Annotated in this window: 835 protein-coding genes, 15 tRNA genes, 3 rRNA genes, 1 other RNA gene, 20 pseudogenes and 3 riboswitches (2 of these 877 only partly in view); of the genes and pseudogenes, 545 read left to right on the top strand and 329 right to left on the bottom strand. The window is 69.6% G+C overall.

Annotated features, from left to right (window positions below; all coding sequences use genetic code 11):
* Positions 1-56 carry the 3' end of a DEAD/DEAH box helicase gene (locus QFZ29_RS14030; RefSeq protein ID WP_306894663.1) on the top strand. Its footprint begins 2,479 nt before the window's first position, so 56 of the gene's 2,535 nt are visible here — the last part of the coding sequence; the start codon falls outside the window, past its left edge; the stop codon is at positions 54-56.
* Positions 57-82: 26 nt separating this feature from the next.
* Here QFZ29_RS14030 and QFZ29_RS14025 read toward each other — a convergent pair whose 3' ends face one another.
* Together QFZ29_RS14025 and QFZ29_RS14020 are read right to left on the bottom strand one after the other, a co-directional pair.
* The gene (locus QFZ29_RS14025; protein ID WP_306896734.1) at positions 83-679 is read right to left on the bottom strand and encodes a DMT family transporter; all 597 of its coding nucleotides are present in this window, start codon (positions 677-679) and stop codon (positions 83-85) included.
* 27 nt (positions 680-706) lie between these two features.
* A complete protein-coding gene (locus QFZ29_RS14020; RefSeq protein WP_306894662.1) occupies positions 707-1,066 on the bottom strand; it encodes a hypothetical protein in 360 nt (119 codons plus the stop codon).
* Between the two features lie 225 nt (positions 1,067-1,291).
* Here QFZ29_RS14020 and QFZ29_RS14015 point away from each other — a divergent pair, with 225 nt between their 5' ends.
* The 3 genes from QFZ29_RS14015 (at position 1,292) to QFZ29_RS14005 (ending at position 9,681) form a co-directional block, all read left to right on the top strand.
* Positions 1,292-4,975, top strand: coding sequence for an ExeM/NucH family extracellular endonuclease (locus QFZ29_RS14015; RefSeq protein WP_306894661.1), 3,684 nt, complete (start codon positions 1,292-1,294; stop codon positions 4,973-4,975).
* Positions 4,976-5,183: 208 nt separating this feature from the next.
* Positions 5,184-7,232, top strand: coding sequence for a DNA helicase RecQ (recQ, locus tag QFZ29_RS14010; RefSeq protein WP_306894660.1), 2,049 nt, complete (start codon positions 5,184-5,186; stop codon positions 7,230-7,232).
* A gap of 280 nt (positions 7,233-7,512) precedes the next feature.
* The gene (locus QFZ29_RS14005) at positions 7,513-9,681 is read left to right on the top strand and encodes an acyl-CoA dehydrogenase family protein (RefSeq protein ID WP_306894659.1); all 2,169 of its coding nucleotides are present in this window, start codon (positions 7,513-7,515) and stop codon (positions 9,679-9,681) included.
* Positions 9,682-9,736: 55 nt separating this feature from the next.
* Here the strand turns inward: QFZ29_RS14005 and QFZ29_RS14000 are convergent, their stop codons facing one another.
* On the bottom strand, positions 9,737-10,561 hold the full coding sequence (locus tag QFZ29_RS14000; RefSeq protein WP_306894658.1) for an ABC transporter permease: 825 nt from the start codon (positions 10,559-10,561) through the stop codon (positions 9,737-9,739).
* On the bottom strand, positions 10,558-11,589 hold the full coding sequence (locus tag QFZ29_RS13995) for an ATP-binding cassette domain-containing protein (protein WP_306894657.1): 1,032 nt from the start codon (positions 11,587-11,589) through the stop codon (positions 10,558-10,560). Before QFZ29_RS13995 ends, QFZ29_RS14000 begins: the two co-directional genes overlap by 4 nt.
* Before the next feature lie 76 nt (positions 11,590-11,665).
* Here QFZ29_RS13995 and QFZ29_RS13990 point away from each other — a divergent pair, with 76 nt between their 5' ends.
* Entirely contained in the window at positions 11,666-12,493 is an 828-nt protein-coding gene (locus tag QFZ29_RS13990; protein WP_306894656.1) for a TetR/AcrR family transcriptional regulator, read from the top strand.
* On the opposite strand, the gene QFZ29_RS13985 is transcribed toward QFZ29_RS13990, so the two are convergent.
* Both QFZ29_RS13985 and QFZ29_RS13980 read right to left on the bottom strand, forming a co-directional pair.
* Positions 12,490-12,663 (bottom strand): HPP family protein, encoded by a 174-nt coding sequence (locus QFZ29_RS13985; protein ID WP_306894655.1) that lies wholly within the window; start codon positions 12,661-12,663, stop codon positions 12,490-12,492. The genes QFZ29_RS13990 and QFZ29_RS13985 overlap by 4 nt on opposite strands.
* A 29-nt stretch (positions 12,664-12,692) precedes the next feature.
* Positions 12,693-13,703 (bottom strand): malate dehydrogenase, encoded by a 1,011-nt coding sequence (locus tag QFZ29_RS13980; RefSeq protein WP_306894654.1) that lies wholly within the window; start codon positions 13,701-13,703, stop codon positions 12,693-12,695.
* A 268-nt stretch (positions 13,704-13,971) separates the two neighbouring features.
* On the opposite strand from QFZ29_RS13980, the gene QFZ29_RS13975 reads away from it, so the two are divergent.
* From QFZ29_RS13975 to ypfJ, 4 genes and pseudogenes are all read left to right on the top strand, one after another.
* Positions 13,972-14,445: a DUF6220 domain-containing protein gene (locus QFZ29_RS13975; RefSeq protein WP_306894653.1), complete on the top strand. Its 474-nt coding sequence runs from the start codon at positions 13,972-13,974 to the stop codon at positions 14,443-14,445.
* A gap of 46 nt (positions 14,446-14,491) precedes the next feature.
* Entirely contained in the window at positions 14,492-15,157 is a 666-nt protein-coding gene (locus tag QFZ29_RS13970) for a hypothetical protein (protein ID WP_306894652.1), read from the top strand.
* Between the two features lie 35 nt (positions 15,158-15,192).
* A pseudogene (gene pip, locus QFZ29_RS13965) lies at positions 15,193-16,149 on the top strand (prolyl aminopeptidase); the annotation flags it as partial.
* A gap of 306 nt (positions 16,150-16,455) precedes the next feature.
* Positions 16,456-17,336 (top strand): annotated as a pseudogene (gene ypfJ / locus QFZ29_RS20480) (KPN_02809 family neutral zinc metallopeptidase).
* Between the two features lie 78 nt (positions 17,337-17,414).
* Here ypfJ and QFZ29_RS13950 read toward each other — a convergent pair.
* Both QFZ29_RS13950 and QFZ29_RS13945 read right to left on the bottom strand, forming a co-directional pair.
* Positions 17,415-18,113, bottom strand: coding sequence for an alpha/beta fold hydrolase (locus QFZ29_RS13950; protein ID WP_306894649.1), 699 nt, complete (start codon positions 18,111-18,113; stop codon positions 17,415-17,417).
* A 59-nt stretch (positions 18,114-18,172) separates the two neighbouring features.
* Positions 18,173-19,135, bottom strand: coding sequence for an EamA family transporter (locus QFZ29_RS13945; RefSeq protein WP_306894648.1), 963 nt, complete (start codon positions 19,133-19,135; stop codon positions 18,173-18,175).
* A 194-nt stretch (positions 19,136-19,329) separates the two neighbouring features.
* Between QFZ29_RS13945 and QFZ29_RS13940 the strand changes: the two genes are divergently transcribed.
* The 6 genes and pseudogenes from QFZ29_RS13940 to QFZ29_RS13915 all read left to right on the top strand — a co-directional run.
* A complete protein-coding gene (locus QFZ29_RS13940) occupies positions 19,330-20,940 on the top strand; it encodes a cell wall-binding repeat-containing protein (RefSeq protein ID WP_306894647.1) in 1,611 nt (536 codons plus the stop codon).
* A gap of 253 nt (positions 20,941-21,193) precedes the next feature.
* Complete coding sequence (locus QFZ29_RS13935; protein ID WP_306894646.1) at positions 21,194-22,831, top strand: cell wall-binding repeat-containing protein; 1,638 nt, start codon at positions 21,194-21,196, stop codon at positions 22,829-22,831.
* A 121-nt stretch (positions 22,832-22,952) separates the two neighbouring features.
* Positions 22,953-23,987: a zinc-dependent alcohol dehydrogenase family protein gene (locus tag QFZ29_RS13930; protein ID WP_306894645.1), complete on the top strand. Its 1,035-nt coding sequence runs from the start codon at positions 22,953-22,955 to the stop codon at positions 23,985-23,987.
* A gap of 32 nt (positions 23,988-24,019) precedes the next feature.
* Entirely contained in the window at positions 24,020-24,394 is a 375-nt protein-coding gene (locus QFZ29_RS13925; protein ID WP_306894644.1) for an ArsR/SmtB family transcription factor, read from the top strand.
* Complete coding sequence (locus tag QFZ29_RS13920) at positions 24,391-25,410, top strand: cation diffusion facilitator family transporter (RefSeq protein WP_306894643.1); 1,020 nt, start codon at positions 24,391-24,393, stop codon at positions 25,408-25,410. Before QFZ29_RS13925 ends, QFZ29_RS13920 begins: the two co-directional genes overlap by 4 nt.
* Before the next feature lie 79 nt (positions 25,411-25,489).
* Positions 25,490-25,817: pseudogene (locus QFZ29_RS13915) on the top strand (IS110 family transposase); the annotation flags it as partial.
* Between the two features lie 126 nt (positions 25,818-25,943).
* On the opposite strand, the gene QFZ29_RS13910 reads toward QFZ29_RS13915, so the two are convergent.
* The gene (locus QFZ29_RS13910) at positions 25,944-26,381 is read right to left on the bottom strand and encodes a GNAT family N-acetyltransferase (RefSeq protein ID WP_306894642.1); all 438 of its coding nucleotides are present in this window, start codon (positions 26,379-26,381) and stop codon (positions 25,944-25,946) included.
* A 153-nt stretch (positions 26,382-26,534) separates the two neighbouring features.
* Here QFZ29_RS13910 and QFZ29_RS13905 point away from each other — a divergent pair, with 153 nt between their 5' ends.
* Positions 26,535-27,167, top strand: a complete 633-nt coding sequence (locus tag QFZ29_RS13905; protein ID WP_306894641.1) for a DUF2510 domain-containing protein — start codon at positions 26,535-26,537, stop codon at positions 27,165-27,167.
* A 2-nt stretch (positions 27,168-27,169) separates the two neighbouring features.
* On the opposite strand, the gene QFZ29_RS13900 is transcribed toward QFZ29_RS13905, so the two are convergent.
* Complete coding sequence (locus tag QFZ29_RS13900; RefSeq protein ID WP_306894640.1) at positions 27,170-27,670, bottom strand: helix-turn-helix transcriptional regulator; 501 nt, start codon at positions 27,668-27,670, stop codon at positions 27,170-27,172.
* 24 nt (positions 27,671-27,694) lie between these two features.
* Here QFZ29_RS13900 and QFZ29_RS13895 point away from each other — a divergent pair, with 24 nt between their 5' ends.
* Together QFZ29_RS13895 and QFZ29_RS13890 are read left to right on the top strand one after the other, a co-directional pair.
* On the top strand, positions 27,695-28,714 hold the full coding sequence (locus tag QFZ29_RS13895) for a PHP domain-containing protein (RefSeq protein WP_306894639.1): 1,020 nt from the start codon (positions 27,695-27,697) through the stop codon (positions 28,712-28,714).
* A gap of 72 nt (positions 28,715-28,786) precedes the next feature.
* A complete protein-coding gene (locus QFZ29_RS13890; RefSeq protein ID WP_306894638.1) occupies positions 28,787-29,605 on the top strand; it encodes a hypothetical protein in 819 nt (272 codons plus the stop codon).
* Between the two features lie 22 nt (positions 29,606-29,627).
* On the opposite strand, the gene QFZ29_RS13885 is transcribed toward QFZ29_RS13890, so the two are convergent.
* A complete protein-coding gene (locus QFZ29_RS13885; protein WP_306894637.1) occupies positions 29,628-29,864 on the bottom strand; it encodes a hypothetical protein in 237 nt (78 codons plus the stop codon).
* A 125-nt stretch (positions 29,865-29,989) separates the two neighbouring features.
* Here QFZ29_RS13885 and QFZ29_RS13880 point away from each other — a divergent pair, with 125 nt between their 5' ends.
* Positions 29,990-30,508, top strand: coding sequence for a hypothetical protein (locus QFZ29_RS13880; protein ID WP_306894636.1), 519 nt, complete (start codon positions 29,990-29,992; stop codon positions 30,506-30,508).
* 1 nt (position 30,509) lies between these two features.
* Here the strand turns inward: QFZ29_RS13880 and QFZ29_RS13875 are convergent, their stop codons facing one another.
* A complete protein-coding gene (locus QFZ29_RS13875; RefSeq protein WP_306894635.1) occupies positions 30,510-30,809 on the bottom strand; it encodes a hypothetical protein in 300 nt (99 codons plus the stop codon).
* 22 nt (positions 30,810-30,831) lie between these two features.
* A pseudogene (locus QFZ29_RS20430) lies at positions 30,832-31,434 on the bottom strand (NAD-dependent epimerase/dehydratase family protein); the annotation flags it as partial.
* 176 nt (positions 31,435-31,610) lie between these two features.
* Between QFZ29_RS20430 and QFZ29_RS13865 the strand changes: the two are divergent.
* The 10 genes and pseudogenes from QFZ29_RS13865 to QFZ29_RS13815 all read left to right on the top strand — a co-directional run bounded on the left by QFZ29_RS13865 (position 31,611) and on the right by QFZ29_RS13815 (position 40,089).
* Positions 31,611-32,336 (top strand): IclR family transcriptional regulator, encoded by a 726-nt coding sequence (locus QFZ29_RS13865; RefSeq protein ID WP_306894633.1) that lies wholly within the window; start codon positions 31,611-31,613, stop codon positions 32,334-32,336.
* A 129-nt stretch (positions 32,337-32,465) separates the two neighbouring features.
* Positions 32,466-33,644, top strand: a complete 1,179-nt coding sequence (locus QFZ29_RS13860; RefSeq protein WP_306894632.1) for a 4-hydroxybenzoate 3-monooxygenase — start codon at positions 32,466-32,468, stop codon at positions 33,642-33,644.
* Positions 33,645-33,652: 8 nt separating this feature from the next.
* Positions 33,653-34,448: pseudogene (pcaH, locus tag QFZ29_RS13850) on the top strand (protocatechuate 3,4-dioxygenase subunit beta).
* A complete protein-coding gene (gene pcaG / locus QFZ29_RS13845; RefSeq protein ID WP_306894630.1) occupies positions 34,441-35,016 on the top strand; it encodes a protocatechuate 3,4-dioxygenase subunit alpha in 576 nt (191 codons plus the stop codon). Before pcaH ends, pcaG begins: the two are co-directional and overlap by 8 nt.
* Positions 35,009-36,187 (top strand): lyase family protein, encoded by a 1,179-nt coding sequence (locus tag QFZ29_RS13840; protein ID WP_306894629.1) that lies wholly within the window; start codon positions 35,009-35,011, stop codon positions 36,185-36,187. The genes pcaG and QFZ29_RS13840 overlap by 8 nt, the downstream gene beginning before the upstream one ends.
* Positions 36,184-37,434, top strand: a complete 1,251-nt coding sequence (gene pcaDC / locus QFZ29_RS13835) for a bifunctional 3-oxoadipate enol-lactonase/4-carboxymuconolactone decarboxylase PcaDC (RefSeq protein WP_306894628.1) — start codon at positions 36,184-36,186, stop codon at positions 37,432-37,434. Before QFZ29_RS13840 ends, pcaDC begins: the two co-directional genes overlap by 4 nt.
* On the top strand, positions 37,427-38,221 hold the full coding sequence (locus QFZ29_RS13830) for a CoA transferase subunit A (RefSeq protein WP_306894627.1): 795 nt from the start codon (positions 37,427-37,429) through the stop codon (positions 38,219-38,221). The genes pcaDC and QFZ29_RS13830 overlap by 8 nt, the downstream gene beginning before the upstream one ends.
* Positions 38,221-38,877 carry a CoA transferase subunit B gene (locus tag QFZ29_RS13825; protein ID WP_306894626.1) on the top strand — a complete coding sequence of 219 codons (657 nt, stop codon included), beginning with the start codon at positions 38,221-38,223 and terminating at the stop codon, positions 38,875-38,877. Before QFZ29_RS13830 ends, QFZ29_RS13825 begins: the two co-directional genes overlap by 1 nt.
* Entirely contained in the window at positions 38,874-39,380 is a 507-nt protein-coding gene (locus QFZ29_RS13820) for a thiolase family protein (RefSeq protein WP_306894625.1), read from the top strand. The genes QFZ29_RS13825 and QFZ29_RS13820 overlap by 4 nt, the downstream gene beginning before the upstream one ends.
* Complete coding sequence (locus QFZ29_RS13815) at positions 39,277-40,089, top strand: acetyl-CoA C-acyltransferase (protein WP_306894624.1); 813 nt, start codon at positions 39,277-39,279, stop codon at positions 40,087-40,089. The genes QFZ29_RS13820 and QFZ29_RS13815 overlap by 104 nt, the downstream gene beginning before the upstream one ends.
* Positions 40,090-40,098: 9 nt before the next feature.
* Here the strand turns inward: QFZ29_RS13815 and QFZ29_RS13810 are convergent, their stop codons facing one another.
* Positions 40,099-40,566, bottom strand: a complete 468-nt coding sequence (locus QFZ29_RS13810) for a MarR family winged helix-turn-helix transcriptional regulator (protein ID WP_306894623.1) — start codon at positions 40,564-40,566, stop codon at positions 40,099-40,101.
* 91 nt (positions 40,567-40,657) lie between these two features.
* Here QFZ29_RS13810 and QFZ29_RS13805 point away from each other — a divergent pair, with 91 nt between their 5' ends.
* From QFZ29_RS13805 to QFZ29_RS13790, 4 genes are all read left to right on the top strand, one after another.
* The gene (locus tag QFZ29_RS13805; protein WP_306894622.1) at positions 40,658-41,590 is read left to right on the top strand and encodes an SDR family oxidoreductase; all 933 of its coding nucleotides are present in this window, start codon (positions 40,658-40,660) and stop codon (positions 41,588-41,590) included.
* Positions 41,591-41,607: 17 nt separating this feature from the next.
* Positions 41,608-42,495 (top strand): amidohydrolase family protein, encoded by an 888-nt coding sequence (locus tag QFZ29_RS13800; protein WP_306894621.1) that lies wholly within the window; start codon positions 41,608-41,610, stop codon positions 42,493-42,495.
* Positions 42,496-42,540: 45 nt separating this feature from the next.
* A complete protein-coding gene (locus tag QFZ29_RS13795) occupies positions 42,541-42,996 on the top strand; it encodes a MaoC family dehydratase (RefSeq protein ID WP_306894620.1) in 456 nt (151 codons plus the stop codon).
* Positions 42,997-43,069: 73 nt separating this feature from the next.
* Positions 43,070-44,590 carry an acyl-CoA synthetase gene (locus tag QFZ29_RS13790; RefSeq protein ID WP_306894619.1) on the top strand — a complete coding sequence of 507 codons (1,521 nt, stop codon included), beginning with the start codon at positions 43,070-43,072 and terminating at the stop codon, positions 44,588-44,590.
* On the opposite strand, the gene QFZ29_RS13785 is transcribed toward QFZ29_RS13790, so the two are convergent.
* From QFZ29_RS13785 to QFZ29_RS13765, 5 genes are read right to left on the bottom strand one after another with little or no spacing between them, the layout of a single operon-like run.
* Entirely contained in the window at positions 44,514-45,389 is an 876-nt protein-coding gene (locus tag QFZ29_RS13785; protein WP_306894618.1) for a PaaX family transcriptional regulator, read from the bottom strand. The genes QFZ29_RS13790 and QFZ29_RS13785 overlap by 77 nt on opposite strands.
* A gap of 32 nt (positions 45,390-45,421) precedes the next feature.
* Positions 45,422-46,222, bottom strand: a complete 801-nt coding sequence (locus QFZ29_RS13780) for an ABC transporter ATP-binding protein (RefSeq protein WP_306894617.1) — start codon at positions 46,220-46,222, stop codon at positions 45,422-45,424.
* On the bottom strand, positions 46,215-47,039 hold the full coding sequence (locus tag QFZ29_RS13775) for an ABC transporter permease (RefSeq protein WP_306894616.1): 825 nt from the start codon (positions 47,037-47,039) through the stop codon (positions 46,215-46,217). Before QFZ29_RS13775 ends, QFZ29_RS13780 begins: the two co-directional genes overlap by 8 nt.
* Positions 47,036-47,836, bottom strand: coding sequence for an ABC transporter permease (locus QFZ29_RS13770; protein ID WP_306894615.1), 801 nt, complete (start codon positions 47,834-47,836; stop codon positions 47,036-47,038). The genes QFZ29_RS13775 and QFZ29_RS13770 overlap by 4 nt, the downstream gene beginning before the upstream one ends.
* A 6-nt stretch (positions 47,837-47,842) precedes the next feature.
* Entirely contained in the window at positions 47,843-48,823 is a 981-nt protein-coding gene (locus QFZ29_RS13765; RefSeq protein ID WP_306894614.1) for an ABC transporter substrate-binding protein, read from the bottom strand.
* Between the two features lie 220 nt (positions 48,824-49,043).
* On the opposite strand from QFZ29_RS13765, the gene QFZ29_RS13760 reads away from it, so the two are divergent.
* From QFZ29_RS13760 to QFZ29_RS13750, 3 genes are all read left to right on the top strand, one after another.
* Positions 49,044-49,856 (top strand): nucleotidyltransferase family protein, encoded by an 813-nt coding sequence (locus tag QFZ29_RS13760; protein WP_306894613.1) that lies wholly within the window; start codon positions 49,044-49,046, stop codon positions 49,854-49,856.
* A gap of 79 nt (positions 49,857-49,935) precedes the next feature.
* A complete protein-coding gene (locus QFZ29_RS13755) occupies positions 49,936-51,339 on the top strand; it encodes a pyridoxal phosphate-dependent decarboxylase family protein (protein WP_306894612.1) in 1,404 nt (467 codons plus the stop codon).
* Positions 51,340-51,369: 30 nt separating this feature from the next.
* A complete protein-coding gene (locus QFZ29_RS13750) occupies positions 51,370-52,275 on the top strand; it encodes an arginase family protein (RefSeq protein WP_306894611.1) in 906 nt (301 codons plus the stop codon).
* A gap of 67 nt (positions 52,276-52,342) precedes the next feature.
* Here QFZ29_RS13750 and QFZ29_RS13745 read toward each other — a convergent pair.
* From QFZ29_RS13745 to QFZ29_RS13735, 3 genes are all read right to left on the bottom strand, one after another.
* Positions 52,343-52,415: transfer RNA gene (locus QFZ29_RS13745), tRNA-Phe, on the bottom strand.
* 89 nt (positions 52,416-52,504) lie between these two features.
* A tRNA-Asp gene (locus tag QFZ29_RS13740) sits at positions 52,505-52,578 on the bottom strand.
* 50 nt (positions 52,579-52,628) lie between these two features.
* A tRNA-Glu gene (locus tag QFZ29_RS13735) sits at positions 52,629-52,701 on the bottom strand.
* A 221-nt stretch (positions 52,702-52,922) separates the two neighbouring features.
* On the opposite strand from QFZ29_RS13735, the gene QFZ29_RS13730 reads away from it, so the two are divergent.
* The gene (locus QFZ29_RS13730) at positions 52,923-54,224 is read left to right on the top strand and encodes a M23 family metallopeptidase (RefSeq protein ID WP_306894610.1); all 1,302 of its coding nucleotides are present in this window, start codon (positions 52,923-52,925) and stop codon (positions 54,222-54,224) included.
* Positions 54,225-54,249: 25 nt separating this feature from the next.
* Positions 54,250-55,509 carry a C40 family peptidase gene (locus QFZ29_RS13725; RefSeq protein ID WP_306894609.1) on the top strand — a complete coding sequence of 420 codons (1,260 nt, stop codon included), beginning with the start codon at positions 54,250-54,252 and terminating at the stop codon, positions 55,507-55,509.
* Positions 55,510-55,672: 163 nt separating this feature from the next.
* Here QFZ29_RS13725 and ppa read toward each other — a convergent pair whose 3' ends face one another.
* The gene (gene ppa / locus QFZ29_RS13720) at positions 55,673-56,158 is read right to left on the bottom strand and encodes an inorganic diphosphatase (RefSeq protein ID WP_306894608.1); all 486 of its coding nucleotides are present in this window, start codon (positions 56,156-56,158) and stop codon (positions 55,673-55,675) included.
* 82 nt (positions 56,159-56,240) lie between these two features.
* Here ppa and tilS point away from each other — a divergent pair, with 82 nt between their 5' ends.
* The 4 genes from tilS (at position 56,241) to QFZ29_RS13700 (ending at position 60,396) form a co-directional block, all read left to right on the top strand.
* Complete coding sequence (tilS, locus tag QFZ29_RS13715) at positions 56,241-57,305, top strand: tRNA lysidine(34) synthetase TilS (RefSeq protein WP_306894607.1); 1,065 nt, start codon at positions 56,241-56,243, stop codon at positions 57,303-57,305.
* Between the two features lie 54 nt (positions 57,306-57,359).
* A complete protein-coding gene (gene hpt / locus QFZ29_RS13710) occupies positions 57,360-57,911 on the top strand; it encodes a hypoxanthine phosphoribosyltransferase (protein ID WP_129522586.1) in 552 nt (183 codons plus the stop codon).
* Between the two features lie 31 nt (positions 57,912-57,942).
* Complete coding sequence (locus QFZ29_RS13705) at positions 57,943-59,634, top strand: MFS transporter (protein ID WP_306894606.1); 1,692 nt, start codon at positions 57,943-57,945, stop codon at positions 59,632-59,634.
* A gap of 102 nt (positions 59,635-59,736) precedes the next feature.
* A complete protein-coding gene (locus QFZ29_RS13700) occupies positions 59,737-60,396 on the top strand; it encodes a DUF2652 domain-containing protein (protein WP_306894605.1) in 660 nt (219 codons plus the stop codon).
* On the opposite strand, the gene QFZ29_RS13695 is transcribed toward QFZ29_RS13700, so the two are convergent.
* Positions 60,382-62,076: an MFS transporter gene (locus QFZ29_RS13695; RefSeq protein ID WP_306894604.1), complete on the bottom strand. Its 1,695-nt coding sequence runs from the start codon at positions 62,074-62,076 to the stop codon at positions 60,382-60,384. The genes QFZ29_RS13700 and QFZ29_RS13695 overlap by 15 nt on opposite strands.
* Positions 62,077-62,170: 94 nt before the next feature.
* On the opposite strand from QFZ29_RS13695, the gene QFZ29_RS13690 reads away from it, so the two are divergent.
* The 16 genes from QFZ29_RS13690 (at position 62,171) to QFZ29_RS13615 (ending at position 78,288) form a co-directional block, all read left to right on the top strand.
* Positions 62,171-62,830 (top strand): winged helix-turn-helix transcriptional regulator, encoded by a 660-nt coding sequence (locus tag QFZ29_RS13690; RefSeq protein ID WP_306894603.1) that lies wholly within the window; start codon positions 62,171-62,173, stop codon positions 62,828-62,830.
* 111 nt (positions 62,831-62,941) lie between these two features.
* Positions 62,942-64,966 (top strand): ATP-dependent zinc metalloprotease FtsH, encoded by a 2,025-nt coding sequence (gene ftsH, locus QFZ29_RS13685; RefSeq protein WP_306894602.1) that lies wholly within the window; start codon positions 62,942-62,944, stop codon positions 64,964-64,966.
* Positions 64,967-64,992: 26 nt separating this feature from the next.
* Positions 64,993-65,589: a GTP cyclohydrolase I gene (gene folE, locus QFZ29_RS13680; protein WP_306894601.1), complete on the top strand. Its 597-nt coding sequence runs from the start codon at positions 64,993-64,995 to the stop codon at positions 65,587-65,589.
* 73 nt (positions 65,590-65,662) lie between these two features.
* Positions 65,663-66,454 carry a dihydropteroate synthase gene (gene folP, locus QFZ29_RS13675; protein WP_306896730.1) on the top strand — a complete coding sequence of 264 codons (792 nt, stop codon included), beginning with the start codon at positions 65,663-65,665 and terminating at the stop codon, positions 66,452-66,454.
* Complete coding sequence (gene folB / locus QFZ29_RS13670; protein WP_306894600.1) at positions 66,447-66,818, top strand: dihydroneopterin aldolase; 372 nt, start codon at positions 66,447-66,449, stop codon at positions 66,816-66,818. Before folP (QFZ29_RS13675) ends, folB begins: the two co-directional genes overlap by 8 nt.
* Positions 66,815-67,300, top strand: coding sequence for a 2-amino-4-hydroxy-6-hydroxymethyldihydropteridine diphosphokinase (gene folK, locus QFZ29_RS13665; RefSeq protein ID WP_306894599.1), 486 nt, complete (start codon positions 66,815-66,817; stop codon positions 67,298-67,300). The genes folB and folK overlap by 4 nt, the downstream gene beginning before the upstream one ends.
* Positions 67,297-67,770, top strand: a complete 474-nt coding sequence (locus QFZ29_RS13660; protein WP_306894598.1) for a DUF3180 domain-containing protein — start codon at positions 67,297-67,299, stop codon at positions 67,768-67,770. Before folK ends, QFZ29_RS13660 begins: the two co-directional genes overlap by 4 nt.
* Positions 67,771-67,813: 43 nt before the next feature.
* Positions 67,814-68,299, top strand: a complete 486-nt coding sequence (locus QFZ29_RS13655; protein ID WP_373426273.1) for a PH domain-containing protein — start codon at positions 67,814-67,816, stop codon at positions 68,297-68,299.
* Complete coding sequence (locus tag QFZ29_RS13650) at positions 68,296-70,095, top strand: PH domain-containing protein (protein ID WP_306894597.1); 1,800 nt, start codon at positions 68,296-68,298, stop codon at positions 70,093-70,095. Before QFZ29_RS13655 ends, QFZ29_RS13650 begins: the two co-directional genes overlap by 4 nt.
* Entirely contained in the window at positions 70,085-70,846 is a 762-nt protein-coding gene (locus QFZ29_RS13645; RefSeq protein WP_306894596.1) for a Rossmann-like and DUF2520 domain-containing protein, read from the top strand. Before QFZ29_RS13650 ends, QFZ29_RS13645 begins: the two co-directional genes overlap by 11 nt.
* Positions 70,843-71,721, top strand: a complete 879-nt coding sequence (gene panC / locus QFZ29_RS13640; RefSeq protein ID WP_306894595.1) for a pantoate--beta-alanine ligase — start codon at positions 70,843-70,845, stop codon at positions 71,719-71,721. Before QFZ29_RS13645 ends, panC begins: the two co-directional genes overlap by 4 nt.
* A 98-nt stretch (positions 71,722-71,819) precedes the next feature.
* On the top strand, positions 71,820-73,337 hold the full coding sequence (lysS, locus tag QFZ29_RS13635) for a lysine--tRNA ligase (protein WP_306894594.1): 1,518 nt from the start codon (positions 71,820-71,822) through the stop codon (positions 73,335-73,337).
* Positions 73,337-73,486: a hypothetical protein gene (locus QFZ29_RS13630; RefSeq protein ID WP_306894593.1), complete on the top strand. Its 150-nt coding sequence runs from the start codon at positions 73,337-73,339 to the stop codon at positions 73,484-73,486. The genes lysS and QFZ29_RS13630 overlap by 1 nt, the downstream gene beginning before the upstream one ends.
* A gap of 117 nt (positions 73,487-73,603) precedes the next feature.
* A complete protein-coding gene (locus tag QFZ29_RS13625; protein ID WP_164990530.1) occupies positions 73,604-73,780 on the top strand; it encodes a hypothetical protein in 177 nt (58 codons plus the stop codon).
* Positions 73,781-73,786: 6 nt separating this feature from the next.
* Positions 73,787-75,259: a cardiolipin synthase gene (gene cls, locus QFZ29_RS13620; protein WP_306894592.1), complete on the top strand. Its 1,473-nt coding sequence runs from the start codon at positions 73,787-73,789 to the stop codon at positions 75,257-75,259.
* Positions 75,260-75,324: 65 nt separating this feature from the next.
* Positions 75,325-78,288, top strand: coding sequence for a glycoside hydrolase family 2 TIM barrel-domain containing protein (locus QFZ29_RS13615; RefSeq protein ID WP_306894591.1), 2,964 nt, complete (start codon positions 75,325-75,327; stop codon positions 78,286-78,288).
* Between the two features lie 52 nt (positions 78,289-78,340).
* On the opposite strand, the gene QFZ29_RS13610 is transcribed toward QFZ29_RS13615, so the two are convergent.
* Complete coding sequence (locus QFZ29_RS13610; RefSeq protein ID WP_306894590.1) at positions 78,341-79,336, bottom strand: pirin family protein; 996 nt, start codon at positions 79,334-79,336, stop codon at positions 78,341-78,343.
* Between the two features lie 69 nt (positions 79,337-79,405).
* Between QFZ29_RS13610 and QFZ29_RS13605 the strand changes: the two genes are divergently transcribed.
* The 5 genes from QFZ29_RS13605 to QFZ29_RS13585 all read left to right on the top strand — a co-directional run bounded on the left by QFZ29_RS13605 (position 79,406) and on the right by QFZ29_RS13585 (position 84,288).
* Positions 79,406-79,858 carry a hypothetical protein gene (locus QFZ29_RS13605; RefSeq protein WP_306894589.1) on the top strand — a complete coding sequence of 151 codons (453 nt, stop codon included), beginning with the start codon at positions 79,406-79,408 and terminating at the stop codon, positions 79,856-79,858.
* A 156-nt stretch (positions 79,859-80,014) separates the two neighbouring features.
* Complete coding sequence (locus QFZ29_RS13600) at positions 80,015-82,543, top strand: ATP-dependent Clp protease ATP-binding subunit (RefSeq protein ID WP_306894588.1); 2,529 nt, start codon at positions 80,015-80,017, stop codon at positions 82,541-82,543.
* A gap of 68 nt (positions 82,544-82,611) precedes the next feature.
* Positions 82,612-83,115, top strand: a complete 504-nt coding sequence (locus QFZ29_RS13595; RefSeq protein WP_306894587.1) for an amino-acid N-acetyltransferase — start codon at positions 82,612-82,614, stop codon at positions 83,113-83,115.
* A gap of 63 nt (positions 83,116-83,178) precedes the next feature.
* Positions 83,179-83,820 (top strand): hypothetical protein, encoded by a 642-nt coding sequence (locus tag QFZ29_RS13590; RefSeq protein WP_306894586.1) that lies wholly within the window; start codon positions 83,179-83,181, stop codon positions 83,818-83,820.
* A gap of 57 nt (positions 83,821-83,877) precedes the next feature.
* Positions 83,878-84,288 (top strand): dehydrogenase, encoded by a 411-nt coding sequence (locus QFZ29_RS13585; RefSeq protein WP_306894585.1) that lies wholly within the window; start codon positions 83,878-83,880, stop codon positions 84,286-84,288.
* Position 84,289: 1 nt separating this feature from the next.
* Here the strand turns inward: QFZ29_RS13585 and radA are convergent, their stop codons facing one another.
* Both radA and QFZ29_RS13575 read right to left on the bottom strand, forming a co-directional pair.
* Positions 84,290-85,657 carry a DNA repair protein RadA gene (gene radA, locus QFZ29_RS13580; RefSeq protein WP_306894584.1) on the bottom strand — a complete coding sequence of 456 codons (1,368 nt, stop codon included), beginning with the start codon at positions 85,655-85,657 and terminating at the stop codon, positions 84,290-84,292.
* 9 nt (positions 85,658-85,666) lie between these two features.
* Positions 85,667-86,512: an SGNH/GDSL hydrolase family protein gene (locus QFZ29_RS13575; RefSeq protein WP_306894583.1), complete on the bottom strand. Its 846-nt coding sequence runs from the start codon at positions 86,510-86,512 to the stop codon at positions 85,667-85,669.
* A gap of 163 nt (positions 86,513-86,675) precedes the next feature.
* Here QFZ29_RS13575 and QFZ29_RS13570 point away from each other — a divergent pair.
* Positions 86,676-86,765 (top strand) — tRNA-Ser (locus QFZ29_RS13570).
* A gap of 37 nt (positions 86,766-86,802) precedes the next feature.
* Here QFZ29_RS13570 and QFZ29_RS13565 read toward each other — a convergent pair.
* A complete protein-coding gene (locus QFZ29_RS13565; protein WP_306894582.1) occupies positions 86,803-87,936 on the bottom strand; it encodes a tyrosine-type recombinase/integrase in 1,134 nt (377 codons plus the stop codon).
* The gene (locus QFZ29_RS13560) at positions 87,936-88,511 is read right to left on the bottom strand and encodes a hypothetical protein (protein WP_306894581.1); all 576 of its coding nucleotides are present in this window, start codon (positions 88,509-88,511) and stop codon (positions 87,936-87,938) included. The genes QFZ29_RS13565 and QFZ29_RS13560 overlap by 1 nt, the downstream gene beginning before the upstream one ends.
* A 59-nt stretch (positions 88,512-88,570) precedes the next feature.
* On the opposite strand from QFZ29_RS13560, the gene QFZ29_RS13555 reads away from it, so the two are divergent.
* From QFZ29_RS13555 to QFZ29_RS13535, 5 genes are all read left to right on the top strand, one after another.
* On the top strand, positions 88,571-88,861 hold the full coding sequence (locus tag QFZ29_RS13555; RefSeq protein ID WP_306894580.1) for a helix-turn-helix transcriptional regulator: 291 nt from the start codon (positions 88,571-88,573) through the stop codon (positions 88,859-88,861).
* On the top strand, positions 88,861-89,175 hold the full coding sequence (locus QFZ29_RS13550) for a hypothetical protein (RefSeq protein ID WP_306894579.1): 315 nt from the start codon (positions 88,861-88,863) through the stop codon (positions 89,173-89,175). The genes QFZ29_RS13555 and QFZ29_RS13550 overlap by 1 nt, the downstream gene beginning before the upstream one ends.
* Positions 89,176-89,243: 68 nt before the next feature.
* A complete protein-coding gene (locus QFZ29_RS13545; protein ID WP_306894578.1) occupies positions 89,244-89,534 on the top strand; it encodes a hypothetical protein in 291 nt (96 codons plus the stop codon).
* The gene (locus tag QFZ29_RS13540) at positions 89,531-89,839 is read left to right on the top strand and encodes a hypothetical protein (RefSeq protein WP_306894577.1); all 309 of its coding nucleotides are present in this window, start codon (positions 89,531-89,533) and stop codon (positions 89,837-89,839) included. Before QFZ29_RS13545 ends, QFZ29_RS13540 begins: the two co-directional genes overlap by 4 nt.
* The gene (locus QFZ29_RS13535; protein ID WP_306894576.1) at positions 89,836-90,015 is read left to right on the top strand and encodes a hypothetical protein; all 180 of its coding nucleotides are present in this window, start codon (positions 89,836-89,838) and stop codon (positions 90,013-90,015) included. The genes QFZ29_RS13540 and QFZ29_RS13535 overlap by 4 nt, the downstream gene beginning before the upstream one ends.
* 47 nt (positions 90,016-90,062) lie before the next feature.
* Here QFZ29_RS13535 and QFZ29_RS13530 read toward each other — a convergent pair whose 3' ends face one another.
* On the bottom strand, positions 90,063-90,617 hold the full coding sequence (locus QFZ29_RS13530; protein ID WP_306894575.1) for a hypothetical protein: 555 nt from the start codon (positions 90,615-90,617) through the stop codon (positions 90,063-90,065).
* Between the two features lie 149 nt (positions 90,618-90,766).
* Between QFZ29_RS13530 and QFZ29_RS13525 the strand changes: the two genes are divergently transcribed.
* The 10 genes from QFZ29_RS13525 to QFZ29_RS13480 all read left to right on the top strand — a co-directional run bounded on the left by QFZ29_RS13525 (position 90,767) and on the right by QFZ29_RS13480 (position 98,484).
* Positions 90,767-90,988, top strand: coding sequence for a helix-turn-helix transcriptional regulator (locus QFZ29_RS13525; protein ID WP_306894574.1), 222 nt, complete (start codon positions 90,767-90,769; stop codon positions 90,986-90,988).
* A 4-nt stretch (positions 90,989-90,992) separates the two neighbouring features.
* Complete coding sequence (locus QFZ29_RS13520) at positions 90,993-91,829, top strand: hypothetical protein (RefSeq protein WP_306894573.1); 837 nt, start codon at positions 90,993-90,995, stop codon at positions 91,827-91,829.
* Positions 91,826-92,305: a hypothetical protein gene (locus tag QFZ29_RS13515; protein ID WP_306894572.1), complete on the top strand. Its 480-nt coding sequence runs from the start codon at positions 91,826-91,828 to the stop codon at positions 92,303-92,305. The genes QFZ29_RS13520 and QFZ29_RS13515 overlap by 4 nt, the downstream gene beginning before the upstream one ends.
* A gap of 3 nt (positions 92,306-92,308) precedes the next feature.
* Positions 92,309-95,335 (top strand): phage tail tape measure protein, encoded by a 3,027-nt coding sequence (locus QFZ29_RS13510; RefSeq protein ID WP_306894571.1) that lies wholly within the window; start codon positions 92,309-92,311, stop codon positions 95,333-95,335.
* Between the two features lie 518 nt (positions 95,336-95,853).
* Positions 95,854-96,342 carry a hypothetical protein gene (locus QFZ29_RS13505; RefSeq protein ID WP_306894570.1) on the top strand — a complete coding sequence of 163 codons (489 nt, stop codon included), beginning with the start codon at positions 95,854-95,856 and terminating at the stop codon, positions 96,340-96,342.
* Positions 96,339-96,611 carry a hypothetical protein gene (locus tag QFZ29_RS13500; RefSeq protein WP_306894569.1) on the top strand — a complete coding sequence of 91 codons (273 nt, stop codon included), beginning with the start codon at positions 96,339-96,341 and terminating at the stop codon, positions 96,609-96,611. Before QFZ29_RS13505 ends, QFZ29_RS13500 begins: the two co-directional genes overlap by 4 nt.
* A gap of 36 nt (positions 96,612-96,647) precedes the next feature.
* Positions 96,648-97,019: a hypothetical protein gene (locus tag QFZ29_RS13495; protein ID WP_306894568.1), complete on the top strand. Its 372-nt coding sequence runs from the start codon at positions 96,648-96,650 to the stop codon at positions 97,017-97,019.
* An 11-nt stretch (positions 97,020-97,030) separates the two neighbouring features.
* The gene (locus QFZ29_RS13490) at positions 97,031-97,768 is read left to right on the top strand and encodes a hypothetical protein (protein WP_306894567.1); all 738 of its coding nucleotides are present in this window, start codon (positions 97,031-97,033) and stop codon (positions 97,766-97,768) included.
* A 75-nt stretch (positions 97,769-97,843) separates the two neighbouring features.
* Positions 97,844-98,146, top strand: coding sequence for a hypothetical protein (locus QFZ29_RS13485; protein WP_306894566.1), 303 nt, complete (start codon positions 97,844-97,846; stop codon positions 98,144-98,146).
* Positions 98,134-98,484 (top strand): hypothetical protein, encoded by a 351-nt coding sequence (locus QFZ29_RS13480; RefSeq protein ID WP_306894564.1) that lies wholly within the window; start codon positions 98,134-98,136, stop codon positions 98,482-98,484. Before QFZ29_RS13485 ends, QFZ29_RS13480 begins: the two co-directional genes overlap by 13 nt.
* 7 nt (positions 98,485-98,491) lie before the next feature.
* Here the strand turns inward: QFZ29_RS13480 and QFZ29_RS13475 are convergent, their stop codons facing one another.
* The 3 genes from QFZ29_RS13475 to QFZ29_RS13465 all read right to left on the bottom strand — a co-directional run bounded on the left by QFZ29_RS13475 (position 98,492) and on the right by QFZ29_RS13465 (position 99,858).
* On the bottom strand, positions 98,492-99,004 hold the full coding sequence (locus QFZ29_RS13475; RefSeq protein WP_306894563.1) for a hypothetical protein: 513 nt from the start codon (positions 99,002-99,004) through the stop codon (positions 98,492-98,494).
* 21 nt (positions 99,005-99,025) lie between these two features.
* Positions 99,026-99,313: a hypothetical protein gene (locus tag QFZ29_RS13470; protein WP_306894562.1), complete on the bottom strand. Its 288-nt coding sequence runs from the start codon at positions 99,311-99,313 to the stop codon at positions 99,026-99,028.
* A 191-nt stretch (positions 99,314-99,504) separates the two neighbouring features.
* Positions 99,505-99,858, bottom strand: a complete 354-nt coding sequence (locus QFZ29_RS13465; RefSeq protein WP_306894561.1) for a hypothetical protein — start codon at positions 99,856-99,858, stop codon at positions 99,505-99,507.
* Between the two features lie 305 nt (positions 99,859-100,163).
* Between QFZ29_RS13465 and QFZ29_RS13460 the strand changes: the two genes are divergently transcribed.
* From QFZ29_RS13460 to QFZ29_RS13450, 3 genes are all read left to right on the top strand, one after another.
* A complete protein-coding gene (locus tag QFZ29_RS13460; RefSeq protein ID WP_306894560.1) occupies positions 100,164-100,379 on the top strand; it encodes a hypothetical protein in 216 nt (71 codons plus the stop codon).
* A 78-nt stretch (positions 100,380-100,457) separates the two neighbouring features.
* Entirely contained in the window at positions 100,458-101,018 is a 561-nt protein-coding gene (locus QFZ29_RS13455; RefSeq protein WP_306894559.1) for a hypothetical protein, read from the top strand.
* A 66-nt stretch (positions 101,019-101,084) separates the two neighbouring features.
* Positions 101,085-101,234, top strand: coding sequence for a hypothetical protein (locus tag QFZ29_RS13450; protein ID WP_306894558.1), 150 nt, complete (start codon positions 101,085-101,087; stop codon positions 101,232-101,234).
* Positions 101,235-101,608: 374 nt separating this feature from the next.
* On the opposite strand, the gene QFZ29_RS13445 is transcribed toward QFZ29_RS13450, so the two are convergent.
* Positions 101,609-102,211 carry a DUF732 domain-containing protein gene (locus QFZ29_RS13445; RefSeq protein WP_306894557.1) on the bottom strand — a complete coding sequence of 201 codons (603 nt, stop codon included), beginning with the start codon at positions 102,209-102,211 and terminating at the stop codon, positions 101,609-101,611.
* A gap of 195 nt (positions 102,212-102,406) precedes the next feature.
* On the opposite strand from QFZ29_RS13445, the gene QFZ29_RS13440 reads away from it, so the two are divergent.
* Together QFZ29_RS13440 and QFZ29_RS13435 are read left to right on the top strand one after the other, a co-directional pair.
* Positions 102,407-102,652, top strand: a complete 246-nt coding sequence (locus QFZ29_RS13440) for a helix-turn-helix transcriptional regulator (protein ID WP_306894556.1) — start codon at positions 102,407-102,409, stop codon at positions 102,650-102,652.
* Between the two features lie 553 nt (positions 102,653-103,205).
* Positions 103,206-103,601, top strand: coding sequence for a hypothetical protein (locus QFZ29_RS13435; RefSeq protein WP_306894555.1), 396 nt, complete (start codon positions 103,206-103,208; stop codon positions 103,599-103,601).
* Positions 103,602-103,623: 22 nt separating this feature from the next.
* On the opposite strand, the gene QFZ29_RS13430 is transcribed toward QFZ29_RS13435, so the two are convergent.
* The 3 genes from QFZ29_RS13430 to QFZ29_RS13420 form a co-directional block, all read right to left on the bottom strand.
* A complete protein-coding gene (locus QFZ29_RS13430; RefSeq protein ID WP_306894554.1) occupies positions 103,624-106,296 on the bottom strand; it encodes an AMP-binding protein in 2,673 nt (890 codons plus the stop codon).
* Between the two features lie 186 nt (positions 106,297-106,482).
* Positions 106,483-107,562, bottom strand: coding sequence for a DNA polymerase IV (locus QFZ29_RS13425; protein ID WP_444876252.1), 1,080 nt, complete (start codon positions 107,560-107,562; stop codon positions 106,483-106,485).
* A gap of 41 nt (positions 107,563-107,603) precedes the next feature.
* Positions 107,604-108,053: a hypothetical protein gene (locus tag QFZ29_RS13420; RefSeq protein WP_306894553.1), complete on the bottom strand. Its 450-nt coding sequence runs from the start codon at positions 108,051-108,053 to the stop codon at positions 107,604-107,606.
* Between the two features lie 69 nt (positions 108,054-108,122).
* Between QFZ29_RS13420 and QFZ29_RS13415 the strand changes: the two genes are divergently transcribed.
* The 3 genes from QFZ29_RS13415 (at position 108,123) to QFZ29_RS13405 (ending at position 110,713) form a co-directional block, all read left to right on the top strand.
* Positions 108,123-108,677, top strand: coding sequence for a PadR family transcriptional regulator (locus QFZ29_RS13415; protein WP_306894552.1), 555 nt, complete (start codon positions 108,123-108,125; stop codon positions 108,675-108,677).
* Between the two features lie 228 nt (positions 108,678-108,905).
* Positions 108,906-109,619: a ThuA domain-containing protein gene (locus QFZ29_RS13410; RefSeq protein ID WP_306894551.1), complete on the top strand. Its 714-nt coding sequence runs from the start codon at positions 108,906-108,908 to the stop codon at positions 109,617-109,619.
* Positions 109,589-110,713 carry a Gfo/Idh/MocA family protein gene (locus QFZ29_RS13405; protein ID WP_306894550.1) on the top strand — a complete coding sequence of 375 codons (1,125 nt, stop codon included), beginning with the start codon at positions 109,589-109,591 and terminating at the stop codon, positions 110,711-110,713. The genes QFZ29_RS13410 and QFZ29_RS13405 overlap by 31 nt, the downstream gene beginning before the upstream one ends.
* On the opposite strand, the gene QFZ29_RS13400 is transcribed toward QFZ29_RS13405, so the two are convergent.
* Entirely contained in the window at positions 110,694-115,220 is a 4,527-nt protein-coding gene (locus QFZ29_RS13400; RefSeq protein ID WP_306894549.1) for an Ig-like domain-containing protein, read from the bottom strand. The genes QFZ29_RS13405 and QFZ29_RS13400 overlap by 20 nt on opposite strands.
* Positions 115,221-115,453: 233 nt before the next feature.
* Here QFZ29_RS13400 and QFZ29_RS13395 point away from each other — a divergent pair, with 233 nt between their 5' ends.
* From QFZ29_RS13395 to QFZ29_RS13360, 8 genes are all read left to right on the top strand, one after another.
* Positions 115,454-115,750 (top strand): DUF6412 domain-containing protein, encoded by a 297-nt coding sequence (locus QFZ29_RS13395; protein ID WP_306894548.1) that lies wholly within the window; start codon positions 115,454-115,456, stop codon positions 115,748-115,750.
* 100 nt (positions 115,751-115,850) lie between these two features.
* Complete coding sequence (locus tag QFZ29_RS13390) at positions 115,851-116,633, top strand: YidC/Oxa1 family membrane protein insertase (RefSeq protein WP_306894547.1); 783 nt, start codon at positions 115,851-115,853, stop codon at positions 116,631-116,633.
* Positions 116,634-116,764: 131 nt separating this feature from the next.
* A complete protein-coding gene (locus QFZ29_RS13385; RefSeq protein WP_306894546.1) occupies positions 116,765-117,037 on the top strand; it encodes a GlsB/YeaQ/YmgE family stress response membrane protein in 273 nt (90 codons plus the stop codon).
* 81 nt (positions 117,038-117,118) lie between these two features.
* Positions 117,119-118,342, top strand: coding sequence for an NAD(P)/FAD-dependent oxidoreductase (locus tag QFZ29_RS13380; protein WP_306896726.1), 1,224 nt, complete (start codon positions 117,119-117,121; stop codon positions 118,340-118,342).
* Positions 118,339-118,662, top strand: a complete 324-nt coding sequence (locus QFZ29_RS13375; protein ID WP_306894545.1) for a (2Fe-2S)-binding protein — start codon at positions 118,339-118,341, stop codon at positions 118,660-118,662. Before QFZ29_RS13380 ends, QFZ29_RS13375 begins: the two co-directional genes overlap by 4 nt.
* The gene (locus QFZ29_RS13370) at positions 118,659-120,149 is read left to right on the top strand and encodes an NAD(P)/FAD-dependent oxidoreductase (protein ID WP_306894544.1); all 1,491 of its coding nucleotides are present in this window, start codon (positions 118,659-118,661) and stop codon (positions 120,147-120,149) included. The genes QFZ29_RS13375 and QFZ29_RS13370 overlap by 4 nt, the downstream gene beginning before the upstream one ends.
* On the top strand, positions 120,146-121,078 hold the full coding sequence (locus tag QFZ29_RS13365) for a dihydrodipicolinate synthase family protein (RefSeq protein WP_306894543.1): 933 nt from the start codon (positions 120,146-120,148) through the stop codon (positions 121,076-121,078). Before QFZ29_RS13370 ends, QFZ29_RS13365 begins: the two co-directional genes overlap by 4 nt.
* Positions 121,079-121,085: 7 nt before the next feature.
* The gene (locus QFZ29_RS13360) at positions 121,086-122,087 is read left to right on the top strand and encodes a proline racemase family protein (protein WP_306894542.1); all 1,002 of its coding nucleotides are present in this window, start codon (positions 121,086-121,088) and stop codon (positions 122,085-122,087) included.
* Between the two features lie 25 nt (positions 122,088-122,112).
* Here QFZ29_RS13360 and QFZ29_RS13355 read toward each other — a convergent pair whose 3' ends face one another.
* From QFZ29_RS13355 to QFZ29_RS13345, 3 genes are read right to left on the bottom strand one after another with little or no spacing between them, the layout of a single operon-like run.
* Positions 122,113-122,847 (bottom strand): glutamine amidotransferase, encoded by a 735-nt coding sequence (locus QFZ29_RS13355; RefSeq protein WP_306894541.1) that lies wholly within the window; start codon positions 122,845-122,847, stop codon positions 122,113-122,115.
* Positions 122,844-123,284 carry a hypothetical protein gene (locus QFZ29_RS13350; RefSeq protein ID WP_306894540.1) on the bottom strand — a complete coding sequence of 147 codons (441 nt, stop codon included), beginning with the start codon at positions 123,282-123,284 and terminating at the stop codon, positions 122,844-122,846. The genes QFZ29_RS13355 and QFZ29_RS13350 overlap by 4 nt, the downstream gene beginning before the upstream one ends.
* Positions 123,211-123,729 (bottom strand): LysR family transcriptional regulator substrate-binding protein, encoded by a 519-nt coding sequence (locus QFZ29_RS13345; protein WP_306894539.1) that lies wholly within the window; start codon positions 123,727-123,729, stop codon positions 123,211-123,213. The genes QFZ29_RS13350 and QFZ29_RS13345 overlap by 74 nt, the downstream gene beginning before the upstream one ends.
* A gap of 84 nt (positions 123,730-123,813) precedes the next feature.
* On the opposite strand from QFZ29_RS13345, the gene QFZ29_RS13340 reads away from it, so the two are divergent.
* The gene (locus QFZ29_RS13340) at positions 123,814-124,206 is read left to right on the top strand and encodes a DUF5997 family protein (protein WP_306896724.1); all 393 of its coding nucleotides are present in this window, start codon (positions 123,814-123,816) and stop codon (positions 124,204-124,206) included.
* A 53-nt stretch (positions 124,207-124,259) separates the two neighbouring features.
* On the opposite strand, the gene QFZ29_RS13335 is transcribed toward QFZ29_RS13340, so the two are convergent.
* Complete coding sequence (locus tag QFZ29_RS13335) at positions 124,260-124,907, bottom strand: alpha/beta hydrolase (protein ID WP_306894538.1); 648 nt, start codon at positions 124,905-124,907, stop codon at positions 124,260-124,262.
* Between the two features lie 124 nt (positions 124,908-125,031).
* Between QFZ29_RS13335 and QFZ29_RS13330 the strand changes: the two genes are divergently transcribed.
* The gene (locus QFZ29_RS13330; RefSeq protein ID WP_306894537.1) at positions 125,032-125,613 is read left to right on the top strand and encodes an NUDIX hydrolase family protein; all 582 of its coding nucleotides are present in this window, start codon (positions 125,032-125,034) and stop codon (positions 125,611-125,613) included.
* A gap of 22 nt (positions 125,614-125,635) precedes the next feature.
* On the opposite strand, the gene QFZ29_RS13325 is transcribed toward QFZ29_RS13330, so the two are convergent.
* The 3 genes from QFZ29_RS13325 to QFZ29_RS13315 all read right to left on the bottom strand — a co-directional run bounded on the left by QFZ29_RS13325 (position 125,636) and on the right by QFZ29_RS13315 (position 128,649).
* The gene (locus QFZ29_RS13325; protein ID WP_306894536.1) at positions 125,636-126,637 is read right to left on the bottom strand and encodes a nucleoside hydrolase; all 1,002 of its coding nucleotides are present in this window, start codon (positions 126,635-126,637) and stop codon (positions 125,636-125,638) included.
* Between the two features lie 58 nt (positions 126,638-126,695).
* Positions 126,696-128,060 carry an FAD-binding oxidoreductase gene (locus tag QFZ29_RS13320; RefSeq protein ID WP_306894535.1) on the bottom strand — a complete coding sequence of 455 codons (1,365 nt, stop codon included), beginning with the start codon at positions 128,058-128,060 and terminating at the stop codon, positions 126,696-126,698.
* 85 nt (positions 128,061-128,145) lie between these two features.
* Complete coding sequence (locus QFZ29_RS13315; RefSeq protein WP_306894534.1) at positions 128,146-128,649, bottom strand: GNAT family N-acetyltransferase; 504 nt, start codon at positions 128,647-128,649, stop codon at positions 128,146-128,148.
* A 137-nt stretch (positions 128,650-128,786) separates the two neighbouring features.
* Between QFZ29_RS13315 and QFZ29_RS13310 the strand changes: the two genes are divergently transcribed.
* The 4 genes from QFZ29_RS13310 (at position 128,787) to QFZ29_RS13295 (ending at position 131,996) form a co-directional block, all read left to right on the top strand.
* Positions 128,787-130,094: a S1C family serine protease gene (locus QFZ29_RS13310; protein ID WP_306894533.1), complete on the top strand. Its 1,308-nt coding sequence runs from the start codon at positions 128,787-128,789 to the stop codon at positions 130,092-130,094.
* Positions 130,048-130,287, top strand: coding sequence for a hypothetical protein (locus QFZ29_RS13305; protein WP_306894532.1), 240 nt, complete (start codon positions 130,048-130,050; stop codon positions 130,285-130,287). Before QFZ29_RS13310 ends, QFZ29_RS13305 begins: the two co-directional genes overlap by 47 nt.
* Before the next feature lie 564 nt (positions 130,288-130,851).
* A complete protein-coding gene (locus QFZ29_RS13300; protein ID WP_306894531.1) occupies positions 130,852-131,484 on the top strand; it encodes an RNA polymerase sigma factor in 633 nt (210 codons plus the stop codon).
* The gene (locus tag QFZ29_RS13295; protein WP_306894530.1) at positions 131,481-131,996 is read left to right on the top strand and encodes a hypothetical protein; all 516 of its coding nucleotides are present in this window, start codon (positions 131,481-131,483) and stop codon (positions 131,994-131,996) included. The genes QFZ29_RS13300 and QFZ29_RS13295 overlap by 4 nt, the downstream gene beginning before the upstream one ends.
* On the opposite strand, the gene QFZ29_RS13290 is transcribed toward QFZ29_RS13295, so the two are convergent.
* The 4 genes from QFZ29_RS13290 to QFZ29_RS13275 form a co-directional block, all read right to left on the bottom strand.
* Positions 131,993-132,547 carry a peptidase inhibitor family I36 protein gene (locus QFZ29_RS13290; protein ID WP_306894529.1) on the bottom strand — a complete coding sequence of 185 codons (555 nt, stop codon included), beginning with the start codon at positions 132,545-132,547 and terminating at the stop codon, positions 131,993-131,995. The two genes, QFZ29_RS13295 and QFZ29_RS13290, sit on opposite strands and share 4 nt — an antisense overlap.
* A gap of 517 nt (positions 132,548-133,064) precedes the next feature.
* A complete protein-coding gene (locus tag QFZ29_RS13285) occupies positions 133,065-134,576 on the bottom strand; it encodes a DEAD/DEAH box helicase (protein ID WP_306894528.1) in 1,512 nt (503 codons plus the stop codon).
* Between the two features lie 357 nt (positions 134,577-134,933).
* Positions 134,934-135,563, bottom strand: coding sequence for a DUF1684 domain-containing protein (locus tag QFZ29_RS13280; RefSeq protein WP_306894527.1), 630 nt, complete (start codon positions 135,561-135,563; stop codon positions 134,934-134,936).
* Entirely contained in the window at positions 135,560-136,120 is a 561-nt protein-coding gene (locus QFZ29_RS13275; RefSeq protein ID WP_306894526.1) for a hypothetical protein, read from the bottom strand. Before QFZ29_RS13275 ends, QFZ29_RS13280 begins: the two co-directional genes overlap by 4 nt.
* 86 nt (positions 136,121-136,206) lie before the next feature.
* Here QFZ29_RS13275 and QFZ29_RS13270 point away from each other — a divergent pair, with 86 nt between their 5' ends.
* Genes QFZ29_RS13270 through QFZ29_RS13260 form a run of 3 tightly spaced genes read left to right on the top strand, consistent with a single transcriptional unit; the run spans position 136,207 to position 138,310 of the window.
* On the top strand, positions 136,207-136,824 hold the full coding sequence (locus tag QFZ29_RS13270) for an NTP transferase domain-containing protein (protein ID WP_306896722.1): 618 nt from the start codon (positions 136,207-136,209) through the stop codon (positions 136,822-136,824).
* Between the two features lie 41 nt (positions 136,825-136,865).
* The gene (locus QFZ29_RS13265; protein ID WP_306894525.1) at positions 136,866-137,129 is read left to right on the top strand and encodes a DUF6457 domain-containing protein; all 264 of its coding nucleotides are present in this window, start codon (positions 136,866-136,868) and stop codon (positions 137,127-137,129) included.
* Positions 137,126-138,310 (top strand): molybdopterin molybdotransferase MoeA, encoded by a 1,185-nt coding sequence (locus QFZ29_RS13260; protein WP_306894524.1) that lies wholly within the window; start codon positions 137,126-137,128, stop codon positions 138,308-138,310. Before QFZ29_RS13265 ends, QFZ29_RS13260 begins: the two co-directional genes overlap by 4 nt.
* 68 nt (positions 138,311-138,378) lie before the next feature.
* On the opposite strand, the gene QFZ29_RS13255 is transcribed toward QFZ29_RS13260, so the two are convergent.
* The 3 genes from QFZ29_RS13255 to QFZ29_RS13245 are packed head-to-tail and all read right to left on the bottom strand — an operon-like array spanning position 138,379 to position 143,570.
* The gene (locus QFZ29_RS13255; protein WP_306894523.1) at positions 138,379-139,995 is read right to left on the bottom strand and encodes an FAD-dependent oxidoreductase; all 1,617 of its coding nucleotides are present in this window, start codon (positions 139,993-139,995) and stop codon (positions 138,379-138,381) included.
* Entirely contained in the window at positions 139,992-142,106 is a 2,115-nt protein-coding gene (locus QFZ29_RS13250; protein WP_373426213.1) for a molybdopterin oxidoreductase family protein, read from the bottom strand. The genes QFZ29_RS13255 and QFZ29_RS13250 overlap by 4 nt, the downstream gene beginning before the upstream one ends.
* Positions 142,107-142,148: 42 nt before the next feature.
* The gene (locus tag QFZ29_RS13245; RefSeq protein WP_306894522.1) at positions 142,149-143,570 is read right to left on the bottom strand and encodes an MFS transporter; all 1,422 of its coding nucleotides are present in this window, start codon (positions 143,568-143,570) and stop codon (positions 142,149-142,151) included.
* Between the two features lie 324 nt (positions 143,571-143,894).
* On the opposite strand from QFZ29_RS13245, the gene QFZ29_RS13240 reads away from it, so the two are divergent.
* Positions 143,895-145,160 carry a hypothetical protein gene (locus QFZ29_RS13240; protein WP_306894521.1) on the top strand — a complete coding sequence of 422 codons (1,266 nt, stop codon included), beginning with the start codon at positions 143,895-143,897 and terminating at the stop codon, positions 145,158-145,160.
* Positions 145,161-145,169: 9 nt separating this feature from the next.
* On the top strand, positions 145,170-145,832 hold the full coding sequence (locus QFZ29_RS13235; protein ID WP_306894520.1) for a 2-phosphosulfolactate phosphatase: 663 nt from the start codon (positions 145,170-145,172) through the stop codon (positions 145,830-145,832).
* 97 nt (positions 145,833-145,929) lie between these two features.
* Here the strand turns inward: QFZ29_RS13235 and QFZ29_RS13230 are convergent, their stop codons facing one another.
* The 3 genes from QFZ29_RS13230 to QFZ29_RS13220 form a co-directional block, all read right to left on the bottom strand.
* Entirely contained in the window at positions 145,930-146,541 is a 612-nt protein-coding gene (locus QFZ29_RS13230) for a CGNR zinc finger domain-containing protein (protein ID WP_306894519.1), read from the bottom strand.
* 86 nt (positions 146,542-146,627) lie between these two features.
* Positions 146,628-147,125, bottom strand: coding sequence for a SprT-like domain-containing protein (locus QFZ29_RS13225; protein WP_306894518.1), 498 nt, complete (start codon positions 147,123-147,125; stop codon positions 146,628-146,630).
* A 40-nt stretch (positions 147,126-147,165) separates the two neighbouring features.
* Positions 147,166-148,359 (bottom strand): PQQ-dependent sugar dehydrogenase, encoded by a 1,194-nt coding sequence (locus QFZ29_RS13220; RefSeq protein ID WP_306894517.1) that lies wholly within the window; start codon positions 148,357-148,359, stop codon positions 147,166-147,168.
* 49 nt (positions 148,360-148,408) lie between these two features.
* On the opposite strand from QFZ29_RS13220, the gene QFZ29_RS13215 reads away from it, so the two are divergent.
* From QFZ29_RS13215 to QFZ29_RS13205, 3 genes are read left to right on the top strand one after another with little or no spacing between them, the layout of a single operon-like run.
* Entirely contained in the window at positions 148,409-149,170 is a 762-nt protein-coding gene (locus tag QFZ29_RS13215; protein WP_306894516.1) for a LamB/YcsF family protein, read from the top strand.
* On the top strand, positions 149,167-149,799 hold the full coding sequence (locus QFZ29_RS13210; RefSeq protein ID WP_306894515.1) for a 5-oxoprolinase subunit B family protein: 633 nt from the start codon (positions 149,167-149,169) through the stop codon (positions 149,797-149,799). The genes QFZ29_RS13215 and QFZ29_RS13210 overlap by 4 nt, the downstream gene beginning before the upstream one ends.
* Positions 149,796-150,656 (top strand): 5-oxoprolinase subunit C family protein, encoded by an 861-nt coding sequence (locus tag QFZ29_RS13205; protein ID WP_306894513.1) that lies wholly within the window; start codon positions 149,796-149,798, stop codon positions 150,654-150,656. Before QFZ29_RS13210 ends, QFZ29_RS13205 begins: the two co-directional genes overlap by 4 nt.
* A gap of 61 nt (positions 150,657-150,717) precedes the next feature.
* Here QFZ29_RS13205 and QFZ29_RS13200 read toward each other — a convergent pair whose 3' ends face one another.
* A complete protein-coding gene (locus QFZ29_RS13200; protein WP_306894512.1) occupies positions 150,718-151,578 on the bottom strand; it encodes a spermidine synthase in 861 nt (286 codons plus the stop codon).
* 45 nt (positions 151,579-151,623) lie between these two features.
* The gene (locus QFZ29_RS13195) at positions 151,624-152,382 is read right to left on the bottom strand and encodes a spermidine synthase (RefSeq protein ID WP_306894511.1); all 759 of its coding nucleotides are present in this window, start codon (positions 152,380-152,382) and stop codon (positions 151,624-151,626) included.
* A gap of 296 nt (positions 152,383-152,678) precedes the next feature.
* Here QFZ29_RS13195 and rpoB point away from each other — a divergent pair, with 296 nt between their 5' ends.
* Positions 152,679-156,170 (top strand): DNA-directed RNA polymerase subunit beta, encoded by a 3,492-nt coding sequence (rpoB, locus tag QFZ29_RS13190; protein WP_306894510.1) that lies wholly within the window; start codon positions 152,679-152,681, stop codon positions 156,168-156,170.
* 41 nt (positions 156,171-156,211) lie between these two features.
* Positions 156,212-160,108: a DNA-directed RNA polymerase subunit beta' gene (locus tag QFZ29_RS13185; RefSeq protein ID WP_306894509.1), complete on the top strand. Its 3,897-nt coding sequence runs from the start codon at positions 156,212-156,214 to the stop codon at positions 160,106-160,108.
* Positions 160,109-160,185: 77 nt separating this feature from the next.
* On the opposite strand, the gene QFZ29_RS13180 is transcribed toward QFZ29_RS13185, so the two are convergent.
* Entirely contained in the window at positions 160,186-161,199 is a 1,014-nt protein-coding gene (locus QFZ29_RS13180; protein ID WP_306894508.1) for an acetylxylan esterase, read from the bottom strand.
* 227 nt (positions 161,200-161,426) lie between these two features.
* On the opposite strand from QFZ29_RS13180, the gene QFZ29_RS13175 reads away from it, so the two are divergent.
* Both QFZ29_RS13175 and QFZ29_RS13170 read left to right on the top strand, forming a co-directional pair.
* Complete coding sequence (locus QFZ29_RS13175) at positions 161,427-162,095, top strand: hypothetical protein (RefSeq protein ID WP_306894507.1); 669 nt, start codon at positions 161,427-161,429, stop codon at positions 162,093-162,095.
* Between the two features lie 114 nt (positions 162,096-162,209).
* Positions 162,210-163,160 (top strand): hypothetical protein, encoded by a 951-nt coding sequence (locus QFZ29_RS13170; RefSeq protein WP_306894506.1) that lies wholly within the window; start codon positions 162,210-162,212, stop codon positions 163,158-163,160.
* A 54-nt stretch (positions 163,161-163,214) separates the two neighbouring features.
* On the opposite strand, the gene QFZ29_RS13165 is transcribed toward QFZ29_RS13170, so the two are convergent.
* Together QFZ29_RS13165 and QFZ29_RS13160 are read right to left on the bottom strand one after the other, a co-directional pair.
* Positions 163,215-163,973: a hypothetical protein gene (locus QFZ29_RS13165; RefSeq protein ID WP_306894505.1), complete on the bottom strand. Its 759-nt coding sequence runs from the start codon at positions 163,971-163,973 to the stop codon at positions 163,215-163,217.
* A gap of 5 nt (positions 163,974-163,978) precedes the next feature.
* Complete coding sequence (locus QFZ29_RS13160; RefSeq protein ID WP_306894504.1) at positions 163,979-164,533, bottom strand: hypothetical protein; 555 nt, start codon at positions 164,531-164,533, stop codon at positions 163,979-163,981.
* A gap of 112 nt (positions 164,534-164,645) precedes the next feature.
* On the opposite strand from QFZ29_RS13160, the gene QFZ29_RS13155 reads away from it, so the two are divergent.
* From QFZ29_RS13155 to QFZ29_RS13100, 12 genes are all read left to right on the top strand, one after another.
* The gene (locus QFZ29_RS13155) at positions 164,646-165,734 is read left to right on the top strand and encodes an Ig-like domain-containing protein (protein ID WP_306894503.1); all 1,089 of its coding nucleotides are present in this window, start codon (positions 164,646-164,648) and stop codon (positions 165,732-165,734) included.
* A 22-nt stretch (positions 165,735-165,756) separates the two neighbouring features.
* Positions 165,757-170,097 carry an FtsK/SpoIIIE domain-containing protein gene (locus QFZ29_RS13150; RefSeq protein ID WP_306894502.1) on the top strand — a complete coding sequence of 1,447 codons (4,341 nt, stop codon included), beginning with the start codon at positions 165,757-165,759 and terminating at the stop codon, positions 170,095-170,097.
* 183 nt (positions 170,098-170,280) lie between these two features.
* Positions 170,281-170,814 (top strand): FHA domain-containing protein, encoded by a 534-nt coding sequence (locus tag QFZ29_RS13145; protein ID WP_306894501.1) that lies wholly within the window; start codon positions 170,281-170,283, stop codon positions 170,812-170,814.
* 87 nt (positions 170,815-170,901) lie between these two features.
* The gene (locus QFZ29_RS13140; RefSeq protein ID WP_056010942.1) at positions 170,902-171,195 is read left to right on the top strand and encodes a WXG100 family type VII secretion target; all 294 of its coding nucleotides are present in this window, start codon (positions 170,902-170,904) and stop codon (positions 171,193-171,195) included.
* Positions 171,196-171,257: 62 nt separating this feature from the next.
* Complete coding sequence (locus tag QFZ29_RS13135) at positions 171,258-171,899, top strand: WXG100 family type VII secretion target (RefSeq protein ID WP_306894500.1); 642 nt, start codon at positions 171,258-171,260, stop codon at positions 171,897-171,899.
* Positions 171,892-172,203 (top strand): WXG100 family type VII secretion target, encoded by a 312-nt coding sequence (locus QFZ29_RS13130; RefSeq protein WP_306894499.1) that lies wholly within the window; start codon positions 171,892-171,894, stop codon positions 172,201-172,203. The genes QFZ29_RS13135 and QFZ29_RS13130 overlap by 8 nt, the downstream gene beginning before the upstream one ends.
* 30 nt (positions 172,204-172,233) lie before the next feature.
* On the top strand, positions 172,234-178,116 hold the full coding sequence (locus QFZ29_RS13125; RefSeq protein ID WP_306894498.1) for a glycohydrolase toxin TNT-related protein: 5,883 nt from the start codon (positions 172,234-172,236) through the stop codon (positions 178,114-178,116).
* Between the two features lie 50 nt (positions 178,117-178,166).
* Entirely contained in the window at positions 178,167-178,709 is a 543-nt protein-coding gene (locus QFZ29_RS13120; protein ID WP_306894497.1) for a T6SS immunity protein Tdi1 domain-containing protein, read from the top strand.
* Positions 178,706-179,005 carry a hypothetical protein gene (locus QFZ29_RS13115; RefSeq protein WP_306894496.1) on the top strand — a complete coding sequence of 100 codons (300 nt, stop codon included), beginning with the start codon at positions 178,706-178,708 and terminating at the stop codon, positions 179,003-179,005. The genes QFZ29_RS13120 and QFZ29_RS13115 overlap by 4 nt, the downstream gene beginning before the upstream one ends.
* A gap of 2 nt (positions 179,006-179,007) precedes the next feature.
* On the top strand, positions 179,008-179,565 hold the full coding sequence (locus tag QFZ29_RS13110; protein ID WP_306894495.1) for an Imm61 family immunity protein: 558 nt from the start codon (positions 179,008-179,010) through the stop codon (positions 179,563-179,565).
* On the top strand, positions 179,562-179,870 hold the full coding sequence (locus QFZ29_RS13105) for a hypothetical protein (RefSeq protein WP_306894494.1): 309 nt from the start codon (positions 179,562-179,564) through the stop codon (positions 179,868-179,870). The genes QFZ29_RS13110 and QFZ29_RS13105 overlap by 4 nt, the downstream gene beginning before the upstream one ends.
* A gap of 70 nt (positions 179,871-179,940) precedes the next feature.
* Positions 179,941-180,273 carry a hypothetical protein gene (locus tag QFZ29_RS13100; protein ID WP_306894493.1) on the top strand — a complete coding sequence of 111 codons (333 nt, stop codon included), beginning with the start codon at positions 179,941-179,943 and terminating at the stop codon, positions 180,271-180,273.
* Positions 180,274-180,336: 63 nt separating this feature from the next.
* Here the strand turns inward: QFZ29_RS13100 and QFZ29_RS13095 are convergent, their stop codons facing one another.
* Genes QFZ29_RS13095 through QFZ29_RS13085 form a run of 3 tightly spaced genes read right to left on the bottom strand, consistent with a single transcriptional unit; the run spans position 180,337 to position 182,390 of the window.
* On the bottom strand, positions 180,337-180,963 hold the full coding sequence (locus QFZ29_RS13095; protein WP_306894492.1) for a TNT domain-containing protein: 627 nt from the start codon (positions 180,961-180,963) through the stop codon (positions 180,337-180,339).
* A 45-nt stretch (positions 180,964-181,008) separates the two neighbouring features.
* Positions 181,009-181,761 (bottom strand): hypothetical protein, encoded by a 753-nt coding sequence (locus tag QFZ29_RS13090; protein WP_306894491.1) that lies wholly within the window; start codon positions 181,759-181,761, stop codon positions 181,009-181,011.
* 2 nt (positions 181,762-181,763) lie between these two features.
* The gene (locus QFZ29_RS13085; protein WP_306894490.1) at positions 181,764-182,390 is read right to left on the bottom strand and encodes a hypothetical protein; all 627 of its coding nucleotides are present in this window, start codon (positions 182,388-182,390) and stop codon (positions 181,764-181,766) included.
* 117 nt (positions 182,391-182,507) lie between these two features.
* Here QFZ29_RS13085 and QFZ29_RS13080 point away from each other — a divergent pair, with 117 nt between their 5' ends.
* The 7 genes from QFZ29_RS13080 (at position 182,508) to QFZ29_RS13050 (ending at position 189,751) form a co-directional block, all read left to right on the top strand.
* Positions 182,508-182,984 carry a DUF6121 family protein gene (locus QFZ29_RS13080; protein WP_306894489.1) on the top strand — a complete coding sequence of 159 codons (477 nt, stop codon included), beginning with the start codon at positions 182,508-182,510 and terminating at the stop codon, positions 182,982-182,984.
* A gap of 71 nt (positions 182,985-183,055) precedes the next feature.
* Positions 183,056-183,703: a spermidine/putrescine ABC transporter substrate-binding protein gene (locus QFZ29_RS13075; RefSeq protein WP_306894488.1), complete on the top strand. Its 648-nt coding sequence runs from the start codon at positions 183,056-183,058 to the stop codon at positions 183,701-183,703.
* Positions 183,704-183,991: 288 nt separating this feature from the next.
* Positions 183,992-184,366, top strand: coding sequence for a 30S ribosomal protein S12 (rpsL, locus tag QFZ29_RS13070; protein WP_022889720.1), 375 nt, complete (start codon positions 183,992-183,994; stop codon positions 184,364-184,366).
* Positions 184,366-184,836 (top strand): 30S ribosomal protein S7, encoded by a 471-nt coding sequence (rpsG, locus tag QFZ29_RS13065; protein WP_129520952.1) that lies wholly within the window; start codon positions 184,366-184,368, stop codon positions 184,834-184,836. The genes rpsL and rpsG overlap by 1 nt, the downstream gene beginning before the upstream one ends.
* Before the next feature lie 84 nt (positions 184,837-184,920).
* Positions 184,921-187,035, top strand: a complete 2,115-nt coding sequence (fusA, locus tag QFZ29_RS13060; RefSeq protein ID WP_129520953.1) for an elongation factor G — start codon at positions 184,921-184,923, stop codon at positions 187,033-187,035.
* 112 nt (positions 187,036-187,147) lie between these two features.
* Positions 187,148-188,341, top strand: a complete 1,194-nt coding sequence (tuf, locus tag QFZ29_RS13055) for an elongation factor Tu (RefSeq protein ID WP_129520954.1) — start codon at positions 187,148-187,150, stop codon at positions 188,339-188,341.
* A gap of 207 nt (positions 188,342-188,548) precedes the next feature.
* Complete coding sequence (locus QFZ29_RS13050) at positions 188,549-189,751, top strand: acyltransferase family protein (RefSeq protein ID WP_306894487.1); 1,203 nt, start codon at positions 188,549-188,551, stop codon at positions 189,749-189,751.
* Here QFZ29_RS13050 and QFZ29_RS13045 read toward each other — a convergent pair whose 3' ends face one another.
* Entirely contained in the window at positions 189,752-190,225 is a 474-nt protein-coding gene (locus QFZ29_RS13045) for an OsmC family protein (RefSeq protein WP_306894486.1), read from the bottom strand. It lies immediately after the preceding gene.
* Between the two features lie 523 nt (positions 190,226-190,748).
* Between QFZ29_RS13045 and rpsJ the strand changes: the two genes are divergently transcribed.
* The 23 genes from rpsJ to map all read left to right on the top strand — a co-directional run bounded on the left by rpsJ (position 190,749) and on the right by map (position 203,218).
* On the top strand, positions 190,749-191,057 hold the full coding sequence (gene rpsJ, locus QFZ29_RS13040; protein WP_017201594.1) for a 30S ribosomal protein S10: 309 nt from the start codon (positions 190,749-190,751) through the stop codon (positions 191,055-191,057).
* Positions 191,058-191,065: 8 nt separating this feature from the next.
* Positions 191,066-191,722 (top strand): 50S ribosomal protein L3, encoded by a 657-nt coding sequence (gene rplC / locus QFZ29_RS13035; RefSeq protein ID WP_306894485.1) that lies wholly within the window; start codon positions 191,066-191,068, stop codon positions 191,720-191,722.
* A gap of 4 nt (positions 191,723-191,726) precedes the next feature.
* Positions 191,727-192,383, top strand: coding sequence for a 50S ribosomal protein L4 (rplD, locus tag QFZ29_RS13030; RefSeq protein ID WP_129520958.1), 657 nt, complete (start codon positions 191,727-191,729; stop codon positions 192,381-192,383).
* Entirely contained in the window at positions 192,380-192,682 is a 303-nt protein-coding gene (rplW, locus tag QFZ29_RS13025) for a 50S ribosomal protein L23 (protein WP_129520959.1), read from the top strand. Before rplD ends, rplW begins: the two co-directional genes overlap by 4 nt.
* Positions 192,683-192,701: 19 nt before the next feature.
* Positions 192,702-193,541, top strand: coding sequence for a 50S ribosomal protein L2 (rplB, locus tag QFZ29_RS13020; RefSeq protein WP_214868938.1), 840 nt, complete (start codon positions 192,702-192,704; stop codon positions 193,539-193,541).
* A gap of 12 nt (positions 193,542-193,553) precedes the next feature.
* Entirely contained in the window at positions 193,554-193,835 is a 282-nt protein-coding gene (gene rpsS / locus QFZ29_RS13015) for a 30S ribosomal protein S19 (RefSeq protein WP_056734934.1), read from the top strand.
* Between the two features lie 26 nt (positions 193,836-193,861).
* A complete protein-coding gene (gene rplV / locus QFZ29_RS13010; protein WP_129520961.1) occupies positions 193,862-194,227 on the top strand; it encodes a 50S ribosomal protein L22 in 366 nt (121 codons plus the stop codon).
* Complete coding sequence (gene rpsC, locus QFZ29_RS13005; protein ID WP_129520962.1) at positions 194,227-194,979, top strand: 30S ribosomal protein S3; 753 nt, start codon at positions 194,227-194,229, stop codon at positions 194,977-194,979. Before rplV ends, rpsC begins: the two co-directional genes overlap by 1 nt.
* Before the next feature lie 2 nt (positions 194,980-194,981).
* A complete protein-coding gene (gene rplP, locus QFZ29_RS13000; RefSeq protein ID WP_122937453.1) occupies positions 194,982-195,401 on the top strand; it encodes a 50S ribosomal protein L16 in 420 nt (139 codons plus the stop codon).
* Positions 195,401-195,745, top strand: coding sequence for a 50S ribosomal protein L29 (rpmC, locus tag QFZ29_RS12995; RefSeq protein WP_306894484.1), 345 nt, complete (start codon positions 195,401-195,403; stop codon positions 195,743-195,745). Before rplP ends, rpmC begins: the two co-directional genes overlap by 1 nt.
* Positions 195,746-195,747: 2 nt before the next feature.
* Positions 195,748-196,053: a 30S ribosomal protein S17 gene (rpsQ, locus tag QFZ29_RS12990; RefSeq protein WP_129520964.1), complete on the top strand. Its 306-nt coding sequence runs from the start codon at positions 195,748-195,750 to the stop codon at positions 196,051-196,053.
* A 32-nt stretch (positions 196,054-196,085) separates the two neighbouring features.
* Positions 196,086-196,454 carry a 50S ribosomal protein L14 gene (rplN, locus tag QFZ29_RS12985; protein WP_129520965.1) on the top strand — a complete coding sequence of 123 codons (369 nt, stop codon included), beginning with the start codon at positions 196,086-196,088 and terminating at the stop codon, positions 196,452-196,454.
* A 2-nt stretch (positions 196,455-196,456) separates the two neighbouring features.
* On the top strand, positions 196,457-196,816 hold the full coding sequence (gene rplX, locus QFZ29_RS12980; RefSeq protein ID WP_306894483.1) for a 50S ribosomal protein L24: 360 nt from the start codon (positions 196,457-196,459) through the stop codon (positions 196,814-196,816).
* A complete protein-coding gene (rplE, locus tag QFZ29_RS12975; RefSeq protein WP_129520967.1) occupies positions 196,816-197,403 on the top strand; it encodes a 50S ribosomal protein L5 in 588 nt (195 codons plus the stop codon). Before rplX ends, rplE begins: the two co-directional genes overlap by 1 nt.
* A gap of 87 nt (positions 197,404-197,490) precedes the next feature.
* Positions 197,491-197,889, top strand: a complete 399-nt coding sequence (gene rpsH / locus QFZ29_RS12970) for a 30S ribosomal protein S8 (RefSeq protein ID WP_129520968.1) — start codon at positions 197,491-197,493, stop codon at positions 197,887-197,889.
* Positions 197,890-197,893: 4 nt separating this feature from the next.
* On the top strand, positions 197,894-198,430 hold the full coding sequence (gene rplF, locus QFZ29_RS12965; RefSeq protein ID WP_129520969.1) for a 50S ribosomal protein L6: 537 nt from the start codon (positions 197,894-197,896) through the stop codon (positions 198,428-198,430).
* A 2-nt stretch (positions 198,431-198,432) separates the two neighbouring features.
* Positions 198,433-198,792: a 50S ribosomal protein L18 gene (gene rplR, locus QFZ29_RS12960; protein ID WP_129520970.1), complete on the top strand. Its 360-nt coding sequence runs from the start codon at positions 198,433-198,435 to the stop codon at positions 198,790-198,792.
* Positions 198,789-199,490, top strand: a complete 702-nt coding sequence (rpsE, locus tag QFZ29_RS12955) for a 30S ribosomal protein S5 (protein ID WP_129520971.1) — start codon at positions 198,789-198,791, stop codon at positions 199,488-199,490. Before rplR ends, rpsE begins: the two co-directional genes overlap by 4 nt.
* Entirely contained in the window at positions 199,490-199,672 is a 183-nt protein-coding gene (gene rpmD, locus QFZ29_RS12950; protein ID WP_206737291.1) for a 50S ribosomal protein L30, read from the top strand. The genes rpsE and rpmD overlap by 1 nt, the downstream gene beginning before the upstream one ends.
* The gene (rplO, locus tag QFZ29_RS12945) at positions 199,672-200,334 is read left to right on the top strand and encodes a 50S ribosomal protein L15 (RefSeq protein ID WP_306894482.1); all 663 of its coding nucleotides are present in this window, start codon (positions 199,672-199,674) and stop codon (positions 200,332-200,334) included. The genes rpmD and rplO overlap by 1 nt, the downstream gene beginning before the upstream one ends.
* A gap of 113 nt (positions 200,335-200,447) precedes the next feature.
* Complete coding sequence (secY, locus tag QFZ29_RS12940) at positions 200,448-201,770, top strand: preprotein translocase subunit SecY (protein ID WP_129520974.1); 1,323 nt, start codon at positions 200,448-200,450, stop codon at positions 201,768-201,770.
* Positions 201,767-202,381 (top strand): adenylate kinase, encoded by a 615-nt coding sequence (locus tag QFZ29_RS12935; RefSeq protein ID WP_306894481.1) that lies wholly within the window; start codon positions 201,767-201,769, stop codon positions 202,379-202,381. Before secY ends, QFZ29_RS12935 begins: the two co-directional genes overlap by 4 nt.
* Positions 202,382-202,390: 9 nt before the next feature.
* Positions 202,391-203,218 (top strand): type I methionyl aminopeptidase, encoded by an 828-nt coding sequence (map, locus tag QFZ29_RS12930; RefSeq protein ID WP_306894480.1) that lies wholly within the window; start codon positions 202,391-202,393, stop codon positions 203,216-203,218.
* Between the two features lie 16 nt (positions 203,219-203,234).
* Here the strand turns inward: map and QFZ29_RS12925 are convergent, their stop codons facing one another.
* The gene (locus tag QFZ29_RS12925) at positions 203,235-205,160 is read right to left on the bottom strand and encodes a BglG family transcription antiterminator (protein WP_306894479.1); all 1,926 of its coding nucleotides are present in this window, start codon (positions 205,158-205,160) and stop codon (positions 203,235-203,237) included.
* Positions 205,161-205,389: 229 nt separating this feature from the next.
* On the opposite strand from QFZ29_RS12925, the gene QFZ29_RS12920 reads away from it, so the two are divergent.
* The 12 genes from QFZ29_RS12920 to rplQ all read left to right on the top strand — a co-directional run bounded on the left by QFZ29_RS12920 (position 205,390) and on the right by rplQ (position 214,398).
* Complete coding sequence (locus QFZ29_RS12920) at positions 205,390-205,701, top strand: PTS sugar transporter subunit IIB (RefSeq protein WP_306894478.1); 312 nt, start codon at positions 205,390-205,392, stop codon at positions 205,699-205,701.
* A gap of 91 nt (positions 205,702-205,792) precedes the next feature.
* The gene (locus QFZ29_RS12915) at positions 205,793-206,059 is read left to right on the top strand and encodes an HPr family phosphocarrier protein (RefSeq protein ID WP_306894477.1); all 267 of its coding nucleotides are present in this window, start codon (positions 205,793-205,795) and stop codon (positions 206,057-206,059) included.
* Between the two features lie 42 nt (positions 206,060-206,101).
* A complete protein-coding gene (gene ptsP / locus QFZ29_RS12910; protein ID WP_306894476.1) occupies positions 206,102-207,784 on the top strand; it encodes a phosphoenolpyruvate--protein phosphotransferase in 1,683 nt (560 codons plus the stop codon).
* 106 nt (positions 207,785-207,890) lie between these two features.
* Positions 207,891-209,390 (top strand): PTS mannitol transporter subunit IICB, encoded by a 1,500-nt coding sequence (locus tag QFZ29_RS12905; protein WP_373426212.1) that lies wholly within the window; start codon positions 207,891-207,893, stop codon positions 209,388-209,390.
* 163 nt (positions 209,391-209,553) lie between these two features.
* Entirely contained in the window at positions 209,554-209,994 is a 441-nt protein-coding gene (locus tag QFZ29_RS12900; RefSeq protein ID WP_306894474.1) for a PTS sugar transporter subunit IIA, read from the top strand.
* A complete protein-coding gene (locus QFZ29_RS12895) occupies positions 209,991-211,142 on the top strand; it encodes a mannitol-1-phosphate 5-dehydrogenase (RefSeq protein ID WP_306894473.1) in 1,152 nt (383 codons plus the stop codon). The genes QFZ29_RS12900 and QFZ29_RS12895 overlap by 4 nt, the downstream gene beginning before the upstream one ends.
* A 162-nt stretch (positions 211,143-211,304) precedes the next feature.
* Entirely contained in the window at positions 211,305-211,526 is a 222-nt protein-coding gene (gene infA / locus QFZ29_RS12890; protein WP_021759551.1) for a translation initiation factor IF-1, read from the top strand.
* A 68-nt stretch (positions 211,527-211,594) separates the two neighbouring features.
* Complete coding sequence (gene rpmJ / locus QFZ29_RS12885) at positions 211,595-211,708, top strand: 50S ribosomal protein L36 (RefSeq protein ID WP_129520984.1); 114 nt, start codon at positions 211,595-211,597, stop codon at positions 211,706-211,708.
* A 168-nt stretch (positions 211,709-211,876) separates the two neighbouring features.
* Entirely contained in the window at positions 211,877-212,257 is a 381-nt protein-coding gene (gene rpsM, locus QFZ29_RS12880) for a 30S ribosomal protein S13 (RefSeq protein WP_214868980.1), read from the top strand.
* A 30-nt stretch (positions 212,258-212,287) separates the two neighbouring features.
* On the top strand, positions 212,288-212,686 hold the full coding sequence (rpsK, locus tag QFZ29_RS12875; RefSeq protein WP_022889749.1) for a 30S ribosomal protein S11: 399 nt from the start codon (positions 212,288-212,290) through the stop codon (positions 212,684-212,686).
* 130 nt (positions 212,687-212,816) lie between these two features.
* Positions 212,817-213,803 (top strand): DNA-directed RNA polymerase subunit alpha, encoded by a 987-nt coding sequence (locus tag QFZ29_RS12870; RefSeq protein WP_129520986.1) that lies wholly within the window; start codon positions 212,817-212,819, stop codon positions 213,801-213,803.
* A gap of 55 nt (positions 213,804-213,858) precedes the next feature.
* The gene (rplQ, locus tag QFZ29_RS12865) at positions 213,859-214,398 is read left to right on the top strand and encodes a 50S ribosomal protein L17 (protein ID WP_306894472.1); all 540 of its coding nucleotides are present in this window, start codon (positions 213,859-213,861) and stop codon (positions 214,396-214,398) included.
* 104 nt (positions 214,399-214,502) lie between these two features.
* On the opposite strand, the gene QFZ29_RS12860 is transcribed toward rplQ, so the two are convergent.
* Positions 214,503-215,207, bottom strand: coding sequence for a hypothetical protein (locus QFZ29_RS12860; protein WP_306894471.1), 705 nt, complete (start codon positions 215,205-215,207; stop codon positions 214,503-214,505).
* A 176-nt stretch (positions 215,208-215,383) separates the two neighbouring features.
* Here QFZ29_RS12860 and QFZ29_RS12855 point away from each other — a divergent pair, with 176 nt between their 5' ends.
* The 5 genes from QFZ29_RS12855 (at position 215,384) to glmM (ending at position 220,211) form a co-directional block, all read left to right on the top strand.
* Entirely contained in the window at positions 215,384-216,697 is a 1,314-nt protein-coding gene (locus tag QFZ29_RS12855; protein WP_306894470.1) for an acyltransferase family protein, read from the top strand.
* Between the two features lie 59 nt (positions 216,698-216,756).
* On the top strand, positions 216,757-217,644 hold the full coding sequence (truA, locus tag QFZ29_RS12850) for a tRNA pseudouridine(38-40) synthase TruA (RefSeq protein ID WP_306896718.1): 888 nt from the start codon (positions 216,757-216,759) through the stop codon (positions 217,642-217,644).
* A gap of 194 nt (positions 217,645-217,838) precedes the next feature.
* Complete coding sequence (rplM, locus tag QFZ29_RS12845) at positions 217,839-218,285, top strand: 50S ribosomal protein L13 (RefSeq protein WP_129520990.1); 447 nt, start codon at positions 217,839-217,841, stop codon at positions 218,283-218,285.
* 43 nt (positions 218,286-218,328) lie between these two features.
* Entirely contained in the window at positions 218,329-218,814 is a 486-nt protein-coding gene (gene rpsI, locus QFZ29_RS12840; protein ID WP_129520991.1) for a 30S ribosomal protein S9, read from the top strand.
* A 23-nt stretch (positions 218,815-218,837) separates the two neighbouring features.
* Complete coding sequence (gene glmM, locus QFZ29_RS12835; RefSeq protein ID WP_306894469.1) at positions 218,838-220,211, top strand: phosphoglucosamine mutase; 1,374 nt, start codon at positions 218,838-218,840, stop codon at positions 220,209-220,211.
* 7 nt (positions 220,212-220,218) lie between these two features.
* Here glmM and coaA read toward each other — a convergent pair whose 3' ends face one another.
* The gene (gene coaA / locus QFZ29_RS12830) at positions 220,219-221,160 is read right to left on the bottom strand and encodes a type I pantothenate kinase (protein ID WP_306896716.1); all 942 of its coding nucleotides are present in this window, start codon (positions 221,158-221,160) and stop codon (positions 220,219-220,221) included.
* Positions 221,161-221,245: 85 nt separating this feature from the next.
* Here coaA and glmS point away from each other — a divergent pair.
* From glmS to QFZ29_RS12780, 10 genes and pseudogenes are all read left to right on the top strand, one after another.
* Positions 221,246-223,097 (top strand): annotated as a pseudogene (gene glmS / locus QFZ29_RS12825) (glutamine--fructose-6-phosphate transaminase (isomerizing)).
* Positions 223,098-223,122: 25 nt separating this feature from the next.
* Positions 223,123-223,518, top strand: coding sequence for a holo-ACP synthase (locus QFZ29_RS12820; protein WP_306894468.1), 396 nt, complete (start codon positions 223,123-223,125; stop codon positions 223,516-223,518).
* Complete coding sequence (gene alr / locus QFZ29_RS12815) at positions 223,511-224,653, top strand: alanine racemase (RefSeq protein WP_306894467.1); 1,143 nt, start codon at positions 223,511-223,513, stop codon at positions 224,651-224,653. The genes QFZ29_RS12820 and alr overlap by 8 nt, the downstream gene beginning before the upstream one ends.
* A complete protein-coding gene (gene tsaE / locus QFZ29_RS12810) occupies positions 224,650-225,165 on the top strand; it encodes a tRNA (adenosine(37)-N6)-threonylcarbamoyltransferase complex ATPase subunit type 1 TsaE (protein ID WP_306894466.1) in 516 nt (171 codons plus the stop codon). The genes alr and tsaE overlap by 4 nt, the downstream gene beginning before the upstream one ends.
* Positions 225,166-225,174: 9 nt before the next feature.
* Positions 225,175-225,795 (top strand): tRNA (adenosine(37)-N6)-threonylcarbamoyltransferase complex dimerization subunit type 1 TsaB, encoded by a 621-nt coding sequence (gene tsaB / locus QFZ29_RS12805; protein ID WP_306894465.1) that lies wholly within the window; start codon positions 225,175-225,177, stop codon positions 225,793-225,795.
* Complete coding sequence (rimI, locus tag QFZ29_RS12800; protein ID WP_306894464.1) at positions 225,792-226,430, top strand: ribosomal protein S18-alanine N-acetyltransferase; 639 nt, start codon at positions 225,792-225,794, stop codon at positions 226,428-226,430. Before tsaB ends, rimI begins: the two co-directional genes overlap by 4 nt.
* Positions 226,427-227,479 carry a tRNA (adenosine(37)-N6)-threonylcarbamoyltransferase complex transferase subunit TsaD gene (tsaD, locus tag QFZ29_RS12795; RefSeq protein WP_306894463.1) on the top strand — a complete coding sequence of 351 codons (1,053 nt, stop codon included), beginning with the start codon at positions 226,427-226,429 and terminating at the stop codon, positions 227,477-227,479. Before rimI ends, tsaD begins: the two co-directional genes overlap by 4 nt.
* Positions 227,480-227,618: 139 nt before the next feature.
* A complete protein-coding gene (locus tag QFZ29_RS12790) occupies positions 227,619-228,023 on the top strand; it encodes a DUF4190 domain-containing protein (RefSeq protein WP_306894462.1) in 405 nt (134 codons plus the stop codon).
* Positions 228,024-228,066: 43 nt separating this feature from the next.
* Positions 228,067-228,705 (top strand): DUF4190 domain-containing protein, encoded by a 639-nt coding sequence (locus QFZ29_RS12785; protein ID WP_306894461.1) that lies wholly within the window; start codon positions 228,067-228,069, stop codon positions 228,703-228,705.
* Between the two features lie 10 nt (positions 228,706-228,715).
* A complete protein-coding gene (locus QFZ29_RS12780; protein ID WP_306894460.1) occupies positions 228,716-229,192 on the top strand; it encodes a DUF4190 domain-containing protein in 477 nt (158 codons plus the stop codon).
* A 50-nt stretch (positions 229,193-229,242) separates the two neighbouring features.
* On the opposite strand, the gene QFZ29_RS12775 is transcribed toward QFZ29_RS12780, so the two are convergent.
* A complete protein-coding gene (locus QFZ29_RS12775; RefSeq protein WP_306894459.1) occupies positions 229,243-230,430 on the bottom strand; it encodes a class I SAM-dependent methyltransferase in 1,188 nt (395 codons plus the stop codon).
* Positions 230,431-230,559: 129 nt separating this feature from the next.
* On the opposite strand from QFZ29_RS12775, the gene groES reads away from it, so the two are divergent.
* The 3 genes from groES (at position 230,560) to QFZ29_RS12760 (ending at position 233,472) form a co-directional block, all read left to right on the top strand.
* Positions 230,560-230,856: a co-chaperone GroES gene (gene groES / locus QFZ29_RS12770; RefSeq protein WP_129521053.1), complete on the top strand. Its 297-nt coding sequence runs from the start codon at positions 230,560-230,562 to the stop codon at positions 230,854-230,856.
* Positions 230,857-230,952: 96 nt separating this feature from the next.
* Entirely contained in the window at positions 230,953-231,909 is a 957-nt protein-coding gene (gene rarD / locus QFZ29_RS12765) for an EamA family transporter RarD (RefSeq protein WP_306894458.1), read from the top strand.
* Positions 231,910-232,182: 273 nt separating this feature from the next.
* Positions 232,183-233,472 (top strand): ABC transporter substrate-binding protein, encoded by a 1,290-nt coding sequence (locus QFZ29_RS12760; protein ID WP_306894457.1) that lies wholly within the window; start codon positions 232,183-232,185, stop codon positions 233,470-233,472.
* Between the two features lie 385 nt (positions 233,473-233,857).
* Here the strand turns inward: QFZ29_RS12760 and QFZ29_RS12755 are convergent, their stop codons facing one another.
* Genes QFZ29_RS12755 through QFZ29_RS12740 form a run of 4 tightly spaced genes read right to left on the bottom strand, consistent with a single transcriptional unit; the run spans position 233,858 to position 237,717 of the window.
* Positions 233,858-234,625 (bottom strand): ABC transporter ATP-binding protein, encoded by a 768-nt coding sequence (locus QFZ29_RS12755; protein WP_306894456.1) that lies wholly within the window; start codon positions 234,623-234,625, stop codon positions 233,858-233,860.
* Positions 234,612-235,526 carry an ABC transporter ATP-binding protein gene (locus tag QFZ29_RS12750; RefSeq protein ID WP_306894455.1) on the bottom strand — a complete coding sequence of 305 codons (915 nt, stop codon included), beginning with the start codon at positions 235,524-235,526 and terminating at the stop codon, positions 234,612-234,614. The genes QFZ29_RS12755 and QFZ29_RS12750 overlap by 14 nt, the downstream gene beginning before the upstream one ends.
* On the bottom strand, positions 235,516-236,496 hold the full coding sequence (locus tag QFZ29_RS12745; protein WP_306896714.1) for a branched-chain amino acid ABC transporter permease: 981 nt from the start codon (positions 236,494-236,496) through the stop codon (positions 235,516-235,518). Before QFZ29_RS12745 ends, QFZ29_RS12750 begins: the two co-directional genes overlap by 11 nt.
* Before the next feature lie 15 nt (positions 236,497-236,511).
* Positions 236,512-237,717 carry an ABC transporter permease subunit gene (locus QFZ29_RS12740; RefSeq protein ID WP_306894454.1) on the bottom strand — a complete coding sequence of 402 codons (1,206 nt, stop codon included), beginning with the start codon at positions 237,715-237,717 and terminating at the stop codon, positions 236,512-236,514.
* A gap of 349 nt (positions 237,718-238,066) precedes the next feature.
* Between QFZ29_RS12740 and guaB the strand changes: the two genes are divergently transcribed.
* Complete coding sequence (gene guaB / locus QFZ29_RS12735) at positions 238,067-239,569, top strand: IMP dehydrogenase (protein WP_306894453.1); 1,503 nt, start codon at positions 238,067-238,069, stop codon at positions 239,567-239,569.
* Here the strand turns inward: guaB and QFZ29_RS12730 are convergent.
* Entirely contained in the window at positions 239,557-240,714 is a 1,158-nt protein-coding gene (locus QFZ29_RS12730) for a MalY/PatB family protein (protein ID WP_306894452.1), read from the bottom strand. The two genes, guaB and QFZ29_RS12730, sit on opposite strands and share 13 nt — an antisense overlap.
* A 112-nt stretch (positions 240,715-240,826) precedes the next feature.
* Here QFZ29_RS12730 and QFZ29_RS12725 point away from each other — a divergent pair, with 112 nt between their 5' ends.
* The 9 genes from QFZ29_RS12725 to guaA all read left to right on the top strand — a co-directional run bounded on the left by QFZ29_RS12725 (position 240,827) and on the right by guaA (position 250,680).
* Positions 240,827-242,527, top strand: coding sequence for an ABC-F family ATP-binding cassette domain-containing protein (locus QFZ29_RS12725; RefSeq protein WP_306894451.1), 1,701 nt, complete (start codon positions 240,827-240,829; stop codon positions 242,525-242,527).
* A gap of 48 nt (positions 242,528-242,575) precedes the next feature.
* Positions 242,576-243,700 carry a GuaB3 family IMP dehydrogenase-related protein gene (locus QFZ29_RS12720; RefSeq protein WP_306894450.1) on the top strand — a complete coding sequence of 375 codons (1,125 nt, stop codon included), beginning with the start codon at positions 242,576-242,578 and terminating at the stop codon, positions 243,698-243,700.
* A 115-nt stretch (positions 243,701-243,815) separates the two neighbouring features.
* Complete coding sequence (locus tag QFZ29_RS12715; protein ID WP_373426211.1) at positions 243,816-245,528, top strand: glycerol-3-phosphate dehydrogenase/oxidase; 1,713 nt, start codon at positions 243,816-243,818, stop codon at positions 245,526-245,528.
* 51 nt (positions 245,529-245,579) lie between these two features.
* A complete protein-coding gene (locus QFZ29_RS12710; protein ID WP_306894448.1) occupies positions 245,580-246,086 on the top strand; it encodes a cation:proton antiporter regulatory subunit in 507 nt (168 codons plus the stop codon).
* 11 nt (positions 246,087-246,097) lie between these two features.
* The gene (locus tag QFZ29_RS12705; RefSeq protein WP_306894447.1) at positions 246,098-246,892 is read left to right on the top strand and encodes an SURF1 family cytochrome oxidase biogenesis protein; all 795 of its coding nucleotides are present in this window, start codon (positions 246,098-246,100) and stop codon (positions 246,890-246,892) included.
* Positions 246,893-246,960: 68 nt separating this feature from the next.
* Positions 246,961-247,884, top strand: coding sequence for a S1C family serine protease (locus QFZ29_RS12700; protein WP_373426272.1), 924 nt, complete (start codon positions 246,961-246,963; stop codon positions 247,882-247,884).
* Between the two features lie 127 nt (positions 247,885-248,011).
* Entirely contained in the window at positions 248,012-248,608 is a 597-nt protein-coding gene (locus QFZ29_RS12695) for a TetR/AcrR family transcriptional regulator (protein WP_306894445.1), read from the top strand.
* Positions 248,609-248,617: 9 nt separating this feature from the next.
* Entirely contained in the window at positions 248,618-249,082 is a 465-nt protein-coding gene (locus tag QFZ29_RS12690; protein ID WP_306894444.1) for a DUF3817 domain-containing protein, read from the top strand.
* Complete coding sequence (gene guaA / locus QFZ29_RS12685) at positions 249,079-250,680, top strand: glutamine-hydrolyzing GMP synthase (protein WP_306894443.1); 1,602 nt, start codon at positions 249,079-249,081, stop codon at positions 250,678-250,680. Before QFZ29_RS12690 ends, guaA begins: the two co-directional genes overlap by 4 nt.
* A 75-nt stretch (positions 250,681-250,755) precedes the next feature.
* On the opposite strand, the gene QFZ29_RS12680 is transcribed toward guaA, so the two are convergent.
* On the bottom strand, positions 250,756-251,568 hold the full coding sequence (locus QFZ29_RS12680; RefSeq protein WP_306894442.1) for a Bax inhibitor-1/YccA family protein: 813 nt from the start codon (positions 251,566-251,568) through the stop codon (positions 250,756-250,758).
* Positions 251,569-251,834: 266 nt separating this feature from the next.
* On the opposite strand from QFZ29_RS12680, the pseudogene QFZ29_RS12675 reads away from it, so the two are divergent.
* A pseudogene (locus QFZ29_RS12675) lies at positions 251,835-252,866 on the top strand (glycerophosphodiester phosphodiesterase family protein); the annotation flags it as partial.
* Here the strand turns inward: QFZ29_RS12675 and QFZ29_RS12670 are convergent.
* Entirely contained in the window at positions 252,859-255,387 is a 2,529-nt protein-coding gene (locus QFZ29_RS12670; protein ID WP_306894441.1) for an FG-GAP-like repeat-containing protein, read from the bottom strand. The pseudogene QFZ29_RS12675 and the gene QFZ29_RS12670 sit on opposite strands and share 8 nt — an antisense overlap.
* Before the next feature lie 192 nt (positions 255,388-255,579).
* Between QFZ29_RS12670 and QFZ29_RS12665 the strand changes: the two genes are divergently transcribed.
* On the top strand, positions 255,580-258,042 hold the full coding sequence (locus QFZ29_RS12665) for an ATP-dependent helicase (protein WP_306894440.1): 2,463 nt from the start codon (positions 255,580-255,582) through the stop codon (positions 258,040-258,042).
* Between the two features lie 18 nt (positions 258,043-258,060).
* Here QFZ29_RS12665 and QFZ29_RS12660 read toward each other — a convergent pair whose 3' ends face one another.
* The gene (locus QFZ29_RS12660) at positions 258,061-259,506 is read right to left on the bottom strand and encodes an FAD-dependent monooxygenase (protein ID WP_306894439.1); all 1,446 of its coding nucleotides are present in this window, start codon (positions 259,504-259,506) and stop codon (positions 258,061-258,063) included.
* 100 nt (positions 259,507-259,606) lie between these two features.
* Between QFZ29_RS12660 and QFZ29_RS12655 the strand changes: the two genes are divergently transcribed.
* Entirely contained in the window at positions 259,607-260,227 is a 621-nt protein-coding gene (locus QFZ29_RS12655; protein WP_306894438.1) for a TetR/AcrR family transcriptional regulator, read from the top strand.
* Between the two features lie 13 nt (positions 260,228-260,240).
* Here QFZ29_RS12655 and QFZ29_RS12650 read toward each other — a convergent pair whose 3' ends face one another.
* The 4 genes from QFZ29_RS12650 to QFZ29_RS12635 form a co-directional block, all read right to left on the bottom strand.
* Entirely contained in the window at positions 260,241-260,573 is a 333-nt protein-coding gene (locus QFZ29_RS12650) for a UBP-type zinc finger domain-containing protein (protein ID WP_306894437.1), read from the bottom strand.
* Complete coding sequence (locus QFZ29_RS12645) at positions 260,570-262,204, bottom strand: FAD-dependent oxidoreductase (protein ID WP_306894436.1); 1,635 nt, start codon at positions 262,202-262,204, stop codon at positions 260,570-260,572. Before QFZ29_RS12645 ends, QFZ29_RS12650 begins: the two co-directional genes overlap by 4 nt.
* A 72-nt stretch (positions 262,205-262,276) precedes the next feature.
* Positions 262,277-263,107 (bottom strand): DUF72 domain-containing protein, encoded by an 831-nt coding sequence (locus QFZ29_RS12640; protein ID WP_306894435.1) that lies wholly within the window; start codon positions 263,105-263,107, stop codon positions 262,277-262,279.
* A gap of 2 nt (positions 263,108-263,109) precedes the next feature.
* A complete protein-coding gene (locus tag QFZ29_RS12635; RefSeq protein WP_306894434.1) occupies positions 263,110-263,829 on the bottom strand; it encodes a VIT1/CCC1 transporter family protein in 720 nt (239 codons plus the stop codon).
* 202 nt (positions 263,830-264,031) lie between these two features.
* On the opposite strand from QFZ29_RS12635, the gene sucC reads away from it, so the two are divergent.
* The 9 genes from sucC (at position 264,032) to QFZ29_RS12590 (ending at position 276,492) form a co-directional block, all read left to right on the top strand.
* The gene (gene sucC / locus QFZ29_RS12630; protein ID WP_306894433.1) at positions 264,032-265,198 is read left to right on the top strand and encodes an ADP-forming succinate--CoA ligase subunit beta; all 1,167 of its coding nucleotides are present in this window, start codon (positions 264,032-264,034) and stop codon (positions 265,196-265,198) included.
* A gap of 16 nt (positions 265,199-265,214) precedes the next feature.
* Positions 265,215-266,117: a succinate--CoA ligase subunit alpha gene (sucD, locus tag QFZ29_RS12625; RefSeq protein ID WP_306894432.1), complete on the top strand. Its 903-nt coding sequence runs from the start codon at positions 265,215-265,217 to the stop codon at positions 266,115-266,117.
* Positions 266,118-266,292: 175 nt separating this feature from the next.
* Positions 266,293-267,636, top strand: coding sequence for a cell division protein PerM (locus QFZ29_RS12620; RefSeq protein ID WP_306894431.1), 1,344 nt, complete (start codon positions 266,293-266,295; stop codon positions 267,634-267,636).
* Positions 267,637-267,667: 31 nt separating this feature from the next.
* On the top strand, positions 267,668-268,261 hold the full coding sequence (gene purN / locus QFZ29_RS12615; protein ID WP_306894430.1) for a phosphoribosylglycinamide formyltransferase: 594 nt from the start codon (positions 267,668-267,670) through the stop codon (positions 268,259-268,261).
* Positions 268,258-269,868: a bifunctional phosphoribosylaminoimidazolecarboxamide formyltransferase/IMP cyclohydrolase gene (purH, locus tag QFZ29_RS12610; RefSeq protein ID WP_306894429.1), complete on the top strand. Its 1,611-nt coding sequence runs from the start codon at positions 268,258-268,260 to the stop codon at positions 269,866-269,868. Before purN ends, purH begins: the two co-directional genes overlap by 4 nt.
* Positions 269,869-269,992: 124 nt before the next feature.
* Positions 269,993-271,084 (top strand): Glu/Leu/Phe/Val dehydrogenase family protein, encoded by a 1,092-nt coding sequence (locus tag QFZ29_RS12605; RefSeq protein WP_306894428.1) that lies wholly within the window; start codon positions 269,993-269,995, stop codon positions 271,082-271,084.
* 30 nt (positions 271,085-271,114) lie between these two features.
* Positions 271,115-272,371, top strand: a complete 1,257-nt coding sequence (gene ddaH / locus QFZ29_RS12600; protein WP_306894427.1) for a dimethylargininase — start codon at positions 271,115-271,117, stop codon at positions 272,369-272,371.
* A gap of 372 nt (positions 272,372-272,743) precedes the next feature.
* The gene (locus tag QFZ29_RS12595; protein WP_373426210.1) at positions 272,744-274,690 is read left to right on the top strand and encodes an ABC transporter ATP-binding protein; all 1,947 of its coding nucleotides are present in this window, start codon (positions 272,744-272,746) and stop codon (positions 274,688-274,690) included.
* Entirely contained in the window at positions 274,687-276,492 is a 1,806-nt protein-coding gene (locus tag QFZ29_RS12590; protein ID WP_306894426.1) for an ABC transporter ATP-binding protein, read from the top strand. The genes QFZ29_RS12595 and QFZ29_RS12590 overlap by 4 nt, the downstream gene beginning before the upstream one ends.
* A gap of 50 nt (positions 276,493-276,542) precedes the next feature.
* Here QFZ29_RS12590 and QFZ29_RS12585 read toward each other — a convergent pair whose 3' ends face one another.
* Positions 276,543-280,163: a DUF3376 domain-containing protein gene (locus QFZ29_RS12585; RefSeq protein ID WP_306894425.1), complete on the bottom strand. Its 3,621-nt coding sequence runs from the start codon at positions 280,161-280,163 to the stop codon at positions 276,543-276,545.
* Between the two features lie 248 nt (positions 280,164-280,411).
* On the opposite strand from QFZ29_RS12585, the gene QFZ29_RS12580 reads away from it, so the two are divergent.
* From QFZ29_RS12580 to QFZ29_RS12565, 4 genes are all read left to right on the top strand, one after another.
* Positions 280,412-281,077, top strand: a complete 666-nt coding sequence (locus QFZ29_RS12580; protein ID WP_306894424.1) for a response regulator transcription factor — start codon at positions 280,412-280,414, stop codon at positions 281,075-281,077.
* The gene (locus tag QFZ29_RS12575) at positions 281,077-282,867 is read left to right on the top strand and encodes a sensor histidine kinase (protein ID WP_306894423.1); all 1,791 of its coding nucleotides are present in this window, start codon (positions 281,077-281,079) and stop codon (positions 282,865-282,867) included. The genes QFZ29_RS12580 and QFZ29_RS12575 overlap by 1 nt, the downstream gene beginning before the upstream one ends.
* A 36-nt stretch (positions 282,868-282,903) precedes the next feature.
* A complete protein-coding gene (locus tag QFZ29_RS12570) occupies positions 282,904-283,905 on the top strand; it encodes an adenosine deaminase (RefSeq protein ID WP_306894422.1) in 1,002 nt (333 codons plus the stop codon).
* Between the two features lie 245 nt (positions 283,906-284,150).
* Positions 284,151-285,560: an HNH endonuclease signature motif containing protein gene (locus QFZ29_RS12565; RefSeq protein ID WP_306894421.1), complete on the top strand. Its 1,410-nt coding sequence runs from the start codon at positions 284,151-284,153 to the stop codon at positions 285,558-285,560.
* 372 nt (positions 285,561-285,932) lie between these two features.
* Here the strand turns inward: QFZ29_RS12565 and QFZ29_RS12560 are convergent, their stop codons facing one another.
* Both QFZ29_RS12560 and QFZ29_RS12555 read right to left on the bottom strand, forming a co-directional pair.
* Positions 285,933-286,307, bottom strand: a complete 375-nt coding sequence (locus QFZ29_RS12560; protein WP_306894420.1) for an MGMT family protein — start codon at positions 286,305-286,307, stop codon at positions 285,933-285,935.
* Between the two features lie 2 nt (positions 286,308-286,309).
* Positions 286,310-286,762, bottom strand: coding sequence for a GNAT family N-acetyltransferase (locus QFZ29_RS12555; protein WP_306894419.1), 453 nt, complete (start codon positions 286,760-286,762; stop codon positions 286,310-286,312).
* A gap of 165 nt (positions 286,763-286,927) precedes the next feature.
* Here QFZ29_RS12555 and QFZ29_RS12550 point away from each other — a divergent pair, with 165 nt between their 5' ends.
* The 9 genes from QFZ29_RS12550 to QFZ29_RS12510 all read left to right on the top strand — a co-directional run bounded on the left by QFZ29_RS12550 (position 286,928) and on the right by QFZ29_RS12510 (position 297,232).
* Positions 286,928-288,142 carry an NADP-dependent isocitrate dehydrogenase gene (locus QFZ29_RS12550; protein ID WP_306894418.1) on the top strand — a complete coding sequence of 405 codons (1,215 nt, stop codon included), beginning with the start codon at positions 286,928-286,930 and terminating at the stop codon, positions 288,140-288,142.
* Positions 288,143-288,244: 102 nt separating this feature from the next.
* A complete protein-coding gene (locus QFZ29_RS12545; RefSeq protein WP_306894417.1) occupies positions 288,245-289,135 on the top strand; it encodes a hypothetical protein in 891 nt (296 codons plus the stop codon).
* Between the two features lie 174 nt (positions 289,136-289,309).
* Positions 289,310-290,401 (top strand): ROK family transcriptional regulator, encoded by a 1,092-nt coding sequence (locus tag QFZ29_RS12540; protein WP_306894416.1) that lies wholly within the window; start codon positions 289,310-289,312, stop codon positions 290,399-290,401.
* Between the two features lie 224 nt (positions 290,402-290,625).
* On the top strand, positions 290,626-291,882 hold the full coding sequence (locus QFZ29_RS12535) for an extracellular solute-binding protein (RefSeq protein ID WP_306894415.1): 1,257 nt from the start codon (positions 290,626-290,628) through the stop codon (positions 291,880-291,882).
* Between the two features lie 134 nt (positions 291,883-292,016).
* Positions 292,017-293,000, top strand: a complete 984-nt coding sequence (locus QFZ29_RS12530) for a carbohydrate ABC transporter permease (RefSeq protein ID WP_306894414.1) — start codon at positions 292,017-292,019, stop codon at positions 292,998-293,000.
* A complete protein-coding gene (locus tag QFZ29_RS12525) occupies positions 292,997-293,944 on the top strand; it encodes a carbohydrate ABC transporter permease (RefSeq protein ID WP_306894413.1) in 948 nt (315 codons plus the stop codon). Before QFZ29_RS12530 ends, QFZ29_RS12525 begins: the two co-directional genes overlap by 4 nt.
* Positions 293,941-295,539 (top strand): glycoside hydrolase family 3 protein, encoded by a 1,599-nt coding sequence (locus tag QFZ29_RS12520; protein WP_306894412.1) that lies wholly within the window; start codon positions 293,941-293,943, stop codon positions 295,537-295,539. The genes QFZ29_RS12525 and QFZ29_RS12520 overlap by 4 nt, the downstream gene beginning before the upstream one ends.
* A complete protein-coding gene (locus QFZ29_RS12515; protein WP_306894411.1) occupies positions 295,536-296,462 on the top strand; it encodes an ROK family protein in 927 nt (308 codons plus the stop codon). Before QFZ29_RS12520 ends, QFZ29_RS12515 begins: the two co-directional genes overlap by 4 nt.
* Positions 296,447-297,232, top strand: a complete 786-nt coding sequence (locus QFZ29_RS12510) for a glucosamine-6-phosphate deaminase (protein ID WP_306894410.1) — start codon at positions 296,447-296,449, stop codon at positions 297,230-297,232. The genes QFZ29_RS12515 and QFZ29_RS12510 overlap by 16 nt, the downstream gene beginning before the upstream one ends.
* Positions 297,233-297,303: 71 nt before the next feature.
* On the opposite strand, the gene QFZ29_RS12505 is transcribed toward QFZ29_RS12510, so the two are convergent.
* On the bottom strand, positions 297,304-297,669 hold the full coding sequence (locus QFZ29_RS12505) for a YrdB family protein (protein WP_306894409.1): 366 nt from the start codon (positions 297,667-297,669) through the stop codon (positions 297,304-297,306).
* 22 nt (positions 297,670-297,691) lie between these two features.
* A complete protein-coding gene (gene purU, locus QFZ29_RS12500) occupies positions 297,692-298,570 on the bottom strand; it encodes a formyltetrahydrofolate deformylase (RefSeq protein WP_306894408.1) in 879 nt (292 codons plus the stop codon).
* A gap of 137 nt (positions 298,571-298,707) precedes the next feature.
* On the opposite strand from purU, the gene QFZ29_RS12495 reads away from it, so the two are divergent.
* Positions 298,708-300,039 (top strand): MFS transporter, encoded by a 1,332-nt coding sequence (locus QFZ29_RS12495; protein WP_306894407.1) that lies wholly within the window; start codon positions 298,708-298,710, stop codon positions 300,037-300,039.
* 215 nt (positions 300,040-300,254) lie between these two features.
* On the opposite strand, the pseudogene QFZ29_RS12490 reads toward QFZ29_RS12495, so the two are convergent.
* From QFZ29_RS12490 to QFZ29_RS12460, 7 genes and pseudogenes are all read right to left on the bottom strand, one after another.
* Positions 300,255-301,910, bottom strand: a pseudogene (locus QFZ29_RS12490) (sigma-70 family RNA polymerase sigma factor); the annotation flags it as partial.
* A gap of 356 nt (positions 301,911-302,266) precedes the next feature.
* Positions 302,267-303,424: an N-acetylglucosamine-6-phosphate deacetylase gene (nagA, locus tag QFZ29_RS12485; protein ID WP_306894406.1), complete on the bottom strand. Its 1,158-nt coding sequence runs from the start codon at positions 303,422-303,424 to the stop codon at positions 302,267-302,269.
* Positions 303,421-304,209, bottom strand: coding sequence for a DeoR/GlpR family DNA-binding transcription regulator (locus QFZ29_RS12480; protein WP_306894405.1), 789 nt, complete (start codon positions 304,207-304,209; stop codon positions 303,421-303,423). The genes nagA and QFZ29_RS12480 overlap by 4 nt, the downstream gene beginning before the upstream one ends.
* The gene (locus tag QFZ29_RS12475) at positions 304,206-305,060 is read right to left on the bottom strand and encodes a class II fructose-bisphosphate aldolase (RefSeq protein ID WP_306894404.1); all 855 of its coding nucleotides are present in this window, start codon (positions 305,058-305,060) and stop codon (positions 304,206-304,208) included. Before QFZ29_RS12475 ends, QFZ29_RS12480 begins: the two co-directional genes overlap by 4 nt.
* Positions 305,057-306,025, bottom strand: coding sequence for a 1-phosphofructokinase family hexose kinase (locus QFZ29_RS12470; RefSeq protein ID WP_306894403.1), 969 nt, complete (start codon positions 306,023-306,025; stop codon positions 305,057-305,059). The genes QFZ29_RS12475 and QFZ29_RS12470 overlap by 4 nt, the downstream gene beginning before the upstream one ends.
* A complete protein-coding gene (locus QFZ29_RS12465; RefSeq protein ID WP_306894402.1) occupies positions 306,022-306,999 on the bottom strand; it encodes an ROK family protein in 978 nt (325 codons plus the stop codon). The genes QFZ29_RS12470 and QFZ29_RS12465 overlap by 4 nt, the downstream gene beginning before the upstream one ends.
* Positions 306,999-307,865 (bottom strand): SIS domain-containing protein, encoded by an 867-nt coding sequence (locus QFZ29_RS12460; protein WP_306896710.1) that lies wholly within the window; start codon positions 307,863-307,865, stop codon positions 306,999-307,001. Before QFZ29_RS12460 ends, QFZ29_RS12465 begins: the two co-directional genes overlap by 1 nt.
* 409 nt (positions 307,866-308,274) lie before the next feature.
* Between QFZ29_RS12460 and QFZ29_RS12455 the strand changes: the two genes are divergently transcribed.
* Genes QFZ29_RS12455 through QFZ29_RS12445 form a run of 3 tightly spaced genes read left to right on the top strand, consistent with a single transcriptional unit; the run spans position 308,275 to position 311,481 of the window.
* A complete protein-coding gene (locus tag QFZ29_RS12455; RefSeq protein ID WP_306894401.1) occupies positions 308,275-309,519 on the top strand; it encodes an extracellular solute-binding protein in 1,245 nt (414 codons plus the stop codon).
* 48 nt (positions 309,520-309,567) lie between these two features.
* Complete coding sequence (locus tag QFZ29_RS12450) at positions 309,568-310,569, top strand: carbohydrate ABC transporter permease (RefSeq protein WP_306894400.1); 1,002 nt, start codon at positions 309,568-309,570, stop codon at positions 310,567-310,569.
* A 3-nt stretch (positions 310,570-310,572) separates the two neighbouring features.
* Complete coding sequence (locus QFZ29_RS12445; RefSeq protein ID WP_306894399.1) at positions 310,573-311,481, top strand: carbohydrate ABC transporter permease; 909 nt, start codon at positions 310,573-310,575, stop codon at positions 311,479-311,481.
* A 31-nt stretch (positions 311,482-311,512) separates the two neighbouring features.
* Here the strand turns inward: QFZ29_RS12445 and QFZ29_RS12440 are convergent, their stop codons facing one another.
* The 4 genes from QFZ29_RS12440 to QFZ29_RS12425 all read right to left on the bottom strand — a co-directional run bounded on the left by QFZ29_RS12440 (position 311,513) and on the right by QFZ29_RS12425 (position 320,121).
* Complete coding sequence (locus QFZ29_RS12440) at positions 311,513-316,168, bottom strand: OmpL47-type beta-barrel domain-containing protein (protein ID WP_306894398.1); 4,656 nt, start codon at positions 316,166-316,168, stop codon at positions 311,513-311,515.
* A gap of 194 nt (positions 316,169-316,362) precedes the next feature.
* Positions 316,363-316,752 (bottom strand): VOC family protein, encoded by a 390-nt coding sequence (locus QFZ29_RS12435; protein WP_306894397.1) that lies wholly within the window; start codon positions 316,750-316,752, stop codon positions 316,363-316,365.
* A gap of 118 nt (positions 316,753-316,870) precedes the next feature.
* Positions 316,871-318,481 (bottom strand): beta-N-acetylhexosaminidase, encoded by a 1,611-nt coding sequence (locus tag QFZ29_RS12430; protein WP_306894396.1) that lies wholly within the window; start codon positions 318,479-318,481, stop codon positions 316,871-316,873.
* A gap of 44 nt (positions 318,482-318,525) precedes the next feature.
* On the bottom strand, positions 318,526-320,121 hold the full coding sequence (locus QFZ29_RS12425; RefSeq protein WP_306894395.1) for a beta-N-acetylhexosaminidase: 1,596 nt from the start codon (positions 320,119-320,121) through the stop codon (positions 318,526-318,528).
* A gap of 130 nt (positions 320,122-320,251) precedes the next feature.
* Positions 320,252-320,332, top strand: a riboswitch (ZMP/ZTP riboswitch).
* A gap of 69 nt (positions 320,333-320,401) precedes the next feature.
* Between QFZ29_RS12425 and glyA the strand changes: the two genes are divergently transcribed.
* The gene (gene glyA / locus QFZ29_RS12420; protein ID WP_306894394.1) at positions 320,402-321,676 is read left to right on the top strand and encodes a serine hydroxymethyltransferase; all 1,275 of its coding nucleotides are present in this window, start codon (positions 320,402-320,404) and stop codon (positions 321,674-321,676) included.
* A gap of 8 nt (positions 321,677-321,684) precedes the next feature.
* Positions 321,685-322,569, top strand: coding sequence for a bifunctional methylenetetrahydrofolate dehydrogenase/methenyltetrahydrofolate cyclohydrolase (locus QFZ29_RS12415; protein ID WP_129521614.1), 885 nt, complete (start codon positions 321,685-321,687; stop codon positions 322,567-322,569).
* A gap of 59 nt (positions 322,570-322,628) precedes the next feature.
* On the opposite strand, the gene QFZ29_RS12410 is transcribed toward QFZ29_RS12415, so the two are convergent.
* Complete coding sequence (locus QFZ29_RS12410; protein WP_306894393.1) at positions 322,629-323,069, bottom strand: MarR family winged helix-turn-helix transcriptional regulator; 441 nt, start codon at positions 323,067-323,069, stop codon at positions 322,629-322,631.
* Positions 323,070-323,290: 221 nt separating this feature from the next.
* Between QFZ29_RS12410 and QFZ29_RS12405 the strand changes: the two genes are divergently transcribed.
* The 5 genes and pseudogenes from QFZ29_RS12405 (at position 323,291) to QFZ29_RS12390 (ending at position 328,755) form a co-directional block, all read left to right on the top strand.
* Positions 323,291-325,033 carry a tannase/feruloyl esterase family alpha/beta hydrolase gene (locus QFZ29_RS12405; protein ID WP_306894392.1) on the top strand — a complete coding sequence of 581 codons (1,743 nt, stop codon included), beginning with the start codon at positions 323,291-323,293 and terminating at the stop codon, positions 325,031-325,033.
* Positions 325,034-325,189: 156 nt separating this feature from the next.
* Positions 325,190-326,533, top strand: coding sequence for an acylneuraminate cytidylyltransferase (locus QFZ29_RS12400; protein WP_306894391.1), 1,344 nt, complete (start codon positions 325,190-325,192; stop codon positions 326,531-326,533).
* A gap of 11 nt (positions 326,534-326,544) precedes the next feature.
* On the top strand, positions 326,545-327,420 hold the full coding sequence (locus tag QFZ29_RS12395; protein WP_306894390.1) for an N-acetylneuraminate synthase family protein: 876 nt from the start codon (positions 326,545-326,547) through the stop codon (positions 327,418-327,420).
* Positions 327,417-327,773: pseudogene (locus tag QFZ29_RS20425) on the top strand (DUF6716 putative glycosyltransferase); the annotation flags it as partial. The gene QFZ29_RS12395 and the pseudogene QFZ29_RS20425, both read left to right, overlap by 4 nt.
* A 13-nt stretch (positions 327,774-327,786) precedes the next feature.
* Positions 327,787-328,755, top strand: a complete 969-nt coding sequence (locus QFZ29_RS12390; RefSeq protein ID WP_373426209.1) for a DUF6716 putative glycosyltransferase — start codon at positions 327,787-327,789, stop codon at positions 328,753-328,755.
* A 63-nt stretch (positions 328,756-328,818) separates the two neighbouring features.
* On the opposite strand, the gene QFZ29_RS12385 is transcribed toward QFZ29_RS12390, so the two are convergent.
* Both QFZ29_RS12385 and QFZ29_RS12380 read right to left on the bottom strand, forming a co-directional pair.
* Positions 328,819-329,355 (bottom strand): gamma carbonic anhydrase family protein, encoded by a 537-nt coding sequence (locus QFZ29_RS12385; RefSeq protein ID WP_306894389.1) that lies wholly within the window; start codon positions 329,353-329,355, stop codon positions 328,819-328,821.
* 4 nt (positions 329,356-329,359) lie between these two features.
* On the bottom strand, positions 329,360-330,661 hold the full coding sequence (locus tag QFZ29_RS12380) for an APC family permease (protein ID WP_306894388.1): 1,302 nt from the start codon (positions 330,659-330,661) through the stop codon (positions 329,360-329,362).
* Positions 330,662-330,865: 204 nt separating this feature from the next.
* Between QFZ29_RS12380 and QFZ29_RS12375 the strand changes: the two genes are divergently transcribed.
* The 3 genes and pseudogenes from QFZ29_RS12375 to QFZ29_RS20420 form a co-directional block, all read left to right on the top strand.
* A complete protein-coding gene (locus QFZ29_RS12375) occupies positions 330,866-331,225 on the top strand; it encodes a hypothetical protein (protein ID WP_306894387.1) in 360 nt (119 codons plus the stop codon).
* A 9-nt stretch (positions 331,226-331,234) separates the two neighbouring features.
* On the top strand, positions 331,235-331,729 hold the full coding sequence (locus QFZ29_RS12370) for a YbaK/EbsC family protein (RefSeq protein ID WP_306894386.1): 495 nt from the start codon (positions 331,235-331,237) through the stop codon (positions 331,727-331,729).
* A gap of 55 nt (positions 331,730-331,784) precedes the next feature.
* Positions 331,785-331,985, top strand: a pseudogene (locus QFZ29_RS20420) (helix-turn-helix domain-containing protein); the annotation flags it as partial.
* 234 nt (positions 331,986-332,219) lie between these two features.
* Here the strand turns inward: QFZ29_RS20420 and galK are convergent.
* The gene (gene galK / locus QFZ29_RS12365; RefSeq protein ID WP_306894385.1) at positions 332,220-333,377 is read right to left on the bottom strand and encodes a galactokinase; all 1,158 of its coding nucleotides are present in this window, start codon (positions 333,375-333,377) and stop codon (positions 332,220-332,222) included.
* Positions 333,374-334,501, bottom strand: coding sequence for a galactose-1-phosphate uridylyltransferase (gene galT, locus QFZ29_RS12360; RefSeq protein WP_306896707.1), 1,128 nt, complete (start codon positions 334,499-334,501; stop codon positions 333,374-333,376). Before galT ends, galK begins: the two co-directional genes overlap by 4 nt.
* Positions 334,502-334,625: 124 nt before the next feature.
* Between galT and QFZ29_RS12355 the strand changes: the two genes are divergently transcribed.
* Both QFZ29_RS12355 and QFZ29_RS12350 read left to right on the top strand, forming a co-directional pair.
* Positions 334,626-335,513, top strand: a complete 888-nt coding sequence (locus QFZ29_RS12355) for a DeoR/GlpR family DNA-binding transcription regulator (RefSeq protein ID WP_306894384.1) — start codon at positions 334,626-334,628, stop codon at positions 335,511-335,513.
* Positions 335,510-336,442 (top strand): aldose 1-epimerase family protein, encoded by a 933-nt coding sequence (locus QFZ29_RS12350; RefSeq protein WP_306894383.1) that lies wholly within the window; start codon positions 335,510-335,512, stop codon positions 336,440-336,442. Before QFZ29_RS12355 ends, QFZ29_RS12350 begins: the two co-directional genes overlap by 4 nt.
* A gap of 48 nt (positions 336,443-336,490) precedes the next feature.
* Here QFZ29_RS12350 and QFZ29_RS12345 read toward each other — a convergent pair whose 3' ends face one another.
* A complete protein-coding gene (locus QFZ29_RS12345) occupies positions 336,491-337,774 on the bottom strand; it encodes a MarP family serine protease (protein ID WP_306894382.1) in 1,284 nt (427 codons plus the stop codon).
* A 135-nt stretch (positions 337,775-337,909) separates the two neighbouring features.
* Between QFZ29_RS12345 and QFZ29_RS12340 the strand changes: the two genes are divergently transcribed.
* Positions 337,910-338,950 carry an LLM class F420-dependent oxidoreductase gene (locus QFZ29_RS12340; RefSeq protein WP_306894381.1) on the top strand — a complete coding sequence of 347 codons (1,041 nt, stop codon included), beginning with the start codon at positions 337,910-337,912 and terminating at the stop codon, positions 338,948-338,950.
* Between the two features lie 265 nt (positions 338,951-339,215).
* Here the strand turns inward: QFZ29_RS12340 and QFZ29_RS12335 are convergent, their stop codons facing one another.
* Positions 339,216-340,400 carry a hypothetical protein gene (locus tag QFZ29_RS12335; RefSeq protein ID WP_306894380.1) on the bottom strand — a complete coding sequence of 395 codons (1,185 nt, stop codon included), beginning with the start codon at positions 340,398-340,400 and terminating at the stop codon, positions 339,216-339,218.
* A gap of 112 nt (positions 340,401-340,512) precedes the next feature.
* On the opposite strand from QFZ29_RS12335, the gene QFZ29_RS12330 reads away from it, so the two are divergent.
* The 4 genes from QFZ29_RS12330 to QFZ29_RS12315 all read left to right on the top strand — a co-directional run bounded on the left by QFZ29_RS12330 (position 340,513) and on the right by QFZ29_RS12315 (position 344,599).
* The gene (locus QFZ29_RS12330) at positions 340,513-341,805 is read left to right on the top strand and encodes a sensor histidine kinase (RefSeq protein WP_306894379.1); all 1,293 of its coding nucleotides are present in this window, start codon (positions 340,513-340,515) and stop codon (positions 341,803-341,805) included.
* Entirely contained in the window at positions 341,798-342,484 is a 687-nt protein-coding gene (locus QFZ29_RS12325) for a response regulator transcription factor (RefSeq protein WP_306894378.1), read from the top strand. Before QFZ29_RS12330 ends, QFZ29_RS12325 begins: the two co-directional genes overlap by 8 nt.
* Before the next feature lie 107 nt (positions 342,485-342,591).
* A complete protein-coding gene (locus QFZ29_RS12320; protein ID WP_306894377.1) occupies positions 342,592-343,104 on the top strand; it encodes an SRPBCC family protein in 513 nt (170 codons plus the stop codon).
* Between the two features lie 43 nt (positions 343,105-343,147).
* Positions 343,148-344,599 carry a phytoene desaturase family protein gene (locus QFZ29_RS12315; RefSeq protein WP_306894376.1) on the top strand — a complete coding sequence of 484 codons (1,452 nt, stop codon included), beginning with the start codon at positions 343,148-343,150 and terminating at the stop codon, positions 344,597-344,599.
* Positions 344,600-344,623: 24 nt separating this feature from the next.
* On the opposite strand, the gene QFZ29_RS12310 is transcribed toward QFZ29_RS12315, so the two are convergent.
* Positions 344,624-344,887: a hypothetical protein gene (locus QFZ29_RS12310; RefSeq protein WP_306894375.1), complete on the bottom strand. Its 264-nt coding sequence runs from the start codon at positions 344,885-344,887 to the stop codon at positions 344,624-344,626.
* Between the two features lie 271 nt (positions 344,888-345,158).
* Here QFZ29_RS12310 and QFZ29_RS12305 point away from each other — a divergent pair, with 271 nt between their 5' ends.
* Complete coding sequence (locus QFZ29_RS12305) at positions 345,159-345,398, top strand: three-helix bundle dimerization domain-containing protein (RefSeq protein WP_306894374.1); 240 nt, start codon at positions 345,159-345,161, stop codon at positions 345,396-345,398.
* A 72-nt stretch (positions 345,399-345,470) separates the two neighbouring features.
* On the opposite strand, the pseudogene ribA reads toward QFZ29_RS12305, so the two are convergent.
* A pseudogene (gene ribA, locus QFZ29_RS12300) lies at positions 345,471-346,058 on the bottom strand (GTP cyclohydrolase II); the annotation flags it as partial.
* Between the two features lie 47 nt (positions 346,059-346,105).
* Positions 346,106-347,272 (bottom strand): transaldolase, encoded by a 1,167-nt coding sequence (gene tal / locus QFZ29_RS12295; protein ID WP_306894373.1) that lies wholly within the window; start codon positions 347,270-347,272, stop codon positions 346,106-346,108.
* Positions 347,273-347,374: 102 nt separating this feature from the next.
* Between tal and QFZ29_RS12290 the strand changes: the two genes are divergently transcribed.
* Positions 347,375-348,058 carry a helix-turn-helix transcriptional regulator gene (locus tag QFZ29_RS12290; RefSeq protein WP_306894372.1) on the top strand — a complete coding sequence of 228 codons (684 nt, stop codon included), beginning with the start codon at positions 347,375-347,377 and terminating at the stop codon, positions 348,056-348,058.
* 6 nt (positions 348,059-348,064) lie between these two features.
* On the opposite strand, the gene QFZ29_RS12285 is transcribed toward QFZ29_RS12290, so the two are convergent.
* Positions 348,065-348,137, bottom strand: a tRNA-Lys gene (locus QFZ29_RS12285).
* 56 nt (positions 348,138-348,193) lie between these two features.
* Here QFZ29_RS12285 and QFZ29_RS12280 point away from each other — a divergent pair.
* Together QFZ29_RS12280 and QFZ29_RS12275 are read left to right on the top strand one after the other, a co-directional pair.
* Positions 348,194-348,832: a DNA-directed RNA polymerase subunit beta gene (locus QFZ29_RS12280; protein WP_306894371.1), complete on the top strand. Its 639-nt coding sequence runs from the start codon at positions 348,194-348,196 to the stop codon at positions 348,830-348,832.
* Positions 348,833-349,067: 235 nt separating this feature from the next.
* The gene (locus tag QFZ29_RS12275) at positions 349,068-349,955 is read left to right on the top strand and encodes an aminodeoxychorismate lyase (RefSeq protein WP_306894370.1); all 888 of its coding nucleotides are present in this window, start codon (positions 349,068-349,070) and stop codon (positions 349,953-349,955) included.
* An 18-nt stretch (positions 349,956-349,973) separates the two neighbouring features.
* On the opposite strand, the gene pstB is transcribed toward QFZ29_RS12275, so the two are convergent.
* The 7 genes from pstB to QFZ29_RS12240 all read right to left on the bottom strand — a co-directional run bounded on the left by pstB (position 349,974) and on the right by QFZ29_RS12240 (position 358,014).
* Positions 349,974-350,753: a phosphate ABC transporter ATP-binding protein PstB gene (gene pstB / locus QFZ29_RS12270; protein WP_306894369.1), complete on the bottom strand. Its 780-nt coding sequence runs from the start codon at positions 350,751-350,753 to the stop codon at positions 349,974-349,976.
* Positions 350,754-350,772: 19 nt separating this feature from the next.
* Positions 350,773-351,867, bottom strand: coding sequence for a phosphate ABC transporter permease PstA (gene pstA, locus QFZ29_RS12265; RefSeq protein ID WP_306894368.1), 1,095 nt, complete (start codon positions 351,865-351,867; stop codon positions 350,773-350,775).
* Positions 351,867-352,805: a phosphate ABC transporter permease subunit PstC gene (pstC, locus tag QFZ29_RS12260; RefSeq protein WP_306894367.1), complete on the bottom strand. Its 939-nt coding sequence runs from the start codon at positions 352,803-352,805 to the stop codon at positions 351,867-351,869. The genes pstA and pstC overlap by 1 nt, the downstream gene beginning before the upstream one ends.
* A gap of 96 nt (positions 352,806-352,901) precedes the next feature.
* Positions 352,902-353,993 (bottom strand): phosphate ABC transporter substrate-binding protein PstS, encoded by a 1,092-nt coding sequence (gene pstS / locus QFZ29_RS12255; RefSeq protein ID WP_306894366.1) that lies wholly within the window; start codon positions 353,991-353,993, stop codon positions 352,902-352,904.
* 176 nt (positions 353,994-354,169) lie between these two features.
* Positions 354,170-355,105, bottom strand: a complete 936-nt coding sequence (locus QFZ29_RS12250) for an NUDIX hydrolase (RefSeq protein WP_306894365.1) — start codon at positions 355,103-355,105, stop codon at positions 354,170-354,172.
* Positions 355,102-357,279: an RNA degradosome polyphosphate kinase gene (locus QFZ29_RS12245; protein WP_306894364.1), complete on the bottom strand. Its 2,178-nt coding sequence runs from the start codon at positions 357,277-357,279 to the stop codon at positions 355,102-355,104. The genes QFZ29_RS12250 and QFZ29_RS12245 overlap by 4 nt, the downstream gene beginning before the upstream one ends.
* Before the next feature lie 45 nt (positions 357,280-357,324).
* On the bottom strand, positions 357,325-358,014 hold the full coding sequence (locus tag QFZ29_RS12240) for a winged helix-turn-helix transcriptional regulator (protein WP_129521640.1): 690 nt from the start codon (positions 358,012-358,014) through the stop codon (positions 357,325-357,327).
* 79 nt (positions 358,015-358,093) lie between these two features.
* On the opposite strand from QFZ29_RS12240, the gene QFZ29_RS12235 reads away from it, so the two are divergent.
* From QFZ29_RS12235 to QFZ29_RS12215, 5 genes are all read left to right on the top strand, one after another.
* Complete coding sequence (locus QFZ29_RS12235; protein WP_306894363.1) at positions 358,094-358,414, top strand: hypothetical protein; 321 nt, start codon at positions 358,094-358,096, stop codon at positions 358,412-358,414.
* A gap of 129 nt (positions 358,415-358,543) precedes the next feature.
* Complete coding sequence (locus QFZ29_RS12230) at positions 358,544-359,152, top strand: FABP family protein (protein ID WP_306894362.1); 609 nt, start codon at positions 358,544-358,546, stop codon at positions 359,150-359,152.
* Positions 359,152-360,309, top strand: coding sequence for a CAF17-like 4Fe-4S cluster assembly/insertion protein YgfZ (gene ygfZ / locus QFZ29_RS12225; RefSeq protein WP_306894361.1), 1,158 nt, complete (start codon positions 359,152-359,154; stop codon positions 360,307-360,309). The genes QFZ29_RS12230 and ygfZ overlap by 1 nt, the downstream gene beginning before the upstream one ends.
* On the top strand, positions 360,306-361,385 hold the full coding sequence (locus tag QFZ29_RS12220) for an FUSC family protein (RefSeq protein ID WP_306894360.1): 1,080 nt from the start codon (positions 360,306-360,308) through the stop codon (positions 361,383-361,385). The genes ygfZ and QFZ29_RS12220 overlap by 4 nt, the downstream gene beginning before the upstream one ends.
* Positions 361,386-361,487: 102 nt before the next feature.
* Complete coding sequence (locus QFZ29_RS12215) at positions 361,488-362,234, top strand: phosphoglyceromutase (protein ID WP_306894359.1); 747 nt, start codon at positions 361,488-361,490, stop codon at positions 362,232-362,234.
* Between the two features lie 70 nt (positions 362,235-362,304).
* On the opposite strand, the gene phoU is transcribed toward QFZ29_RS12215, so the two are convergent.
* Positions 362,305-362,964 (bottom strand): phosphate signaling complex protein PhoU, encoded by a 660-nt coding sequence (gene phoU, locus QFZ29_RS12210; RefSeq protein WP_214868043.1) that lies wholly within the window; start codon positions 362,962-362,964, stop codon positions 362,305-362,307.
* Positions 362,965-363,142: 178 nt separating this feature from the next.
* On the opposite strand from phoU, the gene QFZ29_RS12205 reads away from it, so the two are divergent.
* Positions 363,143-364,369 carry a sensor histidine kinase gene (locus QFZ29_RS12205; protein ID WP_306894358.1) on the top strand — a complete coding sequence of 409 codons (1,227 nt, stop codon included), beginning with the start codon at positions 363,143-363,145 and terminating at the stop codon, positions 364,367-364,369.
* Positions 364,366-365,046 carry a response regulator transcription factor gene (locus QFZ29_RS12200; protein WP_306894357.1) on the top strand — a complete coding sequence of 227 codons (681 nt, stop codon included), beginning with the start codon at positions 364,366-364,368 and terminating at the stop codon, positions 365,044-365,046. Before QFZ29_RS12205 ends, QFZ29_RS12200 begins: the two co-directional genes overlap by 4 nt.
* Before the next feature lie 50 nt (positions 365,047-365,096).
* Here QFZ29_RS12200 and QFZ29_RS12195 read toward each other — a convergent pair whose 3' ends face one another.
* On the bottom strand, positions 365,097-365,561 hold the full coding sequence (locus tag QFZ29_RS12195; protein ID WP_306894356.1) for a hypothetical protein: 465 nt from the start codon (positions 365,559-365,561) through the stop codon (positions 365,097-365,099).
* 160 nt (positions 365,562-365,721) lie between these two features.
* Here QFZ29_RS12195 and QFZ29_RS12190 point away from each other — a divergent pair, with 160 nt between their 5' ends.
* From QFZ29_RS12190 to rlmB, 4 genes are all read left to right on the top strand, one after another.
* Positions 365,722-366,204, top strand: a complete 483-nt coding sequence (locus tag QFZ29_RS12190) for a CarD family transcriptional regulator (protein ID WP_056734541.1) — start codon at positions 365,722-365,724, stop codon at positions 366,202-366,204.
* 72 nt (positions 366,205-366,276) lie between these two features.
* Positions 366,277-367,494, top strand: coding sequence for a 2-C-methyl-D-erythritol 4-phosphate cytidylyltransferase (gene ispD, locus QFZ29_RS12185; RefSeq protein ID WP_306894355.1), 1,218 nt, complete (start codon positions 366,277-366,279; stop codon positions 367,492-367,494).
* Positions 367,495-367,587: 93 nt separating this feature from the next.
* The gene (cysS, locus tag QFZ29_RS12180; protein WP_306894354.1) at positions 367,588-369,006 is read left to right on the top strand and encodes a cysteine--tRNA ligase; all 1,419 of its coding nucleotides are present in this window, start codon (positions 367,588-367,590) and stop codon (positions 369,004-369,006) included.
* Positions 369,003-370,022: a 23S rRNA (guanosine(2251)-2'-O)-methyltransferase RlmB gene (rlmB, locus tag QFZ29_RS12175; protein WP_306894353.1), complete on the top strand. Its 1,020-nt coding sequence runs from the start codon at positions 369,003-369,005 to the stop codon at positions 370,020-370,022. The genes cysS and rlmB overlap by 4 nt, the downstream gene beginning before the upstream one ends.
* Before the next feature lie 13 nt (positions 370,023-370,035).
* On the opposite strand, the gene QFZ29_RS12170 is transcribed toward rlmB, so the two are convergent.
* Together QFZ29_RS12170 and QFZ29_RS12165 are read right to left on the bottom strand one after the other, a co-directional pair.
* Entirely contained in the window at positions 370,036-371,355 is a 1,320-nt protein-coding gene (locus QFZ29_RS12170) for a DUF4032 domain-containing protein (RefSeq protein ID WP_306894352.1), read from the bottom strand.
* Between the two features lie 112 nt (positions 371,356-371,467).
* Positions 371,468-372,568: an ABC transporter ATP-binding protein gene (locus QFZ29_RS12165; protein ID WP_306894351.1), complete on the bottom strand. Its 1,101-nt coding sequence runs from the start codon at positions 372,566-372,568 to the stop codon at positions 371,468-371,470.
* 283 nt (positions 372,569-372,851) lie between these two features.
* Between QFZ29_RS12165 and QFZ29_RS12160 the strand changes: the two genes are divergently transcribed.
* The 3 genes from QFZ29_RS12160 to QFZ29_RS12150 all read left to right on the top strand — a co-directional run bounded on the left by QFZ29_RS12160 (position 372,852) and on the right by QFZ29_RS12150 (position 374,941).
* On the top strand, positions 372,852-373,757 hold the full coding sequence (locus tag QFZ29_RS12160; RefSeq protein ID WP_306894350.1) for a DsbA family protein: 906 nt from the start codon (positions 372,852-372,854) through the stop codon (positions 373,755-373,757).
* 93 nt (positions 373,758-373,850) lie between these two features.
* Positions 373,851-373,926 (top strand) — tRNA-Thr (locus tag QFZ29_RS12155).
* A gap of 1 nt (position 373,927) precedes the next feature.
* Positions 373,928-374,941 (top strand): DMT family transporter, encoded by a 1,014-nt coding sequence (locus QFZ29_RS12150; RefSeq protein ID WP_306894349.1) that lies wholly within the window; start codon positions 373,928-373,930, stop codon positions 374,939-374,941.
* Here the strand turns inward: QFZ29_RS12150 and QFZ29_RS12145 are convergent.
* Positions 374,925-375,473 (bottom strand): nitroreductase family protein, encoded by a 549-nt coding sequence (locus tag QFZ29_RS12145; protein ID WP_306894348.1) that lies wholly within the window; start codon positions 375,471-375,473, stop codon positions 374,925-374,927. The two genes, QFZ29_RS12150 and QFZ29_RS12145, sit on opposite strands and share 17 nt — an antisense overlap.
* A 2-nt stretch (positions 375,474-375,475) precedes the next feature.
* The gene (gene msrB, locus QFZ29_RS12140) at positions 375,476-375,877 is read right to left on the bottom strand and encodes a peptide-methionine (R)-S-oxide reductase MsrB (protein ID WP_306894347.1); all 402 of its coding nucleotides are present in this window, start codon (positions 375,875-375,877) and stop codon (positions 375,476-375,478) included.
* A 185-nt stretch (positions 375,878-376,062) separates the two neighbouring features.
* On the opposite strand from msrB, the gene QFZ29_RS12135 reads away from it, so the two are divergent.
* The 5 genes from QFZ29_RS12135 (at position 376,063) to groL (ending at position 380,304) form a co-directional block, all read left to right on the top strand.
* Complete coding sequence (locus tag QFZ29_RS12135; RefSeq protein ID WP_306894346.1) at positions 376,063-376,359, top strand: DUF3263 domain-containing protein; 297 nt, start codon at positions 376,063-376,065, stop codon at positions 376,357-376,359.
* A gap of 27 nt (positions 376,360-376,386) precedes the next feature.
* Positions 376,387-376,932: a LytR C-terminal domain-containing protein gene (locus tag QFZ29_RS12130; protein ID WP_306894345.1), complete on the top strand. Its 546-nt coding sequence runs from the start codon at positions 376,387-376,389 to the stop codon at positions 376,930-376,932.
* 203 nt (positions 376,933-377,135) lie between these two features.
* Positions 377,136-377,339 carry a cold-shock protein gene (locus tag QFZ29_RS12125; protein ID WP_129522292.1) on the top strand — a complete coding sequence of 68 codons (204 nt, stop codon included), beginning with the start codon at positions 377,136-377,138 and terminating at the stop codon, positions 377,337-377,339.
* Between the two features lie 120 nt (positions 377,340-377,459).
* Positions 377,460-378,506 carry a DUF3048 domain-containing protein gene (locus tag QFZ29_RS12120; protein WP_306894344.1) on the top strand — a complete coding sequence of 349 codons (1,047 nt, stop codon included), beginning with the start codon at positions 377,460-377,462 and terminating at the stop codon, positions 378,504-378,506.
* A 178-nt stretch (positions 378,507-378,684) separates the two neighbouring features.
* On the top strand, positions 378,685-380,304 hold the full coding sequence (gene groL / locus QFZ29_RS12115; RefSeq protein WP_306894343.1) for a chaperonin GroEL: 1,620 nt from the start codon (positions 378,685-378,687) through the stop codon (positions 380,302-380,304).
* A 346-nt stretch (positions 380,305-380,650) separates the two neighbouring features.
* Here groL and QFZ29_RS12110 read toward each other — a convergent pair whose 3' ends face one another.
* Positions 380,651-381,334, bottom strand: coding sequence for a YoaK family protein (locus QFZ29_RS12110; protein WP_241843251.1), 684 nt, complete (start codon positions 381,332-381,334; stop codon positions 380,651-380,653).
* Between the two features lie 286 nt (positions 381,335-381,620).
* Between QFZ29_RS12110 and QFZ29_RS12105 the strand changes: the two genes are divergently transcribed.
* The 5 genes from QFZ29_RS12105 to QFZ29_RS12085 all read left to right on the top strand — a co-directional run bounded on the left by QFZ29_RS12105 (position 381,621) and on the right by QFZ29_RS12085 (position 387,638).
* Positions 381,621-382,556 (top strand): acetamidase/formamidase family protein, encoded by a 936-nt coding sequence (locus QFZ29_RS12105; protein WP_306894342.1) that lies wholly within the window; start codon positions 381,621-381,623, stop codon positions 382,554-382,556.
* A gap of 4 nt (positions 382,557-382,560) precedes the next feature.
* The gene (locus QFZ29_RS12100) at positions 382,561-384,168 is read left to right on the top strand and encodes an AtzH-like domain-containing protein (RefSeq protein WP_306894341.1); all 1,608 of its coding nucleotides are present in this window, start codon (positions 382,561-382,563) and stop codon (positions 384,166-384,168) included.
* Between the two features lie 91 nt (positions 384,169-384,259).
* Positions 384,260-385,447, top strand: a complete 1,188-nt coding sequence (locus QFZ29_RS12095; RefSeq protein ID WP_306894340.1) for a pyridoxal-phosphate-dependent aminotransferase family protein — start codon at positions 384,260-384,262, stop codon at positions 385,445-385,447.
* The gene (locus QFZ29_RS12090; RefSeq protein WP_306894339.1) at positions 385,444-386,733 is read left to right on the top strand and encodes an allantoate amidohydrolase; all 1,290 of its coding nucleotides are present in this window, start codon (positions 385,444-385,446) and stop codon (positions 386,731-386,733) included. The genes QFZ29_RS12095 and QFZ29_RS12090 overlap by 4 nt, the downstream gene beginning before the upstream one ends.
* A complete protein-coding gene (locus QFZ29_RS12085) occupies positions 386,730-387,638 on the top strand; it encodes a MurR/RpiR family transcriptional regulator (RefSeq protein WP_306894338.1) in 909 nt (302 codons plus the stop codon). Before QFZ29_RS12090 ends, QFZ29_RS12085 begins: the two co-directional genes overlap by 4 nt.
* Positions 387,639-387,650: 12 nt before the next feature.
* Here QFZ29_RS12085 and QFZ29_RS12080 read toward each other — a convergent pair whose 3' ends face one another.
* Positions 387,651-388,220: a nucleotidyltransferase family protein gene (locus QFZ29_RS12080; RefSeq protein WP_306894337.1), complete on the bottom strand. Its 570-nt coding sequence runs from the start codon at positions 388,218-388,220 to the stop codon at positions 387,651-387,653.
* A gap of 46 nt (positions 388,221-388,266) precedes the next feature.
* Between QFZ29_RS12080 and uraD the strand changes: the two genes are divergently transcribed.
* Together uraD and uraH are read left to right on the top strand one after the other, a co-directional pair.
* Positions 388,267-388,782, top strand: coding sequence for a 2-oxo-4-hydroxy-4-carboxy-5-ureidoimidazoline decarboxylase (gene uraD, locus QFZ29_RS12075; protein ID WP_306894336.1), 516 nt, complete (start codon positions 388,267-388,269; stop codon positions 388,780-388,782).
* A complete protein-coding gene (uraH, locus tag QFZ29_RS12070; RefSeq protein ID WP_306894335.1) occupies positions 388,779-389,123 on the top strand; it encodes a hydroxyisourate hydrolase in 345 nt (114 codons plus the stop codon). Before uraD ends, uraH begins: the two co-directional genes overlap by 4 nt.
* A 36-nt stretch (positions 389,124-389,159) precedes the next feature.
* Here the strand turns inward: uraH and allB are convergent, their stop codons facing one another.
* Complete coding sequence (allB, locus tag QFZ29_RS12065) at positions 389,160-390,500, bottom strand: allantoinase AllB (RefSeq protein WP_306894334.1); 1,341 nt, start codon at positions 390,498-390,500, stop codon at positions 389,160-389,162.
* Positions 390,501-390,608: 108 nt separating this feature from the next.
* On the opposite strand from allB, the gene QFZ29_RS12060 reads away from it, so the two are divergent.
* From QFZ29_RS12060 to QFZ29_RS12040, 5 genes are all read left to right on the top strand, one after another.
* Positions 390,609-391,778 carry an XdhC family protein gene (locus tag QFZ29_RS12060; RefSeq protein WP_306894333.1) on the top strand — a complete coding sequence of 390 codons (1,170 nt, stop codon included), beginning with the start codon at positions 390,609-390,611 and terminating at the stop codon, positions 391,776-391,778.
* A gap of 117 nt (positions 391,779-391,895) precedes the next feature.
* A complete protein-coding gene (locus QFZ29_RS12055; RefSeq protein ID WP_306894332.1) occupies positions 391,896-392,699 on the top strand; it encodes an FAD binding domain-containing protein in 804 nt (267 codons plus the stop codon).
* Entirely contained in the window at positions 392,696-395,557 is a 2,862-nt protein-coding gene (locus QFZ29_RS12050) for a molybdopterin-dependent oxidoreductase (protein WP_306894331.1), read from the top strand. The genes QFZ29_RS12055 and QFZ29_RS12050 overlap by 4 nt, the downstream gene beginning before the upstream one ends.
* Before the next feature lie 65 nt (positions 395,558-395,622).
* Positions 395,623-396,528 carry a factor-independent urate hydroxylase gene (pucL, locus tag QFZ29_RS12045; protein ID WP_306894330.1) on the top strand — a complete coding sequence of 302 codons (906 nt, stop codon included), beginning with the start codon at positions 395,623-395,625 and terminating at the stop codon, positions 396,526-396,528.
* A gap of 22 nt (positions 396,529-396,550) precedes the next feature.
* Positions 396,551-397,924, top strand: coding sequence for an 8-oxoguanine deaminase (locus tag QFZ29_RS12040; RefSeq protein ID WP_306894329.1), 1,374 nt, complete (start codon positions 396,551-396,553; stop codon positions 397,922-397,924).
* A 31-nt stretch (positions 397,925-397,955) separates the two neighbouring features.
* Here QFZ29_RS12040 and QFZ29_RS12035 read toward each other — a convergent pair whose 3' ends face one another.
* From QFZ29_RS12035 to QFZ29_RS12000, 8 genes are all read right to left on the bottom strand, one after another.
* Positions 397,956-398,594 carry a helix-turn-helix domain-containing protein gene (locus QFZ29_RS12035; RefSeq protein WP_306894328.1) on the bottom strand — a complete coding sequence of 213 codons (639 nt, stop codon included), beginning with the start codon at positions 398,592-398,594 and terminating at the stop codon, positions 397,956-397,958.
* A 3-nt stretch (positions 398,595-398,597) separates the two neighbouring features.
* Positions 398,598-399,467 (bottom strand): ABC transporter permease, encoded by an 870-nt coding sequence (locus QFZ29_RS12030; RefSeq protein WP_306894327.1) that lies wholly within the window; start codon positions 399,465-399,467, stop codon positions 398,598-398,600.
* Between the two features lies 1 nt (position 399,468).
* Positions 399,469-400,269: an ABC transporter permease gene (locus tag QFZ29_RS12025; RefSeq protein ID WP_306894326.1), complete on the bottom strand. Its 801-nt coding sequence runs from the start codon at positions 400,267-400,269 to the stop codon at positions 399,469-399,471.
* 9 nt (positions 400,270-400,278) lie between these two features.
* On the bottom strand, positions 400,279-401,100 hold the full coding sequence (locus QFZ29_RS12020; RefSeq protein WP_373426208.1) for an ABC transporter ATP-binding protein: 822 nt from the start codon (positions 401,098-401,100) through the stop codon (positions 400,279-400,281).
* A gap of 27 nt (positions 401,101-401,127) precedes the next feature.
* Complete coding sequence (locus QFZ29_RS12015) at positions 401,128-402,207, bottom strand: ABC transporter substrate-binding protein (protein ID WP_306894325.1); 1,080 nt, start codon at positions 402,205-402,207, stop codon at positions 401,128-401,130.
* A 182-nt stretch (positions 402,208-402,389) separates the two neighbouring features.
* The gene (locus QFZ29_RS12010) at positions 402,390-402,680 is read right to left on the bottom strand and encodes a WXG100 family type VII secretion target (RefSeq protein WP_306894324.1); all 291 of its coding nucleotides are present in this window, start codon (positions 402,678-402,680) and stop codon (positions 402,390-402,392) included.
* Between the two features lie 116 nt (positions 402,681-402,796).
* Complete coding sequence (locus QFZ29_RS12005) at positions 402,797-404,584, bottom strand: sensor histidine kinase (protein WP_306894323.1); 1,788 nt, start codon at positions 404,582-404,584, stop codon at positions 402,797-402,799.
* A gap of 31 nt (positions 404,585-404,615) precedes the next feature.
* The gene (locus QFZ29_RS12000) at positions 404,616-405,308 is read right to left on the bottom strand and encodes a response regulator transcription factor (RefSeq protein ID WP_129521658.1); all 693 of its coding nucleotides are present in this window, start codon (positions 405,306-405,308) and stop codon (positions 404,616-404,618) included.
* A 130-nt stretch (positions 405,309-405,438) separates the two neighbouring features.
* Here QFZ29_RS12000 and QFZ29_RS11995 point away from each other — a divergent pair, with 130 nt between their 5' ends.
* The 3 genes and pseudogenes from QFZ29_RS11995 to QFZ29_RS11985 all read left to right on the top strand — a co-directional run.
* Entirely contained in the window at positions 405,439-406,698 is a 1,260-nt protein-coding gene (locus tag QFZ29_RS11995) for an NAD(P)/FAD-dependent oxidoreductase (protein WP_306894322.1), read from the top strand.
* Between the two features lie 65 nt (positions 406,699-406,763).
* On the top strand, positions 406,764-407,564 hold the full coding sequence (folP, locus tag QFZ29_RS11990; protein ID WP_306894321.1) for a dihydropteroate synthase: 801 nt from the start codon (positions 406,764-406,766) through the stop codon (positions 407,562-407,564).
* An 80-nt stretch (positions 407,565-407,644) separates the two neighbouring features.
* A pseudogene (locus tag QFZ29_RS11985) lies at positions 407,645-408,250 on the top strand (dihydrofolate reductase family protein); the annotation flags it as partial.
* Between the two features lie 64 nt (positions 408,251-408,314).
* Here QFZ29_RS11985 and QFZ29_RS11980 read toward each other — a convergent pair.
* The 6 genes from QFZ29_RS11980 to QFZ29_RS11955 form a co-directional block, all read right to left on the bottom strand.
* Positions 408,315-409,457 (bottom strand): ABC transporter ATP-binding protein, encoded by a 1,143-nt coding sequence (locus tag QFZ29_RS11980; protein WP_306894320.1) that lies wholly within the window; start codon positions 409,455-409,457, stop codon positions 408,315-408,317.
* Positions 409,454-411,007, bottom strand: coding sequence for an ABC transporter permease (locus QFZ29_RS11975; protein ID WP_306894319.1), 1,554 nt, complete (start codon positions 411,005-411,007; stop codon positions 409,454-409,456). The genes QFZ29_RS11980 and QFZ29_RS11975 overlap by 4 nt, the downstream gene beginning before the upstream one ends.
* A gap of 26 nt (positions 411,008-411,033) precedes the next feature.
* A complete protein-coding gene (locus tag QFZ29_RS11970; protein WP_306894318.1) occupies positions 411,034-412,071 on the bottom strand; it encodes an iron ABC transporter substrate-binding protein in 1,038 nt (345 codons plus the stop codon).
* A gap of 109 nt (positions 412,072-412,180) precedes the next feature.
* Complete coding sequence (locus QFZ29_RS11965; protein WP_306894317.1) at positions 412,181-413,824, bottom strand: DNA repair helicase XPB; 1,644 nt, start codon at positions 413,822-413,824, stop codon at positions 412,181-412,183.
* A gap of 64 nt (positions 413,825-413,888) precedes the next feature.
* Entirely contained in the window at positions 413,889-415,754 is a 1,866-nt protein-coding gene (locus QFZ29_RS11960) for a helicase-associated domain-containing protein (RefSeq protein WP_306894316.1), read from the bottom strand.
* Positions 415,755-415,764: 10 nt separating this feature from the next.
* Entirely contained in the window at positions 415,765-416,040 is a 276-nt protein-coding gene (locus tag QFZ29_RS11955) for a multidrug ABC transporter ATPase (protein ID WP_129521667.1), read from the bottom strand.
* A gap of 109 nt (positions 416,041-416,149) precedes the next feature.
* Here QFZ29_RS11955 and QFZ29_RS11950 point away from each other — a divergent pair, with 109 nt between their 5' ends.
* Both QFZ29_RS11950 and QFZ29_RS11945 read left to right on the top strand, forming a co-directional pair.
* Positions 416,150-416,530, top strand: coding sequence for a cold-shock protein (locus tag QFZ29_RS11950; RefSeq protein ID WP_129521668.1), 381 nt, complete (start codon positions 416,150-416,152; stop codon positions 416,528-416,530).
* Positions 416,523-417,254 carry a DUF3027 domain-containing protein gene (locus QFZ29_RS11945; RefSeq protein WP_306894315.1) on the top strand — a complete coding sequence of 244 codons (732 nt, stop codon included), beginning with the start codon at positions 416,523-416,525 and terminating at the stop codon, positions 417,252-417,254. Before QFZ29_RS11950 ends, QFZ29_RS11945 begins: the two co-directional genes overlap by 8 nt.
* Before the next feature lie 64 nt (positions 417,255-417,318).
* Here QFZ29_RS11945 and QFZ29_RS11940 read toward each other — a convergent pair whose 3' ends face one another.
* Positions 417,319-417,576 (bottom strand): DUF2530 domain-containing protein, encoded by a 258-nt coding sequence (locus QFZ29_RS11940; RefSeq protein ID WP_306894314.1) that lies wholly within the window; start codon positions 417,574-417,576, stop codon positions 417,319-417,321.
* Between the two features lie 2 nt (positions 417,577-417,578).
* On the bottom strand, positions 417,579-418,694 hold the full coding sequence (gene serC, locus QFZ29_RS11935) for a phosphoserine transaminase (RefSeq protein WP_306894313.1): 1,116 nt from the start codon (positions 418,692-418,694) through the stop codon (positions 417,579-417,581).
* A 68-nt stretch (positions 418,695-418,762) separates the two neighbouring features.
* On the opposite strand from serC, the gene QFZ29_RS11930 reads away from it, so the two are divergent.
* The 4 genes from QFZ29_RS11930 (at position 418,763) to QFZ29_RS11915 (ending at position 422,382) form a co-directional block, all read left to right on the top strand.
* Positions 418,763-419,455: a metal-dependent transcriptional regulator gene (locus QFZ29_RS11930; RefSeq protein ID WP_306894312.1), complete on the top strand. Its 693-nt coding sequence runs from the start codon at positions 418,763-418,765 to the stop codon at positions 419,453-419,455.
* A 264-nt stretch (positions 419,456-419,719) separates the two neighbouring features.
* Entirely contained in the window at positions 419,720-420,520 is an 801-nt protein-coding gene (locus QFZ29_RS11925) for a C40 family peptidase (protein ID WP_306894311.1), read from the top strand.
* Between the two features lie 371 nt (positions 420,521-420,891).
* On the top strand, positions 420,892-421,389 hold the full coding sequence (locus tag QFZ29_RS11920; protein ID WP_306894310.1) for an HNH endonuclease: 498 nt from the start codon (positions 420,892-420,894) through the stop codon (positions 421,387-421,389).
* Positions 421,390-421,713: 324 nt separating this feature from the next.
* Positions 421,714-422,382 (top strand): CHAP domain-containing protein, encoded by a 669-nt coding sequence (locus QFZ29_RS11915; protein ID WP_306894309.1) that lies wholly within the window; start codon positions 421,714-421,716, stop codon positions 422,380-422,382.
* A 67-nt stretch (positions 422,383-422,449) separates the two neighbouring features.
* Here the strand turns inward: QFZ29_RS11915 and QFZ29_RS11910 are convergent, their stop codons facing one another.
* Positions 422,450-423,493 (bottom strand): lactonase family protein, encoded by a 1,044-nt coding sequence (locus QFZ29_RS11910; protein WP_306894308.1) that lies wholly within the window; start codon positions 423,491-423,493, stop codon positions 422,450-422,452.
* 94 nt (positions 423,494-423,587) lie between these two features.
* Between QFZ29_RS11910 and QFZ29_RS11905 the strand changes: the two genes are divergently transcribed.
* Positions 423,588-423,662: transfer RNA gene (locus QFZ29_RS11905), tRNA-Arg, on the top strand.
* A 48-nt stretch (positions 423,663-423,710) separates the two neighbouring features.
* Positions 423,711-423,914 carry a hypothetical protein gene (locus tag QFZ29_RS11900; RefSeq protein ID WP_306894307.1) on the top strand — a complete coding sequence of 68 codons (204 nt, stop codon included), beginning with the start codon at positions 423,711-423,713 and terminating at the stop codon, positions 423,912-423,914.
* 33 nt (positions 423,915-423,947) lie between these two features.
* On the opposite strand, the gene QFZ29_RS11895 is transcribed toward QFZ29_RS11900, so the two are convergent.
* Entirely contained in the window at positions 423,948-424,316 is a 369-nt protein-coding gene (locus QFZ29_RS11895) for a DUF7882 family protein (RefSeq protein WP_306894306.1), read from the bottom strand.
* A gap of 139 nt (positions 424,317-424,455) precedes the next feature.
* Between QFZ29_RS11895 and QFZ29_RS11890 the strand changes: the two genes are divergently transcribed.
* The 6 genes from QFZ29_RS11890 (at position 424,456) to QFZ29_RS11865 (ending at position 432,201) form a co-directional block, all read left to right on the top strand.
* Positions 424,456-425,664, top strand: a complete 1,209-nt coding sequence (locus tag QFZ29_RS11890; RefSeq protein WP_306894305.1) for an ROK family transcriptional regulator — start codon at positions 424,456-424,458, stop codon at positions 425,662-425,664.
* Entirely contained in the window at positions 425,661-426,617 is a 957-nt protein-coding gene (locus tag QFZ29_RS11885) for a carbohydrate ABC transporter permease (protein ID WP_306894304.1), read from the top strand. Before QFZ29_RS11890 ends, QFZ29_RS11885 begins: the two co-directional genes overlap by 4 nt.
* The gene (locus QFZ29_RS11880) at positions 426,610-427,431 is read left to right on the top strand and encodes a carbohydrate ABC transporter permease (protein ID WP_306894303.1); all 822 of its coding nucleotides are present in this window, start codon (positions 426,610-426,612) and stop codon (positions 427,429-427,431) included. The genes QFZ29_RS11885 and QFZ29_RS11880 overlap by 8 nt, the downstream gene beginning before the upstream one ends.
* A gap of 34 nt (positions 427,432-427,465) precedes the next feature.
* Positions 427,466-428,710 (top strand): ABC transporter substrate-binding protein, encoded by a 1,245-nt coding sequence (locus tag QFZ29_RS11875; protein ID WP_306894302.1) that lies wholly within the window; start codon positions 427,466-427,468, stop codon positions 428,708-428,710.
* Between the two features lie 72 nt (positions 428,711-428,782).
* A complete protein-coding gene (locus QFZ29_RS11870; protein WP_306894301.1) occupies positions 428,783-429,955 on the top strand; it encodes a glycoside hydrolase family 15 protein in 1,173 nt (390 codons plus the stop codon).
* Positions 429,952-432,201 carry a glycoside hydrolase family 31 protein gene (locus QFZ29_RS11865; protein WP_306894300.1) on the top strand — a complete coding sequence of 750 codons (2,250 nt, stop codon included), beginning with the start codon at positions 429,952-429,954 and terminating at the stop codon, positions 432,199-432,201. The genes QFZ29_RS11870 and QFZ29_RS11865 overlap by 4 nt, the downstream gene beginning before the upstream one ends.
* A 23-nt stretch (positions 432,202-432,224) precedes the next feature.
* Here the strand turns inward: QFZ29_RS11865 and QFZ29_RS11860 are convergent, their stop codons facing one another.
* The 5 genes from QFZ29_RS11860 to QFZ29_RS11840 form a co-directional block, all read right to left on the bottom strand.
* Positions 432,225-432,893 (bottom strand): TMEM175 family protein, encoded by a 669-nt coding sequence (locus tag QFZ29_RS11860; RefSeq protein ID WP_306894299.1) that lies wholly within the window; start codon positions 432,891-432,893, stop codon positions 432,225-432,227.
* 48 nt (positions 432,894-432,941) lie between these two features.
* Positions 432,942-433,214 carry a hypothetical protein gene (locus QFZ29_RS11855; RefSeq protein ID WP_306894298.1) on the bottom strand — a complete coding sequence of 91 codons (273 nt, stop codon included), beginning with the start codon at positions 433,212-433,214 and terminating at the stop codon, positions 432,942-432,944.
* The gene (locus QFZ29_RS11850) at positions 433,211-433,393 is read right to left on the bottom strand and encodes a hypothetical protein (protein ID WP_306894297.1); all 183 of its coding nucleotides are present in this window, start codon (positions 433,391-433,393) and stop codon (positions 433,211-433,213) included. Before QFZ29_RS11850 ends, QFZ29_RS11855 begins: the two co-directional genes overlap by 4 nt.
* A 180-nt stretch (positions 433,394-433,573) precedes the next feature.
* A complete protein-coding gene (locus tag QFZ29_RS11845) occupies positions 433,574-434,620 on the bottom strand; it encodes an ATP-dependent DNA ligase (RefSeq protein ID WP_306894296.1) in 1,047 nt (348 codons plus the stop codon).
* Between the two features lie 88 nt (positions 434,621-434,708).
* The gene (locus tag QFZ29_RS11840; RefSeq protein ID WP_306894295.1) at positions 434,709-435,227 is read right to left on the bottom strand and encodes an Lrp/AsnC family transcriptional regulator; all 519 of its coding nucleotides are present in this window, start codon (positions 435,225-435,227) and stop codon (positions 434,709-434,711) included.
* Positions 435,228-435,356: 129 nt separating this feature from the next.
* Here QFZ29_RS11840 and ald point away from each other — a divergent pair, with 129 nt between their 5' ends.
* Positions 435,357-436,454 carry an alanine dehydrogenase gene (gene ald / locus QFZ29_RS11835; protein ID WP_306896704.1) on the top strand — a complete coding sequence of 366 codons (1,098 nt, stop codon included), beginning with the start codon at positions 435,357-435,359 and terminating at the stop codon, positions 436,452-436,454.
* A 30-nt stretch (positions 436,455-436,484) separates the two neighbouring features.
* Here ald and QFZ29_RS11830 read toward each other — a convergent pair whose 3' ends face one another.
* Positions 436,485-436,775, bottom strand: coding sequence for a metal-sensitive transcriptional regulator (locus tag QFZ29_RS11830; RefSeq protein WP_306894294.1), 291 nt, complete (start codon positions 436,773-436,775; stop codon positions 436,485-436,487).
* The gene (locus QFZ29_RS11825; protein ID WP_306894293.1) at positions 436,772-437,080 is read right to left on the bottom strand and encodes a rhodanese-like domain-containing protein; all 309 of its coding nucleotides are present in this window, start codon (positions 437,078-437,080) and stop codon (positions 436,772-436,774) included. Before QFZ29_RS11825 ends, QFZ29_RS11830 begins: the two co-directional genes overlap by 4 nt.
* A gap of 125 nt (positions 437,081-437,205) precedes the next feature.
* On the opposite strand from QFZ29_RS11825, the gene QFZ29_RS11820 reads away from it, so the two are divergent.
* Both QFZ29_RS11820 and QFZ29_RS11815 read left to right on the top strand, forming a co-directional pair.
* A complete protein-coding gene (locus QFZ29_RS11820) occupies positions 437,206-440,976 on the top strand; it encodes an AAA family ATPase (RefSeq protein WP_373426207.1) in 3,771 nt (1,256 codons plus the stop codon).
* Positions 440,973-441,194 (top strand): hypothetical protein, encoded by a 222-nt coding sequence (locus tag QFZ29_RS11815; RefSeq protein ID WP_306894292.1) that lies wholly within the window; start codon positions 440,973-440,975, stop codon positions 441,192-441,194. Before QFZ29_RS11820 ends, QFZ29_RS11815 begins: the two co-directional genes overlap by 4 nt.
* 15 nt (positions 441,195-441,209) lie before the next feature.
* Here QFZ29_RS11815 and mscL read toward each other — a convergent pair whose 3' ends face one another.
* Genes mscL through QFZ29_RS11800 form a run of 3 tightly spaced genes read right to left on the bottom strand, consistent with a single transcriptional unit; the run spans position 441,210 to position 442,725 of the window.
* Positions 441,210-441,671 carry a large conductance mechanosensitive channel protein MscL gene (gene mscL, locus QFZ29_RS11810; protein ID WP_306894291.1) on the bottom strand — a complete coding sequence of 154 codons (462 nt, stop codon included), beginning with the start codon at positions 441,669-441,671 and terminating at the stop codon, positions 441,210-441,212.
* A 36-nt stretch (positions 441,672-441,707) separates the two neighbouring features.
* On the bottom strand, positions 441,708-442,115 hold the full coding sequence (locus tag QFZ29_RS11805; protein ID WP_306894290.1) for an FmdB family zinc ribbon protein: 408 nt from the start codon (positions 442,113-442,115) through the stop codon (positions 441,708-441,710).
* Positions 442,116-442,146: 31 nt separating this feature from the next.
* The gene (locus tag QFZ29_RS11800) at positions 442,147-442,725 is read right to left on the bottom strand and encodes a 5-formyltetrahydrofolate cyclo-ligase (protein ID WP_306894289.1); all 579 of its coding nucleotides are present in this window, start codon (positions 442,723-442,725) and stop codon (positions 442,147-442,149) included.
* A gap of 83 nt (positions 442,726-442,808) precedes the next feature.
* Here QFZ29_RS11800 and galU point away from each other — a divergent pair, with 83 nt between their 5' ends.
* The 4 genes from galU to QFZ29_RS11780 all read left to right on the top strand — a co-directional run bounded on the left by galU (position 442,809) and on the right by QFZ29_RS11780 (position 445,588).
* Positions 442,809-443,708: a UTP--glucose-1-phosphate uridylyltransferase GalU gene (galU, locus tag QFZ29_RS11795; protein ID WP_306894288.1), complete on the top strand. Its 900-nt coding sequence runs from the start codon at positions 442,809-442,811 to the stop codon at positions 443,706-443,708.
* Entirely contained in the window at positions 443,705-444,373 is a 669-nt protein-coding gene (locus QFZ29_RS11790) for a GNAT family N-acetyltransferase (RefSeq protein WP_306896700.1), read from the top strand. Before galU ends, QFZ29_RS11790 begins: the two co-directional genes overlap by 4 nt.
* A 51-nt stretch (positions 444,374-444,424) precedes the next feature.
* Entirely contained in the window at positions 444,425-445,447 is a 1,023-nt protein-coding gene (locus QFZ29_RS11785) for a hypothetical protein (RefSeq protein ID WP_306894287.1), read from the top strand.
* A 68-nt stretch (positions 445,448-445,515) separates the two neighbouring features.
* Positions 445,516-445,588 (top strand) — tRNA-Ala (locus QFZ29_RS11780).
* Between the two features lie 47 nt (positions 445,589-445,635).
* Here the strand turns inward: QFZ29_RS11780 and surE are convergent.
* Positions 445,636-446,415, bottom strand: a complete 780-nt coding sequence (gene surE / locus QFZ29_RS11775; protein ID WP_306894286.1) for a 5'/3'-nucleotidase SurE — start codon at positions 446,413-446,415, stop codon at positions 445,636-445,638.
* On the bottom strand, positions 446,412-447,395 hold the full coding sequence (locus tag QFZ29_RS11770) for a PfkB family carbohydrate kinase (RefSeq protein ID WP_306894285.1): 984 nt from the start codon (positions 447,393-447,395) through the stop codon (positions 446,412-446,414). The genes surE and QFZ29_RS11770 overlap by 4 nt, the downstream gene beginning before the upstream one ends.
* Before the next feature lie 150 nt (positions 447,396-447,545).
* Here QFZ29_RS11770 and QFZ29_RS11765 point away from each other — a divergent pair, with 150 nt between their 5' ends.
* Positions 447,546-449,024, top strand: coding sequence for an MFS transporter (locus tag QFZ29_RS11765; protein WP_306894284.1), 1,479 nt, complete (start codon positions 447,546-447,548; stop codon positions 449,022-449,024).
* A gap of 37 nt (positions 449,025-449,061) precedes the next feature.
* On the opposite strand, the pseudogene QFZ29_RS20415 reads toward QFZ29_RS11765, so the two are convergent.
* Positions 449,062-449,717: pseudogene (locus tag QFZ29_RS20415) on the bottom strand (DNA alkylation repair protein).
* Between the two features lie 103 nt (positions 449,718-449,820).
* The gene (locus tag QFZ29_RS11755) at positions 449,821-450,483 is read right to left on the bottom strand and encodes an NADPH-dependent F420 reductase (RefSeq protein ID WP_306894282.1); all 663 of its coding nucleotides are present in this window, start codon (positions 450,481-450,483) and stop codon (positions 449,821-449,823) included.
* A 230-nt stretch (positions 450,484-450,713) separates the two neighbouring features.
* On the opposite strand from QFZ29_RS11755, the gene QFZ29_RS11750 reads away from it, so the two are divergent.
* Positions 450,714-451,835 carry an LLM class flavin-dependent oxidoreductase gene (locus QFZ29_RS11750; protein WP_306894281.1) on the top strand — a complete coding sequence of 374 codons (1,122 nt, stop codon included), beginning with the start codon at positions 450,714-450,716 and terminating at the stop codon, positions 451,833-451,835.
* A gap of 50 nt (positions 451,836-451,885) precedes the next feature.
* Here the strand turns inward: QFZ29_RS11750 and QFZ29_RS11745 are convergent, their stop codons facing one another.
* From QFZ29_RS11745 to hrpA, 9 genes and pseudogenes are all read right to left on the bottom strand, one after another.
* Entirely contained in the window at positions 451,886-453,067 is a 1,182-nt protein-coding gene (locus tag QFZ29_RS11745) for a cation:proton antiporter (RefSeq protein ID WP_306894280.1), read from the bottom strand.
* 10 nt (positions 453,068-453,077) lie between these two features.
* Complete coding sequence (locus tag QFZ29_RS11740) at positions 453,078-453,572, bottom strand: cation:proton antiporter regulatory subunit (protein WP_306894279.1); 495 nt, start codon at positions 453,570-453,572, stop codon at positions 453,078-453,080.
* Between the two features lie 44 nt (positions 453,573-453,616).
* On the bottom strand, positions 453,617-454,501 hold the full coding sequence (locus tag QFZ29_RS11735) for a metal-dependent hydrolase (protein ID WP_306894278.1): 885 nt from the start codon (positions 454,499-454,501) through the stop codon (positions 453,617-453,619).
* Positions 454,502-454,508: 7 nt separating this feature from the next.
* Positions 454,509-454,685, bottom strand: coding sequence for a hypothetical protein (locus QFZ29_RS11730; RefSeq protein ID WP_306894277.1), 177 nt, complete (start codon positions 454,683-454,685; stop codon positions 454,509-454,511).
* Between the two features lie 73 nt (positions 454,686-454,758).
* Positions 454,759-455,922 carry an acyl-CoA dehydrogenase family protein gene (locus tag QFZ29_RS11725; RefSeq protein ID WP_306894276.1) on the bottom strand — a complete coding sequence of 388 codons (1,164 nt, stop codon included), beginning with the start codon at positions 455,920-455,922 and terminating at the stop codon, positions 454,759-454,761.
* A gap of 9 nt (positions 455,923-455,931) precedes the next feature.
* A complete protein-coding gene (locus tag QFZ29_RS11720; RefSeq protein WP_306894275.1) occupies positions 455,932-456,849 on the bottom strand; it encodes a DUF4349 domain-containing protein in 918 nt (305 codons plus the stop codon).
* 161 nt (positions 456,850-457,010) lie between these two features.
* Complete coding sequence (locus QFZ29_RS11715) at positions 457,011-457,847, bottom strand: aldo/keto reductase (RefSeq protein WP_306894274.1); 837 nt, start codon at positions 457,845-457,847, stop codon at positions 457,011-457,013.
* Positions 457,848-457,860: 13 nt separating this feature from the next.
* A pseudogene (locus QFZ29_RS11710) lies at positions 457,861-459,070 on the bottom strand (MFS transporter).
* Between the two features lie 108 nt (positions 459,071-459,178).
* Positions 459,179-463,225 (bottom strand): ATP-dependent RNA helicase HrpA, encoded by a 4,047-nt coding sequence (gene hrpA, locus QFZ29_RS11705; RefSeq protein WP_373426271.1) that lies wholly within the window; start codon positions 463,223-463,225, stop codon positions 459,179-459,181.
* Between hrpA and QFZ29_RS11700 the strand changes: the two genes are divergently transcribed.
* The 8 genes from QFZ29_RS11700 (at position 463,224) to pnuC (ending at position 474,091) form a co-directional block, all read left to right on the top strand.
* Positions 463,224-464,036, top strand: a complete 813-nt coding sequence (locus QFZ29_RS11700) for a CPBP family intramembrane glutamic endopeptidase (RefSeq protein WP_306894272.1) — start codon at positions 463,224-463,226, stop codon at positions 464,034-464,036. The genes hrpA and QFZ29_RS11700 overlap by 2 nt on opposite strands.
* A gap of 101 nt (positions 464,037-464,137) precedes the next feature.
* Positions 464,138-464,974 carry an aldo/keto reductase gene (locus tag QFZ29_RS11695; protein WP_306894271.1) on the top strand — a complete coding sequence of 279 codons (837 nt, stop codon included), beginning with the start codon at positions 464,138-464,140 and terminating at the stop codon, positions 464,972-464,974.
* 569 nt (positions 464,975-465,543) lie between these two features.
* Positions 465,544-467,070 (top strand): 16S ribosomal RNA (locus QFZ29_RS11690).
* A 465-nt stretch (positions 467,071-467,535) separates the two neighbouring features.
* Positions 467,536-470,639 (top strand): 23S ribosomal RNA (locus QFZ29_RS11685).
* Positions 470,640-470,867: 228 nt separating this feature from the next.
* Positions 470,868-470,984 (top strand): 5S ribosomal RNA (gene rrf / locus QFZ29_RS11680).
* The 16S, 23S and 5S rRNA genes sit together here, the layout of an rRNA operon.
* A gap of 94 nt (positions 470,985-471,078) precedes the next feature.
* Positions 471,079-472,974 carry a thioredoxin domain-containing protein gene (locus tag QFZ29_RS11675; protein WP_306894270.1) on the top strand — a complete coding sequence of 632 codons (1,896 nt, stop codon included), beginning with the start codon at positions 471,079-471,081 and terminating at the stop codon, positions 472,972-472,974.
* A gap of 47 nt (positions 472,975-473,021) precedes the next feature.
* Positions 473,022-473,432, top strand: coding sequence for a DUF3054 domain-containing protein (locus QFZ29_RS11670; RefSeq protein WP_306894269.1), 411 nt, complete (start codon positions 473,022-473,024; stop codon positions 473,430-473,432).
* Positions 473,429-474,091: a nicotinamide riboside transporter PnuC gene (gene pnuC, locus QFZ29_RS11665; protein ID WP_306894268.1), complete on the top strand. Its 663-nt coding sequence runs from the start codon at positions 473,429-473,431 to the stop codon at positions 474,089-474,091. Before QFZ29_RS11670 ends, pnuC begins: the two co-directional genes overlap by 4 nt.
* Before the next feature lie 50 nt (positions 474,092-474,141).
* Here the strand turns inward: pnuC and QFZ29_RS11660 are convergent, their stop codons facing one another.
* Positions 474,142-474,471: a hypothetical protein gene (locus QFZ29_RS11660; protein WP_214869081.1), complete on the bottom strand. Its 330-nt coding sequence runs from the start codon at positions 474,469-474,471 to the stop codon at positions 474,142-474,144.
* Positions 474,472-474,605: 134 nt separating this feature from the next.
* On the opposite strand from QFZ29_RS11660, the gene QFZ29_RS11655 reads away from it, so the two are divergent.
* The 4 genes from QFZ29_RS11655 (at position 474,606) to QFZ29_RS11640 (ending at position 479,268) form a co-directional block, all read left to right on the top strand.
* Complete coding sequence (locus QFZ29_RS11655; protein ID WP_306894267.1) at positions 474,606-476,234, top strand: DUF7059 domain-containing protein; 1,629 nt, start codon at positions 474,606-474,608, stop codon at positions 476,232-476,234.
* 111 nt (positions 476,235-476,345) lie between these two features.
* Entirely contained in the window at positions 476,346-477,278 is a 933-nt protein-coding gene (locus tag QFZ29_RS11650) for a DnaJ domain-containing protein (RefSeq protein ID WP_306894266.1), read from the top strand.
* A gap of 57 nt (positions 477,279-477,335) precedes the next feature.
* Positions 477,336-478,640 carry a M18 family aminopeptidase gene (locus QFZ29_RS11645; RefSeq protein WP_306894265.1) on the top strand — a complete coding sequence of 435 codons (1,305 nt, stop codon included), beginning with the start codon at positions 477,336-477,338 and terminating at the stop codon, positions 478,638-478,640.
* Positions 478,641-478,755: 115 nt separating this feature from the next.
* Positions 478,756-479,268 (top strand): rhodanese-like domain-containing protein, encoded by a 513-nt coding sequence (locus tag QFZ29_RS11640; RefSeq protein ID WP_306894264.1) that lies wholly within the window; start codon positions 478,756-478,758, stop codon positions 479,266-479,268.
* 90 nt (positions 479,269-479,358) lie between these two features.
* Here QFZ29_RS11640 and QFZ29_RS11635 read toward each other — a convergent pair whose 3' ends face one another.
* From QFZ29_RS11635 to QFZ29_RS11625, 3 genes are all read right to left on the bottom strand, one after another.
* Positions 479,359-480,246, bottom strand: a complete 888-nt coding sequence (locus tag QFZ29_RS11635) for a sulfurtransferase (protein WP_306894263.1) — start codon at positions 480,244-480,246, stop codon at positions 479,359-479,361.
* Between the two features lie 104 nt (positions 480,247-480,350).
* Positions 480,351-480,548 carry a hypothetical protein gene (locus tag QFZ29_RS11630; protein WP_306894262.1) on the bottom strand — a complete coding sequence of 66 codons (198 nt, stop codon included), beginning with the start codon at positions 480,546-480,548 and terminating at the stop codon, positions 480,351-480,353.
* Positions 480,549-480,631: 83 nt separating this feature from the next.
* The gene (locus tag QFZ29_RS11625; protein ID WP_306894261.1) at positions 480,632-482,008 is read right to left on the bottom strand and encodes an L-serine ammonia-lyase; all 1,377 of its coding nucleotides are present in this window, start codon (positions 482,006-482,008) and stop codon (positions 480,632-480,634) included.
* Positions 482,009-482,147: 139 nt separating this feature from the next.
* Between QFZ29_RS11625 and QFZ29_RS11620 the strand changes: the two genes are divergently transcribed.
* Positions 482,148-483,191 (top strand): GNAT family N-acetyltransferase, encoded by a 1,044-nt coding sequence (locus QFZ29_RS11620; protein ID WP_306894260.1) that lies wholly within the window; start codon positions 482,148-482,150, stop codon positions 483,189-483,191.
* A 17-nt stretch (positions 483,192-483,208) separates the two neighbouring features.
* Here the strand turns inward: QFZ29_RS11620 and QFZ29_RS11615 are convergent, their stop codons facing one another.
* The 4 genes from QFZ29_RS11615 to QFZ29_RS11600 form a co-directional block, all read right to left on the bottom strand.
* On the bottom strand, positions 483,209-483,637 hold the full coding sequence (locus QFZ29_RS11615; protein WP_306894259.1) for a GNAT family N-acetyltransferase: 429 nt from the start codon (positions 483,635-483,637) through the stop codon (positions 483,209-483,211).
* Between the two features lie 102 nt (positions 483,638-483,739).
* Complete coding sequence (locus tag QFZ29_RS11610) at positions 483,740-484,354, bottom strand: CoA-binding protein (protein WP_306894258.1); 615 nt, start codon at positions 484,352-484,354, stop codon at positions 483,740-483,742.
* Positions 484,351-485,649: an O-acetylhomoserine aminocarboxypropyltransferase/cysteine synthase family protein gene (locus tag QFZ29_RS11605; RefSeq protein WP_306894257.1), complete on the bottom strand. Its 1,299-nt coding sequence runs from the start codon at positions 485,647-485,649 to the stop codon at positions 484,351-484,353. The genes QFZ29_RS11610 and QFZ29_RS11605 overlap by 4 nt, the downstream gene beginning before the upstream one ends.
* A gap of 101 nt (positions 485,650-485,750) precedes the next feature.
* Positions 485,751-486,338, bottom strand: a complete 588-nt coding sequence (locus tag QFZ29_RS11600) for a cysteine hydrolase family protein (RefSeq protein WP_306894256.1) — start codon at positions 486,336-486,338, stop codon at positions 485,751-485,753.
* Positions 486,339-486,574: 236 nt separating this feature from the next.
* On the opposite strand from QFZ29_RS11600, the gene QFZ29_RS11595 reads away from it, so the two are divergent.
* The 6 genes from QFZ29_RS11595 to QFZ29_RS11570 all read left to right on the top strand — a co-directional run bounded on the left by QFZ29_RS11595 (position 486,575) and on the right by QFZ29_RS11570 (position 490,837).
* On the top strand, positions 486,575-486,877 hold the full coding sequence (locus QFZ29_RS11595) for an antibiotic biosynthesis monooxygenase family protein (RefSeq protein ID WP_306894255.1): 303 nt from the start codon (positions 486,575-486,577) through the stop codon (positions 486,875-486,877).
* Positions 486,878-486,887: 10 nt separating this feature from the next.
* Entirely contained in the window at positions 486,888-488,054 is a 1,167-nt protein-coding gene (locus tag QFZ29_RS11590) for an FAD-dependent oxidoreductase (protein WP_306894254.1), read from the top strand.
* Between the two features lie 143 nt (positions 488,055-488,197).
* Entirely contained in the window at positions 488,198-488,629 is a 432-nt protein-coding gene (locus QFZ29_RS11585; protein ID WP_306894253.1) for a hypothetical protein, read from the top strand.
* On the top strand, positions 488,623-488,856 hold the full coding sequence (locus QFZ29_RS11580; RefSeq protein WP_129520541.1) for a helix-turn-helix transcriptional regulator: 234 nt from the start codon (positions 488,623-488,625) through the stop codon (positions 488,854-488,856). Before QFZ29_RS11585 ends, QFZ29_RS11580 begins: the two co-directional genes overlap by 7 nt.
* Positions 488,853-489,878 carry an NAD(P)-dependent alcohol dehydrogenase gene (locus tag QFZ29_RS11575; RefSeq protein WP_306894252.1) on the top strand — a complete coding sequence of 342 codons (1,026 nt, stop codon included), beginning with the start codon at positions 488,853-488,855 and terminating at the stop codon, positions 489,876-489,878. The genes QFZ29_RS11580 and QFZ29_RS11575 overlap by 4 nt, the downstream gene beginning before the upstream one ends.
* A complete protein-coding gene (locus QFZ29_RS11570; protein WP_306894251.1) occupies positions 489,875-490,837 on the top strand; it encodes an NAD(P)-dependent alcohol dehydrogenase in 963 nt (320 codons plus the stop codon). The genes QFZ29_RS11575 and QFZ29_RS11570 overlap by 4 nt, the downstream gene beginning before the upstream one ends.
* Before the next feature lie 39 nt (positions 490,838-490,876).
* On the opposite strand, the gene QFZ29_RS11565 is transcribed toward QFZ29_RS11570, so the two are convergent.
* Together QFZ29_RS11565 and QFZ29_RS11560 are read right to left on the bottom strand one after the other, a co-directional pair.
* A complete protein-coding gene (locus QFZ29_RS11565; protein WP_306894250.1) occupies positions 490,877-491,857 on the bottom strand; it encodes a YeiH family protein in 981 nt (326 codons plus the stop codon).
* Between the two features lie 3 nt (positions 491,858-491,860).
* Positions 491,861-493,531, bottom strand: a complete 1,671-nt coding sequence (locus QFZ29_RS11560) for a dolichyl-phosphate-mannose--protein mannosyltransferase (protein ID WP_306894249.1) — start codon at positions 493,529-493,531, stop codon at positions 491,861-491,863.
* A 95-nt stretch (positions 493,532-493,626) separates the two neighbouring features.
* Between QFZ29_RS11560 and rsmI the strand changes: the two genes are divergently transcribed.
* From rsmI to QFZ29_RS11530, 6 genes and pseudogenes are all read left to right on the top strand, one after another.
* Positions 493,627-494,451, top strand: a complete 825-nt coding sequence (gene rsmI / locus QFZ29_RS11555) for a 16S rRNA (cytidine(1402)-2'-O)-methyltransferase (protein ID WP_306894248.1) — start codon at positions 493,627-493,629, stop codon at positions 494,449-494,451.
* 93 nt (positions 494,452-494,544) lie between these two features.
* Positions 494,545-495,669, top strand: coding sequence for an NADP-dependent oxidoreductase (locus QFZ29_RS11550; protein WP_306894247.1), 1,125 nt, complete (start codon positions 494,545-494,547; stop codon positions 495,667-495,669).
* A gap of 68 nt (positions 495,670-495,737) precedes the next feature.
* Positions 495,738-497,298 (top strand): annotated as a pseudogene (metG, locus tag QFZ29_RS11545) (methionine--tRNA ligase).
* A complete protein-coding gene (locus QFZ29_RS11540) occupies positions 497,295-498,188 on the top strand; it encodes a TatD family hydrolase (RefSeq protein WP_306894246.1) in 894 nt (297 codons plus the stop codon). Before metG ends, QFZ29_RS11540 begins: the two are co-directional and overlap by 4 nt.
* A gap of 36 nt (positions 498,189-498,224) precedes the next feature.
* On the top strand, positions 498,225-499,109 hold the full coding sequence (gene rsmA, locus QFZ29_RS11535; protein WP_306894245.1) for a 16S rRNA (adenine(1518)-N(6)/adenine(1519)-N(6))-dimethyltransferase RsmA: 885 nt from the start codon (positions 498,225-498,227) through the stop codon (positions 499,107-499,109).
* A gap of 103 nt (positions 499,110-499,212) precedes the next feature.
* A complete protein-coding gene (locus QFZ29_RS11530; protein ID WP_306894244.1) occupies positions 499,213-500,145 on the top strand; it encodes a 4-(cytidine 5'-diphospho)-2-C-methyl-D-erythritol kinase in 933 nt (310 codons plus the stop codon).
* A gap of 19 nt (positions 500,146-500,164) precedes the next feature.
* Here the strand turns inward: QFZ29_RS11530 and QFZ29_RS11525 are convergent, their stop codons facing one another.
* Positions 500,165-501,220, bottom strand: coding sequence for an aldo/keto reductase (locus QFZ29_RS11525; protein ID WP_306894243.1), 1,056 nt, complete (start codon positions 501,218-501,220; stop codon positions 500,165-500,167).
* A gap of 66 nt (positions 501,221-501,286) precedes the next feature.
* Between QFZ29_RS11525 and QFZ29_RS11520 the strand changes: the two genes are divergently transcribed.
* The 5 genes from QFZ29_RS11520 (at position 501,287) to QFZ29_RS11500 (ending at position 506,629) form a co-directional block, all read left to right on the top strand.
* Positions 501,287-501,862, top strand: coding sequence for an ArsR/SmtB family transcription factor (locus QFZ29_RS11520; RefSeq protein WP_306894242.1), 576 nt, complete (start codon positions 501,287-501,289; stop codon positions 501,860-501,862).
* Positions 501,863-501,915: 53 nt separating this feature from the next.
* The gene (locus QFZ29_RS11515; RefSeq protein WP_306894241.1) at positions 501,916-503,814 is read left to right on the top strand and encodes an ABC-F family ATP-binding cassette domain-containing protein; all 1,899 of its coding nucleotides are present in this window, start codon (positions 501,916-501,918) and stop codon (positions 503,812-503,814) included.
* 220 nt (positions 503,815-504,034) lie between these two features.
* Positions 504,035-504,931: a MetQ/NlpA family ABC transporter substrate-binding protein gene (locus QFZ29_RS11510; protein ID WP_306894240.1), complete on the top strand. Its 897-nt coding sequence runs from the start codon at positions 504,035-504,037 to the stop codon at positions 504,929-504,931.
* A gap of 10 nt (positions 504,932-504,941) precedes the next feature.
* Positions 504,942-505,970, top strand: coding sequence for a methionine ABC transporter ATP-binding protein (locus QFZ29_RS11505; RefSeq protein WP_306894239.1), 1,029 nt, complete (start codon positions 504,942-504,944; stop codon positions 505,968-505,970).
* A complete protein-coding gene (locus tag QFZ29_RS11500; RefSeq protein WP_129520557.1) occupies positions 505,970-506,629 on the top strand; it encodes a methionine ABC transporter permease in 660 nt (219 codons plus the stop codon). Before QFZ29_RS11505 ends, QFZ29_RS11500 begins: the two co-directional genes overlap by 1 nt.
* 35 nt (positions 506,630-506,664) lie before the next feature.
* On the opposite strand, the gene QFZ29_RS11495 is transcribed toward QFZ29_RS11500, so the two are convergent.
* Positions 506,665-507,156 carry a MarR family winged helix-turn-helix transcriptional regulator gene (locus QFZ29_RS11495; RefSeq protein WP_306894238.1) on the bottom strand — a complete coding sequence of 164 codons (492 nt, stop codon included), beginning with the start codon at positions 507,154-507,156 and terminating at the stop codon, positions 506,665-506,667.
* Positions 507,157-507,386: 230 nt separating this feature from the next.
* On the opposite strand from QFZ29_RS11495, the gene QFZ29_RS11490 reads away from it, so the two are divergent.
* From QFZ29_RS11490 to QFZ29_RS11470, 5 genes are all read left to right on the top strand, one after another.
* Positions 507,387-507,458 (top strand) — tRNA-Gln (locus QFZ29_RS11490).
* Between the two features lies 1 nt (position 507,459).
* Positions 507,460-508,902, top strand: coding sequence for a bifunctional UDP-N-acetylglucosamine diphosphorylase/glucosamine-1-phosphate N-acetyltransferase GlmU (gene glmU / locus QFZ29_RS11485; RefSeq protein ID WP_306894237.1), 1,443 nt, complete (start codon positions 507,460-507,462; stop codon positions 508,900-508,902).
* 36 nt (positions 508,903-508,938) lie between these two features.
* Positions 508,939-509,916 carry a ribose-phosphate diphosphokinase gene (locus QFZ29_RS11480; RefSeq protein ID WP_306894236.1) on the top strand — a complete coding sequence of 326 codons (978 nt, stop codon included), beginning with the start codon at positions 508,939-508,941 and terminating at the stop codon, positions 509,914-509,916.
* Positions 509,916-511,613, top strand: a complete 1,698-nt coding sequence (locus QFZ29_RS11475) for a long-chain-fatty-acid--CoA ligase (protein WP_306894235.1) — start codon at positions 509,916-509,918, stop codon at positions 511,611-511,613. Before QFZ29_RS11480 ends, QFZ29_RS11475 begins: the two co-directional genes overlap by 1 nt.
* A gap of 11 nt (positions 511,614-511,624) precedes the next feature.
* Positions 511,625-512,137 carry a hypothetical protein gene (locus tag QFZ29_RS11470; protein WP_306894234.1) on the top strand — a complete coding sequence of 171 codons (513 nt, stop codon included), beginning with the start codon at positions 511,625-511,627 and terminating at the stop codon, positions 512,135-512,137.
* 33 nt (positions 512,138-512,170) lie between these two features.
* Here the strand turns inward: QFZ29_RS11470 and QFZ29_RS11465 are convergent, their stop codons facing one another.
* Both QFZ29_RS11465 and gndA read right to left on the bottom strand, forming a co-directional pair.
* Positions 512,171-512,536 (bottom strand): hypothetical protein, encoded by a 366-nt coding sequence (locus tag QFZ29_RS11465; RefSeq protein WP_306894233.1) that lies wholly within the window; start codon positions 512,534-512,536, stop codon positions 512,171-512,173.
* Between the two features lie 156 nt (positions 512,537-512,692).
* On the bottom strand, positions 512,693-514,150 hold the full coding sequence (gndA, locus tag QFZ29_RS11460) for an NADP-dependent phosphogluconate dehydrogenase (RefSeq protein WP_306894232.1): 1,458 nt from the start codon (positions 514,148-514,150) through the stop codon (positions 512,693-512,695).
* 349 nt (positions 514,151-514,499) lie between these two features.
* Between gndA and QFZ29_RS11455 the strand changes: the two genes are divergently transcribed.
* A complete protein-coding gene (locus QFZ29_RS11455) occupies positions 514,500-515,132 on the top strand; it encodes a 50S ribosomal protein L25/general stress protein Ctc (RefSeq protein WP_306894231.1) in 633 nt (210 codons plus the stop codon).
* Positions 515,133-515,226: 94 nt separating this feature from the next.
* On the top strand, positions 515,227-515,856 hold the full coding sequence (gene pth / locus QFZ29_RS11450) for an aminoacyl-tRNA hydrolase (RefSeq protein ID WP_306894230.1): 630 nt from the start codon (positions 515,227-515,229) through the stop codon (positions 515,854-515,856).
* A 33-nt stretch (positions 515,857-515,889) separates the two neighbouring features.
* Here the strand turns inward: pth and QFZ29_RS11445 are convergent, their stop codons facing one another.
* A complete protein-coding gene (locus QFZ29_RS11445) occupies positions 515,890-516,612 on the bottom strand; it encodes a ribonuclease H family protein (protein ID WP_373426270.1) in 723 nt (240 codons plus the stop codon).
* Between the two features lie 126 nt (positions 516,613-516,738).
* Between QFZ29_RS11445 and mfd the strand changes: the two are divergent.
* Positions 516,739-520,465: pseudogene (gene mfd / locus QFZ29_RS11440) on the top strand (transcription-repair coupling factor).
* 24 nt (positions 520,466-520,489) lie between these two features.
* Here the strand turns inward: mfd and nhaB are convergent.
* Positions 520,490-521,992 (bottom strand): sodium/proton antiporter NhaB, encoded by a 1,503-nt coding sequence (gene nhaB, locus QFZ29_RS11435; RefSeq protein ID WP_306894228.1) that lies wholly within the window; start codon positions 521,990-521,992, stop codon positions 520,490-520,492.
* Between the two features lie 204 nt (positions 521,993-522,196).
* Between nhaB and QFZ29_RS11430 the strand changes: the two genes are divergently transcribed.
* From QFZ29_RS11430 to QFZ29_RS11390, 9 genes are all read left to right on the top strand, one after another.
* Positions 522,197-522,880, top strand: a complete 684-nt coding sequence (locus QFZ29_RS11430; protein WP_306894227.1) for a MazG family protein — start codon at positions 522,197-522,199, stop codon at positions 522,878-522,880.
* Between the two features lie 71 nt (positions 522,881-522,951).
* Positions 522,952-523,392, top strand: a complete 441-nt coding sequence (locus QFZ29_RS11425; protein WP_306894226.1) for a hypothetical protein — start codon at positions 522,952-522,954, stop codon at positions 523,390-523,392.
* Between the two features lie 37 nt (positions 523,393-523,429).
* Positions 523,430-524,716 carry a histidine--tRNA ligase gene (hisS, locus tag QFZ29_RS11420; protein ID WP_306894225.1) on the top strand — a complete coding sequence of 429 codons (1,287 nt, stop codon included), beginning with the start codon at positions 523,430-523,432 and terminating at the stop codon, positions 524,714-524,716.
* Positions 524,717-524,829: 113 nt separating this feature from the next.
* Positions 524,830-526,110 (top strand): phosphopyruvate hydratase, encoded by a 1,281-nt coding sequence (gene eno / locus QFZ29_RS11415; RefSeq protein WP_306894224.1) that lies wholly within the window; start codon positions 524,830-524,832, stop codon positions 526,108-526,110.
* 67 nt (positions 526,111-526,177) lie between these two features.
* The gene (locus tag QFZ29_RS11410) at positions 526,178-526,711 is read left to right on the top strand and encodes an FtsB family cell division protein (RefSeq protein ID WP_306894223.1); all 534 of its coding nucleotides are present in this window, start codon (positions 526,178-526,180) and stop codon (positions 526,709-526,711) included.
* Complete coding sequence (locus QFZ29_RS11405) at positions 526,708-527,280, top strand: DUF501 domain-containing protein (RefSeq protein WP_306894222.1); 573 nt, start codon at positions 526,708-526,710, stop codon at positions 527,278-527,280. The genes QFZ29_RS11410 and QFZ29_RS11405 overlap by 4 nt, the downstream gene beginning before the upstream one ends.
* Positions 527,277-528,557, top strand: a complete 1,281-nt coding sequence (locus QFZ29_RS11400; RefSeq protein WP_306894221.1) for a S8 family serine peptidase — start codon at positions 527,277-527,279, stop codon at positions 528,555-528,557. The genes QFZ29_RS11405 and QFZ29_RS11400 overlap by 4 nt, the downstream gene beginning before the upstream one ends.
* Before the next feature lie 34 nt (positions 528,558-528,591).
* A complete protein-coding gene (locus QFZ29_RS11395; protein WP_306894220.1) occupies positions 528,592-530,049 on the top strand; it encodes an NAD(P)/FAD-dependent oxidoreductase in 1,458 nt (485 codons plus the stop codon).
* 33 nt (positions 530,050-530,082) lie between these two features.
* Positions 530,083-530,156, top strand: a tRNA-Leu gene (locus tag QFZ29_RS11390).
* Between the two features lie 84 nt (positions 530,157-530,240).
* Here QFZ29_RS11390 and QFZ29_RS11385 read toward each other — a convergent pair.
* Positions 530,241-530,963 carry a B3/B4 domain-containing protein gene (locus QFZ29_RS11385; RefSeq protein WP_306894219.1) on the bottom strand — a complete coding sequence of 241 codons (723 nt, stop codon included), beginning with the start codon at positions 530,961-530,963 and terminating at the stop codon, positions 530,241-530,243.
* A complete protein-coding gene (locus QFZ29_RS11380) occupies positions 530,960-531,910 on the bottom strand; it encodes a DMT family transporter (RefSeq protein ID WP_306894218.1) in 951 nt (316 codons plus the stop codon). The genes QFZ29_RS11385 and QFZ29_RS11380 overlap by 4 nt, the downstream gene beginning before the upstream one ends.
* Positions 531,911-531,976: 66 nt before the next feature.
* Between QFZ29_RS11380 and pdxR the strand changes: the two genes are divergently transcribed.
* On the top strand, positions 531,977-533,407 hold the full coding sequence (pdxR, locus tag QFZ29_RS11375; RefSeq protein ID WP_306894217.1) for a MocR-like pyridoxine biosynthesis transcription factor PdxR: 1,431 nt from the start codon (positions 531,977-531,979) through the stop codon (positions 533,405-533,407).
* Here pdxR and QFZ29_RS11370 read toward each other — a convergent pair whose 3' ends face one another.
* Together QFZ29_RS11370 and QFZ29_RS11365 are read right to left on the bottom strand one after the other, a co-directional pair.
* On the bottom strand, positions 533,408-534,796 hold the full coding sequence (locus QFZ29_RS11370; protein WP_306894216.1) for an FG-GAP repeat domain-containing protein: 1,389 nt from the start codon (positions 534,794-534,796) through the stop codon (positions 533,408-533,410). It abuts the gene before it with no gap.
* 205 nt (positions 534,797-535,001) lie between these two features.
* Entirely contained in the window at positions 535,002-535,928 is a 927-nt protein-coding gene (locus QFZ29_RS11365; RefSeq protein ID WP_306894215.1) for a Ppx/GppA phosphatase family protein, read from the bottom strand.
* Between the two features lie 140 nt (positions 535,929-536,068).
* On the opposite strand from QFZ29_RS11365, the gene QFZ29_RS11360 reads away from it, so the two are divergent.
* The 4 genes from QFZ29_RS11360 to QFZ29_RS11345 are packed head-to-tail and all read left to right on the top strand — an operon-like array spanning position 536,069 to position 540,478.
* Positions 536,069-536,665: a TetR/AcrR family transcriptional regulator gene (locus QFZ29_RS11360; protein WP_306894214.1), complete on the top strand. Its 597-nt coding sequence runs from the start codon at positions 536,069-536,071 to the stop codon at positions 536,663-536,665.
* Positions 536,662-537,921: an MFS transporter gene (locus tag QFZ29_RS11355; protein WP_306894213.1), complete on the top strand. Its 1,260-nt coding sequence runs from the start codon at positions 536,662-536,664 to the stop codon at positions 537,919-537,921. The genes QFZ29_RS11360 and QFZ29_RS11355 overlap by 4 nt, the downstream gene beginning before the upstream one ends.
* Positions 537,921-539,168: an alanine racemase gene (locus QFZ29_RS11350; RefSeq protein WP_306894212.1), complete on the top strand. Its 1,248-nt coding sequence runs from the start codon at positions 537,921-537,923 to the stop codon at positions 539,166-539,168. Before QFZ29_RS11355 ends, QFZ29_RS11350 begins: the two co-directional genes overlap by 1 nt.
* Complete coding sequence (locus QFZ29_RS11345) at positions 539,165-540,478, top strand: D-arabinono-1,4-lactone oxidase (protein WP_306894211.1); 1,314 nt, start codon at positions 539,165-539,167, stop codon at positions 540,476-540,478. The genes QFZ29_RS11350 and QFZ29_RS11345 overlap by 4 nt, the downstream gene beginning before the upstream one ends.
* A gap of 14 nt (positions 540,479-540,492) precedes the next feature.
* On the opposite strand, the gene QFZ29_RS11340 is transcribed toward QFZ29_RS11345, so the two are convergent.
* The 3 genes and pseudogenes from QFZ29_RS11340 to QFZ29_RS11330 form a co-directional block, all read right to left on the bottom strand.
* Positions 540,493-541,227: an ABC transporter permease gene (locus QFZ29_RS11340; protein WP_306894210.1), complete on the bottom strand. Its 735-nt coding sequence runs from the start codon at positions 541,225-541,227 to the stop codon at positions 540,493-540,495.
* Positions 541,227-541,998, bottom strand: a pseudogene (locus QFZ29_RS11335) (ABC transporter ATP-binding protein). Before QFZ29_RS11335 ends, QFZ29_RS11340 begins: the two are co-directional and overlap by 1 nt.
* 32 nt (positions 541,999-542,030) lie before the next feature.
* The gene (locus QFZ29_RS11330) at positions 542,031-542,657 is read right to left on the bottom strand and encodes a TetR/AcrR family transcriptional regulator (RefSeq protein WP_306894209.1); all 627 of its coding nucleotides are present in this window, start codon (positions 542,655-542,657) and stop codon (positions 542,031-542,033) included.
* 141 nt (positions 542,658-542,798) lie between these two features.
* On the opposite strand from QFZ29_RS11330, the gene QFZ29_RS11325 reads away from it, so the two are divergent.
* Together QFZ29_RS11325 and QFZ29_RS11320 are read left to right on the top strand one after the other, a co-directional pair.
* Entirely contained in the window at positions 542,799-543,365 is a 567-nt protein-coding gene (locus QFZ29_RS11325; protein WP_306894208.1) for a LemA family protein, read from the top strand.
* A 9-nt stretch (positions 543,366-543,374) separates the two neighbouring features.
* Positions 543,375-544,247, top strand: a complete 873-nt coding sequence (locus QFZ29_RS11320) for a M48 family metalloprotease (RefSeq protein ID WP_306894207.1) — start codon at positions 543,375-543,377, stop codon at positions 544,245-544,247.
* Here the strand turns inward: QFZ29_RS11320 and QFZ29_RS11315 are convergent.
* Positions 544,244-545,467 carry a winged helix-turn-helix domain-containing protein gene (locus tag QFZ29_RS11315; protein WP_306894206.1) on the bottom strand — a complete coding sequence of 408 codons (1,224 nt, stop codon included), beginning with the start codon at positions 545,465-545,467 and terminating at the stop codon, positions 544,244-544,246. The two genes, QFZ29_RS11320 and QFZ29_RS11315, sit on opposite strands and share 4 nt — an antisense overlap.
* Positions 545,468-545,569: 102 nt before the next feature.
* Between QFZ29_RS11315 and QFZ29_RS11310 the strand changes: the two genes are divergently transcribed.
* Together QFZ29_RS11310 and ilvA are read left to right on the top strand one after the other, a co-directional pair.
* Complete coding sequence (locus tag QFZ29_RS11310) at positions 545,570-546,802, top strand: AI-2E family transporter (protein ID WP_306894205.1); 1,233 nt, start codon at positions 545,570-545,572, stop codon at positions 546,800-546,802.
* On the top strand, positions 546,799-548,046 hold the full coding sequence (gene ilvA / locus QFZ29_RS11305) for a threonine ammonia-lyase (protein WP_306894204.1): 1,248 nt from the start codon (positions 546,799-546,801) through the stop codon (positions 548,044-548,046). Before QFZ29_RS11310 ends, ilvA begins: the two co-directional genes overlap by 4 nt.
* Positions 548,047-548,144: 98 nt before the next feature.
* On the opposite strand, the gene greA is transcribed toward ilvA, so the two are convergent.
* Positions 548,145-548,636: a transcription elongation factor GreA gene (greA, locus tag QFZ29_RS11300; protein ID WP_306894203.1), complete on the bottom strand. Its 492-nt coding sequence runs from the start codon at positions 548,634-548,636 to the stop codon at positions 548,145-548,147.
* Between the two features lie 57 nt (positions 548,637-548,693).
* Positions 548,694-549,101, bottom strand: a complete 408-nt coding sequence (locus QFZ29_RS11295; RefSeq protein WP_306894202.1) for a DUF4307 domain-containing protein — start codon at positions 549,099-549,101, stop codon at positions 548,694-548,696.
* Between the two features lie 113 nt (positions 549,102-549,214).
* Here QFZ29_RS11295 and QFZ29_RS11290 point away from each other — a divergent pair, with 113 nt between their 5' ends.
* Positions 549,215-549,523: a hypothetical protein gene (locus tag QFZ29_RS11290; RefSeq protein WP_306894201.1), complete on the top strand. Its 309-nt coding sequence runs from the start codon at positions 549,215-549,217 to the stop codon at positions 549,521-549,523.
* A 12-nt stretch (positions 549,524-549,535) separates the two neighbouring features.
* Here the strand turns inward: QFZ29_RS11290 and trhA are convergent.
* A pseudogene (gene trhA / locus QFZ29_RS11285) lies at positions 549,536-550,337 on the bottom strand (PAQR family membrane homeostasis protein TrhA).
* 73 nt (positions 550,338-550,410) lie between these two features.
* Between trhA and QFZ29_RS11280 the strand changes: the two are divergent.
* The 3 genes from QFZ29_RS11280 to QFZ29_RS11270 all read left to right on the top strand — a co-directional run bounded on the left by QFZ29_RS11280 (position 550,411) and on the right by QFZ29_RS11270 (position 553,987).
* Positions 550,411-551,196: an isoprenyl transferase gene (locus QFZ29_RS11280; RefSeq protein WP_306894200.1), complete on the top strand. Its 786-nt coding sequence runs from the start codon at positions 550,411-550,413 to the stop codon at positions 551,194-551,196.
* A 51-nt stretch (positions 551,197-551,247) separates the two neighbouring features.
* On the top strand, positions 551,248-552,366 hold the full coding sequence (locus tag QFZ29_RS11275; RefSeq protein WP_306894199.1) for an aminotransferase class V-fold PLP-dependent enzyme: 1,119 nt from the start codon (positions 551,248-551,250) through the stop codon (positions 552,364-552,366).
* 316 nt (positions 552,367-552,682) lie between these two features.
* Positions 552,683-553,987: a PhoH family protein gene (locus QFZ29_RS11270; RefSeq protein ID WP_241843080.1), complete on the top strand. Its 1,305-nt coding sequence runs from the start codon at positions 552,683-552,685 to the stop codon at positions 553,985-553,987.
* Positions 553,988-554,050: 63 nt separating this feature from the next.
* On the opposite strand, the gene QFZ29_RS11265 is transcribed toward QFZ29_RS11270, so the two are convergent.
* The 7 genes and pseudogenes from QFZ29_RS11265 to xseA form a co-directional block, all read right to left on the bottom strand.
* Positions 554,051-554,566 (bottom strand): SRPBCC family protein, encoded by a 516-nt coding sequence (locus QFZ29_RS11265; RefSeq protein ID WP_306894198.1) that lies wholly within the window; start codon positions 554,564-554,566, stop codon positions 554,051-554,053.
* Entirely contained in the window at positions 554,563-554,904 is a 342-nt protein-coding gene (locus tag QFZ29_RS11260; RefSeq protein ID WP_306894197.1) for an ArsR/SmtB family transcription factor, read from the bottom strand. Before QFZ29_RS11260 ends, QFZ29_RS11265 begins: the two co-directional genes overlap by 4 nt.
* Positions 554,905-555,075: 171 nt before the next feature.
* Positions 555,076-556,488, bottom strand: coding sequence for a class II fumarate hydratase (locus QFZ29_RS11255; protein ID WP_306894196.1), 1,413 nt, complete (start codon positions 556,486-556,488; stop codon positions 555,076-555,078).
* Between the two features lie 59 nt (positions 556,489-556,547).
* Positions 556,548-557,204 carry a carbonic anhydrase gene (locus tag QFZ29_RS11250; RefSeq protein WP_306894195.1) on the bottom strand — a complete coding sequence of 219 codons (657 nt, stop codon included), beginning with the start codon at positions 557,202-557,204 and terminating at the stop codon, positions 556,548-556,550.
* Positions 557,205-557,269: 65 nt separating this feature from the next.
* Positions 557,270-557,911, bottom strand: a complete 642-nt coding sequence (locus QFZ29_RS11245; RefSeq protein ID WP_306894194.1) for a DUF4245 domain-containing protein — start codon at positions 557,909-557,911, stop codon at positions 557,270-557,272.
* Positions 557,911-558,162 carry an exodeoxyribonuclease VII small subunit gene (locus QFZ29_RS11240; RefSeq protein WP_306894193.1) on the bottom strand — a complete coding sequence of 84 codons (252 nt, stop codon included), beginning with the start codon at positions 558,160-558,162 and terminating at the stop codon, positions 557,911-557,913. Before QFZ29_RS11240 ends, QFZ29_RS11245 begins: the two co-directional genes overlap by 1 nt.
* 67 nt (positions 558,163-558,229) lie before the next feature.
* Positions 558,230-559,546 (bottom strand): annotated as a pseudogene (gene xseA, locus QFZ29_RS11235) (exodeoxyribonuclease VII large subunit); the annotation flags it as partial.
* Between the two features lie 57 nt (positions 559,547-559,603).
* Between xseA and QFZ29_RS11230 the strand changes: the two are divergent.
* Positions 559,604-560,647 (top strand): 4-hydroxy-3-methylbut-2-enyl diphosphate reductase, encoded by a 1,044-nt coding sequence (locus QFZ29_RS11230; RefSeq protein WP_306896698.1) that lies wholly within the window; start codon positions 559,604-559,606, stop codon positions 560,645-560,647.
* Positions 560,648-560,690: 43 nt separating this feature from the next.
* Here the strand turns inward: QFZ29_RS11230 and QFZ29_RS11225 are convergent, their stop codons facing one another.
* A complete protein-coding gene (locus tag QFZ29_RS11225; RefSeq protein ID WP_306894192.1) occupies positions 560,691-561,308 on the bottom strand; it encodes a DUF6264 family protein in 618 nt (205 codons plus the stop codon).
* Positions 561,309-561,316: 8 nt separating this feature from the next.
* On the bottom strand, positions 561,317-562,348 hold the full coding sequence (gene fbaA / locus QFZ29_RS11220) for a class II fructose-bisphosphate aldolase (protein ID WP_306894191.1): 1,032 nt from the start codon (positions 562,346-562,348) through the stop codon (positions 561,317-561,319).
* Positions 562,349-562,472: 124 nt separating this feature from the next.
* Between fbaA and QFZ29_RS11215 the strand changes: the two genes are divergently transcribed.
* The 4 genes from QFZ29_RS11215 (at position 562,473) to QFZ29_RS11200 (ending at position 566,446) form a co-directional block, all read left to right on the top strand.
* The gene (locus tag QFZ29_RS11215; protein ID WP_306894190.1) at positions 562,473-563,438 is read left to right on the top strand and encodes a fructose-bisphosphatase class II; all 966 of its coding nucleotides are present in this window, start codon (positions 562,473-562,475) and stop codon (positions 563,436-563,438) included.
* Between the two features lie 140 nt (positions 563,439-563,578).
* Positions 563,579-564,580, top strand: coding sequence for a class II fructose-bisphosphatase (gene glpX, locus QFZ29_RS11210; protein WP_306894189.1), 1,002 nt, complete (start codon positions 563,579-563,581; stop codon positions 564,578-564,580).
* A gap of 51 nt (positions 564,581-564,631) precedes the next feature.
* Complete coding sequence (locus QFZ29_RS11205) at positions 564,632-565,987, top strand: MFS transporter (RefSeq protein WP_306894188.1); 1,356 nt, start codon at positions 564,632-564,634, stop codon at positions 565,985-565,987.
* A 63-nt stretch (positions 565,988-566,050) separates the two neighbouring features.
* Positions 566,051-566,446 (top strand): VOC family protein, encoded by a 396-nt coding sequence (locus QFZ29_RS11200; protein WP_306894187.1) that lies wholly within the window; start codon positions 566,051-566,053, stop codon positions 566,444-566,446.
* A 21-nt stretch (positions 566,447-566,467) separates the two neighbouring features.
* Here the strand turns inward: QFZ29_RS11200 and rmuC are convergent, their stop codons facing one another.
* Both rmuC and QFZ29_RS11190 read right to left on the bottom strand, forming a co-directional pair.
* A complete protein-coding gene (gene rmuC / locus QFZ29_RS11195) occupies positions 566,468-567,820 on the bottom strand; it encodes a DNA recombination protein RmuC (protein ID WP_306894186.1) in 1,353 nt (450 codons plus the stop codon).
* 57 nt (positions 567,821-567,877) lie between these two features.
* The gene (locus QFZ29_RS11190) at positions 567,878-568,495 is read right to left on the bottom strand and encodes an exonuclease domain-containing protein (protein WP_306894185.1); all 618 of its coding nucleotides are present in this window, start codon (positions 568,493-568,495) and stop codon (positions 567,878-567,880) included.
* 188 nt (positions 568,496-568,683) lie between these two features.
* Here QFZ29_RS11190 and QFZ29_RS11185 point away from each other — a divergent pair, with 188 nt between their 5' ends.
* The 3 genes from QFZ29_RS11185 to ychF are packed head-to-tail and all read left to right on the top strand — an operon-like array spanning position 568,684 to position 571,511.
* Positions 568,684-569,523, top strand: coding sequence for a class I SAM-dependent methyltransferase (locus QFZ29_RS11185; protein WP_306894184.1), 840 nt, complete (start codon positions 568,684-568,686; stop codon positions 569,521-569,523).
* Positions 569,520-570,431 (top strand): DMT family transporter, encoded by a 912-nt coding sequence (locus tag QFZ29_RS11180; RefSeq protein WP_306894183.1) that lies wholly within the window; start codon positions 569,520-569,522, stop codon positions 570,429-570,431. The genes QFZ29_RS11185 and QFZ29_RS11180 overlap by 4 nt, the downstream gene beginning before the upstream one ends.
* Before the next feature lie 6 nt (positions 570,432-570,437).
* Positions 570,438-571,511, top strand: coding sequence for a redox-regulated ATPase YchF (gene ychF, locus QFZ29_RS11175; protein WP_306894182.1), 1,074 nt, complete (start codon positions 570,438-570,440; stop codon positions 571,509-571,511).
* A 235-nt stretch (positions 571,512-571,746) separates the two neighbouring features.
* On the opposite strand, the gene QFZ29_RS11170 is transcribed toward ychF, so the two are convergent.
* Positions 571,747-572,169: a hypothetical protein gene (locus QFZ29_RS11170; protein WP_306894181.1), complete on the bottom strand. Its 423-nt coding sequence runs from the start codon at positions 572,167-572,169 to the stop codon at positions 571,747-571,749.
* Between the two features lie 218 nt (positions 572,170-572,387).
* On the opposite strand from QFZ29_RS11170, the gene QFZ29_RS11165 reads away from it, so the two are divergent.
* From QFZ29_RS11165 to QFZ29_RS11145, 5 genes are all read left to right on the top strand, one after another.
* Positions 572,388-572,912 (top strand): RNA polymerase sigma factor, encoded by a 525-nt coding sequence (locus QFZ29_RS11165; RefSeq protein WP_306894180.1) that lies wholly within the window; start codon positions 572,388-572,390, stop codon positions 572,910-572,912.
* A gap of 75 nt (positions 572,913-572,987) precedes the next feature.
* Entirely contained in the window at positions 572,988-574,289 is a 1,302-nt protein-coding gene (locus QFZ29_RS11160) for a hypothetical protein (RefSeq protein ID WP_306894179.1), read from the top strand.
* Between the two features lie 148 nt (positions 574,290-574,437).
* On the top strand, positions 574,438-574,647 hold the full coding sequence (locus QFZ29_RS11155) for a dodecin (RefSeq protein WP_306894178.1): 210 nt from the start codon (positions 574,438-574,440) through the stop codon (positions 574,645-574,647).
* Positions 574,648-575,064: 417 nt separating this feature from the next.
* Entirely contained in the window at positions 575,065-575,244 is a 180-nt protein-coding gene (locus tag QFZ29_RS11150; protein ID WP_306894177.1) for a hypothetical protein, read from the top strand.
* Between the two features lie 14 nt (positions 575,245-575,258).
* Positions 575,259-575,564: an NIPSNAP family protein gene (locus QFZ29_RS11145; RefSeq protein ID WP_306894176.1), complete on the top strand. Its 306-nt coding sequence runs from the start codon at positions 575,259-575,261 to the stop codon at positions 575,562-575,564.
* Between the two features lie 193 nt (positions 575,565-575,757).
* Here the strand turns inward: QFZ29_RS11145 and QFZ29_RS11140 are convergent, their stop codons facing one another.
* Positions 575,758-576,546, bottom strand: a complete 789-nt coding sequence (locus QFZ29_RS11140) for a hypothetical protein (protein WP_306894175.1) — start codon at positions 576,544-576,546, stop codon at positions 575,758-575,760.
* A gap of 109 nt (positions 576,547-576,655) precedes the next feature.
* Positions 576,656-577,198 (bottom strand): GNAT family N-acetyltransferase, encoded by a 543-nt coding sequence (locus QFZ29_RS11135; protein ID WP_306894174.1) that lies wholly within the window; start codon positions 577,196-577,198, stop codon positions 576,656-576,658.
* 450 nt (positions 577,199-577,648) lie between these two features.
* Here QFZ29_RS11135 and QFZ29_RS11130 point away from each other — a divergent pair, with 450 nt between their 5' ends.
* The gene (locus QFZ29_RS11130) at positions 577,649-577,987 is read left to right on the top strand and encodes a hypothetical protein (protein ID WP_306894173.1); all 339 of its coding nucleotides are present in this window, start codon (positions 577,649-577,651) and stop codon (positions 577,985-577,987) included.
* 89 nt (positions 577,988-578,076) lie between these two features.
* Here the strand turns inward: QFZ29_RS11130 and QFZ29_RS11125 are convergent, their stop codons facing one another.
* Entirely contained in the window at positions 578,077-578,901 is an 825-nt protein-coding gene (locus QFZ29_RS11125) for a hypothetical protein (protein WP_306894172.1), read from the bottom strand.
* Between the two features lie 260 nt (positions 578,902-579,161).
* Between QFZ29_RS11125 and QFZ29_RS11120 the strand changes: the two genes are divergently transcribed.
* Together QFZ29_RS11120 and QFZ29_RS11115 are read left to right on the top strand one after the other, a co-directional pair.
* Positions 579,162-580,022, top strand: coding sequence for an Fpg/Nei family DNA glycosylase (locus QFZ29_RS11120; RefSeq protein ID WP_306894171.1), 861 nt, complete (start codon positions 579,162-579,164; stop codon positions 580,020-580,022).
* A gap of 50 nt (positions 580,023-580,072) precedes the next feature.
* On the top strand, positions 580,073-580,660 hold the full coding sequence (locus QFZ29_RS11115) for a GNAT family N-acetyltransferase (protein WP_306894170.1): 588 nt from the start codon (positions 580,073-580,075) through the stop codon (positions 580,658-580,660).
* A gap of 70 nt (positions 580,661-580,730) precedes the next feature.
* On the opposite strand, the gene QFZ29_RS11110 is transcribed toward QFZ29_RS11115, so the two are convergent.
* Positions 580,731-581,153 (bottom strand): hypothetical protein, encoded by a 423-nt coding sequence (locus QFZ29_RS11110; RefSeq protein ID WP_306894169.1) that lies wholly within the window; start codon positions 581,151-581,153, stop codon positions 580,731-580,733.
* A gap of 88 nt (positions 581,154-581,241) precedes the next feature.
* The gene (locus QFZ29_RS11105; protein ID WP_306894168.1) at positions 581,242-583,134 is read right to left on the bottom strand and encodes an anthranilate synthase family protein; all 1,893 of its coding nucleotides are present in this window, start codon (positions 583,132-583,134) and stop codon (positions 581,242-581,244) included.
* Positions 583,135-583,352: 218 nt separating this feature from the next.
* Between QFZ29_RS11105 and QFZ29_RS11100 the strand changes: the two genes are divergently transcribed.
* A complete protein-coding gene (locus tag QFZ29_RS11100; protein WP_306894167.1) occupies positions 583,353-584,177 on the top strand; it encodes a putative protein N(5)-glutamine methyltransferase in 825 nt (274 codons plus the stop codon).
* A gap of 24 nt (positions 584,178-584,201) precedes the next feature.
* Here QFZ29_RS11100 and QFZ29_RS11095 read toward each other — a convergent pair whose 3' ends face one another.
* Positions 584,202-584,855, bottom strand: a complete 654-nt coding sequence (locus QFZ29_RS11095; protein ID WP_306894166.1) for a phosphoribosyltransferase — start codon at positions 584,853-584,855, stop codon at positions 584,202-584,204.
* A 398-nt stretch (positions 584,856-585,253) separates the two neighbouring features.
* Here QFZ29_RS11095 and QFZ29_RS11090 point away from each other — a divergent pair, with 398 nt between their 5' ends.
* Positions 585,254-586,969, top strand: coding sequence for a VWA domain-containing protein (locus QFZ29_RS11090; RefSeq protein WP_306894165.1), 1,716 nt, complete (start codon positions 585,254-585,256; stop codon positions 586,967-586,969).
* Between the two features lie 54 nt (positions 586,970-587,023).
* Here the strand turns inward: QFZ29_RS11090 and QFZ29_RS11085 are convergent, their stop codons facing one another.
* From QFZ29_RS11085 to QFZ29_RS11055, 7 genes are all read right to left on the bottom strand, one after another.
* Entirely contained in the window at positions 587,024-588,556 is a 1,533-nt protein-coding gene (locus QFZ29_RS11085; protein ID WP_373426206.1) for a DHA2 family efflux MFS transporter permease subunit, read from the bottom strand.
* A 166-nt stretch (positions 588,557-588,722) separates the two neighbouring features.
* Entirely contained in the window at positions 588,723-588,890 is a 168-nt protein-coding gene (locus QFZ29_RS11080) for a hypothetical protein (RefSeq protein ID WP_306894164.1), read from the bottom strand.
* A complete protein-coding gene (locus QFZ29_RS11075) occupies positions 588,887-590,032 on the bottom strand; it encodes a cysteine desulfurase family protein (RefSeq protein WP_306894163.1) in 1,146 nt (381 codons plus the stop codon). Before QFZ29_RS11075 ends, QFZ29_RS11080 begins: the two co-directional genes overlap by 4 nt.
* Positions 590,029-590,910 (bottom strand): carboxylating nicotinate-nucleotide diphosphorylase, encoded by an 882-nt coding sequence (gene nadC / locus QFZ29_RS11070; protein ID WP_306894162.1) that lies wholly within the window; start codon positions 590,908-590,910, stop codon positions 590,029-590,031. Before nadC ends, QFZ29_RS11075 begins: the two co-directional genes overlap by 4 nt.
* Complete coding sequence (gene nadB / locus QFZ29_RS11065; protein ID WP_306894161.1) at positions 590,910-592,460, bottom strand: L-aspartate oxidase; 1,551 nt, start codon at positions 592,458-592,460, stop codon at positions 590,910-590,912. The genes nadC and nadB overlap by 1 nt, the downstream gene beginning before the upstream one ends.
* Position 592,461: 1 nt before the next feature.
* Positions 592,462-593,811: a quinolinate synthase NadA gene (gene nadA / locus QFZ29_RS11060; RefSeq protein ID WP_306894160.1), complete on the bottom strand. Its 1,350-nt coding sequence runs from the start codon at positions 593,809-593,811 to the stop codon at positions 592,462-592,464.
* Positions 593,808-594,524, bottom strand: coding sequence for an NUDIX hydrolase (locus QFZ29_RS11055; protein WP_306894159.1), 717 nt, complete (start codon positions 594,522-594,524; stop codon positions 593,808-593,810). Before QFZ29_RS11055 ends, nadA begins: the two co-directional genes overlap by 4 nt.
* A gap of 254 nt (positions 594,525-594,778) precedes the next feature.
* On the opposite strand from QFZ29_RS11055, the gene QFZ29_RS11050 reads away from it, so the two are divergent.
* The 5 genes from QFZ29_RS11050 (at position 594,779) to gcvP (ending at position 602,112) form a co-directional block, all read left to right on the top strand.
* The gene (locus QFZ29_RS11050) at positions 594,779-595,261 is read left to right on the top strand and encodes a DUF6220 domain-containing protein (protein WP_306894158.1); all 483 of its coding nucleotides are present in this window, start codon (positions 594,779-594,781) and stop codon (positions 595,259-595,261) included.
* Between the two features lie 59 nt (positions 595,262-595,320).
* Positions 595,321-597,255: a multicopper oxidase family protein gene (locus QFZ29_RS11045; protein WP_306894157.1), complete on the top strand. Its 1,935-nt coding sequence runs from the start codon at positions 595,321-595,323 to the stop codon at positions 597,253-597,255.
* A gap of 79 nt (positions 597,256-597,334) precedes the next feature.
* Positions 597,335-597,441, top strand: a riboswitch (glycine riboswitch).
* Positions 597,442-597,541, top strand: a riboswitch (glycine riboswitch). It begins immediately after the preceding riboswitch.
* Between the two features lie 44 nt (positions 597,542-597,585).
* On the top strand, positions 597,586-598,734 hold the full coding sequence (gene gcvT / locus QFZ29_RS11040) for a glycine cleavage system aminomethyltransferase GcvT (RefSeq protein ID WP_306894156.1): 1,149 nt from the start codon (positions 597,586-597,588) through the stop codon (positions 598,732-598,734).
* Between the two features lie 43 nt (positions 598,735-598,777).
* A complete protein-coding gene (gene gcvH, locus QFZ29_RS11035) occupies positions 598,778-599,149 on the top strand; it encodes a glycine cleavage system protein GcvH (protein WP_306894155.1) in 372 nt (123 codons plus the stop codon).
* A 47-nt stretch (positions 599,150-599,196) separates the two neighbouring features.
* Positions 599,197-602,112, top strand: a complete 2,916-nt coding sequence (gene gcvP, locus QFZ29_RS11030) for an aminomethyl-transferring glycine dehydrogenase (protein WP_306894154.1) — start codon at positions 599,197-599,199, stop codon at positions 602,110-602,112.
* 4 nt (positions 602,113-602,116) lie between these two features.
* On the opposite strand, the gene QFZ29_RS11025 is transcribed toward gcvP, so the two are convergent.
* Positions 602,117-602,632, bottom strand: coding sequence for a DUF2231 domain-containing protein (locus QFZ29_RS11025; RefSeq protein WP_306894153.1), 516 nt, complete (start codon positions 602,630-602,632; stop codon positions 602,117-602,119).
* A gap of 94 nt (positions 602,633-602,726) precedes the next feature.
* Between QFZ29_RS11025 and QFZ29_RS11020 the strand changes: the two genes are divergently transcribed.
* From QFZ29_RS11020 to QFZ29_RS11010, 3 genes are all read left to right on the top strand, one after another.
* Positions 602,727-603,233 (top strand): sigma-70 family RNA polymerase sigma factor, encoded by a 507-nt coding sequence (locus tag QFZ29_RS11020; RefSeq protein WP_214869313.1) that lies wholly within the window; start codon positions 602,727-602,729, stop codon positions 603,231-603,233.
* Positions 603,230-603,928, top strand: a complete 699-nt coding sequence (locus QFZ29_RS11015) for an anti-sigma factor family protein (protein ID WP_306894152.1) — start codon at positions 603,230-603,232, stop codon at positions 603,926-603,928. The genes QFZ29_RS11020 and QFZ29_RS11015 overlap by 4 nt, the downstream gene beginning before the upstream one ends.
* 83 nt (positions 603,929-604,011) lie before the next feature.
* Positions 604,012-604,512, top strand: a complete 501-nt coding sequence (locus tag QFZ29_RS11010; protein WP_306894151.1) for a COG4315 family predicted lipoprotein — start codon at positions 604,012-604,014, stop codon at positions 604,510-604,512.
* Positions 604,513-604,516: 4 nt separating this feature from the next.
* On the opposite strand, the gene QFZ29_RS11005 is transcribed toward QFZ29_RS11010, so the two are convergent.
* A complete protein-coding gene (locus QFZ29_RS11005; RefSeq protein WP_306894150.1) occupies positions 604,517-604,714 on the bottom strand; it encodes a hypothetical protein in 198 nt (65 codons plus the stop codon).
* A gap of 150 nt (positions 604,715-604,864) precedes the next feature.
* Between QFZ29_RS11005 and QFZ29_RS11000 the strand changes: the two genes are divergently transcribed.
* Positions 604,865-605,314: a hypothetical protein gene (locus QFZ29_RS11000; protein ID WP_306894149.1), complete on the top strand. Its 450-nt coding sequence runs from the start codon at positions 604,865-604,867 to the stop codon at positions 605,312-605,314.
* Here the strand turns inward: QFZ29_RS11000 and QFZ29_RS10995 are convergent.
* Positions 605,260-606,024 carry a CPBP family intramembrane glutamic endopeptidase gene (locus QFZ29_RS10995; protein ID WP_306894148.1) on the bottom strand — a complete coding sequence of 255 codons (765 nt, stop codon included), beginning with the start codon at positions 606,022-606,024 and terminating at the stop codon, positions 605,260-605,262. The two genes, QFZ29_RS11000 and QFZ29_RS10995, sit on opposite strands and share 55 nt — an antisense overlap.
* Positions 606,025-606,230: 206 nt before the next feature.
* On the opposite strand from QFZ29_RS10995, the gene QFZ29_RS10990 reads away from it, so the two are divergent.
* The 6 genes from QFZ29_RS10990 to QFZ29_RS10965 all read left to right on the top strand — a co-directional run bounded on the left by QFZ29_RS10990 (position 606,231) and on the right by QFZ29_RS10965 (position 614,819).
* A complete protein-coding gene (locus QFZ29_RS10990) occupies positions 606,231-607,853 on the top strand; it encodes a peptide ABC transporter substrate-binding protein (RefSeq protein ID WP_306894147.1) in 1,623 nt (540 codons plus the stop codon).
* A 188-nt stretch (positions 607,854-608,041) separates the two neighbouring features.
* On the top strand, positions 608,042-608,971 hold the full coding sequence (locus tag QFZ29_RS10985) for an ABC transporter permease (RefSeq protein WP_306894146.1): 930 nt from the start codon (positions 608,042-608,044) through the stop codon (positions 608,969-608,971).
* A complete protein-coding gene (locus QFZ29_RS10980) occupies positions 608,961-609,914 on the top strand; it encodes an ABC transporter permease (RefSeq protein WP_306894145.1) in 954 nt (317 codons plus the stop codon). Before QFZ29_RS10985 ends, QFZ29_RS10980 begins: the two co-directional genes overlap by 11 nt.
* Positions 609,911-611,680: a dipeptide ABC transporter ATP-binding protein gene (locus tag QFZ29_RS10975; RefSeq protein ID WP_306894144.1), complete on the top strand. Its 1,770-nt coding sequence runs from the start codon at positions 609,911-609,913 to the stop codon at positions 611,678-611,680. The genes QFZ29_RS10980 and QFZ29_RS10975 overlap by 4 nt, the downstream gene beginning before the upstream one ends.
* A gap of 228 nt (positions 611,681-611,908) precedes the next feature.
* Positions 611,909-613,813, top strand: a complete 1,905-nt coding sequence (typA, locus tag QFZ29_RS10970; protein WP_306894143.1) for a translational GTPase TypA — start codon at positions 611,909-611,911, stop codon at positions 613,811-613,813.
* Between the two features lie 196 nt (positions 613,814-614,009).
* Complete coding sequence (locus tag QFZ29_RS10965) at positions 614,010-614,819, top strand: M23 family metallopeptidase (RefSeq protein ID WP_306894142.1); 810 nt, start codon at positions 614,010-614,012, stop codon at positions 614,817-614,819.
* 41 nt (positions 614,820-614,860) lie between these two features.
* Here QFZ29_RS10965 and QFZ29_RS10960 read toward each other — a convergent pair whose 3' ends face one another.
* A complete protein-coding gene (locus QFZ29_RS10960; protein WP_306894141.1) occupies positions 614,861-615,682 on the bottom strand; it encodes an enoyl-CoA hydratase/isomerase family protein in 822 nt (273 codons plus the stop codon).
* Positions 615,683-615,832: 150 nt separating this feature from the next.
* Here QFZ29_RS10960 and QFZ29_RS10955 point away from each other — a divergent pair, with 150 nt between their 5' ends.
* The 5 genes from QFZ29_RS10955 to QFZ29_RS10935 all read left to right on the top strand — a co-directional run bounded on the left by QFZ29_RS10955 (position 615,833) and on the right by QFZ29_RS10935 (position 619,632).
* Positions 615,833-616,276 (top strand): hypothetical protein, encoded by a 444-nt coding sequence (locus QFZ29_RS10955; RefSeq protein ID WP_306894140.1) that lies wholly within the window; start codon positions 615,833-615,835, stop codon positions 616,274-616,276.
* 44 nt (positions 616,277-616,320) lie between these two features.
* A complete protein-coding gene (locus tag QFZ29_RS10950) occupies positions 616,321-616,683 on the top strand; it encodes a histidinol dehydrogenase (RefSeq protein ID WP_306894139.1) in 363 nt (120 codons plus the stop codon).
* A gap of 38 nt (positions 616,684-616,721) precedes the next feature.
* Complete coding sequence (fdxA, locus tag QFZ29_RS10945) at positions 616,722-617,042, top strand: ferredoxin (protein ID WP_129521917.1); 321 nt, start codon at positions 616,722-616,724, stop codon at positions 617,040-617,042.
* Between the two features lie 2 nt (positions 617,043-617,044).
* A complete protein-coding gene (gene dapC, locus QFZ29_RS10940; protein WP_306894138.1) occupies positions 617,045-618,160 on the top strand; it encodes a succinyldiaminopimelate transaminase in 1,116 nt (371 codons plus the stop codon).
* A 158-nt stretch (positions 618,161-618,318) separates the two neighbouring features.
* A complete protein-coding gene (locus QFZ29_RS10935; protein ID WP_373426205.1) occupies positions 618,319-619,632 on the top strand; it encodes a citrate synthase in 1,314 nt (437 codons plus the stop codon).
* On the opposite strand, the gene QFZ29_RS10930 is transcribed toward QFZ29_RS10935, so the two are convergent.
* The 3 genes from QFZ29_RS10930 to dapD all read right to left on the bottom strand — a co-directional run bounded on the left by QFZ29_RS10930 (position 619,614) and on the right by dapD (position 623,233).
* Positions 619,614-621,218: a penicillin acylase family protein gene (locus QFZ29_RS10930; RefSeq protein ID WP_306894137.1), complete on the bottom strand. Its 1,605-nt coding sequence runs from the start codon at positions 621,216-621,218 to the stop codon at positions 619,614-619,616. The genes QFZ29_RS10935 and QFZ29_RS10930 overlap by 19 nt on opposite strands.
* Positions 621,154-622,188: a penicillin acylase family protein gene (locus QFZ29_RS10925; protein ID WP_306894136.1), complete on the bottom strand. Its 1,035-nt coding sequence runs from the start codon at positions 622,186-622,188 to the stop codon at positions 621,154-621,156. The genes QFZ29_RS10930 and QFZ29_RS10925 overlap by 65 nt, the downstream gene beginning before the upstream one ends.
* An 85-nt stretch (positions 622,189-622,273) precedes the next feature.
* On the bottom strand, positions 622,274-623,233 hold the full coding sequence (gene dapD, locus QFZ29_RS10920; RefSeq protein ID WP_306894135.1) for a 2,3,4,5-tetrahydropyridine-2,6-dicarboxylate N-succinyltransferase: 960 nt from the start codon (positions 623,231-623,233) through the stop codon (positions 622,274-622,276).
* Positions 623,234-623,269: 36 nt separating this feature from the next.
* Here dapD and dapE point away from each other — a divergent pair, with 36 nt between their 5' ends.
* The 3 genes from dapE to QFZ29_RS10905 all read left to right on the top strand — a co-directional run bounded on the left by dapE (position 623,270) and on the right by QFZ29_RS10905 (position 625,932).
* Positions 623,270-624,370, top strand: coding sequence for a succinyl-diaminopimelate desuccinylase (gene dapE, locus QFZ29_RS10915; protein ID WP_306894134.1), 1,101 nt, complete (start codon positions 623,270-623,272; stop codon positions 624,368-624,370).
* 13 nt (positions 624,371-624,383) lie between these two features.
* On the top strand, positions 624,384-625,616 hold the full coding sequence (locus QFZ29_RS10910; protein WP_306894133.1) for a hypothetical protein: 1,233 nt from the start codon (positions 624,384-624,386) through the stop codon (positions 625,614-625,616).
* Positions 625,617-625,758: 142 nt separating this feature from the next.
* Positions 625,759-625,932, top strand: a complete 174-nt coding sequence (locus QFZ29_RS10905) for a DUF3117 domain-containing protein (protein WP_129521922.1) — start codon at positions 625,759-625,761, stop codon at positions 625,930-625,932.
* A gap of 11 nt (positions 625,933-625,943) precedes the next feature.
* Here the strand turns inward: QFZ29_RS10905 and QFZ29_RS10900 are convergent, their stop codons facing one another.
* The gene (locus QFZ29_RS10900) at positions 625,944-626,576 is read right to left on the bottom strand and encodes an O-methyltransferase (protein ID WP_129521923.1); all 633 of its coding nucleotides are present in this window, start codon (positions 626,574-626,576) and stop codon (positions 625,944-625,946) included.
* Positions 626,577-626,667: 91 nt separating this feature from the next.
* Between QFZ29_RS10900 and QFZ29_RS10895 the strand changes: the two genes are divergently transcribed.
* From QFZ29_RS10895 to QFZ29_RS10870, 6 genes are all read left to right on the top strand, one after another.
* On the top strand, positions 626,668-627,057 hold the full coding sequence (locus tag QFZ29_RS10895; RefSeq protein ID WP_306894132.1) for a sec-independent translocase: 390 nt from the start codon (positions 626,668-626,670) through the stop codon (positions 627,055-627,057).
* A 332-nt stretch (positions 627,058-627,389) separates the two neighbouring features.
* Complete coding sequence (locus QFZ29_RS10890) at positions 627,390-628,070, top strand: haloacid dehalogenase type II (RefSeq protein WP_306894131.1); 681 nt, start codon at positions 627,390-627,392, stop codon at positions 628,068-628,070.
* A gap of 78 nt (positions 628,071-628,148) precedes the next feature.
* Positions 628,149-628,892, top strand: a complete 744-nt coding sequence (locus QFZ29_RS10885) for a GntR family transcriptional regulator (protein ID WP_306894130.1) — start codon at positions 628,149-628,151, stop codon at positions 628,890-628,892.
* 5 nt (positions 628,893-628,897) lie between these two features.
* Positions 628,898-629,194: a hypothetical protein gene (locus tag QFZ29_RS10880; protein WP_306894129.1), complete on the top strand. Its 297-nt coding sequence runs from the start codon at positions 628,898-628,900 to the stop codon at positions 629,192-629,194.
* 94 nt (positions 629,195-629,288) lie between these two features.
* Positions 629,289-630,395 carry an alanine racemase gene (locus QFZ29_RS10875; RefSeq protein ID WP_306894128.1) on the top strand — a complete coding sequence of 369 codons (1,107 nt, stop codon included), beginning with the start codon at positions 629,289-629,291 and terminating at the stop codon, positions 630,393-630,395.
* Positions 630,396-630,449: 54 nt separating this feature from the next.
* Complete coding sequence (locus tag QFZ29_RS10870) at positions 630,450-631,184, top strand: SDR family NAD(P)-dependent oxidoreductase (protein ID WP_306894127.1); 735 nt, start codon at positions 630,450-630,452, stop codon at positions 631,182-631,184.
* 29 nt (positions 631,185-631,213) lie between these two features.
* On the opposite strand, the gene QFZ29_RS10865 is transcribed toward QFZ29_RS10870, so the two are convergent.
* The 5 genes from QFZ29_RS10865 to QFZ29_RS10845 form a co-directional block, all read right to left on the bottom strand.
* Positions 631,214-632,764 carry a succinic semialdehyde dehydrogenase gene (locus QFZ29_RS10865; protein WP_306894126.1) on the bottom strand — a complete coding sequence of 517 codons (1,551 nt, stop codon included), beginning with the start codon at positions 632,762-632,764 and terminating at the stop codon, positions 631,214-631,216.
* 74 nt (positions 632,765-632,838) lie between these two features.
* On the bottom strand, positions 632,839-633,750 hold the full coding sequence (locus QFZ29_RS10860; protein ID WP_306894125.1) for a hypothetical protein: 912 nt from the start codon (positions 633,748-633,750) through the stop codon (positions 632,839-632,841).
* A 4-nt stretch (positions 633,751-633,754) separates the two neighbouring features.
* Positions 633,755-634,933, bottom strand: a complete 1,179-nt coding sequence (locus tag QFZ29_RS10855) for an Mrp/NBP35 family ATP-binding protein (protein WP_306894124.1) — start codon at positions 634,931-634,933, stop codon at positions 633,755-633,757.
* Positions 634,920-635,441 (bottom strand): DUF1003 domain-containing protein, encoded by a 522-nt coding sequence (locus QFZ29_RS10850; protein WP_306894123.1) that lies wholly within the window; start codon positions 635,439-635,441, stop codon positions 634,920-634,922. Before QFZ29_RS10850 ends, QFZ29_RS10855 begins: the two co-directional genes overlap by 14 nt.
* Positions 635,428-636,756, bottom strand: coding sequence for a magnesium transporter MgtE N-terminal domain-containing protein (locus QFZ29_RS10845; RefSeq protein WP_129521929.1), 1,329 nt, complete (start codon positions 636,754-636,756; stop codon positions 635,428-635,430). Before QFZ29_RS10845 ends, QFZ29_RS10850 begins: the two co-directional genes overlap by 14 nt.
* 66 nt (positions 636,757-636,822) lie before the next feature.
* On the opposite strand from QFZ29_RS10845, the gene QFZ29_RS10840 reads away from it, so the two are divergent.
* Positions 636,823-637,605 carry a general stress protein gene (locus QFZ29_RS10840; protein WP_306894122.1) on the top strand — a complete coding sequence of 261 codons (783 nt, stop codon included), beginning with the start codon at positions 636,823-636,825 and terminating at the stop codon, positions 637,603-637,605.
* A 41-nt stretch (positions 637,606-637,646) separates the two neighbouring features.
* Positions 637,647-638,057: a TIGR02611 family protein gene (locus QFZ29_RS10835; RefSeq protein ID WP_306894121.1), complete on the top strand. Its 411-nt coding sequence runs from the start codon at positions 637,647-637,649 to the stop codon at positions 638,055-638,057.
* A 27-nt stretch (positions 638,058-638,084) separates the two neighbouring features.
* On the opposite strand, the gene QFZ29_RS10830 is transcribed toward QFZ29_RS10835, so the two are convergent.
* From QFZ29_RS10830 to QFZ29_RS10815, 4 genes are all read right to left on the bottom strand, one after another.
* Complete coding sequence (locus QFZ29_RS10830) at positions 638,085-640,994, bottom strand: aminotransferase (RefSeq protein ID WP_306894120.1); 2,910 nt, start codon at positions 640,992-640,994, stop codon at positions 638,085-638,087.
* Between the two features lie 36 nt (positions 640,995-641,030).
* Entirely contained in the window at positions 641,031-642,392 is a 1,362-nt protein-coding gene (locus QFZ29_RS10825) for a M1 family metallopeptidase (RefSeq protein ID WP_306894119.1), read from the bottom strand.
* 190 nt (positions 642,393-642,582) lie between these two features.
* Positions 642,583-644,142: an aminopeptidase P family protein gene (locus tag QFZ29_RS10820; RefSeq protein WP_306894118.1), complete on the bottom strand. Its 1,560-nt coding sequence runs from the start codon at positions 644,140-644,142 to the stop codon at positions 642,583-642,585.
* A gap of 71 nt (positions 644,143-644,213) precedes the next feature.
* Positions 644,214-645,239, bottom strand: coding sequence for an endonuclease/exonuclease/phosphatase family protein (locus QFZ29_RS10815; RefSeq protein WP_306894117.1), 1,026 nt, complete (start codon positions 645,237-645,239; stop codon positions 644,214-644,216).
* Between the two features lie 97 nt (positions 645,240-645,336).
* On the opposite strand from QFZ29_RS10815, the gene QFZ29_RS10810 reads away from it, so the two are divergent.
* The gene (locus tag QFZ29_RS10810) at positions 645,337-646,206 is read left to right on the top strand and encodes a PHP domain-containing protein (RefSeq protein ID WP_306894116.1); all 870 of its coding nucleotides are present in this window, start codon (positions 645,337-645,339) and stop codon (positions 646,204-646,206) included.
* A gap of 20 nt (positions 646,207-646,226) precedes the next feature.
* On the opposite strand, the gene QFZ29_RS10805 is transcribed toward QFZ29_RS10810, so the two are convergent.
* Positions 646,227-647,735, bottom strand: a complete 1,509-nt coding sequence (locus QFZ29_RS10805) for a DEAD/DEAH box helicase (RefSeq protein ID WP_306894114.1) — start codon at positions 647,733-647,735, stop codon at positions 646,227-646,229.
* A gap of 132 nt (positions 647,736-647,867) precedes the next feature.
* Here QFZ29_RS10805 and QFZ29_RS10800 point away from each other — a divergent pair, with 132 nt between their 5' ends.
* Entirely contained in the window at positions 647,868-648,584 is a 717-nt protein-coding gene (locus tag QFZ29_RS10800) for a ferritin-like fold-containing protein (protein WP_306894113.1), read from the top strand.
* A gap of 46 nt (positions 648,585-648,630) precedes the next feature.
* Here QFZ29_RS10800 and QFZ29_RS10795 read toward each other — a convergent pair whose 3' ends face one another.
* Both QFZ29_RS10795 and QFZ29_RS10790 read right to left on the bottom strand, forming a co-directional pair.
* Complete coding sequence (locus QFZ29_RS10795) at positions 648,631-648,960, bottom strand: hypothetical protein (protein ID WP_306894112.1); 330 nt, start codon at positions 648,958-648,960, stop codon at positions 648,631-648,633.
* 2 nt (positions 648,961-648,962) lie between these two features.
* Positions 648,963-649,187 (bottom strand): DUF3107 domain-containing protein, encoded by a 225-nt coding sequence (locus QFZ29_RS10790; RefSeq protein WP_129522556.1) that lies wholly within the window; start codon positions 649,185-649,187, stop codon positions 648,963-648,965.
* Positions 649,188-649,278: 91 nt separating this feature from the next.
* Between QFZ29_RS10790 and QFZ29_RS10785 the strand changes: the two genes are divergently transcribed.
* Both QFZ29_RS10785 and QFZ29_RS10780 read left to right on the top strand, forming a co-directional pair.
* Complete coding sequence (locus tag QFZ29_RS10785) at positions 649,279-652,422, top strand: UrvD/REP family ATP-dependent DNA helicase (RefSeq protein ID WP_306894111.1); 3,144 nt, start codon at positions 649,279-649,281, stop codon at positions 652,420-652,422.
* The gene (locus tag QFZ29_RS10780) at positions 652,380-655,712 is read left to right on the top strand and encodes an ATP-dependent DNA helicase (RefSeq protein WP_306894110.1); all 3,333 of its coding nucleotides are present in this window, start codon (positions 652,380-652,382) and stop codon (positions 655,710-655,712) included. The genes QFZ29_RS10785 and QFZ29_RS10780 overlap by 43 nt, the downstream gene beginning before the upstream one ends.
* Here the strand turns inward: QFZ29_RS10780 and QFZ29_RS10775 are convergent.
* Positions 655,643-656,872, bottom strand: a complete 1,230-nt coding sequence (locus QFZ29_RS10775) for a phosphotransferase (RefSeq protein ID WP_306894109.1) — start codon at positions 656,870-656,872, stop codon at positions 655,643-655,645. The genes QFZ29_RS10780 and QFZ29_RS10775 overlap by 70 nt on opposite strands.
* 86 nt (positions 656,873-656,958) lie before the next feature.
* Here QFZ29_RS10775 and nudC point away from each other — a divergent pair, with 86 nt between their 5' ends.
* Both nudC and QFZ29_RS10765 read left to right on the top strand, forming a co-directional pair.
* Positions 656,959-657,900 carry an NAD(+) diphosphatase gene (gene nudC / locus QFZ29_RS10770; protein ID WP_306894108.1) on the top strand — a complete coding sequence of 314 codons (942 nt, stop codon included), beginning with the start codon at positions 656,959-656,961 and terminating at the stop codon, positions 657,898-657,900.
* Positions 657,897-659,675: an ATP-dependent helicase gene (locus QFZ29_RS10765; protein ID WP_306896692.1), complete on the top strand. Its 1,779-nt coding sequence runs from the start codon at positions 657,897-657,899 to the stop codon at positions 659,673-659,675. Before nudC ends, QFZ29_RS10765 begins: the two co-directional genes overlap by 4 nt.
* 804 nt (positions 659,676-660,479) lie before the next feature.
* Here QFZ29_RS10765 and QFZ29_RS10760 read toward each other — a convergent pair.
* Positions 660,480-661,853 (bottom strand): zinc-dependent metalloprotease, encoded by a 1,374-nt coding sequence (locus QFZ29_RS10760; RefSeq protein WP_373426204.1) that lies wholly within the window; start codon positions 661,851-661,853, stop codon positions 660,480-660,482.
* 162 nt (positions 661,854-662,015) lie between these two features.
* Between QFZ29_RS10760 and QFZ29_RS10755 the strand changes: the two genes are divergently transcribed.
* Both QFZ29_RS10755 and QFZ29_RS10750 read left to right on the top strand, forming a co-directional pair.
* Positions 662,016-663,137, top strand: coding sequence for a YlbL family protein (locus tag QFZ29_RS10755; RefSeq protein WP_306894107.1), 1,122 nt, complete (start codon positions 662,016-662,018; stop codon positions 663,135-663,137).
* A gap of 98 nt (positions 663,138-663,235) precedes the next feature.
* Positions 663,236-666,112, top strand: coding sequence for a UPF0182 family membrane protein (locus tag QFZ29_RS10750; RefSeq protein WP_306894106.1), 2,877 nt, complete (start codon positions 663,236-663,238; stop codon positions 666,110-666,112).
* 63 nt (positions 666,113-666,175) lie between these two features.
* Here the strand turns inward: QFZ29_RS10750 and QFZ29_RS10745 are convergent, their stop codons facing one another.
* Positions 666,176-667,534 (bottom strand): glycoside hydrolase family 18 protein, encoded by a 1,359-nt coding sequence (locus QFZ29_RS10745; RefSeq protein WP_306894105.1) that lies wholly within the window; start codon positions 667,532-667,534, stop codon positions 666,176-666,178.
* 238 nt (positions 667,535-667,772) lie between these two features.
* On the opposite strand from QFZ29_RS10745, the gene QFZ29_RS10740 reads away from it, so the two are divergent.
* Positions 667,773-667,846 (top strand) — tRNA-Met (locus QFZ29_RS10740).
* Positions 667,847-667,999: 153 nt separating this feature from the next.
* Positions 668,000-668,824 (top strand): carbon-nitrogen hydrolase family protein, encoded by an 825-nt coding sequence (locus QFZ29_RS10735; protein WP_306894104.1) that lies wholly within the window; start codon positions 668,000-668,002, stop codon positions 668,822-668,824.
* Here QFZ29_RS10735 and QFZ29_RS10730 read toward each other — a convergent pair.
* Complete coding sequence (locus tag QFZ29_RS10730) at positions 668,811-670,028, bottom strand: aminotransferase class I/II-fold pyridoxal phosphate-dependent enzyme (RefSeq protein ID WP_306894103.1); 1,218 nt, start codon at positions 670,026-670,028, stop codon at positions 668,811-668,813. The two genes, QFZ29_RS10735 and QFZ29_RS10730, sit on opposite strands and share 14 nt — an antisense overlap.
* A gap of 165 nt (positions 670,029-670,193) precedes the next feature.
* Here QFZ29_RS10730 and QFZ29_RS10725 point away from each other — a divergent pair, with 165 nt between their 5' ends.
* From QFZ29_RS10725 to QFZ29_RS10700, 6 genes are all read left to right on the top strand, one after another.
* Positions 670,194-671,822, top strand: a complete 1,629-nt coding sequence (locus QFZ29_RS10725) for a S1C family serine protease (protein ID WP_306894102.1) — start codon at positions 670,194-670,196, stop codon at positions 671,820-671,822.
* 129 nt (positions 671,823-671,951) lie between these two features.
* The gene (locus QFZ29_RS10720; protein ID WP_306894101.1) at positions 671,952-673,007 is read left to right on the top strand and encodes a glycosyltransferase family 2 protein; all 1,056 of its coding nucleotides are present in this window, start codon (positions 671,952-671,954) and stop codon (positions 673,005-673,007) included.
* A 5-nt stretch (positions 673,008-673,012) separates the two neighbouring features.
* The gene (locus QFZ29_RS10715) at positions 673,013-673,825 is read left to right on the top strand and encodes a CDP-alcohol phosphatidyltransferase family protein (RefSeq protein WP_306894100.1); all 813 of its coding nucleotides are present in this window, start codon (positions 673,013-673,015) and stop codon (positions 673,823-673,825) included.
* The gene (locus QFZ29_RS10710) at positions 673,812-674,738 is read left to right on the top strand and encodes a glycosyltransferase family 2 protein (RefSeq protein ID WP_306894099.1); all 927 of its coding nucleotides are present in this window, start codon (positions 673,812-673,814) and stop codon (positions 674,736-674,738) included. Before QFZ29_RS10715 ends, QFZ29_RS10710 begins: the two co-directional genes overlap by 14 nt.
* A gap of 87 nt (positions 674,739-674,825) precedes the next feature.
* Entirely contained in the window at positions 674,826-676,130 is a 1,305-nt protein-coding gene (locus tag QFZ29_RS10705) for a hypothetical protein (protein WP_306894098.1), read from the top strand.
* Between the two features lie 84 nt (positions 676,131-676,214).
* Positions 676,215-676,670, top strand: coding sequence for a hypothetical protein (locus QFZ29_RS10700; protein WP_306894097.1), 456 nt, complete (start codon positions 676,215-676,217; stop codon positions 676,668-676,670).
* Here the strand turns inward: QFZ29_RS10700 and QFZ29_RS10695 are convergent.
* Positions 676,665-677,687 (bottom strand): hypothetical protein, encoded by a 1,023-nt coding sequence (locus QFZ29_RS10695; protein WP_306894096.1) that lies wholly within the window; start codon positions 677,685-677,687, stop codon positions 676,665-676,667. The genes QFZ29_RS10700 and QFZ29_RS10695 overlap by 6 nt on opposite strands.
* 175 nt (positions 677,688-677,862) lie before the next feature.
* On the opposite strand from QFZ29_RS10695, the gene QFZ29_RS10690 reads away from it, so the two are divergent.
* On the top strand, positions 677,863-679,071 hold the full coding sequence (locus QFZ29_RS10690) for an HNH endonuclease signature motif containing protein (RefSeq protein WP_306894095.1): 1,209 nt from the start codon (positions 677,863-677,865) through the stop codon (positions 679,069-679,071).
* 10 nt (positions 679,072-679,081) lie between these two features.
* Here the strand turns inward: QFZ29_RS10690 and QFZ29_RS10685 are convergent, their stop codons facing one another.
* Together QFZ29_RS10685 and QFZ29_RS10680 are read right to left on the bottom strand one after the other, a co-directional pair.
* Positions 679,082-679,849, bottom strand: coding sequence for an ABC transporter ATP-binding protein (locus QFZ29_RS10685; protein ID WP_306894094.1), 768 nt, complete (start codon positions 679,847-679,849; stop codon positions 679,082-679,084).
* 1 nt (position 679,850) lies between these two features.
* Positions 679,851-680,648, bottom strand: a complete 798-nt coding sequence (locus tag QFZ29_RS10680; RefSeq protein WP_306896690.1) for an ABC transporter permease — start codon at positions 680,646-680,648, stop codon at positions 679,851-679,853.
* A gap of 83 nt (positions 680,649-680,731) precedes the next feature.
* On the opposite strand from QFZ29_RS10680, the gene QFZ29_RS10675 reads away from it, so the two are divergent.
* Positions 680,732-681,271, top strand: a complete 540-nt coding sequence (locus QFZ29_RS10675; protein ID WP_306894093.1) for an ECF transporter S component — start codon at positions 680,732-680,734, stop codon at positions 681,269-681,271.
* 104 nt (positions 681,272-681,375) lie between these two features.
* Here the strand turns inward: QFZ29_RS10675 and QFZ29_RS10670 are convergent, their stop codons facing one another.
* Complete coding sequence (locus QFZ29_RS10670) at positions 681,376-682,068, bottom strand: phosphocholine cytidylyltransferase family protein (RefSeq protein WP_306894092.1); 693 nt, start codon at positions 682,066-682,068, stop codon at positions 681,376-681,378.
* A gap of 177 nt (positions 682,069-682,245) precedes the next feature.
* The gene (locus QFZ29_RS10665; RefSeq protein WP_306894091.1) at positions 682,246-683,061 is read right to left on the bottom strand and encodes a hypothetical protein; all 816 of its coding nucleotides are present in this window, start codon (positions 683,059-683,061) and stop codon (positions 682,246-682,248) included.
* Here QFZ29_RS10665 and QFZ29_RS10660 point away from each other — a divergent pair.
* Genes QFZ29_RS10660 through QFZ29_RS10650 form a run of 3 tightly spaced genes read left to right on the top strand, consistent with a single transcriptional unit; the run spans position 683,048 to position 686,076 of the window.
* Positions 683,048-684,187: an ABC transporter ATP-binding protein gene (locus QFZ29_RS10660; protein ID WP_306894090.1), complete on the top strand. Its 1,140-nt coding sequence runs from the start codon at positions 683,048-683,050 to the stop codon at positions 684,185-684,187. The two genes, QFZ29_RS10665 and QFZ29_RS10660, sit on opposite strands and share 14 nt — an antisense overlap.
* Positions 684,163-685,737, top strand: coding sequence for a hypothetical protein (locus tag QFZ29_RS10655; protein WP_306894089.1), 1,575 nt, complete (start codon positions 684,163-684,165; stop codon positions 685,735-685,737). Before QFZ29_RS10660 ends, QFZ29_RS10655 begins: the two co-directional genes overlap by 25 nt.
* Positions 685,738-685,788: 51 nt before the next feature.
* Positions 685,789-686,076: a DUF3039 domain-containing protein gene (locus QFZ29_RS10650; protein WP_129521287.1), complete on the top strand. Its 288-nt coding sequence runs from the start codon at positions 685,789-685,791 to the stop codon at positions 686,074-686,076.
* A gap of 13 nt (positions 686,077-686,089) precedes the next feature.
* Here QFZ29_RS10650 and QFZ29_RS10645 read toward each other — a convergent pair whose 3' ends face one another.
* Together QFZ29_RS10645 and QFZ29_RS10640 are read right to left on the bottom strand one after the other, a co-directional pair.
* Entirely contained in the window at positions 686,090-687,409 is a 1,320-nt protein-coding gene (locus tag QFZ29_RS10645) for a nicotinate phosphoribosyltransferase (protein ID WP_306894088.1), read from the bottom strand.
* Between the two features lie 4 nt (positions 687,410-687,413).
* Positions 687,414-688,304: an EamA family transporter gene (locus QFZ29_RS10640; RefSeq protein WP_306894087.1), complete on the bottom strand. Its 891-nt coding sequence runs from the start codon at positions 688,302-688,304 to the stop codon at positions 687,414-687,416.
* Positions 688,305-688,371: 67 nt separating this feature from the next.
* Here QFZ29_RS10640 and QFZ29_RS10635 point away from each other — a divergent pair, with 67 nt between their 5' ends.
* The 4 genes from QFZ29_RS10635 to rdgB are packed head-to-tail and all read left to right on the top strand — an operon-like array spanning position 688,372 to position 691,494.
* Positions 688,372-689,241, top strand: a complete 870-nt coding sequence (locus QFZ29_RS10635) for a LysR family transcriptional regulator (RefSeq protein ID WP_306894086.1) — start codon at positions 688,372-688,374, stop codon at positions 689,239-689,241.
* A gap of 11 nt (positions 689,242-689,252) precedes the next feature.
* Positions 689,253-690,098 (top strand): glutamate racemase, encoded by an 846-nt coding sequence (murI, locus tag QFZ29_RS10630; protein ID WP_306894085.1) that lies wholly within the window; start codon positions 689,253-689,255, stop codon positions 690,096-690,098.
* On the top strand, positions 690,095-690,877 hold the full coding sequence (gene rph / locus QFZ29_RS10625; protein WP_306894084.1) for a ribonuclease PH: 783 nt from the start codon (positions 690,095-690,097) through the stop codon (positions 690,875-690,877). Before murI ends, rph begins: the two co-directional genes overlap by 4 nt.
* Positions 690,874-691,494: an RdgB/HAM1 family non-canonical purine NTP pyrophosphatase gene (gene rdgB / locus QFZ29_RS10620; RefSeq protein ID WP_306894083.1), complete on the top strand. Its 621-nt coding sequence runs from the start codon at positions 690,874-690,876 to the stop codon at positions 691,492-691,494. The genes rph and rdgB overlap by 4 nt, the downstream gene beginning before the upstream one ends.
* 23 nt (positions 691,495-691,517) lie before the next feature.
* On the opposite strand, the gene QFZ29_RS10615 is transcribed toward rdgB, so the two are convergent.
* Positions 691,518-691,808: a hypothetical protein gene (locus QFZ29_RS10615; protein ID WP_306894082.1), complete on the bottom strand. Its 291-nt coding sequence runs from the start codon at positions 691,806-691,808 to the stop codon at positions 691,518-691,520.
* Positions 691,809-692,085: 277 nt separating this feature from the next.
* Between QFZ29_RS10615 and QFZ29_RS10610 the strand changes: the two genes are divergently transcribed.
* Positions 692,086-693,018, top strand: a complete 933-nt coding sequence (locus QFZ29_RS10610) for a cation diffusion facilitator family transporter (RefSeq protein ID WP_306894081.1) — start codon at positions 692,086-692,088, stop codon at positions 693,016-693,018.
* Between the two features lie 20 nt (positions 693,019-693,038).
* Here QFZ29_RS10610 and QFZ29_RS10605 read toward each other — a convergent pair whose 3' ends face one another.
* The 3 genes from QFZ29_RS10605 to QFZ29_RS10595 all read right to left on the bottom strand — a co-directional run bounded on the left by QFZ29_RS10605 (position 693,039) and on the right by QFZ29_RS10595 (position 694,993).
* Positions 693,039-693,797, bottom strand: a complete 759-nt coding sequence (locus QFZ29_RS10605) for a DedA family protein (protein WP_373426203.1) — start codon at positions 693,795-693,797, stop codon at positions 693,039-693,041.
* Positions 693,798-693,945: 148 nt separating this feature from the next.
* Entirely contained in the window at positions 693,946-694,506 is a 561-nt protein-coding gene (locus QFZ29_RS10600) for a biliverdin-producing heme oxygenase (protein ID WP_306894080.1), read from the bottom strand.
* A gap of 13 nt (positions 694,507-694,519) precedes the next feature.
* A complete protein-coding gene (locus QFZ29_RS10595; protein WP_306894079.1) occupies positions 694,520-694,993 on the bottom strand; it encodes a MarR family winged helix-turn-helix transcriptional regulator in 474 nt (157 codons plus the stop codon).
* 74 nt (positions 694,994-695,067) lie between these two features.
* Here QFZ29_RS10595 and QFZ29_RS10590 point away from each other — a divergent pair, with 74 nt between their 5' ends.
* Both QFZ29_RS10590 and QFZ29_RS10585 read left to right on the top strand, forming a co-directional pair.
* A complete protein-coding gene (locus QFZ29_RS10590; protein ID WP_306894078.1) occupies positions 695,068-696,273 on the top strand; it encodes an FAD-dependent oxidoreductase in 1,206 nt (401 codons plus the stop codon).
* A gap of 10 nt (positions 696,274-696,283) precedes the next feature.
* The gene (locus tag QFZ29_RS10585; protein WP_306894077.1) at positions 696,284-697,153 is read left to right on the top strand and encodes an LLM class flavin-dependent oxidoreductase; all 870 of its coding nucleotides are present in this window, start codon (positions 696,284-696,286) and stop codon (positions 697,151-697,153) included.
* Between the two features lie 24 nt (positions 697,154-697,177).
* Here the strand turns inward: QFZ29_RS10585 and QFZ29_RS10580 are convergent, their stop codons facing one another.
* From QFZ29_RS10580 to QFZ29_RS10570, 3 genes are all read right to left on the bottom strand, one after another.
* On the bottom strand, positions 697,178-697,402 hold the full coding sequence (locus QFZ29_RS10580; protein ID WP_306894076.1) for a hypothetical protein: 225 nt from the start codon (positions 697,400-697,402) through the stop codon (positions 697,178-697,180).
* 133 nt (positions 697,403-697,535) lie between these two features.
* The gene (locus QFZ29_RS10575) at positions 697,536-698,249 is read right to left on the bottom strand and encodes a response regulator (RefSeq protein ID WP_306894075.1); all 714 of its coding nucleotides are present in this window, start codon (positions 698,247-698,249) and stop codon (positions 697,536-697,538) included.
* On the bottom strand, positions 698,242-699,873 hold the full coding sequence (locus tag QFZ29_RS10570) for an ATP-binding protein (RefSeq protein ID WP_306894074.1): 1,632 nt from the start codon (positions 699,871-699,873) through the stop codon (positions 698,242-698,244). Before QFZ29_RS10570 ends, QFZ29_RS10575 begins: the two co-directional genes overlap by 8 nt.
* A gap of 170 nt (positions 699,874-700,043) precedes the next feature.
* Here QFZ29_RS10570 and QFZ29_RS10565 point away from each other — a divergent pair, with 170 nt between their 5' ends.
* Both QFZ29_RS10565 and QFZ29_RS10560 read left to right on the top strand, forming a co-directional pair.
* Positions 700,044-701,471 carry a cation:dicarboxylate symporter family transporter gene (locus QFZ29_RS10565; protein WP_306894073.1) on the top strand — a complete coding sequence of 476 codons (1,428 nt, stop codon included), beginning with the start codon at positions 700,044-700,046 and terminating at the stop codon, positions 701,469-701,471.
* Positions 701,461-702,357, top strand: a complete 897-nt coding sequence (locus QFZ29_RS10560; RefSeq protein WP_306894072.1) for an HpcH/HpaI aldolase/citrate lyase family protein — start codon at positions 701,461-701,463, stop codon at positions 702,355-702,357. Before QFZ29_RS10565 ends, QFZ29_RS10560 begins: the two co-directional genes overlap by 11 nt.
* Positions 702,358-702,452: 95 nt before the next feature.
* On the opposite strand, the gene QFZ29_RS10555 is transcribed toward QFZ29_RS10560, so the two are convergent.
* Together QFZ29_RS10555 and QFZ29_RS10550 are read right to left on the bottom strand one after the other, a co-directional pair.
* A tRNA-Leu gene (locus tag QFZ29_RS10555) sits at positions 702,453-702,534 on the bottom strand.
* Positions 702,535-702,610: 76 nt separating this feature from the next.
* Complete coding sequence (locus QFZ29_RS10550) at positions 702,611-703,702, bottom strand: transaldolase family protein (protein ID WP_306894071.1); 1,092 nt, start codon at positions 703,700-703,702, stop codon at positions 702,611-702,613.
* A 223-nt stretch (positions 703,703-703,925) separates the two neighbouring features.
* Here QFZ29_RS10550 and QFZ29_RS10545 point away from each other — a divergent pair, with 223 nt between their 5' ends.
* Positions 703,926-704,687: a GntR family transcriptional regulator gene (locus tag QFZ29_RS10545; protein ID WP_306894070.1), complete on the top strand. Its 762-nt coding sequence runs from the start codon at positions 703,926-703,928 to the stop codon at positions 704,685-704,687.
* Between the two features lie 69 nt (positions 704,688-704,756).
* Here QFZ29_RS10545 and QFZ29_RS10540 read toward each other — a convergent pair whose 3' ends face one another.
* The gene (locus QFZ29_RS10540) at positions 704,757-705,722 is read right to left on the bottom strand and encodes a sugar phosphate isomerase/epimerase family protein (protein ID WP_306894069.1); all 966 of its coding nucleotides are present in this window, start codon (positions 705,720-705,722) and stop codon (positions 704,757-704,759) included.
* A gap of 149 nt (positions 705,723-705,871) precedes the next feature.
* Here QFZ29_RS10540 and QFZ29_RS10535 point away from each other — a divergent pair, with 149 nt between their 5' ends.
* Complete coding sequence (locus QFZ29_RS10535; RefSeq protein WP_306894068.1) at positions 705,872-706,888, top strand: LacI family DNA-binding transcriptional regulator; 1,017 nt, start codon at positions 705,872-705,874, stop codon at positions 706,886-706,888.
* Here the strand turns inward: QFZ29_RS10535 and iolG are convergent.
* From iolG to QFZ29_RS10465, 14 genes are all read right to left on the bottom strand, one after another.
* On the bottom strand, positions 706,881-707,891 hold the full coding sequence (gene iolG, locus QFZ29_RS10530; protein WP_306894067.1) for an inositol 2-dehydrogenase: 1,011 nt from the start codon (positions 707,889-707,891) through the stop codon (positions 706,881-706,883). The genes QFZ29_RS10535 and iolG overlap by 8 nt on opposite strands.
* Entirely contained in the window at positions 707,888-708,745 is an 858-nt protein-coding gene (locus tag QFZ29_RS10525; protein WP_306894066.1) for a TIM barrel protein, read from the bottom strand. The genes iolG and QFZ29_RS10525 overlap by 4 nt, the downstream gene beginning before the upstream one ends.
* 32 nt (positions 708,746-708,777) lie before the next feature.
* Entirely contained in the window at positions 708,778-709,650 is an 873-nt protein-coding gene (locus QFZ29_RS10520) for an ATP-binding cassette domain-containing protein (RefSeq protein ID WP_306896686.1), read from the bottom strand.
* 32 nt (positions 709,651-709,682) lie between these two features.
* A complete protein-coding gene (locus QFZ29_RS10515) occupies positions 709,683-710,645 on the bottom strand; it encodes an ABC transporter permease (protein ID WP_373426269.1) in 963 nt (320 codons plus the stop codon).
* Between the two features lie 132 nt (positions 710,646-710,777).
* Positions 710,778-711,761 carry a substrate-binding domain-containing protein gene (locus QFZ29_RS10510; protein WP_306894064.1) on the bottom strand — a complete coding sequence of 328 codons (984 nt, stop codon included), beginning with the start codon at positions 711,759-711,761 and terminating at the stop codon, positions 710,778-710,780.
* A gap of 271 nt (positions 711,762-712,032) precedes the next feature.
* A complete protein-coding gene (locus QFZ29_RS10505) occupies positions 712,033-713,046 on the bottom strand; it encodes a Gfo/Idh/MocA family protein (protein WP_306894063.1) in 1,014 nt (337 codons plus the stop codon).
* A gap of 38 nt (positions 713,047-713,084) precedes the next feature.
* Entirely contained in the window at positions 713,085-714,002 is a 918-nt protein-coding gene (locus QFZ29_RS10500) for a sugar phosphate isomerase/epimerase family protein (protein ID WP_306894062.1), read from the bottom strand.
* Positions 713,999-715,933, bottom strand: a complete 1,935-nt coding sequence (iolD, locus tag QFZ29_RS10495) for a 3D-(3,5/4)-trihydroxycyclohexane-1,2-dione acylhydrolase (decyclizing) (protein WP_306894061.1) — start codon at positions 715,931-715,933, stop codon at positions 713,999-714,001. The genes QFZ29_RS10500 and iolD overlap by 4 nt, the downstream gene beginning before the upstream one ends.
* On the bottom strand, positions 715,930-716,841 hold the full coding sequence (gene iolB, locus QFZ29_RS10490; protein ID WP_306894060.1) for a 5-deoxy-glucuronate isomerase: 912 nt from the start codon (positions 716,839-716,841) through the stop codon (positions 715,930-715,932). Before iolB ends, iolD begins: the two co-directional genes overlap by 4 nt.
* Positions 716,842-716,892: 51 nt before the next feature.
* Entirely contained in the window at positions 716,893-718,443 is a 1,551-nt protein-coding gene (locus tag QFZ29_RS10485) for a CoA-acylating methylmalonate-semialdehyde dehydrogenase (protein ID WP_306894059.1), read from the bottom strand.
* A gap of 26 nt (positions 718,444-718,469) precedes the next feature.
* Positions 718,470-719,381: a Cgl0159 family (beta/alpha)8-fold protein gene (locus tag QFZ29_RS10480; protein ID WP_306894058.1), complete on the bottom strand. Its 912-nt coding sequence runs from the start codon at positions 719,379-719,381 to the stop codon at positions 718,470-718,472.
* A complete protein-coding gene (iolC, locus tag QFZ29_RS10475) occupies positions 719,368-720,333 on the bottom strand; it encodes a 5-dehydro-2-deoxygluconokinase (protein WP_306894057.1) in 966 nt (321 codons plus the stop codon). Before iolC ends, QFZ29_RS10480 begins: the two co-directional genes overlap by 14 nt.
* Positions 720,334-720,424: 91 nt before the next feature.
* The gene (locus tag QFZ29_RS10470; RefSeq protein ID WP_306894056.1) at positions 720,425-720,847 is read right to left on the bottom strand and encodes an acyl-CoA thioesterase; all 423 of its coding nucleotides are present in this window, start codon (positions 720,845-720,847) and stop codon (positions 720,425-720,427) included.
* A 453-nt stretch (positions 720,848-721,300) separates the two neighbouring features.
* The gene (locus QFZ29_RS10465; protein ID WP_306894055.1) at positions 721,301-721,540 is read right to left on the bottom strand and encodes a DUF1653 domain-containing protein; all 240 of its coding nucleotides are present in this window, start codon (positions 721,538-721,540) and stop codon (positions 721,301-721,303) included.
* Positions 721,541-721,624: 84 nt separating this feature from the next.
* Between QFZ29_RS10465 and QFZ29_RS10460 the strand changes: the two genes are divergently transcribed.
* The 10 genes from QFZ29_RS10460 (at position 721,625) to QFZ29_RS10415 (ending at position 727,936) form a co-directional block, all read left to right on the top strand.
* Entirely contained in the window at positions 721,625-722,857 is a 1,233-nt protein-coding gene (locus tag QFZ29_RS10460) for a CpaF family protein (RefSeq protein WP_306894054.1), read from the top strand.
* A complete protein-coding gene (locus tag QFZ29_RS10455) occupies positions 722,854-723,714 on the top strand; it encodes a type II secretion system F family protein (RefSeq protein WP_306894053.1) in 861 nt (286 codons plus the stop codon). Before QFZ29_RS10460 ends, QFZ29_RS10455 begins: the two co-directional genes overlap by 4 nt.
* On the top strand, positions 723,702-724,649 hold the full coding sequence (locus tag QFZ29_RS10450; RefSeq protein ID WP_306894052.1) for a type II secretion system F family protein: 948 nt from the start codon (positions 723,702-723,704) through the stop codon (positions 724,647-724,649). Before QFZ29_RS10455 ends, QFZ29_RS10450 begins: the two co-directional genes overlap by 13 nt.
* Positions 724,650-724,703: 54 nt before the next feature.
* On the top strand, positions 724,704-724,871 hold the full coding sequence (locus QFZ29_RS10445) for a hypothetical protein (protein ID WP_164990506.1): 168 nt from the start codon (positions 724,704-724,706) through the stop codon (positions 724,869-724,871).
* A gap of 35 nt (positions 724,872-724,906) precedes the next feature.
* A complete protein-coding gene (locus QFZ29_RS10440) occupies positions 724,907-725,299 on the top strand; it encodes a TadE/TadG family type IV pilus assembly protein (protein WP_306894051.1) in 393 nt (130 codons plus the stop codon).
* Entirely contained in the window at positions 725,274-725,780 is a 507-nt protein-coding gene (locus QFZ29_RS10435) for a hypothetical protein (protein WP_306894050.1), read from the top strand. Before QFZ29_RS10440 ends, QFZ29_RS10435 begins: the two co-directional genes overlap by 26 nt.
* Positions 725,777-726,229 carry a pilus assembly protein TadG-related protein gene (locus tag QFZ29_RS10430; RefSeq protein WP_306894049.1) on the top strand — a complete coding sequence of 151 codons (453 nt, stop codon included), beginning with the start codon at positions 725,777-725,779 and terminating at the stop codon, positions 726,227-726,229. Before QFZ29_RS10435 ends, QFZ29_RS10430 begins: the two co-directional genes overlap by 4 nt.
* Positions 726,230-726,257: 28 nt before the next feature.
* Positions 726,258-726,668, top strand: a complete 411-nt coding sequence (locus QFZ29_RS10425; protein ID WP_306894048.1) for a PPOX class F420-dependent oxidoreductase — start codon at positions 726,258-726,260, stop codon at positions 726,666-726,668.
* A 4-nt stretch (positions 726,669-726,672) separates the two neighbouring features.
* Positions 726,673-726,957 (top strand): hypothetical protein, encoded by a 285-nt coding sequence (locus QFZ29_RS10420; RefSeq protein WP_306894047.1) that lies wholly within the window; start codon positions 726,673-726,675, stop codon positions 726,955-726,957.
* 67 nt (positions 726,958-727,024) lie between these two features.
* Positions 727,025-727,936 carry a hypothetical protein gene (locus tag QFZ29_RS10415; RefSeq protein WP_306894046.1) on the top strand — a complete coding sequence of 304 codons (912 nt, stop codon included), beginning with the start codon at positions 727,025-727,027 and terminating at the stop codon, positions 727,934-727,936.
* Between the two features lie 14 nt (positions 727,937-727,950).
* On the opposite strand, the gene QFZ29_RS10410 is transcribed toward QFZ29_RS10415, so the two are convergent.
* Positions 727,951-728,613 carry a peroxiredoxin-like family protein gene (locus QFZ29_RS10410; protein WP_306894045.1) on the bottom strand — a complete coding sequence of 221 codons (663 nt, stop codon included), beginning with the start codon at positions 728,611-728,613 and terminating at the stop codon, positions 727,951-727,953.
* 69 nt (positions 728,614-728,682) lie between these two features.
* The gene (locus QFZ29_RS10405; protein ID WP_306894044.1) at positions 728,683-729,969 is read right to left on the bottom strand and encodes an MFS transporter; all 1,287 of its coding nucleotides are present in this window, start codon (positions 729,967-729,969) and stop codon (positions 728,683-728,685) included.
* A gap of 73 nt (positions 729,970-730,042) precedes the next feature.
* On the opposite strand from QFZ29_RS10405, the gene prfB reads away from it, so the two are divergent.
* The 6 genes from prfB to QFZ29_RS10375 all read left to right on the top strand — a co-directional run bounded on the left by prfB (position 730,043) and on the right by QFZ29_RS10375 (position 735,384).
* Entirely contained in the window at positions 730,043-731,149 is a 1,107-nt protein-coding gene (prfB, locus tag QFZ29_RS10400; RefSeq protein WP_306894043.1) for a peptide chain release factor 2, read from the top strand.
* A gap of 25 nt (positions 731,150-731,174) precedes the next feature.
* Positions 731,175-731,906 (top strand): gamma-glutamyl-gamma-aminobutyrate hydrolase family protein, encoded by a 732-nt coding sequence (locus QFZ29_RS10395; RefSeq protein WP_306894042.1) that lies wholly within the window; start codon positions 731,175-731,177, stop codon positions 731,904-731,906.
* A gap of 108 nt (positions 731,907-732,014) precedes the next feature.
* On the top strand, positions 732,015-733,058 hold the full coding sequence (gene ftsE, locus QFZ29_RS10390) for a cell division ATP-binding protein FtsE (protein ID WP_306894041.1): 1,044 nt from the start codon (positions 732,015-732,017) through the stop codon (positions 733,056-733,058).
* Positions 733,055-733,966 carry a permease-like cell division protein FtsX gene (gene ftsX, locus QFZ29_RS10385; RefSeq protein ID WP_306894040.1) on the top strand — a complete coding sequence of 304 codons (912 nt, stop codon included), beginning with the start codon at positions 733,055-733,057 and terminating at the stop codon, positions 733,964-733,966. The genes ftsE and ftsX overlap by 4 nt, the downstream gene beginning before the upstream one ends.
* Positions 733,967-734,068: 102 nt before the next feature.
* Positions 734,069-734,545: an SsrA-binding protein SmpB gene (smpB, locus tag QFZ29_RS10380; protein ID WP_214870170.1), complete on the top strand. Its 477-nt coding sequence runs from the start codon at positions 734,069-734,071 to the stop codon at positions 734,543-734,545.
* Between the two features lie 98 nt (positions 734,546-734,643).
* The gene (locus tag QFZ29_RS10375; RefSeq protein ID WP_306894039.1) at positions 734,644-735,384 is read left to right on the top strand and encodes a tyrosine-protein phosphatase; all 741 of its coding nucleotides are present in this window, start codon (positions 734,644-734,646) and stop codon (positions 735,382-735,384) included.
* A gap of 24 nt (positions 735,385-735,408) precedes the next feature.
* On the opposite strand, the gene QFZ29_RS10370 is transcribed toward QFZ29_RS10375, so the two are convergent.
* From QFZ29_RS10370 to QFZ29_RS10360, 3 genes are all read right to left on the bottom strand, one after another.
* Positions 735,409-736,083 carry an SIMPL domain-containing protein gene (locus QFZ29_RS10370; protein WP_306894038.1) on the bottom strand — a complete coding sequence of 225 codons (675 nt, stop codon included), beginning with the start codon at positions 736,081-736,083 and terminating at the stop codon, positions 735,409-735,411.
* A gap of 121 nt (positions 736,084-736,204) precedes the next feature.
* Positions 736,205-737,494: a glycosyltransferase gene (locus QFZ29_RS10365; RefSeq protein ID WP_306894037.1), complete on the bottom strand. Its 1,290-nt coding sequence runs from the start codon at positions 737,492-737,494 to the stop codon at positions 736,205-736,207.
* Between the two features lie 33 nt (positions 737,495-737,527).
* Positions 737,528-739,723, bottom strand: coding sequence for a glycoside hydrolase domain-containing protein (locus tag QFZ29_RS10360; RefSeq protein ID WP_306894036.1), 2,196 nt, complete (start codon positions 739,721-739,723; stop codon positions 737,528-737,530).
* 278 nt (positions 739,724-740,001) lie between these two features.
* On the opposite strand from QFZ29_RS10360, the gene ssrA reads away from it, so the two are divergent.
* Positions 740,002-740,371: a transfer-messenger RNA gene (gene ssrA / locus QFZ29_RS10355) on the top strand.
* Positions 740,372-740,516: 145 nt separating this feature from the next.
* Here the strand turns inward: ssrA and QFZ29_RS10350 are convergent.
* From QFZ29_RS10350 to QFZ29_RS10340, 3 genes are all read right to left on the bottom strand, one after another.
* A complete protein-coding gene (locus tag QFZ29_RS10350) occupies positions 740,517-741,041 on the bottom strand; it encodes a septum formation family protein (protein WP_306894035.1) in 525 nt (174 codons plus the stop codon).
* Positions 741,042-741,213: 172 nt separating this feature from the next.
* Positions 741,214-742,137 carry an LLM class F420-dependent oxidoreductase gene (locus QFZ29_RS10345; protein WP_306894034.1) on the bottom strand — a complete coding sequence of 308 codons (924 nt, stop codon included), beginning with the start codon at positions 742,135-742,137 and terminating at the stop codon, positions 741,214-741,216.
* 12 nt (positions 742,138-742,149) lie between these two features.
* Entirely contained in the window at positions 742,150-742,995 is an 846-nt protein-coding gene (locus QFZ29_RS10340) for an inositol monophosphatase family protein (protein WP_306894033.1), read from the bottom strand.
* A 136-nt stretch (positions 742,996-743,131) separates the two neighbouring features.
* On the opposite strand from QFZ29_RS10340, the gene QFZ29_RS10335 reads away from it, so the two are divergent.
* Both QFZ29_RS10335 and QFZ29_RS10330 read left to right on the top strand, forming a co-directional pair.
* A tRNA-Lys gene (locus tag QFZ29_RS10335) sits at positions 743,132-743,204 on the top strand.
* A gap of 96 nt (positions 743,205-743,300) precedes the next feature.
* Entirely contained in the window at positions 743,301-743,528 is a 228-nt protein-coding gene (locus QFZ29_RS10330; RefSeq protein ID WP_306894032.1) for a hypothetical protein, read from the top strand.
* Between the two features lie 13 nt (positions 743,529-743,541).
* On the opposite strand, the gene QFZ29_RS10325 is transcribed toward QFZ29_RS10330, so the two are convergent.
* The 8 genes from QFZ29_RS10325 to QFZ29_RS10290 all read right to left on the bottom strand — a co-directional run bounded on the left by QFZ29_RS10325 (position 743,542) and on the right by QFZ29_RS10290 (position 749,753).
* Positions 743,542-744,480, bottom strand: coding sequence for a 5'-3' exonuclease (locus QFZ29_RS10325; RefSeq protein ID WP_306894031.1), 939 nt, complete (start codon positions 744,478-744,480; stop codon positions 743,542-743,544).
* A 34-nt stretch (positions 744,481-744,514) separates the two neighbouring features.
* A complete protein-coding gene (locus QFZ29_RS10320) occupies positions 744,515-745,108 on the bottom strand; it encodes an energy-coupling factor transporter transmembrane component T family protein (protein ID WP_306894030.1) in 594 nt (197 codons plus the stop codon).
* A complete protein-coding gene (locus tag QFZ29_RS10315) occupies positions 745,105-745,785 on the bottom strand; it encodes an energy-coupling factor ABC transporter ATP-binding protein (RefSeq protein ID WP_306894029.1) in 681 nt (226 codons plus the stop codon). The genes QFZ29_RS10320 and QFZ29_RS10315 overlap by 4 nt, the downstream gene beginning before the upstream one ends.
* Complete coding sequence (locus QFZ29_RS10310; protein WP_306894028.1) at positions 745,782-746,942, bottom strand: thiolase family protein; 1,161 nt, start codon at positions 746,940-746,942, stop codon at positions 745,782-745,784. Before QFZ29_RS10310 ends, QFZ29_RS10315 begins: the two co-directional genes overlap by 4 nt.
* Complete coding sequence (locus QFZ29_RS10305; RefSeq protein WP_306894027.1) at positions 746,939-748,177, bottom strand: class I adenylate-forming enzyme family protein; 1,239 nt, start codon at positions 748,175-748,177, stop codon at positions 746,939-746,941. The genes QFZ29_RS10310 and QFZ29_RS10305 overlap by 4 nt, the downstream gene beginning before the upstream one ends.
* A gap of 4 nt (positions 748,178-748,181) precedes the next feature.
* Positions 748,182-748,841 carry a biotin transporter BioY gene (locus QFZ29_RS10300; protein WP_306894026.1) on the bottom strand — a complete coding sequence of 220 codons (660 nt, stop codon included), beginning with the start codon at positions 748,839-748,841 and terminating at the stop codon, positions 748,182-748,184.
* 167 nt (positions 748,842-749,008) lie between these two features.
* Positions 749,009-749,356, bottom strand: a complete 348-nt coding sequence (locus tag QFZ29_RS10295) for a hypothetical protein (protein WP_306894025.1) — start codon at positions 749,354-749,356, stop codon at positions 749,009-749,011.
* Positions 749,357-749,552: 196 nt separating this feature from the next.
* Positions 749,553-749,753, bottom strand: a complete 201-nt coding sequence (locus QFZ29_RS10290) for a hypothetical protein (RefSeq protein ID WP_306894024.1) — start codon at positions 749,751-749,753, stop codon at positions 749,553-749,555.
* A 98-nt stretch (positions 749,754-749,851) separates the two neighbouring features.
* On the opposite strand from QFZ29_RS10290, the gene QFZ29_RS10285 reads away from it, so the two are divergent.
* From QFZ29_RS10285 to QFZ29_RS10275, 3 genes are read left to right on the top strand one after another with little or no spacing between them, the layout of a single operon-like run.
* Positions 749,852-750,451 (top strand): TetR/AcrR family transcriptional regulator, encoded by a 600-nt coding sequence (locus QFZ29_RS10285; RefSeq protein ID WP_306894023.1) that lies wholly within the window; start codon positions 749,852-749,854, stop codon positions 750,449-750,451.
* 7 nt (positions 750,452-750,458) lie between these two features.
* Positions 750,459-753,362 carry an MMPL family transporter gene (locus QFZ29_RS10280; protein ID WP_306894022.1) on the top strand — a complete coding sequence of 968 codons (2,904 nt, stop codon included), beginning with the start codon at positions 750,459-750,461 and terminating at the stop codon, positions 753,360-753,362.
* Positions 753,359-755,278: a YhgE/Pip family protein gene (locus QFZ29_RS10275; protein WP_306894021.1), complete on the top strand. Its 1,920-nt coding sequence runs from the start codon at positions 753,359-753,361 to the stop codon at positions 755,276-755,278. Before QFZ29_RS10280 ends, QFZ29_RS10275 begins: the two co-directional genes overlap by 4 nt.
* A 5-nt stretch (positions 755,279-755,283) precedes the next feature.
* Here the strand turns inward: QFZ29_RS10275 and QFZ29_RS10270 are convergent, their stop codons facing one another.
* Positions 755,284-756,144, bottom strand: a complete 861-nt coding sequence (locus QFZ29_RS10270) for a sugar phosphate isomerase/epimerase family protein (protein WP_306894020.1) — start codon at positions 756,142-756,144, stop codon at positions 755,284-755,286.
* A gap of 110 nt (positions 756,145-756,254) precedes the next feature.
* On the opposite strand from QFZ29_RS10270, the gene QFZ29_RS10265 reads away from it, so the two are divergent.
* Genes QFZ29_RS10265 through ilvC form a run of 5 tightly spaced genes read left to right on the top strand, consistent with a single transcriptional unit; the run spans position 756,255 to position 763,643 of the window.
* A complete protein-coding gene (locus QFZ29_RS10265) occupies positions 756,255-758,507 on the top strand; it encodes a bifunctional alpha,alpha-trehalose-phosphate synthase (UDP-forming)/trehalose-phosphatase (RefSeq protein WP_306894019.1) in 2,253 nt (750 codons plus the stop codon).
* 10 nt (positions 758,508-758,517) lie between these two features.
* Positions 758,518-760,212 carry a dihydroxy-acid dehydratase gene (gene ilvD, locus QFZ29_RS10260; RefSeq protein ID WP_129521138.1) on the top strand — a complete coding sequence of 565 codons (1,695 nt, stop codon included), beginning with the start codon at positions 758,518-758,520 and terminating at the stop codon, positions 760,210-760,212.
* 43 nt (positions 760,213-760,255) lie between these two features.
* The gene (locus QFZ29_RS10255) at positions 760,256-762,070 is read left to right on the top strand and encodes an acetolactate synthase large subunit (RefSeq protein ID WP_306894018.1); all 1,815 of its coding nucleotides are present in this window, start codon (positions 760,256-760,258) and stop codon (positions 762,068-762,070) included.
* 2 nt (positions 762,071-762,072) lie between these two features.
* Positions 762,073-762,582 (top strand): acetolactate synthase small subunit, encoded by a 510-nt coding sequence (gene ilvN, locus QFZ29_RS10250; RefSeq protein WP_129521140.1) that lies wholly within the window; start codon positions 762,073-762,075, stop codon positions 762,580-762,582.
* Between the two features lie 11 nt (positions 762,583-762,593).
* Complete coding sequence (gene ilvC / locus QFZ29_RS10245) at positions 762,594-763,643, top strand: ketol-acid reductoisomerase (RefSeq protein ID WP_306896684.1); 1,050 nt, start codon at positions 762,594-762,596, stop codon at positions 763,641-763,643.
* 71 nt (positions 763,644-763,714) lie between these two features.
* On the opposite strand, the gene QFZ29_RS10240 is transcribed toward ilvC, so the two are convergent.
* Together QFZ29_RS10240 and QFZ29_RS10235 are read right to left on the bottom strand one after the other, a co-directional pair.
* Positions 763,715-768,088, bottom strand: a complete 4,374-nt coding sequence (locus tag QFZ29_RS10240) for a DUF11 domain-containing protein (protein ID WP_306894017.1) — start codon at positions 768,086-768,088, stop codon at positions 763,715-763,717.
* Between the two features lie 133 nt (positions 768,089-768,221).
* A complete protein-coding gene (locus QFZ29_RS10235; protein WP_306894016.1) occupies positions 768,222-768,635 on the bottom strand; it encodes a hypothetical protein in 414 nt (137 codons plus the stop codon).
* 317 nt (positions 768,636-768,952) lie between these two features.
* Here QFZ29_RS10235 and QFZ29_RS10230 point away from each other — a divergent pair, with 317 nt between their 5' ends.
* Positions 768,953-769,165 (top strand): copper homeostasis protein CutC, encoded by a 213-nt coding sequence (locus tag QFZ29_RS10230; RefSeq protein WP_306894015.1) that lies wholly within the window; start codon positions 768,953-768,955, stop codon positions 769,163-769,165.
* Here QFZ29_RS10230 and merB read toward each other — a convergent pair.
* The 3 genes from merB to QFZ29_RS10215 form a co-directional block, all read right to left on the bottom strand.
* The gene (gene merB, locus QFZ29_RS10225; RefSeq protein ID WP_306894014.1) at positions 769,134-769,805 is read right to left on the bottom strand and encodes an organomercurial lyase; all 672 of its coding nucleotides are present in this window, start codon (positions 769,803-769,805) and stop codon (positions 769,134-769,136) included. The two genes, QFZ29_RS10230 and merB, sit on opposite strands and share 32 nt — an antisense overlap.
* A gap of 88 nt (positions 769,806-769,893) precedes the next feature.
* Positions 769,894-771,471 carry an outer membrane protein assembly factor BamB family protein gene (locus QFZ29_RS10220; protein ID WP_306894013.1) on the bottom strand — a complete coding sequence of 526 codons (1,578 nt, stop codon included), beginning with the start codon at positions 771,469-771,471 and terminating at the stop codon, positions 769,894-769,896.
* A 178-nt stretch (positions 771,472-771,649) separates the two neighbouring features.
* Positions 771,650-773,980 (bottom strand): AfsR/SARP family transcriptional regulator, encoded by a 2,331-nt coding sequence (locus tag QFZ29_RS10215; protein ID WP_306894012.1) that lies wholly within the window; start codon positions 773,978-773,980, stop codon positions 771,650-771,652.
* A 113-nt stretch (positions 773,981-774,093) separates the two neighbouring features.
* Between QFZ29_RS10215 and QFZ29_RS10210 the strand changes: the two genes are divergently transcribed.
* The 3 genes from QFZ29_RS10210 (at position 774,094) to QFZ29_RS10200 (ending at position 776,552) form a co-directional block, all read left to right on the top strand.
* Positions 774,094-774,282 (top strand): hypothetical protein, encoded by a 189-nt coding sequence (locus QFZ29_RS10210; RefSeq protein ID WP_306894011.1) that lies wholly within the window; start codon positions 774,094-774,096, stop codon positions 774,280-774,282.
* Between the two features lie 108 nt (positions 774,283-774,390).
* The gene (locus QFZ29_RS10205) at positions 774,391-775,137 is read left to right on the top strand and encodes a copper homeostasis protein CutC (protein ID WP_306894010.1); all 747 of its coding nucleotides are present in this window, start codon (positions 774,391-774,393) and stop codon (positions 775,135-775,137) included.
* A 23-nt stretch (positions 775,138-775,160) separates the two neighbouring features.
* Entirely contained in the window at positions 775,161-776,552 is a 1,392-nt protein-coding gene (locus tag QFZ29_RS10200) for a hypothetical protein (protein WP_306894009.1), read from the top strand.
* Between the two features lie 11 nt (positions 776,553-776,563).
* On the opposite strand, the gene QFZ29_RS10195 is transcribed toward QFZ29_RS10200, so the two are convergent.
* Positions 776,564-780,778: an nSTAND1 domain-containing NTPase gene (locus tag QFZ29_RS10195; RefSeq protein ID WP_306894008.1), complete on the bottom strand. Its 4,215-nt coding sequence runs from the start codon at positions 780,776-780,778 to the stop codon at positions 776,564-776,566.
* A gap of 113 nt (positions 780,779-780,891) precedes the next feature.
* Between QFZ29_RS10195 and QFZ29_RS10190 the strand changes: the two genes are divergently transcribed.
* The 4 genes from QFZ29_RS10190 to serA all read left to right on the top strand — a co-directional run bounded on the left by QFZ29_RS10190 (position 780,892) and on the right by serA (position 783,955).
* Positions 780,892-781,272 (top strand): hypothetical protein, encoded by a 381-nt coding sequence (locus tag QFZ29_RS10190; RefSeq protein ID WP_306894007.1) that lies wholly within the window; start codon positions 780,892-780,894, stop codon positions 781,270-781,272.
* 55 nt (positions 781,273-781,327) lie between these two features.
* Complete coding sequence (locus tag QFZ29_RS10185; RefSeq protein WP_306894006.1) at positions 781,328-781,816, top strand: DNA polymerase III subunit gamma/tau; 489 nt, start codon at positions 781,328-781,330, stop codon at positions 781,814-781,816.
* On the top strand, positions 781,813-782,217 hold the full coding sequence (locus QFZ29_RS10180) for a hypothetical protein (protein WP_306894005.1): 405 nt from the start codon (positions 781,813-781,815) through the stop codon (positions 782,215-782,217). Before QFZ29_RS10185 ends, QFZ29_RS10180 begins: the two co-directional genes overlap by 4 nt.
* A gap of 148 nt (positions 782,218-782,365) precedes the next feature.
* Complete coding sequence (gene serA, locus QFZ29_RS10175; RefSeq protein ID WP_306894004.1) at positions 782,366-783,955, top strand: phosphoglycerate dehydrogenase; 1,590 nt, start codon at positions 782,366-782,368, stop codon at positions 783,953-783,955.
* Here the strand turns inward: serA and QFZ29_RS10170 are convergent.
* On the bottom strand, positions 783,945-784,517 hold the full coding sequence (locus QFZ29_RS10170) for a TetR/AcrR family transcriptional regulator (RefSeq protein ID WP_306894003.1): 573 nt from the start codon (positions 784,515-784,517) through the stop codon (positions 783,945-783,947). The genes serA and QFZ29_RS10170 overlap by 11 nt on opposite strands.
* Before the next feature lie 77 nt (positions 784,518-784,594).
* On the opposite strand from QFZ29_RS10170, the gene QFZ29_RS10165 reads away from it, so the two are divergent.
* A complete protein-coding gene (locus tag QFZ29_RS10165) occupies positions 784,595-786,199 on the top strand; it encodes an MFS transporter (RefSeq protein ID WP_306894002.1) in 1,605 nt (534 codons plus the stop codon).
* Positions 786,200-786,276: 77 nt separating this feature from the next.
* On the opposite strand, the gene QFZ29_RS10160 is transcribed toward QFZ29_RS10165, so the two are convergent.
* Positions 786,277-786,540 carry a DUF6458 family protein gene (locus QFZ29_RS10160; protein ID WP_306894001.1) on the bottom strand — a complete coding sequence of 88 codons (264 nt, stop codon included), beginning with the start codon at positions 786,538-786,540 and terminating at the stop codon, positions 786,277-786,279.
* A gap of 138 nt (positions 786,541-786,678) precedes the next feature.
* Here QFZ29_RS10160 and QFZ29_RS10155 point away from each other — a divergent pair, with 138 nt between their 5' ends.
* Genes QFZ29_RS10155 through QFZ29_RS10140 form a run of 4 tightly spaced genes read left to right on the top strand, consistent with a single transcriptional unit; the run spans position 786,679 to position 790,118 of the window.
* Positions 786,679-787,737 carry a 3-isopropylmalate dehydrogenase gene (locus QFZ29_RS10155; RefSeq protein ID WP_306894000.1) on the top strand — a complete coding sequence of 353 codons (1,059 nt, stop codon included), beginning with the start codon at positions 786,679-786,681 and terminating at the stop codon, positions 787,735-787,737.
* A gap of 29 nt (positions 787,738-787,766) precedes the next feature.
* Positions 787,767-788,882: a branched-chain amino acid aminotransferase gene (locus tag QFZ29_RS10150; RefSeq protein WP_306893999.1), complete on the top strand. Its 1,116-nt coding sequence runs from the start codon at positions 787,767-787,769 to the stop codon at positions 788,880-788,882.
* Positions 788,879-789,337: a GNAT family acetyltransferase gene (locus QFZ29_RS10145; protein WP_306893998.1), complete on the top strand. Its 459-nt coding sequence runs from the start codon at positions 788,879-788,881 to the stop codon at positions 789,335-789,337. The genes QFZ29_RS10150 and QFZ29_RS10145 overlap by 4 nt, the downstream gene beginning before the upstream one ends.
* Before the next feature lie 4 nt (positions 789,338-789,341).
* Positions 789,342-790,118, top strand: coding sequence for a fumarylacetoacetate hydrolase family protein (locus QFZ29_RS10140; RefSeq protein WP_306893997.1), 777 nt, complete (start codon positions 789,342-789,344; stop codon positions 790,116-790,118).
* Between the two features lie 18 nt (positions 790,119-790,136).
* Here QFZ29_RS10140 and QFZ29_RS10135 read toward each other — a convergent pair whose 3' ends face one another.
* From QFZ29_RS10135 to QFZ29_RS10105, 7 genes are all read right to left on the bottom strand, one after another.
* Entirely contained in the window at positions 790,137-790,982 is an 846-nt protein-coding gene (locus QFZ29_RS10135) for a LacI family DNA-binding transcriptional regulator (RefSeq protein WP_306893996.1), read from the bottom strand.
* Entirely contained in the window at positions 790,966-793,431 is a 2,466-nt protein-coding gene (locus QFZ29_RS10130) for a glycoside hydrolase family 2 protein (RefSeq protein ID WP_306893995.1), read from the bottom strand. The genes QFZ29_RS10135 and QFZ29_RS10130 overlap by 17 nt, the downstream gene beginning before the upstream one ends.
* The gene (locus tag QFZ29_RS10125; RefSeq protein WP_306893994.1) at positions 793,428-794,219 is read right to left on the bottom strand and encodes an ABC transporter ATP-binding protein; all 792 of its coding nucleotides are present in this window, start codon (positions 794,217-794,219) and stop codon (positions 793,428-793,430) included. The genes QFZ29_RS10130 and QFZ29_RS10125 overlap by 4 nt, the downstream gene beginning before the upstream one ends.
* Positions 794,216-795,073 (bottom strand): ABC transporter ATP-binding protein, encoded by an 858-nt coding sequence (locus QFZ29_RS10120; RefSeq protein WP_306893993.1) that lies wholly within the window; start codon positions 795,071-795,073, stop codon positions 794,216-794,218. The genes QFZ29_RS10125 and QFZ29_RS10120 overlap by 4 nt, the downstream gene beginning before the upstream one ends.
* Positions 795,070-796,029, bottom strand: coding sequence for an ABC transporter permease (locus QFZ29_RS10115; protein WP_306893992.1), 960 nt, complete (start codon positions 796,027-796,029; stop codon positions 795,070-795,072). The genes QFZ29_RS10120 and QFZ29_RS10115 overlap by 4 nt, the downstream gene beginning before the upstream one ends.
* Positions 796,030-796,038: 9 nt before the next feature.
* Positions 796,039-797,028, bottom strand: coding sequence for an ABC transporter permease (locus QFZ29_RS10110; RefSeq protein WP_306893991.1), 990 nt, complete (start codon positions 797,026-797,028; stop codon positions 796,039-796,041).
* An 83-nt stretch (positions 797,029-797,111) separates the two neighbouring features.
* Positions 797,112-798,788 carry an ABC transporter substrate-binding protein gene (locus QFZ29_RS10105; protein ID WP_306893990.1) on the bottom strand — a complete coding sequence of 559 codons (1,677 nt, stop codon included), beginning with the start codon at positions 798,786-798,788 and terminating at the stop codon, positions 797,112-797,114.
* Positions 798,789-799,107: 319 nt separating this feature from the next.
* Between QFZ29_RS10105 and QFZ29_RS10100 the strand changes: the two genes are divergently transcribed.
* Positions 799,108-800,322, top strand: a complete 1,215-nt coding sequence (locus QFZ29_RS10100) for an ROK family transcriptional regulator (RefSeq protein ID WP_306893989.1) — start codon at positions 799,108-799,110, stop codon at positions 800,320-800,322.
* Positions 800,323-800,375: 53 nt separating this feature from the next.
* Positions 800,376-801,260 (top strand): N-acetylglucosamine kinase, encoded by an 885-nt coding sequence (locus QFZ29_RS10095; protein WP_306893988.1) that lies wholly within the window; start codon positions 800,376-800,378, stop codon positions 801,258-801,260.
* Positions 801,261-801,288: 28 nt separating this feature from the next.
* Here the strand turns inward: QFZ29_RS10095 and QFZ29_RS10090 are convergent, their stop codons facing one another.
* A complete protein-coding gene (locus QFZ29_RS10090; RefSeq protein ID WP_306893987.1) occupies positions 801,289-802,320 on the bottom strand; it encodes an aminotransferase class V-fold PLP-dependent enzyme in 1,032 nt (343 codons plus the stop codon).
* Between the two features lie 82 nt (positions 802,321-802,402).
* Here QFZ29_RS10090 and QFZ29_RS10085 point away from each other — a divergent pair, with 82 nt between their 5' ends.
* From QFZ29_RS10085 to QFZ29_RS10070, 4 genes and pseudogenes are all read left to right on the top strand, one after another.
* Positions 802,403-803,344, top strand: coding sequence for a LysR family transcriptional regulator (locus QFZ29_RS10085; RefSeq protein ID WP_306893986.1), 942 nt, complete (start codon positions 802,403-802,405; stop codon positions 803,342-803,344).
* A gap of 59 nt (positions 803,345-803,403) precedes the next feature.
* Positions 803,404-804,919, top strand: a pseudogene (gene gltX, locus QFZ29_RS10080) (glutamate--tRNA ligase).
* A 156-nt stretch (positions 804,920-805,075) separates the two neighbouring features.
* Positions 805,076-805,150: transfer RNA gene (locus tag QFZ29_RS10075), tRNA-Gln, on the top strand.
* A gap of 223 nt (positions 805,151-805,373) precedes the next feature.
* Positions 805,374-807,752, top strand: coding sequence for a transglycosylase domain-containing protein (locus QFZ29_RS10070; RefSeq protein ID WP_306893985.1), 2,379 nt, complete (start codon positions 805,374-805,376; stop codon positions 807,750-807,752).
* Between the two features lie 40 nt (positions 807,753-807,792).
* On the opposite strand, the gene QFZ29_RS10065 is transcribed toward QFZ29_RS10070, so the two are convergent.
* Positions 807,793-808,431 (bottom strand): MBL fold metallo-hydrolase, encoded by a 639-nt coding sequence (locus QFZ29_RS10065; protein ID WP_306893984.1) that lies wholly within the window; start codon positions 808,429-808,431, stop codon positions 807,793-807,795.
* Positions 808,432-808,492: 61 nt separating this feature from the next.
* Here QFZ29_RS10065 and QFZ29_RS10060 point away from each other — a divergent pair, with 61 nt between their 5' ends.
* Together QFZ29_RS10060 and QFZ29_RS10055 are read left to right on the top strand one after the other, a co-directional pair.
* Positions 808,493-809,395 carry a diacylglycerol/lipid kinase family protein gene (locus QFZ29_RS10060; protein ID WP_306893983.1) on the top strand — a complete coding sequence of 301 codons (903 nt, stop codon included), beginning with the start codon at positions 808,493-808,495 and terminating at the stop codon, positions 809,393-809,395.
* A 76-nt stretch (positions 809,396-809,471) separates the two neighbouring features.
* Positions 809,472-809,544, top strand: a tRNA-Glu gene (locus tag QFZ29_RS10055).
* A gap of 130 nt (positions 809,545-809,674) precedes the next feature.
* On the opposite strand, the gene QFZ29_RS10050 is transcribed toward QFZ29_RS10055, so the two are convergent.
* Positions 809,675-810,382 carry a TIGR00645 family protein gene (locus QFZ29_RS10050; RefSeq protein ID WP_306893982.1) on the bottom strand — a complete coding sequence of 236 codons (708 nt, stop codon included), beginning with the start codon at positions 810,380-810,382 and terminating at the stop codon, positions 809,675-809,677.
* A gap of 213 nt (positions 810,383-810,595) precedes the next feature.
* Between QFZ29_RS10050 and QFZ29_RS10045 the strand changes: the two genes are divergently transcribed.
* From QFZ29_RS10045 to QFZ29_RS09970, 16 genes are all read left to right on the top strand, one after another.
* On the top strand, positions 810,596-811,630 hold the full coding sequence (locus tag QFZ29_RS10045) for a TerC family protein (RefSeq protein ID WP_306893981.1): 1,035 nt from the start codon (positions 810,596-810,598) through the stop codon (positions 811,628-811,630).
* Positions 811,631-811,747: 117 nt separating this feature from the next.
* Positions 811,748-812,641, top strand: coding sequence for a PP2C family protein-serine/threonine phosphatase (locus QFZ29_RS10040; RefSeq protein ID WP_306893980.1), 894 nt, complete (start codon positions 811,748-811,750; stop codon positions 812,639-812,641).
* Entirely contained in the window at positions 812,622-813,944 is a 1,323-nt protein-coding gene (locus QFZ29_RS10035; protein ID WP_306893979.1) for an FHA domain-containing protein, read from the top strand. Before QFZ29_RS10040 ends, QFZ29_RS10035 begins: the two co-directional genes overlap by 20 nt.
* Entirely contained in the window at positions 813,944-815,665 is a 1,722-nt protein-coding gene (locus QFZ29_RS10030; protein WP_306893978.1) for a serine/threonine-protein kinase, read from the top strand. The genes QFZ29_RS10035 and QFZ29_RS10030 overlap by 1 nt, the downstream gene beginning before the upstream one ends.
* Positions 815,662-816,378: a hypothetical protein gene (locus QFZ29_RS10025; RefSeq protein WP_306893977.1), complete on the top strand. Its 717-nt coding sequence runs from the start codon at positions 815,662-815,664 to the stop codon at positions 816,376-816,378. The genes QFZ29_RS10030 and QFZ29_RS10025 overlap by 4 nt, the downstream gene beginning before the upstream one ends.
* 178 nt (positions 816,379-816,556) lie before the next feature.
* Complete coding sequence (locus QFZ29_RS10020) at positions 816,557-821,755, top strand: Ig-like domain-containing protein (protein ID WP_306893976.1); 5,199 nt, start codon at positions 816,557-816,559, stop codon at positions 821,753-821,755.
* 103 nt (positions 821,756-821,858) lie between these two features.
* The gene (locus QFZ29_RS10015; RefSeq protein ID WP_306893975.1) at positions 821,859-822,827 is read left to right on the top strand and encodes an AAA family ATPase; all 969 of its coding nucleotides are present in this window, start codon (positions 821,859-821,861) and stop codon (positions 822,825-822,827) included.
* Positions 822,824-824,122: a DUF58 domain-containing protein gene (locus tag QFZ29_RS10010; protein ID WP_306893974.1), complete on the top strand. Its 1,299-nt coding sequence runs from the start codon at positions 822,824-822,826 to the stop codon at positions 824,120-824,122. Before QFZ29_RS10015 ends, QFZ29_RS10010 begins: the two co-directional genes overlap by 4 nt.
* The gene (locus QFZ29_RS10005) at positions 824,119-826,434 is read left to right on the top strand and encodes a transglutaminase family protein (RefSeq protein WP_306893973.1); all 2,316 of its coding nucleotides are present in this window, start codon (positions 824,119-824,121) and stop codon (positions 826,432-826,434) included. Before QFZ29_RS10010 ends, QFZ29_RS10005 begins: the two co-directional genes overlap by 4 nt.
* Before the next feature lie 9 nt (positions 826,435-826,443).
* The gene (locus QFZ29_RS10000; protein WP_306893972.1) at positions 826,444-827,007 is read left to right on the top strand and encodes an FHA domain-containing protein; all 564 of its coding nucleotides are present in this window, start codon (positions 826,444-826,446) and stop codon (positions 827,005-827,007) included.
* A gap of 115 nt (positions 827,008-827,122) precedes the next feature.
* On the top strand, positions 827,123-828,577 hold the full coding sequence (gene leuC / locus QFZ29_RS09995) for a 3-isopropylmalate dehydratase large subunit (protein ID WP_306893971.1): 1,455 nt from the start codon (positions 827,123-827,125) through the stop codon (positions 828,575-828,577).
* A gap of 2 nt (positions 828,578-828,579) precedes the next feature.
* Complete coding sequence (leuD, locus tag QFZ29_RS09990; RefSeq protein WP_306893970.1) at positions 828,580-829,200, top strand: 3-isopropylmalate dehydratase small subunit; 621 nt, start codon at positions 828,580-828,582, stop codon at positions 829,198-829,200.
* Complete coding sequence (gene murA / locus QFZ29_RS09985) at positions 829,197-830,567, top strand: UDP-N-acetylglucosamine 1-carboxyvinyltransferase (RefSeq protein ID WP_306893969.1); 1,371 nt, start codon at positions 829,197-829,199, stop codon at positions 830,565-830,567. The genes leuD and murA overlap by 4 nt, the downstream gene beginning before the upstream one ends.
* 7 nt (positions 830,568-830,574) lie before the next feature.
* The gene (locus QFZ29_RS09980; RefSeq protein ID WP_306893968.1) at positions 830,575-831,351 is read left to right on the top strand and encodes a lysophospholipid acyltransferase family protein; all 777 of its coding nucleotides are present in this window, start codon (positions 830,575-830,577) and stop codon (positions 831,349-831,351) included.
* Positions 831,341-832,480, top strand: a complete 1,140-nt coding sequence (locus QFZ29_RS09975) for an NAD(P)H-dependent glycerol-3-phosphate dehydrogenase (protein WP_306893967.1) — start codon at positions 831,341-831,343, stop codon at positions 832,478-832,480. Before QFZ29_RS09980 ends, QFZ29_RS09975 begins: the two co-directional genes overlap by 11 nt.
* Entirely contained in the window at positions 832,380-833,471 is a 1,092-nt protein-coding gene (locus QFZ29_RS09970) for a D-alanine--D-alanine ligase family protein (RefSeq protein WP_306893966.1), read from the top strand. The genes QFZ29_RS09975 and QFZ29_RS09970 overlap by 101 nt, the downstream gene beginning before the upstream one ends.
* On the opposite strand, the gene QFZ29_RS09965 is transcribed toward QFZ29_RS09970, so the two are convergent.
* On the bottom strand, positions 833,468-833,968 hold the full coding sequence (locus tag QFZ29_RS09965; RefSeq protein WP_306893965.1) for a DUF3515 domain-containing protein: 501 nt from the start codon (positions 833,966-833,968) through the stop codon (positions 833,468-833,470). The two genes, QFZ29_RS09970 and QFZ29_RS09965, sit on opposite strands and share 4 nt — an antisense overlap.
* A gap of 23 nt (positions 833,969-833,991) precedes the next feature.
* Between QFZ29_RS09965 and thiL the strand changes: the two genes are divergently transcribed.
* Complete coding sequence (gene thiL, locus QFZ29_RS09960; protein WP_306893964.1) at positions 833,992-835,002, top strand: thiamine-phosphate kinase; 1,011 nt, start codon at positions 833,992-833,994, stop codon at positions 835,000-835,002.
* A gap of 5 nt (positions 835,003-835,007) precedes the next feature.
* Here the strand turns inward: thiL and QFZ29_RS09955 are convergent, their stop codons facing one another.
* Positions 835,008-835,610 (bottom strand): RsmD family RNA methyltransferase, encoded by a 603-nt coding sequence (locus QFZ29_RS09955; protein ID WP_306893963.1) that lies wholly within the window; start codon positions 835,608-835,610, stop codon positions 835,008-835,010.
* A 48-nt stretch (positions 835,611-835,658) separates the two neighbouring features.
* Between QFZ29_RS09955 and QFZ29_RS09950 the strand changes: the two genes are divergently transcribed.
* From QFZ29_RS09950 to QFZ29_RS09870, 17 genes are all read left to right on the top strand, one after another.
* Positions 835,659-836,465: a hypothetical protein gene (locus tag QFZ29_RS09950; RefSeq protein ID WP_306893962.1), complete on the top strand. Its 807-nt coding sequence runs from the start codon at positions 835,659-835,661 to the stop codon at positions 836,463-836,465.
* A complete protein-coding gene (locus tag QFZ29_RS09945; RefSeq protein ID WP_306893961.1) occupies positions 836,462-838,729 on the top strand; it encodes an ATP-dependent DNA helicase RecG in 2,268 nt (755 codons plus the stop codon). The genes QFZ29_RS09950 and QFZ29_RS09945 overlap by 4 nt, the downstream gene beginning before the upstream one ends.
* 51 nt (positions 838,730-838,780) lie before the next feature.
* A complete protein-coding gene (gene coaD, locus QFZ29_RS09940) occupies positions 838,781-839,272 on the top strand; it encodes a pantetheine-phosphate adenylyltransferase (RefSeq protein ID WP_129522313.1) in 492 nt (163 codons plus the stop codon).
* A 50-nt stretch (positions 839,273-839,322) separates the two neighbouring features.
* Positions 839,323-840,297, top strand: coding sequence for an AAA family ATPase (locus tag QFZ29_RS09935; protein ID WP_129522326.1), 975 nt, complete (start codon positions 839,323-839,325; stop codon positions 840,295-840,297).
* Position 840,298: 1 nt separating this feature from the next.
* Positions 840,299-841,693, top strand: coding sequence for a DUF58 domain-containing protein (locus QFZ29_RS09930; protein ID WP_306893960.1), 1,395 nt, complete (start codon positions 840,299-840,301; stop codon positions 841,691-841,693).
* On the top strand, positions 841,683-844,013 hold the full coding sequence (locus QFZ29_RS09925) for a transglutaminase family protein (protein WP_306893959.1): 2,331 nt from the start codon (positions 841,683-841,685) through the stop codon (positions 844,011-844,013). Before QFZ29_RS09930 ends, QFZ29_RS09925 begins: the two co-directional genes overlap by 11 nt.
* A 74-nt stretch (positions 844,014-844,087) precedes the next feature.
* Positions 844,088-844,594 (top strand): YceD family protein, encoded by a 507-nt coding sequence (locus tag QFZ29_RS09920; protein WP_129522327.1) that lies wholly within the window; start codon positions 844,088-844,090, stop codon positions 844,592-844,594.
* A gap of 2 nt (positions 844,595-844,596) precedes the next feature.
* Complete coding sequence (gene rpmF / locus QFZ29_RS09915) at positions 844,597-844,800, top strand: 50S ribosomal protein L32 (protein ID WP_108595599.1); 204 nt, start codon at positions 844,597-844,599, stop codon at positions 844,798-844,800.
* Positions 844,801-844,876: 76 nt separating this feature from the next.
* Positions 844,877-845,539, top strand: a complete 663-nt coding sequence (gene rnc, locus QFZ29_RS09910) for a ribonuclease III (RefSeq protein ID WP_373426268.1) — start codon at positions 844,877-844,879, stop codon at positions 845,537-845,539.
* 124 nt (positions 845,540-845,663) lie between these two features.
* A complete protein-coding gene (locus tag QFZ29_RS09905) occupies positions 845,664-846,893 on the top strand; it encodes an ROK family transcriptional regulator (protein ID WP_306893957.1) in 1,230 nt (409 codons plus the stop codon).
* A gap of 154 nt (positions 846,894-847,047) precedes the next feature.
* The gene (locus QFZ29_RS09900; protein WP_306893956.1) at positions 847,048-848,256 is read left to right on the top strand and encodes a glycoside hydrolase family 76 protein; all 1,209 of its coding nucleotides are present in this window, start codon (positions 847,048-847,050) and stop codon (positions 848,254-848,256) included.
* Between the two features lie 27 nt (positions 848,257-848,283).
* Entirely contained in the window at positions 848,284-849,630 is a 1,347-nt protein-coding gene (locus QFZ29_RS09895; RefSeq protein WP_306893955.1) for an extracellular solute-binding protein, read from the top strand.
* A gap of 3 nt (positions 849,631-849,633) precedes the next feature.
* Positions 849,634-850,587, top strand: a complete 954-nt coding sequence (locus tag QFZ29_RS09890; protein ID WP_306893954.1) for a carbohydrate ABC transporter permease — start codon at positions 849,634-849,636, stop codon at positions 850,585-850,587.
* 8 nt (positions 850,588-850,595) lie between these two features.
* The gene (locus QFZ29_RS09885; protein ID WP_373426202.1) at positions 850,596-851,426 is read left to right on the top strand and encodes a carbohydrate ABC transporter permease; all 831 of its coding nucleotides are present in this window, start codon (positions 850,596-850,598) and stop codon (positions 851,424-851,426) included.
* Positions 851,427-851,454: 28 nt separating this feature from the next.
* Complete coding sequence (locus tag QFZ29_RS09880; RefSeq protein WP_306893953.1) at positions 851,455-854,520, top strand: alpha-mannosidase; 3,066 nt, start codon at positions 851,455-851,457, stop codon at positions 854,518-854,520.
* Between the two features lie 9 nt (positions 854,521-854,529).
* Complete coding sequence (gene mutM / locus QFZ29_RS09875; protein ID WP_306893952.1) at positions 854,530-855,462, top strand: bifunctional DNA-formamidopyrimidine glycosylase/DNA-(apurinic or apyrimidinic site) lyase; 933 nt, start codon at positions 854,530-854,532, stop codon at positions 855,460-855,462.
* Positions 855,463-855,570: 108 nt separating this feature from the next.
* Positions 855,571-856,521, top strand: coding sequence for an NmrA/HSCARG family protein (locus QFZ29_RS09870; RefSeq protein WP_306893951.1), 951 nt, complete (start codon positions 855,571-855,573; stop codon positions 856,519-856,521).
* Positions 856,522-856,588: 67 nt separating this feature from the next.
* Here the strand turns inward: QFZ29_RS09870 and QFZ29_RS09865 are convergent, their stop codons facing one another.
* Positions 856,589-857,668, bottom strand: coding sequence for a GNAT family N-acetyltransferase (locus QFZ29_RS09865; protein WP_306893950.1), 1,080 nt, complete (start codon positions 857,666-857,668; stop codon positions 856,589-856,591).
* Positions 857,669-857,828: 160 nt separating this feature from the next.
* Between QFZ29_RS09865 and smc the strand changes: the two genes are divergently transcribed.
* Positions 857,829-861,347, top strand: a complete 3,519-nt coding sequence (smc, locus tag QFZ29_RS09860) for a chromosome segregation protein SMC (protein WP_306893949.1) — start codon at positions 857,829-857,831, stop codon at positions 861,345-861,347.
* Between the two features lie 36 nt (positions 861,348-861,383).
* Here the strand turns inward: smc and QFZ29_RS09855 are convergent, their stop codons facing one another.
* From QFZ29_RS09855 to QFZ29_RS09845, 3 genes are read right to left on the bottom strand one after another with little or no spacing between them, the layout of a single operon-like run.
* Positions 861,384-862,733, bottom strand: a complete 1,350-nt coding sequence (locus QFZ29_RS09855) for an alpha-amylase family glycosyl hydrolase (RefSeq protein WP_306893948.1) — start codon at positions 862,731-862,733, stop codon at positions 861,384-861,386.
* Complete coding sequence (locus QFZ29_RS09850; protein ID WP_306893947.1) at positions 862,663-863,049, bottom strand: alpha-amylase family glycosyl hydrolase; 387 nt, start codon at positions 863,047-863,049, stop codon at positions 862,663-862,665. Before QFZ29_RS09850 ends, QFZ29_RS09855 begins: the two co-directional genes overlap by 71 nt.
* Complete coding sequence (locus QFZ29_RS09845; protein WP_306893946.1) at positions 863,046-864,014, bottom strand: TIGR03885 family FMN-dependent LLM class oxidoreductase; 969 nt, start codon at positions 864,012-864,014, stop codon at positions 863,046-863,048. Before QFZ29_RS09845 ends, QFZ29_RS09850 begins: the two co-directional genes overlap by 4 nt.
* A gap of 109 nt (positions 864,015-864,123) precedes the next feature.
* Between QFZ29_RS09845 and ftsY the strand changes: the two genes are divergently transcribed.
* Together ftsY and QFZ29_RS09835 are read left to right on the top strand one after the other, a co-directional pair.
* A complete protein-coding gene (gene ftsY, locus QFZ29_RS09840) occupies positions 864,124-864,999 on the top strand; it encodes a signal recognition particle-docking protein FtsY (RefSeq protein ID WP_306893945.1) in 876 nt (291 codons plus the stop codon).
* 15 nt (positions 865,000-865,014) lie between these two features.
* Positions 865,015-865,497 carry a DUF2004 domain-containing protein gene (locus QFZ29_RS09835; RefSeq protein WP_306893944.1) on the top strand — a complete coding sequence of 161 codons (483 nt, stop codon included), beginning with the start codon at positions 865,015-865,017 and terminating at the stop codon, positions 865,495-865,497.
* Between the two features lie 2 nt (positions 865,498-865,499).
* Here the strand turns inward: QFZ29_RS09835 and QFZ29_RS09830 are convergent, their stop codons facing one another.
* From QFZ29_RS09830 to QFZ29_RS09815, 4 genes are all read right to left on the bottom strand, one after another.
* Entirely contained in the window at positions 865,500-866,933 is a 1,434-nt protein-coding gene (locus QFZ29_RS09830) for a xylulokinase (protein ID WP_306893943.1), read from the bottom strand.
* 1 nt (position 866,934) lies between these two features.
* A complete protein-coding gene (gene xylA, locus QFZ29_RS09825; RefSeq protein WP_306893942.1) occupies positions 866,935-868,128 on the bottom strand; it encodes a xylose isomerase in 1,194 nt (397 codons plus the stop codon).
* A 116-nt stretch (positions 868,129-868,244) separates the two neighbouring features.
* Positions 868,245-870,818 (bottom strand): glycoside hydrolase family 3 C-terminal domain-containing protein, encoded by a 2,574-nt coding sequence (locus tag QFZ29_RS09820; RefSeq protein ID WP_306893941.1) that lies wholly within the window; start codon positions 870,816-870,818, stop codon positions 868,245-868,247.
* A complete protein-coding gene (locus tag QFZ29_RS09815; RefSeq protein ID WP_306893940.1) occupies positions 870,815-872,881 on the bottom strand; it encodes a beta-galactosidase in 2,067 nt (688 codons plus the stop codon). The genes QFZ29_RS09820 and QFZ29_RS09815 overlap by 4 nt, the downstream gene beginning before the upstream one ends.
* A 72-nt stretch (positions 872,882-872,953) precedes the next feature.
* On the opposite strand from QFZ29_RS09815, the gene QFZ29_RS09810 reads away from it, so the two are divergent.
* Genes QFZ29_RS09810 through QFZ29_RS09800 form a run of 3 tightly spaced genes read left to right on the top strand, consistent with a single transcriptional unit; the run spans position 872,954 to position 874,856 of the window.
* A complete protein-coding gene (locus QFZ29_RS09810; protein WP_373426267.1) occupies positions 872,954-873,256 on the top strand; it encodes a glycoside hydrolase N-terminal domain-containing protein in 303 nt (100 codons plus the stop codon).
* Complete coding sequence (locus QFZ29_RS09805) at positions 873,250-874,254, top strand: LacI family DNA-binding transcriptional regulator (protein WP_306893938.1); 1,005 nt, start codon at positions 873,250-873,252, stop codon at positions 874,252-874,254. Before QFZ29_RS09810 ends, QFZ29_RS09805 begins: the two co-directional genes overlap by 7 nt.
* On the top strand, positions 874,251-874,856 hold the full coding sequence (locus tag QFZ29_RS09800) for a YesL family protein (RefSeq protein ID WP_306893937.1): 606 nt from the start codon (positions 874,251-874,253) through the stop codon (positions 874,854-874,856). The genes QFZ29_RS09805 and QFZ29_RS09800 overlap by 4 nt, the downstream gene beginning before the upstream one ends.
* A 138-nt stretch (positions 874,857-874,994) precedes the next feature.
* Here QFZ29_RS09800 and QFZ29_RS09795 read toward each other — a convergent pair whose 3' ends face one another.
* The 7 genes from QFZ29_RS09795 to QFZ29_RS09765 all read right to left on the bottom strand — a co-directional run bounded on the left by QFZ29_RS09795 (position 874,995) and on the right by QFZ29_RS09765 (position 885,217).
* Entirely contained in the window at positions 874,995-876,743 is a 1,749-nt protein-coding gene (locus QFZ29_RS09795; RefSeq protein WP_306893936.1) for an extracellular solute-binding protein, read from the bottom strand.
* A gap of 31 nt (positions 876,744-876,774) precedes the next feature.
* Positions 876,775-877,002: a hypothetical protein gene (locus QFZ29_RS09790; RefSeq protein WP_306893935.1), complete on the bottom strand. Its 228-nt coding sequence runs from the start codon at positions 877,000-877,002 to the stop codon at positions 876,775-876,777.
* 342 nt (positions 877,003-877,344) lie between these two features.
* Positions 877,345-879,096 (bottom strand): ABC transporter substrate-binding protein, encoded by a 1,752-nt coding sequence (locus tag QFZ29_RS09785; protein WP_306893934.1) that lies wholly within the window; start codon positions 879,094-879,096, stop codon positions 877,345-877,347.
* Positions 879,097-879,135: 39 nt separating this feature from the next.
* The gene (locus QFZ29_RS09780; protein WP_306893933.1) at positions 879,136-880,056 is read right to left on the bottom strand and encodes a carbohydrate ABC transporter permease; all 921 of its coding nucleotides are present in this window, start codon (positions 880,054-880,056) and stop codon (positions 879,136-879,138) included.
* 13 nt (positions 880,057-880,069) lie between these two features.
* Positions 880,070-881,107 carry an ABC transporter permease gene (locus QFZ29_RS09775; RefSeq protein WP_306893932.1) on the bottom strand — a complete coding sequence of 346 codons (1,038 nt, stop codon included), beginning with the start codon at positions 881,105-881,107 and terminating at the stop codon, positions 880,070-880,072.
* A gap of 199 nt (positions 881,108-881,306) precedes the next feature.
* Positions 881,307-882,731 (bottom strand): glycoside hydrolase family 43 protein, encoded by a 1,425-nt coding sequence (locus QFZ29_RS09770; RefSeq protein ID WP_306893931.1) that lies wholly within the window; start codon positions 882,729-882,731, stop codon positions 881,307-881,309.
* Positions 882,728-885,217 carry a glycoside hydrolase family 3 N-terminal domain-containing protein gene (locus QFZ29_RS09765; RefSeq protein WP_306893930.1) on the bottom strand — a complete coding sequence of 830 codons (2,490 nt, stop codon included), beginning with the start codon at positions 885,215-885,217 and terminating at the stop codon, positions 882,728-882,730. The genes QFZ29_RS09770 and QFZ29_RS09765 overlap by 4 nt, the downstream gene beginning before the upstream one ends.
* Before the next feature lie 280 nt (positions 885,218-885,497).
* Here QFZ29_RS09765 and QFZ29_RS09760 point away from each other — a divergent pair, with 280 nt between their 5' ends.
* From QFZ29_RS09760 to ffh, 8 genes are all read left to right on the top strand, one after another.
* Positions 885,498-886,544 (top strand): LacI family DNA-binding transcriptional regulator, encoded by a 1,047-nt coding sequence (locus tag QFZ29_RS09760; RefSeq protein ID WP_306893929.1) that lies wholly within the window; start codon positions 885,498-885,500, stop codon positions 886,542-886,544.
* Positions 886,545-886,651: 107 nt separating this feature from the next.
* On the top strand, positions 886,652-887,941 hold the full coding sequence (locus QFZ29_RS09755; protein WP_306893928.1) for an ABC transporter substrate-binding protein: 1,290 nt from the start codon (positions 886,652-886,654) through the stop codon (positions 887,939-887,941).
* A gap of 68 nt (positions 887,942-888,009) precedes the next feature.
* A complete protein-coding gene (locus tag QFZ29_RS09750) occupies positions 888,010-888,990 on the top strand; it encodes a carbohydrate ABC transporter permease (protein WP_306893927.1) in 981 nt (326 codons plus the stop codon).
* Positions 888,984-889,880: a carbohydrate ABC transporter permease gene (locus QFZ29_RS09745; protein WP_373426266.1), complete on the top strand. Its 897-nt coding sequence runs from the start codon at positions 888,984-888,986 to the stop codon at positions 889,878-889,880. Before QFZ29_RS09750 ends, QFZ29_RS09745 begins: the two co-directional genes overlap by 7 nt.
* The gene (gene yicI / locus QFZ29_RS09740; protein ID WP_306893926.1) at positions 889,880-892,201 is read left to right on the top strand and encodes an alpha-xylosidase; all 2,322 of its coding nucleotides are present in this window, start codon (positions 889,880-889,882) and stop codon (positions 892,199-892,201) included. The genes QFZ29_RS09745 and yicI overlap by 1 nt, the downstream gene beginning before the upstream one ends.
* Positions 892,198-893,631: a GH1 family beta-glucosidase gene (locus QFZ29_RS09735; RefSeq protein ID WP_306893925.1), complete on the top strand. Its 1,434-nt coding sequence runs from the start codon at positions 892,198-892,200 to the stop codon at positions 893,629-893,631. Before yicI ends, QFZ29_RS09735 begins: the two co-directional genes overlap by 4 nt.
* 2 nt (positions 893,632-893,633) lie before the next feature.
* Positions 893,634-894,863, top strand: a complete 1,230-nt coding sequence (locus tag QFZ29_RS09730) for an ROK family protein (protein WP_306896680.1) — start codon at positions 893,634-893,636, stop codon at positions 894,861-894,863.
* A gap of 12 nt (positions 894,864-894,875) precedes the next feature.
* Positions 894,876-896,465 carry a signal recognition particle protein gene (gene ffh, locus QFZ29_RS09725; RefSeq protein ID WP_306893924.1) on the top strand — a complete coding sequence of 530 codons (1,590 nt, stop codon included), beginning with the start codon at positions 894,876-894,878 and terminating at the stop codon, positions 896,463-896,465.
* A 6-nt stretch (positions 896,466-896,471) separates the two neighbouring features.
* Here the strand turns inward: ffh and QFZ29_RS09720 are convergent, their stop codons facing one another.
* The 3 genes from QFZ29_RS09720 to QFZ29_RS09710 are packed head-to-tail and all read right to left on the bottom strand — an operon-like array spanning position 896,472 to position 899,845.
* Positions 896,472-897,143 (bottom strand): DUF305 domain-containing protein, encoded by a 672-nt coding sequence (locus QFZ29_RS09720; protein WP_306893923.1) that lies wholly within the window; start codon positions 897,141-897,143, stop codon positions 896,472-896,474.
* Positions 897,140-899,029 carry an LVIVD repeat-containing protein gene (locus tag QFZ29_RS09715; protein WP_306893921.1) on the bottom strand — a complete coding sequence of 630 codons (1,890 nt, stop codon included), beginning with the start codon at positions 899,027-899,029 and terminating at the stop codon, positions 897,140-897,142. The genes QFZ29_RS09720 and QFZ29_RS09715 overlap by 4 nt, the downstream gene beginning before the upstream one ends.
* A gap of 3 nt (positions 899,030-899,032) precedes the next feature.
* Positions 899,033-899,845: a spermidine synthase gene (locus QFZ29_RS09710; RefSeq protein WP_306893920.1), complete on the bottom strand. Its 813-nt coding sequence runs from the start codon at positions 899,843-899,845 to the stop codon at positions 899,033-899,035.
* A 204-nt stretch (positions 899,846-900,049) separates the two neighbouring features.
* Here QFZ29_RS09710 and QFZ29_RS09705 point away from each other — a divergent pair, with 204 nt between their 5' ends.
* Entirely contained in the window at positions 900,050-901,042 is a 993-nt protein-coding gene (locus tag QFZ29_RS09705) for a lipid II:glycine glycyltransferase FemX (protein ID WP_306893919.1), read from the top strand.
* A 46-nt stretch (positions 901,043-901,088) separates the two neighbouring features.
* Here QFZ29_RS09705 and QFZ29_RS09700 read toward each other — a convergent pair whose 3' ends face one another.
* A complete protein-coding gene (locus QFZ29_RS09700) occupies positions 901,089-902,258 on the bottom strand; it encodes a glutamate--cysteine ligase (protein WP_306893918.1) in 1,170 nt (389 codons plus the stop codon).
* 226 nt (positions 902,259-902,484) lie between these two features.
* Between QFZ29_RS09700 and rpsP the strand changes: the two genes are divergently transcribed.
* From rpsP to QFZ29_RS09675, 5 genes are all read left to right on the top strand, one after another.
* Positions 902,485-902,898 carry a 30S ribosomal protein S16 gene (gene rpsP / locus QFZ29_RS09695; RefSeq protein ID WP_306893917.1) on the top strand — a complete coding sequence of 138 codons (414 nt, stop codon included), beginning with the start codon at positions 902,485-902,487 and terminating at the stop codon, positions 902,896-902,898.
* A 3-nt stretch (positions 902,899-902,901) separates the two neighbouring features.
* The gene (locus QFZ29_RS09690; RefSeq protein WP_056651189.1) at positions 902,902-903,138 is read left to right on the top strand and encodes an RNA-binding protein; all 237 of its coding nucleotides are present in this window, start codon (positions 902,902-902,904) and stop codon (positions 903,136-903,138) included.
* 1 nt (position 903,139) lies between these two features.
* Positions 903,140-903,811 carry a ribosome maturation factor RimM gene (gene rimM / locus QFZ29_RS09685; RefSeq protein WP_306893916.1) on the top strand — a complete coding sequence of 224 codons (672 nt, stop codon included), beginning with the start codon at positions 903,140-903,142 and terminating at the stop codon, positions 903,809-903,811.
* A 9-nt stretch (positions 903,812-903,820) separates the two neighbouring features.
* Complete coding sequence (gene trmD / locus QFZ29_RS09680) at positions 903,821-904,507, top strand: tRNA (guanosine(37)-N1)-methyltransferase TrmD (protein ID WP_306893915.1); 687 nt, start codon at positions 903,821-903,823, stop codon at positions 904,505-904,507.
* A gap of 154 nt (positions 904,508-904,661) precedes the next feature.
* Positions 904,662-905,423, top strand: coding sequence for a sirohydrochlorin chelatase (locus QFZ29_RS09675; protein WP_306893914.1), 762 nt, complete (start codon positions 904,662-904,664; stop codon positions 905,421-905,423).
* Between the two features lie 28 nt (positions 905,424-905,451).
* Here QFZ29_RS09675 and QFZ29_RS09670 read toward each other — a convergent pair whose 3' ends face one another.
* Together QFZ29_RS09670 and QFZ29_RS09665 are read right to left on the bottom strand one after the other, a co-directional pair.
* On the bottom strand, positions 905,452-906,171 hold the full coding sequence (locus QFZ29_RS09670) for a sirohydrochlorin chelatase (RefSeq protein ID WP_306893913.1): 720 nt from the start codon (positions 906,169-906,171) through the stop codon (positions 905,452-905,454).
* Positions 906,168-906,665, bottom strand: the final stretch of a protein-coding gene (locus tag QFZ29_RS09665) for a uroporphyrinogen-III synthase (RefSeq protein WP_306893912.1). 642 nt of this gene lie beyond the right edge of the window; 498 of the gene's 1,140 nt are visible here — the last part of the coding sequence; the start codon falls outside the window, past its right edge; its stop codon occupies positions 906,168-906,170. Before QFZ29_RS09665 ends, QFZ29_RS09670 begins: the two co-directional genes overlap by 4 nt.

Genomic DNA, 906,665 nt, shown 5'->3' with positions numbered 1-906,665 from the left:
CCTCGGCCGAGGAGGGCGCGGCCGTCGTGCGCGTCACCGAGGTGCTGCGTCTCTAGCCCCGGTGGTGGAGTAGCGCCACAGGTCACGCGAGCGCGAGCATGCCCGCCGCCGTGAGTGCGAGCACGAGGCCCGCCCACTGCACCGGCGCGATGCGCTCCTTCAGCACGACGGCGGCGAGCAGGATCGTGCCGGCCGGATACATCGCCCCGAGCACCGCAGCCACCGAGAGGTCGCCCGCGCGGATGCCGAGCAGGAGCAGCCCGTTGGCGACCACGTCGACCACGCCGCACGCGACCGCGAGCAGTCCGGTGGTCGAGTAGCGCCCGGCGAAGCGGGACGCGTATCGAAGCCACCTCGCAGCATCCCCCGATGCCGGAGCCCCCGCGCCCGCATTCGCCTCGCCCACGCCGATCACCGCAGGCTGCGGCATCCGCTCGTCCCTCATCTCGCGTGCAGCCCGACGCGACACGGCGACGATCGCCAGCACGCCGATCACGATGACCATGATCGTGGTCGTGACGCCGCGGGCGAGCAACAGCGGCACGACGCCGCTCTCATCCGAGGTCTGGTCGATGGTGATGTAGAAGCCGCCGATGCCGATGCCGGCGCCCACCGCGAGCAGGAGGCCTCGCGAGCGCGGCCGCACCGCTCCGCGCTCGGGCACGAAGCCCACGAGCACGACCGCCAAGAGCGCGAGACCGAGTGCTCAATAGCCCAGGGAGCCGAATCGCTCGCCGCTCACGAGCAGCCCCCAGATCATGGGCACGATCGCCGAGACCACGGCGGTGAGGGGCGAGAGGATGCTCATGGGCCCGATCGCGAGGCAGGCGTACAGCAGCGAGATCCCGATCGCGCCCGAGATGCCCGAGATGACGCCCCACGTCACGTCGTGTGCGCTCCAGGCACCGCCGAGCACGGGATATGCGGCGACGAGCACGACGAGTCCCGCGAGTGCCGCGATCGCCGTCACGAGCATCGCGCTCATGCGCTTGGCGGCGAGCCCTCCGAGGAAATCGGCCGCACCGAAGACGAGCGCCCCGGTGAGGGAGAAGACGGCGGTGAGCATGATCGTCCCAGCGTATCCGCCGTGGTTTTGCTCATTCGAGCGCGCGGAAAGGCGGGCGATGCTCATGTGCGCAGAACCGCATGAACGCCGCGTGAAATCGGCGAATCAATCGTCGGCACACCCTTGGAATCATCCCAGCGCACTCATAGGCTACGGTGCACAGTCCCCGAGGAACGCGCCCGATCGCGAGTCGTGTGAGCCGGGCGCGAACGTTTGAGGAGAGTCATGCAACGTCGCACCACCCAACGCCTGTCTGCCGTGGCCATCGCCGCGGCAGGCACTTTGTTCGCCGGGGTGTTCGCAGCGCCCCCCGCGTTCGCCGCCGAACCGACGCACAGCATCGCTCAGGTCCAGGGCACCAACGTCGCGACGTCGCCGCTCGTGGGCGCTGTCGTCACGGTCGAGGGCGTCGTCACCGCCGACCATCGCACCGGTGGATATCGCGGCATCTACCTGCAGACCGCGGGCTCCGGCGGGGCCACGGATGCCACGCCGAATGCCTCAGACGGCATCTTCATCTTCCTCTCCAGCTCCAACCCCGCGGTCGCGATCGGCGACAAGGTGCGCGTCACCGGCCGCGTGAGCGAGTTCAACGGCAACACGCAGATCACGGGCTCCGCCGCCGGCGCGGTCGAACTCGTGCAGGCCGGGGTCGGCGTTCCCGCCCTCACCCCCATGCCCGCCACGGTGCTCGGCGGCGCACGTGAGGCGTTCGAGGGCATGCTTGTGCAGCCCACCGGAACGCACCGCCTCATCTCGAGCCACAACCTCCTGCGCTTCGGCGAGCTCTGGCTGAACGCCGGCAATGCGATGCCCATCGAGCCGTTCGAGACCGCCGCCCCCGGCACGACCGCGGCGACCAGCGCCAACACCGCGAACCGCGCGAGCCGGCTCCTCCTCGACGACGGCTACAGCATCGGCGTCCGCAACTCCGACGGCTCCGACAACCCGGCACACCCCGGCGACCAGCCCTACCTCACGAAAGACGCGGTGGTGCGCAACGGCGACGCCGTGAACTTCCCCGCCGGCGGATACGTGCTGAACTTCGACTTCGGCGAATGGCGCCTGCAGCCGCCGGTGCCCATCACCGACGTGAGCGACGCATCGCTCAAGCCCACGTTCACGGCCGCGAACCCCCGCCCAGCTGCAGCTCCCGCGGTCGGCGGCGACGTCTCGGTCGCGGCCTTCAACGTGCTGAACTACTTCACGACGCTCTCAGATGACAACCCGAACGCCCGCGGCGCAGCGAATGCCGCCGAGTTCGCCATTCAGAAGTCGAAGATCGTCACCGCGATCAACGCCCTCGACGCCGACATCGTGGCGCTCCAGGAGATCGAGAACTCCGTGAAGCTCGGCGAGTCGCCCGACGAGGCGCTCGCCGACCTCGTCGCCGGCCTGAACCAGGCCGCCGGCTCCGAGGTGTGGAAGTTCGTGCCGACGCCCGCGGCGCTGCACGACGCCGCGATCACCGACTTCATCACGAACGCGATCATCTACCGCGCGGCCGCCGTCAAGCCGGTCGACGAGGCCAAGACGATCGTCGACGAGACCGTGTGGGACATCGCGCGTGAGCCGATCGCCCAGACCTTCAAGTACGACAAGCAGTTCGTGACGGTCATCGCCAACCACTTCAAGTCGAAGAGCGGCACCGACCCGAGCCCCCAGCCCGGTCAAGACGCCTTCAACGACGAGCGGGTCGAGCAGTCCCAGTCGCTGCTCACCTTCGCGCAGGGCCTCTCAGTCGACCGGAAGACCGACATCTTCCTCGTCGGCGACTTCAACGCCTACGCGAAGGAAGACCCGATCAAGGCCTTCGCCGACGCGGGCTGGAGCGACATCCTGCCGAAGAAGGCAGCAGGCCAGTACACGTACTCGTTCGACGGCGAGCTCGGCTCGCTCGACCACGTCATCGCGTCGAAGTCGGCCACCGACAAGGTGACCAAAGCCGGCGTCTGGTCGATCAACTCGGCCGAGTGGGCCGGTCGGGAGTACTGGGGTCCGGCGAGCGAAGCCGGCACCCCCTACCGCTCGAGCGATCACGACCCGATCCTCGTCGGCGTGGGCACGGAGTCGGCTCCCTCGACGGTCGAGATCGATGTCGTGACCGTGAACGACTTCCACGGTCGCATCGAGCAGTCCGCACCGTCCGGCGGCATCGCGGCGCTCTCCACCGCGGTCAAGCAGATCCGCGCCGAGAACCCGAACACGGTGTTCGCGGCGGCCGGTGACATGATCGGCGCCTCCACGTTCACGTCGTTCATCCAGCAGGATGTGCCGACGATCGAGGCGCTCAACGCCGCCGGGCTCGAGGTGAGCTCCGTCGGCAACCACGAGTTCGACCAGGGCTTCGCCGACCTCACCGATCGCGTGATGCCGCTCGCCCTCTGGGAGTACCTCGGCGCCAACGTCTACGACAAGGCGACCGGAAAGCCGGCATTGCCCGAGTACTGGATCCAGTCGTTCGACGGCGTCAACGTCGGCTTCATCGGAGCGGTCACCGACGAGCTCCCGTCACTCGTGAGCCCCGGCGGCATCGCCGAGATCACGGTGGGCGACGTCGCCGAGGCCGCGAACCGCGTCGCGGCGCAGCTGAGCGACGGCAAGAAGGACAACGGCGAAGCCGACATCCTCATCCTGCTCGTGCACGAAGGCGCGGCGACGACCGACGTGGCGTCGGCAGTCGATCCTTCGTCGCGCTTCGGCAAGATCGTGCTCAACACGACCGCCGAGGTCGACGCGATCGTGTCAGGTCACACCCATCTCGCCTACAACCACGTGATCGACGGCCGGCCCGTGATCTCGAGCGGCCAGTACGGCGAGAAGTTCTCCAAGATGGAGATCCAGTTCGATCGCGCGGCGAAGAAGATCTCGAAGATCACCAACGAGGTCTACAACCTCATGGACGGCTCGACGCCGCTCTACCTCGACGACCCCGAAGTCAAGCCGATCGTCGACCAGGCGAAGATCGTCGCCGATGAGCTCGGCAACGTCGTCCTGGGCGAGGCGAGCGCGAACTTCAACCGGGCCGCGTTCGCTCCCCTCGGCGGCGCTTCCTACCCCGAGAACCGCGGCGGTGAGTCGACACTCGGCAACTTCGTCGCCGACGTGCAGCTCTGGGCGCTCAATGAAGACGGCACTCGCGAGGTCGATGTCACGTTCATGAACCCGGGCGGTCTGCGGGCGAACATCGACGCGGGCGAGGTCACGTATCGCGAGGCCGCTGCGGTGCAGCCGTTCGCGAACACGCTCGTCACGATGAATCTCACCGGAGCGAAGATCAAGGCCGTGCTCGAGGAGCAATGGCAGCCCGCCGGGGCATCCAGGCCGTTCCTCAAGCTCGGCGTGAGCGAGGGGCTCACCTACACCTACGACCCCACCGCGGCGAGCGGCTCGCACATCACGAGCATTCGCCTGAACGGCGAGCCGCTCGATCCGGCGGCGACGTACTCGGTCGGCGTGAACTCGTTCCTCGGCACCGGTGGAGACAACTTCCTCACCCTCGCGACGGGCACGAGCAAGGCCGACAGCGGCAAGGTCGACCTCGAGTCGATGGTCGACTGGTTCGCGGCCCACGGCACGGCCACGCCTGACTACGCGCAGCGAGCGGTCGGAGTCAAGGTCTCGGCTCCCGACGCCGACGGCTACGACGCGGGCGACCAGGTGACGGTCAACCTCTCGTCGCTCGACTTCAGCACGAACGAGCCGGCGGCCGGAACCGTCGTCGTCTCGCTCGGCGGAGTCGACCTCGCGAGCGCGCCGGTCGACCGGTCGTTCACGCCGACGCTCGACAACATCGGCCAGGCGACGGTGGTGTTCACGATCCCCGAGGGAGCGAGCGGCGCGCAGATGTTCGAGATCTCGGTGCCGACGACCGGCACGTCGAGCTCGTTCACCCTGACCGTCGACTGATCGAACACTGCACCCGCAGATGAGGCCGGGCACTCGAGTGCCCGGCCTCATCGGCGTCTCGACTCGAGCGAATCTCGAGCTCGTCCGGTTCGGAGTGGCGGTGAAGCCTCCGGATGACTCGTCCTCCACTGGTCGCTGCGCTCGATCGGCCCCGCCCAGCCGCGGCCGGGCGGGCCGGTCCGTCAGCGGCGCTCGTTACACTCGACGAGTGAACTCGAACGCGCAGCCCGACTCGGCCGAGGAGGTCCCCTGGGATCCCGACGAGTTCGCGCCACCGCCCGATGACGACTGGGTTCCGCCCGCCGACGACGGCTGGTCGGGCTCAGCCTCGAACGAAAGCGGGGCCGGCTTCGGTTCCCCGCCGCCGCGAGGCACCGGGCAAGGCGCTGCTCGCAACACGACCGCGACGGTGCCCGGCGGCGTCGCCCCAGCCCGCTTCGCGACGGCGGCCGAGGCGCTGCACACGGTGTTCGGCTACGACGCGTTCCGCGGCGAGCAGGCCGAGATCATCGAGCAGGTCACCTCGGGCGGCGACGCCGTCGTGCTCATGCCCACCGGCGGCGGCAAGAGTCTCTGCTACCAGATCCCGTCATTGCTCCGCGAGGGCACCGGCATCGTGGTCTCGCCGCTCATCGCGCTCATGCACGACCAGGTCGACGCCCTCGTTCGCAACGGCGTGCGGGCCGCCTACCTCAATTCGAGCCAGCAGCCCGCCGAGCGCTCCGACGTCGAGCGCGCCTACATCGCGGGCGAGCTCGACCTCCTCTACGTCGCGCCCGAGCGCCTGAACACCGAGTCGGCCAAGCAGCTCCTCGCGCGCGGCAAGGTCGCGCTCTTCGCGATCGACGAGGCGCACTGCGTCGCGCAATGGGGCCACGACTTCCGGCCCGACTACCTCGCGCTCTCCGAGCTCGCCGAGCGCTGGCCCGACGTGCCGCGCATCGCGCTCACCGCCACCGCCACCGATGCCACCCACCGCGAGATCACCGACCGGCTCTCGCTCGGCGGGGCCAGGCACTTCGTCTCGAGCTTCGACCGCCCCAACATCCAGTACCGCATCGCGCCCAAGCTCGAGGTACGCAAGCAGCTGCTCGACTTCGTCCGCAGCGAGGGTGTGGATGCCGCAGGCAATCCGGTCTCGGGCATCATCTACGCCCTCTCCCGCGCCACCACCGAGAAGACCGCAGCTTTCCTCGCAGCGAACGGCGTGAACGCGCTGCCGTATCACGCCGGACTCGACGCTTCGCTCCGCCGTCGCACGCAAGAGCGGTTCCTGCGCGAAGACGGCGTCGTCATCGTCGCGACCATCGCGTTCGGCATGGGCATCGACAAGCCCGACGTTCGATTCGTGGCGCACATCGACCTGCCGAAGTCGGTCGAGGGCTACTACCAGGAGACGGGCCGTGCCGGCCGCGACGGCGCCCCGGCCACCGCCTGGCTCGCCTACGGCTTGCAAGACGTCGTGCAGCAGCGCCGCATGATCGACGAGAGTCCCGGAGACCTCGCGCATCGCCGCCGCCTGGCGCACCACCTCGACGCGATGCTCGCGCTCTGCGAGACCGTGCAGTGTCGACGCCAGAACCTGCTCGGCTACTTCGGCCAGCCGAGCCAGCCGTGCGGCAACTGCGACACGTGCCTCGAGCCGCCCGCCTCGTGGAACGGCACCGTGCCGGCACAGAAGCTCATGTCCACGATCGTGCGCCTGCAGCGTGAGCGCCGGCAGAAGTTCGGCGCCGGGCACCTCATCGACATCCTGCGCGGTAAAGAGACGCCGCGCTCGCGCCAGTACGACCACGATTCGCTCACCACGTGGGGCATCGGCCAAGACCTCAGCGAACAGCAGTGGCGAAGCGTCGTGCGCCAGCTGCTCGCGCAGGGCCTGCTCGCCACGCACGGCGAGTACGGCACGCTCACGGTCACCGAGGCATCCGGCGCCGTGCTCGCGGGCAGCCACGAGGTGGCACTCCGCGCCGAACCCGAACGCATCACCCGGTCACGCGGTCCGAAAGCCGCCACCGCGGCGGCAGATCTCAGCCCGCTCGAGCTCGAGCTGTTCGAGGCGCTGCGTGCGTGGCGGGCGGGTGAGGCGCGCGAGCAGGGAGTGCCGGCCTACATCGTGTTCGGCGACGCCACGCTTCGCGCCGTCGCGCAAGCGCGTCCCGCTGCCATCGCCGAACTCGACGGCATCACCGGCATCGGAGCGAAGAAGCTCGAAGCCTACGGCGAGGCACTGATCCGGGTCGTCGCCGCGGCCTGATCACGTTCGGCACAGCCTTCAGTGAGCGGATGCGGCGGCATCCGCTTGTCGATGGTCCTACGTGGGCTCGACTCGGCTTTGTAGGGTCTCGACAGGCGCATCCGAGCGGTCGAGGGCGCGGTTTGTAGGCCCGGGACGCACGGTTTCGGGCGCGCGAGGTGCGGTCATACCGTGGAAGCGAGCCTTGACCGCAGGCGAGCCTTGACCGCAGGCGAGCCTTGACCGCAGGCGCTGCCTGACCGCAGACGAAGCTGACCGCAGACGAAGGACGAAACCGACGATGGTTGACACGGCACCCAGCACTTCCTCGAAGACCTCAGAGTCGGCGACCCAGCCCGCCGCCCACACTCCCGGCACCGTCGACTCGGCCCCGACGCCGACCCGTTCGGCAGCCGGCACGCCTGCACCTGCACCCTCGCCGGCGACGGTGGCGGCCGCGCAAGCCGCAGCTCCGAAGGTCGACGTCGCCGCGCTCAGTCGTCAATTGCTCGGCACCTGGGCCGACCTCCGCCTCGTCGCGCGCGAGCGCGCCGCGCACCCCGACCTGCAGCGCATCGAGGGCCAGTCGATGGAGGAGCACCGCGAGCGCGTGCTCCAGCAGTTGAAGATCCTCGTCGAACATGGCGCGGTGCACCGCGCGTTCCCGACGTCGCTCGGCGGCCACGACGACCACGGCGGCAACATCGCCGCGTTCGAGGAGCTCGTGCTCGCCGACCCGAGCCTCCAGATCAAGTCGGGCGTGCAGTGGGGCCTCTTCGGCGCAGCGGTGTTGCACCTCGGCACCGAGTACCACCACCAGACCTTCCTGCCCGACATCATGACGCTCGAGGTGCCCGGCGCGTTCGCGATGACCGAGACGGGTCACGGCTCGGATGTCGCGGCGATCGGCACCACGGCCACCTACGACGAGGTGACGCAGGAGTTCGTCATCAACACCCCGTTCCGCGGCGCCTGGAAGGACTACCTCGGCAACGCGGCACTCCACGGCACCGCGGCGGTGGTCTTCGCGCAGCTCATCACGAAGGGCGTGAACCACGGCGTGCACGCCTTCTACGTGCCGCTGCGCGACGCCGACGGCGGCTTCCTGCCGGGCATCGGCGGCGAAGACGACGGTCTGAAGGGCGGCCTCAACGGCATCGACAACGGCCGCCTGCACTTCTCCGACGTGCGCGTGCCCCGCGTGAACCTGTTGAACCGCTACGGCGACGTCGGCGAAGATGGCACCTACTCGAGCCCGATCGCCAGCTCGGGCCGCCGCTTCTTCACGATGCTCGGCACGCTCGTGCAGGGTCGCGTGTCGCTCGACGGCGCCGCGACGAGCGCTGCGGCGATGGCGCTCACGATCGCGATCACCTACGGCAACCAGCGCCGCCAGTTCACCGCGGGCAGCGACACCGACGAAGAGGTGCTGCTCGACTACCAGCGCCACCAGCGCCGGCTGATCCCGAAGCTCGCCACGACGTACGCGCAGATCTTCGCGCACGACGAGTTCCTCGTGAAGTTCGACGAGGTGTTCTCCGGCAAGGCCGACACCGACGACGACCGCCAGGACCTCGAGACGATCGCGGCGGCGCTCAAGCCGCTGTCCACCTGGCACGCCCTCGAGACGCTCCAGGAGGCGCGCGAGGCAAGTGGCGGCGCCGGCTTCCTCGCCGAGAACCGCATCGTCGGCCTGCGTCAAGACCTCGACGTCTACGTCACCTTCGAGGGCGACAACAACGTGCTGCTGCAGCTCGTGGCCAAGCGCCTGCTCACCGACTACTCGAAGCAGTTCGCGAATGCGGATGCCGGCGTCATGGCCCGCTATGTCGTGCAGCAGACGGCCGACCGCGCCTACCACGGCACCGGCTTGCGCCGCCTGGCGCAGACGATCGCCGACTTCGGTTCGACCGCCCGTTCGGTCGCCGAGCTCCGCGACACGAACACGCAGCGCGAGCTGCTCACCGACCGTGTCGAGGCGATGATCGGCGACATCGCCGGTCGCCTGCGAGAGGCGCGAAAGCTGCCGAAGTCGGATGCCGCGGCGGTCTTCAACCGCAACCAGAACGAGCTCATCGAAGCCGCGCGGGCGCACGCCGAGCTGCTCCAGTGGGAGGCGTTCACGCGGGCCCTCGAGCACACGACCGATGCGGGGACGAAGCAAGTGCTCACGTGGGTGCGCGACCTGTTCGGGCTCGGCCTCATGGAGAAGCACCTCGCGTGGTACCTGATCAACGGCCGGCTCTCGCCGCAGCGCGCACAAGCCGTCACTGCGTACATCGACCGGCTCATCGAGCGGCTGCGCCCGCACGCGCAAGACCTCGTCGACGCGTTCGGCTACCGCCCCGAGCACTTGCGCGCGAAGATCGCGTCGGGTGCCGAGCAGGAGCGTCAAGACGAGGCGCGCGCGTACTACGCGGCGCAGCGTGCCGCGGGCACGCTTCCCGTTCCCGAGAAGTCGAAGAAGTAACCGCCAGTGGTCGAGTAGCGTCCGCTTCGCGCGGCGCTACTCGACCACCGCTGCATCACCGGCGCAAGCCGCGATAGGCCGCCGCCGCGAGCGGCAGGAACACGAGGGTGATCACGAGCGGCCACACGGATGCCGCCAGCACCGCGTTCTCGGCCAGCCACCCGCTCGTCACGCCCGTGGGATTGCCGAAGAGCTCCCGGGTCGCCGTCGCGGCGGCAGAGACGGGATTCCACTCGGCGACGGTTCCGAGCCAGCCGGGCATCGTCTCGGCCGACACGAACACCGTTGAGAGGAATCCGATCGGCCAGACGAGCACCTGCACCGCCGTCGTCGCGCCCGTGCCCCGGAAGGTCAGCCCGAGGTAGATGCCGAGCCAGAGCAGCGCGAACCGCAGCCAGAGCAGCAGCACGACCGCGAGCGCGATCTCTGCGGGCCCCGTGGTCGGCCGCCAGCCGATGAGGAGACCGCCGATCATCAGCACCCCGAGGCTCAGCGCCGACGACGCGAGGTCGGCGACCGCGCGGCCGAGGGCGACCGACGCGCTCGAGAGCGGCAGGGAGCGGAACCGATCGGTGATGCCGCGCTTCGCGTCCTCCGCCATTGCCGTCATCGTGCTCTCGAGCCCGAAGAGCATCGTGAGCGCGAACATGCCCGGCAGGAGGAAGGCGATGTAGTCGCCGCCGCCCGGCACGTCGATCGCGCCGCCGAAGAGGAATCCGAACATGAGCAGCAGCATGACGTTGAACGCCAGGCCGAAGATGAGGCCCCACGGCTCGCGCACCCAGTGCAGCACGTCGCGGCCGGCGATCAGCCAGCCCTCCCTCAGAGCGTTCGGCCGTCGGTCTCGCGTCTCGCCCGGGGCGTGGGTGATGGTCGTCATCGTGCCTCCTCGTGTGCTGGTTGCGGCGCGGCATCCGCGGCGCCGGGTTGCCCGGTGAGGTGCAGGAACACCTCGTCGAGCGTCGGCCGCCGCAGGGCGAGGTCGTCGATCGCGATGCCCGCGAGATCGAGCTCACGCACGATCGGGGTGAGCGCCTTCGCGCCGTCGGCGACCTCGACGGTGATCGTGCGAGTGTCGGGGTCGACGGATGCCGCAGCCGCCGCGACGCGGCCGATCACGTCGGCCGCCTGGGCGAGCAGCGTGGCGTCGGCGATCACCGCGTCGACCCGGTCGCCGCCGAGCCGTCGCTTGAGTTCGCTGGGGGAGCCCTCGGCGACGACCCGGCCGTGGTCCATCATCGAGATGCGGCTCGCGAGCTGGTCGGCCTCGTCGAGGTATTGCGTCGTGAGCAGCACGGTCGTGCCCGCTGCGGCGATCTCGCGCACGGCCTGCCAGACCGTGGCGCGACCGCGAGGGTCGAGTCCGGTCGTCGGCTCGTCGAGGAAGAGCATCGCCGGGGTGAGCACGAGGCTCGCGGAGATGTCGAGGCGCCGTCGCATGCCGCCCGATAATCCGGAGACCGCGCGGTCGGCGGCATCCGTCAACTGGAACGACTCGAGGAGTTCGTCGGCGCGCGACCGGGCGCGAGCCTTGGAGAGCCCCCGCTGAGCCTCGCGAACAGCACGAGGTTCTGGCGAGCCGTGAGCGCATTCGTCGACGGCGTGGAACTGGCCGACGAGGCCGATGCGCTCGCGCACGAGGGCGGGCTGCTGCCGTATGTCGATGCCGTCGATACTCGCGGTGCCCTCGTCGATCGAGCTGAGGGTGGTGAGGCAGCGCACGGCCGTGGTCTTGCCGGCCCCGTTCGGGCCGAGCAGGCCGTGCACGGTGCCGCGGGCGATCTCGAGGTCGAAGCCGTCGAGTGCGAGCGAGCGGCCGTAGTGCTTCCGGAGTCCGGTCGAGCTGAGTGCGGTGGGCGAGCCGGGTGCGGCCTGCGGGCGGGTCGGTGTCGAGTTTCGTGGAGTCATCGTTCTCCTTAACGTACGGCGTACGGAATTATTCCGAGTGACACCGTACACCATATGGAGAAAGTAGACTAGCCCGATGTCGACCGAATCGACGGGCCGTGGCGAGCCTGACCGAACGCTCGCGCTGCTGTGGCGCGATCGGCTCGGCGAGCCCACCGGCTCGCGGGGGCCGAAGCAGCGATCGAGCGTCGACGAGGTCGTGAGCACCGCCATCCAGCTCGCCGACGAAGAGGGCATCGAGGCGGTGTCGATGCGGCGCATCGCCGACCGGCTCGGGCTCAAGCCCATGTCGGTCTACACCTACGTGCCGGGCAAGGCCGAGCTCATCGACCTCATGTTCGACCAGGTCGCGGGGGAGCAGGAGTTGCCGCCGCACACCGGTTCATCGCGCGAGCGCCTCGAGCGCATCGCCCGAATCCAGTGGCGCGACTACCTGCGCCACCCGTGGCTGCTCACGATCGACACGAGTCGCCCTCCGCTCGGGCCGAACGTGTCGGACCGCTGGGAGTGGGCACTCACGGCCATCGAGGGTCTCGGGCTCACTGATCTCGACATGGACCAGGTCATCACGCTCGTGGTCGGGTACGTGTCGGGCCCGGCGCGTGCCTTCGTCGATGCCGAGCGGCTCCTGCGCGCGACCGACGAGAGCGACCAGGAGTGGTGGGAGCGCAACGCCCCGATCCTCGAGCAGGTCATGGAGCCGGGTCGGTACGAGATCTCGGGACGCGTCGGACAGGCGGCGGGCGAGGCGTACGCCGCAGCCGCCGACCCGGCACGTGCCTTCGAGTTCGGACTCGCGCGCATCATCGACGGCATCGAGTCGTATATCGCCGACGTCGGCGAAACGCGTGCCGGCAAAACGCGTGCCGGCGAAACGCGTGCCGGCGAAGCGCGCCTCGACTAACTCGTCGGCGGCGGCTTCATGAGGGCGCCCGTGGCAAGCCCGACGACGAGCCCGGCTGCCAGCCAGAGCCAGAACCCTGTCCACAGGCTCACGCCGACGCCGACGATCGCCCCCACGACGAGTCCGACGATGAGCTGCGTGCGACGGGCGTTGGGGGAGGAGTCGGCCATCCCCCAAGCCTAGGTCGATCGCCTGCCGGTCAGATGAGGCCGAGCCCGCGAACGGCCTCGCGCTCGTCTTCGAGCTCGGCGACGGATGCCGCGATGCGCTGCCGCGCGAAGTCGTCGACGTCGAGCCCCTGCACGATCTGCCAGACACCATCGACCGACTCGACCGGGAACGAGCAGACGAGCCCTTCAGGCACGCCGTAGGAGCCGTCGGAGACGACCGCCGCGCTCGTCCAGCCATCGGGGGTGCCGGCGACCCAGTCGCGCACGTGGTCGATCGTCGCTGCCGCCGCCGATGCCACCGATGACGAGCCGCGCACCTCGATGATCTCGGCACCGCGCTTCGCAACCCGCGGGATGAACTCGTCGACGAGCCATGCCTGTGCCCCATCGGGCCCGCCGAAGCGCGCCGCGAGCAGCGCCGTCACCGGGTCGCCCGCGGCCGTCGCGTGGGCGACGTCGGGGAACTGGGTCGCTGAATGGTTGCCCCAGATCGTCACCCGGCGCAGCTCGGCGACGGGAGTGTCGAGCGCCTCGGCGAGCTGGCCGAGGGCGCGGTTGTGGTCGAGGCGGGTGAGGGCGGTGAAGCGCTCGGCCGGGACATCCGGAGCATGCGCCGCCGCGATGAGCGCGTTCGTATTCGCCGGGTTGCCGACCACCACGATGCGGATGTCGTCGGCGGCCCCGGCGTTGATCGCCTCGCCCTGCGGGCCGAAGATGCCCCCGTTCGCGGCGAGCAGGTCGCCCCGCTCCATGCCGGCGGTGCGCGGCCGGGCGCCGACGAGCAGTCCGATGTTCGCGCCCGAGAATGCCGCGGCGGCATCGTCGTAGACGTCGACGTGCGAGAGCAGCGGGAAGGCGGAGTCCTGGAGTTCGAGTGCGGCGCCTTCGGCCGCTCGCACGCCCTGCGGGATCTCGAGGAGGTTCAGGCGCACGGATGTCTCGGGCCCGAGCATCGCGCCGGAGGCGATGCGGAAGAGCAGGGCATAGCCGATCTGCCCGCCTGCGCCAGTGATGGTGATCGTGACCGGTGTGCGGCTCATGCTCCGAGCCTACGCCGCTGCGTGCCGGGCCTCAGAGCTGTGCGAAGGGCTGCACTCCGGTCACGATCGTGTTCGTTCGCGTCACCTGATCGGGGTGCTTCCGCGGTGGGCACGGTCTGCTCTAGGTTTGCCCTGAACCGAACGCAAGCCTGAACGAGTCAGAACCACGCACCCACCAGTGCGACTGACTCGCGACATCTCCTCGTCCGTCCCGGGGGCGCGGCACAGGAGCAACCACCGCCTCCGCTTTTCGTCATTGGAGCCGAAAATGCGCAAGGTGTTCTTCGTTCTCAGCGGGCTCGTCGTGCTCGCCGTCGTCGTGCAGTTCTACTTCGCCGCCATCGGCGTGTTCAGTGAACCGGAAGACGAACTGTCCGCCATCCACGGCACGAACGGCCGGATGGTGCTCCCGGTGCTCATCATCCTGTGGATCATCTCCGCGGCGCTTGCGAGAGCGGGCCGCGGAACGATCGGACTCACGTTCCTGGCGCTCGGACTGCTGCTCTTCCAGACGGTGCTGTTCATCCTCACCGGCCTGCTCACCGGAAGCACGCCGCCGCCCGACGGGCATGTCACCATGTCGGGAACGATCATGCTGGGCTTCCACGCGATCAACGGTCTCGCGATCCTGTGGGTGTCGACGATCGTGCTGCGTCGGTCGAAGCGGCTCGCGTTCTCGACTCCGGCCCGCGCAACGACCCCGGACGAGGAGCCTGAGGCCGTGCCGTCGTCGTCGCCATGACGGGGCCGGCGTTCCGGCGCGGTCGCACCGCCGGGAACGAGCCGGAATGACACGCCAGGTCCACGCGCCGGGCAGCGACGCGGCGGCTGATCGCCGGGCGCTCTCGCGACTGCGCCTGTGGGCGCTCGTCGCGGGAGCCGGTGGCTGTCTCGGGGTGCTCTTCCTCGTGTTCTTCTCCGCGCTCGGACCTCCGATGAGCGAGAGCGGGAGCGAGTGGTCCTGGCTCGCGCCCGCGAACGACGTGACGGGCGTCGTGTTCGCGCCCGCGCACGCGCTCGCCGCGACCAGCCTGGTGGCCGTCCTGCCGAGGAGTCGATCGCTGCGTGCGATGACGGTCGTCTTCATCGTCGCCGTCGCCGTGATCGCGCTCGCGACGGTGCTGCTGCTCGCGGGCGCCGTCGGATTCGACGTGCAGCTCGCTCTGTCCCTGCCCGCCGTGGCGGTCATCTACGCATGGCTCGCGATGGCCTCCACGGTCGGCCTGCAGACGGGTGCGCTTCCGCCCGCCGTCGCGAAGTGGGGTCGGATCATGGGCATCGCGCTCGTTGCGGCGGTGGTGATCGCCCTGGCCGGCGCTGCGCTGCCCGAAGCTTCCGTCGCCCAGGTCGCCTCCTACAGCCTGGCCGGTGCGATCGGCGTGCCGTGCTGGCTGCTCTACCCCGTGTGGTGGATCGTCATCGGATGCCGCGTCGCTCGTTTGCGCGTGGCGTAGCGACGCGGCATCCGTCGCTACGCCTACCCTGAGGCATGCGCGAGTTGTATCCCGAGATCGAGCCGCTTGAGACAGGCATGCTCGACGTCGGCGACGGACAGCACATCTATTGGGAGATCTCCGGAAATCTGTCGGGCAAGCCGGCGGTGTTTCTGCACGGTGGCCCCGGTGCCGGCACGACGCCCGAGCACCGGCGGCTCTTCGACCCAGAGCAGTACCGGATCGTGCTCTTCGACCAGCGCGGCTGCGGACTCTCGATCCCGCACGCGAGCGAACCTGAGGCCGACCTCTCGGCGAACACGACCTGGCACCTCGTCGCCGACATGGAGCGACTGCGCGAGCACCTCAGCATCGACCGCTGGCTCGTGTTCGGCGGCTCGTGGGGAAGCGCCCTGGGCCTCGCCTACGCCCAGACGCACCCCGAGCGAGTGACGGAGCTCGTGCTGCGCGGCATCTTCACCTTGCGCCGCCAGGAGCTCGACTGGTTCTACGAAGGCGGCGCATCGGCGGTGTACCCCGATCTCTGGGAGGACTTCATCGCCCCCGTTCCCCTGCTCGAACGCGGGCACCTCATCGAGGCCTACGCGCGCCTCTTGAAGAATCCGAATCCGGAGGTGCACGAGCCGGCCGCAGCGGCCTGGGCGCGCTGGGAGGCCTCGACGATCACGCTCCTGCCGCAAGCCGACACGATCGCACGATTCACGACCCCCGAGTTCGCGACGGCGTTCGCCCGGATCGAGAACCACTACTTCCGGCACGGCGGCTGGTGGGAGGACGGGCAGTTGATTCGGGATGCCACGCGCCTCACCGACATCCCGGCCGTCATCGTGCAGGGACGATACGACATGTGCACGCCCGCGATGACCGCGTGGGACCTGCACCGAGCCTGGCCCGAAGCCGACCTGCGCATCATCGCCGACGCCGGGCACGCCTTCGACGAGCCGGGGATCCTCGACGCACTCATCGAGGCCACCGACCGCTTCTCGGGCGCTCCCCGCGACGACGAGTATGACGACGACGACCGCGACGGCGATGGCGACGACGACGATGACGACGGCGATGAGGGCGGCGACTTCGGCGACGACGACGGCGGCGAGCGCGGAGACGATCGCGATAACGACGACGCTGGCGCTGGCGATGACGGCGACCACGAGCACGGCGATCACGACGACGCTGGCGATAGCGCTGGCGTCGATGACGGCGACCGCGAGCAGAGCGATGACGGCGACCGCGAGCACGCCCACGACGCCATAGGCAAGGGGCTGCGTCAGGACGACGCGCCGGAGTAGCGTCGATCCATGACGTTCAACCCGAACGCCGACATCGGCGGCGGCAAGGCTTCCAAGCGCGGCCGGAACACGGGAATCGCCGTCGGCGGCGGGCTCGGTGTGGTCGCATTGTTCCTGCTCTCGCAGCTCCTCGGCGTCGACCTGTCGGGCCTGGTGGGTGGCGGCGGTCAGCCTGCCACGACCGACTCGTCGCTCGAGCAGTGCCTCACGGGTGCCGACGCGAACGAGAACATCGAGTGCCGCATGAAGGGCGCTTCCGCCTCGCTCGAGGCGTACTGGTCGCAGCAGGGCGGCCCGGAGATCGGGCTCGCCTATGCCGGCCCCCCCGCGACCTGGCGCTCTTCGATGGTGCAGTGAATACGGGATGCGGCGGGGCGTCGTCGGCGACAGGTCCGTTCTACTGCCCGCCCGACCAGACCATCTACATCGACGTGACGTTCTACGACGAGCTCCGCAGCCGATTCGGTTCGAGCGGCGGACCGCTCGCCGAGATGTACGTGATCGCGCACGAGTGGGGCCACCACGTGCAGAACATCGCGGGCATACTCGAGCGCTCCCAAGACGGCCAGACGGGGCCGACGTCGAACGCCGTGCGCGTCGAGCTGCAGGCCGATTGCTTCGCCGGGGCGTGGGCAGCCGACGCGTCGACCGTGCCCGACGAGAGCGGCGTGCCGTTCCTGCAGGAGATCACGCCGGAGCAGTACACGAGTGCTCTCGACGCGGCGGCCGCCGTCGGAGACGACCGCATCCAGGAGGCCACGCAAGGCCAGGTCTCGCCGCATACCTTCACGCACGGCACGAGCGAGCAACGCGTGCGGTGGTTCGAGACGGGCTTCGACCAGGGAGCCGGCGCGTGCGACACCTTCGCTGTCGACGGCTCGGCACTCTGATCAAGCTCGCCAGCCGGGGTGACGCGGAGCAGCGCGCACCAGAGGCCGGCCCGTCTCGCGTGGAGCCGGCAGGGAGCCTTACCGCCCGATCGCCGCGACGATAGCCTGCCCAAGCTGAACCGGCTTCGTGAACTGGGGCCAGTGCCCCGTGGGCAGGTCGACGTAGTCGACGTGCTTCACCTTCGCGAGTTCGAGCGTGAACGGGCTGCCGGCGGCGATCCACTCGGTGAGCATCGAGCTCGGGAACTCGCAGGCGATGACCGTGATGGGCACGTCGAAGCGGCGTTCGTCGCTCAGCTCCATCGGGTCGGTCGCCACGCGAGCCGGCTCGGGGATCGCCCGCGCGCGGAACGACTCGCGCAGGTCGTCGGTGAGATCGACGAGGTCTTCGTCGGAGAACTCCGACCAGCCGGGCAACGGAACGTCGTGCCCCTCGATGGGCAGTTCGGCGTTGATCGCGTTGCCCTCGCCGAGCGGACCGGCGTCGACGTAGACGACACGTGCGATGCGGTCGGGCCGGGCGTCGGCGACGCCGTGTGCGATCGCGCCGCCGCCGGAGTGCCCGACGAGCACGACCTCGCCCTCGAGTGCATCGACGGCGGCCACGACCGCGTCGACATGATCGCGCAGGCCGATGCTCGAGCGATCGGCGTCGACGGACTCGAGCCCCGGCAGGGTGAGGGGATGCACGCGGTGGCCGGCTTCTTCGAGGAGCGGGGTCACCTGCTGCCACGAGGACGCGTCAAGCCAGAAACCGGGAATGAGCATGACATCCATGGTGCGACGCTAGCGCCGCCGACCGACACTCGCCTCGGCACGCGGGCGCCCGGCGCTCGTCAGGTCGGGGACGGCACAGGGGTACGACGGGTACCGGAGGCGGCGAGCACGAGGATGCCCGCCGAGAGCACGACGAGCCCGATGACCGCTCCCGCGGAGAGGGTCTCGCCGAGGAGCGCGACGCCGAGGATCCCGGCCGTCAGGGGCTCGGCGAGCGTGAGCGTCGAGACGGTGGCGGGCGCGAGTTCGTTGAGTCCGATGCCGAAGAGCACGTACGCCAGGGTGGTCGCGACGAGCCCGAGCCAGAGCGCCATGGCGAGCCCCGGGCCGGTCGCGAGCCACGCGGCATCCGTCGTCAGCAGGAGAGGGAGACTTGCGACCGCCGCGGTGCCGAAGAGGGCCCCCATACTGCCGGTCGCGCTCCAGCCCCGATCGAGGAGCGCCTTGGCGGCGAGCGTGTAGACGGCGTACGAGGCGCCCGCGCCGAGCGAGGCGAGGAGGCCGGTGGGCTCGGCAGCGGCATCGCCCGGCGAGGTCGCTGCAGCGAGGATCGCGACGCCCACGGTCGCGATCACCGTGGCGACGAGCCAGCGGTGGCCGGGGTAGCGGCGGCGCAGCGCCCAATCGAGTGCACCGGTGATGACCGGTGCGGAGCCGAGGGCGACGACGGTGCCGACCGCGACGCCGTTCGCCGCGGTGCCCGCGAAGAACGCCGGCTGGTAGGCGAGCACGCCCAGGGCGCCGATCGCGACGAGGAGCCACCACGGCAGGCGCCCGCCCGGGCTCGCGAGGGTCGCGACCCGGGCGACGCCGAGCGTCGGCGCGGCGGATGTCCCGGTCGCGCCGTTCCGCCGACCCCCGGCGAAGTGAAGGATCAGGGCGACGGCCGCGAGCCCGCCGCCGCCGATGAGGATGCGCGCTGCGCCGACGGACTCAGCGCTCGCCTCGGGCCCGAGCGCTTGCGCCGTTCCGGTCGTGCCGAAGCAGGCCGCTGCGAGCAGCACGAAGAGCACGAAAGGCATGGCCATATTGTTACACAATCCGGCGGTTGGCTGTGAAGTGTGTCGTGATGATCAGCCAGACAACCGCTTGCCCGCCCCGTTCGGGGGGTCAAGCGCGGATGGTTGCTTTGCTCATAGGATCGGCCCAGCCCTACATCTGAACAGGAGACCCCTTGACCCGAACACTTCCCTCCATCGCGCGCAGGCTGACGGCGATGGTGCTCTCACCCCTGCTCGCGGCCGGGTTCCTCGTCGCCGCGACCGCGGCGCCCGCCAGTGCGGCTGACAGCGTCAGCCTGCAGGGCGTCGTCACCGCCGAGCTCGGCGGAGGGGGCTACGCGCCGCAACCAGGAATCCAGGTCTCCCTCTACAGCCTCTCCGGCTCAGGCGACATCGCGTACTCCACTCCCAGCAGCGACGGCGGCGCCTTCACCCTGTACGCCCAACCGGGCCGCTATCGCATCCACTTCGAATCGAACAACTGCTGCGGCGCCAACTCTGCAGCCACGTGGCTGGGCAATACGCCGTATGAGGCGCAGTCCCAGATCGTCGAAGTCGGCGCCGTGCCGCTCACCGGTCTCAACGCGCAACTCGAGATCGGTTCGACGCTCTCGGGCGTGATCAGCTTCGCCGAGAGCACCAACCCGCAGGCTGCGGCAGCCGTCTTCCTGTACGACTACGGGACGGGCGAGTACGAGCGCTTCGGCTACCGCGCGGTCGCCGATGCGAACGGCGCCTACACGATCCCGGGTCTTCCGGCGGGAACGTACACGCTGCGCTTCGGTGACCCGAGCGACCAGGCGCTCGTCTCCACCGTCTATTGGGAGGACTCGGACTTCATCTTCGCGAGTACGCCGGTGGAAGTGGCTGCTGATCAGCAGCTCACGGGATTCGATGCGACGGTCGGTCCGGGTGGCGTCTGGATGAGTCGGCTCTTCGGTGCCGACCGGTTCGCCACTTCGGTGCAGATCTCGCAGGCCGGGTATCAGCAGGGCAGTGATGAGGTCTTCATCGTCAACGGCATGGACTTCCCCGACGCGCTCAGTGCGGGTCCTGCGGCGGCACGCATCGGCGCGCCGATCCTGCTGACGATGCCCGCCGGGATGACCGATTCGGTGATGGCGGAGCTCGCTCGCCTCGCGCCGACGACGATCTATATCGTGGGCGGTACGCCGTCGGTCTCGATTCAGGTCGAGAACCAGCTGCGGGGATACACGACTGACGTGATCCGTTTCAATGGCGCGGACCGCTTCGAGACGTCGCGCTTGGTCGCGGATTACTTCTGGGGCGGCAGCGACAACCGCACGGCATACCTCGCGACCGGGATGAACTTCCCCGACGCGCTCTCGGCCGCTCCGGCTGCAGCGAACGAGTACGCCCCGGTCATCCTCGTGAACGGCGGGCTGAGCACGGTCGACTCCGGGACGAAGACGTTGCTCGACGAGCTCGACATCGAGAAGGTCGTCATCGCCGGTGGTGAACCGAGCGTGTCTGCCGGCCTGAAGAAGAGCATCGACGAGCTCCCCTTCATCCTCGAGTCGTATCGCCGGAACGGCGCCGACCGCTTCGCCACGTCGCTGATCACGAACCAGAAGTCGTTCCCGCTCGCCGACGCGGCATTCCTCGCCACGGGGTACTCGTTCCCCGACGCCCTCGCGGGTGCCGCTCTCGCGGGATCGTGGTTCGCCCCGATCTATCTCGTTCCCCAGGTCTGCGTTCCGCTGGAGGTGCTCGAGGAGATCGGCCGCCTGCACGTGCGCGACCTGGTCCTCCTCGGTGGCGAGCCGTCGCTGAGCGATGACGTGATGAACCTGATTCCCTGCTGACGGTTCCGGGGGCGCGCAGAACTGCGCGCCCCCGGCCCGGTAGGCTCGCGGATGTCGCGCGCGACGCTCGGCGGGTAGCCGGCTCGACGCGACAAAGGAACCACCCCTGATCGGGGGGCGCAATGTCAATGCGCGCATACGCATAGGATCGCGTCAGCCCTCATCCGAACAGGACGTCGCGGGCGCCCATCACTCGAGCAGGAGCAATTCTTTGACCCGAACCCTTGCGCCCGCTGTGCGTCGAATCTTCACGATGACGGTCGCTCCGCTGCTCATCACAGGATTCCTGATTTCCGACGCCGCGGCGCCGGCGATTGCCGACACTGGCGTCACGGTGAGCGGAACCGTCACCCATGAGACGCCGCCTGGAGACGATCCGTCGGCTTACCTTCGGATCAATGTCGCGCTGCATCCGCTCTTCGGATCTGCGGAACCGAAAGTCGTCAGGGCGTTGGACGATGGAACATTCGCCATCCATGGCGTGATGCCCGGCCGGTACCGCGTGCACTTCAGCAAGATCGCGCCACCCCCAGCGGACTATTCCGCTCCCACGTGGTGGGGCGGAACTCCTCACGAATCCCAAGCTCGGATCCTTGAGGTCGGCGCGCAGCCCGTGAGCGGCATCGACGCACGACTCGAGATCGGATCGACGATCTCGGGCGTGATCACGTATGACCCCTCCAACTACAACGGCACTGGCGGGTACCTCAACGCGAAGGCATCCGCCTTCCTCTTCGACCACGCTATCGGTGAATATGAACGCCGCGGATTCAGGGCCGTCCCTGACGGGGGAGGGAACTACACGTTCCGGGGGCTCCCGCCGGGCACCTACACGATTCGGTTCGGCGATTCGTATGACCAGCAGACCACCTCCACTGCATATTGGGACGGCGCCGACGATCTCAACGCCAGCACGCCCGTCGAGGTAGCGGCCGACCAGCATCTCTCGGGCATCGACGGGGTCATGCGTCCGGGGGATGGTCTGCAAGTCGGGCGCATCGCCGGCCCCGACCGCTTCGCCACCGCAGTGGAGATTTCGAGGGTCGGCTTCCCCTCCGGAAGCGAGGCGGTCTTCATTGTGAACGGGCTGAACTTTCCCGACGCGCTCGGCGCGGCTCCGGCGGCTGCCCGCATCGGAGCCCCGATCCTGCTCGTGACGCCGAACGCGATCCCCGATTCGGTCAAGACGGAGCTTGCTCGGCTCGACCCTGCGACGATATTCATCGTCGGCGGCGAGGTCTCGGTTTCCCTTGCCCTCGAAGGGCACCTGCGCGACGACACGACCGAAGTGGTCCGCTTCGGCGGCATAGACCGCTTCGAGACGTCGCGCATGGTTGCGGACTACTTCTGGAGCGCTACCGACAATCGCACCGCGTACATCGCGACCGGACTGAACTTCCCCGATGCCCTGTCGGCCGCGCCGGCGGCGGCAAACGAGCACGCACCTGTCGTTCTCGTGAATGGGGCGGCGAGCGAACTCGACGAGGCCACCGGCTCGCTTCTCGAACAACTCGGCATCGAGAAGGTCGTCGTCACGGGTGGCGAGTCGACCGTCTCGGCAGGGGTGAAGGCGAGCATCGACGCGCTCCTCTTCCTCACTGAGTCCTCTCGGCGCAGCGGACCCGATCGCTTCGAAACCTCCCTGCTCACAAATCGCGATTCGTTCCGGCTCGCCGATACGGCGTTCCTGGCAACCGGTTCGACGTTCCCCGACGCGCTTGCAGGTGCGGCGCTCGCCGGAGGATCCCGCACGCCGATCTATCTCGTCCATCAGGATTGCGTGCCGAGCAATGTACTTCCGGATATCTACCGCCTCGGTGTTCGCAACGTAACCCTCTTGGGCGGTGAGTCGACGCTCACCAACAGCGTGTACCAGCTCAAGCAATGCTGACCTCTGGGGCGCCGTGCACTCCCCCGGCCCGGTAGGCTCGCGGATGTCGCGCGCGACGCTCGGCGGGTAGCCGGCTCGCCGCGACATCCGTCTACCCGAACCGGAGGTCTGTGTGCGCGCCGTGCAGTTCACTGAATTCGGCGCGGCGCCCGAGCTCGCCGACGTGCCCGAGCCCGTCTGCCCCCCGCGCGGCGCCGTGATCCGCGTGCGTGCCACCGGGCTCTGCCGCAGCGACTGGCACGGCTGGATGGGTCACGACGCATCGATCTCGCTGCCGCACGTGCCCGGGCATGAGTTCGCCGGGGAGGTCGCCGAGCTCGGCTCCGAGGTGAGTGGCGAGAGCGGCTGGCAGGTGGGCGATCGCGTCACCGCACCGTTCATCTGCGCGTGCGGGCGCTGCGACGAGTGCCGCTCGGGCAACGAGCAGGTCTGCGACGCCCAGTCGCAGCCCGGATTCACGCACTGGGGCTCGTTCGCCGAGCTCGTCGTCGTCGACGAGGCCGAGCTCAACCTCATCCGTCTGCCCGATTCGCTCGGATTCGTCGAGGCCGCTTCGCTCGGCTGCCGCTTCGCCACGGCGTACCGCGCGATCGTTTCGCGCAGCCGGCTCGCGCCGGGCGAGCAGATCGCGGTGCACGGATGCGGCGGCGTCGGCCTCTCGGCGATCATGATCGCCGTCGCAGCCGGACTGCGGGTCTACGGCGTCGACGTCTCGGATGCAGCGCTCGCCGCCGCCGAGAAGCTCGGCGCCATCCCGGTGCGCGGCGGCGAGGGCGCCGCGGAGCGCATCCTCGAGGCGTCGGGGGGCGGGGTGGATGTCTCCGTCGACGCCTTCGGCAGCAGCGAGACTTCGTTCGCCTCCGTGCGGAGCCTGAAGAAGCGCGGCCGGCACGTGCAGATCGGACTCATGTTCGGAGACAGTGCGCTCGCCGCGATGCCGATGGACGCGGTCATCGCGGGCGAGCTCGAGATCCTCGGCAGCCATGGCATGGCGGCCCATGAGTATCCGTCGATGCTCGGTGCGGTCGCCTCGGGCGACTTTCGCCCGATCGAGCTCGTCGGGCAGCGCATTACGCTCGACGAGGTGCCCGAGGCGCTCGCCGCGATGGGCACCGCCGGCGGAGCCGGCTCGGGGATGACGGTCGTCGAGGTGTAGCGGCATCCGCTTCATCGGGGCATAATCTGCGTATGGATGCAGATATGCAGGTATGTGGCCGTGCGCCCGACAGCCAGTACGTCGAACTCGCCGTCGAGGTGTTCTCGATGCTCGCCGACGCCACGCGCATCCGCATCATCCTCGCGCTGCGCGACCACGGCGAGCTCTCGGTGAACCTGCTCGCCGACATCGTCGACAAGGCGCCCACGGCCGTCTCACAGCACCTCGCGAAGTTGCGCCTCGCGCGCATCGTGGCGACACGGCACGAGGGCACGAAGGTGTTCTACCGGCTCGAGAACGAGCACGCCCGGCAACTCGTGGCCGACGCGATCTTCCAGGCTGAGCATTCGCTCGGCGGCACGCCGAGGCATCACCACGCCGAGGCGGCGGCGGGGGAGTCGGCATGACGGATGCCTCGAGCGCTCGGTCGCACGCGAGCGAGTACGACCATCACCACGGCCACGACCACCACGACCACGACAACCCGGGCGGCATCCGCGGATTCCTTCGTGAGCTCTTCGTGCCGCACACGCACGACGCGGCCGACTCCGTCGATGACGCGCTCGAGGCGAGCACCGCCGGCATTCGCGCGCTGAAGGTGAGCCTCTTCGTGCTGCTCGCCACGACGCTCCTGCAGCTCGCGGTAGTCTTCGTCAGCAACTCGGTCGCATTGCTGGCCGACACCGTGCACAACTTCTCCGATGCGCTCACGGCCGTGCCGCTGTGGGTGGCGTTCGTGCTCGGCCGGCGCGCCGCCTCGCGCGGGTATCCCTACGGCTACGGTCGCGCCGAGGATCTCGCCGGCCTCTTCATCGTCGGCGTCGTGGCGGCATCCGCGATCGTCGCCGCATGGCAGTCGATCGACCGCCTGCTGAATCCGCAGCCGATCGAGCACCTCGGGTGGCTCATCGCCGCGGGCTTCATCGGATTCGTCGGCAATGAGGCCGTCGCGATCTACCGCATCCGCGTGGGCCGGCGCATCGGCTCGGCCGCGCTCGTCGCCGACGGCGTGCACGCCCGCACCGACGGCTTCACCTCCCTCGCGGTCGTGGTCGGCGCCATCGGCGTCGCGCTCGGCTTCCCACTCGCCGACCCCATCGTGGGGCTCGTGATCGCCGCAGCGATCCTCGTGCTGTTGTGGGGCACCGTGCGGAGCGTCGGCCGCCGGCTCATGGACGGCATCGAGCCCGAGCTGATCGAGCGCGCCGAGCATGCGCTCGGCCACACGCCGGGTCTGGCCGGTGTCGGCCAGGTTCGGTTGCGCTGGAGCGGCCACCGCCTCACCGGAGACGCCGTCGTCGTCATCGACGGCGAGCCGTCGTTCCGCGAGGTTGAGGCCATCTCGACAGACGCCGAGGCGCGCGTCCGTCATGCCCTGCCCAAGGTCGACGCCTTCGCGGTTCGCGCGAGCAGCTCGTCCTGAGGCCGTTCGTAACGCGGACGCCGAGACTCACTGCCGATGGCCGGCCGTCGGAGACCTGACGATCGGAGGACGTGTGACCCTGACCATCGCTGGCTACGAGACCGTTGAGGTCTTCATCGGATTGGACGTCGGCAAGGGCGAGCAACGCCGTCGCACTCGACCGCCACGGCACCCGTCTGTTCGACAAGCCGTTGCCCAACGACGAGCATCGGTTGCGGGCGCTGATCGGCGAGTTGAAATCACACGGGCGGGTGTTGCTCGTCGTGGATCAGCCCGCCACCATCGGGGCTCTGCCGGTCGCGGTCGCGGAAGCAGAGGGCGTGCTCGTGGGCTACTTGCCCGGGTTGGCGGTGCGGTGTATCGCGGACCTGCACCCCGGCGAGGCCAAGACAGATGCCCGTGATGCAACAAGGTCCTCAAACGCGCGCTGGCGGGACGGGACCCTCTACGAAACGCGCGTGCGGCAAACTGGCTGCGTAGCCGCGATCCCTCACTATGCGGCGAGAGAACCGCGCCAGCAGCCGAATCGGAGCCTACGGGCGACGTAGCAAGTGGTGGGTTTCCGTCATTCCGACCTCAGCGAAGCCTTCGCGTTCGTACAGACGCTTCGCTCCTTCATTGACCTTGTGAACCTGGAGCAGCGTTCCGCGGTCGGTCTTCGCGGATTCTTCGACCACCCAACCGAGGGCGGCGGTGCCGATGCCTTCGCCCTGACGGGATGGGGCGACTTCGATGAGCTCTAGCCAGGTGTCTCCGTCGCGCATGCCCAAGTACACCGCACCAACATCCGACCCATCCGACTCGAGAACGAACACGTCGTGATCGTCGACGAGCGGGCGGAAGAACTCGTGCTGCTGCGCCACGATCCACGGTCCATAGGCCGCCTCCACCAAGTCCTTGTGGGCATCCTCGTGGAGTTGGAACAGCCACGCCTCATCCGCGGGCGTGGCCGGTCGGGTAGTGATCGTCATTCACGTATTCTGCCGTGCCCAACCCACCACTCCAACCACCGTGGAGTGTGGACCAGGACACTTGACGAAAGAGATAGGGGCCCCCCGATCGCGTCACTGGCGCGTGGATTGCGGCGCCCCTACCATTGCTCCGACCCCCAACAGGAGGAATGCATGAGCGAGCTCCACACGGCACCCGCCGGCTGGTATCCCGAACCGAGCGGCACCGACGGGCAGCGGTGGTGGGACGGCACGCGATGGACGGAGTACGCGACGCCGTTGTCGCCGCCGACGCAGGCGCAGCATGCGCCCTACGGAAGCGCACGCGATGCGCGCGTCCCTGACGGCACCCCCGTCGACACTGTATGGATCTGGCTCATCGTCGTGCTGCCCGTCGTCGCAGTGATCCCGTTCTTCCTGTGGGACTTCGAGGGATACCTGCAGCGCTCGATGGCCGGCGACCCCGCCGCGCAGTTGAGCCTCTACCGCGATCCCATGTACCTGGCCTCCATTCTGCTGGGCTGGGGCGCCTACGCCGCATCGGTCGTGTTCGCCTACTTCGACATGGTCGCGCTCAGGAAGCTCGGGTACGCCAAGCAGTTCCACTGGGCGTGGACGTTCCTGTGGTCGCTCGTCTACGTGGTCGGGCGCACGGTGGTGGTGAAGCGCCAGGCAGGGCACGGCACCGCGGTCATGTGGGTCGCGATCACCCTCAACGTCGCGGTGTTGGTCGGCACGATCGTGTGGTTCATCGCCGTCATGGCGAACGTCTTCGGCTCGGCGATCGAGTCGTATCCCGCCATCTAGCCTCACGCCGACCCGAGCTGCTGCAGTCCGCTCTCGTAGGCGATGATCACGAGCTGCGCGCGGTCGTGAGCGTGCAGCTTCGACATCACGCGGTTCACGTGCGTCTTGGCGGTCGCGGGCGAGATGAACAGCTCGGCCGCGATCTCCTGGTTCGACCGACCGCGCGCGACGAGGAGGAACACCTCGCGCTCGCGCTCGGTGAGCTGCTCGAGTTCGCTCGGCGGCTTCATCGTGTGCGCGGCATCCGTGCCCGGAAGCACGTAACGCGTGATGAGGCTGCGCGTCGCCGCCGGTGAGAGGAGCGCATCGCCCGCGTGCACCGAGCGCACGGCGCGCACGATCTCCTCGGGCGCGGCGCCCTTGCCGATGAAGCGCGAGCCGATCCGGTGGAATCGCTGCGCTACGAGTGACGCGCTCCGAGTGACGGACGCAACGGCGACCGCGGAAGCCCACGGGTTCTCGCGGTCGCCGTCGTGTCGTCGCCTCCAGCCATCGCGCTTCACGCGCCCGACCGCGACAATAGGGGCATGGATCCGATCGACGCACTCGAGGAGATCGCCTACATCCTCGAGGGAGAGCGGGCGTCGCCGTTCAAGTCGAAGGCGTTCCGCCGCGCGGCCCAGGCGATCGAGCCGTTCTCGACCGAGGAGCTCGCCGAGCGCGTGCGCGACGGCCGGTTGCAGCGACTGAAGGGCATCGGCGACACGACCTACGCGGTCATCGTGCAGGCGGTCGAGGGTCGGGTGCCCGACTACCTCCTGGAACTGCGGGCGCGGTCGGCCGATGCGCCGGCGCGAGTGGAGCAGGGTCTGCGCGCCGAGCTCCGCGGCGACCTGCACAGCCACAGCGAATGGTCCGACGGCACCACCCGCATCGAGGTGATGGGCCGGGCGGCGAAGCAGGCTGGTCTTGAGTACCTCGTCGTCTCCGACCACTCGCCGAGCCTCAGGATCGCGAACGGGCTCAGCTCCGCACGCCTCGTCGAGCAGCTGCAGGTGATCGACGACCTCAACGACAAGCTCGACGGCATCCGCCTGCTGCCCGGCATCGAGGTCGACATCCTGCTCGACGGCGCACTCGACCAGACCACCGACATGCTCGACCGCCTCGAGCTGGTCGTCGCGAGCGTGCACTCGAAGCTCCGCATGGAGTCACGCGAGATGACGGCACGGATGCTGCGCGCGATCGAGCACCCGTACATGAACGTGCTCGGCCACTGCACGGGCCGACTCGTCGAGGGCTCTCGCGGCACCCGCCCCCAGTCGACGTTCGATGCGCCGGCGGTCTTCGCGGCCTGTGCCGAGCGCGGGGTCGCCGTCGAGATCAATTCGCGCCCCGAGCGCCAGGACCCGCCCGACGAGCTCATCCAGCTCGCCCTCGAGGCCGGATGCCTCTTCAGCATCGACAGCGACGCGCACGCGCCGGGGCACTTCGGCTTCCTCGACCTCGGCGCAGCGCGCGCGGAGGCGAACGGCGTGCCCGCCGAGCGCATCGTCACGACGTGGCCCGCCGATCGCCTCGTCGAATGGTCGCGCGCCCGGCGCTGATCGCCGCCCAGACGAGTGGATGGGCGATTTCGTTGGGTCGTGCATTCCCCACGGCCTTCATACCCTTGTGCCATGAGGACTTGCAGAACGGAGTCACCTCGCAATGCCGGGGGCACTCGCCCCGATCCTGTGCGCCTCGCCGTGATCGCGGTGGCAACGCTGTTCGCGCTCAGCGCCTGCGCGGCACCTGATCGCCCGGCCGCCGCCCCCGCACCGGCCACCGCCCATGCACCGGCCGACCACCCCGACGTGCTGCTCTGCCAGGGGAACGAGGTGCCGATCGAGGCGCTCGAGAATCCGAGACCGGCGAGCGAGCTCGCACCCGCTGTCGCGCCGGCCCTCGACGGCCGCGACGTCTCCGATTTCCAGCCGCTCGGTCCGCTCGAATGGCTGATTGCGCAGGAGAGCGACGACCGCGTGATGCTCATGCACAAACTTGCAGTTCCCGACGACAACGGCGGCGGCGACATCCGCGAGTACAGGTACTTCGTGATCTCCACGGATTCCATGCCGGCGCAACCCGGCGAGTCGGCATGGGCGGTCGTCGAGTCGTCGAGCTGCTCGACCACGCTCGACCTCGGCGAGCTCGGTGACGCCGGCATCACCCTCGACCCCGCGTCGCCGCCCGCTCCCGAATCCGAACGCCTCGCACTCCTCGTGACCGAGCGCGAGTGCAACTCGGGCCTGGATGCCTCCGGACGGGTCGAACTCGTCGAGCTCAGGGAGACCGAGACGACGGTTGAGCTCGTCATCGGAGTGCGGCCGTCGGACGCGCAGCAGGCAACGTGTCAGTCGAACCCGGCGACACCGTTCACGGTCGAACTCGAGCGACCCCTCGGGGACCGAGTCGTGCTGAATGCAGCCGTGGTGCCCGCGCGGCCGGTCACGTGATCCGCTGCAGTCCGGTGGCCGGCTAGCTGAAGCCCACGGCATCCACCACGGCATCGACCGTGGACTCGTCGGTGGGCAGGTTCGCCTCCTCGAGGCGCTGGCGCACCATCGCACGCACGTCATGGACCTCGCCGAGTCCGGCGTCGCCGCGAATCTGCTCGGCGATGCCCTCGAGCTTCTCGACGAGGGTCGCGTCGTCGGCACCGGCTTCAATCGGGGCATCCTGCTCGTTCATCCGCCCATCGTCCCGCTCATTCATCCGCCCAGCGTGGCACGTGAGCCGGTGAGCCCGCCGCCCCTTGACAGGCGGGCCATTGCTGTCGTGATCTTGCGTCTGCACCCGAGCTGACCGTCGAGAGCTCAGCTCATCGGGTTGTCAACCCGATGAGTCCCGGCCACAGGTCGATTACCGTGATCGTGAGGCAAAGGGGATTCATCATGCGACCGCGCATTCTCGCGGCGGCTGTCGCGTTCACCGCGACGCTCAGCTTGACCTCGTGTGCTCCGGCATACGACGAGGCCGCGAAGGACAACCTGAGGGAGCACGTGGTCGCGGTGGCGGAGGCCAGCGAAGCGGGCGACTGGCAGGCAGCGCTGAGCGGTCTCGATGCGATGGCTGCTGAGCTCGCCGACGCGCGTGCAGCGGGCAACGTCAGCGATGAGCGATTCGACACCATCGCGCTCGCGATGGAGCTGGTGCGCAAGGACATCGACGCGGCGATCGCTGCGGCCGCCGATGCCGCGGAGCAGCAACGACTGCTCGAGGAACAGGCGCGCTTGCAGGAGCAGATCGCTCAACTGCAAGAGCAGCAGAACCAGGGAAACGACGACAACAAGGGCGGAGGAGACGAGAAGGGCGAAGGGGACAAGAAGGGCGAGAAGGGCGAGGGGAAGGACGACTGAACTATCGCTCCACGCCGGAGTGGACCCCCTCCCGGAAGGACGGATAGCGAGGCGCCCAGGCGAGTTCCCGCTTGGCCTTCGCGTTGGAGACCCGCATCGACACGCCGGCGAGGACCATGCCGCCGTAGGGGGCCACGAGCTTCAGCAGCGATCCCGGGAGGACCAAGGGCTTCGGTGCATGCCGCGCCTCGGCGATGCCCGTGACGAGTTCGCGGAAGGTCGCGGGCGTGTCGTCCACGATGTTGTAGGCCTGCCCGGCCACGCGCGCGCTCGAGCGCGGCGACGGTGGCGGATGCGGCATCCAGGTGATGGACGAAGGGGATTCGCCCGCCATGGCGGGCGACCGGGAGGGCCCGCTTTCGAAGCATCCGTACGACCGTGTCGGCATCCTCCCCGTAGAGGATGCCGTATCGCAGCGAGACGCCCTCGATGCCCTCGGCATGGAAGGCCTGCTGTTCGGTCGAGACCATCGCGTCGACATGGGCGTCGAACCGGCTCCCGTCGGTCCGGCCGAATGGTGAGTCCTCGGTCAGCACGTGCTCGCCGTGATCGCGATAGCCGTAGCCGAACACGATCGACTGGGTCAGGAATCGTCGGGCGCCCACGTGAAGAGCCACCTCGAGGAGGTTCTTCGTGCCCTGCACGCGGAGGGAATCGGTCTCAGCCATCCCGCTGTGGCCGAGGGGCGGTTTCTTCAACGCGGTGAGCTCATGAAGGATCGCATCCGCCTGCTCGCCGGCGACGGCTCGGAGCAGGCCGGTGCGATCCATCGCGTCGGCCAGGATCGGGGTCGCGCCGAGCTGCCTGAGGCGTTCTGCGCCGCTCGCCGACCTGGCGATTCCCGCGACCGTGTGCCCGGCCGTGATGAGCTGCCGCACGATCGGCACGCCGAGCGTGCCGGTCGCGCCGGCCACGATGACCTTCATTGCGCGGTCCCTTCGTCAGGTGACGTGACGGCGGAGGGGCGAACCCGTCACGATCAGACTCGTCCCGGCCGGCTTCGCCGTCAACTGCGATGCCGGGAGCGATCGCCCGCTCCGTCGTCGTGACCCGGCACGCCTAGGCTGAGCGCATGGCGGGTGGCGCGCGGGATGACCGGAGCGTGGCGGACAAGCTGTTCGCCATCGCCGACGCGTTCCAGGGCGGTGACGAGCTGACGCTCAGCGAGGTGGCGGCCCGAGCCGGGCTCCCACTGTCGACGGCGCACCGACTGCTGGCCGAGTGGGTCGAGTGGGGCGGGCTCGCACGTGGTGACGACGGACGCTATCGGGTCGGCCTGAAGCTCTGGCGTCTCGGCGTGCGCCAACCGACGGCGCGGCGGTTGCGCAACCTCGCTCGTCCCTACCTCGAGGACCTGCTCGACGCGACGCGCGAGCATGTGCACCTCGCGGTGCGCGACGGGCTCGGAGCGATCTACCTCGAGCGCCTCTCGGGCGCCGACGCGGTTCCGGTGATCTCGGATGTCGGTTCGCGGCTGCCGTTGCACGCCACCGGTGTGGGGCTCGTGCTGCTCGCCTACTCCACGCCCGACGTCTTCGACGAGGTGCTTGCGGCCGGACCGCGCAAGTACCTGCCGAACACGCTCACGACGGAGTCGGAGCTGCGCGCGCGGCTCGCGGGCATCCGGGCGACGGGCCTCTCGACCTCGGTCGAGGCGCTGACCCGCGGCGCGTTCTCGGTGGCGGCTCCAGTGCGGGACGCGACCGGGGCGGTCGTCGCCGCGGTGTCGATCATCGCGCACGTCGAACGTCTCGCCGAGCCGCAGTTCGCGCTCGGCGTGCGCATGGCTGCACGCGGCATCTCGGCCGCGCTCGGCTGGCGACCCTGACTCGAGCCTGCCCCGCGCCTGACCCGACCCCTCGCCAATCCTTCCACTGGGTGGAAGCAGCCATGCGCCCCCTCCGCCGCGGCGTGACGATGGGATCACCATCCCATCCACGTGTGAGAGGCGGCGAGCGTGCAGACGAGCGTGGCGATCATCGGAGCCGGACCCGCCGGGCTCCTCCTCGGGCACATCCTGCACCAGGCCGGCGTCCCGTTCGTCATCCTCGAGCGCCAGTCCCGCGAGTACGTGCTCGGCCGCATCCGCGCCGGCGTGCTCGAACAGGGCAGCGTCGACATCGTCACCGAACTCGGCCTCGACACGAACCTCCGCGCTCGCGGCCTCGAGCACGGCGGCATCTACCTGCAGTACGAGGGAGAGCGGCGCCACATCGACTTCCGCGAGCTCGTCGGGCGCACGGTGACGGTCTACGGCCAGCAGGCGCTCGTCACCGACATGCTCGCCGAGCACGAGCGTCTCGGCTCGACGATCGTCTTCGAGGCCGAGGAGGTCGCTCCCCATGGATTCGAGGGCGACGACCCGGTCGTCGTCTACCGCCACGACGGTGCCATGCACGAGCTGCACTGCGAGTTCATCGTCGGCGCCGACGGCTACCACGGTGTGTGCCGGCCGAGCATTCCGGCCGCCCAGCTGCACGTGCTCGAGCGCGGCTACCCGTTCGGCTGGCTCGGCATCCTCGCCGACGTGCCGCCGTCGACCGACGACCTCATCTACGCGCTGCACCCCGACGGGTTCGCGATGCACTCGATGCGTTCGCTGCAGGTGTCGCGCCTGTACCTGCAGGTCGACCCCGACGAGTCGATCGACGACTGGAGCGACGCCCGCATCTGGGAGGCCCTGCAGACCCGGCTCGGCGTGACCGGCTGGACGCTGACCGAGGGCGCGATCACCGAGAAGTCGATCACGCCGATGCGCTCGTTCGTCACCTCGACCCTCGCGAGCGGTCGCCTCTTCCTCGTCGGCGACGCAGGCCACATCGTGCCGCCCACGGGAGCGAAGGGGCTGAACTCCGCGATTGCCGACGTCGCCCTGCTCGGTCGTGCCATCCTCGAGCACCGCGCGGGCGACGACGCCCCGCTCGCGGGGTACAGCGACCAGGCGCTGGCGCGGCAATGGAAGGTGCAGCACTTCTCGCAGTGGATGACCGAGATGCTGCACGTGCACCGCGAGGTTCCCGATGCCTCGGCCCGCGCGTTCCGCTATCGCAGCCAGATCGGTCAGCTCGAGTACGTCACCGAGTCCGTCGCCGCCCGCCAGAGCCTCGCCGAGCAATACGCCGGCCTTCCCTTCTGAGGAGCCAGATGAGCGCCAACCAGCCTCCAGTCCTGACGCAGGAGACGATCTCCGCCGAGATCTCGGCGATCCACGAGGCGTACCGTGAGCGAGCGGATGCCACGGGCCGCCCGCTCCCAGTGCATCCGCCCGCGCGACTTCCTGCCGTACCGCAGCTCGGCGCTGCGGCATCCGACCCATGAGCTCGTCCGGGCCGACCCCGAGGAGATCGAGCTCGCCTCGCCGGCGTTCGGCAACACCGATGTCGCGGCCGAGGAGAGCGACCTGACGATCCAGCACTCGGGGGAGCCGCTCGGCGAGCGGATCATCGTGACCGGCCGCATCCTCGACGGCGAGGGTCGCCCGGTGCGCAACCAGCTCGTCGAGATCTGGCAGGCGAACGCCTCGGGGCGGTACGTGCACAAGCGCGACCAGCATCCCGCTCCGCTCGACCCCAACTTCACGGGCGTCGGCCGCCTCATCACGGGAGACGACGGCAGCTATCGGCTGACGACGATCAAGCCCGGCGCGTATCCGTGGAAGAACCACCGCAACGCCTGGCGGCCCGCGCACATCCACTTCTCGTTCTTCGGCTCGGCGTTCACGCAGCGGCTCGTCACGCAGATGTACTTCCCGGGCGACCCGCTGTTCGGGCTCGATCCGGTCTACCAGTCCATCGTCGACCCGGCCGCCCGAGCGCGGCTCGTCGCAGCCTACGACCACGACGTGAGTGAGCCGGAGTGGGCGATCGGCTATCGCTGGGATGTCGTGCTCACCGGACCCCGATCGACCTGGATGGAACCGGAGGACGCCGATCATGCCTGAGACCCCGTTCCTGCAGACCCCGTCGCAGACGGTCGGGCCGTTCTTCGGCTACGCGCTGCCCTACGAGGACGGCCCAGCGGTGGCGCCGCCGTGGCATCCGTCGGCCGTCCGGTTCCACGGCTCGGTGCTCGACGGAGCGGGCCAGAGCGTGCCCGACGCCGTGATCGAGATCTGGGGGGCGGATGCCGCGGGCGGCATCATCGCCGAACGAGGCAGCTTCGCGCGCGACGGCCACGCCGTCACGGGCTTCGGCCGCGCGGCGGTCGATCGCGACGGGCACTACTCCTTCACGACGATCAAGCCCGGAGCGACGCGCACGGATGCCGCGCCCTACCTGCTCGTCACGGTATTCGCCCGGGGGCTCATGCACCACCTCTTCACGCGGGCCTACTTCGATGACGAGCCCGATCGCAACGATCGAGACCGCCTGCTCGGCGACCTGGATCCGGCGCGGCGTTCGACCCTCATCGCGCAGGCCGACGGCGAGGCGAGCTACCGTTTCGACATCAGGCTGCAGGGCGACGGCGAGACCGTCTTCCTCGATTTCGATGCGGAGACCGATGGCTGACGATTGGGGACTGCTCGAACCGCTCGGCGCCGAGGCATCGGCGACCTCCGACGACGCGGTGCTCGCGGCGCTCGTCGAGGTCGAACGCGGGCTGGTTCGCGCGTGGGGTGACGTGCTCGACGAGGATCTCTCGGCCGTCGAGGCTGCGCTCGACGCCCGCGCGCTGGATCGCGAGGCGTTGCTCGCCGGCGCGAGGTCGGGTGGAGTACCGGTCATCGCGCTCGTCGAACAGTTGCGCGCGCAAGCCGAGCCGATCGGTGAGGGCGCGGGCGATCGCGTGCACGCCGGCGCGACGAGCCAGGACATCCTCGATTCGGCCCTCGTGCTCGTCGCCCGTGCGGCGCTCACCGAAGTCCGTGAGCACCTCGCGACGGCGGGTGCTGCATTCGTCGCGCTCGCCGCGCAGGAGCGCGACACCGGATCGATCGCCCGCACGCTCGGGCAGCACGCGGAGCCGAGCACGATCGGCGTCAGCGTCGCCGGCTGGCTCGACGGCGTGAGCTCGGCCATCGAGGCCGTCGACGGCACGGTCTTCCCCGTGCAGCTCGGCGGAGCGGTGGGCACGGGCGAGGCGTTCGATCGCATCGCGCGGCGGACCGATGCCGCCACCGCGCTGCGCGCCGCGCTCGCCGCGGAGCTCGGCCTCGCCGACCCCGGTCGCGCGTGGCACACCGAACGCTCGCCGATCCTGCGCATCGCGGGCACGGCCGCGCTCGTCGCCACGGCACTCGGCCGGATCGGCCGCGAGATCGCCTTCCTCGCGCGCACCGAGATCGGCGAGGTCGCGCTCGCCTCCACGGGCGGCTCCTCGGCGATGCCGCACAAGCGAAATCCCGTCGAAGCGGTGCTCCTCACGGCGAACGGGCTGCGCGCGCCCGGTCTCATCGCGACCGTGCACGTGGCATCCGTCTCGCAGGATGCCCGCCCGGCCGGCGAGTGGCACGCCGAGTGGCAGGCCCTGCGCGGGCTCGTGCGGCTCGCCCTCGAGAGTGCCTCTGCTGCGGCCGGCCTCGCCGAGGGCCTCACGATCGACCGTGACGCCGTCGCCCGGAACGTTGCGCTCAGCGCGCACCTCGAGAAAGACCCCGCGGCGACGCTCGCGGCATCGGCCCGCATCGTCGGCGCTGCCGCGGAGCGCTTCCGATCGCTGACCCCGAAGGACGCGTCATGACGATCCCACGCCTGATCGGCTCGGTCACGCGCGCGTCTCCCGACGCCACCACGAGCGGACTGCTCGTGCTGCTGCCCTCGCTCGGCACGACGACGGCGGTGTGGGGCGGTGTCGTCGCCCACGTCTCGACGGCGCTGCCCGAACTGCGCATTCTGCGCGTCGATCTCCCCGGCCACGGCGCCAGCCCCGCCACGCGCGAACCGTTCACGATCGCCGAGCTCGCCGAGGCGACGCTCCGGCTCGTCGACGAGACCGGCGGCGGACGCTTCCACGTCGCCGGGCTCTCCCTCGGCGGCACGATCGCCCTCGAACTGGCCGCAGGGCATCCCGATCGGGTGCTCGGCCTCGCCGCCTTCTGCAGCGGATCCCGCATCGGCGATGCGGTGGCGTGGGGCGAGCGCGCCGCGCAGGTGCGCGCTTCGGGAACCGCCTCACTCGTGACCGGCAGTGCCGCTCGCTGGTACGCGCCCGGCCATCTCGAGGCGTTCCCCGACGGGCCGGGTGCCCGCGGACTCGCGGCACTCGTCGACGTCGACGACGAGTCGTACGCGCTCTGCGCCGAGGCGCTCGGCGGGTTCGACCGCACGGCGTCGCTCAGCGGCATCCGCCTGCCCGCCCTGATCGCGGCAGGCGAGCACGACCTCGTCACGACGTCCGCATCGATGCGCGCCTTCGCCGAGGCGCTGCCCGACGCCCGGTTCGCCGAGATCGCCGGTGCAGCCCACCTCGCCCCGCTCGAGCAGCCGGTCGAGTCGGCTGCGGCGCTCGTCGACCTCATCCGCGGCGGCGGTGGAGCCGGCCTCCGGGTCGCCGACACAGGCGGAGCCGGGCGGGCTGAGGCCCGCGCCACCGGCATGGCCGTGCGCCGCGCCGTGCTCGGCGACGCGCACGTCGATGCCGCAAACGCCGCCATCACCCCCGAGACGGCCGCCTTCCAGGACTTCATCACCCGCTACGCGTGGGGCGAGATCTGGTCACGCGAGCAGCTCAGCCGCCGGGAGCGGTCGATCGCCACGCTCGCGTCGCTCGTCACCGGCGGTCACGAGGCCGAGATCCGGATGCACGTGCGTGCGGCGCTGCGCAACGGGCTCACGTCGGTCGAGATCACAGAAGTGATGCTGCACACCGCGCTCTACGCGGGCCTGCCGGCCGCCAACGCGGCCCTCGGCATTGCACGCGAGGTGTTCGCCGGACTCGACGCGAACGGCAGCGACACCGATCACGACCAGGAGGAGCACGGTGGATAAGACCTTCGCGAGCGCGGCCGAGGCGGTCGCCGACATCCCCGACGGCGCCTCGCTCGCGGTCGGCGGCTTCGGCCTGTCGGGCGTGCCGATCGTGCTGATCCGGGCGCTGCTCGCGCGCGGCACGAGCGGCCTCGAGGTCGTGTCGAACAACTGCGGCGTCGACGGATGGGGGCTCGGCGAGTTGCTCGCGGCCGGTCGCATCCGCCGGGTGATCGCGAGCTACATCGGCGAGAACAAGGAGTTCGCGCGGCAGTACCTGAGCGGCGAGGTCGAGGTCGAGCTCACGCCGCAGGGCACGCTCGCCGAGCGGCTGCGCGCGGGTGGCGTCGGCATCCCCGCGTTCTATACGGCGACCGGCGCCGGCACCGCGGTCTCCGACGGCGGCATGCCGATCCAGTATGCGCCCGACGGCACGGTGGCCGAGGCATCCGTGCCAAAGGAGCTCCGCCCGTTCGCCGCGTTCGGCCGCACGCGCGAGTACGTGCTCGAGCAGGCGATCCACACCGACTACGGCCTCGTGCGCGCCGCCGTCGGCGACCGGCACGGCAACCTCCGCTTCGAGAAGTCGGCCCGCAACTTCAACCCGCTCGCCGGCATGGCCGGCCGTCTGACGATCGCCGAGGTCGACGAGCTCGTCGAGCCCGGCGTGCTCGATCCCGACGACATCCACCTGCCCGGCATCTACGTCGACCGCGTGATCGAGCTCACCCCGGAGCAGGCGACCGAGCTGCCGATCGAGAAGGTCACCGTGCGGCCCCGGCCCGCGGCATCCGGAGAGGACGACTGATGCCCCGCACGCGCGACGAGATGGCCGCCCGGGCTGCGGCCGAGCTCGAGGACGGCACGTACGTGAACCTCGGCATCGGCCTGCCCACGCTCATCCCGAATCACCTGCCCGACGGCGTGCACGTGGTGCTGCACTCCGAGAACGGCATCCTCGGCGTCGGACCCTACCCATGGGAGGGCGAGGAGGATCCGAAGCTCATCAACGCCGGCAAGGAGACCGTCACCGTGCTGCCCGGGGCGAGCTATTTCGACTCGGCCGCGAGCTTCGGCATGATCCGCGGCGGTCGCGTCGCCACGGCCGTGCTGGGGGCCATGCAGGTCTCCGCCGGCGGCGACATCGCCAACTGGGCCGTGCCCGGCAAGATGGTGAAGGGCATGGGCGGCGCCATGGATCTCGTGAACGGCGCCGCACGGGTGATCGTGGTCATGGAGCACGTCGCGAAAGACGGCTCGGCCAAGCTCGTCGAGCAGTGCACCCTGCCGCTCACGGGTCGCGCGTGCATCGACCGGATCATCACCGACCTCGCGGTCATCGACGTGACCGGTGCAGGGCTGGTGCTGCGGGAACTCGCCCCCGGGGTCACGGTCGCCGAGGTGACGGATGCCACGGGCGCCCCGCTCGCGGTCGACCCCGCGCTCGAGGCGGCCGGCGCATGACCGAGCTTCGCGAGGTCGTGATCTGCTTCCCGCTGCGCACCCCGGTGGGGCGGATGGGCGGCGTACTCGCCCCGCTGTCGGCGCTGGAACTCGCGACGACGGTGCTGCGCGCGCTCGTCGAACGGAGCGGCGTCGACCCTGCGCGCGTCGACGGGGTCATCGGCGCACAGGGCTATCCGACCATGGAGGCGCCTGCGATCGGACGGGTCGCCGCGCTCGATGCCGGGTTCCCGGTGACGACGACCGGTTACCAGTTGGATCGACGCTGCGGCTCGGGACTCCAGGCCGTGCTGAACGCAGCGATGGAGGTGCAGACCGGGGTGAGCGACGTCGTCGTCGCGCTGGGCGTCGAGTCGATGTCGAACGCCCCGCTCTACACCGAGCAGGGGCGTCGAGGGGGTGCCGTCGGGCGGCCTGCTCCTGCGCGATGCCCTCGCCCGCGGCCGCGAAACGGTCGGCGGCCGCGACCACCCGACTCCCGAGGGCAACGTCGGAACCGCTGAGACGCTGCGTGCCGAGTACCGCATCACCCGTGAGGCGCAGGACGAGCTTGCACTTCGTTCCCACCAGCGCGCGGTCGCGGCGCAGGAGTCGGCGGCATTCGACGCCGAGCTCGTGCCGGTCGAGGTTCCCGGCCGCCGCGGCAGCACCGTCGTCGACCGCGACGAGCACCCGCGCGCCGACACCTCGATCGAAGCGCTCGCCGGGCTCCGTCCGGTGCTCCGGCGATCGGATGCCGCGGCCACCGTCACCGCCGGCAACTCGAGCGGGCAGAACGACGCGGCCGCGGCGTGCATCGTCACCACGCCCGCTTCGGCGGCGGCACTCGGACTCGCGCCGATGCTCCGGCTGCGTTCATGGGCGGTCGCCGGCGTCGACCCCACACGCTTCGGCATCGCGCCGGTTCCCGCGGCGAACCTCGCGCTCGAGCGCGCCGGCATCCGCTTCGCCGACCTCGACGTGGTCGAGTTCAACGAGGCCTTCGCCGTGCAGGTGCTCGCGTGCCTCGCCGACTGGGGCGTCGACGCCGAGGACCCGCGGCTCAACCCGCGTGGCAGCGGCATCTCGATTGGCCATCCGATCGGGGCCACCGGGATCCGGATGCTTGCGACGCTCGCGCACGAGCTGCCGGCGCTCGACGGCTCGCTCGCGCTCGAGACGATGTGCATCGGCGGCGGGCAGGCCCTCGCGGCGGTGTTCGAGCGCGCCTGAGCCCGCACTTCACTCGGGAAAGGCCAGCGCCCGCAGCAGCTCCATGACGCGTTCCCGGCTCTCGTCGCCGAGCGCACTGTGGAGCTGCTGCTCGACCGCATACGCGGAGATCCGCGCCCGGGCGAACAGGTCGCGTCCGTCGTCGGTGATGACGACGACGTTGGCGCGCCGATCGGAAGGATCGGGCTCGCGCCGCACCAGGCCGCGCGCCTGGAGGCCGTCGACCAGGGCGACGACCTGGCTCGGGTCGAGCCGGAGGAACTCGGCCAGTTCGCGCTGCGTGGGGCCGGCGTCGCTCGCGGCGAGCGCCAGCACCGCATACGACCGCGCCTTCAGGCCGTGCTCGGCGAGGCTCGCGTTTCCGGCCGCGATCGCCAGTGCGCTCGCACGGGCCAGCAGGAAGATGGGATCGTCGGCGAGCGCCGAGTCCGCCAAGCGCGGATCAGGAACTGCGGAGTCGGACGCCGAGGGTGGCATGAGGATGATGCTATCAGAGCGTGATGATCACAATCATTGACATTTTCAATGATCTTGGCTGTAATGGAGAGCGACACGAAGGAGTTCCCGTATGTCGCTGAACGGCAAAGTCGCCATCGTCACCGGGTCGGGTCGCGGGCTCGGCCTCGCGTACGCCGCCGAGCTCGCCCGTCAGGGCGCATCCGTCGTCGTGAACGACGTCGATGAGCAGACGGCGGCCTCGGCCGTCGCATCGATCGAGGCCGAAGGGGGCAAAGCGGTCGCCGTCGTCGCCGCGGTCGGATCCTCCGAGACCGCCAAGGCCCTCGTCGACGCCGCCGTCGAGCACTTCGGGCGCCTCGACATCCTCGTCACGAACGCCGGCGTGCTTCGCGACACCGTGCTGTGGAAGATGAGCGACGACGACTTCGACACCGTGATCGGCGTGCACCTGCGCGGCACGTTCACGTGCGTACGCGAGGCGGCGGTCCGCCTCCGCGAACAGGGCGAGGGCGGCCGCATCATCTGCATCGGGTCGCCCACCGGCCAGCGCGGCAACTTCGGCCAGACGAACTACGCCGCCGCCAAGGCGGGGATCGTCGGCATGGTGCGCACGTGGGCGCTCGAACTGAAGCGCGCGGGCATCACGGCGAACGCGGTGATCCCCGTCGCGGCCACGGCGATGACGGCCACCGTCCCGTACTTCGCCGCGGCGGTCGAGGCCGACGCGAAGGGCGAGCCGATGCCGGCCTTCTTCCGGCACGACCTCGGGTTCGGCACGTCCGACGACGTCGCGGGGCTCATCGCCTACCTGGCGTCGGATGCCGCGGCCGGCGTCACCGGGCAGGCGCTCGGCGTCGGCGGCGACCGCCTGCAGCTCTGGTCGCACCCCGAGCCCGTCGTCACGGCGTACCGCGAGGGCGGCTGGACCTACGACGCACTCGCAGCCGACTTCGACACGGAGTTCGGCGCAGACCTCCAGTCGGTGGGCGAGACCTTCCCGGCGCTCCCCGACGAGCTGCAGCGACCCGCCGCGAGCGCCTGAGCCGAGGCATCCGCCCCATGACCCGCTACGAGCCCGCCATCGACGTCGATTCGCTCCACGCCATCGATCTGCACGTGCACATCGAGGTCGACGATCACGGGCACTCGTCGCTGCCGCCCGAACTCGTCGAGGCGGCGAGCGGGTACTTCAGCACCGACGGTCCCCGGCCCGACCTCGACGGCGTCGCCGCGTACTATCGCGAGCGCCGCATGGCTGCCGTGGTCTTCACCGTCGACGCCGGCACGCGCCTGGGGCATCCGCCGATCTCCTCCGTGGAGATCGCCGAGGGCGCCGCGCGCAACAACGACGTGCTGATCCCATTCGGGTCGGTCGATCCGCTCCGGGGAGCCGCGGCGGTCGATGATGCCCGGCGTCTCGTCGAAGACAGCGGGGTTCGCGGCTTCAAGTTCCACCCCACCGTGCAGGGCTTCGACCCGAGCGACGAGACTCACTACCCGCTCTACGCCGCGATCGAGCGGCTCGGCGTGCCGGCGCTCTTCCACACGGGCCAGACCGGCATCGGCGCCGGCATGCCAGGGGGATACGGCTTCCGGCTCGGCCTCTCGAATCCGATCCTCCTCGACCCGGTCGCCGCCGACTTCCCCGAGCTGCAGATCATCATGGCCCACCCCTCCGTCCCCTGGCAGGACGAGGCGCTGGCGGTCGCGACGCACAAGCACAACACGTGGATCGACCTGTCGGGCTGGAGCCCGAAGTACTTCCCCGCCGAGCTCGTGCGCTACGCCAATTCGGTCCTCAAGAGCCGCGTGCTCTTCGGATCGGACTTTCCGCTCCTGCTGCCCGACCGCTGGATCCGGGATGCCGAGCAGACGGCTCTCAAGCCCGAGGTCATGCCCGGCATCATGAAGCACAATGCCGCGGGCCTACTGCGGCTCGCGAGCTAGGACCATCGTGATTCCCCTGTATCGTCCATCCACACGAGGAGCAACATGACCACCACCACCGCCGCCTACGCCGACATCCCGGGTCTTGCGGGCACCGACCTCGGCTTCACCGACTGGCTCGAGATCACGCAGGAGAGCGTCAACACGTTCGCCGACGCGACCGGTGATCACCAGTGGATCCACGTCGACCCCGAGCGCGCGAAGGACGGCCCGTTCGGCGCGCCGATCGCGCACGGGTTCCTCACCCTGTCGCTCGCCGTGAAGTTCTGGACCGACCTGCTCGACGTCGACGGCGTCGGCACGAAGGTCAACTACGGCCTCGACAAGGTTCGCTTCATCTCGCCGGTCAAGGTCGGCTCGCGCGTGCGCATGACCGCCGTCATCGCCGAGGTGACCGAGGTCGCGGGCGGCTTCCAGCTCGCGGTCGACCAGACGATCGAGATCGAGGGCGGCACGAAGCCCGCCGTCGTCGCGCGCGGGCTGTACCGCTTCTACGCCTGAGCCGCGCCGGCACGCACGACCCCGCACGACCCCGCACGACCCCGCAACCCGAACGCTCAACGAAGAGACGACGATGCACAATCACGGACTCGGCGCCTGGATGGCCAAGCGGCGCCTCAAATCGCCCGACAAGACCGCCCTCGTCTTCGACGGCTCCGACGTGACCTATCGCCAGCTGGCGGATGGCGTCGACGGGGTGTCGGCGCTCCTGTGGCAGCGAGGCATCCGTAAAGGCGACCGTGTCGCGTACCTGGGCGAGAACAGCCCGGAGTTCCTCGAGGTGCTCTTCGGAGCGGCGCAACTCGGCGCCGTCTTCGTGCCGATCAACACGCGCCTGGCGGCGCCCGAGATCCTCCATGTGCTGACCGACTCCGGCGCTCGCGTGCTCATCCACGATCCGGAGTTCTCGGGGCGCGTCGCATCCGCCGTTGCCGGCGCGAAGGTCTCGCACGTGATCGCGACCGGCGAAGGCGACGCCGACGAGCCCGGGCTCTCCCAGCTGCTCCGGCTTACCCGAGCAGGGCACACCGACGCCGAGGTCTTCCTCGACGACCCCGCCGCGATCCTCTACACGTCGGGCACCACCGGCAAGGCGAAGGGCGCCGTGCTGACGCACGAGAACCTCACGTGGGTGGCGATCAACAGCCTCGTCGACTACGACATCGTCTCGACCGACGTCGCCCTCATGATCTCACCGCTCTTCCATGCCGCGTCGCTCGGCATGGGCGCCCTGCCCATCATCCTCAAGGGCGCCACGATCGTGCTCGAGAAGGGCTTCGAGCCCGGACGCGCCCTCGAGCTCATCGAGCGGCACGGCGTGACCATGCTGAGCGGAGTTCCGACCACGTACCAGTTGCTCGCCGACCACCCGAACTGGAAGAGCACCGACCTGAGCACGCTGGGGAAGCTCACGTGCGGCGGGTCCCCGGTGCCTACGCGCATCCTCAACGCCTACGAAGAGCGCGGGCTGTCGTTCTCGCAGGGCTACGGCATGACCGAGACCTCCCCGGGTGCGACGTCGCTGCCCCCGTCGATGACGCGCACCAAGCAGGGAAGTGTGGGCCTGCCGCACTTCTTCACCGACATCCGCATCGCCGACGAGCACGGAGCGATGGTGCCGCGCGGCACCGTGGGTGAGATCGAGATCGCCGGCCCGAACGCCTTCCCGGGCTACCTGAACCTCCCCGAGGCGAACGCAGCCGCGTTCTCACCCGACGGCTGGTTCCGCTCGGGCGATATGGGCTACCTCGATGCCGACGGCTACCTGTACATCTCCGACCGCCTGAAGGACATGATCATCTCGGGCGGCGAGAACATCTACCCCGCCGAGATCGAGAACCTCATCAACGACATCGACGGCGTCACGGGGGTGGCCGTCATCGGTGTTCCCGACGAGCAGTGGGGGGAGTGCCCTTGGGCTGTGCTCACTGTGCGGCCCGGGGCATCTGTGACCACCGAAACCATTCAGGCGTACCTCGACGGGAAGATCGCCCGCTACAAGCTGCCCAAGAACGTCGTCATCGTCGACGAGCTGCCGCGGACGGCATCGGGGAAGGTGCGGAAGGCCGATCTGCGGTCGCGCTTCGGGGGCTGACGCCCGCGAGCTCCGCGAACTGTGCGGCGGCGGGCTCCTCGAGGGCGTGCCGACCGGCCCAGTAGACCTCGAACGACTGGTCGGCCGGCCAGTCGTCGTTCATGAAGGCGCGTGGAAGGCGCGGGTCGGCCCGCAGGAGCTCCAGCCAATCGGCGACGAGCATCGTCTGCGCCGAAAGTGCGGTGCCGGCCTCCGCCGAGGTGGCAGGATCGCTCCACGTCTCGATGAACGAGAGGTGCTCGTCGCGGATCCGGTCGATGTCCCACGCCGCGCGGACGTTGTCGGCCATCGCGTACCCCGGCAGCTCTTGAGCGTGGAACGCGGTGATGGCGGCCGGCGGGAGATCGGCTTGGAGTGGCTCGAGCGCTGACTTCAGGTCCACCTCGCCGGGTGCGAGCCAGAGTCCGTCACGGAGCGGCGCGAACCCCTCCCAGGTGAGTGCGGACCGCAGCCGGTGGCGCAGGGTTCGCTGGTTCTCCGGCACGGTGAATGTCACGAGGGTCCACCCGCTGCCGTGCGGCTCGAACGGATGCGGGCCGCGAACGCGCTCCGTGGCTTCGCGCAGCACCGCGCTGCCCTCGCTGGTGAGGGTGAAGAGGATCTCGCGGCCGCGGCGCTCGCGGGAGATGAGTCCGCGCCGCACCATCCGGTCGAGTGTCGCCCTCGTCGCCGGTGCCGCCACCCCCGCGCCCTCGAGCACCTCGATCAGCACGCTCGCGCGGAGAGGCAGTTCACCCTGGTCCAGGACGTGCTCGCCGAAGAAGGCGAGGAGCAACTGCTTCGGCTGGCGGCTTCGCATGCTCCTCCTCCCGGCAGACTGGTCGCTCTCGGTCACGCGGCCGGTCGCACGGCCTGCCCGCGCTTGGCGCGCTGCACCTGCTGGTACACGTGCGTGCGCAACTCGGTGAAGCGGGGCAGCGCCCGCGTGGTGATCTGGTCGCGCTCGGGGGCGAGGTCGATCGTGAGGTCTTCCTGCACCCAGGTCGGCGACTTCGAGAGCACGATGACGCGCTCGCCAAGATACACCGACTCGTCGATGTCGTGAGTGACGAAGAGGATCGACATCCCGCGCTCGACGTGAAGGCGTCGCACGAGGTCTTCGAGGTCGGCGCGGGTCTGCGCATCGACCGCCGCGAATGGTTCGTCCATGATGAGCACCTCCGGCTGGTACGCCACCGCCCGGGCGATCGCCACGCGTTGCTGCATGCCGCCCGAGAGCTGCCACGGATAACTCTTGGCGGCCTGGTCGAGTCCGACCGCCTCGAGGGCGTCGTCGATGAGCCGGTCTCGTTCGACGCGGGAGAGCTTCTTGTGCTTGAGCGGCAACTCGACGTTCCCGCGCACGGTGAGCCACGGGTAGAGGCTTCGACCGTACTCCTGGAACACGAGCGCCATGTTGGGCGGCGGCGCGTTCACGAGCTTGCCGTCGAGCATGACGGTGCCCTCGGTCGAGCGCAGCAGCCCGGCGATGCACTTGAGCAGGGTCGTCTTGCCGCACCCCGATGGGCCGACGATGCAGACGAGCTCTCCGGCGCTCATCGAGAAGCTGATGTCTCCGATGGCCTCGACGTTGCCCGTAGAGGACTCGTAGACCTTCTTCAGGTGCTCCACCTGGAGCAGCGTTTCACGCACGTTCGACCTCCTTGATTCCGTAGTACCAGCGCAGCACGCGCTTCTCGACGATGCTGAAGGCCGCGGCGAGCAACACGCCGATGAGTCCGAGCAGCACGATGCCGCTCCACATCTCGGCGATGAGGTAGTTGCGCTGGAAATAGGTGATCCGGTAGCCGAGCCCTGACGATGAGGCGAACATCTCCGAGATCACCATCAGTATCAGCGCGACCGAGAGGGTCTGGCGCACACCCGCCATGATCCGGGGGCTCGCGGCCGGCAGCACCAGGTAGCGCAGCCGCTCCGCTCGGGTGATTGCGAACGAGCGGGCGGTCTCGGTCATGACACTGTCGGTGGAGCGAACCCCCTCGATCGTGTTGAGCAGCACGGGCCACACCGCCCCGGCGACGATCACCACGACCTTCATCGTGTCGGTGATGCCGAGCAGGAGCATGGCCACGGGGATCAGCACCGGCGGCGGGATCGCCCGGAAGAACTCCAGGAGCGGCTCGAGGAGTTCGCGCAGCCAGCGCACGAGTCCGATGAGCGTGCCTGCCGCGATGCCGATGACGATCGACAGGATGATCCCCAAGGCGAGACGCCCCAGGCTGGGGAGCACGTCGGTCACGAACGCCGGACCGACCCAGGTGTCGACGAAAGCCTGGGCGATGATCACGGGGCTCGGGAAGAACGTCGCCGGGGCCGCGGTCGACCAGGCGCCCCAGATCACGAGCAGCAGGAAGGGGAACCCGATCGCGGAGAGGGTGCTGTCGCCCAGGCGCCTCCACGCTTCGGATCGGCGGCGTGGCAACCTGATGGTGCTCGTGTAGAGGGTCACAGCACGATCTCCCCTCGCACGGACTGGTGCCACGACAGGGATCTCCGCTCGATGAGGCGGAAGCCGAGGTTGACGGCGAGGCCGAGCAGGCCGGTGACGATCACGAGGGCGTACACCCCGACCCAGTCCGCTGCCGATTGGGAGAACACGATCGTCCTCCCGAGCCCGGGATTGCCGATGACCATCTCCGCGGTGACGGCGAGGATCAGGGCGACGGATGCCGCGAGGCGCAGCCCCGTCATGAGATACGGCAGTGCCGTGGGCAGGATGAGGTACCGTACGCGCTCGGAACGCGTCAGTGCGAAGCTGCGGGCGGTGTCGCGGGCGACCGCATCGACGTCGGCGACGCCGTAGAGCACCTGCACGAACATCTGCCAGAAGGCCGCGAAGACGATGATCACGAGGGCCGCCTGAAGCTGGATTCCGAAGACGAGGATGGCGAGCGGGATCAGCGCGACCGACGGGATCGGACGCAGGAACTCCACCGTCGTGTGAGTGGTGCGACGGAGGAAGGGCACGAGCCCGATGATCGTGCCCAGCACGGTCGCCGCGATGCCCGCGATCATCAGGCCGAGGAACCACGCGAGCATCGTGCGTCCGACGTTGCGCCAGAACTCGAGGTCGCGGAACTCCTCACCCAGGCGGGCAAGGGTGTCGGTCGCGTAGGGCAGGTACTTCGGGCTGATGATGCCGAGCGCCGGGATGAGCTGCCAGACGAGGAGGAATCCGACGATGCCGGCCGCTCCGAGCGCGACCTTGCGCGTCGTGCGAACGGCACGGGTCGAGGAGGGAGCCATGATGCCTTACTGCTGCTGGATGAGCCGGTCGAGGTCGGGCTCTGCGTCGAGAACACCGAACTCCACGGCGAGCCCGGCCAGCTGCTCGAGAGCATCGACGTCCACCTCGGCCGTGAACTCGGGCAGGGTGATTCCGGCGGCGGCCTCTTCAGGGATCCCCATGTTCTCGACGATCGCAGCGCGGACTGCGTCCTCGTTGGCGGCCGCCCAGTCGAGCGCCTCCGTCATGGCCGCGGCGTAGTCGGCCACGAGGTCGGGATCCGAGTCGACGAGCTGCTGGGTGGTGATGTTCACGAGCAACGGCAAGCCGGGGATCGTCGCCTGGTAGGGGTGCACGACGAGGTTCCCGCCAGCGCCGACGATCTGCGACATGAACGGATCGGGCACCCAGGCGGCGTCGATGTTCCCGGCATCGAGCTGGGCCTGTGCGTCGGGGAACGCGACCTCGATGAACTCGATCGTCGAGGGATCTCCGCCGTCGTCCTCCACGGCCTTCATGATCGTCACGTCACCGGCGGCACCGAGGCTGTTGACCGAGACGCGCTTGCCGGCGAGGTCGCTCGGGCGCGTGATGCCGGAGTCGGCAAGCGAGACCACCGCGTTGACGTCGTCGCCCTCGGCAAGCGAGCTCGCGTAGTTGCCGATGACGGCCACACCCAGGTCTTGGATGTCGGCCCGGAAGGGGCCGAAGGGCTGTCCGATGGCGAACTGGATGTCGCCGCTGAGCAGCGCGGGAATGGCTTGTGCGCCACCCTGTGCCGGGACGATCTCGACATCGAGGCCGTGCTCCTCGAAGATCCCGGCGTCGATCGCGCCCCAGAGTGCGCCGGTCTCGGCGATGGGGAGCGCGGCGACGCGAACGCTCGTGTGTTCGTCTGCGCCTTCCGCCTCGGTGGGAGCGGCGCTCGGGCTGCCGGAATCCGTGCAGGCGGAGAGGGCGAGGATCGCGGCGGCCGCCATGGTGATGGCGGCAGGACTCTTCTTCATTGACAAGCCTTTCTGGACACTGTGGGCAGGTTGTCGGCGAGGCGATGCGAAGAGAGAGCTGGTCGGGCACCTCTGCCAGAGGTCCGGTCGGCACCGCGCTGTATTGACAGTGCCATCGTCGAGGAGGGTCATCCGAATGTCAAGCTTTTCATGACGCCCGTCATGAATTGTTTAAATAACCAAGGTACCCGTATTCCCTGGGCGCGGTAGGGTCGCTGTCGTGCTCGACGATGATCGCCTTCGCCAGCTGGCCACCGAGCTCTGCGCGGTGCGTGGTGTTCGAGCGATCGCGCTCGGGGGGAGTCGAGCCCGCGGGACACATCGGCCGGATTCCGATGTCGATCTGGGCCTGTATGTCGAGATGACCGTCGATCTCCCCGCGCTCGAGGACGTCGCCCGTCGATGGGCAGGTGCGGATGCGTCGATTGAGCCCCGTGGGGGCTGGGGTCCGTGGGTGGACAGCGGAGCATGGCTCGTCGTAGACGGGGTCGCGGTCGACCTGATCCTTCGAGATGTGGCACGGGTTGCTGAGCAGTGCGCACGAGCTGAGCGCGGCGAGTTCGCCTTTCACCACCAGCCCGGCCACCCGTTGGGGTTTCTCGATATCGCGTATGCGGGCGAAGTCGCGATGTGCGTGCCGTTCTGCGACCCCGACCGGCTTCTGGAGGACCTGGCTCGGAGCGTCACGCCCTACCCCGAACCTCTGCGAACCGCATTGCTCTCGAACTTGTGGCAGGTGGATTTCCTGCTCGATGCCGCGATCAAGGGGGCCAAAGCGACCGACGTCGCATATGTGGCCCTGTGCGCTGCCGCGGCCACGATGCTCGCAGCCCATGGATGGCACGCTGCAGCCGGTCACTGGGTGACCAACGAGAAGGGGCTCATTCCGAACGTTGCGCGTCTGCCGATGGACACCGACGGGTTCAGCTCCTCGGCGGCCACCCTGCTCGGGGCATTGGGTTCCACCACAGACGAGCTCTTGGAGACGATCGCGAAATTGCGCGAACTGCCGCGTCCCGTCTCGGCAGCGTGACGCTGCGGATCAGTACCGACCGATTGCCGCACGCTCGACCCAGGAGCAAGATGGGCCTGTAGTCCGAGGGGAGCACTCCATGCCCGATGACGAGTATTCCGACGTGCTGAGCGTGGCCGAACGGCACACGCACGACTGGCTGGCTTCGATCGCCGAGCGTCCGATCGATCCTCCCGCCGATGTGGAGGAGGTCAAGGACGCACTCGGCCGCGAACTCGCCGACGAGGGGCAGGATGCCGCGGCCGTCGTCGATCACCTCGCCACGGCCATCGAACCCGGCCTCATCGCGATGGCCTCGCCCCGGTTCTACGGATTCGTGATCGGCGGCACGTATCCCGCCGCGTTGGCAGCAGACTGGCTCGTCTCGGCGTGGGATCAGAACACGGGGTCGCGCACCCCCACGCCCGGCGCCGCCGCCGTGGAGGAGCTCGCGGCCGCATGGTTGCTGGACCTGCTCGGCCTTCCCGAGGGATCCGGCGTGGGATTCGTCACCGGAGCCACGATGGCCAACTTCTCCTGCCTGCTGGCGGCGCGCGGGAGCGTGCTGCGAGCGGCCGGGTGGGATGTCGAACGGGACGGACTGCAGGGCGCCCCGCGCGTCCGGTTCCTCGCCGGTGACGCCGTGCACAGTTCCATGGTCGTCGCCGGCCGGATGGCAGGCTTCGGACTGCCGCGCACCGTCGGCGCGGATGCCCAGGGCCGCATCGACGTCGACGGGCTCGCCGCCGCGCTGGGCGAAGACGACGGTCCCGCGATCGTGGCCCTGCAGGCAGGCGACGTGCACTCGGGTGCGTTCGACGACTTCGCCGCAGCGATCGCCGTCGCGCATGCAGCGGGCGCGTGGGTGCACATCGACGGCGCCTTCGGTCTCTGGGCGGGTGCGAGCCCGTCGCTGCGGCACCTGGTCGCCGGCTACGAGGCCGCCGACTCATGGGCGACCGACGCGCACAAGACCCTCAACGTGCCCTACGACAGCGGGGTCGCGATCGTCGCCGATGAAGCGGCGATGGCCGCCGCGCTCGCCATCCACGCGGCGTACCTGCCCGAGGTCGGTGCTGTGGCGGAACCCTACGATCACACGCCCGAGCTCTCGAGACGCGCGCGGGGCATCCCCGTGTGGGCGACGCTCCGCACGTTGGGCCGGCGCGGCGTCGCCGATCTCGTCGACGGGCTCGTCGCGTCGGCGAGGGGACTCGCCGACGGCTTCGCGGCGACGCCGGGACTCGAGGTGCTGAACGACGTCGTGTTCACCCAGGTCTGCGTCGCCACCGAAGACGACGCGCTCACCCTGGCCCTCGCGGACCGCCTTCGCGGGGACGGCGTGGTCTGGGCCTCGCCGTCACGGTGGCACGATCGCGCCATCGTGCGCTTCTCGGTGAGCAATCGGGGCACGGATGCCACGGCCGTTGACCAGACGATCGGGGCCGTCAGAAGCGCCCTTGCAGAAGTCCGCGAGGCGGTCGTTCCCGCCGCGACCGAGTAGCAGGATGTACGCGGGTCCATGGTCGCGCCGATGCCTGTGTTGAACGTCATCGGGGTGCCCAGCAGCGCCGGAAGTTACTCAGCGGGGCAGGAGCAGGCCCCGCGAGCGCTGCGAGAGGCGGGTCTCCTCGCGGCGCTCTCCGCGGTTGGTCACGAGGTGCACGACGCCGGTGACCTCCCCATGCAGACGTGGGCGCCCGACCGCGAACATCGGTATGCACAGAATCTCGAGCAGGTCGTTGCGTCGCTTCGAGCTCTCGCCCAAGCGGTTCCGTCGCTGCTGTCGGGGGATGACCGCCTGCTGGTGCTCGGCGGCAACTGCACGATCGCCTTGGGCGTGTGCGGCGGATTGCGCGAGGTCGGCGAGGAGCCCGGCCTGGTGTACTTCGACCGGCACTTCGACCTGAATACTCCCGAGAGCACGACCGATGGAACCTTCGACTGGATGGGCGTCGCACATGCGCTGGCGTTGCCGGGCGCGGTCGACGAACTGGTCGACGCATTCGGCGATCGACCGCTGCTCGCTCCCGAACGGATCGCGTACCTGGGGGTCGATCCGGAGGGGTCGACGACCTGGGAACGCCGGCAGGTCGACGTTCTCGGTCTCGCTGTCGTCCCGCAAGCTGAGCTCGTGAGCTCTCCGGGGGCCGCCGCCGCGAAGGCCATGAGCGCGCTGCCGGAGGGACCCTTCGCGGTGCACCTCGATGTCGACGTCCTCGACTTCATCGACGCGCCGATCGCAGAGAACGTGAACGGCCGGAACACGGGCCCGACCCTCGAGCAACTCGGCGAAGCGCTCGCGGAGCTCTGGCGGAACCCGGCCTGCCGAGCGCTGTCGATCGGAGAACTCAATCCGGTGCACGCGGCCGCCGACCCCACCGCGCTGACGCGCTTCGTGGAGACGCTGACTCGTGCGCTCGCGCCGCGTTCGAGCTAGGGAGCCGGCGGTCGAGTGCCCGCTCCAGAAACGCGAAAACCCCCGGCTGAACCGGGGGTTTTCGTTGTGGCTCCGACCGGCATCGATCCGGTGACCTTTCGATTTTCAGTCGAACGCTCTACCAACTGAGCTACAGAGCCTCGGGGCATCCGCTCGATTCGCATCGTGGCGTGCCTCGATTTAAGGAGAAAGCCCCTTCTCTCGTAAGGGAAAGGGCTTGTCGCCTGAGCGACCCTGACGGGACTTGAACCCGCGACCTCCGCCGTGACAGGGCGGCACGCTAACCAACTGCGCTACAGGGCCTCGATTTGGTGTTCGTTTCAACACCGGGCTGTTCAATTGTATGTCGTACGTGACCCCAACGGGATTCGAACCCGTGCTGCCGCCGTGAAAGGGCGGTGTCCTAGGCCACTAAACGATGGGGCCGGGTGGTCTTGCCTGGGGCACGACCGCCGACAGCCAAGCATACGGGTCGTCGCGCGAGACGTCAAAACGAGGGCTGCGGATGCCTCGTGCCCGCGGTGCGGCATCGCCCACACGCCCCCGAAATCCCGGGATCCTGCGCAGGCGGCCCTTATCGTGAGGGCTGCCACTGCCCACATGAGAGCGAGGAGCGCGGGGCCCGAGGCCCGCGTGGACGGGGAACCATGCACCGCACCACACACCGCACATCGACGGCCCGGGCTCGAACGACCCGCGAGCCTCGACCGCGTCGCCGCACGCCGAACCGGCTCTTCGCCGTGCTCGCCATCGTCGCAGCGGCGCTCGCCGGACCGGTCGCCGCTGCACCGCAGAGCGCGATGGCCGCCGACTACCCGAGCTGGGCCGAGGTGGAGGCCGCGAAGGCGAACACCGCCGCAGGCGCCGCCGCCGTGCAGCAGATCATCGCGCTCATCGCGCAGCTCGAGGCCAACGTCGAGACGACGCGCGCCGAGGCCGAACGTCGCACCGACGAGTTGTTCGTGGCGCAGCAGAAGTACGACGACGCCGTGATGCGCGCCGATCAGATCCAGGCGCAGGCCGACGCATCCGCCGCCGAGGCCCAGGCCGCCGAGCAGAACGCCGGCCAGGTCGCCGCCCAGCTCTACCGCTCCGGCGGCGGCGACGTCGGCCTCAACCTGTTCCTCGATGCGGGCGACTCCGCGGTCACCGAGGCGCTGCTCGCGAAGCTCGGCAACATGACCAAGATGGTCGAGCGCACGTCGGGCATCTACGACCGCGCGCAGGAGAAGCACAACATCGCGACGTCGCTCAGCGACCAGGCCGCGGTGGCGCGAGCCGAGCGCGAGAAGCTCCGCATCGCCGCCGAGGCCGCGCTCGTCGCCGCGCAAGAGGCGCAGGCCGCTGCCGAGGCGGCGCTCGCCGAGTCTCAGGCGAAGAAGATCGAACTCGAGCAACAGCTGAAGTTCCTGAAGGATGCCGAGGCCAAGACGACTGCCGCCTACCAGGAGGGTGAGCGGATCCGGAAGGCCGAGGAGGAGCGACGCCGGCAGGAGGCCCTGAAGAACGGCTCGCCCGGCACCGTCGCCAGCTCGGGCTGGGCGCGGCCGGCCCGCGGCGGGCTCACGGGCACCTTCGGCCCGCGATCGCCGATCTGCTCCGGCGGATGCTCGGGCAGCTTCCACTACGCGATCGACCTCGGCACCGGGTGCTCGGCCCCGATCTACGCGGCCAACAGCGGAGTCGTCACCTTCGCCGGCTACTCGGGGACCTACGGCAACTACGTCAAGATCGACCACGGTGGCGGCATCTCGACCGCGTACGCGCACATTCGTCCGGGTGGCACGTTCGTCGGCTACGGACAATGGGTCGAGGCCGGGCAGAACATCGCATCGAGCGGCACGACCGGCGCTTCCACAGGATGCCACCTGCATTTCGAAGTCTGGAACGGCGGAGGGCGCATCAACCCGCAGCCGTTCATGGCCGATCGGGGGATCTACTTTGGCTGAGCACCGCACTCGTCCCGTGTCGCGCGTGAAGCCCGCCACCGTGTTCTCCACCGTCGCGGTCGGCGCCGTCACGGCCTCCGTCGGCTTGGCCGGCGGCCCCGCCTTCGCCGAGCCCGACTATCCGTCGTGGAGCGACATCGAACAGGCCAAGCAGAACGAGGCAACGAAGCAAGCCGAGATCGGCCGCGTCACCGAACTGCTCGCCGGCCTGCAGCGGGCTGCGGATGCCGCGGTGCAGGCGTCGCAGATGGCCGACGAGGCCTACCGCATCACGATCGACCAGCGCGACCGGGCTGCCGAACGTGAGCGCACGCTCGGCCGGCAGGCCGACGAGGCCGACGCCGTCGCCGAGATCTCGAAGATGCGCGCCGGACTCCTCGCCGCACACCTCGCGAAGACTGCGGGCAACGACCTCACCGCTGAGCTGATGTTCTCGAACGACGACGCGACGGGACTGCTGCAGCAGCTCGGCATGGCGTCGAAGCTCGGCGAGCAGTCGCAAGCCGTCTACGACCAGGCCGTGGCCGATCGCAACACGGCCGACGCGTTGCGCGAGCAAGCGGCGCAAGCGGCGACCGAGCGAGTGCGGCTCGCCACGCTCGCCGAGGCGAAGGCGGCCGAGGCGCGCACGGCGGCGAACGGCGCACTGACGGCTGTCGCGGTGCAGGAGCAGCGCTCGGCCGAGCTCTATGCGCAGCTCGCCACGCTCAAGGACACCACGGCCGAGCTCGAGCGCGAGCGTGTCGAGGGCGCGGCACGCGAAGCCGCCGCGGCTGCATTGCAGCAACAGGCGGCCGCGAGCGGCGGGGGAGGCGGCTCGCCCGCACCGGCACCTGCGCCCGCAACCGGCGGCGGCGGAGCCCCGGCTGCTGCACCCGCTCCCGCGCCGAACCCCGCCCCGGCGGCACCCAACACCGGCGCGGTGGAGACGGCCATCTGGTTCGCGAGCCAGCAGCTCGGCGAGCCGTATCGGCTCGGCGGAGCCGGCCCCAACGTGTGGGACTGCTCGGGCCTCACGAAGGCCGCGTACGCGGCGGCCGGCATCGGCATCGGCACGCACTCGGCGACGAACCAGTACTACACCCTCGCGGGCCGCGGCAAGGCGGTGTCGCTCTCGCAGATCCAGCGCGGAGACCTGCTCTTCTGGGGGTCGGGCGGCGACTACTACCACGTCGCGATCTACCTCGGCGGCGGCCGCATCCTCGAGGCGCCCCGCGAGGGCGTGCCGGTGCGCGAGTACTTCATCTGGGGTTCCCCCTCGGCGGCGGCCCGCCCGGCCGGCTGAGGCATCCGGCGCCCAAGGTGCGAGAAGGGGCGAGCCGTCAGGCTCGCCCCCTCAACGCTCTCTCAGGACTGACGGCCGAGACGGCCGTCAGCGCTGGCGTCGCGGCGAAGGCCAGAAATGGCCTTCGCCCTCAGCTCCAGCGCGCGCTCAGTTCATGAGGTGCTCAGTGACCGGGGAACTTCTCGATCGCCTTCGCGATGAGCGACTCGGCCTCGGCGACGTCGCCCCAGCCCTCGGTCTTGACCCACTTGCCGGGCTCGAGGTCTTTGTAGTGCTCGAAGAAGTGCTCGATCTCCTTGCGGGTGAACTCGGGGATGTCGTCGACGTCTTGGATGTGGTTCCAGCGCGGGTCGCCCGCGGGCACTGAGATGATCTTCTCGTCGCCGCCGCCGTCGTCCGTCATGCGGAACACGCCGACCGGGCGCACTGACACGCCGACCCCGGGGAAGAGCGGGTAGTCGAGGAGTACGAGCACGTCGAGCGGGTCGCCGTCATCGCCGAGGGTGTTCTCGAAGAACCCGTAGTCGGTCGGGTACGCGAAGCTCGTGTAGAGCACGCGGTCGAGGAAGACGCGACCGGTCTCGTGATCGACCTCGTACTTGTTGCGGCTCCCCTTGGGGATCTCGATGATGGCGGCGTACTCGCCCATGCTGTTCTCCTTGAGTGTTGGAAGCTTGGCCCGTGGCGGCCGGGTTCGGAACCCGGTGCGATCGGCGGAATAAGGTTACTTGATGCCTTCCGACGAGCAGCCACCCGGGCGACGGCCCCGCTTGACGCCGCCGATCGCCGATGTGCGACGTGCGGTGAGATCGGTGCTTCCGGATGCCGCGGGCCGCCCAGATGCCGCGGCACGCTCGGCGTCCGAACCCCCCGAAGCCCCCGCCGCATCCGCTCCGCTCGTGCTCGTCGCGCTCTCCGGCGGAGCCGACTCGCTCGCGCTCGCGGCCGCCACGGCCTTCGAGGCGCCCCGAGCCGGCCTGCGGGCGGGCGCCGTGATCGTCGACCACGGGCTGCAGGGGCGTTCGGCCGAGGTCGCCGCTGCCGCCGCCGCGCAAGCTCGCGAGCTCGGCCTCGATCCGGTGCTCGTGCGCCGCGTCGAGGTGACGGGCGATGGCGGCCCCGAGGCGGCCGCCCGCACGGCGAGGTACGCGGCGCTCGAGGCGGCCGCAGCCGAGACGGATGCCGCACTCGTACTCCTCGGCCACACGCTCGACGACCAGGCCGAGACGGTGCTGCTGGGGCTCGCTCGCGGATCGGGCGTTGCGAGCCTCGCGGGCATGCCCGCCCGCAGCGGACGGTTCGCCCGCCCGCTCCTCGGCATCCGCCGCGAGACCACGAGGCAGGCGTGCACGGATGCCGGGCTCACCCCGTGGGACGACCCGCACAACGTCGACCGCGGGTATGCGCGAGTGCGGGTACGCGAGCGAGTGCTCCCCGTGCTCGAGGCGGAGCTCGGCCCCGGCATCGCCGAGGCGCTTGCTCGCACCGCCGAGCAGTTGCGTGAAGACGACGAGGCGTTCTCCGAGCAGATCGACGAGTTCATCGAGGAGATCTGCGAGCCGTCCGAGGCCGGCATCGCCGTGTCCGTCGGTGCGCTCACCGCCAACCCCGCGGCGCTCCGGCAGCGCATCATCCGGCACGTCGTGCTGAGCGAGTTCGGCGTCTCGCTCTCGCGCGCCCAGACCATCGAGGTCGCCCGCCTCGTGACCGACTGGCACGGCCAGGGACCGATCGACCTGCCCGCCGGCATCCGTGCCCACCGCATCGCCGCCCGAATCGAGTTCGCGGCGCGCTGACCTCGCGCGAAGGTAGGCTCGGGGCATCCGACGCCGACGACCCAGGGGAGCACCATGTACGCGCGCGAGATCGAAGCCGACCTCACCGAAGTGCTCGTCACCGAAGCCCAGATCCAGGAGAAGCTCGCCGAGCTCGCCCGTCGCATCGAGGCCGACTACGAAGGGCGTGAGATCCTCCTCGTCGGCGTGCTGAAAGGCGCCGTCATGGTGATGGCCGACCTCGCCCGCGAGCTCCGCCCGCACGTGCGCACCGACTGGATGGCGGTCTCGTCGTACGGCGCCGGCACGGAGTCGAGCGGCGTCGTGCGCATCCTGAAAGACCTCGACACCGACCTCACCGGTCGCCACGTGCTCATCGTCGAGGACATCATCGACTCGGGCCTCACCCTGAGCTGGCTGCTCGCCAACCTCAAGTCACGCGGAACGGCATCCGTCGAGATCTGCGCCCTCCTTCGCAAGCCGGATGCCGCGAGGGTCGACGTGACCGTGAAGTACCTGGGCTTCGACATCCCGAACCAGTTCGTCGTCGGCTACGGGCTCGACTATGCCGAGCGCTACCGCAACCTGCGCGATGTCGCGATTCTCGCGCCGCACATCTATTCCTGAGCTGCTGGGCCGCAGGCCCTAGAGTCATCCCATGGGCGATGGCCGGCGCCGCAGCAGGGTCCGCGAGGCTGCGGCGGCCTTCTCGAGCAACGCGCGCAACCCCAACCTCCGCCGCGCCCAGCTGAGCTTCCTCGCAGCCTGGACCGCCGAGTGGGCCTTCACCGTGGCGCTCGGAATCGTCGCCTACCGCGACGGCGGCGCGACCGCCCTCGGCCTGGTCGGACTGCTCCGCATGGTGCCGTCCGCGATCCTGGCACCGCTGCTGTCCCCCATCGCCGACCGAGGGCGCCGGGAGCGGGTGCTCATCCTCGTGTCGATCGTGCGGGGAGGCGCGACCGCTGCCGCCGCGGTGGTCGTTGCGGTGTCCGGCCCGACGGCGGTGGTCTACGCGCTCGCCGTGCTGTCGACGATCGCCGCCACCCTCTACCGCCCGGCGCACTCCGCACTCCTGCCGTCGCTGTGCAGCACCGGGTACGAGCTCGCGAGCGCGAACATGGTGCGGGGACTGCTCGACTCGGCAGCCACACTCGTGGGTCCGCTCCTGGCGGCGGTGCTGCTCCAGTTCACCGGTGTCGACGTCGTGTTCGCGGTCGCAGCGGCCGCCTCGTTCTGGGCGGCTGCCCTGCTCGTGCGGCTCCGGTACGAAGCCCCTCCTCGCCCGCCGGCGCCGAAGCGCTCCAACCTGGGCAGGGAAGCAGTCGACGGTGTTCGAGCGGTCACGCGGAACCGCGATCTGACGCTCATCCTCGGTCTCGCCGCGGCGCAGGCCCTTACACGGGGCGCGCTCACCGTGTTCTCCGTAGTGGTCGCGATCGAGCTGCTGGGCACCGGCGAGCCCGGCGTCGGCGCCCTGATGACCGCGGTCGGGGTGGGCGCGGTGCTCGGATCGCTCGCTGCCTCGCTCCTCGTCGGCTCCGGGCGACTGGGCGCGTGGTACGCCGTCGGGGTCGGACTTTGGGGACTGCCGCTGACCCTCGTCGCCCTCGTCCCCCAGCAGTCGGCGGCACTGGGCCTGCTCGCGTTCATCGGCGTCGGCAACGCCCTGATCGATCTCGCCGGGTTCACGCTCATCGGCAGGATGGCTCCCGACGAGGTGCTCGCACGCGTCTTCGGCGTGCTCGAGAGCCTCGTGGCGGTGTTCATCGGGATCGGTGCCATCGTCGCATCGACGATGGTCGAGTGGGTCGGGGTCCAGGCCGCGCTGATCGCGATCGGGCTGGTCTGCCCGGTGCTCGCGGTGGCGTCGTGGTGGCGACTGCGGGCCCTCGACCGGTCGGTCGATGTCCTCGATGAGGAGATCGGACTGCTCCAGCAGGTGCCCATGTTCCGCACCCTGCCGCTGCCGTCCGTCGAGCAGCTCGCCCGCGGCCTCGAGCCGGTCACGGTGCCCGCAGGCCACGTGGTGTTCACCCAGGGGGAGATCGGCGACCGGTACTTCGTCATCGAGTCGGGCGAGGCCGACGTGGTGGGCGACGGAAAGGTCGTGGCAACGCTCGGCCCAGGAGAGGGCTTCGGAGAGATCGCATTGCTCCGCCGTACCCGCCGAACGGCGACCGTCGTGGCCAGGAGCGAGCTCCTGCTGCAGGCACTGGGCTCGGACCGGTTCCTTCCCGTCGTCCTCGGGTACACGCCGAGCGCTCGACAGGCGGCGGCGGCCGTCGACGACCTGCTCGACCGCTACGAGCCGAAGGACCGGTTCGGAGAACCGCCGGCGCAATCCTGAGAATCTTTCGGTTGAGATGCCCGGGCGTTGGTGCGATGGTGAGGCATGGAGTCCGGGCGTGCTGTGCTACTGATCGCAGACATCAGTGGCTACACCGACTACATGAGCTCCCACCGCATGAGTCTCGCGCACGCCGAGGTCAACACCGCGCGCATGCTCGAGAAGATGATCGATGCCGCTCCCGGCTTCGACCTCATCGAGATCGAGGGCGACGCAGCCTTCCTCTCCCGCCAGGCCGACGCAGTCGAGACCGACACCGCGATCCTCGAGATCCTCCGGGCCGCCGTCACCATGCATCGGGCGTTCCATCTCGAGCGGCAGTATGTCACGGCGAACCTGTGCCCGTGCGCGGGGTGCAAGGGCGCGGCCGACCTCAAGCTGAAGTTCGTGGCGCACATCGGCGACGTGGCCATCCAGACCATCCGGGACCGCATCAAGCTCGTCGGGATCGACGTCATTCTCGTCCATCGCCTGCTGAAGAACCCGGTCGGGATACCCGAGTACGTCCTGCTCTCCGAGGAGCTCTACCGCACCGCTGAGGATTCGCTGTCCGCTCCCGTGCACGAGGTCTCGCCGGAGCTCGAGGGCTTCGGAACCGTCCGCGCCTACTTCGTGGACGTCGGAGATGTCGAGGGCTCGCTCCCGCCGTTGCCCGCGCCGTCGTGGCAGGGGCGCCTGGGGAGGACGGCCGTGGCGCTGGGCCTGGGTATGCCGTACATGATCGGGCTTCGCCGCCCGCGCCATGCGTCATCCGCTCGGTGAAACCGCCTGGCCCTGACCCGCCGCGCCCTGGGGCACTGCCCCGGTCGCCCCGGTCTTGGCCGTGGGATCCCCGGCGACCGCCGCCTCGTCGTCGGATGCCGCCGACCCGGGCTCGACCCGATAGGCGCCCGCCCCCCGAAGGAACGTGAGCGCGAGCACGGCCACGGCGACCATGACGATCGCGATGAGCGCGATCCCGAACCACATCCCCACGAGCCACGCATCGCTCGCCGCGGCGAGCAGCGCCCCGGCCGGACCGGCCGGCAGCGAGCCGGCCACTTCGGCGGCACCCGTGACGCTGTCGTTCGCGAGGTCTGCATCGGCGGGGTCGAGGGACGCGGTGGTGTCGGCCACGCCGAGCCGGTAGACCGCGGCGACGACCGATCCGATCACCGCGATGCCGATCGCGAAGCCGAGCTCGCTGCTCGTCTCCGAGAGTGCCGCCGCATTGCCGGCTCGCGGCGGCGGCACCGATCCCACGACGAGGTCGGTGCCGAGCGCGACCATGGGGCCGCAGCCGAGCTGCCAGATGGCGTAGCCGGCGATGATCCAGCCGAGCTCGGCGCCGGTGGTGGCGACGGCGATGAGGCCGAGGCCCACGATGGAGACGGCCATCCCCGAGGCGATGAGGGTGGCCGGTCGCACGCGTCTCGCGAGCACCGGCGCGAAGAGCATGCTCATGACCCCGGCAAGGATCGCCGGCACCATCGCGAGCCCGGCTGCGAAGGGATCGAGCTCGCGCACGAGCTGCAGGTACTGCGCGATCAGGAGCATCAGCGCGCCGGTCACCGTGATGAGGTGCATGCCGACGAGCGCCGCGTTGAACTGCCGGTTGTGGAACAGCGTCAGGTCGAGGAGCGGCTCGGGCAGGCGCCGTTCGCGCCGCACGAAGACGAACCCGGCGATGGCGCCCACGACGATCGCGGCGATCGGCCCGGCCTGCCACCCCGCACGAGCGATCTCCTTGACCCCGTAGACCACCGGCAGGATCGCGGCGAGCGAGAGCGCGACGCTCGCGAGGTTCAGCCGCCCGGCATCGTCGTTCCGGTACTCGGGCAGCAGGATCGGCCCGATCACGAGCAGGAGCACCATCGGCGGGATGCCGAGCAGGAACACGGCGCCCCACCAGAAGTGCTCGAGCACGATGCCGCCGAGGAGCGGTCCGATCACCGCGCCCGACATGAAGCACGTGAGCCAGACGCCGATCGCGAGCGAGCGCTGCCTCGCGACCGGGAACATCGTGCTGATGAGCGAGAGCGTCGACGGCGCGAGGGTCGCCCCCGCGATGCCCATCGCGGCGCGGGCGAGGATCAGCAGGAGCGGTGTCGCCGAGAAGGCTGCGATGACGGATGGCGCGGTGAACGCCGTCGCCCCGATGAGCAGCAGCTTGCGCCGGCCGACCCGGTCGCCGACGGCACCCATGGTGATCATGAATCCGGCCAGCAGGAACGAGTACACGTCCATGATCCAGAGCTGCTCGGTGCTCGTCGCCCCGAGATCGGCGCTGAGGCTCGGCAGGGCGAGGAGGAGCACGAAGACGTCGATCGACACGAGGAGCGAGGCGAGGCCGAGCACCCCCAGTCCGACCCACTCCCGCGGGCCGGCGAGCTTCGCCCCGTTGACGTCGGTGGCCGAGCCTGCCGCAGGCTCGTGCGCTGTGCTCATGTCGCCCTCGCTCATGTCGTCCCCTTCGTTCGGCGACAGTCAAGCAGCATCCGCTTCAGAAACGCAAGAGGTAACTTTGAATAATGAAGTTCGCTGGTAGGATGGCGACATGGTGAAGCGCAGCTATCAAGACGGATGCGCGGCGGCGCAAGCCCTCGACCTCGTCGGCGAGCGGTGGGGCCTGCTCGTCGTGCGCGAGCTCACACTCGGCCCGCGCCGTTACAGCGATCTCCTCGTGTCGATGCCCACGATCGGCACGGCCGTGCTCGCCCAGCGACTCGGCGACCTCGTCTCGGCCGGCGTGGCGCGCCGCCGAGAGTTGCCGCCGCCCGCAGCTTCGACCGTCTACGAGCTCACCGAGTGGGGCGCGGGCCTCGAGCCCATCATCCGTGCGCTCGGGCGCTGGGGTGCGAGCTCGCCCTCGCTGCGCCGCGACCTGCCCATCAGCGTCGCCACCGCGGTGCTCGCCCTGCGTACCAATGTGGTGCCCGAGCGCCTGCCCGCGAGTGACCTCAGGGTGGAGCTCCGCCTCGACGGCCGTCCGTTCGTCGCCGCGGTCGCCGACGGCCGCTTCGCGGTCGAACCGGGGGAGTCGGCGGATGCCGCGGCCACCCTCACGACGACGCCCGAGACGCTCGCGGCGATCGCCCTCGACGGCGACTCGCTCGACGAGGCGATCGCGAACGGCGACGTCGAGATCGCGGGCGACGTCGAATCCGCGCGATCGCTGCTCGCGTGCTTCGAGCTGCCCGCGACCGCGGTGGCATAGCCCACAGCGGCTGTGTCCATCGTTCGCAGTGGGCTCCGCGGCCTACGGTCGCGCAGCCCACAGCGAACACGCAGCCCTCGTGCAGTAACCCCCATGTAGCCTTTGAGCACCATGAACATCAAGAAGATCCTGCGCGGGCCGATCATCTACATCCTGCTCGCGATCGTCGCCGTGTGGATCGGATCGAGCCTCATCACGGCCTCCGGTTTCCGCGAGGTTTCGACGCAAGAGGGCCTCGAGCTCCTGAACGACGGCAAGGTTTCTGCGGTGAAGATCGTCGATGGCGAGAACCGCGTCGACCTCACGCTCGCGAAGGCCGAAGAAGACCTCGGCACGCAGGTGCAGTTCTACTACGTCACGCCGCGCGGGCCCGACATCGTCGCCGCGATCGACGATGCCAACCCGAAAGACGGCTTCAACGACGAGGTGCCCCAGCCGAACTGGTTCCTCTCGATGCTCGGCATCCTGTTGCCGCTCGTGCTCATCGGCCTCTTCTTCTGGATCATGCTCTCGGGCATGCAGGGCGGCGGCAACCGCGTCATGCAGTTCGGCAAGTCGAAGGCGAAGCTCGTCTCGAAGGAGAGCCCGAAGGTCACGTTCGACGACGTCGCCGGCGCCGACGAGGCGATCGAGGAGCTCCACGAGATCAAGGAGTTCCTGAAGGAGCCCGCCAAGTTCCAGGCCGTCGGCGCTCGCATCCCCAAGGGCGTGCTGCTCTACGGCCCTCCGGGAACCGGCAAGACGCTGCTCGCTCGCGCGGTCGCCGGTGAGGCCGGCGTGCCGTTCTACTCGATCTCAGGTTCCGACTTCGTCGAGATGTTCGTCGGCGTCGGCGCGAGCCGCGTTCGCGACCTCTTCGAGCAGGCGAAGCAGAACGCCCCGGCGATCATCTTCGTCGACGAGATCGACGCCGTCGGGCGCCACCGCGGTGCCGGGCTCGGCGGCGGTCACGACGAGCGCGAGCAGACGCTCAACCAGTTGCTCGTCGAGATGGACGGCTTCGACCCGAAGACCAACGTCATCCTCATCGCGGCGACGAACCGCCCAGACATCCTCGACCCCGCGCTCCTGCGTCCGGGCCGCTTCGACCGGCAGATCGGCGTCGACGCTCCCGACCTCAAGGGCCGCTGGAAGATCCTCGAGGTGCACTCGAAGGGCAAGCCGCTCGCGAAGGGCGTCGACCTCGAGGTGCTCGCGCGCAAGACGCCCGGATTCACGGGTGCCGACCTCGCGAACGTGCTGAACGAGGCCGCGCTGCTCACCGCGCGCTCGAACGCCCAGCTCATCGACAACCGCGCCCTCGATGAGGCGGTCGACCGCGTGATCGCTGGCCCGCAGCGTCGTTCGCGCGTGATGAAGGACAAAGAGAAGCTCATCACGGCCTACCACGAGGGGGGCCACGCGCTCGCCGCGGCGGCGATGAACTACACCGACCCCGTGACGAAGATCACGATCCTGCCGCGCGGCCGGGCGCTCGGCTACACGATGGTGCTGCCGCTCGAAGACAAGTACTCGGTCAGCCGCAACGAGCTGCTCGACCAGCTCACCTACGCGATGGGCGGCCGAGTCGCCGAAGAGATCGTCTTCCACGATCCGTCGACCGGCGCCTCGAACGACATCGAGAAGGCCACTGCGACGGCGCGCAAGATGGTCACCGAATACGGCATGAGCGCGAACGTCGGGGCGATCAAGCTCGGCCAGTCGCAGGGCGAGGTCTTCCTCGGCCGCGACATGGGCCACCAACGCGATTACTCCGAAGAGGTCGCCCTGAAGGTCGACACCGAGGTGCGTTCGCTGATCGAGCAGGCGCACGACGAGGCGTGGCAGGTGCTCAACGACAACCGTGACATCCTCGACGTCCTCGCGGGCGAGCTCCTCGAGAACGAGACGCTCGACCACCACCAGATCGCCGAGCTCTTCAAGAACGTGAAGAAGCTGCCCGAGCGGCCGCAGTGGCTCTCGAGCAACGATCGTCCCGTCTCCGACCGGCCGCCGATCTCGTTCCCCTCCGAGAAGCTTCCGATCGACCAGGGCGCCGTCGACGGCGGCGTGGACTCCGGATCCGGACAGTCTCCGATCGACGACGGGGCGGCCGCTCGCACGCCGCGCACCAAGCCGCGGCCCGCGACGGCGTAATCTTCCCTCGACCCGAAGGTGGTGCCATGGCGGGAGTGGACGCTCGTCGCATCGAGCGTGCGGTGCTCGAGATCCTGCTCGCGATCGGCGAAGACCCTGACCGGCCGGGCCTCACGCGCACCCCTCAGCGCGTTGCCGAGGCCTACGCCGAGTTCTTCGCCGGACTCGACGTCGATCCGCTGAGTCACCTCGCCGATACGGTGCCGCTGGGCGCCACCGAGGCCGGCGCGCCGGCCACCTCCGATGCCGTCATCCTTCGCGACCTCGCGTTCCGCTCGGTATGCGAGCACCACCTACTGCCGTTCGTCGGCACGGCGCACGTCGCCTACCTTCCGAACGAGCGGGTCGTGGGCCTCGGGCGCATCCCGGCCGTCGTCGACACGCTCGCGAGCCGGCCGCAACTGCAGGAGCGCCTCGCCGAGGAGATCGCCGACACGCTGCAGGCCGGGCTCGACCCGAAGGGCGTGCTCGTCGTGCTCGACGCGCAGCACCGCTGCGTGACGACCCGCGGCTCCCGCCAGGAGCGCAGCTCGACGGTCACGATCGCGAGTCGCGGTGCCCTCGCGTCACCCGCGGCGCGGGCCGAGATCATCGCCCTCATCGGGATCAGCAGCGATGCCTGATGCCGAAGATCGGCAGCTGAGCCGGCCCGACGGCGCCGGGTGGGATCCCGCTCGAGGCGGCCGCACCCTCGTCATGGGCGTCGTCAATGTGACGCCCGATTCGTTCAGCGACGGCGGTCGCTGGTTCGATGCCGACGCCGCGATCGCACACGGGCTCGAACTCGTCGCCGACGGTGCCGACCTGCTCGACGTCGGCGGCGAGTCCACGAGGCCCGGCGCCGCGCGCGTCGAGCCCGAAGAGGAGTTGCGGCGGGTCGTGCCGGTCATCCGCGAGCTCGCCGGTCGCGGCATCCGGGTCAGCGTCGACACCATGCGAGCAGCCACGGCCCTCGCCGCGGTCGAAGCAGGCGCCGAGATCATCAACGACGTGTCGGCAGGGCTCGCGGATGCCGCGATGGGCCGCATCGCCGCCGAGACGGGCGTGCACTACGTCGCGATGCACTGGCGCGGGCACTCCGACCGCATGGACTCCCTCGCCGAGTACACCGACGTCGCCACGGAGGTGCGCGACGAGCTCGCGACCCGCATCGACTCGCTCGTGGCGGCAGGAGTCGACCCGGGGCGTCTCATCCTCGACCCGGGCCTCGGATTCGCCAAGCGTGGCGAGCAGAACTGGGAGCTGCTCGGCCGGCTCGACGTGCTCGCCGGCCTCGGCCTGCCGTTGCTCATCGGCGCCTCGCGCAAGCGGTTCCTCGGAGCGATGCTGCCCGACGACGCGCCCGTCGAGGAGCGAGACCTGCCGAGCGCCGTCGTGAGCGTGCTGTCGGCCCAAGCGGGCGCCTGGGGTGTGCGCGTGCACGACGTGCGCAGCACGCGTCGCGCCCTCGACGTGCTCGGAGCGTGGCAGAGTGGAGCACGTGGCTAAGACGCGCGATCGGATCACGCTCACGGGCGTCCGCGTGCGCGCGCACCACGGCGTCTTCGACTTCGAGCGCGAGGCGGGCCAGGAGTTCGTGATCGACGTCTCCGTCGCCGTCGACCTCGCGGCCGCGGCATCTGGCGACGATCTCGGACGCACCGTGCACTACGGTGAACTCGCCGAGGCGATCAGCGCCGCGGTCGAGCGTGATCCCGTCGATCTCATCGAGACCGTCGCAGAACGCGTCGCGAGCGTCGCGCTCGCGTTCCCCGCGGTCGAGGAGGTCGAGGTCACCGTGCACAAGCCGCAAGCCCCCATCACCGTGCCGTTCACGGATGTCGCGGTGACGATCGTGCGAGGCCGGGCGTGACGCGCGCGGTCATCGCCTTCGGCGCGAACCTCGGCGACCGCGAGGTCACCATCGTCTCGGCCACCCGTTCGCTCGCCGAGACCGAGGGCGTCGTGCTCGTCGCCGTCTCTCCTGTGTACGAATCGGTGGCGATCACCGACGCCGGGGCCGACGTCGACGCGCCGCGATACCTGAACGGCGTCATCGTGGTCGAGACGACGCTCGAGCCGCACGCCCTGCTCGACATCCTGCAGCACATCGAGCAGCAGCACGGCCGCGAACGCGCGCGGCACTGGGGCGACCGCACGCTCGATCTCGATCTCATCGACTTCGGCGGCATCGAGCTCGCCGACGAGCGCCTCGTGCTGCCGCATCCGCGAGCCTGGCAGCGCGCGTTCGTGTTGCAGCCGTGGCTCGACGTCGAACCCGACGCCGTGCTCCCCGCTCGAGGCCCGATCGCCGAACTCCGGCATGCCGCGACCGACGAGGTGGTGCGCCGATGAAGCGCACGCCGGCCTCCACTCTCATCGCCTTCACGCTCTCGGGGCTCGTGATCGGCTACCTCGGCGAGCTCTCGATCGTGACCGCCGGGTCGAAGGCGCTCGTGCCGCCGATCTCCCTTCCCGTCACACTCGTCGGCGTCGCCGTGATCGTCATCGCGCTTGCGTGGCCGATTCGCCGCGCAGTGAAGGGCAAGGCCACGAAGCACCTCGACCCGTTCCGCGCGATGCGCACGGCCGTCCTCGCGAAGGCGTGCAGCCTGAGCGGCGCGCTCGTGTTCGGCATCGGCATCGGCATCGCGTTGTTCGTGCTCACCCGCAGCGTGCTCCCGGCCGGCGAGACCGTGTGGCTCGCGATTGCGACGGCGGTCGGGGCGGCCCTGCTGCTCGCCGCCGGCCTCATCGCCGAGCACTTCTGCACCCTGCCGCCAGATGACACCGACCTCGAGAAAGAAGAGCACGCGCATGCCTGACCTCCGTGACGACGGCCGCGAGCAGGGCGAGGTCGTGCAACAGATGGGATCGGATGCCTCGGCGTCCGACACCGGGTGGCGTCGCGTCTCCCCGAAGTACCTCGTCGTCGAGATCGTCGGGTCGCTCATCGGCCTCGTGATCTTCGTCGGCGCGTTCCTCATCGCCTTCCTGGTCTTCGGTCAGCCGTGGGCGCTGTGGGCCGCGATCGCCGTCGGCGTGATGTCGCTCGTCAGCCTCGCGTTCGAGCCGCGCCGCGTGCGCTCGATCGCCTACCGTCTGCGTGAAGACGACTTGCTCTTCCGGCGCGGCATCATGTTCCAGCGGCAGGTCGCGGTGCCCTACGGCCGCATGCAGCTCGTCGACATCACCCGAGGACCGGTCGCACGCGCCCTCGGGCTGGCCGACCTCAAGTTCGTGACCGCCGCCGCCGCCACCGCGGTGACCGTGCCCGGGCTGCCCATCGAGGAGGCCGACCGCTTGCGCGACGAGCTCGTCGCGCTCGCAGAGACGCGCCGGGCGGGGCTGTGAGCACTCCCGCGCCGCGGGTCACGAACCTCGCCGACGGCGAGTGGCACCGCTTGCATCCTGCGAGCCCGCTGCTGCGCGGCGGCCTCGTGTTCATCGCGGTGCTCGGGTTCATCATCGCCAACATGCGCGAGCGAGTCATCGACTTCTTCCTCGTCATCTTCGCGCCCGACATCGGCCCCGGCATCGAAGAGGGATACGGCAACTGGCGGCAGGACTGGGCGAACGACCCGATCGGCGGCATCGTCTCGAACGGGCTCGTCGGCTGGGCACTGCTCGCCCTCGCCGGCCTCATCGTGGCCGTGATCATCGGGTTCCGGCTGTCGTGGCGCATGCACACGTTCCGCATCACGCACGAGGCGGTCGAGGTGCGCAGCGGCATCCTGTTGCGCTCGCACCGGAGCGCCCGTCTCGACCGCGTGCAGGGCATCAACGTGACCCGGCCGCTCTTCGCACGACTCTTCGGCACGGCAAAGCTCGAGCTCTCGGTCGCAGGCCAGTCGGCGAACGTGCAGCTCGCCTACCTCGGCTCCGCCCTCGCCGACGACCTGCGCGCCGACATCCTCCGGCTCGCCTCGGGCGCGCGGGCCGAGCGGGCACGCACCGCCGTCGGGCCGACGCCCGACGCGCCCGCGAGCCCCGGTGATGACGCGGCCGCCCCCGGGCAGCTCGACGTCGAGGGGGAGACGCCCGAGGCCGCGGCGGCTCGCCGCACGGCAGCCGCCCGCGCGGGCGCGCTCGTCGGCCAGCGCGTCGACGAGTTCCTCGCCCCCGAGCTCGACCCCGACCTCGCTTCGCCCGAGTCCGTCGTCCATCTTCCGCTCGGGCGGGTCGTCGCCTCGACGCTGCTCGGCGGCGCCACCGTCTGGATCGCGATCTTCGTCGCGATCATCATCGTCGGGTTCACGACCGGCCAGTTCTGGGTGCTGTTCACCTTCGTCCCGGCGGCGATCGGTCTCTTCAGCTACATGTGGACCCGCATCACGAAGTCGCTTCGGTACTCGATCGCGGGCACGCCCGACGGTGTGCGCATCGGTCACGGATTGCTCTCGACGGGCAACCAGACCATCCCGCCGGGCCGCGTCCACGCGATCGAGGCGATGCAGTGGCTGCTCTGGCGCCCGTTCGGCTGGTGGTCGATCCGCATCAACGTCGCCGGCCAGTCGGTGAGCTCGTCGAACGACGCCGCCCAGCGCACGCTCGTGCTGCCCGTCGGCACCGTCGCCGACGTGCATCGAGTGCTCGCGCTGCTGCTCCCGGATGCCGCATCCGCCGTCGACCCCCTGCTCGACGCCGGCCTCACGGGTCGCGACGGCGAGGGCGGATTCTCGCGCACGCCCCGGCGCGGCGCCTGGCTCCGGCCGTTCTCGTGGCGACGCATCGGCTGGGCCGCCACGGCGGGCGTCGCCCTCATCCGTCACGGCGCGATCGCTCGCAGCCTCACGCTCGTGCCCCTCGCCCGCATGCAATCGGTGGCGGTGACGAGCGGGCCGATCCAGCGGATGCTCGGGCTGGCTTCCGTGCGCATCCACACCGTCGCCGGCCCCGTCGCCGCGGGCCTCCCGATCGCGGAGCGCGCCGAAGCGGAGGCGCTGTTCGAGCGACTCGCCGATGAAGCGGTCGAGCGCGCCGCAAGCGACACGTCCCATCACTGGGGTGCGGTCACCTCGGCCGCAGCGGATCCGGCCAGGGCCAGCCGAACGAGCGAGGTCGCCGGGCCGGGCACGCCGCCTGCGCAGGGCACGTCGGCTGGGCCGGGCACCCCCACCGAGACGAGCGAGGTCGCAGATGCCCGTTGAGTCCCGCGCGGGGCGTCTCGGCGTCGGCACGATCGGCGCCGGCAGGGTCGGAGCGGTGCTCGCGGCGGCCCTCGCGGGCGCCGGGCACGCGCTCACCGGCATCGCCGCGGTCTCGCAGTCGAGCCGCGATCGCGCCGCGGCGATGCTGCCCGCCGTTCCGGTGCTCCCCATCCCCGAGATCGTCGAGCGCAGCGAGCTCGTGCTGCTCGCCGTGCCGGCCGACGAGCTCGAGCAGCTCGTCGCAGGGCTCGCCGAGGCCGGTGCCTGGCAACCGGGGCAGCTCGTGCTGCACACCGCCGCGCGCTACGGCGCGCGCGTGCTCGACCCTGCGCGACGAGCGGGAGCCATCCCGCTCGCGGTGCATCCCGCGATGACCTTCACCGGCACGACGATCGACCTCGCCCGACTGCCGGGCACCTGGTTCGCCGTCACGGCCCCGGCGCCGGTGCTGCCGATCGGCCAGGCGCTCGTGGTGGAGATGGGCGGCGAGCCGTTCATCGTCGCCGAGGCCGATCGAGCGGCGTACGCCGAGGCGATCGACACGGCCGTCTCCTTCTCGAGCGCGATCGTCGACCAGGCGAGTGAGCTCCTCGACGGCATCGGCGTGGGCCGCTCGGGCGCGGTGCTCGCACCACTCGTGCGCAGCGCCGTCGAGAACGCCCTCGCCCGCCACGACAGCGGCCCGTTCGCCGACGGTGCCGGTACGATCGACGAGGCCGGAAGCGACCGGCCGCTGGGAGGTGGCGGGTGACCGAGGTCACGGCGGGCACGCGCACCGTGCCGACGATCGCCGAGCTACGCCGGTTGCTCGCCGAGCGTCGCGCCGACGGGGCATCCGTCGCCCTCGTGCCCACCATGGGCGCCCTGCATGCCGGACACCTCGCACTCGTGCGCCGGGCGCGCGAGCTCACCGACGTCGTCGTCGTGTCGATCTTCGTGAACCCACGGCAGTTCGGGCCAGGCGAAGACCTCGATCGGTATCCCCGAAGCCTCGAATCGGATGTCGCTGCACTCACCGAACTCGGCGTCGACTTCGTCTTCGCTCCCGACGTCGACGAGATGTACCCGCGCGGCGCCGCCGACGGCACGACCGTGAATGCCGGTCCGATCGGCGACCGCTACGAGGGCGCATCACGGCCCGGTCACTTCAACGGCATGCTCACGGTCGTCGCGAAGCTCTTCGGCATCGCGCAGCCCGATGTCGCGGTATTCGGGCAGAAGGACGCGCAGCAGGTGTTCCTCGTCACCCGCATGGTCGTCGACCTCGATGTGCCGGTCGAGATCGTCGCGGTGCCGACCGTGCGCGAACCCGATGGACTCGCGCTCTCGAGCCGCAACCGCTTCCTCGACGACGCCCAGCGCGCGGCGGCGCTCACCCTCGCCGAGTCCTTGCGGGCAGCGGATGCCGCGGCCGCACAGGGCGCAGGCGAACTGCTCGCCGAGGGGGTCGCTGCATTCGGCGACCACGACGGCGTCAGCCTCGACTACTTCGTCGTCGTCGATCCCGACACCCTGCTCCCCATCGGCGACGACTTCCGCGGCCGCGCGCTCGTGCTCGTCGCCGCCGTCGTGGGCACGACCCGCCTCATCGACAACACGTTCGTCGACGTCGGCCCCGCCCTCTGAGGGCTGCGGAGCACCGCAGGCGGCGGGCTTCACCGGTTCCTCTCTGCACAGACCGCCTAGGCTGGTGCACGCATGTTTCCGCGAATCGAGAGTGAACGATGACCGACACCCAGACGGATGCCGCAACCGAGCCAACCGCCGAGGAGATCTCGGAGCAGAAGGCCGTGCGACTCGCCAAGCGCGAGCGGCTGATCGCCGCATCCGACGACCTCGGACTCGGTGCCTACCCCGTTCGCCTGCCGATCACGACGACGATCCCCGACGTTCGCGATCGCTTCGTGGGCCTCGGCGTCGACGAGGCGAGCGGCGAACAGGTCGGCCTCGCGGGGCGCGTCGTGTACTCCCGCAATACCGGCAAGCTCTGCTTCGCCACGCTGCAGTCCGGTGACGGCAGCCGGATCCAGGCCATGGTGTCGCTCGCCGAGGTGGGGGAGGAGTCGCTCGCCGAATGGAAGGAACTCGTCGACCTCGGCGACCACGTATTCATCGCGGGCGAGGTCATCACGAGCCGCCGGGGTGAGCTCTCGGTCATGGTGAAGGAATGGCGCATCGCCGCGAAGGCGATCCTGCCGTTGCCGAACCTGCACAACGAGCTCTCCGAAGAGACGCGGGTGCGCAGCCGCTACCTCGACCTCATCGCGCGCGACCAGGCACGGCGCAACGTCATCGACCGCGCCAAGGTGAACGCGAGCCTCCGCCGAACGTTCGACTCGCTCGGCTTCATCGAGGTCGAGACGCCGATGCTGCAGGTGATGCACGGCGGGGCATCCGCTCGTCCGTTCGTGACCACCTCGAACGCGTTCGACACCGAGCTCTACTTGCGCATCGCACCCGAGCTCTACCTCAAGCGCGCCGTCGTCGGCGGCATCGAGCGGGTCTACGAGATCAACCGCAACTTCCGCAACGAGGGCGCCGACTCGACGCACAGCCCCGAGTTCGCGATGCTCGAGGCCTACGAGGCCTATGGCGACTACAACACGATCGCCGACCTCACCCAGAAGCTGATCCAGGATGCCGCGATGGCCACGAACGGCTCGCATGTCGTGACGTGGGCCGACGGCACCGAGTTCGACCTCGGCGGCGACTGGGCGCGCATCTCGATGTACGGCTCGCTCTCCGGGGAGGTGGGCGAGGAGATCACGCCAGAGACTTCGATCTCCCGGCTCGCCGAGCTCGCCGCTGCAGTGGGCATCGAGATCGACCACCCGCTGCCCGGCAAATACGTCGAGGAGCTCTGGGAGCACCACGTGAAGACCGGACTTGAGCGACCGACGTTCGTCATGGACTTCCCGCTCGACACGAGCCCCCTCGTGCGCCAGCACCGCGCACTGCCCGGCGTCGTCGAGAAGTGGGACCTCTACATCCGAGGCTTCGAGCTCGCGACCGGATACTCCGAGCTCGTCGATCCCGTCGTGCAGCGCGAGCGCTTCGTCGAGCAGGCGAAACTCGCCGCCGGCGGCGACCTCGAGGCGATGCGCCTCGACGAGGAGTTCCTGCGTGCACTCGAGTTCGGCATGCCCCCGACGGGCGGCATGGGCATGGGCATCGATCGTCTGCTCATGGCACTGACCGGTCTCGGCATCCGCGAGACGATCCTGTTCCCCCTGGTGAAGTGATGAACGACTTCCTGCCGAAGAACGAGCTCCAGCCCGAGGGCGACCCGAAGCGACCGTCGAACACGCGCCTCGCGATCTGGATCATCGTCGGCGCGATCGGCTTGTATCTGCTGGGCTCCGGCATCTGGGGCATCGTCACCGGAGGCTGATCCCCTGTTGGGGCACACCCTGCGGGGACTCGGGCGGAGAGCCCGGGGCCCGCTTTCGCGCTCTGCGCATGCACCGATGCGCGGAATCCGAGGAAACCCCCGTATTCTGGAAATCCTATGGACGAGTTCTGGGCGAATGCGATCTGGTCGCTGGCACCGACGGTGCTCATCGGCCTCATCTTCTGGTTCGTGATGCGCGCCATCTTCCGTGCCGATCGCAACGAGCGCAAGGCCTACGCCCGCATCGAGGCCGAGGAGCGCGCAAAGCTCGGGCGCGAGCGGCCGGCAGCCTAGCCGGGCATGGAGCTCACCGCGGGGCAGGCGGCACTGATCGTCGGCGGGGTGCTCCTCGCGATCGATCTCATCGTGCGCATCGTCGCGATCATCGTCGTTCCGCGCAACCGCCGCCCGACCGCGGGCATGGCATGGCTCCTCGCCATCTTCTTCATCCCCTATCTCGGGGTCATCTTCTTCCTCATCATCGGCAACCCGAAGCTGCCAAGGCATCGTCGCCAGCGACAGGCCGAGGTCGATCGGTACATCCGCGAGAGCACTCACGGTGTCGAGCGGGTGAGCGACAGCACCTCATGGCCGGCATGGTTCGAGGGCGTCGTGCGGCTGAACCGCAACCTCGGATCGATGCCGCTCATCGGCTCCAACAGCGCGAGCCTCATCGGCGAGTACCAGGGCTCGCTCGATGCGATGACGGAAGCCATACGCAGGGCGAGGCACTACGTGCACGCGGAGTTCTACATCCTCGCCTACGACCGCACCACCGCGCCGTTCTTCGACGCGCTCGGTGAGGCGGCGGCGCGTGGCGTCGAGGTGCGGGTCCTCCTCGACCACATCGCCTCGTACCGGGTGAAGGGGTACCGCGCGACGGTGAAGCGGCTCACGCACATGGGCGTGGAGTGGCGGCTCATGCTGCCGGTGCAGCCGCTGAAGGGCAAGTACCAGCGACCCGACCTCCGCAACCATCGCAAGCTCCTCGTCGTCGACGGCGACATCGGCTTCATGGGGTCGCAGAACATCATCGACCGCAGCTACAACAAGCGCGTCAACATCCGTCGCGGGCTGAAATGGAAGGAACTCGTGATCCGGGTCGAGGGCCCGATCGTGTCGGGACTCGACACGATCTTCGCAACCGACTGGTATCTCGAGACCGAGGAGGCGCCGAGGCGCGACCTCGCCGAGTCCCTCCACCAGCGCGGCGAGGCGCAGGACCTCGACTGCCAGGTCGTGCCGAGCGGTCCCGGCTACCGCAACGAGAACAACCTGAAGCTCTTCCTCTCCCTGCTCTATGCGGCCCAGGAGAGGATCATCATCACGAGCCCCTACTTCGTGCCCGACGAGGCGATGCTCCTCGCCATCAGCGGGGCGACGCAGCGCGGCATCCACGTCGAGCTCTTCGTCTCGGAGATCGGCGACCAGGCGCTCGTCTATCACGCCCAGCGCTCGTACTACGAGGCGCTCCTGCGAGCCGGCGTGAAGATCTACATGTACAAGGCGCCCTACATCCTGCACGCGAAGCACTTCTCCATCGACGACGACGTCGCGGTGATCGGCTCGAGCAACATGGACATCCGCTCGTTCGAGCTCAACATGGAGATCACGCTTCTCGTGCGCGGCGCGTCATTCGTGCGAGAGATGCGCGCTGTCGAAGACGGATACCGGCGCGACAGCCATGAGCTCACCCTCGACGACTGGCTGCGACAGCCGCTGCGCTCGACCGTGCTCGACAATCTCGCGCGGCTCACCTCGGCCTTGCAGTAGCCCCCGACTCCTTCGCCCTCGAGCCGGCTCAACCATGGCCCAGGGAAACGGTTACCCTATAGGTCATGCCTGGTGCACCCCTCTCGGTTCCGTCTGTCCTGTCGCTCTCCAGCCCGTTGCCGGGAACCGGCCAGGTCGCGCCGGCCGCCTGGCTGCCGCGTCCCACCGATGTCGACCTGGGAGGGAGCTGGCGGTTCGCACTGTGGCCGAGCGCCGCCGAAGCGCCTGCCGATCCGGCGGAGTTCCGGGAGTCCGAGGCAGGCGACATCCAGGTTCCCGGGCACTGGGTGCTGCAGGGGCATGGCGCGCCCGCGTACACGAACGTGCAGTATCCGTTCCCGGTCGATCCGCCGCATCCGCCCGACGCCAATCCCACCGCGATCTATCAACGCACCGTCTGGGTCGACGAGCTCCCCGAGCAGGCACGGCTGCGGTTCGACGGGATCGACGGCGCCGCGACCGTCTGGTGGAACGACACCCTGCTCGGCAGCACGAGGGGGAGCAGGCTCCCGGCCGTGTTCGCCCTCGACGACAGCCTTCGACTCGGTGAGAACGTGCTCACCGTGCGGGTCTCCCAGTGGTCTGCCGCGAGCTACCTCGAAGACCAGGACATGTGGTGGATGCCCGGAATCTTCCGGGCCGTCACGCTGCAGTCCCTCCCGGCGCAGGCGATCGACGACGTCTTCGTGCACGCCGACTACGACCACGGGTCCGGTGCCGGAGTGCTGCGCGTCGAGGTGCGAAGCGACGCCGATGCGGTGATCGACGTGCCCTCGCTCGGCATCACCGAGCATCCCGCCGGTGTCGAGCTCTCGCTCGCCGGTATCCGTCCCTGGTCGCCGGATGACCCGGTGCTGCACGAGCTCCGCGTGCGCACCGACCGCGACGAGGTCGTGCTCAAGGTCGGCTTCCGCCGGGTGAGCATCGACGGCGGCTCGCTCCGTGTCAACGGAACGCCGGTGCGGCTCAGCGGAGTGAACCGGCACGAGCACCATCCCGACCTGGGCCGCGCCGTGCCCATCGCCACGGCGCGGGCCGAACTCGAGCTCATGAAGCGGCACAACATCAATGCCGTGCGCACCTCGCACTACCCGCCTGACCCGCGCTTCCTCGAGCTCACCGACGAGCTCGGGCTCTTCGTCATCGACGAGGGCGATCTCGAGACCCACGGTTTCGAGCTGAACGGCTGGCGACGCAACCCGTCCGACGACCCGATGTGGTTGCCTGCGTTCCTCGACCGCGTCGAGCGACTGGTCGAGCGCGACAAGAACCATCCGAGTGTCATCATCTGGTCGCTCGGCAACGAAGCGGGAACCGGCCGGAACCTGGCCGCGATGACCGAGTGGATCCATGGGCGCGATCCGTCACGACCGGTGCACTACGAGGGCGACCGCGACGGTGCCTACACCGACATCGGCTCGGCGATGTACCTCTCGCCGGCGGATCTCGACGCGGTCGGTGCCGGATCCCTGCCGCCCGGTGCCAAGCCGGGATCGCCCGCCGGTGCTCCCGGGCGCCCGTTCATGCTGTGCGAGTTCGCGCACGCGATGGGCACCGGTCCGGGCGGGCTGAGCGAGTACCAGGCCGCCATCGACGGGCACCCGCGCATCGCAGGAGCGTTCGTCTGGGAGTGGATCGAGCACGGCCTGCGGCAGCGCCTCGCCGACGGATCGGTGCGCCTCGCGTACGGAGGTGACTTCGGGGAGCTCGTGCACGACGGCAACTTCGTGATCGACGGACTCGTCTCGCCCGACCGCGAGCCTCGACCCGGTCTTGCCGACGTCGCCGCGGTGTTCTCGCCGGTCGGGCTGGCGCTCGACGGGCATGAGCTGACGGTCACGAACCGCTACCACGGCCGAACGACCGAGGGGCTCGAGGCGACGCTCGCCGTCGTGGACCTCGACGCCGACGGCGTCGCCGGTGACGAGCCGCCTGCTGCTCAGCAGATCCTGATTCCCGTGCTCGCCCCGGGCGAGTCGGCGACGGTACCGCTTCCCGCGGAGCTCTCGCTCGACAGCGGCGTCCCGCGGCTGCTCACGGTCTCGGTCGCGCAGGCGCACGCGACCGCCTGGGCTCCCGCCGGGCACGAGATCGCGTGGGTGCAAGCCGAGCTGCCCGACTCAGTCGCGACGTCGCAGCCCGGCTCGGCCTCCTCGGCTGCATCGCCTGCGGCGTCGTCGGTCGCATCCGCGGAGGCACTCTCGGGTCCGGCGACGTTCGGCGTCGGACGGTTCGACGCGAGCGGCAGGCTCACCCAGGTCGGCGACATCCCGATTCACGACTTCGGCTTGCGATTCTGGCGAGCGCCGACCGACAACGACTTCGGGACGCCGTGGGATGACGACGACCGACGCAGCGACGCGCAGCGCTGGTCGGATGCCGGCCTCGATCGCCTCCAGGCGCGGACGACCGAGTACTCGGTGGCCGGCGACGAGCTCGTCGTCAGCAATCGGTACGGCGTGATCTCATCCGACCGCGGCATCGACTCGACGCTGCGCTGGAGCCGAACCGAGGCCGGCGTGCTCGCACTCGCTGTCGAGGTGGCCCCGTTCGGTCAGTGGAACGTTCCGTGGCCGCGGATCGGGCTGGGCTTCCGGCTGCCGGGAGACTTCGGCGACGTGCGGTGGTTCGGACTCGGACCCGGTGCCGCCTACCCCGACACCGGCCAGGGGGCCAGGCTCGGCTGGCACTCGATGCCGGTCGACGGCCTGCAGGTGCCGAACATCCGTCCCCAGGAGAACGGCTCGCGCGGCGGGCTTCGGCGACTTGCGCTCATTGCGTCGCAGACGGCCCTCCAGATCGACGGGCACGGGCACGCCTTCAGCGCACGTCCGTGGTCGGATGCTGCGCTCGACGCCGCCGATCACCTGGAAGACCTGCGCCCCGACGAGAGCACTCATGTGCACCTCGACTTCGCTCGGCACGGCATCGGCACCGCAGCGTGCGGGCCCGGTGTGCTCCCGCAGTATCGGCTGGAACCCGCGCGGTACTCGTATGCCGTGACCTTCCGAGCGGTGCCGGCGCTGTAGCGAGGCGCCCGGTGCACCGACGTCGGGCGCGCCCCGGAACGTTCGGGCCGCCCTACCGGCGGGGCTTGAGCCGCACCGTCGGCAACTCGGGAGCCGGCAGCGGTGCGCCGTCGTAGCCGGCGACCGTGCCGAACCGGCCGTCGGGGTTGTCGCGCCCGATCACGTCGGCCTGCCACTGCCGCCGGAACTCGACGACCTCGTCGTGGCTGCGGCCGATGAAGTTCCACCACATCACGAGCTCCTCGCCGAACGGCACGCCGCCGAGGAGCACGACGCGCACCGGTGCATCGCCAGCCCGGAGGGTGAGACGGTGCCGGCCCGGCTCGACGAAGGCGAGCTCGGACCATGCGACCTCGGTCGCGGCATCCGCTCCGTCGACCTCGACGGTCACCGGCCCGGCATCGACCAGCACGCCGTGTTCGAACGCGGGGTCGAGCTCGAGCTCGACGGATCCGCCCGCGGGCAGGTCGAGCTGGGCGCCGAGGAGCGGCGAGAACACGGTGACGTGCGACTCGCTGCCGGCGAGGGAGCCGACGAAGACCCGCAGGGTCGCGTCGCCGACGGTTACGGGGGTGATCTCGGAGTGCTCGAAGAAGGGACCGACGTGCCGCGAGGAATCGGGCAGCGCGACCCAGAGCTGCACGCCGTGCAGCGTGGTCGTCTCGGGGAGCGACACCTCGGAGTGCGAGATGCCGCGGCCCGCGGTCATGAGGTTCACGGCACCCGGGCGCACAATGGCATGGCTGCCCGCGCTGTCGCGATGCTCGATCTCGCCCTCGAAGAGCCAGCTCACGGTCTGCAGCCCGGTGTGCGGATGCGGCGGCACGACCATGCCACCCGTGGCGTCGACCGCGTCGGGGCCGTAGTGATCGGCGAAGCACCAGGCGCCGATCGTCGTGCGGCCGCGCTGGGGGAGCGTGCGGCGCACGCTCATCGCACGAGGGCCGCCGAGCGGCACATCGCGCGGCGCGAGCACCTTCACGATGGGGCCGGCTGGCGCCTCAGGCGGGGCGAGGAGCTCCACCGGATCGCGTTCCAAGTTGCTCATGTCGGCAGCCTAGTCTCGGCTGAGCGAGGTGAGGCCGAACCCGATCGACCCAACCGATAGCATGACGGAATGGCTCCCTCCGTTGGTTTCCGCCGTGCCGGCTTCGCGGCCGTGGCCCTGGCGTCCGTCTTCCTGCTCGCGGCGTGCGCTGCGAGCGGCAGTCCTGCGGAGCACTACGCCGGCCTGCCCGTCTCGGAGCACCAGGAAGAGGGCGGCCACGAGGAGCCCGAGAACGAGGAGGGCGAGCCCGTCGCCGCATGGGTCGGCCAGGGCGCGCAGCTCGCGGTGACCATCTGGGGCAGCTCGTCGTGCCCGCAGGTGGGCCGCAACATCACCGTCGTCGAGCCGGCCGGCGAGGGCAATACCGTCGCCATCGACCTCGTCGAGCGACCCGAAGACGAGGTCTGCACCATGGATCTCGCGCCGTACACGACCGTGTTCTGGACGCCGGTCGACGTCACGACGACCGAGCCGCTCAGGGTCGAGGTCGGGGACTCGGCCGTGACCGTTCCGGTCAAGTAGCCCGGCCCGCGCCAAGGCCGAATCCGTTACCGGTCCCCGCGTCAATCCCCGGTGCCAGCGCTGCGCCGAGGGCGAACACTCGCATATCCCTGACCAGCGCTGGTTACGCTCGTTGTATCGACGCCCCGTCCCAGCCGGCGCCGTAAGGAGTTGAGGATGTTCGAGAGATTCACCGACCGTGCCCGTCGTGTCGTCGTGTTGGCCCAAGAAGAGGCCAAGATGCTGAACCACAACTACATCGGCACCGAGCACATCCTGCTCGGCCTCATCCACGAGGGTGAGGGCGTGGCCGCCAAAGCGCTCGAGTCGCTCGGCATCTCGCTCGATGCCGTGCGCGAGCAGGTGCAAGACATCATCGGGCAGGGTCAGCAGCAGCCGACCGGGCACATCCCGTTCACGCCGCGCGCCAAGAAGGTGCTCGAGCTCTCGCTCCGCGAAGCGCTCCAGCTCGGCCACAACTACATCGGCACCGAGCACATCCTGCTCGGTCTCATCCGCGAGGGCGAGGGCGTCGCAGCCCAGGTGCTCGTGAAGCTCGGCGCCGACCTCAATCGCGTGCGCCAGCAGGTCATCCAGTTGCTCTCCGGCTACCAAGGCAAGGAGCAGGTCCAGGTGGGCGCCAACGAGCAGGTCACCCCGCAGGGTGGCTCGCAGATCCTCGACCAGTTCGGCCGCAACCTCACGCAGGCTGCACGCGAGTCGAAGCTCGACCCCGTGATCGGCCGCGAGAAGGAGATTGAGCGGGTCATGCAGATCCTCTCGCGCCGCTCCAAGAACAACCCCGTGCTGATCGGCGAACCCGGCGTCGGCAAGACCGCCGTCGTCGAGGGTCTCGCGCAGGCGATCGTGAAGAACGAGGTCCCCGAGACGCTGAAAGACAAGCAGCTCTACTCGCTCGACCTCGGTTCGCTCATCGCCGGCAGCCGCTACCGCGGTGACTTCGAGGAGCGCCTGAAGAAGGTCACGAAAGAGATCCGCACGCGCGGCGACATCATCGTCTTCATCGACGAGATCCACACTCTCGTGGGCGCTGGGGCCGCCGAGGGCGCCATCGACGCGGCATCCATCCTGAAGCCGCTCCTCGCCCGTGGTGAGCTGCAGACGATCGGTGCGACCACGCTCGACGAGTACCGCAAGCACTTCGAGAAGGATGCCGCGCTCGAGCGCCGCTTCCAGCCGATCCAGGTCGCCGAGCCGAGCCTGCCCCACACGATCAACATCCTCAAGGGGCTGCGCGACCGCTACGAGGCGCACCACAAGGTCTCGATCACCGACGGCGCGCTCGTCGCGGCGGCGAACCTCGCCGACCGCTACGTCTCAGACCGGTTCCTGCCCGACAAGGCGATCGACCTGATCGACGAGGCCGGCGCACGCCTCCGCCTCTCGATCCTCTCGAGCCCGCCCGAGCTGCGCGAGTTCGACGAGAAGATCGCCGTCGTGCGCGCCGCGAAGGAGACCGCGATCGAGGAGCAGGACTTCGAGAAGGCCGCGTCGCTCCGCGACGAGGAGAAGCAGCTGCTCGGTGAGCGACTGCGCCTCGAGAAGCAGTGGAAGTCGGGCGACGTCAAAACGACCGCGGTCGTCGACGAGGGCCTGATCGCCGAGGTGCTCGCACAGGCCACCGGTATCCCCGTCTTCAAGCTCACCGAAGAGGAGTCCTCGCGACTCGTCTTCATGGAGAAGGCCCTGCACGAGCGCGTCATCGGACAGGAGGAGGCCATCTCGGCCCTCGCCAAGACGATCCGCCGCACGCGCGCCGGCCTGAAAGACCCGAAGCGCCCCTCGGGCTCGTTCATCTTCGCCGGCCCCACGGGCGTCGGCAAGACCGAGCTCGCCAAGGCGCTCGCGGAGTTCCTCTTCGACGACGAGGCGGCGATGATCTCGCTCGACATGTCGGAGTACGGCGAGAAGCACACCGTCTCCCGTCTCTTCGGCGCCCCTCCCGGGTTCGTCGGCTTCGAAGAGGGTGGCCAGCTCACCGAGAAGGTCCGCCGCAAGCCGTTCAGCGTCGTGCTGTTCGACGAGATCGAGAAGGCGCACCCCGACATCTTCAACTCGCTCCTCCAGATCCTGGAAGAGGGCCGGTTGACCGACGGTCAGGGCCGCGTGGTCGACTTCAAGAACACGGTCATCATCATGACGACGAACCTCGGCACGAAGGACATCTCGAGCGGGCCCGTGGGCTTCCAGCTCGAGGGCGACCCCCGCACCGGATACGACCTCATGAGCGGCAAGGTGAAGGAGGAGCTGAAGAAGCACTTCAAGCCCGAGTTCCTGAACCGCGTCGATGAGGTCATCGTGTTCCCGCAGCTCTCGAAGCCCGAACTGCTGCAGATCGTCGACCTGTTCATCAAGCGGCTGAGCGAGCGCATGCTCGACCGCGACATGACCGTCGAGCTGTCGCAGTCGGCCAAGGAGCGGCTCATCGAGGTCGGGTTCGATCCGGCCCTCGGCGCCCGGCCGTTGCGCCGAGCGGTGCAGCACGAGGTCGAAGACCGCCTCTCCGAGAGGATCCTGCACGGCGAGCTCAACTCGGGCGACCACGTGTACGTCGACTTCAAAGACGGCGAGTTCATCTTCACCACGACGCAGCGCGCGCTGCCCGTCGGCCTCGGCGTGAACACGAGCGCCGCGATCGGCACCGGTCCGGTCAGCCCCGACCTGGCGGCCGCGTCGGGCGACTAGGCGAAGAGCGACATGCGAAGGGCGGATGCTGCGGCATCCGCCCTTCGTCGTTCCCATACGATGATCGGATGACCGACTTCACGGTGCGCCGCGCGCGCACGAGCGACGTGCCGAAGATCGTGGCCCTCGTGGAGCCGCTCGTGCAGCGACGCATCCTGCTCGGCAAGGAACGGGTCGACCTCTACGGCTCGGTGCAGGAGTTCCGCGTCGCCGAGGCATCCGACGGCCGCCTCATCGGCGCGGGCGCGTTGCACGTCATGTGGGAGGACCTCGGCGAGGTGCGCACACTCGCGGTCGACGACTCGTGGCTCGGGCACGGGGTCGGCCACGCGCTCCTCGACGCGCTCGAAGCCGATGCCCGCGAGCTCGGCCTCACCCGACTGTTCTGCCTGACGTTCGAGGTGGGTTTCTTCAACCGCCACGGCTTCGAGGACATGGGCGCCGAGACCGTCGACCCCGAGGTCTACGGCGAGCTCGTGCGCTCGCACGACGAGGGCGTGGCCGAGTTCCTCGACCTGGCGCGCGTCAAGCAGAACACCCTCGGCAACACGCGGATGCTGAAGCTTCTCTGAGCGCTCGCCCGGCACGCCGAGCGGATGCCGCCGCCTGCCCCATCGCGGTCGTACCCTGTGTGCATGTCGACGAACCCAACACCTGCCGGGCGTCAATCGCCGCAGGTGTACCGTCGACGCCGGCTCCTGGTCCTGCTCGGCCTCATCGCCGTGATCGTCGCGGTCGTGCTCATCATCGTGCGGCCCGGTGCGAGCCAGGGCGGCGAGGGTACTGGGCCCGGAACGGATGCCTCGACGCCACCGACGACCGCGCCGGCCGACGCGTCGACCATCCCGACCGAGCCCACCGCGGCAGATGGCGACCCGTGCGCGGAGAAGAACGTGCTTGTCGAGGCCACGACCGACAAGCTCGAGTACCAGGCCGGCGAGCAACCGCAGCTCTCGGTCACCATCACGAATACCGGGTCGAACGTGTGCATGCTGAACGTCGGCACCAAGGTACAGGTGTTCACGATCAAGAGCGGCGAGGAGGTCTACTGGACCTCCACCGATTGCCAGGTCGACCCGATCGACGCTGAGGTCTCGCTCCAGCCGGGCACCCCCATCAGCTCGAGCGTGCCGATCATCTGGGACCGCACGCGGTCGAGCACCGAAACGTGCGATGGCCCACGTGAATCGGTTCCGGCTGGCGGCGCGTCGTATCACCTCGGGGTCTCGGTCGCCGGCTTCGCGGCCGACGAGACGAAACAGTTCCTGCTGTACTAGCGTCCGCTGATCGCGGACAGCGGCGGGCGAGCGGCATCCGCTCGATAGCCTTGAGGTATGGCAGGCAAGGCACGTAAGAAGGCTGCGGCGGAGCCGTTGGAGTTCCGATCGCAGGCGCTCGCCGAGGCGCTCGAGCGTCAGGACATCGCGGCGGTGGCGCTCGCGTTGCGCCACGGCAACACCGTCGTACCGCTCGTGAAGCCCGGGCCGCGCGACAAGCCGCTCGACGGCGGCGAGGTGTGGATGTACCGTGACCCGAGCACGGGCGACGTGGCGCTGCTGCTCTTCAGCGACGCGGTGAACAAGCCCGAGAACCTGCCGCCCGGCGTGGGGCTGCAGAGTCCCGCGTGGCTGAAGTCGTTCCTGAAGCGCTACGAGTCGACGATCACGACGGTGTTCCTCGACATCGCCGGGCCGCATCCGATGCAGGCGCCGCCGTCGGAGCTCTTGCGCGCGCTCGAAGCCTGACTCAGAACGCGACGTCGAGCTCGCGCTCGCGGGCGCTCGTCGAGGCCATCATCGCCTGCTCGACCGCACTGCGAACGCTGCCAGCCTCGACGTCGAGGATCGTCGTGTAGCCGAGCCGGCGCGCCTCGGCGCCACGCTGGCGGGCCGAGGTGACGGGGCGCACTTCGCCCGCGAGGCTGATCTCGCCGAACGCGGCGAGCTCATGCGGCACGGCGCGATCGCGCATGGCCGAGGCGATCGCGACGGCGATGGCGAGGTCGGCCCCGGGCTCGATGAGGCGCACGCCGCCCACCGTGGAGACGTAGACGTCGTGCTCGCCGAGCTGCTTGAACCCCGCGCGTCGCTCGAGCACCGCGATGATCATGGCGACGCGCGATGTGTCGACGCCGTTGACGACCCGGCGCGGTTGCGGCGCCTTGGTGGCGACGACGAGCGCCTGCACCTCGACGGGCAGGGCGCGCCGGCCCTCGAGGGCGACGGTGACGCACGTGCCGCTCACGGCGCTGCGGCCGCTCGAGAGGAACAAGCCGGACGGGTCGGGCACCTCGGCGATGCCCTCGCCGGTCATCTCGAAGCATCCGACCTCATCGGTGGGGCCGAAGCGGTTCTTGAGCGCGCGAACGAAGCGCAGCGCCGTCTGGCGGTCGCCCTCGAACTGGCAGACGACGTCGACGAGGTGCTCGAGCAGGCGGGGGCCCGCGATCGAGCCGTCTTTCGTGACGTGGCCGACGAGCAGCACTGGGAGCTGCCGGTCTTTCGCGACGCGGATCAGCGCGGACGCGACCTCGCGCACCTGGCTCGGCTGCCCAGGCAGGCCGTCGGAGAGCGAGCTCGACACGGTCTGCACCGAGTCGACGATGAGAAGCGCGGGGGAGACCGCGTCGACCTGGCCGAGAATGGTGGCGAGATCGGTCTCGGCGGCGAGGTAGAGCTCGTCGTGCAGGGCGCCCGTGCGGCCGGCGCGAAGGCGCACCTGGGCCACGGACTCTTCGGCGCTCACGTAGAGCACCCGGCGGCCGGTGGCCGCGACTCGGGCCGCGACCTCGAGCAGGAGCGTCGACTTGCCCACGCCCGGCTCGCCGGAGAGCAGGATCGCGGCGCCGGCGACGATGCCGCCACCGAGCACCCGGTCGAACTCGCCGATGCCCGTGGGGCGGTGTGCCGCGTCTTCTTCGGTGTTCACCTCGCCGATGGGCCGCGCGGTGCGAGCGGCGCTCAACTGCACCGCTTGCACGGCGCGAACGATGCCGGTCTGTTCGGCGACGTCGACGACGCTGCCCCACTGCTGGCACTCGGCACAGCGACCCGCCCATTTGATGGTGCTCCACCCGCACTCCGTGCAACGGAAGGTGGAGGTGGGACGGGCCATGGCGCGAGCCTAGCGCGCGCCTCCGACACCGGCCGGCTCGCGCGCCGGTTCGCGCGCCGGCCACGCGTCAGCCGCCCCGATCCGACGAGCGACCGACGCCAGGAGCGCGGGGCGGAACGCCTCGGCCCAGACCTCGTAGCCGTGGTCGTTCGGGTGGAACATGTCCTGCGCGAACTGCGTGAGGATGCCGACGATCCCCTGCCGCCTCGTGGTCTCGTGCAGCGGCGCGAGCGTGAGCCCGTACCCGCGAGCGAGGTCGCGCAGCATCCGATTCGCCACCGCCACCTTGCGCTCGTTGTGCCGCAGGTGGAAGCAGGGCACGTCGGCGACGATCGCGTGCGACGGCAGGGCCGCGAAGATCGTGCGGAGGTTGCGGCCGAATGCCTCCGAGTCCCATCCGGCGATGTCATTGGCGCCGATCGCGACGGTGACGATGTCGGGCTCGACTTCGAGCGCCTGGAAGCGGGGAAGTTGGTCTTCTACGGCGAGGGCCGTCGTCGCACCTGAGACGCTGAGGTTGATGACGCGAAGGCTGCGGCCGGTGGCCGTGCGGATGTCACCGGCGAGCACGCCGACGTAACTGCGATCGGGGCTCGTGGCACCGATGCCCTGCGCGGCGCTGTCGCCGAGCGCGACGTAGAGCAGCTCGCCCTCGGCCTTGGCTTGGTCGCGCCACCACTTCGAGTGCACGGGCAGCAGGTCGCTGAGGACCGCCGCGTTCTCGCGCACTCGCGTGCGGAACGTGCCCCAACCGAGGCCGCCGAGCACGTTGATGGCGGCGAGCCAAAGGCCGTTGCGCAGCCTCGACGACATCGCGCGGGTGCGCGGTCGATCGGGGCGAGGAGCGCTGGTCATGCGCACAATGTATGCCGGCCCGCTCCGAACCGGCTGCATGCCGACTGAACGTGCGCTGCATTCGCCGCGGGCGGTCGAGGGGCGGTCGACGGATGCCGCGGCGCCGGCCTCGTGGCATCCGCTCGTTTTGGCCCATGCGCCCCGGTCGTCTAAGATCGTCCTCGGTACCGTGTCCGAGCGGCCGAAGGTGCAACTCTCGAAAAGTTGTGTGGGTGAAAGCCCACCGTGGGTTCAAATCCCACCGGTACCGCCACGTGAAACCCTCTGACTTCCCAGTAAATAGGCGGAAGTCAGGGGGTTTTCTCTTGCCCTCCGACCGTTCGTGGCAACGCCTTGGCAACACTCGAGGCTGAGCGAGCCTTGTTCAACGCCTTCGCAACGGCGTCGAGATCGTCATCGAACAGGTCGCCGTAGACGTCCAGTGTCATCGCCGCCGAAGCGTGACCGAGCATCCGCTGCACCGCCTTGACGTTGGCGCCGGCCGATATGGCGAGTGAGGCGGCCGTGTGTCGGAGATCGTGCGGTGTCACGCGGGGGAAGTCCTCGTCGACCGCCTGCACTCGCTTCACGGCCGCGGTGAACCAGCCGTCGCGAGAGTGGGGGAGTCGCATGTGAGTGGCGCCGTCGCCGAAGAGGATGCTGTCGCGACCCTTTCCCTCGCAGAGCTGGGCGAGGGATGTCGACAGGAACGCCGGGTAGGGAACCGATCGCGCGGTGTGGCTCTTCGGAGTACCGACGTGGATGGTGCCGCCTACCATTACCGCGTTCTCCTCGACGCTCACACGCCGCCTGAGCGCGTTCAGATGCTTCACCCGCAGTCCCGTCGCTTCACCCCACCGAAGACCCGTGTACGCGAGGAAGAGCACCAGCGCGGGGTAGGCGGACGCGTCCGCGAGCTGCTGCACCTGGGCATGCGTGAGATACACCTTCGACTTGCCGGTCTTCCTCGGCAACGTGAGCCCCCGGGCAGTATTCGATGCCAACCGCCGGTCCTTCACAGCGGTGTCGAGGATGCCGGCGAGGATGCCGTACGCGCGAAGGACACTGGTCGCGCTCATGGAGCGGCTGAGCTCCGACACCCAAGTCTGAGCTTCGCTGTGCCGGACACTGCCGATCGCGCGGTGGCCCCACTTGGGCTTCACGTGGAGGCGCCACGACGACTCGAGCGGGCGGTACGCAGATGGCTTCAGGACGTGCTCTTGCCCCAGGAGCCATTCCTTGCCGAGTGTCGCAATGGTCGCTCGAGCGGATGCCGCGTCGATGAACTCCCCTCGCGACTTGGATACCTCTACTTCGGCGAGTCGGATCTCGGCGTCGCGTTTCGTCCTGAACCCTCGCTCGGACGTCTGCGAGTGGTCGGGTGTGCGGAAGATGATCCGGTATCGCTTGCCGGCCTTCGTCTCGTATGAGTGGATGCTTCCCATCAGTCGAGTAGCCCTTCTGTGCGCGCTCGAGCTATCCATCGGGTCGCAGTTCGCTGAGGAAGCGCGAGGAGATCCACGACTGTCCGATTGGGGTTAAGGCCAACGGTGCGGGCGTAGGCGTAGAGGATGGCAACGAGCCAGAGCGAGTCGGCCGGCCCTGTCGATGCCCGCGTGCGCATTGCGTCGAGATCGACTAGAGCCAAGAACTCCTCAAATCCGGTGAACTTGCCTGCCTCGCCCGTGATGGATTCGAGCTCAACGAGGACTCCTGACGAGGCAACTACGCGGACGAGCGTTGGTACCGAATAGGCGTGTAGGTCAGACGTCGATATCCCGCGGTCCGTGGTGATTCCGAGGTGCTCCACTCGATACCCAAGGGTCTCGCTGTCCCACCGAAGCCTCACGTCGAAATGCGTGTCAGGGAAATGTTCGAGCTCGACTGTTGCCCGCACCGATGTGGGGGCGAGCAAGCTCGGCTTGATCGCCACGTAGGACGAGCCGTCCGCCAGTTGCACGCCGTCAATCGAGGCTCCCAGACGGGCGGCGAGCGGCAGCTCGCGTCGATTATCAGGCATCCCGTCATCATAGATGGCCAATGTATTGATTTCTACGGCCACTTCTGTATATTTGGGATATGGCCATGATGAAGAACGGCATGGCCACTGATGATCGAGAGGAAGAACGACGGATGACGGTTCAGCACCCCGCGGTGAGCTCGGCCGCGCGAACTCGATACCTCACAGTCGACGAAGTGTGTGAGCTTGTCCCTGGGATGACGAAGACGAACCTCGCGCAGCTTCGGTTCAACGGCAAGGGGCCCCGATATCGGAAGCCCACGCCAAAGACGGTGCTCTACCTTGAGTCCGAGGTAATCGAGTGGGTCGAGGCGAGCGCTCGACAGGGTACGGCCGAGGTGAGTGCGTAGTGTCCGCTCCGATCGCGCGGCCGCACGACCCGGAAACGTCATGGGATGCCGCGGACGCGCAGTCTGCCACGCGGCGCCAGCTCGTGCAGGCCGCGATCGTGACGCTCATCAAGAGCCACGGCCCGATCTCAGACGAGAGGCTCGTCGACCTCTACGAGGCTCACCGCTTCATGCATCCGAGTGTGCCCGCGGCCACGCCGCAGAGCATCCGCACACGACGCAACGAGCTCGTCGTCGAAGGGAACGTTCGCGCCGCATCCCAGCGGGGACGCACGCGCACAGGGTCGACCTGTCAACTGTGGACCCTCGCGTGACCCGCAAGAAGAAAGCCCCCGCCGGCCAGGGCGAGGGCGAGATCCAGAATCCAGAGAGGAACCAGAACATGACCATGATCGCACAGGCTCCGACGCAGGAGCGAGAAGTCTCGGAGGAGTGCCCCGCATGGGGCTGGCGGGTGCGCCGCGTCTTTACCGAGTTCGGTGCCCCGATCGATACGCCCATCCCCGACATGGAGGTGTTCCTCCAGAAGTCGACGGCGACGTCTTTCGCGGCGGTCTGGACCGAAGAGAGCGGGGGATGGTCGCACGAGTTCACCGTCGGCACCATGTTCCAGATCGACCGGCTGCTGCGCGGCATCGCCATTTCGCTCACCGAGGCGGTGGCGAGCTCATGAGTGACGAGAGGATCGACTGCCCGGTGCCATGGTGCTCCGGCCACCCGAGGGACCACAAGCCCGACAACAGCATGAACTTCCACATCAGCCACAACCTCGAGGGGTCGCCGCTGCCTCTCAATGCGTTCTACATCCGCGAGGACGACGGGCCCACGCGACTCGGTGTGGACGTCGAGTCAGGTTGGGCGCGGGAGCTGACGGTCGTCGGTGTCCGCGAGCTCGCGGATCAGGCGGAGGCCGCCGCCGTGTGGCTGCGAGAGCTGGCAGACCAGGTCGCCGCCCTCAATGGCGGAGCGACGCCGTGAGTGCCCCTAGCGTGTCGACCGGTGTCTCAGGCGATGGCGCCACGGTGGTCATCCTCGAGCCGGCGGAGGGCGACGCGTGGCGCGTCACCCCGGCGGAGGCGCGGCGCACCGCCGTTCGTCTGATCGAGGCTGCCCACCGGATAGAGAATCCCGTCGAGGGCGACGAGTGGCCGTGACGACGGCTGCGGGCAGGCGAGACAGGGCTGTGGCTCTGTCTCGCCGCTCACGTGCGCGGCAGGAGCCCGAGGTCGCGGCAGCGCTCCAGCCACCGGTACAGGGTGGCGCGGGAGATCTTGAGGAACTCCTGCCGGTTCTCGAGGTCGCGGAGCGTCGCGGCCATCGGCGAGCGCGGGCTTCGCACGATGTTCGCCTGGTACGTGCGCGCGAACACACGGAGGCGCTCCTCGTCACCGCGAAAAGCTCGACTGGGCTCGGTCAGCGTCGCTGCGCCCTCGACGTAGGTCTGGTGCATGAGTGCCCACTCGATCTGGGCTCGGAAGTCGTCGTACGGCGGGACCTCGGTGGGGCTGAACCCCTTGTGAAGCTCGCGCACGATCTCGCCGAGGCGGATGCTTCGGAGCACGTCTGCGGTGATCTCCGCGTTCGGCCAGGTCGCGCCCACGACGAGACCGGTGACGACCGGGCGGCCGTTCGCTGCACGCGACACCCGGATGTAGATCGGTGCAGGCAGTCCGCCGCCGCTGACGTGCGTCCACGATTCTTCCTCGAAGGCCTCGGCCGGTGGCCGGCTGTCGGGAGCGAACTCGTAGGGCTGCACAGACCGACTGTAACCACTGCGCTACCGATGGTGCAACAGTCGCGCGGGAGTGTCTCATGCCCGCGCCGACACGAGACAGCCCACGCCATCCCGAGAGCGACACCGAAGCGCAACCTAGACGTGCGAGCCCAACGAATGCGGAGGTTGAAATGACACTGATCGAGGAAGTGCGCATCGCGCGAGACCTCCCCAAGCCGGAGGTCGCTCGACTGATTCGAGAGAGCGCAGGAGTGTCGCAGATCAGGCTGGCGAACGAGCTCGGCGTTGCGCGCAACACGATCTCGCGCTGGGAGACGGGCGATCGTCGACCGCGCGGCGAGTTGCGCCTCCGCTACGCGCAGCTTCTCAGCGAGCTTCGGGCGGTGGCGTAGTCCGATGCCATGGTTCAAGGTCGATGATGGGCTCTCCACAAAGGTGGAGACCACGCGCATCCCGCGCGCGCATCGGCCGGCAGCCATCGGCCTGTGGGCGCTGGCGGGCTCGTGGAGCGCGCGAGAGCTCACCGACGGGCATATTCCGGCCCACATGATCGAGGAGCTCGCTGGCACGCCTGGGGACGCGCAGCGCCTCGTTGACGCTGGTTACTGGGCAATCGTCGATGCCGGGTTCCAGTTCGTAACCTGGGGTCCCGATCAGCCGTTGCGCGAGCCGACGCTCGAGCGGCGCCGGAAGAATACCGAGAAGGTCGCGAACTGGCGTTCGCGTAACCGCGGTACCGACGAGGTCACCAACCATGATGGTGACCAATTGCCAACCCTGCCCCCGACCCGACCCGACCCGACCACTACTTCTGACGAAGTAGTAGATGTGCATCACGATGCACGAGCGGGCAAGAAGCAGGGGTATTCATCGGAGTTCGAGGAGTTTTGGTCCCTGTACCCCCGCCGCCAGGCGAAGAAGCCGGCCGCGGAAGCATTCGCGAGAGCGCGGAAGAAGCACAGCCTTGAGACGATCATGTCCGGGCTGCGCTCGTACGCCCTCATGAACGCCGGGGGCGACAAGACCAGGATCAAGCTGGCTGCCGGCTGGCTGAACGACGAGCGCTTCACGGACGAAGAGCAGCTCGCCAACGAGGCCTCAGCCAGCAAGCCGCAGCGCGCAACGGTCACACCGATCCCGCCGCGGGAGCTCGCTGAGTGCAGCGCACACCCGGGCTATCCGCCGAGCGGCTGTCCGCGCTGCGCCGAGGACCGGATGGGAGGCGCCGCATGAGCGAGCAACCGGACGAGGATGCGCTCGTCGCGCTGTTCGCGGCCGACCTAGACGATCTCGTCATCGTCAGCGACCAGGCAGCGTTCCACGCGGACGTTGAGGAGCTGTTCCGCCGGATCGCCCTGTCGCCGGATGACCGTGAGGCGGTCCGCGCGGTGCTGGAGACCTCGGCGAAGACGTCGCGTCAGTACACGGTCGTGCTCATGCGCCAAGTCTCGAGGATGCTGGGCGAGTTCATCGTGTTCGACGTCGAGACGTGGCAGATGTCGTCATTCCGAAGCCGGCTGAGTGGTGTGGCTCTTGCGGTGCGCACGCTGCTACCTCCGAGCTCGCAGCGTGTCGAGCAGGATCGTGACTTCCCCGCCGAGCCGCGTCGCGGCCAGGGCGAGGGCATTGAGGCGGGCGATGGGCCCGTCTCCAATCCGGCTGAGCAGGGCAGCCCTGACGATGGTCCTCGGGCCATAGACGGGCGGTGACGCATGTTTGATGCAGGCGCGCTGATCTTCACCATCAAGGCCGCGGGAGCGCAGGTCTTCCAGCAAGACCTCCGCCAAGCTGACCAAGCGATCGAGAAGACCGGCCGGTCGGCGGCTGCAGCGGCGAAGCCCGTCGAACAGCTCGGCACCGCCACGGACGCGACAGGCAAGAAGTCCCGCGCGGCGAAGCAGCCCCTCGACGAGCAGGCCCGGGCGACCGAGCGTGCCGGCGAGGAAGCTCGCAAGGCGAAGGCCAAGCAGGAGGCGCAAGCGGCCGCGTCGGAGAAGCAGGCGCACTCCGCCCGGCAACTCTCCGTCGCGCTCCTTGCAGCCGGTGTCGCCGTCGCCGCCCTCGTGGGCCTGTCTGTAGCGAAGTTCGCCACGTTCGATCAGGCGATGTCGAACACGGCCGCCGCGACCATGGCCACCGCGGCCGAGCAGGAACAACTCGGCGAGGCGGCCCTCGATGCTGGCGCCGACACCGCGTACTCCGCGACGCAGGCGGCTGCGGCTGAGGAAGAGCTCGCGAAAGCCGGCCTGAGCGTCGCGAACATCGTCGGCAGCAGCCTGAACGCCTCCCTCGCGCTCGCGGCGGCCGGTCAGCTCGAGGTAGCTCGGTCGGCGACGATCATGGCGACGACGCTGAAGCAGTTCAAGCTGCCCGCGTCGGATGCCTCGCATGTCGCGGATCTCCTCGCGGCGGGTGCTGGCAAGGCGCAGGGCTCCGTCGACGACCTCGCACAGGCGCTGCAGTACGTCGGCCCCGTTGCGGCCGGCATGGGCCTCTCGGTCGAGGAAGTCACTGGCACCCTCGCGCTGTTCGCTGAGAACGGGCAGCTCGGTGAGCGCGCCGGCACGGGCCTGCGCGGTGTGATCCAGTCGCTCGTCTCGCCTTCATCGATCGCGGCGAAGACGCTGAAGGATTACAACGTCGAGATCTTCGACGGCCAGGGCAAGATGAAGTCCCTCGCGCAGGTCGCTGAGGCGCTCCGCACCGGCTTCGCTCACCTCACCGAGGAAGAGCGGTCTGCCGCGCTCGGCCGGATCTTCGGCAACGAGCAGATCACCGCCGCGCGCGTCCTCTACGAGGGTGGCGCGCAGGCTGTAACCAAGTGGACCGACGCCGTCGATGAATCCGGCTTCGCCGCGGATCAGGCTGCACGCCGGCAGGACAACCTCGCGGGCGACATCGAGAAGCTCGGCGGCGCGTTCGACACGGCCCTGATCAAGACGGGCTCGGGCGCGAACGAGGTCCTCCGTGACCAGGTGCAGCTCGTCACCGGGCTGATCGACGGTTATGGCGAGCTCGACCCGGCCGTACAGAGCACCGTCCTCACAGCCGGAGTAGCCATCGGAGCGTTCCTCCTGCTGTCCGGTGGCACGCTCGGCGCGATCGGCAAGATCGGCGAACTCAAGCAGAACCTCAGGAGCCTCAACCTCACGATGGGCAAGACCGCCATCATTGCCGGCAGCGTCGGTATTGCCCTCTCCCTCGTGGGAGCCGCCTTCGCCGTGTGGGCCGCTCGTCAGGCCGACGCCTCGGCTGCGGCCTCCGAATTCCAAGCCTCACTCGACCAGACCACTGGCGCGGTCACGAAGCTGACGCGCGAGTTGGTGGCCCAGAAGCTGGCCGAGAAGGGTGCGTTCGAAGCAGCGAAGGAAGCCGGAATCTCGCAGAAAGAGCTCACCGACGCCGTGATCAACGGCGGTGAAGAGCTGGAGCGAGTCTCCGCGAAGATCGCCGGCAACAACAACCTGGTGAACTTCTTCACCGGCGTCGGCGTGCGCGCAGGTGATGCAGGTCGCGCGATCGACGATCTCGCAGCGGCGTTGCCGCGAGCGAAGGAGGGCTTTCAGGATCAGAAGGCTGCCGTCGACGACTCAGCCGACGCGACGGAGTCGGCTGCTGGTGCGACGGATGTCCTCACCGAATCGATGCAGGCAGCCGAGCAAGCCCAGGAGAGCCTCCTTGGCGAGTTCGCTGTCGCTGATGGAGCGTTCGTAGATTTCAAGAGCGGCATCGACGCCGTCGTGGCGAAGAACCAGGAATGGGCGGAGAAGACCGCCGAGGCAACCAGCTCGTCTTCGGACTCGTGGGAGTCCTACTACGACGGGATCTCCGTCAGCGTCGGCGAGTACCTCGCTGAACTGCAGACGCAGGTGGATGCCCAGAACGCGTGGGAGACGAACATGGTGCTCCTGTCGGGGCGCGTCTCTTCCGGAGTGCTCGAGGAGCTGGCGAAGCTGGGCCCCGAGGGGGCGCCGCTTGTCGCCGATCTCGTGAACGCCTCCGACGACGAGCTCGCGCAACTAGAGGGCATCTACGGGCAACGGTCGCAAGAGGCCACGGATGCGTTCGCCGGCACTCTCGACACGGCCGGGCCGATCATCGCCGCCGCCGGCGCTCAGCTCGGGAAGGACGCCGCGACCGAAATCGCGACGAAACTCGCCGACGGCACCGCAACCGTCGAAGAGATCATGCGCGACTACAAGCTGAAGGTCGAGGGATACGTCCCCACGATCGACGTGGACACGAGCACCGCTTACGGCAAGATCATGACGCTGCAGGCGCAGATCCGCGCCGCGACCGGCGACTACACGATCCGCGTCGCAACGGGCGCGGGCGGCCAGGGCGGTCTCACCATGGCTGACGGTGGCATCGTCGAGCACTACGCCAGCGGTGGCATGCGCGAGCACCACGTGGCCCAGATCGCTCGGGCGGGCGCGTGGCGGGTGTGGGCGGAGCCTGAGACCGGCGGTGAGGCATACATTCCACTCTCGCCCGCGAAGCGCTCCCAGTCGGTCCCTGTGCTCGCCGATACGGCGGCGCGACTGGGCTTTGACTTGGTCCCCGCCGGCGCTGGCCGAAGCGCGAGCGGCCCGCCTCAAATCACAGCTTCAGCGGGTTCGACGGCCGCCGCCCCGGCGTCGGTGGTGCAGAACAACCACTTCCCCCCGGGCCTCGACGAGTCCGCGTACGCGAATCTCGCGCAAGACCGCCTGAACAAGATGATCCGAAAGGGCGGCTGACATGCTGCACGACAACCTGAACGACTCGGCGCTCAAAGAGGTTCTCAGCCGCATCCGGAAGCTGGAGAACGGCGCCCCAGTCGGCTTCACCGCGATCACCCGCGGCCAGCTCCGCGTCGCCTCGAACGAGGGCCTGCTCGTGCAGGGCTCCGCGAAGGTCGAGGGGTGGCTAATCGTCACCGGCACCGCGTCGGTGATCGGCTTGCTGACGGGCTCCGGTGAACTGATCTGGACCGGGCCGGCATCGTTCTCGGGCGACTCGAGCATCGGCGGCTCGCTCGATGTCGCCGCGAACGCGAACTTCACTGGGAACACGGAGATCGGTGGCAATCTCGACGTGACAGGGCTGACGAAGCTCCTGAATGACTTGGTCGTTGAGGGTGCGGGGAAGATTCTCATCACGGGCGGTTCGTCGCCGCTGACTCTCCAGAACGGCGCCCCTATCGTTCGGCACGGGCGGAGCACTCGAGGCAGACACCGCGAACGGCGGCATTCGGATGGTCGCCGGGGGTCGGACGATGTATGTCGGCACCGGACTCGTCGGGATGCAGCACAGCCTCGGTCACGCGATCCTCGTCACTGGCACGCAGACGACCGTCGAGGGTCCCGTCGTCGCCAACGACGACATGAGCGTGCAAGGCGACTTCTCCGCAGCGTCCAAGTCGTTCCTCATTCCGCATCCGACGCACGCCGACAAGATGCTCCGGCACGGCTCGAGTGAATCCCCGGTGCACGGCGTCGAGTACTGGGGCAACGCGACGATCGGGAACGACGGAGCCGCCCGAGTCGAACTCCCCGGTTACTTCGAGTCGCTCGCCCTCCCAGACGGGCGCAGCGTCTTCGTCACAGGTCGCGGGTTCGTGCCCGGCTGGACTGACATCCAAGACGGCGCGTTCACGGTGACAGGAACGGCGGGTTCGGCGTTCTCGTGGCTCGTGAAAGCGGCCCGCGCGGTCTTCGAAGTCGAGCCGACGAAACCACCAACGGCGGAGGGAACCCCCGAATGATCGACACCGGCGTCTACTTCTTCCGACTGCCCGTCTCCAGCATCGTCCCGACAATGCCCGGCCAGTTGCCCACCCAACGGCTCGTCGCGTTCCACAGCCCCGAGTTCATTCGCGAGCACGGCGAGGGCTGGGTCCCGGTCAGCCACCAGCTCACGGTCATCTCCGACTCCGAGGTCCTGCTCTCGGTGATGCTCAACCGCGAAGTCACGCTCGACCTCGACGCCGAACCGCCACACCCGCGCCAAGATCCATCCCCACATCCTCGATGAGCAACTCGCCATCGACAACCCAGAAGGAGACACACCATGACCACGTACAGGCTCGCAGCACCCGACCCGGAAGCGATTGCCACGATCGGCGACATGAACGACCACAGCCGAGGAGTCCGCATCGTGCTCGGCGTCGGCTACACGACTAGCGACCACATCGCGGAGTGGGTTGGCCGCAAGGGCTACAGCGTCGAGACCGTCGACGAGATCCCGCAGGACCACCTCGACAAGGTCGCCCGACTCGACGCGTTCCCGGTCCAGTTCCTGGGCTCGCTCGGCGACGGCGAGGACCCCGAGCAGCGGTTCATGGTCACTGCGGCCGACGGTCACACGGCCGTCGATCTGCGCGACATCATCAACGGCACCGCGACCATCGATGACAACGGCCGCCTCACCGGCCAGCACTGAAGGAGACTCTCATGACGATCTACATCACCAGCGTCCGCATTGCGGCCGAGACGATGCGCACGGCCAGGGAGCGCGCCTCGACGCTCGCGAAGCAGCTATCCGACGCGCTCGGCAAGGCCCGCACCTTCACCGACCCGAACCTCAGCCCGCAGGGCGTCGCCGAGAAGCGTGTCGAGCTCGAGTCGACATTCCGCGCCGCGGCCGCCACCGATCTCGCGAAGCTGAGGGGCGAAACGGTGCAAGCACGCGACTACCTCGCCTCGACCGCCGCTGAGCACACCCGGCTCGCCGACGATCCGGCAGCGCTCATCCGGGCTGAGCAGAAGTGGCGACAGGTCGAACGCATCCTCGCAGCCGGCGGCGACCTGCTGCAGCAGATCCGCAAGGCAGACCCCGACACCGCGCTCGCGATCGCCGAGTTCGCCCCGTCGTGGGCGGAAGCGCAATCGACCCGCCCGCACGGCCTCCAGGGGGCCGTAGGCAACGCCTTGGGTGCCGCTGCGTCGGAAGTCGCACCCGGCATCCGTCGCAACGTCTACGCCCGTCTCGCGGAGATCACCCCGGACGCGGCGCTCGCCGAGACGCTACGTGGAACGCTGACCGCGGAGCAGGGCGCGGCCGGCGCGGAACCGTGGTTGTACGCCGCGGGTCAGCTGATCGATGCCGGTCACACCGACATCCTCGGCGCGGCGATCAGCGCGCAGCTCGCCGAGTCCGAAGCGCAGCCCGTCGCAGCAGAGGCTGCATAGCCCGCGACAGGTCGCGGCGGGCTGGCCCTGTGCAGGGTGCCAGCCCGCCCCACACCCCCAGAAGGAGTAATCACGATGGCCACCGGGAATCTTCACCGTCGAGCGAAGCAGGCACAACGCGAGGCAGAGGAGCGCGCTACAGACGAACTGTTCGACTGGCACAAGGTCGAGAAGGCGACGCTCGATGCGGACGAGTCGCTCACTCCGTTCGATCGAGGCCAGGCCGAGCTGGAGCTGCTGATGGAGTTCGGCCGCCGCTCGAAGAAGGCGCTCGCGAAAGCGAAGCGCGACAACACCGTTGTGAAGATCCTCGAGCGAGACGTGCGCAGTGACGTCGACGCCGAGCTCGAGAACCGGCGGCATCGGTGGACCCGCTGACCCAGCTACTCGATGACGCCGAGCGTGGCCGCTGGCCGGCCGCTGACGAGGATGCCTTGTGGCTACTTCTGGCGACGTGGGCATTCCAGACCGAGTGCTTGATGACGGACGAGGCCGAGAACGTCGCTTGGGAGCATCAGATGCGCGACCTCATCGGCCGCGAGCTGCGGTACGCCGAGTACACCGCTGAACGCGTCGCCGCACTGAAATACCGGCTCCGGAGTAGGAAGCTCGCGCAGCGGAACCTGCAGTACAAATACGGGTTTCGCGAGTCACGCGATCGATCTCTGTTGCGTGCCGCCGTGCGAGAGTTCTACGCCATCTGGTCGGCCGTGTAGGAGGTCGTTATTCTGCCTCAGATTCGCCAGACGTCTCGTACAGCGCCCGGAGATCCGCGAGCTGTGAAACGTAGCGGGCGGGCGGGCGGCCGCCGCGGAGGTATGCAGCAACGATGAAGGAACACGCGGTCATGGCGCGCCCAACGTGATTCCACTCGACCATTCCTTGCCCCTGTCGGGCTGCGAGAGTGAGTCCGACCGCGAGCGCGGATCGGACTTCTGTGTCCGGCACCAGAAGGTAGCGGCCGCGCAAGGCGAGCATGAGCTCGTCTTGCGGTGTCGGCGTCACGCGGCCCGACAACGCGAGCTGCAGTTGATTGAGGATGTCGTGGACGGCGAGCGTGTGGCTCAAACCCTGCTCTCGGAGCTTCGCTCCTTCCTCGACCTCGCGCCGTTCGGTCTCTCGACGGTCCTCCTGACGTCCCCTAAGTCGCTCAACGATGAGCGTCGTGCTGAGCGTGATCGCGGCACCGACAATCACGAGGGCGATCGATTGCAGGAACTCCGGCGTCATGCCCACACTCCATCGATTGGTGAAGCCCTAGTCAGCCTGGGTTACCGCGAGTCGGCCCGTCGCAAGCCCGTGCGCGATCTGGTAGAGCTGCCCGACCACCGTGTTGAGGCCATCGGATAGTTCGTTCACGGCCGCGCGCAGCGAAGCGATGTCATCGGGGTTCTCCGTGAGCTCTTCCGCACGGCGGAAGGCATTGCCCGCAAACTCGGCAGCCAACCGGATGGAGCCGACGTCGAGCGAGCCGTAATCGTCGGGGCTTCCAGCGATGACCATTGCGGGCGGGTCGGTCGGGATCGTCAATACACGGTCTGTCATGAGCCCATCCTGTCGGGGCGGAAGCCCGACCAGAACCCCGCGAACGGGGCATCAGGGTGAGCACCGTGCCGAGACACCGCCCAACTTCGAACGTTCGACGGGTGTTCGACATCAAGATCCCGGAATTGCGCGGCCTTGGGCTACCTGCGCACGCGCCTCGCGCACGCGCGCATAGGTGTGACCGATCCGGGTCACGAACGATAGGTGCCGTCGTGGTGGCGCTCGACGTCGTAGAGGGCGTAGCTGGCTCGTCTGGAGCGTCGTGTGGGTGTGCCGTCCTGTCGGTATGGGGCTTGGAGGTACTCGTGCAAGAGTTGCTCGGCTCTTTCGATTCGTGCTGCCCAGAGATCGATCTGGCGGGCTTTGGTGGCGGTTGCAGTCTGGGAGGAGCGCTCGAACCAGAGGCCATAGTCGCGCGCGATCTTCGACACGGACCCGGGGGAGATGTTGAAGGCACGAGCGATCTCGTTGCGGCCCCGGCCGGCGTGAATGGCTTCAGCGACTGCTTCGCGCGTCGAGCTGGGGATGGGAAGCGGCTTCGGCATGGCTACCAGTCCCGGGAGGTGCGGGGCGATCGTCGCGACGGCGCGTAGCCTGCATCTCTGAGCGCCCGCCCACGGGCATGCTTGATCCAGCCGGCTTGGGACTCGGTGGCCGTGCGGCTGCCCTTGCCTCGGCGGCCGCAGGTGCACTTCCAGACGGCAAGAACAATCCCCGCCCGGTTCAGGACGGGCTCGATGCTTGCGAGTTCGTGCATTGGGCCACCATACGGCTGACGTGCGACACGCGCGTTGCGGCGAGGCTCGTTCTGGGGGTGTGGGTTTGGGCGTCTTGGGGGTACGTTCGCGGCATGGCGAATGATTGGGATGACCTGGCGGACGCTCTCGAGCGGGAAGCGATCGACGCCGTATATGAGGAGACCGCTCAAGGGATCGCGAAGACGGCGCGCGAAGCTGGCCTCACGTCAGCGGATGGTGTGGAGCTCGACATCCACTCGGATACCGGCGAGAAGCTCGACTACGCCCGGCTGCGGCGCCGCGCGAACCAAATACTCGCACTTGGCTAGGTGCGCGAGTACCCTGTCAAACGTTCGGCATCGTACGGTCTGCAGTGAAAGTCCCGCTTGGCCTGTACGCTCCAAGGCATGACGTGGGAGACCGCCGACATCCTCGCCCTGATCTTCGGTGCAGCAGGGCTCGTCGGCGGTGTCGTGGGGTTCTTCCGGTCGGCGAGTGCGTCGAGAGCGGCTGGACGGGCGAACGCCGCTGCACAAGACGCGCGGGGGGACGCGGCCGCAGCGTTGCTGCGAAGCGCGGATGCGGCCGAGCGGATCGCGGAAGCGATCGAGATCATCAGTGCCCGTTCGGCTGTCCTCCACGTGCGCCCGACCGATGCGCCGGCCGAGCTTCGTGCGCTCGTGCCGCAGCCCGAGGTGAAATGGGCCGTCGAGGAACGAAGCGAACCCGACACGTTCCGTCTACGGAATATCGGCTCCATCGGCGCACGTGAGGTTGGTGTAACAACGGTGCCGCAAGAACACTCGGCGCTCGTCCGCATGGTCGCTGATCGACCGACACTCGAGCCGGGGTCGGCGATCGTCGTGCGTACAGAGCGTCGTCTCGCGCTGCGCGTCAAAGAACTCGACATCGCGTGGCTCGACGACACGTCATCCGAGATGCAGCACGCGAGCGTCTACCTGCCGTAACTTCCCGAGGCCGGGGAGTTCTCTACCGAGGGTGCGGCCGCGGCGCCAGAGGCGTAGCCTGCTCGCGTGATCACCCCCTTGACCCTCAACGACGTGGAGCATGCGACCGACGATGAGATCGTCGCCGCGTATATCCGTGACGGCGAGACTGAGGAAGGTGCACGCGCGTACCTCGCCATGATCCGAAACACTGACCGGAGGTTCGTGGTCGACTAAGACGCAATGTGCGCGGGCGATGCGGTCGTGTGCTCTGACCACCGCAAAGGCTCGTGCGGGAGGCTCGCCCGCCGCCGCTCGAGTTCGGTCCCGCCTCGCCCTCCCAAGTAGGGGGCCGCGTCGGACTGCCCCACACACCCACGGAGCTACTACTCGTCGACGTCGACCGGCTGCTCTCCCATGTTGAGCGTGTGCCCGTGCTCGCACAGATACCCCGTGACGACCGGCGCCGATGCTATGCGGCGCCCCGATCGCATGCCTTGACGGGTGCTCCTGATCTCAGTGAGCCGGCCGCCGTCCCTCGGACAGACCTTCATGCGCCTCACCATACGCCGCCGCACCGACTCTCCGGTCAGAGCTGCCTCAGTCGTGAGTCACTGCTCCGGCCGCTCCGGAGGCTGAATAACCGTGCCGTCCGCGAACGATTCCTTGGCGGCGGCTTCGCCCATCTGCCGGTACGCGTTGATAATCCAGCCCAAGCGGTACCCGGCGTCGGTGTCCTCGAGGTGTTCGTTGCAGTAGGCGAGCGTCCCGGCGCTGAACAGGACGCGGTTGTTATCGCGTGGGTCGTTCTCGGACTCACGGATGGTGTCGACGAGTACGAGCGTGTCTTTCGTCGCCCCGGCCGTGAGGGCGTCGCACGCCTGATGGGCGAGTGCGATCCTATCCGCCTCGGGCAGCGAAGCGAGCGGCTCCATCCCGCGCGGCGCAGAGGTCATGTTGATCACAGCCAGGTCTGGATAGAACGCGGCGCAGATGACGTCGTTGAGGTTGTGCGGGTCGCACACCTCACCGGGATTGGTCTTGGACGCGAGATCGACGACCTCTTCTGTAGCTGTTGGGGTCTCATCTTCGGCGACGGCGGCGGAACGTGCTGCGCTCTCGACGCTCTCACCAGCTGCCGCGCATCCGGTGAGAGCGAAGACGACGACGAGGAGGCTCGCTGCGAGGGTCGTGATTGGGAGCAGCCTCTTCATGGCGCTGAGCCTATCCGCGAGCTGGTACCGGTTCGCCCCCCTATGCAGGGGCCGTGCCCTGCAATTCCGGGTCTCCTTCAGATGGACCCCAACCCTCACAGAGCTCTAGACTCCGGGAATGGCCAGGCTCCCATCCCCTCTCCTGATCATCGCCGATTGCGCTCCCATGCCTCGGACTCACTCGGGAGCGGCCGCGTGACCCCGGCGCGTGAGGAGAGCATTGCGGCGGCGCCGGGAGCTCCTCCTCGACGAGCGCCGGGCCTCCCCGTGTACCTCACGCCAGCCGAGGTCGTGGTGCGCACCGGCTTTGCCATGCAGACGCTCGCGAATTGGCGCGCACGGAAGGTCGGCCCGCCGTACCTGAAGGTTGGCGCTCGCGTGCGCTACGACGAGGCCGAGCTCTACGCGTGGATGCGTTCGCAGCCGACAACGTCGGCGTGACTGATTGAAAGTCGGGAGAGTTCACACACTCTTCTCGTCGTCGATTGATCGGCCACCATGGAGTTGATCGGCCACCATGGAGTCGTGGAGAACAGGTCACCCGAGAAACTCGCTTACACGCTCCCTGAGGCCGCAGAGGCGGTGGGGGTGAGCCTACGAACGATTCAGTACGAGATGGCGTCAGGTGACTTGCGGCCGGTATATGTGAAGACGAAACCGCTACTCACGCGAGACGAGCTCGTGCGGTGGCTAGGTAACCTCCCGACTGAGCCGAAGCGAGCCTCGAGGTAGTCCTGTGGCAACGGAATGGCAACACTTCGCCGGAATTGAGGCGATGCGCACTAACCGAATCGGCCCCAACTTCCGCGTAAGTGCGGGCATCTAGACTCTCGCTCCCGCCGTTGCTGGTGGCGCATTCGGGTTCAAATCCCACCGGTACCGCTCGCTGAAAGCCCCGAGATCCCAGTGATCTCGGGGCTTTCGCGATGTAAGGGGTTTGACGCCGCGCAGGCGTCGGCGTAGACCTGAGCCATCGAGAAATGGGAGGTGCATCATGGCGAAGGATCTCTTGCTCACACTCGAGGACACCCCCGGCGAAGGAGCGCGCGTCGGCGAGGCACTCGGCAACGCGGGCGTCAACATCGAGGGCCTCTGCGCGGTGGTCCGAGACGGAAGGAGCATCGTCCACGTCCTCGTTGAGGACGTCCCGGCTGCGCGGGCAGCGCTCGACGGCGCCGGCATCAGGGTCGAGGGCGAGACCGACGTGTTCGTCAGCTCGCCGATCTCCGACAACGACATGGATACACCGGGCCGGTTCGGCACGTTGGCGCGCGCTTTGGGCGACGCCGGGATCAACATCGCGCTCGTGTATATGGCCAGTGGGAACCGCATCGTGCTCGCGACGAGCGACAACGCTCGGGCTCAGGAGCTGCTGCAATCGACGATGTAGCGTGACGCGGCGCCGCGTGGCGTCACTTCGACGTCGACGGCGCCGCACTCGCCCGCGTCATGCGCGCAATACCCTGCCCGGCGACGCGGGCGAGCCACCACACCACGATGCCGACCGCGAACGAGGCGAGCGTCGCGAGCGCGGGAGAGACCTCCTCGATCGGCGGGTACACCTGCCAGTGCGTGAGGTAGACGTACATCGACGACGCGGCGAGCACCACGACCGTCGGCACGAGCACGCGCGGAACTCGCAGCACCGGCATCCAGCACAGCAGCAGACAGCCCGCGACGACGATGGCCTCGCGCAGCGGCTCGCCGAAGAACCCGGGCGCGACGACGAGCACGGCCGCGCTCGCGATGAGGCGGCGGGTGAGGGTGTCGGCGCGCGCAATGAGCCAGCCGAGCACGACGAAGGCCACGACGCTGAGCACCGCGTACCGCTCCACGCGCTCCGCCTCGATGCCGCCGATGACCAGCACCCTCACCGCGAACGCCACCGCGAGCAGGATGAGCGCGAGGCCGAACGGATGCCGCCGCTCGAACCGGTCGACCCACGGGATCGCGAGCAGCGCCGCGACGCCGACGAGCGTCCAGATGATCGCCTCGAGGAACCAGAACTGCCATTGCTCGGACCACACCGACTGCTGGCCGAGCACGCCGTTCAGGAGCGCCGCCGTCGACGGATCGTAGAAGCCGGTCGTCATGGCGACCCCGCCGATCCAGATCACAGCGGGCACCGCGATCCAGGCGGCTGCCCGCAGCAACCCGGTCACGCGGGCGGCGCCGGATGCCCCGGTGACCCGAAACCTCACGAGGTTGTAGCCCGCGACCGCGAGCAGCAGGTGTGCGCCGCCCTTCACGTCGATGAAGTCGGTGTGCGTCGCGACGATGAGCACGATCGCCGCGGCCCGCAGGAGCACGGAGGTCTCCATCGAGGTGGTGCGTGGTCGGCGTCGGGGGCGTGCAGTCTTCGTGTTCGTGCCGGCCGGCTCCGCCGACTCGGCGGTGGTGGCTCTCGGTTCGGGCGCCACGAGTGCGGCAAGCTCGCGGATGCCGCGTTCGGGCCAGTCCCTCGGCAGCGTCCCGAGCATCCGCCCGAGCCGCACCGAGACCTCGACGTAGCTCAGCGAGTCGCCGTCGAGCGAGACGAACGAGTCATCCGCAGTGGCATCCGGCCGCCCGAGGAGTTCGGCGTAGAGCTCGCGGATCCGCTCCGATGCCGGCGCTGTCGCGTCATCCGGCTCCACTTGCTCGAGGCGGCGCGCGTGCGCGACGAGGGTCGCGTCATCGGGCTTTCCCGACGCGGTGCGCGGGAAGCGATCCACGGCGTGCACCGCGAACGCGTGCGCCGGCAGCCCGAGCCGCTCAACGATGACGTCCCGTGCGGCCGGGACGAATCGCTCGGCGCGGACGAACACCGCCAGCCGCTCGTCGCACGCGACGGCACGGGCATCGATGCCGGCTTCGAGCAGCAGCTCCTCGACCCGGTCGAGGGAGACGCGCAGCCCGAACGTCTTCACGAAGCGGCTCGACCGCCCGACGATCTCGTAGAGGCCGTCGTCGTGCTGGCGGGCGATGTCCCCCGTGCGCAGTTCCGTCAGCACCTGGCCGAGCGCGAAGTCGCCGGCGTCCCCGGCGTAGCCCATCATGACGTTCGGGCCCGAATAGACGAGTTCGCCCTCGTCGTCGCCGTCGATGCGGAAGCTGCCGCCGGGGATCGGAACACCGATGGTGCCCGCGCGAGCCTCGGCCAGTTCAGGCGGCAGGTAGGCCATCCGCGCGGTCGCCTCGGTCTGGCCGTACATCACGAAGAAGCGGAAGTCGTGGTCGCGTCCGAGTCCGGCGTAGTGCCTGACGGCGTCGGCTGGCAGTCGCCCGCCCGCTTGCGTGACGTGCCGGAGCGTTGCCGGCACGTGATCTGCGAACCCGGCGCCGCTGAGCAGCTCGAAGGTGTACGGCACGCCCGCGAACGAGGTCGCGCCGACGTGGTCGAACTCGCGCCAGAACAGCGGGTCGACCACCGAGCGCGCGGTGAGGTGCACGCTCGCTCCGGCGAGCAGGTGGCTGTTGATCACCGACAGGCCGTAGCAGTAGTGCATCGGGAGGGTCGTCGCCGCGCGGTCGTCGGAACGGAGTCCGAGGTACTCGGCGATGCTCGCGGCATTGCTCTTGAGATTGCGGCGCGAGAGCCGCACGAGCTTCGGCGACCCCGTGGAACCCGACGTGCTCGTGAGCATCGCGAGCTCGGGGTGCAGTGCGTGGCGCGTGCCGGGCCGGCGCTCCTCGAACCGCAAGCCGCCGTCGCCCTCGCCGCTGCCGTCGACGATCACGTCGCCCTCGCCGCTGCCGTCGACGATCACGTCGGGGTCGAAGCGGTCGACGAGGTTGCGGCGATGCGCTTCAGCCTGCTCGCTGCCCGAGCCGTCGAGGAGCAGCACCGGGTGCCCGCCGGCGACGGCGGCGAGGTAGGCCACGAGCGAGTCGACGGTGTTGGTGCAGGAGACGAAGACGAGCCGGCGGATGTCTCCGAGCAAGCGTCGGGTGTCGTCGACCCGGTCTCGCAGCTCAGCTCGCGTCATCGTGCGCTCTGCCGTGGTGATCGCGAGGTCGTCGTCGGCACCGACCGCGAGGAGGTCGAGCCCCACATCGGGCCGCGTGGGCATCAGGAAACGGACGGCGGCAGTCGTCTCAGCCATCACTCACTCCCGCTGGCGAGGTGGTCGAAGCGCACGAGCATGGGCATGCTGGAGTGTCTCCGATCACTCTGGGGGCGGGTGATGCAACCAGGTGAGCCTAGCCTTAGCTAACTTCTGAGCCAAACGCGGATGCCGAAGCTGCGTAAGAAGTGGACGCATGGCTCATCGCTTGGAGGAATCGGGCGCTCACCAGCCGCCGCGCGTCGGCGTGTGTCCCTCGCGGGCGTCCTCGGGCATGGGCATCTCCGCCCGCAGTCCCAGCAGTCTGATCGGCCGGCCGGGCTCGATCCTGCCGACGAGGCCGAGCGCACCGGCCAACACGACGTCGCGGTCGAACGTCTCGGAGATTCTCCTGGTGAAGACCTTTGTGATGAACGGCGCGTAGCGCACCTTGAGCGTGAGCCCGATCACCGGCCGGCCTTCGGCCGCGATGTCTTCGAGCACCTTGGCCGCGAGCTCCCGCACGGCAGCTTCGACCTGTGCGGGCTCGGTGAGGTCCTGCTGGTACGTGGTCTCCCGGCTGTGGCCGCGGGCCACCCAGGGCGTGTCGTCGACGACGTGTGCGCCTTCGCCCCGGCCGAGCTGGGCGTACCACGGGCCCATCCGCGGGCCGAACTCGGCCACGAGGCTGTCGGGGTCGGTGGCGGCCAATTCGGCGACGGTTTTGATGCCGTGCCCCGCGAGGCGGCGGGAGATCTTCGTCCCCACGCCCCACAGGTCGATGGTGGGCCGGTCGCCCATCACCTCGAGCCAGTTGTCGGCGGTGAGCCGGAACACCCCGCGGGGCTTGCCGAACCCGGTCGCGACCTTGGCCCGCACGAGGGTGTCGCCGATGCCGACACTGCAGTGCAGTCGGGTGCGTTCGAGCACCGCCTGCTGCAGCCGGCGGGCGTACGCCTCGGGATCGTCGGTCTCCACGCCGATGAACGCCTCATCCCAGCCGAGTACCTGCACGGTTGCTCCCGGTTGCGCGCGAAGCGTCGCCATGACCTCCTCGGATGCCGCGAGGTAGGCCTCGGCGTCGACCGGGAGGATCACCGCATCGGGTGCCTTGCGAGCGGCGATCCGCAGAGGCATCCCTGAACCGACTCCGAACTCGCGGGCCTCGTAGGACGCGGTCGAGACTACTGCCCGCTCGGTCGGGTCGCCCCGCCCGCCGATGATCACCGGCTTGCCCGCGAGCTCGGGACGCCGGAGCACCTCGACGGCCGCGATGAACTGATCGAGGTCGACGTGCAGCACCCAGGAGCTCCGGCGTTGGCTCACAGGACCATTCTGTCGACACCGGTGCGGATCGGTGCCGGTTTTCAGCTCGCGCGCGTCGCCTGCCGCCCGCGCAGGGCGATGGCGACCCCGAAGCAGAGCGCCGACATCGCGATCGTCGCCGGCACCCAGATGGCTCGTTCGACCGGGCTCGGCGAGATGGCGTTCGTCAGCACACCGAGCGCGGTGTAGCCGGCGAGCACCCACACGGCCACCGGGAGCGCACGGCGCGGCAACGGCGCCCAGACCGGATGCCCGGCGCGGCGCAGGACGATGAGGGCGGCCGCCGCCCACACGACCGCGGTGACACCGGCAGCGACGCGCAGCCCCGGCTCGAGCACGGCCGATGCTCCGCCGAACGCCGCTTCGCCCCATGGCACTCCGGCGGCGAGGGCGATCTCGAACGCGGACAGCCCGCCGAACAGGATGGCGACGGCGACCGCGGCGGGCCGGGCGAACCGGCGCGCGGGCAGGGGATCGAGCTGGGTCTTCATCACGGGCATCCTCTTGTGTAGGCTGAAGCGAAGTATCTTGAAGATATATCTAACAGATAGGTACGGCGGATGGCAAGAGTGAAGCAGACCGAACTCGCGGTGCTCTGCGTGCTCGGCGTGCAGCCCATGACGGGGTACGCCGTGCGAGCGGCGATCCGCGAACAGCTCGGGTTCTTCTGGAGCGAGAGCTTCGGCCAGATCTATCCCGCCCTGGCCGAGCTCGAACGAACCGGGCTCGTCGAGCGCCACGAGGGCACGAGGGCAGGTTCATCCACCTACTCGCTCACGTCCGACGGCCGCGCGCGCCTCGTGCAATTGCTCAAGGAGCCGGATGCCCCGGCTCCACGCCGTGACGGCCTCATGCTGCGCCTCTTCTTCGGCCGCGTGCTCGGACCCGACGCCTGCAGGGAACTCGTCGAACGAGCGAGGGACTCGGCGCGCCAGCAGCTCGCAGCGTACGAGGGCGTGCGCGCGACCGTCGAATCGGAGACGGCGTTCCCCGAGCACCAGGCCTACTGGCTCATCACCATCTCCGCAGGAGAGTACAGCGCACGGGCCGCGATCGAGTGGGCTGACGAGACCCTCGCCTCGCTCGACGGGCAGCGCGAGCGCTACGTGCGGTAGTCCGAGGAGGAGTGAATAGGCGCCTCTTTTGCGCAAGGATTGGAAGTCCGCGCCGCCTGCTGGGATCCTCGACAGGGCGTATGGAAAGAGGTCGAAGATGACGAAGGACTCGTTGCGGGTCGCCATGATCGGAACCGCCTTCATGCTCGACGTGCAACGCGTGCTCGCTTCAGTCGAGGCAAGCGCATCCGACAGATCGCGGGCGACGCCCGTCGAAAGGCACCACGCATGACGCAACACCGAGCGCTCGTCGTCCGCGGCGGCTGGGACGGCCACCACCCGGTCGAGAGCACCGAACTGTTCATCCCGTTCCTCGAAGCGAACGACTACGACGTACAGGTCGAGGAGTCTCCCGAGATCTACGCCGACGCGGCCGCCATGGCCGAGGTCGACCTCATCGTGCAGAGCGTGACGATGTCCGAGATCACGCACGAGCAGGTCATGGGCCTCCGCGCGGCGGTCGCGGCAGGCACCGGACTTACCGGATGGCACGGCGGCATCGCCGACTCCTACCGCGCGTCATCCGACTACCTGCAGCTCGTGGGCGGGCAATTCGCCACCCACCCGAGCAAGGAGCCGTCGCAGCTGCGCGAGGGCTCTGAGGAGAACAACTACCTCACCTACTCGGTCGACCTGACCGACCTCGGCCGGCGGCATCCGATCACCGAGGGAATCGGCGACTTCGAGCTCACGACCGAGCAGTACTGGGTGCTGCACGACGACCTGATCGACGTGCTCGCCACGACGACGCATCCCGTGCAGCCGTGGCATCCGTGGCACCGGCCGATCACCTCGCCCACCATCTGGACCCGCCTCTGGGGCGACGGGCGCATCGTCGTGACGACGCCCGGGCACAGCCCTGACATCCTCCGCGACGCCAACGTTCGCACCATCATCGAAAGGGGAATGCTGTGGGCGACCCGCACCGCATCGGCATCATAGGACTCGGGGTCATCTCCCGGGCGTACCTCGACACGCTCGCCGGTGCTCCATCCGTGCGCATCACCGCGGTCGCCGACCTCGATGCCGCGCGTGCCGAGGCCGTTGCTGCCGAGCTCCCCGATGCGCGCGCAATGGCGGTCGACGAGCTGCTCAGCAGCTCCGAGGTCGACACCGTGCTCAACCTGACGATCCCGGCAGCGCATGCCGAGATCGCGCTCGCGGCGATCGCCAACGGCAAGCACGTCTACGGCGAGAAGCCGCTCGCGGCGTCGTTCGCGCAAGCACGCGAGGTCGTCGATGCAGCGGATGTCGCCGGTGTGCGCCTCGGCTGCGCGCCCGACACCGTGCTCGGCACCGGCACGCAGACGGCCAGGGCGGCGATCGACGGCGGCGTGATCGGACGTCCGTTCGCGGCATCCGCCGTGATGGTCACGGCCGGCCACGAGCGGTGGCACCCGAACCCCGACTTCTACTACCGCGAGGGCGGCGGGCCCCTGCTCGATATGGGGCCGTACTACGTCGCCTCGCTCATCCAGCTGCTCGGCCCGGTGCGATCGGTCACCGGCGCCTCCAGTCGCCTCCGCGCCGAACGCGTGATCGCCACCGGACTGCGGGCGGGTGAGCGGATCCCGGTCGAGGTCGACACCCACGTCGCCGGCATCCTCGAACACGTCAACGGCGCCCTCTCGACGATCACGACGAGCTTCGACGGCATCGCGACGGCCGCCGCGCCGATCGAGGTGCACGGCGAACTGGGTACGCTCGCCGTGCCCGATCCCAACAACTTCGATGGCGAGGTGCGGCTCGCGACGATCGAGGGGCCGGGCTGGCGCGAGCTCGAGCCGTCGGCGGGCTACGTCGCGGCCACTCGCGGCGCCGGGCTGCTCGACTTCGTGAGCGCCGGCGACGGCCGTCGGCCGCGCGCCGGAGCGGATGTCGCGCTGCACAGCCTCGAGATCATGACGGCGCTGCTCGAATCGGCTCGGGTCGGTCGGCGACTGGAGCTCACCACGTCGGTCGACCGGCCCGAGCCGGTGCCCCTCACACCGCAATCGGAGTGGATGCGGAGCCGAGCTACTTCGCCTTCCCGATGACGTAGGCGATCGATGGAGAACTCGACGGCTTGAACGTCGAGGTGCCCTGGTACTCGGCGACCACCGAGTACGCGCCGACGGGAAGCGCCGCGATCGAGAGCTTCGCCTTGCCCTTCGCGAGCTCGGCGGTCGCCGTGGCGACGACCTCGGAGCCGCGATAGACGGTCACGATCACCGTGCCCGACGCCGTCGTCTTGTCGGCGGCACTCACCATCACGACCGCGGTGCCGGGCTTGCCGGGCGCCGGCGCCGGCGCGTCGAGCTTCGTCGTCGTGGTGATGAACGGCACTGCGGTGACCGACACCACCGCGGCGGCGCGCAGCTCGGTTCCCTCGACGCTGCCCGAGACGGTGAACGATCCGGCGGCCTCGTACGCCGACGGCTCGACCGGCTCCCAGACGACCGCGCGCTCCTCGGTGCCGCCGTCGCTGAGGACCACCGGCACCGCGGCCGGAAGCTCGGGTGCCGTGCCGACCGTCGTCTGCACCTCGACCGGCGGGATCGACGTGACGGTCACCGGCGCGGCCGAGACCGTGATGGTGGCGGTCGCCGTCAGCTCCGTGCCGTCCACCGAACCCTCGATCGTGAACGAGCCCGCCGTCGCATAGCTCTCAGCCGGGATGTCTGGCCAGACGACGGCGCGCGGCTCGGTGCTGTCGTCGCTCAGCACGACGATCACCGTGCCGGGCAGCACCGGGGGCTGCCCGGCCGTGGTCTCCGCGCTCACGGGAACGACCGAGGTCACCGTGACCGCTGCCGGATGCACCGTGACCGTGGCGATCGAAGCGACCTCGGTGCCGGCGACGGATCCATGCACCGAGAAGCTGCCCGCCGCCGCATACTGCGCGGCGTCGATCGCATCCCACGTGACCTCTCGCGACTCGGTCGAGCCATCGCTCAGCCCGACCGTGACCGACGGCGGCAGCACGGGGGCGACACCGGCGGTCGTCTCGGCCGCCACCGGGTCCACCGACGTCACCGTGACCGGCTTCGGCGAGAGCCGCGTGTCGAGCAGTGACGCGACCGAGGCGCCCTTGCCGTTGTTGCCGGCGGCGAACACCCCCGCGTCGAGCTTCGCGTCGGGGGCCGACAGGGTCGCGGTCCCGACGACCTTCCACGGGTCGGATGCCGCCGTGCGGTAGTAGCCCGTCGCCGTGGTGCTGCTCGTGTACTCGAGCTTCAGGTGCACCGGCCAGGCGCCGGCGGCGACGTTCGTCGTCTGCGCGTCGATGTAGCCGTTGTTGTTGGCGTCGAACTGCAGGTAGGCGCCCATGGGGCTCGTCGTCAGGATGACGTAGCCCTTCGCGCTCGCCTTGCCGGCGATCGTGAGGTCATTGCGCAGCACGAGTCCCGCGCGTGGGTCGGTGTTGCTGCCCTTGTCGACCGTCGACACGTACGTCTCGATGGCATCGCCGACGGCGACCGCTTCGGGTTGGGAGATGACGCTCAGGTTGTCCTTCGTCGTCCACGCCCCGTCGTTGGCATCCGAGATCCGGAACGATGATCCGGCGGCCTCGCAGAACGAGGCGTTCGCCGCGGTGCCCCACGCCGCCGAGCGCCAGGGCGCGTCGATGGTGGTGTCGGCGCATCCGCCAGGCGTGCTGAACGTGAGCACGTAGCGCTTCGAGTACGACGGATGCTCCGCCGTGACGGTGATCACCGCGGTCGAGAGGTCGACGCGCTTCGTGACGGATGCCGCCGCGGTGCGAGCGGTGGCCTCCACGACGGGCACTGCGCCCCACGCCCCGATGGGTACGGTGTAGGCGAGCGTGTCGGGGGAGAACCCGGCGACCGCGCTGCCGTTCACCGTCAGGGCGCCGAGGCTCGCGTCGGTGGATCGCGAGTCGTACGTGAACCCGAGGGTGTACGTCTTCGTCACGGCGGGATCCTCCGCGGTGACCGAGATGACGAGCTTGCCGCTCGCCGGGTCGAACGCGCCGACCGCGGCGATGGCCTTGCCGTCGGTGGTGGTCGCGGCCACCGTCGGGGTCGACCCATCGGGGATGGGGATCCCGTCATACGAGGTCGTGCCCGGCGAGAAGCCGGTCAACGGCTGGCCGTTGACGGTGATCGAGGAGAGCGTCGCGTCGGTTGCGGGAGTGATGAACCCGACCCGGTAGGTCTGCACCGCCGCGATGCCCGAGGCGTCGAACTCGGCGACCGTGGCATACGCGAACGGATCGGCCGCCGAGGCCTGCACGATCGACACTCGCGACGAGACGTTGCCCGGCGTCGCCGTCACGACGCGCTCGGCGGGGTTCTTGCCGACGACGGTGTAGCTCCACGTGGCCGGGGAGAATCCGGGCACGGTCGCCCCGTCGACCTGCAGGTCGCTGAGCGCGGTCGCCGCACTCGAGCCGTACCCGAAGATCTCCACTTCGCTGATCGACTGCCACGTACGGGTCTGCGTCGTCAGGTTGAGGCGGATCGCGGTGGTCGCCGGCAGCGCGGTGACGTCGAGTTCGATGACCGGGGCGGGGGAGGCGTTGTTCTGCTCGACGGTCGCAGAGACTGACGTGTCGACCCACTGGCCGGCGCCGTTGCGGTACTGCACCGCCACCTTCGAGGGCCACGTGGCGGTCGAGCCGTCCTTGAACGCGTGCACCTTGACGCTCGCGAGCGTTCGCGGCTCGTTCCACGTGTAGCTGAGCCAGCTGCTCAGCGGGTATGCCGAGTTCGTCGCCCAGTCGTCCCAGCCCTTCACGGTGCTCCCGTCGTTCGTCGTCGCCGCGAGATTGGTGCGGCTCGAGGCGCCGGCGGATGCCGCGGGCGCGATGTTGAACAGGCCACGACCCTCGACGTCGATCGTGCGCGTGAACGTGCGCCCCGCCGTGTAGGTGCCGTCGGCTGCGAGCGTGCCGGTGATGGTCTGGCGCCCGGGTGCCGTGAAGAGGGTCGTGTTCCACGTGACCGGCACCTGGGTGGCCTGGCCGTTCGCGGTCACCTCGACGGTGGCCGGCAGGAGCGAGGTCAGGTCCTGGTTCGTTCGAGCCGTGGCCGGCAACCCGGCATCCGTCACGTTCCAGATGTAGGGGCCTGCGCCCTTGTCGTCCCAGTAGGAAGCGTCCCAGCCGGTCGCCCACTTCGCGTTCTCGGCGGCGGGGTTGCGCATCTGGAGCCTGCCGTCCTCCCCGATCGTGATCGGCAGCCAGACATAGGTGGAGTCCGCGGCGCCCGAGTTCCACCGGTCGCCCATGTAGATGTAGTGGCCCTTCGCGGCGTCAAGCGGGAAGACGTTCGTCGATTGCGAGCCGAACGAGGTCTTGCGCGAGTCGCCGACGGAGAGTAGTCCGTCGCCACCCTCGGGGATCGTGTCGTAGGAGACCGCCTCGTGGGCGTCGCCTGGCTGGACGCCGCGGATCCACCCGCCGAGGATGCTGTCGGCGGTGTAGTAGGTCTGCGGGTTCGGCCGCCATCCGGTGGCGCCGGATGCCACGAGGTAGTAGCGCCCGTCGTGCACGAAGATCGCGGGCGCCTCGAGCAGGCCGCAACGCTTCACGATGGTGTAGTCGACGTGATTCTGCGGAGCACCCGCGGTGCCGTCGGCGAAGATGTACGGGTACCGTCCGTCGGCCGAGAACTGGATGCCCGTGGGGTCGGTCGTGGTGGTCTTCTCCACATTCGTGTACTCGGCGTTGAGCTTCGCGATGTAGAGCGAGCGGTTCTCCTCCGAGGAGTACGAGACGTACGCGTTCCCGTCGGTGTCCTGGAAGACGGTCATGTCTCGCGCGCCGCCGGGCACCGCGCCGTTCTGGTTGCAGGCCGTGCGATACGTCGGCTCGTTGTAGAGGCGGAAGGCGCCCTGCAGCGTGAACGGACCGGTTGGGCTGTCGGATGTCGCGACGGCGGCGAGTGACCGCGCGTAGTTGCTTCCGCCGGGTGACGTGCTGCCGTCGGCGTGCCACCACATCACCCACTTCTGGGTCGTGGAGTTGTAGAGCGCCTTCGGCCGTTCGAAGATCGCCTGGATGCGGGGCGTCGTGCCGTCGGCTTCGAATTGGCTGACGTTCAGGTAGTAGAAGAGCTCGTCGATGGTCGCGGTGTTCGGGTTTCCGGCGTCGTCGACGGTGTCGTAGAGCGCATCGAAGTACTCGCCCTGCAGCTCGGTCTTGCTCGTGACCGAGCGGAGCGCGACGCCCTCGTTCGACCAGTTCAGCGTGTCGTACGACTTGTACACGGCGACCCCGGGGCTGTTGTAGTAGCCGTTCGAGCGGTCTTCGCCATACCAGTAGTAGACGGCCCGGCCGTTCTCCTCGCCGGCGGAGATCTCGTCGGTCTCGACGCCGAGCTCGATGCCCGCGACGAGCTGGCCGCCGTGCGCCTGGATGTGACGACCTTCGGTGTCATACCAGTACGGCTGGAAGTAGCCCGGCGCCGTGAGGCCGGGATCGGTGACCGCCTGGTAGCGGTCATAGGTGGGCGGGGCATCCGTCGTGGGCACCGCCGCCGAAGCGCCGGATACCGGTGACAGCGTCGCGGCCGTCAGGCCCAGGAGCACTGCGGTCACCGCCGATGCCAAGAACCGCGTACGTCGAGCCGAACCCATGGAGAACCTCCGCGCCGTTGCGAATGTCGACGTGAGCATGTTCACGTAAACATCGTGTTGTCTGGGGAGAAGCTAGCACACGTTATCCGGGTCGCACGAGCGTGTGACGTCCAGGGTCGCAAGCTTCGCGCGGTGTTACCGTTGTCGCACCGAGGTTCTCGACGGGCGCGGCGCACCGGAACGGAAGGCGTGTGATGGAACTGCTCACGGCCCTGTTCCGCTACGCGCAGCCGTCGCTCGAGGTCTCGCTCGCGTCGAACCTGCAGGCGACGCTCCTGCTCATCGGCGTCGGCGTCGTCGGCGCCGCCGCCGTCGCGATCGTCGTCACGGCCTGCCACGCGCTGCCGGCGATCGTCGCGGCCGACCCGAGCGGCGCCGCGACGAGGTTCAAGCAGTCGCTCGAACCCTGGCGGTTGCTCGCGCAGATCACGCCCGACGCGCCGGGGCGTGCCCGCCCGAGGGCGCCGGGCCGCGGCATCCCGGCCGCGTAGCGACATCCGGCGTCGACCCTCACGACCTCGCATCGACGAGGCGATGAGGTGACCGCGCGGCCAGACGGATTCCGACATCCCTCGACCGCAAGGAACCCTCATGGACCTCTCTGCCCTCCCGCCCATCGCCGCCTTTCTCGACGGCGCCCACACCGTGCTCATGGGCCTCGCCGGCCTGCTCGAACCGCTCATCGGCGTCTCGAGCGCAGCCGCAGCCGTCGTGCTCGTCACCCTGCTCGTGCGCGCCGCGCTCATCCCCGTGGGCATCTCGCAAGCGAAGGCGGAGCGCACTCGCGCCCGCCTCGCCCCGAAGCTCGCCGAGTTGCAGCGACGCCACAAGCAGAATCCCGAGCGCCTGCAACGCGAGATGATGGCGCTCTACTCCGACGAGGGCACCTCCCCGCTGGCCGGCTGTCTGCCGATGCTCATCCAGGCGCCGATCGTCGGCATCATCTACGCGCTCTTCATCCTGCCGACGATCGCAGGTCATCCGAACGAGCTCCTCGCGCAGACCCTGTTCGGGGTTCCGCTCGGCTCGAGCCTCGCGGGCTCGGTCGTTGCCGGCTCCCTCGCACCGGGCGCGGTCATGGTGTTCGCCGTCGTCATCGTGGGCATCGTGCTCGTCGGCGAGGCCACGCGGCGGGTGTTCGCACTTCGACCGGATGCCGCCGCCGCGGCTCGTCCGGCCGGAGCACCCGCGTCCCCGCTCGCGGGGCCCGGCGCGGCGCGCGTGCTCGGGCTGTTGCAGTTCATCACGGCGGTGATCGCGGTCTTCGTACCGCTCGCGGCGGCGCTCTACCTCCTCGTCACGGTGGCGTGGACGCTCGCGCAGCGCGTGGTGCTGCGGCGCGCGTACCCCCTTCCGGAGGCGCGGACCGCCTGACGGCCCCTCGAACAAGCCGATCCGCGGGATTCCGGGCTCACTAGCGCGAATCGAGGCCTTCGGACAAGGGGTTGCCGCCGTTTTTTCACTGTGATTTCGTGAGCACACACCCCGAAACGAAGGAGCATCGCATGGGTTTCCTCGCGTTCTTGATCCTCGGCCTCATCGCCGGAGCCATCGCCAAGTTGATCCTGCCCGGCAGGCAAGGCGGCGGCTGGTTCGTCACACTGCTGCTCGGCGTCGTCGGGGCCCTCCTCGGAGGCTGGATCGGCAGTCTCCTCTTCGGGGTCGGCCTCGAAGAGTTCTGGGACCTCGGCACCTGGCTTCTTGCGATCGGCGGCGCGATCATCGTGCTGCTGATCTACGGGCTCATCACTCGCGGAAGCCGCGACCGGACGGCCTAGTCGACACCACAGCTCCAACCGCCATGGGCGGATGTCTCTTCGGAGGCATCCGCCCATTCCCGTCTCCGGCCGCGGCGGTGCATCGGCGGGCGCGTCGTAGGGGATATTTTGGAGCGCATGTCGAGCGACGTCGTGATCGTGGGTGCCGGCATCGTCGGCGCCGCGTGCGCGCGTGCGCTCGCCATGGCCGGACTGCGCGTCACCGTGCTCGAGCGCGGGGCCGCGGCATCCGGCACGAGCGCCCGCGGCGAGGGCAACCTCCTGGTCTCCGACAAGGCGCCGGGCCCCGAGTTGCGTCTCGCGCAGTTCGCGGCGTCGCTCTGGCCCGTGGTCGCCGACGAGCTCGCCGATGAGCTCGGCACCTCGTTCCCCGCGATCGAGTACGAGCGCAAGGGTGGGCTCGTGGTCGCGACGACGGATGCCGGTGCCGCGCCTTTGCTCGCCTTCGCGGCGTCGCAACGTGCCGCCGGCGTCGACGCACGCGCGCTCGACGTCGACGAGACCCGCGCCCTCGAGCCCCAGTTGAACCCCGCGATCACCGCCGCCGTGCACTACCCCGACGACGCCCAGGTGCAGCCCGTCATCGCGACCGAGGCCCTGCTCGCCTCGGCGCGACTGCGCGGCGCGGAGGTGCGCGTCGGCGTCACGGTCACGGGTGCGCTCCGCGATGCCTCAGGACGCATCACGGGCGTCCGCACGACGGCGGGTGACGTCGCCGCCGGCTCGGTGCTCGTGGCGGCAGGCCCGTGGTCGGGTGAGGTCGCCCGGGCATTCGGCGCCGACCTGCCGATGCGCCCGCGACGCGGCGTCGTGCTCGTCACGACGCGCATGCCGCACGCGATCTTCCACAAGGTCTACGACGGTGACTACTTCGCGGCCACGCAATCGAGCGACGCGGCGCTGCAGACATCGAGCGTCGTGGAGTCGACCCCGTCGGGCACGGTGCTCATCGGCTCGAGTCGCGAGCAGGTGGGGTTCGACGAACGGCTCCGGGTGGCCGTGTTGCGGGAGCTCGCGGCGAAGGCGCTGCGGCTGTTCCCGTTCCTCGCCGCCGCGAGCATCATGCGCAGCTATGGCGGCTTTCGACCGTACATGCCAGATCACCTGCCGGTCATCGGCGCCGACCCTCGCGTGCCCGGGCTCTGGCATGCGAGCGGGCACGAAGGCGCCGGCATCGGCCTGTCGCTCGCGACCGCCGCGATGCTCGCGGCCGGGTTCACCGGTGGTGCCGTACCGACGGATGCCGCGCCGTTCCGCCTCGACCGGCCGACCCTGCAGCGCCACCTCGCCGAGGCGGCGCCATGACGGCGCGGATGCTGCGCCCCGACGACGATCCGATCCGCCCCGCCCCGGTCGACGCGGTGGAGATCATCCTCGATGGCGAGGCGATGACCGGGGTGCAGGGGCAGACGATCGCGGGCATCGTGCTCGCGAGCGGACGGCTGGCGTGGCGCCGCACGAGCGTCGGCGGCCGTCCGCGGGGCCTCTTCTGCGGCATCGGCGTGTGCTTCGACTGCCTCGTGATCGTGAACGGCGAACGCGATGTTCGCGCCTGCCAGCGGCGTGCCGTCGACGGCGACGCCGTCGCGAGCCAGTACGACCGGCTCCCCGAGGCGAACGCATGAGCACCGTCGTCGTGATCGGCGCGGGCCCCGCCGGGCTCGCCGCCGCGCGGGCCGCCCGCGAACGCGGGGCATCCGTCGTCCTGCTCGACGCCGCAGACCAGGTTGGCGGCCAATACTGGCGGCACCTGCCCGAGTCGCGTCCCTCCGCTCGCGAGCAGCGGCTTCACCACGGCTGGCGCAGGTTCACCAGGCTGCGAGCGGCACTCGAGGCCGATCGCGGCTGCGAGATCGTCACGAGTGCGCAGGTGTGGGCGATCGAGACCGGCGAGCTCGCGGACGGCGCGGTCGTCGTGCACGCGCTCATCGGTCCGCCCGACGGCACCGATCGCATCCCTCGCACGCTCCGCCCCGACGCGCTCGTGCTCGCGACCGGCGCCCACGATCGCACGCTCCCGTTCCCCGGCTGGGACCTGCCGGGCGTGTTCACGGCGGGCGCCGCGCAAGCGCTCGCCAAGGGCGAGCGCGTCGCGATCGGCCGGCGCGTCGTGGTCGCGGGCGCGGGCCCATTCCTGCTGCCCGTCGCCGCGTCGCTCGTGGCCACCGGCGCCCAGGTCGCGGGCGTGTTCGAGGCCGCCCGCGCGACGACCCTCGCGCGCGGCTGGCTGTCGCGGCCATGGGAGCTCCTCGGCGTCGCGGCCAAGGGCGGCGAGCTCGCCGGTTATGCCGCGAGTCACGTGCGCCACCGCATCCCCTATCGCCTCGGTTGTGCGGTCGTCGCCGCGCACGGCACGGACCATGTGGAGTCCGTGACCGTTGCGCACCTCGATGCGCAGTGGCATCCGATTCCCGGCAGTGAGGTGCGGGTCGCAGCCGATGCCGCGTGCGTGAGCCACGGCTTCACTCCGCGACTCGAGCTGCCCATTGCGGCCGGTTGCGAAATCTCGCCCGACCGGTTCGTGATCGTCGACGACGCCCAGTGCTCGAGCGTCGCCGGCGTGTACGCCGCGGGCGAGATCACGGGCATCGGGGGCGCCGATGCCGCGCTCGCCGAGGGGACGCTCGCCGGGCACTGCGCAGCGGGCGGGCGCGCTGACGATCCTGCCGTGCGCGCGGCATCCGCGGCCCGGCGCACCTTCGCCGCGTTCGCCGCGCGCCTCGATGCCGCCCACGGCATCCGGCCCGGCTGGACCGGGTGGCTCACCGACGACACGGTCGTGTGCCGCTGCGAGGAGGTGTCCCATGGACGCCTGATGGCCACGGCAGCCGCCACGAGCTCGAGCGGCCTGCGATCCCTGAAGCTCACCACTCGCGCCGGCCTCGGCATCTGCCAGGGCCGCATCTGCGGCCGCACCGTCGAGGCGCTCCTCGGCGAGGCGGCGACGGATGCTGCATCCGGCCGTCTCGGCCTCATCGACGCATCCACGACCGACCGACGCCCCATCGCCGCACCGATCCGCCTCGGCGAACTCGCCGCCGGCGAAGCATCCGACCGACCCGCGGCCGAGGCCGGCTCCCACGCACCGACGTCCACGAAAGGACACGCATGACCACGCAGAAGTTCGACCTCGGCGGTGTCGTCGTTGCCACGACGCTCGCCTTCACCCCCGACCCTTCGGCCCCCGCTGGGCTCGCCGTCGACTACGACCGGTTCGCCGCGCACTGCGATTTCCTGATCGAGAACGGATGCCGCGGCGTCGGTCCCAACGGATCGCTCGGCGAGTACTCCTCACTGACCGACGAGGAGCGCCGCAACGTCATCAAGGTCGCGGTCGAGGCCGTCGGAGGGCGGGGTCTCGTCGTCGCCGGCGTGCACGGCGTCGGCTGGCACCAAGCCGTCAAGTGGGCCGAGTACGCGAAGGAGGACGGCGCCGACGGGGTGCTCCTGCTGCCGCCCACGATCTATCGCGCCAATCGTGCCGAGGTCATCGAGCACTACTCGAGGGTGAACGAAGTGGGGCTGCCGATCATGCTCTACAACAACCCCATCGACACGAAGGTCGACCTCACGCCCGACCTCGTCGCCGAGCTCGCACAGCTCGAGAACGTCGTGGCGATCAAGGAGTTCACGACCGACATCCGGCGGGTGCTCGAGATCCAGGAGCTGTGCGATATCGACGTCATCGCCGGCGCAGACGACCTGCTCTTCGAGTCGCTCGTCGTGGGCGCCACCGGATGGTTCGCGGGATACCCGAACGCCTTCCCGAAGGAGGCCGTCGAGATCTACACGCTCGTCACGGACGGCCGGATCGACGAGGCGCGCGAGCTCTACCGCAACCTCGTTCCGGTGTTCCGGTGGGACTCGAAGACCGAGTTCGTGCAGGCCATCAAGCTCTCGATCGACCTGGCGGGGCAGAGTTACGGTGGACCGACGCGACCGCCGCGCGGGCCCCTGTCGGCCGAGCACGAGGCGCGAGTGCGCCGCGACACCCAGAACGCGCTCGACTACATCGCGACCCGCTCGTCGCGGGTGGGCTGAGGACATTGTGCAGTCGAAGCGAATCATCAGCGCCGTCGACTCGCATACGGAGGGCATGCCGACGCGCGTCGTCACGGGCGGCGTCGGCGTGATCCCTGGTGCGACCATGAACGAGAAGCGTCTCCACTTCATGGAGCACCTCGACGACCTGCGGCTCTTCCTCATGAACGAGCCGCGCGGGCACGCCGCGATGAGCGGCGCCATCCTGCAGCCGGCCACGCGCCCCGATTGCGACTGGGGCGTCGTGTTCATCGAGGTCTCGGGTTGCCTCCCGATGTGCGGCCACGGCACGATCGGCGTCGCGACCGTGCTCGTCGAAACCGGCATGGTCGAGGTCGTCGAGCCGGTCACCGAGATCCGGCTCGACACGCCGGCCGGTCTCGTCATCGCGCGAGTGGAGGTCTCCGACGGCCATGCCGACTCGGTGACCATCGAGAACGTGCCGAGCTACGTCGATGTGCTCGACGCCTCGATCGAGGTGCCGGGTTACGGCACCGTGCCGTACTCCATGGCGTTCGGCGGCAACTTCTACGCGATGGTCGACCTCGATGCCGTCGGGTTGCCGTTCGACCGCTCGAGCCAGCAGGAGATCCTCGCGGCGGGGCTCTCCATCATGGCGGTGATCAACGAGGCAGCGCCGCCGCGGCATCCGTCGATCGAAGGGGTCGACCGCTGCAATCACGTCGAGTTCATCGCGCCGGGTTCCGACGCGAAGCACTCCCGCCACGCCATGGCGATCCACCCCGGTTGGTTCGATCGCTCGCCGTGCGGCACGGGCACCTCGGCTCGCATGGCCGAGCTGTGGGCTCGCGGCGAGCTCGCCCTCGACACCGACTTCGTGAACGAGTCGTTCATCGGCAGCCGCTTCATCGGGCGCCTCATCGCCGAGACCGAGGTCGCCGGCCGACCCGCGGTCGTCCCGACGATCACCGGCCGGGCGTGGGTGACCGGCACCGGCCAGTACCTGCTCGACCCCGCCGACCCGTTCCCCACCGGCTTCCAGTTCTAGCTCCCGGCCCCGAGGAGCACTGCGCTCAGCGGTGGTCGGCGAGCTGCACGAAGCGGTGCAGCAGGCGCTGCGGTTCGGTGACGGATGCCGCAGCCAGCCGCTCGCTCACCTCGCGTAACTCGCTCGCCGGGAAGTAGCCGTGATGGCGGTACACGTGCGCGCGGGCGACGAAGTCCTGCGCGCTGACCTCGGGATGGAACTGCGTGGCGTAGACGTTGCGCCCGACGCGGTAGATCTGCACGGGGCAACCGGCCGAGAACGCGAGCAGCACGGCGTCGCCGGGAAGCCGCTCGGTCGCCTCCTTGTGGCCGACGAGCGCGTCGAATCGCTCGGACAGCGCGCCGACGAGCGGATCGGCCGAGCCCTCGTCGGTGAGCGTGACCTCGACGGCGGCGGCGTCCTCGCCGTGCAGCGTGCCGACGGTGCCGCCGAGCACTCGCGTGAGCACGCCGATGCCGTAGCACGTGAAGAGCACCGGGTGGTCGGCCTCGAGCGCCTGCTCGGCGAGGCGGGCGAGGTCGGACTCGACGCGGCGCTGCACGGGGTGCTTGCCGTCTTCAGGCGTCGTGACGTTGTAGGGGCTGCCGCCGACGACGATGCCCGCGAAGGAATCGAGACGGACGTCGCCGAGCGGATCGATGTCGAGGCGCACGTGCTCGAGCCGGCCGGCATCGACGCCCATCGCGCGGCGCACCGACTCGTACTCGGGGCCGACCGCCTCGACCTCGGGTCGTGCCGAGAGGAAGAGGAACGGTCTCATCTGCCGCGGCCTCCTCGGCCTCGACCGCCCTTGCCGCCGCCGTGCGCGCCGCCCTTGCTGCCCTTGCCCGGCCGGCCGCTCTTGGTGCCGCCTCCAGCGCCGCGCCCTCCGCGGTTCGCCGCCTTGCCGCCCGTGCGAGGCTTGGCGCCACCCGAGCCGGCCTTGCCCGAGCCGCCCTTGCCCGAGCCGGCCTTCTCGCCGCCCTTGCCAGAGCCGCCCTTGCCCGCGCCTTTGCCGGCTGGCTTGCCCTTGCCGTCGGCGTCCGCCTCGGCGGCCTCTGCATCCGCCGCCTCGTCTTCCTCGCGGCGCGAGCTGCGCGCCGTGCGCCCGCGCACGACGGCCACGAACTCCTGGATGTCGGCGTCATCGCGATCGACGCGCCAGACGAGCGCGATGCGCGTGGGAGCGGCATCCGTCACCGGCACTGCCCACGACATCGCGGCGGTGATGCAACCGTGCGACGCCGTGCGGCATGATCGCGTGGCCGGTGCCGGCCGCGATGAGCTCCATGGTCATCGCCGCGTCGGGCTGGGCGGGTGCGAGCGGCTCGCCCTTGAGATCGGCGACCGTGAGCGCCTCGGCTTCGGCGAGCGGATGCTCCTTGGGCAGCACCGCGACGGCGAGCTCCTCCCACAGCTGCACCGAGTGCAGGCCCGTCAGGTCGATTGGCAGCCGCACGAAGGCGAGGTCGGCCTCACCGGCGACGAGTTCGACGAGCTGTGCGGGCTCCTCGACGCGGAGCGCCTCGACCGGCAGGTCAGGTCGTCGATCGCCCCAGGCGCGGAGCCACTTGGCTGGGCTCACCCCGGCGACGTAGCGCAGCCTGAGCGTCACCTCGGCCCCCGTCTCGTGTCGCGGCCACACGTGGAGCGGCCTGCTCACAGCGTAGACGATCGCCGTACGGGCGGCTCGGTGGGCACATCCAGCCGAACGGGCTACGGTGTGAGGGTGAGCCAGGACCAGACGATGAAACCCGAGACCGCTGCCAAGAAGCTCGGCATCCTCCTCGAGGCTGCACCCGAGGAGTTCCGCACGGGCGTCGTCACGCGAGACGAGCTGAACGCGCTCCTCGCCGACCCGCCCGAGTGGCTGCAGGTGCTGCGCCGCGAGGGCCCGCACCCGCGACCGGTCGTCGCCGCGAAGCTCGGCATCTCGAACTCCGGCCTCGCTCGCGGCGGCCTCACCGAGCCGCTCACGACCGCCCAGATCAAAGACCTGCTCGTCGCGCCGCCCCAGTGGCTCGTCACCGAGCGGGCGACGCAAGCCGCGGTGCGCGCCGAGAAGCGCCGCGTCGTCGAGCGTGACGCCGAGCGCGCTGCCCGCAATCCCGGTGGCGGCGGCGGCGGCGCGGGCGTCTGAGCTCTCGCTCCGCATTCGCAGTCGCGCTCGTATTCGCGCTCGCACTCGGCCGGTCAGGCCGCCGGCCTGTACCGGGCCCGCAGGAACGCCGCGGCGTCGGCGAGCTCGCGCTCCGACACCGAGTGGCCGAGCCCTTCGTAGATGCGCTCGTCGAGATCCGCGTGCGTCGGCAGCCAGGCCTGCGTGCGCACGACGGATGCCGCGGGGATGACGTCGTCGGCGGTGCCGCGGCCCCAGAAGACGGGCGGGGCGAGCTGCGACATCCGCTCATCGCCTGCTCGATCGCCGGGGAGCGCGAATCCCGCGAGGCTCACCGCGAACGCGAAGCGCTCGGGCGCGTGCCGGAGCAGCTCGATGGCCATCGCACCGCCCTGCGAGAAGCCGAGCAGCCCGACGGAGCTCGCATCGGGCGCCACCCGGTCGAGCCACGCGACGATCGCGGCCGTCGCGAGCTCCGCGCCCTCGATCGAGAGCTCGGCGCCCTCGGCGACGAGCGAGAACCAGGCGTGGCCGTAGCCCGTGAAGATCGGCGCACGCAGCGAGGCGACCGCCGGTTCGAGCGGCAGGTAGGGCGTGAGCCCGAAGAGATCGCCCTCGTTCGAGTTGTAGCCGTGCAGCAGCACGAGCAGCGGCCGCCCCTCGCGATCGGCTGCGGAGGCCGACCAGAGCACTGCCTCGTCGTCGATGCGCACGTCGGTCATGGGTCCTCCGATCGGGTCGAGCGGATGCCGCGGGCCGTCGCGACCGCTCCGACTTCGACAGTACCCGGCGCGGTTGCCCGCCCCGACCTGCGCGCCCGGCGCGCGGGTGAGGCAGAATCGAGCCATGAGCGTGCGCACCCCTGACCCGGACTGGAACCCAGACGACGAACCCGTCGTGCGGCCGCCCGCGAATCCGGGCTGGCTCACCGACCTCGAACTCGCCGAGGTGCGCGGCCGGCTGCCGCTCCTCTACGTCGAGGCGGTGCCGGTGCGCGTCGACGGACTCGGCCAGGTGACCGAGGTCGGCGTGCTGCTGCGCGCGAACGCGGTCGGCGAGATGACGCGCACCCTCGTGTCGGGGCGCGTCATGTACGGCGAGACCATTCGCGATGCGCTGTTCCGCCACCTCGAGAAGGACCTCGGGCCGATGGCGTTCCCGATGCTGCCGGCGAGCCAGGTGCCGTGCGTCGTCGCCGAGTACTTCCCGATGCCGGGCATCTCGCCGTTCACCGACGAACGGCAGCACGCCGTGTCGCTCGCGTTCATCGTGCCGGTCACCGGCACGTGCGAGCCGCGGCAGGACGCGCTCGAGGTGACCTGGATGACGCCGGCCGAAGCGGCGAGCGAATCGATCACGGCCGAGATGGAGGGCGGTCGCGGCGCACTGCTGCGGCAGGCGCTCGCCTCGGTCGGCGCGCTGCCCTGAGTCCGAAGCCCCTGTAGGGGAGCTAGGCGGCCGCCGTGGGCGACGGCGAAGCGCCGGCGCCGGAACGCGAGGCGGCCAGCCCGAGCGCATCGAGGAACACACCGGTGAGGCGCGCCTCGTCGACGTCGAGGGCGATCTCGACGGCTGCCCACTCGTCGGCGGGCGTGAGCCCGATCTCCTGGCCCGGATGCGTGCGGAGGTCGACGAGCGTCTGGCCGCGCGCGTATCCGGCGAGCTCGACGCGCACGGGCCGCAGTTCGGTGCGGAGCGCGCCCGGGTCGACGAGGGAGCACACGGCCCCGGCGTCGCCGATGAGACCCGTGTACTCGGCGGACTCGTCTGCCGAGAGGGCGATGCGATGGCCGAGCAACGCGCCGACCACGCGGCCGAGCGCGTCGTCGCCGTGCTCGAGCGATTGCGCGAGCTTGTGCTCGATCGCCACCCGGTTGAAGACGTCGAGGCCGTACATGTAGGTGGGCACGCCCGAGTCGAGCACGATCGCGGCGGCCTCGGGGTCGTGCCAGACGTTGAACTCGGCGACCGCGCTCGCGTTGCCGACGCTCGCCGAGCCGCCCATGAAGACGATCCGCTCGATTCGCCCGGCGACCTCGGGGTGGGTGCGCAGCAGGAGCGCGAGGTTCGTCTGCGGAGCGAGTGCCACGAGGGTGACGGGCGTGGGGTGCTCGAGGATGAGCCGGCGCATGAGCTCGACGGCGCCGGCCTGCTCTGCTCGCCGCTCGGTGGGCGGCAGGGCGGTGCCGCCGAGGCCGTCGGCGCCGTGCACGTGCGACGCGGAGCGCGGGGGTTCGAGGAGCGGCCGGGCTGCACCCGCGGCGACGGGGATCTCTGGTGCCCCCGCGGCGTCGAGCACGCGGAGCGTGTTGTCGACGACTTGGGCGAGCGAGGCGTTGCCGGCGACGCACGAGATGCCGAGCACGTCGATGCCGGGATGCCGCACTGCGACGAGGATCGCGAGGGCGTCGTCGACTCCCGTGTCGACGTCGAGGATCACGGGAATGGTCATCCGTTCACCCTAACCGCCTCGACGTGGGTCGTCGCGGGCCACGAACCCATGGCGCTGCTCAGACGAAGTCGCGATTGCCGCGGAAGCGGTCTTCGGGGTCGATCGTGGCCTTGACCCGGGCAGCGCGAGCGACATCGGCCCGCGCGTAGGCGCCCGCATAGCCGACGCCGGGCGCGAGGAAGGTGCAGAGCGTGCGGTCGGATGCCGCGGGCCCGAGCGCCGCGCGCAAGGCCGTGAAGCCCTGCTCGGCGGCAGCCTCGAACTCGGGCCGGCCGATCGCACGAGCCCTCACGAAGTGGGGCGCGCTCACGACGCCAGCAATGCCGGGGCGCTGCGGCGGCGCCGCGAGTGCACCGCCGAGCATGCGGAGCGAGATCGCTACGACGGCGCGCGACTCGGCTGACTCCCACGTCGTCACCAGGCGGGTGATGACCTCGTCGTCGAGCTCGGCGAGCGCAGACCATGCGAAGCCCGGAGACGGATCGGTCGGTTCCTCGGCGACGACGCCGAGGAGCTCGACGTCGACGCGCCCGACGGTGTCGAGCACGACGGTGCCGGAGGATCGGATCGAATCGAGTGCCGCGGCGGCCGCCTCGGGCTCGCCGAGCTGCACCGTCTCGACGGTCACGACGGTGGTGCCGCGCAAGTGCAGCGGCACCTGCGCGATGTCGGGCAGGCGCATCGCACCGGCATGCAGGGCGAGCGAGTCGGGTGCAGTACGGCCGGCTGCAACGACGGCGCGGAACACCGCCGCGACATCGGATCCGTCGAAGACGATGCGGCCACCCGAGATCACGGGCGCCGGGTGCAGGTCGATCTCGATCGCGGTCGCGATGCCGAACGCCCCGCCGGCGCCGCGCAGCGCCCACATGAGCTCGGGCTCGTCGGCGTCGCGCACCCACCGGTGTCGCCCATCGGCGGTGAGGAGCTCGACCGCGCGCAGCGAGCTCGAGGCGAACCCGAGCGAGCGGGCGAACCAGGAGTTGCCGCCCGCGAGCGTGAAGGCGGTGGCGTTGACGATGCGGCTCGTGCCGGTGACCGGGACGAGCCCGCTGCCGGCGAGCGCGTCGAGCACAGCGCCCCAGCTGGCCCCTGCGCCGACGCGGGCCACCCGGGCTTCGGTGTCGACCTCGACGTCGCGGAACGCCGAGGTGCGCACGAGCACCGTGCCCTCGAGGGAGCCGGATGCGCCGTGGCCCGAGGGCTGCACGGCGAGCTGCAGGCCGTCGGCCCGCGCGGCCTCGAGCAGAGCGCGCACCTCGTCGACGTCGGCGGGAACGGCGACCGCGGCGGGGCGCTGGTCGACCGCGAGGTTCCACGGCGAGCGCACGGCGTCCCAGAGGGGGTCGCCGGGGAACGTGAGTCGATCGCCGAGACTCGTGCCGAGCGAGTCGAGCGCGGCGTGGGACGCTGCGTCGTTCATCGAGGTCCTCCCGAGGCATCCGTCGATCGATCACCGACGTGGCTCACGCTACCGACCCCCACCGCGAGATGGAACCGCCGAGGGTTCAGCGCACGAGTCGGACTTCGTGGATCTCCTCGCCGAGGAACGGCTGCACCTGCTCGGCTCCGTCGGCGACGAAGCCGTTGCGGGCGTAGAAACGGTGCGCCCGCGGGTTGTCGGACGCGACCCACAGGTAGACGGGATTGGTGCCGACCGCCGCGTCGAAGAGCTTCTGGCCGATGCCCGTGCCGTGGTAGGCGTCGAGCAGGTAGATGAAGAAGAGCTCGCGCTCACGCGGAGGGTTCTCGTCGCGCGCGGGGCCGGATCCGACGAAGCCGACGATCTCGCCGTTGACGAGCGCAGCGAACTGCGAGTACTCCTCGCCGCGGGCGGCCATGTGGGTCCAGAGCTCCGCCATGCGGCGCGGTGACAGGTGCTCAAACGCCGCTGCGCTGATAAGGTGATCGTATGTCTCGTGCCAGCAGGTGGCGTGGACGCGGCCGAGGGCCTCCACATCGGAATCGCGGATGGGACGAACGACGGCTTCGACAACCACATTGGTGCTCATGTCACGAGGCTAAGCCAGGCCGCGCTGGAGACGAAATCGACGGGCATCCGGCGGCCGCACCTCAGTGCCAGCCCCCGCACAGTTCCCGGTGGTAGCACGCTACTGCCGCATGCACCATCGACCGTACGGTTGGGATCATGCCTGAGAACACCGCTAAAATCAGCCTGCTCGTGGGTGCAACGGCAAGCGTCATCGTGCTCGCGGGCTGCGTCACCACTGCGGCGAACGCGCCCGTCGGCTTCGACGGCGTGCAGTCCGCGACCATCCAGCTCGAAGCCGTCGGCACGTTCGTCTCGCCCGAGGAGGGCGGCTTGGAGTCTGCCGGCCGCGGCTCGGGCTTCATCATCACCCCCGACGGACTGGCCCTCACCAACAACCACGTCGTCACCGGCGCCGGCACCCTCAAGGTCTGGCGCGGCGGCGACACGACGAATGAGCTCAGCGCAAAGGTCCTCGGCTCCTCCGAGTGTCTCGACCTCGCCGTCGTGCAGCTCGAGCGGGGCAATTATCCGTTCATGGACTGGCGGAAGGGCGAGATCGAGACCGCGCTCGACGTCTACGCCGCCGGCTACCCGCTCGGCGACCCGACCTTCACCGAGACCAAGGGCATCGTATCGAAGGCGCTCACGAGCGGCGAGACACCGTGGGCATCGATCGACGGCGTGATCGAGCACGACGCCCGCATCCGCGGCGGCAACTCGGGCGGACCGCTGGTCGACAGCGCGGGCGCGGTCGTCGGCGTGAACTACGCCGGCAATGACGAGCTCGACTACAACTTCGCCATCCACCGCGACGAGGTGCTCGAGGTCATCGGCGACCTCGTCGACGGCAAGGACGTGCTGAGCCTCGGCATCAACGGCGAGGCCCTTGTCGACGAGGACGGCGCCGGCATCGGCGTGTGGGTGAACTCGGTGAAGTCCGGGTCGGCCGCCGACAAGGTGGGCGTCGAACCCGGCGACCTGCTCACCCGCATGGAGGGCGTGAGCCTCGCCGTCGACGGCACGATGAGAGAGTACTGCGACGTGCTGCGCACCCACGGCCAGGACGCGACGATCTCCGTGGAGCTGTACCGACCCGCCGAGGACTCGTACTACCGCGGCCAGTTCAACGGTGACGCGATCACGGCCGTCCCGGTCGTGGGCGGCGGCACCGACGATCCGGCATCCGGCGAGTACGTGAGTATCACGGACGACTCGGGTTCGATCAGCCTCGAAGTTCCCGCCAGCTGGAGTCAGATCGACGGCGCACCCGTCACCGACACGAACGGGACGACTTGGGACGCTGTCTCGGCCGCCCCCGACCTCGCCGGCTACGAGGGCACCTGGTCGACGCCGGGGCGTCACGATCTACGCCTCGCAGGCGGCGGCCTCGATGGCGCCGGATGCTGCAGCCGACCTCGTGACGGGCGATCTCGCCGCGCACGGTTGCGTCTCCACGGGCCGTGAGCCGTTCGATGACGGGCTGCACGTCGGCGTCTGGGAGACCTTCACCGGATGCGGTGGCGAGGCCACCTACGTCATCGTCGGCGCGAACGACAACTCGGGCACCTACTCGATCATCGTCGCGGCACAGGCCATCAGCGACGCCGACTTCGACGCGGTCGACCGCGTGCTCAGCAGCTTCTACGCGAGCTACTGACGATTTCGACTGAAGGCTGCCGACGCGCATCGGCTGCTTCGCGCCACCGTGAGCGGATGCCCCGCGCTGGGCGCCCGAGGTCTGGGCGCCGCGGCAGTGGCCCGCCCCCTGCTTCGGCGCGTGCGCCTTCGTCTCGGCCGCGCGGCCGGAGTGGTCACGACGCGGGATCGCTGGGGCGACATCCGCCTGGCCGCGCCCGCGGCCCTCGCCGTCGCGTGGTGCGCGCGCTTGCGCTGCGCGTTGGCGCCATTCGAGCGTCCGCCGCCACCCTGCGACTGGACGGCCCGATCCCCCGCCGTCACGGCGGGGACCGAGGGCGGCGATGGGGGTCGCCGCCCCGACGGATGGGGATCTGCCCGCGACGAATCGACCGGCGGCGCGGGGAACCGAAGCGCATGATGCGGACATATCTGTGCAGGGACAACACAATGGGGGCCCCGACGAAGGGATCGGCGTGGGCGGTGAAGGCGGGGAGTCGGTGCATCCGACGCGAGAAACGGTGACCCGTGCCAGGGGGTGGACGAGACACGGGTCGCCGGGCCGCGCGGATATGCTGGGCGGCACATGGTTGAGGAAGAGCGATCAGACGCGGCCCTCTGGCTCGAGGCGACATCCGGTACAGAGGAGTCGTTCGGCGTGATCTACGACCGGTACCGCGCCCGCATCTTCCGCAAGGCGCATTCGCGCGTGCTCGACGTCTCCGAGGCGGAGGACATCGTCGCGATGGTGTTCCTCGAGGCTTGGCGTCGCCGCTCGTCGGTCCGCTTCGTCGACGGGTCCCTGCTCCCGTGGCTCCTCGTCGTCACGACGAACGTCTCGCTCAACAGCGAGCGCTCGGGTCGGCGCTATCGCCGGCTGCTCGCGAAGCTCCCGCCGGCCGAGCATGTCGACGACCCGAGCCTCGAGATCACCGAGCGCCTCGACGGTGAACCGGCGTCGAAGGAGCTCTCGGCGGCGCTGCGCCGGCTCAATCCGGTCGAACAGCGCGTAGTGGAGCTCTGCCTCGTCGAGGAGCTGCCGATGGCGTCGGTCGCGAGCGTGCTCGACCTCCCGATCGGCACGGTGAAGTCACGGCTCCACCGTGCCCGCGCGAAGCTGCGGGAGGCGCTCGGCGATCGCCGAGGAGCAAGGGCCGAGCCGGCACCCGCCCACGGGCCTGCGCCTGCTCACGCCGAAGGCCTGGAGGTGCAGAGTTGAACGAATCGTCGAACGAGCGGCCCTCGGCCCGCGATGCCGCGACCCGGGCGATGCTGCTCGACCACGTCCGCTCCGAGCCGGCTCGTCGGGCGCGTGAGCTCCGGCTTCGGCTCATCGGCTGGGGCAGCGCCGGCGTGCTCGCGCTCGGCGTCGCCGCGACCGCGGGCGCCATGCTCATGCCGCCGGCCGATGTCTCGAACACCGAGCTGGTCCACTGCCTGAGCGCCGCCGAGCGCAACGCCGACGGCAGCTATCCGGGCTCTGCCGCGACGATCTCCTCGCCCAGCGGCGAAGGGCGGGTCGCGGATGCCACGGCCATGTGCACGCTCATGTGGGAGCAGGGCGTGCTCGACGACGAGTTCGACCCCACGGCGGCGAGCAACCCACCGGGTCGCGTTCCCGAAGAACTGCAGGTCTGCGTGATGGACGACGGGAGCGCGGCCGTGGTGCCGTCGCCGAACGAGTCGGTCTGTGCGGCACTCGGCCTCGCCCCCCTCGCCCCCGGCGATTAGCCGAACGTGCCGGTCGGGCGGAAGACGAGCGACCTCACCCGATCGTTGAGGGTCCCGATGCTGCCGCACCACGGCGTGCAGTTCAGCCGGCTCCCGCCGTAGGAGGTCTCGGTGTAGAGCGTCACCCAGCACCCGTTCGACCCGCCCGCCGAGCTGATGGTGTTGTTCCAGCCCGAGGGCAGGCTCGCGAACCCGAACGTGACTCCGTAGCATCCGCTCGATCCCCAGAACGCGAGGCTCGAGCCGCCGCCGTTCACGTCGGTGTAGACCCGGCCCAGGATCGTCGACGCCGAGGCGGTGCTCATCCGGCCGTCGTCGGCGCGCAGGACGCCGTCGAGGTAGCCGTCTACCTCGGCGCGGGTGCCGAAGCACACCGGCTCGGCCGGCGCGCGCCCAGCGGTCGACCTCGCGTCGGTGGGCTGTACCTCGACAGCACAGTGCACGATGTCGGATGCCGCCGGTGGGCCGACCTCGGGGGCCTGACTCAGGCCGTTGCCGGGGGCGAATGCGATCACGGTCGCGAGTACTGCGCCGATCGTCTGCAGCTTCATCGGGTTCCCTTCGTCGGTCGGCGCCGGGCGCGCCGCATCCTCACACTCATATGTCCGGTGAGGGCTCACAGGTTCGCGATCCGGCCGAGGGAACCCGATGCGAGTTGCCGGACATACCCCTGTGAACGGATCGAGGGGGCAGCATGAGGCGCACGAAGACATGGGCGGCCGTCGCGGCGCTCGCCGCGGGCTCCGGGATGGCGGTCGCCGTGGCGGTGCTCGTGGGCGGCGAGATCGGGCGCGCGATGATGGGCGCCTGGTGATGCCCGGCTGATGAAGACCAGGGCCGATCAGGGGGAACGGCCCGATCCCCCGCCTCAATGGCGGGGACCGAGGGCGGCGATGGGGGTCGTCGCCCGACGGATGGGGTCCTGGCGGGCGATCGCACGCCAGGACCCCAGCGGATTTCCCGGTCGGGCGTCGTGCGCTCGCGCAGACGCGTGCGCCCTCACGCCCTCACATGCGAAACGACCCCGATGAGCGAACTCATCGGGGCCGTTCTGAACTGCGTGGGCGACTAGCCCTGCGCGCGCCGGTTGCCGCGGTCGTTGCGCGACGGCGACACGAGGCTACCAACGCGGATCGGCTGCTTGGCCGAGCCCGAACGCGCCGAGGTGCCGCGCTGGGCGCCCGTCGTCTGCGCGCCGCGGCTGTGGCCGCCGCCCTGCTTCGGCGCCTGCGCCTTGGTCTCGGCGGTGCGGCCGGAGCGGTCGCGGCGAGGCGATGCCGTGCCGACATCCGACTGGCCGCGGCCTTCGCCGGAGCGAGCTGACCGCTTGCGCTGCGCGTTGGCGCCCTGCGAGCGGCCGCCGCCCTGCTGCTGGTACTGCTCGCGAGGAGCAGGCTTCACGTAGGGGGCCACGTCGCCGACGAGGGTGGTGACAGGGGCCGACGTGGCGGTGACGCGCTGCGGGGTCACCGTGATGGCGGCCTTGCGGAGCAGCGTCTTCAGGTCCTGCTTCTGGGCGGGCAGGCTGATCGTCACGACATCGCCCGCGCTGCCGGCGCGAGCCGTGCGGCCCGAGCGGTGCAGGTACGCCTTGTGCTCGGTGGGCGGGTCGACGTGGATGACGAGCTCGACGTCGTCGACGTGCACGCCGCGCGCCGCGACATCCGTGGCCACCAGCACCTTGACCGAGCCGTCGCCGAACGCGGCGAGGTTGCGGTCGCGCTGCGGCTGCGACAGGTTGCCGTGCAGGTCGACCGCGGGGATGCCCTGGTCGGTGAGCTTCTTCGCGAGCTTCTTCGCGTGGTGCTTGGTGCGCATGAAGAGGATGCGGCGGCCGGTGCCCGAAGCGAGCGTGCTGATGAGCTCGTTCTTCTGGTCGACGTCGTCGACCTCGAACACGTGGTGGGTCATCGCGGCGACGTGCGAGTTGGCCTCGTCGACCGAGTGCAGCACCTGGTTCTGGAGGAAGCGCTTGACGAGCTTGTCCACGCCGTTGTCGAGCGTCGCCGAGAACAGCAGGCGCTGACCGCCGGTGGGCGTCTTGTCCATGATGCGGGTGACGACCGGGAGGAAGCCGAGGTCGGCCATGTGGTCGGCCTCGTCGAGCACGGTGATCTCGATCGCGTCGAGCGAGACGTGACCCTGCTTCATGAGGTCTTCGAGGCGCCCGGGGCAGGCGACGACGATGTCGACGCCGGCGCGCAGTGCGTCGACCTGGCGCTTCTGGCTGATGCCGCCGAAGATCGTCGTGGTCTTCATGCCGTAGGCCGCGGCGAGCGGTGCCAGCACCGCGTCGATCTGGGTCGCGAGCTCACGGGTGGGGGCGAGCACGAGGCCGAGGGGACGGCCGGGGCGACGTGTGCCGCCCGCGAGCACGCCACCGAGGCGCGCGGCCATCGGGATCGAGAAGGCGAGGGTCTTGCCCGAGCCGGTCTTGCCGCGGCCGAGCACGTCGCGTCCGGCGAGCGTGTCGGGCAGGGTGTCGACCTGGATCGGGAACGGGGAGGTGATCCCATCGGCGGCGAGAGCCGCGACGAGGGGAGCGGGCACGCCGAGCGTGCTGAAGGTGGTGTCGGTCACTGGTGCCTTTCAGGCAGAAACCATCGGCGGTCGAGCCGGCCGCGGAGCAGCCGTGTCGGAACCCCGACGATGGGGAAGTGGCGAAGGTGCCGGTCGGCACATCCGTTCGCCGTATGAGAGTCAACGGGCTCCTGCACGAAAAGCACAGTGCCCGGGAAGCGTTTCTACGACGCGAGCGGCGCGGTCATCGCGCTCGCCATCACCCACTGTAGCGCACGTCCCCTGCGTGCACCCTGTGCACCCATAGAGCCGCCACAATTCAGGAACGGGCTCGGCGTGTCGGCGCGACACGCCGAGCGGACCGGCGCGACACGCCGATCGGCTCCTGAATTCTGAAACGTGGTCGAGCGAGCAAGCTCACCGCGGCATCCGCTCGCCCACCGGGATCTCCTCGCGCACCGTGTTGCCCGCTTGCGCGAGCGGGCACGACCAAGATGGGTCGTACGCGCACGATGGGTTGTAGGCGAAGTTGAAGTCGATGACGAGCGTGTCGTCGTCGGCGCCCGTGCCGAGGTCGGCGCCCTTCACCGTGTCGAGGAGGTATCGCCCGCCGCCGTAGGTGCCGCCGGGCTTACCGGCGAGCGCGTCCTTCACGGGCAGGAACAGGCCGCCGCCGTAGCCCGTGAGCCGCCACACGTCGAGCGTGCCGACGTAGGGGAGCCGCACGACGCCGACGAGCGAGAAGGGGATCGGCCCGTCGGTCGCGCTGTCGACCGTGATGCGCAGCGGCTCGTCGGCGCGGCGCACCTCGACCTCGAACCGCCAGTCGGGGTCGTAGCGCGTGACCCTGAGGCCGGTGAAGTCGGCCCGGTCGTCGGGCAGCAGCGGGGATTGCGGATGCCCCGCGAAGAGCTCGTCACGTGCCGAGGTCCAGAGCTCGTGGCCGGCCGCCGGGTCGTGCACGCTGAGCTGTCGCACTCCCGCGTACAGGCCGAACACCCGGCGGCGCCAGTCGGCGAGCTGGAGCGCTCCGATCGAACTGCTCATGCGGGCGCCTCGCCGTCTCGCGTGACTGCTCCGGCGACCGGCGAGGAGTGCTCGGCTGCCGCGGCATCCGCTGTTCCCGGCGGGTCGTAGGCCCAGCCCGGCGCGAGCTGGCGGAGCCGCATCCCGCGCCACTGCCAGAACGCCCACGTGGGATACCACGCGAGCACGTCGAGGGCGCCGGCGCTCGCGAGCAGGCGGTCGCGGTAGAGGGTGCGCCCGTCGGGGAGGGCCGAGACGGCCATGCGGTGATCCCAGCGGTCGAAGGCGGCGAACGGCCCCGTGATGGCGCCGCCGGCGTCGCGGAGCATCCGGACCCCGGCGGGCAGCCCGCCCGGGTAGCTCACGTCGACGAGTTCCTCGCCTGCGGGCCAGCGGCGGAAGGCGAGCGTGCGCACCCGATGCTCGCCCTCGGGCCACTCGGTGGGCAGTCCGCCGGTTTCGAGTGAAGTGAAGTCGAGCCACGGCGCCACGACCTCGCGCAGCACGGCAGGGCTCTTGAGGGCCCGCCACGCCGCGTCGGGCGTGCAGTCGAGCGTGAGTTTCAGAAGCACCCTCATGAGCCGAGAGTAAGGCGGTCGGATGCCGCTGCCAAGCTCCGCTGCGATTCCCAGCGCTGCACGGGCGTACCGTAGGCCTCGTGGAGATGCGCGACGGCGACTGGGCGGCGATCGTGCTCGCCGGCGGACGAGGCAGCCGGCTCGGCGGCCGGAGCAAGGCCGAGCTGGAGTTCGAGGGTCGCCGGCTGCTCGATCGGGCGCTCGATGCCATGGCCGGGGCATCCGCCATCGTCGTCGTCGGTGCCGCGGGTCTCGACGACGACCGCTTCCAGGCCGGGGTCCGCGCCGTGAGCGAGTTGCCGCGGTGGGGCGGACCGGCCGCCGCGCTCGCAGCGGGTCTCGCGGCGCTGCCCGAGACGCCTGAGCGCGTGGTGGTGCTCGCCGTCGACCTCCCGCGCGCCGATGAAGCGATCGGCCCTCTGCTCGCTGCGGCGACCGGGCCCGACGGATGCGTCGCGGTCGACGCCGACGGAGTGCGCCAGCCGCTCCTCGCGGTCTACCGCGCCGCGGCCCTCCGTGCTGCCGTCGACGCGGCGTACGCCCGCGGCGGCCTCGAGAACCTCTCACTCCGTCGGGTGCTCGCCGGGCTCGACCTCGCCGACGTGGCGCTGCAGCCCGGTCTCACCGACGACGTCGACACTCCCGACGACGCGGCGCGCGCCGGCATCCGACTCCGAACGTCACCCGGGAACGGCACGCCATAGGCTGATTGCGTGCCCTCGGCACGTCGACGGGAGGAACGGTCATGACCGACGACAGCATGACGCTCGAGCAATGGGCGCGGCGCGTCGCCGAGGCGCTCGACCTCGGCGCCGACTATCCGGTCGACATCGAGCTCGCGCTCGACGTCGCCCGCGACGCAGCCCACGCCGTGATGCGCCCCGCGGCACCGCTCACCACCCTGCTCGTCGGCATCGCCGCCGGGCGGGCCGGCGGAGACGCGGAGGCCGTTCGGCGCGCGTCGGCCGCCGTCACCGCCCTGATCGCCGAGACGAGCCAGGCCGGGTGAACCTGCGGCACGTGGCCTGGGATGCCGCGCGGGCGGCCGCCCATCGAGTGGGATCAGCCCTGCTGACGCCCGCCGAGCACGTCGAGCTCGCTCCCGGCGCGCTCGGACGCACCCTCGCTCTCGACGTGCAGGCGCACGCGGCGATCCCGGCGCACGACACCTCGGCCATGGACGGCTGGGTCGTCGCGGGCGACCCGCCGTGGCGTCTCGCCGAGCCGCTCCGCGCGGGCGATCCGCCGCCACGGCCGCTCACGGCGGGACTTGCCCGTCCGGTCGCCTCGGGGGCGCCCACGCCGTCTGGTGAAGTGGGGGTGCTCCGCTCCGAGCACGGCGCGGTCGCCGACGGCGTGCTGTATCGCGGCCCCGACGCGCGGGCCGACGAGCCTCGCGTGCGCGAGCACATCCGCCCCGCGGGCGAGGAGAGCGCCTCGGGCGAGATCCTCATCGCGGCCGGTGCCGTGCTCACCCCGCCGCGCCTCGCGCTCGCCGCCGTCGCCGGGCACGACCTCCTGCCCGTGCGCGAGCGGCCCGTGGTCGACCTCGCGTTCCTCGGCGACGAGGTCGTCACCCGCGGCATCCCCGAGCCGGGCTCGGTGCGCGACGCCTACGGCGTCCAGCTCCCGGGCCTGCTCGCCTCGCTCGGCGCCGACGTCGGCTCGGTCGAGCGCGTGCCCGACCTCCTCGATCGCACCGTCGATGCGTTGCGAGCGGGCGACGGGCGGCTGCTCATCTGCACGGGCGGCACTGCGCGCGGCGCCTCCGACCACCTGCGCGCTGCGCTCGAGGCCGCGCGGGCCGAGCTCGAGGTCGACGGCATCGCCATGCGGCCGGGGCATCCGACCATGCTCGCCCGGCTCGGCCCCGAGCGCGCCGTGCTCTGCCTGCCCGGCAACCCGATGGCGGCGATGGTGGCCTTCATCGTGCTCGGCGTGCCGCTCCTCGACGGCATGCTCGGGCGGCCCGCCGCGCCTCCGCACGAGATCGAGCTCGGGGCCGACCTCGCGGGTGCGCGCGTGACGCGCTTCGTCGCCTACCGCCGCGAGCCGGGCGGGGCGGTGCCGACGCAGCGGCAGGGATCGGGCATGCTGCGCGGCCTGGCCGAGGCGGAGGGTCTGCTCATCGTGCCAACCGGTGGCGCGCGTCGGGGCGAGCGCGTCGCGGCGCTGCCGCTGCCGTGGTGACGCCGCGGCGGTGAGCCTGCGGGCTCGCCTCAGAGCCCCTCAGCGCCTGCCTCAGAGCCCGCCGAGCCTCAGACCGCGACCTCTTCCGCGCCCGCCGCTGCGCTCGACTCGAGGTACGCCTCGAGCAGCTCCCCGATGCGCGACTTGCAGCCGCCGCAACCGGTGCCCGCCCGCGTGCACGCGCCGACGCTCTCGACGGTCGTGTGGCCCTCTGCGGCGACCTCGGTGATGCGCCCGGCGCTGACGCCGTTGCACCAGCAGACCGTTGCGGCCGGGTCGTCGGATGCCGCCGCGGCGACATGGTCGGGACCGTCGTGCCGCAACAGCACCGAGCGGTCGGCCGGCAACTCGCCGCGTCGCTGGTAGAGCAGGGTGAGCTCGGCCGCGGTGCGCGGCATCCCGACGCACGCCATCGCCTCGAGCACGCCGTCGCGAGTCACGAGCTTCACGTAACGGCCGTGCTCGGGATCCGCCCACTGGGCGACTCGTCGCGGCGCGCCGGTCGTGACCGGGTCGTCGTCCCACGGCTCGGCAGACACGTCGCCCGCGGCGACGACATCGACGCCCTCGGCCTTCAGCGTCACGACCGACGGCGACTCGATCGGCAGCAGCTCGGGTGCGGGGAGTCCGGCGACCTCGGCGCGAAGGCGCGCAGCGAGCCACTCGGCCTGGCGCCAGCCCGGCCCGATGAGTCCCGACGGCGCACCCGGCGCGTTCTCGAGGTCGATGAGCTCGTCGGGCTTCGCGAGCACCTGGGCGCAATCGCCGATCGCGAACACGTCGGCGTCGCCCCAGCTCGAGAGGTCGCGGTCGACGAGGATGCCGGATGCCACGGGCAGGCGTGCGCTGCGGGCGAGCTCGGTGCGCGCCCGCACGCCGCACGAGAGGATGAGCAGGTCGCCGTGGATCATCTTGCCGTCGGAGGAGAGCAGCGCGTCGAAGTGGGCCCTGCCCTGTTCGTCGTGGGTGTAGACCACGTCTTCGATGCGGCTGTGCGCGATGAGGCTGACGCCCGCTGCGCGAGCCGCGGCGGTGAGCACGTGCCCTGCGCCCCGGTCGAGGTTGCGGCCCATCGGGAACCCGCCGGTGTGCACGACGCAGACGTCGGCCCCCTCGCGAGCGGCGGCGAGCGCGATCTCGAGGCCGAGCACGCCGGCGCCGAGCACGATGACGCGGCGCCGGTCACGCACCGCGAGACGCACCGCGTCGGCGTCGGCGAGGTCGCGTAACGCGGTCACGCCGTCGGCGAGCTCCTGGTCGTTGGATCGGAGCAGCAGCTCCTCGCGCTCGCGGTCGTTCATGAGGCGAGACTGCTCGAGGCCGCCGAGCGGTGGGATGAGGGCACGGGCGCCGGTCGCGAAGACGAGGCGGTCCCACGGCTCGACGGAGTCGTCGCTCAGCGTCGCGGTGCGGGCGCGGCGATCGATGGATCGCACGGCGACGCCGGTGCGCACGCTCGCACCGGCCCCGCGCAACGCGACGGTGTCGGCGATCTCCATTCCGGCGAGCGTGGCATGACCGACGGCGTACTCGGCGACGAGCACGCGGTTGTAGGCATCGGATGCCTCGGCGCCCACGATCGTGAGCTCGATCGCCCCCGACTCGAGCGCAGGCAGTAGGTCTTCGGCGAATCGTGCCGCGACGGGGCCGAAGCCCACGACGAGCACGCGAAGGGGGGTGGTCATGAGATCGCCTCCGGGATCGGGCGCACGTGCACCGCGGCGGTCTTGAACTCGGGCATTCCCGAGATCGGGTCGGTGGCCGAGAGCGTGAGCAGGTTCGCGGTCTGGTCGCCGGGGAAGTGGAACGGCATGAAGACGGTGTCCTGACGGATGTCACCCGTGATCGCGGCGCGACCGCGGGCGGTGCCGCGCGCCGTCTCGAGCTCGATCCAGCCGCCGTCCTCGATGCCCAGTCGGGAGGCGGTCGCCGGATGCAACTGCACTCGCGCTTCGGGCTGGGCGGACTGGAGCTCGTCGACGCGCCGGGTCTGCGCGCCCGACTGGTAGTGCTCGAGCACGCGGCCGGTGATGAGCGTGAGCGCACCGCCCTGGTGCAGCGGCTCGGCCTTGGCCGACGGGCGCACGGGCACGATGCGCGCGAGTCCGTCGGGGTGGGCGAACCGGTCGAGGAAGAGTCGAGGCGTGCCCGCCGAGCCGCGCGGATACGGCCAGTAGGCCTCCTCACCCCGGTCGAGCGCCTCGTAGCTGATGCCGGAGTAGTCGGCGAGGCCGCCCTCGGAGGCGAGCCGCAGCTCCTCGAAGACCTCCTCGGGCCGGTCGCTGAACGTCGAGGGTGCGTCGAGTCGCCGCGCGAGCTCGCTGAGGATCCAGAGCTCGTCGCGCACCCCGGCGGGCGGCGCGAGGGCGGCCCGGCGGCGGAGGACGCGGCCCTCGAGGGAGGTCATCGTGCCCTCCTCCTCGGCCCATTGCGTGACGGGCAGCACGAGATCGGCGAGCGAGGCCGTCTCGGTGAAGAAGAAGTCGCAGACGACGAGCAGGTCGAGCCGTTCGATGCCCGCACGCACCGCGGTGACGTCGGGCGAGGAGATCACGAGATTCGAGCCGTGCACGAGCAGGCAGCGCACGCCGTCGGGCTGTCCGAGGGACGCGAGGAGTTGCACGGCGGGAAGGCCGGCGCCGGGAAGCGAGTCGGGGTCGATGCCCCACACTCGGGCGACGTGGGCGCGGGCGTCGGGGTCGGTGATCTTCCGGTAGCCCGGGAGCTGGTCGGCCTTCTGGCCGTGCTCGCGACCGCCTTGGCCGTTGCCCTGGCCGGTGAGGGTGCCGTAGCCCGATCGGCCGGTGCCGGGAAGGCCGAGGAGGAGCGCGAGGTTGATCGCCGCGGTTGCGGTGTCGGTGCCGTCGACGTGCTGCTCGACGCCGCGGCCGGTGAGGATGTAGCTGCCGTTACTCGCGGCAAGGCGGCGCGCGACCGAGCGAAGCTCCCATGCGGGCACGCCCGTGTGCTCCTGTACGCGCTCGGGCCACCACTGGCTGACGCTCCGGGCGAGGCTCGCGGCACCCACGGTGCGCCGGGCCACGTACTCCTCGTCGACGAGGCCCTCGGCGATGACGATGTGGATGAGCCCGAGCAGGAGCACGAGGTCGCTGCCGGGCGTGGGCTGCAGGTGCATCCCGCCGCCGTCGTGGGTGAGACGCGCGGTGGCGCTTACTCGAGGGTCGACGACGATGAGCCCGCCCGCGGCTCGGGCGCCCTCGAGGTGGCCGATGAACGGCGGCATCGTCTCGGCGACGTTCGAGCCGAGGATCAGGATCGTGTCGGCGTCGTCGAGGTCGGTCACCGGGAACGGCAGGCCGCGATCGACGCCGAAGGCGCGGTTGCCGGCTGCCGCCGCCGACGACATGCAGTAGCGGCCGTTGTAGTCGATGCGCGAGGTGCCGAGCGCGACGCGGGCGAACTTGCCGAGCAGGTAGGACTTCTCGTTCGTGAGTCCGCCGCCCCCGAACACGCCGACGGAGTCGGCGCCGTGCTCGGCGCGGCTGCGGCGGAGGGTCTCGGCGATCTCATCGAGCGCTTCGTGCCAGCTGATCTCGTCGAAGCCGCCGTCGGCGCGGCGGCGGAGCGGGCTCGTGAGCCGTTCGGTCGAGCCGAGCAACTCGGCCGAGGTCCAGCCCTTCTTGCAGAGGCCGCCGCGATTCGTCGGGAAGAAGCGCCCGGCGATCGTGGCGGCTGGCCCGGGAACGGCCGCATCCGGCGCCGCCGTCACCGTCATGGCGCACTGCAGGGCGCAGTACGGGCAATGGGTGTCGGCGACGCCGGAGGCGATGGTCACGAGTGGTACTCCAGGTGGATCGGGTGCATGGTGCTGGTGGTGCTAGATGCGCTGCCCCGCCACCGAGGAGCCGCGGCGGAGGTAGAAGAAGGCCGTGACGGCAGAGAACACCACATAGGCGACGATGAAGCCGATGAAGGCCGCGTCGTAGCTGCCGGTGCCGGTCTTGGCGGCGCCGAGCACCTGCGGGATCGCGAAGCCGCCGTAGGCGCCGACGGCCGAGATGATGCCGAGTGCTGCGGCCGCCTTGCGTTGCGTGCCGACGTCTGCCGCGTTCTCGTGGGCGTTCGCCGTGCCGGCCCGGGCCGCGAAGACCGTGGGGATCATCCGGTAGGTCGAGCCGTTGCCGACGCCGCTCGCGACGAAGAGCAGCAGGAAGCAGCCGAGGAAGAGCCAGAAGTTCCCGGCCGGCAGGGTCAGCAGCACGAGCGTCGCGCCGAGCGCCATGACCCCGAACGTGACCACCGTGATGAGGGCGCCGCCGAAGCGATCGGCGAGCTTGCCGCCGTAGGGACGGGCGAGCGAGCCGACGAGCGCACCGAGGAAGGCGAGCCCGACCGAGGCCGAGCCGACCTGGATGGTTGAGAAGTCGGGGAACTGATCGGCGATGAGCTTCGGGAACACGCTCGCGAAGCCGATGAAGGAGCCGAAGGTGCCGATGTAGAGGAACGCGAGGATCCACATGTGCGGTTCGCGCACCGCGGCGAGCGAGCCGGCGATGTCGGCCTTCGCGCTCGAGAGGTTGTCCATGAAGAAGTAGGCGCCGATCATCGCCGCGATGATCAGCGGGATCCAGACCCAGCCCGCGAGCGGGAGGTTGAGCGTGGCCGCTGCACCGATCGTGATCGCGATCGGCACGACGAACTGGGCCACGGATGCGCCGAGGTTGCCGCCGGCCGCGTTGAGCCCGAGCGCCCAGCCCTTCTCCCGCTGCGGGAAGAAGAACGTGATGTTCGCCATCGAGCTCGCGAAGTTGCCGCCGCCGAAGCCGGCGAACGCCGCCATGAGGAGCATGACGCCGAAGGGCGTCTCGGGGTTGGACACCGCGATGCCGAGCCCGATCGCGGGGATCAGCAGGAGCCCTGCCGAGACGATCGTCCAGTTGCGGCCGCCGAAGCGAGGCACCATGAAGGTGTAGGGGAGTCGCAGGGTCGCGCCGACGAGGGCGGGCATCGAGATGAGCCAGAACGTCTGCCCCGTGTCGAAGTTGAAGCCGACGGCCGGGAGCGAGACGACGACGATGCTCCAGAGCTGCCAGACGACGAAGCCGAGGAACTCGGCGAAGATCGACCAGCCGAGGTTGCGCTTGGCGATCGCACGCCCCACGAGGTTCCACTGCGAGGTGTCCTCGGGGTTCCAGTTGTCGATCCAGCGACCTGGCCGGTGGACGAGTTCGCTGGTCGCGGTGTCGGTCGAAGCCGGGACGCCGGGGGGCGTGGTCTGGGGTTCGGTGGTGAGTGCCATTTGGAGCCTCCGGGGGAGCAGTGTGGGAACTCGGATGTCAGGGACGCTATTCGCGCCGTGTTTCCGCGCTCGCCATGCGAGGTAAAGGTTCGGTCACTGAGTCGTCACTTCTCACAGTGCCGGGTTGTTAGTCCGTGTTCACATGCCTGTTACATTCGCTCTGGCAAGTGTGCGTTCACGAGATTTCGCGGACGTATCGTGCGCGTGACGCTGGTGTACCGTTTCGAGCTTTCCTCGAACACGTCGGCGGCCAAGACGCGGTCGCCGCGGGGCCAGTGCATGCCGCCCAGCCGTGTGCGATCTCGACGGCCTAGACTCCCGCACATGGCCGACGCACTCTGGTGGTTGCCCTCCGTGGTCGTGTTCGGGCTGGCAGGCCTGCTGCTCGCTGGGTCGGTCGTGGGGTTCCGAAGGCTCGCCGTGCGTCGCGAGCGTCGGGCGCTCACGGGCACGCGAGAGCTCGAGGTGCGCGCGAAGGGACTCATCGTGCAGGCCGACAACGCGACGCGAGAGGCCGAGCGCGAGGTGGCGTTCGCCGAGGCGCAGTTCGGCGAGGCCGCGGCTCGCGAGGTGCGCACTGCCGTCACGCGGGCTCGGGGCTGGCTCCGAGAGGCGTTCCTGCTGCAGCAACAACTCGACGACGCCGAACCCGACTCCGCCGCCGAGCGCCACACCTGGAGCGCGAGGATCGAGGGCCTCTGCCGATCGGCGCTCGGGGCGATCGACGAAGCGGATGCCGCGCTCGCAGCCAGGCGCCGGGCCGAGCGCGGCGCGAGCGACGACGCACCTGCACTCCGCGAGGACGCCGAGCGGCTCGGCCGCCGACGCGATGAGGCGCGGGCGGCACTCGACCGGCTCGCCACGCGATTCGCGTCGTCGGCCCTCGCCGGGGTGCACGCGTCATCCGTTCGCATCGACGCCGGGCTCGCCGATGCCGATGCAGCGCTCGCCGAGGCGCAGCGTGGCATCGCGGCCTCGCAGCCCGCGGCCGAGCGGCTCGCCTTCGCGAGCGACCGCCTCGAGCGGGCGGCCCGCGACCTCGCCGCGATCGAGGGGATCGAGCTCGAGCTCGCGTCGGCGCAGGCCGAGGCGGCGGAGGCTGCGGCGCTGCTGGACGCAGAGCTCGTCGAGGGGCGCCGCGAGCGCGATCGGCAGGAGGACGCGGATGCCGCAGCCGCCCTCGGCGCGGCGGTCGGCGACGCCTCCGCGGTGATGGCGGGGCGGGCCGACCTCGCGGGCGACCCGTTCGCCGATCGTGATCGCCTCCGCGCCGCGCGCGACCGGCTCGAGGTGGCTCGCGCTGCGGCACGCAACGCGCAGGGCCGGCTCGACGGCGCCCGTGGCGCCCTCGGCGGCGCCGTGGCGATCGCCGAGAGCCAGTTGCGCGTCGCTCGTGAGGCGGTCGAGCGCGGCAGGGGCGTCGTCGGCGCAGATGCCCGCACCCGGCTCGCCGAGGCTGAGCGCCAGCTCATCATCGCGCGCCAGGAGCCCGACCCCGTGGCGGCCCTCGATGCCGCCCGCAGGGCGTCGGCCCGGGCGAGCGACGCCGAGGCCCTCGCGATGTGGGACTCGGGCCACGGTGCGCGTTAGCCTGTCGCGGTGAGCGATTCCGCGGCTGCCTTCGGCCAGGCGAAGTACCAGGTCCGGTTCGACTGGGGTGCCGCCGGCAGCCGCCGCATCCTGCCCGGTGCTCACGTCGTCGTGCTCGTCGATGCCCTGTCGTTCACCACCTCGGTCGTCGTGGCGGCCGAGCACGGCACCGCCACCGACGTGTCGGATGCCGCCTCCTCCGGTGGAACGGGCGCGCTCGCGCTCGAACTCGGCGCCGACGGCGCGATCGTGCTCGCGGCCGCGATGCGCAACCGCACCGCCGTCGCCGAGCGGATCCTCGCGATGCAGGAGCACCGGGGTGAGCGCGTCATCGTCGCCGTCGTCGCGGCGGGCGAGCTGACGAGCGAGCCGCCCGACGCGCTCACCGGAACCGACGGCGGCGGCATCCGCTTCGCGATCGAGGACCAGCTCGTCGCGGGCGCCGTCATCGACGCGCTCGTCGGCATCGGCATCGACCACACCTCACCTGAGGCCGCCGTCGCGTGCGCGGCGTTCGAAGGGCTGCAGCACGCGGCATCCCACCTCATGAGCGCGTCGGGCAGCGCTGTCGTGCTCGCCGCCGCAGGACGCCGCGACGAGGTGCGGCCCGCGACCGAGCGCGATGTCACGCGAGTCGTGCCCGAGCTGGGCGACGGGGCGTTCCGCGCCTGATGGTGCTGCAGGGTCGCCACGGAGGGGTGCGCGCCGGGTCGACGACTCGTCGCCTGTCGGGTTCGCCGCCGCGCGCGTGCCGCTCGCGGCATCCGCTTCAGGCGGCCGGCTGTACCGCCTTGCGCGCGCGGTGCGCCCGCACCTTCGCCCGGTTGCCGCAGCGCTGCATCGAGCACCAGCGCCGGCTCGCGGCGCGCGAGGTGTCGAGGTAGACGAACGCGCAGTCGCTGCCGCTGCACTCCCTGATGCGGTCGGCGTTCGAGGCGTCGAAGAGGTCGACGGCGTCGCGCGCGATCGTGGAGAGCGCCTGGCCGACGGCGTGCACGGAACGGCCGGCCTGGCGCGACCCGCCCGCAAGGGCGGGCGGGATGTCGGGGGTGGCGGCGTAGAGGTTCACGAGGTCGAGGTCGACGGCTCTCGGCTCGGCGCCGCGGCTTGCGGCGACGGCCATGCGGCCGATCGCGTCGCGCAGCGAGATCGCGTCGAACAGGTCGCGGGATCGCGCGGGGCTCACCGCGACCGGGAAGCGTTCACCGAGCCACGCGGTGAGGTCGTCGGGCGCGTGCAGCTGCTCGAGCGCGGGTTCGTCGCCGACGCGGCCGGTGTAGGCGAAGTCGAGGGCGAAGGAGCCCGAGTCGAACCACCAGCGGGTGCCTTCGGGTGAGACGAACCATTGCCCGACGGGAATGGAGACGGTGGAGACGGGCATGCAACCATCCTATGGGGTTACGGATGCCGCATCCGCGCGCCGGCGACCGTGACATGTCCACCGGGGGCATGCCGTCAGCAGGCACGTCATCCCGCGGCGGCGCTCGCAGCCTTGCGCCGCACCGACGCCGAGATCTCGCGCCGGCGCCACACGATGAGGTTCGCCTGGTCGAATCGGCGCTGGCAGAGACCGCAGCTAAGCGGTCGCTGCGGTTCACGGTATCGGAAATGCTCGTGGCCCGATGGACAGTGCCCGACCCACGGCGCGAGCTCGTCGGCGACCTCGCCGTCGTGGGTGCGCCGGCCGACGTAGCCGAGCTCGGCTGCGATCGTCGCCCATTTCGGTCCGTGCCCAGCGCGAGGGCCCGCCATCGCGTGCGCGACCTCGTGCAACAGGATCTGGTGGATCTCGTCGTCGTCGTAGCGGGCCGCGAGGTACCTCGAGACCGAGATGCGCTTGCCTGTGTAGTTGCAGAGGCCGGCGCGCTTCTTGGCGTTGTCGAAGCCGAAGCTCCAGACGGCGGGATCGAGGTGCAGCACGATGAGCGCCTCGGCCCACCGCCGAACCCGCTCGAGATCCGCCATGGGATGAGAATATCCCCGCGCACCGACGGTGTCGCGGATTTCAGCCGTCCGTCGGGACGAGCGGCACCCGGTACAGGCGATCGTCGCCCTCTCGCGGCGACCCGCGCCCGTCGGTGTTGTTGCTGATGAACCACAGGTCGCCATCGGGGCCGGCGGTCACGTCGCGGAGGCGACCCAGCTCGCCGACGAACCATGGCGCGGTCGCGAGCGGTGCGCCCGAGGTGGCCGGCGCGATCGTCCACAAGCGCTCCCCGCGGAGCGCGGCGAGGAAGAGCGTGTCGCCGACGATCGCAAGTCCGCTCGGGCTCGCCTCCTCCGTGCCCCACTGCGCGACGGGGTCGGTGAATCGGGCGTCGCCCGCCTGGCCCTCCACGACGGGCCAGCCGTAGTTGCCGCCCGGCGTGATGCGGTTGAGCTCGTCCCAGGCGTTCTGGCCGAACTCGGCCGCCCACAGCTGGCCGGCGGCATCCCAGGCGATGCCCTGCGGGTTGCGATGGCCGAACGACCAGGTGAGATTGCCGAACGGATTGCCGGGCGCTGCCTGGCCGTCGGGCGTCATCCGCAGGATCTTGCCGGCGAGGGCACCTGGGTCCTGTGCGGCGTCGCGATCGCCGGCGTCGCCGGCGGTGGCGTAGAGGAACCCGTCGGGCCCGAACGCGATGCGGCCGCCGTTGTGGTTCCCCGCCGCGGGGATGCCCGTGAGGATCGGCTCCGGGTCGCCGAGCGCGAGGGAGCCGACGGCGCCCGTGAGGGGCATCCGCACGATCCGGTTGTCGGATGCCGCGGTGTGATACGCGTAGACGAGGTCGGGCCGGTCGCCGTCGCCCGGCAGGAATGCGAGTCCGAGCAGCCCGCCCTCGCCGCCCGGAGCGACGCCGGGCACGGTGCCCGCGACCCGCACGGAGCCGTCGCCGAGCACCTCGACGATGTTCGCGGTGTCGCGCTCGCTCACGAGCACGCCGCCGCTCGGCAGCCGGAGGATCGACCACGGTGCGTCGAGTCCCTCTGCGATCACCTGTGGAGCGCCGCTCGGCTGCAGCACCGGCGGGGGAGTGCTGGGCGGCTCGGACGCAGGCGCGGGCGTCGACGACTCGGGCGAGGGCGAGGGGTTCGGTGCCGGTGGGCCCGTGCATGCGCCGACGGCGAGCAGGGTCGCGATGGCGATCGCAGCGGATGCCGCACGGCGAGAGCCCACGGTTCGTGCCCCGCCGCGCGCCCTGCCGAATCCCTGCATCCGAATCCTCCCGCGCCAAGTCTGCCCGCGTGCGCGGCAGAATGGGAGCATGCAGCCGACGATCGACCTGAACAGCGACCTCGGCGAATCGTTCGGCGCGTGGCGCATCGGCGACGACGAGGCCATGTTCGCCCTCGTCTCGAGCGCCAACGTCGCGTGCGGCTTCCACGCCGGAGACCCGGTGACGATGCTCTCGAGCGCCCGCCTCGCGGCCCGCCACGACGTCGCCCTCGGGGCGCACCCCGGCTACCGCGACCTCGCCGGGTTCGGCCGGCGCGCGCTCGACACGAGCCCGGCCGAGCTCGCGGCCGAGCTCCTCGCGCAGCTCGGCGCGCTCGATGGCGTCGCCCGGGCTGTCGGTGTGCAGGTGCGCTACGTGAAGGCGCACGGTGCGCTCTATCACCGTCTCGGCGCCGACGAACGGGCGGCACACGCGTTCGCCGAGGCGGTCGCCGCCTTCGAGCCGACCCTGCCCCTGCTCGGCTCGCCGTCGAGCGCACTCGAGCGGGCCGCGGATGCCGCGGGACTCCGGTTCGCCCGCGAGGCCTTCGCCGACCGCGGGTACGTGGCCGACGGCTCGCTCGTGCCGCGGGGCGAACCCGGCGCGATCGTCGACGACCCGGCCGCCGCCGCCGACCGCGCCCTCGAGCTCGCCGAGACGGGCGGCATCACGGCCGACGACGGCAGCCGTGTCGAACTCGCCCCCGACTCGCTGTGCCTGCACGGCGACACCCCCGGGGCGGTCGCGATCGCCCGCGCGGTGCGCGCCGCGCTCGAAGGCGCCGGCATCGCGATCGAGGCGTTCGCGTGAGCCGCCGGCTGCTGCCGAGCGGCGATTCCGCCCTCCTCGTCGAGTGCGACAGCCTCGACGAGGTGCTCGCACTGCACGACGCCCTCGCCGCGAGCGACCAGCCCGGCGTCGTCGAGCTCGTGCCGGCGGCGCGCACGATCCTCGTCGCCGTCGACCCCGCAACGCTGCCGCTCGAATCGGCTGCGACGTGGGTGCGCCGCATCCCGGCGGAGGCGGCCGCCCGTTCGGCCGGTCGGGCCGCCGACGGTGTCACGATCCGGGTGACCTACGACGGGCCCGACCTGCGCACGACCGCCTCGCTCCTCGGCGTCACGGCCGACGCCCTCGTCGAGCTCCACTCCTCGATCGAGTGGCGGGTCGCGTTCGGCGGATTCGCGCCCGGCTTCGGCTATCTCGTGAGCGACGACTGGCCCTTCGAGGTGCCCCGGCTCGACGCGCCGCGCACTCGCGTGCCGGCCGGTTCGGTCGCGCTCGCCGGATCGTTCGGCGGGGTCTATCCGAGGCAGAGTCCAGGCGGGTGGCGGCTCATCGGTCGCACCGGTGCCGAGCTCTGGAATCCCGAGGCGCAGCCCCCGGCGGTCCTCCTGCCCGGCCGGCGCGTGCGGTTCGAGGCGGTCGGCGCAGGATGACCCGGCTGCGCGTCGAGCAGCCCGGCCCGCTCGCCCTCGTCGAGGACGTCGGGCGACCCGGCCTCGCCCATCTCGGCGTCGCAGGTTCGGGAGCGCTCGACCGCGGCGCCCTGCGGCTCGCCAACCGGCTCGTCGGCAATCCCGACGGGCTCGCCGCACTCGAGCTCCTCGTCGGCGGCTTCCGGGCGCGCTTCGACGGCGAGGCGTGGTTCGCGGTGACGGGTGCGTGGGGTCCCGTGACGCTCGACGGCCGACCCGTCGCGCCCTACACGGCGGCGAGGGCGACCGACGGCTCGGTGCTCGAGGTGGGCATGGCCGAACGCGGCATCCGGTACGTGCTCGGCGTGCGCGGCGGCATCGAGGTTCCGCCGGTGCTCGGCTCGCGGTCGCGCGACACCCTCGCCGCGATCGGGCCCGACGCGGTCGAGGCGGGGCAGGTGCTCGCGATCGGGCCGGAGCCCGCGGCATCCGTGCCCCTGCTCGACCAGGAGGCGGCCTTCCCGCCGCCCGACGGCCAGGTGACGATCGCCCTACTGCCCGGACCCCGAGCCGAGTGGTTCACCGATTCCGCGCTCGCCGTGCTCTTCGACTCGCCGTGGCGGCTCTCCGAGCAGGCCGACCGCATCGGGGCGCGGCTCGTCGGCCCGCCGCTCGAGCGTCGCATCCAGGGCGAGCTCGCGAGCGAGGCGACGGTGCCGGGCTCGATTCAGGTGGCCGGCGGCGGTGCCCCCACGGTCCTGCTCGCCGACCGACCCGTGACGGGCGGCTACCCCGTCATCGCGATCGTCGCGCCGGGCTCGCTCGATGCGGTCGCGCAGCTCCGGCCCGGGCAGGAGCTGCGCTTCCGGCACGCGTGAGCGGCCGAGCGCGCAGCAACGCGGCACGCGAGTACGAGCGTGGCGACGAGCGGATGCCCCGTCAGCCGCGGGGCTTCGAGAGGAACACCGATCTCGCGGGCGGCGGTGAGGGCACCGCCGTGGCATCCGTCACCACCGGGGCGCCCGCGATGAAGCGGCGCAGTTCCTCGCCGTCGACGAGCTTCGCGGGGGCAGGATCGCTCGCGAGCCGCCGCGGCATCCCTGCGAACGGCAGCTCGTCGTGCGAGGCGTACATGACGACGTTGCCGAAGCGCCGGCCCTTCAGCATCGACGTGTCGGCCGCGATCGCCAGGTGCCCGAACACGTGCGCGAGCGTCGCTGCCTGCGAGCGCGCGAAACCCAGGCCGGCGCCATCGGCCACGTTCACGGCGAGGATGCCGCCGGGCGCGAGCCTGGGCGACACGAGGCCGTAGAACTCGGCGCTCGTCACGTGCGCGGGAGTGCGAGCGCCCGAGAAGATGTCGACGATCGCGATGTCGACGGCGCCGTCGAGACCGCCCGGCAGCTTCGCGAGCACCTCGCGGGCATCGCCGTGCCGCACCCGCACCTGCGCCCCGCGGGGGAGTGGCAGGTGCTCGCGCACGAACTCGACGAGGTCGCTCTCGAGCTCGACCACCTGCTGGCGCGAACCGGGCCGCGTCGCTGCGACGTAGCGCGGGAGCGTGAGCGCGCCGCCGCCGAGGTGCACCGCCGTGATCGGCTGCCCCTCTGGCCGCACGAGATCGACGGCGTGACCGATGCGCCGCACGTATTCGAAGCCGAGCCAGTCGGGCCGGTCGAGCTCGACGTGCGATTGCGGCGTGCCGTCGACGTAGAGCGTCCACGAGCCGGTCACCTGCCGGGACTCCTCGAGGCGCGCGAGATGCCCGCTCACGGCGAGGCGGCGTTCGAGATCTGGCACGGATGCCACGCTACCCGCCGCGCGAGCGGGCGCCGTCGCCCGCGCTCAGCACGCGCTCCACAGCACCGTGTCGAGGCGATGCCCTGCGAGGACGGCCGCGGGGAACGGTCCTGCCTCGAGCAGCCGCTCCTCGAGACCGGCGGGGAGGCCTCCGGGCGCGGCGATGAGGATCGCGTTGCCCTCCTCCGCGCCCGACAGCACCGCCGGGTCGCCGGCGATCAGGAGCACTGCCCTGGGGTCGGCGCGGGCGAGGGCGCGAGCCTGCGCCCGGAGCCGTGCGAGGCCGGGGGCGTCGGCGACGTTCACGACGACGAGCCCCGACGGCGCCAGGATGGCGAGGCATCCGGCCATGAACGACGGCTCGTCGACGAACGCGGGCGCCTCGAGCCGGGCGTAGAGATCGACCACGACGACATCAGCCGGTGGCCGCTCCGTGAGCGGAAGGAGCACCTCGCGCGCATCCGCGACGAGGATCTCGATGCCGGAGCCGACTGGGAGGGGGAGCCGACTCAGCACGATCGCCATGACCTCGGCGTCGTGGTCGACCACGAGCTGTGTGGAGCCCGGCCGGGTCGCGGCGACGTACCGAGGAAGCGTGAGCGCGCCGCCGCCGAGGTGCACCGCAGAGATCGGCTCCCGTGCCGGCCGCATGGCGTCGAGCACGTGTCCGATGCGCCGGACGTACTCGAAGAAGAGGCGCGTCGGATCAACGGGGTCGACGTGCGACTGCGCCGTGCCGTCGACGAGCAGCGTGAGGCCCGACGGCGTGAACACGTCGGCCTCGAACTCGATGCGCTCGGCCATGCATGCATCGTGGCACGACGTCCCCAGGTCGGCGGAAAACGCCCGAAGGAGCCCTCATTCGGGGGGCGAAGCTGGGTTATACCCGAGTTTTGCGAAGAGGTCAAGATTCGACTGGACACGGGGCCGCGATCGACATATAGTTAACCTTTGCGCTCCCAGACCCACCATGCCTTCATATTGCGGTCGGCTTTGCGTGCCGGGGTTATGAACCTCGAGCATTCGCATACGTCTGAGGGGTACCACTCTCCGCTACCGACAGTGAACCGGCCCGACGGGGTCGATGGAGGTTAATTCACTTGGCTGCTGCGCGCAACGCGACCACGCCCACCCCCAAGAACGGACGCGGCGCAAGTCGTCTCTCGTTCGCCAAGGTCACCGACACTCTCACCGTACCCGACCTCCTTGCCCTCCAGACGGAGAGCTTCGACTGGTTGGTCGGCAACGACGCGTGGAAGGCGCGCGTCGCTGAAGGGAAGGCTGCCGGTCGCCAAGACCTGCCAGAGACCACGGGCCTCGAGGAGATCTTCGAGGAGATCTCTCCGATCGAGGACCTCGGCGAGACGATGCAGCTCTCGTTCACGAACCCCGAGCTCGAGCCCGAGAAGTACTCGATCGACGAGTGCAAGGAGAAGGGCAAGACCTACTCCGCGCCGCTCTACGTGAACGCCGAGTTCATGAACCACCTCACCGGTGAGATCAAGACCCAGACGGTCTTCATGGGCGACTTCCCCCTGATGACCCCCAAGGGCACCTTCGTCATCAACGGCACCGAGCGCGTCGTCGTCTCGCAGCTCGTCCGTTCGCCGGGTGTCTACTTCGAGCGCACCCCCGAGAAGACGTCTGACAAGGACATCTACTCGGCTCGCGTCATCCCGAGCCGCGGTGCCTGGCTCGAGTTCGAGATCGACAAGCGCGACCAGGTCGGCGTTCGCATCGACCGCAAGCGCAAGCAGTCGGTCACGGTCTTCCTGAAGGCCCTCGGCCTCACGAGCGAGGAGATCCTCGAGGAGTTCGCCGGCTACGAGTCGATCGCGATCACCCTCGAGAAGGACAACATCCTCACGAAGGAAGAAGCCCTCAAAGACATCTACCGGAAGCTCCGTCCGGGCGAGCAGGTCGCTGCCGAGGCCGCGCGTGCGCTCCTCGACAACTTCTACTTCAACCCGAAGCGCTACGACCTCGCGAAGGTCGGCCGGTACAAGATCAACAACAAGCTGGGCCTCGAGGCGCCGCTCACCGATTCGGTGCTCACGGTGCAAGACATCGTCGCCACGATCAAGTACCTCGTCGCCCTGCACGACGAGCGCACGACCCTCGCCGGTCGTCGCGGTGGCAAGGCCGTCGAGCTCCGCCTCGACGTCGACGACATCGACAACTTCGGCAACCGTCGCATCCGCGCGGTGGGCGAGCTCATCCAGAACCAGGTGCGCACCGGCCTCAGCCGCATGGAGCGCGTCGTCCGCGAGCGCATGACGACGCAGGACATCGAGGCGATCACGCCGCAGACCCTGATCAACGTGCGACCCGTCGTCGCCGCGATCAAGGAGTTCTTCGGCACGTCGCAGCTGTCGCAGTTCATGGACCAGAACAACCCGCTCGCGGGCCTCACGCACAAGCGCCGCCTCTCGGCGCTCGGCCCCGGTGGCCTCTCGCGTGACCGCGCCGGCGTCGAGGTCCGCGACGTCCACCCGTCGCACTACGGCCGCATGTGCCCGATCGAGACCCCTGAAGGCCCGAACATCGGCCTCATCGGCTCGCTCGCGTCGTTCGCGCGCATCAACTCGTTCGGCTTCATCGAGACGCCCTACCGCAAGGTCGTCAAGGGCAAGGTCACCGAGCAGATCGACTACCTCACCGCAATGGAAGAGGAGGAGTACATCGTCGCGCAGGCCAACGCCCCGCTGACGAAGGACTCGCACTTCGCCGAGGAGCGCGTGCTCGCCCGCAAGAAGGGCGGCGAGGTCGACCTCTTCCCCGCCGACGAGATCGGCTACATGGACGTCTCACCGCGCCAGATGGTCTCGGTCGCGACCTCCCTCATCCCGTTCCTCGAGCACGACGACGCGAACCGCGCCCTCATGGGCGCGAACATGCAGCGTCAGGCGGTGCCGCTGCTGCGCAGCGACAGCCCCTTCGTCGGCACGGGAATGGAAGGCTACGCAGCCGTCGACGCGGGTGACGTCATCACCGCCGACAAGGCCGGCGTCGTCGTCGAGGTCTCGGCCGACTCGGTCACCGTGCAGCTCGACGAGGGCGGCACGCAGACCTACTACCTGCGCAAGTTCGACCGCTCCAACCAGGGCACGAGCTACAACAACCGCGTCGTCGTCAGTGCGGGCGACCGCATCGAGGTCGGCGAGGTCGTCGCCGACGGTCCTGCGACCGACAACGGCGAGCTCGCGCTCGGCAAGAACCTGCTCGTCGCGTTCATGCCGTGGGAGGGTCACAACTTCGAGGACGCGATCATCCTCAGCCAGAACCTCGTGAAAGACGACGTGCTCTCGTCGATCCACATCGAGGAGTACGAGGTCGACGCCCGCGACACGAAGCTCGGCAAGGAGGAGATCACCCGTGACCTCCCGAATGTGAGCCCCGACCTGCTGGCCGACCTCGACGAGCGCGGCATCATCCGCATCGGCGCCGAGGTTCGCCCCGGCGACATCCTCGTGGGCAAGGTCACGCCGAAGGGTGAGACCGAGCTCTCCGCTGAAGAGCGACTGCTCCGCGCGATCTTCAACGAGAAGAGCCGCGAGGTTCGCGACACGTCGCTCAAGGTTCCCCACGGTGAGCAGGGCACGATCATCGGCGTCAAGGTCTTCGACTCGCAAGACGGCGACGACGAGCTCGGCTCCGGCGTCAACCAGCGCGTGGTCGTCTACATCGCCCAGAAGCGCAAGATCACCGAGGGCGACAAGCTCGCCGGACGCCACGGCAACAAGGGCGTCATCTCGAAGATCCTGCCGGTCGAAGACATGCCGTTCCTCGCCGACGGAACTCCGGTCGACGTCATCCTGAACCCGCTCGGCATCCCCGGCCGCATGAACTTCGGCCAGGTCCTCGAGACCCACCTCGGGTGGGTCGCCAAGCAGGGCTGGAAGGTCGACGGCAACCCGGCGTGGGCCAAGAAGCTCCCGAAGGAAGCTCACGAGGCCGCGCCCGGCACCAAGGTCGCGACCCCGGTGTTCGACGGCGCGCTCGAGGAGGAGATCGCGGGTCTGCTCGACTCGACGCTCCCCAACCGCGACGGCGAGCGGCTCATCGACTCGAGCGGCAAGACGCAGCTCTATGACGGCCGCTCCGGTGAGCCGTACCCGCACCCGGTCTCGGTCGGCTACATGTACATCCTGAAGCTCCACCACCTCGTCGACGACAAGATCCACGCGCGCTCGACGGGCCCGTACTCGATGATCACCCAGCAGCCGCTCGGTGGTAAGGCGCAGTTCGGTGGCCAGCGCTTCGGTGAGATGGAGGTGTGGGCACTCGAGGCCTACGGTGCCGCATACGCGCTGCAGGAGCTCCTCACGATCAAGTCCGACGACATCCTCGGCCGCGTCAAGGTGTACGAGGCGATCGTCAAGGGCGAGAACATCCAGGAGCCCGGCATCCCCGAGTCCTTCAAGGTGCTCATGAAGGAGATGCAGTCGCTCTGCCTGAACGTCGAGGTGCTCTCGGCCGATGGCACCGCGGTCTCGCTTCGCGACACCGATGACGAGGCCTTCCGCGCAGCGGAGGAGCTCGGCATCAACATCTCGGCACGCTTCGAGTCGTCGAACATCGACGAGATCTGAACCCGGCCAGAACGACGACTGAGACTTTTCTAGGAGAGAAATTGCTCGACGCAACCACTTTTGACGAGCTTCGCATCGGTCTGGCCACCGCCGACGACATCCGTCGTTGGTCATATGGCGAGGTCAAGAAGCCCGAGACCATCAACTACCGCACGCTCAAGCCCGAGAAAGACGGCCTCTTCGGCGAGCAGATCTTCGGACCTTCCCGCGACTGGGAGTGCGCCTGCGGCAAGTACAAGCGAGTGCGCTTCAAGGGCATCGTCTGCGAGCGCTGCGGTGTCGAGGTCACGAAGTCCTCGGTGCGCCGTGAGCGGATGGGCCACATCGAGCTCGCCGCCCCCGTCACGCACATCTGGTACTTCAAGGGCGTGCCCTCGCGCCTCGGCTACCTGCTCGACATGGCGCCGAAAGACCTCGAGAAGGTCATCTACTTCGCCGCCTACATGGTGATCGACGTCGACGACGAGGGTCGTCACGCCGACATGCCGGGCCTTGAGAACGAGCTCCGCCTCGAGATCAAGACGATCGGCGACCAGCGCGACGCGCGCATCGCCGAGCTCATGTCGCGCAAGGAGACCGAGCTCGAAGGGCTCGAGGCCGAAGGCGCCAAGAGCGACCAGAAGAAGCGCGCCGAGGCCGCCGCCGACAAGGAGATGGCCGGCGTCCGCAAGTCGGCCGACGAGCAGATCGCGCACCTCGAGCGCGTGTGGGAGGACTTCCGCACCCTCAAGGTCGGCGACCTGAAGCCCGAAGACTCCGTGTTCCACGAGCTCCAGGACCGCTTCGGCATGTACTTCGACGCCTACATGGGCGCCGAGGCCATCAAGAAGCGGCTCGAGGCGTTCGACCTCGCGGCCGAGGCGGAAGACCTGCACACGCAGATCGCCGAGGGCAAGGGCCAGAAGAAGATCCGCGCGATCAAGCGACTGCGCGTGGTCAACTCCTTCCTCTCGACCGGCAACTCGCCGGCTGCGATGGTGCTCGACGTCGTCCCGGTGATCCCGCCCGAGCTGCGCCCGATGGTGCAGCTCGACGGTGGCCGCTTCGCGACGTCGGACCTCAACGATCTCTACCGTCGTGTGATCAACCGCAACAACCGCCTGCGTCGCCTGCTCGACCTCGGTGCTCCCGAGATCATCGTGAACAACGAGAAGCGGATGCTGCAGGAGGCCGTCGACGCGCTGTTCGACAACGGTCGTCGTGGTCGCCCGGTCACGGGCACCGGCAACCGTGCCCTCAAGTCCCTCAGCGACATGCTGAAGGGCAAGCAGGGCCGGTTCCGCCAGAACCTGCTGGGCAAGCGAGTCGACTACTCGGGCCGTTCGGTCATCGTCGTCGGCCCGCAGCTGAAGCTGCACCAGTGCGGTCTGCCCAAGCAGATGGCGCTCGAGCTCTTCAAGCCGTTCGTGATCAAGCGCCTCATCGACCTGAGCCACGCGCAGAACATCAAGGCCGCCAAGCGCATGGTCGAGCGTTCGCGCCCGCAGGTGTGGGACGTGCTCGAGGAGATCATCCGCGAGCGCCCCGTGCTGCTGAACCGTGCGCCCACGCTGCACCGTCTGGGCATCCAGGCGTTCGAGCCGCAACTCGTCGAGGGCAAGGCCATCCAGCTGCACCCGCTCGTGTGTGCCGCGTTCAACGCGGACTTCGACGGCGACCAGATGGCCGTGCACCTTCCCCTCTCGGTGGAGGCGCAGGCCGAGGCCCGCATCCTGATGCTCGCGTCGAACAACATCCTGAAGCCGTCAGACGGCCGTCCGGTGACCCTGCCCACGCAGGACATGATCATCGGCCTGCATCACCTGACGACGCAGAAGGACGGCGCAGCAGGTGAAGGCCGTGCGTTCTCGTCGATCGCCGAGGCGATCCTCGCGTTCGACCAGAACCGTCCGGGCCAGATCGCGCTCGACCTGAACGCCACGGTGAAGATCCGCCTCGAGGGGCTGTACTTCGCCGAGGGCCAGGCTCCCGAGGGCTTCGTGCAGGGCAAGCCGTACCTGCTCGAGACCACGCTCGGTCGCGCCCTCTTCAACGAGGCGCTCCCGGTCGACTACCCGTACATCAACGAGCAGTCGGGCAAGAGCCAGATCTCGGCGATCGTGAACGACCTCGCCGAGCGCTACCCGAAGACCGAGGTCGCCGCGACCCTCGACCGGATCAAGGACGCCGGCTTCCGCTGGGCGACCCGTTCCGGCGTGACCGTGGCACTCTCCGACATCCTGACGCCGCCCAACAAGGCGGAGATCGTCGGGCGGTACGAGAAGCAGGCCGCGAAGGTCACGTCGCAGTTCGAGAAGGGTCTCACGACCGACCTCGAGCGCCGCCAGGAGCTCATCCAGATCTGGACGAAGGCCACCGACGAGGTCGCCAAGGCCATGCAGGAGAACTTCCCCGAAGACAACACCATCAACCGCATGGTGACGTCAGGTGCTCGTGGTAACTGGCTGCAGGTGCGCAACATCGCCGGCATGCGAGGCCTCGTGAACAACCCGAAGGGTGAGATCATCCCTCGCCCGATCATCTCGAGCTACCGCGAGGGCCTCTCGGTCGCCGAGTACTTCATCGCGACGCACGGTGCCCGAAAGGGTCTGGCCGACACGGCCCTCCGTACGGCCGACTCGGGTTACCTCACGCGTCGTCTCGTCGACGTCTCGCAGGATGTCATCATCCGTGAAGACGACTGCGGCACGACGAAGGGCCTCGACCTTCGCATCGCGACCACCGACTCGACGGGCGCGCTCGTGCGCGACCCGAACGTCGAGAACGCGGTCTACGCGCGCAGCCTCGCGGCTGACGCCGTCGACCCGAAGGGCAAGGTCGTGGCAGTCGCCGGTTCCGACGTGGGCGACGTGCTCATCGCCGAACTCATCGGTGCGGGCGTCGAGACGATCAAGGTCCGTTCGGTGCTGACGTGCGAGTCCGGCGTCGGCGTCTGCGCCCAGTGCTACGGCCGATCGCTCGCGACGGGCAAGCTCGTCGACATCGGCGAGGCCGTCGGCATCATCGCGGCGCAGTCGATCGGCGAGCCGGGCACCCAGCTCACGATGCGTACCTTCCACACCGGTGGTTCGGCTTCGGCCGACGACATCACGCAGGGTCTTCCCCGCGTGCAGGAGCTCTTCGAGGCACGCACCCCCAAGGGTGCGTCGCCCATCGTCGAGGCCCCCGGTCGCATCACGATCGACGAGGCCGAGCGTCAGCGCAAGGTCATCCTCACGCCCGACAACGGCGACGAGCCGATCGCGTACAACGTGCTCAAGCGCTCGACCCTGCTCGTCGAAGACGGTCAGCACGTCGAGCTCGGCCAGCAGATCATCGTCGGCACCGTCGACCCGAAGGAAGTCCTCCGGGTCAAGGGTGTTCGCGAGGTGCAGAAGCACCTCGTCGACGGTGTGCAGGATGTCTACCGCTCGCAGGGCGTGCCGATCCACGACAAGCACATCGAGGTCATCGTGCGCCAGATGCTGCGCAAGGTCACCGTCGTCGACCACGGCGACACCGACCTCCTGCCGGGCGAGCTCGTCGACCGCTTGAAGTACAACGGCATCAACCGTGCGGCGCTCACCGAGGGCAAGAAGACGGCATCGGCACGCCAGGAGGTCATGGGTATCACCAAGGCCTCCCTCGCGACCGAGTCGTGGCTGTCGGCAGCTTCCTTCCAGGAGACGACCCGCGTGCTCACGCAGGCCGCCATGGAGGGCAAGTCCGACCCGCTGCTCGGGCTCAAGGAGAACGTCATCATCGGTAAGCTCATCCCCGCCGGCACGGGCCTTCCCAGGTACCGGAACGTCGTGGTCGAAGCCACCGAGGAGGCGAAGGCGGAGCGCTACCCGAACCGCATCTTCGCCGACGACGCGGCGTTCACCGAAGGCGACCTGAGCTTCGTCGACTTCGACGCATTCTCGAGCGACGACTTCACCCCCGGCAACTACTCGTAGTCACCGAAACGACTGAAGGGCCCCGGAGCGATCCGGGGCCCTTCGGCGTTCTTGCGGCGGAGTGCCGCGGCATCCGCTCAGGCGACGCGTGGCGGCATCCGCTCAGGCTTGCGTTCCTCGAGCACCGCTGCGCGCGCTGCGAGCCACTCCGCCTGGCGCTGCCACTGCACGCCCTGCCCGCCCTCGTGCTCGTTGAACGCGTACTCGACGATGTCGGCGTGGGCACCGTAGTGGTTGCGTGCGGCGTACACGGTCGAGGGCGGGCACACCGGGTCCATGAGTCCGACGGAGAACAACGCGGGCGCCGTCGCGCGCTTCGCGAAGTTGACGCCGTCGAAGTACGAGAGCGTGCGGAACGTCATCTCCACGGCGTCGCGGTGCACCGAGAGGAACCGCACGATCTCCTGGTAGGGGTCGCTGCCGGTGAGTCCGACGGCATGCTCGAAGTGGCAGAGGAAGGGGACGTCGGGCATCGCCGCGACGAGTCCTTCCGACAGCCCGGCCGCAGCCAAGGTGATGCCGCCGCCCTGACTGCCGCCGCACAGCGCCACGCGGCTCGCGTCGACCTGCTCGAGCGAACGCACGGCGTCGATGGCGAGCACGGCGTCGGTGAAGACGCGGCGGTAGTAGTAGTCGTGGGGATCGTGGATGCCCCGGGTCATGAAGCCGGGCACCGATGCACCGGTGCCGTGCGGATCGGCCGTGCCGCCGCCCGAGCCCCACGCGCTGCCCTGGCCGCGCGTGTCCATGACGAAGTGCGCGTATCCGGATGCCGCCCACGCGAGCCGCTCGTGCGGCAGGCCGCGCCCGCCGCCGTAACCGACGTACTCGACGACCGCCGGGAGCGGCTCGGTCGCCCCTGCCGGCAGCACGAGCCACGCGAGTACCGGCTCGCCGCCGAATCCGCTGAACGTGACGTCGTAGACGTCGAACGACGAGAGCGGCGAGTCGATCGGCGTGAGCCTGGGCGGCGCAGCGAGCGACCGGGATTCGCGCAGCGTCGTCGACCAGAACTCGTCGAAGTCCTCGGGTTCGGTGACCGAGGGCCGCAGATGGCGGAACTCCTCGATCGGGGTGTCAATGCGGGGCACGGTGGGTGGTCCTTCCGTCGAACGGCTGCGGTGGCGTTTTCGAAGGCCCAGCGTATCCGACCAACGGCGAGGCACGTTGCGGGGGTCGAGCAGCGATCGGTGCGCCCTGATGACTCGGCACCCACGGGGGCGATACGCTCTGCGCACACCTTCATGCGGCCCGAATCGAAGGACACGCGATGACTCAGTCCCTACCGCCCGAACCGCCGGCTCAACAGCGACCGATCATGCGCAGACCGCTGTTCTGGCTGATCATCGCCATCGTGCTGCTGCTCATCGCGATCGCGGTGTATCTCGGCATGACACTGGCGTCGACGAATGGCCCCGACCCGACCGCACCGCCGTCGGCGCCCCCGACGAGCAGCCCCGAACCGACCAGCAGCCCGACACCGAGCGACGAGCCGACTCCGACTGACGAGGGCACGCCGACGCCGACCGGCGCAATGATCCCCTCGGACTGCGTCGATATCTACACGCGCGACTTGACCGCGGACTTCGATGGTCTCGTCCTCAATCCGGCGTGGACGCTCGAACCCGGGAGCGGTGTGCGGCGGGGCTCGAAGGACGACGTTGCCGTCGCGCTGCTCGAATCGAAGGCCGAGCTCACCTGCAGCTGGGCGAACCCGCGAGGTGGTTCGGACCGTGGCGTCACGACGGATGTCGCTCGAGTCGCTCCTGACGAGGCCGCCAGTACGCTCGAGCACTTCGCCTCCGCGGGGTTCACGTGCTTCGAGGAGTTGGAGGGCACCAGGTGCCTGATCGAGTCCGCCCCGAGTCCTGACGGGCAATCAGGGGAATCCCACTTCATCAGGGACGGCGTCTGGATCGCGACGTGGTGGGTCAACGCCGGCCCCGACGGCTACACGCACGACATCGTCGCGGCGATCTTCGGCTGATCCACGCCTCGACACGGCCTCGCGTCATGCGGCGCGGGCTGCCGGCTCCCGGCGCGGCTCGTTGGTACAGTGGCCGCACCGCGGGTGCGCAGTGCGCCCGGAAGGAGCGCGATCATGAGCAGCACGACTCCCGGAACAGAGCCGGGCGACGCAGAGCGGCCGGTCGACGACACCGCCCCCGACGTCGAGCCCGCATCCGACCCCGGCGCCCCGACCCCGGCGTCCGTCGACTCGGGCGACGGCCCCGACGCAACGGCTCGCCTCGACGCGGCCGTCGAGCGCGCGAATGCGGAGGCTGCGGCATCCGATTCGCCCGCCACCGATGCCGCCGATGACGATGCGGCGGATGCCGATGCGTACGCCGAGCCCGTCGCCGCCGATGCCGTGCGTCGCGAGACGTACGTTCCGTCGGCGACCATGGCGCCCGGCGCTGCGGCCGGCGCCGCGACGCTCGCCGAAGAACCGGCCGTTGCGCCCGTGGCGCCGCAGCCCGCTGGTCCGCAGACCATCTACGTGCAAGCGCCGACTCCGCCGAAGCGACGCGGAAATCGCGGCTTCGGCGTCCTCGTCGCGCTGATCGGCGCCGTCGTGTTCGCGCTGGTCTACGCAGGGGTCGCCTACCTCCTCGTCACGTGGTACGGGGCGGCGAACGGCGACGGCGTCCAGGTCTTCACCGAGTTCCTTGCGCGCCCGGTCTTCTGGGTGCCGGTGGCCACGTTCTTCATCGGCTTCGCGCTGCTCGCGGCGATCGTGAACCGCGGGGCGTGGTGGTACTACGCGGTCTTCGGCCTGCTCGTCGGCGTCCTCGTGTACTTCTCCTATCTCGTAGGCTCGCTGCTCACGGTCGAGGCGTGGACCCTCACGTCCGAGGAGGCGGGCCAGTTCATCGCAGAGCGCTGGCTCGACCCGTTCGCGATCGCCGCGTTCATCATCGCCCGCGAGATCCCGATCTGGCTCGGCGGATGGCTCGCCGCGCGCGGGCGCACGGTCACCGAACGCAACCGGCTCGCTCGCGAGGCATACGACCGCGAGCTCGCAGCCGGACCGCAGGCGCAGCGCTACTGAGCCTGAGCCGTCCGGCCGCGAGTACAAGGGCGCAGACCGTCGACCCACCTCGGCTCAGGACGCGCAGTCCACGGCCGGGTCGGTCGGTGCGGACACGGCGACCGGTTCGCCCCATGCCGTGAAGGCGAAGTTGCCGTCGCCCGAGCCGTCGCCGGCCGTGAACGTCACCGGCAGCGGCGGCCCGGACCGTTGCACGGCCATGGAACCGACCGGCCCGTCGGATGCCCCGACGATGACGGAGACCGTCGGCTCCTCGCCCGCCGGCGGCTCGACGGTGAGCGATTCGCTCGACTCGAGCAATGCGGCGACGAGATTCGCGGGTCGCAGCAGCGGTGCCCACTCCTCGAGGAAGGTCTCTTCGCCGATCGAGCACACGAAGCCGTGCTCGACCTCCGCGAGTCCGGTGTGCGCAGCGTACGCGGCATTGCCGCGCACGTAGGTGCGACCGTCGACGAGCACGGCCTCGAATGCGACGTCGCCCGCGGTGATCCGCGCGATCGCCTCCCCGGGTCGCCCGGTGAAGTCGACGGCGAGCGTGCGGCCGGGGGCGGGCTCTGTCTCAGGGGTGCCGAGGGTGAGCTCGGTGAAGGTGCCCGTGTAGTGCACCGAACCGGCCGCGCGAGCCGCCGCGACGACCTCGTCGGCGGCTGCGGATCCGCTCAACATCCAGAGGCCGTTGCCGGGGGTCGCGGCCGCGTCGAATGCCTCGAGGTCGATGCTCGCCGCTGGAGGTGGGTCGGCCGATGCCCCGCTGCACGCCGCCAGCGGAAGGACGCCGACGGTGATGAGGGCGACGACGGCCGGATGCCGCATCCGCATCATTCCGCCAGGTCGGCGACGCACGCGCTCTGCCCGCGCTGCCCGTCGAGGGTGGACGCGTCGAGTGAGACGTCGCCGCCGACCGAAGCCGGACGCACGACGAAGCACGTGTCGTCGTCGTAGAGCCCTGCGGCAGCGGGGATCCAGGCCTCGGTGCCGCGCACGAGCTGGCTGAGATCGACGATCTCGCCGTCGCCGTGCACGGCGAACAGCTCGTACGCCGCGTCGGGTCCGCTCCAGTCGAGGTGCGCGTTGCCGGCGTCATCGCTCACGGTCACGCCGCTCACGCGCACGGAGTCGTCGGTGAGTGCGGAGATGATGAACCACGTCGCGGCGCCGAGCAGCGCGAGCACCGTGAGACTCATCGAGACGATGAACGCCGGATGCAGCCACCACTTGCGCTCGCGCACGGGAGCTTCGGCGAGCTCCGGAAGCACCGAGCCGGTCGTGCCGAGCGGGCGCGCGGCGGCTGCGGTGTCGAGGCGCGTCTGCCCGGGTGCCGATCCGAGCGCGGTCTTGGCCGCTGTCGTCCGCGGTCGCAGGCTGTCGGACATCGCTCCCCTTCGTCGACCTCGCAAGCGGCCGGGCTGGTCGGCCGGCGCCGACCGCGTACCATGCTATATCGAGCGCTCAGTCGCTCGAAGCGAGTGCGACGACGGGAGAACGATGGCGGGGGCGATCGGGCGCGGCATCAGCGGCGCCGTCGTGACGCTCGTCGTCGTCATGCTCACGTCTCCCGCGGGGGCGGTCGCGGCGGAGTCGGCGCCGTCGCCGTCAGGTCCCACCGACATCGCGGTCCCGTATCTCGGCACCGCATCGATCGAGCCCGCCGAGGGCTGGCAGATCGTGGATTGCGGCGTTCCGGCCGCCGCCTCACCGCTCGTCGTCGGGTGCGACGCCGAGCACATCGAGCTCGCCGCGACGACGTTCGACCCAGACGCGGGTGCGACCGTCATTCCCGTCTCGCTCTCGAACGGGCGCACGTCCCTGGCCTTCGACTACACCGTCACCACGGCGCCCCCTGAGGCGCCGTCGGTGGCGTCGAACCGTTCGGCCGCACCCGCCGCGGCGGGGTCGGTCGTGATGGTGCCCATCAGCGACCTCGGCATCGAGTGCGCCGTGTGCGCGAACGGCGGGGCGCTCGAGGTCGTCGGCGTGCGTCCAGAGGGCGCGGGCACCGGGAGCGCGACATCGACGCACGCCGTGTTCCGGCCCGCAGCAGGCTTCGAGGGTGAAGCCGAACTCGTCGTCCGCTTCGTCGACGACTTCGGCACACCGTCGGGCGAGGAGACCTACCTCGTGCCGGTCTACCGTCCCGGATCGCACGCCCTCGTGGCGCTCAGTGTCTTCGCGCCCCTGGCACCATCGGGCTCGACCTCGCTCGACCTCAGTTCGCTGGCGTTCTCGACCGGCGGCAGCGAGCTGCGCTTCGTCGGCTGCGGGTCCGCGGTCCACGGCACGGTCGTGTGCGGGCCCGATGGCACGGCTGAGTATGCACCGGCCGGCGGCGCTGCGATCGATCAGTTCAGCTTCCGGGTCGCCGCTGCCGACGGCGAGCAGGCGACGGGATCGGTGACGCTCGTCGTCGACGACGGTGCGCGGCCGGCCGGCGGCCTCGTGGCTGCGGCGACCGGCGGCGATGAGCCCGTGGCATCCGTCATCGTGCCGGCGGTCCCCGTCGAGAGCCGAAGCAACGAATGCGAGGGCGCCTTCGCTGCGCTCATCGCCACATTGAACCGGGTGGGCGCGCGATGAGCGCCGTAGGAGGGTGGAACTCATGACGGTTCGCGTCACGATCGACGATCCGGCACAGCACGGCAGGCCGGCGTCCTGGATGCTCGAGACCGACGAGGCCACGACCATCGGCGAGGTCGCGGAATCCCTCGGCGTGCCGTCCACGCTCCTCGACCGCGCGGCGCCGGCGACGACGCCGCTCGCCGAGTCCCCCCTCCTCTCGGGTGCGACGCGGCCGGCCGCACCGATCGCGTCGGCGGCTCCCGGCACCCTCCGCCTCGAGGTCGTGGGCGGCCCGTTCGCGGGCGAGACCCTGCCGCTCGCCCGCGGGGGGTCCTACGACATCGGCACGGCGACCAGTGCATCGATCACCATCGCCGACCCAGCCCTCGCGCCCGTGCACGCGACACTCGCCGTGAGTGCCCCGACTGCCGCGGCCGATGGACGCATCGCTCCGCTTACCGCCACGGTCGCGGCGGCGGTCGAGGGCGCGACGATCTGGGTGAACGGCGAGCCCGTCGAGGAGCCCACCGAGCTCGTGCCGGCCGATCTCTTCCACCTCGGCAGCAGCATGTTCCGCATCGGCATCGCCCCGTCGCCCGATGCCGACCTCACCCGCGATGCCCTCGGAGCGCGAGGGTTCAACCGGCCGTCGCGCATCCGTCCGTCGAAGGAGCAACCGGTGGTCCAGCTTCCCGGTGACAAGCCGGAGGATCCCGACCAATCGCCGATGCCGTGGCTGTCGGCGATCATCCCGGTCGTGCTGGGCGTCACGATGGCGATCGTGTTCGGACGCGCCATCATGCTGCTGATGGCGGCGGCGAGCCCCATCATGGTGATCGGCTCGTTCATCGCGAATCGGAAGATGGCCAAGAAGAAGGGCCTGAAGACCGAGGCCCAGTGGATCGACGACGTGAAGGCCGCCGGCCGGCGCATCGCTGAGCTCGCTCGCATCCAGCGAATCGAGGCGTGGTACCGGCTCCCCGACCCGGTGATCATCGCCGACATCGCCACAGCGCCGCTCTCGCGGCTCTGGGAGCGCCGCCGCGGTGACGACGACGCGCTGCTGCTCCGGGTGGGCGTCACCGAGGTGGCGCTCGACGTTCGTTTCGAAGGTGGCGGCAAGGACCGCACGACCACCCCGCGGGTCGGCGTCACCCCGGTGCCCGTCGCCGCAGACCTCAGGAAGGGCGTCGTCGGCATCGCAGGTCCAGCGGATGCCGCGCGCAATGCCGCACGCGCGATGCTCGCGTCGTTCGTCGCCCTCCGGTCACCGCGCGACGCGGAGGTCATGGTCATCTGCGGTGACGCCGATGCCGCGGCGTGGGAATGGGCGCAGTGGCTGCCGCATGCGCAACCCGGCGGCTCGGTCCCCGCGATGTTCGGCAACACCGATGACAGCCGCAGGGAGCGGTTGCGCGAAGCGGCGGTCATGGTCGAGAACCGGGTGCGCGCTGCAGGCCAGCGCAGCATGGAGACGCCCGGCGACGTCGTCATCATCGTCGACGGCGCTCGCGACTTCCGAATGTTGCCGGGCATGGTGCCGGTGCTCGAGCACGGCCCGGCGCACGGCGTGCACGTCATCGCCCTCGACTCCGAGCGCGCGCGCCTTCCCGAGGAGGCGAAGAGCGTCGTCGTCATCGATCCCGTCGATCCCTCGCTCGCTCGATTCGAGACGGGGTCCGAGTACTTCCCGACGGTGCTCCTCGACGGTCTCTCGCTCGTGCGTGCCGAGGAGCTCGCGCGGAGCCTCTGCTCCATCCGTCACGTCAGCGGCGTCGGCGACGACGCGATGCTGCCGACGAGCGTGCGCATGGTCGACCTGCTGAAGATCGACCTCGACGACCCGAGCCAGCTCGTGCAGCGCTGGCAGCGCCAGCCGCGCAACACGTTCGTCGTCGTGGGCGCAAATGCCGACGGCGAGTTCGCCCTCGACATTTCGCGCGACGGCCCCCACGCGCTCGTCGCCGGTACGACCGGGTCGGGCAAGTCCGAGTTCCTGCAGGCGCTCGTCGTGAGTCTGGCGATGGCCAATCGGCCCGACGCGCTGAACTTCGTGCTCGTGGACTACAAGGGCGGGTCGGCATTCGCGGACTGCGAGCGACTGCCCCACACCGTCGGAATGGTGACGAACCTCGACGCCCGCGAGACCGAGCGCGCGCTCGCCTCGCTCGACGCAGAACTGAAGCGACGCGAGCGCGTGCTCCGCGACATGAACGCGAAGGACGTCGACGGTGCGTGGGCGAAAGACGCGGAGACCGCGGCCCGGCGCGGCCTCGCCAGGCTCATGATCGTCATCGACGAGTTCGCCGAGTTGAAGACGGAGCTGCCCGAATTCATCGACGGCCTCGTGCGCATCGCCCGAGTCGGTCGTTCGCTCGGCGTGAATCTCGTGCTCGCCACGCAACGTCCGTCGGGCGTGGTGACACCCGAGATGCAGTCGAACATCAACCTTCGCGTGGCACTTCGCGTGACCGATCGCTCGGACTCGGCCGACATCCTCGGTTCCGGTGAGGCCGCCTTCATCAGTCCGTCCACTCCGGGTCGCGGCTACGTGCGACTCGGCCCGTCGGCCGCGCCCGCGGGGTTCCAGACCGCTCGCGTCGCGGGCATCCGGCCGGGCGTGCAGCGCACGGTGAAGGTGCTGCCGCGGAAGGCGCCGCTCGAGTGGACCTCGCTCGGATTCCCGGCGAAGTACCCGGCCTCGGCGGCCACGCACGCGGTGAACACCGACCACGACGACACCGATCTCCGGGCCCTCGTGAACCTCATCACGGCGGCGACCCAGCAGCTCGGCATCGCGAAGAACCCGTCGCCTTGGCTGCTGCCCCTGCCGACGACCCTGCCGCTCGATCGGTTCGAGGATCAGCAGATCGCCCCGACCTCCATCGTCCTCGGGCTCGAGGATGTGCCTGGAGAGCAGTCGCAACGCAGCCTGACCTGGGACGTCGCCGACGGATCCCACGTGCTCTACCTCGGCGGCTCCATGTCGGGGCGTACCACGGCGCTCCGCACGATGCTCGCCCAGGTGGTGCAGCAGTTCTCGCCCGCCGACCTTCACCTGTATGTGATCGACTTCGGCAACGGAGCGCTCCTCCCGTTCGTCGACGCCCCGCACTGCGGCGCCGTGGTGACGCAGCTCGACGCGGATCGCCTGCCACGACTCCTCCAGCGGCTCCTGGAGGAGCTCGGCCGGCGTCAGGCGATCCTCTCGACCGCAGGGGTCGGACACATCAACGAGCAGCGCTTGCAGTCGGCGTCGTCCGAAGCCCTGCCGTACCTGATCCTCGCGATGGACGGTTGGGAGCGCATGCTCTCGACCATGAACGCCGACCAGCTGATCACCTTCCGCGACCAGTTCATGCGGGTGCTGCGTGAGGGGCCGGCCGTCGGGGTGCGGGTGCTGATCACCGGCGATCGCGGCATCTCCGGCGACAAGATCACCTCGTTCATCGACGAGCAGTACGTGCTGCCGATGCGCGACATCAGTGACTATCGCACCGCCGGGATCCTCGCCAAGGACATCCCACTCGACCTCCCGCCCGGACGCGTGCTGTACGGCTCCACGGGCACCGAGGCGCAGCTCGCGGTCCTGGTCCGTGACACGCGCGGCGAGGCGCAGACGACGGCCCTCAGGCGCACGGTCGAGCGCGTGCGCGACCATTTCGACCAGTTCGACCAGCTCGCAGAGCTCCCGCAGCCGTTCCGGGTCGATCCGCTTCCCGCCTACCTCGCCCTCACCGCCGCGTATGAACTGCCGCTCGGCGACTCCGGACCGGTCGACGGCCCGGTCGTGGCGGTCGGCGGCGACCTGCTCTCCAAGCTGACGCTCGACTGGCCGGCCGAGGGTGGATTCGTGGTGACGGGCAGCCGCAAGTCGGGCCGATCCTCCGCCCTCGCCGCGATCGTGCACCAGCTCGCCTGGCGCAAGGAGCCGATCCTCGTCGTCTCCTCGCGCAAATCGATCCTGACGGAGGTCGCAGCCGGTCACTCGGCGCCGATCATCACGGCAGGCGATACGACGCCCGCGCAGCTCGACGAGGTCCTCGACCTCCTCGGCGAGCACGTGACGATCGTCGTCGACGATGCGGAGCAGTTCAAGAACGCGCCGATCGAGCACGCCCTGACCGGTGTCAAGCACCGCGCGACGTTCATCGTCTCCGTCGACACCGAGTCGGTCTCGACGCTTTTCGGCGGGCCGCTCGTCGAGGCGAAGAAGTCGCGTCGCGCCCTCGTGCTGCGACCCGAGAGCGCCATCAACGGCACGCAGGTCGTCGGCTCGCCGATCCCGAAGTTCATGCTCGGCAGGGCGTCAGCGGGCGCCGGCGTGTTCACGACGGCTGCAGGGTGGCTTCCGGTGAGGGTTCCCGACATCCGCCAGTGAATCATCCGGTCCTCCCGCCATACACTGGATGGCGGTGCGGCGCCGCCAACCGCACTCCTCGACGAAGGGAAGATCCCCGTGGCCTCTGCGCGCTGTGCATACTGCGATGCGACGCTTCAGCCGAACAGCATGTACTGCCTCGAATGCGGCCAGCTCATCCCGCAGCAGCCGACGAGACCGCCGGTGCCCGCCCAGTTCGCATCCGAGCGGTCGAGTACGGTGCAGACGGATGCCGCGGCACCCGCCGCTCGCGTGCCGTCGCGCATCGAGCCGGTGCCGCTTCCGGGCACGCTCCCGTGGCAACAGCGCCCCGCCGCCGCGCAAGAGGCGAATCAATCGAGGGCGTCGGCGGGTTCCGTCTCGAAGCCCCAGCCGCGCACGCCGGTGGAGCGCGTGGAACTCGCGTTCTCGACCGGACAGCGGGTCGCCGTCGGCGGCAGCGCCGTGATCGGACGGAAACCCGGCGACACCGCCCTCGCCATGGGCGTGCAGGGCATCGAGGTGGATGACGACACGCGGTCGGTTTCCCGTGTGCACTTGTTCTTCGACCTCGTCGACGGGGGAATCACGGTCGGCGACGCCGGTTCGAGCAACGGGTCGGCGGTCGAGCGCAACGGCAGCCACATTCCGCTCGAGAGCGCCGGCACACGGCTCGAGGTCACTCCGGGCGACACCGTCTGGGTCGGCGACATCAGCTTCGTCATCCGCCAGGTTTAGAGGGCATGGGGACCGCTCCCCATCACGCTCCGTGGGTAGTGCGCGGTAACGTACCGGAACACCCTGAATCTTTCTACGGAGGAAACCATGGCGGAGATCCGCGTCACTTCCGACTCGCTCGCCGGCGTCGCCGGGCAGCTGTCGTCCGGCTCGCAGTCGATCGAGTCTCAGCTGTCGAACCTGAAGTCCCTTGTCGAGGGCCTCATCTCCGGCGACTGGTCCGGCACTGCATCGCAGAGCTTCAATGAGCTCTACTCCCAGTGGGACCAGGCCGGCCTGCAGCTCAAGGAGTCGCTGCAGGGCATCAGCGACCTGCTCAACCAGGCGGCGCTGTCCTACGAAGACAGCGAGAACGCGATCGCCGGAACGTTCAACGGCTGACCCGTTCGCTGGTCGCGGTCGGCACGTGAGGCGTGCCGGCCGCTCGCTCTGGGAGGTGTGAGATGGTCGTATTCAAAGTTCGAGCCGCTGCGCTCAGCGAGGTCGCCGCGCTACTCGGCACCGTCATCTCGACGTTCGACACGAATCTCTCGACCGTCGACGGCGTCGTGAAGCGTACGGTCAACGTGAGCTGGGTGGGCGAAGACGCCGACAGCTTCGACGAAGGCTGGACGACGTTCATGACCACCGCGGGATTCGTCCGACAGTCGCTCGCGGCATTGCAGGCCGGGCTCATCGGGGCCGATGGCTCCTACACCCAGAACGAGACCGGGGTGCAGCGCTCCTTCACCGGTCGGGCACCATCGATCGCGGCGATGCGCTCCACGTCGGGCGCACTGGGAGCGCGCGTTGCCGATGGCGAGGAGCGCGCTGAAGACATGGCCGAGTTCTTCGGGCGCGATTATGCGGGCGACAACGAGGTTGAGCAGTTCGGCGGCCTGGCCGCCCGCGCAAGTGGGGGAGCCACGAAGAAGGGCCCCGCCGACGGCGACACCGATGGCGACGGCGACGACGACGACGACTCGATCGGAACCGGACCATTCCTGATCCCCGACGATGCCTCCGGCGACCAGTTCCGCGGCGGATCCATCGCTGCGACATCCGAGGCATCCGCAACCATCGAGAGCGAGTCACACGATGGCTGAGCAGCAGGCGGACACCGCCGACCTCAAGGCCCTGGCCGACACGCTCGGCGAGCTCGTGTCGTATTGCACGGCACTGAAGCAAGGCGCAAGCGGATTCGCCTACATGCTGCCGGCCGAGTGGCAGGGGCCGGCGATGTCGAACTTCCTCGGCATGTTCGAGAAGTGGCAGATCGGGGCCGAGGCGATGGCCCAGGCTGCCGAAGGCCTGCAAGACCAGGTTTCCGGCGCGCACACGGCGTACGAGGAGACGATCACCGCACTCACTGAGGCGTGGAACACGCTCGCCGACGCACTCAACGGCTGATAACGACTTTCGAGGGAATGGGGATCGACTGTGGCTTCAGTCAAGCTCGACGCAGCGCGTCTGAAAGCTGACGGCGATGCGCTCTACGGGATCGCGAACACGCTGTCCCAGGCGGTTCGTGCGTGTGAGAGCGCACTCGGGTCGACCGGCGGTATGGCCGGCGACGACGAGTCGGCCGAGGTCTTCGCCCAGGGCCAAGACGGTGAGCCGGGTTACGACAAGTATGCCGTCGACGTGCTGAAGGGCGCCTTCGGCGTCGCCAACTCGTTGAAGGTCATCGACGGAGCCCTCGGCAACTCCGGTCGCGCCTACGATGGCGCGCAGCTCGTCGGCGCATTCAAGCCGGCCGCCTCTTCACGCATTCCCGAGGAGAACCCGACGATCTCCGAACCGAGTGCGAGCGTACCCACCTCGCTCGGCAAGGGGCCTGAGGGGCCGCTGGGAGAGTTCGGCGACTTCCTGAAAGACGCCCTCGCGACGCTCGGCGTGGTGCTTCCCTCCGCCGACACCGGAAAGCTCGGTAACGCGGAGTCGGCGTGGTCGGAGCTCTCGAGTTCCGTCTCGCAGGTACAGGGTCAGGTCGACTCGGCCTTCACGAATGTCTCGGCGATGACGCTGCCCCAGCAGTCGAGCATGCTCTCGTGCCAGAGCTCGCTGTCGACGGCGCTCGGCAAGGTGTCGGAGTCGGCGACGTCCATGGCGGGCTTCGCCCGGAGCATGATCGATGCCGTCGACAAGGCCTGGGAGGAGATCGGCTGGTTCGTCGCGCAGATGGCCGTCGAGATCGCCATCGAGATCGGACTGGGCGCGCTCCTCGGCGCGGTCACCTTCGGAGCGGGCGCCGCAGCGATGGCGGCGAAGATCGTCATCACCGTCACACGGTGGGCGATCAAGATCGGAACGCTCTGCAGGAAGCTGCGGATGCTCGTGATGGCCGCCCTCCGGGCGGCGCGGTTCGCGATCCGTGCCGGCGCTGTGGTCATCAGGGAGACCCTCTCGGCCGGACTCGCGAGCGCGATCACCACGGTGTCGTTCAACACGGTGCGCGGTGCGCTCGACCCGGAATTCCAGCCGCAGAACGTGCTGAACGCGGCGCTGTCGGCTGCAGCGGGCGGCGCTGCAGGTGCCGGCGTGTCGCGGATCGGCGCCGGCCGGCTCACCGATAACGTCTCGCCCGGAGGCCTTCAGCGTCTGACGCACATCGGTGTCGAGACGGGCAGCGGCGCGGTCGACGGTCTCGTGAGCGGTGCGGCCGAATCGGGCCTGAACGGCACGCCATTCAGCCCGTTGAGTTCCATGGCAGCGGGGGCGCTGCTCGGCGGGGCGCTTGCCGGCCGCCCTTCCGGCGCTGGGGGAGCTCCGACCGCTCCGAGCGGCACCGGCACGAGCACCGGCGTCACGACGCCCGACGCCGGGAGCATCCCCAGTGGGGGCACGGGCACCGGTTCGTCGAACCAGGGTGGCGCTGCCGGGGCGGTCGACGTCTCGAACGATGCTCCGACGCCCGGCGCAGGCGACGCGAGTTCTCCGTCTACGGGTGACGGTGGTTCGGTCGATGTCCCGACGGATGCTCCGACGCCGGGTTCCGGCGATGCGGGCTCGCCCGCTGGCGGCGACGGCCCCGGGATCGACCTTCCGACAGCCGACGCGCCGAGTGGTGTGGATGCGCCGAGTGGTGTGGATGCGCCGAGTGGTGTGGTTGCGCCGAGTGGTGTGGATGCGCCGAGTGGTGTGGATGCGCCGAGTGGTGTGGATGCGCCGAGTGGTGTGGATGCGCCGAGTGGTGTGGATGCGCCGAGTGGTGTGGATGCGCCGAGTGGTGTGGATGCGCCGAGTGGTGTGGATGCGCCGAGTGGTGTGGATGCGCCGAGTGGTGTGGATGCGCCGAGTGGTGTGGATGCGCCGAGTGGTGTGGATGCGCCGAGTGGTGTGGATGCGCCGAGTGGTGTGGATGCGCCGAGTGGTGTGGATGCGCCGAGTGGTGTGGATGCGCCGAGTGGTGTGGATGCGCCGAGTGGTGTGGATGCGCCGAGTGGTGTGGATGCGCCGAGTGCTGTGGATGCGCCGAGTGGTGTGGATGCGCCGAGTGCTGTGGATGCGCCGAGTGGTGTGGATGCGCCGAGTGCTGTGGATGCGCCGAGTGGTGTGGATGCGCCGAGTGCTGTGGATGCGCCGAGTGGTGTGGATGCGCCGAGTGCTGTGGATGCGCCGAGTGGTGTGGATGCGCCGAGTGCTGTGGATGCGCCGAGTGGTGTGGATGCGCCGACGTCGAACGGCACCGAACCGGGCGCGGTCGCCACGGGTGGCGCGTCGAGCGCCACCACTGTCGGCACGTCGAACGGCACCTCGGCCGACGGTACCTCGGCTGACGGCACCTCGGCCGACGGCACGTCGACTGATGGCACGTCGACTGACGGCACGTCGACCGACGACACCTCCACCGACGGCACGACGCCCGACGAGGTATCCGACGGACCGGCACCCGAAGAGGTCGCCGCTGTCGGAGGCACTGCCGCGGTCGCAGCGGGTGCGGCGATGCTCGGAAAGCCGTCGTTCCTGCCTCCGTCGACCGGCGGCTCCTCGGCCCCGGCCGCGCCGAAGCCGCAGTCGGCAGCGCCCGACGGCTCGGCGAGCGGCTCTGATGGCGTGAACTCCGACGCACCGGGCTCCGAAGCAGACGCGCCGGCGCCCGCCGACGGAACTGCGCCCGCAGACCCCGCCACCGATGCGGGTCAGCCCGACGGCAGTGAGCCCGACGGCAGTGAGAGCGACCAGCCCGACAACGCGGCGAACAACCGGTCCGACCGCACCCTCGAGGAGATCGACGCGGCCCTCACGCAGATCAACCCGAAGTTCGACTGGTTCGACCTCAGGAACGGGTACGCGGAGAACTGCGGTCACACCTCCTCCAACCTCAACGACTTCCTCAACGGGCAGGGGGTCGCGGAGGCACCCGGATTCGACACCTACACCATCCCCCAGATGGAGGGGCGCACCGGCAATCCCCAGACGACGATGACCCCCGAGCAGATCGAGGCGACGCTTCGTGCACTCGGGCCGGGTTCCCACGCCGTCGTCGGTATCGACCGATCGAGGGGAACGGAAGGCCACTGGTTCAACGCGTTCTTCGACGGCACGAACATGTGGACCCTCGATGCCCAGACGCACACGCGGAGCCCATGGCCGCCCGACGAGCCCAATGCGACCTCCTGGGATGCCTCCATCCCGCCGGAGCTCGTCGTCGACCCAGTCGCGACCGATGCGAATGCCTCCGGCGCGTCCACGCCGGGCGTCACCCCGACCGCCCCCGATGCCGCGTCGGTGACTCCGGATGCCGCGACGACGACGGATGCTTCGTCGACTCCCGGCGACGGCTCCACCACGCAACCGGCCGACGGCTCGCCGTCCACGCCGACCGAGGCGGACGCTCCGAAGCAGGGTCCGGCGGGCGATGGCGCACCCGGCCGTGGCGAGACCACGGATGGCTCGCCCGATCGCGACACCCCTTGGGACGAGTCCATGGGCGACCCGGTCCTGTCCGGCGCCGACAACGGCCCGGGCTGGGATCGCGTCGACGACCGTGTGTCCAGCAACCCGATCGATCCGAACTACGGCGACCTCCGTGCACCCGGTGAGAGCGGCGCGCTCGGCGATGATTTCGCGCATCCGGGAACGGTGCCTGACGCGATCGCCGACCTCATCACCGACCCCGACGCGCCGTACGGCCGCGACGACGACGGCACGCCGTTCACCCGCACCGAGTGGGAGGCGCGCTACACCGACGAGAACGGCTGGCCCGTCTACCCGGGCAACGACGGCGGCACGCAGGGGTCGTTCGTGGAATTCCGCGACCTCGACGCATTCCTCGCTAACTACGGCGACGTGCTCGACAGAATGGGCCTGCCGCGAGGCGACTTCTTCTCCTTCCCGGGCACGCCCTTCGAGCAGCGCTCGCTGCCGCCGAGCAACCTGCGGGATCCGTACTCGATCTACCGACTCACCGGTGGCTCCCTTCCTCCCGGTATGCGCATCGAGGTTTCGGAGATCGCTCCGGCATTCGGTCATCCGGGCGGTGGGATCCAGGTTCGCATCCTCGACGTCGACGGAAGTCCGATGTCAGTCGACGGGCTCATCAAGGAAGGTGTCCTCAGCCGGACCGACGTCGATGGGGCCGCGGGCCACTACCTGCCCACGCTTCCGTCGGGAGATGGAATCGATGCACCGAGGGCTTCAGCGCCCGCGGCTCCGCGGGGTTCAACGACGCCGGCAGACAGTCCCGCCACAACGCCGGCGCATCATCTGTTCGGATCTGACGGCTCACCCGAGGCGTCGACCGTGCCTGAGAGCGCACCCGAGGCGTCGACTGCGCCTGAGAGTGCGCCCGAGGCGTCGACTGCAACCGATCAGACGCCGACGGCCGCCGACACGGCCGAGGTCGAGACGCCCGGTGACGACACGGCGAGCCCCGCCGCTCCCGAGGCGCCGAAGCCGGCTTCGATCCCCGTCGACCCGTCGAGCAACATCTCCACGATGGATCCGAGCGAGGTCATCGAGCTGCTCAAGCAGCATCTGATCAATCCCAACTTCGACGGAGACCCGAACTCCCCGTTCTCGTTCAACTGCGGTTCCACCGCCTCGACGCTCAACGCGATCCTCAACGGCGCGACGCCGCACACCGCGGAAGCGTCCTCGAGGGACATCGCGGGAATGGAGAGCGACACGGGAGTGCCGCAGCTCGTCATGACGCCGGAGCAGATCGCCGGCACCCTGCAGCACCTCGGGCCGGGCTCGCACACCGTCGTCGGCGTCGTGCGCAACTCGGGCATGGGGCACTGGTTCGTGGCGTACAACCACAACGGCACGATCCTCACGCTCGACTCGCAGACGGGAATGGTCGCCGGATGGCCGCCCGCGATGGGCAACGTGCGATTCGGGCACGCGGGCTTCCACCCGTCGGTCGTCGAGGCCGCCACCGGCAGCACTCCCGAGCTCGCGCCGTGGACCTCGCACCAATCGGGCATCGAGACCCCCGGTGGGGTCGCCCGCCCGGCGACGGGGTCGCCCGATCTCGGGACGGTCTGGAACCCCGCGTTCACGCCTCCGCCGAACCTCAGCACTCAGGCTGATGGCACGGCGACCCCGAGCACCGCGCCCGACACCACGGCAACCCCGAGCAGTGCGCCCGGCACCACCCCGGAGTACGGAGGCACTCCCGAGCGCTCGCCGAAGAACCCGCGAGAGTGGAGGATCACCAATCGGTTCAGCGAGTTCGTCGAGTACACGCGCGGCCGGGAGTTGTCCGACGGGCCTCTGACACCCGAAGAGACTCGGCTGCTCGCGGACCTCATGGCAGGCGAGGACCCCGTCGTCGGTATGGATCCCGACGGGCGCCTCGTGATCGGCGAGCGGCTCGAGCTCTCGACCGAGTGTCCGTCGAACTGCGACCCCGACGAAATGGACCTCCAGTTCCGTGACGCCGACGAGGTGCTCAACAGCATGACCGTGGCCGAGTGGCTCGAACGCCGATCGGCCTTCATCAACCATCCGGCTGACCCTCGTGAGGTCTCGGGGTCGGAAGCGGCACAACGAGCTGTGCGCGATGCCTGGTTGGCTGACCGGGTCGAAACCCTCCTGCGCCTCGACCCAGATCTCGACCCCCGAGAGGCCGAACTCACCGCGGTGAATGAACGTAGCAAGTTGAACGCGACGCACCGACTCGACATGGTGGCCGGCGGCAATCCGACCGACATCAGCGGCATGAACGGCGGAATAGAGAACGGCAAGATCGGGAACATCTTCAAGAACCACTTCGTGCCCCAAATGGAGGCGCAAGTGCTGCGATTCCTCGACCGCGTGCCACTATCGATGTGGCACGGCATCCACATGAACATCACGATCAAAGAGGTCTCATGAGTGGCAACTTGCGGGGCGGGTTCCGGGTCGCCGGTCCTATCTCGCCCGAAGTGATCGAAGAGTATGGCAAGAGCGTGCCGATCACCATGGAGGAGGCCTGGACCGAAGACGGTGCCCTGATGACGTCCGATGGGTTCGTACGGCTGATCGACCCCGCACTCCTCCTTCCGGTGATGGATGCCATCCTTCCGTCGCACCCAGGTGCGCTCCCTGTGTTCGCGACCGCGTGGGGCGACCTCATCGTGCAGTGGGAGCGCACGTATGTGCTCGTCCTCTACCGATACGGGTTCTTCGTGCCGTTCTCTCGGAGGGTGTCCGACGTCATCTTCGACGACATGGAGGACTCGGCGACGCAACAGGCGGATCTGCGTCGCCTCTTCTACGACGACGCCGTCGCCGCGCTCGGGCTACCCGAGATCGACGAGTGCTTCGGATTCAAGCTGCCGTTGGCGATGGGCGGTCCGGAGAGCGTCGACAACGTCGCCCGACGCAAGCTCAAGGAGCACCTCGCGTTCCTCGTGCAGACGTCTGGCGCGCCGCGCGATCTCGATGAGCTCGACCCGCCCGCGGCCGAGGAAGGAACCGCGCGATGACCGACGACGCAGGACTGTCCGCCCGGCAGCAGGAGCTCGCCCGCATCGGTGAGCGGTACCTCGAGGCGCTCGCTCCCGGACTCGAGTTCGGCGTGGAAGCGCTGGCCGACGAGGGCGCCGTGTACGTCTGGCAACTCGGCTACGGTGGCAGCCAGCTCATCGTCGGCGACGACGGCTCGCTGCTGTTCGGCACGTCGGCATTGTGGCGCGATCCGATGATCGAGAGCTGGCGGGCCGGCAAGCGAACGTCCGCCGCCGACCTCGACGCAGCAGCCGCCCAACGACGGCAGGGCTGATCATGGCGAATACCGATGTGGACGCCGACGTCGCCCTCCTCGCCTTCGCGGCGAAGGGCCGGATTGCGTCCGCCCCGCCGAAGGACGCGGTGATCCGCCTCAGCGACATGGAGACGGCTGACACGATCTTCGAGCGGAACGGGCGCTACGAACTGGAGACCAGGAATCGGAGCTCGGCACCGCGTGTGATCATGTCGAGCGAGTCGCTCGAATCCGTTCGCCGATACCTCGTACTCACACTCGGCGTGAACGTCCGTGCGCAGCTGCGACTCCCGAGCACGACTCTGCCGAGCGAGGTGAGCGACCTCCCCGAGGGCTTCGACCTCGACGACAGCGGTGAGCAGGTGGTGCTGCACTGGGACGTCGACGGCGATCGCCGCTCGGCCCGGTTCCCGCGGAACCGCACCGGAATGCGCGAGGCGGTGTCGTTCGCGCACGTCGCGCGGATGTCCGAGCATGAGCTCATCGATGCGCTCCTGTCTCCGCGGGGTGTCGTTGTCGAGCGGGCCGGTAATGTGTCGTCGCGATCGGATGCATCGCAGGAAGAACAGGAACGATGACGGACCAGCAGTCAGACCAGCCCGAGCCCACGAGCCAGCAGCAGCGGCTCATCGACGTGGGACTGGAGCTGTTCGAACGCATCGCGCCCGGACTCGAGTTCTCGATCCGGCTGCTTCCCGAGGATGACGCGGTCGTGGTCTACCGAGCGGTGCGCGGCGGCGGTTCGATCTACGTCGCACCCGATGAGACGGTGCTCTTCGCCTCGTCCGCCGCGCCTCCGCACGAGGCCATCAAGGCGTTCCGCGAGGGACGGCGCACGCCGAAGGAGCAGTTCGTGTACCGCCCCCCGGCCGAGGGCCGATGAGGCTCCGGGCACACCCCACGGAAGTGGCCCCGATCGATGGTGGCCGACCGCTGCGACGAGGAGGGTTCGAATGACGAGTCAGGCGCTGGAGTTCCGGTGCGCGGAGTTGCGCCAACCGGTGCTCAACCTCGTGGAGACCGGAATCGCGGCATCCATGAAGCCCGGCGACGCGCCGTTGCTCGTGGAGCGGATCGACGCGGTCCGCGGAGTCCTCCTCCAGGGCACCGACGGCATCGAGGAGCAGTCGTACCTCGAGTGGCATCCGACCGGACTCGAGACCCTGCGCAACATGGACACGGCGGCGCGCAGCGGGAACACCGTCGCGGCCTGGGCGATCTTCAAAGACCCCGCGACCGGGTTCAACGGGCTCGGGCAGGCATGCGCAGGGTGCCAGGGCTGGTGAAGCAGCCGGCCGGCGCCGGCAGCGCGACGTCAGCCGTGATCCACGTCGCCGTGCGGCTGACGGTCAGGCGACCTCGACACGACTGAGGGTGCCCGAAGCGACGAGGTCGCGAATGCCGAGGAAGTCGTCGGCGAGGGCGAACCGGATTGCGCCGCCCGGCTGGCCGAACCAGGGCTGCACGAGTTCGACGTTCGCGAGCACCTCTCGCGCGGTGACGAAGCGATGCAGGGCTGCGCCGTCGGCGAGGGCGGTCGGCGGCAGGGCGCGCGCTTCGACCGACGTTCCCGCTGAGAACAGGAAGACGCCGTCGAGCACTCCGATGCGATCGAGGGCGAGGTCTGCCGGAATTCGAATGAGCAGTCGGCCGGCATCGGCGAGGCGAGTGCGAAGGTCGGCCAGGTGGTGTTCGGCCGCCGCCACGAGGGCCTGGAAGTCGGGTGCGCTCATCGTCCGCGGCTCGGGGAGCGGCTGGTCGAGGTAGGCGAGCAGCCGCTGCGCGGCGGCTTCGGCCGAGTCTTCGACCGCGAGCGGCACGGTTCGGCCGTAGTCGATCGTGGCGAGCTCGAAGCCGGACTCCTGCTCACGGAGCGTGAGCGCGCCTTGCTGCGGTTCACCGGTATCACCGGGGAGCAGTACCGCGTTGCGCGCGATATCGCGCTCATCGAGCTGTCGTCTCAGTCCGTCGAACATGCTGACCACCCTATCGACGTGCGGGCGTGCATGAGATGGGCACCGCTACCCGTCGCCGGTCGTCGTGGTCGGCCACTTCGGGTCGAGCAGCGGCGCCTTCCATTTGTAGTGCTCGAAGGTCGACTCGTGCAGCACGACCGGAACGTGATGAGCGGATGCCGCGTCGAAGACCGCCCGCACCACGTCTTGCGTCGATGCCTCGGAGAGGACTGCATCGAGAAGCAGGGGGAGCACGCCACGACGGGTGCCGTCGGGCCACCGCCCGAAGAGGGTGACTCGACGGGCCGCGGCCGGATCTGCGAACCGCCGCTGCAGCGCCTCGCCGTCGCGCACCGCGAGTTCGCAGAGGATCGTGCCGTTTCCGGCCTTCAGGGCGAGCCGCCCGAACCAGCCGAACACCGGCACCGATCGCAGGCGATTGGTGCGCGGGCGGTCGTTCAGCACCGCGACGAATTCGAGGTCGCTCCAGCGGATCTCGGGCGCGCCGGCGAGCGTGATGCCGTCGTCGGTGATCGTGCAGGCGGAGGCCGATCGGCCGACGAGGAGGAGGAGCATCCGTCGGCGCAGCGCGCTCGTCACGATGAGTCCGAGAGAGGCGACCGCGAACAGGCCGACGAGGATGACGGTGAACCACGAGCCGAACCCCGTCGCGAGCATCGCCCAGAGGCCGGCCAGGGATCCGGCGAGAAGGACGACGCCCACGACGATGAAGCCGGAGTTGTAGCGGCCGGCCGTCTGCACCTTTGCGACGTCGAGCGGCACGTCGAAGCGGGCGGGGCCCGTCGGCTCGATCTCCATGCTCAGCCGCGCAGGAATGGGTCGAGGGTGCCCTTGGCTCCGAGGCTGGAAGGCTTACCGAAGTCGGCGGCGCCGAGGCGCTTCAGCTGCACGTAGGCGCTGTCCCGCAGCGTGATGAGGGGCCACGTGCGCCGCGCCGATCCGGTGCCGTGCTGCACGGTGACGAACGCGATCCGATCGTCGTTCGCGAGGTAGATCCGAACCCAGGTCTCGCCCTTCTTGTGGCTGCCGATCGGCAGGTAGTTCGCCGGGTCGCCGCTGGCGAATGCCGAGTGCCACTGCGCGGCGACGTCGGCGGTGCAGTCGATCCGGAACTCCCGCCGAGACAGCACCGTGCCGGTGGCGACCCGTCGCCAGACGTGCGACCCGCGCACGGCGAGCAGGGCGAACAGCAGCGCGAAGAACGCGCAGGCGATGACGACGACGGGTGCGATGATGCCGCGGAGACCGGCACGACGACCGGTCATCTCGGCTGCATCGTCGCGAATGGCCTCGAAGTTCACGAGCGAGAGCACGAGCGCCACGAGCGCGGCCACGGCGAGGACCGAGTACACGAGCGTGCGCGTGGTCGAACGAGAGTGGGAGAACTCCTCGGGGAGCTGGGCCAGAGTGCCGTCGGTGGGGCGCAATGCAAGCCTTTCGTGTGAACGGATGCTTCGACCCTATCGACGTCGGCTCGACGGATCGATGCTCGGGCTGTGGACACCCGCCGACGGTCGCACCGTCGGCGAGCGTAGGGTCGGAGCATGGAGGAATCCCGCCGCCGCGCCTGGGTCGTGGCCGCGTTCGCCGCGGCCCTCTATCTCGCGCTTGTCGTGTGCGCCTACGGGTTCGGGAGCCTGCTCACCGACGCCGAGGTGATCCCGAGCGGCGCCGCGGGCCCGTTCGTCGGGCCGGCCGCGGTCGGGGCATCCGTCGCTGTGCTCCTCCTGTACCTGGCGCGGGGGCTGCGGGCGCCGTTCGCGGTGCTCACGACCGTGCTCCTCGCAGCGCTCTGGACGTGGCTCGCCACCGTCGTGGTGGCGATCGTCGGCTACGCCATCGCGACGAGCACCGTCCTCGCGAGCCTCATCTTCGGGCTCGCCTTCGGCGTGAGCCTCTTCGGGCTGTTGATTCCGGCCTGCGCGGCGCTCGTGGCATGGCTCGCCTCCCTTGTGGCGCAAGCGCAATCGGGTGGAGCGCGCCGCCCTCGCTGGCCGTGGGAGCGCGACGAGGAGGAGTGACTCCCGGCTCACGGCGCGCCAGCAGAACGACGATCGAGGTGCCCGGATGCCTCGGGCAGTATCGTGAACGCGTGGAGGGTTCCGTCGAGGCGCGCGTCAGCCACGAGGTCGACCGCTGGCTCGCCTGGCTGCCGCGGTGGCGGCCGGGCACCCACCGCGCCCGCGTGCGGCTCTGCACGAGGTGCTTCGGCTCGCCCATCCTCGCCGCGGCCGGACTCGACGTCGACGTGCCGCATCCCGTGCAGCACGCGTTCTCGATGCGCATGAAGGCCATCGTCGACGCGGCCGTCGACGACTACACGGCGCGCAACCTGCCGATGCTGCACCGCGAGATCCGTCTCGCCGAGGAGCGCAAGGCGCGCCGGCCGTATCGCGCGGGGGAGGGGCTCGACCCCGAGTTCCTCGGACTCGACCTCGATCCCGAGCCGGTGCCCGACCAGCCGTTCCTCTTCACCCTGACCGGACTCGAGGCGGATGTCGCGGCGGCGACGAACGAGCCCCCGCCCCGCCCCTTCACCCTCGAGGAGAAGGAAGCCCTCCGCGAGGAGGTCCGCCTCGCCGACGACTTCGCGAAGCAGCTCGGGCGTCGCATCTGCGTCGAGCTCGCGCAGCACCGTCACCGCATCGGCGAGGCCGTCGTGGAGTTCGTGGAGCCGCAAGTGGAGGAGCTCCTCGCCGACCTCGATCGGGAGCTCGACGCGCCGGGATGGCCCGGCTGAGCCGGGCAGGTTCGCGGGGGCGGCGCCGGCCGCTCGCGGCATCCGTCGTCATTTGACCGGATGACACCCGCCGACTACTATTGACCGGGTGTGCGCGTTGACGCGCGCTTGAACCGTGCCCATGGCGGCACGCTAGGTTCGCACAAGTCGCACACTGCAAGGGCCGCCCAATGGGCGGGCCCCCACGGCATACCCACCATCTCACAGGCGCTGCAGCTCTGCAGTGCCGGTGGGTCATGATGTGAAATTCATCACGCTGTCACCGTGCAGCAATAACAAGGAGAAGCAGTGCCAACCATTCAGCAGTTGGTCCGCAAGGGTCGCTCGCCGAAGGTCACCAAGACCAAGGCTCCCGCCCTGAAGGCCAACCCCCAGCAGCGCGGCGTGTGCACGCGTGTGTACACCACCACCCCGAAGAAGCCCAACTCGGCGCTCCGCAAGGTCGCCCGTGTGAAGCTCTCGAACGGCACCGAGGTCACCGCCTACATCCCCGGCGAGGGCCACAACCTCCAGGAGCACTCGATGGTGCTCGTGCGCGGCGGCCGAGTGAAAGACCTCCCCGGCGTGCGCTACAAGATCATCCGCGGCGCGCTCGACACGCAGGCCGTGAAGAACCGCAAGCAGGCCCGTAGCCGCTACGGCGCGAAGATGGAGAAGAAGTAATGCCTCGCAAGGGACCCGCTCCGAAGCGCCCCGTCGTCGCCGACCCGGTCTACGGTTCGCCCGTCGTCAGCCAGCTCGTCAACAAGATCCTCATCGACGGCAAGAAGGACCTCGCGCAGCGCATCGTCTACGACGCGCTCGAGAACGTCGCCGAGAAGAACGGCCAAGACGCCGTCGCCACCCTCAAGAAGGCGCTCGACAACGTGCGCCCCACCCTCGAGGTGCGTTCGCGCCGCGTCGGCGGCTCGACCTACCAGGTCCCCGTCGAGGTCAAGCCTCACCGCGCCAATACCCTGGCCCTCCGCTGGCTCACCAGCTACGCCAAGGCTCGTCGCGAGAAGACCATGACCGAGCGCCTCACCAACGAGATCCTCGATGCTTCGAACGGCCTCGGCGCCGCGGTGAAGCGTCGTGAAGACACTCACAAGATGGCCGAGTCGAACCGCGCCTTCGCCCACTACCGCTGGTAATGGCAGAGCGGATGCCGCGGCCCACAGCCCGCGGCATCCGTTCACCCCACCCCTTCCGTTCCTGAACCTCCCGGAGGAACCCCCGTGGCACAAGACGTGCTCACCGACCTGAGCAAGGTCCGCAACATCGGCATCATGGCGCACATCGATGCCGGCAAGACCACCACCACTGAGCGCATCCTGTTCTACACGGGCGTCAACCACAAGATCGGCGAGACCCACGACGGCGCCTCGACGACCGACTGGATGGAACAGGAGAAGGAGCGCGGCATCACGATCACGTCTGCCGCCGTGACCTGCTTCTGGAACAAGAACCAGATCAACATCATCGACACCCCCGGCCACGTCGACTTCACGGTCGAGGTCGAGCGCTCGCTTCGCGTGCTCGACGGTGCCGTCGCCGTCTTCGACGGCAAGGAGGGCGTCGAGCCCCAGTCCGAGACCGTCTGGCGCCAGGCCGACAAGTACAACGTCCCGCGCATCTGCTTCGTCAACAAGATGGACAAGCTCGGCGCCGACTTCTACTTCACGGTCGAGACGATCATCAAGCGCCTCGGCGCGAAGCCGCTCGTGCTCCAGCTCCCGATCGGCTCCGAGTCGAACTTCGAGGGCGTCATCGACCTCATCGAGATGCGCGCGCTCACGTGGCGTGGAGACGCCAAGGGCGACGTGCAGATGGGTGCGAAGTACGCCATCGAGGAGATCCCGGCCGACCTCAAGGACAAGGCCGACGAGTACCGTCAGATGCTCCTCGAGACCGTCGCCGAGACCGACGACGTGCTGCTCGAGAAGTTCTTCGGCGGCGAGGAGCTCACCGTCGCGGAGATCAAGGCAGCGGTGCGCAAGCTCACGATCAACTCCGAGATCTACCCCGTGCTGTGCGGCTCGGCGTTCAAGAACCGCGGCGTGCAGCCGATGCTCGACGCCGTGATCGACTTCCTTCCGTCGCCGCTCGACGTGCCGGCCATCGAGGCCCACGACCCGCGCGACGAGGAGAAGGTCATCCTCCGTCACGCCGACGCGCAGGAGCCGTTCTCGGCGCTCGCGTTCAAGGTCGCGGTGCACCCCTTCTTCGGTCGCCTCACCTACGTGCGCGTCTACTCGGGTCACCTCGACTCGGGTGCCCAGGTCATCAACTCGACTAAGGGCCGCAAGGAGCGCATCGGCAAGATCTTCCAGATGCACGCCAACAAGGAGAACCCGGTCGACTCGGTCACCGCGGGCAACATCTACGCCGTCATCGGTCTGAAGGACACGACGACCGGCGACACGCTCTGCGACCCCGACAACCAGGTCGTGCTCGAGTCGATGACGTTCCCCGACCCCGTGATCGAGGTCGCCATCGAGCCGAAGACCAAGGCCGACCAGGAGAAGCTCGGCACGGCGATCCAGAAGCTCGCCGAGGAGGACCCCACCTTCCGCACCGAGCAGAACCAGGAGACCGGTCAGACGGTCATCAAGGGCATGGGCGAGCTGCACCTCGACATCCTCGTCGACCGCATGAAGCGCGAGTTCAAGGTCGAGGCCAACGTGGGCAAGCCCCAGGTGGCCTACCGCGAGACGATCAAGCGCGCGGTCGAGAAGCACGACTACACCCACAAGAAGCAGACCGGTGGTTCCGGCCAGTTCGCGAAGATCCAGTTCGCGATCGAGCCGCTCGAGGTCACGACCGAGAAGTCGTACGAGTTCGAGAACAAGGTCACGGGTGGTCGCGTGCCGCGCGAGTACATTCCGTCGGTCGACGCCGGGTTCCGGGACGCCATGCAGTACGGCATCCTGGCCGGCTACCCGATGGTCGGCGTCAAGGCGAGCTTGCTCGACGGCGCTGCACACGACGTCGACTCCTCGGAGATGGCGTTCAAGATCGCCGGATCGATGGGCTTCAAGGAAGCCGCTCGCAAGGCGAACCCGGTTCTGCTCGAGCCGCTCATGGCCGTCGAGGTGCGCACCCCTGAGGAATACATGGGTGACGTCATCGGCGACCTGAACTCGCGTCGCGGTCAGATCCAGTCAATGGAGGATGCCGCCGGCGTCAAGGTCGTGCGTGCGCACGTCCCGCTCTCGGAGATGTTCGGTTACATCGGCGACCTGCGGTCGAAGACCTCGGGCCGCGCGGTGTACTCGATGGAGTTCGAGAGCTACGCGGAGGTCCCGAAGGCTGTCGCCGACGAGATCGTCCAGAAGAACAAGGGCGAATAAGCCTCCGACGCACGAGCCAACCGGTTCGCGTAACATATCAACGAAACCCCGTAGCACACCGGTCGCAATCCAGCGCCCGGGGTTCCTACACGAGTCCTGAGGAGGACCCACAGTGGCTAAGGCCAAGTTCGAGCGGACCAAGCCGCACGTCAACATCGGAACGATCGGTCACGTTGACCACGGCAAGACGACGCTCACCGCGGCGATCTCGAAGGTGCTCGCTGACAAGTTCCCGTCGGCCACCAACGTGAAGCGCGACTTCGCGTCGATCGACTCCGCTCCCGAAGAGCGTCAGCGCGGCATCACGATCAACATCTCGCACGTCGAGTACGAGACGCCGAAGCGCCACTACGCGCACGTCGACGCCCCGGGTCACGCCGACTACATCAAGAACATGATCACCGGCGCAGCGCAGATGGACGGCGCGATCCTCGTGGTCGCGGCGACCGACGGCCCGATGGCCCAGACGCGTGAGCACGTGCTGCTCGCCAAGCAGGTCGGCGTGCCCTACCTGCTCGTCGCGCTCAACAAGTCCGACATGGTCGACGACGAGGAGATCCTCGAGCTCGTCGAGCTCGAGGTCCGCGAGCTGCTCTCGAGCCAGGGCTTCGATGGCGACAACGCTCCGGTTGTCCGCGTCTCCGGCCTCAAGGCCCTCGAGGGCGACGAGAAGTGGACCCAGTCGGTCCTCGACCTCATGGACGCCGTCGACGAGTCGATCCCCGACCCGGTGCGCGACAAGGACAAGCCCTTCCTCATGCCGATCGAAGACGTCTTCACGATCACCGGTCGTGGAACCGTCGTCACGGGCCGCGCCGAGCGTGGCACGCTGAAGATCAACTCCGAGGTCGAGATCGTCGGCATCCGCCCGACGCAGAAGACCACGGTCACCGGCATCGAGATGTTCCACAAGCAGCTCGACGAGGCATGGGCCGGCGAGAACTGCGGCCTCCTCCTCCGCGGCACCAAGCGTGAAGACGTTGAGCGTGGCCAGGTCGTCGTCGCTCCCGGTTCGGTCACCCCGCACACGAACTTCGAGGGCACCGCGTACATCCTCTCCAAGGAGGAGGGCGGTCGTCACAACCCGTTCTACGCGAACTACCGTCCGCAGTTCTACTTCCGCACCACCGACGTCACCGGCGTCATCACGCTGCCCGAGGGCACCGAGATGGTCATGCCCGGCGACACCACCGACATGACGGTCGAGCTCATCCAGCCGATCGCCATGGAGGAGGGCCTCGGCTTCGCCATCCGTGAGGGTGGTCGCACCGTCGGCGCCGGTACGGTCACGAAGATCATCAAGTAACACCGCTCACCAGGGAGGCCGCGTCCGCGCGGCTTGCCTCGAGCACACCGACAGGGGTCGGGCCTTCGGGCCCGGCCCCTTCGTCGTCGACCGGCTCCTTTGTCGTCCGGCTCCTTCGCCCACGGGGAGCGGGGCGCAGCGTGGCGTGTTACGCCTACACCATCCACAGTTGGCGCCGTACCCCCCGATCGGGTTACGCTGAACCGGATGGCTTCACCGCCCGAGTTGCCCCGATCGACAGTACGGCCCGAGATTCAAGCTCTCCGGGCCGTTGCCGTTTGTGCCGTGGTGCTCCATCACGGGTGGCCGGCGGTGGCACCGGCGGGCTACATGGGCGTCGACGTGTTCTTCGTCGTGTCGGGCTTCCTCATCACGGGCCTCCTGCTGCGCGACGCCGGATCGGCGCGCCGGATCTCGCTCAAGCGGTTCTACGAGCGTCGCGCCCGACGCATCCTGCCCGCCGCGGTCGCGACGCTGCTCGCTGTGTCGGTGCTCACGCTCCTGTTCGTGCCGCAGCGCGAATGGTCGGGGTTCTTCCGCGAGATCGTGACGAGCACGCTCTACGTCGAGAACTGGCAGCTCGCGGCCGACTCGCAGAACCCCGCACGCGACGACCTGCGCTCAACGCCCGTGCAGCACTTCTGGTCGCTCTCGGTGGAGGAGCAGTTCTACCTCGTCTGGCCATTCCTCGTGGTGGGCTCCCTGTGGTTCGCCCGTGTACGCGGAGCGAGCGTGCGAACCGTCGCCGCCGTCGCGCTCGTAGTGGTCACCATCGCCTCATTCGCCTACGGCGTCGCCCTGACGGCAGCCGACCACAACCTCGCCTACTTCTCGACGATCGCCCGCGGCTGGGAGTTCGGCATCGGCGGACTGCTGGCCCTCGCTGCAGCGCCGGTGGGGCGCGAGCGGCTGCGCACCGTCATCTCCTGGTTGGGCATTGCGCTCATCGTCGTGCCGATCGTCACGTTCACCGGCGTGACGGTCTTCCCGGGCTGGGTCGCGGTGATCCCCGTCGCCGGTACGCTCGCCGTCATCTGGGCCGGGATGCCGCTGACCTCGTGGTCCACGGCGCGCCTCACCGGGTTGGCGCCCGTGCAGTGGGTCGGCGACGTGTCGTACTCGCTCTACCTCTGGCACTGGCCCGTGTTCATGTTCGTGCCGTACGTCACCGGCGTGCCGAGCCCGCCATGGCTCATGGTGCTCCTCGTGGGGCTGAGCCTCGCGATCGCGGGGTTGTCGAAGCGGTGGATCGAGGACCCCTTCCGGATCGGAACGACGGATGCCCCGTTGCGGCGGCCGGCGGTCATCCTCAGCGGCCTCGGGGTCGCGGCGGCACTGCTCCTCGTCACAGGGTTCGCGGCGCCGCAGGTCGCCGCGAGCTCGGTGACGACCCACCACGGATCCAGGTGATCACGAGCGCCGGCGCCCGCGCTCAGGCCGGGTGCCGTCGATGGTGGTCTCGAGGTCGATGCTGTCGTGCACGCTGCGAGCCACGGTGCATCCGCGTTCGATCGCCTTCGACATGATGTCGATGAGCGTGCTTCGTTCCGACTCGGCCAGACCCGACAGGTCGACGAGGAGCTCTTCGTCGATGCGGAGATAGCGGTTCTCCTTGGGATCAGATGTCCCGTGCGCCCAGATCGTGATCGCGTAGTCATCGCCGAGACGCCGGGCGGCGACCCGGTCGGAGCTCATGCCCGCACAACCGACGAGTGCGAGCTTCAGCAGTTCGCCCGGCGTGAAGTGCCCTTCCGCGTCGACGGGGCCGATGCGCACGGTCGAACCGCGTTCGTTCATCCCCTCGTAGGTGCGGGTTCCGGTGCGCGTCACGGAGACGCTGCCCGGTCCGATGTGCGCGCTGACCCGGTGCGCGTGTTCAGGCATGTGGCCTCCCGTCGGCGGTGTGCACTTCGATTCCATCACGTGCTGCGCGGGGCTGAGGCATCCGCTCGCCCGGGCTCCGGCTGGGAACCGCGGCGGCGCGACACGCCCGGGTTGCATGAAGGGCCGGACTGTGGCAAACTCGTTGAGTTCAACATTTCGAACGCGTGCCCGAGTGCGCGCCGATCGGATCACTGCCAGGCAGTGCATAGTCACCCGGCTCCACGGAGCAAAAGGGGTCAGGCTAGGCCGCGGGTAGCAGAACACAACTGAGCCGACAACCACAAGATATGGGCCTTTGCCTGCAAAGGCACTGGTATGTCTGCGCCCGGGCGAAATGCCTGAGTGCAGGGGTCGGCGAGGGGGCACGAAGGTCGAGCGTGTCGAGACCACCACGTCCAGGTGGTTTCGACAGGCTCGATCACCGGCCTTTGACAGCAGAACAGTGGTGCTTCACACGGAGTAGCTACGTGGCGTCCAATGCCTTGGAAGGGGTACGACGCCTTGACAGAGAGAGAGTCAGCAGATGGCGGGACAAAAGATCCGCATTCGACTGAAGTCGTATGACCACGAGGTCATCGACACCTCGGCGCGAAAGATCGTCGACACGGTGACCCGCGCGGGCGCCACGGTCGTCGGCCCCGTGCCGCTTCCCACCGAGAAGAACGTGGTGTGCGTCATCCGTTCGCCCCACAAGTACAAGGACAGCCGCGAGCACTTCGAGATGCGCACCCACAAGCGTCTCATCGACATCGTGGACCCGACGCCCAAGGCCGTCGACTCGCTCATGCGTCTCGACCTCCCGGCCGACGTCAACATCGAGATCAAGCTCTGAGGTAACTGATGTCCACCGCTACCAAGAACGTGAAGGGACTGCTCGGCACCAAGCTGGGCATGACCCAGGTGTGGGATGAGAACAACCAGCTCGTCCCCGTCACCGTCATCGAGATCGCGCCGAACGTCGTGACGCAGCTGCGCACGCCCGAGAAGGACGGCTACGACGCCATTCAGATCGCCGCCGGCGCCATCGACCCCCGCAAGGTCACCAAGCCGGCCGCCGGCCACTTCCGTGAGGCAGGCGTCACGCCTCGCCGTCACCTCGCCGAGGTTCGTACCGCGGATGCCGCGACGTACGAGCTCGGCCAGGAGCTCACGGTCGACGCCACCTTCGAAGCCGGCCAGCTCGTCGACGTCGTCGGCACGAGCAAGGGCAAGGGCTTCGCGGGTGTCATGAAGCGCCACAACTTCAAGGGCGTCTCCGCTTCGCACGGTTCGCACCGCAACCACCGCAAGCCCGGCTCGATCGGTGCTTCGTCGACCCCCAGCCGTGTCTTCAAGGGCATGCGCATGGCCGGTCGCATGGGTGGCGAGCGCGTCACCGTGCTGAACCTCCGCGTGCACGCCGTCGACGCCGAGAAGGGCCTGCTGCTCGTCAAGGGCGCGGTTCCCGGTGCTCGCGGCCGTCTCGTTTTCGTCCGCAACGCAGTGAAGGGGGCGTAGTTCCATGGCTACTGTCAACACCCTCGACGTTCTCGACGTGACCGGCAAGAAGTCCGGCACCGTCGAGCTGCCCGCCGAGCTCTTCGACGTGCAGACCAACGTCCCGCTCATCCACCAGGTCGTCGTCGCGCAGCTCGCTGCCGCCCGCCAGGGCACGCACAAGACGAAGACCCGCGGCGAGGTCTCCGGCGCCGGTCGCAAGCCCTTCAAGCAGAAGGGCACCGGTCGCGCCCGCCAGGGTTCGATCCGCGCACCGCAGATGACCGGCGGTGGCATCGTCCACGGCCCGCAGCCGCGTGACTACTCGCAGCGCACCCCCAAGAAGATGATCGCTGCGGCGCTCCTCGGCTCGCTCTCCGACCGCGCACGCGGCGGCCGCATCCACGTCGTCGAGACGTTCGCGGCGAGCGAGGCCCCGAAGACGAAGGACGCCATCGCGCTCCTCGGTGCGATCGCGCCGGCCAAGCGCTTCCTCGTCGTGGTCGCCCGCGGCGAAGAGCTCAGCGAGCGGGCCGTTCGCAACATCCCGACCGTGCACTCGCTGCGCGTCGACCAGCTGAACGCCTACGACGTGCTCGTCTCCGACGACATCGTCTTCAGCACGGCTGCACTCGAGGCGTTCATCGCCTCGAAGGCGAAGAAGGAAGAGGTCTCGGCATGAGCGCCGCGCACAACAAGGACCCGCGTGACATCGTCATCGCGCCGGTCGTCTCGGAGAAGAGCTACGGCCTGATCGACGAGGGCAAGTACACGTTCATCGTGGACCCGCGCTCGAACAAGACCGAGATCAAGCTCGCCATCGAGAAGATCTTCAACGTCCAGGTGGCGTCGATCAACACCTTGAACCGTCAGGGCAAGACCCGCCGCACCCGCTTCGGCATGGGCAAGCGCAAGGACACCAAGCGCGCGATCGTCACCCTCAAGTCCGGCTCGATCGACATCTTCACGGCTGTCGGCTAGGGAGCAGAGGAAACACACTATGGCTATTCGTAAGTACAAGCCCACGACTCCGGGTCGTCGCGGTTCGTCGGTTGCGGACTTCGCAGAGATCACCCGCTCGACGCCTGAGAAGTCGCTGCTCCGCCCGCTGTCGAAGACCGGTGGCCGCAACAACCAGGGCCGCATCACGACGCGTCACATCGGTGGTGGCCACAAGCGCCAGTACCGCGTGATCGACTTCCGTCGCAACGACAAGGACGGCGTGCCGGCCAAGGTCGCTCACATCGAGTACGACCCCAACCGCACCGCTCGCATCGCGCTCATCCACTTCGTGGACGGCACGAAGCGCTACATCCTCGCGCCGAACAAGCTCCAGCAGGGCGACGCGATCGAGTCGGGCCCCGGCGCCGACATCAAGCCGGGCAACAACCTCCCGCTGCGCAACATCCCCACCGGTACCGTGATCCATGCGATCGAGCTCCGCCCCGGCGGCGGTGCCAAGATGGCCCGCTCGGCCGGTGCCTCCGTTCGCCTCGTGGCGAAGGACGGCCCCTACGCCCAGCTGCGTCTGCCCTCGGGCGAGATCCGCAACGTCGACGCGCGCTGCCGCGCGACCGTCGGCGAGGTCGGCAACGCCGAGCAGTCGAACATCAACTGGGGCAAGGCCGGCCGCAAGCGCTGGAAGGGCGTCCGCCCGACCGTCCGCGGTGTCGCAATGAACCCCGTCGACCACCCGCACGGTGGTGGTGAGGGCAAGACCTCCGGTGGTCGCCACCCGGTCAGCCCTTGGGGCCAGTCCGAGGGACGCACCCGTCGCCCCAACAAGGAGAGCGACAAGCTCATCGTCCGTCGTCGCACCGTCGGCAAGAAGCGCAAGTAGGAGTAGAAGAAGATGCCGCGCAGTCTCAAGAAGGGCCCCTTCGTCGACGACCACCTGCTTCGCAAGGTCGTTACGCAGAACGAAGCCGGTTCCAAGAACGTCATCAAGACCTGGTCACGTCGATCGATGATCATCCCGGCGATGCTGGGTCACACGATCGCCGTACACGACGGTCGCAAGCACATCCCGGTGTTCGTCACCGAGACCATGGTGGGCCACAAGCTCGGCGAGTTCGCCCCCACCCGCACCTTCCGTGGACACGTGAAGGACGACAAGAAGGGCCGTCGCCGCTGACGCGGTGACGTGAAGGAGGAGAAGAAATGGTGGAGTCGATCGCACGCGTGCGACACATCCGCGTCACCCCCCAGAAGGCTCGTCGCGTCGTCAACCTGATCCGCGGCAAGCAGGCTCAGGAGGCCTTGGCCATCCTGAAGTTCGCACCCCAGGGTGCGAGCGAGCCGGTGTACAAGCTCGTCGCCTCGGCCATCGCGAATGCTCGCGTCAAGGCCGATGCCTCGAACACCTACCTGGACGAGCAGGACCTGTACATCAGCCGCGCATTCGTCGATGAGGGCACCACCCTCAAGCGATTCCAGCCGCGCGCGCAGGGTCGTGCGTTCCGCATCAACAAGCGCACCAGCCACATCACGGTTGTGCTCGCCACGCCCGAGGAGGGTACGAAGTAATGGGTCAGAAGGTAAACCCGTACGGCTTCCGTCTCGGCATCACCACCGACCATGTGTCGCGGTGGTTCTCCGACTCGACGAAGCCCGGTCAGCGCTACTCCGACTACCTGGCAGAGGACATCAAGATCCGTCGTCTGCTGCAGACGTCGCTCGACCGCGCGGGAGTCTCGCGCATCGAGATCGAGCGCACCCGTGACCGTGTCCGCGTGGACATCCACACGGCGCGTCCCGGCATCGTGATCGGCCGCCGCGGCGCCGAGGCGGAGCGTATCCGCTCCGACCTCGAGAAGCTCAGCGGCAAGCAGATCCAGCTCAACATCCTCGAGGTGAAGAACCCCGAGGCCGACGCCCAGCTCGTCGCCCAGGGCATCGCCGAGCAGCTCTCCGCCCGCGTGGCCTTCCGCCGCGCGATGCGCAAGGGCCTGCAGGGTGCCCAGCGCGCCGGTGCCAAGGGTGTCCGCATCCAGGTCTCCGGCCGCCTCGGCGGCGCCGAGATGAGCCGTTCGGAGTTCTACCGCGAAGGCCGTGTGCCCCTGCACACCCTCCGCGCGAACATCGACTACGGCTTCTACGAGGCGAAGACCACCTTCGGCCGCATCGGCGTGAAGGTCTGGATCTACAAGGGCGACATCACCAACAAGGAGCTTGCCCGCGAGCAGGCCAACCAGAAGTCGTCGCGCCCCGAGCGCACTGACCGTCCCCGCCGTGCGCCCAAGGCGCAGGAGCCGGTGGCAGCAGGAGTTGAGGCATAACCATGTTGATTCCCCGTCGAGTCAAGTACCGCAAGCAGCACCACCCCGGCCGTTCGGGCCAGGCGACCGGTGGCACGAAGGTCACCTTCGGTGAGTTCGGCATCCAGGCCCTGACCCCCGCGTACGTGACGAACCGTCAGATCGAGTCCGCTCGTATCGCGATGACCCGTCACATCAAGCGTGGCGGCAAGGTGTGGATCAACATCTACCCCGACCGTCCGCTCACGAAGAAGCCCGCCGAGACCCGCATGGGTTCCGGTAAGGGTTCGCCCGAGTGGTGGGTCGCCAACGTCAAGCCGGGTCGGGTCCTCTTCGAGGTCTCGGGCGTCTCCGAGGAACTCGCTCGTGAGGCCATGACCCGTGCAATCCACAAGCTGCCCCTCAAGGCACGCATCATCAAGCGCGAGGAGGGCGACGCATAATGGCCGTCGGAACCAAGGAGCTCACCCCGGTCGAGCTCGACACGTTTGAAGACGAGCGACTCCTCGATGAGCTGAAGAAGGCCAAGGAAGAGCTGTTCAACCTGCGCTTCCAGTCGGCCACCGGTCAGCTCGAGAGCCACGGCCGCCTCCGCGCGGTCAAGCGAGACATCGCCCGCATCTACACGGTCATCCGTGAGCGCGAACTCGGCATCCGGGCCACGCCCGCGCCGGTCGAGGCTCCGGCCAAGGCCGAGAAGAAGACGAAGAAGGCCAAGGCAACGGCATCCGAGACTGTACCGGTCACGGATGGCGCAGCCGAGGCCGCAGAGACGAAGGAGGCCTGATCATGGCTGAGACCAAGAAGGCTGTCGAGGCCGAAGTCGCCGAGTCGGCCGAACTCGTCCGCGGCTACCGCAAGGTTCGCCGCGGCTACGTGACCAGCGACAAGATGGACAAGACCATCGTCGTCGAGGTCGAAGACCGCGTGAAGCACCCGCTCTACGGCAAGGTGATGCGCCGCTCCTCCAAGGTGAAGGCACACGACGAGCTGAACACCGCCGGCATCGGCGACCTCGTCGTGATCAGCGAGACCCGGCCCCTCAGCGCCACCAAGCGCTGGCGCCTCGTCGAGATCGTCGAGAAGGCCAAGTAAGCCTCGCGCTTGCTTGAGAGAAGGAGTTAGAAGTGCTTCAGCAGGAATCACGAGTCAAGGTCGCCGATAACACCGGCGCCAAGGAACTGCTCACGATCCGCGTCCTCGGTGGCTCGAAGCGTCGGTACGCCGGTCTCGGCGACACCATCGTCGCGACCGTCAAAGACGCGATCCCCGGCGGCAACGTCAAGAAGGGCGATGTGGTCAAGGCCGTCATCGTCCGCACCGTCAAGGAGACCCGTCGTTCGGACGGCTCCTACATCAAGTTCGACGAGAACGCAGCGGTGATCCTCAAGAACGATGGTGACCCCCGTGGCACCCGCATCTTCGGACCGGTCGGTCGCGAGCTTCGCGACCGCAAGTTCATGAAGATCATCTCGCTGGCACCGGAGGTTATCTAGTCATGGCCAACATCAAGAAGGGTGACCTCGTGCAGGTCATCTCGGGCCGCAGCCAGGCCCGCGGCGGAGACCGCGGCAAGCAGGGCAAGGTGCTCGAGGTGATCGTCGCCGAGAACCGCGTCGTCGTCGAGGGCGTCAACTTCGTCACGAAGCACGTTCGCGTCGGCCAGACGCAGCGCGGCTCGAAGACGGGTGGCATCGAGACCCACGAAGCGCCGATCCATGTCTCGAACGTGTCGCTCGTGGACCCCGAGTCGAAGAAGCCGACCCGCGTCGGCTTCCGCCTCGAGACCGTGACGAAGGACGGCGTCGAGAAGACCGTCCGCGTCCGCTACGCCAAGAAGTCAGGTAAGGACCTGTAATGACCGATACGGCAACGCAGGCTGGCAAAATCCAGCCGCGACTGAAGACCAAGTACCGGACCGAGATCTCGAAAGCTCTCACCGAGGAGCACGGCTACACCAACGTGCACCAGGTGCCGGGCCTCGTGAAGATCGTCGTGAACATGGGCGTCGGTGAGGCAGCCCGCGACGGCAAGATCATCGACGGCGCGATCGCCGACCTCACGAAGATCACGGGCCAGAAGCCGCAGGTCACGAAGGCCCGCAAGTCCATCGCGCAGTTCAAGCTGCGCGAGGGCCAGCCGATCGGCGCGCACGTGACGCTGCGCGGCGACCGCATGTGGGAGTTCCTCGACCGCCTGCTCTCGCTCGCGCTCCCGCGCATCCGTGACTTCCGCGGCCTGTCGGAGAAGCAGTTCGACGGCAACGGCAACTACACCTTCGGTCTCACGGAGCAGTCCGTGTTCCACGAGATCGACCAGGACAAGATCGACCGCGTCCGCGGCATGGACATCACTGTGGTGACCACCGCCAAGAACGACGAAGAAGGCCGCGCGCTGCTCAAGCAGCTCGGGTTCCCCTTCAGGTCGAGCGAAACCCCCAGCTGAACCGGACCGGGGCATCCGCCCCGGCCACACCACAGGTCGGCGTCCGTGGAACGGGCGTCGAAACCTGGTGAACGATAGGAAATACCCATGACGATGACCGACCCGGTCGCTGACATGCTGACCCGCTTGCGGAATGCGAACTCCGCGCACCACGACTCCGTCGCGATGCCCAACTCGAAGCTCAAGGCGCACATCGCCGAGATCCTGAAGAACGAGGGCTACATCGCCGACTTCGAGGTCACCGACGCACGCGTCGGCAAGACCCTCACGCTGCAGCTGAAGTTCGGCCCGAACCGCGAGCGTTCGATCGCCGGCATCAAGCGCGTGTCGAAGCCCGGCCTGCGCGTCTACGCGAAGTCCACCGAGCTGCCCAAGGTGCTCGGCGGCCTCGGCGTCGCGATCCTGTCCACCTCCAACGGTCTGCTCACCGACCGTCAGGCCGAGAAGAAGGGCGTGGGTGGGGAAGTCCTCGCCTACGTGTGGTAGTTCCATGTCACGAATCGGACGACTTCCCATCGACATCCCCGCGGGTGTCGACGTCACGGTCGACGGCCTGGCCGTCACCGTCAAGGGCCCCAAGGGTGAGCTCGCGCTCACCGTCGCGAACCCGATCGAGGTGAAGATCGAGGACAACCAGGTGCTCGTCACCCGGCCCGACGACGAGCGCAACTCGCGCTCGCTGCACGGTCTCACCCGCACGCTCATCGCGAACCAGATCATCGGCGTCACGCAGGGCTACACCAAGGGCCTCGAGATCGTCGGCACCGGATACCGCGTCGCCCAGAAGGGTTCGTCGGTCGAGTTCGCGCTCGGCTTCTCGCACCCTGTGGTCGTCGAGCCCCCGGCCGGCATCACGCTGACCGTCGAAGGCAACAACAAGATCACGGTCGCCGGCATCGACAAGCAGGCCGTCGGCGAGACCGCCGCGAACATCCGCAAGATCAAGAAGCCCGAGCCCTACAAGGGCAAGGGCATCCGCTACGCCGGCGAGGTCGTGCGTCGCAAGGCCGGAAAGTCAGGTAAGTAATCATGGCTGTGAAGACCAAGACGGCTGCGCGTTCGCGCCGCCACACCCGCCTTCGCAAGAAGGTCATCGGAACCGAGCAGCGTCCGCGCCTCGTCGTCACGCGTTCGGCCCGCCACGTCTTCGTGCAGGTCGTCGACGACGCCGTGGGTCGTACCCTCGCGTCCGCATCCACCATGGAGGCAGACCTCCGAACCTTCGACGGTGACAAGACCGCCAAGGCCAAGAAGGTCGGCGAACTCGTGGCCGAGCGTGCGAAGGAGGCCGGCATCGAGGCGGTCGTCTTCGACCGCGGTGGCAACAAGTACGCCGGTCGTGTCGCAGCCATCGCTGATGGCGCGCGAGAGGCGGGGCTGAGCCTGTGACCGACAACAAGAAGGAGAACGAGGTGGCTGCAGTGGCAGAGGCACCCGTGGAGACCGCCGCCGCGAGCGAGGTCCCCCAGAACGAGCCGCGCGAGGCCCGTCGTGGCAGCCGCGAGCGCGGCCCGAGCCGTGACCGCGGTGGCCGTGACGCCGAGAAGAGCCAGTTCCTCGAGCGCGTCGTGACCATCAACCGAGTGTCGAAGGTCGTCAAGGGCGGCCGTCGCTTCAGCTTCACGGCGCTTGTCGTCGTGGGCGATGGCAACGGTCTCGTCGGCGTCGGCTACGGCAAGGCGCGCGAGGTCCCGACCGCGATCTCGAAGGGCGTCGAGGAAGCGAAGAAGAACTTCTTCCGCGTACCTCGCGTCGGTGGCAGCATCCCGCACCCCGTGCAGGGTGAGGCAGCCGCCGGTGTCGTGCTCCTCCGTCCGGCCGGCCCCGGTACCGGCGTCATCGCCGGTGGTCCGGTGCGTGCCGTGCTCGAGTGCGCCGGCATCCACGACGTCCTGAGCAAGTCGCTCGGTTCGTCGAACACGATCAACATCGTGCACGCCACGGTCGCGGCACTGTCGCAGCTCGAAGAGCCGCGCGCAGTCGCAGCACGTCGTGGTCTCGACTACGACCAGGTCGCCCCCGCGCGCCTGATCCGTGCCGAGGCGGCGGCGGCCGAGGCGGCCGCAGCAGCGAAGGCAGGTGCGTGATGGCACAGCTCAAGGTGACCCAGATCAAGTCCAAGGTGAGCGAGAAGCAGTACCAGCGCGACACACTGCGCAGCCTCGGACTCAAGCGAATCGGCCAGTCGGTCGTTCGCGAGGACACCCCGCAGAACCGCGGCTACGTGAACACCGTCGCCCACCTCGTGAAGGTTGAGGAGATTGACTAATGGCTGACGAGAAGAACGACGTCGACGCCGTGGCCCCCAAGAAGGCCCCGGCCAAGAAGGCGCCGGCCAAGGCCACCGCCGACAAGGCCGACAAGGCACCCGCGAAGAAGGCACCTGCCAAGGCTGCTGCCGCGAAGACCGACGACGCGAAGGCCGACAAGGCTCCCGCGAAGAAGGCCCCCGCGAAGAAGGCAGCTGCCAAGGCGGATGTCGCGGAGAAGCGCGAGCAGGTGCTGAAGGTGCACCACCTCCGCCCGGCTCCCGGCGCCAAGAAGGACAAGACCCGCGTCGGTCGCGGTGAGGGTTCGAAGGGCAAGACCGCCGGTCGTGGCACCAAGGGCTCGAAGGCCCGCGGCAACATCCGCCCCGGCTTCGAGGGCGGGCAGCTTCCGTACCACATGCGTGCGCCGAAGCTCCGCGGCTTCAAGAACCCGTTCCGTGTCGAGTACCAGGTCGTGAACCTGCAGAAGCTCGCCGAGCTCTACCCGAAGGGTGGCGACGTCACCGTCGCCGATCTCGTCGAGAAGGGCGCCGTCCGCAAGAACGAGCTCGTCAAGGTGCTCGGAAACGGCGATATCGCGGTGAAGCTGAACGTCGCGGTCGACAAGGTCTCCGGCTCAGCAGAGCAGAAGATCGTCGCCGCCGGCGGCTCGGTCAAGTAAGACTGCACCACCGATTGCCCGAGCCTGTCGGGACCTCGCGTATGATTCACGGGGGTCTCGACAGGCTCGAGCCGCATATGGACTGACTCCACGACGGAGCAACAGGAGGACGAGTGTTCAACGCCATCGGGCGGATCTTCCGCACGCCGGATCTTCGCCGAAAGATCGGATTCACGCTGGGCATCGTCGCCCTGTTCCGGCTCGGTTCCTTCATTCCGGCGCCCTTCGTGGACTTCGGCAATGTGCAGGCGTGCCTCGCGGCCAACCAGAACGGCGCGGCAGGTCTCTACGACCTCGTCAACCTCTTCTCGGGCGGCGCGCTGCTGCAGCTGTCGATCTTCGCGCTCGGCATCATGCCGTACATCACCGCATCGATCATCGTGCAACTGCTGCGCGTGGTGATCCCACACTTCGAGACCCTCTACAAAGAGGGCCAGGCCGGCCAGGGCCGTCTCACGCAGTACACGCGCTACCTCACGATCGCGCTCGGCGTGCTGCAGTCGACGACCCTCATCACGGTCGCCCGTTCCGGAGCACTGTTCCCGCAGGGCGCCACCGAGTGCACGCAGCTCATCACGAACGATGCGTGGTACGCGATCCTCCTCATGGTCATCACGATGACCGCCGGAACCGGGCTCATCATGTGGATGGGCGAGCTCATCACCGAGCGCGGCATCGGCAACGGCATGTCGCTGCTGATCTTCACGTCGATCGCCGCGACCTTCCCCGGTTCGCTCTGGTCGATCGCGCAGCAGCGCGGCTTCGAGATCTTCGCCCTCGTGCTCGCCATCGGACTCCTGATCGTGGTCGCCGTGGTCTTCGTCGAGCAGTCCCAGCGGCGCATTCCGGTGCAGTATGCGAAACGCATGGTCGGCCGGCGCACGTACGGCGGCAACAACACGTACATCCCGATCAAGGTCAACATGGCCGGTGTCGTGCCCGTCATCTTCGCCTCCTCGCTGTTGTACCTGCCGGCGCTCATCGCCCAGTTCAACCAGCCGGCCGCCGGCGAGACGCCGCAGGCGTGGGTCACGTGGATCACCAACTACCTCACGCAGGGCGACCAGCCGTTCTACATGCTCCTGTACTTCCTCCTCATCGTCGGGTTCACGTACTTCTACGTCGCGATCACGTTCAACCCCGACGAGGTCTCCGAGAACATGAAGAAGTACGGCGGGTTCATCCCCGGCATCCGCGCGGGCCGTCCCACGGCCGAGTACCTCGACTACGTGCTCACCCGCATCACGCTGCCCGGCTCGCTCTACCTTGGTGTCGTCGCGCTCATCCCGCTGATCGCGCTGGCCTTCGTGGGAGCGAACGCGAACTTCCCGTTCGGCGGCGCCTCGATCCTGATCATCGTGGGTGTCGGCCTCGAGACCGTGAAGCAGATCGACGCCCAGCTCCAGCAGCGACACTACGAAGGACTCCTCCGATGACGGCATCGGGCGCCTCGGCCCGATTCCTCATTGTGGGTCCGCAGGGCTCCGGCAAGGGCACGCAGGGCGTGCTCGTCGCCCAGGCGTTCGGGATCCCCTCGGTTTCGACGGGCGACGTGTTCCGTGCGAACATCTCGGGCGGGACCGAGCTCGGCGAGAAGGTGAAGTCGATCGTCGAGGCGGGCGACCTCGTGCCCGACGAGCTCACGACCGAGCTCGTGCGCGATCGGCTCTCGCAGCCCGATGCCGCGAGGGGCTTCCTGCTCGACGGGTACCCGCGCAATCAGGGCCAGCTCGACGATCTCGACGAGTTCCTCCGCTCCCGCGGCGAGTCCCTCGATGCGGTCATCGAGCTGATCGTCCCTCGTGACGAGAGCGTGCGCCGGCTGCACCAGCGCGCGGTCGAACAGGGCCGAAACGACGACACCGAGGAGATCATCGCCAATCGCCTCGCGATCTACGAACGCGAGACGGCGCCGATCCTCGGCGTCTATCGCGATCGCGGGATCGTGGCCGAGATCGACGGCGTCGGCTCGCTCGATGAGGTCACTGCTCGCATTTTCGCCGCCCTCGCCGACCGCGGCTTCACGCCGCTGGCCGCGAGCGCCTGAGCCGCGTTCGTGTTCAAGCGCTCCGTCTACAAGTCGCCGGTCGAACTCCGTGCCATGCGCGCGGCGGGTGCCGCGACGGCCGCGGCGCTCGCTGAGGCGAGGCGGCTGCTGCAACCCGGTGCGACGCCGCTCGAGCTCGACGCCGCCGCCGAGCGCGTGATCCGCGGTCTTGGTGGTCGGCCGAACTTCCAGCTCGTGCCCGGCTACCGGCACACCCTGTGCGTCTCGGTCGACGACGACGTCGTGCACGGCATCCCCGGCGAACGTCCGTTCCGGCCCGGCGATATCGTCTCGGTCGACGGCGGCGCCGAGCTCGACGGCTGGAACGGCGATTCGGCGTTCACTGTCGTGCTTGACGACCCTTCGAGGCCCCAGGTGGTCGCGGCACGAGAGCAGCTCTCCGCGGTCACGGAGCGCGCCCTGTGGCGGGGCATCGCCGCTCTCGCCGGTGCCGCCCACCTGAATGAAGTGGGCGCCGCGATCGAGGACTCCGTGCGCGAGAGCGGGGAGTACGGCATCCTGACCGACTACGTCGGCCACGGCATCGGTCGTTCGATGCACGAGGAGCCTCCCGTCTTCAACTACCGGGTCGACCGGCGCGGCATCCCCGTGAAGCCCGGACTCGTCGTCGCGATCGAGCCCATGATCGTCGCGGGCGCCGTCGAGACGTTCGTGCGCGACGACGAGTGGACGGTCACGACCGCCGACGGCGCGGATGCCGCGCACTGGGAGCATTCCGTCGCGGTGCACGGCACCGGGATCTGGGTGCTCACCGCCGAAGACGGCGGCGCCGCAGGGCTTGAGCCCTACGGCGTGCGTCCCGTTCCGATTCCCTAAGCCACTTCGACGAGGCTCAGGGCTCCATGAGGTGAGCGAGCTCGACGAGCAGACCGGGGTAGTCCTGTGCGCCGTACACGAGGCGCTGCACGTTCTCGCGCTCGGAGAAGGCCTCGACGAACTGGTCGAACACGTCCTGGAACTCGGCCCGCCCCGCTTCGGAGAATGCGATGAGCGCGACGACGTTCACGCGAGCCCCCGCCCAGTCGAGCGGCGTCTCGTCGATCGCGATCGCAATGGCGGTGCGCTTGGCCGACATGGTCATCGCGTGCGGCACGGCGAGCTGCTCGGTGAACGCCGTCGACGACATGCGTTCCCGCTCGATGGCGCCGTCGACGTAGGCCTGGTCGATGACGTCCTCCGCGATCATGCGGTTGCCGAGCGCCCGGATGACGCCCTCGCGGTCGAGGCCCCGCATCCCGCGCACGAACAGCTCCGGGGCGATGTACCGGGAGAGCGATGCCGCGAGTCGGCCGCGCCGACGTGCCCGCCGGATGCGCCCGATCTCGCCGCGCACGCGATCGAGGTCACCCTCGGTCGGGAACGGCGAGATCAGCACGAGGTGCTCGACCGGCACCGCCGGCTCGACCACTGAGATCACGAGCTCCGCCGGCAGCGACGCCCACTCGACGTCGGCATGGTCGATGAGCGAGACGAGCTCGAGGTCGTCGCCGAAGGCTGCCCTGATGCGCGCCGCGAGGGCGGTGTGCACGTCGTGGTAGGCGGGCGCGACGATGGCGGCCCGAACCCGCTCGTCGACCGCCCTGCGTCGGTCGAGGTTCGCTCCGACGTGCATGGCGATGTAGGCGATCTCGTCGTCGTTCACGACGATGCCCTCGGTGCGCTGCAGCTCGCTCGCGATGTAGACGGCGAGGTCGTAGATGAGCGGATACGCCGACTTGATCGTGGTGGTCAGGGGGTTGCGGGAATAGCGCTGTTCCTGGGCCCTCGCGACGAGGTTGTCGACGTGCAGTGCGAGGCGCTCGACGAAGTCCCCGTCGTCGAGCTCGATGAGGTACTCGGCGGCCGCCCGCGCGACGATGGCCCGCACGAGGCCGACGCGGGCGGACTGCGGCGGGGCCGGGGCATCCGTCGTCGGTGTTGACGCCGTTCGCGTCGCCGCGCGCGTCTGCAGGAGGCGAGCGAGGTGGCCGAGCTCCGCCTCGCCGATCGAGCTGCCGAAGTGCTCGGCGATGAGCCGGTCGAGCAGGAGCATGAGGCGACCGCGGTCGTCGGCAGCCGGGTCGGTATCGGCCCGAGCAGAGCGGTCGGGCACGGCGTCGTCGGCGTCGAGCGGATGGTCGCGAGCCACGCGGTCGAGGGCGATCGCGATGTGCAGGAGCACGTCGTTGAGTCCGTACTCGTTGGGCGCGAACCCCGCCTCGGCGAGGCCCGCCACGAGCGCGCCGCGGAATGCGGGCAATTGCGGGAACGTCGCGCGCAGTTCATCGAGCTCGAGCATGCCGCGCGCGGACTCCTCGCGGAACAGCACGCCGAGGAGCCGTCGCCTCGCAGACTCGGGCCCAGTGAGCGAGACCCGCGGCCCGCTCCGCACGAGGTTGAGGGCCGATCCGTCGAGGCGTGTTCGGATGCGGCCGAGGTCCGACTCGATCGTCGACTCGCTCACGTGCAGGTCGCCCGCCGTCTCGAACACGTCGATGCCGTCGTCGGCGTCGATGAGCGAGCGGATGACGCGAGCCGTTCGAGCGGCGGGGGAGACGTCACTCGGGGCGAGCGCGCCACGTGCAGCCCAAGCTGAGCGGTCGAGCCGATAGCCGAGCGGACCCGACACGACCACCGGGCCGCCGGCGGCGTTCGCCTGCGCGACGTAGCTGCGGATCGTGCGCGCCGTGACGCCGAGCCGGTCGGCGAGCGCCCCGGCCGTCGTCCAGTCGTGCTCTCGAGCGAGGACCTCGACGAGTCGCTCCCACTTCTCGGACACGCAATGCTCCAGGGGTCGGCGCCCGCGCCACGCGGCGCCGAGCGGTGCTGCCAGTCAACCACCCGGGGCGGGCCGAGGGCGCCTCCTGCAGCGGATTTTCCGGGGGAGCGGAAGCGGATCTACTGGAGGCCGGCCGTGCTGGGGCGCAGAATCGTCAGTGATCGCGGCACACGCCGCGGCCGACACGATCAACGGAGACCGCGAAGCGGCCGGGGCGAGGAGGTGCAGGGTGCGAATCATCGTCGTCTGCGGTGCCGGCGCGTCGAGCACGTTCGTGGCACACCGGATCCGCACGGCCGCAGCGGCCCGCGGACTCGCCGTCGAGGCGAAGGCCACGAGCGAGTCCGCGCTGGACGCGGCGCTCGCCGGGGCCGACGTGCTGCTCATCGGCGCGCACCTCGCGGAGCGTGTCGACCGACTGCGTGAACGCGCTGCGGCGGCATCCGTGCCGATCGCGATCCTGCCGGAGAGCGCCGCAGCTGCGCCCGACGGCGAGGATGCCCTCGACCTGGCCCTCGAGTTCGCTGGGGCCGGATCATGAACCAGTACGCGGCAACCGCCGCCCCCTCGTCACCTGCTGCATGGGGATATGGTGAACGAGGGAACGGACGCCAGCGACGGAGACCGGAATCATGGTGGAACGCACAGTTCGAATCGGATCGACGCACGGCCTGCACGCGAGGCCTGCCAAACTCTTCACCCAGGCCGTCGCCTCGTCGGGGGCCGCTGTCACGATCAGCAAGTCCGGTGGCAACCCCGTCAATGCTGCGAGCATTCTCGCGGTCATCGCGCAGGGCATCGACCACGGCGACGACGTCACGATCGTCGTCGACGGCGGTGACGAGCACGTCGTGCTCGACCGTCTGGTCGAGCTGCTCAGCACCGACCACGACGAGTAGCGCGGGGCATCCGTCTCCTTTCGAACCGTTGGAGGAAGGCGAATGATGAAAATCACGGGTACGGGCATCGGTCAGGGTGTCGCAGTCGGGCCGGTCGTGCGAATGGCGGAGCGACTGCCCGAACCGGTCGACCGGCCGAGCCACCTCGACCCCGAGCGCGAGGGCGAACGGGCGAGGGCATCGCTCTCGGTCGTCGCCGCGGAGCTCGCGAGCCGCGGTGCGAAGGCCGGCGGCGCCGCGAAGGACGTGCTCGAGGCGCAAGCCATGATGGCCGAGGACCCGAGCCTCATCGACGAGGTCACGACGCGGCTCGCGACGGGCAAGACCGCCGAGCGCGCCGTGTTCGAGGCCTTCGCCTCGTACCGCGACCTGCTCGCCGGCATGGGCGGTTACATGGCGGAACGCGCCACCGACCTCGACGACATCTCGCAGCGGGTCATCGCGCACCTGCTGAAACTGCCAGCGCCGGGAGTGCCGAGCCCGGGGCATCCGTTCATCCTCGTGGCCCGCGATCTCGCGCCGGCCGACACGGCCACGCTCGACCTCGACCAGGTGCTCGGCCTCGTGACGGTCGACGGTGGCCCCACCTCGCACACCGCCATTCTCGCCCGTGAGAAGTCGATCGTCGCGATCGTGGGAGCAGCGGATGCCGCGAGCCTCGCCGACGGCGACACCGTCATCGTCGACGCCGAGAACAGCCTCGTCGTCACCGAACCCTCACCCGCGGCGATCGCGGAGGCACAGGAGCGCATCGCCGAACGCGCGGCACGCCTCGCCGCACCGGTCTCGCCGGGAGCCCTCGCCGACGGCACGCCGGTGCCGCTCCTCGCGAACCTCGGATCCGCCGACGGCGCCGCCGAGGCCATCCAGCTCGGGGCCGAGGGCGTCGGGCTCTTCCGAACCGAGTTCCTCTTCCTCGACGCCGACAGCGCGCCGAGCGTGATCGACCAGCAGCAGCACTACACGAAGCTGCTCTCCGCGTTCGCGGGCAGGAAGGTCGTCGTGCGCGTGCTCGACGCCGGGGCCGACAAACCTCTCTCGTTCCTGAACGACGCTCCTGAAGAGAACCCGGCACTCGGACTGCGCGGCATCCGTGCCCTGCGGCACGCCGAGGTCATCCTGCGCGAGCAGCTCACCGCGCTCGCCGCGGCCGACGCGGCGACCGACGCCGAACTCTGGGTCATGGCGCCGATGATCGCCACCGTCGAGGAGACCGAGTACTTCACGCGGCTCGCCGGCGAGCTCGGCATCAGGGTCGCGGGCGTCATGGTGGAGGTGCCGTCCGCGGCGCTCCTCGCCCGGCAGGTGCTCGCGCACGCGGCGTTCGCCTCGATCGGCACGAACGACCTCACCCAGTACACGATGGCGGCCGACCGCATGCTCGGCACCGTCGCGAAGCTGCAGGACCCGTGGCATCCCGCGGTCCTCAAGCTCATCGCCGAAGTCGGCCGTGCCGGCATCGAACTCGGCAAGCCGGTCGGCATCTGCGGCGAAGCCGCCGCCGACCCGCTGCTCGCCGTCGTGCTCGTGGGCCTCGGCGCCACGAGCCTGTCGATGTCGCCATCGGCACTCGCAGATGTCCGCGCCTCCCTCGCGCGGTACAGCCAGGACGACGCGAAGGCGCTCGCCCAGGCAGCTCTGGCCGCTGAGGGAGCGGTCGAAGCCAAGCAGGCGGCACAGGCCGCCGCATCCGAGATCACCGCGACGCGGGCAGCCGCGTCGTAACCATGAGAGAGGCATCACCATGACAACGACGTCTTCGGACACGAAGCGGCCTGGGGGAGGGCGTGTCGCGGTCCAGAGGTTCGGCACGTTCCTCAGCGGAATGATCATGCCCAACATCCCCGCGCTCATCGCCTGGGGGATCTTCACGGCGTTCTTCATCACGGTGGGGTGGACGCCGAACGCCGACCTGGCGACCATCGTCGGGCCGTTCATCCACTACCTGCTGCCGCTCCTCATCGCGTACACGGGCGGCCACATGGTGCACGGCGCGCGCGGCGGCGTGGTCGGCGCGATCGCGACGTTCGGCGCGATCGCCGGGTCCGACCTGCTCATCGCGCAGGTCAACGCCACCCTGCCCGAAGACAACCAGCTCGGTCAGATTCACATGTTCATCGGCGCGATGATCCTCGGGCCGCTCGCGGCCTGGACGATGAAGAAGCTCGACGCGCTCTGGGACGGCAAGGTGCGCGCCGGTTTCGAGATGCTCGTCAACATGTTCTCGGCCGGCATCTGGGGCTTCATCATGGCGATCGTCGGGTTCTACCCGATCGCGTGGCTCGTCAACGGCATCATGAATGTGCTGGGCAGCGCGGTGAGCTGGCTCGTGGAGACCAACCTCCTCCCGCTCACGAGCATCCTCATCGAGCCCGCGAAGGTCTTCTTCCTCAACAACGCGATCAACCACGGCGTGCTCACCCCGCTCGGCGTGTCGCAGGCCGCGGAGGAGGGCAAGTCGATCCTGTTCCTGCTCGAGGCGAACCCCGGCCCCGGTGTCGGACTGCTGCTGGCGTTCACGATCTTCGGCATCGGCGCGGCACGCGCGTCCGCTCCGGGTGCGGCGATCATCCAGTTCTTCGGCGGCATCCACGAGGTGTACTTCCCGTTCGCCCTCATGAAGCCGACGCTCATCCTCGCCCTCATCGCGGGCGGCATGACGGGCGTGACCACGAACATGCTCTTCGACGCGGGCCTGCGGGCACCCGCCGCGCCGGGCAGCATCTTCGCGGTGATGGCGCAGACCGCGAGCGACAGCTATCTCGGGGTGATCCTCTCGGTGATCCTGTCGGCGGCGGTCACGTTCGTCGTCGCGGCCATCATCCTCCGGGCGACGCGCCGACGCGACCTCGCCAACGAGGCCGACGCGTTCGCCGACGCGGTGCTGCAGACCGAGGCGAACAAGGGCCGGAAGTCGGCGGCGATGGACGCGCTCCGTGCTCGGTCGAGCGACGAGCGCGTCGCCGAGGACGCGGTCGACCGCCTCGAGACCCAGGCGGAGACCGACGGCAGTCTCGCCGGCGGCACGGTCGCGACGCGAGAGGTCAGGCACGTCGTGTTCGCTTGCGACGCGGGCATGGGCTCTTCGGCCATGGGCGCGAGCGTCCTGCGCAACAAGATGAAGAAGGCGGGCATCGAGGATGTCACGGTGGTGAACAGCGCCATCGCCAACCTCGACGACTCGGCCGACCTGGTCGTGACGCAGAGCCAGCTGACCGATCGGGCGCGGGCGAAGACGCCCGATGCGATCCACATCTCGGTCGACAACTTCATGAATTCGCCGAAGTACGACGAGGTCGTGAATATCATCGAGTCCCAGCGGGGCCGTTGACGATCCCATCGGATGCAGCGGCGCCCGGGTCGCGGCCCCTCCCTGTGAGGCGGTCGCCGCCCGGGTGGTCGCGTCGCCGGGCCCGCTCGCTCCTCGCCCCGCACCCGCCCGGCCGCACCGAACCACGAAGGCACGAGAACCGACGAGGAAGCAGGAGAACCCCATGACCGAAGAGATCCTTCCGAAGGGCAACGTGCGGCTCGCGCCGCGCGCCGCACACCGCGACGACGCGATCCGCGAAGCGGGCTCGATCCTCGTGGAGGTCGGCGCCGTCGACCCGGCCTACGTCGATTCGATGCTCGAGCGGGAGAGCTCGGTCTCGACGTACATGGGCAACTTCCTCGCCATCCCCCACGGCACGAACGAGGCGAAGGACAAGATCCGCCGTTCTGCGCTCTCGGTGATCCGCTACGACGACCCGGTCGACTGGGGAGGCGAGGAGGCGCGGTTCGTCGTCGGCATCGCCGGCATCGAGAACGAGCACCTCGAGATCCTCTCGAAGATCGCGATCATCTTCTCCGACGACGACGCCGTGCAGCGCCTCGTCGAGGCAGGGTCGGCCGATGAGCTGCACTCCCTCCTGTCCGAGGTCAACGAACCGTGAAGGCCGTGCACTTCGGCGCCGGCAACATCGGGCGCGGCTTCGTCGGCCTCCTCCTCCACGAGGCGGGCTACGAGCTCGTGTTCGCCGACGTCAACGCGTCGCTCATCGACGACCTCGCGGCATCCGACCACTACACGGTGCATGAGGTCGGCGCCGGTGCCCGCGACCGCGTCGTCGACGGGTACCGGGCCGTCAACAGTGCCACGGATGCCGCGTTGCTCGCCGCCGAGCTCGCCGACGCCGATCTCGTGACCACCGCCGTCGGCCCCACGATCCTGCGCTTCATCGCCCCGCACCTCATCGCCGCGCTGCGGGCGAGGCCCGCGGATGCCGCGCCGCTCGCGATCATGGCGTGCGAGAACGCGATCAACGCCACCGACCTGCTCCGCGACGAGATCGCGTCGCTCTCGAGCGCCGAGGAGTGGCCGTCGATCGCCGCCCGCGCGGTGTTCGCGAACACCGCCGTCGACCGCATCGTGCCGGCCCAAGCGCCCGACGCGGGTCTCGACGTGACCGTCGAGACGTTCTTCGAGTGGGCGATCGAGCGGCCGCCGTTCGGCGCGGTCGCTCCCGAGATCCCGGGTGCGCACTTCGTCGCCGACCTCGCGCCGTACATCGAGCGCAAGCTCTTCACGGTGAACACGGGCCATGCCGCGACGGCGTACTTCGGTCGCGATGCCGGACACGCACGCATCAGCGAGGCGCTCGCCGATCCCGTCGTGGCCGTAGCGGTCGAGCAGGTGCTCGGCGAGACGTCGACCCTCATCGTCCGCAAGCACGGCTTCACCGACGACGAGCAAGCGGCCTATCGGGCGAAGATCCTCGAGCGATTCCGGAATCCCGAGCTGCCCGACACCGTCGAGCGCGTCGGACGCCAGCCGCTCCGCAAGCTCGGCCGTCATGAGCGGTTCATCGGCGCAGCGGCGGAGCTCGCCGAGCACGGGCATCCCGTCGACGGGCTGCTCGCGGCCATCGGCGCCGCGCTCCGCTTCGACCTGCCGTCCGATCCCGAGAGCGTCGAGTTGCAGGAACTGCTGCGCTCGCGCGATGCCTCGGCGTTCGTGCACGAGATCACCGGAATCCCGGCGGGGCACCCCCTCGAGCAGGGGCTCGTCGCCGAGGTCACGCGCGTCAAGGCCGGCGGGTGACGGTCGGGGCGCGGCATCCGCGTCCCGACTGGCGAACCCGCCCGGAATCACCTATAGTTGATCCTTGGTGTTTGCACGCCTGCTTCGGCATGCCCGACGAGCGATCGTCGGTCGCGAACACATCGCACGACCAGCATCCCAACTCCAAGCGATAGTGAGGCTATGGCCAAGAAAGACGGCGTCATCGAGATCGAAGGTTCGGTCGTCGAGGCCCTCCCGAACGCGATGTTCCGGGTGGAACTCACGAACGGGCACAAGGTCCTCGCGCACATCTCAGGAAAGATGCGCCAGCACTACATCCGCATCCTCCCCGAGGACCGCGTGATCGTGGAACTGAGCCCATACGACCTGACGCGCGGCCGCATCGTCTACCGCTACAAGTAAGGGCTGCTCGGAAAGTAACGGCCTGCGGCATCCCGCGGGTACGAAGACAGCGAATCCTAGGAACAACTATGAAGGTCAACCCCAGCGTCAAGCGCATCTGCGACAAGTGCAAGGTCATCCGTCGCCACGGCAATGTCATGGTGATCTGCGAGAACCCGCGCCACAAGCAGCGCCAGGGCTAATCGCCAGACGTCGGGGTGCGCCGCGTGCGCGCCCCGCTTTCCACAACTGAACACCGCATTCGGCAACACCAGAACCGCGGCATCTCGGATGCCTCGGGGACACCTCGGGTTGGAGGCCCGGGCACCGGTGTTGCTCCACACCTCCACTTCAATTCAGGAGAAGCCAACATGGCACGTCTGGCAGGAGTCGACATCCCGCGCGAGAAGCGCGTGGAGATCGCACTGACCTATATCTACGGCGTCGGCCGCACGCGAGCGCTCACCACGCTCGCTGACACCGGCATCGACGGCAACATCCGCGTGAAGGATCTCAGCGACGAGCAGCTCGTCGCCCTCCGCGACTACATCGAAGGCAACTTCAAGGTCGAGGGTGACCTTCGCCGTGAAGTCGCGGCCGACATCCGCCGCAAGGTCGAGATCGGATCGTACGAGGGCATCCGCCACCGTCGCGGCCTCCCGGTCCGCGGCCAGCGCACCAAGACCAACGCTCGTACCCGCAAGGGCCCGAAGCGCACCGTTGCCGGCAAGAAGAAGCCCGGCCGCAAGTAACCGCTCGTTCGCCAGAACTAGGAGATTTCAATGGCAGCACCCAAGGCGGCTACTCGCAAGCCGCGCAAAAAGGAAAAGAAGAACATCGCCGTGGGCCAGGCCCACATCAAGTCGACGTTCAACAACACGATCGTCTCGATCACCGACACCAACGGTGCCGTGATCAGCTGGGCCTCCTCCGGTGGCGTCGGCTTCAAGGGTTCGCGCAAGTCGACCCCGTTCGCCGCACAGCTCGCCGCCGAGTCGGCCGCCCGCCAGGCGCAGGAGCACGGCATGAAGAAGGTCGACGTCTTCGTCAAGGGCCCCGGCTCAGGCCGTGAGACCGCGATCCGTTCGCTTCAGGCCGCCGGTCTTGAGGTCGGCAGCATCAACGACGTGACGCCCCAGGCGCACAACGGATGCCGCCCGCCGAAGCGTCGCCGCGTCTGATTCTCCGCTCCGGTGGTCGAACGCTGCGAAGGCATCGTTCGGCCCCCGGGGCATCCGTTCTCTCCACAACTCAAGATCCTCGTACCTCGCAAGTGTCATATAGCGGACACTCTGCCGAAAGGAATCAACAGTGCTGATCGCACAGCGCCCGACGCTCACCGAAGAGAACATCTCGGAGTTCCGTTCGCGTTTCGTGATCGAGCCCCTCGAGCCGGGCTTCGGTTACACCCTGGGCAACTCGCTCCGTCGCACCCTCCTCTCCTCGATCCCCGGCGCAGCCGTGACGAGCATCCGCATCGACGGCGTGCTCCACGAGTTCTCGACCGTTCCGGGCGTGAAGGAGGATGTCACTGAGATCATCCTCAACATCAAGAGCCTCGTCGTCTCGAGCGAGCACGACGAGCCGATCACCGCCTACCTGCGCAAGCAGGGCGCCGGTGAGGTCACCGCCGCCGACATCTCGGCTCCCGCCGGTGTCGAGGTGCACAACCCCGGTCTCGTCATCGCGACGCTGAACGACTCGGCGAAGTTCGAGCTCGAGCTCACGATCGAGCGCGGCCGCGGCTACGTCTCGGCCAGCCAGAACCGCAACGAGTACAGCGAGGCCGGCCAGATCCCGGTCGACTCGATCTACTCACCGGTCCTCAAGGTCACCTACCGCGTCGAGGCCACCCGTGCCGGCGAGCGCACCGACTTCGACCGCCTCGTGGTCGACGTCGAGACGAAGTCGGCCATCACCCCGCGTGACGCGATCGCGTCGGCCGGCCGCACGCTCACCGAGCTGTTCGGTCTCGCCCGCGAGCTCAACACCGCAGCAGAGGGCATCGAGATCGGCCCCGCGCCGGTCGACGCCGTGCTCTCCAGCGAGCTCTCGATCCCGATCGAAGACCTCGACCTGTCGGTCCGCAGCTACAACTGCCTGAAGCGCGAGGGCATCAACACGGTGTCCGAGCTCGTCGCGCTCTCGGAGTCGCAGCTCATGAACATCCGCAACTTCGGCCAGAAGTCGGTGGATGAGGTCAAGGACAAGCTCACCGAGATGGGGCTGTCGCTCAAGGATTCGGTTCCCGGATTCGACGGCGCCCACTTCTACACGGGCTTCGACGACGAGAGCTGACGCCGGCCGAGCCGGCCGTCGCACCAACCCCCCTGACTACTGGAGATAACGAACCATGCCGAAGCCCACGAAGGGCCCCCGCCTCGGAGGCGGCCCCGCGCACGAGCGGTTGATGCTCGCGAACCTCGCCGCTGCGTTGTTCACGCACAAGCGCATCACCACGACCGAGACGAAGGCCAAGCGCCTGCGTCCGCTCGCCGAACGACTCGTCACCTTCGGGAAGCGCGGCGACCTGCACGCGCGCCGTCGCGTGCTCGGCGTCATCGGCGACAAGACGGTCGTGCACGAGCTGTTCACGGTCATCGCGCCGCAGGTGGCCGACCGTGAGGGCGGCTACACCCGCATCACGAAGATCGGCAACCGCAAGGGCGACAACGCCCCCATGGCGGTCATCGAGCTCGTGCTCGAGCCCGTGACGCCGAAGCAGCGCGCGGCGAAGCCCGCCGCTGCCGCGGCGCCGGTCGTCGACGAGGCGCCGGTCGAGGAGACCGCCGCCGAGGAGACTCCCGCCGAGGTCGTGACCGAGGCTGAGGCCGCGGTCGACGAGGCCGCGGGCTCCGAGGCGTCTGCCGAGGAGTCGGCCGAGGCCAAGTAGCCTCGACTTCCACTCACGAAGGGCTCCGGTGCACCAGCACCGGGGCCCTTCGTCATTCCGATCGCGTCATTTCGCTCGCGCTGCTGGGGTCATGCCGGCACGGATCAGCTCGCGCGCTCTGCCTGGATGGTCGCGGCCGCGAGCGCGCGGCGACCGATGAGGCGGACGGCGATGGCAATGACCCACGCCCAGAAGACGAAGTACGGGATGGTCCAGACCCAGCCCTCCCAGGCGTAGCGCACGGCGATCAGGCCGGCGCCGCCGACGATCGCCCACCAACCCCACCATGCGGGGAGTGCGCGACCGGCGAGGAGCGCCCAGCCACTCGCGATCGCGAAGCTGCCGAGTGCGAGCCAGGTGTTCGCGAAGCCGAGGTTGCCGAGATCGAAGGCGAAGGCCGCGATGCCCGGGTCGAGGTCCTGGCCGCGGTTGGTGGCGGCGTCCCAGCTCGCGTCGATGACCCCGTAGGCCGCGACGACCGTGCCCGAGACGAGGGCCACTGTCGAACGCCATGCCGGCTCACCCTCGACACGCCGCAGCAGTGTCGTGAGGCCGACCACGAACCACAGGAATGCCAGCATGCCGATCGAGGCGGTGGCTTCGGCCGCGGCGATCCACGGGGTGTCGGCATTCCGGAAGAACTCCGCGGCCTCCTCATTCGTGGCGTCGAAGGCCGGCTCGCCCAATGCCGAGATCGCGATGATCGGGGCGAAGAGGAGCACCACGGCGACGATGGCCGTGACGCCGGTGGTCCTCGCGAGGCCGCGCCACCGGTCGGGCGTGGTGCGTGGAATGGAGTGATCGGTCATGGCGATCTCCCGTCGTCGTCGACCTCTCCAGTATGGCGCGAGGCCGTGCTGCTGCTGAGGTCGAATGCGGGCGCGGCACCTTCGTCCGCGCCGTGAGACCGAGCACCGGCCCGGTCGCCGTTTCTGCCCTACTCTGTTCTCGGTGCGGCCGGCCCCGGCGCACGAGAGGGAGTCGCATGTCCACACTTCGCGTCCCGGTCGACCGCGACCTGTCCATCGACTTCGCGCGTGCCCTGTGCCTTCCCGTCGTCGTGCTCCTGCACGCCCTCCAGATGGGAATCGGCGGCGATCCGCTCCGGGCGTTCAACGCGCTCGACGGTTTCGAGCCGCTCGCCTGGGCGACCTGGCCGCTCATGATCATGCCCGTCTTCTTCATCTGCGGCGGCTTCGCGGCGATCACACAGTGGCGGCGGCTCCGCGGCCACGGCGAGACGGTCGCCCACTACGTGCGGCTTCGCGTCATCCGGCTCGCTCGTCCGGTGGTCTCCGTGGCCGCGGCGGTGGGCATCGTGCTCGCCCTGATGCTCGCGGCGGGGGCCGACGACGAGTTCGTGCGCACCTTCGCCGTGCGGCTCGCCGAGCCGTTGTGGTTCATCCCCGTCTATATCGCGTGCACCGCGCTCGTGCCCGTGATGTCGACGGTGCACCGGCATGCGCCGTGGGCCGGATACCTCGGTCTCGCGGGCGCTGTCGTCGTGGTCGACCTGCTCGTCCGCGCGACGGGCCTGCCGATCGGCCCGTTCAATTGGCTGTTCGTGTGGCTGTTCGCACAGCAGCTCGGCTTCGGCCTGCGCGACGGCTGGTTCGCCCGTCGCTCCCGGGCGACCCTCTGGGCCATGGCGGCCGGCAGTTATGGCGTGATCGTCGTGCTCGTGACGGTGTTCGGCTACTCCCACGACATGCTCGACAACCTCAACCCGCCGACGCTCTGCATCCTCGCGCTCGCGCTCGGCCAGGTCTCGCTGTTCGCGCTCGCGCAGCCTGCCATTCGCGGGGCGATGCAGCGCCGGGCACTGCTCGGCGGCGTGTACGTGTTCGGCGTGTACGGCATGGTGATCTACCTCTGGCACACGTTCGCCATGGCAGTCGTCGTCGGCGCGCAGGCGATCGTGGGTCTTCCGTTCCCGGCGGTGCTCTCGCCGGCGTGGTGGGCGACACGTCCCCTGTGGATCGCAGCCATCGCCATCGTCGTGGCCCTCTGCTGCCTCGTGGTGCCGAGGCTCGAGGCGCGCTGGCCAGACCCCGTGGAGCGCCGTACGCCGCTGGTCGCGGTCATCGCGTGGATGGTGATCGCGATCGCCGGCGTCGGCGTCATCCTCACGCAGGGGTATGTGCCGTGGCAGGTCGGCGTCGCCGGATGGGTGCTCGTCACGGGTGCCGTGATCGCGCTGACCATCGGGGGCCCGGGACCGCGCGCCGTGCCCGCTCCAGCGCCCGCGCAGACCCAGATGGCGCGCGACGGGAACCCCGACCCTAGGCTGGTGCAGTGAACGATCAATCGGATGTCGCGGGCAACGGCGACGCGGCGGCATCCGTCGTCCGACTTCGCATGGGCATCGCCTACGACGGCACCGACTTCAACGGCTGGAGCAGCCAGCCGGGGCTCCGCACGGTGCAGGGAGTGCTCGAGGCGGCGCTCGCGACGCTGTTCCGTCGCTCAGGCTTGGCACCGCGACTCACCGTCGCCGGCCGCACCGACGCCGGGGTGCATGCGCTCGGGCAGGTCGCGCACGTCGACGTGCCGCTCGAGGCGCTCGCCGCCGTGTCCCGCTCGAGGCACGGCCGCCCGGCTGAAGCGGCAAGCCCCGAGGCAGTGCTCGCCCGGCGCGTCAACGGAATCCTCGGCAGCGACGCCGATGTCGTCGTGACCGGCATCGATCGGGCGCCGAGCGGGTTCGACGCCCGGTTCTCGGCGGCATGGCGGAGGTACGAGTACCGCGTGGCCGACGCATCCGCTCGGCGCAACCCGCTCGACCGTCGTCGCACGCTCGTCATCCATCGTGCCCTCGACGAGTCCGCCATGAACGCCGCGGCCGACACGCTCGTCGGTCTCCACGATTTCGCGGCCTACTGCAAGCCGCGCGAGGGAGCCACGACGATCCGCACGCTGCAGTCCTACCGGTGGACGCGGCGTGATGATGACGGCGTGCTCGTGGCGACGCTGCAGGCCGACGCGTTCTGCCACTCGATGGTGCGGGCCGTCGTCGGTGCGATCGTCGCGGTGGGGGAGGGTCGGCTCGACGCCGGCGCGCCGGCCGAGATGCTGCATGCAGGGGAGCGAACGAGCGCCTTCACGGTGATGCCCGCCAAGGGGCTCGTGCTCACCGAGGTCGGATATCCCGACAACGACGAGCTCGAGGCGAGGGCGGCGCAGACGAGGGCGCGTCGCCGATTGCACGTGCAGCTCGACCTGCCCGACGCCGACGAGCTCGAATGATCCCGTGCGCGAGGTGCGAAGCGCCGCGATTGGACGCCCGTCGGTCTGTCGGCTAAGCTTGCACTTTGGTGTCGTCGACTGCGTCGGCATCCGAAGATGAGCCCTCCACCCGGGCGTTCGTCTCGCATCGCGAACGAACTCTCGAACGGAGTGGGATTCACGAACCCCTCACTCGATCAGAAAGCAGCACTTCCGTGACGCGCACCTTTACTCCCAAGTCGAACGACATCCAGCGCGACTGGGTCGTCATCGACGCAACCGACATCGTGCTCGGTCGCCTCGCGAGCCACGCGGCGACCCTGCTGCGTGGCAAGCACAAGGCGATCTTCGCGAACCACGTCGACACCGGCGACTTCGTGATCATCGTGAACGCCGACAAGGTGGCCCTCACCGGCCAGAAGCTCGAGCAGAAGAAGGCCTACCGTCACTCGGGCTACCCGGGTGGTCTCACGGCCGTCAGCTACGCCGAGCTCCTCGAGAAGAACCCCGTCCGCGCCGTCGAGAAGGCGATCCGCGGCATGCTCCCGAAGAACTCGCTCGGTCGCGCCCAGCTCAAGAAGCTGAAGGTGTACACCGGCCCGGAGCACCCGCACGCGGCCCAGCAGCCGAAGCCGTACACCCTCACCCAGGTCGCCCAGTAATTCCGGCGCACTCGACGTTCTCGAAATAAGGATTCACACCACCATGGCGAAGATCGCAGACCAGATCGAAGCGGCTCCCGAGAGCTACACCACCGAGAGCACCCCTGAGGCTGCTCCCAGCACCCCCCGTCGCGTGCTCAACGTCGGCGGCGCGGCTGTCGGCCGACGCAAGCAGGCCATCGCCCGCGTGCGGCTCGTTCCCGGCGCCGGGAGCATCACGGTCAACGGCCGTGAGTTCGCGGCCTACTTCCCGAACAAGCTGCACCAGCAGCTCATCACCGACCCTTTCACGGTGCTCGAGCTCACCGGCTCCTACGACGTGGTCGCGAAGATCACGGGCGGCGGCCCCTCGGGCCAGGCGGGCGCACTGCGTCTCGCGATCGCTCGTGCGCTGAACGAGATCGACCGGGAGAACAACCGCGCCAGCCTGAAGAAGGCCGGCTTCCTCACGCGCGACGCGCGCGTGATCGAGCGCAAGAAGGCCGGCCTCAAGAAGGCGCGCAAGGCTCCTCAGTTCTCGAAGCGCTGACGCGCTCGGGTTCGGTCCACTCGATGCCTCGGCTCTTCGGAACCGACGGGGTCCGGGGCCTGGCCAACCGTGAACTCACGGCTGACCTGGCCCTGGGCCTCGCCCAGGCGGCCGCCGCCGTCCTCACTCGCGGTCGCCATGCCGACGAGCTCCGCGCCGCGGGTCGACGTCCCGTCGCCGTGGTCGCGCGCGACCCCCGCGTCTCGGGTGAGTTCATCACCGCCGCCGTGTCGGCCGGCCTCGCGAGCTCGGGTGTCGACGTGCTCGACGCCGGCGTCATCCCCACGCCCGCGACGGCATACCTGATCGACAGCATCGGCGCCGACTTCGGCGTGATGATCTCGGCGTCGCACAACCCCGCGCCCGACAACGGCATCAAGTTCTTCTCGTACGGCGGCACGAAGCTCCCCGACGAGGTCGAGGACCGCATCGAGTCCTTCCTCGGGCGGCCGAAGCTCGCGCCCATCGGCGACGGAGTCGGCCGCATCCGCCGCTTCGCCGACGCCGAAGACCGGTACGTCGTGCACCTGCTCGGCACGTTGCCGCACCGGCTCGACGGCCTCCATGTCGTGCTCGATTGCGCGCATGGCGCTGCCGCCGGGGTTTCGCCCGAGACGTTCCGCGACGCCGGCGCCCGGGTCACCGTCATCGGCGCCGATCCCGATGGCATGAACATCAACGACGGAGTCGGTTCGACGCACCTCGGCCAGCTCCAGGCCGCCGTGGTCGAGCACGGCGCCGACCTCGGCATCGCCCACGACGGCGACGCCGACCGCTGCCTCGCGGTCGACGCGAACGGCGAGATCGTCGACGGCGACAAGATCATGGCGATCCTCGCGGTGTCGATGCACGAGCGCGGAAAGCTCACCGACGACACCCTCGTGGTCACTGTCATGTCGAACCTCGGCCTCCGGCGCGCGATGGCCGAACGGGGCATCCGGGTCGTCGAGACGAAGGTCGGCGACCGCTACGTGCTCGAGGCACTCGCTGCCGAGGGCCTCGCGCTCGGCGGTGAGCAGTCGGGCCACGTCATCATGACCGAGTACGCGACCACCGGCGACGGCGTGCTCACCGGACTCCACCTCGCTGCCGAGATGGCGCGCACCGGGAAGACCCTTGCCGAGCTCGCCTCCGTGATGACGGTGTACCCGCAGGTGCTCGTGAACGTGCGCGATGTCGACCACCACGCGCTCGGCGAAGATGCCGAGATCGCCGCGGCGGTCGCATCCGTCGAAGCCGAACTGGGCGACTCGGGTCGCGTGCTGCTTCGCCCGTCGGGCACCGAGCCGATGGTGCGGGTGATGGTCGAGGCCGCCGAGCAGGCGGTGGCCGAGCACCACGCCGCGGTCCTCGCCGACGTCGTGCGTGTGCGACTCGCGAACGGCAGCGCCGCCTGACCCGCGCCTAGAGCTTGCGCAGCAGCACGCTCGACACCGAGTGGTCGGGGCTCTTGCGGAGCACGAGCGTGGCTCGTGACCGGGTGGGGCGGATGTTCTGCAGCAGGTTCGGCTCGTTGATCGCATGCCAGATCTCGCGTGCGCGATTGCGCGCCTGTTCCTCGGTGAGGCTCGCGTAGCGATGGAAGTACGAGCGGGGGTTCGCGAACGCACCCCGCTGGAGCTTCAGGAACCGCTCCTCGTACCAGCAGGCGATGTCGCTCGTGCGCGCGTCGACGTAGATCGTGAAGTCGAAGAGGTCGCTCACGGCGAGGCGGTGACCGGGGCCCGGGGGCTGCAGCACGTTGAGTCCCTCGACGATGAGCACGTCGGGCCGGCGCACGGTGACCTGGGCGTCGGGAACGATGTCGTAGGCGAGGTGCGAGTAGAACGGCGCCTTCACCTCGGCGGCCCCGGCCTTCACCTCGCTCACGAAGCGCAAGAGGGCCCGCCGGTCGTAGGACTCGGGGAATCCCTTGCGGTCCATGAGGCCGCGCCGCTCGAGCTCGGCATTCGGGAACAGGAAGCCGTCGGTCGTGATGAGCTCCACCCGTGGCGTGTGCTCCCAGCGTGCGAGGAGCTCTCGCAGGAGCCTCGCGATCGTGGACTTGCCGACGGCGACCGAGCCGGCGACGCCGATCACGAACGGCGTCGACTCGAACCGCTCGCGAAGGAACTCGCTCGTGACCTTGTGCAGTGACTTCGTGCCGCCCACGTAGAGGTTCAGCAGTCGGCTGAGCGGGAGATAGACCTCGTTGACCTCGCGAAGGTCGAGCGGCTCGCCCAGGCCGCGGAGTTGCACGATCTCGGTCTCCCGGAGCGGCGCCGGCATCGATGGGGCGAGAGCGGCCCAATCGGCTCGGCCGAGTTCGATGAACGGTGAACTCTGGGGTGCCTGCGACGACGACATGTTCTGATCGGGCACCACGTCAGTCTAGTGTCGCGCTCTCGCCTGCGCGGCGGGCGCCCAGCTCGCCACGGATAGAATCGAGCGCATGTGTGGAATCGTTGGATATGTCGGTGAACGAAGCAGCATCGACGTCCTCATGGGAGGCCTCCGTCGCCTCGAGTACCGCGGCTACGACTCGGCAGGCGTGGCGATCGTCGACGACGACGGAACCATCGAGACCGCGAAGCGCGCCGGAAAGCTGAAGGTCCTCGCCGACGAGATCGAGGCGCACCCGCTGCACCGCGGCGGCACGGGCATCGGCCACACCCGCTGGGCGACGCACGGCGGCCCCACCGACGGCAACGCGCACCCGCACCTGGGTGACGAGGGCCGGCTCGCCCTCATCCACAACGGCATCATCGAGAACTTCGCCGAGCTGAAAGACGAACTGCTCGCCGAGGGCTACGAGTTCTCCAGTGAGACCGACACCGAGGTCGCCGCCGTGCTCCTCGGCCGCGAGTACCGCGCCAAGGGCGACCTGCGCGAGGCCTTCCGCACGACGGTCGCCCGCCTCGACGGCGCCTTCACACTCCTCGCCGTGCATCAGGATGCGCCCGGCCTCGTCGTGGGTGCGCGGTCGCAACTCGCCACTCGTCATCGGTCTCGGCGAGGGCGAGAACTTCCTGGGCTCGGATGTCGCGGCCTTCGTCGAGTACACGAAGCGCGCTGTGGCCATCGGTCAAGACCAGATCGTCGCGATCACGGCCGACGGCGTCGACGTGACCGACTTCGACGGCGAGCCCGTCGAGGTCGAGCCGTTCGACGTGGCATGGGACGCCTCCGCCGCCGAGAAGGGCGGCTGGTCGTCGTTCATGCGCAAGGAGGTGTCGGAGCAGCCCGAGGCCGTCGCCAACACGCTCCTCGGCCGCATCGTCGACGGTGCCGTCGTCATCCCCGAGCTCGAGGACTTCGGCGACGAGGAGCTCCGCGGCATCCGTCGCATCACCGTGATCGCGTGCGGCACCGCCGCCTACGCCGGCATGGTCGCGAAGTACGCGATCGAGCAGTGGGCCCGCGTGCCTGTCGAGGTGGAGCTCAGCCACGAGTTCCGCTACCGCGATCCGGTGCTCGACCCCGAGACCCTCGTGGTGTCGGTCAGCCAGTCGGGCGAGACCATGGACACGCTCATGGCAGTGAAGTACGCGCGCGAGCAGGGCGCTCGCACGATCTCGGTCTGCAACACGCAGGGGGCCACGATTCCGCGCGAGTCCGACGCCGTGGTCTACACGCACGCCGGCCCCGAGGTCGCCGTCGCCTCGACGAAGGCGTTCGTCGCGCAGATCGCCGCCCTCTACCTCTTCGGCCTGCACCTCGCCCGGGTGCGCGGCACGCTCTCGCCCGAGAAGCTCGCGGCCCAGCTCGCAGAGCTCCAGGCGGTGCCCGACAAGCTCCAGACCGTGCTCGCGCAGGGCGAGCGCGTCCGCGAACTCGCGCACTGGATGGCCGACACCCGCTCGGTGCTCTTCCTCGGCCGCCACGTCGGCTATCCGATCGCGCTCGAGGGCGCGCTCAAGCTCAAGGAGCTCGCGTACATCCACGCCGAGGGGTTCGCGGCCGGTGAGCTGAAGCACGGGCCGATCGCGCTCATCGAGCCGGGCCAGCCGGTCTTCGTCGTCGTGCCGAGCCCCCGCGGCTCTGCGGCGCTGCACCCGAAGGTGGTCTCGAACATCCAGGAGATCCGGGCTCGCGGCGCGCGCGTGATCGCGATCGCCGAGGCGGGGGATGCCGCGGTGCTGCCGTACGCCGACGAGGTGTTGCGCATTCCGCTCGCCGCCCCGCTCTTCGAGCCGCTCCTCGCGGTCGTGCCGTTGCAGCTCTTCGCGATGGAGCTGGCCCAGGCCAAGGGACTCGACGTCGACCAGCCCCGCAATCTCGCGAAGTCCGTGACGGTCGAGTAGCACGGCGACGAGGCCGGAGGCAATCGTGATCTCGGGAATCGGCATCGACGTGGTCGACATCGGGCGTTTCGAGCGCTCGCTGGCCCGTACTCCCGCCTTGCTCGAGCGTTTGTTCGCTGAGAGCGAACGCGGGCGCGCGCCACGGTCGCTCGCCGCGCGGTTCGCCGCGAAGGAAGCGCTCATCAAGGCCCTCGGCGGGCATGCGGTCATCCGCTGGCACGACATGCAGATCGTGCAAGACGACGAGGGCAATCCCGACTTCCTGCTCGCCGGTGCCCTCGCCGCGCACGTCGAGGCGCTCGGCATCGCGCGAGTCCACCTCTCGATGAGCCACGACGCGGGCATCGCGAGCGCCTTCGTCGTGCTCGAGGGGGCGGAGACCGTCGGCCCGCCCGCGGGTTCGAGTGCCGGCGATGAGTGAGACGCCCGGCGCGCGGCATCCCTTCCGGGAGGCCGTCGTCGACCTCGCCGCGATCAGGGCCAATGTCGCTGCATTGGCGGCGCAGGTCGCGCCCGCGCTCTCGATGGCGGTCGTCAAGGCCGACGCCTACGGCCACGGGGCCGTGCCGGTCGCCAGGGCGGCCCTCGAAGGCGGCGCAGACTGGCTCGGGGCATCCGACCTCGATGAGGCGATCGCCCTCCGCGACGCCGGCATCACGGCGCCGCTCCTCGCCTGGCTCCACGATCCCGGCGCCCGGTTCGCGCCCGCGATCGAGCGCGACGTCGACCTCGGCGTCTCGTCGCTTCATCAGCTGAACGAGATCGCGCAGGCCGCGGCATCCGTGGACCGCATCGCCGCGGTGCACCTGAAGATCGACACCGGGCTCAGCCGCAACGGCGTCGCCCCCGCCGACTGGGAGCGCGTCGTCCAGGCCGCAGCCGAACTCGTGCGCGACGGCCGGTTGCGCGTTCGCGGCGTGTTCAGCCACCTCGCGAACACTTCGCCCGCCGAGGATGCCGCGCAAGTCGCCGCCTTCGAGCGGGCGCTCGCCGCGGCATCCGCAGCGGGCCTCACGCCAGAGCTGCGTCACCTCGCATCGACCGCAGCGGCACTGCGCAGGCCCGAAGCCCGGTTCGACCTCGTGCGGCTCGGCATCGGCATCTACGGCGTGCCGCCGTTCGGAGACGGCACCACGGCCGCCGACCTCGGCCTCGTTCCCGCGATGACGCTGCGGGGCAGGGTCGCGGCCGTGCGGCGCGTCGACGCCGGCACCGGCGCCTCCTACGGCCATGCCTGGCGAGCCGAACGGCCTACGACGCTCGCGCTCGTACCGCTCGGCTACGCCGACGGAGTGCCGCGGCAGGCGTCGAACCGGGCGGAGGTGTGGCTCGCAGGCGCGCGCCGGCCCGTCGTCGGCCGCATCGCGATGGACCAGTTCCTCGTCGACGTGGGCGATGCGCCCGTCGTCGTCGGCGACGAGGTCGTGCTCTTCGGCGACCCGTCGTCGGGAGCGCCGTCGGCCGATGACTGGGCGGATGCCGCCGACACGATCGGCTACGAGATCGTCACCCGTATCGGCGTGCGGGTGCCGCGTCGTTACGTGGGCGACGGATGATGCGCATCGAGGTGCCGACGGCTGAAGACATGGAGGCGTTCGGCCGTGAGCTCGGCGGTGCGCTCCGCACCGGCGACCTCGTCGTGCTCAGCGGCCCGCTCGGGGCGGGCAAGACCACGCTCACGCGGGGCATCGGGGCAGGCCTCGGCGTGAGAGGGCCGGTGCAGAGTCCCACGTTCGTGCTCGCTCGAACACACCCAAGCCTCGTCGGCGGGCCGCCGCTCGTGCACGTCGACGCCTACCGGCTCGGCGGCGCTGCACTGCTCGACGACCTCGACCTCGACTTCGACCACGCGGTGGTCGTCGCCGAATGGGGGGCGGGGCTCCTCGACGACGTGAGCGAGTCATGGCTCGAGATCACGATCGATCGGCCGACCGGTGCGAGCGCGGCGATCGAGGTGGTCGACGATCTCGACGATGACGATCCGCTCGATGCCGACGAGCCGCGCACGATGACGGTGGCCGGCCACGGCCCCCGCTGGGCGGGCACCCCCTACGCCGACGGGCCGTAGGCTGGTTCCATGCTCCTCGCCATCGACACCTCGACGGGCACGAGCGTCGCCGTCGTCGACCGCGAGGGCGGCATCCTCGCCGAGGTCGGCACCGACGACTCCATGCGGCACGCCGAAGTCGTGGGCGGCTTCATCCGCGATGCGCTCGCCGTAGCGGGTGTGACGCCCGGTCGGCTCTCCGGGGTCGCCGCCGGTATGGGGCCCGGGCCGTTCACGGGGCTCCGCGTCGGCATCGCGGCCGCGCACGCCTTCGCGCTCGGCATCGGCAGGCCGTTCGTCCCGGTCGTCAGCCACGACGCCGTGGCGTGGTCGTGGTACCACGACGGCGGCATCGGCGGGCTGCAGGTCGTCACCGATGCACGACGCCGCGAGTTCGCCGTGAGCGAGTACCACGGGCTCGACGCCGACGACCTGCCCGTGCGGCTCACCGGGCCCGAGCTCGCTCCGCGCGACGAGGTGCCCGCCGCCCGCGGCATCCGCTTCGACGCCCACCTCGTGCCGGCGGGCGCCATCGGCATGCTCGCCGAGCTCGCCTTCGCCGCCGGGCGCCTGCCGCTCGCGGGCGATGCGCCGTTGTATCTCAGGGCCCCCGACGTCACGCCGTCCGCTCGAAAGCGGGTGCTGCGATGAGCGTGCTGATGCGCCGCGCGAAGGTCGAAGACCTCGACGCGATCATGCGCCTCGAGCGCGAGACCTTCGTCACCGATGCCTGGCCTGAAGACGCAATGCGACGAGAGCTCGAGAGCCCCCACGGCTACTACCTCGTCGCCGTCGACGATGCGGCGGCACCCGTTCCAGAGGCCGAAGAGGCCGAGGCGCCGGATGCCGCGGGAGCGGCCATCGATGGAGCCGGTGCTGCCGCATCACCGAAGCGTCCGCCCGTCGGCCTGCTCGGATACGCGGGACTGCTCGCCCCCGCCGGAAGCGGCCAGGGCGACATCCAGACCATCGCGGTGGCGCCGGCCGCGCGGGGCATGGGTCTCGGCCGCGGCCTCATGCACGCGCTCATCACCCAGGCCCGCCGCCGCCACGTCGCCGAACTGTTCCTCGAGGTGCGTGCCGACAACGCGATCGCGCGGGCGCTCTATGCCTCGCTCGGATTCCGCCAGATCGGCGTTCGGCGCGGGTACTACCAGCCCGACGGGGTCGACGCGATCACGATGCGACTCGAGGTGCCGGCCGCCGTGACGCGGCCCGCGGCATCCGGAGCCCACGCAGCGCTCGGAATGCAGCCGCGTCGCGCCGACGCAGGGGAGGCGCGATGAACCGCACCCGGCCCCTCGTGCTCGGCATCGAGACCTCGTGCGACGAGACGGGCGTGGGCATCGTGCGCGGCACGACCCTGCTCGCGAACATCATCGCGTCGTCGATGGAGGAGCACGCGCGCTACGGCGGCGTCGTGCCCGAGGTCGCCGCGCGGGCGCACCTCGAAGCGCTCGGGCCGGTGATCGGCACCGCGCTCGACGAGGCCGGTGTCGCGCTCGGCGAGATCGATGCGATCGCCGTCACCAACGGTCCGGGCCTCGCGGGCGCCCTCATGGTCGGCGTGGGAGCGGCGAAGGCCCTCGCCCTCTCGCTCGAGGTGCCGATCTACGCCGTGAACCACCTCGTCGGGCACGTCGGCGCCGACCTGCTCGACGACGAGGCGCCGCTCGAGACGCCCACCGTCGCGCTGCTCGTCTCGGGCGGGCACACCTCGTTGCTGCTCGTGCGCGACCTCGTCGCCGACGTCGAGCTGCTCGGCGAGACGATCGACGACGCCGCGGGGGAGGCGTTCGACAAGGTCGCGCGCGTGCTCGGCCTGCCGTATCCCGGAGGACCCGAGATCGACCGGGCCGCGATCGGCGGCGACCCGGCGGCGATCCGGTTCCCGCGCGGGCTCACGCACCCGAAAGATCTGGCTGCGCATCGCTACGACTTCAGCTTCTCGGGATTGAAGACCGCCGTCGCCCGCTGGGTCGAACAGCGTGAGGCGGCCGGCGAGCCCGTGCCGCTCGCCGACGTCGCCGCGAGCTTCCGCGAGGCCGTCGTCGACGTGCTCGTCGGCAAGGCCGTCGCCGCGTGCGCCGACCTCGGGGTGCCGAGGCTCCTGCTCGGCGGCGGCGTCGTCGCGAACGCCCGGCTCCGCGAGGTGGCCCAATCGCGAGCGGATGCCGCGGGCATCGCGCTGCGTGTGCCGCCGCTCTCCCTCTGCACCGACAACGGAGCCATGATCGCCGCGCTCGGCGCCCAGCTCGTGATGGCGGGCCACGCACCGTCCGAGCTCGGATTCGGCGCCGATTCGACGCTGCCCGTCACCGAAATCCAAGCCTGACCATGCCGAACGCGATCCTGTGAATCGTGCCATCGCCGCGATAGTGTGAACTCGAAGACGCCGGATGTCGCCAGTCGACGCCGCCGTCGCGCCCGCCGCAGACGGCGGCGCGCATGACCACAGCATGAGGGGGACCATCGTGACCGATCCGAACACTCCTGAGCCCGGAGCGCCCGTGCCGCCCGTGCCGCCGACGGGGCCCTCAGCACCCGGTTACAGCGCGCCGCCTGCCGGCCCTCCTGCCTACGGCCAGGCCGAGAGTGCCTACGGCCAGCCGGCGACCGGCAAGACCAACACGCTCGCGATCGTCTCCCTCGTGGCATCCCTCGTCGGTTTCGCGACGGGCATCGGATTCATCGCGGGCATCATCTGCGGACACATCTCACTCGGCCAGATCAAGAAGACCGGCGAACAGGGCCGCGGCCTCGCGCTCGCCGGCCTCATCATCGGCTACATCGGCATCGTGCTCTCGATCATCGTCGTCATCGTCGTGATCGCGGGGCTCGCCGCCCTCTACTCCACCGGTGTTGTCACGACGTACTGAGCGCGTGCCAGCAGAACACGACCACGAAGAAGGGCGAATGCCAATGAGTGATCCGAACAGACCCGACGACGTTCCCAAGGTGCCCAAGACACCCGAGGAGCCCGAAGTGGCGGCCGCGCCCGAGTCGCCGCTCTCGGCCGACGAGGCCGGCGCCACGGCCGAGCCGTTCGCCAGCGAGCCCGAGGTGCCGTCGGCTCCCGAGCCGCCCGCAGCGCCTGAGCCGCCCGCTCCTCCGGCTCCGCCGGAGCCGCCGAGCTACGGCTCGGCCACGCCGCCGCCGCCTCCGCCGCCCGCTGCCGGCTACGGGATGCCGTCCGACCAGCCGCCCGCCGCCCCCGCATACGGCGCACCGGCACAGCCCGGCTACGCGGCGCCCGCGTACGGCACGACGCCCAGCAAGCCGACGCCCGTGTTCAGCCTCATCTCGCTGATCGCCGGCATCATCGGCCTCGTGGGCTTCTTCGTGGTCTTCATCCCGTTCGTCGGTGGCATCATGCAACTGTTCATCCCTGCGGCTGCCGTGGTGCTCGGCTTCATCGGCAAGCGGAAGGAGCCGGCGGCCAAGGGCATGTGGCTCACCGGCATCATCCTCGGATTCGTCGGAATCGCCATCGGCCTGCTTTCACTGCTGCTGTGGGGCATCCTCGCCGCGACCGTAGGAACGATGGACTACACGTACTGATGAGGCACTCATGACCGAGCGTGAGGGGGTTTCGCCTGAGGGCGGGGCCCCCGATCGCTTCGAACCGGGAGATCCGCTCGCGCCGTACCAGCCGGCCGAGCCGACCTTCCGTGTCGACCCGACCGTGCGCGAGTTCGAGGTGCCCTTCGACACCGGGCAGTTGCAATCGCTCTCGACCGGCCAGCTCCTCATCGTGCACCGGCCCGGCGGCGACGTGGCCGATGCTGTCGAGGAGGCGACCCAGCGCAGGGTGTACAGCTGGATCGCGGCCGTCGTCGGCACGATGGGGGCCATCGCATCGCTGTTCGTCGGATGGATGCTGCCGCTGTCCATCGCCGCGATCATCTTCGGCGTGCTGGGCCTGCGCCGCGAGGAGAAGGGCCGCACGCTCGCGTTCGTCGGCATCGGCACGGGTCTCGCGGGCCTCGTGTTCTCAGCGGTGTGGATCGGCTACTACGCGATCGTGTTCGGCGCGCTGCCCGCCTGAGCCACCCACACCTGAGCCGACCGCGCGCGTCGCTCGAGCCGCTCGCGTCGCTAGAGTCGCTCGACGAGCAGCGCGACGTGCCGGCCGAGCTCCCGGGTGAGCACGATCGTCGCCGACTCGTCGCCGCGCAGCTTCAGCCGCGTGCGGAGCGCCGCCGGATCGACGTCGGTCCCGCGCTTCTTGATCTCGAGGGTGCCGACGCGGCGCGCCTGCAGGGCCTGGCGCAGCTGCCGCTCGTCGGCGGGAAGTCGCTCGAGCACCCGGAACCCTTGCGCGAAGGGCGACTCGAACGGTGTATCGGCCGTGAGGTAGGCGATGCCGGCGCTCGCCATCCATGCACCGTTCGCGCGCGCGAGGTCGCCGATCAGGCGCGCACGGATGACGGAGCCGTCGGGCTCGTAGAGGTAGTCGCCGATCGGGCCGGTCGGAGCATCCTCGCTGTCGGCCGCGGCCGTGAGCTCGTGGGCGGCGTCGCCGCGGATCACGAGCGCTGCGCGGCGGATGCCCGGGCGTGCCAGCTGGCCGAGCCAGACGCCGAGCTCCACGACGTCGCCGTCGAGCGAGACCCACTGCGCCTCGGATTCGGCGGGGATGACGTCGCGGTCGGTGCCCGGGCCGAGCTTGACTCCCACCGGCATCCGCTCGGCGAGGCCGAACGCGAAGTCGAGCGAGGGGGAGTAGTCGGCGGCATCCGAGATGCGCCTCGTGGTGCCTCCGGTCGTCGTGCGGCGTGCCGGGTCGAGCCAGGCGCCGCCGATGCCGCCGAGCGGCACGTCTTCGGCGCGTGCGTGCAGCACCTGGACCCGCGAGAACGGCGTGAGGTTGTACGCGGCGATCGCGGCGGTGACCTCGTCGGCTTCGGCGGCCGTCACCTCGAGATCGATCGCGGCCATCGCGAGCGCGTCGCCGCCGATGCCGCAGCCGAGGTCGGCCACGTGCGTGATGCCGGCTCGAGAGAAGCGGCCGGCATGCAGGGCGGCGACCCTGAGCCGCGTCGCCTGCTCGAGGCCCGCCTCGGTGAAGAGCATGCGCGAGGCGAACTCGCCGAACTTCGCACGGGCCTTCGCACGCAGCTTCGATTGGCTGAGCACGGTGGCCACGAGACCCGACGGATGCCCCTCGCGGCGCAGTCCCGCGACCGTCTTCACGATGTCGGCCTTCGAATCCCAGGCGGGCAGGCCGTCGAGGAGCCGGAGGCCCTCTGGAGAGAGCAGTTCGACGAGCTCGGCGCGATCCACCCGGCCACGCTAGCACCCACATCCGTGCGCTGGCACTCGCGTTGCATGAGTGCCAAATCCTGCCTAGACTCGTCTTAGCACTCTCGCTTTGAGGGTGCTAAACAGTCTTCGTCAAGAAAGAGGTCAAACGTGTCGGTTTCCATCAAGCCGCTCGAGGATCGCATCGTCATCAAGCAGGTCGACGCCGAGCAGACCACCGCGTCAGGTCTCGTCATCCCCGACACTGCCAAGGAGAAGCCCCAAGAGGGCGAGGTCGTGGCCGTGGGCCCCGGTCGCATCGATGACAACGGCAATCGCATCCCGCTCGACGTCGCAGTCGGCGACAAGGTGATCTACTCCAAGTACGGCGGCACCGAGGTCAAGTTCGGCGGCGACGACCTGCTCGTGCTCTCGGCCCGCGACGTGCTCGCGGTCGTGGTTCGCTAGTCGACACGATTCGTTCGAGGCCCGGATGCCCTGCGGCATCCGGGCCTCTTCGTATGCCCGGCGGCGGATGTCTGCGGTCAGGCGTAGTCTGAGCCGGTGTCAACCCGTTCCGATGTCTCGGCCGGGGCGAACCTCACGCCCGCATCAGGCGTGAGCCGCTCCGGACTCGTCTTCGCGATCAGCGCCTACAGTCTCTGGGGCTTCCTCCCCATCTACTTCATTGCGCTCGCGCCCACCGGGCCCTTCGAGGTCGTCGGATGGCGCGTGCTGCTCTCGCTGGTGTTCTGCGCCCTCGTCATCACGGTCACGCGCGCTTGGCGCCCGTTCGCGACCATCCTGCGCGACCGCCGCGCGGTGCTCACGATGGGCATCGCGGGCGTGCTCATCTTCGTCAACTGGCAGACCTACGTCTACGCCACCCTCACCGGGCAGGTCGTCGAGGCCGCGCTCGGCTACTTCATCAATCCCATCGTCACGGTCTTCCTCGGCGTGCTCGTCTTGCGCGAGCGCCTCAACGTGACGCAGTGGGTGGCCGTCGGCATCAGCATCGTCGCCGTCGTCGTGCTCGCCTTCGGCTACGGGCAGCTGCCGTGGATCGCCCTCGTGCTCGCGTTCTCATTCGGCTTCTACGGCCTCATCAAGAAGCGCGTCGGGCCCAAGGTCGACGCAGTCTCCGGGCTCACCCTCGAGACCGCCTGGCTCGCGCCGCTCGCCGTCGTGCAGCTCGTGTTCGTGTCGATGACCACCGGGCTCACGATCGGCACGGTGAGCGGCTGGCACACGACGCTGCTGCTGCTCGCCGGAGCCATCACGGCGGTGCCGCTGCTCCTGTTCGCGGCCGCGGCGCGCCGGCTGCCGCTCATCTACATGGGGTTCATCCAGTACTTCGCGCCGTTCATCCAGTTCATCGTCGGCGTCGCGGTGCTGCAAGAGCCGATGCCGCTCGAACGGTGGATCGGATTCGCCCTCGTGTGGGTCGCCCTCGCGGTGCTCACGTTCGACCTCGTGAGGGGCGTCCGTGCCTCGCGACGCGTTCCGACAGAGCTCATCTGAGGTCTGGATCAGGCCCTGATCCAGGCGCGAATGGGGCTCGAAGGGGTCCCCAGGCGAGCGGATGCCGCAACGCGCGTTCTGCGCGTCGAGGTCGCGCTGCACGCCGATTCTGTGCGCTTTCGGCGGGCAAGGTGTCGGCGAGATAACGATTCCTGCGGTGTTACACGGTTGTGACCGGCGCGACTTGTTTCCGCCATTGGGGCGCAATACTGTCAAACAACGGCGTCACCAGACGCTGCTTTGTGTACCAATCCTTCAGTCCCAAGGAGCAACATGAGCGTATTCGCGAAGGCCAAGGCCTCGCGCTCGGCTCGCGCAGCCTGGACGGGTCTCGCCATCGCTGGCGTCAGCACCCTCATCCTCTCTGCGTGCGCAACGGGTGGCACGCCGCCGGCCGAGACGGAAGAGCCGGCCGACGCCGGCGACGCCCTGCCCGTCGAGGCAGGCGAACGAGACCTCACCCTCAAGGTGGGCACGATCCTTCCGCAGAGTGGAACGCTCGCGTTCCTCGGCCCGCCCGAGGAGGCCGGTGTGGCGCTCGCCGCACAGGAGATCAACGAAGCCGACATGGGCCTCAACATCGAGGTCATCTACCGCGACTCCGGTGACACCACGACCGACATCGCCACCGTCTCCGTCACCGACCTGCTCTCGCAGGACGTCTCGGCGATCATCGGTGCCGCGTCGTCGGGTGTGTCGTTCACGGTCATCGACCAGATCACCGCGGCCGGTGTCGTGCACTTCTCGCCGGCGAACACGTCGCCCGACTTCACCGAGTACGAGGACAACGACCTGTACTTCCGTACTGCGCCGTCCGACCTCCTGCAGGGTGAGGTGCTCGGCAACCAGATCGCCGCAGACGGCGCTTCGACCCTCGGTCTCCTCGTCCTGAACGACCCGTACGGCACCGGCCTCGCAGAGGCCACCAAGGCGTCGTTCGAGGCGGCAGGCGGCGAAGTCGTTGCCGAGGAGCTCTTCAACACGGGTGACTCGAACTTCGACGCGCAGCTCTCGGCGATCAACGCCGCGAACCCCGACGCCGTGGCCGTCATCACCTTCGATGAGGCCAAGGTCGTCGTTCCGGCGCTCGTCGGCTCGGGCTACCCCGGCGACCAGCTCTACTTCGTCGACGGCAACCTGTCCAACTACAGCGCAGACTTCGCACCCGGCCTCATCACCGGCGCGAAGGGCACGCTGCCCGGTCCGGAGCTCGAAGACGACTTCCGTGAGCGGATCCTCGCCGTCGACCCCGACCTGGCGGACTTCAGCTACGGTCCCGAGTCGTACGACGCGACCGTGCTGATCGCCCTTGCGGCGTACGCGGCGAACAGCACCGAAGGTGTTGACATCGGCAAGTACCTGCGTCAGGTGTCGGGTGGCACCGGCGACGGTGAGAAGGTCACCGACCTCGGCGACGCCTTCACGGCGCTCTCCGAAGGCTCGCAGATCGACTGGGACGGCCCGTCCGGCCCGATCACGCTCGACGAGCACGGAGACCCCACCGAGGCGACCATCGGTATCTACGAGTACGGCGACGACAACACGTACTCGCGCATCCAGTAGTACGGTTCTCGCCTGGAAGGGCCTCGGCTTCGGCCGGGGCCCTTTCTCGTGCCCGCATGGGGCCTCGGCTTGGGCTGGGCCCTTTCTCGTGCCCGCGTCCGGCCCGTTGCGTGGGCACAGGCGCCCCGGGACCGACTCGCGGGCTCGGGGGAGCTCTCCGTGGCGTTCACGCCGTCGCGCCGCTGTCGCGGAAGTGGCAGGAACCGCACCTGTGCGGCGATTCGTGGTGCCTCCACCGGCGTGTCTGCCGACACTGCCTCATCCGCCGATGTGCGGGTGATGCGGAAAGGCATGAGGGCGGGTAAGCGGGGAGCGGGTGCTGGGGTCGGGCGAACGCAGAACGGGGGCGGATGCCGCAGCATCCGCCCCCGTTCGTACTGGTGGATCAGTCCTGGCCGAGCGTGCCCAGGTAGAGGCCGATCACCTTCGGGTCGTTCAACAGGTCGCGCCCCGTGCCGGTGTAGGCGTCGCGGCCCTGATCGAGCACGTAGCCGCGGTCGCAGATCTGCAGGCAGCGCCGCGCGTTCTGCTCGACCATGATGGTGGTCACGCCGGCGCGGTTGATCTCCTTCACACGAAGGAAGGCCTCGTCCTGGCGCACGGGGGAAAGCCCGGCAGAGGGCTCGTCGAGCAGCATCACGTGCGGTCCCATCATGAGCGCGCGCGACATCGCCACCATCTGACGTTCACCACCCGAGAGCGAGCCGGCGCGCTGGCCGAGCCGCTTGCCGAGCTCGGGGAAGATCGCGGTGACGTACTCGAGGCGCTCCTTGACGCCCTTCGGCTTCTGGAACATTCCCATCTCGAGGTTCTCCTGGATGGTGAGCGAGGGGAACACGTTGTTCGTCTGCGGCACGAACCCGACGCCCTTGGCGACGAGCTTGTTCGCCTTGAGGTTCGTGATCTCCTCGCCGTTCAGGCGGATCGCGCCGTCGCGCACCTTCACGAGGCCGAAGATGGCCTTCAGGAGCGTCGACTTGCCGGCGCCGTTCGGGCCGATGATGCCGATGAGCTCGCCCTTCCTCGCAATGAGGGAGCACGAGTTCAGGATGTTCACGCCGGGCAGGTAGCCCGCCGTGACATTCGTGGCTTCCACGACCGCCTCGGCGACGGGTTCGAGGACCGCAGCAGCGGTCGGTTCACTGTTCGTCATCGATGAGCTCCTTCAACACCTCGACGTGCTCGGTGTCCGTTGTGCCGATGTCGGCGTCGTGATGGGCGCCGAGGTAGGCGTCGATCACGGCGGGGTCCTGCATGACCAGATGGGGGTCGCCTTCGGCGACGATCTTGCCCTCGGCCATCACGATGACCCAGTCGGCGATGTGGCGCACCATGTGCATGTCGTGCTCGACGAACAGCACCGTCATGCCTTGGGACTTCAGGTCGAGCACGTGGTCGAGCAGCGACTGCGTGAGGGCCGGGTTGACACCTGCCATCGGCTCGTCGAGCATGACGAGCGTCGGGTCGCTCATGAGCGCCCTCGCCATCTCGAGGAGCTTGCGCTGCCCGCCCGACAGGCTGGCTGCGTAGTCGTCCTTCTTGGTGTCGAGCTTGAAGCGCGCGAGGATCTCGAGTGCCTTCGCCTCGATCTCGTCGTCTTGCTTGCGCCAGAGGAACGGCAGGAACGACCGGAAGAGGTTCTCGCCGATCTGGCCCTTCGCGCCGAGCTTCATGTTGTCGAGCACGGTGAGCAGGGCGAGCGACTTCGTCAGCTGGAAGGTGCGGATGAGGCCCATGCGAGCCACCCGGTAGGCCGGCACATGCGCGAGCGACCGACCGTCGAACTCCCACTTCCCGCTGTCGGGCTTGTCGAAGCCCGTGAGCAGGTTGAAGAGGGTCGTCTTGCCGGCGCCGTTCGGACCGATGAGTGCGGTGATCGCACCCCGGGGGACCTCGACATGGTCGACATCAACGGCGGTGAGACCGCCGAAGGTGCGCCTGACATCGTCGGCGATGAGGATCGGGTCGACCTTGCGGCAACCCGGTGCGGCTTCGCCGACATGGAGGCCGGTGGTCTTCACCGGCTTGGACGTGGGAGTGACGTTACTTGACAAAGGCCAGCTCCTTCTTGTTCCCGAAGATGCCCTGAGGCCTGAATATCACGATCAGCATGATCGCGATGCCGACGAGGATGAACCGGAGCTGGCCGGCCTGCACCTGCGACATGAATGGGAGCCAGCCGGCCTCGACCGCCCGGGCGACGAAGCCCGAGAAGAAGGAGAGCAGCACCCAGAAGATCACCGAGCCGATGACCGGCCCGAGGATCGTGGCGGCCCCGCCGAGGAGCAGGATCGCGTAGACGAAGAAGGTGAGCGACGTCTGGTAGTTCGCCGGCACCACCGACCGGGGCAGGATGAAGATCATGCCCCCGAGGGTGCCGTAGACGCCACCGAGGATGAGGCTCTGCATCTTGTACGAGTAGACGTTCTTGCCGAGTGCGCGCACGGCGTCTTCGTCTTCACGGATGCCCTTGATGACGCGGCCCCACGGGCTGCGCATGATGAGCCACGTGACGAGGGCCAGGAGCACCACGAGCGACCAGCCCACGATGCGGACCCACCAGTCGTACGCGTTGTACGTGAAGGGTCCGAAACCGTAGGTGCCCGAGGGGATCGGGTTGAGCTCGGCGAAGCCGCCCTTGTAGCCCTGCAGGCCGCTCGCCGAGCCGGTGATGTCGGCGAACGTGTTCGTCGTGAACGTGAGCCGCAGGATCTCTGCCGCCGCGATCGTGACGATCGCGAGGTAGTCGGCGCGGAGCCGCAGGGTCGGGATGCCGAGGATCAGGGCGAACACCACGGATGCCGCGATTCCGATGAGCACGGCGGCCCACACGGGGAATCCGAAGCTCAGGATGGAGATCGCGTACCCGTATGCTCCGAGGGCCATGAAGCCCGCCTGACCGAAGTTCAGGAGACCCGTGTAGCCGAAGTGGATCGCCAGGCCGAGGGCGGCCAAGGCGTATGCCGCGGTGGTGGGGCTGATGAGCTCCTGCGCCGCGTTGGAGAAGATCTGAATCCAGTCGATCATGGTCGGTCCTCCTTAGCCGATTCTCTCGCGGCGACCCAGGATGCCCTGCGGTCGGAACAGCAGCACGAGGATGAGCACGACGAGTGCGCCCACGTACTTCATGTCGGATGGCAGCCACAGCGTCGACATCTCGATGAAGAGCCCCACGATGATGGAGCCCACGAGTGCGCCGAACGCGGTGCCGAGCCCGCCGAGGGTGACGGCTGCGAAGATGAGCAGCAGGATCTGGAAGCCCATGTCCCAGCTGACGCCGGGTCGGAAGTACGCCCACAGGATGCCAGAGAGACCGGCGAGCGCGGCGCCCATCACCCAGACGATGCGGATGACGCGATCGACGTCGATGCCGCTCGCTGCGGCGAGGCTCGCATTGTCGGAGACCGCGCGCGTCGCCTTGCCGATGCGCGTACGCAGCAGGAAGTACGCGACGGCCGCGAGCACCACGATGCTCGTGATCATGCTCGCGAGGTCGACCCACGACATCGAGACGGGCCCGAGGTGGATGTCGGAGGCGAGAGTCGCTCCCGGAAGCTGCCGCGTCGATCCACCGTAGATGAACTGGTAGATGTAGCGGACCGCGAGCGAGAGGCCGATGCTGACGATCATGAGCTGGATGAGGCCCACTCCGCGCCTGCGGAGCGGTTTCCAGATCACGGCGTCGAGCGTCCATCCGAGCGCTGCGCTGAGGACGATCGCAATGATGATGGCGAGCCAGATCGGGAATGCGAGGTCGACCCCGAAGGTGAGCATCATGAGCGCCCCGAACGTGACCATCTCCGCGTGCGCGAAGTTCGACAGGCCCGTGGTGCCGAAGATCAGCGAGAGGCCGATCGCCGCGAGTGCGAGCAGAAGGCCGAAGTTCAGACCGTTGATGAACCGGATGAGCACTTGGGCGCCGAAGTCGGTCGTGGTGCGCTGGCCCTCGCCGAGGAAGAAGTTCACCGCCTTGAGCTTCGTGAGCCCGAACTCCGAGGTGATGGTGGCCTGGCCTTCTGCGACGACGACGCCCTCGGGAAGGGTGTCCTCGTCGAGCGTGAGCTCGTACTCGGCCTTCTCGGGCACGCCGATGCGCCACTTGCCCTCGGCATCGGTCTCTGTCTCGGCTTCGAAGCCGTCGTCGCCTTCGACCGTGATGCGAACGCCCTCGAGCGGTTCATCATCGAATGTCACGTTGCCCGTGAAGAAGTACTCGAACTCCTCGGCGCTGTCCTCCGTACTCACGGAATCCGCCATCGCAGGGGACGCTGCGATGCCGGACAGAGTGAGTGCGGACAACAGGATTCCGAGGAGGACGAACCACCTTCGGGGCGACCGTTTGGCGACTGTTTGCGTGGGTTCCACTGCACCTCCAAGGGTGCCCGGGGGCTTATGGCCGCCCGGGTCCGGTCTTTCCTATCGACATCGTCGTCGACAGTACGTGCCGATTATGTCCCAAGTGTTTCATGCGCGGTCCACAATGGCCCTCGATTGTTATCCGGGGAATGCCCTCTATGCAAACTCGCTTAACATTGAGTGATCGCACGATTCACTTTCGCGCGGCCACTGGGGCATCACAGATTGAAGGGAAGACATGGATCAGGCAGATCCGTTCGGATTCACGGGACTCACGTACGACGACGTCCTGCTGCTGCCAGGTCACACCGATGTGATCCCGAGCGAAGCCGACACGGCCTCGCGTCTCACCCGGCGCATCACCGTCGCGACGCCGCTCCTGTCGGCCGCGATGGACACCGTCACCGAGTCGCGCATGGCGATCGCCATGGCCCGACAGGGCGGTATCGGCATCCTGCACCGCAACCTCTCGATCGAGGAGCAGGCAGAGATGGTCGACCGCGTGAAGCGCAGCGAGTCGGGCATGGTCTCCAATCCGGTGACGACGACGCCCGACGCATCCGTCGCCGAGGTCGACGAGTTGTGTGCCACGTTCCGCGTCAGCGGCCTGCCGGTCATCGACGCCGACGGCATCCTCGTCGGCATCATCACGAACCGCGACATGCGGTTCGTCTCCGATTTCGAGAAGTCGTCGACGAAGGTCGCCGACGTCATGACGAAGATGCCGCTCATCACGGGCCGCGTCGGCATGGACCCCGACGAGGCGATCGCGATCTTCGCGCAGCACAAGGTCGAGAAGCTGCCGCTCGTCGACGACGAGGGCCGGCTCACGGGCCTCATCACGGTCAAGGACTTCGACAAGTCGGAGCAGTACCCCAACGCGACGAAAGACGCCGAGGGTCGCTTGCGGGTCGGTGCCGCGATGGGCTTCTTCGGTGACGCATGGGAGCGCGCAGAGGCGCTCCGCGACGCGGGCGTCGACGTGCTCGTCGTCGACACGGCCAACGGCGAGAGCGCCGGCGTCCTCGCCATCATCCGGCGGATCAAGGCCGACGCGACGTTCGCCCACATCGACGTGATCGGCGGCAACGTCGCCACTCGTGAGGGCGCCCAGGCGCTCGTCGACGCGGGTGCCGACGCCGTGAAGGTCGGCGTCGGTCCCGGCTCGATCTGCACGACGCGTGTCGTCGCCGGTGTCGGCGTGCCCCAGGTCACGGCCGTCTACGAGGCGTCGAAGGCGACGAGGCCCGCAGGGGTCCCGCTCATCGCCGACGGCGGGCTGCAGTACTCGGGCGACATCGCGAAGGCGCTCGTCGCCGGAGCCGACACGGTCATGCTCGGCTCGCTCCTCGCGGGCACCGCCGAGAGCCCGGGCGAGCTCGTCTTCCAGAACGGCAAGCAGTTCAAGACCTACCGCGGCATGGGCTCGCTCGGCGCGTTGCAGACCCGCGGCAAGAAGACCTCGTACTCGAAAGACCGCTACTTCCAGTCGGATGTCCCGAGCGACGACAAGCTCATCCCCGAGGGCATCGAGGGCCAGGTGCCCTACCGCGGCCCGGTGTCGGCCGTCGCCTACCAGCTCGTCGGCGGGCTCCGACAGTCGATGTTCTACGTGGGCGCCCGCACCATCGATGAGCTGAAGGCCAAGGGCAAGTTCGTGCGGATCACGCCGGCCGGTCTCAAGGAGTCGCACCCGCACGACGTGCAGATCGTGGTGGAGGCGCCGAACTACACCAGGTGAGCCTCCGCCAGCCGCGTGATCGCCTCGTCGAGCACCTCGGGCGTGCAGGCGAAGTTCAGCCGCGCATGCCCACGCCCCACGGTGGCACCGAACGTCGGACCGTTGGCGAGCGCGACCTTCGCGTGCTCGAGGGCGTAGGCCGCCGGGTCGTCGCCCCAGCCGAGCACTGAGAGGTCGAGCCAGGCGAGGTACGTGGCGTCGGGCATCCGGTAGCGCACCCCGGGAAGCTCGTCGGCGAGGAGATCGGCGAGCAGCCGCCGATTGTCGTCGAGGCTCGCGAGCACGCCGTCGAGCCACGGCCCGCCCGCCCGGAACGCCGCGACCGAGGCGATCGCGCCGAACTGCCCCATGCGCCATTCGACTTCGTAGGGCAGGGCGGCACGGACGCGGTCGCCGCGATCGCTCGCGGTGACGACGAGCGCGGACTTCAGCCCGGCGATGTTGAACGACTTGCTGGCCGACGTGATCGCGATGCCGTGCTCGCGCGCGGCATCCGAGACCGTGAGGAACGGCGTGTAGGGCGTCGCGGGCTGCGCGAGCGGCCCGTGCACCTCGTCGGCGACGATCGTGACGTCGTGGCGCGCGGCGATCTCGGCGAGCGCCGCGAGCGTCGCGGCATCCGGGACCATGCCGATCGGATTGTGCGGGTTGCAGAGCACCATCGCCCGGGCGCCCGCCTCGAACGCCGCCTCGATGCCCTCGAGGTCGAGGGCCCAGCCCTGGTCGATGCCCCCGAGCATCGGCACTTCGACGATCCGGGCCGAGCTCTCGGTCACGAGGTCGAAGAACGGCGGGTAGATGGGCGGCGTGATGACGACGCCGTCTCCGGGCTTCGTGACCCGGCGCAGCACCTCGACGATGCCCATGCTCACGTCGGCGGTGCACGTGACGCGGGCCGGGTCGACGTCCCAGCCGAGGCGCGTCGCGGCGAAGCCCTGGAACGCCTCGGCGACGGTGCGGCTGCCCTGGTTGTACCCCGTGTCCGAGCGTCGCACCGCGTCGATGAGCGCCGCCGCGATGGGCTCGGCGAGCGGGTAGTCCATCTCGGCGACGGGCAGCGGCAGCACGTCGGCGGGGTAGCTGCGCCACTTCGCGCTCGTGCGGTTGCGGAGGGCGTCGAGCGGTTCTGCGGCGATGCGTTGCATGCCTCCAGCTTGCCGCAGATCGGATCGAGTGGCACGGGAACTCGCGGTGCGTGTAGTCTGGTCGGCTGCCCGGGGGCGGCGCGGCGCGGCCGCCGACCGATCGGACACTCGCATGGGCTTCATCGACGTCAACGGCGTCTGGTTCTCGCTACCCGACGGCAGGCCGTTGCTCGCCGACCTCGCATTCCGGGTGACGGATGCCGCGACGACGGCGCTCATCGGCGCGAACGGCGCGGGCAAGTCGACCCTGCTGCGCATCATCCGCGGCGACGTCCGCCCCGACGAGGGCAGCGTGCAGGTCGACGGCGGACTCGGCGTGATGGACCAGTTCGTGGGCACGGGCCGAACCGTCGACGGGGCCGCCGAGACGGTCGCGGGGCTGCTCGTGTCGGTCGCGCCGGCCCGCATCAGGGCCGCGGCGATCGAGCTCGAGGCATCCGAGGACGCCCTCATCGAACGCGACGACACGGCGGCGCAGATGCGCTACGCGACGGCGCTCGCCGAGTACGCCGAGGCCGGCGGCTACGAGCAGGAGGTCGTGTGGGACCACTGCACGAGCGCGGCGCTCGGCATTCCCTTCGAACGCGCCAAGTGGCGCGAGCTCGCCACGCTCTCGGGCGGCGAGCAGAAGCGGCTCGCGCTCGAGGCGCTCTTCCGCGGGCCCGAGCAGGTGCTGCTCCTCGACGAGCCCGACAACTCCCTCGACGTGCCCGGCAAGCGCTGGCTCGAGGCGCAGTTGCGGTCGACGCCGAAGACGGTGCTGCTCGTCTCGCACGACCGTGAGCTGCTCGCGCGCGCCGCCGACCGCATCGTGACGCTCGAGCTCGGTGCCGCCGGCAACACCGCGTGGGTGCACGGCGGCAGCTTCGAGGGATACCACCGCGCGCGCGACGAGCGCTTCGAGCGGCTCGACGAGTTGCGGCGGCGCTGGGATGAACAGCACGCCGCACTGCGAACGCTCGTCGCGACCCTCAAGGTGAAGGCCACCTGCAACGACGGCATGGCGTCGCGCTACCAGGCCGCCGTCACGCGGTTGCGGAAGTTCGAGGAGGCCGGGCCGCCCGAGGAGCGCCCGCCGTCGCAGAACGTGGCGATGCGGCTGCGCGGGGAGCGCACCGGCAAGCGCTCGGTGGTGTGCGAGCGCCTCGAGCTCACGGGCCTCATGAAGCCGTTCGACCTCGAGGTCTGGTACGGCGACCGGGTCGCGGTGCTCGGATCGAACGGCTCGGGCAAGTCGCATTTCCTCCGGTTGCTCGCCGGCGGCGGCACCGAGCCCGATCGCACGCTCGGGCACGTCACGACGGTCGGGGAGAAGCTCGCCCGGATTCCCCACACCGGGCGCGCGGTGCTCGGTGCGAGAGTCGTGCCGGGGTGGTTCGCGCAGAACCACGAGCACCCCGAGTTCCGCGGGCGCACCCTGCTCGAACTCCTGCATCGCGGCGACGCCAACCGCGACGGCATGGCGCGCGAGGCGGCGAGTTCGGCCCTCGATCGGTATGGGCTCGCGGCATCCGCGCAGCAGACCTTCGACTCGCTCTCGGGCGGTCAGCAGGCGCGCCTGCAGATCCTGCTGCTCGAGCTGTCGGGGGCGACGCTGCTGCTGCTCGACGAGCCCACCGACAACCTCGACCTTGTCTCGGCCGAGGCGCTCGAGAACGCGCTCTCGCGATTCGACGGCACCGTGCTCGCCGTGACGCACGACCGCTGGTTCACGCGCAGCTTCGACCGGTTCGTGGTGTTCGGCGCGGACGGCGAGGTCGTCGAGTCGGATGCCCCGGTGTGGAACGAGGGGCGCGTGGCGAGAGCTCGCTGACGCGCCTCCTCAACCAGCCGGCCCGCGGACGTTCGGTAGGGTTGACTCGTGACCCAGGAGATCGAGATCGGCCGCTCGAAGCGGGGCCGTCGTGTCTATGCCTTCGACGACATCGCGATCGTTCCGAGCCGCCGCACGCGCGACCCCGAAGACGTCTCGACGACGTGGTCGATCGACGCCTACCAGTTCGACATCCCGTTCCTCGCGGCCCCGATGGATTCCGTCGTCTCGCCTCGCACGGCGATCATGATGGGTCAGCTCGGCGGGCTCGGCGTGCTCGACCTCGAAGGCCTGTGGACCCGGTACGACGACGCCGAGTCGGTGCTCGCCGAGATTCGCGGGCTGTCCGCCGAGAAGGCGACCACGCGCATGCAGGAGCTCTACTCCGCGCCCATCAGGCCCGAGCTCGTCACCGAGCGCCTCGCCGAGATCCGCGCGGCCGGCGTCACCGTCGCGGGCGCGCTCTCGCCGCAGCGCACGCAGGAGCTGTACGAGACCGTCGTCGCCGCAGGGGTCGACCTCTTCGTGATCCGAGGCACCACGGTCTCGGCCGAGCACGTCTCGAGGAACCAGGAGCCGCTGAACCTCAAGAAGTTCATCTACGAGCTCGACGTGCCCGTCATCGTCGGCGGCGCGGGCACGTACACGGCCGCGCTGCACCTCATGCGCACGGGCGCAGCGGGCGTGCTCGTCGGCTTCGGCGGGGGAGCGGCGTCCACGACGCGGGCGACGCTCGGCATCCACGCGCCGATGGCCACGGCGGTGGCGGATGTCGCCGGCGCGCGCCGCGACTACCTCGACGAGTCGGGCGGGCGCTACGTGCACGTCATCGCCGACGGCGGCGTGGGCAAGTCGGGCGACATCGTGAAGGCGATCGCGTGCGGCGCCGACGCCGTCATGCTCGGTGCAGCACTCGCTCGGGCGACGGATGCCCCGGGCGCCGGCTTCCACTGGGGCGCAGAGGCGCACCACGCGAAGCTGCCCCGCGGCCAGCGGGTCAAGGTCGGCCAGGTCGCCCCGCTCGAGGAGATCCTCTACGGCCCAGCGCCGGCCGCCGATGGCACGGCCAACCTCATCGGGGCGCTCAAGCGCTCGATGGCCACCACGGGGTATTCCGACCTCAAGGAGTTCCAGCGCGTCGAGGTCATCGTCGCGCCGTACAGCTCCGCCTGAACGCGCGCGCTGCATGGCGCAGGGCCGACCCCTCGGGTAGCGTGGAACGCGAGCGCGCGGCCGTGCAGGCGCCCGGCCGTGAGGATGGGGAACGACGATGGCGAGACTCAATACGGTGACGCGTTCGACGAAGCTCGGACCAGAGGAACGAGAAGCGGCGATCGCTCGCCTGAAGGAGAAAGAGCTCGACATCCTCGTCGTCGGAGGCGGCATCGTCGGCACCGGCAGCGCGCTCGACGCCGTGACGCGTGGTCTCAGCGTCGGCCTGCTCGAGGCTCGTGACTGGGCGTCGGGCACCTCGAGTCGTTCGTCGAAGCTCGTGCACGGCGGCATCCGGTATCTCGAACAGCTCGACTTCCGGCTCGTACGCGAGGCGCTCATCGAGCGGGGTCTCCTGCTGCAGCGCATCGCGCCGCACCTCGTGAAGCCCGTGCGATTCCTCTACCCGTTGAAGACGCGGTTCATCGAACGCTTCTACGTCGGCGCCGGCATGCTGCTCTACGACCTCTTCAGCTACACGGGCGGTCGCCCGCCCGGCGTGCCGCACCACCGCCACCTCTCGAAGCGCCAGGTGATGAAGGCGATTCCCTCGCTCGCGCCGAACGCGCTCATCGGGGGCATCACCTACTACGACGGGCAGGTCGACGACGCCCGGTATGTCGCCTCCCTGGCCCGCACCGCGTCGTTCTACGGCGCGCACGTCGCGAGCCGCGTGAAGGTCGAGGGCTTCATCAAGGTCGGCGAGCGGGTCGTGGGCGTGAAGGCGCACGACCTGCAGACCGACGAGCGCTTCGAGGTGCGCGCCAAGCAGGTCGTGAACGCCACCGGAGTGTGGACGGATGACACGCAGCGCATGGTCGGCGAACGCGGCACGTTCCACGTGCGAGCCTCGAAGGGCATCCACCTCGTCGTGCCCCGCGACCGCTTCCAGTCGACGATGGGCCTCCTGCTCCGCACCGAGAAGAGCGTGCTCTTCGTCATCCCGTGGGGTCGCCACTGGCTCATCGGCACGACCGACACCGAGTGGAACCTCGACAAGGCGCACCCTGCCGCGACGGCGGCCGACATCGACTACCTGCTCGAGCACGTGAACGCCGTGCTCGGCGTCCCGCTCACGCGCGAAGACGTCGAGGGCGTGTACGCGGGGCTCCGGCCGCTCCTCGCGGGCGAGAGCGAGCAGACCTCCAAGCTCTCGCGCGAACACGTCGTGGCGCACACGGTGCCGGGTCTCGTCGTCGTCGCCGGCGGCAAGTGGACCACCTACCGGGTGATGGCCAAAGACGCGATCGACGCGGCCGCCGACGCCCTCGACGGCAAGGTTCCCGCGTCCACCACCCAAGACATCCCGCTGCTCGGCGCCGAGGGCTACCAGGCAGCCTGGAACAAGCGCGGCAAGATCGCCCGCGCCTTCGGCGTCCACAAGGTGCGCATCGAGCACCTGCTCAATCGCTACGGCACGATGACCGACGAACTGCTCGACATCATCAGGTCGGATGCCTCGCTCGGCGAGCCGCTGCCGGGTGCCGACGACTACCTCGAGGCCGAGGTCGTCTACGCGGCCTCGCACGAGGGAGCGCTGCACCTCGACGACGTGCTCGCGCGCCGCACCCGCATCTCGATCGAGGCGTGGGACCGCGGGGTCTCCGCGGCGCCGGTCGCGGCGAGGCTCATGGCCGGGGTGCTCGGCTGGGATGCCGCGCGAGAGGCGCTCGAGGTCGAGCGCTACCTCGAGCGGGTGGCCGCCGAGCGTGCGTCGCAGCTGCAGCCCGACGACGAGTCAGCCGACCGCGTGCGGCTGGAGGCTCCCGACATCGTGAAGGTGGACTGAAACGCGCGGATAGACTTGGGGCGACGCACTCGAGACCAAGGAGTCCGCGCCATGGTCGATGTCCGCCGGGTCACCCTCCCCGGGGTGGGGGTATTGCACTCCTTCACGAATGCCGACGGCGTCGAACTCGCCGTCGTCGCACACCGCACGGGCTCGAGCGATCTCGTCACGAGGCCGGCCGGTGACGACGACGACACGGCCGCGTCGACGATCCGGCTGCGTGAAGACGAAGCGCACACCCTCGCCGAGCTGCTCGGCGGCACGCGCATCGTCGAGTCGATCACCGAGCTCGACGAACTGCCGGGCGTGCCGATCGACTGGGTGAGCGTCGACGCCGACGACGCGATCGCCGGGCGCGCGCTCGGCGAGGTGCCCGTGGCCTCCGGCGTCGCCATCGTCGCGGTCGTCCGCGACGATCACGCCCACCCGTCACCCGCCGCCGATTTCGTCGTGCAGGCGGGCGACACCATCGTCGCGGTCGGCCCGCACGAGGGCATCGCCACGGTGTTCCGCGCGGTGCAGCAGGGCGTGGGCCTTGCCGGGAGGCACGGCGCCTGATGCTGCGGATGATGGTGCGCCCCAAGTGGGTGCTCGCGCTCCTGCTCGCCCTCGGCGTCGCCGCCGGCTTCGCGCTGCTCGGCCAATGGCAGCTCCAACGCGCCGTCGAGTCATCCGTCGTCGTCGAGCGGCCGACCGAGGAGGTCCGCCCGTTCGCCGGCGTGGCCGAGCCCGACGTGCCGACGAAGCAGGCGGCGACGGCGCAGATGGTCGAGGTCACGGGCGTCGTCGTGCCCGGAGACACGGTCATCGTCGAGGGCCGGCTCAACGACGGTGTCGCCGGCTTCTGGCCGGTGGCACACCTCGAGGTGACGGATGGCGCAGCCGGAGGTCTCCCCGTGGCGCTCGGCTGGGCCGCCGACGAGGCGACCGCTCGGGCCGCCGCCGAGCGGTTCGAAGCCGCGGCCGGCGCGGAGGTCACCATCACCGGCCGGTTCCTGCCGAGCGAGGCGCCCGTCGTTCCCCCCGAAGACGGCGATCCCTTCGCGATGACGACCGTCGCGGTCGCCCAACTCGTGAACATCTGGGCCGACTACGACGACCGGCCCGTGTACTTCGGCTACGTCACGGCGGCCGAGCCCGTCGCGGGGCTCGAGGCGATCGTCTCGCCGCCGCCCGAGCTGGCCGTGGAGTTCAACTGGCTGAACATCTTCTACGCCGTCGAGTGGGTGGTGTTCGCCGGGTTCGCGGTCTTCCTCTGGTACCGCCTGGTGCGCGATGCCGTCGAGCGGGAACGCGACGAGGCCGACGAGGCCGACGAGACGCCCGGTCGTGCGTCGGAGGAAGCCGGCACGCCGGCCCGCTGACCGGGTTTCCGCTCGCGGCGAACTCGGGGTGCGCATCGCCTCGCGAGGGTCATGATTCCCTTGTGACCATCGAAGATCCGCTCGACGCCTATTCGGCCGTCGTCACTGCGGTTGCAAGCTCGGTGCTGCCGAGCGTCGCGAGCCTCGCGGTCCGCACTGCTCGTGGCGAAGGCGCCGGGAGCGCGAGCGTCATCAGTGCCGACGGCGTCCTGCTCACGAGCGCACATGTCGTGATGGGGGCGAGATCGGCAGAGGCGACGTTCGGCGACGGCACGTCCGTCACGGTCGACGTCGTCGGCCGCGACGTGCTCTCCGACCTCGCGGTGCTGCGCGCTCGTGGACCGGTGCCCCCGCCCCTCACGCTCGGCGACGCGGCCGGGCTCCGCGTCGGCCAGCTCGTGGTCGCCGTGGGCAACCCGCTCGGCCTCGCCGGCAGTGTGACGGCCGGCATCGTCTCGAACCTCGGGCGATCGCTGCCCACGGCATCGGGCCGGGTGATCGACGAGGTGATCCAGACGGATGCCGCGCTGAATCCCGGGAACTCGGGCGGCGCGCTCGCCGACGGCAAGGGTCGCATGGTCGGCGTGAACACCGCGGTCGCCGGCATCGGCCTCGGCCTCGCCGTGCCGATCAACCTCGCCACGCGCGGCATCATCGAGACGCTCGTGCGCACCGGACGCGTGCGACGGGCCTGGCTCGGCATCGTGGGGATGCAGGTGCAGCTCGAACCGTCGCTCGCGGCCCGCATCGGCTCGCCGACGGGCCTGCAGGTCGCGGGTGTGGCCACCGACAGCCCGGCGGAGCTCGCCGGGGTGCATCGCGGCGACATCGTCGTCTCGCTCGACGGTCAGGAGATCGTGACCTCGACGTCGATCCAGAAGCTCATGGTCGAGGACGCGATCGACCGGCAGGTCGAGATGACGCTCTGGCGTAACGGAGCGCTCGTGGACGTGTTCGTCGTTCCCCGCGAGCTCGTCGACGCGCCGCGATAGGCGGCGCTCCTCAGGGCGGATACATACAGTGTGTATGCATTCTCACTGACGTACAGTGTGTATGTCAATCGCAGCCGGCGGGGCAGCGCGGCTGCCTGGTTGCACCGCCGCCGAGGATCGGAGAGGGATGCCCACGAAGGCCGAGCAGCGCGAGCGGACTCGCGTCGCGATTCTCGAGATCGCCGCGCGCCGATTCGCCGAGCACGGCTACGCCGGGGTGGCCCTCGAAGACGTCGTCGCCGAGGCCGGCCTCACCCGCGGTGCGCTCTACCACCACTTCGGCAGCAAGTCCGGCCTGTTCCGTGCCGTCGTCGAGCACGCGCAGCGCGAGGTCGCGCACGCGGTGGAGGTCGCGGCATCCGGAGTCGAAGCTCCGCTCGAGTCGTTCCTCGCCGGCTGCCGCGCGTTCCTCGACGCGAGCCTCGCCCCCGAGGTTCGGCGGATCCTGCTCGTCGACGGCCCCGCTGTGCTCGGCTGGGACGACTGGCGCGAGGGCGACCTCGACACAAGCGTGCGCCTGCTCGACGAGGGCGTCGCCGAGCTCGCGGAGGCCGGCGTGATCGGCGGGGAGCGCCTCGGCACCGTCACCACGATGATCTCGGGCGCGCTCAACGAGGTGGCGATCGCGAACGCCACGGCCGCGGATGCCGCCGGCGAGATCGATGCCGCGATCGACACCCTCGCCCGCTTGCTCTCGGGTCTTTCTCCGAAACGCGCACCGTAGACTGGTCGCATGCCCCTCGAGCCGAAACTCGCCGATCTGCCGCGCATCCGCGGGGCGCTCCGCTTCTACCAGGTCGCCTCGATCATCACGGGTGTACTGCTCCTCGCGCTGTGCGCCGAGATGATCATGAAGTACGCATTCGGCCTCGAGCTCGAGCTCGGCGGCGAGCGGGGCTTCCTCGCGTTCGTGCCGGGCGACACGGTCACGGCGGTCAACCTCTCGACCGGCATCCTCATCGTGCACGGCTGGTTCTACGTCGTGTACCTCTTCAGCGACTTCCGGCTCTGGAGCCTCATGCGCTGGCCGTTCACGCGATTCATCGTCATCGCCCTCGGCGGCGTCATCCCCTTCCTCTCGTTCTTCCTCGAGGTGCGCAACGGCCGCGAGGTGCGCGAATACCTCGATCGCCGCGAGCACGAGAGCGCGCAGCCCACATCCGACAGCACCGCCGACACCGTGGAGGCCCAGCAGTGACCGAGCAGACCGAGCAGACCGTGCAGTCGACTGAACAGCGCCCGGTGCTCGTCGTCGACTTCGGCGCGCAGTACGCGCAGCTCATCGCGCGGCGCGTGCGCGAGGCATCCGTCTACTCCGAGATCGTGCCGCACACGATCACCGCCGAAGAGGTCGCCGCGAAGAACCCCGTCGGCATCGTGCTCTCGGGCGGGCCGTCGTCGGTGTACGAAGAGGGTGCGCCCGCGCTCGACGAGGGCATCCTGAAGCTCGGGGTGCCGACGCTCGGCATCTGCTACGGCTTCCAGGTGATGGCCCAGCAGCTGGGCGGCGAGGTCGCCCACACCGGGCATCGCGAGTACGGCTCCACCGCCCTCACGGCGCGCACCGACGACGGCAACGCGCTGCTCGACGGCCAGCCCCAGGCGCAGACGGTCTGGATGAGCCACGGCGACTCGGTCGCGGTCGCTCCCGAGGGCTTCGAGGTGCTCGCCTCGACCGCCACGACGCCGGTCGCCGCGTTCGCGAACGACGCGAAGGGCTTCTACGGCGTGCAGTGGCACCCCGAGGTGAAGCACTCCGAGTTCGGCCAGCGCGTCATCGAGAACTTCCTGCACCGCGCGGCGGGCATCCCCGCCGACTGGAACTCGGGCAACGTCATCGCCGAGCAGGTCGCGCGCATCCGCGAGCAGGTCGGCTCGGCGCGCGTCATCGCGGGGCTCTCGGGCGGCGTCGACTCCGCTGTCGCCGCGGCGATCGTGCACGAGGCCGTCGGCGACCAGCTCGTGTGCGTCTTCGTCGACCACGGACTGCTGCGCAAAGACGAGCGACGCCAGGTCGAGGAGGACTACGTCGCCGCCACCGGCATCCGGCTCGTCACGATCGACGCCGTCGACACCTTCCTCGATGCGCTCGCCAGCGTGAGCGACCCCGAAGAGAAGCGCAAGATCATCGGGCGCGAGTTCATCCGCGCGTTCGAGCGGGCCGAGCGCGACCTCGTCGCCGAGGCCGCCGCCGACGGCGAGCCGATCCGGTTCCTCGTCCAGGGCACGCTGTATCCCGACGTCGTCGAATCGGGCGGCGGCACGGGCACGGCGAACATCAAGAGCCACCACAACGTCGGCGGCCTCCCAGAAGACCTGCAGTTCGAGCTCGTCGAGCCGCTGCGCACCCTCTTCAAAGACGAGGTGCGGGCGATCGGACGCGAGCTCGGCCTGCCCGAGGCGATCGTGGGTCGCCAGCCGTTTCCGGGGCCAGGCCTCGGGATCCGCATCGTTGGCGAGGTCACCGCTGATCGTCTCGAGATCCTGCGTGACGCCGACGCGATCGCCCGCCAGGAGCTGACTGCCGCCGGCCTCGACCAGGAGATCTGGCAGTGCCCCGTCGTGCTGCTCGCCGACGTGCGCTCGGTGGGCGTGCAGGGCGACGGCCGCACCTACGGGCACCCGATCGTGCTGCGGCCCGTCTCCTCCGAAGACGCGATGACCGCCGACTGGACTCGGTTGCCCTACGACGTGCTCGCGAAGATCTCGAACCGCATCACGAACGAGGTGCGCGAGGTCAACCGGGTCGTGCTCGACGTCACGTCGAAGCCGCCGGGCACCATCGAGTGGGAGTAGCGTCGGGGTGTACCCCGAAACACGAAAGGCCGCCCGAGGGCGGCCTTTCGACGTTGGAGCGAGTTGCGCGAGTGGTCAGTCGCTGGACTGCATGATCGCGAGCATCCGGAGGATCTCGAGGTACAGCCAGATGACCGTGACCATGATGCCGAAGACTCCGGTCCACTCGTACTTGCGCGGGGCGCGGTTGCGCACGCCCTGCTGGATGAAGTCGAAGTCGAGCACGAGCGAGTACGCGGCCATGATCACGACGAAGACGCCGAGGATCACGCCGAGCGGGATGCCCATGATCGGCACCGAACGCAGGCCGAACGGGTCGTCGGTGGCGCCGAAGACCATGAGCCCGAAGTTCACGAGCGAGAACACCGCGTAGCCGATCATCGCGACGAGGAAGATCTTCGTCGCCTTCTTCGAGGCGCGGATCTTGCCCGAGGCGAAGAGCGCGAGCGTCACGCCCACGACGACGAGCGTCGCGATGACGGCCTGCGAGACGATGCCGCCGCCGAAGGCCAGCTCGTACCAGGCCGAGATGCCGCCGACGAAGACGCCCTGCACGCCGGAGTAGGCGAGGATGAGGCCCGGCGACGGCTCCTTCTTGAAGATGTTGACGAGCGCGAGCACGAACCCGACGAGGCCGGCGCCGATCCACAGGAACGGCAGCGACTCAGCGGTCAGCCAGCCGAGCGCTGCACCCACGATGAGCAGGCCGAAGCTCGCGGCGGACTTCTGGAGCGTCGTCTCGATCGTCATGACATCGCGGTCGGGCAGCGTCGCGGGCTGGTTGTACATCTCCTGCAGCTGCTGTGCGGACACGTCTTGCGCGGCGGCGACGGCTCCCTGCGAAGAGAAGGCGGAATTCCGCTTGAAGGCGGGATTGTCGAGAGCCATGGTGTTCCTCTGCTTTCGGCTGGCGTCGGTGCGGGGGACGGGTGGCCGGATGCGGCATCCGTGCCGACATCCAACTTACCCGAGATACCAGTGACAACGCCCTGAGTTTCCGGCGGATTCCCGCGGATGCCGCGACCGCGTGGCTACGCTGGGGCACATGTTGCTCGACCGCTCGGAACGGCCCCTTGTGATCGGGCACCGCGGCGGCCCCGGGCTACCGGCCCGAGCACACCAGGTCGGCGTACGAGCTCGCGTTCGCGCTCGGCGCCGACGCCGTCGAACCCGACATCGTCGCGACGCGCGACGGCGTGCTCGTGCTGCGGCACGAGAACGAGATCTCGGGCACGACGGATGTCGCGAAGCGTCCCGAGTTCGCCGCGAAGCGCACGACTCGCGAGGTCGACGGCAAGCCCCTCACCGGCTGGTTCACCGAGGACTTCACGTGGGCAGAGCTGTCGACCCTGCGGGCGCGCGAGAGGCTGGGCGCGGTACGCCAATCGAGTTCGAGCTTCAACGGCCGCTACCCGATCATCCGGTTACGGGACCTGTTCGCACTCATCGACACCGCGGCCGACGAGCAGCGCCGACTCATCCGCATGGTCGCGGAGTTCAAGCACGCGAGCCACTTCGACGCGCTCGGCCTGCCGCTCGACGAGCTGTTCGCGGCCGAGCTCGAGGCGGCCGGCTGGGGTCGCGGCGACGAGCGGCTCATCATGGAGTCGTTCGAGTCCGGGCTGCTCGACCGGCTCGGCGCTCGCGGCATCCGTGGTTCCCGGATCTTCCTCATCGAGGTGACCGGCTCGCCCTACGATCTCGTGCTCGCCGAGGGAACCCGGGCGGCCCGCTATGACGAATTCGTCACCGAGGCGGGGTTGCTGGCGCTCGCCGACCGGGTCGACGGCGTGAGCGTCGACAAGGCGCGCCTGATCGGCGCACCGAAGGCTGCGGCTCGCGCGGGGCCAGGCTCAGGGGCTGCGTCGACCGCGGCGACGGATCCCACGGGCGCCCCCGTCGATCGCCGTGCAGCGCACTCGGCGCTCGTCGGCCCGGAGCTCGTCGATGCGGCGCACTCCGCGGGCCTCGAGATCTTCACGTGGACGCTCCGGCCCGAGAACCGCTTCCTCTCCAAGGGGTTCCGACGCGGCACAGCGCGCGCGGCCTACGGCGACTGGCTCGGCGAGTTCACCCTCATCGTCGGCACGGGCGTCGACGGCATCTTCGTCGACCATCCCGATCTCGGCGTCGAGGCGCGTGACTGGTGGTCACGCGGTGAGGACCGCTCGCTGAGCCTTACTTGAGTGTCGATGTGCCGAAGATGACGTAGCCGTTCCAGCCGCTGCCGACGGTCTTGGTCGGGCCCCACGTGCCGCCCGTCTTGATCGGGTAGTAGCGCAGCTCTCCGCCGGTCGACCGGGCGACGAGTCCGAGGGAGGAGTCGCCGGCGAAGCCCGTGGTGGGGGCGATGGCGGTCATCGCGTTCCATCCGGTGCCGACGACGGCTCTGGGTTCGGAGATGAACCCGCCGCTGCCGTTGGATCGGTAGAGGCGGAGCGCGCCGTCACTCGTGCGGGCGAGGATGTCCTGCTTGCCGTCGCGGTCGAAGTCGACCTGGGTGATGCCGAGCCCCGACCAACCGCTGCCGATGGCGGTGGCGGTCGTGAGGGCGCCTCCGGTGGTGTTGGGGTAGTAGTAGAGGCCGCCGGTGCTGCTCTTGGCCACGATGCCCGGACGGCTGTCGCTGTTCTTCCATGCGCCGACGGTGATCGACCAGCTCTCCCAGCCGGTGCCGATGGTGGTCGGTGCGCCGAGTCCGCCATCGGCCAGTCCTGGATGGAGAGTGAGGCGCCCGTCGGCCCATTGGGCGACGACGTCCTGCACGCCGTCGATGTTCCAGTCGATGACGAACGCGGACAGGAGCCCCGACCAGCCCGCTCCGATCTGCACGCCGCCCTCGACGCCGCCGGTTCCGGTGGCCTGGTATCGCCACAGTCGGCTCTGGGCGTCGACGGCAATCACGTCGGCGGCGGCGAGCTTCACGGTGGGCAGGTCGTTGTGCAGCGGTGCGCCGGCGATCAGGCGGTCGTTCCAGCCCGTGCCGATCGTCGTCGGCGAGCCGAGGGCTCCGGCCCCGACGGGGTAGTAGCTCAGGTCACCGGTCGCGGTGGTCCGCGCGGCGATTCCCGAGCTCGTAGCCCCGTCGAACCCGAACAGGGTGCTGACGCTGTTCATGGTGTTCCACCCGGTCGCGACGACCGTCCTGGCCTCGTCCATGAAACCGCCGACGCCGTTGGAGCGGTAGAGGCGCACGCTCCCGTCCTTTGACCGGGCGAGCAGGTCTTGGTGGCCGTCACCGTCGAAGTCCATCTGGGTCAGCGAGAGGCCAGCCCAGCCGCTGCCGATCGCCGTCGCGGACGTCAGCGCGCCTCCGGTGGTGTTGGGGTAGTGGGAGAGCTCACCGGTGCTGCTCCTGGCGACGATGCCGGGGTAACGGTCGCCGACCTTCCACGGGCCGATCGTGATCGACCAGCTCTGCCATCCCGAGCCGATCTGCACGGGCGCGGTGAATCCCCCGTCGAATTCGCCCCGATACAGGGTCAGTCGTCCGTCGCTCCACTGTGCCACGACATCCTGAAGGCCGTCGTTGTTCCAGTCGACGTTGTAGATCGCCTTGGCGCTGCCCCATCCCGGCCCGATCGCGACCGCTGCGCCGAGCTCGCCGGAACCCGTGGCCGGATACACCGACAAGACACCGGTGGCAGTGTCGACCGCGACGACATCGGCCTCGGAGCCGATCGTGGGCGTCGGCACGACATCCGTGCCGATCACGGCGTCGACGTCGGGGATGGTTTCATGATCGACGATGACCAGTTCCCGGGCGCTCGCCAGGTCCTGCACGTTGTCGTAGTACTCCACGACTCCGCCGCGCTCATTGAACTGGACCTTGTAGGTGCCGGGATGCAGGCCGCGGAAGGAGTACTCCCCGTCGGCATCGGTGCGGCCGGCGTAGGGAACGACGATCTCCCACGTGCCATCGTTCAGCATCCACAGGACCGCGTTCGCCGCCCACTCTTCGACCGGGCCATCCGGTCGCGAGATGCGGCCACTGATCGTGCCGCCCAGTGCAAGGGTGGCGTCGATTCCGGCCCGGGTCTCACCCGCGGCGAGCACGATCTCGTCGGCGCTCGCGCGGTCGGGTTTGTCTTCCCAGAACTCGGGCAGGTACTGCGGCAGCAGTTCCCGAACCTGGTTGAATCCGACGACATAGGTGCCGGCGGGCACCTTGATGCTGTAGTCGCCATTCTGATCGATCCTGCCTGAATAGCTCTGCTGCTCATCTCTCGACGCGGTGACGCTCCCGCCCTGCGCCGCCGTGATGCCACCGTCGGCCGTCTCGGCCTTCACGTTCCCCGCGATGACGGCGGTGCGCTCGAGTACACAGTCAACAGTGACGGTCTCTCCGGCGACCACGGTCACCTGGCGCCCGCCCACGTCGGGCATGTAGTCATCTGAGCTGGGCCGAGCGGCGACATGGTAGGTCCTCACCGGCACGTCCTCGAGGACGAAGGTGCCGTTGACGTCGGTGGTCGCCGTCGCTTCCACCTCGATCCATGCCTCGGCGACGTAGTAGTAGAGCTCGACCTCGACGTCGGCGATGCCGGCCCCGGCGGTGTCGGTCCCCGTCACGGTGCCGCTGACGGTGCCTGTCGCTTCTTCCGCCGATGCCGGCGACGCGGCCGCGAGCGACCCGAAGCAGAGTGCCGCGATCGCCGCAACGGCGACGAGAATGCGCGACCGTGTGCGTCCCGAAGACCTGTCCATACTGTGTTCCCCCAAGGCTGATGGTCGCCGCGCGCCCAGCCCCCCGACTGGGGATCGCGACCGTGATAGTGACTCTATGCGTTCGGCGCTGTCGAGGCGAGGAACGCGCTTCCCGCGACCGGCGGCGGGGAGATCATCCGATTCCCGTGGTCGAATCCGGTGTCGGATGCCGCGCCTAGACTTGACGGTGACATGACGCTGATCCTCGACCCCGACGAACCGGCCGGCTGGCGCGAGGCGCCGCCCGCGCACGGCGTGACCACGGGCGGTTCTCGCCTCACCGACGGGCTCAATCCCGAGCAACGCGAAGCCGTGGAGTACCGCGGTCCGGCGCTGCTCATCGTCGCGGGCGCCGGCTCCGGCAAGACCCGCGTGCTCACGCACCGCATCGCGAGCCTCATCGAGAGCCGCGAGGCGTGGCCGAGCCAGATCCTCGCGATCACCTTCACGAACAAGGCCGCCGCCGAGATGCGCGAGCGCGTCGAGGCGCTGCTCGGCGAGGGCGCGAGCGGCATGTGGATCTCCACGTTCCACTCGGCGTGCGTGCGCATCCTGCGCCGCGAAGCCGAGTCGATCGGCCTCTCGGGCACGTTCACGATCTACGACTCGGCCGACCAGCGCACCATCCTGAAGCGCATCATCAAAGAGCTCGACGCCGACACCCTCGGGTTCACCCCTGCGAGCGCGCAAGCGAAGATCTCGAAGCTCAAGAACGAGCTCGCCGACGTCGAGTCATACGCGCGCAATGCGAACACGAACGACCCGCAAGAGGTCATGTTCCTCGAGATCTTCCGCCAGTACACGCGTCGCCTCCGCGATGCCAGCGCGCTCGACTTCGACGACCTCATCGCCGAGACGGTCTACCTCTTCCGTGCCTTCCCGAAGGTCGCCGCGCTCTACCAGCGGCGCTTCCGGCACATCCTCGTCGACGAGTACCAAGACACGAATCACGCGCAGTACTCGCTCATCCGCGAGCTCACGCGGCCGGTGCCGGCCGAGCGGGTGCGCGAGATGGAGTCGCACGGCATCAACGTGCGGGCGCTGACGGATGTCGCTGGCGGCATACCCGGCGCGAGCCTCACCGTCGTGGGCGACTCCGATCAGTCGATCTACGCGTTCCGCGGCGCCGACATCCGCAATATCTCGGAATTCGAGCGCGACTTCCCCGGCGCCCGCGTCGTATTGCTCGAGCAGAACTACCGGTCGACGCAGAACATCCTCTCGGCCGCCAATGCCGTCATCGCGAACAACTTCGACCGCAAAGAGAAGAAGCTCTGGACCGCCGACGGCGACGGCGACAAGATCACCGGCTACACGGGGTACACGGCGCACGACGAGGCGCAGTTCGTCGCCGACGAGATCGAGTCGCTGCACCGGTCGGGCGTCGCCTACCGCGACATCGCCGTGTTCTACCGCACGAACGCGCAGACGCGAGCGCTCGAAGAGATCTTCGTGCGCTCGGCGCTGCCCTATCGCGTCGTCGGCGGCACGAAGTTCTACGAGCGCGCCGAGATCAAAGACGCGATGGCCTACCTCATCGCCGTGGCGAACCCGCTCGACGAGCTCGCGCTGCGGCGCATCCTGAACACGCCGAAACGCGGCATCGGGCCCGCCACCGAGACCGCGCTCGCGAGCTTCGCCGAGCAGAACGACCTGTCGTTCCGGCAGGCGATGCGCGCGGTATCCGGCCTCGGTCTCGGTCCCAAGGTGACGGGGGCGATCTCTGGCCTCGCCACGACGCTCGACGAGGCGGCGGCGATGCTCGTGCCCTCAGCCGAGGGGCTCGCCGCGGGCACCAACGCCGGCGCCGCGAAGGTCTCCGACGTGCTCGTGTTCCTGATGGAGCGATCGGGCCTGCTCGACACGCTCCGCAACAGTCGCGACCCGCAAGACGAGACCCGAGCCGAGAACGTCGAGGAGCTCGTCGCACAGACGCGCGACTTCGACCGGGAGAACCCCGATGCCACGCTCGTCGACTTCCTCACGCAGGTCTCGCTCGTGGCGGCGGCCGACGAGCTCGACGACGCCTCGGGCACCGTCTCGCTCATGACGCTGCACACCGCGAAGGGCCTCGAATACCACGCCGTGTTCCTCACCGGCATCGAGGAGGGTCTGCTGCCGCACCAGATGTCGGCATCCGAGCCCGGCGGCCCCGCCGAGGAGCGGCGGCTCTTCTACGTGGGCATCACACGGGCGCGCAAACGCCTCTACCTCTCGCTCGCGATGAGCCGTGCGCAGTTCGGCGAAGTGGCGGTCGCGATGCCGAGCCGCTACCTGCAGGAGATCCCCGAGGGGCTCATCGACTGGCGACAGTCTCCCGGCATGGCGACGTCGCGCGGCGGCACCCAGCCGCGAGCGCTGAACGCACGTCGCGAGGGCGGCGCGTGGGGCACGCGTGACCGCGACCTCGAACGCTTCAGCGTCACGAAATCAGCGAAGCCGAAGACCGAATGGGCCAACCGCGTCACCGGCACGGTGCGCGACAATGGCGACCTCACCCTCGCGGCGGGCGACCGCATCCGGCACACCGACTTCGGCGAGGGCAAGGTCACGCAGGTCACGGGCGAAGGCTCGAAGAAGGTCGCGCACGTGAGCTTCGACACGGCCGGGCAGAAGAAGCTCCTGATCAAGATCGCGCCGATCGAGAAACTCTGACCGCCGCCCTCGAGCCTCCTACGCGGCTCGGGCCAGGGCGAGGCGGGTCGTTCCCCTGGCTGCTTCGGTAATGGCCGTTGAGATCGATGGAGCGTCGGTCGACGAGGCCCAGCGAGCGACCGGTCGGCCGTCGGGCCGCACGAGGAGCAGGCCGTCGACACCGAGCTGCAAGACGTCGGCGGTCGCCGGGTCGACGACGTGGACGGCGACCGTGATGTCGTGCGTCTGGGTCTGCGGCACGTGCGCCCGCGGGCCCGCGAACATGGTCAGCCCCTCTCCGAGCAGGTCGAGGGTGGAGGTGCGCCCATCGGGCAGCCACGTGTGGGGGATGCGGTCGGCGATGTCGTCGAGGTAGTCCAGCGAGACGTCGCGTCGCTCCGACTCGTTCGCCGATCGCTCCATGTTCCGCAGGCCCACAGGCCGGCGCTCGGCCTCGAACGAGTCGAGCAGCGACTCGTTGGCCCAGCCGCGCAGGACCCAGCCGAGCTTCCAGCCGAGGTCGTACCCGTCGTGGATCGCGGTGTTCATCCCGGCGGCACCGCGCGGGGTCATCCGGTGCGCGGCGTCGCCGATGAGGAACACGCGTCGCTCACGATAGCGCTCTGCGATCTGGGCGGTGAAGGTGAAGTCACCGGTCCAGGCGATCTCGGCCTCGAGGTCGGGCACCCCGACGCCTGCGCGGATGAGTTCCACGAGACGCTCCGGAGGGTAGTCGGCCCGTGACTCGCGCGTGGGATCCCAGGTCATGGAGAAGACCCAGCGGTCGCGCTGGTCGGTGGGGAGGACCACCCACGGCGGCCCTTGGCGCATGAGCATGTAGAGCGCGTGGCGACGGTCGCCCAAGAGGTCGGCGATCGGCGCCCGGAAGAGCACGGCGAGATAGGCGCCCAGATCGCCGGGCCCCTGCATCGCGATCCCGGCGTGGCGACGAACCGCACTGTGGGCGCCGTCGGCGCCGATCACGTATTCGGTGCGCAGGGTCGACGTCTCATCGCCGTCGCGAAGCGTCACGGTGACGCCGTGGTCATCCTGGTCGATCGCGACCAGCTCGGTACCGAGCCGGACCGACGTGCCCGGCAGTGAGAGCAGGTGCTCCATGAGCACGGGTTCGAGGTGGTCCTGCGGGGCGATGACGCCGGTCGTCGGGCTGAGCGAGGCCGCGACCGCGGCTGACGGAAATCCCATCGAGATCTCAGTGCCCTCCACCGACGTGAGGGTGCGACCGACCCAACCGGTCGGGCTGCCATCGATCGCGCCGGCGCGGACGGCGGCCTCCAGACCCCAAGCGCGGATCAGCTCCATCGTGCGCAGGTTGACGCCGGTCGCGCGTGGGAAGGCGGAGAGGGCGGCGCGGCGCTCGACCACGAGCGTGCGGACGCCGAGGCGTGCGAGGGCGATCGCGGCCGTGAGCCCGGCGGGGCCGGCTCCGACGACGACCACGGTGGGCGTTGCGGTGGTGTGCATGACGCGGATCCTTCGGGAGTTTTTCATCGGACAGGGTGTCTTTCAATAGACAGTGTGTCTTTTGTCGGACGTGGTGTCAAGTGAAACTAGGATGTTCCTCGTGACGAAGCGGAAGTACACCCAGCAGGCACGCGCCATGGCGGCCGACGAGACGCGACGCCGGATTCTCGATGCGATGCGTGACCGGCTGCGCGCGGCTCCCAGCGAGGCGTTGAGCGTGGAGCGCGTAGCGCAGGAGGCCGGCGTCGCCCGCTCGACCGTGTACCTCGTGTTCGGCACGAGGGCGGGGCTCTTCGAGGCGCTCGGCCAGGACCTGCTCGAGCGGGGCGGCTTCCAGCGGATCATCGATGCCGTCGCGCTGCCCGACCCACGCGACGCGATGCGCGAGTCCCTACGGGCGGCGGCAAGCGTGTACGCAGCCGAGCGCGACGTCAGCCGAACGATCTACTCGATGTGGTCCCTCGAGCCCGAGGCCGTGCGCCGCGCCTTCGAAGTGGTCGAGCGTGGCCGGGCCGAGGGGCAGCAGTGGATGGCACGGCGGCTCGGCGAGCAGGGGTACCTGCATCCGGATGTCACGGTCGCGGAGGCGACCGACATCCTCTGGGTCATCACGAGCTTCGAGACATTCGACCAGCTGTACACGGGGCGAGGTCTGAGTGCGGAGGACACCGCAGCGCGCCTCGTCACGATGGCCGAGCGTGCACTGCTGGCGCAGGGTTGAGGCGCGTCGCCGCTCAGTGCAACAGCCGGCGCCAATCGCGGGGCACGCGTCCGTCGGGGCCGGGCGACGCCTGCTCCTCGGGACGCGACATGGGTGGTGAGAGCGGAACGGGCTGGGCCGGCGCGTCGGCGGCGTAGTTCCAGAACCAGTCCTCGCCCGGCTCGAACGAGGTGGCGACCGGGTGGCCTGCGTCCCGCGCGTGCGCCGAGGCGTGCTGGGCGGGGGAGGAGTCGCAGCACCGGATCTCGCCACACGTGATGCAGCGCCGCAGGTGCAACCACCAGCCTCCGCCAGCGAGGCACTCGATGCATCCGGTTCCCGACGGCGGCGGCGCGAGCACGCTCATTCCGACACCTCGGCGAGGGCGCGGTGCACCGATGCGACCGCACTCGAGCCTTCACCGACGGCCGCCGCGACCCGCTTCATCGACCCGCGCCGAACGTCGCCGGCCGCGAACACGCGGGGAAGGCTCGTCTCGAACGGCAGCGGCGAGCGGTGCAGCCCCTCCCACATCGGACCGAGCAGCTGAATGTCGGTTCCGGTGCGCACGAATCCGTGTTCATCGCGGTCGAGCTGGGTGATCCAGTCGGTCGCCGGCTGGGCACCGATGAAGCAGAAGAGGCCTCGGCAGTCGACCGTGGCGTTCGTGCCGCCCGCGAGCGTGACCTGCTCGAGCGCAGCGTCGCCGTGCAGCTCGGTGACGCTGGTGCGCGTGTGCACCTCGATTCGCGGGTCCTCGCTGAGCCGCTCGATGAGGTAGCTCGACATCTGCGTCGACAGGTTCTCGGAACGCACGACGAGTCGCACGGGGCATCCGTTCGCCGCGAGGTAGAGCGCCGCCTGCCCGGCCGAGTTCGCGCCGCCGACGACCACGACCGGCGCACCGGTCACCTGGCGCAGCTCGAGCGCCGTCGCCGCGTGGAAGATTCCCGCTCCCTCGAACTGCGCCCAGCGATCGAGCTCGAGTGTGCGGTACTGCGCGCCGGTCGTGACGATGACCGCCCTCGCGCGAACGAGCGTGCCGTCGGACAGTGACAGCGTGAGCGGATCAGGCGACCACTCGAGCCCGGCCGCCTCGCACGGCGCGAACACGCGCACGCCGAACTTGAGCGCCTGCAGCGACGCCTGACCGGTGAGCGCATCGCCGCTCACGCCGAAGGGGAAGCCGAGGTAGTTCTCGATGCGCGACGTGGCGGCGGACTGCCCGCCCGGCGCGATCGAGTCGAGCAGCACCGTGCGCAGGCCCTCCGATGCCCCGTAGATCGCCGCGGCCAGACCCGCCGGACCGCCGCCGACGACCGCGAGGTCGGCCGCCCGCTCGTCGTCGTTCACGTAGGCCAGGCCGAGCATCTCGGCGACCTGCCCGGGAGTCGCCCCGAGCACGTTCTCGCCCTGCACGATGGCGACCGGCAGGTCGTCAGCAGTGAAGCCGTGGCCGGTGAGCGACGCCGACGTGGCCGGGTCGTCGGCATCGACCCAGGTGTAGGCGAGCTCGAGTCGCTCGGCATATCGGCGCAGCGCATGGGAGCCCGCCGAACGGGACGTGCCGATGATCTTGAGCGTCAGCGCCGCCGGACCCTTTCGCAGGGCTTCGCGCCGAGCCCACATGGTGCGCAGCAGGATGTCGCAGAGCTCGTCGTCTTCGGCCATGAGCCGCTGCAGCGCCGCATGGTCGACGCGGAGCATTCGGCCGGGCTTGGAGGCGCGCGCCGTCAGGAAGGCGCGCTGTCCGTTGAGCAGGCCGAGCTCGCCGAAGAAGGTTCGCTCTCCGATCGCCGCGATGACCGTTTCGCCGACCCACGGCAGGGCGTCGCGGACGACCTCGACCTCACCGCTTTCGATGAGGATGAGGTCGTACCAGCGGTCGCCCGACCGGACGAGGATCTCCCCGGCGGCCACGTCGGCGGGCACGCCGTACCGCACGAGGCGATCCCACTGCGCGTCCGTGAGTTCGGGTACGACACGATCCGAGTCCATGCCCATCTCCCTATCGTGCACCATCGATCGAATGAGATGGAGGGTGTCCGGGGTGCCCGTCGCGGGCCTGCGTCACGCCGACAGCCGCTCGATGAGTGCGATCGCGTCGAACGGCGCCCGCACCTTCACGTCGTTGTCGAAGTACACGAACGTGTCGCGGCCGGCCTCGAGGTGCGACCGCACCCAGGCCTCCCACCGTTCGAGCGACTCCTCGTCGTAGCCCGAGGTGTACAGCTCCTTCTCGCCGTGCAGGCGGGCGTAGGCGAAGTCGGCGGTCACCCAGTCGAGGCGCGGGAACTTGCCGGCGGTGTCGGCGACGACGGATGCCACGCGGTGACGCGCGAGCAGCGACCGCCAGGCATCCGTCTCGAAGCTCGGATGCCGCACCTCGAAGGCGTGCCGAAGGATGCGGTCGGCCGGCGCGTTGAGGGCGAAGGCGCTGCGTCCCGTCATCCGCCGGTCGCGGTGGCGCGCGAGTGCCGCGGCGTCGCCGTGCGTTCGCGGCAGCTTGGCGAGGAACGCGTCGAGGAGCCCCTCGTCGAACGCGAGGTTCGGCGGCAGCTGCCAGAGCACCGGTCCGAGCTTCGGGCCGAGGGCGAGCACGCCCGAGGCGAAGAAGTTCGCGAGCGGCGCGTCGACGTCGCGGAGCCGCTTGAGGTGGGTGATGAACCGCGGTCCCTTCACGGCGAAGACGAAGTCGGCCGGCACGGCGTCGCGCCACCTGACCCAGTTCGCCGGCCTCTGCAGCGAGTAGAACGAGCCGTTGACCTCGATCGACGTGACGTGTCGCGACGCGTACTCGAGCTCGTCGGCCTGACGCACGCCCTTCGGGTAGAACTTCCCGCGCCACGGCGGGTACAGCCAGCCGGAGATCCCGATCCGCACCTCGGCCTGGTCGGACATCGCTACACGGCCACGCCGAGCAGGGCGCCGATCGTCCAGGTCACCGCGAGCGCGAGCCCGCCGCCGACGGTCACGCGCAGGATGGCGCGGAGCCTCGGGCTGCCACCGATCCACGCGCTCAGCCAGCCGGTGATGGCGAGGGCGACGAGCACCGCGATGAACGTCGTCGCGATCCGCCACTCGGGCGGCGGCAGCAGGATCGCGAGCATCGGCAGCACCGCACCGACGAGGAATGAGAGAGCGGATGCCCCGGCGGCGTGCCACGGGTTCACGACCTCGTCTTGGGCGATGTGCAGTTCCACCTCGAGGTGCGCGGCGAGCGCGTCGTGCTCCGTGAGCTCCTGCGCGACGGTCTCGGCGGTGCCGGCGGAGAGTCCCTTGCCACGGTAGAGCGCGGCAAGCTCGGCGAGCTCCTGTTGCGGCATGGTCTCGAGCTCCCAGCGCTCCTTCGCGATGAGCGTGCGCTCGGTGTCGCGCGCGCTCGAGACCGACACGTATTCGCCGAGTCCCATGGAGATCGCACCGGCCACCACGGCTGCCACGCCCGCCACCAGGATGGCCCCGACCTCCGTCGTCGCAGCGGCGACGCCGACGACGAGCGCCGCGACGGAGACGATGCCGTCGTTCGCGCCGAGCACCCCGGCGCGCAGCCAGTTGAGCTTCACGTGCACTGCGGCCTCGTGCGGGTCGGTGCGGTGGATCGGTTCCCGCGGGTGCGTCATGCGGCCAGTCTCGCACCGGGCTCGCGGCGTCGCCAGCAGCCTGGCGGCTGTGCATTCCGGTTCGGACCCCTCGTTGAGGGGGAGTACCATGGTCGTCGGCCCGCGTATCTTGACGTCGAGATGAATCGGCACGGCCCGGGCCACCACCACCCAACAGCCCCTGTGCGCGACCGCGCGTGCGGATCGATTGGAAGTAGAGAGCGTGGATCTTTACGAGTATCAGGCCAGAGACCTGTTCGAGCACTACGGGGTTCCGGTGCTTCCGGGCATCGTGGCCGACACCCCCGATGAGGTGCGAGCGGCGGCCGAGAAGCTCGGCGGCGTCGTCGTCGTGAAGGCGCAGGTCAAGACCGGTGGCCGCGGCAAGGCGGGCGGCGTCAAGGTCGCGAAGAACCCCGACGAGGCGTACGAGGCGGCCAAGGCCATCCTCGGCCTCGACATCAAGGGACACGTGGTCAAGCGGGTCATGGTCGCCGGCGGAGCGCGCATCGCGCAGGAGTTCTACTTCTCGGTGCTGCTCGATCGGGCCAACCGCTCGTACCTCTCGCTCACGAGCGTCGAGGGCGGCGTCGAGATCGAGGTGCTCGCGGTCGAGCGGCCCGAGGCGCTCGCTCGCATCGAGGTCGACCCTGTTGCGGGCATCACGCTCGAGAAGGCCCGCGAGATCGCCGTGGCCGCGAACTTCCCGGCCGACCTCGTCGACAAGGTCGCCGACGTGTTCGTGAAGCTCTACGAGGTGTACGACAAAGAAGACGCCACCCTCGTCGAGGTGAACCCGCTCATCCTCTCCGAAGACGGCGAGGTCATCGCACTCGACGGCAAGGTCACGCTCGACGAGAACGCCGAGTTCCGCCACGCCGGTCACGCCCTGCTCGAAGACAAGGCCGCGGCCGACCCGCTCGAGGCGAAGGCGAAGGCCGCCGACCTCAACTACGTGAAGCTCGACGGCGAGGTCGGCATCATCGGCAATGGCGCGGGCCTCGTCATGTCCACGCTCGACGTGGTCGCCTACGCCGGCGAGAACCACGGCGGCGTGAAGCCCGCCAACTTCCTCGACATCGGCGGCGGAGCCTCGGCCGAGGTCATGGCCGCCGGCCTCGACGTCATCCTCGGCGACCCGCAGGTGAAGAGCGTGTTCGTCAACGTCTTCGGCGGCATCACCGCGTGCGACCAGGTCGCGAAGGGCATCGTCGGCGCGCTCGCCGAGCTCGGGCACGCCGCGAACAAGCCGCTCGTCGTGCGACTCGACGGCAACAACGTCGAAGAGGGTCGCCGCATCCTCGCCGAGGCGAACCACCCGCTGGTGACGCTCGCCGAGAACATGGACCAGGGCGCCGACAAGGCCGCCGAGCTGGCGAACGCCGCGTAGTAAGGGATTCGAAGACATGACGATCTTTCTGAACAAGGACTCCAAGGTCATCGTCCAGGGCATCACCGGCGGCGAGGCCTCGAAGCACACGGCACGCATGCTCGCCGCGGGCACCCAGGTAGTGGGCGGCGTGAACGCCCGCAAAGCCGGCACCACCGTGCTGCACACCGACAACGACGGCAACCCCGTCGAGCTGCCGGTCTTCGGCACGGTCGCCGAGGCGATCGCGCAGACCGGGGCGGATGTCTCCATCGCCTTCGTTCCGCCGGCGTACACGAAAGACGCCGTCGTCGAGGCCATCGACGCCGAGATCCCCCTCCTCGTCATCATCACCGAGGGCGTGCCCGTGCAGGACTCTGCCGAGTTCTGGGCCTACGCCAAGGAGAAGAGCGGCACGACCCGCATCATCGGGCCGAACTGCCCCGGCATCATCAGCCCCGGTGAGTCGCTCGTCGGCATCACCCCGGCGAACATCACCGGCAAGGGCCCCATCGGCCTCGTCTCGAAGTCGGGCACCCTCACGTACCAGATGATGTACGAGCTGCGCGACCTCGGCTTCTCGACGGCCATCGGCATCGGCGGCGACCCCATCATCGGCACGACGCACATCGACGCGCTCGCCGCGTTCGAGGCCGACCCCGAGACGAAGGCGATCGTCATGATCGGCGAGATCGGCGGCGACGCCGAGGAGCGCGCGGCCGACTTCATCAAGGCCAACGTCACGAAGCCCGTCGTCGGCTACGTCGCGGGCTTCACCGCCCCCGAGGGCAAGACCATGGGCCACGCGGGCGCCATCGTCTCCGGCTCGGCGGGCACCGCCCAGGCGAAGAAGGAGGCCCTCGAGGCCGCCGGCGTGAAGGTCGGCAAGACGCCCTCCGAGACGGCGACGCTGCTCCGCGAGGTCTACGCCGCGCTCTGAGGTACGTCCCGTCCGGTGGTTGAGTAGGACCGAAGGACCGTATCGAAACCACCTTGCCCTGGCGGGTGGTTTCGATACGCGTCGGGCTGCGCCCGGCGCTCCTCAACCACCGGAGTGCCGGTTGCCGCACGTCGTGCCCACTGAGCGGCGTCAGCCGGGCTAAGCTCCCGGAGGAATGAGACGCACGACGATCGCCCTGCTGGCCGCACTCGAGGCATCCGTCGCGGCCCTCATCGGCTTGGGCATCGTGCTCGTGCCCCTCATGTTGCTCTGGGCGGTGCACTTCGGGCTCTCGGTCGATGTGACGGTGTTCCTCCGAACCGCGGCCGACGTGTGGCTGCTCGGCCACGGGGTCGACCTCGAATTGCAGCTCGACGCGGTGACCGCGGCGCGCACCGGACTGCCGGCAGCGGGCGATCCCTTCACGATCACGATCGCGCTCCTCGGCTTCGCGCTCCTCTCCGTCGTCTTCGGCCTGCGGATCGGCCGGCGAGCGGCCGCCGGCGGGCACTCGGTCACCGGCGGGCTGTCGGCGACGCTCGTCTACGCGGTCGTCGGCGCCGGGCTCGCCCTCGCGGCCGGAATCGACGGTGCTCGGCCCTCGCTGTGGCAGGGTGCGCTCCTCCCGGCCTTCGCGATGGCACTCGGCGGCGTCATCGGCGCCGCTGCCGAGTCGCATCGAGCCGGCATGGTGACGGATGCCGCGGGCGTCGTCGTGCGCGGCCGTCTCGCCGCGTTCCCGCCGGCCCTCGTCGCGGGTGCGCGTGTGGCGGTGCGCATCGGAGCCGGAGCGGCGTTCGGCGTGCTCGCGCTCGGCGCCGTGCTCGTGGCCGTGCTCGTCGCCCTCGACTACGCGACGATCGCCGGGCTGTACCAGGCGCTCGGTGCGGGCATCGACGGTGGCATCGCCCTCACGGTCGGCGAGCTCGCGTTCGTGCCCAACCTCGTCGTCTGGGCGACCGCGTGGCTGCTCGGCCCGGGATTCGCGATCGGCGCCGGCACGGCCGTGTCACCGGGCGGCACCCTGCTCGGGCCCGTGCCCGGCATCCCGCTCCTCGGGGCGCTGCCGACCGATGTGGTGGCCCTCGGTGGCCTCTGGCTCATCGCGCCGGTGCTGCTCGGCTTCGTCGGGGCGTGGCTCGCCTTCCCAGACGCTGCCTTGCGTCACGAGGTTCACGGGCCGCGAGCGGCGCACGGCGCCGGCGTCTCGTGGTGGCATCCGCTCGCCGTGGGCGCCGGTGCGGGCGGAGTCGCTGCGCTCGTGCTCGGGATGCTCGCGTGGTGGTCGGGCGGTGCCGCCGGACCCGGTCGCCTCGCCGAGGTCGGCCCCAACGCGTGGGCGGTCGCGGGGGTCGCCGCCGTGACGGTCGGCGTCGGGGCGATCGTCGGAAGCTACGCGGCCAGGGCGCGCGGAATCGCCCCCGGCGACGAACCCGGTCCGCGCGATCGGGCAGGCCGGCCCGGCGACCCCGAGGAGCCGGCTCCGCAGCGTGAGTTCATCTGGGGTGCCGAGCGCTGAGCGGCCTCCGGCCAGCCGGTAGGCTCTGAGGGTGCAGAAGCTCGTCGTGCTGATCTCGGGCGGAGGGTCGAACCTCCGTTCCCTGCTCGAAGCCTCTGAAGACGCGGAGTTCCCCGCTCGCGTCGTGGCGGTCGGCGCCGACCGCCAAGCCGACGGCCTCGCCCTCGGCGAGGAGTTCGGCATCCCCACGTTCACGGTGCCGTTCACCGCGTATCCCGATCGCGACGCGTGGGGCGCGGCGCTGATCGAGCAGGTGCGCCAGTGGGAGCCCGATCTCCTGGTGCTCTCGGGCCTCATGCGGCTCGTGCCGCCCGCGGTCGTCGACGCGTTCGCGCCATACCTCATCAACACGCACCCGGCCTACCTGCCCGAGTTCCCGGGCGCGCACGCCGTGCGCGACGCGCTCGCCGCAGGCGTCACCGAGACCGGCGCGAGCCTCATCGTCGTCGACAACTCCGTCGACGGCGGCCCGATCATCGCGCAGGAGCGCATCCCGGTGCTCCCGGGCGACACGGAGTCGAGTCTCCACGACCGCATCAAGCCCGTCGAGCGGCGCCTGCTCATCCAGGCCGTGCTCGACATCGCCAACTCGCACCTCGACCTGAAGGAAATCGCACGATCATGAGCGGTCCCAGCCACGACCCGAGCCTCTATCGCGATCGCGACCCCGTGCCCGTGCGGCGGGCGCTCGTCGCCGTGAGCGACAAGAGCGGACTCGTCGAGCTCGCCACCGCGCTCGTGCGCGCCGGCGTCGAGATCGTCTCGACGGGCGGCACCGGCAAGGCCATCGCCGACGCCGGACTCCCGGTCACCCAGGTGTCCGAGGTCACGGGCTATCCAGAGCACCTCGATGGGCGAGTTCGCACGCTGCACCCGGCCGTGCACTCCGGCCTGCTCGCCGACCTGCGACTCGATCACCACGAGACGCAGCTCGCCGAACTCGGCATCAAGCCCTACGAGCTCGTCGTCGTCAACCTGTACCCCTTCGCCGAGACCGTGGCCGCAGGTGCGGAACCCGACGCTGTCATCGAGCAGATCGACATCGGCGGGCCTGCGATGGTGCGGGCGTCGGCGAAGAACCACGCGAACGTGGCCGTCGTGGTCTCACCCGGCCGTTACGACGAGATCATCGCGGCGGTCGCCGCCGGCGGCACGACGCTCGCGCAGCGCAAAGACCTCGCGCGCGAGGCGTTCCGGCACACCGCCTCGTACGACGTCGCGGTCGCCTCGTACATCGGCAGTGTCGTCGCACCCGACCAGCCCGCTGAGGAGTCGCCCTTCCCCGCGTGGGTCGGCGGCACGTGGACGAAAGACGCCGACCTGCGCTACGGCGAGAACTCGCACCAGCGCGCGGCGCTCTACGCCTCGCAGGGAGGCCGGCCGGGCATCGCCCAGGCGACGCAACTGCACGGCAAAGAGATGTCGTACAACAACTTCGTCGATGCGGATGCCGCGGTGCGCAGCGCCTTCGACTTCGACGAGCCGGCCGTGGCGATCATCAAGCACGCGAACCCGTGCGGCATCGCGGTCGCGTCGCCCGGGGCATCCGACCCGATCGGTTCAGCGCACCAGCGTGCCCATGAGTGCGACCCCGTGTCGGCCTACGGCGGCGTGATCGCCGCGAACCGCGTCGTCACGCGGGCGATGGCCGAGACGGTCGCCGGCATCTTCACCGAGGTGCTCGTGGCTCCCGGCTTCGAGCCCGAGGCACTCGAGGTGCTCACGAAGAAGAAGAACCTGCGCTTGCTGACCCTTCCCGAGGGCTTCGTCCCGACCGCGATCGAATTGCGGCAGGTCTCGGGCGGGATGCTCCTGCAGCAGGCAGATCGGCACTTCGCGCCTGCCGCAGACTGGACCCTCGCCGCGGGGGAGCCCGCCGACGAGGCGACGCTCGCCGACCTCGAGTTCGCATGGCGCGCCTGCCGCGCGGTGAAGTCGAACGCCATCCTGCTCGCCTCGAACGGTGCCTCGGTGGGCGTCGGCATGGGACAGGTGAACCGAGTCGACTCGTGCAAGCTCGCGGTGGAGCGCGCGGGGGAGCGGGCCGCGGGGTCGGTCGCGGCATCCGACGCCTTCTTCCCGTTCGCCGACGGCCTGCAGATCCTGATCGACGGCGGCGTGCGCGCGGTCGTGCAGCCGGGCGGTTCGGTGCGCGACGAGGAGGTCGTCGACGCGGCGCGTGCGGCGGGGGTCACCATGTACTTCACGGGCGAGCGGCACTTCTTCCACTGATCACCGCGGGCTCGCGCTCATGCTCGTGGACGCATTCGCGCGGCGGTACCCTTAAGTGAACCCGCGCTCACGAGGCGCGGGCACCGGTTCCGCTCACGAGGCGGTTGAACAAGGAGAACGATCGATGACGATCACCCATGCCCCGGCCCCTGCGCCCGAGGTCAGCGCAGAACTGCCGACGGAAGCCCCCGAGCACGAACGGGTGCTCATCACCCACGGTCCGCGCTCCGGTCTCACCATCATCGTCGCCGTGCACTCGACGCGGCTCGGCCAGGCTCTCGGCGGCGCCCGGCTCTGGCGTTATGGGCACTGGACCGACGCCCTCGCCGACGCCCTCCGCCTCTCGCAGGCGATGACGCTGAAGAACGCCGCAGCCGGTCTCGCGCGCGGCGGCGGCAAGGCCGTGATCGCGATTCCCGCGGGGGTCACCCTCGACGAGGCGCGCACACGCGACGCCATGCTCGATCTCGGCGACGCGGTCGAGTCGCTCGGCGGCGCCTACATGACCGCCGAAGACGTCGGCACGAGCGCCGAGCTCATGTCGGTCGTGCACGAGCGCACCGAGTTCGTCTGCGGGCTCCCGCCCGAGCAGGGCGGCGTCGGCGAGCCGGCGGATGCCACTGCGGCCGGCGTGTACGCATCGATCCTCGCGACCCTCGACCACGTCTTCGGATCGCCCGAGGTCGCCGGCCGGCACTTCGTTGTAGCGGGACTCGGCCAGGTCGGCGGACGCCTCGCTCGCAGCCTCGCCGCCGCGGGAGCCCGGCTCACGGTCACCGACGTCGCTCAGGGCAAGCGGGCGCTCGCCGACGAACTCGGCGCCGAATGGGTCGAACCGGGCGATGCACACCTCGTCGAGGCCGACGTGTTCGTGCCGTGCGGACTCGGCGGCGTACTCACGCCCGACGTCGCTCGCGACCTTCGCGTGAGTGCCGTCGTCGGAGCGGCGAACAACCAGCTCGCCGCTCGCGACGTCGCGACGATGTTGCAGCGCCGTGGCATCGTCTGGGCACCCGACTTCGTCGTGAACGCCGGCGGCGTGATATACCTCGACATGGCCGGTGTGCCGGGCGTCGACCAGGCACGCCTCGACGCGCGCATCGAGGGCATCGGCGACACCGTCGCCGCGGTGCTCCGCGGCGCCGGTGCGAACGGCTCGACCCCCCTCGAGGCGGCTGAACGACTCGCCCGCGATCGCCTCGACGCCGCGCGCTGACGGGTCGGCACCGGCCGATAGGCTCGTGCCATGACGTCCCCCGCCTCGCCGCCTCTGTCCGCCACGGCCCGGTACACGCCGGCTATCACACCGTGGCGGCAGACGGTGGCGGTGCTCATCTCGGCGGGGGTCGTCGCGATCACGGCGATGGCCGTGGCGGTGCTCGCCTTCTTCATCGGCAACGGCCAGTCGCCCGAGATCGTCCCGCAGCTGTTCGGCCACTTCGGGCTCGCGGCGCTCGTGGTGTGGGTGCTGCTCTCGGTGGCGAACGGAATCGGCGCGACCCGCTCGTGGTTCCTCGCCGCGATCGCCGGCCTCGTCTCCGCGTGCCTCGCCGCCCTGTTCGCCACGACGGCCACCGTGAGCGCGGGCGGCAATCCGTTCACCCCGCGCATCTTCGAAGCCGTGCTCGCCTCGCTCGTGAGCTTCAACCTCATCTTCATCCTCGCGGCGATCGCCGCCGAGGTCTTCCTCGCTCCGCGGGTGCTGCATGGAATCCTGGCGTTCGCGCCGGCTCGACCGCCGCGGCAGATCGCGCTCGTGCGCATCCCCGCCTCGAACCTCGACGAGGGCGAGCTCACGCATCTCGAGCGGCAGCCGGTCGACAAGGCGCGTGCCGACGAGCAATGGGACAACTACTGCGCGGCGCTCGTCGCCGAGGGCTGGGAGACCATCGAGGTCGACGCCGCACCCGAGCTCGCCGACTCGGTCTTCGTCGAAGACGCCGTCGTCATGTTCGGCGACCTCGCCGTGATCGCGAACCCGGGCGCGGTGTCGCGGCGCCCTGAGGTCGAGGCGGTCGAGCGCGCGGTGCGGGCGATCCCCGGCGTCACGGTGGAGCGGATCGAGCTGCCCGGCACGCTCGACGGCGGCGACGTGCTGAAGGTCGAATCCACGGTCTACGTGGGGGCATCGTCGCGCACGAACGCCGAGGGCATTCGCCAGTTGCGGTGGCTCCTCAACCCCCACGGCTACACCGTGGTCGCGGTGCCCATCACGAAGGCGCTGCACCTGAAGAGCGCAGCGACGGCGCTGCCCGACGGCACGATCATCGGCGACCCCGCGCTCCTCGAGGTCGAGAGCCTCTTTCCGCGGTTCATCGCCGTTCCCGAGCCCGAGGGCGTCGCGGTCGTCGAGCTCTCCCGAGAGTCCCTGCTCATGTCGGCGGCGGCGCCGCAGACGGCGGCGATGCTCTCGAGCCTCGGTTACCGCGTGGTCACCGTCGACATCAGTGAGTTCGAGAAGCTCGAGGGCTGCGTCACGTGCCTGTCGGTGCGGGTGCGCTGAGCGAGTCTCGCTCGCTCGCAGACTGATTCGGAACAGTCTCGCCAAGACTCTTGCACGCGACGAAGCTGTACCCATAGGCTGTAGGGCTGGCTGCCGTGAGAAATCCGGTCGCCTTGGGGATGATCAGTCAACGACGCAGGAGGACACCATGCAGACAGACACCAACGCCCGCACGATCGCGGTCGACGGCGCTGCCAGCCCGGCGCTCCTCTCCGATCGGATCGCCGGGTAGCACCAGGCCCGTCCGCCGGCTCAGCCGGCCCGTCTCGCGGTAGCCCCGCATCCGACGCGACTTCACGCGTCCACTCGTTCTGATCTCGTCCGATCGACGCTTCTTGCGTGTGCTCGGCGCACTTCCGGAAGGAAACGGCTTTGTCAGCCACCCCTCACAACAAGGATCAACCCGCCGAGCGCACGAGCGCCGTGCGGGCGCTGTTCCGGCTCCGCGAGTACGCGCGGCCGGCGCTCCCCGCGATCGCCGCCGGCATGGGCGCCTCGCTCGCCTCGCAGCTCATCGCGCTCTCGATTCCGCAAGTGCTGCAGGCCGTCGTCGACGGCCCGCTCTCCGACGGCGACGCGAGCGCGATCTGGCCGCTCGCCGGGCTCGTCTTCGGACTCGGCGTGCTCGAGGCCGTGATGATCGCCCTGCGCCGCTGGTTCGTGCTCACACCGGGCACCAAGGTCGAGGCGAGCATGCGCAACGCGCTCTATGCGAAGCTGCAGGACCTGCCGGTGAGCTTCCACGACCGTTGGCCGAGCGGGCAGCTGCTCTCGAGAGCCATGAGCGACCTCGGCCTCATCCGCCGGTGGCTGTCGTTCGGGCTCGTGCTGCTCGTCGTGAACCTCATCGTGATCGTCGTGGGTCTCGGCATCCTCATCTCCATGAACTGGATGCTGGGCGTCGTGTTCCTCGTGTGCTCGATCCCGCTCTGGATCATCGGCTTCCGGTTCGAGGGCCGCTACTCGGAGGTCTCCCGGCGCAGCCAGGACCAGGCGGGCGACCTCGCGACCGCCGTCGAGGAGTCGGTGCACGGCATCCGCGTGCTGAAGGCCTTCGGCCGCGGCAAGCACGCACTGTCGAGCTTCCGCGTCCGAGCCGAGTCGCTGCGCAGCACTGAGATGGAGAAGGCGCGGCTCGAGGCGAGCATCTGGGCATGGATCATCCTGGTCCCGGCCGTCGCGCTCGCCGGATGCCTCGTGCTCGGCGTGTGGCTCGCGTCGCAAGGCGTGCTCACCGTCGGCGAGCTCGTCGCGTTCTTCGCGACGGCCACCGTGCTCGCCTGGCCGATCGAGTCGATCGGGTTCCTGCTCGCGTTCTCGCTCGACGCACGCACGGCGACCGATCGCTTCTTCGACATCCTCGACAGCGAGAACGCGATCACCGACCCCGAGCGCCCCGTCTCGGTCGAGCAGCCGCTCGGCGAGCTCGCGTTCTCAGGCGTGCGCTTCCGCTACCAGGACTCGCCCGAGCGGTTCGGCGACCTCCTCGACGGGATCGACCTCGTCGTCGAGCCCGGCGAGACGATGGCCCTCGTCGGCCTCACCGGGAGCGGCAAGACGACGCTGACCGCGCTCACCACCCGGCTCTACGACGTCACGGGGGGCTCGATCACCCTCGACGGCGTCGACATCCGGGCGCTCACCCGCGAGGAGCTCCGCACGCACATCGCCATGGCGTTCGAGGATGCCACGCTGTTCAGCGCCTCGGTGCGCGAGAACGTGCTGCTCGGCCGTCCCGAATTCGGCGAAGACGACCCGGCGCTCGCCGCCGAGGCCGAGCGCGTGCTCGACGAGGCACTGAGCATCGCGCAGGCTTCGTTCGTCTACGACCTGCCCGACGGCGTCGACACGAAGGTCGGCGAAGAGGGCATGAGCCTCTCGGGCGGGCAGCGTCAGCGGCTCGCGCTCGCTCGCGCGGTCGCGGCATCGCCGGCAGTGCTCGTGCTCGACGACCCGCTCTCGGCGCTCGACGTCGCGACCGAGGCGCGCGTCGAGGCCGAGCTGCGCCGAGTGCTCGCCTCGACGACCGCCCTCATCGTCGCGCACCGCCCCTCGACCGTCATGCTCGCCGATCGCGTCGCGCTCCTCGAGGAGGGCCGCATCACCGCGGTCGGCACCCACTCCGAGCTGCTGCGAGAGAACGAGCACTACGCCTTCGTCATCTCGAGCCTCGAAGACGAAGTGCGGCGCGAGGCTGCCGAGGCATCCGATCTCCTCGTGACGGATGCCGCTGAGGCATCCGATCCCATCGAATCCGATGCCGCCGAATACACATCGACCGAGACCGGACCCATCGAACGAGAGGAGGCGAACCGATGAGCGTCATCGGCGTCGAAGGTGAGGAGCGCAACGACTTCACCAAAGCCGAGTCGAAGCAGGTGCGTGCACGATCGCTGCGCCTGCTCGGCTCCCTGTTGCGGCCGCTGCGATTGCGACTGTGGCTCACGATGATCGTCGTGTTCGTCTCGACGGCCGCGCAGGTCGCCGGGCCTGCGCTCATCGGATTCGGCATCGACCGCGGCCTGCCGGCCCTGCTCGACGGCGACTGGCTGCCGGTGGGCTTCGCCGGGGTCGCCTACCTGCTCACGGCCGCCTCGGGAGCGCTGCTCATCGCGTGGTACATCCGGCTCTCGACTCGAATCAGCCAAGCGGTGCTCCTCGACCTGCGCACGCGGGTGTTCCTGCACACGCAGAAGCTCTCGCTCGAGTTCCACGAGTCGTACACCTCGGGGCGCATCATCTCGCGACAGACGAGCGACCTCGATGCGATCCGCGAGCTGCTCGACGAGGGCATCAACCAGCTCGTGCGCGGCGTCCTCTACATGTCGTTCACGGCGATCGCCCTCGTGCTGCTCGACTGGACGTCGGCGCTCGTGCTGCTCGGCGCGCTCATCCCGCTCACGGTGCTCACGCGCTGGTTCCAGGTGCGCTCGCAGAAGCTGTTCCGCCAGTCCCGGGTCGCCTCGGCGAAGCTCATCGTGCACTTCGTGGAGTCGATGACGGGCATCCGGGCGGTGCAGGCGTTCCGCAAGGAGCGGCGCAACGAGAAGGCGTACGGCGAGCTCGTAGAGGACTATCGCGACGTCAATGCCCGCGTGATCCAGCTCTTCGGCATCTACGACCCGGGCCTGCTGCTCATCGGCAACGCATGCGTCGCGGCGGTGCTCGTCGTCGGCGGATTCCGCGTGGTCGAGGGTGAGCTCGCGATCGGCCTGCTCCTCTCAGCGCTCCTCTACACGAAGCGGTTCTTCGACCCGATCGAGGACATGGCGATGTTCTACAACGGGTACCAGTCGGCCGCCTCGGCGCTCGAGAAGATCTCGGGCGTGCTGGAAGAGGAGCCGAGCGTGCCCGAGCCGCGGCATCCGGTCGACCTGTGGAACGCCGACGGGCACGTGCGCTTCGAGGCCGTCGAGTTCGCGTACACGAAGGATCGCGTCATCCTGCCGCGCTTCGATCTCGACGTGCCGGCCGGGCAGACGATCGCGCTCGTCGGGTCGACCGGCGCGGGCAAGTCGACGCTCGCGAAGCTCCTCGCGCGGTTCTACGACCCGAGCGACGGGGTCGTCGAGCTCGACGGCATCGACCTGAGGTCGCTGCATCCGAAGGACCTGCGGCGCGCGATCGTGATGGTCACGCAGGAGGCCTACCTGTTCTCGGGGTCGGTGGCCGACAACATCGCGCTCGGCAAGCCCGATGCCACGTCCGACGAGATCGTGCGCGCCGCGAAGGCCGTCGGAGCGCACGAGTTCATCGAGAGCCTGCCGAACGGCTACGACACCGACGTGAACAAGCGCGGCGGGCGCGTGAGCGCGGGTCAGCGCCAGCTCATCTCGTTCGCGCGCGCGTTCCTCGCGAACCCCGCGGTGCTCATCCTCGACGAGGCGACGTCGTCGCTCGACATCCCGAGTGAACGGCTCGTGCAGGAGGGGCTCACGACACTCCTCGCCGACCGCACGGCGGTGATCATCGCGCACCGCCTCTCGACGGTCGCGATCGCCGACCGGGTGCTCGTCATGGAGCACGGCCGCATCGTCGAAGACGGCACTCCCTCCGACCTCATCGGGGGATCGGGCCGCTTCGCCGCGCTGCACGCGGCCTGGCGCGACTCGCTCGTGTGAGGTGAAGTGAGGTGAGGTGAGGTGAGGTGAGGTGTGGTGCGCGTGTCTGCTCAGTCGAGCGGCGCGCGCACCACGCGATCGCGTTCGTCGATCTCCGCCTCGGCGGCGCGGGCCTCGGGCAGCCACCAGACGATGTTCGCCCAGGCGACGACGAACGCGGCCGCCTCCAGCGTGTGCTGGAGCAACGGCTCGAGCCGCGCGTCGAGCTCGTTGACGAGGAACGATGCCGCCCAGCCGCCGAGGGCCGAGGCGATCGTGATCGTGAGCCAGTTGACGCCGCGCGAGACCGAGAGGCGGGTGCCGGTGATCGGCAGCCAGTCGTACGTGAGCACGATCGCGACGGCGCTGCCGCTCGCGACGAGGATCGGCAGGAACCACTCTGGCCCTGGGTCGAGCAGCCCTGAGGTCTGCCCGATGAGGAACTGCGTGAGCGGCAGGAGACCGCCGAGCACGGCGAACGTGCCCAGCATCAGCCAGACCCGCAGCCGTCGGCCCGGCACATCGGTGCGCCGCACCGACGTCGCGGCGCGGCTCGTCGTGGCGACGAGCGCGCCGCTCACGCCGAGGCAGAGGACGGTCATGAGCGTGTTCGACTGGTAGATCGAGAACGCGAGCGGGAACAGGCTCAGGATCGCGACGACGCCGTAGAGCAGGGTCGGCCGCCACGCCCGCAGCGCGGCATGCCCGACGAGATCGGCGAGCTCGCCGTCGCTCGCGCGCCTGACGGCGCTCCACCGGAGCCTCGCTTGCACGACGCCGGCCACGAGCAGGGCGAGCAGCACGCCGCAGATCGCCATCGCGATGCCGAAGGGCACCCACGCGATCTCCTGCGGAACGGCCTTCCAGCTCGTGAGCCACGCGGCCGCGGCCACGAAGCCCGCGATGAGCGCGAGCCGCGGCGGGTCGATGAGGGTCGGCAGCGCGACGAGGATGGGGCGCAGCGCGGCGAGCACGGCACCCGCACCGATGGCGATCACGCGACTCACGGGGGAGACGGCCACGCGGTCGATGAGACGCACGGCGCGTGAGGCGATCGCGAATCGGTAGCCGGGGTCGAGGTTCCAGACGGTGTCGGTGCCCGCGCGCAGGCGCACCCTACGGCGGGCACGAGCGGCTTCGACGGCGGCGCGATGATCGGCGACGGCGGCGGGTGTGGCCCAGCGGCCGGCCGCCGGGTGCGCCGACGGGGCCGACGGGGGCGACGAGGAGGACGTGTCGGGCTTGGTCGCCTCCGCCTCGAGCGCAGACACGTGCGCCTCGACGTGGCGTGGGTCATCGGACTCCTCGAGCACCGCATCCTGCACGACGCGCACGTCACGTGCCGGATCGGGCGCTCCCGTCACCGTCGCGGTGAGGAAGCGCACGATGCCCGCCGACGCGTCGAGCCGCCCCCACCACCAGTCGTTCACTCGCCACTCTCGGGCGAGGAAGCCGAGGAAGTTCCCGAAGCCGTAGCCGGCGAGCTTCGCCTGGCGGTCGAGCACCACGTGGTCGGCCGCCTCGTTCAGTCGCTCGGCGACGTCGTCGGGTTTGAGCGTCGAGGCGCGCATCAGCTTCTGCAGCACGGCGTACTTCCGGTCGGCGACGAGGGTCGCGAAGCTCGCCGGTCGGTCGGGCTCCTCGTCGACCCCGATGCTCCAGTACCGGATGCTCGAGAGCGCGGCGGGGATGCCGCCCGCGTTCATGACGGGGGGCAGGTCGACGGCGTAGAGGGTGGGCACGCGACCGAGGGCGCTCCACGGGGACTCCGTCCACGTGCGGCGAGTGGCGTGGTCGTAGTAGCGGATGGTGCGGTCGAGCTTCTTCGTCGCGCTCGCGAGCCGTGAGATCGCGGCATCGAGCGCTCGCCAGTGCGCATCCGTGTCGATCGCATCGGATGCCGCGAACCACGCGTCGAGCCAGTCGTCGAAGTCCTCGCCCCGCGGAACGGCCCGGCGCTCGGCGAGCGATTGCGTGCGATCCAGCACGAGCGCGGTGAGGGCGTCGCGGGAACGGGTGGCGTCGGCGAGTGCCGCGTAGGCGGGCTCGCGCACCTCGGTGAGGGCGATGTGCCGCCGGGAGTCTGGCGACTCGGGCACCGCCTCGAGCGCTCGCGCCCACGAGAGCACGCAGTTCGCGGCATCCGCGAGCGCCAGCACGGATCGCGAGGCGGCCTGCGAATTCTCTGCCGACGCGCGTTCGAACCGGGCGACCGCGTGCGCGGGCAGCCCCGCGAGCGAGACCCGGTCGATCGGCAGGTAGCGCCGGCGCTCGGAGAGCGACGATTGGAGCTGCCAGGCGGAGGGCAGTGAGACGGCCTCGGCGAGATGATCGGCGAGCGTCGTGCCGAGGGAGCGGAGGTAGGCCCGCCTGCGGGCGACGCGGGCCTCGGCGTCCCATGGCGCCGTCGCGATGAGGGAGGCGGCGCTCTCGCGCCGGCCCGACTCGATGAGTCGTGCGGCGTTGAATCGCTGCAGCTCGGCCGCTTCGCGTGCGACGGACTCGCGCCGGAACTGCCGCGAGAGCATCGCGCCGATGGCCCGGAAGAACCGGTTCGCGTTCGGGTCCCACGGCGCCGTGCCGCCGAGCGGCGCATCGGGCTCGGGGTCGAGGAAGATCATCGCGCGATCGGCGAGGCGATCGGATCGGCGGAGCTTCGCCGCACGCAGCGCGCGCTCGATCGGCACATTGTCGAAGACCGCTCCGTCGACGATGCGATACGGGGTGAGCGGTGCGGTGCGGTGCACGCCGAACGCGAAGCGCATGTCACGGGGCTCGACGCCCGCGCGTCCGACGGTCGAGTCGATCTCGGCCGGCTCGAATCCGCCGGGCAGCGACGACGTCGAGCGGGCGGCGAGGGCGAGATGGCCGAGGTGGACGTCGTCGTCGTGCGCCTTGCCGGGGTAGTCGAAGCTGTGCCGGCGAGGGATGAGGTTGTCGAGTGCGTGATCGTCGGAGCCGACGAAGCGGAAGTGGCCGCGACCCTCGTTCACGTCCTCCTCGAACTCGTCGCTCGCGTCGATGAGGGTGGCCGACAGGTCGACGCTCGTGTACTCGGAGACGAGGTCGGGATGGCGGTCGGTGGTCTCGTACAGGGTGCTCAGCTTCTCGTGCGTGCGTGCACGGAAATAGGCCTCGCCCTGCATGAGCGCACGGATGCCCCGGGAGCCGGGCGGGTGCAGCAGGCCCCAGAAGCCGCCGACCTCGCTCCAGGTGTCGAGGAGCGAGTCGAGCCCGGTGCCGGCTCGCTGGGCGACTGAATAGACGACGGCGTTCAGGCCACCGGCGCTCGCGCCTGCGAGGAGGTCGAACTCGACCCGGTCGTAGCGCGCCGCGTCCATGAGGCGCGCGTAGACCTTGATGCGTTCGAGCACCGGCGGCGTGAGGGGCGACTTCGCCGTCATGAGCACGAACGCGAGCGTCTCGTCGCCGTGATCGTAGAGGCGGATGCGGCGCAGCAGGTCGAGTTCGGCGACGGCACCGCCGATCCAGACGGCAAGGCTCACGCCGCCGCGCATCGCGAGGGCCACGCGGAGCGTACGGCCCGAAGCCGGGGTCGCGTCGTGGGCGCGTACGACGTCGTCGAGCCGCTGGTCGGCGGAGACGGTGATGAGGCGGATCGGCCGCGGCGGAGCGGGCGTCGCCCGTACGTCGTCGGCCGGCACTGACCCGGCGGTATCGGTTCGCGGCATCGGGACTCCTCGGTCGGGCATGCGCGTCGTGCTCGGCCATTGGGGGCCTTCGCGGACGAGCGGCGGGGGCGGCTGCGGGTGCGCTCGGCTGGGCGCGCACGTGGCGTGTCCAGCGTGGCATGAACACCGCTGCCGACGCATCAGGGTACCCCCAGAACTGGGCGGACGCGCCTCCCTCCGAAAGCGGTAGAGTCGCGACAAGCGGGCCTGACCCGACAGGATCCCGCACGCCCTGAACGGAGAATGCGATGGAAGGGGCCCCGAAACCACTGCGCGTGGCGATCGCCGACGACGCCCTGCTTCTTCGAGAGGGCATCGCGAAGGTGCTCGCCGACGGCGGCATCGAGGTCGTGGCGTCCGTCAGCACGGGTGCCGAGCTGCTCGAGGTCGCGAATCGCGGCGGACTCGATGCCGCGGTGCTCGACATCAGGATGCCGCCGAGCTACCGCGACGAGGGCATCGTCGCGCTCGAGCAGATGCGAGCCGGCGGTTCCAAGATCGGCGTGCTCCTGCTCTCGATGTACGCCACTCCCGAGTACGCCCTGCGGGTGATGGGAGCCGGCAGCGGCACCGGATACCTCCTGAAGGAACGGGTCTCGGAGCCGCAGACCCTCGTGCGCGCCGTCGAGACCGTCGCGTCGGGCGGATCGGTCGTCGATCCCGAGGTCGTCGAGCAGCTCGTGAAGCGCACGCGCGCCGACGATCCGCTCTCCCGGCTCACCGAGCGTGAGCGCTCCGTGCTCGAACTCATGGCCCAGGGCTACTCGAACGGCGGCATCGCCCAGAGCCTGTTCCTCGGCCTGAAGACGGTGGAGACGCACGTGCGCAGCATCCTCCAGAAGCTCGACCTCGAGGAGTCGCCCGAGCACCACCGCCGCGTGCTCGCTGTGCTCACGCTCCTCGGCGCGAGGTGATGGCTCCCGGCCGCAAGGGCCGGATCGTCAAGCGTTCGGCGGTCATCGTCGCGGTCGTCGCGGTGAGCCTCGCGATGGAGATCTCGGGATTCCTCGCGACGCCCGACGGCGAGCGCCCCGAGGCGTCGTGGACGACGCTGCACGCGATGGTGCCGCTCGTGTTCGCGGCATCCGCGGGTGTGGCCTGGGGCATCGGCTCGGCACTCGTGCCGGCGCGCCTCATGGTGATCTTTCCCCTCCTGTGGATTCCGCAGACCTTCTACCGGGTCATCGAGGAGCTCGGATGGCTCTGGCCGGTCGTGCGGGGCGTCGACCTCGCTTGGGCGGTGCTCACTGGCATCCTCGTGCTCCTCTATCCGAGAGGGTGGCTGATGGGCCGCGTCGACCGGTGGATCGCCGGCATCGCGCTCGCCGCCTCGATCGTGAACCTCCTCGCCGTGCTGCTGCTCGCCGGCCCCGACCCCGCCGTGTGCGAGTGTGCGCCGAATCCCTATCGCATCGCCGAGCTTCCGGCCGTATTCGGGTTCATCGACATCGGCTACCGCATCGTCGGCGTCACCCTCGCCCTCGTGATCGCGGCCAGGCTGCTCGTGAGCTGGATGCGCGGCAGCGTGCCGGCACGCACCGTGGCCTTCCTCATGCCGCTCGCACTGCTCGCGTGGGTCATCACGCTCGCGGCCCAGGCGGTCAGTTACGCCGCCGCGGCGACGGCCGACGAGGTGCTCTCGACCGTCTCACTTATCGCGATCGCGTCGATTCCGGTGAGCTTCGTCGCGGGAATCGCGCATGCGCGCAACATGCGGGCGCGCGTCGCCGACCTCATGCGCATCACAAGGGAGGGCGCCGACCGCGGCCTCTGGGCGGAATCGCTCGCCCGCACCCTGCGGGACGCGTCGGTGCGCGTGTACTGGTGGGACGAGGAGCGCGGCAGGTACGCGGATGCCGCGGGGGAGCCGATCGACCATGACCCGGCCGACCGGCGTGGCGACCACAGCCTGCTCCCGGTCGCTTCGCCGACGGGGATGCCGATCGCCCTCATCCGCCACGACCGCGTGCTCACCGACAACATGCGCCTGCTCGACGGTGTCTCGAGCGCGCTCCGGCTCTCGGTCGACAACGGCCGCCTCCGGTCGGAGATCGAACGCACCCTCGAGCATGTGCGCCAGTCGCGCAGCCGCATCGTCGAGGCGGGCGTCGAGGCCCGTCGCCGCATCGAGCGCGACCTGCATGACGGCGCGCAGCAGCAGCTCGTCTCACTCGGCATGCGGTTGCGGCTCGCCGCGAACGATGCGCGGAGCGCAGGCGACGACGGGTTCGCGGCAGACCTCGAGGACACGATCGCGATGCTCAACCTGGCGCTCAAGGAGCTTCGCGAGCTTGCGCACGGCATCCATCCGAGCCTGCTCAGCTCGGGCGGGCTCGCGCTCGCCGTCCCCGAGCTCGCGGGTCGCTGCCCCGTTCCGGTGGAGATCGACGTGCAGGCCGAGGGGCGGTTGCCCGAGGTGATCGAGTCGACCGCGTACTTCGTGGTGGCCGAGTCGCTTGCGAACGTCGCGAAGCACTCGCGTGCGACGCGGGGATGGGTGCGCGCGCAGGTGCGCGACGGCGAGCTCGAGCTCGTCGTGCGCGACAACGGGGTCGGCGGGGCCTCGCCCGATGGCAGCGGCATGGTGGGCATCGCCGACCGGGTCGACGCGGTGGGCGGCAGGATCGAGATCGAGAGCCCACCGGGGGCGGGCACGACCATCACGGTGCGGATGCCCCTCGGCACCGCGCTCGTCGACGCGTAACACCGGGGAAACGAGCGCGCCGTAGTGTCCCGAGGTATGACCACGTGGCCCACCGCCGAACTCCACATCCACATGGAGGGCACCATCGAGGCGGGGCTTCTCGTCGAGCTCGCCCGTCGCAACGATGTACGGCTTCCGAGCTACGACCCCGACGTGCTGACGGCGAGGTACGACTTCGCCGACCTGCAGTCGTTCCTCGACGTGCACTACTCGAACCTCGCAGTCCTGCGAACGGAGCAGGACTTCCACGACCTCGCGAGCGCCTATTTGCGACGCGCCGCGAACGCCGGGGTGCGTCGAGCTGAGATCTTCTTCGACCCGCAGACGCACCTCGGCAACGGCGTGCCGATCGAGGCGGTCATCGGCGGATTCGACGCGGCCATCGCCGAGGCGACGGGCAGCACTGGGATCTCCGCCGATCTCATTCTGTGCTTCCTGCGCGACCTCGGCGCGGATGCGGCGATGGAGACGCTCGAGACGGCCCTGCCCTTCCGGGATTCCTTCATCGGCGTCGGACTCGACTCCACCGAGGTCGGTTACCCGCCGTCGTTGTTCACCGAGGTGTATGCACGGGCCGCCGCCGAGGGTCTGCATCGCGTCGCGCACGCGGGGGAGGAGGGCGGACCCGAGTATGTGCGGGAGGCGCTCGACCTGCTGAAGGTCGAGCGCATCGACCACGGCAATCGTGCGCTCGAAGATCCCGAGCTCGTTCGCCGGCTGCGCGACGAGCGCGTTCCGCTCACGGTCTGCCCACTGTCGAACGTCGCGCTGCGAACCGCGCCGAGCGATCTCGCGCAGCATCCGCTCCGGGCGATGATGGACGCGGGGCTGCTCGTCTCGATCAACAGCGACGACCCGGCCTACTTCGGCGGGGATGTCGCCGAGAACTACCGCGCGATCGAGTCGGCGCTCTCGCTCGATGCCGCCCAGCTCGCGACGCTCGCGCGGAACTCCTTCGAGTCGGCATTCGCGACCGAGCACGAGAAGGCCAGGTGGATCGCCGAGGTCGACGCGGAACTCTCGAGGGCGACCGGCTGAGCGCCTGGCCGGAGCCGGGGCTGTGATCCGGTGTCTCTCGCGAGGTAGTCGGGCGCAACCCCGTGAGAATCCTCATCCCGGATGGTCGGCGCGGGTGGTGTGTGGGTCGGCGGGCCGTTCCGGCTACGGGCGCTGCGAGGCTCGCGACTTGTCCTCCACAGCTCTACCGTGTGGGAAGTTATTCACGGGCTGACCAGCCATTTCTGACTGCTTCGAATGTCGGTGGGTGCTGTGAGAATGGATTCATGACCAGCCCCCGCGACGCGTTCGAGCAGCTCCGCTCGGCGCTGGCCGGGGTGCCCGGGTCCGAGGCGGCCCTGTTGACTGACGATGAGCTGCTCGCGGCGATGGGCGCGCTGGAGGCGCTCGGACGGGTGGTCGACGCGCGTCGGGTGGCGTTCGCGGGTGAGGTCGCCGAGCGATCGCGTGTTGAGCTCGGTGACCAGCGGCTGTCGACGCGGCGCGGATGCCGCTCCGCGGCGGAGCTCGTCGAGCGCGTGACGGCGGTGTCGGGCGCCGAGGCGCGCCGCCGCATCGGGCTGGGCGGCGCGACGCGGGCGCGCACCGGGTTCACGGGCGAGCCGATCGAGGCCGTGTTCCCGCTCGTCGCTGCCGCGCTTTTCGGGGGCGAGTTGGGCACGGATGCGGCGAGTACGATCATCCGCGAACTGGGCGGCGCCCGGCTGGTCGCCGACCCCGCGGCGTTCGCCGCGGCGGAGGAGGCGCTCGTCGCCGAGGCCACCGGGCACGGTGACGGCGCGCCGCTGCGCTGCACGGCTGACGAGTTGCGGGTGCAGGCGCAGGCGTGGTCGGTGTTCCTCGACCAAGACGGCCCCGAGCCCGATGACGAGCGGGCGATGCGACGCCGTGGGTTCCGGCTCGGCCGGGCACGCGACGGGCTGATCCCGGTCACCGGCGAGCTCATGCCCGAGGTCGCGGCGAAGCTCACGCGGCTCTTCGACGCGCACTTGTCGCCGCGCTGCGGCTCAGGGGCTGGGTTCCAGACCGACGAGGAGCGGGCGGCAGCTGCCGAGTCGGGCGAGACTCGCAGCACCGATCAGCAACGCCACGACGTGCTCGCAGCCGTGATCGATACTGCGGCGCGTTCCGGTGAGCATCCGATGATCGGCGGCGCCGCGCCGACGGTGCTCGTGAGCGTCCGGGCTTCTGACGTCGAGTCCGGGCGTGGAGTCGCGCACGCCGACGGCGTTGAGGTTCCGATTTCGCTCCGCGAGGTCCGGCACATGATGTGCACGGGTGGCACTCAGAAGGTGGTCTTCGACGACGACGGCCGCATCATCACCCTCGGCTCGCCCGAGCGATGCTTCACCCCGCATCAGCGTCGCGCGATCACCCTCCGCGACGGGGGATGCCTCATCCCCGGATGTTCCGTGCCGGCCGCGTGGTGCGAGATCCACCACGTCATCCCCGACGTCGATGGCGGGCCGACTCATCCCGACAACGGCGTGCTCCTGTGCTGGTTCCATCACCGCACCATCGACACGTCGGGTTGGGGCATTCGGATGCACCGCGGCGTGCCGCAGATCCGGCCACCGGCGTGGCTCGACCCCGGCGGCCGGTGGCGCACCGTCACGAAATCCCCGACCCGGCTCGCCGACCAGCGCGACCGAAAACCCGAGGCGCCCGCGGCGTGATCCCGCCGAGCTTCGAGGTCCCCTTCGGCCGCAACGCCGCTCGGCGGTCGCGGCCCGACGATCCTCCTAGGGTGCGGTACGACCGGCAAGCAGTCATCTTCCGCGGCGCCATCGCCCTCGCGGCCATCATCATCTGGCTGGGATGGTCGCCCGAAGGGCATCAGACAAGCCGACCCGCGATGTGATCGGATGCCAGAACGGCGTCACAGTCCTCGAATAGGAAGCCTGCTGTTGGTATGGGCGCGGGTGGCGGGAACAACCGGTAACCGCCACCCGATCGCCCCTCTTTGAAGCGCCGGTCTCGCAGCCGTCCCGATGATATCGGGCGACCCGGTCAATTACCCCGTCTCGGGTCGACTGAGGAGACGCACCCTAGGGCCGCCAGCGGCAGGACGCGAGGTCGATGCGGTACCCGTCGTCGTCGGAGCTCGGTCGCAGCGGCATGCCCTCGGCCTCGTAGTACTCGCGGGCGCGTTCCGCGTAGCCGGGCGGCGGGCGGCCTCCTGCCCGGACGACGCGCCACCAGGCGACATCCGACCCGTACCGTGCCATCACCTGGCCCACGGCGCGTGCAGCGCGCGAGCCGAGGAGTGCTGCGACGTCGCCATAGGTCATCACGCAACCGGAGGGGATGTCGGCGACGACGGCGAGCACCGCGTCGACGAAGCCCATCGGGGCCGGCGTCGTCGCATTCGTCGGCGGCTGCCGTCGCCGCGGGAGATCGTGGCCCTCGGGCGCCGGCGTCATGGTCAGAGCTCGAGCGCGCCGATCACGTCGCCGTACGCCGTCTCACCGACGTCTTTGAAGCCGATGCGGTGGAAGAACGCCTCAGGGCCCTCTGCGCCCGGCTCCCACAGCACGGTGATGCGGTCGAAGCCACGGCGCTTGGCCTCGCCCGCGAGCGCCTCGGCGGCGAAGCGGCCGACGCCCTTGCCCTGCACCTCGGCGTCGACGTTGATGCGCCAGATGCACGCGCGGAACTCCTCGTGGGAGTTCTCGGGATCGAAGTTGCCGTGGATGAATCCGACCACTTTGTCGTCGAGCAGCACGACTCGCTGCCACGCGGTGTTGGGGTTCACGACGGATGCCTCCGCCGAGTACGTGACGGGGGCGATGAACTGTTCCTGGCCGGGCTTCAGCGACAGGTTGTTCGCGGCGACGATGTTCGATGCCGACAGTTCTTCGAGTCTCAGCTCAGCCATGCAGCCAAGGCTAACCGGTGGACGGCCGCCGCTGGTAGCCGAGTCCTGATGCGCGTGCGCGTTTGTCTCGATGTCGAGATATTCCGCCGACGCGCTAAGCTGGCAGACGGCGTCCGCCCGCCCCGCAGGCTTCCCGTTTCCCCCAGTAGATCCAAGGAGACCGTCTTGTCCAAGATCAAGGTTGAAGGCACCGTCGTCGAGCTCGACGGCGACGAGATGACGCGCATCATCTGGCAGGCCATCAAGGACCAGCTCATCCACCCGTACCTCGACGTGAACCTCGAGTACTACGACCTCTCGATCCAGAAGCGCGACGAGACCGACGACCAGATCACCGTCGACGCGGCGCACGCCATCCAGAAGCACGGCGTCGGCGTCAAGTGCGCCACGATCACCCCCGACGAGGCCCGCGTCGAGGAGTTCGGCCTGAAGAAGATGTGGCGCTCGCCGAACGGCACGATCCGCAACATCCTCGGCGGCGTGATCTTCCGCGAGCCGATCATCATCTCGAACATCCCGCGCCTCGTGCCCGGATGGAACAAGCCGATCATCGTCGGCCGCCACGCGTTCGGCGACCAGTACCGCGCCACCGACTTCCGCTTCGAGGGCGAAGGCACCCTCACGATGACCTTCACCCCGAAAGACGGCTCGGAGCCGCAGCAGTTCGAGGTCTTCCAGTCGCCGGGCTCGGGCGTCGCCATGGGCATGTACAACCTCGACGCGTCGATCAGGGACTTCGCCCGCGCCTCGCTGAACTACGGCCTCGCGCGCAACTACCCGGTGTACCTCTCGACGAAGAACACGATCCTGAAGGCCTACGACGGCCGCTTCAAAGACCTGTTCCAGGAGGTCTTCGACGCCGAGTTCAGGCAGGCGTTCGAGACCGCGGGCCTCACCTACGAGCACCGCCTCATCGACGACATGGTCGCGGCATCCCTCAAGTGGGAGGGCGGCTACGTCTGGGCGTGCAAGAACTACGACGGCGACGTGCAGTCCGACACCGTCGCACAGGGCTTCGGTTCGCTCGGCCTCATGACGAGCGTGCTCGCCACGCCCGACGGCAAGGTCGTCGAGGCCGAGGCGGCCCACGGCACCGTCACGCGCCACTACCGCCAGCACCAGCAGGGCAAGCCCACCTCGACGAACCCGATTGCGTCGATCTACGCGTGGACGCGCGGCCTCGCGCACCGCGGCAAGCTCGACGGCAACCAGGAGCTCATCGACTTCGCGACGACGCTCGAAGACGTCGTCATCACGACGGTCGAGTCGGGCGCAATGACGAAAGACCTCGCGGCGCTCGTCGGCCCCGAGCAGGCGTACCAGACGACCGAGGAGTTCCTCTCGACCCTCGCCGCCAACCTCAAGGCACGACTGGCGTAGTCGACGCCACCTCGAGAACGGGGGTCGGATGCCGCGGCATCCGGCCCCGTTCCGTTCGGTTGGCCCTTCCGCTCGCACGTTGCACGGGACACACTGGAGGTGATGCCTCCTGCGTCCGTGCTCCGCCGTCGACGGCGCCTGACCTCGGTTGTCGGCGCCGCGCTCGTCGTGCTCGTCGGCGGCGGATTGTCGATCGCCGCCGTCACGATGACCGCGGAGGCGAGCTCGCAGCTCGACGCGATGCTCCCGAACGCGACCGACGCCTTGGGAGATGCGCTCGGCTCGTTCGACGAGTTGCGCGTCGCCCATGAGGCGGCGCAGGTCGCGCTCGACGACAGCGCGGGCACGGTGCCCGACGAGTCGGCACGCGACGCGCTCGCTGCGGCGCTCGACGAGACGAGCCTGCGTGAAGCCGACGCTCGGGCGGAGCTCGCCGACGCCGCCGAGCTGCTCGATCGGGTTCGCGCCGCGGACCGCTCCGTCATGGCACTGGGCGAGCCGCTGCGAGAGGCCGCCACCGAGCTCGGCACGCAGGAGTTCAACGACGTCGAGCGGTTCTCCGAGAGCGTCGTCGCCCTCGCCGACCCGCTCGAAGCGCTCGCCGCGGCGGTCGACACCTGGAACGAAGCGCAGAAGGCGGAGCAGGAGCGGATCCTCCGCGAGCGCTACACCAACCACGTCTGGACCTCGGGGTGGATCCCCGAGCTCGATGCCTGCCGCGGGTCGGTCGACCTGAGCGCCCAGTACGGCATCGCCGCCATCGCCGAGCACTGGTCGTGCGGTGGCAAGAACTTCCCCGATGACCCAGGCACGATCATCACGCTCACGGGCGTGCATGCCGGCACGTACCGCGTCGAGGGCATCGTGAAGATGCTCAACCAGAGCACCGCGAGCGTCGCCGATCTTCCTCGCGGGTACGACCTCGTGTACCAGACGTGCCAGAACGGCCAGTCGTCGACAATGTCGTACACCGCGCTCACGCGGCTCGACTGAGACCGGCTCGATCGGCTCGAACGCCACCTGTACGTCGGGGCGCCGACGCGCGCCGCACAGTCGCGGCGCATGCTGGGCGGAGGCATCCGCTCGACCGGTCACAACTCGGTAACGTCAAGAAGAAGTGTCCGAGAACTCTTGCGTCAGGTTTGTTCGTAAGCTTTACTAACAAACATGACAGAGCAGGATGCGCAGCAAGGCCTGGACTCCACAGAGCCAGCGCCGGCCCCCTACGGTGCGGCCATCGACCTGCTCACCGTGCCCTTCGCGGGCGCTCCGATCTTCACTCGGGCCCGCGCCCTCCGCCCCACCGGCAAAGTGCTTCCCGAGCACGCGCGCAGCCACAACCGCGCGCTTGTGCTGCAGACCCTCTACTCGGCCGGTGCGCAGAGCCGAGCGGATGTCGCGCGCGAGACCGGCCTCACGAGGGTCACCATCTCCGACCTCGTCGCCGACCTCATCGCCGAGGGGCTCGTCATCGAGCTCGGCCAGCGTGAGGACGCGCGCCCCGGCAAACCCGCCATCCTCATCGACGTCGACCGTGGCGCCTTCCAGATCATCGGCGTCGACCTCTCCGAGCACCAGCGATTCCTCGGCGCGGTCATCGACCTCGACGGCGGCATCGTGTCGCGCGCAGAGGTCGACCGAGCCGGCGCCACGGGCGAACGAGCAGTGGACCTCGTGATCGAGCTCGTACGCGGGATGCTCGCGAGCACGACGACTCCCGTGCTGGGCATCGGCGTCGGCTCGCCCGGTGTCGTCGACCCGCTCGGGGTCGTGCGCTCGGCGCCGAACCTCGGGTGGACCGACGTCGCGCTCCAGGCGCGCCTCGCCAACGAGTTCTCCCTGCCCGTGCACGTCGCGAACGACGCCAACGTCGCCGTGCTCGCCGAGCACGGAGCCTCGCAACTCGACGACCTGCTGCTCGTGAAGATCGGGCACGGTGTCGGCGCCGGGCTCATCATCGGCGGCCGTCCGGTCATCGGTGGCGGCTTCGCGGCCGGCGAGATCGGCCATGTCGTCGTCGGCACCGACGGCGGTCCGCGCTGTGCGTGCGGCAAGCACGGATGCCTCGAGGTGTGGCTCGCCGTGCCGCGACTCACCGCCCGACTCGACGCGATCGACCCCGAGTCGCCCCGACGCGGCATCCGCTCGCGACGAGATCCTGCACGAGGCCGGCCGGCGGCTCGGCATCGTGCTCGCCCCCGTGGTCGGTGCGCTCAATCTCGCCGAGGTCGTGCTCAGCGGCCCGGCCGAACTGCTTGACGGCGCCTTGCACGAGGCGACCGTCGAAACGCTCCGGAATCGGACGATGGCGGAACACAACCGCGATCTGAGGCTCCGGATGACCGCGCAGGCGCAGGACATCGTCTTGCGCGGGGCGGCCGTCATGGTCCTGTCCGGACAACTCGGAGTCGCGTGACGGACTCCACCGCACCAAGGGTGACAGCGACCCCGCTGTTCCCCGCACCCGATGAAAGGAAACGACAATGAGGAAACTCGGCATTGTGGCGCTCGGCGCCGCCGCTGCCCTGACCCTTGCCGGTTGTGGCACAGGTGGTGGAGGCGAATCCGCCGACGGCGGACAGATCACCGTCTGGGTCGTCGGCACAGACACCCCCGATGACGCCCGCACGTACCTCAAGGACACGTTCGAAGCGGAGAACGAGGGGTGGACGCTCACCGTCGAGGAGAAGACCTGGGCCGACGTCAGCGACACGTATGCTGCGGCGCTCCAGTCGAACGACTCGCCCGACGTCGTCGAGGTCGGGAACACCCAGACCGCGAGCTTCGCGGATCAGGGCCTGTTCCTGCCCATCACCGACCTTCGCGACGACCTCGGCGGCGACGACTTCCTCCCGGGTCTCGAGGAGTCGGCGACCTACGACGGCGAACTGTACGCCGTGCCGTACTACGCCGGCGGCCGCATCGTGTTCTACAGCCAGCAGGTCCTCGGCGACACGCCCCTTCCCACGACGCTCGACGAGTACGTCGCGGCAGGCACGGCACTGAAGACCGACACCCGCTCGGGAATCTGGGCGCCGGGTCGCGACTGGTACAACGCCCTTCCCTACGTCTGGGCGCACGGCGGCTTCATCGCCGAGCAGGACGGCGACGAGTGGACGGCCGGATTCTCCAGCGACGGCGGCATCAAGGGCCTGACTCAGCTGCAGGAGGTCTACCTCAACGCGTCGATCGCAGCGAAGGACGGCGACGAGACCGACCCGCAGGTCCCGTTCTGCGCCGGTGAGACCGCATTCCTCTCGGCGCCCGCATGGGTGCAGTGGAGCATCACGGCTCCGGCCGACGCGGAGGCGCCGGGTTGCCCCGACACCTTCGGCTCCGATCTCGGTGCGTTCCCGCTGCCCGGTCTCGAGGCGGGCGAGACCGCTCCGATCTTCGCCGGCGGCTCGAACATGGCCGTCGCCACGAAGAGTGCCAACCCCGAGCAGGCGAAGGCCGCCCTGGCCATCATCACCTCGTCGGAGTACCAGGAGATCATGGCGGAGAACGGCCTGACCCCGGGCATCATCTCCGCTGCCGCTGCGCTGCCCGACACCGAGATCGCGAAGGCCCAGGCCACCGCACTCGAGAACTCGAAGGTCACCCCGACGACGCCCAAGTGGGCCGAGGTCGAGGCCGCGCAGATCATCCAGGAGGCGCTCGTGAAGATCGCCCAGGGTGGCGACGTCGCGACCATCGCCACCGAGCTCGATGCGCAGATCGAGGAGATCCTCAACGGCTGATCCGTTGAGCCAGGCGAGGGGCGGAAGGCCCACGGGTCCCCGCCCCTCGTCCATCCCGGCGGCACCGCGTCCGCACGCACGACGTACCATCATTCCCACCGCGACCCCCGCGGTGCCCATCCAGGGAGCAGCCGATGAGCGCAACCCTCACCGAGCCTGACGCAGCGCCGCGCACGCCCAGCGCACGACCGCCCGGCATCCCCGGCACCACCTCGGCCGGTCGCCGCAGGAAGCGCCAGCCGATCACCCCGTGGCTCCTGCTGGCACCGAGCATCGTGCTGCTCGGCGTCATGGTGGTCTACCCCTCGGTCGTCATGGTGATCAATTCGTTCACCAACCTCGAGATCAAGAACAAGATGCTCGGCACCCCGGCCGACTTCGTGGGCTTCGACAACTACATCGAGGTCTTCACGAAGTCGGACTTCCCGGCCGTGCTCGCCCGGAGCCTCGGCCTCATGGTCGTGCTGACCGCGCTGATCATCGTCGGCGGCATGCTCATCGCGCTGCTGATGACGAAGCTCGCCAAGGGATGGCGCCTGCTCGTCTCGATCGGCCTCCTCCTCGCGTGGGCGATGCCGCCGCTGTCGGCGACGGTCGTCTGGGGCTGGATCTTCGACACCCAGTACGGGCTCGTGAACTGGTTCCTGAACACCCTCACGGGCACGAACGACTTCAACAGTCACTCGTGGCTCATCGATCCGTGGTCGTTCATGCTGGTGCTCACGATCATCATCGTCTGGCAGGGCATCCCGTTCGCGGCCTTCACGTTCTACGCGGGCCTCGGCCAGGTGCCCGACGAGGTGCTCGAGGCCTCGCAGCTCGACGGCGCGAACGCGAGGCAGCGATTTCGGCTCATCGTCATGCCGTACCTGCGGAACGTGGTCACCGCGGTGCTCGTGCTCGAGACGATCTGGAACCTGCGGATCTTCACGCAGGTCTACGCACTGCAGCAGCAGGGCGGAATCGCCTCGGAGACGAACGTGCTCGGCACCTACCTGTTCCGCCAGGGGCTCGGCGAGTTCGGCGTCACCGCCGCGATCGGCGTGTTCATGGTGATCCTGCTCATGGGGATCTCGTACTTCAACGTCCGCAACACCCTGAAGGAGGAGGAGCTGTGAGCACGCAGATCACTCCCGCCGTCCAGCGCGCCGAGGAGCCCGCCCGCACCGACCTCGGCGTCGTCGGCACGCGCGCCCTGCGCGGTGCCCGGCGACCGGGCGGGAAGCGCCTCAGTCGAGCCGGCTACGCCGCCATCGCGATCGTCGTCTTCGTCTGCTCGGTCTTCCCCGTCTACTGGATGGTGAACATGTCGTTCACCCCGCCGAACAAGATCATCAGCCGCGATCCGAGCCTCCTCCCGCTCGAGTTCACCTGGAAGAACTACGTCACCGCGTGGACTCGCGAGGCCGCGCCCGGCCAGACCGACTTCCCGCACGCCCTCGCGTCGAGCCTCGGCGTGGCCATCGCGGTCGTCATCGTCTGCGCACTCTTCGCGTTCCTCGCCTCGATCGCGATCGCCAGGTTCGCCTTCCGCGGCCGGGTCGTCTTCATCGTGAGCGTGCTCGTCGTGCAGATGGTGCCGGGCGAGGCCATGATGTTCACGATCTACAACATGGTCGACGACTGGCGCCTCATGAACACGCTCGTCGGCTTGTTCATCGTGCACCTGGCATCCGTCGTGCCCTTCACGATCTGGACCCTCCGCGGCTTCGTCAAGGGCGTGCCCGCCGACCTCGAGGAGGCCGCGCAGATCGACGGATGCACCAAGTCGCAGGCGTTCTGGCGAGTCACCTTCCCCCTGCTCGCGCCGGGGCTCGTCTCGACGGGCATCTTCGCGTTCATCCAGAGCTGGAACGAGTTCCTGATGGCGCTCCTCTTCCTGAAGGGCTACAACCTCACGCTCCCGCCGTGGCTGAACTCCTTCCAGTCCGCGACGGAGGCGACGAACTGGGGCGCGGTGATGGCCGGTTCGACGCTCATCGCGCTGCCCGTCGTCATCTTCTTCCTCTTCGTGCAGGGCCGGATGACCGGCGGACTCGTGAGCGGGGCCGTCAAGGGATGACCGCGCTCGACGAGACCGGCGCGGGAACCGACCTGCGCCGGGACATCCTCACGACACTGCTTCCGGGCTTCGCCGGCACGGAGGTGCCCTCGTGGCTCCTCCGCCGCCTCGCCGACGGCCTCGGCGGCGTGTGCGTATTCGGCCCCAACATCCGCTCCGTGGCGCAGTTGCGTGCCATGAGCACCGCGCTGCGCACGGCGAACCCGCTCGCGATCGTCGCGATCGACGAGGAGGGCGGCGACGTCACGCGGTTGTTCTACGACCGCGGGGCGCCCTATCCGGGCAACGCCGTGCTCGGTCGCGTCGACGATCCCGAGCTCACCGCGCGCGTGGCGCGAGCGGTGGGGGAGGCGCTGCTGGCCACGGGATGCACCGTGACCTTCGCCCCCGACATCGACGTCAACTCCAATCCCGACAACCCGGTGATCGGGGTGCGGAGCTTCGGCGCCGACCCCGAACTCGTCGCGCGGCACGCCGCCGCGTGGACCCGGGGACTCCAGGAGACCGGCATCGCCGCGAGCGCGAAGCACTTCCCGGGCCACGGCGACACCGCGACCGACTCGCACCTCGCGCTGCCCGTCGTCGACGTGCCGCTCGAGACGCTCCGCGAGCGGGAGCTCGTGCCGTTCCGCGCCGCAATCGCCGCGGGCACGCGCACGATCATGACATCCCACATCCTGCTGCCCCAGCTCGACGCCGACAACCCGGCGACCCTCTCGCCGCGCATCCTGCAGGGTCTGTTGCGCGGGGAGCTCGGATTCGAGGGCGTCATCGTGACCGACGCGCTCGACATGCACGGGGCGAGCGGCACGCACGGCATCCCCGAGGCCGCGGTTCGGGCCCTCGCCGCCGGGTGCGACCTGCTCTGCATCGGGTTCGACAACACCGACGCGCAGCTCGACGACCTCGTCGCCGCCGTCGAGCACGCGATCGCCTCCGGGCGGCTGCCGGCGGAGCGCGTGCGCGATGCCGCACGACGTGTGCGCGAGCTCGGCGCGAGCGCGCCGCCGGTGAGCGACCTCCCGGCGTTGCCGCCGACGATCGAGCCCGAGCGCGACGGGCAGGAGCTCGCCCGGGTGATCGACGCGTTCGAAGTGTCGGATGCCGCTCGCACTCGTTTGGCCCGATCCGCGCGCATCGGCACGGTGGTGCGGATCGACACCGTCGCGAACATCGCCGTCGGCGTCGCGCCGTGGGGACCCTTCGCGGCGGAGGCGCTCGCCGGGGGCCCCTCGTGGCTCGGCGAGGCCGACGTGGTGACGGTGTCGGCCGAGCGCGAGCTCGCGGGCCCGTCCGCCCTCGCCGGGACCGTGCTCGTCGTGGGCAAGGACCTGCACCGGCATCCGTTCGCCCGTGCCGCGATCGAGGCGCTCCGCACCGTGCGCGACGACGTCGTGACGATCGACCTCGGGTGGCCGTCGAACGATCGAGCATTCGCCGACGTCGCGACGTTCGGCGCGTCGCGGCTCCTCGGCGAAGCGGTCGTGGAGTTCGTGGCGGCCTCGCTCACGGCCCCGGCGACCCCGACGACCCCGACGACCCCGCCGACCCCGCCGACCCCGCCGTCCCCGCCGTCCGTGGCGGAGGTGTCGTGAGGCTCGGCATCGACATCGGGGGCACGAAGACCGCTGCGGTCGCGATCGGCGCCGACGGCGAGCTCACCGACCAGGTGCGGATGCCGACCGGGTTCGGTGCCGAGGCGGTCGTCGCGACGGCGCTCCGCACGGTCGAGCGGATGACCGAGCTGGCGGGCGTGGGCGTCGCGTCGTTCATGTCGATCGGCATCGGCATCCCGGGCGCCGTCGACAGCGACACGGGCCGGGTCGCCCACGCCGTGAACCTCGGGCTCGAGGGCCTCGACCTCGGCTCGCGCCTGTCCGACACGCTCGGCGTCGCGGTTCGCGTCGAGAACGACGTGAAGGCGGCGGCGGTCGGCGCGCACCACCTGCTCGGCGTCGCCGACGGCATCCGTGCCCACTCGATGGCCTACCTCAACCTCGGCACGGGGCTCGCGGCCGGCATCGTGCTCGACGGGCGACTGCTGCGCGGCGGTCACGGCGTCGCCGGCGAGATCGGCCATCTCCCGGTCGACCCCGGCGGCGTGGTGTGCGGGTGCGGGCAGCGTGGCTGCCTCGAGACGTTCGCCTCGGGCTCCGCGATCGCCCGGATGTGGCCGACCGCGCACGCGCTGCCCGCCCGGGCGCTGTTCGACGCCGCCGATGCCGGCGACAAGCGCGCGATCGAGGTGCGTGAGCGGTTCCTCACCGGTGTCGCGGCGGCCGTACGGCTGCTCGTGCTCACGACCGATGTCGACGACGTCGTGATCGGCGGCGGGCTCTCCGCGCTGGGTGGTCCGCTCCTGGCCGGCACTCGCCGTATTCTGGGCGAGTGGGCCCCCGACTCGGCCTTCCTCGCTTCGCTCGACCTCGCCGCACGGGTGCAGGTCATCCCGTTCGGATTTCCCGCGGCCGCCGTGGGTGCCGCTCTCGTAGGAGAACACCAATGGCTGAAGTCGTGATCGTCGCCGATGCGGATGCCGCAGGGGCCGTCGTCGCCGACGCGATCGTCGCCCTCATCCGGTCCAAGCCCGATGCGGTGCTCGGCCTCGCGACCGGCTCGACGCCGCTCGCGAGCTACCGTGCGCTCGCACGCCGCATCACCGACGACGGCATCGACGTGCGGGGCGTGCGCGGATTCGCGCTCGACGAGTACGTGGGGCTGCCAGCGGGGCATCCCGAGAGCTACCGGGCCGTGATCACGCGCGAGGTCGTCGAGCCGCTCGGCCTCACCCCCGAGCTCGTGCGCGTGCCGCATGGCGACCCGGCGACCATCCGCACCGCCGGCGACGACTACGAGCGTGCGATCACCGCAGCAGGGGGAGTCGACCTGCAGATCCTCGGCATCGGCCGCACGGGCCACATCGGCTTCAACGAGCCGGGCTCCTCGCTCGCCTCGCTCACGCGAGTGAAGACCCTCACCGAGTCGACGCGGCTCGACAATGCGCGCTTCTTCGACTCGCCCGACGACGTGCCCATGCACTGCATCACCCAGGGAATCGGCACGATCCTCCGCGCCCGGCACCTCGTGCTCCTCGCGTTCGGCAAGGCCAAGGCGCACGCGGTGGCCGCCGCGGTCGAGGGCCCGGTCTCGGCGAGCCAGCCGGGTTCGGCGATCCAGCTGCACGCGCACGCGACGGTGATCGTCGACGAGGCCGCGGCATCCGGTCTCGCCAATCTCGACTACTACCGGCACGCCTGGGCGCACAAGCCGGACTGGCAGGGCATCTGACGCGAGCTGATGCCGCTGCGGCATCCGTGATCCTGCACCTCGTGCCGGGCGCGGTCAGCCGCTCACGGGCGTCAGGCGAGCTGCCTGCGGCCGTTCAGGATGCCGCTGACGGCGGCGGTCACGGCGAACACGATCGCCACGACGGGCTGGCCGAGCATCCACCATCCGATCGCCGCTGACGAGAACACCGCGATCTCGACGAGCGCCTTGCCGAACACATCGATGCGGAACACCGCCTTCGGCGAGACGAAGAGCGCCCACACGAGGATCGCGAGCGCGGGAGCGCCGAGGCCCACGAGCAGACCGGGCCACGGGAGGGGGAACGCCATGAAGCCCCAGATGCCGAGCGAGACGAACGCGAAGAGCTCGAGGAAGAAACGGAGGATGTCGTTCGGCCCGACTCTCGGCTCGGTTCGCTCGGTTCGTGCTTCGGTCATCGGGCCAGTTTACCGGCGCGGCTCAACGGAAGATGATCGTGCGGGCACCGTCGACGAGCACCCGGCGCTCGGCGAACCACTTCACCGCCTGGCTGAGCGTGCGGCTCTCTTCGTCTTGCCCGATGGCGACGAGCTCGGCCGGGCTGCGCGAGTGATCGACGCGCACCACGTTCTGCTCGATGATCGGCCCCTCGTCGAGATCGCTCGTGACGAAGTGCGCGGTCGCGCCGATGAGCTTCACGCCGCGCGCGTGCGCCTGGCGATATGGATTCGCGCCCTTGAACCCCGGCAGGAACGAGTGGTGGATGTTGATGCACCGGCCCTCGAGCGCCGCGCAGAGCTCGGGGGAGAGGATCTGCATGTACCGGGCGAGCACCACGAGCTCGATGTCGTGCTCGTCGACCGCCTCGAGCACGCGGGCCTCGAACGCCGCCTTCGCCTCGGGCGATGTCACTGCCGCCGATTCGAACGGCACGCCGTAGAAGTCGACCAGGTCGCGCAGCGTGCCGTGGTTCGAGAGCACGAGCGGGATCTCCACGGGCAGTTGCCCGGCCCGCTGGCGGAACAGCAGGTCGTTCACGCAGTGGCCCGCGGTCGACGCGAGCACGAGCGTGCGCAGTGGCCGCCCCACCTCGTCGAGGTGCCACGACATGTTCCATCGATCGGTGACCGGCGCGAGCGCCTCCTCGAGTTCGGAGCGGCCGGCGGGCGACTCCACCTGCAGGCGCATGAAGAAGCGCCCGGTGTCGAGGCTCGTGAACTGCTGGCTCTCGGTGATGTTGCCGCGAGCCGCGACGATCGCCCCGCTCACCGCGTGCACGATGCCGGGACCATCGATGCAGCTGAGGGTCAGCACCCAGTGGAACAAGTGGGTGGGCGCTGCTGGGGCTTGCGTGGTCATCCGCCCAGATTACTGCGTCGGGTACACTGATCTCGGTCGTCGGTTCTCGTGCGGCCCTGGGCGCGCACATGAGCGCGTAGTCGGCCCGCGGCGGTGAAGCATCCCGCGCCGGGTAACGCCGTCGGAGAGACCTCCGTATGTCCGTCACCGAATCCGCGCGCTCGCGCGCGCCACGATTGCCCTGGCCGGGGCTGCTCGCCCTCGCCGCGGCCGTCTTCCTCTCGATCACGACCGAGATGCTGCCCACCGGGCTGCTGCCCGAGATGAGCGCCGGCCTCGGCGTCGCCGAACCGCTTGTCGGCCTGCTCGTCTCGGTGTTCGCGTTCGCCGTCGTGGTCACGAGCGCTCCGCTCACGGCATTGACGAGCCGGATGCCGCGGCACGGCCTCCTCGTCGCCGTGCTCGTCGTGCTCGGCCTCTCCACACTGGCCTCGGCGCTCGTGTCCGACTATTGGATGCTCGTCCTGGTGCGCATCGCGGGCGGCATCGCCCATGGCGTCTTCTGGGCGCTCGTCGCGGCCTATGCCGCGCGCCTCGTGGTGCCCGCCCAGATCGGGCGGGCCGTCGCGGTGACCCTCGGTGGCGGCACGCTCGCGCTCGTGGCCGGCGTGCCGGCGACGACCGCGCTCGGCCAGCTGCTCGGCTGGCGATCCGTGTTCGCGATCGTCGCCGCGCTCACGCTCGGCGGTGCCCTGCTCGTGTGGCGGATCCTGCCGAGGGTCGACTCCGCCGGGTCGCCGGCCGCGGCGGCGCGCTTCCGGCCGGGCGACCCGGGGCTTCGACCGGTGCTGGTCGTCTGCGCGGTTACAGCCGTCACGATGCTCGGCCAGTACGCCGTCTTCACCTACGTCAGCCCGATCATCATCGTCGTGCTCGGGTTCGACCCCGGTCTCGTCGGGCCGCTCCTGTTCGTGTACGGCGTTACGGGAGCGGCGGGGCTTGCGGTCACTGGATCCGCGATCGCCCGGAACCCCACGCGCGCGATCGTGGCGGCGATGGCCCTCGCCGCGGCAGCGCTGCTCATGCTCGGGGCGTCCCTCGGCGACGTGCCCTCGCTCATCGCCTTCGCGGTGTGGGGGCTCGCCTTCGGGGCGATCCCGCCGCTCCTGTACACCCGGTTGCTGCACGCCACGCCCGAGAGCCACCGCGACGCCGCGAGCGCGCTCTACACGACGGCGTTCAACATCGGCATCGGCGGCGGGGCGCTCGTGGGCGCGGTCGTGTTCGGCTGGATCGGCGTGCAGGTGCTGCCGTTCCTCTATGCCGCGGTACTCGTCGTGGCCGCCCTCGTCGTGATGCGAGCCGCCGGGCGTGGGCGGGCGCGGGCTCAGCCGGCGGGGATCACCGGCGGCACCGAGACGAGGTCGATCCCGTTGGGAGTGGTGCCCGGCACCCCGCCGAGCAGGTCGTCGGCCGTTCCGGAGATTGTCGCGACCGCGGCCGGCCCCACGCGTCCGTCGACCGCGTAACGAACTTCCACCGTTCGCGAGCTGTCGAGCGGCGGGATGATCCACACGCGGGCCTCCCCGCGGCGGTCGAGCGTGCGCGTGAACCACGGACGCGAGTCGATGAGGACCTCGATGCCGGTCGACGGCACCCCCTCGAAGTCGGCGCGGCTGAAGAGGAGCGGCGCGCTGTGCACCGCCATCGACGGACTCGCGAGCGACATCGGGATCGGCATGCTCTCGGAGCGGTTGCCCGCGAGGTCGGTCTGCGTCACGAGCAGGGTCGTCGCGCCCGCGCTCAGGCCCGAGACCTCGATGCGCCAGGCTCCGGAGGTCGCATCCGCCGTCACGGTGCTGTCGCCGCCGGGCGACGCGATGAGCACCGTCGCTCCGGGCTCGGCGGTGCCACTGATGATCGGGAAGACGAGGCCGCCCACCGTGTCGATGTCAGCGACGATCGGCGGGAGGGCCACGGTGTCGGCGGGACCAGGATCGGGTTTGGGATCGGGCGTGGGATCCGGCGTGGGATCCGGTTTGGGATCCGGCGTGGGATCCGGCTTGGGATCGGGTGTCGGCTGGGGCGCGGGGTTTGGAGACGGGCTCGGTGCCGGGCCCGTAGCCGGATTCGGGGCGGGAGCCGTCACAGGACTCGGCGCGGGTGCTCCCGGCGCCGGCGCGACGATGCCGGGCCCGGGATCGGTGACCGGCTCGGGATCGGTGACCGGCTCGAGCGGCGGCAACGGCGGCAGAGGCACCTGCGGCTCGGGGAGTACCGGCGCGGCGGCATCCGAGGCATCGACGATCTCGGCCGACCCCGATCCGGGCTCTGCCTCTGCCACCACGGCAGGCGGCGTCGTCTGCTCGGCGGCCGAGAGTGCAGGCACGACGATGACCGCTGCGACCGCCACCGCTGCGAGCGCGAGCGCGCCGGCGCCCACGCCGATCGCGAGGCCGCTGCCGCCGACGGCGCCCGCCACCGTGGCACCCGTCGCGGACCCTCCGGCACCGCTCCCGGCACCCGCAGCACCGCTCCCACCGGCTCCGCCACCGGTAGCGCCGCCGCCCGTGATGGCGGCGGGCATTCCCGTGGCACCGAGTGCCACGGTGGCCACGGGCGTGCCCTGGGACAACCAGGCCGAGTACGCCGTCGCGCCGCCGATGCCGGCGGCGAGCGGCAGCAGCACGAGCGCGAGACGCGATCCGACCTCTTTCGCCTCGGCGGCGACGATCGTGCAGCGTGCGCAGTCGTCGAGGTGGGCCTCGAGTCGCGCCGTGTCGCGCGCGCGGAGCTTGCCGCGCGTGTAGCCGCCGAGCCGGTCGATGCTCCACTGGCATTCGGGCTCGGCTGCGGCATTGCGCAAATGCGCCTGGATCCACGCCTGCCGCAGTCCCTCGCGAGCGCGGTAGGCGAGCGCGGCCGTGCTGTTGGCGCTCATTCCGACGATCGGCGCGATCTGCTGCGGGGTCATGTTCTCGACCTCGGAGTACCAGAGCACCTCCTGCCAGCGCGTGGGGAGCGAGCGGAAGGCCTGGGCGGTCGTCGAGCGGTCGAGGGCGTCGAGCGAAGCCGACTCGCTCGAGGCGGGATCTTCGAACGACTCGAGCGTCTCGAGGTTCGTCTCATGTCTCGCACGCCCCCACCCGGCCGCGGTGTTGCGGATCGTCGTGAAGAGGTAGGGGCGGAATGCGCCTCTGGGCCCGCCGCCGGCGAGGATCGCATCGTAGATCTTCGTGAAGGACTCCGCGACGAGATCGTCGGCGTCGAGCGAGCTGAACGAGCGCGCGACCGTGCGGCCCGATGCCGCGTGGCGCCGCCAGAGTTCCGCGTACGCCGAGCGGTCGCCGCGGCGCGTGCGCTCGATGAGCGCCTCGTCGGCAGCCTGGTCGGTGCGCACGGGGGGCACGCCGCCTCCTTCGGGTTGGGGCGAACAAAGGCGTCTCACTGTAGAGACGCTTCGATGGGCGATTCATGACGGGGTCGCCGCGGTGGGTGGACCCATTTCAGCAGATCTATTTGAGAGTTGCGTCATAGATCGCTGAACGCGACATCTCTCATGGTGAGGGCAGCAATCACGCCCTCGCACACCACCGTCTCCCGAGACCCGAACTCTGAGACGGATGCCGGCGCAGCCGGCGCCTGATCGGTCGCGTCGGGGGTCGACGCGACCGATCGACCGGGCGGGGGTTCGGAGGCGATGGGGAACACGTCTCCGAACCCCGCCACAGGTGATTCGACCCGCGCGCGAGGCGTTCAGACGAGTCGGCTCCCGGCGCACCACACGGCCTCGACGCCGAGTTCATCGCCGAGGAGCACCGCATCGGCGGCATACCCCGCCTCGAGTCGGCCGAGGTCGAGTGCCCGGCCGATGGCCGCGGCCGGGGCGATCGTCAGCGCACCGACCGCCTCCTCGAGTGGGATCCCGCTGTCGACCACGGCGCGGCGCAGTGCCTCGTCTTGCGTGAGCGTCGAGCCCGCGATCGAGCCGCCGTCGCGAAGGCGGGCGACTCCGCCCGCCACCACGACCTCGAGAGAGCCGAGTAGGTAGTCGCCGTCGGCCGATCCGGTCGCCGCCATCGCGTCGCTCACGAGCGCCACCCGCCCCGGCGCACCCGCGAACGCGAGGCGCACGACGTCGGGATGCACGTGCACGCCGTCGTTGATGATCTCGAGGGTGACGTGATCGGCGCGCATCGCCGCCACGACCGGGCCCGGAGCACGATGATGGATGCCGCGCATGCCGTTGAAGGCATGCGTGAGCATGCTCGCTCCGGCCTCGAACGCCGCGAGTGCCGTCTCGAAGTCGGCGCCGGTGTGTCCGACGGCGACGACGACCCCGGCGTCGGTGAACCGGGCGATCGCCTCGGCCGCCCCGGCTCGCTCGGGGGCGAGGGTGATCTGCCGAAGAACGCCGCCCGCCGCTTCGAGCAGCAGGTCGACGGATGCCGCGTCCGCCGTGCGCAGCATGCCCGCGTCGTGCGCCCCGCGGAACTCGGCGTCGAGGAACGGCCCCTCGAGGTGGGCGCCGAGCACCCGCGGATCGACCGCGGCGACCCGCGCGATCGCCTCGAGCTGAGTCGCGAGCCGATCGATCGGCGCCGTCACGAGCGAGAGCACCGAACGAGTGGTGCCGTGGGCGTTGTGCACGGCGAGCACGGTCTCGATGGCCGCCTCGCCCTCGTCGACCGACGCACCGCCGGCGCCGTGGCAGTGCAGGTCGATGAATCCCGGAACGAGGAAGCGGCCCGCGGCATCCGTCACGTCGGCCGCGGCGGGGAGGCCGTCACGCCACGAATCGCCGATGCCGCGCTCGGCGATGCGGTCGCCCTCGAACCGCACCCACGCATCGGCGACGGTGTCGGCACCGCTCACGAGGCGCGCTGAGTGGATGACGGCCCGAGAAGTGCTCACTCGGCAACGATAACGTCGTAGCCGCGATCGGCGAGGCGTTCGCGCTGCTCCTCGGTGGCGCCCGCGTCGGTGATGAGCGTCGTGAACAGCCGCGGCGGGCCGATCGCCGCGAACGCGCGCTTGTCGATCTTGCTCGAGTCCGCGACGAGCACGGCGTGGGTCGCGCGCGCGGCCATGAGCGCGTTCACGGCCGCCTCGCGCTCATCGTGCGAAGTGGGGCCGACGTTCGGATCGATGCCGTTGACCCCGATGAACGCGAAATCGAGGGTCACGCTCGCGAGCACCGCGTCGGTGTACGAGCCGACGAGCTCGTAGGAGCGGGCGTGCACGACCCCGCCCGTGACGACCGTCTTGATCTGGGGGCGCATCGCGAGCTGCATCGCGATGTTGATCGCGTTCGTCACGACCGTGAGGCTCGGGTCGGGGGCCGGCTCCATGATGTCGGCACGCGACATGAGCGCGTCGGCGATGGCCGTCGCCGTCGTGCCGCCGCAGAGCCCGATCACGGCGCCACGCGGCACGAGGGCGCTCGCAGCGCGCGCGATCGCCGCCTTGGCGTCGGGGTTCTGCTGGTTCTTGTAGCGGATCGGCAGGTCGTACGCCACGGAGTGGGCGACGGCGCCGCCGCGCGTGCGGGTGAGCAGCTGCTGCTGCGCGAGGGCGTCGAGGTCACGACGTGCGGTGGCGGGCGAGACCTCGAGTCGCTCGACGATCGCGTCGACCTCGAGCTGCCCGTCTTCTGCGAGCAGGTCGAGCACGGCGCTCAGTCGCTCTGCGCGGTTCATGCGTGCTGCTCCTTCCCGGCCCCGGCGAGGAGCAGGAGCAGCCTGGCCGCTTCGTGCTCGACAGCGGTTCGGCCCTCCGCGAGGTACGTCCGCGAGTCTACGACCGTCGGATGCTCGTCGAGATATCGGCGGATCGCGCCGGTGAACCTGGTGCTCAGGTGGGTCGACACGTTGATCTTCGTGAGGCCGGCGCGGATGCCCGCCACGATCGTCTCGTCTGGCACGCCGGATGACCCGTGCAGCACGAGCGGCACCGGCACCGCCGCCCGCAGGCGTGCGATGAGCTCGAGGTCGATCGCGGCGACGCGCTCCGTCATCGCGTGCTGCGAGCCGACCGCGACCGCGAGCGCCTCGACGCCGGTCGCCGCGACGAAGCGCGCCGCCTCGTCGGGATCGGTTCGAACTCCCGGCGCATGCGCTCCGTCCTTGCCGCCGATCTCGCCGAGCTCGGCCTCCACGAGCACCCCCGCGGCTGAGGCGCGCTCCACGACGAGGCGGGTCGCCGCGACGTTCTCGTCGAAGTCGAGCTTCGACCCGTCGTACATGACCGAGCCGAAGCCGAGCTCGATCGCCCGGACCGCGAGGGCGGGATCCTCGGCGTGGTCGAGGTGCACCGCGATGTCGGCGCTCGACGCCTCGGCCACCGCGAGCGTCGCGAGGGCGATCGGCTCGAGCCCGCCGTGGTAGCGGACGCAGTTCTGCGAGAGCTGGAGGATGACGGGGCGGCCGGCGGCCTCCGCGGCCGACGCGAGCGCCTCGGCCGTCTCGAGGTGCAGCACGTTGAAGGCGCCGATGCCTCGCCCTGCGGCGAAGGCCGCGTCGAGGAGCTCGCGGGTGGGGGTGAGCGTCATGCGTGCTCCTCGGCGATGGATTCGACGACGACCTCGGCCTCGAGGGCATCGTGCTGGGGGGAGAGCTCGCCGGCGAGCGGCATGAGCACCGCCGACGCCGACCAGGCCGCAGCCCGGCGAGCCAGCCGCGAGCGCGCGGCGGCTGCGACATCCGTGTCCTCGTGCAGGTCGGGAGTGTCGGCGAGCGCCGCAGCAATCGCGGCGACGAGTGCGTCGCCGGCACCCGTCGCGTTGCCGTGGAGCACTCGGGGCAGCCGCGCTCTGAGGCCGCCCGCGGCATCCGCTCGGCTGACGCAGACGAGCCCCTCGGCGCCGAGCGAGACGACGACGAGGCCCGCCCCGAGGTCGAGGAGCGCTCGCGCTCCGCTGACCGGATCGGCGTGCCCCATGGCCGCTTCGAGCTCGTCGCGGTTCGGCTTGAGGGCGTGTGCGCCGGCCCGCGCTGCGGCGAGGAGGCCGGGACCGCTCGTGTCGACGACGACGCGAGTGCCCGCGGCCACGAGGCCCTCGACGAGCGCGCCGAGCGCGTCGGGGGAGACGCCGGGCGGCAAGCTGCCGCAGATCGCCACGACGCGGCTCGCTCGGCCGAGGCGCGCTGCCGCGTCGAGCAGGGCGCTCGATTCAGCGGCGTCGAGCGGTGCGCCGTGCTCGTTGAAGACCGCCGTCTCGCCGCGCTCGTCATCGACGATCGCGACGCTGCGGCGGGTTGCGCCGCCGATCGGCACGACGTGATGCGGGATGCCGCTCGAGTCGAGCTCCCTCGTGAACTCGGCGCCCGTGGCACCGCCGCTCGTGGCGAGCGCGAGCACGTCGATATGCCGGCCGTGCAGCACCCGTGCCACGTTCACGCCCTTGCCGCCGGCCCGCGCGACTCCGGTTCGCACTCGGTGCGTCGCCCCCGGCGTGAGCCGGTCGACGTGCCACGTGAGATCGAGCGCCGGGTTCGGGGTGACGGTGAGGATCACGGCGTGCCGCCCGTCTCGAGCGCCGCGGCGAGGTCACGAGCAGCGAGGGCGGTGCCGAGCAGGCCCGCGTCGTCGCCGAGCTGCGCCTGCACGAGCGCGGGCCGGCGGTGGAAGCTGAGCAAGCCGTCGAGTCGCTCGCCGAGCGGCGTGAAGAGGGCAGGACCGGCCTGCGCGAGGCCGCCGCCGATCACGACGGCCTCGGGGGCGATCATCGCGACGAGCCGCGCGAGCTGCTCGGCGAGCGCCTCGACGGCGTCGTCCCACACCCGCGTGGCCACCGGGTCGCCCGCCCTCGCTGCAGCGAGCACGTCTCGGGCGCCGGTGACGGCGGTGCCGGATGCCGCGGTGTACCGGCGGGCGATCGCTCCAGCGGAGGCGATCGTCTCGAGGCATCCGACCGCGCCGCACGCGCAGCGCTCGCCGCGCGGGTCGCTCAGCGCGTGCCCGAGCTCGCCCGCGAAGCCGCCGCCGGAATACGGGTGCCCGCCGAGCACGATCGAGCCCGCGATGCCCGTGCCGATCGCGAGCACGACGACGTCGCCGTAGCCGCGTGCAGCGCCGAGGCGGTGCTCGGCGTCTCCCGCCGCTCGGACGTCGTGGCCGAACGCGACGGGAAGCCTGATCGCCTCCTCGGCGAGCGAGCGGATCGGGGCGTCGCGCCAGCCGAGGTTGCTCGCGAAGATGCCCATGCCCGTGCGCTCGTCGACGAGGCCGGGCACGCTCACGCCGGCCGCTGCGACTCGCGCACCGGGTGCTTCGGCGAGGTGCTCCCGGGCGAGGCCGGCGAGCGCGGCGACGATCGCGCCGGCAGGGTCGGCCGGGTCTCGCGGGGTCGGTGTGCGGCGCAGGCCCAGCACGGTGCCGCTCGCGTCGACGAGCGCCGACTTGGTGTCGGTGCCGCCGACGTCGAACGCGAGGACGGCGTCGCCCGCGCCGAGCGACCGCGCTGCGCTGCGAATGATCGTCTCGGTCATCACGCGAGAATCACGGAGCGGGTGAGGTTGCGCGGCTCGTCGGGGTCGAGCCCCCGTGCGCGGGCTCGCGCGAGTGCCACGCGCTGGGCGCGCACGAGCTCGGCCATCGGGTCGAGCGACCCGGCCTCGAAACGAGCGCCGGTGGCGGCGACCTCGGCGTCGAGCCCATCGGGCGCCTCCCCGAATTGCCACGTCACGCGGCCCGGGGCGCCGATCGAGATCGGGCCGTGCCGGTACTCCATCGAGGGGTAGGACTCGGTCCACGACTGCGAGGCCTCGCGCATCTTCAGGGCCGCCTCATGGGCGAGGCCCACCGACCAGCCGCGGCCGAGGAAGGTGTACTGCTCGGCCTCGGCGAGCTTGGGGTCGAGCTCCTCGGCGACCGCGCGCTCTGCGTCGGCGATGGGCCCGTCGAGGCGCTCGCCGAGCGATGCCCGGAAGAACGCGAGCGCGGTCGTCGCGAAGCGGGTCTGCACGACGGACTGCTCGTCGGCGAAGGGGAGCGTCACGGCCTCGTCGACGAGGCCCACGAGGGGTGAGGCGGCGTCACCGATGACGCCGACCGTTCGCACGCGGCCACGCAGCCCTTCGACGAGCTGCAGCACCTCGGTGGTGGTGCCCGAGCGGGTGAGTGCCACGACGACGTCGTAGCCGCGGTCGACGAAGGCCTCGGATGCCGCGAAGGCATCGGTCTCGCCGTGCCCGCCCGCTTCGCGGAGCCACGCGTACGACTGCGCGATGAACCACGAGGTGCCGCACCCCACGACGGCGACCCGCGAGCCGGAGCCGGGGAGCAGCGCCTGCTCGTCGCGCAGTTCGGCGGCGCGCGCCCAGGTCTCGGGCTGCGATGCGAGTTCTGCCGCCATGTGCAGGCCGGGGGCGGTGGGGGACTGCGATGTGGTCACGATCGATGCTCCAGGGTGCTGGGAAGCCCACGCTCGGTCAGTCGCGGGCGGTATGACGATTCAATGATTGCAGATGACAGTTCGGGATGTCTATCGATCATGAGAGCGATCATTGCCGCGAAAAACGGGGAAATTCTCCGTTTGTGAGGAATCTGAACAAAATCCGGTAACAAATGTGTTTCCCGTCTTGACGGGGGTGTGGCATCCGTCGTACGTTTCCTGCGTCCACTGAACGGAATTGATCATTGGGTGATCGAAACCGTCAGGAAGCATCACTTCGGCCTGCTCGATGTGGGTTTCCGGACGCACGCACCGTGGCGCGAGGCCCAGGACGCCACGTGCCCCATCCACCAAGAGTGAGGAAGCACGAATGAAGAAGTCGCTACGGTTCGGCTCGGCGATCGCCATCGCGGCCACCGCGTCGCTCACACTGGCATCCTGCGGATTCGGCGGAGGCTCCGGCGATGAGGCAGATGGCAAGACCACCATCGACATGCTCGTCCCGAGTTACTCCGACAACACCCAGGGGCTCTGGGAAGACGTCATCGCGGGCTTCGAGGAGGAGAATCCCGACATCGCCATCGACCTCGAGGTGCAGTCGTGGGACAACCTCGAGAGCGTCATCACGACGAAGATCCAGGGCGGTGAGGCGCCCGACATCTACAACGGCGGGCCCTTCGCCGGCTTCGCCGCCGACGAGCTGCTCTACACAGCCGAGGAGGTCGTCTCACCCGAGGTGTTGAGCGACTTCCAGGACTCGTTCATCGCGAACACCGAGGTCGACGGCACCGCCTACGCGCTGCCCCTGATCGCGTCGGCACGTGCCTTGTTCGTGAACAATGCGCTGCTCGAGCAGGCCGGCGTCGCGGCACCGCCCACGACCTGGGACGAGCTGCTCGACGCCGCGACGAAGGTCTCCGCACTCGGCGGCGGCATCGCCGGCTACGGCATGCCGCTCGGCTCCGAGGAGGCACAGGCCGAGGCGGCCGTGTGGCTCTGGGGTGGCGGCGGCAGCTTCGGCGACGCCGAGGAGATCACCGTCGACGACCCGGCGAACCTGCCGGGAGCCGAGCAGATCAAGAAGATGATCGATGCGGGTGCAACGCAGGCCGACCCGGGTTCGACCGACCGTTCGCCGCTCATGGACATCTTCGTGCAGGGCCAGATCGGCATGCAGGTCGGCCTGCCGCCGACCGTCGGCCAGATCGAGGAGGGCAACCCCGAACTCGACTACTCGATCGTGCCGATCCCCACGCAAGACGGCAGCCCGTTCACGCTCGGCGTGATGGACCAGCTCATGGCCTTCCAGAACGACGGCGACAAGCAGGACGCGATCACGAAGTTCTTCGACTACTACTACGCGGCCGACGTGTACGTGCCGTGGGTGCAGGCCGAGGGCTTCCTCCCCGTCACGAAGTCGGGCGCCGAGCAGCTCGCAGGTGAGGAGGCGCTGGCACCGTTCCTCGAGCTCCTGCCCGACGCGAAGTTCTACCCGAGCACGAACCCCAAGTGGTCGGCGACGGATGGCGCGTTCAAGGCGCTCTTCGGCCAGCTCCAGACCAAGGGCGCGCAGGAGGTCCTGACCGAGATCCAGGCACAGGTCGACGCGGGCTAGTCCGCACCACACCACGCAAACCCCGGAGGGATCGGTGACCACCGAATCATGAGCACCACGTCCGAGACGTCACCGATCCCCGCGGGGACTGCCGACGGCAGCCCCCGCGGGCGGGACGGCGAGCCGAATACCGCCGAACCCGCCGCTCGCAGGTCGGGGCCCCATAGGCCGGGCGGCCGCGAACTGCTGGCATCGCTGCCCTGGATCGGGCCCGCCCTCCTCCTCATCCTCGGCGTCGTGCTCTTCCCCGCCGGCGTCATGTTCTTCAACTCGACCCGCGACATCTCGCTCTCGGGTCTCGACCAGGGCTCGGTCGGCTTCGACAACTACGTCGAGGTCTTCTCGTTCCCGTACTTCTGGCCGATCTTCGTTCGCACGATCGTGTGGGTCGTCGCAGTGGTGGGAGCCACCGTGCTCATCTCGCTCGGGCTCGCGCAGATCCTGAACAAGGCGTTCCCCGGTCGACGCATCGTGCGACTCGCGGTGATCATCCCGTGGGCGGCATCCGTCGTCATGACGACGCTCGTCGTGTACTACGGACTCGAGCCGTACTTCGGCATCGTCAACACGTTCCTCGTCGACCTCGGGCTGATCGACACGCCGGAGGGTTACGGCTGGACCCGCAACCCCGACACCGCATTCGGGTGGTCGATCGTGGTCGCCGTGTTCGTCTCACTGCCGTTCACGACGTACACGATCCTCGCCGGGCTCCAGACGGTGCCCGGGGAGGTGCTCGAAGCGGCCAAGATGGACGGCGCAGGACCAGCGCGCACCTACTTCGGCGTCATCCTGCCGCAGTTGCGCGGGGCGCTCTCGGTCGCGGTGCTCATCAACATCATCAACGTCTTCAATTCGCTGCCGATCCTGAAGGTGATGACCGGCTCGATTCCCGGCTACGACGCCGACACGATCATGACGCTGATCTTCAAGTACATCCAGAACCAGCACAAGGTCGACGTGGCGAGTGCGCTCTCCGTCGTCGCCTTCCTGATCGTCATCGTGATCGTCGCCGTCTACGTGCGGGTCGTCAAGCCGATGAAGGAGGTCTGAGCCGTGGCCGTCACCGCCCCCGCCTTCGAGGCGATCGCCCCGCCGGCGTCATCCGCTCGCCGCCGCCGCTACACCGAAGACCAGGTGCCCATCGGCAAGCTGCTGCTCCGCATGCTCGCCGGCCTGGTGGTGCTCGTCGTGTTCATCCTCCCGTACACGATCATGTTCTTCGGCTCGGTGAAGACCAAGGCGCAGATCCGCTCGGTCGAACCCACGTACTTCCCCACGGAGTGGCACTGGGAGAACTACGTCAACATGTGGTCGACGCCCGAGACGCCGCTCGTGCAGAACCTCATCTCGACGATCGTCATCTCGGTCTTCGCCACGCTGCTCGTGCTCGTCGTGGCGATGCCGGCGGCGTACTACACGGCCAGGTTCCGGTTCCCGGGGCGCATGGTCTTCCTCTTCCTCGTGATCGTCACGCAGATGCTGCAGCCCGCGGTGCTCACGTCGGGCCTGTTCCGGCAGTTCGTCGCGCTCGGCCTCATCGACACGTGGGCGGCGATGATCTTCATCAACGCGGCGTTCAACCTCTCGTTCGCGGTATGGATCATGCACTCGTTCTTCGCCGGCGTGCCGAAGGAGATCGACGAGGCGGCGCAGATCGACGGCGCCGGGCGGCTCAGGGTGCTGTTCAAGATCAGCCTGCCGCTGGTCTGGCCCGGCATCGTCACCGCGATCGTGTTCACCTTCGTGGCGTGCTGGAACGAGTTCGCGGCGTCCCTCGTGGTGCTCTCGACGGCGGGCAACCAGCCGCTCTCCGTGGCGCTCACGAAGTTCGTGGGCCAGTACGAGACCTCGTGGCACTACGTGTTCGGCGTCTCGATCGTGGCGATCATCCCCGTCGTGGTGCTCTTCATGCTCATCGAGAAGCGCCTCGTCGGCGGGCTGACTGCGGGCAGCGTCAAGTAGCGGATTCTGGTGGCGAATGCCGCGGCAGCTGTCAGCGCAGACCGATGTTGACGTAGTAGGTCTGTCCGTCGTCCAGGGTGACGCCGATGCGATAGTAGTAGCCGCCGGACGATGTCTTCCAGTTGTATCCGTACTGGGCTCCCTCGACCCGGTAGGTGCTGCCGCTGTCCGCCGTCGCCGCGTACAGCGACTCGTCGACCGGCAGGCTCATCGAGGCGCCCTTGGCGGGGGTCAGCCACACCGGTGCGGTATTCGCCTGCACGAGTGTGCCGCTCGCATTCTTGAGCTGGAACTTGACCGGGATGGTGCTGCCGCCCTTGAAGATGCTCGTCGATGTGCCGACCTGGTGAGCGGTGTCATTGATCGGCTGCAGGAATCCGTCGAACCGGTAGATCACCCGGTAGTTCCCCGACGTCGTTCCCACGTTGCCGGCCTGGTCCGTCGCGCTCGCGGTGTAGGAGAAGGTACCGACGCCGTTGGATGTTCCTCCGGAGATCGCGACCACGCACGATCCGCCCAGGCCGGAGAAGCTGTCGTCGGCCGCGCACGTCGCTGCCGGTACGGCACCGAGGGTGTAGAGACCACCGGCCACGTTGACGCCCGTGATGGTGGGCGCCTCCGTGTCGATGTTGATCCCGGATACCGTCGCGGAGGCGGTGTTCCCTGCCGTGTCGGTCACCGTTCCGCTGGCCGAATTCGCACCGTTGGCGGTGAGGATCACGTTGTCGGGGCACGTGGCGACACCGGAGCGGGCATCGGCGCAGGTGAAGTGAACCGTCACCGGTCCCACGTACCAACCGTTGGTGCCCTGGATGCCACTGACGATCGCACCGCTGATGGTCGGTGCCGTCTTGTCGAGCTTGACGGTGACCAGGTCGGTACCGATGTTGCCTGCGGTGTCCGTCGCCGAACCGAGGATGACCTGCCCGTCCGTCTCGGTGGAGACCGTCACGGGGGCTGTCACATCTGCGACACCGGATCCCGCATCGTCGTCCTTGGCGCCGAACGTCACCGTGACGTCGCTCGTGTTCCAGTCGTTCGCGTTGGGCACGGGCGACAGGGTGTGAGTGACCATCGGGGCGATGTTGTCCCACTTGAGGGCGACGGCGTTCGCAGCCTCCGAGTTGCCGGCGAAATCGACCGCCCAGTAGTGCACGGTGCCGTCGCCGCTGCCGTCGAGCGGGACGCTGACCGTCTTGGTCGCACCTGCCGCTACCTGTTCTGCACCGCCGTCGATCCTGTAGTGGAGCTCCTTGACACCGGACAGTCCGTCCTGGTCGGTGGCGATCAACACGACGTTGGCGCTCGAACCCGTGCACCATCCGTTGGTCTTCGTGCACTGGTTGTCGGCCGTCGTGCTCGGGGCGGATCCGTCGACGTTGATGCCGCCCACGGTCTTGCCCACGCTGAGGTTGCCCGCCTCGTCGCTGGCCGGGGCGCTCGTGACGGACTGGTTGGCGCCGTCGCCGGCGATCACCTCGCTGGTCGGGCAGGAGGCCACCCCGGAAAGTGCATCCGTGCAGGTGAAGTCCAGCACGACCTGGTCGCGATACCAGCCTTCGTCGTTGGGGGTCGTCGTCGGCCCACCCTCGATCAGCGGCGCGGTGCGGTCGATGTCGATCCCGCCCACCGTTGCCGTCTTCTCGTTCCCCGCCTTGTCGAAGATGCTGGCCGAAGCACCCAGGTCCTTCCCTTCGCCGGTGATCGTGCTGTTCGCCGGCCGCGTCGACGGGTCGATGCCCGACAGTGCGTCGTCGCCGGTCCACGCGACCGTGACATTACCGTTGTACCAGCCGGCACCATTGGCATCCGTGGTCGCGGCACCGACGAGGGTCGGCCGGGTCTTGTCGATGTTGATGTGATCGACGATCGTCGAGTTCACGTTGCCTGCGACGTCCTGGGTGTCGCCCTGAATCTGCTGGTTCTCGCCCTCGGTGTCGACGGTCGCGTCGGGGCCGCAGCCGGGGACGAGTCCGGACTCGGCGTCCGTGCAGGTGAATGCCACGTCGACGTTGGTGTTGTTCCAGCCGAAGCTGTTCGCCGCAGGCGACGCCACTCCGGTGATGGCTGGAGCTACATCGTCGATGCTCACGGTCGTGGTCTGCTTCGCCTCGGCATTGCCTGCGAGGTCGACGCTCCAGTACGTGATGGTGTGACTTCCCGTCGAGAGCTCCGCGGTGAACGGCTCGCCGTACGTCTGCTCCTCGCCACCGTCGATCTGGTAGAAGGTCTTCGCGATGCCGGACTCCGCATCATTCGCGTCGAACGCAACCGGGATGCCGCTCGTGACGAACCAGCCACTCGCCGGCGAGATCGGGTTGATCACCGTCGTCACCGGCGGGATGCCGTCGATCTTGAGGGAGATGCTGTTGACGGTCGCGTCTTCGCCGTTGCCAGCGGCATCCGTGCTCCAATATGCGATGGTGTGTGTGCCCTTCTCGCTGAAGGAGAAGGCGCCGGCGTAGAGCTGGGCGGCACCGCCGTCGACGCTGTAGCGCGTTGCGGCAATGCCGGAGAGCGCGTCATGTCCGGTCAGCGTGACCTCGACGGCGTCGGCATACCACCCGCTCGCGAGCGGGTCGGGCACCGATGCGGTGGTGGTCGGTGCGGTGCGGTCGATCTGGATGCCGTCCACGGACGTGTTCGCCGTGTTCCCGGCCGCATCGGTGCACGTGGCCGATGACGAGAGGTTGCCGCCCTCGCCGGAGACGGTGTCATTCGCTGGGCCCGTCGCAAGACCAGACAGCGCATCCGTGCATGACCAGATCACCGTCACAGGATCGGTATGCCAACCAGGTGAGAACACCGCAGTGAGGACCGGCGCCGTCGTGTCGATATTGATCCCTGACACCCCAGCGCTCGCGCTGTTCCCGGCGGCATCGGTCGCGGTCCCGGTCGCCGACTGGTTCGCACCCTCGCCCAGAACCTGGGCGGGCGACGTGGACGCAAGACCCGACAGGGCATCGTTCGCGGAGAAACTCACCGTCACGTCATCCCGATACCAACCGGCTTCGTTGGCTGCCCGATCAGCCGAGGCCGAGATCGTCGGCGCGGTCTTGTCGATACTCACCACGGCCGTGTCCGACGCGGAGTTTCCCGCGTTGTCGGTCGCGGTGCCCGTCACCTGCTGAGAAAGACCCTCGGACGACTGCGTCACCGGAGCCGTGCACGACGCAACACCAGAACCAGTGTCAGCACACTCGAACGTGACCGTCACATCCTGGTTCGACCACGCACCATCCGAATACGTCAACGGCGTGAACGAGTGACCGATCGACGGCGCCGTCTTGTCGATCTTCACGTGGACCGTTTGTGCGGCCTCAACGTTGCCCGCCCCGTCCGTGCTGAAGAACGAGATCGCGTGATCGCCCTCGCTCGACAGCGTCACGCTCGTCCCGCTCTGCACCGCGCCGCCATCGACCGAATACGAGGTCGACGCGACTCCGGACAAATTGTCGTACGGCGACAACACCACCGTCACACCGTCATTCGTCCAACTATTCGACGATCCGCTCACACCCGTGACCGGAGCCGTCCGATCCACACTCACCGGCACGCTCGACGCCGTCGTCGTATTTCCGGCCTTGTCCGCAATCGAGGCGCTCGTGGTCAGCGCGCTGCCCTCGCCGGTGATCAGGCCATTGGCGGGTTGCGTCGACGGGTCGATGCCGGACAGCGCATCCGCCCCCGACCATCCGATCGTGACATCGCCCTTGTACCAGCCGTTCCCGTTGGCTGACGTGGTCGGCGTGCCCGTCAGGGTCGGCGCCGTCTTGTCGATGCTGATGCCTGAGATACTCGCGCTCGCAGAGTTGTCGGCGTTGTCCACCGCGGTGCCCGGCACGGACTGGTTCGGGCCCTCGGTGGAAAGCACGATGGAACCGCCACCGGTACAGCTCTTGACCCCGGAGAGCCCATCCGCGCAGACGAGCGAGACCGTGACGTTGGAATTGTTCCAGCCGAAGCTGTTCGCGGCCGGAGCAGCGCTGCCGCTGACGGTCGGGTTGGTCTTGTCGAGCTTGACGACTGCTGCACCGGTACCGCTGTTGCCGAGCTTGTCGGTCGCAGAGGCGTTCTTCGTGACGCTGGCGGTGTTCGAGTTCACGCTGTCTGTAGCGGGAGTGGGGCCGGTTCTGATTCCCGAGCCGGCATCCGTTGCCGACCAGGTGATCCCCACATTGCCCTTGTTCCAGCCCGCGGCATTGGCCGCGGGCGCCAGGGCCGCGATCACGACAGGGCCGGTGTTGTCGAGCGTGAACGATGCCTGCAGCGATTCGGTGTGGCCGGTGCATTTCCCCTGTGGGTTGATGTTCGGTGACGCCGACACGGTCACTGCCTGGGCGCCATCGCCCGCACCGGCCGTGGTCGTGAAGGTCCAGTTCGTCATGGCCGGGCCAGGGGCGGAGTGCGCGGTGAACGCACCAGCGACATCCACACACCTGGTGTCGCTGCTCGTGGTGACCGTGAGCGTCAGCGCACCACCCTGCTTTGCATACAGCGTGCCGTCCGACGAGACGGTACCGGTGCCGCCGGTGAAGGTCGCACTCGTCACGCTCGACGCGAAGGCAGGCGCTGCACCGAGCATCGCCGCCACCACCGCTCCCGACGCGATCACGGCGAGCCAGCCGCGCGTGCGGCCCTCGCGAATACGAACTCGTTTGGTCGAGATGCCGCTGGGAGCGCGCATGAGAACCTCCGGGGACAGCGACGCTCGGGTACGTCACTAAGCCCGTCCAAAGTCTGTTGCGTCGAAAAGACCCGGTCAATCCCCCGTTCATGGGGTGGTCAACGAGTATTCGGGCCTGACGCATCAGTCCAGCGGTGGCGGACGGTTCGCGTGTCGATCATCCAGCCGCGGCATCCGCCACCGGTGCCGCGCGCTCAAGCGGCGTCGGGCGCCGTCGTCCAGAGCCCGAGGACATTGCCCTCGGTGTCGCGGAAGTACCCGTAGTACCCCATGCCCGGGATCGCGCTCTTCGCCTGCACGACGTTCCCGCCGAGTGAGGCGATCCGCTCGAGCGTGGCGTCGATGTCGTCGACGTCGATCGTGATGATGGGGTGGGTGAGATCGCCCTCGCGCTGGAACATCCCGCCGTTGATCGCTCCGGGCTCTCGCGGCTGCTGGGTCTGTTCGTCGACGGGCGTCGTGACCACGTTCGTGTACTGCAGCTCGGGCAGGACGTCGAGCTGCCAGTCGAAGGCCGCGCCGTAGAAGTCCCTGGCTCGGCCCTGATCGTCAGCCGGGATCTCGAAATGCACCACTCCGGACATCGTGCGTCTCCCCTGGTCTCTCGCGGAGGCATGGCACACCCGCGCCTGCGCGGGATCCTAGCCCGAGGCGCCGGTCACCGGTAGGTCGGAGCGGACGGTTTCACCTGGGCTGCTGCCGTCACCAGGGCAGGTCGCTCGAGCGGTGGAAGTTCACGTCGAGCTCCTCGAAACGCTCGAGGAAGGTGACGAGGCGAAGTGCGAACTCGTCGAAGTCGCGATGTTCTCCGTTCGCCGGCGCGGGCGACCATCCGACCTCGGCGAGCGAACCGAGGCGGGGGAACGCCATGAACTCGACGTCGTCGATCGACGTGAGCGTCTCGCTCCAGAGCGGTGCCTCGATGCCGAGCACCTGGTCATCGCCGACGCCCTCGAAGATTCGGGCGGGATCCCAGTCGTAGGCGTCTGCGACGCCGGTGGGACCGGCCCAGCTGAGGCCGAGCCGGGAGTCGGCGGGGCGATCGGGGTAGACCTGATCGAGGTAGGCCACATCGGACGGCGACATCACGATCGCGCCGCCTTGGTCGAGGAAGGACTCCATGAGCTCGACGTCGAGCTCGTCGGGCTCGGCGGAGCCCCAGTACTGTCCGATCGTGCCAATGGGCAGTGCGTCGGATGCACCGACCTCCTGCCAGCCGACGACCGTCTTGCCCTCGTCTTCGGCGACCCGGGACGTGAGCTCCATGAAGTAGGTGTACTCCTCCTCGGTGTAGCCGAAGACCTCGTCTCCGCCGAGGTGCAGGTACGGCCCGGGGGTCAGCGCGGCGAGCTGCCGGATGACGTCTTCGGCGAGTCGCTCCGCGTCGACACTGGTCGGGCACAGTGTGCTCCCGCCACCGGCCGCGGGTGTGTGGGGCTGCCGCGCGACGCCGTCGCACGTGAGCTCCGGGTAGGCGGTGAGCGCGGCATGCACGTGGCCTGGCATGTTGGCCTCCGGCACGATCGTGACGTTCCGTTCCGCGGCGTAGTCGATGATTCCGGCGAATTCCTCCTGGGTGTAGAACCCACCGGGGCCGCCGTCCACCTCATACAGGCCGCCGACCTCGGTGAGCAGCGGCCAACCCTCGATCTCGATGCGCCAGCCGTGATCGTTCGAGAGGTGCATATGCAGGGTGTTGATCTTGAGCATCGCGATCTCGTCGATGAATCGCTCGACCTCCTCGATCGAGAAGAAGTGCCGGGCGACGTCGAGCATCGCGCTGCGGTAGGCGAAACGCGGGTAGTCGGAGATCTCGACCGCGACGACCTCGAGCGGATCTGAGAGCAGCTGCCCACCTTCGACGTCTGCGGGCAGGAGCTGTCGCAGGGACTGCATGCCGTTCGAGAGTCCCGCCGCCGTGGTCGCGCTGATGCGGACGCCAGATTCATCGGCTCTCAGGCGATATCCCTCGGCGGCGTGGCCATCGGGCGCCTCGCCGGCAGCGAGCACGAACGCGATATCGCCGGGTTCAGCCTCGCCGCGCACGATGGGCAGCTCGAAGCCGCTCGCCGGACGCAACAGGTCGGCGAGCTGCCGGGCGACCGCTCCCGCTTCCCGTGGGTCGCCGTCGATCATGATCCGCACGTCGGGACCGAGGCGGAACGCGTCGCCCCGGACCCCGATCACCTCGACGGGCTGCGGCACGACCGCGATGGCGGGGGCAGGTGGAGGCGCGATCAAGGCCGCTCCGGCCCACCAGGTAGCTGATGCCATGAGCACCGCAGCGAGCACCCATGCCGTGCGCCTCTTCACCGGTTTCCCCTCGACGTGTCAGGCGAGTATATGGTGCGTCGCTGTCAACGGGCGGGGAGGCCGACAGGCTCCTCGACTCGAGGCGCCGGTGCGTCGCCGGGCGTCGCCCACGGCACGCCGTCGACGCGGTGATACGCGATTCCGAGCTCGTCGAGGTGCATGCCGAGCGCGGCGAGGCGCGCGGCGAAGTCCGCCTCCGATCGGGAGCCGCCGGCCGCCACCGACGGCGACCACGCGATCTCCGCGATCGCGGCGATGCGAGGGAACGCCATGAACTCGAGTTCGGGCACCGTGGCGATCGTCTCGGTCCACACCGGCGCCTCGATGCCGAGGATGTCGGACTCGTCGATGCCGGGCACGATGCCGACGGGCTCCCACCCGTACGCCTCCTCGAGGCTCGTCGGGCCCTTGGCCCAGTCGAGTCCGAGCGTGCCGCCGAGCGGCCCCTCGGGATCGCCGGGGTACTTCATGTCGAGGTAGGCGACGTCGGCTGGGGAGAGGATGATGCTCCCGCCCTGCTCCACGAACGATCGCGTGAACAGGACGGCGTCGGCCTCGGGCTCGACGTGGCTCCAGTACTGGCCGACGGTGCCCGGAGGCAGCTCGGTCGACGCGCCGAGCTCGTGCCATCCGATCACGGTCTTGCCGGTGGCGACCGCCGCGAGCGTCATGCGGTGTACGAGGTCGAGGTAGTCGGCATGGGGCGTCGCGAGCGATTCGTCGCCCCCGAGGTGCAGCCACGGCCCCGGCGTCAGCTCGGCGACCTCGCGCGTGACGTCGGCGAGGAAGCGGTCGGTGGCCTCCGCGCGCTCGGGCGACGCGCAGAGCGACGAGAACCCCACCTCGACGCCCTCGTACGGCTCGGCGGCGACGCCGTCGCAGTTCAGTTCGGGGTAGGCGCTGAGCGCGGCGTTCGTGTGGCCGGGCAGGTCGAGCTCGGGCACGATCGTGACGAACCGCGCGGCCGCGTACTCGACGATCCGGCGGTAGTCGTCCTTCGTGTAGAAGCCGCCGCCGGCACCGCCGACCGAGGTCGACGCGCCGATGCCGGTGAGCTCGGGCCAGGAATCGATCTCGATGCGCCAGCCCTGGTCGTCGGTGAGATGCAGGTGCAGCGCGTTGAGCTTCAGCAGCGACAGCCGGTCGACGAAGTCGAGCACGTCCTCGACGGCGAAGAAGTGCCGCGCCACGTCGAGCATCGCGCCTCGGTAGGCGAAGCGAGGGGAATCAGTGACGGATGCCGCGGGCACGGTCCATCCGCCCGCCGGTGCGCGCGAGGCATCCGCTCGCTCGATCTCGGGCGGAAGCAGCTGGCGCAGCGATTGCGTGCCCCGGAACAACCCGGCAGCTGCATCGGCCGCGATGCGCACGCCGTCGCCGCCGGACTCGAGGGTGTATCCCTCGGGCGACCCGCCGGCCGCGCCGTCGGAGATGACGAGACGGAGGTCGGATGCCCCGGCCGCGCCTTCGACGACGGGCAGCTCGAATCCCGTGGCCGCGCGCACTCGCCCGGCGAACGTCTCGGCGACCGCCGCCGCGTCGGCGCAGTTCACGACGAACCGGGAGTCGTCGTCGAGCCGGAAGGGCGCCGCGCCTTCGTGGAGTTCGAAGAAGGTGGGGGCGGGGATGATGCCGGTCACGGCGTCTCCGATCGGTACTGGGAGTCAGGAATCCTAACTAACAAGCTATCGGACCATCGTGTCATGGAAGGTCACCGTCGCGCTCGTGCGGCGCACGGGAAACGCCGGATCCGGCATCCGTTGCTATGCTTGCGAGCGTCGCGACTGGCGTTGAGATGGATACCATCGGGGAGCGACTGGCACGGACCGACCGCACGCCTGGGCCGGTACGCATACCTCGGCGCTGGCGCGCGCGAGGCAGCACCCCTACGTAGGTCCGTATGTCATGAAGGAGCCAGTCTTGGCCGAGTCCGTTTTCAATGCGCCGCTGTCCGAGGTCGACCCCGAGATCGCCGAAGTTCTCGAGCTCGAGCTCGGTCGCCAGCGCAACTACCTCGAGATGATCGCGAGCGAGAACTTCGTTCCCGTCTCGGTGCTGCAGTCCCAGGGTTCCGTGCTCACGAACAAGTACGCCGAGGGCTACCCCGGCCGCCGCTACTACGGCGGTTGCGAGTACGTCGACGTCGCCGAGTCCCTCGCGATCGAGCGCGCGAAGTCGCTCTTCGGCGCCGAGTACGCCAACGTGCAGCCGCACTCGGGCGCCACCGCCAATGCGGCGGTGCTGAGCGCGATCGCGACGCCCGGCGACACGATCCTCGGCCTCGAGCTCGCGCACGGCGGCCACCTCACGCACGGCATGCGCCTGAACTTCTCGGGCAAGCTCTACAACGCCGTCTCCTACGGCGTCGACCCCGAGACCTTCCTCGTCGACATGAACGTCGTGCGCGACAAGGCGCTCGAGCACAAGCCGAAGGTCATCATCGCCGGGTGGTCGGCCTACCCCCGCCACCTCGACTTCGCCGCGTTCCGCGAGATCGCCGACGAGGTCGGCGCGAAGCTCTGGGTCGACATGGCGCACTTCGCCGGCCTCGTCGCCGCGGGCCTGCACCCGAGCCCGGTGCCGCACGCCGACGTCGTCTCGTCGACCGTGCACAAGACGATCGGCGGCCCCCGCTCGGGCTTCATCGTCGCACGTGACACCGAGCTCGCGAAGAAGCTCAACTCCAACGTCTTCCCGGGCCAGCAGGGCGGACCGCTCATGCACGTCATCGCCGCGAAGGCCACGGCATTCAAGATCGCGGCCTCTGAAGACTTCAAGCTGCGCCAGGAGCGCACCATCCGCGGTGCCCAGATCCTCGCCGAGCGGCTCACCGCCGACGACTCGCGCGCCGCGGGCATCGACGTGCTCACGGGTGGCACCGACGTGCACCTCGTGCTCGCCGACCTCCGCAACAGCCCGGTCGACGGCCAGCAGGCCGAAGACCTCCTGCACGAGGCGCTCATCACCGTGAACCGCAACGCGGTGCCGTTCGACCCCCGCCCGCCGATGGTCACGTCGGGCCTGCGCATCGGCACCCCGGCGCTCGCGACCCGCGGCTTCGGCGATGCCGAGTTCGTCGAGGTCGCCGACATCATCGCGCTCGCGCTCAAGGGCGAAGCGGATGTCGCGGCGCTCCGCTCTCGCGTCGAGGCCCTCACGGCGGCGTTCCCGCTGTACCCGGGCCTCGAGCAGTAGGCGCCATCATGACCGCGATCACGCTCGACGGGGTGGCGACGGCCTCGGCCGTGAAGGGCGAGCTCGCCTCGCGCATCAAGTTGCTGAAGGCGCACGGGGTCGTGCCGGGGCTCGGCACGCTCCTCGTGGGCGACGATCCCGGCTCGCGGTCGTACGTCGCGGGCAAGCACCGCGATTGCGCGGAGGTGGGCATCGAGTCCATCCGCGTCGACCTGCCGGCCTCGGCGACCACGGCCGACGTGCGCGCCGCGATCCGCGACCTGAACGCGGCATCCGAGGTCACCGGATACATCGTGCAGCTGCCGTTGCCCGCCGGGCACGACGAGAACGCGATGCTCGAGCTGCTCGATCCCGACAAAGACGCCGACGGGCTTCACCCCACGAACCTCGGCCGGCTCGTGCTCGGCATCGAGGGGGAGCTGCACTCGCCGCTGCCGTGCACGCCCGCGGGCATCGTCGAGATGCTGCGGCGCTACGACGTGCCGATTCGCGGGCGGCACGTGACCGTGATCGGCCGCGGGCTCACCGTCGGCCGTCCGCTCGGGCTGCTCTTCACCCGCAAGGGCCTCGACGCCACCGTCACGCTCACGCACTCGCGCACACAAGACCTGCCCACCGAAGTGGCTCGCGCCGACATCGTCGTCGCGGCCGTCGGCGTGCCGCACCTCGTGAAAGCCGATTGGGTGAAGCCCGGCGCGGCCGTGCTCGACGTGGGCATCACGCGCGTGCAAGACGACGACACCGGCAAGGGCCGGCTCACGGGCGACGTCGATCCCGGCGTTGCCGAGGTGGCCGGCCACCTCTCGCCGAATCCCGGCGGGGTGGGCCCGATGACCCGCGCGATGCTGCTCGCCAACGTCGTGAAGGCGGCGGAGCAGCGCCTGCACCGGTAAGCAGGCGGGCGCTCGTACTTACCGCTGCGGCGAAACTGCAGGTACGGACCCAGCGGGCCTCACCCATCGTCGGGGAAGGCGAGCTGTCGGAGCACGCGGATCGCCTCGGTGCGCGCCTCGGGGGTCAGCCTCTGAAAGAGGTCCCGCTCGCCCGCGCGAGTTGCGGCCACCGCCTGTTTGAACAACGCATGACCGGCGGGCGTGGCGACCACGATCTTCATCCTGCGGTCGCCGCGCCCCACCAAGCGCGAGACGAATCCTCGATTCTCCAGGTCGTCGACGATGGCCACAACGCGGCTGGGATCGAGCCGCAGGAACTCGGAGATGCCGCGTTGCGTGATGCCGTCGTGCTCGACGGCCAGGGTGAGGGTCGCGAAAGCCCGTACCGTCAATCCGAGCGGCTGAAGCGAATCGTTGCCGGCCGCGATTCCCGCGGCGCTCGCGCGGGCGAGCAGGAAGGCGATGTCATCGAGAAGAACACTCTCGCCCCCTTTTCCCACGCTCCGATCCTTCCGGCAGGCAACGGCACAACCGTAGCACCGTCGGCTTGCGACGAGGGCTGGCGCATATTGGATGCAACCATCAATCGTTGCAATATGCAATCAATGGGTCTACTCTGTTGCACCAACGGCGGCGCAGCGTTGCGTCCATCGTCACCGCGTCGGTGAGAACGACCTCGCCGGCGCTGCATGGAGAGGATCGACATGTCATCCATCGTGAAGTGCAGAGCCCGGCGGTCACCGTCGTCGGCACCGAGGTGACGGCGATGATGCGCGGCGGAATACGCGCGGTCACCCTCGGTGCCGCGGCAGTCGTCGCGCTGATGATCTCCGGCGCGGCCGCGGCCGCCGCCGCGGTCCCCGTCGCTCCGTCCACGGCGATCCCGCAGCTCTCACCGGCGGAGCCCGGAACCCTCGGGGAGTGCGAATCGCTCATCGCGTTCGAGTACGACAGCACCGTGATCACCGGCGCCGAGATCATCGCGGCCGGCACGCTGTCGGGCGTCGAGGTCGGCGAGCACTGCCTCGTTCGCGGCCACATGAACGAACGCTTCAGCGAGGTCGACGGCCAGGCCTACCGCATCGGATTCGAGATGCGCCTGCCGACTGACTGGAGCGGGCGCTATCTCTACCAGGGCAACGGCGGTCTCGACGGCAATGTCGCGACCGCGCTCGGGAATGCGGGAAGCGAGAGCGGCCTGCAGCTCGGCTTCGCGGTGATCAGCTCGGACGCCGGACACCCCGGATCGATGGGACCGACGTTCGGGATCGACCCTCAGGCACGCCTGGACTACGGGTATCAAGCGGTCGGCACCCTGACGCCCATGGCCAAGGCGCTGATCGAGGCGGCGTACGGCAAGTCCCCCGATCGGTCGTACATGACCGGCGGATCCAACGGCGGGCGCCACACGATGGTCGGCGCGGCGCGCTACGCCGACCAGTACGACGGGTTCCTCGCGGTGGCGCCGGGCTTCAACCTGCCGCAGGCCGCCGTCGCGCAGGTGTGGGGCGCCCAGCAATGGGTCACGGTGGCCACCGACGCCGCGGACCTCAACACGGCCCTGACCCCCGCCGAGCGACGGGTGATCGCCGATGCCATCCTCGCCCGGTGCGATGGGCTCGACCGGATCGAGGACGGCATGGTCCAGGACAGCGAGCGCTGTCAGAAGGCCTTCTCCATCGATCGCGACGTCCCGACCTGCGAGGTCGATCGGGACGGCACCTGCCTCACCGCAGAGCAGAAGTCGGTCGTCTCCGATGTCTTCGCCGGAGCACGCACCAGCGAGGGCGAGGAGATCTACAGCTCGTTCCCGTTCGATCCCGGACTGGCCCAGGGCAACTGGGCATTCTGGAAGTTCTTCGCGTCGAGGAGCCTCGATCCCGGCGCCATCGGATTCATCTTCGGGACACCGCCGGATCCCAGCATCCCCGCCTCGCCGCTCACGGTCGACATCGACGCCGTCGCGCAGAGCATCTCCGCGACGAGCGGCATCTACACCGAGAGCGGCATGGAGTTCATGACGCCGCCGGATCCGACGAGGCTCGACACGCTCCGGGAGCGCGGTGGGAAGATGATCGTCGTCCACGGCGCATCGGACGGGGTGTTCTCTGTCGACGACACCGGATCCTGGTACGACGAGCTCGACGCGAACTACGGCCAGAAGGCCGATCAGTTCGCCCGGTACTTCGAAGTGCCCGGCATGGGACATGTGAGAGGGGGCCCTGCGACCGACCAGTACGAAGGGCTCACCGCCCTGATCGATTGGGTCGAGTACGGATCGGCCCCCGACCGGATCGACGCGTGGGTGAACCCGGCAAACGCCGACGTTCCCGCGAGCTGGTCCGCCGATCTCAGCCGCCCCCTCTGCCCATTCCCCTCGGTGGCGCAGTACGCGTCGGGCGATCCCGACAGTGCCGACAGCTTCGTCTGCAAGCACAGCGGCGGCGGCATCGGGCGCGGTTGAACCCACCGCGGTGATTCGTCCCGGTCCTCTTCAGGCGTGAGAGGGCCGGGACGGGCTAGCGGAGCTGCGCCTGCGGCACCGCTCGTCGACCTCGCGGTCGCCCGGCGTTCACCACGTGTGCACCAGGCGGCCGCTTGGCGCGCGTAGCTTCGCGCCATGGCCCAGATCGATCTCGCCGAGGCGCCGGCCGTCGTCGCCGCCGCACATCACGCGGACACACGCACCGGCCGGGCGGATGCCGCGGCCGGCGTCGCGACCGCGATCATCCCGGCGCGGGGCGGATCGCGGGGCCTGCCCGGCAAGAACGTCGCCCGGGTGGGGGGCGTGCCGCTCATCGAGCGTGCCGTGCGCGCCGCGCTCGCCGCGGATCGGATCGGCCGCGTCGTCGTCACGACCGACAACGCGGAGATCGCCGAGGCCGCTCGCGCAGCGGGTGCCGAGGTCGTCGAGCGCCCAGCCGAACTCGCCGGGAGCACCGCCACGAGCGAGTCGGCGCTGCTGCACGCGCTGGATGCGCTGGATGCCATGGCGGCGGGTTTCGAGACGCTCCCTCCGGGTGCTCCCCGACCCGCGGCGGCGGCGGTGACCGTCTTCATCCAGGCGACATCGCCGTTCATCGACCCGGCCGACCTCGACGCCGCCGTCGAACGCGTCGCGAGCGGCGAGCGCGACGTCGTGTTTTCCGCGGCTCCGACGCACGTGTTCCTCTGGCGCGAGATCGGCTCGACCGCCGTGGGCGTGAATCACGAGATGTCCCACCGTCCGCGCCGGCAGGACCGCACGCCCGAGTACGCCGAGACGGGCGCGTTCTACGTGTTCGCCAACGCCGGCTTCCGGGAGGCGGGACACCGCTTCTTCGGGCGCGTGGGCGTCCAGCCCGTGCACCCCGATCACGCCACCGAGATCGACGACGCCGCCGACCTCGAGCGTGCGCGCACGCTCGCCGTGCGGGTCGATCGCGACCTCTGCCCGCGGCATCCGCTCATCGACGTCGACGCGCTCATCACCGACTTCGACGGCGTGCACACCGACGACACGGTCATGGTCGACCAGCTCGGGCGCGAGACGGTGCGGGTCAGCCGCAGCGACGGGCACGGCATCGCCCGACTTCGTGCGGCCGGCATCCCCGTGCTCATCATCTCCGCCGAGGAGAATCCGGTGGTCGGGCGCCGAGCCGAGAAGCTCGGCGTCGAGTGCGCCCAGGGCGTTTCGGACAAGGGTGCGGTGCTTCGCGCGTGGGCTGAGGACCGGAGCATCCGTCTCGATCGCATCGCCTATCTCGGCAATGACCGCGGCGACCTGCCCGCCCTCGATCTCGTCGGATGGCCGATCGCGGTTCCGGATGCTGCGCCTGAGGCGCTCGCGGCGGCCCGCCACGTACTCGCGCAGCCCGGCGGGCACGGCGCCGTGCGCGAGCTCGCCGACCTGATCCTCGAGGCACGTGACTCCCACGTCGCCCGGGCGGCGCTCGAATCCGCGCGCCCGCACGATTCGAAATGAGGGAGAACGACATGACCGTACGCATCGGCCGATCCGCGATCGGCCCCGGCCTGCCCGTCTACGTGATCGGCGAGATCGGCCTGAATCACAACGGCGATGTCGACATCGCGCGCCGGCTCATCGACGTGGCCGTCGAGTCGGGGGCGCAAGCCGTGAAGTTCCAGAAGCGCACCCCCGAGATCGCCACGCCTGAGCACATGCGCGACGTGCCCCGCGAGACGCCGTGGGGCACGATGAGCTACCTCGACTACCGGCGGCGCGTCGAGTTCGGCCAGTCCGAGTACCTCGAGATCGCCTCGTACGCGATGCGGAGCGGCATCGACTGGTTCGCCTCGCCGTGGGATGTCCCGTCGGTCGAGTTCCTCGATGACCTCGACGTCGTGGCGCACAAGGTGGCCTCGGCCTCGGTCACCGATCTCGCACTGCTCGATGCGATCGCCGAGACTGGCAAGCCCGTCATCCTCTCGACCGGGATGTCGACGCTCGACGAGATCGACCGCGCCGTCGAGACGCTCGGCACCGACCGGCTCGTCATCATGCACGCGACCTCGAGCTATCCGATGCCGCCCGAGGAGGCGAACCTCCGCACGATCGAGACGCTCCGCTCGCGCTATCCCGGCGTTCCGATCGGCTACTCGGGGCACGAGCGCGGCCTGCAGATCTCGCTGGCAGCGGTCACGCTCGGCGCCGTCGCGGTGGAGCGGCACATCACCCTCGATCGGGCGATGTGGGGCTCCGACCAGGCGGCGTCGCTCGAGCCGGTGGGATTCGAGCATCTCGTGCGCGACATCCGCGTGATCGGCGAGGCCATGGGCGACGGCGTGAAGCGCGTCTTCCCGGGCGAGGAGGCTCCGCGCGCGAAGCTCCGCCGGGTGCCGGCGCTGTGAGGCGCTCGCTCCTCGTCGTCGCGGACTCCGACTCCTACGTCAAGTGGGGCGCCTCCCTCGCCTCGCAGCTGCCGGCCGACTCGTGGTCGGTCGAGTTCGTCGTGCTCGCCACGCCGGTGCTTCCGAGCGCCAGGCAGCTCCGCGTCGCGCTCGCCGGCACGATGTTCTCGCCGGATTCCGTGCGCACGGTCGAGCTCGACGAACTGCCCCGACTCATCGCAGCGCAGCGACCCGACGCCGCGCTGATCTCGCTCCGGGGGCCGCTCGTGCGCGTCGTCGTGCCCCTCGTGGCAGCCGGCCCCGATCGGCCGGTGCTCCTGAGCGGATTCCCCGGCCTCACCATCCCGGCCGACGCCGAAGGCGATCGTGTACCGCGAGCAGGTCGACCTCATCGTGCTGCACAGCCGGCGCGAGGTTCGCGAATTCACGGGCAATGCCACGGAGCTCGAGGTGCCGGTCGCCCTCGGGCTCGCGACGCTCCCGTTCCTCAGGACACGCACGTCAGTGATGACGGCGGCCGGCGGGGGGAGCGACTCGAACGGCACTGCGGAGTCGAGCGACACCGTCTACTCGAGCGGCACGAGCGCACAGGAACGCACCGACCTCGTCTTCGCGGCCCAGGCGAAGGTGCCCGCGACCCGCGAAGAGCGCGTGCAGCTCCTCGGCTGGCTTGCAGCCGCGGCGCGACGTCGCCCGGCGCGCCGCGTCATCGTGAAGGTTCGGGCTCGGGCGGGCGAGGCGCAGACGCACGCCGAGACCTTCGACTTCGCCGAGCTCCTCGCCGACCCGGCCGTGCGCGATGAGCTCGGCGGCACCCTCCCACCGAACCTCCTGGTGCTCGACGGTCCGATGCACGAGCACCTCGAACGGGCCGCCGTACTCGTCACCGTGAGCTCGACGGCGGTCCTCGAGGCGGTGGCGGCGGGCGTGCCGGCGCTCCTCATCGACGAGTTCGGCGTGGAACCGAAGCTCATCAACACGGTCTTCGAGGGAAGCGGCCTGTTCGCCGGCGCCGACGCCGTCATCGCGGGTGCCGGACGGCATCCCGACCCCGACTGGCTCGCCGACAACTACTTCCACGACGGTGAGCACGACGACTGGACCGATCGGCTCGACGACCTCGTCGCCGCGCGAGACGACGGGCAGCTTCCGCTCCGTGCGCGCCGGCACAACCTGCAGGGCGGGGCGCTCCGCAGGGCCTTCGAGCGCAAGCGGATGCTGGGCGGCCACGACCGCTCGCTCGCCGGCTTCGTCGCGATGGCCGTGGCCATTCCCTCGCGATGGGTTCTGCGCCGGGTGCGTCGAATCCGCCGGCCGCTCACCGAATCGGCCTGAGCTGAGCCCAGTCGACGGTGCCCGCGACCGGGCCTGCTCGGCCGGGAGCGGCTCGAGCCGCCGTCAGTCGACGGGAGCGGTGTGCTCGTCGACGTGGCGCAGGTAGGAGGCGGCGTTCCGGCGAATACCCGCCCGCTCGTCGTCGCTCAGCTCGCGCCGCACCTTCGCGGGCACACCGGCCACGAGCGAACCGGGCGGCACGACCGTTCCCTCGAGCACCACGGCGCCGGCCGCGACGAGCGAGCCGGCGCCGATGACGGCCCCGTTCAGCACCGTTGCGCTCATGCCGATGAGGCAGTCGTCTTCGACGGTGCAGCCGTGCAGCACCGCGCCGTGCCCGACCGAGACGCGACGGCCGACGGTGAGCGGGTATCCCGCGTCGACGTGGCAGACGACGGCGTCTTGCAGGTTCGAGTCCTCGCCGAGGGTGATCCGCTCGGCTTCGGCGCGGAGCACTGCGTTGTACCAGACGCTCGACCCGGCGGCGAGGCGCACATCGCCCACGATGACCGCGCCCGCCGCGACGAACGCGGTCTCGTCGACGACAGGGGCCTGGATGCCCGCGAGGGTGAGGATGCGGGCAGACGGGTCGGCGCTCATCCCGTCAGCCTACGGGGCCGCTCGGTTCGGCCCCGCGTCGCGAGCGGACGGCCCGCGAGACGAGCCGATACGTCACGCCGACGGCGAGCACAGCGAGACCCGCGACGATCGACACGAGCGGCAGGGTGACGACGAGCACGAGGCATCCGATGGCCCCCGCCACCGAGAGTGCGCGCGGCACCCGGCGGTCGGCGCGCGGCTGGGTGATCGCCGCGGCGTTGGCGATGAAGTAGTAGAGCAGCACGCCGAACGACGAGAAGCCGATCGCGCCGCGCAGGTCGACCGCGAGCACGACGACGACGATGACGACGGCCACCGCGATCTCGGCGATATAGGGGACCCGGAACCGCGGATGCACCGCCGCGAGCGCGCGTGGCAGCTCGCCGTCGCGCGCCATCGCGAGACTCGTGCGACCGACGCCCGCGATGAGGGCGAGCAGCGCGCCGAGGGCCGCCGCCGCGGCGCCGAGGCGCACGAGCGGCTCGGCCCAGTTCCAGCCGTTGGCCTCGACGACGTCGACGAGCGGGGCGCCGGATGCCGCGAGCCCGTCGGCGCCGAGCGAGGCGAGTGCGACCGTGCCGATCGCGGCGTACACGACGACCGTGATCCCGAGCGAGATCGCGATCGCACGGGGGATCGTGCGAGCCGGTTCGCGCACCTCCTCGCCGAGCGTCGCGATGCGCGCGTAGCCGGCGAACGCGAAGAACAGCAGCCCCGCGGACTGCAGGATGCCGAGCCATCCCTCGGCGAGCAGATCACCCGCGCCGAACGGCGCGCCGCCTTGGAACATGGAGGTCGATCCGGCGACGACGACGAGCACGAGCACGGCGAGCACGCCGATCACGATGACCGTGGCAACGCGCGCCGTGCGGGTGATGCCGCGAAGGTTGACGGCCGCGAGCACGATGACCGCGGCCGCCGCGAGCGGCCGCTCCCAGCCTGGGGGAGCGAGGTACGCGGCGAACGTGATCGCCATGGCCGCGCAGCTCGCCGTCTTGCCGATGACGAAGCTCCACCCCGCGAAGAATCCCGGCCACTCGCCGAGCCGCTCGCGACCGTAGCGGTAGGCGCCGCCCGACTCGGGGTAGCGTGCCGCGAGTTGGGCGGTCGAGCTCGCATTCGCGAACGCCACGAAAGCGGCGATCGCGAGGCCGACGAGAAGCCCTTCACCGGCGGCGTGCGCGGCAGGGGCGAAGGCGGCGAAGACGCCGGCGCCGATCATCGCAGCGAGGCCGATCACGACGGCGTCGCGGAGTCCGAGGCGGCGGGCGAGGGAAGGCTGGGTCACGCTCGCACGATAGTGCATGGGGGCGAATCGAGCGCGAACGCATCGGGGCATCCCAGGTGCTGCGGCGGGAGCGCGGCGCTCCGATCAGCGCATCGTCGTGGCCGTCGCCGCGGTTGTCGCGCTCCTCACGGGCGGAGGCGCGTTGGCTCTCGTCGCGAGCGAATCCGCATCCGCGCGCCCGGCGTCGCCTTCGGTCCACGAGCCCCAGGCGTCGACGCCTACATGGTGTACGACCTGCTCGACGACTGGAACGACCCGCAGAACCCCGAGGCCAACTTCGGGCTCGTGCGCAATCCCTCCTCGCAGTCGGGCGTGCTCGCTCCGAAGCCCGCATTCACGACGATGGCGGTGCTCACGCGCCAGCTCCAGAATCGCGTCTTCGATCGTCGCGACTCCGTGCCGCAGGGTGCCTATTCACTCGTGTTCACGGATGCCTCGGGCGGCGCCCTTCGCGTCATGTGGGCGACGGCGCCGACGGCGCGTCACGATCAGGATCGGCGAGGATCCGATCTACGTATCGGGCGGCGGGATGGCCTTCTAGCGGGTGATTCCTTCGCGCCGACGGTCTCCGCCCGATCGTAGGATCGGTGCATGGCCCAGTCCTCCCACCCCGCCGTCGACCGTGTCGCCGAAGCTCTCGCCGGCCACGGCCTCAGCCCTGAGATCTTCTGGTTCGACGACGCCGTGACGACGGCGCAGCTCGCGGCCGACGCACTCGGTGTCGAGGTCGGCCAGATCGCGAACTCGCTCGTGTTCACGATCGACGAAGAGCCGATCCTCGTGCTCACCTCGGGATCGCACCGCGTCGACACCGAGTGGCTCGGCGAGGAGCTCGGTGGCGTCATCCGACGGGCGTCGAAGGAGACCGTGAAGAACGCCACCGGGCAGGTGATCGGCGGCGTCGCACCGCTCGGTCACCCGGCACCGGTGCGCACGATCGTCGATGTGCAGCTCGCCGAGTATCCCGTCGTGTGGGCGGCCGCGGGCCACGCGAAGACGGTGTTCCCCACGACCTTCGACGAGCTCGTGCGCATCACGGGCGGCGCGCCGCGCCCCGTCGAGCCGGCGCCCGAGGCATCCGCGTGACGTCGCTCCGCGTAGCATGGCCGCGCCCCTGCGCGATGGCATAGGGTAGCTCGGCATGCGGCGGGAGCAGCACGGCGTTAGACGGCAGGGGCTCGACCGCGTCGATGCCGCCGAGATCGATGTGCCTGGAATCGTGATGCGCGTGCGGCGGATATGCGATTTGAGCCAGCGGGAGCTCGGGGTCGCGCTTGGCCTCGACCAGTCACAGGTGGCTCGCATCGAGTCGTCGCGACGCCGGGTCGACCTTCTGCTGCTGGGAAAGATCTTGGCGCTCGCCGAGATGCGCATCGCCGTCCTCGATCGAGACGGGGTCGAGGTCATTCCGGTCCCGAGGACGTACTCCGCGACAACGCCGAACGCCTCCGGCACGCGCGACACCTGGCGGTGGCCCTATTCGAAGTCGAGTGCACCTGCCTCGATGGGTAGTGGGAGAGCCGCGGCTGCATCGACGACTGCGCGTGCCGATGCGACCCCTGACTGCTCGCCGCCGTTATGCGTCGCGCCGTGCACCCTGGCTCGGGCGCACGGTGAACACGGCGGGCTCGCGATAGCCTCGCTCGGCGAACGCGGCGAGCACCTCACGCGTCACGACCGGCACGAGCCCGTCGATCACGAGCGCGATCGCGGAGCCGCCGAAGCCGCCGCCCGTCATGCGCGCGCCGATCGCGCCGTGTGCCTGCGCGGTCTCGACCGCGAGATCGAGCTCGGGCACCGAGATCTCGAAGTCGTCGCGCATCGAGACGTGCGAGGCGTCGAGCAACGGCCCGATCGCGCCAGGGCCGTCTTCCCGAAGGGTGCGCACGGTGTCGAGCACACGCTGGTTCTCGGTGACGACGTGGCGAACACGGCGGAACGTCTCGTCGTCGAGCAGCACCTCGGCGCGAGCGAGATCGTCGGGATGGACATCGCGCAGCGACTCGGCCCCGAGCGCGCGCGCTCCGGCTTCGCACGAGGCGCGCCGCGCCGCGTACCCGCCGGAGGCGTGCGCGTGCTCGACGCGCACGTCGATGACCACGAGCGAGAGCCCGTCGGTCTCGAACCCGAGCGGGATGACGTCGGCGTCGAGGCTCCGGCAGTCGAGGAAGACGGCGGCGTCGGCCTCGCCGAGGAGCGACGCCGACTGGTCCATGATGCCCGTCGGCGCGCCGACGACGCGATTCTCGGCGAGCTGGCCGACCTTCGCGAGCGTGGGCCGGTCGAACCCGAGACCCCAGTGCTCGTCGAGTGCGAGCGCGACGGCAGACTCGATCGCGGCCGACGAGGAGAGTCCAGCTCCGACCGGCACGCGAGAACTCAGGTACAGGTCTACGCCGCGCACGTGCTCGAGGTCGGCGCCGAACTCGCCGAGGGCCCAGGCGACGCCGAGGGGATACGCCGCCCAACCGCTCAGCGCCTCGGGCGCGAGCTCGTCGAGGTGGATCTCGACGGGCTCGGCGGCGAAGCTCGAGGCGACGCGGAGGACGCGGTCGTCACGATCGCCGAGGGCCACCGCCGTGCGCCGGTCGATCGCGAACGGGAATACGAACCCGTCGTTGTAATCGGTGTGCTCGCCGATCAGGTTGACGCGGCCGGGTGCTGACCACGTGCCGATGGGTGGGCGTCCGAACCACTCGGCGAATCCGTGCATCGCCTCGGCGACCTCGCTCATACCTGGACCCTTCCGATTGCGGCGCGCAGCGCCTCAGCTTGCGACTCAGGAGTGACATCCCCGATCCATGCCCCCATCGCGGCCTCCGAGCCGGCGAGGTACTTCAACTTGTCGGCGGCGCGGCGAGGGCTCGTGAGCTGCAGCATGAGCCGCACGTCGTCGCGTCGCTCGTGCACGGGCGCCTGGTGCCACGCCGCGATGTACGGCGTGGGCGTGTCGTAGAGCGCGTCGACACCGCGCAACAGCCGCAGGTAGAGCTCGGCGAGCTCGTCGCGCTCGGCGAGGCTCGTCGCCGCGAAGTCGGGCACGTGACGGTGGGGGAGCAGGTGCACCTCGATGGGCCAGCGTGCCGCGAACGGCACGAACGCCGTCCAGTGCTCGCCCGTGATGAGCACTCGCGGCCCGTTCCGCTCCCGCTCGAGGAGGTCGGCGAAGAGCGTCGGCCCGTAGGCCTCGACCGAGTCGAGGAGTCGCTGGGTGCGCGGCGTCACATAGGGGTAGGCGTAGATCTGGCCGTGGGGGTGCCCGAGCGTCACGCCGATCTCCTTCCCGCGATTCTCGAACGGGAAGACCTGCTCGACGCCGGGCAGCGCCGACAGCGCGGCCGTGCGCTGGGCCCATGCCTCGATCACCGTGCGGGCGCGCGAGACCGTGAGGGTGCCGAAGGAGCCCTCGTGCTCTGGGCTGAAGCACACGACCTCGCACCGGCCGATCGACGTGCGAGTGCGTTCGAGCCCGACGCTGCGGAGCTCGGCGAGGGCGGCGGCGCTCGCGGCATCCGTGCCGTCGGCCGCGAGCTCGGGCCCGAACGACGGCGAACGGTTCTCGAACACGGCCACGTCGTACGCGCTCGGGATCTCTGAAGGGTTGCCCTCGCGCTGCGGCGCGAGCGGATCGAGATCGGCAGGGGGCAGGAACACCCGGTTCTGCCGGGCGGCGGCGATCGAGATCCATTCGCCGGTGAGCGGATCCTGCCGCATGTGCGCGGTGGCGGGTCGAGGATCGAGCGCTCGCTCGTCGATGCCGCGTTCGGGCGGCAGCGTCGTGTCGGCGTCGTCGAAGTAGATGAGCTCGCGGCCGTCGGCCAGGGTGCTGCGACGCACCTCGATGCGAGGGTCGGTGATGGGGACGGATGCCGCGTCGGCGGTCTCGTTCGGGTCGGCCACGCCGCGATGATACGCGCCTTTCGTTTCGCAAACAACTGGGTTTCGTATTGCAAAGCGGCCAGCGAGGCCGGAGAATGCCGGTATGGCTGGAGACGAATACGTCGACGTCGCGCGAATCAGGGTCGGCGAGGCCCGCATTCGCGCCGATGTGCGGGTCGCGCTCGACGCGCCGCGCCGGCGCGAGCTCGCCCTCGCCCTCGTCGCAGAGCGCGGGTTCGTGCGTGTCGCCGAGCTCAGCGACGCCTTCGGCGTGACTCCCGTCACCGCGAGGGCCGACCTCGATGCACTCGAACGGCAGGGCGGCATCCGCCGCGTCCACGGCGGCGCGGTGCCCGTGTCGTCGCAGCTCGAGGCGGAGCGCCCCGAACGCGAGCCGAGCTTCGAAGAGGCGCTCGCGGCATCCGTCGAGCCGAAGCGGCAGATCGGCGAGTACGCCGCCTCGCTCGTGCGCAGTGGGCAGAGCATCATCCTCGACGTCGGCACGACGACGCTGCAGATCGCCAGGGCGCTGCGCGCTCGCACCGACCTCGAAGATCTCACCGTGTTCACGAACGGTCTCTCGATCGCCCTCGAGCTCGAAGACGAGATCCCGCGATTCACCGTCGTGGTCACGGGCGGCACGCTGCGCCCGAAGCAGCACTCGCTCGTGCATCCGCTCGCGAGCTCCATGCTCGACGAGGTGCACGTCGACCTCGCGTTCATCGGCTGCAACGGCGTCGACCCCGTGCACGGCGTGACGAACGCGAACCTGCCCGAAGCTGCGGTCAAGGCACTCATGCTCCGCTCCGCGGCCCGCTCGATCGTCGTGGCCGACGGCTCGAAGCTCGGCGAGGTGCATCTCGGCCGAGTCGCGCCGATCGATGCCTTCGACGCGCTCGTGACGGATGCCTGGGCACCCGTGGCACTCGTCGCCGAGCTCGAGGATGCCGGACTCTCGGTGCTCGCCCGAGACCCTAGAGTGGATCCATGACCCTTCCCACGGGCGAGCAGTTCGCCCTCGAGACCTCGACCTCGAGCGGGGAGGTGCGTGCGACCATCACCGCCGTCGCCGCCGGCATCCGCTCGCTCAGCATCAACGGCATCGATCTCGTGCCCGAGTTCGCCGAAGACCAGTCCCCGCCCATGGGCGCCGGCATCGTGCTCGTACCGTGGCCGAACCGCATCCGCGACGGCCGCTGGAGTCACGAGGGCGAAGAGCACCAGCTCGCGATCACCGAGCCCGCGCGCAACAACGCCATCCACGGCCTGCTGCGGTACACCGAGTACAAGCCGATCGCCCGCGAACGCGACTCGGTGACCCTCTCGGCGACGATCTACCCGCAGCTCGGGTACCCGTTCCTCCTCGGAACGGCCGTGCATTACGAGCTCGTGGCCGACGGACTGCGGGTCACGCACTTCGTCGAGAACCTCGGCGCCGAGCCCGCGCCCGTCGCGATCGGCACCCACCCCTACGTGAAGATCGGCGATGTGCCGACGCGCGACCTCACGCTGCGGCTCGACGCCGCGAGCCACATCGAGGTCGACGAGCGCCTGCTGCCCACCGGCGAGGTGCCGGTCGACGGCACCGAGTGGGATTTCCGCGAGGGTCGCCCGGTCGGCGAGCTCTCGCTCGACGACGCGTTCGGCGAGCTCGCGAGCGAAGACGGCCAGGTGCTGCACACGCTCACCGCGCCCGACGGTCGCAGCGTCTCGATCTGGGCCGACGACGAGTTCGACTACGTGCAGGTGTTCACGACACGGCAGTTCCCGGGAGAAGAGGGCGACATCGCGATCGCCGTCGAGCCGATGACGGCGCCCGCTGAGGCGTTCAACTCGGGCCGTGGACTGCGCTGGCTCGACCCGGGCGAGGAATGGCAGTTGAGCTGGGGCATCCGCTTCGAGGGCTTCAGTGCCGAATAGCCGGGCCGGATGCCGCGCGACGCGTCGTCGTGCTGCGACCGCCGGTCGCTAACCGGGCACGCACGACCCTGATGCGACCGGCGCGCTGAGCGATGGCGCCTCGGCCGCGAGCGGCGCGAGCGTGGTGACCGGAATGGCGAAGCCGACGTTGTCGACTGAGTCGGCCTTCGCGAAGACGACGCCGCCCACGGCGCCGTCGAGCGTGAGCACCGGACCGCCCGAGTTGCCGTGGTCGACATCGGCGGCGAGCGTCATGATGTCGCGGGTCGAGGTGCTGCCGCCCTCGTTGATGGTGACCGGCCCGCTCGACATCACGCGCGCGGGTCGCAGCTCGAACGGCCCGCCGAAGGGATAGCCCGCGACGGCGACGTCAGCGCCGGCCGCGGGCTGGGCGATCGCGAGCGGCGGGGTGGCGAGGCCTTCCACCGCGATGAGCGCGAGGTCGTTCTCGGGGTCGAATGCCACGACCCGCCCCTCGACGGCCGGTTGCCCGGGTGCTTCGACGATCGGCTCGGTGACGCCGGCCACGACGTGGGCGTTCGTGACGATCCGGTTCTCGGCGACGACGAATCCGCTGCCCGACAGGCTGCTCCCGCACTCGAAGGCCGGGCCCGTGATGCGAACGACGGATGCCGCCGCGCGGGCGAGTTCCGCGTCGTCGATGACGCCGGTCGGCAACTCGGGGCTCTCCCGGGGCGCCTCGAGCACGTCGACGAGCCACGGGATGGCGCCGCCGAGCGCGGCCGTGCGGAGCTCGGCGAGGAGCGTGCGTGCAGGGGCCGGCGTCACGTCGTCGAGCACCTGGAGGACTCGCGAGCTCGCAACCGCGGGCGAGAGCACGGGAACGCCCATCGCCGAGACGCCCGAGCCGACGAGCGCCACGACGAAGGCCGTGACGAGCAGGTTGCCGATCGCGCCGAGCACGCGGTCGAGGACTCCGAGCTTCACCGCTCGCGCGCCGTGCCGCAGGGCGCTGCCCACCACGGCGCCGAGCCACGACCCGAGCGAGAGCAGCACGAGCGCCGCGATGATCGCCGCGGGCGCCCGCCACTCGGGCACCGGGACGATGCCGGTGATCCACGGCATGACGAAGTACGCGGCGATGCCACCCGCGATGAGACCGACGAGCCCGGCGGCGGTGCCGAGGATGCCGGACCGGTATCCGTTCACGAGCGCGCCGATGAACACCAGCACGAGCACCACGTCGAGCACCACGCTCCAGCCCATCACGTCTCCGTTCGTCGCGCCGCGCGCCCGCGCGGAACACCAGCCTGCGGCATCCGTCTTCGAGACTGCTGAAGGCGCGCTCGCGACCGGCGCCGTCGTCCGCATCCCACGATGGATGCCGTGGTCGTCATCCGCGCATAGTGGAGAGGTCACAAACGCGATGGCGCAGGGCGCCGCCTGGATTAGGGTCTGACGTGTCCGTCGGCACCTGCCCGGGCCAATCAACGTGAGGAGCCGTGGATGCGCGTCGGCATGTTCCTGAATTACGCGGGCGGGTTCCGCGAGGTCGCCGACGAGGTGGCCGAGCTCGAGCGGGCCGGCCTCGACCTGATCGCCGTGCCCGAGGCGTATTCGTTCGACGCGGTGAGCCAGCTCGGATTCCTCGCGGCGCGCACCTCGACGATCACGCTCGCGTCGGGCATCTTCCAGATCTACACCCGCACACCCACCCTGACGGCGATGACGGCCGCCGGTCTCGACTACGTGTCGAACGGGCGCTTCGAGCTCGGCATCGGCGCGTCGGGACCGCAGGTGATCGAGGGCTTCCACGGCGTCCGGTACGACGCGCCGCTCGGCCGCACGCGCGAGATCATCGAGATCTGCCGCATGGTGTGGCGTCGCGAGCCCGTGGTGCACGAGGGAACGCGGTACCAGATTCCGCTCCCCGCTGGGGAGGGCACCGGGCTCGGCAAGCCGCTGAAGCTCATCAACCATCCCGTGCGGGAGCGCATCCCGATCACGGTCGCCTCGCTCGGCCCGAAGTCGGTCGAGCAGACCGCTGAGATCGCCGACGGCTGGCTGCCGATGTTCTTCCACCCCGAGCGGGCAGCACAGGTGTGGGGCGATGCGCTCGCCGCGGGCCGCGCCCGCCGTTCGGCTGAGCTCGACCCGCTCGACATCGTCGCGAGCCCGGCACTGGCCATCACCGACCATCCCGAGGCCGTGTTGCCGCTCGTGAAGCCGCAGCTCGCGCTCTACGTCGGGGGTATGGGCGCACGGGGCAAGAACTTCTACAACGACCTCATCGCGAGCTTCGGCTTCGAGGCCGAAGCGGCTCGGATCCAAGACCTCTACCTCGACGGTCGCAAAGACGAGGCGATCGCGGCCGTGCCCGACGAGCTCGTGCGCGCGGTCTCGCTCATCGGCCCGGCATCCCACGTCGCAGAGCGCGTCGCGGCATTCGCCGAAGCCGGCGTCACGAGCCTCACCGTCACGCCGCTCGCGCGCACTTCGGCCGAGCGGGTCGCGCTCATGTCGGGGTTCCGCGCGCTCGTCGGCTGAGGCGGCGACGGGGCATCCGTTGCGGCAGCCCGGGGGTGTACGCCGGATCTCGGTGTCCGCGGACGATCCCGCGCCAAAATCACTGCGCCCCTAGTGGGAAGGGCATGCGAGGTCTAGCGTGAACCCCGAACGCACGAGGTGGTGCGCTCGAGGGACACCTGGGGAGGGGCCGCTGTGACGGGCGGGTTCGAGCTCGCCGGCCAGACCGAGTAGCTCGAACGCCCGTCGGGCGGTGCCGTGGTCGCCCGACCATCACGCCGCCGCGCTACTCGCCGGCAGGCCCCGCAGCGGCCGACCCATCGCGTCCGCGCCAGGCGGCGTACGCCCACACCGCGAGCGCCAGCATCGGGCCCCAGAACCAGAACGGCAGCACGAGGTTCATCGCCAGCGCGTCGACCGGCGCGTCGGTGCTGCCGACGAGGGTCACGAACATCGGCGCGGCCGAGATGCAGAGCGCCCCTGCCGCGATGAAGCCCGGAACGGTCGCGGCCGAGACGGGAACGGGGCGGCCGCCGATGCGCGGCATCCACTGCGGGAACTCGACGCCCCACGGCAGGATCAAGCCGAGGGTGAGGATGCTCGCGGCGATCGCGCCGGCGCCGAGCATGAGGCCCGTGGCGAGCATGGCGGGTGAGAGTTCGTCCGCGGCCGGGCCGAACAGCGGCCACGGCGTGAGCCAGCTCAGCCGGGCGACGGCGTACGGCACGGGGCCGAGCGCCGCGAGGATCGTGAGTGCGCGGCGGTGGCGCATGAGCCACGCCCCGAACGAGTGTCCGCTGCGGCTCGCCCGGAAGACGATGATGGCGAGCGCCGTCCAGGCGAGGGTCGCGGCGACGGCGACGACGATGACGACGAGGTTCGGCAGGTCGGCGGCCAGCGCGCCGCCGAACGCGGTCGCGAACTCGGCGACGCCCCCTAGGGTCAGGCCTCCGAGCCAGACGGATGCCGCGAGCAGCACGCCGAAGCCCGCGAGCAGCGCCAGGCCGAGTCGAGGCGCGCGAACGAGGGTCACGCCGATCGTGACGATGCCCGCGACGACGGCGAGGAAGCCGAACAGGTAGCCCGCGTAGGCGATGATCGCCATGCTGCCGTGCGCCGTGCCGGAGACGCACGAGAGGGCGGCCGCGATGACGCCGAGCGGAGCGACCCGACGCGTGCCGGGGCCGTGCCACGCGACCATCGCCGCGAGCACCACGCCGGCGGCACCGGTCACGATCGCCGTCACGGCGACGGCTTCGGGGCCGAGGACGGTGCTCACGATGCTCGACATCCGAGTGCCCCCGAACGGGTTCAGCCACGGCGCGAGGAGCCAGGTGAGCCCGAGGCCGGCGAGCGCCGCCGAGGCCACGAGGGCGATGTACGCCGGCTTCCGGCGGGAGCGCAGCTCCACGGCGGCGCCTCGTCCGTGCTCTGCTTCGCGTGGCAGCGAGGGAAGTTCTGCGAACGTCATGTCGGATCCAATCGTCGTGGCCGGTCACGTCAGCGTGCCGTGACCCCCGCCCCGCCACCTCACCCGAACGGGTGAGACCATGAGCGGCGCCGCCGACTAGCGTGGTCGTGGAATGGTCACCGCTTCACGCACCCAGCAGCCGATGCCCGCCGGTCATCGCGCAGAGGAGCCGCGCCCGCCGACGCCCGCCGATTGGGTCTGGGCGGCGGCGGCCGCGGCCGCGGCGCTGCCCGTCACGCTCGTGGAGATCTTCGGTGCCGCGCGGGTTCCGCACGACGCGGCGTGGCTCGCCGTGACGCTCACGCTGCTCGCAGTGCTGCACGTCGGGGTCGTGTTCCGGCGGCGCGCGCCGCGCGTCGCCCTCGCAGCGGCATCCGCCGTCATGCTCGTGCTCACGATCATGAGCCTGCCCGGCGCGCCCACGATCGTGGTGCTGCTGCCGAGCAGTCTCGCCTACCTGATGTTCGTGTTCACGGCGGCCATGAGCGACGATCGCGTCGCGGATGTCGCGGCCCTCGTCGTCGGGGTCATCGGCGCGGGGTTGATCACCAGCGTCGCGGTGGCATGGGAGCCGGCGGCCGAAGTCGGACTGCTGATCGCACTCGGCGGGTTCCTCGTCGCATCGATCGGCGCGGCGTGGGCCCTCGGACGCTACCTCCGGGAGTCTCGCCGCAAGCTCGCCGCGCAGGCACTCGGGCGTCAGCAGGCCGCCGAGCTCCAACTGCAGGCCGAGCGCGTGGCCGTCGCCGACGAGCGGCGCCGCATCGGGCGGGAGCTCCACGATGTCATCTCGCACTCGCTCGCCGTGATGGTGGCGCAGGCCGAGGCCGCCCGCGTGCTGCACGGCCGGGATGACGCCCGCTCGCGCACCGCGGTCGAGCAGGTCGTGGCGACCGGCCGTGCCGCCATGGCCGACATGAGGGGACTCCTGGGCGTGCTCGCCGAGCCGCCCGGCGACACGAACGAGAACGAGACGCCACCCCTGGCTCCAAGCCCGGGGCTCGACGACGTCGCCGGGCTCGTCGAGCTCGCCTCGGGCCCCGAGCGCCTGATCTCGCTCACGCAGTCGGGCCCGCCCTGCGCGACGAGCCCAGGCGTCGCCCTCACCGCGTACCGGGTCGTGCAGGAGTCGCTCACGAACACGCTGAAGCACACCGATCCGCCGACCCGGAGCGACGTGCAGCTCGCGTGGGTCGACCACGAGCTCATCGTCACAGTGACCGATGACGGCGGGGCAGGGGCGACGGCCGGCCCGCACCGCCCGGGGCAGGTCGGCCGCGGCATCCGGGGCATGGGCGATCGCGTCGAGCAGGCCGGTGGACGGTTCGAGAGCGGCCCTCGTGCCGACCGTGGATGGCAGACGCGAGCGAGTCTTCCGCTCAACCTCGAGGAGCACCGTGGCTGACCCCGCAGCGCCGGGTCGCATCCGCGTCGCGATCGCCGACGACCAGGAGCTCATCCGCTCCGCGCTCGCCGCCATGATCGAAGTGCACGACGGCCTCGAGCTCGTGGCCGAGGCGCCCGACGGGGCGACGCTGCTCGAACAGGCCAGAGCCCATCGCATCGACGTGGTCCTGATGGACATCCGGATGCCTCGCCTCGACGGCATCACGACGACCGAGCTGCTCCGGCGCGATCATCCGCACACGCGAGTGCTCGTGCTCACGACGTACGACCTCGACGAGTACGTGTTCGCGGCGATCCACGCCGGGGCGAGCGGATTCCTGACGAAGGACGTCTCGAGCGATGAGCTCGCCGCGGCGATCAGCGCCGTGCACGCCGGCGATGCCGTGCTCGCGCCGAGGGCGACGGCGACCCTCGTCGACTTCGTCGCCCGGGCGCCGGGCGCAGCCGATCCCGAGGCGCTGCTCGCCCGATTCACCTCGCGTGAACGTGAGGTGCTCGGCGAGCTCGTGACGGGCGCCTCGAATGAGGTGATCGCCCGCCGCCTCTTCATGACGGGCAACACCGTGAAGACCCACGTCGCGGCCATCCTCGCGAAGCTCGAGCTGCCCGACCGGGTGCACGTCGTGATCTGGGCGTTCGAGAACGGCATCGCAGGGGCACGGCCGCCGCACCGCTGACGTCGTGTCAACCCCGCGCGCGCGGGCGCCGCGACTTCGTATCGTCGAGTCCATCGATGCGTCCCGTCGACGTGTTCCATCGATTCCGCCGAGACGAGGGGGACCGGATGTCGCGAAACGTGCGCGAGTTCGCGTGCCGGCCCGAGGCGGTGTTCGAAGTGCTCGCCGACGGATGGCTCTACCCGTCGTGGGTGGTCGGCGCATCGCGCATGCGTGATGTCGAGCTGACGTGGCCCCGGCCCGAGAGCCGGCTGCACCACTCCGTCGGCGTGTGGCCTGCCGTGATCGACGACGTGACCGTCAGCCTCGACTGGTCGCCGCCGCGCCGTGCCGTCTTCCAGGCCAGGGGCTGGCCGATCGGCGAGGCGACGGTGACGATCGACGTGAAGCGGCGGGGCGGCGGATGCGTCGTGCGGTTGCAGGAGGAGCCCACCGCCGGGCCCGCGCGCTGGGTGCCGCGGTTCCTCACGGAGCCGTTGCTGCTGTGGCGGAACGCCGAGACCCTTCGCCGGCTCGCGTTCCTCGCCGAGGGACGGGAGTACCGCGGCGAGAGTCGAACGCTCGGACGACGCGCGTCGCCGTCGTCGCGGCGGCACCGCCGGAGCAGAATGAACCCATGAAGCCCACGAACCTCCGGCATCGCCCGGCGGCGATCACGGCGACATGACCTCGTTCGACGCGATCATCGTCGGCGCCGGGCCGAATGGGCTCGCCGCCGCCGTCACGCTCGCCCGGGCCGGCCTCGCGGTGCAGGTGCTCGAGCGCAACGCGACCCCCGGCGGCGGGGCGCGCACCGCCGAGCTCACCCTTCCCGGCTTTCAGCACGACGTGTGCTCGGCCGTGCATGCGATGGCGCTCGCATCCCGCTTCTTCCGGGAGTTCCAGCTCGAACGCCGTATCGAGCTGCGACTGCCGCCCGCGTCGTTCGGGCATCCGCTCGACGGCGGGCGCGCGGGCATCGCCTACCGCGACCTCGACCGCACCATCGCGGGGCTCGGGCGCGACGGAGCGGCGTACGGCTCGCTCCTGCGCCCGCTCGTCGAGCACGCCGACGAGGTCGCGTCGTTCACCGGCTCGCAACTGCTTCGCGTGCCCGACCACCCGCTCACCGCCGCACGTTTCGGGCTCGCCGCGCTCGAGCAGGGGTCGCCATTGTGGAACGCCCGCTTCACCGACGAGCTGGCACCCGCGATGCTCACGGGCGTCGCGGCGCACGCCATCAGGCCGATGCCGAGCCTGTCCACGGCGGGAGCGGCGCTCTCGCTCACGGCGTTCGCGCACGGTCGCGGCTGGCCGATTCCGGTGGGCGGCAGCCAGGCGATCATCGACGCGATGGTCGCCGATCTCCTCTCCCACGGCGGCGAGCTCGTGATGGATGCCGAGGTGACCGACCTCGAGGCGCTGCCCCCAGCCCGCGCCGTGCTCCTCGACGTGACACCGAGTGCGCTCTCGCGTATCGCCCGACGGCGCCTGCCCGCTCGCTACCTCCGCGCGCTCGGCCGGTTCGCCTACGGCGACGCTGCGGCGAAGGTCGACTTCGCACTCTCGGCACCGGTGCCGTGGCGGCATCCGGCGCTCCATGGTGCCGGAACCGTGCACCTCGGCGGCACCCGCGCCGAGATCGCGAGTGCCGAGCGCGAGGTGCACCGGGGCCGGCACGCCGACTCGCCGTACGTGCTCGCCTCGCAGCCGTCGATCGTCGACGAGTCGCGCGCGCCCGAGGGGCGGCAGGTGCTGTGGGCGTACACGCACGTGCCCGCCGGATCGACGATCGACCAGACGGAGGCCGTCACGCGTCAGATCGAGCGCTTCGCGCCGGGGTTCCGCGACGTCGTGCTCGCCTCGTCGAGCATGACCGCGATCGAGATGGCGCGCCACAATCCCAACTACGTGCTCGGCGACATCGCCGCAGGCGCAGCGTCGTTCGGCCAGCTCGTGCGCCGTCCGGTCGTCTCGACCGAGCCGTGGCGCACACCAGCGCGGGGTGTCTACCTCGCGTCGGCATCGACGCCGCCGGGTCCCGGCGTGCACGGCCTCGCGGGCTGGTATGCAGCGCTCAGCGCCTTGCGGCACGAGTTCGGCGTGCGCACTCGGCCGAACCTGTCGATCGAGTGACGGGCGGGCATTCCGGGGCGGTCGTCAACGGCGGTCGGATGCCACGAGCGCGTGCCGCAGCGCGACGGCGCGCACGGCCTCCTCGATGCTGCGGTACCGGTAGCAGACGCCGGGACGCGGGCGCATCCACATCATCTCGACCTCGTCGTCGATGAGCTGCAGATAGCCGATGAGCTTGCGCGTGTCCCCGTCATCGCACCGGTCGTCGCAGACCCTCCAGACCGTCGCGCTCAGCGGAGTCAGCTCCACGTGGGAGCCACCGACCTGAGCTTCGTGTTGCGTGAGCATCGTGCACCATTTCTCCATCGAACGTGCCGGCCATGTCCAAGCGGTGGACCGGCCCTGCAGACTCCCTGGATGCGCTTGTCGATCATGTCGCGCTGCGGGGGCCGGCCCACCAATCGGAGCTGCCCAACTCCGTGTATCCGATCTAACGCGTCCCTTCCTGCATCCGACAGCCCTTGACAGGTGCGAGGAGCACATGCATGATCCCGGCATGTCACCGGTCGGACGGTCATGCCCTCTTGAATCCCGGCGCTCGGAGGCGGACACTCGTGGGATGGACAGGTCTGACGAAGTTCGTGCGGTCGCCGTCGTGGTCGATCGTCTCTCCGCCCATTTCCCCGAAGTCCCGCGTGCGCACGTGGAGGTGGTCGTGACCGAGGAGCACCAGCGGCTCGACGGCAACCCCATCCGGGATTTCATTCCCGTGCTCGTCGAACACGAGGCGCGCGATCGCCTGCGGTCCGGTGGCGCAATCGAGGCCGCCGGGCTGCTGTACGAGCCGCCGGCACCCTGACGCGGGTTCTTCCGCCCGCGCTCGCCGGCTGTCAGGACGCGATGATTGCCTGCTCGCTCCCGGCGGGGCCAGTCAGATGTCGGCAGCGAAGAGATGGCCCATCCGGTCGCGCTTGGCGCGGAGATACGTGAGGTTGGATGCGGCCTTTCCGGTGACGAGTGGCACTCGCTCGATCACCTCGATGCCGCTTGCGCTGAGTTGCGAGATCTTCTCGGGATTGTTCGTGAGCAGGCGCACGGATCGCAAGCCCAGATCGTCGAGGATCGCCGCGGCTGCCGCGTAGTCGCGGTCGTCAGCGGGCAGGCCGAGCGCGATGTTCGCGTCGAGGGTGTCGAGGCCCGTCTCCTGCAAGCGGTACGCCTTGAGCTTCGCGATCAGGCCGATGCCCCTGCCCTCGTGGCCTCGCATGTAGATCACGACTCCGTCGCTCGCCGCGATCGTGCTGAGCGCAAAGTCCAGTTGCGGCCCGCATTCGCATTTCTCGGATCCGAACGCCTCGGCGGTGAGGCATTCGGAGTGCACCCGCACGAGGGCGCCATGCGCGGCCGGTCTCCCGGAGACGATCGCCAAGTGTTCGCTCCCGGTGACGAGATCGCGGTATGCGCGGAATCGAAAGGACCCGTGGCGGGTCGGGATGCTCGTCTCGACCTCGAATTCGACGAGCCGAGGGCGTTCGGCGGGGATGCCCGGAGCCTCGGTCGCAAGGCTCACGGCGAATCCCTCGATCCGTCGACTCGTGCCGCTTCGAGCGCTCCCGCGAGGTTCGCCACGAGTTGCTCACCCGAGGCGGCGAACTTGTCGACCCCCTCGTTCTCGAGGGTCAGGGTCACCTCGTCGTATGAGATGCCGAGTGCCTCGATGGCGGCGAGCACGCCGCGTGACGCTTCGTAGGTACCGGCGATCGTGTTGCCCCGGATCACGCCGTGGTCGAACGTGGCGTGCAACGTCTTCTCGGGCATCGTGTTGACGACGCCGGGTGCCACGAGGTCGACCACGTACCTCGTGTCGGGCAGGGCCGGATCCTTGACTCCGGTCGACGCCCACAGCGGGCGCTGCGGGTTCGCGCCGAGTTCGATGAGACGCTGCGCCCGCTTCGTGGCGAACTGCTGCTCGAAGATCTCGTAGGCCAGTCGCGCGTTCGCCACACCGACGGTGCCCTTCAAATGGAGGGCGTCGGGGGAACCGGTCGCTTCGAGTCGCTTGTCGACCTCCGTGTCGACCCTCGAGACGAAGAACGAGGCGACCGACCTGATGGAGCCCAGGTCGATGCCCGCCTCATGCGCCTGCTCGAGGCCCGTGAGGTAGGCATCGATCACCGCGCGGTATCGGTCGAGGCCGAAGATGAGCGTGACGTTGATGCTGATCCCGCTCGCGATCGAAGCCGTGATGGCTGCGAGGCCCGCGATCGTGGCGGGGATCTTCACGAACACGTTCGGTCGACGGAGCGCAGCGACGAGGCGTCGGGCCTCGGCGATCGTCGCCCCTGTGTCGTGCGCCGAGCTCGCGCTCACCTCGATGGAGACCCATCCGTCGAGCCCGCCGGTCGCGTCGTGGATGGGGCGCAGGATGTCCGCGGCACGCCGCACGTCTTCGGTCGTGATCTCGAAGGCCGCCTCTTCGGCCGAAGCTCCTGCCCGCGCGAGTGCGGCGACCTGTTCGTCGTACGAGTCTCCGGCAGACAGCGCCGTGGCGAAGATCGTCGGGTTCGTGGTGATGCCGACCACGTTCCGCTCGCCGATGAGCGCCTCGAGACCACCCGAGAGGATTCGCTCCCGCGAGAGGTCGTCGAGCCAGATGCTGACGCCCTCGGCTGACAGTGCCGCCGTCGGCGATGCCGTGCCGCCGACCGAGCGTGATCTCCCAGTGTGCGCCATATCGATTCCTCCGTGCCGCGACTCACTCGCGGCCTCGTCTCGACTGTACGAGCCGTTCATTTCTTTTGTCAAGATCTGCTGTTTTAGAATACGATGGAGGACATGGAGGACCTCTCGCAGCAGCAGAAGGTGACGGCCGTCGCATCGATCGGCGATCCGTTGCGTCGTTCGCTGTTCGAGTTCGTCACTCGCAGTGGCACCGCGGTCGATCGTGACGAGGCGGCAACCGCCCTCGGCATACCGCGCGGAACGGCTGCCTTCCATCTTGAGCGCCTCGCGGAGAGCGGCCTGCTCGAGACGGAGTTCCGCCGTCGGAGCGGCAAGACCGGGCCCGGGGCAGGTCGACCCGCCAAGTTCTATCGCCGCGCGAGCACCGAGATCGTCGTCTCCGTGCCCGAGCGGCACTACGACCTCGCGGCCGAACTCCTGAGTTCTGCCATCGAGGAGGCCGAGCGAACCGGAGATCCGATCGGCGAGGCGATCGAACGCGTCTCGACGGAGTTCGGCCGGCGGCTCGGCACAGAAGCGGGCTCGCTCGAGCAGATGCTCGAAGCCACCGGCTACGAGCCTCTCGCAACCGACGATGGCGGGCTGATACTCGCCAACTGCCCGTTCCATCGTCTCGCGCAATGGCACACCGCGACCATCTGCGCGGCCAACGCCGCCCTCCTGCGGGGTGCAGCACAGGGTGCCGACGAGTCGGCTCGGGTCGTTCGCCTCGAACCACGCGACGGACACTGCTGTGTGCAGGTCCGCGCACCCATCGTCGAGAAGTCGAATGGATGACAGGGGTGGGCCCCGTGGGGCTCGAACCCACGACCCGCGGATTAAAAGTCCGCTGCTCTGCCAACTGAGCTAGAGGCCCGCGAATCCACAATACCCCGGGTCGGCGCTCGGCTCGGGCGAGTAAGGTGTGCGGCAATGGCTTCCGACTTCCATCGCCCCACACGATTCCCGCCCGGGATGTTCGAGGGATTCCTCGGCGGCGAAGACCCCGCGCGCCTGAGCCGGGTCGCGCACGACACCGCCTCGGCGCTCCTCTCGCGCGTTCGGGCCGACCCCGACCCCGATGTGGTCGAGCGCCTCGTGCACTACACCGACGAGCACGGCATCGACTCCATCGCGGAGTTGTGGTCGCAGGCGTCGGCGAAGAGCCTGCCGGGCGCGCTGTGGCGCGTGTACCTGCTCCGAGCACTCATCCGCCAGGATCCGCTCGGCTCGAGCCTCGCCTTCCAGCGCGGCACCGAGGTCTCGCACACGATCGACCAGGTCGTCGCGGGCGCACCGGTGCCCGCCGGCCCCGACGAGGTGCGCGAGCTCGCCGACCGCATCCTGCACGGACTGTTCACGGGCGACTTCGCCGTGGCGCTCGACCGGGCTGCGGCGTTCGCGCGGGTGTCGTCCTCAGGGCTCACGAGCCTCGCCGACGACGCGGATGCCGCCTCTGCCGTGAACTCGGGCCGCCCGGCCGAGCTCACACGCCGAGCTCTGCGGCTCACGCAACTCGCCGACGAGCTCGCTTCGTGCGCTCGACTCTGGCGACGCGATTCCCTCGACTGAATCGCCCGGGCGTGAATGCAATCGCGCTGGGCGAACAGGAATGAATGCCCCGGTCTCCTCGTTTAGACTTGACGAGGCCGGGCCGCAGTAACCCCGGGCTCCAATATTCGCCGCTACGAGCGGCCTCGCGCCGAGAGGCGTTCTGCGGCCCGGCCTCAATCTTCTCGATCGGGTCTCGATCGGTCACGGATGCCCCGCGCCCGCCCGGCTCGCGGCATCCGCGTAGCATCGGAGCATGGCCTCGACCGTGACCCTCCTCATCGAACCCGTGCCCGCAGGCGAGACCCGCCACGACCTCGACGCGACCTTCCGCGAGGTGGATGCCTCGGCACCTGCGCTGCGCGTCGGCGAGTTGTCGACGCAGCGCGGCGACGGCATCTTCGAGACCATTGCGGTGATCGACGGCCACGCGCAGGAGGCCCGCGCCCACCTCGAGCGCCTCCGCAACTCCGCGCGTATCTGCGAGCTGCCCGAACCGAACCTCGAGCAGTGGCAGGCGGCGATCGCCCGTGCCGTCGCGTCGCTGCCCGCCGATGGCGAGTTCGCGCTGAAGCTCGTGCTGAGCCGTGGGGTCGAGCACGGCCCGGCGCCGACGGCGTGGTTGCACGTCGCACCCGCCGCGGACTTCAGCGCGGTGCGAGCGCGAGGCATCCGCGTCGTCACCCTCGACCGCGGCTACGAACGTGACACCGCCGAGCGCGCGCCGTGGCTCCTGCTCGGGGCGAAGACGCTGAGCTACGCCGTGAACATGGCGGCACTGCGTGAGGCGAAGCGGCGCGGCGCCGACGACGCGATCTTCGTCACGCCCGACGGGTACGTCATGGAGGGGCCCACGTCGAGCGTCATCCTGCGCCACGGCGACGTGTACTCGACGCCGGCGCCGTCTGGCGCGATCCTGCATGGCACGACGCAGCAGAGCCTCTTCGAGCACCTCGAGGCAACCGGCGCGCACACGGACTATCGCGACATCCGGGTGCCCGAGCTCGGCACGGCGGATGCCGCGTGGCTCGTCTCGAGCGTGCGGCTCGCCGCCGGCATCACCCACATCGACGGCTCGCCGGTGGCGTACGACGCCGACGAGACCCGAGCGCTCAACGACTACCTGTTGAGCCCGCGCGACTGACGGCGCGTGCGCGGCAGCTCAGCCGAAGCGGCCCGAGACGTAGTCTTCGGTCGCCTTCACCGACGGGTTCGAGAAGATCGTCGTCGTGTCGTCGTACTCGATGAGCTTGCCGGGCTGGCCCGTGCCCGCGATGTTGAAGAAGGCCGTGCGGTCGGACACTCGCGAGGCCTGCTGCATGTTGTGCGTCACGATCACGATCGTGTACTGCAGCTTCAGCTCTTCGATGAGGTCTTCGATCGCCAGCGTCGAGATCGGGTCGAGCGCCGAGCACGGCTCGTCCATGAGGATGACCTCGGGGGAGACGGCGATCGCGCGGGCGATGCAGAGGCGCTGCTGCTGGCCGCCCGAGAGGCCCGAGCCGGGCCGGTCGAGGCGGTCCTTCACCTCGTTCCAGAGGTTCGCACCGCGGAGCGACCGCTCGACGAGGTCGTCGGCGTCGGTCTTCGAGATGCGCTTGTTGTTGAGCTTCACGCCCGCGAGCACGTTCTCCTTGATCGACATCGTCGGGAACGGGTTCGGCCGCTGGAACACCATGCCCACCTGGCGGCGTACGAGCACGGGGTCGACATCGGGGTCGTAGAGGTTGTTGCCGTCGATGAGCACCTCGCCCTCGACGCGCGCGCCCGGGATGACCTCGTGCATGCGGTTCAGGGTGCGCAGGAACGTCGACTTGCCGCAGCCCGACGGGCCGATGAACGCGGTGACGCTGCGGGGCTCGATCTCGAGGGTCACGCCCTCTACAGCACGGAACTTGCTGTAGTAGACGTTGAGGTCACGGACTTCGATGCGCTTGGACACGGATTTCCTAACTGGCGGGTCAGCGGCCGAACTTCGGGGCGAAGTAGCGGGCGACGAGTCGGGCGATGAGGTTCAGCGCCATCACGATGAGGATGAGGGTGAGGGCGGCGGCCCACGCGCGGTCGATGTACGCCTCGGGCGGATTGCCCTGGTTCGCGTACTGCGTGTACACGAAGACGGGCAGCGACTGCATGCGGCCTTCGAAGAGGTTGTAGTTCATGCTCGCGGTGAACCCGGCCGCGATGAGCAACGGCGCGGTCTCGCCGATGACGCGCGCGATCGACAGCATGATTCCCGTGGTGATGCCCGCGATCGACGTGGGGAGCACGACCTTCACGATCGTCAGCCACTTCGGCACGCCGAGGGCGAATGCCGCCTCGCGCAGCTCATTCGGCACGAGCCGCAGCATCTCCTCGCTCGAGCGCACGACGACCGGGATCATGAGCACCGCGAGGGCCACTGCACCCGCGATGCCGAGGCGCACGCCGGGGCCGAGGAAGATCGCGAAGAGCGCGTAGGCGAAGAGACCGGCGACGATCGACGGGATGCCGGTCATCACGTCGACGAGGAACGTGATGCCCTGCGCGAGCCGGCCGCGGCCGTATTCGACGAGGTAGATCGAGGTCATGAGGCCGATGGGGATCGAGATGATCGCCGCGGCTCCTGTCATGAGGAGGGTGCCGACGATCGCGTGCAGCGCACCGCCGCCCTCGCCGGTGATATTGCGCATGGAGAACGTGAAGAACTCGGCGTCGAAGCGGGAGAGGCCGAATGTCACGACCGTGATCGTGAGCGAGATCAGCGGGATCATCGCGAGCAGGAAGGACGCCGTCACGAGGGCGGTGACGAGTCGGTCCATCGCACGACGCTCGCCCTCGACGAGGGTGGAGAAGAGCCAGATCGAGGGGATGTAGAGCAGCGCACCCACGAGGAGCGCGCCGCCCCAGTTGAAGCCCTCTCCTGAGCCGATGGCGACGACGCCGAAGACCGCGGCGGCCACCGCGACCGCGACGACCAGGATGGTCCACGGAGCGGAGGTCGGGAGGCGGCCCGCCGTCAGCGAATTGGCGATCGGCGAGCCGGTGTTCGGGTCGGCCCTGGTCGTCGTGGTCATCAGTTGGCTCCCGAGAATTCCTTGCGACGGCTGACGATCCAGCGAGCGAACGCGTTGACCGCGAAGGTGACGATGAAGAGGATGAGACCCGTGGCGATGAGCACGTTGACGTTCATGCCGTAGGCCTCGGGGAAGCTCAGTGCGATGTTCGCGGCGATGGTCGAGGGGTTCACCGAGGTGAGGAGTTCGAGCGTCACGGCGCCGGTGGCCGAGAGCACCATCGCCACGGCCATCGTCTCGCCGAGTGCCCGTCCGAGCCCGAGCACGGCGGCGGAGATGATTCCCGAACGACCGAAGGGGAGCACCGCGGTGCGGATCATCTCCCACCTCGTGGCGCCGAGCGCGAGGGCCGCCTCCTCATGGAGCACCGGCGTCTGCAGGAACACCTCACGTGAGATGGCCGTCATGATCGGCAGCACCATGACGGCGAGGACGATCGCGGCGGTGAGGATCGTGCGGCCGGTGCCCGAGACCGGCCCGGCGAAGAGCGGGAACCAGCCGACGTTGTCGACGAGCCAGGTGTAGACCGGTTGCACGGCCGGCGCGAGCACGCCGATGCCCCAGAGGCCGAAGACCACGGAAGGCACCGCAGCGAGGAGGTCGACGATGTAGCCGAGCACCGAGGCCAGGCGGCGCGGCGCGTAGTGCGAGATGAAGAGGGCGATGCCGATCGACACCGGCACCGCCATGAGGAGCGCGAGCGCTGCGGCCCAGACCGTGCCGAAGACGAGGGGTCCGACATAGGCCCAGAAATTCGTCGGGAGGATCGAGGCGTCTTCGTTCGATGCGAAGAGGGCCGGAAGGCTCTGCACGATGAGGAAGAGCGCGACGGCGGCGAGGGTCACGAGGATCATCGAACCCGCGAAGACGGCGGAACCCGAGAAGACCCGGTCGCCCGGTCGCTGTTTCGCCTTGATCGCGGCGGTTGCGGTGCTCATCTGACGCAATCCTCGAGTTCTCTGGTTCGAATCTGGGACATGGCCGTGCCCGACCCCTTCATGTTCCTCGGAACGTCGGGGTCGGGCACGAACCTACTACTGGATCGAGTCGATCGCAGCAACGACCTTCTCGCGCAGGGCCTCGGAGATCGGTGCGGCGCCGGCGCTCTCCGCGGCGACTGCCTGGCCGTCTTCGCTCGCGATGTAGCCGAGGTAGGCCTTCACGAGCTCGACGTTCGCGGGGTCCTCGTACTGCTCGCACGCGATGAGGTAGCTCACGAGCACGATCGGGTACACGCCGGCCTCTTCAGAGGTGCGGTCGATCTCAATCGCGAGGTCGCCCTCGCTCCGACCCTCGACGAACGGCGACGCGTCGACGATGGCGGCAGCGGCCTCGGGCGAGTACGGCACGAACTCGTCGCCGACCTGCACGGCGACGGTACCGAGGTCACCGGCGCGTGAGGCGTCGGCGTAGCCGACCGTGCCGGTGCCGTTGGTCACGGCGTCGACGACGCCCGACGTGCCCTGAGCGGCTTCGCCACCCTCGAACGGCCACACGCCGTCGGCCTCATAGGTCCAGACGTCGGGAGCTGCCGCACCGAGGTACTCGGTGAAGTTCTCCGTGGTGCCCGAGTCGTCGGAGCGGTGCACGGGGGTGATCGCCGTGTCGGGAAGCTCGACGCCGTCATTCAGGGCGGCGATCGCCGGGTCGTTCCACGTCGTGATCGTGCCGGCGAAGATGCCCGCGATGGTCGCTGCGTCGAGGTTCAGCTCGTCAACGCCCTCGAGATTGAAGATGACGGCGATCGGCGAGACGTAGAGCGGGAGCTCCACGATGCTCGAGTCCGCCGCGCACTTGGCGAAGCCGCCGGCGGCGATCTCCTCGTCGTTGAACGCACGGTCGGAACCGGCGAAGTCGCTCGCGCCCTCGAGGAAGGTCTCGCGACCGGCGCCGGAGCCCGACGGGTCGTAGTCGATGGTGACGTCGGGGTTCGCGGTCTGGAAGCCGGCGATCCACGCCTGCTGTGCGGCGTCTTGGGAGGACGCGCCGGCGCCGACGAGGTTGCCCGAGAGCGACGAGGCCGCGTCCTCGGGTGTTGCGCCGCCTTCGTTCGAGGCGCAGGAGCTGAGCGCGATCGCCGCGGTGACGGCGACGACGGTGGGCACGCCGAAACGCTTGAGGTTCACGTGGTTCCCTTCCGGGGTTTCAATTGCAGGGGGTTTCGGGCCGGTGCCGACCCGCCTGCGACGCTAATGAGCGCGCCTTACGAGCATCCGCCACGTCGGTGAACGGGAGGTGAACGAGCGCTGTCGGGGCAGAGGCCGCGGCTGTGAGGTTGATGGGAGGGCCCTGACGCGAAGCGTCAGGCCCTCGGCGCATGCGTCTCAATGGCGATGATGCCCGAACTCGGGTTGCTGGCCGAGAGGTGCACGACGCTGAACGCGCCCGCCTCGAGCCCCGCGGCATCCGTCACGTACGAACCGATCGGCGTTCCGGTGGCGAGGGCGATCTCGCGCATGATCTCGGGGAGCACGGGACCGTGGCTGCACAGCACGGCCGCCTTCCCGGCGCGCACCCGCTTGCCCACCACGCGACGCACCTCGCCGTTGCCCGACTCCCAGGCCTCCTGGCTGATGCCGGCGTCGCGCTTGATCTTCACTCCGGTCGCGGCGGCGAGCGGTGCGACCGTGGTGACGCAGCGCACCGCCGGACTCGACACGATCCGCTTCGGAGCCCACGCCGTGAGGGTCTCGACGAGGGCGGCCGCTTGCCGCACGCCGCGCTCGACGAGCGGCCGCGAGGCATCCGATCCCTTCCACCCACTGCGCGTCGAGGCCTTGCCGTGCCGCAGCAGCGTGAGGGCGAAGGTGCTCGTCACCTCCTGGTCGACGAGCTTCGCGAAGGCGTCGAGGATCTCGACGTCGGGCGAATAGCTCAAGTAGCCCCGGGCACGCTTGATCGTGACCCATTCGAGTGCCGCGACCTCCGCGTTCGGCCGGAACGTGGACCGTTGCACCGCTCGCTCGCTGACCTCGGCGGCCCAGTAGTGCACGATCTTCTCGCGGCCGCTCGGCAACGGATAGCGCGAGATGCCGAGCGGCACGCCGAGTGCGACCTCGAGCCCGGTCTCCTCGGCGATCTCACGCACCGCGGTGCGAGGCAGGGATTCGCCGGGCTCGACCTTGCCCTTCGGAATGGTCACGTCGCCGTAGACCGTGCGGTGGATGACGAGCACGTGCACCTTGCCGTCGATGAGACGCCAGCAGACCGCGCCGGCGGCATAGACCGCCGTCGTCAACGCCGTTTCCCGATTCGCGGGCGCGCGCCGATCTGGTGCATGAGCACATTCTGCATGTCGCCGAAGGGGTGCCCCTCCTCGGAGACCGAGTGCCGGATCCATTCACCTGAACCGTCGAGCCGCCACGAGCTCGTCGTGTCGTCCATCGCCCGGTCGAAGAGCGCGTCGATCTCGGCGAGGTGGTCGATCTCGGTGAGTCGCACGAGCGCCTCGACGCGGCGATCGAGGTTGCGGTGCATCATGTCGGCCGAGCCGATGAAGGTCTGCGGGTCGCCGTCGTTCAGGAACGAAAAGATGCGCGAGTGCTCGAGGTAGCGGCCGAGGATGGACCGCACGCGGATATTTTCGCTGAGCCCCGGGATGCCGGGACGCAGGCTGCAGATGCCGCGCACCCAGACGTCGACGGGCACTCCCGCGTTCGACGCGCGGTAGAGCGCGTCGATGATCGACTCGTCGACGATCGAGTTCACCTTGATGCGGATGCCGGAGGGCCGGCCGGCCTCGGCGTTGCGGATCTCGGTCGCGATCAGCTTGAGCAGTCCCTTGCGCAAGTGGAGCGGGGCGACGAGCAGGCGCTTGAACTTCTTCTCGATCGCATAGCCCGACAGCTCGTTGAAGAGCCGGGTGAGGTCTTTGCCGACCTGGTCGTCGGCGGTGAGCAGCCCGAGGTCTTCGTAGATGCGGCTGGTCTTGGGGTTGTAGTTGCCGGTGCCGATGTGGCTGTAGTGGCGCAAGACCCCCTTCTCCTGCCGGATCACGAGTGCGAGCTTGCAGTGGGTCTTCAGGCCCACGAGGCCGTAGACGACGTGCACGCCGGCCTTCTCGAGCTTTCGGGCCCAGGAGATGTTCGCCTGCTCGTCGAAGCGGGCCTTGATCTCGACGAGCGCGAGCACCTGCTTTCCCGATTCGGCGGCGTCGATGAGCGCCTCGACGATCGGGCTCTGACCCGACGTGCGGTACAGGGTCTGCTTGATGGCGAGCACGTCGGGGTCGGCGGCGGCCTGCTCGAGGAAGGCCTGCACGCTCGTTGCGAAGGACTCGTAGGGGTGGTGGAGCAGCACGTCTTTCCGCGACACGGCGGCGAAGACATCCGCTCGCAGGTTCGACTCGGACGGCTGCAGCTGCACGGGCGTGGTCGGCACGTGCGTCGGGTAGTGCAGCTCGGGCCGATCGAGACGCGACAGGTCGAAGAGGCCGCCGAGGTCGAGCGGAGCGGGAAGGCGGAAGACCTCCTGTTCGGTCACGTCGAGCTCGCGCACGAGCAGGCCGAGCGTGACGTCGTCCATGTCGTCGGTGATCTCGAGCCGGATCGGCGGTCCGAAGCGGCGCCGCAGCAGCTCCTTCTCGAGGGCCTTGATGAGGTTCTCGGTCTCGTCTTCCTCGATCTCGACGTCTTCGTTGCGCGTGACGCGGAACACGTGGTGCTCGACGATCTCCATGCCGGGGAACAGGTCGCCGAGGTGGTTCGCGATGAGGTCTTCGAGCGTGATGTATCGCGCGTCTTCCACGGACTCGTCGGGCTCGACCCGTACGAATCGCGGCAGCATCTGCGGCACCTTGACGCGGGCGAACTCCTGTCGGCCCGTGCGGCTGTTGCGCACGCGCACCGAGAGGTTGAGCGAGAGCCCAGAGATATAGGGGAACGGATGCGCCGGGTCGACCGCGAGCGGCATGAGCACCGGGAAGATCTGCCGTGAGAAGTACTCGCGGAGGTGCTCGCGCTCCTCGTCGCCGAGCTCGTTCCAGGTGACGACCCGGATGCCGGCTTCGGCGAGGGCGGGCTTGACGAGCTCCTGGTAGGCGGCGGCGTGCCGCTCCTGCAGCTCGTGCGCCTTCCTCGAGATGTCGCTCAGCACGTCGGCGGGCGAGCGGCCCACGTTCGTCGGCACCGCGAGACCGGTCACGATGCGGCGCTTCAGGCCGGCGACGCGCACCATGAAGAACTCGTCGAGGTTCGACGCGAAGATCGCGAGGAAGTTCGCGCGCTCGAGCGCCGGCACCCGTGGGTCTTCGCCGAGTTCGAGCACGCGCTGGTTGAACGCGAGCCAGCTCAGCTCGCGATCGAGGTACCGTTCGGCGGGGAGCTCGGGCGCCCCCTCGATGTCGAGCGGCTCGAAGTCGTCGTCGAAGTCGCTCGACGTCCGGTCGTCGTCGAGGACACTGTCGGCGGTCATCCCCTCATCATGCCATTCACCCGCGAGACCGCGATGAGGAGCGTGTTAACGGGCGGTGACGGGCTGGTCGCGATCGTCTTCCTCGTGCACGTTGAAGCGATAGCCGACGTTGCGCACCGTGCCGATGAGGCTGTCGAGGTCGCCGAGCTTCGCGCGGAGACGTCGCACGTGCACGTCGACGGTGCGAGTGCCGCCGAAGTAGTCGTATCCCCACACCTCACTGAGCAGCTGCTCGCGCGTGAACACCCGGGAGGGATGCGCCGCGAGGAAGCGCAGCAGCTCGAACTCCTTGTAGGTGAGGTCGAGCGTGCGACCGTGCACCTTCGCCGAATAGCTCGCTTCGTCGATGACGACGCCCGACGTCTGGATGCGCTCACTCGGCAGGGCGGACTGCGCGCGCCCGATCGCGAGCCGGATGCGTGCGTCGACCTCGGCGGGACCGGCGTGCTCGAGCACGACGTCGTCGATGCCCCAATCGGGAGTGACCGCCGTGAGGCCGCCCTCGGTGACGATGAGCAGGAGCGGCACCGAGAGCCCCGTCGTGCGCAGGATCTGCGAGAGCGCCTTCGCGCCGGCGAGGTTCGTGCGGGCGTCGAGGAAGACGAGATCGGATTCCGGCGCTCTGACGAGCTGCTCAGGCGAAGCGGGGATGACCCGCGTTCGGTGAGTCAGGAGTGACAGAGCCGGAAGAACATCATCGTTGGCTGCCGGCGACAAGATCAGCAGCTGCGCCACGCACTCACCCTCCAGTAGTAAGGTGCGTCAATACTACGGGACGCCGGGCCCCCCGACGTGCGAGCCGAACGAGGAGACCATGCAAACGCATTCCGAGTCACGTGGATGGCCGGGCGTCTTCCTCGTATGGGCGATCGCCCTCGCCGGTGCGCTCGTCGTCGTCGCGCTCGCCTACGGCGGCACTGGCTCCTGGTTCGGCGACGCCTCGTGGCTCGCCGTGTACGGGGCGCTCGGAGTGGTGCTCGCGGCATCCGTGCTCGCGGCGCTCGTCACGCAATTGGCGTCGAGGCGGCCCGCGGGCTTCGTCGTCCGCGCGAGCGCGAGCGTCGGCGGTGCGGTTGTCGTGGTCGCGCTCGCGGCGGCCGCGGTGGCCCCCGTGGCAGCCGCGGTGAACGGGTAGACTTTCCGCATGGAGTCGTTGCTCGCCCTCGAATTGCTGTTCATCGGCCTGCTCGGCCTTGCGACCGTCGCGATCGCCTACATCAGCGGGGTCGTCGTCTACAAGTTGTTCCGGGGGCAGCGCTAACTCGTGATCGAGTTGCCCGTCGACCTTCCGGCCGAGCTCGTTCCGCTCTCCTGGCTCATCGGAGTCTGGGAGGGATCTGGCGTGATCGACTACAAGGTCGGCGACGGGTCGGTCACCCATGAGTTCGGCCAGCGCGTGAGCTTCAGCCACGACGGCCTCCCGCACCTGAACTACACGTCGTACACGTGGCTCTTCCCCGAGACCGCAGGCGGCGAGCCGGCTCCCCTCGCGACCGAGACCGGTTACTGGCGCATCGCCCGCGACCTCGGCGAGGGCGACGTCGGCCCTGGGCTGCTCCCTGCGGTCGGCAGGCCCCCCTATCCCGACGCCGACTCCGTGGAGACCCTGCGCAACACCGACGGGGGATTCGACCTCGAGGTGTCGATCGTGCACCCCGGCGGCGTCAGCGAGCTCTACCTCGGCCAGGTGAAGGGGCCGCGAATCGACCTCGCGACCGACGCCGTCATGCGCACAGCGGGCGCGAAGGACTACGCGGCGGCCACCCGGCTTTACGGCCTCGTCGAGGCGCACCTGCTGTGGGCGTGGGACATCGCAGCGCTCGGTCAAGACCTCCGCACCCACGCCTCTGCCCGACTCGCGAAAGTGGACTGATGACCTCCTCCCCGTTCCTCGCCGTACCCGGCGCCGTCGTCGCGGAGGGCGTCGACGCCGGCATCGTCGGCCACTACGGCGGCCCGATCGTCGAGCAGCGCAAGCTCGAACGCGGCGAGGCGATCGTCGACCTCTCCAACCGCGGCGTCGTCAGCGTCACCGGCCCCGACCGCCGCTCGTGGCTGCACTCGATGGCGAGCCAGGCGCTCGACCGCCTGCAGCCGGGCGAGAGCGCCGAGGCGCTCTTCCTGGGCGCATCGGGTCGCATCGAGCATGCGGTGCACGTCATCGACGACGGCGAGACCATGTGGCTCATCGTCGAGGGCGCAGAGGCCGAGCCGCTCGCGGCCTGGCTCGACCGCATGCGATTCATGCTCCGAGTCGAGGTCGCCGACCGCAGTTCCGAGTTCGCGGTGCTCGGGGCCATGTCGGTCGAGGCACTGGATGCCGCGACCCCGGCGTTCACGCCGGCCGGCATCGCCCTCGACTGGGTCGACCCATGGACGGCGCTCACCCCGGGCGGCTACCAGTACGCGCACGAGGCGGGCCACCCGGCATCCGCGTGGCGCTGGATCGAACGCATCGTGCCGCGCGAGGCGCTCGCCGACGCCGCGGCCGCCGTGGAGGCGGGCCGGGTCGCCCCCGCCGGTTCGCTCGCCGCCGAGGCCCTGCGCATCGCCGCGTGGCGGCCGCGCCTCGCGACCGAGGTCGACGAGAAGTCGATCCCGCACGAGCTCGACTGGCTGCGCAGTGCGGTCGACCTCGGCAAGGGCTGCTATCGCGGTCAGGAGACGGTGGCGAAGGTGCTGAACCTCGGCAAGCCGCCGCGCCGGCTCGTGCTGCTGCACCTCGACGGCAGCGACACGGTGCTGCCCGTCGCGGGCGACGCCGTGGTCGGCGAGAAGGTGCGGCCCGAGCCCGAGCCGGGAGCCGAACCCGAGCGCCGCCCCGTCGGCCACATCACCTCGAGCGCGATGCACCACGAGCTCGGGCCGATCGCCCTCGCCGTCGTGAAGCGGCAGGTGCCGCCGGGCCTGACCCTCATCGTCGAGAGCCACGGCATCGACGTCGCGGCGGCGCAGGTCGAGATCGTCCCCGCCGACGCCGGCGCGGCGGTCGACGTGCCGAGACTTCCTCGGCTCGGCGTTCGCAAGTGACCACGGCCGCCGAGGGGCTCGCAGCGCGGTTCGCGGCGGGCTCGCGGCGGCTCGGGGACTCCTTCCCCGCGATCCTGCAGATCACGGTCACCGCGGTCGCGTCCTACGCGTTCGCTCGGTTCGTGCTCGGGCACGAGCAGCCGCTGATCGCGGCGATCGTCGCCATCACCGCGCTCGGCTTCGTGCGCGATGCCCGGCCCGTGCGTGTGCTCGAGACGGTGATCGGGATGACGCTCGGCATCGCGCTCGCCGAGGCGCTGCTGCTCGGCTTCGGCGCCGGCATCGTGCAGTACGCGATCGCCCTCGCGCTGACGCTCGCCGTCGCGCGCCTGCTCTCGGGCAACGCGGCCTTCGTGATCGCCGCGGCCGTGCAGTGCTCGCTCGTCATGCTCGTTCCGGCGCCCGACGGCGGTCCGTTCGTTCGCACACTCGACGCCGTCATCGGCGGTGCGTTCGCCTTGCTCGCGACCGCGGTGATCCCGCGCGATCCGCGCCGCACCGCGATGCGCGACGGACGCCGGCTCCTCGACGAGCACGTGGCGGTGCTCGGCGAGCTCGCGGCGTCGCTGCGTGCCGGTGATCCCGATGCCGCAGGCCACGCGTTGTCGAGGGCGCGAGCCACCCAGCCGCTCGTCGAGGCCTGGGCGGCATCCGTCGACTCCGGACTCGCGATCGCGCGCGTCTCCCCGCTCGTGCGCCGTTCCCGTTTCGACCTCGAACGGCTGCGCGTCATGCTCGCGGGGCTCGACCTCGCGACGCGCAATCTCCGGCTCGTGGCGCGGCGCGTCGAGTGGACGCTGCGCGACGGCACCCCGCGGCCCGAGATCGCCGAACTCCTGGGCCGCATCTCGGTCGCGCTCGGCGTGCTCGCCGACTCCCTCCGCGACGTGGCCGCGCAGCCGATCGCACGCGAGGCGTTCGCCGAGATCACGCGCCATCTCGACCCCGAGCGCATCCTGCCCGACGCCCCGGTCGGCGACCGCAACGCCGTGCACGCGATTCGCCCCTACCTCGTCGACGTGCTCACGGCGACCGGGCTGAGCGTCGGCGAGGCGAGGGCGCTGCTGCCCGGCTGATGCGCTGCCACGTGCAGCGGGCACCCGGCTGTAGCCGGCCGGCCCGCGTCATCCGTCGCCTTGAAATGGGCCACCGGATGTCGCCGGGTTAGGCTGTTCGGCATGCCTCACACCCTCGTGCTGCTGCGTCACGGCAACAGCGTATGGAACCAGAAGAACCTGTTCACCGGTTGGGTCGACGTACGACTCAGCGAGCTCGGCGAGACCGAGGCGAACCGCGCTGGCGAGCTCCTCGTCGAGCACGGCGTGCTGCCCGATGTGCAGCACACCTCGGTGCTCACGCGAGCGATCCAGACGGCGAACATCGCGCTCGACGTCGCCGACCGCGCGTGGATCGACGTGCGCCGTTCGTGGCGCCTCAACGAGCGCCACTACGGTGCGCTGCAGGGCCTCGACAAGGCCGAGACGCTCGAGAAGTACGGGCCCGAGCAGTTCCAGCTCTGGCGTCGCTCGTTCGACGTGCCCCCGCCCGAGCTTGCCGACGGCGCCGAGTGGTCGCAGTTCGGCGACCCGCGCTACGCGAACCTCGCCGACGGCGAGCTGCCGCGCACCGAGTGCCTGAAAGACGTCATCGACCGCATGCTGCCCTATTGGCGCAGCGACATCATCCCCGACCTCGAAGCCGGAAAGGTCGTGCTCGTCGCCGCCCACGGCAATTCGCTGCGAGCGCTCGTGAAGCACCTCGACGGCATCAGCGACGCCGACATCGCCGAGCTCAACATCCCCACGGGCATCCCGCTCGTCTACACCCTCGGCGACGACTTCATGCCGCTCGAGCCGGGGAAGTACCTCGACCCTGAGGCCGCCGCGGCAGGCGCAGCGGCCGTCGCCGCGCAGGGCAGGAAGTAGCGGCGCCACCACGGCAACGCGAAGGGCGGGGGATGCGACATCCCCCGCCCTTCGTCATGCCCTGGTTCGGTCAGAGCGCCGACTTCTCGGGATCCCAGTCGCCGGTCGCGAGGTACTGCACCTTCTTGGCGATCGACACGGCGTGGTCGGCGAAGCGCTCGTGGTAACGGCTCGCGAGGGTGGCATCGACGGTGTCGACCGCCTCGCCCTTCCAGGTCTCGCCGAGCACCTTGTCGAAGACCTTGAGGTGCAGGGCGTCGACCTTGTCGTCTTCGTTGCGGATCTCCTCGGCGAGGGGCACGTCTTCGCTGCGCAGCAGCTCGACGAGCTTGCGTGCGATCTCCACATCGAGCCGGCCCATCTCGGCGAAGGTGGGGCGAAGCGACTTCGGCACCACCTTGTCGGGGAACCGGTAACGGGCGAGCTGGGCGATGTGCGTGGACATGTCGCCCATGCGCTCGAGCGAGGCGCTGATGCGCAGCGCGCTCACGACGATGCGAAGGTCACGCGCGACCGGCTGCTGCCTCGCGAGGATCGTGATGGCGAGCTCGTCGATGGCGACGGTGTTCTGGTCGATTCGGTCGTCGTCGGCGATCACCTCCTCGGCGAGGCTCACGTCGGACTCATTGAATGCCCTCGTCGCCTTCTCGATCGATTCGGCGACGAGATCGGCGATCTCGACGAGTCGGTCCTGCACCTCGCGCAGTTCCTGCTGGAACACCTCACGCATGTACGAAATCCTTGTCTGCTCGAGCCCGCGCACGGCGAGCATGGGGTCGTTCCGGCCCCGGGATATCCTCCCGGCTCCAAGTGAACAACAGGTTCTGGGACCCTGAACACTCACTAACGTACCGCCGCACGGCCGGACAACGGACGATCGAGGGCATCCGGCTCGTTAGGGTTATGGCATGGACTCCACGTGGGTGGTGCTCACCGCACTCGCCTTCGGCATCTTCCTCGGTGCCGCATTCATGATCGTGCTGCACATGGCCGAACGCCGTGGTTCCAGTGCCGCGCGTGTCGCCGCGCCGACCATTCCCGACGGAGTCGACCACGTGCTCGAGGTCCTGGAGTCGGCCGGCGTCGTGCTCGACCCCTCGAACAACGTGCTGAAGGCCTCGCCCGGCGCCCTCGCCATGGGCCTCGTGCGCCAGCAGGCGCTCGTGCACCCCGAACTGCTCGCCTTCGTGGTCTCGGTGCGCCGTGGCGGCGAGCCGGTCGACACCGAGCTGAGCCTCCCTCGCGGGCCGTTCGGTGATTCGCTCCTCCGGCTGCGCGTCCGCGTGGCCCGGCTCGGCACCCGATTCGTGCTGCTGCTCGCCGAAGACCGCACCGAGGCGCATCGGCTCGACGAGGTGCGCCGAGACTTCGTCGCGAACATCAGCCACGAGCTGAAGACGCCGATCTCGTCGGTGAGCCTGCTCGCCGAGGCCCTCGACCAGGCGGCCGACGAGCCAGAGCAGGTTCGTCGGTTCGCAGGCCGGCTCTCGGTCGAGGCCACGCGCCTCGCCCACATCACCAATGAGGTCATCGAGCTGTCGCGGCTGCAGGCGCGCGATGCCGTGCGGCCCGACGTGCTCGTCGATGTCGACGACGCCGTGGCGACCGCCGTCGACCAGAACCGGGTCATCGCGACGGCGAAGCGCGTGGACATCGCGGTGCGCGCGTCGACCGGCGCCCAGGTCTACGGCGACCGCGCCCTCATGGTGGTGGCCGTGCACAATCTCATCTCCAACGCGATCGCCTATTCGAACGAGGGCGGTCGTGTCGGGGTGGGGGCGAAGGTGAACGGCGACCTCGTGGAGATCGCCGTCACCGATCAGGGCATCGGCATCGCCGAAGACGAGCTCGATCGGGTGTTCGAACGGTTCTACCGGGTCGACCAGGCACGTGCGCGCAACACGGGCGGCTCGGGGCTCGGACTCAGCATCGTGAAGCACACCGTGCAGAACCACGGCGGCGACGTGCGCGTGTGGTCGCAGCCGGGCCGCGGATCCACCTTCATGATCCGGCTTCCGGTGGCCGAGGCCGCCATCGAGGCCGACAGCGCGGATGACACTGACATCGCCGCAACGGACGTCGCACCAGCAACGACGGCGACGCTCGCCGTGAAGAACCGAGGAGACCGCACGTGACCCGCATCCTGCTCGTCGAAGACGAGATCGCGCTGAGCGATCCGCTGAGCTTCCTGCTCGGACGCGAGGGATACGAGGTGGAGGTCGCCGGTGACGGCCCGGCCGCCATCACCGCCTTCGACCAGCACGGGGCCGACCTCGTGCTCCTCGACCTCATGCTGCCGGGCCTGCCCGGCACCGAGGTGTGCCGTGAGCTCCGCACGAGGTCGACGGTGCCGATCATCATGCTCACGGCCAAGGATTCCGAGATCGACATCGTCGTGGGGCTCGAGCTCGGAGCCGATGACTACGTGACGAAGCCGTACTCGACGAGGGAGCTGCTCGCTCGCATCCGTGCCGTGCTGCGTCGCCGTATCGAGGTCGAGGACTTCGACGACGCCGTCATCGAGGGCGGCCGGGTGCGCATGGACGTCGACCGGCACACCGTCGAGGTCGACGGCGTCGCGGTGCCGATGCCGCTCAAGGAATTCGAGCTGCTCGAGCTGCTCATGCGCAATCCGGGCCGGGTCCTCACGCGAGGCCAGCTGATCGACCGGGTATGGGGCTCGGACTACTTCGGCGACACCAAGACGCTCGACGTGCACATCAAGCGCATCCGCTCGAAGATCGAGGTCGCACCGTCGGAGCCTGTGCAGCTCGTGACCGTGCGCGGCCTCGGCTATCGCTTCGAAGCCTGAGGGCGCGGGCGCCACTCCGGCGGAGCATGGAAACGGGTTGCGCGCCCGTTCTACGGTGCGAAGGAGGAGTACTCGGGCAGGCTGCTGTCGAGCACCGGAACGAGCTTCTCGGCGCCCTCGGCGTCGCCGTACTGGAAGTACACGGGCAGGAATGTACCGGGCTCCGTGTCGATGCCCTCGAGGAGGAGCGGCTCTTCGTCGTCGCTGCCGAGCACGAGCGACTCGCCCGCTTCGACCTCGACCTCGAGCGTCTCGGAGTCGCCGTCGCCGAACTGCAGACCGAGCGAGACGTCCTCTTCGCCGGTGTTGACGACCGTCATGATGAGGTTGCCGTCGACGCCGTCGTCGCTCACGATGAGCACGTTGCGCAGGTCGAGGTCGCCGATGTTGGCAGCGATGCCGTCGCTCGGGGTGTAGGCCTCGGTGGTGGCCTGGTAGGTGAGCATCGAGCAGCCGCTGCTGCCCAGTGCGAGACCGAGAGCGAGAGCAGCGGATGCCGCAAGACGCGCCTTCACAGAACCTCCAAGTGCGAGCGTGCGCATGGGCCCTGATAGCCCGTGCGCGAAGGGATCGAGACCGAGTGTAGCCTACGGTCCGACCCCGTCCCGGAGGGGTGGCGAACCTTAGCATGATCCCGATGTGATATCCTGAAAGTTGCCGAAAGGACTTTTATTCATGCTTTTTGAGGTTGGCGAAACCGTCGTTTATCCCCACCACGGAGCCGCAACGATCACCGAGGTGAAGAAACGGATCATCAAGGGTGAAGAGAAGCTCTACCTCAAGCTGAACGTCACGCAAGGCGACCTCGTCATCGAGGTTCCGGCTGAGAACGTCGACCTTGTCGGCGTTCGTGACGTCATCGGTAAAGAGGGCCTCGACAAGGTCTTCGAGGTACTGCGCGCTCCCTTCACCGAAGAGCCCACGAACTGGTCTCGCCGCTACAAGGCGAACCTCGAGAAGCTCGCCTCCGGCGATGTGATCAAGGTGTCCGAGGTCGTCCGCGACCTGTGGCGTCGCGATCAGGATCGCGGTCTCTCCGCTGGTGAGAAGCGCATGCTCGCGAAGGCACGTCAGATCCTCATCTCCGAGCTCGCGCTCGCCGAGAAGACCGACGAAGAGCAGGCGTCGACCGTGCTCGACGAGGTGCTCGCCTCCTAGGCGCAGCACTTCGGGGCCGTTGCCGGCAGTGTTCGGCGCGGCCGATGAACCGGTCGGCGATACGCTCGAGTCGTGAGCTCCGTGACCACCGCCGTCATCGTCGTCGCCGCCGGCAGCGGCACCCGCCTCGGGCATTCCGAGCCCAAGGCGTTCGTGCCGCTCGGCGGTGACACGATCCTCGGCGTCGCCCTCGATGCCGTGCTCGGCATGCGCGAGCCTCCGCACGTCGTGCTCGTCGTGCCTGCTGAACGGGTCGACGAGGCGCGCGAGCGCTACGCGGCCGTCGCGGCGGCGGCATCCGCCCCCTTCGACGTCGTGCCCGGTGGGGAAACCCGCCAGGGGTCTGTCGCCCGCGGACTCGCCGTACTGCCCCGCCTCATCGACACGGTGCTCGTGCACGACGCCGCGCGTCCGCTGACTCCGCCGGCCGTCTTCGAGGAGGTCGCCGCCGCCGTCCGCGCTCGGGGCCGCGGCGTCGTCCCCGCGCTCGCCGTGGTCGACACCGTCAAGCGCGTCGACGCCTCAGGGCGTGTGCTCGAGACGGTCGACCGCTCAGAGCTCGCCGCGATGCAGACTCCGCAGGGCTTCCCGCGGGGCGCGCTCGACTGGGCGTACTCGCACGCCGATGAGGAGTACACCGACGACGCGGCGCTCGTGGCATCCACGGGGCTGGCGGTCGACGTCGTGCACGGCGACACGCGCGCGTTCAAGATCACGCTCCCCGCCGACCTCCACCGCGCCGAGCAGCTCGTGGCCGAGCGTGAAGGAAAGACCGCCGTCGCCGGGTCGGCCTCCGCGGGCTCCGCGGCCGCACGTGCGCCGCGCATCGGCACCGGAGTCGATGTGCACGCCTTCGATGACGACCCCGAAACCCCGCTCTGGCTCGCCGGCCTGCACTGGCCGGGGGAGCGCGGGCTCGCAGGGCACTCCGACGGCGACGCCGCCTGCCATGCGATCTGCGATGCGCTCCTCGCAGCGGCCGGCCTCGGCGACGTCGGCGGCATCTTCGGCACGAGCGACCCGGCATTCGACGGCGCTCACGGCGAGGTGTTCCTCCGCGAGTCGCTCAATCGGGTGCGGGCGGCCGGCTTCGTCGTCGGCAACGTCACAGTGCAGCTCATCGGCAACCGCCCCAAGCTCGCGCCGCGCCGGGCGGAGGCCGAGGCGCTGCTCTCGGGCATCCTCGGCGCTCCCGTGAGCGTCGCGGCGACGACGAGCGACGCTCTCGGCTTCACCGGTCGCGGTGAGGGCGTCTCTGCGATCGCGACGGCACTGCTCCTGCCCGCGTGACGAACGCGGGGCCGGCGCCTGCCGTTCCACCCGCCGGGCGATGCGCTCGCGTCACACGTCGGACGCCCGGATCGTCGCCGGTAGGCTTGGCGAGTGACCGTGCGACTCTACGACTCCAAGGCCCAGGCCCTGCGTGACTTCGTGCCCCTCCGTGAGGGGTATGTCGGCATGTACGTCTGCGGACCCACGGTGCAGTCGAGCCCGCACATCGGCCATCTGCGCAGCGCGCTCGTCTACGACATCCTGCGGCGCTGGCTGGCGTATCGCGGCTACGACGTCGCCTTCGTGCGCAATGTCACCGACATCGACGACAAGATCCTCCAGGCGGCGAGCGAGGAGCGCGCCGAGGAGTGGTGGGCGCTCGCCTACCGCGTCGAGCTCGAGTTCACGGCCGCCTACGCCTCGCTCGGCATCATGGCGCCCACCTACGAGCCGCGCGCCACGGCGAGTGTGCAGCAGATGCAGGAGCTCATCGCCCGGCTCATCGAACGTGGGCATGCGTATCCGGCACCGGATGACTCCGGCGACGTCTACTTCGACACCGCGAGCTGGCCCGTCTACGGCGAGCTCACCCGCCAGTCGCGCGACCACATGGAGGCCGCCGCCGACGCCGACCCCCGCGGCAAGCGCGATGCCCGGGACTTCGCCCTCTGGAAGGGAACGAAGCCCGACGAGCCGGCGTCCGCGAGCTGGAGCGCGCCGTGGGGAGCGGGGCGTCCCGGCTGGCACATCGAATGCTCGGCGATGGTCACGCGCTATCTCGGACCCGAATTCGACATCCACGGCGGCGGACTCGATCTGCGCTTCCCGCACCATGAGAACGAGCTCGCGCAATCGACGGCCGCGGGCGATCCGTTCGCGCGCTACTGGGTGCACAACGGGCTCGTGAACGTCGGCGGGCAGAAGATGTCGAAGTCGCTCGGCAACTCCGTCTACGCGTCCGAGTTGCTCGAGCTCGCCTCGCCCCTCGCCGTCCGCTACCTGCTCGGCGCCGCGCACTACCGTTCCACCCTCGACTACACGCCCGGCTCGCTCACCGAGGCCCAGGCCACCGTCGATCGACTCAGCGCGTTCCTCACCCGCGTCGAGCGACGTCTCGCCGGCACGCGGTTCGCGGGCGTCGGCAGTCCCGTCATCCCCGAGGCGTTCGGCGAGGCCATGGACGACGACCTCGGCGTTCCGCAAGCGCTCGCCGTGCTGCATGACACCGTACGCAGCGGAAACCAGGCGCTCGACGACGAAGAGCTCCACGACGCGGCGGTCGCCCACGGGCACGTGGTCGCGATGGTCGAGGTGCTCGGCATCGACCCGCGCGACCAGCAGTGGACGCTCGAGGCGGGGCCCGCGGCATCCGCCCTCGACTCGCTCGTCACTCGCCTCATCGAGGATCGCCAGGCCGCGCGAGAGTCGAAGGACTACGACGCGGCAGACCGGATCCGGGCGGAGCTCACAGCCGCCGGGATCACCATCGAAGACAGTCAGACCGGAACGCATTGGAGCCTCGGATCATGAAGGGCAATACCGGAAAGCCGCGCGCCGGAGCAGTGCGCAAGAAGGGCAAGGGCCAGAAGGTCGGCACCGGAGGCCACGGGCGCAAGTCGCTCGAGGGCAAGGGGCCGACGCCGAAGGCGGAGGAGCGCAGCTACCACGTCGCAGGCAAGCGCAAGGCGGCGCAGGAGCGACTCGCAGCCACGGCCGGCGGCCGAGGGGCGAAGCCCGCCCAGCGCGCCGGGCAACCGCGTGGGGCATCCGGCGCCGCCCGGCGCTCGAAGGCGGGCGACGAGTCCGAGATCGTGACCGGCCGCAACTCCGTGGTCGAGGCGCTGCGCGCGAACATTCCCGCCTCGACGCTCTATCTCGCCTCTCGCGTCGAGATGGACGACCGCGTGAAGGAGGCGCTGAAGATCGCGACCCATCGCGGCATCCCGATCCTCGAGGTCATGCGCCCCGAGCTCGATCGGCTCGCCGGCGAGGGCGGTGTGCATCAGGGCCTCGCGCTCAAGGTGCCGCCCTACGAATACGCGCATCCCATCGAGCTGCTCGACGAGGTGCTCGCTCGCGACGCGACCCCGCTCCTCATCGCCCTCGACGGCATCACCGACCCGCGCAACCTCGGTGCGATCATCCGTTCGACCGCCGCGTTCGGCGGACACGGCGTCATCGTGCCGCAACGCCGCTCGGTCGGCGTCACCGCCGCTGCATGGAAGACGTCGGCCGGCGCCGCGGCGCGCACGCCCGTGGCGATGGCGCCGAACCTGACGCAGACGCTCAAGGCGCTGAAGGATCGGGGCGTGTTCGTGCTGGGCCTCGACGGCGGCGGGGATGTCTCGCTGCCCGGCCTCTCATGGGCCGACCGGCCGATCGTGGTCGTCGTCGGCAGCGAGGGCAAGGGACTGTCGCGGCTCGTCACCGAGACGTGCGACGCGATCGTCTCGATTCCGATCGAGGCGGCGACCGAGTCGCTGAACGCCGGCATCGCGGCCTCCGTCACCCTCTACGAGATCTCGAAGCTCCGCGCGGAGCAGTGAGCGACCTGGCGCCTCAGACCTTGAGGCGCCAGTCGTCTTCGTCGTCGGGGTCGATCGCACTGATGGCGGCCGTGTCGGTGGGGATGGTCTCGATCGGCAGCGTGAACGCGCCGGTCGGCGGGTCGATGACGGTCGCCTCGTCGCGTCGATGGCGCAGGATCGTGTTGACGTAGGAGGTGACGGCCTCGGCGAGCGGCACGTCGCTGCCGGACTGCTGCGCGAGGTACCAGCGGTGCTCGAGCAGCTGGTGGAACACCTCGGCCGGCTCGAGCTTGCCGCGCAGGTCGGTCGGGATCGCGCGCACGACGGGCTCGAAGACACGCATGAGCCACTCGTGGGCGACCATCTCCTCGTCGAGGTCGGACTTGCCGTAGGCGGCCCGATACGAGTCGAGGTCGTTCAGCAGGCGCCGGGCCTGGTTCTCTCCGGCGTCGAGGCCCGTCAGTCGCAGCAGGCGGCGCTGGTGGTGGCCCGCGTCGACGACTTTCGGCTGGATGCGCACCGTGGTGCCCGTGCCGTCGGTCTTGATCGCGAGCTCCTCGATGTCGAAGCCGAGGTCGTTCAGGCGGTTCACTCGCTCGTTGATGCGCCACCGCTCCGCGCCGGGGAAGGATTCGGGCCCGGTGAGCTCTTTCCAGAGGCTTCGGTAGGCGTCGACGATGCCGTTGGAGATGTTGACCGGATCGAGCTCGTCGGCGACGCGGCCGCCGGCCTCGAGATCGAGGAGCTCGCCGGCGATGTTGACCCGGGCGATCTCGAGGTCGTTCTCGCGCTGCCCGTTCGAGAGGCCGCCGGAGTAGAGCTTGCCGGTCTCGGCGTCGACGAGGTAGGCGGCGAATGCGCCGGCATCGCGGCGGAACAGGGTGTTCGAGAGCGACACGTCGCCCCAGAAGAACCCGACGATGTGCAGCCGCACGAGCAGCACCGCGAGCGCGTCGACGAGCCGGGTGGCGGTGTCGGGGCGGAGCGTCTGCGAGAAGAGGGCTCGATAGGGGAGCGAGAATCGGAGATGCCGGGTGACGAGCACCGGCTTCAGCGCATCGCCTTCGGAATCGGTGCGATTGGTGATGACCGCGGCCGGTTCGACGCACGGGATCTCGAGGCGCTGCAAGGTGCGCAGCATCTCGTACTCGCCCTTGGCCATGTCGTCGGTGGTCTCCTTGATGGCCACGATGTGGCCGCTCAAGTGGGCGAAGCGGACGAGGTGTCGCGAGATGCCCTTCGGCAGCGCCGCGATGTTCTCGTTGGGCCACGCCTCGAGGGGGAGATCCCACGGCAGGTCGAGGAGTGCAGGGTCGGCCATGGCCGAGGTGATCGAAAGTGAGCCGCTCATCGTGGTTCAGCGTAGTCGCGGTTGCACATGGGCGCTGAACGATCACCCGCGCAAACGGCGATGCCGGCCGGGCCCGAGGGCCCGACCGGCATCACTTCGCTGCAGCTGGGAGTCAGGCGACGACCGGCTTCTTGCTGAGGCGGAGGCCCGTCTCGGCGTCGAAGATGTGCACGTGGCCCGGCGTGGCCGTGAGGTACACGCGCTCGCCGGCGTTCGGGTGCACACGGCCGTCGACGCGCGCGACGATGTCGGTGCGCTTGCCTTCGACCGTCGAGTGGCCGTAGAGGTAGCCGTCGGCGCCGAGCTCCTCGACGAGGTCGACGTCGACCGCGAGGCCCTCGCCCTCGTGCGGCGACACGACGATGTCTTCGGGACGAACGCCGATCGTGGCGACCTTGCTGCTCGTGTCGGCGAGCGCGTCACGCTCGACCGGCACGTTGGCGGTGCCGAACATGATTCCACCCTCGACGAGGTCGGCGTGGAACAGGTTCATCGCGGGCGAGCCGATGAAGCCGGCGACGAACACGTTCTTCGGCTGCTCGTAGAGATCGCGGGGCGTGCCGACCTGCTGGAGCAGGCCGTCTTTCAGCACGGCGATGCGGTCACCCATGGTGAGGGCCTCGGTCTGGTCGTGCGTGACGTAGACGGTCGTGACGCCGAGACGACGCTGGAGCGAGGCGATCTGCGTACGGGTCTGGACACGGAGCTTCGCGTCGAGGTTCGACAGCGGCTCGTCCATGAGGAACACCTGCGGCTGGCGAACGATCGCGCGGCCCATGGCGACGCGCTGACGCTGACCGCCCGAGAGTGCCTTCGGCTTGCGAGCGAGGTAGGGCTCGAGGTCGAGGAGCTTCGCCGCCTCGAGCACGCGAGCTGCGCGCTCCTCCTTGCCGACGCCCGCGATCTTGAGCGCGAAGCCCATGTTCTCGGCGACGGTCATGTGGGGGTAGAGCGCGTAGTTCTGGAAGACCATCGCGATGTCGCGATCCTTCGGGGGCACGTCGGTGACGTTGCGGTCGCCGATGAGGATGTTGCCTTCGTTGACCTCTTCGAGGCCCGCGAGCATGCGGAGCGAGGTCGACTTGCCGCAGCCGGAAGGGCCGACGAGCACGAGGAACTCGCCGTCTGCGACCTCGAGGTCGAGCTTGTCGACGGCCGGGCGATTCCCGCCGGGGTACAGGCGGGTGGCCTTGTCGAACGTGACTGACGCCATGGTTCTGTTCTCCTTCACCGGCAGGTACGTGCCGGACGATCCGTAGTGATGGACTGCGTCGACGTCGACGCCCACTCAGTATCGCACGCGAACGCGGCGTCGTCGTACGGGGTGTGGGGAACCGTCGTGCGGGACGCGGTGACGGGATGCAGCGGGGACACGGCTCGCGTGCGGCATCCGTTTGGGGGATTCCCAGACACCGGACCTACTATCGTGGGTGCGTTCGCTCGCACAGGAGCGCGCCACACAGCGACCGGAGTGACCATCGATGACCAGCGGCGGAATGCAGCCACGCCCCACCCGTAACGACCGCAGGGAAGCGGCTCGGGAGAAGGCCAAGGTCCTCCGCGAAGGACAGAAGAAGCGGGAACGCCGCAACAAGGCGCTCATCCAGGGCGGCGTCATCCTGGCGGTCATCGCGATCGGTGCGCTGATCTTCGGCTTGATCATCGATGGTCAGCGGCCCGCCGGCCCCGGCCCGCGGAACATGGCGAGCGACGGCATCGTGCTCGTCGGCGGGGAGTCCGGCATCGCGGCCGTCGAGACGCCGGCACTGGAGCCCAAGGCCACGCCCACGCCCACGGTCCCCGACGACAGCGGCACGGTCGCGAACATCGTCATGTACATCGACTACCTCTGCCCGTTCTGCGGGCAGTTCGAGAAGACGAACTCCGAATCGATCCGCACCATGATCGAGTCGGGCGCCGCGACCCTCGAGGTGCACCCCATCGCCATCCTCACCAACAAGTCGGCGGGCACGCGATACTCGGCGCGAGCAGCGAATGCGTCGGCGTGCGTCGCGAACTCGTCCCCCGAGTCGTTCTTCGACTTCAACGCACTGCTCTTCGAGAACCAGCCCGACGAGGGCTCCACGGGGTTCACGAACGACGAGATCAAGGCCCTCGCGCAAGAGGCGGGCGTGAGCTCGCGCTCGACGATCGACAAGTGCATCGACGACGAGCAGTTCAAGGCCTGGGTGGGGGATGCCACGAACCGCGCACTCACCTCGAAGGTGCCGAACTCCGACCTCGAGTCGATCACGGGCACTCCGACGGTGCTCGTGAACGGCAACCAGTACAAGGGCTCGCTGGAAGACCCTGCCGAGTTCCAGTTGTTCGTGCTCCAGGCGGCCGGCCAGAGCTTCGAGTCGAACCCGACGCCGACCCCGACCCCGACGCCTGCTTCCTAGCAGTCGCAGCGGCGACCACTCGACCACCACGAAGTCCCGGCATCGTGCCGGGTCTTCGTGCTGTCGATAGGATGTCGGGGAGGCAACGCCCTCGCCGCCTTGGCGCAATTGGTAGCGCACCGCTCTTGTAAAGCGGTGGTTGCGGGTTCGAGTCCCGCAGGCGGCTCCAGATGAGCACACACCACCACGCCGAGCGCGCACGACTGCCGCTCTGGCTTGCGGTCGTGTTCGCCCTCGCGTGCGGGGCGCTCACCGCGGTGCAGTCCCGCATCAACGGCCAACTCGCGGGAGCGATCGACGACGCGTTCACCGCAGCCGCCATCTCGTTCGGCAGCGGGCTCGTGATCCTCCTCGTGAGCCTCGCCCTCTGGCGACCCGGACGTGCCGGATTCCCGCGCGTCCGCGCAGCGCTCCGCGAGCGCCGCCTCGCCTGGTGGATGGTGCTCGGCGGCCTCTCCGGGGCGTGGTTCGTCACGACGCAGGGCCTCTCGGCCGGGGTGATCGGGGTCGCGCTCTTCACGGTCGCGATCGTCGCCGGCCAGACCATCGGCGGCATCGTCTTCGACCTCGTCGGGCTCGGGCCGGGCGGTCGCAGGCCGCTCACCGTCACCCGCGTCATCGGCGCCGTGCTCGCACTCGCCGCGATCGGCTGGGCGGTTTCGGCGCAACTCGCGCACGAGGTGCCGCTCTGGCTCATGCTGTTCCCGTTCCTCGCGGGCATCGCCGTGGGCTGGCAGCAGGCGGTGAACGGCCGCGTCAAGATCGAGGCCGGCAGCGCCCTCACGGCGACCGTGTTCAACTTCGCGGTCGGCACCGCCGCGCTCGTCGTCGTCGTGCTCGTGCGCGCGGCGATCGTCGGCTGGCCCGAGTCGCTGCCCGACGAACCGTGGCTTTACGCAGGCGGCGCCATCGGGTGCATCTTCATCGCCGGCCAGGCCACGCTCGTACGCATGGTGGGCGTGCTGCTGCTCGCGCTCTGCGGAGTCGCGGGCCAGCTCGCCGCGGCGCTCACGCTCGACCTCGTGCTGCCCACTGGCGGGCGTCCCGTCGATGTCGCGACCGTCGGCGGCACGGCGCTCGCCCTCGTCGCGGTGGTCGTGGCGAGCATCAGGTGGTCGCGGCGCAAGCACGCCGTGGCGGTGCAGGCCGGCGAGGCCGAAGCAGGAGTCAGTCGAGGGAGCTGAACCGGCCGGCCGCGATCGAGCCGTCGCGTTCGCCACGCGGGCGGGAGATGCGTCCGCCGACGTAGAGCCAGCCGAGCAACCGCTCATGTTCGCCGAGCCCGTGCATGCGAGCGACGACCGGATGCCGCGTGTACGGCCCGGTGCGCCACATCACGCCCCATCCGGCTTCGTCGAGTAGCAGGCTCAGCACGTGCCCGACGCCCGCTGCCGACGCCTCCTGCTCCCACTCGGGAACCTTCGGGTGCGTCGTGGTGACGGCGACGATCGCGAGGAGCAGCGGCGCCCGAAGCGGCTTCGCCGCCAGGCGTGACGCGTGCTCGCCCTCGAGGCCGGCCGCGGCAACGAGCGCCTCGCCGAGTCTGGCGCGCGCCGCTCCGCGGAGCGCGATCACCCGCCAGGGGCGAAGCGACGCATGGTCGGCGACCCGTGCCGCGGCGTCGAGCAGCGACACGATCGCGTCATCGTCGGGAGCGGCATCCGTCACCTTCGACGACGACCGTCTCGTGAGCGCAGCCTCGCGCGCGGAAGCCACGCTCAGGACTCGGCGGTGAAATCGAGAGCGATCGAGTTCATGCAGTAGCGGTCTCCGGTGGGCGTGCCGAAGCCGTCGGGGAACACGTGGCCGAGGTGGGAACCGCAGGCCGCACAGCGCACCTCGGTGCGCACCGTGCCGAGGGAGGTGTCTTCGAGGAGTTCGACCGCCTCGGGCCTCACCGACTCGTAGAAGCTCGGCCATCCGCATCCGGAGTCGAACTTCGTGCCGCTCTTGAACAGCTCGGCGCCGCACGCCGCGCACGAGTAGACGCCGGCGCGCTCCTCGTCGAGGAGCTCACCGGTCCACGGCCGTTCGGTGGCCGCTTCGCGGAGCACGGCGAACCGGTCGGCGTCGAGCTCGGCGCGCCATTCCTCGTCGCTCTTGTTCACGCGGTATTCCATGAGCACTCCTCTCGGCGTCGGCCACGGTGGCCCCACCATGCTCGCAGGTCTTGCTGCAAGGAACTGCAACGTCGACCGGCGGCCCACTGTTCCGCACTCACACGCCGTCGGCGCTCGGCGCACTCCATGCCCGGGGTGCCTAGGATGTGCTGCAGGCGGACCATCCGCTGCGACGGGAGGAACGGATGAGCGCCGAGCGCGTGCCCTCCCACCGCGACGATGCGGTGCTCGACGAGCGAGAGCTGCAGATCCTCGCATTCGAGGCGAGAGCATGGCAGCATCCCGGCGCGAAGGCGGACGCGATCCGGCAGGAGTTCGGACTCTCGGCCGCCCGCTACTATCGGATTCTCGGCGAGCTCATCGACTCGCCGGCAGCTCTCCGGCACGACCCGATGCTCATCAAACGACTCCAGCGGATGCGTGAGGCGCGCGTGGCGGCGCGCTCCCGGCGTTCGCTCTCGATCGGCCGACCGCTCGATTGAGCCGGCCCCGAACCGACGACTGGACCCATGGCGCAGAAGTTCCCCCGCGATCGATTCGACTCCATCCCGCACGGGATGGAGCGGGTGGGGGCGCATCGCGCGCCGGCGCGTCGCGGCGCCAGGTGGGTGGCGTTCGGCTGGGCCGCGCTGGCGACGATCGTGCTCGCGGCCGTGGGCATCGGCGCAGTCGTGGTCTCGAACGATCGGCTGAACTTCCTCGCGCCGCCCGTCGCCACCCCGACCACCGAGCCGGTCGCCACCGCCGAGCCGACGATCGCCCCCGACATCGCGGTGCTCGTGCTGAACGGAACGTCGACCTCGGGGCTCGCGGCGCGAGCCGCAGAGACCCTCACGGCAGGCGGCGTGCCGGTGGGCACGACGGCGAACGCGAGCGCGAACGACCTCACCGAGACGATCGTCTACTACACCGCTGCCGAGCTCGAGGGCGCAGCTCGAGGCGTGGCCCAGCTCCTGCCCGAAGCCGACGTGCGCCTCTCCGACCAGTTCGCGGGAACGGAGACGCCACTCGTCGTCGTGCTCGGATCCGACTACGCAGACGCCACTGCAGGCTGATCTCGCGCGAATCGTTGCCAATCTGCGACCATTCCTTGCGCCCAGCCTCTTGTGCCCGCGCGTCACGTCGTTACTATCTGGAATTGGTCGCTCAATCCCGTGTGAACGCCCGGTGCCGCTCGCGGTGCCCGCCAGCGCGATTCTGAGACCCGGTACAGGCGAGAGGCACGTGCTGATCCAACACGGCAACATGGGAGCAACGCATGGCGAACGGAACCGTCAAGTGGTTCAACGCTGAGAAGGGGTACGGGTTCATCACCGTCGACGGTGACGGCTCAGACGTCTTCGTCCACTACTCTGCGATCGATATGTCCGGATACAAGGTGCTCGAGGAAGGCCAGCAGGTCGTCTTCGAGGTCGGCACGGGTTCCAAGGGTCCGCAGGCCGAGGCGGTTCGCCCCGCCTGAGTCGCGCTGATGAACGCGCTGCCGGCAGTCCGGCGGCGCGTTCGCGCTTCGCCGGCACCTCGGGAAGGGCGCGCCGCGGCGGCGCCCGCTTCCGTCGCGCTTCACGACTACGCTGACGCCATGAGCGGGCCGGCCGGGGAGCCATCGCGACGACGACTGGCCACGCTCGGTGCGTTCGCGGCATCTGTCTTGCTGCTCTCGGGATGCCAAGGCAGCCCACTCGAGCTTGATTCGGCGCCGAGCGAGCCCGGTCGCCCCGTCACCACCACTCCGCCCATCTCGGTGTCGTTCGCGCCGTTGCGAGGCATGATGATCGAAGCGCCGCTCGGCCATCCCGCCCTCGGCGTGAAGATCGACAATCATGAGGCGGCCCGGCCGCAGATCGCCCTGAATCGCAGCGACATCGTCTTCGAAGAGCTCGTCGAGGGCGGAATCACGCGATATCTCGCCGTGTGGCACTCGGACGTGCCCGAGGAGGTCGGGCCGGTGCGCTCCATCCGCCCGATGGACCCCGACATCGCCACCCCGTTCGGCGGCATCATCGCCTACTCCGGAGGCCAGGAGCACTTCGTCGACATGATGAGGTCGACGGGGCTCGTCAACATCGTGTTCGACTTCGACGACACCGGCCTGTTCCACCGCGCCGATGACCGCCCGGGGCCGCACGACGTGATCCTCGCCGCCCAAGAGGCCGTGGCGCGCAACTCGGAGCTCGCACCGCCGCCCGTGCAGTTCGCGTACGGTTCGGCCGACCCGCTCGCCGCGCCGGCTCTCGCGGCGACCCCCACCTCGAGCATCGACCTCGTGTTCTCGGACGCGCGGTTCCCGGTGTGGGAGTGGGATGCCGCGGCATCCGTCTGGCTGCGCTGGCAGGAGGGCGAGCCCGACGTCGAGTCCTCGGGTGAGCGTGTGCGGGCGACCAACGTGGTGACCCTGCGAGTCGGAATCGATTGGAGCTTCGGCGAGGTACCGCGCACGATCATGGTCGGCTCGGGCGAGGCGTGGGTCTCGGCCGGCGGCCGCACGGCGCACGGCACCTGGTCGAAGGATGCCGCAGGCTCGCCGATCGTGCTCACCGCCGCCGACGGCAGCCGATTGCGACTCGCGCCCGGGAACACGTGGGTCGAGCTCGTTCCGAACGAGGGATCGGTGACGTTCCAGCCGTAGGCCGCCCATCAGACTCGGCCTCGACGGCGCGACCGGCATGGGGACGGGCGCTGCCGAGGCGGCTCGCGCTCGCTTGCACTCGCGGCGGTCGAGTGCCAGAATCGTCTTAGCACTCACTCGTTTTGAGTGCTAAACCAACGAATCTTTGAAGACGTCCGGGAAAGGACGAGAAACACACATGGCAAAGATCATTGCTTTCAACGAGGAGGCCCGCCGCGGCCTCGAGCGTGGCCTCAACCAGCTCGCCGACGCGGTGAAGGTGACCCTCGGCCCGCGTGGCCGCAACGTCGTGCTCGAGAAGAAGTGGGGCGCGCCCACCATCACGAACGACGGCGTGTCGATCGCCAAGGAGATCGAGCTCGACGACCCGTACGAGAAGATCGGCGCCGAGCTCGTCAAGGAGGTCGCGAAGAAGACCGACGACGTCGCCGGCGACGGCACCACCACCTCGGTCGTGCTCGCCCAGGCGCTCGTGCGCGAGGGCCTTCGCAACGTCGCCGCAGGCGCCGACCCGATCTCGCTGAAGCGCGGCATCGAGAAGGCCGTCGCAGCCGTCACCGCTGAGCTGCTCTCGGCGGCCAAGGAGATCGAGACCAAGGAAGAGATCGCGGCCACCGCATCGATCTCCGCCGCCGACCCCGAGATCGGCGCGATCATCGCCGAGGCGATCGACAAGGTCGGCAAGGAGGGAGTCGTCACCGTCGAGGAGTCGAACACCTTCGGCACCGAGCTCGAGCTCACCGAGGGCATGCGCTTCGACAAGGGCTACCTCTCGGCGTACTTCGTCACCGACCCCGAGCGCCAGGAAGCGGTCTTCGAAGACCCGTACATCCTGATCGTCAACAGCAAGGTCTCGAACATCAAGGACCTGCTGCCGATCGTCGACAAGGTCATCCAGACCGGCAAGCAGCTCCTCATCATCGCCGAGGACGTCGACGGCGAAGCACTCGCGACCCTCGTCGTGAACAAGATCCGAGGCATCTTCAAGTCGGTCGCCGTCAAGGCTCCCGGCTTCGGCGACCGTCGCAAGGCGCAGCTCCAGGACATCGCGATCCTCACCGGCGGCCAGGTCATCTCCGAGGAGGTCGGCCTCAAGCTCGAGAACGTCACCCTCGACCTGCTCGGCCAGGCTCGCAAGGTCGTCATCACCAAGGACGAGACCACGATCGTCGAGGGCGCTGGCGACCCCGAGGCCATCGCCGGCCGCGTGGCGCAGATCCGTGCCGAGATCGAGAACACCGACTCGGACTACGACCGCGAAAAGCTCCAGGAGCGCCTCGCGAAGCTCGCCGGCGGCGTCGCCGTCATCAAGGCGGGCGCTGCGACCGAGGTCGAGCTCAAGGAGCGCAAGCACCGCATCGAAGACGCCGTGCGCAACGCGAAGGCCGCCGTCGAAGAGGGTATCGTCGCCGGTGGTGGCGTGGCCCTGATCCAGGCCGGTGCGCGTGCGTTCGCGACCCTCGAGCTCACGGGCGACGAGGCGACCGGTGCGAACATCGTGCGTGTCGCGATCGAGGCTCCGCTCAAGCAGATCGCCTTGAACGCCGGCCTCGAGCCGGGCGTCGTCGCGAACCGCGTCGCGGGCCTGCCCGCGGGTCACGGCCTCAACGCCGCGACCGGCGAGTACGGCGACCTCATCGCGCAGGGCATCATCGACCCCGCCAAGGTGACGCGCTCGGCGCTGCAGAACGCCGCGTCGATCGCCGGCCTCTTCCTCACGACCGAGGCCGTCGTCGCCGAGAAGCCCGAGCGGAACCCGGTTCCGGCCGGCGACCCCACGGGTGGCATGGACTTCTAGTCCGAACCGATCTCCGGCCCCCGGGCCGAGGTCACAACGCGAAGGGCGTCTCCTCAGGGAGGCGCCCTTCGGCGTACCCCGAGGCGTGATGGAATCGTGACGACGTCGCGGCGACCGGATGCCGCTGTCGCGAAACCCTACGCTGGCGCCATGACCACGTCGCCGCGGCACGGATTCGCCGCCCTGCTCGCCTCCTCCGCAATCGCAGTGCTACTGCTCGCCGGGAGTGCGCCTGCCGCCGCTCCGGTTCCCTCCGAGACGGCGACGGCTTCCGAGCCGGCCGAACCGACGCCGGCCCCTGCCGCGACTCGTCCGCTCAACGTCACGGCGACCTCGTGCGAGGAGTTCACTCCTCGCGCGGGCGGCCGAGGTGGCCGAGCAGGGCCACGAGGATCGTGATGGCCGCCGAGAGGGCGATACCGAAGGCGATGTGCACGTTGAGCGCGAGGGCGCCGACAGCGGCTCCGGCGCCGATGAGCGCGATCGCGCCGGCGCGGCGGCGCCACGGGTGCTTGTCGACCCGGGAGCCGAACACCGAGTCGGCGGCGAGGCCCGTGATCGTCGAGGTGACGACGACGGTCGTGACATCCTTCACCGCGATGTGACGTGCTGCGCCGGCCTGGGCGCCCATGGCGAGGCCGAGCGCCGTCGTGACGCCGAGCAGCACCGGCTCGGCGGGATCGGCGAGCACGATCATCGTGACGCCCGCCGCGACGAGCACGAGCGCGACGAGCGAGAACACCACGGTCGTCTTCGTGCTCCAGCCGGCGACGAGGTCGCGCAGCAGGCGGCCGGCGACCGCGGCACCGACCATGAAGCCCGCGAGGGCGAGCACCGGGCCGAGGATCGGCAGGTCGTCGGCGCCGGTGAGGGCCATGCCCAGGATGACGATGTTGCCCGTCATGTTGCCCGTGAACACGCGGTCGAGGCCGAGGAAGCCGACCGCGTCGATGACGCCCGTCGAGAAGGTGAGGGCGAGCATCAGGCCGAGGTGTGTGCCGGCGGGGTGGCGTCGCATGGTCGAGATCACGGGGTCTCCTTGCAGGTCGGCCCCGTGTCGACGCCGTCGGCGAGCACCGGGCGGGCGGGACGGTACTCTCGACCAAGAATGACACACGACAGTCGTGGCGACACACGGATGGGGCGCTGAATGGGCAAGTTTCAGGGAGTGCTGCAGGCCGGATCCGGCGTCGGAGGCGGAACGTACCTCCCGGCCGAGCCGGACGCACTCGGTTGGGGCCGCCTGCCGGCGCGCGGGGACTCGCCCGTGCTCACCGTCGACGACGGCGCAGAGGTCATCATCGACACGGTGAGCCATGAGGGCATCCTCGAAGACCAGGGCCGCGATCCTGCGGCGTTCTTCCGGTCGCACGGCGTCGAGCGCGAGCACGTGCTCGACGAGGCCGTGGCGCTCGCGGCATCCGATCATCCGCGCGACCCGGCCAAGGACGGCCCGCACGTCGTCACCCGGCCCGATCGGGGTGCGCGGCGCCCGGCCCGGCGACCTGCTGAAGCTCACGGTCGTCGACACGACCCCGCGCGTGCCCTACGGCGTCATCTCGAATCGCCACGGTCGCGGCGCGCTGCCGGGGGAGTACCCGCAGGGGGAGGCCAACGTCAGCGTCTTCACCCCGATCGAGCGCGACGAGCACGGCGCCTGGTTCGGCGCGCTGCCGCTCGTCGAGGGCGGAGAGCGGGGCATCCGGTTCCCGCTCGCGCCGTTCCTCGGCATCATGGGCGTCGCGGTCGACGACGACGTGCGGCCGCACTCCGTGCCGCCCGGCGCGCACGGCGGCAACATCGACATCAACCTCCTCACCGAGGGCGCTTCGCTCTACCTGCCGGTGCAGGTCGACGGGGCCCTCGCGTACGTCGGCGACCCGCACTTCGCGCAAGGCGGCGGCGAGGTCGCCCTCACCGCGCTCGAGGCGTCGCTGCGCGCCACGATCCGCTTCGAGGTCGTGCCCGCCGAGACGGCGCTGCGCGACTTCGGCGAGATCGCCGGGCCGCTCGCCGAGACGAGCGAGTACCTCGTGCCCACGGGTCTCGACGCCGATCTCGACCTCGCCATGCAGAATTGCGTGCGCCAGGCGATCGGCCTCCTCGGCGCGCGCTACGGCATGGCGCCGCACCTCGCCTACGCGTACCTCAGCGCGGCGACCGACTTCGACATCTCGCAGGTCGTCGATCTCGTGAAGGGCGTGCACGCTCGTATCCGCACCTCCGACTTCCGCGCGGTGAAGCGTGGCTGAGCGGATGCCGCAGCCGAGCGCCGATGGTGTGCGCGTGCATTACGGCGTGCCCGTGCACCTCCCCGAGGGCGCCCGGGCGCCCGACGGTCTCGTCGAGGCGGCACTCGGATACGAGGCTGCACTCATGTCCGACGACCTCACGACGCTCGAGGGGTACTTCGCGCCCGGCGACGCGACGCTTCGCGGCGACGAGGGCGGGCTCCTCGTCGGACGTGACACGATCACCCGGTTCCGCGGCCGCCGCGGTGGCGCGCCGAAGCGCGTGATCGAAGCGCTGCACGTGCGGCCCATCGGCGACCACCACGCGTGGGTCGCCGCGGTGACCGCCCCGCTCGCGGGCGGTCGAGGGCTCGTCACCCAGCTCTGGGAGCGCCAGGAGGGCGCGTGGCGCATCACGGCCGCGCACGTGTCGGCCCCGCCGCGGGCACTCGACCCGCGCGTGTGGCGCGTGGTCGGCGAGCCGCTCCTCCGTGCGTCGGCGTCGGGCCCGCTCGACGGCTTGACCTTCGCCGTGAAGGACGTGTTCGCGGTCGAGGGGTTCCCGATCGGGGCGGGAGTGCCCGCGTACCTCGAGGGCGCACGGCCCGAGCCGCGCTCGGCGGCGAGCCTGCGGGCGCTGCTGGCGGAAGGGGCATCCGTTCGCGGCATCGCACAGACCGACCAGTTCGCCTACAGCATCGCTGGACGCAACGCGGCCTACGGCACCCCGCCGAATCCCGCCGTGCCCGGTGCGATCTCGGGCGGCTCGTCGAGTGGCCCGGCTGCGGCGGTCGCGATGGGGCACGCGACGATCGGGCTCGCGACCGACACGGCGGGGTCGATCCGCATCCCGGCGTCGTACCAGGGGCTGTGGGGACTGCGCACGACGCATGGGGCGGTGAGCACCGAGGGCGTGCTGCCCCTCGCGCCGAGCTTCGACACGGTCGGCTGGCTCACGCGCGACGGGGAGACCCTCGCGGCGGCGGCGCGGGCGAGCCTCGATCCAGCGTCGCAGCTCCGGGTCGGCGCCCGGCTCGTGACGGCGGCGGCGCTCGCCGAGTCGGCGACGCCCGAGGTCGCGCGCTCCTTCGCGAGGGCCGTCGACGCGCTCGCGGCGAGCGGCTCCGATATCTCGGAGCTCGACGACCCGGCGTTCGGCGGCGAAGCCCTCGATGCGCTGTACGCCGCGTTCCGCACGGTGCAGGCGTCGGAGGCCTGGGCGGCGCACGGTGCGTGGATCCAGGCGCATCCGGGGGCCCTGGGGGCGGATGTCGCGGCTCGCTTCGAATGGGCCGCGGCGATCACGCCCGAAGCGGCGTCCGATGCCCGCGTCCGGCTCGAGGCAGCGCGACGGGCACTTGATGCCGCGCTGGGCGACGCCGTGCTCGTGCTGCCGTCGGCGGCATCCGTCGCTCCCGCCGTCGACGCCGATGGCGCCGAGATCGAGGCGATCCGTGCGGCGACCCTCAGGATGACCGCCGTCGCCGGTGCCACCGGGCGGCCGGCCGTGTCGGTGCCGGGGCTCACGGCCGACGGCGCGCCGATCGGCGTCTGCTTCGTGGGGCCCCGCGCCAGCGATGTCGCACTCGTCGACGCGGCGATCGGCTGGTCGGAGCAGCTGAAACACGCCTGAAACCGGCGTTGCGTAGACTGGTGTCCTGAAACACGAGATTCAGGGAGTCATCATCGCCGTCGCACCGATCAACCCGCCCGCCCGCCTGCTCATGGGCCCCGGCCCGGTGAATGCCGACCCGCGTGTGCTGCGCGCGATGTCGGCCCAGCTGATCGGCCAGTACGATCCCGCGATGACGGCGTACATGAACGAGACGATGGAGCTCTATCGCGGGGTGTTCCGCACGGGCAATGCGGCGACGCTCCTCGTCGACGGCACCTCGCGAGCGGGCATCGAAGCCGCGATCGTCTCCCTCGTCGCCCCCGGCGACCGGGTGCTCGTGCCGATCTTCGGTCGCTTCGGCCACCTCCTCGCCGAGATCGCCGGGCGCGCCGGCGCCGAGGTGCACACGCGCGAGATCGAGTGGGGTGGCATCTTCACGTCGGCGTCGATCGAGCAGGCGATCGTCGAGGTGAAGCCCGCGCTCCTCGCGGTCGTGCACGGCGACACGTCGACCACCGTGGCGCAGCCGCTCGACGAGCTCGGCGAGATCTGCGAACGCCACGGCGTGCTCTTCTACACGGATGTCACCGCCTCGCTCGGCGGCAACGCCTTCGAGATGGACGCCTGGGGCCTCGACGCCGCCACGGCCGGCCTGCAGAAGTGCCTCGGCGGCCCGTCGGGAAGCTCGCCGATCAGCCTCTCCCCGAAGGCGGTCGCGCGTATCGAGTCGCGCAAGAGCGTCGAGGCCGGCATCCGTGCCGAGGGCGACGCTGTGCGCGACGACCCCATCCGCTCGAACTACTTCGACCTCGCGATGATCCTCGACTACTGGGGCGAGAAGCGGCTCAACCACCACACCGAGGCGACCTCGATGCTCTACGGTGCGCGCGAGTGCGCCCGCCTCCTCGTCGAGGAGGGCATGGATGCCGCGATCGAACGTCACCGGCTCCACGGTGCCGCGATGGCGCAGGGGGTCGCGGCGCTCGGCCTTCGGATCTTCGGCGACCGGGAGCATCGCATGAACAACGTCGTCGGCGTCTTCATCCCCGACGCCGTCGACGGCGACCGGGTGCGTACGGCGCTGCTCGAGGACTTCGCGATCGAGATCGGCACCTCGTTCGGGCCGCTGCACGGCAAGATCTGGCGCATCGGCACCATGGGCTACAACGCCCGCAAAGACGCGGTGCTCACGACGCTCGCTGCGCTCGAGCAGGTGCTCCGCGCCGAAGGGCACCGACTCACCGCGGGCGCCGGCGTCGGCGCGGCGCGCGACGTCTACGCGGAAGTGACGGCATGACCTCGCGGCCCGCACCCGATTCGATCACGATCGCGGAGCGGGTGCTCGACCGGTGCGACGAGCTCGCCGCGATCTCGTCGAGCCCCGAACTGCTCGAGCGCGTGCACCTCTCGCCAGAACATCGCAAGGCGAACGATCTCGCGGCCGGATGGATGGAGGAGGCCGGGCTCACCGCGTGGCAGGATGCCGGCGGCAACCAGTGTGCTCGGCTCGAGGGCGCCGATCCCGGCCTGCCGGCACTGCTCCTCGGCTCGCACCTCGACACCGTGCGTGACGCGGGCCGGTACGACGGCATGCTCGGAGTACTCCTCGCCATCGAGGTCGCTGCACGCTTCGCCCGGCGCAGCGAGCGGCTGCCGTTCGCGCTCGAGGTCGTGGGCTTCACCGACGAAGAGGGCACCCGGTTCGGCAACGCCCTGCTCGGCAGCCGCGCGCTCGCGGGCGAGTTCGATCCCGAGTGGTGGGAGTCGCGCGACCGCGACGGCCTCACCCTCCGCGAGGCGCTCATCGACTTCGGCCTCGACCCGTCGCGCATCCCGAGCGCCGCACGACGCCCCGAGTCGCTCGTCGGCTACCTCGAGGTGCACATCGAACAGGGCCCCCACCTTGAAGACGCCGACCGGGCGCTCGCCGTGGTCTCCTCGATCGCGGGCGCCCGCCGATTCGAGTTCACGATGACGGGCGTGGCCGGCCACGCTGGCGGCACGCCGTACAACCGGCGCCGCGACGCGCTCGTCGGCGCGAGCGAACTCGTCGTCGGCATCGAGGAGATCGGCCGCGGATCAGGGGTGATCGCGACCGTGGGCCGCCTGCAGGCCTTCCCGGGCGGCGTCAACGTGATTCCGGGCCGGGTCGACTTCAGCCTCGACCTGCGCGCCGAGTCCGACGAGGATCGCGACCGGACGCTCGCCGACATCCGCCGCCGTGCCCGCGAGATCGCCGAGCGCCGTGGGCTGCGCTTCGAGTCGCGGGAGATCTACCGCGCCGACTCCACGCCGTGCGCGGGGTGGCTGCGGGATGCCGTGGCGAGCGGCATCCGTCACACCGGCGACGCGGAGCCAATGACCATCTGGAGTCGCGCCGGGCACGACGGCATGGCCGTGAGCGCGGTCACCGACATCGCGATGCTCTTCGTGCGCTGCGGCAACGGCGGCATCAGCCACCACCCCGACGAGACGGTGACGCTGCAGGATGTCGCGCTCGCACTCGACGCGTTCGAGGCCGCGGTGCTCGTGGTCGCCGATCGCGTGCGGGCCGAGCCCGAACGACTCGGCGGCGCGCGATGACGACCGCCCAGGCCCCGGCACCGATTCCGGCACCGGCCCCGGCCTCGGCTCCCGCGTCGGGAGCGGTCGGCGACATCGAGCACCGGATCGAGGCGGCGATGCCGCAGCTCACTCCGCAGGAGCAGCGCGTCGCCGAGTTCATCCTCGATCACGTGAGCGAACTCGCCGTGTACAACTCGAGCGAACTCGCCGGCATGAGCGGTGTCTCGAAGGCGACCGTGAGCCGCCTCTACCGGCGGCTCGGGTTCGCGAGCTCGCACGAGGTGCGCGAGCACGTGCTGGCCCGGCGGAGCGCCGGCACGCCGCTCGGGGCCGCGGGCGCGCCTGCCGCCTCGCCCGAGGGAGTCGCCGCGCTGCTCGCATCGGAGCGGGAGAATCTCGCCCGCTTGCTCGACGCGCTCGCCGGCGGAACCCTGCACGCCGTCGTCAGCGCGCTCGTCGAGGCCCGCGAGGTGCTCGTCGTCGGCTACCGGAACAGCTACCCGGTCGCCCTGCACGTGCGCGAACAACTCGTGCAGTGCCGCGGCCGCGTGCGAATCGCCCCGCAACCCGGGCAATCCCTCGGTGAAGACCTCGCCGACCTCGGCGAGGGCGATGTCGTCGTGCTCGTCGGGTTCCGGCGTCGCCCGGCGCGGTTCGCCGAGATCCTCGACGCCGTCGTGGCGACGGGGGCGCGATGCATCCTCATCACCGATCCGAGCGGGCGGGCCCTCGCCGCGCGCGCCGACCTCATCATCGAGTGCCCGCTCGAGAGTCCGGCGGCGTTCGACAGCTACGCGAGCGCGATGAGCCTCGTGAGCCTCGTCGCGAGCGCCGTGCTCGGCGCCGACATCCGGCGCGGTCGTTCCCGCATCGCCGGCATCGACGCCACCTACCGCGGCCTCGCGGAGATCGAGGGCGTGTGACGGAGCGGTCGCTCAACGATCCCGGTCGAGCCCAGCACTGAGATCGCCGCACTCGACCCGAGCGGCATCGTGCCGGGCGAGGTACCCGCCCGCCCCGGCGTCGCCCGAGACCTCGGTCGCCACCGCCGCCCAGTGGTCGCGGCCGATGAGCACCGGATGCCCCGGACGACCGTGGAAGACGGCCCGGGCGAGCGCCGCGTGGCGCGCTGGCCCGGAGCCCGCCGCGTCGACGACCCGCCGGCCCACTGCAGGGGGCAGCCCGGCGAGGTCGACGAGGCTCACGAGCACCGCGTCGGCGTCGGTGCCCGCGGCGAACTCGAGCCCGGCGCGGAGCGACGCGGAGAGTCCGAGCGCCCAGTCCGCGGCGACGACGACGTCGGCCTCGGCTGGAACGAGGGCGCGAGCGACGTCGGCCTCGGCGCCGAGCACGACGACGACCTGGTCGCATCCGGTCGCACGAAGCATCCGGCATCCGTCGACGACCCACGGCACGTCCGACCCGTCGCGGACGAGCGCCTTCGGGCGACCCATTCGCGTGCCGGCACCCGCGGCGAGGAGCACTCCGAGGAGCGAGGCGGTCATGGCTACAGTTAACCCGAGCCGCGCGTGCGGCGGGGGAGGAGTCACGATGAACGTGTCCACCGATGCCCGAGAGCGGTTCCGAGACGAGCTGCGAGCGTGCCTGCATGTCGCCCGCTGGGTCGACGAGGTGGCGGATGCCGCACCGTACGAATCCCTCGACTCGCTGCTCGCCGCGGCATCCGACGCCGCCTCCCCGCTCTCGCCCGCAGAGATCGACGAGGCCCTCGCGAGCCACCCGCGCATCGGCGAGAAGCCCACCGGCACCGGCATGGCCGAGCGGTTCTCCCGCTCCGAGCAATCGTCGGCCGACGCTGAGGATCCCGAGCTCGCCGCAGCGATCGCCGCCGGCAATCGCGCGTACGAGGAGCGCTTCGGCCGGGTCTTCCTGATCCGCGCCGCGGGGCGCTCTCGGGCCGAGATCCTCGGCGAGCTCTCGAGGCGGTTGCAGCACGACGACGCCGCCGAGCTCGCCGTCGTCGGCGAGCAGCTGCGCGAGATCACGCTGCTTCGCCTCGAACGGATGTACGCGGATGCCGCGTGGCCGATCGGGGTGGCGGCATGACCGGCCGCAGCCACGTCACGAGTCACGTGCTCGACGCCGTGACGGGCCGGCCGGCCGAGGGCGTCGACGTGCGGCTCGAAGCCCGTACCGATGTCGGTGCCGCCTGGGCGCCGATCGCCGCCGCCGTCACCGACGCCGACGGTCGCGTGTCCGACCTCGGCCCTGAGGAGTTGCCCGAGGGCGTCTACCGCGTCGTCTTCGACACGGGCGCGTACTTCGGCGACCAGCCGGCGTTCTACCCCGAGGTTTCGATCGTGTTCGAGATCGCCGAGGCATCCGAGCACTACCACGTGCCGTTGCTGCTCAGCCCGTTCGCCTACTCGACCTATCGCGGCAGCTGACCCCGGCGCTACTCGACCCATCGGGACGCTGCCGGATCACCGCGCGAGCAGCCGCCCGCGCGGTTCACCCGTGGTGGCGGTGCCGCGGAGCCACGTGGTCGAGACGACACCTCGCAGTCGTGCGCCCGCGAACGCGGAGACCGGGTTCTTGTGGGCGAGCGCAGAGGGCACGACGGTGAACTCGGTGTCGGGCGCGAAAGCGACGAGATCAGCGTCGGCACCGACCGCGATGCGACCCTTGCCCGCGAGCCCGGCGAACTCTGCCGGCGCTTGCGACATCCAGCCGAGCACGCGTTCGAGGCCGGTGCCGCGGCGAGCCGCCTCGGTCCATACGTTCGCGAGGCTGAGCTGCAGCCCGGCGATACCGCCCCAGGCCCGGCCGAAGTCGCCGTCGAACCCGAGCTTCAACTCGGCCGTCGCGGGGGAGTGGTCGGAGACGATGAGGTCGATCACGCCGTCGAGCAGGCCTTGCCAGAGCCGGTCGCGGTTGCCCTCGTCGCGGATCGGCGGGCAGCACTTGAACTCGGTGGCGCCGTCGGGGATGTGCTCGGCATCGAGCGTGAGGTAGTGCGGGCACGTCTCGGCGGTGAGCCGAAGGCCCTCCGCCTTCGCCTCGGCGATGAGCGGGAGCGCCGCCGCCGAGGAGAGGTGCAGGATGTGCGCTCGGCCGCCGGTTTCGCGGATACCGTCGATGACACCCTGGATGGCGACGAGCTCGGCCTCGGGCGGGCGCGAGTCGACGAACCGCGGATAGCTCGGCCCGCCGTCGTTCTCGTGCGCCGTGAGCACCGACGGATCCTCAGCGTGCACGATGAGCAGTCCGTCGAACTCGGCGAGCTCGCGGAGCGCCGCGAGCAGTCCGGCGTGATCGAGGTGGGGGAACTCGTCGACGCCCGACGGAGCGAGGAAGCACTTGAAGCCGAACACGCCGGCGTCGTGCAACTCGCGCAGCGAGCCGAGGTTGCCCGGCACCGCGCCGCCCCAGAAGCCGACGTCGACGACGGCCTGCGGAGCGGCCGAGGCGCGCTTGACCGCGAGGGCGGCGGGATCGATCGTGGGCGGGATGCTGTTGAGCGGCATGTCGACGATCGTCGTGACGCCGCCCGCAGCGGCCGCACGCGTCGCGCTCGCGAAGCCCTCCCATTCGGTGCGTCCGGGCTCGTTGACGTGCACGTGCGTGTCGACGACCCCCGGGATCAGCCGCTCACCGGGGGCGAGGGTCACCTCCGACCTTGCATCGACCCCGGCCGGCCCAGGAGGCTCGATCGCGGCGATCACGCCGTCGCGGACCGCGATCGTCGCGGCGCGGAACGCCCCGTCGATGAACGCCGACTCGGCGTGCACGACGAGGTCGTACTGGTCGTCGATTGCCGTCATGTTTCCTCCGCAGGGACCATAACAGCGCCCCATTTCCAGCTCGTTGCACGCACATCATCCCGCACGGGGCCCGCGGACGTAGGATCGACGGAAAAACGGGGAGGCATCGTGCTCGAGCTGTCGGCGGAGATCAGCGCGCGACTCGCGCGCGGCGAGCGGTTCGCGCTCGCGACGGTGACCGCCGTCTCGGGCTCCGCGCCGCGCGATCCGGGTGCGTCGATGATCGTCGACCTCGACGGCCGGGTCACTGGGAGCGTGTCGGGCGGTTGCGTCGAAGGAGCGGTGTACGAGCTCTGCGAACGCGTGCTCCACGGCTCAGGTGTCGAGCACGGCCGATTCGGCATCGACGACGAGAGCGCCTTCGCAGTGGGGCTCAGTTGCGGCGGCGAGATCGACGTGTTCGTGCAGTCCGCCGGCCCCGGCCTCCTCGACCCCGTTCCGTTCGACCGGGTGCTCGACGGGGAGTCGAGCGGGATCGCGACGCTCGTGGCCGGCCCGGCCGCCCTGCTCGGTCGCGTCGTGGTCCCGGGCCGGAGCGGCCCCGGCGCCCGAGGCGCTGGCCCTTCCGACAGCGCGCCCGAGCTCGACGATGTCGAGCTCGCCGCGGCGGGCGTCCGCGGCATCTCCGCCGCGCGCATCGTCGCCGAACTCGACCGAAGCGTCCGCTCCGGCCGTTCGGGTCTCGTGCACTTCGAGTGCGACGGCGACGAGCTCGTGTTCTTCTGCGAGAGCCGCCTCACGCCGCCGCGCCTGGTGATCTTCGGGGCCGTCGCCTTCGCCGAGGCGCTCTCCTCAGCGGCGGCGCTCCTCGGCTACCGGGTGAGCGTGTGCGACCACCGCCCGACGTTCGCAACGGCCGATCGATTCCCGGCCGCGCACGAGGTGGTCGCGCAGCGTCCGGTCGGCTATCTCGCCCGCCTCGATGTCGATGAGCGCACGGTCATCTGCGTGCTGAGCCACGACGCACGCACGGAGGTTCCGCTCCTTCGTCTCGCGCTCTCGCTGCCGGTCGCCTACGTCGGCGCCCTCGGCTCCCGGCGCACGCACGAGGAGCGAGTCGAGCTGCTCCGCGAGGCGGGCGCGACCGCGGGCGAGCTCGAGCGTCTGAGATCCCCGATCGGTCTCGACCTCGGCGCGGCGACGCCCGAGGAGACGGCCGTGTCGATCCTCGCCGAGGTGATCGCCGTGCGATCCGGTCGCGACGCGCGACCGCTCAGCGCGACGACCGGGCCGATCCACGCCACCGCCGATCGTGAGGCGGTGATCGGGGTGTCGTAGTCCGCTGAGCGAGGTCGCCCGCCCGGCGACCGACGTGTCGCGCGTGAGTCGAAAATGTTCATCTGGGAAACATCCCCGTCATGTCACTTCGATTCACTGGTGCCGAAGGGAATCGCCATGGACCTCAACACGATCACGGGCTATCGGTACGCGCGCTCGCGCAGCGACCTCCTGCTCGGCGACGCCGAACGGTTCGTGGCCGGCGGCACCTGGATGTTCTCCGAGCCGCAACTCGAGGTCACGGGACTCGTCGACCTCTCGACGATGGGCTGGCCGGCCCTCGAGGTGAGCGACGACGGGCTCCGCATCGGCGCCACGTGCACGGTCGCCGAGCTCGCCGAGATGCCCGAGCACGAGGGCTGGGCCGCGCATCCGCTGTTCTTCCAGTGCGCCACCGCCCTCCTCGCCTCGTTCAAGATCTGGAACGTCGCCACCGTGGGCGGCAACGTCTGCAGGTCGTTCGCCGCCGGGGCCATGGTGTCGCTCGCCGTCGCACTCGACGGTGCCGCTCTCGTGTGGACGCCCGACGGCGGCGAATACCGGATGCCGGTCGAGCGACTCGTGACCGGCAACGGCACCAACTCGCTCGCGCCCGGCGAGGTGCTGCGCGCCGTCGACATCCCGGCCCACGCGCTGCGCGCCCGCACCGGATACCGCAAGATCGCGCTCGCCGAGCTCGGCCGTTCGGGCGCTGTCCTCACCGGCCGGGTCGACGAAGACGGCCGCGCGGTGTTCGGCATCACGGCGGCGACGTGGCGCCCCACAGTGCTGCGATACCCCGAGCTGCCGGATGCCGCGACGCTGCGTTCCGACGCGGCATCCGCCGACGGCTACTACACCGACCCGCTCGGCACCGAAGACTGGCGGCGCGAGGTGAGCTGCGTGCTCCTCGAGGAGATCCGGCAGGAGCTCACCGCATGAGGTTCACCGTCAACGGGAGCGCGCGCGACAGCGAGCCGCGCGCCGGCCAGTGCCTGCGCACCTTCCTGCGCGACCACGAGCATCTCGAGGTGAAGAAGGGCTGCGACGCGGGCGATTGCGGGGCGTGCTCGGTGCTCGTCGACGGTGTGCCCGTGCACTCGTGCATCTACCCTGCGCAGCGCATCGAGGGGCACTCCGTCACGACGGTCGCGGGCCTCGGCACGCCCGACGAGCTCCACCCCATGCAAGCGGCGTTCGTCGACCACTTCGGCTTCCAGTGCGGGTTCTGCACGGCCGGCATGATCGTCACGGCATCGACCCTCGACGAGGAGCAGCTCGGCGACCTGCCACGGCTCATGAAGGGCAACCTCTGCCGTTGCACGGGGTATCGCAGCATCCGCGAGTCGATCACGGCAGGCGTCGCGGCAGCGGGCGAGGCAGCGTCGAGCGAAGCGAGCAGCGCCCCGGCGACCGAGCACCCGGAGACGGATGCCGCGCACCCACGCGGCGCGCGCAACCTCGGTTCGACCGGCGCCGACGATCGCCCGGCGTCGCTCATCGGCCGCTCCGTCGAACCGCCCGCGGCACGGCGGGTCGTCACCGGCACCGAGCCGTTCACCTTCGACACGGCGACGCCGGGTGCCTTGCACCTCAGGGTGCTCGGTTCGCCGCATGCGCACGCGCGCATCCGCTCGATCGACACGAGCGCGGCCCTCGCCGTCGACGGCGTCGAGCTCGTGCTGACCCACCACGACGTGCCGGCGATGCGCTTCTCGACGGGCCGCCACGAGCACCGCACCGACGATCCAGACGACACCCGCGTGCTCGACGACGTCGTGCGCTTCGTCGGGCAGCGTGTGGCGGCGGTCGCAGCGATCAGCGCCGCGGCCGCCGAAGCGGCGTGCCGGCGCATCGTCGTCGACTACGAGGTGCTGCCGGCGGTCTTCGACCCCGAAGAGGCTCGCACTCCCGGCGCGCCCCTCCTCCACCCCGACCGCACGCCGGCCGATCGCGTCGAAGACGCCGGCCGGAATGTCGTCGCGACGCTCCACGCCGGCTATGGCGGCGACGTCGACGAGGCGCTCGCGGCATCCGACGTCACGGTCTCGGGCACCTGGCAGACGCAGCGGCTCAGCCATGCCCAGCTCGAGACGCACGGATCGGTCGGGTGGCTCGACGACGACGGCCGGCTCGTGGTGCGCACGAGCTCGCAAGTGCCCTTCCTCACGCGCGACGAGTTGTGCCGGCTGCTCGACCTGCCGCAGGATCGCGTGCGCGTGTTCACTGCACGGGTCGGCGGTGGCTTCGGCGGCAAGCAGGAACTCCTCACCGAAGACCTCGTCGCGATCACCGTGCTGCGCACCGGCAAGCCCGCCGTCTACGAGCTCAGTCGCACCGACGAGTTCGTGCGCACGTCGGTGCGACACCCGATGCGGGTGGCCGTCGCGCTCGGGGCCTCCCGCGACGGCCGGCTCACGGCGATGCGCGTCGACGTGCTGAGCGACACCGGTGCGTACGGCAACCACTCTCGTGGCGTGATGTTCCACGGATGCGCCGAATCAAGCAGCCTCTACACGAGCCCCGTGAAGCGAATCGACGCCGCGGCCGTCTACACGAACAACACCCCGTCGGGCGCATTCCGCGGCTACGGGCTCGGCCAGGTCATCCTCGGGGTCGAGTCCGCGATGGACGAGCTCGCGATCGAGCTCGGCATCGATCCGTTCGAGTTGCGGCGCATCAACGCGATCCGTGAGGGCGACGTGCCGCTCGGGTTCTTCGGCGCACCCGAGCACGATATGGTCCCGGGCAGTTACGGCCTCGACCAGTGTCTCGACCTCGCCGAGCAGGCCCTCCTGCGCGGCAACGGCGTCGAGGCGCCCGATGGCGAGCACTGGCGCGTCGGCGAGGGCATGGCGGCATCGATGATCGCCACGATGGCGCCGGGCGGGCACGTCTCGAAGACCACGGTGACCCTGCGCCCCGACGGAAGCTACGTGCTCGGCGTCGGAACGAGCGAGTTCGGCAACGGCACCACGACCGTGCACGCGCAGATCGTCGCGACCGATCTCGGCACCTCCATCGACCGCATCCGGCTGCGCAACTCCGACACCGATGCGGCCGACTACGACACCGGGGCATTCGCCTCGGCCGGCACCACGGTCGCCGGCAAGGCACTGCACGCGGCGGCGCTCGCGTTGCGTCACGTCCTCGTCGGCACTGCGGCGACCATCACGGGCACGGATGCCTCGGCGTGCGCGCTCGGTGTCGACGGCGTCACCGCGGGCGGGCGGCTCGTCGGCTTCGCCGAGCTCATCGCCGCGGCCCCGGCCGAACATCGCACGGGCGACGGCATCGTCGCCTCCGCCGCGGAGTACGGCGAGCACCGCTCGCTCGCGTTCAACGTGCAGGCCTTCCGAGTGGCGGTCGACGTGCGCACCGGGGTCGTGCGGGTCCTGCAGTCGGTGCAGAGCGCGGATGCCGGCACGGTCATGAACCCCGCGCAGTGCCGCGGCCAAGTGGAGGGCGGTGTCGCGCAGGCGATCGGCGGTGCCCTCTACGAAGAGGTCATGGTCGAGGAGGGCCGCATCCAGACGCCGGTGTTCCGCATGTACCGGGTGCCGCAGATGGCCGACATCCCCGACACCGAGGTGCTCTTCGCCGAGACGAGCGACGACCTCGGGCCGTTCGGCGCGAAGTCCATGAGCGAGAGCCCGTACAACCCCGTCGCGGCCGCGCTCGGCAACGCGATCCGCCGTGCGATCGGCTCACGTCCGTTCGAGACTCCGTTCTCGCGCGACCGCGTGTGGCGGCTCGCTCGCGATGCCGAGGCATCCGTCGCCTCGATCTCGACCGCCTGAACGGCGGGCGCAGCCCGGCCCCGGCACGCCCCCCGACCCCGACGACCAACGACTAGGAGCAGCAGATGGCCATCGTTCTCGGAGACCACCAGTACGGCAAGGCGGAGAACCGCGTCGTGCGGATCTACCGTGACTCTCCTCGCCACGAGATCCACGACGTCAACGTCTCGACCGCGCTGCGCGGCGACTTCGCGGCGGCCCACCTCACCGGCGACCAGTCGAGCGTGCTGCCGACCGACACGCAGAAGCAGACGGCCTACTCCTTCGCGAAGGAGAAGGGACTCATCTCGATCGAGGAGTACGGGCTCGAGCTCGCCCGTCACTTCGTCGACGACGTGCCGCCCGTCGAGGCCGCGCGAATCGAGATCGAGGAGTACGCATGGGAGCGGGCACTCGTCGACGGCGCCGAGCACGACCACACGTGGGTGCGGAAGGGGCAGGAGGTGCGCACGGCGTCGGTCACGGTCGAGGGCACCGGCGACGAGCAGCGCACGTGGATCACCGGCGGACTCAAGGACCTCGTGATCCTGAAGTCCACGGGCTCCGAGTTCCACGGCTTCTACGAGGACGAGTACACCGTGCTCCAGCCCACGACCGATCGCGTCATGGCCACGTCCCTCGTCGCCAAATGGCGGTTCACGACGACGGAGGCTGACTGGAACGAGGTCTATGCAGGCGTCAAGGCGATCCTCGTGAAGCAATTCGCCATCGTGCACTCGCTCGCCCTGCAGCAGACCCTCTTCGAGATGGGCAAGGCTGTGCTCGAGGCCTACGATTTCATCGCCGAGGTGCGCCTGTCGGCCCCGAACAAGCATCACTTCCTCTACGACCTCTCGCGCTTCGGCGTCGAGAACGACAACGAGGTGTTCCACGCCGACGACCGCCCCTACGGGCTCATCCAGGCGAGCGTCATCCGCGACGACGCCCCCGACGCCGGCCCCGCGTGGCACCAGTACAGCGGGCTCGTGTGACGAACGTTCGAGCGGACGACGAATGACCCGGGGAGCCGGTCGCACCGTGATCGAGGGAGCGTACGTCGCGACGGTCGACGCGCGCGACACCGAACACCCCGTCGGTCATGTCGTCATCGACGGCTGCCGCATCACGTCGGTTGGGGAGGGCGCCGCGCCGGCGCAGGCGCTCGAGCAGGCCGACGTACGGATCGACGGCCGGGGGCACCTGCTCACCCCGGGTCTCGTGAACACCCATCACCACCTGTACCAGTGGCTGACGAGGGGCGTCGCGCAGGACTCGATCCTGTTCGACTGGCTCGTCGCCCTCTACCCGTCGTGGTCGCGAATCGATGCAGGGCTCGTCGGCGCCGGCGCGGCAGGCGCCCTCGCCGTACTCGCCCGGTCGGGCTGCACGACGGTCGGCGACCACCACTACGTCTTCCCGCGCGGCTCGGGCGACCTCGTCGGCGCGATCGTCGAGGCAGCGGCGAACATCGGCGTGCGAGTGCACGCGACGCGCGGCTCGATGGATCTCGGTGCGAGCCAGGGCGGGCTGCCGCCCGACTTCGCGGTCGAGACGACGGATGCCGCGCTCGCCGCGAGCCAGGCGGCCGTCGAGACCTATCACGACCCATCCTTCGACTCGATGGTGCGCGTGGCGGTCGCGCCCTGCTCGCCGTTCTCGGTGACGGCCGACCTGCTGCGCGAGTCGGCGCTGCTCGCGCGCGACCTCGGTGTGCGACTGCACACGCACGGCGCCGAGACGGTGGAGGAGGAGGCGTTCTGCCTCGAGCGGTTCGGCGCCACGCCCACGCGCTACCTGGAGGGGCTCGGCTGGCTCGGCGACGACGTGTGGATGGCGCACTGCGTGCACCTCGACCACGATGCGATCGACCGCTTCGCCCGCACGGGCACGGGCGTGGCGCATTGCCCGTCGTCGAACGCCCGGCTCGCGGCGGGAATCGCCCCGGTCGCCGATCTCCTGCGCGCAGGCGTGCCGGTCGGCCTCGGCGTCGACGGCGCGGCCTCGAATGAGTCGGGCCAGCTCGGCACGGAGATCCGGCAGGCCGTGTTGCTCGGCCGACTGCGCACGGGCGCCGACTCGCTCGGCGTGCGGCAGGCGCTCCGGATGGCGACGATGGGCGGCGCCCGGGTGCTCGGCCGGGAACGGGAGCTCGGATCGATCGAGCCGGGCAAGCTCGCCGATCTCGCGCTGTGGCGCATCGACGGCGTCGAGCACGCCGGGATCGCCGACCCCGTCGCGGCTCTCGGCCTCGCGGCCCTGCCGCCGCTCAGCCGGCTCATCGTGGGCGGCCGCACGGTCGTCGAAGACGGCGGGCTCACCCTCGCCGACGAGCGGGTCATCGCCACGAGCGCGGCGCGTGCCAGTCTCGAACTCGCCGGGCGGCACTGAGGGACCCGGCGGCCTGCGCCGGAACGGGCGGTCAGGTGCCGCGCTTCGCCGCCGCCGCTCGTGGCACCGCGACGACGCGTGGCCGCTCCTTGACCACGATGAGCTGGAAGATGCCGGCCTCCGACCACCACCGGTGGCGCACCCCGCCGGCGTAGTAGACCGCGTCGCCCGTGCCGAGCACAACGGTCTCACCGTCGAGGTCGACCATGACGGTGCCCGCGGTGACGTACAGGAACTCGTCTTCGGCGTGCACGTAGTAGTCGCCCGGCGAAGTGTTGCGTCCCTCGTACTCGAGGGGATGGAACGGTCGGTCGCTGTGCGCGAGCATCCGTGCCGTGCCCTCGGCGAATCCCGGCCCGTCGGGCGCGGCGTCGCCCGCCCGGCGCACTTCGATCACTGGCGGTTCCGCGGCGCTTTCGGCCGTGTCCTCGGCTGCGGCGACGAGCTCGATCGGGCTCGTGCCGAGCGCCACCGCGATGCGGCGCAGTGACGAGAGGCTGGGTTGTGCGAGTCCTCGTTCGAGCTGGCTGAGGAACGGGTGCGAGAGGTCGGTGAGCTCCGCGAGCTGCACGAGCGTGTCGCCGCGGCTCCGGCGGAGCCGGCGGATGTGCGCGCCGAGCCGCAGCGCAGCGGCATCCGTGTCGGCTGACCCGCGCCCGGTCGTCGCCATGCGTCAGACGCGCTTGTCGGGATGCATGCCCATGCGGGTGAGCACTACGTTCTCGACGATCTGCACGACGTTGTAGAGCACGAGTGACACGGCGGTGACGACGACGACCGACGCCCAGAGGGCCGAGAACTGGGCCTGTGTGATGTAGCCACCGACCGATCCGCCGATGCCCTCGCCCGTTGCCAGCCACTCGGCGAGCAGGGCACCCGTGATCGCACCGGGTACCGAGATGCGCACCGCCGCGAAGAACGACGGCAGCGACGAGGGAAGGGCGACTTTGCGCAGTGCCGTCACCGATGTGCCGCCGTACACCGTGATGACGTCGTTCATCTGCGGCGAGGCCGACTTGAGGCCGAAGGCGATGCTGACGAGCGCCGGGAACAGCACGACGATGCCGCCCATCACGGCGACGGTCCAATAGTCGCGTCCGAAGATCATGATGATGACGGGTGCCATCGCGATGAGCGGGACCGAGCGCAGCAGCATCGCGACGGGCATGAGTGCGTGCTCGACGCCCTTCGAGAGCTGGAAGACGATCGCGCCGAGAAGCGCCACCGCGAGACCCGCGGCGAAGCCGATGAGCGCGTCGCCGAGCGTGACGGCGAGGTTGTCGCCGACCTCGGCACGGTTCGCCGTGGCATCCGGCACGGTGAACAGGAAGTTCCAGACGTCGGCCGGACCCTTGGCGATGTACGGCGAGATGTCGAGGGCCCAGAGCACGCCGACCCACAGCACGAGCACCGTCACGATCGTGACGAGGAAGGTGACGACACTCGTGCCGAGCGCGCGGAGCACCGACCGCATCGACTCGGCGCGGACCTCCTTGCGCAGGATGGCGGCGGCGTTCGGCTGCGTCGTGGTGGAGACCGCCATGTCAGTTGCTCCTTCCGCGCGACCACGGGGCGACCGCCCGGGCCACCAGCCCCACGAGCGCGAAGCCGAGCAGCGCCACGGCGCCGCAGACGAGCGCGATGCCCCACACTCGCGGAGCGTCGAGTCCCTGCTGGGCGGCGATCATCGCGGGACCCACGCCGAGCTCGACCTTGCCGAGGAACTCCCCGAGCACGGCGCCGAGGAATGCGGCGGGCACGGCGATCTGCAGTGCGGTCAGGATGTGGGGGAGCGCCGCGATGATGCGGACCTTCACGAGTTGCGTGAGTCGCGTGCCGCCGTAGACGGTGACGACGTCGAGGCTCGCGGCGTCGGCTGCCTTCAGCCCGAGCAGCGACCCGACCACCGTCGTGAAGAACACGCTCAGGGCGGCGAGGAAGACGGCCGTGCCAGAGGGCTCACCCGGCGAGGGGGCGCCGATGATGATGAGTGCCAGCGGTCCGATCGCGACGATCGGCACGCAATACGTGATGATGGCGAGTTGCATCACGGCGCCCTCGAGTCGAGGCACGATCAGGACGAGCGCGGCGAGGAGGAGTGCCAGGCCGTTGCCCCAGAGGTACCCCTGGGCGGCCTCGACGAGCGTGACCGAGAAATTGCGCCAGTAGAACTCGAACCCGCTGTCGGCGAAGCCGATGATGACCTCGGGTGGGGTCGGAATCGCACGGTTCGCACCCGCGCCGGTGTTCGAGAACACCGTGAGGGCGCTGACCCACCAGAACGCGATGAGGGCCGTGCCGCCGATGAGGCCGGTCGCCCACGGGGGAAGTCGGAACGTCTTCACCGCGGCTCCTCAGTGCTCGTCGACCGCCGCTCCGCCCTGCCCGAAGAGCAGGTCGGAGGCGTGGTCGACGTAGGCGTGGAACTCGGGCGTGCGCTGCATCTCGGGGGTGCGTGGGCGGGGCAGGTCGATGTCGATGACCTCCTTCACCCGGCCGGGCCGCGGACTCATGACCGCGACCTGGTCGGAGAGGAAGATCGCCTCTGAGATGCCGTGCGTGACGAGCAGCGTCGTGGCGGGCTTCTCGGTCCAGATGCGGAGCAGCTCGAGGTTGAGCTTCTGGCGCGTCATGTCGTCGAGCGCGCCGAACGGCTCGTCGAACAGCAGGACCGAGGGCTTGAGGATGAGGGAACGGGCGATCGACGTTCGCTGACGCATGCCACCCGAGAGCTGCGCCGGCTTCGCCTTCTCGAATCCCCTGAGACCCACGAGGTCGATCATCTCCCGCACGTAGTCGTGATCGACCGGCACGCCGGCGACCTCGAACGGCAGGCGGATGTTCGCGAGCACGCTCCGCCACGGCAGGAGCGCGGAGTCCTGGAACGCGATGCCGAGCTCGTTCGCGGCGCGCAACTCCTTGGGGTTCTTGCCGTCGACCCGGGTCGTTCCGCTGGAGGGCTCCTCGAGCCCCGCGAGGATCCTGAGGATCGTCGACTTGCCGCAGCCCGATGGGCCGAGCAGGGAGAGGAAGCTCCCCTGATCGGTGTGGAGGTTCGCGTCCTGGAGCGCGACGACGTTGCGCCGCCCCATCGTGAACACCTTGTTCAGGCCGGTGATCTGCAGGCCGGTGCCCAGGGATTGCTCCTGGACACCGGCCACTTGCTCGTACGTCACGTTCGTGTGTTCCTCACGTGTGGTGCGCTACTTCAGGTACTTCACGAGCTCGGGGTGCTCCTCGTAGACCTCGGCAAGCAGGCTGAGGTCGAACAGGTCGTCGGCGCTCACGTCGATTCCCGCTCCTGCGAGGCTCGCGAGCGTCTCCTCCTGCAGGGTCTCGGAGATGGTGAACAGGCCGTTCGCGGCGGTCTCGTCGGAGACGACGAGCTCCTCGGCCTGCTTCACCGCGCCGGCGATCGAGTTCTCGGGGTTGAGGTCGAGATCCTTGCCGTACTCCTCGACGGCGAGCCGCGCTCCCTCTTCGGGGTCGTTCACCGCGTCGGTCCAGCCGAGGATCTCGGCGTAGAGGAACGCCTTGAGCTTCTCGCGGTCGCTTGCGATCGCCTCATCGGTCACCGTGAACGTCTCGGCGACGAAAGGGAGCCCATTGTCGGCGAACGGAAGGTCGACCGTCTCGTTGCCCTCGGCTGCGACCGTGATCGACTCGTTCGTGAGGTAGGCGACGAAGCCGTCGACCTCGCCGTTCGTGAGGGGAGCCGGATCGTACTGCACGGGGACGATGGTGAGCTCGGACTCGTCGATGCCGTTGGCGGCGAGGAGCGCCTTGAAGAGGCTCGCGTTGGAGTCTTGGACGCCGATCTTCTTGCCCTTCAGGTCGTCGGGCGTCGCGATGTTGCCCCCGTCGGCCAAGGAGAGGATCGTGAACGGGTTCTTCTGGTAGGTGGTGCCGATGATCTTCACTGGCGCCTGCTCGTTCGCGACCGCCGCGCCCACCGAGACGGCGTCGCTCAGGGCCACGTCGGCGCTGCCCGAGACGAGCTCTGCCACGCCGGTCGAGGGGCCAGGCACGAGGCTCACCGACGAGAATCCGGCCTCTTCGAAGTGGCCCTCGGAATCCGCGAAGAACTCGCCCGAGAACTCCTCGTTCTTGATCCACGACAACTGCACGGTGAGCTCACCGAAGCCGGCACTCGCGTCGCCGTCGCCCGTACTGGACGATGCGCCTGAGGCGCACGCGGCGAGGGCCATGGCCGAGGCCGCGGCGAGGGCGGCGACGGCGATGCTGCGGAGGCGTCGAGCGCCGACGGGGGAACGGAATGTCATGTGTGGATCTCCACTCTTGGATACAGGGGGGACTGGCATCGTCGAACCGGCTGGTGCGGAGCCGGCTCACGTGACGCAGCGCACAAGGGGCTTCCCCGTGAGGATAGGAGATGTAGATTTCACGAACATACGCGGCCGTGTTTCGCTCGCGTGAACACGCTCGCCGAGGGCAGGTGCTCTGCTCAGCGGAGGAAGAGCCGGGCGTTCGACTGCTCGGCCTCGGCGTACTGGACGCCGGCGGTGCCGAGGGCATGGTTGAGGCCCGCGAGGCTCTGCTCGACCTGCACCTGGGTGACGCGCCAGTCCGCGACGGCGGCCTGGAATGCAGCCGACGCCTGGCCGGTCCATGACGACTGGAGGCCCGTGAGCTGGCCGAGGAGCGACGACACCTCGGACTGGATTCGCCCGATCGTGCCCTGCACGGTCTGGTTCGCGGCGGACACCTGGTCGCTGTCGACGTGGTAGCTGGTCATGGAGATCCTCCCGTTCGTTCGGTGTTCCGCCGACTACGCGGGCGCGGGCGGTGGCAACCGAACGAGTGCAGGGAGGTGAGCGGCATCCGTCGACGAACGCCTGTCGAGGAGGAGTGTCAGCCCTCGACGACGCGCTGCGGCGCGGACGCCGAGCTCGCGAGGGGAAGCGAGACCCGGAACGTCGCACCGCCACCGGGAGTCTCGACCACGTCGACGACGCCGTTGTGCGCGGCCACGATCGACGACACGATCGCGAGGCCGAGTCCCGACCCGCCCGTCTCCCGCGTGCGCGACGTGTCGGCGCGCCAGAACCGCTGGAAGATCTTCTCGCGGATCTGCTGCGGGATGCCCTCGCCGTGATCGATGACCTCGACCATGGCGCGCTCGGCGGAGTCGTCGATAGAGATGCGGATCTCGAGCGGGCTGTCGTCGGAGGTGAAGCGGATCGCGTTGGCCATCAGGTTCGTGATGACCTGCCGGATCTTGTTCTCTTCTGCCAGCACGATCGCATGGCGCACCGGCACGGCAGCAGACTGCGTGAGGGGTGCCATCGCCGTCGCCGACCTCTTCGAGGCAGCGGATGCCGCAGCGGCGGCTTTCCCTGAAGCGCCGCCGCGGCGCGGCGCCGCCGTGGCGTGCACGTCGGCGCGAGTGCGGCGTCCGCGGAGCCGCGCGAGCGTGGCGCCCGCGAACGAGATCGCTCCGGTGGGCGTGCGGCCGCTGTCGGGTTCGAGCTCGACCTCGACCTCGACCTCGAGGTCGAGGTCGGGTGACGGTTCGCCCGGGGCATCCGTACCGCTCGTCTCCTCAGGGGCGATCACGGTGATCGTGCGAGCGGGATTGGCCGCCATGGCGTCGAGCGCGGCGTCGCGCGCGAGGGGCACGAGGTCGACTTCGCCGAGCTCGAGCGGCTTCGCCTCGTCGAGTCGGGCGAGGGCGAGCAGGTCTTCGACGAGGCCGCCCATGCGGATGGCCTCCTTCTCGATGCGGTCCATCGCCTGCGCGACCTCGTCGGGGCTCTGGAGGGCGCCCATGCGGTAGAGCTCGGCGTAGCCGCGCACCGACACGAGCGGGGTGCGCAGCTCGTGGCTCGCATCGCCGACGAATCGCCGCATCTGGTCGATCGTTCGGGCGCGGTCGCGGAACGCCCGGTCGATGCGGTTGAGCATGGTGTTGAGCGAACGGGTGAGGCGGCCGACCTCGGTGTTGGGCATCGCCCCGCCGAGGCGCTGGCTGAAGTCGCCGTCGGCGATGGCCGCAGCGGTGCGCTCGACCTCGCGGAGCGGGCCGAAGGTGCTCGTCACGAGCATGCGGGTGAGCAGGGCGCCGATGAGCACGACGCCGAAGCCGAAGCCGAGGAAGATCGTCAGATATACCGCGAGCAGCTGCTCGGTCTCCTTCGAGGAGATCGCGATGATGACCGGTGCCAGGGAGCCGTGCTCATCGGAGACCATCAGGGCCGTGACGGCGCGGAAGGTCGGCGCGTTCTGCGCGTCGCGGAGCTGGAGCACCGCGTAGCCCGACGGGTTCAGCTCGGTGACCTCGGCTTGCGTCAGGGTGCGCGGGAACTGCGGCCACGTGCTCTCGTCGCGCTCTTCCCAGTTGTTCTGCAGGTACGCGCCCGAGGGGCTGTACACCGCGACGAACACGTCGTCGGCCGGCTTCAGGCGAAGGTTGCCGAGATCGGGCTTGCCGCCGTTGGGCTCGAAGTACTCCTCGAGGTCGCCCGACGCGAGCGCGGTGAGCTTCGACGACATCTGCTCTTCGACGTAGGAGCGCAGCATCGCCGCCGTGCCGATGCCCGAGACGAGGAGCCCGAGGGTCAGCATGAGCACCGTCACACCGGTGATCTTGGTGCGCAGTGAGATGCGGTTCCACCGCTCGAGGATCTTCGACTGTTGCATGGCGGGCCGAGTCTAGGCGGCGAAGCCTGAGTCAGGGCTTCGAGGATTTCAGCATGTAGCCGAATCCGCGCTTGGTCTGGATCAGCGGCTCGGTGGAGTGCTGGTCGAGCTTTCGGCGGAGGTAGGAGATGTAGCTCTCGACGATGCCGGCGTCGCCGTTGAAGTCGTACTCCCACACGTGGTCGAGGATCTGCGCCTTCGAGAGCACCCGGTTCGGGTTCAGCATGAGGTAGCGCAGCAGCTTGAACTCGGTGGGGGAGAGTTCGACGGGAATGTCGCCGACGAGCACCTCGTGGGTGTCTTGATCCATCGTGAGCTCACCGGTGCGGATGACGGCGTCTTCCTCGGCGTGCATCGTGCGGCGCAGGATCGCCTTGATGCGCGCGACGATCTCGTCGAGGCTGAACGGCTTCGTGACGTAGTCGTCGCCGCCGACGGTGAGGCCGGTGATCTTGTCTTCCGTGTCGTCTTTCGCGGTGAGGAAGAGGATCGGCGCGGTGTAGCCCGCCGAGCGGAGTCGCTTCGTCACGCCGAACCCGTTCATGTCGGGCAGCATGACGTCGAGGATGATCAGGTCGGGCTCTTCCTCGAGCACGGCGGAGATCGTCTGGGCACCGTTGCCGACGGCGCGCACGGCGAAACCGGCGAAGCGAAGGCTCGTGGTCAGAAGGTCGCGGATGTTGGGTTCGTCGTCGACGATGAGAATGCGGGGTCCGTCGCTCATATGTCGATTCTCTGCGCATCGGCTGAAACTTTCCTGAACGTTGTTCGAGGGTCGGGTGACGGATGACGCGCTCCCGCGAGCTTGTGGATCGCATTGGCTCGCTCGCGCCACGCGTGACAGACTCGGCAGCATGACGAGTCATGAACGAGTCGTCGTCGTGGGCGGCGGACTGACCGCGGCGCGGGCCGTCGAGGCCCTCCGCGAGTCGGGTTTCGACGGCGAGGTCGTGGTGTACGGCGATGAGCCGCGGCTGCCCTACGAGCGTCCGCCGCTCTCCAAGGCGTACCTGCAGGGAACGGATGCCGCGAGCGTCGTCTACCCGCACGACACCGCGTGGTACCGCGAGCATCGGATCGACGTGCGCAGCGGCATCCGCGTGCGCTCGATCGATCCCGCCGAGCACACCGTCTCGATCTCCGACGACGAGGTCGTCCGCTACGACCGGCTGCTCCTCGCGACGGGGGCCTCGCCGCGTGCGTTCTCAGGGCCTGGCGCCTCGCTTCGCGAAGTCCACACGCTGCGCCGCCTCCCCGACTCCGCGCGGTTGCGCACCGCGTTCCGGGAAGGACGCAAGCGAGTGGTCGTCGTCGGCGCCGGCTGGATCGGCCTCGAGGCGGCTGCGGCGGCACGCGGCTTCGGCAACGACGTCACCGTGCTCGGCCGCGGCGACGTGCCGCTCGCGTCCGCGATCGGGGCTGAGCTCGGCGGCATGTTCGCCGACCTGCACGAGGCGAACGGCGTGCACCTCCGCATGGGTACTGGAGTCAGCGGGCTGCAGGGCGGTCGCGGATCCGGCACGCGCGAGCAGGTCACGGGTGTCGTGCTCGACTCGGGCGAGGTGGTCGAGGCCGACCTCGTGCTGTTCGGCATCGGCGCGACGCCGAACGTGGAGCTCGCGGCATCCGCGGGCCTGCACGTCGACGACGGCGTCGTGACCGACGAGGGCTTCCGTACGAGCGCCGCCGACGTGTTCGCCGCGGGCGACGTGGCGAGCACCTGGAACGCGAGGCTCGGCCACCACTTGCGCGTGGAGCACTGGGCGAACGCCGAGCACAGCGGGCGCGTCGTCGGTCGCGCGCTCGCGGGTGAATCGCTGCGCTACGACGAGATCCCGTACTTCTACACCGACCAGTTCGACCTCGGTATGGAGTACTCGGGCTACGGCGAGCTCGCCGCCGGCGCACGCCTCGTCGTGCGCGGCGACCTCGCAGCACGCGAGTGCATCGCCTTCTGGGTGCTCGACGGGCGCGTCGTCGCCGGCATGAACGTGAACATCTGGGACGTGAACGACGAGGTGCAGCGGATCATCCGCTCCGAGTCCGTCGTCGACGAGGCGGCGCTCGCCGACCCAGCCGTGCCGCTCGGTACGCTCGCGGGCGGCGCGACGTGACGCCGGGCGCGACGACGAGACGCATCGGGCCGCGGGAGTTCGACTTCGCCCGAGAGGTGGCCGTGATGGCCATCGTCAACCGCACGCCCGACTCGTTCTACGATCGCGGCCGCACCGATGCCCTCGACGCGGCCGTCGCCGCCGCACACCGCGCGATCGCCGAGGGTGCCGACTGGATCGACGTCGGCGGCGCGAAGTTCGCGCCCGGCCCCGAGATTCCCGTGAGCGAGGAGATCGATCGCGTCGTCCCAGTGGTCGCCGAGCTCGCCGACTCCGGCGCCGTGATCTCGGTCGACACCTTCCACCCCGAGGTCGCACGCGCGGCGATCGCCGCCGGAGCCCACGTCGTCAACGACACGACGGGCCTGCACGACCCGGCGATGGCCGACGTGGTCGCCGCGAGCGGGGCGGCGATCATCATCACCCACAGCCTCGCGAGGCCCCGCACCCCGTACCCCTCGCCGCAGTACGACGACGTGGTCGCCGAGGTGGTGGCGTTCCTCACCGAGCGGGCCGCGCTCGCCGAGGCGCGGGGCGTGGCATCCGACCGCATCATCGTCGACCCGGGCCATGACCTCAACAAGCACACGCTGCACTCGCTCGAGCTCACCCGCCGGCTCGGCGAGGTCACCGCGCTCGGCTATCCCACGCTCGTCGCGCTCTCGAACAAGGACTTCGTCGGCGAGACACTCGGCCGCGCTCGCGACCAGCGCATCGAGGGGTCGATCGCCGCCGCGGTCTATTGCGTCATACAGGGCGCTCGCATCGTGCGCGTGCACAACGTGCGCGAGACCGTCGACGCGATGCACATGATCGAGGCGATCGAGGGCTGGCGTCCGCCCGCCTTCCTGGAGCACAACCGGTGAGGGGTGACGAGGTGACCGTCGACCGCGGATCACTGCTCGAGGCGTATGCCCTGCCCGAGGGGGCGACTCCGCACGTGCGCATGAACTTCGTGTCGAGTCTCGACGGAGCCGTCAGCATCGGCGGCCGCAGCGGTGGGCTCGGCGACCAGGCCGACCGGCTCGCGATGCGCGTCATGCGCACGCTCGCCGACGTCGTGCTCGTGGGCGCCGGCACCGTGCGTGTCGAGGGGTACGGCGGTGTGCGGGTCGGCGAAGCGGATGCCGCGTGGCGGCTCGAGCACGGGCGCGCACCGCAACCCCGCCTGGCAGTGGTCTCGTCGGCGCTCGACCTCGATCCGCAGCATCCGTTCTTCGCCAAGGCGGTCGAACGGCCGATCGTCGTGACGCACGCCGCGGCGCCGGCCGACCGCCGTGCCGCGTTGTCGGCCGTCGCCGATGTGCTCGTCTGCGGCGACGGCGGGGCTCGCGCCGACAGCGACGGTGCCGTCGACCTCGAGGTGATGCTCGCCTCCCTCGTCGACCTGGGCATCGGGCGCGTGCTCTGCGAGGGCGGACCGCGACTGTTCGGCGCGCTCATGAACGCCGACCTCGTCGACGAGCTGTGCCTCAGCCTGAGTCCCATGCTCGTGGGCGGGACCGCGGGCCGCATCTCTCGCGGCGCAGTCGAGATGGAGCGGAGCATGCACCTCGTGCACGTCATCCCGGCGGGGCGACCTGCTGTTGCTGCGGTACTCGCGCGGCTGATCGGCGTCAGCGGCCGCCCGCAGCGTAGGCGAGCACGCGGCTCGTCGTCGAGACCGTCACGCGCGTGCCGATCGGCAGGAGTCCGGCCGCCGTCACGCGGGCGTCGATGCGGGTCTCGTCATCGAGCACGAGCGACAGCATGGCATCGTGCCCGGTGTAGCTCACCGCCGTGACCGTTGCTGCAAGGCCTGCCTGTCCTGCCGCGTCGCCCGTCGCCGGCACTCCTTCGAGCACGGCCTCGAGCGGACGGAGCAGGAGCTCCTCGGGGCGCACGAGCACGTCGACGGATGCCCCGTCGACGGGCGCCTCGAGCGGCGACGCCGTGGCCGCATCATCCGACACCCAGTCGGCGGGCAGCCGCCCGAGGGCGCAGGTCACCTCGTCGCCGTGCCACGTGCCCGGCAGGAACACGGCGTCGCCCACGAATCCGGCCACCCATGGAGTCGCCGGCCGCCGGTACACCTGCTCGGGGGTGTCGAGCTGCAGCAACTCGCCGCCGCGCATGACGCCGACGAGGTCGGCGATCGAGAGCGCCTCGGCCTGGTCGTGGGTCACGAGGATGCCGGTGACCCCCTCTTCGCGGAGGAGCTCTCGCACCGAGCGGCGCAGCTCGGCGCGCAGGATCGGGTCGAGCGCTCCGAAGGGCTCGTCGAGGAGCACGACGTCGGGGCCGGAGGCGAGCGCGCGAGCGAGGGCGACACGTTGCGCCTGCCCGCCCGACAACTGCGTCGGCAAGCGGTCGCCGAGGGAGCCGAGCCCCACGAGGTCGAGCAGGCGCAGCACATCGTCGCGATTCGCTGCACGCCGGGCGCTCCTCGCGGAGCCGCGAGCGGTCGGCAGTCCGAAGGCGATGTTCTCGGCGACGGTGAGGTGCGGGAAGAGCGCGGCGTCTTGCGGCACCCAGCCGATACGGCGCTTCTCTGGCGCGAGGTGGATGCCGTGCGTCGTGGCCATCCGGTGGCCGATGCGGATCTCGCCGGCGCGGGCGCGCACGAGCCCGGCGATCGTGCGCAGCAACGTGGTCTTGCCGCATCCGCTCGGGCCCACGATCGCGAGGAGCGAGCCGTCGGGCACCTCGAGGCTGACGGAGCGCAGCACCTCAGTGGAGTCGTAGCCGACGACCAGGTCGCGTACTTGGAGCCGGCTCATGCCACGGCCTCGTCGAGCTCGCCGGCACCGGCGCGGGCGCGGGACAGGAGGAACGCGGGCACCGCGGCCACGAGGAGGAGCGTGACCGCGTAGGGCGCGGCAGCACCGTAGGCCGACACGTCGGTGCGCGACCACAGCTCGGTGGCGAGCGTGTCGGTTCCCGTCGGTCGGAGGAGCAGCGTGGCCGGCAGCTCTTTCATGGCGGTGACGGCGACGAGCAGTGCGGCGGCCGCGATACCCGGTCGAGCGAGCCGCGCGGTCACGAGCCACCAGGTGCGGAGGCGCCCGTTTCCGAGCGTGCGCGAGACGTCTTCGAGCGACGTGGGCACCTGGGCGGTGGCGCTGCGGATGCCGCCGATGGCCTTGGGCATGAACAGCACCCCGTAGGCGAATGCGAGCACGAACGCGGTCTGGTAGAGCGCCGGCACGGCAGCGAGTGAGAAGAACACGAGCGAGAGGCCCACGACGATGCCGGGCAGTCCGAGCGCCAGATAGCCCGTCGTCTCGATGGCGCGGATGATGCGGCCGCGGTACCGGGCCGCGAGGATGCCGATCGGCAGCGCGAGTGCGACGGCGACGACCGCGCCGCCCGCTGACAGCAGCACGGTGTTGCCCGCAGCGGCGGCGAGCTCGGCCGGATCGAACTCCCGCAGCGTCTGCGCCTCGAACAGGCGGACCATGAGCACCATGACGGGCACGACGACCGCGAGCCCGGGCGGCACGGCGAGCAGCGCGACCGCAGGCGCCGACCACCTGCCGAGTCGCACGCGCCGCTGACGCGCCGGTCCGGTGACGGCGCCGAACTGCCGGGCGGCCCTGCCGCGCGCGAACTGCTCGGCGATGACGACCGCGACGGCGAGGAGCACGAGGAGGCTCGCGAGGATCGCCGCATAGTCGCGGTTGAAGCTCGCGCCGTAGGCCTGCTGGATCGCCGTCGTCAGCACCTGGTAGCGGAAGAGCGCGACCCCGCCGAAGTCGCTCAGCGTGTAGAGGCACACGAGGAGCGCGCCCGCGAGCACCGCCGGCCGGATCTGCGGCCACGTGCCGAGTCGGAACGCGGCCAGGGGACCGCGTCCGAGTGTTCGCGCGACATCGTCGAGCCCCGTCGTGCCGGCCCGAAGCGCAGCCGCGACCGGGAGCGTGACGTACGGCACCGCGACGAGGCTGAGCACGAACCAGGCGGCCCAGAATCCCTGCATCCAGGGCAGCGCAGCGAGCCAGCCGTAGGCCGCGAGGTACGAGGGCACCGCGAGCGGCAGCGCGGCGAGCACGGTCCACACGGCACGACCGCGAAGTCGTGCACGAGCGAGCAGGAATGCGCTCGGCACGCCGATCGCCACGGTCGTGAGGGTGACGGATGCCGCGAGCAGCACCGTGTTGCCGATGAGCACGGGCACCCGAGGCCGCTCGAACACCGCGACGACGTCTTCGAGCCCCGCGGTGCCGACGCGGACGAGCAGGTACACGAGGGGGATCGCCGCGAGCGCACACGCGACGACGGCCGCCGCGAGCAACGCTCGGGGCGGCCGTACGGCGCGTGTGCGAGACATCCGTCCCAGCCTACGGGGGAAGCCGGTTACAGCAGGCCGGCGTCGGCGAGGAGCTGCTGCGTCTGCTCGAGCGACTCGAGGTCGGCGAGGTCGAGCTCGGGGTTGACGAGGCTGTCGAGCGCCGGCAGGCCCTCGGGGGCGGCGATGCCGGGGAGCAAGGGGTATTCGAACGTCTCGTCGACGAAGAACTGCTGCGCCTTCTCGGAGACGAGATACTCGACGAACTCGAGTGCGTCGGCATCGTCGGCCGCGCCCTTCAGGATCGCCGCACCGCTCACGTTCACGATGCCGCCCGGGTCGCCGGGGAGGAACTCGAGCTTGGCGCGCATGTTCTCCTCGCCGAGCTCGGCGGCGCGCTCGAACCAGTAGTAGTGGTTGATCAGGCCGATGTCGGCCTGCCCCGAGTTCACGAGGTCGAGCGTCGCGAGGTTGTTGTCGGTGAGGATCGGGTCGTTCGCGGCGATCGCCTCGACCCATTGGGCAGCGGAGTCCTCGCCCTCGAGCACGCGAAGTGCCGTGATGAAGGACTGGAAGCTCGCGTTGCCGGGCGCGAAGGCCACGCGGCCGCTCCACTCGGGCGCCGTGAGCGCGTCGACGTTGTCGGGCACCGTCTCGCTCGTGAGGTGCTCGCCGTCGTAGGCGATGACCCGCGCGCGGCCCGTGACGCCGATCCAGCTGTCGTCGTCGGACGTGAAGCCGGCCGGGATGAGGTCGGCGAGCTCGGCGGGGATGGGCGAGGTGAGCCCGGCGTTCGCGATGGAGCCGAGCGCGCCGGCATCCTGCGAGAGGAACACCTCGGCGGGGGTGCGTTCGCCCTCCTCGAGGAGCAGCGCGTTGAGCTCGGGGCTCGTCGCGTAGCGCACGTCGACCTCGATGCCCGTGTCCTCGGTGAACTGCTCGATGAGCGGGCCGACGAGCGCCTCGTTGCGGCCGGCGTAGATCGTGAGGGCGTCTGCGTCGGCGGTCGACGTCGATTCGCCGCTCTCGCCCGCGGCGCACGCCGTGAGGGTGAGGGCGACGGCGAGGACAGCGCCGAGGGCGAAGGCAGTGCGGGATAAACGCATGAAGGTGCTGCTCCGTGAGTCGGGGAGGGCGCCCTCGAACGAAGGCTTAGGTAAGCCTAAGCTAGCTGCCGCTTGCGAACAAAGCCCGGCGTCACCGACCGTTGCAGTGTCAGGCGGCGGCGAGCGAGTGCGAGTCGAGGATCGTGTACGAGTACCCCTGCTCGGCGAGGAACCGCTGCCGGTTCTGCGCGAAGTCCTGGTCGACGGTGTCGCGTGCGACGAGCGTGTAGAAGTTCGCGGAGAGGCCCGACTCCTTGGGCCTCAGGAGCCGCCCCAGCCGCTGGGCCTCCTCCTGGCGTGAGCCGAACGACCCCGAGACCTGGATCGCGACGGTCGCCTCGGGCAGGTCGACCGAGAAATTCGCGACCTTCGACACGACGAGCACCGTCGTGGTGCCCTCGCGGAACTCCTGGAAGAGCCGCTCCCGCTCGTCGACGGGGGTCGCGCCCGTGAGCTTCGGCGCCCGCAGCGCGTCGGCGAGCTCGTCGATCTGGTCGAGGTACTGCCCGATCACGAGGATGCGCTCGCCGGCGTGCTTGGCCACGAGCTCCTTCACGACCCCGAGCTTCGCGGGTGCGGTCGCGGCGAGCCGGTATCGCTCGTCGTCGGCGGATGCCGCGTAGACGAGCCGCTCCGACTGCGGCAGGTCGATGCGCACCTCGTAGCACGCGGCGGGGGAGATGAAGCCCTGAGCCTCGATCTCCTTCCACGGCGCGTCGAACCGCTTCGGGCCGATGAGCGAGAAGACGTCGCCCTCGCGGCCGTCTTCGCGTACGAGCGTCGCGGTGAGGCCGAGGCGCCGGCGGGCCTGCAGCTCGGCCGTGAGCTTGAACACGGGCGCGGGCAGCAGGTGCACCTCGTCGTACACGACGAGGCCCCAGTCGAGCGCGTCGAGCAGGGCGAGGTGAGCGTACTCGCCCTTCCGCTTCGCCGTGAGGATCTGGTAGGTCGCGATCGTGACGGGCTTGACCTCCTTCACCTGCCCCGAGTACTCGCCGATCTCCTCGGCGGTGAGCGAGGTGCGGCGCAGCAGCTCGTCGCGCCACTGGCGTGCCGAGACGGTGTTCGTCACGAGGATGAGCGTCGTGGTCTTCGCGGTCGCCATCGCGCCCGCGCCGACGAGGGTCTTGCCCGCGCCGCACGGCAGCACGACGACGCCCGAGCCGCCACCGAAGAAGTTGTCGATCGCCTGCTGCTGGTAGCCGCGCAGGTGCCATTCCGTCTGGTCGAGCTCGATCGGATGCGGCGTGCCGGGCGTGTACCCGGCGAGGTCTTCAGCCGGCCAGCCGAGCTTCACGAGCTCTTGCTTCAGCTGCCCGCGGGCCCACGCCGCGACGAGGAAGCTCTCGCCGTCGATCCGATCGGTGAGCAGCGGCGCGATGCGCTTCGCGCCCGCGACCTCCGTGAGCACGGCCATGTCATCGCTGCGAAGGCGCAGTGCCCCGTCTTCCGTGCGGTCGACGATGAGCCGGCCGTACCGGCCGACGGTCTCGCGCATGTCGACGGCGACGGTCTGCGGCACCGGGAACTTCGCATACCGCTCGAGGGTGCCGAGCATGTCGTCGGCGTCGTGGCCGGCTGCACGGGCGTTCCAGAGGCCGAGCCTCGTGATGCGGTAGGTGTGCACGTGCTCGGGTGCGCGCTCGAGCTCTGCGAAGACCGCGAGATCGTGCCGGGCATCTTCGGCGAGCGGGTGTGCAACCTCGAGGAGCACGGTGCGGTCGCTCTGCACGATGAGGGGGCCGTCTGACATAACGATCGAGTCTACGCCCGTCTGGCGAACGGTCGGCCGGGTGGCCCGAAGACGGAGGTGCTGCTCAGCCGTCGACGGGGCCGGGGGTGACGGCGGCGATCGCCGAGAGCGGCAGTGTGCGCTCGATGTCGGCCTTGCGATCGCGCGCGCGCAACCTTCCGTTGGCCACGCTCGCGGGAGCGAGCAGGTAGTCGGCCGTCTGACCGCCTGGCATCCGCACGGTGACGGTGAGCGTCTCCTTCGCTCGAGCGGCGGCCTCGAGCTGCCGGGCGAGCCATGCGAGCTCGGTGGCGCCCTCGTCGCCCTGCTCGAGCACGCGATCGAGGAGTGCCGCGATCGGGTCGGTCTTGGGTGCTGGAGCCGGGATGTGCGCGAGCCGGTGCCGGCGCAGTCGCACGATGCGACCGCTGGGGTCTTCGGCGGCGACGGGATAGCGCGCGTCGGAGAGGGCCCAGAACACGACCTCGGCCGGGAATCGCGAGAGCAGGCGGTTCGGGCCGGACTGTCGCAGCCCGACCGACGCGAGCGACTGGTCGACCGAGAGCGTGCGGATGAGTTGCTCGTCGTCGGAGCGGATCGATGCGCGCGCCGGGGCATCCGCCTCATCGGCCGCGGCGACCCTCACGGAGCCGAATCTCGCCGCCGCCTCGGCGACGAGGTACTCGAGGGGTTGCGGGATGCCGGTGAGCGAGAGCGCACCGAGGAACGACAGGATCGATTCGGCCGACTCGCCGGCGGCGAGGCCGCGATTCACGGATGCCGCGCTCACGCGGTAGGTCGAGGCGAGGTCGCGGCCCTCGACGTCGGCGAACGTGCGCAGCCTCGCGTCGAGTGACGGGTCGAGCGGACCGGGCGACACGATCGAGAGGTCGTGCTGGACGTACACCCGGTCGACCTGCTTGGGGAAGTGCGCAGCCAGTTGCGCGGCGGCGCGGTCGAGCTCGCCGGCGAGCACGAGCCGGCCGGCTTCGACGGGTTCGCCGGCGACCGCGAGGCCGAGTGCCTCGGCGTCGTCGACGAGCCGCTCGACTCCATCGGAGAGCCATCGTCCGCCCGCCGGGTAGAACCAGCTCACGTCGTCGCGGAACGTCGAGGCGGAGAGGGTCTCGCTGCGCCGGGCGACGAGCTCGCGCAACGCCGGCGGGATGCGGTCGCGCCAGCACTCGGCGAGCCTGCGCCAACGGCCCGCTGCGGTCTCGAGCGCCCACGCCGCTCCGAGATCGGACTCGAGCCAGAAGGCGCCGTCGCGCACCACGAGACCGGCCTCGTCGGCGCGGTGGAACAACCTCGGCAGCGCGTCGAGCTCGGTGCCGCTCGCCTCGGCGAGGCGCTTCGAGTCGGGCAGCGCGAGGCCGCCCTTCGCGAGCTCACGCGCAGGCTGCGTGCCGAGCTCGGCGATGAGTTCGGCGGTCGCGGCGACCGTCGCGTAGGCGGTCTCGGCTGCGCGCCGTTCGAGGATGCTGCGGTCGATCTCGTCGAACGCCACGAGCACCGGGGGAGCCGGGGCGGCGAGCTCGGCGGCCGAGGGGATCTCGTGGCCCGAGCGCGATGTCAGCCTGGCGGCGACGGCCGACGGCACGTGCACGCGATCGCCCGCTTCGACGACGAGCAGGTTCTTCGAGAGTGCCTCGAGCAACTCGCCCGCGGCATCCGAGAGCTCAGCGGATGCTCCGAGGCGCACGAGCTCTGCCCGCACCTCTTCGGTCGTGGTGCCTGCGTCGGCGCCGACGATTCCCGCTGCAGCGGCGAGCACCGCGAGTCGGGGCCGGTCGAGGCGACTGATGGCCTGGTCGACGGAATCCGGCGAGAGCAGCGCCTCGGCGAGGTCGAAGAGATCGCGAATGCCGAGCGGGTCGAATTCGCGCGTCTGAAGCGCTGCGGCGAGTTGCTCTCGCGGCAGCCCGCGAAGTCGTGCGGCGAGCTCGAGCATCGTCTCCGGGTCAGCTCGATCCGGCGCGCGACGTTCGGGCCCGGCGGATGCCGTTGACGATGAGGAGCGTGATGAGCAGGAGGAACGCGATCGGCAGGCCGAACCACGGCAGCATGAGCACGAACGGCCAGATGCCCTGACTGAATCCGTCGTCGGCTGCAGCGCCCGCCATCGTGCCGATCATGACGGCGAAGAAGGCGAGGATCGAGAGACCGACGACGGCGGCGAACATGTACGCAAGAACGCGTTCGGCGCGATTGTCGGTGATGTTGCCGGAATCGCTCACCTGTCCAGAATAGGCCCACCGGGGCCGCTCGCGCGGCCTTGGACTCTAGACTGGGCCGAGCACGGCGCCGCGATTCGGCGCGCCTGCAGACACGAGCGAGGTTTTCATAATGCCCACCGGCAAGGTCAAGTTCTACGACGAGGAGAAGGGGTTCGGCTTCATCAGCTCCGATGACGGCCAGGAGGTCTACCTCCATGCATCCGCCCTCCCCGCCGGTGCGACCGTGCGCGCGGGCACCCGGCTCGAGTTCGGCGTCGCCGAGGGCAAGCGCGGCGCGCAGGCGCTCTCGGTGCGCGTGCTCGACGCTCCGGTGAGCCTCGCGAAGATCAATCGCAGGTCAGCCGACGACATGGCGGTCATCATCGAAGACCTCGTGAAGTCGCTCGACGGCATCGGCGCAGACCTGCGCCGCGGTCGCTACCCCGACCGGGCGAAGGCCCGCACGATCGTCGCCGTGATGCGCAAGGTGGCTGATGAGCTGGATGCCTGAGCAACCCGACTCCGAAACCGTCCCCGCTGCAGCGGAACCCGAGATCGAGGAGCCCGGCACCGCCGAGCCGATGCCCGAACTCGAGACGCAGATCGCCGAGGCCGAACCGACGCCGGCCGTGGCCGACGAGGTGCTCCTGGCATCCGTCGACCTCGCCCGTCGGGCTTTGCTCGACGTGACGCCCGCGCAGACGGTGGGCTCCGTCGTGGGCCACCTCGTCGAAGACGAACACGTGCTCACGCTGCATTTCGCCGCCGACCTCGCCGGTTATCCCGGCTGGCACTGGAGCGTCACGATCGCTCGGGTCGGCGTCGACGACGAGGCCACCGTGCTCGAGACCGAGCTCATGCCGGGGGAGTCCGCGCTCGTCGCGCCCGACTGGGTGCCCTGGTCGGAGCGACTCGCCGACTACCAGGCCGCCCAAGAGGCCATCGCCGCCGCGGTGAGTGAAGCCGAGCAGGCCGAGGGCGACGACGAAGACGACGACGAGGAACTCGACGAACTCGACTCCGAGGACGACGATCACGACGATGGCGATGCCGACGACCAGTTCGACGGGATCGACATCGATGCGCTCGACGAGTCCGACGAGTCCGATGACTCGGATGACTCGGATGACGCCGACGACTCCGAGGATTCCGATGACTCGGATGACGCGGACGATTCCGACGATTCCGACGACGTCGACGAATCGGACGACGCAGGCGACGCCCGCGGCGCCTAGATCCGATCGGGTCCGCGCACCCGGATGATGATGACGGGCCCGTTCCCCATGGGGGCGGGCTCGCTCAGTCGCGCGTCGACCCGAGGATGCGCCGGCGAATGACGAACACGGCGGCGAGTCCGAGGAGCCCGGCCACGACCCCCGCGATCGACGCGGCCGTGAACCAGCCGAGCCCGGCCTCGTCGAGCGGCCCCTGCAACACGATCGAGACGATCAGCGCCACGATCCACGCAGCAGTGCCGACGGCGAGCGCTGAGCGAGCGTCGGTTCGTGCCGGCGCGGGGTCGGGCCGTCGCTCGCTCTCGCTCAGCCAGAGCCGCATGCTCAGCCGATCCGCTCGAGCACGTAGTCGATCGATGCGGTGAGGGCTCGCACGTCGTCGGGCTCGATGGCGGTGAACGTCGCGACCCGAAGCTGGTTGCGGCCGAGCTTGCGGTACGGCTCGGTGTCGACGACGCCGTTCTCACGAAGCACCGAGGCGACGCGCGCGGCATCCGTCGACTCGTCGAAGTCGATCGTGACGACGACTTGCGAGCGATGCGCCGGGTCGGCGACGAACGGGGTCGCCGCGGCCGTCTGCTCGGCCCAGTCGTAGAGCACCGACGACGACTCGCGAGTGCGTGCGTCGGCCCACGCGAGGCCTCCTGAGCCGTTCATCCAGTCGAGCTGGTTCTCGAGCAGCAGGAGCGTCGAGAGGGCCGGGGTGTTGAGGGTCTGGTTGAGGCGCGAGTTGTCGACGGCGTTCTTCAGCGACAGGAACTCGGGGATGTAGCGATCGCCGGCCGCGAGGCGCTCGATGCGCTCGATCGCGGCGGGCGACATGAGGGCGAACCAGATGCCGCCGTCGGAGGCGAAGTTCTTCTGCGGGGCGAAGTAGTAGACGTCGAACTCGGCAGGGTCGACGAGGATGCCGCCCGCGGCACTCGTGGCGTCGATGACGGTGAGGGCGCCGTCGTCGCCGGCGACCCGCGAAACCGGCGCCATGACCCCGGTCGACGTCTCGTTCTGCGGCCAGGCGTACACGTCGACGCCCTCGGTGGGCTCGGCGCTCGAACGCGAGCCCGGGTCGGCCTTGCGCACGTCGGGGGCCTCGAGCCAGGGTGCGCCGGCGGCGGCCGCGAACTTCGCGCCGAACTCGCCGAACGAGAGCAATTGCGCGCGACGGTCGATGAGGCCGGATGCCGCGGCATCCCAGAATGCGGTGGACCCGCCGTTGCCGAGCACGACCTCGTAGCCGTCGGGCAGGTCGAAGAGCGAGGCGAACCCGCTGCGCACGCGGCCGACGAGGTCTTTCACGGGGGCCTGGCGGTGCGACGTGCCGAGGATCGAGGGGCCGAATTCGGCGAGGTGGGCGACCTGTTCGGGCCGTACCTTGGACGGGCCGCAGCCGAAGCGTCCGTCGGCGGGCAGCAGGTCACGAGGGATCACGAGGCTCGGCATGCGTCGATTCTAGCGAGGGGGTGGCGGCCGGTAGGCTGGGTGACGGACTGCGGCAGGGAGGAACACGGGTGACCGATCTCATCGACACGACGGAGATGTACCTCCGCACCATCCTCGATCTCGAAGAGGAGAACATCGTTCCGCTGCGCGCCCGCATCTCCGAGCGACTCGGCCACTCCGGCCCCACCGTCTCGCAGACGGTCGCCCGCATGGAGCGCGATGGCCTCGTGGTCGTCTCCGGAGACCGTCACCTCGAACTCACCCAGGCGGGCCGCAGCAAGGCCGTGCACGTCATGCGCAAGCATCGCCTCGCCGAGCGGCTGCTCGCCGACGTGATCGGCCTCGAGTGGGAGTTCGTGCACGACGAGGCCTGCCGCTGGGAGCACGTGATGAGTGAGCAGGTCGAGCGCCGTCTCATCGAGATCCTCGGCAGCCCGCGCGAGTCGCCCTACGGCAATCCCATCCCCGGGCTCGAGGAGCTCGGCCTCCCCGCTGCAGACAAGTTCATGACCGGCGTGGTCCGCGTGCTCGACGCCGTCACGGCGAGCGACGAGCCCGTGCGCGGGGTCGTGCGGCGTCTCGGCGAGCCCGTGCAGTTCGACCCCGAACTGCTCGGCCAGATGAGGCAGGCGGGCATCATGCCGGGCGCAATGGCGTCGTTCAGCAAGGCCGGCGGATACGTGCTCGTGCAGGTCGACGGCGTCGACGGCGCGCTCGAGCTGCCGACCGAGGTCGCCAGCCACATCTTCGTCGGCGAGTAAAAGGCCTGATCAGAGGCTGGCCGTAATCAGAATGTGACATTCTGGCGAGCCTCGCGTATTCTCGGTCAAGTCCGCTGACGAGAAGCCCGTCGGCGGAACAGGGTCGAGACGCCTCCCATTGCCCGCCGCTCGATCCGGAACCCGTGAAGCGCCATTGCGCGCATCCGGTGGGGCAACACGTGTGTGTTGTGGGGCGACGGAGGTAAAGTTTTGGCTCGATTCTCCCGGCGTCGTCTCACCAGGAACCCCGCCCGCGGGGCCGCAATGAAGGCGATCGTCGCCGCGAAGGCATCCGTTTCCCCCAGTCCAGACCTCGCACACAAGGTCGCAACCAAGCCGCTTCCGTCGACCACCCGCAGGCTCCGCCGCGGCGGTCTCGCGAACGTCGTCGTCATGACGGTCGCCGCGGGCATCGTGGGCACCCTCGCGATCCCGGCCTACGCGTTCGCACCCGGTTCGGGCGGCCCGCAGTTCGCCACCACCGACGCGACGAGGCTCACCCAGGCACAGGCCCAGTCGGTCGACGTCGCCGACGACGTCATCGCCGCGCCGGTCACGAAAGACGGCTACGCCGCCGTCAGCGGGGCCGAGATCAAGGCCGCCGCCGAAGCCGCGGCTGCCGCCGAGGCGGCGCGCGTTGCGGCCGAGACGGCGATGACCTCGTACGCGGCCTCCTACAGCGGCCCGTCGGTCGGCGACTTCCTCGCGAACCCGCCGTACCCGAACTTCGACCTCGCGAGCGTCTACAACGTCGCGACGCAGTACATCGGCACTCCGTACGTCTACGGCGGCGCCACACCTGCGGGCTTCGACTGCTCGGGCCTCGTCATGTACGTCTACGCGCAGTTCGGCGTCAGCATGCCGCACTCCTCCACAGGGCAGGGCGCCATGGGCACGCGCATCTCCGAAGCCGACGCGCAGCCGGGCGACCTCGTGATCATGCCCGGGCACGACGGGTTCTACGCGGGCAACGGCATGATCCTGCACGCGCCCTACGAAGGGGCATCCGTTCGGGTGCAGCCCATCTGGACGAGCGACTACTACATCGTGCGCATCGGCATCTGAGTGTGAACATCACGTGACAGGAAGCACGAATTGCGCGCCGGGGGTCTCCGGCGCGCAATTCGTGCTTTACCCTTGTACCCTGACGATCCGAGAGCCGGGCAGGGGAAAGCCGATGGTCGAGACGCGCAGCATCCATTCCACGGACGCGCGCGCGCAATTCGACCAACGGCGCAGCAGTCAGCCGAGCACGAACCGGGCCAACGCGCCGACGGGCACTGTCTACATGACGGTGCCCGTTCTTTGTTTTCCGGGCGATTCGCGTGCTTCGGCATCGACGGCTCACACCACCCTGCCAGCACACCGCAGCGTCCTCGGAGCGCAGATCCGTTCACGCGGCTGGAAGCCATCCAGCCCCGATCGAAAGGCACTCCATGCGCACACTCGTGCTCAATGCGGGATATGAGCCCCTTGCCGTCGTGTCGTTCAAACGCGCCTTACTGCTCGTGATGAACCAGAAGGCCACCGTGATCCTCCACGAGGAGGGGAACCCGGTATGCGGCGCGAGCGGCTCATGGGAGAGACCGAGCGTGATCGTGCTCACCCGGTACGTCCGCACGCCGCGAGCGCACTCGGTGCCGGTGAGCCGGCGTGGGGTGCTCCGCCGCGACGAGCACCGGTGCGCCTACTGCGGCAGGTCCGCCGCGACGATCGATCATGTGCTGCCGAGATCGCGAGGCGGCCGCGACACGTGGGAGAACCTCGTCGCGTGCTGCTTGCGCTGCAACAACATGAAGAGCGATCACACCCCCGCCGAGATGGGCTGGGAGTTGCGTTTCACGCCACGGATGCCGCACGGTCGCAGCTGGATCGTGCGCGGCTTCGAGCGCCCGCTGCCGCAGTGGCACGAGTATCTCGCCACGGCCGCGTGACCGTGACAAACCGACGAGCCGTGCCCTATGGTGGTACGAGTTCGGAGGCCCCCTGTACCTCCATGACCGAAGAAGCCACTCCGCACCGGGCTGCATCGCGGCCTTGCGCGGGATCCGGAGGTTCAGCTGTTGAGCGGTGACGACACGAACGAGGCCCATCAGCGCCCGCGCTCCTCGCCTCGAACGGCCGATAGTGGTCGCGTTCGCACCGCCGCATCCCGTCCCACTCGCTCAGTGAGTGCCGCCCCCCGCCCTCCTCGCCGTCGCAATGGTCCGGCCCGCGTGTTCGCGACGTTGTTCGTCGTTCCGGCGATCATCGGTACCGTGGCATTACCTGCCTACGCGTTCATGCCGGGCGGCGAGAGCTTCGGCGCATCCGGCTCGTTCAGCCTCGCGGTCGCCGAGGCCCAAGACGTGGAGGTGTCGTCGCTCGCGGCCGGTGCCGCCGTCTCGAATGAGGGATTCGCGGTGACGTCGAAGGCCGAGATCGAGGCGGCCAAGGCCGAGCAGGAGGCCGCCGATCGCGCCGCATGGGCCTCGAACCTCGCGTCGCGCGGCACCGGCGACTATGCCGTCTACACGGTGAAGGCCGAAGGCGACGACTACCCCTGGTGGGATCAGGTGCCCGACGACTTCGGCGGAGGCCTCTCACCGCTGCGATATTACTTCCGGGAGTGCGTCGACTTCGCGGCGTGGCGCTTGAACCGCGACGCCGGCGTCACGAGCGGTCCATGGAAGTGGGACTGGGCCTCGCTCGGAGCTGGAAGCGCGCACTCATGGGCCGACGCGTGGGCGCGCAACGGCTGGCCGACGAGCAGCGAGCCCGTGGTCGGTGCGATCGCCTGGTTCCCCTACAACCACGTGGCTTACGTGCAGTCGATCAACGGCGACGGCAGCGTGAACATCGAGGAGTACAACCAGAACTCCGACCACTCGTACCACCGGCGCACGATCCCCGCCGGGTCGGCGCTGTACCTCTACCCTCCCGGCTGACCGCCCCGGCCTCCGGCGGTTGAGTAGCGGCGATGCAGCGTATCGAAACCCCGGCCCCGGGCCCTGCCTACGGCATCCGTGCGAGGCACGACGGCGCGGGCGTCGCAACCGTGCCGATGACGCCGGTCGGCACACCGTGCTCGAGCGCGACGATCGCGATGGAGTCCGAGCCCTGGTCGGCGACGAGTGCGAATCGCTCGTCGTGCGTCACATGGAGGTCTCGCGGATGCCGCCCGCCCGTCGGCACCGAGACGACGAGTTCGAGGGCCAGCGTGTCGGCATCGAACCGCAGCGCGCTCACCGCGTCGGCGTCTCGGTCGCCGACGAGCACGATGCCGTCGCGCGTCAGCCGGATGGCGGAGAACCCGAGTCCGCGCGGCTCGACCGTCTCGTCGACCGGGAACCACGCGAGCTCGCGACCCGCGGCGAGATCGACGATGCTCACCGTGCGGTCGAGTTCGTTCGCGGTGATCGCGAGGTCGCCGTCGATCACGAGGTGACGAGGGCCTGCGCCGGCGTGCACGACGATGTCGTCGGCGTCGTAGTGCTCGAGTGCGACGGGCAGGTCGCGGAGGCTGAGCACGCGGATGCGATCGGCCCCGAGGTCGGGCACGAGCACGCGATCGCGTGCGGAATCGAGCACGGCCTGGTGTGGGTGCGGCGCCTCCTGCCGCCCGCGGTTCGGGCCGGAACCCTCGAAGTCGACGGTGAGCACGGCCTCGGCCGCGGCATCCGGACCCACCGGATGCACCGACAGCCTGCTCCCCGAGTAGTTGGCGGCGAAGACGAGGTCGCCCGCCTCGTTGAACGAGAGATGGCACGGATCGGCCGCGCCGGTCGAGCCCGCGTCGCCGAACGGGAGGGCGGTGTCGCCCTCGATCGTCCACGCCGAGACGAGGCCGCTGCTCAGTTCGTGCACGATGCCGAGCACGCCGGTTGCCGCCGAGAACGCGAGGTACGTGGGGTTCGGCCCGACATCGACGACCTCACCGAGGGTGGCCGTGCCATCGGCCGCGACATCGAGCGGTCGGATGCCGCGCGCCGCCGATCCGATCCTTCCCATCGTCGATGCGCCAACCCAGAACCTCGTCGCGCCCGCTGTGCGGCTCACCCCAGCCTCTTCTCTCGCGGCCCCGCCGCGCTCGCATCCATGCCGATCGGCATCGCTGAACACGCTACCGTCAGCCGGTAGACTCATGCGGTCAGCCTCTGTAGCTCAATGGAAGAGCAGTTCCGTCCTAAGGAAAGGGTTGGGGGTTCGAGTCCCTCCAGGGGCACCACCCTCATCGCGGCTTCCCGCCGTAATGACCCGCGGATAGAGTGCGGGCATGAACGCCACCCCAGACTCTGCACGGACCCACGTCGAGAGCGCACTGAGCGCGGTTTCCGCGATCTACCGGAACACAGGTCCCGACGTCAAGGACGCAAATGACCGGCACGATTTCGCGTCCGCCGCGATCGCCCAGTCGAACATCGCGATCGCGGCGGCGCTCCTGGAGATCGCCGAGGCGATGCGCGAAGCACGCGGCTGATCACACAGGCCTTCGAGGCCGGCGCCGACTCAGTCACGAAGTGGGCGTGAGCTGCAACGAAGGGTCGACCTGCGACGAAGGTTCGAGCACGAGCAGGCGGTGTCGAGCGAGCATCTCGTCGGTGACGATGATGCCGCCGTTCGTGTTCGCCTCGCACATGAGCTCTTCGAGCCAATCCCGGTCGAGGTGCGGGCGCTCGTGGGTGTCGAAGGTCGCCCAGAGTTCCATCGCCGGATGCAGCCAGAAGCTGTCTTGGCCGTGCTCGGCCTGCAGGTGCTCCCACGACAGGATGAACTTCTCGTGCACACGGAACTTCGCGACGATCACGGCGTGCACGTGAGCGAGCGCGTAATCCTCGATCTCGACTTCCTGCCGGAGCTTGCCGAGATACAGCGTGCCCATGCCCAAAGAATACCGGCGTCCCAGCTTCGCGGCGCCGAGAAGCGGACGAGCGGTATGGGTGTTCGGGCAACCCTTGCCATTGACGTTTCCTGGAGATTCTTCTACTGTTTATTTAGTCCTGAACTAAGCGAGGGAATCAATGGCGATCAGCTCGACCGAACGCACCGACGTGAACCGGTCGGCCATCCTCGCGCACCTCGGTGCGAGCGGGCCGGCGTCTCGTGCGGAGCTCGCGCGCACCCTGTCGGTGTCGCCGGCCCTCATGACGCAACTGACGCGCGAGCTCATCAGCGACGGCCTCGTCGTCGAGCTGGAATCGGCTCCCTCGAGCGGCGGACGGCCTGCGCGCCTGCTCGGTCTCGTGGCCGGCGGCGGGCGGGCGATCGGCATCAAGGTCGTCGCCGATCACATCGCCTTCGTCGAGGTGGGCATCGACGGGCGAGTGCTGCGCTCGCAGAGCGAGCCGTTCGATGCCGCCGCGGCCACTTCCCTCGCCGAGCTCGCCGAACGCATCCGCAACTTCATCGACGGGGGCGCCGACGCACCGCTCCTCGGCGTGGGCGTGGGCGTGCCCGGCTCGGTCGATCTCCCGGGCAGCGGGGTCGTCGATGCGCCCCAGCTCGATTGGGTGCAGGTGCCGATCGGCGAGTCACTGCGACGGTCGCTCGGGCTCCCGGTCATCGTCGAGAACAACGTCAACGCGCTCGCCGCCGCCGAGCGTCTCTTCGGACTCGGACGCACGGCCGCGAACTTCCTCGTCGTGACGATCGGCACCGGCGTGGGCGCGGCCGTCGTCGCGAATGGCAGGATCATGCGCGGCGCGTCGGGTGGAGCCGGCGAGCTCGGACACTTCCCGGTCGCCGACGAGGGCCCGGCGTGCCGATGCGGCAACCGCGGATGCCTCGAGGCGCACATCAGCGAAGACGCCCTGGTCTCCGCGGGGCGCGAGCGCGGTGCCCTCCCCGCCGGGGCCGGCATCGCGGAGCTGCTCGCCGCCGCCGATCGAGGCGAGTCCGGTGCGATCGGCGTCTTCGAGGATGCCGGTCGGCTGCTCGGTCGAACGCTCGCGGGCGTCGTGCAGGTCGTCGACCCGGCCCTCGTCATCGTGCTCGGCGAGGGCACGGCCGCCTGGGCGCACTGGTCGGGGGGATTCGAGCCGGCGTTCCGCGCGCACCTCATGGCGCGCCGCCGGAGCATCCCGGTCGAAGTCGAACGATGGCAGGACGACAGCTGGGCGCAGGGCGCCGCCGCACTCGTGCTCGCCACCCCGTTCGAGTCCGAGGGGCTCACCGGCGACCAGGGCCGCCTCATCCGTGCCCGTCTCGTGGAACAGGCGGCCCGCGCGTGAGCGTCGTCACGACCCCGCCCACGGCGATCCCGATCGCCGCGGACTCTCCCGTCCCGCCGCGAGCCGTGCGGCCGCGGCGTCGTCGGGGCATCCGTCACGCGCTCGTCGTCGCTGCATTCCTGCTCCCGAGCGCCTTGCCACTGCTGTTCTTCGTGCTCGGCCCGATGGTTGCCGCTGCCGTGATCAGTCTCACTGAGTGGAACCTGCTCGCTCCCGCCGAGTGGGTCGGCCTCGACAACTACGCGAAGCTGCTCGGCGACCCCGCGACCTGGGCAGTGTTCGCGCACACCCTGTACTACATCGCGGGGTACCTCCCGCTCGTGTACTTCGGAGGGCTCGCCCTCGCGCTCGCGCTCAACACCGCGTTGAAGGGACGGTCCCTGCTGCGCGGCGTGTACTTCCTGCCGGTGGTCACGAGCTGGATCGTCGTCGCGATCGTATGGCGATGGCTGCTGAACCCCAGCAACGGCATCGTGAACGCCACCCTCGCGATCTTCGGCATCGACGGGCCGGGGTGGTGGACCGACCCGGCGTGGGCGATGCCGTCGATCATCCTCGCGTCGGCGTGGAAGGACCTCGGGTTCGTCATGGTCATCCTGCTCGCCGGACTCCAGGCGATCGACCCCGAGCTCGTCGACGCGGCGAAGGTCGACGGCGCCGGATGGTGGCGCCGCCTCGTGTCGGTCGTGATGCCGCTGCTCTCGCCGTCAACGTTCTTCGTCATCGTCATCTCCCTCATCAACGGCTTCCAGGTGTTCGACCAGGTGTACGCGATGACCGGCGGCGGACCCGGCGGCTCGACCCAGGTCGTGGTGCAGCAGGTGTACGACCTCACCTTCCGGTACGGGCGCGCGGGCGAGGCATCCGCTCTCTCCTGGTTGCTCTTCCTCGTGATCCTCGCCGTCACCGTCGTTCAGGTGCGCGGCCAGCGGAAGTGGGTGAACTATGCGTGAGACGACCCGCGGTCGCTCGATCGCGCTGCACGTCGTCGTCATCGCCGGCGCGCTCGTGATGTTCTTCCCCTTCTATTGGACGATCGTGACGTCGTTGAGTCCCGGAGCCGGCCTCAGTGTCACGCCGTCACTCTGGCCGGCCGATGCCGGGCTCGACGCGTATCGCGAGCTCTTCACCGAGTTGCCCTTCGCGCGGGTCATCGGCAACAGCATCGGCCTCGCGATCGTCACGACGCTCGTGCAGCTCGTCACGAGCGCGACCGCGGCGTATGCGTTCAGCAGGCTCGCGTTCCGCGGTCGAACCGTCGTCTTCGGCGTCTACCTCGCGACGATGATGATTCCCCTGCAGGTGCTCATCGTGCCGTTGTTCGCCGAGCTCAAGGCGTTCGGCCTCATCGACACGTATCTCGGTGCGCTGCTGCCGACGTTCGCGTCGGCGTTCGGCATCTTCCTGCTGCGGCAGGCGATGAACCAGGTGCCGTTCGAGCTCGACGAGGCGGCCACGCTCGACGGCGCCGGCCACTTCCGGATCTTCTGGACCGTCGTGCTGCCGAACATCCGTCCCGCCCTCGCCACGTTGGCGGTGTTCGGATTCATGGGCAGCTGGAACAGCTTCCTGTGGCCGCTCGTCGTCTTGCGCTCGCCCGAGCTGCAGACGCTGCCGATCGCCCTCGCCGGGCTGCAGGGCCAGTACACGACCCAATGGGACGTGATCATGGCCGGCTCGGTCGTGAGCATCCTGCCGATGCTCGCCCTCTACGTGTTCGCCCAGAAATACGTCATCCAGGGCGTGGCGAACGCCGGACTCAAGTGACCCCTGCACCGCATATCGAAGGAGATACAGCATCATGCGAACCACACCACTCACCGCGATCGGGCTCGCCGGCGTCGCCGTGCTCGCCCTCACCTCCTGCTCAGCCGGAGGCGGTGGCGACTCCGGACCCGTCACCATCACCTATACGAACTTCATCTCGAACGGCGGCAACGAGGAGAACCTGCAGGCCATCGTCGACGCGTTCGAGGCGGAGAATCCCGACATCGCGGTCGAGGTGACGACGCTGCCCTATGGCGACTACAGCACGGCACTGCAGACCGACCTCGCCGCCGGCACGGCGTCGGACGTGTTCGACGTCGAGTACTCGAACTACGCGCAGTACCAGGCGAACGGCGTGCTCGCCGAGCTCGAGGTCGACGACCCCGGCGTCTATCGCGACTCGGTGCTCGAGGCCTACCAGACGGATGGCGCGCAGTTCGCCCTGCCGAGTTCGTTCTCGACCGTGGTGCTCTACTTCAACCGCGACCTCTTCGATGCAGCCGGACTCGAATACCCGTCGTCCGACTGGACCTGGGCCGAGGAGAAGGCGGCAGCCGAGGCCCTCACCGACAAGGCGGCCGGCGTCTGGGGCGATCACCAGCCCGTGAGCTTCTACGAGTACTACAAGGTGCTCGCCCAGAACGGCGGTGACTTCCTCGACGAGTCGGGCACGAAGGTCGCGTTCAACAGCCCCGAAGGCATCGAGGCAGCGAAATGGCTCGTCGAGAAGAGCGGCACCGTGATGCCGACGATCGAGGAGGGCCAGGGCACTCCCGACTTCGACACGAACCTCTTCGTGGAGGGAAAGCTCGCGATGCTGCACACCGGCATCTGGGTGTTCGGCACCGTCGCGGACGTGCCGTTCGGTTGGGACATCGCCGTGGAGCCCGGCAACACCGAGCAGGCGAGCGCCGTCTTCTCGAACGCCGTCGGAGTCTCGGCAGACTCCGAGCACGTCGCGGAGGCGTCGAAGTTCGCGGAGTTCCTCACGTCGAGCGAGACCATGGTCGACACGAGGCTCGAGTCCGGCTGGGAGCTTCCGGCGATCTCCGACGAAGCCGAGCTCGCGGGCTACCTCGAGCAGGGGAATCCCGAGAACCGCCAGGCCGTGTTCGACTCGCTCGACGGTGTCGCGCTGCCGCCGGTCGTCGCCGAGGGCCAGCAGGAGATGCAGGACATCATCACCGAAGAGCTCGTCGAAGCCCAGGCCGGCCGCAAGTCGGTCGAAGACGCCCTCGCCTCGGCGGAGGAGCGCATCAACGCCGCGATCGGCGGCTGATCACGGGGTCCGGGGCGGGTGATCGCCCCGGACCCGCCCTCGACCTGACCACCGAACACAGAGAGCTGACGGATGACCCTCCAGGCCGCCACCCCGCCGTCGACGCCGCGCGTCGACTTCATCGAACCGGCACGACTCGGCGTGCAGCTCATCGAGCACTTGCAAGACGCCGACGGCGCCTACCCTGCGAGCCCGTCGTTCTCGGCGTACGCCGGATACAGCTGGTTCCGCGACGGCGCGTTCATCGCGGACGCGATGTCCGCCGCAGGATCGACCGACTCGGCCGAGCGGTTCTTCTCGTGGTGTGCGGCCGTGCTCGAGGCACGGGAAGCTCGCATCGAGGCGATCATCGCCGCTGCTCGGGCAGGAGCGCCCGTCGCCGATCACGAGATGCTCGGCACTCGCTTCACCTTCGCCGGTGAAGAGGGCTCCGATGACTGGTGGGATTTCCAACTCGACGGATACGGCACGTGGCTCTGGGCCGCCGGCCAGCATGTGCGGCGTCATGGCGGCGACCCAACTCCGTGGCGGCGCGCCATCGAACTGACCGTCGACTACCTCATCGCATCGTGGGAGCGGCCGTGCTTCGATTGGTGGGAGGAGCACGCCGAGCACGTGCACGTCTCGACGCTCGGATGCATCGCTGCGGGTCTCCGGGAGGCGGCCTCGATCGGCGTGCTCGACGCAGAGCGGATCGAACTCGCCCGATCGGCCGAGGCCGCGATCCTCGAACGGATCCACCGCGACGGCGTCGTCGACGGCCACCTCTCGAAGTGGATCGGCAGCCGCGAGGTCGACGCGAGCCTTGCCGCCGTGGTGGGACTGCTCGACGTCGTGCCCGCGACCTCCGAACTGGGCTTGGCGACCATCGCCGCCGTTCGAGGCGAGTTGGCCGTCGACGACGGCGTGCACCGCTATCTCGCCGACACGTTCTACGGCGGCGGGCAATGGCCGCTGCTCTCGTGCTTCCTCGGCATCGCCGAATCGAGAGCCGGCAACACCGCGGCGGCCGAGGCGCTCTTCAGCTGGGCCGCGTCGACCGCCACCGAGTCGGGCGACCTGCCCGAACAGGTCCGGACGCACGTGCTCGCCCCCGATCGGTTCGACGAGTGGGTCGAGCGCTGGGGAACGGTGGCGACACCGCTCCTGTGGAGCCATGCGATGCTCGTGCGGCTCGCCGTCGAACTCGGTGTCGAGCTCGGTGCCGGGGCCGGGGCCGGGGCCGGGGCCGGGGCCGGTCGATGATCCGGCACCGCCCGTTCGGATCGGGGCATCCGTACTCCGTCGACACCGAGCAGCGTTCGCCCGTCGACCCGGTGGCGGGCGAGCCGCTCACGCTCGGCGTACGGGCGACGCCCGACATCGGTGCGGTCGACCTCGAGCTCGAGGTGACGTCGCCCGACGGTGTCGTCGAGACCTCGCGGGTTCCGCTCACCCGCACGGGCCGCCGATCGCGCGGCCAGACGCTCGACGGCGGCCACCTGGCCTCCGCGCAGGCGCGGCTCGCGCGGGCGTCGGGCGGCTGGACGGCGGTGATCGAGGCCCCCGCTGCGGGCGGCGGCATCCGCTACCGCTTCGCCGGCTCGACTGACAGCGGTGCACTCGCGCGCACTCGATGGTTCGAGACCACGACGTCGAATTGGTCCACCGGCCCCGACGCGACGGTGACGCAGCACGGCGCGAGGCGAGTGCTGCCCGGCACGGTCGAGGTGCTGAGCGACGGGGCCCGCGTGCGTCGGGTTCGATTCGCGCTGCCGCTCACCGAGTCGGAGCATGTGACCGGCTTCGGCGAGCGCTTCGACGCCCTCGACCATCGCGGCGCCCGCCTCGATTCCATCGTGTTCGAGCAGTACAAGAGCCAGGGCGCCGAGCGCAAGACCTACCTCCCCATGCCGTTCGCACATGTCGTGGGCGGCACCGGATGGGGCTTCCACGTGCGCACGAGCCGGCGCGTCTGGTTCGACGTGGGCGCCGCGCACCCCGATCGCCTCACCGTCGAGGTGGAGACGGATGCCGCGAGCGGCGACCCCGCCGTCGATCTCGCCATCTACGACGGCACGCCGCCCGCCGTGCTCGACGCCTTCCTCGACGAGACGGGCCGCCCCGAGGAGTTGCCCGACTGGGTGTTCCGGCTCTGGGCGAGCGGCAACGAATGGAACACGCAGGAGCGCGTCATGCGCGAGCTCGACGCCCACGTCGAGCACGACATCCCTGTCGGTTCGCTCGTGATCGAGGCCTGGAGCGACGAGCAGACGTTCACCGCGTTCCGTGACGCGCACTCCGAGGTGCGTGAGCACGGCGCACCCGCGCGGCTCGCGGACTTCACCTTCCCGCCCGATGGTGCGTGGCCCGACCCCAAGGGCATGGTCGACGAGTTGCACGATCGCGGCGTGCGCGTGCATCTCTGGCAGATCCCGCTCATGAAGATGCGACCGCACCCGAAGGGCCAGGCGGCCGCCGACGCGCGGGCCGCGGTCGAGGCGAACGTGCTCATCCGGGAACCGGGTGCACGGGGCGCCCTTCGTCCGTACCGAAATCGCGGCTGGTGGTTCCCGCTCGCGCTCATGCCCGACCTCACCGACCCCCGCGCGGCGCGCTGGTGGACCGAGCAGCGCCGCTACCTCGTCGAGGAGGTCGGCATCGACGGCTTCAAGACCGACGGCGGCGAGCATGCGTGGGGCCGCCAACTCGAGTATCTCGACGGCACGCGCGGTGACGAGGGCAACAACAGGTTCCCCGTCGCCTACGCGAAGGCGTACGGCGACCTGCTGCGTTCGGCCGGCAAGGCACCGGTCACGTTCAGCCGCGCGGGCTTCACGGGTTCCCCGGCGCACGGGGCGTTCTGGGCCGGCGACGAGAATTCCACGTGGGAGGCGTTCCGCTGGTCGCTGTTCGCCGGCCTCTCGGCGTCGGCGAGCGGAATCCTCTATTGGGGCTGGGATATCGCGGGTTTCTCGGGCGACGTGCCGACGGCCGAGCTCTACCTGCGTGCCAGTGCGGCTTCGGTGTTCGTGCCGATCATGCAGTACCACTCGGAGTTCAACCACCACCGGCAGCCGTCGCACGACCGCACGCCGTGGAACATCGCCGAGCGAACCGGTGACGATCGGGTCCTCCCGGTCTTCCGTTCGTTCGCCCACTTGCGCGAGCGACTCGTCCCGTATCTCGCGGCCGAGGCGCGAGCGGCCATCGCGGTCGGTGCACCCTTGATGCGGCCCGTGTACTTCGAGCATCCGGCGGAGGATGCGGCGTGGTCGCATCCGTTGCAATGGATGCTCGGTCGCGACCTGCTCGTCTCGCCGGTCGTCGTCGAGGGCGAGACCGAGCATGAGGTGGCACTGCCGCCCGGGGCGTGGGTGGACGTGTGGACGGGTGCCGTGCACGAGGGGCCGAGCGTCGTGCTTCGCTCGACGGAGATCGACGAGGTGCCGGTGTACGCCAGACCCGACGCGTGGCCGGAGCTCGCAGCGATCTTCCGCGGTGATCGCTGAGCGCTCGGTCGTTCGAGCCGGCGTCACCCCGCGGCGCGGATGCGCGCGACGCGTCGGGACGCCCAGTTGCCGCTGAGCGGTCCGATGACGATGAGCAGCAGCCACGTCAAGCGCCCCCAATCGGTGCCGAACGCATACGCGATGGGGATCGACGCGAGGAAGACCAGCGGCGTCGTCATCGTGTCGAGGAGGTTCACGAGGTCGGCACGTCGGGGAAGGGGATCGGCGAGGATCCCGTCATGCCGGGCGACGAAGAACATCGCCGACTGCGCGAAGATCGCCGCCGAGATGTTCACCGCGTAGATCGCGACGGCGAGCGGCGCATCGCTGCTGCCCTCGTCGCTGATGCCCTGCGTCGAGAAGGGGATGAGCACGACGAACGCGATGGCCACGAGGTTGGCCACGATCACTGCGGGACTCAGGGCCAGGAACCCGGCGACCAGACGATGGTTCACGCGCCAGAACACTGCGATCACGACGAAGCTGATGGCGAAGCCCATGAGCTGGATGCCGAGCCCGCTGGCGAGCAGGGTGCCGGGGTCCGCCCACTCGGCGCCGTCGGGCGGATCGATGTTCACCGCCAGCAGCGTCAGCGCGAACGCGTAGACGGCGTCGAAGAACGTGAAGGCGCGAGCGAACTCGATGCTGTCACGGCGGTAGTGTCTCGCGGCCGGTTCCGTTGTGGTGCCCACGACAGGAGTGTGGCGCGCCGCGGCGCCACGCGGCATCCGACTCGCCGGTCAGTTCCAGTCGACGGCGTGAGACCAACCGGCGATGTACGCGCGCTCGTTCTCGCCGAGCCGCACGCCGAGGCGCGGGATCGGACCGGCGTCGAGCTCGCAGAGCTCATAGATGCGTCGCACCACGAACCACCGCAAGGGGGCGTTCAGGTTCTCGAGTACTTCGAGTTGGAGGGTGCGTTCGAGCATGGGCCACCACACGCCGATGGGTGGCAGGCCGTGAGCGCCGCGCCGGCGCTCATCGTGCTCGGGGTGGTCGATGATCGAACTCATTGTGCCGGCTCCTCGGAAATCTCGCCGGTCTCCGGGTCGCGCACGACCACCCGCTCATCGGGGTCTGCCTCTTCCTCGGCCCGGTGGTGCTGCTCGACGGCGTGGACCGCCGCGTCGAGTTCCTCCGCCGCGTCCGGATCTTCTGGACCATTCGGAACCTCTGGGCCAGAATCGGACATCGGCGGCTCCCTCTCTCATGGGTGGCCGGTGCTCTCCATCGAGCCCGGCCGTGTTCGACAGTACGCGACGGTTCCTCGCCGCGGCAGGGGATTGACCCGGCGTGAGCCGCGTGCTACTCCTGACCTGAATGAGGCCGGTACGTGGCCAGCCGATACGTCGCCATCAGGCCAGAGCCTGGATCAGGCCAGTACGTCGCCGAGGTCGTAGGCGAGGGGCCGATCGAGCTGGTCGAACGTGCACGAGCGCGGCTCGCGGTCAGGACGCCAGCGCGCGAATTGCGCCGTGTGGCGGAACCTCGCTCCCTCGAGCTGGTCGTAGCGCACCTCGGCCACGAGCTCGGGGCGAAGGCGAACGAAGGAGACGTCTCGGCTCGACGAGAAGCGGCTGCGATCCGTCTCGCCGCGGATCGCCTCGCCGTTCGGGTCGCGAATCACGTAGGGCTCGAGCTCGTCGATGAGCTCGAGCCGTCGAGCATCGCTGAACGCGGAGGCGCCGCCGACATTGCGCAACCCGCCCGAGTCGTCGTAGAGGCCGAGCAGCAATGAGCCGACACCTCGGCCCGACGTGTGCACCCGATAGCCGACCACGACGACGTCGGCGGTGCGGTGATGCTTCGCCTTCAGCATCACTCGCTTGCCCGGCGCGTAGGGCGCGGCGAGCGGCTTGGCCACGACGCCGTCGAGGCCGGCGCCCTCGAACTCCTCGAACCAGCGGCGCGCGAGTTCGACGTCGGAGGTGATGCGCGTGAGGTGGATCGGGTGGCCGATGCCGCCGACGAGTCGCTCGAGCGCGGCTCGTCGCTCCGAGAACGGCTGCTCGATGAGCGACCGGCCGCCGACCTCGAGCAGGTCGAATGCGACGAACATCGCCGGCGTCTCTCGCGCCAGCAGCTCGACGCGGCTCGCCGCGGGGTGGATGCGTTGCGAGAGCTGCTCCCAGTCGAGCCGTTGCCCGCCGGTCGCGCCGGCGCTGATCACGATCTCGCCGTCGAGCACGCACGGCTCGGGCAGCAGCCGGGCGAACGCCTCGACGAGCTCGGGAAAGTAGCGGGTCAGCGGCTTGGCGCCGCGGCTGCCGATCTCGACCTGCTCGCCGTCGAACGCGACGATGCCGCGGAATCCGTCCCACTTCGGCTCGTAGACGAGACCGCCCTCGACCGAGTCGGGCTCGGGCACCGACGGCACGGCCTTCGCGAGCATCGGCGCGACGTCCAGGTTGATCGCCATTCGTCAACGATAGGCCCCGGATGCCGCGGCCGGCGAGTGCTCGGCGTTCGCGCTCGGAGCTCGGAGCACGCAGCGCGTGCGCTCGCGCTCAGAGCACGGTGCGCAGCCCTGCCGACAGCGCGGTGTGGTGCTCGAACACGAGGTTCGTCTCGGTGAGGGCGACCGCGGGGTTCGCCGAGAGGTTGTTGAGCACGAACTGCCGCACGTGCTCGCTGTCGCGAACGCGCACGTGGATCAGGAAGTCCTCGGCGCCGCCGAGGAAGAAGAGCTGCGCCACCTCGGGCTGCGTGCGCAGCTCGTCGGAGATCTGCTCCATGAGGTGGCGGGCGCCGGGCCGGATGCGCACGCTCACGAGCGCCTGCAGGGTGAAGCCGAGGGCTGCGGGGTTGATCTCGGCGGTGTAGCGGATGATGACGCCGCGCTCGCGGAGGGAGCGCACCCGGGCGAGGCACGTCGAGGGCGAGACGCCGACCGCGCGAGCGAGGTCGATGTTGGGGATGCGGGCGTTCTCGTGCAGGCGCGTGATGATCGCGCGATCGATCGCGTCGAGCACGATCGGGGCCGGACCCGAAGCGGCCGGTTCGCTCATCTGCGGCAGATCGACCACGAGAGGGTGCCTTTCCGAACATTTGCGACGGATGCCGCCACTCTACCGAATTCTGTGCGGCAAGGGTTCCCAGTTGACGAACAAGCAGCGAACATGGAGGTACTCATCCACACAGCATTCGGAGTGACCATGCGCATCGGCGTGCCTGCAGAGATCAAGAACAACGAGTTCCGCGTCGCGATGACGCCCGCCGGCGCACACGCCCTGTCGCTGCGCGGTCACGAGGTCGCGATCCAGGCGGGCGCAGGAGTCGGCGCCGGATACCTCGACGCGGAGTACCTCGCGGCCGGCGCCACGATCGTCGGCACGGCCGGCGAGGCGTGGTCGGCCGAGCTCGTGCTGAAGGTCAAGGAGCCGATCGCGTTGGAGTACGGCTTCCTCCGCCCTGACCTCATCCTCTTCACCTACCTGCACCTTGCGGCCGACCTGCCGCTCACGCGAGCGATCCTCGACTCGGGCGCGACGGCGATCGCGTATGAGACGGTGCAGCTCGCCGACCGCACCCTGCCGCTGCTCACCCCCATGAGCGAGGTCGCCGGCCGGCTCGCGCCGCAAGAGGGCGCATCGCACCTGCACGCCTCGCGTGGCGGGCGGGGAGTGCTGCTCGCGGGCGTGCCGGGCACGGCGAAGGCCAAGGTGGTCGTGATCGGCGGCGGCGTCGCGGGGGAGCAGGCCGCGGCATCCGCCCATGGCATGGGCGCCGACGTCACCGTGCTCGACATCTCGCTGCCTCGCCTTCGCGAGCTCGACGCTCGCTACGGCGGCGCCATCCGCACGCTCGCCTCCTCGCCCTACGAGATCGCCCGCCAGGTGAAAGACGCCGACCTCGTGGTCGGCGCGGTGCTCGTGCCCGGCGCCGCCGCTCCGAAGGTCGTCACCGACGAGATGGTCGCCGCGATGCGGCCGGGGGCCGTGCTCGTCGACGTCGCGATCGACCAGGGCGGATGCTTCGAGGGCTCGCACCCCACAACCCACGCCGAGCCGACCTTCCGGGTGCACGACGCCATCTTCTACTGCGTCGCGAACATGCCGGGCGCAGTGCCCGCCACGGCGACGCCGGCGCTCACGAACGCGACCCTGCCCTACACGCTGAAGATCGCCGACCTCGGCTGGAAGGCGGCCCTCGAGGCGGACCCTGCCCTCGCGAAGGGCCTGAATGCCGTCGCCGGGCGACTCACGAACGCGGGCGTTGCACTCGCGCACGGCCTGGAGCTCGCGAGCGCGTAACCGGTCGAGGCGGGTCGAGTGGCGGCAGGCTCACGAGAGCGTGAGGAAGAGCTTCTCGAGCTCCGCCACGGTGAGGCGGTCTTCGCCGTCGGACACCACGTCTGCATCCTCGCTGAGGCATTCGCGCATCGCGCTCGAGATGATCGCGAAGCCCGCCTTGTCGAGCGCGCTCGAGACCGCCGCGAGTTGCGTCACGACGCTGCGGCAGTCGCCGCCCGACTCGACCGCGTCGATGACCGCGTTCAACTGGCCCCGCGCGCGCTTCAGGCGGTTGGCGATGCGCCGTTTCGCGTCGTCGGTCGTCGGATGCCTCGGGTTCATTCGGCATCGCCGAGGGTCAGCGGCAGGCCGGCGCGATACCACTCGAGGATGCCGCCCTCGATGTTGACAGCGTCGACCCCCTGCGACTCGAGGTAGTGCACGGCTTGCGCGCTGCGTCCGCCGACATGGCACATCACATAGACCGTGCGGTCACGCGGGATCTCGTCGAGCCGCTCGATGAGGGTGCCGAGCGGGATATGGAGCGTGCCGTCGATGTGCGCCTGGGAGCGCTCGCCGGGCTCGCGCACGTCGAGGATGAAGGCGTCGTCGATCGCGTGCGCGTCGATGGGGGAGATCGTCTGCAACTGGGGTCCTCCTGGTGGGCGCGAGCGGTTCGCCCGACGGTAGCACGATACCCAGGGGGTATCGAAACCCGGCCGAGCGCGGCGATGCTCCAGTGATTCGGGCGGATTCGCCGTATGGTGTCGGTGTGTGGCGGCTCGATCGGAACGATGACGAGGGGGAGATCCTCCGTTCCGAGACGGATGCCGCAGCCGAACAACTGACACCGGATCCCATGCGACAGGACATCACGAGCCCCAACGGCCTCAGCCTCGGCGACCCAGAGCTCGTCGCAGGCAATGTCGCCGAGCCCGTGTGGCGCCGCTGGCAAGGCGAGCTCGCGGCCGTCGGCGGTCGATCGCCTCTCGCGCGCTTCGCTGACTCGCCGCGCACCCGCATCGAGCTCTCGACGACGCATCCGGGAGGGCTCCCGCAATTCATCACGGGCAAGTCGACCCTGCTGTCGAGCCTCATCCGCGACGAACTCGCGCTGCGCAACGCCCGCCTGGCCGCTGCCGAGATCACCCAGAAGGGCATCGAGCTGCGCTCGGTGCGCGGCATCGAGTCGGTGCACCTCGCGATCGGCCTCGCCTCGTGGCGCAACGCAGGCGAGGAGTATCTCGCGCCGGTGCTCCTGCGACCGCTCGCGATCCGCCGCTACGGCCGGGACTTCGAACTGAAGCTCAAGGGCCAGCCCTACCTGAACCCGGCGCTCGCTCGCGAGCTGCGCGAGCAGTTCCAGATCACGCTCGACGCCGAGGCCTTCGTCGCGCTCGCCATCACGAACGGCGTGTTCAAACCGCAGCCGGTCATCGACCGCTTGCGCGGCCTGACCTCGCACCTGCCCTGGTTCCACGTCGCGCCGCGGCTCGTCGTCTCCTCATTCGCCGAGGTGGGCCCCGCGATGGCGGCGGATGCCACGCAGCTCGACCATCCCGTCATCGACGCGATCGCGGGCAATCCCGCAGCGCGTGCCGCCCTCGCCGTCGAGACCGAGCGCGCACGACCCGTCGCGCAAGACGAGCGCCCGCCGTCGACCGACACCCTCCTGCTCGATGCCGACCCCGAGCAGGAGCAGGCGGTCGCCGAGATCGAGTCGGGCGCGTCCCTCGTGGTGAAGACCCTGCCCGGCACGGGTGGCACCCAGACGATCGTCAACGCGATCGGCGCCCTCGTGGCGAAGGACAAGCGCGTGCTCGTCGTCGGCTCACGGCGGGCGAGCCTCGACGGCATCGCGCACCGGCTCGGCCAGGTGGGCCTCGGAGGTGCCGCCGTCACGACCGCGGGGCTGCGCCGCGAGCTCATCCAGTCGATCTCCCGCAACGAGAAGGCCGATCGGCCGCGCGTCGCCGATGTCGACGACGCCCTCGTGCGACTTCGGAAGGTCCTGCTCGACTATCGCTCGGCGCTCACGCGGCGCGACCCCGAGCTCCACGTCTCGGTGCTCGACGCGCTCAGCGAACTCGCCCGCCTCGCCCTCGTGCCCGGAGCGCCCTCCACGACGGCGCGCCTCGACCACGCCTCGCTCGTGGCGCTCGCCGAGGGTCGTGACGCCGTCTCGCGCGACCTCGTGCGCGCGGCAGCGCTCGGCGAGTTCAAGTACGGACCGGGTGACTCGCCCTGGTACGGCGCCTCATTCACCTCGACGACCGAGGCGACCACGGCGCACGAGCTCGCGAAGCGACTCAGCAGCGTCGCGCTGCCCCGGCTCCTCGAACGCGGCCGAGGGCTCATCGCGCAGACGCGGCTCCGCCCCTTCGAGTCGGTCGCGGAGCTCGGAGTGTTCCTCCGCCTCCTCCTCGACGTGCGCGAGACGCTCGACCGCTTCCAGCCCTCGGTCTACGACCGGCCGCTCGGCGAGCTCATCTCCGCGACCTCCTCGCGACGCGACTCGCCCGGGATGTCCGGCGCGAACCGCCGCCGGCTTCGCCGGCTCGCGCTCGAGTACGTTCGACCCGGGGTGCACGTCACCGACCTCAACGGGGCACTCCGCGGCATCCAGCAGCAGCGCACGCTCTGGCAGCGGTACTCCGAGGCCGGAGCGATCCCCGGCGTGCCGGTCGGCATCGACGAGGTGCACGTCGCGTTCCAGACGGTGGCGAGCGATCTTCAGGTGCTCGACGGCCCCCTCGGCGTGGTCGGAACCCCGAGGCAGCTCGCTGCGCGCCCCGTGCGCGAACTGGTGATGACGCTCGCGGGGCTCGCCGCCGAGTCCGAAGTGCTCACGAACCTGCAGGAGCGCACTGCGGTGCTCTCCCGCTTGCGCGACCTCGGCCTCGACCCGCTGCTCCTCGACCTCGCCAAGCGTCACGTTCCCGAGAGCGCCGTCGCAGCTGAGCTCGAGCTCGCGTGGTGGCAATCGGTGCTCGAGTCGATGCTCGCGAGCGACAAGGCGCTCCTCGGGGCGAACACGACGGTGCTCGACCGGCTCGAGGCCGACTTCCGCCTCGTCGACGAGGCGCACGCCTCGGCCGCCGGTCCGCAATTGGCCTGGCGGCTCGCCGAGAACTGGAAGATCGCGCTCCTCGATCATCCCGAAGAGGCTGATCGGCTGAAGCGGATGCTGCGCGGCGATCGCGTGCGGCCGACCGCCCTGCACGCTGAGACCCCGCACCTGTTCCGCGCCCTCGCTCCCGTCTGGCTCGCCTCTCCCTACGATGTCGCCGCGATCGACGACTCGATCTCGTTCGACACCGTGATCCTCGTCGACGCGGGCGCGACGACGATCGCCGAGAACCTCGGTGCCATCCGGCGAGCGAAGCAGGTCGTGGCGTTCGGCGACCCCGTGACGCAGACCCCCACGCTCTTCGAGACGGCGATCGCCGACCTCGAGCGCCCCGACGAACCCGCCCCCGAGCACCGTGTCGACGCGCTGCACGCCGATTCCGCGCTCGCCCGGCTCGGCGAGCTGCTGCCGACGCTCACCCTCACGCGCAGCTATCGAGCCGGCGGCGAAGACCTCGCCGAGCTCGTGAACAACCGCTTCTATGCCGGGCGCATCGTCTCGCTGCCGTGGGCCGGCAGCTTCCTCGGCCATGGCAGCCTCGGCCTGCACTACGTGAAGGGCAACGGACTGCCCGATCCCACGACGGGCACCGTCGAGAGCATCGATTCCGAGGTGGCGAAGGTCGTCGAGCTCGTCATGGAGCACGCCGTGAAGCGCCCCCGCGAGTCGCTCATGGTGATCACGGCGAGCGCCAGGCACGCCGCGCGAGTGCACCAGGCCGTGCTCGCCGCGTTCGCCAAGCGCACCGACCTCTCCGACTTCATCCTGAAAGACCGAGCCGAGCCGTTCACGGTGCTCACGCTCGAGCAGGCCGTGGCGCAGAGCCGCGACCGGGTCATCTTCTCGGTGGGCTACGGGCGCACCCCGCACGGACGCCTGCTCTCGAGCTTCGGCTCGCTCGGCGAACCCGGCGGTGATCGCCTGCTCGCGGTCGGCATGACCCGCGCCCGGCGCTCGATGGACCTCGTCTCGGCGTTCCGCCCGGAAGACATCGACGAAGACCGCCAGAGCCACGGCGTGCTCGCGCTCGCGAACGTGCTCTCGCAGACCGAGGAACGCGCTGCGGAGCAACCGGCGCCAGTGGCGAGCTCGTCGATGCTGCAGGACCTCGCGACCAGGCTCGAGCGGCGCGGCATCCGGGTCAGCGTCGGACACCGCGGCCGACTCGCGCTCGCGGCGGCGCACGCCGGCAAGGCGGTCGTGGTCGAGACGGATGACGCCCTCGCGGGCCTCAGCCTCAGGGAGTCGCTGCGGCTCCGGCCCGACGTGCTGCGCCGGCTCGGCTGGCACTACCTGCGGGTGCACAGCTTCGAGCTCTTCGGCAACCCCGAGGCGGTCGCCATGCGGGTCGCCGCGCTGCTCGGCAAGCCAGAGGTCGAGCGGCCGGCGAATGCCGCGACCGCACGCCGATGACCGACGAGCCGCGCCAGCGGGTCGAGCGCGCGTCGGGGCGGGCGCGTCGAGCCAAGCTGACGCCGGCACCCGGATCGGATCCCTCGCCCGAGACTCCGGTGCCCGGTGCTGAGAGTGCCGAGGGCGCGAAGACTGACGAGCGCTCGCCGAAGCGCAAGCGCCCGGCATCCGCCGACGACGACCGCATCAGCAGGGAACGGCCGCCGCACTGGGGCTGAGGCGGAGCCTCGGTATTACCGGTGCTTGCCCACCGCGCCGGAGTCGACGGCGCCGCCGTTGCGCTGCTCGACGAGCGCGTCGCGGATCTGGCCCAGGAGCACGAGCTCGGTCTCGGGTTGCGGGTCGGTGGAGTCAGGCGAGCCGCCGCGCTTCAGCCGCTCCTCCGCGTGCTTCTTCACGGTGTTGATGGGCAGCACGAAGACGAAGTACACGACGGCGGCGACGATCACGAACGTGAGGATCGCGCCGAGGACCGCGCCGAACCTGACGTCGGCAGTGGCCCCATCGATGGTCGGAATCTTGACCACGAGCGCGTTGTCGAGGCTGTCGGCCCTGAAGATCGCAGCGATCAGCGGGTTGAAGATGTTCGTCACGAGCGAGTTGACGACGGCGGTGAACGCCGCGCCGATGACGACGGCGACCGCGAGGTCGATGACGTTGCCCCGCATGATGAAATCCCGGAAGCCCTTGAGCACGGTTCCTCCTCGTCTCGAGTACTGCATTGCTGGAATTCAGGACGTGCCGGCCGACGACCCGCCGCCCGAACCGGTCGAGGTGGTCGACTTCGTCGCACCGGAGCCGGAAGAGCCGCCGGAACCGGAGCCCGACGACGCGCTGGAACCGGAGCCCGACGACCCGGCACCCGATGAGCCGCCCGAGTCCGAGCCGCCGGCACCCGAGCCGCCGGAACCCGACCCGCCGGAGCTGGAACCGCCGGAGCCCGAGCCCGATCCGCCCTCGCTCGCACGCGAGTCGGTTCGGTAGAAGCCCGACCCGTTGAAGGTCACACCGATGGTGTTGAAGAGCTTGCGGAGCCGGCCACCGCAGACCTCGCAGTCCGTGAGGGTGTCGTCGGTGAAGGCTTGGTGGATGTCGAAGGCGTTGTCGCACGAAGTGCAACGGTAGGAATACGTGGGCATGGTGAATCTTCCGGTTTCGGGCGGTGCAAGTTCAGAACGCGATGATGCGGGTGGGGGTCACGATGCCGTTCACGGGCTGGTCGTGTACCTCGCGCGGCACCGATTCGACGAATTCGCTGTCGAAGACGACGGCGTACACCGGAGGACATTTTCCCATCGAACCGAGCGTCTTGTCGAAATAGCCCCTGCCCCAGCCGAGACGCATGCCGGTGGCGTCGATCGCGGCGGCCGGCACGAGGATGAGGTCGACGTCGTTGATCGCCATGGGGCCGAGCAATTCGCCGCCCGGCTCGGGCACGCCGTGGAGCCCGTAGGACTCGGTCTCGTCTTCGCCGACCGTCCAGTCGAGCAGGCCGTCTTCGCGCGTGACCGGGAAGAGCACACGGATGCCGCGGGCCTCCGCCCAGTTCACGAACGGGCGCGTGTTCGGCTCGGTGGGCATCGACAGGTAGCAGGAGATCGACGTGGCTCCCGTCGAACCCACCAGTTCCTCGAGCCGCGCGGTGAATCCCTCGGTCGCAAGCTCGCGTTCGTGCTCGGGCATGTTCTGCCGGCGCTCGCGGAGCTCGGCGCGCAGCACGCGCTTCTGAACGTCCGGATCGTCGGGCATGGCACACATCCTAAGCGGAGCAGCGAGGAATCCGGGGCCGTGGTGGGGCCGTGCGACATCCGCTTCCCGCTACGCTGAATCGCATGACTGATCGGATCACCAAAGCCGTCATCCCGGCGGCTGGACTCGGCACGCGCTTCCTGCCTGCAACGAAGGCGATGCCGAAAGAGATGCTGCCCGTCGTCGACAAGCCCGCGATCCAGTACGTCGTGGAAGAAGCGGTCGCCGCGGGTCTCGACGACGTGCTCATGATCATCGGACGCAACAAGAACGCCCTCGCGAATCACTTCGACCGGGTCACCGAGCTCGAATTGAGCCTCGCGTCGAAGGGCGACGAGAAGAAGCTCGAGCGGGTGAAGGAGTCGAGCGATCTCGCCGACGTGCACTTCGTTCGTCAGGGCGATCCCAAGGGACTCGGCCACGCCGTGCTCCGCGCACGCAAGCACGTCGGCGATCAGTCGTTCGCGGTGCTCCTCGGCGACGACCTCATCGACGCCCGTGACCCGCTGCTCACTCGCATGCTCGACGAGCACGTCGCGCGCGGCGCCTCGATCGTCGCCCTGCTCGAGGTCGACCCCGCGTCGATCCAGATGTACGGCGCCGCCGCGGTCGAGGCCACCGACGACCCCGACGTCGTGCGCGTCACGGGCCTCGTCGAGAAGCCGGCGCCTGAGGTGGCACCGTCCAACCTTGCGGTGATCGGGCGTTACGTGCTGAAGCCCGAGGTGTTCGACATCCTCGAGCGCACGCCTCCCGGCAAGGGCGGCGAGATCCAGCTCACCGACGCGCTCATGGAGATGGCCGGCGACGTCGAGGGCACCGGCGGCGTCTACGGCGTCGTGTTCCGCGGCCGGAGGTACGACACGGGCGACAAGCTCGACTACATCAAAGCCGTCATCCAGCTCGCGTCCGACCGCGACGATCTCGGACCCGAGCTCCGGCCCTGGCTCACCGAGTACGTCGCCTCCTTCGACAGGCCCTGACCGTGCCCACCGCGGTGCTTCCGACACTGCGCGACGGCGACGTCACGCTGCGCCCCATCCGTGCTCGTGACGCGAAGCTCCTCGAACGGGTGCTGCTCGCCAACCGCAGCTGGCTCCGGCAATGGGAGGCGACGTACCCGGGCGGGGGATCGGTGGTCGACGCCCGGGCGAGCATCCGCAATCTCCTCGCGCATGCTCGTGCGGGCAACGCGCTGCCGTTCGTGATCGAGCACGATGGCCGCCTGGTCGGTCAGCTGAACGTCTCGTCGATCACGTTCGGCTCGCTCTCGTCGGCCACGATCGGCTACTGGGTCGCGCAAGAGGTCGCGGGACGCGGCATCACTCCGGTCTCGGTCGCCCTCGCGACCGACTACTGCTTCTCCACACTCCACCTGCACCGCATGGAGATCTGCATCCGGCCCGAGAACACCCCGTCGCTCCGCGTGGTCGAGAAGCTCGGCTTCCGGTACGAGGGTCTCAGGCGCCGCTTCATCCACATCAACGGCGACTGGCGCGATCACTTCGCGTTCGCCCTCGTCGCCGAGGAGGTGCCCCGCGGCGTGCTCCGCAGATGGCAGGAAGGCCGCGTTCCGGAAGACGCCGCACGGGTCACGGCAGAAGACCGGGCGGCCTCCGCACACCCGCTGCCGATCGCCGATCGCTGACACGCCCGCGGCGAGTGGGACCTTCCGCCCGCGGTGACCTAGCGTTGTGTCATGGACGTGATCGGTGGGGGAGTTCTCGTGGCTGCGGCCGCGACACTCTGGATCGCGTACCTGCTGCCGAGCTGGCTGCGCCGGCGGCAGTATCTCGCCACCGAGCGCAACGCGGTGCGCCTGCAGCAGACCCTGCGCATCCTCGCCGAGACGGCTGAGATGCCCGAGCCGGTGCGCCTCGAGGCGACCGCGCGCGAAGTGGCGACGCAGCAGCGCCTCCTGCACGAGCACGAGACGACCGCCCGACTCGAGGCCGAAGCCGCCGAACACCTCGCGATCGCCGAACGCCGCGTCGCAGAGGGAGCAGCGGATGCCGCGCGCGAGCTCGCCGCGGAAGCGATCGCCGCGCATCCCGTGACCGAACCCATCGCGGTGGTCACGCCCGAGAGCGCCGCTGCTGCGCGTCGAGCCCTGCGCCGGAAGCGCGCCCTCTGCTCGCTCTCGCTCCTCGCCTCACTCGTCGTCGCCGTCGTGGGCCTCATCGCCGCGGCGTTCGGCGGTTCGCTCCTGGTGCCTGCCGCCGGTGGCCTCGGAATGGTGCTCGGTTTCTCGGGCATCGTGCGACTCGCGAAGCGTCAGGTGGCCCGTGCCGTCGCCCCTGTCGCCGTCGAGCGCGAGACCGTGTCGTTCGAGCCGATCGAGCTGGCCAAAGAGCCCGCGCCGGCCGAAGGGTGGACGCCGCAACCGCTGCCGCGTCCCCTGCACCTCTCCCGCGGCACGATCGCCGCGACGGCGATGGCATCGATCGAAGCCGCCGCCGAGCTGAAGCGGTCGGCGACCGAGGCCGAGCTCACCCGCCGTTCGGCCGAGCTCGAGCCCGAGGTGCCCGACATCACGCCGGCGGCCGCGCCTGCGCCGGCAGCGGCATCCGGCGCTGAGCGCACTGAAAGCAGGTCAGGGCAGTCAGTGCGCCGTGCACCCGAGCCCGCGAATCCGTACGCCGGCATGGGCATCGTCGGCGACGCGAAGCCCGCCTTCGAAGACCTCGACGCGGTGCTCCGCCGTCGTCGGCAGGCCGGGTGACGCAGCGGGTCGTCACGACGGGCGCTGTCCGAACCAGCCGCCGGGAAATGATAGGCTCTTTCTCGCTCGGGCCCATGGCGCAGTTGGTAGCGCGTCTCGTTCGCAATGAGAAGGTCGGGGGTTCGAATCCCCCTGGGTCCACCGAGTGAAACGCCCGAGATCGTGAAGATCTCGGGCGTTTCGTCGTCTCAGGCACCCGCTGTTCGCGAGTCGAGTGCGTCGACGGGCGTGCCCTCCGGCAGCGGCGCCTCGCCGATGCCGGTGATCGACGTGAGGGTCGGATGGCCCCGATCGAGCAGTGCCGCATCGCTGCCGGGCTCGTGCTCGGCGTCGGTATCCGCGACGGTCATCCGCACCTCGCCCTCGCCGTGCTCGGTCGCGGTCGTCTGCACGATACCGAACGTGGCCAGGGTCGCAGCCAGTACCGGCCGGTCGGCCGCGTCTGGATCGTTCGGCACGTTGAGGTTCAGCACCGTGCCCCGGGGGCTTGCAAGCAGTGCAGGCAGCACCGAGCGGGCGAGTCGCGCGGCGACGTCCCAGTGACACGTCAGCGGGTGCATGCCGACGTCGAGCGACACCGCGAGTCCGCGGGCTCCGTTCGCGCCGCCCGTGAGCGCAGCCCCGACGGTGCCGGAGTGGAGCACCGCGCGCCCGACATTGGCACCCCGGTTCACTCCCGAGAGCACGGCGTCGGGCGGTGCTCCGAATGCGCCGTGCGCGGCGATCAGCGCGATGAGCGCCGGCGCGGCACGCACCGCGAAGCACGGCACGCTGAGTCCCTCGATCTCGCGCGGCTCCATGTGGATGCGGCCGTCGGACTCGGCTCCGAGGATCGACGCGCTGCTGCCGCTCGATTGGTGAGCCGGCCCTGCCACCACGACATCGAGTCCCTCGGCGATCGCGCTCGCGGCGAGTGCGTGGAGTCCGGGCGAGTCGATCCCGTCGTCGTTCGTGATGAGCACCCTCATGTGCGATCGACCTCCACTCGAGCGGCGAGGTCGTCGGGCGAGAGCCGGCCGCCGTTGTCGATGCCGAGCTCCCGCACCTCGACGTCCTTGCTGAGACGGCGGATCGCCTGACCGTCGCCCGTTCCGAGGCCATGGCGGGTCACGTTGAGCGCGCCTGCCGCGGCACCGAGCGCCACCGCATCGCGCAGGGACTGCCCCTGGGCGAGTGCGGCGGCCACTGCCGCGGTGAACGAATCGCCCGCTCCGCTGGAATCCACCTCTTCCATCACGGGGACGTGCACCGAGACCGCGGTGTCGCCCTCGACGAGCAGCGTGGGGTGGCCGGCGCGCGTGACGACGACGCTGTGCGCGCCCTTCGTCTTGAGGTGCAGTGCTGCCGCGATGAGCGAATCCGTCGAGGTGTCGGTCACCGCGCCCGATTCGAGCAGTTCGCTGTCGCTCACCTTCGCGAGCCGTACCATGCCGGCGAGCGCTGCGGCGAGCCTCGACCCTGCGAGGTCGACGATGACGAGACGGCCGGCGGCATGGAGGTCGGAAGCGAGGCGACGGTAGACATCGTCGGGCAGCACCTCCTCTTCGCCGGATGGGCCGCTCAGCAGCACGAGGTCCGCGTCCATCGCCTCTCGGAGGGTGATCGCGTAGAGCTCGTCGAGATCATGGCGCGACAGTGGGTCGCCGGGGAGCTCGGCTACGGCGGTGCGTTCACCGCTTCGGCGGTCGTGCACGTAGGCGGCTCCGCGTCCCTCTCTTCGGACCGCCTGCACGGTGATGCCCTCGTCCTCGAGCAGATGCTGGACGACGCGACCTGATTCACCGGTGAGTGCGGCGCACAGCGTGACCGTGCAATCGAGTGTGCGCAGCATCCGTGCTTGCCATACGCCTTGGCCACCGGCATGGAGGTGCAGGTCGGTGCCGCTCGCGTCTCCTTCGAGCGTGACCGTCAAGAGCGGTGACGGGGCGAAGATCATGACATTGGGCATGAGAATCCTCTCCTCGTGTTCGACGCTACGACGACCTGCGGCGCCTCCGCTACGGGTATCGGTTCGAACCGCTGGGGGAATATGATTCGGCCGGTCCGAGCACTCCCGCGTCGTTCAGGCCCGTCTTCGTGCGGGCGTAGGGTGGAGACGATGACCGAGTCGCCGCTCACGCAGGAGATCCCGCTCACCCCCCAGAAGCGCTGGCGCGCGTACTGGGTCTGCGTCGCCGTGGCGGCACTCACCATCCTCGACCTCTCGAAGGTCAACGTCGCGCTGCCCTCGATCGAAGAGGCATTCGGGTCGACCTCGACCGAGCTGCAGCTCATCGTGTCGGGCTATGTGCTCACCTTCGGGCTCACCCTCGTGCCCGCCGGTCGCGTCGGCGACCAGCGTTCGCGCCGCAACCTGTTCGTGATCGGCCTCACGCTCTTCACGATCACGAGCCTCGCGTGCGCAGTCGCCCCGAACTCCGCGGTGCTGCTCGTCGCCCGGCTGCTGCAGGGCGTCGCGGCCGGCATCCAGATGCCGCAAGTGATCGGGCTCATCCAGCAGCTCTTCCAGGGCCCTGAGCGAGGCAAGGCCTTCGGGCTCTTCGGTGCGACCATCGGCATCGCGACCGCGTTCGGCCCGACCCTCGGCGGACTCGCGATCGCCATCGGCGGTCCCGAAGACGGATGGCGCGGCATCTTCTGGATGAACGTGCCCCTCTCGATCGTGGCCATCGTGTTCGCACTCCGGCTGATCCCCGAGACCCGAACGAGGTCCTCGCGACCGCTCTCGCTCGACCCGATCGGCGTGCTGCTCTTCGGGGTCACCGTGGTGGCGCTCATGTGGCCATTCCTCTTCACGACGGGTTCGCCCTCCGACAACCCCGACCGATGGTGGCTGCTCGTGGTGTTCGTGCTCGGGGTCACGGGCTTCATCGCGTGGGAGCGGCACTACGCGGCATCCGGAAGGCATCCGCTCGTTCCCCTCTCGCTGTTCAGCGTGAGTTCGTTCCGCAACGGCACCGTGCTCGCGAGCGTGTTCTTCGCGGCGATGCCGTCATCGTTCCTGCTCACGACGCTCTACCTGCAGCACGGCCTCGGCATCGCGCCGGTGTTCGCCGGCATGGTGAGCATCGGCTACGCGCTCATGAGCGCCGTCTCATCGTGGATGGGCGGCAACCTCGTGAACCGGCTGGGCCGTCCGCTCGTGGTGTGGGGCCTTGCGATCCTCCTGGCGGGCACGGGCCTGCTCGTGCTCGCGGCACTCGTCACGCCGCCGGCCATGACGCCGTGGGCGATGGCTGCGGCGATGGTCATCGGCGGCTTCGGCACCGGGCTCGTGATCTCGCCGAACCAGACCCTCACGCTCACCGACATCCCGGTCAAGCAGGGCGGGCTCGCCGGCTCGGTCGGCCAGCTCGGCCAGCGCATCGGCACGGCGGTCGGCACCGCAGTGACGCTCTCGCTCTTCTACTCGACGATCTACCGCGAGAACGGTAGTGAAGAGGGCGCGGATCTCGGGGTCTACCACGACGCTTACGGGGTCGGCATGCTCGCGGTCGCGATCTTCGTGGCGGTCGCGCTCGCGGTGGGCATCGCCGACCTCGGCGCGCGCCGCCGGCAGCGTCGCTCGCTCGCCTGATCGTTCGATCGAGCGGATGCCGCGGCAGCACGCCGCCTCAGCGGATCGCCAGGATTCGCCCCCGCTCGTCTTTGGCGAAGTGCTCGATCGCCGCACGAAGGGCGACGCGCGGCATCGTCGGTGCGTGACGTTCGACATACGAGGTGAGTCGCGCCGCGTCGAGGTCGCCGGCGGCGCGGAGCACCCACCCCAGCGCGTTCTGCACGAACGGCTCGGGATCCTCGGCGAGCAGCTCGGCGAGCGCATACGCATCGTCGAGCTCGCCTCGTTTAGGAACGCGAAGGTCGCCACGAGCGCAGTGCGTCGCTCGGGCCAGAAGCCGGATGCCGCGAGGCGGTAGAGGGGCGATCGGCCGCGGTCGACCAGGCGGCGGCCCACGACGTCGCGCGCCGCGAGATCTACGAGGTCCCACTGGTCGATACGGTCGTGCCTGCGCAGATAGAGGTCGTAGAGCTCGGCGCGCCGGTCCTCGGGAGTCTTCGCGCGGGCCGCCGCCTTGCCCATGATGCTGCACGCGAGTGCGCGCACCTCGTGGGCGGGTTGCTCGAGCAACGCCTCGAGCTCGGAGCCGGGCAGTTCGAGCGCCGTCTTGGCGACTTCGAACACCGCACCCATCCGGACGCCGAGGAACGGGGCATCGGGATCGGGTGCGAAGTAGCGAGTGTATTTCTGTCGCTCTTCGTCGTTCGCCATCGCCTCGAGCGTCGCGATGAGCATTGCGGCATCCGTCACCGGCCCAGCGTACGACCGCGGCACCATCGCGGGGAAGCGTGCTGCCCGATCGGCCTCGCCGCCGTCAGGCCGCGAGATGCGCTGCGGGGGCCAGCAAGCCGATGAGCTCGGTCGCCGAGAGCTCCCGACCGAAGGCGGGGTGACCGGGCTCGAGCGCCCGGCCGTTGGCGAGGGGCCCGCCGTCGACGGCGTCGAAGCCGATGGCGTCGATGAGGCGGGCGATCACCGCGCGCGCCTCCTCGTCGTCGCCGACGACCGCGAGCGCACGGCGGAGCGGCGCGCCCGGGGGCAGGCTGTCGTCCTCCATCTCGTGGTAGCCGAGGTGATTGAACGACTTCACGACGCGAGCGCGGGGGTTGCGGGCGGCGTTCAGCTCGCTCGTGGAACGCGGGTCGTCGTCGACCTCGGCGATGTTGCCGTCGACGGGCGGCCAGTAGTTCATGGCGTCGACGACGATGCGGTCGTCGAATTCGTGCCACGGCACGGAGGCGGCCTTGCCGAACGGCACGGAGACGATGATGACGTCGGCGCGCGCGGCGAGCTCATGCGGCGTCGCGACGACGGCGCCGGGAGCGACGACGCCGACGAGCAGGTCGAGCGCGGTCTGGCGGGGTGAACCGGCGATGAGCACCTGGTGCCCGGATGCCACGAACAATCGTGCGAGCGCGGTTCCCACCTTGCCCGCACCGATGATGCCGATGACCGGCCGGTCCGTCACGTCGAGCACTCCATTCCCTTCGAGTCTGCTCCGATCGATGCCGTTCTGCTCGGATCGATGCGTTGACATCAAGAACGCACCGCGCGGTGACCGCATTCCCGCGCGGGTGCGCCGCGGCATCCGTCGCACCTCACCGGCGCGCGGAGGGTGGTCGGCGCGCCCTGCGGGGAATAGTCTCTGCCTTGCAGGGGTTCCGCTTGAACATGCGTACGTATGGAGACGCGGAGATGGAGCAGGGGATGCCGCAGCACTACGAATTCGGTCTCGACACGTTCGGCGACGTAACGTCGGGCCCCACCGGGGAGCACCTGCCACACGCGCAGGTGCTCCGCAACGTCGTCGAGGAGGCCGTGCTCGCCGACCGGCTCGGTCTCGACTTCTTCGGCATCGGCGAGCATCACCGTGAGGATTTCGCGGTCTCGGCGCCCGAGGTCGTGCTCGGCGCGATCGCCGGCCGAACGGAGCGCATCCACCTCGGCTCCGCCGTCACGGTGCTGAGCTCCGATGATCCGGTGCGTGTCTTCCAGCGGTTCGCGACGCTCGACGCACTCTCAAGAGGCCGCGCCGAGGTGATCCTCGGGCGCGGTTCGTTCACCGAGTCGTTCCCGCTCTTCGGCTTCGCGCTCAACCAGTACCAGGAGCTGTTCGAGGAGAAGCTCAACCTCTTCTCCGAGCTGCTGAGCCAGCAGCCCGTCACGTGGACCGGCGAGCTGCGTCCGCCGCTCACCGGGCAGCGCGTGTACCCGCCGGTGGAGCACGGCACGCTGCGCACGTGGATCGGCGTCGGCGGCAGCCCCGAGTCGGTCGTGCGCGCGGCGCACTACGGATTGCCCCTCGTGCTCGCGATCATCGGGGGCAGCCCCGCCCGGTTCGCTCCGCTCGCCGACCTCTACCGCCGCGCCCTCGAGCAGTTCGGTCATCCGCTCCAGCCGGTCGCCGTGCACTCGCCGGGCTTCATCGCCGACACCGATCGTGAGGCGCTCGACACGCTGTGGCCGCACTACAAGGTCATCATCGATCGCATCGGCCGCGAGCGCGGCTGGGGTGCCGTGACACGCGAGCACTTCGAGGCCGAGGCGGGGCCGAACGGTGCCCTCTACGCCGGTTCGCCTGAGACCGTGGCCCAGAAGATCGCTGCAGCGATGCGCGCGATCGGTGCGAGCCGCTTCGACCTCAAGTACTCGAACGGCACGCTGCCGCACGAGGCGATGATGGGCAGCATCGAGCGCTATGCGAGCGAGGTCGTGCCGCGGGTGCGCGAGCTCCTCGCGGTGGCCGACGACGCCGACGACGAGCTCGAGGCGGTCGCTCGAGGCGATCGAGCGGATGCCGCGGCCGCAGCGGAGCATCCCGCCGAGTAGCCCTCGGCCCACGGCGCTCCGGCGTCGGGGTCGGCGGGGTCGCGCCGCGATCAGGCCGTCGCGCGCGCCCGGCGTCGCAGGACCGCGGCACGGAACCACGCCGCATCCGGCATGCGGGCCAGAAACGTGCCCGCGATGATCGTGATGAGCACGTAGCCCGCGGCGAGCGGGGCGAGTGCGGGCGCGACGCCGGCGCCGACCGCGAGTCCGGCGATCACGATCGAGAACTCTCCGCGCGGGGTGAGGGAGAAGCCGGCGCGCCATTGGCCGAGCGTGCCGACGCCCGCTCGGCGGGCGGCGTAGGCACCAGTGATGAGCTTGGTCACGATCGTGACGGCCGCGAGGGCGAGGGCGGGCAGGAGCATGGAGATGAGATCGGCCCAGTCGGTCGTGAGCCCGAAGAAGACGAAGAAGATCGCGGCGAAGAGGTCGCGCAAGGGGGTCAGCACCTGGCTCGCGTTCGTCGCCACCCGCCCCGACAGGGCGATGCCGACGAGGAACGCCCCGACCGCCGCCGAGACGTTCACCTCGGCGGCGATGCCGGCGACGAGCATGGTGAGGCCGAGTACGCCCAGCAGGAGCGGCTCGTGTTCATCGGCCGGGAAGGCGCGCGACACGATGTGCCCGTGCCGGAGGGCGATGTAGAGGATGAGCGTCACGACGCCGACGGCGATGGCAACCGTGATCGCTCCCTCGAGGAGAGCGGCCCCCACGACGATCGCCGAGAGCACCGGCAGGTAGAAGGCCATCGCGAGGTCTTCGATCACCAGTATCGCGAGGATCGCCGGCGTCTCACGGTTGGAGAGGCGACCGAGATCGCGGAGGAGCTTCGCGACGACCCCCGACGACGACACCCACGTCACGCCCGCCAGGGCGACCGCGGCAATGGGCCCCCAGCCGAGCAGGAGTGCGAACGCCGCTCCGGGAAGCGCGTTCAGGGCGAAATCGACGAGCCCGGCGCTGCGGACCGAACGAAGGCTCCCGACGAGCTCGGGAGCCGTGTATTCGAGGCCGAGCAGCACGAGCAGCAGGATGACGCCGATCTCGGCACCCGTTTGGAAGAACTCCTCGCTCGCGGCGAGCGGCACGAAGCCGCCGTTGCCGAACGCGAGGCCGAGCACCAGGTAGAACGGGATCGGCGAGATGCCCGTGAACACGGCGACTCGTCCGAGAATGCTCATGCCGAGGAGCAGCGCGCCGACTTCGATGAGGAGCAGCGTGGTCTCGTGCATGCCCGCCGCCTCAGCCTGGGCCGTTGGAGAGCAGTCGTGCTACTCCGTCGAGTCCTTCACGGGTCCCGACGCCAACGATGACGTCGCCCGCGCGCAGCGGCTCTGCCGGCGTGGGGGAGGGGATGATGGCGCCGTCGCGCACGATGGCGACGATCGATGCGTGCGTTCGCGTGCGCGCCTTCGTCGCGCCGAGGGTGCGATTCAGGTACGGCGAGTCGGTCGGCAGCGCGATCTGCTCGGTGTAGAGCCCCGCGGTCTCATCGCTCAGGCTCGTGAGGCGGCTCAGCATGACGGACGCGCCGAGCACGTCGGCGAGGGCCGCGGCCTCATCGTCGCTCAGGGGGATGGAGTCGCGGCAGGCGTCGGGGTCGTCGACGTCGAAGATCCCGAGGTCGCGCTCGCCATCGCGATGCGAGACCACGCTGATGCGACGACCGCGTTCGGTGACGAGATCGTGGCGAACACCGATCCCGGGCAGATCGACCTTCTCGATGTGAATACCCACGGATCCAAACTACCAGCGTTGGGAGGGTGCGACGCCGAGCGCGTTCAGCGATCCGCCACAGCGCTCGTGCGCATCTGGAGCACCGGAGTGCCACCGTCGTCGGAGAATTCGAACGAGACCCGCACCTCGCCGAGTTCGGCGAGGGAACCGGCGTGCGTGCCCCCACACGGGATGCGCGCCGTGCCGCCGGGAAGCTCGCACACCCACGAGCGGCGGTCGGTGAGGCCGTCGCCTGACCCGTCGCGTTCGACCCATACGGCTGCGCCGGATTCTGCCCACTCGGCGAGCGTCGCCTCGACGGATGCCGCGAGCTCGTCGAGCGCCCCGTCGAGACCCGCCGCATCGAATCCGGCGCGGCGCAGGGACTTGTTCAGGCGGTAGCGGTCGACGGATCCGTCGGGCCGGATGCGGCTCGTGTCGATCGCGATGCCGTCGAAGTCGGGATCGCCGAGCGCGTCGGTGCGGGCGGGCTTCGACCAGCGCCCGGCGAGGGCGTGGTTGAGGGCGAGCGAGGCGACGTGGCACGCCGTGTGCCCGATCGAGAGCGAGCGACGCACCGCGGCATCCGCTTCGATGTCGACCTCATCGCCTTCGGCGATGGCGGCGCCCTCGTCGAGGAGGTGGGCGACGACGAACGCCCAGCCCTCGGTGCCCTTGCGCACCGGGACGTCGGCGCCGAGGAACAACTCGGCGCCGTCGCTCGCGGCGACCACGGCATCGAGCACGGGGAAGGCCGTGCCGCCGGCGCGGATCACGCCGGTGTCGGCAGGCTGGTCGGGCCACGCGGCATCGACCGGGTGGAAGCTCGTGACGTCGGTGATCACGGCGAGACGCCCCTCGCCCGCGGCGGCAACGTGCAGTACCCGGGCTCGCGCCTCGACGGCGCCATCGGGATAGGTGACGCGCGTGTCGCGCGTGGGCAACGTCATCGAGCGGTCAGACGCCGTCGCCGCGCCCGAGGATGGTCGCCGGAATCGCCACCGCGAGGGTGACGCACATGATGCCCGCGAAGAACGCGATCGCCTGGATGCCGGTCAGTTCGGGCGCCGTTCCCATCAGCCACATGCCGATGACGAAGAGCCCCATGGCGATGAAGAATGCGACGACGTTCACAACGACCTCCAAGTGCTGGTGCGACGCTCGCCGCGCCCGCCAGTCTAGCGGCCGGCCTCGGAGCCCGGCAGGGTCAGCCGTCGAGCGGCCCGAGCCACGCGTTCGCCACGGTGGAGTGCGCCGACTCGTCGTCGGAGGGGTGGAAGACGCCGGCGAGCACGTCGCGGTAGAGCCGGCCGAGTTCGGAGCCGGCGAAGTACGTCGACCCTCCTGACGCGCGAACCGCCTGGTCGACGACGTGCTTCGCCGTCTCGGTCGCGCGCACCTTCACGCCGACGAGCTTGGCGAACCACATGGGGCCGTGGTCGACGAGCTCGTCGAGGTCGCGGGCGAGCTGGAGGAGCTGCGGCTCGATCGCATCCTGGGCGATCGCGGCATCCGCGATGCGCCAGCGGATGTCGGGATCCTGCGAGAGCGGCCTGCCGTCGTGTTTCATCGACGTGCGCCGGTGAGCCGAGGCGACCGCGAGGTCGAGCGCCCTCGCGCCGATGCCCGCGTAGACCGCGGCGAGCAGCAGCTCGAAGCTCGCGAAGATGCCGAACACGAGCGGGTCGGCGTTCGGACCGGGGTCGAGTCGGCGCACGATGCGATCGGATGCCGCGAACGCGCCGTCGAGCACGGTCGTGCGGCTCTGGCTCGCGCGCATGCCCATCGTGTCCCAGTCGTCGAGGACGCGTACACCGGGTTCGTCGCGCTCGATGAACCCGTAGACGATCTTCGGCGCGTCTGCTGAGGTGGAGTCGAGGCCCATCGTGCCGAGCCGGGTCCATGCGGGCGAGAGGGAGGTGAAGATCTTCCGCCCCGAGTACCGATAGCCGCCTTCGGCTTGCGGCTCGGCCGTCGTGCGAGATCCGAAGAGCATGAGGTCGTTGCCGGCCTCGCTGATGCCGAAGCCGAAGATCTCGCCCCGTCCGGCCTCGCGCAACAGGAAGTCGAGGGTGTCGTCGCCGCGATCGCCGAGCACCTTCGCGACCCCCGTCCACACGAGGTGCATGTTCACCGCGAGCGCGGTGGCGGGCGCCGCGCCGGCGAGCCGCATCTGCGCGCGCACCGCGTCGGCGAGGCTCCACCCGAGGCCGCCGTGCTCGACCGGCACGAGGGCGGTGAGATAGCCCGCCGCTCGGAGTTCGGCGAGGTCTTCGGTGAAGAAGGCGTTGTCACGGTCGTAGCCTGCCGCGCGCTCGCGGATGCCCTCGAGCAGGTCGTCGTGCAGCAGGGTCTCGGGCGTCGCGCTCACGTCGCCAGACTACGCCCCGACGGTGTCGCCGGCCGAGGGAGGCACGGGCGCCTCCGGGCGGCCGCGGGAACCTCGTCGACGGCGAGTCGAGAGGAGCACCACGCCGATGACGATCGCCGCCAGGATGGCCAGTACGAGCAGCCACGGCAGCATCACGCCGATCGCGATGCCGAGCGTGGAGACGAAGGCGACCAGGGCGGTCCACCCCGCGACGAGCCCGCTCCAGAAGTCGTCGGGCGCGGGATCGGGTGCGACCTCCTCGGTCACGAGTTCGAGCGAGATCGTCGAGTAGTCCACCTGGTCGACGAGCCAGTCGCGCTGCTGCGTCAGGCTGTCGAGCTCGGACTGGCGCGTCGTGAGCTCCGACTCGATTGCGATGAGGTCGGCGATCGACGTGGCCTCCGCCAGGAGCTGGCGCAGTCGCGCGGTCGACGCCGAGAGCGCGTCGATGCGTGCGTCGAGGTCTTTGCGCTGCTGCTCGACATTCGACGATTCTTGCGAAACCGAGTTCACGGTGCCGAGCCCGCGCAGCTCGTCGAGCACGGCTTCGAGCTTGTCTGATGGCACACGGAGCACGAGCGAGGCGTGCGGCGGCTGGGTGTCGGTGCCCGGCGTTTCGGTGCGACTGTCGACCCGGCCACCGGCCTGCTCCACGAGGTCGGCCGCCTCCTCGGCGGACTCGACCGGATCGTCGACCGTGATCGACACGTTGCCGGTCGTGATCATGCTGTCGCGACCCGCCTCGGCGTCGAACTCGGACGTGGCGACGCCGTCGTTCGACTCGGGCGCAGCAGGAGCCACCTCGCCTGACGGTGCCTCGACGGCTGGTTCACCTCCAGCACCGCTCGTGTCCGCTCCCGACGAGCAGCCGGCGAGGAGCACAGCGAGAATCGCGGCCGTTGCCGCCACAGGTGCGAGTCGTCTCATGCGCTCACTGTATTCCCGGGCGGGAATCGGATGTCTGGACCCGCGCTGGGAGTCCGGTCACGATCGGATTGCGCTTCGCTGTGAGTCGTCGAACGGCCCCAACGTTCCACTTGAGCCGTGCGTTCAGCGTGGTCGTTCGCGGCCGCCCTGCGGTGTGCCGATCAGTCGTCGTCGGGGTCTCGACCCGTGCGCTCACCGGTCTCGAGCGTCGCGATCGCAGCGAGATCGCGGGCGTCGAGCGCGAAGCCGAACACGTCGAGGTTCTCGCGGATGCGCGTGGCCGACGACGCCTTCGGAATCACCGCGTTGCCCAGCTGCACGTGCCACCGCAGCACGATCTGCGCCGGGGTTCGGCCGTGCTTCGCGGCGAGCTCGTCGAGCAGCGGCGTTCCGAGCACACGCCCGCGGGCGAGCGGCGACCAGGCCTCGGTGCAGATGCCGTGCGCCGCGTCGAACGCGCGCAGCTGCGATTGCGGCAGCCACGGATGCAGCTCCACCTGGTTCACGACCGGCGCGGCGCCCGTCTCGCCGACGATCCGCTCGAGGTGGTGAGGATGGAAGTTCGCGACCCCGATCGACCGCACGCGCCCCTCCTGCTGCAAGCTGACGAGCGCACGCCACGTCTCGACGTAGCGGTCGGTCGAGGGCACCGGCCAGTGGATCAGGTAGAGGTCGAGCGACTCGAGCCCGAGCCGGGCCATCGAGTCGTCGAACGCCCGCAGCGTCTCGTCGTAGCCGTTGTCGTCCTTCCACACCTTGCTCGTCACGAAGAGCTCCTCGCGCGGCACGGGCGCGGCGCGCACCGCCTCGCCGACCTCGCGCTCATTGCCGTAGAACGCCGCGGTGTCGAGGTGGCGATATCCGAGTGCGATCGCGTCGAGGCTGAGGCGCGCGGCATCCGTCGGCGGCACCTTGTAGAGGCCGTATCCGAGCTGAGGGATGCTGTTGCCGTCGGCGAGCGGCAGCAACGGCGCGACGGGAAGGGAAGGCTGCGACATCCGTGCTCCTGGGTCAGCTGGGGGTGACGGGCACCGGTTCGGTGTCGGGGATGGGGCTCGCGTCACGGCCGCGGAGGTCGGGATGCCAGCGTCGGGCGAGCACGGGCACGAGCACGCCGACGAACGCGAGCACGCCCGCGGCCCAGAAGGCGCCGACCGGGCCGTAGCCGTCGATGAGGAAGCCCGCGAGGGCCGAGCCGAGCGCCGCGCCGATGAGCTGGCCGGTGCCGACCCATCCGTAGGCCTCGGCGGTGTCGGAGAACTTCACGCTCGCCGAGACGATCGCGAAGAGCACGGCGAGCGCCGGGGCGATGCCGATGCCGGCGATGAAGAGGGTGACGGCGAGCCACCAGAAGTCCATCGAGAACGCGGCGAGCGCGGTGCCGGCGAACACGATGAACATGCGCCGGGCGGTCGACCACGGGCCCGATCGGCACGTGACCGAGGAAGAGCCCGCCGGCCAGGCTGCCGATCGAGAAGATTCCGAGCACGATGCCCGCGTTCGCGCCGTCGTGCCCGAAGACGGCCACGACGCCGGCCTCGATTGCCGCGGCCGCGCCGATGAGGAGGAAGCCGACGACCGTCGCGAGCAGGACCGGCGGTCGCGTGAGCACGACGCCGAGGCGGCGCTTCGAGCGCGGGATGCGCACCCGCCCGAGTTCGGGCGAGGCGATGAACCAGGTGCCGCCCCCGATCATGATCGCCGCGGCGAGGAGGATTCCCCACTCGGTGCCGATCTGCGTCGAGACGAACGTGGTCACGACCGGCCCGACGACCCAGATGATCTCCTGCGCCGAGGCGTCGAGTGAGAACAGCGGCGTGAGTTGCCGGGAGTTCACCATCTTCGGGTAGATCGTGCGCACGGCCGGCTGCACCGGAGGGGTCGAGAGCCCTGCCGCGAATCCGATCGCCATGTAGAGGGGCACCGTGAGCGGCAGCACCGCGATGGCGACCACGGCCGCGACGCACACGAGCAGCGTGGTGACGAGTACCGGTCGCATGCCGAGTTGGCCCATGAGGCGGCTCGTGAGCGGGCCGGCGATGGCCTGGCCGATCGAGGTCGCCGCGAGCACGAGGCCGGCAGCCCCGTAGGAGCCGGTCTGCTGCTCGACATGCAGGAGGAATGCAAGTGAGAGCATGCCCGAGGGGAACCGTGCCGCGAGCTGGGCGGCGATGATGCGTGCAACGCCCGAGGTCTTGAGCAGTTCGGAGTAGCTTCCCACAGTCCGACCACTCTATCGACGCGGATGCCGCGCAGTACGCGGGTTTCACCCGAGGTGGGCCGCCCGTGCTGCGCCCCGACGGCCGCGCGGCGCCCGAGCGGCGAGCAGTCAGCTCGCGAGCACCTTGGCGATGCGCTGCGGCGACACCGTCTCGGCCGTGCGGAGCTCTTGAGCGAAGAGTCCCACCCGCAGCTCCTCGATCATCCAGCGCGCGCGCACGAGATGCTCGGGCGCCTCAGGGTCGATCGGCATCGTGCCGCCGGCGGCTTCGAAGGTCGCGAGCGGCCCATCGAGTTGGTTCATCGCCTGGCGGTCGCGACCGGGGTTCTCGACGAGCTTGCGCACGCGCACGGCGATCGCCTCGAGGTAGCGTGGCAGATGCCGCAGACGCTCGAGGCCCGTGGCCGAGACGAAGCCGGGCGTGATGAGCCCGCCGAGCTGCTGTCGGGCATCGCCGAGTGCCGACATCAGCTGGATGCTCGCCGCTCGCGAGATCGCGCGGTCGGCGTCGCGCGACGCTGTGAGGATGCGCGCCACGAGCGCCACCGTCTCGAACATCCGCTCCATGATGGTCGCGGCGACGGCATCGCGCACGGCGTCGAACTCGGCTCGCGTGCGCAGCAGCCCGTCGGCGTGACGGCTGCGCAGTTCGGCTTCGACGCACGCCGCGAGGCAGTCGTCGAGCAGTGCGCGGGTGCTGGCATACGGGCTTGCGGCGAGCGACAGCTTCTCCTCGTTCGAAAGATGCTCCTGTACATAGGCGACGGGCGACGGCGTGGCCAGCACGAGCAGGCGACGGATGCCGCGGCGCGACGCCCGATCGCGTTCCTCGACGGTCGCGACGAGGCGCAGCGCCACCGATGAGCCCGCGTCGACGAGCGCCGGGTAGGCGCGGATGACGTTGCCGGCCTGCCGGGTGTCGAGGTGCGCCGGAAGCTCGTCCCACTCCCACGACGTGATGCCCGCGCGCTCGAAGCCCGCGGCTGCACGCCCGTCGTCGGCACCGGAGCCGGCATCGCCGGCGCCGACCGCACGTGCCCCGGGCGCTCGCCCGGCCGCGGCGACGGGCTCGCCCTTGGGCGCCGGCGCCGCGGCGCCGACCGCCTTCGCGACGGCGGCGCGCGTCTGCCCGGCGAGTCGCTCCTGCAGCTCCCGCAGGTCTTTCGAGCTGCCGAGAGCACGACCGCGCTCGTCGACGGCGCGGAACGAGATGCGCAGGTGCGTCGGCACCCGATCGAGGTCGAAGTCCGATGGATCGACCGGGGCGAAGGTGAGCCGGCGGATCGCCTGCGCGATCACGGCGGCGAACGGCTCGCGGGCGGTGCCCGATTCGGGGCCGTCGGGCAGCTCGGCCGAGATCCTGTTCGCCCACTCCGCCGCGGGCACGACCTGACGGCGCAGCACCTTCGGCAACGTGCGCAGCATCGCCGTGATGAGCTCGTCGCGCAGGCCCGGCACCTGCCAGTCGAACCCGATCGGCTCGAGGCGCGCGAGCAGCACGAGGGGCACGAGCACGGTGACGCCGTCGTCCTCGGCACCGGGTTCGAAGCGGTAGCGCAGCGAGAGCGTCTGGTCGCCCTGCCGCCAGCGGTCGGGGAATCCGGCGCGGTCGTCGGTGGGCGCGTCCTCGCCGAGCACGTCGGCCGCCGACATCGTGAGCAGGTCGGGCCGGTCGCGATGCTCGCCGCGCCACCAGCGTTCGAACGACCGCGTGTCGGCGACATCCGCCGGCACCCTCGACTCGTAGAACGAGACGACGGCTTCGTCGCCGGCGAGGATGTCGCGCCGCCGGGTGCGCTCCTCGACCTCGCCGAGCTCTCGGCGGAGCTCGCGGTTCGTGCGCAGGAACGCGAAGAGCCGCTTGTCGAGGCTGTTCGTGTCCCAGTCCTCCTCGACGAGCGCGTGACGGATGAAGAGCTCGCGGGCGAGCTCGGGGTCGACGCGGGAGAGCTGCAGGCGCCGCTTCGCGACGATCGGCACACCGAAGAGCGTGACCTTCTCATCGGCGACCGCTGCGCCCTGCCGTCGCTCCCAGCGCGGCTCGCTGAAGCTGCGCTTGGCGAGGGGCCCGGCGAGCTGCTCCGCCCAGGCAGGGTCGATCGCCGCGTTCGTACGGGCGAAGAGCCGGCTCGTCTCGACGAGCTCGGCGCTCATCACGGCGGCCGGCGGCTTCTTCGCGAGGGCGGACCCGGGGAACAGCATGAAGCGCGCGTTCCGGGCGCCGAGGAACTCGGCAGCCGGGCGCCGGCCGCGCTGCTGCTGTTCTCGGGTCGAGCCTGCGCCGCCGCGGCCGCTGCCCGTTCGGGAGTCGTCGCGAAGCCCGATGTGCGAGAGCAGGCCGGCGAGGAGCGCGCGATGGATGCCGTCGGGATTCACCTTCGGATCGCCGAGGTGCAACCCGAGCGGCTTCGCGAGCCGCACGAGCTGGCGGTAGAGGTCCTGCCACTCGCGCACGCGCAGGTAGTTCAGGAACTCGGACTTGCACATGCGACGGAACGCACTGCCAGAGAGCTCGCGCTGCTGCTCCTCGAGGTGATTCCAGAGATTCAGCAGCGTGAGGAAGTCGCTCGTAGGGTCGACGAACCGGGCGTGGAAGCCGTCGGCCTGCTCACGCTTGTCGAGCGGCCGCTCCCGGGGGTCCTGGATCGTGAGCCCAGCGACGATCGCGAGCACCTCGCGGCTGACCCCCTGCGCCTTCGACTCGAGCACCATGCGCGCGAACCGCGGCTCGATCGGCAGGCGAGCGAGCTGCCGGCCGATGCGGGTGAGCTGCGGCCCGTCGCCCGTCGCCGTCTCGTCGAGTGCGCCGAGCTCCTTCAGGAGGTCGAGGCCGTCGCGGATGCCGCGCGAGTCGGGTGGCGTGAGGAACGGGAAGTCCTCGATCGCGCCGAGCCCGAGCGAGGCCATCTGCAGGATGACCGCGGCGAGGTTCGTGCGCAGCACCTCGGGATCGGTGAACTCGGGCCGCCGCTCGAAATCCTCTTCGGAGTAGAGGCGGATCGCGATGCCGTCGCTCGTGCGACCCGACCGGCCCGAGCGCTGGCTCCCCGAGGCCTGCGAGATCGCCTCGATCGGCAGTCGCTGCACCTTCGAGCGCACCGAGTACCGGCTGATGCGAGCCGTTCCGGCATCGACGACGTAGCGGATGCCGGGCACGGTCAGGCTCGTCTCGGCCACGTTCGTCGCCAGCACCACGCGCCGCCGCAGCCCGGCGATCTTCGACGGCTCGAACACCCGGTGCTGGTCGGCGGAGGAGAGTCGCCCGTAGAGCGGCAGCACCTCGGTCTCGCCCGATCGGCCGCCCGCGCGGTTGTAGTGTGCCCGCACTGCGGCCTCGGCGTCGCGGATCTCGCTCTCACCCGAGAGGAAGACGAGCACGTCGCCGGATGACTCGCGCTCGAGCTCGTCGAGAGCCTCGAGGATGCCGCGCTGCACGTCCTTGTCCTCGGCCGCGGCGCCCTCGTCGTCGTCGGCATCGCCGGCACCCGTCTCGGCGACGAGCGGACGGTAGCGGATCTCGACCGGATAGGTGCGACCCGACACCTTGATGACGGGAGCCGGGTTGCCCGCAGCATCCGCGAAGTGCTTCGCGAAGCTCTCGGGGTCGATCGTCGCGCTCGTGACGATGACCTTGAGGTCGGGCCGCCGGGGCAGCAGGCGCTTCAGGTAGCCGAGGAGGAAGTCGATGTTGAGGCTGCGCTCGTGGGCCTCGTCGATGATGATCGTGTCGTAGCGGCGGAGCTCGCGGTCGCGGTGGATCTCGTTGAGCAGGATCCCGTCGGTCATCACCTTGATGCGCGTCGACTCGCTCACCCGATCGGTGAACCGCACCTGGTAGCCGACGAGGCCGCCGAGCTCGGTGCCGAGCTCGTCGGTGATGCGCTCGGCGATCGTGCGAGCAGCGATGCGGCGCGGCTGCGTGTGCGCGATCGACTCGCGGCCGAGCTCGAGGCAGATCTTCGGCAGCTGCGTCGTCTTTCCCGACCCCGTCGCTCCGGCCACGATCACGACCTGGTGGTCGCGCAGGGCGCGCGCGATCTCCTCTCGCTGGCCGGAGACCGGCAGCTCTGGGGGATAGGTGATCGTGGGAAGCACAGCCCTCCATCGTATGCGGTGAGCGCGGCGATGCGACCCGGCGTGGTAGAACTCGTTCATGTCGACGGATGTCGCAGCACCCGCCGAGGCGACGACGCCTCGCGCTCCGGCGGTCACGGTCCTCCTCGGCCTGCCGCTCCTCCGTGTCGCACTCGTCGCGCTCGCGGCCGTCATCACGTCGCTGCTGCTCCTCGCAGCGGGGGAGCGCTCGTCCTTCCCGCCGTCGCTGCTCTTCGGTGCGGCGATCATGCTGCCGGTCAACGTGGTCTCGCTCGTGCTCGTCCGGCGCGCGCTGCACCGGGCTGGGCTCCGGGCGCGCGACCTCATCGATTTCTCGTGGCGCCGGCTCGGCGTCGACGTCGCGTGGGGGCTGCTGTGGCTCTCGGCGCTCTCGCTCCCGTTCGCGCTCACGATCATGGGCATGATGTTCGCCCTTCACGGCGGCGCGGCCTTCGAGCGGTTCGACACGGTCTTCTACGACGAGGCGGCGACGCCGACGCTCCCCCGAGCGCTGATCGCGGCGCTCGCGATCGTCTCCGTCCTCACGTTCGCCCCCCTCAATGCGCCCGCCGAGGAACTCGTCTATCGGGGGTACTCGCAAGGCGGACTGGTGCGTCGCTGGCCGGCCGCGGTGGCGGTGCTCGTACCGGCGATCGTCTTCGCCGTGCAGCACGTCTTCTACGCCGCGACTCCCGGCGCGGTGCCCGTGTACCTCGTCGCCTATCTCGTCTGGGGCGTCGGCTCCGGACTCATCGTGTTGTGGCAGCGCCGCCTGATGCCGATCATCGTCGCCCATTTCCTCGTGAACCTCATGACGAGCGCACCCGCCCTCGTCCTCACGTTCCTGCCCGAGGAGGCGTTCGTCCGCTGAGATCGGCGGGCACGCATCGGTGTCGAACGGGCGCAGCGTCACGATTCGCGAGGAGCGAACCGACCTGTCGGTGGCGCAGGCTCCCGTGATGGGATGACTCCATGACCCATGCCTCGGTACCTCGCATCCAGCTCAACGACGGCCACTCGATCCCGCAGCTCGGTTTCGGGGTATTCAAGGTCGATCCCGACGAGACCGAGCGCATCGTGACCGATGCGCTCGAGATCGGCTACCGCCACATCGACACCGCACGCATCTACGGCAACGAAGCGGGGGTCGGCAAGGCGATCGCCGAATCGGGGATCCCGCGCGAGCAGCTCTTCATCACGACGAAGCTGTGGAACGACGATCAGGGCACGCAATCGGTGTTCGATGCGTTCGACGCGAGCCTCGAGCGACTCGGCCTCGAGTACGTCGACCTCTACCTGATCCACTGGCCGACGCCGGCGCGCGACCGCTATGTCGAGACGTGGCGCGCGTTCGAGGAGCTCAGGGCATCGGGCCGGGTGCGCTCGATCGGCGTCTCGAACTTCCTCGTTCCACACCTCGAACGACTGCTCGCCGAGACCGGCACGGTGCCTGCGGTCGACCAGATCGAGCTGCATCCGGCGCACCAGCAGCCCGCCACCGTCGAGTTCGCCGAGGAGAATGGCATCGCGATCGAGGCCTGGGGACCGCTCGGCCAGGGCAAGTACCCGTTGCTCGAGCACCAGGAGGTGACGGATGCCGCTGCGGCCCATGGGCGATCGCCTGCCCAGGTCGTGATCCGGTGGCACCTCCAGCGCGGCTTCATCGTCTTCCCGAAGTCGAACCGGCGTGAGCGCATGGCGGAGAACTTCGACGTGTTCGACTTCACGCTCGACGACGCCGAGATGGAGGCCATCACGGCCCTCGAGCGCGAGGGCCGGGTGAGCTCGCATCCTGAACACGTGAACTGAGCGCGTGCCAGCGGAAAGGCCGTCTGGTTGCGTGGTTCCCAGGAGGCCTCTCGCGGCCATCCTCGGGTGGTCGTTCGCGCAGGATCGGCGGGATTCCGGGCGACACGCCCGGACTGCAAGCCCGTTTTGCCAGAGGGCCGGGGGCGTGCGTAAAGTAATCACTCGTCACCCCAAAGGTGCGGCAGAGCGGAAGAGCTCGCCGGCCTCACGTGGGACCATCCAATCGCTCAGATCAGAACCTTGTAGGACGCTGTCTGAGCGCCTAGGATGACTACTTACTTCCACTGTGAATGCAGGCTTTCCTGCCCGTATTCCAGCTGTGAACACAGCCTGAAGCTCCGGCCGATCGGTTTGGGAACAGGTTGCGGAAGTGATACAGTAGAGAGGTTGCCCGGAGGGCAGGTCGAAAGACTGAAACTCGGGTGCGTCCGTTTCTTGAGAACTCAACAGCGTGCACTATGTTCAATGCCAAATAACCTCGGGCATTCTCTTTTTGGGAGTGTTTGGGATTTCTTTGAGATTGATGGATTGTCAGTGATTGACAGTTCTTTGGTCAGGTCAAACAGTTTTCTTTGGAGAGTTTGATCCTGGCTCAGGACGAACGCTGGCGGCGTGCTTAACACATGCAAGTCGAACGATGAAGGGGAGCTTGCTCCTTGGATTAGTGGCGAACGGGTGAGTAACACGTGAGTAACCTGCCCTGGACTCTGGGATAACCCCGAGAAATCGGAGCTAATACCGGATAGGACCTGGAACCGCATGGTTTTGGGTGGAAAGTTTTTCGGTCTGGGATGGACTCGCGGCCTATCAGCTTGTTGGTGAGGTAATGGCTCACCAAGGCGTCGACGGGTAGCCGGCCTGAGAGGGTGACCGGCCACACTGGGACTGAGACACGGCCCAGACTCCTACGGGAGGCAGCAGTGGGGAATATTGCACAATGGGCGCAAGCCTGATGCAGCAACGCCGCGTGAGGGATGACGGCCTTCGGGTTGTAAACCTCTTTTAGTAGGGAAGAAGGGCTTCGGCTTGACGGTACCTGCAGAAAAAGCACCGGCTAACTACGTGCCAGCAGCCGCGGTAATACGTAGGGTGCGAGCGTTGTCCGGAATTATTGGGCGTAAAGAGCTCGTAGGCGGTTTGTCACGTCTGCTGTGAAATCCCGAGGCTCAACCTCGGGCCTGCAGTGGGTACGGGCAGACTGGAGTGCGGTAGGGGAGATTGGAATTCCTGGTGTAGCGGTGGAATGCGCAGATATCAGGAGGAACACCGATGGCGAAGGCAGATCTCTGGGCCGTAACTGACGCTGAGGAGCGAAAGCGTGGGGAGCGAACAGGATTAGATACCCTGGTAGTCCACGCCGTAAACGTTGGGCGCTAGATGTGGGGACCTTTCCACGGTTTCCGTGTCGTAGCTAACGCATTAAGCGCCCCGCCTGGGGAGTACGGCCGCAAGGCTAAAACTCAAAGGAATTGACGGGGGCCCGCACAAGCGGCGGAGCATGCGGATTAATTCGATGCAACGCGAAGAACCTTACCAAGGCTTGACATAACCGAGAACGCCGCAGAAATGTGGAACTCTTTGGACACTCGGTTACAGGTGGTGCATGGTTGTCGTCAGCTCGTGTCGTGAGATGTTGGGTTAAGTCCCGCAACGAGCGCAACCCTCGTCGTATGTTGCCAGCACGTAATGGTGGGAACTCATATGAGACTGCCGGGGTCAACTCGGAGGAAGGTGGGGATGACGTCAAATCATCATGCCCCTTATGTCTTGGGCTTCACGCATGCTACAATGGCCGGTACAAAGGGTTGCGATGTCGTAAGGCGGAGCGAATCCCAAAAAGCCGGTCTCAGTTCGGATTGAGGTCTGCAACTCGACCTCATGAAGTCGGAGTCGCTAGTAATCGCAGATCAGCAACGCTGCGGTGAATACGTTCCCGGGCCTTGTACACACCGCCCGTCAAGTCATGAAAGTCGGTAACACCCGAAGCCGGTGGCCTAACCCCTTGTGGGAGGGAGCTGTCGAAGGTGGGATCGGTGATTAGGACTAAGTCGTAACAAGGTAGCCGTACCGGAAGGTGCGGCTGGATCACCTCCTTTCTAAGGAGCATCTGGCAACTTTGGTTGTCCAGGCATGCCAGATCAGGGGCGTTCGTTCCCTGCTGGTGGCTCATGGGTGGAACATTGACATAGGTGCCGGTTGATTCCGGCTGGAGCTAGTACGCCTCTTCGGGGGTTGGAAGGTTCTGGTCGGTGGAGGCCGGCACGTGCACGCTGTTGGGTCCTGAGGGACCGGACGACTTCTTGCCTTTCGGGGTGGGGGGTGATGGTTTCTTACAGGCCTTCATCGAGACCGGCTTTTTGGCCGTGTGGGTGTGGGGGTTCTGGCCGTCTGTTGAGAACTACATAGTGGACGCGAGCATCTTAGAAACGGGACTTTGGTCCTGTTTCACAAAAGGTGAATCGCCAATCGGGTGCCTTTCGGGGTGCTCTGTTTGGTGTTTCACTGGTCAATTTCGCAGCATCGCCTTTCGGGGTGGTGTTGCACGATTCGATCTCATGTGATTTCAAGTTTTTAAGAGCAAACGGTGGATGCCTTGGCATCTGGAGCCGAAGAAGGACGTCGTAATCTGCGATAAGCCTCGGGGAGCTGATAAACGAGCTGTGATCCGAGGATTTCCGAATGGGGAAACCCCGCCAGGCCCTTTGGGTGACCTGGTGACTCCCGCCTGAATATATAGGGCGGGTAGAGGGAACGTGGGGAAGTGAAACATCTCAGTACCCACAGGAAGAGAAAACAACCGTGATTCCGTAAGTAGTGGCGAGCGAACGCGGATGAGGCTAAACCGAGCCATGTGTGATACCCGGCAGGGGTTGCATGGTCGGGGTTGTGGGACCTTTCGGAATGTGCTGCCGCGCATTCACGGTGACGCGTCAGGTATAGACGAATGGCATTGAAAGGCCAACCGGAGTGGGTGTGAGTCCCGTAGTCGAAATGCCTGGCCGGCCGGAGAGGTATCCCAAGTAGCACGGGGCCCGAGAAATCCCGTGTGAATCTGTCAGGACCACCTGATAAGCCTAAATACTCCCAGATGACCGATAGCGGACAAGTACCGTGAGGGAAAGGTGAAAAGTACCCCGGGAGGGGAGTGAAATAGTACCTGAAACCGTTTGCTTACAAACCGTTGGAGCCTCCTTGTTGGGGTGACAGCGTGCCTTTTGAAGAATGAGCCTGCGAGTTAGTGATATGTGGCGAGGTTAACCCGTGTGGGGCAGCCGTAGCGAAAGCGAGTCTGAATAGGGCGATTCAGTCGCATGTCCTAGACCCGAAGCGAAGTGATCTATCCATGGCCAGGTTGAAGCGACGGTAAGACGTCGTGGAGGACCGAACCCACTTCAGTTGAAAATGGAGGGGATGAGCTGTGGATAGGGGTGAAAGGCCAATCAAACTTCGTGATAGCTGGTTCTCTCCGAAATGCATTTAGGTGCAGCGTTGCGTGTTTCTTGCTGGAGGTAGAGCTACTGGATGGCCGATGGGCCCTAAAAGGTTACTGACGTCAGCCAAACTCCGAATGCCGGTAAGTGAGAGCGCAGCAGTGAGACGGTGGGGGATAAGCTTCATCGTCGAGAGGGAAACAACCCAGACCACCAACTAAGGTCCCTAAGCGCGTGCTAAGTGGGAAAGGATGTGGAGTTGCACAGACAACCAGGAGGTTGGCTTAGAAGCAGCCACCCTTGAAAGAGTGCGTAATAGCTCACTGGTCAAGTGATTCCGCGCCGACAATGTAACGGGGCTCAAGCACGCCACCGAAGTTGTGGCATTGACATTTGTGGTAGGCCTTCGTGGTCCAGCCGTGTTGATGGGTAGGAGAGCGTCGTGTGGCCAGCGAAGCGGCGGTGTGAACCAGCCGTGGAGGCCACACGAGTGAGAATGCAGGCATGAGTAGCGAAAGACGGGTGAGAAACCCGTCCTCCGGAAGACCAAGGGTTCCAGGGTCAAGCTAATCTGCCCTGGGTAAGTCGGGACCTAAGGCGAGGCCGACAGGCGTAGTCGATGGACAACGGGTTGATATTCCCGTACCGGCGAAGAACCGCCCACATGAAATCAGGAGTGCTAAGCATCCCAAGCCGCGTGGATCCCTTCGGGGACGATCGCGGGGCGGCATGCGACCCCATCTGGTGGAGTGAGCGTATTAACAGGTGTGACGCAGGAAGGTAGCCGATCCCGGGCGATGGTAGTCCCGGGGCAAGTGCGTAGGCCGAACCGTAGGCAAATCCGCGGTTCATCAAGGCTGAGACACGATGCGGATAAAAAGTTGGTGATCCTATGCTGCCGAGAAAAGCATCGACGCGAGGTTCTAGCCGCCCGTACCCCAAACCGACTCAGGTGGTCAGGTAGAGAATACCAAGGAGATCGAGAGAATCGTGGTTAAGGAACTCGGCAAAATGCCCCCGTAACTTCGGGAGAAGGGGGGCCTAAGGCGTGATCGGACTTGCTCCGGGAGCGCTGTAGGGCCGCAGAGACCAGTGGGAAGCGACTGTTTACTAAAAACACAGGTCCGTGCTAAGTCGCAAGACGATGTATACGGACTGACGCCTGCCCGGTGCTGGAAGGTTAAGAGGACCGGTTAGCCGCAAGGCGAAGCTGAGAATTTAAGCCCCAGTAAACGGCGGTGGTAACTATAACCATCCTAAGGTAGCGAAATTCCTTGTCGGGTAAGTTCCGACCTGCACGAATGGCGTAACGACTTCCCAGCTGTCTCAACCGCGAACTCGGCGAAATTGCATTACGAGTAAAGATGCTCGTTACGCGCAGCAGGACGGAAAGACCCCGTGACCTTTACTACAGCTTGGTATTGGTGTTCGGTGTGGCTTGTGTAGGATAGGTGGGAGACTGTGAAGCTGGCACGCTAGTGTCGGTGGAGTCATTGTTGAAATACCACTCTGGTCACTCTGGATATCTAACTTCGAACCGTGATCCGGTTCAGGGACAGTGCCTGGTGGGTAGTTTAACTGGGGCGGTTGCCTCCCAAAGAGTAACGGAGGCGCCCAAAGGTTCCCTCAACCTGGTTGGCAATCAGGTGGCGAGTGTAAGTGCACAAGGGAGCTTGACTGTGAGACTGACAGGTCGAGCAGGGACGAAAGTCGGGACTAGTGATCCGGCAGTGGCTTGTGGAAGCGCTGTCGCTCAACGGATAAAAGGTACCTCGGGGATAACAGGCTGATCTTGCCCAAGAGTCCATATCGACGGCATGGTTTGGCACCTCGATGTCGGCTCGTCGCATCCTGGGGCTGGAGTAGGTCCCAAGGGTTGGGCTGTTCGCCCATTAAAGCGGTACGCGAGCTGGGTTTAGAACGTCGTGAGACAGTTCGGTCCCTATCCGCTGCGCGCGTAGGAAATTTGAGAGGATCTGACCCTAGTACGAGAGGACCGGGTTGGACGAACCTCTGGTGTGCCAGTTGTTCCGCCAGGAGCACCGCTGGTTAGCTACGTTCGGGATGGATAACCGCTGAAAGCATCTAAGCGGGAAGCCGGCCTCGAGATGAGATTTCCATCCCTTCGGGGGAGAGGCTCCCAGCCAGACGACTGGGTTGATAGGCCGGATGTGGAAGACAGGACTAAAGACTGTCGGAGCTGACCGGTACTAATAAGCCGATAACTTGACAATCACTACACTCACAACGTTTGAACACATTTCATGTAAAGGCCGTGTGAGTGGCCCTCTAGATTGCTCGCGTCCACTCTGTGGTTCCCTTCAGACGGAAACAGACCACAACATAATTCAACACAGCACCACCCTGCCCACACCAGGCAACGACCCCGGTCGTTCCCGGTGTCGGGCGGGTCACCGAGACCACACACCCCACCACCACGTGGCAGCGGGTGTGGCTAGAGTTTCGGCGGCCATAGCGCGAGGGAAACGCCCGGACACATTCCGAACCCGGAAGCTAAGACTCGCAGCGCCGATGGTACTGCAGGGGCGACCCTGTGGGAGAGTAGGACACCGCCGGACATTATTTCGAAGAGGGCCGCCCAAGGTTGGGCGGCCCTCTTTGGTTTTAAGCGTTCCTTCCCCTGCTGCCGCGTACCCCACGTACGCTGAACAGATGGGGAACCGTCTCGCCGATGCCATGAGTCCGTACCTGCGGGCCCACGCCTCGAATCCTGTGGACTGGTATCCGTGGGGTGAAGCCGCATTCGCTGCCGCCCGCGAACGCGACGTTCCCATGCTCGTGTCCATCGGCTACGCGACGTGCCATTGGTGCCATGTCATGGCGCGCGAGAGCTTCAGCGACGACGTCGTCGCCCGAATGCTGAACGACCGGTTCGTCGCGATCAAGGTCGACCGCGAGGAGCATCCCGAGGTGGACTCGAGCTACCTCGCCGCCGCCTCCGCGTTCACTCGGGAGCTCGGCTGGCCGCTCACCATCTTCGCCACCCCAGAGGGACGCACGTTCTATGCCGGCACGTACTTTCCGCCGCAGCCGATCCGCGGCATCCCGTCGTTCTCCCAGGTGCTCGCCGCCGTCGACGAAGCCTGGCGCGAGCGCCGCGAGCAGCTCGACGAGACGGCTGCCGCCGTCGCCGATGCGCTGGCCGCGGCATCCGGAGCCGAAACCGAAGGAGAGCTCCCCTCGACCGAGCAACTTCAGGATGCGGTCGAGTCCCTGGGAGCCGATGAGGACCGGGTCCATGGCGGATTCGGGAGCGCGCCGAAGTTCCCGGTCGCGCCGGTTCTCGGTTTCCTCGTCGACGCCGGAACCCGAGCGCGCGAGCTCGCCGCACGCACGCTGAAGCTCATGGGAGCGTCGCCACTGCGCGACGCCGTCGAAGGCGGGTTCTTCCGTTACGCAACCCGCGCGGACTGGAGCGAGCCGCACTACGAGCGGATGCTCACCGACAATGCCCAGTTGCTCGGCGTCGCCGCACGGATCGCGCAGCGGGATCCCGAGGCGCAGTGGGCTGCCTCGCTCGCGCGAGGGCTCGTCGCCTTCCTGACGGGGCGCATGCAGCTCCCCGGCGGGGCATTCGCGAGCGCGCAGGACTCGGAGAGCACGATCGACGGCGTGCGAAGCGAGGGCGGGTACTACCAGCGGGACGCCGCGGGGCGCGTAGGACTCGATCCGCCGGCGCTCGACGAGAAGGTGCTCACGGGCTGGAACGGCCTCGCGATCGAATCTCTCGCGCGGACCGCGTTCGTGTTCGACGACGCCGTGGCCCTCGACGCGGCACGGCGCGCGGCCGACTTCCTGCTCGAGCATCACGTGCAGACCGGGGGTCGTCTCGTGCGAGCGTCGCTCGGCGGGGTCGCCTCGGCCGCGGCGGCGACCCTCGAAGACACCGGGATGCTCGTGAACGGCCTGCTGGAGCTCGCGGTGGCGACCGGCGAGGTCGCCTTCGCCGTCAGGGGCCGGGAGCTGCTCGACGACGCCATCGCGGCAGCCGATCATGCGCCGAATCCCGGGAGCGTTCCATTCGCCGCCCCTGGAGGCGCCGATCCCGTGCTCGCCGCGCGCGGCCTCACGATGCCCGCCGACCCGGCGGAAGGCGTCACTCCATCGGGAGTCACCGCGTGCGCGGACGCCGCGTGGAAGCTCTACCTGCTCGGTGCCGGCGATCGCTATCGCGACGTCGCTGAAGCGGCGATGCGGGCTGTAGCCGGAATCGCGCTCTCGCGGCCCATCGCCTTCGGCGGAGCGCTCGGGCTCATGGCCCGACTCGCGGTTCCGATCGTGCAACTCGTCACCGTCGTGCCCGACCCGTCGGACGAGGATGGCGAGCCAGGGGCGGCGCTCGTCGCGGCGACGCGGCGGCACGAGGCATCCGTCTCGACCATCGTCACCGAGTCGCAGGCGCGCGCCTTCGGCGATGCCGGCTTCGAGCTGTTCGAGGGCCGCACCACGCAGGGCGGTGCGCCGGCCGCCTATCGCTGTCACGCCTTCGTCTGCGCGATGCCGGTGAGTGACCCTGACGCGCTCGAATCGCTGGCGTCGACACCGTGAGCTTCGCCGGGCGGCGTGTCTCCCCTCGTGCTCCCTACGATGGGAGCATGAGTGAACGAGAGCGACCCCGTGCGGGCACGATCGTGATGGCGGCGCTCCTCGACCTCGTGCTCGTGCACGTCTTCGTGAGGATCGGGCGCACGAGCCACCACGAGACGTTGGACTTGGCGGGCATCGGCAGCACGGCGTGGCCGTTCATGGCGGGCCTCGCCGCCGGTTGGCTGGTCAGCGTCGCGTGGCGGCATCCGCTCACCGTCTGGCCGACGGGCGCCGTGATCTGGGCCGTCACCCTCGGCGGTGGGCTCTTGCTCCGGGTCGTGTCGGGGCAGGGAGTGCCGTTCGCGTTCGTGCTCGTCGCCGCGATCACCCTGGCCGTGTTCCTCCTCGGTTGGCGACTCGTGAGAGTGCTCGTGATGCGACGCGCGCGACGTCGAGTCGAAACCACGGCCGCCCGATGAACCCGATCGAGTGGCTCTTCGACGCGCAGCTCGTCATCGGCGACCAGGTCATCCTGTGGCGTGAGATCGTCGGCAACCTGTTCGGCCTCGCGAGCGCGCTCGGCGGATTGCGCCGCAAGGTCTGGGCCTGGCCTGTGGGGATCGTGGGCAACGCCCTGCTCTTCACGGTGTTTCTCGGCGCCGTCTTCGACACCCCGAATCCCGTGAACCTGCTGGGACAGGCCGGTCGGCAGCTCATGTTCATCGCGGTGTCCATCTTCGGCTGGGTGCGCTGGTCGCAGCACCGCCACGTGAGCGCCAACGCCGTCGACCCGCGCTGGGCGAGCGGCCGCACCCGGATCCTGCTCGCGGCGGCACTCGTCGGGGGCACCCTCGTGCTGACGCCCGTGTTCAGTGCGCTCGGCTCGTTCGAGCCGGTCTGGGCCGACGCATGGATCTTCATGGGCTCGCTGCTCGCGACGTGGGGGATGGCGAAAGGATGGACGGAGTTCTGGCTCATCTGGGTCGCCGTCGACATCGTCGGGGTGCCGCTGCTCGTGAGCGCCGGCTACTACGCCTCAGCCCTGCTCTACCTGTTCTACGGGGCGTTCACGATCTTCGGCTTCATCACGTGGATGCGCGTGCAACGGCGACAGCTCGTGCCGGTGGTCGGGGCCTGAGCCGGTCGGGCCTGGGTTGGTCTGGCCTGAGCCGGCTCGGCCTGAGTGCGCTACCAGGCGGGCACGCGGTCGAGCACCGACCAGACCGCCGAGCTCAACTCGGGGTGCTCGAGCGCGATCTCGCGCAAGAGCTCGTACTCGAAGCGGGCGGCCTCGCCCTCGCGCGCGGCAGGGTGATAGGCGCGTGCGCGGGCCGGACTCCATCGCTCGGAGTGCAGTCGCTCCTCGCGGAGTGTCGCGACGACCTGCTCGTCGACCGACGGCAACTCGGGCAGGAACACCCACGGATCTTCGCCGAGACGGCAGCGCAGTTCGATGAGCGCTGAGAGCTCATCTCGCGCATGCTGCCGCAGCAGCTCGAGCGTCGATGCCTCAGCCATCCGCGACCTCCCCTCCGCTCTTCGATCGTAACCAACGCTACGTGGACCGTGTGACGAAGGGGTTACACGCGGTCGCCCGACGTGTACGGCAGGTGACGGCCACGTGACGATGTCTCGTGCGCTTGAATTGACGGATGAGCACCGAACGCGGCATCCGGCCGAGCGGAGAACGCACGACCGACCTGTTGCGGCGGCTCCGCTCCGACCTCGCTCGCGCGAACTACACGGTCGCCTCGCTCGAAGAGCTGTGGGGAGCGGATGCCGCGGCGGCGCTGCATCGCGGCGAGCGAGTACCGGTACGACGCGTGCTCGATGCCCGCCGCGCCGAGCACGGGGATTCCGCCGACCTCGCGACGCTCGCCGAGCTGTTCGTGCTCGGATTCGACGTGCCGCGCTCCGAGGCCGAGCACGCGCTGCCGACGCTCGGCGTGGATGGTGCCACGGAGCTCGGGCTGCTCGCGCCCGCCGGTGCTGCCGACCCCGTCGACGATCCCGCGACTGCGCTCGACGCGGCATCCGTGCGAGCTGCACTCGACCTCAGGCCGTACACGTTCACCGATGCGCTCGGCACCGTCGAGTGGTGGATCCTCTCGGATCTCGGAGAGCTCGCGCTCGGGCACGCGCTCGGCGAGGAGCACGTGCTCGGGGTCGGCGGGGCGTCGATGACGCTCAGTGGCCTGATGCTGCCCACTCCCGCGGCGCGAGTGCTCGACCTCGGCACCGGGTGCGGGATCCAGGCGATGCACGCCACGCGGTTCTCCGCCCACGTCGTGGCGACCGACATCTCGGAACGGGCCCTCCGCCTCGCAGGCCTCAACGTCGAGCTCAACGGCATCGACGGCGTCGAGTTCCGCCGCGGCAGCCTCTTCGAGCCCGTTGCGGGCGAACGGTTCGACCGGATCGTGTCGAACCCGCCGTTCGTGATCACGCCGCGGGCCGCGGGCGTTCCCGAATACGACTACCGCGACGGCGGAATGGTGGGTGACGCACTCGTCGAAGAGGTCGTCCGTGGGGCGGCAGCACATCTCGAGCCGGGCGGCGTGGCGCAACTGCTCGGCAATTGGGAGTATCGGGCGACGGATGACGGACTCGAGCGCGTGCGCGGGTGGGCCGGCGGGCTCGACCACTGGATCGTCGAACGCGAGCGGCAACGCATCACCGAATACGCCGAGACCTGGATCCGCGACGGTGGCACGCGGCCGGGCACCCCCGACTTCGACCGGCTCTACGAGGCATGGCTCGACGACTTCGATGCGCGCTGGGTGCACGAGATCGGGTTCGGCTACGTGCTGCTGCGACGCCCGGCGGCCGACCCCGACCGCCCCGCCGCCCACTCCGTCGCCCCGCTGGCACGCCTCGAGCGTCGGCACGGCGCGCTGGGGAACGACGACGCTCCGCTCGGCGTGCACTTCGCCGCGTGCCTCGACGCGCACGACCGCCAGGCGGCGCTCGGCGACGAGGAGGTCGCCGCGCTGCGACTCACCGTGGCCGGCGACGTCACCGAGGAACGCCACTACTGGCCCGGCGACGAGCATCCGACGGCGATGCTGCTGCGCCAGGGCGGCGGCTTCGGACGAACGATCGGGCTCGACACCGGCCTCGCCGCGCTCGTGGGCGCGTGCGACGGCGAGCTCCCCGTCGGCGCGATCATCGGCGCGGTCGCCCAACTGCTCGACGTCGACGAGTCGGAGCTCGCGGCCGAGTTGCTGCCCGCCGTTCGCGGACTCATCGACGACGGGATCCTGCTGCTGCCGGCGACGTGACGAGCCGCGAGTCACTAGCTCTCAGGCTCTGTCACCTTCGGGGACGCCGTGGCTCGGCGATCACCGAGCTGAGCGGGGTATTCTCGTGGACGCACATTCGAAAGCGAGCCCATGCCCGACAGTCCGCTCTCCGACTCCCCGTACGAGGTGCTCGGCGTGCCATCCGACGCGGATGCCGCTGCACTCCGCCTCGCCTACCGGCGAGCGCTCCGCACCGCGCACCCCGACACGGGCGGCGACACCGCACGCTTCCACGCGGTGCAGCGCGCGTGGGAGCTCATCGGCACGCCCGAGGCGCGGGCCGCGTTCGACCGGGGATCCCGCGGCGGCGCACCGACGCCGACTCGAGAGGCGTGGGCGCCGGCCGCACCGAAGGTCCGCCGCGACTCTCGCCCGCTCGCGCGCTCCTACGGTCACCCCGGCGGGCTCTCGCGCGAGCGATACCTCGGGCTCATTCGCGAGTGGGCTGGCCGGGGCGTGCAGCTCGAGGACCCGTACGACCCGGCGCTCGTGCGTGGCGCGCCTCGCGACATCCGTCACGTGCTCGCCGACGCGCTCGCCGAGGAGGCGACCGCTCGCTCGCTCGCGACGCTCGGCATCGCCTACACGGTGTGGCATGACGTGGCGACGGATGCTGCGGGGCCCGGGCAGCCGCCGAAGCTCGATCACCTCGTGCTCGGGCCGACGGGCCTCTTCGCGATCCAGTCCGAGGACTGGGGCGGCCGAGTGACACTTCGCCGCAACGAGCTCGTCGGGGAGGCGCTCGACGGCGAGCGGCCGATCCGTGCGCTCGCGGCCCGCGCGAAAGCCATCGGCCGTGCGGCCCGCGTAAAGCCCACCGCGCTCATCGTGGTCGTGCCCGACGACCATGCCGAAGAACCGCTCGAGGTCGGCGGCAGCATCCGCGGCACCGTCGTCGCCCTCGTGCAGCGGTCTCGTCTCGCGAGCGCTGTGCGCGAGGGATTGCCCGGCTCGGCGCACCTCGGCGGCACCGAGGTCATGGAGGTTCGCTCGCGTCTGCAGGCCGTCGTGCGCTTCGCCTGACCGGCCGGCGGGGCGCGCTGACTCGCCCTCGACCGTCGCGGGGTGTTGGATGGGAGGATGCCCGTAGTCGACACCGAAACCGAGACCGAGATCGAAACCAGCACCGACGCCTACGTCACCGACTTCGCCCGGTTCCTCAGCGCCGCCCCATCGTCGTATCACGCGGCAGAAGAGGTGGCCCGTCGGCTCGAGGAGGCCGGATTCGAGCGGCTCGACGAGCGCGACGAGTGGCCGGCTGGGGCCGGGCGGCGAGTCATCGTGCGCGACGGCAGCGTGATCGCGTGGGTGCAGCCCGAGGGGGCCACCGCCACGACGCCATTCCGGGTTCTCGGCGCCCACACCGACTCGCCCTCGTTCAAGCTCAAACCGAACCCCTCGTCGAGCGCCGAGGGCCTGCTGCAGGTCGGAGTCGAGATCTACGGCGGCCCGCTGCTGAACTCCTGGCTCGACCGCGAGCTCGAACTCGCCGGCCGGCTCGTCACCGACGACGGTGTGCAGCACCTCGTGCGTACCGGCCCGATGCTGCGCATCCCGCAGCTCGCGATCCACCTCGACCGTGAGATCAGCTCCGGCGGCCTCAAGCTCGACAAGCAACGCCACATGCAGCCGATCTGGGGTGTCGGTGCGAGCGGCGACCTGCTCGCCGAGCTCGCCGGAATGGCGGGAGTTCCCGCCGATGGGGTCGCCGGTCACGACGTACTCGTCGCCGACACGGCGGCGCCCGTCAGGTTCGGACTCAACGAGGCGTTCTTCGCCGCGGGACGCATGGACAACCTGAGTTCGGTGTACGCCGGCCTCGTCGCACTGCTCGAGGCGCCCGCCGATGCCGGGCACGTGAGCGTGCTCGCTGCGTTCGATCATGAGGAGCTCGGCTCCGAGTCGCGCTCGGGCGCGAGCGGTCCCGTGCTCGAGGACGTGCTCGTCCGGGTCGCCACGGGACTCGGCGCGGGCGAGATCGAGCGCCGGCGTGCGTTCGCTGCGTCATGGCTCGTGTCATCGGATGCCGGGCACGCGGTGCACCCGAACTATCCCGACCGGCACGACCCCGCGAACCGTCCCGTGCTCGGCGGCGGACCGCTCCTGAAGCTCAACGCGAACCAGCGGTACGCGACCGACGCCGCCGGCTCGGCGCTGTGGACGGGAGTCTGCCGACAGGCGGGCGTCAGTATGCAGCGGTTCGTCTCCAACAACGCGATCCCGTGCGGCTCCACGATCGGACCGCTCAGCGCGACGCGGCTCGGCATCCGCACCGTCGACGTGGGCGTGCCCCTGCTCTCGATGCACTCCGCGCGCGAGCTCGCCCACGTCGACGACCTCGCCGCGCTCGGCGCCGCGCTCACCGCGTTCTTCGCGCCGGCCTGAGGCGGGGGGCGTGCGCCGGCGCGGTGCGCGCCCTGATGCAACGCTGGCGGAATTTCGCGGCACGGCGGCGCGATTTCACGGGTCGCCGTGGCAGTCGCACTGCAATGGTGGAGCCATGACCCAGACCACCACCCTCGCCGCATCCGCCCTCTTCGAGCACGTCGCCTCACAGAGCGACGCCGTCGCGCACTTCCGCGGCCGGCTCGGCTTCGAGTCCGACGTCTCCGACGTCGCCGCCGGGCTCTCCGAGACCGAGCCGGGCTTCGTGCTCGTCGACGCCCGAAGCGATGCGTCGTGGGCCCAGGGTCATGTGCCGGGAGCGATCCACCTGCCCTGGCGCCGCATCGCCGCCGAGGCATCCGAGCGGATCCCGTCGGGCACGCCCGTCGTCGTGTACTGCTGGGGCCCTGCATGCAACGGCGGCACGCGTGCCGCCCTCGAGTTCGCCCTTCTCGGCCACCCTGTGAAGGAGATGCTCGGCGGGTTCGAGTACTGGGTGCGCGAGGGCTTCGCCTACGACACAGCCGAGGGCCCCGCGCAACTCGCGCCCGATGCGCTCACGAACGTGACTGCGGCGGGCCTCGCGGGCGGAGCCGTCACCGACGGCTCCATCACCTGCGCCTGCTGAGCCGGCGCGCTGAACTCGGGCGGGCGGTCATCGGGCGGGACACCGATGACTGCCCGTCCGTCTGTGCACTCCCGAGCGAGGCGCCGGCCTTCAGCCCGCGAGCGTGACGAGGGGAGCGTCGTCGTCGGCCGCCCACTCCTCGAGGGAGCCGTCGTAGATCGCGACATCCTCGTGGCCGGCCAGGTGCAGTGCGAGTGCTGCGCCGGCGGCGGCGATGCCGGCGCCGCAGTACACGATCGTTCGAGCGCGATCGGATGCCGCGGTCTCGACGCCCTGCAGCCGCTCGCCGAGCGCGTCACCCCGCAGGAACGCGCGCGACTCGCGGTCGACGAGCGTCGACACGGGAACGTTGACGCTCCGCGGGATGTGACCGCGGCGCGCCCGTCGGCCCGTCTCGCCACGGAACTCGCTCGCGGGCAGGGCACAGATGAGCGCGGCATCCGATTCGCCCGCGACGACCTGCTCGACCTCGGCCTTGTCGGCCCAGCGTTCGGGGCGCTCGTCGAGCGTCAAGCGGCCGGCGGTGCGAGGCTGCTGGTACCCGTCGTCGACGGGGCGGCCCTCGGCCCGCCACCTGGCGAGGCCACCGTCGAGCACAGCGACCCGTTCGATACCGGCTGAGCGGAGCAGCCACCAGAGCCGAGCGGCCCATTGCCCGATCGCGGAATCGTAGACGACGACGGTGACGTCATCGTCGATGCCCGCCCCTCGAGCCGCGGCCTCGAGCTGGGCTGCATTCGGCCTCGCGAACGTCAGGCCGGCCGCCGGGTCGGAGAACTCCTCGAGCAGGTCGGCGAACACCGCGCCCGGCAGATGGCCTCCGATGAGGTATTCGTCGAGGCCGCTCAGCCAGCGGAAGCCAGCGTCGGTCTCGACTCCGAGCACGGTCGCGTCGACGACGACGAGTGCGGGATGTCCGAGGTGGTCGGCGAGCCAGTGCGGCGAGACGAGCGCGGAGTCGAGTTCGAGAGCGGTCATGGCGCCACGCTAGCCGGGAGCCGTGGATCGTGCGCCCCACGGCGCAACAGGCCGTAACCCGCCGAGACGGTGTGAACCCCGTCGGCGTGAACGCGTTCGGCGTGTCAGCGTATCTGCCCGCGGCGGCTCTCGAGCCACATGGTGTGCTCGCGGAGTCCGTTGCGAACCGCGGCTTTCATGATCAGGTAGCCGATCCAGAGCGAGAGTGCGAGGACGCCGAGGTAGACGACGATGCCGATGATGAGTCCGACGAGGCCGGCACCGAGGAGGGAGTCGAGGTTGGGGGCGGGCGCGGTGTTCATCTGCACACCATGGCAGATGACGACGGGTCAGCGCGAGGGCCTCGGGAGTCCCCGACCGGGGGACACCTTCGTCGATTCATCGCTCAGCACTCGATGACGTTCACCGCGAGCCCGCCCTCGCTCGTCTCCTTGTACTTCGTCATCATGTCGAGTCCGGTCTGGCGCATCGTCTCGATGACGGTGTCGAGCGAGACGAGGTGCGTGCCGTCGCCGTGCAGCGCGAGCCGAGCCGCCGAGACCGCGGTGGACGCGGCGATCGCGTTGCGCTCGATGCACGGCACCTGCACGAGGCCGCCGACGGGGTCGCACGTGAGGCCGAGATGGTGCTCCATCGCGATCTCGGCGGCGTTCTCGATCTGCCGCGGAGTGCCACCGAGCACGGCGCACAACGCCCCGGCCGCCATCGCGCACGCCGAGCCGACCTCGGCCTGGCATCCGCCCTCCGCGCCCGAGATCGAGGCGTTCTTCTTCACGAGCGAGGCGATCGCCGCCGCCGTGAGGAGGAAGCGGCGGATGCCGGCGGCATCCGCTCCCGGTACGAATCGCAGGTAGTAGTGCCCGACGGCCGGAATGATGCCGGCCGCGCCGTTCGTCGGCGCCGTGACGACCCGGCCGCCCGAGGCGTTCTCCTCGTTGACGGCGAGGGCGAAGGCGTGCAGCCACTCGGTCGACGTGTCGCGAACGTGCTCGTCGCGGTCGTAGTCCTCGAGCCGGCGTCGCACCTCGGGCGCACGCCGCTTCACGCGGAGGCCGCCGGGCAGCGTGCCGTCGGTCGCGAGCCCGCGCGAGACGCACAGGGCCATCGCGGCCCAGATCGCGTCGAGACCGTCGTCGATACCGGTTTCGCCGTGCACCGCGACCTCGTTCGAGCGGGCGATGTCGCAGAACGAGACGCCGTGCTCGGCGCAGAGCTCGAGCAGTTCGGCTGCGTTCGAGTAGGGCAGCGGATGCCGCAGCGCCTCCGATTCGTGCGGCGCATCGCCCTCGCGGCGGATGAAGCCGCCACCGACGGAGTAGTACGTCTCCTCGGCGAGGGGGAGCGCATCGCCCGTGCTCCACGCCTGCAGGGTCATCGCGTTCGGATGCCCGGGCAGGCGAGTGCGCGGTTCGAGGCTGAGATCGGGCCGGGCCATGGTGATGGGATGCCGGCCGGCGAGGCGCACTTCGGCACCGTCGTCGCCGAGTCGCGACCACGCGCCGCGGACCTCGTCGGGATCGCACTCGTCGGGCCGGAGCCCCGCGAGGCCCGCGACCACCGCATCGGGCGTGCCATGGCCGAGGCCCGTGGCGCCGAGCGAGCCGTAGAGCGAGCACGTGACGCGGCTCACGCGGTCGAGGAGGCCTGCGTCGTCGAGGTGCTCGGCGAAGGCCCGCGCCGCCCGCATCGGGCCCACGGTGTGCGAACTCGAGGGGCCGATCCCGATCGAGAAGAGATCGAGGGCTGAGACGAACGCTGTCACGCTCCCAAGGCTACGACCCAGCAGGCGCACGCATCCGGCGTCCCATCGCAGAATCGTGCGCCGAGACCGTCGAGACGGTCGGACGCGAGCGCCATCTAGGCTGGAAGCGATCCCCATGAACGCATCATCACCTCGCCGCTTGCCCGAAATCCGCCACATCCTGCCGCAGGAGTCGACCGTCGAAGCCGAGCTCATCGAGCGCGCCTTCGCCGCCGGGCCCTACGGCCACCTGCCGAAGAGCGCCGAGCGGCGCGACTTCGAACGCGACACCGCCGGCAGGGCGGCATCCGGAGCGGTGCTCGTCAGTGTCGACAACGCCGGCCAGGTGACGGGATCGGCGAGCGTGCTCCGTGCTGCGACGCCGTATTCGAGAGTCGCGGTGCCCGGCGAGGCCGAGATCCGCTTGCTTGCCGTCGATCCTGCCACCCAGGGCGCCGGCCTCGGCAAGGCCCTCATGCGGGCGAGCCTCGAGGCGGCGCTCGAGTGGGGAGCCGACGCGCTCGTGCTCGACACCGGCGCGGCGAACACGCGCGCCCAGGCGCTGTACGAGCGGTTGGGGTTCGACCGCGTGCCCGCGCGTGAGGCCGCGGTATCGTCGGTCGAGGTCGAGGCGCTCGTCTACCGGTATGCGCTCCAGCAGCGCGACGATGTTCAGGTGCGGCTCATGCGCGACGACGAGGCCGTGTTCGTCTCCGAGCTCGTCGAATCCGCGTATGCCGTCGACTTCACGTTGACCGACGACTATCGCGCATCGATCGCCGCGGTCGGCGAGCGAGCCCGCGACCACCAGGTCTGGGTGGCGACGGATGCTGCGAGCGGCGCGCTCCTCGGCACCGTCTCGACTCCCCGCCCCGGTAAGGCGATCTCCCCGCTCGCGCGCGAGGGCGAGCTCGACTTCCGGTTCCTCGGCGTCGCAGCCGAGGCGCGGCGGAGCGGCATCGGCGCGCTGCTCGTCGAGCACGTGCTGCTGCTCGGCCGCCTGCGCGGCGTGCACCGCATCGTGCTGAACACCGGCCCCGAGATGGTCTCCGCGCAGCGGCTCTACGAGCGGCTGGGGTTCGAGCGACTCCACGAGCGCGAGTTTCACTTCACCCGCTCCGACGGCTCGAGCTTCCTCATGCTCGCGTATGGGCGCGAATCGGCTGACGCGACGGACGCGGCGGCGGAGTCCAGCGCTGCCTGACCCGTTGCCGTGTACCATCAGCGGGTCGCAGCGCCCATGCGGGCCATCCACTGTTCGGGCTGGTCGAGTGACCTGAAGCCGAATCTCTCGTAGAGGCCGTGGGCGTCGGCGGTCGTGAGCGCGATGCGTTTCAGGTCGAGCGGGGCGAGCTCGTCGACGACGCCTTCGATGAGGGCGATGCCGATGCCGCGTCCGCGTGCCTCGTTCGCGACGAACACGTCGCAGAGCCATGCGAACGTCACACCGTCGGTGATGACGCGTGCGTAGGCGAGCTGTTCGCCTGTGACCGTGTCGTAGACGCCGTAGTTCCGGGAGCCGTCGATCGCGGCATCGTGCGTTTCGCGCGTGCGGCCGGTCGCCCAGTACGACTCCTCGGCGAGCCAGGCGTGCACGCGGTCGCGGTCGAGGCGGGACGGATCGGTGGAGAACTCGAGGGTGGACGGCATCCCTCGATCACATCTCGGACGAGCGCGGCGGTCAAGATGCCGATTCCCCATCCGTGGCCTGCACGGCCTGACGGCCCGCCGCAGCCGTCAGCGCAGCATCCGTCAGCGCAGCGTCTTGCGCGCCGTGATCTGCCCGGTGTCGAAGCCGAGCAGGTGCAGGCCACCGTGGAAGCGGGCGTGCTCGACCTTGATGCAGCGGTCCATGACGACCGTGAGTCCCTTGGCCTCGCCGTCGTAGGCGGCCTGCTCGTTCCAGATGCCGAGCTGCACCCAGATGGTCTTCGCGCCGATCGAGACGACGTCGTCGACGACGCTCGGGATGTCGCTGCCGCGCCGGAACACCACGACGATGTCGGGCACCTCGGGCAGACTCGCGAGATCGGGGTAGGCGGGCTGGCCGAGGATCTCGGTCGCGTTCGGGTTCACGAAGTACAAGCGGTAGTCGCTCGACTGCTGCAGGTAGGTGCCGACGAAGAAGCTCGAGCGCGACGGATTCGGCGAGGCGCCGACGATCGCGACCGACTTCGCCGCGCGGAGGATCGCGAGGCGGGCCTTCGCGTCGGGGCCGGTCCACGTGCGCTGCGAGTGCAGGAGCTTCGCGAGCGGCGAGTTCGCGGGCAGCTCGCACGAGAGGCCGTTGACGAGACGTACGGTCTCGAGATCTTCGGATGCCGCAGCATCCGTCAGCTCGGTCGTTGCGATGGCAGTGTCCGTCATCGTGCTGCTCCCTTCGTCGCGGTGGTCAGTGCCTGGTCGAGGTCGTCGATGATGTCCTCAACATCTTCGATGCCGACCGACAGGCGCACAACCCCGGGCAGCACGCCGGCGTCGATGAGCTGCTGCTCGGTGAGCTGTGCGTGGGTCGTCGAGGCGGGGTGGATGATGAGCGTCTTCGCGTCGCCGATGTTCGCGAGGTGGCTCGCGAGGTTCACCGACTCGATGAGGGCCTGGCCGGCAGCACGGCCGCCCTTGACCTCGAAGCTGAACACCGAGCCCGGGCCCTTCGGCAGGTACTTCTGCGCACGATCGAAGTGCTGGTGCCCCGGCAGGCCCGCCCAGAACACTCGCTCGATGCGCGGGTCGGCCTCCAGCCACTCGGCGACGGCACGCGCATTGTCGAGGTGCGCCTGGATGCGGTACGGCAGCGTCTCGACGCCCTGGGCGAGGAGGAATGCCGAGTGCGGTGCGAGCGCCGGGCCGATGTCGCGCAACTGCTCGGCGCGGAGCCGGGTGAGGAACGCGTACTCGCCGAAGTTGCCGGACCACTGCAGTCCGCCGTAGCTCGGCACGGGCTCGCCGAAGAGCGGGAACTTCTCGGAGTGCCAGTGGAAGCGGCCCGACTCGACGACGACGCCGCCGAGGGTCGTGCCGTGCCCGCCGAGGAACTTCGTGGCGGAGTGCGTGACGATGTCGGCGCCCCACTCGATGGGCCGGCTGAGGTAGGGCGTGGGGATCGTCGAGTCGACGATGAACGGGATGCCGTGGGCGTGCGCGACGTCGGCGAGCGCCTCGAGGTCGGCGATCTCGCCCGACGGGTTCGCGATCGTCTCGACGAAGAGTGCTTTCGTCTTGTCAGTGATCGCGGCGGCGTAGTCCTCGGCGTTCGCGCTCTGCACGAACGTCGTCTCGATGCCGAAGCGGCGGAGCGTGACGTCGAGCTGGGTGATCGAGCCGCCGTAGAGGTTCGCGCTCGCCACGATGTGGTCGCCGCTGCCGGCGAGGCTCGCGAAGGTGATGTACTGCGCCGACAGGCCGCTCGCGGTGGCGACGGCGCCGAGCCCGCCCTCGAGGCTCGCGACGCGCTCCTCGAAGCTCGCCACGGTGGGGTTGGCGAGTCGCGAGTAGATGTTGCCGTACTTCTGCAGGGCGAACCGCGCCGCGGCATCCGCGGTGTCGTCGAAGACGAACGCGCTCGACTGGTAGATGGGGAGGGCGCGCGCGCCCGTCACCTGGTCGGGGATGTTGCCCGCGTGGATGGCGCGGGTCTTGAAGCCGTATTCGCGGTCTGCCATGGCCCTCACGCTACTGCGGCCCGCCTGGGCATCCGCTTCGGGGCGTAACGCAGGGCAACGGATGCTGCGTCCGGGTGTCGCGCCTGGAAGCCGCAGTCGGCTCAGCCATGTGCCGCGCCGAGGACCTCGTCGGTCGTGACCATGCGCGCGAATTCGCCGCCCGAGAGGTTCACGGCGGTCGCCCGGGCGAGTTCAGCGGCGGTGAGCCGGATGCCGCCGGGCCCCTCGAGGTCGAACGTGTGGGTCGCGTCGAGCGGCACAGTGACGTCGTAGCCGAGGTTGCCGGCCATCCGGGCCGTGGTCTCGACGCACATGTTCGTCTGGATGCCGGTGATCACGAGCTGACGGATGCCGCGGGCCTCGAGCCATCCGTGCAGGTCGGGCTCGCCGTAGAACGCGGAGTTGGTCTGCTTCGTGACGAGGAGCTCGTGCGGGGCATCCGCGACGACGTCTTTGAATGCGTTGCCGGGGGAGCCCGCGTCGAGCGGCGAGCCCTCGGCGATCGAGTCGTGGCGCACGAGCACGATCGGGCGCGAGGCACCCGACCACGCGGTGATGAGGCGACCGATGTTCGCCTCGGCGTCGGGATTGTCGCGCGCGCCCCACGAGGGGTCGTCGAATCCCTGCTGCACGTCGATCACGAGAAGGGTGGCGTTGTCGTCGAAGTGAATGCGATCGTCGAAGTCCATTCCTTCATGATGCCGCGGCGAGCGCCGGACCTGCCGCTCAGCCCTGCCATTCCCCGGTGATGGCCCGCCAAGCGGCCGGGCGGCGCACTGGAGGCACCGTGTTCCGGCGGAGTGCGCGGAGGCGCTGTCTCTGGCGGAAGAATGCCCTCCCATGCGAAGAGGTGGGAGGTGAGGAGGGCGAGCGGGTGGGAGGTCAGGAGGGCGAGCCCGTGGGCGTGCCGCGGTATCGTGGGCCGGTGATCCTCGAACATGCGATCCTGCCCGTGAAGACCGGTCGCGAAGCCGACTTCGAAGCCGCGCTCGCCGAAGCCGTCCCGATCATCTCGTCGATGCCCGGCTTCGTCGACCTGCGCGTCTCGCGGTCGATGGAGACGCCGAACGAGTATCTGCTGCTCGTGCACTGGGAGAGCCTCGAGGCGCACACGGTGGGCTTCCGCGGCTCCGTCGAGTACGAGCGGTGGCGCGAATTGCTGCATCACTTCTACGAGCCGTTCCCCGTCGTCGAGCACTTCACGGAGGTGTTCGCCGTCGACGCCTAGGCTGGACGCCATGGTGACCCGGGTCGAGACGATCGTGATGGGCGGCGGCGCCATGGGCGCCGCCACAGCGTGGCAGCTCGCCCGGCGCGGTCGTGAGGTCGCCGTGCTCGAGCGGTACGAGCCCGGCCATCGCGTGGGCGCGTCGCACGGTGCGTCGCGCAACTTCAACGTCGCCTACTCCGATCCGACGTACGTGCAGCTGCTCGTCGAAGCGCTGCCGCTCTGGCGCGAGCTCGAGGCTGAGAGCGGCGCTTCGCTGCTCGAGCTCGTCGGTGTGGCGAACCACGGCCCGAGCGGCGGCTTCGAGGCCGTGCGCGACGCGCTCACCGCGGCCGGCATCGCCGCAGAATTCCTGGGTGTCGAGGAGGCGGGCGAGCGCTGGGAGGGCATTCGCTTCGACACGCGAGTGCTCTTCAACGAGCAAGCGGGCCGGGTGAACGCGGATGCCACGGTGCGGGCGCTGCACGCCACGGCAGCGGCCGCCGGAGCAGACGTGCGGCATCGCACGCAGGCCACGAGCATCGAGGTGGTCGACGACGGGCGCGTGCGCGTGACATCCGTCACCGATTCCGGCGTCGCGGAGGTCTTCGAGGCCCGCACCGCCGTCGTCACCGTGGGCGCGTGGACCTCGAAACTCCTCGGCGGCGTGAGCCTGCCCCCGCTCGTGGTCACGCAGGAGCAGCCGGCGCATTTCGCCGTGCGCGACGAGACGGTCGCGTGGCCGAGCTTCAATCACTTCCCCGGCTCGGCCGAGGCGGGCTACGACTACTGGCGATCGCCCGTCTACGGCATGCTCACCCCCGGCGAGGGAGTGAAGGCCGGCTGGCACGGCGTCGGGCCGGTCGTCGATCCCGACGAGCGCGACTTCGCGGCCGAGCCCGAGCAGCTCGCGGCACTGCAGCGCTACGCCCGCGACTGGCTGCCCGGCGTCGACGCCGATGCGGTCGCCCCCATCAGTTGCACCTACACGACGACGCCCGACGAGAACTTCGTGCTCGATCGCGTCGGGCCGATCGTCGTGGGTGCCGGGTTCTCGGGCCACGGGTTCAAGTTCACGCCCGTCGTCGGGCGGATCCTCGCCGACCTCGCCGACGGCACCGGACCTGCGCCAGCGCTCTTCGCCGCCGACCGGGCGATCGCAGAACATCCTGCGTCGCCGACCGGCCTCGGCGGCTGACGCGAGCAGCCTTCGCGTCCGGCACGGCGCTTCGCACACGTGGTCATGTAAAAAATACTTGACGCGATGTGCAGATTCCTTTACATTGATCGATGTCAAGAGTTTTTTACATCGAAGTGGCCTGCTGAGGGGCTGGAGGACGAATGTCATATGAAGAGAAGGGCACGTGGGTCTTGCTCACGATCGCCGTCACCGGGTACGTCGTGTACCTGTTCCTCGTGCTGCCGCAGCTGCTGGCAGGCACGGCGGTCGGCGAGATCGACTGGGTGACGCCGATGCTCTGGACCATCGGCGGCGCGATCGTCGCCGGGATCGTCCTCCGCATCCTCGTCGAGATCGTCTCGCCGAGCGACAGCACGAAGGGCGACATCCGCGACAAGGAGATCGACCGCCTCGGTGAGCGAGTGGGGAACTCGTTCGTCGTGATCGGCGGCGTGGGCGCGCTCGTGCTCGCGATGTTCGACGTCGACACCTTCTGGATCGCGAACACCCTGTACCTCGGGTTCGTGATGGCGGGAGTGCTGTCGGGCGTCACGAAGCTCATCGCCTACCGGAAGGGCGTGCCGACATGGTGAAGCCCACGCAGGTGACGAACGACATCCGCTCCTTGCGGTTCCGCCACGGCGAGATGACCCAGGCCGAGCTCGCAGAGCGGATCGGCGTGACCCGCCAGACCGTCATCGCGATCGAACAGGGGCGGTACTCGCCCTCGCTCGAGATGGCCTTCCAGATCGCCCGGGTGTTCGGGGTCCCGCTCGATGCAGTGTTCCAGTACCCCGAGACCGAGGAGACGGCGTCATGAGAACAGCAGTGTATGAGCAGTATGGCGGGCCCGACGTGGTGCGCATCGTCGAAGCCGACGAGCCCGAGATCGGCGACACCGACGTGCTCGTGCGCGTCGATGCCACGGTCGTCGGCGCATCCGACAGCGCGGGCCGGTGGGGCACGCCCCGATTCGCGCGACTCTTCTTCGGGCTCGCGCGGCCGAAGCATCCGGTGCTCGGCACCGACTTCGCCGGGGTGGTCGAACGGGTCGGCGGCAGCGTGACCCGCTTCGCCGCCGGCGACCGCGTGTTCGGTACGGTCGCGCCGCTCCTCGGAGCCCACGCCGAGTTCGTGAAGGTTCCCGCTGACGGCGCCATCGTGCTCGTGCCCGAGCAGGTCGACCAGGCTGAGGCCGTCGCGCTCATCGACGGATTCCTCACCGCGCTGCCCTTCCTCCGCGACGGCGCGCACGTGCGGCCCGGGCAGACCGTGCTCGTGAACGGGGCATCCGGAACCGTGGGCGCTGCGGCGGTGCAGCTCGCGAAGCACTTCGGGGCCACCGTCGTCGGCGTCTGCAGCGGGTCGAACGAGTCGCTCGTGCGCTCGCTCGGCGCCGATCGGGTGATCGACTACACCCGTGACGACTTCACCGACGCGCGCGACGCGTACGACGTCGTGTTCGACGCGGTCGGCAAGCGCTCGTTCGGGCAGGCGCGTCGGTCGCTCACGTCGACGGGTGTGTACCTCACGACCGTGCCGTCGCTCGGGATCCTGTTGCAGGCGCCGTTCATGCGGTGGTTCAGTCGGGGTCGCCGGGCGGGCATCCTCTTCACGGGCCTGCGCGGGGCGCAGGCGAAGGCCGCCGACCTCGCGCTCCTCGTCGAGCTCGTGGAGGCGGGCGCCCTCACGCCGGTGATCGACCAGGTGGTGCCGTTCGACGACATTGTCGAGGCCCACCGGCGCGTCGACACAGGTCACAAGGCCGGCAGCGTCGTCGTCGCGGTGACCACCGCGGGTCGGCGGATGCCGCAGCCGATCCGACCGGCGGCAGCGTCATGAGGGCCGTCGTCCGGAGTCAGTACGGCGGCCCAGAGCTGCTCTCGCTCGCCGAGGTCGCCGCGCCCGTGGCGGCCGCCGACGAGGTGCTCATCCGCGTGCAGGCGGTCGCCGTGAGCGTCGGCGACGTGTTCCTCCTTCACGGCGAGCCGCGCATCGTTCGTACTGTGTCGGGCCTCCGTCGTCCGAAACAGCAGATCCTCGGCAGGGATGTCGCGGGCCTCGTCGAAGCCGTCGGCGAGAAGGTCACGCATTTCCGTGTCGGCGACGCCGTCTATGGCGAATCCGACCAGGGCGGCTGGGCGGAGCTCGTCGCGGTGCCCGAGCGCTTCGTCGCACTCCGCCCCGCGAACGTCGACGCCGTGCATGCCGCGGCCGTGCCGGTCTCGGGCACCACCGCCCTGCAGGGCTTGCGCCTCGCCGCCGCGGGCGCCGGGCAGCACGTGCTCGTGAACGGCGCCTCGGGCGGCGTCGGCGGATTCGTCGTGCAGCTCGCGAAGGTGATGGGCGCCGAGGTGACGGGCGTCTGCAGCGCCGCGAAGGCCGAGCACGTCCGCGCGATCGGCGCCGACCACGTGATCGACTACGCCACCGAGGACTTCACGGCAGCAGGACGGTACGACGTGATCTTCGACCTCGTCGCGAACCATCCCCTCTCGAACCTCCGCCGCGCGCTCACCCCGCGGGGCACGCTCGTGCTCTCAGCTGGGAGCGGCGGCAGGGTGCTCGGGCCGCTCGGGCGCATCGCCGCGGCATCCGTCGTCTCGCCGTTCGTCTCGCAGCGGCTCCGCCCGCTCGCAGCCATCAGGAACGGCGACGACCTCGCCGAGCTGGCGCGCCACATCGAATCGGGCGCGGTGCGGCCGGTGGTCGACGAGGTGTTCCCGCTCGAGCGCACGGCCGATGCCGTCGAACGACTCGAGTCGGGCGCGGTTCGCGGCAAGGTCATCGTCGAGGTCTGAGGGGCGCGGCGGCGCTCGGCCGGACAGCACCCCCGCCGCTCAGCCGAGCAGCACCGCCCCGTAGGCGAGCCCGGCGACGAGCGCCCACGACGTGAGGCCCACAACGAGGGCGCGCCACCCCGTGCGAGCGAGCTCGGCGAACCGGATCGAGGCACCGAGCGCGAAGAGCGCCATCGAGAGGAGGGCGGTCTGCGCCCAGTCGGCTCCCGTGAGCAGCCAGTCGGGCAGCGGCACGAACGTGTTGAGCAGCACCGCAGCGAGGAAGCCGGCCACGAAGAGCGGCACGAGCGCGGTGCGGACGGCAGTGGCATCCGTCGGCCGCCGTCGCTCGATCGCGACCGTGATCGCGACCAGCGGGGCGAGCATGAGCACCCGGGTGAGCTTCACGACGACGGCCACCGCGAGCGCCGTGGTGCCCGCGACCTGCGCGGTCGCGACGACCTGCCCGACATCGTGCACTCCCGCACCGACCCAGTGCCCGAATCCGGTCTGCGAGAGGCCGAGCGGATGCCACAGCGCGGGCAGCACCGCGATTGCGAGCGTGCCGCACAGCGTGACGAGGGCCACGGGCACCGCCTGCTCCTCGTCGCGAGCGCGCAGGGCTGCAGCCATGGCGCCGATCGCGGAGGCGCCGCAGATCGAGAATCCGCTCGCGACGAGCACGGGCTGGTGACCGGATAGACCGAGCGCACGGCCGAGGCCGATCGTGCCGACAAACGTGAGCACCACGACGGCGATCGTCGTGAGGATCGACACCCACCCGAGCGCGGCGATGTCGACGAGGCTGAGCTTCAGTCCGAGGAGCACGATGCCGAGGCGCAGCAGGTGCCGGCTCGCGACCTCCAGGCCGGGGGCGAGCACGCCGAGGAGCGCCGGTCGCACGGCGGGAACCTGCGCGACCAGGATGCCGAGCACCACGGCCGCCGTGAGCAGCGGCACGAACGGCAGTGCCAGGTGAACGAGCCAGGCGATGAGCGCCGCGGATGCTGCCACGAGCAGCCCCGGCATCCGTTCGCGCATGCGTTACCCCCACGTCGGCAGCCAAAAGTGCAGCTGCCGGAACTCGGGCGTGATCGGCATTCCGGTCCAGAGCGGCAGGAAGAACGCCGAGACGAGCACGACGAAGCCAAGGAAGATGCCGACGATCGCGAGGCCGCGTTGCCGCCGCCACCGCGGATCGTCGGGCCGGCCGAGCACGAGGCCGATCACGAACACGAGCGCGAGCACCGTGTACGGCTCGAACACGATCGAGTAGAACTGGAAGACCGTGCGGTTCAGGTACATCAGCCACGGCAGGTACCCGGCCGCGAGCCCCAGCAGGATGGCGCCGGCCTGCCATTCGCGGTAGCGCGCGAGCCGGTAGACGAGGTAGACGGATGCCGCGGCCGCCGCCCACCAGATGAGCGGGTTGCCGATGCCCATGACCGATTCCCAGCACGTGTCGGCGCCGCATCCGCCCGACCCGTCGTCGGTGGAGGCGAAGTACATGTTCGTCGGGCGGACCATGAGCAGCCACGTGAGCGGATTGGCCTGCCACGGATGCGACTGCTGCACGCCGACGTGGTAGGTGTACGCCGCCTCGTGGTAGTGCCAGAGGCTCTGCAATGCGAGCGGCACCCATGAGAACAGGCCCGTCGCGGCATGGCCGGCCTCCTCGGCCCAGTGCCGGTAGTAGCCGCCGTCGGTGACGAGCCAGCCGGTCCACGACGCGAGGTACGCCGCCGCGGCCACGGGCACGAGCATCACGAAGGTGATCGGCGCTTGCTTGAGCAGGGCGGCCGTGAGCCAGAACGGCACGCCGGCGCGGCGGCGGGCGAGCGCGTCGACGACCACGAGGTAGAGGCCGAAGGCGGCGACGAAGTAGAGGCCCGACCACTTGACGGCGCATGCCGCGCCGAGCGCGAGGGCCGCGGCCAGCAGCCATGGCCGCGCCCAGAGCGCCGGCCCGTAGGCCGGGTCGTGGCCGCGCTCGCGCGCCGTGTCGAGCCGCGACTCGAGGAGCCGGCGAGCCTGCTCGCGGTCGAGCAGCACGAACCAGAACCCGAGCAGCGTGAAGAGCATGAGCCAGTTGTCGAGGAGCGCCACCCGTGACATCACGATCGCATTGCCGTCGACGGCGAAGAGGAGTCCGGCGATCACGGCGAGCACCGTCGAGGAGAACAGGCGGCGCGCGACGATCGCGACGAGGAACACCGCGATCGTGCCGGCGAGTGCGGTCGTCGCCCGCCACCAGAACGCGTCGCCCGCGCCGAAGGCGGCCATGCCGAGCGAGATCATCCACTTGCCGAGCGGCGGATGCACCACGTAGGTGGGATCGTCCGAGAAGATGCCCGTGTCGCCGTTCGCGAAGTCGGCGTCGGCGCCCTCGGGCCAGCTCGACTCGTAGCCGTTCTGCAGGAGGGTCCAGGCGTCTTTCACGTAGTAGGTCTCGTCGAAGACGATCGCCTGCGGATGCCCGAGGTTCCAGAACCGCAGCACCGCGGCGATGAGCGTGACGAGAAGGGGCCCGCCCCAGTACCAGAGGGCGCGCCTGCCGGGCGTCGAGAGGGTCCGCGCCCACCAGGCGTCGAGCCTCGTCCCGAGCGGCTCGCGATACAGGCGAATGTCGGCGTCGTCATCGAGCTGGTCGTCGTCGACGGATGCCGCGCCCGCGCGCTCATCGCGCGCCGCTGCGGCGCCCGGCTCCACACCCATGCGCCCAACCCTATCCGCGTCGGTGCGGCACGCGGCCGGGACCCACGCGTGAGCCTGCCGCCACGAGCGGGTGCCTCGTGCGACACACTGGGAGCATGATCATTCTCGCCGCGACGCCCATCGGCAACCTCGGCGACGCGTCGGCGCGATTGCGGGAGGCGCTCGAGACGGCCACCCTCGTCGCCTCCGAGGACACGAGGGTCACGCACCGCCTCCTCATGGGGCTGGGCATCACGAACCGACCGCGTCTCATCGCGTTGCACGAGCACAACGAGCGGCAGAAGGCCGGCGAGCTCGTCGAGCTCGCCCGCGAGCGCGACCTGCTCGTGCTCAGCGACGCGGGCATGCCGACGGTCTCCGACCCGGGCTTCCCGCTCGTCGCCGCGGCCGCCGCGGCGGGCGTCGAGGTCACCGTCATCCCGGGTCCGTCGGCGGTCGTCACCGCGCTCGCCGTGTCGGGCCTGCCGACCGATCGCTTCGCCTTCGAGGGGTTCCTGCCGCGCAAGGCCGGCGAGCGATCCCGTCGCCTCGCCGAGCTCGCCGGCGACCGGCGCACGCTCGTCTTCTTCGAGGGGCCGTCACGCCTCGCCGCGAGCCTCGGCGCGCTCGCCGAGGCGTTCGGCTCCGACCGCCAGGCGGCCGTGTGCCGTGAGCTCACGAAGCTGCACGAAGAGGTGAAGCGCGGGCCGCTCGGCGAGCTCGCCGAATGGGCGTCCGCCGGAGTGCGCGGCGAGATCTGCATCGTCGTCGGCGGCGCAGGAGAGCGGCGCGTCGATGCCGCAGATGCACTCGAGCGAGTGCTCCAGCTCGCGGCATCCGGAACCCGCTTGAAGGATGCCGCCACGCTCGTCGCCGCCGAGAGCGGGCTGGGCAAGCGCGAGCTCTACGATGCCGCGATCGACGCGCGAAAGGCTCGCTGACCGCAGAGAGTATGCGGCCTCCTGTCGTTCTCCGCTCGGCAGGGGGAGAATGGCAGTACCGCACAACCGTGGAGGTGCGATGTGGCGCACGCAGTGAGGTTCTCCCGCTTCGGCGGACCAGAGGTGCTCGAGATCGTGGAAGTTCCGGTGCCCGAGCCGGGCGAGGGCGAAGTGGTCGTCGAGGTGTTCGCGACCGGGTTGAACCCCGTCGAGAGCGCGATCAGGCGTGGTGATCACCCGCATCGATGGCCGGTCGAGTTCCCCGCGCCGCAAGGGCACGACCTCGCGGGCGTCGTCATCGACGTGGGCCCGGGCGACGGGCGGTTCTCGCGCGGCGACGAGGTGATGGGATACGTCGAACGCGGCGCCCACGCGACCCACGTGTCGGTGCCCGAGTCACAGCTCATGCTGAAGCCGCCGGGGCTCTCGTGGGAGGTCGCCGGCTCGCTCCACACGGCGGGCACGATGGCGTGGGCGGCTGTCGAGGGCCTCGGCCTCGATTCGACCGACACGATCGTCGTGACGGCAGCAGCCGGAGGAGTCGGATGCCTCGCGGCGCAGTTCGCTCGCTTGCGGGGCGCCACGGTGATCGGCACCTCGGCCGAGATGCGCTTCGACTTCCTGCGCCAGTTCGGCGTCATCCCGGCCGCCTACGGCCCCCACCTCGCCGAGCGGGTGCGAGCTCTCACGCCCGGACCGGTGACGGCGTTCCTCGACTTCCTCGGCGGTGAGTCGCACGAGGCGATCGCGCTCGGCGTGGCGCGCTCGCGCATCCTGACGGTGCTCGACTGGAACGCCGTCGAGGGGCAGCAGGCCGTGAAGCTCTCATCGGGCGATGTCGTCGCGCTCGGCCGCGTCGCCACGCTCGTGGCAGAGCGCCGGGTGCGCCTGCCGATCGCCGACGTCTTCCCGCTCGACGAGGTGGCCGAGGCGTATCGGGCGCTCGACCGGCGTGAGGCACCGGGCAAGATCGTGCTCGGGCTGCGGGTCGTCGAGTACGCCGGGCAGCGCGTGCGGGAACCCGCGATCAAGGAGCAGGACGTGACGCTCGGCGTGGCGACGCCGCACGAGCATATGAACGTCGAGGAGGCCGTGCCACCCGCCATCGGCGACGGCAGCGTGCGTCGCCGGCACCGTGAGGAACGCGAGGAACGCGAGGAACGCGAGGAACGCGAGCGGGCCGAGACCGAGGAGTCCGAGGCGCCCGTGACCGAGTGACCCGGGGCGGGTCTGCGCGGCGCGTAACGCGGCGGCACCGGCATCCGCTCGCCCATAGGATTGAGCGCATGGCCGACGGCTCCTCGCTCTATATCACCACGCCCAATTTTTTACGTGAATGACGTGCCGCACATCGGGCACGCCTACACCGAGGTGGCCGCCGACGTGCTCGCACGCTGGCACCGCCAGGCGGGCGACGACACGTGGATGCTCACGGGCACCGACGAGCACGGCCAGAAGATCCTGCGCACCGCCACGGCGAACGGCGTCACCCCGAAGGAGTGGGCCGACAAGCTCGTCGCCGAGGCGTGGAAGCCGCTGCTCCAGACCGTCGACATCGCCAACGACGACTTCATCCGCACGACCGACGACCGGCACGAGCAGAACGTGCAGAAGTTCCTGCAGAAGCTCTACGACGACGGCCACATCTACACCGGCGAGTACGAGGGCTACTACTGCGTCGGCTGTGAGGAGTACAAGCAGCAGTCCGAGCTCGTTCCGGGCGCGGGGGAGTACGAGGGGCAGCTCGTCTGCGCCATCCACTCGAAGCCCGTCGAGCTCCTGCACGAGAAGAACTACTTCTTCCGCATGTCGGCGTTCGCCGATGACCTCCTCGCCCTCTATGAGGACCGCCCCGACTTCGTGCAGCCCGAGAGCGCACGCAACGAGGCCGTCGCGTTCGTGAAGCAGGGCCTCGCCGACCTCTCGATCTCGCGCTCCACGTTCGACTGGGGCGTCAAGGTGCCGTGGGACGAGTCGCACGTCGTCTACGTGTGGTTCGACGCGCTGCTCAACTACATCACCGCCGTCGGCTACGGGCAGGACGACGAGGAGTTCGCACGCCGCTGGCCCGCCCAGCACGTGATCGGCAAAGACATCCTGCGCTTCCACGCCGTGATCTGGCCGGCGATGCTGCTCGCCGCTGGACTCGACGTGCCCAAGGGCGTCTTCGGCCACGGCTGGCTGCTCGTCGGCGGCGAGAAGATGTCGAAGTCGAAGCTCACGGGCATCGCGCCCGAGCAGATCACCGAGACCTTCGGCTCCGACGCGTTCCGCTACTACTTCCTCCGGGCCATCGCGTTCGGCCAAGACGGCTCCTTCTCGTGGGAAGACCTGGCGGCGCGCTACCAGGCCGAGCTCGCCAACGGCTTCGGCAACCTCGCCTCGCGCGTCGTCGCGATGATCACGCGCTACCGCGACGGGGTCGTGCCGGCGGCCGGCTCGCTCACCGAGGCCGACCTCGAGATCGCGGCAGTCGAGCGCCGGGCGACGGATGCCTCGTGGGCGGCCGTCGATCGCCTCGCGATCCACGAGGCGATCGGCAGCGCGTGGGAGCTCGTCGACGCGCTCAACGGCTACCTGACGATCGAGGAGCCGTGGACCCTCGCGAAGGACCCGGCGAAGGCCGATCGCCTCGAGACCGTGCTCGCCACGGCCTACCACGGGCTCGGAACGCTCGCGGTGCTGCTCTCGCCCGTGCTGCCGAAGGCCACCGAGAAGCTGTGGACCGCGCTCGGCGGCCCCGGCACCGTGCAGGAGCAGCGCATCGACCGCGCCCACGAGTGGACGGTCGGCGAGCGCGTCGCCCCGCTCGAGGCGCTGTTCCCACGCGTGGAAGTCGTGGAGTGACGGGTCCCGACCACCTTCGCACCCGGTCCGACGGCTCTCGCGCCGCGGCATATCCGCCCGCGCCCCAGCCGCTCCCGGTCGCCGTGTACGACAACCACACGCACCTCGAGATCGCCGACGGCGCACTGCCGCTCGACGTGCACGAGCACCTCGAGCGCGCAGCATCCGTCGGCATCGCCGGTGCTGTGCAGGTCGGCACGGGCGTCGCGACCTCGCGCTGGTCGGCCGACGTCGCCGCGCGCGAGCCGCGGCTCCTCGCCGCGGTCGCCCTGCATCCGAACGAGGTGCCCGAGCTCGAGGCATCCCGAACCCTCGACGACGCCCTCGCGGTCATCGACGAGCTCGCGGCGCGGCCGCGCGTTCGTGCGATCGGCGAGACCGGCCTCGACTTCTACCGCACGGGCGACGATGGGCGAGGCGCGCAGTTCCGTTCGTTCGAGGCGCACATCGACATCGCGAAGCGGCACGGGCTCGCCCTGCAGATCCACGACCGCGACGCGCACGACGAGGTCGTCGCGACCCTCCGCCGGGTCGGGGCGCCCGAGCGCACCGTCTTCCACTGCTTCTCGGGCGGCGAGGAGCTCGCGCGGATCGCTGCCGATGCCGGCTGGTACCTCTCCTTCGCCGGCAATGTCACGTTCAAGAACGCCGAGAACCTGCGCGAGGCGCTGCGGGTCGCACCGCGAGACCGGATCCTCGTCGAGACGGATGCTCCGTACCTCACCCCCGTGCCGCTCCGCGGCCGGCCGAATGCGCCCTACCTCGTGCCGCACACGGTGCGATTCATGGCCGAGGTGCTCGACGCCGAGCTCGACGGATTCTGCGAACGGCTGGCGGCGAACACCGTGACCGTGTACGGCTCGTGGCAAGATGAGCCCCGTGCAAGTTGAGCCCGTGCAAGCCGAGCCCGCGGCTGGGACGACGGCGTGAACGCGCATCGGCATGAGGCCGAGGGCGTCGAGGCGTCGCCGCGCCTCCTGGGCCCAGCCGAGATCCGCGATCTCGCCGAGCTTCTCGAGGTCACGCCCACCAAGAAGCTCGGACAGAACTTCGTGCACGACGCCAACACGGTGCGCCGCATCGTGCAGACGGCGGGCGTGCGCGCCGGCGAGACCGTGCTCGAGATCGGGCCGGGGTTCGGGTCGCTGACGCTCGGGTTGCTCGAGGTCGGGGCATCCGTCATCGCCATCGAGATCGACAAGCGCCTCGCCGCCCAGCTGCCGCACACCGCCGGAATCATGCAGCCGGGCAAGCCGCTCACCGTCGTCACCCAAGATGCGCTCCGGGTCACCGAACTGCCCGGCGAGCCCGTGCGGCTCGTCGCGAACCTGCCGTACAACATCTCGGTGCCCGTGCTGCTGCACCTGCTCGAGCACTTCGACTCGCTGCAGTCGGGCATCGTGATGGTGCAGTCCGAGGTCGGGCACCGGCTCGCGGCCGGGCCCGGTTCGAAGGTCTACGGCGCCCCGAGCGTGAAGGCCGCCTGGTACGGGCACTGGCGCACGGCCGGCCAGGTCTCGCGAATGGTGTTCTGGCCGGTGCCGAACGTCGATTCCGTGCTCGTCGGCTTCGAGCGAGCGGATGTCCCGGGCACCGAGTCCGAACGCGTCGCCACCTTCGCGCTCGTCGACGCGGCCTTCCAGCAGCGGCGCAAGATGCTCCGGCAGTCGCTCTCCTCGGTGCTCGGCGGAACCTCGGCGACCGCGACGGCGGTGCTCGAGGCCGCCGGCGTCGACCCGCAGGAACGCGGTGAGCAGCTGACCGTCGCCGACTTCCTCCGCATCGCGCGCGCTGCCGCCGCCCAGAGCTGAGCCGCCTTCCGCGACGCGGCGAGTCCTGCTCGCCGCATGCGCGGCTGGTTGCAAGCGGTCGGATGACCCGGGTTGCGCGGTGGCCGTGGGCTAGCGTGGAGCCATGACGATCGCGGCGACGGACGAGGCAGTCCACGTTCGTGCGCCCGGCAAGATCAACCTGTTCATGCGCGTCGGCGCGCTGCAGGCCGACGGCTACCACGACGTCGCCACCGCCTACCAGGCGGTGTCGCTCTACGAAGACGTTCGCGCGTGGCCCGACGACGAGTTCAGCGCCTCGTTCGGCGGCAGCATCGACACGTCGGGACTCCCGGCCGACAGCTCCAACCTCGCGATCAAGGCCGCGAAGCTCCTCGCGCGCACGGCGGGCGTGCCGGGCGGCGTGCACCTCGAGATCGACAAGCACGTGCCCATCGCGGGCGGCATGGGCGGAGGCTCCGCGGATGCCGCGGCCACCCTCGTCGCGTGCGACGCGCTCTGGGGCACCGCCCTCTCGAAAGAGGAGCTGCACGCCCTCGCGGCGAAGCTCGGCGCCGACGTGCCGTTCGCCCTCACGGGCGGCACCGCCGTCGGCACCGGACGCGGCGACCGGTTGAGCCCTGCGCTCGCGACCGGCTCGTTCCACTGGGTGCTCGCGCTCGCCGAGTTCGGGCTCTCGACGCCCGGCGTGTACCGCGAGCTCGACCGGCGTCGCGAGGAGCGGCCCGAGTCGGCCCCTCGCGGCACCTCGCCGGTCGTCGACGTCGCCGTGCTGCAGGCGCTGCGTGCGGGCGACGCGCGCCGCCTCGCCGACGCCCTGCACAACGACCTGCAGGCCGCCGCGCTCGACGTCGCGCCGGGCCTCGGCGGAATCCTCGAACTCGGAGAGTCGAACGGGGCGCTCGCGGGCATCGTCTCGGGGTCTGGGCCCACGGTCGCGTTCCTCGCCGACAGCACCGACGCGGCGCTCGAACTCCAGGTCGCGCTCTCGGCGGCCCGGCTGAACGCGGTGCACGTGCACGGTCCGGTGCACGGCGCGCGCATCATGCGCTCTTGAACTTGGCTCGGGCTCGAGTTCAGCGCAGGCGTCCGACGCGTCGTCGGCGGCGCGGGTCGGCGAGCCGAGGAACGTCGAACGCGGCGTTGGGCGCGTACACATCGGTGCCTGGAGGCACGATCTCGTCGATCCGGTCGAGCACGACATCGTCGAGCTCGAGCTCGAGGCTCTCGAGCAGCGATTCGAGTTGCGGCATGGTTCGCGGCCCCAGGATGACCGAGGTGACAGCACGGTGGGCGAGTGGGAACGCGGCAGCCAGCGCAGGCAGCGACGTGCCGAGCGCGTCGGCGACGGGGATCAGCCGCTCGACGGCGTCGAGCTTGCGCGTCGTCATGGGATCGGCGGGATCGAACCAGGCTGGCCGGAGCGCTGCGCGTCCCTCGCGTTCGGCTGGGATCGCGCCCCGTCGGTATCGTCCGGTGAGGAACCCGAATGCAAGCGGGCTCCAGGTCAGCACCCCCATTCCCCAGCGCTCCGCGACCGGGAGCACGTCGCGCTCCGCTCCTCGCGCCAGGATGTTGTACGGCGGCTGCTCGGTGCGGAACCGCATCAGGCCCCGCGCCTCGGCGACCCGCTGCGACTCGACGATCTCGTGGGCGGGGAACGTCGAGCACCCGAACGACCGAATCTTCCCCGCGTGCACGAGTTCGGTGAGCACCCCGAGGGTCTCCTCGAGGTCGGTGTCCGAGTCGGGTCGGTGCACCTGGTAGAGGTCGATCCATTCCGTGCCGAGGCGGGTCAGGCTGGCATCGACGGCGCGGAGCAGGTGGCGGCGGGAGTTGCCGCTCCGGTTGAGGCCCGGCTGGAGTGCGAAATGGCCCTTGGTGGCGAGGATCACGTCGTCGCGCCGACCGCGCAGCGCCTTCCCGACGATCACCTCGGACTCGCCGCCGGAGTACATGTCCGCGGTGTCGACGAAGTTGATGCCGCGGTCGAGTGCGGCGTGGATGATCCGCACGCAGTCGTCGTGGTCGGGATTGCCGGCAGCGCCGAACATCATGGTGCCCAGCGCGAACCGTGACACGGTCAGCCCCGTTCGCCCGAGGATCGTGTAGGCCATGTCAGTGGTGTTCATGTCGTGACGATATCTATGCAAGCCGATTTGCGCAAACACGCTTGCGAATATCGCTAGACTGGCGGCATGCAGGATGGCGAACCGGGAGATGTGCGGACCATCGACGAGGTGCGCGCGCTCGCGGCGCTCGCGCATCCCGACCGTGCCCGGCTCATGGACGCGCTGGCCGTCGACGGGCCGTCCACCACGGGAGCGATGGCATCCTCTCTCGGCATTGCCACCGGCAGTGTGTCGCACCACCTGCGGGTACTCACCGATGCCGGACTCGTCGAACGCGCGCCCCAGGATCCGACTGACCTTCGCGAGCGTCGATGGAAACTCGTCAGCCGAGGTATGCGCTGGTCCGCCGGGCAGTTCCGTGACCGGCCGGCAGTCGCGTCGGCGGCGGCGGCAGCGGAGGCGGTCATGCTCGGGCGCGAGTTCGAACGCGCACGCGCGTTCCTGGAGTCACCGGAACCTCCGTGGGACGACTCCGCCGTCTCGGTGCACGCCTGGCTGCGCCTGAGTGCCGATGAGCTCACCGAGCTCGGCCGCCAGCTCGAGGAGCTCCTGCTGGACTGGCGGCGGCGTGAGATCCCCGACGACGGCGCCGATCGTCGCCGCGTGCTCGCGTTCTCCCGCGCGTTTCCCTCGCGGCCCTGAGGTCCCGCCACAGGCGGGAACGCACAGGTCGCGGCGGCTAGGCTCGGGGGGACATGGCACACCTCCTCGGCGCCGAGCGCCTGCACCTCGAGTTCCCGACGCGGATCGTCTTCGACGAGGTCACCCTCGGCATCGACGAGGGCGACCGCATCGGCGTCGTCGGCCGCAACGGCGACGGCAAGTCCACGCTGCTGAAGCTCCTCGCAGACCGCCTCGAACCCGACGGCGGGCGCGTCACGCGCCGTCGCGGCATCCGCATCGGCATGCTCGACCAGGCCGACGTCGTCGACCCCGGCAAGACGGTCGCGGAGTCGGTCGTCGGCGGCATCGAGGAGCACGTGTGGGCGGGCGATGCGAAGGTGCGCGACGTCATCGCGGGCCTGCTCACGGATGTCCCGTGGCACGCGCAGGTCGGGAGCCTCTCGGGCGGTCAGCGACGCCGGGTCGGACTCGCCGCGCTCCTCGTCGGCGACTGGGACGTCGTGTTCCTCGACGAGCCCACGAACCACCTCGACGTCGAGGGCATCGCGTGGCTCGCGGGCCACCTGAAATCGCGCTGGTCGACGGATTCCGGCGCGCTCGTGGTCGTGACGCACGACCGGTGGTTCCTCGACGAAGTGTGCACGGGCACGTGGGAGGTGCACGACGGCATCGTCGAGCCGTTCGAGGGCGGCTACGCGGCGTACGTGCTGCAGCGCGTCGAACGCGACCGCATGGCCGCGGCATCCGAGTCCAAACGGCAGAACCTCATGCGCAAGGAGCTCGCCTGGCTGCGTCGCGGGGCGCCGGCGCGCACGTCGAAGCCGAAGTTCCGCATCGAGGCGGCGAACGAGCTCATCGAGAACGAGCCGCCCGCACGCAACCCGGTGGAGCTCAACCGACTGGCGGTGTCTCGACTCGGGAAAGACGTCGTCGACCTGCTCGACGTCTCGGTCGAGTACCCCGTGACGGATGCCGCACCCGGCGCACCGGCAACGCGCACCGTGCTGCACGAACTCGAGTGGCGCATCGCGCCCGGCGAGCGAACCGGCATCCTCGGCGTGAACGGCGCCGGCAAGTCGACGTTGCTCGGCCTCGTCACCGGCGCGGTCCAGCCGACGACGGGCCGAGTGAAGCGCGGCAAGACGGTGCGCATCGCGACGCTCAGCCAGGAGCTCGCCGAGCTCGCCGAGTACACCGACCATCGGGTCAGCGCCGTCGTCGCCGAGCAGCGCACCTCGTACCAGGTCGGCACAGGGTCTGGTTCAGGAACAGTGGAGATGACGCCCGGCCAGCTGCTCGAACGGCTCGGCTTCACGAACGCACAGCTCTCGACGCCCGTGAAGAACCTCTCGGGCGGCCAGAAGCGCCGGCTGCAGTTGCTGCTCATCCTGCTCTCCGAGCCCAACGTGCTGATCCTCGACGAGCCGACGAACGACCTCGACACCGACATGCTCGCCGCAATCGAGGACCTGCTCGACTCCTGGCCGGGCACGCTCCTCGTCGTGAGCCACGACCGGTACCTCATCGAGCGCGTGACCGATCGGCAGTTCGCGATCCTCGACGGACACCTCCACGACCTGCCGCGCGGGGTCGACCAGTACCTCGAGCTGCGGCGATCGACGAATGCCGCTCGGTCGGCGATCGCATCGGCCGGCCGGATCGAGTCGCCGACGACCGCGACGGCGACGGCCTCGGCCGCGGCCGGATCGGCCTCGTCCGCGACGGCGGTCGGCTTTCGCGTGCTCGCGGGCGCGGAGCGACGCGTCGCCGAGAAGGAACTCTCGTCGATCGACCGCAAGCTCGATCGCATGCAGGCCGAGATCGCCGCGGTGCACGAGCGGCTTGCGCGTCACGATCAGGGCGACTATGTCGGGCTCGGGGTGCTCGGCGACGAGCTGCGCGCGCTCGAGGCATCCGTCGCCGACCTCGAGACGCGGTGGCTCGAGGTCTCGGAGTCGCTCGAAGGCTGATCAGCTCGAAGCATCCGTCACTTCCGTCTCGCCCTGACGCAGGAACTGTGACAAGACATGACCGCGTGGTCACGAGTGCGAAGATCATTCGCCTATCGTGGAAGTGCGCCCGCGCTCGCGGCATCGAAGCCCCCACCGTTACCAACCGTGGCGGAGCCATGCCTGAATCACGCCATCAGCACTCGATCGCGGCCGCGCGCCGAACGCGAAGGGGAACCACATGTCACACCGCACCAAGCTCATCACCGCACTTGCCGCAGTGCCGCTCCTCGTCGGCCTCGCCGCGTGCGCGAGCCCGGCCTCGGGCGGCGGCGACGCCGCGAACGACGTCGTGAAGATCGGCGTCGTCGGAGCCGGCGACCCGCAATGGGCCGCGTTCGAGGAGGCGGCTGCCGACGAGGGCATCACGATCGAGGTCGTGGACTTTTCGGACTACGCCCAGCCGAACCCCGCGACGACCGAGGGTGAGCTCGACCTCAACCAGTTCCAGCACATCGTGTACCTCGCCGACTACAACGTGTCGAGCGGTGAGGACCTCACCCCCATCGGGTCGACCGCCATCTACCCGCTCGGCCTCTACTCGACGAAGTACGACTCGGTGAAGGACATCCCGAAGGGCGAGACGGTCGCCGTGCCGAACGACGCGTCGAACCAGGCCCGTGCGCTGCTCGTGCTGCAGTCGGCCGGGCTCATCGAGCTGAAGAGCGGCGGAACGATCTTCTCCGATCTCGCCGACATCGACGAGTCCGCGTCGAAGGTCAAGGTCACCGCGCTCGAGGCGTCGCTCACGCCGACGTCGCTGCCCGACGTCGCCGCGGCCGTCATCAACAACGACTTCGTCGAGGATTCCGGCCTCAAGTTCGAGGACGCGATCGCGCAAGACGACCCGAGCGACCCGAACGCGCTGCCCTACGTCAACATCTTCGCCGCCCGCGCAGAAGACAAGGACAACGAGACCTACCTGAAGCTCGTCGAGATCTTCCAGACCGACGCCGAGGTGCAGGCCGCGCTCGTCGAATCCTCGGGCGACACCGCCGTGCCGGTGCAGACGCCCGTGACCGATCTCGTCGACTCGCTCACCAAGGTGGAGGCCGACACGAAGGCCGCCAAGGGTTAGGGAGGACCCCATGGCGCTCGTCGCCCTGCGGAACGTCACGAAGACGTATCCGTCACCCGAGAGAGACGCTGAGCCGATCGTCGCCGTCGACGACGTGACCCTCGATATCGAAGCGGGTGACGTCTACGGCATCATCGGGTACTCGGGTGCCGGGAAGTCGACGCTCGTGCGGCTCGTGAACGCGCTCGAGCCTGCGACATCCGGCAGCATCATCGTCGACGGCACCGAGATCACGGCCATTCCCGAGCGTCAGCTCCGCGGCATCCGGCTCCGAATCGGCATGATTTTCCAGCAGTTCAACCTCTTCAACTCGAAGACGGTGTGGAAGAACGTCGCGTACCCGCTCACGGTCGCGGGCCGGCCGAAGGCGGAGATCGCAGCGCGGGTCGACGAGCTGCTGGAGTTCGTCGGCCTCACCGACAAGGCGAGAAGTTACCCCGACCAACTCTCGGGCGGCCAGAAGCAGCGCGTCGGCATCGCGCGGGCGCTCGCAACCTCGCCGCAGCTCCTGCTCGCCGACGAGGCGACGAGCGCCCTCGACCCCGAGACGACGCAAGAGGTGCTCGCACTCCTCAAGCGCGTCAATCGCGAGTTCGGCATCACGATGATCGTGATCACGCACGAGATGGACGTGATCCAGTCGATCGCAACGAAAGTCGCGGTCATGGACGGCGGTCGTGTCGTCGAGAACGGCGACGTGTTCGAGGTCTTCTCCAACCCGCAGAACCCGTCGTCGCAGCGATTCGTGTCGACGGTCGTCAAGGGCATCCCGTCGCCCGCTGAGCTCGCGGTGCTGCGCGAACGGCACGAGGGCCGCATCGTCACGATCTCGTTCCGCGACGGCGATGCCTCACAGGCCGCGGTCTTCGTCGAGCTGGCGGCGGCGGGCCTCGAGTTCGAGCTCGTGTTCGGCGGCATCAACGACATCCAGGGACGTGCCTTCGGGCACCTCACCCTCGCGATCAGGGGTGCGGATGCCTCGATCGACGCGGCGCTGACGCAGATCGCCGCCCGCGTCGACGTGACGGAGGTGGCGTGATGGATCGCCTGTTCGAACTCGGGAGCGAGTTCTGGGTCGCCACCGTCGAGACGCTCTACATGGTGTCGTTCACGCTGTTGATCGGCGGACTCGCTGGCCTCGCCCTCGGCCTCGCGCTGTACACGACCCGCGCCGGGAGCCTGCTCGAGAATCGTGCGGTGTTCAACACCCTGAACGTCGTCATCAACTTCTTCCGGCCGATCCCCTTCATCATCTTCATCGCCGCGGTGCAGCCGCTCTCGCGGTTCGTGATCGGCACCGGCATCGGCAACAACGCGCTCATCTTCGCGCTCTCGCTGGCGGCATCGTTCGCGATCGGGCGCATCGTCGAGCAGAACCTGCTCACCGTCTCACCCGGCGTGATCGAGGCGGCGAAGGCGATGGGTGCGGGGCCGTTCCGCATCCTGCGCACCGTCGTCATCCCCGAAGCGCTCGGTCCGCTCATCCTCGGCTACACGTTCGTGATGGTCGCGATCGTCGACATGACGGCCGTCGCCGGAGTCATCGGCGGCGGAGGCCTCGGAAACTTCGCGCTCGTCTACGGCTATCGCCAGTTCGAGCCCGTGGTCACGTGGGCCGCAGTACTGCTGATCGTCGTCTTCGTGCAGGGCGTGCAGTTCTTCGGCAACTGGCTCGCCCGAAAGGTGCTCCGCCGGTAACCCGCGTTGTCAGTGGATCCGGGTGCTGCGCCGGCTCAGTCGAACCCGAGGCTCAACTTCCGCAGCAAACCCGCGAGGCGCTTCTGCTCGGCCGCGGGCAGGCTCTCGAGCAGCTCGGCCTCGGCGTCGACGAGGCGCGTGATCGCGGCATCCACTCGCGTGAGACCCGCGGGGCTCATCTCGACGAGGATGCCGCGGCCGTCGTTCGGGTCGGTCTGCCGGGTGACGAGTCCGCGCTCGACGAGCCGGTCGATGCGGTTCGTCATGGTGCCGCTCGAGACGAGGGTCTGCTGCAGCAATTGCTTGGGGGAGAGCCGGTACGGCGTGCCTGCCCGGCGAAGCGCGGAGAGCACGTCGAATTCCGACGACTCGAGCTCGGATCGCGTGAACGCCTGGCGGCGTGCGCGGTCGAGGTGCTTCGCGAGCCTCGCGACCCGCGAGAGCACCTGCAGCGGAGCGAAGTCGAGATCGGGCCGCTCCCGTTCCCAGTCGCCGACGATTCGGTCGACCTCGTCTGCATCCGTCATCCGCCCATTATCCCGTGAGGCGCATCTCCCGAGCTGCATCCCGCGAGGGCCACGCTCGTGAGATGACGCAAATCGACCCTCGCCGCGATGCGAAGGTCGATTCGCGTCACTTCGCGGCATCCGGCGCATCTTCCGAGCCGCAACTCACGCCGTCAGGGGGCCGGATGCCGCTGAGCACACACTTGCTCATGGCAGACTGGTTGTCGCGCGATCGCCACGGCCCCGCGCGATCCGCCGTAGTGTAATGGCAGCACGACAGCCTTTGGAGCTGTTCGGTCCAGGTTCGAGTCCTGGCGGCGGAGCATGGATCACAATCTCGCCATCATCATCCTGGCGGCCGGGCAGGGCACGCGCATGAAGTCCGCGACACCGAAGTTGCTGCATACGCTCGCCGGCGCACCGATCGTCGCGCACGTACTCGCGACGGCGCGGGCGCTCGACGCCGCGCACGTCGTGGCCGTGGTGCGTCACGAGCGCGACCGGGTCGCTGAGGCCGTCGAGGCCGAGTTCCCGGGTGCCGCGATCGTCGATCAAGACGAGATTCCCGGAACGGGCCGGGCGGTCGAGCAGGCGATGGCGGCGCTGCCCGCCGACTTCGACGGCGAGGTGCTCGTGCTGAACGGCGACGTGCCGCTCCTCGATGCGGAGACGCTCACGCGATTCCTCGAGCGCCACCGCTCGCGGGCTGCCGCGGCATCCGTGCTCTCGGCCGTCTACGACGACCCGTCGGGCTACGGGCGAGTCGTGCGCGACACGGCGGGCGCCTTCGACCGCATCGTCGAGCAGAAGGACGCCACCGATGACGAGCGAGCGATCGACGAGATCAACGCAGGCATCTACGCCTTCGGCGCGAGCGCGCTGCGCGACCAGCTCGCGAACCTCACGACCGAGAACTCGCAAGGTGAGAAGTACCTCACCGACGTCATCGGCCTCTTGCGCTCCGAAGGGTCCGAGGTGGAGGCCGTGCCCGTCTCGCAGCCGTGGCTCGTCGCGGGAATCAACGACCGCGCCCAGCTCTCCGAGACGGCCGCCCGGCTGAACGCCCTCATCGTGCGCGGCTGGCAGTTGAACGGCGTCACGATCGACGACCCGGCGACCACGTGGATCGATCTCGCGGTGCGCATCGAACCCGACGTCACGATCCGCCCGGGCACCCAGCTGCAGGGCGCCACGGTCATCGCCTCCGGCGCCGTCATCGGGCCCGACACGACGCTCGTCGATTGCGAGATCGGCGAGAACGCCACGGTGAAGCGCACCGACGCCACGCTCTCGGTGATCGGCGCCGGGGCATCCGTCGGCCCCTTCGCGTATCTTCGTGCGGGCACCGTGCTCGGCGCCGACGGAAAGATCGGCACGTTCGTCGAGACGAAGAACGCCAAGATCGGCGAGGGCAGCAAGGTGCCGCACCTCTCGTACGTCGGCGACGCGACCATCGGCGAGGGTTCGAACATCGGCGCCGGCTCGATCTTCGCGAACTACGACGGCGTGAACAAGCACAGCTCCGAGATCGGCTCACAGGTGCGCACCGGGTCGCACGGCGTCTTCGTCGCGCCCGTTAGGATTGGCGACGGAGCCTACACGGGCGCCGGCACGGTTGTCCGCAAAGACGTCCCGGCCGGCGCACTCGCCGTGAACGTGGCTCCGCAGCGCAACATCGAGGGATGGGTCGAGAAGCACCGACCCGGCACCGCGTCCGCCCAGGCGGCAACGGCGGCCGGAGAGGCGTCCGGCCCCGCCGCCGACTGAACGCACCGGCCGAGGCGGGTGGAGAGGACAGACCATATGGCTGCAATCGAGACCACCGGATCGAAACGGCTCGTGCTCGTCTCGGGGCGGGCACACCCCGAACTAGCCGAGCAGATCGCGGAAGAACTCGGTGCAGACCTGGTCCCGACCGATGCGCGCACCTTCGCCAACGGTGAGATCTATGCCCGCTACGACGAGAGCGTGCGCGGCTCCGACGCATTCGTCATCCAGTCCCACACGGCACCGATCAACGAGTGGCTCATGGAGCAGCTCATCATGATCGATGCCCTGAAGCGCGCGTCCGCGAAGCGCATCACCGTCGTCGCCCCGTTCTATCCCTATGCCAGGCAAGACAAGAAGGGCCGCGGCCGCGAGCCGATCTCGGCACGCCTCGTCGCCGACCTCTTCAAGGCGGCCGGCGCCGACCGCATCATGTCGATCGACCTGCACGCCGCGCAGATCCAGGGCTTCTTCGACGGCCCGGTCGACCACCTCTTCGCGATGCCGGTGCTGCTCGAGTACTTCAGGGAGAAACTCGACCCCTCGACCCTCGCGGTCGTCTCGCCCGACATGGGCCGCGTTCGCGTCGCCGACATCTGGAGCGACAAGCTCGGCGCACCGCTCGCCATCATCCACAAGCGCCGCGATCCGCTCGTGCCGAACCAGGTCTCGGTGCACGAGATCGTCGGCGACGTCGACGGGCGCGTGTGCCTGCTCGTCGACGACCTCATCGACACGGGGCGCACGATCGTCAAGGCCGCCGAGGCGCTGAAGGCGAACGGCGCCACGGGCGTCATCGTCGCCGCAACGCACGCGGTGTTCTCCAACCCGGCGGTGGAGATCCTGCAGAGCGCGGCCATCGACCACGTCGTCGTGACCGACACGCTGCCGGTTCCCATGGAGAAGCGCTGGGATCGACTCACGGTCCTGCCGATCGCGCCGCTGCTCGCCCGCGCAATCCACGAGGTGTTCGAAGACGGGTCGGTGACGAGCATGTTCGACGGCGCGGCCTGATGCCCGTCGCAACGCGCCCCTGGCTCTCGAGCTACGCCGAGGGAGTGCCCACCGATATCGAGCCGCAGGAGGGGTCGCTCCACGACCTGCTTCGAGCCTCGGTCGAGCAGTACGGCGACCGCGTCGCGCTCGAGTTCTTCGGCCGCACCACGACGTACGCCGAGCTCGGCGAGCAGGTCGAGCGGGCCGCCGAGGGCCTCCGACGCCTCGGCGTGAAGCACGGCGACCCGGTCGCGCTCGTGCTGCCGAACTGTCCGCAGCACGTGGTGGCGTTCTATGCAGTGCTTCGCCTCGGCGCGATCGTCGTGGAGCACAACCCGCTCTACACGCCGCGCGAGCTGCGCCACCAGTTCGAAGACCACGGTGCGCGCGTTGTGATCGCCTGGAACAAGGTCGTCGAGACGATCCAGGACTTCCCGGCGGATGTCGCGGTCAGCTCGATCGTGTCGGTCGACGTGACCCGGGCGATGCCCCTCCTCACCCGTATCGCATTGCGTCTGCCCGTGGCGAAGGCGCGGGAGTCCCGTGCCGCCCTCACCACGAAGGTGCGCGGCACGACGCCGTGGCACGAGCTCGTCGCGTCCGCCCGCATCGACGCCCACGTCCCCGCGCCGGGCGTCGACGACGTCGCGCTCATCCAGTACACGAGCGGCACGACCGGACGCCCAAAGGGCGCCACCCTCACCCACCTGAACCTGTGCGCCAACGCCGCGCAGACCCGGGCCTGGGTGCCCGCCATCGAGCGCGGCACCTCCGTCGTCTACGGGGTGCTGCCGATGTTCCACGCCTACGGGCTCACCCTCTGCCTCGCGTTCGCGACGAGCATGGGCTCGCGACTCGTGCTCTTCCCGAGGTTCGATCCCGACCTCGTGCTGAAGGTCGTGAAGCGGCGACCGCCGACCTTCATGCCCGCGGTGCCGCCGATCTACGACCGGCTCACGAAGGCCGCCGCAGCCAAGGGCGTGTCGCTCGCCGGCATCCGCATCGCGATCTCGGGCGCGATGCCGCTCTCGGTCCAGGTCGTCGAGCCGTGGGAGACCGAGACCGGGGGAATCCTCGTCGAGGGCTACGGGCTCTCCGAGACCTCGCCGGTGCTCATCGCCAACCCCGTCGCCGCCAATCGCAAGGTGGGAACGGTGGGGCTGCCACTGCCGAGCACCGAGATCCGCGTCGTGGATCCCGACGACCCCACGGTCGATAGCGAGCCCGGTGCCGAGGGTGAGCTCATCGTGCGCGGGCCGCAGGTGTTCTCGGGGTACTGGTTGAAGCCCGAGGAGACCGAGGCGGTGTTCGTGCCGGCGACCGACGGCGGCGCCGCATGGTTCCGCACGGGCGATATCGTCGCGGTCGATGAAGAGGGCTTCGTGCGCATCATCGATCGCATCAAGGAGCTCATCATCACGGGCGGCTTCAACGTGGCCCCGAGCGAGGTCGAAGAGGCGGTCCGCCGCCATCCCGACGTCGACGACGTTGCGGTGGTCGGGCTCCCCGACGTCCATTCCGGCGAGCAGGTCGTGGCCGTCGTCGTGCTGCGCGACGGCGCGACGCTCGACGAAGCCTCCATCCGCGCTCTCGCGCGCGAGGAGCTCACCCCCTACAAGGTGCCCAAGCGCGTCGTGCAGGTCGACGACCTGCCGCGCTCACTCATCGGCAAGGTGCTGCGCCGCCAGGTGCGCAACGCCCTGCTCAACGCGTGAACGGGGCCGCGATGCCATTCCTGTCAGCCGAGTCGGCTCGGGCCCTCGCCGAGCTGGTCGCGCTCGACGCGCTGGGCGACGGCGGTGGCGACGAGGCGACGCGGGTCACGCCGCTCGAGCGGCTCCGCGGCATCCGCTCGCTCATCGCCGTTCTCGAGGCCGATCCGGCATCGCTCAACGCCGTGCGTGAGGCGCTCGACGCCGGCGAGGCCTGGGAGGAGATCGCGGATGCCGCGGGGCTCAGCCCCTCCGCCGCGAAGTACCGCTGGGCCGGCGACGACGACGCGATCGCGGCACGCCAGGAGGCGAGCCGTCGTCGCAAACGCGAACGTCCGTCGAGCGCGCCGACCGAGTTGCCCGGGCTCGGCGTCGCTGAAGCCGCGAAACGACTGGGGGTGACGCCGCAGGCGATCTACCAGCGGGTCTCGCGGGGGCTCATGCGTGCCGAGACCGTGGAACTTCCCGACGGGCGCAAATACAAGCGGGTCTTCCTGCCCGACGAGCCGGCGGCATCCGCCGACTGACCGGGGCGGGACTGGCCTCAGCTCTGGCGCTCGTCAGCTCTGGCGCTCGTCGATGATCTGGATACGCGGCGCGCTCGGCAGCAGGCCGAGGTTCGCGATGTGCGTGTCGTTGCCGTGTCCAGCGGTGGCGAAGCACTGCCAACCCGGCCCGCCGCGCGCGAACAGCTCGAAGGAGACGCGCGATCCGAGGGCATCGGCGTCGTAGGCGGCGACGTACTGGGCACAGGCCCGGTCGGCCGCCGCCCGTGCGACGCCGTAGATGGAGAGCACGATGGGCAGCACGAGTGCCCCGACCGCGATGAGCACCACCACGCGGAGCGCCCGCCGACGTCGTTCTCCGAACACCGGCCGGTCGTCGTCGAACGGATCGCCGTCGAGCTCGTGGTGCCGGTCGCTCATGACGCGCCTCCGAGGAACGCCGTGCCGCCGCCGCCGGCGGGCAAGGGGAGAGCGGCGCGGATCGTTGAGCGGGAGTCGGACTCCGCTCCCTCCCGTCGCCGCGCCTGTCCAGGCATCCGCTGTCCCCTTCGCCCGTCTACGTCAACGCGACCCTCGTCAGTGCGAGGAGGGCGACGTCTCAATCTCGGTGCGGTCGCCCGACCAGAGCGTGTGGAACACGCCCGGCTTGTCGACGCGCTTGTACGTGTGTGCGCCGAAGAAGTCGCGCTGGCCCTGCACGAGCGCCGCGGGAAGTCGCGGTGCACGCAGGCCGTCGTAGTACGCGAGCGACGACGAGAACGCGGGCGTCGGGATGCCGGCGTAGGCTGCCGCGGCGACGACGCGCCGCCAGCTGTCTTGCGTGCCGGCGACCGCGTCGCGGAAGTAGGGGGCCGACACGAGGACCACGAGCTCGGGGTCGTCGCTGTAGGCGTCGGCGATGCGGTTGAGGAACCGGGCCCGGATGATGCAGCCGGCGCGCCAGATCTTCGCGATGTCGCCCTTCTTGATCTCCCAGCCGAACTGCTCGGCGCCGGCGACGATCTCGTCGAAGCCCTGCGAGTAGGCGATGATCTTCGAGGCGTAGAGCGCACGGCGCACGTCTTCGACGAAGGCGTCTTCGTCGTCGGGGCGCCAGTCGCCCGAGGGGCCCGGGAGGTCGCGCGCGGCCGCGCGCTGGGCGGGGCGCGACGAGAGGCTGCGGGCGAAGACCGCTTCGGCGATGCCCGAGACCGGTACGCCGAGGTCGAGGGCGTTCTGCACGGTCCACGCGCCGGTGCCCTTGGCGCCGGCCTGGTCGAGGATGACGTCGACGAGGGGCTGGCCGGTCGCGGCATCCGTCTGCCGGAGCACTTCGGCCGTGATCTCGATGAGGTAGCTCTCGAGCTCGCCGGTGTTCCACTCGGCGAAGATGTCGGCGATCTCGGCGGGGGACTTGCCGGTGCCCTGGCGGATGAGGTCGTAAGCCTCGGCGATGAGCTGCATGTCGGCGTACTCGATGCCGTTGTGCACCATCTTCACGAAGTGGCCCGCGCCGTCGGTGCCGACGTGGGTGACGCACGGCTCGCCCTCGGCGATCGCCGCGATCGAGGAGAGGATCGGGCCGAGCGTCTCGTAGGACTCGGCGCTGCCGCCGGGCATGATGCTCGGGCCCTTCAGTGCGCCCTCTTCGCCGCCCGAGATGCCGGCGCCGACGAAGTGGATGCCGCTGGGGCTGATCTGCTGCTCGCGGCGGATCGTGTCGAGGAAGTTCGCGTTGCCGCCGTCGACGATGATGTCGCCCGGCTCGAATCGGGAGACGAGCTCGGAGATCACGGCGTCGGTGCCCTTGCCGGCCTGCACCATGATGACCGCCGTGCGCGGCTTGGCGAGCGAGGCGACGAACTCGTCGTAGCTCTCGGTGGCGACGAACCCGGCCTCGGGGTGCTCGCTCACGAGGGTGCGCGTGCGCTCGGGCGAGCGGTTGAACACGGCGACCGTGTTGCCCTCGCGACTCGCCAGATTGCGGGCGAGGTTGGACCCCATGACCGCCATTCCGACGACGCCGATGTTCGCTGCTGCCCGGCTGTCCGCCATCTTTCCTCCTCGCATCGCCCCGTGGGCGCGACGCTTCCATAGTTTTTGTCGGGATTCGGATCAAGCGTAACGACACTGCGCAGATCCCGGCGTCCGGATGACCTTTGGTGACCGTGAGGGTGAGGAGAGCGACCCGCTGAGCCGAAGCGCGACAGCTGGTAGACTCGGCCGTTGAACTTCGGCGAGGGATGCCGTGCGAATCGGGTTCGTCCTGATCGCGGCATCCGTGATCGACGCGGTGAAGCGGGCTTCAGGGCTTTCCTCACGCTACAGCGCACCTCGAGTGCGCGCGTTCGAGTCGAAACAACAGACACATGATCTGGGCCGAGAGCCCGCAAGGAGAATCACCATGGATGAAGACAACAAGGTCGTCGCCGACGCGCGCGAGTCCTTCGGCAAGGGCGCGGCCCGCAAGCTCCGCGCCTCCGGCAAGATCCCGGCCGTGCTCTACGGGCACGGCACCGATCCCCGCCACCTCGCCCTTCCGGCGCACCAGATCGGGCTCATCATCCGCAAGGCGAACGCCCTGCTCGACCTGCAGATCGAAGGCAAGAGCCAGCTCGCCCTCGTGAAGGACGTGCAGAAGGACCCGGTGCGCCAGATCATCGAGCACCTCGACCTCATCGTCGTGCGCAAGGGTGAGAAGGTTCAGGTCGAGGTCCCCGTGCACCTCTCGGGCGAGTCCTACCCCGGCACGATTGCCGACCTCGACGCGAAGACCCTGCTGCTCGAGGCCGAGGCCACGCACATCCCCGAGAACGTCGTCGTGAGCATCGAGGGCCTCGAAGACGGCGCGCAGATCCACGCGAAGGACGTCGAGCTCCCCAGCGGCTCGACGCTGCTCAGCGACCCCGAGACCCTCGTCGTGCTCGTGCACGAGCCGCAGAAGGTCGACCTCGGCGAGGAGGCCGCTGAGGCCGCCGCCGAAGCGGCAGCCGAAGAGGCCCCCGCAGAGGCGGCCCCGGCAGAGTCGGCCGAGTAGGCACCGAACGAAACGGGGCCTGCGGCCCCGCATCCGGGTACCCTCGGAATGCGGGCCGCGGGCCCCACCTCATTTCCAGGAGCAGGGAGGCGACATGGGCTTTCTCGACCTGCTGCGACCCCGCCGGAAGGACGACTCCGTGGCCGAGAACACGTGGCTCGTGGTCGGCCTCGGCAACCCCGGCGCGCACTACGCCGGCAATCGGCACAATGTGGGCGAGATGGTCGCCGATGAGCTCGCCGCTCGCCTCGGCGCCGCCTTCAAGAGCCACAAGACGCCCGCCCGCGTCGCCGAGGGATTCCTGCGCCCGGGCGGCCCGAAGCTCGTCATCGCGAAGCCCAACGGCTTCATGAACACCTCGGGCGGGCCGGTCTCGGCGCTCCTCAAGTTCTATTCGCTCGAGCCGAGCCGACTCATCGTCGTGCACGACGAGCTCGACATCCCCTTCGACACCGTGCGCCTGAAACAGGGCGGCGGCCACGGCGGGCACAACGGCCTGCGCGACATCGCGAAGGCCCTCGACTCCGGCGACTTCACGCGGGTGCGGGTCGGCATCGGCCGGCCTCCAGGCCGGCAGGACGCCGCCGACTTTGTGCTGAAGGACTTCTCCGGCACCGAGCGGGGCGCGCTGCCGAACCTGCTCTCGGATGCCGCCGACGCCGTTGAGGCGGTCGTGAGCGACGGCCTCGTCGCGGCACAGCAGCGCTTCCACTCCCCGGCCTGAGCCTGGCTCCGGCGTTGCCGGGGCGGCATCCGCTCAGATGAGGCCGCGCAGGAACTCCTCCGGCGGCACGCCGGAAGCGCGGGCACGTTCGACGAGGCGGGTGTGCTCCTCGGTCGTGAGCTCGAGGGTCATCGTCAGCCAGTCGGCCGACGGGTCGTCGAATTCGAAGAGCGCCGCGTCGCCGGGGGAGCGGTCGTCGTCGAGCGGCGGTACGACGTCGAGCGGCGGTGCGTCGTCGGTGTCGGGAAGCGGGGGCTCGACGTGCGGCGGGGGCGCAGCGGCATCCGTCGGAGCCGTACCGCCCCACCCCGGACCGGTCGGGATCTCGAGGCCGCGCTGGTAGGCCTCGGCGACCGCGCGAGCACGGAGGTCGGCCGCTTCGTTCAGCTCATGGCCGATGTGCCCCTTCACCCACTCGAAGCGGTACCGGCGACCGGCGATCGCCTCGTCGAGCTCGCGCAGGAGCTCGACGTTCATGACCGGCTTGCCGTCGGCCTTGCGCCATCCCTTGCGCTTCCAGCCGGGCATCCACTTCGTCACCGAGTTGATCACGTATTGGCTGTCGCACTGCACGAGGAGCTCGTCGTCGAGATGCGCGGTCGCACGGAAGAGCTCGAGTACGGCCTTCAGCTCGCCCTGGTTGTTGGTGGCGTGCTTCCAGCCACCGGCCGCCCAACGCGACTCGTCGACGAACCACGCCCAACCGGCCGGGCCCGGGTTGCCGAGGGCCGATCCATCGGCAGCGGCGATGATCATGTCGGTGGGCCTCCTGGTGTTCACGTGCGGCGCCCATCGTATCGGCACGCGCCGACGGTCATCTGCGCACGGTCATCTGCGCACCGGCCCGGCCGGAGCGTCGGATGCCGCGCGTAGACTCATGCGGTGACACTCGATGGCTTGCTCACGGCGCTCTCCCGCGCCTCCACGATCGACGGCGCACTCGCGCAGGCCACGAGGAACGCCGACTTCTCAGCTCCCGACGGACTCGATGCGCCGCTGCTGGCGGGCTTGCTCCGCCGGCGTGCCGAGGCGGGGCTGCCGCCGTCGCTGCTCGTGGTCACGGCGACGAGCCGAGAGGGCGAGTCTGTCCGCGCGTCGATCGCGCCGTACCTCGGCGACGCCGAGATCCTCGAGTTCCCCGCATGGGAGACGCTGCCGCACGAGCGGCTGAGCCCGAGCGCCGAGACGGTGGGCCGGCGACTCCATGCGCTGCGGCGCATGCATGAGTGGCAGCAGGCCGGGTCGCGGCATCCGCTCGTCATCGTCGCCTCGGTTCGGTCCGCGTTGCAGCCCCTCGCCGACAACCTGGCCGAGCTCGCTCCCGTCGAACTCGTCGCGGGCGGGCGCGGCTACGACCTCACCGAGATCTCGTCGAAGCTCGTCGACCTCGCATATTCCCGCGTCGACATGGTGGCCCGGCCGCGGCGAGTTCGCGGTGCGCGGCGGCATTCTCGACGTATTCCCGCCGACCGCCGACCACCCGGTGCGCGTCGAGTTCTTCGGCGACGAGGTCGAGGAGCTCCGCTCGTTCTCGGTAGCCGACCAGCGTTCGCTGCCTGAGCCGATCGAGCGGATCGAGCTCTCGCCGAGCCGCGAGCTCCTGCTCACGCCTGCAGTGCGCCAGCGCGCGCGTGAGATGGTGCACGAGTTCCCGAGCCTCTCCGGGTTGCTCGAGAAGGTCGCCGAGGGCATCCCCGTCGAGGGCATGGAGTCCCTTGCGCCGGCGCTGCTCGACCGGCTCGTGCCGCTCACGCGCTACCTGCCCGAGGGGGCCGCCGTCGCCGTGCTCGCCCCCGAGCGGGTGGCCGGCCGCGCGGTGAGCCTCGGCGAGACGAACCGTGAGTTCCTGGCCGCCGCGTGGAGCGCCGCGACCGCGGGCGCAGAGGCGCCGATCGATCTCGCCGCGGGCGACTTCCTCACGATGCGCGCCTTGCGCGAGGCGGCGCTCTTCAGCGCGCCGGGGGAGCCCGATCCGCGACGCGTGTGGTGGACGTTCAGCGGGTTCGACCTCGGCGACGCGGCCGAGGTCGTGACCGGCTCTAGCGCGGCGGGCGCGCCGGGCGCGCCGGGCGCGGCGGGCACGTCGAGCGCGTCGGGCGGCGGTGCCATCGCGGATGCCTCCTACATCCGCCTCGCCGCGAACGCCGTGCCGAGCTTCCAGGGCAACGTCGCCGGGGCCGTCGATCACGCTGCGGAGCGCCTCCGCGACGGGTGGAGCATCGTCGTGGCATCCGCCGGTCACGGACTGGTGGAGCGAGCCCGCGACGTGCTCGCCGAGCAGGGTCTCGCGGCACGCATCGTCGACGAGGTGCCGGCCGTGCTCGAACCCGGCGTCGCGTTCCTCGTGCAGGCCGACGCGGCGCGCGGCTTCGAGGTGCCCGAGGCCAAGCTCGGCCTGATCGCCGAGGCCGAGTTCTACGGTCGCGCAGCAGGGTACGACGCGCGGCAGGGCAAGAAGCTCGCGAGCCGGAGGCGCAACGTCGTCGACCCCCTGCAGCTGAAGGCCGGCGACTACGTCGTGCACCAGACGCACGGCATAGGCCGGTTCGTCGAGATGGTGCAGCGCGAGGTCGCCACCGGCAGTCGACCGACCGGCCCCAGCCGCACCGCCGGCATCCAGCAGGCCCCCACCGCGGTGCGCGAGTACCTCGTGATCGAGTACGCGCCGTCCAAGCGCGGACAGGCCGGCGACAAGCTCTACGTGCCCACCGACCAGCTCGACCTGCTCAGCCGCTACGTCGGCGGCGAGGCGCCGTCGCTCTCGAAGATGGGCGGCAGCGACTGGTCGCAGGCGAAGGGCCGGGCCCGCAAGGCGGTGCGCGAGATCGCCGTCGAGCTCGTGAAGCTCTATTCGGCGCGCATGGCCGCGAAGGGCCACGCGTTCGGCCCAGACACTCCCTGGCAGCACGAGCTGGAAGAGGCGTTCCCCTATACCGAGACGCCCGACCAGGTGCAGACGATCGACGAGGTGAAGGCCGATATGGAACGGCCCATCCCCATGGACCGCCTGCTTGCCGGCGATGTCGGATTCGGCAAGACCGAGGTCGCCGTGCGGGCCGCCTTCAAGGCGATCCAAGACGGCAAGCAAGTGGCGATGCTCGTGCCGACGACCCTGCTCGTGAAGCAGCACTTCGAGACGTTCACCGAGCGCTACGCCGGATTCCCCGTGCACGTGCGGGCACTCTCGCGCTTCCAGACCGACAAGGAGGCACGCGAGACGATCGCCGGGCTGGCCGACGGCACGATCGACCTCGTGATCGGCACGCATCGGCTCCTCACCGAGCAGATCAAGTTCAAAGACGTGGGCCTGCTCATCGTCGATGAAGAGCAGCGCTTCGGCGTCGAGCACAAAGACGCGCTGAAGAAGCTGAAGACCAACGTCGACATCCTGGCCATGAGCGCGACCCCGATTCCGCGCACGCTCGAGATGGCCGTCACCGGCATCCGCGAGATGTCGACCCTCGCGACACCGCCCGAAGACCGGCATCCGATCCTCACGTTCGTCGGTCCCTACTCCGAGCAGCAGGTCGCCGCGGCGATCCGCCGCGAGATGCTGCGCGAGGGCCAGATCTTCTTCGTGCACAACCGCGTGTCGTCGATCAACCGGGTCGCGGCGCAGCTCGCCGAGCTCGTGCCCGAAGCGCGCATCGCCGTGGCCCACGGCCAGCTCAACGAGCACGTGCTCGAGCAGATCGTCGTCGACTTCTGGGAGCGCAAGTTCGACGTGCTCGTGTCGACGACCATCATCGAGACCGGTCTCGACATCACGAACGCGAACACGATCATCATCGATCGCGCCGACAAGTACGGGCTCTCGCAGCTGCACCAGTTGCGTGGCCGCGTCGGCCGTGGCCGCGAGCGCGCGTACGCGTACTTCCTGTGGGACCCGCAGAAGCCCCTCTCCGAGACCGCGCACGACCGACTCTCGACCATCGCGGCGAACAACGAGCTCGGCAGCGGCATCCAGGTGGCGCTGAAAGACCTCGAGATCCGCGGCGCGGGCAACCTCCTCGGAGCCGAGCAGGCCGGGCACATCGCGGGCGTCGGGTTCGACCTCTACTTGCGCATGATCGGCGAGGCCGTGTCCGCGTTCCGCGGCGACGTCGCTGAAGGGCAGACCGAGCTGCGGCTCGAGCTTCCCGTCGACGCGCACATCCCCGAGGAATACGTCGACAGTGAGCGGCTCCGGCTCGAGGCGTACCAGAAGCTCTCGGCCGCGAGCGGTCCCGCGGCGAAGGAGGGCCAGATCGACGCGGTGCTCGACGAGCTCGTCGACCGCTACGGATCGCCGCCCGATGCCGTGAAGCACCTCATCGCGATCTCGCGGCTTCGCCGGCGGGCGCAGCTCGCGGGTCTCTCCGAGGTCATCGCCACGGGTTCGAAGCTCCGCATCGCGCCCGCGGCGATCCCCGACTCGCGACGGGTTCGCCTCGAGCGGCTCTATCCGGGTGCCCGGCACTTCGCGCAGAACGACGTCATCCTCGTGCCGTTCCCGATGCCGGGCGGCGAGCCGCTCGGCGACGGCGAGCTCATCGAGTGGGTCGCCAAGCTCATCACGGCGATCTTCCCGGTGCCGGAGGTCGCGGTCGACGCATCCGCCACCGCCTGACGGGCCGATCGGCCCGAGCCGACGCTAGACCAGGAAGTTCATCGCGAGCAACGCCGTCGTCGTCATCGTGATCGTGTAGGGCAGGGCCATCCAGAGCATCTGCACGTAGCCGAGCCGGATGAGCGGCGCGAGTGCCGACGTGAGGAGGAACAGGAACGCGGCCTGGCCGTTCGGCGTCGCGACGCTCGGGACGTTCGTGCCCGCGTTGACGGCGATCGCGAGCGCCTCGAACTGTTCACGATTGATCGTGCCGGCGTTGAAGGCGTTCGCGACCTCCGTGATGTACACGGTCGCGACGAAGACGTTGTCGCTGATGGCCGAGAGCACGCCCGCTGCGATGAAGAGCCAGGTCAGTTGCTGTGGCCCGTCTTGCGCGAGCACGAGATCGATGACCGGCGTGAACAGGCCCTGGTCGTTGATCACGGCGACGATCGCGAAGAACGTCACGAGCAGTGCCGTGAACGGCAGCGCCTCCTGGAAGGCGTGCCCGAGCGAGTGCTCGTGGATGATGCCGTTGAACGCCGTCGCGATGACGATCACCATGAGGCCGATGAGTCCGACCTCTGCGAGGTGGAGCGCGAGCGCCGCGACGAGCGCGACAGCGGTGAAGGCCTGGACCGTCAGCCGGGCGCGGCGACGGGGGCCGCTCTTGGCCGCCTCAGCGCGCTCCCACCGCTCCATGACCTCGCGCACCGATGCGGGCAACTCGGCGCCGTAGCCGAACCAGCGGGTCTTCTCGAGCAGCACGGTCGTGAGGAGTCCGACGATCAGGACGGGAATCGAGACCGGCAGCATCTGCACCAGGAACTCGACGAAGCCCCATCCGACGAGCTCGCCGATGAGAAGGTTCTGCGGCTCGCCCACGAGCGTCGCGAGTCCGCCGAGCGCGGTGCCGACCGCGGCGTGCATCATGATGTTGCGCAGGAAGTGGCGGAAGCGATCGAGGTCGCCCCTCATCGGGTCGTTCACAAGCTCGTCGTCGTCGTGGTCATGCTCGTCGTCGATCGCCCGATTCGAGGCGAAGCGGTGATAGACGGAGTAGAGCCCGGTCGCGACCGCGATGATGACCGCGATCACGGTGAGCGCATCGAGGAACGCCGAGAGCAGCGCCGCGACACCGGTGAAGGTGAGCGAGAGCAGGAGCTTCGAGCGCACGGCGACGAGCAGCTTGGTGAATACCAGCAGCAGCAGCTCTCGCATGAAGTAGATGCCCGCGACCATGAACATCAGCAGCAGGATGACGGCGAAGTTCGCCTGCGTCTCGTGGTACACGCTCTCGGGGCTCGTCATGCCGATGACGACGGCCTCGATCGCGATGAGGCCGCCGGGCTGGAGCGGGTAGCACTTGAGCGCCATGGCGAGGGTGAAGATGAACTCGGCGACGAAGATCCACCCCGTGGCGAAGGGCCCGAGCGCGAGGAGGAAGAGCGGATTCAGCGCCAGGAACGCGACGATCGTCACCTTGTACCAGCGGGGCGCGTCACCCAGGAAGTTGCGCGCCAATGCGATCGAGTATTCGCGAACCATGTAGACCTCTGTTCAGCGACGCCCGTCGATGGCGGTGCGGCGCGGGAATGACGATGACGGCGGTCTCCCGCCGGCCGACCAGACTTCCCGGCACTCCGCGTCCGATCCTAGCGGGCGGGCGGGATGGAGCGCTTACGATTGCTGCGAGGGCGGGGCTCCGCCCGGACGGGAGCGATCGTGGGCGACATCCGACCAGGGAGCACGGTGGAATCCACCGCGCGCGCGACCACCCACCTCGACGAGCTCATCGACACCGTCGCGCTGCTTCGCGCACCGGGCGGCTGCCCGTGGGACGCCGACCAGACGCACGCCTCGCTCGTGCAGTACCTCGTCGAAGAGAGCTGGGAGCTCATCGACGCCATCGAGTCGGGCGACCGCGACGAGATGATCGAGGAGCTCGGCGACGTGCTCTACCAGGTGCTCTTCCACGCCGACATCGCGGCGCACACCGACGGTGAGCGCTTCGACATCCAGGACGTCGCGGCGCACATGACCGCGAAGATGGTGTCGCGGCATCCGCATGTCTTCGGCGGCGATCGCACGGCCGAGACCGCGGCAGACGTCGTCTCGTTCTGGGACGAGCTGAAGGCCGACGAGAAACCGCATCGCACGAGCGTGCTCGACGGCATTCCGCGGGGCATGCCGGCGCTCGCGCTCGCGCAGAAGGTGCTCGGCAAGGCCGAGAAGGTCGGCGTGACGGATGCCGCATCCGGGGCGGCATCCGATGTCCCGGTGTTCGCCGATGAGGCTGAACTCGGTGCCGCGCTCCTCTCGACCGTCGCGGCTGCACGTGCCGGAGGACTCGACGCCGAACGCGCGCTCCGGCACGCCGTGCGCGCCTTCGAAGACGAGGTGCGCGCCGCAGAGCAGCAGGGCGCCGCGGGGTAACGGCGCTCGCCGCGCGGCTTCGGCGGCGGGTCGGATCGCGGATGCCGCGCCGTCGGCGTAGCGTCTGGGGCATGGGCATCGAGGAGCAGCGCCTCTCCGAGTTCTTCGACCGCTACGCCGAGGCGTTGCGTGCCTTCGACGCGGAGGCGACGGCGAGGCTCTGGGGCCTGCCGGGCATGCTCATCACCGACGACTTCGCGGGTGCGCTCGAGAGTCGAGCCGACCTGGCCGATGCGCTCGCCTCGTCGTATCCGCTCTACCGCCGGCTCGGGCTCGACTCGGCCGTGCCGGAGATCCTTGCGATCAGCGCCCTCACCGATCGCATCTCCACGGTGCGGCTGCGCTGGAGCTACCTCGACGACGCCGACGAGCTCATCGTGACGAGCGACTACGAGTACCTCGTGCGCGACGACGCCGACGGCCTGCACATCTACCTCGCGGTCGGCATCGACGAGATGGACGCGTTGCGCCGGGCAGCCGTCGCGCGCGACGTCGACCTCGACCTGGGGTGAGCCGTCGGAGCGCGGCGCCGCTGACAGAATGGACGGCATGGCCGCCTCCGTCACCCCACCGCGTGGAATGCGCGACTTCCTCCCGGCCGAGAAGGCAGTGCGCGAGCACGCCCTCGGCGTCATCCGCGACGTCTACGCGGCGCACGGCTTCGACGAGATCGAGACGCCCGTCATGGAGGACTCCTCGCGACTGCACGCGGGGCTCGGGGGCGACAACGAGAAGCTCGCCTTCGCCGTCATGAGGCGCGGGCTCACGGCCGAAGACCTCGAGCGCGCGGCCGAGGGCGTCGACCCGCTCTCGCTCGCCGACCTCGGCTTGCGCTACGACCTCACCGTTCCGCTCGCGCGCTTCTACGCCACCCACCGTGCGGCGCTCCCGCCCGTCTTCCGCTCGATCCAGATCGCACCGGTCTGGCGTGCCGAACGCCCGCAGAAGGGCCGCTACCGGCAGTTCGTGCAGTGTGACATCGACATCATCGGCGAGGCCGGCCACCTTGCCGAGCTCGAGCTCCTCACGGCCACCGTCGCGACGCTCGATGCCCTCGGCCTCGGCGGATGCGTCATCCGCTTGAACGACCGGCGCATCCTCGCCGGCATCCTCGACTCGTGGGCCGTGCCGCCCGAGGTGCGCGAACGCGCCCTCATCACGATCGACAAGCTCGACAAGATCGGCCCCGCGGGCGTCGCCGCCGAACTGCGCGAGCTCGGTGTCGAGCCGACGGATGCCTCGACCGGGCTCAGCACCGATGTCGCCGCCGAGCTCGAAGCGCTCGCGAACGCCGACTGGCACCTCGCCGACGGCATCGTGCCGCCCCCGGCCTGGCTCGACCTCGACGCCTTCGCGGCCCTGCGGGAGCTCCGAGGCGCCCTGCCCGACGCGGCGATCGAGTTCGACCCCACGCTCGTTCGCGGCATGGGCTACTACACGGGCACGATCTTCGAGGTCGCCCACCCCAACCTCGACTACTCGCTCGGCGGCGGCGGCCGCTACGACGGCATGATCGGACGCTTCCTCGGGCAGGAGGTGCCCGCGTGCGGCTTCTCCATCGGCTTCGAGCGCATCGTCGACCTGCTCGAGATGCGCCACGACGCCAAGCCGCGCGCGGTCGTGCTCGTCTACGACGCCGAGACGCCGCCCGCGACGCTCCTCGCCGTGAAGGGCGAGCTCGTGGCATCCGGCACCCGCGTGCGCCTCGAACGCCGCACGAAGAACCTGCGCGCCCTGCTCGACCGCGTGACGGCCGATGGATTCGACGCCTTCGCGCCGATCACGGCCGAGACGACGGATGCCGCGTCGCTCGCGTTCCGCGACCTCGGCGCCTGACCCGCCGGCTCGATCGGAGGGCGGCACGCAGCGGCATCCGCGTCGTCCTAGACTGACTGGCGGATCACGACGGAGTCGTCCGACGCACACCCCCCATCACAGAGGAGTTCACTGTGGCATTCATCGAAGCTGTAGGCGCTCGCGAGATTCTCGACTCTCGCGGCAACCCGACCGTCGAGGTCGAGGTGTTGCTCGACGACGGCTCGCTCGCGCGCGCCGCCGTTCCCTCGGGCGCGTCCACGGGCGCCTTCGAGGCGTACGAGCTGCGCGACGGCGACAGCGACCGCTACCTCGGCAAGGGCGTTCAGAAGGCTGTCGACGCCGTGCTCGACGAGCTCGGCCCGGCCATCGAAGACCTCGACGCCGCCGACCAGCGCCTCGTCGACACCGCCCTGCTGCAGGCCGACGGCACCGAGAACAAGAGCCGTCTCGGCGCGAATGCGATCCTCGGCGTGAGCCTCGCCGTGGCGAAGGCCGCCGCCGACTCGGCCGACCTGCCGCTCTTCCGCTACCTCGGCGGCCCGAACGCCCACGTGCTGCCCGTGCCGATGATGAACATCATCAACGGCGGCGCGCACGCCGACACGGGCGTCGACATCCAGGAGTTCATGGTGCTGCCGATCGGCGCGCCGACCTACTCCGAAGGCCTCCGCTGGGGCGTCGAGACGTACCACGCGCTGAAGAGCCTGCTGAAGTCGAAGGGCCTCTCCACCGGCCTCGGCGACGAGGGCGGCTTCGCCCCCGACTTCGAGCACAACCGTGCCGCGCTCGACTTCATCTCCGAGGCGATCGGCAAGGCGGGCTTCACGCTCGGCACCGACATCGCGCTCGGACTCGACGTCGCGGCGACCGAGTTCTACGAGAACGGCGTCTACCACTTCGAGGGCAAGGAACGCACCGCCGCCGAGATGAACGCGTACTACGGCGAGCTCGCCGCGGCGTACCCGCTCATCTCCATCGAAGACCCGCTCGACGAGAACGACTGGGAGGGCTGGGCCGACCTCACCTCGGAGCTCGGCACCAAGCTGCAGCTCGTCGGCGACGACCTATTCGTCACGAACCCGAAGCGACTCGCCGACGGCATCGCCAAGCACGCGGGCAACTCGATCCTCGTGAAGGTGAACCAGATCGGCTCGCTCACCGAGACGCTCGACGCGGTGAAGCTCGCGCAGCGCTCCGGCTACACCGCGGTGCTCTCGCACCGTTCCGGCGAGACGGAAGACACCACGATCGCCGACCTCGCCGTCGCGACCGATTGCGGTCAGATCAAGACGGGCGCGCCCGCCCGGAGCGAGCGCGTGGCCAAGTACAATCAGCTTCTGAGGATCGAAGAGGAACTCGGTGAGGCCGCGGTGTACGCCGGCCGCACGGCGTTCCCCCGCTTCACGGCGTGAGCAAGTGCATCGGGGGTGGCCGTGAGGCCACCCCCGATGCGTCTTCCCGGGTCGGTGAGGAGGGGCGATGAAGGGTGACACGCCGCGCCCCGGCCCCGCAAGAACCGCTTCGGTTCGCTCGGGGTGGCTCAGCGGCATCCGCTTCTCGGGGTTCTCGCTCATCATGATGGGCGTGCTCGTGCTCGGGGTGGTCGTGCTCGCGCCCACCGTCGCGGCGTTCGCGCAGCAGCGCCAGCAGATCGCCGAGATGCGAGCCGAGGTCTCCGAGCAGGAAGAAGACGTGCAGCGCCTCCGCGACGAACGCGAACGCTGGAACGACGAGACCTTCATCGTGACCCAGGCCCGCGAGCGCCTCTACTACGTGATGCCGGGCGAAGTGAGCTACCTCGTGATCGACGACCGTTCAGAGGCCGCGATGGCAGATACCGCGACCGAGGTCTCCGCCGAGGTCACCGAATCGAAGGGCGACTGGATGCGCACCCTGCTCGACTCCGTGATGACCGCAGGGCTCGCGCCCGATCCGAGCGCTCCGGCGGATCCGGTGGTCCCTACGGATCCGGCGGCGTCGACCACGCCCACGACCGAGGGGAGCGACGGATGAGCCGCCCGCCCTTCGAGCCGGCGAGTGAGCGCGACATCCGCATCGTGTCGGCCCAGCTCGGCCGACCGGCGCGTGATGTCGTCGGCATCCCCGCGCGTTGCGTATGCGGTTCGCCCACGGTCGTGGCGACGGCTCCCCGGCTCTCCGACGGCACGCCGTTCCCGACCCTCTATTACCTCACCCACCCGGTCGCGACCGCGGCGATGTCGTTCCTCGAGGCCGCGCAGCTCATGGTCGAATGCACCGAGCTGCTCGCCGCCGATCCCGAGGTCGCCGCCGCATACGAACGCGCTCACCTCGACTACCTCGCCGACCGCGAGTCGATCGACGTGGTTCCCGAGATCGCGGGCATCTCCGCCGGCGGCATGCCGACTCGCGTGAAGTGCCTGCACTCGCTCGCCGCCCACTCGCTCTCGGCCGGCCCGGGGGAGAACCCCATCGGCGACATCGCCCTCGAGCGCTCGAGCTGGACGCCCGAGGTGTGCCGCTGCCCCGACTACGGGGTCGACGACCTCGACAACTCCGACGACTCCGATGACGCGGATGCCGCAACGGAGGCCCGCGCGTGAGTTCCTCCCGCCGGCCCGTCCAGGCCTTCGCGAGGGCCGCCGCCACCGTGGTCGCCGCTACCCTGCTCGCCCTCGCGTGCGCTGCGCCGGCGCACGCCGACACCGTGCGCGACCTCGAGTACTGGCTGAACGACTACGGCTTCACGACCGCGTGGCAGACCTCGCGCGGCAAGGGCGTCACGGTCGCGGTCATCGACACTGGCGTGAACGGCAACGTCGCCGAGCTGCGCGGCGCGATCACCGACGGCACGGATGTCTCGGGCCTCGGCTCGCCCGACGGCCAGACGCCGGTGGGCGAGGAGAGCCATCACGGCACGATGGTCGCCTCACTGCTCGCCGGTCGCGGCAGCGGTGAGGGCACCGGAGTCATCGGCGTCGCGCCCGAGGCCGACATCATCACGGCGTCGGTCGCATTCGGACAGGACACCGGTGCGGTGAAGTCCAACGACGAGCAGATCGCCGAGGCCGTGAGGTGGGCCGTCGACAGCGGCGCCGACGTCATCAACATGTCGCTCACGCGCAACACCGCCGACTGGCCCGAAAGCTGGGACGACGCCTTCATGTACGCGTTCGACCACGACGTCGTCGTGGTCGCGGCGGCGGGCAACCGAGGGAGCGGCACCACCCAGGTGGGCGCCCCGGCCACGATTCCGGGCGTGCTGACCGTCGCGGGCGTCGATCGCAACAAGAATGCGAGTTTCGACGCGAGCTCGCAGGGCATCACGATCGCGGTCTCCGCTCCGAGCGAGAAGCTCGTCGGGGTGCTTCCCGACGGCGGCTACGTGCAGTGGGACGGAACGAGCGCATCGACGCCGCTCGTGGCCGGTCTCGTCGCGCTGATCCGTTCGGAGTATCCCGACCTCGATGCGGCGAACGTCATCGAACGGCTCATCAAGACCGCCGATCCGAATGGGCAGCAGGTGCCGAGCCCGCTCTACGGGTGGGGCATCATCGATCCCGTCGAGGCGCTCACCGCCGAGGTTCCCGAAGTCGAGACGAGTCCGCTCGGCAGCCTCGCCGACTGGATCAAGCTGCACCGGCGGGCGGAGGCCCCGATACCCGACACCGAGGGCGACACCCCGCAGGAGATCGTGCCGATCGCCGATCCGCCGCCGCCGCGCTCGGATGCCGCGCAGACGCTGCTGCCGACACCGTGGACACTCGCCTATGTGACGGTGCCGCTCTCGCTCGTCGCCGGATTTGGTACGCTAGCAGCGCTGTTGGGCATCGGCGCCACTCGGCATACCAGGCGGATCGTCCGCTCTCGCGGGCAGTGATCGCACGCAACAGATAACGAGGAGTCCATTCACCGTGCCCAAGATTTTGATCGTCGGCGGCGGCTATGCGGGGTTCTACACAGCGTGGAAGCTCGAGAAGTGGCTGCGCCCCGGCGAAGCTGAGGTCACGATCGTCGACCCGCTCCCGTACATGACGTACCAGCCGTTCCTCCCCGAGGTCGCCGCAGGTTCCATCGAGCCGCGGCATTCCGTGGTGTCGCAGCGCCGTCACCTCAAGAAGACGAGCGTCGTGACGGCGAAGGTCACTCGCATCGACCACGCCGCGAAGACCGCCACGATCACGCCCGAGCTCGGTGAGCCGTGGGAATTCGAGTACGACGTCATCGTGGTCACGGGTGGCGCGGTCTCGCGCACCTTCCCGATCCCGGGCATCGCCGAGAACGCGATCGGCCTGAAGTCGATCGAAGAGGCCGTCGCGATCCGCGACCGCGTGCTGACGAACTTCGACAAGGCGTCGAACCTCCCGCCCGGCCCCGAGCGCGAGCGCCTGCTCACGTTCGTGGTGGTCGGCGGCGGCTTCGCCGGCATCGAGGTCTTCGGCGAGCTCCGCTCCTTCGCGAGCGCGCTGCTCGAGTACTACCCGCAGCTCACCTTCGACGAGACGCACTTCCACCTCATCGAGGCGATGGGCCGCATCATGCCCGAGGTGTCGCTCGAGACGAGCCACTGGGTCATCAAGCACCTCGCGCAGCGCGGCGCCGAGATCCACCTCGACACCCAGCTCTCGAGCGCCGTCGACGGCGTCATCGAACTCTCCACCGGCGAGTCCTTCGAGTCCGACCTCATCGTCTGGACCGCGGGCGTCATGGCCAATCCGGCCATCGTGCGCTCGAGCGACCTCCCCGTCGAGGAGCGCGGCCGGCTCAAGGCCCGCGCCGACCTCCGCATCGGCGACGAGGACGACTTCGTGCCCGACGCGTGGGCAGCCGGCGACATCGCCGCGGTCCCCGACCTCACGGGCGGCGGTGTCGGCGGGTACTGCGTGCCGAACGCACAGCACGCGGTGCGCCAGGGCAAGCTGCTCGCGAAGAACATCGTCGCCGTGCTCCGTGGTGAGGAGCCGAAGGAGTACTTCCACAAGAACCTCGGTGCGGTCGCCGGTCTCGGCATCGGCTCGGGCGTGTTCCAGTCGGGCAAGATCGCGCTGAAGGGCCTCATCGCCTGGTTCGCGCACCGCGGCTACCACGGCCTCGCGATGCCCAGCTGGGAGCGCAAGTTCCGCGTGTTCTGGGGCTGGTGGAACAACTTCTGGCTCGGCCGCGACATCGTCTCGCTCTCCGCGGTGCAGTCGCCGCGCGCGCAGTTCGAGCAGTTCGCCGCTCGTCCGAAGCCGCCGGCCGCGGCTGCACCGGCGCCGACCGGCCAGATCGCGTCATCCGGTTCGAAGAATGGTGCTGCGAAGCCGGCGAACGAGAAGGCCGGGTCGAAGGCCGACGCCAAGGCCCAGGCGGAACCCGTCGCCGCGAAGTAGTGTGGATCGCGGCGCCGCATCGTGCGGCGCCGCGCTCCCGTAGCCCAATCGGCAGAGGCAGGCGACTTAAACTCGCCCTAGTCTGGGTTCGAGTCCCAGCGGGAGCACCGTCAGCGCTGGCGCGGTTCGCCGATCCAGCCGAGCCGGTCGAGCCGCTGCCACGCAGGGCCCCACGCGCACCAGGCGGCCGGCTAGCCGTGTTCCGCGACCCCGGCATCGAGCGCGATCCCCGGATCACCCTTCGAGAGTCGCCGATGCAACGGGGTGGTGCCCCAGTGGGCCGCGATCTCTTCGGTGAGGGCGCTGAGCACGCGGTCGACATCCGCTTCCGCGGAGTCGTGAACGGCCTCGGCGACGATGAGTGCGCGTGTGGTTCTCGGGCCGATGGCCGAGCGGCCGCTCTGGCGGGTGACCCAGCGTCGTGAGTGGGCGTATCCCGCGCGGTCGGCGTAGACGATCTCGCCGGCGGCCGGGTGCTCGATCTCTCCCGAGAACGTGACGTACGTCTCGACGCCAGTTGCGGGACCTACGGTGAGGTCTCCGTCGACGCGGTCCAGGTCGAGCACGGCGATCGGAATGGCGTGCGCTGCGGAGACCGCATTGCAGAGGTCGACGAGCGGATGCATCCGCGGCAGTTCGCCGTGGGTGCGAAGCCGGCGGAGCAGCGACTCGGCTGCACTTCGGAACTGCGTGGGTTTGAGTCCCATCTGCGCATAGGCGCGGCGCCAGGCCCGGATCGCGGCGAGCTCGCTCTCGGGCATGCCGGCAGCGCGTTCGCAGGCAGCGGTGAGGTATCCATCGACCGCGTCCTCGACCTCGACGTCATGGTGGACAGCCTCGACGATGAGGGATGCTGCGGCCAGACGGGGGAACCGCTGCCACACGTGCTCGGAATGTGTGAACTGTCTCGTCATGTGTTCCTCTCGATGAGCTGGTCGCGACGGGATGTCGGGAAGAACGGGCGGCGTGACCACGGCAGGAACCCGATGACGAGGCCGACGGCGATGACGGCCATGCCGAGCCAGGCCCCGAACGACGGCAGCGGCGCTCCGAGGAGGGATGCGATGAGCGCGGCCGCCGGGGCCGCGATGCCGGCACAGAGTCCGACAGTTCCCGGGCCAAGACGCTGGACGCCGGTGAACCAGAGCACGAACGCGACCGCGGTTGCGACCGCACCGAGGTAGAGGATCGCGGCCACGGTCGCGGGCTCGGCGAACGACGCAGGGGTTGTCCGTTCGATGATCGCGGCGAGCACCGCGAAGATGATCGCGGCGACCACCGCGGTGGCGGCCGAGTAGCTCCACGGTCCCATGCGCGGAAGGGCGCGGGCTCCCAGGAGCGTGAAGCCCGTCTCGCACGCGATGAGCGCGGCGGCCATCAGGATGCCGATCACGTCGCCTCGTCCCCAACCGGTGACGGCGACGGCGCCGATGCTGACGATGATCGCGCCCGTCATCACGCGGGGCGAGGGTCGCCGGCGCTGGCTGAGCGGTCCGGCGACCGCGAGCGCGACGGGGATGCAGGCGACCGCCGCTCCGAGCAGGCCCGGCTCGGCATGGCGGGTCCCGACGATCGTCGCGAGGTTGAAGGCCACCAGCCCCGACATCGCACCACCGATGACCCAGCCGATGTCGCCACGTCGAGGAAGCACGAGCCGGATGCCGAAGGCGCGTGCCATGACCACGAGGGCGACCGCCGCGACGGCATAGCGAGCCGCTTGCACGCCGAGCACGGGGAGGTGCTGCGTCGCGTCGATGACGGCGACGCTGCTGCCGAGCAGCACCATCCCGGCCAGACCCGGCCACGCGCCCCACCACAGCCCGAGCCGAAGGGACGGTTCGGATGCAGCGACAGACCTCATGCATTCCAGCGTGCTGGAGCGATGGCCCTCTCCATAGAGCCAAAGCCCACGCAGTACATTGGTCCAATGGATGGCTCGGACTTCCTCCAACTCGATCCCCGGCAAGTGGCACGAGGTGCGCGGACCGACTGGCTCACGGCCCGCATCCGCGAGGCGGTGCTCGGTCACGTGCTGGTGACCGGCTCTCGGCTGCCGCCGACACGGGTTCTCGCAGCCGACCTGAGGTTCTCGCGCGGCACGGTGGTCGAGGCGTACCGGCGGCTCACCGAGGAGGGGCTCATCGATGGGAACGCGCGCGCCGGCACGATCGTCGTCGCGCAGGCGCAGCACCCGCCGGCAGCATCCGGGCACGTACGGCACGCCGAGGACAGAAGCGGTTCGGCCGGAATCGACGCGCCCCGCAGCCTCGACGTCATCGACCTGGCTGCAGGGTTGCCCGACCTCGCGTCGTTCCCGCGGACCGCCTGGTTGCGCGCAGAGAACGAGGCGCTGTCGACTGCCACCACGCGTCAGCTCGGGTATGGGAGGCCCGAGGGTGTCGAGGAGCTCAGGCGGGAGCTGAGCGGATGGCTCAGCCGTTCACGCGGCGTCACGGCGCCTCCGGATCGCATCATCGTCACGGCCGGCGTGACCGGGGCGGTCAGCCTGCTCGCGCAGGTCCTGCGCACCAACGGCCACACCACCGTCGCCGTCGAGGATCCGAGCGCCGAGGGGAGCCGACGAATCCTGCACTACTGGATGCCCGACGTCAGCCCCGTGCCCGTCGACGACGACGGGATCGAAACGCGATCGCTCGCCGAATCAGGCGCGCACGCGGTGCTCGTGACCCCGGCGCACCAATACCCCACCGGAGTCGTGCTTTCGCCGGACCGGCGGCGTGAGCTGGTCGCCTGGACGCGCGACGGCGAGAACCTGATCATCGAAGACGACTACGACGCCGAGTACCGCTACGATCGCAGGCCGGTCCGTGCCGTGCAGCCGCTCGCTCCCGACGCGGTCGCCTACACCGCGAGCCTGTCCAAGACCCTCGCCCCGGCACTGCGACTCGGCTGGCTCGTGCCGCCGGCGCACCTCCACCGGGAGCTCGTCGAGTTGCGCTGGGCCACCGACCTCGGCTCTCCGGCATTGCCGCAACTGACGCTCGCGCTCCTCCTCGCGAACGGCACACTCGAACGACACCTGCGCGTCATGCGCAGCCGGCACCGGGTGCGGCGCGACGCGGCGGTCACGGCCATCCGCGAGTCGATCCCAGCCCTGCACATCGGAGGCGTTGCGGCGGGTCTTCACCTCGTCGTGAGACTCCCCGAGCAGCTCGACGACGAACACGTCGCAGCCGATGCCCGTGCCGAGGGCGTCATCGTCCAGCCCCTGAGCAGGCATTACGCAGGTTCGGGCGCACCCGGGCTCATCATCAACTACGCCGGCCACCATCCGGCGCGACTTCAGACCGCGATCAGCGCCATCGCTCGAGTCGTCGCGGGTCGCACGACCGGCTGATCAGTGCCAACCGGTTCCGATCTGATCCCCGGAGTGAGTTCCCCAGCCGCCGGCGCCGTTGCCGCGGTAGAGACGGAGCACACCGCTCTCGGTGATCCCGAGGACGTCTGCGGCTCCATCACCGGTGAAGTCTCCAGAGCTCGTCAAGGTGATGAACTGGTCCCATTCCGACCCGATGAGGACGCCGCGCGGGTCAGCCCAGCTCCCCGAGCCGTTGCCGGTGTACAGGCGGAGTGCGCCTGCCGGGGTGACCGCGAGCACGTCGGCTTTCGCGTCGCCGCTGAAATCGCCCGGGCTGAGGACCTTGGTGAAGTGACCCCAGCCCGAACCGATCATCTGTCCGGTCGGTGACGTCCATCCACCCGAGCCATTGCCGGAGTACAACGACATCATCCCGTCCGGCCTCACTCCGATGATGTCCACGCGCCGGTCTCCGTTGAAGTCGCCGGGTGAGAACACGGACGTGAACACGTTCCACCCGTTCCCGATGACGGTTCCGCCGGCGTTCGCCCAGCCGCCCGCAGCGTTGCCCGGGTAGATGCGCATCGTTCCGTCGGTCGTGATGCCGATGAGGTCGGACGCTCCATCACCGCTGAAGTCTCCGGGTGCGACGACCTTCTCCATCCCATCCCACGAGCTGCCGATCGAGATTCCCGCGAGCGACAGCCACGAGCCCTGACCGTCGCCCTGGTAGTAGGAGAGGGTCCCGGTCGTGACGATTCGGAAGACGTCAGACGATCCGTCGCCGTTGAAGTCCGCGGTGCCGATCGCGAGCTTCGCGAGCACGCTGTCTGGAGTCGACCCATCCCTGACGGCGCCACTCGTCGGTATCGCCAGATGGAGGTGGTCGCATGAATCGGCGAATCGACTCGTGATGTACTCCAGCGAGATCGAACTGCCACACCCCGACTGACCGGCTTGGGTGCCCCGGGGAACGATGGAGTCGAGGAACCTCAGGAACGGGATGGACCCGGAGCCGCCCGTGATGCGCGTGCCTCCGACGCGGACGAAGTCGACGGCCCGTCCGGGGTCGGAACAGTGCGGGGACGTGTAGCTTGTCGGGCAGGGCGGGTCCTGCAGCACGCCGGGACACGATCGGAGCAGGTCGCTGATGAAGAGCGAACCGTACTCGTTCAGCGTCAGCACCAGGATCTGGAACACCCGGATGTCGAGGCGGCACCCGGCTGCGGGAGCCTCGCCACGCGCGACCGGTGCGATGATCTGGGACACCACTCCATACGAGATGGAATCGAAGCGCCCCTGTGCACGGGCGTGCATGAGCGTCTGCGCCAGGACCTGGGGATTGCCGGAGACCGCCCGCGCCTGCTCCGGTTGACCGGGGAAGATCGTCGTCGTGCAGATGATCGCCGCCCCGAGTGCTCCCAGCAACAGCCTTCGCAGCCATCGTCGACGACTCGGAAGGCTCCGTGATTGTGGTGTAGCGGTGTTGCCCATATGACTTCTCGGTGCGATCCGGCTGGTTGGCCCGTGATGAGCAACCTACGTTGATCGCGACGTCACGTCATGTCATGCAAAGTGCCGACTTGCGTTCGCCTGGCTTGGCGGCCAAACTTGTCGCCTTCGATGGCCCCGACTACGTGAGCCGGTCCAGTCGGCGCAGGATCAGCCCCTCGCGGAGCGCCCACGGCGAGACTTCGAGCACTTTCGCCTTGAAGGCGCGCATCGTCTCGGAGAGCACGATGGCGCCTGCGACGATCTGGAACGTGCGGTCCTCGGTGATGCCGGGCAGTGCCGGACGCGCGTCGGCGGGGATGCGTGCCAGTCGCGGGATCCAGTCATCGAGGGCCGAGAGCTTCAGGATGCTGCGCTCCTCAGCTCCGACGCCTTCCTCTGTGCTTCCGGCGAGCTTCGCGAGTGAACGGATCGTCTTGGACGAGCCCACGACATGGTCGGCTTCGGGAATGCCGCCGATGTCGTGGAGGGTCTCGGAGAGCAGGCCGCGGGCATGCTTGCGGAGTCGTTCGACCTGCTTCTCGGTGGGCGGGTCGTCGGGCAGGAACTCGATCGTCGAGCGGCCGGCGCCGAGCGGCACCGAGTGTGCGACATCCGGGATCTCGTCGCCCCCGTGCGCGATCTCGAGCGACCCGCCTCCGATGTCGAAGAGGAGCACCCGTCCGGCCGACCAGCCGTACCAGCGTCGCACCGCAAGGAACGTGAGGCGCGCCTCGTCGGAGCCGCTGAGCACCGTGAGGTGGATGCCTGCTGCCTCCTCGATGCGGGCCAGCACCGCCGCGCCGTTGGCCGCCTCGCGGATCGCGGATGTCGCGAACGCGAGCATCTCGTCGATACCCGACTTGCGGGCCACCCGGGCAGCGTCGCTGACGGCGGTGACGATCGCCTCGACGCCCTGCTCGCTGATCGCGCCGTCGTCGTCGAGGTAGCGCATGAGCCGCAGCACCGACTTGTGCGACGCCGCGGGGATCGGACGAGCGCCGGGATGTGCATCGACGACGAGCAGGTGCACGGTGTTGGAACCGACATCGAGAACCCCGAGACGCATGTTGCGAGCGTAGCGGGCCGACGAAGACGTGGCGCGCAGCCGGCGCCGACGACCGGTGCGCCCAGCGGGACTTTGGTGCATACTGGTGCGACTGGGACGACCGTCCCACTTCGGTCGGCGATGGCGTCGAGAGGAGTCGCGTGGGCCGCATCCCCGCTCCCGAGCGCCGCAGCGCACTCGTCGAAGCCGCCTTGCGCGTGGTCTCCCGCCGCGGCATCGCACAGGCCACGACGCGGGCGATCGTCGCCGAGGCGGGCATGTCGCTCGCGAGCTTCCACTACGCGTTCGAATCACGTGACGAGCTCATCGACGAACTCATCACCACGGTCGTCGCTCGCGAGCAGCACTCCGTGCTCCCCGAGCCCGTGCCGGACGGAGACCTGCGCGAGATCCTCGAGGCAGGACTGCTGCGCTACGTCGATCACTTGCGTGCCGATCCCGAGCATGAGCAGGCGATGCTCGAGCTCACGCAGCACGCGCTGCGGTCGCCCGAGCGGCATCCGCTCGCCGTCGCGCAATACGCACGGTACGCCGAGCTCGCGGCGCACTCGCTCGAGGTCGCCGCGAGCCACGCCGGGACCACGTGGGACCGGCCCGTGGAACAGGTGGCCCGCGTACTCGTGGCCTTCACCGACGGACTCACCCTGACGTGGCTCGTCGACCGCGACGACGATGCAGCACGAGCGGTCGCGCACGCCGCCGCCGACGCCCTCTCGAGAATGGCCGAACCGCGATGACGACCGTCGACACAGCTCCCTCTGCACTCGGCGAACCGACCCGGCGGGTCTCACGGGGCTGGATCGCGGCGTTCGCGGGCTCCTGGCTCGGCATCTGGATGGCGCAGCTCACGCCCGTGCAATTGCTGCTGCCCGCACAGATCGATGCGCAGCTGCATCCCGACGACTGGGTCGACAGCGTGATGGCGTTCGGCGTCATCTCGGGCATCGCCTCGCTCTTCGTGATCGTCGCGTATCCGCTCACCGGTGCGCTCTCCGACCGCACGACGTCGCGGTTCGGTCGCAGGCGCCCGTGGATCGCGATCGGCGCGCTCGTGTTCGCGTTCTCGCTCGTCGCGCTCGGCTTCCAGACCGAGCTGTGGACGATCGGGGCCGCGTGGATCGCGGCGACCGTCGGCTTCTGCATCATGACGGCCGCGCTCACGGCGACGATCTCCGACCAGGTGGCGGTCGGCCAGCGCGGCTTCGTCTCGGGCTGGATGTCGGCGCCGCAGGCGGTGGGCATCATCGTGGGCCTCGTGATCGTGACCGAACTCGTGCCGGGCACGGCGGCGGGCTACGCCGTGCTCGCGGTGGTGCTCCTCGTGCTCGTGGTGCCGTTCCTGCGGCGCCACGACCAGCCGCTCGCGGCGGTCGAGCGAGCCCGCGTGTCGGCCCGCAGCATCCTCGCGAGCCTGTGGATCAGCCCGAGGCAGTATCCCGACTTCGGCTGGACGCTGCTCAGCCGAGTGCTCGTCTCGATCGGCAACGCCCTCGGCACGAGCCTGCTGCTGTACTTCCTGATGTTCGGTCTGGGCGACGAGAACGCCGAGGCCGACCTCATCATCCTCACGCTCATCTACATGGTGTTCGTCATCATCGCCTCGCTCACCCTCGGCCGCCTCTCCGACCGACTCGGGCGCCGCCGCGTGTTCGTGTTCGTGGCGGCCGGGCTGCAGGGCGTCGCGGCGCTCCTGCTCGCGATCCTGCCCGACTTCACCGTCGCGATGATCGCCGCGGGGCTCCTCGGCCTCGGATACGGCTGCTTCCTCTCGGTCGACCAGGCGCTCGCCACCCAGGTGCTGCCCGACCCGGCGTCGCGCGGCAAAGACCTCGGCATCATGAACATCGCTTCGGCCGTTCCCCAGTCGATCGGTCCATTGCTCGGCGCGTTCGCCGTGCTCGCGACGGGCTCGTTCACGCTCGTGTTCGTGCTCGGCGCGATCTTCGCCTTCGGCGGCGCGCTCGCCGTCTCTCGCGTGCGGAGCGTGCGCTGATGAGCCTCGAACTGCGCCTCACGGGTAATCCGGCGACGGATGCCGCGAGCTGGCTCACTCCAGAACGGCACTGGCCGGCCCTCACCGCCGCGACGGCGCACCTCGATGCTCCCGTCGGCGCCCTCCACCTCAGGGCGCTGCGGCACAACGGGCTCGACATGGTGCGCCGCGCGAACGGTACCCCCATCCGCATCGCGTCGAAATCGGTGCGCGTGCGCAGCGTCATCGAGGCGCTGCTCGAGATGCCCGGCTACCGGGGGGTGCTCGCCTACACGCTCGCCGAGGCGCTGTGGCTCGCCGATTCGGTCGACGACCTCGTGGTCGGCTACCCGACCGCGGAGCGCGGCGGCATCCTTCGACTGTCGACCGACCCTGCCCTGGCGAGCCGCATCACCCTCATGGTCGACTCGCCAGCGCAGCTCGACCTCATCGACTCGGTGCTGCCGCCCGGGCGGCGCGAGACGATCCGGGTGTGCCTCGAGCTCGACGCCTCGTGGGATGCGCCCGTGCTCGGCCACCTCGGCGTACGTCGATCGCCCGTGCACGACCCCGCCGACGCGGGCGCGCTCGCTGCCTACATCGCGAAACGGCCCGGGTTCGCGCTCGTCGGCATGATGTCGTACGAGGCCCAGATCGCGGGAGTCGTGAACCAGCCCGAAGGTCGACCGATCGACGCGGCGCTGAACCGCTGGATGCAGTCCCGATCGATGCCCGAGCTCGTCGAGCGCCGCGCGCGCGCCGTCGCGGCCGTGCGCCGGCACGCCGAGCTCGAGTTCGTGAACGGCGGTGGCACGGGCTCGCTCGAGCTCACGTCGGCCGACCCGTCGATCACCGAGGTCGCCGCGGGTTCCGGCCTCTTCGGCGGGCACCTCTTCGACGGCTACGCGCACTTCACGCCAGCCCCCGCTGCGGCCTTCGCGCTCGACGTGGTGCGCTCGCCGAGCCCCGCGCACGCGACGATCCTCGGCGGCGGCTGGATCGCCTCGGGACCGCCCGCGGCCGACCGTGTTCCTCGCATCGTGTGGCCCGAGGGGCTCTCGATGGTCGCGCGCGAGTCGGCAGGCGAGGTGCAGACCCCGGTCACCGGTCGAGCTGCGGCCCGACTCGAAGCCGGCGACCGGGTCTGGTTCCGGCACACGAAGTCGGGCGAGCTCTCGGAGCACCTGAACGAGTTCGCCGTGGTCGACGGCGGTGCGGTCGTCGAGACGATCCCGACCTACCGGGGAGAGGGCAAGGCGTTCCTGTGACCGCGAGCGGAGCGGTGTGGCGCAATTGGGCCCGCACCGAGTCGGTGCGTCCGAAGCGCGTGGAGCGACCGGCCACGGCCGGCGCCGTGCAGCGAGCCGTGGCCGCCGCCGCGGCATCCGGTCTCCGGGTGAAGCCCGTGGGCTCAGGCCACAGCTTCACGGGCATCGCCGTCGCCCCCGATGTGCAGCTCGACCTCACCGACCTCTCGGGAGTGATCGACGCGGATGTCGCGACCGGCCGCGTCACGCTCGCCGCCGGCACCCGGCTCCACGAACTGCCTCGCCTGCTCGCACCCTATGGGCTCGCGCTGCCCAACATGGGCGACATCGACAAGCAGACGATCGCCGGTGCCACCTCGACGGGTACCCACGGCACCGGGCTCGCCTTCGGCGGTCTCGCGACGCAGATCGTCGGCGCGAAGCTCGTCGACGGTGCGGGGGAACTCGTCACCGTGAGCGAGACCGAACGGCCCGAGCTCCTGCCCGCCGTGCGACTGGGACTCGGCGCCCTCGGCGTGCTCGTCGAGATGACCCTGCAACTCGTGCCGCGGTTCGTGCTGCACGCGGTCGAGAGGCCCGAACCGCTCGACGCGGTGCTCGAGGGGTGGCTCGATCGGGTGCGTCGAGCCGACCACTTCGACCTGTACTGGTTCCCGCACACCGACACGGCGCTCGCGAAGACGAACACGCGTCTGCCCGGCGATGCGCCGAGGAAGCCGCGCGGGCGCCTGGCACGGTGGGTCGACGACGAGCTCCTCGCAAACGGCGCCTATCGTGCGATCTGCGGGCTCGGCGTGGCCGCGCCGGCCACCACGCCGTTCTTCGCCCGGAAGCTCGACAAGGTCACGGGTGACCGGGACTTCACCGACTTCTCGCCCGCGGTGTTCACCACGAATCGGACGGTTCGCTTCCGTGAGATGGAGTACGCGGTTCCGCTCGAGGTCGTGCCCGAGGCGCTTCGCGAGGTGCGAGCCCTCATCGAACGGCGCGGCTGGCGCATCAGCTTCCCGATCGAAGTGCGTGCGGCGGCATCCGACGACAACTGGCTCTCGACGGCGTACGGCCGAGACACCGGCTATCTCGCCGTGCACCGGTACTTCCGCGAGGACCCAGGCGAGTACTTCGCCGCCGTGGAGCAGATCATGGTCGGCTTCGGCGGGCGGCCGCACTGGGGCAAGCTGCACTCGCGCACGGCGGCGCAGTTGCGCGAGGTGTACCCGCGGTTCGACGACTTCCTGCTGGTGCGCGAGGAGCTCGATCCCGAGCGGCGCTTCGCAAATCCCTACCTCGAGCGCGTGCTCGGCGCGTAGGTCACGCCTCCGCGTCAGGGCGTGCGCCGGCGCAGCGTGACCGACCCGAGCACGATCGAACCGATGATCCACGCGCCGATCACGAGGAGCTTCGCCATGATCCACTCGGTGTCTTCCGAACCGTCGGCCACCGCCGTGAGCGCGTCGATCGCGAAGCTGAGCGGAAGCCACTCGCTGATCGCCTCGAGCGCCTCGGGCAACTGGTCGCGGGGGATGAAGATGCCACCGAGCAGCACTTGCGGAAAGACGAGGAGCGGCAGGAACTGCACAACCTGGAACTCTGAACGCGCGAACGCGCTCGCGAGCAGGCCGAGCGCCGTGCCGAGCAGGGCGTCGGCGACCGCGACCGCGAAGAGGAGCCAGATCGTCCCTTCGATCTCGAGACCGCACACCCAGACCGCGAACGACACCGCGATCGCCGTCTGGAAGATCGCGAGGAGGCCGAACGCGAGCGCGTAGCCGAGGATGAAGTCGCCCTTGCCGAGCGGCATCGAGAACAATCGCTCGAGCGTGCCGCTCCGCCGCTCGCGCAGCGTGGCGATGCTCGTCACGAGGAACATGACGATGAACGGGAAGAGGGCGATCATCGCGGGCCCGATGTCGGCGAAGAGGTCGGTGTCGGTGAAGATCCACGCGACGAGGCCGATGAGCAGGCTCGGCACCACGAGCAGGAGGCCGATCGTGCGCGGGTCGTGCCGGATCTGCGTGAGCACGCGACCCGCGGTGGCGAACGTGCGCGAGAGCGTCATCACGCCACCTCCGACCCGGTCTCGGGATGCAGGTCGGGCACGCCGCGCTCGATGAGGCGGAGGAACGCCGTCTCGACGTCGTCGGTACCGGTGGCCTCGAGCACGCCGGGCACGGTGTCGTCGGCGAGGAGCGCGCCGTCGCGCATGAGGAGCAGCCGGTCGCAGCGTCTCGCCTCGTCCATCACGTGGCTCGAGACGAGGAGCGTCGCGCCGGCCTCGGCGAGCCGGTGGAAGAGCTCCCACAGCTCGACGCGGAGCACGGGGTCGAGGCCGACGGTCGGCTCGTCGAGCACGAGCACCTCGGGGGCGCCGAGCAGGGCGGCGGCGAGCGAGACGCGGCCGCGTTGCCCGCCCGAGAGCGATCCGGCGAGCCGTCCTTCGACGGAGCCGAGGTCGGTGCGCTCGATGACGCTGTCGACGTCGGATGCCGGAGCACCGAGCACCCGGCGGAAGAACGCGAGGTTCTGGCGCACCGTGAGATCGTCGTACACGCTCGCCTGCTGCGTCACGTAGGCGACGCGCGAGCGGAGCGCGGCCGACCCGGCCGGGGAGCCCGAGCACCTCGATCGTGCCCGAGTCCACCACCTGCACGCCCACGAGCGAGCGCATGAGCGTCGTCTTGCCGCTCCCGCTCGGCCCGAGGAGGCCCACGATGCGGCCGCGCGGCACGTCGAGCGACAAGCCGTGGAGCACGGGAGTGCCGCCGCGACGCACGTGCAGGTCGCGCACGACGATCGCGGGACCGGCGGCGGCATCCGCATTATTCATCATGTGCTGAATTCTTCGCCTGCTCGAACCGCCTGTCAAGTGCCAGGAGGACGACCGGTCAGGTGCCATTGCACCGCCGGCCCGACCCGCGCGACGAGCTCGTCGATGCTCACGGAGGCGGCGGGCTCGAAGGCGAGCACGTAGCGCACCATGATCACTCCGACGATCTGGGATGCCGCGAGCTCGGCGCGGAGCTCGGCGTCGGCTCGGTCGTCGTCACCGAGCCGGCTCGCGATGCGGTGCATGATCTCGCGCCGCAGGAACTCGCGCAGCATCCGTGCCACCGGACCCTGGCCGATCGCCGAGCGCAACGCAGCGACCGCGGCAGGACGCACCCCGGCGGAATCCCAGGCGCCGAGCACAGCGCGCACGAGTCGAGCGCCCAGCTCGTCGACCGGGCCGTCGAGCGCGTCGCGCACGAGCCGGTCGGGGCGCAGCGGCACCTCGACGACTTCGGCGACGAGCGCGGACTTGCCCTCGAAGTAGTGGTGCACGAGTGCCGGGTCGACGCCGGCGCGGCGAGCGATCGCACGCACCGAGGCGGCCTCGTAGCCGTGCTCGCCGAATTCGGCGGTCGCCGCCTCGAGGATGCGCGCTCTCGTGTCGTCGCGATTGGCCGCCTTCGGACGACCGCGACGACGCGGTGCAGGTGCCTCGGCCACAGCCTGAGCCTACGCCCGGAGCAGGCCCCGCGCTTCCTCTGAGTCTCATGGGAAGCACGGTGGGCGAACAGGGGCGATCGGTAGGATGATCAGACACCCGAATACGTCAATACGTCGCTCAGAGCGCTAGGAGTCCGTGCCATGGAATGGCTCATTCCCGTCATCATCGTCGTTGCGCTCGTGGTGATCGCCGGCATCTACCTGTGGGCCACCTACAACTCCCTCGTCACTCTCAACGTGCGCGTCGACGAGGCCTGGAGCGATATCACGGTGCAGCTGAAGCGGCGTGCCGACCTCATTCCCAACCTCATCGAGGCGGTCAAGGGCTACGCGGCGCATGAGAAGGCCGTCTTCGAGAACGTCACGCGAGCGCGAGCCGAGACGCTGCAGGCACAGGGCCCGGCTGAGGCCGGTGCGGCCGAGAATCACATGCAGCAGGCACTGAAGTCGATCTTCGCCGTCGCCGAGGCCTACCCCCAGTTGCAGGCGAGCCAGAACTTCCTCCAGCTCCAGTCCGAGCTGGTCGACACCGAAGACAAGATCCAGGCGTCACGCCGGTTCTACAACGGCGGCGTCCGCGAGCTCAACACGAAGATCAAGGTGTTCCCGAACACGCTGTTCGTGCGCGGCCTCGGCTTCCACGAGCGCGACTTCTTCGAGGTCACGGAGCCTGCCGCCATCGCAGAGCCCCCGCGCGTCCAGTTCTAACGCACGACGATGTACCGAGCGATAGCCAAGAACAAGCGCAACACCTTCTTCATCATCCTGTTCTTCCTCGCCATCATCGGCGGGCTGGGGTGGCTGGCGGCTGCGATCTACAACGACATCACGATCGTCATCGTGACGCTCGTCATTGCGACGGTGTACGCCCTGTTCCAGTACTTCACCGCCGACCGGCAGGCCATCGCCATGTCGGGCGCGATCGAGCTGAAGAGCAAGGCCGACCACCCGCGGCTCTGGCGAACGGTGGAGAACCTCTCGATCACCACCGGCACGCCGATGCCGAAGGTCTACGTCATCTCCGACCCCGCGCCCAACGCGTTCGCCACCGGTCGAGACCCTGAGCACGCAGTCGTCGCCGCGACCACGGGCCTGCTCGAGATCATGGACGACGCCGAGCTCGAGGGCGTCATGGCCCATGAGCTCGGCCACGTGCGCAACTACGACATCCGACTCTCGATGGTCGTGTTCGGTCTCGTGGTGGCGGTGGGGTTCATCTCCGACATGCTCGTGCGCATGACGTTCTTCGGGCGCGGCAACAACCAGAACCCCGTCGTGCTCATCTTCGGCCTCGTCGCGATGCTCATCGCGCCCCTCGTCGCGAGCCTCGTGCAGCTCGCCGTGTCACGACAGCGCGAGTACCTGGCTGACGCCACGGGCGCGATGACGACGCGGCATCCCGACGCCCTCGCGAGCGCCCTCGAGAAGCTCGGGGCCTACGGCCGGCCGATGCGCCGGCAGAACTCCTCGATGGCGCACCTCTGGATCGCCGACCCGCTGCGGCCCGGCGTCATCGACCGGCTGTTCGCGACCCACCCGCCGATCGCCGATCGCATCAAGCGACTCGAGACCATGGGCGGCGCCTTCTAGGCGACGCCCGCTCTGGCGGTCGCGAGTTCGGAATCGAGCGCGGGGGAGAGATCTCCGCGGCCGGTCACCGCGACCTCGTCGAGCCCCTGCCAAGAGGCCGCACGCAGGAGCACCGGGGCGAGCCGCGCCGCCGTCTCGGTCGGCGCGCCGGGCTCGGCCCACGCCGATTGCACGCGGAGCACTCCCGCCTGGCGGTCGCTCTTGAGATCGACGCGGCCGACGACGCGGTCGTCGATGAGCACGGGCAGCGAGTAATAGCCGAACTTGCGGTCGGGCTCGGGCACGTAGATCTCGATGCGGTAGTGGAAGTCGAACAACCGCTCGGTGCGGGGCCGGAACCACACGACCGGGTCGAACGGCGAGAGCACCGCGGCCGCGTCGATGCGCCGGGGCCGCTTCGCGTCGCGGTGCAGCCACGTGGGCGTGGGCCGCGCCCCGGTCGTCCAGCCGGGGACCTCGACGGGCAGGAGCACCCCCGCCTCCTCGAGCTCGCGGATCGCCGCGCGCACTGGTGCCCGCTTCATGCGCCAGTAGTCGGCGAGGTCGGCCTCGGTGCCGATGCCGAGCGCGGATGCCGCGAGCTCGATCAGGTGCCGGACAGCATCGTCCTGGGCGGGTGGCTCGCCGAGGAGTTCGGGAGAGAGCGCCTGCTCGGGCAGCGCGTACACGCGCTCGAAGCGGCGGCGTTCGACGCACACGACCTCGCCGGTGCGGAACATCATCTCGAGCGTGCGCTTGACGTCGGACCAGCCCCACCATGGACCCCGGCGCTCGTTGGCGTCATGTTCGATCTCGCTCGCGCGCATCGGGCCGTTCGCCGCGAGCTCGGCACGGAGCCATTCGGCGAGTGTGCGGTTCTCGGTGACCCAGCCGCCCCAGTCACTGCCCTTCTCCCGGTATTCCGCGCGACGGAACTCGAAGAGCGGCCACAGCTCACGCGGGATGAATGCCGCCTGGTGCGCCCAGTATTCGATCATGCGGCCCCGACCGCCGGTGGTCAGCCGATCGAGCAGCGCGCGGTCGTAGTCGCCGATGCGGCTGAACGCCGGGAGGTAGTGACTGCGCTCGAACACGTTCACGGAATCGATCTGGAGGAGCCCGAGCCGATCGACGACCCCGCCGACCTGGCGCAGGCCGGGTGACTCGGGCAGGGGGCGCGAGAAGCCCTGCGCCGCGAGCGCGATGCGCCGGGCGAGAGCGGGACTGACGGAGTCGACCATGATGCTCGACTGTATCCGGCGCCTCCGACACGCGAGGAGCCGTTGATGCGACATCCGTCCGCCCATGCAGTTCGGTGCATGTGCCGTGCCTAGACTGGAGCAATGACGGAGTCGAAGGGGCGGGCTCGTTCGCGAGCAGGCCTCGGGCGCGAGGCCAAGCCGGGGGAGGCGCCGGTCGAGGCCGATCCGCAACCGGTGCACGAGGTCGCCGACGGCATTCCCTACAGCATGCGGCTCGCTGCCGCGTGGTCGTGGCGACTGCTCCTCGTCGGCGGGATGCTCGCGGTCGTCGTGTTCCTCATCATCCAGCTGCGGCTCATCATCATCCCGATTCTCGTGGCGGTGCTCATCGGCGCCCTGCTCGTGCCCTTCGTGGGCTTCATGCAGCGGCACCGATGGCCGAAGTGGCTCGCCGTGACCACCGCGATGCTCACGACGCTCGCGGTCGTCGGCGGCCTGCTCTGGCTCGGCATCACGCAGATCGTGCGCGGCTCCGACGAACTCGCCGCGCAATCCGTGATCGCATGGAATGACTTCCGGGTCTGGCTCCTCGAGGGGCCCTTCCACATCACCGAGCAGCAACTGAACGACTTCGTCGCCCAAGTGGTGAACTCCGCGCAGGAAGACGGCAGCGTGCTGCTGACCGGTGCGCTCTCGCTGGGGTCGACCCTCGGCCACTTCATCGCGGGACTCCTGCTCGCGCTCTTCGCGACCCTGTTCATCCTCATCGACGGGCGCGGCATCTGGAACTGGGTCGTCGGCGTCTTCCCGCGACGCGCCCGCGCCGCGATCGACGGAGCAGGTCAATCGGGCTGGGCGACGCTCGGCAACTTCGTTCGGGTGCAGATCCTCGTCGCGACGATCGATGCCGTCGGCATCGGCCTCGGCGCCTTCTTCCTCGGTCTCCCCCTCGCGGTGCCGATCGCGATCCTCGTCTTCCTCGGCTCGTTCGTCCCCTTCGTCGGTGCCGTCGTCACGGGCGCGCTCGCCATCTTCGTCGCGCTCGTCTACAACGGTCCCGTCATCGCGCTCGTGATGCTCGGCATCGTGCTGCTCGTGCAGCAGGTCGAGGGCCACGTGCTGCAGCCGCTCATCATGGGCACCGCCGTGAAGGTGCATCCGCTCGGTGTCGTGCTCGCGGTCGCGACCGGTTCGCTGCTCGCGGGCATTCCGGGTGCGCTCTTCGCCGTGCCGGTGGCCGCGGTGCTCAACGTGATGATCCTCTATATCGCCGGCGGATCCTGGAAAGACCAGTCAGGGCCACCGGCGATCGCCGCCCGCTCGCCGCTCTGGCGGACCGTGCCACAACGACCCGGATATGCGCGAGGAGAATGAACGAATTGACCACGACCATTCCGGGGCCGAGCCTCGCCGAGTTCGAGCATGCGCGCGAGGTCGTGGGGCGCGTCGCCCGGCAGACCCCGATGGAGTCCTCGCGATTCCTCGGCGATCGGCTCGGCGTGCCCGTCTACCTCAAGTGCGAGAACCTCCAGCGAACGGGCTCCTACAAGCTCCGCGGCGCCTACCATCGCATCTCGGCGCTCACCCAGGCCGAGCGCGAGCGCGGCGTCGTGGCAGCCTCCGCCGGCAACCACGCCCAAGGCGTGGCGTTCGCGGCGCGTGAGCTCGGCATCCGCGCGACGATCTTCATGCCGGTGGGCGTGGCCCTGCCGAAGCTCGACGCGACCAGGCACTACGGCGCCGAGGTCGTGTTGCGCGGCGACTCGGTGGGCGAGGCGCTCGAGGCCGCCGCTGCCTATGCCGCCGAGACCGGCGCGGTGCTCATCCCGCCGTTCGACCATCCCGACATCATCGCCGGACAGGGGACCCTCGGCCTCGAGATCCTCGAGCAGGCACCCGACGCCACCACGATCGTCGTGCCGGTCGGCGGCGGCGGGCTCGTGGCGGGCATCGCGAGCGCGGTGAAGCAGCAGGCCGCCCGTGAGGGCCGCGTCATCCGCGTCATCGGTGTGCAGGCCGAGAACGCCGCTCCCTACGTCGCCTCGCTCGCGGCCGGTTCGCCGCAGCAGGTGCCCGTCGTGCCGACGATCGCCGACGGCATCGCGGTATACCGCCCCGGCGAATTGAACTTCGAGATCATCCGGGAGGCGGTCGACGAGGTCGTCACCGTCTCCGAAGACGACATCGCCCGCGCCCTGCTCGTTCTCCTCGAGCGCGCGAAGCTCGTCGTCGAACCGGCGGGCGCGGTCTCGGTCGCGGCGATCATGACGGGTGCGGTGAAATCCGACGGTCCCGTCGTCGCGCTCCTCTCCGGCGGCAACATCGACCCGCTGCTCATGCAACGCGTCATCGCGCACGGTCTGTCGGCCTCCGATCGCTACCTCTCGCTGCGTGTCGGGCTTCCCGACCGTCCAGGCCAACTCGCGCGCGTCGCCGAGTTGCTCGCCGAGGCGAACGCCAACGTCATCGAAGTGCTGCACACGCGTCACGGGTCCGGACTGCAGATCTCCGAGGTCGAACTGAAGCTCTCAGTCGAGACACGCGGGCCCGTGCACCGCGAGGTCGTCGTCGAGACCCTCCGGCGGGCCGGGTACGATCCGAAGGTCGACGTCGACTGACGCGCCGAGCGGTCGTCTGAGGCGCTGACGATCGACACACACGCTGAACGACAACGGCCCCTCCGCGAAGCGAAGGGGCCGTTGGTCGAACATCTCGGTTACTGACCGCCCCAGGTCTCGACACCGGTGACCTCGACCGCGATCTCGCGGCCGTTCGGCGCGGTGTAGCTCGTCTTCTCGCCGACCTTCAGGCCGAGGATCGCGGCGCCCAGCGGGCTCTGCTCGCTGTAGACGTCGAGTTCGGAGTCGCCGGCGATCTCACGGCTGCCGATGAGGAAGGTCGACTCGTCGCCGGCGATGACCGCGGAGATCACGGTGCCGGGCTGGACGACGCCGTTGGAGGTGGGCGCCTCGCCGACCTGCGCGGAGCGCAGCAGCGACTTCAGCTGGCGAATGCGTGCCTCTTGCTTGCCCTGCTCGTCTTTCGCAGCGTGGTATCCGCCGTTCTCCTTGAGGTCGCCCTCTTCACGGGCGGATTCGATGCGCTTCGCGATCTCCTCGCGCCCATTGGTGGAGAGCTGCTCGAGCTCGGCCGCAAGCCGGTCGTAGGCCTCCTGGGTAAGCCAGGTGACGGTGGCTTCGTGCGCCATGGTGCACTCCCGAAATAGACGTGACGCCCCGACGACTGTCAGGGCGAACAACCAATGTTAGGTGAGCCAACACCGGTAAATCAAACCCGTGTTCGCTTCCTGCGCCGTTCGAACCTGCTCGGTGAAGGTGCGGAGGTGCCGATCCGACGCGGGCAGTTCGACGACCTTCCAGCCGACGACGGTGAAATCCTCGTTGAGCGCCTGCACGATGCAGGCGGTCTCGTTACCGGGCGGCACCGACAGGGTCCAGCTCACCTCGACCGCGCGCTGCTCGGTGAGGAGGCGATGCCCGGTGTCGGTTGCCTGGACTGCCGGCCGTTGGCCGTCGAGCCCCGCCCACACGACCCATGCGACGAGCACGATCGCGAAGACGATCGCAGCACCGATCAGGAGCAGTCGATCGCGAGTGCGCGTGCCGGGTGTGCGCCCGTAGCGCGCAGCGAGCACCTCGGTCTGCTCGGCCACGGCTCGGCCCCTTCCCGCCTCGATCGTCTAGGCTTGAATCCAGCCTAACCCGCCCCCGGTGAAGGGAATCCGATGCTCGTCGTGCCCGCTTGTTCCGTCGCCGGAGCACGCTCGTGATCGCACGCCTCACCGGCGCGATCGTGATCGCCGCAGAGGAGGAGTTCGACCCCGACACCGTGACCCCGGGCGTCTGGGGCTTCGTCGTGACGTTCGCCCTGATGGTCGTGGTGGTGCTCCTGATCCTCGACATGGTGCGGCGCATCCGGCGCACGAATTACCGCGCCGAGGTGCGCGAGCGGCTCGAGGTCGAGCGCCTCGAGGCCGAGATGCCCGGGAGTGAAGGCGTGGCGCCGGATGTCTCGAGCCCGGCGCCGAACGCCGACGACGACGAGAGCGGCCCCGGCGCGGCATCCGCTCGCTGAACGCGGCCCGGCTCAGCCTGTGTGGTACGTGGGGTCGACGGCGATGAGCAGCGTCGCCGTCCAGTGGCACATGAACGCGAGCACCGTGCACGCGTGGAAGATCTCGTGGAAGCCGAAGACTCCCGGCCACGGATTCGGCTTCTTCAGCGCATAGACGATCGCACCCCCCGTGTAGAGCAGGCCGCCGACGATGACGAGCACCATCATGAGGGCGTTCACCGCGAAGAGGTCGCCGAGGTACATCACCGCGGCCCCAGCCGAGCAGCAGGTAGAGCAGCACGTAGAGCCAGCGCGGGGCTGAGATCCAGAACACCCGGAAGCCGATGCCGACCAGTGCGCCGGCCCACACCACGCCGAGCAGCAGCCAGCCCTTGCTCGGTGGCAGCGCGAGGATCGCGAGCGGCGTGTAGGTGCCGGCGATGAGCAGGAAGATGTTGGCGTGGTCGATGCGCTTGAGGAGCAGCTTCGTCTTCGGCTTCCAGTCGAAGCGGTGGTAGAGCGCCGAGTTGCCGAAGAGCAGCATCGAGGTCAGCACGAACACGAGCGACGCCAGCTTCGCCGGCGCGCTCTGTGCCAGCACGAGGAGCACGACACCCGCGAGGATCGTGATCGGGAACGTGACGGCGTGGATCCAGCCGCGCCAGGTGGGCTTCACGTCGGCGCGCGAGATGCCGTCGTCGAGCACCGGGATGTTCGGCAGGTCGGAGCCGTGCTGATCGGGGGAGAGCGCGGCATCTGCCGGGTCGTCCGCCGCGGCCGGGCGGGAGAGCTGCTGCGCGAGATCGTCGTGTTCGCGGCGGCGCTTCGAGGTCATCCAGCCAGCGTAGAGCTTCGACGATCAGGGCTCGCTGTGAGTGCCGGATGCCGCGGGGCGGTAGCGTGGGTCCGTGCACACGAGCGATCACTCCATCGGTCGCGGCCTGCTCTACCGCCTCTACCAGAACCGGTTGCGGCGCGGACTCGATCCGACCTCCGGTCCGCGCCACGTCGCGATGATCATCGACGGCAACCGTCGCTGGGCGAAGCAGCTCGGCTACGACTCGGCCGCCCACGGCCACCGTGCGGGCGCCGCGAAGATGCGCGAGTTCCTCGAGTGGTGCGACGACCTCGGCATCACCACGGTCACGCTCTATCTGCTCTCGAGCGACAATCTCGGCAACCGGCCCGAGAGCGAGCTCGCCGACCTCATCGAGATCATCGCCGAGCTCGCCGAGGAGCTCTCGCACTATCGCGACTGGCGCGTCCAGCATGTCGGGTCGGATGCCGGGCTGCCCGAGCCGCTCGTCGCCGCCCTCGATGCCGCTGAGCACCGCACCGCCGACAAGCGAGGCCTGCACGTGAACCTCGCCGTCGGCTACGGCGGCCGCAAGGAGATCACCGATGCGATGCGCTCGATCGTCGCGGCACACCATGCCGAGGGACGCAGCCTCGAAGACCTCGCCGAGCGACTCACCCCCGACCTCATCGGCGAGCATCTCTACACGGGTGGCCAGCCCGATCCCGATCTCGTGATCCGCACGTCGGGGGAGCAGCGCCTCAGCGATTTCATGCTCTGGCAGGCGGCGCACAGCGAGTTCTACTTCGTCGAAGCGCTCGGGCCCGACCTGCGAAAAGTCGACTTCCTGAGGGCACTTCGCGACTATGCGAAGCGGCATCGTCGATTCGGCGGGTGATCGGGCCGTTCGTTCTGTCACAATATGCCTCGGAGAAGGGGGCACACCCACGTGACCATCGACGAATTCAACGCCGGATTCACCGACGAGCCGGGATACCTCGACTACGCCCGCGTCGGCCCGCTCTCGACGTCTGCCGCCGAGGAGGCGCTCGCCTTCACGCAAGTGCTGCAGCGGGCGCGGCACGGCAGCCTCGACGCCTTCGCCGAGCAGGATACGCGGCTTCGCGCGGCGGCATCCGCCGTGACGGGGTTCCCGGCCGAGGCGATCGTCTTCCAGCCGAACACGACGCAAGGCATCATGCACGCCATGTTCGGTCTCACGGGCGGTGTGCTGTTGTCAGCCGACGAGTTCCCGAGCCTGCCCATCGCGGCGGTGCGCGCCATGGAGGCGCTGCACACCGTGCAGCCCACCTGGCTCGAGACCGATCACGGCAAGGTCACGCCGGGGCAGATCCGAGCGCAGCTCGAGTCGAACGTGGCCGCCGTCGCGGTGAGCCTCGTCGACGCGCGCACCGGGTACCTCAGCGACATCGAGGGAATCCGGCAGGTGATCGGTGATCGGCTGCTGATCGTCGATGCCATCCAGGGCTTCGGCGTGGTCGACGCGCCGTGGGAAGCCGCCGACGTCGTGCTGAGCGGCGGGCAGAAGTGGTGCCGCGCCGGCTGGGGCACCGGGATCATGGCGCTGTCGTCGCGCGCGCTCGAGCGGCTCACGCCGGTGTTCTCGGGGTTCTCGGGCACCGAGGAGGCCGAGCCCTGGGGCGAGGTGCCGCCGCCGGCATCCGACGCCCGGGCGTTCCGTGTCTCGAACCCCGACCCGATCGGCGAGGCGCGCCTCGCCGCGTCGCTCGAGGAGATCGCCCGTGTCGGGGTGCCGGCGATCAACGCCGCCGTCGCCGAACGCGCGAGCCGCGTCATCGACCTGGCCGATGAGTTCGCCATCGCGGTCGTCTCGTCGCGCGACGAACAGGAACGCGCGGGGCTCGTCGTGCTCGAGCCGCCCGCCGAGCAGGTGACGCTGCTGACCGCCTCGCTGCACAACCACGGCGTCACCGCCACGACGCGGCAGGGGCGGGTGCGCCTGAGCGTGCACTCGGGCACGTCGGGCGAGACGCTCGAGATGCTGCGTGCGGCGTTCGTGTCGTACAGCTCGGCGGCGAGGTACTGAGCGCCGCGTCGTCGACAGCGGCGCGCGTTCGGCGTGCAGCTCGCGACATCCGCGTCCGCATGTGAACGACGCGTGACACCCGCGTGACATTCTGCGTGTCGATGGCGCGGATTCGGCGACGCCGAAGTACGGTCGGAGACATCAGGCAAGGTGCCTGATCGAGTCGGCTCGTGAACCGCTCGTAGGAGGATCGCCGGCCGGCCGAGAGCCGAGCGGAACGCTCGGGGCAGGAGCGGTCGTGGCTTCAGTTGAAACCTCAAAGTCCGTCGGTCGAACCGCGGGTGGCGCCAAGGCGCAATCCGGCGAGGCGACGCCTGTGCACGATGCGCAAGCGGTGCGGACGTACGTGCTCGACACTTCGGTGCTCCTCTCGGACCCGAAGGCGCTGTTCCGATTCGCCGAGCATGCGGTGGTGCTGCCAGTCGTGGTGATCACGGAACTCGAGTCGAAGCGCAACCATCCCGAGATCGGGTACTTCGCACGGCAGTCGCTGCGAATCCTCGACGAACTGCGGATCGAACACGAGCGCCTCGACTTCCCGATCCCCGTGGGTGAGGGCGGATCGCTGCGGGTGGAGCTCAACCACTCGAATCCGTCGGTGCTCCCGAGCGGGCTCCAGCTCGGCGACAACGACTCGCGCATCCTCGCGTGCGCGATGAACCTCGCGAACGATGGCGTCGCCGTGACCGTCGTCTCGAAAGACCTGCCGTTGCGCGTCAAGGCGGCGTCGATCGGCCTCGATGCCCAGGAGTACCGCGCCGAGCTCGCGATCGACTCCGGCTGGAGCGGCATGGCCGAGCTCTCGCTCGGATCGAACGACATGGCCAAGCTCTACGAGCACGAGGTGATGACGACGGCGGCCGTGGCAGACCTGCCCGTGAACACGGGCGTCGTGATCCACTCGGAGCGAGGGTCTGCACTCGGCCGGGTCGTCGGCGAGCACGAGGTGAAGCTCGTGCGCGGCGATCGCGACGTCTTCGGCGTGCACGGCCGATCGGCCGAGCAGCGGCTCGCGATCGACTTGCTGCTCGACCCCGAGATCGGCATCCTCTCGCTCGGCGGGCGCGCGGGCACCGGAAAGTCGGCGCTCGCCCTGTGTGCCGGCCTCGAGATGGTGCTCGAGCGCCAGCAGCACAAGAAGATCATGGTGTTCCGCCCGCTCTATGCCGTGGGCGGCCAGGAGCTCGGCTACCTGCCAGGCGACCAGGGCGAGAAGATGAACCCCTGGGGGCAAGCGGTGTTCGACACCCTCGGTTCCGTGGTCTCCGACAATGTGCTCGAGGAGGTCATCGATCGCGGCATCCTCGAGGTGCTGCCGCTCACCCACATCCGCGGCCGCTCGTTGCACGACGCGTTCGTGATCGTCGACGAGGCGCAATCGCTCGAACGCAACGTGCTGCTCACCGTGCTCTCCCGCATCGGGCAGAACTCGCGGGTCGTGCTCACCCACGATGTCGCCCAGCGCGACAACCTGCGTGTGGGTCGCCACGACGGCGTCGCGAGCGTCATCGAGACCCTGAAGGGGCATCCGCTCTTCGCCCACATCACCCTCACCCGCTCGGAGCGCTCAGCGATCGCCGCACTCGTCTCGGAGATGCTCGACGGCGCCGAGCTGAACTAGCGCGAGTGCGGGGCGCTCGGGCGACGTTCAGACGAACGCCCGAGCGCCCGAGCGCCCGAGCGATCATGAACGTGCGAGGTGCGGGGCGAGGCGGTCGATCGTCGCGTTCATGCCGGGCTCGACACCCAGCGCGATCCATTCGCGAACGCGGGAGTCGGGAACGGCGTCAGCGAAGCCGAAGTGGAGGGTCATCCGGGTCGTCGCGCCGATCGCGTCGAGGTCGACGGTGACGATGGGCAGGCGGTCGAGACCGTCAGGGTCCTCTGGATCGATCTCCGGCCAGCCGCCGACGGCGCCCCACGAGAAGACGAGGCGCGAGGGCGCGGCGATCTCGCGGTAGACGCCACCGGTGACGTATGAGCGGGCCTCGTCGTTCTGCTCGACGAGGAACACGCGCCAGGCACCGCCGATCCGGAGGTCGACGGTCGACGGATGCTCCGCCGACGGCGCCACCCCCGCGAACCAGTGCAGCTGTGCGGGATCGGTCCATGCACGGAAGACGAGCTCACGCGGGGCATCGAGGTGCCGCACGATGCTGAATCCGCGTCTCGTGTCGGTCGAGGACTCCGTGTCGGTCATGACTTCTCCTTCTCGGCCGATCGGCCCGTGATGGTGTTCAGATGCGTGTCGAGGGCGTCGAGGCGGCCTTCGAAGAACGCGCGGTACGTCGACATCCACTCGTCGATCTCTTCGAGCGGCTTCGTCTCGAGTCGGCACGGACGCCACTGGGCGTCACGTCCCTTGGTCACGAGCCCTGCCCGCTCGAGCACCTTGAGGTGTCGCGAGACAGCCGGAAGGCTGATGTCGTGGGGAGCTGCGAGCTCGCCGACCGTCGCCTCGCCCGTTGCCAGTCGCGCGAGCATCGCCCGCCGCGTCGGGTCGGCAAGGGCCGCGAAGATGGCGCTCAGCTCGTCCACGAAAAGTTGCGTCCTTAGTTAATTAACGAACACGTTAATTACACCGGAATCGTCGGGGAGTCGCAAGGCGAACGCGTCACTTCCCGACGCGGTTGGCGCGATCGGGCCAGCCGGATGTCCCGGAAGTGACGCGTTCGGAGCGAGTGGGCGTTCCGCGTGCGTGAGCGCGAGTCAGGCCTGCGGCGGCCGCGTCATCGAGAGCAGGTCGAGGGCCGTGTCGAGCTGCTCCTCGGAGAGCTCGCCGCGCTCCACGTAGCCGAGGTCGATGACGGCCTCGCGCACGGTGATGCCCTGCGCCACCGAGTGCTTGGCGATCTTCGCTGCGGCCTCGTAGCCGATGAGCTTGTTGAGCGGCGTGACGATCGAGGGCGACATGCCGGCGAGGGCACTCGTGCGCTCGATGTTGGCCTCGAGCCCGTCGATCGTCTTGTCGGCGAGCGCGCGCACGGAGTTCGAGAGGAGGCGGATCGACTCGAGCAAGGCCGTGCCCATGACGGGGATCTGCACGTTGAGTTCGAAGGATCCGGATGCCCCGGCCCACGCGATCGTCGCGTCGTTGCCGATGACCCGCGACGCGACCATGAGCACGGCCTCGGGGATGACGGGGTTGACCTTGCCCGGCATGATCGAGGATCCAGGCTGCAGGTCGGGGATGTTCAGCTCGCCGAGGCCGGTGTTCGGCCCCGATCCCATCCACCGGATGTCGTTGGCGATCTTCGTGAGGCTCACGGCGATGGTGCGGAGCGCGCCCGAGGCGTCGACGAGCCCATCGCGGTTGGCTTGCGCCTCGAAGTGGTCGACCGCCTCGGTGATCGGCAGCTCGGTCTCCTGCTGGAGGAGCTCGATGACCAGCTGCGGGAAACCGGCCGGGGTGTTGATGCCCGTGCCGACGGCGGTGCCGCCGAGCGGCACCTCGGCGACGCGGGGGAGCGCCGAGCGCACTCGCTCGATGCCGAGGCGCATCTGGCGCGCGTAGCCGCCGAACTCCTGGCCGAGGGTGACCGGGGTGGCGTCCATGAGGTGCGTGCGGCCGGCCTTCACGACGCCCGACCACGCGTCGGCCTTCGCCTCGAGCGAGACGGCGAGGTGGTCGAGCGACGGGATGAGGTCGTCGATGAGTGCCGCGGTGACGGCGATGTGCACCGAGGTCGGGAACACGTCGTTCGAGGACTGCGAGGCGTTGACGTGATCGTTCGGATGCACCGGGGCGCCGAGCTTCTCGGTCGCGATCGTCGCGAGCACCTCGTTCATGTTCATGTTCGAGGAGGTGCCGGACCCCGTCTGGTAGACGTCGACGGGGAAGTGCTCGACGGCATCGTGGCGACCCTCGATGACCTCGTCGGCCGCCTCTTCGATGGCCCTCGCGATGTCGGCGTCGAGCACGCCGAGACGTGCGTTCGCCTGCGCGGCGGCCTTCTTGATGCGTGCGAGCGCCTGGAGCTGCTGGATCTCGAGCCCAGAGCCCGAGATGGGGAAGTTCTCGACGGCGCGTTGCGTCTGCGCACGGTACAGCGCCGATGCGGGCACCCGCACCTCGCCCATCGTGTCGTGTTCGATCCGATAGTCGGCGGGGTTGTCCACCACGGTGTGATCCCTTTCGGTTGCGTGCCGGGCCCTCCCGGCGGGAGCCGCGAATGCGGCGGTCAGATGCGTCCGACGACGATGTCGGTCTCGGCGCGCCCTTCGAGCAAGCGGTAGTTCGCGCCGACGATAGCCAGCGTACCGGCTGCGATCGCGTCGCTGATCATCTCGGAGCTCTCGAGCAGCTCGGCGACCGTGTCGCGCAGATGCTCGCGTCCGACGAAGCCCGCGTCGACGTGGTCGCGCTCGATCGGCAGGGACGGGTCGCCCCCCGCCACTCGCCGGACGGCCGGCACAATACGGGAGACGATCGAGTTGATGTGCGCCGGGAGCGGTGCTGCATCGGGCGTCTGGGACTCGATCGCTGCGAGCACGGCGCCGCACTCGTCGTGACCGAGCACGAGGATGAGCGGCACGCCGAGCACCCCCACCGCGTATTCGAGCGAGCCGAGCACCGAGTCGGAGATGACTTGGCCGGCGTTGCGCACGACGAAGGCGTCGCCGAGACCGACGTCGAAGATGATCTCGGCCGACAGGCGGGAATCGCTGCAGCCGAAGATCGCGACGAGCGGCCGCTGGCGCGCCGCGAGCGCGGTGCGGTGGTCGACGTCTTGCCGCGGATGCTGCGGCTCGCCGGCGACGAATCGCTCGTTGCCTCGCCGCAGCTCACGCCAGGTGGCAGCCGGCGTCTCGGGACGTTCGGTCGACTGGTCGCTCACGGGGGTCCTCTCGGTGCTGCGGGTCGTCGGTCGGTGTAGTCGGTGGCCGGTGCGGTGCTCGATGATCAGCGCTGTGCTTCGACGGTGGTCGTGAGTGCCGCGCCGATCGTCTCGAACTCGTCGGTCGTCGCCGTGCCGATCAGCACGAAGGTGTTGCCGCCCGCCTCGGTCACGAGGCCGTAGCGGGCGTTGCCCACATCGTCGGTCGACTCGCGGTTGTCGTACACGGTCCAGTCGATGCCGTCGATGGTCGTCGTCCCGCTCGCGAGCGTGCGCTCGAGCAGGCCGGCGACCCACGTGGGATTCGCCTCGAGCCCCTGGTACATGCCGACGTACTCGTCGCTCGGCGTGAGGTAGCCGGCGTACCACGCGGTGACGCCGTCGGCCTCGCTCTTGCGCAGCTCGGCCGCGTTCGCGCGCCACCCCTCGGGAAGATCGGGCACCGCGAGCGGGTCGGAGCTGGCGATCTGCGCCTGCTCGGCGACCGCCGCGACGTCGATGTCGGGCTCGATGGGCGTGTCGCTGCGCGGCACGAGCAGCACGAGGACGAGCATCACGACCAGGCTCGCACCGAGGGCGAGCACGAGGTTCTTGAGGGTCTGGCGCTGGCGGTGCAGGCGGGAGTTCTCGGCCAGGCGTGCCGCGGTCTCTTCGGGCGTCTCGGGCCGGCCGAGTTCGGCGACGACCCGCGGCGGTCGCGCGGCCATCAGTGTTCGCCGGCGTGGTCGGATGCTGCGCGGGCCGCGCTGCCTGCACGCGCCGCGTCGAGTCGCGCCTTCGCTCCGATGAGCCACTCCTCGCACCGTGCCGCGAGGGCCTCGCCGCGTTCCCACAGCGCGAGCGACTGCTCGAGCGTCGCCGAGCCCTGCTCGAGTTCGCCGACGACGCGCACGAGCTCGTCGCGGGCCTGCTCGTAGCTCAGCTCGGCGACATCGGGCGTGGAGGACATGGCATCCATTCTATTCGGGGCCACCGGCACGCTTCGCCGCGGAGTCGGCCGCAGAGTCGGCGGCGGAGCCGGCCGCAGAGTCGGCGGCGGAGCCGGCCGCAGAGTCGGGCGCAGAGCCGCGCGCAGCGTCGGCCGCGGGTGCCCGGTGATCGGGCACTTCGCCGCGAGAGACGGCGGCGATCGCGCCTTCGGCGAGGGTGACGAGGAGTTTCGTGCCGTCGGGCGCCGCCGATGGCGCTCGCACGACGTGCCCGTCGGCGCCCTGCACGATCGCGTAGCCGCGATCGAGCGTGGCTTGCGGTGAGAGGGATCGCAGTCGCGTTCGCAGTTCGGCTGTGCTCGACGTGGCTCGCTCGAGCGTGCGATCGATGAGCTCGGCGCCGCGCGCGACCCATCTCGTGAGGTCTTCGGCGCGGCGGTCGACGATCCACGAGGTGTCGGCGAGCGCCGGACGCGAGCGGAGGTGGCCGATGCGGTCGATCTCGCGGCCGAGGATTGCCGAGAGCCGCATGCTGAGCCGCGCTCGCGCCTGCTCGATGCGCACGAGCTCCTCGCTGATGTCGGGCACCACGCGCTTGGCGGCATCCGTGGGCGTCGAAGCCCTGAGATCGGCCACCTCGTCGAGCAGCGGCCGGTCGGCCTCGTGCCCGATGGCCGAGACGATGGGGGTGGATGCCGCCGCAGCGGCACGCACGAGGCGCTCATCGCTGAAGCCCAGCAGGTTCTGGAAGTCGCCGCCGCCGCGGGCGATGATGATGACGTGCACGTCGGGATCGGCGTCGAGCCGCTTGATCGCGGCGATGACCTCGGGCACCGTGCGGTCGCCCTGCACCGCCGCATGCACGACTCGGAAGTCGACGGCGGGCCAGCGGAGCCTGGCGTTGCGCACCACGTCGTGCTCGGCGTCGCTGTCTTTGCCGGTGATGAGGCCCACGACACCTGGCAGGAACGGCAGCCGGCGCTTGCGTGACGCGTTGAACAGCCCCTCGGCGGCGAGTGCGGTGCGCAGCCGCTCGAGTCGTTCGAGCAGGTCGCCGAGGCCCACGTGCCTGAGCTCGAAGACCTGCATCGAGAGCGAGCCGCCTTTGACCCACCAGTTCGGCTTCACGAGGGCGATGACCCGGTCGCCCGCCTTGAACTGCTCGGTGAAGCGGGCCCGCACCGATGACCAGACCTGGAACGACAGGGTCGCGTCGGCGTCGAGGTCTTTCAGCTTGCCGTAGACGTTGCCGGCGGAGACGCCCCATTGCGTGATCTCGCCCTCGACCCAGACCGTGCCGAGTCGGTCGATGTATTGCTTGAGCTTGCCCGAGAGCAGAGCGACCGGCCACGGCGCGTCACGTGTCGCCGGTGCATCCGTCATCTGGCCTCCCAGCCTTTCGGTCCATCTCAGCCGCGTAGGATGGGCATCGTGACGAGCTTGACGGATGCCCCGCGAATCGGCCTCGGCATGCCCAGAGTCCCGGGCGTGCGCGGCCGGCTCAAGGATATCCCGGTCCCCGGACACAAGCGTGTGCTGCTCGCAGCGCCCCGCGGCTATTGCGCCGGCGTCGACCGCGCGGTGATCGCCGTCGAGAAGGCCCTCGAGCACTACGGTGCGCCGGTCTACGTGCGCAAGCAGATCGTGCACAACATCCACGTCGTCACCGAGCTCGAGCAGCAGGGAGCCATCTTCGTCGACGAGGTCGACGAGGTTCCCGAGGGCGCGCACATCGTCTTCAGCGCGCATGGCGTCTCGCCGGCCGTCGTGAACGCGGCCGCCGATCGCGGCCTGCACGCGATCGACGCGACCTGCCCCCTCGTCACGAAGGTGCACCGCGAGGCAGTTCGCTTCGCCCGCGACGACTTCGAGATCCTGCTCATCGGCCACGAAGGGCACGAAGAGGTCGAGGGCACCGCCGGTGAGGCTCCCGATCACGTCACCCTCGTCGGCAGTCCCGACGAGGTGGCGAACATCGAGGTCCGCGACCCTGACAAGGTCGTGTGGCTCTCACAGACCACGCTCTCGGTCGACGAGACGATGGAGACCGTGCGGCGCTTGCGCGAGCGGTTCCCGAACCTCCAAGATCCGCCGTCCGACGACATCTGCTACGCCACCCAGAACCGCCAGGTCGCGATCAAGAAGGTCGCGCAGAACGCCGACCTCGTGATCGTCGTGGGCTCAGCCAACAGCTCGAACAGCGTTCGGCTCGTCGAAGTGGCGCTCGAGTACGGCGCGAAGGCCGCCTACCGAGTCGACTACGCGAGCGAGGTCAGGCAGGAATGGCTCGACGGCGTCGAGACCGTCGGCGTGACGAGCGGGGCATCCGTGCCCGAAGAGCTCGTGCAAGAGCTGCTCGCCGCGCTCGCCGACGCCGGCTACGGCGAGGTCGCCGAGGTCAAGACGGCCGAGGAAGACCTGATCTTCTCGCTCCCGAAGGAGCTGCGCAACGACCTCGCCGGCAACCGCGACGCCCGGGCGCTCGGCGGCCGGGCGCGCAGCGACCAGAGCTAGAGCGCGATCCCGACGCCCGCTTGTTGCCAGGCGGCGCCGTGGGTCAAGCGGCGCTCAGCCGCTCGACGAGTGCCGGGTCGCTCATGATGATGGCGAACATGATCGCGTACAGCGCGATGAACGACAGCACGCCGCCGACGAGCGGCACCCAGAACGCCAGTCGTCGGGCGCGCAAGCGGGCGATCGACCACCACACGACGAACGCCAGCAGCACGAATTGGATGATCTGCCCGGTGAGGATGAGGCCGGCCACCTCGGGGGCCGGCGTGTAGTCGAACGCCGCACCGCCGGTGCCGAGCATCTCGGAGGCCTGCCGCAACGCCTCGGGGAGAACGGTCGGCAGTGACTGCAGGGAGCCGATCGCGCTCCACGCTCCGAGCACCCCGACGACGAGCAGCAGGATCGTGACGATCCGGTCGGCGGGGCGGTCGCGACGGTCGACGGATGCCGCGACCGGCAGCGGCGGTGGCGTGGCCATCTGCGGTGCCGGGTCGGACGTGCGCTCATCGGCGGGAGGCTGCCAGCTCCAGCCCTCGGGGGCGTATTCGCCGTACTGCGGACGAGGGCGCTCGTCGCGCGAAGGCGCCGGGGAGGCGTCGCCGCGCGCGGCACCGCGACCGTCCGACTCATCGGACGGACGGGCGGCACCGTGCTGCGACATCCGGGGCCCTACGCGCTGATCGACTGGCCGGCGGAGCCGAGCTGGCGCGTGGACTCGCCCACGCGGGCGGCCATCGCCGACTCGGCGACCTTGCCCCACGCGCGCGGGTCGTACTGCTTCTTGTTGCCGACGCCGCCGTCGACCTTCAGCACGCCGTCGTAGTTCGAGAACATGTAGCCGGCGATCGAGCGCGTGAACGCGTACTGCGTGTCGGTGTCGATGTTCATCTTCACGACGCCGTTCGCGACCGCCTCGGCGATCTCGGCGTCGGTGGAGCCGGAGCCGCCGTGGAAGACGAGGTCGAGGGGCTTCGGGCCGTTGCCGTACTTCGTCGTGAGGCCGTCTTGGATCTCCTTGAGGAGCGAGGGGCGCAGCTTGACGTTGCCGGGCGCGTAGACGCCGTGCACGTTGCCGAAGGTGAGGGCGGCCATGTAGCGCCCCTGCTCGCCGAAGCCGAGGGCCTCGACCGTCGAGATCGCGTCGTCGAGGGTCGTGTAGAGCGCCTCGTTGGAGCCCTCGTGCTGGACGCCGTCTTCTTCGCCGCCGACGACGCCGATCTCGACCTCGAGCACGGCGTTGATGGCCTTCATGCGGGGCAGGATCTCTTTGGCGATCTCGAGGTTCTCGGTGAGCGGCACGGCCGAGCCGTCCCACATGTGCGACTGGAAGATCGGGTTGCGGCCCGCCTTGACCTCTTCTTCGGAGGCGGCGATGAGCGGGAACACGAAGTCCTCGAGCGCCGGCTTCGGGCAGTGGTCGGTGTGCAGCGCGACGGTGATCGGGTAGTTCTTCGCGACCTCGTGGGCGAAGCGGGCGAACGCGAGCGCGCCGGTCGCGCGGGCCTTCACGGTGTGGCCGGCGAAGTAGTCGGCGCCGCCGGTCGTGACCTGGATGATGCCGTCGGATCCGGACTCGGCGAGGCCCTGCAGCACCGCGTTGAGCGTCTGCGAGGAGGAGACGTTGAATGCCGGGAAGGCGAAACCCTTCGCCTTGGCGGTGTCGAGCATCTCGGCGTACTGCTCGGGGGTTGCGATGGGCATGGTGCTCCTTCAAGGCGACGGTGGGTTCGCCACGAGTCTAACGACTTGCCGCTGGGGAGTTACCGGGCGGTGCCCAGGGGTGCCCGCTGTGCCGCTTGCCAGCCGGCTACGCCAAGATGGCGGGATGCGAATGGGACCCGACGAGAGCCCAGCGGCGACGGATGCCGCGGCGCCGGCCATTCCCGAAGAGGTGCGCGCCGCGCTCCTGCGCGCCGTCGAAGCGGCGGCAGGCGCCGCGAGGCCGCTCGTCGGGAACGGGGACCCGCACGCGGTCGACGCCGCCGCGGTCGACGCGCTGCGTGCAGCCCTCGCCACGGTCGCCGTCGACGGCCGGATCGTCGCGGGCGAAGGCGAGAAGGACGACGCGCCGATGCTGCACCCGGGCGAACGGTTCGGCACCGGTTCCGGACCGGCCATCGACGTGGCCGTCGATCCCGTCGACGGCACGCGACTGGCCGCAGCCGGGGAGCCGGGCGCGATGGCGATCCTCGCGGCGGCACCTCGAGGGGCGTTCCTCGACCTCGGGCCCGCCCACTATCTCGACAAGCTCGTGCACGCGGGACCCGACGCCGAGCTGCGCCTCGACCTGCCGGTGGGCGAGAACCTCGCCCGCCTTGCCGAAGCCCGCGGGCTCCGAGTGGCCGACCTCACGGTGGCCGTGCAGCGCCGACAGCGCAACGCCGCGCTCGCCGCGGCGGTCGCCGAGGCCGGGGCGCAGCTGCACGAGTTCGAGCACGGTGACATCGAGCGCGTCGTGCACGCCGTGGCATCCGACGGATCCCTCGACCTGCTGTTCGGCGTCGGCGGCGCACCCGAGGGCATCATCGAGGCGGCGATCGTGTGCGCGCACGACGGGTTCATGCTCGCCCGGATGGCACCGCAGTCCAGGCGCGAGGTGGCACGGATCGCCCGCGCCGGGATCGACGCGACGCGCAGCTGGACGCGCGACGAACTCTGCGCCGAGCCCGCGTTCGTGGCGATCGCTGCGGTGACCGAGTGCGCGCTCGACCCGGCTCCTGCTGAACTCGTGCGAGTGGCTCCGGGCCGGACGGTGGCTGGGTTGTCGGCATTCGCCTTTCCTGAGCGTTAAGTTCTGCGAATCTTTCCCCGCCGGATACCCGGAACTTCCAGTGGCGCGCGAGCCCGGTGCCTAGGCTGGAGAGGCGGGCGCGAGCGCTCGACGACGGTTCCGAGCGACGGAATCGCGCACAGCGTCCGGGAGGACCCTCGATGGTGAGCTTCGACACGACCAGCCAGCACCTGCACCCCGATCGCAACATCGCACTCGAACTCGTGCGTGCCACGGAGGCCGCGGCGATCCGCGCGTACCCGTGGATCGGGCGCGGCGACAAGCTCGGGGCCGACGGAGCGGCGGTCGACGCGATGCGCGCGTTCCTCGGCACGGTCAACTTCGACGGCGTCGTCGTGATCGGCGAGGGCGAGAAGGATGCCGCGCCGATGCTGTTCAACGGCGAGCGGGTCGGCAACGGCCGCGGCCCGGCATGCGACATCGCCGTCGACCCGATCGACGGCACCTCGCTCACGGCGGCCGGACGGCAGAACGCCATCTCGGTCATCGCGGTCTCCGACAGGGGCACGATGCTCGACGCCTCCTCCGTGTTCTACATGGACAAGATCGTGGCCGGGCCCGAGGGGATCGGCGTGCTCGACATCCGCAAGCCCATCGGCGAGAACCTCCGCGCGCTCGCGGCCGCGAAGGGCAAGGACGTCGGCGAGCTCCGCGTCGCCGTGCTCGACCGCCCGAGGCACGAGCAGCTCATCGCCGAGATCCGCGAGGCCGGCGCCGGCACTCGGCTCATGCTCGACGGCGACGTGGCCGGCGGCATCAACGCCGCTCGCTACGAGTCGCGCATCGACCTCTGCGTCGGCATCGGCGGAAGCCCCGAGGGCATCACCACGGCGTGTGCACTCAAGGCGCTCGGCGGGTTCATGCAGGGCAGGCTCGCACCGAAGGACGACGCGGAGCGAAGCCGTGCCGAGGCAGCCGGACTCGATTGCGACGCCGTGCTCGAGCTCGACGACATGGTGCGCAGCGACAACACGTTCTTCGTCGCGACTGGCGTGACCGACGGCGGCCTCGTCGACGGCGTGAAGCGCAAGGGGCCGATCATCCGCACCGAGAGCATCGTGTTGCGCGGCACCTCGGGAACCGTGCGGCGCATCTCGGCCGATCACCTCGCCGAGAAGTGGCTCGACGAGCGCGATCTGTGATGAAATCCGGCCGGCCCACCGAATGTCCGTGGGGCGCGCGATGATGAGGGGATGACCCAGGTCACTCGACTGCCGCGCGCGCTCCGACCATTCGAATCGGGCCAGTACCGGCTCCTCATCCTCGCCCTCGCCTCGTCGCTGTTGAGCGCCGGCGCATGGATCGTGGCCGCCGTGTGGCAGGTCGTGGAGCTGGGCGGCAGTCCCGTCGACCTGTCGTTCGTCGCGGTCGGCTCGAGTCTCGGACTCGTGCTCGCGGTGCTGTTCGGCGGCGTCGCGGCCGACCGCATCCCGCAGCGACGCATCCTCTTCACGGTCGAGGTCGTGCGAGGCGCGGGCTTCGCCGTCGCGGCCGCCCTCGCCTTCGGCGGCATCATCGAGGTCTGGCACATCGCCGTGATCGCGTTCGTGCTCGGCGTCGCCGACGGATTCTTCTACCCCGCGTACTCGGCGTGGCTTCCCGCGATCCTGCCCGGCGAGCAACTGCTCGCCGCGAACGGCGTCGAGGGCGTGCTGCGTCCGTCGGTCATGAACGCCGCAGGGCCTGCGCTCGCGAGCGCGCTCATCGCGGTGCACTCGCCGGCGCTCGCGTTCGCGGTCGTCGCCGGGTTGCAGCTCATCGCGGCGGGGGTGCTGCGGATGATGCGCTTGACGGCAGTGCGTCGCGATCTCGACGAGGCGACGGTGCATCCGTTCCGCCAGACCTTCATCGACCTTCGCGGCGGGTTCGTCTACCTGCTGCAGACGAAGTGGCTGCTCGCGACGCTCGTGTTCGCGATCGTGCTCGTCTTCCTCATCATGGGGCCGATCGAGGTGCTGTTGCCGTTCGCGGTGAAAGACCAGACCGGGGGCGGCGCCGGGGCGTTCGCCTTGGCCCTCGCTGCGTTCGGCGTGGGCGGCGCCGTCGGTTCTCTCGCGGTCGCCTCGATCAAGGTGCCGCGGAGGTACCTCACGCTCATGATCCTCGCGTGGGGCTTCGGCTGCGTTCCGCTCGCGATCCTCGGCGCGACGAGCCTGCTGTGGGTCATGATCGTCGCGCTCTTCCTCGTGGGCTTCCTGTTCTCGGCCGCACAAGTGCTGTGGGGCACGCTCCTGCAGCGACGCGTGCCTCCCGCAATGCTCGGCCGGGTCTCGAGTCTCGACTTCTTCGTCTCGCTCGCACTCATGCCCGTCTCGATGGCCGTCGCGGGCCCGGTCGGTGAGGCGATCGGCCTCATGCCCGCATTCCTCATCGCCGGTCTGGTTCCGCCCGTTCTGGCCCTTGCGACCCTCGCACTGGCGCGGCTCGGCAAAGATGAGCTCGCGCACCCGCTCGACGCCGAGATGGACCCCACGACCGTCACCGGTGCAGAGGCCGCCGCAGGGTTCGAGGCGCCGGTCGATGAAGCGGCATCGCCGCCGGAGCGGTGAACCTCTCGACCATCGGCCCGGGCCATGGGAGTCTGGGTGGCAACGTTTGCGAAGGAGACCACGATGGTCACGTTTCGAGATGCATTCACCGGATTCAGCGTCGATGACCTCGACGCGGCTCGCGAGTTCTACGGCACCAAGCTCGGACTTCCGGTCGACGATGAGCCGATGGCGGGGGCGCTTCGGCTCACGCTCCCATCAGGGCAGGCGGTTTTCGTCTATCCGAAGCCGAATCATGAGCCCGCGAGCTTCACGGTGCTGAACCTCCTGGTCGACGACATCGACACGGCAGTCGACGAGCTGAACGCAGCCGGCGTCGTGACGAAGATCTACACCTCGCCCGACGACTTCGGCACCGACGAGCGCGGCATCGTTCGCGGCTCGGAGAGCGGCATGGGACCGGATATCGCGTGGTTCAAGGACCCGGCAGGGAACGTCGTCAGCGTGCTCGTCGGCTGAGCCGGATCGGCCATCGTGCGACTATCGGCGGGTCTCGTCGGGCACGTCGAGCTGGCGGCGCAGTTCGGGGTCGAGGTCGGCACCGGTGCCGGCGACGAGTTCGTACGCGGTGAGCTCGCGGGGCGCCTCCTCGATGCCTTCGAGCGGAGCGAGCACCTTCGACTCGTCGAGGGCCGCGAGCTTGCGGGCGGTGGGGAGCACCTGCCGCTCGAGTGAGCCCACGAAGGTGTTGTAGTCCTTCACGCTGCGCTCGATCGTGCGACCGAGCTTCTCGATGTGGCCGGCGGTCGTCGAGAGACGGGTGTACAGCTGGCGGCTCAGGTCGAAGAGTGTCTTCGCCTCGTTCGTGAGCACGTCTTGCTGCCACGAGAACGCGACCGTCTTCAGCACCGACCAGAGCGTGACGGGTGAAGCGAGCGCGACGCGCTTCGAGAAGGCGAACTCCATGATGCTCGGGTCGGCCTCCATCGCGGCGGAGACGAGCGACTCGCTCGGGATGAATGCGATGACGAGTTCGGGGGAGGCGTCGAGACCGTTCCAGTAGCCCTTCGCCCCGAGGGCGGTGATGTGCGCTCGCACCGCGGCGACGTGCTGCTTGAGGAACTCGGTGCGCCGCGCGGCATCGGCCCCGCTCGCCGTCGCGGGGATCTGGCTGGCCTCGAGGTAGGCGTTGAACGGCACCTTGGCGTCGACGGCGATGGACTTGCCGCCCGGCAGGCGCACGACCATGTCGGGGCGACCGGCTCCGGAATCGCTCGAGATGCTCGACTGCACGTCGAAGTCGACGCGCTCGAGGAGCCCCGCCGCCTCGACGACGCTGCGCAGCTGCGTCTCGCCCCATACGCCGCGGGTGCTGTTGGAGCGGAGCGCCGAGGCGAGCGACTCTGCCGTGGAGCGAAGCCGTTCCTCTGACTCCGCTGCGGACTTCAACTGCTGGGCGAGTTCGCCATGCTGGAGGCTGCGCTGCTGCTCGAGGTCGGTGACCTTCGTCTTCATCTCGCTGAGCGACTGCTTGACCGGCGCCAACGCCTGCAGCACCCGGCTCTCGGCCGCGTCGCGGGCCTCGCGCGCCTGCTGCTCGGCACGATGCTGCTCGACCGCTTCGCGGTACTGCTGCTGGGCCTGCACGATCTGCTCGCGAAGCGCCTCGGCCGTCGCCTGCGCCGATGCGAGCTCTTCACGCAGGATCGACTTCACCGCGGCATCCGACGCCTTCTGCTCGGCGAGCGCCGCTTGCTGCCGCGCCTCGATCACCGCCGGATCGTCGCCCTTGGGAGCGTGGGCTGCTCGCGACTGCAGCACGAACGCCACGCCGAGGGCGCCGAGTGCCGCACCGACGACGATGCCGAGGATGAGCGAGATGATCGGGTCCATGTCGCAAGTGTCGCAGGGGCCGCGGACATCGGCGGCGAGCGAGGTCGGCCGGGCGCGTTACTGCAGGGCCATCGGCCCGTGCACGGCGGCGTCTTCACGCGTGGCGACGGGGCCGATCGAGCCGAGCTTCACCCTCGTGATGTGCGCGAGCCGTTCGAGATCGTCGGCCTCATGGCGCTTCGCGGCGTGCACGACGATCGCCGCGCACGCCTCGGCGTCGGCGAGGGCGTCGTGGTGGGAGAAGTCCTCGAAGCCGGCGGCCATCGCCGCAACGGGAAGGCGGTAGGAGTCGAGGTGATACGTCTTGCGCGCGACCTGCAGGCTGCAGAGGTATCGGAAGTCGGGCACCTCGAGGCCGACCGCGACGGAGGTCTTGGCGATCACGCCCATGTCGAAGCCGGCGTTGTGCGCCACGAGCACGTCGTCGCCCGCGAACTCGCGGAGCGCGGGCAGGTGCGCGGCCCAGCCGGGGGCATCCGCCACCATCCCGGGCGTGATGCCGTGGATGCGGATGTTCCACTCCGAGAAGTCGTTGTGCGGGAACGGGGGCCGGATGTACCAGTGCTCGCGATCGACGACGCGACCGTCGCGCACTTTCACGATGCCGACCGAGCAGGCTGACGCGCTCGACGAATTGGCGGTCTCGAAGTCGATCGCGGTGAAGTCCACTGGCACGCAGTCATCGTTGCATGCACCCGCGACACCGACCCGCGCGGCGACCGGGCGGGTCGCGAACCAGGCCGCGACTCGCCGAGCACGAGCACGCGACGGCGACCCTCGAATGCGATCTGGCGGTTGACGGATGCCCCCGCGCGGGCGTGGAATGTCCTCGAGACCGCGCCGCCGCAGCCGAGGAGGATCCGATGCTCGAAGCCCAGGAGCCCGGGCTCATCGTCGACCCGGGCGACCCCGGAACGCGTGAGAGTGCCCGATCGTTCGGCGCCGCGGCATCCGTCTACCACCACTCGCGGCCGGGCTATCCCGTCGAGGCGATCGCGTGGCTCATCGGTGATGCGGTTCGCGTGCTCGATCTCGGCGCCGGCACGGGCAAGCTCAGCGAGGCGCTCGTGGCGCTCGACCGGGAGGTGATCGCCGTCGACCCGGTCGAGGAGATGCTCGAGGAGCTCGAGGTGGCGGTGCCGGGCGTTCCGCGCATCCTCGGCACGGCGGAGGACATCCCGATCGAAGACGACTCCGTCGACGCCGTCGTGGCCGGGCAGGCGTGGCACTGGTTCCAGCCCGACCGGGCGGTGCCCGAGATCGCCCGCGTGCTGCGCCCCGGCGGAGTGCTCGGCCTCGTCTGGAACAGCCGCGACATCCGTGCCGACTGGTTGCGCCAAGCGGGCGAGATCATGCACGATCGGCACGACGCGAGCTCGACCTTCGAGAGCTACGTGCAGATCGGCCCGCCCTTCGGCGTGATCGAGGAGCACACCGTCGAATGGACCGAGCGGATGTCGCGAGCGCGCTTCCTCGACCTCGTGCGCTCGCGCAGCTACTTCATCACGGCTTCGGCGGCCGACCAGGCGGCCACGATCGCCGCCCTCGAGACGCTGCTCACGACGCATCCCGATGTCGCCGGCGCCGACGAACTCGACGTGCCCTACGTCACTCGCTGCTTCCGCGCCCGCCTCGGCGGCGACGCGGAGGGCGGGGGCGAGGGCGAGGCGGAGTCGGCGGCGACGCGTAGCCTTGACGGGTGAGAAACGGCCGGGTCTACGTCTACCTGGCGCTCGCCAACCTGTTCTGGGCCGGCAACTTCGTGTTCGGCGAGATGGTCACTCACGAGATCTCGCCGATCTCGCTCACGTTCTTCCGCTGGGTGTTCGCGGCCGTTCCACTCGTGCTCATCGCATGGATGATCGAGCGACCCGATTGGCGTCTCGCGTTGCGCGAGTGGAAGCTGCACCTGGTGCAGTCGCTGCTCGGCCTCACGGGCTACACGCTGCTCATCTACGCCGCGCTCATGCTCACCGGCGCCGTGAAGGCCTCGGTCATCAGCGCCATCAACCCGGCGACGATCGCGCTCGCCGCGGCGATCCTGCTGCACGAGCGGCTGAACCGAGTGCAGGTGGCGGGCATCGTCGTGGCATTCGTCGGCGTGACCATCGTGCTCACCGGCGGCGACCTCGGCGCGCTCGTCGCCCAGGGCTTCAGCGCCGGCGACCTGCTCGTCATCGGCTCGGTCCTGACCTGGACCTTCTACTCCCTCATCTCGCGGCGCCTGCGCACCCCGGCGATCACGGCCACCGCAGTGCAGGCCGTCTTCGCGGTCGTGACGATGCTGCCGCTCGTCGCGATCACGGGGGTGAGCCTGCCGACGGAGCCCGCCGGCATGCTGGGGCTCGCCTACATCGTGATCTTCCCCTCGATCGCCGGGTACGCGCTCTGGAACATCGGCACCTCGAAGGTCGGCCCGGCGAGGGCGGGCGTGTTCCTCAACCTGCTTCCGGTGTTCACGGTCATCATCGCGCTGGCATTCGGGGCGACGCTCGAGCCGGCCGCGGCGATCGGCGGCCTCCTCGTGATCGCGGGCGTGTACCTCACGGTGCGCGTGCGCCGGGCGAAGGAGCCGGCGGCGGATGTCTCCGAGGCCGGGCCGGTACGATAGACCCCCGTGGCTCTCACTATCGGCATCGTCGGCCTGCCCAACGTCGGCAAGTCCACCCTGTTCAACGCGCTCACCAAGAACCAGGTGCTCGCGGCGAACTATCCCTTCGCGACGATCGAACCGAACATCGGCGTGGTGAGCCTGCCCGACCCACGACTCGAGACGCTCGCCGGCATCTTCGGCTCCGAGCGCATCCTGCCGGCCGCCGTCTCGTTCGTCGACATCGCGGGCATCGTGCGCGGCGCGTCGGAGGGTGAGGGGCTCGGCAACAAGTTCCTCGCCAACATCCGCGAGGCCGACGCGATCGCCCAGGTCGTGCGCGGCTTCACCGACGACGACGTCGTGCACGTCGAGGGCACCGTCGACCCCAAGGCCGACCTGGAGACCATCAACGCCGAGCTCATGCTCGCCGACCTCGAGACGCTCGATCGCGCCATCCCGCGCTTCGAGAAGGAGGTCAAGGGCAAGAAGCTCGACCCATCGGTGCTGGCAACGGCGAAAGAGGCGCAGGAGCTGCTGCAGAAGGGCACGCCGCTCTCTGCGGCATCCGTCGACCTCGAACCCATCAAAGAGCTCGGCCTGCTCACCGCGAAGCCGTTCATCTACGTGTTCAACGTCGATGAGGCGGTGCTGACGGATGCCGCTCGTAAGGCCGAGCTTGCAGCGCTCGTTGCCCCCGCCGAAGCGGTCTTCCTCGACGCGAAGATCGAGTCGGAGCTCATCGACCTCGACGAGGCCGACGCGGCCGAGCTGCTCGCCTCGACCGGCCAGGAGGAGTCGGGCCTGAACCAGCTCGCTCGTGTCGGCTTCAACACCCTCGGCCTGCAGACCTACCTCACGGCGGGCCCGAAGGAATCGCGCGCGTGGACGATCCACAAGGGCTGGAAGGCCCCCCAGGCGGCCGGCGTCATCCACACCGACTTCGAGCGCGGCTTCATCAAGGCCGAGGTCATCTCGTTCGCCGACCTCGTCGCGACCGGCTCGGTCGCCGAGGCCCGCGCGAAGGGCAAGGCCCGCATGGAGGGCAAGGACTACGTCATGCAGGACGGCGACGTGGTCGAGTTCCGGTTCAACGTGTAGTCGGAGTCGATCGCCTGACGTGTGCTCGGCTGAGGTGGTGGCCGCGAAGTGACGCGATTCGACCTTCAATCGGGGCGGAAGGTCGAATCGCGCCAACTCGGCACGTGCGACGCGGCCGTGGCGGCGACCATGGCATCGGACTCGACCTCAGGACGAGCAGACGACGTGGCTGATCCAGCCGACATCGTAGTGATCGTCGCCGAACACGACGGCGACCGGTTCATCCGCGACGACGTCAGTTCGCGACGTGCGATTCTTCTGCTCCGACTGCTGGCCGTTGCTGAACGTCGAAGGCGAAGTTCGCCGCCTCGCCCCCCTGGAGCGGCGTCGCTATGGCCTTCGTGGCAGCGGACGGCTGGATCGGCTCGGTGATCTGCGGAGACGCCGCCGGAGAGTCGGCGCAACGGACGTCGTGGATCCACCCGACGTCGTACTCGTCGTGGCCGAAGACCACCGGCGTGAACTCCCCTCCGGTCACGTCGGCCTTCTCGATCGTCTCCGTGTGCTCGCCCGTCCACGCCCCCGCGTCGTTCGCGTAGTGGAGGTCCATCTCGAGCGCGGCGCAGGACGCCTCGGTGATCAGGGCCGTCTCCCAGCAGCCGCTCTCGAACGCGAACGGACAGAACTTCGTGTACCTGCCGTCGGCATACGCCTCCATCGCCGCTTCAGCGAGGGGGTCGAGGCGCAGCGTACCGCGCGGTGTTCAGGTCCACAGCGTGATCGTAGAGGATCGGACGACCCCGGCAGACACGAGCCGCACGTGGGCGAGCGGATCTCAACATCTCGAGGCAACACGTGCAAGACTCGCCCCAGTCGCGACATATGCAGAGCGTGAGGATCGCCAGCGCCGACGCCGACACGACCCAAGGGGTGCCGATGACCGACCGCGCCGATCCGCCGGTGGCGAGCGATGACGCGCTCGTGTGGTTCACCGGGGTCGTGCGCGAGCATTCGACCGCACTCGTGCGGTATTTCGCGCGACGCGGGCCGCGGCAGGACGCCGAGGATCTCGCGGCCGAGGTGTTCGCGACCGCGTGGCGGCGGCGCGACGACGTGCCGCGCGAGGCCGCGCTGCCATGGCTGTACCGGACGGCCGGGTTCACGCTCGCCAATCATCGGCGCAAGCTCGTCGATCTGCCCGTCGAGGACGTGCCCGAGCGCGGCGAGCGGCGGGTCGCTGAGGATCCCGAGCTGAGCGCCCTGTTCGACGACGAGCTGCGCGGGGCCCTCATGAGCGTCGGCGAACGCGACCGCCGCATCCTCCTCCTGCACGCGTGGGAGGGCCTCGACGGCGAGGCGCTCGCACAGGTGCTCGGCATCTCGCGGTCGGGGGCGGATGCCGCGCTCTCCCGTGCACGCAAGCGCCTCCGCGAGGCATGGGGCGAACGGATGTCGTTCTGACCCGCCTCCGAATGCAAGGTTCTGCGCGCGCGGCACACATTCATGGTGAGAGCGGATGTCACGGAGGGTGATCCCATGAACGACAACGAGCAGCGCGACCCGCTGGAGCGACTGCGCGTCGCCGACCCGGCCGCCGGGCTCGAGGCACGTGACGGGTTCGCCGACGAGGTCGTCGCGCGGGTGGCCGCTGAGACGTCCGCTGCGTCGCCCGCCGAGGCACCGCCCGTCACGGGCCTCGCTGTGGAGCGCGCTCGCCGGCGCCCCACGTGGCTGCAGGTCGCCGCGGTCGCTGCCTCGCTCCTCGTGGTCGGCGCGGCCGGATACGGTATCGGCTTGACGACCGGGGGAGCGACGAACCTCGCGGACGGCGCAGCCCCGCCCGTCTCGCTGCGGAGCGGTGCGGACGCCGGAATCGCCGAGCAGGGCATGATGCCCGAGCCGCCGACCGGCGACCTGAAGATGTCGGCGCCGGACTTGGGCGGACAGATCTACCCGTACGGAGGTGGCCGCAACCACTTCAGCGCGTCGGGCCTCTCGACCTCGGAGGGCACGGCCGTCGCGTACGGGTTCGATGCGCGCGCGGCATCCGCTGCCGGTACGATCGCGGCGCTCGCCGCGGCGCTCGGCGTCGAGGGAACGCCCGAGCTGGCGAACGGCTCGTGGACGGCGGGACCGCAGGACGGCACCGGCCCGGCGCTCGGAGTGTCGCTCGACGGCACGCTGGGCTTCTGGTACTCGGATCCGCGGATCGCTCCGTGGCAGTGCGCCGATGGCACGGAGACGTGCGAGCCGAGCGGCCAGGTCCCGAGCGAGCAGGCCGCGATCGACGCTCTGCGCTCCCTGCTCGCGTCGACGGGGCGCGACCCCTCCGCGTACGAGTTCACCTCGGAGACGTGGGAGGGCGCCGTCACGCGCTCGGCCCAGGCGTGGCCGGTTCGCGACGGGCAGCGCATCGATCAGGCGTGGACCGTGGAGCTCTCGAACGACGGCATGTTCAGCGCCGCCGGTGCGCTCGCCGAACTCGTCCCGCTCGGCGGCTACCCCGTCGTCAGTGAGCAGGAAGCGTTCGATCGCCTCTCGGACCCGCGGTTCGGCGCCCAAATGACGACGCTGCCCATCGCAATGCAGGACGCGCCCGCCACCACCGACGAGTGGGTGCCGCCGACTGAGCCGCCCGCTGCCCCGACCCCGGGCGCAGAAGTGTCGTGGACCGTGAACGACGTCGAGATCGTCGAGGCCCGCCTCGGGCTCGCGAGCCAGTGGCAGCCTGACGGCAGCGTGGTCGTGGTTCCGGCCTACGAGTTCACCGATGCCGACGGCGGCACCTGGTCGGTCATCGCCGTCGCCGACGCGAAGCTCGACTTCGCCGGCGAGTAGCCGCGGGCGCATCGGAGCGAACTCATGCAGCTCGCCACCTGATCCCACGCGATGAGGTGCCGCGATCGAACTCAGTGACATGTCGGTGCCGGGCGTGGCGCACTAAGGTCGAAGCATCCCGCGACGGCGCGGGGGTGGGGAGCCGGTCATGAGCAATCACGTCTACCGCGTCACCGAGATCGTCGGGACATCTCCCGACAGCATCGACACCGCGATCCGCAACGCCATCTCGCGGGCGACCGCGACCCTGCGCCATGTCGACTGGTTCGAGACGGTGTCGGTGCGCGGCGAGGTCGAGGACGGCGGCGTCGCGCACTTCCAGGTCACCCTCAAGGTCGGGTTCCGCCTCGAGGACTGAGCGTCGACTGCGGGACCACCCGCTCCCTCAGCTCACCCCGATTCGGCTCCACTCTTTGTCGGGTTCCTAGCAATCGTCATGAACTCTTGCGATGCGCGCCGATCGGCGTATGATCATCTTCACCACCGGAGGAATCTCCGGCCTAGAAAGGCCCCGACGAGTCGACAGACGCCGAGGCCTTTCGTTCTGTCTACAGGCGTGCGGCGGTCCGAGACGCGCAGTGGCCATTCCTCGTAGGCCAGCGCCCGCTCCCGCCGATCGCGATCAGTCGGGCCAGCCCAGCGGGCCAGTCCGGTTCAACGGAGATGTCGCGTTGATCGCGAAGTGACGCAATCCGACCTTCGCTCGAGGCGGAAGGTCGATTCGCGTCATCTCGGCGGCGCGAGACGTGCCTCGAACCACCAATACAATCCGAATGTGACGTCGCTCATGAGCACGGCGCTCTTCAACGAGCGAGCGCGCCCGTTCCTGGTCTTCGCTCGTGAGCTTGCTGTTGTTGCGGGGCAGGCGATCTTCTCGATCGCGGCGCTCGGAGCCAGCGACGGCCCGCCCGGCGGGCGGCGCAGCCGTGATCCGTTCCCGTCCACCCCGAGATGAATTGAGTTGAATTCGTGATCACCGTGCACCTTCGCTACGAGATCGATGCTGAGAAGCTCGCAGATTTCCACGAGTACGGACGGCGGTGGATCCGTCTCGTCAAGCGGCTCGGCGGCGTGCACCACGGCTATTTCCTTCCGAGCGAAGGCGACAGCGACGAGGCATTCGCGCTGTTCACGTTCCCGTCGCTCGCCGACTACGAGAAGTACCGCCTGGCCGCGGCCGAGGACGCGGAGTGCATCGAGGCGTACCGGTTCGCGATCGAGACGAAGTGCATCCGCCGCTACGAGCGGCGATTCCTCTCGCCCGTGTTCGACTGATCTGACCGGGGGTCAGCATGAAAGCGCTGGCGCCGACGATCGGCGAGGCGTCAGTTGCCGGTGTCGCCGATCGTCGCGATGAAGAACTCGTCAGCTCGCTTCCATGCCACCTCACGAGAGCGCATCGGCACGTCGACGAGCGAACGCGCGGCCTCCAGTTCAGTAGCTCGTCGGATCCGAAGGACGGTTCGCGTCAGCTCGCTGCTTCGAGGCACGTGACGTCGTTGATCCAGCCGAATTCGTAGTCGTCGTTGCCGAACACTACGACCGTTGCCTCGTTGCCGATGACGTCGGCGAAGTCGATCGACTCCATATGTTGCGCGTCGAACCCGTCGGGATCGTTCGAGTAGCCGAGCTCGACGTGCATCGTGGTGCAGTCCGACTCTGTGAACAACGCCATCTGCCAGCATCCGTAGGCGAAGTCGAATGAGCACTCGGCGTCGTAACGCCCGTCATAGTAGAACTCCACTGCGGCGGGGAACGAGTAGAGCGTCTCGCCGGAGAAGAGGCGCTCCACGTCAGCCAATTCGGGCTCTTCCGAGTCGACCGAGTCGTTCGAATCCTCGGATACCGCGTGTTCGTCCGCCGCTGCCGCTGCCTCTGCCTCGGCGGCGGCGGTGGATATCGCTTCGGTGACGAGGCCCGCAGCACCGAACGCGCCGAAGGTGATGAGCGCCACGAACACGACGATGCCGGCGACGATTCCCGTGATCGCCCAGGGCCGGAGTCCGCGGCGCGGCGTTTGCGCGGTCGCGGTGGGAGCGGGAAGTGGCAGCGGTGCGCCGGCGGCAGCGAGCAGAGCTGCCCGAGCCTCATCGAGCGTGGTGCCCCATTCGGCGGCCTGCTGGCGCCCCGCTTCATCCGGATACCGTGACGGATGCCGCGCCCAGGTCTCGCTCGCGTGGGCAGTCTCGATGAGCTGAGCGGTCAGCGGCGTGTCGGGGGAGATGCGCAGGATCTGCCGCGCGATGTTCAAGTCCACAGCGTGATCGTACGGCCTCGAGGGGACATGGGTGAATCGCTCGCCGCTCGTGCCTCCTGAATGTCACTCGAGCTGGGATACCAGCCGGCAACGCGCTCGTCGTACGAGGTCAGTCGTGCAGGATGCGCTGGTACATCAGGTGGTCCTGCCACTCGCCGGCGATGCGGAGGTAGCGCGGTGCGAGCCCGATCGGTTCGAAATCCGCGTTCAGCAGTACGCGCTGCGAGCGAACGTTGTGCACGAGCGTGCCGGCCTCGATTCGGTGCAGCCCCAGCTCATCGCGACCGAGCTCAGCGGTGGCGCGCACCGCTGCCGTGCCGATGCCCTGCCCGGCGTACCGGGCGTCGACCCAGTAGCCGAGACTCGCGCTCTGGAACGCGCCCCGCACGATCCCCGAGAGGTTCACACGGCCGACGATCTGGCGGCCGTCGGCGATCACGAGCGGGAGCGACCGGCCGGACTCGAAGGACTCGAGTTGCCGCGCGATCTCCGACTCCTGCCACTCGGCGGTGAAGAACGTTTCGATGCGCAACGGCTCCCAAGGAGTGAGGTGCGTGCGATTGCGCGTGTAGGCCGAGGCGATCGCGGCCGCGTCGTCGCAACGCAACAGGCGCAACTCGAGGCCGTTCGAAAGCGGAAGGGGACGCACCATCCGATCGATCGTAGTCGCGGCCAGGTCCTCGACTCGCTGATATCGAACGCGATAGCGTCGCATCATGGAGTCGTGTCGACGGCACGTCGCACGTTCCACGCTCGTAGAATCGGCCTGACGTCCCTACAACAGATTGGCTGAACCATCGTGGATTCATTTGCCGGTCGCCGGTTGCTCATCATCGCGACGATCTCCGCCGCTTGTCTTGCCATCTCGGGTTGCGCAGGGAACGGGCCGAGCGGGGAACCAACACCCGTCCCGTCCGCCACACAATCCCCGTCTGCTGACCCGACCGCCACGCCTGAGCCCGAACCCGAGCCGGTCTCCGAGCCCAGCTCGTGGATCATCGAGTCGTCAGGGGTCGGCCCGCTCGCCCTCGGAGCAGGCACCGCCGAGGCCAGGTCGTCGATGACGGGCTTCACGGACTCGACGCGGGAAGCCTGCCCATGGGTGGCCGCCTTCGACAAACCCGGATACCCCAGCATCTGGCTTCCCGATCCCTCCAACACGGGAACTGTGGAGCAGATCGTGATCCAGGCGTGGGGCGTGGCTGGAGATGTTGCCGCGAGTTCCCCTCGCACGAGCGCCGGCATCGGGATCGGTGCCACAGAAGACGAGCTCCTGGCGGCTCATCCCGACGTCTCTGCGGTGAAGGGCAAGTACGACTCGCACTACGCGTTGCAAGGCGAAGACGGCAACTGGATCAACTTCGGCATCTCCGACGACGGCGTGGTCGACACGATCGTCGTTCGGGGCACGTCGGCAATCGATGCCGAATACTGCAGCTAGGGCCGATGGCCAGCTCGGCCCGGGGCCGCGTTCACTTCACCAGTCGAGGCACGTGACCTGATTGATCCAGCCCTAGTGCCGCCGCCTGATCAGTCGGGCGAGCCGAGCGGGCCCGTCCCGGTGCCCTCGGGAACCGTCGTGACGCTGATGAGCTCTTCCCGTCCGTTGCCGCCCGAGACGTCGAGCGTCAGCGCAAGGCCGACGCCGGGCGCATAGAACTTCAGCTCCGCGACATCCGGCTCGAGCGCGTTCGTGTCACGCGTGAGGAGGGCACCGTCGAACTGGCCGTAGGGGACTTCGACGAGCTCGTCGACGCTCAGGACGGCACCGTTGTCCTCGGCCTCGCCCGCGAAGAACTCCTGCCGGTACGACATTCCCGGCCGGGGATCCGCGGGCAGGGCGATGCCTGGCAGCGCGCCGTCGACGCCGGCCTCGAACGAGCCCTCCCGCGAGACGATCTCGCCGCCCTCGAACTCGGCCGTGTCCTCGCCGAGGTACCAGATCGTGCCGGCGGCATCTTGGGCGTACCAGTCGAAGGTGTCCTCGAGGAGCTCGCCGTCGCGGGTGACGGTGTCTCGGAGGACCCTTGCCTCGACGCCGTTCGCGATCGTCTTCGTGGCCGTCGTGACGGTGACCTCCACGGTCACGTCGCCGCCGTCGGGATCGTGCTCGACGTAGGTCCACCGGGTGCCGGGCACCATCGGCCAATACGGGTTGTCGATCTCCGTCGTGAAGTCCGCAGGATTCAGCGACACGGGTTCGTCGCTCTTCGGCAGCGATGGCAGCGATGGCAGCGACGTCGGCGATGGCGGGGTTGCGATGCATCCGGTGAGCGCGGCAGCGGTCGCGCAGAGCGCGACGACGCCCGGCATCCATGACCTTGTCGACGACATCGTGGGCCTCGATTCGCGCATTCGCAAATCCTTGGTGACGAACCCCGGCGGGGGGTCAAGGCACTCGACGTGCCCCTGTGGGACAGAACGCTGTGAGCGCCGGGGTTCGCAGCCGGGTTCATGGAGTCGACAGGGCACCAACGTCTTCGTCGACACCTCGGGCTCTCACGAGCCGGCAGAGGACAGCATACGGCGATCCGGTGCTCTGTGGCCAGAATATTTTCGGACCGGCGACGGGACGCTCAGGTGACGAAGTCGGCGGACGGTGAGAGCATGGCAGCGTGCCCGAGTTGCCCGAGGTCGACGCGCTCGTCGGATTCCTCCGCGATCGCGCGGTCGGGCATGCCGTCACCTCGGCGACCGTCGCTGCGATCTCGGGGCTGAAGACGTTCGATCCGCCGCTGCATGGGCTCGTCGGGCAGACGATCGATGGAGCCTCCCGGCACGGCAAGTTCGTCGATCTCGATGTCGGCGACCTGCACCTCGTCTTCCACCTGGCCCGCGCCGGATGGATGCGCTGGTACGACGAACTGCCGAAGACCCTGATCAAGCCGGGGAAGTCGCCGATCGCCCTGCGGGTACGACTCGATGACGGGTCTGGATTCGACCTCACCGAGGCCGGCACCAAGAAGTCGCTTGCCGTCTACGTCGTGCGCGATCCTGGCGAGGTCCCCGGCATCGCCCGTCTCGGGCCCGACCCGACCGCACCCGAATTCGGCCTCGACGACTTCGCTGCGATCCTCGCCGGCCGGCGCACCCGCATCAAGGGCCTATTGCGCGACCAGTCCGTGTTCGCGGGCGTCGGCAACGCGTACTCCGACGAGATCCTCCACAACGCACGGATGTCGCCCTACGCACTCGCGGCGACGCTCAAGCCCGAGGAGGTTGAACGGCTCTACCACGCGCTTCGCGACACGCTCGACGAGGCGATCGCCGCGGCATCCGGCAGGCCGCCCGCCGAGCTCAAAGACTCGAAGCGCACCCGAATGCAGGTGCACGGTCGCACCGGCGAGGCGTGCCCGGTCTGCGGCGACACGGTGCGCGAGGTGATCTTCGCCGACTCGACGTTCCAGTACTGCCCGACGTGCCAGACCGGCGGCAAGCCGCTCGCCGACCGAGTGCTCTCGCGCCTGCTCAAGTAGCCGCGGAGCGGAAGACCACGGTGTCGGATGCCGCTGCGAGACTTGGAGCGATGATCGACGAACTCCGCACCGAACGGCTCCTGCTCCGCCCCCTCACGCTCGACGACGCCGACGAGTACTTCCGCGTCTACAGCGACCCCCGCACGTGGGATCACCTCCCCAGCGGGCGGCACACCTCACTCGAACAGTCGGTGCGCGCGATCCAGCGCTCGACCGACAGCCAGGGCAGATTCGGCTTCGGCCATTGCGCCGTCGTGCTGCGCGATGACGTTGAGGGGCTCACTGCCGGCTCGTTCCTGGGTTCCGCGGGCGCGGCGATGCTCGAGTTCGAGGCATGGAACCTCGGCTACCGCTTCTCGCCCGAGGCGTGGGGGCGTGGATTCGCGACCGAGGCAGCGCTCGCTGCACTCGATGCGGCTCGCCGTGCCCGGCCCGACATTCCCGTCACGGCCCGAGTGCTCGCGACGAACTCGGCCTCGCTGCGCGTGCTCGAGCGCCTCGACGTCGAGCTCGTCTGGCGCGGACGCTCGGCGAAGGCTCCCGCGCACGACGGCGACACCGCCCATCTCGAGCGGTTCATCTTCGCCGATCGCCCGATCGATGCGGACACCCTTGATGCGGTGATCGCCCTCGGGTGAACGCACGGGAGTGAGCCGATCGGTCTGAACGGTGAGGGCGCCGCGGTTTGGCCGGCGTCCGCACCGCCGTCTAGAGGCGCTGCCCGGGGGTAGTGTCGGTGTCGGTGTCGTGATTCGGCGTGCCGTCGGCGCCGACATCCGGATCGACCGCGTCGGCCTTGCGCAACCGCTCGTCGGTCTCGGCCTGGAGTTGGGCGGCGTCGGCCTGACGGGCTGCGCTCTCGCTCGCGAGGCGCTCGGACTCGAGCCGGGCCCTCAGTGCGTCGGCCTCCGCTTGCTTCGCGGCCGCTTGGGTACGTGCCGCATCGGCTTGGCGCTCGCGCGCGGCCACATCCTTCTCATATGCGTCCTCGCGGAGCTCGGCGGCCTTCCGCCGTTCAGACTCGACCTTCGCCTCCCGGCGCTTCCTCGACGTCGCGAAGTACGCGAACACGATGATCGCGATGACGACGATGATGCCGACGATGATCCACACGATGGTGCTGGTTTCCACGGTGATCCGCCTCCTCGGGTCGGTTCGCCCCCAGCAAACCGCGGCCGTCGCGTCGCGAGCAATGCCTTGCCAAACGTTGCGAAGTGCGTTATCCGGCGCCGACGGCACTCACGAGCGGCGTGGGATCGGCGGTTTCCGGGGGGAGCACGCCGTCGAGCAGGCGCTCGAGCGTGGCCAGCCCGTCTGGGGAGAGCACCGACTCGAGGTGCGCCTGCACGGATGCCACGGCCGGCCCGCGCAACGCGTGCACCACACCGGTCGCGGCATCCGATGCCACCTCGAGGCCGAGCCGAGGCGAGACGGAGCCGTTCGAGCCGATCGCGGTGAACGTGTTGTAGTACCCGACCGCGACCGACTCGCCGAACACGTCGACCCGCAGCTGCACGCCCTGGCGCGGCGCCGGCAGCGGCCCGAGCGGAAGTCCCGCAAGGTCGGCGAGCACCTGGTGGCTGAGGCAGACAGCGAGGGTCGGGGCGCCGGTTGCGATTCGCGCGGCCATGAGCTCGCGGAGGCGTGCGATCCGCGGGTCGTCGGTGTTGCGCGGATCGCCGGGGCCGGGCCCGAAGACGACGAGATCGACGGATGCCGCGAGCGGCGCGTCGTGCCACGGCACGATCCGGGTCGTGAGGCCGAGGTGGCGCAACTGGTGCGCGAGCATCGTGGTGAAGTCGTCACCGAAGTCGATGACGAGCGCGCTCGCGTTGCGCTGCGGTCGCGCGGCTTGCGGTGTGCGCCAGAACGGCGCGAGGTGTTCATTGCGCGCCTCGAGCACGGGCGCGACGAGCGCGGTGTCGTAGGCCGACGATGCGGCGCCGGCGGCACCAGCGGTCCCGGCCGCGTGGGGGATCGCACCGAGGGCGGTGAGCACGCCCGCGGCTTTCGCGTGCGTCTCGGCGACCTCGCCGAGCGGGTCGGAGTGGCGGACGAGGGTCGCACCCACCGGCACGCGCACCCGGCCACCCCCGTCGACGTAGGCGGTGCGGATGAGGATGGGCGCGTCGACGTCGTAACCGGCGGCGGCCGGCGTGAATCGCGCGAGCACGCCCGCGTAGTAGCCGCGCGGCGTTGTCTCGTGCCGCGCGATCACGGCGCAGGCGTTTCCCATCGGCGAGCCGGTGACGGTGGGAGCGAACATCGTGAGCCGCAGCACCTCGCGCGGGTCGAGGTTCGAGCGCCCTTCGAGGAGGTATTCGGTGTGCGTGAGCCGCGACATCCGCTTGAGGAAGGGCCCACGCATGCGCCCGCCGTCGGGGCAGACCGCGCTCATCATCTTGAGCTCCTCGTCGACCACCATCACGAGCTCCTCGCGTTCCTTCACATCGGCGAGGAAGCCGAGCAGGTCGTCATTGCTCGGGCCTCCCTTCGGATGCCGGAAGGTGCCGCTGATCGGGTTCATCGAGACGACGCCGCCGATCGAGCTCACGTGCCGTTCGGGGGTCGCGCCGACAGCCGACAGCCCCGGGGTGTGCACGGCGAAGGTCCAATATGCGCCGGCCTCGTGCTCGAGGAGCGCGCGCAGCCAGCCGAGCACGGCCACCGCCGGTGCGGCATCCGTCTGCCCGGTGAACTCCCGGCGGATCACGAAGTTCGCGCCCTCACCGCGGCCGATCTCCTCGTCGATCACGCGTCGCACGAGCTCGGCGTAGTCGACGTCGCTCACATCGACGCCGAGGTCGCCGAGTGCGGCCGGATGCCGCGGCAGCATCGTGATCGCCTCGTCGACCGGCACGGACTCTCGCTCGCGCACCACGAGGCAGCGCAACGGTGCGCCGTCGTCGTGCGCCGCGAATCCGCGCTCCCGCACCTGGCGGAACGGCACGAGGGCGAGCACCTCTCGCCCGTCGAGGGGGATGTCGGCGAGCCGCTCGACGTCGACGATGTCGCCGACGAGCACGTCGAGGGTCGGTTCGTGCTCACGATGGAGCACGGCGAAGGGTTCGGGATCGCTCGAGGCGAGGAGGGTGCCGAGCAGTCGTGTCATGGGATTCTCCGGTCGGGCCCGGGAGGGGCCGCCCGCACAACGCGAAACGACCGCCCTCGGGCGGTCGTCATACGTCGAGAAACGTGTGGATCCGCCTAGGAGGCGGGCCACCAGCTCTGGTTCGACGCGGTCAGCATGAAGAGCACTCTAGGGCATCGCGGGCTGCGGCGCATCCGCGGCCGGGCGTCGCGCCGATCACGCCCCGATATGATGCAGGCATGCCCCCCGTGACCGACGCCAGCATCGAGGCAGCGATCGTGGTGCGCCTGCGCGCAGCCGGGTGCGTGTTCGCCGAGGACGAGGCGCGGCTGCTGCTCGAGGCGAGCGAAGCTGAGGGCGTTGCGGATGCCGCGGCCGAGCTCGAACGGCTCGTCGCTCGGCGCGTCGCGGGCGAACCGCTCGAGCAGCTCGTGGGCTGGGCGGAGTTCGCCGGCCTCCGCATCGACGTCGAGCCCGGCGTGTTCGTGCCCAGACGGCGCACCGAGTTCCTCGCTGCAGAGGCCGCTCGGCTGGCGTCCGAGGCCGCGGCGCGCTCGGGAGGCGTTCCGGTCGTCGTCGACCTGTGCTGCGGCACCGGGGCGATCGGTGCGGCGATCGCGGAGGCCATCGGCCCGATCGAACTCGTGGCGGCCGACCTCGACGCGGCCGCCGTCCGAGCGGCTCGCCGCAACCTCGAGCCGCGAGGCGGGCTCGTCGTCGAGGGTGATCTCTTCGATCCGCTTCCCGAACGGCTTCGCGGGCGGGTCGACGTGCTCGCCGTGAACGCGCCCTACGTGCCGAGCGACGCCATCGCGCTCATGCCGCCCGAAGCACGAGTCCATGAGGCGCGCCTGGCGCTCGACGGCGGTGGCGACGGACTCGACGTGCATCGTCGCGTCGCAGCATCCGCGGCCCAGTGGCTCGCCCCCGGCGGTCACCTCCTGATCGAGACGAGCGAGCGGCAAGCACCGGTGACGGCAGCGATCGTGCATGCCGGCGGCCTCGAGGCGTGGATCGTGCATTCAGAGGAAGCCGACTCGACGGTCGTCATCGGGCGGGCCTGACCCGGCCGCCCGCGGCACCTCCGCTCACCCGGTCGATCGCGACGCCTCGAGCAGGCTCGTCACCTCGTCATCCGTCGTCTGGCGGAAGTCGACGTAGTGCATGCCGACGGCCATGAACCCGCGTGGCGCGGAGAGGCACACGACGTCGTCCACTTCGGGCAGCGCGGCCAGTTCGGCGAGGCTCTCGGGCGCGGCGACCGGAGTCGCCACGATGATGCGGGCGGCGCCTTGCGCGTGTGCCACAGCGCACGCGACCCTCGCGGTCGCTCCGGTGGCGATGCCGTCGTCGACGATGATCGCCGTGCGCCCTTCGAGGTCGATCGGACCGGCGCCGCCGCGGAAGCGAGCGACGCGCAACTCGAGCTCGGCCCGCTCGCGGAGTTCGATGGAGGCGAGCTGGGCCGACGAGACCCGGCCATGGTCGATGATGTCGTCGTTCAGCACGCGCGCCCCGCGCTCGCCGATCGCTCCCATCGCGACCTCGGGCTGGCCAGGCACGCCGAGCTTGCGCACGACGAGCACGTCGAGGGGTGCTCCGAGTTCGTGGGCGACCTCGGCTGCCACGGGAACGCCGCCGCGCGGAAGCCCGAGGACGACCACCGGCCCTTCGAGTTCGCCATCGGCGAACGCCGCTGCGAGGCGACGACCGGCTTCGATTCGGTTGCTGAAGTGTTCCATGGGTTCGCTGCCGTTCCCGGTCATTTCATGCTGGCACGGGGGCGAATGGGCCACCACCCCCCTTGACATGCCGGCAATCGAGTACCGCTCAATAGCGTGCGGCCTCCGCATCGTCAAGCCCTTGTCGACCCCTTCGGCACCGATTTAACGTCGGAGGCGAGCTTCGCGATTCCGTCGAACGACGCAACGACATCGCAGGAACACCTGCGCGACGAATAGGGGGTCTCGCAGGGTTGGGGAACGGGGCCGGGCGACAGGGGTCGCCCGGCCCCGTCTGTGCCCATGAGCGAAGTTCGTTTCTCGGGTTTCGTCGCCTACACTGTTCAAATCCTTCCCCCTAAAGGGGGACCCGTTCACAAGGATTCGGCGGCGTGATCCCCGCTGGGCTTGGAGTGTCCGTGGGGCGTCACAGTATCTCGGCCACCGTGAAGCGGCCGGGTCGCAGACTCGTGCTCTCGATCATCGCCGCGTTCGCCGTTGTCGGCATCGTCGGATCCGGTGTCTTCCTCTGGGTCGGCGGATACCTGAGCCCGCTGTTCGCCGCGGCCGACATGGGCTGCACCGACCCCGAACAGCTCGTCGTCGTGGCCGACCCCTCGATCGCGCCCGCGCTCGTCGACATCGCGAAGGAGTTCGACGCGGCCTCCGAGCAGTGCGTCGCGACCGAGGTGAAGTCGCAGGACTCGGCCGACACCGCAGCGGTGCTCGCTTCAGGCAATTCGAAGGCGGATGCGTGGGTGCCCGAGTCGAGCGTCTGGCTCGACCGTATGGCGGCCACTGCGACCTCGCTCGGGCAGATCGCTCCCAGCCTCGACGTGCGTGAGTCCATCGCGAGCACGCCCGTCGTGCTCGCGGCCGCCGCCACCAAGGCCACCGACATCGCGACCGAGCCGGTGACGTGGGCCCGCCTGCTCGGCGGCACCCTGCCCGCGATCCTGCCCGACCCCGAGGCATCCGCCGCGAGTCTTGCCGGCCTGCTGGCGCTGCGCGGGCATTCCTCTCCTGACGATCCGCGCCAGTTCGCGGGAGCCATGATCGAGCTCGGCAAGTCGATTCCCGCTTCGACGAGCGCCGCGTTCGGAGCACTCGGCGCGACCGATCAACCCGCCGTGGTGATCACGACCGAAGCCCAGGTCGCCGCCTACAACCTCAGCGACCCGGCCGAGCCGCTCGTGGCCGCGTATCCGGTCGATGGCACCGTTGCCCTCGACTACCCGCTCGTGGTCCTCGCGAGTGCTTCGAGCGACGCGGATGCGGCGGGCGATGGTTCGGCCGACACTGCCGCTGCGGGCGTCGCGTCGCGCTCGGAGCTGCTCGGGGCGTTCGAGGCCGCAATACGCGAAACCGGCGACCAGCTCGCCGCAGCAGGTTTCCGCGCCCCCGACGGCAGTGGTGCGTTGGAGATCGCTGGGGTCGGCGCCGAAGCGCCTGCCGCCGAGCAAGCGCTCGACGCCCCGGCGCAGCTCGAGATCCTCCGCGCCTGGGGTGTGCTCACGCTGCGCTCCCGCATGCTCGCCGTCATCGACGTCTCAGGCTCGATGGAGGAGCCGGCCGAGAACGGCCTGCGCCGCATCGACATCTTCCAGCAGGCGGCCGTCGGGGCGATGGGGAAGTTCTCCGGTGAAGTGGAGATGGGCGTGTGGGTCTTCTCGACCGCTCGCAACGGCGACCTCGACTACGAGGACCTCTCGCCGATCGCACCGCTCGCGGATGCCGCGCACATGCAGGAGATCGCGGGCATCATCCAATCGCTGCCTGCTCGCCTCGGTGGTGCAACCGGCCTGTACGACACGACGCTCGCCGCGGTGCAGCGCGTGCGCGAGTCGTACGACCCCGAGAAGGTGAACTCGGTGCTGCTCATCACCGACGGCAAGAACGAGGACGAGAACGGCATCGATCTCGACACCCTGCTCGCCGAGCTCGCGAAGATCGATGACCCGACCAAGCCCGTGCCGGTCATCATGATCGGCTTCGGACCCGACACCGACCTCGCCGCGATGCAGCGCATCGCCCAGGCGACGAAGGGTGCTGCATACTCGGCATCCAAGCCCGAAGACCTCGGCATCGTGCTCGTCGACGCACTCTCGCAACGCGCCTGCCGGCCGAACTGCTGATCACATGACGAAGGGCCCGGCGTGAGCCGAGCCCTTCATCATGCGGTGGAGACGTCAGTGCGCCGCCGGCGCACCCTCCATCATGTCGGCCGGCTTGCGCACGAAGAACGCGCCGACGACCGCCGTGATCGAGAGGATCGCGCCCACGAGGAACGCAGCACGGATGCCGGCGACCTCGGCCATCTCGGACGAGACGCCGGTGGTCGCGACGGTTGCCGTGACCGCTGCCAGCACCGTGATGAACAATGCGGTGCCTGCCGCTCCGGCGACCTGCTGTACGGTGCCGACGATCGCCGAGCCGTGCGAGTACAGCCGAGGCTCGACCGAACCCAGCGCCGACGTGAAGAGCGGCGTGAACATGAAGGCGAGTCCGGCCGACAGCACGACGTGCGCCATGAGCAGCATCCAGGGCGAGGTCTGTTCGGTGACCATCGTGAGCGACCACAGCACGGCGCTCACGGCGATGCTGCCGGGCACGATGAGCGGTGTCGGTCCGAAGCGGTCGAACAGACGGCCGACGACCGGGCCGAGGAGCCCCATGGTGAGACCACCGGGGAGGAGCAGGAGGCCCGTGACGATCGGCTCGAGGTGAAGCACATTCTGGAGGTAGATGGGCAAGAGGATGATCGTTCCGAAGAGCGCCGCCATCATCACCACCATGAGGGCGACGGAGACGGCGAAGTTCGTCGAGCGGAACGTGCGCAGGTCGAGCAAAGCCCGCTCGCTTCGCTGCAATGCGCGCTGGCGCACGATGAATGCGGCGATGCCGCCCAGGCCGATCGCGAGCGCGACCCACATCGGGGCCGAGCCGGTCGATGTGCCGCTCACTTCGCCACCGACGAGGCTCAGTCCGTAGATGAGGCCGCCGAAGCCGAAGGCCGAGAGCACGACCGAGAACACGTCGATCGGGATCACGCGCGGTTCGCTCACGTTCTCGACCCGGCGGATGCCGATGATGAGCATCACGAGTGCGATGGGCAGCACGAGCCAGAACATGAACCGCCACGAGAGGTAGTTGAGGATCAGGCCCGAGATCGTGGGACCGATCGCGGGCGCGACCGAGATCACGATCGAGACGCGCCCCATGAGCCGCCCCCGATCGCTCGGTGCCACGAGCGTCATGAGGGTGGTCATGAGGAGGGGCATCATGATCGCGGTGCCGCTCGCCTGCACGACGCGAGCGAGGAGGAGCACCTCGAACCCCGGCGCGAGCGCGGCGATGAGCGTTCCGGCCGAGAAGAGGCTCATCGCGGCGATGAAGATCGGCCTCGTCGCGAAGCGCTGCAGCAGGAAGCCCGTGATGGGGATCACGACGGCCATCGTGAGCATGAATGCCGTGGTGAGCCACTGCGCGGCGGAGATCGTGATGTCGAGGTCGTCGACGAGGTGGGGGATCGCGACGCCCATGATCGTCTCGTTGAGGATGACGACGAAGGAGGCGGCGAGCAGCAGCCAGATCACGCGGTTGTTGCGAGCACCGTGCAGTGCTTCGACATCGGAGTGTTCGTGGAATTCAGGCGTGGGCGAACCGCCGACCGCTGCTGGAGCGATGTCGGCGGCGTCGAGTTCAGCGGCGCGTTCGGTCAAGGAAAAGCATCCAATCGATGACGGCGCAGTGCTGCGCCGGGGAAAAGCGTCGAATACGGTGGTCAACCCGCACCGGTTGACGCGGTATTCCCGGATTCCGAGAAGGATCGGAACGTATGGAATCGCGCGAGTGGTGCGGGTGAGGTCTGGGCGTGTCTGGCGGTGCCTACGGCGCGGGAGCCGTGCCCTCGGTGGGCGTCGCCTCGGGCAGCCAGCCCTCGAGCTCGCTCTCTTCGGGAGCCAGTTCGTCGGTGGCCTGCTCCGCGTCGACTTCGGGCGCTTCGACCTCAGGATCGCGCTCGTCGTCGGCGGGGATCGATGTGGGATCACTCATGTCGTGACGATACCGCGCACCGCCGACACTGCCCGGATGACGGATGCCGCGGCATCCGCGATCTCGAGCTCGGTCGTCTCTGCACCGAGCGTGAACCGTACCGCGGTCTGCGCGAGCTCGCCGGGGATGCCGATCGCGGTGAGCACATGCGAGGGTTCGTCGTTGCCCGCCGCGCAGGCCGAGCCGCTCGAGCAGATCACGCCGTCGCGCTCGAGCTCGAGGAGCACCGCCTCGCCGCTCGTGCCGGGGAAGACGAATGAGACGGTGCCGGGAAGGCGCTGCACCGGGTCGCCCGTGAGCCGGGCGCCCGGAAGCGAGGAGGTCACGGCCGCCGTGAGGGCGGTGCCGAGCGCCGCGACGTGCGTGGCGGCATCCGCTCGCTCGTCTTCGGCGAGTCGCAGCGCGGTGGCGAAGGCGACGGCGCCGGCCACGTTCTCAGTGCCCGAGCGTCGCCCGCGCTCCTGCCCGCCGCCGTGCAGCACGGGTTCGAGCGGCACGCGGCCGCGCACGATGAGCGCGCCCGTGCCCTTGGGTGCTCCGACCTTGTGCCCGGCGAGCGAGAGGGCGTCGACGCCGAGGTCGTCGAGCGAGAGCGGTAGCCAGCCCGCCGCCTGCACCGCGTCGGTGTGCATGAGTGCGCCGGCCGAGTGGGCGATGGGCGCGAGCTCGGCGATCGGCTGCACCGTGCCGATCTCGTTGTTGGCGAGCTGGATGGAGACGAGCGTCGTGTCGTCACGGATGATGCGGGCGAGCGCCTCGGGACGCACGACTCCGCCTGCGTCGACGTCGACCTCGCTGACCTCGAAGCCGTGTTCGCGGGCGAGATAGGCGGCGGATTCGAGCACCGCCTCGTGCTCGATGGGCGAGACGACGAGATGCCGTCCGCGGGGGCTCGCGAGCGCAAGCCCCTTCACGGCGAGATTGTCGGCTTCGGTGCCGCCGCTCGTGAAGACGACGTCGCCCGGCCGGCATCCGATGACGGCCGCGACCTCGGCTCTCGCGGAGGCGAGCGCCCGAGCCGCCACGTCGCCGAGTCCGTGCCGGCTCGACGGGTTGCCGAACGCGCCCGAGAGGTAGGGCCACATCGCCTCGAGCACCTCTTGGCGCACGGGCGTGGTCGCGGCGTGGTCGAGGAAGATCATGCGGGCACCGCCTTCTCGCCGGATGGTGCTTCGATGACGACATCGAGCCCGAGATCGAGTGAGCGCACCGAGTGCGTGAGGGCGCCCACCGAGATGACGTCGACGCCGGTCGCCGCGATCGCCGCGACCGATTCGAGCGAGACGCCGCCCGATGCCTCCACGACGGCGCGCCCGGCGATGAGCGCGACGCCCTCGCGGAGTTCGTCGGGGCCGAAGTTGTCGAGCATCACGGTGTCGGCGCCGCCGGCGATCACGGGCTCGATCTGGTCGAGGCGGTCGACCTCGACCTCGAGGTGCGCGGTGTGCGGCATCCGCTCGCGCGCTGCGCGCAGTGCGGCGGCGAGGTCGAGCCCGCCCGCAGTGAGCACCGCCAGATGATTGTCCTTCGCCATCACGGCGTCGGAGAGGGAGCGACGGTGGTTGCGGCCGCCCCCGTCGCGCACGGCTTGTCGCTCGAGACTGCGCAGGCCCGGGGTCGTCTTGCGGGTGTCGACGATGCGCGCGCCGGTGCCGGCGACCGCGGCCACGTAGCGAGCGGTGAGCGCGGCGATGCCCGACATCCGCTGCACGAGGTTGAGGCCGACGCGTTCGGCGCGCAGGATGCCGCGAGCCGAGCCGTGCACACGAGCGAGCACCGCGCCGGCCGCGAACGCGTCGCCATCGGCGGCGAGCGGCTCGACGACGATCGACGGGTCGACGAGTCGGAACGCCGCGGCGAAGACCTCGATGCCGCTCAGCACGCCTGGCTCGCGGGCGACGAGCTCGGCCGTCGCCGTCGCCGCGGCGGGGATGAGCGTCTCGGAGGTGAGGTCGCCCCACGGCGCATCCTCGTCGAGCGCGGCCCCGACGATGCGATCGATCTCGCGGAGGTCGGTCATCAGGCTGCCTCCTGCTCGGGGATCGATCGGTACGCCGAATCGGGCGCGTCCGAGCGGAAGTGCGCGCCGACGCTCTCGCGCCGGGCGATCGCGGCAGCGACGGTGAGCCGGGCGAGGTCGAGGAGGTTGCGGTCCTCCGCGGTGCGCCGGTCGCGGACGACGGGCGTGCGCCACGAATCGAGGCGAGCGGATGCCGCGGCGAGCCCCGCTGCGTCGCGCTCGAGCCCGACGTACTCCCACATCACAGCTTGGAGGTCGTCGCGGCGGAATGTCGACGCTGATCCGCCATCGTGCGCAATTCCGGACGCATCGGTCGACGCGCCGTGCGCTGCCTCGGTCGGGCGGGCGCGCCACGTGTCGGCTCCGGAGTTACGCACGTGGCCGGCCGGCGCCGCGAACGTCCGCACCGCGCGATCGGCGAACACCGCAGCCTCGAGCAGCGAGTTCGACGCGAGGCGGTTCGCGCCGTGGACGCCCGTTCGGGCGGTCTCGCCGACCGCGAAGAGGCCGGGCAGGGTCGAACGCCCGTCGAGGTCGGTGACCACGCCGCCCATCGCGTAGTGGGCGGCGGGCGTGATGGGTACAGGCGCGAGCGACCAGTCGAATCCGGAGGCACGGCACGCGGCGTCGATGCCGGGGAACCTGCTCGCGAGAAACGCCGCACTGAGCGCCGTCGCGTCGAGGAACACGGGGTCGCCGCCCTGCTCGACGGTGCGACGCCAGACCGCGCGGGCGACGACGTCGCGCGGCGCGAGCTCGCCGCGTGCGTCGACCTCGTCGAGGAATCGGCGGCCGTCGCGGTCGCGCACGACGGCGCCTTCGCCCCGCACCGCCTCGGAGATGAGCGGCGTGCCCGGTGCCGCGAGCGCGGTCGGGTGGAACTGCGTGAACTCGAGGTCGGCGACGAGCGCGCCGGCACGCCAGGCCGCGGCGACGCCGTCGCCGGTGGCCACCACGGGATTCGTCGTATGCCGGTAGAGGCATCCGCTGCCGCCGGTCGCGAGCACGATGACGTCGGCCCGGCGCTCGACGATTGCTCCGGATGCCTCGAGCAGTTGCGCTCCCGTCACCCGCCCGCCCTCGACGACGAGGTCGACGAGCATCGTTCCCTCGTCGATCCGAACGGCACGGCGGCGCACCGTGGCGACGAGCGCCGCCTCGATCGCCGAACCCGTGGCGTCGCCGCCGGCGTGCATGACGCGGGCACGGGAGTGCGCGGCCTCGAGCCCGCGGGAGAGCCCGGACTCGTCGCGGTCGAACTCGACGCCGAAGCGGATGAGGTCGCGGACCCGTGCGGGGCCCTCGGTGCAGAGCACGTGCACGGCAGCGGGATCGGCGAGGCCCGCGCCGGCTTCCATGGTGTCGGCGAAGTGACGCTGCGCAGAGTCGTCGGGGAAGAGCGCCGCGGCGATGCCGCCTTGCGCGTAACGGGTGTTGCCCTCGGCGAGCTCGGCCTTCGTGACGAGCTCGACGGTGTGCCCGGCATCCGTGGCCTTCACCGCCGTCCAGAGTCCGGCGATGCCGCCGCCGATGACGAGCACGCGTGCCATGTCAGGCCCCCGTGGTCACTGCGCCGACGACCGCGGCCGGCGGCTTCGCCGCGAGCATGCGCTCGAGTGCCAGTCGCGCCGGGTCGGCCACGGCCTCGGGCACCGTGATGCGATTGACGACGCGCCCCGCGACGAGCTCTTCGAGCACCCACGCGAGGTAGCCCGGGTGGATGCGGTACATCGTCGAGCACGGGCACACGACGGGGTCGAGGCAGAAGATCGTGTGCTGCGGGTACTCGGCGGCGAGGCGCTGCACGAGGTTGATCTCGGTGCCGATCGCGAACGTCGAGCCGGCGGGGGCGGCCTGGATGGCCTTCACGATGAAGTCCGTCGATCCCGCGGCATCCGCGGCGTCGACGACCGGCATCGGGCACTCGGGGTGCACGATGACCTGCACGCCGGGGTGGGTCTCACGGGCCGCGGCGATCTGCTCGACCGTGAAGCGCTTGTGCACCGAGCAGAAGCCGTGCCACAGGATGACGCGGGCGTCTTCGAGGTCGGCGGCGCTGCTGCCGCCGAGTGGCTTGCGCGGGTTCCACATCGGCATCTGCTCGAGCGGCACGCCCATCGCCTTCGCGGTATTGCGGCCGAGGTGCTGGTCGGGGAAGAAGAGCACCCGCTGCCCGCGCTCGAACGCCCACTCGAGCACCGTCTTCGCGTTCGACGACGTGCAGACGATGCCGCCGTTGCGGCCCACGAAGCCCTTGAGCGCGGCCGAGGAGTTCATGTACGTGACAGGGATGACGGGCACGCGGCCGTCGGCATCGATCGCGGTGAGGTCGCCGTACACCGACTCGAGCTGCTCCCAGCACTCCTCGACGCTCGACTCGTCGGCCATGTCGGCCATCGAGCAGCCCGCGGCGAGGTTCGGCAGGATGACGGCCTGGTCGGGCGTGGAGAGCAGGTCGGCGGTCTCGGCCATGAAGTGCACGCCGCAGAAGACGATCGCCTCGGCGTCGGGCCGGGTCAGCGCGGCGTTCGCGAGCTGGAAGGAATCACCCACGAAGTCGGCGTGCTCGATGACCTCGTCGCGCTGGTAGAAGTGGCCGAGCACGACGACGCGGTCGCCCAGCGTCGCCTTCGCGGCGAGGATGCGATCATGCAGCTCGGCGTCGCTCGCCGTGCGGTACGCCTCGGGCAGGGCGCCCTGGCGGGGCGAGCCCGTGGGGATGACGTCGCCCATCGACGATCCGGGGCCGTAGCCGACGGGGCCGCGGTCGAACTCCCAGGGCCCCTTCGCGAGTTCGGGGGAGCAGGTCTCGCCGCCGCTCGCGCCTTTCGTGATCAGTTGGATCGAGCGGTCGACGGATGCCGCGGCGCGCACGTCGCTGGCGGGAGGGGCGATGGTCATGACGCGTTCCTCGTTCGGGTGGGGTGGTGGATCGGATCGCCGCCGCGCGCGGACGCGGTGTCGAAGCGGTAGAGGGCCGGGGGCCGGTGTGGAGTGCCGGCAAGCCGTTCGCCGGTGTCGACGAGGGTGCCAGACGCCTCCATCGTGCGGCGGAAGTTGGCGGGGTCGAGGCGCGTGCGGAGCACCGCCTCGTGCACGCCGCGAAGCTCGGCCATCGTGAAGGTCTCGCCGAGGAGCGCGTGCGCGATGCGCGAGTACTGGAGCTTCGTGCGGAGACGCCAGAGCGCGTAGTCGAGGATCTCGAGGTGGTCGAACGCGAGCTCGGGCAGGTCGTCTTCGTCGAACCAGCACACGTTCTCGTCGCTGACCGCACGTTCGACCTCGTCGGAGTGCACGAGCGCCCAGTAGACGACGGAGACGACGCGCTCGTCGGGGGAGCGGTCGGGGGCGCCGAAGGTGTAGAGCTGCTCGAGGTAAGTCGGCGCGAGTCCCGTGGTCTCGTTGAGCGTGCGGCCCGCGGCCTCGTCGAGTCCTTCGTCGACGGGGAGCCAACCGCCGGGGAGGGCCCAGCGCCCGGTGCCCGGCTCGCGGAGTCGGCGCACGAGGGGGATCCGCAGGCTCGGCGCGGCCGCGCCCGCGTCTGGGCTGAGCGCGAAGATGACGGTCGAGACCGCGAGACGCGCCTGCGCGCCTGCTTCACCGGGTCGCGGCATCCGTCACCTCCTGCTCGGGGTCTTCGAGGCTTCGAGTCGAATCGACTCGAAGTACGGTGACAGCTTACAGTCAACGTGACCTGAACGCGAATCGCGTGACGGTCTTGTACCCACGATGAGGGATTGCATCGGGTACGAGTGCGTACTAGCACTGATGTGCAAGGGAGCCCACGACGCGAGCATGGTTCCATGCCGGCGTCTGCCGAGTGTCAGGCGCCCGAACCGGATACGCCGCCTTACCCGAGAGGTGTCCCATGCGAAAAGTGTTCCTGACCGTCGCCGTGCTCTTCACGGCAGCCGTCGTCGTGCAGCTCTACCTCGCGGCCGTCGGCGTCTTCTCCAACCCGGAAGACGAGCTCTTCAGCTGGCACGGCACCAACGGCCGCATCGTGCTGCCGATCCTCGCGATCCTGCTCATCGTCAGTGCCGCGCTCGCCCGGGCGGGCAGGCGCACCATCTGGCTGAGCGTGCTGCCGCTCGTGCTCATCCTGTTTCAGACCGTGCTCTTCATCCTCACGGCAATGGGCTTCGGCCTCGATGAATCGAATTGGGGTTCGCCGCCACTCGGCGCCACGCTCGTGCTCTCGCTCCACGCGGTGAACGGCACGGCCATCCTGCTTCTCGGCGTGCTGCTCGTGGTGCGAGCCCGGCGCCTGGTTCGCGACGGGGCGCACGTGACGACCGGCAAGCCGGTGGCCGAGGCGGAAGAAGCCCCTGCTGCGACGCCGAGCGCCTGATCCGTCGGGACACCAGACGATCCCATGCAACGCATCATCGGAGTAGTGAAAAGGGTGCGATGACCACCACGGCCATCCTCCTGCTGCAGTCACTCGCCGGCATCGCCGGTGCAGGGCTCTGGCTCGCTGCCGGCTTCAGTGCGGGATCGCCGGCGGCCCGACCGAGCCGGCGTGAGCGGATGACGGTACTCGCGCTCGCCGCGGGCGGCACGGTCGCGCTCGCTGCAGCCGCCGCCATCACGATGGTGCTCGCCGGGCGCGGATGGTGGTTCGCCGGTGAGAAGGTCACCGTCGGCCTGCCCCTCATCCTCGTCGGGCTGGTGACGAGCGGGGTGGGCATCGTCTGGTGGCTTCGCGCCGACCGGGTGCTCCTCGCTCGGACCCTCATGCGCGGCGGGGCGTACGCCATGATCGCGGCCGTCCTCGCCACGTGGCTCGTCGGTTATCCGCCGCAGCCCGTCGCGACCGCCGTGCTCGTCGCCGCCGTCGCGCTCGCGACCGGCCTCACGTGGGCACTCCTCGGGCACCGTGGTCGCCGGGTCCTGGCCGGCTTCGCAGGACTGCTCGCCGTGCTCCTCGTCGGCGGGGCCGGCTGGTCGTGGCTCTCCGACACGGCGGCGCCGACCATCGAGGCGTCAGGTCGGCACCTCCACGGAGCGTCCGTACCGGCCGGCGGTGTCCCCGCCGTCCCCGTGACCGCGCTTCGCACTCCCGACGACGCGAAGGGCAAGGTGCACGCCGTCGAGCTGACCGCCGCCCGTCACGAGGTGACGCTCGCGTCGGGCGAGCGGGTCGAGGCGTGGGGCTTCGGCGGCGACGGCGTCGCCGGGCCAGAGCTCCGAGTCACGGAGGGCGAGCTCGTCGAGGCCTCGCTCGTGAACCGCGACATCGACGACGGCGTGACGCTGCACTGGCACGGCTACGACGTGCCGAACGGCGAGGACGGCGTCGCCGGCGTGACGCAGGACGCCGTCGCCCCCGGCGAGCGCTTCATCTATCGCTTCAGCGCCGACGAGCCGGGCACGTACTGGTATCACACCCACCAGGCCGCGTCCGAGGGGGTGCGCCGCGGCCTCTACGGCATGCTCGTCGTCGAGCCCGAAGGCGGCGTCGCCGAGTCGCTCGATCTCGCCCTTCCGGTGCATCGCCTCGGCGGAGAGGTCGTGATCGGCGCGACCGACGGGCTGCAGTCGTTCACCGCCGAAGAGGGCGAGTCCGTGCGGCTCCGGGTCGTCAACACCGAGCAGACGCCGATCCGCGTGACGGTCGCCGGAGCTCCGTTCCGCGTCGCCGCGGTCGACGGCAGGGACCTCGCCGGAGGCGAGGCGGTCGAGCACCGGTCGATTCGGCTCGGTGCGGGCGCGCGCGCCGACCTCGTGTTCACGATGCCCGCCGAGGCGGTGCGGTTCGAGACCGACCTCTCTGCGGCATCCGTCGTCGTCATCGCTCCGCCCGGCGCCGAGACCGACGCCGGCGAGGCCTCCCGACCGCGCGAGGTGACCGAGGTGCCCGAGCTCGACCTGCTCGCCTACGGCGACGGGCCTCGACCCGAGCTCGGCCCGTTCACCGCGGAAGCCGAGCTCGTGCTCGACCGTCTCCCGAGGTTCGTCGGCGGCGCACCCGACTACGCCTACGCCGTGAACGGGGCGGTGTTCCCGCACATCGCCCCGATCGAGGTGCGCGAGGGCGACGTGGTGAAGATCACGATCGCGAATCGCGGCTTCGACGTGCACCCCATGCACGTGCACGGCCATCACGTGCTGGTGCTCTCCCGCGACGGCGTCGCCGCCACGGGCGCGCCGCTCTGGCTCGACACCGTCGACGTGCGCCCCGGCGAGGTGTGGGAGCTCGCACTCGTCGCCGACAACCCCGGCATCTGGATGGACCACTGCCACGACCTGTCGCACGCGGCCGCCGGGATGATGATGACGCTCGCCTATGAGGGCGTCACCACCGCGTTCGAGCACGACGCGCACGGCAACCGGCCCGAGTGAGCGCGTGACACTCGGCGCCCGCCCGCCGAGAGAAGCCGCCGTCGGCTAGGATCGGCGGTACAACCTCACATCGGGCCATCGACGCATCGCGGGAGAGCCGGGCAGTTCTGTACAAGCAGGCACTGGCCGGCACCGAAGGAGCAAGCCTCCCCGCCAATCTCTCAGGTCGCACACCGCGATGAACAGGCCACTCTGAAAAGCGGATCGGGCATTCCCGCCACATCCCGCCGAAGGTGAAAGCGCGAACCCCGCGTGAAACTCTCAGGCTCATGACAGAGGGGGAGTTCCCAGCGGCATCCGCCGACCGTCTTGCGACTCTGGAGAGCTCTCGTGACCGAACGACTCAGCCCCCTCGATGGGGTGCACCGCGCCGCGGGTGCCTCCTTCACCGACTTCGCCGGCTGGCAGATGCCCGTGCGCTACTCGAGCGATCTCGCCGAGCACCATGCCGTGCGCAACGCCGCCGGGATCTTCGACCTCTCCCATATGGGCGAGATCGTGCTCATCGGCCCCGAGTCGGCGGCGGCCCTCGACTTCGCGCTCGCCGGCAAGCTCTCGGCGATCGAGATCGGCCAGGCGAAGTACTCGCTGCTCCTCGCCGAAGACGGCGGCATCATCGACGACCTCGTCGTGTACCGCACGGGCGACGACCGCTACATGGTCGTCGCGAACGCGTCGAACCGCGAGGTCGTCGCCGACGAGTTCCGCGCCAGGGCGGGCGGCTTCGACACCGACGTCTACGACGAGAGCGACGACGTCGCCCTCATCGCCGTGCAGGGGCCGGCGTCGCGCGAGATCCTGCTCGCCACCGCCGGGTTCACGATCGAGGGCGGGCACCCCGATGGGGAGGACGTGCCAGAGGCTCTGGCCTCGCTCCGCTACTACCGTGCGATCGCCGGCGCGTTCCGAGGCGAGCCGATGCTCATCGCCCGCACGGGCTACACCGGCGAAGACGGCTTCGAGCTCTACATCGCGCCCGAGCACGCCACCGCACTGTGGGAGGCCCTCACCGAGGCGGGCGCCGCGCACGCCCTCGTGCCCGCCGGCCTCGCGAGCCGCGACACGCTGCGCCTCGAGGCGGGCATGCCGCTCTACGGGCACGAGCTCAGCCGCGACATCCTGCCGGTGCAGGCCGGACTCGGCCGTGTCGTCGCGCTCTCGAAAGAGGGCGACTTCGTCGGCCGGGCCGCGATCGAGCAAGGGCCGGCAGCGGATGCCCCGGTGCTCGTGGGTCTCGCCGCCGAGGGGCGTCGCGCGGGCCGCGCCGGCTACGAGGTGTTCGACGGCGATGGTGCCGATTCCGCGCCCGTGGGCGTCGTGACGAGCGGCGCGCTCTCGCCGACGCTCGGCCACCCGATCGCGATGGCGTTCGTGGCACCGGATGTCGCGGACCCCGGCCGCGAGCTGTACCTCGACGTGCGGGGCACGCGTGTGCCGGCATCCGTCGTCGCCCTGCCCTTCTACAAGCGCAACGCCTGAACCACCCTTCACGCACGACCGACGAACCTCGAGGAGCATCCCAATGACCGACCAGACCGCCCTGCAGTACACGGAAGAACACGAGTGGATCCGGGTCGACGGCGACGTCGCGACCATCGGCATCACCGACTACGCGGCCGAGAAGCTCGGTGACGTGGTCTATGTCGACCTTCCCGCTGCGGGCAGCACGGTCACCGCCGGCACCGTCATCGGCGAGATCGAGTCGACGAAGTCGGTCGGCGAGCTGTTCGCCCCCGTCGACGGCGAGATCCTCGAAGCGAACCAGGCGGTCGTCGACTCGCCCGAGCTCGTGAACAGCGACCCGTTCGGCGAGGGCTGGCTCATCAAGGTCTCGACGACGTCGCTGCCGAAGCTCCTCAGCCACGACGAGTACCGCGCGCTCACCGGCGAGTAACGCCGGCGCGCCGCCAAGCCATCCCGACCGACAGCAAAGGATCCACCATGCAGCAGGCCTCCTCGGCCTTCGACGTCGATGCGTTCGGGCGTCGTCACATCGGCACGACGCCGGCCGACCACGAGCGCATGCTCGCCGAGGTCGGCTACGAGTCGCTCGACGAGCTCATGGCCGCGGCCGTGCCGTCGTCGATCCGGATGGGCGAGGTGCTCGACTCGGCGATCCCCGCCGCGGCGACCGAGCGAGAGGCCCTCGCCGAGCTCGCCGCGCTCGCCGAGCAGAACACCGTGCGCACGTCGATGATCGGGCTCGGCTACTCGGGCACGATCACCCCGTCGGTCATCCAGCGGAACGTGCTCGAGAACCCGAGCTGGTACACGGCCTACACGCCCTACCAGCCCGAGATCTCGCAGGGCCGGCTCGAGGCGCTCATCAACTTCCAGACGATGGTGTCCGACCTGACCGGGCTCGACACGGCGAACTCGTCGATGCTCGACGAGGGCACCGCGGTCGTCGAGGGGATGCTGCTGGCCCGTCGCGCCTCGAAGTCCCCCTCGAATCGCTTCATCGTCGACTCCGACGCGCTGCCGCAGACGCACGCTCTGCTCGTCTCCCGGGCCGAGGCGGTCGGCATCGACCTCGTCGTCGCGCCGCTCGCGGAGCTCGCCGGTGAGGGCGGCGATGGTCCCCGCCTCGAGGATCTCGGCGAGCACTTCGGTGTCTTCGTGCAGTACCCGGGCGCATCGGGCCGGGTGTGGAATCCGGCACCCGTCATCGCCGCGTCGAAGTCGCAGGGCGCGCTCGCCGTCGTCGCGGCCGACCTGCTCGCGATGGCACTCCTCACGAGCCCCGGCGAGCTCGGCGCGGATGTCGCGGTGGGCACCACGCAGCGATTCGGCGTGCCGATGGGCTTCGGCGGGCCGCACGCCGGCTATATGGCCGTGCGCGCGGGATTGGAGCGGCAGTTGCCGGGCCGGCTCGTCGGCGTCTCGCAGGATGCAGCGGGGCACCCCGCCTATCGATTGAGCCTCCAGGCGCGCGAACAGCACATCCGCCGCGAGAAGGCGACGTCGAACATCTGCACCGCCCAGGTGCTGCTCGCCGTGATGGCGGCGATGTACGCCGTGTACCACGGGCCCCGTGGCATCCGTCACATCGCCGTCTCGACCGCGGCGAAGGCGAAGGCGCTCGCCGACTCGCTCTCGGGATATGGGCTGGCGCTCGAGCACGCCGAGTACTTCGACACGATCCGGGTGCACGTGCCCGGCCTCGCCGACAACGTCGTCGAGCGCGCTCGCGAGCTCGGCGTGAACGTGTGGCGAGCCGACGAGGCGACCGTGCACATCGCCGTCGACGAGACGACGACCGAGGCCGAGCTGTCGCTCGTCGTCGAGGCCTTCGGGTTCGACCCGCGCACGCCGGTGCCCGTGAACCTCCGCACGCTGCCCGAGAGCCTGCCCGCGGAGCTCCGCCGCACGAGCGGCTACCTCGAGCACCCAGTCTTCAACACGCACCAGTCCGAGACGCAGATGATGCGCTACCTCAAGCAGCTCGCCGATCGCGACTACGCGCTCGACCGGGGCATGATCCCGCTCGGCTCGTGCACGATGAAGCTGAACGCCGCCACCGAGATGCAGTCGGTCACATGGCCCGAGTTCGCGAACCTGCACCCGTTCGCGCCCGAGGCCGACGTCGTCGGCTCGCTCGCACTCATCGAGCAGCTCGAGGAATGGCTCGCCGAGGTCACGGGCTACGACACGGTCTCGTTGCAGCCGAACGCGGGCAGCCAGGGCGAGCTCGCCGGCCTTCTCGCGATCCGCGGCTACCACCGCGCCAACGGCGACGACGCGCGCAACATCTGCCTCATCCCCTCGAGCGCACACGGCACCAACGCGGCCTCCGCGGTGCTCGCCGGCATGCGCGTGGTCGTGGTCGCGTGCGACGAGCTCGGCAACGTCGACCTCGACGACCTGCGCGCGAAGATCGCCGAGCACGCGGCAGGCATCGCCGCGCTCATGATCACCTACCCGTCGACGCACGGCGTCTACGAGCACGAGGTGAAGCAGATCACGCAAGCCGTGCACGACGCCGGCGGCCAGGTGTATGTCGACGGCGCGAACCTCAACGCGCTCCTCGGCTACGCGCGCTTCGGCGACTTCGGTGGCGACGTGTCGCACCTGAACCTGCACAAGACGTTCTGCATCCCGCACGGCGGCGGCGGACCGGGCGTCGGGCCTGTTGCGGCGAAGGCGCACCTCGCGCCGTACCTGCCGGGGCATCCGCTCGCCCAGCGCGCCGACCACTCCGGCGGCGTGACGCACGACGGCGGCCCGGTGTCGGCGGCGCCCTACGGCAGCCCCTCGATCCTCCCGATCTCATGGGCCTACGTGCGCATGATGGGCTCGGAGGGCCTCACGCAGGCCACCGCCACCGCGGTGCTCGCCGCGAACTACGTCGCCGTGCGGCTCCGCGAACACTTCCCGGTGCTCTACACGGGCGACAACGGACTCGTGGCCCACGAGTGCATCCTCGACCTGCGGCCGCTCGCTGCCGCGACCGGGGTGAGCGTCGACGACGTGGCCAAGCGCCTCATCGACTACGGCTTCCACGCGCCCACGATGTCGTTCCCGGTCGCGGGCACCCTCATGGTCGAGCCCACCGAGTCGGAGGACCTCGCCGAGCTCGACCGGTTCGTCGAGGCCATGATCGCGATCAAGGCGGAGGCCGACGCGGTGGGCCGCGGCGAGTGGCCGGCCGACGACAACCCGCTCCGCAACGCACCGCACACGGCCGAATCGGTGATCGCGGGGGAGTGGACGCACCCGTATACGCGAGAGCAGGCGGTCTACCCCGTGCACTCGCTCGTGCGCAACAAGTACTGGGCTCCCGTGCGACGCATCGACCAGGCCTACGGCGACCGCAACCTCGTGTGCGCCTGCCCGCCGGTGGAGGCGTTCGCGTAGCTGCTCAGCCCAAGGTCCCGCCCCACACTGCGCGGGATCCCGAGTCACCGATGAGCACGAGCAGCACGACCGTGCCGACACCGACGACGACGGATGCCGCGGCGAGCCCGATCACGACGGCGCGCGCCGCAGTCGGCGACCCCTCGCGCATGCGTGCGTCGCCGAAGCGGAACCACGCCCATTGCGCCGCGGCGACGACGAAGAGCGCGATCGCCCACGGAAGCAGCATCTCGCCGAGCTCCTGGTGACGCTCCACGGCGGGGATCGGGCCGATCACCTCGGCGAGCGTCTGGCCGGCGAGCACGGTGATCGGCACGAGCACGAGCACGACGAGCGCCCCGAGGGGCGTCACGATGCCGAGGCGCCGTCGTGCTGCGGGCCAGAAGGTGCCGAGGAGCAGCGCGAGTACTGTGAGCGGTGTGAGCACGACCACGGCGTGCACGATGAGCGGGTGGAGCGGAAGGCCCGCAACCTGGAGCACGTCTTCCGCGGCGATCTCGACGATGTGCGAAGCATCCATGATGAGGACACGAGGCGACGGCCCGCTCGGTTCACGAGCGCGCGGAATGAACCGTTCGCCCCGCTGCCTCGTTGTGATCGGCAGGAGGTGACGGATGCCGCCCGAAGACGACAGCCGCCTCGTCGCGCTGTACGACGCCCACGCACCATCGGTCTGGCGCTACGTCGTGCACCTCACCGGCGACCCGGCGGGTGCCGACGACATCGTGCAGGAGACGCTGCTCCGCGCGTGGCGGAGTCCACGGATCCTCGCGCAGGAGCCGGCCTCGACGAGGTCGTGGATGTTCACGGTCGCCCGGAACCTCGTGATCGACGAAGTGCGCAGCGCCCGCCGTCGACATGAGATCGGCGTCGCCGACGTGCCGGAGCGCGGGCACGAGGACCTCACGGATGCGCTGTTCGAGAGCCTCCTCGTCGAGGAGGCGCTCGCCGCGCTGGATTACGAGCACCGGGCGGTCATCGTGCACGCGTACTACGGCGGATGCAGCATCGCGGAGGTCGCGCGGCGGCTCGCCATCCCCGAGGGCACCGTGAAGTCGCGCCTGCACTACGGACTCAAAGCCCTCCGTCTCGCGATGCAGGAGAAGGGAGTGACGCGATGAATCCCGATCACGCGCACTTCGCCGAATGGGACTCGGCCTACGTGCTCGGCGCCCTCTCGCCGGCCGAGCGCCGCGAATACGAGGAGCACCTCGAATCGTGCGAGGTGTGCCGCCGATCCGTCGCCGAGCTCACGCCGATCCCGGGCCTGCTCGCTCGGCTGACGCCCGAGCGCGCCTCGGCGCTGCTCGACGAGCCGGCCGGCGCCGTGCCGGCGCCTCGTCCCGAATTGCTCGCCGCGGTGCGCCGTGAGGCGCATCGTCGACGCCTCCGGAAGATGCGGCTCGGGCTCGTGGCGGTTGCAGCTGCCGTCGTCGTCGTGCTCACGGCGATCCTCGTCCCGCTCGCGTTCGTTCGCGCGCCGGCCGACGCCCAGACCGTCGCGTTCGAGGCCGTCACGGAGGTGCCGGTCTCGGCGACCGCGACCTTGACGCAGGTCGGATGGGGGACACGCATCGAGCTCGACTGCCGTTACGGTGACGCCGGGTATTCGAAGGCGCCCGATGGCGGCTGGCCCTACGCGCTGTACGTCGTCGATCGCGACGGCAACAGCAGTGAGGTCTCGAGCTGGCGCGCGAACCCGGGGAAGACGGCCCGGCTCGAGGCGGGCACCTCCCTGGGGCTCGAGGACATCGCATCGCTCGAGGTCCGCGCGCTCGGCAGCGGGGATGTGCTGCTCGTCGGCGACCCCGATTGACGGCCGGGATGAACCGCGGCGGCTCCGGCATCGTGTTCCCTTCGACCGCCCTTCCGCGGTCATGATCGAAAAGGGGAAACACCATGAGGTTCCGCATCATCACCGGGGTGGCCGTCGCGGCCCTCGCCGTCGCGCTCGCCGGATGCACGAGCCCGGCCACGGACGAGCCGGTCGACGACGACACGTCGATCGAGACCGAAGCGCCCGAGACCGAATCAGGGGAGACGGACGCGATCCTCACGACCACCGATTCCGACCTCGGCGAGATCGTCGTCGATGCTGACGGCAGGACGGTCTACATGTTCGACAACGACACGCAGGGCGGCGACTCGAGCTCGTGCGAAGGCGAGTGCGCGACGAACTGGCCCGCTGTGACGACGGATTCCGACGACCCGCCGGTCGCAGAGGGCATCGAAGGAGAGCTCGGCACGATCGAAGGCATCGACGGTGAGCCCCAGGTGACGCTCAACGGCTGGCCGCTGTACTACTTCGCCGGCGACGAGGCCCCTGGCGACGTCAACGGTCAGGGCGTGAGCGACGTGTGGTGGGTGCTGACGCCCGCCGGCGAGAAGATCCAGGACTGACCGGTCACGCGTGAACCTGGCGGGGCGCGGCGTGACGGCCGCGCTCCGAGTACTGGCGACTGCCGGATGCCGCGACCGCCGCCGTGCGGCGGGCCGCGACACGGCGCTCGGCGTCGCGGATCTCGGCCTCCGACGCGGTGAAACTGCGGTGGGTGGCGCGCGCTGCGACGACCTGCGCGAGGAACGCGTGTGCGAGGTCCATGGTCTCATTCCTCTCCGGTCCCGCTGTGGCTGCCGGGACCGGCCGCCTTCGGCTCCATGCTCGCCGTGATCGTGACGCGGTGGATCCGGGCAGTCCCGGCGGCGGGGCCCGGGAGTACACTGAGGTTCTCTCGTATTCTGGGAGGCTGACATGGTCGATCTGCTCGCCGCACTCGCGACACTCGCATTCGTGGGCGTCATGGTGGGATGCACGCTCGCCGGTTCTCGCAGCTTCGGGCTCGAACAGCGCGCCGGTCTCCTCGATCGCCGCAACCCGGCGCTCGCCGACGCCTTGCGCCGTGCCGAGTCGATCAGTGACCTGTCACGCAGCGGGCTCTACCTCGGCGAGATGTTCTCGGTGGTCTGCACGCCCAGCAGGGCCAGCTGGATCGACGGCGCCAGGGTGCGGGCAGCCGACTCCGACCTCCGGGTCGAACCGCCCGAGGAGGCGTTGCCGCCCAGGCCCGCGACGGTCGTGGCGCTCTCGGGGAGCGAGCACGTGCCGCAGCCGAAGCGGCCGCGGCATCCGTCTCGTCGAACCGAATCTCACTCCGCGGGCGGGGCGAAGAACTCGGGCCACCAGCCCACCGCGAGCGGGTAGCCGACGAACGACACGACGTCGAGGATCCAGTGCGCGATGACGAGCGGCATCGTGCGCCCCCAGCGCTCGTAGCACCAGCCGAAGAGCACGCCCATGACGACGTTCCCGGCGAACGGGCCGAACCCCTGATAGAGGTGGTAGCTGCCACGGAGCAGCGCGCTCGACACGATGGTCGCCCACCGCCCCACGCCGAGTTCGCGGAGGCGGGTGAAGAAGTAGCCGACCACGATGACCTCCTCGGTCAAGGCGGCCTCGAGCGCTCGGAACAGGAGTATCGGCACCGTCCACCAGAACCAGTCGGCAGGTGACGCCTGCACGGCGACGGTGATGCCGGATGCGCGCCCGGCCGCGTACAGTGCGAGCCCCGGCACGCCGATCACGAGCACGAGCAGGAGACCGGATGCCGCATCGCGGCCGGGTCGCGTCAGATCGAGGCCGATTCGCCGGAACGGGCTCCGGCCCGGCTGCCAGAGCAGGTAGAGCGCGAGTGCGACGGCGAAGAGCCCGAAGAACACGTCGAGGAACTGGTAGGTGAAGTCGAGCCACTCGCGGGGCGATCGCGACGGATTGAGCGCGACGGACTGGTCGCGGAGCGGTGTCTGCTCGGTGAGCTTCGCAATGAGCGCGATGATGGAATACACCGCAGACGCCCCGAGGGAGAGCCCGAGCACGACGACCAGTTCGAGTCGCAGGCGGCGTGCGGCGGGCATGCAGCAATCCTCGCACAATGGGTCCTGAGCGCAAGAATCCTGCGAGCCACGGTGGATTCCACCGAACGATGTGTCGCTAGGTTGCGCGTGGGTAACGGTTTGGCCCGCGGGTTTGCTTCGCAGTGACGGGGTTCATAGTCTCGATCTACCAGCGCTCCAGCGCGGCCACGAGCCGTGTTGTCGACGCACGTCTCACAGGAGGAAAATTGAAGATCAAGAGAATCGGCGTTGCCGCCATTGCTCTTGCCGCCGCGGGAGCGCTCACGCTCGCCGGCTGCACGACTGGCTCGCCCGAGTCGGCCGGGGAGGGCGACGCTTCGTCGGCCATCGTCACGGTCAACAACACCGAGCCCCAGAACCCGCTGGTCCCGACCAACACCAACGAGGTCGGCGGCGGACTCGTCATCCAGAACGTCTTCGCCGGCCTGGTGTACTACGACGCCGAGGGCGCCGTGCACAACGACGTCGCCGAGTCGATCGAGACCGATGACGCGCAGACCTACACGATCAAGATCCGCGAGGGCCTGACCTTCACCAACGGCGACCCGGTCGACGCCGAGTCCTTCGTGACGGCGTGGAACTACGGCGCCGCGCTCGACAACGCACAGCTCTCGAGCTACTTCTTCGAGAGCATCGAGGGCTTCAGCTACGACGAGAACGTCCCCGAGATGTCGGGCCTCGAGGTCGTCGACGACCTCACGTTCACCGTGACGCTCAAGCAGCCCGAGTCCGACTTCCCGCTCCGCCTCGGCTACACGGCGTACTTCCCGGTGCCCGCATCGGCTTGGGATGACATCGAGGCGTTCGGCGAGAACCCGATCGGCAACGGCCCGTACAAGTTCGAAGAGGAAGGCGCCTGGAAGCACAACGAGCGCATCGACCTCGTGAAGAACGACGAGTACGACGGTCCGCGCGAGGCGCAGAACGGCGGCGTCGACATGATCCTCTACGCCAGCACCGATGCCGCGTACGCCGACCTCCAGGGTGGCAACCTCGACGTGATCCAGGAGATCCCCGACAGCGCGCTCGAGACCTTCCAGGAGGAGTTCGAGGGTCGCTCCGTGAACCAGCCCGCCGCGGCGAACGCGACGATCACGATCCCCGAGCGCCTGGCGCACTTCAGCGGTGAAGAGGGCAAGCTCCGGCGCGCCGCCATCTCGCACGCCATCGACCGCGAGGAGATCACCGACGTGATCTTCAACGGCACCCGCACTCCGGCCAAGGACTTCACGTCGCCGGTCATCGACGGCTACTCCGAGGACATCCCCGGCTCCGAGGTGCTCGAGTTCGACGTCGACCTGGCGAAGGACCTCTGGGCTCAGGCTGACGCGATCAGCCCGTGGACCGGTTCGTTCCAGCTCGGGTACAACGCCGATGGCCCCAACCAGGGCTGGGTCGAGGCGGTCGCGAACCAGATCAAGAACAACCTCGGCATCGAGGCGGCCGGTGCGCCGGTCCCCACCTTCGCCGAGTTCCGCACGTCGATCACGGACCGCGTCATCCAGACGCCGTTCCGCACCGGATGGCAGTTCGACTACCCGTCGATGTTCAACGGGCTCGGGCCGATCTTCGGCACCGGCGCCGGATCGAACGACGGCGACTACTCGAACCCCGAGTTCGACGCGCTGCTCGACGAGGGTTCCGCCGCGACCGAGGTCGAGGAGGGAATTGAGAAGTTCCAGCAGGCACAGGAGATCCTCTTCGAGGACCTCCCCGCCATCCCGCTCTGGTACACGAACTCCATGGGTGCCTGGGGCGAGCAGGTTGACGATGTCGAGTTCGGCTGGGACAGCTGGCCGATCCTCCACCAGATCACCAAGAGCGAGTAGTTCTCGTTCCGGGGCGTCTCGAGATTAGACTCTGAGACGCCCGTGGGGCGGCAGCCGATCCGGCTGCCGCCCCACTCCCACGTAGCCCACCGTGCTCGCACAAACGGCGTAGCATCGTGTGGTCGTACTCGCACAACCGTGAGGTTTCCTTCAATATGTCAACATCCACGAACAGCGAGGCCTGATCCATGGCCGGCTACATCGTGCGCCGAGTCCTGCAGGCGATCCCCGTACTGCTCGGCACCACGTTCCTGATCTACTTCATGGTCTTCGCCATGCCCGGCGACCCGATCGTCGGGCTCTTCGGCGAGAAGACCCCGCCACCGGCGGTGCTCGAGCAGCTGCGCGAACGCTACAACCTCGACCAGCCGTTCATCGTCCAATACTTCATCTTCCTCGGCAATATCTTCCGGGGTGACCTCGGCGTCTCCTTCTCGGGGCAGCCGGTCGTCGAGATCCTCGCCCAGACCTTCCCGGTCACGCTGCGCCTCGCGTTTCTCTCCACGATCTTCCTGATGGTCGGCGGCATCGCCGCGGGCCTCGTCTCGGGTCTTCGCAAGGGCGGCATCTTCGACGCGAGCGCGCTCGTCGTGAGCCTCATCTTCATCTCGCTGCCCATCTTCGTCGTTGGCTTCGTGGGCCAGTTCGTCTTCGGCATCCAGCTGGAGTGGTTCAGGACCACCGTGGGCTCCGGCGCCCCGTGGTCCGATCTCGTGCTGCCGGCGATCGTGCTCGCGACCGGAAGCTTCGCGCAGATCGTGCGACTGACGAGGGCGTCGGTCATCGAAACCGAGAGCCAGGACTTCGTCCGCACCGCCGCGAGCAAGGGCCTCTCTCGAAACCGCATCGTGCCGGTGCACATCCTGCGCAATTCGCTGATCCCGGTCGTCACCTACCTCGGCGTCGACTTCGGCGTGCTCATGGTCGGTGCCGTCGTGACCGAGGGCATCTTCAACGTTCCGGGCGTCGGCCGTACCGTCTACCAGGCGATCATCCGCGGGGAGAACCCCACTGTCGTCGCCTTCGTCACCGTCATGGTGCTGATCTATCTCGTGGTGAACCTGCTGATCGATCTGTTCTACGCCGTTCTCGACCCGAGGATCCGTTATGCCAAGTAACACCAGACCCGACCAGCAGCACTTCGTGGCTCCGATCGAAGAGACGCCGCTCGTCGCAATCGACACGGTCAAGGCCGACGGAAAGCCCTCCAACCTCTGGCGAGATGCCTGGGCCGACGTGCGCAAGCGCCCCATGTTCTGGATCTCGGCGGCCCTCATCCTGCTCGTCGTCATCGTCGCCCTGTTCCCGGGGTGGTTCACGCAAGTCCAGCCGAACAACGACTGCCAGCTCTCGAACAGCAACGGCGGCCCGACGGCCGGCCACCCATTCGGGTTCACGAAGCAGGGCTGCGACATCTACTCGCGCATCATCCACGGCACGTCCACATCGCTCTCGGTGGGCCTCATCGTGACGTTCCTCATCGCGTTCCTCGGAATCGTGTTCGGCGCCATCTCGGGGTTCTACGGCGGATGGCTCGATGCTGTGCTCTCCCGCATCGGCGACATCTTCTTCTCGATCCCCTACATCCTCGCCGCCGTCGTCGTCATGTCGGTCCTGTCGCGGTACGCGAACGTGTGGGTGATCTCGCTCGCGATCGGAGCATTCGCGTGGCCGGCCACGGCACGTGTGCTGAGAGCCGAGATCCTTCGGGTGAAGAACTCCGACTTCGTGATGGCCGCGACGGCCCTCGGCGTCTCCCGCTTCAGGATCCTGCTCCGGCACGTGCTGCCGAATTCGATCGCGCCCGTCATCGTCATCACGACGATCTCGCTCGCGTCGGCGATCGTCGCCGAGGCGACGCTGTCGTTCCTCGGTGTCGGCCTCCCGTCGTCCACGATGTCGTGGGGCAACGACATCTCCGCAGCGCAGAACGACTTGCGCACCGCGCCCCAGACGCTGATCCTGCCCTCCCTCGCGCTGTCGGTCACCGTGCTGAGCTTCATCATGCTCGGCGAAGTCGTCCGAGATGCGCTCGACCCGAAGGCGAGGGCCCGGCGATGACTGAAATCGTGAACGGAACCGACGTGCAGCAGGCCACGACGAGCACCGACGAGCGTCCGCTCCTCGAGATCAAAGACCTCGAGGTCGGATTCCACACTCAAGACGGCATCGTGAAGGCCGTCGACGGTGTCAACATCACCCTGTATCGGGGGCAGAGCCTCGCGATCGTGGGGGAGTCGGGTTCGGGCAAGTCCACGACCGCGCACGCCATCATCAACCTCCTGCCCGGAACGGGTCACATCTCGGGCGGCCAGATCCTGCTCGACGGTCAAGACCTCACGAAGGCGTCGAAGAAGGACATGGAGGCCGTCCGCGGTCGCAAGATCGGCTTCGTGCCCCAAGACCCGATGTCCAACCTCAACCCGGTCTGGTCGATCGGCTTCCAGGTCGAGGAGGCCATCAAGGCGAATGGCATCGCGACGGGCCGCAAGGAGGTCAAGAAGCGCGCCATCGAGGTACTGAACCAAGCTGGCCTGGCCGACGCCGATCGGCGGCTCCGCCAGTTCCCGCACCAGTTCTCGGGCGGAATGCGGCAGCGCGTGCTCATCGGCATGGGCCTCGCGGCCGACCCGCAGCTCCTCATCGCCGACGAGCCGACCTCGGCGCTCGACGTCACGGTGCAGCGCGTCATCCTCGATCACCTCGAGTCCCTGACGCGAGAGCTCGGTACGACGCTGCTCTTCATCACGCACGATCTCGGCCTCGCGGCCGAGCGGGCGGAGCAACTCGTCGTCATGTACAAGGGCAGGGTCGTCGAGTCCGGTCCCTCCGTCGAGATCCTGCAGAACCCGCAGCACCCGTACACGCAGCGGCTCGTCGCGGCGGCGCCGAGCCTCGCTTCGCGCCGCATCCAGTCGAGCGCGAGCATCGCCGAGGCGGAGTCGTCGATGCAAGCCGACGCCTCCACCGCTGCGGGTGAGTCGATCGACCTCATCGCGACCGCCGAGGCACGTGTCGAGGCGCTCGCGGAGGCCGCATCCGCTCCTCCCGCGATCATCGTCGAAGATCTCACGAAGGTCTTCAAGATCCGCGGATCAGGCGAGTTCACGGCCGTCGACAAGGTGTCGTTCCAGATCCCGAAGGGCACCACCATGGCGCTCGTCGGTGAATCCGGTTCGGGCAAGTCGACCGTGGCGAAGATGCTCCTGAAGCTCGAGGAGGCGACCAGCGGCAAGATCGTCGTCGGTGGTCACGACCTGGCGAGCGTCACCGGCAAGGAGCTCTTCAAGCTCCGGAGCCGCATGCAGCCGGTCTTCCAAGACCCGTACGGCTCGCTGAACCCGTTGCGCAACATCGGCAACACGATCTCCGAGCCGCTGTCCACTCACAAGTTCGGCACGAACGCGTCGCGTCGTGCGCGCGTGTTCGAGCTGCTCGACCAGGTGTCGCTGCCGCGCACGCTCGTCGGGCGCTACCCGAACGAGCTCTCCGGCGGACAGCGCCAGCGCATCGCCATTGCACGTGCACTCGCGCTGAAGCCCGAGATCGTCGTGCTCGACGAGGCCGTCTCCGCCCTCGACGTGCTCGTCCAGGCGCAGATCCTGCGCCTGCTCGCCGACCTGCAGGCCGAGCTGGGGCTCACCTACCTCTTCATCACGCACGACCTCGCCGTCGTGCGCGTCATCGCCGACAACGTCTGCGTGATGCAGCAGGGCAGGATCGTCGAGTCGGCGACCACCGACGAGGTGTTCGACAACCCGCAGGAGCAGTACACCCGCGACCTGCTCGCGGCGATCCCCGGCGCGGGCATCGAGCTCGGCGCGTAGCCTCGAACCGCATCGGCGCCCGGCATCCGTTTCACACGGATGCCGGGCGTTCGTCGTTCCCAGCCGAACCCGTGCTCCGCAGGGTAGGCTGGGACGGCGGCGAGCCGCGGATCGGCGTCGCGCGTTCCCACAGACCTTCACACCAGCGCTTCCGCGCTGCCGCCGTGTCGCCCGTTTCGGGTCGCGACGGTGCCACGTGACGACCCGCATCACTGAGGACCAAACACCATGGCCAACGCCACCCGCAACGACCTGCGCAACGTCGCGATCGTCGCCCACGTCGACCACGGCAAGACGACGCTCGTCGACGCCATGCTGAAGCAGACCCACTCCTTCGCCGACCACGCCCACGTCGACGAGCGCGCGATGGACTCCAACGAGCTCGAGCGCGAGAAGGGCATCACGATCCTCGCGAAGAACACCGCCATCGAGTACGCCGGTGAGCACGCGACCTCCGGCCCGGTCATCATCAATGTCATCGACACCCCGGGTCACGCCGACTTCGGCGGCGAGGTCGAGCGCGGCCTCTCTATGGTCGACGGCGTCGTGCTCCTCGTCGATGCCAGTGAGGGTCCGCTGCCGCAGACTCGCTTCGTGCTCCGCAAGGCGCTCGAGTCGCGCCTGCCCGTGATCCTGCTCGTGAACAAGACCGATCGCCCCGACGCGCGCATCGACGAGGTCGTCGCCGAGAGCCAGGACCTGCTGCTCGGCCTCGCGTCCGATCTCGCCGACGACGTGCCCGATCTCGACCTCGACGCGATCCTCGACGTGCCGATCGTCTACGCCTCCGGCAAGGCCGGCCGTGCGTCCGAGACGAAGCCCGAGAACGGCAGCCTGCCCGACCACGACGACCTCGAGCCGCTCTTCGAGGCCATCCTCAAGCACATTCCGGCGCCCGCATACGACGACGAGGCTCCGCTCCAGGCGTGGGTCACGAACCTTGACGCATCCCCGTTCCTCGGCCGGCTCGCGCTGCTGCGCGTTTTCAACGGCACGATCAAGAAGGGCCAGACGGTCGCGTGGGTGCGCCACGACGGCTCGCACTCGAACGTGCGCGTCACCGAGCTCCTGAAGACGAAGGCCCTTGAGCGCCACCCCGCCGAGTCCGCAGGACCCGGCGACATCATCGCGGTCGCGGGCTTCGAGGACATCACGATCGGCGAGACGCTCGCCGATCCCGACGACGTGCGCCCGCTGCCCGCGATCCACGTCGACGACCCCGCCATCTCGATGACCATCGGCACGAACACCTCGCCGCTCGTCGGCAAGGTGAAGGGCCACAAGCTCACGGCGCGCATGGTGAAAGACCGGCTCGACCGGGAGCTCATCGGCAACGTGTCGCTCAAGGTGCTGGACATCGGTCGTCCTGACGCCTGGGAGGTGCAGGGCCGTGGCGAGCTCGCGCTCGCGATCCTCGTCGAACAGATGCGCCGCGAGGGCTTCGAGCTGACGGTGGGCAAGCCCCAGGTGGTCACGCGCATCGTCGACGGCAAGACCCAGGAGCCCTACGAGCACCTCACGATCGATGCCCCCGAAGAGTACCTCGGTGCGATCACCCAGCTCCTCGCCTCCCGCAAGGGCCGCATGGACGGCATGTCGAACCACGGCACCGGCTGGGTGCGCATGGAGTTCATCGTGCCGAGCCGCGGCCTCATCGGGTTCCGCACCGAGTTCCTCACGATCACGCGCGGCACCGGCATAGCGAACGCGATCTCGCACGGCTACGACGCGTGGGCCGGCACGATCACGACGCGCAACAACGGCTCGATCGTCGCCGACCGCAAGGGCGTCGTCACGCCCTTCGCGATCATCGCCCTGCAGGAGCGCATGTCGTTCTTCGTGAACCCCACCGAAGAGGTCTACGAGGGCATGGTCATCGGTGAGAACTCGCGCCCTGACGACATGGACGTGAACATCACCAAGGAGAAGAAGCTGACGAACATGCGTCAGTCCACCTCCGACACGTTCGAGTCGATGACGCCCTCACGCCAGCTCTCGCTCGAGGAGTGCCTCGAGTTCGCCCGTGAAGACGAGTGCGTCGAGGTCACGCCCGAGATGGTGCGCATCCGCAAGGTCGAACTCGACCAGACGGCGCGCGCGCGGCTGACGTCGCGCCTGAAGAAGCAGGCATAGCGCGCAGCTCCCTGCACGGCGGCCCGGCGGTCATTCGACCGTCGGGCCGCTGCATTTCGTGCCCGCAGGTCGCAAGCGCTCACGGCCGAATCGCATGGGCCACAGAGGAACCTCCCAGATTAGCTGGGCTACGGTAGCTGAGATTGTCTCAAACCGATAACGATCTCGAACCCGAAACCTGATACGCAACCAACTGATGACTCCTTCCCCCACACGTGGCCGCCGCGCGGCCGATACGCCCGCTACCCGCACCCGCACCCCTCGCACCCCCAGCACCCCCCGCGCCGCCCGCACGACCCGCACCGTGCGCCCGGCCATGTCGGTCATCGCGATGACCTTCGTCGGCGGCATGATGATCGCCACGAGCCTCCCTGCGCTCGCGATCACCGCGACAGAGTCCGAGCCCCGCGCCTCCGTCTACGCCCCCATCGACGACACCATCTCGCTCACGCCGCAGACCGTCGAGGTCGCCAGCGAGGCTGAGACCCCGCTGCTCGCGGCTGAGGGCTACGCCGTCGAGGCAGCGCCGCCGCCCATCTTCTCCGAGGTCGCGAACGTCGGCAGTGTCTCGATCGTCGAATCCGACCTCGTCGTGTGGCCGGTGCTCTCGCCCGAGAACCGCAGTTCGGGCTTCGGCCCGCGCGACGCGCCCTGCGCCGGCTGCTCGACGATGCACGACGGGGTCGACTTCAACCCCGGCAACGGCACCCCTGTGATGTCCATCGCCGACGGTGTCGTGGTGCTCGCGACTGAGAACGGCGGCGGGCTCGGCGTGAACGTCGAGGTGCAGCACAACATCGACGGCGAGCTCGTCACGAGCTCCTACGCGCACATGCAGTACGGCTCGCTCGCGGTCGCCGTCGGTCAGCAGGTGACCGCAGGCCAGCAGGTCGGCCTCGTCGGCACGACCGGCCAGTCGACCGGCCCGCACCTGCACCTCGAGATGTTCGGCGGCGACGGCGTGCGGTTCGACGGCTTCGCCTGGCTCGAGGCGCACATCGGCTGATCGCCGATCACGATCGGGTGCCGATCACGATCGGCACCCGATCACGATCCGGTGAAGCGCGGCTCCCGCTTCTCGATGAACGCCGCGACGCCTTCGCGCATGTCGTCGGTGCGGAACGCGTCTTCGAATCCGCGAACTTCGAGCTGCGTTGCGGTCTCGGTCGGCGTGCCGGATGCCGCGACGAGCACCCGTTTGGCGATCGCCACGGCGGACGCGGAGTTCTCGGCGACCTGCTCGAGCGTCGTGCGCGCCCCGGCCAGGAGGGACTCGCGGTCGGGGAAGCTCCGGGTCACGAGCCCGGCGGCGACAGCCTCGGCCGCATCGATGCGGCGACCGGTGTAGATGAGCTCCTTCGCGAGAGCGAGGCCGACGGCGCGGGGGAGCCGCACGGTACCGCCGAAGCCCGGCACGAGACCGAGCTTGACCTCGGGCTGGCCGAAGCTCGAGGCATCCGTCGCATAGATGAGGTCGCACGCGAGCGCGAGCTCGAGTCCGCCGCCGAGGGCGAAGCCGTCGACACAGGCGATGACGGGAGCCGCGAGCGACTCGATCGTGGCAGCGATACGGTGCCCGAGCCGGCCGAGTTCGGCGCCCTGCTCGGGCGTGAGCTCGGACAGGGCCACGATGTCGGCGCCCGCCACGAAGGCCCGCCCGCCAGCGCCGGTGAGAATGACGCCGCGCACGGCAGGACCTTCGGCAGCGAGGGCGTCGAACGTCTCGCCGAGCGACGTGAGCACCGACGCCGAGAGGGCGTTCAGCGCCTTCGGCCGATCGATCGTCACGACCGCGAGATGGCCGTCTCGTTCGAGCCGCACCTCTGCGGCATCGCCGGGTTCGCGCACCGCCTGCGTCGCGTCAGCCATCGAATCGACTCCTCCCCGAGCGCCAGCCCGCCGTCTCCGGGTCCACGCTACGCCATGGCCCGCACCGAGGTCCGGCGCTAGAATCCGAGGGGAGACACGGATGCCGCAGCGCCCGGGCCCCGTCACAGCACGCCACCTCGAGGAGCCCCCATGTCGACATCGCACACCGTGAGCCGCGCCGCCATCGCCGTGGCGATCGCCGGCATCACCGCCACCCTCTTCACCGGGTGCTTCCCGAACCCCGGCGATCTCGTGAACCGCGGCGTCGAAGAGGCGATCGAGGGCGCCACCGGCGGCGATGTGAGCCTCGGCGAGCTGCCGGCGGACTTCCCGACGAGCGTCCCGATCATCGATGGCGACATCACGGTCGCGGCGGGCGCCGGCGGAGCCGAGGGCTGGGTCGTCGTGATCACGTCGACCACGGCCGATCCGGTCGCCGAGGCCGTGTCCGAACTGCAGGCTGCCGGCTTCACCGAAGACACGTCCGTCTCAGCTGGGGGCACCGGCGCCGTGGTCTACTCGAACGCGGAGTACCTTGTCTTCATCGCCGGCGAGGGAGAGACCGTCTCGTACACGGTCACCGCGAAGCCGTGACGACGGTGTCCGAGGGGCATGTCCCGGCGACCGCGGGGGGTCGTGTGACCGCCCTCATCGTCGCGTTCGTCATCGGCGTGGTCTACGGGGCCGTCACGACCGTCGGCCACCGCAACGACTGGCGCCTCGGCGATCTCGCGATCCCGTGGGGTCTCGTCGTGGCACTCGCGGGCGTCACCGGGCTCCTCCTCGGCATCCGCCTCGTCGCGGGTGGCCGTGGGGCGGCGGCCGCGGCCGCCGCGGGAGTGATCGGCGTCACGGCGCTGCTCACGTTCGCCGGGTCGGGGGCCTCAGTGCTCGTGGCGGGTGATCTCGTCGGCACGGTGTGGTCGATCGCGCCCGCGTTCATCGCGGTACTGGTGGTCGCGTGGCCCAAGCTGCCGACGAGCAGGCGCACCGGCGCATAGACTGGAGGTCCAGCCTTCGAAGGGACAGCGAACCCACCGTGACCTATGTCATCGCCCTCCCGTGTGTCGACGTGAAAGACCGTGCATGCATCGACGAATGCCCCGTCGACTGCATCTACGAAGGTGAGCGCTCGCTCTACATCCACCCCGACGAGTGCGTCGACTGCGGCGCCTGCGAGCCCGTGTGCCCCGTCGAGGCGATCTACTACGAAGACGACCTGCCCGACATGTGGGCCGACTACTACAAGGCGAATGTCGAGTTCTTCGACGACATCGGCTCGCCCGGCGGCGCCGCGAAGGTCGGCGTGATCGCGAAGGACCACCCGGTCATCGCCGTCCTCCCGCCCCAGGTCCACTGAGCATGGCGCTGGGAGCGCTGCCCGACTACCCGTGGGACCTCATGGCGCCGTACCGCGAGCGCGCGGCGGCGCACCCCGGCGGCGTCGTCGACCTCTCGATCGGCTCGCCCGTCGATCCCACCCCCGACGTCGTGCGCGAGGCGCTCGCGGCCGCGACCGATGCGCACGCCTACCCGCAGACCGTCGGCACCCCGGCGCTCCGGCGGGCCATCGTCGAGTGGTTCGCGCGGCGCCGCGGGGTCACCGGCCTCGACGAGGCATCCGTGCTCCCCACGATCGGTTCGAAAGAGCTCGTCGCGATGCTGCCGTTCATGCTGGGCCTCGGCGTGGGCGATGTCGTCGTGCACCCACGAGCCGCATACCCCACCTATGAGATGGGGGCGGTGCTCGCCGGAGCCACGGCGATGGCCTCCGACGACCCGGCCGATTGGCCCGCTGCGACGCGGCTCGTCTGGCTGAACAGCCCGGCCAACCCCGACGGCCGCGTGCTCGACGTCGACGAGCTCCGGGCGGCCAGGGCGCGGGCCCGCGAACTCGGCGCCGTGATCGTGAGCGACGAGTGCTACGCCGAGCTCGGCTGGGACGGCCGCTGGGCGACCGAGCCCGTGCCGAGCCTCCTCGACCCCCGTGTTACCGACGGCGACGATGTGCACACCCTTGCGATCTACTCGCTCTCGAAGCAATCGAACATGGCCGGCTACCGCGGCGCGTTCGTGGCCGGATGCCGCGACACGATCGCCAGGCTCACGAACGTGCGCAAGCATGCCGGCCTGATGCTGCCGGCACCGTTGCAGGCGGCCATGGTCGCCGCCCTCGGCGACGACGAGCACGTCGCGGCGCAGAAGGAGCGCTATCGTGCGCGTCGCGATCGCCTGAGGCCGGCGCTCGAATCGGCCGGATTCCGCATCGACCACAGCGAAGGCGGCCTCTACCTGTGGGCCACCGAGGGCCGCGACGGCTGGGATTCGATCGCCCGGCTCGCGGATCTCGGCATCGTGGCGGGCCCCGGCTACTTCTACGGCGTGCACTTTCCCGAGCACGTGCGGCTGTCGCTCACGGCGAGCGATGAGCGCGTTGAGGTCGCGGCAGGGCGTCTGCGCGCTGCGCCCGCGGCGTGACATCCACCCTGGCTGTGATCACCGCCAACGGAAGCAGTGATGCTTTGGCGGATGCCACAGTGTGCCTCGAGCCCGTCTAGGCTGTAGTCCGGGCCGCGGTCGCCGACCGGCGACGGGCCGGAAAGCAGGTGACCGAAGTGACGATCACAGGAGGCGCCGTGAGCGACGTCGTGAACAAGGCGGCAGGGCAGATCCCCAGTACCGCCACCCTCACCTTCCCGGGCGGCACGGCCGAGTTCCCGATCACCCCGGCGGTCGACGGAAATTCGAGCCTCGACCTGTCGACCTTCACGCGCCAGACCGGCCTCACCGCACTCGACTACGGCTTCGTGAACACCGCGTCGACGCGGTCGTCGATCACGTATATCGACGGCGAGCAGGGGATCCTGCGCTACCGCGGGTATCCGATCGAGGAGCTCGCGGCGAACTCGACGTTTCTCGAGGTGGCGTGGCTCCTCATCTACGGCGAGCTGCCGACCGCCGACCAGCTCGGCGAGTTCGACGAGAAGATCCGGCACCACACGCTGCTGCACGAAGACCTCAAGCGGTTCTTCTCATCGCTGCCGCACACCGCGCACCCCATGTCGACCCTCTCGAGCGCCGTCTCGGCGCTGTCCACGTACTACGAGGACACGTCCGACCCGCACGACCCCGACCACGTCGAGCTCACGACCGTGCGGCTGCTCGCGAAGCTGCCCGTCATCGCGGCGTACGCGCACAAGAAGAGCATCGGGCAGGCCTTCCTCTACCCCGACAACTCACTGAACTTCGTCGACAACTTCCTGAAGCTCAACTTCGGCAACATGGCCGAGCGCTACGAGATCGACCCGGTGCTCTCGAAGGCACTCGATCGTCTGCTCATCCTCCACGAGGACCACGAGCAGAACGCATCGACCTCCACCGTGCGCCTCGTCGGATCGACCGGGGCCAACCTCTACGCGTCGATCTCCGCGGGCATCCATGCGCTCTCTGGCCCGCTGCACGGCGGTGCGAACGAAGCGGTGCTGCAGATGCTCGCCCGCATCCGCGACTCGGGCGAGGGCGTCCAGAAGTTCGTCGAGCGAGTGAAGAACAAGGAAGACGGCGTGAAGCTCATGGGCTTCGGGCACCGCGTCTACAAGAACTACGACCCGCGCGCGAAGCTCGTCAAGGAGTCGGCCGACCAGGTGCTCGACGGGCTCGGCGTGAGCGATCCGCTGCTCGACCTCGCCAAGGAGCTCGAGCAACTCGCCCTTGAAGACGACTACTTCAAGGAGCGTCGCCTCTACCCGAACGTCGACTTCTACACGGGCGTCATCTACAAGGCCATGGGCTTCCCGACGCGCATGTTCACAGTGCTGTTCGCGATCGGGCGCCTGCCCGGCTGGATGGCGCACTGGCGCGAGATGAACCTCGACCCGCAGTCGAAGATCGGGCGCCCGCAGCAGCTCTACGTCGGCGAGCCCGAGCGGCACTACCCTTCGGCGCGCTGAAGCTGCAGGGTGTCGCGAGCGGCGTCTTGAACAGCCTCCAACGTCGACGGCCACGGCCGCGTCTCACCGCGCTGCCAGAGCGGCGCCTGGTCGGCGTAGTTCGGATGGAAGGCGTGGCCGGATGCCCCGGTGAGGTTCACCCAGCGTGAGGCATCCGGGTCGCCGAGGTCGACGACCATGCGCATCGAGGGCACCCAGTGCACGCCGTAGCCGACGCTCGCGTCCCAGCCGATCGCGTTGACGATCGACGAGCCCCCGCCGAGCTCGTACGGCCCGCGGTTGAAGAGCCACTCGATCGGCGCGATGCCAGACTCGCCGAAGCTCGCGTTCGTGAGGGTGAGCGTGTGCAGGCGGCCCCAGCGCCACGAGTCGGTGTCGCCGCCCATGCGGGCCTCCGCCTCGCTCCACGCGAGCTCGAGCGCTCGTGCGATCATCGCGTCGCGACCGGCGACTCCCTCTGCGTCGTTCGACCACCATCGTGCGTCGGGCTCCGCGAGCAGCGTGCCGACGACGGAGAACCATCGGTCGCCGCCTTTCGGTCGCGTGCCGTCGGGCAGCTCGCCGAACATCTCGTCGAGCAGTGTCTTCCAGAAGACGCTGAAATACGCCGCCTCGGCGCTGTCGACGTCAGCCGTGGCGTCCCAGCCGTCGAGGAGCTCGGCGCCACGCGCCGCGTCGCCACTGAGTTCGAGTGAGGCGATCACGGGCAGGAACGCCGCGGCGTTCGGGTCGCTCGTGTCGAGCTGGATCTCGGCGAGCGAGTCGGCGGTCAGCTTCTCTCCGGCCGCGATGCGTTCGCCGAGGAGCCGTTCGATCGCCTCGGCGCGGTAGCCCATGTCCCAGTCTTTGGTGAGCAGGGCTTCGCCCGACGCGACGATCGGGTTGTTGGCGGTGACGAGGTATCCGCTGGGCGGATTCAGCACGCTCGGGAGCTCCTCGAACGGGATCGTTCCCGCCCAGCGGTTCTCGCTCGTCCACCCGTGGAGGGGCGCCGTGCCGTCGCCCGACGTGCGCACCGGGATGCGGCCGGGGGCCTGGTAGCCGATATTGCCGTCGACATCGGCGTAGATGAGGTTCTGGGCGGGCACGTCGAAGAGCGCGGCTGCGGCCCGGAAGCCGTCCCAGTCGCGAGCACGATCGAGTGCGAGAATCGCCTGGGGAGTGTTGCCCGCGGAGAGTGCCGTCCACTGCAGCGACACCCCGTATTCGCCCTCGGATTGGCCGGATGCCGCGGGGTAGTCGTTCGCAAGGCGCTCGAAGTCCGCGCCGATGTCGGTGACGATCGGCCCGCGCGCCGTGGAGCGCACCGTGATCTCGACGGGCTCGCCGCCCGCGACCTCGATGGTCTCCTCCCGCAGGGTGAGCGGCACCATGGCGCCGTCGAGCTCGTAGGCGTCGCCGTCGACGCGTTCGAGGTAGAGGTCGGCGACGTCGGGCCCGAGGTTCGAGACGCCCCATGCGATGCGATCGTTGTGGCCGATGATCACGCCGGGGAGCCCCGCGAACGTGAATCCCGAGACGTCATATGCGCACTCGGCGTTGACCTCGCCGCAGTGCAGCCCCATCTGCGCCCAGATCGACGGCATCGCCGGCCCGAGGTGCGTGTCGTTGGCGAGCAGCGGCAGGCCGGACTCCGTGAGCGCGCCCCGAGATCACCCACGAGTTGGAGCCGATGTCGGAACCCTCAGGGCCGAGGAGCGACGGCACCTCGTCGAGCATCGCGCTCAGGGAGGCGAGCGCGTGGGCGTATCCGTCGGCGTCGGCGTCGGCTGACGCGCTCGCGTCGGGCGGCTTCACTTCGAGCGGCCGCATGTCGGCTGCAGCCGGCGCGGCGACCGGCCCGTCGAGGATCGTCGGCTTCGCGTCCCATGCGTAGTCGGGGTGCAGCCGGGCGACCTCCTCGGGCGGCAGCACTGTGGCGAGGAGGGCCCGGTCGATCTCGTCGCCCAGGTTGGAGCGAAGATCCCAGGCCATCGCCTTGAGCCACGCGATCGAGTCGGCGGGGGACCAGGGCTCGGGGGCGTAGCCGGGATTCTGCAGGCCGAGCACCGCGTACTCGAGCGAGAGGCCGGCCCCGTCGCGCTCGGCGAGGTAGGCGTTCACCCCCTCGGCGTAGGCGTCGTAGAGGGCACGCGACGGCTCGTCGAGCATCTCGTACTCCTGCTCGGCCACGCCGCGCCAGTCGAGCGTGCGGATGAAGGCGTCGGTGCCGACTTGCGACTCGCCGAAGAGCTCGGCGAGCCGGCCGGAGGTGACATGACGGCGGAAGTCCATCTCCCAGAACCGGTCTTGCGCGTGCACATACCCCTGGGCGAAGAAGAGATCGTGGTCGGTCTCGGCGACGAGCTGCGGGATGCCGGCGTCGTCGCGGTACACGGTCACGGCCGCCGTGAGCCCCGGGGCCTCGACGCGCCCGCTCGTCGTCGGGAACGAGCGCTGCACGGTCCACCAGCCGAGGCCGGCGCCCGCGACACCGAGTACGAGCACGGTGACGAGCAGGCCGATCAGGAACGTGAACCCCCCGTGCCGGCGCGTTCTCGGTGCATCCGTACCCACGTCACTCCCTCGTGATGCGCATGGCGACGGCCGCCCTCCGGCGGCCCGCGGACCCCACTGTATCCGAGAAGCCCGGCGCCGAACGTCAGGCGTGCAGCGCGGTGTTGAGCGCCACTCCCGCGCCCGTTCGCGAGAGCACCTCGACCTGGCCGTTCAGCGAATTGCGGCGGAACAGCACGTTCGGAACGCCCGAGAGCTCGACGGCCTTCACGGTGCGGGGGCGCTCACCGGCCGCGCCGAGCACGATGACCTTCGTGCCCGCCGTGACGTAGAGGCCGGCCTCGACGACCGAATCGTCGCCGATGGAGATGCCGATGCCGGAATTGGCGCCGAGGAGGGCGCGCTCGCCGATCGCGACGCGTTGCGTGCCGCCGCCCGAGAGGGTGCCCATGATCGACGCCCCGCCGCCGATGTCGGAGCCGTCGCCCACGACGACGCCCTGCGAGACGCGGCCCTCGATCATGGAGGTGCCGAGCGTGCCCGCGTTGAAGTTCACGAAGCCCTCGTGCATGACGGTGGTGCCCGGCGCGAGGTGGGCGCCGAGTCGAACGCGCGAGGCATCGGCGATGCGCACTCGTTCGGGCGTCACGTAGTCGAGCAGGCGAGGGAACTTGTCGAGCCCGGTCGCGTGGATGCCGGCGCGCTGCAGTGCAGGGCGGAGGCGATCGAAGTCGGCGGGATGCACCGGGCCGGCGTTGGTCCAGACGACGGCGGGCAGGTGGGCGAACACGCCGTCGAGATTCACCTCGTTCGGGCGGACGAGGAGATGCGAGAGCAGGTGCAGGCGGAGATAGGCGTCGGCCGTGCTCGCGGGCGCCTCGTCGAGGTCGATCGAGACCACCACGACCTCGACGGTGACGGCTCGCCGCTCGTCGCCGCCGGCGAGGGCCTCGAGCTCGACGGGCGTCGCCGAGGCGTCGGGCGCGCCGAGCGCAGGTGCGGGGAACCACGTGTCGAGCACGGTGCCGTCGGCGGCGATCGTCGCGAGACCATGGCCCCACGCCGATCGCGGGGCAGACGGAAGGGAGTCGTCGTTCGAGGGCATGTCTCCAGCGTATCGGGGCCCTCCTAGACTTGTGGAATGTCCACTCCCGCTGCAGCCTGGCCGACACTCGACCTCACCGCCGACTCCGTCGCGATCACGCAGGCGATCTGCGACATTCCGAGCGTCTCGGGTCACGAGACACTGCTGGCCGACCTCATCGTGGACGCACTGGCTGGGGCATCCCACCTCGAGATCGTTCGCGACGGCGACACGGTCGTCGCGCGCACCAACCTCGGTCGCGAACGCCGCGTCGTGATCGCCGGCCACATCGACACCGTGCCGATCAAGGACAACCTGCCCACCCGGTTCGAGACGATCGCCGGCGAGCCCTTCCTGTGGGGCCGTGGCACGGTCGACATGAAGGCCGGCGTCGCCGTCCAGCTGAAGCTCGCGCTCGAGCTCGTCGCGCCCGCCGTCGACGTGACGTGGATGTGGTACGACCACGAGGAGGTCTCGGCCGAGCTCAACGGCCTCGGCCGGCTCGCCCGGCACCGGCCCGACCTGTTCGAGGGCGACTTCGCCATTCTGGGCGAGCCATCGAACGGGCAGGTCGAGGGCGGATGCAACGGCAACCTCCGCGTCGAACTGCGCGCCTACGGCTTGCGGGCGCACTCGGCACGCAGCTGGGTCGGTGAGAACGCGATCCACAAGCTCGTGCCGGCGCTCGACCGGCTCGCCGCCTACGAAGCGGCGACCATCGAGGTCGACGGGCTCGCCTATCGCGAAGGGCTCAACGCCGTGGGCATCACCGGCGGCATCGCCGGCAACGTCATCCCCGACGAGGCGATGCTGCACGTGAACTACCGCTTCGCGCCCAATCGCACCGTCGCCGAGGCCATCGACCTCATCAAGGAGATGTTCCCCGAGTACGAGCTCACGGTCGTCGACGAGGCCGAGGGTGCCCGGCCGGGGCTCGACGCGCCGCTCGCCCAGCAGTTCGTGCGCGCCGTCGGCGGCGAGGCACGCCCCAAGTACGGGTGGACGGATGTCGCGCGCTTCAGCGCACTCGGCATCCCGGCCGTGAACTACGGCCCGGGCGACCCGCTCAAGGCCCACGCCGACGACGAACGGGTGAGCGTCGACCAGATCCTCTCGTGCGAGCGGGCGCTCCGCGCGTGGCTCTCGAGCGGCGTCTGAGCCGAGCAGCCAAGTGACCTCGTCCGTGCCGGCCGAGCGGGAGCGCGATCCGTTCCGCGTCAACCGCTGGTCGACTCGCGTGCGATGGCGCCTCGCGCCGTGGTGGGCGAAGGTCGCCCTCATCTACTTCGGCGCCAGGGCGATCACGACGGTCATCGTGCTCGTGTTCGCAAGCCGGCAGGGACCGAACCCGTGGACGGGTGCGCAGCCGGGCTACTTCGAGTACGCGAACATGTGGGACGCGCGCTGGTACCAGATCATCTGGCTCGGCGGCTATCCCTCTGAACTGCCGCTCACCGAGACCGGTCATGTCGCCGAGAACGCCTGGGCGTTCCTGCCGATCTATCCCGTGCTCGTCGGCGCGGTCACCTGGCTGGGAGCGCCGTGGAACGTGGCGTCGGTCGTGGTCGCGGTCCTCGCCGGGCTCGGGGCGTCGCTCGTGCTGCATCGCCTGATGTCCCGCTTCCTCGAACCCGACCGAGCGCTCTTCGCGGTCGCGCTGTTCGCGGTCTCCCCGGTGTCGCCGATCCTGCAGTTCGGCTACGCCGAGTCGCTCGGATTCCTGTTGCTCGCCCTCGCGTTGCTGCTGCTCGTCGATCGGCGCTACGGATGGCTCATGCCCGTCGTCGTCGTGTGGTCCTTCACGCGTCCCGGGGCTCTCGCCTTCGCGCTCACGCTCGGGCTGCACTGGCTGTGGCGATGGTTCACGCGACGGAAGGACCCGTTCCCGGTACGCGAGCGCCTGCTCGTGGCATCCGTCGCCGTCTTCACCGGTCTGGCCGGGCTCGCCTGGCCGGCGATCGTGTGGGCGGCCACCGGGGAGTTCCACGGGTACACCGACACCGAGCTCGCATGGCGCTCGGCGTACATCGGCTACCACGAGCTCGTGCCGTTCACCGCGTGGTTCCAATCGGGCGGATGGTGGGTCGGGCAGCCGCTCGGCACGATCGCCGTGATCGCCATCGTGGTGCTCTTCGCCCTCGTGCTCCTCACGCCGGCCGTGCGCCGGCTCGGCGTCGACCTGCGGCTCTGGCTCGCGAGCTACGCGGTCTACCTGCTCGCGGTGTTCTTCCCGCAATCGAGCACGTTCCGCATCGTCGCTCCGATGTTCCCGCTCGTGGGCGCGCTCGCACTGCCGAGGGCGAGATGGTACCGCTGGAGCGTGGTAGCGCTTTCCCTCCTGCTGCAGATCGGCTGGCTCCTGATCGCCTGGGGCATCGACGGCCTCGACTGGACGCCGCCCTGATGGGCGTACGAATCGGCGCACGAAACGGCCGTCGACGGAGCATCCGCTCCACCGCCATGGCACTCAACAGGCTCACCGCGATTTCCCAGCACCACCCGCGATAGCCGATAATGGGAAGATCAGCCACGAAAGGGGTAGCTCAATGGCGGCCATGAAGCCACGCACCGGAGACGGGCCTATGGAGGCTGTGAAGGAGGGTCGCCTCATCATCGTTCGAGTTCCGCTCGAGGGAGGCGGTCGCCTCGTCGTCTCGGTGAACGACGCTGAGGCCAAGGAGCTCTACAACGTGCTCAGTGGCGTAGTGAACCCAGCCTGAGCCGAAGCGGTTCAGGCACCCAGCTTCACGATCTGGAGCAGGCCGTCGCCGGCCGGGGAGATCGCGGTGGCAACCGCGGTGGATGCGGCAAGTTCGCCGATGAGCGTGCGGAACGCACTCGCCGCCTCATCGCGTCGCACCGGGTCGGCGACCCTGCCTCTCCAGAGCGCCCGCGCGACGACCACGATGCCGCCGGGCTTCGCGAGCCGTAGTCCGTGCTCGGCATACTCGATCACTGCGGGGCCGTCGGCGTCGATGAAGACGACGTCGTATGAGCTCTCGTTCATGCGCGGCAGCACCTCGCTCGCTCGCCCGGCGATGAGGCGTACTCGCGCCGCCGTGATGCCCGCATCGGCGAAATTCTGGCGGGCGTGCTGCTGGTATTCGGTCTCGGTGTCGATCGAGGTGAGCAGCGCGCGCCGGGCGGCCTGCAGCATCCAGAGTCCCGAGACGCCGACTCCCGTGCCGACTTCGATGATCGACTCGGCTCGGGTCGCGGCAGCGAGCACGGCCAGTTGGGCGCCCATGGCCGGCGAGACGGGCTCGATGCCGAGCTCGAGCGACTGCTGGCGCGCTTTGACGATCGATTCGGTCTCGACGACCGACTCGTCGACGTACTTCCAGTTCAAGTCGTGATCAGACACGTGGCGGCTCCCGGGTGCATCTCTCAGCCCCCAAGCCTAGAGGCGTCGCGAGCTGGCGTTCGCACGCCTCGCCGCCGACTATCCTGTAGTGGTGTTCGGTCTGACGTTCGAGAAGCTCCTCATCATCGGGGTGATCGCCGTCTTCCTGCTCGGCCCAGAGCGGCTGCCGCACTATGCCGCTCAGCTCGGTCGCCTCGTGAGGTCGCTGCGCGACATGGCGACCGGTGCGAAAGACCGCATGCGCGAAGAGATGGGCCCAGACTTCGACGACGTCGACTGGAAGAAGCTCGATCCGCGCCAGTACGACCCTCGGCGCATCATCCGTGAGGCCCTCGTCGACGTCGATCCCTTCACAGAGCCCGAGAAGCCCGTCGTCGCTCGCGCGGCGGTGAACGAGAACTCCGCCTACCTGCAGCGCAAGCGCAAGCGAGACGCCCTCGGCGCCGACGAGCAGGCGCCGTTCGACTCCGAAGCCACGTAGCTCACGCGGTCGTTGAGCTTGTAGTAGGGCCCATGTACGTGGCCATCGGGACTCCGTGCCCGGCGTACCCCATGGAGTAGTAGACGCCGTCGTGCGGCCGGCCCTGACCATGCGGCCGAGGGTCATGTCGACCAGACCTCCCCAGCAGATGACGGCCACGTCGGTGCTGCCCTCGACAGGAGTTCTCGATCGCTCGGGCGAGCCCGTGGGCGCGGTGTCGAGCCAGTAGGGGTGGGGAAATTGTTGACAGTTGACAACTTTACACATATTGTCGACAATCGACAAAGCTTGTGCGAGCGGGGCCGAGCGGTGAAACGAAACTGGAGGACCACATGGGAATTGACATCAAGCCGAAGTTCGTGACGTTCGACATGAACGGAACGCTGATCCAGTTCCGCATCAACGATGCGATCCGTCAGGTCTTGGGCGACCGGCTGCCGGCGGAGATCGCCGCCGACTTCCTGCAGGCCTGCAAGGCGTACCGAATCGACGAGTGCACGGGTGACTACAAGCCGTTCCACCAGATCGTCGGTCGTTCCCTTGAACGCGCCTCCGGCAGGCTCGGCCTCGAGTACCGCGAGAGCGACGCACGTGCAATCTACGACTGCATCCCCACCTGGGGCCCGTACCCGGGTGTCACCGAGGCACTGAACCGCTTGGCGGAGGAAGTCCCGCTGGTGATCATCACGAACAGCGACACCGCGCACGCAGTGCGCCTCGCGGCGAACCTCCAGGCCCCGTTCGAAGTCGTCATCAGCGCCGAGCAAATGGGCGTCTACAAACCACGGCTCAGCGCGTTCGAGTACATGTTCGACGAGCTCGGCGCGGCGCCCGACGAGATCGTGCACGTCTCCGCGAGTCCGATGTACGACCTCCGCCCTGCTGCGGTCATGGGCATCGAGCACAAGGTGTACGTGGACCGGGGCTTCGAGGCGGACGAGCACTGGCTCGGCTACGAGCGGATCACCGACATCGCCGACCTCCCCGCTCTCTTCGGCCTGCCGCGTCCTTGACAGGACAGGTGAGACCCCAGCGTGGGGAGCCCGTCGACCGGCACCGCCTTCGACGGAAGACCGAATGGAAGCTGCAGCATGGACGCCACGTTCGAATGGCATGAGAAGCGGACGACGACCCCGGATGGCGTCTACCGCGTGCTGCGTTCCGCCATCCTCGATGGGAGCGTGCCGCCTGGGGGACAACTGCGTGAGGCGCACATCGCGGCGGATCTCGGGATCAGCCGGTCGCCGCTGCGGGAAGCGCTGACGAGGCTCGAGGAGGAGGGGCTGGTCGTGAAGATCCCCTTCCGCGGGGCCTTCGTTGTCGAGGTGAGCGCTCGGGAGGTCGCCGAGATCGCCTCGATCCGCTTACGGGTCGAGCCCTACGCCGGGCAGCTCTCCATGGAAGTGCTGCGCGGCCGGGAGCGGCCCACGTTGATGCAGACCATCGAGGACCTCCACCGGGCCACTGAGCAGAACGACATCCCGGCCAGCATCGATGCGCACCTTCGCTTCCACAGGCTCTTCTACGACTTCTCGGGACACGGAATCCTGCAGAGCCTCTGGAACGGGTGGGAGAACAAGCTTCGTCTCTACCTCGTGGTCGACCATCGCTCCTATAGCGACGTGCATGACATCGCACGCGAGCACGAGGGGCTGGTTGCGTGTGTGCTGGCGGGCGACGTGGACGGGTTCGGCCGGGAGATGGTTCACCACTTTCCCTCCGCACTGCATGCCCAGACTGAGGGCCACGGGAATGCGAGCTCCGGCGTACCTGACAACGCGGCGCCTGCCTGGGCGCCAACCTCGCCCTCGGCGGACCCCGCCAAGGAGGACTGAGACAGGTGAGCGAGATTCGCAACGAGAGCGGTTCAAGTGCGCAGCGGCTCCAGGCTCTCGGCCTGGACCTGCCCGCTGTCCGTGAGAGCCCGAAGTTCGAGAACCAGCGGGCGGTTGACTCCAGTGTGCACGTGGCGGGTCAGCTGCCCTTCATGGACGGTGAGCTCCAGGGCCAGGGGGCCAGTGAGCGGCTCGTCGACGTGCTCGGCGAGAACGGGCGGCACCCTCGCACTGCCATCGGTGTTGCCGGCTTGCCGCTCAACAGCCCGGTCGAGATCCAGATGATCTGCACGGCGATGTAGGACCAGCCGACAGATGCGCGTCCGACTCCTTCTCAGTGTCAAGGGATGAGCACGCGCCGTTCAACCGCCCGCTTCGGAGTTCGAGGAGTGCAGCATGCACCGGCTTCAACGAGTACTCAACCGCCTGGTCAACCGAGTGGACACCCCATTGCCGATCGTGCTGGCCGACGTCATGCAGCGAAACATCGATCGCATGCAAGTCTTCGCCGTCGAGCACCATCTGGACCTGCGGCCTCACGTCAAGACGCACAAGTGCGTCGAGGTCGGTCGACGCCAGGTCGAGGCGGGGGCGGTCGGGATCACCGCCGGCAACGTCGGTGAGGCGGAGGTCTTTGCCCAGGCCGGGTTCGAGGACATCTTTCTCGCCTACCCGGTCTGGCCGTCGGGTACCAAGGGCGACCGGATCCGCCGTCTGGCGCAGACCACCCGGATGCGCGTGGGGGTGGACAACCTTGCTGCGATCGAGGCCCTCGCCGAATCGATGAGAGGGGAGCCGGACCGGCTCCAGGTAGTGGTGGAAATCGACTGTGGCGCCCGCCGGTCCGGAGCCCCGCCCGCGGCTGCGGGCGATCTCGCACGTGCGGCCCGCAAGCGCGGGCTGGTGCCGGTCGGGGTGTACACCTATCCGGGGCATGGCAGCTCCGGTCCGGATTCCCCTGAGCCTGCGGCGCAAGACCAGCAAGCCGCGCTGACCGCCGCAGTGCGCAGCTTCGGCGACGTCGGCATCACCGCCGAGGTGGTCAGCGCTGGCTCGACGCCCACGATCGCCTTCTCGACCAACAGCGTGATCACCGAGATCCGTCCCGGCGAGTACGTCTTCTGCGACCTGAACAACACCCGGCTCGGCGCATGCGATGAGGACCAGATCGCGCTGTTCGTCGCCGCCACCGTCGTCAGCGACTGGATCCCCGATCAGGTGATCCTCGACGTCGGCACCAAGGCCCTGGGCCGTGAGGGCAACCCCGAACGAGGGTTCGGCGGCATCGCCGGGAAGAAGGCGGTCCTCGCGAAGCTCAACGAGTACCACGGGTTTGCTGCAGTGCCCGTCGGCGAACCGCGTCCGAGCGTCGGCACGGTCATACCGGTGGTGCCGAACCACGTTTGCCCAGTCGTGAACAGCTTCGAGGAGCTGGTCGTGACCGACTCTGAAGGCACGATGCTGGAGCGGTGGCCGGTCGCCGCCCGTGGACTCCTCAGCTGACTGTCCACGAAGCCTGCCCCACGAAACCACTCCCAACCCACCAGGAGAGATGAGATGAGACTCGAGAAGGTCACCGCGCTGGTCACCGGCGCCGGCAGCGGGATAGGAGCGGCGGTGAGCTCCCATTTCCGCCGCGAGGGCGCGCGGCTGCTGCTGACCGGTCGTAGAGAGCGGATGGACATCGTTCAGCCCGACGACGTGTACGTGTCCGGGGATCTCAACGACGAGGTGTTCGTCGCAAGCTTGGCCGAGCACGCCGCGGGCGCCTTCGGTTCGGTCGACGTGGTCGTGATCAACCACGGTCTGCAGGCCAGCAGCCCGTTGACCGAGATGGCGTACGACGACGCGAAGAACGTGCTCCACAGCAACCTGCTCAGCGCGTTTCTGGTGATGAAGCACTTCGCTCCGCTGATGCCCGCGGCTGGGGGCTCATTCGTGTGCGTGAGCTCGCGACTCGGCATGGTTGGCATGCCTGGGGAAGTGCTGTATTCCGCGGCGAAGGGCGGCCTGATCATGCTCGCAAAGGGTGCGGCGATCGAGTGGGCGCCGCGCAACATCCGGGTCAACGTGGTTGCGCCCGGCCTGACTGCGACCCCGATCATCGAATCAGCCTTCCGACGCAGGTCCGACCCCGAGGCGTACCGGCGTGAGCGCGAGTCCCAGATTCCACTTCAACGCCTCGCCTCGCCCGAGGAGGTCGCTGACGCTGTGCTCTTCCTCGCCTCGTCGGAGTCGTCCTACATCACCGGAGCGGTCCTTCCCGTCGACGGCGGGTACACCGCTTTCTAGCCGGCCTGGCGCTCGGCCGAGCGAACGCGTCAGCGGCGACGGATGCCGCGGAGCACCCACGCGAGCAGCAGCAGCGGTTGCTCGAGCGCCCCGAACTCGCGCCCGGTGCGCGGGAGCTGCAGCAGCCCCGTCATCGCCGAGATCGTCACGGGCTCGACGAACCGCAGCAGCCCCTCGGGACCGTTGCGCCGGCCGACGCCCGATTGCTTCATGCCGCCCATGGGAGCCGCGAAGGAGGAGTAGCTGCCGCGGTAGCCCTCGTTGATGTTCACGTTGCCTGCCTCGAGCGCGTTCGCGACGCGCTGCCCGCGTTTCGTCGATCCGGTGAACACCGCGGCATTCAGCCCGTACTCGCTCGCGTTGGCCGCGAGGATCGCCTCCTCCTCGTCGTCGACGATGTAGAGCGAGGCGATCGCGCCGAACGTCTCCTCGGCGTAGACGCGCATGGTCGGGGTCACCCCCGTGAGCACCGTCGGCTGGAAGAACCACGGGCCCACGTCGGTGCGTGCGCGCCCGCCCGTGAGCACGGTCGCCCCTTGCGCGAGCGCATCGTCGAGGTGCGCCTCGACGCGGGCGAGCTGTGCGGCGCTCGCGAGCGACCCGAAGTCGCTCCCGTAGTCGAGGGACGACCCGAGCCTGGCCTGTTCGAGCCGATCGACGAGGGCGCGTGTGAAGGCGCCGGCGACGGCGCGGTGCACGTAGATGCGCTCGATCGAGACGCACAACTGGCCCATCGCCGCGAAGCACGCGTACGCGGCATCCGTCGCCGCCTGCTCCGGATCGACGTCGTCGAGCACGATGAGCGGATTCTTGCCGCCGAGCTCGAGGGAAGCACCGACGAGTCGCCGACCGGCCTTCTCGCCGATCCTGCGGCCGGTCGCGGTCGAGCCCGTGAAGCAGATGTAGTCGGCGACGTCGGTGAGCGCCTCGCCCACCTCGGACCCCTCGCCCGTGACCACGGCCCACAGCGCCTCGGGCACGCCTGCGTCGATGAACGCACGGCGCAAGGCGAGGATCGAGAGCGCGCCCTGGTCGTCGGCCTTCTGCACGACGGCGCACCCGGCGGCCAGTGCGGGCACCACGTCCATCGCGGCGAGGCTCAGCGCGTAGTTCCACGGGGTGATCACCCCGGCGACGCCCTTCGGCCGATACCGCACCCTCGTCGTGAGCACCACGGGGACGCCCGAGCGCCGCCGTCGGCAGCGAAGCACTCCGCGAGCCGCGAGTGCGTTGTACCTCGTGAGCGAGGCAGCCCCGAAGACCTCCTCGAAGGCCTGCCCGCGAGTCTTGCCGCTCTCGAGCTGGATGAGGTCGAGCAGGAGCTCGCGGCGTTCGAGTACGAGGTCGTGGGCCCGCAGCAGCACCCTGCGGCGCTCAGCGAAGCCGGCGCGCGCCCAGGCCAGCTGGGCGAGCCTCGCCCTTGCGACGGCGTCGCGCACGTCGCCGGCGCTCGACCGCGGCAGCTCGTGGAGCGTCTCGCCGGTCGACGGCGTGAGGACGGAAACGGTGTCGGAGCCCGAGGCGACGACGTCGTCGGTGAGGCTCGTGAAGAGTTCGGGTGAGGCCGTTGGGGCGCGCATGCGCACAGTCTAGGACAGTTGACCCACTCGGCCCCGGCATGGCTCGGCGCCGAGCGCCGCGGAAGAGGCCGGCGTCAGCCGCTTGGCAGCTCGAGGCCGCAGCGCTCGGCGACATAGGCGTAGAGCTCCGCCTTGAGCGTGTCGGATGACGGGTGATCGAGCCGGCCCTTGTGCTCGCCCACAGCGATCGAGAACGGCAGGATCGTGCCCCGCTTGTCGTCGGCGATCGCGTGCGCGTCGCAGCGTGCCGGCCGCACCGGCAGCGAGAGTGTGAACGGGGCGTCGCCGGGAGCGACGTCGATGCCGAGCGTCCAGTCGATGCCGTCTTCGGCGTTCAGCAGGGTCGTGCCGTAGACGCGCTCGACGTGCAGTGAGTCGCTCCCGGAAGCCGCAGGCTCGACGAGCACATCGATGAACGCGCGCCGTTCAGCGCCCGATCCCGTCGACGTGAGGTGCTCGGGCATCGTGAACGTGGCGACCTCCGCCACGGCCTCGCCGAGGCACTCCGCGGCGTTGATGCGCGCGAGGGTGTCGAACGGGTCGTCAGGAGTGAGCGTCACCGCGGTGCTGTCGGCGGTGCCGTCGGCCGCGTGGGCCGTGCTCACGTCGGCGACGACGCTCGCCGGGCCGACCTCCACGTCGCATTCGCTCTTCGAGAGGTCGAGGCGCACGTCGATCGTCTCGCCGGGGGCGAGTTCGAGCGGCTTCGTGCGCACCATTCCGGGAGCGAGCGTGGCCGCCTCGAACGCGAAGCCCTCGATCGTGAGGGCTGCGTCGCCGGTATTCGAGAGACGCACCACCAGCCGTCGCGCCTCGATGTCGAGGCGGCCCTGCTTGATCGATGCCACGAGGCCGCTGGGATCGCCGGAACCAGACGGGTCGCCGGGCTGCCCGGGAGCGGCCCCGGTGCAGGCCGCGAGCAGCGCGGGAACGGTCAGGAGAGCGGCGATGAACGCGAACCGGCGGCGGAGACGGGCGCGGCGCATGCGGTCACCGCACCGAGACGTCGAGCCTGCGGCCCTCGAGCTCGCGGGGGAGCGCCGCGAGGTACGCCGCGACGTGCTCGATGGCGCGCGCCGCGGGGTCGTCGGGTGCGGCGATGACGACGGGCGTGCCCGCGTCTCCTCCCTGCCGCAGCGAGATGCTGAGCGGGACGCTCGCGATGAGCGGCACGGGTGCGGTCTGGCCTTCGGAGAGCCGCTCGGCGACGAGCGCACCGCCGCCTGAGCCGAAGAGGTCGAGCACCTCGCCACCGGGCTGCACGAATCCGGCCATGTTCTCGACGACGCCGACGAGGCGCTGGCCGGTCTGGCGAGCGACGACGCCCGAGCGCTCGGCGACATCCGCCGCCGCCGGTTGTGGGGTCGTCACGACGACGACCTCGGCGTTCGGCAACAACTGGCCGAGCGAGATCGCGACGTCGCCGGTGCCGGGCGGCAGGTCGACGAGGAGCACGTCGAGGTCGCCGAAGTACACGTCGGTGAGGAACTGGTTGAGGGTTCGGTGCAGCATCGGCCCGCGCCAGGCGACGGCCACGGATGACGCGCGCCCGCCCGGTTCGGTCGGTTCGACGAACATGCCGATCGAGATGACCTTCACGCCGTGCGCGACGGGCGGCAGGATCATCTCGTCGACGCGGGTCGGCCGCGCGGCGACGCCCGCCTCGTCGACGAGCCCGAGGAGGCCGGGAATCGAGAAGCCGTGTACGTCGGCGTCGACGAGCCCGACCGAGAGGCCGCGCGCCGCGAGCGCCACCGCGAGGTTCGCGGTGATCGTGGACTTGCCGACCCCGCCCTTGCCGCTCGTGATGGCGATCACGCGCGTGAGACTGCCCGGACCGAAGGGATTGCCACGAGCGGCGCGGCCGCCGCGGAGCCGCTCCGTCAGCGCGGCGCGCTGCTCGGGCGTCATCACCGAGAGCGTGACGTCGGCCATGCCGGCGCCCGCGACGGACTCGGCGGCCTGGCGGACATCGCGTTCGATGCGGTCGGAGGCGGGGCATCCGACGATCGTGAGCCGGATCACGACGTGCACGCGACCGTCGCCGCCCGCGGTCACGGACTCGACCATGTCGAGCTCGGTGACGGGTTTGCGGATCTCGGGGTCGATGACACCCGTGAGCGCCGCGTGCACGGCCCGTTCGATCGCGTCGGTTTCAGGAGACGGCATGTTCCGTCTCCTCGTCTTCGCGTCGGTCGAGCTCCTCGATCATCGTGCGGAGCTCGCCGCGGATGAAGTCCTTCGAGGCGAGCTCTTTCACCGCGAGGCGCAGGGCGACCACCTCGCGAGCGAGGTACTCGGTGTCGGCGAGATTGCGTTCGGCGCGCTGCCGGTCCTGCTCGATCTGCACGCGGTCGCGGTCGTCCTGCCGGTTCTGGGCGAGCAGGATGAGCGGGGCGGCGTACGACGCCTGCAATGACAGCACGAGCGTCAAGGCCGTGAAGCCGATCGCGATGGAGTCGAAGCGGTAGTGCTCGGGCGCGAACGTGTTCCACACCATCCAGCCGACCGCGAAGAGGGTCAGTCCGAGGAGAAAGCCCGGGGTGCCCATCGCGCGGGCCACCCACTCGGTGAAGCGCCCGAATCGGTCCTTGTCACCCGTCCCGCGGAAGGAGGGCGATCGGCGGATGCCCTTCGGGGTGTCGAACCGGCGGTCCTCGACGTCAACGCGTGCCATCTCCTGCCCTCCTTCCGTGCGGGATCGGGATGCTTCCCGTCGTCAGCTGGGCTCGCGCAGCAGCGCGTCGGCCCACACCCTCCTCTTCGGGATGACTTCGCCAGTCATCTGGCAGGAGGTAGTCGAGCACGTCGTCAATCGTCACCACCCCGACGAGTCGGTGCTTCTCGTCGACGACCGGCACGGACACGAGGTCGTAGCTCGCGAGGATGCGGCTGACCTCGGCGGCGGAGGTGTCGGCCGTGACGGGCTCGAGGCCCTGGTCGATGAGGGTGCCGAGGCGCTCGTGCGGGGGATAGCGCAGCATCCGCTGGAAGTGCACGAGGCCGAGGAAGCGGCCGGTGGGCGGCTCGTACGGCGGCAGTGTCACGCACACCGCCGCGCCGAGGGCGGGAGGCAGGTCGTGGCGGCGGATGAGCGCGAGCCCCTCGGCCACGGTGGCATCGGCCGAGACGATGATCGGCTCGGTCGTCATGAGCCCGCCCGCGGTGTCGGCGCCGTAGGAGAGGAGGAATCGGACGTCGTCGGCCTCTTCGGGCTCCATCAGCTCGAGCAGGTGCTCACCGCGCTCTTCGGGAAGCTGCGCGATGAGGTCGGCGGCGTCGTCGGGCTGCATGTGGTCGAGCACGTCGGCCGCGCGATCGTCGCCGAGCCGGGAGAGGATCTCCACCTGGTCGGTCTCGGGCATCTCCTCGAGCACAGAGGCGAGCCGGTCGTCGGAGAGCTCTTCCGCGACCTCCTGGCGACGCAGCGCCGGCAGGTCGAGCAAGGTGCTCGCGAGGTCGGCCGGCTTCAGCTCGGAGTAGGTCGCGATGAGGTGCTCGGCCGACTGCGCCTCACCGCTCGCGGTCGTCTCGCGCACCTCGCGCCACGTGACGTAGGCCGACTGCCCCTTCGAGAACGGCGAGGCTCCCTTGGGCCGGCGCACGAAGAGCTGCTCGACCTCCCACTCGCCCGGATCGTGCTCGGAGATCGCGACGTCTTCGATCGTCGCCGTGCCCGAGCCGTCGTTGAAGGCGACCTTGCGGCCGAGCATCTCGGCGATGACGCGCACCTCGCCGCCGCGCTGCTCGAAGCGGCGGAGATTGATGAGTCCGGTCGTGATGATCTGGCCGGCGCCGATCGAGGTGACCCTGCCGATCGAGACGAACACGCGACGCTTGCCGGGGATCTCGACGATGAGGCCGACGACGCGTGGCGGGTCGTTCTTGCGGTACACGACGAGCACGTCGCGCACCTTGCCGACTCGATCGCCCGCGGGGTCGAAGACGGCGCACCCGGCGAGCCGGGCGACGAAGACTCTCGTGGCGCTCACGCTTCCAACTTAGCCCCCGTGGGCTGCTTCCGAGCCCTGCACCGGGGAGCATGGGAGAATGACGGGGTGACCAATCAATCGCCCTTCGGCGGCCGCATGGGCCGCACCTTCCCGACCCTGCCGAGCGGCGAGACGGTGGCGAGCTTCGAGACCTACGCCGAGGCCCAGTCCGCCGTCGACGCCCTCGCCAAGGCGGAGTTCCCGGTGAAGGAGCTCGCGATCGTCGGCACCGACCTCACGAGCGTCGAGCGCATCACGGGCACCATGAGCTGGAGCCGGGCGGCCGGCGCCGGCGCACTGTCGGGAGCCTGGTTCGGTACCTTCCTCGGGCTTCTCCTCTTCATCTTCTCGCCGACGGGTGCCTCCGTCGGCATCCTCATCTCGGCCGTGCTGCTCGGCGCCGGGTTCGGCATGATCTTCGGCGTCGTCTCGTATTCGGTGAACCGCCGGCGGCGCGATTTCACGTCGGTCATGCAAGTGCTCGCCACGCGGTACGCGGTCATCGCCGAGACGGCCCACGTCGCCCGCGCTCGCTCCGTGCTCGGCGTCGACGCGCCGCCGCCTGCACGCGACGAGCGCCCCGATCGGCCGGGTGCCCAGGGCTCGGCCGCCGAGGCCGGGTCGGCGCCGATGAGCTACGGCGAGGCGACGGATGCCGCCCGGCGGGCGCGCGAACAGCAGGCGCGCGTCGATCGGGCCGATGCCGAGCAGGCGGCGACCGAACCCGCCGAGGGAGATCGGGCCGCGGGCGAGCAGGGGAGCCGTGCGCCCCGGGAACGGCCCCGCTACGGCGAGTTCGCCGAACCCGATGCATCCGATTCCGGCGACTCGGGACACCGGCCCAGCTGAATCCCCTGCCGTTTTTCAGCGTGCGCGAGTAGCGTCGCCGCATGGTGAGCCGATTCGAGCTCGACCGGGAGATCGCCGCAGGCGAGGACCCGAGGCAGCCGCTGCGACAGTGGCTCCGCAGCATCCGTCGCCGCATTCGCGGGCGCCCCGCGCTGCGCCGCTTCTACCGGATCCTCGTCGCCGTGATCGGCGGTGCGATCGCGACGCTCGGACTCCTGCTCGTGCCGCTGCCCGGGCCGGGATGGCTCGTGGTCTTCCTCGGCCTCGCGATCCTCGGCACCGAGTTCGCGTGGGCGAACCGCACGGCCGCGTTCACGAAGCGCCAGCTCGCGCGATTCTGGGCATGGTGGCAGCGTCGCCGCGCCGAACGCGCCGAGCACGCCGAACGCGCCGCATCTGCCGAACGCACCGAGCACGCGGAACGCGGACACCGCCCGGGGCGCGCCGCATGACCGAGGCCCGAGCGCGGGCGCGGTTCGTCACCACCCGGTCGTGAGCACCTCGTCGAGGGCGTCGACGAAGAAGTCGGCACTCGCGCGGGTGAGGCACATCGGCGGCTTGATCTTCAGCACGCACTGGCGGTCGGAGGTGGGCTGCACGATCACGCCGAGCTCTCGCAGCCGGTCGCAGATCGCCGTCGTCTCCTCTGTCGCGGGCTCGAGTGTCTCGCGGTCGCGCACGAACTCCACCCCCAGGTAGAAGCCGCTGCCGTGCACTGCGCCGATGAGTCGGTGACGTTCGCCGAGCTCCGCGAGCCGTGCCTTGAGGTAGCCGCCGGTCTCGACCGCATTCTCCTGCAGGCGCTCGTCGCGGATCACGTCGAGCACCGTCGTGCCCACGACCGAGCTGACGGGGCTGCCGCCGGCCGACGAGAAGAAGTATCCCTGCGAGCGGTACCGGTCGGCGATCTCGCGAGTGGTGATGACCGCGCCCAGCGGATGCCCGTTGCCCATCGCCTTGGCGATCGTGACGATGTCGGGAACGACGCCCTGTTGCTCAAAGCCCCAGTCGCCGAGCCGGCCGTAGCCCACTTGCACCTCATCGGCGACGACGAGGCCGCCGTGGCGGCGCACGACCGCATACACGGCCTCCAGGTATCCGTCGGGCAGCTCGATGCCGCCGGCGTTGCCGTAGAACGTCTCGGCGATGAACGTGCCGACAGGGGTTCCGGATGCCGCGAGCCCATCGACGACCGCGACCGCCTCCTCGGCGTACCGGCCCACTTCCGCCCCGCGATGCGTGCCGCGGTAGGAGTTGGGGGCGTCGACGGTGTGCACCCAGTCGGGGCGTGTGGCGAGGGCGTCGGGGTTGTCGGCGATCGAGGTCGAGACGGAGTCGGAGAGATCAGTCCAGCCGTGGTAGGCCTCGCGCACGGCGAGCACCTCGCGGCGACCCGAGCCCACCCGGCCGAGGCGCAGCGCGAGGTCGACCGCTTCCGAGCCGCTGTTCACGAGGAACACCGAGTCGAGGCCGTCGGGGAGGAGGGCCGCCAGGCGCTCGGCGAAGTCCACGATCGAGGGGTAGTTGAAGCGGGAGTTCGTGTTGAGCAGGCTCCACTGTGCTGCGACCGCCTGCACGAGCCTGGGGTGGGCGTGCCCGATCGAGGTGACGTTGTTGAGCACGTCGAGGTAGACGCGGCCGTCGGCGTCGACGAGCCACTCCTTCCACCCGCGCACGATCACCGGCGGTTCCTCGTAGTAGTACTCCTGCACCTCGGCGAGGGTCGCGCGCCGGCGCTCGATGAGCGCTGCGGCATCCGTGCGGTGTTCAGGAAGCGGTGCTCCGAGGATGAGCGCCGTCGGGTCGGCTGCTGCCACGCGCCACGCCGCTGCGAGCGACGGGGCGACGATCCAGGGCACCTCGACGTCGTCACGCGCCGCCGTCACGCGCAGGACGCCGGCCGCGATGCCGAGCGGGGTGCCGGCGCTCACCGTCGTGCCGTCGGCGAGTTCCGATGTGACGCCCGCGAGCCGCAGCACGAGCCCGTTGCCGCGGAGCTCGACGCCATCGGCGGTCGGCACCATCATGCCGGCCCACGGCGCCGCGACAGTGTGCGGTGCGGCGAGCGTGAGCTCGATCCCGAGCACGCAGTTCTCCGGCTCCTCGGTCGAGCGCAGCCTCGATCTCGTGAGTCGCGGCTCGGCGAAGCGAGTGAGCGTCGCGTCGGCGCCGGCAGCGATGGCGGATGCCGCGAGCTCGGGTTCTGCGTTCGCATCCAGCCACCGGCCCTCGTGCAGCAACGGACTCGTCGGTGAGAGGTCGAGCACGGCCACGCTCCCCGGATCGAGGTCGGGAAGCAGGCGTCGCTCCTCGGGGAGGGCCACCTGGCGGGCCTCGTGACCGGTCGCCGAGCGCACGAGCGCCGTCGCGACGGGCAACGGCAGCCCGCTCGCGCGCTCGAAGATGGTGATCTCGTGCTCGAGGTTTCCCGAGGCGTAGTCGTTGCCGGGGTCGGTCGCGAGCACGTGGTGTGCGCTCGCGACGAGGATCGCGCCGCGCACCACGACGAGCGGCCAGAGCGCCGACGCCTCGGCCGCCGAGAGCGGTCGCACCTCGTGGTAGGCGCGAACCGCGCGCATCGAGGCCACGATGCCGCCCCCCGCGTGGTGCAGGAGCGACGAGACGGTGATCGCGAGCTCGCCGACCGCCCAGCCCGCGTTCAGGTCGCCGAAGTCGATGACACCGTCGGGAATGCCCGACGAACCGCGGCTCGCGACCACATTGTCATCGGTGAGGTCGCCGTGGATGACCTGCACCGGCAACTTTGCCGAGAGGCCGTCGACGACCACCCAAGCCGCCGCGGCCGTCTCTGCCAGGTGCGCGCGGAGCGCGACATCGCCGACGTGGGGCAGCAGGGCCTCGAGCACTGCAGGTGCGCGGCGCAGGTCCCATTGGTGCGGCCGCTCGACGCCGTGCTCGTCGAAGTCGGCCAGGGCACGAGCGACGCGCCCGGCCATCGAGCCGATCGCGTCCACGTGCTTCGCCGAGAGGTGGCGGCCGCCCGAGAGCGGGTCGCCCTCGAGGAAGTCGAGCACGCGGGCGTGCAGCGTCTGCCCGTCGAAGGCGACGCGTTGCACGAGCTCGCCGTCGAGCCCGGCACGAGTTCGGGGCACCCTGAGGGTCGGCTCTCGCGCGGCGAGATGCTCCGTCGCTCGGGACTGCGCCTCGAGCTCCTCGACGCTCGTGCCGGGATTGGCGATCTTGAGCAGCACGCGACCCTGCTCGCTCTCGAGCAGGAAATTGCGGTCCTGGTGGCTTCCGAGCGTTCGCGCCGAAGCGGCGATGCCGAAGAGCTCACGGGCGATCGACGCCGCGTCCGTCTCGCTGATCTCGGGCGGGCTCGGCTGCACGAGGGAGAACCCGGATGACCCGGTCGAGACGTCGTTCATGCCAGCCCTTTCCTCGTCGGATCGCTGTGGTTTCGCCTACCAGCTGACCGGCTTCTCGGACGTGTAGAGCCACACATCGAAGAACGTCGCGAGATCCTGGCCCGATGCCTCCTCTGAAAGCGCGATGAAGTCGGCGGTAGACGCCGTGCCGCCACCGAACCGCTCCACCCACGTCTGCGCCAGCTCGAAGAACGCATCGTCGCCGATCTTCACGCGCAGCGCGTGCAGGGTCGCGGCGCCGCGGTCGTAGACCGGGTTCAGGAAGAGTCCGGGCGGGCCCGGGTCGGCGACGACGAGATCCCACTCGTCGTCGTCGGCGGGGATCGACAGGTAGTCGTCGAAGGCCGCCTGGGCCGTGTCGCCGCCCCGGTGCTCCGTCCACATCCACTCCGAGTACGACGCCCAGCCCTCATTGAGCCAGATGTCCGCCCAGCGGTACGGGCTCACGTGATCGCCCATCCACTGGTGCGCGAGCTCGTGCGCGACGGTGCCCTCTCCGGCGGTGCGGGAGAAGAACGACCGCGTCTGCGTCTCGAGAGCGTAGCCGACGCTGTCGTCGTCGACGATCGCGCCGTACGAGTTGAACGGATACGGGCCGTACAGTCCCTCGAAGAAGACGAGCATGTCGCTCGTCAGCGCAAGGCTCGCCGACGGTACCCCGAGGCGTGCCGGATCGACGGCGTCGAAGATCGGCGTGCCGTTCTCGGCGACGTACTCGTTCACCACGTAGTCGCCCACGCTGGCCGTCGCGAGGTAGGCGGCCATCGGGTCGGGCGCGTCCCAGTACCATGTCGTCTTCCCGTCGACCGTGGTAGCGGGACCGCTGGGCAGGCCGTTCGCGACAGCGACGAGGCCTTCGGGCACCGTGATCTCGAACGAGTACGTCGACTTGTCGGTCGGATGGTCGTTGACGGGGAACCACGTGGCCGACCCGTCGGGCTCGCTCACCACCATCGCGCCGTCACGAGTCGTGACCCAGCCGTACAGCGCACCCTCGATGTCCGTCGGCCGCGTGGTCGTTCCGCCGTAGGTGACCACGACCTGCGTCGTCTTGCCGGCCTTGACCTTCTTCGTCGGCGTGATGACGAGCTCGTTCGTGGTCTGCGTGAAGGTCGCGGGCTTGCCGGACACCGTCACCTCGGTGGCGGTGAGACCGCGCAGGTCGAGGTTGAATCGGCTGAGGTCCTGCGTCGGGATGAGGTCGATCGTGGCGACGCCGTCGAGACGGCCCTCGAGCGGCGCCGGGTCGGGCGGTGCCGGTGTGTAGTCGAGGTCGAGGTCGTAGTGCACGACGTCGGTGCCACCGTTGCCGGCGAGCGGGAAGTAGGGGTCGCCGGCCCCGTCGGCACCTGGAGCGTATTCCGGAAGTGCGGCGACGGCGACGGATGGCGCGCCCAAAGAGGGCGACCGCGGCGACTGCCGATCCGAGGGCGAGGAGTGCGTTGCGACGACGGGACGGCATGGATCCTCCAGCGTTCGGTGGTGCGATCGACGAGACTGCCGCGGGGATCTGACCGGAGCCTGCCGGGAGCGACGGTGCAGCCACCCTAGACCGCGTGCAGGCGCCCTCGCCAGAGTCGCGGCGATGTCAGGCGACGCCGCCGCGCACCCAGGCCTCGACCTCGTCGGCCGTGCGGGGGATGCGCGCCGAGAGGTTCTCGGCACCGCCCTCGGTGACGAGGATGTCGTCTTCGATGCGCACGCCGATGCCGCGGAACTCCGCGGGCACGGTGAGATCGTCGGGCTGGAAGTAGAGTCCGGGCTCGATCGTGAAGACCATGCCGGGCTCGAGCACCCCGTCCATGTACATCGAGCGCCGCGCTTGGGCGCAATCGTGCACGTCGAGGCCGAGGTGGTGGCTCGTGCCGTGCACCATGTACCGGCGGTGGAACTGGTTCTCGGGCTCGAGCGACTCCTCGGCCGAGACGGGCAGGAAGCCCCACTCCGCGGTCTTGCGTGCGATGACGCCCATGGCGGCGGCGTGCACCTCGCGGAAGATCGCACCGGGGCGCACGACCGCGAACGCGGCATCCGCCGCCTCGAGCACTGCCTCGTAGATCTGCCGTTGCACGGGCGAGAACGTGCCGTTCACGGGGAAGGTGCGGGTGATGTCGGCCGTGTAATACGTGTCGAGCTCGACGCCGGCGTCGAGCAGCACGAGGTCGCCGGGTGCGACGGCCCCGTCGTTGCGGGTCCAGTGCAGGATGGTCGCATGCGGTCCGGCCGCGGCGATCGAGCCGTAGCCGACGTCGTTGCCATCGAGCCGGGCCCGGGTCGCGAAGACGCCCTCGATGACGCGCTCGCCGCGCACCTCGGCGGTGATCCGCGGAAGCTCCGCGATGACCTCGGTGAAGCCGCGCTCGGTCGCATCGATCGCGGCGCGCATCTCGCTGACCTCGAACTCGTCTTTCACGAGTCGGAGCTCGGAGAGCGTGCGGGCCAGTTCTCCGTCGGGCTCGTGGTCGCCGCCGACCTCGATGCTGAACGGGGTGTCGGCGGCGTTCGTCGAGAGCGCCTGCTCGGCGGCGAACCGGATGCGGGCGTGGTCGACACGATCGGTGATGGCGGCGTCGGCCTCGCGCAGCACGAGCGTCGCGGTGTCGACCGAGTCGATGACGCGCTCGAATTCGTCGAGTCCTCGCGTCTCGAGCGCGAGATCGGCGGCCACGTGTGCGAGCGATGGGCGCGCCCCGATCCAGAACTCTCCGATCGCCGGGTTGGCGTAGAACTCCTCGGAGTCGCGGCCGGCACGCTCACGGAAGTACACCGTCGCCGTGTGGCCGTCGCCGTCGGGCGAGAGCACGAGCACGGCGCCGGGCTCGCTGTCGGAACCCCAACCCGTGAGGTGGGCGAACGCCGAGTGCGCCCGGTAGGGATAGTCGGTGTCGTTGGCGCGCTGCTTCATGTCGCCGGCCGGGATGATGAGGCGCACGCCGGTGAACGCCGCCGACACCGTGGCTCGGCGCGCCGCAGCGAACGCGGCCTGGGCGCGCGCGGGCGGCACGGTCTCTTCACGCTCGGCCCAGCCATTGCCGATGAACTCCTTGAACCCCTCGGACCCGGGCGTCGTCGAGCGGTTCGCGTTGCGACTGGCCTCTTCGGATGTCGGGGGTGCCGTCTTGGTCGAGGTGTCGGTCGAGTTCGCCATGCCTCCCATTCTCGCACCGACCTCCGGGGGGCGGGATCGCGTCGAACGTCGCGACGGACCGACGCGGCCGCTCAGCCGGCGGGGGAGAGCGTCGCCACGATGGGGCGATGGTCGCTGCCCGCGTCGTCGTACTGCTGCAGCGTGCGGAAGTCGTCGACCTTCCAGTTCGGTGTCGCGAGCACGTGGTCGATCGGACTGCCGAGCAGCACCGGCAGGTTGGTGGGCCACGTGCCGAGCGCGGCGGCATGGGCGTCGTCGGCGGCATCCGAGCACCGCCCGAGATCGCCGCCGGAGAGCCCGCGACCGGCGAAGTGATCGACGGTCGCGTTGAAGTCTCCCGCCATGATCACGTCCTCGCCGGCGCATTGCTCGGCGAGCCAGTCGAGGTCGCTGCGCCAGTTCCGCAGTTCCCAGCGGATCGGGGCGACGGCATGGACGGCCACGATGCGAGGGCCCACGCCGTCGATCGGGTCGGCGACGACGGTGGGCAGGGTGTTCGTGTTCCCGGGCGGCCCGGGCGCCTCCAGCGAGACGACTTCGTAGTCGCCGAGGTCGGGGCTGATGAGGATGGTCGTCGATCGCGCCTTGGAGATCAGGTCGAACGCCTGGGTGTGCACCCACATCGGGCTGCCGCCCTCGCGCATCGCGATCGCCACCTCTTCGCCGATCGGGTCGGTCGTCTCGGGCAGCACGACGACGTCGGCACCCTCGTCGAGTGCGATCCCCGCGATCACCGAGGCGTCGGGAACCTCGCCGAGGGTGTTCCACGAGAGCACCGTGATCGACTCGGCCGGCGCCTCGTCCGAGGCATCCGCTGCCCCGATGCCCCGCGCCGTGAGCACTGCGACGTTGCCCACCGCGAAGAGCCCGAGCACGACCGCCATCGCGATGCCGAAGCGTCGAGCGGGCCTCGCGATCGCGAGCAGCAGGAACAACCCCGCCGCGATCGCCCCGCACACGGCGGCGACGCCCCGCAACGCCACGATGTGCGCCGCGATCCACTGGTTCTGCAGGCCGAAGCCCTGCGGCCAGACGAGCACGACGGCCACGATGAGGATGCCGAGCACGACGGCCCAACCGAGGATGCGGGGGAGCATTCCATCAACCCTAGGCGAGTCCGCGGTGCTTCGACGGCGAGGTCGCCCCCGATCAGCTGGGAGTCGCCGGAGAGGATGCCGCGACTAGCATGAAGGGATGTCCGGAGCCCCTGATGCCGTCGGCGAAGCCGACCTGCACACGCACTCGACGGTCTCCGACGGAACGGAATCCCCGACGCGGCTGATGGAGCAGGCCGCCGCGGCCGGGCTCTGGGGCATCGCGCTCACCGATCACGATTCGACGAGCGGATGGGCCGAGGCCGCCGCCGCCGTGAACGAGACGGGCGTCGCCCTCATCCGCGGCATGGAGCTCTCGACACGATCGGGCTTCATGAGCGTCCACATGCTCGCGTACCTCGTCGACCCACTCGATGAGGGGCTCCTCGCCGAGACGGCGCGCATCCGCGAGTCGCGGCTCAGTCGCGCGGAGGAGATCGTCCGCCGCATCGGCCGTGACTACGCGCTCGATTGGGACGACGTGCTCGCCCAGACCGCCGAGGGCACCACCATCGGACGCCCGCACATCGCCGACGCGCTCGTCGCTCGCGGTCACGTGGCCACGCGATCCGCGGCGTTCGAGGGCATCCTGCATCCTCGCGCCGGCTACGCGCACCCGCACTACGCGCCCGACCCGCTCACCGGCGTACGGCTCATCCGCGCCGCCGGCGGCGTGCCCGTGCTCGCCCACCCAGGCACACGGGGCGCGGAGCGTGTGATGGGCGAGGACACCCTCGCCCGCCTCGTCGACGCCGGGCTCTTCGGGCTCGAGATCGACCACCCCGAGAACCGCCCCGACGCCAAGCGGCGACTGCGAGAGCTCGCGACCCGCTACAAGCTCGAGGTGACGGGGTCGAGCGACTACCATGGCGCCGGAAAGCCGAATCGCCTCGGCGAGCTCCGCACGTCGGCCGGGGTCGTCGAGCGGATCATCGCCGAGGCGAGCGGTGCAGAGCCGCTGATTCCCTGAAGCGAGCGGATGCCGCGAGCTCAGGCCTGCGGGGTCGGCCCGCCCGTGCGGGGTCCGCGACGGCGGCGTCGACGCTGCGGCGCGGAATTGCCGTCGTGGTGCTCCGGGCCCTTGCCATCGTGCGTGCCGGTGCCCGGTTCCCGCGCGGCGGGGGCGTCGGTCGTGGTGGTGTTGTCGCCGGCCTGTTCGGCAGACTCGCCACCACGAGTGCGACGACGCGAGCGAGTGGAGCGGGGCGCGCGCTCTGCGTCGGCGTCACCTTCGGTACGGACTGCGGTGCTCGAACGCGGCGCTGAGCCGTTCTCGGTGCGGCCGGCGGTGCTCGACCGCGGGGCGGCCGAGGCGGGCTTCAAGCGGCCCTTCGTTCCCTGGGGGATGTCGAGGTCGTCGTAGAGGTGCGGGCTCGACGAGTAGGTCTCGGTCGGCTCGGGCTGGCCGAACTCGAGGGCTCGGTTGATGAGCGCCCACTTGTGCAGGTCGTCCCAGTCGACGAACGTCACGGCGATGCCGGTCTTGCCGGCCCGACCGGTGCGGCCCACGCGGTGCAGGTACGCCTTGTCGTCGTCGGGGATGGTGTGGTTGATGACGTGCGTCACGTCATCGACGTCGATGCCGCGCGCCGCGACATCCGTGGCGATCAGCACGTCTTTCTTGCCCGCCTTGAACGCGGCCATGGCACGCTCGCGCTGATCTTGATTCAGGTCGCCGTGCACCGCCGCGGCGTTGAAGCCGCGATCGTTCAGCTCTTCGACGAGCTTGGCGGCTGCGCGCTTCGTGCGGGTGAAGATCACGGTCTTGCCGCGACCCTCGGCCTGCAGGATGCGCGAGATGACCTCTTCTTTGTCGAGCGAGTGGGCGCGGTAGACGAGGTGCTTGATGTTCGCCTGCGTGAGCCCCTCGTCGGGATCGGTCGCGCGGATGTGGATGGGGCGCACCATGAAGCGACGCGCGAGGGCGACGATCGGTCCGGGCATGGTGGCCGAGAACAGCATCGTGTGGCGAGTGGGGGGCGTCTGCGCCATGAGCTTCTCGATGTCGGCGAGGAAGCCGAGGTCGAGCATCTTGTCGGCCTCGTCGAGCACCATCTCGCTCACGTTCTTGAGGGAGAGGAGTCGCTGCGAGGCGAGGTCGAGGAGGCGGCCGGGCGTGCCGACGACGATCTGCGCGCCGGCCTTGAGCTGCTCGATCTGACCTTCGTAGGCCTTGCCGCCGTAGATCGAGACGATCTTCGTGGGCCGGTTCGACGTGGCGATCTCGAGGTCTTCGGTGACCTGCACGCAGAGCTCACGGGTCGGCACGACGACGAGCACCTTGACGCCGCCCTCGGGGTCGTCGCCGATGCGCTGGATGATGGGAAGCCCGAAGCCGAACGTCTTGCCGGTGCCGGTCTTCGCCTGGCCGATGATGTCCTGCCCGGCGAGGGCGAGGGGGATGGTCTGTTCCTGGATGGGGAAGGCATCGATGATGCCCTTCCCGGCGAGGGCGTCGACGATGTCGGACGCGACGCCGAGGTCTGCGAAAGTAGTCAATATTCTGCCTGTCGAAGTTGCTGGATGAGGGTGCGCCTCGTCTCAACTCCAGGCGCACGGCCGCGGATCCACCGCCCGCGTGCACGCCAAGCCTATCCGAGACTCCCTGTGAGCCTCGGATAGGCTGTCTCCGTGGTGACCTGGGGCAAGCGACGCAGTGTGCGTCAAGAGACGCCTCGCTTGCGTCCGCGCGTTTCACCGACCGATCTGGCGCGGGTCGACTTCACCGAACTCGTGCCCGATCCGGTGCCGTTCCTCGGGCAGGCGGCGTACATCCAGCTCGAGTTCTTCGAGAGCCTCGCGAAGGCCGTCGCGACCGCGCCGACCCTCCCGGCGAAAGAGGGGCTGAGTGCCGCCGCGGGCGTGGCGCTGCGCAAGCACCATGCGCTCATCGCCGAATTGCGGCTGCTCGGTGTCGAACCCGACGACGTGATGGCACCGTTCGCGCCGGCGACCGATCGGTTCCGCCAGGCCAGCGCCGGTGCCGACTGGTACGAGCTGCTGCTCGGCATCCATGTCACGTCCGGCATGCTCGACGGATACTTCTCACGACTCTCGGCGGGGCTGCCCGTCGAGCTCGGAGCCCGCGTGCGTTCGATCCTCCATGAGGGCGGATCCGCGATCGTGCTCGAGACCGAGCTCCGCTCCGCGATCGAGGCTCAGTCCGGACTCGCCGATCGGCTGGCCCTGTGGGGGAGGAGCCTCGTGGGCGACACCCTGCTCATCGCACGTTCGGCGCTTCGGGCATCCGACTCGGCCGATCGCTGGAGTGCTCAGGTCGAGCCCGTCTTCACCGAGCTCATCGCCGATCACACCAGGCGCATGGACGCACTCGGGCTCACGGCCTGATCGAGCTCGACGGCGGCACGTGACCGCGCGATCGTGTGTCCGGTCGTCAGACGCGTCGAGCGTGATCGACGTCAGCGCGTGCGACTCCGGGTCGCGCCAAGCGCTCGAAGAGCGCGGTGTCGGCGCGATCGCGACGGGGTCCGATCAGGAACGCGATGGCGCCGGCCACCAGACCTGCGGCGACGAGCGAGACCACCCAGATCCACCCGCCGTCCCACGCCCAGCCGAGCCAGGTCAGCGCGACCCACACGACACCCGCGACGGCAGTGCCGATCGCGGGAACGAGAGCCACGCCGCGCGTGTGCCGCTGCGGAAGCGCGTAGTGGGCCGCGAGGCCGAGGATCGCGCCGCCGAGCGTGACGAAGAGGAGCTCCATCGTCAGGCGACGAAGCCGATGCGACGCGACTCCTCTGAGCCGATCTCGACATAGGCGAGGGCCGAGGCCGGTACGACGTAGACGGCACCCTTCGAGTCGGAGAGCTTCAAGTGCGGGGCCTGCCCTGAGAGTGCGGCGGCGACGGCCTGCTCGACCTCTGCGGCTGATTGCGAGGTCTCGAATCCGAGTTCACGAGGGGAGTTCTGAATGCCGATACGAACGTCCACGGTGCACCTTTCTGCTTTGCGCCAACACTACGACACCGGCCGCGCCGGCCCGTTCGCGTTCACTGTCGGCGGAACCGGTTACGGTTGCGGCATGCAGGCCCCCGCGTCATCCGTCGACACCTCGCTCGGGCTCGCCGAGGGCGAGCACGCGGCGGTCTTCGGGGCGCCCGGCAGCGGCAAGACGACCCTCGCCGTCGAACTCGTCGCCGATCGAGTCGAGCGACTCGGGTACGCCCCCGAAGAGGTGCTCGTCGTCTCGGCCACGCGCGCTTCGGCGACGTCGCTGCGCGACGCGCTCGCGGTGCGGCTCGGCATCACGACGCGCGGGCCGCTCGCGCGCACGGCGAACTCGATCGCCTTCCAGCTCGTGCGCGCCTACACGGGCGCGCCGGTCACGCTCCTCACCGGTGCCGAGCACGACCAGATCATCGGCGAACTGCTCGAGGGCGGCATCCGCGACGGCTTCGGGCCCGAGTGGCCCGATTCGCTCGGCCCAGAGGTGCGCGTGCTCCGCGGCTTCCGCACCGAGCTCCGAGACCTCCTCATGCGCGTCGTCGAGCATGGGGTCGACGCTCACGGGCTCGCCGAGCTCGGCGCTCGAGCCGAGCGGCCCGAGTGGCGTGCTGCCGCGCAATTTCTCGCCGAATACGCCGACGTGAAAGAGCAGTTGCGCCCCTCGCAGTTCGACTCGTCGGAGCTCGCGGCCTACGCCGCCGCGATCGTGCACCGCAGCCTCGACGAGCCCGCGGCATCCGCGGCGCTCGGCACGCTGGCGCAATTGCGGCTGCTCGTCGTCGACGACGCGCAAGAGGCCACAGAGACCACCGCGGCACTGCTCGGCGCATTCGCTGCGCGCGGGGTCGCGGTCGTGGCGTTCGGCGACCCCGACGTCGCGAGCAACGGGTTCCGCGGCGGCCGCGCCGAACTGCTCGGCTCGCTCGGCGCGGTGCTCGGCAGCCGGGCCGTGCGACGCATCGCGCTCGACGCCGTGCACCGGGGCAGGCACGAGCTTCGCGCCGTCGTGAGCTCGGCGACAGCCCACATCGGCACCGCGCTCGGTGGAGCCCACCGCACGGCCACCCTCGTCGCAGACTCCGCAGCCGGGGGAGGAGCTCGAGAGGAGGCCGGCGACGTCGACGGCCGCGACGAGCTCGCCGCCGTCCTCGGCATCGAGGCGCCGTCGCACGCGGCGGAGTGCCAGGCGGTCGCCGCCGTGCTCCGCGAGCGCCACCTGCTCGACGGCGTCCCGTGGTCGGAGATGGCCGTCGTGTTGCGCTCGGGGGGCGACGTGCCGGCGTTCGAGCGCGGCCTCGCGCTCGCCGACGTGCCGACGGCGGGCAGCGCGGCGCGCACCGCCCTGCGCGACGCGCCCGCCGCTGCCGCGCTGCTCGCCGCGGCCTCCCTCGCCCTCGGTCGCGAGCCGCTCACCCCCGAGCTCGCCGTCGCGGTGCTCACCGGCCCGCTGGGCCGGCTCGACGGAGTTGGCATGCGCCGGCTCCGTCTCGCGCTCCGCCACGAGGAGCTCGCCGGCGGCGGCGACCGCACGGGCGATGAACTGCTCGTCGAGGCTCTCGCCGCACCCGGCGGATTCGAGACAATCGATGCCGCCCCGGCGAGGCGCGCAGGGCGACTCGCCAAGCTCCTCGCGGCAGCCCGAGGCGTGGCCGAGAGCGGCGGCACCGTCGAGGAGCTGCTCTGGGCACTGTGGAACGGCAGCGGGCTCGCCACCGAGTGGGCTGCGCAGGCGGCCGGCACGGGCGTGCTCGCCGAAGAGGCGAACCGCGCACTCGACGCCGCCGTCGCGCTCTTCGCAGCCGCCCAGCGATTCGTCGAGCGCGAGCCCGAGGCGCCGGCCTCCCGCTTCGTCGACGAGGTGCTCGCGAGCGAACTGCCCGAAGACTCGCTCGCACCGAAGCGCAGCGCCGAGACGGTGCTCGTCACCACGCCGCCCGCACTCATCGGGCGGGAGTTCGAGATCGTCGTGATCGCCGGGCTGCAAGAGGGCGTCTGGCCGAACCTGCGGCCGCGCGGCACGCTGCTGCACGCGGCGCTCCTGCCCCGCGTCGTCGCGGCGGCTCGCGCGGGTGCGCCGCTGCCGGCACCCGAGTCGGTCGCCGAGGCGCGGGCGTCCGTGCGCGGCGACGAGCTGCGGCTCTTCGCCCTCGCGGCGTCGAGGGCCACCCGCCAGCTCATGCTCAGCTGCACGGCCAACGACGACGAGCAGCCGTCGATGCTCATGGGATACGCCACGCAGCGCATCGCGGGTTCGCGCCGTCGTCCGCTCCACCTCCGCGGGCTCGTCGGCGCCTTGCGTCACGAGGCGGCTGCCTCCCCGTCGGGGGAGGCGCCGGCCGCGCTCGCGCTGCTCGCCGAGGAGGGCGTGCCCGGCGCGAACCCCGACGACTGGTACGGGCTCCGGCCCCTCTCGTCGACCGCCCCGCTCGTCGACCTCGACGGCGACCCCGAGGCGCTCGTGCCCGTGTCGCCGTCGCAGATCGACCGGGCCGAGGAATCACCGCTCGGCTGGTTCATCGACCACGTCGCGTCGCCGCCGTCGGGCCTCGCCGCCTCGATCGGCACGATCGTGCACGCGGTCGTCGAAGAGGCGGGTGCCCGCGACGACGGCGACACGAGCATCGAGACGCTCTGGGCAGCCGTCGAGCTTCGGTGGCGCGAGCTCCACTTCGAGGCGGGGTGGGTGGCCGAGCGCGAGCGCCGCGGGGCGCGACGCATGGCCGAAGGGGCATCCGACTACCTCACGAACTTCGCCGACGACGACAAGGTGCTGCTCGGCGCCGAGGGCCGGTTCACGCTCATCGTCGATCGCGTGCGCATCACGGGCACGATCGATCGCGTCGAGGCGTCGCCCGACGGCACGACCGTGATCGTCGACCTGAAGACGGGCCGCACGCCGCCCACTGCCGAACAGACCGCGGCGCACCCGCAGCTCGCCGCGTACCAGCTCGCGGCTCGCGCGGGCGAGGTGCCGCACGCCGGCACCCAGGGCGGGGCGAAGCTCGTGTACCTCGCCAGGCCGACGCGGGGCGTGGGCTACACCGAACGCGCCCAGCAGCCGTTCGACGACGACGCCGAAGCCGCATTCCGCGAACGGCTCGCCGCGGTCGCGCGCACGATGGCCGGCGCCGAGTTCGAAGGGCCGGCCGAACTCGGCTTCCGCTCGCGGTTCGGCGCGTGGCAGTACCGCGTGCACCTCGTGCCGGCGGTGTCGGCGTGAGCGCGGGGCTCAGCGCCATCGAGATCGCCGCGCGCCTCGGCCTGCACGAGCCGACCCCCGAACAACGCGCGGTCATCGAGGCCGACCCTCGCCGGCAGAGCATCGTCGTGGCGGGCGCCGGCAGCGGCAAGACCGAGACCATGGCGAATCGCGTCGTGTGGCTGCTCGCGAACGGCCACGTCGACGTGCCCGAGGTGCTCGGCCTCACCTTCACTCGCAAGGCCGCGGGCGAGCTCGCCGAGCGAGTGCGCGAGCGCGTGGCGCAACTCGTGGCCGAGGGCATCGCCGATGTCTCGCTCGACCCGCTCGAGTCCGCCTCGGTCGGTACCTACAACGCGTTCGCGAGCGCCATCTACCGCGAGCACGCGATGCTCATCGGGCGCGAGCCCGACGCCGCCGTGCTCGGCGAGGCATCCGCGTGGCAACTCGCCCGAACCGTCGTCGCCGCATCCGATGACCCGCGGCTCGTGGAACTCGACGCCTCGCTCGACCGGGTCACGGGCGCCGTGCTGGCGCTCAGCCGCGCACTCGCCGAGAACGTCGCCGACAGTCGCGACGTGCGGGCGATGACCCGTGATTTCCTCGCGATGGAAGGGCTGCCCATCGAGGCGCCCCGCAAGCGCACGCCCTTCGCGTCGTTCACCGACGCGCTCGGCGTCGTCGGCGCGCTGCCGCCGCTCCTCGAGCTCGCCGACGCCTACGCTGCGGCCAAGCAGATGCGGGGCTACGTCGAGTTCTCCGACCAGGTCTCGCTCGCCCTCGAGATCTGCACGAGGAATCCCGAGGTCGTCGCCGCCCATCGCGAGCGCTACCGCACCGTCCTCCTCGACGAGTATCAGGACACGAGCGTCGTGCAGACGAAGCTGCTCGCGACGCTCTTCGCCGAGCAGCCGGTGATGGCCGTGGGCGACCCCGACCAGTCGATCTACGGATGGCGCGGCGCGAGTGCCGCGAACCTCGCGCGATTCGGCGGCGACTTCGCCACCGACGGAGCCGCGGCGGTCTTCGACCTGTCGACGAGCTGGCGCAACCCGAGGGTCGTGCTCGACGCGGCGAACGCCCTCATCGCGCCGCTCGACGCCGGCATCCCGAAGGCGCCGCTCACCGCGTCGCCCTTCGCGGGCCCGGGTCGTCTCGAGTTCGAGTGGGCGGAGACGATCGAGCTCGAGGCCGATCGCGTCGCGCGCTGGTTCGCACAGCGCCTCACGCGGCGTGGCGACGGCTCGGCACGCAGCGGGGCGCTGCTCTGCCGCACGTTCGCGAACGTCGGCGTGTTCGCGGCCGCACTCCGGGAGCACGGGGTGCCCGTGCACGTGCTCGGCATGGCGGGCCTGCTCGACCAGCCCGTGATCGCCGACCTCGTGTGCGTGCTGCGGGTGCTGCACGATCCGTCGGCGGGGTCGGAGCTGGTTCGCGTGCTCGGCGGCGCGCGGTGGCGAATCGGGGCGGCCGACCTGGCGGCGCTGCACGGCCTCGCGAAGTGGCTCGCCGATCGCGACTTCGCCGCTCGCCGCCTCGGCGACGATGTGCGCGCGGGCCTTCGCGCCTCGATCGCGCCCGATGAGTCGCCCTCGATCGTCGACGCCCTCGACTACCTCCTCACCGCGCCCGACAGCCATTCGGCCCTCAAGGGCTTCAGCGAGACCGGGCTCGCCCGCATGCGACGCGCTGGTGCGCAACTGCAATCGTTGCGGCGGCGCGCGGGGCTCGGCCTCGTCGACTTCGTCAGCCTCGTGCAGCAAGAGCTGCTCCTCGACATCGAGGTCGCCGCGAACGCCGCACAGCCGCTCGGGAAGCCGAGTCTCGAGGCGTTCGAAGAGCTGCTCGCGGGATTCGTCGACGTCTCGGAGCACCCGACTCTCGGCTCGTTCCTCGGGTGGCTCACCGAAGCCGAGCAGCGCGACCGGCTCGCACCGCGACACGACGAACCCGAGCCGGGCGCCGTACAGGTGCTCTCCATCCACGGGTCGAAGGGACTCGAGTGGGACGTGGTGGCGATCCCGCGCATGGTCGAAGACGAACTGCCGTCGAAGCCGAGGTCGGCGAAGGGCTGGCTCGCATTCGGCGAGCTGCCGAACGACTTCAAGGGCGACCGAGACGAACTGCCCGAACTGCAGTGGCGCGGCGTGCAGAGCCAGGCCGAGTTCGACGAGGCGGTCACGGCCTTCGCCGCCGAGAACCGCGAGCGGCACGCCGCTGAAGAGCGACGTCTCGCCTACGTCGCTCTCACGCGCGCTCGCGCCGACCTCCTGCTCACCGGGTCGTGGTGGTCGACGCAGAAGGCGCCGCGACAGCCGAGCCCCTTCATCCGCGAACTCGTGCACGCCGGCGTCATCGAGGCGAGTCGGCTCCCCACGGCGCCCGAGGCCGACGAGAATCCGCGCGGCGACCTCGTCGAGCGTGAACGCTGGCCGCTCGATCCGCTCGGCGCGCGGCGATCGGCGGTCGAGGCCGCTGCGCGCGCCGTGCGATCCGCGGCCGAGGGTCCGAGCGGCGCGGGCATCGGTCCGCGCCTCGCCGAGCAGATCCGGCTGCTCCTCGAGGAGCGGCGCCGTCGCGCCGACGGCCCCGGCACCCCCGACATCCCGGCCCGCGTACCTGCGTCGAGATTCAAGGACTACGTCGACGACCCGGCCGCCGTCGCCGCCCAGCTCCGGCGCCCGATGCCGCAGCGGCCCTTCCGAGCCACCCGCATCGGCACGCTCTTCCACGAGTGGGTCGAGCATCGATCCACCGGCGAGGGCGAGGCTGCGGCGATCGATGCGCTCGACGACCTCGGTATCGGAGCCGTCGCCGGTGCCGGAGCACCTGGCGGGCCAGGCGACTCACGCGACTCCGGCCTGTACGTTGCGGATGCCGCCCCCGAGCGCCTCCGCGCCCTGCAGGCCACGTTCGCGGCATCCGAGTGGGGCACCCGCAAGCCCATCGCCGTCGAGCTCGAGCTGCACCTGCCGATCGGCGGCAACGTCTTCGTCTGCAAGCTCGATGCCGTCTACGAGGTCGAGCCGGGCAGCGAGCTCGCGGCACGCGGCATCCGATACCAGCTCGTCGACTGGAAGACGGGCAAGGCGCCGCGAGACGCCCGCGATCTCGAGCTGAAGCAGACCCAGCTCGCGCTCTACCGTCTCGCCTACGCGAGCTGGGCGGGCGTCGCGCCCGAGATCGTCGACGCGGTCTTCTATTTCGTCGAAGACGACCGCGTCATCCGCCCCGAGCAGCTCTACGACGAAGCGGCGTTGCGGCGTGCGTGGGCGTCAGTCTCGGCGTCGGAGTCGACGGCGTCGGCCTGACCCGGGCGAGTGGGCGGGTTCGCGTCGCCCCAGTCGCTCAGGTCGAGCGGGATCGGGGCGGTGGCATCCATCGGCGGGGTGTCGCGCTCACCGGCGTCGCGGCGCTCGAGTTCCGAGAAGTCGTAGCTGTCGGTGAGCATGCTCGAACTGCCCTCGCGCGGCACATGGTCGCGCGGCGTCTCGTCGAGCAGCCGCTCCACGTCGCCGACGGTGAGGATCGGGCCGGTCTCGGGCGACAGCGGCTCGCTTGAGTGGTCATGCACGCTCTCGACGAGACCGTCGAGCAGCCCGACCGCGTCGTCGACGATCGACTCGTCGTGAACCTCGACCCCGTGCAGCAGCCACTTCGCGAGCTCGAGCTCGCCGTAGAGCAGGGCCCGTTGCGGCAGGTGCGCGTCGGCGCCACCCTCGCGAGCGGCGATGTACGCCTCGAGCGCGCGCTCGGCGGCGGCGCCTCGCGACGTGAGCAACCAGTGCAGGTCGATCGCCGGGTCGCCGAGCGCGAGCGCTGACCAGCCGATGATGCCGGTCACCGTCTCGCCGTCGACGAGGATCGAGTCGGCGCTCAGCGCGCCGTTGACGACCGTCGGGCGGAATCGCCAGAGCGCCTCGTCATCGGTGGCCTCCTCCCAGCGGCGAAGGATCGCGGCGGGCAGGCGACCGGTGTCGGCGGTGCGGCCGATGAGCTCGACGACCGCATCGTGCGACTCCTCGGCGGTCTGCCGCGGCAACCCGGCGTCGGCGACGAAGCCGCTCGGCAAGGCGTGCACGGCGGCGATCGCGAGGCCCACGGATGCCGCGAGCCGCTCGTGCGCGGTGAGCTCGTCGGCCGACTGCACCGAACCGGGCAGGTACTCGGTGACGATCGCACGGGTGCCGTCGATCGGTGCCTGCCCGACGTAGGTCGGCACGGCGAACGGGAGGCGCGCGCGGATTCCCGGCGTCAACGCACGAAGCGCCACGAGGTCGGCCGATTGCTCGGACTCCGCGGCTTGTGAACGTGGGACACGGATGAGCAGGTGCTGCTCGTCGAGGGCGGTGAGCTCCACCGCATCGAACGCACCATGGCTGCGGCGCGTGTGCGGCCGAGCGGCGTTCACCTCGAGACCGGGCACCGCCGCCGTGGCCAACGCGGCTAAGGTGAGAGGGGGTCTGGCCATGGCACTCAGCTTAAGCAGGCATCGCCGCGCGCCGAGCGACCGCCACGCCTTCCGGCCGACTCCGACCGAGCAGCGAGAGGTGGTCCGTGACCGTTTCCACGTCCCCGCCACTGGCCCGCGCGCCGATCGATCGTGATGGCAGGACCCGCGCCGACCCCGACTTCGAGGCGCGATTCGATGCCGATCCGGCCTCCCGCGTCGTGGCAGTGCGGCTCGGGCGGGCGCTTCTCGCCGAGCGCATCGAGGGTTCGGCCCCGGCGCTGGAGCTCCGGCATCCGAGTGAACTTCCCGAGCCGACGCTGCGCTGCTACCTCGGCCGCGCCGATGACGTCATGTTCGAGGTGCGGGTGTTCGACGAGGCTGCCGCGGCCCTGATCGAACCCGAAGAGGCACGCTGGTCGGGCCTCCGGCAGGCCGTGCCCGTGCTCGGCGGCCGCGATGCCGCGCTCATCACCGAGGCGGTGGCGATGGCGACGTGGCACGAGGGGCACGCGCACTGCCCGCGATGCGGCGCGACGACCGTACCGGTGCAGGCGGGCTGGTCGCGACGCTGCGAGAACGAGGGCAACCTGCTGTTCCCGCGCACCGACCCCGCGGTCATCGTGCTCGTCGTCGATGACGACGATCGCGTGCTCCTCGGGTCGAACGCACTCTGGGAACAGCACCGCTTCTCGCTGCTCGCCGGCTTTGTCGAACCCGGAGAGTCGCTCGAAGCCGCGGTCGTGCGTGAGATCGGCGAGGAGGCCGGCGTGCTCGTCGACCGCGTCGAATACGTCGCGTCGCAGCCCTGGCCGTTCCCGGCGAGCCTCATGCTCGGCTTCACCGCGCGAGTCGCCGATGGAACTCCCGCTGCGTCGGCGATGGCCGACGGCGAGGAGATCATCGAACTCCGCTGGTTCAGTCGCGACGAGCTCGTCGCCTCGCTCGGCGAGATCGCCCTTCCCGGCGAGACGTCGATCGCCCGGTGGCTGCTCGAGCGGTGGTTCGGCGGCCCGATCGACGAGGGCCTGCCGTGGTCGACGCGATGACCGCGCCATCCGACCCGTTGCTCGACGCCCTCGACGATGAACAGCGCGTCGCGGCCGAGGCGTTGCTCGGTCCAGTGTGCGTGCTCGCCGGTGCCGGCACCGGCAAGACCCGAGCCATCACGCACCGCATCGCGTACGGCGTGTCGTCGGGCGCCTACGACCCCGCCCGGGTCATGGCGCTCACGTTCACGTCGCGAGCGGCCGCCGAACTCCGCGCGCGCTTGCGTGCGCTCGGCGCGGGTGCCGTGCAGGCGCGCACGTTCCACGCCGCGGCGCTCGCCCAGATGAATCACTTCTGGCCGCTCGTCGTCGGCGGGCAGGCGCCGCGCGTGCTCGAGTACAAGGGGCGGTTGCTCGGCCAGGCGGCCGAGAAGCTGCGACTCAGGGTCGACGTGCCGACGTTGCGGGATGTCGCCGCTGAGATCGAATGGCGCAAGGTGGCTGCCCTCGGCCCCGACGCCTACGAGGCGCGCCTCGCCACTCGCGGTGCGCCGGGAGCCCTGAGCGCCGAGCAGTTCCTCGCGCTCGTGCAGGCGTACGAAGACCTGAAGGACGAGCGGCGCATGCTCGACTTCGAAGACGTGCTGCTCGCGACGGCCGGCATGATCGAGTCCGAGGCATCCGTCGCCATGCACGTGCGGGAGAGCTACCGGCACTTCGTCGTCGACGAGTACCAGGACGTCTCGCCGGCCCAGCAGCAATTGCTCGAGCTCTGGCTCGGCGGCCGGCGCGACCTGTGCGTCGTCGGCGACGCGAGCCAGACGATCTACTCGTTCGCGGGGGCGAGCTCGCAATACCTGCTCGACTTCGAGCGTCGATTCGACGATGCGATCGTCGTTCGGCTCGAACGCAACTACCGATCGACGCGCCAGATCGTCGGCGTCGCCAACCGCTTGATGCGCGGCCGGGCGGGCGCCCTCCGGCTCGAGGCCGTCGCCGACCGGCCGAGTGGAGGCGAATCGGATGCCGCGCCGATCGCCCCGCTCGCCGAGCCCATGGTCACCGCCTACGCCGACGAGCTCACCGAGGCCCGAGGCGTCGCCACTCGCATCCGTTCGCGCATCGACGCGGGCACCCCACCCGAGTCCATCGCGGTGCTCATGCGCGTGAACTCCCAATCGGCGATTCTCGAGCGAGCACTCGAAGAGGTGGGCGTCGGCTCGCGGGTGCGCGGCGCGTCGCGGTTCTTCGACCAGCCCGAGGTTCGGGAGGCGGTGCACGCATTGCGCGCGGCGGCGCTCACGATCGCGGGCGAGCCCCTGTTCAAGTCGGTGAGCGACGTGCTCCGCTCGATGGGGTGGACGGTGCAGCCGCCCGACGGACCGGGTGCCGTGCGAGCCCGATGGGAGTCCCTCAACGCGATCGCGCGACTCGTCGACGACGCCCCGGCGGGCACGACGTTCCGTGCGTTCGCCGATGAGCTCCGCGCTCGCGCCGAGGCGCAGCACGAGCCGACCGTGTCGGCCGTCACCCTGGCGACCCTGCACTCGGCGAAAGGCCTCGAGTGGGACGACGTCTTCATCGTCGGCCTCACCGAGGGCATGCTGCCGATCGCCTACGCGAAGGGGTTCGACGCCATCGACGAGGAGCGCCGCCTGCTCTACGTCGGGATCACGCGGGCACGGCGCCGGCTCGAACTGAGCTGGCCGCGCCAGAGCGGAACGCATCGAGGGGAACGGGAGCCGTCGCGTTTCCTCCAGGAGCTCGGCAACCGCACGCGGGGTGCGGGGGATGCTGCTGGTGCCGCGGCTCGTCGCCGGGCCTCGGCAGGGTGATCGACGCGGCAGCGAGATCGGTGGTGCCTCGCGAGATGCGATCGTCGATGACCGACGCCGCGAGCGCCGCAGCATCGTGGGCGACACGAGCGGTGAGGCCCGCCGCCGCTCGCCCGGCGAGCTGTGCGCCGATCACCGGCCAGGCAGCGTCGGCGTCGCGCCGCGAGAGGTCGAGGCAGCGCATGCACGGCCCGCTGCCCGGTTCGACGAGCGGGCCTACTCGCGCGCCCGACTCGTCGAAGACGAGGGCGAGGTGCGGCACGTCGCTGCGAAGCCAGGGCAGGTAGCGCGGCGGCGGGATCACCCAGGCGGCCGCGATCACCACGAGGTCGACGTGCTCTGGGTCGGCCTCGTCGACCGGCGTCACGTCGTGGCCGAGCGCCGTGAGGCTCGACTCGAGGAGCTGCGCCACGAGGCCGTCGGCATCGACCGCGATCACGGCCCGATGCGATCGGTCGACGGATGCCGCGTCATCCGCTGCGGCCTCTGGTTCGAATATGGGGGCGAGCACGTCGAGCAGCCGGGCGATGTCGGCGGCTGAGCCGCCGAGGCCGGCTCCCATCGTCTGGAGCGTCGAGAGGCGTGCGCCGTGGCGGAGGGCCGCGATCAGGCCGGTCTCGAGCTCGCCAGGATCGCGCAGCACGACTCGGGGCGCCAGCGCACCGAATTGCAGTTCGTTGGGTGAGCGCCACACGAGCGGGAGGGCCGGGTCGATGCGGGGGACCATGCGGAGAGCTTGCCCCAAGTGCCTCGGAGGCGGCGGCATCCGTCCACAGGGCCCCGTGACGCGGCGGCGTTCGCCGCTTAGGGAGCCGGCTCCTCGCCGTCTTCGCCGGGGGCCGCGGGGGTCTCGCCGCGCAGCAACTGCTCGAGTGCCTGGTCGAATTCGTCGTCGGCTTCGGTGCGGGAATCGGCGCCCGTGAGTCGAGCGACGAGGGCGCTCGGGTCGTCGAGGTCGGCGGCCGTCGGCAGCAGGTCGGGATGCGACCAGAGCGCATCGCGCGCGTCGACGCCGACGGCGTCGGTGACGGCACGCCACATCGCGGTCGCCTCGCGCAACCGCCGCGGCCGCAACTCGAGTCCGACGAGTGTTGCGAACGCGGATTCGGCCGGGCCGCCCGACGCTCGCCGGCGGCGGATCGACTCGGCGATCGCGTCGGACTTCGGCAGTCGCTCGGTGGCAGCGGCCGTGGCCGCGTCGACCCAGCCCTCGACGAGGGCGAGCATGGTCTCGAGCCGGGCGAGCGCCGCCTGCTGGGCCTCGCTCTTCGGGCGGATCAGTGCGCCGTTCACGACGGCGTTGCGCAGCTCTTCGGGGTTCGAAGGATCGAAGCCCTCGGCGAGCTCTTCGAGCCGATCGGTGTCGATGTCGATGCCGCGTGCGAACGCGGTGATCGCGGTGATGAGGTGCAGGCGCAGCCATCTCGCGTGCCGGAAGAGTCGCGCATGCGCGAGCTCGCGCACCGCGAGGTAGAGCTCGACCTGGTCGTTGGGGATATCGAGTCCCTCGCCGAACACGGCGGCATTCTGCGGCAGGATCGCGGCGTGACCGTCTTCGAGCAGGGGAATGCCGATGTCGCCGCCCGAGACGACCTCGGTGGCGAGCTGGCCGACCACCTGGCCGAGCTGCATCGCGAAGAGCGCGCCGCCGATGCCCCGCATCATCCGGCTCGCGCCCTGGATCATCGATTGCAGCTCTTCGGGAGCCTGCTCGCTCATGACTCTCGTGAGGGAGTCGGAGATGCTGAGGGCGACGGGTTCGGCCAGTTGCGACCAGATCGCGATCGTCGCGGCCACCCACGCGCGTCGCGTGAGCAGTTCGGGGGTGCCGGCCAGCGCCGAGAACGAGACCGCCTCATCGAGCCAGAGCGAGGCCACCTGGAACGCCTGGTCGAGTCGGGCGCGCTCCTGGTCGGTGACCTGAAGCTGGCCGGATGCTGCTCGCTCCTCGCCCTGGCGTTGCGCGATGCTCCAGTCGATGCCATCGCCGGCCTGGTTCATCGCCTGCTGCAACTGACCGAACAGCGCAGCAATGCTCGCCGGATCGCTCGGCAGGCCGGCTGCCCCCGCGAGCCGCGACGGATCGATGCCGCCCGCGCCCGAGAGCAGCTCGCGGAGCATCTCCCGGAACTCGTCTTCGGGGTTCAGGTCGCCAGGCTCATCGTCTCGATCGGCCACTGCAGCCACCTCCCAGTCGCGTCTCGTCAACCGTAACGCGAGCGCATGGCCCGATGTCTGGGAAATGGCCTAGGCTGGCGTTCCGGGTGTCCGCCCTTCGCGAACAGCGCCGGGCCACGGGCCCGCACACCGGCGACGACACCCCGGAAGGAACGAACACGGATGGCCCTCTTCGCCGACGAGCCGTCACCGCATGCTCCGTCGTCGGCACGGTACGAGCGCCGCCCGTTGCGCGAGCGCATCGGCTGGGCGTCGCTCACGATCGCCACGGCCGTCGCGGTGGTGTTCGCGCTGCTGCCGACGCCCTACGTCATCGAACGCCCCGGGCCGGTCTATGACACGCTCGGCACCGCAGACCGCGACGGTGAGGCGGTGCCGCTCATCGAGATCCCCGACGAGCGCACCTATCCGACCGACGGCGAGCTCAACCTGCTCACGGTCTCGGTGATCGGACTCCCGGGTCAGACTCCGAACTGGCTCGAGGTGCTCGCCGCGTGGATGGATCGCACCCGCTCGGTCGTGCCGGTGGAGACGGTCTTCCCGGCCGGCGTGAGCAATGAGGATCGCGACGCCCAGAACGAGGCGGCGATGGTCGACTCGCAGCAAGACGCCATCGCCGCGGCGCTCGTCGAACTCGGCTACGACTTCCCTCGAGACGTGACCGTCGCGGGGCTGCTCGACGACTCGCCCGCCGACGGCGCCATCGCCGAGGGCGACGTGATCGTCTCGGTGAACGGCCAGGCCGTGCATTCGGTCGATGAGCTGCGCGGGGCGGTGCAGGAGAACGGGACGGATGCCGCGGCGTCGCTCGTGATCGTCCGCGACGGCGTCGAGCAGGCCGTCGAGGTCACCCCCGTCGACCGAGGTGGCACGAGCGTGATCGGCGTCGGGGTGCGAATGCGCTACGAGTTCCCGATCGACGTCGAACTCCAGCTCGACAACGTCGGCGGACCGAGCGCCGGAATGATGTTCGCGCTCGGCGTCGTCGACAAGCTCACTCCCGGCGCGATGACGGGCGGCGAGAACGTGGCGGGAACCGGCACGATCGACTCCGCGGGCGAGGTCGGGCCCATCGGCGGCATCCGCCAGAAGCTCTGGGGCGCCTCGGATGCCGGTGCCGACTGGTTCCTCGCACCAGAGGCGAATTGCGGCGAAGTGGTCGGGCACGTGCCCGACGGCCTCGAGGTCTTCGCCGTCTCGACCCTCGAAGAGGCCCGCACCGTGGTGGAGGATCTCGCCGACGGGGCGGTGACCGGCTCCTACCCCTCCTGCACGGCTGGCTGAACAGCCGGCTCCAAGCGAACCAACCGTAGGATGGAATCTCGATCCCATCCCGACCGAACACGAGGCCGAGAGTGTCAGCACAGTCGCAAGAACCGAGGATGCCGCGCCGCCGCGCGCCGATCGCGATCACGATCGGGGTGGTCGCAGCCCTCGTCATCGCATTCTTCGTCTTCGCCGGCCTCTACGCCGACGTCCTGTGGTTCAACCAGCTCGGCTTCCTGCCGGTGCTCACCACCGAGTGGATCTCGCGCATCGTGCTCTTCGTCGTCGGCTTCGTCGCCATGGCGCTGCCCGTGTGGGCGTCGATCCAGATCGCCTATCGCTCGCGACCGGTCTACGCGAAGCTCAATTCGCAGCTCGACCGCTACCAGGAGGTCTTCGAGCCGCTGCGTCGGCTCGCCATGTTCGGCATCCCGGTCGTGCTCGGCGTGTTCGCGGGCGTCTCGGTCTCGAGCCGGTGGGAGCTCACCCTCACCTTCCTGAACCGCACGCCGTTCGGCACCACCGATCCCCAGTTCGGCTTCGACGTGGGATTCTTCGTCTTCGAGCTGCCCTACTACCGTTCGATCGTCGGCTTCGCCTCGGCCGTGGTGCTCCTCTCGGTACTGCTCGTGATCGCCACGAACTACCTGTACGGCGCCATCCGGGTGAGCGGGCGAGAGGTCGTCATCTCGAAGTCGGCGAGAGTGCAGATCGCGATCACGGCGGGCATCTACCTGCTCCTCCAGGCCGTCAGCATCTGGTTCGACCAGTACGCGACGGTGACCGAGACCGGTGAGCTCATCACGGGCGCGGCGTACACCGACGTGAACGCCACGATCCCCGGCCGCGGCATCCTCGCGGCCATCGCCGCGGTCGTCGCGGTGCTGTTCTTCATCACGGCGGCCATCGGCCGCTGGCGCCTCCCGCTCATCGGAACGGCGCTCCTCATCGTGTCGAGCATCCTCATCGGCTCGCTCTATCCCTGGGTGGTGCAGCGCTTCCAGGTCGACCCGAGCGCCCGCACGCTCGAGGCGCCCTACATCCAGCGCAGCATCGACCTCACTCGAGATGCCTACGGTGTCTCCGACATCGAACAGATCCCCTACAAGGCGACGACCGACGCCACACCGGGCGCCTTGCGTGAAGACGCCGAGACCACGGCGAACATCCGCCTCATGGACCCGCTGCAGATCAGCGACGCCTTCGCGCAACTCGAGCAGTTCCGCCAGTACTATCAGTTCCCCGACGCCCTCGATGTCGACCGCTACGAGATCGACGGCGCGACGCAAGACACGGTCGTCGCCGTTCGCGACCTCAACCTCGCCGGCCTCGGCGATGCCCAGACCTGGTTCAACACGCACCTCGTCTACACGCACGGCTACGGCCTCGTCGCCGCGGCGGGCAACCAGCGCTCGGTCGACGGCCAGCCCGTCTTCATGCAGTCGGGCATCCCGTCGACGGGTGATCTCGGCGAATTCGAGCCGCGCGTCTACTTCGGCGAGGAGTCGCCCGACTACTCGATCGTCGGCGCTCCCGAGGGCGACGACCCGGTGGAGCTCGACTACCCCGCGGCCGGCGACGGCGGGCAGACCCAGACCACGTTCAAGGGCGACGGCGGCCCGAAGCTCGACAACGTGTTCACCAAGCTCGTCTACGCCCTGAAGTTCCAGTCGGAGCAGATCTTCCTCTCCGACGTCGTCACGAACGAGTCCCAGATCCTCTACGACCGCGACCCGATCGAGCGCGTGCAGAAGGTCGCGCCGTACCTCACGCTCGATTCCGATGCGTACCCGTCGGTCGTCGACGGGCGCATCGTCTGGATCGTCGACGGCTACACGCTCACCGACCAGTACCCGTACTCGAACAAGCAGAGCATGAGCGATGCCATCGCCGACAGCGAGGGCCTCGCGCCGACGCTCGCGTTCGACGAGGTGAACTACATCCGCAACTCGGTGAAGGCCACCGTCGACGCCTACGACGGCAAGGTCACGCTCTACGCGTGGGACGAGGAAGACCCCATCCTCCAGACGTGGCAGAAGATCTTCCCCACGACGCTCCAGCCGATGAGCGAGATGTCGGGGGAGCTCATGAGCCACGTGCGGTACCCGTCCGACCTGTTCAAGGTGCAGCGAGCGGTGCTCGGCCGTTACCACGTGACCGACGCGAGCGCGTTCTACTCGCGTGAAGACGCGTGGACCACCCCGAAGGACCCGACGGCGGGCGCCGGCAGCACGCTGCTGCAGCCGCCCTACTACCTCACGATGCAGATGCCCGGTCAAGACGACCCGTCGTACTCGCTGTACTCGTCGTTCATCCCCGAAGCGCGGGGCGAGGCGAGCCGGAACGTGCTGCGCGGGTATCTCGCCGTCGACGCCGACGCGGGCAATTCCGATGGTGAGCCCTCCGACGGCTACGGCACGCTTCGGTTGCTGACGTTGCCCGAAGACGACAACGTGCCCGGTCCCGGCCAGGTGCAGAACAAGTTCAACGGTGATCCGAGCATCTCGGCGCAGCTGAACATCCTGAAGCAGGGCCAGTCCGAGGTCATCAACGGCAACCTGCTCACGGTGCCTGTCGGCGGCGGTCTGCTGTATGTGCAACCGGTGTACGTGAAGTCCACCGGAGAGACGAGCTACCCGCTGCTGCAGAAGGTGCTCGTGGCGTTCGGCGACCACATCGCCTTCGAGGACACCCTCGACCTCGCGCTCGACGTGCTGTTCGGCGGCGAGTCCGGCGCCGAAGCGGGTGACAACGAGGTCGAGCCGGGCACCGAGCCGACGACCCCGCCTGAGGAGGGCGCTCCCACGACGCCCGAGACGCCGACCGACGAGGTACAGGCGCTTCTGAATGAGGCATCGCAGGTACTGAAGGAGAAGGATGCCGCGCTGACCGAGGGCGACTGGGCCGCCTACGGCGTGGCCGATGAGCGGCTCGCCGAGATCATCGCGAACCTGATCGAATTGACGACGGCGACGTCGACGACCACCGAGTGAGGTGAGCGGGCTGAGCGCCAGCCGAGGCCGGTGGGAAAGCCCATCGGCCTCGGCTGGCACTGTTCAGTCCAGCGGTCCGGACTCGGCAGCGCGCAAGGCCCCGCCGAGTGTTCCGCCGAGTTCGTTGCGGTAGTCGCCCGAGAGATCCCACCACATGGCGCCGCCGTATCCTTCGCTCGTGAGCCAGTCCGCCTTCGCCGTGACCGACGACGGGTCGTCGAGGCTCCACCAGTCGCCGGTCGCGGCGTCGTAGCGCCACGCGGCCCCGACCTCGGCATCGAAGAACGCGTCGCCGACGTCGCGAATCTCGAAGTACGGCTTCGTGCCGATCGATCCTGCAGCGGGCTGCCATGCCTCGGCTCCGTTCGTGACGCCGCTCCAGCCGTGTCCATAGGCCGCGAGGCCGGCGTTCAGCTGGTCGGGACGAGCGCCGGCGTTCACGTACATGCCGACCGCGCCGTCGAGGCCGAGGCCCCAGTTCTGCGTGCCGTCGGGATGCAGGTTGCCTTGGTGTCCCGTCAGGTTCGGCACCCAGCCGCCGTGGAAGTCGTAGCCCTGCACGTTGAGGAAGTCGACGGCCGTGAACAGCCGGGGATCGAGCCATCCGCCCTGCCCGGCGTTCCATCCGCCGGCGGGGGCGAAGGCCGTGAGCAGGTAGTCCTCGCCGGTCACCGCGCCGTAGGCGTCGAGCTGCGTACGGAACTCCTCCATGAGGGCGAGGAAGTTCTCGTTGTCGGCCGGGGTCGCGTTGGCCGTCTCGCCTCCCGTGACTGGCCACTCCCAATCCACGTCGATGCCGTCGAAGATGCCGGCCGCCGCGCCAGGGCCGCCCTTGCCGTCGATCACGGGCAGGTTGCCCTTCAGGTACAGATCGATGCACGACGAGACGAGGGCGGTGCGACTCTCGGGTGTCGCAGCCGCCGCCGAGAAGTTGTCGGACCAGGTCCAGCCGCCGAGCGAGATCAGCACCTTCGTCTCGGGGCTGCGCTCCTTGAGCTTGCGCAGCTGGTTGAAGTTGCCGGCGAGCGCTTGCGCCGGCTTGTCCTTCTTCCCGTCGACGGAATCGGCTGCCGAGACGAGCCGGAGGAAGTCGTTGTGCGCATCTCCCTCGCCGGCGGCGTCGAGGATATCGCAGCGGAGATCGGCCGTGACGTTGCCGAAGGCGTAGTTCACGTGCGTGATGTCGCGGATCGCGCCCGTGTCGAAGAGGTCCTCGATCTGGTAGTCGCGAGTGACGGGGGCGTCGGACATGAGATAGCCGACGCTGCGATATCCGTTGATGTCGGCCGAGCCCACGATGGGCGGCGGTTTCGACCCGCCGGGTGCGGCGAAGGCGGGGGAGGCGATCGCAGAGGCGGCGATCGCGGTGGCGGTGGCCAGCGTGATCGAGGCCCGGCGGAGCGTGCGGACGCGTGGTGGCATGGAATCCTTATCGGTCGTGTCGGGCAGGCACCCGACGAAGTGGAGCGGTCTCGGGGACAGTACCAACGAGCGAGCGAGTTGGGAAGGGTTCCTAACAAAGTGGGGGCTTCCGACAACCGATTCCGGTGCGGATGGCTGAAATCAACAGTCCGTTGTGGTGCGATGTGCGGAGTGCCGCAGGCGACCGCGGCCTCGATTCGACGGTGGCCGAGACGCATGCTAGTGTTATCTCTTGTGCCGCGGGGTGGAGCAGTTCGGTAGCTCGCTGGGCTCATAACCCAGAGGTCGTAGGTTCAAATCCTGCCCCCGCAACCGAAAGAAGATCCCGGTCTCGTTCTGAGGCCGGGATCTTCTGCATTTCCGGGCGGTCCCCGGAGCGAGCCTCACGGCCGTTCCCAGGCGAGCCTCACCGCGCCGAGAGCGGATGCCGCACCGCCGCGCGCCCGACGCGACTACGCTTTCGACATGGCCGAAGCGACCTCCCCGAGCTCCGCATTCGCGATCGCCGTCGCGCAGTTCGCGCCCGGAGCAGACGCCGCTGCGAATCGCGCGGAGATCGCGCGGCTTGCCGAGCTCGCGGCATCCCGTGGCGCCGGGCTCGTCGTCTTCCCCGAGTATTCGAGCTACTTCACGCCCGAGGCGGGCGAGGAGTGGCTCGAGGCATCCGAGCCCGTCGGCGGCCCGTTCACGCAAGCGCTCACGGTGCTCGCCGACCGGCTCGGCGTGCATCTCGTCGCCGGCATGATCGAGCGCCTCGAGGGTGAGCGCCGCGTCGCCAACACCGTGGTGGCCGTCGCTCCCGGCGCCGGCGTCGTCGCGCGCTATCGCAAGCTCCACCTCTACGACGCCTTCGGGCAGCGGGAGTCCGACTGGGTCGCTCCGGGCGACATCGGCGCACCCGAGCTCTTCGAGGCGGGCGGCCTCCGCTTCGGCCTGCAGACGTGCTACGACGCGCGCTTCCCCGAGGTCACCCGTCGCATCGTCGACGCGGGCGCCGACGTCGTGTGCATGCCCGCCGAGTGGGTGCGCGGGCCGCTGAAGGAGGCGCACTGGCGCCTGCTCGCCACGGCACGCGCGCTCGAGAACACGATGTACGTCGCCGCGGCCGACCACGCGCCGCCCATCGGTGCAGGCAACAGCATGATCGTCGACCCCATGGGCGTCGAGCTCGCGACGATCGGCGAGGCGACGGATGTCGCGATCGCCTGGGTTTCGCGTGAGCGCATCGACGCCGTGCGACGCATCAATCCGGCGCTCGAGCTGCGCCGATTCGGCGTCAGCCCGCGCTGAGCGCCGCGAGCCGGGCCGACGCCTCCTCGAGCACGTCGAGTCGCTTGCAGAATGCGAACCGCACGAGGCTGCGGTACGCGCCCTGGCGGTCGGGGTGCACGAACGCCGACACCGGCACGCCGACGACTCCGGCCAGCTCCGGCAGCTGCCGGCAGAGCGCTGCGCCGTCGTCGTGCCCGAGCTGCGCGGCATCCGCGACGATGAAGTAGCCGGCCTCTGGGAGCGACACGTCGAAACCGGCGGCGCTGAGGCCGGCGGCGAGCACGTCGCGCTTGCCGCGCAGGGCTGCGGCGGCATCCGTGAATGACGAATCGGGCAGGCCGAGGCCGACGGCGATCGCCGGCTGGAATGGCGCGCCGTTCACGAAGGTGAGGTACTGCTTCACGGCGAGCACGCTCGTGACGAGCGAGGCCGGCGCGGTGAGCCAGCCGATCTTCCAGCCCGTGGTGCTGAACGTCTTGCCACCCGATGAGATCGAGACGGTGCGCTCGCGTGCACCGGGCAGTGTCGCGATGGGCGTGTGCGCCGCGCCGAACGTGAGGTGCTCGTAGACCTCGTCGGTCACGATGATCGCGTCGTGCCGCGTGGCGAGCTCGACGACGAGCGCGAGGGTATCGGCGTCGAGCACGGTGCCGGTCGGGTTGTGCGGGGAGTTGACGACGATGAGACGCGTGCGGTCGGTGATCGCGGCCCGGAGCTCCTCGGGATCCGGCCTCCAGCCGGGGAAGCGCAGCGGCACGGTGCGATGCACGCCTCCGGCCCGGGCGATGAGCGCCGCATACGCGTCGTAGTACGGCTCGAACGTGACGACCTCGTCACCGGTGTCGACGAGCGCGAGGATCGTGGCGGCGAGCGCCTCGGTCGCGCCGGCGGTCACGAGCACCTCGGATGCCGCGTCGACCTCGAGGCCGTAGAAGCGCCGTTGGTGCGCGGCGATCGCCTCGCGCAGCACCGGAGCCCCGATGCCGGGCGGGTACTGGTTCACGCCGTCGCTGATCGCCTGGCGGGCGGCGTCGAGCACTTCGGCCGGGCCGTCTTCATCGGGGAAGCCCTGGCCGAGGTTGATGGCGCCGGTGCGCACGGCGAGAGCGCTCATCTCGGCGAAGATCGTGGCTGCGATCGTGCCGTCGGCGGCGAGCAGCCCTGCCCCGGCGGCGGTGCGCTGCCAGGGACGGAGACCGGGTGCGGGGGAGAAGTCGCTCACGCTCTCACCGTACGTCAGGGTAGGGCCGGTACGCTGTCGCAGGGCGAGCGTTGAGGCCGCTCCGCGTTGAGATGAATCACTGCTCGTCGATAGCAGGATCACAGACTCCGCCGATCTGGCACACAGCTTGCGGCGGGAGGCTGGCAGCGCTTGGAAGGAGCAGACATGACCGACACCACCAACGGCGCCACGGGGGAGCCCCGCGACGGCGACGTCCCTGAGACCCCCGCTGCATCGGAGTCCGCGGCACCGGAGCAGCACGAGCCCGCGACCGCACCGGCTGCCACCGGCACGGTCTACGAGCCCGGCCAGGAGCCCCAGCCGTACAGCGCGCCGCACCACGAGAGCTCAGCTTCAGCCCAAGCGCCCGCTTCGCCTGCCACGCCCGCTTCGCCTGGCACGCCCGCTTCGCCGGCCGCCCCCGGCGCGCCGACCGCTCCCTCCGGCAGCGCGCACGCGCCGGGCCACGTGCCGCCCGCGTTCGGCGGCCCGCAGCATCCGCAGCACACCCAGCCCACCATGCCGATCGCGGGTGCGCCCGCGCAGGGCACCAACGCCACGGGCGCTCCTGCGGCACCGAAGCAGCGTCGGGTCGGTCTCGGCGTCGCCGCCGCAATCGTGGCCGCCGCGCTCATCGGCGGCGCATCGGGCGCCGGCATCACCGCCCTCATCTCGAACAACGAGGGCGTGGTCTCGAACGACAGTGCCGGTGTCGAGAGCATCGTCGTGAACGACCCGGATTCGGTCAACCAGATCACCGCGGTCGCCGCGAAGGCGAGCGAGAGCGTCGTGACCATCTCGGTCTCGAGCGGCCAGGGCGGCGGCACCGGTTCGGGCATCATCCTCTCCGACGACGGCTTCGTGCTCACGAACACGCACGTGGTCACGCTCGACGGCGCGACCGCCGACCCGGCGATCAAGGTGAAGACGAGCGACGGGCGACTCTTCGATGCCGAGCTCGTGGGCACCGATCCGCTGTCCGACCTCGCGGTCATCAAGCTCGCGGATGCCTCAGACCTCACGCCGCTGAAGTTCGCCGACTCCGACAAGCTCAACGTCGGCGACACGGCGATCGCGATCGGCGCTCCGATGGGCCTCGCGGGCACCGTGACGAACGGCATCGTGAGCGCACTCAATCGCAGCATCGACGTGGCCTCGTCGGCTGCTCCGACGACGCCCGACGATGGCGGCGAGGGTGACGGCGGCCAAGACGGCTCCGAGAGCCCGTTCGACTTCTGGAACTTCGAAGCTCCTGAAGGCGGCGAGCAGCCGCAGCAGCAGGAGCAGGGCCAGATCTCGATCCCGGTCATCCAGACGGATGCCGCCATCAACCCCGGAAACTCGGGCGGCGCGCTCCTCGACTCCGAGGGCAACCTCATCGGCGTCAACGTCGCGATCCTCTCGGCCGGCGGTGCACAGACCGAGGCCGGCAACATCGGCGTCGGGTTCGCCGTTCCTTCGAACCTCGCCGAGCGCGTCGCGAAGGAGATCATCGAGAACGGCTCGGCCACGCACGGCCTGCTCGGCGCCACCGTGACCGCCGCCGAGAGCGACGCCGAGAGCACCACCGTCGGCGCACTCATCTCCGAGGTGAGCTCGGGGGGCGCGGCAGCGAACGCGGGCCTCGAGGCGGGCGACGTCGTCACCGAGTTCAACGGAGTGCCGATCACCGACCAGACCGACCTCACCGCGCAGGTCCGGGCGCTGCCCGGCGGCGCCGAGGCCGAGCTCACCTACCTGCGGGGCGGCGAGTCGCACACCGCGTCGGTCACGCTCGGCACGTTCGAGGGCTGATCTGAGCGGCAGATCTGCCGTGCGGCGGGGCCGGATCCCACGGGGTCCGGCCCCGCCGCACGCGTGCCCTGCGAAGCCCGCCGCGGGGGCTGCTGCTAGGCTCGATCGACCCCAGCGCGAGTGAGGAACATGCCCGAGCAACACCCTGAGGCGGCGACATCGCCGCTCCTCGGCGTCTCCTACGTCATGCCGGTGCTGAACGACGCATCGCACGTGCGGGCGGCGGTGGAGTCGATCCTCGCGCAAGACTACGAGGGCCCCGTCGAGGTGCTCATCGCACTCGGCCCGTCGATCGACGGCACGGCAGGGCTCGTCGCCGACCTCGCCTCGCGCGACGAACGCGTGCGGGTTCTCGAGAACGAGGTGGGCTCGACCCCGGCAGGCCTGAACATCGGCATCCGGGCCGCGCGCTACCCTGTCGTCGTACGCGTCGACGCCCACTCGATGCTGCCCGTCGACTACGCCCGGGTGGCCGTCGAGGTGCTCGAACGCACGGGAGCCGACAACGTCGGCGGCATCATGGCCGCGCATGGCGAGACGCCGTTCGAGCGGGCGGTCGCGATCGCCTACGGCACGAAGGTCGGCCTCGGCGGCACGCCATGGCACGTCGGAGGGCACGAGGGTCCCGCTGAGACCGTGTACCTCGGCGTCTTCCGAACCGCGGCGCTCCGTCGCGTCGGCCTCTTCGACGAGGGCATCAAGCGCGGCCAGGACTGGGAACTGAATCGCCGCCTCCGCGAGACGGGCGGCACCGTCTGGTTCACGCCCCGCCTCAGCGTCACCTACCGTCCCCGGTCGAGCCTCGAGCGGCTCGGGCGCCAGATGTTCTCGACCGGCCTCTGGCGTGGAGAGCTCGCGCGTCGTTTCCCAGCGGCCAACGGCATCCGGTACTTCGTGCCCCCGGTCATGGTGCTCGGCGTCGTCCTCGGACTGGTCGTCGGCGTCGTCGGCATCGTGCAGGCCTCCGCCGGCGGGGCGCCGTGGCTGCTCGCCGGATTCGCCGTGCCGCTCGTCTACCTGCTCTTCGTCGTCGTCGCGACGATCGCCTACGCCCGCGGGCGTGGCGCAGCCACCGCCGCGTGGTTTCTCATAGTGTTGCCCTGCATCCACGTCTCGTGGGGGCTCGGCTTCGTGCTCGGCTATCTCTCGCTGACGAGCAACATCGCAAAGCACACGGGAAGGTGAAGCGGATGTCCCAAGCCAGATCGGGTTCCGCCAGGCCCTCGAGCATCGCAGAGCTCCGCGCCGTCACCCAGCCGCCCGAGGTGCGCAGTCGCCGCAATGCCGAGCACTGGACGGCGTCGCTCTACCTCCGTCAGTTCTCGCCGTACCTCACCTGGCTGCTCCTGAAGACGTCGATCTCGGCGAATGGCGTGACGGGACTCATGATCCTGGTCGGGTGGTCGACCGCGGCCGCGCTGCTCATTCCGGGCATCTGGGGCGCACTGCTCGCGGTCGTGCTCGGCCAGCTGCAGATGCTCGTCGACTGCTGCGACGGCGAGGTCGCGCGCTGGCGTCGCACGTCGTCGCCGGCCGGGGTGTTCCTCGACAAGGTCGGGCACTACACGACCGAGGCCCTCATCCCGATCGCGCTCGGCATCCGGGCGGCGGCATACCCGCTCGAGTTCCCCGCCGACTTCCTCTGGACCACGGTCGGCGCCGTGCTCGCCCTCATCATCGTGCTGAACAAGGCGCTCAATGACATGGTGCACGTGGCACGCGCGAACGCGGGGCTCGCGAAGCTCGCCGACACCCCCGGTGAGACCGCGCCGCGCGGGGGGCTCATCGCCAAGCTCCGCAAGGCCGCGCGCTTCCTGCCGTTCCACCGCCTCTACCACTCGGTCGAGCTCACGCTCATCGCGTTCGCCGCCGCGCTCGTCGGCCTCGTCTTCGGCGAGCCCCTCATCGACCGCATCGTCGTCGCGGCGCTCCTGCCCCTTGCCTTCGTCTCGGTGTTCGGGCACTTCGTGGCGATCATGGCCTCGCGTCGTGTCCGTTCCTGACGGCGCGAACGCGCGGTCGAACGCGGCGGCACAGACGCTGCCGCACGTCGGCGTGGTGGTGCTCACGCAAGGCACCCGGCCCGACGACCTCGCGCGCGGCATCCGGAGCATCCTCGACCAGGAGGGCGTCGTCACCGATGTCGTCTGCGTCGGCAACGGGTGGGACCCCGCCTCGGCAGAGCCGCCGTTGCCGGCCGGGGTGAAGACCCTGCACCTGCCTGAGAACCTCGGCATCCCGGCCGGTCGCAACCGCGGCGTGCCGCTCATCTCGGGCGAGGTGCTGTTCTTTCTCGACGACGACGCGTTCCTGCCGAGCGTTCGCTTCCTGCGAGACGGATGCCGCATGCTCGCCGAGCGCCCCGAGCTCGGCCTCATCCAGCCGCGCGTCGTCGACCCCACCGGTCTCGTGTCGCCACGCCGCTGGATCCCGCGCATCCGCAAGGGCGACCCCACGCACTCGGGCAACGTCTTCTCGTGCTGGGAGGGAGCGGTGCTGCTGCCGCGCGCCGTCTTCGATCAGACCGGCGGGTGGGCCGACCCGTTCTTCTACGCGCACGAGGGCATCGAGCTCGCCTGGCGCGTGTGGGACACGGGCCACATCGCGTGGTACGCGGGCGACCTCGAGGCGGCGCACCCCGTGATCGACCCAGCCCGGCACACCTACTACTACCGGCTGAACGCCCGCAACCGGGTCTGGCTCGCCCGTCGCAACCTCCCGGCGATCCTCGTGCCGCTCTACGTCGGCTCGTGGACCGCGATCCAGGTGCTGCGCTGGCTGCGCAATCCTGCTGCGCTCTCGGCGTGGTTCGCGGGATGGCGTGCCGGCTGGCGGGAGCATCCGGGGGAGCGCCGTCCGCTCTCATGGCGCACGGTCTGGCGGATGACGATCGCCGGTCGCCCGCCGCTCGTCTGAGCCGCCACGGTAACGATCCCCTTTCGGTACCCCCGCGAACGAGGGCTCGCGGCATCCGTCCAGTCGGCCCTCGCTACCCTTGGACCCGTGGCACTGATGAGAGACGCGCGGCGCGCAATCAAGCTGGCGAAAGACGTCATGTGGGCGCGGAGTGCGCGGCGAACGCTCGCGAAGCGGCTCGCCGAGCGCCCGCCGCTCGAACCGCACCACTACCGCGTCGGTGTCTACTTCGCCGACGGCAGGGTCAACCTCTACCAGCTGAGGCAGTGGTACAAGCCGCTCCTCGAGCTCTCGAAGCGGCATCCGGTGCTCATCCTCAGCCGCGCCTCGGGTTCCGCCCTGCAGTTGCTCGACGAGGCGCCGCTGCCCGTCGCCTACGTGCGCCGCGTCGTCGACCTCGAGCACGTCATCCACGAGCAAGACCTCCACGTGGTGTTCTACGTGAACCAGAACGCGAAGAACTTCCAGATGATGCGCTACGGACGCCGCTGGCATGTGTTCATCAACCACGGCGAGTCCGACAAGATGTACATGACCACGAACCAGTTCAAGGCCTACGACTACGCGCTGATCGCGGGCGATGCCGCACGGGCACGGCTCGAGAAGGTGCTGTGGGACTACGACTTCGACAAGCGGGCCATCCCCATCGGCCGCCCGCAGGCCGATCACTACCTCGACGGGTCTCCGCTGCCGTATCCGTCCGATGGGCGCGAGGTCGTGCTCTACGCCCCGACGTGGGAGGGCGACCGCGGGGCCGCCGCCTACGGCTCGATCGCCTCGCACGGCGTCGATCTCGTGCGCGGCCTGCTCGCGACGGGGCGGCACCGGGTGATCTATCGACCCCATCCGCGCTCCGGAGTCGTCGACGCCGAGTACGGGGCCGCCAACCGTGCGATCATCGCGGCGCTCGCCGCGGCCAACGCCGCCGACCCGAGCGCCCACCACATCTACGACAACGGTCCTGAGCTCGGCTGGCAGCTCGCCGCGCCCGACGTCGCGATCGTCGACATCTCGGCGATGGTCTACGACCGGCTGGCGGCAGGCAAGCCCCTGCTGATCACCCGCCCGGCCAATCCCGAGGCGCAGGTCGACACGGGCGGGTACCTGCAGGCCTGCGAGTGGCTCGAGGCGACGGATGCCGAAGCGATGGTCGCGCGCGTCGACGAGGTCACCCACGACGCGGGGGCACTCGCACGACTCGGCGTCTGGGTCGAACGCTACTTCGGCGACACCACCCCCGGGGCGACGACTGCGCGATTCCACGACGCCGTCGACCACCTCATGGACGAGTGGGCGCGCTTCGCCGCCATCCACGCCGGGGAGCCCGAGATCGACGAGTTCGAGGTCGAGGCCGAAGAGGCCGACGACGAGGCCGAGGCGCTCGGCGCATAGCCGCAGCTCGCACTCGAGCAACGTCGGTGGGTTGCGCGAAGATCGCTGTCGTGAACACCGCGACACCGAGCGTCTCTTTCATTCTTGACGTCGTGCACCGCCGATTTTCCGACGGCCGCACGATGGCGACGCATACACGTTACGCGGGCCGCGCGAGCGGCGCTCGAGGGCTACCTTGAGGGCGCGTGCGAGTCGATGCTCGGATCGGAGGAGGCGCTCTTCGTCGCTCTGGAGCGAGACCTCGAGCCGGGCGCCGCAGTGTGCCGGGTCGCCAGCAGCTGTTATCTCCGGCCAATCCTCGCGGGCTTCCTCGTGCCCGCTCATCTCGGCGACCGCATCGGCGCCGCACGCGATCGGATTCGTTTTGCAGACCGCGTCCTCGACCGCGCGCCGCGGGGTGACGATATCTACACGGACATGAAGATGTTTGGTGATTACCTCCGCTCCAAGCGACGCGCCGAGGCATACATCGTGTTCCTCAGCAGCCGAGCGTCCGAGCCGTGGGAGCGCGCCCTGGCAGTGACTTCGCGGGGGTTATGAGGCAGCGTCGTCTCTGATGTCCGGGGTAACCGGGCCTGGAGTCGCGACGTCGGGAGTCGCGACGTCCTCGATCTTGCCGTCCTTGCCGCGCCTTCCGCGGCTCCGCGCCGCACGCCCTGCCGTGGCACGCCCGGCCGCGGCGCGGAGGCCGCGGCTCGTCCCGACGGCGAAGCCGCCCACTGCGGCGCCTGCTCTGGTGACCCCCGACCCTGCGGACCGCACCAACGAGGTGTGCTCGCCCGGCTCGAGCTCGACCGGCATGACCGGTGGCGGTGCGCCGAACGCGAGTCGCGACTGCTGCAGCACCTTGCGGCCGAGGAGGTGGTTGCCCACCCCGCCGATCGCCGCCCCGATGCCGAAGGGAATCGCCTTGCCGATGATGCCGGCGCCGCCTCGCACGGCGAACTGCTTGAGGAATCTGGTGCGGAGCCGGTCGACGACGCCGCCCATGATCGCCTTCGGCATGCTGTTGGTGATGAGCTCTCCCCAGTAGGCGTTCCGCGCGGCTCCCTTCCCGGTCGCCTGGCCCGCGAACTGGCGCACGAGGTCGATGCCCTCGCGGCCGAGCATGAGCGTCATCACGAGGGCGCGCGCTCGGTCGGGGTTCTCGACGGCGATGCCGTGCACCTCGGCGACGGACTGCGCGAAGAGCGCGGTCGCCTCGAGGAATCCGGCGGTCTCCACACCCGACAGCGCGAGCGTGACACCCGTGCCGATGCCGGGGACGACCGCCGTGGCGCCGACCGCGGCGCCGCCGGTCGTGACCGCGGCCAGGTAGCGGCGCTCGAGGATGCGCACGATCTGCTCGGGTGTCGCATTCGGGGATCTCCGGCGGATGCTCCGAAGGTGCGCGACGACGATCGGACGCTGGATGTGGAGCACGGCGTCGATGCTGCGCTCGAACCCGCGGGCGCGTCCGACGTCGCCGGCCGGCCGGGTCGGCGCCGTTGAATCGGGCTGCCCTTCGCGCGGGACATCCGCGCCCAGCGAAGTGATCTTGTGCACGCGTTCGCTCATAGTGGGACGATCTTAGGCGGCGGACCCGTGCGAATGGCGGGGGTTGCGCCGCCGTTCGGGTTCGTGCACGGATCGACTCGTCCTCCACAGGCCGCCGGATTGATTCATTCTCCACAGGTAAAAGCGCTGATCAGCGGAAGAATCGAATGTCGGTGGGTCGTGGTCTGATGGATGTGTGGAAGCAACCGCGCGGCTCGCAGAGGCGCTTGAACGAATCACCGCCTTCGAGCGGTCGATCCGCGCGGCCCAGGCCGAGCAACTCGGTTGGGTTCACGAACTTCGAATCCTGATGCGTGAGGTGGAGTCGCATCCGTCGCGTACCGATCGCGACAACCGGGAATGGGGCGACCGTTCCTGCACCGCCGAACTCGCGACCGCGCTTCGCGTGCACGAACGCACGGCGAGCCGCGTCCTGCGCGAGGCGACTGCCCTGACGGTCGACCTGCCGCTCGCACACGCGGCGCTGGCGACCGGCGAGATCTCGGTCCAACACGCGCGCGACCTCATCGATGCGGTGGCCGCTGCGCCGGCCGATCGAGTCGCCGAGTTCGAGCAGGAGGCCCTCGGCAAGGCCTGCCGTATGACGCCGGTCGGGTTCCGCAAGGCGTTGCAGCGCATGCAGCACCGCTACGACCCGTCGCCCTTCGAGGAACGCAAGCATCGCGCTGTCGAGGAGCGGCGCATCGTCGTCGAGCCCACGGCCGACGGAATGGCGTGGGTCAACCTGTTCTGCGCGGCAGAACATGCGACCGCGATCGCCGCCCGCATCGCTGCGACGACGGTGACGCGAGCCGACGGAGACACGCGCAAGAAGGCGCAGCGCGACGCCGACTGCGCCATCGCCCTCCTCCTCGGGCTCACCGACGCGGCGGCGGCGCCCGAGCACGGCGATCTCGGTGCGGTGCGTGCAACGGTGAACCTCACCATTCCGGTGTTGACGATGCTCGGTCACGGCGACCAGCCGCCGGTCCTCGACGGCTACGGCCCGATCGACATCGAGACGGCCCGTCGGCTCACGGCGCATGCGCCGTCGTTCCGTCCGATTCTCACCGACCCGGTCACGGGCGCGATGCTGCGCTACGGTCGCAGAGCCCGTCGTATCCCGGCCGACCTGGCAGGGTGGCTCCAGATCCGCGACGGCCGCTGCCGATTCCCCGGATGCGAGAAGCGGGCCGCCGGCTGTGATATCGACCACACGCGATCGTGGGAGCACCACGGATGCAGCGACCACGACAATCTCGCCCACCTCTGTCGCAAGCACCACCGGGTGAAGCACCGCACGAGCTGGCAGATGCGCCAGGGCCACGACGGGGCGATCCGGTGGCTGAGCCCAGCTGGCCGTTGGCTCGATTCCCATCCCGAGCATCCCGCGCGTGCCGGGTGACTGACAGTTGCTACGCCTTCGACCCGTGGTCGGCGTTGTAGCGGTCGAGCACCTCGTCGATCGGGGCGTCGAGCACGAGCGCCCCCTTGTCGAGGTAGAGGCCCCGAGTGCAGAACCTCCGCAGGTCGCGTTCGTTGTGCGACACGAAGAAGAGCGTACGGCCGCCCGCGAGGAGCTCATCGATGCGCCGGTAGCACTTCTCGCGGAACCCCTTGTCGCCGACGGCGAGCACTTCGTCGACGAGCATGATGGGCTCCTCGAGCTGCGAGATCACCGCGAACGCGATGCGCACCTTCATGCCGCTCGAGAGGTGCTTGTACGGGGTGTCGAGGAAGTCGCCGATGTCGGCGAACTCGATGATCTCGTCGAACTTCGCGTCGATCTGGGCACCCGTCATACCGTGCAGCCCGGCGGTGAGGTACACGTTGTCGCGTACCGTCAGATCGTCGACGAAGCCACCGGTGATCTCGATGAGCGGAGCGACGCCGCCCGTGACCTCGACGGTGCCCTCGTCGGCGATCATGACGCCCGCGACGAGCTTCAGGAGTGTCGACTTGCCCTGGCCGTTGCGTCCGACCACGCCGATCGCCTCGCCGGGGCGCACATGGATCGACACGTTGCGGAGCGCCCAGAACTCGCCCGGACGGGTACGACGGCGGCGCCCGGCGAGGAGGTCCTTGAAGGTTCGGCGACCGCGACGGTTGCGGCGGAACCGGATGCCCAGCCCCTCGGTGCGGATGGCGGTCTCGGGCGCCGAGACGGCGGTGGTGGCATCCACGTCAGATCTCCTTCAGCACTTGGCGCAGGCTTCCCCGGAAGACCAGCAGCCCGATGGCGAGCAGCGCGACCGACATCGCGGCCGAGATCGCGACGTTGAACCAGTCGAGCTCGTCGGGGAAGAAGCCGGCACGATACAAACCGAAGATGCCCGACAGCGGGTTGAATGCGGCCCAGATGTGCAGCTCGCTCGGCAGGTTCGACACGCCGTAGATGATCGGCGACGCGTAGAACAGGAATCGCAACACGAGCTTCACCGCGCGCTCGAGGTCGCGGAAGAAGACGACGAGCGGGGCGACGATGAGCGCCACGCCAGCAGTGAGGATGGTCTGCAGCAGGATGGCGAGCGGAAAGAGCGCAAGCTCCCACCCGACCGTCGCTCGGAAGACCACTGCGAACAGCACGAGCACCGGGATGGCGAGCAGGAACTCGATGCCCTTCGAGAGCACGATGCGGTTCACCCAGATCGTGCGAGGGATCTTCGTCGACCGCACGAGCTTCGCGTCTTTCAGGAACGCGCGCGTCGAATCCGAGACCGTGCCGTTGAACCACATCCACGGCAGCAGTGCCGAGAGCAGGAACACGATGTAGGGCTCGGTGCCGACGGGTCGCTGGAACACCTGCGTGAAGACGAACCAGTAGATGCCCGCCATCACGAGCGGATCGAGCACCGACCAGACATAGCCGAGCGCCGACGTCGAGTAGCGCACCTTCAGGTCGCGTGTGGTGAGCAACCACAGCGAGTGCCGGTAACGGTGCCACGGCGTTCGCTGCAGTGGATGCGTGTCGGCGTAGCTCATCACGCTCTCATCGTAGATGCCGCACCGCGGTAGGTTTGAAAGCGGACGATCGGCGCGTGCCGAGCCCCGTCGGAAGGAGCGTCGTGCACCGCACCAGCACTCGGGTGATCTTGAGCTGTGCTGCGATCGGCGTCGGCGGAGGGCTGTTCGCGGCCGGGGCGGGCTACCTCGCGGGCCTCGTCGCGGGTCTCGTCCCCATGCTCTACGGGATCACGATCGGTTCGCACTTCCTGCCGAGCGCCGTCGCGCTCGCGCTGCTGAAGCGACCGGGCGTCGCGATCCTCACGGGGTTCATCGCGGGTCTCGTGGGGGCGGCCTTCGCCCCGCAGTGGATCCTTCGCTTCCTCGGTACCGGCCTGCTCGTCGGTGCGCTCCTCGAGCTGCCGTTCTTCGTCACCCGGTACAAGAACTGGTCGCCGGTGCTCTACTACCTCGCCGCCGGAGCCGCCGGTGTGCTCCTCGCCGCCGGAACCTTCGTGGTGCTCGGCCCCGAGCACTACGCCCCATGGTTCTGGGCGCTCTACCTCGCACTGTTCGTGCTCAGCCCGGTGCTCTTCACGTGGCTCGGCCGGGTGATCGCCGTGTCGCTCTCGAGGGCCGGCGTCGCGCGGGCGCTCACGTGAGCCGCCGCAAACGCTGAGATGCACCGGCGCTGAGATGCGAAGAGCGGATGCCGCGAGGCATCCGCTCTTCACTGCTGTGCTGCTGCGATGCAGCGCCGACGTGACTACACGAAGTGGTTCGCGCGCTCCAGGTCTTCGGCGAAGTCGATCTCGACCGCGTAGAGGTCGGAGATGTCCATGGGCTCGACGAGCAGGCCGTTCTGCTCGATCGCGAGCTCGAGGCCACGCTCGAAGTAGTCCTGGTCGCCGACGCGAGCGAGGTGTGCGAGGAGCACGGCCTTGTCGCGGCTCGAGATGTAGTTGATGCCGACGGCCTCGCCGAGCCCGCCCTTGACGGTCTTGGAGAGCTCCTTGATGTAGCCCTCGGCGCTCGTCGTGTACTTGACCTCTTCGTCGGACACCTTCGAGGTGTTGACGGTCACGAACGACTGGTCGCGTGCGATGAACGGCAGTGCACGGTCGAGGATGCGCGGGTCGAAGACCACGTCGCCGTTCATCCAGAGCACTCCGCCGGCCTGCGACGCCTGCAGGGCGCGCATCAGGCTCTTGGAGGTGTTGGTCTGGTCGTATTCCTCGTTGTAGACGAACGACGCCTGCGGGAATGCCTCGATGATGTGCTCGAGCTTGTAGCCGACGACGATCGTGACGCTGGCGTTGCGGCCGAACGCGTGCTCGATGTTGTCGAACTGCTGGCCCATGATCGTGCGGCCGTCGCTGAGCTCGGTGAGGGGCTTGGGGAGGGACCGCCCGAGCCGGCTCCCCATGCCGGCCGCGAGAATCACGATCTGGGTGTTCACTGCATCTCCTTCGGTGGGTCGGATGCCGTGAGCAGCGACACCCATCGCAGGGTGTTCGCCGCAAATTCATCCGGAAGTTCACATATGGACACGCCGTTATGCCGGAGTTCAGGATACCGGGATGGCGTCACCCCCACCACGGGGGAGGGACGTCGTGTCAGGATCGTGATGCGACGTTCAGGGTATTTCCAGCTTCGCGGACCGCGGGATGAGGCCCGAATGAGCGTTGCGAGAGCCGTCTTGGTAGGTTGGCTTGGTGACTTCCGTTTCGCGCTCCAACCAAGACGACGAAGCAGCCGAGGGCACCGGCACGGGGGTGCCTGAAACAGGGGAGTCCCCGACGGGCGCGGCGGCTGAAACCTCGTCGACCCCGGCGCCATCGGGTGCGACGAAGAGCGCAGCCGAAGTGAGGTCGGCGGCGAAATCGAGAGCTGCGAGGCCGGCAGCGAAGTCGGCGGCAGCGAAGGCGGCCGCCGACGAGCAGGCTGCGCTGGAGCAGGCTGACGTGCGGGCCGAAGACGTGAAGCCGGCAGCGACGAAGCCCGCAGCCACGAAGCGGGCGAGGTCGACGGCGGCGAAGTCGACGGCTGCGAAGTCCGCAACGGCCAAGTCGACTGCAGCGGGGACGACCGCCGCGAAGTCGAGCGCGGCGCGGAGTGGTGCTTCGAAGCCCGCCCCGAGGAAGCCGGCCGCGACGGCGGCGGCGGAGGGTGAGACGAAGCAGCCCGCACCCTCGAAGCGTACCGCGGCGTCGCGCGCTGCGTCGGCGGATGCCACGGCAGCGCGAGGCGAGGCGGCGAAGTCCACGCGCACGCCGCGGGCCACGTCGGAGAAGGGGGCGGCAGCATCCACTGCGCGGAGCCGCGCCGCAGCGGCGGCGAGTAGCCAGCGCCAGGCATTGCGCGTGGCGGCCTCGCTCACGACCGAGACGACGGCGGCAGAACGATCGCCCCGTAAGCCCACCGAGGAGTCGCCCTCCGTGGAGGTCGCCACTCCGCCGACCGCCGAGCCGCCCGCCGTGCGATCCGAGATCGACGAAGAGACGGTCGAGCGCGCGCCCTCACGTGCGGCTGCCGAGGTGACCGAGCCGGTCAGGGCGATTCCGCAGCCCGAGGCAAGCTCCGGAGCCGCGATCATCGAGCCCGCGACATCCGCAGAGGTGCCGGCCGCTGAGGTGCCAGCCGCTGAGCTGCCGGCGGCTGAGGTGCCGGCGGCTGAGGTGCCGGCCGCTGAGGTGCCGACTGCCGAGGTGCCGGCCGCCGCCGCACAGGCCGTCGCCGTCATCCCCGTGCCGAAGAAGCCGACACCACGCAAGAAGCGCACACTGCGCGTCGCGCGTCCGGCTCCTCCCGCCGATGCGCCTCGCGTGCTCGCGATCGATGGCCTCGTCAAGCGTTTCGGCCCGAACACCGCGGTCGACGGCATCTCGCTCGACGTGCGCGCCGGATCGTTCTTCGGCCTCGTCGGGCCGAACGGCGCGGGCAAGACCACCACGCTGTCGATGGTCACGGGATTGCTCAGGCCCGACGCGGGCACGGTGCGCATCCACAACATCGATGCGTGGGACAACCCTCGGGCCGCCAAGCGGGCCACCGGCGTGCTGCCCGACCGCCTGCGCCTCTTCGACCGCCTGACGGGAGCCCAGCTCCTCTACTACTCGGGCGTGCTCCGGGGGCTCGACAACCGCACGGTGCGTGAACGGAGCGCCGACCTCATCGCGGCCTTCGGGCTCGACGACGCCGTCGACCGCCTCGTCGCCGACTACTCCGCGGGCATGACGAAAAAGATCGCCCTCGCGTGCGCGATGATCCACTCGCCGCGCCTGCTCGTGCTCGATGAGCCGTTCGAATCGGTCGACCCCGTGTCGGCCGCGAACCTCACCGACATCCTCGAGCGGTACGTCGCGGGTGGCGGCACGGTCGTGCTCTCGAGCCACGGCATGGACCTCATCGAGCGGGTCTGCGACTCGGCAGCGATCATCGTCGCAGGGCAGGTGCTCGCCGCGGGCACCCTCGACGAGGTGCGTGCCGGCCAGACCCTCGAAGACCGATTCGTCGAACTGGCAGGCGGACGCAAGGCAGCGGAGGGCATGGAATGGTTGCACAGTTTCTCCGACTGAAACTGCGCCTGCTCGCGAACATCTTCCGGCGGAGCCCCTGGCAAGTCGTGGGCATCGTCGTCGGGCTCATCTACGGGCTCGGTGTGGCCGTGCTGCTCTTCACGGCGCTCGTCGGCTTGCGCTTCGTGGGCGACGTCGAGGTGATCCGCGACGCGTTCACGGTCGCCGGGGCCGCGACGATCATCGGATTCATCGTGTTCCCGCTCGTGTTCGGAGTCGATGACACGATGGACCCGAGGCGGTTCGCGCTCTTCGGGGTGCCCAACCACACGCTCGCATTCGGTCTCGCAGTCGCAGCGGTGGTGGGCATTCCCGCCTTCGTGCTCGCGATCGTGCTGCTCGGCACGGTGTTCACGTGGTCGCGCGGGCCCGCCGAGCTCCTGCTCGCGATCATCGCAGCGGCGATGGCATTCGCCACGTGCATCCTGATCGCCCGCGTCGCAACGGGGCTCGCATCGCTCCTGCTCGCCACTCGCCGTGCCCGCGAGCTCATGGGGGTGCTCGGCATCCTGCTCATCGTGATGCTCTCGCCGATCCTCGTCGTGCTCGTGACGGCGGACTGGGCGAGCTCGGGCCTCGGGGTGCTCGAGTCGATCGCCGGCGTGCTCGGGTGGACGCCCCTCGGCGCCGTGTTCGCGATTCCCGGCGACGCTGCAGCGGGCGACTGGGGTGCAGCGATCCTGAAGCTCCTGATCGCCGCGGCGACCGTCGGCGCGATCTGGCTCGGGTGGCAGGCGCTCGTCGCGCGCATGCTCGTGACGCCGGGTCGCGAAGCATCCGCGAAGAGCTACCGCGGACTCGGCTGGTTCGACCGGATGCCGCACGGTGCCACCGGCGCGGTCGCCGCCCGCAGCCTCACCTACTGGTTCCGCGACGCGCGCTACTGGGTGTCGCTCGTGATGGTGCCGATCGCGCCCGTGTTCGTGATGGTGCCGCTCAGCCTCGCCGGCATCCCGCTCATCTACGTCGCGCTCATTCCGGTGCCGCTCATGTGCCTGTTCCTCGGCTGGAGCCTCCACAACGACACCGCCTACGACAGCACCGCGGTCTGGCTGCACGTGGCCTCGGGCGTGCGGGGGGCGGCAGATCGCGCGGGGCGCATCGTGCCGGTGCTCATCGGGGGCGTGCTCGTCATCGGACTCGGAAGTGCCGTCACGGTGTTCGTGCTCAACGACTGGCGGCTGCTCCCGTCGGTTCTCGGCGTCAGCACGGCCCTGCTCTTTGCGGGACTCGGGCTCGGCTCATTCACGTCGGCGCGATTGCCGTATCCGGCGGTCAAGCCCGGTGACAGCCCCTTCCAGGCGCCCCAGTCGACAGGGACCATCACCGCACTCGTCCAAACCGTCACGATGTTCGGTTCACTGCTCATCGCGTCGCCTGCCGTCGTCTTCGCCGGTCTCGGGATCCTCGTCGACCCGGCCTGGTTCACGGCATCGTTCGTATCCGGCGTCGGCCTCGGGCTCCTCGCGCTCGTGTTGGGTATCTGGGGTGGCGGTCGCGTCTTCGAGCGTCGCGGCCCTGAGATCCTCGCGGCCGCCCTGCGTGCGTAGGATGTCGCGGCCGAGGCCGAGGTGGCGGGTTCGTTGCGTAGAATCGAAGGCATGATTCGACCCGTGCACGCGAGCATCGCCGATCCGGATGCCCCCGGCGGCGGCACCTCGGTCCTCGACCGCGAACTCGAGGAGCTCCTCGAGAAGGAGACCATCGAGCCGGGTGACCATGAGCGCTTCTCGCACTACGTGAAGAAGGAGCAGATCCTCGAGTCGGCGATGACCGGCAAGCCGGTGCGTGCGCTGTGCGGCAAGAAGTGGACGCCCGGGCGCGATCCCGAGAAGTTCCCGGTGTGCCCGTCGTGCAAGGCGATCTACGAGCGGCTCAAGTCCGAGTGATGCCCGGCGCGCGTCAGCGGTAGACCGTGGGAATCACGGCATCGCCGCGCCCGAGTCGGAACGCGTCGATGGGCAGCTCCTGCATGACCTCGGCGCGATGCGATCGCGCGGCATCCGTGCCGGCCTTGCCGAGGTAGGCCGGATCGGCCGTGCCGCCCGTCATGAACCGCACCATGAGCGGACGAAGCGACGAGCCGGCCTCGAACTCGGCCTCCCCGTCGGGACCGTCGCCGACGTACACCATCTCTTCGCGGGCGGTTCGAGTGGAATCGAGCCGTCGCGCGGCGTTCTTGCGGCCCCCGACGCTCAGCTTCTGGGTCGACGACTTCGCCACGGCCACCCATTCGCCGGCGCCGTCGCGCCGCGCGACGAGCTTGAAGACCATTCCCGCCGCCGGGAAGCCCGAGCCGGTGACAACGGCTGTGCCGACGCCGTAGGAGTCGACGGGTGCTGCCGAGAGGGCCGCGATCATGAACTCGTCGAGGTCGCTCGTGACGGTGATCTTCGTGTCGACGGCGCCGAGGTCGTCGAGCTGCTCGCGCACCGCGGCGACGACCGTGGGCAGGTCACCGGAGTCGATGCGAACGGCACCGAGGCCGATCCCGGCGATCCGCACGGCGCGGTCGACACCCTCGGCGATGTCGTACGTGTCGACGAGCAGGGTGGTCTTCGGGCCGAACGCGTTGACTTGGGCCCGGAACGCGTCTTCCTCTGAGTCATGCAGCAGCGTGAAGGCGTGTGCCGCCGTGCCCATCGTGGGGATGCCCCACGTGCGGCCGGCCTCGAGGTTGCTCGTGGCATCGAAGCCGGCGATGTAGGCGGCGCGCGCCGCTGCGATCGCGGCGTGTTCGCTCGTGCGGCGAGAGCCCATCTCGACGACGGGCCGGCCGAGCGCGACCGAGACCATGCGCGCCGCGGCGCTCGCTACCGACGAGTCGTAGTTGAGGGTCGACAGCACGAGCGTCTCGAGCATCACCGCTTCGGCGAATGTCGACTGGATCGTCAGCAAGGGGGAACCGGGGAAGTACGCCTCGCCCTCGCGGTATCCCCAGATGTCGCCCGAGAATCGGTAGTCGGCGAGCCAGTCGATCGTCGCAGGCCGCACGATCTCGTGGTCGCGCAGCCACTCGAGCTCGGCCTCGGCGAATCGGAACTGATCGATGAGCTCGAGCAGGCGGCCGGTGCCGGCGACGATGCCATAGCGGCGTCCGTCGGGCAGTCGCCTCGCGAACGCCTCGAAGAGGCTCTCTCGGTGCGCGGTGCCGTCGAGCAGTGCGGCGTCCACCATCGTCAGTTCGTAGCGGTCGGTGAAGAGCGCAGCAGACCCGGTCACACGGTCAGCCTATCGGTGACACCTCGGCCAGTCGGCGACGTGCAGGCGGTGCTGCAGAGGCGGTGCCGCGGCCGACGGCGATGGCGTTCCCGGCGGTGATGAGCACGAGGCCGGCGATCTGCCACGCCCCGAGCGTCTGGCCCAGCACCACGAGGCCCGCGACCGCGGCGGCGGCCGGATGCACGCTCTGCAGCACGCCGAAGAGCTGACGAGGAAGGCGTCGGAGCACGAGGAGGTCGATCGAGTAGGGGAGCGCGGAGGACAGGATGCCGGCGGCGAGGCCGACGACGGCGACGCGGAGGAGCTCGTGCGGGTCGAGCCCGACGAGGACGATGACGAGGATCGGCGAGGTGAGGATCGCGGCGACGACGCTCGCGATCGCCGTGCTCTGGACGCCGGGGAGACTGCGTCCGGCACGCTGGCTCAACAGGATGTAGGCCGCCCAAGCCGCGCCCGCCGCGAGGCCGAGGAGGATGCCCACGACGTCGAGCCCCGGCACGGTGCCGGTGAGGAGCACGACCCCGATCCCGGCGATGACGGCGCACACCAGGTCGAACCGCCGCCGAGAACCGAGGAGCGCGACGGCGAGCGGGCCGAGGAACTCGAGGGTCACCGCGAGTCCGAGGCCGGTCCGCTCCACGGCGCCGTACAGGGTGAGGTTCATCACGACGAGCACGAGCCCGAGCAGGATGGCGGGTCGCACGGTCGACCAGCTCAGATTGCGAAGTCGGGGCCGAGCGACGGCGAGCAGCGCGATCGCCGCGACGGCCTGCCGGAGCGCGACGACGCCGGCGGGCCCGACGAGCGGGAAGATCGTCGCGCCGATCGCCGCGCCGACCTGCACCGAAACGGCGCCGCCGACGGCAGCACCCGCTGCGATCCGTTCCCGTGCCATACCCTCACGCTACGTCGTCATTGGTGCAGCGAGAAATACAATCCGCGTCGATTGATACGCTGTTCACATGAGTCTTGACCTTCGGCAGTTGCGGGTGCTCGTCGCGGTCGACGACGAGCGGTCGTTCACGGCGGCCGCCGATCTGCTCGGGATGTCGCAAGCGAGCGTCTCCCGGTCGCTCGCGTCGCTCGAGCACGAGCTCGGAGCGCCGCTCATGCACCGCACGACCCGTCGCGTGGAGCCCACCGACGCCGGCATCGCCTTCACGGCCACGGCTCGGCGCGTGCTCGCCGAGCTCGACCGCGCGGTGACCGAGGCGCGCGGGGAGCGCTCCGTCGTGCGCATCGGGTACGCCTGGGCCGCGCTCGGCGCGCACACCACGCCCGTGCTCCGCGAGTGGAATCGTGCGCATCCGGCGACGCCCATGCGGCTCGTGCGCCTCAACCGGCGGGATGCCGGCCTCGTCGACGGCCTCGTCGACCTCGCGGTGGTGCGGCATCCGGTGGAACGGTCCGATCTCGACTCCGAGCTTGTCGGCGTCGAACCGCGCGTGGCCGTGCTGCCCGTCGACCATCCCCTCGCTGATCGCGATGCGGTCGGTCTTGCCGAGCTGGTGCCGTTCCTCGTCGCCGTCGATCGGCACACGGGGACGACGAGCCCGGCCCTCTGGTCGTCGGCTGGGCTCGAGGCGCCGCCGATGACCCAGACGGGCGATGTCGAGGAATGGCTCGACCTCATCGCTGCGGGCGACGCGATCGGCGTCACCGCCGAGGCGACGGCCCATCAGTCGCCCCGTCCGGGCGTCGTCTTCGTGCACATTCACGACGCGCCGCCGATCGAGGTGCACCTCGCGTGGCACCGTCAGTACCGGCATCCGGAGGCCACGAAGGTCGCTCGTGCCATCCGCGCCGCCTACGACGGCGCCGCCCTCACCTAAGCTTGGATGTCGTGACGGACGCACCGATCGGAATCTTCGACTCCGGCGTCGGCGGTCTCACCGTCGCTCGGGCGGTGAAAGACCAACTGCCGAACGAGTCGATCCTCTACATCGGCGACCTCGAGCACTCGCCCTACGGCCCGAAGAAGATTGCCGACGTGCGCGGCTACGCGCTCGCCGTGCTCGACGACCTCGTGGCGCAGGGCGTGAAGATGCTCGTCATCGCGTGCAACACGGCGTCGGCGGCGATGCTCCGCGACGCCCGTGAACGCTACGACGTGCCCGTCGTCGAGGTCATCCAGCCGGCGGTACGCCGCGCCGTGTCTGCCACCAGGCGCGGGCGCGTGGGCGTGATCGGCACCGAGGGCACGATCGGCTCGCGCGCCTACGACGACGCGTTCGCCGCGGCCCCGCACCTCGAGCTGTTCTCGGCTGCATGCCCCCGATTCGTCGAGTTCGTCGAGGCCGGCGTCACCACGGGCGACGAATTGCTCGCCGTGGCCGCGGAGTACCTCGCGCCGCTCCGCACGGCGGACATCGACACCCTCGTGCTCGGGTGCACGCACTATCCGTTCCTGAAGGGCGCGATCTCCTACGTCATGGGCGAGGACGTCACGCTCGTCTCGAGCGACGTCGAGACGGCGAACGACGTGTACCGCGTGCTCGTGAGCACCGGCATGGAGCGCCGCGCCGCGCTGCCGCCCACCTACCGCTACGAGGCGACGGGGCACTCCACGAGCGACTTCCTCGACCTCGCCCACCGCCTCATCGGCCCCGAGATCCCGAGCGTCGAGCTCGTGGAGACCGGCGCCGTGACCCTTCCCGACCACGCACAGCTTCGACAGGAGATCCGATGACCGAGGCATCCGAGACAATCACGCCCACCACCGCCGTTCGCGCCGATGGCCGTACCGCCGACGAACTGCGGGTGGTGACGATCGAGCGGGGCTGGAGCGACCACGCCGAGGGGAGCGCGCTCGTCTCGTTCGGCCGCACGAAGGTGCTGTGCACGGCGTCGTTCACGAACGGCGTGCCGCGCTGGATGTCGGGCAAGGGCAGGGGCTGGGTCACCGCCGAGTACGCGATGCTGCCCCGAGCGACGAACACGCGCAACGACCGCGAGTCGGTGAAGGGACGCATCGGCGGCCGCACGCACGAGATCAGCCGGCTCATCGGCCGGAGTCTGCGCGCCGTCGTCGACACCAAGGGCCTTGGCGAGAACACCATCCAGATCGACTGCGACGTGCTGCAAGCAGATGGCGGCACGCGCACCGCGGCGATCACGGGCGCCTACGTCGCCCTCGCCGACGCGATCGAGTGGGCGCGAGACAAGAAGTTCATCGGCCAGCGCGCGAAGCCGCTCATCGACACCGTGTCGGCGGTCTCCGTGGGCATCATCGACGGCGTGCCGATGCTCGACCTCGCCTACGTCGAAGACGTGCGCGCCGAGACCGACATGAACGTCGTGGCCACCGGGCGTGGGCTCTTCGTCGAGGTTCAAGGCACTGCCGAGGGCGCACCGTTCGATCGGCGCGAGCTCGACTCGCTGCTCGACCTCGCGCTCGCCGGCACCGCCGAGCTCACCCGCATCCAGCAGTCCGTGCTCGCCGACGTCACTGAAGGGGCGCAGGCATGAGCCTCGAATTCGTGTTGGCAACGCACAACCCGAAGAAGGTGCGCGAGTTCCAGCGAATCATCGGCGAGCGGATGCCGCAGGCCGTCGTGCACCCGTACGAGGGGCCGGAGCCCGTGGAGGACGGTGTCACGTTCGCGGAGAACGCGGTCATCAAGGCCCGTGCGGCTGCCGCGCACAGCGGTCGCATCGCACTGGCCGACGATTCCGGCATCGTCGTCGACGTGCTCGGGGCCGCGCCGGGCATCTTCTCGTCCCGCTGGGCCGGTCACGCCGGCAGCGATGAGGCGAACGTGCGGTTGCTGCTCGACCAGCTCGCCGACATCCGACGGCCGAATCGCGGCGCCGAGTTCCGGTGCACGATTGCGCTCGTGGTGCCCGAGGCGCTGTTGCCCGGCGGACACGAGTTCGTCGCCGAGGGGCGATGGCGCGGCAACCTCGCCTACGAGCCGCGAGGGTCGCACGGCTTCGGCTACGACCCGATCTTCGAGCCCGAAGGGCTCGAGGTCACCTCGGCGGAGCTCGCCCCCGCGGAGAAGGACGCCCGGAGTCACCGGGCGCAGGCGTTCACCGAGCTCCTGCCCGAGCTCGAGCGCGTCAGCGCCCGCATCGGCGGCTGAGTGCAACCGGCCGCGGCAACTGGTCAGTCCTTGAGAGTGCTGACGCTGACTTCGAATTCCTCCACAGCGAGGATCTGCGTATTCTGCGCAGCGCTGGCCTCTGTCCGGATCCTATTCGCCGTCTCCCGGCTCGCGGCCATGGCTTCCTCGGTTTCCCAGAGCGTGATGGACAGGTCTTTACCGGCTCCCTTCCCGTGCAAGTAGTAGATCCCGCGGCATCCCGACATCTCGAGTGCGCGGTTGATGATGTCTTCCGATGGGGCGTCCGAGGGAGTTTCCGGACCGGTTTCGTAGGTGCTGACTCTGGCGAACATCGTCGTTCCTCCGATGGTTTCACTGGAGCCCGTTTGCCGACTCGAGAAGCACCCTTGAGCGGACTGTTTCGTCCGGGCCATCGGGTGCGGCACAACAAATTGCCACCGGGTGGTGCGGCTCCTTCCACCAGTAAGGACCCGATCGCATCCGTGCGCAAGACCCGAACGGGATTGCGAAAGTCGAGGTGGGTCGGCGGGTCGTCGAACGCGAAGGGCTGAGAACGCGACTCATTCCTATCTGGCCTCGATCGGCTCATCCCGACCTACGCTGAGAGGGATGGCACACTCACACGACCACGCGCACGCGCATGCGCAGACCACGAACCGCACCCGGCTCTGGGTCGCGATCGCGATCATCGGCGCGTTCCTCGTCGTGCAGCTGATCGGCGCAGCTGTGAGCGGCTCGCTCGCCCTGCTCGCCGACGCGGGCCACATGGCGAGCGATCTCATCGGCCTCGTCGTCGCCCTCGTCGCCGCCGTCGTGGCGGCACGCCCCGCGACCGATCGCCAGACCTACGGCTACCGTCGCGCCGAGGTGTTCGGCGCGCTCGTGAACGGCGTCATCCTCGTGGTCGTCGCCGTTTCGGTCACCGCCAGTGCGATCGGGCGGCTGGCGACGGGCGCCGGGGGAGCGGCGCACGAGGTGCAGGGTGTGCCGATGCTCGTCGTGGCGGCCATCGGACTCGGCGCGAACATCGCCGCGATGCTCGTGCTCCGCGGCGGGGCGAAGGACTCGATCAACCTGCGAGGCGCCTATCTCGAGGTCTTCGGCGACATGGTGGGGTCGCTCCTCGTCATCGCCGCCGCCGTCGTGATCGTGCTCACGGGCTTCGACGCGGCCGACCCGATCGCGTCGCTCCTGATCGCGGCGCTCATCGTGCCACGTGCCGTGGTGCTGCTGCGCGACGTCGTGCGGGTGCTCTTCGAGTCGGCGCCGGCCGACACCGATGTCGCCGAGATCCGCGAGCACATCCTCGAGACGAACGGGGTGGTGGCCGTGCATGACGTGCACGTGTGGGCGATCACGTCAGGCTCCCACGTGTTCAGCGCCCACGTCGAGGTGGAGCCCGAGGTCTTCGCCTCAGGCCGCACCGGGGAGCTGCTCGATGAGCTCGGCCGATGCCTCGACGCGCACTTCGACGTCGCGCACTCGACGTTCCAGCTGGAGCCCGCGGGGCGGGCCGAACACGAGCAGTCGCAGCATCCGTGATGCTGTGACCGGAGGTGCGTTCAGTGCTCGTCGGCCCGGCGCTCGAAGATCTTCGGGTCGAGCGCGAGATGCTCGGCCTCGTTCTCGTCGGTGGTGACGTCTTCGCCCGCGGCGGCGGCCTTCTTCGCCTTGTGGCGCTCGCTGAAGTAGTGCCAGAGCGTGATGAGCGCCGTGCCGCCCACCGCGACGAGCAGGATGATGTCGATGTACTCGCGCACGATGAACGCGACCGGCGGAATGAAGCTGACGACGAAACCGAGCATCGTGAGGCCGAAGCCCCAGATCAGGGCGCCGATGAAGTTGTAGAGCGAGTACCGCCGGCGCTTCATGTGGCCGACGCCCGCGGCGACGGGGGCGAAGGTACGGACGATCGGCACGAAGCGCGCGAGGATGATCGTGAGCCCACCGAACCGCTCGAAGAACGCGTTCGTGCGTTCGACGTTCTTGACGCTGAAGACCCCGCTCTCCTTGCGCTCGAACACCTTCGGCCCGCCACGGTGCCCGATCTCGTAACCGACCTCGCCGCCCGCGAACGCCGCGAGCCCGATGAGGATCGACACGAGCCAGACGTTCACGCCGAACACGCCGTTCGGCGGCACCAGTTCGGGGTTCGAGAGCAGACCGGAGATGACGAGCAGCGTGTCGCCCGGCAGGAGGAAGCCGACGAGCAGGCCGGTCTCGGCGAAGACGATGAAGCAGACCACCAGAAGCGCCCAGGGGCCGGCCGACGCGATGATCGTCTCGGGGTCGAGCCACGGGATGAGGGCGGTGTGGATCACGGGAAGAGGCTCCTGTCGTCGGACGCGGCGGATGCCGGGTCATCAGGCGTCGTGGTGTCGTTGAAGTCTACCCAGCGGTTGCCTCGGCCGGCCGAGCGCGGGCGACGAATCATCCGCGAGGATGACGCCCGCCCGCGGCATCCGTCGCTCAGCCCGCCAGCTCCTCGAAGACGGCGCCGTTCAAGCGGAACGATGCCCGCACCTCGTCGATGAGCACCTCGATCTGCTCGGGCGAGAGTGCGAGGTCGTTCATCGCCTCGCGGTAGCGGCGCTTGTAGCGCTCGGCGCTGCGCTCGGCGACGTCGAACCGGGAGAAGGCGAGTTGATCGGGCGTGGCGCTGTAGTGCCGCGCGACGAGCTTGGCGATCGCCTGGCCGCCCGAGAGGTCGCCGAGGTAGCGCGTGTAATGGTGTGCGAGGTAGCGCACGTCGTCGCGCTGGATCTCGCGCAGGTGCGATGCGTACGCGGCCGTCGCGGGCAGCGGCGGGTGGGCCGCCCGCCAGTCGGATGCCCCGAGTTCGGCCAGGTCGGCGTCGATCGCGGCCATGCGCGCGAGTGCCGGATCGAAGACGGCGGGGTCGCCCTCACGGCTGCCGCGTTCCTCGAGGGCCTCGTACACCCACGCGAGCTGCGCGAGATAGCGCGTGTACTCGGCAAGTGAGAGGGCGCTCGAAGCGTGGGCGGTAGTGCGAGCCGCGATTCGTGGCACTCTGGCAGGCGCCTCATTGCCCGCGGAGCCGGTCGATCTCGTCGCGGTTCAACTCGGCGGCACGCGAGAAGAGCTCGTTGGCGAACGCGACCTGTTCGTCGCTCAGGGTTTCGAGGTAGTCGTTCCAGCGGGCGCCGACCCGGCCGTAGACCTCGCCGAAGCGTTCGAGGATCGCGCCGGCGTTCGCCGTGACGATGACCCGGCGGCGATCGTTCGGGTCTCGTTCGCGGGTGACGAAGCCGGCCCGCTCGAGTCGATCGATCGCGGTGGTGATGCCTCCGCCGGCGGTGAGCCCGGCGCGGTCGGCGAGCTCACCCGGCGTCGCGGGGCCCTGGCTCATGAGGAGGCTCGCGCACTGCAGGTCGGTGCTGTTCAGGCCTCCCCATTTCGCGACCGCCTCCTGGAAGAGCACGGCGCGAGCCATGAACTCGCGCATCACCTCGCCGGCGCGCTCGATCTCTCGATCGCGCGTTGACTTCTCGGCCATCCGCTCGTATTCTCTCTACTATCGAGAGACTCTATGATCGAGAGTCTCGCTTCAGTGTACTCAAGGAGCATCCCATGTCACGGGCCCTCATCATCGGAAGCGGAGTCGCCGGCCCCGCCGTCGCTCTCTTCCTCCATCGCGCCGGCTGGCAGGTCGAGATCTTCGAAGCCGCCGAACAACCCGACGAGTACGCGGGACTGTTCCTCAATGTCGCAAGCAACGGGCTCGCCGTGCTGGAGCACCTCGGGCTGCGCGAGCGGCTCGTCAGCGGGGGGCACCGCTCGCCGCACATGGCCATGTGGTCGAGCACCGGGAAGCAGCTCGGCACGGTGCCGAACGGCCCCGCCCGCGACCCCGAGCGCGGCGGCGTCGTCGTGCGCCGCGGCATCCTGCATCGCGTGCTGCGCGAGGCCGTGCAGGAGGCCGGCATCCCGATCACCTTCGGGGCGCGCCTCGAATCCATTCAGGAGACGGATGCCGCGGTGCACGCGATGTTCGCCGACGGCCGCACCGCGACCGGCGACCTCCTCATCGGCGCCGACGGCATCGGCTCGCCCACCCGCCGGCACATCGACCCGGCCGCCCCGGCACCCGAGTACAGCGGACTCGTCGGCCTCGGCGGGTTCGCCCACGTGCCAGGACTCGCGCCGACGCCCGAGACACAGCACATGGTCTTCGGCCGCCGCTCCTTCTTCGGCTACCTCGTGCGCGACGGCGGCGAGGTGTACTGGTTCGCGAACATCACGCACCCGGCGACCGACCGCGCTGCGCTGCGAACGGTGACCGCGGGGGAGTGGCTCGCGGAGCTGCGCGAGCTGCACGCCGACGATCCGTATCCCGTGCCGCAGATCCTCGAGCACGCGAGCGGCGAGGTGGGCGGCTACCCGATAGACGACCTCGCGCACGTGCCGCACTGGAGCCGCGGCCGGGTCGTGGCGGTCGGCGATGCCGTGCACGCCATCTCGCCGAGCGCCGGCCAGGGGGCATCCCTCGCCCTCGAAGATGCCGTCACCCTCGCGCGGTGCCTGCGCGACGAACCCGATCACATCGGCGCGTTCGCCGAGTACCAGCACGTGCGCCAGCCGCGCGCCGAAGCGGTCGTGGGTTATGCCCGCGCCATCAACAAGCAGAAGCGGGTGACGACGTCGCGGCTCGGCATCGCCATCCGCGACGCCATGCTGCCGATGTTCCTGAAGAAGGCGCGCGACGACACCCGCAACGACTGGCTCTACAACCACGAGATCACGTGGAGTGAGCCCGCTGTCGGGGGTCGGGGATAGCGTCGATCGCATGAAGTACGGGTTCATCTTCACCGGCACGGATCCGAACCTGGCGGTCGAGCTCGCGCCGCTCGCCGAGGCATCCGGTTGGGACGCCTTCTTCGTGTGGGAGGGCATCTGGGCGACCGATCCGTGGGCGACGCTCGCGGCCGCGGCGATGGTGACCGACCGCATCCGGCTCGGCACCATGCTCACGCCCGTGCCGCGTCGGCGCCCGTGGGAGCTCGCCGGGCAGACGATGACGGTCGACCGGCTCTCGAACGGCCGGGTCATCCTCTCTGCGGGGCTCGGCGTGCCGGCCGAGGTCGAGCAGCGCTTCTGGATCTTCGAAGACGACCCCGGCCGCAAGGTGCGCGCCGAGCTCCTCGACGAGGGACTCGAGCTCCTGCAGCCCCTCTGGCGCGGCGAGCCGTTCGAGTACGAGGGTGAGCACTACCACGCGCACCGCACCGACTCGATGCTGCCGCCCGCCATCGTCCAGGAACCGCGCATCACCACGTGGGTCGTCGGCGTGTGGCCGCGCAAGCGCTCGATGCGCCGCGTCGCCCGCTACGACGGCTGGATTCCGAACTACGCACCGCCCGAAGCCGACGGCATCGACCCGCTCCTGCAACAGCGAACCTACACGCCCGAGATCGCCGCCGAGGCGGCCGCGTGGATCCGCGCCGAACGCGAGCAGGCCGGCCTCGGCGACGCCCCGTTCGACGTCGTGCAGGAGGGCGCCACGAGCGGCACCGATGCCGAAGCGGACGCCGCGATCGTGCGCCCATGGGCCGACGCGGGCGCCACGTGGTGGCTCGAATCCGACTGGAGCGTGCCCGCCCACCGGGTCGCCGACTACGCCCGCGACCGCGTGCGCGCCGGGCCGCCGCGCGCGTGACGAGCGGCGGCGGCTTCGTAATGCCTATTCGAGGTTGTCGACGGGCGTTGTGTCGTCCATCGGATCGCCCTCGCTCGCGCTCGTCACCTCGGTGCCGTCCTCAGGCTTCGTACCGGCCGCCGCCGCGCGCCGGTCGGCTTCGGCCGAGGTGAGCAGATCCTCGTTGTCCAGATCCGGATCGAGCGGTGCGTCAGCGTCGCGGTCGAGGTGCGTCTGCGGTTCCTCGATCGGGTCGACGAAATCAGCCATGATCACGTTCCTCTCGTGACACGTACATACCACTGGTGGCACGAACGTATCTCGACGGGCCGCCGACCGACAGAGGCTTGCGCTGCGCCTGATTCATGCCGTCGTGCCCTGGGTTGCGCGGAACGAGCGGGCCTCAGCGACGGCGGTACTCGACCTCGGGCCGGCCGGGGGTTCCGTAGCGGCCCGCTCGTTCGACGATGCCGGTGTCGGCGAGGTGCTCCAGGTAACGGCGAGCGGTGACGCGAGAGAGGTCGAGCTCGGCGGCGAGCTCGGCGGCCGACATCGCGCCGGCGGGGGAGTCGCGCACGGCGACGCGCACCCGATCGAGGGTCTCGCGCGTGAGGCCCTTGGGGAGGTCGGCGCTCGATGAGGTGCGAAGCGCCGCGAACGAGGCATCCACCTCCTGCTGGTCGGTGACGACGGCGGAACCAACGCGTCCGTGGTAGTCGCGGTAGGCCTGCAGCTTCTCGGCGAAGGCCGCGAAGTTGAACGGCTTGATGAGATATTGCACGATGCCGAGTGAGACGGCCGAGCGCACGACCGCGGCGTCGCGCACCGCGGTGACGGCGATCACGTCGATCTCGATGCCCGACGCACGGAGCGAGCGGCACAGGTCGATGCCCGTCGTGTCGGGCAGGTTCACGTCGAGGAGGATGAGGTCGATCGGGGGAATGCGGCCTTCCCTCGAGTCGCGGAGCAGCCGGATCGCCTCGTGGCCCGTGTGCGCGATGCCGGCGACGGTGAATCCGTCGACCCGCGCGAGGTAGGCGGCGTGCGCATCTGCGGTGACGGGCTCGTCTTCGACGACGAGCACCCGGATCGGTTGAGACACGTGCGGCTCAGACATCCGGAACCTCCTGCGCTGCGGCAGCCGGCGCCGATGACGGCGTGGTGACCGGAAGCGTCACCTCGAACGTCGACCCGTGCACGCCGATGCGGCCGCCGAGACGCACGACGGTCTGCCGCACGAGCGCGAGCCCGATGCCGTGCCCCGCCGCTCGCTTCGTGGTGACGCCGAGATCGAAGACGCGATCGGCATCGGCGGGCCCGCCACCGCTGTCGCTCACCGCGATGCGCAGTTCGCCGGCCATCAGCTCGACGGCGACGTCGACGCGAGGCGTCGGGGTCGCCGCCGCCGCGTCGAGCGCGTTGTCGATGAGGTTGCCGACGATCGTGATGAGGTCGCGAGCGGGCACCGACGTCGCCTCGAGCCGGGCGGGCAGGTCGATGTCGAACGCGATGCCGCGTTCGCTGGCCTGCGCGGCCTTGCCGAGCAGCAGCGCGAGGAGCACGGGTTCCTCGACGGCCGACAGCAGGCGGTCGGCGAGCGCCTGGCTGAGGGCGAGCTCAGAGCTCGCGAGGGCCGCGGCATCCGCTGCCCGATCGAGTTCGATGAGCGCGATGATCGTGTGCAGCCGGTTCGCGAACTCGTGCGCTTGCGAGCGGAGCGCATCGGAGAGCGTCGTCATCGTCTCGAGCTCGCCGGTGAGCTCCTGCAGCTCGGTGTGGTCGCGGAGAGTCGTCACGGATCCGATGAGGCCGCCGCCCCGACCGCGTTCCTGCGAGACGATGACGTCGCGATCGATCACGAGCACGTGCGTCGGGGTGATCGCGATCTCGTCGACGACCGCGTCACTGCGCCCGAACACCTCGGCGACGGCGGGCGGAAGGTCGAGATCGGCGAGCGGGACCACGTGGCCCGGATCCCGGCGCTCGCGCCGCGGCAACCCCAGCAGTTCGGCGGCGCGGTCGTTGTAGAGCACGATCGCGTTCGACCGGTCCTGCAGCACGAGGCCCTCGCCGATGGAGTGCAGCACGCCCTCGTAGTACGAGAACATGCGGCTCATCTCCTCTGCGCCGCGCCCCCACGTGACGCGCCGCAGGTACCGGCTGAGGAGCCACGCGATGACCGCCCCGATGCCGGTCATCGCGAGGGCCGCGCCGATGACGGTCGCGACGCGGCCGCCGAGCGCGACCTCGGTGTTCGAGACGGTGACGCCGACGGCGACGAGCGCGATCACGTCACCCGCATCGGTCTCGACCGGCACGACCGCTCGCACCGACGGGCCGAGGGTGCCGGTGTACGTCTCCGTGAACGCGTCGCCCTCGAGGGCGCGGTCGATGTTGCCGAGGAACTCCTTGCCGATCTGCGCGGGGTCTGGATGCGTGTAGCGGGTGCGGTCGGGCGCCATGATCGTGATGAAGTCCACGCCGGCGTCGGCCATCACCTCGACCGCATACGGCTGCAGGCGAGCCGTCGGATCGCCTGTGCCGAGGGAGGTCTCGACGAACGGGTCGGCGGCGAGGGTCTCGGCCACCGCGAGGCTCTTCGCGGCGGCATCCCGCTCGACGTCGGTACGGGCGTCGGCCCAGATCCAGACGACGGCGAGCGTCGCGAGCGCCACGATCATCACGAGCTGGAGGGCGAAGAGCTTCGCGGCGATGCTCCAGTCCCGGATCCACTGCTTCATTCTCACCTCGCAACGCTGCCCGTCATCACTCTAGACAGGCGGAGGCGGGCGTGCACCGCGAACAGTATGAACACAAGCGGATGCCGCGGCATCCGTCATCGCATCCTTGGTCGATACCCCGCAGTTCGTCGCCGACCGGCGATGACGACCAAGGAAGGCAAGGGACGGCAATGGCGCTCCAGTCTCGCACCGAGGGCACGAAGCCCCGGCGGAGGATCGACTCCTCCCACTACCTCTACATCGCGGTCATCGTGGCCGTGCTCGCCGGTATCACGGTGGGACTCGTCGTTCCCGAGTTCGCGGTCGGCTTGAAGCCGATCGGCGACGCGTTCGTGCTGCTCATCAAGATGATGATCGCCCCGATCATCTTCTGCACGATCGTGCTCGGCGTCGGATCGATCGCGAAAGCGGCGACCGTCGGCAAGGTCGGCGGCCTGGCACTGCTGTACTTCATGGTCATGTCGACCTTCGCGCTCGGCATCGGCCTCGTCGTCGGCAACATCATCCACCCGGGTGAGGGCCTCAACATCACCGGCGCCTCGTACGACACGAGCACGCTCGAGCCGAAGACCACGACCGAGTTCCTCCTCGGGATCATCCCCGTGTCGATGCTGTCCTCGCTCACCGATGGCAACATCCTGCAGGTGCTGTTCGTGGCGCTGCTCGTCGGCTTCGCCCTGCAGAGGATGGGATCGAAGGGCACGCCGATCCTCGGAGCGATCCGCCACATCCAGGCTCTGGTGTTCCGCATCCTCGCGATGATCATGTGGGTTGCACCGATCGGTGCGTTCGGCGCGATCGCCGCGGTCGTGGGCAACACGGGCATCGCGGCCGTCATCAGCCTCGGCACCCTCATGATCGCCTTCTACATCACGTGCGCGATCTTCATCGTGGGCGTGCTCGGATCGCTCCTGTGGGCCGTCGCCCGGGTCAACATCTTCCGCATGATGAAGTACCTCGGTCGCGAGTACCTCCTCATCGTGTCGACGTCGTCGAGCGAGGTCGCCCTGCCGCGCCTCATCGCGAAGATGGAGCACGTGGGCGTCTCGAAGTCGGTCGCGGGCATCACCGTGCCGACGGGCTACTCGTTCAACCTCGACGGCACCGCGATCTACCTCACGATGGCCTCGCTGTTCATCGCGAGCGCCATGGGCACGCCGCTCTCGATCGGCGAGCAGATCGGCTTGCTGCTCTTCATGATCGTCGCCTCGAAGGGTGCCGCCGGCGTCACCGGCGCGGGCCTCGCGACGCTCGCCGGCGGTCTGCAGGCCCACCGCCCCGACCTCGTCGACGGCGTCGGCGTGATCGTGGGCATCGACCGCTTCATGTCCGAGGCACGCGCGCTCACGAACTTCACCGGCAACGCCGTCGCGACGCTGCTCGTGGGCACATGGACGAAGCAACTCGATCGCGAGCAGCTGACGAGCGTGCTCGCCGGCGACCGGCCGTTCGACGAGTCGACGATGAGCGTCGACGACCACCTCTCGCCCGACGAGCAGGCCGAGCTCGAGCGCGAGGAGCGCCCGTCGACCGAGGCGATCGCCGCGATCGTGGGTGACCTGGAGCAGGAGAAGGCTGGGCAGGCCAGTGGCCGCTGAGTCAGCCGTCACGGCCCCGACGGGCACCGCATCCGCGGTGCCCGTCGGGCTCGCCCGTTCGTGGCTGCTCGTGCCGGGCTCCGTGCCCGACCTCGCAGACCGCGTCGCGACATCCGCCGCCGATGTGGTGATCGTCGATCTCGAAGACGGCGTCGCGGGCGCCGACAAGGGTCGCGCACGTCGTGCCCTCGTCGCGGCCGCCGATTCAGGGCTGCGCCCCTGGGTGCGCATCGGCGATGCGGCATCCGATGAGTGGCGAACGGATGTCGCGCTGATCCGCGGTCGCGGCAGCGAGCTCGTCACGGGCGTCATGCTCGCGAAGGTCGAGGCGCCAGACCACGTGCGTCGCACGTTGGACGCCCTCGATGACGAGCTGCCGATCGTCGCCTTGGTCGAGAGCGCGCGCGGCGTCGAAGCGGCGCTCGACATCGCCCAGGCTCCCGGCGTGAGCCGGCTCGCGTTCGGCAGCGGCGACTTCCGCCGCGACACCGGCGCGGCCGACGACCCGCTCGCGCTGCTCTATGCGCGGTCGCGCCTCGTGAGCACGAGTCGTGCAGCGGGCCTGCCCGGCCCGATCGACGGACCCACCGTGCCACGCGACCCCTCGGTGCTCGGGCGCGCCTCACGGCATGCAGCATCCCTCGGCATGACCGGCCGGCTCTGCCTCCGCGAGGAGCAGGTCGCCGCGGTGAACACGGCACTCAGCCCCTCTGGCGACGAGCTCGCGTGGGCCCTCGACGTGCTCGAGACACTCGAGCGCCACGGCATCCGCGACGGCAGCGACCTGCCCCGCATCGCGCGCGCTCGCGCCATCTGCAGTGCTGCCGAGGCGTTCAGCATCGAAGCGGATGCCGCGACGGTGCACGTCTCCGACTACGTGGACTGACAAGGAGCCGCCGACAGCCGCTGACGTGGACACCGTCGGTGCTTCCCTCGGTGATTTCCTCGCTGCGCGGGCCGCGCAGCCGACGCGCTATCGAGTGCGGAAGGTGGGACTTGAACCCACACGCCCGAAGGCACAGGAACCTAAATCCTGCGTGTCTGCCGATTTCACCACTCCCGCGCGTGCCCGATCAGTCTAGGCGCTGACCCGCTCGAGCCGTCGGTGAGTGCGTGCCTTCAGCGGTTGCCGAGTCGTGTCAGGGAGCGGGAACCAGGATGTCGCGCACGAGCGCCTCGAGCGCGGCATCCGCTTCGAGGAACTGGCGCAGGGTGCGCCGCGTGGCACCGAAGTCCGCGAACTCGTCGACGGTCATGCCGTCGGGCTCGTAGGCGCGGCGGAACTCGGGCACCTTCGCGAGGAGGATGGCGATGGTCTCGGGGTCGACAGGATGATCGATGCGGTGCTCGACGGGGATCCGGTTCTCGTTGATGCGCACCTGCCAGTCGAACGGCGGCGACACCACGAGGTCGCCTCCGATGAGCTCGGACCACTGCAGGTGGTTGCGGAACGCCGCGGACAGCACGCGCGAACGATAGCCGCGCTCGACGAAGAGATGATGGGCCCGCTTGAGTGCGGCGACGCCCGCCCACTCGAGGTGACCCGGATCGATGAGCACGCGATGGCGCTCGACCCAGGTCTTGAGCCAGTCGTCGAGCCGGCCGCCCATGATCGTGACGACCGACCCGAACTCGCGCTCGGGCAACCCTGCGGCGTTGCGGCGGTCGAATCCACGCTCGATCGCCTCGGCCACTGCCAGGGCCTGCGGCACGGTGAACGAGACGGTGGCGTTGATGCTCACGCCCTGGAATGTCGCCTCCTCGATCGCGCGGATGCCGACGGCGGTGGCTGGGATCTTCACGATGATGTTCTCCGCCAGGCCGGCGAAGCGAACGGCTTGGGCCACGAGTGCGGCCTCGTCGCGGTGAAGGCGCGGATCGGTTTGGATCGAGAGGCGCCCGTTCCGGCCACCGCTGCGACGGAACTCGGGCTCGAGCAGTCGGGCCGCTGCGATGGAGAGCTCCTCGACGACCATCCAGCCGAGCTCCGACTCGCCGGCGGTCGGATGCTGCGCCGCCAGCTGTTCGATCCGCGGCACCCACGTGTCGAGATCATTGCGAATCGCGGTGAGCGCGATCACGGGGTTGCAGGTGGCCCCGACCGCGCCGAACTCGATGGACCGGGCGAGCTCGCGCGGGTCTGCGGAGTCGTTCCAGAGGCTCGTGGGGGTCGTCTCGGCCGCGATCCGCAGGGGCATGGTTGCGGTCTCGGTGGTCGCTGCGTTGGTCATCGAGGTCCTCCGTGGTCGTCGTCGTCGGAGCACCGCTCATGCGTTCCGCGGCGGTGCGTTCTCTCACCGTACCTGAGATTCGTAAGAATGTCAGGACATTAGTCCAGAACCGCAGGCGCAGCCGAATCTGTCGCAGCGCCCGACCTGACATTTTTGCCAAATGGAAAGGCCTGCTAATGTCTTGACAACATGTTGCGATGGCCGCGACAGGGCGGGGACAAGCATGGCGGACGCGAATCACACACTCCCGGTCGATCTCTTCATCGACCTCGACCGCTCGGGTCCGATGCCGCTGTACTTCCAGATCTCCAGTCGCATCGAGGCGGCCATTCAGGACGGCAGGCTGCCCCCCGGGTCGCGACTCGAGAATGAGGTGGCACTCGGCAACCGGCTGGGACTCTCGCGGCCGACGATCCGCCGTGCCATCCAGGAGCTCGTCGACAAGGGCCTCCTCGTGCGCCGCCGCGGCATCGGCACACAAGTCGTGCACGGCAAGGTCAGCCGCAGCGTCGAGCTCACGAGCCTGTACGAAGACCTCGAGCGCTCCGGGCAGAAGCCCGAGACCCGGGTGCTCTCGATGGAGGTGGGCGAGGCCGATGACCGCATGGCCGAGGAACTCGGCGTCGATGCGGGCAGCCCCGTGCTGCACATCAAGCGCCTCCGCTCAGCCGGCAGCGTGCCGATCGCGATCCTCGACAACGTTCTGCCCGCCGACTTCACCGACATCGACCTCGGCGACCTCACGAAGCACGGGCTCTACCAGCTGTTGCGTGCCCGCGGCGTGACCATGCGCGTCGCCAAGCAGCGCATCGGCGCACGCGAGGCCACGGCGCAGGAGGCAGGACTGCTCGACATCCCCAAGGGTGCCGCCGTGCTGACCATGTCCCGCACGGCGTTCGACAACTCCGGCCGTGCCGTCGAGTGGGGCCAGCACTGCTATCGGCCCGACCTCTACTCGTTCGAGATGACGCTCGTCGAGCGCTGAACGGCTCCGCCAGGCGAGCCGACCCGGACGCAGGCGGGGCCGGCTGGGGGCGCGTGTCCCACGGGGCCGTCAGATGTCCGCCGGGGTCCAGTCCGCCGGCTCCCTGATGATGATCGAGCGCATGAGCTCGGCGGAGCGTCGTACTCCTTCGACTGCGCCGACGAGGATGTCCTCGTGCTCGATGTTCAGCGGCCCGTCGTAACCGACCGAACGAAGCGCGTAGACGAAGTCCGCCCAGAATGTGCTGCCACCGGGATGCCCGAGGCCGAGCGTGACGTAGTTCCAGGAGCGCAGTGTTGCTGCTGACGGCGGAAGTGTGTCGAGGATCCCGTTGACCGCAGTGTTGGACCGGTCGATGCGGGCGTCCTTGGCATGCACGTGAAAGATCGACGAACCGAGAGCCCTGACGACAGCGAGGATGTCTGCTCCCATCCACATCAGGTGAGAGGGGTCGAGATTCGCGCCCACCACGTCGTCGCCGACGAGGCCTTGGAGTCGCTGCATCGTTGCGACATTGAAGACCAGCTGCTGACCGTGCATCTCGACCGCGAGACGGACGTCGCGTTCCCTCGCGAATTGCGCGAGGTCGACCCAATACGGGATCGCCACGTCGTTCCATTGGTAGTCGAGGATCTCGAGGGTCTCAGGTGGCCACGACGTCGTGATCCAGTTGGGGCTCGACTCTCCCCGTGCGCCGGGAAGGCCCGACATCAGCACGACCGTCGGCACGCCGAGTTCTGATGCGACCGTGATCGAATCACGGACGACACGATCGTGCGCGGCGCCGGTCACCGGGTGCAATTGATTGCCGTTCGCGTTGAGCGCGCTGAGTGTCAGGCCGCGCGACTCGATCGAGGCGAGGAGGCGGCGACGCGCTCCGGCATCGCTCACGAGCTCTGTGAGGTCGGCGTGCGGGGACTCCGACCAGTTGCCGGTCGCGATCTCGACGGTGGCGAGGCCCATCTCGGCCGCGAGATCGAGAGCGACGTCGAGTGTGAACTTGCCGAGGGAGTCCGTGATGAGTCCGAGTTGCACAGGAGATCCGATCCGTTGTACGCCGTTGTCCACGAGTCGCCTCGGCGACACGCATCGATACTAGCACGTGCTAGTCGACGATCGAACGTCGATCCCGCTCCGTCCTCGATCCGGGCTGAGTTCCCGGCGATCCATGCAATCCTGATGTGATGACCGCTCGCTCCGCCCGGCCCACCATGAAGGACGTCGCAGATCACGTCGGCGTGTCTCGGCAGCTGGTGTCCCTGGTGATGCGCGATCTGGGCGGCGTCAGCGCTACGACCCGCGAACGGGTCCTCCGGGCAGCAGAGGAGATGGGATACCGGCCGGATGCCTCCGCCCGATTGCTCCGCCAACGGCGGAGCTACCAGATCGGCGTGCTGTACGCCATGCACCAGCCCTTCGAGGTGGATCTGGTCGAGCATCTCTTCACGGCCGCACGGGAGCGCGGATACGCGGTCGTTCTCGGCCCCCTGTCGCCCAGTCGTCCGCAGGCGATGGTCGTCGAGGAACTCTTGCAACAGCGCATCGAAGCGCTCATCGTGCTCGCGACCGACGGCGGCCGGGCGACGTGCGGCGCGCTGAAGTCACGGGATCTTCCGGTCGTGCAGCTGTCGGGTCCCCGAACGACGCCCCCGGGAGACGATATCCGCGTCGACAATGCAGAGGGCATGGAGCTGGCCATCGAGCACCTCACCGGGCTCGGCCACACGCGCATCGCGCATATCGACGGTGGAATGGGCCCGAATGCCGATGAGCGCAGGGACGCCTATCTCGCGGCGATGGCACGGCGCGGGTTGACAGAGCAGGCGGAGATCGTGCCGAGCGCGTACGACGAGGATGCGGGTTCGGCCGCCGCATCGGCGCTTCTCGAACGAGCCGAGTTGCCGACCGCCATCACGTGTGCGAACGATCGATGCGCGTTCGGGGTGATCGAAACGCTCGTTCGCACCGGAATCCGCATCCCCGACGACGTTTCGATCGTGGGCTACGACGACAGCAGCATCGCTTCGTTGAGATTCCTCCAGATGACCACGATCCGCCACGATCCGGCAATCCTCTCCGCGCTCGCTGTCGAGGCGGTGGTCGATCGACTCAGCGGCACGAACGTCGCGCCGTGGGCGCGCCGAGTGAGGGCGCAGCTGGTCATCCGCAGCACGACCGGTGCACCGCGGGTGCTCAGCTGAGGTCGACCGGCACGGTGATCCGTTCGGTCGCGGCTCGCTGTGCCGCATCCGCGAGGATGAGCGCGGCTCGCCCGTCCTCGAACGTCGGGCTCGTCGATGCCTCCCCGCGTGCGAGCTTGATGAACTCACGGAGCTCGGCCGCGTACGCCTGGGCATAGCGCTCCAGGAAGAACCTCTGATACGGCGGCTTCGCCTCGACCGCGGTCGCGGTCGAGACGCTGACCAGGCTCGTCCGGGCGTTCTCCACGGAGATCATGCCCCTTTCACCGAATGCCTCGATCCTCTGGTCGTACCCGAACGCGCAGTGGCGCGAGTTCGTGACGGTCACCACAGCTCCCGAGGCGGACCGCAGCACGGTCACCGCGGTGTCGAAGTCGCCCTGCTCCCGTGCGCCGTCGTCGAAGGTGTTCGTGCCGACGGCGCTGACCTCGATGATGTCGGGCAGGAAGAACCGGGCCATGTCGAAGTCGTGGATCGTCATGTCGCGGAAGATCCCCCCGGAGACTGCAAGGTAAGCCGCAGGTGGCGCCGACGGATCGCGACTGATGATCGAGAGCTGCTCGAGCGCGCCGATCTCCCCGCGGAGGACGCGTTCACGTGCATCCGCGAAACTCGGGTCGAATCGCCGATTGAAGCCGAGTGCGACGGGCACTCCGGCCGACGCGACTTTCGGTCGCAGGGCATCGACACGGCCGATGTCGAGATCGATGGGCTTCTCGCAGAGCACGGGCAGACCGGCGTCCACCGATTCGGCGATGAGGTCGACGTGCGTCGGCGTCGAGGAGGCGACAAGGATCGCGTCGACTTCACCCGAGGTGATGAGTTCCTCGCTCGATGCCGTTGACCGGCAACCGTAGCGATCGGCCAGTACCGTCGCGCCCTCCACGAACGGATCGGCCACCCATGCGAGAGTCGCATCCGGATCGGCAGTGATGCTCGCGGCGTGCACTTGGCCGATCCGGCCGGTGCCGATCAGGCCGAAGCGGAGCGGGGATGGAGTCATGCGATCAATCCTTCGGGGGAACGTGGCGTCGATGCGGGCGCTGCCCTGAGCGGGTCCTCGGCGTCCCGCTCAGCGCTCGATACGGTGAATGCGGAACGGAATGCGCGGAGCGCTTCCTCTGAGCCACCTCTGGCCCAGCCCTCGAGCGCGACCACGCCCGAGTACCGGTGGCCGACGAGCGCATCCCGGATCGCCTCGTAGCGGATCTCGCCTGTGCCCGGCTCGAACCGGCCGGGCACGTCGGCGACTTGGATCTCGCCGACGTAGGGGAGCGCTCTCGTCGTGAGATCGATGAGGTTACCCTCGCCGATCTGCGCGTGGTACAGGTCGAGGTTGAGGCGGAGACTCCGGTGGTTCACGAACTCGACCAGGGTCAACGTGTCGTGCGCCGTGGCGAACGGGGTGCCCGGGTGATCGACCGTGGTGTTGAGGTTCTCCAGGGTGAATACGCGGCCGTGCCGCTCACCGAGGAGGGCGAGCCGCTCGAGCGTGTCCGCCGCACGCATCCAGTCGGCGCCTGTCGTGGTCTCGCGCGGCGAGACCGGCAAACCGGCCTTGTCGAGGCCGGTGCCGTGCAGGTTCAGCCTGGGCGAGTCGATGATGTCGGCAGCGCGAAGCGACTGCTCAGCCGACCGCAGCAGCGCATCGATCGCCTCCTCATCCGTGAGGTTCCCCTGCAGGTACCCGGTCATCGAGGAGAACGTCGCCCCTGTCGCAGCGAGCGCGCGGAGGTCCTTCGTTGCCCAGTCCCAGATCTCCACCTGGAAGCCGAGCGCATCCAGGCGCTGCACCCGTTCGACGAACGGCAATTCGAGGAAGAGCATCTCAGCGCTGGCTGCGAGCACGAACGGCATTTCGGATCGTGCTCCAGCATCGAACGGACGCGTCATCGCGCGTGCCGCTCGGCGTTGATCTGCATGAGCTCCTCGCTGGCCTCGGCGATCGTGTCTGCCGCCGTGCCGGCGCGCTGCAGTTCGTGGATCAGTTCCTCGAGCTCGGCACCACCGGCCATCATGGCGGTCAGCTCATCGAGCGTGATCTCGGATTTCTTCGCATATCCGATGCTGCGGCCCCGCTTGAGCAACAGGAACTCGTCACCGACAGGGAACGCGTGGTGCGGGTTGTGCGTGATGAAGATCACTCCGAGGCCGCGATCCCGGGCTTGCACGATGTACTTGAGCACGACCCCCGACTGCTTCACACCGAGAGCTGCGGTCGGCTCATCCAGGATGAGCACTTTCGCACCGAAGTGGACTGCCCGCGCGATCGCCACGCACTGCCGTTCGCCACCGGAGAGGGTTCCGATCGGCTGATCGACGTCCCGAAGGTCGATCCCCATGTCGAGCAGCTCCTGTTTGGCGATCCTCCGCATCTTGGCGACATCCAGCCGGCGAAGCAGCCCGCGCCCCTTCGTGAGCTCCGAGCCGAGGAAGAAGTTGCGCCAGACCGGCATCAGCGGAGCCACTGCGAGATCCTGGTACACCGTGGCGATGCCGCGGGAAAGAGCCTCCCGCGGTGAATTGAGGTGGACGTCTTCTCCGCGGACGGTGTACGTGCCCTGATCATGCCGGTGAAGCCCCGCGACGATCTTGATCAGCGTCGACTTGCCGGCTCCGTTGTCTCCCAGTACGCAGGACACGGATCCTTGCCGGACGGTGAGCGTGACATCCCGCAGCGCGACGATGTTGCCGTAGCTCTTGCCGACGTCGCGCAGCTCGATGAGCGCAGGACCGTCGGGATCAAGCGTGCTGTTCTCCATGAGCCTGTTCTCGCTCTCGCTCGTCGATTCGGTCATCGTCGTGCCTTCGCAGCCCGGTTTCGAAGCACGATGTTGAGTACCGTCGCGCCGAGCAGCATCGCGCCGAGGAAGAACCTCAGCCAGTCGGGATTCCACTCGGCATAGACGACACCCTTCAGGGCCATGCCGTAGATGAGCGCGCCGATCGCTCCACCGATCGCCGAGCCGTATCCGCCGGTCATGAGACAACCGCCGACGACAGCCGCGATGATGTAGAGGAACTCGTTTCCGATGCCCTCACCGGACTGCACCGTCTTGAAGGCGAAGAGGTTGTGCATGCCGAGCAGCCACGCACAGAACGCGACGCCCATGTAGAGGCCGATCTTCGTCTTCGCCACCGGCACGCCTACCGCGCGCGCTGCATCAGGAGCGCCGCCCGAGGCGGCGATCCAGTTGCCGATGCGGGTGCGGAGGAGGAGCCACGTGGCGATGGCAACGAGCGCGATCCAGTAGAAGACCGTGATCTTGACGTTCGTGCCGAAGACGGAGACGTCAGAGGCGAAAACGATCCTCGCGCTTTCATACCCGTCCAGGTTCTGCACGCTGGGGGAGGCGACGCCGCCCGTGATGAACTTCGTCATACCCAGGTTGATGCCGGTCAGCATGAAGAAGCTCGCCAGGGTCACGATAAAGCTCGAGAGCTTCGTCCGCACCAGCAGAATGCCGTTGACGAGGCCGACGAGCAATGAGAATGCGAGCGCGAGCACGGCGCCCACCCACACGTTGAGCCCCAGCGAGGTCACGAACAACGCCGCGGTCAGCGCGGAACTGATCACCGCGACGCCCGCTGAGAGGTCGACCTCCCCACCGATCATGAGTAGGGAGACGCCCACAGCCATGATTCCGACCGTGGACGCCCCGTAGAGGATCGTCGCGATCGAGCTCGCCTGCGTGAAGATGGGCGATGCCGTGGCGAACAGTGCGAACAGGACGACGGCGGCCGCGAATGCACCCATCTCGGGCCGGACGAAGAGTCTCGCCCAGATGCTCGCTCGCGCGAGCCGCTCGTCTCGGACCAGTGTGTCGGTTCCCGCCTTCGGTGTATCCGTCTCGGGCTGATTCGGGCTCAACGTGTGGCTGGACATGGTCTAGCGAGTCCCGTTCGCGGCGAATCCGGCGACCGCGTCCACGTTGTCGGCGGTCACGATGGCGGGACCCGTGAACACCGGCGCTCCGCCGCCCAGCACGTTGCCGTTGGTGAGTTGCAGCCATACCGCATCGATGCCCGAGTATCCCTGCAGGTAGGGCTGCTGGTCGACCAGGAATGCCAGGTCGCCTGCCTTCAAGGCGTCGACAGCATCGCTACTGAGGTCGAACGTGCCGATCTTCGCACTGGAACCCGCATCCTTCGCGGCGTCGATGGCTGCCAGGGCGATCGGCGCCGCGAGTGCGACCACGGAGTCGATCGATCCATCGGTCTGCAACTTCGCGGTGATGGTCGACGACGAGCCGGCCATGTCCGCACTGTTGACATAGAGGACCTCGAACGCACCCGCGAATGTGTCCTTGACACCCGCGCACCTCTGTTCGAGGGCGACCTGGCCCTGTTCCTGAATGATGCAGATCGTCTTCTTCGAGCCCTGCGCATTCAGCTGCTCTCCGACGGCCTGGCCGGCCACCGTCTCGTTCTGCCCGAAGTGAGCAAGGACACCGAACTCCCGGGATTCGTTCTCACCCGCGTTGATGCTGAAGACCGGAATGCCCGCGGCCAGCGCGGCCTTCACGGAGTCCTCAAGCGCGTCAGGCTTCGCCAGGGTGACGACGATACCGTCGACGCCCTGATCCACGGCCTGCTGCACGAGCTGCGCCTGCTTTCCACCGTCTGGATCCGAGGAGTACAGCACCTCGACGTTGTCCTTCGTCGCGGCCGCGTCGGCTCCCTTGCGAATGATGTCCCAGAAGGTGTCGCCGGGAACAGCGTGGGTGATCAGTGCGACCTTGAGCTGCTCTCCCTCGGCAGTTGCGGCGCCATTCGCCTCGCTCTCTCCGCCGCCGGCCGTGCATGCCGCGAGCACGGCGATGAGCGGCGCTGCGGCCAGCGCCACGAGCGCGCGTCGATGGAAGTTCTTCATTTTGCATCTCCTTTGATCCAAACCCCGTTTGCCATCGTTGGCTGCGGGTTTCGCGGTTCGACCGCCTGGGCATTGCGCTAGCACGTGCTATATCTAATCAATAGATTGTCATAACAAACTTGTCTTGCACCCTTTCGGATTGGCGCGAGGCAGCGGTGGCTGGGGCGCTTCTCCGAATTATGTAACTATGTCCGGTCATACTTACACATACCGAACGCTGCGTCAACCACCAGCTCTGCGGCCGAATCGGACCCGCCAGGCCTTCGAGAGGTCAGCGGTAGAAGGCCGGTCGCGGCGGGATGTCGATGGCGACGAGGCCGCCGTCGAGCGCCGAGACGCCGGCCTCGCAGGCGAGTGCCACCTTGTAGCCGTCCCACGCATTCGGGCCGTCGATTGCGAGGCGCCCGGCCGCATCCACCCAGCGCTGCACCTGTGCGTCATAGGCGCGTGCGAACCTGGTGACGAAACTCATATGGTCACCGACTGAGAAGCGGCCATCGCGCCACGTCTGCATGCCAGAGGGCTGGCCGATGCGGGCGATGCCCTTCTCGAAGACCGCTTCGGTCGCGACCTGGTAGCCGAACTGGACGCCCACGTTCATCTCCACGTCGACGAGCACGCCGTTCTCGAGTTCGATGAGCACCAGGATCGGCTCGCGCAGGCGTTCGGGTGACAGCGAGTTCCGGCGCGGGTACTTGACCTCGATCGAGGCGATGTCGCTGCCGGCGAGCCATGGGGCCACGTCGAACTCGTGCACCAGCGAGTCGCTGATGAGCATCTGCTGCGTGTACGTGTCGGGCACTGTGGGGTTGCGGTGCGCACAGCGCAGCATGACCAGCTCACCGAGCTCCGCTGACGCGATCAACGCACGCAACTCGGCGTACTCCGCGTCGAAGCGGCGCATGAAGCCGACTTGGATATGCGGCCGGGCCAGACGCTGTTCGGCTTCGAGAACTCGCCACGCCGAGGTCGAGTCGGGCGTGAGCGGCTTCTCGCAGAGGATCGGGAGCTCCGCCTCCAACGCCGGCAGCAACACCTGCTCGTGGAAGCGTCCGGGGGTTGCAATGAGCACGGCGTCGAGCGCATTGGCGTCGAGCGCGTCCTCGATCCGGCTGAAGGCGCGGGCGCCGGGCGCGTGGTCGACGGCGGACTCGGCGCGCGCGGCATCCGGCTCGACGATCGCCGAAACGACAGCGCCCGAGATGCGCTCGGTGATGCGGGTGACATGGTCGGCACCCATGAGTCCGGCGCCGACGACGCCGATGCGCAGATCGTTCTGGGTCATACGTTCTCCTCGCGGTGGGACTTCTCCTGCTTGTTCACTCAGCACCATCGCCTGAGCACGTCACGGTTGCGTCGCTGGTCCGCCTCGCGCTCGGAGCGGAAGTCGGCCAACGAGATGTCTCGGCCCGGAAGCACGTCCTGTTCGACGACGACCCACCCGGAGAAGCCGATCGCGTCCGCCGCGTCCATGACGGCGGTCACGTCGATGTCCCCCGTGCCGAACGCGACGAACGCGCCCGACGACCAGACCTCCGCCATGCCGCCGCCCGCAGCGAGCACGCGTTCGAGGACACCCAGGTCGACATCCTTCACGTGCAGGTGGTTCACGCGGTCCCCCCACCGCTGGAGCACCTCGAGCGGGTTTCCACCGCCGATGACGAGATGCCCGGTGTCGAGTGTGAGTCCGACATCGACGCGATCCAGGAACCGGTCGATCTCCTCGGGGGATTCCACGAAGGTTCCGGCGTGATGATGGAAGGTCGGCTCGAACCCGGCAGCGCGGACTCGGTCGGCAGCGGCCTGCGTGTTCGCGATGAGCCGTTCCCAAGCTGCGTCGTCGAGCCGGTGCTCGGCCGCGCCGCGCCCCGGTCGGGCCTTGCGCGCGGGTGAGCCGTGATCGGCGAGTGTGGGCTTCGGCAGGAGCCGGGGCCCTGCCTCCGCGGCGTCGGCGAAGACGCGCAGCGCGTCGTCGAGGCCTGGGAGGGCCGCTTCGAAACCGGCGTCGTCCGACAGCGGAAGCTCCACCCACCCGCCGGCGAGATCCAGGCCCCAGCGATCGAGGCGCCGCCGCAGCTCCTCGCCCCTGCCGAAGTAGCCGATCGGCCCCAGGTCGACGCCGTCGTAGCCGGCCTCGTGCAGGATCGAGAGCATGTCGTCGGGGTCGAGCACCTCGGCGTCGTCGGGGGTCATCTCGAAGACCCCGAAGCTCACCGGGGCGCCGGCGATGGTCGCGTTCACCGGTCCGACTCCTCTCCGAGCAGCGGTCGTCGTGCTTCGCGCAGTCGCTCGTACTCGCTGCGGGCGCGCCGCGTCGATTCGAGCTCGGAGACCTCGGCCACGGGCACGTCCCACCAACCCTCGCCGTCGGGCGCGTACACGAGCGGGTCGCTGTTGATGTGGATGAGCGTCGAGCGGTCGCTCGCCTTCGCGGTCGCGATCGCCTCGGCGAGGCGGTCGATCGCGTGGGGCTCGGGCTCGATCTCGATCACGTCGATGCCGTAGCTGCGCGCGTTCGCGGCGAGATCCACCGGGAGGATGTCGTCGCCCTGGAAGTTCCGGGCCTGCTCGTCGTACGACCGGTACCACGTGCCGAAGCGCTCGGAGCCGACCGTCTCGGAGAGATGGCCGATCGACGCGTACCCGTGGTTCTGGATGAGCACGACGATGAGCTTGATGCCCTCGGCGACGGCCGTGACGAGCTCGGTGTGCAGCATCAGGTACGAGCCGTCGCCGACCATGACGATGACGTCGCGGTCCGAGCCGTCGGTGAGCGCGCCGCGCTTGACGCCGAGGCCGCCGGCGATCTCGTAACCCATGCACGAGAACGCGTACTCGACGTGGTAGCCGAGCGGGTCGCGTACGCGCCACAGCTTGTGCAGGTCGCCCGGCAGCGACCCGGCCGCCTGCACGAGCACGTCTTCCGGCGCCGACGCCGCCTGCACGGCGCCGATAATCTCGGGCTGGCCCGGCAGGTCGCTTCCGGTGGGCGCGAACGCGGCGTCGACCGCGGCATCCCACTCGCGCTTCTCGCGCGCGATGCGCTCGGCGTACGCGGTGTCGACCCGGAAGCCCCCGAGCTCGGCGAGGAGCACCTCGAGCGTCTCGCGCGCGTCGGCGACGACAGGCAACTGCGAGCCGTGCTTGTAGGCGTCGAACCCCGCGACGTTGATGTTGACGAAGCGCACATCCGGGTCCTGGAACACGGTGCGGCTCGCGGTGGTGAAGTCGCTGTACCGGGTGCCGATGCCGATGACGACGTCGGCCTCGGCGGCGATACGGTTCGCGGCGGTCGTGCCGGTCGCGCCGATGCCGCCGACGTACTGCGCGTGGTCCCACGGCAGCGCGCCGCCGCCGGCCTGCGAGGTGCCGACGGGGATGCCGGTCGCCTCGACGAGCGCCGCGAGCGCGGCCTCGGCTCCCGAGTAGATCACGCCGCCGCCGGCGACGATCACGGGCCGCTTGGCCGAGCGGATCGCGGCGACGGCCCGCTCGAGCTGACCGCGCTGGGGGAGCGGGCGCGAGATGTGCCACTCGCGATCCTGTAGGAACTCCAGCGGGACGTCGATCGCCTCGGCCTGCACGTCCTCTGGCAGCGCGATCGTCACGGCGCCCGTCTCGGCGGGGTCGGTGAGCACCCGCATCGCCGCGAGGGCGATCGAGTACAGCTGCTCGGGTCGCTGCACGCGGTCGAAGAAGCGCGAGAGCGGACGGAACGCGTCGGTCACCTGGATGCCGATGTCGTGCGGGAACTCGAGCTGCTGCAGCACCGGGTCGGCGACGCGCGTCGCGAAGGTGTCACTCGGCAGTAGGAGCGCCGGCATGCGGTTGCTCGTCGCGAGGGCGGCGCCCGTGAGCATGTTCGCGGCACCCGGACCGACCGACGCGGCTGACGCGAAGGTCGCGCGACGGCGGTGCATCCGTGCATAGCCGACCGACTGATGCACCATCGCCTGCTCGTTGCGGGCCTGGTAGTACGGCATCAGGTCGGGCTCGAGCTCGTTCGCCTGGCGCAGCGCCTGCCCGATGCCGGCGACGTTGCCGTGGCCGAAGATGCCGAAGACTCCGGGGATCGTGCGTTCGCGGAGGTCACCGTCGACGGTCCACTGGCGGGCGAGGAATTCGACGAGGGCCTGCGCCACCGTCATCTGCTTGGTCTCCAACGTCGTCATCGTCCTTCCGGGTCGGCTGCGTAGGGCAGGCGCGGGTCGATCTCCTGAGCATCCCAGGTCGAGCGCACCCACGCGTGGGCGGGGTCGTCGCTGATGCGCCACTCGCGCTCGGCGTCGGGGCCTGCCATCACGTTGAGGTAGTACAGGTCGTAGCCGGGCGCCGCGACGGCGGGCCCGTGGTAGCCGAACGGCACGAGGGCGACATCGCCCGTGCGCACAATGGCGTTGATGTCGATCTCGCCCGCGGGGGAGGTGTACGTGGCGAACATGCCGAACGGGTCGGCGTCGCCCGGTGCGCTGAGCCCGCGCGCGACATCCGACTCGAAGTAGTAGATCTCCTCAAGACGCGACTCGTGCGCGTCGACGTGCTCGTCGTGTTTGTGGGCTGGGTACGACGACCAGTTCTCGGCAGGGGTGATGACCTCGCACACGATGAGCTTCTCGGCGTCGAGGCGTCCGGGCGTGCCGAAGTTGTGGACCTGCCGGCTCGACCGGCCCGCGCCACGGAGTTCGACCGGCACCTCGTGCTTCGCGATGACCTGCAACGGATGCTGCGTGCTGGCCGGCGCCTCAGCTACAACGATACGACCGTGGCCCGTGAGCACCGCCGATGTGCCGACGGGCAGGTACACCACGTCGGTCGGCCCGTCGAACACGGACGCCCGGCCCTCGAGCGCCACGCTGCCGGACTCGCTGATCGTTGCCCACGCCACCTCGCAACTGCCCGCGAGTGGGACGACGATCCGCTCGACCCCGGCGGCGGGAAGCTCCCTCGAGCCCCTGTCGCCGAGGTCGGCCACGCGCAGGCCGGTGTGCTCCCAGCCGGAGAGCGTCGCGTCGACGACGCTCTCCCAGCCGTTGCGGGTGAGCCCGCCGCGCGGGTGGAACCATGCGTTGCGCGCGTGCATCGCGTGCCTCACTCCTTCGTGATTCGTGATTCGTGTATCGATCGTCTCGCGTCAGTCGTTCTTCGGGAACCCGAGGTTGATCCCGCCGTGGGTCGCGGGGTCGAGCCAGCGCGAGGTGATCGCCTTCTGTCGGGTGAAGAAGTCGAAGCCCTGGATGCCGTAGGCCTTCGAGTCGCCGAACAGCGAGTCCTTCCAGCCGCCGAACGAGTAGTACGCGACGGGCACGGGGATCGGCACGTTGATGCCGATCATGCCGACCTGGATCTCGTTCTGGAAGCGGCGGGCCGCCCCACCGTCGTTCGTGAAGATGGCGGTGCCGTTGCCGAACTCGCCGGAGTTGATGAGGTCGACGCCCTCCTGGAAGCTCTCGACGCGCACGACCGAGAGCACCGGTCCGAAGATCTCCTCGGTGTACGCGCGGCTCGTCGTGGGCACGTTGTCGAGCAGCGTCGGGCCGAGCCAGAAGCCGTCGGCGGCGCCGTCGACGTCGATGCCACGGCCGTCGACCACGACCGTCGCGCCGTCCTCGGCGGCGATGTCGATGTACGCGGCGACCTTGTCGCGATGCTGCGCCGTGACGAGCGGGCCCATGTCGGGCTCGCCTCGGCCGTCGCCGATGCGCAGCTTGCCGATGCGCTCGGTGATCTTCTCGATGAGCTCGTCGGCGACCGGCTCGACCGCGAGCACGACGCTGATCGCCATGCAGCGCTCGCCGGCGGAGCCGAAGCCCGCGTTGATCGCCTGGTCGGCGACGAGGTCGAGGTCGGCGTCGGGTAGGACGAGCATGTGGTTCTTCGCCCCGCCGAGCGCCTGGACGCGCTTGCCGTGCTTCGCCGCGGTCTCGTAGATGTACTTCGCGATGGGCGTGGAGCCGACAAACGAGATCGACTGCACCTCGGGGCTGGTGAGCAGTCCGTCGACGGCGAGCTTGTCGCCCTGCAGCACGTTGAACACGCCATCGGGCAGACCCGCCTCCTTCCAGAGCTCGGCCATCCAGATCGCGGCCGACGGGTCCTTCTCGCTCGGCTTCAGGATGACGGCGTTGCCCGCGGCGATCGCGATGGGGAAGAACCACATCGGCACCATGGCGGGGAAGTTGAACGGGCTGATGATGCCGACCACGCCGAGCGGCTGCTTGGTGGAGTAGACGTCGATGCCCGTCGACACGTTCTCGGAGTAGTCGCCCTTGAGGATGTTCGGGAAGCCGGTCGCGAGCTCGACGACCTCGAGGCCGCGCTGCACCTCGCCGGCGGCGTCGGAGACGACCTTGCCGTGCTCGCTCGTGATGATCTCGGCGAGCTCGTGCTTGCGTTCGTTGAGGAGCTCGCGGAACCGGAACACAACCGCCTGGCGCTTGGTCATCGACATCGCCGCCCAGCGCGGGAACGCCTTCGCGGCCGACGCGATGGCGAGCTCGATCTCCGCCTCGTCGGCGAGCGCGACCTCCTTGGTCTGGCGGCCGATCGCGGGGTCGTAGACGGGGGAGGTGCGACCGCTGCGCGAGACGTGCACGGCGCCGTCGATCCAGTGGCCGACGACCGGGAGCCCGCCGTCCTCGACGAACGGGTCTGCGACCGGGAGGTTCTCGGTGGTGTTGCTCATGGGTGTTTCTCGACTTTCTGGTTCGGTCAGGCGTTGGAGGGAGCGTGGACGAGTGCGGCAGCGGTGTCGACCGCAGCTTCCACGTCTCCGTCGAGCGGGTAGATGAGGGTGCGGCCGACGACGAGTCCGCGCACGCCGGGGAGCGCAAGGGCGGGTTCCCACGCGGCGTAGGTCGCGTCGGGATCGGTCGCCGGATCGCCGCCGAGCAGGAGCGTCGGAAGCGTCGTCGACGCCATCACGCGCTCCATCTCGTCGACTACGGGGAGCTTCATCCAGGTGTAGGCCGAGCTGTCGCCGAGGCCGGCGGCGATCGCGATGGAACGAATGACGGAGTCGGCGTCGAGCAGGTTGGCGGCGGCACCGTCACGCCACTCGCTGAGGAACGGCTCGAGCATGATGGGCACGCGGGCGGCGACCGCGGCGGAGACCGCCCTGGCGTTCGCCTCGAGGGTCGCGGATGTCGCGGGGTCGCCGAGGTTCACTCGGACGAGCGTCTTCGCGAAGTCGAGCCGGTCGCGCACGATCGCGGGGATGTCGTAGCCCGTGAACCGGTCGTCGAACTCGAACGCCGAGCCGCGCAGCCCGCCGCGATTCATCGACCCGACCACGACCTTTCCGTCGAGCGCGCCGAGCAGGGCGAGGTCGTCGATGATGTCGGGCGTGCCGAGCACGCCGTCGACGCCGGGTCGCGAGAGCGCGAGCGCGAGACGGTCGAGCAGGTCGTAGCGGCCGGCCATGGCCATCGGGTCGTTGCCGACGCCGAGGGCGCCCCGCGCCGGGTGGTCGGCGGCCACGATGAACAGGCGGCCGGCGTCGGAGAGGAGTGGACGCCGCACGCGCTCGGCGAGCGCCCGCGCGATGCGATGGGGCTCAGCGGCGCGGATGTGGCGGAGCTCGTCGAAACGCTCGGCAGCGAGGAAGCGGTCAGTGCGCGGCATCCGTCGCCCCTTCCAGTGCGGCCTCGACCTCGGCCGTCGTCGGCATCGCCGTGGAGCACTCCCGGCGGGAGGCGACGATGGCGCCCGCGATGTTGGCGAATCGCAGGATCCGCTCGAGGTCCCAGCCCGCGAGGAGCCCGTGGCACAGGGCTCCACCGAAGCCGTCGCCTGCGCCGAGTCCGTTCACGACCTCGACCGGGAAGGGCGGCACCTCGACGGTCTCGTCGCGCGTCTTCGCGAGCACGCCCTTGGGGCCCTGCTTCACGATGGCGAGCTCGACGCCGCGCTCGAGCAGTGCGTCGGCCGCGCGGTGCGGCTCGGTCTCGCCGACGGCGATCTCGCACTCCTCACGGTTGCCGACCGCGACGGTGACGTGGGGGAGCGCACGTGTGACCTCACGCGTTGCGTCTCCGGGGGAGTGCCAGAACATGGGGCGGTAGTCGAGGTCGAGGACCGTGTGCTGACGGCGAGCGCGCGCCGTCCAGGCGACGTGATGCGCCGAGCGGCTCGGCTCCTCGGAGAGTCCGGTCACCGTCGCCCAGAACACGCCCGCGTTGTGGATCGCGTCGAGGTCGAGCGACTTGGCGGTGATCGTCAGGTCGGGCGCTTTCGGCTTGCGGTAGAAGTAGAGCGGGAAGTCGTCGGGCGGGAAGATCTCGCAGAACGTGACGGGCGTGAGCAGGTCGGGCTCGACCCCCACGTACGCGTCGGAGACCCCGAGGCGCACGAGCTCGCGGCGGACGAAGCGCCCGAACGGGTCGGCGCCGGTGCGGGTGATCACCGCGCTGGAGCGGCCGTGCCGCGCTGCCGCGATGGCGACGTTGGTGGCGCTGCCGCCGAGGTACTTGGCGAACGTCTCGACGTCTTCGAGGCCGACGCCGTCTTGCAGCGGGTAGATGTCGACGCCGACGCGGCCCATCGTGATGACGTCGAAGGTCTGATTCGTGTTCATACGCCGGTGTAGAACTCTCTCGATCGAGCCGTGCAGGTGGTCCAAGTGATCATATCCATGTCCTAACAAAATGACAATATGTGTATTGCGGTCATTCCGCGAGCGGGTCGCCGGCCGCGGGTGCGGGCGCAGGAATTCGGTCGCGCTCGTAGGTGATCTCAGTGTGGCCGTGCGCGGCGGGATGACCGTCTTCGTCGAGGTTCACGAAGACGATGCGGTCGATCGTGAGGATGCTGCGCCGGGTGATCATGTTGCGCGCCTCCGCTCGGAGGGTGAGCGACGTGCGGCCGAATTTCGTTGCGACGAGCCCGAGCTCGATGAGGTCGCCCTGGCGGGCGGAGCTCACGAACTCGATCTCGGACATGTACTTCGTGACCACGCGGCCGTTGCCGAGCTGCAGCACCGAGTAGACGACGGCCTCCTCGTCGATCCAGCGCAGGAGACTGCCGCCGAACAGCGTGCCGTTGGCATTGAGGTCCTCGGGACGCACCCACTTGCGGGTGTAGAAGTTCATCTCCGCAATCATGTTAAGACATTAGCACATTCCGGATCGTCCGGTGCCGCGGCAGTGCTCGAGGGCGTTGTGGAGTACGGGCCTGTACGCCACCCGCCCCTCCCCTCCCTGAGGTCGAGGACCTCGACCGCGGCGAGCTGCAGGACCCGATGTGCTTCCGATCGCAGGGCGAGAACCCCGGTCGAGACGGATGCCGCGTGCCGCTGCCATGGAGCGGAGACCGCCCGCCGTTCGGCTTCCCGCCGTCGCCCGCTACGCGGACCTGGCTCACTCAGCCCGCCGGGTGGAGCTCGCTGACGGTCGAGGCGCAGGAGCGCGACCCGGACTCGACGCTGCGTCGCTACTGGGAGAGCCTCCGGATCCGCCGCAGCGAGCGACGGCTTGGTTCCCGGTGACACGACGGTCTGGGTGCGCCTGCGACGCGAGTGAGCCGACGCAAGCCTCACCCACGCCTCAGTGGGCGTGCTCAATGCGCGCGAAGCGGGGCACGAGGCGCCCGTCGCGCTCGACGTGCTCGGTGAACATGGCCGTGGGCCTCACCCAGTTCGAGCGGTCGCCATAGAGCTGGCGGTAGACGACGAACTCCTCTTCGGTCTCGCTGTGCCTGGCCACGAGGAGCACTTCGTATCGTGCGCCCTTGAAGTGCTGGTAGACGCCGGGCTCGATGGGGGCAGTTGCGGCCGCTTCGGTCATCGCCCCATGTTACGGATGCCGCGCCGCGGAACCGGCTGTGGATAACTTCGAGGTGGTGCATCCGGCGCATCGCAAGATGGTGCCATGACCGACCCAGTTCGCACCATCGCCGATCGGGTGCGAACACGGGTGCTCCGCGATGGGGTCGATCTCGCCGGCGACGAGGCGGTCGCCGCACGCTACGCACGCGAAGAGGTGCGCCGCTACAGCGAGCGTGCCCTCGCCGGAGCGCACGCCCAGCTGGGCGACGAGCACGGCACCGCGCGCGAGGTCGTCGCCTCCATCACCGGGTACGGGCCGCTTCAGCCGTACTTCGACGATCCCGGTGTTGAAGAGATATGGATCAACTCGCCGACCCGGGTGTTCGTCGCGCGCGACGGGGTGGCCGAGCTCACGACCGTCGTGCTCTCCGACCGCGAGGTGCGAGAGCTCGTCGAGCGGATGCTGCAGCACTCGGGTCGGCGCGTCGACCTGTCGTCGCCCTTCGTCGATGCGTCCCTGCCCGACGGCTCGCGCCTGCACGTCGCGATCCCCGACGTCGCTCGCGCGCACTGGGCGGTCAATATCCGCAAGTTCCAGCGCCGCATCCGCTCGCTCGCGCAGCTCGTCGAGCTCGGCTCGGTCACGCCGCAGGCGTCGGAGTTCCTGCGCATGGCCGTGCTGGCAGGCGCGAACATCCTGGTGTCTGGGGCGACGCACACGGGCAAGACCACGATGCTGAATGCGCTCATGTCGAGCGCTCGCTCGGGCGACCGCGTGGTCACGGTCGAGGAGACGTTCGAGCTCGACCTCGACGTGCGAGATCTCGTGTCGCTGCAGTGTCGCCAGCCGAGTCTCGAGGGCACCGGAGAGATCACACTGCGCCGCCTCATCAAAGAGGCGCTGCGTATGCGGCCCGACCGCCTGATCGTCGGCGAGGTGCGCGAGGCCGAGAGCCTCGACCTGCTCATCGCGCTCAACTCGGGCTTGCCCGGCATGTGCACGATCCACGCGAACTCGGCGCGCGACGCCCTCGTGAAGCTCTGCACCCTTCCGCTCCTCGCCGGCCGCAACATCGACTCTTCGTTCGTCGTGCCGACCGTCGCGAGCTGCATCGACCTCGTGGTGCACCTCGCGATCGATCGCGACGGCAGACGCCGCGTGGCGGAGATCACCGCCCCGACCGGCGGGTCCACTGGCGCTGCCGTCGACGCCGACCCGATCTTCGTGACGAGGGCGGGGCTCCTCGTCACCACCGGCGCCCGCCCGGCTCGTCTCGAGAAGTTCGACGCGGCCGGGTTCGATCCCGACATCGTGCTCGCTCGAGGTGCCCGATGAGTCTCATGCTCGGTGCGCTCCTCGGGCTCGGCGTGCTGCTCGCGTTCTCCCCACTGCTCTGGCCGGCGCGCACCGCGGCGCGTTCGGGTCCCGGCGTGGGGGCACGCATCCGCGACGAGCTCGCGTTGGCGGGCCTCATCGGCGTACCGGTTCCGGTCGTCGTCGCGGTGGCGGCACTCCTCTCCGTGGTCGGAGGGGCGCTCGCCCAGGCAGTGCTCGCGATCCCGGTGCTCACCGTGGTTGCCGGCGTGCTCGGCGGCGCGCTCCTGCCACTCCTCATCCGTGCGCGCGCGACTCGCAGGCGTGCGGCGAATCGCGCGGTCTGGCCCGACGTCGTCGACCACCTCGTCGCGTCGGTTCGTGCCGGGATGTCGCTGCCCGAGAGCGTCGGCGCCCTCGCCGAGCTCGGGCCGGCTGCCACACGAAGCGCGTTCGCGTCGTTCGACGACGACTACCGCCGCACCGGAAACTTCTCCCTCTGCCTCGACCGCCTGAAGGCATCGCTCGCCGATCCGGTCGCCGATCGCATCCTCGAGACGCTCCGAATGGCCCGTGAGGTCGGCGGCAGCGATGTCACCGCCGTGCTCCGGGGCCTCGCGGGCTACCTTCGCGAAGACGCAGCACTGCGTGCCGAGGTCGTTTCCCGCCAATCGTGGATCCGCAACGCCGCACGCCTCGGCGTCGCCGCGCCGTGGCTCCTCCTGATCGTGCTCGGATCGCGGCGCGAGACACTCGTCGCGTACGACTCACCTGCCGGCACCGTGCTCATCATCGCCGGTGTCGTCGTCACGATCGTCGCCTATCAGGCCATGATCGCCCTCGGCCGACTTCCCGAGGAGCGTCGATGGTTCCACTGAACGCGATCGGTGCGATCGGCGTGCTCCTCGGTGCCGTGCTCGGGCTCGGCATGTGGCTCATCGTCTCCGCTGTGCCGCGCATCGGCAGACCTCGGCTCGTCGAGCGCGTCGCGCCGTACGTCGCCGACATCTCGAGCGAGGCACGAGCCATCCTCGAACGCCGGCCCAGCGATCCCACGCCGGTGCTCGGTGTGATGGTCACGCCGGCCGTCAGGTGGCTTCGTCGGATGCTCTCGGAGTGGCTCGGAGGGAACGAGACGATCGCGCGTCGGTTACGGCAGGCCGGGTCGACCTCGAGCGTCGAGCGGTTCCGCGGCGAACAGCTCGCTTGGAGCGCGGCGGCATTCGTGATCGCACTGGCGCTCGCCCTGCTGTCGCCGGCGTTCGGCACGCTGCCATCGGTCGTCCGCATCGCGATGCCATTCCTCGCGGCGGCACTCGGCGCCGTCTTGCGCGATTGGATGCTGCAACGCCGCGCGCGACGTCGGTTGTCGCGCATCTCCGACGAGCTGCCGACGGTGCTCGAGTTCCTCACCCTCAGCCTCACCGCCGGCGAAGGAATGCTCGACGCGATCCGACGCATCGCGAAGGCCGGGTCGGGGGAGCTTCCGCGCGAGTTCGCCGGCGTCGTGGCCTCCGTCAGCACCGGCGTTCCGCTCGGCCAGGCGCTCGCCGAGCTCCGCGACGGAATCGACCACCCGGCTCTCTCTCGTGCGCTCGACCAGGTGCTCGGCGCGCTCGATCGCGGTGCGCCGCTCGCCGGCGTGCTGCGTTCGCAAGCGGGCGACGCGCGCGAGGAGGCGAAGCGCACGATCATCGAGCTCGCCGGCCGCAAGGAAATAGCCATGCTTGTGCCCCTGATCTTCTTGATCCTTCCGGTCACGGTCGCGTTCGCGCTGTTCCCGGGATACCTCGTGTTGCAGACGGGGTTCTGATGGCACGGCACTCGAGCGCTGCAACTCGCAACGGACTCACCGAAGGGAACGCACATGGGGAACTGGATCACCGAGCGCTTGCGCGACGAACGCGGCGACGTGCCGGGGTGGGTGCTCATCACCCTGATGACGGCCGGCCTCGTCATCGTCATCTGGGGGCTCGCCGGGCCCGCATTGTCGGGGGTCTTCGACCAGGCGATCGGTCGCGTGCTGGGGTTCTGAGGGGTCGGGTTCTGAGCGGCCGTTCGCGTGGCTCGGTGCTCGCCGCGCTCGCGCGCGACGAACGTGGTTCCGCTGTGGCAGAGTTCACGCTCGTCGGGGTGCTCCTCACCGTGCTCGCGCTCGCCGTGGTGCAGCTCGCGCTGGCGCTGCACGTGCGCAACACGCTCCTCGATGCAGCGGCGGAGGGGGCGAGGTACGCCGCGCTCGCCGGTTCATCCGCCGACGACGGCGTCGCTCGTACGCAAGACCTCATCAGCACCGCGATCTCGGCGGAGTATGCGCAGGATGTCGCGGCGGCGCATTCCTCGATCGGCGGCGTGCCGGTGGTCGCCGTGACCGTTCGCGCGGCGCTGCCGGTCATCGGCTTGCTCGGTCTCGAACGTGGGTTGGAGGTGACGGGGCATGCGGCGGTCGAGTCGCTCGACTGAGCGGCGCGGGCCGCGGTGGTCGCGATTCCTGGCGGCTCGACTCGCTGCCGCAGCTTCCGAACGCGGCTCGGCGTCGCTCGAGTTCCTCACGGTCGGCATTATCCTGCTCGTGCCGCTCGTCTACCTCGTGCTCGCCATGGCGGCGATCCAGGGCGGCGCGCTCGCCGTCGAGGGTGCAGCCCGCCAGGCCGCGCGCATCGCCGTGCAGGCGAGTGCCGAAGGGGCAGCGGATGCCGCGGTGGACCGTGCGATTCGGGTGACGCTTGCCGACTACGGGGTCGACGCCGAAGCGGCATCCGTCACCATCGAGTGCAGCGCCACGGACTGCCTCGAACCCGGAAGCCGCATTCGCGTCTCGGTCGTAGCCCGAGTCAGCCTGCCGCTCGTGCCCGACCTCCTCGCGCTCGATGCCGTGGGCAGCGTGCCGCTCGAGGCGAGCGCAACGCAGACCGTGTCGCGGTTCGCGCGGAGCGGCACATGATCCGGCGCATTCGCGGGGCACTCGACCGTGACGACGAGCGGGGGTCCACGCTGCTCCTCACGATCTTCTATTGCTTCCTCGGGCTCTCGCTCGTGATGGTCGTGGTCTCGGCGACGTCGCTGTACCTCGAGCGCAAACGGCTCTTCACGCTCGCCGACGGCGCGGCGCTCGCGGGAGCCGAGGCGTGGAGCCTCGATACGGTGCGCATCGACGACGATCGCCTCTCGCTCGAACTCGACTCCGCCGGTGTCAGCGAAGCGGTCGTCGAATACCTGGGCGATGCCGCGCGCAGCCTCGAGGATGTCTCCGTCATTCGGGCGGCATCCGACGATGGCCAGAGTGCGACGGTCACGCTGCGGGGCGTCTGGTACGCGCCGGTCCACACTGAGCTTGTGCCGGTGGCGGTGCCGATCGAGGTGACAGCGACTGCTCGCTCGGTGTTCCACTGAGCGCCCGGGAATGCGGTTGACTGGAGCGATGACGATTCAGACCACCATCGAGATCTCCGATCACTTCACTCGCATCCTCTCCGCGCCGGTCTTCGGCCACCTCGCCACGGTGCGGCCCGACGGCAGCGTGCAGGTGAACCCCATGTGGTTCGAGTTCGACGGCGACGCCGGCGTCATCCGTTTCACCCACACGACGAAGCGCGCGAAGTTCCGCCACCTGCAGGCAAATCCCCTCATGACGCTCGAGGCGATCGATCCGGCGAACGCCTTCAAGTACGTCGAGGTGCGCGGGCGTCTCACCGAGGTGATCGCCGACCCGGAGGGCGCGTTCTACGTGCACCTCGGACAGCGCTACGGCAACCCCGATCAAGAGGCGCCCGCCGACAAGGACGACCGCGTCATCCTCGTGATGAGCGTCGAGAAGGTCAACGGTCGCTGAGCTCATGACCGACGGCGCGCCGAAGCGGGGCCCCGGCTCGGGCAGCCCGCGCTACTCATGGAAGGCCGTGACCGCGCTCGTGCTCGCCGTCGGTGCGCTGTTGATGCCGGCGATCGTGGCGCTCGTGCTCGCCGCCGCAGGCCTCGTGCTCGGTCTGGTGGCGCGTCGCGAGCTCAAACGCGAGCCGTCGCTGACCGGGGGAGCGCTCGCGCTCGCCGCCGTGATCGTCGCCGCGTTCGTGCTCGTGTTCGACGTCATTCTCCTCACCCTGCCTGCTCCCGCGGGCTGAACGCACGTGACGGATGCCGCAGAAACTCCTCCTCGCGGCATCCGTGTGAAGCGGGAAGATGGGTGGCATGGCGACCGACGCGCTCAACGAAGACGCCGACCACCTCTACGGGCTCGCTCCTGAGGAGTTCACCGCCGCGCGCAACGCCCGTGTGCGCGAAGTGAAGCCCGATGATCGCGAGCTCGCCGCGCGCATCCAGGAGCTGCGCAAGCCGTCGCCCGCGGCGTTCCTCGTCAATCAGCTCGTGCGGCGCAAGAGCGACGAGATCGACGACCTGCTCGACTTGGGCGCCGAACTCCGCCAGTCGCAGGCCCGCGGCGACGGGCGGCAGCTGAACCGGCTCGCACGCGAGCGGCGCGGACTCATCGGCGAGCTCCTCGACACCGCGTCGGCGATCGCCGAGGAGTTCGACCGCGACGCCTCCCGCGCGGTGCTCGACGAGGTGGAGCAGACCCTCGCCGCGGGCACGGTCGACGAGCCGGCGGGCGATGCGGTGCGGAGCGGCCGGCTCATTCGCGGGCTCCAAGCGGTCGGGTTCGACCCCGTCGACCTCGACGGTGCGGTGGCAGGTGCGCCGCTCGCCGCGTCAGCCCGGCCGAAGCGCGAGCGTCGCCGTGCCGAGACTGCCACGAGAGACACGAAGACCGACGAGCGTGCGGCGACCGAGGAATCCGAGCGCGAAGCCCGTGAGCACGCTAAGGCGCGGGCGGAGTTCAAGGTGCGTGAGGCTCGTGCCCGTGCCGAGGAGGCCGACAAGGAACTGCGAGCCGCCACAGAACAGGCGGAGGAGGCCGAGGGTCGCCTCGAGGCGTTGCGCGACGAGCGCGAGGAGCTCAGTGCTCGCCTCGACGAGGTGCGTCGTGAGATCACCGAGGCCGAACGCCGCGCGCGATCCACCGAGCGCGATCGAGGGCGAGCCGCGAAGGCCGCGGAGCAGGCGCATGAGGAGCTCGATGACGCCACGGCGAAGCGGGGCTGACCCGCGCGAAGCGGCTACCCGCCTGGGCTCTGCGCGAGCCGAGCCGCGGCGGTGAGCACCCGCGGGTCGGGGAAGTCCTCGCAGTACTGGTACGAGTAGCCCAACCGCACGATGCCGGCCTGATCGATCACGAATTCCGCCGCCGCCCGCCAGGGGTCGTCGACGGGCGGCCGGCCTTGCTCGCGCCGAGCCTCGAGGAAGCTCTGGCCGGTTTCGCGTGAGTGTGCGAGGTACTCCGCGGGCGCGTCGAACAGCGCCTGCTCGGGTTGGTAGTGGCCGACGCCGTACGCCCGGTACACGTCGGCGCTCGGGTCGACGAGAAGCGGCACGGTGATGCCGTGCTTCGACGCGTACGCGGCCGCGCGCTCGGGCTCGCCTTGGCCCACGATCACGACCCGAAGGCCGGCGGCGTGGTAGTCGTCGAGCTCCTCGACGAGCCGATGAGCGCGATCCATGCCGCAGCTGCAGCCGAAGTGACGCCAGAACATCACGAGCGCAGGGCCCGCAGCCCAGAACTCCGAAAGCCGTCGCGGCGCACCGCTCGAGTCGACGAGTTCGGCGTCGGGAGCCGTATCGCCACGGACGAGCACACGACTCGGCGGTTCGGTCGGGCCTGATTCGAAGGCAGCCAGCCAACGCGCCTCTGCTGCTCTGACAAGTTCATCGAGATCCGTCATCGGGCGCGCCTCCCGGCTTGGTGAATCATCCTCACCTGAGCCGAGCATATGCCTCGCCTCTCGGGGTCGCTACCCGCCCGACGAGTAGGGCCGGTGCGGCCGACGCGGCACGTATCGCGGGATGTACCGCCACATGACCACCGCGCCGACGAGCCCGAGCACGCCCATCGTGGCGCTCGCCGCCATGATCGACACCAGCGACGTCACGCCCGCGACGATGAGTGGCGCCGCCGCCCCGCCGGCGTCGCCGATTGTGCGGAAGGCGCCGAGGAACGGTGCCGGGTTCATCTTCGGCGCGAGGTCGGCGCCGAGCGTGAGGATGACCCCGCTCGAGAGCCCGTTCGCCACGCCGAGCAGCACCGCGACCACGGCGAACCACACCTCATTGCCGGGCAGGTCATGCGTGAGCGCGAGCACGAGGTGGCCGGTGCCGAGGCCGATGAGCCCGGGCACCGCGCTCCAGAGCCGGCCGAAGCGGTCCATGATCTGGCCGCTCACGTAGAACAGCGCGAAGTCGATCGCCGCCGCAACGCCGATCACGAGCGCGGCCGTCTCGGGCGGCATCCCGATCGACACCGCCCAGAGCGGAATAATGACGGTGCGGCTCGCGCGGATCGCGGCGAGCAGTCCGACGCCGCTGCCGATGCGGGCGAGCACCCCGCGATGCGTGACGATCGCACGGAAGACGCCGTGCGACGCGGCATCCGCTTCGGCTTCGCCTTCGGTGAGCGGTTCACCCGAAACGGATGCCGCGCGCGCGAGCCGAGCCGCGCCGAACACGCGCTCGGGGTCGGGCAGCACGAGCAGCACCACGACGACCGCGAACGAGCTCGCGACGAGCACCCAGAACACGATCTCTGCGGAGCCGGTCCACGCGATGAGGGCAGCGGCGACGAACGGGCCCGCCGCGTGGCCACCGCGGAAGACGCCCGCGAGCGTCGAGAGCGCCCGCGCCCGGGTGCGTTCTGGCACGTAGCTCGTGAGGAACGCGTGCCGGGCCAGGCCGAACACCGCCGTCGCGAGGCCGAGCAGGAAGACGCCGATGGCGAGCGCGAACGTCGTGGGCGCGGCGAGCGCGATGAGCACGGCGATGACCGCGAGGAGCGCTCCGCCCATCATCGCGTTGCGCTCGCCGATGCGCGCCACGAGCCACCCCGCCGGCAGGTCGCCGACGAGCTCACCGACCATGAGCATCGCGGCGATGAGCCCGGCGAGTGCGAGCGACGCGCCGCGCTCGGTGGCGACCACGGGGATAACCGGGATCATCGCGCCCTCGCCGAGCGAGAACAGCAGGGTCGGCAGGTAGGCCGGGAGGATGATCGCACGCCAGGAGTACGGAGGCGTGGTGTCGGTCATCCCTTCGATGCTATTGCTTGGGGTGGATGTCCCGGACGCAGGGCCACGCCGTCACGGCTAGGCTGGGAAGGCCATGTTGGATCTTGACCTCACGCAGGAGATCGCCGCGCTGCGCTCCACTTTCCGCGACATCCGCTCCGTCGTCGACGTCGACTCACTTCAGTCGGAGATCGAGCGGCTCTCAGCGCTCGCCGGAGCGCCCGACCTCTGGGACGACACCGACAACGCCCAGAAGGTGACGAGCGCGCTCAGCCACCGCCAGTCCGAGCTCGCGCGCGTGAAGAGCATCGAGTCCCGCCTCGATGACCTCGAGGTGCTCATCGAGCTCGCGAACGAGGCCGAAGACGAAGAGAGCGCACTCGAGTCGCGCGCCGAGCTCGAGTCGCTGCAGAAGACGATCGGCCAACTCGAGGTGCAGACCCTGCTCGACGGCGAGTGGGACAATCGCCCCGCGGTGATCACGATCCGCGCCGGCGCCGGCGGCGTCGACGCTGCCGACTTCGCCGAGATGCTCATGCGCATGTACCTGCGCTGGGCCGAGAAGCACAACTACTCCGCCAAGGTCATGGACACGAGCTACGCCGAAGAGGCGGGCATCAAGTCGGCCACCTTCGAGATCGATGCGCCCTATGCGTTCGGCACCCTCTCCGTCGAGGCGGGCACGCATCGCCTCGTGCGCATGAGCCCGTTCGGCCAGGCCGGCAAGCGCCAGACCAGCTTCGCGGCGGTCGAGGTCATCCCGCTCATGGAGGAGACCGAGGCGATCGAGATCCCCGAGAACGACATCCGCGTCGACGTGTTCCGCTCGAGCGGTCCCGGCGGCCAGTCGGTGAACACCACCGACTCGGCGGTGCGCCTCACCCACCTCCCCACCGGCACCGTCGTCTCGATGCAGAACGAGAAGTCGCAGATCCAGAACCGCGCCGCCGCCATGCGCGTGCTGCAGTCACGGCTGCTCCTGCTCCAGAAGGAGCAAGAGGCTGCGCAGAAGAAAGAGCTCGCGGGCACCATCACCGCGAGCTGGGGCGACCAGATGCGCTCCTACGTGCTCGCGCCGTACCAGATGGTGAAAGACCTTCGCACCGAACACGAGGTGAACAACCCGTCCGCCGTCTTCGACGGCGACCTCGACGGGTTCATCGCCGCCGGCATCAAGTGGCGCAAGCAGAAGCAGGACTGAGAGCACGCAACCTCCGGGGGTGCGCATGACCGTTCCCGTCATCGGCCTCGTCGCCGACCGTAAGGCAGTGACGTCGGGCGCCTGGGTTGACATCCCGAACGACGGCTTGCCGCACCGATACGTCGCTGCTCTCGAGCAGGCGGGTGCCGCACCGCTGCTCATCCCGAGCCTCGACGTGCACATCGCCGAACCCGAGCGCGTTCTCGACCGCATCGACGGCCTGTTCCTGCCCGGCGGTCGCGACCTCGATGCGGACATCTACGGCAGCGAGGCGCACCCGACGAACGACCCGCCGCTGCGCGTGCGCGATGAGCTCGAAATTGCCCTCACGCGCCTGGCGCACGCTCGGGGCATGCCCGTCTTCGGTGCCTGCCGAGGCCTCCAGGTGCTCAACGTGGCGATGGGCGGCACGCTCGAGCAGCACCTCGGCGACCGCGTCGATCTCGCGATTCACCGAGACATCATCGGCAAGTACACCCCACACCACGTGACGATCGAGCCGGGCTCGTTGCTGAGCACGCTCACGCACGAGCTGTCGTTCGAGATCGCCTCACACCACCACCAGGGCGTCGGCGAACTCGGCGAGGGCCTCGTCGTCTCCGCGACCGCTCCCGACGGCGTCATCGAGGCGATCGAATCCTCCGACGGCTCCTTCTGCCTCGGCGTGCAGTGGCACCCCGAGGAACGCCTCGATCCCGAGGGACTCTGGCTCATCGGGGCGTTCGTCGCCGCAGCCCGCAAGAGGGCGAGCGAGTGATCGGCGTCGAACCCGAGCGCGCACCGGGCAACGGCGGCAACGGCGGTTCGCTGTGAGTTGGGCGAGTCGTGGTGCCGACAGCGGGCGCGCTGCTTAAGCTCGACTGCGATGATCCGTTTCGACGCTGTGACCAAGACCTACCCGGGCCAGGCGAGGCCCGCGCTGAACGACCTCGGGGTGGAGATCCTCCGCAGCGAGTTCGTGTTCCTCGTCGGCGCATCCGGTTCCGGCAAGTCGACCTTCCTGCGGCTCATCCTCAAAGAGGATAAGCCCACGCGCGGCTCCATCCACGTGCTCGGCCAAGACCTCGGCTCGATCTCGAGCCGGAAGGTGCCCTACTTCCGTCGCGACCTCGGCGTCGTGTTCCAGGACTTCCGCCTGCTGCCGAACAAGTCGGTCTTCGAGAACGTCGCATTCACCCTGCGGGTCATCGGCAAGTCGCGCGGCTTCATCCAGTCGGCTGTTCCCGAGACGCTGAAGCTCGTCGGTCTCGACGGCAAGGGCAAGCGGATGCCGCACGAGCTCTCGGGCGGCGAGCAGCAGCGTGTCGCGATCGCGCGCGCCATCGTCAACAAGCCGCAGATCCTCCTCGCCGACGAGCCCACGGGAAACCTCGACCCGGTCACGAGCGCCGGCATCATGACCCTGCTCGAGCGCATCAACGCGGGCGGCACCACCGTGGTCATGGCCACGCACGAGGCGGGCATCGTCGACCAGATGCAGCGTCGCGTCATCGAGCTCGTCGCGGGCGACATCGTGCGCGACGAGCGCAGCTCCGGCTACGGCGCGTCGCTGCCCGACTCGGGCGACGAAGCCAAGGCGCCCACCGACGAGCCGATCACGTCGGCCGCGCCCAAGGTGCCCATCGAGGTCATGCGCGAGGCGCAGCCGCTCTACGTCGAACCCGAGGTGCACGATGACGTGACGGATGCCGCGGCCGCCATCACGGCCGCAGCGACCGCATCGGTGCCCATCACGCCGGCAGCTGACGACGACGCGGCGCCTTCGACGGGCAAACGACCGGCGAGGCCCGGCTCGAAGCCCGATGCAACGGCACACGAACATCTGACGCTCGCGGAGCGGCTCGGCCTTCGGGCCCCGGGCGGCCCGCGCGAAGGCGACGACGACCAGGAAGTGGGGCCGACCAAATGAGGATCGGTCTCGTGCTCTCGGAGGCGGCCAGCGGCCTCCGCCGCAACGCCTCGATGGTGGTCTCGGTCGTGCTCGTCACGTTCATCTCGCTCACGTTCGTGGGCACCGCCGCCTTGCTGCAGTTGCAGATCGGCCAGATGAAGAACTACTGGTACGACCGCGCGCAAGTGGCGGTGTATCTCTGCACGGCCGTGTCGACCACGGCAGGCTGCACCGACGGTGAGGCTACCGACGAGCAGCAGGCGGCGATCCAGCAGCAGCTCGAGTCCGAGACGCTCGCCCCGTTCATCGACGAGTTCTACTTCGAAGACCACGAGCAGGCGTACGAGAACTTCCAGGAGCAGTTCGCCGGCACGCCCGCAGCCGACTATGTGACGCCCGAAGTGCTCAACGAGACGTTCTGGGTGAACCTCGTCGAGCCCTCGCAATCCGCGGTGCTCGTCGAGAGCCTCGCGGGCATGGCCGGAGTCGAGCAAGTGGTCGACCAACGAAGTTACCTCGACCAGATCTTCGACGTGCTGAACGCGGCGAGCTACACGGCGATCGCGATCGCGTCGATCATGCTCGTCGCGGCCGCGCTGCTGATCGCCACCACGATTCGGCTCTCGGCATTCTCGCGACGGCGCGAGCTCGGCATCATGCGGCTCGTCGGGGCATCCAACCGCTTCATCCAGACGCCCTTCATACTCGAGGGGGTGTTCGCAGGGCTCATCGGTTCGCTGCTGGCGGGCGGAGCGGTCGTCGCGGTCGTGGAGTTCTTCGTGCAGGGCTACCTGGCCGATAACCTGTCGTTCACGTTCGTCGACCTCACCGACGCGCTCATCGTGGTGCCGCTGCTCATCCTCGTGGGGGTGCTGCTCGCGGCGGTCTCGGCGGGCGTCGCGATCACCCGCTACCTCAAGGTCTGAGCACGGCGAACGGATGCCGCGGCATCCGTTAGACTGAACGGCTGCCTCGGCGATCGCCGGCGGCATCCATCAGCAAACGCAATTCGAGTGAGGGAGCACACCGTGCCCAGGGAACGCGGTCAGCAGGTCGTGGCGACCAACCGCAAGGCGCGCCACGATTACACGATCGAGGACACCTACGAAGCTGGCATCGTGCTCACCGGCACCGAGGTGAAGTCGCTGCGCGAGGGCCGCGCGTCACTCGTCGACGGGTACGCGTTCATCGACGGCGGCGAGATGTGGCTCGACGCGGTGCACATCCCGCAATACACCGAAGGCACGTGGAACAACCACGCCCCGAGGCGCAAGCGCAAGCTCCTGCTGCACAAGCACGAGATCGTGAAGATCAGCCACCGCACGAGCCAGGGCGGCTACACGCTCGTGCCGCTCTCGATCTACTTCAGCGACGGCAAGGCCAAGGTCGAGATCGCGGTCGCGAAGGGCAAGCGCGAGTACGACAAGCGGCAGGCGCTGCGAGAGCGCCAAGACAAGCGCGAGGCCGATCGCGCCATCTCGAGCCGCCGCAACCTCGGCGACTGATCGGCGAGGCTCGGCGACGGATGCCGCGAGCGCGCGTCGCTCGTCGGCGCCCGGATGCGCCCGGCACCGTGTCGTGCCTGCGAGGTAGGCTCATCGCGATGGAGATCTCCACCCGAATTCCGGTTCCCGGCACGTTCAACTTCCGCGACGTCGGTGGGTTGCCGGCGGTCACGGGAACGGTGCGCGAGGGTGTGCTCTTCCGCTCCGACGGGCTGCATCGCCTCGGCGAGGCCGGCCGCGCCGTGCTCCGCGAGCTCGGGGTGGGCATCGTCATCGACCTACGTGACGAGAACGAGGCCGAGTACATGCCCGACGACCTCAAGGGTCTCGAGGTCGAGGTGCTGCGGCTGCCGGTCTTCGAGGGCTCGGGCGCCTCGCAGGGTGCCGGTGGAATCTCGCTTGATGCGCTCTATCACCGCATCGTGACCCAGCACACCTCGGTCGTCGTGAGCGCCTTACGCGAGATCGCGAGTGCGGGGGAGCGCGCGGTGGTGGTGCATTGCACCGCAGGCAAGGATCGCACCGGCATCGTCGTCGCGCTCGCGCTCATGGCGGTGGGCGTCGATCGCGAGTCCGTCATCGCCGACTACGTCGTGACGGAGTCGAACCTGGCCGGCGAGTGGCTCGAAGAGATGGTGACCATGGTCGGCCGGTTCGGAGTGCCCGACAGCCCAGAACTCCGCACGCTCATGGGCGGCAGCCCACGCGAGGCGATCGAAGGGGTGCTCGACACCATCGAGCGCGAGCACGGTTCGACGCGCGAATACCTGCTCGCCTCGGGTCTCCAGCTCGCGGATCTCGCGGCACTCGAGGCGCTGCTCATCGACGACTTGCGTTGACTGCGGCCTACCGTCGACGGTCGGTCACTCGGGCTCGGCCGCGAAGCGGGCATCGACCGACGCGGCGATCACGAGCTTCGCGGGCGTGAACTGCGCGGGTGACGCGCCACCCGCAGCATCCGCGGCGCCCCGCATCGCGAACATGCGTTCCACACCGACGCCGGGTGGGAGCTGCTGGATGGTGAGGAGTCCGGTGTCGGCGAGCTCGATCGGCGTGGGGGAGCCGAGTCCGAGTGCGGCGGCGTAGACGGCGGCCTTCGCGACTGCATCGGCGACCGCGGCACGCTGGGCCTCCTCCTCGATGGTGCGGCGGGTGGCATCCGTGAGCTTCCACTCGATGCCGCCGACCGTGACCGAACTGCGAAGCGAGATCTCGCTCACCCACTCGCCGAGGCGCTCGAGATCGCTGAACACCACCTCGAGTTCAGCGCTCGCCGCGTGCACGACTGGCAGTTGCTTGCCCTCGGCGTTCCACGGTCGGTGCGACCACACGCGAAGCTGACCGGCCGACCAGGTGTCGAGCGCTCCGGATGCCTCGAGCTCCAGCACGTCGCCGATGAGGCGCTCATGCGCCTCGGTCGTACCAGCGAGGGTGTGCTCGCGTTCGGCACCTGACGCACCGACCGAGAGGGAGACGGCCCCGAGCTCGGGATCGATGCGCTCTTCGGCGTTGCCCCTGACGGCGATCGTGGTCGGCATGATGGCCCCTCTCAACGCGTGCGCCGGGCGCCTCGATGCACCCGCGGCCGCGCCCGAGCACGGTCGCCCTCAGCATACGGGGGAGCGCCGAACGACACCGGCGAACGACCCGCCGAGCGCGTCAGGCGAGCGTGCGCACCGGAAGCAGCCCGGCCTCGTCGAAGAGCCGCTCGAAGACCGCGCCGCGGTCGAACTGCAGGGCGAAGGCGCGGGCCCGGGCAGCACGAGCGAGCCGTTCGTCGGGGTCGAGCGCGAGGGACTCGTCGATCGCCGCGGCGATGGCGTTGGGGTCGTCGACGGGCACGATGATCGCGTGCTCGCCGACCGCCTCGAGGATGCCGCCGGTCTCGGTCGTGATGACCGCGCCGCCGCCCGCGAGCATCTTCTCGGCGAGCGCGATGCCGAACGTCTCGACGAACTCGGGGCGAGGCTTGCTCGGCAGCACGTAGGTGGCGCAACCGGCCATGAGATATGGCTTCTCGGCGTCGTCGACATCGTCGAGGAAGACGATGCGATCGGCGAGCGGGGAGGCAGCAGCCAGCTCGCGGAGCGCCTCGGCCTCGGGGCCGCGCCCCGCGATCACGAGCTGCAGGCGCTCATTCGCCTGAGTGCGCTCGAAGCCGGCGATGAGGTCGTCGACGCCCTTCGCCTTCGTAAGGCGCGAGAGGAAGAGCACGTAGCCGTCGCGCTCGAGCCCTCGCGCAGCGAGCACGCCGTCGATGAGGTCGGGGTCGAGGTCGAGATATTGCGAGGTGTCGATCGCGGGGTAGGAGATCCGGATGCGCTCGCGGCACTGGTCCGCGAAGCGGGTGCCGTGGAAGGCGTCGATCTCGGCTGCCGAGGCGATGATGAGCTCGCGCGTGTACTCCGAGACCGCGACACAGTGGTCTTGCGCGAGGTAGCTCGAGAGGATGTGGGCAGCCGCGCCGAAGTGCCCCTCGTCGACGCACGAGCGAACGACGTTCGTGACATCCGACCCCACTGCCTCGGCGATCGTCGTGACGTTTACGGGCAGACCCGTGCTCCACGCCGCGCGCACGGCGTCGGTGACGGCCACCGTGTGGGGGCTGAGGTAGAGCGAGAGGCACACGGTGGGCACCCCGTCGGTGAAGAGCTCGACGAGCCGGCCGGTGATGCCCGCGAGGTAGCGTCCGTCGGGCACCTTGTAGTCGCCGACCGGTTCGGGGCGCTCGACGATGATGCCCTCGCTATAGGGGAGCATCCGGTCGAGCGGCTTCAGTGGAAGGCCCGTGGCCTCGAGTCGCTCGATGGGCCACGTGACGATGCGCACCTCATCGAAGCCTCGTTCGAGGGCGGCCTCGGCGAGGTTTCGTCCCTCGACCGAATGGCCGCAGATCACGGGATCGGCGCGGTTCACGATGACGAGTCGGTTGCGGGGTTTGGTGCTCATGGCGGCTCCTTCGCGGTCGGATACGTTCAGAGGTCAGTCGGACGAGGCCGAGGGGGGACGGTCACGTACCCCCCAGCTGCCGGGCTCGGGCCCGAGATCCACGCGTAATCGGCCGCCGCGGTGCAATTCGTCACCGCGAAGCCAGCTGCGCTCGAGCGGATCGCCGTTGAGCGACACCGATTGTACATATTGGGCGGGCCCATCGGGCCGTGGTTCCACAAACCCCGTCGTCTCGATCGAGAGGGTGTCGTCGCCGAGCCGGATCTCGGCTTCGGCGAACGACGGGGCGTTCAGGAGGAACAGGTTCTGGCCGGCCACCGGGAAGAGTCCGAGCGACGCCCAGACGTACCACGAGCTGAGCCCGCCGGAGTCGTCATTGCCCGGTAGCCCGCCGCGACCCGTTCCGAACTGCTGCTGCACCGCGGCGTGCACGACGTCGGCCGTGCGGTCGGGGCGGCCGGCGTACTGGTAGGCCCAAGGCGCCTCCATGTCGGGCTCGTTGTTGAGGCCCTCGAAACGGCCGAGGGCGTAGCCGTTCGCGAGTTCCTCGAGGCCGGGTCGCACGCCCGGCTGCTGCACGGGCTCGGCGCCGAAGCCGAAGAAGGCGTCGAGCATGCTCACAAAGGCGTCGTCGCCGCCGGCGAGGCCGATACGGTTCCGCATGTCGTGCAGGAGCCGGAACGAGTAGTTGTAGCGGCTGCCCTCGTAGAAGGTCGAGTCGAGCAGGAGCCCCGTGGTGTCGTCGAACGCGTTCACCCACCCTGCAGCGAGGGCTGTGAACTCGTCGGCGAGGGCGCGATCGCCCACGCGTGCCGCCACCTTCGCGGTGCACCAGTAGCCGAAGGCGATGTCGAGGGTGTGGCTGATCGGATGCGCGACGCCGCGAAGGAGGAAGTCCTCGCCGTAGGTGCGGCGCAGGTCGGTGTGCATGTGCACGAGTGCCCAGTCCCAGTCGATGCCCGGAAGACCGAGCTGGCAGAGGTCGGCGAGGAAGGTCTGCGCGAGTGCGCTGCCCTGCCGCGAGAAGCGATCGCTGCCACGCGCCATCCGGTATCCGATCGGGAAGTTTCCCTCCTCCTCGCAGATCGTGAGGAGCGCCGTGCCGAGCTCGACCGCCCGCTCGGGCAGGAGGGCGGTGAGAAGCGGCAGCTGGGTGCGGTAGATATCCCACATCGTGCTCAGGTCGTAGACAAATGGCCCCTCGGTCGGCCAGAACGGGCTCTCCTCGGGCGCGAGGCACGGCTTGATGAGCGAGTGGTACAACGCGGTCGAGAACACCGTCTGCCGATCGGCCGACGGTGTGTCGATCGTGATCGACTTCAAGTGCCGTCGCCAGGTCTTCTTCGTGCGGTCGCGACGCTGCGGGAAGCGCGCCGGGCCGACGCCGCAGTCGCGCCGGAGGTTCTCGCGAGCCTGCTCGACGCCCCTGAGCGAGAATCCGATGCGCACCTCGACGCTCTGGCCCGGCTCGCTCGGGCCCGCCCACATCAGGCCGAACGGCCGCAGGGTGGTGGGCCGGATGTGATCGAAGTCGAGCCGAGTGCCACCGGGCATGAGTCGCCGGTCGTACCAGAGCATCTGCCGCCAATGCTTGGCGTCGCATTCGATGTAGACCGCGAGCGGCGTGCCCTCGACGACGATCTCGCCCTGCGCGACGCCGGGCGCCACGGATTCGAGCTTCGCCCGCAAGGGGATGGTCTCGCCGTGCGGGATGGCGAGCCCGCCGAGCGAGAAGTCGATGACGATGCGCGCACTGCGATGACGGGGGAACGTGTAGCGGTGCACGGCGCTCTTCGGGCCCACGGTGAGTTCTGCGCGGATGCCGGAGTCGAGCGTCGCTGCGTAGTACCCGGGCTCCGCGACCTCGTCGACGATCGCCCAGTTGCGCCCCAGCTCATCGAGCGGCTCGATCATCGGGCTCACCCGGAAGTAGTTGTAGTACTTGCGGATCGCGCCGGTTCCGGACTGCTGGAAGTGCGTGAATCCGGATGCCACGGCCGAATCGTGGATCGTCGTCGGAACGCCCTCGGTGCTGAGGTCGTAACGCCCGTAGCCCGTCGGGTACGCGCCGGAGTACGCGCACGCCGACACCATGCCCAGCGGATACGTCGCCCCCGGGTGCGTGTTGCCGACCTGCGGCTTCGGCCACCACCATGACGCCGCGACGCCGGTCTGCGGCGGCAGGTCGGTGACCTCGGTGCCGATGAACGGATCGACCCGCCCGATCATGCGGCTCCGTGACGACGCCGCGCGCCGCCTTCGTGCCTGCATCGCGTCGCGAGCAGCGTCATCGTCTCGGGAGTTCCCATGCCGGGACGCTACGGGCACGAGGTCGGTCTTAGGTTACGAGCACGTGAACGGTTGCCGAGCACTCGAGGGAATGACAGGGGCACAGCACCTGTTGTAGTCTGTAAGGCCGTGCAGCCGTAAGGTTTGCGCGGGTTGGAAACTCCACAGTGTGCGACAACGGCTCGCCGCAACTGATCTCGATCAGCACGGCGCGACATGGGGATGATCGGTTTCGACATCGCCTGCGAACCCACGAGAAGCGGGCCGAGGATTCAGGGTTATCTCGTTAACGATCTCTGAAAAAATATAACTGCCAATAAGACGCAGTCTGACTTCGCGCTCGCTGCTTAAGCGAGTCCGATAGTCCGTCAGCCCGGGTTTGTTTCCGCCCCGGTTGCTGGCGTCATCTAGGGAACTTGCTGCGCGTCGTCGCCTGAGCGAAGTGTGGGACTTTCTTCAGGCTGGGCCTGTCGACTTAGGTGCCTGTGGCAAAGGTCGAGGCCGAGTAGAACGCCTGCACAGGATGCGCCCGGAGAAGGCGTGGAATCACAGCGATGGACGGGGGTTCAATTCCCCCCATCTCCACCATCGGCCGTTGTCGCACACTGAGGATCGAAGGCCCGGAACCATGCGGAAATCGCAGGGTTCCGGGCCTTCGTCATGCGCCGGCATCGTTGACCTGCCGGATGCCGCGCGGCTGCGCCTTCGGGCGCGCACGCGGCATCCGTCGATCTCAGTAGGCCGTGCCCGCGAGGGAGCCCGTGACCTGGCCGGCCGGGTCGAAGATGACGCACGAGACGATGCGGTCGGCGAGCTGGGTCCAGCTCTCCTCCGAGGGGCGGTACGCGTAGAAGTCGAGCGTCGACGAGTCGTAGGCGAGGCCGACGAAGCGGTCGAACTCGACGAGGCAGGTGTTGTCGGCCTCGGTCTGGATGGCGTCGTCACCGGGGAATTCGTCGCCCGTGAGGGTGAAGTCGAAGTACACCTCTTCGTCGTGGGGCTGGTCGCACGGCACGACGGGCACCTCGGAGACGAGCTCCTCGGAGACTTCGTTCATGCAATCGCCGACCCGGAGGGTGAAGACGTCGGCCTGGCCCTCCTCGACGATCTCCTTGGTGGTCTCGTCGCGCTCGGCCTGAGGCGCCGAGCCCTCGAGCAGGTTGCCGACGATGCTGCAGCCGCTGAGCGGCACAGCGATGGCGACCGCGGTGATGGCGGTGAGGACGCGCACGAGGGTGCGGCGCTGGGCTGTGGACACGGAGGTCGCCTCTCGATTCAAGGGGTGCTCGCCAGCACCGACATAGTCGGTCGTGACGTGGTGGGCAGGCCGAACGGCCTGACTCGAGCGTGGATTCGGTGTCACCTTATCGGGCGGACTGCGGCGGGCGCCACCGCTGGCGTGTACCCGAAAGGGGGGACAGGCCTGAGGCTCAGTTGAGGTGCGGGAGCACTTCCGCCGCGATGAGTTCGAGGTGATCGAGGTCGGTCATGTCGACGAGTTGCAGGTAGACGCGATCGGCGCCGAGCCCCTTGAGGCGGAGCAGCTTCTCGATCGCCGCCTCGGGCGTGCCCGCCACGTTGACGTCTGCGAACGTGTCGGGGTCGGCGTCGATCGCCTTGAGCCGGCGGTGGTAGTCGGCCTCGTTCGTCGCAACGACGGTGGGCAACGCGACGGTCGTTCGCAGCGTCTCGGGGTCGCGATCGATCGCTTCGCACGCGCGACGCACGCCGTCGAAGGTCTCGGCGATGCGGCCTTCACCGCGGAACCCGATATTGAACTCGCTCGCGTAGCGCGCGGCGATGGCGGGTGTGCGGCGGGGTCCGTTGCCGCCCACGATGATGGGCACGCGCGGCTGCACGGGCTTCGGCAGTGCCGGCGAGCCCTCGAGCGTGTAGTGCTCGCCCGAGAAGTCGAATCGGCTGCCGACGGGCGTCGACCAGAGTCCGGTCACGACGTCGAGCTGCTCCTCGAGCAAGCCGAATCGCTTCTCGGGGAACGGAATGCCGTAGGCGGCGTGCTCCTCGGCGAACCAGCCCGTGCCGAGGCCGAGCTCGACCCGACCGCCCGACATCGCGTCGACCTGGGCGACCTGGATCGCGAGGATGCTCGGGTGCCGGAAGGTCGCCGAGGAGACGAGGGTACCGAGCCGGATTCGGCGGGTCTCACGGGCGAGGCCGGCGAGGGTGGTCCAGGCATCCGTCGGTCCCGGCATCCCGTCGCTGTCGTCCATCGCGAGGTAATGGTCGGAGCGGAACCAGCCGTCGAATCCGAGTCGCTCGGTCGCGCTCGCCTGCGCGAGCTGGTCGTCGTAGCTCGCACCCTGCTGCGGCTCGGTGAAGATGCAGATCTCCAACTGGGTCTCCTGTCAGTTCTCGTGGGTCGTGAGGGCGGTGAGCACGGCGTCGTGCAGCAGGCCGTTGGTGGCGAGCGAGCTGCCATGCCAAGGGCCAGGTTCGCCGGTCACCGACGTGAAGCGGCCGCCGGCCTCCTCGACGATGGGGATGAGGGCGGCCAGGTCGTAGGGCTTCACGTCGAACTCGCTGACGACGTCGATGAGCCCCTCGGCGAGCAGGGCGTAGGCCCAGAGGTCGCCGTAGGCGCGGTCGCGCCACACCTGTTCCGAAAGGGCAAGCAGTTGGTCGAGGTAGCCGGCGTCGCGCCACTGGGCGAGGCTCTGGAAGCTGAGTGAGGCATCGGCGAGCTGCTCGACGCCCGACACGCGCAGACGGCGGGCATCGGGGAATGCTCCGGATGCCGCATCCGTCGCCGACTCGCTCGCGCCGAGCTCCGCAGCCGACGAGCTGGTCCACGCGCCCATGCCGGTGGCCGCCCACCAGCGCCGCTTCATGGCCGGCGATGACGCCACGCCGACGACCGGCACGCCGTCGATCGCGAGAGCGATGAGCGTGCCCCAGACGGGCACCCCGCGCAGGAAGTTCGAGGTGCCGTCGATCGGGTCGATGATCCACTGGCGGTTCGACTCACCCTCGATGCCGAACTCCTCGCCGAAGGTGCCGTCGTCGGGACGGGCCGCCGCGATGCGATCGAGGATCGCCCGCTCGACCGCCAGATCGGCTTCGGTGACGGGCGTGCGATCGGGTTTCGTCTGCACGTCGAGATCGATGGCGCGGAATCTGGCGAGCGAGACCGCATCGGCGAGGTCGGCGAGTTCGAGGGCGAGGGTGAGGTCGTCGGCGAGGCTGTCGGTCACCGATTCAGGCTATCGGGCCGCGTCGTCGCCGGCCGCCTCGATTCACGCCGCCGTGGCGCTCCCTCGATTGGCGTTCTCCCCACTTCTCCTGATAACGTGGTCCGTCGGTTCGGGTTGTGAAAACCTCCTGAATCATGCACCTCTAGCTCAATCGGCAGAGCAACTGACTCTTAATCAGTGGGTTCTGGGTTCAAGTCCCAGGGGGTGCACGGAACTGCCTCGAACCTCTCGCCGGGTTCGGGGCTTTTTCATTTCCACCGCGAACGAGTTCGGCGAACTTCGAACAGGGGCGTGAGATCGTGCTGATGGCGGCCGGGCTGCTCTTCGTCCTGTTCGGCGTGCTGCTGATCCTGTTCCCTCGACGCGCCAACGACTTCGACGCCTACCTTCGGAAACGCTTTTCGCTCACCGGCGCGTTCGTACGAGTGCGATACCCCGACTCGATATATCGAGTGCTGGGCATCTTCGCGTGCATCTTCGGGATCGTGTTCACGAGCGTCGCGATCATCGCCACCGTGCGCGGGCTTCTGTGATCGGTCAAGCAACTCACTCGGTCGTGACCTCGTTGCCGAGGGCACGCAATGCCCGCTGCGCCGAGCCGCCGAGGTTCCACTCGGTCGCGAGGCGTTCGATCTCGGCGACGGCTTTGGCGTCAAGCGGCCGGATGCGCCCGTCGATCTCGCCGAGGTCGAGGTCGCGCACGACCTCGACGACGGTCGGGGCGACCTCGAGGTATGCCGCCGCCGCGGTCATCCGCGCCCGGATCGTTGCCGAGAGCGGCGCGGTGGGATCTTCTGCGGCGGCGATGAGCGCGTCGAGGTCGACGAACTGCTGGAGCAGGCTTGCGGCCGTCTTCTCGCCGATGCCGACGACGCCGGGCAGCCCGTCGGAGGCGTCGCCGCGCAGCACGGAGAAGTCGACGTACTGGGAGGGGAGCACGCCGTACTTGCCGACGACCGTGACGTCGGTCACCACCTCGAGCTTGCTCATGCCGCGCGCTGTGTAGATGACGCGCACGCCCCTCGCGTCGTCGACGAGCTGGAAGAGATCGCGGTCGCCCGTGACGATATCGACCGGGATCGTGGCCTGAGTCGCGAGGCTGCCGATGACATCATCAGCCTCGTGGTAGGTGGCGCCGACGATCGGGATGCCGAGCGTGCCGAGCACCTGCCGGATCATCGGGATCTGCGCCTCGAGCGGGTCGGGCGTCACCTCGACGTCGGGGCCGAGCGGCACGACCTCGGCGACGCGGTGCGCCTTGTAGCTCGGGATCAGCTCGACGCGCCAGTGCGGGCGCCAGTCGTCGTCCCAGCACGCCACGAGATGCGTCGGCTCATACTCGGCCACGAGCCGCGCGATGATGTCGAGCAGCCCGCGCACGGCGTTGACAGGTGTGCCGTCGGGAGCCTTGAGCGAATCGGGCACGCCGTAGAACGCGCGGAAGTACAGCGAAGCGGTGTCGAGGAGCATCAGTCGTTCGGCCACACCGCGATCATGTCACGACTGTGCCAACCGGCTCTCAGTCATCGAGGCCGCGCGCCACGAGCGCCTCGCCGAGCGCCTCGGCCGACTGCAGCGATCGCACGATCACGGGCACCGCGAGCGCCGTGAGCGACCCGGTCGCTCCTCGCGCACGCCGCGCCTCGATCACTTCGCGCACGATCTCTGCGGTCAACGGCACGCAGCGGATCGTGAGGGCGAGCAGCAGGCCGACGCGGTCGCCGTCGATCCAGCGCCGGAACGGCCGGAGGAGCCGCTGGCACGCGTCGAGCACGCTGGAGACGGTCGTCGTGAGGGTGAAGAGTGCGGCAAGGGCGACGGATGCCGCGACGCGACCTCCCATCATGAGCGCCGCCGTCCACCCGGCGAACAGGGCCTGCACGGGCACCGCGATCGCGAGCAGCCACAGGATCGGCACGACGTGCCGCCACACCATGTGCGGCGGGATGCGCGCAGCGAGGAAGAGCACGCCGACGCCGCCCACGGCTGCGGCGAGCTGCCATGGCTCCTGGAGCACCGTGATCACGGAGATCGTGACGGCGAGCACCCCGAGCTTGGCGAGCGCGGGTGCACGATGCACGAGGGTGCTCCCGGGAACGTAGAGGCCGATCATGCGATGAGGCTCCGATAGGCGCCGAGCGCGGCATCCGGAGTGTCGTCGGCGACGATGCGGCCATCATCGATGACGACGACCCGGTCGAAGCCGTCGAGGAGCTCGAGCTGGTGCGTGACCACGACGACCTGCTGCTCGAGCGAGCTCAGCATCTCGCCGATGAGGCGCGCGTTGCGAGCGTCGAGCAGGGTCGTCGGTTCGTCGGCGACGACGACGGAGGGCTCGGCGACGAGTACCGACGCGAGCGCGAGCAGTTGCTTCTGCCCGCCCGAGAGGCGATGCGCGGGGTGCTCGGCGTGGGCGGCGAGCCCGAAACGCTCGAGCGTCGAGGACACCCGCTCCGCGACAACCGGCTTCGACAGCCCGCTCTTGCGCAAGGTGAACGCGACGTCTTCCGAGACCGTCGGCATGACGATCTGGTTGTCGGGATTGGTGAACACGAATCCGACCCGGCGGCGCACCTCGCGTCCCTGCCGCGCGACGTCGAGGCCGTCGACGGTGACCGTGCCTCGGTCGGGAGTGACGAGGCCGTTGATCATGCGGGCGAGCGTCGACTTGCCCGATCCGTTGGCGCCCACGATGCCGATGCGGCCTTCGCCGAGCACGAGGTCGACGCCGCGCAGCACCGGCCGCTCGCCGTAGGAGTGCTCGACCCCGCTGAACTCGATCACGCTCATGCCACCCGCTCCACGATCATCGCCACGCCCTGCCCGCCACCGATCGAACATGCTGCCAGACCGAGCCGCGAGTCGTCTGAGGCGTGCATCCGGGCCGCGAGCCGCACCAGGAGGATCGCCCCCGACGCGCCCCACGGGTGCCCGAGCGCGATCGCGCCGCCGTCGCCCGAGATCGTTCCCTCATCGAGACCGACGGCGTCGCTCACCGCGAGCAGCTGTGCGGCGAAGGCCTCGGTGATCTCGACGAAGCCGAGGTCGGCGACGGATGCCCCGCACCGCTCGAGCGCCCGGAGGATCGCCGGTGCCGCCCCGATCCCGGGAAGCGCGGGATCGGACCCGGTGGTCGCGGCGGCGATCACGCGCAGGCCGGGGAGCCCGAGACGCCGACGCACGGCCTCGGTCGTGACGGCCATCGCGGCGGCGCCGTCGGAGATGCCGCACGAGTTGCCCGCCGTGACCGTGCCGTCGGGGCCGAATGCGGGGTGGAACCGCGAGAGCGTGCGCTCGTCGAGTCGATCGCGCGGGCGGTCGTCGGCGGCGATCCGGTCGAGTGTCACGATCTCGGCGTCGAAGGCGCCGGATGCCTGCGCTGCCGCGGCGAGGCGGTGCGAACGGGCGGCCCAGGCATCCTGGCGCTCGCGCGTCACGCCCGATCGGGCGGCGAGGTCGTCGGCGGCGGGTCCCATCTCGGGGTCGGGAGTGCCGATGGGGGCGAAGGGGGCTCGCTCGTAGCGCCGCGTCGGCGCTCCGTCGCCGGTCTCGGGTGGCCAGTACCGCCATGGCGCCGTCGAGGCCGACTCCGCGCCGCCGGCGAGCACGAGCTCTGCGTCGCCGCCGCGCACACGGGAGGCGGCCTGCATCACCGCGTCGAGTCCCGAGCCGCACTGGCGGTCGACCGTGACCCCCGGAACGCCGTGGCCGAGCCCAGCGCGGAGTGCCGAGATGCGCGCGACGTCGCCGCCTGGGCCGAGGCAATTGCCGAGCACGACGTCGTCGACGGCGATGCCCGCGGGCGCGACGGATGCCGCGGCGGCGGCGAGCACGGGCGCCGCGAGCGCGTCGACGGTGTGGCCTGCGAATCCGCGGCCGGCGGTGGCCACGGCGGTGCGTCGAGCGGCGACGATGACGGGCGCGTCGGTGGCGATGGTGCGGATCATGCGCGGCCGAACCGATCGTCGTCGAGGGCTCCGGCGGCGAGGGCGACGCCGAGCGCGGCGCGCGCGACCTTGCCCGAGGTCGTGCGCGGAAGCGACTCGATCGCGTACCAGCGTCGGGGGAGCTCGGGCGCCGTGAGGCGCGAGCGCGCTTCGGTGATGATGCGTGCGCGATCCGCCGACGCGGCGAGTTCGAGCACCGCGACCGGCACGTGTCCGTGCAGGGCGTGCGGCACGGCGATCACGGCCGCAGCTCGAACGCCCGCGAGTTCGGTGAGGGCGGCCTCGACGTCTTCGGCGAGCACCGTGGTGCCCGAGACGGTCACGGCGGAGTCGCCGCGGCCGCGCACGACGAGGCTGCCGTTCGGGGCGGCATCCGCTCGATCGCCGACCGTCGCGAAGCCGTGCGCGTCCCGTCGGAACGGCCCGTCCACGCCGGCGTACCCGAGCGAGAGGTAGGGGGAGCGGGCCCACAGTTCGCCCGCGCGCACGTCGACCTCGACGCCCGGGAACGGCCCGAGCGCGCCGGAGCCCTCGGCGTCGTCGCGCGAGTGGTCGACCGCGGCGACGAACGAGAGCTCGGCGGCGCCGTAGTACTCGGTCACCCCGATGCCGGCGGCGCGAGCCGATGCGAGAGTCGAGGGCGGGAGTGCGCTGCCCGCGACGACGACACGTCGCGGGCGGTGCCCGAGCGAGACGAGACGCTCGAGCGTCGTCGGCGTCGCGTGCACGAGGTCGGCCCCGGCGAGGTCGTCGACGAGCACCGCACCGCTCCAGAGCGCGTGCAGGGCGGCGAAGAGCTGCATCGAGACGTGCAGCGGCCCGGTGATCGCGATGACCGGCGGCTCTGTGCGGTCGTCGCGCCGGGCACGGCAGGCCCCGGTGAGCCCGGTGAAGGGCTCGAACGACGCCGTCCACGAGGCGAGCGTGCGGGCGACGGGCCGGGCATTGCCCGACGATCCGCTCGTCATGAGCACGAGCTCGGTGCCGGGCGGCAGCGAACTCACGACGGGAGCAGCCTGCGCGGGGTCGGCGACGACGACGACACGCTTCGCCTCGAGCGCGGCGAGCACGGTTACCAGCTGGGCGACGGGGTCGGCGTCGTGCGCGAGCACCGGCCCCGGCGAGCGGTCGAACTGCTCGGCGACGGATGCCACGAGCCGGCGCAATTCGGCACGGCTCAACGAGCGGCCGGTGAAGCGGATCGCCTCACCGTCGCCGTCGAGCCAGCCGATCACGCCGTCACTCCGAGTGCGGCGCTGAGGCGACTTCGGCTGAGGCCGGACGAGGGGTCGACGGAGCGGGCTCAGTCGTCGCGTTGACCGCGCGAGACCACGGCCACGAGCGAATGGCGATGAGGCCGGGCCAGGCGCGATGCACCTGCTTCGCGACGAGCACGGTGACGACGACCTTGAGGATGTCGCCGGGCAGGAAGACGGTGGAGCCGCCGAGCGCGACCCAGAACGGCACCCCGGTGGCCGACGCCATCCACGGCACGCCGAGCGCGTAGATGACGACGATGCCGCCGAGCACGGTCGCGCAGATGGCAGGGAAGACGCGGTACCTGGGAAGGAGTCGCGCCGTGAACCAGCCGATGACCAAGGCTCCGAGCAACCAGCCGAGCAGGTACCCGGCCGACGGACCGACGAAGACACCGAGACCGCCGCGTCCGCCGGCGAGCAGCGGCAGACCGGCGGCGACGAGCCCTTCGAACAGCAGCAGCGTGAGGAAGCCCTTGCGAGCGCCGAGGATCGCGCCGGCGAGCATCACGCCGAGCGTCTGGAAGGTGATCGGGACGCCGGTCGTGCCGATCGGCAGGGCGCCGGGGAGGCCGAGCGCCGCGATGAGCGCGGCGAAGACGGCGATCTGTGCGAGATCGCGAGCGGGGATGCGACGGGTCACGAAGTCCTCCGGGTCGAAGCGTTGGCCGAGGAGACGGCGGAATTCACGCTACGGCGGGCTGGGAGGGCCGTGCTCGCGGTCGCCGTACAGAAATCGGGTGCCGATTTTGGACGAGCGCCGTGGCCGAGGGGTGCCCGCAGGGCGAGCTGCCCGAACGGAGGGGCGACTCAGGCCGCGCGGGACTCGACGTGCGCGGTGCCGATCGAGGGGAGCGCGGCGGCCTCGGCGGCATCCGAATCGGCGGGCACCTCGACGGGGTCGGCCCACATGACGAGCGGCGACGGGGTCCAGCTGAGCGCGAGCGACTCCTCGCCCGCGGGCACGACGACGGTGACCGCGTCGCGCTCCTCGAGGATCGAGCGAGTGAGCTCCGCGGCGATCTGGTGCGTGAGCATCGCGTGGAAGATCCGGTCGGTGTCGCCGTCGGCGCGGCGCACGAGCGACCAGCTGCCGGACGGGCCGATGAACTCGGAGAGCTTCGCGTTCAGGAGCTCGAAGATGTGTTCGCCGCGCAAGTCGGCCGCGTTCTGTCGCGGTGCGGGAAGGGCAGCGTGTGCGGCGGCTTGTGCGGCAAGCCTCGCGCGGCGCCAGCGGCGGAACATCGTGACCCCTCTCGGTGGTGCGGAACGACGGATCGGGTCGTTCGTCCCAGTCTCGGGTACCACGTCACGGATTTCGAGTGACACGCCGCGGAGCGCGCGTTGGGCGCCCCTATTGGCGGAATTCCCGCTCGAGCTCGGCTCGCTTCGACTCGTCGGACACGGTGCCGATCGCGATCGCGAGGCTCGCGAGCCACGAGACCCACATGAGAGCAAGACGCCAGTCGCGCGGACCGGCCGCGGTGGCACGCACGACGCCGACACCACCGAAGATCGCCGTGAGCACGGCCCCGCTGAAGAGGTACTTGCGCATGCCGCAACGCTACTCGTTCGACTCCGGTGTCTGGGAGTCATCCGTGAATCTGACCGATCGTGCAGAATCTGACCGATCGGTCAAGGTACGTTCGACCCATGCCAACCGATGCCCAAGCCACGTCTCGCGTGCGCCCGGCCGACGAACTTCGACAGGTCGCCCTCGAGCAGTTCTCGACCGTCGGCTTCGCCGCGACCTCGCTGCAGCAGATCGCCGACCACGCCGGCTACTCGAAGTCGAGCGTGCTCTACCACTTCGCCTCGAAAGAGGCGCTGCTCGAATCGGCGATCGGTCCCGCGATCGACGACCTCGAGGTCCTGCTCGGCGACTTCGTCGCGGGCGGTCGCTCACCTGAGGCGCGCGCCGTCTTCATCGAGCGGTTCGTCGACTTCCTGCTCGGCAACCGCCTCGCCGTGCACACCTTCGTGAACCAGGGGCAGTCGCTGCTCGACATCCCGGTCGTCCAGCGCGCGAACACCGCCATTCGCGGCATCGCCGACTCGATCTGCGCCGACGACGCCACCGTCGTCGAGAACATCCGCTTCGGCGTCGCGCTCGCGGGCGCCGCGTACATGCTCGTGGCGGGTGCGACCTTCCGCGACGAAGACCATCAGTTCGACGACGCCGAGGTGCGCGCAGCACTCATCACCGTCTTGTCCGAACTCCTCCTCCCGGCCGACGGCCCCTCGACGCGATAGGCATCACATGGCCCTCCTCCTCCACCGCCTCGGTCGCTTCGCGTTCCGCAGGGCCTGGCTCGTCATCGCCGCCTGGGTGCTCGCCCTCGGCGCCCTCGTCGGCGCCGGCGTCGGGCTCGGCGGCCAGCTCCAGGAGTCCTACGCGATTCCCGGCACCGAATCGCAGACCGCGATCGACCAGCTCGCCGCCGTGTTCCCGCAGACGGCCGGCGCGTCGGCGAAGGCCGTCGTGGAGACGCCCGATGGGGCATCCGTCGACGACGAGGCCTACCGCAGTGCGATCGAGGCCATGGAGGCCGAGCTCGAGCGCGTCGACGGCGTGGCGAGCGTGCTCGGGCCGTTCGACGAGTACGCCGGCGACCAGGTCTCGCACGACGACCGCACCGCCTTCATCCAGGTGCAGTTCGACGGCCAGACCTCGGATGTCACGACCGACACGATCGACGCCGTCACCACCACCGGTGACACCGGGCGAGACGCCGGGCTCACGGTCGCGTTCGGCGGCGAGGTGTTCCAGGAGACGAGCTTCGGCCTCACGATCACCGAGATCTTCGGCGTGCTCTTCGCCGCGGTCGTGCTCCTCATCACGTTCGGCTCGCTGGTCTCGGCCGGCATGCCGCTGCTCACCGCGCTCGTCGGGGTGGGCGCCGCGTTCGGCGGCATCTCGATCGCCGCCGCGTTCGCGACCGTGTCGAGCACGGCCCCGATGCTCGCGGTGATGATCGGGCTCGCCGTGGGCATCGACTACGCGCTCTTCATCCTCTCCCGGCACCGCACGCAGCTCGCGCGCGGCCACACTCCTGAAGAGAGCGCCGCCGAGGCCGTCGCCACGGCGGGCGGTGCGGTCGTCTTCGCTGGGCTCACCGTGATCATCGCGTTGCTCGGCCTGCTCATCGTCGGCATCCCGTTCCTCAGCGTCATGGGCATCGCGGCGGCCTTCGCCGTGTTCATCGCGGTCGCCGGCGCCGTCACGCTGCTGCCGGCGCTCCTCGGGGTGTTGGGCAGGGGGCTCGCGCCGAAGCCCGGCAGCCGAGTGCACCGCCGGGCGAACGCGAGCGACGAGGGCGGCACACGAACCCTCGGCCGTCGCTGGGTCGACCTCGTGCTGAAGGCGCCCGTCGTCTTCGTCGTGCTCGTCGTCGGCGTGCTCGGCACGGCCGCGATCCCCGCCGCGAGCCTCGACCTGAACCTCCCGAGCGGCGCGTCGGAGCCCGCCGGGTCGACGCAGCGCGAGGCCTACGACATGCTCGACGCCGGGTTCGGACCCGGCTACAACGGCCCGCTCATCGTCACGGTCGACATCACCCAGACGACCGACATCTTCAGCGACCTCGACGCCGTCGGCACTCGCATCGCCGAGCTGGACGACGTCGCGTACGTCGGCGACGGCATGCCCAACGAGACCGCCGACACGGCGATCATCCAGGTCGTCCCCGAGAGCGCCCCCGACGCGCCCGAGACGAAGGACCTCGTCGAACGCATCCGAGAGCTCGCGCCGTCGATCGAGGCCGACTTCGGCACGCCCATCGCCGTGACGGGCTATACGGCCGTCTCGATCGACATCTCGAACCGTCTGACCGACGCGCTGATCCCGTTCGCGCTCATCGTCGTGGGGCTCTCGATCGTGCTGCTGCTCATGGTGTTCCGCTCGGTGTTCGTGCCGGTGAAGGCCGCGCTCGGGTTCCTCCTGTCGGCGTTCGGCGCGATCGGCGTGACGGTCGCGATCTTCCAGTGGGGGTGGTTCGCCGACCTCCTGCACGTGCAACCCGGCCCGATCCTGAGCTTTCTGCCGATCCTCCTGATGGCGGTGCTGTTCGGCCTCGCAATGGACTACGAGGTGTTCCTCGTCTCGGGGATGCGCGAGGAGTACGTGCGCTCGCTGAAGCAGAATCCGGCGGGCGAGCCGCGCCAGGCGGTCGTGCATGGGTTCCAGCACGCCTCGCGGGTCGTGACGGCCGCCGCGCTCATCATGTTCTTCGTGTTCTTCGCCTTCGTGCCCGAGGGCTCCGGGGTGATCAAGGGCATCGCCTTCGCGCTCGCCGTCGGCGTCGCGTTCGACGCGTTCCTCGTGCGGATGACGCTCGTGCCCGCCGCGATGGCGCTCGCCGGCCGTGCCGCCTGGTGGCTGCCGAAGTGGCTCGCGAAGCGGTTGCCCGACGTCGACATCGAGGGCGAGGGGCTCCGGGCCCACCTCGACCAGGTCGCGTGGGCGGCGTCGCGGCCCGCGGCCGTCAACGCCGACCTCGCCGTGTTCGGCCTGCCCGAGCGCCCCATCGGCCCGGTCTCGGTCGAGGTTCCGAAGGGCGCACTGCTCTCCATCCGCGGTGAGGCCGTCGACCGGCGTGTGGTCGCGGCGACGCTCGCCGGGCGGCTCGCACCCGTCTCGGGCCGGCTCGCCGTGCTGGGGCATCCGCTTCCCTCCGGCAGTCGTGACGTGCTGCAGTCCGTGGCGCTCGCCGGAGCGGCAGCGGATGTCGCAGGCCCCCGCAGTGTCGGAGAGCTCATCGCGACACGCCTCGACGCGACACGCCCGTGGTACCGCCTGGCGCCGTCACCTGCCCTCGTGCGCAGCTGGACCGATCGCGCCGCGGAGGCCGCAGGGCACGACGACGACGGACCCCGCTTCGGCACCGACACGCCGCTCGCCGCACTCGACGCGACCGATCGCACGATCGTCGCCCTCGCCGCCGCCCTCGCCGAACGCCCGAAGGCCGTCGTCGTCGACCTCGACGATCCAGGCAGCTCGGGTATCGCCCTCTGGGAAGCGGCCGCGCGCCTCGTTCCCGCCGGGGTGACCCTTATCGCGGGAGTCGGCGCTGACGCGGCGCTGCCCGCGCCCGGCTCGGAACTCGCCGGTCGCGGCATCCGCATCCTCGAACTCGACCCAGCCACCCAGGAGGCCCTCCGATGAGCTCCCGACTCCAGCCCCTGCTCGGCACCACGCCGGCGCAACGCCGCGTGCGCTACGGCGCACTCCTCGCGGCCGTCATCGTCGTGCCGCTCGCGGTCGCCGGCCTCTTCTCGGGAGCGCTCGGCGGTTCGGGCGACCGGCTCGACACGATCCCGGCGGTCGTCGTGAACAACGACGAGATGGTCACGATGACCGGCGCCGACGGCACCGAACAGCCCGTGCTCGCGGGCCGCCAGCTCGTGACGGAGCTCACGGGCCCCGCGAGCACCGGGTTCGACTGGTCGATCTCGAACGACGAGGAGGCCGCAGAGCTGCTCGCGAGCGGCGATGCCTACGCCGTGCTCACCGTTCCCGCCGATTTCTCCGACGCCGTGACCTCGCTCGCGGGTGACGCGCCGACCCGGGCCCAGCTCGACATCCGCACCGACGACGCGCACGGCTACCTCGCGGGGTCGGTGGCGCAATCCGTCGGCGACGCCATGACCGCCGCCTTCGGCCGTGAGCTCACCGCCCGGTATCTCGAGGGCTTCTACTCGAACCTCGCCTCGCTCGGCGGCTCGCTCGGCGACGCCGCGACCGGCGCGACCGAGCTCTCGAGCGGCGTGGGCTCGCTCGCCGGCGGACTCGGCGAGCTCTCGACCGGCGTCGCCTCGGCCGCGTCGGGCGCAGCGGATGCCGCGAGCGGGGCGTACGCCTACGCCGACGGCGTGGGGGAGTACACCTCGGGCGTCGACTCGCTCGCCGGCGGACTCGGGCAATTGCAGCAGCAGGCAGGAGGGCTCGACGGCCTCACATCCGGCACCGCGGAGTACGTGACGAGCGTGCACGCCGCCGCCGACGGCTTCGACGCGCTCGCCGCGGGCCTCGCGCCGCTCCTCGCCGCGGATCCCTCCGGCACGGCCGCGCAGAGCGTCGTCGAGTACGCGGCAGGCCTCGACCAGCTCGCGGCAGGCGGCGACCTCCTCGTGACGAAGACCGGTGAAGGCGTCGACCAGCTGCAGGGCGGCATCGACGAGATCGGCACCGGCGCCGCGCAGCTCGCCGGCGGGTCGGAGCAGCTGCGTTCGGGCGCCGACGGGCTCGCGAACGGTGTCGATTCGCTTGCGAGCGGGCTCGGCGAGCTCTCCACGGGCACTGCGGATGCCGCGAGCGGCGCCACGCAGCTCGCCGACGGCGCCGGCAGCCTCGCCTCCGGCCTCACGAGCGGGGCCGAGAGCGCCTCAGCGCTCACCGACATCGACGCCGCGACGACGGCCGACGTCGTGTCGGAGCCGGTCGTCGTCGACGCCGCGCGCGACCACGAGATCGACTCGACCGGCGAGGTCATCGGCATGCTGTTCGTGCCGATCGGGCTGTGGATCGGGGCGATGGCGATGTTCCTCGTCTTCCGCCCGTTCAGTCGCGACGCGCTCCGCAGCACCGCCTCGACCGGCGGGCTCGTCTCCCGCACGCTCGCTCGCGCCGGCCTCGTCGGCCTCGCGCAAGCGGTCGCGGTCGTCGCGTTGCTGCATACCGCGCTCGGCGTCTCATGGGCCGTGCTTCCGCAAACATTCGCCTTCGCGGCGCTCCTCGCGCTCGCCTTCACCGCGATCCACGCGTTCCTGAGCATCGCGCTCGGACGTGCGGGCATGCTCGTCTCGCTCGTGGTCGTCGCATTGCAGCTCGCGGCATCCGGTGGCCTCTATCCGGTGGAGGTGCTGAGCGGGCCATTCCAGGCCATCAGCCCGTTCCTGCCGCTCACCTGGGCTGTGCGGGGCATGCAGGCGATCGTCGCGGGTGCCGGCGGGGGAGCCGTGGGCACTGCCGCGGGAATGGTCGCGCTGTTCGGACTCGCCGGCCTCATCGCCACGGCGATGGTCGTGGCGAGGCGTCGCGGCATCCGCTCGATCGGCTTCGCCTCAGCCGCCCTCGGCTGACGAGCTCAGTGGCGCGAACCCGGCAGGAGCGCCTCGAGCGCGCGCCGGGATCGGGTGAGCGCCCGGCGCCGCTTCGACTGGTGCGTGTGGGTGCGGGCGAACTCGAGCGTCTCGCGCAGCAGCTCGAGCCGTTCACGCTCGCTCTTGGCCTTGCGGGTGTTCACCTCGGCAACGATCGAGCCGCTCCAGCCGCGCGCCTCGAGCGTCTCGAGCACCTCGGCGACGGGCTCGCGGCCGTGTCCGGGCAGCAGGTGCTCGTCGAAGATCTGGCCCTCGCCGATCGCGCCGGATCCGTCGCAGAGGTGCACGTGCCGAAGCCGCGCGCCGAGGTCGTTCACGAACTCGAGGCTGTCGACGCCCGAGAGGGCGGCATGCGAGAAGTCGAGGGTCACCGCGTCGCAGTCCATGATGCGCGGATCCCATCCGGGGGCGTACGCCTTGAGGTTCTTGCCCGCGGCGCGCCAAGGGAACATGTTCTCGACGGCGATGACGACTCTGTGCTCGGCAGAGATCTCGCGCACGATCCGCAGGAAGTCGAGCGCGTAGGTCGCCTGCCAGCGGAAAGGAGGGTGCACGACGACCGACTCCGCGCCGACCGCCGCGGCGAGCTCAGTGGTGCGCTCGAGCTTCACGCGCGGGTCGCGCCCCCAAACGAAGTGCGTGAGGAGCAGCACCGGAGCGTGCACCGACAGGATCGGCAGGGCGTACCGTCGCGAGAGCTCGAGGAGATGCTCGGCCTGCTGCGTCGACTCCTCTTGCGTCACCATGATCTCGATGCCGTCGAAGCCCGCGAGCTTCGCGAGCCGGAAGGCGTGCTCGGGCTCGAGCGGGTAGACGCACGTCGTGCTCATGCCGATGCGGATCATCAGGGCGGCATTCTAGCCGCGTCGTCCGCGCGGTGGGAGGTACATCGCGGCCGTTCCCGCCCGTGAACGGTGCACTGTTAGCCTGAGGCAAGCGAAGGGACATCCGCCAGATGCAGCACGCCCCCGAACCGACACCGAGCGACGACCTCTATATCGACGCGGCGTACGACATGATCGTCGTGTCGAATCGCCTTCCCGTCGACTATGAGCGCGCCCCAGACGGGTCCACTACGTGGAAGGGCTCGCCAGGTGGCCTCGTCACCGCACTCGAGCCCATCATGCGCACGACCGAGGGCGCCTGGGTGGGCTGGGCGGGCGTCGCCGACATGGAGTTCGACCCGTTCGAGCACGACGGCATCTCGATCATCCCCGTGCCACTCTCGGCCGACGAGCTCGAGGAGTACTACGAGGGCTTCTCGAACGACACGCTCTGGCCGCTCTACCACGACGTCATCGCGCCGCCGTCGTTCCACCGCGAGTGGTGGGACTCGTACGTTCGCGTCAATCGACGCTTCGCCGAGGCCGCCGCGCGCGCCGCCTCCCACGGCGCCGTCGTGTGGGTGCAGGACTACCAGCTCCAGCTCGTGCCGCGGATGCTTCGCGAGAGCCGCCCCGACCTCGTGATCGGGTTCTTCAACCACATCCCGTTCCCGGCCTACGGCATCTACTCCCAGCTCCCGTGGCGGCGCCAGGTCGTCGACGGACTGCTCGGCGCCGACGTCATCGGCTTCCAGCGGTCGGCCGACGCCGGCAACTTCATGAGGGCCGTGCGCCGGCTGTTCGGATACGCCACGCGCGGCACCGTCATCGACGTGCCCGACGGCAACGACCACGTTCGGCACGTCGTGGCCCGCCACTTCCCGATCTCGATCGACGCGGCCGGTTTCGAGGAGATCGCGCGCCGCCCCGAGGTGCAGGCGCGGGCGAAGGAGATCCGGGCGAGCCTCGGCGATCCCAAGACGATCATCCTCGGCGTCGACCGGCTCGACTACACGAAGGGCATCCGGCATCGGCTGAAGGCGTTCGGCGAGCTGCTCCGCGACGAGCGGCTCTCGGTCGAAGACGTCACACTCGTGCAGGTCGCGAGCCCCTCCCGTGAACGCGTCGAGACCTATCGCCTGCTTCGCGACGAGATCGAGCTCATGGTGGGCCGGCTGAACGGCGACCATTCCACGCTCGGACACCAGGCGATCGCCTATCTCCATCACGGGTACCCCCGGGAAGAGATGGTGGCCCTCTACCTCGCGGCCGACGTCATGCTCGTCACCGCGTTGCGCGACGGCATGAACCTCGTCGCCAAGGAGTACGTCGCGTGCCGGTTCGACGAGCGCGGGGTGCTGCTGCTCAGCGAGTTCACCGGGGCATCCGACGAGCTCAGGCAAGCCGTGCTCGTCAATCCGCACGACATCGAGGGCCTGAAGGACGCGATCGTCGAGGCGATCGAGATGCCGCAGCGCGAGCGGGCCCGCCGCATGCGAGCCCTGCGCAAGCGAGTGCGGGAGAACGACGTCGCCAACTGGTCGGCCACGTTCCTGAAGACGCTCACCGGGAGCGGCATCATCGCGCCCGGCGTACCCGAGGGACTCACGGCCGCGCTCAACCGCATCGCCGGCACCGAGCGCCTGCTCGTCGCCCTCGACTTCGACGGCACTCTCGCTCCGCTCGTCGACCGGCCCGAAGACGCGCGGGCCACCAAACGCGCCCGCGCGGCGATCGAACGTCTCGCCGCCGCCGACGACACGAGGGTTGCGATCGTGTCGGGGCGAGCGCTGCAGAGCCTGCGCGAAGTCGCGGACCCGCCGCAGGGAACGCTCCTCAGCGGATCGCACGGTGTCGAGTTGCAACTCGACAGCGGCGGCGTCACGATCGACCTGCGCGATGCCGAGCTCGCCGGACTCGAGCGCCTCACGCACATCCTCGAAGAAGTGGCATCCGGTGCCGAAGGGGCCTGGGTCGAGTGGAAACCGGCCGGTCTCGCGCTGCACACCCGACGCGTGCCCGCGAACATCGGCGCGACGCTGCAGCGCACGGCGCGCGAGCGTGTCGAGGCCGAGGTGCCCGAGCTCAGCGTGCGCGGCGGCAAAGGGGTGCTCGAGTTCTCGGTGCGCCCCGGCGACAAGGGCGAAGCCCTCACCCGGCTCCGGCAGCACGCCGGCTCGAGCGCGGTGTTCTACGTCGGCGACGACGTCACCGACGAAGACGCGTTCGCGGCTCTGGAGTACGAGGATGTCGGCGTCAAGGTCGGCCAGGGCAAGTCGCTCGCCACGCACCGCGTGAAGAGCACGGAAGACGTCGCCGAACTGCTCGAGCGCCTCGCCGATGCCCGTGACATGGCGCGCGGGCGACCGTCGCGCTGGACATAGACTCGAAGGCATGCCCGAGTTCGATCCCAAACCGCGTAGTCGTACCGTCACCGACGGCATCGAGGCCATGACGAGCCGGGGCATGCTCCGCGCCGTCGGCATGGGCGATGCCGACTGGGACAAGCCGCAGATCGGCATCGCGAGCTCGTGGAACGAGATCACGCCCTGCAACCTGTCGCTCGGCCGCCTCGCGCAGGCCGCGAAAGAGGGCGTGCACGGCGGCGGCGGATACCCGCTGCAGTTCGGCACCGTCTCGGTCTCCGACGGCATCTCGATGGGGCATGAGGGCATGCACTTCTCGCTCGTCTCGCGCGAGGTCATCGCCGACTCGGTCGAGGTCGTCATGCAGGCCGAGCGCCTCGACGGCTCGGTGCTCCTCGCGGGCTGCGACAAGTCGATCCCCGGCATGCTCATGGCAGCGGCCCGACTCGATCTCGCCTCGGTGTTCCTCTACGCGGGGTCGATCGCACCCGGATGGGTGCGGCTCTCCGACGGCACCGAGAAGGACATCACGATCATCGACTCGTTCGAGGCGGTCGGCGCGGTGAAGGCCGGCACGATGAGCGCCGAAGACGCACACCGCATCGAGTGCGCCTTCGCGCCCGGCGAGGGCGCCTGCGGCGGCATGTACACCGCCAACACCATGGCCTCGGTCGCCGAGGCCCTCGGGCTGTCGCTGCCGGGCTCCGCGTCACCGGCATCCGCCGATCGTCGCCGCGACTACTACGCGCACCGCTCCGGCGAGGCCGTCGTCAACCTCCTCAAGCACGGCATCACCGCGCGGCAGATCCTCACCAAGCAGGCCTTCGAGAACGCGATCGCGGTGGGCATGGCCCTCGGCGGCTCCACGAACATCGTGCTGCACCTGCTCGCGATCGCCCACGAGGCCGAGGTCGACCTCTCGCTCGACGACTTCAACCGCATCGGCTCGAAGGTGCCGCACATCGGCGACCTGAAGCCGTTCGGCAAGTACGTCATGAACGACGTCGATCGCCGCGGCGGCCTGCCCGTGCTCATGAAGGCACTGCTCGACGCCGGACTCATGCACGGCGATGCGCTCACCGTCACTGGCAAAACGCTCGCCGAGAATCTCGCCGAGATGAACATCCCGCCGCTCGACGGCGAGGTGCTGCGCACGCTCGACAACCCGATCCACGAGACCGGCGGCCTCACGATCCTGCACGGGTCGCTGGCACCCGAGGGCGCGGTCGTGAAGACGGCCGGCTTCGACGCGGCGACCTTCGAGGGGCCGGCGCGGGTGTTCGAGCGGGAACGCGCGGCGATGGACGCGCTCACCGAGGGCAAGATCACGCACGGCGATGTCGTGGTGATCCGCTACGAAGGCCCCAAGGGTGGGCCCGGCATGCGCGAGATGCTCGCCATCACCGCCGCCATCAAGGGCGCCGGACTCGGAAAAGATGTACTACTCTTGACGGACGGTCGATTCTCAGGCGGCACAACCGGCCTCTGCATCGGCCATCTGGCACCCGAAGCAGTCGACGCTGGTCCGATTGCATTCGTGCGCGATGGTGATCTGATACGGGTCGATATCGCAGCTCGCACGATCGACCTACTGGTCGACGACGCCGAGCTGGCTGCCCGCCGTGAAGGCTGGGCTCCGCTTCCTCCGCGCTATACCCGTGGCGTCCTCGCGAAGTACTCGAAGCTCGTGCGTTCCGCCGCCGAAGGCGCATCCACGGGCTAGTGCTGCGCTTCCCGCACACCTCGTTGCACAGAACAGGAACCGAATGACCACGGAATCCATCCCCGTGCCGTCGCCCACCGCACCGCCGACCGGTGCGCCCACCGGTGCGCCCGAGAAGATCACCGGCGCCGAAGGCGTCGTGCGCTCACTCGAGATGCTCGGCATCACCGACGTCTTCGGGCTGCCGGGCGGCGCGATCCTCCCCGTCTACGACCCGCTGCTCGACAGCAAGAAGCTCCGTCACATCCTCGTGCGGCACGAGCAGGGCGCCGGCCACGCGGCCGAGGGCTACGCCGCGTCATCCGGGAAGCTCGGCGTTGCGATCGCGACCTCGGGCCCCGGCGCCACGAACCTCGTCACGGCGATCGCCGACGCGCACATGGACAGCGTGCCGATCCTCGCCATCACGGGCCAGGTGTTCTCGAACCTGATGGGCACCGACGCGTTCCAGGAGGCCGACATCGTGGGCATCACGATGCCCATCACGAAGCACTCCTTCCTCGTGAAGGACCCCGCCGAGATCCCCTCGACGATCGCCGCGGCGTACCACATCGCCACGACCGGCCGCCCCGGACCCGTGCTCGTCGACATCACGAAAGACGCCCAGCAGGCCACGTTCGAGTTCCACTGGCCGCCGAAGATCGACCTGCCCGGCTACCGCCCGATCATGAAGGCGCACGGCAAGCAGGTCGCTGCCGCGGCACAGCTGTTCGCCGAGGCGAAGCGCCCCGTGCTCTACGTCGGCGGAGGCGTCATCCGTTCCCGTGCGTCGGCCGAGCTCATCGAGCTCGCCGAGGCGACCAACGCGCCCGTCGTGACCACACTCATGGCGCGCGGCGCGTTCCCCGATTCGCACCCGCAGCACCTCGGCATGCCCGGCATGCACGGCACGGTGCCCGCCGTCATCGCGCTGCAGGAGGCCGACCTCCTCATCGCGCTCGGCGCGCGGTTCGACGATCGCGTCACCGGCAAGGCGGCGCTCTTCGCGCCGAACGCCAAGGTCGTGCACGTCGACGTCGATCCGGCCGAGATCTCGAAGATCCGCACCGCCGACGTGCCGATCGTGGGCGACGCGAAAGACGTGATCGTCGACCTGCTCGCGGCCTACCGCGAGGCGACCCGCACCACGACGCCCGACGTCGCCGAATGGTGGGCCATGCTCGACGGGTTGAGTTCGGAGTTCCCGCTCGGCTTCTCGACTCCCTCCGACGGCCTCTTGGCTCCGCAACTCGTGATCCAGCGCATCGGCGAGCTCACCGGCCCCGAGGGCATCTACGCCGCCGGCGTCGGCCAGCACCAGATGTGGGCCGCGCAGTTCATCAAGTACGAGCGCCCGAACTCCTGGCTGAACTCGGGCGGTGCGGGCACCATGGGCTACGCGGTGCCGGCTGCGATGGGCGCGAAGGTCGCCGAGCCCGATCGCGTGGTCTGGGCCATCGACGGCGACGGATGCTTCCAGATGACGAACCAGGAGCTCGCCACGTGCACCCTGAACGACATCCCGATCAAGGTCGCCATCATCAACAACTCCTCGCTCGGCATGGTGCGCCAGTGGCAGACGCTCTTCTATGACGGCCGCTACTCGAACACCGACCTGAACACGGGCCACGACAGCGTGCGCATCCCCGATTTCGTCGCACTCGCCGAGGCATACGGCGCGCTCGGCATCCGGGTGACGAAGGAAGAAGAGATCGACGCGGCGATCAAGCTCGCGCTCGAGACGAACGACCGCCCCGTCGTGATCGACTTCGTGGTGAGCGCCGACGCGATGGTGTGGCCGATGGTGCCGCAGGGCGTCTCGAACAGCTACATCCAGTACGCCAGAGACCACTCGCCCGCATTCTCCGAGGAGGACTAGACATGTCGACGCACGTTCTCTCACTCCTCGTGGAAGACAAGCCGGGTCTGCTCACCCGCGTCGCGGGGCTCTTCGCCCGCCGCGGCTTCAACATCGAGAGCCTCGCGGTCGGCCACTCCGAGATCGACGGGCTGTCTCGCATCACGGTCGTCGTCGACGTGGAAGACCTGCCGCTCGAGCAGGTGACGAAGCAGCTCAACAAGCTCATCAACGTCATCAAGATCGTCGAGCTCGACCCTGCGCAGTCCGTGCATCGAGAGCACCTGCTCATCAAGGTGCGCGTCGACAACGCGACCCGCTCGCAAGTGCTCGAGGCGGTGAACCTCTTCCGTGCCCGCGTCGTCGATGTCTCGAGTGATGCGCTCGTGATCGAGGTCACGGGGGACTCCGGCAAGACCACCGCGTTCCTCAAGGTGCTCGAGCCCTACGGCATCAAGGAGATCGCGCAGTCAGGACTCCTCGCGATCGGTCGCGGTGGCAAGTCCATCACCGAGCGCGTCTTCAAGAATTGAATCAGACCCACATCAAGGAGAAAGAACAGCACATGGCTGAGATCTACTACGACAAGGACGCCGACCTCTCGCTCATCCAGGGCAAGAAGGTCGCCGTCATCGGCTACGGCTCGCAGGGCCACGCGCACGCGCAGAACCTCCGCGACTCTGGCGTCGAGGTCGTCATCGGCCTCAAGGAGGGCTCGAAGTCCAAGCCCAAGGCCGAAGAGGCGGGCTTCGAGGTGAAGAGCGTCGCGGATGCCGCGGCAGAGGCCGACGTCATCGTCATCCTCGCTCCCGACCAGTACCAGCGCCACATCTACGCCGAGTCCATCAAGGACAACCTCGCCGAGGGCAAGACCCTCGTCTTCGGCCACGGCTTCAACATCCGCTTCGGCTACATCGAGGCCCCCGAGGGCGTCGACGTCGTCATGGTCGCCCCGAAGGGCCCTGGCCACACCGTGCGTCGCGAGTACGAGGCCGGCCGCGGCGTCCCCGTGATCGTCGCCGTCGAGAAGGATGCCTCGGGCAACGCCTGGCCGCTCGTGCTCTCGTACGCCAAGGCGATCGGCGGCCTTCGCGCCGGCGGCATCAAGACGACCTTCACCGAAGAGACCGAGACCGACCTCTTCGGCGAGCAGGCCGTGCTCTGCGGCGGCGTCTCGCAGCTCGTGCAGTACGGCTTCGAGACCCTCACCGAGGCGGGATACCAGCCGCAGGTCGCGTACTTCGAGGTGCTCCACGAGCTGAAGCTCATCGTCGACCTCATGTGGGAGGGCGGCATCGCCAAGCAGCGCTGGTCGGTCTCCGACACGGCCGAGTACGGCGACTACGTCTCGGGCCCGCGCGTCATCGACCCGCGCGTCAAGGAGAACATGCAGGCGGTGCTCGGCGACATCCAGTCGGGCGCGTTCGCCGAGCGGTTCATCGCCGACCAGGACAACGGCGCGAAGGAGTTCCTCGAGCTCCGCGCCAAGGGCGAGGCGCACCCCATCGAGGCCACTGGCCGCGAGCTGCGCAAGCTCTTCGCCTGGAACGCCTCGAACGACGACGACTACGTCGACGGCGAGGTCGCTCGCTAAGCGCACTCCATCTGAACTGAACGGCCCGCCCCGGAGCATCCGGAGCGGGCCGTTCGCTTGGTTCGCCGGCCTTACCCCTTGCTGCCCTTGCCGGTGCCGCCCTTCATGATGAGGGAGGCGCTGTCGGTGTTATTGCCGGCTTCGGGATCGAAGGTCGAGCTCGTGACCGACGACGTGTTCAGGATCGTCCCCACGCTGCCGCTCGCCTGAGCTTCGATGACGAATTGCACCGTCGCGCCCGCCGGCAGCTCATCGGCCGTGCAGGTCACGACATGCGTGGGCTTGTCGTAGGTGCACTGCGGCGAGATGAACTGGACGACGATCTTCTTCCCGGTGAGTGGCAGCACGTCGGTCACCACGATGTCCTGGGCATCCGACGGACCGCCGGTGCCGCAGGTCGGCGTCGGGGTCGACTGGGCATCCGACTCGCATCCTGTGTCGTTGTGCACGGTCAAGGTGTAGACGATCATGGGTGCCGGGTTGCCCGAGCGCTGCACTGCGGTCTTGTCGATCCAGATGTCGGCCGCGGTGTCGACGTTCGTCGATTCGGTGACGGCGTTGTCGGAGAGGTCGGGATCAGGGGTCGATGAGGTCACCGTCGCGGTGTTCTCGAGCACCGCGTCCGGCGGCAACGATGGGTCGACCGTGACGGTGAGGTAGACAATCACTGATGCCGCCGGCGCCATCGAACCGAGGTCGCAGATCACTGTGCCCGGCTGCACGAGTGCACACACGGTGGCGCCGTTGCCGTCGACCCCTTCAACGAAGGTGGTGCCGTTGGGAAGCTCATCCGTGATCTCGACGTCGTTCGCCGTCGACGGGCCGCTGTTCGTCACGTTGATCGTGTAGGTGAGCTCGTCACCCGCGAGCACCGGGTCGGGCGAGTCCGACTTCGTGATCGACAGGTCGGCCGAGCCCGTCACTTCGGTGACGATCGTGTCGAGGTTGTCGGAGAGATCGTTGTCGAACGTCGAGCTCGTGACCCGCGCGTCGTCGTGGAGTGCGCCGACAAAGGCGGGCAGCACGTGCACCTGCACCGTCATCGTCCGCGCATCCCCGGGAGCGAGGTTGCCGAAGGAGCAGAGGCTGGGCAGTTGCGCGTCGCCCGGCACCCCCGCGTTGCACGTGGCGCCGTCGGAGCCGCTCACGGAGAGGATCTGCACCCCGGTCGAGACGACGTCGGTTGCGACGAGGCCCTGCGCCGTCGAGGGGCCGTCGTTCACGATCGACAGGGTGTACGTGATGTCCGTTCCGGCCGTCGCGGTCGCGGGACCGGACTTGTCGACCGACAGGTCGGCCACCGCCATCACGCTGAGCGACCCCTCGGCCTGGTTGTTCGACTGGTCCGGGTCGGGTGTAGGCGAGGTCACCGTGACGACGTCGTTGATGTCGACGTCCTCGTTCGCCGAGACCTCGACGGCGATGGTGGCCCGACCAGTTGCGGTGGGCGACGCAGCTGCGAGGTCGCCGAGCTGGCACGTGATCACGCCGCCGACGGGCGCGCCGCAGGTTCCTTGGCTCGGCGTGATGGCACCGAACGTGAACGCTCCGTCGCTGAGGTTGGCGTCCGTCACGACGATGTCGCGAGCCGACGACGGGCCGAGGTTGTCCACGAAGATCGTGCAGGTGCCGGTTTCGCCTGCCGGCAGCTCGTCGTCGGGCGTGCACACCTTCGTCACCTTCAGGTCGCTGCGCTCCTGCACGAACGTGCGCTGCACGAACGTGTTGTTCGCGAGGTTGCCGTCGACGCTCGCTCCCGAGACCGACACGCGGTTCTCGATGAGGAGCGTCCCGTCGTCCTCATCGACGACCGTGTCGGCGAGGACCCGCGTCTTGATGACGAAGGAGCGGCTCTCGCCCGCAGGGATGTCGCCGACCGCACAGGTGAGCTGATGGTCGAGCGCGTCGTAGGTGCAGCCGCCGTCGTCGGACAGGTACGTCACCTCGTCGGGCAGGTCGTCGACGACGACCACCCCTGCCGAGGCATCCGGACCGTCATTCGTCACGGTCACCGTGTAGAACAGTTCCTCGCCGGCGATGACCGGGTCGGGGGAGTCGGTCTTCGCGACGCGCACGTCCGCGATCGGGATGACATCCTCGATGTCCTCCACGAGCCAGGTCCCGCGACCCATGGTGCCGACGAGCAGCACATCGTCGGCCGCGTCGACGTGGAGGTCGAACGCGATCGTGTTGGGGAGCGAGGAGCCGAGTTCGGCCCAGACGCCGAGGTTCTGCGTCTGGCTCACGAAGACGCCGGAGTCGGTGCCGGCCAGGAGCGCCAGGACATCCGTTCCGGGCACCGGCACAATCTCGAGCGAGCGCACGTTCGCGGCCGGAGCCAGTGCGCCGAGGTTGCCGGTCACGTTCGTGAAGGTCCCGCCGGCGTCGACGGTGTGGAACACCTGCGTGCCCGACGAGACGAACGCGTCGGCCCAGTTCTCGGGGTTCAGGATGATGTCGCTCGCCGCACCGTTCGTCCAGCCGGGCAGCTGGGCCGGCGCGCCGGCGCCGCCGCTGCGCAGGAACAGCCGGCCGCCAGAGTCGCCGAACCACAGCACGCCCGGGTTGTTGGCACCGCCGGCACGACCGCCGTACGCGATCGCCCTCGTGGTCCCCGTGTTCGCGCCGAGGGTGTTGACGATGATGTTGAGGTTGTCGAGCGAATCGGTCGACTCGTAGACACGGTTCGACGTGACGATGAAGCGCGTCGGGTCGATCGTGTTGATGGCGAGCGGCGTGTACAGGGGCAGCGTCGAATTGCCGGCGCCGTCGACCTCGAAGTTCTGGATCGTCTGGCCCTGACCGACGACGTTGAAGCCCGGCGCGGAGTTCACGCAGACGTTCGCGGCCGTGCAGGTGCGCCGGAGGAAGGAACCGGCGCCGAAGCTGTTCGAGCTGCTGAAGCGGATCGAGGAGGCGCCCGCGTCGTTGACGGCGACGAAGCCGCCGTCGCCGGCACTCAATGTTGTCCAGCTCGCGCTGCCGGATGCAGACTGCTCGGGAGCGCCGGTGTCCTGGTCACCGCAGAGGATGATCTCGCCGACGCTGTCGTAGCCGCAGGAATGGTGTTCGCCGATCTGGAGGTTGCCGTTGATCGACTGCCAGGCGCCGTTCGTCGTCGAGGGATCGGTCTGGCGGTAGACACCGCCGTCGTCGCCCTCGAGGATGTCGCCGTTGGCGTCGAAGACCATCTCCCGAGAGTCGGCGTGCGGTGAGCTGTTGTTCGCCGTGCCGTTGTGGGTCAGGGACGTGCACTGCGTGTTCGCGGCGAGGGCCGAGTCGCACCGGAACAATCGCCCGCTGAACGTGTTCGCCCCGACGGAGTTCGGGAAGCCGTTGTTGTTCGGCTGGCGGTCGCCGCCGACGTACACGAGGGTCGGGTCGGTGGGATCGGCGAGCATTGAGAAGTGCACGGCACCTTGGCTCCCCGGCTTCTCACGCGGCTGGAGGCCGACGATCGTGCCGCCCTCGTTCGTGACCGGCGTGTCGAGTTGCACCCAGTTGGCACCCTGGTCGACCGACCGCCAGAGGCCGTTCAGCTGGCCGTTGTTGATGACGCCGGCGTAGACGACATTGTTGCCGGCGCTGTTGTGGACCGCGAACTCGAGGTTGTTCGTGGTCGCGTTGCCGATGCCGGTGACCTGATTCGTGACGTTCTGCCAGTTGAGTCCGGTGTCGGTACTGCGGAAGATGCCCTGCTGGGTGCCTGCGTAGAGCACAGCGTTGTTCGAGCGGTCGCCGACGAGGTCGAAGACGCCGACGTTGGGGAGTCCGCTCGTGCCGTTGCCCGAAAGACGCGTGAAGTTCGCGCCGCCGTCGGTGCTCCGGTAGATGCCGCCCTGCCCCGCGCCGTTGGCGTTGGTGTTGCCGTTCGAGGCGACGACGATCGTCGCGCCACGGGGTGCGACCCCGGAGATGCTCTCGCCCGCGAGCTGGGCCGCGCCGAGCGGGGTCCAGGTCGTTCCGGCATCGGCTGTGCGCAGCAGGCCGTTGAGCGGTCCGGAGATGCGGCCGAACGAGCTCACCCGGCCGATGCCCGCGAGGAGGACGGTGTTGGTCGCGACCGTCGGGTCGAGTTCGAGCGCACCGATCGACAGGCTCGCCTGCTGATCCGTGAGCGGTGTCCAGGTGGGTGAGGCTGCGGTGGCGTTGAAGGTGCGCCAGACGCCGCCGTTGACCGTGCCGACCCACGCGATGTTCGGATCGCTCGGGTGGGCGACGACGGTCTGCACCGCGCCGGCCACTTCATTGTTCGGAGTGACCGACTCGACCTGGCCGCCCGTGATCGGCGACGGTCCCTGTGCCACGTAATCGGCGTCGATCGTCGCTGCTTCAACCGGAAAGGCGAACAACGTCACCCCGACGAACGCGAATGCCGCGATGACCGCGGCCGCCTTCCGCGAGTGCGATCCCCGTGCCGCGCGCGCGACAAATCGTTCGGTCATGACCAACCCCCTCGGCGCGCTCGGGGACGTTCCCCCATCCCACTTCGAACGCGCTCGACACCGCAGATATTGGCCCCGTGTCCCGCATGTGTCCAGACCCGAATGGACGATGGGCTACCCCCCAATTCGGAGGTCACCAGGGTTGCGGCGCGCTCTTCTCTGACACGTCGAGCTGCACGAGCGAGGTCTCCCGGCCGCCGAGCACCTGCTGTTGCACGATACCGTCGATCGTATACGTCGACTCGCTCGCCCAATCACCGCAGGTCGGTGTGGGCAGGCTGCCCTCCAGACAGCTGAGCCTCCTGCCGCCCTCGGCGAGGGCGATCGTCTGGCCCACGTCGGCGGCGATGAGTGTGCGTCGGGCGGGACCGGCGAGGTAGCCGAACAGCACGCAGTCGGTGTTTGCGCTTCCGGGCGGCGGGCACTCGGCGACGAAGTACACGCTGCCGGTCACGCGCACGGGCTGCCCGACGAATGTCGCCGGATCCTCGAGGAGCTCGTCGAACGTGACTTCGTGCACGGCCCCGCCGCCGTCGTTGTCGCCCATGCCGTTCGCCTCAGTCGGGCTCGCCGAGGAGCTCCTGCCACCCGGCGAGCGAGAATCAGCGCTGCATCCGGCGAGCGCGGTCACGAGGATCAGCGCACCCGCGAGCGCTGCACGCACTCTGCCGCTGCAACGTCGGGGCGCCGCGACAGAGGAGTCACCGTGCGAACGCATCCCCCATGCATCGACGTCCATGCAAATATGTTGCGCCCACAGCAGGGTCGCGTCAATGCGCGGCGAAACGCGCGAGCGGGCGGGAAGCCTGTCGAGGATGGTCGCTCCGCCTCTTCCCGTCGAGATCGCCGTGTAACACCGCGGGAGTGCGCATCGCCCTCGAAGCCGGAGCTGGCCGCGTCGAGCTCTGCCAGGCGCTCGGGCTCGGCGGGCTCACCCCGTCGGCCGGGCTCGTCGAGGCGGCCGTCAAGGCGGCGGCCGCGGCATCCGCTACCCGCTTGACTCCGCGCGGCGGGGTCGGCTTCGGCCGGCCCCGCCGTTCGTGCTTCAGGGCGCGTTGCCCCAGAACGGCCCGATGAGGCCGACGCTCGCGAAGTACTCCGCTGCCTCCTTGGGCTCCCGGCGTCGATACGGGGTTCCGAGGCGACCGGTATACCAGTTCGACGCCAGTCTCCAGAGCGTGGCGAGGTCGAACACGGCACCTCGTTCGTTGCCCGTGTCCGTGAGCCACCGGTCGACGCAGGACTCGTCGCAGAAGATGCGCTGGTTCTCGCAGGCGTGCACGACGTCATCCCAGACGTGCGCCATCGGTGTGAGGAAATGGGCGACTTGCGTCCCCATCGGAGGCCCGTCGGTGGTCACCGTCCACGAGTGGGCCGTGCCGCACGCGGGGCACGTCGTCGCGACGAGCGCCGCCGGCTCGTCGGATACGAGGTTCGGGATGGCGAAGGCGTCCCAAGCGCATCCGCCCCACCAGAGCGTTCGATCGCCCATCACCGAGAATGCGAAGTTGCGGGTGGCGAACGGGTGGGCGAGGACGATCTCGTGTTCGTCGCCGAACACGAGATGCCTGGCTGCGGCGAGATCCTCCATCGCCTCATCGAGCTCGGAGTCGGAGAGGGCCGTCTCCTCGGCCAACGCCGTCGCGGACGGAAGGCGCCCGGTGGCGGCGAGGGCGGAGTAGATGGCAAGACGAACTCGCTCGTTGCGGTCGGTCATGAGTTGATTCTGCACCCTTGGGCGGTCGTCCGGGCGGTAGAGTTCCCCGCGGCTCGATGGGGGAGTGGGTGTCGCGGTCGGCGAGCGATCAGTCGCCGGCCAGCCCGAACCCGCACGTCGAGCGATAGGGTGCGATCGCGCCGAGGTGCTCGTCCCACTCCTCGCGCGTGAGATCGCGTCCTGCGACCCGGCACGCCGCTTCGGCCTGGGCCCCGGAATCGAGATCCCAGAGTTGCATGCCGTCGGCGAGGACGACGGCGAGCTCACGGCCGTCGGGTCGCAGCGACGCCGCGAACCCGACCTCGCCGGCCGACGGGATCGCGTCACCGAGACGGAGTCCGCTCTCGAGATCGAACAACGAGGCCGAACCGTCGATCCCGGTCGCCAGCAGCGTACGGCCATCCGCGCTCGCCTGCAGCGTTCTCGTGCCGGCGGAGGTGCTGGGCAGCGAGCCCATCACGGCGAAGTCGTCGATCGCGTAGGTCAGCAGGCGACTCCCCTCGGCTCCCACGACGACGGCATCCCCCACGAGCGTGGTGATCTCGGGACCGACCAGGTCAGGCGAGACGGGTTCACCGCTCTCCGCGTCCAACATCCGGGTGGTGAAGACGCCGTCGTGCGCCGTCGTGACGAGCAGGCCGGAGTCATCTGGAAGCGAACTGACCGAGTTCGGCATCGAGTCGAGATTGAACGGCCCGGACACGCGCTCGCCGGTGGTTGGTTCGACGACCACAAGACCAGCCCCTTGCTCGACGACTTGGACTCGACGGCCGGAGGTCCACGTCAACTCGGTGAATGAGAACTCGGGGACTCCGTCGCTCGGAAGGAGCTCGCCCGTCGTCGCGTCAAGCAATGTCGGCTTGGCGCGACCATCCACGTTCACGAGCAGCGCATCGATGCCTGCCCAGACGTGGCCGAAGGTGTCGCCTGGAAGCACGACACGGCTGGCGTCGGTGCGCGGGTCCCAGACATGCACACGGGCGGAGTCATCCACGACAAGCAGCGCCGAACCATCCGGGTCGTATCCGCCTATCCCGGTTGATCCGCGTGCGATCACCCGGGTGATCGCACCTCGGCCGTCGAGGGCCCACCGCGAGAGCACAGGTTCTTCCGTCCCCGTCATCACGACCTCGGTCCCGTCGGCACTCGGGAAGACGCCGCTCGCACGTTGCGGGAACCGTGCGGTCGTCGATCCGGTCGCGAGATCGTATTGGACGACCTCACCCGCTTGGCTGCCGCACCATGCGGCGCCACGTGTCATGGAGACCGACAGCGACGTGCATGCCGATGACCACTGGTCGATCTCCTGCCTCCACAGCACCGCTCCTGACGCTCCGTCCATGGCGAGGATGCCCCTGTCGCCGGCCGTGACGACCACAGAGCCGACCGGGGCGATCGCACGGTTCGCGAACCCGGGCGGAAGCGCGAACCGAGGGCCGCGATCTCTCGCCGCAACGTCCACGATGCCAACGGCATCGATGGATCCGATGACGAGTCGGTCGTCGTCGAGGAACGCGACAGAAGCCGCGCTGGTCTCCGCGCCAGCCACACGGGTCGCCACAGGATACTCGACCACGGAGGCGCGCATCGAGCTCAGGTCGACGGCGCGAATGCGACCGTCGATGCCGGCGACGACGGCGAATGATCCCGCGGAATCAACAGCCACGTCAGCAGCGTCAACGCTCAGCGTCAAGGTCGGACCGATCGCATCCCCTGATGCGAGATCCACGGCGATGAGTTCCGAGACGTACGATGCTCGCACGAATACTGCAGTACCCCCATCCGCGCTGACCGCGACGAGCGGCCGCCATGGGAGCTTGGACAGACTCGGTGCGATCTCGAGTTCATGGAGCGGTCGCGCCGTCGCGATCTCGTAGATCCCCGCAGTTCCGTCGTCGCGCATGACGACGGCTTCGCCCGTTCCTGGGACCGTGTGGGCGGCGATCCGCCCTGTGTCGGCGATGGTGGCTGTCCCGAGCAACCCGGGGGACGCCGTGAACGTGCCCATGAGGGCGGTGCGAGTCCGCGGGTCCTCGGGCCAGCGGGTGTGCGCCTCGACGGCGAGGAGCGCTGCGACCGTGCGCTGCGATGACCGCAGCGACAGCGAGGTCCCGACCAACCTCTCGATGTCCGCTGACTCGCGTTGCCGTGCCGCGTCGTCGGCGCCGCGCACGGCGAGGACGGTCGCGGCGACCGACGCAACGACGAGCACGACCGTGGAGCAGGATGCGCCGGAGCCGGCGCTGGCGCCGTTCGCGCCGGGCGCGTTCGGCGGTGCGGTGCTCGTCTGCGGACTCGCGCTCCGCAGACGTGTCGAGGAAGGCGGATTCGGTCGCCGTGAGGTCGGGCGACGACGAGTCGCGCCACTCGAGGGCGGTGCGGAGGCGAGCGCCGCGGTAGAGCTCGTCGGCCGGTCGGCCGGCCTCTTCCCACGATTCGGCAGCGGCGGTCAGGTGCGCGAGGGTGCGTGCGCCCTCTGCATCCTCTTCGAGCCAGGAGTGCAGGCGTGGCCAGGCCGTCGCGAGGGATTCATGGGCGACGGTGATCGTCTCGTCGGTCACGCTCACCAGCCGCGCGCTCGCGAGTCGTGCGATGATCGCCGACCGGTGCGGCTCCGATCGAAGCGGGCCGACGGCCACCCGGCGCGGCACGGCGCGTCCATCCGGCGTGAGCGACACGAGTCGCCGCAGGAGGGCCTGGCACTGGGTCCGCTCGGCAGGAGCGAGCGCGGCGTACAGCTCTTCGGCCGACCGTGCGATCGCCCCGCGGATGCCCCCGACCGACTCGTACGCCTCCACCGTGAGTACCGCCCCCTCACGTCGTTGCCAGGTCTCAGCGAGGGCGTGGGAGAGGAGGGGCAGCACTCCGGGTTCGTTGACGGCGTCGCGGAGGATGAGCTCGGTCAGCCCGTGCTCCACCCGCAGACCGGAGAACCGCGCCGGCTCGACGATTGCCGAACGCAGGGCTTCCGCACTCGGCGGGCCGAGGACGACGAGTCCTTCGCGGATGAGCGGACCGAGCCGGGGATCGGCAACGCAGCGATCGAGGGCGTCTGAGCGCAACGTGAGGATGACATCGTGACCGGCGGCGACGACATCTGCGACGGACTCGCAGTAGGCGGCGATGTCGCCGGGCGGCCATCCGAGCTGGAAGAGCTCCTCGAACTGGTCGATGATGACGATGTCGCCCGTACGCCGGCCGGTGCCCGGCGTGATGAGCACGGGGGAGCGGCCGCGGTCCCTGAGCCGGGGAACGACCCCCGCGAGGACGAGCGAGGACTTGCCGCTCCCCGACGGGCCGACGACGGCGACGAGGTGCGCCTCGTCGAGGCGGTCGAGCACGATCGCGATCTCGGGTTCGCGGCCGAAGTAGTCGGCTGCGTCATCGGGCGTGAAGGGACGCAGCCCCTTGTACGGGTTTGCAGCCCGCGCCTCTCGCAGGGGCGGCGGTGCATCGAGCCGCGGGTCCTGGCGCAGGATCTGGGTCTCGAGCGACGTGCTCTCAGGGCCAGGGTCGACTCCGAGTCGCGAGTCGAGTTCGTCCCGCATGCGCCGGAGGGCCGCGAGCGCATCCGCCTGGCGACCGCTGCGGTAGAGCGCGAGTGCGAGGATCGCCCAGCGTCGCTCCGAGAGGGGCTCGGCACGCACGAGCCTCTCGGCCTCCGCGATCACGCTGTGGTGCTCGCCGCAGGCGAGGTGCGCCTCGAGCAGGTCCTCTTCCGCCGCCCGCCGGATCTCGTCAAGACGTGCGGCCCCGATGGACGCGGGCGGCCACGCGGCGACGTCGGAGAAGGGAGGACCACGCCAGAGTGCAAGCGCCTGCTCGTATCTCGTGATCGCTCGTTCCGGGTCACCCTGACCCTGCTGTTCGCGGGCTCGATCGACGAGTCGCTCGAAGCGCACGGAGTCGATCGTCTCGGGCGCGACGCTGAGTGCGTAGCCCTGCGTGGTCGTCATGATGCTCTGCGGTCCGAGCCGGCGGCGGACGCGGGACACGAGTGCTTGCACCTGCTTCGGCCACGTGCGGGGAACCGACTCGCCCCAGCAGGCCTCCGCGAGGTTCCCGGGGCTCATCTCATGTCCGGGATTCACCGCGAGTGCGGCGACCACCGCCCGTTCCTGCGGGCTGAGCGCCCCGGCATCCGTCGACAGCGCCCCGAGCACATTGATGCTCACACCTGCAGTGTGGGAGTCGCGTGGGGCGGTGTCAATGGCGGAGCGCCGGCGTTCATACCGCGCTCATACCGGCGGCCACCCGCATTCATACCGGTCCTCGTCAGCGTGGAGACATGGAACACACACAGAACACCCGCAAGGTCCTCGCGGCCGGTCTCGTACTCGTCGCGGCCATGGTCGGACTCGCAGGCTGCGCAACCGCATCGCCCGCTGCCGACCCCGGCCTCAATCGCACCCTCCTGCGGGAGAGCGCCGACCGGTATGTCGACGAGCTCATCGAACGCGCCGACGCCGCTCGCTGAGCACTCCCCACACGTCACTCCCCACAGCGGGGTCGGCTCAGGCCGGCCCCGCTGGGGCGTTTCCTCCGGGAACGGGCCACTCGCACTCGAGCCGGTAGCGTGGCAAGGGTGCCAGGATTCCTTCCCGTCGAGATCGCCGTCCAGGATGCCGCGGGCGTCCGCATCGCGCTCGGCGGCGGCGCCGCTCGCGTCGAGCTCTGCCAGGCGCTCGGGCTCGGTGGGCTGACGCCGTCGGCGGGGCTCGTCGAGGCCGCCGTGGAGCTTGCGCGCGCGGCATCCGCAGCGTCGTTCGTTCACGTGCTCGTGCGCCCGCGTGGTGGGGGATTCGTGTACGACCGCGATGAGGTCGAGGCGATCGTGCGCGACATCCGCTCAGCCCGGTCGCTCGGTGCCGACGGCGTGGTCGTCGGCGCGCTGACGGATGCCGGTGCGCTCGACCTCGCCACGATCGTCGCGTTCCTCGATGCCGCAGCCGGGCTCGACGTCACGGTGCACCGGGCGGTCGACGCCGCCACGGACCCGCTCGCCGCCGTCGCCGCGCTCGCGGGCACGGGCGTGCGTCGCGTGCTCACCTCCGGGGGTGCAGCGGACTGCCGTGCCGGCCTGCCGACGCTCGCGCGAATGGCGTCGGAGGTTCGCGGCAGCGTCGAGGTGATGGCCGGCGGGGGCGTCGGCGTCGACGACATCGGGGCGCTTGCGGCAATCGGCGTCGACGCGGTGCACCTGTCAGCTCGTCGCCACGACGAACGAGGCGGACCGAGCGGGCCGGGCGGCGGCGAGATCGGCTTCGACGCCACCGACGCGGAGCTCGTGCGCGCTGCCGTCGCTGCGGCGCAGGCCTCGGTGCGCGCGTGAGTGACGCTGCCGCAGGAACCGACGTGGAGGAAGACGACCGCGGGAAGCTGGTGAAGGCTCAGCCCGACGGTGAGCCCGGCGGCGCACTCGTCGAAGCCGCGCGACTGTTCTCGTGCGCCGTGGCGGTGGGCTCGATCGTCGCCGGGCTGCTGCTCGCCGGCAGCGCCGTGTTCCCACCGCTACTCTTCCTGACGCCGCCGTTCATGGCCGCGTTCGTCCTCGCCGCCGTGTTCGGTGGAGCGGGCGGCGCGTTCGGTCTCCTCGTGGCCCGCGCCCTCGATTGGAGCCGAGCGGCCCGAGAGACTGCCGTGGGCGTCGGCGCCGCCCTCGCCGCCGTCCCCGGAGCTGGGTGGGTCTGGGTGATCGCCCAATCCTGGCGACCTGAGGGTCGTGACGCGGCGTTCGTCACGGCGCCGGCGTTCTTCGCGTGGCTCGGGGTCTCGGTCGCGATCGGCATCGCCGCCCACGCGTGGGCACGGCGCCGCGCCCGCCGGCCGCTGCCGGAGCCGAATGCCTGGGTCGCCGCCATGCTCGCCGCCGTCGCCGGCGGGTTCGCCGCCACAACACTGCACGCCGCCACCTCGGCCGCTCGGGCTTGGGGGTGGTACGACCCCGATGACGCGTGTGCGCCGCTCGGTGGAGGTGCGTTCCGGTCCCAATCGTTCCCGGTGCAGGGGTTCTGCTGGCAGGGCGACACCGCGCTGCGGCTCGCGCCGCAGTGGCTCGAATCGCTGCAGCTCCTCGGACTCGTCGCAACCGGTGTGCTGCTCTTCGCGGCGCTCCTCGCGGCGCTGGGCCCGTTTCGGTCGCGAGCACTGGTCATCGCGGCGTGCGCGGGCGTCGTTCTCGTCGCGCTCTGCGGACTCGCGTTCGTCGTCAGCGCGGCACTCCACGAGCCCGTCGCCCCGGCGGCGGAGTCTCGCGGCGACGCCGACTTGCCCGACGAAGACGACGCGCCCGCTGACCCCGGCACCGGATTCCCCGGTCAGGAACCCCGCGCCGACGAACGGGTGCCGGGCGTCGCGGAGAGCCGCCGGCAGTTCGCCGCACTCGCGGCCGCAGCCGTTGAGGCCGCGGGGCCCGAGGCATTCTGGCGCGACTCGCCGGCCGTGCCGGTGATCGAGGAAGCCTGCGATGGCGGCATCCGTCTTCGCATCGACGCCGAGCTCGCGATGGGGGTCATCACCGACACGACGAGTGACGAACACGACCGCGAGGTCACGGAACTCAACATCGCCGCCGTCGACCGCATCGCGCTGGCGTGGGCGGAACTCGGTCTGGGCGGTCCTGAGACGATGCACGGGGAGCCGAACTTCAGCAGTGGTGAGCTGGGGGCCGTCGAGGGCGCGAAGGTGGACTTCGAGTTCGGCGTCGCGCGGCCGCGGGTCGATGGCCGGTGTCTCGCCGAGGGCTAGGGGTCGTCGGCTCACTCGCCGCCGAAGCCACACGTCGATCGGTAGGGACCGAGGTCGGAGAGATAGGCGATCCACTCGTCGCGCGTGAGATCGCGACCGGCCATCCTGCAGGCGGCATCCGCCTGCGATGACGGCCGGAGATCCCACACCGCGATGCCCGCCGGCACGTTGACGGCGAGTTCTGTTCCATCGGCGCGAAGCACTCCTGAGTACACGCCCCCCATCTCGTAGTTCCACTCGCCAAATACAGGGATGGGGTCGCCGAGCTGCACGCCGCCCACGAGGTCGTAGAGGGTCACCGTGTTGTCCAGGGAATACGTGCTCAGGATGCGGCCGTCGGCGCTGACGTTCAGGGTGTCGAGGCCCCCGGAGGCGCCTGGAAGGGCCCCGATCTGCTCGAACGTGTCGGCGTCGTAGCGGACGACGGATTGGAGCCGAAAGATGGTGGCGATCTCGTCCCGCGCCGTCAGAGCCGTCCTGCCGATGCCTACGAGCCCTTTGCGGATCCGTTCGCCGGTCGCCCCGTCGAAGAGGATCGAATCGGGCGTGTACTCCTTGTTCCAGCTTGTCACGAGCACGCGGCTGCCATCGGGACTCGTCGAGATGAGGACCGGATAGCCGCCGTCGGTCTGCATGGTGGGTTCGGTGCGGCGCCCGGTCGTCGGGTCGATCGTCCAGATCTCGCCGCCGGGCCGGCCGACGTGCATCCGGTCCCCTCGGGCATTCATCCAGACGCTCTCCACGTGCTCGGGGAGTGGATCACCCGAATAGCTCTCTCCGGTGCGGATGTCGAGGTAGCCGGTTCGGCGCGGTCCGACGCCGCCGAAGTCGCCGACCAGGGTTGACTCGCCCGCCCACATGACCCCGAATGAGGGGGTGGGAACGCGCAGAAGCAGCTCCTCCGTGCGTGTGTCGAGCACCGCGAACTCGCGGTAGTCCCCCCACCACTCCACGCCATCCGCTCGGCGGGCGACGACAAGGCTCGAACCGGCCGGCGAGTACCTATCTCGGATCACCCAACCGGGCGCGAGGACCCGTGTGACGGCACCGGACCCGTCGAGCTTCCAGCGCGTGATCGCCGTGCCACGGCCGACGACCACGAGCTCCTGCCGGTCTTCCACGACGGACATGGTGCCGACGAACCCGAGTTGCGGGTCGAATGAGCGCTCGGTCGGCGCGCCGGTGTCGAGGCTCCGCTCGTCGATGTGACCGAACAGGTCGCCGCAGTACACGGTCCGGAGTTCGACGGATGCCGTCACCCAGGGGCACGGATCGTCGGTCGTGGTCAGCAACTGCTGCGACCAGTCGACCCGGCCCGCGGCGATGTCGATGGACGAGATCCATTGGTCGCCCGCCGTGATGACGCGCGTGTCCGAGACGACCGTCATGGAGACGTTCGTCGACTCCGCGGGCATGGGCACCGTGGCGACCACGGCAGCCGCGTCCGGGTCCACCACCTGCAGCGGCCCCTCGACGGTGCCGTAGACGAGTCGTCCGTTGGGGATGAAGCGCACAGCACCGGCGCGGTCCGTGGCGTCTTGCGCATCGTGGACGGAGGTGCCGGTGACCTGCCGGATTAGCCCGGTGTCCGCATCGATGAGCCGCAGCGTGCCGATCTGGTCGATCGCGGCGATCAGGTCGCCTCCGTGGTTCATCGTGATGGAACTGAGCGGGAAGTCGAGCTCAATCGTTGGGCGGATCAGGGCCCCGGTCGCGAGGTCGGCAACGGAGAGCCGAATCCCCACCTGCGTATCGGTGTCGTCGAGGATCCGATCCGCATTCGCGACCCGCGCTCCATTTCCACTGACCGCTGGACCGTACCGGCTGTCGGTGTCGGGACTCTCCTTCGGCAGGTCGACGGGGTGCACGAGCGCACCGGAATCGATGTCGTACACCGCGGACCCGTCCGCGGTCACGGCGACCGCGCGCCGAGTTCCCGGGATGAGGGTGCCCGACATGCCGTCAACGCCCTCGAGATGCGTCGTCGCGAGAAGGCCGTGGGAACTCGTCATGGCGCCCATGAGCGCAGAGCGCGTGCGAGGGTCGTCTGGCCACCGTCGGTGGGCTTCCGCCGCGAGCAGGGCCGCGACGTCCCGGTCCGTTCCGCGAAGCGACAGTGCCGTGCTCGTGAGGGCCTCGATCTGGGCCGTCTCCCGCTGGTGAGCGGTCTCGGTCGAGCCGGCCGCGACGAACCCACCTGCGGTGACGGCGACGGCGAACAGCGTCACGGCCGCGGCCAGCAGCACGCGCAGTCGTCGGTTCTGCCTCCGGTCGTGCTTGGCACGGTGCTCGATCTCGTCGATGGCGGCACGCTCCTGCTCCGCGGATGCCTCGAGGAAGTCGACTTCCGATTCGGTGAGTTCGGGGTCTGCGGCATCGCGCCATGCGAGGACGGCGTTGAGGCGGGCTCCACGGTACAAGTCCTCGTCGGGTCGACCATCCGCCTCCCAGGTGCTCACTGCGCTCGCGAGCGCGCTCATCGCGCGAACACCCTCGGTGTCGTCCTCGAGCCATCCGCGAAGGCGTGGCCACGCCGTCGCGAGCGACTCGTGCGCGACGATGAGCGAGTCCTCATCGGCGCTCACCAAGCGGGCCCGTGCCAGACTCGTGAGCACTCGGTCGTGCGCTGCATCCTGCCGCATCGGGGTGATCGGGATACGCCGGCGCATCGGCGCCCCGTCAGCGCTGATCTCGACGAGTCGCAGGAACGTGGCTCGGCAGGTCGCTCGTGCGTCGGGATCGAGCGACAAGTAGAGCTGGTCGGCCGATTTGGCGATCGCGCCCGAGATGCCGCCGGAATCCTCGTACCCGGCGACCGTGAGCGTGGCACCCTCACGGCGCAGCCAGGTCTCCACGAGGGCGTGCGAGACGTGGGGGAGCACGCCCGGCGCGCCGGCGGCATCTCGCAGGATCAGCTCGACGAGCCCCGGCTCAAGACGGAGCCCGGCGAGGCGGGCCGGCTCCTCGATGGCACTGCGAAGCCCGTCGGGACCGAGCGGACCGACGAGGTGGACACCCGCCGCGAACAGCGGCCCGATGCTCGGCTCCGCTGCGCATGAGCTGAGGAAGTCAGCGCGTACGGCGACGATCACTCGCTGTCCCACTGCGACGGCATCCGCGATCAGAGCAGAGAACTCGGCCACGTGCGCGTCAGGGAGGCCGGAGTGGAACAGCTCTTCGAACTGGTCGATGACGACGACGTCGGCGTTGCCTCGACCAGACAATGCGTCTCGGAGTCGAGCGATCGGCGTCGCCCCCGAGCCGAGGACGACCACGAGATCACCGCGAGCCCGGAGTGCGGGGACGATACCGGCCAGCACCAGCGAGGATTTCCCGGCCCCGGATGCCCCGGAGATGGCGAGGAAGGGCAAACCCGAGAGCCGGGCCAGCGCAGCTTGGACGTCGGCATCCCGCCCGAAGAACTCTTCGGCATCGTCAGTGCCGAACGGCTGCAGGCCGCGGTAGGGGCAGTCAGCACTCGTGAGCTCGGGTCTCAATGGCGCGTCGAGCGAGGCATCCTGATGCAGGATCGCCGATTCGAGCGCAACGAGTTCTGCTCCGGGTTCTATGCCAAGCTCGTCAGCCAGCCGCTCCCGCGCGCTCCGCAGTGTGGCAAGGGCGTCGGCCTGACGGCCGCTCCGATAGAGCGCCGTCACGAGGATCGCCCACCGCCGTTCGCGAAGAGGATCGGCCTTGACCAGGCGCTCCGCGTCGGGGACGACGGCCCGGTGCTCGCCACCCTCGAGCCTTGCCGCCTGCAGGTCCTCCTCTGCGGACTTCCTGATCTCCTCGAGGCGTTCCGCCTCTGCGATCGCGGCCGGCCACTCGCCGAGGTCCGAGTACGGCGCTCCGCTCCAGAGTGAGGCTGCTCGCTCAAGCACATCGATGGCACGCACTGGGTCCCCGTTTGCACGGTGGACGCCGGCGATCTCGATGAGCCGCTCATAGCGGACGGCATCGATCGAGTCGGGATCGATCCGGAGTCGGTAGCCGCCACGTGTCGTGGCGATGGACGTCGAGCCCAGTGCTCGGCGGATCTGGACGACAAAGGCCTGCACCTGTTTCGGCCAAGTGCTCGGGAGCTCGTCGCCCCACACCGCATCGGCCAACTCAGGCGGTGTGACGACGTTGCCAGCCCGGAGGACGAGGGCGGCGAGCAGGGAACGCTCTTTCGGACTGAGTCGCCCGCCGTCGATCGTGAGGTCACCGAGCACTCGGATCTCCACACCTGCAGTGTGGGCGCGGCCATGGCGGTTGTCAACGACAGGCGGGAGGCGGCCATACCCGTTCCATACCGAACCAAACCCGGGGGCATACCGACGGCCGCGAACCTGTGGTCATGAACACGTCACAGAAGATCCAACGCATCATCGCCGCCGCGCTTCTTGCGGCTTCTGCCGGCCTTGCCCTCTCCTCCTGTGCAGGGCAACGGCAGATCACCGAGCCCGATTCCGATCGGCTGTCCGACGCCCAGATCGTGGAGCAGCGAGCTGCATACCTCGACCTCGCAGAGCGCCGGGCGGCTATGTCCCGTGACGGCGCGCAAGCACGAACCGGGCTCTACCTCGATCAGGCGGAGCGCCGCGCCGGCGTCGGCGGACCGATGGCCGGCGACACCTATCGCGACCTGGCTGAGCGTCGCGCCGGCATCGGCGGCCCGGTCGTCGGGGACGCCTACCGCGACCTGAGCGAGCGACGACTCCAGATGACTGGCCATTGAGCCCTCACGGAATCGCCGCCCAGTGCGTCGTCGTCGTGATCGCTAGGCTGAGGACATGACCCGCGACTCCGACGACGACGCCCTTCGGTGGGAGGGCGACGACGATCCGACGCTCGCTCCGGGCTGGAAGACGATCGGCAGTCCCGCGGCTCCCACTGAACCGAACGCACCCTCATTTGACGGCGACGCCAGCGCAGCGGCATCCGGCTCCTCGACGACGTCATCGACAGACCGAGCGGATGCCGCTTCGCCGACCGGATCGGTCGAACTCGTCGTGCTCGGGGTGCTCGGCGGCGTGTACCTGCTGTACGCCGTCGGCTGGATCATCGTGGCCACGCGGCTCTCGACCGGCTCGGTCGATCCCGTGGCACAGTTCATGTTCGGGCTCGGCGGCTGGCTGGCGGTGCTCGCGGTTCCCCTGTGGTTCGGGATCACGCTCTGGCTGTCGCAGGGGCGCTCCCGGGTGAGGATCCTCTGGCTCGTCGCCGGAGCGATCGTGCTCGTGCCGCTGCCGTTCCTGCTCGGAACCGGGGTCACCGCATGAGCGCCGGAGCAGGGGAGGAGCCGGTGCGTCGCGAGCCCACCGGCGTCGACGACGCGTCGACGACCCGGTCGCGGGTGTCCGGCACGCCGCTCTGGCTCGCCGTCACGCTCGCCGTGCTCTTCGGCCTCTTCTACGCCTACGACGTGTGGGAGGCGCTCGGCAACCTCATCGGCATGTCGACGCTCGCCGCTCACCTCGAGGCCGGCATCAACGGCTTCGGCTGGTTCCTGCTCGTGCTCGCCATCGTGCTTCCGCTCGCCCTGTTCGCGGCCGCGTTCGCGTTCGGTCGGCGTCGCGGCCCGATCGTGCAGATCGCGTTCTACGCGGTCGGACTCGGTGTGTCGGCCGCGCTCAGCATGGACATCATCGCCGCATTCACCCGCTGGGTGCCGCTCGCCTGACCCTCGTGCCGCCTCATCGCCGCGGCCGGCGGTGTCTCCCGCCGTCACGAAGTCGGAGCCCTCCGGCGGGCTCGGCTAGAGTTTCACGTGATTGCGTCAGCGATTGCGACGCTCGTCATCCCCCTCTGGCCAAAGGAATCGATTCGTCGTGTCAAAGCCGGTCGTGCTGATCGCAGAAGAACTCTCACCCGCCACCGTCGATGCGCTCGGGCCCGACTTCGACGTTCGCAACGTCGACGGCACCGATCGTCCAGCGCTGCTCGCGGCGCTCTCCGACGCGAATGCGATCCTCGTGCGTTCCGCGACGAAGGTCGACGCCGAGGCGATCGCCGCCGCACCGAGGCTCAAGGTCATCGCGCGTGCGGGCGTCGGGCTCGACAACGTCGACATCAAGGCGGCCACGACGGCCGGCGTCATGGTCGTGAACGCGCCGACGTCGAACATCATCTCCGCCGCCGAGCTCACTGTCGGACACATCCTGAGCCTCGCCCGCCACATTCCGGCGGCGCACGCGGCGCTCGCCCAGGGCGAGTGGAAGCGCTCGCACTACACGGGCGTCGAGCTCTACGAGAAGACCATCGGCATCATCGGCCTCGGTCGCATCGGCGCCCTCATCGCCGCCCGCCTCCAGGCGTTCGGCACAGAGGTCATCGCCTACGACCCCTACATCACGGCCGCGCGAGCCCAGCAGCTCGGGGTGCAGACCGTGAGCCTCGACGAGCTCCTCGAGCGCAGCGACTTCATCACGATCCACATGCCGAAGACGCCCGAGACCACGGGCATGATCAGCACTGAGCAGTTCGAGCGGATGAAGCCCACGGCGTTCCTCGTGAACGTCGCCCGTGGCGGGCTCATCGATGAAGACGCGCTCTACGAGGCGCTCGTCGCTCGCCGCATCGCCGGCGCCGGCCTCGACGTCTTCGTCTCGGAGCCGCCGCGCGAGTCGCCGCTGCTGTCGCTGCCGAACGTCATCGTCACGCCGCACCTCGGCGCCTCGACCGACGAGGCGCAGGAGAAGGCGGGCGTGTCGGTCGCGAAGTCGGTGCGCCTGGCGCTCGCCGGCGAGCTGGTGCCCGATGCGGTGAACGTCGCCGGCGGCGTCATCGATCCCTACGTGCGTCCCGGCATCCCGCTCGTCGAGAAGCTCGGCCAGCTCTTCGCCGGACTTGCGGATGCCGCGCTCACGAGCGTCGACGTCGAGGTGCGCGGTGAGCTCGTCGACTACGACGTCAGCGTCTTCAAGCTCGCGGCCCTCAAGGGCATTTTCACGAAGATCGTGAGTGAGACGGTTTCGTATGTGAATGCACCGTTGCTCGCTGAGCAACGCGGCGTCTCGGTTCGCCTGATCACCGAGGCGGAGTCGCCCGAGTACCGCAACGTCATCACGATCGCGGGCGCGCTCGCCGACGGCCGTCAGCTCTCGGTGTCGGGCACCCTCACCGGCACGAAGCAGATCGAGAAGCTCGTGGGCGTGAACGGGTACGAGATCGAGGTGCCGATCGCGTCGACGCACATCATCATGGAGTACACCGATCGTCCCGGCATCGTGGCGATCTACGGCCGCGAGTTCGGCGACGCCGGCATCAACATCGCCGGCATGCAGATCGCGCGGCGTGAGGCGGGCGGCGAGGCGCTCAGCGTGCTCACCGTCGACTCGCCGGTGCCCACCGAGGTGCTCGAGCGAGTGCGCGAGGCCATCGAGGCCGACGTGCTCGTCGAGATCGACATCACGGAGTAGGCGCCCGGGGCGGCTCGGCGGCGAGCCGCTCGAGCAGCGCGATGAGCGAGTCCATCTCCGCCGCGCGGGGCGCGTCGACGCCGGTCTCGGCGTCGTCGCCGTGCAACGCGGAGTCGTAGTAGAGCCCGTCGCCGATGAGGGTGATCGCGAGGGCGACCGTGGGGTCGGAGACGTGGCGGCGCACGGCGCCGAGCCAGCGCTGGCGCACCGCCCTGATCACGCGGACGGCGGGTGCGCTGCCCGCTTGGGCGAGTCGCGCCGCCGCGACGCCGGCGCGGTCGAGCGGATGGCCGACGGCGACGGCACTGCGCACGTAATGGGCGACGGCGCCCTCAGGGGCGCGCTCGAGCTGCTCGATGTCGGTATCGACGAGCTCGCGGAAGCGCGCGAGCACCGCGTCGACAAGCGCTTCGCGCGACGAGAAGTGGTAGAGCAGCCCGCCCTTCGACACGCCGGCTGCGCGGGCCGTGGCGTCGAGGGTCGCGGCTCGCTCGCCGCCATCGATCAGGATGCGCTCGAACGCATCGAGCACGGCGTCACGGGCGGCAGGGGGTCGGCTCATGTGCTCGATCGTAGCGAGCGATATCGTTCCATGGTTCTGATACTATACCGGCTGGACGGTATAGTAATGGATTCGGAATGATCAACACGACAAGCACTGACACCGGCACAGTCGAGACGCCGACGAGGCCCGCCGCCGCGACGGCCCCCACGCCCACGACCGTGGCACCGCGAGCACCGCGGCGCGCGTGGGCCGCGCTCGCCGTGCTCATGCTGCCCGTACTGCTCGTGTCGGTCGACAACACCGTGCTGAGCTTCGCGCTGCCCGCCATCGCGCGCGATCTCGCCCCGACTGCTGCACAGCAGCTCTGGATCATCGACGCGTATCCGCTCGTGCTCGCCGGCCTCCTCGTCGCGATGGGCAGCACCGGCGATCGCTTCGGACGGCGCCGACTGCTCCTCATCGGCTCGACGGGGTTCGCGCTCGTGTCGATCGTCGCCGCGTTCGCACCGACCGCTGAGGCGCTCATCGCGGCCCGTGCCGCGCTCGGCTTCTTCGGCGCGATGCTCATGCCGTCGACGCTCTCGCTGCTGCGGGCGGTCTTCACCGATCGCGAACAGCGGCGGCTCGCGATCGCGATCTGGGCGTCGGGATTCGCGGCGGGCAGCGCGCTCGGGCCACTCGTCGGCGGCATCCTGCTCGAGCACTTCGCGTGGGGCTCGGTGTTCCTCCTCGCCGTGCCGGTGCTCGTGCCCCTGCTGGTGCTCGTGCCCCTGCTGATCCCCGAGAGCCGCGACCCCGCTCCCGGCCGCATCGACGTCGTCAGCACCGTGCTCTCGCTCGCGGCGATGGGGCCGGTCGTCTACGGCATCAAGTCGCTCGCGACCGAGGGAATCGGCGGCTTCGGCGTGCCGGCGATCGTGATCGGCCTCGCCTGCGCGGCGTGGTTCGTGCGGCGGCAGCTGCGCAGCGATTCGCCGATGCTCGACGTGCGGCTCTTCCGGCAGGGGTCGTTCGGCGGCGCGGTGCTCGTGAACCTCTTCAGCGTGATCGCGCTCGTCGGGTTCCTGTACTTCGTGTCGCAGCACCTGCAACTCATCGCGGGGCTCACGCCGGTCGCGGCCGGACTCGCCCTCCTGCCGGGCCTCATCGCGATGATCATCGCGGGCCTGGTCGTCGTGCCCATCGCTCGCCGGGTCAGGCCGCGGGTGCTGGTGCCGATCGCACTCGTGCTCTCCGCGGCGGGATATCTCGTGATCGCTCTCTTCACGAGCGCCGATTCGAGCGCCCACTCGATCGCGCCGATCGTCATCGCCTTCATGCTGCTCGGTGTCGGCATCGGCTCCGCCGAGACCGTCTCGAACGAGCTGATCCTCTCGAGCGCGCCGCCGACGAAGGCGGGTGCCGCCTCCGCCGTGTCCGAGACGGCGTACGAACTCGGTGCGGTGCTCGGCACGGCCCTGCTCGGCAGCATCCTCGCCGCGCACTTCCGGGCGGGGATCGAGCTGCCTGCGGTGCTCACCGGCGAGCAGGCGGATGCCGCGCGAGAGACGCTCGCGGGTGCCGTGACCGTGGCCGAGGGGATCCCCGCCGCGGTCGGCGCCGAGCTCGCGGCATCCGCGGCCCATGCCTTCGACGGCGGCGTCGTGGTGACCTCGCTCATCGGCGTGGCGCTCATGATCGCAGCCGCGATCGTCGCCGCGGTGGCGCTCAAGAACCCAGGTGCATCCGACGCCGACTGAAGCGCCCCGGTGACAGCAGCGAACGGCCGCCCTCAGCTCTCAGGGAGTGCCGGGACGGCCGTTCGACTCAGGACTGCTCAGAGAACGGTGGGGTCCTCGGGAGTCGAGTGTTCGGCGCGCGTCGCGCGGTCACCCGTAGCGGGGTCGACGCTCGTGTGGGAGGTCGCCACGGAACGACGACGACGGGCGAGCAGGATGATGCCGAGGATGACCACGATCACTCCGGCGATCATCAGGATGTAGCCGACCAATTGGAGATCGATCCAGTCGACGGTGAGGTTGAGCGCGAACGCGAGGATCGCGCCGATCACGAAGAGCACGATTCCGAGACCGAGACTCATGGGTGGTTCCTGCTTTCTCTCCGGCGGCCATGCAGGCCGCGTTTCGATGAGGCGGATACCTCTTCCTGAGGCCGAGTGTATCGATCGGTCGCACGCGTGGACAGTACGCTGGGAGGGCTGGCGCACGAAGGAGAATTCATGGTAGGCACGGTCAGGCTCGCGGTCATTCCCGGTGATGGGATCGGACCCGAGGTCGTCGGCGAGGCGCTGAAGGCCCTCGCGGCCGTCACCGACGGTGGCGAGGTCTCGTTCGAGCAGACGGAGTTCTCGCTCGGCGCTTCCCGCTACCTCGAGACCGGCGACGTGATGACCGACGACGACCTCGCCGCGATCGCCGGTCACGACGCGATCCTGCTCGGCGCCGTCGGCGGTGCCCCCGGCGATCCGCGACTCCTCGGCGCGAACATCGAGCGTGGACTCCTGCTCAAGCTCCGATTCGAGCTCGACCACTACGTCAACCTGCGTCCGACGGTGCTGTACCCGGGCGTCACGAGCCCGCTCGCCGCTCCGGGCGACGTCGACTTCCTCGTCGTCCGTGAGGGCACTGAGGGGCCGTATGTCGGCAACGGCGGGGCGATCCGCGTCGGCACGCCGCACGAGGTCGCGAACGAGGTGTCGGTGAACACCGGCTACGGGGTGGAGCGCGTCGTGCGCTACGCGTTCGCTGCGGCATCCGCTCGCCCTCGCAAGCGACTCACGCTCGTGCACAAGACGAACGTGCTCGTCTTCGCCGGCTCCCTCTGGAAGCGCACCGTCGATGCCGTCGCAATCGAGTTCCCCGACGTCGCCGTCGACTACCTGCACGTCGATGCGGCGACGATCTTCCTCGTCACGGATCCTGCTAGATTCGATGTCATCGTCACGGACAACCTCTTCGGCGACATTCTCACCGATCTGGCCGGCGCAATCAGCGGCGGCATCGGCCTCGCAGCCTCGGGCAACATCAACCCCGACGGCCGGTTCCCCAGCATGTTCGAGCCGGTTCACGGTTCCGCACCCGACATCGCCGGGAAGGGCATCGCCGACCCCACAGCCGCGATCCTCTCCGTCGCGCTGCTCCTCGAGCACCTCGGCCTCACGGAGCAGGCTCAGCGGGTCACGAGGGCGGTCGCCGCCGACATCGCCGAACGCGGCGACGCGAAACGCTCGACCTCCGAAGTCGGCGACGCCGTCGTCGCCCGCCTCGGCGCACTGTAGAAGATTCCGAGTACTCGAAGGAAGACACCATGACCATCAATCTCCCGCTCCAGGCCCCCTCCGCATCAGGTCTTATCTGGCAGGTCATCCGCAACGAGTCCTCGCGCAGCGAGGCCGAACGCGACGTGATCCTCGCCGACCCCGGATTCGGCAACCACTTCACCGACCACATGATCGACCTGTGCTGGTCGGAGAAGGGCGGCTGGCACCGCCCCCGGGTGCAGCCCTACGGCCCCATCCAGCTCGACCCCGCGGCCGCCGTCTTCCACTACGCGCAGGAGATCTTCGAGGGCATGAAGGCCTACCGCCATGCCGACGGCTCGGTCTGGACCTTCCGCCCGTACGAGAACGCCGCGCGCATGCAGCGCTCGGCACGCCGCATGGCGCTGCCCGAGCTGCCGAGCGAGATCTTCCTCGAGTCGCTCAAGCAGCTGATCGGCGTCGACGCCGCGTGGGTGCCGAGTGCGCTCGAGACGAGCCTCTACCTGCGGCCGTTCATGTTCGCGAAAGAGGCGTTCCTCGGCGTGCGTCCCGCGAAGAAGGTCGGCTACTACGTCATCGCGAGCCCGGCCGCGGCATACTTCCCGGGCGGCGTGCAGCCCGTGAGCATCTGGCTGTCGACCGACTACGCGCGCGCCGGCAAGGGCGGCACGGGAGCGGCGAAGACCGGCGGCAACTACGCCTCGAGCCTGCTGCCCCAGGCCGAGGCATCCGCGAAAGGCTGCCAGCAGGTGCTCTTCCTCGACAACGACGGGTACATCGAGGAACTCGGCGGCATGAACATCGTGTTCGTGCAGCGTGACGGCACCCTGGTCACCCCCGAGTCCGACTCGATCCTCGAGGGCATCACGCGCGACTCCGTGCTGCAGCTCGCGGCCGATCGCGGGCACGCCGTCGAGCGTCGCCGCGTCACCATGACGGAGTGGCGCGAGGGCGCGGCATCCGGCGACATCGTCGGCGCCTTCGCGTGCGGCACGGCCGCCGTCGTCGTGCCGATCGGGCGACTCCTCGCCGACGACTTCGAGATCGTGCACTCGGGGGCCGCGTCGAGCGAGCTCGCGCTGTCGCTGCGCGAAGAGCTCACGGGCATCCAGTACGGACGGGTCGAAGACCGCCACGGGTGGTTGACCCGCCTCGACGCGTGACCGCGGCGGTCTCGCCGACCGGCATGCGCATCCGCGCGTTCGATCGGGCCGACACCGAAGCCGTCGTCGAGCTGTGGTGCGCCGCGGGCCTCGTCGTGCCATGGAACGACCCGTATCGCGACATCGAGCGCAAGCTCGCCGTGCAGCCCGAGCTCTTCCTCGTGGGGGAGTCGGGCGGCGTCGTCATCGCGACGGCGATGGTCGGGTACGACGGCCATCGCGGCTGGGTGAACTACCTCGCGGTCGACGAATCGCGGCGCGGCGAACGACTCGGTGCCCGACTCATGGAGGAGGCAGAGCGGTTGCTCACCGAGCTCGGGTGCCCGAAGCTCAACCTCCAGGTGCGTTCGACGAACGCAGGCGTGATCGAGTTCTATCGCCGTCTCGGCTATCAGGTCGACGAAGTCGCGAGCCTCGGCAAGCGACTGATCGCGAATGCCTCGCCGCTAGGCTGAACGCATGAAGCTCGCGCGATTCAGTCACGGCGATTCCATCGCATTCGGCGTCGTCGATGAAGAGGAGGACGAGCTCGTCGTGCTGAAGGCCGACCCGATGTTCGCCGGGTTCGAGACCACGGGCGAGCGCGTGCGGCTCGCCGACGCGAAGCTGCTCGCGCCCGTGATCCCGCGTTCGAAGATCGTCGCGGTCGGCAAGAACTACCGCGACCACGCGGCCGAGATGGGCGGCGACGCCCCCTCCGAGCCGCTGCTCTTCCTGAAGCCGAACACCTCGGTCATCGGCCCCGACGACACGATCGCGCTGCCCCGGCAGAGCAAGCAGGTCGATCACGAGGGCGAGCTCGCGGTCGTCATCGGCCGCATCGCGAAGAACGTCGCCGAAGAAGACGCCCACGCATTCGTCTTCGGCTACACGATCGCGAACGACGTCACCGCACGAGACCTCCAGCGCAGCGATGGTCAGTGGGCACGCGCGAAGGGCTTCGACACGTTCTGCCCGCTCGGCCCCGTGATCGACACCGAGATCGATCTCGAGCACGGCACGATCGAGACGAGCGTGAACGGCGAGCGCCGCCAGGAGGGGCGCCTGGCCGACATGGTGCACTCGATCCCGGCGATCATCGCCTACGCGTCATCCGTGTTCACGCTGCTTCCCGGCGACGTCATCCTCACCGGCACGCCGGCGGGCGTCGGTCCGATCGTCTCGGGCGACGTCGTCGAGATCACGGTCTCGGGCCTCGGCACGCTCTCGAACCCGGTGCGCACGGCCGAGCTCTGAGCCGGGCGCACGGCCCGCTCATGTCGATTCGCGAATGACGAGCCTCGGCGGTTCGGCTCGGCCGCTGCGCACGCGCCCGTCGGCGATGGTGTCGAGGAGGAGTTCCGAAGCCCCGCGGCCGTAGCGGGTGAGATCATGGGCGAGCGCGGTCACGGTGGGGCTCGTGAGCTGCAAGGCCACCGAATCGTCCCATGCGACGATCGCCACGCGCTCGGGCACCGTGTGCTCGAGCTCTCGGCAGACCTCGAGTCCGGCGAGTGCCATGACGTCGTTGTCGAACAGGATCCCCGACGGGGCGTCGGCGCGCATGAGGAGCTCGCGGGTCGCGGCAGCACCGCTGTCGGCGGTGAAGTCGGCCTCGTGTCGTTCGTGCCGGATGCCGAGTGCCTCGCACGAGCGGGCGAACGCCTCGTCGCGCAACTGCGTGTGCACGTACATCGCGGGGCCCGTCACGCGAGCGAGGTGCCGGTGCCCGCGCTCGGCGAAATGGGCGACCACCCGATCGACGATCTCGACGTTGTCGTCGGTGAACGTCGAGAACCCCGGCGCGTCTTCGGCTCGCGCGAGCGCGACGGCCGGCAGCCCCAGTTCCGAGAGCGAGTCCAGACGCCGGTCGGTGGGCGTCAGGTCGGCGACGATGACACCCCGCACGCGTGCCTCGTCGTGCCAGCGCGCGTGCACGCGCACCTCGTCGTCGAGCGACGCCACGACCTTCATGAGCAGTCGGTGCCCGCGGGCCGCGAGAGCCTCTTCAGCACCCGTGATGAACCGCTGCCAGAAGGGTTCCATGGGCACGCGCCGGCGAGGCTGGTGCAGACACAGGCCGACGGATGCCTCGACGTCGGCGCTATGCAATGAGGTCATTCACCGAACATAGCGTCGGGAAGCGGTCGTGTCCCCTGAGCTCGGCACCCCCTGTTCCGGTGACGAGGAAGGTATGCGAGTCGCCCGCGGCCAGGGTGACGAGGCCGGAGTCGACGCGCGCGCCGGGAGCGATGCGGTCGGCCTGCAGCACGAGGTCCTTCACGAGCGACGAGGCGGTCACGGTCAATCGCGCCACGTCGTCGCCGGTGCTCCAGTCCACGGCCAGCGCGTCAGCGGGCGAACGGAGCTTCAGCTCAGGATCCTCGGAGAAGTACCACAGCGCGTCGGCCACGCCGTCGCCCGCGCGCACGAGCACGAACTCGCCCGTGGCATCCGTCGTCGCCAGCACCTCCGCACCGAGCGGGAACCGCGCCGACTCACGCGCCCCGAGCTCGAGCGCGTGCGTCTCGGCGGCCAGGCGGTCGCCGTCGAGCGTCATGCGAGTGACCTCGACCTCACCGCGCCACGCTTCGTCGCGGTCATTATGCGCGACGAGGACCGCCCGGCCATCGTGCGGCTGCACGGTCAGCAGCCGGTCGCCGTACACGCGGCGCAAGGCGTGCCACGCGGGCTTGCGGATGCCCGAGAAGTCCACGGCGGCCCACGAGATCACCGGCCACGAGTCGTTCAACTGCCAGACGATCTGGCCCGTGTTGCGCGGGTACAGCGAGCGGAAGTGCTCGATGCCGAACGCGAGCGCTCGAGCCTGGTTCAGCTGCGTCGCGAAATGCCACTCGTCGATGTCACGCCACTTCGGCAGGTGGGCGCCCAGCCCGCGCTCGAGCTTGACGTTGCCCTGGTCGGCCTTCTGGTGCACGAGCATCTGTTCGCCGTAGGGATCGAGCGGCTCGTCGTGCACGACACCCGTGAGGGTCGTCCAGGCCGGCGGCCCCTGGAAGCCGAACTCCGATGCGAACCTCGGCTCGTGCTCGCGATACGCGGTGTAGTCGCGCTCGTTCCAGACGTCCCAGAGGTGCATGGTGCCGTGCCGTGCGTCGTTCGGGTGGGCGTACCGCATGAACGAGAACGGGCTGCCGGGGGAGTAGGGCCGTGTCGGGTCGAGCTCTGCGACGATCGAGGGCAGCAGATCGAAGTAGTAGCCCTCGCCCCACGTGCGCCCCTCGAGGCGACGGCGCCAGTCCCACTCGAGGTATCCCCAGATGTTCTCGTTGCACCCGTTCCAGAGCACGAGGGACGGATGCCGCGACAGCCGGGCCACCTGCTCGCGGGCCTCGGCCTCCACCTCGCCGCGCATCGGCTCCTCCTCGGCGTAGGCGGCGCACGCGAAGAGGAAGTCCTGCCAGACGAGCACCCCGAGCTCATCGCAGATGTCGTAGAAGTCGTCATGCTCGTACAGGCCGCCGCCCCACACCCGGAGGAGGTTCATGTTGGCCTCGACCGCGTCACTCACTCGCGAGAGGTAGCGCTCGGGGTCGACGCGCGTGACGAAGGTGTCGTCGGGGATCCAGTTCGCGCCGCGGATGTTGACGACTCGGCCGTTCACGACGATGGTGAACGGAGTGCCGAGCTCGTCGGGCGAGGTGTCGACCTCTACCGAGCGGAAGCCCACGAGTGCCGACCACCCGTCGTCGCCGGCGCTCACGGTCACCTCGTAGCGGGGTTGCGCGCCGTAGCCGCGTGGCCACCACAGGTCGACCTCGCCCGCGTCGACGACGACACCGAGCTCGGTCGTGCCGGCCGATGCGAGCGCCGTGGCGGTGGCGCCCGCCACCTGGACGGTGATCTCGGTGTCGGCGGCGGATGCGGCATCCGCCCACTCGAGCGAGACCCGTGCGTCGAGCCGGCCGCGCGCGAGATCGCCGACGAGCGCCGAGACCTCGACGAGCGGCCGAACGCCCGAGATGCGCACCCCTGACCAGGAGTCGATGCCGATCGACTTCCAGATGCCCGAAGAGGACAGGTCGATGCCCCAGTCCCAGCCGAAGTCGCAGGCCATCTTGCGCATGGCGTTGAACGGGTGATGGTTGACGTGGGGGCGGGCGCCGAGCAGTTGCTCCTGCTCGTCGGCGAAGTCGAGCGGAGCACGGAACTCGACGACGAGCTCGTTCTTGCCGTCGACGAGCGAGTCGCGCACGTCGAATCGGTACGTGCGGTGCTGGTTGGCCGTGCTGGCGATGAGCTTCCCGTTGAGCCGGATGGTCGCCGCCGTGTCGAGTCCGAGTGCGACGAGGTCGTGCCGGGTGTGTCCGTCGTCGTGCCAGTCGAACACGGTGCGGTACCGCCAGTCGGTGCGACCGATCCACGCGAGCTGCGTCTCGTTGGCGCCGTCGTACGGATCGGGGATGCTGCCGGCGGCCACGAGGTCGAGGTGCACCTGGCCCGGCACTCGGGCCGCGATCTCCGTCGCGAAGGCGTCGGATGCGGCTCCTGCAGTTGCGGCGAGGAACCAGTCGGCCCCGTCGGCGGAGTCGAGGGAACGGAAACTCATGCGGCACGTCTCTTCTCTGGGTTGGGAGCGGCTTCGGCGAGCAGCTTCGTGTATTCGTGCTTCGGCGACAGGATGACGTCGTCGGCAGGTCCGCGCTCGACGATCTCACCGCGGTACATGACGAGGATCTCATCGGAGAAATGGCGGGCGGTCGCGAGGTCGTGGGTGATGTAGAGCACCCCGAGGTCCTCCTCGCGCTGCAATTCGGCGAGGAGGTTCAGCACGCCCAGGCGGATCGAGACGTCGAGCATCGACACCGGTTCGTCGGCGATCAGGATCCGCGGCTGCGGCGCGAGGGCACGAGCGATGGCGACGCGCTGGCGCTGGCCGCCCGACAGCTCGTGCGGCTTGCGCCGGGCGATGCCGGGCTCGAGCTGCACGCGCGCGAGCAGTGCTCCGACCCGTTGGGACACTTCGGCCTCTCCGCGCGCCATTCCGTGCAGCACGAGCGGACGGGCGAGGTGGTGGAAGACGGTGTGGTACGGATTCAGCGACGCGAACGGGTCTTGGAAGACCATCTGCACGGCGCTGCGGTAGGCGATGAGGCCCGCACCGCGGCGCCGGATCGGCGAGCCGTCGAGGAGGATCTGCCCGCGCGTCGGTCGTTCGAGCTGCAGGATGAGCTTCGCGATCGTCGACTTGCCGCTTCCCGATTGCCCGACGAGCGCCGTCGTGCGCCCGGCCTCGATGCGGAAGTCGACATCATCGACCGCGGTCAGCGTGCGGCTGCGGAATCCGCCGCGCAAGCGGTACTCCTTCGTGACGGAACGGAACTCGAGCGCGCTCATGACGTCACCTCCTGTTTCACGCCGCTGCGCACGAAGTCCCCGCGATCGCCGGTGAGGCTCGGGAACGAGGCGAGCAGTTGCTTCGTGTAGTCGTGTTGCGGGTTCGCGTAGAGCTCGCCGGCGTCAGCGAGCTCGACGATCTCACCGGCTCGCATGACGGCGATGCGGTCCGAGATCTCGAGGAGGAGCGGCAGGTCATGCGTGATGAAGATCACGGCGAACCCGAGCTCGGCGCGGAGCCTCGTGATCTCCCGCAGGATCTCGCGCTGCACGACCACGTCGAGGGCGGTCGTCGGCTCGTCCATGATCATGATCTGCGGGTCGAGCGCCATCGCCATCGCGATCATGACGCGCTGCCGCATACCGCCCGAGAGCTCGTGCGGGAAGGACGTGAGCCGTGACGGGTCGACACCGACGCGCTCGAGCAGCTCGGCGCAGCGACGGCGTCGCTCACGCTTCGGCAGATCGGGGCGGTGCGTCGTGAAGATGTCCTCGAGTTGCGCGCGAATCGAGATCACCGGGTTGAGCGAGTTCATCGCCCCCTGGAAGACCATCGAGATCCGGCTCCACCGGAATGCGCGCAGGTCTTCACCCTCGAGCGAGGCGAGGTCGATCGAGTAGCCCTCCCGGGAGTGGAAGACCGCGTGCCCCGAGGAGATGATCGCCGGCGGCTTCAAGAGCCGATTGACGCCATAGGCGAGCGTGGTCTTGCCGCACCCGCTCTCGCCGGCGAGGCCGAGGATCTCCCCGCGTCCGAGCGTGAGCGAGACGTGCTTGACGGCGTGCACGGTGGGCTCGCCGAGGTAGTCGATGCTGAGGTCCGAGATCGTGAGCACCGGGTTCTTCTCGTTCACAGCTCGTCCTCCTTCGCGACGCGGCGGAGCTCTGCTCGCGAGAGACCCCATGCCTTGCGGGTCTGGCGGGTCTGCGCGCGCAGCTTCGGGTTGATGATCTCGTCGATTGAGAAGTTGACGAGCGAGAGCGCAGCGCCGAAGAGCGCGATGAGCAGCCCCGGCGGCACGAACCACCACCAGGCGCCGAGACGGAGTGCGAGTCCGTTCTGCGCGTAGTAGAGCATCGTGCCCCACGTGAACGAACCCGAGGCGCCGAGGCCCAGGAAGGAGAGTCCGGCTTCGCCGAGGATCGCGAAGATGACGGCGAACACCGCTTGCGAGGCGAGCAGCGGCACGAGGTTCGGCAGGATCTCGACGCAGAGGATGCGCCAGGGCTTCTCGCCCGAGACCCGAGCGGCGGCGACGTAGTCGCGATTGCGCAGGCTGAGCGTGAACCCGCGGAGCACTCGGGCCGACCCGGCCCAGCCGGTGATGGCGAGCACCACCGCGACGAGCAGGAGGCTCTTGTCGGGCACGTAGCTCGAGATGATGATGACGAGCGGAAGCCCGGGGATCACGAGCATGACATTGCTGATGAGCGAGAACGACTCGTCGACCCAGCCGCCGGCATAGGCGCCGACGATGCCGAAGAACGCGGAGAGCGCCACGACGAGCACCCCGACGATGAGCCCGATCGTGAGCGAGCCGCGGGTCGCATGGGCGAGCTGGGCGAGCACGTCCTGACCGGTCTGCGTCGTACCGAGCGGGAACTCGGCGCTCGGCCCCGACAAGCCGATGTTGTTCACCGTCGACGGGTTGCCGACGAGCAGCGGGCCGACGAGCCCGAAGAGCACGATGAGTGCCGCGATGCCGAGCCCTGAGGCGAGCTTCGGGGTCATCGTTGGCAGCGAGCGCCCGAGCGAGCGCAACCTGTCGGCGCCGCTGACGAGTGCGGGTGCTTCGGTGAGTCCGGTCATGTCGTCCTCCTATGCTCGGGCGCGGGTGCGCGGGTCGATGACGGTGTAGAGCAGGTCGACGAGCAGGTTCGCACCGAGCACCGAGAGGGTGATCACGAGGAAGATGCCCTGCATGAGGGCATAGTCGTTGCTGTTGACGGCCTGGAGGAGCGCCGAGCCGATGCCCGGGTACGAGAAGACGGCCTCGGTCACGATCGAACCCGCGACCACGAAGCCGAGCGAGATGGCGAACCCGGCGACGGACGGCAGCACGGCGTTGCGTGCGGCGTAGCTCGTCATGATGCGGCGCGGCTTCAGGCCCTTCGCCTCTGCCGTCACGATGTAGTCCTCCGACAGGGTCGAGACCATCATGTTGCGCATGCCGAGCATCCAGCCGCCGATCGAGGAGATCACGATCGTCAGCGCCGGCAGGGTGCCGTAGTAGATGACGCTGCCGATGAATTCCGGGCTCCAGCCGGGCGAGACCTCCCACACGTCGTAGCCGCCGTTCAGGGGGAAGACCTGCCAGACGCTGCCGAAGGCGAACAGGAGGATGAGGGCGAGCCAGAAGTACGGCACCGATTGGAACATCGTCGTCACGGGCACGATGTTGTCGAGCCACGAGCCGCGCTTCCAGCCGGCGAGCTGGCCGAGCCCGATGCCGAAGAGGAAGGAGATGACGGTGGAGATGCCGATGAGCCCGATGGTCCACGGCAGGGTCTGGTCGATCACCTGGACGACGGGCGTCGGGAAGTAGGCCACCGACACCCCGAGGTTCCCGCCGAGCACCTGGCCGAGATACTGCCAGTACTGATCCCAGAGCGGCAGCGAACTGTCGCCGCCGAGGAGGAGCTCGATCGCCCTGCGGGTCTCGGGGGTGACCGGTCCGCGCTGGGCGAGCTTCGAGAGCATGATGTCGACGGGATTGCCCGGCATCCACCGGGGAATGAAGAAGTTGAGGCTGATCGCAGCCCACAGGGCGATGAGGTAGAAGCCGAGCTTCTGGAGCAGATGGCGCATGAGGCGGAGTCTCTCGGTCGAGTGCGGTCGGGGTGCGGTGCCGCCCGCCCGATGGGTGGGCGGCACCGGTCTTCACCCGGTCGTCACTTCGCCGGCTGCAGTTCCTTGAGGACGATGCCGTTGTCCCAGTTCTTCCACGTGGCGGGCAGCGCGAACTTGTCGTCGTTCGTCGGCCAGCCGGTGGCGCGATCGGTATTGAACTCGGTGAGCATCGAGTTCACGTAGATCGGGATGTAGGGCAGGTCGCGGGCGATCTCCGCCTGGATGGTCGCGTACTGCGCCTTCTGGGTCGCCTCGTCGATCGTCACCGCGGCCGCGTGGATCGCGTCGTCGACGACGGGGTTCGAGTACCGGGAGCTGTTGCCGGCGCTCGCCGACTCGCCGACGGGGAGGGTCTGGCTGGTCGCATACCACTTGTTGTAGACGAAGTACGGGTTGTTCGAAGGCTGCAGGCCGATCGAGTCGAGCGAGAGCTGGAACGTGCCCATCATCTGGTTGTTGTTCCACTCGTTCCAGGCGAGCTGCACGGGATTGAGCTCGATGCCCACCTCTGCGAGCTGCTGCGACATGGCGTCGTTCAGCGAGATGTAGTCGCTCCAGCCCGAGACGGTCTGCACGGTGAGGCTCAGTCGTTCGCCGTTCTTCTCGCGGATCCCGTCGGCGCCGGTGACCCAGCCCGCTGCGTCGAGGATCGCGGATGCCTCGTCGACGTCGGCACTCGAAGGCGACGTCGAGAGTTCGGGGTCGGTGATCCAGTTGTCGTCACGGCCGGGGATCACCATCGTCGGGGAGCTCGTGCCGGCGAAGCCGCCGCCCGCGAGCTGGTTGAGCTGGTCGCGGTTGATCGCGTGGTAGATCGCCTGGCGCACGGCCGGGTCGGTCTGCGGGCCGGTGCATCCGAGCTCGGCGTTGGAGCACGTGAAGATCGAGGTCGTCAGCGCCGGGGTGTTCACGTAGCTGAGGTTGTCGTGGTCTTTCAGGAGCTGCTCGAGGTCGGGCAGGTACGAGCTCATCCAGTCGACGTTGCCGGCGATGAGTGCGGCCGCCGCGGCATCCGCGGAGTCGAGGGAGACGAAGCGCACCTTGTCGATAGCAGGCTTGCCCTCGTCCCAGTACTGATCGTTCTTCTCGAGCAGGTAGCTCTGGGCGGTGAACTCCTCGAGGATGAACGGTCCGGTGCCGACCGCGTCGGAGTTGACCTCGGTCGTGGGGTCGGCGACGTCCTTCCAGATGTGCTCGGGCACGATGCCGCGGTTGCCGAGCACGCTCGGCTCCTGCATGAACGACGGCTCGGGGAAGTGCAGCACGACCGTCGTGTCGTCGATCGCCTCGGCGGTTGCTGCGGAGCCAGAGGTGTTGAGTTCGGGCGTCTCGGCGACGAGGTTGTAGGTGAAGGCGACATCCGCCGCGGTGAAGTCCTCGCCGTCAGACCACTTGACGCCCTCGCGCGTCGTGACGGTGAGCTCGGTGCCGTCGTCGTTCCACGAGAAATCGGTCGCGAGGATGGGCGTGGGCGGCTCGTCGGATGCCGCGTTGTACCAGTAGAGCGGCTCGAAGATGACGCCGTTCGTGGAGGGGAGCGCAGTGGGGGAGAACGGGTTGAAGTTCTCGGTGAGCGTGCCGGTGCTCGCGGTGACGGTGATCGAGGTGCCGCCGGCGCCGCTGGCAGCGGGCGAGCAGGCCGAGAGCGCAAGCGCCGCGGTCGCGAGGGAGGCGAGGGCAAGGATCGACCTTGCGCCTCTGCGTGACTTCAGGGACATCGTTGAACCTTTCATCGAAGGGTGTCACGGTGCTGTGACGTGCGCGGCCGTGAGTGCGAGGCGCTTGGTGCGCGGGTTCGGCAAACCGCTGGGTACTTTCTTAGGCGACTAAAGTATGTGTGTCAAGTAAGTTGCCCAGAGTGCCGACAATCTTGGGGCGGGCCATCCGGTCGGCTCGCGACGATCTCCGCTCCACGCGGACTCGCCGCTTGGCGGGGTGGTGTTCTCGCACGCGGTGCTCCACACTTGAACCGATAGCGCGGTCGCCACCCTGCTTTCTTCGGTGGCTAAATAAAGCAATCTAAGTTAGTATTCCGGTGTGGCAGAGACGATGCGGCGGCGTGGTTCGTCGAAGGGGCGCGCCCTCGATCTGATCAGGTCCCAGGGGCCGATCAGTCGCGTCGAACTCGCCGAGATCACCGGACTCACGCAAGCGACGATCTCCAACCTCGTGCGTGAACTGCTCGCCGACGGCGTCGTCTCCGAGACGGGTCGCGGCGAATCCTCGGGTGGCAAGCCGCGCATGCGCCTCGAGATCAACCCGGCCTCGCGCTTCGGTGTGGGCGTCGACCTCGGCGCCGACTCCTCGACCTTCGTCGTCGCCGACCTCGCGGGCACGATCATCGGCAGGCTGGGCATCGACGGGCCGGGAGCGCTCGGCCCCGCCGACTACGTGCGCCGCATGGCCGACGACCTCGCGCACCTGCTCGACGGCCTCGACATCGACCGTGCGGCCGTCGTCGGCCTGGGCATCGCCGCGCCGGGGCCGATCGACCGCGAGGCGGGCGTCATCGTCGGCGCTCCCTCACTCGCGGCGTGGAGCGAGTTCCCGCTCACCGCGGAGCTCTCGCGGCTCACCGGCTTCTCGTGCGTGCTCGACAACGACGCCACGGCCGCAGCGCTCGGCGAGTTCTGGCTCGGGGCGACCGAGGTCGGCTCGACGTACGCGTCCGTCTACATGGGCACCGGAATCGGCGCGGGCATCGTGTTCGACGGCACCGTGTACCGCGGCTCGAGGTCGAACGTCGGCGAGCTCGGGCACGTGAGCGTCGACGCCCGCGGCCCCGAGTGCCCCTGCGGCAATCGAGGATGCGTCGAGCTCTACGCTGGCCCGCATGCCGTCATCGCCCGTGCCCGAGAAGCAGCGGCGTCGGGCGGCATCGACCTCGAGTTCACGGGCGTCGCGGCGGCCGACTTCGCGGCGGTCGCCGAAGCGGCGATCACGGGGCATCCGCTCGCCCTCTCCCTCATCGAGGACTCCGCCGAATACCTCGCGGAGGCGATCGTGTCGCTCGTCAACATCATCGATCTCGACCACCTCGTGCTCGCGGGCAGCGCCTTCGAGAAGGTCGGGGCCATCTACGTGCGCACGATCAAGCGCATCGTGGGCGAGCGTGCGCTCTCGCGTCACCTGCAGCAGGTGACGGTGCGCATGTCGGTCAACGGAACGGATGCCGCGGCGCTCGGTGCGGCCACGATGGTGCTGCAGGAGCAGCTCTCGCCGCGTTCACTGCAATCGGTGACGCTCGCGTGAAGACCGGAACGAGTACAGGCTCGCGCCTGTCCATCGATGGCGGGCAGAGCGGCATGCGGCTGCGATTCGCGCACGACGCGCGGCATGTCGAGGTGGAGACGCCCGGCGTGCTCACCGATCGGCCTGTGCTCGAGCAGATCTCCGAGGTCGCCCACGCCTTCGCGCGGGAGCACTCACTCGAGATAGCGGAGCTCGCGGTCGGCCTGTCCGGCCTGACGCCCGCCGCCGCCCAGCCGATCCCGCTGCTGGAGTCGGTCGCCGCCCTTGGCGTGCAGCGCGTCGCCATCGCTCACGACTCGGTGAGCGGCTACCTCGCCGCCAACGGCGACGAGCCCGGCGTCGTGCTCGCCATCGGAACCGGCGTCGTCACGCTCGCGGTCACGGCGCGCGGCGCGGCCAAGGTCGACGGGTGGGGCTCGCTGCTCGGCGACGCCGGCAGTGGGTACTGGATCGGTCGAGCCGGGCTCGACGCCGTGCTCCGCAGCTACGACGGCAGGGGAGCGTCGACGGTGCTCGCCGCGCTCGCCGTGGAGGCGTTCGGGCCGCTCGACGACCTGTACATGCGGTTGCAGGGCGACGATCGCCGCGTGTCGCGCATCGCCTCGTTCGCGAGAGCGGTCGTCGAGTCCGCCGAGTCGGGCGACCCCGCTGCGGCCCACATCGTGACGGCGGCAGGGCGTGAGCTCGCGCATTCCGCCGCGGCAGCCCTCGAGCGCGCGGGCCACGCCAACGGGGAGGCGATTCGGGTGAGCGCGGTCGGCGGCATCGTCCGGGGATCGGCGTACGTGCGGGGCGCGCTCGTCGCGGCGCTCGCGGAACGCGGTCGGGGTGAGGGGCTCGCAGCCCCGCTCGGGGCCCCGATCGACGGGGTCGCCCGGCTGCTCGACGTGCGGGCGGGGCATCCGCTCGAGTCGATGATCAGCGTCGCGGCCCGCTGAGCGCGCCGAAGGCTCGCGCTACTGCGCTTCAGCGCCTGAGCGCGCGACTGGCCAGTTCGACGTCCTCGTCGTCGTTCCACAGGTGGAAGGCGACTCGAGCACGGCCGGCCCGGCCCGATGCCGTGATGCCGGCGGCGCCGAGCGCGGCGAGCTCGGTGCCGTGCTCGTCGGGCCACGTGACGATGGCGCTGTCGGATGCCGCGAGCCCGATCCGCTCGCGGAACGCGTTCGCCAGCCTGACATCGTGCCGCTGCACCTCCTCGAGGTCGAGCGACGCGGTGAACCCGAGGGCCGCCTCGGCGCCCGCCCAGGCGTGCCACGCGGGGGAGACGTCGAATCGGCGTGCGCCGGCAGCGAGGTACAGCTCGGGTCCGTAGCACGAGGCCCACGGGTCGTCGCCCGAATACCAGCCGGCGACGTGCGGCCTGAACTCGGCGAGCACGCGATCGGAGACGGCCGCGAACGCCGCGCCGCGCGGCGCGGACAGCCACTTGTACGAGTGGCAGACGATGAGGTCGGCGCCGAGGCCGGTCGTGGCCATCCACCCCGTGGCCTGCGTCGTGTCGACGAGGGTGAGCGCCCCGGCCGATCGGGCGGCGGCGACGACGGATGCTGCGTCGGTGACCTCCCCGGTGGCCGATTGCACGAGCGAGAACGACACGAGCCAGGTCTGTGCCGTGACGGCATCGGCGAGCTCGCCCACTGGGACGTGCCGCACGCGGAGGTCGCCGCGCGCGAGGAACGGGGCGACGATCGACGAGAAGTCGCCGTCGACGCACAGCACCTCGCCTCCGCTCGGGGCGGATGCCGCGGCGAGCCCCGCGAACACCGAGACCTGCGAGCCCGTGGCGATGCGATCGGGCGTCGTGCCGAGGAGCGTCGCGGCATGCCCGCGGGCGCGTTCGAGCACCGCGGAGTAGTCGGCGGCTGTCGCGGCGCCGGTCGACCACCGTTCGAGGTCGCGCCGCACGGCGTCACGCGTGACGTCGGCGGGAAGTCCGAGCGTGCAGGCCGCGAGGTAGCCGCGGCCGGGGGCGAAGTGGTCGCGAGCGGGGTGCATGCAACCAGTCTCGGCGGCTCGCCATCCATTCGACAAGAACAGGTGAGTGATCGAATGCATGCCATCGCGTTATGATTCACGCATGTCCGACGCCTCCGTGGAACACCTCGCGTCCACGCTCGACCTGCAGACCGTGCGCGTCGTGCGCCAGATCGCCGAACATGGGTCGCTCACGGCCGCGGCAGCATCCCTCGGCTACAGCCAGCCCGCCGTCAGCCAGCAACTGCAGCGCTTCGAGGAGCGCACCGGCATCGCGCTCGTCGAGCGAGTGGGCCGCGGCATCCGCCTCACCGAATCGGGCCGGGTGCTCGCCCGGCATGCGCTCGCCGTCACCACGGCGCTCGAGGCCGCAGCGGGCGAGCTCGCCGAGATCCGCGGACTTCGTTCCGGCCGGGTGCGGCTCGTCGCGTTCCCCTCGGCGTCGGCCACGCTCGTGCCACGGCTGATCGCGTCGCTCGCGAGCGAGTATCCGGGCGTCGCGGTCACGTACGTCGAGGCCGAGCCGCCCGAGGCGGTCGACGCGGTGCGCGCCGACCGCGCAGATCTCGCGATCACCTTCAGCTATCCCGGCGATCGCGACGACCCGCACAGGGCGAGCGCGCGCGGCCTCGACGTGCGCGCCTACGCCGAGGAGCCGATGCAGCTCGTGCTGCCCGAGGGGCATCCCGCCGCTGAATCCGACGTCGTCGAGCTCGATCGGCTCGCGGGCGAGCCGTGGATCGCCGGATGCCCCCGATGTCGCGGCCACTTGCTCGAGCTCGCGGGCGCCGCGGGCTTCACGCCCCGGATCGCGTTCGAGACCGACAACTTCGTCGCCGTCGAGGGCATGGTCGCGCAGGGGCTCGGCGTCGCGTTGCTGCCCGCGCTCGCGCTCGAGGCGTCGCCGCGGCATCCCGGTATCGTGACCCGGCCGACCGCGCGAGCCGACGTGCGCTCGCTGCATCTCGTGACCGCTCGCGGGGCCGAGCGCGTGCCCGCGATCGGCGCGACCCTCGCCGCTCTGCAGGCACTCGCACCCGGCTGAGCCGAGTCGCGCCGAGCGCGCGATTCCCCGAGGGTCACGCCTCGCTACCATTGAGGCGTATGCCTGAGACAGCTCACCCCACGACCACCGCCACCGGCAGCGACATCCGTGTGCGCTTCTGCCCCTCACCCACCGGCACGCCGCACGTCGGCCTCGTCCGCACGGCCCTCTTCAACTGGGCGTACGCGCGGCACACCGGCGGCACGTTCGTGTTCCGCATCGAAGACACCGATGCCGCTCGCGACAGTGAAGAGAGCTACGAGCAGCTCGTCGACGCGCTCACGTGGCTCGGCCTCGACTGGGACGAGGGCGTCGGCGTCGGCGGACCGTACGCGCCCTACCGCCAGTCGCAGCGCAGCGAGGTCTACGCCGAGATCATCGAGAAGCTGAAGACCGCCGGCCACCTGTACGAGAGCTACTCAACGGCGCGACGAGATCGACGCACGCAACGAGGCCGCCGGCCGACCGAAGCAGCTCGGCTACGACAACTTCGATCGCGACCTCACCGACGAGCAGCGCGCGGCATTTCGTGCAGAGGGCCGGGTGCCCGCGCTCCGCATGCGCGTGCCCGACGTCGAGATCGCGTTCGACGACCTCGTGCGCGGTCGCATCGACTTCCCGGCCGGTTCGACGACCGACTTCGTGGCCGTGCGCCCGAACGGCGCGCCGCTCTACACGTTCGTGAACCCCGTCGACGACGCGCTCATGGGCATCACGCACGTGCTGCGCGGCGAAGACCTGCTCTCGTCGACGCCACGCCAGATCACGCTGTACCACGCGCTCATCGACATCGGCGTCGCACCCTTCGTGCCGCGCTTCGGACATTTGCCCTACGTGATGGGCGACGGCAACAAGAAGCTCTCGAAGCGCGACCCCGAGTCGAACCTGTTCCACCACCGCGATCGCGGATTCATCCCCGAGGGGCTGCTCAACTACCTCGCCCTGCTCGGCTGGGGGTTCTCGGCCGACCGCGACGTCTTCAGCCGCGAGGAGTTCATCGCGAAGTTCGACGTCGCCGACGTGAATCCGAACCCCGCGCGATTCGACCTGAAGAAGGCCGAGGCGATCAACGGCGACCACTTGCGCCGGCTCGACGTCGCCGAGTTCGTGGCTCGCACGGTGCCCTACCTGCAGGCCGCCGGCGCGGTCTCCACTCCGATCACCCCGGCAGAGGAGGCGGTGCTCGTCGAGGCGGCACCGCTCGTGCAGGAACGCATCACCCTGCTCGGCGAGACGCCCGGCATGCTGGGCTTCCTGTTCACTGATGCCGCGGGCCTCGAGTACGACGAGTCCGCCGTTGCAGCACTGCCGGCCGACACCCGGTCGGTGCTCGACGCCGCCCGCGCCACCCTCGAACGGCTGCCCGCCGAGGCGTGGACGCACGAACAGATCGAAGAGGCACTGCGCGGCGCCCTCGTCGACGGCCTGGGCCTCAAGCCGCGCGTCGCCTTCGGCCCGGTGCGCACCGCGATCTCGGGTCGTCGCGTGTCACCGCCGCTCTTCGAGTCGATGCAGATCCTCGGCAAGATCGACTCGCTCGAACGCATCGATCGACTCGTGGCGCTGACGGCATGAGCGAAGGGCTCGGGTGGGCGACGGATGCCCCGGCGGGCCCGTTCGACGTCGCGCGGGGCCCGTTCGACGTCGCGCGCTGCGACGCGCGCTCAGTTTGGACCGGGTGCGATCGGTAGGCTAGAGTTGCATGTCGGCGCGAGCTTCGGTTCCCGCCATTGGGGTATGGTGTAATTGGCAACACGGCGGTTTCTGGTACCGTTGTTCTTGGTTCGAGTCCAGGTACCCCAGCCAGTTCGAAAGCGATCGAGGCCCGGAATTCCGGGCCTTTCTTGTGCGCGCGGGCCGCCGACAGCCACGTCTTCACCGGTGCGCAAGTCTCGGCGATCGAGGCCCAGGATGCAACCCACTCGACAACCTGCCCGCGTTACAGTTGCATAGAGACGATGACACGATCTGGGGCATCGAGCCCGCGGCGCCAGACCGCATCGTCGTACGCGGGCGAAGAGGCTTGGGGGTGGTGATACCGATGGTCACCCACAGCAAGCGCTCGGTCGCCCGCATGGTCACCCGGAGCAAGCGCTCGGTGACTCGCATGGTCACGCGGAACAAGCGCAACCGCGACTTCGCCGAGACCAGAACGTTCGGCGGCGTCATCGGTGGATTCATCGGGCTCATCGTCGCGAGCACCGGCGCGGCGATGCTCGTCGTCGCCGGGATGACGCCCGCGCTCGCGACCGTCGGCATGGCGACATCCGGCACCATCGGCATGTTCGAGAATCTGCCGAGCTACCTCGAGATCGACGAGCTCTCGGAGAAGAGCAACATCTACGCGACGAGGTCCGACGGCAGCGTCGCGCTCCTCGCCTCGTTCTACGACCAGAACCGCGTCGAGGTGGGCTGGGACGCCATCAGCGGGTATGTGAAGGATGCCGCCGTCGCTGGCGAGGACCCCCGCTTCTACGAGCACGGCGGCGTCGACCTGCAGGGCACCATCCGCGCTGCCGTCACGACCGCTGCGGGCCGGGAGACTCAGGGCGGCTCGTCGATCGCCCAGCAGTACGTGAAGAATGTACGCGTGCAGGAGTGCGAGCGGGACGCCGCCGACGAGGAGGAGAAGGCGGGCTGCTACGACAAGGTCACCGAGACCACCATCGACCGCAAGCTCAAGGAGATGCGGCTCGCGATCGGCGTCGAGAAACGATACAGCAAGAGTGAGATCCTCCTCGGCTACCTGAACATCGCCGGATTCGGTGGAACCGTCTACGGCGTCGAGGCGGCGGCGAACTACTACTTCAGCACGAGCGCCGCGAACGTCACCCTCGCCCAGGCCGCCTCGTTGATGGCCATCGTGAACAACCCCGTCAAGTTCCAGCTCGACAAACCCGACAGCGAGACGAACGGCGCCGCCAACGGCTACGCCGCCAACCACGACCGGCGCGACTACATCCTCGGGGCCATGCTGGCCGAGAAGAAGGTCACGCAAGCCGAGTACGACGAGGCCATCGCCACTCCGGTGCAGCCCGCCATCCAGGAGCCGAGCACGGGATGCCAGACGGCGGCCGGAAGCGCCTACTTCTGCGACTACGTGAAGAACATCCTGCAGAACGATCCCATCTTCGGCGAAGACGAGGCGACGCGGTTCATGAACTTCCGACGCGGCGGGTACGACGTGTACACGACGCTCGATCTCGACCTCCAGAACGCGGCGGAGACCACGATCGGCCAGAACGTGCCGCAGGCATATCCCGGATGGGACGTCGGCGCGGTCGTCTCGAGCGTGCAGGTCGGCACCGGACGCGTGCTCGCCATGGCGCAGAACAAGTCCTACAGTCAAGACCCCGCCGTGCTGCAGTCGGGTCCGCAGTTCACGAGTATCAACTACAACACCGACTTCACCCACGGCGGGTCCCGCGGGTTCCAGCCGGGCTCGTCGTACAAGGTGTTCACGCTGGCGCAATGGCTCAATGAAGGGCATAGCCTCGCTCAACGCGTCGATTCACGGCCGAAGAGCAACTGGGGCGTCTTCCAAGACAACTGCAACGGGCCGCAGAACGCCGGCAACTGGAATCCACGCAACGATGCCAACGAGTCGGGGGCCAACTACACGGCACTGGAGTCGACGATCGGCTCGATCAACACCGGGTTCGTCGGAATGGCCAAGCAATTGGATCTCTGCGGCATCCGCAAGACCGCCGAAGCATTCGGGATGCACCGTGCCGACGGCGACCCGCTCCAGCAGGGGCCGGCGTCGGTGATCGGCACCAACGAGGTCGCCCCGCTCAGCATGGCCGTCGCCTTCGCCGGCATCGCCAACAATGGCGTCACGTGCACCCCCATCGCCATCGATCGGATCGTCCGCGACGGTGCGGAGATTCCCGTCCCGAAGTCGACGTGCACCCAGTCGGTGTCGCCCGAAGTGGCCGCGGCAATGCACTTCGCGTTGGGCCGCGTGATGACAAGCGGGACAGCGCAGGCGTCGAACCAGGGCACGAATCCTCGCGTGCCGCTCATCGGCAAGACCGGCACGACCGACGGCGCGAAGGACACGTGGATGGTCGGGGCGAGCTCCAAGGTCGCGACCGTCGCCGCCGTCGTGAGCGTGAACGGCGAAGCGAACCAGCGGGGAATCTTCTTCGACAGCGGACAGGCGGCCACGGCCAGGCACCGGATGTGGCCGGCGGTGATGTCGGTGGCTGCCGCGAAGTACGGCGGCGACGGGTTCACCGAGATCGGGCCGGCGCCCGTCGGGCCGCCACCCGGATCTGCACCTGCAGACCGTGGCGAGCAGGAGCAGGCGGGGGAGGCCCCCGATGGAGGCGGTGGTGACGGCGGCGCGAACGACGGTCCCGGCAACGGCAACGGGAACGGCAACGGCGGTCGCGGCCCCGACTGATCGGTGACCGCCGGGCCTGACGTCAGGAGCCGGCGAGCGCTCAGAAGTCGATCGTGTCGCCGGGCTCGAGCGGCAGGTACTCGCCGCCGCCCTGCTCGGTCGCCCACTTCAGGCGCACGTTCGCCGTCGACTTGCCGACGCGCGAGAGCAGCATCTCGTGCGTCGGGAACGCGCGCTTGGGAGCGATCGCGACGACGTAATCCATCGCCTCGCTGATCTTCATCCACGGCGCGTTGGCGTGCACCGCCAACACGTCGACCTCGACTCCGTCGGGCACGGTGAACGAGTCGCCCGCGAAGTAGAGGGAGTCGTTCACGAGTACGCCGACATTGTCGATGATGGGCACCGATGGGTGGATGACGGCGTGGCGACCGCCGAAGAATCGCAAGCGGAACGGGCCGACCTCGACCTCGTCGCCGGCCGCGACCGTCTCGACCGGGAACGCCGCTGCCGCCGCGGCGACGCCTGCGGGGCCGAAGATGCGCACCCCCGGGTTCGCCTCGACGATGCGGCTGAGCTGCTCCGGCGTCCAGTGGTCGGGGTGCTCGTGCGTGATCACGACGGCGACCGCGCCGCTCGACTCCGTGATCGGCGTCGTGTACGACCCCGGGTCGATGTACAGCTTGTCTCCGGAGTCCTCCACGACGAGCGCGGCGTGTTCGAGCTTGGTGAGGCGCATGCTTCGAGACAACACCGAGTCCCGCTCGGTGCGCAACCCGGTGGGCTGCCAGAATCGCAGCATGACCCCACCCCCGCAGCGCCTGCTCGTGGCCGTCAATCCGGCCGCCTCGTTCGGTCGCAATCGTGCGGTCGGGCCTGCGGTCGTCGAGCGCCTGACTCGCGAGGGATTCGAGGTCGCGATGCTGCGTGAGGCCAACTTCGAGCTGTTGCGTCGTGAGACCGAGTCGGCCTTCGCGCAGGGCACCGACGGGCTCATCGTCGTCGGCGGCGACGGCATCGTGTCGCTCGGCGTGAACCTCGTCGCGCAGACGGGCGTGCCCCTCGGCATGGTCGCGACCGGCACCGGCAACGACTTCGCTCGAGGCCTGGGATTGCCGCACGACGACCCGGCCGCGGCCATCGAGGCGCTCGTCGCGGCCGTCGCTCGCCCGCCACACGCGGTCGACGCGGGAGTCATCCGCCACGGCGAGCTGCGAACCTGGTTCGCGAACGTCGTCTCGACCGGATTCGACGCGGTCGTGAACGAGCGGTCGAATAGGATGTCGCGGCCGCGCGGCGCGAGCCGATACACGATCGCCCTCGTGCGCGAGCTCGCCACGTTCCGGCCGCGCACCTACACGCTCACAATCGATGGAGTGCCGCGCACGCAGCGCGCCATGCTCGTCTCGGTCGCGAACAACTCCTCGTTCGGCGGCGGCATGCAGATCGTGCCGCACGCCGATCTCACCGATGGGCTGCTCGACGTGTTCATCGTGCATCCGCTCTCGCGGGCGGGCCTCATCGCGGTCTTCCCGAAGGTCTTCGCGGGTCGGCACACCGATCATCCGGCCGTCGAGTTCGTGCCCGCGAAGCACGTGCGGATCGAGGCCGACGACATCGTCGCGTACGCCGACGGTGAGCGCATCGGGCCGCTTCCGATCGATGTCGAGATCGTTCCGGGCGCCGTGTCGATCTTCAGGTGAGGTCGTCGGATGCCGCGCCCCGCATCGATTTTGCGGCGGCCCGGCGCCTGTGTCATACTCTTCAAGTTGTCAATTCGGCCCCATCGTTTAGCGGCCTAGGACACCGCCCTCTCACGGCGGCAGCGCGGGTTCAAATCCCGCTGGGGTCACGCTGAGTTGTCAGACAACACGAATGCCCTCGCGTTTCGCGAGGGCATTCGGCATTTCCGGGCTCGACGACTCGAAGGCGCCGAACGCATGCGGATGCCACGCCGTCGCGACGCGGCATCCGCCTGAACGTCAGCGCTCGCGCGCGCTCGAGGTCAGCTCCAACGGCTCCTCGAGTTCGTCGAGCCCGCGTCGCGCGCCGGGGTAGGCCACCGGCACACCGTCGAGCACGTCGTGCGGCGCGATCTTGTGGAACGACATCCGGTCGATGAGCGCGAGCGCGAGCGCGCTCAGGATGAACACCGAGTGGATGATGACCTGCCACATCACGCCCTCGGACGTGTAGCGCTCCCCGGTCTCAGCGCCGTCGGTCGCGCCGCCCCTCATGTCGCCGACCTCGATGAAGGTCTTCAGGAGGTGGATCGACGAGATGCCGATGATCGCCATCGCGAGCTTGACCTTGAGCACGTTGGCGTTGACGTGGCTCAGCCACTCGGGCTGGTCGGGGTGCCCGTCGACCTTGATGCGGGAGACGAACGTCTCGTAGCCGCCGATGATCACCATGATCAGGAGGTTCGCGATCATCACGACGTCGATGAGCCCGAGCACCGACAGCATGATCGCGGCTTCGGTGATGTCCTCGGGGTGGAAGATGACCCCTTCGGCGAGGTGCCACAACTCGATCATGAAGACGACCACGTAGACGGCCTGCGCGACGATGAGGCCCAGGTAGAGCGGGGCCTGCAGCCAGCGGCTGAAGAAGATCAGGAGGCCCACGGCGCTCGACCAGGGGGCGATGCGGTAGTCAGGGGAAGGGGGCGGCGTCTTGGTGGCGCTCAAGCGTTCTCTCCTCGGATCATGGGGTTCGAGTCTAGGTGGTCGCGTCGGCTAGACTCGTGCGAGCGAAGGGGAGTATCCCGCGAGGCATCCGTCTCGATTCACGATTCGTCAATACGAGCGCCGCCGCAGCCGCTCCGGTCGTGGAGGCTGCACTGGCAGCGCAGGGAGAGACTTTCGGATTCCGCCGTCCCCCGAATCCTCGAAAGGCCCCCGGTGCAACTCGACCTTCCCATCTGGTTCGAAATCGGATCCCTCGTCGTCCTGACGCTCATCCTCGTCGGCGACCTGCTCCTCGTCCTCAAGCGGCCGCACGTGCCCTCATTGCGTGAGTCGACGCTCTGGGTGGTGTTCTACGTCGCGCTCGCGCTCGTCTTCGCCGGGCTCATGTTCGTGCTGGGCGACGCCGAGCACGGCGGGCAGTTCCTCGCCGGCTGGCTCACCGAATACAGCCTGTCGATCGACAACCTGTTCGTCTTCGTCATCATCATGGCGAGGTTCTCGGTGCCCCGGAAGTACCAGCAGGAGGTGCTCATGGTGGGCATCATCATCGCGCTCGTCCTCCGCGGCATCTTCATCCTGCTCGGCGCCTCGCTCATCGAGAACTTCTCGTGGATCTTCTACATCTTCGGCGCCTGGCTCGTCTGGACCGCCATCCAGCAGGTGCGCGACAGCCACGAAGACGAGGAGTCCGAGACGTTCGTGGTGCGGATGCTGCGCAAGCGAGTGCGCCTCACCGACGAGTACGACGGCGTGAAGCTGCGCACCGTGATCGACGGCCGCAAGTTCTTCACCCCGATGCTCATCGTCTTCGTCGCGATCGGCACGACCGACCTCCTCTTCGCGCTCGACTCGATCCCGGCCATCTTCGGCATCACGCAGAGCCCGTTCATCGTGTTCACCGCGAACGTGTTCGCGCTCATGGGCCTGCGCCAGCTCTACTTCCTCCTCGGCGGGCTGCTCGAGCGCCTCGAGTACCTGAAGTACGGCATCGCCTTCATCCTCGCGTTCATCGGCGTGAAGCTCGTGCTGCACGCCATGCACGGCAATGAGCTCCCGTTCATCAACGGCGGCGAGCACATCGAGTGGGCACCCGAGATCTCGACCTGGATGTCGCTCATCGTGATCGTGGCGGCGATGGCCGTGGCGACCGTGGCGAGCCTCGTGAAGGCCCGCGTCGACGCGAACAAGCGCGGCAACAAGCTCATGGACGAAGTGCCGCATTTCACCGAGGATTCGCACCACCGCTAGTGGCGACACATCCACAGGGGTTCGGCATGATGACACGGGAGTTGCTAGCGTGGGTGGGCGGCGCCCCCGTGGGGTGCTCGGGCCGGCGCCCGGTAGAGAGTTGTTTCGAGGAGAATCGTGTCGGGTGATGGCGAGGGCGTCGTCGCCCTGCCGCGTGGATCGGCGCTCATCGCGCACAGTGCGCGAACCGACGTAGGGCGGGTGCGCACGGTCAACGAAGACTCGTTCCTCGCCGAGGCGCCCGTCTACCTCGTCGCCGACGGCATGGGCGGCCACGCCAGGGGCGATGCCGCGAGCCGCGCGGTGATCGAGACGTTCCGCCGCCACCTCGAGTCAGGAAAGCCGTCGTCTCCCGAGCAGGTGCTCGACGCGATCCACAGTTCGAACGAGGCCGTACGCGCACTCAGCGAGGCCGGCGAAGAGGGCACCGCGGTCGCCGGCACGACGCTCGCCGGAGTCGCCCTCGTCGACGCGGGCGACGGCTCCGGGTTTCACTGGATGGTCTTCAACATCGGCGACTCGCGTGTCTACGCGTGGGACGGCCGCCGTCTCGAGCAGCTGAGCGTCGACCACTCCGCGGTGCAGGAGCTCGTCGACGCGGGTCTCATCCAGGCCGATGAGGCCGAGCGGCATCCCGAGCGCAATGTCATCACCCGGGCCATCGGTGCCGACGACTTCGTCGATCCCGATGTCTGGCTGATTCCCGCGGCCGGCCGCCAGGTCTTCCTGGTCTGTTCCGACGGCCTCTCGAAAGAGGTCGACGAAGACGGGATGGCCCGAGTCCTCGTCGGCGACACCGGCCACGCGGCTGGACTCGCCGGCGAGCTCGTCGACGCGGCCCTCGCTCACGGCGGGCGCGACAACGTGACGGCGATCGTCGTCGAATCCGAGCTCGGCGCGGCCGGCGACGACGACGAGACCACGCGAGATCGTCGAAGCCGGCTCTCGCACGCTGCAGAAGACACCAGGCCACGCACATCGGGAGGCGACAATGGCGACGTACCGGCATGACCCCGACGCCGCGTGGTTCGCGGCGGTTCGCGGGGGAGTGATCCTCGTCGTTCCCGTCGAGGCGGCGAATGAGCTCGCCACGCTCTGGACCGACTTCGCTTCCGGAGACCCGACCGGTCGCGTACTCGATCGACTCACCGCACAGGGGCTCGGGGCCACTCCACCGTTCGCGCTCGTCGTGCGCGACGAAGGCGTGGGTTCAGCCCGGGTCGTCGTCCGCGGGCCGATCGTGGTGCGTTCGGGTTCGACCGCGATCGGCGGCGCAGGCGTCTCGACGTGGACGGAACGCGTGATCGAGGGGTCAGGCGCGCTCTCCGTCGAGATCGACGGTGCCGGCGAACGTTCCAGCGCGTCGCTCCCGATCGTCGAGGGGGTCGTGCCCGCGATCTCGGTGTCCTCCGAGGGGATCGAGGCAGTGGCTGCCGTCGGCCGGGCAGGCAACGCGCCCGCGACGGCCCCCGCCCCCGCCGCGCCAGCCGCCCCCGCCGCGCCAGCCGCCCCCGCGCCCGAAGCCGCCCCCGCGCCGGGCCCCGCTCGTGAGACCACTCCAGCGAGCGCCCCAGCAGCACAGGCTCCTCCGCCGGCAGCGCCGGCGATGAGGCCGCCGCCACCGCCCGTTCCGTCGGCGGCCTCGGCGGTCGCCGAGCAGACGGTGGCGAAGCCGTCGGCGCAATCGGCTTCGCCGGCCCGGTCAGCTCCGGCCGAGCAGACCATGGTGTCGGTCGAGGAGACGGTCGCCGGGGTGTCCACGCCGGCGACTCCGATGTCGGCGATCGTTCCCCCGGCCGGCGTCGCCTCGGGCGCGGCGGCCGGCGCTCCCGCTGCCGAACCCGAGTTCGACGGCGACCACGACGGCATGACCGTCGCAAGCGTCGACATCCGCAGGCTCCGGGAGCAGCGCGCCGCGCAGGCAGGCGCAGACGCTGCGACGCCGGCGGGCGGCCTTGCCGCGGCATCCGTCACTCCGCTGGCAAGCGTCCGCATGCCCGACGGCACCCTCGAGCCGATCGGTCACGAGGTCGTGCTCGGGCGCGCGCCCAGTGTCAGCAAGGTGTCCGGGGGCCGCATTCCGCGCCTGCTCACGATCGGTGCGGGCGACCCAGACATCTCGCGCAGCCACGTTCGCCTCACCCTCGAGGGCGACACGGTCGTGATCACCGACCTGCATTCGCGCAACGGCACGCACGTGGTGGCCCCGGGCAAGGCGCCCGTGAAACTGCGCGCGGGTGATCCCACCCCGGTCCTCACCGGCACGGTCGTCGACCTCGGCGGCGGTTGGACAGTGCAGGTGGTGGGCGGTTGATGCGTCGAGCACCGTCGACACCGCCCGATCTCCCGGGTTACACCTCGCTCGGTCTCCTCGGCTCGGGCGGCTTCGCGGACGTGTTCCTCTACGAGCAGCGGCTTCCCCGCCGCAAGGTCGCCGTCAAGGTGCTGCTCACCGAAGAGCTCGGGCGCGACACGAGGGCGCAGTTCGTCGCCGAGGCGAACCTCATGGCGCAGCTGTCGGCGCACCCCTTCATCGTCACGATCTTCCACGCGGATGTCTCGGCCGACGGCCGCCCGTACTTCGTCATGGAGTACTGCTCCGGCCCGAGCCTCGCCGAACGCTACAAGCGCGAACGGTTCGCGGTCGAAGACGGGCTCCGCACCGGCATCCGACTCGCTGGCGCCATCGCCACCGCGCACGGCGCCGGAATCCTCCACCGCGACATCAAGCCGGCGAACGTGCTCACGAACGACTACGGCTGGCCCGCGCTCACCGACTTCGGCATCTCCTCGAATCTCGAGGGTGAGCTGCCGGTCCACACGATCACGGCGGCCCCCGACAGCTCGTCGACCGGGTCGGCCCAATCGGCAGTGGGCATGAGCGTGCCCTGGTCGCCGCCCGAGATGTTCGAAGACGATCCCAAGCCCGACACGCGCAGCGACGTCTTCTCGCTCGCCGCGACGGTGTACACCCTACTCGCGGGGCGCACCCCGTTCGAGATCGCGGGGCGGTCGAACGGTTCGCTCGACCTGATCGGGCGCATCGAACGCGGCGCCATTACGCCGATCGACCGAGACGACGTGCCGCGCAGCCTCAAGACCGTGCTCGCGAAGGGCATGGCGACACGACGCGATGAGCGCTACCCGAGTGCCGTCGAGTTCGCGCGCGCCCTGCAGCGGGTCGAGCTCGAGCTCGGCTACGCGGCGACGAACATCGAGGTGCCGAACCTCGCCTCCGTGCGTGCAGAAGCCGACGAGACCGACGAAGCGGATGCCACGCGCGCTCGCTCCGTTCGCACCGTCGAGGCCCAGTCGCCGCGACCGGTGGCACCGTCCCCGGCAGCCACCGGCGACGATAATGCCACCCGCGCGCGTTCGCCCCAGCGCGTCGACCCGCAACCGCGGGTTCCGACGGGCGCGTCGGCGGTGGAAACGCCCGTCGACGACCACACGGTCGTGCGGACTCGCGGCGCCGCGGCATCCGCACCCGCTCATGACCGTTCCCCGGCTGCTTCGCCTGCGATCACGAACACCTCCGTCGCCGATGCGACGATCGTGCGGCCGCCGCACGCCGCGAGGGCGGGTGCCGCTCCGGCGTTGCCCGGCGAGACCAACGCGAAGTCCCGTCGGCCGAGCGTCGGCGCCGTCATCGGCGTCGCTGCCGGCATCGTCGTGCTCGCCGTCGTCGGCATCGCCATCGCACTCTCCGGCACGCTGTCGATGCCCACGCCGCCGACGACGCCGACCGCGAAGCCCGATGACGCCCTGCTGGCTGCCACCGTTCCGATGCCGACGATCTCGCCCGGCGTGCCGAGCGCCGACGGCGCCTCCGTCGCGTTCGACGTCTCCCACGAACCCGTCGAGAACGGAGACGTCTACCGCTGGAAGCGCGCCGACGGCAGCGGGAATGCGCAGGTCTCCGAGGGGCCGACCATCACGATCAGCGGGGCGACGCCGGGAGTGCCGCTCTGCATCGACGTGCAGGTGCAACGAGGCAGCAAGACCTCGGAGCCCCAGCGGGGCTGCTCACCATGAGGCCGCTGCGCGTCGAGTACTGCGGGGAGTGGTACACCGTCGAAGCCGGGGAGCCCTTCACGATCGGCCGGGAATCCGACCTCACGATCGATGACAACCCCTACCTCCACCGCACGTTCTTGACCCTCTCTGCCGAATACGGATTGTGGTGGCTCTCGAACGTCGGCCAGTTGCTCTCGGCCACGGTCTCCGACGCGACCGGCAGCGTGCAGGCATGGGTGGCGCCCGGGGCGAAGCTGCCGCTCGTGTTCCAGGCCGTGCACGTCATGTTCAGTGCCGGCGCGACGACGTACGACTTCACGGTGCACGCCGAAGAGGACTTCTACAACACCTCGCTCACCGCGACGCCGGTCGACGGCGGCACCACCGTGCTGCCGGTCACCCTCACGAGCAGCCAGCGGCTGCTCGTCGTGGCGCTCGCGGAGAACCTGCTGTCGCAGCCATCCGCCGGCCGGGCCGTGGTTCCGAGTTCAGCTGAGGCGGCGGCACGTCTCGGATGGAGCATGACGACGTTCAATCGCAAGCTCGACAACGTCTGCGAGAAGCTCGACAAGATCGGGGTCAACGGACTCCGCGGCGGCCGCGGAAAGCTCGCGACGAATCGGCGTGCCCGGCTCGTGGAGTATGCCGTGGCCACGCGGCTCGTGAGCATCGACGATCTCGCCCTGCTCGATGCAGATCTCCAGAAGTCCGAGCAGCCTCCGTCCGAATGAGCAACGCACGGCGAGGGGAGTTCTCCCCATGTGGCACCGGTCATCAGCCGTGTTAGCGTGTACCCCGGAGTTGGGGGCCGATCCCGATCTCATGCTCATGTCTGCAGTGAAAATCAGGGAGTGACGGTTGGGTACCTTCTCGTCCTGGCTTCGCCCTCGCAAGACGTTGGCCACGACCGTGGCCATTTCCGTGCTCGCAGGCGTGCCGCTCACGTTCGCCGTGCTGCATCAGGGGTTCCCGGTCACCGATCCCGATCTGCGTGCGCGTGAGGTGTGGGTGACCAACGGCGAGGAGCTGCTCGCCGGTCGCCTCAATCGGCAGATCGAAGAGCTCGACGCCGCCGTGAGTACCGTGTCGAACGAAATGGATGTCTTCCAGAACGGCGACGACGCGTTCCTCTACGACGCGAGCGCCGGCTCCATCGAGCGAATCGACCCCGCGTTCACGACGCTGACGCAGCGCGTGGACGTGCCGCTGGGCTCCGAGATCGCCTACGGCGGCGACGTGCTCGCGATCCTCTCGTCGAAGGGCGAGCTGTGGACCACGCCCGCGGGCGGGGAGCTCTCGTTCGATCCCCGCGGCACCGACCCCTTGGTCAAGCTCGGTGACGGCGCGCAGGTCGCGGTGACGACCGAAGGTGTCGTCTTCGCGACGTCACCGTCGAAGAAGACCTTGTACCGCATCGCGCCAGGCGGCGGCGACCCCGCGGCGTCGGAGTTGCCGCGGCTGGGTGAGCACCAATTGGCGGCAGTGGGGGATCGTGCGGTCATCCTCGACGTCGAGCGCAACGCGGTGGTCGTCGACGGGCGGGTGATCGAGCTGCCCGAGGCTGGGCTGAGGCTGCAGCAGTCGGGTGCCGAGCACGATTCGGCGTTCGTGGCGTCGGCGTCGGCGTTGCTGGAGGTGCCGCTCGGCGGGGGCGACGTTCGGGTCGTCGAGAACGGTGCCGACGTTGCAGCGGAGTCGGCCGATGAGGTTGCCGCGCCGGTGTGGCTGAACGGTTGCGCCCATGGGGCGTGGGCGACGTCGTCAACGTATCTGTCGGCGTGCGAGGGCGAGAAGCCGGCGCCGCAGCAGATCGAGCAGCCGACCGTGGGGTCGCGGCTGGAATTCCGGGTGAACCGGGATGTGATCGTGCTGAACGACCTGACCAACGGGAACGCGTGGCTCGTGGATTCGGATCTTCGGCTGGTCGACAACTGGGACGAGGTCACACCGCCCGAGGAGTCCGACGAGCTCGAAGGCGACGAGAAGAGCGCCCAGCAGACCTTCGAAGACACTTTGGCCGAACGCACTGAAGCGAACCGTCCGCCGCTGGCACGGGACGACGACTACGGCGTGCGTCCCGGGCGCACGACAGTGCTCGAGGTGCTCGAGAACGACACGGATCCCGATGGCGACGTGTTGACGGTGAGCGGCACGTCGGAGGTCGCGGAGTCGCAGGGGCGGCTCGAGCTGATCGATGGCGGTCGGGCCTTGCAGTTCACGCCGGCTGAGGGTGCTGCCGGCACGGTCTCGTTCCGATACGGCGTGGATGACGGTCGCAAGGGCGCGTCCGAGGCGTCGGTGAACGTGCGGGTCGTGCCCGAGCCCGAGAACGCGGCACCGGTGTCGCTGCGTTCGGGTGCGGTGAGCGTGGAGCAGGGCCAGCAGATCTCGTACAACGTGCTCGCCGACTGGATCGACCCCGACGGCGACGACGTGTTCCTCGTCAACGCCTCGCCGACGAGCGGCGACTCCGCACGATTCAGCCCCGACGGCTTCGTGACCTTCGATCACCAATCGGGCGAGCTCGGGCTCAAGGAGGTGCAGTTCACGGTCTCCGACGGTCAGGCCACAGCGGCCGGCGTCCTGACGGTCGACGTCAAGCCCACGGGCACGCTGAATCCCGTCGGAACGCCCGACTTCGCCAAGGTGTTCACCGGCGAGTCGGTGCTCGTGAACCCCCTCGAGAACGACTTGACACCGTCGGGTGCCCCGCTCTCGCTGCTCGGCGTCGCCGACGTGCCCGGCGGGGCTTCCGTGACACCGAACCTCGAACGCGGAACGATCGGCTTCAGTGCCAACGCGCCGGGGGAGTACATCTTCGTCTACAACCTCGGAGCGGATGCCGCGGTCAGCGTCGGGCTCGTGCGTGTGCAGGTCGTGGATCCGCCCACCGAGGCGCAACCGCCGATCGCCGTGAAGGACACCGCATACCTGCGGCCCGGCGAGCCGACCTCGGTAGCCGTGCTCGCCAACGACGTCTCACCCACCGGGCGCGTGCTCGCGGTGCAATCCGTCGACGACTCGATGACCGACGACCTCGTCTCGGTCGAGATCATCACCAACACCGTCGCCCGCGTGACGGCTTCCGCTGCGCTGGATCGACAGTTGCAGTTCAACTACACGATCTCCGACGGCATCGAGACGGCGACCGCCACGGTCATCGTCGTGCCGGTGCCGCCGCTCGTGAACAACCAGCCGCCGGTGGCGCTCGACGACAACGTCAACGTGCGCGCCGGAGACATCGTCACGGTTCCCGTGCTCGACAACGACTACCACCCCGACGGGGCGAAGATCCAGGTGCTGCCAGATCTCGCGGAAGCGCAGACCCCCGAGGGGCTCGCCTTCGTGAGTGAGGAGACGGTGCGCTTCCAAGCGCCCGAAGCGGCCGGCCAGTATTCGGTCGTCTACACGATCGGCGACGATTTCGAACAGACCGCTCGCGCACAGGTCAACTTCACCGTGGTCGCGAAGGATGCCGGCGAGAATCGGCCGCCACTGCCCACGCCGCTCACCTCGCGCACATTCGCGGGATCCGCCGTGAAGATCGACGTGCCACTCGATGGGCTCGACCCCGACGGCGACTCGGTCGTGCTCACGGGAATCAAGGCGGCGCCGAGTCTGGGCCGCGTCGCCGACCAGACCAGCACGTCGTTCACGTATGAGGCGTTCGCGGGCTCGACGGGCACCGACACCTTCACCTACGAGCTTCGCGACGCGCAGGGCGAGGCTGCCATCGGCACCATTCGCATCGGCGTCATTCCCCGGCCGGCGGTGGCGTTGCCCCCGAAGGCCGTCGACGACACCGTCGAGATGAAGCCCGGCCGCACGGCATCCGTCGAGGTGCTCCTGAACGACTCTGATCCGAGCGGCTACAGCCTGAAGGTGACCGGGCTCGCCGAGGTCGACGAGGGCATCAAGGCCAAGGTGCGCGAGCAACGCCGCGTCGTGGTCACAGCCCCCGAACAGGAGGGCGCGTTCACGATCCGCTACGAGATCTCGAACGGGCACGGCGGCGCCGACAGCGCGTTCCTTCAGATCGCGGTGAAGGAGAACGCGGTCATCCTTCCGCCGACCGCCGAAGACCAGGTCATCGAACCCGAAGACGTGCTCGACGTCGACTCGATCGAAGTGAGCCCGCTCGACGACGCCACGAACGCGGGCGGTCTCGTCGAAGACCTCGTCGTGTCGGTCGAGGGCCCCAACGCGAACCGGGCCGAGGTGCAGGCCGACGGCAGCATCGTCGTGCGCCCGGCGAAGCAGCGCTTCGCCGTCGCCTACCGGCTCACGAACGAGCTCGACGATCTCGACGCGATGGCCTTCGTCATCGTGCCGCCGTCGGCGAGCGCAACGGAGGACGCCGAGGAGGAGCCGACCATTCCGGGCCCGCATCTCGCCGACCTCGAGCCCATCGTCATTCCCATGAACGGCAAGGTCAGCTGGAGCGCCGCCGACATCGTGGTCGTCCCTTCGGGCAACCCTGCGCTCATCCTGTCGGCCACGAGCACCAATGCCGGGGAATCGGCGTTCATCGACGGCGAGAACCTCCAGTACGTGCCGGCGAAGGACTATCGCGGGGAGGCGTCGGTCACGTTCGAAGTGACTGACGGCGCGTCGGCCGACGACCCGAAGGGACGCAAGGCGATCCTCACGATCCCGATCACGGTCGGCGATCCGAACTTCGAGGACACGCCTCCGGTGTTCACGCCGCGGAGCGAGACGATCGAGGCGGGCGAGGCCGCGCTGCAAGTCGATCTGCGGTCCTCGACCGACCACCCGAACCCCGATGCGATCCAGCGGATCAGCTACTCGAATATCGGCGGCGTCACCGCCGACATTCAGGCGACGATCGACGGCGGCACGCTGAACCTCTCCGCGCCGCTCGGCGTGCAGCCCGGCGCTGCGACCCGCATCACCTTCGACGTGAAGTTCAACGAGTTCACGGTTCCCGGCTACGTCGACGTGAAGGTCGTCTCGTCGACACGAGCTCCGGCGCAGGCCGTCGACGACGGGCCTGTCGAGATGCTGCGCAGCCAGACGCAGACGGTCGACGTGCTCGCCAATGACTTCAACCCGTTCCCCGAGGTGCCGCTCCGTGTCGTGGCCGCGGAGATCGACCAAGCGGATGTCGGATCGAGCGCGTCAGTGAGCTTCACCGCCGAGGGCATCACCGTGCGCACCGGTGCCTCGTTCACCGGAACGCTGAGCGTGATCTACCGGATCCAAGACGCCACGAAAGACCCCGCTCGTGAGACGCAGGGCCGTGCGACGATCATCGTGCGTGCCGCTCCCGACGCGCCGAACGCTCCGACAGTGAACGCGGGCGATGCCCAGGCGACCGTGACCTGGAGGGCCCCGGCGAACAACAACTCGCCGATCACGGGGTACATCGTCGAGTACAACAACAGGACCGCGGACTTCCCCGCGTCCGCGGCAGGTGTGGGGCAGACCATTGGCGGCCTCACGAACGGCACGGAGTACACGTTCACGGTGCGTGCCGTGAACGCGATCGGCACCTCGGCCGCCTCGCCCGGCACGAGCGGCACGCCCTATGGCACGCCGAGCGCGCCCCGCATCACCTCGTTCACCGCCTCCGGTTACGCACCGGCCGATCTCACCGCAAGGTGGGATGTCCCGAACTCGACGGGCGGCGGCTCCGTCAGGTACCAATGGCGGCTCGACGGCGGCGGCTGGAACGAGACGACGAGCCGATCGGCCACGATCAACAACAGGGGCGCCGGCACGTATCGCATCGAGGTTCGGGCAATCAACAACGGCAGCAACCAGACGGGCCCCGCGGATGCCGCCGCCGTCGGCGTCAGCAACCCCCCGAAGACGGTGTCGCTGTCGAAGGGCGATCGCGTCGGGTACTACTCCGGACCGTACGGCTACTGCAACGGCGACTGCTGGCAGTACAACGTGTCGGTCTCGGGCTTCCCCGACGGCACGGCGTCGGGCTACGCGATGTGCAACGGCACCCGACTCTCGACCGACATCCGCATCTCGGTGAACGGTGGCCGCGGCAGCTACAAGGGTAAGTTCCCCGAAGCCTGGTGCGGGTACCCCGACGCGTACGTGGTGATCGACGGCGTCAGGAGCAACAATTGGTGACCGGGTGTGAGGGCCCGGGGTTGAGGTCGCAGCAGTCAGGTGCCGCTGAGTACGGCAAACGGGCAGTCGAACACGGCGCCCGCAATGGAGGGAGAGTCCGAACGTGTCCGTGACGCAAGAACAGGCCCAGTGGTACCAGGATGCCTTCAGCAAGCTCGTCGACAACGTCGACCAGGCCATCCTCGGCAAGCGGGAGGTCATCGAACTCGTCGTGACCGCCATGCTGGCCGGCGGGCACGTGCTGCTCGAGGACTTCCCCGGCACCGGCAAGACGGTGCTCGCCAAGGCGCTCGCGAACACGCTCGACGGCACCCACTCGCGCATCCAGTTCACGCCCGACCTGCTGCCGTCAGACGTCACCGGGGTCACGATCTACGACCAGGGCAAAGCTCACTTCGAATTCCACCGCGGCCCGATCTTCGCGTCGATCGTGCTCGCCGACGAGATCAACCGCGCAAGCCCGAAGACGCAGTCGGCGCTCCTCGAGGTCATGGAGGAGGGCAAGGTCACCGTCGACGGCGTGAGCTACGACGTCGGCAGCCCGTTCATGGTCATCGCCACGCAGAACCCGGTCGAGCAGGCCGGCACGTACACGCTCCCAGAGGCGCAGCTCGACCGGTTCCTGATCAAGACCTCGCTCGGATATCCCGACCACGACACGGCCGTGACGCTGCTCCTCGATTCGGCGAACCGCGCCCGCGCCTCCCGCGTTTCGCCGATCATCGCCTCGAGCTCGATCATGACGATGGCGCAACTGGCGTCCGACGTGTACGTCGATGCATCCGTGCTCTCGTACCTCAACCAGATCGTGGCCGCGACGAGGGAGCACCAGGACACCGCCCTCGGCGTCAGCATGCGCGGCGCACTCGCGCTCGCGCGAGCGACGAAGTCGTGGGCGATCGCCCACGGCCGCACCTACGTCACCCCCGACGACGTGCGCGATCTCGCCGTGCCCGTGCTGGCCCACCGCATCATCGTCGACCCCGAGTCCGACTTCGCCGGCATCACCGCTGAAGACATCGTCTCTCGAGTGCTCGTCGAGATCGCTCCGCCCGCGTACCGGGCGGCATGAGCGGGGAGACCGCGGCGCGACCGGCCCCATCGCAGGCGCGCATCGCGTTGCGAACGACCGGGCGAGCCGTCGCGGCATCCGCTCGATCGGCCATCACGCGCGCCGCCGACGCGTCGCAGGTCGTCGCCCGGTTCGCGTCACCCGTCGTCAGCGTCGTCTCGACGACAGGATGGCTCGTGCTCGCGGCAGCGGTGGTCTCCCTGGTACTCGCGTGGATGTTCGGCTGGATCGAGTTCGCGTTCCTCGGCTTCACCCTGCTTGCGGCGTTGCTCATCGCCGTCGCGTTCGTGTTCGGCCGCATGAGCTACCGGGTCGGAATCGAGCTGCAGCCCGCGCGCGTCGTGGCAGGGGAGCGAGCGCTGGGCCGGATGCTCGTCACGAACGCCGGCTCTCGCGCATCGACGCCGTCGCGACTCGAGCTGCCCGTCGGAGCCGGTCTCGCGGAGTTCATGGTGCCGGCGCTCGCGCCCGAAGCCGAGCACGAAGAGCTGTTCGCCGTGCCCACCAACCGGCGGGCCGTCATCGTGGCCGGCCCGGCGGAGTCGGTTCGCGGAGACCAGCTCGGCCTGCTTCGACGCACCGTGCGATGGACCGATCCGGTGGAGTTGTTCGTACACCCGATCACCGCGAGGCTGCAACCGTCGGCGGCAGGGCTCATGCGCGACCTCGAGGGTGAGATCACCAAGACCATCACCAACAACGACATCTCGTTCCACGCCCTGCGCGCCTACGCGCCGGGCGACGCACTGCGCAACGTGCACTGGCGCACCTCGGCGCGCACCGGTCAGCTCATGGTGCGCCAGTACGAGGAGACGCGGCGATCGCAGCTCACGCTCCTGCAGACGACCGAACGCAAGTTCTACGCGTCCGATGAGGAGTTCGAGCTCGGCGTCTCGGTGCTCGCCTCGATCGCCGTACAGGTCATTCGCGACGGCACGCGACTCGCCGTCGTCACGGAGGGCCTCGCCCTTCGCACGGCCACGCCGACGACGCTGCTCGACGACTCGTCGCGAATCGAACCGACGGGCGGCGAGTTCGCCTCGGTGCGAGACTTCGTTCGCGAGGCCACGAAGCGGTTGCCTCCGCCGAGCGTCGTGATCGCCGTCGCCGGCTCGACCATGCCCGTTGCGGAGTTCCGATCCATCGAGACGGTCTTCAGCGCCGACACCACGATGGTGGCGATGCGCGTCGAGCTCGGCGCGGCATCCCGCATCTCGAAGATCGCCGGCGCCGTCATCGTGACCATCGGCGACCTCGCCGATCTCCCTCGAATCATGCGGAGGGTGCGGCCATGACGAGGCTTTCCCGCAGCGCCGTCGGCGACCTCCTCGTCCTCAGTGCGCTCTCCCTGATCGGCGTACTCGGCTACGAGACGTCGTTCGGCGACCTGAACTTCCTTTTGGCGGCCTTCGGCGGGCTCGCCGTCGGCACACTCGCCGCGGTGGCGGGATCGCTCTGGCGACTCGGAGTGCTCACGACGGTGCTCCTCGGCCTTGCCGGGTACTTCCTGCTCGGCACGCCGTTCACCATGCCGGGCGCGGGCACCTTCGTCGTTCTGCCGAGCCTCGAGTCGATCGTGGGCCTCGCATTCGGCGCCGTGTTCGGCTGGGCCGACATCGTGACGATCGGCACGCCCGTCGAGGCGCCGTACTACGTCGCGGCCGTCCCGTACTTCGCGGCCTGGGTCGTCTCGCTCGTCGGCACCATGCTCGTCACGAGATGGCTCGTGAGGCGACGCACTGCACTCCGATCGAGCGTGCTGCTCATCGGCCCGATCCTCCTGTACGTCTCGGGCATCCTGCTCGGCACCGACGAAGCCTATTTCGCCGGCTTGCGTGGGGTGACCTTCGCGGTGCTGGCCCTCGTCTGGATCGCATGGCGTCGCGGCGCGACCGTGGAGGCGAGCGGCGAGGGGGCGCAGCGTCTGCGCAGGCAGAAGCTCGCCGGCACGGCCATCGTCGTGGCAGGCGCCATCGCCGTCGGAACGCTCGCCGGGGCAGCCCTCGCACCCGTGACGCCCGACCGATTCGTGCTGCGCGAGGAGATCGTGCCGCCGTTCGACCCGCTCGAGTTCCCGAGCCCGTTGTCGGGCTTCCGCAAGTACACGAAAGACCTCGCCGAGACGCCGCTCTTCGAGGTCACCGGACTCGAGCCGGGAGACACGATCCGCCTGGCGACGATGGATTCGTACACGGGCCGGTTGTGGAATGTCGCCGGTCCCGACGACGTCGGTGCAGAAGGCGGCGGCTATGCGATCGTCGGCGAGTCGCTCCCCGAGCCGTTGCTCGCGAGCCTCGGGAGCCGGCGTGAGGTCGAGGTCGAGGTGGCCGGCTACGACGACGTCTGGATTCCGATGGCGGGATACGGGTCATCGCTCCAGTTGCTCGACGACGAGACGGCCGCTCGCGAGGGCGACCTCCGATACAACCCGGCCGCCGGTACCGCGGTGCTCACGAGCGGTCTCGGTGACGGTGCCAAGTACCGGCTGGACGCGCGCATCCAGGAGGAGCCCGAGCTCGAGGAACTCATCGACGTGCCCGTGGCGAGCCTGACGCTGCCCGTCGTGGCGAACTCACCCGACGTGGTCGCGGCGAAGGCCGATGAGTTCGTCGGCGATGCCGCGAGTCCGATCGAGCAACTGCGGAACATCGAGCGTGCGCTCAAGACCGGCGGATTCCTCAGCCACGGGCTCGCGTCCGACGCCGTGCCGTCCCGTGCCGGGCACGGTGCCGACCGCATCATCGAGCTCTTCACCCGATCCCAGATGGTCGGTGACGAGGAACAGTACGCCTCCGCCATGGCATTGATGGCTCGGCACCTCGGCTATCCGGCCCGGGTGGTCATGGGATTCGCACCCGAGGTGCCCGCCGAGGGCGGGAGCGTCGAGGTGACCGGCGGCGACATCACCGCGTGGGTCGAGGTGCCGTTCGAGGGAGTTGGCTGGATCTCGTTCCGCCCCACTCCCGACCAGGTCGACGTGCCGCAGGAACAGACGCCCAAGCCGAAGTCCGAACCCCAGCCGCAGGTCCGCCAGCCTCCGCGAGCGGAGGAGATCGAAGACGACCTGCTCACGACCGTCGAGATCGACGAGACGGAAGACGACCGTGACGAGGCGTTCGCCGTGCCCGGCTGGGTCTGGGTCGTCGCCGGTGTCGTCGGCATCCCGCTCGCCATCGTGTTCCTGCCGATCCTCGCCGTGGCCCTCATGAAGCGGCGACGCAGACGGATGCGGCTGAAGGGTGCCAATGATCGGCGTGCGGCGGGCGCGTGGGAGGAACTGATCGACCGATACGCGGAGCTCGGCTTCGAGCCGCCCGACCGTGGCACTCGCCTGCAGTCCGCTCGCTTGCTCGAACGGCAGGCGGCTGAGCAGGGTCTCGAACATTCGGGGGCGAACGGATCGCCCGGCGAACAGCCCTCCGAGCCGGTGCGACTCGCGTCGCTCGCGGCGACGATCGATCGCGACGTGTTCGGTGGCACTGAGATACCCGACGAGGTCGTCACGGCACGCTGGACCGAGGCGGATGCCGCGACCGCTGCGGTCTACGCCGCCGCGGGACGAATCCGCCGGGCCATCAGCCGCTATCGGATCCGCTCGCGCCGGTAAAGTGGTTGCGTGGCTGCGCCCGACTTCATCGTCCCCCCTCCGGGGCTGATTCCGAACGCGCCCGAGAACACCGAGCCCGAACGCACGGTCCAAGTGGTTCCCGGGCGCGCGCTGCCGTCATTCGTGCCGACCGCGCCGCACCTCGCGCCGCCCTCGTCGATGCCGCCGGTGCTCCCGATGCCCGGGCCTGCCCCGACGCCCTCCGCCGCGAACGCGGCGCCGGCACCGGGTCCATGGCGCCTCACCGGCGAGCGAGGCTTCGAACTCGTCGTCGAGGGGCGACTCGTGCTCGGTCGCGACCCGGTCGCCGCGCCGCCGCACGCCGATGCGAAGGGTGTTCCCATCGTCGATCCGGCACGATCGGTCTCGAAGACCCATGCGCTCGTCGAGGCGGCCCCCGACGGGGTGTCGGTCACCGATCTCCATTCGACCAATGGCGTGCGCATTCGAACGGCCGACGTCGAACTGCACGAGCTCGCCCCCGGGATGCCCGCCGTCGTTCCACCGGGAGCCTCGTTCCTCCTCGGTGACTTCGAGCTTCACGTGGATCGTCTGCACAGGGACACGGTGTAATCTGTGAGCGTGCGCGCTCCACGACTTCTTCGGTGCCGCGGCGGGGCCTCGTTCTAGGCCTTCCCCGCCGCGGAGTCCGTCGACGGCTGACACTGATTCTGAGGAAGACGAACGCATGACCACCACGATCCCGACGGGCGAGCGCCCGCGTACCCTGGCCGAGAAGGTCTGGGAAGCCCATCTCGTGAAGAAGGGCGAGGCCGGCACTCCCGACCTCATCTACATCGACCTGCACCTCGTGCACGAGGTCACGAGCCCGCAGGCCTTCGACGGCCTCCGGCTCGCCGGCCGCCCGGTGCGTCGCCCCGACCTGACGATCGCGACCGAAGACCACAACACGCCGACCCTCGCGATCGACAAGCCCATCGCCGACCCGACGAGCCGCACCCAGATCGAGACCCTGCGGCGCAACGCCGCCGAGTTCGGCATCCGGCTGCACTCGCTCGGCGACGTCGAGCAGGGCATCGTGCACGTCGTGGGCCCGCAACTCGGCCTCACCCAGCCCGGCATCACGGTCGTGTGCGGCGACTCGCACACGTCGACGCATGGGGCGTTCGGAGCAATGGCGTTCGGCATCGGTACGAGCGAGGTCGAGCACGTGCTCGCCACGCAGACCCTTCCGCTGAAGCCGTTCAAGACGATGGCAATCAATGTCGAGGGGTCGCTCCGCCCTGGCGTGACAGCGAAAGACATCATCCTCGCCGTGATCGCCAAGATCGGCACTGGCGGCGGGCAGGGCTACGTGCTCGAATACCGCGGCAGTGCCATCCGCGCACTCTCGATGGACGGCCGCATGACGATCTGCAACATGTCGATCGAGGCGGGTGCTCGCGCAGGAATGGTGGCTCCGGATGCCACGACCTACGAGTACCTCAAGGGCCGTGCCCATGCACCCGAGGGCGCCGACTGGGACGCCGCCGTCGAGTACTGGGAGACCCTCGCGACCGACGACGGAGCGCAGTTCGACGCCGAGGTCTTCATCGATGCCGACACCCTCGAGCCGTTCGTCACGTGGGGCACGAATCCCGGCCAGGGCGTCTCGCTCAGCGAGGCCGTGCCCGACCCGGCGACCATCGTCGACCAGCACGAGCGCGCCGCCGCCGAGCGCGCCCTCGAGTACATGGACCTCGCGCCCGGAACGCCGCTGAAAGACATCCGCGTCGATGCCGTGTTCATGGGCTCGTGCACGAACAGCCGCATCGAAGACCTCCGGGCCTTCGCCTCGATCATCAAGGGCAAGCACAAGGCCGACGGCGTGCGCGTCATGGTCGTGCCGGGCTCCGCTCGCGTGCGGCTCGAGGCCGAGGCCGAGGGCCTCGACAAGGTCATCACCGAGTTCGGCGCCGAGTGGCGCTTCGCGGGCTGCTCGATGTGCCTCGGCATGAATCCCGACCAGCTGGCTCCCGGCGAGCGGTGCGCGTCGACCTCCAACCGGAACTTCGAGGGCCGGCAGGGCAAGGGCGGCCGCACGCACCTGGTGTCGCCGCTCGTCGCCGCGGCCACCGCGATCAGGGGCACGCTCTCGGGTCCGTGGGATCTCGAGGCCGCGAGCCGGTCGGAGGGCAACTGACCATGGACAAGATCACCACCGTCACGGGCACCGCGGTGCCGCTGCGCCGCTCCAACGTCGACACCGACCAGATCATCCCCGCCGTCTTCCTGAAGCGGGTCACGAAGACCGGATTCGAGGACGCCCTCTTCTTCGCGTGGCGCCAGGATCCCCAGTTCGTGCTCAACCGTCCCGAGTACGCGGGTGCTCGCATCCTCATCGCGGGACCCGACTTCGGCACCGGATCCAGTCGAGAGCACGCCGTCTGGGCGCTGCGCGACTACGGCTTCGACGTCGTGATCAGCTCGCGCTTCGGCGACATCTTCCGCGGCAACGCGGGCAAGCAGGGCCTCGTCGCCGCGCAGGTCGCGTACGAAGACATCGAGCGCCTCTGGGAGGCGATCGAGGCGGAGCCGGGAATAGCCGTGACCGTCGATCTGGTTGAGCGTACGGTGGGCGCGGGTGCGCTCACCGTGCCGTTCGACATCGACGACTACACTCGGTGGAGGCTTCTCGAGGGGCTCGACGACATCGGTCTCACCCTGCGTGATGAGAACGCCATCGCCGAGTTCGAATCACATCGGGAGGCCTGGCGGCCGAAAACGCTCCCCATCCGGGAGCCGGCGGAATCAGGGAGTCTGTGAACACGCTCGGGCAGGACGCAAAGAACCACGGAACGGCAGTCGGGTTGAACGTCGACAAGATCACGATCAACGGCGGCAAACCGCTCCGTGGTCGCATCGAGTTGAAGGGCGCCAAGAACCTCGTCACGAAGGCGATGGTCGCGGCCATCCTCGGCGACACCCCAAGCGTGCTGAAAGACGTGCCGAACATCAGTGACGTGCGCATCGTGCGGGGCCTCCTCGAGGTGCACGGCGTCACGGTCACGCACGGCGTCGACGAGGGTGAGCTCATCCTCGACCCGTCGGCGGTCGAGACGGCGCACATGGCCGACATCGACGCGCACGCGGGGTCGAGCCGCATCCCGATCCTCTTCTGCGGGCCGCTCCTGCACCGCCTCGGTGAGGCGTTCATCCCCGACCTCGGCGGTTGCCGCATCGGCGACCGCCCCATCGACTACCACCTCGAGGTGCTGCGCAACTTCGGCGCCATCGTCGAGAAGCTCCCGAGCGGCATCCGGATGTCGGCACCCAACGGGCTGCACGGCGCCAAGGTGTCGCTGCCGTACCCGAGCGTGGGCGCGACCGAGCAGGTGCTGCTCACGGCGGTGCTCGCCGACGGCATCACCGAGCTGTCGGGCGCTGCGATCGAGCCCGAGATCATGGATCTCATCAACATCCTCCAGAAGATGGGTGCGATCATCACGGTCGACACCGATCGCGTCATCCGCATCGAGGGCGTCGACAAGCTCGACGGCTACACGCATCGTGCGCTCTTCGACCGGAACGAGGCGGCCAGCTGGGCGGCTGCCGCGCTCGCGACCGAGGGCGACATCTTCGTGGGCGGCGCGCGCCAGGCCGAGATGCTCACGTTCCTGAACGTGTTCCGCAAGGTCGGCGGCGACTTCGAGATCCAGGAAGACGGCATTCGCTTCTTCCACCCCGGCGGTGAGCTGAAGCCCGTCATCATCGAGACCGACGTGCACCCGGGCTTCATGACCGACTGGCAGCAGCCGCTCGTGATCGCCCTCACGAAGGCGAAGGGTGTCTCGATCGTGCACGAGACCGTCTACGAGCAGCGATTCGGCTTCGTCGACGCGCTCGTTGAGATGGGCGCGTCGATCGAGGTGCACAAGGAGTGCCTCGGCGGTCGTCCGTGCCGCTTCGGCCAGCGCAACTTCAAGCACTCCGCGGTCATCTCGGGCCCCACGGCGCTCGTCGGCGCCGACATCGAGGTGCCCGACCTCCGCGGCGGATTCAGCCACCTCATCGCAGCGCTCACGGCCGAGGGTCGATCGACCGTGTCGAACGTCGGCATCATCGCGCGCGGCTACGAGGACTTCATCACGAAGCTCGAGTTGCTCGGGGCGGATTTCGAACTCGAAGGATAATGGGGGAGTGCCACACGACGACTCGTCTCCCGACGCTCCTGCGAAGCCACGTTCGGAGACCCGCCGCCCCTCCGTCTTCTGGGTGCTCGCCGGGTTGGTCCTGCCGGTGATGAACCTCGCCATCCGCTTCCGGTTCCACCACCCCGAGCGGATGCCGCAGTCGGGTGCGTTCGTACTGGCGCCCAATCACTACAGCGAGATCGACCCGGTGGTCATGGGCATGGTGAGCTGGAAGCTCGGGCGAGCGCCGCGATTCCTCGCGAAGGCCTCCCTCTTCAAGGTGCCGGTGGCCGGCTGGCTGCTGCGGAAGTCGGGCCAGATCCCCGTCGATCGCGCCGGCAGCAAGAGCCATGCCGCGCTCCGTGCAGCCGAGGAGCTCGTCGAGAAGGGCCGCATGGTCGTCGTCTACCCCGAGGGCTCGCTCACACGTGATCCCGGGCTCTGGCCGATGCGCGGCAAGACCGGTGCCGTGCGCATCGCGCTCGAACGCGACATCCCGATCATCCCCGCCGCGCACTGGGGCACGCAGGCGCTCATGCCGCGTTATGGCAAGAAGCTCAGCCTCTTCCCCCGCAAGACCATCGCCGTCGCGATCGGCGAGCCGCTCGACCTCAGTGCGTATCGCGGCAAGCCGCTCGACCAGGCGACGCTCATCAAGGCCACGAGCGAGCTCATGGAAGCGATCGCCGGCCTCCTCGCCGAGTTGCGCGGCGAACCCGCTCCAGCCGAACGCTGGAACCCGAGCGCACACTCGCAGAAGGAGACCGGTCGCTTTGAAGGGTAGAACCAACGCCCGTCGCGGCCCGGGCAAACGCGTCGCCGTGCTCGGCGCCGGAAGCTGGGGCACGACCTTCGCGAAGATCCTCGCCGACGGCGGCGCCGATGTCGTGCTCTGGGCCCGACGGCCGGAGCTCGCACGCGAGATCCAGGAGGCCAAACGCAACAGCGACTACCTCCCGGGGGTGAACCTTCCGCTCGGGCTCAGGTCGACCTCCCGGCTCGATCTCGCCCTCGCGGGCGCCGAGCAGGTGTTCGTGTCGGTGCCGAGCCAATCGCTCCGGGAGAATCTCAAGGTCATCGGCCCGCACCTGCACGCCGAGGCGATCGTCGTGTCGCTCATGAAGGGCGTCGAGAAGGGCACCGGCCTGCGCATGAGCGAGGTCATCGCCGAGGTGCTCACGATCGATCCCTCCCAGATCGCGGTGATCTCCGGGCCGAACCTCGCGCTCGAGATCGCGAAGGAACAGCCCACGGCGGCGGTCGTCTCCTCGACGAGCCTCGAGACCGCCCAGGCCGTGGCATCCCTCGCGACCAACCGCTACTTCCGCTCGTTCGTGAACACCGACGTCATCGGCACCGAGTTCGGCGGGGTGCTGAAGAATCTGATCGCGGTGGCGATCGGCATCGTCGACGGGGTCGGCTACGGCGAGAACACGAAGGCGTCGATCATCACGCGCGGACTCGTCGAGATGACCGACTTCGCGGTCGCCTACGGGGCGCACCCCGAAACACTCTCGGGGCTCGCCGGACTCGGCGACCTCATCGCGACGAGCCAGTCGCCACTCTCGCGCAACAACACCGCGGGGCGCCTCCTGGGCCAGGGGTATCACCTCAACGACGTCGTGAAGCAGATGCAGCAGACCACCGAGGGGCTCGCGTCGGTCGGGCCGGTCCTCGAGCTCGCGCGGGCGAAGGGCGTGGAGATGCCCATCGTCGAGCAGGTGCGACAGGTGCTCGCCGGCACGCTCGATCCGAAGGACATCGCGCCGCACCTCACGACCGACGACGAGCCGCAGGGCGAAAGGACATTGGATGGACAAGCTCAGGGTGATTCTGCTCTTCGGCGGGCGCTCAAGCGAACACTCGATCAGTTGCGCCACGGCGGGCGGAGTGCTGCGGGCGATCGACCGTGACCGTTATGAGGTGATCCCGGTCGGCATCACCCGCGAGGGTGCGTTCGTGCTCGAGACGGATGACCCCGAGCGCTTCGGCCTCGACCCGGAGCACCTCCCCGAGGTCGCCGACAACGGCACCCGAGTGCGCTGGCCCGAGAGCTCGGCGTCCCGTGAGCTCACTGTCGTCGCCGATGGCGCGGTGTCGTCGCTCGGCGACATCGACCTCGTATTCCCGATCCTGCACGGGCGGTTCGGCGAAGACGGCACGATCCAGGGCATGATCGAGCTCCTCGGGCTTCCGTACGTCGGCAACGGAGTGCTCGCGTCGGCGATCGGCATGGACAAGCACTTCACGAAGACGGTGCTCGAGGGCGCAGGCATCGCGGTCGCGCCCTGGGTGACGGTGACGCGCGCGGCGCTCGAGGCCGATCCCGAGCTCTGGACGCGCCGCACCCACGCGTTGGGCCTGCCGGTCTTCGTCAAGCCGGCGCGCGCGGGTTCCTCGGTCGGGGTCACGAAGGTCGGCGAGTGGACCGAGCTCGAGGCCGCCCTCGACGTGGCGTTCGCCGAGGACCGCACGGTGCTCATCGAGGCGGCCGTCGTCGGACGCGAGATCGAGTGCGGTGTGCTCGAGGGTCGCGACGGCGAGGGCGCACGCGTGAGCGTCGCCGGCGAGGTGGTCGTCTCCGGGCGCGAGTTCTACGACTTCGAGGCGAAGTACCTCGACGCACCCGGCGTCGAGCTCATCTGCCCCGCCGACCTCGGCGACGGCGAGCTCTTCGAACTGCAGCGCATCGCACGTCGGGCGTTCGAGGCCATCGGGGCGGAGGGCCTCGCGCGCGTCGACGTGTTCCTCACGGGTGAGGGGTTCGTCGTCAACGAGATCAACACGATGCCGGGCTTCACCCCGATCTCGATGTTCCCGACATGCTGGCTCAATTCGGGGCTCGACTACCCCGAGCTCATCACCGAGCTCATCGAGGTCGGCCGCACTCGCGGCATCCGTTAGCCGGCATCGTCGGCCGAGGTGCACGCACGCTCGGCCGGGATGACCGAGACCGCCGACGAGAGGTCGGAGATCGCCGTCGTGCCCGAGACGACGTCGTTGTCGACGAGCACCTCCACGGCGGGCGTGCGCCCGTAGGTCGTGAAGAGGAAGCGGGGAGCGTCGGACTCGTCGATGATCCAATCGACGCCGTCGACGTTCACGCAGCGCAGGGTCGTGGGGCCGGGCGACGGCACGCCGCACCTCAGCAGCACGGAGGCCGGTGTTCCCCAGGCTCCCGTGCCCTGGGCGTCGGTCTCGCGTTCCGGCAGATCGGCGACGACGTCGGGCAGTCGAACGACGACCGCCGCGCAATCGGGATCGCTCGCGTCGGGCGCCGCCTCGAAGGGCACCGCCTGGGTGCACCCGGCGAGGATGAGCGCTCCCGCGAGGGCTGCGATGCCCGCGGCCGGCACGCGGATGCGGGCGCGGCGAGGCGCGGGCACGAGTGGGTGAGGCATCCTGTTCAGGCTACCGTGAGGGCATGGAGAATCCTGCCCCGACGGACGCCCCACGCACCGGCCCGACGGTCGGAGAGCTCGGCGAGTCGGCGGTGCTCGCGCGCATCCTCCCACGATTGCGCCCGGGCGACGCGGCGATCCTCGGAGCCGGCGACGACGCCGCCGTGGTCGCGGCGGCCGATGGCCGATTCGTCGTCACAACCGACCTCATGGTGCACGGCCCCGACTTCCGGTTGGCCTGGTCGACGCCGTTCGAGCTCGGCTGGAAGGCCGCCGCGACCAATCTCACGGATGTCGCGGCGATGGGTGCTCGCCCGACGGCGCTCGTCGTCGCGATCGCTGCACCGCCCACGACCGGGGTGTCGGTGCTCGAGGGCATCGCCGATGGGCTCAGGGAAGGCCTCGCGGCCATGGCGCCCGGGGCGGGTGTTGTCGGCGGCGACCTCTCGGCGTCGCCGGTGCTCACGATCGCGGTCACGGCGTTCGGCGACCTCGACGGTCGTGCCCCCGTGCTGCGGTCGGGCGCACGGGTGGGCGACGTCGTCGCGCACGCTGGCGCTCGCGGCGCAGCGGCGCGCGGACTCGCGCTCCTCTTCGCCGAGGCGACGGATGCCTCAGGAGAGCCCGACCGGCTCGCGACGCGCGGCGTGCGGGAGCGGCATCCGGAGCTCGTGCGGGCGCAGCTCGCCCCCGAGCCCCCGGTCTCCGCGGGCGTCATCGCGGCCCTCGCGGGGGCGACGTCGATGCTCGACGTCTCCGACGGCCTTGCCCGCGACGCCCGGCGGATCGCCGAGGCGAGCGGCGTCGGCCTCGATTTCGACGCCACGGCGCTCGGCCCAGATCCGCGACTCGCGCTCGCGGGGGCCGAAGACCACGGGCTGCTCGCCACCTTCCCTCGGGGAGCCGACGTGCCGGCGCCCTTCGAGGTGATCGGTCGCGTCATCGAGGCGCCGGGGGAGCTGCGGGTCGATGGCCGCGCCGTCGGTGCCGACGGATGGGATCCGTACTCGGGCTGGGACGGCCGAGCGGGCTGAGGCGGTCAGTCCGCGGACTTCCCGCCATCAGCGTCGTCGGCCTCGTCGGTGCGGCTCGCCCACCAGAGGGTCGTCTCGCCGTAGTCGCGGCGCCGGTCGAGCGTGATGCCGTCGGGCCAGGCCGGCTCGGGGGAGCGTGAGCTGCGCTCGACCATGACGATCGCATCGGGGGTGAGCAGCGGCACGAGCAGCTCGAGATCGCGCGAGAGCGCCCCGTCGGCGAGGTCGTAGGGCGGGTCGATGAAGACGACGTCGACACCGGCCGCGGCGCTCTCGAGGTAGGCGGCCACCGGACGCGGCACGACCCGGATGCGCAGCCGGCGACCGCGCGCGGCCCTGAGCACGGCATCGGCGTTGCGCCGGCACACGTCGGCGGCGGGTTTCGCGCGCTCGACGAGCACGACGTCGACCGCTCCGCGGCTCGCGGCCTCGAGCCCGAGCGCACCCGAGCCCGCGTACAGGTCGAACACGCATGCGCCCTCGAGCACATCTCGCGCCTCGAGCGCGGAGAAGATCGCCTCACGCACCCGGTCGCTCGTCGGACGCGTGCCCGATCTGGGCACGGCGAGGGTGAGTGAGCCGGCGAATCCGGCGATGATGCGGGTCATGCTTCCGGCAGCATAACGTCGACCGTCCGGCGCTGCCATGATGGAGGGGTGGATGACTCGACCGACCAAGTGCCCGCCGAACCGTCCCGGCACCGGGCCGCAGAACAACTCATGCTCGACCGCATGTGGGACTTCAGCGACCCGGCCGCGAGCGAGGAGCGGTTCCGTGAGGCGTCCGACGACGACGACCACCCCGCTCATGTCCGCAGCGTGATGGCCACTCAGCTCGCGCGTGCGCTGGGCATCCAGGGCAAGACGGCCGAGGCGCTCGCCGTGCTCGACTCCGTCGTCCTCGACGGCTCTCCCGGCGAGCCCGAGACGAATGTCGCGGAGCTCAGGGCTCGCGTGGCGATCGAGCGGGGCCGGCTCGCAGCGACCTCGGGCAACCCGGCCGACGCCGTGCCCGAGCTCACGCGCGGCGTGCGCCAGGCCGCCCTCGCCGGCTCGACGTTCCTCGTGCTCGACGCGCTGCACATGCTCGCGCTCAACGACGCCGGGCACGAGGAGGAGTGGGCGGCCGAGGGATTCGACGTGCTCGAGGGCACTCGCGATCCCCGCACCCTCCGCTGGGGCGTCGCACTGCACAACAACCTCGGCTGGACCCTGCACGACGAGGGTCGCGCCGAGGCCGCCCTGCGTCACTTCGAGCAGGCCGTCGAGGCAGCCGACGCCTACGGCACCGCCGAGCAGCAGCATGTGGCGCGCTGGTCGGTTGCGAGGTGCCTGCGAACCCTCGATCGCGCCGAGGAGGCCCTCGACATCCAGCGCGAACTCGCGCGCGCACGCCCTGACGACCCATACGTGCAGGCCGAGCTGGCCGAACTGACGGGGGCGGAGCCTACGATCGAGGAATGACGGCCGAGAAAGCAGGTGCGACCGGCGCGCGTGGCACGGGCACTGGCACCGGCAGCGGCACCGGTACGACCACGGATGCCGCTGCGACGCCTGCCCCCGGCTCCTACACGCTCGACTCGAAGCTCTCGGGCGCGCTCGGCGGCCGCACCGCGCAGGCGATCGAGCGTGCTTTCGGCTACGCGACCGTAGGAGACCTGCTCGCGCACTACCCCAGGCGCTACGCCCTCCGCGGCGAGCTCACGGCGCTCGCCAGCCTCCCGCTCGACGAGAACGTCACGATCGTCGCCGAGGTGCTCGAGGTGCGGGTGCGCGAGATGCGCCAGCGCCGCGGATCGATCCTCGAGGCCAAGATCTCCGACGGCACCGGCATCCTCACGCTCACGTTCTTCAACCAGAAGTGGCGGGAGAACGACTTGCGGCCCGGACGCCGCGGCATCTTCGCCGGCAAGGTCGGCGACTACAAGGGCAATCGCCAGCTCGCGCATCCCGACTACGAGCTCTTCGACGAGTCCGAGCCCCTCACCGCCGGCGATGCCGCGGCGAAGCGCTGGGCCGAGGCGCCCATTCCGATCTACCCGGCCACAGGCACGCTCGCGAGCTGGCAGCTCGCCAAGTCGATCGCGTTGCTCCTCGACGGGCTCGGCCCCGTCGATGATCCGCTGCCCGGCGACGGGCGCGAGCGTCGCTCCCTGCTCGCCCATCGCAGTGCGCTCGAGCAGATCCACCGGCCTGAGCGGGAGTCCGACTGGAAAGCGGCGCGCCGCACGCTGCGATTCACCGAGGCGTTCGTGCTGCAGACGGCGCTCCTCGAGCGGCGCGCCGAGCTTCGCAGGCACACCACGACCGCGCGGCATCCGTCGGCCGGCGGCTCGCTCGAGCGGTTCGACGCGAGCCTGCCGTTCTCGCTGACGGGAGACCAGCAGGCGGTCGGTGCCGAGATCACCGACGATCTCGAGCAACCGGTGCCCATGAACCGCCTCGTGCAGGGCGAGGTCGGCTCGGGCAAGACCGTCGTCGCCTTGCGCGCAATGCTCGCCGTCGCCGACTCGGGCGGGCAATCGGCCCTCCTGGCACCCACCGAGGTGCTCGCAGGCCAGCACCTGCGTTCGATCGCACGGATGTTGGGCCCAGACCTGTCGGCCGAGCTGATGCCGACGCTCATCACCGGACAACTGCCCGTCGCCGATCGCAAGAAGGCGCTCCTGCGCGCCGCGGCCGGCCAGTCGCGCATCGTCATCGGCACGCATGCCCTCATCGGCGACGCCGTCTCGTTCGCCGACCTCGGCCTCGTCGTCGTCGACGAGCAGCATCGGTTCGGCGTGGAGCAGCGCGAGGCACTGCGCCTGAAGGGGCAGCGTCCGCCGCACGTGCTCGTGCTCACGGCCACCCCGATCCCGCGCACGGTCGCCATGACCGTGTTCGGCGATCTCGACGTCTCGACGATCCGCGAGCTGCCCGCCGGGCGCGCCGGCATCGAGTCGCACGTCGTGCCGCTCGCCGACCGGCCGGGGTGGCGGGCACGGGTCTGGGAGCGGCTCGCCGAAGAGCTCGCCGCGGGGCGTCAGGGATTCGTCGTGTGCCCCGCGATCGAGGCGCGCGTCGCCGAAGACGATGGGGCAGAGGAGGGCGAGGCCGCGGATGTCTCGGGGCCTGCGGCATCCGTCGCCTCGGTGCTCGCCGAGCTCACGGGGCATCCGCGATTCGCCGACGCCCGCGTGGCCCCGTTGCACGGCCGCATGAGCGCCGACGAGAAGGACCGCACGATGCGGGCCTTCGCGGCGGGCGAGCTCGACGTGCTCGTCGCGACGACCGTCATCGAGGTCGGCGTCGACGTGCCGAACGCGAGCGCGATGGTCGTCGTCGACGCCGACCGCTTCGGCGTATCGCAGCTGCACCAGTTGCGCGGCCGGGTCGGGCGCGGGAGCGTGCCGGGGCTGTGCCTGCTCGTGACGTCGGCCGAGGCCGGCTCGCTCGCCCGGCAGCGGGTCGAGGCGGTCGCCGCCACGCTCGACGGATTCGAACTCGCTCGCGTCGACCTCGAGTTGCGGCAGGAGGGAGACGTGCTCGGGGCGACCCAGTCGGGCGGACGCTCCTCGCTCAAGCTCTTGCGGGTGGCGCGCGACGGCGACCTCATCGCCGACGCACGCGACCTCGCCGAGGAGGTGCTCGCCGCCGACCCGGGGCTCTCCGCGCATCCCGCGCTCGCGGCGGCGGTGCGCCGTCGTCTCGACGACGAGTCGAGCGGCTACCTGAGCAAGGGCTGAGACTCGCGCACGGCCCTTCCGGCGCGCCGCGCGGGCAGTACGCTTGACGCTATGCAGCGGATCGCCGTCGTTCCTGGTTCATTCGACCCCGTCACGCTCGGCCATCTCGATGTCATCGCACGGGCCGCCGGGCTCTACGACGAGTTGCACGTCGTCGTCGTGCACAATCCCGACAAGACCGCCCTGCTGCCGATCGCCCAGCGCGTCGCGCTCATCGAGCGCGCCGTGGCCGACGCGGGCATCGAAGGGCGCATCGTCGTCGCGTCGTGGAGCATGGGACTCCTCGTCGACTACTGCACCGACGTCGGGGCGACCGTGCTCGTGAAGGGCGTCCGCTCGCAGGTCGACGTCGCCTACGAGACGCCCATGGCGATCGTCAACCGTCATCTCGCCGGGGTCGAGACCGTGTTCCTCCTGCCCGATCCCGGCAACGCACACGTCTCCAGCTCGCTCGTGCGGCAGGTCGCCGCGCTCGGCGGCGATGTCACTCCGTTCGTGCCACCGGCGGTCGCCGACTACCTGCAGGCGGCGATGACGTTGTGAGCGAGGCGACCGTGACACTGGGGGAGTCAGGCGGCGGCACCACGCCCGACATGGGCATCGACGAGGTCGGCGCCCGCGCGGCCGGCATCGTGCAGAACGTCGAGGCGGTCATCGCCGGCAAGCGTGAGGCCGTCACGGCGTCGCTGACCGTGCTGCTCGCCGAGGGCCACCTCCTCATCGAAGACGTGCCGGGCGTGGGCAAGACCATGCTCGCGAAGGCGCTCGCGCGTTCCGTCGACTGCACCGTCAGCCGCATCCAGTTCACGCCCGACCTGCTGCCGAGCGACGTCACCGGGGTCTCGGTCTTCGACCAGGCGAACCGGCGATTCGAGTACAAGCAGGGGCCCGTGTTCGCCAACATCGTCATCGGCGACGAGATCAATCGCGCGAGCCCGAAGACGCAATCCGCCCTGCTCGAGTGCATGGAGGAGCGCCAGGTCACGGCCGACGGCACCACCTACCGGCTCGAGCAGCCGTTCACGGTCATCGCCACCCAGAACCCGGTCGAGATGGAGGGCACGTACCCGCTTCCCGAGGCCCAGCGCGACCGCTTCATGGCCCGCATCTCGATGGGCTACCCGGCCTCGGCCGACGAGCTTGCGATGCTCGCCATGCGCGAGACCGGAAGTCCCCTCGAGAAACTCGAATCCGTCGTCACGATCGCCGAGCTCCGCGGCATGATCGAGGCGGTGCAACGCGTCTTCACGTCGCAGCCCGTCAAGGAGTACGCGGTCGAGCTCGCCCGCGCCACTCGCGCCGACCGCCAGCTGCGGCTCGGCGCGAGCCCGCGTGCCACGCTCCAGCTCGTGCGCGCGGCGAAGGCGCACGCGGCCATGCACGGTCGCGACTTCGTGCTTCCCGACGATGTCGACGCGCTCGCGGTGCCGGTGCTCGCACACCGCCTCGTACCGACGAGCCGCGCCGTCGGCTCCCACGACCGCGACAGCGGGCCGCTCATCGACGCAATCGTGCGTCGCATCGTAGGGGAGACGCCGGTTCCGGTCGGCAGCGCACGAAGGAACTGACATGTCCCGCTCCCGCTCCGCGCGCGTCAAGGCCTGGCCTCGACTCAGCCGGCGCGGCACGACGCTCGTCGTCGTGGGAGTGCTGCTGCTCGCCGTCTCGCTCTGGTTCGACTTGCGTGACATCCTGCTGCTCGCGTTCGTCGGCATCGCGATGCCGCTCGTCGCCGTTGCCTTCGTCGCGCTGCACACCCCGCGGCTCGCGGTGACGCGGATGTTCGCTCCGCCCGTCGTGGGCGCGGGGGGCGCCACTCGCGTCGCGCTCATCGTCAAGAACCGCTCACGGCGGACGTTCGACGGCGCCCACTGGCGCGACCGCGTGCCCGACGGGCTCAAGGGCCCGGCCGAGGCGATCCTGCCGGCCGTCGGCCCGTACGAGGGCGTGCTTCCATCGGGCGATGACACGTTGCGGCTCGAGTACCGGCTCAGGATGCCGCGGCGCGGGGTCTTCTCGATCGGTCCGCTCGTCATCGGCATCGCCGATCCGTTCGGACTCGCGCGCATCGACCGTGAGGTGGGCACGGGGCACGAGGTCGTGGTGACGCCCCGGGTGACGCCGCTCGACGCCGCGCTCGGCACCGCCGCGAGCGTCGACGGAGTGCTGCACGGCCTGCAGCGACGCACCCACCCGAACTCCGACGAGCTCATCGCGCGGGAGTACCGCTACGGCGACCCGCTGCGGCGGGTGAACTGGGCGGCGACCGCCCGCCGCGGCGAGCTCATGGTGCGTGAAGAGGAGCAGCGCGGCGACCCCGAGGCGAGGCTCATCCTCGACACGACGCTCGCCGGGCGGCCGAAGGCGTCCTCGCTCCGGCGTGAGCGCGACGACGGCGGGCATGCCGGCTACGAGCTCGGCATCGAGATCGCCGCGTCCGTGGGGGTGCACCTGCTCGAGCGCGGCTACCGAGTGCGCTGCGACCATCTCGCCGACCCCGAGCGCGGTGTCCTCTCATCGGCATCGCCCGGCGGCTATCGCATGCCGGGCGGCGACCGGGCACTGCTCGAGGATCTCGCCCGGCTCGAGGGGCCGGCGCGGCTCGGATCGGCTGCCGCCGTGGAGGTCGCGTCCGACGCCGAGGCCCGCCCGCGAGCACGAGAGGCGCGGATGCCCGGCGTCGTCGTGCTCGTCGATCCCGACGAGCAGGACGCTCGCTCGCTCATCGCCATGCGGTCCCGATTCGAACCGGCGATCGCCTTCGTGCTCGAGAGCGTCGCGCAGGGTGTCGTCGACGCCCTCGAGGAGGCCGACTGGCGTGTCGTGCGCGTGCGCCGGCCGGCCGAGATCGCCGGCGCCTGGGCAGGCACGGCGCTCCCCGCGCGACATCAGGCTCCGGCGCGAGCCGCACGATCGCGCGCCGTCGTGCCGCGCCCCGAGGCGGTGACGCCCGATGAACCTTGACCCGGTGCCCCTCACGCGCGCACAGCGCCTCGCTCTGACGACGGCGTCTTTCCTCTTCCTCGTGGTCGCCACGATGTCGCTCGGCCCGCTCATCGCGGGCAGCGGCTGGTGGTGGCTGTGTGCGTTCATCGCCGCTGGCGTGCTCTTCTCGGGCGTGGGGCTGCGTGCCATGCGCACGACGGCCGCTCTCGTGCCGGTGCTCGAGCTCGTGGTGCTGCTGCTGTTGCTCACCCTGGTGTTCAGCGCCGGGTCGAGCATCGCGCTCATCATCCCGACGCAGGGCACGTTCGAGACGTTCGCCCAGCTGCTCTCTGGCGCACAGCGCACGATCGAGCAGCAATCGGTGCCCGCGATCCCCGTGCCGGCGCTCACGTTCGCGCTCGCCTTCGGCGTGGGCGTCCTCGCGGTCCTCGTCGACATCCTCGTGCAGACCGTGCGGATGCCCGCCCTCGCGGCAGCACCGGCTCTCGTGCCGATCCTCATCCCCGGGTTCATCATCGAGGCCGGCGCCGAGGTGCCCACGCTCGTGCTCGCCGCCGCCGCGTATCTCCTGCTCCTGCGCATCGACGTGCGAGTGCGCCGGCGGGCACGGCTCGCGGCGGGCGATCTCGACGACGACGCCGCCACGGTCGTTCCGCCGAAGCGCGTGCCGATCGCCTCGACCCTCGGCGCGACGCTCGGGCTCGCCGCCGTCGGCATCCTCACGGCTTCGCTGCTCGCGGCGTCGACGCCGAGTATCTCGACGAGCCTCCTGCTCGGCACACCCGGGCAGGGCACCCTCTTCGCCCGAGGCGTGAGCCCGTTCATCGACCTCGGTCGCGACCTCCGCCGGCCCGCCCCGAGGCCGGCCTTCCACTACCTCGCACGCGACGGCGACCGCCCCTACTTCACGCTGCTCACGCTCGACCGCTTCGAGGGCGAGGTATGGGGCGTGACCGAGCAGGCAGTCGACGGCGACAACACCGTCGACGCGATGCCGCGCCCCGAAGGCCTCTCGAGCGCTGTCGAGACGTCGGAGCATCCCATCGACGTCGTCGTCGACGAGGTGCGCACGACGTGGCTGCCGGTGCCGTATCCGGCGACGAGCATCGAGGGACTCGACGGTTCGTGGTTCTGGGATGACGGTTCGCTCACGGTTCGAAGCGTCGACACGAACACCGCCGGCCAGCGATACCGCGTGAACCGGCTCGAGATCGACCCGACGCCGGCGCAGTTGCGAGCGGCATCGCGAGAACTCCCCGACGAGCTGGCACCGTTCCTCGAGCTGCCCGACGAGCTCCCGGCGATCATCGGCGAGACCGCGGCATCCGTCACCGCCGGCGCAGGCTCGCCCTACGACGCTGCCGTGGCGATCCAGGCCCACCTCCGCTCGAACGAATTCGACTACTCCACGGAGGCACCGGTCGCCGAGGGCTACGACGGCGGCGGATTCGACGTGATCGCGAAGTTCCTCGAGGTGCGCGCAGGGTACTGCGTGCAGTTCGCCGCCACGATGGCGGTCCTGGCGCGAGAGTCCGGCATCCCGGCGCGCATCTCGATCGGCTACACGCAAGGCTCCCCTTCCGACGATCGGGTCAACGGGGTGCAACGCGTCGAGGTCGACACGCATGACCTCCACTCGTGGCCCGAGCTCTACTTCGAGGGCGTCGGCTGGGTGCCGTTCGAGCCGACTCCCGGCCGGGGCACCGTGCCCGGGTACTCGCGGCCCGGCGCCGGTGAGGGCACGAACACGCCGACGCAGAGCGCGGCCCCCGCCACGCCCGGAGCGTCGGATCGTCCCGACGTCGACGCCGATCGCGGACTCGCGGGCGGCACGAGCGATCCGTTCGCCACGAACGCGTGGTGGATCCGCGGCGGGTCGCTCACGCTCGTCGTGATCGCGCTGCTGCTCATCCCTGCGGCGATCCGGGCCGGCCAGCGGCTGACGCGACGGCGACGCATTCGAGCGGGGGACTGGGCGGCGGATACCGCGTGGGACGAGCTCACCGCCACCGCGGCCGATCTCGGGGCGGGCGTCGCCGAGGTCGAGACGCCGCGTGCCGTGGCCGCTCGACTCGGCGAGCGTGAGGCGTTCACCGCAGCTGAGGCGCGAACCGCCCTCATCGCCTTGCGCGATGCCGTCGAGCGCGAGCGCTACGGGCCGGTGCAGCTCGGAGCCGGCACACCCGGGCAGGAGCTCCTCGACGAGCTCTCGGTCGCCCTGGCCGCGCTCGCAGTCGATGCCGGGCCCGCAGAGCGCCTGCGGGCGGCGCTCGCGCCACGATCGCTCTTCGCGCGGGTACGGAGGGCGTTCGGCGAACGCCCGCCCGCCGGCGCGTAGAATCGTCCATCGTGGCCATTCAGCATTCACCGTTCCGACTGAACGTGCGCGACATCCTCAACCGACCGGGTGAGATGCGCGAGCAGCGACTCGCCGTCGCCGTCGTCGACCCGATGGGCGAGGGCCTCGTCGCCGTGCGCGCGGGCTCCGAGCTCGACGTCGATGTGCGGCTCGAGTCGGTGCACGAGGGCATTCTCGCGACCGCCGAGGTCGACGCGATCGCCGAAGGAGAGTGCGGTCGGTGTCTCATCGACATCGCCCTTCCCGTCGAAGTCGAGTTCCAGGAGCTTTTCGCGTATCATTCTGGAGAAGCTTTCGAGTATGAGGTTCAAGACGACCACGTGGATCTTGAATCACTCATCCGAGATGCGGTAGTGCTGGCACTGCCGTTCCAGCCGGTGTGCCGGCCGGACTGCCCGGGTCTCGACCCTGAGACCGGGCTCCGGCTAGCCGATCATCCGGAACTCGTCACCCCTGAGCACGTCGACCCGCGATGGTCGACGCTCGCTGGGTTCGCGGCTTCCCGAGACAACGGTTCGGATGACGCATCCGATACCGACCAGCAGAGAGAAGAGAGATAGACATGGCTGTTCCGAAGCGGAAGAAGTCACGCTCGAACACGCACGCGCGCCGTTCGCAGTGGAAGGCCGAGGTCCCCACCCTCGTCAAGACCGTCGAGAACGGCAAGGTCACCTACAGCCTTCCGCACCGTGCGAAGGTCGTCGAGGACTCCGCGGGCACCCCGCTCTTCCTCGAGTACAAGGGCCGCAAGGTCGCCGACGTCTAGTCGGCCAGAACCAAGCCTTCGACCGGTCGTGACGCGAACGGAGCACACAGGGCACGGGGAGTACACGCTCGACGAGTTGCAGCAGCGACTGCACATCGCCGTAGACCCCGAGTTGCTGCTGCTCGCGCTCACGCACCGGTCGTTCGCGTACGAGAACGGTGGCATCCCCACCAACGAGCGCCTCGAGTTCCTCGGCGATTCGATTCTCGGGCAAGCCGTCACTGTCAAGCTCTTCCGCGACCACCCCGACCTCGAAGAGGGCGAACTCGCCAAGCGTCGAGCGAGCCTCGTCTCGAGTGCCGCACTGGCCGAGGTCGGCCGGTCGATCGGTCTCGGCCCGTTCATCCGGCTCGGTCGTGGCGAGACCATGACGGGCGGCGCCGACAAGCCGTCGATCCTCGCCGACACCGTTGAGGCGATCATCGGCGCGGTCTACCTCGACGCCGGGGGCGATGCAGCCACGGCGCTCGTGCTGCGGCTCGTCGCGCCGCTCCTGCTCGACCCCGCGCGATTCGGTGCGGCGATGGACCCGAAGACGAGCCTCCAGGAGATCGCCGCACGGCGCGGCGCCCCCGCACCGGTCTACACGGTGGTCGAGAGCGGCCCCGACCACAACAAGCACTTCGTCGCGACGGTCACCGTCGGCGGGCTCGCCGAGGCATCCGGTGAGGGTTCGAGCAAGAAGCAGGCCGAGATGGCGGCGGCGCTCGAGGCGTGGACCGCCCTGAGCTCGCGCTGACGCCCCGTACGACATAGCCCGACACGCCCGCTCGGCGTTCCCCGAGTGCGCTCCGTGTCGCACGACGAGACATCCGTCGCTCGAACGGCATACTGGTGACAGACGGCTCGAGGGGGTGACGCGCGTGCGACGAGGCACGAACGTCCATGCGCTCGGCGGATTCAACCAGATCGTCATCCTCGACACGATCCGGCGCAACCGCGAGGGATTGAGTCGCGTCGAGATCGCCGAGCAGACCGGGCTGAGCGCGCAGACCGTCTCGAACGTCTCGCGCCGGCTGCTCGACGACGGCATCATCCGGGAGGCCGGGCAGCGGATACTCGGCGTGGGCAAGCCGCGGATCATCCTGCAGCTGGACCCATCGGGCGGCTACGCGATCGGGGTCCACCTCGACCCCGCGGTGATCACCTACGTCGTGCTCGACCTCGACGGCCGCGTGGTGGCGCACACGGCCACGAGAACGCCGTCGGGCGTCACGCCCGAACGGGTCATCGCCGGGATGCGCGATTCCATCGACGCCATCATCGCCGACGCCGGAGTGGATCGTTCCCGGGTGCTCGGGGTGGGCATCGCGGCTCCGGGGCCGCTCGACCTCGAGCAGGGCGTGGTGCTCGACCCGCCGCTCCTGGAGGGCTGGCACGGCGTCGCACTCCGCGACGCCCTCGCCGAATCGACGGGGCTGACGGTGCTGCTCGAGAAGGACGTCACCGCGGCCACCGTCGCCGAGCTCTGGATGAGCTCCGGACACGAGCGCGACGACTTCATGTTCTTCTACTACGGCACGGGAGTCGGTGTCGGTCTCGCCATCGCGCACGAGGCGGTGCGGGGCGCGACCAACAACGCGGGTGATGCCGGCCACATCATCGTCGATCCCGACGGGCCGGTCTGCGGCTGCGGTCGACGCGGATGCCTCGGCGACTCGATCATGCCGCGTGCGCTGGTGGCATCGGCGATCGCGTCGGGCCTGATCACGGCGCCCGCCGGTCGCCTGGGTGGCACCGAGGTGGATGCGGGCCTCGCGCAGATCGCCGCGCTCGCCGAGGGCGGCGACACCGACGCATCCGCTGTGCTCGAGGCGATGGCGAACCGGATCTCCGTTGCGGTGGTGACGGTCGCCAACCTGCTCGACGTCGACACGGCGGTGTTCGGTGGGCCGTACTGGAATCGCGTGTCGAACCTCGTGTTGCGTCGGGTGTCCGAGCTGGTCGACTCGTCGCCCGCGCTCGTGACGACGCATCCCATCGCCGTCACCGTCTCGAGCATCGGCGATGACGTCGCCGCCGTCGGCGCCGCGTGCCTGGTGCTCGACGATGCGCTCTCGCCGCGCCCGTCGGCACTGTTGATCTCGAGCTGAGGCGCTGCGCGCGACCACCCGTCCGAGCTCCTACAGGCGCTCGGAACGCGGAAGAATGACGGTTGACAATAATTAGTCCATGCGTTTTAGTTATAGGCGTCAGGCCCTCGGCAGCGCTGCCACTGCCAGCGGCCATTGGAATCAAAGGAGATCCATGAAGCGCAATCTCGCCTCAGCGGCCTGTGTCGCAGCGGCCTCGGCACTCGTCCTCTCGGTATTCGCTCCAGCAGCGGCGGCAACGGCCGAGCAGCCGGTTGCCGATGACTCCCGTCCTGCGGTCAACCGCCACGACAACGCCCAGCGTGCCGACTCGGCGTACACGGCGATGCAGCAACACTTCGCCGTCGACGACGGAAGCGGGCTCTACCGTGAGCAGTTCCCCGCCGAGTCACACGACCGGCCGTACGCGTTCGAGTGGCCCTTCTCACAGGCCCACATCGCCATCGCCGACCTCGCCAACCAACCCGGCATCAGCGGTCGTCGCTACGACGCGGCGCTCGCCACGGCGGCAGCCGGACAGGAGCACTACTGGGATGCCGACGGCGGCACGACCGGGCTCCCCGGATACGCCTCATACCCGGTCGGCGAGTACGGCGACGGAGGCGACTACTTCTACGACGACAACCAGTGGGTCGGGCTCCTCGACGTGCAGCGGTACCTGACCGACGGCGACGAGGTGGCGCTCGAACGCGCCGTGCAGATCTTCGACCTCGTCGTCTCGGGCTGGGACACCGACGAGACCCACCCGAACCCGGGCGGGGTCTTCTGGACGCAAGCCCCCTGGAGCAGTGACCGGAACACCGTCTCCAACATGCCCGGAGCCCAACTCGGCCTGCGCCTCTACCAGATCACGGGTGAGCAGAGCTACCTCGACTGGGCGCTGCGGATGTACTCGTGGACCAACGACCACCTCCAGCGGCCCGACGGTCTCTACTGGGACCACCTCGACCTGGAGGGAAACATCGAGCGCACGATCTGGTCGTACAACCAGGGTGTGCCCGTCGGCGTGAACGTGCTGCTCTACGAGGTGACCGGCGAGCAGCGGTACCTCGACGAGGCCTCGCGGATCGCGGAGGCCGCTCACCGCTACTACATCGAGGAAGGGCGACTGGCCGACCAGCCGGCGTTCTTCAACTCGATCTTCTTCAAGAACCTGCTGCTGCTCGAGTCCGTGACGGGTGGTTCGACCTATCGGGACGCCATGCAGGACTATGCCGACCGGGTCTGGTCGGAGAACCGCGACGCGTCGACCGGGCTCTTCGTCTTCGACGGCACGCACACCCAGCTGCTCGAACAGGCCGCGATGGTGCAGATCTACGCGGTGCTCAGCTGGACACCCAGTCAATGGCGCGACCTGTACTGATCCCCACGCACACCACAAGGAGAATCCATGAAGCACACATTCACGGCGGCAACGGCGCTCGCCGCGGCGGGCCTGCTCATCCTGTCAGGCTGCTCGGCCGACGGCGGCGAGGCATCCGACACCATCAAGGTCGCCTACCAGAAGTTCGGCACCTTCACGCAGCTCGACGCCCACATGAAGCAGGTCAAGGACGCATTCGAAGCGGAGAACGAGGGACTGACCGTCGAACTCGTGCCGATCGAGGCACAGCAGAACGACTACTTCACGAAGCTCGCGCTCATGAACCAGTCCGCCGCGACCGCCCCTGACGTGATGTACGAGGACACCTTCATGGTGGAGTCCGACGCCGATGCCGGCTACCTCGCCCCGCTCGACGAGTACACCGAGGCCTGGGACGAGTGGGACATGTTCTACGACAACGCGAAGAGCGCGGGCCTCAGCTCCGATGGCAAGACCTATGGCATCCCCATGGGCACCGACACCCGCGCCCTCTGGTACAACAAGGACCTCTTCGAGCAAGCGGGCCTGCCCGTGCCGTGGGAACCCGCGACCTGGGAGGACGTGCTCGACGCGGCCGCCACGATCAAGGCGAAGCTCCCCGATGTCGTCCCGCTGAACGTCTACTCGGGCAAGGCCCAGGGCGAGGCCGCGGCGATGCAGGGCTTCGAGATGCTGCTCTACGGCACGGGTGACACCCTCTACGACGCCGACGCGAAGAAGTGGGTGACCGGCTCCCAGGGCTTCGAGGACTCCCTGGCCTTCATCGGCGACCTCTACCAGGGCGGGCTCGGCCCGACACCCGAGCAGGCGCTCGACAAGAACATCGGCAACATCGTCGCGAGCGAGTGGCTCCCGCAGGGCAAGCTCGCGATCAACCTCGACGGCTCGTGGCTGAGCGGCACGTGGCTCGAGACCGGCACCGCGCCGTGGCCCGAGTGGAACGACGTCATGGGACAGGCGCCGATGCCGACCCAGAACGGCGACGAGCCCGGAGCGAACAGCATGTCGGGCGGTTGGACCCTGGCGATGGGCTCGAAGTCGAAGAACAAGGACGCCGCATGGGACTTCATCGCATTGGCCCTCGACAAGGACAACTCGCAGTCCTACGACATCGCGGCGAGCCAGATCGCGGTGCGCAGCGACGTCTCGGAAGACCCCGACTACCAGGCGGCCAACCCGACGTTCGGCTTCTTCTCGGAGATCGTGGCCGTCACGAACTTCCGGCCGGCCACGAGCGACTACGGCAAGATCTCGAGCGAGATCACGATCGCGATGGAGGCGGTGATGACCGGGCAGCAGAGTCCCGCTGAGGCCGCGGCCGCCTACGACGAAGCCGTCGTGAGGATCGTGGGCGAAGAGAACACCACGAGCTAGCCGATGGCCATCGTCGCAGAAGAGGTACGACCCGTCGCCGGGTCGGGCCGGGGAGATGCTCCCCGGCCCGGCCGGCCCCGGGCCGGAGTCCGCCGCTCGCTCGTCCGCAGCGTTCCGCTCGTGCCCGCGATCGTGCTGCTCGCGATCTTCCTGCTCGGGCCGGTGATCAGCTCGTTCTACGGGTCGTTCACCGACGCATCCCTCACCGGATCGGCGGCCCAGGGTTCGACGTTCGTCGGCTTCGCCAACTACGCGGAGCTGTTCGCCGACCCCGACTTCCCGAAGTCGATCATGCTCACGCTCGTGTTCCTCGTCGCGTCGGCGATCGTCGGCCAGAACGTGCTCGGCCTCGGGCTCGCGATCCTGATGCGCTCCTCGAGCCGGTTCACCCGCGGCATGGTCGGCACCTTCGTGGTGACCGCATGGGTGCTTCCCGAGATCGTGGCCTCGTTCGCCGCCTATGCGTTCTTCAACGACACGGGCACCCTCAACACGCTGCTCGCCTCGGTCGGCCTCGAGGGGACGAACTGGCTTTACGCGACCCCGATGCTCGCCGTGATCCTCGCGAACATCTGGCGCGGCACGGCATTCTCGATGCTCGTGTACTCGGCGGCGCTGCAGGACGTGCCGCCCGAGATCACCACCGAATCCGCCGAGGTCGACGGGGCCCGCGGATGGCAGCGGCTCGCGTTCATCACCGTGCCGATGATCCGGCGCAGCATCTCGACCAACCTCATGCTCACGACCCTCCAGACGCTGTCGGTGTTCACGCTCATCTTCGTCATGACGGGAGGAGGGCCGGGCACCGACAGCTCCACGCTGCCGGTGCTCGCGTATCAGGAGGCGTTCCAGTTCGGCAAGCTCGGCTTCGGAACCGCGATCGCCACGATCCTGCTGCTCGTCGGGGCCGTGTTCTCCGTGGTGTACCTCCGAGCGCTCAAGCCGGAGGTGGACTGACCATGGGCATGACCTCTCCCAGTCGGCGCAGTCTCCGCGCCGTGTCGAACGGCGTGCTGCTGCTCATCGGCGCCGCCTTCGCGCTGCCGCTCGTCTGGCTCGTGCTCGCCTCGGTCGACGAACGCGCGACCCTCTCGATCAAGCTGCCCGACGCCGTCTCCCTCCAGAACTTCGTCGACGTGATGACGCCCGAGAAGGCCTTCGTCCCGCTGCTGAACAGCCTCGTGCTCTCGGGCGGATGCGCCCTCATCACCGTCGTCGTCGCCGTGCTGGCGGCCTACCCGTTGTCGCGCTACCGGATGCGCATCAACAAGCCGTTCCTCTACGGGGTGCTGTTCGGCACATGCCTGCCGATCACCGCGATGATGGTGCCGGTCTACAGCCTCTTCGTCGCCTTCAACCTCATCGACTCCATGGGCGGCACGATCCTCTTCCTCGCGGCCACGAGCCTGCCGATGGCCATCTACATGACGAAGAGCTTCATGGACAGCGTCCCGATCAGCCTCGAGGAGGCCGCGTGGATGGACGGCGCTTCGATGATGACGACGCTCACGCGCGTCGTCGTGCCGCTCATGCGGCCGGGCCTCGCGGTGGTGTTCATCTTCGTGTTCATCGGAGCGTGGGGGAACTTCTTCGTGCCGTTCGTGCTGCTGCTCTCGCCCGACAAGCTCCCCGCCGCGGTCAGCATCTTCGCCTTCTTCGGGCAATACGGCACCGTCGCCTACGGCCAGCTCGCCGCCTTCTCGCTGCTCTACTCAGTTCCCGTCATCACCCTGTACGTGTTCATCTCACGCGTGCTCGGCGGTTCGTCCGCACTCGCAGGCGCCGTCAAAGGCTGACCCGCACCCGATCCACTAGGAGCCTCCCATGCACGACAACTCCGCCCTCGTTCGCGCCCGGATCGCCCGGTTCTCGGAGGAACGCGTGAAGCCGGCCCTCTACCGCGACAGCGCTGCGCTCACGATCAACGCGTGGGAGGTGCCCGACGAACCGGTTCCGTTCGCCGAGGCCGTCGGGCAGGCCTTCGAGCCGTTCACCGTCGGGTCGGCGTGGGGCAAGCCGTGGGGCACCACCTGGTTCCACGTCACCGGCACCGTCCCCGAGGCATGGCAGGGCCTCGACGGAGTCGTCGAACTCGTCGTCGACCTCGGTTTCCTCTCGGGCCAGTCGGGCTTCCAGGCCGAAGGGCTCGTGTTCGACCCGGCCGGCCGCATCATCAAAGCCATCGAGCCGTTCAACGACCATGTGCCCGTCGAGGTGGGTCCCGGCGGAGAGATCGACGTCTATATCGAGGCGGCCTCGAATCCGGATGTCGGGAGCGACTGGAGCTTCCGGCCGACACCGGTCGGCGACAAGGCGACCGCGGGCACGAAGCCCATCTATCGGTTGCGTCGGGTCGACGTCGCGCTGCTCGACACCCAGGTGTGGGAGCTGCAGATGGACATCTGGACGCTCTCCGGTCTCATGGACGAGCTCAGCGCCGACCTGCCGCGCAGGGCCGACATCCTGCGCGCCCTCGAGGCGGTCGTCGACGCGATGGATCCCGATGACGTGTCGGGCACGGCGGCAGCGGGCCGGGCGATTCTCGCGCCCGTCCTCGCGCAACCGGCGTACGCGAGCGCCCACCGTGTGGTCGCCGTCGGACATGCGCACATCGATTCGGCCTGGTTGTGGCCGGTTCGCGAGACGATCCGCAAATGCGCGCGCACCTTCTCCAACGTGCTCGACCTGATGGATCGCGACCCCGGCTTCGTCTTCGCCGCGTCCTCCGCGCAGCAGTACGCCTGGATGAAGGAGCACTATCCCGAACTCTTCGAGCGCATCCGCGCACGAGCGGCCGAGGGCCGATTCGTGCCGGTCGGCGGGATGTGGGTCGAGTCCGACACGAACATGCCGGGAGGTGAGGCGCTCGCGAGGCAACTGGTGGCCGGGAAGCAGTTCTTCATGCGCGAGTTCGGCATCGAGCCGCTCGAGGTGTGGCTGCCCGATTCGTTCGGCTACTCCGCGGCGTTCCCGCAGATCGCGGTCGCGGCCGGCGCACGGTACTTCCTGACGCAGAAGACGAGCTGGAACGAGACCAACACGATGCCGCACCACACCTTCTCGTGGGAGGGGATCGACGGCTCGCGCATCTTCACGCACTTCCCGCCCGTCGACACCTACAACGCGGTGCTCTCGGGGGAGGAGCTGGCCAAGGCGCAACGGCAGTACGCCGAGAAGGGGGCGTCGAACATCTCGCTCGTGCCATTCGGCTTCGGCGACGGGGGCGGTGGGCCGACCCGCGAGATGCTCGCCGCGGCATCCCGCACGGCTTCGCTCGAGGGATCGCCGACCGTGACCGTCGCGTCGCCGCTCGCGTTCTTCGAGGAGGCCGAGCGCGACTATCCCAACCCTCCCGTCTGGTCGGGCGAGCTCTACCTGGAGTTCCATCGCGGCACCTACACCTCGCAGGCGCGGACGAAGGCCGGCAACCGCCGCAGCGAGCACCTCCTCCGTGAGGCCGAGCTCTGGGCCGCGACCGCGGCGGTGCGCAGTGGCGCCGACTATCCCTACGAGCGCCTCGCCGAGCTGTGGCAATCGGTGCTCCTCCTGCAGTTCCACGACATCCTGCCGGGCACCTCGATCGCCTGGGTCCACCAGGTCGCGGAGGAGAACTACCGACGGATCGCGGCAGAACTCGAGGACCTCATCAGTGCCGCTGTCTCCGCGCTCGGTGCAGGCTCCGCCGAAGGCTCAGCCGGCCCGGTTGCCTTCAACGCATCTCCCTTCGCCGTCTCGGGGGTTGCGGCGATGTCCGCAGGTCCCGTCGACCCGCCGCGTGGGGTGAGCGTCGAGCGCGACGGTGCGGGCTACGTGCTCGAGAACGCGCGGCTTCGCGTCTCGATCGACGCGCAGGGACTCGTCGCCTCGCTCGTCGACGTGCGCACCGGCCGCGACGCCGTCCCGGCCGGGCAGCCCGGCAACCTTCTGCAGCTGTTCCGGGACACCCCGACGCAGTGGGACGCGTGGGACATCGACCAGCACTACCAGCGCTCAGGTACTGAGCTCCGCGATGCCGAGTCGGTCGAATTGGTGACGGATGCCCCCGAGCGGGCGAGCATCCGCGTCGAGCGCCGGTTCGGGGCATCCGCCGTCTCGCAGACGTTGACGCTGGAGGGAAACGGCACCGCCCTCGAGATCGAGACCATCGTCGAGTGGCATGAGCAGCAGAAGCTGCTGAAGCTCGCGTTCCCGCTCGACGTGCACGCAGACCGTGCGGCATCCGAGGTGCAGTTCGGCCACGTCCACCGGCCGACGCACGTGAACACCTCGTGGGATGCGGCTCGCTTCGAGACGTGCGCCCATCGATGGGTGCACGTCGCCGAGCCGGGCTTCGGCGTCACAGTCGCCAACGACGCGACCTATGGCCACGACATCACCCGCACGACGAGAGCCGACGGCGGAACCACGACGCTCGTGCGGCAATCGCTGCTGCGTGCCCCGCTCTTCCCCGACCCGAAGAGCGACCAGGGTCGCCACCGACTGCGCACCTCGGTCGGTATCGGCGCCGACGTGCTGGATGCAGTCGGCGAAGGGTATCGACTCAACCTGGCGCTCCGGATCGTGGACGGCGCGAGCGCCGTGGCGCCGCTCGTTCGCAGCGACTCGCCGAGCATCGTGATCGAATCCGTGAAGCTCGCGGAAGACCGCTCTGGCGACCTCATCGTGCGCCTCTACGAGGCACGCGGGGCCCGCGCAGTGGGAACGGTGACGGCCGGTTGCGAGGTGGCGGGCATCGTGGAGACCGACCTGCTCGAGCGCGCTGCCGCGGAGCCTGCCGCGCTCGTCGGCGTCGACGGTGCGAGCGCCGAGCTGCGGCTGCGTGCCTTCCAGCTCGTCACCCTTCGCTTCCGTCGCAACGGAGGCTCCGCCGAGGAGTCGCTGGGGGAATAGGCTCGAGAGATGCCCGAACTGCCCGAGGTCGAGGTCGTCAGGGCCGGGCTCGCGCCTGCTGTCACCGGCGCCCGGGTCACGGCGGTCGACGTGCTCGACGTGCGTGCCCTGACCCGCCATGACGCGGCATCCGGCGACTTCGAGGCGCTCCTCACCGGAGCGAACATCGAGGCGGCGGTGCGGCGGGGCAAGTTCCTCTGGCTGCCGATCGGGGGCGACCGCGCCATCGTCGGCCATCTCGGCATGAGCGGGCAACTGCTGCTGCGCACGCCCGACCATCCGGGAGACGACCGGCACGCCCGAATCCGCCTGCACCTCGAGCATCCCGAATACGGGGAACTGCGCGTGGACTTCGTCGACCAGCGCACCTTCGGTTCGCTCGCCGTCGATCTGCTCGTGCCCGCCGCCGATGGTGAGATCGCCGGATTCTCGGCGGGCGTCACGGGGGAGTGGTCGCGATCGCTGCCCTCGCAGGTCGCGCACATCGCGCGCGACCCCATCGACCCGGCATTCTCCGACGACGCGTTCGTCGACGCGCTCGCGCGCAGGGTCTCGGCGGTGAAGCGAGTGCTCCTCGATCAGGGCGTCGTGAGCGGCATCGGCAACATCTATGCCGACGAGTCGCTCTGGCTGGTCCGGCTGCACGCCGAGCAACCCGCCGCCTCGCTCGGGCGACGCCGCTCGCGCGAGCTGCTCGCCGCCGTGCGCGAGGTGCTCGAGCGTGCGCTCGCCGAGGGCGGCACGAGTTTCGACGCCCAGTACGTCAACGTCAACGGCGCATCCGGCTACTTCGCGCACTCGCTGAACGCCTACGGCCGCGCCGGGCTGCCGTGTCCGCGCTGCGGTACGTCCATGGTTCGCGAGCCGTTCATGAACCGCTCGTCGCACCGCTGCCCCAGATGCCAGCGGCTCCGGATGCCGCGCCACGCAGCGTCCACCTGAGTGCCGCTCCTCCGGCATCCGCGGACCTCTCTCTGCTTTTAGTTGACGTATCAACCGTGTGTCGCTAATGTTGTTGACGCATCAACTATCTAGCGAAGGAGACGACATATGTCGAAGCACGACAAGAAGGTCATCGTGGTGGTCGGCGCCACCGGCAACCAGGGCGGCGGATTGGCGCGGGCGATCCTTGCCGACGCCGAGGGTGACTTCGTGGTCCGTGCCGTGACGCGCAATGCCGCCTCGGAGAAGGCCCAGGCGCTCGCCGCGCAGGGCGCCGAGCTCGTCGAGGCCGACATGACCGACGAGGCAGGCCTCACGAAGGCGTTCGAGGGAGCGTACGGCGCCTTCCTCGTGACGAACTTCTGGGACCACATGTCACCCGAGCAGGAGAAGGCCGACGCGGCCAGGATGGCCCGCGCCGCGAAGAGCGCCGGACTGGCTCACGTGATCTGGTCGACGCTGGAGGACACCCGCGAGCACTTCCCGCTCGACGACGACCGCATGCCGACGCTCATGGGCACCTACAAGGTGCCGCACTTCGACGCCAAGGCGGAGGCCGATGAGCTCTTCGCCGCACTCGGCGTGCCGACCACACTGCTGCGGACGACGTTCTTCTGGGACACCTTCCTCGGCTTGCTGGCACCCCAGCGGGGCGACGACGGCCGACTGACCCTGGCCATGTCGATCGCCGACCAGAAGCTCGCCGGTATCGCGGCCGAGGACATCGGCCGGACCGCCTACGGCATCTTCCAGCGCGGCTCGGAGTTCATCGGGAAGACGGTGAGCATCGCCGGCGAGCACCTGACGGGTGACGAGATGGCCGCCGCCTTCAGCCGGGTGCTCGGCGAACCGGTGACCTACACGGCGGTGCCCGTCGAGATCGTGCGCGCGCAGGAGTTCCCCGGAGCCGACGAACTGGCGAACACCTTCCAGTACTACATCGAAGCGCCGGAGTTCGTCGCCGCCCGCGACCTCGCCTTCGTGCGGAGCATCAATCCCGCCCTGCAGACGTTCGACGAGTGGCTCGAGGAGCGCAAGGGCGCATTCGCCGGCGCCTGACGTCAGGCTGGAAGTCGTCGGTCGTGGGTGGCGGAACGGGCCGAGCCTCTCGGCCGGTTCCGTCGCCTCAGTCGCGCTGCCAGACCGCCTCGAGGCCGCACCGGCGGAAGCCGAGCGCGACGTTGATCGCGAGCATGTGCTCGTTCTCGTCGGCGTTCCAGGTGTAGACCTCGGTGCGGTCGGGCGCGACCTCGGTGAGCCGTGCCAGGTTCGCGAGCTTCGTGAGCATGCCGAGCCCGTGCCCCCGGTGCGCGCCGACGACGAGGGTGTCGCTCTGGAAGGCGAACCCCCGTCCGAGCGGCAGTTCGAGCTCGGTGTATCCGGCGACGGCGCCATCGGGAGCCAGGGCCGCGGCGACGAGCAGGGTTCTGCCGCCGTCGAGTGACTCCTCCTCGCGCTCGCGGACGCGCGCGGCATCCCAGTGCTCCTCGTCGATCGTGATGCCGCCGGCCGGGACGGCGAGGGCCATGCGCCCCCTGGCCGCCGCGTACGCGTCGACGAGCCGCGCCGGGGTGCGGTCGGTCCAGAGCTCGAGCCGGTAGCCGAGGGCATTCGCCCCCGCCGTGCGTGCATCGAGTGCGCCGCGGAACTCGTCGGCTCGCCCGCCGACGGTCAGGCTGCTGATCCGCTCCAACTGGGCGAGGTCGTAGCCATGCGCCGCGGCGAAACCGGCGGCGGGAACGGATGCCGGCAACGCGGCGCCCCCGTCGGGCGCGTGCAGCACGGGGCCCTCGGCCGGGGCGCTCTCGGTGTCGGCATGATCGGAGTACGCGACGATCGTGGAGCGGCCGAGGTCGCGAACGGCGTCTTCGGCGGCGGCGAGCAGTCGTGAGCCGACGCCCCGTCGCCGATGCTGCGGCAGCACGCCGAGGGTGAGTTCGGCGGTCGTCGCCCCGGCGTTGCGCTCCCATTCGAGGCCGGCCCGGCCGATCATCGTGTCGCCGTCCCAGGCGCCGATCCACGCGTGCCCGCGATGCCGGTCGTTGCGCTGTGCGGCGAGGAGCTCGGCCGCGCTGTACGCGAAGTCCTCGTGTCCCCAGTTCGCACGCTCGAGCAGGGAGCCGAGCTCCGCAGACGACTCGAACTCCCGGGCCGCGGGCGTGCCGAGGGCTTCAGGTACGGGTACCGGTCGGATGTCGATGGGCATGCGCACTCCTCTCGTCACCGATGGGCAGCCGCCCAGACTAAACCCCACGCCGTGGTCGTGGCAAGGGCGATCCGCGTCCTCGCGGCGAGGGCGAATGGGGAGGGGGCCGAACCTCGGATACGGTAGTCCGCAGCGCGCTCGCGAGTCGGAAGGGTGGGACGTGTACCTCAAGAGCCTGACGCTGAAGGGATTCAAGTCCTTCGCGCAGCCGACGACCTTCGCCTTCGAACCCGGCGTGACCTGCATCGTCGGCCCCAACGGCTCCGGAAAGTCCAACGTCGTCGACGCGCTCGCCTGGGTCATGGGGGAGCAGGGGGCCAAGACCCTCCGCGGCGGCAAGATGGAAGACGTCATTTTCGCGGGCACCTCCACTCGCGGTCCGCTCGGCCGCGCCGAGGTGAGCCTCACGATCGACAATGGTGACGGTGCGCTCCCGATCGAGTACAGCGAGGTCACCATCTCGCGCACGTTGTTCCGCAACGGCGCAAGCGAATACGCCATCAACGGCGAGACCTGCCGGCTCCTCGACGTGCAGGAGCTCCTGAGCGACTCGGGCCTCGGGCGCGAGATGCACGTCATCGTCGGGCAGGGACAGCTCGACGCCGTGCTGCACGCCACCCCCGAAGACCGCCGCGGCTTCATCGAAGAGGCCGCCGGCATCCTGAAGCACCGGCGCCGCAAGGAGAAGACCCTCCGCAAGCTCGACGCGATGCAGGCGAACCTCACGCGGCTCTCCGATCTCGCCGGCGAGATCCGGCGCCAGTTGAAGCCGCTCGGACGCCAGGCCGAGGTCGCCCGCGAGGCCGCGACGATCGCCGCCGTCGTGCGCGATGCACGCGCCAGGCTCCTCGCCGACGAAGTGGTCGGCCTCCGCCGCGCGCTCGAGGAGCACGTCAAGAGCGAGCATGAGCGGCACAGCGAGCGCCTCGTGCTGCAAGACGAGCTCGAGCAGCACGAAGCGCGCGTCGCTCGGCTCGAGCAGGCGCAGGGCGGCGACGCCGTCGATGCAGCCCGGTCGACGACGCACGCACTCGAGTCGGCGCAGGAGCGGCTCCGCGCGCTCGACTCCCTCGCTCGGCAGCGCATCGCCCTCCTCGGGGGAGCGAGCGAGCCATCGGATGCCGCGCCGAGCGTCACCCGCTCGATGATCGACGACGCCGGGGCCGAACTCGACACGATCCGCGCCGGCGTCGGCTCGGCGGCATCCGCCCTCGACGTCGCCGTCTCCCAGACTCGCGAAGCCCGTGAGGCGCTCGACCTCGTCGACGAGCGGATCGCGGCGCAGAGCGCTCGCGTCACCGCATACGACCTCGAGGTCTCGAAGCTCGCCGGACAGGCCGACACCGCCGCCTCGAAGCTCGCCGCCGCTCGCGGCGAGGTGCTCCGGCACACGAACGCGATGGACGCGTCTGCCGCCCGCGGCCTGGCCGCCGCCGAGGAGCTCGCACGGATCGAGGCCGAAGCCGACGCCGGCGAGATCGGCGAGACCGATCTCGACGAGGCCTACGAGCTCGCGCAAGCGGCCGTGTTCGAGGGCGAGGGCGAGATCGAACGGCTCCGTGAGGAGTTGCACGTGCGCGAACGCGAACGCGATGCGCTCGCGGCACGCACCGCGGCGCTCTCGCTCGCACTCGACCAGAAAGACGGTTCGGCCGCGCTCGTGGCAGCCGGCGTCGGCGGCGTGCGCGGGCTCCTCGCCGAAGCGCTGCACGTCGAGCCGGGCTTCGAGCCGGCGATCGCGGCCGCGCTCGGCTCGCTCGCCGATGCCGTGCTCGTCGACGACCGTGCCGCTGCCTACCGGGCGCTCTCGCACGCCGAAGAGGGCGCGATGGGCCGGGTCGCGCTCGCCTTCGCCGACCCTGGCGTCGCCCCGGCGGCAGCGCCGGCGATCGAGGGGCTCATCGCGGCATCCGAGGTCGTCAGCGCTCCCGCCGGAGTGCTCGGCCTGCTCGCCGAGGTGCTCATCGCCGACGACCTCACCGCCGCTCGCGCCGCCGAGGAGCGGGTCGCGGCGCTCGACCGGCCCGCCACGGTCATCACGAAGGACGGCACGGTCGTGGGCCGCTTCATCCTCCGCGGTGGAACCGGCCAGCAGCAGAGCCGCATCGAGCTCTTCGCCGAGCGCGACCGCGCGAGCGCGCGGCTCGAGGAGGTGCGCAGCGAGATCGAGCGCTCGCGCTACGACCTCACCGAGCAACGCGCGATCGTCGAGCGGTCGAAGGAGCAGTCCAAGCAGGCGCTCGCTGCGCTTCGCGAGTTCGACGCGCAGCTCGCGCAGCGCACCGAGCGGCTGAATCGTGCTCGAGTCCAGGTCGAGGCGGCGACCGCTGAGACCGAACGCCTCGAGCAGGCGGCGCAGAAGGCGCAGGAGCGCGTCGCCGATGCAGAGCTCGCGGCGACCGAGGCGAAAGCGGCACTCGATGCCGCCCGCGCCGTGCCGCGCCCGGTGCTCGATGCCTCCGAGCGCGACGGCGCACTCGCGACGCTCGAACGCGCCCGCGAGGGCGAGGTCGAGGCTCGGCTCCGGCTCGAGACGGCGAAGGAGCGCGTACGCGCTGAAGAGGCCCGCGTTCGCGCGATGGAGCGCCAGTTCGAGGCCGAGCAGCAGGCCGCCGCGGATGCCGCGCGCCGCGCCGTCATCCGTCGCGCCCAGCTCGAGGCGGCCGCTCGCGTCGCCGAATCGCTGCCGGCCGCCCTCGCCTCCGTCGATGGCTCGGTCGCCGAGGCGCGCGTCGCGCTCGGGCGCGCAGAGGCCGAGCGAGCGAGCCGCAACGAGGAGCTCCAGGGACTTCGTCGCCAGGAGGCCGCGGTGCGCGAGCGCCTGCACGCCGTCACCGAAGACGTGCACGGCCTCGAGTTGCGCATCTACGAGAAGAAGCTGCATGTCTCCGGACTCGTCGAGCGTGCCGAGTCGGAGCTCGGGCTCACCGAAGCGGTGCTCGTCGCCGAGTACGGGCCCGACGAGGAGATCCCCGCCGAGACCGAAGACGGCGAGTCCCGACCGTTCCGCCGCGAGGAGCAGCAGCGCCGGCTGCAGGTCGCAGAGCGCAAGCTCGCGCAGCTCGGCCGGGTGAATCCGCTCGCGCTCGAGGAGTTCGCCGCGCTCGAGCAGCGCCACGTGTTCCTCACCGAGCAGCTCACCGACCTCGCGAACACGCGGAAAGACCTGCTCACGATCATCGACGAGATCGACGGCAAGATGGAGTCGATCTTCCGCGGCGCCTTCGAGGACACCCGCGAGGCGTTCGCCCGGGTGTTCCCGGTGCTCTTCCCCGGCGGCACGGGCAGCATCTCGCTGACCGATCCCGAGAACATGCTCACGACGGGGATCGAGGTGTCGGTGAAGCCCGCCGGCAAGAAGATCGAGCGCCTCTCGCTCCTGTCGGGCGGCGAGCGCTCGCTTGCGGCGGTCGCGTTGCTCATCGCGATCTTCAAGGCTCGGCCGAGCCCGTTCTACATCCTCGACGAGGTCGAGGCGGCTCTCGACGACGCGAACCTCGGCCGCCTGCTCACGACCCTCGAAGACCTGCGCGAGTCGAGCCAGCTCATCGTCATCACGCACCAGAAGCGCACGATGGAGATCGCCGACTCACTCTACGGCGTCTCGATGCGTCAAGACGGAGTCTCGGCGGTCGTCGGGCAGCGCGTGCGCGAGGACCGCGAGGCGCGCGCGAGCTGACGGCCTCGAGGCACGCGGATGCCGCCGCCGATCGGTTCACGTCAGCCGGCGGTCTGACGAGTCGACGATGCGGAACCAGCGGTAGCCGTATGCCCCGAGCTCGACCTCGGTGCGCCCATTCTCGTGGATCGGCACGACGGTCACGGCGAAGAGATCCGAGAGTCGGGCTTGCTCGGCGACCGCTCCCAGCGTGAGCTGCACCGTCACCGCACGGGGCGCGAAGTTGTGGAGCGCGACGAAGCTTCCCAGCTCCGTGGTCAGTCGGTGCGCCAGTACCGCCCGCTCGGCGTGCTCCAGGATCTCGAGGGTTCCCCAGCCGATCTCGGGTGAACTGCGGTACCGGTGCGCGAACGACCTGATCAGGGCGAGGAGCGAGTCGGTGTCGTGCATCTGCGCCTCGACATTCACGTGTTCCGGTGCGTAGCCGTCGTTCGGCGGTTGTGCCACGAGCTTGCTCTTGGGAGCCCGGGAGAAGCCGCCGTTCGCTTCGTCCGACCACTGCATGGGCGTGCGCACCGTCAGTCTGCCGCCCCGTTCCCGGTTCTCGCCCATGCCGATCTCCTCGCCGTAGAACAGCACCGGCGTGCCCGGCAGCGAGAACATGAGGCTGTACATCATCGCGACGCGTCGCGGATCACCGTCGAGCATCGGCGGAAGCCGGCGGGCGATCCCGCGCCCGTAGACGCGCATCCACTCCTCGGGAGCGAGTGCGTCGAACACCTCCTGCCGCTCCTCTTCGCTCAGCTGATCGAGGGTGAGTTCGTCGTGATTGCGCACGAAGTTCGCCCACTGCGCCTCGATCCGCACCTCCGGCCGCGATGCGAGCATCTCGGCGAGCGGCGTGGCGTCCTCACGCACGAGCGACAGGTAGGCGCGCTGCATCGCGGGGAAGTCGAACTGCATCGTGAGCTCGGCCGGGGCATCGACGTGACCGAAGAACTCGACCTGCCCCTCGTAGGGCAGGTTCACCTCGCCGAGGAGGATGGCCTCGCTCGAGCGGCGCTGCAGGAAGCGACGGAGGTCCCGCAGGAACTCGTGGGGATCACCGACCTCGCTGCCGTCGGGCGGCTGGATGAGGAAGGGCACCGCGTCGACCCGGAACCCGGCCACGCCGAGCTCCAGCCACAATCCCATCGTCTGGGCGATCTCGTCGCGCACCTCGGGGTTGGCGACGTTGAGGTCGGGTTGGTGCCGGTAGAAGCTGTGCAGATAGTACTGATCGGTGCGCTCGTCGTACTCCCAGACGCTGTCCTCCTCGCCGGGGAACACCACCTGCTGCTGCTTCCTGGGCGGCCGGTCGCGCCACACGTAGAAGTCACGGTACGGCGAATTGCGGCTCCGACGCGCCGAGCGGAACCAGGGATGCTGGTCCGAGGTGTGGTTCATGACGAAGTCGATGATGACGCGCATGCCCCGGTCGCGGGCGGGTACGGATGAACTCGACGAAGTCGCCGAGCGAGCCGAGTCGCGGGTCGATCGTCTGGAAGTCCGTGATGTCATAGCCGTCGTCGAGATTCGGCGAGGGCTGGAACGGCATCAGCCACAGGCACGTCACCCCGAGATCGGCCAGATGGTCGAGTCGATGCTCGAGACCCTCGAAGTCACCGGAGCCGTCGTCGTTCCAGTCCATGAACGTCTCGACATCGAGGCAGTAGACGACGGCCGTCTTCCACCAGAGGTCGCCGCGTGCAGTGACCTTCATGGGGTCGCCTCCTTGAGGCCTGGCAGCACGCGTTCGCCGAACGCGTGGATGAACGCGTCCTGCTCGGTGCCGACGTGATGGAGGAAGATGCGATCGAATCCGAGCTCGACGAGTTCGAGCAGTCGCGCGAGGTGCCAGCCCGGATCCGCCGACACCTGCACGGTCTCGGCGACCTCGTCGGGCGTGGCATCCGCCGTTCGCTCATCGAATGCCTCGGGGGTGTCGAGTTCCCAGGCGAGCGGCGCAGGCACCAGCCCGCTTCGCCACTGGTCATGGGCGATGGCGCGCGCCTCGTCGTCGGTCGGCGCCCAGCTGAGGTGCACCTGAACCGCGGTCGGCCCTCTTCCGCCGGCGTCCCGATAGGCCTCGATGACGGCGCGGAGGGCCTCCCGAGGCTGGTCGACGGTGATGAGACCGTCGGCCCAGTCCGCGCCGTCTGCTGCAGTCTCGGGGCTGACCGCGGCGATGAGGAGCGGGGGCGGCACCTCCGGCAGGCTCCAGATGCGTGCCCGATCGAGCTGCACGAGCCCATCGGCGGTCACTTCCTCGCCCGCGAGGAGCCTGCGTATCGCATTCACCGACTCGAGGAGCCTCTCGTCGCGCTCCTCCTTCGGGGGGAACGGATCGCCCGTGACGTGCTCATTCAGCGCCTCGCCACTCCCGAGCGCCGCCCAGAACCGTCCGGGGAACATCGACTCGAGGGTCGCTGCGGCCTGCGCCGTGAGCGTCGGGTGGTACCGCTGCCCCGGCGCGGTTACGACGCCGATCGGCAGCCGCGTCGCCTGCAGGGCGGCGCCGAGCCAGCTCCAGGCGAAGCCGGACTCGCCCTGCCGCACGCTCCACGGCGCGAGGTGATCCGAGCACATGGCCGCGTCGAACCCCGCCTCCTCGGCGAGCTGCACGGCCCGGAGCAATCGGGCCGGCGCGAGTTGTTCGTGCGAGGCGTGGAATCCCACGATCGTCATCCGCAGTCCTTTCGTCGAGTTCGAGGCTCTCGTGGAGGGTCGAGGGCGACAACCCCTTGCGTCATGGCGCACGACCGGTGTAGCCGCCGCCGCGCCCTAGGCTGGACGTATGGCAGAACGCGCATCCTGGTCGCTCGGATCCGCCCTTCGCGGGGTCTTCGGGGCCAAGACGATCGACGACGAGACGTGGGACGACCTCGAGGCTGCGCTCATCCGGGCCGATTTCGGTCCCGCCGTCACCGAGGAGATCGTCGAGTCGATCAGGGCACAGGTCGAGCGGTTCAAGACCACCGACCCTCGCGATGTGCAACGGATGCTGCGCGAGCTCATCGAGGAGCGTCTCTCGAAGTACGACCCCACGCTGAAGCTCACCGAGCGCCCCGCCGTGGTGCTCGTCGTCGGTGTCAACGGCGTCGGGAAGACGACGACGATCGGCAAGTTCGCGAAGTTCCTGCGCAACTACGACCGCAGCGTCGTGGTCGGTGCGGCCGACACGTTCCGCGCCGCGGCGGTCGACCAGCTCGCGACGTGGGCCGAGCGCGCCGGGGCCCAGGTGGTGCGGCCCGAGCGCGAGGGCCAGGACCCGGCATCCGTCGCCTTCCAGACCGTGGAGCAGGCCAAGCGCGACGGCACCGAGATCGTGATCATCGACACCGCAGGCCGCTTGCAGACCAAGGGCGGGCTCATGGACGAGCTCGGCAAGATCAAGCGCGTCATCGAGAAGCAGGCGCCGATCTCCGAGGTGCTGCTCGTGCTCGACGCCACGACGGGCCAGAACGGACTCGCGCAGGCCGAGGCGTTCATCCTGCACGCGGGCGTTACGGGGCTCGTGCTCACGAAGCTCGACGGATCGGCGAAGGGCGGCTTCGTGATCGCCGTGCAGGAGAAGACCGGGCTCCCGATCAAGCTCATCGGCCAGGGCGAGGGCATCGGCGATCTCACGGGATTCACCCCCCACGTCTTCGCGCAGAAGCTCGTCGGCTGACAGGAGAGGAACGACATGGCGATCGAACACGACTACTTCGGACTCATCGGCGACTACTGGTCGGAGCGCAAGGAGTACGGCGACCAAGACGTCGAGGTCGTGCTCGACGCCGACGACGACACGGTCTCGACGGCGTCGCTCGACGCCGCAGCCGGCATGGTCGGCGAGCTCGAGCTCATCGACGACGAACTGCGCTCGTCATTCGTGAACCAGATCGACTCGGGCGGCAGCGCGGTGATGCGCTTCCTCGAGGCGATCCTGAACGGCGAAGAGGCGGATGCCGCCCACTCGGCGGTCAACCGCGACTCGGGCGATCACGACATCGACGTGCTTCGCTCGCTGAGCCTCGTGCGCGTCGACCTGCGGCCCGACGCCGACGGCCCCGGCGAGGTCTTCGCCGAGTTCGAGTACGGGCTCGCCCCCGAAGACACCGAGGCCAGGCTCGTCGCGTCGATCGACATCGGCCGCGAGATCGTCGACGTGCGCTTCGACGCCTGAGCTCAGGCCCGCGAGCCGGCGCGCGCCGCGAGTGCGTCTGCGGCGTCGCGGTAGCGTTCCCGCAGCGCGCCATCTGGGCGCGCGGGCACCGATGTCGCGATTTCGGCCGACCACGCGGGGAGTGCCCCGCTGAGCGCCCAGGCGGCTTGGCGTGCGGCGCCGTCGGCGACGTACTCGGATGGCTCGGGCACGTCGACGGTGACGTCGAAGACACGGCCCGCGATCTCGCGGACCGCGGGATTCGCGGCAGCGCCGCCGATGAGGAGCACGCGCTCGACCACGACACCCGCGCGACGGATGCCGTCGAGCCCGTCGGCGAGTGCGCAGAGCATGCCCTCGACCGCCGCTCGTGCGAGGTTCTCGCGGGTCGTGGAGGCGAGCGACATGCCGCTGAGCTGGGCGCGGGCGTTCGGCACGTCGGGGGAGCGCTCGCCCTCGAACCACGGCACGAGCACGAGCCCGTCGGCGCCCGATTCGGCGGCGAGCGCGAGGGTCGCGAGCTCGTCGGCGTCGACGCCGAGGAGGGACGCGATCGAGCCGAGCACGCGCGCCGCGTTCAGGGTCGCCACCAGGGGGAGGAAGGCGCCGCTCGCGTCGGCGAACCCGGCGACGGCGCCCGTCGGATCGTGCACCGGTCGCCCGGTGACCGCGAAGACCGTGCCGCTCGTGCCGATCGACACGACGGCGTCGCCCTGGCCAGCGCCGAGCCCGAGCGCAGCGGCGGCGTTGTCGCCGGCGCCGGCCGCGACGAGCGCTCCGGCCGGCGTGCGTCCGGCCGCTTCGGCGGGACCGAGCACTCGAGGAGTGCGGGGCGTGCGGCCGAGCGCGAGGTCGAGGAGCTCGGCGTCCACCTCGCCGGTCTCGGGGTTCCAGTAGGCAGTGCCCGACGCGTCGGACCGGTCGGTCGTGAGTGCGTCGAGGTCGGGGCCGAGTGGGGCATCCGGGGCATCCGAGGGGCCGTAACCCCGAAGCCGCCACGTGATCCAATCGTGGGGGAGGGCGACTGCTGCGACGCGCTCGGCGTTCTCGGGTTCGCGGTCGCGGAGCCAGCGCAGCTTCGTCGCGGTGAACGAGGCGACCGGCACGAGACCCGTGCGCCGCGCGTACTCGGCGGCGCCGAGCTCCTCGGTGAGGGCCGCGGCGGCATCGGCGCTGCGCGTGTCGTTCCAGAGGAGCGCGGGGCGGATGACCCGGCCCGATGCGTCGAGCGCGACCATGCCGTGCTGCTGCCCGGCGATCGAGACCGCGGCGACGTCGGCGAGCCCGCCCGCGTCGTCGATCGCGGCCTGGAGCGCGACCCACCAGTGCTCGGGATCAACCTCGGTGCCGTCGGGGTGCGGCGCCCGACCGGTGCGAACGAGCGCACCGGTCGTGGCGTCGCGCACGACGACCTTGCACGACTGCGTCGATGAGTCGACGCCGGCGACGAGCGGCACGCTAGCGCCTCGCGCCCAGCAGGTGCTCGGTCGCGAGCTGCTGCAACCGCACGAAGCCGAAGCCGTGACCGCCGAGGTACGCCGCCGTATCGAAGTCCTCGAATGCGCTGCGGTCGGCGAGCAGGTCGTCGTAGGACTCGCCCTCGTTGAGCGTCGGCTGGCCGAGCTCGAAGACCTTCGCGGCCTCGAGCGCCTCCTGCACCTCGGGGTCGGCGCGGAAGGCCGCGGCGCGCTCCTTCAGCAGCAGGTAGGTGTGCATGTTCGCGGCGGCCGAGTCCCAGACGCCGGCCTCGTCTTCGGTGCGGCTCGGCTTGTAGTCGAAGTGGCGGGGACCGGTGTAGGTCTGGCCGCCGTCGGGGCCGCCGAACTCGAGCAGGTCAACGAGCGCGAAGGCGTTGTGCAGGTCGCCGTGTCCGAACACGAGGTCCTGGTCGTACTTGATGCCGCGCTGGCCGTTGAGGTCGATGTGGAAGAGCTTGTCGTGGTAGAGCGCCTGCGCGATGCCGGCGGCGAAGTTGAGGCCCGCCATCTGCTCGTGACCGACCTCGGGGTTGAGCCCCACGAGCTCGGGTCGCTCGAGCGAGTCGATGAACGCGAGCGCGTGGCCCACCGTCGGCAGCAGGATGTCGCCGCGCGGCTCGTTGGGCTTCGGCTCGATCGCGAAGCGGAGGTCGTAGCCCTTGTCGGTGACGTAGTCGCCGAGCAGGTTCACGGCCTCGCGATAGCGCTCGAGCGCCTGGCGGATGTCTTTCGCCGCGTCGTACTCGGCGCCCTCGCGGCCGCCCCACATGACGAAGGTCTTCGCGCCGAGCTCGGCGGCGAGATCGATGTTGCGGAGCACCTTGCGCAAGGCGAAACGGCGCACGGCGCGGTCGTTCGACGTGAACCCGCCGTCCTTGAAGACGGGTGCGCTGAAGAGGTTCGTCGTGACCATCGGCACGATGACGCCGGTGTCGGCGAGGGCCTGCTTCAGCCGGTCGATCTGGGTCTGTCGCGCGGCATCCGTCGAACCGAAGGCGAACAGGTCGTCGTCGTGGAAGGTGAGGCCGTAGGCGCCGAGCTCGGAGAGCTTCTCGACGACGTGCACGACGTCGAGCGCCTCGCGCGTGGGGCCGCCGAACGGGTCGGTGCCGTTGTAGCCGACGGTCCAGAGGCCGAATGAGAATTTGTCGTCGCGGGTGGGCGCGGTGGCCATGGAGATCCGCCTTTCAGCGTCTTCGGTGATTTGTTGGCAAGATCAACATAACCTTGCTCGAGGGGTGGATGCAAGCCGACGGTGGCAAGCCCTGGCCCTGCGCGCGGATCGCGTCGTCAGCGCGGAGGGACCACGTACAGGACCTCCGACACCGCCAGGTCGTCGCACGAGGGACCCGCGGCGATCCGGTACGCACCCGGCTGCACCCGCAGGGCCCCGGCGTGCACCCAGTCGTCGGGCGCGCCGGCGATGCGCATCTCGTCGTCCCACACGGCGAGCCGCTCGACCGCGAACCCGAGCTCGACCACGCGCACCTCGCCGGGCTCCAGGCGCACGCGCTCGAAGGCCACGAGCAGGCGGCGCGGAGCAGCCAGGGGCAGTGCCGGGTCGGGCAGCGCGTAGAGCTGCACGAGTTCCTCGGCCACCCGGTCGCCGAGATTGCGCACGGTGACGAGTGCGCGAACGTCGCGATCGCCCGGCGCGGCGGCGAGGGCGGGATGCCGGTGCGTCGGCGCCGGCGGCGTCGTTTCTGCGTCGACGAGCTCGACGCGTTCGTAGGCGACGCTCGAGTAGGTCAGCCCGTGCCCGAACGCGAAGGCCGCCCGGCCGGGCCGGTGCCGATACGTTGCCTGCTGGCGGAGCGTGTCGTAGTCGAACAGGTCGCCGGCCTGCGCCGGGTTGGCGGGCCACGACTGCGTGAGGCGTCCCTCGGGCTCCCGGTCGCCCGACAGCACGTCGACGAGCCCGTGCCCGAGCTCCTGACCGCCGTGGCTGCTCCACACGATCGTCGCCGCGTCATCGGCGTCGCCGAGCACGTATGGATAGCTCGACACGATCACGAGCACCGCCTGCTCTGAGGACCCGCTGGCGGCCCGCCACACGTCGACCGCCGCGTCGGGCAGCATGAGATGCGGGCGGTCCTCCGTCTCACGGCCGGAGAGGTGCGGATCGTTGCCGACGGCGACGATCACAACGTCGGCCGCGGCCGCGGCATCCGCCACCGCGTCGAGTCCGCTCCGCACGGTGCGCACGTCGAATCGCTCCGCTTCGGCGAGGGTCACCGCTTCGGCGACGAGCAAGCCGGCATCGCGCACCACCCGCACCCAGCGGCCGGAACCGCGGTGCAGCAGCGACCACGTGCCGTCTTCGTGCACGTGGCGGAGGAAGCTCTCCTGCACGACCCAGCCGCCGACCCGGGAGGCGTCGGCCCGCATCGGCCAGGACCCGCCCGTGAGCAGGCCACCGCTCGCATGCGAGCGCAGCGTCAGGATGCCGTCGCCCCAGTCGACGACGTCGAACAGCGATGCCGCCGACTCGCCGTCGCCCGCCGCCTCGACGACGGCGCCGGCTTCGTCGGCGACGACGTACCGGCCGTTCGAGGCGGCGCGCAGTGCGACCGTGTCGGCACCGGAGACGACCTCGACGGCAGCGTCGGGGAAGCGCTCCGCGAGCGCGGAGGCCAGTCCGACGGAGTACGGCGGCGTGCCCGAGTACCAGTCGGTGAACACGGCGTCGGCCATGGGCCCGACCACCGCGATCGACGCGGGCGGGCGCAGTGGCAGCGTACGCCGGTCATTGCGCAGCACGACCACCGAGCGACCGACGGCCTCCCGGGCCAGCTCGCGGGCCGCCGGGAGACCGATCGCGTCGGGCCCCATCGCCGCATACGGGTCGTCGTCGGCATCGAACTCGCCCGTGCGCACCCGCAGTTCGAGCAGCCGCAGCACGGCCCGGTCGACGTCGTCCTCGTCGAGCAGGCCGGCCTCGAGCGCAGCGGTCACGTTGTTGATGGTGGGCACGGCGTTCGCGCCGTCGTCGGTGAACGAGTCGACGCCCGACCGCACCAATGCCGCGGCGCCGTGCACGTGATCGGGTTGCGCGCGCTGGATGTTGACGAGGAACGACGGCGCACCGGCATCCGAGACGACCGCCAGCGATTCGTCCGACCAGCTGCGCGCCTCAGCCACCAACTCCGGCTGCGTATGCGCTGGTGTGCCGTTCACGCGGTTGTAGGCGAGCATCATGCCGCCGGCCACGCCCGCCTCGATGGGTTCGCGGAACGCCGGCAACTCCTCTTCGTGCAGCGTGCGCAGCGACATCTCCGACGAGGTGGCCGAGCGGTCGGTCTCGTTGTTGTAGGCGAGGAAGTGCTTGAGTGCCGGCACCGTGCGCCAGACCCGCTCGTGGTCGCCACGCATGCCACGGCAGTACCCGGTCGCCAGGTGGGCCGTCAGGTGCGGGTCCTCGGCGTATCCCTCCTCGTTGCGTCCCCAGGCGGGATGACGCAGGGTGTTCACGACGGGCGCCCACGCGTTGAGGCTGACCAACGGGTCGGCGGCCTTCTTCGCGCGGACCTCGGTGGAGACGACCTCGCCGACCCGACGGAGGAGGTCGGCATCCCACGAGGCGGCCAGGCCCACCGGCTGGGGGAACACCGTCGCCGTGCCGAGCCACGCCACACCGTGCAGCGCCTCGCAGCCGGTATGGAACTCGGCGATCCCGAGCCGCTCGATCGCGGGCGCAACCTGGTGCAGCATCGCAATCCGCTCCTCGCGGGTCAGGCGGCCGAGCAGGTCGCCGGCGCGCTCGGCGACCGGCCTGCTCGGGTCGCGGAACGCATCGCCCGTCATCACGCCGCGGGCAGGGGCGTCATGCCCGGTCTCGTCAACGTATTCATCCGTGAAGTTCACGCCGTTCGCCTTTCGCTCAGTACTCTCGCGTCTTCGGGTGCCACGACGACGGTGGCTCCGGTGCGCTCATCGGTCAGGAGGTCGACCGCGCCAGCCGGCACGGCGACCGAGACGGGTTCGTCCCCGTGGTTCAGCAGGAACAGGAGCGAGCCGCGACGCACCGCCTGGAGGCCTGGCGGGAGGAACTCGTCGCGCGTATCGGCCGGCGAGTCGTGTGCGTCGGCAGACGACTGCAGGGCGCCGCGCACCCCGGCGTGTGCGAGCACCTCGTGCAGCACCGCCGACAGCAGGTCGTCGGACGGCACAGCACCGACGTACCAGGCGACGCCGTTCCCGACCGCGTTCCGGGTGACCGCGGGACGGCCGGCGAGGAGGCCGGTCGCGAACGTCGCGCGGACCTCGGCGCCGTCGGCGCGCAGCTTCTCCGCGATGATCGAAGCCGCGAGCTCGCCGTCGGGAGTCCAGCCCGCCGCGGCGCGAATCGGCGTCGTGCCGGGCAGCGGGCACCATTCCTCGCCGCTCACGCCGACGAGCTCGCGCAGCAGCACGGGTGATCTGCCCTGCAGGATGTGACCCCGTGCGTCGGCGACGCCGCTGAACGGGCCGATCGCCAGCTGAGCGCCGGCGGCGACGGCCTCGTGCAGTGCCCTGGCGGCGGCCGGCTCGATCACGTAGCTGTGCGGCACGAGGATCGCGCGGTAGGCCGAGAGGTCGGCACCCGGCGCGACGATGTCCGCGGAGATGCCGCGTCGCCACAATTCGCGATACCAGCGCCTGAGTTGCTCGAGGGTGGAGAGCCGATCGGTGGGCCGGCCCTGTGTCTGCCCGGCCCACCAGCTCGTCCAGTCGAAGAGCAGTGCGACGTCGGCGGATACCGCGGTGCCGACCACCTCGCGCAGCGCGTGCAGCTCGGCGCCCTGCCGGCAGATCCCGGCGAAGACCTCGGTATCGGCGCCGGCGTGGGGCAGCATCCCGGAGTGGAAGCGTTCCGACCCCGCGCGGGACTGGCGCCACTGGAAGTAGCAGATGCCGTCGGCGCCGCGCGCGACGGCCTGCAGCGAGTCGAGCCGGGCGCGCGCGGGCGACTTCGGCACGTTGTGCGGCCGCCACGACATGGTGGCGGCCTGCTCCATGAGCATCCAGGGGCGACCGCCGCCGAGGGAACGCATCAGATCTTGCACGAGGGCGTAGTCGGCGGGTGAGTCCGGGTCGGTGGGGTCGGGGTACTGGTCGTCGGCGATGACGTCGACCTCGCCGGCCCATGACCGGTAGTCGACGTGCTCGAACAGCCCCATGAAGTTCGTCGTGATCGGATGCCTCGCGCCGGCGTCCCTGATCGCGTCGCGGAGTTCGACGTAGCAGCGCAGCAGCTGGTCGGAGGTGTACCGACGGAAGTCGACGGACTGCGTCGGATTGACGAGGTACGGCATGCGCCGCGGAGGCATGATCTCCTCGAAGTCGTCGTATCGCTGCGACCAGAAGGTCGTCGCCCAGGCCTCGTTGAGCTGCTCGACGGTGCCGTAGCGAGCGCGCAGCCAGCTGCGGAACTCGCGGGCGGCCTCGTCGCCGTAGTCGAGTTGTCCGAATTCGTTGCCGACGTGCCACATGTGCACGGCCGGATGATCGGCGTACCTCGCAGCGAGGTCGCGCGTGATCGCGAGCGCGTGCTCGCGATAGACCCTCGAGGCGGGGGAGAACTGGTTGCGCGAACCGGCGACGAGGCGCACGCCGTCGGGGTCGACGGGCAGGGTCTCGGGATACCGCACCCCGAGCCAGGGCGGCGGCGACGCGGTGGGCGTGGCGAGGTCGACGGCGATGCCGGCGGAGTGCAGCAGGTCGAGCACCTCATCGAGCCAGGCGAAGTCGCGCACGCCGGGGGACGGCTCGATGCGCGCCCAGCTGAAGACGCCGACCGTGACCAGGTTGACGCCGGCCTGCTGCATCAGCTCGACGTCTTCCCGCCAGACCGACGGCTCCCACTGCTCGGGGTTGTAGTCGCCGCCGAACAGGATGCCGCGTTCGGCCGTCAAGGTCCCGAACACGCCGGTGGCAGGTGTCTCCATCGACATTTTCTCTCTCATCGTTGCGATTGTCGAAGCGCTTCAACAACGAGACCATATACTAGCCACGTGCCGATGTCCACGATGCTTCGCGAAGGCCTTCACGTGCTGCGTTCCGATTGCACGGCCGCGCGGTCGACCGACGCCTTCCCGGTGGGCAACGGCGTGCGCGGGGCATCCTGTCAGGGCCGCACCGGCGCCGAGCGGCTGTGGCTGAACGTCGACATCGACTGGGAGCGCGGCGAGGTCGCGAACCTGCGGCTTCGCAGCGACCGGCACACCACAATAGAGATGAGCGGGCCGGTGATCGGCATCCGATCCGTCGTCCTCACCGCAGGACCGCCCGCTCACAGAGAACCGAGGGGGAACCGATGGTGACCATCGCAGACGTCGCACAGGCCGCCGGGGTCTCCATCTCGACCGTCTCATACGTGATGAGCGGCAAGAGAACGATCTCGCAGGACACGAAGGAACGCGTCGAGCGCGCGATCGACGCACTCGAGTACCGACCGCACGCGAGCGCCCGGTCTCTCGCGTCGCGATCCACGAACGTGATCGGCCTGCAGGCACCGCTGCGCTCCGGAGTCGACGTGCACGTCGTCATGGAGATCGTCGCCGGCATCGTGCGCGAGGCACGGGTGCACCACTACGACATCCTGCTGCTGACCAGCGACGACGCCGAGGGCCTGCACCGGGCGACCGGCGCCTCGATGGTCGATGCGCTGCTGCTGATGGATGTCGAGTCCGACGATCCCCGCATCGCCACGCTGCGTGAACTCGCCGCCCCGAGCGTGCTGGTCGGCCTGCCCCGTGGTGCTGAGGAGCTGACCTGCGTCGACTTCGACTTCGAGGCCGCCGGCCGCATGGCGGCCGAGCGGCTGATCGCGCTGGGCCACCTCCGGGTGGCCCTGCTCGGCTCGCCGCGCGAGGTGATCGACCGGCACACCTCCTACGCCGAACGACTCTCCCGCGGGTTCCTCGCCGCGTGCGCGGAGCACGACGTCCCGGCGACGGTGCATCAGTGCCCGACCACGCACGAGTCGGTCCGGGTGCTGAACGCCGTGCTCGCCGAGCATCCCGATGTGACGGGACTGTTCATCCACAACGAGGGTGCACTGGCCCACGTCGCGGCGCGCGCCGCGACGATCGACGGTCTGGAGGCGATCGCCCTCTGCCCGGCCGACATCGCGCGCACCGTGCCCACCCTGGTCGACAGCATCGACCTGCCGGCCGAGGGGCTCGGAATCGCCGCCACGCAGGCGATCATCGCGCTGCTCGCCGGTGAGAGCACGCCGAAGGTGCGCCTGCTGCCAGCGGTTCTCGCCTCGTCGCGCGGCGCGATCGCGCCCGAGCGGGCGGAGGTCACCGGCCGATGAGGATCGACCCGAACAGCCGCTCGGTGCAGGGGCTGTCGACGTTCATCGAGTTCGTCGCATTGAATCTGATGTACCTCGTCTCGTGCGTTCCGATCGTCACGATCGGCGCCGCGACGAGCGCGCTGTTCGAGGTCGCCATCCGCTATTCCGACGACGAGACCGGCCGGCCTGTGGCCGACTTCTTCCCCGCGTTCATGCGCAACTTCCGCCGCGGTGCGCTCACCGCCCTCGCGCTGCTGGTACCGATCGCGCTGCTGGCGTTCAGCGCCGTGTTCTGGATGTCCACGCCCACGGCGCTGGGCACCGCCGCCGGCGTGATCGCCGCACTCGCCGCCGTCTTCCTCTTCGCCGCGTTCCTCTACGCCATGGCACTTGTGGCGACCTTCGACGACGGCATCCGCCGCACCCTGAAGAACGCCATGCTGCTCGCCGCCGCAGAACCCGTGCGCACGTTCGGCCTGGTGATGATCCCGGTGGCGCTCGTGTGCATCAGCGTGCTCTTCCCGCCGTTCCTGGTGATCATGGGAACCATAGGCTTCTCGGTCGGCGCGTACGCCGCCGCTTTCCTCTTCCGCAGCGCCTTCGCACGGCACCGTCCGTAGCTTCCACGAGATCCCGTGGCCCGACGTCTTGGGCCGCAGGCATCTCGTCGGAGCCTGCAACACCATCGACATCCACCGAACACGAAGAAGACCCCCGGACGGCATGTCCGGGGGTCTTCTGCCTTTACGTGCGCGGGATCAGCCGAATTCCTTGGCCACCTTCTCGCGCTCCTCGTTGCGCTCCTTGGCGCGCTCGAGGTCGACCTCGAGGACCTTGTCGTACCCCAGGCCCTTCGCCTCTTCCTGCATGTCGGCCTTCAGCTGGTCGAACTCGGCGTCGGTGCTGGCGAACACCATCTTCCAGGAGTACTGAACGACGATCGGTTCGACCTGCTTGCGCAGGGTCTGGATCTCCGAGGAGTCCGTCGGCGTGGTGTAGCTGGCACCGGTCGCGACGAGCAGCTGGTCGTTGTCCCTCAGGTAGTCCATCGTGGTCGGCGCGCCGCCCATCTTGGCCTTCCAGTCCGCCGAGAGCGGCGTCTCCACGAGCGCCTGATACGTCGGCCAGGTCCTGTAGCTGAAGGGCAGGCCGGTCTCCTTGTCGATGTCGGCCGGGAGAACCGCCGACACGTTCATCTGAGACCCCCCGTCGACGAAGCTGCCACCGCCCCACTCGGCGGGAACCTCGGCATCGCCCCCGATGAAGATCTTCCTGCCGAGCTCGGTCAGCGCGGGCTGGCCGGAGTCGTCCAGCTCCCAGGTGAGACCCTTCGGACCTGCGGCTGCCATGACCTTGCCGTCGTTGGCGTGGCGCCCCTCCGGCGAGTACAGCCAGTCGATGAACGCGGCGATGCGCTCGGGGTCCTTCGCCTTCGAGCCGATCGCGAAGGTCTGCGCTCCGCCGTATACCTCGGCACCGAAAGTCAGCACGTTCATGTCCTTGAGCGGGACGATCTCGAAGCCCTTTCCGGCCTGGGTGTTGGCGTCGTTGTTGTACGCGGACTGTCCGAGCCACGGCCACCAGGAGAACAGCACCTGCCCGTTCTGCACCTTCGAGAACATGGTGTCGTAGTTCTGCGTCGTCGACTCGGGGTCGATGAGGCCGAGCTTGTTGGCCTCGTGATAGAACTTCAGCGCGCGCAGGTACTCGCTGTCGTCGTCGAGGAGCGCGTGGTAATCCGAACCATCCGCCTTGGCCACAGCGAAGCCCATGTCCTCATAGCCGTAGAACGCCGCCGGCTGCTTCGCCGTGACGATCCCGTTGCTGTCCCAGTCCTTGAACAGCGAGAGGGCATAGACCTTGGCGCCGTTCGGAGCCGTGGGCTCGAGGTCCTGCATCTGCTTCAGCACCGGAAGGATATCCTCGAGCGTGTTCAACTCCGGATAGCCGAGCTGCTTGTACAGATCCCAGCGAAGATACGGCCCGAACGACGGGTCGACCCCCCCATCGGGTTCGGTGGGCTTGATCGACGACATCATCGTCGGGAAGGCGAAGATGCCGTCCTTGCCCTCGTTGAGATGCGTGACCGCGGTGTCGAACTTCTCGACGTTGGTCATCGCCGGGTAGAACGGCGTGCTGTCCAGCACCAGGCCGCCCTGGACGAGCTCGTCGAGCTTCATCCCCTTGTCGATGACGATGAGGTCGCCGAGGTTGCCGGCCGAGACACGCGTGTTGTACAGGGTGTCGCCACCGCCGGCGATGTTCGGGGCGATGAAGTTCAGCTTCATGTTGAACTTCTTCTTCACGAGTTCGCCGAACCATCCCTCTTGGATGCCCATGTAGTTCGCGACCCCGTCGAAGACATCGATCGTGATCTCCTCGTCCCACTTGTCGGGGAACTCGGAAATGGCGGCGCGTTCCTCTGGGGCGCCGCCGATGCACGAGGTCAGCAGGCCGACCATCGCCAGAGCGGACGCAATCGCGACCGCTTTCTTTGGGAGCTTCATTGCTTTCCTTTCAGATTGTGCCCGGAGGCAGTCAGCCCTTGACCGCGCCGAGCATGATGCCCTTCACGAAGAAGCGCTTGGAACAGGGGATAGATGAGATGATCGGCCGCAGGTGTGCTCCGAGTGTCCGACTTCGATCGCTCATGAAGATCAAGGTGTCCTGGAAGGGATTCCACTGGGCGACTGCGGAGAAGATGACCCCAGCATCCCCGGGACATACGAAGAACGGCTGCACGATGAACGGCAGAACGTACACCACCGGGGGGAGTCCGGGTATTCAAGCGCCCGCTCATGTCACTCCTTTGTGATGATTGTGCGGTTCGAATTTGTTCGATGTTGCAACAATCGAATCGCTTCGACAATATCCAGTCCGAGCCGGATTCGTCAAAGCTTTGTCGATAACGCCTCGATAACGTTGGAGCGCTCTCACGCAGCCAGCCGGCAGGCTGCCTCGGCTCCCGGCGACGCAGGCTCTGCGGCCTCATCCGCCATCCAGGGCCGCAGAAGATCCCGTCGGCCCCTGAGCAACACCGAACACACCCGCCTCGCACGCAGAACACCCCCGGACGCAAGTCCGGGGGTGTTCTGCTTCACGCGGAGATCAGCCGAGTTTCTCGGCCACCTTCTCGCGCGCCTCGTTCTGCGCCTTGGCGGACTCCATGTCGAACTCGAGAACCTTGTCGTAGCCCAGGCCCTCGGCCTCCTCCTGCAGCTGGCCCTTCAGCTGGTCGAATTCCGCTTCGCTGGCGGCGAAGGACATCTTCCATGAGTACTGGACAATCACGGCCTTGACCTGGTTGCGCAGCGTCTCGATCTCCGATGGGTCGGTCGGCGGCGTGTAGCTGGCACCGGGCGCAACGAGCAGCTGATCGTTGTCCTTCAGGTAGTCCATCGTGGTCGGCGCGTCGCCCATCTTGGCCTTCCAGTCCTCCGAGAGCGGCGTCTTCACCAGTTCCTGGTACGTCGGCCACGTCTTGTAGTTGAACGGCAGTCCAGTCTCCTTGTCGACGTCGGCCGGAAGGACAGCCGACACGTTGAGCGTCGATCCGCCGTCGATGTAGCTGCCGCCACCCCACTCGGCCGGAACCTCGGCCTCACCGCCGATGAAGGCCTGCTGGCCGAGCTCGGTGAGCGCCGGCTGGCCGGAGTCGTCGAGATCCCAGGTGAGACCCTGCGGACCCGCGGCCCCCATGGTCTGGCTGTTGTTGGCGTAAGTGCCTTCCGGCGAGTACAGCCAGTCGATGAACGCGGCGATGCGCTCGGGATCCTTCGCCTTCGAGCCGATCGTGATGACCGGCTCTGCGCCGTACGCCTCGGCTCCGTACGCGAACACCTTCATGTCCTTGAGCGGGGCGATCTGGAAGCCCTTGCCGGCCTGGGTGTTGGCGTCGGTGTTGTATGCGGCCTGGCCGAGCCACGGCCACCAGGAGAACAGCACCTGCCCGTTCTGGACCTTGGACCACATGGTGTCGTAGTTCTGCGTCGTCGACTCGGGGTCGACCAGCCCGAGCTGGTTGGCCTCGTAGTAGAACTTCAGCGTGCGCAGGTACTCGCCGTCGTCGTCGAGGATGCTCTGGTAGTCCGAGCCGTCCGCCTTCGCCAGCACGAAGCCGCGCTCGTCGTAGCCGTAGAACGTGGTCGGCTGCTTCGCCGTGACCATCATGTTGCCGTCCCAGTCCTTGAACAGGGAGATGGCGTAGACCCTGGCGCCGTTGGGAGCGGTGGGCTCGAGGTCCTGCATGTCCTTCAGCACGGGAAGGAGGTCCTCGAGGGTGTTCAGCTCCGGATAGCCGAGCTGCTTGTAGAGGTCCCAGCGAAGATACGGCCCGAAGGTCGGGTCGATCCCCTCCGAGGGCTCGGTCGGCTTGATCGACGACACCGACGTCGGGAAGGCGTACACGCCGTCTTTGCCATCGTTGAGATGCGTGACCGCGGTGTCGAACTTCTCGACGTTCTTCATCGCAGGGTAGAACGGCGCGCTGTCCAGCACCAGGCCGCCTTCGACGAGCTCGTTGAGCTTCTTCCCCTTGGCGGTGACGATGAGGTCACCGAGGTTGCCGGCTGAGACGCGGGTGTTGTAGAGGGTGTCGCCGCCGCCGGCGACGTTCGGGGCGATGATGTTCAGCTTCATGTTGAACTTCTTCTTCACGAGGTCGCCGAACCAGCCCTCCTGAATGCCCATGTAGTTCGCGAGTTCGTCGAAGACGTCGACCGTGATCTCCTCGTCCCACTTGTCGGGGAACTCGGAGATGGTGGCTTGTTCGGCCTCCGGGGCGCCGCCGATGCACGAGGTCAGCAGGCCGACCATCGCCAGAGCGGACGCTACAGCGACCGCCTTCTTAGGGAGCTTCATTGCTTTCCTTTCAGATTGTGAGATTGTGCCCGACGGCGATCAGCCCTTGACTGCGCCGAGCATGATGCCCTTCACGAAGAAGCGCTGGAACAGGGGATAGATGAAGATGATCGGCAGCACGACCAGCACGGAGACGGTCATCCGGATCGACGTCGGCGTCTGGGTGGTCGCCGCCGTGATGATGCCGGAGAGGTTGCCGCCGGAGTTCTGCGCGGCCTGGGCCAGGCTGTTGGCCTGGTTGATGAACATGTAGAGCAGGTACTGCAGGGTGTACAGACTTTGATCGGTCACATAGATCAAGGTGTCCTGGAAGGAGTTCCACTGGGCGACCGCCGAGAAGATGGCCACCGTCGCGAGGATCGGCGTCATGTTCGGCAGGAAGATGCGGAAGAAGATCTGCACGATGTTCGCGCCGTCCATCTCGGCGGCCTCCTGGAGCGACTCCGGCATCGCCTCGACGTACGTCTTCACCAGGATGATGAAGAACGGCTGCACGATGAACGGCACGACGTACACCCAGAAGTTGTTGGTGAGGCCGAGGGTCTTCATCACGATGAACACCGGGATGAGTCCGGCGCTGAAGTACATGGTGATGATCACGAACCGGTACCAGAACTGCCGACCCCACATCTTGCTCTGCGAGAACATGAAGCCGAGGAAGGCGGAGGCGAGCACGGCGGCCAGGGTGCCGATCGCGGTGCGCGCGATGCTGACGATGGCCGCCATGGGCAGGCCGTTCAGCTGCAGCACCTGCGAGTAGTTCTCGAGGTGGACGTCGACCGGCAACCAGCGCACCTGCCCGAGGGCGGAGACGTCGTTGGCGCTGATCGAGTTGATGATCAGGAAGTAGAACGGGTAGGCGCACAGGAACGCGAGTGCGATGAACACCGAGTAGTTCGTTATCGCGAAGATGATGTCGCCGCCACCGCGCCGGCGTACCCCGAAGGTCGTGTTGCTCATGGGTGTCTCCTTCTCAGACGATCGACTGGCCACGGACGCGCTTGGCGATCCAGTTGACGGTGAGCAGGAGAGCGACCGAGATGACGCTCTTCAGCATGCCGATCGCCGTGGCCATCGAGAGGCTGTTGCCCGTGATTCCGATGTTGTAGACGTACAGATCGAGAACCTGGATGGTCTCCTTGTTGAAGGCGTTCTGGAACACGAAGTACTGCTCCATTCCGTTGTTCAGCAGGTTCGCGACCGACAGGAGAAGGAGCACGAGGTAGGTCGGCATCAGCTGCGGGATGGTGATGTACCGCATCAGCTGGAATCGGCCGGCGCCGTCGATCTTCGCTGACTCGTACAGCGACTGGTCGATGCCGGCGATCGCGGCGAGGTAGATGATCGCACCCCAGCCGAGCCCCTTCCAGACGCCCCAGAGCGTCATCGTGAGCCAGACGTTCTGATCGGTGTCGAGGAACTTGAGCGGCTGGGTGATGAGTCCTGCGTCGTTGAGGACGTTGTTCACCAGACCGGAGCTGGAGAACAGGGAGAACGCGATCATGTAGACCAGCACCCAGGAGATGAAGTTCGGGAGCGTGGTCAACGTCTGCACGGAGTTGCGGAACCACGGCGCCCGCACCTCGTTGAGGAAGATCGCGAAGATCAGCGGGAGCACCGAGGTGGCGATGCCGAGGAAGCTGATGGCGAGGGTGTTGAGCAGCACCTGCCCGATCTGAGCCACCTGCGTCGGCGAACTGACCAAGAGCTCGAACCATTGCAGTCCGACGAACTCGCTGCCGGAGAGCCCGAGGGCGGGCCGGTAGTCGAACAGCGAGTAGATCCAGCCGTAGAGCGGGAAGTAGGAGAAGACGAAGACCAGCACCATGAACGGCACGATGCACAGGAACATCCCGATCGAACGGCGGCCACCGGCTTGACGCCGCTGCTTGCGCGACGCCTTCTCGGCCGCCGGGCTCTCCTCGAGTTCGGTCGCGGCGACCTCCTGCAGCACGAGCTGGCTGGTCATGTCGTCGCCCGCCGCGCCGTTGCTCGTCGGGTATTCACGCACCCATTCATGTCACTCCCTTGTGATCGTGTGTGGTTCGGCAATTTGTTCGGTGTTCCAACAATCGAATCGCTTCGACAATAACCAGCCGAGCCCGATCCGTCAAACCCTCGTTGACAACTTGTCGATAACGGCGCGAGAACGCTCGGAGCGCTCTCACAGGTGCCGGGGCGAGGCCGGGGTCGGGGCTTCATTCGGGACTTCACGACTCGGTGATCGCGATGCGGCGCACGATGGCGACGCCTCGCTCGACGCGCACACCGGCGACCCGTCCCGTGAAGCCGGCCGCGATCTCGGTCGAGAGATACCGGCCGTCGATCGCCCCCAGCGACCGTCCGTCCGCGGTGAGCACCACGTCGTCGGGGCCACCGGTCGCGGATGCGACGGATGCGATCTCCACGCGTCCGCGCGTCGCGTCGACGCTGCCGAGCTCGACCACCGCGCCGCCGACCGTCCACAGGGCCGTGGCGGTCCCGGCCGCGATCCGTACACCGACCCGGTGCCGGTCATCGAGCCGTATCTCCGAGTGCACGATCGAATCGGCGTTCGCGGTGTCGACGTCGAACACCGCGGTCCAGTGGAACGCCTGGAGCCGGGCGTATATGCCCGAGCCGTCGGCGTCGCGCACCTCGAGGCCACCGCGCACCGGCCTGGCGAAGTCCTCGATGCGAGCGCGCGGCGAAACCCAGCGCGGATGCAGGCGATCGAACCGGTCGTCGACGTCCCAGGCGCCTGCGGGCGGAATGGCGTCGGAGGGCCGGAACGCCGGCCAGTCGTCGACCCAATCGACTTCCGCGAGGAACGTCTCCCGGCCGTTCACATGGAACGAGGGCGTCATGCCGCGCGGCCGGACGCCGAGGTGGACGGCCGCCCAGGTGCCGTCGGGCCGCTCGACCAGGTCGGCGTGTCCGACGTTCTGCACGGGGCGCTCCGTGCTCCGATGCGTGTAGACCGGATTGTGCGGTGCCGACTCGAAGGGCCCGCGCGGACTCCGCGACCGGGCGACGGACACGCCGTGGCCGCGCTCGGTACCGCCTTCCGCGACCACCAGGTACCACCAATCGCCTCGGCGGTACAGGTGCGGAGCTTCGGTGTGGCCGAGCTCGGTGCCGCCCCACAGCAGGCGTGGGGGATCGAGCACGCGACCCGTGTCCGCGTCGATGGCGGCCTGCCAGACGGCCGACGGGCCGTCCGTCCACGAGCAGTAGGTGACCAGGCATTCGCCCTCGTCGGTGAAGCACAGGTCGGGGTCGATGCCCCGGAGTTCGGACAGTTCGATCGCGTCCGACCACGGCCCCTCGATCGCATCGGCCCGGAACAGCCGCTGGCCGCCATGCGGATCCCCGACGTCGGAGGTGATCAACCAGAAGCGTCCGCGATGGTGGCGCAGCGTCGGCGCGTAGATGCCGCCGCTGTCGCCTGCCCGTGCAGCGGGGAACTGCTCGTCCCGCACGAGCGCGTTGCCCACTTGCGTCCACGCCACCAGATCCCGCGAATGCCAGATCGGCACCGCAGGCACGTATTCGAACGAGGAGTTGGCCAGGTAGTAGTCGTCGCCGACCCGGCAGACGCTCGGGTCGGGGTGGAACCCCGGGATGACCGGCACGGTCGCGGCGGTGCGGCTCATCGTGCGGCTCCGCTTCCCTCGCCGGTGCGGGCATCGATCACCGGCGCGAGGCTCAGAACGAGTCGGAGCACGTTCCGCGCACCCCGCTGGAGTTCGCCGAGCGTGAGTCCATCGGCTCGCGTGATCGAGTCCTGGATGGTGTCATCGGCGTACGCCTCCGGCCCGTCCTCGGTCTTCACTCCGCCCGGCATGAGCACGTCGACCTGGGCGCGGACCCGATAGGCGTTGTCCTCGAGCGCGGGGAAGTCCGGGTCGACGGCGGACTCCATCCACCAGTCGGTGATCACGCAGCCGTCGTAGCCCCACTCGTGCCGCAGCACCGCCGTGACGAGGTCGTGGTGGTAGTGCGACCACACGCCGTTGACCTTGTTGTACGAGGTCATGATGGCCATGGGCCGCGCCTCGCGAACGCACAGTTCGAACCCGCGCAGGTAGATCTCGCGCAGCGCACGCTCCGAGACCTGTGAGTCGTTTCGGGTACGGGACTCCTCCTGGTTGTTGGCGGCGAAGTGCTTGGGACAGGCCGCGACGCCCTGCGACTGCACGCCGGCGACGACGGCGACCGCCATCCGTCCGGTCAGCAGCGGATCCTCGGAGAAGTACTCGAAGTTGCGCCCGCAGAGCGGGTTTCGGTGGATGTTCATGCCGGGGCTGAGCAGCACGTCCGAGCCCTTGCGCACCATCTCCTGCCCGTGCAGGGCGGCGAGCTCTCGCACGAGTCCTGGATCCCACGTCGAGGCGAGCGCCGTTCCCGAGGGAATCAGCGAGGCGAACGCGGACAGCCGGATGCCGCTCGGCCCGTCGGTGGCGGTGACGGGGCGCACGCCCTTTGCGCGCAGCGACTCCGAGATGCCTCCGAGCACTCCCGCGTTGCCGGGCGTGCCGAGGGGGCTGTCCATGGTGAGGTCGCCGCGAGACAACAGTGCGAGCTCGTCGACCGTCAGTTGCGCGACGAACTCGTCGAGCGAGGCGGTGCCCGCGGCGACCGCGTCGAGGACGATGCCGCGATCCCCGGTGAGCGGGATGGCGGCGGGCAGATCGCCCAGTACCCGCTCGCGCCGGTCGACCGTCGCGACCGGCGCGTCCTCCCAGCCGACCAGGGCGCCGCCGTCGACATCGCGCTGCACGATCATGCGGCGGAACGGCGTCGTCGGGTCGACAGCGGCCGCTTCGTGCACGCGACGCACCACGCGCAGCGTGTCGAGGGTGAGTGATGCGACCGGTGCCGCTCGGCGCACGTCGGTGCCGACGAAGAAGCGGTATTCGCCGGGCTCGAGCACCCAGCACGAGCGCTGCCCGGTCGAGCCGCCGTCGTCGTACGACGTGAGGTCGGCGAGATCGATCGCGACGGTGACGCGCTCGCGCTGTCCGGGCGCGAGCAGTGAGGTCTTCGCGAAGCCGGCGAGTTCGCGCGCTGGTTGCGCCAGTGTCGTGCCCGGCTTCGAGACGTATGCCTGCACGGTCTGGCGGCCGGAGTGCACCGCGCCGACGTTCGCGACCTCGATCACCAGCTCGACGCGGTCTGCGCCGGTCGTGGCGCGAATGACGGTCTGCTCGAACTCGGCGTAGTCGAGGCCGAATCCGAACGGGAACAGCACGCGCTCGGGCGCGAACGTCTCGAAGTACCGGTAGCCGACGAAGATGTCCTCGGCGTAGACGGTCGCGTCGGCGTCGCCGAAGTGCCCGGCGCTGGGGTAGTCCTCGTACGCCTCGGCGATGGTGTCGGTGAGGCGGCCGGTCGGAGCGATCTCGCCGGCGAGTACGGCCGCGACGGCACGGGCGCCCTCCATGCCGCCCTGCCAGGCGTAGACGACGCCGGCAATGCGGTCGCCGTAGCGGGCGAGCCATCCGAGATCCATGACGTTGCCCGCGTCGACGACCACCACGGTGCGCTCGAAGGCGGCGGTGACCCGATCGAGCAGGTCGGTCTCGGCGGCGGTGATGTAGTAGCTGCCGGGTTCGAGCACGCTGTCGCGGGCCTCGCCGGCGGCGCGACCGACGACGACGAGGGCGACATCGTTGCGCCCCGCGGCGGCGGCGGCGAAGTCGTCGTCGATCGGCATCTCGGGCAGGTGGTGCGGCCAGCGCCCCCACACCTCCGACGACGCCGGTCGGTGCGCGGCCGTCCAGCGCGCATATGTCTCGGCGACCTCGTCGTCGACGCGCACGCCGGCGTCGCGCAGGCCGGCGAGCAGGTTCCACACGTAGGGGACCTTGACGTCTCCGCCGGAACCGTAGCCCACGGCGAACCAGTCCATCTGCACGCGCCCGAACACGGCCACCCGGCTGTCGGGGCCGAACGGCAGGACACGGTCGTTCCGCAGCAGCACGGTGCCGTCGGCTGCGGCCTGGCGGGCGAGCGCGGCGAGCCGAGGGTCGAGGGTCGGGTCGGCGTCACGCAGGGCGCTCGAGATCTGGGCGACGGATTCGACGGGCACGAGCGTGTGCGAACGGGCGCCGGATTCGACGGCTGGGGTGAGGGTCATGTGGGCATCCCGTGGAGAGAGGAAACGAGGTCGGCTCCAGTATGGGGTCGAAGCGCTTCGAAGCAAAGGGTGGAACGCGCATCCGAGACGCCATGTTTCGAAACATGTCAACGGATGTTGGCGGAGATCGATTCATTCTTGAGCTCGACGCCATCTGGTCGATGGTGCTTTTGTTCACAAAAACGACAAACCAACTTGCGGTCGCCTCGGGCCTCTGCGTAGAGTCCATTGGGGTGCAGTCGAAGCGTTTCACCAAACGCCCCCGCACAGTGAGGTAGAGATGGCGAGCATCCACGAGGTGGCGAAGGCCGCCGGCGTGTCGATCAGCACCGTGTCGTACGCGCTGAGCGGCAAGCGATCGATCGGCGCCGACACTCGGCGGCGCATCGATGCGGCGGTCGCCGAGCTCGGCTATCGCGCGAACGCCGGTGCGAGAATGCTCGCCGGCAGCCGCACGAACATCCTCGCCCTCACCGCGCCGCTGCATGAAGACACGTATCACCCGGCGCACATGCGCTTCGTGATGGCCGTCACGAAGGCGGCGAGGGCGCGCGACTACGACACACTCCTGCTCGTCCAAGACGATGCCACCGCGGGGCTCGAGCGCGTCACCTCGAGCGCGCTCGCCGACGGGGTCGTGGTGCTCGACCTCGACATGCACGACGAGCGCATCGAGCGGTTGCGCTCGCTCGGCGCCCGTTCGGTGTTCGTCGGCATCCCCGAGGACACGACGGGGTTGCGCTGCGTCGACCTCGACTTCGAGGCCGCGGCGGCGCTCGCGGTCGACCGGCTCGCCGACGCCGGCCGTCAGAGTATCGGGCTCGTCGGGCACCCCGAGGGCCTCTACGGGCGCGGCTCGAACTTCCCGCTGCGATTTCGCCGAGGATTCGGCGAGGCCGTCGAGCGACGTGGCGTCGCCCACGCCGAGGTCTACCCCGAGGAGACCCGGGCCGCGACACGCTCGGCCGTCGCGACCCTCGTCGAGCGGCTTCCCGAGTTCGACGGCCTCGTGCTGAACTGCAACGAGCCGGTGGCCCGCGCCATCCTGGCGGAGCTGACGTCACGGGGCATCGACGTGCCGGGTGCCGTCTCGGTGGTCGCCGGCGGCGCCAACTACAGCACTCGCGACTTCGCTCCGCCCCTCGACGTGATCCCGCTCATCGCCGAGGAATCCTGCGAGCGCGCCATCGAGTTGCTCGTCGAGTCCATCGAGCACGGCGACGCCGGCGAGCTCGTCGAGCTCATCGCCCCCCGATACGTCACCCGAGGCTCGGTCGTCGCCCGCGCGGCATCCGAAGCCAGCCCACAAACGGGCGCCCGAGTGTGACGGCCCCCGAAACCCGAAGCACCCAACAGCATCGAAGCGCTTCGAGAACCCAGCAACACGAAATGCATCAATAGCCGCACCCGCGGCACTACAAGGAGGTAGCAGAAATGAAGAAAACGACCACGGCATTCGCGGCGGTCATCGCCGCGAGCGCGCTCGTCCTCTCGGGATGCGCGGGCGGCGGCGACACTGCAGACGACAACACGCTGACCCTCTGGCACTTCGAAGGTGAAGACAGCGCGATGGGCAAGGCCTGGGACGAGGCGATCAAGGTCTTCGAGGAGGAGACCGGCGCCACCGTCGAGTTCGAGGCGAAGGGATTCGAGCAGATCCGCTCGACCGCGAGCCAGGTGCTGAACTCCGACGAGGCACCCGACATCCTCGAGTACGCGAAGGGCAACGGCACCGCCGGGCTGCTCGCGAGCCAGGGCCTGCTCACCGACATCACCGATGCGGTCGAGGAGCACGGATGGGACGACAAGCTCGCCCCCGCGCTGCAGACCACCGCACGCTATGACGAAGACGGCATCATGGGCTCGGGCCCCTGGTACGGCGTGCCGAACTACGGCGAGTTCGTGACCGTCTACTACAACAAGGACGCATTCACCGCCGCCGGCGTCGAGGTTCCGACGACCTACGACGAATTCGTGGCCGCGATGCAGACCTTCAAGGATGCCGGCACCACGCCGCTCGCCGAGGCCGCGCTCGAGTACCCGCTCGGCCAGCTCTGGTACCAGCTCGCCCTGAGCAAGGCCGACCGGTCGTTCGTCGACGACTACCAGCTCTACAAGGGCGAGGTCGACTGGCACGGACCCGAGCTCACCGAGGCGACGCAGACCCTCGTCGACTGGGTCGACGCGGGCTACATCTCCAAGGACATCACGGGCCTGAAGGCCGAGGACGCCGGTGTCTCGTTCATCAGCGGCGAAGCGCCGATGTTCGTGTCGGGCAGCTGGTGGTACGGCCGATTCCAGGAGGAGATCGACGGCTTCGAGTGGGGCATCTTCGAGTTCCCCGAGTCGCAGCTGAACCTCGGCTCCGCGGGCAACATGTGGGTCGTGCCGACGAACGCGAAGAACCCCGAGCTCGCCTACGAGTTCATCGAGATCACGATGCGGCCCGAGATCCAGGCGATCCTCGGCAACAACGGCGGCCTGCCGGTCGCAGCCGACATCGAGGACATCACCGACGAGAAGAGCAAGGAGCTCATCGAGCAGTTCAACACGATCAACGAGCGCGACGGCCTGTCGTTCTACCCCGACTGGCCCACGCCGACCTTCTACGACACGATCGTCGCCGAGCTCCAGGAGCTCGTGAACGGCACGAAGTCGCCCGACGACGTGCTCACGAGCCTCGGCGAGGAGTACGACGGGTACGTCGCGGACTTCCGCGAGTGACCCTCCTGCCCGGCCGGTCGGCTCGACCGGCCGGGCAGCCTCCGCGCCCGCCCGAAAGGAGAACTCCCGTGGCAACCATCCCGCTCATCCGAGCGCCGCGCACGCGCGCACCGGCGCGAGCCGCCGAGGAACCGCTCATCCCGCATCGCGGTGACCGCGCGAGCCTCGGGTACTGGCTCTACCTCGTGCCCGGACTCGTGCTCGTCACCGTGATCGTGCTGATCCCGCTCGGCTGGAACGTGTACCTCAGCTTCACGGAGTGGCGCGGCATCCGCCCGCCCGAGTTCATCGGCCTCGAGAACTGGGTCGAGCTGTTCGGCGACCAGACCTTCTGGGCATCGTTCCGCAACTCCGTCGCGATGATCGTCGCGATGGTCGTGCTGCCCACCGTGGTCGGCCTCGTGCTCGCCGCCCTCCTCTTCGACCTCATCGGGCGTCGCTTCAGCGGCCGACTGGCGAGCTTCCTCCGAGCCACCTACTACCTGCCCCAGATCCTGCCGGTCGTCATCGCGGGCATCGTCATCGGCTGGGTGCTGCGGCCCGGCGACGGCGCACTCAACCAGATCCTCGAGGCGGTCGGGCTCGGCTTCCTCGCCCAGAACTGGCTCGGCAATCCCGACACGGCGCTCGCGAGCATCATGGTCGTGCTCGTGTGGGTGCAGCTCGGGTATCCGATCGTCGTCTTCATGGCGGCGCTCCAGCGAGTGGACCCCGAACTCTACGAAGCCGCCGAACTCGACGGCGCGAACTGGTTCCAGCGGTTCGGCGCGATCACCCTCAGCATCATCCGTCCCGAGATCTTCGTCGTGACCCTCACCTGCACGATCGCGGCGCTGAAGGTCTTCGGTCCGATCTACGTGCTCACGCGTGGTGGGCCCGGCGACTCGACGATCGTGCCCGCGTACTACGCGTACAGCGAGTTCTTCCAGGCGCAACAGGTCGGCTACGGCGCGACCATCGCCACCGCCCTCACGATCGTGATCGGTGTCGTCGCCTTCGTCTTCATCAGGTTCCAGCTCTCCTCCGAGCGGAAGGAGTCGGCATCGTGACCGCCACCTCGACCTCCGGCCAGCGGCCCGACAACGCGAACCGGGTGGTGCCGAAGCGGCGCCGCCGGCCGCACACCGTGACCGAGTGGGTGCTGCTCCTCGGGGCGGTGCTCGTCGCGATCGTCATCGCCTTCCCGTTCCTGCTCATCCTCATCAACTCGTTCAAGTCGCCCTCCGACTATTCGAGCGGCGGGCCGCTGCAGCTGCCGGCCGAGATCTACCTCGACGGCATCGTGGCGTTCTGGGAGCGCGTCGACTTCCCCCAGAAGCTTTGGAACAGCGTGCTGATCTCGGGCCTCGTCTCGGTGTTCGCCGTCGTCGTGAGCGTGCTGAACGCCTTCGCGATCGGCATCGGGCGAGTGCGCGGGCGCACGTGGGTCATCGGGCTCTTCCTGCTCGCGAACATGCTGCCGCAGGAGGCGCTGCTCTACCCGCTGTACTACATGTTCAAGCAGGTCGGCCTGTACAACAACGTCTGGGCGGTCATCATCATCTTCACGGTCATCCAGAGCGCGTTCGGCACCTACCTGCTCTCCGCGGTGTACGGGACGTTCCCGAAGTCGGTGCTCGAGGCGGCCGCGATCGACGGCGCCGGGCGCTGGCGCATCCTCTGGCAGGTGATCGTGCCGATCTCCCGTCCGACGATCAGCGTGCTGCTCATCTTCTTCTTCATCTGGACGTGGAACGAGTTCCTGATCCCGCTCACCTTCCTCGTGAGCAACGAGAACCAGACGGTGCCAGTGGCGATCAGCGTGCTGCAGGGCGATCGGCTCATGGACGTCACCACGACGAGCGCCTCGGCACTGCTCGGCCTCGTGCCCACCCTCATCTTCTTCCTCATCTTCCAACGCACTCTCACCAGGGGCATCACGGCAGGAGCAGTCAAGTAATGAAGTTCACCGACGGGTTCTGGCAAGTTCGCCCCGGCGTCACCGCGCTCTACGCTCAAGAGGCGTACGACCTCGATGCACGCGGCGACCGGCTGGTGGTCACCGCGCCCACCAAGGTCATCGAGAAGCGTGGCGACGTCCTGAACCGTCCGGTGCTCACCGTCACGCTCTCCTCGCCGCTCGAGGGCGTCGTGGGCGTGCGCATCGAGCATCACCGCGGCGGCAAGTCCTCGCCGGGCTTCGACCTGCCCGGCGCCGTCGAGGGAACCGGTACGGCGGAGACGGATGCCGCAGGCGGCACGCTCACGACCGGCGGTCTCACGGCACGCGTCAGCGCGGGGCATCCGTGGCGCCTGGAATTCTCCCATGAGGGCCGCCTGCTCACTGCGAGCGGGCCGAAGGCCGTCGGATACATGAGCCTCGGCGCAGGCGCGCCGGTCATGGCGGAGCCCACGGGCGTCACGGGCATCTCGACGACGGGACTGGCCACCGCCGCGCACTACGTGCACGAGCAGCTCGACCTCGGCGTCGGCGAGCTCGTCTACGGCCTCGGCGAGCGCTTCGGCCCGATCGTGAAGAACGGCCAGACCATCGACATCTGGAACGCCGATGGCGGCACTTCGAGCGAGCAGGCCTACAAGAACGTGCCGTTCTACCTCTCGAACCGCGGCTACGGCGTGCTCGTGAACCACCCCGAGCATGTCTCGTTCGAGGTCGGCTCCGAGGCCGTCGAGCGAGTGCAGTTCTCGACGGCGGGGGAGTCGCTCGAGTACTTCGTCATCGCCGGCCCCACCCCGGTCGAGGTGCTCGAGCGCTACACCGCGCTCACCGGGCGCCCCGCTCGCGTGCCCGCGTGGTCGTACGGGCTGTGGCTCTCGACGTCGTTCACGACCGACTACGACGAGGAGACCGTCGCGTCGTTCGTCGACGGGATGCGCGAGCGCGACCTGCCCTTCTCGGTCTTCCACTTCGACTGCTTCTGGATGCGCGAGTTCAACTGGACCGACCTCGAGTGGGATCCGCGCACCTTCCCCGACCCCGAGGGCATGCTCGCCCGCCTCCGCGATCGCGGGCTCAAGGTCAGCGCGTGGATCAACCCCTACATCGCCCAACGTTCGGCGCTCTTCGACGTCGCCCGCGACGCCGGCTACCTCGTGCGCCGTCCCGACGGCAGCGTCTGGCAGTGGGACCTCTGGCAGGCCGGCATGGCGCTCGTCGACTTCACGAACCCCGACGCGACGGCGTGGTTCCAGGAGCAGCTCCGCGGGCTGCTGCGCCAGGGCGTCGACGCCCTGAAGACCGATTTCGGCGAGCGCATCCCGATCGACGTCGTCTGGCACGACGGCTCCGACCCCGAGACGATGCACAACCTCTACACGCAGCGCTACAACGAGGCGGTGTTCGCGGTGCTCGAGGAAGAGCGCGGCGAGGGCGAGGCGGTGGTCTTCGCGCGGTCGGCGACGACGGGCGGACAGCGGATGCCGGTGCACTGGGGCGGCGACAACTCGTCGAGCTTCGTGTCGATGGCCGAGAGCCTTCGCGGCGGCCTCTCGCTCGCGATGTCGGGCTTCGGGTTCTGGAGCCATGACATCGGCGGATTCGAGGGGACCCCGGATGCCGCGGTGTTCAAGCGCTGGCTCGCGTTCGGGTTGCTCTCGAGCCACTCGCGGCTGCACGGCTCGACGAGCTATCGGGTGCCGTGGTCGTTCGACGACGAGGCCGTCGACGTGGCCCGCGGGTTCACCGAGCTCAAGATGTCGCTCATGCCCTACCTCTACCGGGCTGGGATCGAAGCCCACGAGCGGGGGATCCCCGTGATGCGGCCGATGCAGCTCGCGTTCCCCGACGACCCCGGTGCCGCCTACCTCGACCGGCAGTACCTGCTCGGCCCCGACCTGCTCGTCGCCCCCGTGTTCTCGGAGCACGGCGAGGTCGACGTCTACCTGCCGGCCGGTACGTGGACGTCACTCCTCAGCGGCGAGGTCGTCGAGGGTGGCTGCTGGCGCCGCGAACAGCACGGGTTCGACTCGCTGCCGCTCTACGTGCGTGGGGGTGCCGTGCTGCCGCTCGGGGCGCGCCGCGATCGGCCCGACTACGCCTATGGCACCGGGCTCACGCTCGCCGTCGCGCCGGGCGGAGTCGACGGCGTCGAATCCGTGCAGGTCGTCGAGCCCGATGGAACCCTGATCGCGTTCGAGGCGGAACGACGCGGCGATCGGGTGCGACTGCGCTCGCTCGACGGCCGCGACTTCGTCGCTAAGGTGATCGGGACGCCCGGCGAGATCGAGTCGGTCGACGGTGAAGTGGAGTTGCAGAGATGACCACGGGCAACGCGGACTACCGCGACGCAGGCCTCGTCTTCCCCGACACGTTCGTGTTCGGGTCGGCGACGGCGGCATACCAGATCGAGGGGGCGGTCGACGAAGACGGTCGCGGGCCCTCGATCTGGGACACGTTCAGCCACACTCCCGGCAAGATCTGGAACGGCGACACCGGCGACGTCGCCGACGACCACTACCACCGTCTCGAGTCCGACCTCGACCTCATGAGCGACCTGGGGCTCGAGGCGTACCGGTTCTCGATCGCCTGGCCGCGGATCCAGCCGACGGGCCGCGGGCCGGCGAACGAGGCGGGGCTCGCGTTCTACGAGCGCCTCGTCGACGGGCTCATCGCCCGCGGCATCCGTCCCATCGCCACGCTGTATCACTGGGACCTGCCGCAGGCCCTCGAAGACGAGGGCGGCTGGACGAATCGTGCCACGTCCGAGGCGTTCGCCGAGTACGCGCGCCTCGTCGGCGAACGCCTCGGCGACCGGGTCACCGTGTGGACGACGCTCAACGAGCCGTGGTGCAGCGCGTACCTCGGCTACGGCTCGGGTGCGCACGCCCCCGGGCTCACCGATGGTGCCAAGGCGCTCGCCGCCGTGCATCACCTGAACCTCGCGCACGGACTCGCGGTGGCTGCGCTGCGCGAGGTCGTCACGAACGACCCCGGGTACTCGATCACGCTGAACCTCCACGTCGTCCGTCCGTCGGGCCCGACGGGCGCCGAGGCGGCACGCCGCATCGACGGGCTCGCCAACCGGGTGTTCCTCGGACCGCTCCTCGGCGACGGCTATCCGGCCGACGTCATCGCCGACACCGCCGACGTGACCGACTGGTCCTTCGTGCGCCCAGGCGACACTGAGCTCATCGCCCAGCCCATCGACCTGCTCGGCGTGAACTACTACTCGACGGTCACCGTGCAGATGTGGGACGGCACGTCGCCGAAGGCGAACGCCGACGGGCACAAGGACGTGGGCGGCACCACGTGGCCCGGATCCGGCGAGGTGGAGTTCCTCGTGCAACCGGGGCCCTACACCGCGATGGGCTGGAACATCGACCCCTCGGGCCTCGAAGACCTCCTCGTCTCGCTGCACGAGACCTACGCGTCGCTGCCGCTCATGGTCACCGAGAACGGCGCCGCCTTCGACGACGTCGTGACCGAGGGCCCCGATGGGCCGGTCGTGCAGGACGACGACCGTATCGACTACCTGCGCCGGCACTTCACGGCTGCGCACCGGGTGATCCAGCGCGGAGTCGACCTGCGGGGCTACCAGGTGTGGTCGCTCATGGACAACTTCGAGTGGGGCTACGGCTACTCGAAGCGGTTCGGCATCGTGCGGGTCGACTACGACACCCTCGAGCGGCTTCCCAAGGCGAGCGCGCACTGGTACGCCGAGCTCATCCGCACGCGCACGATTCCGGAGTGACCATGAGTGCACGGGGCAACAACCTCGACCACGTGCGGCGGCACAACCTCGCCACCGTGCTGCGCCTCGTGCACCACGACCGCGGGTCCGCGCGCTCGCAGCTGACCCGGGCGACGGGCCTCAACCGCTCAACGATCGCCGCGCTCGTGGCCGAGCTCGTCGAACTCGGGCTCGTCGCCGAGACCGAGCCCGAGTCGACGAAGCAGGTTGGCCGGCCGTCGCCCGTCGTGGCGCCCCGGCCGGATGTCGCCGTGCTCGCGCTCAACCCCGAGGTCGACGCCGTCGAGCTCGCGCTCGTCGGACTCGGCGGTGAGATCCTCCGCAGGGAACGCCACCTGCAACGCGAGGTGCCGTCGGTCGACTCCGTCGTGGCACTCGTCGCGGGCCGGCTCGCTGAATGGTCGGCGGCCGAGGTCCCTGCCGGCGGCGGCGCAACGGTCGCCGGCATCGGCGTCGCGGTGCCGGGGCTCGTGCGGGCCTCCGACGGACTCGTGCGGCACGCCCCTCACCTCGGCTGGCGTGACGCTCCGCTCGCCGCCGAGCTCGCCGCCGCCACGTCGCTGCCCGCCTACTCGGCCAACGACGCGAGCCTCGGCGCGCTCGCCGAGCGGCTCTTCGGCGCCGGGCGCGGCATCGGCGAGCTCGTGTACATGAACGGCGGCGCGAGCGGCATCGGCGGCGGCATCATGGCCGGCGATCGTCTGCTCGGCGGTCTCGACGGGTACGCGGGGGAGTTCGGGCACTTGCGGGTCGGCGGCTCCGACCACGTCGACACGGCCGGCCTCTCCGGCACCCTCGAGTCGGAGGTGCGCCGAAGCCGGCTGCTCGAGCTCGGCGAACTGGGAACGGTCGACGATGCGGAGCTCGAGCGTCGCGTGCGCGCCGACGGCGGTGGCCTGAGCGCCGAGATCGAGCGTCAGGCCGGCTACCTCGGCGTCGCGATCGGCGGCATCGTGAACGTGCTGAATCCCGAGCTCGTGCTGCTCGGCGGCTTCCTCGGCATCCTGCTCGATGCGGCCCCCGACACCGTGCGGGCAGCACTCGCGGCCACGTCGCTCGATGCACCGCTCGCCTCGGTGCGACTCGAGCGACCTGCGCTCGGCCGCGACATCCTCATGATCGGTGCCGCCGAGCTCGCATTCGAACCGGTGCTCGCCGACCCGGCAGGCTTCGAACGCGGCCGCGGACCAGCGGTCGCCCGATCGGCGAGCGGGTTCGGCCGGCTCGCTTAGAATCGATGGATCATGGCTACCTTCGGAACCCTCTCTGACCGGCTCGCAGAGACCTTCAAGAACCTCCGCACCAAGGGCAAGCTCTCGGCATCCGACGTCGACGGCACCGTGCGCGAGATCCGCAGGGCCCTGTTCGACGCCGACGTCTCGTTCGACGTCGTCAAGCAGTTCACGGCCAAGGTGCGCGAACGCGCGCTCGGCGATGAGGTCAATCGGGCGCTGAACCCCGCGCAACAGGTCGTGCAGATCGTCAACGAAGAGCTCGTCGGCATCCTCGGCGGCCAGCAGCGTCGACTGCAGTTCGCGAAGAACCCGCCGACGGTCATCATGCTCGCCGGCCTCCAGGGAACCGGTAAGACCACGCTCGCCGGCAAGCTCGCGAAGTGGCTCGTGAAAGACGGGCACACGCCGCTCCTCGTCGCAGCCGACCTCCAGCGCCCGAATGCCGTGAACCAGCTGCAGGTCGTGGGCGGACAGGCCGGGGTCCCGGTCTTCGCGCCCGAGGTCGGCAACGGCGTCGGCGATCCCGTGAAGGTTGCGAAAGACGCCGTGAAGCATGCCGAGCGCAGCCACCACGATGTCGTCATCATCGACACCGCGGGTCGTCTCGGCGTCGACGCCGAGCTCATGAAGCAGGCTGCGAACATCCGCAACGCCACGAAGCCCGACGAGGTGCTCTTCGTCATCGACGCGATGATCGGCCAAGACGCCGTGAACACCGCGAAGGCGTTCCAGGAGGGCGTCGACTTCACGGGCGTCGTTCTCACGAAGCTCGACGGCGATGCCCGCGGCGGCGCCGCGCTCTCGGTCGCGTCCATCACGGGCCGTCCCATCATCTTCGCGTCCACCGGCGAGTCGCTCGACGACTTCGAGCCGTTCCACCCCGACCGCATGGCGAGCCGCATCCTCGACCTCGGCGACATCCTCACCCTCATCGAGCAGGCCCAGCAGGCCTTCGACGAGGAAGAGGCGATGAAGGTCGCCGAGAAGTTCGCGACCGACCAGTTCACGCTCGAAGACTTCCTCGCCCAGATGCAGCAGTTGCGCGGCGCCGGCTCGATCAAGAAGATGCTCGGCATGCTCCCCGGCGCGGGCGGCATGAAGCAGCAGCTCGAGAACTTCGACGAGCGCGAGATCGTGCGCACCGAGGCGATCATCCAGTCGATGACCATCGCCGAGCGGCGCAATCCGAAGCTCCTGAACGGATCACGACGGCTTCGCATCGCGAGGGGCTCCGGCATGACCGTGACCGACGTCAACCAGCTCGTCGCCCGCTTCGAGCAGGCCGCGAAGATGATGAAGACCGTCGCACGAGGCGGCATGCCGCAGATCCCGGGCATGGGTCCGATCCCGGGCGCGGGCTTCTCCGGCGGCGGAAAGCGGCCGCCGAAGGGCAAGAAGTCTTCGGGCTCCCGTTCGGGCAATCCCGCCAAGCGAGCGGCCGAGAACGCGGCGCTCGCCTCAGGCGCGCCCGCCGGGCCGGCAGCTCCCGCCGGATCGGGCTTCGGCCTCGGTGCGGGCGCGGGTGCCGGAGCGGCAGGGGCGAAGGGCGCGCCGAGCGAGGAGGAGCTCGCGGCGCTCCAGAAGCTCCTCGGGCGATAAGTCGCCTCACTCCGAGTCGAGCCGCGCCTCGATCTCGAGGAGCCGATCGACCTCGAGCGCCTGGGCGGTCGCGATCGCGCGCGCCCACCGCCCGACGGCGGGGTCTCCCTGCTCCGCGAGCCGAGCCTCGGCCATCTCGATCGCACCACGGTGATGCGCCACCATCGTGTCGATGAACAGCTCGTCGAAGGCCGCCCCCTCGAGCTCCGCGGCGCGGTCGAGGGTCGAGCGGCTGATCTCTCCCTGCATCGTCTCGTCGTGATCGTGCTCGTGGCCGGGCAGGTCGCGCGTGCGTCGCCGGTCGAGCCATGAGCGCATCGCCTTCGCCTCTGCCGCCTGCACCACGTGCATCCGGCCGGCGAGGTCGGCGAGCTCCTGGTCGGCTGTGCGCCCGTGCGCGAGGGCGGTGAGCTCCACGGCCTGCTCATGATGCGCGATCATCGCCTCGATGAATTCGAGGTCGACCGCGGTCGTCCCAGATTCCGAGGTGACGTCGTCGCCGCGCTCATCGTCGGTGCGGGTTCCGCCACCGGGAGGAGACGGGGTCACGAACCCGGTCGCCGTGCCGGTGTCGTCGGGCGCGTGCGCCGTGCACCCCGTCACGGACAGCGCGGCCGCGAGCACGCCCGCGAGGGCGGCGCTGAGGGCGAGGCCGTGCCGCGGCATCCGCTCGCTCATGTCGCCGTCCTGCGGCGCCGCAGCACCGCCCTTCGGCGCAGCACCACCACGACGCCCGCCGCGATCAGGAGCACCACGGCCGGAACGACCACGAACGGCCACCACGACGCGTCGTCGCCGTCGGCGGGTGCGGGTTCGGGGGTCGGGGCAGGTGCCGCCACCTCCACGCTCGCGAGCGCGATGCGCGGCGCCGACGCGTCGCCGCGCACCACGAGGTCGTACCGTCCGGGCTCGAGCGGACCGGGCACGGTCACGTCGGCAGCGGCGAGGGATCCGTCGTCGCCCGCCGTGAGGGTCGCCAGCACCGCTTGCGTCGGCATCCACCAGACGTCGGCCGTCTCGCCGGGCGTGAGGGAGCCGGGGGGCAGCGAGACGGTCACGGTCGCCGTGGCTGCGGGCTCGAGCTCGGCGGGCTCCACCGAGAGCGTCTCGAGCGGGGCGCGCTCGGCGCTCGCCGTCGGCACCACGGGCGCCTCGCGCCACACCCACGCGTACTCGGGCTGGGTCTGCGGGTTCAGGCCGGCGCTGTCGTACCGGGCGGCGTCGGCGAAGAGCGGATCCGTGAGGCGCAGCACCTCGAGCCCCTCGTACATGTCGCTCGCGTAGAGGTACCCGTCGTACGCGTACACGGCCCAGATGCCCGCCGTGTAGTCCATCGAGTAGCCGTAGCCCGGGCGGTCGAACCACGTGAGCTCGACCGGTGCGGCCGGGTCGGTGAAGTCGATGATGGAGACCCCGCCCTCGAGCCACGCCTGCGCCACGATGAAGCGCCCCGGCACGGGCACGAGTCCTCCCGAATGGGCGACGCACTTCTCGAGGTCGGACTGGGTGCGCGGCAGCTTGAAGGTGCCGACCTTGGTGAGGCCGCCGGGCTCGATGAGCCAGACCGCGTCGGCGCCGCGATCGGCGCCGAAGGCGGGCGAGCACGTGTTGATGAAGCCATCGCCGAGCTCGTCCTGGAACACGATCCGGGTCGCGTCGTTGTCGAAGATCCCCGAGTGCCAGAATGCGACGGCGGGGTCGCGCACGCGGTGCAGCACGACGGGGGCGAGCGGGTCGGCGATCGAGAGGAGCAGCCCGTCACCCCGGCACGCCGCCACCGCGAGCGCTTTGGCCGGGTAGGCGGTGATGTCGTGGCATCCGGTGGTCGACCGGGTCTCGGCGCCGCCCGCGACGCGATCCTCGGGCCCGAACGCCGTGGCATCGTCGAAGAGGTCGAGGGCTCCCACGACGGCGGCGTCCTCGGGGGCGTCGAGCGGGACCTCGACGATCTGCAGCGGGTTCCGGCCCGTGCAGTCGATGGATGCGCCGCGGCTGTACGAGCTCACGTAGACGAACACCCGCGCCGAGCTCGCGGGATCCGGCACGACCGTGTGCGTGTGCGAACCGCAGCGCGTGCGCACGGCAGCGACATAGCGGGGCTCGCTCGGATCACTGATGTCGAAGATCCGGATGCCCTCCCAGTGCTCCACGGTCTCTGGCACGCGCGCGGCCTCGCAGGAGTCGTCGGACATGGGCTCGTCGATCGAGACGAACACGAGGTCGCCGACGGCACTCACATCGCCCTGGCCACCGGGGCACGAGACGGCGCTCGCGAGGGTGGGCGCCGCGGGGTCGGCGATGTCCCAGAGGGAGAACCCGGCGAAGTTGCCCTGCACGAGGTAGTCGCCCGTGAACGCGAGATCCGCGTTGATGAAGTTCGGATCGTCACCCTGCCGGAAGGGATTGTCCCGGTGGGCGACCCACTCGAGCCCCGGCCCGATCGAGGGCTCACGATCGGCTGGCTGTGCCGTGGCGGGCGACGCCATCAGGGCCGCGCCGACGGCGACGGCCACGGCTCCCAGCGCGACCGACCTCGCCCGCTGCACGGCGCCGCGGCCGGGCATGGCTCAGTCCAGGGTGTCGTCGTCGCGGCGCACCGGAGCGCCGGCGATGAACGCGTCGAGCGCGGCGGCGCGCAAGAGGTCGATCGGGCGCGGGCCGCTGTTCGCACCTCGTTCGATCTCGTCTTCGGCCAGCGGGGCTCCGGATGCCGCGAACACGACGTTGCCGGGACTCGCGTCGGCGACGACGGAAGGAGCGGCGAGGGCGATGACCACGGGATGGAGCGACGCGAGCGTCGCACCGACCTCCCGGCTCATCACGAGTCCGGGTGCGGCGAGCGTGTTGACCACGATGATGCCGTCGGGCGCGAGGAGCTGCCGGAGCTCGGTGAAGAACTCCGCCGTCGACATGTGCCGGGGAGCCACGCTGCCCGAGAAGACGTCGACGATCGCGAGGTCGTAGCCGCCGCCGGTGCGCGCCGCGCGCTCGACCGCGGCGCGACCGTCGTCGAACTCGACCGTGAGCTCGATCTCGTCGTCGAGCGGCAGTGCGTCGAGCACGAAGTCGAAGAGCTCCCGGTGCAGCTCCACGACATGCTGCACCGACCCCGGGCGGCTGGCGCCGACGTAGCGCGGGATGGTGAGGCCGCCTGCGCCGAGGTGCAGGACCCGGATGGGGAGCCCGCGCTCGCGGCATCCGTCGATCACCGATGCGATCACGCGCGTGTACTCGAGCTGGAGATCGAGGGGATCGAGCGGATTGACGTGCGATTGCGTCGTGCCCTCGATCATGAGGGTGTATCCGCCGTGAGTTCCGCGCTCGGGCAGCAGCCGCGCGCTCACCTGCTCGCCGTCGAGTTCAAGCCGGGGTTCGCCCATGTCCACCACACTAGGTCGGCTCGGGCCGGCAGGCCAGACGACGCGGCGGCGATATCCGAACTATCGGGGTGGAGTCCGCCTGCCGGACGCGTCCACGCCCTAAACTGTGCGCCAAGAGCCGTACATCCCAAGGGCGGGGCGGATCGATCTGGGATGTCCGGGGATGGGGGCACAGTGCGAACGGCTCAAACGGAGAATGTCTCGGTGGAGTGGGACGATCGTGTGCTCGCAACGCACACGTCGCCGCATTTCATGCAGAGCAGCACGTGGGGTACCGTCCGGTCCGATGGCCCGTGGCATGCGTCCCAGCGCGGTTTCGGCACCGAGTGCGACTACCCCGTGCTCGTGTTCGAGCGCCACGCCGAGGGATTCGGCACCCTGCGGCACCTGGCCCGCGTGAGCGGTCTCGCTCCCGACGATGTAGGACCACTCACCGAGCGCATCCGCGCCGACCGGGGCACGGCGTTCGCGACGAAGATGGAGGTGTACCAGCCGCGCGAGGAGCGGCTCGTCGCCGCCTTCGAGTCCCACGGATGGCTCCCCACGCGCGCTTCCCAGTACCGGTACGCCGTCGTCGTCGAGACCGCCGGGGGCGAGGAGCGGATCCTCGCGGGCATGAAGAAGCGCGCGCGCAATGAGATCCGGATCGCCGAGCGGAACGGCGTCGTCACGGGCCGCGTACCGCTCACCGACGAGAATCGACGGTGCATGCTCAGTCTCGTGCGGGAGACCGAGGAGCGGTCGGGCGCGTTCTTCCGGCCGACCGACTACCTCGATCGGGTGTGGCATACGTTCGTCGACGACGACCGCGGCCGGTTGTACTTCGCCTGGCATGACGGTCGGGCCGTGGCTGGGGCGTTCGTCACCCTCTTCGGCAGGAGTGCGTGGTTCAAGGACGGCGGCTCGCTGCGCGACCAGCCGCAGCTCATGGCCTCGCGCCTGTTGCAGTGGGCGATCATGCGCGACCTCGCGGCATCCGGCATCGAACGCTACGACCTCGGGCACGTGCCGCCACCAGCCGAGCCCGAAGCACCCGGCCAGGGCGTGCTCACCTTCAAGAGCGCATTCACGAACGACGTGATCGAGTACATGCCGGCGTTCCAGCTCTCGCACGCCGACGGTGCCGAGGAGTGGCGCCTCGGCGAGAGCGGGTTCGTCGCCCGTTACCGGGAGCGCACCGGCGACGACTGGTACTGAGCGCCCGCCGGCGCCGCCGGCACCGCTGCCACCGACGTCGCCGACGTCACACGACGGATGCCGCAGCGCCCGTCGTCGGCGTGACCCCGTCGCGGAGCTCGCGCGCGAGGTGTCCCACTACTGCCCTGAGGTCGCCGCCGGCCGCCTCCGCGACGCGGAGCTGGCGCTGGTAGCTCGCGCCGCCGTCGAGCGTCTCGCGCACGCCCTGCAGCTCGGCGGCGCAACCGAGTCGCTCGGCGATCGGCGCGAGGGTCGTGAGAAGCTCGCGCAAGTCGTCGGTGACGAGTCGCTCGGTGCCCGCGATATCCGTGATCACCTCGGCCTCGAGACCGTAACGTGCGGCTCGCCACTTGTTCTCGCGCACGTACCAGGGCTGCAGCACCGTGAGGGTGTGGCCCTCGTCGAGGCGCGTGCTCATCCACTCGACGAGGCACTGCACGAGTGCGCCGATCGCCGCGATCTCGGCCGCCGTCGAGACGCCGTCGCAGACGCGCACCTCGACCGTGCCCCAGCGAGGGGAGGGGCGGATGTCCCAGCGCACCTCGCTGTGGTCCTCGATCACGCCGGTGCGCACGAGGTCGTCGACGTAGCGCTCGTACGCCGCCCAATCGGCGAGCGGGTAGGGGAGCCCCGCCGTCGGCAGCTGCTGGAACATGAGCGCCCGGTTCGAGGCGTACCCCGTGTCGACGCCCGCCCAATACGGGCTCGAGGCCGAGAGCGCCTGCAGGTGCGGCAGGTAGGCGAGCAGGCCGTCGAGGATCGGCAGCGCCTTGTCGCGCTCCTCGATGCCGACGTGCACGTGCACGCCCCAGATCATCATGTTGCGGCCCCACCACCGGGTGCGCTCGATGAGCTTGTGGTAGCGCGGCTTGTCGGTGAGGTGCTGGTCGTACCACTGGCTGAACGGATGCGAGCCGCTGCAGACGAGCTCGTAGTCGCCGAGCTCGTCGATCACCGCCCGAACTTCCGCGAGCTGGCCCTCGAGATCGGCGACGGCGCCTGCGACGCGTTCGTGCACGCCGCTCACGAGCTCGACGGTGTTCGTCAGCAGTTCCGAGGTGATGAACGGATGATGCCCCGACGGGCTGCCCGCGTCGAGCACGCGGAGCACCCGGTCGGCGACCGAGGCGAGCTCGCCGGTGGCACGGTCGACGATGGCGATCTCCCACTCGAGTCCGACCGTGGAACGGGCGGATCGGGCGAAGTCGATCTGCATGGCGGGGCCCCCATCCGGGCAGGGCTCGTGGGCGTCTGTCGGCCCATCATGCCATGCACGCCGGACGATTATCCTTGCGGCCGGATTTCTGCAAGAATGGTCAGTCGAGTTCAGTATCGCCCGACCCTCTATCCGGCGCGCAGAACCCCATAGAGCTTCCGCCGAGTGTGCACCCCACGCTCACGGCTGTCAGTTCGCTTACCTCACAACATTTTTCAGGAGAATTGTGGCTGTCAAGATCCGTCTCAAGCGCCATGGCAAGATCCGTGCGCCGTATTACCGCATCGTCGTCGCCGACTCGCGCACCAAGCGCGATGGTCGAGTGATCGAGGAGATCGGCAAGTACCACCCCACCCAGGAGCCCTCGTTCATCGAGGTCGACTCCGACCGCGCGCAGTACTGGCTCTCCGTCGGCGCGCAGCCGACCGAGCAGGTCGCCGCGATCCTCAAGCTCACGGGCGACTGGGGCAAGTTCAAGGGCGACAAGGACGCCGTGTCGACCGTGCGCGTCGCCGAGCCCAAGCCCGCCTTCCAGGTCGACGAGACCAAGAAGCCGGTGCTGAAGCCCAAGGCCGAGAAGCCCGCCAAGACCGAGGCTCCGGCCGAGGCCGCAGGCGAGACCGCGACGGACGAGGCGTAAGCCTTGCTCCAGTCCGCGCTCGAACACCTCGTCAAGGGGATCGTCGATCACCCTGACGATGTGAAGGTCGTCTCCGCGTCGAGCGCACGCGGCGAGGTCCTCGAGGTTCACGTGAACCCCGAGGACCTCGGTCGCGTCATCGGCCGTGCCGGCCGCACCGCGAAAGCGCTCCGCACCCTCGTCACCGCCCTCGCCGACGGCCGCCGCGTTCGCGTCGACGTCGTCGACACCGACGACTGACGTGTCCGACGCACCAGGCACGCAGCTCCGAGTCGGTCGTCTCACGAAGGCGCACGGGCTCAAGGGCGCCATCAAGATCGAGCTCTACACCGACGACCCCGACCGACGGTTCGTGCCCGGCGCGGTCTTCACCCTGCAGGTGCCCGACACGTCGCCGTGGCACGGCAAGAGCCTCACGCTCCGTGAGCTCCGCTGGTACAACGGGCACGCCGTCGGCTTCTTCGAGGGCATCGACGACCGCACCGCCGCAGAGGGTCTCGCCAAGGCGATCCTCTGGGTCGAAGCGAGCGGTGAAGAGACCCCCGAAGACGACGCGTGGTACGACCACCAGCTCGTGGGGCTCGCCGTCGTCCGCGACGGCGAGCGCATCGGCGAGGTCAGCCACGTCGAGCATCTTCCGGCGCAAGACCTGCTGATCGTGAAGGCGCGCGGCCGTGAGGTCATGGTGCCGTTCGTCTCGGCGATCGTGCCCGAGGTCGACCTCGCCGCCGGCACGCTCACCGTGACGCCGCCGCCGGGGCTCTTCGAGGAGCTGCCCGAAGCTGAGGCTGAGCCCGAGTCCGACGTCGGTGCTTCCGAGGTCGGTGCTTCCGACGACGCGCAGCAAGCCGAGGCATCCGAGTCGACCGCGGCTGGCAGGGGCGACGACACCGGCGACCACGCCGGCGCGTAGGCTCGCCCCATGCGGATCGACATCGTCACGATCTTCCCCGAGTTCTTCTCGGTGCTCGACGTGTCGTTGCTCGGGCGCGCCCGGCAGGCCGGCATCCTCCAGGTCGCAGCCCATGACCTGCGCGAGCACACCCACGACCGTCACCGCACGGTCGACGACACGCCCTACGGCGGCGGTGCCGGCATGGTCATGAAACCCGAGCCGTGGGGCGAGGCGCTCGACGCGCTCGTCACCGACGAGTCGGTGCTCATCGTGCCATCGCCCGCCGGTGAGCCGTTCACGCAGCAGATCGCCCGCGAGCTCGCGCACGCGCCGCATCTCGTGTTCGCCTGCGGTCGTTACGAGGGCATCGACCAGCGGGTCGTCGATCACTACTCGAGTCGCATCCCGGTCCGCCTCATCAGCCTCGGCGACTACGTGCTGAACGGCGGGGAGGTCGCCGTGATGGCGATGATCGAGGCCGTCGGACGACTCGTGCCCGGTGTCGTCGGCAACCCAGAGAGCCTCGTCGAGGAGTCGCACGAAGACGGCCTCCTCGAGTATCCGAGCTACACCAAGCCGGCCGTCTGGCGGGGGCTCGAGGTGCCTCCCGTGCTGCTCTCGGGCAACCACGGCGCCGTCGCCGCCTGGCGGCGCGAGCAGCAGATCGAGCGCACCCGGCGCGTGCGTCCCGAGCTGCTCGACGACCGAGGCTGACTCGGGCCGACCGGCCGCCGCCGACCGACCGTGCTGCCCCGCAAGGTGCATGATTCACGTGCGTGAAACATGCGGGTGTCCGCTCCGAAACACGCCGTCCCTATGTTCGTAACGACGGACGCGGCTCCGTCGATGCGCAACGACGGGAGCGGCGATGAGCGGGACTGGGCCTGACGATGGCAACGCGATCGTCGACCCGCCGCTCACGCTCCTCGCGGTGACCCACGGCGCGCCGTCGGCCGACAACCGCTCGGCCATCATCGGCCTCGTCGACGCCGTGGCCGCCGAGGTCCCTGCGGTCCAGATCGGCATCAGCTTCGTCGACGCGCAGAACTCGGATGTCGCTGCAGCACTCGCGCAGCACGCCAGCACGCCCGCCGTGATCGTGCCGCTCGTGCTCTCGGCGGGCTTCCACGTTCGAACCGGGCTCTCACAGGGCATCAACCAGCTGCCCCCAGGGGGCCCCGGACTCGCCGAGCCGCTCGGACCCGACCCGAGGATCGTCGAGGTGCTCGCCGAACGGCTCGAGGCCATCGGTCTCGGTCCGTCCGACGCCATCGTGCTCGCGGCCGCCGGCTCGAACGACCCGCGTGCGGTGCGCGAATGCTTCGAGACCGGGCGCCTGCTCGGTGCCCGGCTCGGTCGCGCCGTCACGGTCGGGTTCATCGCCGCAGCGATCCCGCGCCTGCCCGACGCGATCGAGATGATCCGCGAGGTGCATCCGGGGTCGCGGGTCATCGTGGCCACCTACCTGCTCGCGCCCGGTGCGTTCAACGACGCCGCGAACGCGGTCGGCGCCGATGCGGTCTCCGAGCCGCTGATGCTTCCGGGCCGCCCGGCACCCGGCCCGATCGTCGAGCTCGTCGTCGACCGGTACCTGGCGGCGGTCGAGCGCCTCGGACGGCACCTGTCCTGAGTCGACGACCGGCCGGCTCGCCCTGTGGTCAGCGTGCGCCGATGCCCGCAGTTCGATTCGCGCCCGTGAGCGGGAGCCGGGCGGAGCGGTAGCGGTCGATGGCGAGCTCGGCGAGGCGGGGATCCGGTGCGAGCGGCGCCGAGACGACGTCGGCGCCGGCTTCGAGCAACCGGTCGTGGAAGTAGCCCGGGGCGAGCAGGTACGACGCGATCACGACGCGACCCCCACTCGTCGCGCGAGCGGCGGCGACCGCGGTGGGAACGCTCGGGGTGGCGCTTGCGCCGTAGCCGATGGTCACGGTTCCCGGCCAGGACGCCCGAAGCAGCGTCGCGAGTCGTTCGACGTCGTCGGCGGCCCGCGGGTCGCTCGACCCGGCAGCTGCGAGCACCACGTGGTCTGCCGGCGTCGCTCCGGCCTGGACGAGCCGCTCGACGAGGATCTCGGCGAGCACGGGGTGCGGCCCGAGCGAGGCGGCGACGCCGACCTGCGAGGCCGCGGCCCCTGCCGCCCGCGCGATGTCGACGCGCACGTGGTATCCCGTCGAGAGCAGGAGCGGCACGATGATCGCGTCGCCTTCGGGGTCGAGCAGGGAGACGACCTCGCCGACGTCGGGTCGCTGCACGTCGACGAACGCCTCGTGCACCGAGAGCGCCGGCCGGGCGCGACGAATCCCGTCGACGATCGAGCGGATCGCCATCCGCCCGGCCGCGTCGTTCGTTCCGTGCGAGCACGCGATGAGGGTGGTCATGCTTCCTCCCGGCTGGTCACCGCGAGTCGGTAGCCCCGCTTCACGATCGTCTGGATGAGACCCTTCGCCCCGCACGCCTCGCGGATCCGCGCGACGGCGACCTCAACGGCATGCACGTCGCTCGTCGCGCCCGGAAGCGATGCCAGGAGCTGGGAGCGGTTCACGACGTCACCGCCCGCTTCGGCGAGTGCAGTGAGCACGGCGTGACCGGTTCGTGTCAGGGGCATCAGCTCACCATCGAGCAGGGCACCGCCGCGCCGCACCTCGAGCACTCCGGCGGCCGTGTCGATCGCCGAGGATCGGCGCTCGGCGAAGTGCGAGACGACCGAGCGCACGAGCGACCCGAGCCGACCGCGGTCGGGCACTCGAGGCGACATCCCGGCGAGCTCGAGCGGACCCGCTGTGATCGGGCCGACCGCGGCGATCAGCAGGGTGCCGCGCGCCTCCTGATCGAGGATGCCCTCGAGCGTGTCCTCGGCGATGGCCGCGTCGAG

Source organism: Agromyces albus (assembly GCF_030815405.1).
In the GTDB taxonomy this organism is placed as follows: domain Bacteria; phylum Actinomycetota; class Actinomycetes; order Actinomycetales; family Microbacteriaceae; genus Agromyces; species Agromyces albus_A.
This window is presented reverse-complemented; position numbering and strand designations above follow the sequence as displayed.

Excerpts from the sequence above, each read along its gene's own strand:
- QFZ29_RS10240 (WP_306894017.1), bottom strand. The coding sequence starts at position 768,088 with ATGACCGAACGATTTGTCGCGCGCGCGGCACGGGGATCGCACTCGCGG.
- QFZ29_RS11865 (WP_306894300.1), top strand. The coding sequence starts at position 429,952 with ATGATCCGGCACCGCCCGTTCGGATCGGGGCATCCGTACTCCGTCGAC.
- QFZ29_RS10115 (WP_306893992.1), bottom strand. The coding sequence starts at position 796,029 with ATGACCGGACTCACCGAAGCACCCGCACTCGTCAGCGGCGCCGACAGG.
- QFZ29_RS13230 (WP_306894519.1), bottom strand. The coding sequence starts at position 146,541 with ATGCCCGTCTCCACCGTCTCCATTCCCGTCGGGCAATGGTTCGTCTCA.
- QFZ29_RS13175 (WP_306894507.1), top strand. The coding sequence starts at position 161,427 with ATGCGCAGACCGCTGTTCTGGCTGATCATCGCCATCGTGCTGCTGCTC.
- QFZ29_RS12535 (WP_306894415.1), top strand. The coding sequence starts at position 290,626 with ATGAGGAAACTCGGCATTGTGGCGCTCGGCGCCGCCGCTGCCCTGACC.
- QFZ29_RS12205 (WP_306894358.1), top strand. The coding sequence starts at position 363,143 with ATGGACTCCACGTGGGTGGTGCTCACCGCACTCGCCTTCGGCATCTTC.
- QFZ29_RS10275 (WP_306894021.1), top strand. The coding sequence starts at position 753,359 with ATGAGCTCCCGACTCCAGCCCCTGCTCGGCACCACGCCGGCGCAACGC.
- QFZ29_RS10095 (WP_306893988.1), top strand. The coding sequence starts at position 800,376 with ATGCGGCTGCGATTCGCGCACGACGCGCGGCATGTCGAGGTGGAGACG.
- QFZ29_RS13485 (WP_306894566.1), top strand. The coding sequence starts at position 97,844 with ATGGCCACCGGGAATCTTCACCGTCGAGCGAAGCAGGCACAACGCGAG.
- leuD (WP_306893970.1), top strand. The coding sequence starts at position 828,580 with ATGGACAAGATCACCACCGTCACGGGCACCGCGGTGCCGCTGCGCCGC.
- QFZ29_RS12130 (WP_306894345.1), top strand. The coding sequence starts at position 376,387 with ATGGCGCAGAAGTTCCCCCGCGATCGATTCGACTCCATCCCGCACGGG.
- QFZ29_RS12035 (WP_306894328.1), bottom strand. The coding sequence starts at position 398,594 with ATGGCGACGACCGGGCGCGGGTCAGCCGACACGGATGCCGCTGCGCTG.
- QFZ29_RS11475 (WP_306894235.1), top strand. The coding sequence starts at position 509,916 with ATGCCCGTCGCAACGCGCCCCTGGCTCTCGAGCTACGCCGAGGGAGTG.
- rplB (WP_214868938.1), top strand. The coding sequence starts at position 192,702 with ATGGCTATTCGTAAGTACAAGCCCACGACTCCGGGTCGTCGCGGTTCG.
- QFZ29_RS12585 (WP_306894425.1), bottom strand. The coding sequence starts at position 280,163 with ATGCCGCGAACCGATACCGCCGGGTCAGTGCCGGCCGACGACGTACGG.
- QFZ29_RS10955 (WP_306894140.1), top strand. The coding sequence starts at position 615,833 with ATGTCGACATCGCACACCGTGAGCCGCGCCGCCATCGCCGTGGCGATC.
- QFZ29_RS12465 (WP_306894402.1), bottom strand. The coding sequence starts at position 306,999 with ATGACCGAGACGATCATTCGCAGCGCAGCGCGGTCGCTCGGCGCGGGC.
- QFZ29_RS13090 (WP_306894491.1), bottom strand. The coding sequence starts at position 181,761 with ATGGAGATCGAGCCGACGGGCCCCGCCCGCTTCGACGTGCCGCTCGAC.
- QFZ29_RS13810 (WP_306894623.1), bottom strand. The coding sequence starts at position 40,566 with ATGCCACCCTCGGCGTCCGACTCCGCAGTTCCTGATCCGCGCTTGGCG.
- QFZ29_RS10965 (WP_306894142.1), top strand. The coding sequence starts at position 614,010 with ATGACTCCTTCCCCCACACGTGGCCGCCGCGCGGCCGATACGCCCGCT.
- QFZ29_RS12375 (WP_306894387.1), top strand. The coding sequence starts at position 330,866 with ATGGTGTACGACCTGCTCGACGACTGGAACGACCCGCAGAACCCCGAG.
- QFZ29_RS13980 (WP_306894654.1), bottom strand. The coding sequence starts at position 13,703 with ATGAGCCGCACACCGGTCACGATCACCATCACTGGCGCAGGCGGGCAG.
- QFZ29_RS12080 (WP_306894337.1), bottom strand. The coding sequence starts at position 388,220 with ATGACCGCCTCGCTCCTCGGAGTGCTCCTCGCCGCGGGTGCCGGCACG.
- QFZ29_RS12555 (WP_306894419.1), bottom strand. The coding sequence starts at position 286,762 with ATGGCTGAGCTGAGACTCGAAGAACTGTCGGCATCGAACATCGTCGCC.
- QFZ29_RS11365 (WP_306894215.1), bottom strand. The coding sequence starts at position 535,928 with ATGCGTCTCGGGGTTCTCGATGTCGGTTCCAACACCGTGCACCTGCTC.
- QFZ29_RS11245 (WP_306894194.1), bottom strand. The coding sequence starts at position 557,911 with ATGGCCGCGCGACCGCCGCGGGTCGTCGCCGAACTCGGCCGGCCCGAG.
- iolC (WP_306894057.1), bottom strand. The coding sequence starts at position 720,333 with ATGAACACGAATCAGACCTTCGACGTCATCACGATGGGCCGCGTCGGC.
- QFZ29_RS10860 (WP_306894125.1), bottom strand. The coding sequence starts at position 633,750 with ATGCGCCGCGCCCGTCTCCGCCGCCGGTTCGCGTTCATCGCCGCTCTC.
- QFZ29_RS13945 (WP_306894648.1), bottom strand. The coding sequence starts at position 19,135 with ATGCCTTTCGTGCTCTTCGTGCTGCTCGCAGCGGCCTGCTTCGGCACG.
- QFZ29_RS10975 (WP_306894144.1), top strand. The coding sequence starts at position 609,911 with ATGACTGAAATCGTGAACGGAACCGACGTGCAGCAGGCCACGACGAGC.
- QFZ29_RS12605 (WP_306894428.1), top strand. The coding sequence starts at position 269,993 with ATGACGATCACCCATGCCCCGGCCCCTGCGCCCGAGGTCAGCGCAGAA.
- QFZ29_RS11000 (WP_306894149.1), top strand. The coding sequence starts at position 604,865 with ATGGTCGATCTGCTCGCCGCACTCGCGACACTCGCATTCGTGGGCGTC.
- QFZ29_RS12085 (WP_306894338.1), top strand. The coding sequence starts at position 386,730 with ATGACGACCGCCCAGGCCCCGGCACCGATTCCGGCACCGGCCCCGGCC.
- QFZ29_RS10155 (WP_306894000.1), top strand. The coding sequence starts at position 786,679 with ATGGTAGGCACGGTCAGGCTCGCGGTCATTCCCGGTGATGGGATCGGA.
- folP (WP_306896730.1), top strand. The coding sequence starts at position 65,663 with ATGGGCGTCGTCAATGTGACGCCCGATTCGTTCAGCGACGGCGGTCGC.
- QFZ29_RS10590 (WP_306894078.1), top strand. The coding sequence starts at position 695,068 with ATGTCACGGGCCCTCATCATCGGAAGCGGAGTCGCCGGCCCCGCCGTC.
- QFZ29_RS09865 (WP_306893950.1), bottom strand. The coding sequence starts at position 857,668 with ATGCCCATCGACATCCGACCGGTACCCGTACCTGAAGCCCTCGGCACG.
- merB (WP_306894014.1), bottom strand. The coding sequence starts at position 769,805 with ATGACCGACCGCAACGAGCGAGTTCGTCTTGCCATCTACTCCGCCCTC.
- QFZ29_RS11560 (WP_306894249.1), bottom strand. The coding sequence starts at position 493,531 with ATGGGTGTGGAGCCGGGCGCCGCAGCGGCGCGCGATGAGCGCGCGGGC.
- QFZ29_RS12380 (WP_306894388.1), bottom strand. The coding sequence starts at position 330,661 with ATGCACTATCGTGCGAGCGTGACCCAGCCTTCCCTCGCCCGCCGCCTC.
- QFZ29_RS12670 (WP_306894441.1), bottom strand. The coding sequence starts at position 255,387 with ATGGACAGGTCTTCGGGACGCACACGGTCGCGCATTCTCGTCGCCGTT.
- QFZ29_RS12590 (WP_306894426.1), top strand. The coding sequence starts at position 274,687 with ATGAGCGTCATCGGCGTCGAAGGTGAGGAGCGCAACGACTTCACCAAA.
- QFZ29_RS11655 (WP_306894267.1), top strand. The coding sequence starts at position 474,606 with ATGAGCACCGAACGCGGCATCCGGCCGAGCGGAGAACGCACGACCGAC.
- glmU (WP_306894237.1), top strand. The coding sequence starts at position 507,460 with ATGGATCACAATCTCGCCATCATCATCCTGGCGGCCGGGCAGGGCACG.
- ftsX (WP_306894040.1), top strand. The coding sequence starts at position 733,055 with ATGAGGATCGGTCTCGTGCTCTCGGAGGCGGCCAGCGGCCTCCGCCGC.
- hpt (WP_129522586.1), top strand. The coding sequence starts at position 57,360 with ATGTACGCGCGCGAGATCGAAGCCGACCTCACCGAAGTGCTCGTCACC.
- QFZ29_RS10830 (WP_306894120.1), bottom strand. The coding sequence starts at position 640,994 with ATGAACGACGTCTCGACCGGGTCATCCGGGTTCTCCCTCGTGCAGCCG.
- QFZ29_RS12415 (WP_129521614.1), top strand. The coding sequence starts at position 321,685 with ATGACCGCGATCACGCTCGACGGGGTGGCGACGGCCTCGGCCGTGAAG.
- QFZ29_RS11520 (WP_306894242.1), top strand. The coding sequence starts at position 501,287 with ATGCAGGATGGCGAACCGGGAGATGTGCGGACCATCGACGAGGTGCGC.
- QFZ29_RS13155 (WP_306894503.1), top strand. The coding sequence starts at position 164,646 with ATGGCGGGGGCGATCGGGCGCGGCATCAGCGGCGCCGTCGTGACGCTC.
- allB (WP_306894334.1), bottom strand. The coding sequence starts at position 390,500 with ATGACGGCAATCGACGACCAGTACGACCTCGTCGTGCACGCCGAGTCG.
- QFZ29_RS11510 (WP_306894240.1), top strand. The coding sequence starts at position 504,035 with ATGTCACACCGCACCAAGCTCATCACCGCACTTGCCGCAGTGCCGCTC.
- QFZ29_RS10890 (WP_306894131.1), top strand. The coding sequence starts at position 627,390 with ATGGGAATTGACATCAAGCCGAAGTTCGTGACGTTCGACATGAACGGA.
- QFZ29_RS11800 (WP_306894289.1), bottom strand. The coding sequence starts at position 442,725 with ATGCCCGACGATCCGGACGTTCAGAAGCGCGTGCTGCGCGCCGAGCTC.
- QFZ29_RS11055 (WP_306894159.1), bottom strand. The coding sequence starts at position 594,524 with ATGCCGCGACCCGGTGAAGCAGGCGCGCAGGCGCGTCTCGCGGTCTCG.
- QFZ29_RS10125 (WP_306893994.1), bottom strand. The coding sequence starts at position 794,219 with ATGAGCGCGCTCGAGTTCCGTTCCGTCACGAAGGAGTACCGCTTGCGC.
- QFZ29_RS13430 (WP_306894554.1), bottom strand. The coding sequence starts at position 106,296 with ATGGCTGAGACGACTGCCGCCGTCCGTTTCCTGATGCCCACGCGGCCC.
- QFZ29_RS12450 (WP_306894400.1), top strand. The coding sequence starts at position 309,568 with ATGAGCACCACGTCCGAGACGTCACCGATCCCCGCGGGGACTGCCGAC.
- QFZ29_RS10655 (WP_306894089.1), top strand. The coding sequence starts at position 684,163 with ATGGTTGCACAGTTTCTCCGACTGAAACTGCGCCTGCTCGCGAACATC.
- QFZ29_RS10140 (WP_306893997.1), top strand. The coding sequence starts at position 789,342 with ATGAAGCTCGCGCGATTCAGTCACGGCGATTCCATCGCATTCGGCGTC.
- QFZ29_RS12320 (WP_306894377.1), top strand. The coding sequence starts at position 342,592 with ATGTCGCGAAACGTGCGCGAGTTCGCGTGCCGGCCCGAGGCGGTGTTC.
- ddaH (WP_306894427.1), top strand. The coding sequence starts at position 271,115 with ATGACGTCCCCCGCCTCGCCGCCTCTGTCCGCCACGGCCCGGTACACG.
- QFZ29_RS12695 (WP_306894445.1), top strand. The coding sequence starts at position 248,012 with ATGCCCACGAAGGCCGAGCAGCGCGAGCGGACTCGCGTCGCGATTCTC.
- QFZ29_RS10255 (WP_306894018.1), top strand. The coding sequence starts at position 760,256 with ATGACCACGGAATCCATCCCCGTGCCGTCGCCCACCGCACCGCCGACC.
- QFZ29_RS12495 (WP_306894407.1), top strand. The coding sequence starts at position 298,708 with ATGTCCGTCACCGAATCCGCGCGCTCGCGCGCGCCACGATTGCCCTGG.
- QFZ29_RS13410 (WP_306894551.1), top strand. The coding sequence starts at position 108,906 with ATGACGCAACACCGAGCGCTCGTCGTCCGCGGCGGCTGGGACGGCCAC.
- QFZ29_RS12395 (WP_306894390.1), top strand. The coding sequence starts at position 326,545 with ATGACCGTACGCATCGGCCGATCCGCGATCGGCCCCGGCCTGCCCGTC.
- QFZ29_RS12780 (WP_306894460.1), top strand. The coding sequence starts at position 228,716 with ATGACCGAGCGTGAGGGGGTTTCGCCTGAGGGCGGGGCCCCCGATCGC.
- QFZ29_RS11350 (WP_306894212.1), top strand. The coding sequence starts at position 537,921 with ATGAGCCTCGAACTGCGCCTCACGGGTAATCCGGCGACGGATGCCGCG.
- tsaB (WP_306894465.1), top strand. The coding sequence starts at position 225,175 with ATGCTCCTCGCCATCGACACCTCGACGGGCACGAGCGTCGCCGTCGTC.
- QFZ29_RS13390 (WP_306894547.1), top strand. The coding sequence starts at position 115,851 with ATGGACCTCTCTGCCCTCCCGCCCATCGCCGCCTTTCTCGACGGCGCC.
- QFZ29_RS11660 (WP_214869081.1), bottom strand. The coding sequence starts at position 474,471 with ATGGCTGAGGCATCGACGCTCGAGCTGCTGCGGCAGCATGCGCGAGAT.
- QFZ29_RS11610 (WP_306894258.1), bottom strand. The coding sequence starts at position 484,354 with ATGACGGACACTGCCATCGCAACGACCGAGCTGACGGATGCTGCGGCA.
- QFZ29_RS10365 (WP_306894037.1), bottom strand. The coding sequence starts at position 737,494 with ATGAGCACCAAACCCCGCAACCGACTCGTCATCGTGAACCGCGCCGAT.
- QFZ29_RS11565 (WP_306894250.1), bottom strand. The coding sequence starts at position 491,857 with ATGCGCGAACGGATGCCGGGGCTGCTCGTGGCAGCATCCGCGGCGCTC.
- QFZ29_RS10110 (WP_306893991.1), bottom strand. The coding sequence starts at position 797,028 with ATGCGCCATCTGCTCCAGAAGCTCGGCTTCTACCTCATCGCCCTGTGG.
- QFZ29_RS13225 (WP_306894518.1), bottom strand. The coding sequence starts at position 147,125 with ATGGCGGATCTCGAGCGGGTTCGGCGGTGGGCCGAGGCGCTCATCGTG.
- QFZ29_RS13465 (WP_306894561.1), bottom strand. The coding sequence starts at position 99,858 with ATGCCGAAGCCGCTTCCCATCCCCAGCTCGACGCGCGAAGCAGTCGCT.
- QFZ29_RS10640 (WP_306894087.1), bottom strand. The coding sequence starts at position 688,304 with ATGGCACGGGAACGGATCGCAGCGGGTGCTGCCGTCGGCGGCGCCGTT.
- QFZ29_RS10085 (WP_306893986.1), top strand. The coding sequence starts at position 802,403 with ATGTCCGACGCCTCCGTGGAACACCTCGCGTCCACGCTCGACCTGCAG.
- QFZ29_RS11670 (WP_306894269.1), top strand. The coding sequence starts at position 473,022 with ATGAGTGAACGAGAGCGACCCCGTGCGGGCACGATCGTGATGGCGGCG.
- xylA (WP_306893942.1), bottom strand. The coding sequence starts at position 868,128 with ATGGCCACCGCGCCCACCCGCGACGACAAATTCTCATTCGGCCTCTGG.
- ftsH (WP_306894602.1), top strand. The coding sequence starts at position 62,942 with ATGAACATCAAGAAGATCCTGCGCGGGCCGATCATCTACATCCTGCTC.
- pth (WP_306894230.1), top strand. The coding sequence starts at position 515,227 with ATGGGCTTTCTCGACCTGCTGCGACCCCGCCGGAAGGACGACTCCGTG.
- QFZ29_RS10330 (WP_306894032.1), top strand. The coding sequence starts at position 743,301 with ATGGCGGCCGGGCTGCTCTTCGTCCTGTTCGGCGTGCTGCTGATCCTG.
- QFZ29_RS13560 (WP_306894581.1), bottom strand. The coding sequence starts at position 88,511 with ATGCCTGATAATCGACGCGAGCTGCCGCTCGCCGCCCGTCTGGGAGCC.
- QFZ29_RS13655 (WP_373426273.1), top strand. The coding sequence starts at position 67,814 with ATGGGATCGGATGCCTCGGCGTCCGACACCGGGTGGCGTCGCGTCTCC.
- QFZ29_RS12310 (WP_306894375.1), bottom strand. The coding sequence starts at position 344,887 with ATGCTCACGCAACACGAAGCTCAGGTCGGTGGCTCCCACGTGGAGCTG.
- QFZ29_RS13880 (WP_306894636.1), top strand. The coding sequence starts at position 29,990 with ATGAGTCCCGGCCACAGGTCGATTACCGTGATCGTGAGGCAAAGGGGA.
- QFZ29_RS12050 (WP_306894331.1), top strand. The coding sequence starts at position 392,696 with ATGAGGTTCACCGTCAACGGGAGCGCGCGCGACAGCGAGCCGCGCGCC.
- QFZ29_RS11570 (WP_306894251.1), top strand. The coding sequence starts at position 489,875 with ATGAGGGCCGTCGTCCGGAGTCAGTACGGCGGCCCAGAGCTGCTCTCG.
- QFZ29_RS12705 (WP_306894447.1), top strand. The coding sequence starts at position 246,098 with ATGGTGCGCCCCAAGTGGGTGCTCGCGCTCCTGCTCGCCCTCGGCGTC.
- QFZ29_RS11230 (WP_306896698.1), top strand. The coding sequence starts at position 559,604 with ATGCCCAGAGTCCCGGGCGTGCGCGGCCGGCTCAAGGATATCCCGGTC.
- QFZ29_RS10695 (WP_306894096.1), bottom strand. The coding sequence starts at position 677,687 with ATGAGCGAACGCGTGCACAAGATCACTTCGCTGGGCGCGGATGTCCCG.
- QFZ29_RS09670 (WP_306893913.1), bottom strand. The coding sequence starts at position 906,171 with ATGACCACCCTCATCGCGTGCTCGCACGGAACGAACGACGCGGCCGGG.
- nadB (WP_306894161.1), bottom strand. The coding sequence starts at position 592,460 with ATGGCACGCGTGCTCGTCATCGGCGGCGGCATCGCCGGACTCTGGACG.
- QFZ29_RS13995 (WP_306894657.1), bottom strand. The coding sequence starts at position 11,589 with ATGACTCCACGAAACTCGACACCGACCCGCCCGCAGGCCGCACCCGGC.
- QFZ29_RS11465 (WP_306894233.1), bottom strand. The coding sequence starts at position 512,536 with ATGAGCGACCGGCACCACGAGCTCGACGGCGATCCGTTCGACGACGAC.
- QFZ29_RS09925 (WP_306893959.1), top strand. The coding sequence starts at position 841,683 with ATGAACCTTGACCCGGTGCCCCTCACGCGCGCACAGCGCCTCGCTCTG.
- QFZ29_RS13350 (WP_306894540.1), bottom strand. The coding sequence starts at position 123,284 with ATGTCGTGGGCAGTGCCGGTGACGGATGCCGCTCCCACGCGCATCGCG.
- QFZ29_RS11525 (WP_306894243.1), bottom strand. The coding sequence starts at position 501,220 with ATGAACACCACTGACATGGCCTACACGATCCTCGGGCGAACGGGGCTG.
- QFZ29_RS13335 (WP_306894538.1), bottom strand. The coding sequence starts at position 124,907 with ATGACCGACGTGCGCATCGACGACGAGGCAGTGCTCTGGTCGGCCTCC.
- rdgB (WP_306894083.1), top strand. The coding sequence starts at position 690,874 with ATGAGCCTCGAATTCGTGTTGGCAACGCACAACCCGAAGAAGGTGCGC.
- QFZ29_RS12785 (WP_306894461.1), top strand. The coding sequence starts at position 228,067 with ATGAGTGATCCGAACAGACCCGACGACGTTCCCAAGGTGCCCAAGACA.
- truA (WP_306896718.1), top strand. The coding sequence starts at position 216,757 with ATGGGCATCGCCTACGACGGCACCGACTTCAACGGCTGGAGCAGCCAG.
- QFZ29_RS13300 (WP_306894531.1), top strand. The coding sequence starts at position 130,852 with ATGGTTGAGGAAGAGCGATCAGACGCGGCCCTCTGGCTCGAGGCGACA.
- QFZ29_RS13970 (WP_306894652.1), top strand. The coding sequence starts at position 14,492 with ATGACACGCCAGGTCCACGCGCCGGGCAGCGACGCGGCGGCTGATCGC.
- rpsG (WP_129520952.1), top strand. The coding sequence starts at position 184,366 with ATGCCTCGCAAGGGACCCGCTCCGAAGCGCCCCGTCGTCGCCGACCCG.
- rpmD (WP_206737291.1), top strand. The coding sequence starts at position 199,490 with ATGGCACAGCTCAAGGTGACCCAGATCAAGTCCAAGGTGAGCGAGAAG.
- QFZ29_RS12235 (WP_306894363.1), top strand. The coding sequence starts at position 358,094 with ATGCAAACGCATTCCGAGTCACGTGGATGGCCGGGCGTCTTCCTCGTA.
- QFZ29_RS12215 (WP_306894359.1), top strand. The coding sequence starts at position 361,488 with ATGCCTCACACCCTCGTGCTGCTGCGTCACGGCAACAGCGTATGGAAC.
- QFZ29_RS12340 (WP_306894381.1), top strand. The coding sequence starts at position 337,910 with ATGCGCGTCGGCATGTTCCTGAATTACGCGGGCGGGTTCCGCGAGGTC.
- gcvH (WP_306894155.1), top strand. The coding sequence starts at position 598,778 with ATGACCGACCAGACCGCCCTGCAGTACACGGAAGAACACGAGTGGATC.
- QFZ29_RS11095 (WP_306894166.1), bottom strand. The coding sequence starts at position 584,855 with ATGGAACACTTCAGCAACCGAATCGAAGCCGGTCGTCGCCTCGCAGCG.
- QFZ29_RS11900 (WP_306894307.1), top strand. The coding sequence starts at position 423,711 with ATGAACGCCACCCCAGACTCTGCACGGACCCACGTCGAGAGCGCACTG.
- QFZ29_RS10320 (WP_306894030.1), bottom strand. The coding sequence starts at position 745,108 with ATGATCGGCCTCTACGTTCCCGGGAGCACCCTCGTGCATCGTGCACCC.
- QFZ29_RS10405 (WP_306894044.1), bottom strand. The coding sequence starts at position 729,969 with ATGACCGACACCACGCCTCCGTACTCCTGGCGTGCGATCATCCTCCCG.
- QFZ29_RS11970 (WP_306894318.1), bottom strand. The coding sequence starts at position 412,071 with ATGCGTTTATCCCGCACTGCCTTCGCCCTCGGCGCTGTCCTCGCCGTC.
- QFZ29_RS10765 (WP_306896692.1), top strand. The coding sequence starts at position 657,897 with ATGACCGCGCCATCCGACCCGTTGCTCGACGCCCTCGACGATGAACAG.
- QFZ29_RS10485 (WP_306894059.1), bottom strand. The coding sequence starts at position 718,443 with ATGAGCAACACCACCGAGAACCTCCCGGTCGCAGACCCGTTCGTCGAG.
- QFZ29_RS10930 (WP_306894137.1), bottom strand. The coding sequence starts at position 621,218 with ATGCCGTCGATCTGGGCGCAGATGGGGCTGCACTGCGGCGAGGTCAAC.
- QFZ29_RS13135 (WP_306894500.1), top strand. The coding sequence starts at position 171,258 with ATGGTCGTATTCAAAGTTCGAGCCGCTGCGCTCAGCGAGGTCGCCGCG.
- QFZ29_RS14015 (WP_306894661.1), top strand. The coding sequence starts at position 1,292 with ATGCAACGTCGCACCACCCAACGCCTGTCTGCCGTGGCCATCGCCGCG.
- QFZ29_RS10290 (WP_306894024.1), bottom strand. The coding sequence starts at position 749,753 with ATGCGCAAGTACCTCTTCAGCGGGGCCGTGCTCACGGCGATCTTCGGT.
- QFZ29_RS12000 (WP_129521658.1), bottom strand. The coding sequence starts at position 405,308 with ATGAGCGACGGACCCCGCATTCTCATCGTCGACGACGAACCCAACATC.
- QFZ29_RS12435 (WP_306894397.1), bottom strand. The coding sequence starts at position 316,752 with ATGTCCGGAGTGGTGCATTTCGAGATCCCGGCTGACGATCAGGGCCGA.
- QFZ29_RS13325 (WP_306894536.1), bottom strand. The coding sequence starts at position 126,637 with ATGACCATTCCCGTGATCCTCGACGTCGACACGGGAGTCGACGACGCC.
- rplQ (WP_306894472.1), top strand. The coding sequence starts at position 213,859 with ATGCCGAAGCCCACGAAGGGCCCCCGCCTCGGAGGCGGCCCCGCGCAC.
- QFZ29_RS13510 (WP_306894571.1), top strand. The coding sequence starts at position 92,309 with ATGTTTGATGCAGGCGCGCTGATCTTCACCATCAAGGCCGCGGGAGCG.
- QFZ29_RS13750 (WP_306894611.1), top strand. The coding sequence starts at position 51,370 with ATGCCTGTGTTGAACGTCATCGGGGTGCCCAGCAGCGCCGGAAGTTAC.
- QFZ29_RS11405 (WP_306894222.1), top strand. The coding sequence starts at position 526,708 with ATGAGCCGCCCGCCCTTCGAGCCGGCGAGTGAGCGCGACATCCGCATC.
- QFZ29_RS09900 (WP_306893956.1), top strand. The coding sequence starts at position 847,048 with ATGAAGCGCAATCTCGCCTCAGCGGCCTGTGTCGCAGCGGCCTCGGCA.
- QFZ29_RS13660 (WP_306894598.1), top strand. The coding sequence starts at position 67,297 with ATGAAGCGCACGCCGGCCTCCACTCTCATCGCCTTCACGCTCTCGGGG.
- QFZ29_RS12680 (WP_306894442.1), bottom strand. The coding sequence starts at position 251,568 with ATGGCTCTCGACAATCCCGCCTTCAAGCGGAATTCCGCCTTCTCTTCG.
- QFZ29_RS10150 (WP_306893999.1), top strand. The coding sequence starts at position 787,767 with ATGACCATCAATCTCCCGCTCCAGGCCCCCTCCGCATCAGGTCTTATC.
- QFZ29_RS12350 (WP_306894383.1), top strand. The coding sequence starts at position 335,510 with ATGACCCTTCCCACGGGCGAGCAGTTCGCCCTCGAGACCTCGACCTCG.
- QFZ29_RS09715 (WP_306893921.1), bottom strand. The coding sequence starts at position 899,029 with ATGCCCGGCCGCGGCGCCGTGCAGCGGGCGAGGTCGGTCGCGCTGGGA.
- QFZ29_RS10595 (WP_306894079.1), bottom strand. The coding sequence starts at position 694,993 with ATGGCCGAGAAGTCAACGCGCGATCGAGAGATCGAGCGCGCCGGCGAG.
- QFZ29_RS10755 (WP_306894107.1), top strand. The coding sequence starts at position 662,016 with ATGGCCCTCTTCGCCGACGAGCCGTCACCGCATGCTCCGTCGTCGGCA.
- QFZ29_RS13585 (WP_306894585.1), top strand. The coding sequence starts at position 83,878 with ATGGCAGGCAAGGCACGTAAGAAGGCTGCGGCGGAGCCGTTGGAGTTC.
- nadC (WP_306894162.1), bottom strand. The coding sequence starts at position 590,910 with ATGACCGACCTCCGCGAGATCGATCGCATCGTCGGGGCCGCGCTCGAC.
- QFZ29_RS12100 (WP_306894341.1), top strand. The coding sequence starts at position 382,561 with ATGCCGCAGCCGAGCGCCGATGGTGTGCGCGTGCATTACGGCGTGCCC.
- QFZ29_RS13355 (WP_306894541.1), bottom strand. The coding sequence starts at position 122,847 with ATGAGACCGTTCCTCTTCCTCTCGGCACGACCCGAGGTCGAGGCGGTC.
- QFZ29_RS11080 (WP_306894164.1), bottom strand. The coding sequence starts at position 588,890 with ATGAGTGATCCCACATCGATCCCCGCCGACGACGAGCGCGATCCTGAG.
- QFZ29_RS13525 (WP_306894574.1), top strand. The coding sequence starts at position 90,767 with ATGACACTGATCGAGGAAGTGCGCATCGCGCGAGACCTCCCCAAGCCG.
- QFZ29_RS09935 (WP_129522326.1), top strand. The coding sequence starts at position 839,323 with ATGGGCATCGACGAGGTCGGCGCCCGCGCGGCCGGCATCGTGCAGAAC.
- QFZ29_RS09880 (WP_306893953.1), top strand. The coding sequence starts at position 851,455 with ATGCACGACAACTCCGCCCTCGTTCGCGCCCGGATCGCCCGGTTCTCG.
- QFZ29_RS11855 (WP_306894298.1), bottom strand. The coding sequence starts at position 433,214 with ATGAGTTCGATCATCGACCACCCCGAGCACGATGAGCGCCGGCGCGGC.
- QFZ29_RS11320 (WP_306894207.1), top strand. The coding sequence starts at position 543,375 with ATGTACCGAGCGATAGCCAAGAACAAGCGCAACACCTTCTTCATCATC.
- QFZ29_RS10680 (WP_306896690.1), bottom strand. The coding sequence starts at position 680,648 with ATGAGCTACGCCGACACGCATCCACTGCAGCGAACGCCGTGGCACCGT.
- QFZ29_RS11515 (WP_306894241.1), top strand. The coding sequence starts at position 501,916 with ATGGCACACCTCCTCGGCGCCGAGCGCCTGCACCTCGAGTTCCCGACG.
- QFZ29_RS12030 (WP_306894327.1), bottom strand. The coding sequence starts at position 399,467 with ATGGCGGTCTCCACCACGACGCAGCCGAACGCCGCCGCCATCCTGCGC.
- QFZ29_RS13790 (WP_306894619.1), top strand. The coding sequence starts at position 43,070 with ATGCACAATCACGGACTCGGCGCCTGGATGGCCAAGCGGCGCCTCAAA.
- QFZ29_RS13315 (WP_306894534.1), bottom strand. The coding sequence starts at position 128,649 with ATGAGCACCAATGTGGTTGTCGAAGCCGTCGTTCGTCCCATCCGCGAT.
- QFZ29_RS12520 (WP_306894412.1), top strand. The coding sequence starts at position 293,941 with ATGACCGCGCTCGACGAGACCGGCGCGGGAACCGACCTGCGCCGGGAC.
- QFZ29_RS11340 (WP_306894210.1), bottom strand. The coding sequence starts at position 541,227 with ATGACGCTCTCGCGCACGTTCGCCACCGCGGGTCGCGTGCTCACGCAG.
- QFZ29_RS13170 (WP_306894506.1), top strand. The coding sequence starts at position 162,210 with ATGAGCAGCACGACTCCCGGAACAGAGCCGGGCGACGCAGAGCGGCCG.
- dapE (WP_306894134.1), top strand. The coding sequence starts at position 623,270 with ATGTCCACTCCCGCTGCAGCCTGGCCGACACTCGACCTCACCGCCGAC.
- QFZ29_RS10905 (WP_129521922.1), top strand. The coding sequence starts at position 625,759 with ATGGCGGCCATGAAGCCACGCACCGGAGACGGGCCTATGGAGGCTGTG.
- QFZ29_RS11615 (WP_306894259.1), bottom strand. The coding sequence starts at position 483,637 with ATGCCGTCCACCCTCGAGTTCTCCACCGATCCGTCCCGCCTCGACCGC.
- QFZ29_RS13515 (WP_306894572.1), top strand. The coding sequence starts at position 91,826 with ATGAGCGAGCAACCGGACGAGGATGCGCTCGTCGCGCTGTTCGCGGCC.
- QFZ29_RS10775 (WP_306894109.1), bottom strand. The coding sequence starts at position 656,872 with ATGGCCAGACCCCCTCTCACCTTAGCCGCGTTGGCCACGGCGGCGGTG.
- QFZ29_RS12580 (WP_306894424.1), top strand. The coding sequence starts at position 280,412 with ATGGAAGGGGCCCCGAAACCACTGCGCGTGGCGATCGCCGACGACGCC.
- QFZ29_RS13565 (WP_306894582.1), bottom strand. The coding sequence starts at position 87,936 with ATGGGAAGCATCCACTCATACGAGACGAAGGCCGGCAAGCGATACCGG.
- folE (WP_306894601.1), top strand. The coding sequence starts at position 64,993 with ATGGCGGGAGTGGACGCTCGTCGCATCGAGCGTGCGGTGCTCGAGATC.
- QFZ29_RS09930 (WP_306893960.1), top strand. The coding sequence starts at position 840,299 with ATGTCCCGCTCCCGCTCCGCGCGCGTCAAGGCCTGGCCTCGACTCAGC.
- QFZ29_RS12125 (WP_129522292.1), top strand. The coding sequence starts at position 377,136 with ATGGCGAACGGAACCGTCAAGTGGTTCAACGCTGAGAAGGGGTACGGG.
- QFZ29_RS11720 (WP_306894275.1), bottom strand. The coding sequence starts at position 456,849 with ATGAGACGACTCGCACCTGTGGCGGCAACGGCCGCGATTCTCGCTGTG.
- QFZ29_RS13895 (WP_306894639.1), top strand. The coding sequence starts at position 27,695 with ATGGATCCGATCGACGCACTCGAGGAGATCGCCTACATCCTCGAGGGA.
- QFZ29_RS12040 (WP_306894329.1), top strand. The coding sequence starts at position 396,551 with ATGACCCGGGGAGCCGGTCGCACCGTGATCGAGGGAGCGTACGTCGCG.
- QFZ29_RS13385 (WP_306894546.1), top strand. The coding sequence starts at position 116,765 with ATGGGTTTCCTCGCGTTCTTGATCCTCGGCCTCATCGCCGGAGCCATC.
- QFZ29_RS12665 (WP_306894440.1), top strand. The coding sequence starts at position 255,580 with ATGACGCTGATCCTCGACCCCGACGAACCGGCCGGCTGGCGCGAGGCG.
- QFZ29_RS12620 (WP_306894431.1), top strand. The coding sequence starts at position 266,293 with ATGAGACGCACGACGATCGCCCTGCTGGCCGCACTCGAGGCATCCGTC.
- rplX (WP_306894483.1), top strand. The coding sequence starts at position 196,457 with ATGGCCAACATCAAGAAGGGTGACCTCGTGCAGGTCATCTCGGGCCGC.
- QFZ29_RS10030 (WP_306893978.1), top strand. The coding sequence starts at position 813,944 with ATGCGTCGAGCACCGTCGACACCGCCCGATCTCCCGGGTTACACCTCG.
- QFZ29_RS10105 (WP_306893990.1), bottom strand. The coding sequence starts at position 798,788 with ATGTCCCTGAAGTCACGCAGAGGCGCAAGGTCGATCCTTGCCCTCGCC.
- QFZ29_RS10855 (WP_306894124.1), bottom strand. The coding sequence starts at position 634,933 with ATGCCGTCTCCTGAAACCGACGCGATCGAACGGGCCGTGCACGCGGCG.
- QFZ29_RS11890 (WP_306894305.1), top strand. The coding sequence starts at position 424,456 with ATGGCGATCAGCTCGACCGAACGCACCGACGTGAACCGGTCGGCCATC.
- QFZ29_RS11315 (WP_306894206.1), bottom strand. The coding sequence starts at position 545,467 with ATGGTCGACTCCGTCAGTCCCGCTCTCGCCCGGCGCATCGCGCTCGCG.
- QFZ29_RS12010 (WP_306894324.1), bottom strand. The coding sequence starts at position 402,680 with ATGACCAGCTACCACGTCGACAGCGACCAGGTGTCCGCCGCGAACCAG.
- QFZ29_RS10410 (WP_306894045.1), bottom strand. The coding sequence starts at position 728,613 with ATGACGGATCTCGATGAACTTGTCAGAGCAGCAGAGGCGCGTTGGCTG.
- QFZ29_RS10525 (WP_306894066.1), bottom strand. The coding sequence starts at position 708,745 with ATGCCGTTCGTGCTCGCAGCCAGCGCTGAGATGCTCTTCCTCGAATTG.
- QFZ29_RS12690 (WP_306894444.1), top strand. The coding sequence starts at position 248,618 with ATGCCCCTCGAGCCGAAACTCGCCGATCTGCCGCGCATCCGCGGGGCG.
- QFZ29_RS12905 (WP_373426212.1), top strand. The coding sequence starts at position 207,891 with ATGCCCAACATCCCCGCGCTCATCGCCTGGGGGATCTTCACGGCGTTC.
- infA (WP_021759551.1), top strand. The coding sequence starts at position 211,305 with ATGGCCAAGAAAGACGGCGTCATCGAGATCGAAGGTTCGGTCGTCGAG.
- QFZ29_RS11075 (WP_306894163.1), bottom strand. The coding sequence starts at position 590,032 with ATGATCTTCCTCGACCACGCCGCGACCACGCCCGTGCGCCAAGAGGTG.
- QFZ29_RS11470 (WP_306894234.1), top strand. The coding sequence starts at position 511,625 with ATGCCATTCCTGTCAGCCGAGTCGGCTCGGGCCCTCGCCGAGCTGGTC.
- QFZ29_RS12635 (WP_306894434.1), bottom strand. The coding sequence starts at position 263,829 with ATGACGCACCCGCGGGAACCGATCCACCGCACCGACCCGCACGAGGCC.
- QFZ29_RS09845 (WP_306893946.1), bottom strand. The coding sequence starts at position 864,014 with ATGACGATCGTGGGATTCCACGCCTCGCACGAACAACTCGCGCCGGCC.
- QFZ29_RS11925 (WP_306894311.1), top strand. The coding sequence starts at position 419,720 with ATGAAGGCGATCGTCGCCGCGAAGGCATCCGTTTCCCCCAGTCCAGAC.
- QFZ29_RS13925 (WP_306894644.1), top strand. The coding sequence starts at position 24,020 with ATGGATGCAGATATGCAGGTATGTGGCCGTGCGCCCGACAGCCAGTAC.
- QFZ29_RS11025 (WP_306894153.1), bottom strand. The coding sequence starts at position 602,632 with ATGGATGCTTCGCACATCGTCGAGATCGCCGCGGAAGACGTGCTCCAG.
- QFZ29_RS11715 (WP_306894274.1), bottom strand. The coding sequence starts at position 457,847 with ATGTCGCAGCCTTCCCTTCCCGTCGCGCCGTTGCTGCCGCTCGCCGAC.
- QFZ29_RS12725 (WP_306894451.1), top strand. The coding sequence starts at position 240,827 with ATGGGCTTCATCGACGTCAACGGCGTCTGGTTCTCGCTACCCGACGGC.
- QFZ29_RS10585 (WP_306894077.1), top strand. The coding sequence starts at position 696,284 with ATGAAGTACGGGTTCATCTTCACCGGCACGGATCCGAACCTGGCGGTC.
- QFZ29_RS13520 (WP_306894573.1), top strand. The coding sequence starts at position 90,993 with ATGCCATGGTTCAAGGTCGATGATGGGCTCTCCACAAAGGTGGAGACC.
- QFZ29_RS10190 (WP_306894007.1), top strand. The coding sequence starts at position 780,892 with ATGAACACGTCACAGAAGATCCAACGCATCATCGCCGCCGCGCTTCTT.
- QFZ29_RS13555 (WP_306894580.1), top strand. The coding sequence starts at position 88,571 with ATGGCCATGATGAAGAACGGCATGGCCACTGATGATCGAGAGGAAGAA.
- rpsJ (WP_017201594.1), top strand. The coding sequence starts at position 190,749 with ATGGCGGGACAAAAGATCCGCATTCGACTGAAGTCGTATGACCACGAG.
- QFZ29_RS11160 (WP_306894179.1), top strand. The coding sequence starts at position 572,988 with ATGAACGACAACGAGCAGCGCGACCCGCTGGAGCGACTGCGCGTCGCC.
- cls (WP_306894592.1), top strand. The coding sequence starts at position 73,787 with ATGGAGCTCACCGCGGGGCAGGCGGCACTGATCGTCGGCGGGGTGCTC.
- QFZ29_RS13100 (WP_306894493.1), top strand. The coding sequence starts at position 179,941 with ATGACGAGTCAGGCGCTGGAGTTCCGGTGCGCGGAGTTGCGCCAACCG.
- QFZ29_RS11050 (WP_306894158.1), top strand. The coding sequence starts at position 594,779 with ATGCGAAAAGTGTTCCTGACCGTCGCCGTGCTCTTCACGGCAGCCGTC.
- QFZ29_RS11870 (WP_306894301.1), top strand. The coding sequence starts at position 428,783 with ATGACCCTCCAGGCCGCCACCCCGCCGTCGACGCCGCGCGTCGACTTC.
- QFZ29_RS11100 (WP_306894167.1), top strand. The coding sequence starts at position 583,353 with ATGCCCCCCGTGACCGACGCCAGCATCGAGGCAGCGATCGTGGTGCGC.
- QFZ29_RS11695 (WP_306894271.1), top strand. The coding sequence starts at position 464,138 with ATGACCCATGCCTCGGTACCTCGCATCCAGCTCAACGACGGCCACTCG.
- QFZ29_RS12245 (WP_306894364.1), bottom strand. The coding sequence starts at position 357,279 with ATGACCGCCGACAGTGTCCTCGACGACGACCGGACGTCGAGCGACTTC.
- QFZ29_RS11205 (WP_306894188.1), top strand. The coding sequence starts at position 564,632 with ATGACCCAGGTCACTCGACTGCCGCGCGCGCTCCGACCATTCGAATCG.
- ald (WP_306896704.1), top strand. The coding sequence starts at position 435,357 with ATGCGCATCGGCGTGCCTGCAGAGATCAAGAACAACGAGTTCCGCGTC.
- iolG (WP_306894067.1), bottom strand. The coding sequence starts at position 707,891 with ATGACTCCATCCCCGCTCCGCTTCGGCCTGATCGGCACCGGCCGGATC.
- rplD (WP_129520958.1), top strand. The coding sequence starts at position 191,727 with ATGGCTACTGTCAACACCCTCGACGTTCTCGACGTGACCGGCAAGAAG.
- QFZ29_RS09785 (WP_306893934.1), bottom strand. The coding sequence starts at position 879,096 with ATGAAGCTCCCTAAGAAGGCGGTCGCTGTAGCGTCCGCTCTGGCGATG.
- QFZ29_RS12460 (WP_306896710.1), bottom strand. The coding sequence starts at position 307,865 with ATGGCGGCAGAACTCGCATCGCAGCCCGAGACCTGGGCGCGCGCCGCC.
- purU (WP_306894408.1), bottom strand. The coding sequence starts at position 298,570 with ATGACCACGCAAGCCCCAGCAGCGCCCACCCACTTGTTCCACTGGGTG.
- QFZ29_RS12915 (WP_306894477.1), top strand. The coding sequence starts at position 205,793 with ATGGTGGAACGCACAGTTCGAATCGGATCGACGCACGGCCTGCACGCG.
- QFZ29_RS11960 (WP_306894316.1), bottom strand. The coding sequence starts at position 415,754 with ATGCTCGAGCTCGCCGCACGACTTCGCGGGCTGCCGCGAGAGCAACTC.
- galU (WP_306894288.1), top strand. The coding sequence starts at position 442,809 with ATGACTGATCGGATCACCAAAGCCGTCATCCCGGCGGCTGGACTCGGC.
- fbaA (WP_306894191.1), bottom strand. The coding sequence starts at position 562,348 with ATGCCCATCGCAACCCCCGAGCAGTACGCCGAGATGCTCGACACCGCC.
- QFZ29_RS13730 (WP_306894610.1), top strand. The coding sequence starts at position 52,923 with ATGCACCGCACCACACACCGCACATCGACGGCCCGGGCTCGAACGACC.
- QFZ29_RS12005 (WP_306894323.1), bottom strand. The coding sequence starts at position 404,584 with ATGCAACAGTCGAAGATCCTCGAGCGGTGGAACCGCATCTCACTGCGC.
- QFZ29_RS11700 (WP_306894272.1), top strand. The coding sequence starts at position 463,224 with ATGTCGACGGATGTCGCAGCACCCGCCGAGGCGACGACGCCTCGCGCT.
- QFZ29_RS13080 (WP_306894489.1), top strand. The coding sequence starts at position 182,508 with ATGGAGGAATCCCGCCGCCGCGCCTGGGTCGTGGCCGCGTTCGCCGCG.
- QFZ29_RS13875 (WP_306894635.1), bottom strand. The coding sequence starts at position 30,809 with ATGCCGCATCCGCCACCGTCGCCGCGCTCGAGCGCGCGCGTGGCCGGG.
- QFZ29_RS13975 (WP_306894653.1), top strand. The coding sequence starts at position 13,972 with ATGCGCAAGGTGTTCTTCGTTCTCAGCGGGCTCGTCGTGCTCGCCGTC.
- QFZ29_RS12935 (WP_306894481.1), top strand. The coding sequence starts at position 201,767 with ATGACGGCATCGGGCGCCTCGGCCCGATTCCTCATTGTGGGTCCGCAG.
- QFZ29_RS12330 (WP_306894379.1), top strand. The coding sequence starts at position 340,513 with ATGGTCACCGCTTCACGCACCCAGCAGCCGATGCCCGCCGGTCATCGC.
- QFZ29_RS11020 (WP_214869313.1), top strand. The coding sequence starts at position 602,727 with ATGCCGCCCGAAGACGACAGCCGCCTCGTCGCGCTGTACGACGCCCAC.
- QFZ29_RS11805 (WP_306894290.1), bottom strand. The coding sequence starts at position 442,115 with ATGCCCACGTATTCCTACCGTTGCACTTCGTGCGACAACGCCTTCGAC.
- QFZ29_RS11845 (WP_306894296.1), bottom strand. The coding sequence starts at position 434,620 with ATGGCGATCAACCTGGACGTCGCGCCGATGCTCGCGAAGGCCGTGCCG.
- QFZ29_RS13990 (WP_306894656.1), top strand. The coding sequence starts at position 11,666 with ATGTCGACCGAATCGACGGGCCGTGGCGAGCCTGACCGAACGCTCGCG.
- yicI (WP_306893926.1), top strand. The coding sequence starts at position 889,880 with ATGAAGTTCACCGACGGGTTCTGGCAAGTTCGCCCCGGCGTCACCGCG.
- QFZ29_RS10570 (WP_306894074.1), bottom strand. The coding sequence starts at position 699,873 with ATGAAGCAGTGGATCCGGGACTGGAGCATCGCCGCGAAGCTCTTCGCC.
- rplO (WP_306894482.1), top strand. The coding sequence starts at position 199,672 with ATGGCTGACGAGAAGAACGACGTCGACGCCGTGGCCCCCAAGAAGGCC.
- QFZ29_RS10520 (WP_306896686.1), bottom strand. The coding sequence starts at position 709,650 with ATGGAGAACAGCACGCTTGATCCCGACGGTCCTGCGCTCATCGAGCTG.
- QFZ29_RS10005 (WP_306893973.1), top strand. The coding sequence starts at position 824,119 with ATGACGAGGCTTTCCCGCAGCGCCGTCGGCGACCTCCTCGTCCTCAGT.
- QFZ29_RS09760 (WP_306893929.1), top strand. The coding sequence starts at position 885,498 with ATGGCGAGCATCCACGAGGTGGCGAAGGCCGCCGGCGTGTCGATCAGC.
- QFZ29_RS13130 (WP_306894499.1), top strand. The coding sequence starts at position 171,892 with ATGGCTGAGCAGCAGGCGGACACCGCCGACCTCAAGGCCCTGGCCGAC.
- typA (WP_306894143.1), top strand. The coding sequence starts at position 611,909 with ATGGCCAACGCCACCCGCAACGACCTGCGCAACGTCGCGATCGTCGCC.
- QFZ29_RS13600 (WP_306894588.1), top strand. The coding sequence starts at position 80,015 with ATGTTCGAGAGATTCACCGACCGTGCCCGTCGTGTCGTCGTGTTGGCC.
- QFZ29_RS13940 (WP_306894647.1), top strand. The coding sequence starts at position 19,330 with ATGGTGCTCTCACCCCTGCTCGCGGCCGGGTTCCTCGTCGCCGCGACC.
- QFZ29_RS10360 (WP_306894036.1), bottom strand. The coding sequence starts at position 739,723 with ATGATCGGGCGGGTCGATCCGTTCATCGGCACCGAGGTCACCGACCTG.
- QFZ29_RS13095 (WP_306894492.1), bottom strand. The coding sequence starts at position 180,963 with ATGTTCGACGGACTGAGACGACAGCTCGATGAGCGCGATATCGCGCGC.
- QFZ29_RS10795 (WP_306894112.1), bottom strand. The coding sequence starts at position 648,960 with ATGGAGCTCCTCTTCGTCACGCTCGGCGGCGCGATCCTCGGCCTCGCG.
- radA (WP_306894584.1), bottom strand. The coding sequence starts at position 85,657 with ATGGCCCGTCCCACCTCCACCTTCCGTTGCACGGAGTGCGGGTGGAGC.
- uraH (WP_306894335.1), top strand. The coding sequence starts at position 388,779 with ATGACCGGCCGCAGCCACGTCACGAGTCACGTGCTCGACGCCGTGACG.
- QFZ29_RS10165 (WP_306894002.1), top strand. The coding sequence starts at position 784,595 with ATGATCAACACGACAAGCACTGACACCGGCACAGTCGAGACGCCGACG.
- QFZ29_RS13890 (WP_306894638.1), top strand. The coding sequence starts at position 28,787 with ATGAGGACTTGCAGAACGGAGTCACCTCGCAATGCCGGGGGCACTCGC.
- QFZ29_RS12090 (WP_306894339.1), top strand. The coding sequence starts at position 385,444 with ATGACCTCGCGGCCCGCACCCGATTCGATCACGATCGCGGAGCGGGTG.
- alr (WP_306894467.1), top strand. The coding sequence starts at position 223,511 with ATGAGTGAGACGCCCGGCGCGCGGCATCCCTTCCGGGAGGCCGTCGTC.
- QFZ29_RS11850 (WP_306894297.1), bottom strand. The coding sequence starts at position 433,393 with ATGTCCGATTCTGGCCCAGAGGTTCCGAATGGTCCAGAAGATCCGGAC.
- QFZ29_RS09955 (WP_306893963.1), bottom strand. The coding sequence starts at position 835,610 with ATGACCCGCATCATCGCCGGATTCGCCGGCTCACTCACCCTCGCCGTG.
- QFZ29_RS11635 (WP_306894263.1), bottom strand. The coding sequence starts at position 480,246 with ATGACCGCTCTCGAACTCGACTCCGCGCTCGTCTCGCCGCACTGGCTC.
- dapC (WP_306894138.1), top strand. The coding sequence starts at position 617,045 with ATGGCGCTGGGAGCGCTGCCCGACTACCCGTGGGACCTCATGGCGCCG.
- QFZ29_RS14005 (WP_306894659.1), top strand. The coding sequence starts at position 7,513 with ATGGTTGACACGGCACCCAGCACTTCCTCGAAGACCTCAGAGTCGGCG.
- QFZ29_RS13605 (WP_306894589.1), top strand. The coding sequence starts at position 79,406 with ATGGCTCCCTCCGTTGGTTTCCGCCGTGCCGGCTTCGCGGCCGTGGCC.
- rimI (WP_306894464.1), top strand. The coding sequence starts at position 225,792 with ATGAGCGTGCTGATGCGCCGCGCGAAGGTCGAAGACCTCGACGCGATC.
- QFZ29_RS13470 (WP_306894562.1), bottom strand. The coding sequence starts at position 99,313 with ATGACAGACCGTGTATTGACGATCCCGACCGACCCGCCCGCAATGGTC.
- QFZ29_RS10885 (WP_306894130.1), top strand. The coding sequence starts at position 628,149 with ATGGACGCCACGTTCGAATGGCATGAGAAGCGGACGACGACCCCGGAT.
- QFZ29_RS13705 (WP_306894606.1), top strand. The coding sequence starts at position 57,943 with ATGGGCGATGGCCGGCGCCGCAGCAGGGTCCGCGAGGCTGCGGCGGCC.
- QFZ29_RS09770 (WP_306893931.1), bottom strand. The coding sequence starts at position 882,731 with ATGAGCCGCACCGCCGCGACCGTGCCGGTCATCCCGGGGTTCCACCCC.
- QFZ29_RS11815 (WP_306894292.1), top strand. The coding sequence starts at position 440,973 with ATGACCGACGAGCCGCGCCAGCGGGTCGAGCGCGCGTCGGGGCGGGCG.
- QFZ29_RS11165 (WP_306894180.1), top strand. The coding sequence starts at position 572,388 with ATGACCGACCGCGCCGATCCGCCGGTGGCGAGCGATGACGCGCTCGTG.
- QFZ29_RS13365 (WP_306894543.1), top strand. The coding sequence starts at position 120,146 with ATGACCACGCAGAAGTTCGACCTCGGCGGTGTCGTCGTTGCCACGACG.
- QFZ29_RS10265 (WP_306894019.1), top strand. The coding sequence starts at position 756,255 with ATGCAGCACGCCCCCGAACCGACACCGAGCGACGACCTCTATATCGAC.
- QFZ29_RS09735 (WP_306893925.1), top strand. The coding sequence starts at position 892,198 with ATGACCACGGGCAACGCGGACTACCGCGACGCAGGCCTCGTCTTCCCC.
- coaA (WP_306896716.1), bottom strand. The coding sequence starts at position 221,160 with ATGTCGTCGTCGCAGGCACCCCAGAGTTCACCGTTCATCGAACTCGGC.
- QFZ29_RS13150 (WP_306894502.1), top strand. The coding sequence starts at position 165,757 with ATGACGGTTCGCGTCACGATCGACGATCCGGCACAGCACGGCAGGCCG.
- QFZ29_RS12455 (WP_306894401.1), top strand. The coding sequence starts at position 308,275 with ATGAAGAAGTCGCTACGGTTCGGCTCGGCGATCGCCATCGCGGCCACC.
- QFZ29_RS09970 (WP_306893966.1), top strand. The coding sequence starts at position 832,380 with ATGGACAAGCTCAGGGTGATTCTGCTCTTCGGCGGGCGCTCAAGCGAA.
- dapD (WP_306894135.1), bottom strand. The coding sequence starts at position 623,233 with ATGCCCTCGAACGACGACTCCCTTCCGTCTGCCCCGCGATCGGCGTGG.
- QFZ29_RS13785 (WP_306894618.1), bottom strand. The coding sequence starts at position 45,389 with ATGCGAAGCCGCCAGCCGAAGCAGTTGCTCCTCGCCTTCTTCGGCGAG.
- QFZ29_RS11325 (WP_306894208.1), top strand. The coding sequence starts at position 542,799 with ATGGAATGGCTCATTCCCGTCATCATCGTCGTTGCGCTCGTGGTGATC.
- QFZ29_RS10235 (WP_306894016.1), bottom strand. The coding sequence starts at position 768,635 with ATGGGCGACAACGACGGCGGCGGGGCCGTGCACGAAGTCACGTTCGAC.
- pucL (WP_306894330.1), top strand. The coding sequence starts at position 395,623 with ATGGCCATCGTTCTCGGAGACCACCAGTACGGCAAGGCGGAGAACCGC.
- QFZ29_RS10480 (WP_306894058.1), bottom strand. The coding sequence starts at position 719,381 with ATGCCGCGCACTGACCGCTTCCTCGCTGCCGAGCGTTTCGACGAGCTC.
- guaB (WP_306894453.1), top strand. The coding sequence starts at position 238,067 with ATGGATCAGGCAGATCCGTTCGGATTCACGGGACTCACGTACGACGAC.
- QFZ29_RS11530 (WP_306894244.1), top strand. The coding sequence starts at position 499,213 with ATGACGATCGCGGCGACGGACGAGGCAGTCCACGTTCGTGCGCCCGGC.
- QFZ29_RS10470 (WP_306894056.1), bottom strand. The coding sequence starts at position 720,847 with ATGAACTTCTACACCCGCAAGTGGGTGCGTCCCGAGGACCTCAATGCC.
- QFZ29_RS10875 (WP_306894128.1), top strand. The coding sequence starts at position 629,289 with ATGCACCGGCTTCAACGAGTACTCAACCGCCTGGTCAACCGAGTGGAC.
- QFZ29_RS13310 (WP_306894533.1), top strand. The coding sequence starts at position 128,787 with ATGCCTGAGAACACCGCTAAAATCAGCCTGCTCGTGGGTGCAACGGCA.
- QFZ29_RS13800 (WP_306894621.1), top strand. The coding sequence starts at position 41,608 with ATGACCCGCTACGAGCCCGCCATCGACGTCGATTCGCTCCACGCCATC.
- QFZ29_RS10035 (WP_306893979.1), top strand. The coding sequence starts at position 812,622 with ATGGCGACGTACCGGCATGACCCCGACGCCGCGTGGTTCGCGGCGGTT.
- QFZ29_RS10025 (WP_306893977.1), top strand. The coding sequence starts at position 815,662 with ATGAGGCCGCTGCGCGTCGAGTACTGCGGGGAGTGGTACACCGTCGAA.
- QFZ29_RS11125 (WP_306894172.1), bottom strand. The coding sequence starts at position 578,901 with ATGCGCGAATCGAGGCCCACGATGTCGTCGACAAGGTCATGGATGCCG.
- QFZ29_RS13755 (WP_306894612.1), top strand. The coding sequence starts at position 49,936 with ATGCCCGATGACGAGTATTCCGACGTGCTGAGCGTGGCCGAACGGCAC.
- QFZ29_RS11580 (WP_129520541.1), top strand. The coding sequence starts at position 488,623 with ATGGTGAAGCCCACGCAGGTGACGAACGACATCCGCTCCTTGCGGTTC.
- pcaDC (WP_306894628.1), top strand. The coding sequence starts at position 36,184 with ATGACGATCCCACGCCTGATCGGCTCGGTCACGCGCGCGTCTCCCGAC.
- QFZ29_RS11975 (WP_306894319.1), bottom strand. The coding sequence starts at position 411,007 with ATGTCTCGCACACGCGCCGTACGGCCGCCCCGAGCGTTGCTCGCGGCG.
- QFZ29_RS09800 (WP_306893937.1), top strand. The coding sequence starts at position 874,251 with ATGAGGATCGACCCGAACAGCCGCTCGGTGCAGGGGCTGTCGACGTTC.
- QFZ29_RS10465 (WP_306894055.1), bottom strand. The coding sequence starts at position 721,540 with ATGACCGAAGCGGCCGCAACTGCCCCCATCGAGCCCGGCGTCTACCAG.
- QFZ29_RS10785 (WP_306894111.1), top strand. The coding sequence starts at position 649,279 with ATGCAGGCCCCCGCGTCATCCGTCGACACCTCGCTCGGGCTCGCCGAG.
- QFZ29_RS13985 (WP_306894655.1), bottom strand. The coding sequence starts at position 12,663 with ATGGCCGACTCCTCCCCCAACGCCCGTCGCACGCAGCTCATCGTCGGA.
- QFZ29_RS10650 (WP_129521287.1), top strand. The coding sequence starts at position 685,789 with ATGATTCGACCCGTGCACGCGAGCATCGCCGATCCGGATGCCCCCGGC.
- QFZ29_RS10430 (WP_306894049.1), top strand. The coding sequence starts at position 725,777 with ATGATCCGGCGCATTCGCGGGGCACTCGACCGTGACGACGAGCGGGGG.
- QFZ29_RS11015 (WP_306894152.1), top strand. The coding sequence starts at position 603,230 with ATGAATCCCGATCACGCGCACTTCGCCGAATGGGACTCGGCCTACGTG.
- QFZ29_RS11770 (WP_306894285.1), bottom strand. The coding sequence starts at position 447,395 with ATGCCCAATGTCATGATCTTCGCCCCGTCACCGCTCTTGACGGTCACG.
- QFZ29_RS10270 (WP_306894020.1), bottom strand. The coding sequence starts at position 756,144 with ATGATCCGCATCGGCATGAGCACGACGTGCGTCTACCCGCTCGAGCCC.
- QFZ29_RS12150 (WP_306894349.1), top strand. The coding sequence starts at position 373,928 with ATGAGCACACACCACCACGCCGAGCGCGCACGACTGCCGCTCTGGCTT.
- rpsQ (WP_129520964.1), top strand. The coding sequence starts at position 195,748 with ATGGCTGAGACCAAGAAGGCTGTCGAGGCCGAAGTCGCCGAGTCGGCC.
- QFZ29_RS11950 (WP_129521668.1), top strand. The coding sequence starts at position 416,150 with ATGCCCACCGGCAAGGTCAAGTTCTACGACGAGGAGAAGGGGTTCGGC.
- QFZ29_RS09675 (WP_306893914.1), top strand. The coding sequence starts at position 904,662 with ATGAGCGGGACTGGGCCTGACGATGGCAACGCGATCGTCGACCCGCCG.
- QFZ29_RS13630 (WP_306894593.1), top strand. The coding sequence starts at position 73,337 with ATGAACGACTTCCTGCCGAAGAACGAGCTCCAGCCCGAGGGCGACCCG.
- QFZ29_RS11745 (WP_306894280.1), bottom strand. The coding sequence starts at position 453,067 with ATGCACGAGACCACGCTGCTCCTCATCGAAGTCGGCGCGCTGCTCCTC.
- QFZ29_RS13240 (WP_306894521.1), top strand. The coding sequence starts at position 143,895 with ATGGCCGACGCACTCTGGTGGTTGCCCTCCGTGGTCGTGTTCGGGCTG.
- QFZ29_RS13540 (WP_306894577.1), top strand. The coding sequence starts at position 89,531 with ATGAGTGACGAGAGGATCGACTGCCCGGTGCCATGGTGCTCCGGCCAC.
- rph (WP_306894084.1), top strand. The coding sequence starts at position 690,095 with ATGACCGAGGCATCCGAGACAATCACGCCCACCACCGCCGTTCGCGCC.
- rpmF (WP_108595599.1), top strand. The coding sequence starts at position 844,597 with ATGGCTGTTCCGAAGCGGAAGAAGTCACGCTCGAACACGCACGCGCGC.
- QFZ29_RS12385 (WP_306894389.1), bottom strand. The coding sequence starts at position 329,355 with ATGAGCGCCGACCCGTCTGCCCGCATCCTCACCCTCGCGGGCATCCAG.
- QFZ29_RS13045 (WP_306894486.1), bottom strand. The coding sequence starts at position 190,225 with ATGCCTGAACACGCGCACCGGGTCAGCGCGCACATCGGACCGGGCAGC.
- QFZ29_RS11445 (WP_373426270.1), bottom strand. The coding sequence starts at position 516,612 with ATGATCATCGCCGCTGCCGATGGATCGGCCCTCGGCAACCCGGGCCCG.
- QFZ29_RS11240 (WP_306894193.1), bottom strand. The coding sequence starts at position 558,162 with ATGGATGCCATGTCCTCCACGCCCGATGTCGCCGAGCTGAGCTACGAG.
- QFZ29_RS09805 (WP_306893938.1), top strand. The coding sequence starts at position 873,250 with ATGGTGACCATCGCAGACGTCGCACAGGCCGCCGGGGTCTCCATCTCG.
- QFZ29_RS13375 (WP_306894545.1), top strand. The coding sequence starts at position 118,339 with ATGACGGCGCGGATGCTGCGCCCCGACGACGATCCGATCCGCCCCGCC.
- QFZ29_RS10090 (WP_306893987.1), bottom strand. The coding sequence starts at position 802,320 with ATGCACCCCGCTCGCGACCACTTCGCCCCCGGCCGCGGCTACCTCGCG.
- QFZ29_RS12660 (WP_306894439.1), bottom strand. The coding sequence starts at position 259,506 with ATGCACACCACCGCAACGCCCACCGTGGTCGTCGTCGGAGCCGGCCCC.
- rpsK (WP_022889749.1), top strand. The coding sequence starts at position 212,288 with ATGGCAGCACCCAAGGCGGCTACTCGCAAGCCGCGCAAAAAGGAAAAG.
- QFZ29_RS11225 (WP_306894192.1), bottom strand. The coding sequence starts at position 561,308 with ATGTCGCAGCACGGTGCCGCCCGTCCGTCCGATGAGTCGGACGGTCGC.
- QFZ29_RS13700 (WP_306894605.1), top strand. The coding sequence starts at position 59,737 with ATGAGCTCCCACCGCATGAGTCTCGCGCACGCCGAGGTCAACACCGCG.
- QFZ29_RS12510 (WP_306894410.1), top strand. The coding sequence starts at position 296,447 with ATGGCTGAAGTCGTGATCGTCGCCGATGCGGATGCCGCAGGGGCCGTC.
- ftsE (WP_306894041.1), top strand. The coding sequence starts at position 732,015 with ATGATCCGTTTCGACGCTGTGACCAAGACCTACCCGGGCCAGGCGAGG.
- QFZ29_RS12645 (WP_306894436.1), bottom strand. The coding sequence starts at position 262,204 with ATGGACTCGGATCGTGTCGTACCCGAACTCACGGACGCGCAGTGGGAT.
- QFZ29_RS12055 (WP_306894332.1), top strand. The coding sequence starts at position 391,896 with ATGGACCTCAACACGATCACGGGCTATCGGTACGCGCGCTCGCGCAGC.
- QFZ29_RS12280 (WP_306894371.1), top strand. The coding sequence starts at position 348,194 with ATGGCTTCCGACTTCCATCGCCCCACACGATTCCCGCCCGGGATGTTC.
- QFZ29_RS13140 (WP_056010942.1), top strand. The coding sequence starts at position 170,902 with ATGGCGGAGATCCGCGTCACTTCCGACTCGCTCGCCGGCGTCGCCGGG.
- rmuC (WP_306894186.1), bottom strand. The coding sequence starts at position 567,820 with ATGGACCCGATCATCTCGCTCATCCTCGGCATCGTCGTCGGTGCGGCA.
- QFZ29_RS10170 (WP_306894003.1), bottom strand. The coding sequence starts at position 784,517 with ATGAGCCGACCCCCTGCCGCCCGTGACGCCGTGCTCGATGCGTTCGAG.
- QFZ29_RS12650 (WP_306894437.1), bottom strand. The coding sequence starts at position 260,573 with ATGAGCGTGCTCGCGCCGCCGCCGTCGGGAACCGGATGCATCGAGTGC.
- lysS (WP_306894594.1), top strand. The coding sequence starts at position 71,820 with ATGACCGACACCCAGACGGATGCCGCAACCGAGCCAACCGCCGAGGAG.
- QFZ29_RS11505 (WP_306894239.1), top strand. The coding sequence starts at position 504,942 with ATGGCGCTCGTCGCCCTGCGGAACGTCACGAAGACGTATCCGTCACCC.
- QFZ29_RS12440 (WP_306894398.1), bottom strand. The coding sequence starts at position 316,168 with ATGCGCGCTCCCAGCGGCATCTCGACCAAACGAGTTCGTATTCGCGAG.
- QFZ29_RS09890 (WP_306893954.1), top strand. The coding sequence starts at position 849,634 with ATGGCCATCGTCGCAGAAGAGGTACGACCCGTCGCCGGGTCGGGCCGG.
- leuC (WP_306893971.1), top strand. The coding sequence starts at position 827,123 with ATGACCACCACGATCCCGACGGGCGAGCGCCCGCGTACCCTGGCCGAG.
- ilvN (WP_129521140.1), top strand. The coding sequence starts at position 762,073 with ATGTCGACGCACGTTCTCTCACTCCTCGTGGAAGACAAGCCGGGTCTG.
- QFZ29_RS09855 (WP_306893948.1), bottom strand. The coding sequence starts at position 862,733 with ATGAACCACACCTCGGACCAGCATCCCTGGTTCCGCTCGGCGCGTCGG.
- tal (WP_306894373.1), bottom strand. The coding sequence starts at position 347,272 with ATGGCGCACACTGGGAGATCACGCTCGGTCGGCGGCACGGCATCGCCG.
- gcvP (WP_306894154.1), top strand. The coding sequence starts at position 599,197 with ATGCAGCAGGCCTCCTCGGCCTTCGACGTCGATGCGTTCGGGCGTCGT.
- QFZ29_RS10505 (WP_306894063.1), bottom strand. The coding sequence starts at position 713,046 with ATGACCCAGAACGATCTGCGCATCGGCGTCGTCGGCGCCGGACTCATG.
- nadA (WP_306894160.1), bottom strand. The coding sequence starts at position 593,811 with ATGACCATCGCCCCTCCCGCCAGCGACGTGCGCGCCGCGGCATCCGTC.
- QFZ29_RS11045 (WP_306894157.1), top strand. The coding sequence starts at position 595,321 with ATGACCACCACGGCCATCCTCCTGCTGCAGTCACTCGCCGGCATCGCC.
- QFZ29_RS10580 (WP_306894076.1), bottom strand. The coding sequence starts at position 697,402 with ATGGCTGATTTCGTCGACCCGATCGAGGAACCGCAGACGCACCTCGAC.
- QFZ29_RS13160 (WP_306894504.1), bottom strand. The coding sequence starts at position 164,533 with ATGTCCGACAGCCTGCGACCGCGGACGACAGCGGCCAAGACCGCGCTC.
- rplP (WP_122937453.1), top strand. The coding sequence starts at position 194,982 with ATGTTGATTCCCCGTCGAGTCAAGTACCGCAAGCAGCACCACCCCGGC.
- QFZ29_RS13220 (WP_306894517.1), bottom strand. The coding sequence starts at position 148,359 with ATGCAGGGATTCGGCAGGGCGCGCGGCGGGGCACGAACCGTGGGCTCT.
- QFZ29_RS10610 (WP_306894081.1), top strand. The coding sequence starts at position 692,086 with ATGGCACACTCACACGACCACGCGCACGCGCATGCGCAGACCACGAAC.
- QFZ29_RS10745 (WP_306894105.1), bottom strand. The coding sequence starts at position 667,534 with ATGCCACCACGCGTCCGCACGCTCCGCCGGGCCTCGATCACGCTGGCC.
- QFZ29_RS11105 (WP_306894168.1), bottom strand. The coding sequence starts at position 583,134 with ATGACACGACTGCTCGGCACCCTCCTCGCCTCGAGCGATCCCGAACCC.
- QFZ29_RS11355 (WP_306894213.1), top strand. The coding sequence starts at position 536,662 with ATGACGACCGTCGACACAGCTCCCTCTGCACTCGGCGAACCGACCCGG.
- QFZ29_RS13595 (WP_306894587.1), top strand. The coding sequence starts at position 82,612 with ATGACCGACTTCACGGTGCGCCGCGCGCGCACGAGCGACGTGCCGAAG.
- QFZ29_RS11895 (WP_306894306.1), bottom strand. The coding sequence starts at position 424,316 with ATGGGCACGCTGTATCTCGGCAAGCTCCGGCAGGAAGTCGAGATCGAG.
- QFZ29_RS14020 (WP_306894662.1), bottom strand. The coding sequence starts at position 1,066 with ATGCTCACCGCCGTCTTCTCCCTCACCGGGGCGCTCGTCTTCGGTGCG.
- QFZ29_RS11920 (WP_306894310.1), top strand. The coding sequence starts at position 420,892 with ATGCGCACACTCGTGCTCAATGCGGGATATGAGCCCCTTGCCGTCGTG.
- QFZ29_RS09835 (WP_306893944.1), top strand. The coding sequence starts at position 865,015 with ATGGCGATCGAACACGACTACTTCGGACTCATCGGCGACTACTGGTCG.
- rplF (WP_129520969.1), top strand. The coding sequence starts at position 197,894 with ATGTCACGAATCGGACGACTTCCCATCGACATCCCCGCGGGTGTCGAC.
- QFZ29_RS13445 (WP_306894557.1), bottom strand. The coding sequence starts at position 102,211 with ATGAAGAGGCTGCTCCCAATCACGACCCTCGCAGCGAGCCTCCTCGTC.
- QFZ29_RS09765 (WP_306893930.1), bottom strand. The coding sequence starts at position 885,217 with ATGACCCTCACCCCAGCCGTCGAATCCGGCGCCCGTTCGCACACGCTC.
- pnuC (WP_306894268.1), top strand. The coding sequence starts at position 473,429 with ATGAACCCGATCGAGTGGCTCTTCGACGCGCAGCTCGTCATCGGCGAC.
- QFZ29_RS10545 (WP_306894070.1), top strand. The coding sequence starts at position 703,926 with ATGGCGGACGCGAATCACACACTCCCGGTCGATCTCTTCATCGACCTC.
- ilvD (WP_129521138.1), top strand. The coding sequence starts at position 758,518 with ATGCCCGAGTTCGATCCCAAACCGCGTAGTCGTACCGTCACCGACGGC.
- QFZ29_RS13765 (WP_306894614.1), bottom strand. The coding sequence starts at position 48,823 with ATGAAGAAGAGTCCTGCCGCCATCACCATGGCGGCCGCCGCGATCCTC.
- QFZ29_RS13290 (WP_306894529.1), bottom strand. The coding sequence starts at position 132,547 with ATGAAGCTGCAGACGATCGGCGCAGTACTCGCGACCGTGATCGCATTC.
- QFZ29_RS13695 (WP_306894604.1), bottom strand. The coding sequence starts at position 62,076 with ATGAGCGAGGGCGACATGAGCACAGCGCACGAGCCTGCGGCAGGCTCG.
- QFZ29_RS12575 (WP_306894423.1), top strand. The coding sequence starts at position 281,077 with ATGGCTCCCGGCCGCAAGGGCCGGATCGTCAAGCGTTCGGCGGTCATC.
- rplW (WP_129520959.1), top strand. The coding sequence starts at position 192,380 with ATGAGCGCCGCGCACAACAAGGACCCGCGTGACATCGTCATCGCGCCG.
- QFZ29_RS09755 (WP_306893928.1), top strand. The coding sequence starts at position 886,652 with ATGAAGAAAACGACCACGGCATTCGCGGCGGTCATCGCCGCGAGCGCG.
- QFZ29_RS09945 (WP_306893961.1), top strand. The coding sequence starts at position 836,462 with ATGACGGCCGAGAAAGCAGGTGCGACCGGCGCGCGTGGCACGGGCACT.
- QFZ29_RS09780 (WP_306893933.1), bottom strand. The coding sequence starts at position 880,056 with ATGAGCAACACGACCTTCGGGGTACGCCGGCGCGGTGGCGGCGACATC.
- QFZ29_RS13420 (WP_306894553.1), bottom strand. The coding sequence starts at position 108,053 with ATGAAGACCCAGCTCGATCCCCTGCCCGCGCGCCGGTTCGCCCGGCCC.
- QFZ29_RS12315 (WP_306894376.1), top strand. The coding sequence starts at position 343,148 with ATGACCTCGTTCGACGCGATCATCGTCGGCGCCGGGCCGAATGGGCTC.
- QFZ29_RS14000 (WP_306894658.1), bottom strand. The coding sequence starts at position 10,561 with ATGACGACCATCACCCACGCCCCGGGCGAGACGCGAGACCGACGGCCG.
- QFZ29_RS10420 (WP_306894047.1), top strand. The coding sequence starts at position 726,673 with ATGACCGACGGCGCGCCGAAGCGGGGCCCCGGCTCGGGCAGCCCGCGC.
- QFZ29_RS12480 (WP_306894405.1), bottom strand. The coding sequence starts at position 304,209 with ATGAACCGCGCAGAGCGACTGAGCGCCGTGCTCGACCTGCTCGCAGAA.
- QFZ29_RS10810 (WP_306894116.1), top strand. The coding sequence starts at position 645,337 with ATGTCCGGAGCCCCTGATGCCGTCGGCGAAGCCGACCTGCACACGCAC.
- surE (WP_306894286.1), bottom strand. The coding sequence starts at position 446,415 with ATGAGGGTGCTCATCACGAACGACGACGGGATCGACTCGCCCGGACTC.
- QFZ29_RS13840 (WP_306894629.1), top strand. The coding sequence starts at position 35,009 with ATGGCTGACGATTGGGGACTGCTCGAACCGCTCGGCGCCGAGGCATCG.
- pstA (WP_306894368.1), bottom strand. The coding sequence starts at position 351,867 with ATGACCACGACGACCAGGGCCGACCCGAACACCGGCTCGCCGATCGCC.
- QFZ29_RS09710 (WP_306893920.1), bottom strand. The coding sequence starts at position 899,845 with ATGGGCGAACCCCGGCTTGAACTCGACGGCGAGCAGGTGAGCGCGCGG.
- QFZ29_RS10135 (WP_306893996.1), bottom strand. The coding sequence starts at position 790,982 with ATGACCTCATTGCATAGCGCCGACGTCGAGGCATCCGTCGGCCTGTGT.
- trmD (WP_306893915.1), top strand. The coding sequence starts at position 903,821 with ATGCGGATCGACATCGTCACGATCTTCCCCGAGTTCTTCTCGGTGCTC.
- QFZ29_RS11600 (WP_306894256.1), bottom strand. The coding sequence starts at position 486,338 with ATGGACTTCGACGATCGCATTCACTTCGACGACAACGCCACCCTTCTC.
- QFZ29_RS09795 (WP_306893936.1), bottom strand. The coding sequence starts at position 876,743 with ATGAAGCTCCCAAAGAAAGCGGTCGCGATTGCGTCCGCTCTGGCGATG.
- QFZ29_RS10735 (WP_306894104.1), top strand. The coding sequence starts at position 668,000 with ATGGCCGAAGCGACCTCCCCGAGCTCCGCATTCGCGATCGCCGTCGCG.
- rlmB (WP_306894353.1), top strand. The coding sequence starts at position 369,003 with ATGAAGGGCAATACCGGAAAGCCGCGCGCCGGAGCAGTGCGCAAGAAG.
- rpsH (WP_129520968.1), top strand. The coding sequence starts at position 197,491 with ATGACGATGACCGACCCGGTCGCTGACATGCTGACCCGCTTGCGGAAT.
- QFZ29_RS10285 (WP_306894023.1), top strand. The coding sequence starts at position 749,852 with ATGCCAACCGATGCCCAAGCCACGTCTCGCGTGCGCCCGGCCGACGAA.
- QFZ29_RS13545 (WP_306894578.1), top strand. The coding sequence starts at position 89,244 with ATGACCATGATCGCACAGGCTCCGACGCAGGAGCGAGAAGTCTCGGAG.
- QFZ29_RS09815 (WP_306893940.1), bottom strand. The coding sequence starts at position 872,881 with ATGGAGACACCTGCCACCGGCGTGTTCGGGACCTTGACGGCCGAACGC.
- QFZ29_RS10550 (WP_306894071.1), bottom strand. The coding sequence starts at position 703,702 with ATGACCAACGCAGCGACCACCGAGACCGCAACCATGCCCCTGCGGATC.
- QFZ29_RS10395 (WP_306894042.1), top strand. The coding sequence starts at position 731,175 with ATGACCGTTCCCGTCATCGGCCTCGTCGCCGACCGTAAGGCAGTGACG.
- QFZ29_RS13625 (WP_164990530.1), top strand. The coding sequence starts at position 73,604 with ATGGACGAGTTCTGGGCGAATGCGATCTGGTCGCTGGCACCGACGGTG.
- QFZ29_RS13215 (WP_306894516.1), top strand. The coding sequence starts at position 148,409 with ATGCAGCCGACGATCGACCTGAACAGCGACCTCGGCGAATCGTTCGGC.
- QFZ29_RS10315 (WP_306894029.1), bottom strand. The coding sequence starts at position 745,785 with ATGAGCGTGATCGAGTTCAGCGGGGTCGAGCACTCCTACGGCGAGCGG.
- QFZ29_RS13280 (WP_306894527.1), bottom strand. The coding sequence starts at position 135,563 with ATGAGCAGTTCGATCGGAGCGCTCCAGCTCGCCGACTGGCGCCGCCGG.
- QFZ29_RS13165 (WP_306894505.1), bottom strand. The coding sequence starts at position 163,973 with ATGCGGCATCCGGCCGTCGTCGCCCTCATCACCGTCGGCGTCCTTCCG.
- QFZ29_RS13950 (WP_306894649.1), bottom strand. The coding sequence starts at position 18,113 with ATGGATGTCATGCTCATTCCCGGTTTCTGGCTTGACGCGTCCTCGTGG.
- QFZ29_RS12730 (WP_306894452.1), bottom strand. The coding sequence starts at position 240,714 with ATGCAACGCATCGCCGCAGAACCGCTCGACGCCCTCCGCAACCGCACG.
- QFZ29_RS10815 (WP_306894117.1), bottom strand. The coding sequence starts at position 645,239 with ATGCTCCCCCGCATCCTCGGTTGGGCCGTCGTGCTCGGCATCCTCATC.
- QFZ29_RS12095 (WP_306894340.1), top strand. The coding sequence starts at position 384,260 with ATGGGCCCCGGCCCGGTGAATGCCGACCCGCGTGTGCTGCGCGCGATG.
- QFZ29_RS13905 (WP_306894641.1), top strand. The coding sequence starts at position 26,535 with ATGAGCGAGCTCCACACGGCACCCGCCGGCTGGTATCCCGAACCGAGC.
- QFZ29_RS13610 (WP_306894590.1), bottom strand. The coding sequence starts at position 79,336 with ATGAGCAACTTGGAACGCGATCCGGTGGAGCTCCTCGCCCCGCCTGAG.
- QFZ29_RS12640 (WP_306894435.1), bottom strand. The coding sequence starts at position 263,107 with ATGTCCGACCAGGCCGAGGTGCGGATCGGGATCTCCGGCTGGCTGTAC.
- rpsM (WP_214868980.1), top strand. The coding sequence starts at position 211,877 with ATGGCACGTCTGGCAGGAGTCGACATCCCGCGCGAGAAGCGCGTGGAG.
- QFZ29_RS10565 (WP_306894073.1), top strand. The coding sequence starts at position 700,044 with ATGGCGCTCCAGTCTCGCACCGAGGGCACGAAGCCCCGGCGGAGGATC.
- galK (WP_306894385.1), bottom strand. The coding sequence starts at position 333,377 with ATGAGCGAGGTCGCCGAGGCGATGCACGGATTCGCCGAGTGGTTCGGA.
- QFZ29_RS12105 (WP_306894342.1), top strand. The coding sequence starts at position 381,621 with ATGAGGGCATCCTCGAAGACCAGGGCCGCGATCCTGCGGCGTTCTTCC.
- ygfZ (WP_306894361.1), top strand. The coding sequence starts at position 359,152 with ATGACCTCCTCCCCGTTCCTCGCCGTACCCGGCGCCGTCGTCGCGGAG.
- QFZ29_RS13575 (WP_306894583.1), bottom strand. The coding sequence starts at position 86,512 with ATGACCAGCGCTCCTCGCCCCGATCGACCGCGCACCCGCGCGATGTCG.
- QFZ29_RS10160 (WP_306894001.1), bottom strand. The coding sequence starts at position 786,540 with ATGAGTCTCGGTCTCGGAATCGTGCTCTTCGTGATCGGCGCGATCCTC.
- QFZ29_RS09850 (WP_306893947.1), bottom strand. The coding sequence starts at position 863,049 with ATGAAGGTCACTGCACGCGGCGACCTCTGGTGGAAGACGGCCGTCGTC.
- QFZ29_RS13615 (WP_306894591.1), top strand. The coding sequence starts at position 75,325 with ATGCCTGGTGCACCCCTCTCGGTTCCGTCTGTCCTGTCGCTCTCCAGC.
- gndA (WP_306894232.1), bottom strand. The coding sequence starts at position 514,150 with ATGGCGGACAGCCGGGCAGCAGCGAACATCGGCGTCGTCGGAATGGCG.
- ppa (WP_306894608.1), bottom strand. The coding sequence starts at position 56,158 with ATGGGCGAGTACGCCGCCATCATCGAGATCCCCAAGGGGAGCCGCAAC.
- rsmI (WP_306894248.1), top strand. The coding sequence starts at position 493,627 with ATGATCATTCTCGCCGCGACGCCCATCGGCAACCTCGGCGACGCGTCG.
- ftsY (WP_306893945.1), top strand. The coding sequence starts at position 864,124 with ATGGCAGAACGCGCATCCTGGTCGCTCGGATCCGCCCTTCGCGGGGTC.
- QFZ29_RS10445 (WP_164990506.1), top strand. The coding sequence starts at position 724,704 with ATGGGGAACTGGATCACCGAGCGCTTGCGCGACGAACGCGGCGACGTG.
- QFZ29_RS13110 (WP_306894495.1), top strand. The coding sequence starts at position 179,008 with ATGGCGAATACCGATGTGGACGCCGACGTCGCCCTCCTCGCCTTCGCG.
- QFZ29_RS09730 (WP_306896680.1), top strand. The coding sequence starts at position 893,634 with ATGAGTGCACGGGGCAACAACCTCGACCACGTGCGGCGGCACAACCTC.
- QFZ29_RS10635 (WP_306894086.1), top strand. The coding sequence starts at position 688,372 with ATGAGTCTTGACCTTCGGCAGTTGCGGGTGCTCGTCGCGGTCGACGAC.
- QFZ29_RS10835 (WP_306894121.1), top strand. The coding sequence starts at position 637,647 with ATGGTGAGCCGATTCGAGCTCGACCGGGAGATCGCCGCAGGCGAGGAC.
- greA (WP_306894203.1), bottom strand. The coding sequence starts at position 548,636 with ATGGCGCACGAAGCCACCGTCACCTGGCTTACCCAGGAGGCCTACGAC.
- QFZ29_RS13795 (WP_306894620.1), top strand. The coding sequence starts at position 42,541 with ATGACCACCACCACCGCCGCCTACGCCGACATCCCGGGTCTTGCGGGC.
- QFZ29_RS12560 (WP_306894420.1), bottom strand. The coding sequence starts at position 286,307 with ATGACGCCGGCGCCCGAGGGCCACGATCTCCCGCGGCGACGGCAGCCG.
- serC (WP_306894313.1), bottom strand. The coding sequence starts at position 418,694 with ATGCCGAGCCTCGTGATCCCTCGTGACCTGCTGCCCGCCGACGGACGC.
- QFZ29_RS12900 (WP_306894474.1), top strand. The coding sequence starts at position 209,554 with ATGACCGAAGAGATCCTTCCGAAGGGCAACGTGCGGCTCGCGCCGCGC.
- QFZ29_RS09810 (WP_373426267.1), top strand. The coding sequence starts at position 872,954 with ATGTCCACGATGCTTCGCGAAGGCCTTCACGTGCTGCGTTCCGATTGC.
- purH (WP_306894429.1), top strand. The coding sequence starts at position 268,258 with ATGAGCGGTCCCAGCCACGACCCGAGCCTCTATCGCGATCGCGACCCC.
- QFZ29_RS09870 (WP_306893951.1), top strand. The coding sequence starts at position 855,571 with ATGTCGAAGCACGACAAGAAGGTCATCGTGGTGGTCGGCGCCACCGGC.
- QFZ29_RS10995 (WP_306894148.1), bottom strand. The coding sequence starts at position 606,024 with ATGCCCGCCGCACGCCGCCTGCGACTCGAACTGGTCGTCGTGCTCGGG.
- QFZ29_RS10615 (WP_306894082.1), bottom strand. The coding sequence starts at position 691,808 with ATGTTCGCCAGAGTCAGCACCTACGAAACCGGTCCGGAAACTCCCTCG.
- QFZ29_RS10865 (WP_306894126.1), bottom strand. The coding sequence starts at position 632,764 with ATGCGCGCCCCAACGGCCTCACCCGAACTCTTCACGAGCCTCACCGAC.
- QFZ29_RS11385 (WP_306894219.1), bottom strand. The coding sequence starts at position 530,963 with ATGACGAGACAGTTCACACATTCCGAGCACGTGTGGCAGCGGTTCCCC.
- QFZ29_RS10985 (WP_306894146.1), top strand. The coding sequence starts at position 608,042 with ATGGCCGGCTACATCGTGCGCCGAGTCCTGCAGGCGATCCCCGTACTG.
- QFZ29_RS10870 (WP_306894127.1), top strand. The coding sequence starts at position 630,450 with ATGAGACTCGAGAAGGTCACCGCGCTGGTCACCGGCGCCGGCAGCGGG.
- QFZ29_RS11200 (WP_306894187.1), top strand. The coding sequence starts at position 566,051 with ATGGTCACGTTTCGAGATGCATTCACCGGATTCAGCGTCGATGACCTC.
- QFZ29_RS10820 (WP_306894118.1), bottom strand. The coding sequence starts at position 644,142 with ATGGCGAACTCGACCGACACCTCGACCAAGACGGCACCCCCGACATCC.
- iolD (WP_306894061.1), bottom strand. The coding sequence starts at position 715,933 with ATGACGACGTTGGAGACCAAGCAGATGACGGTGGCGCAGGCCCTCGTC.
- QFZ29_RS12275 (WP_306894370.1), top strand. The coding sequence starts at position 349,068 with ATGGCCTCGACCGTGACCCTCCTCATCGAACCCGTGCCCGCAGGCGAG.
- QFZ29_RS13590 (WP_306894586.1), top strand. The coding sequence starts at position 83,179 with ATGTCGACGAACCCAACACCTGCCGGGCGTCAATCGCCGCAGGTGTAC.
- QFZ29_RS11590 (WP_306894254.1), top strand. The coding sequence starts at position 486,888 with ATGGTGACCCGGGTCGAGACGATCGTGATGGGCGGCGGCGCCATGGGC.
- QFZ29_RS12290 (WP_306894372.1), top strand. The coding sequence starts at position 347,375 with ATGGAGGACCTCTCGCAGCAGCAGAAGGTGACGGCCGTCGCATCGATC.
- QFZ29_RS12505 (WP_306894409.1), bottom strand. The coding sequence starts at position 297,669 with ATGACCGAAGCACGAACCGAGCGAACCGAGCCGAGAGTCGGGCCGAAC.
- QFZ29_RS13690 (WP_306894603.1), top strand. The coding sequence starts at position 62,171 with ATGGTGAAGCGCAGCTATCAAGACGGATGCGCGGCGGCGCAAGCCCTC.
- QFZ29_RS10375 (WP_306894039.1), top strand. The coding sequence starts at position 734,644 with ATGGAGATCTCCACCCGAATTCCGGTTCCCGGCACGTTCAACTTCCGC.
- QFZ29_RS11215 (WP_306894190.1), top strand. The coding sequence starts at position 562,473 with ATGCGAATGGGACCCGACGAGAGCCCAGCGGCGACGGATGCCGCGGCG.
- QFZ29_RS11965 (WP_306894317.1), bottom strand. The coding sequence starts at position 413,824 with ATGTCAGACGGCCCCCTCATCGTGCAGAGCGACCGCACCGTGCTCCTC.
- QFZ29_RS10415 (WP_306894046.1), top strand. The coding sequence starts at position 727,025 with ATGGCGACCGACGCGCTCAACGAAGACGCCGACCACCTCTACGGGCTC.
- phoU (WP_214868043.1), bottom strand. The coding sequence starts at position 362,964 with ATGCGTGAGGTGTTCCAGCAGGAACTGCGCGAGGTGCAGGACCGACTC.
- QFZ29_RS12760 (WP_306894457.1), top strand. The coding sequence starts at position 232,183 with ATGAGCGTATTCGCGAAGGCCAAGGCCTCGCGCTCGGCTCGCGCAGCC.
- QFZ29_RS12540 (WP_306894416.1), top strand. The coding sequence starts at position 289,310 with ATGACAGAGCAGGATGCGCAGCAAGGCCTGGACTCCACAGAGCCAGCG.
- QFZ29_RS13205 (WP_306894513.1), top strand. The coding sequence starts at position 149,796 with ATGACCCGGCTGCGCGTCGAGCAGCCCGGCCCGCTCGCCCTCGTCGAG.
- QFZ29_RS10960 (WP_306894141.1), bottom strand. The coding sequence starts at position 615,682 with ATGGCTGACGCGACGCAGGCGGTGCGCGAACCCGGCGATGCCGCAGAG.
- QFZ29_RS13820 (WP_306894625.1), top strand. The coding sequence starts at position 38,874 with ATGACCGAGCTTCGCGAGGTCGTGATCTGCTTCCCGCTGCGCACCCCG.
- QFZ29_RS10130 (WP_306893995.1), bottom strand. The coding sequence starts at position 793,431 with ATGAGTTTCCGTTCCCTCGACTCCGCCGACGGGGCCGACTGGTTCCTC.
- QFZ29_RS10720 (WP_306894101.1), top strand. The coding sequence starts at position 671,952 with ATGCCCGAGCAACACCCTGAGGCGGCGACATCGCCGCTCCTCGGCGTC.
- rpsS (WP_056734934.1), top strand. The coding sequence starts at position 193,554 with ATGCCGCGCAGTCTCAAGAAGGGCCCCTTCGTCGACGACCACCTGCTT.
- QFZ29_RS11425 (WP_306894226.1), top strand. The coding sequence starts at position 522,952 with ATGGGCATCGAGGAGCAGCGCCTCTCCGAGTTCTTCGACCGCTACGCC.
- QFZ29_RS12345 (WP_306894382.1), bottom strand. The coding sequence starts at position 337,774 with ATGCGGACGACGGCGCCGGTCGCGAGCGCGCCTTCAGCAGTCTCGAAG.
- QFZ29_RS11310 (WP_306894205.1), top strand. The coding sequence starts at position 545,570 with ATGACGGAGTCGAAGGGGCGGGCTCGTTCGCGAGCAGGCCTCGGGCGC.
- thiL (WP_306893964.1), top strand. The coding sequence starts at position 833,992 with ATGGAGAATCCTGCCCCGACGGACGCCCCACGCACCGGCCCGACGGTC.
- sucD (WP_306894432.1), top strand. The coding sequence starts at position 265,215 with ATGACGATCTTTCTGAACAAGGACTCCAAGGTCATCGTCCAGGGCATC.
- QFZ29_RS12160 (WP_306894350.1), top strand. The coding sequence starts at position 372,852 with ATGCAGCCACGCCCCACCCGTAACGACCGCAGGGAAGCGGCTCGGGAG.
- nhaB (WP_306894228.1), bottom strand. The coding sequence starts at position 521,992 with ATGGTTCGCGAATACTCGATCGCATTGGCGCGCAACTTCCTGGGTGAC.
- QFZ29_RS12305 (WP_306894374.1), top strand. The coding sequence starts at position 345,159 with ATGGACAGGTCTGACGAAGTTCGTGCGGTCGCCGTCGTGGTCGATCGT.
- QFZ29_RS09920 (WP_129522327.1), top strand. The coding sequence starts at position 844,088 with ATGCGCGAGCAGCGACTCGCCGTCGCCGTCGTCGACCCGATGGGCGAG.
- QFZ29_RS13195 (WP_306894511.1), bottom strand. The coding sequence starts at position 152,382 with ATGGCCGAGCGCATCGAGTTCGAGGCCGACGTGTTCACGCCGTCGGGC.
- QFZ29_RS12370 (WP_306894386.1), top strand. The coding sequence starts at position 331,235 with ATGGCCCAGTCCTCCCACCCCGCCGTCGACCGTGTCGCCGAAGCTCTC.
- QFZ29_RS10180 (WP_306894005.1), top strand. The coding sequence starts at position 781,813 with ATGAGCGCCGGAGCAGGGGAGGAGCCGGTGCGTCGCGAGCCCACCGGC.
- coaD (WP_129522313.1), top strand. The coding sequence starts at position 838,781 with ATGCAGCGGATCGCCGTCGTTCCTGGTTCATTCGACCCCGTCACGCTC.
- QFZ29_RS13935 (WP_306894646.1), top strand. The coding sequence starts at position 21,194 with ATGACGGTCGCTCCGCTGCTCATCACAGGATTCCTGATTTCCGACGCC.
- QFZ29_RS12545 (WP_306894417.1), top strand. The coding sequence starts at position 288,245 with ATGCCTCCTGCGTCCGTGCTCCGCCGTCGACGGCGCCTGACCTCGGTT.
- QFZ29_RS13825 (WP_306894626.1), top strand. The coding sequence starts at position 38,221 with ATGCCCCGCACGCGCGACGAGATGGCCGCCCGGGCTGCGGCCGAGCTC.
- QFZ29_RS13455 (WP_306894559.1), top strand. The coding sequence starts at position 100,458 with ATGACGTGGGAGACCGCCGACATCCTCGCCCTGATCTTCGGTGCAGCA.
- QFZ29_RS12190 (WP_056734541.1), top strand. The coding sequence starts at position 365,722 with ATGCTTTTTGAGGTTGGCGAAACCGTCGTTTATCCCCACCACGGAGCC.
- QFZ29_RS11010 (WP_306894151.1), top strand. The coding sequence starts at position 604,012 with ATGAGGTTCCGCATCATCACCGGGGTGGCCGTCGCGGCCCTCGCCGTC.
- rplC (WP_306894485.1), top strand. The coding sequence starts at position 191,066 with ATGTCCACCGCTACCAAGAACGTGAAGGGACTGCTCGGCACCAAGCTG.
- QFZ29_RS11945 (WP_306894315.1), top strand. The coding sequence starts at position 416,523 with ATGCCTGAGCAACCCGACTCCGAAACCGTCCCCGCTGCAGCGGAACCC.
- QFZ29_RS11640 (WP_306894264.1), top strand. The coding sequence starts at position 478,756 with ATGACCCAGACCACCACCCTCGCCGCATCCGCCCTCTTCGAGCACGTC.
- folP (WP_306894321.1), top strand. The coding sequence starts at position 406,764 with ATGGCCATCGTCAACCGCACGCCCGACTCGTTCTACGATCGCGGCCGC.
- iolB (WP_306894060.1), bottom strand. The coding sequence starts at position 716,841 with ATGCACGCGCGCAACGCATGGTTCCACCCGCGCGGCGGGCTCACCCGC.
- QFZ29_RS10010 (WP_306893974.1), top strand. The coding sequence starts at position 822,824 with ATGAGCGGGGAGACCGCGGCGCGACCGGCCCCATCGCAGGCGCGCATC.
- QFZ29_RS13245 (WP_306894522.1), bottom strand. The coding sequence starts at position 143,570 with ATGGCACTCACCACCGAACCCCAGACCACGCCCCCCGGCGTCCCGGCT.
- mutM (WP_306893952.1), top strand. The coding sequence starts at position 854,530 with ATGCCCGAACTGCCCGAGGTCGAGGTCGTCAGGGCCGGGCTCGCGCCT.
- QFZ29_RS13320 (WP_306894535.1), bottom strand. The coding sequence starts at position 128,060 with ATGAACGACGCAGCGTCCCACGCCGCGCTCGACTCGCTCGGCACGAGT.
- QFZ29_RS11185 (WP_306894184.1), top strand. The coding sequence starts at position 568,684 with ATGCTCGAAGCCCAGGAGCCCGGGCTCATCGTCGACCCGGGCGACCCC.
- tsaE (WP_306894466.1), top strand. The coding sequence starts at position 224,650 with ATGATGCGCATCGAGGTGCCGACGGCTGAAGACATGGAGGCGTTCGGC.
- pdxR (WP_306894217.1), top strand. The coding sequence starts at position 531,977 with ATGGATGGCTCGGACTTCCTCCAACTCGATCCCCGGCAAGTGGCACGA.
- QFZ29_RS10280 (WP_306894022.1), top strand. The coding sequence starts at position 750,459 with ATGGCCCTCCTCCTCCACCGCCTCGGTCGCTTCGCGTTCCGCAGGGCC.
- QFZ29_RS13500 (WP_306894569.1), top strand. The coding sequence starts at position 96,339 with ATGATCGACACCGGCGTCTACTTCTTCCGACTGCCCGTCTCCAGCATC.
- QFZ29_RS13490 (WP_306894567.1), top strand. The coding sequence starts at position 97,031 with ATGACGATCTACATCACCAGCGTCCGCATTGCGGCCGAGACGATGCGC.
- msrB (WP_306894347.1), bottom strand. The coding sequence starts at position 375,877 with ATGGAATACCGCGTGAACAAGAGCGACGAGGAATGGCGCGCCGAGCTC.
- rplR (WP_129520970.1), top strand. The coding sequence starts at position 198,433 with ATGGCTGTGAAGACCAAGACGGCTGCGCGTTCGCGCCGCCACACCCGC.
- QFZ29_RS12710 (WP_306894448.1), top strand. The coding sequence starts at position 245,580 with ATGGTCGATGTCCGCCGGGTCACCCTCCCCGGGGTGGGGGTATTGCAC.
- QFZ29_RS09720 (WP_306893923.1), bottom strand. The coding sequence starts at position 897,143 with ATGAGCGAGCGGATGCCGCGGCACGGCCTCGCCCTCAGCGCCGCCCTC.
- QFZ29_RS13115 (WP_306894496.1), top strand. The coding sequence starts at position 178,706 with ATGACCGACGACGCAGGACTGTCCGCCCGGCAGCAGGAGCTCGCCCGC.
- QFZ29_RS11995 (WP_306894322.1), top strand. The coding sequence starts at position 405,439 with ATGACGAGTCATGAACGAGTCGTCGTCGTGGGCGGCGGACTGACCGCG.
- QFZ29_RS13265 (WP_306894525.1), top strand. The coding sequence starts at position 136,866 with ATGACCGACGACAGCATGACGCTCGAGCAATGGGCGCGGCGCGTCGCC.
- rplV (WP_129520961.1), top strand. The coding sequence starts at position 193,862 with ATGGTGGAGTCGATCGCACGCGTGCGACACATCCGCGTCACCCCCCAG.
- QFZ29_RS12165 (WP_306894351.1), bottom strand. The coding sequence starts at position 372,568 with ATGGCGTCAGTCACGTTCGACAAGGCCACCCGCCTGTACCCCGGCGGG.
- QFZ29_RS11750 (WP_306894281.1), top strand. The coding sequence starts at position 450,714 with ATGCCGCAGCACTACGAATTCGGTCTCGACACGTTCGGCGACGTAACG.
- QFZ29_RS13370 (WP_306894544.1), top strand. The coding sequence starts at position 118,659 with ATGAGCACCGTCGTCGTGATCGGCGCGGGCCCCGCCGGGCTCGCCGCC.
- QFZ29_RS10725 (WP_306894102.1), top strand. The coding sequence starts at position 670,194 with ATGACCGACACCACCAACGGCGCCACGGGGGAGCCCCGCGACGGCGAC.
- rpsC (WP_129520962.1), top strand. The coding sequence starts at position 194,227 with ATGGGTCAGAAGGTAAACCCGTACGGCTTCCGTCTCGGCATCACCACC.
- QFZ29_RS12475 (WP_306894404.1), bottom strand. The coding sequence starts at position 305,060 with ATGACGCTCACCCCCACCCGCGAGCTCCTCGACGCGGCCTTCGCCGCA.
- QFZ29_RS11765 (WP_306894284.1), top strand. The coding sequence starts at position 447,546 with ATGACCGAGTCGCCGCTCACGCAGGAGATCCCGCTCACCCCCCAGAAG.
- prfB (WP_306894043.1), top strand. The coding sequence starts at position 730,043 with ATGTTGGATCTTGACCTCACGCAGGAGATCGCCGCGCTGCGCTCCACT.
- ffh (WP_306893924.1), top strand. The coding sequence starts at position 894,876 with ATGGCTACCTTCGGAACCCTCTCTGACCGGCTCGCAGAGACCTTCAAG.
- QFZ29_RS10060 (WP_306893983.1), top strand. The coding sequence starts at position 808,493 with ATGACCCCACCCCCGCAGCGCCTGCTCGTGGCCGTCAATCCGGCCGCC.
- groL (WP_306894343.1), top strand. The coding sequence starts at position 378,685 with ATGGCAAAGATCATTGCTTTCAACGAGGAGGCCCGCCGCGGCCTCGAG.
- QFZ29_RS12860 (WP_306894471.1), bottom strand. The coding sequence starts at position 215,207 with ATGACCGATCACTCCATTCCACGCACCACGCCCGACCGGTGGCGCGGC.
- QFZ29_RS12335 (WP_306894380.1), bottom strand. The coding sequence starts at position 340,400 with ATGACGTTCGCAGAACTTCCCTCGCTGCCACGCGAAGCAGAGCACGGA.
- tilS (WP_306894607.1), top strand. The coding sequence starts at position 56,241 with ATGCCTTCCGACGAGCAGCCACCCGGGCGACGGCCCCGCTTGACGCCG.
- QFZ29_RS10460 (WP_306894054.1), top strand. The coding sequence starts at position 721,625 with ATGACCGACCCAGTTCGCACCATCGCCGATCGGGTGCGAACACGGGTG.
- QFZ29_RS13415 (WP_306894552.1), top strand. The coding sequence starts at position 108,123 with ATGGCAAGAGTGAAGCAGACCGAACTCGCGGTGCTCTGCGTGCTCGGC.
- QFZ29_RS09885 (WP_373426202.1), top strand. The coding sequence starts at position 850,596 with ATGACCTCTCCCAGTCGGCGCAGTCTCCGCGCCGTGTCGAACGGCGTG.
- glpX (WP_306894189.1), top strand. The coding sequence starts at position 563,579 with ATGGTGAGCTTCGACACGACCAGCCAGCACCTGCACCCCGATCGCAAC.
- QFZ29_RS13920 (WP_306894643.1), top strand. The coding sequence starts at position 24,391 with ATGACGGATGCCTCGAGCGCTCGGTCGCACGCGAGCGAGTACGACCAT.
- QFZ29_RS13330 (WP_306894537.1), top strand. The coding sequence starts at position 125,032 with ATGAGCGTGCGCACCCCTGACCCGGACTGGAACCCAGACGACGAACCC.
- QFZ29_RS11645 (WP_306894265.1), top strand. The coding sequence starts at position 477,336 with ATGCCCGTAGTCGACACCGAAACCGAGACCGAGATCGAAACCAGCACC.
- QFZ29_RS10065 (WP_306893984.1), bottom strand. The coding sequence starts at position 808,431 with ATGCGCCTCACCAAGCTCGAACACGCCGCGCTCGTCGTGGAGGACTCC.
- QFZ29_RS11875 (WP_306894302.1), top strand. The coding sequence starts at position 427,466 with ATGCGAACCACACCACTCACCGCGATCGGGCTCGCCGGCGTCGCCGTG.
- QFZ29_RS11650 (WP_306894266.1), top strand. The coding sequence starts at position 476,346 with ATGCCCGACAGTCCGCTCTCCGACTCCCCGTACGAGGTGCTCGGCGTG.
- QFZ29_RS12755 (WP_306894456.1), bottom strand. The coding sequence starts at position 234,625 with ATGACGAACAGTGAACCGACCGCTGCTGCGGTCCTCGAACCCGTCGCC.
- QFZ29_RS11500 (WP_129520557.1), top strand. The coding sequence starts at position 505,970 with ATGGATCGCCTGTTCGAACTCGGGAGCGAGTTCTGGGTCGCCACCGTC.
- QFZ29_RS11880 (WP_306894303.1), top strand. The coding sequence starts at position 426,610 with ATGCGTGAGACGACCCGCGGTCGCTCGATCGCGCTGCACGTCGTCGTC.
- QFZ29_RS11675 (WP_306894270.1), top strand. The coding sequence starts at position 471,079 with ATGGGGAACCGTCTCGCCGATGCCATGAGTCCGTACCTGCGGGCCCAC.
- QFZ29_RS13495 (WP_306894568.1), top strand. The coding sequence starts at position 96,648 with ATGACCACGTACAGGCTCGCAGCACCCGACCCGGAAGCGATTGCCACG.
- QFZ29_RS10210 (WP_306894011.1), top strand. The coding sequence starts at position 774,094 with ATGGAACACACACAGAACACCCGCAAGGTCCTCGCGGCCGGTCTCGTA.
- QFZ29_RS10750 (WP_306894106.1), top strand. The coding sequence starts at position 663,236 with ATGCCGCGCCGCCGCGCGCCGATCGCGATCACGATCGGGGTGGTCGCA.
- QFZ29_RS13645 (WP_306894596.1), top strand. The coding sequence starts at position 70,085 with ATGCCCGTTGAGTCCCGCGCGGGGCGTCTCGGCGTCGGCACGATCGGC.
- QFZ29_RS13770 (WP_306894615.1), bottom strand. The coding sequence starts at position 47,836 with ATGGCTCCCTCCTCGACCCGTGCCGTTCGCACGACGCGCAAGGTCGCG.
- rpmJ (WP_129520984.1), top strand. The coding sequence starts at position 211,595 with ATGAAGGTCAACCCCAGCGTCAAGCGCATCTGCGACAAGTGCAAGGTC.
- QFZ29_RS12135 (WP_306894346.1), top strand. The coding sequence starts at position 376,063 with ATGAGCGCCGAGCGCGTGCCCTCCCACCGCGACGATGCGGTGCTCGAC.
- QFZ29_RS10425 (WP_306894048.1), top strand. The coding sequence starts at position 726,258 with ATGACGATTCAGACCACCATCGAGATCTCCGATCACTTCACTCGCATC.
- QFZ29_RS11630 (WP_306894262.1), bottom strand. The coding sequence starts at position 480,548 with ATGAACACCGCGCCCGCCCCCAACCTCGACTCCCTCCTCGGTGCCGGC.
- QFZ29_RS13505 (WP_306894570.1), top strand. The coding sequence starts at position 95,854 with ATGTATGTCGGCACCGGACTCGTCGGGATGCAGCACAGCCTCGGTCAC.
- pstC (WP_306894367.1), bottom strand. The coding sequence starts at position 352,805 with ATGAGCACCGCAACCGCCGCGATCAAGGCGAAACAGCGACCGGGCGAC.
- QFZ29_RS11940 (WP_306894314.1), bottom strand. The coding sequence starts at position 417,576 with ATGCGGCTCTGGCTGAGCGAGAGCGAGCGACGGCCCGACCCCGCGCCG.
- QFZ29_RS10435 (WP_306894050.1), top strand. The coding sequence starts at position 725,274 with ATGCGGCGGTCGAGTCGCTCGACTGAGCGGCGCGGGCCGCGGTGGTCG.
- QFZ29_RS10450 (WP_306894052.1), top strand. The coding sequence starts at position 723,702 with ATGGTTCCACTGAACGCGATCGGTGCGATCGGCGTGCTCCTCGGTGCC.
- hisS (WP_306894225.1), top strand. The coding sequence starts at position 523,430 with ATGGCCGCCTCCGTCACCCCACCGCGTGGAATGCGCGACTTCCTCCCG.
- QFZ29_RS10510 (WP_306894064.1), bottom strand. The coding sequence starts at position 711,761 with ATGAAGAACTTCCATCGACGCGCGCTCGTGGCGCTGGCCGCAGCGCCG.
- QFZ29_RS12400 (WP_306894391.1), top strand. The coding sequence starts at position 325,190 with ATGGCCCAGATCGATCTCGCCGAGGCGCCGGCCGTCGTCGCCGCCGCA.
- QFZ29_RS11455 (WP_306894231.1), top strand. The coding sequence starts at position 514,500 with ATGGATGAAGACAACAAGGTCGTCGCCGACGCGCGCGAGTCCTTCGGC.
- QFZ29_RS10850 (WP_306894123.1), bottom strand. The coding sequence starts at position 635,441 with ATGGCACGCGTTGACGTCGAGGACCGCCGGTTCGACACCCCGAAGGGC.
- QFZ29_RS10535 (WP_306894068.1), top strand. The coding sequence starts at position 705,872 with ATGACCGCTCGCTCCGCCCGGCCCACCATGAAGGACGTCGCAGATCAC.
- QFZ29_RS11005 (WP_306894150.1), bottom strand. The coding sequence starts at position 604,714 with ATGGACCTCGCACACGCGTTCCTCGCGCAGGTCGTCGCAGCGCGCGCC.
- QFZ29_RS10455 (WP_306894053.1), top strand. The coding sequence starts at position 722,854 with ATGAGTCTCATGCTCGGTGCGCTCCTCGGGCTCGGCGTGCTGCTCGCG.
- QFZ29_RS11495 (WP_306894238.1), bottom strand. The coding sequence starts at position 507,156 with ATGACGGATGCAGACGAGGTCGACCGAATCGTCGGCGACTGGGAACGG.
- QFZ29_RS13340 (WP_306896724.1), top strand. The coding sequence starts at position 123,814 with ATGAAACCCGAGACCGCTGCCAAGAAGCTCGGCATCCTCCTCGAGGCT.
- QFZ29_RS13105 (WP_306894494.1), top strand. The coding sequence starts at position 179,562 with ATGACGGACCAGCAGTCAGACCAGCCCGAGCCCACGAGCCAGCAGCAG.
- QFZ29_RS13050 (WP_306894487.1), top strand. The coding sequence starts at position 188,549 with ATGGCTTCACCGCCCGAGTTGCCCCGATCGACAGTACGGCCCGAGATT.
- QFZ29_RS10715 (WP_306894100.1), top strand. The coding sequence starts at position 673,013 with ATGTCCCAAGCCAGATCGGGTTCCGCCAGGCCCTCGAGCATCGCAGAG.
- QFZ29_RS09895 (WP_306893955.1), top strand. The coding sequence starts at position 848,284 with ATGAAGCACACATTCACGGCGGCAACGGCGCTCGCCGCGGCGGGCCTG.
- hrpA (WP_373426271.1), bottom strand. The coding sequence starts at position 463,225 with ATGAACGAGTTCTACCACGCCGGGTCGCATCGCCGCGCTCACCGCATA.
- QFZ29_RS13910 (WP_306894642.1), bottom strand. The coding sequence starts at position 26,381 with ATGACGATCACTACCCGACCGGCCACGCCCGCGGATGAGGCGTGGCTG.
- QFZ29_RS11155 (WP_306894178.1), top strand. The coding sequence starts at position 574,438 with ATGAGCAATCACGTCTACCGCGTCACCGAGATCGTCGGGACATCTCCC.
- QFZ29_RS12355 (WP_306894384.1), top strand. The coding sequence starts at position 334,626 with ATGGCTGGAGACGAATACGTCGACGTCGCGCGAATCAGGGTCGGCGAG.
- QFZ29_RS13805 (WP_306894622.1), top strand. The coding sequence starts at position 40,658 with ATGTCGCTGAACGGCAAAGTCGCCATCGTCACCGGGTCGGGTCGCGGG.
- tsaD (WP_306894463.1), top strand. The coding sequence starts at position 226,427 with ATGAACCGCACCCGGCCCCTCGTGCTCGGCATCGAGACCTCGTGCGAC.
- QFZ29_RS11135 (WP_306894174.1), bottom strand. The coding sequence starts at position 577,198 with ATGGTGCGTCCCCTTCCGCTTTCGAACGGCCTCGAGTTGCGCCTGTTG.
- QFZ29_RS13275 (WP_306894526.1), bottom strand. The coding sequence starts at position 136,120 with ATGAGGGTGCTTCTGAAACTCACGCTCGACTGCACGCCCGACGCGGCG.
- QFZ29_RS13460 (WP_306894560.1), top strand. The coding sequence starts at position 100,164 with ATGGCGAATGATTGGGATGACCTGGCGGACGCTCTCGAGCGGGAAGCG.
- QFZ29_RS10310 (WP_306894028.1), bottom strand. The coding sequence starts at position 746,942 with ATGATCCGCACCATCGCCACCGACGCGCCCGTCATCGTCGCCGCTCGA.
- QFZ29_RS11980 (WP_306894320.1), bottom strand. The coding sequence starts at position 409,457 with ATGAGCCGGCTCCAAGTACGCGACCTGGTCGTCGGCTACGACTCCACT.
- QFZ29_RS11735 (WP_306894278.1), bottom strand. The coding sequence starts at position 454,501 with ATGACGTTGCCCACGCGCGACACGCGCGTCACCTATCCCGATGGCGCC.
- QFZ29_RS11170 (WP_306894181.1), bottom strand. The coding sequence starts at position 572,169 with ATGGAGGCGTATGCCGACGGCAGGTACACGAAGTTCTGTCCGTTCGCG.
- QFZ29_RS12565 (WP_306894421.1), top strand. The coding sequence starts at position 284,151 with ATGACCAGCCCCCGCGACGCGTTCGAGCAGCTCCGCTCGGCGCTGGCC.
- QFZ29_RS12120 (WP_306894344.1), top strand. The coding sequence starts at position 377,460 with ATGAGCGGGCCGGCCGGGGAGCCATCGCGACGACGACTGGCCACGCTC.
- QFZ29_RS11575 (WP_306894252.1), top strand. The coding sequence starts at position 488,853 with ATGAGAACAGCAGTGTATGAGCAGTATGGCGGGCCCGACGTGGTGCGC.
- QFZ29_RS12855 (WP_306894470.1), top strand. The coding sequence starts at position 215,384 with ATGTCCACACTTCGCGTCCCGGTCGACCGCGACCTGTCCATCGACTTC.
- rpsI (WP_129520991.1), top strand. The coding sequence starts at position 218,329 with ATGGCGAAGATCGCAGACCAGATCGAAGCGGCTCCCGAGAGCTACACC.
- uraD (WP_306894336.1), top strand. The coding sequence starts at position 388,267 with ATGAACGTGTCCACCGATGCCCGAGAGCGGTTCCGAGACGAGCTGCGA.
- QFZ29_RS13395 (WP_306894548.1), top strand. The coding sequence starts at position 115,454 with ATGGAACTGCTCACGGCCCTGTTCCGCTACGCGCAGCCGTCGCTCGAG.
- QFZ29_RS10980 (WP_306894145.1), top strand. The coding sequence starts at position 608,961 with ATGCCAAGTAACACCAGACCCGACCAGCAGCACTTCGTGGCTCCGATC.
- QFZ29_RS11585 (WP_306894253.1), top strand. The coding sequence starts at position 488,198 with ATGTCATATGAAGAGAAGGGCACGTGGGTCTTGCTCACGATCGCCGTC.
- QFZ29_RS12015 (WP_306894325.1), bottom strand. The coding sequence starts at position 402,207 with ATGACATTCCGTTCCCCCGTCGGCGCTCGACGCCTCCGCAGCATCGCC.
- QFZ29_RS12170 (WP_306894352.1), bottom strand. The coding sequence starts at position 371,355 with ATGAGCGGCTCACTTTCGATCACCTCGGCCATGGCCGACCCTGCACTC.
- QFZ29_RS10515 (WP_373426269.1), bottom strand. The coding sequence starts at position 710,645 with ATGGGTGCATTCGCGGCCGCCGTCGTCCTGTTCGCACTGTTCGCCACG.
- rplE (WP_129520967.1), top strand. The coding sequence starts at position 196,816 with ATGACCGATACGGCAACGCAGGCTGGCAAAATCCAGCCGCGACTGAAG.
- QFZ29_RS13270 (WP_306896722.1), top strand. The coding sequence starts at position 136,207 with ATGCGCGACGGCGACTGGGCGGCGATCGTGCTCGCCGGCGGACGAGGC.
- QFZ29_RS11410 (WP_306894223.1), top strand. The coding sequence starts at position 526,178 with ATGAAGGGTGACACGCCGCGCCCCGGCCCCGCAAGAACCGCTTCGGTT.
- QFZ29_RS11605 (WP_306894257.1), bottom strand. The coding sequence starts at position 485,649 with ATGGCAGACCGCGAATACGGCTTCAAGACCCGCGCCATCCACGCGGGC.
- QFZ29_RS13255 (WP_306894523.1), bottom strand. The coding sequence starts at position 139,995 with ATGACCACCCCCCTTCGCGTGCTCGTCGTGGGCTTCGGCCCCGTCGCG.
- QFZ29_RS11830 (WP_306894294.1), bottom strand. The coding sequence starts at position 436,775 with ATGAACCCGAGGCATCCGACGACCGACGACGCGAAACGGCGCATCGCC.
- QFZ29_RS09700 (WP_306893918.1), bottom strand. The coding sequence starts at position 902,258 with ATGCAGATCGACTTCGCCCGATCCGCCCGTTCCACGGTCGGACTCGAG.
- QFZ29_RS10575 (WP_306894075.1), bottom strand. The coding sequence starts at position 698,249 with ATGTCTGAGCCGCACGTGTCTCAACCGATCCGGGTGCTCGTCGTCGAA.
- ilvA (WP_306894204.1), top strand. The coding sequence starts at position 546,799 with ATGAACGAATTGACCACGACCATTCCGGGGCCGAGCCTCGCCGAGTTC.
- QFZ29_RS10370 (WP_306894038.1), bottom strand. The coding sequence starts at position 736,083 with ATGCCGACCACGATCGCCGTCAGGGGCAACGCCGAAGAGCGCATCGAT.
- QFZ29_RS11115 (WP_306894170.1), top strand. The coding sequence starts at position 580,073 with ATGATCGACGAACTCCGCACCGAACGGCTCCTGCTCCGCCCCCTCACG.
- QFZ29_RS09965 (WP_306893965.1), bottom strand. The coding sequence starts at position 833,968 with ATGCCTCACCCACTCGTGCCCGCGCCTCGCCGCGCCCGCATCCGCGTG.
- QFZ29_RS10185 (WP_306894006.1), top strand. The coding sequence starts at position 781,328 with ATGACCCGCGACTCCGACGACGACGCCCTTCGGTGGGAGGGCGACGAC.
- QFZ29_RS11265 (WP_306894198.1), bottom strand. The coding sequence starts at position 554,566 with ATGACCGACACGGAGTCCTCGACCGACACGAGACGCGGATTCAGCATC.
- QFZ29_RS12570 (WP_306894422.1), top strand. The coding sequence starts at position 282,904 with ATGACCACGTGGCCCACCGCCGAACTCCACATCCACATGGAGGGCACC.
- QFZ29_RS13435 (WP_306894555.1), top strand. The coding sequence starts at position 103,206 with ATGGCGAAGGATCTCTTGCTCACACTCGAGGACACCCCCGGCGAAGGA.
- ptsP (WP_306894476.1), top strand. The coding sequence starts at position 206,102 with ATGATGAAAATCACGGGTACGGGCATCGGTCAGGGTGTCGCAGTCGGG.
- pcaG (WP_306894630.1), top strand. The coding sequence starts at position 34,441 with ATGCCTGAGACCCCGTTCCTGCAGACCCCGTCGCAGACGGTCGGGCCG.
- glmM (WP_306894469.1), top strand. The coding sequence starts at position 218,838 with ATGCCTCGGCTCTTCGGAACCGACGGGGTCCGGGGCCTGGCCAACCGT.
- QFZ29_RS13885 (WP_306894637.1), bottom strand. The coding sequence starts at position 29,864 with ATGAATGAGCGGGACGATGGGCGGATGAACGAGCAGGATGCCCCGATT.
- rpmC (WP_306894484.1), top strand. The coding sequence starts at position 195,401 with ATGGCCGTCGGAACCAAGGAGCTCACCCCGGTCGAGCTCGACACGTTT.
- QFZ29_RS12530 (WP_306894414.1), top strand. The coding sequence starts at position 292,017 with ATGAGCGCAACCCTCACCGAGCCTGACGCAGCGCCGCGCACGCCCAGC.
- QFZ29_RS11380 (WP_306894218.1), bottom strand. The coding sequence starts at position 531,910 with ATGAGGTCTGTCGCTGCATCCGAACCGTCCCTTCGGCTCGGGCTGTGG.
- QFZ29_RS11785 (WP_306894287.1), top strand. The coding sequence starts at position 444,425 with ATGGACGTGATCGGTGGGGGAGTTCTCGTGGCTGCGGCCGCGACACTC.
- QFZ29_RS11480 (WP_306894236.1), top strand. The coding sequence starts at position 508,939 with ATGGCTGCAATCGAGACCACCGGATCGAAACGGCTCGTGCTCGTCTCG.